At 64.5% G+C, this 922746-nt stretch carries 827 protein-coding genes, 9 tRNA genes, 1 other RNA gene, 2 pseudogenes and 2 riboswitches (1 of these 841 only partly in view); of the genes and pseudogenes, 518 read left to right on the forward strand and 321 right to left on the reverse strand.

Features of this window, described 5'->3' with window-relative positions:
• A pseudogene (locus ACNEOT_RS09395) lies at window positions 1-119 on the forward strand (IS30 family transposase); the annotation flags it as partial.
• Between the two features lie 53 nt (window positions 120-172).
• Here ACNEOT_RS09395 and mscL read toward each other — a convergent pair.
• The 4 genes from mscL to ACNEOT_RS09415 all read right to left on the reverse strand — a co-directional run bounded on the left by mscL (window position 173) and on the right by ACNEOT_RS09415 (window position 2557).
• Entirely contained in the window at window positions 173-649 is a 477-nt protein-coding gene (mscL, locus tag ACNEOT_RS09400) for a large conductance mechanosensitive channel protein MscL (protein ID WP_415973720.1), read from the reverse strand.
• A gap of 64 nt (window positions 650-713) precedes the next feature.
• On the reverse strand, window positions 714-1376 hold the full coding sequence (locus ACNEOT_RS09405; protein ID WP_415973721.1) for an SAF domain-containing protein: 663 nt from the start codon (window positions 1374-1376) through the stop codon (window positions 714-716).
• Window positions 1377-1465: 89 nt separating this feature from the next.
• Window positions 1466-1816 carry an FmdB family zinc ribbon protein gene (locus tag ACNEOT_RS09410; protein WP_415973722.1) on the reverse strand — a complete coding sequence of 117 codons (351 nt, stop codon included), beginning with the start codon at window positions 1814-1816 and terminating at the stop codon, window positions 1466-1468.
• A gap of 144 nt (window positions 1817-1960) precedes the next feature.
• Window positions 1961-2557: a 5-formyltetrahydrofolate cyclo-ligase gene (locus ACNEOT_RS09415; protein WP_415973723.1), complete on the reverse strand. Its 597-nt coding sequence runs from the start codon at window positions 2555-2557 to the stop codon at window positions 1961-1963.
• 106 nt (window positions 2558-2663) lie between these two features.
• Here ACNEOT_RS09415 and ACNEOT_RS09420 point away from each other — a divergent pair, with 106 nt between their 5' ends.
• The 13 genes from ACNEOT_RS09420 (at window position 2664) to ACNEOT_RS09480 (ending at window position 12399) form a co-directional block, all read left to right on the forward strand.
• On the forward strand, window positions 2664-3617 hold the full coding sequence (locus ACNEOT_RS09420) for a UTP--glucose-1-phosphate uridylyltransferase (RefSeq protein WP_415973724.1): 954 nt from the start codon (window positions 2664-2666) through the stop codon (window positions 3615-3617).
• Between the two features lie 33 nt (window positions 3618-3650).
• Window positions 3651-4910 carry a gephyrin-like molybdotransferase Glp gene (gene glp, locus ACNEOT_RS09425; RefSeq protein ID WP_415973725.1) on the forward strand — a complete coding sequence of 420 codons (1260 nt, stop codon included), beginning with the start codon at window positions 3651-3653 and terminating at the stop codon, window positions 4908-4910.
• Window positions 4911-4982: 72 nt separating this feature from the next.
• A complete protein-coding gene (locus ACNEOT_RS09430) occupies window positions 4983-5630 on the forward strand; it encodes a GNAT family N-acetyltransferase (RefSeq protein ID WP_415973726.1) in 648 nt (215 codons plus the stop codon).
• A gap of 141 nt (window positions 5631-5771) precedes the next feature.
• Window positions 5772-6638 (forward strand): gephyrin-like molybdotransferase receptor GlpR, encoded by an 867-nt coding sequence (gene glpR / locus ACNEOT_RS09435; protein WP_415973727.1) that lies wholly within the window; start codon window positions 5772-5774, stop codon window positions 6636-6638.
• Window positions 6639-6693: 55 nt separating this feature from the next.
• Window positions 6694-6766 (forward strand) — tRNA-Ala (locus ACNEOT_RS09440).
• Window positions 6767-7113: 347 nt separating this feature from the next.
• Entirely contained in the window at window positions 7114-7476 is a 363-nt protein-coding gene (locus ACNEOT_RS09445) for a glycosyltransferase family A protein (RefSeq protein WP_415973728.1), read from the forward strand.
• Window positions 7473-8042, forward strand: a complete 570-nt coding sequence (locus tag ACNEOT_RS09450; protein WP_415973730.1) for an acyltransferase — start codon at window positions 7473-7475, stop codon at window positions 8040-8042. The genes ACNEOT_RS09445 and ACNEOT_RS09450 overlap by 4 nt, the downstream gene beginning before the upstream one ends.
• Before the next feature lie 216 nt (window positions 8043-8258).
• The gene (locus tag ACNEOT_RS09455; RefSeq protein WP_415973732.1) at window positions 8259-9143 is read left to right on the forward strand and encodes a glycosyltransferase family 2 protein; all 885 of its coding nucleotides are present in this window, start codon (window positions 8259-8261) and stop codon (window positions 9141-9143) included.
• Window positions 9144-9442: 299 nt separating this feature from the next.
• Entirely contained in the window at window positions 9443-9898 is a 456-nt protein-coding gene (locus ACNEOT_RS09460) for an effector binding domain-containing protein (protein ID WP_415973733.1), read from the forward strand.
• Complete coding sequence (locus ACNEOT_RS09465; RefSeq protein WP_415973734.1) at window positions 9895-10329, forward strand: effector binding domain-containing protein; 435 nt, start codon at window positions 9895-9897, stop codon at window positions 10327-10329. The genes ACNEOT_RS09460 and ACNEOT_RS09465 overlap by 4 nt, the downstream gene beginning before the upstream one ends.
• A gap of 189 nt (window positions 10330-10518) precedes the next feature.
• A complete protein-coding gene (locus ACNEOT_RS09470; RefSeq protein ID WP_415973736.1) occupies window positions 10519-11193 on the forward strand; it encodes a ScbR family autoregulator-binding transcription factor in 675 nt (224 codons plus the stop codon).
• Window positions 11194-11250: 57 nt separating this feature from the next.
• A complete protein-coding gene (locus ACNEOT_RS09475; protein ID WP_415973737.1) occupies window positions 11251-11421 on the forward strand; it encodes a hypothetical protein in 171 nt (56 codons plus the stop codon).
• 75 nt (window positions 11422-11496) lie between these two features.
• Window positions 11497-12399 carry an SDR family oxidoreductase gene (locus ACNEOT_RS09480; RefSeq protein WP_415973738.1) on the forward strand — a complete coding sequence of 301 codons (903 nt, stop codon included), beginning with the start codon at window positions 11497-11499 and terminating at the stop codon, window positions 12397-12399.
• On the opposite strand, the gene soxR is transcribed toward ACNEOT_RS09480, so the two are convergent.
• A complete protein-coding gene (soxR, locus tag ACNEOT_RS09485) occupies window positions 12315-12809 on the reverse strand; it encodes a redox-sensitive transcriptional activator SoxR (protein ID WP_415975085.1) in 495 nt (164 codons plus the stop codon). The two genes, ACNEOT_RS09480 and soxR, sit on opposite strands and share 85 nt — an antisense overlap.
• 70 nt (window positions 12810-12879) lie before the next feature.
• On the opposite strand from soxR, the gene ACNEOT_RS09490 reads away from it, so the two are divergent.
• The gene (locus ACNEOT_RS09490) at window positions 12880-14118 is read left to right on the forward strand and encodes an arginine deiminase (RefSeq protein WP_415973739.1); all 1239 of its coding nucleotides are present in this window, start codon (window positions 12880-12882) and stop codon (window positions 14116-14118) included.
• Window positions 14119-14122: 4 nt separating this feature from the next.
• On the opposite strand, the gene arsC is transcribed toward ACNEOT_RS09490, so the two are convergent.
• Window positions 14123-14470, reverse strand: a complete 348-nt coding sequence (gene arsC, locus ACNEOT_RS09495) for an arsenate reductase (glutaredoxin) (protein WP_415973740.1) — start codon at window positions 14468-14470, stop codon at window positions 14123-14125.
• Between the two features lie 62 nt (window positions 14471-14532).
• Between arsC and ACNEOT_RS09500 the strand changes: the two genes are divergently transcribed.
• The 3 genes from ACNEOT_RS09500 (at window position 14533) to ACNEOT_RS09510 (ending at window position 16097) form a co-directional block, all read left to right on the forward strand.
• Window positions 14533-15201, forward strand: coding sequence for an NAD(P)H-binding protein (locus tag ACNEOT_RS09500; protein ID WP_415973741.1), 669 nt, complete (start codon window positions 14533-14535; stop codon window positions 15199-15201).
• 10 nt (window positions 15202-15211) lie between these two features.
• Entirely contained in the window at window positions 15212-15613 is a 402-nt protein-coding gene (locus ACNEOT_RS09505; protein ID WP_415973742.1) for a GntR family transcriptional regulator, read from the forward strand.
• A 61-nt stretch (window positions 15614-15674) separates the two neighbouring features.
• Window positions 15675-16097, forward strand: a complete 423-nt coding sequence (locus tag ACNEOT_RS09510) for a DoxX family protein (protein ID WP_415973743.1) — start codon at window positions 15675-15677, stop codon at window positions 16095-16097.
• Window positions 16098-16101: 4 nt separating this feature from the next.
• Here the strand turns inward: ACNEOT_RS09510 and ACNEOT_RS09515 are convergent, their stop codons facing one another.
• On the reverse strand, window positions 16102-17613 hold the full coding sequence (locus ACNEOT_RS09515) for a dolichyl-phosphate-mannose--protein mannosyltransferase (RefSeq protein WP_415975086.1): 1512 nt from the start codon (window positions 17611-17613) through the stop codon (window positions 16102-16104).
• Window positions 17614-17722: 109 nt separating this feature from the next.
• Between ACNEOT_RS09515 and rsmI the strand changes: the two genes are divergently transcribed.
• Window positions 17723-18547, forward strand: coding sequence for a 16S rRNA (cytidine(1402)-2'-O)-methyltransferase (rsmI, locus tag ACNEOT_RS09520; RefSeq protein WP_415973744.1), 825 nt, complete (start codon window positions 17723-17725; stop codon window positions 18545-18547).
• A 4-nt stretch (window positions 18548-18551) separates the two neighbouring features.
• Here the strand turns inward: rsmI and ACNEOT_RS09525 are convergent, their stop codons facing one another.
• Together ACNEOT_RS09525 and ACNEOT_RS09530 are read right to left on the reverse strand one after the other, a co-directional pair.
• Window positions 18552-18980 carry an SRPBCC family protein gene (locus ACNEOT_RS09525; protein ID WP_415973745.1) on the reverse strand — a complete coding sequence of 143 codons (429 nt, stop codon included), beginning with the start codon at window positions 18978-18980 and terminating at the stop codon, window positions 18552-18554.
• Between the two features lie 14 nt (window positions 18981-18994).
• Window positions 18995-20014, reverse strand: a complete 1020-nt coding sequence (locus tag ACNEOT_RS09530) for an alpha/beta hydrolase (protein WP_415973746.1) — start codon at window positions 20012-20014, stop codon at window positions 18995-18997.
• A 171-nt stretch (window positions 20015-20185) separates the two neighbouring features.
• Here ACNEOT_RS09530 and ACNEOT_RS09535 point away from each other — a divergent pair, with 171 nt between their 5' ends.
• Window positions 20186-21565, forward strand: coding sequence for a WS/DGAT/MGAT family O-acyltransferase (locus tag ACNEOT_RS09535; protein WP_415973747.1), 1380 nt, complete (start codon window positions 20186-20188; stop codon window positions 21563-21565).
• A gap of 65 nt (window positions 21566-21630) precedes the next feature.
• Here the strand turns inward: ACNEOT_RS09535 and metG are convergent, their stop codons facing one another.
• The gene (gene metG, locus ACNEOT_RS09540; RefSeq protein WP_415973748.1) at window positions 21631-23175 is read right to left on the reverse strand and encodes a methionine--tRNA ligase; all 1545 of its coding nucleotides are present in this window, start codon (window positions 23173-23175) and stop codon (window positions 21631-21633) included.
• 21 nt (window positions 23176-23196) lie between these two features.
• On the opposite strand from metG, the gene ACNEOT_RS09545 reads away from it, so the two are divergent.
• The 3 genes from ACNEOT_RS09545 (at window position 23197) to rsmA (ending at window position 26215) form a co-directional block, all read left to right on the forward strand.
• Window positions 23197-24024 carry a TatD family hydrolase gene (locus tag ACNEOT_RS09545; protein ID WP_415973749.1) on the forward strand — a complete coding sequence of 276 codons (828 nt, stop codon included), beginning with the start codon at window positions 23197-23199 and terminating at the stop codon, window positions 24022-24024.
• Between the two features lie 102 nt (window positions 24025-24126).
• Window positions 24127-25254, forward strand: coding sequence for a transglycosylase family protein (locus ACNEOT_RS09550; protein ID WP_415973750.1), 1128 nt, complete (start codon window positions 24127-24129; stop codon window positions 25252-25254).
• An 85-nt stretch (window positions 25255-25339) separates the two neighbouring features.
• Window positions 25340-26215: a 16S rRNA (adenine(1518)-N(6)/adenine(1519)-N(6))-dimethyltransferase RsmA gene (rsmA, locus tag ACNEOT_RS09555; protein WP_415973751.1), complete on the forward strand. Its 876-nt coding sequence runs from the start codon at window positions 25340-25342 to the stop codon at window positions 26213-26215.
• A gap of 2 nt (window positions 26216-26217) precedes the next feature.
• Here rsmA and ACNEOT_RS09560 read toward each other — a convergent pair whose 3' ends face one another.
• The 3 genes from ACNEOT_RS09560 to ACNEOT_RS09570 all read right to left on the reverse strand — a co-directional run bounded on the left by ACNEOT_RS09560 (window position 26218) and on the right by ACNEOT_RS09570 (window position 28641).
• Window positions 26218-26721, reverse strand: coding sequence for a hypothetical protein (locus tag ACNEOT_RS09560; protein WP_415973752.1), 504 nt, complete (start codon window positions 26719-26721; stop codon window positions 26218-26220).
• 102 nt (window positions 26722-26823) lie between these two features.
• Window positions 26824-27639, reverse strand: coding sequence for a DNA/RNA non-specific endonuclease (locus ACNEOT_RS09565; RefSeq protein WP_415973753.1), 816 nt, complete (start codon window positions 27637-27639; stop codon window positions 26824-26826).
• A 12-nt stretch (window positions 27640-27651) separates the two neighbouring features.
• Window positions 27652-28641, reverse strand: coding sequence for a helix-turn-helix transcriptional regulator (locus ACNEOT_RS09570; RefSeq protein ID WP_415973754.1), 990 nt, complete (start codon window positions 28639-28641; stop codon window positions 27652-27654).
• 95 nt (window positions 28642-28736) lie between these two features.
• On the opposite strand from ACNEOT_RS09570, the gene ACNEOT_RS09575 reads away from it, so the two are divergent.
• The 4 genes from ACNEOT_RS09575 (at window position 28737) to ACNEOT_RS09590 (ending at window position 33308) form a co-directional block, all read left to right on the forward strand.
• On the forward strand, window positions 28737-29672 hold the full coding sequence (locus ACNEOT_RS09575; RefSeq protein WP_415973755.1) for a 4-(cytidine 5'-diphospho)-2-C-methyl-D-erythritol kinase: 936 nt from the start codon (window positions 28737-28739) through the stop codon (window positions 29670-29672).
• On the forward strand, window positions 29672-31468 hold the full coding sequence (locus tag ACNEOT_RS09580) for an ABC-F family ATP-binding cassette domain-containing protein (protein ID WP_415973756.1): 1797 nt from the start codon (window positions 29672-29674) through the stop codon (window positions 31466-31468). Before ACNEOT_RS09575 ends, ACNEOT_RS09580 begins: the two co-directional genes overlap by 1 nt.
• Window positions 31469-31580: 112 nt before the next feature.
• A complete protein-coding gene (locus ACNEOT_RS09585) occupies window positions 31581-32264 on the forward strand; it encodes a DUF4166 domain-containing protein (protein ID WP_415973757.1) in 684 nt (227 codons plus the stop codon).
• Between the two features lie 45 nt (window positions 32265-32309).
• Entirely contained in the window at window positions 32310-33308 is a 999-nt protein-coding gene (locus tag ACNEOT_RS09590; protein ID WP_415973759.1) for an enoyl-CoA hydratase/isomerase family protein, read from the forward strand.
• A gap of 10 nt (window positions 33309-33318) precedes the next feature.
• Here the strand turns inward: ACNEOT_RS09590 and ACNEOT_RS09595 are convergent, their stop codons facing one another.
• The 3 genes from ACNEOT_RS09595 to ACNEOT_RS09605 all read right to left on the reverse strand — a co-directional run bounded on the left by ACNEOT_RS09595 (window position 33319) and on the right by ACNEOT_RS09605 (window position 36428).
• Window positions 33319-33984, reverse strand: coding sequence for a hypothetical protein (locus tag ACNEOT_RS09595; RefSeq protein ID WP_415973760.1), 666 nt, complete (start codon window positions 33982-33984; stop codon window positions 33319-33321).
• A gap of 146 nt (window positions 33985-34130) precedes the next feature.
• Window positions 34131-34784, reverse strand: coding sequence for a nicotinamide riboside transporter PnuC (gene pnuC / locus ACNEOT_RS09600; RefSeq protein ID WP_415973761.1), 654 nt, complete (start codon window positions 34782-34784; stop codon window positions 34131-34133).
• A 9-nt stretch (window positions 34785-34793) separates the two neighbouring features.
• Window positions 34794-36428, reverse strand: a complete 1635-nt coding sequence (locus ACNEOT_RS09605) for a peptide chain release factor 3 (protein ID WP_415975088.1) — start codon at window positions 36426-36428, stop codon at window positions 34794-34796.
• 206 nt (window positions 36429-36634) lie between these two features.
• Between ACNEOT_RS09605 and ACNEOT_RS09610 the strand changes: the two genes are divergently transcribed.
• On the forward strand, window positions 36635-38269 hold the full coding sequence (locus ACNEOT_RS09610) for a fatty acyl-AMP ligase (RefSeq protein WP_415973762.1): 1635 nt from the start codon (window positions 36635-36637) through the stop codon (window positions 38267-38269).
• Window positions 38270-38370: 101 nt separating this feature from the next.
• Here the strand turns inward: ACNEOT_RS09610 and pth are convergent, their stop codons facing one another.
• The 3 genes from pth to ACNEOT_RS09625 form a co-directional block, all read right to left on the reverse strand.
• Window positions 38371-38964: an aminoacyl-tRNA hydrolase gene (gene pth / locus ACNEOT_RS09615; protein ID WP_415973763.1), complete on the reverse strand. Its 594-nt coding sequence runs from the start codon at window positions 38962-38964 to the stop codon at window positions 38371-38373.
• Window positions 38965-39042: 78 nt separating this feature from the next.
• Window positions 39043-39705, reverse strand: coding sequence for a 50S ribosomal protein L25/general stress protein Ctc (locus ACNEOT_RS09620; protein WP_415973764.1), 663 nt, complete (start codon window positions 39703-39705; stop codon window positions 39043-39045).
• A gap of 191 nt (window positions 39706-39896) precedes the next feature.
• Entirely contained in the window at window positions 39897-40493 is a 597-nt protein-coding gene (locus ACNEOT_RS09625; protein WP_415973765.1) for a TetR/AcrR family transcriptional regulator, read from the reverse strand.
• 73 nt (window positions 40494-40566) lie between these two features.
• Here ACNEOT_RS09625 and ACNEOT_RS09630 point away from each other — a divergent pair, with 73 nt between their 5' ends.
• Entirely contained in the window at window positions 40567-41550 is a 984-nt protein-coding gene (locus ACNEOT_RS09630; protein ID WP_415973766.1) for a DMT family transporter, read from the forward strand.
• On the opposite strand, the gene ACNEOT_RS09635 is transcribed toward ACNEOT_RS09630, so the two are convergent.
• Complete coding sequence (locus ACNEOT_RS09635) at window positions 41493-42662, reverse strand: aminotransferase class V-fold PLP-dependent enzyme (RefSeq protein WP_415973767.1); 1170 nt, start codon at window positions 42660-42662, stop codon at window positions 41493-41495. The two genes, ACNEOT_RS09630 and ACNEOT_RS09635, sit on opposite strands and share 58 nt — an antisense overlap.
• A gap of 145 nt (window positions 42663-42807) precedes the next feature.
• Between ACNEOT_RS09635 and egtA the strand changes: the two genes are divergently transcribed.
• Genes egtA through egtD form a run of 4 tightly spaced genes read left to right on the forward strand, consistent with a single transcriptional unit; the run spans window position 42808 to window position 47082 of the window.
• A complete protein-coding gene (gene egtA / locus ACNEOT_RS09640; protein WP_415973768.1) occupies window positions 42808-44061 on the forward strand; it encodes an ergothioneine biosynthesis glutamate--cysteine ligase EgtA in 1254 nt (417 codons plus the stop codon).
• Window positions 44058-45362: an ergothioneine biosynthesis protein EgtB gene (gene egtB / locus ACNEOT_RS09645; protein ID WP_415973769.1), complete on the forward strand. Its 1305-nt coding sequence runs from the start codon at window positions 44058-44060 to the stop codon at window positions 45360-45362. Before egtA ends, egtB begins: the two co-directional genes overlap by 4 nt.
• Window positions 45363-46103, forward strand: a complete 741-nt coding sequence (gene egtC, locus ACNEOT_RS09650; RefSeq protein ID WP_415973770.1) for an ergothioneine biosynthesis protein EgtC — start codon at window positions 45363-45365, stop codon at window positions 46101-46103.
• 10 nt (window positions 46104-46113) lie between these two features.
• Window positions 46114-47082, forward strand: coding sequence for an L-histidine N(alpha)-methyltransferase (gene egtD, locus ACNEOT_RS09655; RefSeq protein WP_415973771.1), 969 nt, complete (start codon window positions 46114-46116; stop codon window positions 47080-47082).
• A 156-nt stretch (window positions 47083-47238) separates the two neighbouring features.
• Here the strand turns inward: egtD and ACNEOT_RS09660 are convergent, their stop codons facing one another.
• The 9 genes from ACNEOT_RS09660 to ACNEOT_RS09700 form a co-directional block, all read right to left on the reverse strand.
• Window positions 47239-48099, reverse strand: coding sequence for a DUF559 domain-containing protein (locus ACNEOT_RS09660; RefSeq protein ID WP_415973772.1), 861 nt, complete (start codon window positions 48097-48099; stop codon window positions 47239-47241).
• Window positions 48100-48284: 185 nt separating this feature from the next.
• Window positions 48285-49667 carry an FtsX-like permease family protein gene (locus tag ACNEOT_RS09665; RefSeq protein ID WP_415973773.1) on the reverse strand — a complete coding sequence of 461 codons (1383 nt, stop codon included), beginning with the start codon at window positions 49665-49667 and terminating at the stop codon, window positions 48285-48287.
• Complete coding sequence (locus ACNEOT_RS09670; RefSeq protein ID WP_415973774.1) at window positions 49667-50416, reverse strand: ABC transporter ATP-binding protein; 750 nt, start codon at window positions 50414-50416, stop codon at window positions 49667-49669. The genes ACNEOT_RS09665 and ACNEOT_RS09670 overlap by 1 nt, the downstream gene beginning before the upstream one ends.
• Before the next feature lie 81 nt (window positions 50417-50497).
• Window positions 50498-51157 (reverse strand): response regulator, encoded by a 660-nt coding sequence (locus ACNEOT_RS09675; RefSeq protein ID WP_415973775.1) that lies wholly within the window; start codon window positions 51155-51157, stop codon window positions 50498-50500.
• A complete protein-coding gene (locus ACNEOT_RS09680; protein ID WP_415973776.1) occupies window positions 51157-52353 on the reverse strand; it encodes a sensor histidine kinase in 1197 nt (398 codons plus the stop codon). The genes ACNEOT_RS09675 and ACNEOT_RS09680 overlap by 1 nt, the downstream gene beginning before the upstream one ends.
• Before the next feature lie 18 nt (window positions 52354-52371).
• Window positions 52372-53001, reverse strand: a complete 630-nt coding sequence (locus ACNEOT_RS09685; protein ID WP_415973777.1) for a hypothetical protein — start codon at window positions 52999-53001, stop codon at window positions 52372-52374.
• A gap of 183 nt (window positions 53002-53184) precedes the next feature.
• Entirely contained in the window at window positions 53185-54168 is a 984-nt protein-coding gene (locus tag ACNEOT_RS09690) for a ribose-phosphate diphosphokinase (protein WP_415973778.1), read from the reverse strand.
• Window positions 54165-55637: a bifunctional UDP-N-acetylglucosamine diphosphorylase/glucosamine-1-phosphate N-acetyltransferase GlmU gene (gene glmU, locus ACNEOT_RS09695; RefSeq protein WP_415973779.1), complete on the reverse strand. Its 1473-nt coding sequence runs from the start codon at window positions 55635-55637 to the stop codon at window positions 54165-54167. The genes ACNEOT_RS09690 and glmU overlap by 4 nt, the downstream gene beginning before the upstream one ends.
• A gap of 53 nt (window positions 55638-55690) precedes the next feature.
• Window positions 55691-55761, reverse strand: a tRNA-Gln gene (locus ACNEOT_RS09700).
• A gap of 255 nt (window positions 55762-56016) precedes the next feature.
• Between ACNEOT_RS09700 and ACNEOT_RS09705 the strand changes: the two genes are divergently transcribed.
• Together ACNEOT_RS09705 and ACNEOT_RS09710 are read left to right on the forward strand one after the other, a co-directional pair.
• Window positions 56017-56655 carry a TetR/AcrR family transcriptional regulator gene (locus tag ACNEOT_RS09705; protein ID WP_415973780.1) on the forward strand — a complete coding sequence of 213 codons (639 nt, stop codon included), beginning with the start codon at window positions 56017-56019 and terminating at the stop codon, window positions 56653-56655.
• 189 nt (window positions 56656-56844) lie between these two features.
• Entirely contained in the window at window positions 56845-57489 is a 645-nt protein-coding gene (locus ACNEOT_RS09710; protein WP_415973781.1) for a ScbR family autoregulator-binding transcription factor, read from the forward strand.
• Here ACNEOT_RS09710 and ACNEOT_RS09715 read toward each other — a convergent pair whose 3' ends face one another.
• Window positions 57490-58470: an alpha/beta fold hydrolase gene (locus ACNEOT_RS09715; protein WP_415973782.1), complete on the reverse strand. Its 981-nt coding sequence runs from the start codon at window positions 58468-58470 to the stop codon at window positions 57490-57492.
• A 55-nt stretch (window positions 58471-58525) separates the two neighbouring features.
• Here ACNEOT_RS09715 and ACNEOT_RS09720 point away from each other — a divergent pair, with 55 nt between their 5' ends.
• The 4 genes from ACNEOT_RS09720 (at window position 58526) to ACNEOT_RS09735 (ending at window position 64300) form a co-directional block, all read left to right on the forward strand.
• Entirely contained in the window at window positions 58526-59095 is a 570-nt protein-coding gene (locus tag ACNEOT_RS09720; protein WP_415973783.1) for a TetR/AcrR family transcriptional regulator, read from the forward strand.
• A gap of 217 nt (window positions 59096-59312) precedes the next feature.
• Window positions 59313-62891 carry a transcription-repair coupling factor gene (gene mfd / locus ACNEOT_RS09725; protein ID WP_415975089.1) on the forward strand — a complete coding sequence of 1193 codons (3579 nt, stop codon included), beginning with the start codon at window positions 59313-59315 and terminating at the stop codon, window positions 62889-62891.
• 2 nt (window positions 62892-62893) lie between these two features.
• A complete protein-coding gene (locus ACNEOT_RS09730) occupies window positions 62894-63808 on the forward strand; it encodes a MazG family protein (protein ID WP_415973784.1) in 915 nt (304 codons plus the stop codon).
• Window positions 63809-63949: 141 nt separating this feature from the next.
• The gene (locus ACNEOT_RS09735) at window positions 63950-64300 is read left to right on the forward strand and encodes a hypothetical protein (protein WP_415973785.1); all 351 of its coding nucleotides are present in this window, start codon (window positions 63950-63952) and stop codon (window positions 64298-64300) included.
• Between the two features lie 53 nt (window positions 64301-64353).
• Here the strand turns inward: ACNEOT_RS09735 and ACNEOT_RS09740 are convergent, their stop codons facing one another.
• From ACNEOT_RS09740 to efeU, 4 genes are all read right to left on the reverse strand, one after another.
• Window positions 64354-64995, reverse strand: a complete 642-nt coding sequence (locus ACNEOT_RS09740; RefSeq protein WP_415973786.1) for a dihydrofolate reductase family protein — start codon at window positions 64993-64995, stop codon at window positions 64354-64356.
• Between the two features lie 201 nt (window positions 64996-65196).
• Window positions 65197-66444 (reverse strand): iron uptake transporter deferrochelatase/peroxidase subunit, encoded by a 1248-nt coding sequence (gene efeB, locus ACNEOT_RS09745; protein WP_415973787.1) that lies wholly within the window; start codon window positions 66442-66444, stop codon window positions 65197-65199.
• The gene (gene efeO / locus ACNEOT_RS09750) at window positions 66425-67564 is read right to left on the reverse strand and encodes an iron uptake system protein EfeO (RefSeq protein WP_415973788.1); all 1140 of its coding nucleotides are present in this window, start codon (window positions 67562-67564) and stop codon (window positions 66425-66427) included. The genes efeB and efeO overlap by 20 nt, the downstream gene beginning before the upstream one ends.
• Window positions 67565-67578: 14 nt before the next feature.
• Window positions 67579-68460, reverse strand: coding sequence for an iron uptake transporter permease EfeU (gene efeU / locus ACNEOT_RS09755; protein ID WP_415973789.1), 882 nt, complete (start codon window positions 68458-68460; stop codon window positions 67579-67581).
• A gap of 178 nt (window positions 68461-68638) precedes the next feature.
• Here efeU and ACNEOT_RS09760 point away from each other — a divergent pair, with 178 nt between their 5' ends.
• From ACNEOT_RS09760 to ACNEOT_RS09790, 7 genes are all read left to right on the forward strand, one after another.
• Entirely contained in the window at window positions 68639-69361 is a 723-nt protein-coding gene (locus ACNEOT_RS09760; protein WP_415973790.1) for a lytic transglycosylase domain-containing protein, read from the forward strand.
• An 87-nt stretch (window positions 69362-69448) separates the two neighbouring features.
• Window positions 69449-70735: a phosphopyruvate hydratase gene (gene eno / locus ACNEOT_RS09765; protein WP_415973791.1), complete on the forward strand. Its 1287-nt coding sequence runs from the start codon at window positions 69449-69451 to the stop codon at window positions 70733-70735.
• A gap of 34 nt (window positions 70736-70769) precedes the next feature.
• Window positions 70770-71483 (forward strand): FtsB family cell division protein, encoded by a 714-nt coding sequence (locus ACNEOT_RS09770; RefSeq protein WP_415973792.1) that lies wholly within the window; start codon window positions 70770-70772, stop codon window positions 71481-71483.
• Entirely contained in the window at window positions 71480-72010 is a 531-nt protein-coding gene (locus ACNEOT_RS09775) for a DUF501 domain-containing protein (RefSeq protein ID WP_415973793.1), read from the forward strand. Before ACNEOT_RS09770 ends, ACNEOT_RS09775 begins: the two co-directional genes overlap by 4 nt.
• Window positions 72007-72951: an exopolyphosphatase gene (locus ACNEOT_RS09780; RefSeq protein WP_415973794.1), complete on the forward strand. Its 945-nt coding sequence runs from the start codon at window positions 72007-72009 to the stop codon at window positions 72949-72951. Before ACNEOT_RS09775 ends, ACNEOT_RS09780 begins: the two co-directional genes overlap by 4 nt.
• Before the next feature lie 116 nt (window positions 72952-73067).
• On the forward strand, window positions 73068-74504 hold the full coding sequence (locus tag ACNEOT_RS09785; protein WP_415973795.1) for a short-chain fatty acid transporter: 1437 nt from the start codon (window positions 73068-73070) through the stop codon (window positions 74502-74504).
• 44 nt (window positions 74505-74548) lie between these two features.
• A tRNA-Leu gene (locus ACNEOT_RS09790) sits at window positions 74549-74622 on the forward strand.
• 368 nt (window positions 74623-74990) lie between these two features.
• On the opposite strand, the gene ACNEOT_RS09795 is transcribed toward ACNEOT_RS09790, so the two are convergent.
• A complete protein-coding gene (locus ACNEOT_RS09795) occupies window positions 74991-76070 on the reverse strand; it encodes a DUF4238 domain-containing protein (RefSeq protein WP_415973796.1) in 1080 nt (359 codons plus the stop codon).
• Window positions 76071-76293: 223 nt separating this feature from the next.
• On the opposite strand from ACNEOT_RS09795, the gene ACNEOT_RS09800 reads away from it, so the two are divergent.
• From ACNEOT_RS09800 to ACNEOT_RS09810, 3 genes are all read left to right on the forward strand, one after another.
• Complete coding sequence (locus tag ACNEOT_RS09800) at window positions 76294-79917, forward strand: Helicase associated domain protein (RefSeq protein ID WP_415973797.1); 3624 nt, start codon at window positions 76294-76296, stop codon at window positions 79915-79917.
• A 150-nt stretch (window positions 79918-80067) separates the two neighbouring features.
• Window positions 80068-81471 carry a HEPN domain-containing protein gene (locus ACNEOT_RS09805; RefSeq protein WP_415973798.1) on the forward strand — a complete coding sequence of 468 codons (1404 nt, stop codon included), beginning with the start codon at window positions 80068-80070 and terminating at the stop codon, window positions 81469-81471.
• 823 nt (window positions 81472-82294) lie between these two features.
• Window positions 82295-82684, forward strand: coding sequence for a hypothetical protein (locus tag ACNEOT_RS09810; RefSeq protein ID WP_415973799.1), 390 nt, complete (start codon window positions 82295-82297; stop codon window positions 82682-82684).
• Between the two features lie 55 nt (window positions 82685-82739).
• On the opposite strand, the gene ACNEOT_RS09815 is transcribed toward ACNEOT_RS09810, so the two are convergent.
• The 3 genes from ACNEOT_RS09815 to ACNEOT_RS09825 form a co-directional block, all read right to left on the reverse strand.
• Window positions 82740-83267 (reverse strand): hypothetical protein, encoded by a 528-nt coding sequence (locus ACNEOT_RS09815; protein ID WP_415973800.1) that lies wholly within the window; start codon window positions 83265-83267, stop codon window positions 82740-82742.
• 74 nt (window positions 83268-83341) lie between these two features.
• Window positions 83342-83548: a hypothetical protein gene (locus tag ACNEOT_RS09820; protein WP_415973801.1), complete on the reverse strand. Its 207-nt coding sequence runs from the start codon at window positions 83546-83548 to the stop codon at window positions 83342-83344.
• Between the two features lie 105 nt (window positions 83549-83653).
• Complete coding sequence (locus tag ACNEOT_RS09825; protein WP_415973802.1) at window positions 83654-83950, reverse strand: hypothetical protein; 297 nt, start codon at window positions 83948-83950, stop codon at window positions 83654-83656.
• Window positions 83951-84285: 335 nt separating this feature from the next.
• Between ACNEOT_RS09825 and ACNEOT_RS09830 the strand changes: the two genes are divergently transcribed.
• From ACNEOT_RS09830 to ACNEOT_RS09850, 5 genes are all read left to right on the forward strand, one after another.
• Window positions 84286-84939, forward strand: coding sequence for a hypothetical protein (locus ACNEOT_RS09830; RefSeq protein WP_415973803.1), 654 nt, complete (start codon window positions 84286-84288; stop codon window positions 84937-84939).
• Window positions 84940-85635: 696 nt separating this feature from the next.
• A complete protein-coding gene (locus ACNEOT_RS09835; protein WP_415973805.1) occupies window positions 85636-86781 on the forward strand; it encodes a CHAT domain-containing protein in 1146 nt (381 codons plus the stop codon).
• Window positions 86782-87107: 326 nt separating this feature from the next.
• A tRNA-Leu gene (locus ACNEOT_RS09840) sits at window positions 87108-87197 on the forward strand.
• 450 nt (window positions 87198-87647) lie between these two features.
• Window positions 87648-88886 carry a hypothetical protein gene (locus ACNEOT_RS09845; protein ID WP_415973806.1) on the forward strand — a complete coding sequence of 413 codons (1239 nt, stop codon included), beginning with the start codon at window positions 87648-87650 and terminating at the stop codon, window positions 88884-88886.
• Window positions 88887-89115: 229 nt separating this feature from the next.
• Window positions 89116-90159 (forward strand): DUF4041 domain-containing protein, encoded by a 1044-nt coding sequence (locus ACNEOT_RS09850; protein WP_415973807.1) that lies wholly within the window; start codon window positions 89116-89118, stop codon window positions 90157-90159.
• Between the two features lie 281 nt (window positions 90160-90440).
• Here ACNEOT_RS09850 and ACNEOT_RS09855 read toward each other — a convergent pair whose 3' ends face one another.
• Window positions 90441-90848 (reverse strand): universal stress protein, encoded by a 408-nt coding sequence (locus ACNEOT_RS09855; RefSeq protein ID WP_415973808.1) that lies wholly within the window; start codon window positions 90846-90848, stop codon window positions 90441-90443.
• Between the two features lie 8 nt (window positions 90849-90856).
• On the reverse strand, window positions 90857-92305 hold the full coding sequence (locus ACNEOT_RS09860) for a CitMHS family transporter (RefSeq protein ID WP_415973809.1): 1449 nt from the start codon (window positions 92303-92305) through the stop codon (window positions 90857-90859).
• 86 nt (window positions 92306-92391) lie between these two features.
• Here ACNEOT_RS09860 and ACNEOT_RS09865 point away from each other — a divergent pair, with 86 nt between their 5' ends.
• Window positions 92392-93096 (forward strand): GntR family transcriptional regulator, encoded by a 705-nt coding sequence (locus ACNEOT_RS09865; protein ID WP_415973810.1) that lies wholly within the window; start codon window positions 92392-92394, stop codon window positions 93094-93096.
• Window positions 93097-93189: 93 nt separating this feature from the next.
• Here ACNEOT_RS09865 and ACNEOT_RS09870 read toward each other — a convergent pair whose 3' ends face one another.
• From ACNEOT_RS09870 to ACNEOT_RS09880, 3 genes are read right to left on the reverse strand one after another with little or no spacing between them, the layout of a single operon-like run.
• The gene (locus tag ACNEOT_RS09870; protein WP_415973811.1) at window positions 93190-93648 is read right to left on the reverse strand and encodes a cupin domain-containing protein; all 459 of its coding nucleotides are present in this window, start codon (window positions 93646-93648) and stop codon (window positions 93190-93192) included.
• A gap of 58 nt (window positions 93649-93706) precedes the next feature.
• Window positions 93707-95122, reverse strand: coding sequence for an NAD-dependent succinate-semialdehyde dehydrogenase (locus ACNEOT_RS09875; protein WP_415973812.1), 1416 nt, complete (start codon window positions 95120-95122; stop codon window positions 93707-93709).
• A 42-nt stretch (window positions 95123-95164) separates the two neighbouring features.
• Window positions 95165-95479, reverse strand: coding sequence for a putative quinol monooxygenase (locus tag ACNEOT_RS09880; RefSeq protein ID WP_415973813.1), 315 nt, complete (start codon window positions 95477-95479; stop codon window positions 95165-95167).
• A gap of 91 nt (window positions 95480-95570) precedes the next feature.
• On the opposite strand from ACNEOT_RS09880, the gene ACNEOT_RS09885 reads away from it, so the two are divergent.
• Window positions 95571-96626: an Ldh family oxidoreductase gene (locus ACNEOT_RS09885; protein WP_415973814.1), complete on the forward strand. Its 1056-nt coding sequence runs from the start codon at window positions 95571-95573 to the stop codon at window positions 96624-96626.
• An 83-nt stretch (window positions 96627-96709) separates the two neighbouring features.
• Here the strand turns inward: ACNEOT_RS09885 and ACNEOT_RS09890 are convergent, their stop codons facing one another.
• Together ACNEOT_RS09890 and ACNEOT_RS09895 are read right to left on the reverse strand one after the other, a co-directional pair.
• On the reverse strand, window positions 96710-97867 hold the full coding sequence (locus ACNEOT_RS09890; protein WP_415973815.1) for an iron-containing alcohol dehydrogenase: 1158 nt from the start codon (window positions 97865-97867) through the stop codon (window positions 96710-96712).
• Between the two features lie 419 nt (window positions 97868-98286).
• Window positions 98287-99684 (reverse strand): MFS transporter, encoded by a 1398-nt coding sequence (locus ACNEOT_RS09895; RefSeq protein WP_415973816.1) that lies wholly within the window; start codon window positions 99682-99684, stop codon window positions 98287-98289.
• A gap of 465 nt (window positions 99685-100149) precedes the next feature.
• Here ACNEOT_RS09895 and ACNEOT_RS09900 point away from each other — a divergent pair.
• The 3 genes and pseudogenes from ACNEOT_RS09900 to ACNEOT_RS09910 all read left to right on the forward strand — a co-directional run.
• A pseudogene (locus ACNEOT_RS09900) lies at window positions 100150-100602 on the forward strand (aldehyde dehydrogenase family protein); the annotation flags it as partial.
• Window positions 100603-100741: 139 nt separating this feature from the next.
• Complete coding sequence (locus ACNEOT_RS09905; protein WP_415973817.1) at window positions 100742-101563, forward strand: aldehyde dehydrogenase family protein; 822 nt, start codon at window positions 100742-100744, stop codon at window positions 101561-101563.
• A 74-nt stretch (window positions 101564-101637) separates the two neighbouring features.
• Window positions 101638-102861, forward strand: a complete 1224-nt coding sequence (locus tag ACNEOT_RS09910; RefSeq protein WP_415973818.1) for a CaiB/BaiF CoA transferase family protein — start codon at window positions 101638-101640, stop codon at window positions 102859-102861.
• 18 nt (window positions 102862-102879) lie between these two features.
• Here ACNEOT_RS09910 and ACNEOT_RS09915 read toward each other — a convergent pair whose 3' ends face one another.
• A complete protein-coding gene (locus ACNEOT_RS09915) occupies window positions 102880-103029 on the reverse strand; it encodes a hypothetical protein (RefSeq protein ID WP_415973819.1) in 150 nt (49 codons plus the stop codon).
• 63 nt (window positions 103030-103092) lie between these two features.
• Here ACNEOT_RS09915 and ACNEOT_RS09920 point away from each other — a divergent pair, with 63 nt between their 5' ends.
• On the forward strand, window positions 103093-103875 hold the full coding sequence (locus tag ACNEOT_RS09920) for an ABC transporter ATP-binding protein (protein WP_415973820.1): 783 nt from the start codon (window positions 103093-103095) through the stop codon (window positions 103873-103875).
• Between the two features lie 61 nt (window positions 103876-103936).
• On the opposite strand, the gene ACNEOT_RS09925 is transcribed toward ACNEOT_RS09920, so the two are convergent.
• Entirely contained in the window at window positions 103937-104413 is a 477-nt protein-coding gene (locus ACNEOT_RS09925) for a MarR family winged helix-turn-helix transcriptional regulator (protein ID WP_415973821.1), read from the reverse strand.
• 441 nt (window positions 104414-104854) lie between these two features.
• Between ACNEOT_RS09925 and ACNEOT_RS09930 the strand changes: the two genes are divergently transcribed.
• The gene (locus ACNEOT_RS09930; protein ID WP_415973822.1) at window positions 104855-105811 is read left to right on the forward strand and encodes a quinone oxidoreductase family protein; all 957 of its coding nucleotides are present in this window, start codon (window positions 104855-104857) and stop codon (window positions 105809-105811) included.
• Between the two features lie 21 nt (window positions 105812-105832).
• On the opposite strand, the gene ACNEOT_RS09935 is transcribed toward ACNEOT_RS09930, so the two are convergent.
• The 4 genes from ACNEOT_RS09935 to ACNEOT_RS09950 form a co-directional block, all read right to left on the reverse strand.
• The gene (locus ACNEOT_RS09935; RefSeq protein ID WP_415973823.1) at window positions 105833-106795 is read right to left on the reverse strand and encodes a LysR family transcriptional regulator; all 963 of its coding nucleotides are present in this window, start codon (window positions 106793-106795) and stop codon (window positions 105833-105835) included.
• Between the two features lie 54 nt (window positions 106796-106849).
• Complete coding sequence (locus ACNEOT_RS09940) at window positions 106850-107206, reverse strand: YciI family protein (protein ID WP_415973824.1); 357 nt, start codon at window positions 107204-107206, stop codon at window positions 106850-106852.
• Window positions 107203-108111 (reverse strand): NAD(P)-dependent oxidoreductase, encoded by a 909-nt coding sequence (locus tag ACNEOT_RS09945; RefSeq protein WP_415973825.1) that lies wholly within the window; start codon window positions 108109-108111, stop codon window positions 107203-107205. Before ACNEOT_RS09945 ends, ACNEOT_RS09940 begins: the two co-directional genes overlap by 4 nt.
• Before the next feature lie 150 nt (window positions 108112-108261).
• Window positions 108262-108957, reverse strand: a complete 696-nt coding sequence (locus tag ACNEOT_RS09950; RefSeq protein WP_415973826.1) for an SDR family NAD(P)-dependent oxidoreductase — start codon at window positions 108955-108957, stop codon at window positions 108262-108264.
• Window positions 108958-109059: 102 nt separating this feature from the next.
• Between ACNEOT_RS09950 and ACNEOT_RS09955 the strand changes: the two genes are divergently transcribed.
• The 5 genes from ACNEOT_RS09955 (at window position 109060) to ACNEOT_RS09975 (ending at window position 113746) form a co-directional block, all read left to right on the forward strand.
• Window positions 109060-109902, forward strand: a complete 843-nt coding sequence (locus ACNEOT_RS09955; protein ID WP_415973827.1) for a helix-turn-helix transcriptional regulator — start codon at window positions 109060-109062, stop codon at window positions 109900-109902.
• Window positions 109903-109987: 85 nt separating this feature from the next.
• The gene (locus ACNEOT_RS09960) at window positions 109988-110575 is read left to right on the forward strand and encodes a TetR/AcrR family transcriptional regulator (protein WP_415973828.1); all 588 of its coding nucleotides are present in this window, start codon (window positions 109988-109990) and stop codon (window positions 110573-110575) included.
• A 65-nt stretch (window positions 110576-110640) separates the two neighbouring features.
• Window positions 110641-112047, forward strand: coding sequence for an amidase (locus tag ACNEOT_RS09965; RefSeq protein WP_415973829.1), 1407 nt, complete (start codon window positions 110641-110643; stop codon window positions 112045-112047).
• 169 nt (window positions 112048-112216) lie between these two features.
• Window positions 112217-112879: an NAD(P)H-binding protein gene (locus ACNEOT_RS09970; RefSeq protein WP_415973830.1), complete on the forward strand. Its 663-nt coding sequence runs from the start codon at window positions 112217-112219 to the stop codon at window positions 112877-112879.
• 794 nt (window positions 112880-113673) lie between these two features.
• A tRNA-Leu gene (locus ACNEOT_RS09975) sits at window positions 113674-113746 on the forward strand.
• Between the two features lie 272 nt (window positions 113747-114018).
• Here the strand turns inward: ACNEOT_RS09975 and ACNEOT_RS09980 are convergent.
• Window positions 114019-115275, reverse strand: a complete 1257-nt coding sequence (locus tag ACNEOT_RS09980; RefSeq protein WP_415973831.1) for a saccharopine dehydrogenase family protein — start codon at window positions 115273-115275, stop codon at window positions 114019-114021.
• Between the two features lie 65 nt (window positions 115276-115340).
• Here ACNEOT_RS09980 and ACNEOT_RS09985 point away from each other — a divergent pair, with 65 nt between their 5' ends.
• Both ACNEOT_RS09985 and ACNEOT_RS09990 read left to right on the forward strand, forming a co-directional pair.
• The gene (locus ACNEOT_RS09985; protein ID WP_415973833.1) at window positions 115341-115991 is read left to right on the forward strand and encodes a TetR/AcrR family transcriptional regulator; all 651 of its coding nucleotides are present in this window, start codon (window positions 115341-115343) and stop codon (window positions 115989-115991) included.
• A complete protein-coding gene (locus tag ACNEOT_RS09990) occupies window positions 115988-116896 on the forward strand; it encodes an oxygenase MpaB family protein (RefSeq protein WP_415973834.1) in 909 nt (302 codons plus the stop codon). Before ACNEOT_RS09985 ends, ACNEOT_RS09990 begins: the two co-directional genes overlap by 4 nt.
• Window positions 116897-117057: 161 nt before the next feature.
• Here the strand turns inward: ACNEOT_RS09990 and ACNEOT_RS09995 are convergent, their stop codons facing one another.
• On the reverse strand, window positions 117058-118239 hold the full coding sequence (locus ACNEOT_RS09995; RefSeq protein WP_415973835.1) for a lipase family protein: 1182 nt from the start codon (window positions 118237-118239) through the stop codon (window positions 117058-117060).
• A 1077-nt stretch (window positions 118240-119316) separates the two neighbouring features.
• Here ACNEOT_RS09995 and ACNEOT_RS10000 point away from each other — a divergent pair.
• On the forward strand, window positions 119317-119580 hold the full coding sequence (locus tag ACNEOT_RS10000) for a MarR family winged helix-turn-helix transcriptional regulator (protein WP_415973836.1): 264 nt from the start codon (window positions 119317-119319) through the stop codon (window positions 119578-119580).
• A 156-nt stretch (window positions 119581-119736) separates the two neighbouring features.
• Window positions 119737-120900 carry an epoxide hydrolase family protein gene (locus ACNEOT_RS10005; protein ID WP_415973837.1) on the forward strand — a complete coding sequence of 388 codons (1164 nt, stop codon included), beginning with the start codon at window positions 119737-119739 and terminating at the stop codon, window positions 120898-120900.
• A gap of 57 nt (window positions 120901-120957) precedes the next feature.
• Here the strand turns inward: ACNEOT_RS10005 and ACNEOT_RS10010 are convergent, their stop codons facing one another.
• Window positions 120958-122250 (reverse strand): lipase family protein, encoded by a 1293-nt coding sequence (locus ACNEOT_RS10010; RefSeq protein WP_415973838.1) that lies wholly within the window; start codon window positions 122248-122250, stop codon window positions 120958-120960.
• Between the two features lie 398 nt (window positions 122251-122648).
• Here ACNEOT_RS10010 and ACNEOT_RS10015 point away from each other — a divergent pair, with 398 nt between their 5' ends.
• From ACNEOT_RS10015 to ACNEOT_RS10030, 4 genes are all read left to right on the forward strand, one after another.
• Entirely contained in the window at window positions 122649-124802 is a 2154-nt protein-coding gene (locus ACNEOT_RS10015; RefSeq protein ID WP_415973840.1) for a DUF6924 domain-containing protein, read from the forward strand.
• Window positions 124803-124910: 108 nt separating this feature from the next.
• On the forward strand, window positions 124911-126416 hold the full coding sequence (locus ACNEOT_RS10020; RefSeq protein WP_415973841.1) for an acetyl-CoA acetyltransferase: 1506 nt from the start codon (window positions 124911-124913) through the stop codon (window positions 126414-126416).
• Between the two features lie 40 nt (window positions 126417-126456).
• On the forward strand, window positions 126457-127056 hold the full coding sequence (locus tag ACNEOT_RS10025; RefSeq protein WP_415973842.1) for a TetR/AcrR family transcriptional regulator: 600 nt from the start codon (window positions 126457-126459) through the stop codon (window positions 127054-127056).
• 97 nt (window positions 127057-127153) lie between these two features.
• A complete protein-coding gene (locus ACNEOT_RS10030) occupies window positions 127154-127945 on the forward strand; it encodes an enoyl-CoA hydratase-related protein (RefSeq protein ID WP_415973843.1) in 792 nt (263 codons plus the stop codon).
• 32 nt (window positions 127946-127977) lie between these two features.
• Here the strand turns inward: ACNEOT_RS10030 and ACNEOT_RS10035 are convergent, their stop codons facing one another.
• From ACNEOT_RS10035 to ACNEOT_RS10045, 3 genes are all read right to left on the reverse strand, one after another.
• The gene (locus ACNEOT_RS10035) at window positions 127978-131232 is read right to left on the reverse strand and encodes a DUF4132 domain-containing protein (RefSeq protein ID WP_415973844.1); all 3255 of its coding nucleotides are present in this window, start codon (window positions 131230-131232) and stop codon (window positions 127978-127980) included.
• Between the two features lie 98 nt (window positions 131233-131330).
• The gene (locus ACNEOT_RS10040; protein ID WP_415973845.1) at window positions 131331-132167 is read right to left on the reverse strand and encodes an alpha/beta fold hydrolase; all 837 of its coding nucleotides are present in this window, start codon (window positions 132165-132167) and stop codon (window positions 131331-131333) included.
• A gap of 118 nt (window positions 132168-132285) precedes the next feature.
• Window positions 132286-132861 (reverse strand): GNAT family N-acetyltransferase, encoded by a 576-nt coding sequence (locus tag ACNEOT_RS10045; RefSeq protein WP_415973846.1) that lies wholly within the window; start codon window positions 132859-132861, stop codon window positions 132286-132288.
• Between the two features lie 109 nt (window positions 132862-132970).
• On the opposite strand from ACNEOT_RS10045, the gene ACNEOT_RS10050 reads away from it, so the two are divergent.
• Entirely contained in the window at window positions 132971-133459 is a 489-nt protein-coding gene (locus ACNEOT_RS10050; RefSeq protein WP_415973847.1) for a nucleoside deaminase, read from the forward strand.
• A 28-nt stretch (window positions 133460-133487) separates the two neighbouring features.
• Window positions 133488-134852, forward strand: a complete 1365-nt coding sequence (locus ACNEOT_RS10055) for an alpha/beta hydrolase (RefSeq protein ID WP_415973848.1) — start codon at window positions 133488-133490, stop codon at window positions 134850-134852.
• Between the two features lie 29 nt (window positions 134853-134881).
• Here the strand turns inward: ACNEOT_RS10055 and ACNEOT_RS10060 are convergent, their stop codons facing one another.
• A complete protein-coding gene (locus tag ACNEOT_RS10060; protein ID WP_415973849.1) occupies window positions 134882-136210 on the reverse strand; it encodes an alpha/beta hydrolase family protein in 1329 nt (442 codons plus the stop codon).
• A gap of 106 nt (window positions 136211-136316) precedes the next feature.
• Between ACNEOT_RS10060 and ACNEOT_RS10065 the strand changes: the two genes are divergently transcribed.
• On the forward strand, window positions 136317-136937 hold the full coding sequence (locus ACNEOT_RS10065) for a TetR-like C-terminal domain-containing protein (protein WP_415973850.1): 621 nt from the start codon (window positions 136317-136319) through the stop codon (window positions 136935-136937).
• A gap of 6 nt (window positions 136938-136943) precedes the next feature.
• On the opposite strand, the gene ACNEOT_RS10070 is transcribed toward ACNEOT_RS10065, so the two are convergent.
• From ACNEOT_RS10070 to ACNEOT_RS10120, 11 genes are all read right to left on the reverse strand, one after another.
• Window positions 136944-138251 (reverse strand): NAD(P)/FAD-dependent oxidoreductase, encoded by a 1308-nt coding sequence (locus ACNEOT_RS10070; RefSeq protein ID WP_415973851.1) that lies wholly within the window; start codon window positions 138249-138251, stop codon window positions 136944-136946.
• A gap of 148 nt (window positions 138252-138399) precedes the next feature.
• Window positions 138400-139635 (reverse strand): PucR family transcriptional regulator, encoded by a 1236-nt coding sequence (locus ACNEOT_RS10075; RefSeq protein WP_415973852.1) that lies wholly within the window; start codon window positions 139633-139635, stop codon window positions 138400-138402.
• A 63-nt stretch (window positions 139636-139698) separates the two neighbouring features.
• The gene (locus tag ACNEOT_RS10080) at window positions 139699-140571 is read right to left on the reverse strand and encodes an alpha/beta hydrolase (RefSeq protein ID WP_415973853.1); all 873 of its coding nucleotides are present in this window, start codon (window positions 140569-140571) and stop codon (window positions 139699-139701) included.
• A complete protein-coding gene (locus ACNEOT_RS10085; RefSeq protein WP_415973854.1) occupies window positions 140568-141791 on the reverse strand; it encodes an amidohydrolase family protein in 1224 nt (407 codons plus the stop codon). Before ACNEOT_RS10085 ends, ACNEOT_RS10080 begins: the two co-directional genes overlap by 4 nt.
• 169 nt (window positions 141792-141960) lie before the next feature.
• Window positions 141961-143265 carry an MFS transporter gene (locus ACNEOT_RS10090; RefSeq protein ID WP_415973855.1) on the reverse strand — a complete coding sequence of 435 codons (1305 nt, stop codon included), beginning with the start codon at window positions 143263-143265 and terminating at the stop codon, window positions 141961-141963.
• A gap of 234 nt (window positions 143266-143499) precedes the next feature.
• Entirely contained in the window at window positions 143500-144252 is a 753-nt protein-coding gene (locus ACNEOT_RS10095) for a ferredoxin reductase (RefSeq protein WP_415973856.1), read from the reverse strand.
• A gap of 1 nt (window position 144253) precedes the next feature.
• The gene (locus tag ACNEOT_RS10100) at window positions 144254-144853 is read right to left on the reverse strand and encodes a sulfite oxidase-like oxidoreductase (protein WP_415973857.1); all 600 of its coding nucleotides are present in this window, start codon (window positions 144851-144853) and stop codon (window positions 144254-144256) included.
• Window positions 144844-147420 (reverse strand): AMP-binding protein, encoded by a 2577-nt coding sequence (locus ACNEOT_RS10105; RefSeq protein WP_415975090.1) that lies wholly within the window; start codon window positions 147418-147420, stop codon window positions 144844-144846. The genes ACNEOT_RS10100 and ACNEOT_RS10105 overlap by 10 nt, the downstream gene beginning before the upstream one ends.
• A 74-nt stretch (window positions 147421-147494) precedes the next feature.
• Entirely contained in the window at window positions 147495-148013 is a 519-nt protein-coding gene (locus ACNEOT_RS10110) for a YqhA family protein (protein WP_415973858.1), read from the reverse strand.
• Window positions 148014-148071: 58 nt separating this feature from the next.
• The gene (locus ACNEOT_RS10115; protein WP_415973859.1) at window positions 148072-148482 is read right to left on the reverse strand and encodes a hypothetical protein; all 411 of its coding nucleotides are present in this window, start codon (window positions 148480-148482) and stop codon (window positions 148072-148074) included.
• Window positions 148483-148608: 126 nt separating this feature from the next.
• Window positions 148609-149928, reverse strand: a complete 1320-nt coding sequence (locus tag ACNEOT_RS10120; protein ID WP_415973860.1) for a competence/damage-inducible protein A — start codon at window positions 149926-149928, stop codon at window positions 148609-148611.
• A 91-nt stretch (window positions 149929-150019) separates the two neighbouring features.
• Between ACNEOT_RS10120 and ACNEOT_RS10125 the strand changes: the two genes are divergently transcribed.
• The gene (locus ACNEOT_RS10125) at window positions 150020-150427 is read left to right on the forward strand and encodes a DoxX family protein (RefSeq protein ID WP_415973861.1); all 408 of its coding nucleotides are present in this window, start codon (window positions 150020-150022) and stop codon (window positions 150425-150427) included.
• 188 nt (window positions 150428-150615) lie between these two features.
• On the forward strand, window positions 150616-151560 hold the full coding sequence (locus tag ACNEOT_RS10130; protein ID WP_415973862.1) for a hypothetical protein: 945 nt from the start codon (window positions 150616-150618) through the stop codon (window positions 151558-151560).
• A gap of 104 nt (window positions 151561-151664) precedes the next feature.
• Here ACNEOT_RS10130 and ACNEOT_RS10135 read toward each other — a convergent pair whose 3' ends face one another.
• Window positions 151665-151820, reverse strand: a complete 156-nt coding sequence (locus ACNEOT_RS10135; RefSeq protein ID WP_415973863.1) for a hypothetical protein — start codon at window positions 151818-151820, stop codon at window positions 151665-151667.
• A gap of 117 nt (window positions 151821-151937) precedes the next feature.
• Between ACNEOT_RS10135 and ACNEOT_RS10140 the strand changes: the two genes are divergently transcribed.
• On the forward strand, window positions 151938-152585 hold the full coding sequence (locus tag ACNEOT_RS10140) for a hypothetical protein (RefSeq protein WP_415973864.1): 648 nt from the start codon (window positions 151938-151940) through the stop codon (window positions 152583-152585).
• Window positions 152586-152740: 155 nt separating this feature from the next.
• On the opposite strand, the gene ACNEOT_RS10145 is transcribed toward ACNEOT_RS10140, so the two are convergent.
• The 4 genes from ACNEOT_RS10145 to ACNEOT_RS10160 are packed head-to-tail and all read right to left on the reverse strand — an operon-like array spanning window position 152741 to window position 156222.
• On the reverse strand, window positions 152741-153856 hold the full coding sequence (locus ACNEOT_RS10145; protein WP_415973865.1) for a GGDEF domain-containing protein: 1116 nt from the start codon (window positions 153854-153856) through the stop codon (window positions 152741-152743).
• Window positions 153849-154391, reverse strand: a complete 543-nt coding sequence (locus tag ACNEOT_RS10150) for a hypothetical protein (RefSeq protein ID WP_415973866.1) — start codon at window positions 154389-154391, stop codon at window positions 153849-153851. The genes ACNEOT_RS10145 and ACNEOT_RS10150 overlap by 8 nt, the downstream gene beginning before the upstream one ends.
• Before the next feature lie 42 nt (window positions 154392-154433).
• Window positions 154434-155384 carry an alpha/beta hydrolase gene (locus ACNEOT_RS10155; RefSeq protein ID WP_415973867.1) on the reverse strand — a complete coding sequence of 317 codons (951 nt, stop codon included), beginning with the start codon at window positions 155382-155384 and terminating at the stop codon, window positions 154434-154436.
• Window positions 155385-155427: 43 nt separating this feature from the next.
• Window positions 155428-156222 (reverse strand): SDR family NAD(P)-dependent oxidoreductase, encoded by a 795-nt coding sequence (locus ACNEOT_RS10160; protein ID WP_415975091.1) that lies wholly within the window; start codon window positions 156220-156222, stop codon window positions 155428-155430.
• Between the two features lie 79 nt (window positions 156223-156301).
• Here ACNEOT_RS10160 and ACNEOT_RS10165 point away from each other — a divergent pair, with 79 nt between their 5' ends.
• From ACNEOT_RS10165 to ACNEOT_RS10185, 5 genes are all read left to right on the forward strand, one after another.
• Window positions 156302-156868 (forward strand): TetR/AcrR family transcriptional regulator, encoded by a 567-nt coding sequence (locus ACNEOT_RS10165; RefSeq protein ID WP_415973868.1) that lies wholly within the window; start codon window positions 156302-156304, stop codon window positions 156866-156868.
• A 216-nt stretch (window positions 156869-157084) separates the two neighbouring features.
• Window positions 157085-157744, forward strand: a complete 660-nt coding sequence (locus ACNEOT_RS10170; protein ID WP_415973869.1) for a response regulator transcription factor — start codon at window positions 157085-157087, stop codon at window positions 157742-157744.
• A gap of 1 nt (window position 157745) precedes the next feature.
• Window positions 157746-159161, forward strand: coding sequence for a sensor histidine kinase (locus tag ACNEOT_RS10175; RefSeq protein ID WP_415973870.1), 1416 nt, complete (start codon window positions 157746-157748; stop codon window positions 159159-159161).
• A 123-nt stretch (window positions 159162-159284) separates the two neighbouring features.
• Entirely contained in the window at window positions 159285-160649 is a 1365-nt protein-coding gene (locus ACNEOT_RS10180; protein WP_415973871.1) for an MFS transporter, read from the forward strand.
• Between the two features lie 25 nt (window positions 160650-160674).
• A complete protein-coding gene (locus tag ACNEOT_RS10185) occupies window positions 160675-161625 on the forward strand; it encodes a TAXI family TRAP transporter solute-binding subunit (protein ID WP_415973872.1) in 951 nt (316 codons plus the stop codon).
• A 44-nt stretch (window positions 161626-161669) separates the two neighbouring features.
• Here the strand turns inward: ACNEOT_RS10185 and araA are convergent, their stop codons facing one another.
• The 8 genes from araA to ACNEOT_RS10225 form a co-directional block, all read right to left on the reverse strand.
• On the reverse strand, window positions 161670-163154 hold the full coding sequence (araA, locus tag ACNEOT_RS10190; protein WP_415973873.1) for an L-arabinose isomerase: 1485 nt from the start codon (window positions 163152-163154) through the stop codon (window positions 161670-161672).
• Between the two features lie 42 nt (window positions 163155-163196).
• Entirely contained in the window at window positions 163197-163874 is a 678-nt protein-coding gene (locus ACNEOT_RS10195) for an L-ribulose-5-phosphate 4-epimerase (protein WP_415973874.1), read from the reverse strand.
• Window positions 163874-165544 carry a ribulokinase gene (gene araB, locus ACNEOT_RS10200; protein ID WP_415973875.1) on the reverse strand — a complete coding sequence of 557 codons (1671 nt, stop codon included), beginning with the start codon at window positions 165542-165544 and terminating at the stop codon, window positions 163874-163876. The genes ACNEOT_RS10195 and araB overlap by 1 nt, the downstream gene beginning before the upstream one ends.
• A gap of 35 nt (window positions 165545-165579) precedes the next feature.
• Entirely contained in the window at window positions 165580-166617 is a 1038-nt protein-coding gene (gene yjfF, locus ACNEOT_RS10205) for a galactofuranose ABC transporter, permease protein YjfF (protein ID WP_415973876.1), read from the reverse strand.
• Entirely contained in the window at window positions 166614-167678 is a 1065-nt protein-coding gene (locus ACNEOT_RS10210) for an ABC transporter permease (protein ID WP_415973877.1), read from the reverse strand. The genes yjfF and ACNEOT_RS10210 overlap by 4 nt, the downstream gene beginning before the upstream one ends.
• Window positions 167675-169270: a sugar ABC transporter ATP-binding protein gene (locus ACNEOT_RS10215; protein WP_415973878.1), complete on the reverse strand. Its 1596-nt coding sequence runs from the start codon at window positions 169268-169270 to the stop codon at window positions 167675-167677. Before ACNEOT_RS10215 ends, ACNEOT_RS10210 begins: the two co-directional genes overlap by 4 nt.
• 11 nt (window positions 169271-169281) lie before the next feature.
• Window positions 169282-170283, reverse strand: a complete 1002-nt coding sequence (locus ACNEOT_RS10220) for an ABC transporter substrate-binding protein (RefSeq protein ID WP_415973879.1) — start codon at window positions 170281-170283, stop codon at window positions 169282-169284.
• Between the two features lie 122 nt (window positions 170284-170405).
• A complete protein-coding gene (locus ACNEOT_RS10225; RefSeq protein WP_415973880.1) occupies window positions 170406-171419 on the reverse strand; it encodes an aldose epimerase family protein in 1014 nt (337 codons plus the stop codon).
• 197 nt (window positions 171420-171616) lie between these two features.
• Between ACNEOT_RS10225 and fdhA the strand changes: the two genes are divergently transcribed.
• Together fdhA and ACNEOT_RS10235 are read left to right on the forward strand one after the other, a co-directional pair.
• Window positions 171617-172834 (forward strand): formaldehyde dehydrogenase, glutathione-independent, encoded by a 1218-nt coding sequence (fdhA, locus tag ACNEOT_RS10230; RefSeq protein ID WP_415973881.1) that lies wholly within the window; start codon window positions 171617-171619, stop codon window positions 172832-172834.
• Between the two features lie 95 nt (window positions 172835-172929).
• Window positions 172930-173133, forward strand: coding sequence for a zinc-ribbon domain-containing protein (locus ACNEOT_RS10235; RefSeq protein WP_415973882.1), 204 nt, complete (start codon window positions 172930-172932; stop codon window positions 173131-173133).
• Window positions 173134-173217: 84 nt separating this feature from the next.
• Here ACNEOT_RS10235 and ACNEOT_RS10240 read toward each other — a convergent pair whose 3' ends face one another.
• Entirely contained in the window at window positions 173218-175059 is a 1842-nt protein-coding gene (locus ACNEOT_RS10240) for a helix-turn-helix domain-containing protein (RefSeq protein WP_415973883.1), read from the reverse strand.
• A gap of 196 nt (window positions 175060-175255) precedes the next feature.
• Here ACNEOT_RS10240 and ACNEOT_RS10245 point away from each other — a divergent pair, with 196 nt between their 5' ends.
• The 6 genes from ACNEOT_RS10245 to ACNEOT_RS10270 are packed head-to-tail and all read left to right on the forward strand — an operon-like array spanning window position 175256 to window position 181826.
• Window positions 175256-176674 carry an aldehyde dehydrogenase gene (locus tag ACNEOT_RS10245; protein ID WP_415975092.1) on the forward strand — a complete coding sequence of 473 codons (1419 nt, stop codon included), beginning with the start codon at window positions 175256-175258 and terminating at the stop codon, window positions 176672-176674.
• Between the two features lie 32 nt (window positions 176675-176706).
• Complete coding sequence (locus ACNEOT_RS10250; RefSeq protein ID WP_415973884.1) at window positions 176707-178101, forward strand: MFS transporter; 1395 nt, start codon at window positions 176707-176709, stop codon at window positions 178099-178101.
• The gene (locus tag ACNEOT_RS10255; RefSeq protein WP_415973885.1) at window positions 178098-179288 is read left to right on the forward strand and encodes an FAD binding domain-containing protein; all 1191 of its coding nucleotides are present in this window, start codon (window positions 178098-178100) and stop codon (window positions 179286-179288) included. The genes ACNEOT_RS10250 and ACNEOT_RS10255 overlap by 4 nt, the downstream gene beginning before the upstream one ends.
• A gap of 23 nt (window positions 179289-179311) precedes the next feature.
• Window positions 179312-179752 (forward strand): hypothetical protein, encoded by a 441-nt coding sequence (locus ACNEOT_RS10260; RefSeq protein ID WP_415973886.1) that lies wholly within the window; start codon window positions 179312-179314, stop codon window positions 179750-179752.
• Window positions 179749-180732, forward strand: coding sequence for an amidohydrolase family protein (locus tag ACNEOT_RS10265; protein ID WP_415973887.1), 984 nt, complete (start codon window positions 179749-179751; stop codon window positions 180730-180732). The genes ACNEOT_RS10260 and ACNEOT_RS10265 overlap by 4 nt, the downstream gene beginning before the upstream one ends.
• On the forward strand, window positions 180729-181826 hold the full coding sequence (locus ACNEOT_RS10270; protein WP_415973888.1) for an NADH:flavin oxidoreductase/NADH oxidase: 1098 nt from the start codon (window positions 180729-180731) through the stop codon (window positions 181824-181826). Before ACNEOT_RS10265 ends, ACNEOT_RS10270 begins: the two co-directional genes overlap by 4 nt.
• 70 nt (window positions 181827-181896) lie before the next feature.
• On the opposite strand, the gene ACNEOT_RS10275 is transcribed toward ACNEOT_RS10270, so the two are convergent.
• The gene (locus tag ACNEOT_RS10275; protein ID WP_415973890.1) at window positions 181897-183054 is read right to left on the reverse strand and encodes a beta-ketoacyl synthase N-terminal-like domain-containing protein; all 1158 of its coding nucleotides are present in this window, start codon (window positions 183052-183054) and stop codon (window positions 181897-181899) included.
• Between the two features lie 191 nt (window positions 183055-183245).
• On the opposite strand from ACNEOT_RS10275, the gene ACNEOT_RS10280 reads away from it, so the two are divergent.
• Both ACNEOT_RS10280 and ACNEOT_RS10285 read left to right on the forward strand, forming a co-directional pair.
• The gene (locus tag ACNEOT_RS10280; protein WP_415973891.1) at window positions 183246-184853 is read left to right on the forward strand and encodes a diguanylate cyclase domain-containing protein; all 1608 of its coding nucleotides are present in this window, start codon (window positions 183246-183248) and stop codon (window positions 184851-184853) included.
• Window positions 184854-184966: 113 nt separating this feature from the next.
• On the forward strand, window positions 184967-185869 hold the full coding sequence (locus ACNEOT_RS10285) for an arabinofuranosidase (RefSeq protein WP_415975093.1): 903 nt from the start codon (window positions 184967-184969) through the stop codon (window positions 185867-185869).
• Between the two features lie 14 nt (window positions 185870-185883).
• Here ACNEOT_RS10285 and ACNEOT_RS10290 read toward each other — a convergent pair whose 3' ends face one another.
• The 3 genes from ACNEOT_RS10290 to ACNEOT_RS10300 all read right to left on the reverse strand — a co-directional run bounded on the left by ACNEOT_RS10290 (window position 185884) and on the right by ACNEOT_RS10300 (window position 188816).
• Window positions 185884-186909, reverse strand: coding sequence for a phosphotransferase family protein (locus ACNEOT_RS10290; RefSeq protein WP_415973892.1), 1026 nt, complete (start codon window positions 186907-186909; stop codon window positions 185884-185886).
• Complete coding sequence (locus tag ACNEOT_RS10295; protein ID WP_415973893.1) at window positions 186906-188117, reverse strand: acyl-CoA dehydrogenase family protein; 1212 nt, start codon at window positions 188115-188117, stop codon at window positions 186906-186908. The genes ACNEOT_RS10290 and ACNEOT_RS10295 overlap by 4 nt, the downstream gene beginning before the upstream one ends.
• 93 nt (window positions 188118-188210) lie before the next feature.
• Complete coding sequence (locus tag ACNEOT_RS10300) at window positions 188211-188816, reverse strand: TetR/AcrR family transcriptional regulator (RefSeq protein ID WP_415973894.1); 606 nt, start codon at window positions 188814-188816, stop codon at window positions 188211-188213.
• Between the two features lie 76 nt (window positions 188817-188892).
• Here ACNEOT_RS10300 and ACNEOT_RS10305 point away from each other — a divergent pair, with 76 nt between their 5' ends.
• Window positions 188893-189687, forward strand: coding sequence for a MerR family transcriptional regulator (locus ACNEOT_RS10305; RefSeq protein WP_415973895.1), 795 nt, complete (start codon window positions 188893-188895; stop codon window positions 189685-189687).
• A gap of 49 nt (window positions 189688-189736) precedes the next feature.
• On the opposite strand, the gene ACNEOT_RS10310 is transcribed toward ACNEOT_RS10305, so the two are convergent.
• Window positions 189737-190594, reverse strand: coding sequence for an SGNH/GDSL hydrolase family protein (locus ACNEOT_RS10310; RefSeq protein WP_415973896.1), 858 nt, complete (start codon window positions 190592-190594; stop codon window positions 189737-189739).
• Window positions 190595-190697: 103 nt separating this feature from the next.
• Here ACNEOT_RS10310 and ACNEOT_RS10315 point away from each other — a divergent pair, with 103 nt between their 5' ends.
• The 4 genes from ACNEOT_RS10315 to ACNEOT_RS10330 all read left to right on the forward strand — a co-directional run bounded on the left by ACNEOT_RS10315 (window position 190698) and on the right by ACNEOT_RS10330 (window position 194300).
• Window positions 190698-191033: a DUF2834 domain-containing protein gene (locus ACNEOT_RS10315; RefSeq protein WP_415973897.1), complete on the forward strand. Its 336-nt coding sequence runs from the start codon at window positions 190698-190700 to the stop codon at window positions 191031-191033.
• A 91-nt stretch (window positions 191034-191124) separates the two neighbouring features.
• Window positions 191125-191949, forward strand: coding sequence for a dienelactone hydrolase family protein (locus ACNEOT_RS10320; protein ID WP_415973898.1), 825 nt, complete (start codon window positions 191125-191127; stop codon window positions 191947-191949).
• Window positions 191950-192246: 297 nt separating this feature from the next.
• A complete protein-coding gene (locus ACNEOT_RS10325) occupies window positions 192247-193404 on the forward strand; it encodes a glycosyltransferase family 4 protein (RefSeq protein WP_415973899.1) in 1158 nt (385 codons plus the stop codon).
• 68 nt (window positions 193405-193472) lie between these two features.
• The gene (locus tag ACNEOT_RS10330; RefSeq protein ID WP_415973900.1) at window positions 193473-194300 is read left to right on the forward strand and encodes an ATP-grasp fold amidoligase family protein; all 828 of its coding nucleotides are present in this window, start codon (window positions 193473-193475) and stop codon (window positions 194298-194300) included.
• Between the two features lie 21 nt (window positions 194301-194321).
• Here ACNEOT_RS10330 and ACNEOT_RS10335 read toward each other — a convergent pair whose 3' ends face one another.
• Entirely contained in the window at window positions 194322-195548 is a 1227-nt protein-coding gene (locus tag ACNEOT_RS10335) for a PucR family transcriptional regulator (RefSeq protein ID WP_415973901.1), read from the reverse strand.
• 130 nt (window positions 195549-195678) lie between these two features.
• Here ACNEOT_RS10335 and ACNEOT_RS10340 point away from each other — a divergent pair, with 130 nt between their 5' ends.
• The gene (locus ACNEOT_RS10340) at window positions 195679-197343 is read left to right on the forward strand and encodes an FAD-binding dehydrogenase (RefSeq protein ID WP_415973902.1); all 1665 of its coding nucleotides are present in this window, start codon (window positions 195679-195681) and stop codon (window positions 197341-197343) included.
• A 2-nt stretch (window positions 197344-197345) separates the two neighbouring features.
• Window positions 197346-198275 carry an MBL fold metallo-hydrolase gene (locus tag ACNEOT_RS10345; protein ID WP_415973903.1) on the forward strand — a complete coding sequence of 310 codons (930 nt, stop codon included), beginning with the start codon at window positions 197346-197348 and terminating at the stop codon, window positions 198273-198275.
• Window positions 198276-198283: 8 nt separating this feature from the next.
• On the opposite strand, the gene ACNEOT_RS10350 is transcribed toward ACNEOT_RS10345, so the two are convergent.
• The 9 genes from ACNEOT_RS10350 to ACNEOT_RS10390 all read right to left on the reverse strand — a co-directional run bounded on the left by ACNEOT_RS10350 (window position 198284) and on the right by ACNEOT_RS10390 (window position 207803).
• The gene (locus ACNEOT_RS10350; protein ID WP_415973904.1) at window positions 198284-199048 is read right to left on the reverse strand and encodes an alpha/beta fold hydrolase; all 765 of its coding nucleotides are present in this window, start codon (window positions 199046-199048) and stop codon (window positions 198284-198286) included.
• Window positions 199045-200760 carry a hypothetical protein gene (locus ACNEOT_RS10355; RefSeq protein ID WP_415973905.1) on the reverse strand — a complete coding sequence of 572 codons (1716 nt, stop codon included), beginning with the start codon at window positions 200758-200760 and terminating at the stop codon, window positions 199045-199047. Before ACNEOT_RS10355 ends, ACNEOT_RS10350 begins: the two co-directional genes overlap by 4 nt.
• A 77-nt stretch (window positions 200761-200837) precedes the next feature.
• Window positions 200838-201218, reverse strand: coding sequence for a LuxR C-terminal-related transcriptional regulator (locus ACNEOT_RS10360; protein WP_415973906.1), 381 nt, complete (start codon window positions 201216-201218; stop codon window positions 200838-200840).
• Window positions 201219-201397: 179 nt separating this feature from the next.
• Complete coding sequence (locus tag ACNEOT_RS10365) at window positions 201398-203131, reverse strand: SpoIIE family protein phosphatase (RefSeq protein ID WP_415973907.1); 1734 nt, start codon at window positions 203129-203131, stop codon at window positions 201398-201400.
• 28 nt (window positions 203132-203159) lie between these two features.
• Complete coding sequence (locus ACNEOT_RS10370) at window positions 203160-203549, reverse strand: STAS domain-containing protein (RefSeq protein WP_415973908.1); 390 nt, start codon at window positions 203547-203549, stop codon at window positions 203160-203162.
• Between the two features lie 10 nt (window positions 203550-203559).
• Complete coding sequence (locus ACNEOT_RS10375) at window positions 203560-203937, reverse strand: STAS domain-containing protein (protein WP_415973909.1); 378 nt, start codon at window positions 203935-203937, stop codon at window positions 203560-203562.
• Between the two features lie 154 nt (window positions 203938-204091).
• Window positions 204092-205684 carry a phytoene desaturase family protein gene (locus tag ACNEOT_RS10380; RefSeq protein ID WP_415973910.1) on the reverse strand — a complete coding sequence of 531 codons (1593 nt, stop codon included), beginning with the start codon at window positions 205682-205684 and terminating at the stop codon, window positions 204092-204094.
• Window positions 205681-207027 carry an APC family permease gene (locus ACNEOT_RS10385; RefSeq protein WP_415973911.1) on the reverse strand — a complete coding sequence of 449 codons (1347 nt, stop codon included), beginning with the start codon at window positions 207025-207027 and terminating at the stop codon, window positions 205681-205683. Before ACNEOT_RS10385 ends, ACNEOT_RS10380 begins: the two co-directional genes overlap by 4 nt.
• Before the next feature lie 338 nt (window positions 207028-207365).
• Complete coding sequence (locus ACNEOT_RS10390; protein ID WP_415973913.1) at window positions 207366-207803, reverse strand: SRPBCC family protein; 438 nt, start codon at window positions 207801-207803, stop codon at window positions 207366-207368.
• Window positions 207804-208185: 382 nt separating this feature from the next.
• On the opposite strand from ACNEOT_RS10390, the gene ACNEOT_RS10395 reads away from it, so the two are divergent.
• Together ACNEOT_RS10395 and thiD are read left to right on the forward strand one after the other, a co-directional pair.
• Window positions 208186-208920 (forward strand): GAF and ANTAR domain-containing protein, encoded by a 735-nt coding sequence (locus ACNEOT_RS10395; RefSeq protein WP_415973914.1) that lies wholly within the window; start codon window positions 208186-208188, stop codon window positions 208918-208920.
• Between the two features lie 60 nt (window positions 208921-208980).
• On the forward strand, window positions 208981-209772 hold the full coding sequence (thiD, locus tag ACNEOT_RS10400) for a bifunctional hydroxymethylpyrimidine kinase/phosphomethylpyrimidine kinase (RefSeq protein ID WP_415973915.1): 792 nt from the start codon (window positions 208981-208983) through the stop codon (window positions 209770-209772).
• A 94-nt stretch (window positions 209773-209866) separates the two neighbouring features.
• Here thiD and ACNEOT_RS10405 read toward each other — a convergent pair whose 3' ends face one another.
• Window positions 209867-210781, reverse strand: a complete 915-nt coding sequence (locus ACNEOT_RS10405) for a manganese catalase family protein (RefSeq protein ID WP_415973917.1) — start codon at window positions 210779-210781, stop codon at window positions 209867-209869.
• 268 nt (window positions 210782-211049) lie between these two features.
• On the opposite strand from ACNEOT_RS10405, the gene ACNEOT_RS10410 reads away from it, so the two are divergent.
• Complete coding sequence (locus ACNEOT_RS10410) at window positions 211050-211355, forward strand: hypothetical protein (protein WP_415973918.1); 306 nt, start codon at window positions 211050-211052, stop codon at window positions 211353-211355.
• An 11-nt stretch (window positions 211356-211366) separates the two neighbouring features.
• Window positions 211367-212851: a Mur ligase family protein gene (locus ACNEOT_RS10415; RefSeq protein WP_415973919.1), complete on the forward strand. Its 1485-nt coding sequence runs from the start codon at window positions 211367-211369 to the stop codon at window positions 212849-212851.
• 48 nt (window positions 212852-212899) lie between these two features.
• Here the strand turns inward: ACNEOT_RS10415 and ACNEOT_RS10420 are convergent, their stop codons facing one another.
• From ACNEOT_RS10420 to ACNEOT_RS10440, 5 genes are all read right to left on the reverse strand, one after another.
• Window positions 212900-213157, reverse strand: coding sequence for a lipopolysaccharide assembly protein LapA domain-containing protein (locus tag ACNEOT_RS10420; protein ID WP_415973921.1), 258 nt, complete (start codon window positions 213155-213157; stop codon window positions 212900-212902).
• Between the two features lie 92 nt (window positions 213158-213249).
• Window positions 213250-213420: a CsbD family protein gene (locus tag ACNEOT_RS10425; RefSeq protein ID WP_027495724.1), complete on the reverse strand. Its 171-nt coding sequence runs from the start codon at window positions 213418-213420 to the stop codon at window positions 213250-213252.
• Between the two features lie 116 nt (window positions 213421-213536).
• Window positions 213537-214343, reverse strand: a complete 807-nt coding sequence (locus tag ACNEOT_RS10430) for a transglutaminase-like domain-containing protein (protein ID WP_415973922.1) — start codon at window positions 214341-214343, stop codon at window positions 213537-213539.
• Between the two features lie 86 nt (window positions 214344-214429).
• Window positions 214430-215449, reverse strand: a complete 1020-nt coding sequence (locus ACNEOT_RS10435; RefSeq protein WP_415973923.1) for an LLM class flavin-dependent oxidoreductase — start codon at window positions 215447-215449, stop codon at window positions 214430-214432.
• An 81-nt stretch (window positions 215450-215530) separates the two neighbouring features.
• A complete protein-coding gene (locus ACNEOT_RS10440; RefSeq protein WP_230074079.1) occupies window positions 215531-216112 on the reverse strand; it encodes a TetR/AcrR family transcriptional regulator in 582 nt (193 codons plus the stop codon).
• A gap of 95 nt (window positions 216113-216207) precedes the next feature.
• Here ACNEOT_RS10440 and ACNEOT_RS10445 point away from each other — a divergent pair, with 95 nt between their 5' ends.
• The 11 genes from ACNEOT_RS10445 to ACNEOT_RS10495 all read left to right on the forward strand — a co-directional run bounded on the left by ACNEOT_RS10445 (window position 216208) and on the right by ACNEOT_RS10495 (window position 227777).
• Complete coding sequence (locus ACNEOT_RS10445) at window positions 216208-217350, forward strand: acyl-CoA dehydrogenase family protein (protein WP_415973924.1); 1143 nt, start codon at window positions 216208-216210, stop codon at window positions 217348-217350.
• Between the two features lie 42 nt (window positions 217351-217392).
• Complete coding sequence (locus ACNEOT_RS10450; RefSeq protein ID WP_415973925.1) at window positions 217393-219003, forward strand: acyl-CoA carboxylase subunit beta; 1611 nt, start codon at window positions 217393-217395, stop codon at window positions 219001-219003.
• Complete coding sequence (locus ACNEOT_RS10455; protein WP_415973926.1) at window positions 219000-219224, forward strand: acyl-CoA carboxylase epsilon subunit; 225 nt, start codon at window positions 219000-219002, stop codon at window positions 219222-219224. The genes ACNEOT_RS10450 and ACNEOT_RS10455 overlap by 4 nt, the downstream gene beginning before the upstream one ends.
• 13 nt (window positions 219225-219237) lie before the next feature.
• Window positions 219238-221034, forward strand: coding sequence for an acetyl/propionyl/methylcrotonyl-CoA carboxylase subunit alpha (locus tag ACNEOT_RS10460; protein ID WP_415973927.1), 1797 nt, complete (start codon window positions 219238-219240; stop codon window positions 221032-221034).
• A gap of 11 nt (window positions 221035-221045) precedes the next feature.
• Window positions 221046-221510, forward strand: coding sequence for a MarR family transcriptional regulator (locus tag ACNEOT_RS10465; protein WP_415973928.1), 465 nt, complete (start codon window positions 221046-221048; stop codon window positions 221508-221510).
• A 166-nt stretch (window positions 221511-221676) separates the two neighbouring features.
• On the forward strand, window positions 221677-223830 hold the full coding sequence (locus ACNEOT_RS10470) for an MMPL family transporter (protein ID WP_415973929.1): 2154 nt from the start codon (window positions 221677-221679) through the stop codon (window positions 223828-223830).
• A gap of 24 nt (window positions 223831-223854) precedes the next feature.
• Window positions 223855-224274 carry a DUF302 domain-containing protein gene (locus ACNEOT_RS10475; RefSeq protein WP_415973930.1) on the forward strand — a complete coding sequence of 140 codons (420 nt, stop codon included), beginning with the start codon at window positions 223855-223857 and terminating at the stop codon, window positions 224272-224274.
• Between the two features lie 52 nt (window positions 224275-224326).
• Window positions 224327-224596: a metal-sensitive transcriptional regulator gene (locus ACNEOT_RS10480; protein ID WP_415973931.1), complete on the forward strand. Its 270-nt coding sequence runs from the start codon at window positions 224327-224329 to the stop codon at window positions 224594-224596.
• A gap of 156 nt (window positions 224597-224752) precedes the next feature.
• Window positions 224753-225232 (forward strand): Fur family transcriptional regulator, encoded by a 480-nt coding sequence (locus ACNEOT_RS10485; protein WP_415973932.1) that lies wholly within the window; start codon window positions 224753-224755, stop codon window positions 225230-225232.
• Window positions 225233-225310: 78 nt separating this feature from the next.
• Window positions 225311-227491, forward strand: coding sequence for a catalase/peroxidase HPI (katG, locus tag ACNEOT_RS10490; RefSeq protein ID WP_415975094.1), 2181 nt, complete (start codon window positions 225311-225313; stop codon window positions 227489-227491).
• Between the two features lie 151 nt (window positions 227492-227642).
• A complete protein-coding gene (locus ACNEOT_RS10495) occupies window positions 227643-227777 on the forward strand; it encodes a hypothetical protein (protein ID WP_415973933.1) in 135 nt (44 codons plus the stop codon).
• Between the two features lie 13 nt (window positions 227778-227790).
• Here the strand turns inward: ACNEOT_RS10495 and ACNEOT_RS10500 are convergent, their stop codons facing one another.
• Window positions 227791-228741, reverse strand: coding sequence for a fumarylacetoacetate hydrolase family protein (locus tag ACNEOT_RS10500; protein WP_415973934.1), 951 nt, complete (start codon window positions 228739-228741; stop codon window positions 227791-227793).
• Window positions 228742-228903: 162 nt separating this feature from the next.
• Here ACNEOT_RS10500 and glsA point away from each other — a divergent pair, with 162 nt between their 5' ends.
• A complete protein-coding gene (gene glsA, locus ACNEOT_RS10505; RefSeq protein ID WP_415973936.1) occupies window positions 228904-230151 on the forward strand; it encodes a glutaminase A in 1248 nt (415 codons plus the stop codon).
• On the opposite strand, the gene ACNEOT_RS10510 is transcribed toward glsA, so the two are convergent.
• Genes ACNEOT_RS10510 through ACNEOT_RS10520 form a run of 3 tightly spaced genes read right to left on the reverse strand, consistent with a single transcriptional unit; the run spans window position 230107 to window position 232952 of the window.
• Entirely contained in the window at window positions 230107-231306 is a 1200-nt protein-coding gene (locus ACNEOT_RS10510; protein ID WP_415973937.1) for an NAD(P)/FAD-dependent oxidoreductase, read from the reverse strand. The two genes, glsA and ACNEOT_RS10510, sit on opposite strands and share 45 nt — an antisense overlap.
• Entirely contained in the window at window positions 231307-232533 is a 1227-nt protein-coding gene (locus ACNEOT_RS10515) for a YihY/virulence factor BrkB family protein (RefSeq protein WP_415973938.1), read from the reverse strand.
• Complete coding sequence (locus tag ACNEOT_RS10520) at window positions 232530-232952, reverse strand: hypothetical protein (RefSeq protein ID WP_415973939.1); 423 nt, start codon at window positions 232950-232952, stop codon at window positions 232530-232532. Before ACNEOT_RS10520 ends, ACNEOT_RS10515 begins: the two co-directional genes overlap by 4 nt.
• Before the next feature lie 202 nt (window positions 232953-233154).
• On the opposite strand from ACNEOT_RS10520, the gene ACNEOT_RS10525 reads away from it, so the two are divergent.
• Window positions 233155-233841, forward strand: coding sequence for a HemK2/MTQ2 family protein methyltransferase (locus ACNEOT_RS10525; protein ID WP_415973940.1), 687 nt, complete (start codon window positions 233155-233157; stop codon window positions 233839-233841).
• A 46-nt stretch (window positions 233842-233887) separates the two neighbouring features.
• Window positions 233888-234052: a CDGSH iron-sulfur domain-containing protein gene (locus ACNEOT_RS10530; protein WP_415975095.1), complete on the forward strand. Its 165-nt coding sequence runs from the start codon at window positions 233888-233890 to the stop codon at window positions 234050-234052.
• On the opposite strand, the gene ACNEOT_RS10535 is transcribed toward ACNEOT_RS10530, so the two are convergent.
• Window positions 234034-235041, reverse strand: a complete 1008-nt coding sequence (locus ACNEOT_RS10535; protein WP_415973941.1) for an iron-containing redox enzyme family protein — start codon at window positions 235039-235041, stop codon at window positions 234034-234036. The genes ACNEOT_RS10530 and ACNEOT_RS10535 overlap by 19 nt on opposite strands.
• 124 nt (window positions 235042-235165) lie before the next feature.
• On the opposite strand from ACNEOT_RS10535, the gene ACNEOT_RS10540 reads away from it, so the two are divergent.
• Window positions 235166-236347 carry a zinc-dependent alcohol dehydrogenase gene (locus ACNEOT_RS10540; RefSeq protein ID WP_415973942.1) on the forward strand — a complete coding sequence of 394 codons (1182 nt, stop codon included), beginning with the start codon at window positions 235166-235168 and terminating at the stop codon, window positions 236345-236347.
• A 79-nt stretch (window positions 236348-236426) separates the two neighbouring features.
• On the opposite strand, the gene ACNEOT_RS10545 is transcribed toward ACNEOT_RS10540, so the two are convergent.
• Entirely contained in the window at window positions 236427-237380 is a 954-nt protein-coding gene (locus ACNEOT_RS10545) for a ferritin-like domain-containing protein (RefSeq protein WP_415973943.1), read from the reverse strand.
• 214 nt (window positions 237381-237594) lie between these two features.
• On the opposite strand from ACNEOT_RS10545, the gene ACNEOT_RS10550 reads away from it, so the two are divergent.
• Entirely contained in the window at window positions 237595-237987 is a 393-nt protein-coding gene (locus ACNEOT_RS10550; protein ID WP_415973944.1) for an OsmC family protein, read from the forward strand.
• 39 nt (window positions 237988-238026) lie between these two features.
• The gene (locus tag ACNEOT_RS10555) at window positions 238027-238863 is read left to right on the forward strand and encodes a YihY/virulence factor BrkB family protein (protein ID WP_415973945.1); all 837 of its coding nucleotides are present in this window, start codon (window positions 238027-238029) and stop codon (window positions 238861-238863) included.
• Here the strand turns inward: ACNEOT_RS10555 and ACNEOT_RS10560 are convergent.
• The 4 genes from ACNEOT_RS10560 to ACNEOT_RS10575 form a co-directional block, all read right to left on the reverse strand.
• A complete protein-coding gene (locus tag ACNEOT_RS10560; protein ID WP_415973946.1) occupies window positions 238811-239524 on the reverse strand; it encodes a CDP-alcohol phosphatidyltransferase family protein in 714 nt (237 codons plus the stop codon). The two genes, ACNEOT_RS10555 and ACNEOT_RS10560, sit on opposite strands and share 53 nt — an antisense overlap.
• Before the next feature lie 119 nt (window positions 239525-239643).
• Complete coding sequence (locus ACNEOT_RS10565) at window positions 239644-239874, reverse strand: hypothetical protein (protein ID WP_415973947.1); 231 nt, start codon at window positions 239872-239874, stop codon at window positions 239644-239646.
• Between the two features lie 106 nt (window positions 239875-239980).
• A complete protein-coding gene (locus ACNEOT_RS10570; protein ID WP_415973948.1) occupies window positions 239981-242302 on the reverse strand; it encodes a glycosyltransferase in 2322 nt (773 codons plus the stop codon).
• Window positions 242299-243273, reverse strand: coding sequence for a WcbI family polysaccharide biosynthesis putative acetyltransferase (locus tag ACNEOT_RS10575; protein WP_415973949.1), 975 nt, complete (start codon window positions 243271-243273; stop codon window positions 242299-242301). The genes ACNEOT_RS10570 and ACNEOT_RS10575 overlap by 4 nt, the downstream gene beginning before the upstream one ends.
• Before the next feature lie 130 nt (window positions 243274-243403).
• Here ACNEOT_RS10575 and ACNEOT_RS10580 point away from each other — a divergent pair, with 130 nt between their 5' ends.
• Genes ACNEOT_RS10580 through ACNEOT_RS10595 form a run of 4 tightly spaced genes read left to right on the forward strand, consistent with a single transcriptional unit; the run spans window position 243404 to window position 247378 of the window.
• Window positions 243404-244489, forward strand: coding sequence for a glycosyltransferase (locus ACNEOT_RS10580; RefSeq protein ID WP_415973950.1), 1086 nt, complete (start codon window positions 243404-243406; stop codon window positions 244487-244489).
• 4 nt (window positions 244490-244493) lie between these two features.
• On the forward strand, window positions 244494-245501 hold the full coding sequence (locus tag ACNEOT_RS10585) for a glycosyltransferase (protein WP_415973951.1): 1008 nt from the start codon (window positions 244494-244496) through the stop codon (window positions 245499-245501).
• Entirely contained in the window at window positions 245498-246322 is an 825-nt protein-coding gene (locus tag ACNEOT_RS10590) for a glycosyltransferase family 2 protein (protein WP_415973952.1), read from the forward strand. The genes ACNEOT_RS10585 and ACNEOT_RS10590 overlap by 4 nt, the downstream gene beginning before the upstream one ends.
• Before the next feature lie 33 nt (window positions 246323-246355).
• Window positions 246356-247378 carry an LLM class flavin-dependent oxidoreductase gene (locus ACNEOT_RS10595; protein ID WP_415973953.1) on the forward strand — a complete coding sequence of 341 codons (1023 nt, stop codon included), beginning with the start codon at window positions 246356-246358 and terminating at the stop codon, window positions 247376-247378.
• A 55-nt stretch (window positions 247379-247433) separates the two neighbouring features.
• Here ACNEOT_RS10595 and ACNEOT_RS10600 read toward each other — a convergent pair whose 3' ends face one another.
• Window positions 247434-248621, reverse strand: coding sequence for an esterase/lipase family protein (locus ACNEOT_RS10600; protein WP_415973955.1), 1188 nt, complete (start codon window positions 248619-248621; stop codon window positions 247434-247436).
• A gap of 453 nt (window positions 248622-249074) precedes the next feature.
• On the opposite strand from ACNEOT_RS10600, the gene ACNEOT_RS10605 reads away from it, so the two are divergent.
• Both ACNEOT_RS10605 and ACNEOT_RS10610 read left to right on the forward strand, forming a co-directional pair.
• On the forward strand, window positions 249075-250220 hold the full coding sequence (locus ACNEOT_RS10605; protein ID WP_415973956.1) for a PucR family transcriptional regulator: 1146 nt from the start codon (window positions 249075-249077) through the stop codon (window positions 250218-250220).
• The gene (locus ACNEOT_RS10610; RefSeq protein WP_415973957.1) at window positions 250217-250945 is read left to right on the forward strand and encodes an EAL domain-containing protein; all 729 of its coding nucleotides are present in this window, start codon (window positions 250217-250219) and stop codon (window positions 250943-250945) included. Before ACNEOT_RS10605 ends, ACNEOT_RS10610 begins: the two co-directional genes overlap by 4 nt.
• Window positions 250946-251031: 86 nt before the next feature.
• Here the strand turns inward: ACNEOT_RS10610 and ACNEOT_RS10615 are convergent, their stop codons facing one another.
• Window positions 251032-251229 carry a CsbD family protein gene (locus ACNEOT_RS10615; RefSeq protein WP_415973958.1) on the reverse strand — a complete coding sequence of 66 codons (198 nt, stop codon included), beginning with the start codon at window positions 251227-251229 and terminating at the stop codon, window positions 251032-251034.
• Between the two features lie 119 nt (window positions 251230-251348).
• On the opposite strand from ACNEOT_RS10615, the gene ACNEOT_RS10620 reads away from it, so the two are divergent.
• Window positions 251349-251810 (forward strand): hypothetical protein, encoded by a 462-nt coding sequence (locus tag ACNEOT_RS10620; RefSeq protein ID WP_415973959.1) that lies wholly within the window; start codon window positions 251349-251351, stop codon window positions 251808-251810.
• 90 nt (window positions 251811-251900) lie between these two features.
• Here ACNEOT_RS10620 and ACNEOT_RS10625 read toward each other — a convergent pair whose 3' ends face one another.
• From ACNEOT_RS10625 to ACNEOT_RS10640, 4 genes are all read right to left on the reverse strand, one after another.
• Window positions 251901-252449, reverse strand: a complete 549-nt coding sequence (locus ACNEOT_RS10625) for a Dps family protein (RefSeq protein ID WP_415973960.1) — start codon at window positions 252447-252449, stop codon at window positions 251901-251903.
• Between the two features lie 78 nt (window positions 252450-252527).
• The gene (locus tag ACNEOT_RS10630; RefSeq protein ID WP_415973961.1) at window positions 252528-253595 is read right to left on the reverse strand and encodes a TerC family protein; all 1068 of its coding nucleotides are present in this window, start codon (window positions 253593-253595) and stop codon (window positions 252528-252530) included.
• Window positions 253592-253747, reverse strand: coding sequence for a hypothetical protein (locus ACNEOT_RS10635; RefSeq protein WP_415973962.1), 156 nt, complete (start codon window positions 253745-253747; stop codon window positions 253592-253594). The genes ACNEOT_RS10630 and ACNEOT_RS10635 overlap by 4 nt, the downstream gene beginning before the upstream one ends.
• A 195-nt stretch (window positions 253748-253942) precedes the next feature.
• Window positions 253943-255157 (reverse strand): PucR family transcriptional regulator, encoded by a 1215-nt coding sequence (locus ACNEOT_RS10640; RefSeq protein WP_415973963.1) that lies wholly within the window; start codon window positions 255155-255157, stop codon window positions 253943-253945.
• Window positions 255158-255333: 176 nt separating this feature from the next.
• Here ACNEOT_RS10640 and ACNEOT_RS10645 point away from each other — a divergent pair, with 176 nt between their 5' ends.
• A complete protein-coding gene (locus tag ACNEOT_RS10645) occupies window positions 255334-256773 on the forward strand; it encodes an amino acid permease (RefSeq protein WP_415973964.1) in 1440 nt (479 codons plus the stop codon).
• A complete protein-coding gene (locus ACNEOT_RS10650; protein ID WP_415973965.1) occupies window positions 256770-257669 on the forward strand; it encodes a universal stress protein in 900 nt (299 codons plus the stop codon). Before ACNEOT_RS10645 ends, ACNEOT_RS10650 begins: the two co-directional genes overlap by 4 nt.
• Window positions 257670-257672: 3 nt before the next feature.
• Here ACNEOT_RS10650 and speB read toward each other — a convergent pair whose 3' ends face one another.
• Complete coding sequence (gene speB, locus ACNEOT_RS10655; protein ID WP_415973966.1) at window positions 257673-258632, reverse strand: agmatinase; 960 nt, start codon at window positions 258630-258632, stop codon at window positions 257673-257675.
• A gap of 114 nt (window positions 258633-258746) precedes the next feature.
• On the opposite strand from speB, the gene ACNEOT_RS10660 reads away from it, so the two are divergent.
• The 3 genes from ACNEOT_RS10660 to ACNEOT_RS10670 are packed head-to-tail and all read left to right on the forward strand — an operon-like array spanning window position 258747 to window position 261924.
• Window positions 258747-259379 carry a helix-turn-helix domain-containing protein gene (locus tag ACNEOT_RS10660; RefSeq protein WP_415973967.1) on the forward strand — a complete coding sequence of 211 codons (633 nt, stop codon included), beginning with the start codon at window positions 258747-258749 and terminating at the stop codon, window positions 259377-259379.
• Window positions 259376-260242 (forward strand): carbon-nitrogen hydrolase family protein, encoded by an 867-nt coding sequence (locus tag ACNEOT_RS10665; RefSeq protein ID WP_415973968.1) that lies wholly within the window; start codon window positions 259376-259378, stop codon window positions 260240-260242. The genes ACNEOT_RS10660 and ACNEOT_RS10665 overlap by 4 nt, the downstream gene beginning before the upstream one ends.
• On the forward strand, window positions 260239-261924 hold the full coding sequence (locus tag ACNEOT_RS10670) for a flavin monoamine oxidase family protein (protein ID WP_415973969.1): 1686 nt from the start codon (window positions 260239-260241) through the stop codon (window positions 261922-261924). Before ACNEOT_RS10665 ends, ACNEOT_RS10670 begins: the two co-directional genes overlap by 4 nt.
• Here the strand turns inward: ACNEOT_RS10670 and ACNEOT_RS10675 are convergent.
• The 3 genes from ACNEOT_RS10675 to ACNEOT_RS10685 form a co-directional block, all read right to left on the reverse strand.
• Window positions 261921-262625 (reverse strand): YoaK family protein, encoded by a 705-nt coding sequence (locus ACNEOT_RS10675; RefSeq protein WP_415973970.1) that lies wholly within the window; start codon window positions 262623-262625, stop codon window positions 261921-261923. The two genes, ACNEOT_RS10670 and ACNEOT_RS10675, sit on opposite strands and share 4 nt — an antisense overlap.
• Before the next feature lie 141 nt (window positions 262626-262766).
• Window positions 262767-263891, reverse strand: coding sequence for a Glu/Leu/Phe/Val family dehydrogenase (locus tag ACNEOT_RS10680; RefSeq protein WP_415973971.1), 1125 nt, complete (start codon window positions 263889-263891; stop codon window positions 262767-262769).
• Between the two features lie 173 nt (window positions 263892-264064).
• A complete protein-coding gene (locus tag ACNEOT_RS10685) occupies window positions 264065-264544 on the reverse strand; it encodes an Lrp/AsnC family transcriptional regulator (protein WP_415973972.1) in 480 nt (159 codons plus the stop codon).
• A gap of 135 nt (window positions 264545-264679) precedes the next feature.
• Here ACNEOT_RS10685 and pdhA point away from each other — a divergent pair, with 135 nt between their 5' ends.
• Genes pdhA through ACNEOT_RS10705 form a run of 4 tightly spaced genes read left to right on the forward strand, consistent with a single transcriptional unit; the run spans window position 264680 to window position 270268 of the window.
• Window positions 264680-265762 (forward strand): pyruvate dehydrogenase (acetyl-transferring) E1 component subunit alpha, encoded by a 1083-nt coding sequence (gene pdhA / locus ACNEOT_RS10690; RefSeq protein WP_415973973.1) that lies wholly within the window; start codon window positions 264680-264682, stop codon window positions 265760-265762.
• Window positions 265759-266763, forward strand: a complete 1005-nt coding sequence (locus ACNEOT_RS10695; RefSeq protein ID WP_415973974.1) for an alpha-ketoacid dehydrogenase subunit beta — start codon at window positions 265759-265761, stop codon at window positions 266761-266763. The genes pdhA and ACNEOT_RS10695 overlap by 4 nt, the downstream gene beginning before the upstream one ends.
• Before the next feature lie 36 nt (window positions 266764-266799).
• Window positions 266800-268065 carry a dihydrolipoamide acetyltransferase family protein gene (locus ACNEOT_RS10700; RefSeq protein WP_415973975.1) on the forward strand — a complete coding sequence of 422 codons (1266 nt, stop codon included), beginning with the start codon at window positions 266800-266802 and terminating at the stop codon, window positions 268063-268065.
• Between the two features lie 55 nt (window positions 268066-268120).
• Window positions 268121-270268, forward strand: a complete 2148-nt coding sequence (locus ACNEOT_RS10705; RefSeq protein WP_415973976.1) for a thiamine pyrophosphate-dependent enzyme — start codon at window positions 268121-268123, stop codon at window positions 270266-270268.
• A 1-nt stretch (window position 270269) separates the two neighbouring features.
• Here the strand turns inward: ACNEOT_RS10705 and ACNEOT_RS10710 are convergent, their stop codons facing one another.
• A complete protein-coding gene (locus ACNEOT_RS10710; protein WP_415973977.1) occupies window positions 270270-271751 on the reverse strand; it encodes an MDR family MFS transporter in 1482 nt (493 codons plus the stop codon).
• 131 nt (window positions 271752-271882) lie between these two features.
• Between ACNEOT_RS10710 and ACNEOT_RS10715 the strand changes: the two genes are divergently transcribed.
• Window positions 271883-272500, forward strand: coding sequence for a TetR/AcrR family transcriptional regulator (locus ACNEOT_RS10715; RefSeq protein ID WP_415973978.1), 618 nt, complete (start codon window positions 271883-271885; stop codon window positions 272498-272500).
• Between the two features lie 67 nt (window positions 272501-272567).
• Here the strand turns inward: ACNEOT_RS10715 and ACNEOT_RS10720 are convergent, their stop codons facing one another.
• Together ACNEOT_RS10720 and ACNEOT_RS10725 are read right to left on the reverse strand one after the other, a co-directional pair.
• Window positions 272568-273713, reverse strand: a complete 1146-nt coding sequence (locus ACNEOT_RS10720; protein WP_415973979.1) for an NAD(P)/FAD-dependent oxidoreductase — start codon at window positions 273711-273713, stop codon at window positions 272568-272570.
• Window positions 273710-274207 carry an Lrp/AsnC family transcriptional regulator gene (locus ACNEOT_RS10725; protein ID WP_415973980.1) on the reverse strand — a complete coding sequence of 166 codons (498 nt, stop codon included), beginning with the start codon at window positions 274205-274207 and terminating at the stop codon, window positions 273710-273712. Before ACNEOT_RS10725 ends, ACNEOT_RS10720 begins: the two co-directional genes overlap by 4 nt.
• A gap of 170 nt (window positions 274208-274377) precedes the next feature.
• Between ACNEOT_RS10725 and ACNEOT_RS10730 the strand changes: the two genes are divergently transcribed.
• From ACNEOT_RS10730 to ACNEOT_RS10740, 3 genes are read left to right on the forward strand one after another with little or no spacing between them, the layout of a single operon-like run.
• Window positions 274378-274950 (forward strand): antibiotic biosynthesis monooxygenase, encoded by a 573-nt coding sequence (locus tag ACNEOT_RS10730; RefSeq protein ID WP_415973981.1) that lies wholly within the window; start codon window positions 274378-274380, stop codon window positions 274948-274950.
• A 32-nt stretch (window positions 274951-274982) separates the two neighbouring features.
• Window positions 274983-275753 carry a tyrosine-protein phosphatase gene (locus tag ACNEOT_RS10735; protein ID WP_415973982.1) on the forward strand — a complete coding sequence of 257 codons (771 nt, stop codon included), beginning with the start codon at window positions 274983-274985 and terminating at the stop codon, window positions 275751-275753.
• Window positions 275754-275770: 17 nt separating this feature from the next.
• Window positions 275771-276295 (forward strand): peroxiredoxin, encoded by a 525-nt coding sequence (locus ACNEOT_RS10740; RefSeq protein WP_415973983.1) that lies wholly within the window; start codon window positions 275771-275773, stop codon window positions 276293-276295.
• A 3-nt stretch (window positions 276296-276298) separates the two neighbouring features.
• Here ACNEOT_RS10740 and ACNEOT_RS10745 read toward each other — a convergent pair whose 3' ends face one another.
• Window positions 276299-276421 (reverse strand): hypothetical protein, encoded by a 123-nt coding sequence (locus tag ACNEOT_RS10745; RefSeq protein ID WP_259467969.1) that lies wholly within the window; start codon window positions 276419-276421, stop codon window positions 276299-276301.
• 177 nt (window positions 276422-276598) lie between these two features.
• Between ACNEOT_RS10745 and ACNEOT_RS10750 the strand changes: the two genes are divergently transcribed.
• Window positions 276599-277726 (forward strand): class I SAM-dependent methyltransferase, encoded by a 1128-nt coding sequence (locus ACNEOT_RS10750; protein ID WP_415973984.1) that lies wholly within the window; start codon window positions 276599-276601, stop codon window positions 277724-277726.
• A gap of 4 nt (window positions 277727-277730) precedes the next feature.
• Here ACNEOT_RS10750 and ACNEOT_RS10755 read toward each other — a convergent pair whose 3' ends face one another.
• Window positions 277731-278156: a hypothetical protein gene (locus ACNEOT_RS10755; protein WP_415973985.1), complete on the reverse strand. Its 426-nt coding sequence runs from the start codon at window positions 278154-278156 to the stop codon at window positions 277731-277733.
• A 198-nt stretch (window positions 278157-278354) separates the two neighbouring features.
• Between ACNEOT_RS10755 and ACNEOT_RS10760 the strand changes: the two genes are divergently transcribed.
• On the forward strand, window positions 278355-279203 hold the full coding sequence (locus tag ACNEOT_RS10760) for a Bax inhibitor-1/YccA family membrane protein (RefSeq protein ID WP_415973986.1): 849 nt from the start codon (window positions 278355-278357) through the stop codon (window positions 279201-279203).
• A gap of 65 nt (window positions 279204-279268) precedes the next feature.
• On the opposite strand, the gene ACNEOT_RS10765 is transcribed toward ACNEOT_RS10760, so the two are convergent.
• Window positions 279269-280489 (reverse strand): acetyl-CoA C-acetyltransferase, encoded by a 1221-nt coding sequence (locus tag ACNEOT_RS10765; RefSeq protein WP_415973987.1) that lies wholly within the window; start codon window positions 280487-280489, stop codon window positions 279269-279271.
• A 71-nt stretch (window positions 280490-280560) separates the two neighbouring features.
• Window positions 280561-281574, reverse strand: coding sequence for an SGNH/GDSL hydrolase family protein (locus ACNEOT_RS10770; RefSeq protein ID WP_415973988.1), 1014 nt, complete (start codon window positions 281572-281574; stop codon window positions 280561-280563).
• Between the two features lie 97 nt (window positions 281575-281671).
• Here ACNEOT_RS10770 and ACNEOT_RS10775 point away from each other — a divergent pair, with 97 nt between their 5' ends.
• Window positions 281672-283057, forward strand: coding sequence for a cystathionine beta-synthase (locus ACNEOT_RS10775; protein WP_415973989.1), 1386 nt, complete (start codon window positions 281672-281674; stop codon window positions 283055-283057).
• Window positions 283058-283114: 57 nt separating this feature from the next.
• On the opposite strand, the gene ACNEOT_RS10780 is transcribed toward ACNEOT_RS10775, so the two are convergent.
• Window positions 283115-284287 (reverse strand): acyl-CoA dehydrogenase family protein, encoded by a 1173-nt coding sequence (locus ACNEOT_RS10780; RefSeq protein ID WP_415973990.1) that lies wholly within the window; start codon window positions 284285-284287, stop codon window positions 283115-283117.
• Window positions 284288-284368: 81 nt separating this feature from the next.
• Here ACNEOT_RS10780 and ACNEOT_RS10785 point away from each other — a divergent pair, with 81 nt between their 5' ends.
• The 9 genes from ACNEOT_RS10785 to ACNEOT_RS10825 all read left to right on the forward strand — a co-directional run bounded on the left by ACNEOT_RS10785 (window position 284369) and on the right by ACNEOT_RS10825 (window position 295150).
• Entirely contained in the window at window positions 284369-285541 is a 1173-nt protein-coding gene (locus ACNEOT_RS10785; protein ID WP_415973991.1) for a cystathionine gamma-synthase, read from the forward strand.
• Window positions 285538-286314: a glutamate racemase gene (locus ACNEOT_RS10790; protein WP_415973992.1), complete on the forward strand. Its 777-nt coding sequence runs from the start codon at window positions 285538-285540 to the stop codon at window positions 286312-286314. Before ACNEOT_RS10785 ends, ACNEOT_RS10790 begins: the two co-directional genes overlap by 4 nt.
• 74 nt (window positions 286315-286388) lie before the next feature.
• Window positions 286389-287621, forward strand: coding sequence for an MFS transporter (locus tag ACNEOT_RS10795; RefSeq protein WP_415973993.1), 1233 nt, complete (start codon window positions 286389-286391; stop codon window positions 287619-287621).
• Between the two features lie 193 nt (window positions 287622-287814).
• The gene (mdo, locus tag ACNEOT_RS10800) at window positions 287815-289086 is read left to right on the forward strand and encodes an NDMA-dependent methanol dehydrogenase (protein ID WP_415973994.1); all 1272 of its coding nucleotides are present in this window, start codon (window positions 287815-287817) and stop codon (window positions 289084-289086) included.
• 76 nt (window positions 289087-289162) lie between these two features.
• On the forward strand, window positions 289163-290200 hold the full coding sequence (locus ACNEOT_RS10805) for a MadB family AAA-type ATPase (protein ID WP_415973995.1): 1038 nt from the start codon (window positions 289163-289165) through the stop codon (window positions 290198-290200).
• A complete protein-coding gene (madC, locus tag ACNEOT_RS10810) occupies window positions 290197-291714 on the forward strand; it encodes a MadC family VWA domain-containing protein (RefSeq protein ID WP_415973996.1) in 1518 nt (505 codons plus the stop codon). The genes ACNEOT_RS10805 and madC overlap by 4 nt, the downstream gene beginning before the upstream one ends.
• Before the next feature lie 246 nt (window positions 291715-291960).
• Complete coding sequence (locus ACNEOT_RS10815) at window positions 291961-293103, forward strand: iron-containing alcohol dehydrogenase (protein ID WP_415975096.1); 1143 nt, start codon at window positions 291961-291963, stop codon at window positions 293101-293103.
• Entirely contained in the window at window positions 293100-294473 is a 1374-nt protein-coding gene (locus ACNEOT_RS10820) for a MadS family sensor histidine kinase (protein WP_415973997.1), read from the forward strand. The genes ACNEOT_RS10815 and ACNEOT_RS10820 overlap by 4 nt, the downstream gene beginning before the upstream one ends.
• Window positions 294470-295150 carry a MadR family response regulator transcription factor gene (locus ACNEOT_RS10825; protein ID WP_415973998.1) on the forward strand — a complete coding sequence of 227 codons (681 nt, stop codon included), beginning with the start codon at window positions 294470-294472 and terminating at the stop codon, window positions 295148-295150. Before ACNEOT_RS10820 ends, ACNEOT_RS10825 begins: the two co-directional genes overlap by 4 nt.
• A 65-nt stretch (window positions 295151-295215) precedes the next feature.
• Here the strand turns inward: ACNEOT_RS10825 and mftM are convergent, their stop codons facing one another.
• Window positions 295216-296043, reverse strand: coding sequence for a mycofactocin oligosaccharide methyltransferase MftM (gene mftM, locus ACNEOT_RS10830; RefSeq protein ID WP_415973999.1), 828 nt, complete (start codon window positions 296041-296043; stop codon window positions 295216-295218).
• A gap of 288 nt (window positions 296044-296331) precedes the next feature.
• Between mftM and mftA the strand changes: the two genes are divergently transcribed.
• From mftA to mftD (ACNEOT_RS10855), 5 genes are read left to right on the forward strand one after another with little or no spacing between them, the layout of a single operon-like run.
• A complete protein-coding gene (mftA, locus tag ACNEOT_RS10835) occupies window positions 296332-296445 on the forward strand; it encodes a mycofactocin precursor MftA (protein ID WP_080730438.1) in 114 nt (37 codons plus the stop codon).
• 2 nt (window positions 296446-296447) lie between these two features.
• Window positions 296448-296747: a mycofactocin biosynthesis chaperone MftB gene (mftB, locus tag ACNEOT_RS10840; protein ID WP_415974000.1), complete on the forward strand. Its 300-nt coding sequence runs from the start codon at window positions 296448-296450 to the stop codon at window positions 296745-296747.
• Window positions 296748-296778: 31 nt separating this feature from the next.
• A complete protein-coding gene (gene mftC / locus ACNEOT_RS10845) occupies window positions 296779-298032 on the forward strand; it encodes a mycofactocin radical SAM maturase (RefSeq protein WP_415974001.1) in 1254 nt (417 codons plus the stop codon).
• Window positions 298033-298048: 16 nt separating this feature from the next.
• Window positions 298049-299227 (forward strand): pre-mycofactocin synthase MftD, encoded by a 1179-nt coding sequence (gene mftD / locus ACNEOT_RS10850; protein WP_415974002.1) that lies wholly within the window; start codon window positions 298049-298051, stop codon window positions 299225-299227.
• Entirely contained in the window at window positions 299224-300447 is a 1224-nt protein-coding gene (mftD, locus tag ACNEOT_RS10855; protein WP_415974003.1) for a pre-mycofactocin synthase MftD, read from the forward strand. Before mftD (ACNEOT_RS10850) ends, mftD (ACNEOT_RS10855) begins: the two co-directional genes overlap by 4 nt.
• Before the next feature lie 93 nt (window positions 300448-300540).
• Here the strand turns inward: mftD (ACNEOT_RS10855) and ACNEOT_RS10860 are convergent, their stop codons facing one another.
• From ACNEOT_RS10860 to ACNEOT_RS10870, 3 genes are all read right to left on the reverse strand, one after another.
• Window positions 300541-301272, reverse strand: a complete 732-nt coding sequence (locus ACNEOT_RS10860) for an aspartate/glutamate racemase family protein (RefSeq protein WP_415974004.1) — start codon at window positions 301270-301272, stop codon at window positions 300541-300543.
• Between the two features lie 10 nt (window positions 301273-301282).
• Entirely contained in the window at window positions 301283-302836 is a 1554-nt protein-coding gene (locus ACNEOT_RS10865; protein WP_415974005.1) for an NCS1 family nucleobase:cation symporter-1, read from the reverse strand.
• A gap of 118 nt (window positions 302837-302954) precedes the next feature.
• Window positions 302955-303680 (reverse strand): GntR family transcriptional regulator, encoded by a 726-nt coding sequence (locus tag ACNEOT_RS10870; RefSeq protein ID WP_415975097.1) that lies wholly within the window; start codon window positions 303678-303680, stop codon window positions 302955-302957.
• A 70-nt stretch (window positions 303681-303750) separates the two neighbouring features.
• On the opposite strand from ACNEOT_RS10870, the gene mftE reads away from it, so the two are divergent.
• From mftE to ACNEOT_RS10935, 13 genes are all read left to right on the forward strand, one after another.
• Window positions 303751-304437, forward strand: coding sequence for a mycofactocin biosynthesis peptidyl-dipeptidase MftE (mftE, locus tag ACNEOT_RS10875; protein WP_415974006.1), 687 nt, complete (start codon window positions 303751-303753; stop codon window positions 304435-304437).
• Between the two features lie 125 nt (window positions 304438-304562).
• The gene (gene mftF / locus ACNEOT_RS10880) at window positions 304563-305960 is read left to right on the forward strand and encodes a mycofactocin biosynthesis glycosyltransferase MftF (RefSeq protein ID WP_415975098.1); all 1398 of its coding nucleotides are present in this window, start codon (window positions 304563-304565) and stop codon (window positions 305958-305960) included.
• A gap of 32 nt (window positions 305961-305992) precedes the next feature.
• Window positions 305993-307477, forward strand: coding sequence for a mycofactocin system GMC family oxidoreductase MftG (gene mftG, locus ACNEOT_RS10885; protein ID WP_415974007.1), 1485 nt, complete (start codon window positions 305993-305995; stop codon window positions 307475-307477).
• A gap of 116 nt (window positions 307478-307593) precedes the next feature.
• Window positions 307594-308889, forward strand: a complete 1296-nt coding sequence (locus ACNEOT_RS10890) for a transcriptional regulator (protein WP_415974008.1) — start codon at window positions 307594-307596, stop codon at window positions 308887-308889.
• Window positions 308890-309011: 122 nt separating this feature from the next.
• On the forward strand, window positions 309012-310535 hold the full coding sequence (locus ACNEOT_RS10895; RefSeq protein WP_121870459.1) for an aldehyde dehydrogenase family protein: 1524 nt from the start codon (window positions 309012-309014) through the stop codon (window positions 310533-310535).
• A complete protein-coding gene (locus ACNEOT_RS10900) occupies window positions 310535-311074 on the forward strand; it encodes a DUF779 domain-containing protein (protein WP_415974009.1) in 540 nt (179 codons plus the stop codon). The genes ACNEOT_RS10895 and ACNEOT_RS10900 overlap by 1 nt, the downstream gene beginning before the upstream one ends.
• A gap of 128 nt (window positions 311075-311202) precedes the next feature.
• Window positions 311203-312837: a GMC oxidoreductase gene (locus tag ACNEOT_RS10905; RefSeq protein ID WP_415974010.1), complete on the forward strand. Its 1635-nt coding sequence runs from the start codon at window positions 311203-311205 to the stop codon at window positions 312835-312837.
• A 34-nt stretch (window positions 312838-312871) separates the two neighbouring features.
• Window positions 312872-313855, forward strand: coding sequence for a cation diffusion facilitator family transporter (locus tag ACNEOT_RS10910; RefSeq protein ID WP_415974011.1), 984 nt, complete (start codon window positions 312872-312874; stop codon window positions 313853-313855).
• A gap of 134 nt (window positions 313856-313989) precedes the next feature.
• A complete protein-coding gene (gene eat / locus ACNEOT_RS10915; protein ID WP_415974012.1) occupies window positions 313990-315444 on the forward strand; it encodes an ethanolamine permease in 1455 nt (484 codons plus the stop codon).
• Window positions 315441-316853: an ethanolamine ammonia-lyase subunit EutB gene (locus tag ACNEOT_RS10920; protein ID WP_415974013.1), complete on the forward strand. Its 1413-nt coding sequence runs from the start codon at window positions 315441-315443 to the stop codon at window positions 316851-316853. Before eat ends, ACNEOT_RS10920 begins: the two co-directional genes overlap by 4 nt.
• On the forward strand, window positions 316850-317617 hold the full coding sequence (gene eutC / locus ACNEOT_RS10925; protein ID WP_415974014.1) for an ethanolamine ammonia-lyase subunit EutC: 768 nt from the start codon (window positions 316850-316852) through the stop codon (window positions 317615-317617). Before ACNEOT_RS10920 ends, eutC begins: the two co-directional genes overlap by 4 nt.
• Before the next feature lie 54 nt (window positions 317618-317671).
• Window positions 317672-319306: an AMP-binding protein gene (locus ACNEOT_RS10930; protein ID WP_415974015.1), complete on the forward strand. Its 1635-nt coding sequence runs from the start codon at window positions 317672-317674 to the stop codon at window positions 319304-319306.
• Window positions 319307-319319: 13 nt separating this feature from the next.
• Window positions 319320-321266 carry an acetoacetate--CoA ligase gene (locus ACNEOT_RS10935; RefSeq protein WP_415974016.1) on the forward strand — a complete coding sequence of 649 codons (1947 nt, stop codon included), beginning with the start codon at window positions 319320-319322 and terminating at the stop codon, window positions 321264-321266.
• On the opposite strand, the gene ACNEOT_RS10940 is transcribed toward ACNEOT_RS10935, so the two are convergent.
• Window positions 321242-321676, reverse strand: a complete 435-nt coding sequence (locus ACNEOT_RS10940) for an acyl-CoA thioesterase (RefSeq protein ID WP_366242214.1) — start codon at window positions 321674-321676, stop codon at window positions 321242-321244. The two genes, ACNEOT_RS10935 and ACNEOT_RS10940, sit on opposite strands and share 25 nt — an antisense overlap.
• A gap of 73 nt (window positions 321677-321749) precedes the next feature.
• Here ACNEOT_RS10940 and ACNEOT_RS10945 point away from each other — a divergent pair, with 73 nt between their 5' ends.
• The 6 genes from ACNEOT_RS10945 to ACNEOT_RS10970 all read left to right on the forward strand — a co-directional run bounded on the left by ACNEOT_RS10945 (window position 321750) and on the right by ACNEOT_RS10970 (window position 386591).
• Window positions 321750-323207, forward strand: coding sequence for an amidohydrolase (locus ACNEOT_RS10945; protein ID WP_415974017.1), 1458 nt, complete (start codon window positions 321750-321752; stop codon window positions 323205-323207).
• 81 nt (window positions 323208-323288) lie between these two features.
• A complete protein-coding gene (locus ACNEOT_RS10950) occupies window positions 323289-323714 on the forward strand; it encodes a PPOX class F420-dependent oxidoreductase (RefSeq protein ID WP_415974018.1) in 426 nt (141 codons plus the stop codon).
• Window positions 323715-323997: 283 nt separating this feature from the next.
• Window positions 323998-344910 (forward strand): non-ribosomal peptide synthase/polyketide synthase, encoded by a 20913-nt coding sequence (locus ACNEOT_RS10955; protein ID WP_415974019.1) that lies wholly within the window; start codon window positions 323998-324000, stop codon window positions 344908-344910.
• Window positions 344911-344963: 53 nt separating this feature from the next.
• A complete protein-coding gene (locus tag ACNEOT_RS10960) occupies window positions 344964-366740 on the forward strand; it encodes a non-ribosomal peptide synthase/polyketide synthase (RefSeq protein ID WP_415974020.1) in 21777 nt (7258 codons plus the stop codon).
• Window positions 366741-366857: 117 nt separating this feature from the next.
• Window positions 366858-372704: an amino acid adenylation domain-containing protein gene (locus ACNEOT_RS10965; RefSeq protein WP_415974021.1), complete on the forward strand. Its 5847-nt coding sequence runs from the start codon at window positions 366858-366860 to the stop codon at window positions 372702-372704.
• Between the two features lie 198 nt (window positions 372705-372902).
• The gene (locus ACNEOT_RS10970; protein WP_415974022.1) at window positions 372903-386591 is read left to right on the forward strand and encodes an amino acid adenylation domain-containing protein; all 13689 of its coding nucleotides are present in this window, start codon (window positions 372903-372905) and stop codon (window positions 386589-386591) included.
• Here ACNEOT_RS10970 and ACNEOT_RS10975 read toward each other — a convergent pair.
• From ACNEOT_RS10975 to ACNEOT_RS11010, 8 genes are all read right to left on the reverse strand, one after another.
• Window positions 386588-387445 (reverse strand): glycosyltransferase, encoded by an 858-nt coding sequence (locus ACNEOT_RS10975; RefSeq protein ID WP_415974023.1) that lies wholly within the window; start codon window positions 387443-387445, stop codon window positions 386588-386590. The two genes, ACNEOT_RS10970 and ACNEOT_RS10975, sit on opposite strands and share 4 nt — an antisense overlap.
• Window positions 387446-387520: 75 nt before the next feature.
• On the reverse strand, window positions 387521-388444 hold the full coding sequence (locus tag ACNEOT_RS10980; RefSeq protein ID WP_415975099.1) for an esterase/lipase family protein: 924 nt from the start codon (window positions 388442-388444) through the stop codon (window positions 387521-387523).
• Between the two features lie 390 nt (window positions 388445-388834).
• The gene (locus tag ACNEOT_RS10985; RefSeq protein ID WP_415974024.1) at window positions 388835-389689 is read right to left on the reverse strand and encodes an ABC transporter permease; all 855 of its coding nucleotides are present in this window, start codon (window positions 389687-389689) and stop codon (window positions 388835-388837) included.
• 10 nt (window positions 389690-389699) lie between these two features.
• The gene (locus ACNEOT_RS10990; RefSeq protein WP_415974025.1) at window positions 389700-390557 is read right to left on the reverse strand and encodes an ABC transporter permease; all 858 of its coding nucleotides are present in this window, start codon (window positions 390555-390557) and stop codon (window positions 389700-389702) included.
• Window positions 390554-391525 carry an ATP-binding cassette domain-containing protein gene (locus tag ACNEOT_RS10995; protein WP_415974026.1) on the reverse strand — a complete coding sequence of 324 codons (972 nt, stop codon included), beginning with the start codon at window positions 391523-391525 and terminating at the stop codon, window positions 390554-390556. The genes ACNEOT_RS10990 and ACNEOT_RS10995 overlap by 4 nt, the downstream gene beginning before the upstream one ends.
• 123 nt (window positions 391526-391648) lie before the next feature.
• Window positions 391649-392602: an AurF N-oxygenase family protein gene (locus ACNEOT_RS11000; protein ID WP_415975100.1), complete on the reverse strand. Its 954-nt coding sequence runs from the start codon at window positions 392600-392602 to the stop codon at window positions 391649-391651.
• Window positions 392603-392637: 35 nt separating this feature from the next.
• A complete protein-coding gene (locus ACNEOT_RS11005; protein ID WP_415974027.1) occupies window positions 392638-393543 on the reverse strand; it encodes a prephenate dehydrogenase dimerization domain-containing protein in 906 nt (301 codons plus the stop codon).
• A gap of 12 nt (window positions 393544-393555) precedes the next feature.
• Window positions 393556-394050: a hotdog fold domain-containing protein gene (locus ACNEOT_RS11010; RefSeq protein WP_415974028.1), complete on the reverse strand. Its 495-nt coding sequence runs from the start codon at window positions 394048-394050 to the stop codon at window positions 393556-393558.
• A 492-nt stretch (window positions 394051-394542) separates the two neighbouring features.
• Here ACNEOT_RS11010 and rpsJ point away from each other — a divergent pair, with 492 nt between their 5' ends.
• The 12 genes from rpsJ (at window position 394543) to ACNEOT_RS11070 (ending at window position 400834) form a co-directional block, all read left to right on the forward strand.
• Window positions 394543-394848, forward strand: a complete 306-nt coding sequence (gene rpsJ, locus ACNEOT_RS11015) for a 30S ribosomal protein S10 (protein ID WP_003938093.1) — start codon at window positions 394543-394545, stop codon at window positions 394846-394848.
• A gap of 14 nt (window positions 394849-394862) precedes the next feature.
• Window positions 394863-395528 (forward strand): 50S ribosomal protein L3, encoded by a 666-nt coding sequence (rplC, locus tag ACNEOT_RS11020; RefSeq protein WP_415974029.1) that lies wholly within the window; start codon window positions 394863-394865, stop codon window positions 395526-395528.
• On the forward strand, window positions 395525-396202 hold the full coding sequence (gene rplD, locus ACNEOT_RS11025; RefSeq protein WP_415974030.1) for a 50S ribosomal protein L4: 678 nt from the start codon (window positions 395525-395527) through the stop codon (window positions 396200-396202). Before rplC ends, rplD begins: the two co-directional genes overlap by 4 nt.
• Window positions 396199-396504, forward strand: a complete 306-nt coding sequence (rplW, locus tag ACNEOT_RS11030; RefSeq protein WP_027496310.1) for a 50S ribosomal protein L23 — start codon at window positions 396199-396201, stop codon at window positions 396502-396504. Before rplD ends, rplW begins: the two co-directional genes overlap by 4 nt.
• A 39-nt stretch (window positions 396505-396543) precedes the next feature.
• On the forward strand, window positions 396544-397380 hold the full coding sequence (rplB, locus tag ACNEOT_RS11035) for a 50S ribosomal protein L2 (protein ID WP_008718311.1): 837 nt from the start codon (window positions 396544-396546) through the stop codon (window positions 397378-397380).
• Between the two features lie 13 nt (window positions 397381-397393).
• Complete coding sequence (rpsS, locus tag ACNEOT_RS11040) at window positions 397394-397675, forward strand: 30S ribosomal protein S19 (RefSeq protein ID WP_008718309.1); 282 nt, start codon at window positions 397394-397396, stop codon at window positions 397673-397675.
• A complete protein-coding gene (gene rplV / locus ACNEOT_RS11045; protein ID WP_037188319.1) occupies window positions 397672-398094 on the forward strand; it encodes a 50S ribosomal protein L22 in 423 nt (140 codons plus the stop codon). Before rpsS ends, rplV begins: the two co-directional genes overlap by 4 nt.
• On the forward strand, window positions 398094-398903 hold the full coding sequence (gene rpsC / locus ACNEOT_RS11050; RefSeq protein ID WP_415974031.1) for a 30S ribosomal protein S3: 810 nt from the start codon (window positions 398094-398096) through the stop codon (window positions 398901-398903). The genes rplV and rpsC overlap by 1 nt, the downstream gene beginning before the upstream one ends.
• A gap of 3 nt (window positions 398904-398906) precedes the next feature.
• Window positions 398907-399323 carry a 50S ribosomal protein L16 gene (gene rplP / locus ACNEOT_RS11055; RefSeq protein WP_415974032.1) on the forward strand — a complete coding sequence of 139 codons (417 nt, stop codon included), beginning with the start codon at window positions 398907-398909 and terminating at the stop codon, window positions 399321-399323.
• Complete coding sequence (gene rpmC, locus ACNEOT_RS11060; protein WP_415974033.1) at window positions 399323-399568, forward strand: 50S ribosomal protein L29; 246 nt, start codon at window positions 399323-399325, stop codon at window positions 399566-399568. The genes rplP and rpmC overlap by 1 nt, the downstream gene beginning before the upstream one ends.
• Window positions 399565-399843: a 30S ribosomal protein S17 gene (gene rpsQ / locus ACNEOT_RS11065; protein ID WP_032397542.1), complete on the forward strand. Its 279-nt coding sequence runs from the start codon at window positions 399565-399567 to the stop codon at window positions 399841-399843. Before rpmC ends, rpsQ begins: the two co-directional genes overlap by 4 nt.
• Before the next feature lie 82 nt (window positions 399844-399925).
• Window positions 399926-400834 (forward strand): glycosyltransferase, encoded by a 909-nt coding sequence (locus ACNEOT_RS11070; RefSeq protein WP_415974034.1) that lies wholly within the window; start codon window positions 399926-399928, stop codon window positions 400832-400834.
• 7 nt (window positions 400835-400841) lie between these two features.
• On the opposite strand, the gene ACNEOT_RS11075 is transcribed toward ACNEOT_RS11070, so the two are convergent.
• From ACNEOT_RS11075 to ACNEOT_RS11090, 4 genes are read right to left on the reverse strand one after another with little or no spacing between them, the layout of a single operon-like run.
• Window positions 400842-402164 (reverse strand): AIM24 family protein, encoded by a 1323-nt coding sequence (locus ACNEOT_RS11075; RefSeq protein ID WP_415974035.1) that lies wholly within the window; start codon window positions 402162-402164, stop codon window positions 400842-400844.
• A gap of 27 nt (window positions 402165-402191) precedes the next feature.
• Entirely contained in the window at window positions 402192-405317 is a 3126-nt protein-coding gene (locus ACNEOT_RS11080; protein WP_415974036.1) for an ATP-binding protein, read from the reverse strand.
• Window positions 405318-405334: 17 nt separating this feature from the next.
• The gene (locus tag ACNEOT_RS11085; RefSeq protein ID WP_415974037.1) at window positions 405335-405979 is read right to left on the reverse strand and encodes a hypothetical protein; all 645 of its coding nucleotides are present in this window, start codon (window positions 405977-405979) and stop codon (window positions 405335-405337) included.
• A complete protein-coding gene (locus ACNEOT_RS11090; protein ID WP_415974038.1) occupies window positions 405976-407010 on the reverse strand; it encodes an endonuclease domain-containing protein in 1035 nt (344 codons plus the stop codon). Before ACNEOT_RS11090 ends, ACNEOT_RS11085 begins: the two co-directional genes overlap by 4 nt.
• A gap of 234 nt (window positions 407011-407244) precedes the next feature.
• Here ACNEOT_RS11090 and rplN point away from each other — a divergent pair, with 234 nt between their 5' ends.
• The 5 genes from rplN (at window position 407245) to ACNEOT_RS11115 (ending at window position 410349) form a co-directional block, all read left to right on the forward strand.
• Complete coding sequence (rplN, locus tag ACNEOT_RS11095; protein WP_032397538.1) at window positions 407245-407613, forward strand: 50S ribosomal protein L14; 369 nt, start codon at window positions 407245-407247, stop codon at window positions 407611-407613.
• Complete coding sequence (rplX, locus tag ACNEOT_RS11100; RefSeq protein ID WP_415974039.1) at window positions 407614-407931, forward strand: 50S ribosomal protein L24; 318 nt, start codon at window positions 407614-407616, stop codon at window positions 407929-407931.
• A gap of 1 nt (window position 407932) precedes the next feature.
• Window positions 407933-408505, forward strand: a complete 573-nt coding sequence (rplE, locus tag ACNEOT_RS11105) for a 50S ribosomal protein L5 (RefSeq protein ID WP_300518520.1) — start codon at window positions 407933-407935, stop codon at window positions 408503-408505.
• 4 nt (window positions 408506-408509) lie between these two features.
• The gene (locus ACNEOT_RS11110) at window positions 408510-408695 is read left to right on the forward strand and encodes a type Z 30S ribosomal protein S14 (protein ID WP_008718273.1); all 186 of its coding nucleotides are present in this window, start codon (window positions 408510-408512) and stop codon (window positions 408693-408695) included.
• A gap of 181 nt (window positions 408696-408876) precedes the next feature.
• Window positions 408877-410349, forward strand: a complete 1473-nt coding sequence (locus ACNEOT_RS11115) for an APC family permease (RefSeq protein ID WP_415974040.1) — start codon at window positions 408877-408879, stop codon at window positions 410347-410349.
• A 140-nt stretch (window positions 410350-410489) separates the two neighbouring features.
• Here ACNEOT_RS11115 and ACNEOT_RS11120 read toward each other — a convergent pair whose 3' ends face one another.
• The 3 genes from ACNEOT_RS11120 to ACNEOT_RS11130 form a co-directional block, all read right to left on the reverse strand.
• The gene (locus tag ACNEOT_RS11120) at window positions 410490-411116 is read right to left on the reverse strand and encodes a hypothetical protein (RefSeq protein WP_415974041.1); all 627 of its coding nucleotides are present in this window, start codon (window positions 411114-411116) and stop codon (window positions 410490-410492) included.
• Between the two features lie 449 nt (window positions 411117-411565).
• A complete protein-coding gene (locus ACNEOT_RS11125) occupies window positions 411566-411778 on the reverse strand; it encodes a hypothetical protein (protein WP_415974042.1) in 213 nt (70 codons plus the stop codon).
• A 38-nt stretch (window positions 411779-411816) separates the two neighbouring features.
• The gene (locus ACNEOT_RS11130) at window positions 411817-412446 is read right to left on the reverse strand and encodes a colicin E3/pyocin S6 family cytotoxin (RefSeq protein ID WP_415974044.1); all 630 of its coding nucleotides are present in this window, start codon (window positions 412444-412446) and stop codon (window positions 411817-411819) included.
• Between the two features lie 414 nt (window positions 412447-412860).
• On the opposite strand from ACNEOT_RS11130, the gene ACNEOT_RS11135 reads away from it, so the two are divergent.
• Window positions 412861-413037, forward strand: coding sequence for a hypothetical protein (locus tag ACNEOT_RS11135; protein ID WP_415974045.1), 177 nt, complete (start codon window positions 412861-412863; stop codon window positions 413035-413037).
• Between the two features lie 49 nt (window positions 413038-413086).
• Here the strand turns inward: ACNEOT_RS11135 and ACNEOT_RS11140 are convergent, their stop codons facing one another.
• Both ACNEOT_RS11140 and ACNEOT_RS11145 read right to left on the reverse strand, forming a co-directional pair.
• On the reverse strand, window positions 413087-413374 hold the full coding sequence (locus ACNEOT_RS11140; protein ID WP_415974047.1) for a WXG100 family type VII secretion target: 288 nt from the start codon (window positions 413372-413374) through the stop codon (window positions 413087-413089).
• A 103-nt stretch (window positions 413375-413477) separates the two neighbouring features.
• The gene (locus ACNEOT_RS11145; protein WP_415974048.1) at window positions 413478-413636 is read right to left on the reverse strand and encodes a hypothetical protein; all 159 of its coding nucleotides are present in this window, start codon (window positions 413634-413636) and stop codon (window positions 413478-413480) included.
• Between the two features lie 553 nt (window positions 413637-414189).
• On the opposite strand from ACNEOT_RS11145, the gene rpsH reads away from it, so the two are divergent.
• The 9 genes from rpsH (at window position 414190) to map (ACNEOT_RS11190) (ending at window position 419880) form a co-directional block, all read left to right on the forward strand.
• A complete protein-coding gene (gene rpsH / locus ACNEOT_RS11150) occupies window positions 414190-414588 on the forward strand; it encodes a 30S ribosomal protein S8 (RefSeq protein ID WP_008718266.1) in 399 nt (132 codons plus the stop codon).
• Between the two features lie 14 nt (window positions 414589-414602).
• The gene (gene rplF / locus ACNEOT_RS11155) at window positions 414603-415142 is read left to right on the forward strand and encodes a 50S ribosomal protein L6 (protein WP_032397535.1); all 540 of its coding nucleotides are present in this window, start codon (window positions 414603-414605) and stop codon (window positions 415140-415142) included.
• A 1-nt stretch (window position 415143) separates the two neighbouring features.
• Window positions 415144-415560, forward strand: coding sequence for a 50S ribosomal protein L18 (rplR, locus tag ACNEOT_RS11160; protein WP_317801097.1), 417 nt, complete (start codon window positions 415144-415146; stop codon window positions 415558-415560).
• A 34-nt stretch (window positions 415561-415594) separates the two neighbouring features.
• On the forward strand, window positions 415595-416269 hold the full coding sequence (gene rpsE, locus ACNEOT_RS11165) for a 30S ribosomal protein S5 (RefSeq protein WP_032365630.1): 675 nt from the start codon (window positions 415595-415597) through the stop codon (window positions 416267-416269).
• Window positions 416269-416448, forward strand: coding sequence for a 50S ribosomal protein L30 (gene rpmD / locus ACNEOT_RS11170; RefSeq protein ID WP_008718256.1), 180 nt, complete (start codon window positions 416269-416271; stop codon window positions 416446-416448). The genes rpsE and rpmD overlap by 1 nt, the downstream gene beginning before the upstream one ends.
• 2 nt (window positions 416449-416450) lie before the next feature.
• Window positions 416451-416894 carry a 50S ribosomal protein L15 gene (gene rplO, locus ACNEOT_RS11175; protein ID WP_008718253.1) on the forward strand — a complete coding sequence of 148 codons (444 nt, stop codon included), beginning with the start codon at window positions 416451-416453 and terminating at the stop codon, window positions 416892-416894.
• A 315-nt stretch (window positions 416895-417209) separates the two neighbouring features.
• The gene (gene secY / locus ACNEOT_RS11180; RefSeq protein ID WP_314142371.1) at window positions 417210-418532 is read left to right on the forward strand and encodes a preprotein translocase subunit SecY; all 1323 of its coding nucleotides are present in this window, start codon (window positions 417210-417212) and stop codon (window positions 418530-418532) included.
• Window positions 418529-419083: an adenylate kinase gene (locus tag ACNEOT_RS11185; RefSeq protein ID WP_415974049.1), complete on the forward strand. Its 555-nt coding sequence runs from the start codon at window positions 418529-418531 to the stop codon at window positions 419081-419083. Before secY ends, ACNEOT_RS11185 begins: the two co-directional genes overlap by 4 nt.
• Window positions 419083-419880, forward strand: a complete 798-nt coding sequence (map, locus tag ACNEOT_RS11190; protein WP_415974050.1) for a type I methionyl aminopeptidase — start codon at window positions 419083-419085, stop codon at window positions 419878-419880. The genes ACNEOT_RS11185 and map (ACNEOT_RS11190) overlap by 1 nt, the downstream gene beginning before the upstream one ends.
• Here the strand turns inward: map (ACNEOT_RS11190) and ACNEOT_RS11195 are convergent, their stop codons facing one another.
• The gene (locus ACNEOT_RS11195) at window positions 419881-420774 is read right to left on the reverse strand and encodes a glycosyltransferase (protein ID WP_415974051.1); all 894 of its coding nucleotides are present in this window, start codon (window positions 420772-420774) and stop codon (window positions 419881-419883) included.
• A gap of 351 nt (window positions 420775-421125) precedes the next feature.
• Here ACNEOT_RS11195 and infA point away from each other — a divergent pair, with 351 nt between their 5' ends.
• From infA to ACNEOT_RS11240, 9 genes are all read left to right on the forward strand, one after another.
• A complete protein-coding gene (gene infA / locus ACNEOT_RS11200) occupies window positions 421126-421347 on the forward strand; it encodes a translation initiation factor IF-1 (RefSeq protein ID WP_005140011.1) in 222 nt (73 codons plus the stop codon).
• 89 nt (window positions 421348-421436) lie between these two features.
• The gene (gene rpmJ / locus ACNEOT_RS11205) at window positions 421437-421550 is read left to right on the forward strand and encodes a 50S ribosomal protein L36 (RefSeq protein WP_025347279.1); all 114 of its coding nucleotides are present in this window, start codon (window positions 421437-421439) and stop codon (window positions 421548-421550) included.
• 204 nt (window positions 421551-421754) lie between these two features.
• Window positions 421755-422129 (forward strand): 30S ribosomal protein S13, encoded by a 375-nt coding sequence (rpsM, locus tag ACNEOT_RS11210; protein WP_057475660.1) that lies wholly within the window; start codon window positions 421755-421757, stop codon window positions 422127-422129.
• Entirely contained in the window at window positions 422129-422542 is a 414-nt protein-coding gene (rpsK, locus tag ACNEOT_RS11215; protein ID WP_027496331.1) for a 30S ribosomal protein S11, read from the forward strand. The genes rpsM and rpsK overlap by 1 nt, the downstream gene beginning before the upstream one ends.
• A gap of 25 nt (window positions 422543-422567) precedes the next feature.
• Window positions 422568-423173 (forward strand): 30S ribosomal protein S4, encoded by a 606-nt coding sequence (rpsD, locus tag ACNEOT_RS11220; RefSeq protein ID WP_283278638.1) that lies wholly within the window; start codon window positions 422568-422570, stop codon window positions 423171-423173.
• A 99-nt stretch (window positions 423174-423272) separates the two neighbouring features.
• Window positions 423273-424337, forward strand: coding sequence for a DNA-directed RNA polymerase subunit alpha (locus ACNEOT_RS11225; RefSeq protein ID WP_008718222.1), 1065 nt, complete (start codon window positions 423273-423275; stop codon window positions 424335-424337).
• Between the two features lie 34 nt (window positions 424338-424371).
• Entirely contained in the window at window positions 424372-424959 is a 588-nt protein-coding gene (gene rplQ / locus ACNEOT_RS11230) for a 50S ribosomal protein L17 (protein WP_415974052.1), read from the forward strand.
• Window positions 424960-424964: 5 nt separating this feature from the next.
• On the forward strand, window positions 424965-425861 hold the full coding sequence (gene truA / locus ACNEOT_RS11235) for a tRNA pseudouridine(38-40) synthase TruA (protein ID WP_415974053.1): 897 nt from the start codon (window positions 424965-424967) through the stop codon (window positions 425859-425861).
• Between the two features lie 30 nt (window positions 425862-425891).
• Window positions 425892-426449 (forward strand): NADPH-dependent FMN reductase, encoded by a 558-nt coding sequence (locus tag ACNEOT_RS11240; protein ID WP_415974054.1) that lies wholly within the window; start codon window positions 425892-425894, stop codon window positions 426447-426449.
• An 8-nt stretch (window positions 426450-426457) separates the two neighbouring features.
• Here ACNEOT_RS11240 and eccE read toward each other — a convergent pair whose 3' ends face one another.
• Entirely contained in the window at window positions 426458-428152 is a 1695-nt protein-coding gene (eccE, locus tag ACNEOT_RS11245; protein WP_415974055.1) for a type VII secretion protein EccE, read from the reverse strand.
• Window positions 428153-428284: 132 nt separating this feature from the next.
• On the opposite strand from eccE, the gene eccB reads away from it, so the two are divergent.
• Window positions 428285-429739 carry a type VII secretion protein EccB gene (eccB, locus tag ACNEOT_RS11250; RefSeq protein ID WP_415974056.1) on the forward strand — a complete coding sequence of 485 codons (1455 nt, stop codon included), beginning with the start codon at window positions 428285-428287 and terminating at the stop codon, window positions 429737-429739.
• An 8-nt stretch (window positions 429740-429747) separates the two neighbouring features.
• Here the strand turns inward: eccB and mycP are convergent, their stop codons facing one another.
• From mycP to ACNEOT_RS11265, 3 genes are all read right to left on the reverse strand, one after another.
• Window positions 429748-431175, reverse strand: coding sequence for a type VII secretion-associated serine protease mycosin (gene mycP, locus ACNEOT_RS11255; protein ID WP_415974057.1), 1428 nt, complete (start codon window positions 431173-431175; stop codon window positions 429748-429750).
• Window positions 431136-432743, reverse strand: coding sequence for a type VII secretion integral membrane protein EccD (gene eccD / locus ACNEOT_RS11260; RefSeq protein ID WP_415974058.1), 1608 nt, complete (start codon window positions 432741-432743; stop codon window positions 431136-431138). The genes mycP and eccD overlap by 40 nt, the downstream gene beginning before the upstream one ends.
• 127 nt (window positions 432744-432870) lie before the next feature.
• Complete coding sequence (locus tag ACNEOT_RS11265) at window positions 432871-433860, reverse strand: LLM class flavin-dependent oxidoreductase (protein WP_415974059.1); 990 nt, start codon at window positions 433858-433860, stop codon at window positions 432871-432873.
• A gap of 261 nt (window positions 433861-434121) precedes the next feature.
• Between ACNEOT_RS11265 and eccCa the strand changes: the two genes are divergently transcribed.
• The 8 genes from eccCa to glmM all read left to right on the forward strand — a co-directional run bounded on the left by eccCa (window position 434122) and on the right by glmM (window position 443540).
• Complete coding sequence (eccCa, locus tag ACNEOT_RS11270; protein WP_415974060.1) at window positions 434122-438120, forward strand: type VII secretion protein EccCa; 3999 nt, start codon at window positions 434122-434124, stop codon at window positions 438118-438120.
• Entirely contained in the window at window positions 438117-439577 is a 1461-nt protein-coding gene (locus ACNEOT_RS11275; RefSeq protein WP_415974061.1) for a type VII secretion-associated protein, read from the forward strand. The genes eccCa and ACNEOT_RS11275 overlap by 4 nt, the downstream gene beginning before the upstream one ends.
• Window positions 439578-439736: 159 nt before the next feature.
• A complete protein-coding gene (locus ACNEOT_RS11280; protein WP_415974062.1) occupies window positions 439737-440102 on the forward strand; it encodes a WXG100 family type VII secretion target in 366 nt (121 codons plus the stop codon).
• A gap of 65 nt (window positions 440103-440167) precedes the next feature.
• Window positions 440168-440449 carry a WXG100 family type VII secretion target gene (locus ACNEOT_RS11285; protein WP_008718198.1) on the forward strand — a complete coding sequence of 94 codons (282 nt, stop codon included), beginning with the start codon at window positions 440168-440170 and terminating at the stop codon, window positions 440447-440449.
• Between the two features lie 139 nt (window positions 440450-440588).
• Complete coding sequence (locus ACNEOT_RS11290) at window positions 440589-440933, forward strand: TraR/DksA family transcriptional regulator (RefSeq protein ID WP_415974063.1); 345 nt, start codon at window positions 440589-440591, stop codon at window positions 440931-440933.
• Window positions 440934-441113: 180 nt separating this feature from the next.
• Complete coding sequence (gene rplM, locus ACNEOT_RS11295) at window positions 441114-441557, forward strand: 50S ribosomal protein L13 (protein WP_032397517.1); 444 nt, start codon at window positions 441114-441116, stop codon at window positions 441555-441557.
• The gene (gene rpsI, locus ACNEOT_RS11300; protein WP_415974064.1) at window positions 441554-442078 is read left to right on the forward strand and encodes a 30S ribosomal protein S9; all 525 of its coding nucleotides are present in this window, start codon (window positions 441554-441556) and stop codon (window positions 442076-442078) included. Before rplM ends, rpsI begins: the two co-directional genes overlap by 4 nt.
• A gap of 106 nt (window positions 442079-442184) precedes the next feature.
• Window positions 442185-443540 (forward strand): phosphoglucosamine mutase, encoded by a 1356-nt coding sequence (gene glmM, locus ACNEOT_RS11305; RefSeq protein WP_415974065.1) that lies wholly within the window; start codon window positions 442185-442187, stop codon window positions 443538-443540.
• Between the two features lie 20 nt (window positions 443541-443560).
• Here the strand turns inward: glmM and ACNEOT_RS11310 are convergent, their stop codons facing one another.
• On the reverse strand, window positions 443561-444601 hold the full coding sequence (locus ACNEOT_RS11310; protein ID WP_415974066.1) for an LLM class F420-dependent oxidoreductase: 1041 nt from the start codon (window positions 444599-444601) through the stop codon (window positions 443561-443563).
• A 152-nt stretch (window positions 444602-444753) separates the two neighbouring features.
• Between ACNEOT_RS11310 and ACNEOT_RS11315 the strand changes: the two genes are divergently transcribed.
• From ACNEOT_RS11315 to ACNEOT_RS11325, 3 genes are read left to right on the forward strand one after another with little or no spacing between them, the layout of a single operon-like run.
• Entirely contained in the window at window positions 444754-445059 is a 306-nt protein-coding gene (locus ACNEOT_RS11315; RefSeq protein ID WP_415974067.1) for a hypothetical protein, read from the forward strand.
• Window positions 445056-446960, forward strand: coding sequence for a hypothetical protein (locus tag ACNEOT_RS11320; protein ID WP_415974068.1), 1905 nt, complete (start codon window positions 445056-445058; stop codon window positions 446958-446960). Before ACNEOT_RS11315 ends, ACNEOT_RS11320 begins: the two co-directional genes overlap by 4 nt.
• Complete coding sequence (locus ACNEOT_RS11325; protein ID WP_415974069.1) at window positions 446957-447226, forward strand: hypothetical protein; 270 nt, start codon at window positions 446957-446959, stop codon at window positions 447224-447226. Before ACNEOT_RS11320 ends, ACNEOT_RS11325 begins: the two co-directional genes overlap by 4 nt.
• A 22-nt stretch (window positions 447227-447248) precedes the next feature.
• Here ACNEOT_RS11325 and ACNEOT_RS11330 read toward each other — a convergent pair whose 3' ends face one another.
• Window positions 447249-448109 carry a dienelactone hydrolase family protein gene (locus ACNEOT_RS11330; RefSeq protein ID WP_415974070.1) on the reverse strand — a complete coding sequence of 287 codons (861 nt, stop codon included), beginning with the start codon at window positions 448107-448109 and terminating at the stop codon, window positions 447249-447251.
• A gap of 100 nt (window positions 448110-448209) precedes the next feature.
• On the opposite strand from ACNEOT_RS11330, the gene glmS reads away from it, so the two are divergent.
• The 8 genes from glmS (at window position 448210) to tsaD (ending at window position 456568) form a co-directional block, all read left to right on the forward strand.
• On the forward strand, window positions 448210-450072 hold the full coding sequence (gene glmS / locus ACNEOT_RS11335) for a glutamine--fructose-6-phosphate transaminase (isomerizing) (RefSeq protein ID WP_415974071.1): 1863 nt from the start codon (window positions 448210-448212) through the stop codon (window positions 450070-450072).
• A 7-nt stretch (window positions 450073-450079) separates the two neighbouring features.
• Window positions 450080-451513 carry an NAD(P)H-hydrate dehydratase gene (locus tag ACNEOT_RS11340; protein ID WP_415974072.1) on the forward strand — a complete coding sequence of 478 codons (1434 nt, stop codon included), beginning with the start codon at window positions 450080-450082 and terminating at the stop codon, window positions 451511-451513.
• Between the two features lie 79 nt (window positions 451514-451592).
• Window positions 451593-452792 carry an alanine racemase gene (gene alr, locus ACNEOT_RS11345; RefSeq protein ID WP_415974074.1) on the forward strand — a complete coding sequence of 400 codons (1200 nt, stop codon included), beginning with the start codon at window positions 451593-451595 and terminating at the stop codon, window positions 452790-452792.
• Between the two features lie 5 nt (window positions 452793-452797).
• Window positions 452798-453817 carry an alpha/beta fold hydrolase gene (locus tag ACNEOT_RS11350; protein WP_415974075.1) on the forward strand — a complete coding sequence of 340 codons (1020 nt, stop codon included), beginning with the start codon at window positions 452798-452800 and terminating at the stop codon, window positions 453815-453817.
• Window positions 453810-454319 carry a tRNA (adenosine(37)-N6)-threonylcarbamoyltransferase complex ATPase subunit type 1 TsaE gene (gene tsaE, locus ACNEOT_RS11355; RefSeq protein ID WP_415974076.1) on the forward strand — a complete coding sequence of 170 codons (510 nt, stop codon included), beginning with the start codon at window positions 453810-453812 and terminating at the stop codon, window positions 454317-454319. Before ACNEOT_RS11350 ends, tsaE begins: the two co-directional genes overlap by 8 nt.
• 52 nt (window positions 454320-454371) lie before the next feature.
• Window positions 454372-455046 carry a tRNA (adenosine(37)-N6)-threonylcarbamoyltransferase complex dimerization subunit type 1 TsaB gene (tsaB, locus tag ACNEOT_RS11360; protein WP_415974077.1) on the forward strand — a complete coding sequence of 225 codons (675 nt, stop codon included), beginning with the start codon at window positions 454372-454374 and terminating at the stop codon, window positions 455044-455046.
• Window positions 455043-455534, forward strand: coding sequence for a ribosomal protein S18-alanine N-acetyltransferase (gene rimI / locus ACNEOT_RS11365; RefSeq protein ID WP_415974078.1), 492 nt, complete (start codon window positions 455043-455045; stop codon window positions 455532-455534). Before tsaB ends, rimI begins: the two co-directional genes overlap by 4 nt.
• Window positions 455531-456568: a tRNA (adenosine(37)-N6)-threonylcarbamoyltransferase complex transferase subunit TsaD gene (tsaD, locus tag ACNEOT_RS11370; protein ID WP_415974079.1), complete on the forward strand. Its 1038-nt coding sequence runs from the start codon at window positions 455531-455533 to the stop codon at window positions 456566-456568. Before rimI ends, tsaD begins: the two co-directional genes overlap by 4 nt.
• On the opposite strand, the gene ACNEOT_RS11375 is transcribed toward tsaD, so the two are convergent.
• Entirely contained in the window at window positions 456553-458208 is a 1656-nt protein-coding gene (locus ACNEOT_RS11375; protein WP_415974080.1) for an Hsp70 family protein, read from the reverse strand. The genes tsaD and ACNEOT_RS11375 overlap by 16 nt on opposite strands.
• Before the next feature lie 524 nt (window positions 458209-458732).
• On the opposite strand from ACNEOT_RS11375, the gene groES reads away from it, so the two are divergent.
• Both groES and groL read left to right on the forward strand, forming a co-directional pair.
• Complete coding sequence (gene groES / locus ACNEOT_RS11380; protein ID WP_008718149.1) at window positions 458733-459032, forward strand: co-chaperone GroES; 300 nt, start codon at window positions 458733-458735, stop codon at window positions 459030-459032.
• Window positions 459033-459129: 97 nt separating this feature from the next.
• Window positions 459130-460743, forward strand: a complete 1614-nt coding sequence (groL, locus tag ACNEOT_RS11385; RefSeq protein WP_415974081.1) for a chaperonin GroEL — start codon at window positions 459130-459132, stop codon at window positions 460741-460743.
• 65 nt (window positions 460744-460808) lie between these two features.
• Here groL and ACNEOT_RS11390 read toward each other — a convergent pair whose 3' ends face one another.
• Window positions 460809-461102, reverse strand: coding sequence for a WhiB family transcriptional regulator (locus ACNEOT_RS11390; RefSeq protein ID WP_027496361.1), 294 nt, complete (start codon window positions 461100-461102; stop codon window positions 460809-460811).
• Between the two features lie 749 nt (window positions 461103-461851).
• On the opposite strand from ACNEOT_RS11390, the gene ACNEOT_RS11395 reads away from it, so the two are divergent.
• The 3 genes from ACNEOT_RS11395 to ACNEOT_RS11405 all read left to right on the forward strand — a co-directional run bounded on the left by ACNEOT_RS11395 (window position 461852) and on the right by ACNEOT_RS11405 (window position 464412).
• Window positions 461852-462679: a hypothetical protein gene (locus tag ACNEOT_RS11395; RefSeq protein WP_415974083.1), complete on the forward strand. Its 828-nt coding sequence runs from the start codon at window positions 461852-461854 to the stop codon at window positions 462677-462679.
• Window positions 462680-462815: 136 nt separating this feature from the next.
• Window positions 462816-463394 (forward strand): sigma-70 family RNA polymerase sigma factor, encoded by a 579-nt coding sequence (locus ACNEOT_RS11400; protein WP_032397500.1) that lies wholly within the window; start codon window positions 462816-462818, stop codon window positions 463392-463394.
• Window positions 463387-464412, forward strand: coding sequence for an anti-sigma-D factor RsdA (locus tag ACNEOT_RS11405; protein ID WP_415974085.1), 1026 nt, complete (start codon window positions 463387-463389; stop codon window positions 464410-464412). Before ACNEOT_RS11400 ends, ACNEOT_RS11405 begins: the two co-directional genes overlap by 8 nt.
• Window positions 464413-464502: 90 nt before the next feature.
• Here the strand turns inward: ACNEOT_RS11405 and ACNEOT_RS11410 are convergent, their stop codons facing one another.
• Window positions 464503-464907 (reverse strand): DUF5319 domain-containing protein, encoded by a 405-nt coding sequence (locus ACNEOT_RS11410; RefSeq protein ID WP_032378069.1) that lies wholly within the window; start codon window positions 464905-464907, stop codon window positions 464503-464505.
• A gap of 298 nt (window positions 464908-465205) precedes the next feature.
• On the opposite strand from ACNEOT_RS11410, the gene guaB reads away from it, so the two are divergent.
• The 4 genes from guaB to guaA all read left to right on the forward strand — a co-directional run bounded on the left by guaB (window position 465206) and on the right by guaA (window position 471475).
• Window positions 465206-466729, forward strand: a complete 1524-nt coding sequence (guaB, locus tag ACNEOT_RS11415) for an IMP dehydrogenase (RefSeq protein ID WP_415974086.1) — start codon at window positions 465206-465208, stop codon at window positions 466727-466729.
• Window positions 466730-466786: 57 nt separating this feature from the next.
• Complete coding sequence (locus tag ACNEOT_RS11420) at window positions 466787-467926, forward strand: GuaB3 family IMP dehydrogenase-related protein (RefSeq protein ID WP_415974087.1); 1140 nt, start codon at window positions 466787-466789, stop codon at window positions 467924-467926.
• A 174-nt stretch (window positions 467927-468100) separates the two neighbouring features.
• Window positions 468101-469855, forward strand: a complete 1755-nt coding sequence (locus ACNEOT_RS11425) for an FAD-dependent oxidoreductase (RefSeq protein WP_415974088.1) — start codon at window positions 468101-468103, stop codon at window positions 469853-469855.
• A gap of 30 nt (window positions 469856-469885) precedes the next feature.
• Complete coding sequence (guaA, locus tag ACNEOT_RS11430; protein WP_415974089.1) at window positions 469886-471475, forward strand: glutamine-hydrolyzing GMP synthase; 1590 nt, start codon at window positions 469886-469888, stop codon at window positions 471473-471475.
• Window positions 471476-471480: 5 nt separating this feature from the next.
• On the opposite strand, the gene ACNEOT_RS11435 is transcribed toward guaA, so the two are convergent.
• Both ACNEOT_RS11435 and ACNEOT_RS11440 read right to left on the reverse strand, forming a co-directional pair.
• Window positions 471481-471729, reverse strand: a complete 249-nt coding sequence (locus ACNEOT_RS11435; protein ID WP_415974090.1) for a hypothetical protein — start codon at window positions 471727-471729, stop codon at window positions 471481-471483.
• Between the two features lie 8 nt (window positions 471730-471737).
• Entirely contained in the window at window positions 471738-473102 is a 1365-nt protein-coding gene (locus tag ACNEOT_RS11440) for a PspC domain-containing protein (protein WP_415974091.1), read from the reverse strand.
• Window positions 473103-473301: 199 nt separating this feature from the next.
• Here ACNEOT_RS11440 and ACNEOT_RS11445 point away from each other — a divergent pair, with 199 nt between their 5' ends.
• From ACNEOT_RS11445 to ACNEOT_RS11470, 6 genes are all read left to right on the forward strand, one after another.
• Window positions 473302-474792: a PspC domain-containing protein gene (locus ACNEOT_RS11445; RefSeq protein ID WP_415974093.1), complete on the forward strand. Its 1491-nt coding sequence runs from the start codon at window positions 473302-473304 to the stop codon at window positions 474790-474792.
• Window positions 474789-475436, forward strand: a complete 648-nt coding sequence (locus ACNEOT_RS11450) for a response regulator (protein ID WP_415974094.1) — start codon at window positions 474789-474791, stop codon at window positions 475434-475436. Before ACNEOT_RS11445 ends, ACNEOT_RS11450 begins: the two co-directional genes overlap by 4 nt.
• Window positions 475437-475488: 52 nt before the next feature.
• A complete protein-coding gene (locus ACNEOT_RS11455) occupies window positions 475489-476496 on the forward strand; it encodes a MerR family transcriptional regulator (RefSeq protein WP_415974096.1) in 1008 nt (335 codons plus the stop codon).
• 88 nt (window positions 476497-476584) lie between these two features.
• Window positions 476585-477286 carry a hypothetical protein gene (locus ACNEOT_RS11460; protein WP_415974098.1) on the forward strand — a complete coding sequence of 234 codons (702 nt, stop codon included), beginning with the start codon at window positions 476585-476587 and terminating at the stop codon, window positions 477284-477286.
• A 10-nt stretch (window positions 477287-477296) separates the two neighbouring features.
• Window positions 477297-478430: a sensor histidine kinase gene (locus ACNEOT_RS11465; protein ID WP_415974100.1), complete on the forward strand. Its 1134-nt coding sequence runs from the start codon at window positions 477297-477299 to the stop codon at window positions 478428-478430.
• A complete protein-coding gene (locus tag ACNEOT_RS11470) occupies window positions 478409-479098 on the forward strand; it encodes a response regulator transcription factor (RefSeq protein ID WP_415974101.1) in 690 nt (229 codons plus the stop codon). Before ACNEOT_RS11465 ends, ACNEOT_RS11470 begins: the two co-directional genes overlap by 22 nt.
• Here ACNEOT_RS11470 and ACNEOT_RS11475 read toward each other — a convergent pair.
• Window positions 479076-479645, reverse strand: a complete 570-nt coding sequence (locus ACNEOT_RS11475; RefSeq protein ID WP_415974102.1) for a TetR/AcrR family transcriptional regulator — start codon at window positions 479643-479645, stop codon at window positions 479076-479078. The two genes, ACNEOT_RS11470 and ACNEOT_RS11475, sit on opposite strands and share 23 nt — an antisense overlap.
• A 591-nt stretch (window positions 479646-480236) precedes the next feature.
• On the reverse strand, window positions 480237-481460 hold the full coding sequence (locus ACNEOT_RS11480; RefSeq protein ID WP_415974103.1) for a serine/threonine-protein kinase: 1224 nt from the start codon (window positions 481458-481460) through the stop codon (window positions 480237-480239).
• A gap of 205 nt (window positions 481461-481665) precedes the next feature.
• On the opposite strand from ACNEOT_RS11480, the gene ACNEOT_RS11485 reads away from it, so the two are divergent.
• Genes ACNEOT_RS11485 through ACNEOT_RS11505 form a run of 5 tightly spaced genes read left to right on the forward strand, consistent with a single transcriptional unit; the run spans window position 481666 to window position 485836 of the window.
• Complete coding sequence (locus tag ACNEOT_RS11485; protein WP_415974105.1) at window positions 481666-482478, forward strand: hypothetical protein; 813 nt, start codon at window positions 481666-481668, stop codon at window positions 482476-482478.
• Complete coding sequence (locus ACNEOT_RS11490) at window positions 482475-484079, forward strand: DNA polymerase Y family protein (RefSeq protein ID WP_415974107.1); 1605 nt, start codon at window positions 482475-482477, stop codon at window positions 484077-484079. The genes ACNEOT_RS11485 and ACNEOT_RS11490 overlap by 4 nt, the downstream gene beginning before the upstream one ends.
• Before the next feature lie 22 nt (window positions 484080-484101).
• Entirely contained in the window at window positions 484102-484866 is a 765-nt protein-coding gene (locus ACNEOT_RS11495) for an alpha/beta fold hydrolase (RefSeq protein ID WP_415974108.1), read from the forward strand.
• An 11-nt stretch (window positions 484867-484877) separates the two neighbouring features.
• Window positions 484878-485429 carry a hypothetical protein gene (locus tag ACNEOT_RS11500; protein ID WP_415974110.1) on the forward strand — a complete coding sequence of 184 codons (552 nt, stop codon included), beginning with the start codon at window positions 484878-484880 and terminating at the stop codon, window positions 485427-485429.
• Between the two features lie 26 nt (window positions 485430-485455).
• The gene (locus ACNEOT_RS11505) at window positions 485456-485836 is read left to right on the forward strand and encodes a hypothetical protein (RefSeq protein WP_415974111.1); all 381 of its coding nucleotides are present in this window, start codon (window positions 485456-485458) and stop codon (window positions 485834-485836) included.
• On the opposite strand, the gene ACNEOT_RS11510 is transcribed toward ACNEOT_RS11505, so the two are convergent.
• The 4 genes from ACNEOT_RS11510 to ACNEOT_RS11525 all read right to left on the reverse strand — a co-directional run bounded on the left by ACNEOT_RS11510 (window position 485808) and on the right by ACNEOT_RS11525 (window position 492311).
• Window positions 485808-486515 (reverse strand): response regulator, encoded by a 708-nt coding sequence (locus ACNEOT_RS11510; RefSeq protein WP_415974112.1) that lies wholly within the window; start codon window positions 486513-486515, stop codon window positions 485808-485810. The two genes, ACNEOT_RS11505 and ACNEOT_RS11510, sit on opposite strands and share 29 nt — an antisense overlap.
• A complete protein-coding gene (locus ACNEOT_RS11515) occupies window positions 486512-487777 on the reverse strand; it encodes a histidine kinase (protein ID WP_415974113.1) in 1266 nt (421 codons plus the stop codon). The genes ACNEOT_RS11510 and ACNEOT_RS11515 overlap by 4 nt, the downstream gene beginning before the upstream one ends.
• Before the next feature lie 369 nt (window positions 487778-488146).
• Window positions 488147-490147 (reverse strand): SDR family oxidoreductase, encoded by a 2001-nt coding sequence (locus tag ACNEOT_RS11520; RefSeq protein ID WP_415974114.1) that lies wholly within the window; start codon window positions 490145-490147, stop codon window positions 488147-488149.
• Between the two features lie 34 nt (window positions 490148-490181).
• Entirely contained in the window at window positions 490182-492311 is a 2130-nt protein-coding gene (locus ACNEOT_RS11525) for an MMPL family transporter (RefSeq protein ID WP_415974115.1), read from the reverse strand.
• Between the two features lie 140 nt (window positions 492312-492451).
• On the opposite strand from ACNEOT_RS11525, the gene ACNEOT_RS11530 reads away from it, so the two are divergent.
• Window positions 492452-495730, forward strand: a complete 3279-nt coding sequence (locus tag ACNEOT_RS11530; RefSeq protein ID WP_415975101.1) for an error-prone DNA polymerase — start codon at window positions 492452-492454, stop codon at window positions 495728-495730.
• Between the two features lie 23 nt (window positions 495731-495753).
• On the forward strand, window positions 495754-496254 hold the full coding sequence (locus ACNEOT_RS11535; protein WP_415974117.1) for a metallophosphoesterase family protein: 501 nt from the start codon (window positions 495754-495756) through the stop codon (window positions 496252-496254).
• Window positions 496255-496265: 11 nt separating this feature from the next.
• Here ACNEOT_RS11535 and ACNEOT_RS11540 read toward each other — a convergent pair whose 3' ends face one another.
• Complete coding sequence (locus tag ACNEOT_RS11540) at window positions 496266-496991, reverse strand: SDR family NAD(P)-dependent oxidoreductase (RefSeq protein WP_415974119.1); 726 nt, start codon at window positions 496989-496991, stop codon at window positions 496266-496268.
• A 78-nt stretch (window positions 496992-497069) separates the two neighbouring features.
• Between ACNEOT_RS11540 and ACNEOT_RS11545 the strand changes: the two genes are divergently transcribed.
• A complete protein-coding gene (locus ACNEOT_RS11545) occupies window positions 497070-497909 on the forward strand; it encodes a helix-turn-helix transcriptional regulator (protein WP_415974121.1) in 840 nt (279 codons plus the stop codon).
• A 119-nt stretch (window positions 497910-498028) separates the two neighbouring features.
• Window positions 498029-498958: an SDR family oxidoreductase gene (locus ACNEOT_RS11550; RefSeq protein ID WP_415974123.1), complete on the forward strand. Its 930-nt coding sequence runs from the start codon at window positions 498029-498031 to the stop codon at window positions 498956-498958.
• Between the two features lie 40 nt (window positions 498959-498998).
• Here the strand turns inward: ACNEOT_RS11550 and ACNEOT_RS11555 are convergent, their stop codons facing one another.
• The 3 genes from ACNEOT_RS11555 to ACNEOT_RS11565 form a co-directional block, all read right to left on the reverse strand.
• Entirely contained in the window at window positions 498999-499952 is a 954-nt protein-coding gene (locus ACNEOT_RS11555) for a HAMP domain-containing protein (protein WP_415974125.1), read from the reverse strand.
• Window positions 499953-500090: 138 nt separating this feature from the next.
• Window positions 500091-502280, reverse strand: a complete 2190-nt coding sequence (locus ACNEOT_RS11560) for a DUF222 domain-containing protein (RefSeq protein ID WP_415974127.1) — start codon at window positions 502278-502280, stop codon at window positions 500091-500093.
• A gap of 111 nt (window positions 502281-502391) precedes the next feature.
• Complete coding sequence (locus ACNEOT_RS11565; RefSeq protein ID WP_415974128.1) at window positions 502392-502715, reverse strand: winged helix-turn-helix transcriptional regulator; 324 nt, start codon at window positions 502713-502715, stop codon at window positions 502392-502394.
• Between the two features lie 66 nt (window positions 502716-502781).
• Here ACNEOT_RS11565 and ACNEOT_RS11570 point away from each other — a divergent pair, with 66 nt between their 5' ends.
• Window positions 502782-503540, forward strand: coding sequence for an SDR family oxidoreductase (locus ACNEOT_RS11570; RefSeq protein ID WP_415974130.1), 759 nt, complete (start codon window positions 502782-502784; stop codon window positions 503538-503540).
• Between the two features lie 27 nt (window positions 503541-503567).
• Here ACNEOT_RS11570 and ACNEOT_RS11575 read toward each other — a convergent pair whose 3' ends face one another.
• The 4 genes from ACNEOT_RS11575 to ACNEOT_RS11590 all read right to left on the reverse strand — a co-directional run bounded on the left by ACNEOT_RS11575 (window position 503568) and on the right by ACNEOT_RS11590 (window position 506681).
• A complete protein-coding gene (locus ACNEOT_RS11575) occupies window positions 503568-504122 on the reverse strand; it encodes a DUF6764 family protein (RefSeq protein WP_415974132.1) in 555 nt (184 codons plus the stop codon).
• Between the two features lie 644 nt (window positions 504123-504766).
• Entirely contained in the window at window positions 504767-505234 is a 468-nt protein-coding gene (locus ACNEOT_RS11580; protein WP_415974134.1) for a MerR family transcriptional regulator, read from the reverse strand.
• A gap of 28 nt (window positions 505235-505262) precedes the next feature.
• Window positions 505263-506138: an SDR family NAD(P)-dependent oxidoreductase gene (locus ACNEOT_RS11585; RefSeq protein WP_415974136.1), complete on the reverse strand. Its 876-nt coding sequence runs from the start codon at window positions 506136-506138 to the stop codon at window positions 505263-505265.
• Window positions 506139-506216: 78 nt separating this feature from the next.
• Window positions 506217-506681 carry a tRNA (cytidine(34)-2'-O)-methyltransferase gene (locus ACNEOT_RS11590; RefSeq protein WP_415974138.1) on the reverse strand — a complete coding sequence of 155 codons (465 nt, stop codon included), beginning with the start codon at window positions 506679-506681 and terminating at the stop codon, window positions 506217-506219.
• A 33-nt stretch (window positions 506682-506714) separates the two neighbouring features.
• Here ACNEOT_RS11590 and ACNEOT_RS11595 point away from each other — a divergent pair, with 33 nt between their 5' ends.
• Genes ACNEOT_RS11595 through ACNEOT_RS11605 form a run of 3 tightly spaced genes read left to right on the forward strand, consistent with a single transcriptional unit; the run spans window position 506715 to window position 508566 of the window.
• Window positions 506715-507323, forward strand: a complete 609-nt coding sequence (locus ACNEOT_RS11595; RefSeq protein WP_415974140.1) for a pentapeptide repeat-containing protein — start codon at window positions 506715-506717, stop codon at window positions 507321-507323.
• Window positions 507324-507379: 56 nt separating this feature from the next.
• Entirely contained in the window at window positions 507380-508237 is an 858-nt protein-coding gene (locus ACNEOT_RS11600) for a bifunctional methylenetetrahydrofolate dehydrogenase/methenyltetrahydrofolate cyclohydrolase (RefSeq protein ID WP_415974142.1), read from the forward strand.
• 11 nt (window positions 508238-508248) lie between these two features.
• Window positions 508249-508566, forward strand: coding sequence for a DUF3017 domain-containing protein (locus ACNEOT_RS11605; RefSeq protein WP_415974144.1), 318 nt, complete (start codon window positions 508249-508251; stop codon window positions 508564-508566).
• A 37-nt stretch (window positions 508567-508603) separates the two neighbouring features.
• On the opposite strand, the gene metX is transcribed toward ACNEOT_RS11605, so the two are convergent.
• Window positions 508604-509749 (reverse strand): homoserine O-acetyltransferase MetX, encoded by a 1146-nt coding sequence (metX, locus tag ACNEOT_RS11610; protein WP_415974146.1) that lies wholly within the window; start codon window positions 509747-509749, stop codon window positions 508604-508606.
• Window positions 509746-511095 carry a bifunctional o-acetylhomoserine/o-acetylserine sulfhydrylase gene (locus tag ACNEOT_RS11615; protein ID WP_415974148.1) on the reverse strand — a complete coding sequence of 450 codons (1350 nt, stop codon included), beginning with the start codon at window positions 511093-511095 and terminating at the stop codon, window positions 509746-509748. The genes metX and ACNEOT_RS11615 overlap by 4 nt, the downstream gene beginning before the upstream one ends.
• 171 nt (window positions 511096-511266) lie before the next feature.
• Window positions 511267-511389, reverse strand: a riboswitch (SAM riboswitch).
• A 352-nt stretch (window positions 511390-511741) separates the two neighbouring features.
• Here ACNEOT_RS11615 and ACNEOT_RS11620 point away from each other — a divergent pair.
• Complete coding sequence (locus ACNEOT_RS11620; protein ID WP_415975102.1) at window positions 511742-512884, forward strand: MFS transporter; 1143 nt, start codon at window positions 511742-511744, stop codon at window positions 512882-512884.
• 14 nt (window positions 512885-512898) lie between these two features.
• Here the strand turns inward: ACNEOT_RS11620 and ACNEOT_RS11625 are convergent, their stop codons facing one another.
• Window positions 512899-513906 carry an ABC transporter substrate-binding protein gene (locus tag ACNEOT_RS11625; RefSeq protein ID WP_415974150.1) on the reverse strand — a complete coding sequence of 336 codons (1008 nt, stop codon included), beginning with the start codon at window positions 513904-513906 and terminating at the stop codon, window positions 512899-512901.
• Window positions 513907-514106: 200 nt separating this feature from the next.
• Here ACNEOT_RS11625 and ACNEOT_RS11630 point away from each other — a divergent pair, with 200 nt between their 5' ends.
• The 9 genes from ACNEOT_RS11630 (at window position 514107) to yhjD (ending at window position 522095) form a co-directional block, all read left to right on the forward strand.
• Complete coding sequence (locus ACNEOT_RS11630) at window positions 514107-514781, forward strand: response regulator transcription factor (protein WP_415974152.1); 675 nt, start codon at window positions 514107-514109, stop codon at window positions 514779-514781.
• On the forward strand, window positions 514778-515752 hold the full coding sequence (locus ACNEOT_RS11635; RefSeq protein ID WP_415974154.1) for an ATP-binding protein: 975 nt from the start codon (window positions 514778-514780) through the stop codon (window positions 515750-515752). The genes ACNEOT_RS11630 and ACNEOT_RS11635 overlap by 4 nt, the downstream gene beginning before the upstream one ends.
• Before the next feature lie 87 nt (window positions 515753-515839).
• A complete protein-coding gene (locus tag ACNEOT_RS11640; protein ID WP_415974156.1) occupies window positions 515840-517270 on the forward strand; it encodes a DUF4153 domain-containing protein in 1431 nt (476 codons plus the stop codon).
• 41 nt (window positions 517271-517311) lie between these two features.
• Window positions 517312-517596 carry a DUF6412 domain-containing protein gene (locus ACNEOT_RS11645; protein ID WP_415974158.1) on the forward strand — a complete coding sequence of 95 codons (285 nt, stop codon included), beginning with the start codon at window positions 517312-517314 and terminating at the stop codon, window positions 517594-517596.
• A 62-nt stretch (window positions 517597-517658) separates the two neighbouring features.
• Entirely contained in the window at window positions 517659-517997 is a 339-nt protein-coding gene (locus ACNEOT_RS11650; RefSeq protein ID WP_415974160.1) for a DUF6412 domain-containing protein, read from the forward strand.
• A gap of 63 nt (window positions 517998-518060) precedes the next feature.
• Entirely contained in the window at window positions 518061-518963 is a 903-nt protein-coding gene (gene yidC / locus ACNEOT_RS11655) for a membrane protein insertase YidC (protein WP_415974162.1), read from the forward strand.
• Between the two features lie 83 nt (window positions 518964-519046).
• Window positions 519047-519853, forward strand: a complete 807-nt coding sequence (locus tag ACNEOT_RS11660) for an exodeoxyribonuclease III (RefSeq protein ID WP_415974164.1) — start codon at window positions 519047-519049, stop codon at window positions 519851-519853.
• Window positions 519854-519927: 74 nt separating this feature from the next.
• A complete protein-coding gene (gene trpS, locus ACNEOT_RS11665) occupies window positions 519928-520968 on the forward strand; it encodes a tryptophan--tRNA ligase (protein WP_415974166.1) in 1041 nt (346 codons plus the stop codon).
• 107 nt (window positions 520969-521075) lie between these two features.
• Window positions 521076-522095 carry an inner membrane protein YhjD gene (gene yhjD, locus ACNEOT_RS11670; protein ID WP_415974168.1) on the forward strand — a complete coding sequence of 340 codons (1020 nt, stop codon included), beginning with the start codon at window positions 521076-521078 and terminating at the stop codon, window positions 522093-522095.
• A 34-nt stretch (window positions 522096-522129) separates the two neighbouring features.
• On the opposite strand, the gene ACNEOT_RS11675 is transcribed toward yhjD, so the two are convergent.
• Window positions 522130-523440 carry a D-alanyl-D-alanine carboxypeptidase family protein gene (locus tag ACNEOT_RS11675; RefSeq protein WP_415974170.1) on the reverse strand — a complete coding sequence of 437 codons (1311 nt, stop codon included), beginning with the start codon at window positions 523438-523440 and terminating at the stop codon, window positions 522130-522132.
• A gap of 254 nt (window positions 523441-523694) precedes the next feature.
• On the opposite strand from ACNEOT_RS11675, the gene ACNEOT_RS11680 reads away from it, so the two are divergent.
• Window positions 523695-524102, forward strand: a complete 408-nt coding sequence (locus ACNEOT_RS11680; RefSeq protein ID WP_415974172.1) for a hypothetical protein — start codon at window positions 523695-523697, stop codon at window positions 524100-524102.
• Window positions 524103-524137: 35 nt separating this feature from the next.
• On the opposite strand, the gene ACNEOT_RS11685 is transcribed toward ACNEOT_RS11680, so the two are convergent.
• From ACNEOT_RS11685 to ACNEOT_RS11695, 3 genes are read right to left on the reverse strand one after another with little or no spacing between them, the layout of a single operon-like run.
• Window positions 524138-524800, reverse strand: coding sequence for a response regulator transcription factor (locus tag ACNEOT_RS11685; protein WP_415974174.1), 663 nt, complete (start codon window positions 524798-524800; stop codon window positions 524138-524140).
• The gene (locus ACNEOT_RS11690; RefSeq protein WP_415974176.1) at window positions 524785-526257 is read right to left on the reverse strand and encodes an ATP-binding protein; all 1473 of its coding nucleotides are present in this window, start codon (window positions 526255-526257) and stop codon (window positions 524785-524787) included. Before ACNEOT_RS11690 ends, ACNEOT_RS11685 begins: the two co-directional genes overlap by 16 nt.
• A gap of 21 nt (window positions 526258-526278) precedes the next feature.
• The gene (locus ACNEOT_RS11695; protein WP_415974178.1) at window positions 526279-526587 is read right to left on the reverse strand and encodes a hypothetical protein; all 309 of its coding nucleotides are present in this window, start codon (window positions 526585-526587) and stop codon (window positions 526279-526281) included.
• A gap of 118 nt (window positions 526588-526705) precedes the next feature.
• On the opposite strand from ACNEOT_RS11695, the gene ACNEOT_RS11700 reads away from it, so the two are divergent.
• The 4 genes from ACNEOT_RS11700 to ACNEOT_RS11715 all read left to right on the forward strand — a co-directional run bounded on the left by ACNEOT_RS11700 (window position 526706) and on the right by ACNEOT_RS11715 (window position 530875).
• A complete protein-coding gene (locus ACNEOT_RS11700) occupies window positions 526706-527701 on the forward strand; it encodes a substrate-binding domain-containing protein (protein ID WP_415974180.1) in 996 nt (331 codons plus the stop codon).
• A gap of 29 nt (window positions 527702-527730) precedes the next feature.
• The gene (locus ACNEOT_RS11705; RefSeq protein WP_415974182.1) at window positions 527731-528789 is read left to right on the forward strand and encodes an ABC transporter permease; all 1059 of its coding nucleotides are present in this window, start codon (window positions 527731-527733) and stop codon (window positions 528787-528789) included.
• Between the two features lie 3 nt (window positions 528790-528792).
• Window positions 528793-529575, forward strand: a complete 783-nt coding sequence (locus tag ACNEOT_RS11710) for an ATP-binding cassette domain-containing protein (RefSeq protein WP_415974184.1) — start codon at window positions 528793-528795, stop codon at window positions 529573-529575.
• A 94-nt stretch (window positions 529576-529669) separates the two neighbouring features.
• Window positions 529670-530875, forward strand: coding sequence for an acyl-CoA dehydrogenase family protein (locus tag ACNEOT_RS11715; RefSeq protein ID WP_415974186.1), 1206 nt, complete (start codon window positions 529670-529672; stop codon window positions 530873-530875).
• Between the two features lie 67 nt (window positions 530876-530942).
• On the opposite strand, the gene ACNEOT_RS11720 is transcribed toward ACNEOT_RS11715, so the two are convergent.
• The 4 genes from ACNEOT_RS11720 to sdhC are packed head-to-tail and all read right to left on the reverse strand — an operon-like array spanning window position 530943 to window position 534288.
• A complete protein-coding gene (locus ACNEOT_RS11720; RefSeq protein WP_037188150.1) occupies window positions 530943-531725 on the reverse strand; it encodes a succinate dehydrogenase iron-sulfur subunit in 783 nt (260 codons plus the stop codon).
• A 1-nt stretch (window position 531726) separates the two neighbouring features.
• Window positions 531727-533478 carry a succinate dehydrogenase flavoprotein subunit gene (gene sdhA, locus ACNEOT_RS11725; RefSeq protein ID WP_415974188.1) on the reverse strand — a complete coding sequence of 584 codons (1752 nt, stop codon included), beginning with the start codon at window positions 533476-533478 and terminating at the stop codon, window positions 531727-531729.
• Between the two features lie 16 nt (window positions 533479-533494).
• Window positions 533495-533947 (reverse strand): succinate dehydrogenase hydrophobic membrane anchor subunit, encoded by a 453-nt coding sequence (locus ACNEOT_RS11730; RefSeq protein ID WP_415974190.1) that lies wholly within the window; start codon window positions 533945-533947, stop codon window positions 533495-533497.
• The gene (gene sdhC, locus ACNEOT_RS11735) at window positions 533947-534288 is read right to left on the reverse strand and encodes a succinate dehydrogenase, cytochrome b556 subunit (protein WP_415975104.1); all 342 of its coding nucleotides are present in this window, start codon (window positions 534286-534288) and stop codon (window positions 533947-533949) included. Before sdhC ends, ACNEOT_RS11730 begins: the two co-directional genes overlap by 1 nt.
• Window positions 534289-534622: 334 nt before the next feature.
• On the opposite strand from sdhC, the gene ACNEOT_RS11740 reads away from it, so the two are divergent.
• From ACNEOT_RS11740 to ACNEOT_RS11750, 3 genes are read left to right on the forward strand one after another with little or no spacing between them, the layout of a single operon-like run.
• The gene (locus ACNEOT_RS11740; protein WP_415974192.1) at window positions 534623-535036 is read left to right on the forward strand and encodes a cytidine deaminase; all 414 of its coding nucleotides are present in this window, start codon (window positions 534623-534625) and stop codon (window positions 535034-535036) included.
• On the forward strand, window positions 535029-536312 hold the full coding sequence (locus ACNEOT_RS11745; protein WP_415974194.1) for a thymidine phosphorylase: 1284 nt from the start codon (window positions 535029-535031) through the stop codon (window positions 536310-536312). The genes ACNEOT_RS11740 and ACNEOT_RS11745 overlap by 8 nt, the downstream gene beginning before the upstream one ends.
• Before the next feature lie 58 nt (window positions 536313-536370).
• Window positions 536371-537495 (forward strand): adenosine deaminase, encoded by a 1125-nt coding sequence (locus ACNEOT_RS11750; RefSeq protein WP_415974195.1) that lies wholly within the window; start codon window positions 536371-536373, stop codon window positions 537493-537495.
• Between the two features lie 21 nt (window positions 537496-537516).
• Here ACNEOT_RS11750 and ACNEOT_RS11755 read toward each other — a convergent pair whose 3' ends face one another.
• Genes ACNEOT_RS11755 through ACNEOT_RS11775 form a run of 5 tightly spaced genes read right to left on the reverse strand, consistent with a single transcriptional unit; the run spans window position 537517 to window position 540946 of the window.
• A complete protein-coding gene (locus tag ACNEOT_RS11755) occupies window positions 537517-538788 on the reverse strand; it encodes a primosomal protein (RefSeq protein ID WP_415974197.1) in 1272 nt (423 codons plus the stop codon).
• 15 nt (window positions 538789-538803) lie between these two features.
• Entirely contained in the window at window positions 538804-539118 is a 315-nt protein-coding gene (locus ACNEOT_RS11760; protein WP_415974199.1) for a YbaB/EbfC family nucleoid-associated protein, read from the reverse strand.
• Window positions 539115-539438, reverse strand: a complete 324-nt coding sequence (locus ACNEOT_RS11765) for a hypothetical protein (RefSeq protein WP_415974201.1) — start codon at window positions 539436-539438, stop codon at window positions 539115-539117. The genes ACNEOT_RS11760 and ACNEOT_RS11765 overlap by 4 nt, the downstream gene beginning before the upstream one ends.
• Before the next feature lie 26 nt (window positions 539439-539464).
• Complete coding sequence (locus ACNEOT_RS11770) at window positions 539465-540589, reverse strand: C40 family peptidase (RefSeq protein WP_415974203.1); 1125 nt, start codon at window positions 540587-540589, stop codon at window positions 539465-539467.
• A gap of 6 nt (window positions 540590-540595) precedes the next feature.
• The gene (locus ACNEOT_RS11775; protein ID WP_415974205.1) at window positions 540596-540946 is read right to left on the reverse strand and encodes a type VII secretion target; all 351 of its coding nucleotides are present in this window, start codon (window positions 540944-540946) and stop codon (window positions 540596-540598) included.
• A 133-nt stretch (window positions 540947-541079) separates the two neighbouring features.
• On the opposite strand from ACNEOT_RS11775, the gene upp reads away from it, so the two are divergent.
• Entirely contained in the window at window positions 541080-541703 is a 624-nt protein-coding gene (gene upp / locus ACNEOT_RS11780; RefSeq protein ID WP_415974207.1) for a uracil phosphoribosyltransferase, read from the forward strand.
• Window positions 541704-541777: 74 nt separating this feature from the next.
• Entirely contained in the window at window positions 541778-542632 is an 855-nt protein-coding gene (locus ACNEOT_RS11785; RefSeq protein ID WP_415974209.1) for a DUF2797 domain-containing protein, read from the forward strand.
• A gap of 14 nt (window positions 542633-542646) precedes the next feature.
• Here ACNEOT_RS11785 and ACNEOT_RS11790 read toward each other — a convergent pair whose 3' ends face one another.
• Both ACNEOT_RS11790 and ACNEOT_RS11795 read right to left on the reverse strand, forming a co-directional pair.
• Complete coding sequence (locus tag ACNEOT_RS11790; protein WP_415974211.1) at window positions 542647-544248, reverse strand: phospho-sugar mutase; 1602 nt, start codon at window positions 544246-544248, stop codon at window positions 542647-542649.
• The gene (locus ACNEOT_RS11795) at window positions 544245-545147 is read right to left on the reverse strand and encodes a purine-nucleoside phosphorylase (RefSeq protein WP_415974213.1); all 903 of its coding nucleotides are present in this window, start codon (window positions 545145-545147) and stop codon (window positions 544245-544247) included. The genes ACNEOT_RS11790 and ACNEOT_RS11795 overlap by 4 nt, the downstream gene beginning before the upstream one ends.
• Between ACNEOT_RS11795 and ACNEOT_RS11800 the strand changes: the two genes are divergently transcribed.
• The 3 genes from ACNEOT_RS11800 to ACNEOT_RS11810 all read left to right on the forward strand — a co-directional run bounded on the left by ACNEOT_RS11800 (window position 545146) and on the right by ACNEOT_RS11810 (window position 548284).
• Window positions 545146-545850 (forward strand): enoyl-CoA hydratase/isomerase family protein, encoded by a 705-nt coding sequence (locus ACNEOT_RS11800; RefSeq protein WP_415974215.1) that lies wholly within the window; start codon window positions 545146-545148, stop codon window positions 545848-545850. The genes ACNEOT_RS11795 and ACNEOT_RS11800 overlap by 2 nt on opposite strands.
• A gap of 110 nt (window positions 545851-545960) precedes the next feature.
• Window positions 545961-547124, forward strand: a complete 1164-nt coding sequence (locus ACNEOT_RS11805) for a M20 family metallopeptidase (RefSeq protein WP_415975105.1) — start codon at window positions 545961-545963, stop codon at window positions 547122-547124.
• A complete protein-coding gene (locus ACNEOT_RS11810) occupies window positions 547121-548284 on the forward strand; it encodes a M20 family metallopeptidase (RefSeq protein WP_415974217.1) in 1164 nt (387 codons plus the stop codon). Before ACNEOT_RS11805 ends, ACNEOT_RS11810 begins: the two co-directional genes overlap by 4 nt.
• A gap of 1 nt (window position 548285) precedes the next feature.
• Here the strand turns inward: ACNEOT_RS11810 and ACNEOT_RS11815 are convergent, their stop codons facing one another.
• Window positions 548286-548750 carry a gamma-glutamylcyclotransferase gene (locus ACNEOT_RS11815; protein ID WP_415974219.1) on the reverse strand — a complete coding sequence of 155 codons (465 nt, stop codon included), beginning with the start codon at window positions 548748-548750 and terminating at the stop codon, window positions 548286-548288.
• 181 nt (window positions 548751-548931) lie between these two features.
• Between ACNEOT_RS11815 and ACNEOT_RS11820 the strand changes: the two genes are divergently transcribed.
• The 3 genes from ACNEOT_RS11820 (at window position 548932) to glpD (ending at window position 553532) form a co-directional block, all read left to right on the forward strand.
• The gene (locus tag ACNEOT_RS11820; RefSeq protein WP_415974221.1) at window positions 548932-550335 is read left to right on the forward strand and encodes an NAD(P)H-quinone dehydrogenase; all 1404 of its coding nucleotides are present in this window, start codon (window positions 548932-548934) and stop codon (window positions 550333-550335) included.
• 140 nt (window positions 550336-550475) lie between these two features.
• On the forward strand, window positions 550476-551696 hold the full coding sequence (locus ACNEOT_RS11825) for a PLP-dependent aminotransferase family protein (RefSeq protein WP_415974223.1): 1221 nt from the start codon (window positions 550476-550478) through the stop codon (window positions 551694-551696).
• A gap of 105 nt (window positions 551697-551801) precedes the next feature.
• The gene (glpD, locus tag ACNEOT_RS11830) at window positions 551802-553532 is read left to right on the forward strand and encodes a glycerol-3-phosphate dehydrogenase (protein WP_415974225.1); all 1731 of its coding nucleotides are present in this window, start codon (window positions 551802-551804) and stop codon (window positions 553530-553532) included.
• A gap of 148 nt (window positions 553533-553680) precedes the next feature.
• Here the strand turns inward: glpD and ACNEOT_RS11835 are convergent, their stop codons facing one another.
• Entirely contained in the window at window positions 553681-554463 is a 783-nt protein-coding gene (locus tag ACNEOT_RS11835) for a DNA-formamidopyrimidine glycosylase family protein (protein WP_415974226.1), read from the reverse strand.
• Window positions 554464-554508: 45 nt separating this feature from the next.
• Window positions 554509-559086: an ATP-dependent helicase gene (locus tag ACNEOT_RS11840; RefSeq protein WP_415974228.1), complete on the reverse strand. Its 4578-nt coding sequence runs from the start codon at window positions 559084-559086 to the stop codon at window positions 554509-554511.
• A 96-nt stretch (window positions 559087-559182) separates the two neighbouring features.
• Between ACNEOT_RS11840 and ACNEOT_RS11845 the strand changes: the two genes are divergently transcribed.
• Entirely contained in the window at window positions 559183-559434 is a 252-nt protein-coding gene (locus ACNEOT_RS11845; RefSeq protein ID WP_032397441.1) for a hypothetical protein, read from the forward strand.
• Between the two features lie 105 nt (window positions 559435-559539).
• Entirely contained in the window at window positions 559540-560061 is a 522-nt protein-coding gene (locus tag ACNEOT_RS11850; RefSeq protein ID WP_415974230.1) for a DUF1992 domain-containing protein, read from the forward strand.
• A 7-nt stretch (window positions 560062-560068) separates the two neighbouring features.
• On the opposite strand, the gene ACNEOT_RS11855 is transcribed toward ACNEOT_RS11850, so the two are convergent.
• Window positions 560069-560677 (reverse strand): ribulose 1,5-bisphosphate carboxylase large subunit, encoded by a 609-nt coding sequence (locus ACNEOT_RS11855; RefSeq protein ID WP_415974232.1) that lies wholly within the window; start codon window positions 560675-560677, stop codon window positions 560069-560071.
• A 54-nt stretch (window positions 560678-560731) separates the two neighbouring features.
• Here ACNEOT_RS11855 and ACNEOT_RS11860 point away from each other — a divergent pair, with 54 nt between their 5' ends.
• From ACNEOT_RS11860 to ACNEOT_RS11870, 3 genes are all read left to right on the forward strand, one after another.
• On the forward strand, window positions 560732-561916 hold the full coding sequence (locus ACNEOT_RS11860; protein WP_415974234.1) for an NAD(P)H-binding protein: 1185 nt from the start codon (window positions 560732-560734) through the stop codon (window positions 561914-561916).
• Window positions 561916-562626, forward strand: a complete 711-nt coding sequence (locus tag ACNEOT_RS11865) for a lysostaphin resistance A-like protein (RefSeq protein ID WP_415974235.1) — start codon at window positions 561916-561918, stop codon at window positions 562624-562626. Before ACNEOT_RS11860 ends, ACNEOT_RS11865 begins: the two co-directional genes overlap by 1 nt.
• Window positions 562627-562723: 97 nt before the next feature.
• Window positions 562724-563161 carry an Lrp/AsnC family transcriptional regulator gene (locus ACNEOT_RS11870; protein ID WP_415974236.1) on the forward strand — a complete coding sequence of 146 codons (438 nt, stop codon included), beginning with the start codon at window positions 562724-562726 and terminating at the stop codon, window positions 563159-563161.
• Here the strand turns inward: ACNEOT_RS11870 and ACNEOT_RS11875 are convergent.
• Window positions 563133-565847: a molybdopterin-dependent oxidoreductase gene (locus ACNEOT_RS11875; RefSeq protein ID WP_415974237.1), complete on the reverse strand. Its 2715-nt coding sequence runs from the start codon at window positions 565845-565847 to the stop codon at window positions 563133-563135. The genes ACNEOT_RS11870 and ACNEOT_RS11875 overlap by 29 nt on opposite strands.
• Window positions 565844-566656 (reverse strand): FAD binding domain-containing protein, encoded by an 813-nt coding sequence (locus ACNEOT_RS11880; protein ID WP_415974238.1) that lies wholly within the window; start codon window positions 566654-566656, stop codon window positions 565844-565846. The genes ACNEOT_RS11875 and ACNEOT_RS11880 overlap by 4 nt, the downstream gene beginning before the upstream one ends.
• Window positions 566657-566823: 167 nt before the next feature.
• Between ACNEOT_RS11880 and ACNEOT_RS11885 the strand changes: the two genes are divergently transcribed.
• On the forward strand, window positions 566824-568392 hold the full coding sequence (locus tag ACNEOT_RS11885) for a PucR family transcriptional regulator (RefSeq protein WP_415974239.1): 1569 nt from the start codon (window positions 566824-566826) through the stop codon (window positions 568390-568392).
• Between the two features lie 9 nt (window positions 568393-568401).
• A complete protein-coding gene (locus ACNEOT_RS11890; RefSeq protein ID WP_415974240.1) occupies window positions 568402-569034 on the forward strand; it encodes a DUF2461 domain-containing protein in 633 nt (210 codons plus the stop codon).
• 9 nt (window positions 569035-569043) lie between these two features.
• Here the strand turns inward: ACNEOT_RS11890 and pucL are convergent, their stop codons facing one another.
• The 4 genes from pucL to uraD (ACNEOT_RS11910) are packed head-to-tail and all read right to left on the reverse strand — an operon-like array spanning window position 569044 to window position 572707.
• Window positions 569044-569964, reverse strand: coding sequence for a factor-independent urate hydroxylase (gene pucL, locus ACNEOT_RS11895; protein WP_415974241.1), 921 nt, complete (start codon window positions 569962-569964; stop codon window positions 569044-569046).
• A gap of 1 nt (window position 569965) precedes the next feature.
• Complete coding sequence (gene uraH, locus ACNEOT_RS11900; protein WP_415974242.1) at window positions 569966-570292, reverse strand: hydroxyisourate hydrolase; 327 nt, start codon at window positions 570290-570292, stop codon at window positions 569966-569968.
• The gene (gene uraD / locus ACNEOT_RS11905) at window positions 570289-570792 is read right to left on the reverse strand and encodes a 2-oxo-4-hydroxy-4-carboxy-5-ureidoimidazoline decarboxylase (protein ID WP_415974243.1); all 504 of its coding nucleotides are present in this window, start codon (window positions 570790-570792) and stop codon (window positions 570289-570291) included. The genes uraH and uraD (ACNEOT_RS11905) overlap by 4 nt, the downstream gene beginning before the upstream one ends.
• A gap of 10 nt (window positions 570793-570802) precedes the next feature.
• Entirely contained in the window at window positions 570803-572707 is a 1905-nt protein-coding gene (uraD, locus tag ACNEOT_RS11910; RefSeq protein ID WP_415974244.1) for a 2-oxo-4-hydroxy-4-carboxy-5-ureidoimidazoline decarboxylase, read from the reverse strand.
• Between the two features lie 174 nt (window positions 572708-572881).
• Here uraD (ACNEOT_RS11910) and ACNEOT_RS11915 point away from each other — a divergent pair, with 174 nt between their 5' ends.
• Window positions 572882-573418 (forward strand): nucleotidyltransferase family protein, encoded by a 537-nt coding sequence (locus ACNEOT_RS11915; RefSeq protein WP_415975106.1) that lies wholly within the window; start codon window positions 572882-572884, stop codon window positions 573416-573418.
• A gap of 109 nt (window positions 573419-573527) precedes the next feature.
• Here the strand turns inward: ACNEOT_RS11915 and ACNEOT_RS11920 are convergent, their stop codons facing one another.
• Entirely contained in the window at window positions 573528-574034 is a 507-nt protein-coding gene (locus tag ACNEOT_RS11920; protein ID WP_415974245.1) for an alpha/beta fold hydrolase, read from the reverse strand.
• A 232-nt stretch (window positions 574035-574266) separates the two neighbouring features.
• Between ACNEOT_RS11920 and ACNEOT_RS11925 the strand changes: the two genes are divergently transcribed.
• The 4 genes from ACNEOT_RS11925 (at window position 574267) to ACNEOT_RS11940 (ending at window position 579864) form a co-directional block, all read left to right on the forward strand.
• The gene (locus ACNEOT_RS11925; RefSeq protein WP_415974246.1) at window positions 574267-574668 is read left to right on the forward strand and encodes a VOC family protein; all 402 of its coding nucleotides are present in this window, start codon (window positions 574267-574269) and stop codon (window positions 574666-574668) included.
• A 5-nt stretch (window positions 574669-574673) separates the two neighbouring features.
• A complete protein-coding gene (locus ACNEOT_RS11930; RefSeq protein ID WP_415974247.1) occupies window positions 574674-575321 on the forward strand; it encodes a class I SAM-dependent DNA methyltransferase in 648 nt (215 codons plus the stop codon).
• The gene (locus tag ACNEOT_RS11935) at window positions 575318-575881 is read left to right on the forward strand and encodes an AAA family ATPase (protein ID WP_415974248.1); all 564 of its coding nucleotides are present in this window, start codon (window positions 575318-575320) and stop codon (window positions 575879-575881) included. The genes ACNEOT_RS11930 and ACNEOT_RS11935 overlap by 4 nt, the downstream gene beginning before the upstream one ends.
• A gap of 299 nt (window positions 575882-576180) precedes the next feature.
• On the forward strand, window positions 576181-579864 hold the full coding sequence (locus ACNEOT_RS11940; protein ID WP_415974249.1) for a P-loop NTPase fold protein: 3684 nt from the start codon (window positions 576181-576183) through the stop codon (window positions 579862-579864).
• Between the two features lie 192 nt (window positions 579865-580056).
• Here ACNEOT_RS11940 and ACNEOT_RS11945 read toward each other — a convergent pair whose 3' ends face one another.
• The 9 genes from ACNEOT_RS11945 to ACNEOT_RS11985 form a co-directional block, all read right to left on the reverse strand.
• On the reverse strand, window positions 580057-580743 hold the full coding sequence (locus ACNEOT_RS11945) for a haloacid dehalogenase type II (protein WP_415974250.1): 687 nt from the start codon (window positions 580741-580743) through the stop codon (window positions 580057-580059).
• Entirely contained in the window at window positions 580740-581162 is a 423-nt protein-coding gene (locus ACNEOT_RS11950) for a DUF1707 SHOCT-like domain-containing protein (protein WP_415974251.1), read from the reverse strand. Before ACNEOT_RS11950 ends, ACNEOT_RS11945 begins: the two co-directional genes overlap by 4 nt.
• Before the next feature lie 65 nt (window positions 581163-581227).
• Window positions 581228-583021 (reverse strand): acetyl/propionyl/methylcrotonyl-CoA carboxylase subunit alpha, encoded by a 1794-nt coding sequence (locus ACNEOT_RS11955; protein WP_415974252.1) that lies wholly within the window; start codon window positions 583019-583021, stop codon window positions 581228-581230.
• Between the two features lie 128 nt (window positions 583022-583149).
• Window positions 583150-584619, reverse strand: a complete 1470-nt coding sequence (locus tag ACNEOT_RS11960) for a condensation domain-containing protein (RefSeq protein WP_415975107.1) — start codon at window positions 584617-584619, stop codon at window positions 583150-583152.
• A 117-nt stretch (window positions 584620-584736) separates the two neighbouring features.
• Window positions 584737-585150, reverse strand: coding sequence for a SufE family protein (locus ACNEOT_RS11965; protein ID WP_415974253.1), 414 nt, complete (start codon window positions 585148-585150; stop codon window positions 584737-584739).
• Window positions 585147-586043, reverse strand: a complete 897-nt coding sequence (locus tag ACNEOT_RS11970; RefSeq protein ID WP_415974254.1) for a sulfurtransferase — start codon at window positions 586041-586043, stop codon at window positions 585147-585149. Before ACNEOT_RS11970 ends, ACNEOT_RS11965 begins: the two co-directional genes overlap by 4 nt.
• A gap of 210 nt (window positions 586044-586253) precedes the next feature.
• Window positions 586254-587627, reverse strand: a complete 1374-nt coding sequence (locus tag ACNEOT_RS11975) for a condensation domain-containing protein (protein ID WP_415974256.1) — start codon at window positions 587625-587627, stop codon at window positions 586254-586256.
• Window positions 587605-589062, reverse strand: coding sequence for a condensation domain-containing protein (locus ACNEOT_RS11980; RefSeq protein ID WP_415974257.1), 1458 nt, complete (start codon window positions 589060-589062; stop codon window positions 587605-587607). Before ACNEOT_RS11980 ends, ACNEOT_RS11975 begins: the two co-directional genes overlap by 23 nt.
• Window positions 589063-589108: 46 nt before the next feature.
• Window positions 589109-590557 carry a condensation domain-containing protein gene (locus tag ACNEOT_RS11985; RefSeq protein WP_415974258.1) on the reverse strand — a complete coding sequence of 483 codons (1449 nt, stop codon included), beginning with the start codon at window positions 590555-590557 and terminating at the stop codon, window positions 589109-589111.
• Window positions 590558-591105: 548 nt separating this feature from the next.
• Here ACNEOT_RS11985 and ACNEOT_RS11990 point away from each other — a divergent pair.
• Window positions 591106-592449 (forward strand): hypothetical protein, encoded by a 1344-nt coding sequence (locus tag ACNEOT_RS11990; protein WP_415974259.1) that lies wholly within the window; start codon window positions 591106-591108, stop codon window positions 592447-592449.
• Between the two features lie 5 nt (window positions 592450-592454).
• On the opposite strand, the gene ACNEOT_RS11995 is transcribed toward ACNEOT_RS11990, so the two are convergent.
• A complete protein-coding gene (locus ACNEOT_RS11995; protein ID WP_415974261.1) occupies window positions 592455-593732 on the reverse strand; it encodes a glycosyltransferase in 1278 nt (425 codons plus the stop codon).
• A gap of 143 nt (window positions 593733-593875) precedes the next feature.
• On the opposite strand from ACNEOT_RS11995, the gene ACNEOT_RS12000 reads away from it, so the two are divergent.
• Window positions 593876-595246 (forward strand): hypothetical protein, encoded by a 1371-nt coding sequence (locus tag ACNEOT_RS12000; protein WP_415974262.1) that lies wholly within the window; start codon window positions 593876-593878, stop codon window positions 595244-595246.
• A 114-nt stretch (window positions 595247-595360) separates the two neighbouring features.
• Entirely contained in the window at window positions 595361-595804 is a 444-nt protein-coding gene (locus ACNEOT_RS12005; protein WP_415974263.1) for a flavodoxin domain-containing protein, read from the forward strand.
• A gap of 48 nt (window positions 595805-595852) precedes the next feature.
• Here ACNEOT_RS12005 and ACNEOT_RS12010 read toward each other — a convergent pair whose 3' ends face one another.
• Genes ACNEOT_RS12010 through ACNEOT_RS12020 form a run of 3 tightly spaced genes read right to left on the reverse strand, consistent with a single transcriptional unit; the run spans window position 595853 to window position 598457 of the window.
• Window positions 595853-596515 (reverse strand): Maf family protein, encoded by a 663-nt coding sequence (locus ACNEOT_RS12010; protein ID WP_415974264.1) that lies wholly within the window; start codon window positions 596513-596515, stop codon window positions 595853-595855.
• A gap of 2 nt (window positions 596516-596517) precedes the next feature.
• Window positions 596518-596820, reverse strand: coding sequence for an acyl-CoA carboxylase subunit epsilon (locus tag ACNEOT_RS12015; protein ID WP_415974265.1), 303 nt, complete (start codon window positions 596818-596820; stop codon window positions 596518-596520).
• Complete coding sequence (locus ACNEOT_RS12020) at window positions 596817-598457, reverse strand: acyl-CoA carboxylase subunit beta (RefSeq protein ID WP_415974266.1); 1641 nt, start codon at window positions 598455-598457, stop codon at window positions 596817-596819. Before ACNEOT_RS12020 ends, ACNEOT_RS12015 begins: the two co-directional genes overlap by 4 nt.
• A gap of 94 nt (window positions 598458-598551) precedes the next feature.
• On the opposite strand from ACNEOT_RS12020, the gene ACNEOT_RS12025 reads away from it, so the two are divergent.
• The 4 genes from ACNEOT_RS12025 to ACNEOT_RS12040 all read left to right on the forward strand — a co-directional run bounded on the left by ACNEOT_RS12025 (window position 598552) and on the right by ACNEOT_RS12040 (window position 602115).
• Window positions 598552-599388: a biotin--[acetyl-CoA-carboxylase] ligase gene (locus tag ACNEOT_RS12025; RefSeq protein WP_415974267.1), complete on the forward strand. Its 837-nt coding sequence runs from the start codon at window positions 598552-598554 to the stop codon at window positions 599386-599388.
• Between the two features lie 81 nt (window positions 599389-599469).
• Window positions 599470-600069, forward strand: a complete 600-nt coding sequence (locus ACNEOT_RS12030; protein WP_415974268.1) for a PH domain-containing protein — start codon at window positions 599470-599472, stop codon at window positions 600067-600069.
• Window positions 600070-600108: 39 nt separating this feature from the next.
• Window positions 600109-600789, forward strand: coding sequence for a response regulator transcription factor (locus tag ACNEOT_RS12035; RefSeq protein WP_037190266.1), 681 nt, complete (start codon window positions 600109-600111; stop codon window positions 600787-600789).
• A 6-nt stretch (window positions 600790-600795) separates the two neighbouring features.
• On the forward strand, window positions 600796-602115 hold the full coding sequence (locus tag ACNEOT_RS12040) for a sensor histidine kinase (protein WP_415974269.1): 1320 nt from the start codon (window positions 600796-600798) through the stop codon (window positions 602113-602115).
• 4 nt (window positions 602116-602119) lie between these two features.
• Here the strand turns inward: ACNEOT_RS12040 and ACNEOT_RS12045 are convergent, their stop codons facing one another.
• The gene (locus ACNEOT_RS12045; protein WP_415974271.1) at window positions 602120-602668 is read right to left on the reverse strand and encodes a GtrA family protein; all 549 of its coding nucleotides are present in this window, start codon (window positions 602666-602668) and stop codon (window positions 602120-602122) included.
• Window positions 602669-602815: 147 nt separating this feature from the next.
• On the opposite strand from ACNEOT_RS12045, the gene ACNEOT_RS12050 reads away from it, so the two are divergent.
• The 3 genes from ACNEOT_RS12050 to ACNEOT_RS12060 are packed head-to-tail and all read left to right on the forward strand — an operon-like array spanning window position 602816 to window position 604969.
• Window positions 602816-604069 (forward strand): 5-(carboxyamino)imidazole ribonucleotide synthase, encoded by a 1254-nt coding sequence (locus ACNEOT_RS12050; RefSeq protein WP_415974272.1) that lies wholly within the window; start codon window positions 602816-602818, stop codon window positions 604067-604069.
• Window positions 604062-604583 (forward strand): 5-(carboxyamino)imidazole ribonucleotide mutase, encoded by a 522-nt coding sequence (purE, locus tag ACNEOT_RS12055; protein WP_415974273.1) that lies wholly within the window; start codon window positions 604062-604064, stop codon window positions 604581-604583. The genes ACNEOT_RS12050 and purE overlap by 8 nt, the downstream gene beginning before the upstream one ends.
• Window positions 604580-604969, forward strand: coding sequence for a hypothetical protein (locus ACNEOT_RS12060; protein WP_415974274.1), 390 nt, complete (start codon window positions 604580-604582; stop codon window positions 604967-604969). The genes purE and ACNEOT_RS12060 overlap by 4 nt, the downstream gene beginning before the upstream one ends.
• A gap of 24 nt (window positions 604970-604993) precedes the next feature.
• On the opposite strand, the gene ACNEOT_RS12065 is transcribed toward ACNEOT_RS12060, so the two are convergent.
• Window positions 604994-605710, reverse strand: a complete 717-nt coding sequence (locus ACNEOT_RS12065; RefSeq protein ID WP_415974275.1) for a TIGR03089 family protein — start codon at window positions 605708-605710, stop codon at window positions 604994-604996.
• Between the two features lie 58 nt (window positions 605711-605768).
• A complete protein-coding gene (locus ACNEOT_RS12070; protein WP_415975109.1) occupies window positions 605769-607193 on the reverse strand; it encodes an LCP family protein in 1425 nt (474 codons plus the stop codon).
• A gap of 463 nt (window positions 607194-607656) precedes the next feature.
• Here ACNEOT_RS12070 and rfbD point away from each other — a divergent pair, with 463 nt between their 5' ends.
• Genes rfbD through ACNEOT_RS12085 form a run of 3 tightly spaced genes read left to right on the forward strand, consistent with a single transcriptional unit; the run spans window position 607657 to window position 610541 of the window.
• Entirely contained in the window at window positions 607657-608511 is an 855-nt protein-coding gene (rfbD, locus tag ACNEOT_RS12075; protein WP_415974276.1) for a dTDP-4-dehydrorhamnose reductase, read from the forward strand.
• 34 nt (window positions 608512-608545) lie between these two features.
• On the forward strand, window positions 608546-609457 hold the full coding sequence (locus ACNEOT_RS12080; protein ID WP_415974277.1) for a glycosyltransferase: 912 nt from the start codon (window positions 608546-608548) through the stop codon (window positions 609455-609457).
• Window positions 609447-610541: a sugar phosphate nucleotidyltransferase gene (locus tag ACNEOT_RS12085; RefSeq protein WP_415974278.1), complete on the forward strand. Its 1095-nt coding sequence runs from the start codon at window positions 609447-609449 to the stop codon at window positions 610539-610541. The genes ACNEOT_RS12080 and ACNEOT_RS12085 overlap by 11 nt, the downstream gene beginning before the upstream one ends.
• A gap of 27 nt (window positions 610542-610568) precedes the next feature.
• Here ACNEOT_RS12085 and ACNEOT_RS12090 read toward each other — a convergent pair whose 3' ends face one another.
• Genes ACNEOT_RS12090 through cofD form a run of 3 tightly spaced genes read right to left on the reverse strand, consistent with a single transcriptional unit; the run spans window position 610569 to window position 613477 of the window.
• The gene (locus ACNEOT_RS12090) at window positions 610569-611117 is read right to left on the reverse strand and encodes an NUDIX hydrolase (RefSeq protein ID WP_415974279.1); all 549 of its coding nucleotides are present in this window, start codon (window positions 611115-611117) and stop codon (window positions 610569-610571) included.
• Between the two features lie 3 nt (window positions 611118-611120).
• Window positions 611121-612491, reverse strand: coding sequence for a coenzyme F420-0:L-glutamate ligase (locus tag ACNEOT_RS12095; RefSeq protein WP_415974280.1), 1371 nt, complete (start codon window positions 612489-612491; stop codon window positions 611121-611123).
• Window positions 612488-613477 (reverse strand): 2-phospho-L-lactate transferase, encoded by a 990-nt coding sequence (gene cofD / locus ACNEOT_RS12100; protein ID WP_415974281.1) that lies wholly within the window; start codon window positions 613475-613477, stop codon window positions 612488-612490. The genes ACNEOT_RS12095 and cofD overlap by 4 nt, the downstream gene beginning before the upstream one ends.
• Before the next feature lie 716 nt (window positions 613478-614193).
• On the opposite strand from cofD, the gene ACNEOT_RS12105 reads away from it, so the two are divergent.
• A complete protein-coding gene (locus ACNEOT_RS12105) occupies window positions 614194-614427 on the forward strand; it encodes a WhiB family transcriptional regulator (RefSeq protein ID WP_027496498.1) in 234 nt (77 codons plus the stop codon).
• Between the two features lie 42 nt (window positions 614428-614469).
• Here ACNEOT_RS12105 and ACNEOT_RS12110 read toward each other — a convergent pair whose 3' ends face one another.
• Entirely contained in the window at window positions 614470-614949 is a 480-nt protein-coding gene (locus tag ACNEOT_RS12110; RefSeq protein ID WP_415974282.1) for a metallopeptidase family protein, read from the reverse strand.
• 72 nt (window positions 614950-615021) lie between these two features.
• Here ACNEOT_RS12110 and ACNEOT_RS12115 point away from each other — a divergent pair, with 72 nt between their 5' ends.
• The 14 genes from ACNEOT_RS12115 to secA all read left to right on the forward strand — a co-directional run bounded on the left by ACNEOT_RS12115 (window position 615022) and on the right by secA (window position 633697).
• Window positions 615022-615432: a DUF3499 domain-containing protein gene (locus ACNEOT_RS12115; protein WP_415974283.1), complete on the forward strand. Its 411-nt coding sequence runs from the start codon at window positions 615022-615024 to the stop codon at window positions 615430-615432.
• Between the two features lie 190 nt (window positions 615433-615622).
• Window positions 615623-617005, forward strand: a complete 1383-nt coding sequence (locus ACNEOT_RS12120; RefSeq protein WP_415974284.1) for a phosphomannomutase/phosphoglucomutase — start codon at window positions 615623-615625, stop codon at window positions 617003-617005.
• Window positions 617006-617076: 71 nt separating this feature from the next.
• The gene (locus ACNEOT_RS12125; protein ID WP_415974285.1) at window positions 617077-618219 is read left to right on the forward strand and encodes a tobH protein; all 1143 of its coding nucleotides are present in this window, start codon (window positions 617077-617079) and stop codon (window positions 618217-618219) included.
• Window positions 618219-619448 (forward strand): mannose-6-phosphate isomerase, class I, encoded by a 1230-nt coding sequence (gene manA, locus ACNEOT_RS12130; RefSeq protein ID WP_415974286.1) that lies wholly within the window; start codon window positions 618219-618221, stop codon window positions 619446-619448. Before ACNEOT_RS12125 ends, manA begins: the two co-directional genes overlap by 1 nt.
• A gap of 120 nt (window positions 619449-619568) precedes the next feature.
• Window positions 619569-621086 (forward strand): amino acid permease, encoded by a 1518-nt coding sequence (locus ACNEOT_RS12135; protein WP_415974287.1) that lies wholly within the window; start codon window positions 619569-619571, stop codon window positions 621084-621086.
• 230 nt (window positions 621087-621316) lie between these two features.
• A complete protein-coding gene (locus tag ACNEOT_RS12140) occupies window positions 621317-622420 on the forward strand; it encodes an alkane 1-monooxygenase (protein ID WP_415975110.1) in 1104 nt (367 codons plus the stop codon).
• An 87-nt stretch (window positions 622421-622507) separates the two neighbouring features.
• Entirely contained in the window at window positions 622508-623992 is a 1485-nt protein-coding gene (ahcY, locus tag ACNEOT_RS12145) for an adenosylhomocysteinase (protein ID WP_415974288.1), read from the forward strand.
• A 13-nt stretch (window positions 623993-624005) separates the two neighbouring features.
• Window positions 624006-624671: a dTMP kinase gene (locus ACNEOT_RS12150; protein WP_415974289.1), complete on the forward strand. Its 666-nt coding sequence runs from the start codon at window positions 624006-624008 to the stop codon at window positions 624669-624671.
• A gap of 4 nt (window positions 624672-624675) precedes the next feature.
• Window positions 624676-625353, forward strand: a complete 678-nt coding sequence (gene mtrA / locus ACNEOT_RS12155; RefSeq protein ID WP_027496508.1) for an MtrAB system response regulator MtrA — start codon at window positions 624676-624678, stop codon at window positions 625351-625353.
• Window positions 625350-627065: an MtrAB system histidine kinase MtrB gene (mtrB, locus tag ACNEOT_RS12160; protein WP_415974290.1), complete on the forward strand. Its 1716-nt coding sequence runs from the start codon at window positions 625350-625352 to the stop codon at window positions 627063-627065. The genes mtrA and mtrB overlap by 4 nt, the downstream gene beginning before the upstream one ends.
• Entirely contained in the window at window positions 627065-628843 is a 1779-nt protein-coding gene (gene lpqB, locus ACNEOT_RS12165) for an MtrAB system accessory lipoprotein LpqB (protein ID WP_415975111.1), read from the forward strand. Before mtrB ends, lpqB begins: the two co-directional genes overlap by 1 nt.
• Window positions 628844-628877: 34 nt before the next feature.
• Window positions 628878-629561: a ComF family protein gene (locus ACNEOT_RS12170; protein ID WP_415974291.1), complete on the forward strand. Its 684-nt coding sequence runs from the start codon at window positions 628878-628880 to the stop codon at window positions 629559-629561.
• A 202-nt stretch (window positions 629562-629763) separates the two neighbouring features.
• The gene (hpf, locus tag ACNEOT_RS12175; protein ID WP_415974292.1) at window positions 629764-630432 is read left to right on the forward strand and encodes a ribosome hibernation-promoting factor, HPF/YfiA family; all 669 of its coding nucleotides are present in this window, start codon (window positions 629764-629766) and stop codon (window positions 630430-630432) included.
• Between the two features lie 343 nt (window positions 630433-630775).
• A complete protein-coding gene (gene secA, locus ACNEOT_RS12180; RefSeq protein ID WP_415974293.1) occupies window positions 630776-633697 on the forward strand; it encodes a preprotein translocase subunit SecA in 2922 nt (973 codons plus the stop codon).
• Window positions 633698-633733: 36 nt separating this feature from the next.
• Here secA and ACNEOT_RS12185 read toward each other — a convergent pair whose 3' ends face one another.
• Entirely contained in the window at window positions 633734-634309 is a 576-nt protein-coding gene (locus tag ACNEOT_RS12185; protein ID WP_415974294.1) for an Rv3235 family protein, read from the reverse strand.
• A gap of 185 nt (window positions 634310-634494) precedes the next feature.
• Here ACNEOT_RS12185 and ACNEOT_RS12190 point away from each other — a divergent pair, with 185 nt between their 5' ends.
• The 5 genes from ACNEOT_RS12190 (at window position 634495) to ACNEOT_RS12210 (ending at window position 640499) form a co-directional block, all read left to right on the forward strand.
• Window positions 634495-635940 carry a WS/DGAT/MGAT family O-acyltransferase gene (locus ACNEOT_RS12190; protein ID WP_415974295.1) on the forward strand — a complete coding sequence of 482 codons (1446 nt, stop codon included), beginning with the start codon at window positions 634495-634497 and terminating at the stop codon, window positions 635938-635940.
• Window positions 635941-635949: 9 nt separating this feature from the next.
• Window positions 635950-636474, forward strand: a complete 525-nt coding sequence (locus ACNEOT_RS12195) for a DUF6912 family protein (RefSeq protein WP_415974296.1) — start codon at window positions 635950-635952, stop codon at window positions 636472-636474.
• Window positions 636475-636598: 124 nt separating this feature from the next.
• The gene (locus ACNEOT_RS12200) at window positions 636599-637714 is read left to right on the forward strand and encodes a ferredoxin reductase (protein WP_415974297.1); all 1116 of its coding nucleotides are present in this window, start codon (window positions 636599-636601) and stop codon (window positions 637712-637714) included.
• A gap of 109 nt (window positions 637715-637823) precedes the next feature.
• Complete coding sequence (locus ACNEOT_RS12205) at window positions 637824-639125, forward strand: fatty acid desaturase family protein (protein ID WP_415974298.1); 1302 nt, start codon at window positions 637824-637826, stop codon at window positions 639123-639125.
• Window positions 639126-639248: 123 nt separating this feature from the next.
• Complete coding sequence (locus tag ACNEOT_RS12210; protein WP_415974299.1) at window positions 639249-640499, forward strand: fatty acid desaturase family protein; 1251 nt, start codon at window positions 639249-639251, stop codon at window positions 640497-640499.
• Between the two features lie 53 nt (window positions 640500-640552).
• On the opposite strand, the gene rsgA is transcribed toward ACNEOT_RS12210, so the two are convergent.
• The 3 genes from rsgA to ybaK are packed head-to-tail and all read right to left on the reverse strand — an operon-like array spanning window position 640553 to window position 643353.
• Complete coding sequence (rsgA, locus tag ACNEOT_RS12215; RefSeq protein ID WP_415974300.1) at window positions 640553-641587, reverse strand: ribosome small subunit-dependent GTPase A; 1035 nt, start codon at window positions 641585-641587, stop codon at window positions 640553-640555.
• Window positions 641539-642855, reverse strand: coding sequence for a 3-phosphoshikimate 1-carboxyvinyltransferase (gene aroA / locus ACNEOT_RS12220; protein ID WP_415974301.1), 1317 nt, complete (start codon window positions 642853-642855; stop codon window positions 641539-641541). Before aroA ends, rsgA begins: the two co-directional genes overlap by 49 nt.
• 6 nt (window positions 642856-642861) lie before the next feature.
• Window positions 642862-643353: a Cys-tRNA(Pro) deacylase gene (gene ybaK, locus ACNEOT_RS12225; protein ID WP_415974302.1), complete on the reverse strand. Its 492-nt coding sequence runs from the start codon at window positions 643351-643353 to the stop codon at window positions 642862-642864.
• Window positions 643354-643443: 90 nt separating this feature from the next.
• Here ybaK and ACNEOT_RS12230 point away from each other — a divergent pair, with 90 nt between their 5' ends.
• Both ACNEOT_RS12230 and rsrA read left to right on the forward strand, forming a co-directional pair.
• The gene (locus ACNEOT_RS12230) at window positions 643444-644226 is read left to right on the forward strand and encodes a sigma-70 family RNA polymerase sigma factor (RefSeq protein ID WP_415974303.1); all 783 of its coding nucleotides are present in this window, start codon (window positions 643444-643446) and stop codon (window positions 644224-644226) included.
• The gene (gene rsrA, locus ACNEOT_RS12235; RefSeq protein ID WP_415974304.1) at window positions 644223-644522 is read left to right on the forward strand and encodes a mycothiol system anti-sigma-R factor; all 300 of its coding nucleotides are present in this window, start codon (window positions 644223-644225) and stop codon (window positions 644520-644522) included. The genes ACNEOT_RS12230 and rsrA overlap by 4 nt, the downstream gene beginning before the upstream one ends.
• Before the next feature lie 72 nt (window positions 644523-644594).
• Here rsrA and ACNEOT_RS12240 read toward each other — a convergent pair whose 3' ends face one another.
• Window positions 644595-644669, reverse strand: coding sequence for a 50S ribosomal protein bL37 (locus tag ACNEOT_RS12240; protein WP_370878772.1), 75 nt, complete (start codon window positions 644667-644669; stop codon window positions 644595-644597).
• A gap of 119 nt (window positions 644670-644788) precedes the next feature.
• On the opposite strand from ACNEOT_RS12240, the gene ACNEOT_RS12245 reads away from it, so the two are divergent.
• On the forward strand, window positions 644789-645004 hold the full coding sequence (locus ACNEOT_RS12245) for a biotin/lipoyl-binding carrier protein (RefSeq protein WP_094674728.1): 216 nt from the start codon (window positions 644789-644791) through the stop codon (window positions 645002-645004).
• Between the two features lie 21 nt (window positions 645005-645025).
• Window positions 645026-646504, forward strand: a complete 1479-nt coding sequence (locus ACNEOT_RS12250; protein ID WP_415974305.1) for a sensor histidine kinase — start codon at window positions 645026-645028, stop codon at window positions 646502-646504.
• 108 nt (window positions 646505-646612) lie between these two features.
• Here ACNEOT_RS12250 and ACNEOT_RS12255 read toward each other — a convergent pair whose 3' ends face one another.
• Window positions 646613-646867, reverse strand: coding sequence for a WhiB family transcriptional regulator (locus ACNEOT_RS12255; protein WP_032366305.1), 255 nt, complete (start codon window positions 646865-646867; stop codon window positions 646613-646615).
• Between the two features lie 265 nt (window positions 646868-647132).
• On the reverse strand, window positions 647133-648086 hold the full coding sequence (locus ACNEOT_RS12260) for a diacylglycerol/lipid kinase family protein (protein WP_415974306.1): 954 nt from the start codon (window positions 648084-648086) through the stop codon (window positions 647133-647135).
• 156 nt (window positions 648087-648242) lie between these two features.
• Here ACNEOT_RS12260 and ACNEOT_RS12265 point away from each other — a divergent pair, with 156 nt between their 5' ends.
• Window positions 648243-648671, forward strand: coding sequence for a hypothetical protein (locus ACNEOT_RS12265; protein WP_415974307.1), 429 nt, complete (start codon window positions 648243-648245; stop codon window positions 648669-648671).
• Between the two features lie 9 nt (window positions 648672-648680).
• On the opposite strand, the gene ACNEOT_RS12270 is transcribed toward ACNEOT_RS12265, so the two are convergent.
• Both ACNEOT_RS12270 and ACNEOT_RS12275 read right to left on the reverse strand, forming a co-directional pair.
• A complete protein-coding gene (locus tag ACNEOT_RS12270) occupies window positions 648681-649157 on the reverse strand; it encodes a GNAT family N-acetyltransferase (protein WP_415974308.1) in 477 nt (158 codons plus the stop codon).
• The gene (locus ACNEOT_RS12275; RefSeq protein ID WP_415974309.1) at window positions 649154-649792 is read right to left on the reverse strand and encodes an acid phosphatase; all 639 of its coding nucleotides are present in this window, start codon (window positions 649790-649792) and stop codon (window positions 649154-649156) included. Before ACNEOT_RS12275 ends, ACNEOT_RS12270 begins: the two co-directional genes overlap by 4 nt.
• Before the next feature lie 192 nt (window positions 649793-649984).
• On the opposite strand from ACNEOT_RS12275, the gene ACNEOT_RS12280 reads away from it, so the two are divergent.
• Together ACNEOT_RS12280 and ACNEOT_RS12285 are read left to right on the forward strand one after the other, a co-directional pair.
• Window positions 649985-651451 (forward strand): DHA2 family efflux MFS transporter permease subunit, encoded by a 1467-nt coding sequence (locus ACNEOT_RS12280; protein WP_415974310.1) that lies wholly within the window; start codon window positions 649985-649987, stop codon window positions 651449-651451.
• Between the two features lie 59 nt (window positions 651452-651510).
• On the forward strand, window positions 651511-652305 hold the full coding sequence (locus ACNEOT_RS12285) for a ParA family protein (RefSeq protein WP_415974311.1): 795 nt from the start codon (window positions 651511-651513) through the stop codon (window positions 652303-652305).
• A gap of 10 nt (window positions 652306-652315) precedes the next feature.
• Here ACNEOT_RS12285 and ACNEOT_RS12290 read toward each other — a convergent pair whose 3' ends face one another.
• Entirely contained in the window at window positions 652316-653569 is a 1254-nt protein-coding gene (locus ACNEOT_RS12290; protein WP_415974312.1) for a hypothetical protein, read from the reverse strand.
• Window positions 653570-653578: 9 nt separating this feature from the next.
• Entirely contained in the window at window positions 653579-655390 is a 1812-nt protein-coding gene (locus tag ACNEOT_RS12295; RefSeq protein WP_415974313.1) for a DEAD/DEAH box helicase, read from the reverse strand.
• A gap of 151 nt (window positions 655391-655541) precedes the next feature.
• On the opposite strand from ACNEOT_RS12295, the gene ACNEOT_RS12300 reads away from it, so the two are divergent.
• Window positions 655542-656270 (forward strand): ferritin-like fold-containing protein, encoded by a 729-nt coding sequence (locus ACNEOT_RS12300; RefSeq protein WP_415974314.1) that lies wholly within the window; start codon window positions 655542-655544, stop codon window positions 656268-656270.
• 106 nt (window positions 656271-656376) lie between these two features.
• Window positions 656377-656604, forward strand: a complete 228-nt coding sequence (locus ACNEOT_RS12305) for a DUF3107 domain-containing protein (RefSeq protein ID WP_415974315.1) — start codon at window positions 656377-656379, stop codon at window positions 656602-656604.
• A gap of 71 nt (window positions 656605-656675) precedes the next feature.
• Here ACNEOT_RS12305 and ACNEOT_RS12310 read toward each other — a convergent pair whose 3' ends face one another.
• Window positions 656676-657329: a TetR/AcrR family transcriptional regulator gene (locus tag ACNEOT_RS12310; protein ID WP_121872522.1), complete on the reverse strand. Its 654-nt coding sequence runs from the start codon at window positions 657327-657329 to the stop codon at window positions 656676-656678.
• A 298-nt stretch (window positions 657330-657627) separates the two neighbouring features.
• Between ACNEOT_RS12310 and ACNEOT_RS12315 the strand changes: the two genes are divergently transcribed.
• The 3 genes from ACNEOT_RS12315 (at window position 657628) to ACNEOT_RS12325 (ending at window position 660864) form a co-directional block, all read left to right on the forward strand.
• On the forward strand, window positions 657628-658707 hold the full coding sequence (locus ACNEOT_RS12315) for a DUF3152 domain-containing protein (RefSeq protein ID WP_415974316.1): 1080 nt from the start codon (window positions 657628-657630) through the stop codon (window positions 658705-658707).
• Between the two features lie 76 nt (window positions 658708-658783).
• Window positions 658784-659950, forward strand: coding sequence for an adenylyltransferase/sulfurtransferase MoeZ (gene moeZ / locus ACNEOT_RS12320; protein WP_415974317.1), 1167 nt, complete (start codon window positions 658784-658786; stop codon window positions 659948-659950).
• A gap of 59 nt (window positions 659951-660009) precedes the next feature.
• The gene (locus ACNEOT_RS12325) at window positions 660010-660864 is read left to right on the forward strand and encodes a TIGR02569 family protein (protein WP_415974318.1); all 855 of its coding nucleotides are present in this window, start codon (window positions 660010-660012) and stop codon (window positions 660862-660864) included.
• Here ACNEOT_RS12325 and ACNEOT_RS12330 read toward each other — a convergent pair.
• A complete protein-coding gene (locus ACNEOT_RS12330; RefSeq protein ID WP_415974319.1) occupies window positions 660854-661564 on the reverse strand; it encodes a FadR/GntR family transcriptional regulator in 711 nt (236 codons plus the stop codon). The two genes, ACNEOT_RS12325 and ACNEOT_RS12330, sit on opposite strands and share 11 nt — an antisense overlap.
• 96 nt (window positions 661565-661660) lie before the next feature.
• Between ACNEOT_RS12330 and ACNEOT_RS12335 the strand changes: the two genes are divergently transcribed.
• The 6 genes from ACNEOT_RS12335 to ACNEOT_RS12360 all read left to right on the forward strand — a co-directional run bounded on the left by ACNEOT_RS12335 (window position 661661) and on the right by ACNEOT_RS12360 (window position 669505).
• Window positions 661661-662902, forward strand: coding sequence for an MFS transporter (locus tag ACNEOT_RS12335; protein WP_415974320.1), 1242 nt, complete (start codon window positions 661661-661663; stop codon window positions 662900-662902).
• Window positions 662903-663140: 238 nt separating this feature from the next.
• On the forward strand, window positions 663141-664523 hold the full coding sequence (locus ACNEOT_RS12340) for a nitrate/nitrite transporter (protein WP_415975112.1): 1383 nt from the start codon (window positions 663141-663143) through the stop codon (window positions 664521-664523).
• Window positions 664524-664581: 58 nt separating this feature from the next.
• On the forward strand, window positions 664582-667077 hold the full coding sequence (gene nirB / locus ACNEOT_RS12345) for a nitrite reductase large subunit NirB (RefSeq protein ID WP_415974321.1): 2496 nt from the start codon (window positions 664582-664584) through the stop codon (window positions 667075-667077).
• Window positions 667078-667194: 117 nt separating this feature from the next.
• On the forward strand, window positions 667195-667572 hold the full coding sequence (gene nirD, locus ACNEOT_RS12350) for a nitrite reductase small subunit NirD (RefSeq protein WP_415974322.1): 378 nt from the start codon (window positions 667195-667197) through the stop codon (window positions 667570-667572).
• Complete coding sequence (locus ACNEOT_RS12355; protein ID WP_415974324.1) at window positions 667569-668774, forward strand: uroporphyrinogen-III synthase; 1206 nt, start codon at window positions 667569-667571, stop codon at window positions 668772-668774. The genes nirD and ACNEOT_RS12355 overlap by 4 nt, the downstream gene beginning before the upstream one ends.
• A complete protein-coding gene (locus tag ACNEOT_RS12360) occupies window positions 668774-669505 on the forward strand; it encodes a sirohydrochlorin chelatase (protein ID WP_415974326.1) in 732 nt (243 codons plus the stop codon). The genes ACNEOT_RS12355 and ACNEOT_RS12360 overlap by 1 nt, the downstream gene beginning before the upstream one ends.
• On the opposite strand, the gene ACNEOT_RS12365 is transcribed toward ACNEOT_RS12360, so the two are convergent.
• The 4 genes from ACNEOT_RS12365 to ACNEOT_RS12380 are packed head-to-tail and all read right to left on the reverse strand — an operon-like array spanning window position 669459 to window position 672845.
• A complete protein-coding gene (locus ACNEOT_RS12365; protein WP_415974328.1) occupies window positions 669459-671264 on the reverse strand; it encodes an NTP transferase domain-containing protein in 1806 nt (601 codons plus the stop codon). The two genes, ACNEOT_RS12360 and ACNEOT_RS12365, sit on opposite strands and share 47 nt — an antisense overlap.
• Before the next feature lie 10 nt (window positions 671265-671274).
• Window positions 671275-671721, reverse strand: a complete 447-nt coding sequence (locus ACNEOT_RS12370) for a PaaI family thioesterase (protein WP_415974330.1) — start codon at window positions 671719-671721, stop codon at window positions 671275-671277.
• Window positions 671718-672059: an MGMT family protein gene (locus tag ACNEOT_RS12375; RefSeq protein ID WP_415974332.1), complete on the reverse strand. Its 342-nt coding sequence runs from the start codon at window positions 672057-672059 to the stop codon at window positions 671718-671720. Before ACNEOT_RS12375 ends, ACNEOT_RS12370 begins: the two co-directional genes overlap by 4 nt.
• On the reverse strand, window positions 672060-672845 hold the full coding sequence (locus ACNEOT_RS12380) for an alpha/beta hydrolase (RefSeq protein WP_415974334.1): 786 nt from the start codon (window positions 672843-672845) through the stop codon (window positions 672060-672062). It lies immediately after the preceding gene.
• Window positions 672846-672932: 87 nt separating this feature from the next.
• On the opposite strand from ACNEOT_RS12380, the gene ACNEOT_RS12385 reads away from it, so the two are divergent.
• Together ACNEOT_RS12385 and ACNEOT_RS12390 are read left to right on the forward strand one after the other, a co-directional pair.
• Window positions 672933-676268: an ATP-dependent helicase gene (locus ACNEOT_RS12385; RefSeq protein WP_415974335.1), complete on the forward strand. Its 3336-nt coding sequence runs from the start codon at window positions 672933-672935 to the stop codon at window positions 676266-676268.
• The gene (locus tag ACNEOT_RS12390) at window positions 676265-679684 is read left to right on the forward strand and encodes an ATP-dependent helicase (RefSeq protein ID WP_415974336.1); all 3420 of its coding nucleotides are present in this window, start codon (window positions 676265-676267) and stop codon (window positions 679682-679684) included. Before ACNEOT_RS12385 ends, ACNEOT_RS12390 begins: the two co-directional genes overlap by 4 nt.
• On the opposite strand, the gene ACNEOT_RS12395 is transcribed toward ACNEOT_RS12390, so the two are convergent.
• Complete coding sequence (locus ACNEOT_RS12395) at window positions 679647-680033, reverse strand: hypothetical protein (protein ID WP_415974337.1); 387 nt, start codon at window positions 680031-680033, stop codon at window positions 679647-679649. The two genes, ACNEOT_RS12390 and ACNEOT_RS12395, sit on opposite strands and share 38 nt — an antisense overlap.
• 105 nt (window positions 680034-680138) lie before the next feature.
• Between ACNEOT_RS12395 and ACNEOT_RS12400 the strand changes: the two genes are divergently transcribed.
• On the forward strand, window positions 680139-681206 hold the full coding sequence (locus ACNEOT_RS12400) for a potassium channel family protein (protein WP_415975114.1): 1068 nt from the start codon (window positions 680139-680141) through the stop codon (window positions 681204-681206).
• 24 nt (window positions 681207-681230) lie between these two features.
• Window positions 681231-682133 carry an NAD(+) diphosphatase gene (nudC, locus tag ACNEOT_RS12405; protein ID WP_415974338.1) on the forward strand — a complete coding sequence of 301 codons (903 nt, stop codon included), beginning with the start codon at window positions 681231-681233 and terminating at the stop codon, window positions 682131-682133.
• Window positions 682134-682140: 7 nt separating this feature from the next.
• Here the strand turns inward: nudC and ACNEOT_RS12410 are convergent, their stop codons facing one another.
• Window positions 682141-682425 (reverse strand): mycoredoxin, encoded by a 285-nt coding sequence (locus ACNEOT_RS12410; RefSeq protein ID WP_415975116.1) that lies wholly within the window; start codon window positions 682423-682425, stop codon window positions 682141-682143.
• 101 nt (window positions 682426-682526) lie between these two features.
• On the opposite strand from ACNEOT_RS12410, the gene ACNEOT_RS12415 reads away from it, so the two are divergent.
• The 3 genes from ACNEOT_RS12415 (at window position 682527) to ACNEOT_RS12425 (ending at window position 685542) form a co-directional block, all read left to right on the forward strand.
• Entirely contained in the window at window positions 682527-684641 is a 2115-nt protein-coding gene (locus ACNEOT_RS12415; RefSeq protein ID WP_415974339.1) for an ATP-dependent DNA helicase UvrD2, read from the forward strand.
• Window positions 684642-684783: 142 nt separating this feature from the next.
• Complete coding sequence (locus ACNEOT_RS12420; RefSeq protein WP_415974340.1) at window positions 684784-685068, forward strand: hypothetical protein; 285 nt, start codon at window positions 684784-684786, stop codon at window positions 685066-685068.
• Between the two features lie 213 nt (window positions 685069-685281).
• Window positions 685282-685542, forward strand: coding sequence for a WhiB family transcriptional regulator (locus tag ACNEOT_RS12425; RefSeq protein WP_415975118.1), 261 nt, complete (start codon window positions 685282-685284; stop codon window positions 685540-685542).
• A 34-nt stretch (window positions 685543-685576) separates the two neighbouring features.
• On the opposite strand, the gene ACNEOT_RS12430 is transcribed toward ACNEOT_RS12425, so the two are convergent.
• The 3 genes from ACNEOT_RS12430 to ACNEOT_RS12440 form a co-directional block, all read right to left on the reverse strand.
• Entirely contained in the window at window positions 685577-686887 is a 1311-nt protein-coding gene (locus ACNEOT_RS12430) for an ABC1 kinase family protein (protein WP_415974342.1), read from the reverse strand.
• Window positions 686888-686976: 89 nt separating this feature from the next.
• Complete coding sequence (locus ACNEOT_RS12435; RefSeq protein ID WP_415974344.1) at window positions 686977-687870, reverse strand: hypothetical protein; 894 nt, start codon at window positions 687868-687870, stop codon at window positions 686977-686979.
• Window positions 687871-687993: 123 nt separating this feature from the next.
• A complete protein-coding gene (locus ACNEOT_RS12440) occupies window positions 687994-689397 on the reverse strand; it encodes a zinc-dependent metalloprotease (RefSeq protein ID WP_415974345.1) in 1404 nt (467 codons plus the stop codon).
• A gap of 145 nt (window positions 689398-689542) precedes the next feature.
• Here ACNEOT_RS12440 and ACNEOT_RS12445 point away from each other — a divergent pair, with 145 nt between their 5' ends.
• On the forward strand, window positions 689543-690568 hold the full coding sequence (locus ACNEOT_RS12445) for a PDZ domain-containing protein (RefSeq protein WP_415975120.1): 1026 nt from the start codon (window positions 689543-689545) through the stop codon (window positions 690566-690568).
• A gap of 46 nt (window positions 690569-690614) precedes the next feature.
• Here ACNEOT_RS12445 and ACNEOT_RS12450 read toward each other — a convergent pair whose 3' ends face one another.
• The gene (locus ACNEOT_RS12450) at window positions 690615-691181 is read right to left on the reverse strand and encodes a PPA1309 family protein (RefSeq protein ID WP_415975121.1); all 567 of its coding nucleotides are present in this window, start codon (window positions 691179-691181) and stop codon (window positions 690615-690617) included.
• Between the two features lie 291 nt (window positions 691182-691472).
• Here ACNEOT_RS12450 and ACNEOT_RS12455 point away from each other — a divergent pair, with 291 nt between their 5' ends.
• Complete coding sequence (locus ACNEOT_RS12455) at window positions 691473-694448, forward strand: UPF0182 family protein (RefSeq protein WP_415974346.1); 2976 nt, start codon at window positions 691473-691475, stop codon at window positions 694446-694448.
• Window positions 694449-694557: 109 nt separating this feature from the next.
• Here the strand turns inward: ACNEOT_RS12455 and ACNEOT_RS12460 are convergent, their stop codons facing one another.
• Complete coding sequence (locus tag ACNEOT_RS12460; protein ID WP_415974348.1) at window positions 694558-695130, reverse strand: transglycosylase family protein; 573 nt, start codon at window positions 695128-695130, stop codon at window positions 694558-694560.
• 502 nt (window positions 695131-695632) lie between these two features.
• On the opposite strand from ACNEOT_RS12460, the gene ACNEOT_RS12465 reads away from it, so the two are divergent.
• Window positions 695633-695709: transfer RNA gene (locus ACNEOT_RS12465), tRNA-Met, on the forward strand.
• A gap of 112 nt (window positions 695710-695821) precedes the next feature.
• The gene (locus ACNEOT_RS12470; protein WP_415975123.1) at window positions 695822-696337 is read left to right on the forward strand and encodes a putative immunity protein; all 516 of its coding nucleotides are present in this window, start codon (window positions 695822-695824) and stop codon (window positions 696335-696337) included.
• Between the two features lie 28 nt (window positions 696338-696365).
• On the opposite strand, the gene ACNEOT_RS12475 is transcribed toward ACNEOT_RS12470, so the two are convergent.
• Together ACNEOT_RS12475 and ACNEOT_RS12480 are read right to left on the reverse strand one after the other, a co-directional pair.
• Window positions 696366-696977, reverse strand: a complete 612-nt coding sequence (locus tag ACNEOT_RS12475; protein ID WP_415974350.1) for a hypothetical protein — start codon at window positions 696975-696977, stop codon at window positions 696366-696368.
• Between the two features lie 7 nt (window positions 696978-696984).
• On the reverse strand, window positions 696985-697182 hold the full coding sequence (locus ACNEOT_RS12480) for a hypothetical protein (protein ID WP_415974351.1): 198 nt from the start codon (window positions 697180-697182) through the stop codon (window positions 696985-696987).
• Between the two features lie 67 nt (window positions 697183-697249).
• Here ACNEOT_RS12480 and ACNEOT_RS12485 point away from each other — a divergent pair, with 67 nt between their 5' ends.
• On the forward strand, window positions 697250-697795 hold the full coding sequence (locus ACNEOT_RS12485) for a GNAT family N-acetyltransferase (protein ID WP_415974352.1): 546 nt from the start codon (window positions 697250-697252) through the stop codon (window positions 697793-697795).
• Here the strand turns inward: ACNEOT_RS12485 and ACNEOT_RS12490 are convergent.
• From ACNEOT_RS12490 to ACNEOT_RS12505, 4 genes are all read right to left on the reverse strand, one after another.
• Complete coding sequence (locus ACNEOT_RS12490; protein WP_415974354.1) at window positions 697768-699048, reverse strand: RNA polymerase sigma factor; 1281 nt, start codon at window positions 699046-699048, stop codon at window positions 697768-697770. The two genes, ACNEOT_RS12485 and ACNEOT_RS12490, sit on opposite strands and share 28 nt — an antisense overlap.
• 31 nt (window positions 699049-699079) lie before the next feature.
• Window positions 699080-699424: a YciI family protein gene (locus ACNEOT_RS12495; protein ID WP_415974355.1), complete on the reverse strand. Its 345-nt coding sequence runs from the start codon at window positions 699422-699424 to the stop codon at window positions 699080-699082.
• Window positions 699425-699609: 185 nt separating this feature from the next.
• Window positions 699610-700833: an acyl-CoA dehydrogenase family protein gene (locus tag ACNEOT_RS12500; RefSeq protein WP_415974356.1), complete on the reverse strand. Its 1224-nt coding sequence runs from the start codon at window positions 700831-700833 to the stop codon at window positions 699610-699612.
• 44 nt (window positions 700834-700877) lie between these two features.
• A complete protein-coding gene (locus ACNEOT_RS12505; protein ID WP_415975125.1) occupies window positions 700878-702287 on the reverse strand; it encodes an acyl-CoA dehydrogenase family protein in 1410 nt (469 codons plus the stop codon).
• A 143-nt stretch (window positions 702288-702430) separates the two neighbouring features.
• On the opposite strand from ACNEOT_RS12505, the gene ACNEOT_RS12510 reads away from it, so the two are divergent.
• Window positions 702431-702799 carry a DUF1304 domain-containing protein gene (locus tag ACNEOT_RS12510; RefSeq protein WP_415974357.1) on the forward strand — a complete coding sequence of 123 codons (369 nt, stop codon included), beginning with the start codon at window positions 702431-702433 and terminating at the stop codon, window positions 702797-702799.
• Between the two features lie 12 nt (window positions 702800-702811).
• Here the strand turns inward: ACNEOT_RS12510 and hisN are convergent, their stop codons facing one another.
• Together hisN and ACNEOT_RS12520 are read right to left on the reverse strand one after the other, a co-directional pair.
• Window positions 702812-703603 carry a histidinol-phosphatase gene (gene hisN / locus ACNEOT_RS12515; protein ID WP_415974359.1) on the reverse strand — a complete coding sequence of 264 codons (792 nt, stop codon included), beginning with the start codon at window positions 703601-703603 and terminating at the stop codon, window positions 702812-702814.
• A gap of 43 nt (window positions 703604-703646) precedes the next feature.
• Entirely contained in the window at window positions 703647-704138 is a 492-nt protein-coding gene (locus ACNEOT_RS12520; protein WP_415974360.1) for a beta-class carbonic anhydrase, read from the reverse strand.
• Between the two features lie 243 nt (window positions 704139-704381).
• Between ACNEOT_RS12520 and prfB the strand changes: the two genes are divergently transcribed.
• From prfB to ACNEOT_RS12585, 13 genes are all read left to right on the forward strand, one after another.
• Window positions 704382-705494, forward strand: coding sequence for a peptide chain release factor 2 (gene prfB, locus ACNEOT_RS12525; RefSeq protein ID WP_415974361.1), 1113 nt, complete (start codon window positions 704382-704384; stop codon window positions 705492-705494).
• Between the two features lie 5 nt (window positions 705495-705499).
• Entirely contained in the window at window positions 705500-706399 is a 900-nt protein-coding gene (locus ACNEOT_RS12530; protein WP_415974362.1) for a mechanosensitive ion channel family protein, read from the forward strand.
• Window positions 706396-706845: a hypothetical protein gene (locus ACNEOT_RS12535; RefSeq protein ID WP_415974364.1), complete on the forward strand. Its 450-nt coding sequence runs from the start codon at window positions 706396-706398 to the stop codon at window positions 706843-706845. Before ACNEOT_RS12530 ends, ACNEOT_RS12535 begins: the two co-directional genes overlap by 4 nt.
• Window positions 706846-706931: 86 nt before the next feature.
• Window positions 706932-707621 (forward strand): cell division ATP-binding protein FtsE, encoded by a 690-nt coding sequence (gene ftsE, locus ACNEOT_RS12540; RefSeq protein WP_027496574.1) that lies wholly within the window; start codon window positions 706932-706934, stop codon window positions 707619-707621.
• A gap of 66 nt (window positions 707622-707687) precedes the next feature.
• Window positions 707688-708593, forward strand: coding sequence for a permease-like cell division protein FtsX (gene ftsX / locus ACNEOT_RS12545; RefSeq protein ID WP_415974365.1), 906 nt, complete (start codon window positions 707688-707690; stop codon window positions 708591-708593).
• Between the two features lie 83 nt (window positions 708594-708676).
• Window positions 708677-709150: an SsrA-binding protein SmpB gene (smpB, locus tag ACNEOT_RS12550; protein ID WP_415974366.1), complete on the forward strand. Its 474-nt coding sequence runs from the start codon at window positions 708677-708679 to the stop codon at window positions 709148-709150.
• Between the two features lie 8 nt (window positions 709151-709158).
• Window positions 709159-710013, forward strand: a complete 855-nt coding sequence (locus ACNEOT_RS12555; RefSeq protein ID WP_415975126.1) for an EamA family transporter — start codon at window positions 709159-709161, stop codon at window positions 710011-710013.
• 31 nt (window positions 710014-710044) lie between these two features.
• A complete protein-coding gene (locus tag ACNEOT_RS12560) occupies window positions 710045-711496 on the forward strand; it encodes an SDR family NAD(P)-dependent oxidoreductase (protein WP_415974367.1) in 1452 nt (483 codons plus the stop codon).
• Window positions 711497-711561: 65 nt separating this feature from the next.
• Window positions 711562-711932, forward strand: a transfer-messenger RNA (tmRNA) gene (gene ssrA, locus ACNEOT_RS12565).
• 169 nt (window positions 711933-712101) lie between these two features.
• Window positions 712102-713742, forward strand: a complete 1641-nt coding sequence (pgm, locus tag ACNEOT_RS12570; RefSeq protein WP_415974368.1) for a phosphoglucomutase (alpha-D-glucose-1,6-bisphosphate-dependent) — start codon at window positions 712102-712104, stop codon at window positions 713740-713742.
• 65 nt (window positions 713743-713807) lie between these two features.
• On the forward strand, window positions 713808-714992 hold the full coding sequence (locus ACNEOT_RS12575) for an MFS transporter (protein WP_415975128.1): 1185 nt from the start codon (window positions 713808-713810) through the stop codon (window positions 714990-714992).
• A gap of 10 nt (window positions 714993-715002) precedes the next feature.
• Window positions 715003-715749, forward strand: a complete 747-nt coding sequence (locus ACNEOT_RS12580) for a DsbA family protein (RefSeq protein ID WP_415974369.1) — start codon at window positions 715003-715005, stop codon at window positions 715747-715749.
• A gap of 127 nt (window positions 715750-715876) precedes the next feature.
• Window positions 715877-715949: transfer RNA gene (locus tag ACNEOT_RS12585), tRNA-Ala, on the forward strand.
• A 147-nt stretch (window positions 715950-716096) separates the two neighbouring features.
• Here ACNEOT_RS12585 and ACNEOT_RS12590 read toward each other — a convergent pair.
• Window positions 716097-716441, reverse strand: coding sequence for a histone-like nucleoid-structuring protein Lsr2 (locus tag ACNEOT_RS12590; RefSeq protein WP_415974370.1), 345 nt, complete (start codon window positions 716439-716441; stop codon window positions 716097-716099).
• Window positions 716442-716980: 539 nt separating this feature from the next.
• Here ACNEOT_RS12590 and ACNEOT_RS12595 point away from each other — a divergent pair.
• A complete protein-coding gene (locus ACNEOT_RS12595; RefSeq protein ID WP_415974371.1) occupies window positions 716981-718099 on the forward strand; it encodes an N-acetylmuramoyl-L-alanine amidase in 1119 nt (372 codons plus the stop codon).
• 11 nt (window positions 718100-718110) lie between these two features.
• On the forward strand, window positions 718111-719154 hold the full coding sequence (locus tag ACNEOT_RS12600; protein WP_415974372.1) for a CobW family GTP-binding protein: 1044 nt from the start codon (window positions 718111-718113) through the stop codon (window positions 719152-719154).
• A 2-nt stretch (window positions 719155-719156) separates the two neighbouring features.
• On the opposite strand, the gene ACNEOT_RS12605 is transcribed toward ACNEOT_RS12600, so the two are convergent.
• The 3 genes from ACNEOT_RS12605 to glp (ACNEOT_RS12615) are packed head-to-tail and all read right to left on the reverse strand — an operon-like array spanning window position 719157 to window position 721760.
• Entirely contained in the window at window positions 719157-719570 is a 414-nt protein-coding gene (locus ACNEOT_RS12605; protein WP_415974373.1) for a molybdenum cofactor biosynthesis protein MoaE, read from the reverse strand.
• Complete coding sequence (gene moaCB / locus ACNEOT_RS12610; RefSeq protein WP_415974375.1) at window positions 719563-720582, reverse strand: bifunctional molybdenum cofactor biosynthesis protein MoaC/MoaB; 1020 nt, start codon at window positions 720580-720582, stop codon at window positions 719563-719565. The genes ACNEOT_RS12605 and moaCB overlap by 8 nt, the downstream gene beginning before the upstream one ends.
• Window positions 720570-721760: a gephyrin-like molybdotransferase Glp gene (gene glp, locus ACNEOT_RS12615; protein ID WP_415974377.1), complete on the reverse strand. Its 1191-nt coding sequence runs from the start codon at window positions 721758-721760 to the stop codon at window positions 720570-720572. The genes moaCB and glp (ACNEOT_RS12615) overlap by 13 nt, the downstream gene beginning before the upstream one ends.
• Window positions 721761-721937: 177 nt before the next feature.
• On the opposite strand from glp (ACNEOT_RS12615), the gene moaA reads away from it, so the two are divergent.
• Window positions 721938-722996, forward strand: a complete 1059-nt coding sequence (gene moaA / locus ACNEOT_RS12620; RefSeq protein ID WP_415975129.1) for a GTP 3',8-cyclase MoaA — start codon at window positions 721938-721940, stop codon at window positions 722994-722996.
• Window positions 722989-723243 carry a MoaD/ThiS family protein gene (locus ACNEOT_RS12625; RefSeq protein WP_415974378.1) on the forward strand — a complete coding sequence of 85 codons (255 nt, stop codon included), beginning with the start codon at window positions 722989-722991 and terminating at the stop codon, window positions 723241-723243. The genes moaA and ACNEOT_RS12625 overlap by 8 nt, the downstream gene beginning before the upstream one ends.
• 27 nt (window positions 723244-723270) lie before the next feature.
• Here ACNEOT_RS12625 and nadE read toward each other — a convergent pair whose 3' ends face one another.
• Window positions 723271-724116, reverse strand: a complete 846-nt coding sequence (gene nadE, locus ACNEOT_RS12630; RefSeq protein WP_415974379.1) for an ammonia-dependent NAD(+) synthetase — start codon at window positions 724114-724116, stop codon at window positions 723271-723273.
• 55 nt (window positions 724117-724171) lie between these two features.
• Here nadE and ACNEOT_RS12635 point away from each other — a divergent pair, with 55 nt between their 5' ends.
• Window positions 724172-724960 carry a fructosamine kinase family protein gene (locus ACNEOT_RS12635; protein WP_415974380.1) on the forward strand — a complete coding sequence of 263 codons (789 nt, stop codon included), beginning with the start codon at window positions 724172-724174 and terminating at the stop codon, window positions 724958-724960.
• An 8-nt stretch (window positions 724961-724968) separates the two neighbouring features.
• Here the strand turns inward: ACNEOT_RS12635 and ACNEOT_RS12640 are convergent, their stop codons facing one another.
• The gene (locus ACNEOT_RS12640; protein WP_415974381.1) at window positions 724969-725568 is read right to left on the reverse strand and encodes a TetR/AcrR family transcriptional regulator; all 600 of its coding nucleotides are present in this window, start codon (window positions 725566-725568) and stop codon (window positions 724969-724971) included.
• A 103-nt stretch (window positions 725569-725671) separates the two neighbouring features.
• On the opposite strand from ACNEOT_RS12640, the gene ACNEOT_RS12645 reads away from it, so the two are divergent.
• The 7 genes from ACNEOT_RS12645 to nrdF all read left to right on the forward strand — a co-directional run bounded on the left by ACNEOT_RS12645 (window position 725672) and on the right by nrdF (window position 731933).
• Entirely contained in the window at window positions 725672-726238 is a 567-nt protein-coding gene (locus ACNEOT_RS12645; RefSeq protein ID WP_415974383.1) for an NAD(P)H-dependent oxidoreductase, read from the forward strand.
• 42 nt (window positions 726239-726280) lie between these two features.
• Window positions 726281-726403, forward strand: a complete 123-nt coding sequence (gene ykgO / locus ACNEOT_RS12650) for a type B 50S ribosomal protein L36 (RefSeq protein WP_019668008.1) — start codon at window positions 726281-726283, stop codon at window positions 726401-726403.
• Between the two features lie 408 nt (window positions 726404-726811).
• The gene (locus ACNEOT_RS12655; RefSeq protein WP_032398330.1) at window positions 726812-727045 is read left to right on the forward strand and encodes a redoxin NrdH; all 234 of its coding nucleotides are present in this window, start codon (window positions 726812-726814) and stop codon (window positions 727043-727045) included.
• 24 nt (window positions 727046-727069) lie between these two features.
• On the forward strand, window positions 727070-727531 hold the full coding sequence (nrdI, locus tag ACNEOT_RS12660; protein WP_415974384.1) for a class Ib ribonucleoside-diphosphate reductase assembly flavoprotein NrdI: 462 nt from the start codon (window positions 727070-727072) through the stop codon (window positions 727529-727531).
• Between the two features lie 36 nt (window positions 727532-727567).
• On the forward strand, window positions 727568-729733 hold the full coding sequence (gene nrdE / locus ACNEOT_RS12665) for a class 1b ribonucleoside-diphosphate reductase subunit alpha (protein WP_415974385.1): 2166 nt from the start codon (window positions 727568-727570) through the stop codon (window positions 729731-729733).
• Window positions 729734-729824: 91 nt separating this feature from the next.
• Complete coding sequence (locus ACNEOT_RS12670; protein ID WP_415974386.1) at window positions 729825-730919, forward strand: hypothetical protein; 1095 nt, start codon at window positions 729825-729827, stop codon at window positions 730917-730919.
• A 48-nt stretch (window positions 730920-730967) separates the two neighbouring features.
• Window positions 730968-731933 carry a class 1b ribonucleoside-diphosphate reductase subunit beta gene (gene nrdF / locus ACNEOT_RS12675; RefSeq protein WP_008717549.1) on the forward strand — a complete coding sequence of 322 codons (966 nt, stop codon included), beginning with the start codon at window positions 730968-730970 and terminating at the stop codon, window positions 731931-731933.
• A 23-nt stretch (window positions 731934-731956) separates the two neighbouring features.
• On the opposite strand, the gene ACNEOT_RS12680 is transcribed toward nrdF, so the two are convergent.
• From ACNEOT_RS12680 to ACNEOT_RS12695, 4 genes are all read right to left on the reverse strand, one after another.
• Window positions 731957-732154, reverse strand: coding sequence for a hypothetical protein (locus tag ACNEOT_RS12680; RefSeq protein WP_415974387.1), 198 nt, complete (start codon window positions 732152-732154; stop codon window positions 731957-731959).
• Window positions 732155-732157: 3 nt separating this feature from the next.
• Complete coding sequence (locus ACNEOT_RS12685) at window positions 732158-733075, reverse strand: SPFH domain-containing protein (protein ID WP_415974388.1); 918 nt, start codon at window positions 733073-733075, stop codon at window positions 732158-732160.
• Between the two features lie 98 nt (window positions 733076-733173).
• Entirely contained in the window at window positions 733174-733647 is a 474-nt protein-coding gene (locus ACNEOT_RS12690; protein WP_415974389.1) for an NUDIX hydrolase, read from the reverse strand.
• A 17-nt stretch (window positions 733648-733664) separates the two neighbouring features.
• A complete protein-coding gene (locus ACNEOT_RS12695; RefSeq protein ID WP_415974390.1) occupies window positions 733665-734687 on the reverse strand; it encodes an ABC transporter substrate-binding protein in 1023 nt (340 codons plus the stop codon).
• Window positions 734688-735051: 364 nt separating this feature from the next.
• Here ACNEOT_RS12695 and ctaD point away from each other — a divergent pair, with 364 nt between their 5' ends.
• The 3 genes from ctaD to ACNEOT_RS12710 all read left to right on the forward strand — a co-directional run bounded on the left by ctaD (window position 735052) and on the right by ACNEOT_RS12710 (window position 739016).
• Window positions 735052-736842, forward strand: a complete 1791-nt coding sequence (gene ctaD, locus ACNEOT_RS12700) for a cytochrome c oxidase subunit I (protein WP_415974391.1) — start codon at window positions 735052-735054, stop codon at window positions 736840-736842.
• Between the two features lie 144 nt (window positions 736843-736986).
• A complete protein-coding gene (gene serB / locus ACNEOT_RS12705; protein ID WP_415974392.1) occupies window positions 736987-738213 on the forward strand; it encodes a phosphoserine phosphatase SerB in 1227 nt (408 codons plus the stop codon).
• Window positions 738214-738224: 11 nt separating this feature from the next.
• A complete protein-coding gene (locus tag ACNEOT_RS12710; RefSeq protein WP_415974393.1) occupies window positions 738225-739016 on the forward strand; it encodes a peptidyl-tRNA hydrolase in 792 nt (263 codons plus the stop codon).
• Window positions 739017-739722: 706 nt separating this feature from the next.
• Here the strand turns inward: ACNEOT_RS12710 and glgX are convergent.
• Window positions 739723-741888, reverse strand: coding sequence for a glycogen debranching protein GlgX (gene glgX, locus ACNEOT_RS12715; RefSeq protein ID WP_415974394.1), 2166 nt, complete (start codon window positions 741886-741888; stop codon window positions 739723-739725).
• A 43-nt stretch (window positions 741889-741931) separates the two neighbouring features.
• On the opposite strand from glgX, the gene ACNEOT_RS12720 reads away from it, so the two are divergent.
• From ACNEOT_RS12720 to ACNEOT_RS12740, 5 genes are read left to right on the forward strand one after another with little or no spacing between them, the layout of a single operon-like run.
• Window positions 741932-742762: an ABC transporter ATP-binding protein gene (locus ACNEOT_RS12720; protein ID WP_415974395.1), complete on the forward strand. Its 831-nt coding sequence runs from the start codon at window positions 741932-741934 to the stop codon at window positions 742760-742762.
• Window positions 742763-742810: 48 nt separating this feature from the next.
• Entirely contained in the window at window positions 742811-743623 is an 813-nt protein-coding gene (locus ACNEOT_RS12725; protein WP_415974396.1) for an NUDIX hydrolase, read from the forward strand.
• A 27-nt stretch (window positions 743624-743650) separates the two neighbouring features.
• Window positions 743651-744430: an enoyl-CoA hydratase/isomerase family protein gene (locus ACNEOT_RS12730; RefSeq protein WP_415974397.1), complete on the forward strand. Its 780-nt coding sequence runs from the start codon at window positions 743651-743653 to the stop codon at window positions 744428-744430.
• A 59-nt stretch (window positions 744431-744489) separates the two neighbouring features.
• Window positions 744490-745548 (forward strand): class I SAM-dependent methyltransferase, encoded by a 1059-nt coding sequence (locus tag ACNEOT_RS12735; protein WP_415974398.1) that lies wholly within the window; start codon window positions 744490-744492, stop codon window positions 745546-745548.
• A 42-nt stretch (window positions 745549-745590) separates the two neighbouring features.
• Entirely contained in the window at window positions 745591-746763 is a 1173-nt protein-coding gene (locus tag ACNEOT_RS12740; RefSeq protein WP_415974399.1) for a THUMP-like domain-containing protein, read from the forward strand.
• Here the strand turns inward: ACNEOT_RS12740 and ACNEOT_RS12745 are convergent.
• Window positions 746751-748073, reverse strand: coding sequence for a PQQ-binding-like beta-propeller repeat protein (locus tag ACNEOT_RS12745; protein WP_415974400.1), 1323 nt, complete (start codon window positions 748071-748073; stop codon window positions 746751-746753). The genes ACNEOT_RS12740 and ACNEOT_RS12745 overlap by 13 nt on opposite strands.
• 150 nt (window positions 748074-748223) lie before the next feature.
• Between ACNEOT_RS12745 and ACNEOT_RS12750 the strand changes: the two genes are divergently transcribed.
• Window positions 748224-748985: an acyltransferase gene (locus ACNEOT_RS12750; protein WP_415974401.1), complete on the forward strand. Its 762-nt coding sequence runs from the start codon at window positions 748224-748226 to the stop codon at window positions 748983-748985.
• Window positions 748986-748995: 10 nt separating this feature from the next.
• On the opposite strand, the gene ACNEOT_RS12755 is transcribed toward ACNEOT_RS12750, so the two are convergent.
• Genes ACNEOT_RS12755 through ACNEOT_RS12765 form a run of 3 tightly spaced genes read right to left on the reverse strand, consistent with a single transcriptional unit; the run spans window position 748996 to window position 752632 of the window.
• Entirely contained in the window at window positions 748996-750243 is a 1248-nt protein-coding gene (locus ACNEOT_RS12755; protein ID WP_415974402.1) for a glycosyltransferase family 4 protein, read from the reverse strand.
• Window positions 750240-751769: a 1,4-alpha-glucan branching protein domain-containing protein gene (locus ACNEOT_RS12760; RefSeq protein WP_415975130.1), complete on the reverse strand. Its 1530-nt coding sequence runs from the start codon at window positions 751767-751769 to the stop codon at window positions 750240-750242. Before ACNEOT_RS12760 ends, ACNEOT_RS12755 begins: the two co-directional genes overlap by 4 nt.
• Window positions 751770-751792: 23 nt before the next feature.
• Entirely contained in the window at window positions 751793-752632 is an 840-nt protein-coding gene (locus tag ACNEOT_RS12765) for a class I SAM-dependent methyltransferase (RefSeq protein WP_415974403.1), read from the reverse strand.
• 156 nt (window positions 752633-752788) lie between these two features.
• On the opposite strand from ACNEOT_RS12765, the gene ACNEOT_RS12770 reads away from it, so the two are divergent.
• The 10 genes from ACNEOT_RS12770 (at window position 752789) to ligA (ending at window position 763642) form a co-directional block, all read left to right on the forward strand.
• Complete coding sequence (locus ACNEOT_RS12770) at window positions 752789-753589, forward strand: electron transfer flavoprotein subunit beta/FixA family protein (RefSeq protein ID WP_415974404.1); 801 nt, start codon at window positions 752789-752791, stop codon at window positions 753587-753589.
• A 42-nt stretch (window positions 753590-753631) separates the two neighbouring features.
• Window positions 753632-754588 carry an electron transfer flavoprotein subunit alpha/FixB family protein gene (locus ACNEOT_RS12775; RefSeq protein ID WP_415974405.1) on the forward strand — a complete coding sequence of 319 codons (957 nt, stop codon included), beginning with the start codon at window positions 753632-753634 and terminating at the stop codon, window positions 754586-754588.
• A gap of 145 nt (window positions 754589-754733) precedes the next feature.
• Entirely contained in the window at window positions 754734-755552 is an 819-nt protein-coding gene (locus tag ACNEOT_RS12780) for a GNAT family N-acetyltransferase (RefSeq protein ID WP_415974407.1), read from the forward strand.
• Window positions 755549-756445, forward strand: a complete 897-nt coding sequence (locus ACNEOT_RS12785; protein WP_415974409.1) for a lysophospholipid acyltransferase family protein — start codon at window positions 755549-755551, stop codon at window positions 756443-756445. Before ACNEOT_RS12780 ends, ACNEOT_RS12785 begins: the two co-directional genes overlap by 4 nt.
• Before the next feature lie 82 nt (window positions 756446-756527).
• On the forward strand, window positions 756528-757766 hold the full coding sequence (locus ACNEOT_RS12790) for a cysteine desulfurase family protein (protein ID WP_415974411.1): 1239 nt from the start codon (window positions 756528-756530) through the stop codon (window positions 757764-757766).
• Window positions 757766-758854 (forward strand): tRNA 2-thiouridine(34) synthase MnmA, encoded by a 1089-nt coding sequence (gene mnmA / locus ACNEOT_RS12795; RefSeq protein WP_415974413.1) that lies wholly within the window; start codon window positions 757766-757768, stop codon window positions 758852-758854. Before ACNEOT_RS12790 ends, mnmA begins: the two co-directional genes overlap by 1 nt.
• Window positions 758851-759870, forward strand: a complete 1020-nt coding sequence (locus ACNEOT_RS12800; RefSeq protein ID WP_415974414.1) for a methionine synthase — start codon at window positions 758851-758853, stop codon at window positions 759868-759870. The genes mnmA and ACNEOT_RS12800 overlap by 4 nt, the downstream gene beginning before the upstream one ends.
• Before the next feature lie 129 nt (window positions 759871-759999).
• Window positions 760000-761187, forward strand: coding sequence for a diguanylate cyclase (locus tag ACNEOT_RS12805; protein WP_415974415.1), 1188 nt, complete (start codon window positions 760000-760002; stop codon window positions 761185-761187).
• A gap of 66 nt (window positions 761188-761253) precedes the next feature.
• Complete coding sequence (locus ACNEOT_RS12810) at window positions 761254-761436, forward strand: hypothetical protein (protein ID WP_094675338.1); 183 nt, start codon at window positions 761254-761256, stop codon at window positions 761434-761436.
• 64 nt (window positions 761437-761500) lie between these two features.
• Window positions 761501-763642, forward strand: coding sequence for an NAD-dependent DNA ligase LigA (gene ligA, locus ACNEOT_RS12815; protein WP_415974417.1), 2142 nt, complete (start codon window positions 761501-761503; stop codon window positions 763640-763642).
• A 15-nt stretch (window positions 763643-763657) separates the two neighbouring features.
• On the opposite strand, the gene ACNEOT_RS12820 is transcribed toward ligA, so the two are convergent.
• Window positions 763658-764308, reverse strand: a complete 651-nt coding sequence (locus tag ACNEOT_RS12820) for an amino acid-binding protein (protein WP_415974418.1) — start codon at window positions 764306-764308, stop codon at window positions 763658-763660.
• Between the two features lie 308 nt (window positions 764309-764616).
• Here ACNEOT_RS12820 and gatC point away from each other — a divergent pair, with 308 nt between their 5' ends.
• Genes gatC through ACNEOT_RS12840 form a run of 4 tightly spaced genes read left to right on the forward strand, consistent with a single transcriptional unit; the run spans window position 764617 to window position 767473 of the window.
• Window positions 764617-764916: an Asp-tRNA(Asn)/Glu-tRNA(Gln) amidotransferase subunit GatC gene (gene gatC / locus ACNEOT_RS12825; protein WP_068045762.1), complete on the forward strand. Its 300-nt coding sequence runs from the start codon at window positions 764617-764619 to the stop codon at window positions 764914-764916.
• Window positions 764913-766385 carry an Asp-tRNA(Asn)/Glu-tRNA(Gln) amidotransferase subunit GatA gene (gatA, locus tag ACNEOT_RS12830; RefSeq protein WP_415974419.1) on the forward strand — a complete coding sequence of 491 codons (1473 nt, stop codon included), beginning with the start codon at window positions 764913-764915 and terminating at the stop codon, window positions 766383-766385. Before gatC ends, gatA begins: the two co-directional genes overlap by 4 nt.
• Before the next feature lie 6 nt (window positions 766386-766391).
• Complete coding sequence (locus tag ACNEOT_RS12835) at window positions 766392-766904, forward strand: hypothetical protein (RefSeq protein WP_415974420.1); 513 nt, start codon at window positions 766392-766394, stop codon at window positions 766902-766904.
• A complete protein-coding gene (locus ACNEOT_RS12840; RefSeq protein WP_415975132.1) occupies window positions 766793-767473 on the forward strand; it encodes an alpha/beta hydrolase in 681 nt (226 codons plus the stop codon). Before ACNEOT_RS12835 ends, ACNEOT_RS12840 begins: the two co-directional genes overlap by 112 nt.
• A 26-nt stretch (window positions 767474-767499) precedes the next feature.
• Here the strand turns inward: ACNEOT_RS12840 and ACNEOT_RS12845 are convergent, their stop codons facing one another.
• Together ACNEOT_RS12845 and ACNEOT_RS12850 are read right to left on the reverse strand one after the other, a co-directional pair.
• On the reverse strand, window positions 767500-768918 hold the full coding sequence (locus tag ACNEOT_RS12845) for an alpha/beta-hydrolase family protein (protein ID WP_415974421.1): 1419 nt from the start codon (window positions 768916-768918) through the stop codon (window positions 767500-767502).
• Complete coding sequence (locus tag ACNEOT_RS12850) at window positions 768915-769559, reverse strand: hypothetical protein (protein ID WP_415974422.1); 645 nt, start codon at window positions 769557-769559, stop codon at window positions 768915-768917. Before ACNEOT_RS12850 ends, ACNEOT_RS12845 begins: the two co-directional genes overlap by 4 nt.
• 273 nt (window positions 769560-769832) lie before the next feature.
• On the opposite strand from ACNEOT_RS12850, the gene ACNEOT_RS12855 reads away from it, so the two are divergent.
• The 3 genes from ACNEOT_RS12855 to ACNEOT_RS12865 all read left to right on the forward strand — a co-directional run bounded on the left by ACNEOT_RS12855 (window position 769833) and on the right by ACNEOT_RS12865 (window position 772767).
• Window positions 769833-770960 carry a sensor histidine kinase gene (locus tag ACNEOT_RS12855; RefSeq protein ID WP_415975133.1) on the forward strand — a complete coding sequence of 376 codons (1128 nt, stop codon included), beginning with the start codon at window positions 769833-769835 and terminating at the stop codon, window positions 770958-770960.
• Between the two features lie 10 nt (window positions 770961-770970).
• Entirely contained in the window at window positions 770971-771633 is a 663-nt protein-coding gene (locus tag ACNEOT_RS12860; protein ID WP_415974423.1) for a response regulator, read from the forward strand.
• Between the two features lie 102 nt (window positions 771634-771735).
• Entirely contained in the window at window positions 771736-772767 is a 1032-nt protein-coding gene (locus ACNEOT_RS12865) for an ATP-dependent 6-phosphofructokinase (RefSeq protein ID WP_415974424.1), read from the forward strand.
• A 21-nt stretch (window positions 772768-772788) separates the two neighbouring features.
• Here the strand turns inward: ACNEOT_RS12865 and ACNEOT_RS12870 are convergent, their stop codons facing one another.
• Window positions 772789-773253 carry an acyl-CoA thioesterase gene (locus ACNEOT_RS12870; RefSeq protein WP_415975134.1) on the reverse strand — a complete coding sequence of 155 codons (465 nt, stop codon included), beginning with the start codon at window positions 773251-773253 and terminating at the stop codon, window positions 772789-772791.
• Window positions 773254-773345: 92 nt separating this feature from the next.
• Between ACNEOT_RS12870 and gatB the strand changes: the two genes are divergently transcribed.
• Window positions 773346-774857 (forward strand): Asp-tRNA(Asn)/Glu-tRNA(Gln) amidotransferase subunit GatB, encoded by a 1512-nt coding sequence (gene gatB / locus ACNEOT_RS12875; protein WP_415974425.1) that lies wholly within the window; start codon window positions 773346-773348, stop codon window positions 774855-774857.
• Between the two features lie 63 nt (window positions 774858-774920).
• On the opposite strand, the gene ACNEOT_RS12880 is transcribed toward gatB, so the two are convergent.
• Window positions 774921-776069 (reverse strand): PQQ-dependent sugar dehydrogenase, encoded by a 1149-nt coding sequence (locus tag ACNEOT_RS12880; RefSeq protein WP_415974426.1) that lies wholly within the window; start codon window positions 776067-776069, stop codon window positions 774921-774923.
• A gap of 93 nt (window positions 776070-776162) precedes the next feature.
• Here ACNEOT_RS12880 and ACNEOT_RS12885 point away from each other — a divergent pair, with 93 nt between their 5' ends.
• Window positions 776163-777182 carry a DoxX family protein gene (locus tag ACNEOT_RS12885; protein ID WP_415974427.1) on the forward strand — a complete coding sequence of 340 codons (1020 nt, stop codon included), beginning with the start codon at window positions 776163-776165 and terminating at the stop codon, window positions 777180-777182.
• Window positions 777183-777286: 104 nt separating this feature from the next.
• Here ACNEOT_RS12885 and ilvD read toward each other — a convergent pair whose 3' ends face one another.
• Window positions 777287-779128, reverse strand: coding sequence for a dihydroxy-acid dehydratase (ilvD, locus tag ACNEOT_RS12890; protein WP_415974428.1), 1842 nt, complete (start codon window positions 779126-779128; stop codon window positions 777287-777289).
• A gap of 60 nt (window positions 779129-779188) precedes the next feature.
• Complete coding sequence (locus ACNEOT_RS12895) at window positions 779189-779647, reverse strand: PH domain-containing protein (protein ID WP_415974429.1); 459 nt, start codon at window positions 779645-779647, stop codon at window positions 779189-779191.
• A gap of 344 nt (window positions 779648-779991) precedes the next feature.
• On the opposite strand from ACNEOT_RS12895, the gene ACNEOT_RS12900 reads away from it, so the two are divergent.
• From ACNEOT_RS12900 to ACNEOT_RS12920, 5 genes are all read left to right on the forward strand, one after another.
• Window positions 779992-781971: an acetolactate synthase large subunit gene (locus ACNEOT_RS12900; RefSeq protein WP_415974430.1), complete on the forward strand. Its 1980-nt coding sequence runs from the start codon at window positions 779992-779994 to the stop codon at window positions 781969-781971.
• Window positions 781968-782471: an acetolactate synthase small subunit gene (gene ilvN, locus ACNEOT_RS12905; RefSeq protein WP_032397758.1), complete on the forward strand. Its 504-nt coding sequence runs from the start codon at window positions 781968-781970 to the stop codon at window positions 782469-782471. Before ACNEOT_RS12900 ends, ilvN begins: the two co-directional genes overlap by 4 nt.
• A gap of 60 nt (window positions 782472-782531) precedes the next feature.
• A complete protein-coding gene (gene ilvC / locus ACNEOT_RS12910) occupies window positions 782532-783533 on the forward strand; it encodes a ketol-acid reductoisomerase (protein ID WP_170944858.1) in 1002 nt (333 codons plus the stop codon).
• A gap of 185 nt (window positions 783534-783718) precedes the next feature.
• The gene (gene serA / locus ACNEOT_RS12915; protein WP_415974431.1) at window positions 783719-785314 is read left to right on the forward strand and encodes a phosphoglycerate dehydrogenase; all 1596 of its coding nucleotides are present in this window, start codon (window positions 783719-783721) and stop codon (window positions 785312-785314) included.
• Between the two features lie 53 nt (window positions 785315-785367).
• The gene (locus ACNEOT_RS12920) at window positions 785368-786378 is read left to right on the forward strand and encodes a 3-isopropylmalate dehydrogenase (RefSeq protein WP_415974432.1); all 1011 of its coding nucleotides are present in this window, start codon (window positions 785368-785370) and stop codon (window positions 786376-786378) included.
• Window positions 786379-786457: 79 nt separating this feature from the next.
• On the opposite strand, the gene ACNEOT_RS12925 is transcribed toward ACNEOT_RS12920, so the two are convergent.
• Entirely contained in the window at window positions 786458-787648 is a 1191-nt protein-coding gene (locus tag ACNEOT_RS12925; RefSeq protein ID WP_415974433.1) for an MFS transporter, read from the reverse strand.
• Between the two features lie 130 nt (window positions 787649-787778).
• On the opposite strand from ACNEOT_RS12925, the gene ACNEOT_RS12930 reads away from it, so the two are divergent.
• From ACNEOT_RS12930 to ACNEOT_RS12940, 3 genes are read left to right on the forward strand one after another with little or no spacing between them, the layout of a single operon-like run.
• A complete protein-coding gene (locus ACNEOT_RS12930) occupies window positions 787779-788552 on the forward strand; it encodes a fumarylacetoacetate hydrolase family protein (RefSeq protein WP_415974435.1) in 774 nt (257 codons plus the stop codon).
• A gap of 7 nt (window positions 788553-788559) precedes the next feature.
• Window positions 788560-790035: a glutamate--tRNA ligase gene (gene gltX, locus ACNEOT_RS12935; protein WP_415974436.1), complete on the forward strand. Its 1476-nt coding sequence runs from the start codon at window positions 788560-788562 to the stop codon at window positions 790033-790035.
• Between the two features lie 46 nt (window positions 790036-790081).
• On the forward strand, window positions 790082-791086 hold the full coding sequence (locus ACNEOT_RS12940) for a YihY/virulence factor BrkB family protein (protein ID WP_415974437.1): 1005 nt from the start codon (window positions 790082-790084) through the stop codon (window positions 791084-791086).
• Here ACNEOT_RS12940 and ACNEOT_RS12945 read toward each other — a convergent pair.
• Window positions 791044-792597 carry a bifunctional 3'-5' exonuclease/DNA polymerase gene (locus tag ACNEOT_RS12945; RefSeq protein ID WP_415974438.1) on the reverse strand — a complete coding sequence of 518 codons (1554 nt, stop codon included), beginning with the start codon at window positions 792595-792597 and terminating at the stop codon, window positions 791044-791046. The genes ACNEOT_RS12940 and ACNEOT_RS12945 overlap by 43 nt on opposite strands.
• A 240-nt stretch (window positions 792598-792837) precedes the next feature.
• Here ACNEOT_RS12945 and ACNEOT_RS12950 point away from each other — a divergent pair.
• Together ACNEOT_RS12950 and ACNEOT_RS12955 are read left to right on the forward strand one after the other, a co-directional pair.
• Window positions 792838-792909: transfer RNA gene (locus ACNEOT_RS12950), tRNA-Gln, on the forward strand.
• 110 nt (window positions 792910-793019) lie between these two features.
• Window positions 793020-793092, forward strand: a tRNA-Glu gene (locus ACNEOT_RS12955).
• Window positions 793093-793154: 62 nt separating this feature from the next.
• Here ACNEOT_RS12955 and ACNEOT_RS12960 read toward each other — a convergent pair.
• Window positions 793155-793322: a DUF5302 domain-containing protein gene (locus ACNEOT_RS12960; RefSeq protein ID WP_415974439.1), complete on the reverse strand. Its 168-nt coding sequence runs from the start codon at window positions 793320-793322 to the stop codon at window positions 793155-793157.
• 114 nt (window positions 793323-793436) lie between these two features.
• The gene (locus ACNEOT_RS12965; RefSeq protein ID WP_415974440.1) at window positions 793437-794165 is read right to left on the reverse strand and encodes an IclR family transcriptional regulator; all 729 of its coding nucleotides are present in this window, start codon (window positions 794163-794165) and stop codon (window positions 793437-793439) included.
• A gap of 165 nt (window positions 794166-794330) precedes the next feature.
• Between ACNEOT_RS12965 and leuC the strand changes: the two genes are divergently transcribed.
• From leuC to ACNEOT_RS12980, 3 genes are all read left to right on the forward strand, one after another.
• The gene (gene leuC / locus ACNEOT_RS12970; RefSeq protein ID WP_415975135.1) at window positions 794331-795755 is read left to right on the forward strand and encodes a 3-isopropylmalate dehydratase large subunit; all 1425 of its coding nucleotides are present in this window, start codon (window positions 794331-794333) and stop codon (window positions 795753-795755) included.
• A 44-nt stretch (window positions 795756-795799) separates the two neighbouring features.
• Complete coding sequence (gene leuD, locus ACNEOT_RS12975) at window positions 795800-796417, forward strand: 3-isopropylmalate dehydratase small subunit (RefSeq protein ID WP_222093123.1); 618 nt, start codon at window positions 795800-795802, stop codon at window positions 796415-796417.
• A gap of 149 nt (window positions 796418-796566) precedes the next feature.
• Entirely contained in the window at window positions 796567-797256 is a 690-nt protein-coding gene (locus ACNEOT_RS12980; protein WP_415974441.1) for an HU family DNA-binding protein, read from the forward strand.
• A gap of 117 nt (window positions 797257-797373) precedes the next feature.
• Here the strand turns inward: ACNEOT_RS12980 and ACNEOT_RS12985 are convergent, their stop codons facing one another.
• From ACNEOT_RS12985 to cofC, 3 genes are all read right to left on the reverse strand, one after another.
• Window positions 797374-798309, reverse strand: coding sequence for an NUDIX hydrolase (locus tag ACNEOT_RS12985; RefSeq protein ID WP_415974442.1), 936 nt, complete (start codon window positions 798307-798309; stop codon window positions 797374-797376).
• Window positions 798309-800429 (reverse strand): RNA degradosome polyphosphate kinase, encoded by a 2121-nt coding sequence (locus ACNEOT_RS12990; RefSeq protein WP_415975136.1) that lies wholly within the window; start codon window positions 800427-800429, stop codon window positions 798309-798311. Before ACNEOT_RS12990 ends, ACNEOT_RS12985 begins: the two co-directional genes overlap by 1 nt.
• A gap of 192 nt (window positions 800430-800621) precedes the next feature.
• On the reverse strand, window positions 800622-801398 hold the full coding sequence (cofC, locus tag ACNEOT_RS12995; RefSeq protein ID WP_415974443.1) for a 2-phospho-L-lactate guanylyltransferase: 777 nt from the start codon (window positions 801396-801398) through the stop codon (window positions 800622-800624).
• A 116-nt stretch (window positions 801399-801514) separates the two neighbouring features.
• Here cofC and ACNEOT_RS13000 point away from each other — a divergent pair, with 116 nt between their 5' ends.
• Both ACNEOT_RS13000 and ACNEOT_RS13005 read left to right on the forward strand, forming a co-directional pair.
• Window positions 801515-802513 (forward strand): NAD(P)H-dependent glycerol-3-phosphate dehydrogenase, encoded by a 999-nt coding sequence (locus ACNEOT_RS13000; RefSeq protein ID WP_415974444.1) that lies wholly within the window; start codon window positions 801515-801517, stop codon window positions 802511-802513.
• A gap of 73 nt (window positions 802514-802586) precedes the next feature.
• Window positions 802587-803693 (forward strand): D-alanine--D-alanine ligase family protein, encoded by a 1107-nt coding sequence (locus ACNEOT_RS13005; protein WP_415974445.1) that lies wholly within the window; start codon window positions 802587-802589, stop codon window positions 803691-803693.
• Between the two features lie 18 nt (window positions 803694-803711).
• Here the strand turns inward: ACNEOT_RS13005 and ACNEOT_RS13010 are convergent, their stop codons facing one another.
• Both ACNEOT_RS13010 and ACNEOT_RS13015 read right to left on the reverse strand, forming a co-directional pair.
• On the reverse strand, window positions 803712-804317 hold the full coding sequence (locus ACNEOT_RS13010) for a DUF3515 domain-containing protein (RefSeq protein ID WP_415974446.1): 606 nt from the start codon (window positions 804315-804317) through the stop codon (window positions 803712-803714).
• Window positions 804318-804320: 3 nt separating this feature from the next.
• A complete protein-coding gene (locus tag ACNEOT_RS13015) occupies window positions 804321-804569 on the reverse strand; it encodes an Lrp/AsnC ligand binding domain-containing protein (protein ID WP_415974447.1) in 249 nt (82 codons plus the stop codon).
• Window positions 804570-804744: 175 nt separating this feature from the next.
• Here ACNEOT_RS13015 and ACNEOT_RS13020 point away from each other — a divergent pair, with 175 nt between their 5' ends.
• From ACNEOT_RS13020 to ACNEOT_RS13030, 3 genes are read left to right on the forward strand one after another with little or no spacing between them, the layout of a single operon-like run.
• On the forward strand, window positions 804745-805749 hold the full coding sequence (locus tag ACNEOT_RS13020; RefSeq protein ID WP_415975137.1) for a thiamine-phosphate kinase: 1005 nt from the start codon (window positions 804745-804747) through the stop codon (window positions 805747-805749).
• Window positions 805750-805786: 37 nt separating this feature from the next.
• A complete protein-coding gene (locus ACNEOT_RS13025; protein WP_415974448.1) occupies window positions 805787-806311 on the forward strand; it encodes a gamma carbonic anhydrase family protein in 525 nt (174 codons plus the stop codon).
• The gene (locus ACNEOT_RS13030; RefSeq protein ID WP_415974449.1) at window positions 806308-807000 is read left to right on the forward strand and encodes a uracil-DNA glycosylase; all 693 of its coding nucleotides are present in this window, start codon (window positions 806308-806310) and stop codon (window positions 806998-807000) included. Before ACNEOT_RS13025 ends, ACNEOT_RS13030 begins: the two co-directional genes overlap by 4 nt.
• Window positions 807001-807005: 5 nt before the next feature.
• Here the strand turns inward: ACNEOT_RS13030 and ACNEOT_RS13035 are convergent, their stop codons facing one another.
• Window positions 807006-807800, reverse strand: coding sequence for an enoyl-CoA hydratase/isomerase family protein (locus tag ACNEOT_RS13035; protein WP_415974450.1), 795 nt, complete (start codon window positions 807798-807800; stop codon window positions 807006-807008).
• Window positions 807801-807932: 132 nt separating this feature from the next.
• A complete protein-coding gene (gene rpmB / locus ACNEOT_RS13040) occupies window positions 807933-808124 on the reverse strand; it encodes a 50S ribosomal protein L28 (protein WP_008717389.1) in 192 nt (63 codons plus the stop codon).
• Between the two features lie 272 nt (window positions 808125-808396).
• Here rpmB and ACNEOT_RS13045 point away from each other — a divergent pair, with 272 nt between their 5' ends.
• The 14 genes from ACNEOT_RS13045 (at window position 808397) to smc (ending at window position 825895) form a co-directional block, all read left to right on the forward strand.
• On the forward strand, window positions 808397-810076 hold the full coding sequence (locus ACNEOT_RS13045) for a DAK2 domain-containing protein (protein WP_415974451.1): 1680 nt from the start codon (window positions 808397-808399) through the stop codon (window positions 810074-810076).
• 13 nt (window positions 810077-810089) lie between these two features.
• Complete coding sequence (gene recG, locus ACNEOT_RS13050) at window positions 810090-812360, forward strand: ATP-dependent DNA helicase RecG (protein WP_415974452.1); 2271 nt, start codon at window positions 810090-810092, stop codon at window positions 812358-812360.
• A gap of 160 nt (window positions 812361-812520) precedes the next feature.
• The gene (locus ACNEOT_RS13055) at window positions 812521-815937 is read left to right on the forward strand and encodes a pyruvate carboxylase (protein WP_415974453.1); all 3417 of its coding nucleotides are present in this window, start codon (window positions 812521-812523) and stop codon (window positions 815935-815937) included.
• Window positions 815934-816503, forward strand: a complete 570-nt coding sequence (gene rsmD / locus ACNEOT_RS13060) for a 16S rRNA (guanine(966)-N(2))-methyltransferase RsmD (RefSeq protein WP_415974454.1) — start codon at window positions 815934-815936, stop codon at window positions 816501-816503. The genes ACNEOT_RS13055 and rsmD overlap by 4 nt, the downstream gene beginning before the upstream one ends.
• 43 nt (window positions 816504-816546) lie before the next feature.
• On the forward strand, window positions 816547-817035 hold the full coding sequence (coaD, locus tag ACNEOT_RS13065) for a pantetheine-phosphate adenylyltransferase (RefSeq protein ID WP_415974455.1): 489 nt from the start codon (window positions 816547-816549) through the stop codon (window positions 817033-817035).
• Between the two features lie 135 nt (window positions 817036-817170).
• On the forward strand, window positions 817171-817962 hold the full coding sequence (locus tag ACNEOT_RS13070; protein ID WP_415974456.1) for a DivIVA domain-containing protein: 792 nt from the start codon (window positions 817171-817173) through the stop codon (window positions 817960-817962).
• Between the two features lie 91 nt (window positions 817963-818053).
• The gene (locus ACNEOT_RS13075) at window positions 818054-818662 is read left to right on the forward strand and encodes a YceD family protein (RefSeq protein WP_415974457.1); all 609 of its coding nucleotides are present in this window, start codon (window positions 818054-818056) and stop codon (window positions 818660-818662) included.
• Window positions 818663-818845 (forward strand): 50S ribosomal protein L32, encoded by a 183-nt coding sequence (rpmF, locus tag ACNEOT_RS13080; RefSeq protein ID WP_032397784.1) that lies wholly within the window; start codon window positions 818663-818665, stop codon window positions 818843-818845.
• A 26-nt stretch (window positions 818846-818871) separates the two neighbouring features.
• Complete coding sequence (gene rnc, locus ACNEOT_RS13085) at window positions 818872-819654, forward strand: ribonuclease III (protein ID WP_415975138.1); 783 nt, start codon at window positions 818872-818874, stop codon at window positions 819652-819654.
• On the forward strand, window positions 819654-820526 hold the full coding sequence (gene mutM / locus ACNEOT_RS13090) for a bifunctional DNA-formamidopyrimidine glycosylase/DNA-(apurinic or apyrimidinic site) lyase (protein WP_415974458.1): 873 nt from the start codon (window positions 819654-819656) through the stop codon (window positions 820524-820526). Before rnc ends, mutM begins: the two co-directional genes overlap by 1 nt.
• A gap of 52 nt (window positions 820527-820578) precedes the next feature.
• A complete protein-coding gene (locus tag ACNEOT_RS13095; RefSeq protein ID WP_415974459.1) occupies window positions 820579-821007 on the forward strand; it encodes an OsmC family protein in 429 nt (142 codons plus the stop codon).
• Window positions 821007-821906 carry an SMP-30/gluconolactonase/LRE family protein gene (locus ACNEOT_RS13100; RefSeq protein ID WP_415974460.1) on the forward strand — a complete coding sequence of 300 codons (900 nt, stop codon included), beginning with the start codon at window positions 821007-821009 and terminating at the stop codon, window positions 821904-821906. Before ACNEOT_RS13095 ends, ACNEOT_RS13100 begins: the two co-directional genes overlap by 1 nt.
• A complete protein-coding gene (locus ACNEOT_RS13105) occupies window positions 821903-822178 on the forward strand; it encodes an acylphosphatase (RefSeq protein ID WP_415974461.1) in 276 nt (91 codons plus the stop codon). Before ACNEOT_RS13100 ends, ACNEOT_RS13105 begins: the two co-directional genes overlap by 4 nt.
• Window positions 822179-822241: 63 nt before the next feature.
• Window positions 822242-825895 carry a chromosome segregation protein SMC gene (gene smc / locus ACNEOT_RS13110; protein ID WP_415974462.1) on the forward strand — a complete coding sequence of 1218 codons (3654 nt, stop codon included), beginning with the start codon at window positions 822242-822244 and terminating at the stop codon, window positions 825893-825895.
• Between the two features lie 18 nt (window positions 825896-825913).
• On the opposite strand, the gene ACNEOT_RS13115 is transcribed toward smc, so the two are convergent.
• Window positions 825914-826546: an MSMEG_1061 family FMN-dependent PPOX-type flavoprotein gene (locus ACNEOT_RS13115; RefSeq protein WP_415974463.1), complete on the reverse strand. Its 633-nt coding sequence runs from the start codon at window positions 826544-826546 to the stop codon at window positions 825914-825916.
• 94 nt (window positions 826547-826640) lie between these two features.
• Between ACNEOT_RS13115 and ftsY the strand changes: the two genes are divergently transcribed.
• The 12 genes from ftsY (at window position 826641) to trmD (ending at window position 839409) form a co-directional block, all read left to right on the forward strand.
• Entirely contained in the window at window positions 826641-828059 is a 1419-nt protein-coding gene (ftsY, locus tag ACNEOT_RS13120; protein ID WP_415974464.1) for a signal recognition particle-docking protein FtsY, read from the forward strand.
• Window positions 828060-828246: 187 nt separating this feature from the next.
• Window positions 828247-829551, forward strand: a complete 1305-nt coding sequence (locus ACNEOT_RS13125; RefSeq protein ID WP_415974465.1) for an ammonium transporter — start codon at window positions 828247-828249, stop codon at window positions 829549-829551.
• 72 nt (window positions 829552-829623) lie between these two features.
• Window positions 829624-829962 carry a P-II family nitrogen regulator gene (locus ACNEOT_RS13130; RefSeq protein WP_019664269.1) on the forward strand — a complete coding sequence of 113 codons (339 nt, stop codon included), beginning with the start codon at window positions 829624-829626 and terminating at the stop codon, window positions 829960-829962.
• The gene (locus tag ACNEOT_RS13135; protein ID WP_415974466.1) at window positions 829952-832483 is read left to right on the forward strand and encodes a [protein-PII] uridylyltransferase; all 2532 of its coding nucleotides are present in this window, start codon (window positions 829952-829954) and stop codon (window positions 832481-832483) included. Before ACNEOT_RS13130 ends, ACNEOT_RS13135 begins: the two co-directional genes overlap by 11 nt.
• A 199-nt stretch (window positions 832484-832682) precedes the next feature.
• Complete coding sequence (locus ACNEOT_RS13140) at window positions 832683-833615, forward strand: peptidoglycan DD-metalloendopeptidase family protein (RefSeq protein WP_415974467.1); 933 nt, start codon at window positions 832683-832685, stop codon at window positions 833613-833615.
• 130 nt (window positions 833616-833745) lie between these two features.
• Window positions 833746-835305 (forward strand): signal recognition particle protein, encoded by a 1560-nt coding sequence (gene ffh, locus ACNEOT_RS13145; RefSeq protein ID WP_415974468.1) that lies wholly within the window; start codon window positions 833746-833748, stop codon window positions 835303-835305.
• Window positions 835306-835324: 19 nt separating this feature from the next.
• Window positions 835325-836431: an amidohydrolase family protein gene (locus ACNEOT_RS13150; RefSeq protein WP_415975139.1), complete on the forward strand. Its 1107-nt coding sequence runs from the start codon at window positions 835325-835327 to the stop codon at window positions 836429-836431.
• On the forward strand, window positions 836428-837258 hold the full coding sequence (locus ACNEOT_RS13155; RefSeq protein ID WP_415974469.1) for a lysostaphin resistance A-like protein: 831 nt from the start codon (window positions 836428-836430) through the stop codon (window positions 837256-837258). Before ACNEOT_RS13150 ends, ACNEOT_RS13155 begins: the two co-directional genes overlap by 4 nt.
• Window positions 837259-837446: 188 nt before the next feature.
• Window positions 837447-837923: a 30S ribosomal protein S16 gene (gene rpsP / locus ACNEOT_RS13160; protein WP_415974470.1), complete on the forward strand. Its 477-nt coding sequence runs from the start codon at window positions 837447-837449 to the stop codon at window positions 837921-837923.
• The gene (locus ACNEOT_RS13165) at window positions 837920-838162 is read left to right on the forward strand and encodes an RNA-binding protein (RefSeq protein ID WP_027496687.1); all 243 of its coding nucleotides are present in this window, start codon (window positions 837920-837922) and stop codon (window positions 838160-838162) included. The genes rpsP and ACNEOT_RS13165 overlap by 4 nt, the downstream gene beginning before the upstream one ends.
• 14 nt (window positions 838163-838176) lie before the next feature.
• Window positions 838177-838722: a ribosome maturation factor RimM gene (rimM, locus tag ACNEOT_RS13170; protein ID WP_415974471.1), complete on the forward strand. Its 546-nt coding sequence runs from the start codon at window positions 838177-838179 to the stop codon at window positions 838720-838722.
• Between the two features lie 3 nt (window positions 838723-838725).
• On the forward strand, window positions 838726-839409 hold the full coding sequence (gene trmD, locus ACNEOT_RS13175) for a tRNA (guanosine(37)-N1)-methyltransferase TrmD (RefSeq protein WP_415974472.1): 684 nt from the start codon (window positions 838726-838728) through the stop codon (window positions 839407-839409).
• A 2-nt stretch (window positions 839410-839411) separates the two neighbouring features.
• Here trmD and ACNEOT_RS13180 read toward each other — a convergent pair whose 3' ends face one another.
• Window positions 839412-840365 carry a serine hydrolase gene (locus ACNEOT_RS13180; RefSeq protein ID WP_415974473.1) on the reverse strand — a complete coding sequence of 318 codons (954 nt, stop codon included), beginning with the start codon at window positions 840363-840365 and terminating at the stop codon, window positions 839412-839414.
• A 68-nt stretch (window positions 840366-840433) separates the two neighbouring features.
• Between ACNEOT_RS13180 and ACNEOT_RS13185 the strand changes: the two genes are divergently transcribed.
• The 13 genes from ACNEOT_RS13185 (at window position 840434) to ACNEOT_RS13245 (ending at window position 853662) form a co-directional block, all read left to right on the forward strand.
• Window positions 840434-842794, forward strand: coding sequence for a Tex family protein (locus ACNEOT_RS13185; RefSeq protein ID WP_415974474.1), 2361 nt, complete (start codon window positions 840434-840436; stop codon window positions 842792-842794).
• Window positions 842795-842909: 115 nt separating this feature from the next.
• Entirely contained in the window at window positions 842910-843764 is an 855-nt protein-coding gene (locus tag ACNEOT_RS13190; protein WP_415975141.1) for a hypothetical protein, read from the forward strand.
• 132 nt (window positions 843765-843896) lie between these two features.
• On the forward strand, window positions 843897-844238 hold the full coding sequence (rplS, locus tag ACNEOT_RS13195) for a 50S ribosomal protein L19 (protein WP_032378188.1): 342 nt from the start codon (window positions 843897-843899) through the stop codon (window positions 844236-844238).
• Window positions 844239-844421: 183 nt separating this feature from the next.
• Window positions 844422-845195 carry a signal peptidase I gene (gene lepB, locus ACNEOT_RS13200; protein ID WP_415974475.1) on the forward strand — a complete coding sequence of 258 codons (774 nt, stop codon included), beginning with the start codon at window positions 844422-844424 and terminating at the stop codon, window positions 845193-845195.
• On the forward strand, window positions 845192-845986 hold the full coding sequence (locus tag ACNEOT_RS13205; protein ID WP_415974476.1) for a ribonuclease HII: 795 nt from the start codon (window positions 845192-845194) through the stop codon (window positions 845984-845986). The genes lepB and ACNEOT_RS13205 overlap by 4 nt, the downstream gene beginning before the upstream one ends.
• A gap of 37 nt (window positions 845987-846023) precedes the next feature.
• Complete coding sequence (locus tag ACNEOT_RS13210; protein WP_008717288.1) at window positions 846024-846329, forward strand: DUF2469 domain-containing protein; 306 nt, start codon at window positions 846024-846026, stop codon at window positions 846327-846329.
• Window positions 846330-846544: 215 nt separating this feature from the next.
• Entirely contained in the window at window positions 846545-847087 is a 543-nt protein-coding gene (locus ACNEOT_RS13215; RefSeq protein ID WP_415974477.1) for a histone-like nucleoid-structuring protein Lsr2, read from the forward strand.
• A gap of 355 nt (window positions 847088-847442) precedes the next feature.
• Entirely contained in the window at window positions 847443-847799 is a 357-nt protein-coding gene (locus ACNEOT_RS13220) for a YraN family protein (protein ID WP_415974478.1), read from the forward strand.
• The gene (locus ACNEOT_RS13225; protein ID WP_415974479.1) at window positions 847799-849304 is read left to right on the forward strand and encodes a YifB family Mg chelatase-like AAA ATPase; all 1506 of its coding nucleotides are present in this window, start codon (window positions 847799-847801) and stop codon (window positions 849302-849304) included. The genes ACNEOT_RS13220 and ACNEOT_RS13225 overlap by 1 nt, the downstream gene beginning before the upstream one ends.
• A complete protein-coding gene (gene dprA / locus ACNEOT_RS13230) occupies window positions 849301-850422 on the forward strand; it encodes a DNA-processing protein DprA (RefSeq protein WP_415974480.1) in 1122 nt (373 codons plus the stop codon). The genes ACNEOT_RS13225 and dprA overlap by 4 nt, the downstream gene beginning before the upstream one ends.
• 107 nt (window positions 850423-850529) lie before the next feature.
• Complete coding sequence (locus tag ACNEOT_RS13235; RefSeq protein ID WP_415974481.1) at window positions 850530-851312, forward strand: siderophore-interacting protein; 783 nt, start codon at window positions 850530-850532, stop codon at window positions 851310-851312.
• 70 nt (window positions 851313-851382) lie between these two features.
• The gene (locus tag ACNEOT_RS13240; protein ID WP_415974482.1) at window positions 851383-852309 is read left to right on the forward strand and encodes a tyrosine recombinase XerC; all 927 of its coding nucleotides are present in this window, start codon (window positions 851383-851385) and stop codon (window positions 852307-852309) included.
• Between the two features lie 108 nt (window positions 852310-852417).
• Window positions 852418-853662, forward strand: a complete 1245-nt coding sequence (locus ACNEOT_RS13245) for a MinD/ParA family ATP-binding protein (RefSeq protein ID WP_415974483.1) — start codon at window positions 852418-852420, stop codon at window positions 853660-853662.
• 33 nt (window positions 853663-853695) lie between these two features.
• Here ACNEOT_RS13245 and ACNEOT_RS13250 read toward each other — a convergent pair whose 3' ends face one another.
• Window positions 853696-854202 (reverse strand): M23 family metallopeptidase, encoded by a 507-nt coding sequence (locus ACNEOT_RS13250; protein WP_415974484.1) that lies wholly within the window; start codon window positions 854200-854202, stop codon window positions 853696-853698.
• Between the two features lie 341 nt (window positions 854203-854543).
• On the opposite strand from ACNEOT_RS13250, the gene rpsB reads away from it, so the two are divergent.
• The 6 genes from rpsB to ACNEOT_RS13280 all read left to right on the forward strand — a co-directional run bounded on the left by rpsB (window position 854544) and on the right by ACNEOT_RS13280 (window position 859620).
• Window positions 854544-855431 carry a 30S ribosomal protein S2 gene (gene rpsB / locus ACNEOT_RS13255; protein ID WP_415974485.1) on the forward strand — a complete coding sequence of 296 codons (888 nt, stop codon included), beginning with the start codon at window positions 854544-854546 and terminating at the stop codon, window positions 855429-855431.
• A gap of 159 nt (window positions 855432-855590) precedes the next feature.
• Window positions 855591-856415 (forward strand): translation elongation factor Ts, encoded by an 825-nt coding sequence (gene tsf, locus ACNEOT_RS13260; RefSeq protein WP_415974486.1) that lies wholly within the window; start codon window positions 855591-855593, stop codon window positions 856413-856415.
• 175 nt (window positions 856416-856590) lie between these two features.
• Window positions 856591-857319 carry a UMP kinase gene (gene pyrH, locus ACNEOT_RS13265; protein ID WP_032397808.1) on the forward strand — a complete coding sequence of 243 codons (729 nt, stop codon included), beginning with the start codon at window positions 856591-856593 and terminating at the stop codon, window positions 857317-857319.
• Between the two features lie 55 nt (window positions 857320-857374).
• Window positions 857375-857932: a ribosome recycling factor gene (frr, locus tag ACNEOT_RS13270; RefSeq protein WP_415974487.1), complete on the forward strand. Its 558-nt coding sequence runs from the start codon at window positions 857375-857377 to the stop codon at window positions 857930-857932.
• Between the two features lie 51 nt (window positions 857933-857983).
• On the forward strand, window positions 857984-858883 hold the full coding sequence (locus tag ACNEOT_RS13275) for a phosphatidate cytidylyltransferase (RefSeq protein WP_415974488.1): 900 nt from the start codon (window positions 857984-857986) through the stop codon (window positions 858881-858883).
• Between the two features lie 5 nt (window positions 858884-858888).
• Window positions 858889-859620 (forward strand): class I SAM-dependent methyltransferase, encoded by a 732-nt coding sequence (locus tag ACNEOT_RS13280; RefSeq protein ID WP_415974489.1) that lies wholly within the window; start codon window positions 858889-858891, stop codon window positions 859618-859620.
• A 43-nt stretch (window positions 859621-859663) separates the two neighbouring features.
• Here ACNEOT_RS13280 and ACNEOT_RS13285 read toward each other — a convergent pair whose 3' ends face one another.
• Both ACNEOT_RS13285 and ACNEOT_RS13290 read right to left on the reverse strand, forming a co-directional pair.
• A complete protein-coding gene (locus tag ACNEOT_RS13285; protein ID WP_415975143.1) occupies window positions 859664-860506 on the reverse strand; it encodes an HpcH/HpaI aldolase/citrate lyase family protein in 843 nt (280 codons plus the stop codon).
• A 106-nt stretch (window positions 860507-860612) separates the two neighbouring features.
• Complete coding sequence (locus tag ACNEOT_RS13290) at window positions 860613-861032, reverse strand: LapA family protein (protein WP_415974490.1); 420 nt, start codon at window positions 861030-861032, stop codon at window positions 860613-860615.
• Between the two features lie 126 nt (window positions 861033-861158).
• On the opposite strand from ACNEOT_RS13290, the gene rlmN reads away from it, so the two are divergent.
• Window positions 861159-862310 (forward strand): 23S rRNA (adenine(2503)-C(2))-methyltransferase RlmN, encoded by a 1152-nt coding sequence (rlmN, locus tag ACNEOT_RS13295; RefSeq protein ID WP_415974491.1) that lies wholly within the window; start codon window positions 861159-861161, stop codon window positions 862308-862310.
• A 4-nt stretch (window positions 862311-862314) separates the two neighbouring features.
• Here the strand turns inward: rlmN and ACNEOT_RS13300 are convergent, their stop codons facing one another.
• Entirely contained in the window at window positions 862315-862584 is a 270-nt protein-coding gene (locus tag ACNEOT_RS13300) for a DUF2631 domain-containing protein (RefSeq protein ID WP_415974492.1), read from the reverse strand.
• A gap of 155 nt (window positions 862585-862739) precedes the next feature.
• Here ACNEOT_RS13300 and puuE point away from each other — a divergent pair, with 155 nt between their 5' ends.
• Complete coding sequence (gene puuE, locus ACNEOT_RS13305) at window positions 862740-863699, forward strand: allantoinase PuuE (RefSeq protein WP_415974493.1); 960 nt, start codon at window positions 862740-862742, stop codon at window positions 863697-863699.
• A gap of 18 nt (window positions 863700-863717) precedes the next feature.
• Here the strand turns inward: puuE and ACNEOT_RS13310 are convergent, their stop codons facing one another.
• Window positions 863718-864239 carry a DUF1990 family protein gene (locus ACNEOT_RS13310; RefSeq protein ID WP_415974494.1) on the reverse strand — a complete coding sequence of 174 codons (522 nt, stop codon included), beginning with the start codon at window positions 864237-864239 and terminating at the stop codon, window positions 863718-863720.
• Between the two features lie 69 nt (window positions 864240-864308).
• On the opposite strand from ACNEOT_RS13310, the gene dxr reads away from it, so the two are divergent.
• From dxr to ACNEOT_RS13340, 6 genes are all read left to right on the forward strand, one after another.
• A complete protein-coding gene (dxr, locus tag ACNEOT_RS13315) occupies window positions 864309-865502 on the forward strand; it encodes a 1-deoxy-D-xylulose-5-phosphate reductoisomerase (protein WP_415974495.1) in 1194 nt (397 codons plus the stop codon).
• Window positions 865503-865508: 6 nt separating this feature from the next.
• Window positions 865509-866729, forward strand: coding sequence for a M50 family metallopeptidase (locus tag ACNEOT_RS13320; RefSeq protein WP_415974496.1), 1221 nt, complete (start codon window positions 865509-865511; stop codon window positions 866727-866729).
• Between the two features lie 37 nt (window positions 866730-866766).
• Entirely contained in the window at window positions 866767-867930 is a 1164-nt protein-coding gene (ispG, locus tag ACNEOT_RS13325; protein WP_415974497.1) for a flavodoxin-dependent (E)-4-hydroxy-3-methylbut-2-enyl-diphosphate synthase, read from the forward strand.
• A 122-nt stretch (window positions 867931-868052) separates the two neighbouring features.
• Window positions 868053-868889, forward strand: coding sequence for a GNAT family N-acetyltransferase (locus ACNEOT_RS13330; RefSeq protein ID WP_415974498.1), 837 nt, complete (start codon window positions 868053-868055; stop codon window positions 868887-868889).
• A gap of 86 nt (window positions 868890-868975) precedes the next feature.
• On the forward strand, window positions 868976-870766 hold the full coding sequence (locus ACNEOT_RS13335) for a penicillin-binding transpeptidase domain-containing protein (protein WP_415975145.1): 1791 nt from the start codon (window positions 868976-868978) through the stop codon (window positions 870764-870766).
• A 108-nt stretch (window positions 870767-870874) separates the two neighbouring features.
• The gene (locus ACNEOT_RS13340; protein ID WP_415974499.1) at window positions 870875-871558 is read left to right on the forward strand and encodes a hypothetical protein; all 684 of its coding nucleotides are present in this window, start codon (window positions 870875-870877) and stop codon (window positions 871556-871558) included.
• Between the two features lie 109 nt (window positions 871559-871667).
• Here the strand turns inward: ACNEOT_RS13340 and ACNEOT_RS13345 are convergent, their stop codons facing one another.
• Window positions 871668-872144 (reverse strand): hypothetical protein, encoded by a 477-nt coding sequence (locus ACNEOT_RS13345; RefSeq protein WP_415974500.1) that lies wholly within the window; start codon window positions 872142-872144, stop codon window positions 871668-871670.
• Here ACNEOT_RS13345 and ACNEOT_RS13350 point away from each other — a divergent pair.
• Both ACNEOT_RS13350 and ACNEOT_RS13355 read left to right on the forward strand, forming a co-directional pair.
• The gene (locus ACNEOT_RS13350) at window positions 872134-872700 is read left to right on the forward strand and encodes a hypothetical protein (protein ID WP_415974501.1); all 567 of its coding nucleotides are present in this window, start codon (window positions 872134-872136) and stop codon (window positions 872698-872700) included. The two genes, ACNEOT_RS13345 and ACNEOT_RS13350, sit on opposite strands and share 11 nt — an antisense overlap.
• 132 nt (window positions 872701-872832) lie before the next feature.
• Entirely contained in the window at window positions 872833-874407 is a 1575-nt protein-coding gene (locus ACNEOT_RS13355; RefSeq protein WP_415974502.1) for a hypothetical protein, read from the forward strand.
• Between the two features lie 94 nt (window positions 874408-874501).
• Here the strand turns inward: ACNEOT_RS13355 and ACNEOT_RS13360 are convergent, their stop codons facing one another.
• Entirely contained in the window at window positions 874502-877786 is a 3285-nt protein-coding gene (locus ACNEOT_RS13360) for a hypothetical protein (protein ID WP_415974503.1), read from the reverse strand.
• 184 nt (window positions 877787-877970) lie between these two features.
• Between ACNEOT_RS13360 and ACNEOT_RS13365 the strand changes: the two genes are divergently transcribed.
• Window positions 877971-878174, forward strand: coding sequence for a hypothetical protein (locus tag ACNEOT_RS13365; protein ID WP_415974504.1), 204 nt, complete (start codon window positions 877971-877973; stop codon window positions 878172-878174).
• A gap of 98 nt (window positions 878175-878272) precedes the next feature.
• Here ACNEOT_RS13365 and ACNEOT_RS13370 read toward each other — a convergent pair whose 3' ends face one another.
• From ACNEOT_RS13370 to ACNEOT_RS13385, 4 genes are all read right to left on the reverse strand, one after another.
• The gene (locus ACNEOT_RS13370) at window positions 878273-878542 is read right to left on the reverse strand and encodes a hypothetical protein (RefSeq protein ID WP_415974505.1); all 270 of its coding nucleotides are present in this window, start codon (window positions 878540-878542) and stop codon (window positions 878273-878275) included.
• Complete coding sequence (locus tag ACNEOT_RS13375) at window positions 878542-878805, reverse strand: hypothetical protein (RefSeq protein WP_415974506.1); 264 nt, start codon at window positions 878803-878805, stop codon at window positions 878542-878544. Before ACNEOT_RS13375 ends, ACNEOT_RS13370 begins: the two co-directional genes overlap by 1 nt.
• Window positions 878806-878813: 8 nt before the next feature.
• A complete protein-coding gene (locus ACNEOT_RS13380) occupies window positions 878814-879662 on the reverse strand; it encodes a hypothetical protein (RefSeq protein ID WP_415974507.1) in 849 nt (282 codons plus the stop codon).
• A gap of 277 nt (window positions 879663-879939) precedes the next feature.
• Window positions 879940-880812, reverse strand: a complete 873-nt coding sequence (locus tag ACNEOT_RS13385; protein ID WP_415974508.1) for a LuxR C-terminal-related transcriptional regulator — start codon at window positions 880810-880812, stop codon at window positions 879940-879942.
• A gap of 139 nt (window positions 880813-880951) precedes the next feature.
• Between ACNEOT_RS13385 and map (ACNEOT_RS13390) the strand changes: the two genes are divergently transcribed.
• Both map (ACNEOT_RS13390) and ACNEOT_RS13395 read left to right on the forward strand, forming a co-directional pair.
• On the forward strand, window positions 880952-881827 hold the full coding sequence (map, locus tag ACNEOT_RS13390; RefSeq protein ID WP_415974509.1) for a type I methionyl aminopeptidase: 876 nt from the start codon (window positions 880952-880954) through the stop codon (window positions 881825-881827).
• Entirely contained in the window at window positions 881824-883359 is a 1536-nt protein-coding gene (locus ACNEOT_RS13395) for a cobyric acid synthase (protein ID WP_415974510.1), read from the forward strand. Before map (ACNEOT_RS13390) ends, ACNEOT_RS13395 begins: the two co-directional genes overlap by 4 nt.
• On the opposite strand, the gene ACNEOT_RS13400 is transcribed toward ACNEOT_RS13395, so the two are convergent.
• From ACNEOT_RS13400 to ACNEOT_RS13410, 3 genes are read right to left on the reverse strand one after another with little or no spacing between them, the layout of a single operon-like run.
• Window positions 883343-884038 carry an ABC transporter permease gene (locus ACNEOT_RS13400; RefSeq protein ID WP_415974511.1) on the reverse strand — a complete coding sequence of 232 codons (696 nt, stop codon included), beginning with the start codon at window positions 884036-884038 and terminating at the stop codon, window positions 883343-883345. The two genes, ACNEOT_RS13395 and ACNEOT_RS13400, sit on opposite strands and share 17 nt — an antisense overlap.
• A complete protein-coding gene (locus ACNEOT_RS13405) occupies window positions 884035-884985 on the reverse strand; it encodes an ABC transporter ATP-binding protein (protein ID WP_415974512.1) in 951 nt (316 codons plus the stop codon). The genes ACNEOT_RS13400 and ACNEOT_RS13405 overlap by 4 nt, the downstream gene beginning before the upstream one ends.
• Window positions 884982-885344 carry a GntR family transcriptional regulator gene (locus tag ACNEOT_RS13410; protein WP_415975147.1) on the reverse strand — a complete coding sequence of 121 codons (363 nt, stop codon included), beginning with the start codon at window positions 885342-885344 and terminating at the stop codon, window positions 884982-884984. The genes ACNEOT_RS13405 and ACNEOT_RS13410 overlap by 4 nt, the downstream gene beginning before the upstream one ends.
• A 106-nt stretch (window positions 885345-885450) precedes the next feature.
• Here ACNEOT_RS13410 and ACNEOT_RS13415 point away from each other — a divergent pair, with 106 nt between their 5' ends.
• Entirely contained in the window at window positions 885451-886017 is a 567-nt protein-coding gene (locus ACNEOT_RS13415) for an alpha/beta fold hydrolase (protein WP_415974513.1), read from the forward strand.
• A 10-nt stretch (window positions 886018-886027) separates the two neighbouring features.
• Here ACNEOT_RS13415 and mtr read toward each other — a convergent pair whose 3' ends face one another.
• On the reverse strand, window positions 886028-887413 hold the full coding sequence (gene mtr, locus ACNEOT_RS13420) for a mycothione reductase (RefSeq protein ID WP_415974514.1): 1386 nt from the start codon (window positions 887411-887413) through the stop codon (window positions 886028-886030).
• Window positions 887410-888450 carry an alpha/beta hydrolase gene (locus ACNEOT_RS13425; protein WP_415974515.1) on the reverse strand — a complete coding sequence of 347 codons (1041 nt, stop codon included), beginning with the start codon at window positions 888448-888450 and terminating at the stop codon, window positions 887410-887412. The genes mtr and ACNEOT_RS13425 overlap by 4 nt, the downstream gene beginning before the upstream one ends.
• A 191-nt stretch (window positions 888451-888641) precedes the next feature.
• Between ACNEOT_RS13425 and mqo the strand changes: the two genes are divergently transcribed.
• The 10 genes from mqo (at window position 888642) to ACNEOT_RS13475 (ending at window position 901531) form a co-directional block, all read left to right on the forward strand.
• Window positions 888642-890162, forward strand: coding sequence for a malate dehydrogenase (quinone) (gene mqo / locus ACNEOT_RS13430; protein ID WP_415974516.1), 1521 nt, complete (start codon window positions 888642-888644; stop codon window positions 890160-890162).
• An 11-nt stretch (window positions 890163-890173) separates the two neighbouring features.
• Entirely contained in the window at window positions 890174-890650 is a 477-nt protein-coding gene (locus tag ACNEOT_RS13435) for a GNAT family N-acetyltransferase (protein ID WP_027496727.1), read from the forward strand.
• Window positions 890651-890734: 84 nt separating this feature from the next.
• Window positions 890735-890870, forward strand: a riboswitch (cobalamin riboswitch).
• Window positions 890871-890910: 40 nt separating this feature from the next.
• Window positions 890911-892863 (forward strand): magnesium chelatase subunit D family protein, encoded by a 1953-nt coding sequence (locus tag ACNEOT_RS13440; protein WP_415974517.1) that lies wholly within the window; start codon window positions 890911-890913, stop codon window positions 892861-892863.
• Window positions 892864-892874: 11 nt separating this feature from the next.
• Window positions 892875-893495 carry a cob(I)yrinic acid a,c-diamide adenosyltransferase gene (gene cobO / locus ACNEOT_RS13445; protein ID WP_415974518.1) on the forward strand — a complete coding sequence of 207 codons (621 nt, stop codon included), beginning with the start codon at window positions 892875-892877 and terminating at the stop codon, window positions 893493-893495.
• Window positions 893489-894916, forward strand: coding sequence for a cobyrinate a,c-diamide synthase (locus ACNEOT_RS13450; protein ID WP_415974519.1), 1428 nt, complete (start codon window positions 893489-893491; stop codon window positions 894914-894916). The genes cobO and ACNEOT_RS13450 overlap by 7 nt, the downstream gene beginning before the upstream one ends.
• 12 nt (window positions 894917-894928) lie before the next feature.
• The gene (locus tag ACNEOT_RS13455; protein WP_415974520.1) at window positions 894929-895306 is read left to right on the forward strand and encodes a cobalamin biosynthesis protein; all 378 of its coding nucleotides are present in this window, start codon (window positions 894929-894931) and stop codon (window positions 895304-895306) included.
• Window positions 895307-895343: 37 nt separating this feature from the next.
• Entirely contained in the window at window positions 895344-897011 is a 1668-nt protein-coding gene (locus tag ACNEOT_RS13460; protein ID WP_415974521.1) for an alkaline phosphatase D family protein, read from the forward strand.
• Between the two features lie 95 nt (window positions 897012-897106).
• Window positions 897107-898789 carry an ATP-binding cassette domain-containing protein gene (locus ACNEOT_RS13465; RefSeq protein WP_415974522.1) on the forward strand — a complete coding sequence of 561 codons (1683 nt, stop codon included), beginning with the start codon at window positions 897107-897109 and terminating at the stop codon, window positions 898787-898789.
• Window positions 898756-900036, forward strand: coding sequence for a uroporphyrinogen-III C-methyltransferase (gene cobA, locus ACNEOT_RS13470; RefSeq protein ID WP_415974523.1), 1281 nt, complete (start codon window positions 898756-898758; stop codon window positions 900034-900036). Before ACNEOT_RS13465 ends, cobA begins: the two co-directional genes overlap by 34 nt.
• A 7-nt stretch (window positions 900037-900043) precedes the next feature.
• Window positions 900044-901531 (forward strand): MFS transporter, encoded by a 1488-nt coding sequence (locus tag ACNEOT_RS13475; protein WP_415975149.1) that lies wholly within the window; start codon window positions 900044-900046, stop codon window positions 901529-901531.
• 44 nt (window positions 901532-901575) lie between these two features.
• Here ACNEOT_RS13475 and ACNEOT_RS13480 read toward each other — a convergent pair whose 3' ends face one another.
• From ACNEOT_RS13480 to yaaA, 3 genes are all read right to left on the reverse strand, one after another.
• On the reverse strand, window positions 901576-902493 hold the full coding sequence (locus ACNEOT_RS13480) for a nuclear transport factor 2 family protein (RefSeq protein ID WP_415974524.1): 918 nt from the start codon (window positions 902491-902493) through the stop codon (window positions 901576-901578).
• A gap of 64 nt (window positions 902494-902557) precedes the next feature.
• Window positions 902558-903769, reverse strand: coding sequence for a DUF2786 domain-containing protein (locus ACNEOT_RS13485; protein ID WP_415974525.1), 1212 nt, complete (start codon window positions 903767-903769; stop codon window positions 902558-902560).
• On the reverse strand, window positions 903766-904509 hold the full coding sequence (yaaA, locus tag ACNEOT_RS13490; protein WP_415975151.1) for a peroxide stress protein YaaA: 744 nt from the start codon (window positions 904507-904509) through the stop codon (window positions 903766-903768). Before yaaA ends, ACNEOT_RS13485 begins: the two co-directional genes overlap by 4 nt.
• 69 nt (window positions 904510-904578) lie before the next feature.
• Here yaaA and ACNEOT_RS13495 point away from each other — a divergent pair, with 69 nt between their 5' ends.
• Together ACNEOT_RS13495 and ACNEOT_RS13500 are read left to right on the forward strand one after the other, a co-directional pair.
• Window positions 904579-906330 (forward strand): proline--tRNA ligase, encoded by a 1752-nt coding sequence (locus ACNEOT_RS13495; protein WP_415974526.1) that lies wholly within the window; start codon window positions 904579-904581, stop codon window positions 906328-906330.
• A 60-nt stretch (window positions 906331-906390) separates the two neighbouring features.
• Window positions 906391-908130 carry an acyl-CoA dehydrogenase family protein gene (locus tag ACNEOT_RS13500; RefSeq protein ID WP_415974527.1) on the forward strand — a complete coding sequence of 580 codons (1740 nt, stop codon included), beginning with the start codon at window positions 906391-906393 and terminating at the stop codon, window positions 908128-908130.
• A gap of 37 nt (window positions 908131-908167) precedes the next feature.
• On the opposite strand, the gene ACNEOT_RS13505 is transcribed toward ACNEOT_RS13500, so the two are convergent.
• The gene (locus ACNEOT_RS13505) at window positions 908168-908608 is read right to left on the reverse strand and encodes a ferritin-like domain-containing protein (RefSeq protein WP_415974528.1); all 441 of its coding nucleotides are present in this window, start codon (window positions 908606-908608) and stop codon (window positions 908168-908170) included.
• Window positions 908605-909108 carry a hypothetical protein gene (locus ACNEOT_RS13510; RefSeq protein ID WP_415974529.1) on the reverse strand — a complete coding sequence of 168 codons (504 nt, stop codon included), beginning with the start codon at window positions 909106-909108 and terminating at the stop codon, window positions 908605-908607. Before ACNEOT_RS13510 ends, ACNEOT_RS13505 begins: the two co-directional genes overlap by 4 nt.
• A gap of 183 nt (window positions 909109-909291) precedes the next feature.
• Between ACNEOT_RS13510 and rimP the strand changes: the two genes are divergently transcribed.
• From rimP to ACNEOT_RS13550, 8 genes are all read left to right on the forward strand, one after another.
• The gene (gene rimP / locus ACNEOT_RS13515; protein ID WP_415974530.1) at window positions 909292-909867 is read left to right on the forward strand and encodes a ribosome maturation factor RimP; all 576 of its coding nucleotides are present in this window, start codon (window positions 909292-909294) and stop codon (window positions 909865-909867) included.
• Window positions 909864-910871, forward strand: a complete 1008-nt coding sequence (gene nusA, locus ACNEOT_RS13520; protein WP_415974531.1) for a transcription termination factor NusA — start codon at window positions 909864-909866, stop codon at window positions 910869-910871. The genes rimP and nusA overlap by 4 nt, the downstream gene beginning before the upstream one ends.
• Before the next feature lie 96 nt (window positions 910872-910967).
• A complete protein-coding gene (locus tag ACNEOT_RS13525) occupies window positions 910968-911300 on the forward strand; it encodes a YlxR family protein (protein ID WP_415974532.1) in 333 nt (110 codons plus the stop codon).
• A gap of 97 nt (window positions 911301-911397) precedes the next feature.
• The gene (gene infB / locus ACNEOT_RS13530; RefSeq protein WP_415974533.1) at window positions 911398-914295 is read left to right on the forward strand and encodes a translation initiation factor IF-2; all 2898 of its coding nucleotides are present in this window, start codon (window positions 911398-911400) and stop codon (window positions 914293-914295) included.
• 154 nt (window positions 914296-914449) lie between these two features.
• Entirely contained in the window at window positions 914450-914740 is a 291-nt protein-coding gene (locus ACNEOT_RS13535; protein WP_415974534.1) for a DUF503 domain-containing protein, read from the forward strand.
• Window positions 914741-914842: 102 nt separating this feature from the next.
• On the forward strand, window positions 914843-915343 hold the full coding sequence (gene rbfA, locus ACNEOT_RS13540; RefSeq protein WP_415975153.1) for a 30S ribosome-binding factor RbfA: 501 nt from the start codon (window positions 914843-914845) through the stop codon (window positions 915341-915343).
• A gap of 1 nt (window position 915344) precedes the next feature.
• Entirely contained in the window at window positions 915345-916343 is a 999-nt protein-coding gene (locus ACNEOT_RS13545) for a DHH family phosphoesterase (protein ID WP_415974535.1), read from the forward strand.
• Entirely contained in the window at window positions 916340-917668 is a 1329-nt protein-coding gene (locus ACNEOT_RS13550; RefSeq protein ID WP_415974536.1) for an MATE family efflux transporter, read from the forward strand. Before ACNEOT_RS13545 ends, ACNEOT_RS13550 begins: the two co-directional genes overlap by 4 nt.
• Window positions 917669-917675: 7 nt before the next feature.
• Here ACNEOT_RS13550 and ACNEOT_RS13555 read toward each other — a convergent pair whose 3' ends face one another.
• From ACNEOT_RS13555 to ACNEOT_RS13570, 4 genes are read right to left on the reverse strand one after another with little or no spacing between them, the layout of a single operon-like run.
• Complete coding sequence (locus ACNEOT_RS13555; RefSeq protein ID WP_415974537.1) at window positions 917676-918770, reverse strand: sulfate/molybdate ABC transporter ATP-binding protein; 1095 nt, start codon at window positions 918768-918770, stop codon at window positions 917676-917678.
• Window positions 918767-919579, reverse strand: coding sequence for an ABC transporter permease (locus ACNEOT_RS13560; RefSeq protein ID WP_415974538.1), 813 nt, complete (start codon window positions 919577-919579; stop codon window positions 918767-918769). Before ACNEOT_RS13560 ends, ACNEOT_RS13555 begins: the two co-directional genes overlap by 4 nt.
• Window positions 919576-920358 (reverse strand): molybdate ABC transporter substrate-binding protein, encoded by a 783-nt coding sequence (gene modA, locus ACNEOT_RS13565; RefSeq protein ID WP_415975155.1) that lies wholly within the window; start codon window positions 920356-920358, stop codon window positions 919576-919578. The genes ACNEOT_RS13560 and modA overlap by 4 nt, the downstream gene beginning before the upstream one ends.
• 26 nt (window positions 920359-920384) lie before the next feature.
• On the reverse strand, window positions 920385-920777 hold the full coding sequence (locus tag ACNEOT_RS13570; RefSeq protein WP_415975156.1) for a TOBE domain-containing protein: 393 nt from the start codon (window positions 920775-920777) through the stop codon (window positions 920385-920387).
• A 226-nt stretch (window positions 920778-921003) separates the two neighbouring features.
• Here ACNEOT_RS13570 and ACNEOT_RS13575 point away from each other — a divergent pair, with 226 nt between their 5' ends.
• The 3 genes in view from ACNEOT_RS13575 to truB are tightly spaced (at most 35 nt apart) and all read left to right on the forward strand, a layout consistent with a single transcriptional unit that may run on beyond the window.
• On the forward strand, window positions 921004-921927 hold the full coding sequence (locus ACNEOT_RS13575) for a metallophosphoesterase family protein (protein ID WP_415974539.1): 924 nt from the start codon (window positions 921004-921006) through the stop codon (window positions 921925-921927).
• A complete protein-coding gene (npt, locus tag ACNEOT_RS13580; RefSeq protein ID WP_415974540.1) occupies window positions 921924-922589 on the forward strand; it encodes a 4'-phosphopantetheinyl transferase Npt in 666 nt (221 codons plus the stop codon). Before ACNEOT_RS13575 ends, npt begins: the two co-directional genes overlap by 4 nt.
• A gap of 35 nt (window positions 922590-922624) precedes the next feature.
• On the forward strand, window positions 922625-922746 hold the 5' portion of the coding sequence (truB, locus tag ACNEOT_RS13585) for a tRNA pseudouridine(55) synthase TruB (RefSeq protein ID WP_415974541.1). Its footprint extends 811 nt past the window's final position; only the first 122 of its 933 coding nucleotides appear in the window; its start codon is at window positions 922625-922627; the stop codon falls past the right edge of the window.

Genomic DNA, 922746 nt, shown 5'->3' on the forward strand with positions numbered 1-922746 from the left:
ACACCGCAGAGCGGCTTCAAGCGGTCGCCGACGAACTCAACGACCGCCCCCGCCGAACGCTAGGCTGGAACTCACCAGCAAAAGTGATCAACGAGCTAGTCGTTGCAACGACCGCTTGAAACTACCCAGACAGTGTGAATGGCGCATTCATTCGTCGAAGCAGACCTGGCATTCAGTCCTTGGAATGCTTGCCCAGGTCCGGGGCTGCGTCGATTGCCTCGCCGCTACCGCCGGTGGTATCGGCTGCGGTCGAAAGCTTCTGTCCCGCTTCGGTTCCTCCGGCGAGGATGTCGCGAATCTGCACCAGCACGTCGACGTCGCTCAATTCCTTCTCCGGCTGGCTGACGAAACGCTTCTTCGCGGTGTTCACCGGAAGAATCAGCACGAAGTAGACGACCGCCGCGACGATGACGAAGTTGATGATCGCGGTGACGACCGCTCCGAGATTGATGAACGTGGCGTCGTTGTCCGACAGAACTCTTATGCCCCAGCCCAGTTCGTTGCTGCCGCCGACAGCTGCAACAAGAGGATTGATGATGTTCGTCGTGAACGCGGTGACGATGGCGGTGAATGCCGCACCGACGACCACGGCGACGGCGAGGTCCACGACATTGCCGCGCAGTAGAAAGTCCTTGAAGCCCTTCAACATGACAGATTTCCCCTTCTTCGGTGTGTAGGTCTGGGGAGACGTTAGCTCGGGCCGAGCGGATTCGTCAGTGCAACGTCACCGTGAGCGCACTGACCAACGACGCAGCTGCAACCGTCGTCGCATCGTCGGTCGGTAGAGCCAACAGCACGACGCGGTCTCGCTGCCTGCTGCCACCGGCGTCGGCGGAGACGAGCACCACCATCGCTCCCGACGCCAGCACCCGAGCCGCCGGAACGGCATTCGGGTCCTCCTGAGCCTCGACGGTCAACACATCGACCCGATCGCCCTCACGAAGCAGGTCGGTCACCGCAGCATCGGCGAGATGCACCGGTACGACGCGTGCCTCGGTCCCCAGAGATGTTGTGCCGGTCCGAGATCCCAGCAGGCGTACGTCGGTGAGCAATTCACCCGCTCGGACCGGACCGGTGAGCGTCCGGCCGTCCACGGCCTCGGAGTTCACTAGTGTTCCCTCGGGGACGTTGGCCGAGTCCCAGTCGGCCACCACGACATCGGCCGGGCTCAGGACGGTACCGGGCGTCAGATCGCGTCCGGCAGTGATCACTCGGACGCGATCGTCGCCTGCAGTGTCGTCGACGAACAGCACCAGGGCGATCGCGACCAGGACGCCTGCCGCGATCCGCCTGAATTTCGTGGATCCGACCCACGCCGGACGCAGGGTGATGCGATCGAGCAGCGTCGAGTCGAGTCGATTCTTGCCAGCAGCCATGGCGCAAACGCTAGCGGTGGCGGCAACCGTTCAGGCACCGAAAAGGCCGGGCTGTGGATAACGGCCCGGCCTGTGGATGAAACCGAAAGCTATTGGCTGGCAGCGGCTTTCGTGGTCGACGAGGACGAGGAGTTGCTCGACGACGACGAATCCGAGGATTTCTTCTCGGCCGGCTTCGACGATGAATCCGTCTTGGTGTCGGACTTCGCAGCCGCCGCGTCGGACTTCTTCTCGCTCGCGCCTTCGCTGGCGGTATTCGAGCCACCCCGACTGTCGGTGCGGTAGAAGCCGCTGCCCTTGAAGACGATGCCGACGGAATTGAACAGCTTGCGAAGCTTGCCCGAGCAGGCCGGGCATACCGTCAACGTGTCGTCGGTGAAGGACTGAACGATGTCGAAGCGGTTGTCGCACTCGGTGCATGCGTATGAGTAAGTGGGCATCGTTTTTCCTCCGCGCTGGTCACCGAGGAGATTCGCCCCTCTGTTGGCCGAGGCCGAACACCGCCGGTGTCTTGTCTGTTCATCGAAACTGGGGAGAGCATTAGCACTCTACAGTCAGGAGTGCCAACGAATCGAATCGGAAGCTTATTCCGTACCCAAGCGTACGAGCCCGCCGCTCGGGGTCAACGCATGCGTCACTCGCCTGTCGTGTGGCTCGTCCGGTAGACGATCGACCAGTTCGCTGTCTCGTACCACCGCGACCAGCATGGCGTGGGGCCGGCACAGGTCCAGCGTGCGGTCGTAGAAACCCGCACCTCGTCCGAGTCGTGTGCCCCGCCGGTCGACGGCCAGCGCGGGAAGCAACACCAACGAGCACGACGCGATCGCGTCGGGCTCGAGGCTCGGACCGGCAGGTTCGAGCAAGCCGTACGGTGCCCCCACCAACGACTCGCGTCCGTCGTAACGCGCCCAGCGCAACGGCCCCGGCTCACGCGCACTCGGAAGCAGAACGGTGGCCCCGGCCGCGGCCATCGCGTCGAGCATCCGAAGAGAACCCGGCTCCCGCCCGACCGGCACGTACGCCGCCACCGTCGGGTGTTCTGCCGCCAACTCGCCGACGACGTGACAGAGTGCAGAGGACTCCATCGCGCGCTGCGCATCGTCGAGCAGTCGGCGTTCGGCGAGGACATGTGCCCGCCATCGATCCTTGGACGTGTTCTCCGAAAATTCGGAAACGGTCACAACGGTTCACCACCCTTCCCGTGCGGTCGTTCAACGATATGCACTCGGGGGTAAAACGCAGCACACGGCAAGCAGATCACCAGAAACCATGGATAGGGTGAGCACCATGACAGAAGCCGTTACAGCGACGACCGCCGCCACGCCAGTGCATTTCCGCACGGCCATCGTTCCCGCAGCGGGCATGGGTACCCGGTTCCTTCCGGCTACGAAAACCGTTCCGAAGGAACTGCTTCCAGTGGTCGACACTCCCGGCATCGAGCTCGTCGCGGGAGAGGCAGCAGATTCCGGCGCGCATCGACTCGTGATCGTCACGTCCCCGGGCAAGGACGGCGTCGTCGCCCACTTCGTCGAGGACCTCGTCCTCGAGAACAAGCTCGAAGCCAGCGGCAAGCTGGAAATGCTCGAGAAGGTGCGGGTGGCCCCCGGTCTGCTCGACGTCCAGTCGGTCATTCAGCACGAGCCCCTCGGACTCGGACATGCCGTCGCGTGTGCCGAGGAAGTTCTCGACGACGACGAGGATTCCGTCGCTGTCCTGCTTCCCGACGATCTGGTGATGCCCCGTGGTGTGCTCGACGTCATGGCTCGAGTACGCGCCAAGCGCGGTGGGTCGGTGCTGTGCGCCATCGAGGTTCCCGACGACAAGGTCTCGTCGTACGGCGTCTTCTCGGTCGAGATCGTTCCCGACGCGGTCAACCCGAACGTCCTCAAGGTCACCGGTATGGTCGAAAAGCCCAAGCAGGAGGACGCCCCGTCCAACCTGGCTGCCGCGGGCCGCTACCTGCTCGACCGTGCCATCTTCGACGCTCTGCGCCGGATAAAGCCCGGTGCAGGCGGCGAACTCCAACTGACGGACGCCATCGCGTTGCTCATCGAGGAAGGTCACCCCGTCCACGTGGTCGTGCACCGCGGATCGAGACACGACCTCGGAAATCCCGGGGGATACCTGCGCGCTGCGGTTGACTTTGCGTTGCAGCGCGACGACTACGGTCCGACGTTGCGTGAATGGCTGAACGAACGCTTGAGCGACAGCTGGGCACCGGAACTGACCACGTACGAATAGCATCGCGGGTCGATGCCATAGAGGAAGGGCCAGATGCGCTCGGTCGAAGATCAGCAGACCCGAGTGACCGCCGCGGCGGTGGCTCCACGGCCTGTTCGGGTCGCCATCTCGGAAGCACAGGGCCTGCTGTGTGCAGAAGAAGTGGTCACCGAGCGTCCCCTTCCCGGTTTCGACCAGGCAGCGATCGACGGTTACGCGGTTCGCAGTGTCGACGTGGCAGCGGCCGGCACGGACCTGCGCAACGAGGACGACGAACGCATCGACCTGACGCTTCCCGTCGTCGGCGAGGTGTCTGCGGGTTCGCGTCAACCCATCCGGCTGCAGCCGCGTCAGGCGGTGCGGGTCGATACCGGTGCACCGCTGCCCACGCTGGCCGATGCAGTGTTGCCACTCGACCGCACCGACAGCGGCCGCGCCCGAGTCAAGGTGTTCCGGCCGGTTCGCTCGGGTGACTACGTGCGCAAGATCGGCGACGACGTGCAACCCGGTGACGTTGCGGTACGCGCTGGCACCATCATCGGCGCAGCTCAGGTAGGCCTGCTTGCAGCCGTCGGGCGAGACAAGGTGCTGGTACATCCGCGTCCGCGGTTGTCGGTCATCTCCGTCGGCGGGGAACTGGTCGACACCGATCGGACTCCGGGGCCGGGGCAGGTGTACGACGTGAACTCCTACGCCCTCGCTGCCGCAGCCCGTGACGCCGGAGCAGACGTCAACCGCGTCGGCATCGTCAGCACCGATCCCAAGCGACTGCGCGAGGTGGTCGAAGGTCAGCTGATCCGATCCGAGATCGTCGTCATCGCCGGAGCAGTGGGCGGCGGCGCATCGGAGGGCGTGCGGGAGGCGCTCGGTGAACTCGGCGACATGGAGGTCGAGCGAGTTGCCATGCACCCGGGGTCGGTCCAGGGGTTCGGCCAACTCGGACGCGACGAGGTACCCACCTTCCTGCTGCCTGCCAACCCCGTCAGCGCTTTGGTGGTGTTCGAGGTCATGGTGCGTCCGCTGATTCGCATCGCCCTGGGACGGCGGCAGCCACTGCGTCGTACCGTCTCCGCACGGACCGTCGCGCCCATCACCTCCATCGAGGATCGCAAGGGCTTTCTTCGTGGCCAGCTCATGCGCGACGAGGGGACCGGCGAGTATCTGGTGCAGGCACTCGGCGGTGCACCCGGATCGTCCTCGCATCTGCTCGCCACACTCGCCGAGGCGAACTGCCTGGTCGTCATCGATCCCGAGGTCACCGAAATCCGAACCGGCGAAGAAGTCAAGGTCTCGTTCCTCGCTCAGAGAGGCTGACGCCAGTGGTGCGGACAAGTGCCGCCTGGGGCACGTAAGCGCACCACTGCGCGCAGCGCATAACATCGACGGATGCCGCGAACGTGGTCGAGCCACCCTGGTTGGCCGGCGAAATTGGGTCCAGTGCGAGTGGCCGGCGGAACCGTGACCGTGCGGCCGGTACGGATGCGCGACGCGGCCGCCTGGAGCCGGATTCGCACCGAAGACCGCGCCCACCTCGAACCCTGGGAACCCAGTGGCGAGGGCAGCTGGAACTCGCGGCACCACATCTCGTCGTGGCCAACCCTGTGTTCGGGCCTCAAGTCCGAGGCCCGCAAGGGGCACATGTTGCCGATGGTCATCGAGGTCGACGGCGAATTCTGTGGTCAGATCACCACCGGAAACATCGTCCGCGGCGCGTTGCGGTCCGCGTGGATCGGCTACTGGGTGTCCAAGGACGTCAACGGCAAGGGCGTCGCGACCGCAGCACTCGCGCTCGGGCTCGACCACTGCTTCGGACCCGTCGGACTGCATCGCGTCGAAGCGACGGTGCGACCGGAGAACCTCGCCAGTCAGGCAGTACTGCGCAATGTCGGTTTCCGTGACGAAGGACTGCTCTACAAATACCTCGACGTCGACGGCGACTGGCGCGATCACAAGCTCGTTGCCATCACCTCGGGTGAGGTGCAGGGAACCGTCGTCGATCGGCTGATTCGGGCGGGCCGAGCTGCGTGGGCCTGACACGCACTGTCCGCATCGGTGTTGTCGAAGTGACAGGAGTGTAGTTCGGGTCGGCGCGTCTGCATGGTTCTCGCAGTTGCGCCGCATAGCCTGAGGACGTCTTTCACTGTCGCCGTCGTCCACGGGAGGAGAACACCGCCGATGCCGAACTCGATCATCTGGATCGGACTCGTAGCCGTCTGGCTCTTCGTTCTTCTTCCCATGCTGATGACCAAGCGTCCGCAGATCATGCAGACGACGGATGCAGCGCTCGCGACGCGCGTGCTGCATCGAGGTGGCACCAAGCGAAAGCAGCGCGGCCCCGCGACCGGGCACCGCAGTGATCCCGACTGGCGACCGGAGGACGATCTTCGGGTCTCCGCGCCGGCCAGCGAGATCTTCGGGCCGAAATTTGCGACTGTCAGTTCAGACTCAACCGATCTACCCGGTACCGCGGAGGACCCGATGGACACTCACGCAGCAGAGAACGACCTCGAGGACGCACCGGTTCAGGGCCCTTCTCGCGGGAGCTCGCCCGCGCACGAGCCCGGTGTCGTCGACGACGATTTCGTGCCTCGCCGACGCGGTCGGGGCGGTTTCGATCCCGAGGCCGACGCGATTGCGCGAGCGGCGCGGTACGCGTTCCGGCAGCGCGCAGTTCTGGGACTTGTCTTCGCAGCGATCACCACCGCAGCATTGGCGTTCATCATCTCCCCGACGGTCTGGTGGCTGTGTGGCCTCTCCGTCGCCGCCCTCGCCGGTTACCTGTACTACCTGCGTCGTCAGGTGCAGATCGAGGAAGAGGTGCGCAGGCGTCGGCTCACCCGAATGGGCCGATCCCGGCTCGGCGTGGAATCGGAAACCGACGACGAGCTCGAGCTCGTCCCGCAACGTCTGCGTCGCCCCGGAGCGGTGGTACTCGAGATCGACGACGAAGATCCCGAGTTCGAGCACCTCGACCACTACGAGGAGCCGTTCCAGGCCAGCCGTGACGAGGACCGCAACTTGCGCAGAGCCCAGGGCGCGTAGCGGTCGTCTGCGGCGGCTTTGCTAGGGTTACCCAGCCGGTCGGCACGACGGCAGCGGGGCTGTGGCGCAGTTGGTAGCGCGTCTCGTTCGCATCGAGAAGGTCAGGGGTTCGATTCCCCTCAGCTCCACCGAAACGAAAGCCGCCACTCATTCGAGTGGCGGTTTTTTCGTTGTCCGGCATTTGCTACCGTGTGTGACCATTCGGTGAATTCCAGGTGCATTTCCATTGGCTCGAATCGCCGATCGATTCGGGCTCGAATTATCGGGTGAGCGAACTGTGAACACCGGTTGAAGAATCGACCTCATAAACCTGCAATTGGCTTGCTTGGGACGCCAAGGGTTGACTTTGGGGATTTTTCGGGCCGCTGAGCTGCAGTTTTGTGAAGAAGTCAGCTTTGGGCATTTTCTCGACCATGTCGTAAGTTCGAGGGTGCGCTGGGCTGTCATTGATGTCGAAACATGTCAGGGGATCGAAATGAACACTCTCAGTGTGGTTGTTCCGGTACTGGACGAGGTCGATCATTTGGGCGAATGCCTGACGCTTCTACTCGATCAGGGCGACGACATCGATCGCATCGTCGTCGTGGACAACGGGTCGACCGACGGAACACTGCAGTTGGTGGACGACGTGCGCGCGGTCGACGACAAGGTCGCGCGCTACCGCTCGTACCAGGAGCACGGTCTGGCCTCGCCCGAGCTCCGGCGGATCGTGGCCACGGACTGGATGATGCACACGCTTCGTCGGCCGATCTCCCGACTGTTCGCAGCGGTCCCGAGTCGCGCACTGCCGGTCGACGATCGTGCCGAATCCGACGAGCGGATTCGAGCCGCCGCGTGACGGCCGGCTCAGGGCTCCGCGATTGGGTACACAGCTCGTCGGACGTCGTCTGGGCCCTCGTGCAGATGCGTCAGGCAACCACCGTCTCGCTGGCGAACCTGCCGTTCTGGCCCGCGGTGCTGCGGGCGTCGATACTGCGTCCCGCAGGGCTACGTACGGACGGCCCGTGCCTTGTGTACGGCGGTTCGATGATTCAGGGACGCGAGTCCCTCCGTCTGGGCACCGGGGTGTTCGTCAACTTCGGCTGCTACTTCGACACCGTTGCCGACATCGTGATCGGTGACCACGTGTTCGTTGCGGACCACGTTCGAATCCTCACCAGCACTCACGACACCGGTCCGTCGGGGCAACGAGCGGGCGCGTTGCAGGGGCAGCCGGTGACGATCGGTCGGGGAGCGTGGATCGGGTCGGGCGTGGTCGTCATGCCCGGCGTACACATCGGTGCCGGATGCATCATCGGAGCGAACTCCGTGGTGACCAGAGATTGCGAACCCGACGGCGTGTACGTGGGCAGTCCGGCCCGTCGGCGTCGAGACCTGAGCAGCCGTCCTGCCGAGCAGCAGTGAATCGGGGAGGATGCCGACTTTCGCGATGTAGACGCAATGCAACGTTTGTTACTTCCTCCGAATTCTGATTTCTGATCCATAAATGCCGAAGAATTCGCCAAGTTATTTTCCTCGGGTAATGATGTAGCATCGTCTGCGTCAGCGGCTCGAATCCATTGCCTCCAGTGCAAGCGAATCGGGCTACACGATTGCCAAAATGGGTCAGGGGTTGGCGTTGTGAACACTCTTTCCATTGTTGTGCCTGCTTTCGACGAGTCGGCACACATCAGCGAATGCCTGGACGCATTGCTTGTCCAGAGCGAGCGAATTCACGAGATCATTGTTGTCGACAACAATTCGACCGACGACACCGCGGCGATCGTCGCAGAGTATCGGCGGCAGTTTCCGCAAGTGGTTCTGGTGCGGGAGTCCGAGCCCGGCGTCGTGCACGCCCGCAATGCCGGTTTCGATCACGCGAGCGGGTCCATCATCGGCCGCATCGACGCCGATACCCGTATCGAGCCGGGCTGGGTCGAGTCGATACTCGACTTCTTCGATCGTCGACTCGACTATGCCGCAGTGACCGGTCCGATCTACCTCTACGATTCCCCGTGGGCGCGGCCGTACCGCGCGTTCGTCGACCGCTCTGTGCGAAACAGGCCGTCTGAGCAGTGGGTTTCTGCCGCTTCGGGAAACAATTTCGCAATTCGTAGGTCTGCGTGGGAGGCGGTTCGCGACCGCACGAGTGTGCGGACGGATCTGCACGAGGACATCGATCTGTCCCTGTGTCTGAACAAGGTGGGTCTGAGAATCGCGCAGATCGAGTCGATGCGAGTGAAGGTGTCCGGGCGTCGATTGTTGACGCCACCGCTCGAGTATCGGCACTACGTCCAGAGCTCGTACCGCACGTGGGCTCATCACGGACTGGCCAGTGGTGGGTTACGCAGATTGCTGATCTCGGACATGGTTCTGCACACATTGCATTGGCCGTTGACGCGCATTCTCTCCTCGTGCGACTCTCGTATTCTGCCGGTCTCGCATTCCGACATCGGCATTACATCCGTACGTGATCTGTCCGATACTCGCGATAAGAGTTACGTCGATGCGGCTCGTGGTAAGTAACCTTTCACTGCTGTGCCCGTATTTCGACAGCGTCGAGTGGCGAATGTAGCTGCCATCGAAATTCGGTCGGCCGACGAGCGGCTTGATTCCGGCGTACCGATCGGCACCTGTCTCGGCGGTGTTGCCACTTGGTGGCGGGTGCTCACGGTGGCGGCTGCCGGCCGTGAAAACGGGTACGAAGTATGGTTGACCGATCGACGATCGGCCTACGCGTCGCGCCGGTAGGTTGGTGGGCGATATTGTGGACGGGCCGGTTCCGAACACAGGATCTGCCCCTGCAACTTCTCTACGGAGTGTGAATGTCGTTCGAGATCGTCGACCTCGCTGAAACGTGGGTCGCCGGTCTTCCCGTTCGCAGCCCGAAACGGGCACTCGGTCGTCTCAACGACCCGGCTTTGAATCAGGCGTGGTCCGCTGTCCTCAATCAGGAGACCTCGGGACCGCTCGCGTCCATTTATACCGACTTCGCCCCCGGTATCGGTTCGTACAATACCCAGATAGTCGGTTATCTGTGCTCTTCGCTCGGTCAAGTCGCACGCGGACATCTGATAGCGAAAGTGCCTGCCGCGAAATATGCCCGATTTTCTGCGGTCGGGTATTTTCCCGATGTTCTGACGCGATTGTGGACTCAGATCGATCATGCCGAGGAGCAGGGCGAGATAGTGCGATCGTTCACCGGCGATTACGAGTGCTATCCGCATGCGTACAAGGTCGACCTGTACCTGGCGATCACTGCGCCCGGCGGTTCGAGATGAGCGTGCGGGTCACCGCGCGCAGTGCGGAACTGTTCGGTGGGTTGGTAGCACCGCGAGTGGAACCCGGCGCGGAATCGAGTGGCAGCGAGTGGATGCGATTTCTGCGAGATCGTGTGCGCGAGAAGCATATCGACGCGACGCAGGTCATCACTGTGTACGTCCCCGATCCGCATGGCACGGTCAACGCCGTGGTCGCGGTTCCAGTGGACTCGCCCGGTGACGTCGCTGTGGGAGATGTGTTCGTTTCCGTGCCGACGGGGGTGTTCGCGGTGTTCACGCCGAGTGGCGCCTTGGCGGATCCGATCGAGGACGTGTGGGCTCAGGTCGACGAGTGCGTTTCGGCCGGGTCGATATTTCGTGCGTACAAAGAAGAAGTCGAAGTCGTTACAAATACTGGAGAAGTGGAACTTTTCATTTCGATCGTTCTGTAAACGAGATCTTCTTCATGCAATTGTCACTTTCGAATGACAAAGTCGCCACCGAACCGGTTACTATTGGCGAGCGCTGGCAGTCCGCACAGGTGATGTGGAGTTCGAAGTCACCTCGATCGGTCGACGGGAAGGCAGCGCGTACAGAGCGTCGATGTCATGGCAAGGTCGACAGAGCAGGGGTGTACCGACATGGTGAGACAACTCAGAGCAGAAGCCACGCGAGCGGCCGCACTGCGCGCCGCCGCAGATCTCTTTCTCGAGGTGGGGCATGCGAATGCCACGCTGAGTCAGGTGTCAGCGCAGTCCGGTGTGACCAAGGGTGCGCTGTATTTCCACTTCGCCTCCAAAGAAGAATTGGCTCGCGCGATCGTCGACGAAGGCCATGAGCGCGTGTCCACTGCATGCGCCGGCATGGTCGACAGTCGTAGCCCAGCGCTCGAATCCGTCATCGGAATTTCGTATTCGGTGCTCGAGCTCGCTGCCTCGGATCCCTTGGTTCGCGTCATGTACCGCTTGCAGATGGAGATCGACGGATCGGACACCGCCCGCGGCAGTGTGTTCGGTACCTGGGGAAACATCTTCGAGCATCTCTTCGAGCGTGCCATCGAGCACGGTGACGTTGCCGACCACCTGGACGCGGGCAACGCGGCGTTGCTGGTCTGCGAGATGCTCGCCGGCGTCCTGATGGTGTCCGAGGCGCAGTCGCGTCTCGAGGATGCCCCCTCGCGCATGGAAAAGGTGTGGAACACCGTTCTCCCGTCGCTGGTTCCGGCCAACAAGCTTGCATACTTCCGCGAATTCGCGGCACGAAGTCTGTCCAGCTTCGTGCGCGAGAACATCACGTCGGGATCTGTCACCGTCTGAGAAGTCGCTTGATCGCGGTGCTTGCTGTGCTGCCGACTGCCGGGCACACTGTGTGATATGGAACACAGTGTGCAGAACCAGAGGATGTCGGACAACGAGCTTCGTAAGGCGATCCGCACTTTGCAGCAGCGCGCAGACGATGCCCGCAAGAGTGGTGCCGAGGACGACGCCACACGCATCGAGCGCACCGTTGCCGACTATCGGGACGAGATGTCGCAAAGATTGTGACGACCCTCTCGGTCGGTACCGCGTAGGGTCGAAATCGAACTGACACGTGTCGACCGGTGGGGGATACAGGCTTCGATGGCAATATACGATCTGCGCGGCAAGAAGACGTTGATCACGGGGGCGGGTAGCGGAATCGGCCGAGCGACGGCCATCGCTGCCGCGGGAGTGGGAGCCGAACTCTTTCTCACCGACATCAACGGCACAGCATTGGCCGAGACCGTGGACATGGTCGGTCGGGCAGGCGGGACTGTCAGCCACTCCCTGCCGTTCGATGTGTCCGATTTCGAGGCGGTCACCGCGTTCGCCGACGATATTCATGCCGAATTCGGCAGCCTGGACGTCGTGATGAACGTCGCGGGTATCTCGGCGTGGGGAACCGTCGAGAATCTCGAACACCGACACTGGAAGTCGATGATCGACGTCAACCTGATGGGTCCGATTCACGTCATCGAGAAGTTTCTGCCGCCGATGATCGAGGCCGGCCGAGGCGGACATCTGGTCAACGTCTCGTCTGCTGCGGGACTGATACCTCTTCCGTGGCACGCTGCGTACAGCGCAAGCAAGTACGGCCTGCGTGGCGTGTCCGAGGTGCTCAAGTACGACCTCAAGCGGCACGGAATCGGCGTCAGTCTGGTGGTGCCCGGTGGTGTCAGAACCGGCCTGGTGCAGACACTTCAGATCGCCGGCGTCGATCGCGACGATCCGCGGGTACAGAAGCTGCAGCATCGATTCGAGAAGCGGGCCGTCGAACCGTCGGTGGTTGCCGACGCCATTCTCGCCGGAATCGCCAAGCGCAAGTACCTCGTGTACTCCTCCAACGACATCCGATTCGGTTACTGGGTGGCCCGAAAGTTCGCCCCGCCGTACGAATTCGTACTGCAGAAGGCCAACGATCAATTCTCCAAGCTGCTCGAGCCGCGTCGGGTAGGGGAATCGTCGAAATCGACATCCAGCGTTCGAGCACCCGGCCCCGAGTAGGACAGTTCGTCGTGCGGGTTCGCCAGCGCACAGCCGGCCAGCGACAGGCAACCGCACCCGATGCACCCGGTCAGATTGTCCCGAAGCCTGATCAATTGCTCTATGCGAGAATCGAGTTCGCGATGCCACCGCGTCGAGAGCCGGGCCCAGTCCTCGCGCGTCGGCGTCCGCTCGTCCGGTAGTTCGCTCAATGCCTGCCGGATGGTGGCCAGCGGAATTCCGACTTTCTGCGAGATCCGGATGAAGGCAACGCGACGCAGTGTCTCGCGGTGGAACCTGCGCTGGTTTCCCGAGGTTCGGCGGCTGCTGATCAGGCCCTGCTTCTCGTAGAAGTGCAACGCCGAGACCGCAACTCCGCTGCGCTCGGACAGCTGGCCGGGGGTCAGTTCGCGGACGTTCCAGTCGGGCATCGGCACGACCTCGACAATACTTCAGGTCGGGATCGCAGCGGTGGCGGACGATTGGGTTTACCGTTCGTTCATGAGTATCGAAGCGGCTGCGGGGCCGTTGGGTGCCAACTCCGAGGTAGGGGTGCTACGTACCGTCATGCTGCACCGGCCCGGGGACGAGCTGCGCCGCCTCACTCCGCGCAACAACGACCAACTGCTGTTCGACGGTCTGCCGTGGGTCGATCGCGCACAGGACGAGCACGACGCCTTCGCCGACCTGCTGCGCAGCCGCGGCGTCAGGGTATTGCTGCTCGGTGAGCTCCTCACCGAGGCCATGACGGTCAGTGGAGCAGCACGAATGCAGGGAATCTCCGCCGCGGTGGACGCCCGACGCCTCGGCCGGTCGCTCGCGGAGGACCTGGCGCAGCATCTACGGGGTGTGCCGGCGGCCCAGTTGGCGCAGATTCTGATGGCGGGTATGACATTCGACGAATTGCTTGCGGCCGAGTCCGGGGAATACGAGCCCAGTGGCGCTTCTCTGGTGAGGCGGATGCATCACGGTGGCGACTTCGTCATCGATCCGTTGCCGAATCTTCTGTTCACCCGGGACTCGTCGTTCTGGATCGACGACCGAGTGGCGATCACCTCGCTGGCGCTGCCTGCGCGAGTTCGAGAGACGTCCCTGACGGACCTGATCTACGCATTCCATCCGATGTTCCGCGGCGTGCGGCGCGCCTACGAATCACGTACCGCACCGGTCGAGGGCGGTGACGTGTTGTTGCTCGCTCCGGGGGTGGTGGCCGTAGGAGTGGGGGAGCGCACCACACCCGCAGGTGCAGAAGCGTTGGCGCGCAGTCTGTTCGAGGACGAGCTGGCGCACAGTGTGCTGGTGGTGCCGATCGCGCAGGAGCGCGCCTCGATGCACCTGGACACGGTGTGCACCATGGTGGACACCGACGCGGTGGTGATGTATCCCGCCATTGCGAACACGTTGTCGGCCTTCACCGTTCGCCGCGAGGACAAAGGTGTCAGCATTCGCGGCGGCGACCCCTTCCTGGAGGCCGCCGCCGACGCGATGGGAATCGGCAAGCTGCGGTTGATCGACACCGGGCTCGACCAAGTCACCGCCGAGCGCGAGCAGTGGGACGACGGAAACAACACACTGGCCATATCGCCGGGTGTCGTCGTTGCCTACGAGCGCAACGTGGAAACGAACGCTCGGCTTGAGGCGTCGGGCATCGAGGTGCTGCGCATTTCCGGATCGGAACTGGGCTCGGGACGAGGCGGGCCCCGTTGTATGTCGTGCCCGGTGTCCCGAGAGAGGTTGTAGCGCTCTACAGGACGGCCTGCACTGCGTCGGCCGGGCGGGCGAGCACGGTCCCCTTCTCGGTCACCACGATCGGGCGTTCGATGAGAATCGGGTGCCGGACCATTGCCGCGATCAGTGTGTCCGCATCCGCGCCCGCGAGTCCCAATTCCTTGTAGATGCTCTCGCGCGTGCGAATGGCCTGACGGGGCTCGAGGCCGGCGTCGGCGAGGAGCGTACGCAGTTCGTCCTCGGTGGGAGGCGTCTCGAGGTACTTGACGACCCGGACGGTAACGCCCGTGTCCTCGATGGTTTTCAGGACTGTGCGCGAGGTGTTGCAGCGCGGATTGTGATAGACGGTCGCGAACGGGGTCATGTTTGCGATCCTGCCACGCGGGTAGCCACCTCCACAGATTCACGCCAGGAACGGGAGTGGTTATGACCGACAAGCGCATTGTCATTGCAGGTGGCCACGGCCAGATCGCCCAGCACCTGACTCAGGTACTGACGGCGCACGGAGATCGAGCGGTGTCGTTGATTCGCAACAGCGACCACGTCGACGCCGTCACGGCGCTCGGCGCGCTGCCGCAGGTGATCGATCTCGAGTCGGCCTCCGTCGACGAGCTCGCCGCAGTGCTTGCCGACGCCGACGCTGTGGTGTTCGCCGCAGGTGCGGGGCCCAACAGTGGTCCCGAGCGCAAGGACACTGTGGATCGTGCGGGCGCAGTTCTGTTGGCCGACGCAGCGGAGAGGGCCGGTGTTCGCCGCTACGTCCTGATCAGCTCGTTCGGTGCCGGTGAGCCGGTCGCCGAGGATCTCGACGCCGGGTGGAAGGCGTACATCCAGGCCAAAACTGCTGCGGAAGAAGATGTTTCGGCACGAAGCGGGTTGGACTGGACAATTCTGCGTCCGGGTAAGTTGACGGACGACGACCCGACCGCCTCCGTGTCGCTCACCGAACCGCCGCTCGAGCCGGGTGAGGTGACCCGCGCAGACGTTGCAGCGGTCATCGCGCAGCTTCTGGACACCGGCCACGCCGTCGGTAAGACGCTGATGCTGACATCCGGTTCCATCTCGATCGTCGACGCTGTCGACGCACTCCGATAGGCCGCCGATCGTGCGCGTAAGTATCGACTCGTCGAACACGACCCCGGTGTTCGAGCAACTCCGAATGCAGATTCTCGGCCTGGTGCGATCGGGCGACCTCATCGCGGGCACCAAGATCCCGACGGTTCGCGGTCTGGCCGAGGAGCTGAAGATCGCACCGAACACCGTGGCCAAGACGTACCGCGAGCTCGAGCAGCAGGGGATCATCGAGACGCGGGGTCGATCCGGCTCGTTCGTTGCATCGGGCGGTGACCCGTCGCGTGACATCGCGGCCCGGGCGGCAACGGAGTTCGTCAAGGCAGTCCGGTCCATGGGCCTCGACGACGACCAGGCGCGAACGTTCCTCGAAGCTGCACTGCGAGGAGCCGAGGGCGACAACGGCGACAGTGGAGGCCGGCATCGCGTAAGTTGACGCTTCAAGTTACTTCTGTCAGGGTAGGGCTGCCCGTATAGCCCTGTCAGAAGGATGTGTCATGAATTCCACCGTCGTCCGCGACGCCGTCGCCCTCGTTGCTCGAATCGGACTGGGAGTCGTCTTCATCGCCCACGGTTGGCAGAAGCTCAACACGTTCGGCCTGGACGGCGCAGCGGCCAGCTTCGAGACAATGAACATTCCGCTGCCCACCGCATCCGCCTACTTCGCCACGTTCGTCGAACTCGTCGGCGGAGGCGCGCTCGTATTGGGAATCTTCACCCCCATCGCCGGTCTGCTGCTGTTCCTCGACATGCTCGGAGCCGCAATCTTCGTCCACTTCGAGCACGGTGTGTTCGCTACGGAGAACGGTTACGAGCTCGTCGTCGCCCTCGGCGTCGGCGCGCTGCTGCTGGCCGCATTCGGTGCCGGACGCATCAGCATCGACGGACTCACCAAGGGTAAAACGGCACTGCTGGCATAGTCGCTCAGCGCCAACTCGGCAACCACAGCTGTTCCTGCCACATCTGCGGCGTGATCGGCATTGCAGTGAGAATCGGCCACAGCCAGACGAAGTTTGCGATCACCACGGCGAGGTACAGGGACACCAGCAGTAGTCCGGTACCTCGCCGTTCCGCGGATGCCGTTGCCTTGCCGATGATGTCGCCGAGCACCAGCGCGAAGCCCATCACCATGAACGGGGCCAGTGCTACCGCATAGAAGTAGTACATCTGCCGGTCGAGCGTGGTGAACCAGGGGAGCAGCGCTGCGGAGTACGCTACGAGCACTGTGGCGTAACGCCAATCGCGCCGGACGAAGACCGACCAGATCACCCAGGCCAGCATCGGCAGGGCCAGCCACCACATCGCGGGAGTGCCGATCAGCATGATCGCCTTCACGCACCCCGACGCCGAGCAGCCGGACACGCCCTCGCCGTCGGCGAAGTAGTACAGCATCGGGCGCAGGCCCATCGGCCAGGTCCACGGCTTCGATTCCCACGGGTGCCGGTTTCCGGCCGAATTGGTCAGTCCCTCATGGAATTGCAGCACGTTACCGCTGTAGTACCAGAGGGAACGCAACGCCTCGGGAACGAACGAGAACGGCCCACCGACGCCGATACCGTTGCCGACCTCGTGCCGATCGACACCGGTCTCGGATGTGAACCACGCCCAGTACGTCATCAGATACACCGCGATGGGAACGACCACCAGCGCGTACAGCGCGGGCCCGATATCGCGCAATGCCGTTCCCCGCCATGGGCGCTCGACGCCGTACGAGCGGCGTGCCGCCACATCGAACGCCACGCTCAACAATCCGAAGAATGCGATGAAGTACAGACCCGACCACTTGGTGCCGCAGGCGAGCCCCAGCATCACGCCGGCTCCGAATCTCCACCACCGCACACCCATTCGCGGCCCGAGGACACTGGCGTCCATCCGGCCGTCGGCGCGCACCCTCGACAGTCGCTGCCGCATGTCGTCACGGTCGACGACCAAACAGCCCAGTGCGGCAGTGACGAACAGGGCAAGGAAGATGTCCAACATGCCGATTCGGCTGCTGACGAACGTCACCCCGTCGACGGTCAACAGAATTCCCGCGATGGCACCGACCAGTGTCGATCGCGCCAGCCGTCTCACGATCCGAATCACCAGCAGTACCAACAGGGTTCCGGCCACGGCCGACGAGAAACGCCAACCCCATCCGTTGTAACCGAACAGTGCTTCCCCGACGGCGATCAGCTGTTTGCCCACCGGTGGATGTACCACCAGCCCGTACGCCGGATTGTCTTCGAGCCCACCGCCGGTGAGTACCTGATAGCCCTGCGGGGCGTAGTGCTTCTCGTCGAAGACCGGTGTTCCTGCGTCGGTGGGGTACCGCAACATCGTGAATCGAGTGATCGCGCAGATGACGGTGACGACGACGGTGACGATCCAACCGCGTCGGGCATCGGTGTCGTGGAACCAGTCTTGCGCGGCAAGCGTTGGCCCTGCACTGACCATCGACCGGTCACTCGATCGCACAGAGGTCGGCAAGGTCACGTTATCGATCGTAGGCGGTGATCTTCGAGTGCGTGACAGGCCTCTGCACCGCATGGGACACACTGGAGGCATGCTCATCCTTGCTGCCACCCCGATGGGCGACGTCGGTGATGCCTCGCAACGCCTGCGTGATGCCCTCGGCAGTGCCGATGTCGTCGCCGCCGAGGACACCCGGCGCACCAAACAACTCGCCTCATCCCTCGGCGTGGCGATCACGGGTCGGGTCGTCAGCTTTTACGACCAGGTGGAGACGGCCCGCCTTCCGGCTCTGGTCGACGCCGTGGCCGAGGGCAAGACCGTACTGCTGGTCACCGATGCTGGAATGCCGTCGGTGAGCGATCCGGGCTATCGCCTCGTGGCCGCGTGCGTGGAAGCCGATCTGCCCGTGACCTGTTTGCCGGGGCCCTCGGCCGTCACCACGGCCCTCGCACTGTCCGGCCTGCCCGTCGAGCGCTTCTGCTTCGACGGCTTCGCCCCACGTAAGCAGGGACAGCGCCGCACCTACTTCCAGTCGGTGCTTGCCGAGCCGCGCGCCATCGTGTTCTTCGAGGCACCGCACCGTCTCGTCTCGTGCCTGGAAGACGCCGTCCACGTCCTCGGCCCCGACCGCCGCGCCGCCGTGTGCCGCGAGCTCACCAAGACCTACGAGGAGGTGCGACGCGGCGGCCTGGGGGAATTGCTCGAATGGTCGAGAGACGGAGTGCGCGGCGAGATCACCGTCGTCCTCGAAGGAGCCGTCGCCGTCGCCGAGGAGCCCGAGGATCTCGTTGCCGACGTGGAAACGTTGGTGGCGTCGGGCATGCGGTTGAAGGACGCCTGCGCCCAGGTGGCGGTCGACGGCGTCTCCAAGCGTGAGGTTTACGAGGCCGTTCTCGCCGCGCGGAAGGAGCAGTAGCGGGTCAGCCCACTACTTGCTGACGCAGACCCTCGGTGGCCGCCTCCAGAATCGTCTTGGTTCCCTTCTTCACCAGGAAGCCGGGGAGCGGGATCTTCGGGTCGACCGTCAGCTCGAACTCGACGTGGGTGCCGTTGTCCTTGGGCGTCAACGTGTATCGGCCGTCCTGGGCCTTCTGCTGAGTGCTTTCCACCAGAGTCCACGACACTTCGTTGTCGGACCACGTGTATTCGACGAGCTGTTCGTCGTTGACGCCGATGATCGAGACGTGCATCTTGACGTGGTGCGGCTTGCCGTCCTCGAAGCGATCGACGACCTCGCACTTCTTGTGTACCGGGGACCACGAGGGGATGCCCTCGACGTCGGCGAGAACTTCGAGGATTGCCGATGCATCTGCGGCGATGTCGACTGATTTGTTTGCTGTGACTGCCATGGGGAGAAGGTATCTCAGCTTTCTGTGCGGGGACTGACGTTCCGCGCGAACTCGCCGATTGCTCTCAGCGCGCGGCGGGCTTCGGGAACGAAATCGGCGGCTTGGAACACGTGGACCTGATTCTCGTACACCTGAAGTTCGCACTCGACTCCGGCGATCGCGAGGCGTTGGGCCATGAGTTCGGCGTCGGGATAGACCATTTCGGTGGAACCGACCTGAATCAGTACCGGCGGCAGGCCGGTGAGGTCGCCGTCCACGGGTGAGACCCGGGGGCCCTGTTCACCTTCGACGACGATGCGGGCGTCGACGCGATCGGCCAGAGCGGTCAGTGCCGGAACCGCGTTGGACGGAAAGACCGAACACTTCGACGCATTCTCGTGGGCAAGTTTGCGGGTGGGATCCATGTCGGTGAGCGGGGACATGGTGAAAATTCCTGCGGGTGCGGGCAGGCCGACGGTGCGCAGCGCCAGGGTGACCATGAACGCGAGGTACCCGCCTGCCGAGTCGCCGCCCAGGATGATCTGCTCCGGGCGGTATCCGGAATCGAGAAGGAAGCGGTAGGCGTCGACGCCATCCTCGACGGCGTGACTGATCGGATTGCGAGGCATCATTCGGTAGTTCACCGACAGAACCGATCCGTCGACGCACTTGGAGACCCGAGAGGTCATCCGACGATGGGTACGCAGGCCACAGCAGACGAAGGCACCGCCGTGCATGTAGAGGACCACGCGATCGGTCCCGGCGCCCTCCGCGCGGATCCATTCGGCTTCACACTCGGCAAGCATGACGCGACTGCGAGTGGTTCCGCTGATCTGCGGAACGAGCAGTCCGGCGTAGTCGACCACACCCATCGGCCATGGAAGAGACGGTGTCTGCGCCCAGATCGTCAGGAACGGTCGCACCGTGAACTGCAAGTATTTGGACAGTATCTGTGACTGCAGGCTCGCGCCGCGGATGTCGCGTCGGCGCGCGGTGGCTGCCGGATCGGTCGTTTTTACTACGGTGAGCGCCGGATTCATAGCCGTCGCCTCCATCCCCGTTGGCTGTGCTCGGCGCGTGTGCGCCGTGCGTCGGATCCCCGTTCTATTTGGAACCCCTGGTAACGGACAATAGCGGGTAGCTTTTCGAGTGCGGACGTAAGGTCGTGTTCCGAGTCACATTCGGTGCCGTACCGTGACCGAAAACAAATGGAAAAGGGACAGCTCATGGCACTCATGCCCATCACCGAATCGATGTTTCTGATCGCCGAGTCACGGGAGCACCCGATGCACGTGGGCGGTCTGGAGTTGTTCGTCCCGCCCGGCGATCCGCACGAGTTCGCCGACGAGGTGCATCGCAAGTTCACCACCGGCGAGGTGCACGAGCTCTTCCGCAAGCGTCCCGCGCGTCCGGTGCAGATCATGGGCAATTTGGCCTGGGCGTACGACCAGGACGTCGATTTCGAGTACCACGTGCGCCGCACCGTGCTCCCTCAGCCGGGACGCATTCGCGAGTTGTTCCAGTTCCTCTCGCTCAATCACAGCGCACCGCTGGACCGCTACCGGCCGATGTGGGAGCTGCACATCATCGAGGGGTTGGCGGACGGGCGAATTGCGTTGTACACCAAGGTGCATCACTCGCTGGTGGACGGCGTGAGCGCGCTGAAGCTGATGCAGCGAACGCTCAGTACCGACCCCGACGATCGCAGTGGCGTCGCCACCTGGGACCCGTCGTTGTTCGGCAGGCGGAAGAAGCAGGTCGCCCAGGAGCAGCCCGGACGGTTGGCGCAGCTGGGAAGCGGCCTGGCGTTGGGGCGCAAGATTGCCGGAGACCTGGTCGACTTCGCGCCCGCGTCCGCACGAATCGGGTTGCGTGCGTTGAAGAAAGAGGGCGCGCAGCTTCCCTTGCAAGCACCGCGAACGATGTTCAACGTGCCCATCGGTGGCGCTCGACGGTTCGCCGCCGAGAGTTGGTCCATAGAGCGCATTCGCACGGTCGGCACCGCGCTCGATGCGACGCTCAACGACATGGTGCTCGCGATGTGTGCCGGGGCATTGCGCGCGTACCTCATCGATCAGAACGCACTTCCCGAAGAGCCACTGATCGCGATGGTGCCGGTCTCGCTCCGTAAAGAGGGCGACGACAAGGACGCCGGGAACTCGGTGACGACCATCCTGTGCAACCTGGGCACCGACGAATCCGACCCGCTCCTGCGGCTGGCGCGAATCAAGGATTCGACCGTCAAGGGCAAGCAGATGATGAGCGAGCTCAACACTCTCGAGGCACTCACCGTCGGCGCAATCACCATGGCCCCGTTGCTGTTCGGCCCGGTGCCGGGGTTCGTCGACTACACCCCGCCGCCGTTCAACGTCATCATCTCGAACGTGCCAGGCTCCAAAGAGGATCTGTACTGGAACGGCGCGAAACTCGACGGCATCTACCCGGCGTCGATCGTGGCCGACGGACAGGCACTCAACATCACCGTCGCCAGCAACGGTGACTCGCTGAACTTCGGGCTCATCGGCTGCCGACGCAGTGTGCCGCATCTACAGCGAATGCTGACCCATCTGGAGAACACGTTGGAGGAGCTCGAGAAGACCTTGTGAGTGCCTGCGGCAGTGGTGCGGTTAAGTGCCCTGGGCGGGACTCAACCACACCACTGCCGCAGGCACTACTCGTACTTGGGGAACACCGGCGTCGGGGTCGGTAGTGCAGTGCCGGGCACCGAACGTGTTGTCACATCGGCGAACTCGCGATTGGACGCGCCGAGCAGGTCGAGGATGCGCGACGCGGAATCGGGCATGACGGGCTGGGTGAGGATGCCCACGATGCGCAACACCTCGAGCGTCACGTACAGCACGGTGGCCATGCGATCGGGATCGGTCTTGCGCAGTACCCACGGCTGCTGCAGCGAGAAGTAGCGGTTGGTCTCGCCGAGGACCGACCAGATTGCTTCGAGCGCGGAATGCAGTGCCTGACTGTCGAATTCGCGTCGGCAGATCTCGAGCAGTGCATCCGCGCGGGCCAGCATCGCGTCGTCCTCGGCGGTGAATTCTCCCGGTGTGGGGAGCAGGCCGCCGAGGTTCTTGGCCACCATCGTCAGCGAACGCTGCGCGAGGTTGCCGAGTTCGTTGGACAGGTCGGCATTGACGCGAGCGACGATCGCCTCGTGGCTGTAGCTGCCGTCCTGACCGAACGAGACCTCGCGCAGGAAGAAGAAGCGCACCGGGTCCAGGCCGTAGTTCTCGACCAACGACTGCGGATCGAGAACGTTGCCGAGAGACTTGGACATCTTCTCGCCCTTGACGTTCAGGAATCCGTGCACGAACACCCGCTTGGGCAGCTCGATACCGGCGGACATCAGGAATGCGGGCCAGTACACGGTGTGGAAGCGGGTGATGTCCTTGCCGATGATGTGCAGATCGGCCGGCCAGAACTTTCGGTACGCCTCGGATTCGGTCTCGGGGAACCCGGCACCGGTGAGGTAGTTGGTCAACGCGTCGACCCATACGTACATCACGTGCGCAGGATCGCCGGGAACGGGCACTCCCCAGTCGAACGTGGTTCGCGAGATCGACAGGTCCCGCAGGCCGCCCTTGACGAAGTTCACGATCTCGTTGCGACGGGTGTTGGGCGCGATGAAGTCCGGCGCCGCGTCGTACAGCTCGAGCAGTTTGTCCTGGTACTGCGAGAGCCGGAAGAAGTAAGACGGCTCCTCGGTCCACTCGACCGGAGTGTTCGTCTCCGTCGCGATTCGGGAGCCGTCCTCGTTCAGGGTGGTCTCGGCCTCGGTATAGAACGCCTCGTCGCGCACCGAGTACCAGCCGGAGAACGCGTCGAGGTAGATGTCGCCGTTCGCCTCCATCCGTCGCCACAGTTCCTGGCTGGCGGCGTGGTGATCGGCGTCGGTGGTGCGGATGAAGCGTCCGTACGAGATCTTCAGCAGGTCTTGCGCCGTCTGGAACGCATCGGAGTTGCGCGCGGCGAGCTCGCGCACGTCGATGCCCTCGGTCTGTGCGGTCTGCTGCATCTTGAGGCCGTGCTCGTCGGTGCCCGTCAGAAATCGCACGTCGAAGCCGTCGAGGCGCTTGAAGCGCGCGATGGTGTCGGTGGCGATGTACTCGTACGCGTGCCCGATGTGCGGAGCGCCGTTGGGGTACGCGATCGCCGTGGTGACGTAGAAGGGTGGCCGTGAGGCATCAGCTGGCGCAGTCATGGTGCGCCTACTCTAACTAGCGTGAGCAGAGACCGTCCCGCACCACCGTTGCCCGAGCCCGTCGGCACCCTCGTCGACGCACACACCCACCTCGACGCATGTGGGGCGACCGACGCGGCGAGCGTGGCCGAGATCGTGGACAAAGCCGAGTCCGTCGGCGTCACGCGCGTGGTCACGATCGCCGATGATCTCGACGCTGCGCGCTTCGCCGTGGACGCAGCCTCCTGGGATCCGCGGGTATGGGCCGCGGTGGCCATTCACCCCACTCGCGCGAACGTGCTCGACGACGCGGCCAAGGTGGAGATCGAGCGCTTGGCGACCGATCCCCGCGTTGTTGCAGTCGGCGAGACGGGTCTGGACTACTACTGGCCCGGCAAGCTCGACGGCTGCGCGACGGTGGCCGAGCAGCACGACGGTTTTCGGTGGCACATCGACCTCGCGAAGCGTCTGGACAAGCCGTTGATGATTCACAACCGCGAGGCCGACGAGGATCTGCTTGCTGTTCTGAAAACCGAGGGCGCACCCGAGACGGTGATCTTCCACTGCTTCTCGGGCGGCCCCGAGACAGCGAAGGCCTGCGTCGACGCCGGTTACGTTCTCAGTTTCTCCGGGACGGTCAGCTTCAAGAACGCGCACGCGCTACGGGAAGCCGCGGTGCTGGTGCCCGACGATCTGGTGCTGGTGGAGACCGACGCACCGTTCCTCACGCCGCATCCGTTCCGTGGTGCGCCGAACGAGCCGTACTGCCTGCCGTACACCGCGCGGGCGCTCGCCGAGATCCGCGGCCAGGATCCGGCGGAGCTGGCAGCATTCGCAACGGCCAATGCCGAGCGGGTCTACGGGCTGTAACTGCCCAGGTTGCGGCGTGGGTGCTAATTCGTTACCGTACCGTGACCGAACTCGGGCGTTTCGACGCCGTAGTCACGCACGCAAACGCCAGGAATACGAAACTTGTCGACTATCAGACGCCTCAACTCCGCCCGTTCGACCACTCTCTACCTGGTCATCGCGGCCCTGTTGATGACACTCGTCGCCGGCGGCGTGATGGCGGTGAGCCGTCACAAGACCGTGACCATCGACGTCGACGGCGACATGATTTCTCTGAGCACGATGAAGACCGACGTCAACAGCGCCCTGGTCGACGCAGGGTATGCGCCGTCTGACAAAGATCTGGTCGTTCCGGCTCCCGACTCCGATCTGACCGACGGCGACACCGTGGTCCTACGCCGGGCGCGCGAGATCACGCTGAACGTCGACGGCAAGCCCGAGGACATCTGGACCACCGCACTGACCGTCGAGGAAGCACTGCAGCAGACCGGCCTCGCCGAGGACGTGCACGTGTCCGCCTCGCGCTCGGAGCGGCTGCCCCTCGACGGCACCGAACTCGACGTGGCGCTACCGAAGCAGGTGTCGCTCGTCGACGGCGGAGCCCCCGCAGCCCCCGTCACCCTGGCCGCACCGACCGTGCGTGAATTCCTCGAAGCAGCAGGCGCACCGCTCGAAGAAGCAGACACCGTCACCCCCGATCCCGACGCCACCGTCACCGACGGCGCGCAGATCGTCGTCACGCGTGATCGCACCGTCACCAAGACCGAGACCACCGATGTCGACGCTCCGGAGCAGCGCATCGAGGATCCGACGATGAACATGAGCAAGACAGTCGTCGAGAACCCAGGCGCTCCCGGCGTCTCCGACATCACGTGGAAGATCAACATGGTCAACGGCGTCGAGGTCGATCGCGAGAAGGTCGACGAGAAGATTCAGGTCCCCGCGCAACCCAAGACCGTCCGAGTGGGAGCCAAGCCCGGCACCGAGGTGCCGCCGGTCGAGAACGGTGCCATCTGGGACGCGCTCGCGCAGTGCGAGGCCACCGGCAACTGGGCAATCAACACCGGCAACGGTTTCTACGGTGGCGTGCAGTTCGACCAGAACACCTGGGAACGCCAGGGCGGACTCAAGTACGCGCCGCGCGCCGACCTCGCGACCCGCGAGGAGCAGATCGCCATCGCATCGGTCACGCAGAAGTCCCAGGGTTGGGGCGCATGGCCCGCCTGCACCTCGCGTCTGGGTTACCGCTGACCGTCTTGGGTCATTCCGCAGGCTCCACTCCCGCATTTCTGGGTCATTCCGCAGGCTCCACTCCCGCCCCCGTAGAGTTTCCGCCGTGTCCGAACAAGTGAGGGGATCTGCGGCTCTGCTCGGTCCCGCCGAGGTCCGCTCTCTCGCCGCCGAGCTCGACGTGCGGCCCACCAAGCAACTCGGGCAGAACTTCGTGCACGACGCCAATACCGTTCGACGCATCGTCGCCTCCGCCGGCGTTGGCCCGCAGGACACGGTTCTCGAAGTCGGCCCCGGTCTCGGATCGTTGACACTCGCTTTGCTCGATGTTGCCGACGCCGTCATCGCCGTCGAGATCGACCCCAAGCTCGCGACGCGGTTACCCATCACTGTTGCCGATCGAGCCCCGACTCTGGCCGATCGTTTGACGGTGATCGAGGCCGACGCCCTGCGTATCAGGGCGGCAGACATCACGGGGGAACCTACGGCTCTGGTGGCGAATCTGCCGTACAACGTCGCGGTCCCGGTCCTGATTCACCTGTTCTCGGAGTTGCCGAGTCTTCGCGTGGCCGTGGTGATGGTGCAAGCCGAGGTGGCCGACCGGCTCGCGGCAGTGCCCGGAAGCAAGATCTACGGCATCCCGAGCGTCAAGGCCCGGTTCTTCGGCGACGTCAAAAGAGCAGGCGCAGTGGGCCGTTCGGTGTTCTGGCCGGTGCCCAAGGTCGAGTCGGGACTGGTGCGCATCGACCGGTACGCCGAGCCGCCGTGGCCCACCGATACCGCGCACCGCAAGGCGGTGTTCGCTGTCATCGACGCCGCATTCGCTCAGCGCCGCAAGACTTTACGTGCAGCCCTCGCCGGTTGGGCCGGTTCTCCGGTTGCGGCCGAACGCCGCTTGCGCGAGGCCGAGATCGATCCGACGGCTCGGGGCGAGACGATCGACGCCGCAGCCTTCGTCCGCTTGGCCGCTACCGAGGCCTGATTTCAGAACGGATCGAGGGTCACTTCGAGTGCACCGGACGACGTGACTCGCTGTGGATTGAGCTGCTGAATCAACGCGCCCGAGGTGAGTGTGATCGTGTACTCGACCCACCCGAGACCGGTATCGATGAACGCCTCACCCCAGGGATAGTTTGCCGTTCGGTCCTCGTGGACCACTCCTGATGCCCCGGTCGTGGTGTTACGCCACTGCACTTCGGTGTGGGATGCGAACGAGAGGAACCGCCAGGTCTGGCTGTAGATGGGGTCCGTCGTTCGCGGCATCGCGCTGATCGCCAGGAAGGCGTGGTACGGACCGCCGAAGTCGGATCGCAGGCCGCTATAGCCATTGACGTCGAGCGAGTACGGCGCTTCCCAGGGGTAGGCGCTGGGAATCGACACGGTCGCCACATGGGAATGCGGTGCCGCTGCCGCCGTGCCGCCCGAGGCGAACAGTGCAGCCACCGTCATGGCGAGTGCAACCATCGTCGTCGTCCACCGTCTACGCATGTCGAACCCCTGTTCTTCGACGCTCCTTCAGATGCTGAGCAATGCTATTGGCGTAGCGGCTCGATGCGCGTCACGATTCCGTATCGAACTTGCCGGTCCGTTTCATAGATGGATATCCGACAGTTGACTCAACTCGGTCCACGTCGATGCGCCCTCGCGCGCCGCCGCCACCGGTGCATAGCGATCCGCCGCGATCAGCACACCCAGCTCCAGTCCGGTCATCGACGCGATGTCGGCGACCGGAACCTGGTACGTCCGATAGGGGCCGAGGGGCGGGGGATCGGTCTCGACTCGCAGCGGCTTGTCGAGAATCGGGTCCAGTGACGGCGACTGATCGAGCACGTATCCGGTGCACGCGGGCGAAAAATTCTGCGACCACGCTGCGATCTTGAAGAATTGCCGAGGAATGGCGACCCCTCGGTAGATCGGATCGTTGTCGGCGAAAATGCAACCGCTGAACACCGAGAGCCGCCGGCCGTACTGCTCGGCATGGCCCAGTACGTAGTCCTCGAGCCCGAGCCACAGTGTCTTCGATTGGTTCAGCGTGGCCGTCTGCGGGGCGCACACCGTGTAGTGAAACGTGTCCTCGTTGGCCCGCCGGGCGATCGACAGCTCACCCCACACCGGATCTCGCCTGCGAACCAGATGCCCGCGATCGAGGTCGTTGTTCGAGTACAACTCGTTGCCGGCCTGCTGCGAAGCCGGGAGCCGATCGTCGAGTCGCCAGTCGTCTCCCCGCTCCACGTCCTTCAGGCTCGCTCCGTCGATGTTGACGCCGGTGACAGCGGCGAGGCGTCGGGCAGGATCGATGGACACCGAGAAATGCGTGTACGGAAGCGTCACCACGTCAGCGCGACCGGGCAACGGAATGTCGATGTCGGACAGAAACTTCGGGTCGAAACCGAGCGGTGTCGTCATCGGTCCATTGACTCACGGATCGGTTACCGAAGAGTGAACCGCCGCCAGGTATCGCTTGTTCAGTCTGGCGTGCCGCTCGGCCACGATGCGACATTCGTCGCGTAGTTCGGGTGGATCGAGCACCGTGAAATCGGTGTCGAATGCTGCCAGCCACCGCGCGATCGAGGGCAACGAATCCCCGGACAGCGTCATCACACAGGTGTTGTCGTCGATGGATTCGAGTGCGCCCCACTGCTCGTCGATCATCGGGGCGATCGCATCTATCGGCGCGTGCAACGCGATCCGCGCCTGAACCTGCGCGAATGCGCGATCGATTCCCTTGGACACGAACGCCGCCGCACCGCCGGCCGGCAACTCACGCGGCGTGAACCGCGGACCGGTCGGAATCTTCGGCGTCAGGCGATCCACCCGATACGACCGCCAATCCTCGCGCAGCACATCCCAACCCAACAGATACCAACGTGCACCCGCCCGCACCAGGCTGTACGGCTCCACCTCGCGCCGGGACTCGGACCCGTCGTGTTTGCGGTAATCGAACCGTAACCGCTCGTGTCCATGACACACCGCCGCCACGGTGGACAGCACCGACGCATCGACCGCCGAGCGCGACGTCTGCTCCACCACATCGATCCGCAACGCGTCGAGCCGATGGCGAATGCGCGAGGGCATCACCTGCCGCAACTTCGTCAACGCCCGCAACGACGCCTCTCCGATGCCTGCGACCGAGCCACCGGCCGCCGACTGCAACCCGAACGCCACCGCCAGAGCCTCGTCGTCGTCGAGCAGCAGTGGCGGCATCTCGGCACCGGGACCGAGCTGATAGCCGCCACCGACCCCCGGCGTCGCATTGACCGGGTAGCCGATGTCGCGCAGCTTGTCCACATCGCGCCGCAACGTGCGCGGAGTGACGTCCAGCCGCTCCGCCAACTCCGAGCCCGCCCAGTCGCGACGCGTCTGCAGCAGAGACAGCAGTCGCAGCAACCGAGCCGATGTTTCTTTCATGACCACACAATGCCACCCAATGCGGACAATTTCGGTCCGCATTCGCCGCCCGGATGGTGAACCCGGCCCCTGTTTCTCCACTACTGTGGTTACTCGTGCTGTCTGTCGTTCCCACACCCGTTGTCGTTCGGGCCCCGTCGAAGGTGAATTTGCATCTCTCGGTCGGTGACCTGCGTCCCGATGGCTTTCACGAGTTGACGACGGTGTTCCAGGCGCTCTCGCTCTCGGACGAATTGTCGGTGATTCCGTCCAGGTCGCTGTCGGTTCGGGTTCGCGGCGACGACGCGAGGGTGGTGCCCACCGATTCGCGGAATCTGGTGTGGAAGGCCGCGGAGTTGCTGGGACGTCGGGTCGGGCGTGAGCCTTCGGTGGAGATCACCATCGACAAGGGAATTCCGGTGGCGGGCGGCATGGCAGGCGGAAGTGCCGATGCCGCCGCGACCCTGGTGGCGCTCAACGCGATGTGGCATCTCGATCTGACGCGCGACGAGCTGGACGAGGTGGCCGCCGAACTCGGCAGCGACGTGCCGTTCTCGTTGCACGGCGGTACGGCAGTCGGAACCGGTCGCGGGGAGAAATTGCTTCCGGTGCTCTCGCGCAACAGTTTTCACTGGGTCTTGGCCTTGGCAAAGGGTGGTCTGCAGACTCCCGCCGTCTACAACGAGCTCGACGAGTTGCGTGCCAAGGGCAATCCGCCCCGTCTCGGCGGCACCGAGGATCTGATGCATGCGCTCGCGTCCGGCGATGCGCGTGCGCTCGCGCCGTTGCTCGGCAACGATCTGCAGGCCGCTGCGGTATCGCTGATGCCGCAGTTGCGTCGCACCCTCCGCGCGGGCGTCACCGCCGGGGCATTGGCGGGCATCGTGTCCGGCTCGGGCCCCACCTGCGCGTTCCTGTGCGCCGACGCCGACGCGGCGGTGTCGGTGAGCGCTGAGTTGTCCGGTGCAGGCGTGTGCCGCACCGTCCGTGTTGCGAGTGGACCGGTTCCCGGTGCTCGTGTTGTCACTAGCGAATCGATTGGTTTTTCCTGATGGTCAATCTCGTCAATCTCGAAAACGTCAGCAAGTCCTTCGGCGTCAAGCCCCTGCTCGACGGCGTCTCTCTCGGCGTGCAGGAGGGCGAACGCATCGGCATGGTCGGCCTCAACGGCGGCGGCAAGACCACGACCCTCGAGGTCCTCGCCGGCATCGAGCCGCCCGATTCGGGACGCGTCAGCCGAGTCAACGGTCTGCGGATGGCCGTCGTCACCCAGCGCGGTGTGCTGCCTCCCGGATCGACCGTCGGCCAGGTGGTTCTCGACCCACTCGGAATGGCCGAGCACGAGTGGGCAGGCGACTCGCGGGTGCGGAACATCTTGACGGGCATCGGTATTGCAGACCTCGGGCCGTCCGGAAGTTCGGGTCTGGACGCGCCGATCGACAACCTCTCCGGTGGTGAGCGTCGACGAGTGGCGTTGGCAGCAGCCCTGGTTCAGGATCTCGACCTGTTGGTGCTCGACGAGCCCACCAACCACCTCGACGTCGAGGGCGTGCAGTGGTTGGCCGCGCACCTCGTCAGCCGACGCAGTGCGCTGGTGGTCGTCACCCACGATCGCTGGTTCCTCGACACCGTCGCCAATCGCACGTGGGAAGTGGTCGGCGGAGGCGTCGAGGCGTACGAGGGCGGCTACAACGACTGGGTGTTCGCACGCGCCGAGCGGTCCCGTCAGGCAGACGCGTCCGAGGAGCGTCGACGCAACCTCGCCCGCAAGGAACTTGCGTGGCTGCGTCGTGGTGCCCCGGCTCGTACGTCCAAGCCGAAGTACCGCATCGAGGCGGCCGAGGCCCTGATCGCCGACGTCCCCGCCCCACGTGACTCCGTCGCGTTGTCCTCCTTCGCGCAGCGTCGCCTCGGCAAGGTCGTCATCGAACTCGAGGATGCGCGCCTCGAAACCCCCGACGGCCGCGAACTGGTGAAGGACTTCACCTGGCGTCTGGCTCCCGGCGAGCGCGTCGGTCTGGTCGGCGTCAACGGTTCGGGCAAGACGACGATGCTTCGCACTCTCGCCGGTGAGCTGCAGCCCGCTTCGGGTAAGCGCATCCAGGGCCAGACCGTGAAGATCGGTTGGCTGAAGCAGGAATTGGACGACCTACCCAAGAAACTGCGTGTTCTCGACGCGGTCAAGGAAGTGGCCGAGCGAATCACCCTGGGCGACAGGGAGATTTCTGCCGGGCAGCTCGCGGAGCGGCTCGGCTTCACCCCCGCACGCCAGCGCACACCCGTCGGAGATCTCTCCGGTGGTGAGCGTCGTCGGCTGCAGTTGACGCGTGTGTTGATGGCCGAGCCGAACGTACTGCTGCTCGACGAGCCCACCAACGATCTGGACATCGACACCCTGCAGCAGCTCGAAGACATTCTCGACGGCTGGGCGGGCACCCTCGTCGTCATCAGTCACGACCGGTACCTGATCGAGCGCATCTGCGATTCCACCTGGGCACTGTTCGGCGACGGCAAGCTCACCAACCTGCCCGGTGGTATCGAGGAGTACCTGCGTCGCCGCGCGGTCCTCGCGGCGGAGGCAACACCGGATTCGTTGACCACCGGCGCGGTGCCGCGCAAGGCGACCCGAGATGCGGCCTCCGAGCGCGCGGCTCGCAAGGAACTCAGCAAGCTAGAGAAGCTCGTCCTTCGCCTCTCCAAGCGTGAGGTGGAGCTGCATGCCGAGCTCGCCGAGCCGTCCACCGAGCAGAGCACGCTCGTTGCCCTCGACACCGAACTCAAGCAGGTCCTCGCCGACAAGGACGTCGCCGAGGAACGCTGGATGGAACTGGCCGCCGAGTTGGAGTGAGCGGCTCCGCCGCTTGTGAGCAGCTGAGTAATGGGTCGTTCCGCAGGCTCCACTCCTGGCCCGTAGCCCACTACGAAGTTTCGCTCACGTGCCCGATGCGCATACTGGAGTCATGACATCGGTCGTCGCGGAAGTACTCGGTTCGGATTTCGCCCGTCTGCATCCCAAGGTTCAGTGGCGCTTCGGATTGCAGTCATCGGACAATCTTGCTCAGTTCGGGGTGGGTGTGATGGAGGAGATGACGCACTCTCGGCTGGTGCCGCCGCCGTTGCTGTGGGCCGGCCGCAAGCGCGGACTGTTTCCCGCCGGTGTCGGCAAGGATGTGCCGTTCACCATCGCCAACTATGCGTACGTCGACGAACTGGGCCGCGAGACACTGTCTTTCGTGCGGCGCTTCGCGTTTGCCGGCCGCCCGCAGGGGATGAACTCGGTGATGGTGTCTTCCGCCGAATCCGACGCATATGCCCTGGACTATCTGGGATTCTCCTCGGACATGGTGGTGCACACCAAGTGTGAGGTCGACGCCGAGGGCGGTCTGGTGCTCGAGAGCGAGGTGCCGAGGTTCCTGCTCGGGCCCGTCGCTCCGAAGTTGCCGAAGCTCGCGTCTGCGTTGACGATCGGACGGGAGTGGTGGGATGCGGCCGAGGACCGGCACCGCATCGAGATCGAGGTTCAGAGTCCGGTGCTCGGGCAGCTGTTTCTGTACCGCGGGTGGTTCACTGCGGAGGAGCGCCCGTGTCTGCCGGCCGACATTCCCGCGGACGCGCGTCCGCGGTCGGTCGAGTCTCGCGAATAGCGCTACTGTTACGCGTCGAACGATCTGCGCGCGAAGGAGTCAACAATGGCCGTTGTCGAAGCCGAGATCACCGGTGGGGTCGGGCATATCGTCCTGAATCGGCCGGAGGCGCTGAACTCGTTGAACGGGGCCATGATCGACGGTATCCGCGCCGCTCTCGATGCGTGGCGGGACGACGACGCGGTCAATTCTGTTCTGGTGACGAGCAGTTCACCCCGGGCGTTCTGCGCGGGCGGCGACATCAAGGCAATTCGCCAGGCCGTCGTCGACGGTGACAACGACGCCGGTCCGCAGTATTTCGCGGCCGAGTACGACCTCGACGAACTCATCGCCGCGTATCCCAAGCCGTATGTGGCCGTCATCGAGGCCGCGGCCTTCGGCGGGGGATTGGGTATCTCGATTCACGGCAGCATCCGAGTAGTCACCGAGAACGCCGTGTTGGCCATGCCGGAGACGGCAATCGGTTTCGTACCGGATGTGGGGTCGAGTTACTTCCTGTCGCGGCTGCCCGGCCGCGTCGGGCGCTACTTGGCGCTGACGGGAACGCGGATCACCGGATTCGACGCGCTCGCACTGGGATTGGCGACGCACTTCTGCCCGAGCGAGTCGGTATCGGCTCTGAAGACCGACATCCTCGGGGGCATGGATCTGCACGACGCGCTGGATCGACACACCACCGCTCCGTCGACGAGCGAGTTGTCGTTCGATGCGGACGCGGTCGCTGCAGTATTCGAGAAGGAATCTCTGGTCGACATCATCGACGCGCTGGACTGCGACACACCGTGGTCGCGGACCACCAAGACTCAGTTGGCGACGCTGTCTCCGACATCCCTGATGGCCACCGACGCGTTGATCGCACGAGGGGCCGACAGCACGTTGCGAGAATGCCTCGATCGGGAATTGCGGGTGGCGACATGGATCATCACCGAGCCGGACTTCGCGGAGGGTGTGCGTGCCGTGCTGGTCGACAAGGACCGAGCGCCGCAATGGAAGCCTCTGGTGCTCGAGATGGTGCGACCAGAGGCATTCCAGCAGCTGTTGTGACCGGCGAGGGTCAGCGGTAGCCCTTGGCAGGGTTCTGCAGGTCCAGCACGATGGTCTGGCCGTTGGAGCGCACGTGGATCTCGGGGTTCTGCAGGCCACCCGAGACGAGGTACTCGCCGAGGAGCTGAAGCAGCTCGTCGGGGCCGACGGAGGTGTCGGGGGTGCGGATGTCACCGGTGCGGCTGCCGAGCTCGTTCTGGGTCAAACGGCCTGCGATGCGGACCGAGGCGACGCCCATGGCGGTGCGACGGTCGGGTGCCTGGCCGCGACCGAGCGACGGCGTTGCACCGTTGCTCGAGCCGTGAGACGTGGAGCGGCCGTTGGTGGGCAGGCCGTGTTCTGAGATCTGATCGCTTGTAGTCACTTCAACCTCGTTCGATTCCGTGGCGGGCTTCTCTGGACGACGTCGATCCGCGCGGGCGGTCGTTGAATCCGTGTCGGACGACGTTGCTGGTGCAGGCGTTGTTGCGGACGCCTTCTGGGTGGACGTGGCCTCGGCCGCCGACTTGTCGGTGGACGGGGTCTCGACCGCCTTTTCGGCGGGCGCTGCCGCCGAAGAATCGGTGCGGGCACCGGTGGGTGACGTGGAGTCCGACTTGGGCGGCGTCGCCAAACGATGCGCGGGAGCGCCACCGACCTTGATCCCGGCCAATGGGTAGTTCGATCCCTTTGTCATGTCGTCTTCCACTTCATCGTGATTCCCAGGTGGTTCCGCACCGAGATGTCATGATCGGGACCGATCACGACGGGCTACTCGGCGTCGAGCACGCAGAAACGTACTCGAAGTTTGTTCGGACCGGCTGAGAGTAGCATCACGATTGTTTAAGGCGCCATTTTTCGACCGAAGTTCTTGTTCTGGATTCTGAACCACACGGCAAATCCCCAGGCTACGAACGCGGCGTAGACGAGGTAGAGAACGGCGGAGGGATAGAAGCCTGCGACGATCAGCAGTGGAACTCCCACGATGTCCACCGCGATCCAGATCAGCCAGAACTCGGTGAGTCCACGCGCCATTCCGAAGGTCGCCAGCATCGACCCCGTGAAGATCCACGCGTCGGCCCATTTGCCGAACGAGCCGAGGTAGCCGAACAGTTGCGCGAACACCACCGTGCCGACAATGGCGACGACGAGCATCGCCGTCCGTTCCCGCGCCGTGCCCCACCGAGGGAGAACCGCTGCCCCCGACCGCCTGGAATCTCGCATCCAGCGCACCAGTCCGTAGACGCTCACGGCGATGAACATCAGCTGCCGGCCGGCCTGGCCGTAGAGGTCGAGTGCTTGCGGGGTATGGAACACGCCACCGAGAAAGACGGTGAACAGCAACGCATTTCCGATGATGCCCACCGGCCACGCCCATACGACGCGTCGCATTCCACCGATTGCGGACAACAACCCGAAGCCGTTGCCGACCACCTCACGCCACAGAACCGGATGCCCCAGCACGGAGAATTCCGCGTCGAGCAGATGTATCAGCACCCGAGAAGGCTACTGATCACCCGCGGCGACGAGTGGTTCGAGGGTCAGCTCGGGCATTTCTTTCTGGATGTACTGCAGCCGCCACTTATCGCTGACCAGAGCCAGCAGTGCGCCGTCGGTGCGGGTGAACACCTCGACGCCGCGTTGGCGACCCAGTTCGACGGCCGAGGCCGCGTCGGTGCGACGGGCCAGGGAGTAGGCGAGGGGTTCCATTCGAGCGTCGACGCCGAATTCCGTCTTCATTCGTGCGGTGACCACCTCGAACTGCATCGGGCCTACGGCCGCGAGTACGGGGGACGCGTCGCCGCGCACGTCGTTGCGAAGAACCTGAACAACGCCCTCGGAGTCGAGTTGCTCGACGGCTCGGCGGAACTTCTTGTACTTGTCGGCGCTGTCGACGCGCAGGGCCGAGAAGTGCTCGGGCGCGAACGACGGAATCGGCGGAAACTCGACCTTCTTGTCGGTGTAGAGGGTGTGGCCCGGGGCAAGCGCGGTGGCGTTGACGAGACCGACGATGTCTCCCGGGTAGGCGTGCTCGACGGTCGTGCGATCGCGACCGAACACCGTCAGCGCGTACTTGGTGGTGAACGGCTTCTTGGTCTGAGAGTGCGTGACGACCATGCCTCGCTCGAACACCCCGGAGACGACGCGCATGAATGCCAGGCGGTCGCGATGGGCGGTGTCCATGCCTGCCTGCACCTTGAACACGACGGCACTGAACGGGTCGGTCACCTCGCGGACGCCGCCGGAGGCGTCCTCTCGCGGACCGGGCGGCGGCGCGAGTGCAACGAGGGTGTCGAGGATCTGCCGGACGCCGAAGTTGAGCATCGCCGAGCCGAAGATCACCGGCGACGTCTGACCGGCCAGGAACATCTCCTGATCGTGCTGCTGTCCGCTCGAGATGAGTAGATCGCTCTCCTCGACGGCGGTATCCCAGTCGACACCCTCTCGCTTCGCCGCGGCCTCGGCCGTCATGAACTCCTCGGGCGCGATGGTCGCACCACCTGCGGTGCGGGTGAAACGGATGTAGCTGCCGTCCTGCACGTCGAGCAGGCCGCGGAAGTCGCCTGCAATGCCGACGGGCCAGTAGAGAGGCGTGGGCGTCAGGCCGATTCGTGACTCGATCTCGTCGAGCAGCTCGAGTGGCGACTGGCCAGGGCGGTCCCACTTGTTGATGACGGTGATGACCGGGATGCCGAACTGCCGGCACACCTGGAACAGCTTGAGGGTCTGCGGTTCGAGACCCTTGGCAGCGTCGATGAGCATCACGGCCGCGTCGACGGCCGTGAGCACGCGGTAGGTGTCCTCGGAGAAGTCGGCGTGGCCGGGAGTGTCGACGAGGTTGATGACGTTGGTGATCTCGGCGTCGGGGGAGGTCTGGTAATTGAACTGCAGCGCAGTCGAACTCACCGAGATACCGCGGGCCTTCTCCATCTCCATCCAGTCCGAGACCGTGGAGCGGCGGCCGGCTTTGCCGTGGATGGCTCCGGCCTCGGAGATGACGCGTGCATGCAGCGCGAGCGCTTCGGTGAGCGTCGACTTACCGGCGTCGGGGTGGGAGATCACCGCGAATGTTCGACGCCTCGCGACCTCGGTTTCGAGCTCTTTGGCGGGGCTCCGAGAGGGGCCCGACCCGTCGAGCACTGCCGGTCCGGACCCTTCGAGCGTTGCGTCGACGTCGGGGGTATCGGACGGGGTACTCACGAAGACCTCATTCTCGTAGCAAGGGCGGCACCGAAGTTGTCGCCGGGGCAGAAAACAAGGATACGCGGCCCGTTGCACCCCTCGGTCGGGGCGGGACTGCCTACTGTGAACGGTGGGCCGGGATTCCCCTCACGAGGAGACGCGCGTTGAGCAAGTTCACCGAAGAGATGTTCGAGACCGCGAGTACCAGCAAGCACGGTCTGATCACCGGCGAGCCCGACGAGGCGCTCCGGCAGTCCTGGGGCGAAATCCACGAGCAGGCGCGGCGAATGGCCGGTGCTCTGGCGGACGCGGGCGTCGAACACGGAGACGCGATCGGAATTCTGGCAGGCCAGCCGGTGGACATCGCGCCTGCGTGCCAGGCGACGTGGATGCGCGGGGGATCGGTGACGATGCTGCACCAGCCGACGCCGCGGACCGACCTCGCCGTGTGGGGTGAGGACACCGAGACGGTCGTGCGGATGATCGAGGCCAAGGCCGTGATTCTCGGGGCCCCCTTCGACATCGCCGCACCCGTGCTCGAGGAGCGCGGCATCACCGTGCTCAAGATCGAGGACATGAAGACCGGCCGCGATATCGATCCGGTGCCCACGGCCGAGTCCGACATCGCGCTGCAACAACTCACGTCCGGCTCGACCGGTTCGCCCAAGGCCGTGCGAATCACGCACGAGAACTTCTACGTCAATGCCTACGCGATGATCGATCGCATCGAGTTCGATGTCGATTCCGACGTGATGGTCAGCTGGCTGCCGCTGTTCCACGACATGGGGATGGTGGGCTTTCTGTCGGTGCCCATGCAGGTCGGTGCCGAGGTCGTGAGCATCACTCCGCTGGACTTTCTGCGCTCACCGCTGTTGTGGGCCAAGCTGATTCACAAGTATCGCGGAACCGTGACGGCAGCACCGAATTTCGCGTACTCGCTCCTCGCGCGCCGGCTGCGGCAAGCCGAGGACGATCTGGACCTCGACCTGTCGAGTCTGCGCTACGCCTGGAACGGAGCCGAACCCGTCGACCCGGACACGATGACCGCACTCGCCGAGGCCGGTGCCCAGTACAAGCTGAACCCGCTGGCTCTGGCTCCGGTGTACGGAATGGCGGAAACGACTCTTGCAGTGTCGATTCCGGATCCCGATCAGGGGCAGGTGATCGATGTGGTCGACGCGGATCTGCTCGAGACCCTCGGCCGCGCCGTCCCGTCCACCCGCGGCAACACCCGTTCCCTCGCCACGCTCGGCAAGTTCGTGCCCGGGTTGGAGGGTCGCGTCGTGGACAAGGAGGGGCAGGTGCTCACCGCCCGCGGCGTCGGCATCATCGAGGTGCGAGGCAAGGCCGTCACGCCGGGATACATCACAGTCGAAGGACCGGTCTCGACGCTCGACGCGGACGGCTGGCTCGACACCGGCGACGTCGGCTACATCACCGAGGACGAACTGGTGGTCGTCTGCGGCCGCATCAAGGACGTCATCATCATGGGTGGCCGCAATATCTATCCCACCGACATCGAGCGAGCCGCAGGCACCGTCGCGGGTGTTCGGCCCGGCAATGCCGTCGCCATTCGGCTCGATGCAGGAGACAAGCGCGAAAGCTTCGCGGTGGCAGTGGAAACCAACGACATCGACAAGCCGGACGAGGTCAAACGCATCGAACGTGAAGTGATTCATGCGGTGCACTCGGAGGTGGGTGTGCGGCCTCGAACCGTTGCGGTACTCGGTCCGGGAAGTATTCCGAAAACATCGAGTGGCAAACTGCGACGGGCCAATTCGGTGTCGCTGCTGAACTGACGCGGCGAAGAGACCTCACACCCTTTCTGCGGGGTGCGCGCGTGTGCTCGGAGGCGAGAACAGGCGCGCGCCTCACAACAAGGGCGCGCGGTTCGCCAGGATCAGCGTGGGTGCACCCGGTTCTGCGCGGCTTCGAGGCCGACTTGCAGGACCAGTTCTGCGGCGTCGGCAGCTTCCTCGACGACGACGCCGAGGTCCTTGCGTTCGGGCGCCGAGAACGGCTTGAGCACGAACGACGCCGGATCCATCCGCCCCGGTGGCCGTCCGACGCCGACGCGAACGCGCAGGTAGTCCTTGGTGCTCAGATGCTGCGAGATCGAGCGCAGACCGTTGTGGCCACCCTCGCCGCCGCCCAGTTTGAGTCGCAGAGCACCGAAGTCGATGTCCAGCTCGTCGTGCACCACCACGATGTTCGCGGGCTCGATGGAAAAGAACCGTGCCAGCGCCGCCACCGGCTGACCCGAAAGATTCATGAACGTCCGGGGCTTGGCTATGACCACCGAGCGATTGCCGAGGCGAGCCTGGACGATGTCGGAATTGGACTTCTTGTGAGAGGAGAACGACGAGCCGATGCGTCCGGCAAAGGCGTCGGCCACCATGAATCCCACGTTGTGACGGGTCTTTTCGTATTGCGGACCGGGATTTCCCAGGCCGACGATCAGTGCGGGGGCAGGTTCGGGGCTCACGGGCGTCATTCTCTCATCGACGTTTCGAACGAACGGCGCGCCACCTCCCGTGGGAAATGGCGCGCCGTCCGACGTGCTGGGTGAGTATCAGCTCTCGTCGGAGCTTTCCTCGTCCTCGGACGCTGCTTCTTCCTGAGTCTCGGCTTCGCCCTCTTCGGAGATCGGCTCGGTGCCTTCGCCTTCGGCCTCGAGGTCTTCCTCGGACGGAGCCTCGACGACGTTGACGAGCAGCATTTCGCCGTCGGACACCAGGGTGACGCCTGCGGGCAGGTCCAGGTCGGCTGCGGTGATCTGCGTTCCGATCTCGGCGGCCTCGACGGACACGACGAAGGACTCGGGGATCTCCAGCGCGTCTGCTTCGATCTCGACCGAGGTGGAGTCGGTGGTGACGAGCGTGCCCGGAGCGGCGTCGCCCTCGACGGAGATGTTGACCTCGACGGTGACGCGCTCGCCCTTCTTCAGGACGAGGAGGTCGGCGTGCTCGATGCTGCGACGGATCGGGTGCACGACGATCGACTTGGTCAGTGCGAGCTGCGATGCGCCGTCGATGTCGAGGGTCAGCACGGCGTTGGTGCCGTCCTTACGGAGCACGGCAGCGAACTCGCGAGCGTCCAGAGCGAGGTGCTGGGGGTCGGTGGCGTGTCCGTACAGCACGGCGGGAACGAGGCCGTCACGACGGGTGCGGCGCGCGGCGCCCTTGCCGAATTCGGTGCGAACGAGTGCGGTGAGATTGTTGGTCTTCGATGCCATGGTGCTACTGCTCCTGATGAATGTGTTTCGTGCGGCGTACTTCGTCGGGCGATCAAGCTCGTCGGGGCGGACACGACCGAGCGCGGCCAACGGGGCCGAGCCGCGTCGATAACGGTGGATCCGGACTTCGTCGGATCTACCCTCGCCGAGACAACCTGTAAGACGATACAGCATGCTGCGCAGTGGTTCGGTTATGTGCCCCCTGGGGCACCTGCCCGCACCACTGCGAGCGCAGCGAGCAAGTCGGAGGCGACGCCCCGCGCCACCACTATCGCGTCAGCCCTGCCGCCTGCCGTACCCATCACGACCGCGCCCTCGTGGAGCAAGGACAGGCGGGTTCCCAGATCGTCGGCATCGGGGTATCCGGCTTCGGTGGCCAGTCGGGCGAACAGCGATCTGGTCCACGCCTTTTCGGACTCGATGATCTCGAGGACCGGGCTGTCGGTGCCGCCGAACTCGGCGAAGGCGTTGACGAATCCGCAGCCGCGGTGGTTGTTGCGCATCCAGACGTCGAGCGCGTCGTACACCCCGAGGATGCGTGCATCGCCTGGTTCGAGCGATTCGACGTATTGCGTCACGTGATCGCACCACAGTCCGTATCGGCGGGTGAGGTAGCGCTGCACCAGGCCGTCCTTCGAGCCGAAGCGGTCGTACAGGGTCTTCTTGGTGGTGCCGGCCTCCTCGGCAATGAGGTCGACGCCGACGGCTCGGATGCCGCGGGCGTAGAACAGTTCGCTGGCGACGGTGAGAATGCGTTCAGCGGCGGGGGTGAGCGGCTTGTCGAGCATGGTTGCCTTTCGAAAGCGCTGGTGAGCGGCAGGTGCACTGCAAGTATACAGACCTGTGTGTTTACATCGGGGCATGAGAGCAAACGTCGACGTCATCGCAGGAACAGCTCTGGTGGTGCTCTGGAGCTCGGGGTTCATCGGAGCCGAGCTCGGCACTGCCGAAGCGCCCGCACACACGCTGCTGGCCTGGCGCTACGTCGCCGCAGTTGCCCTGCTGATCGCATGGTGTCGATACCGCAGGCTGAGCCCCACCTGGCATGCCATCCGAATCCACGCGGTCCTCGGCCTCTTCTGTCAGTTCCTCTACCTCGGTGCCACCATCACCGGGATCGGGATGGGCGTGCCACCCGGTGTCGCCGCGTTGATCGCCGCACTGCAGCCGCTGGTGGTCGCGATGGCGTCGAGCAGGATCTTCGGCGAGCGCGTCGGAGGACGTCAGACCCTGGGACTCGTCGTCGGGATAGCGGGCGTCTCGCTGGTCGTGGTCGGAGACATGTCGGGTGCGGACCTGGCCTGGCCGGTCTATCTGCTACCCGCTGCGGGGATGCTGGCCTTGTCGGTGGGGACCATCGGTCAACGGGTACTGGCACCCAAGGAGCCGATCGCGCTGGCGATGGCCATCCAATGTTCCATCAGTGCAGCGGGATTCATGACGTGGAGCGCACTGGCCGGAGATGTCGCACCACCGATGACGACGGCTTTCTGGGCTGCCGTCGCCTGGACGGTGGTGCTCTCGACCTTCGGGGCCTACGGCGCGTACCTGTTCGTCGTGCGTCGTAACGGCCCGACTCGCGCCAGCGTGTTGCTCTATCTGACCCCGCCGACGACGATGCTGTGGGCCTTCGTGATGTTCGGCGACGACATCACCTGGCTCGGAGTCGGAGGTCTGGTGGTCTCCGCAATCGGGGTGGGTCTCTACCTGACCAAAACCCAGGTGAGCGAAACTTCGACCCCTGCTACGAGCCCCGAGCGGAGCCTGCGGAACGACCGGAAGCCCAGTCATGCACCTGCGAGCGCAGCGAGCATCGTGTCCAGTTCGGCGAACGTGACGAAATAGTGGGGCGATGCCCGGACGACGGCGTCGAGTTCCCGGCCCGTCATGTCCAGTCGCGTCGAACTGCGGTGGCTGACGGTCACCGTCACCTCGCTGTCGGCAAGTCGCTCACGCACGGCCACGGGATCTTCGCCGTCGACCGTGAAGGAGACGATGCCGTTCTTGCGATCGCCGAGGTCACGAACGGTCACCCCTGGGATCTTTCGGAGTCCGGCCCGCAGGTATTCGGCTCGTTCGGCAATGGCCTCTTCGACCTGGTCGATGCCGAGTTCGAGCAGATAGTCGACTGCCGCGCCGAGTGCCAGCCTGGCCGCAACGTCGCATTCCCAGAACTCGAATCGCGTTGCATCGTCGGCCATTCGGTACGTTTCGCGGTCGGTCCATTGCGCACTGTGCAGGTCCAGGGCCGGCGGATGCAGCGTCGACGCCAGTCCCGGACGCAGATACAGGAACCCGGTTCCTCGGGGGCCGCGCAACCATTTGCGGCCGGTGGCCGAGAGGGCATCGACTCCCAGTTCGGTGACGTCGACGCGCATCTGCCCGATGGATTGGCAGGCGTCGAGCAGGACCAGTGCGCCGTGTCGGTGTGCGACATCCGCGACGGCGCGGGCGGGATTGATAAGACCGCCGTTGGTGGGGGCATGTACTACCGAGACCAGCTTCACCCGGTCGTCGAGCATCGATTCCAGTGCGTCCACGTCGATGCGACCCAGCTCGTCACTCGGGACTACCTCCACACTCGCACCCGTGACCTCGGCGCGATGAAGTGCGGAGATGGCGTTGCTGGCGTATTCGGCCTCGCACAGCAGGATTCGATCGCCGGGGGAGAGCGGCACCGAGTAGAAGAAGTCGTTCCAGGCGCGTGTCGCAGAATCGCTCAGTGCAATGGTCGACGCCGGGGCCCCGATCAAGGTTCCGATCGAGGACTTGACCGCGGCGAGGTCGTCGAGGCGCCCGGTCGCAGCCCGGTAGCCACCGATTTCTGCTTCCCGACGCAGGTGCGCAATCGCGGTATCGAGGACGACGGTGGGAGGTAACGAGGATCCGGCGCTGTCGAGGAACACTCGGCCCGATGCACCGGGGGTATCGCGGCGGATGCGGTCATGATCGAGCATCGGTCGTCCTTCCTGTCACGAACTCTCGGGCATCAGGGTTGCACAATCGGTAGCCTCGATACGACGCGGGATCGCGCGAGTTTTCGATCCCCGCAGCTGGGTATCTTGCGGTGTCGGATCGCGGTGAGTACGGAAAGAAGGAAACGTGTCCTCCAACGAGAAGTCCCTGGAGCTGAGCTCACGCCCGGCTGCCGAGGCATACGTGTCGAAGGTGTGTTTCAAGCTGGGTCCACCGTCGCTCATCGGTGCCGAACTCGAATGGCTCACCGCCCTCGACGACGGTTCGCGTCCCTCTCTTTCCGCTCTGGCTGCCGCGCTCGGTGATCACTCCCCGCGCAGTATCGCTCCCGAGTCGCCCGTCCTGACGTTGCCGGGCGGAAGTATGGTCACCGTCGAACCCGGCGGCCAAATCGAATTGTCCAGTTCGCCTTATGTATCCGTTTCCCGCCTTGCACCGATGCTCGATGCCGATGCACGATTGCTGCGAGAGATGCTCGGCCTTGCCGGCATCACGATCGCCTCCGTTCCGGCAGACACCACTCGAGCTCCGGAACGACTTCTCGTCCTGCCGCGGTACTGCGCGATGGAGAATCGGTTCACCACCATCGGGCCCTTCGGCAAGCTGATGATGTGCAATACCGCCGCGGCGCAGGTCAGCGTCGACGCCGGTCGTGATCGCGCCGAGGTGGCCGCACGGTGGCAGATGCTCCACGCCATCGGCCCGGCATTCGTTGCCGCGTTCGCTCGATCCCCGATGCTCGCCGGTGCGCCCGAGGGTGCGTGGGCGTCACAGCGAATGCGGACGTGGCTCGAACTCGATTCCAGCCGAACCGATTCGAGTAGAACTTCGGTCCCGAGCACCGGTGACCCCGTTGCCGACTATGCCAGCTGGGCGCTCGACGTTCCGTTGCTCTGCATACGCGGCGTCACTCAGAATTGGGAAGCGCCGCCGGGCACAACGTTCGCTCAGTGGCTCGATGCCCCCGAGATCGTCGGACGACCGCCCTCCTACAGCGATCTCGACTATCACCTGACCACCTTGTTCCCTCAGGTCCGGGCCTGCGGGCACCTCGAGATTCGATATCTCGACGCGCAACCGGACGGGCAATGGGTGGTTCCCGCGGCCGCGTTCGAGGCGCTGCTCTCCACTCCCGCACTCGTGGCCCGCGCCACCGAGATCGGCGGCGGGACGGCCGGACGGTGGCACGACGCGGCTCGCGTCGGACTGGCCGATCGTGACCTACGCACTGCCGCAACCGAATTGCTCGACCTCGCAGCGGACGTCGGTGGCGACTTCGCCGAACAGCTCAGGGCCGCGTCGCGTCGGTGCCGAACCGGCGCAGCGCCGCACGAGTTCGATGACGCGCAGACCTTCGGCAGTCGAAAGGAGTCGGTGTGAACACCGAACAACTCAGGAGCAGGATCGAAACGGTCCTCACCCGCAGCCGCACCCGCAGCGACGCACTCACCGAATGCGTGGACGAGACCGAACTGATGGCGCAGCACTCGCCGTTGATGAGTCCGCTGGTTTGGGATCTCGCGCACATCGGCAGCCAAGAAGAACTTTGGCTGGTCCGCGACGTCGGCGGGCGTGAGCCCGTCCGTCCTGACATCGACGAGTTGTACGACGCGTTCAAGCACTCGCGTTCCTCGCGCACGTCGCTACCGTTGTTGACTCCCGACGAGGCACGTGTGTACGTGCAGACCGTCCGAGACAAGGCCTGGGACGTGTTGGGCCGCAGCACTTTCGAGGGCCGTCCGGTCGAGAAGCACGGTTTCGCGTTCGGAATGATCGCCCAGCACGAGCAGCAGCACGACGAGACGATGCTCGCGACCCACCAATTGCGCTCGGGGCCCGCGGTTCTGACGGCTCCCGCTCCGCCGGCCTCGATGGCACCGGTATCGGGTGAAGCGATCATTGCCGGCGGTTCGTTCTCGATGGGGACCTCGCTCGACCCGTGGGCGCTGGACAACGAGCGGCCGGCTCACGTTGTGCACGTACCGACCTTCGCCATCGACCGAGCTCCGATCACCAATGCGCAATTCCTGGATTTCATGGCAGACGGCGGCTACGAACGTCGCGAACTCTGGTCCGAGAAGGGCTGGCAGCATCGCGTCGACGCGAACCTGACCGCGCCGCAGTTCTGGGAGTCCGATTCCGACGGCACCTGGTGGCGTCGCAGCTTCGGGGTGCGCAAGCCGGTGCGTCCGCAGCAGCCTGTGGTGCACGTGTGTTGGTTCGAGGCCGATGCCTACGCCCGCTGGGCCGGTAAGCGTCTGCCGACGGAGGCCGAGTGGGAGAAGGCCGCGCGCTTCGACGCCGAGACGCGCACCAGCCGCGCCTACCCGTGGGGCGACGCCGAACCCACTGCCGCACATGCCAATCTGAATCAGCGGCATCTCGAGCCGGCAGATGTCGGCGCGTATCCCGGCGGTGCCTCCTCGGCCGGTGTGCACCAACTCATCGGTGACGTCTGGGAGTGGACCTCCTCGGATTTCGAGCCGTATCCCGGGTTCGAGGCGTTTCCGTACGCCGAGTACTCCGAGGTGTTCCTGCGCGGCGACTACAAGGTGTTGCGCGGCGGCTCGTTCGGCACCGACGAGGTGGCGTGCCGGGGCACGTTCCGCAACTGGGACCACCCGATCCGCCGACAGATCTTCAGTGGCTTCCGGTTGGCCCGCGATGTCGAGCCCAGCTGAATGTGCCGTCATCTCGGATATCTGGGCGCTGCCACCTCTGTCGGATCGCTGCTGACGCAGGGTGATCACTCACTGCGCACCCAGTCGTTCGCACCCAACGACATGCGCGGCGGAGGGACCGTCAACGCCGACGGTTTCGGTGTCGCATGGTGGGACGGCGACGCCGCTCTGCGCAGCTACCGCAATCCGATGCCCATCTGGACCGACCCCGCTGTCGATGATGTGTTGCCGCAAGTGCGCTCGACGTCGGTGATCGCGGCAGTGCGATCGGCAACCGTAGGCATGCCGATCGAGCGCAGCGCCTGCGCCCCGTTCACCGACGGCCGATGGGCATTCAGCCACAACGGCGTGGTGTTCGGCTGGCCGCACGCCATGGCCGACTTGTGGTCGGAGATACCGCCGATCGACGCGCTCGCATTGCCCGCGCCCACCGATGCGGCCGCCTTGTGGGTCGTGTTGCAGAACCTGCTGCGCACGCACGATCCCGAGTCGGCACTGCGCGTTCTCGTTCGACGCGTCGAGGCGACGTCACCGAATGCCCGACTGAATTTCCTGCTCGGGGACGGCGAAACGCTCTATGCCACAGCGGTACATCACTCGCTTGCGGTCTTACGGAACGAGAATTCGGTGACGATCGCCTCCGAGCCACTCGACAGCAAACCCGACTGGATTTCCATCGACGACCGAAGCATGGTCGTCGCCACAGCATCCGATGTCACCATTTCCGGCCTGGAATCGTAGAAGGAGAGTCATGAGCACGGTGGACGTACATCTGGCCGACACGGCTTTGCTCGACGAGTTGCGCAAGGACGTTCGGGACGGTCTGACGGCCGACCCGAAATGGCTTTCACCCAAGTACTTCTACGACGCTCTGGGCAGTGAATTGTTCGAGCAGATCACCGTGCTGCCGGAGTACTTCCCGACGCGTACCGAGCGTGCCCTTCTCGAAGAGCATGCTCTCGACATCGCCGAGGCGACCGAGTCCACGATGTTGATCGAGCTGGGCTCGGGTTCGTCGGAGAAGACGAAGCTGCTGCTCTCGGCCGGAGTCAAGCACGGCGCTTTGAAAACCTATGTGCCGCAGGATGTGTCCATCTCTGCGCTCGAGGGTGCGATCGAGCAGATCGCGCAGGAGTTCCCCGCACTTCAGGTGCGCGGCATCGTCAGCGATTTCACCGATACCCTGCACAACCTCCCACGCGGCGAACGCCGAACGATCGCCTTTCTCGGCGGCACCCTGGGCAATCTGACGCCGGACGAGCGAGCAGACTTCCTGAAGGCCATCGCCGACGCCCTCGATCCGGGCGAGTATCTGCTTCTCGGTGTCGGTTTGGTCATCGACCCGAACGTGCTCGTCCCCGCATACGACGATGCGGCGGGGGTGACGGCGAAGTTCAATCGAAACGTGTTGTCGGTGATCAACTCTCGCCTGGGTGGCAACTTCGATTCCGATGCGTTCGAGCACGTCGCGCTGTGGAATGCCGAGCAGGAGTGGATCGAGATGCGACTGCGGGCCACCGCGCCGCAGGATGTGTATCTGGCCGATCTCGATCTGCACGTGCACTTCGAGGCAGGCGAAGAACTCCGCACCGAGATCTCGGCGAAGTTCCGCAGAGACGGCATCACCGGTGAACTGAACGACGCGGGGTTCGGCGTCGACACTCTCTGGTCCGACGCCGAATCCCGCTTCGCGCTCATCCTCGCGCGCAAGGGTGGGTAGCGACCTACTCGGTCTTGCAGAGTGGGCAGCGTTGCACGCTACGCCCGCCGATCGGGTCCACCGGAGTGGGCACCATTGCACGCTACGCCCGCCGATCGACGGGATTCCGTCGATCGGCGTCGGTAGTGTGCAACCCGGCCCGGCGCAGCCGTGTCTTCAGGGCAGTCGACGATCGGTTGCCGCGATCGACTTCCGACGACGCCGCACCACGGTGATGATTTCGTCCACGACGCGATCGAGGTCTGCAAGCGCCGTCGCCGCCGAGTAACGCAGCACCAACCATCCATCGAGCACCAACTCATTCTGGCGTCGACGATCGTTGTTGAACGTCGCGGGATCCGTGTGAAACTCTCGGCCGTCGATTTCGACGATCACTCGTGCGGAAAAGTCGACCAGGTCGCCGTAGTACTTCCCCACGCGTGCATTGATCTCCATCGTGAAATGTCGAGCGGTCAATGCCCGCGCTACCGCACGCTCAGGCTCGGATCTTGTTCTTGGGCAGCACGTTCGGAGTTGCTTCCGAACGGCAGTCATTCCGTGCATTCCCTTTGTCGTGTCACACAGTTCGGCAACCCGTCGCCACGGCAGATGATGGTCGATGGCGTTGTCGAAGAACTTCTCGAGGTCAGGCGTCGACAACGTGGTCGCGACGTCGACGAATGTCTGCTCCAAGGACACCACTCGCAGGCCTCGGTGGAGCTCGACGTCCAGGAGCAGGCGTCGGCGATGTATCCGAATCCAAGGCACCGACTTCGATTGGGCAGTCGGGGCAACAGTGACATCGACCAGACGCGGTTCGTACTCGATCAGTCCCCACAACCAGGCCGCACTTTCGTGACTCAGCACGGCATCCGGTCTCCACAGAGTCACAGCGGTGCACAGCCCGAAGTAGTCGGGCTTCTCCGTCGAGTAGACCTTCGGCAGCAGGCGTACGAGTTCTCCCGACTGCGATCGCCTGGAAATGCCGCTCGTACTGAGCCCTTGCGCCACCAATTGCTGCACTGTGTAAACCCCCATTGCTCCACCGTTGCGGCTGCGGAGCCCGAGCAACAGTGGCAATCTCGCAACTGTGGATAACTTGATGACGTTATCCACAGGGCAATGTCAGGCAGGGTGGGCAACAGTGCACACTATGGACGCCGATCGACGGGATCCCGTCGATCGGCGTCGATAGTGCGCACTACGGCCCGGCCCGCTGGAGTTCAGGCATCAGCCAACGCGACCACCGGCGAGATTTGATTCGCACGCCGTGCCGGTGCCAGTGAGGCTCCGAGCGCGAGGAGTCCGCCGCACAGCACTGTTCCGGCGATGACGGCCCACGGCAGAGTGGGGGCAGTGAGTCCGCGTGAGTCCAGAGAACCGAGCAGCGATTGTGCTGCGGCCCAACCGTATGCGATGCCGAGGATCAGCCCGAAGCCCATCGACGCGACCACCATCTGGGTGCTCTCGGAGACGATCATCGCTCGAATCTGCTTGCGGGTGAATCCGAGTGCGCGCAACAAGCCGATCTCGCGGGTGCGTTGCAGAATGCTGAGCAGCAGGTTGTTCACCATGCCGACGGCCGCGATGACGGCGGAGAAGCCGATGAGTCCGGTCATGATTCCCACCGTCACGGTGAGTACCTGGTCGATGGTGGCGTCGTCGTACTCGTTGACGAGCATCGACCGGTAGCTGTACATCGCGACGGCGAACGTGGTCACCAGCGTCACCCCGATCAGCAATCCCACCGCGGTGCGGGTGCTGCGATCCGGATAGCGAATTGCGTTGGCGGACGCCAATCTTGCTGCCGGGCCGCGGCCGGACATTCTCCCGACCAGTCGCAGGGTTGCGGGCAGAATGCGGTATGCCCCCACCATGATGCCGGTGAACGACGCGACACCGCCGAAGAACGCCACCAGAACACCGGCCGGGTTCACCATCCCGATCAGGATCCCCAGCCCGAGCAGAGCCACCCCGCCTGCGATCAGCACGATCGACAGCGCCGTCCTGATCCGGCGCGACCGCGGGGCCTCGACACCTGTGTCCACCGCGCCGCCGGTCGCCTGAACCGGGGTCACGTCCAACACTTTCCGAGACCCGACGTACGACGCGAGGGTCGTCGTCAGCACCACGGTGACGACCGGAAGGATCACCAGCGGTTGCACCGACGTGTACTCCACATCCGGCAGCTGACCTGCTGAGACCGCAACCGCTCGTGCGAGATGACTGGCACCGATTCCGAGAACCGAACCGAGTGCGCCGCCGAACAGTCCGACGAGAAGCCCTTCCTTGGCCACCGATCGACGCAGATCACGCGCCCGAGCACCGAGCAGTCTGAGAAGTGCGATGGTACGGGTGCGCCCCGCCACGATCGTCGCGAAGGTGTTCGAGGTGACCACCGCCGCGACGTACAACGCGAGCCCGATGAACACCAGCGCAACGCAGTACAGCGACGTGACGGCCGCGCTGTCGCTACCGTCGTCGAAGATATCCACCAGGAACGCCGTCGCCTGAATCAACACCACACCGAAGAACGACGCCAGCGACGTCACGAGAAGACTGGCACCATGCTCCTTCGATGCCTGAGCAGAAGTCAACGCACTCATCAGACGCGCTCCATTCCCAGCATGTAGCTCGAAATCTGTTCCGCCGTCGAACGTCCCAGTTCGTTGACGATGTGCCCGTCGGCGAGAAAGACGATGCGATCGGCGTAGCTTGCCGCGATGGGGTCGTGGGTGACCATGACGATCGACTGGCCGTATTCGCGCACGGCAGCGGCAAGTAGGCCGAGAACCTCACGGCCGGTGCGGGAATCGAGATTGCCGGTGGGTTCGTCGGCAAAGATGAGATGCGGTCGTGTACCCAGTGCGCGGGCGATCGCGACGCGTTGCTGCTGCCCACCCGAGAGCTGATGGGGGCGGTGGTTCACCCGACCCTGTAATCCCAGGGTGTCGATGAGTTGCTCGATCCACGCCGACTCCTCGGCGGTGGGCGCGCGACCGTCGAGCTCGAACGGCAGCAGGATGTTCCCCCGAACATCGAGTGTGGGAACGAGATTGAACGACTGGAAGATGAAGCCGACCTGTTTGCGGCGCAACGTCGTCAAGGCGTCGTCGTTGGCCGAGGTGATGTCGGCACCGGCCAGCATCAGATGTCCGGAGCTGGCGTTGTCCAGCCCCGCCATCACGTGCATCAGCGTCGATTTGCCGGAACCGGACGGACCCATGATGGCGGTGAACTGGCCACCGTGGATGTCGAGCGAGACGTTGTCTAGGGCGCTCACGGGATTCGAGGAGTCGCCGAAATGCTTGCTGACCTGGAATGCCCGGGCGACCGGGTGAAGTGTTGTCGTCATGTCCACAACGCTATGAATCCGGCGGGCCGAAGTAATCAGGCGCGAGTCTTTGCCTCGTACATCTGCAGGATGACGCCGGCGTCAGTCTCCAGTGAGTCCGTGCTCGAATGCGTAGACCACCAACTGCACCCGATCACGCAGGTGCAGCTTCGCGAAGATGCGACTGATGTGCGTCTTGACCGTCGCCTCGCTCAAGAACTCCATCGCGGCGATCTCGGAGTTGCTCAACCCTCGCGCCGTGAGTCGGAACAGCTCCTTCTCCCGTGCCGTGAGCGTGGCGAATTCGGCCGGTACTTTCGGCACCACGGGCGTCGGCGTGAAATGCGCCAGTAGGCCCGTCGTCGCCGACGCGGCGATCACCGAGTTACCCGCATGAACCGTGCGAATGGCGGCGAGCAGAAACTCCGGGTCCGCGTCCTTGAGGACGAATCCGCTTGCCCCCGAACGAATCGCTCGCGCCGCACTCTCGTCGAGGTCGAATGTCGTGAGCACGAGAATTCGCGGAGGGGAGTCGGAGGCGGCAAGAATCTGCTCGGTCGCGGCGATACCGTCGAGCACCGGCATCCTGACGTCCATGAGCATCACGTCGGGTGTCGCCGACGCGGCCAGCTCGACGGCCTCGCTCCCGTTGCCCGCCTCACCGACGAATTCGAGATCGGGTTGCGAGGAGATGAGCATGCGAATGCCGGCCCGGAACAATTGCTGATCATCGACCAGTGCGACTTTGATCCGATCGGACATCAGTCGATTCCCTTCGTAGTCGATGTGGCTGCGGGAAGCCATGCAGTGACGGTCCATGACGAGCCGTCGCCCGAGGCGCTGCACATGCCACCGGCGAGACTGGCGCGTTCCTTCATGCCTGCGATTCCGTGGCCGGTGGACTCGGTGGCAGGACGAGTCGAGTACATACTGTTGCGCACCGTCAGTTCGATGCCCGCGGAATCTGATTCGGTGGTGACGGTCACCGGTTTGTCCGGATTGCCGTGACGGAGGACGTTGGTCAACGATTCCTGTGCGATGCGGTACAGCGCCAGGTGAGCTCCGGCTCCCAGCGGCACGTCGGTGGTGTCGACGGACGACTCGATGGTCAGTCCGATCGAACGCATCTGGTCGAGTAGACGCTCGAGATCTCCCGGCGTCGGATTCGGCAGATCGCCTTGATTGTGGCGGAGCTGCCCCAGCACCACTCGCACATCGGCCAGGGCCTCCCGCGCGGTGTCGGAGATGGTCGTCAGGGCCGTGTCGACGGCAGCGGGGTCCACGGCGCGCACGTAGCGCGCCCCGTCGGCCTGAGCGATCACCACCGCCAGCGAATGCGCCACGATGTCGTGCATGTCGCGGGCAATTCTGTTGCGCTCCTGCTCGATTGCTACTTCGTGTTCGGCGCGGGCTTGATGCACCTCGGCGAGCTCGCGAGCGTGAGCGGATTCGATGGCGGTACGGCGGGCGTAGGCCAGGCGGCCCAGCGCCCAGGACAACCCGAGCATGGCCCACAGGCCGGCGAGAAGGAAGGCGAACTGTGCCAGGCGGGGTTCCTGGAAGCCCTCCTCCGTGGACGGGCCGAACGGATTTCCGTCCACGTACGCCAGGTACAGCGCGGCGATCACACCGCCGCCGACGGCCGATACGAGACCGAGTCGCCGAATCATGCTGTCGCCGTAGGCGGCCGAGCAATACAGAATCGCGAAAATCGCGGTGTCTGCCGACAGGGGGAGCACCCCGCTGACCATCTGCACGACGGCGAGGGCCCAGGCCAGCGCCAACGACAAGCGAGGCGACCGGCGCCGGACGGCCAGTGCGACACCGAAGCCGACCAGCACCCCCGCGCCTGCGGAACCGGAGACTCCACTCAGGGTCGACGGCAGCAGGAGCAGAACGAAGATGACGGCGTAGATGACATCGAGCACCTGCCGTGAGATCGAACGCTTGCGCAGCACCCGATCAGACTACGTGGATCAGTTGGTCCGGCGACGAGCCTTCTCGAGCGCGGCCAGGGTCGACAGGACAGTGGTGCGCTGCCGTTCGAGATCCTTCATACGTGCGCGAGCCGGCAGACCGTGCACGCCGTCGAGCGCGCTGATCTGCTCGTCGACGGAGGTGAGCTGGCCGAGCAGCTTCTGCACGCGCGACTGCAGTTCGATCGCATCGATTCCGGTGACACCGGCCTGCGACTTCTTCGTCGGTGCCTTGGCCGGGGCTCCGGTCGTCGAGGATGCCGGCGCGTTCACCGCAGCAGCGGCTCTGGGACGCAACGCTTTGCGGACGGCAGCCGGATCGGGCAGCTTCTCGAGGCGAATCCGGTTGAGCACTTCACGCGCATCGCGAGCGGTGACGCGGTACTCGCGCTCCTCGTCGTCCTCGGACGCCAGTGTGCCGCCCAGTGGCCGCAGGCCGTACATACCGATGAAGTGCTTGGCCTCGTCGATGACGGCTTCCTTCTCGCGGCACAGGCCGCAGCGCGGCTCGTTTCGGAAGGTCTCGACGCCGTCCGTGCTCCCGCACCACACGCACCCGCCCGGTGTCCATCGGGCAATTCTGACCGTAGTAGTTCCAGTCGGGCCGTGGGGAGAGTCTGCGTCGATCACGACGAGTCATCTTAGGTGACAACGAAACCCGCCCCGCACACCACCGTCTCGCGAGCTGCATATTCCTAGGTCGGACGTGACGTAGTTCATGCAGTGCGGGTCGGAAGGTACGCGGGGCGGGCTTCTGAGCGGAGAAACAGACTTGCGGGTCGGGAGTGGAGCTTGCGGAACGACCCGGGGATACTACGCGCTGCCGTCAAAAAGGCTTGTGACGGAGCCGTTTTCGAAGACCTCGCGAATGGTGCGGGCCAACAGCGGGGCGATGGACAATTCGGTGAGGGTGTCGAATCGCTTCTCGTCGCTGATCGGGAGCGTGTTGGTGACGACAACTTCCTTGGCACCGCAGTTGGCGAGGCGCTCGGCAGCCGGGCTGGACAGCACGCCGTGCGTGGCGGCGATGACGACATCGCCCGCGCCGGCTTCCTTGAGTACCTTGACCGCTCCGGCGATGGTGCCGCCGGTGTCGATCATGTCGTCGATCAGGATGCAGGTGCGGCCCTCGACCTCGCCCACGACGCGATTGGACTTGACCTGGTTGGGCACCAGGGGATCACGCGTCTTGTGGATGAATGCCAGCGGTGCGCCGCCGAAGGAGTCGGCCCACTTCTCGGCGACGCGGACGCGGCCCGAGTCGGGGGAGACGACGGTGATGTGCTCGAGGCTGTACTTGCCGCGGATGTGATCGGCGAGCTGGCTGTGCGCGTGCATGTGATCCACGGGGCCGTCGAAGAAGCCCTGGATCTGGTCGGTGTGCAGGTCGACGGTGATGATGCGGTCGGCACCTGCAGTCTTGAGCAGATCTGCAACGAGACGCGCGGAGATGGGCTCGCGTCCGCGATGCTTCTTGTCCTGACGGGCGTACGGGTAGAACGGCAGGATCGCGGTGATGCGCTTGGCGGATCCGCGCTTGAGCGCGTCGATCATGATGAGTTGTTCCATCAGCCAGGTGTTGAGCGGGAACGGGTGCGACTGCAGAACGAATGCGTCCGATCCGCGGACCGACTCCTCGAACCGGACGAAGATCTCGCCGTTGGCGAAGTCACGTGCCGTCTGCGGAGTGACGTCGATTCCGAGCTCCTTGGCGACCTGCTCGGCCAACTCCGGATGTGCTCGACCAGAAAACAACATCAGGTTCTTCTGGTTGTCGATCCAATTAGGGGTGGTCACTGCTTTTCGCCGTCCTTTTGTTCTTGCCGATCACGATCTGCGAGCGCCGCTGCCTTGGCAGCTTCGGTTCCGGGCCTGTTGTCGATGACCCAGCCTTCGATATTGCGTTGCTTGCCACCGGAGACGGCCAGTGCGCCGGGAGGTACGTCCTCCCGAACCACTGTTCCTGCACCGGTGTAAGCGCCGTCGCCCACACGTACGGGAGCGACGAACGTCGAGTCGGAACCGGTCCGTACGTGGGACCCGATTTCCGTGCGGCTCTTGTTGACGCCGTCGTAGTTGGCGAAGACGTTGGAGCAACCGATGTTGCTGTGGTTGCCGATCGTGGCGTCGCCGACGTAGGTGAGGTGCGGAACCTTGGTGTGGTTGCCGATCGTCGCGTTCTTGGTCTCGACGTAGGCACCGAGCTTGCCGCCCTCGCCCAGGACTGTGCCGGGACGCAGGTAGGTGAACGGCCCGACGGTGGCATCCGGTCCGATCACGGCCTGCTCCGCGTGGGTGCGGACGACCGACGCGCGCTCACCGATCTCGACGTCACGCAGGGTGGAGTCGGGTCCGATGATCGCGTCGTCGGCGATGTGGGTCTTGCCGTGCAGTTGAACACCGGGTTCGAGGCGGACGTCCGCGCCGAGGGTGACGTCGATGTCGATCCAGGTGGTCGACGGGTCGACGACGGTGACGCCTGCCCGCATGTGTCGTTCGATGATGTGGCGGTTCAGTACGGACGTGACGTGTGCCAGTTGGACGCGATCGTTGACGCCCACCACCAGGTCGGGATCGGCGAGCTGGGTGCCGTAGACGGCCCGGCCGTCGGCCTTGCTGATCTTGACGACGTCGGTCAGGTACAGCTCGTGCTGAGCGTTCGCTGTGCTGAGTTTGCCCAGAGCGGTACGCAGCGCGACCGCGTCGAACGCGTAGACGCCGGAGTTCACTTCGCCGATCAGCACTTGAGCAGGGGTGGCGTCGGCGTGCTCGACGATCTCGGCCACTTCGCCGTCGTCGGTGCGAACGATGCGGCCGTAGCCGTTGGCATCGTCGGGGAGAAAGGTCAGAACAGTCGCGGCCGCAGGCCTCGGGGCGCTCAGATGCTCGTCGAGGAGAGCTTTGAGAGTGTGGCCGTCGAGCAGCGGGACATCGGCCGCGGTGACGAGGATCGTGCCCTCGAAATCGTCCGGCAGCGCAGCCAGACCGCACTGGACGGCGTGGCCGGTGCCGAGCTGACGATCCTGCACGGCAGTGTGAATCGTGCGACCGAACGTGGCCGCGAGGTCCTGGACGGCGGCGGTCACTCGTTCGCGATCGTGTCCGACGACGGTCACCAGGTGGTCGGGGCCCAGGTCGGCAGCCGCATGGAGAGCGTGCGCGAGCATGGTGCGTCCGGCCAGGGGATGCAGAACTTTCGGAGTCTTCGACCGCATTCGGGTACCTGCACCCGCAGCGAGAACGACCACGGCGGTCTGCACAGGCATTGAGCTCCTCAGGCGTTAACGCGAAAGACGATATGCGTGAATGATGTTGCTCGCTCCGCCGCCAGGACTCGAACCTGAACTATCTGAACCAAAATCAGAGGTGCTGCCATTACACCACGGCGGATAAACAGCCAGCGGTATCGCCAGTGGCCGACGAATCGAACGACGCATTCGTCTGCCGCTGCGCTCCCACTGAGCGCAACGATCCTCGCATGCGAGGTGGTGGTGAGTCGAACCGCGATGCAGATAGCGCCCTCCGGGTCGTTCCTGCAGGCTCCACTCCCGCACGGACAAGCGGATGAATCGGACCTCGCTAGGGTGGAGTAGGCGTCGAATTCGACGTCGGAAAATGCACGGTCGGTAACGGAAGCGGTTTTCGATGACAGGCGCAGCCTCCGAACAGGAACGCACCCCTCGGGTCCGCATGACCGGGACGCAGCGACGCGAGCAGTTGATCGAGGTGGGCCGCACGTTGTTCGCAGAACGTGGGTACGAGGCCGCCTCGGTCGAGGAGATCGCCGGACGCGCACATGTCTCGAAGCCCGTTGTCTACGAGCACTTCGGCGGCAAGGAAGGCCTCTACGCAGTCATCGTCGACCGGGAGATGTCGACTCTGCACGGGATGATCACCGATTCGCTCGATCTCAGTCGTTCCCGAATCCGCGTGGAGCGCGTTGCTCTCGCACTGCTCACCTACATCGAGGACCGCACGGACGGGTTCCGCATTCTCGTCCGTGATTCTCCCGTCTCCGCCGAGGACGGAAAGTACTCCTCGCTGCTCAACGAGGCCGTCGGACGCGTCGAGCACATGCTCGCCGGAGACTTCTCCCGACGCGGCCTCGATCCCGAGTTCGCGCCGATGTACGCCCAGGCGCTGGTCGGAATGGTGTCGATGACGGCGCAATGGTGGCTCGACGTGCGAACACCGTCGAAAGAAGTGGTTGCGGCCCACGTGGTCAACCTGTGCTGGAACGGATTGACCAATCTGGAGGCGGACCCTCGATTGACCGAGGAATGAGTCTTCTGTTTCGACTCTCCACAGTGAAAGAGGGGGTATCGTCCCCTTTGTCGGCCATGAGACCTCCGTCACTCACGGCAAGGTTCTCAATCGGACCGATGCATGTTGGCACAAGACGTAAAGCCACTCAGTGGTACCGTTCGGGCGTAATTTGCGCAGTGGCAGTTCAGAATTGCGAAGGCGGATCCCATGGTCAGGCAGGCCCGCGCTGAAATCACTCGCGACACCGTGCTGGCGGGCGCAGCGAATGTTTTCCTGCGCCTCGGGTACGCGAACGCGAGCCTCAGCGAAATCATTTCTCAGTCCCAGGTCACCAAGGGTGCCCTGTACTTCCATTTCGGTTCCAAGGAAGAACTGGCGCGTGCGGTCATCGACGAGGGCAACGCTCGTCTGACCACGGCCTGCATGCAGTTCAACGACGGCCGAATTCCGGCGCTCGAAGCGGCGATCGGCATTTCCTACATCGTCGTCGACCTGTCGGTCAGCGATCCCATGGTCTCGGCAATGCTTCGACTGAGCCATCAGATCGGCGACTACCGGGGTACCGAGGGCAACGTCATGGCCGGGTGGAGCGAATCGTTCGACAGGCTCGCAGCCAAGGCCATCGCGCAGGGCGACATCGACCCCAACTCGGACTCACGCACCATCGGCTCATTGGTGCTCGAGATCCTCACCGGCGTGCACATGGTGGCCGTAGCCACCTCCACCACCGAAGAATTGCCGTCGCGCATGGAGCGCCTCTGGTACTACCTTCTGCCGGCCTTGGTTCCTGCCAACAAACTCGACTACTTCCGCGAGTTCGCGGCGCGTCGAGTCATCCGCTTCGGGCCGTAACTACCGGTACTTCTCCACGAACTCCGCGATGTCCTCTCGGAGTCGATCCGGGTATTCGCCGTTGACGGCGTGGGACGCGTCGGAATAGAGCCGGACGGTCCCGTTCGGAAGCGTCCGCTCGGCTGTGTCGACGGCCTCCTCGGCATCGTGCATCACCGATCTGCCCGCGATGACGGCCAAGACGGGTACATCGAGCGTCTCGAGGCGCTCCTCGGCGATCCGCGTGGGCTGCGGCAATTTGATCGAATAGCCCTGCATTCCGGCTTCGATCATGTCGGCGATGGGAACCTCGCGCACCTCCGCGCCGCCTGCGGTGTACGAGTTGAAGTTGTCTCGCCAGGATTTCGGGAGCCACGGCACCGCGGCAGGTAGAGCCCGGATCGCGGTGCCCCACGGAATGTCGGCGAACGTCTGCGCCGGGTCGATCAACGTGAGTGTCGCGATGTGCGAGCTGTCGTGCAGTGCGAGGTTCGCCGCCGTCCATCCGCCGATGGACAGTCCGACGAGGTGAACCTTGTCGGTGGGCAGGGCTTCGAGCGTCTGATCGAGCCACGCGGCCTGGTCGTCGTCGCTGGAGATCGGCCGTTCCTGAATGCTGCGCCCCGGCTCGCCGAGCAGATCCACGGTGTAGACGTCGCCGATCGTCAGCAGGCCTGGAAGGTTGGCCGCCCACACCGGCGTCGCGGAGGATCGGCCGGGAAGCAGCAACAGTGGGTGCGCGGAGGTTCCGGTGCCGTCGAATCGATAGACGCGCACGACGCCGTAGTCGGTTCTCACGTCCAGCGTCTCGGCCGGAGTGGGTAGGTCCTCGAACGCACGGTCGTAGGCGGCGAGAAAACGATCCTCGCTCGCCGCGCTGTTCCAATGTCCCACCGGCGACGGGGATCGGAGGGTGAACGTGAGGGCGAGCGCGCCGACGGTCAACGCCCCGGCGGCGATCTTCAGGTATCGACGCCGCGTTCTCGGTGCTCGATCGTTCATGTTCGGTCTCCTAACCGATCGGTAAGTAATTTGACCGTACGGTAGGCTGGCGATTGTGGCAACGAGAGAACCGAGCTTCATCGAGCGCACCAGGCGCGCTCAACTGATCGACGTCACGATCGATTCGGTCGCGCAGCACGGATACGCAAAGGTGTCGCTCGCACGCATCGCCGAGAGCGCAGGAATCACCAAAGCTGCTGTGCTGTACCACTTTCGAACCAAAGATGCGGTGGTCGACGCCGCGTATCGGTTCGTTCTCGCGGCTCTCGTGCAGGATGTGGCGGCCGCGGTCGAGGGCGTCGACGCCCGAGAAGGCCCACAGGCGTACGTGCGCTCGATGATCGGACATCTGCGTACTCACCCTCGGCACACGCGCATGTTGGTCGAGGCGCTCGGCAACTCAGCGCTCGAACACACTCCGGAACAGCGATGGCGGCCGTTGGCCGACCTCATCGACGCGGCGGTTCGAGCGCGCGGAACCGATGGCGTCGATTCACGGACGCTTGCCATCATCGTCGGCGGTGGGATCGACGCGATCGTCACCGAGCGCCTGCACGACCCGGAGTACGACTCGGCGGCTGCTGCCGAGTCTCTCTCGGCGATGGTGAACGCAGCTCTGAGCTAGCCCGCCGTCGTCTCCCGCCTGCCGGGCTGTCGGTGTTCTCCCATAGACTCGCCTATGACTGTGCGTATGCAGCCGTCGCCTCGAATCGCTTCTAGGAGCATTGCTGTTGTCTTCCGATTCTCTGCCTGCCATTTCTCCATCCGGGCCGGCCCCGATCGTTCCCGACGCGGCGCTGCAACTCTCGGGTCTGGCCAGCGTCGCGCTGACCGATTCGGCCATGGTGGCCGTCGCCGACGCGATCGGAACCGCCGAGCACACGCTCATCGGACCGCACTCCGTTCGCCCGTTCGTCGCCGCCGCGATCGCGCAGCACACCCAGCTGTTGATCGTCACCGCCACCGGCCGTGAAGCGGACGATCTCACTGACGAACTACGTCAGATCCTCGGCGGCGGCGTGGTCATGTTCCCGTCGTGGGAGACGCTTCCGCACGAGCGACTCTCACCGAGCGCCGACACCGTCGGCAAGCGACTGGACGTGCTCCGCAGGCTTGCTCGCCCCGGCGACACCGATTACGGCGATCCTCTGCGTGTCATCGTCACCACCGTCCGCTCGTTGGTTCAGCCCATGGCACCCGGTCTCGGCGAGATCGAACCCGTGACCCTGAAGGTCGGACTGGACATCGACTTCGACGGCTTGATCCACCGACTCGTCGAATTCGGATATCTGCGCGTGGACATGGTCGGCAAGCGCGGCGAGTTCGCCGTTCGCGGCGGCATCCTCGACCTCTTCTCGCCGACGGCAGATCACCCCGTGCGCGTGGAATTCTGGGGTGACGAGATCACCGAACTCCGCGCGTTCGCGGTCTCCGATCAGCGCTCGCTGCCGGATCACGAGGTCGATCTCGTCATCGCCCCGCCGTGCCGCGAACTGCTTCTCACCCAGGAAGTCCGCGACCGCGCCGCGGTTCTCGCAGCCGACAATGCCGGCGACACCGCATTGGTCGAGATGCTCGACAAGCTGTCCGCAGGCGTCCCGGTAGAGGGCATGGAGGCGCTGCTCCCCTTGCTGCAGCCGGGTGAGCTGCAACTGCTCGCCGATACCCTCCCCGCAGGAACGCACGTGTTGCTCTGCGATCCCGAGAGAATCCGCACGCGCGCAACAGATCTGGTGCGCACGGGCCAGGAGTTCCTCGAAGCATCCTGGACGGCGGCGTCGATCGGTGGCGCTGCGCCACTCGATACCTCCACCCTGGACACCTCCAGCCTCGAAGGCGCATCGCTGGATCTCGGTGCCTCCGCTTACCGCTCGCTGCGTCAGGTCCGGGAGTCGGCCCAGGTACACGGTCGGCCGTGGTGGACCATCAGCCCGCTGGCATCAGGAAACGGCGAGGAAGTCGAACTCGCCGTCGACCCGGTCCCGGAGGTGCGTGGGTCCGAGGAAGCACTGACGGCCCTGTTCGCGACCCTGCGGGCACACATCGCCACCGGTGGGCGAGCGGTCGTCTCGGTGGCCGGCGCAGGTACCGCCGCCCGCATCATCGAACGCCTGGCCGAGGCCGAAGTGCCTGCGGCGCATCTCGATTCCGGTGCCGTTCCGGTCCCCGACGTCGTCAACGTGCTCTGCGGCTCGCTGCACGACGGTCTGGTGTTCCCCGATGCCAAGCTCGTCGTGGTGACCGAGAGTGATCTGACCGGCAACCGCGTCGCCGCGGCAGGAGAGGGACGCAAACTCCCGGCGAAGCGTCGTAATCAGGTAGATCCGCTCGCCCTCGTCGCCGGCGACAGCGTCGTGCACGACCAGCACGGCATCGGTCGATTCGTCGAGATGGTCGAACGCACCATCGGTGGTGCCCGACGCGAATACCTCGTCGTGGAGTACGCACCCAGCAAGCGTGGCCATCCAGGCGACCGATTGTTCGTCCCGATGGACTCGCTCGATCAGCTTTCGCGCTACGTCGGTGGTGAGCTGCCGTCACTGAGCAAGCTCGGCGGATCCGACTGGGCCAACACAAAACGCAAGGCGCGCAAAGCAGTTCGAGAGATCGCCGGAGAGCTCGTCCAGCTCTACGCCGCCCGCCAGGCGGCTCCCGGACACGCTTTCGGACCGGACACACCGTGGCAGCTCGAGATGGAAGATGCGTTCGGCTTCACCGAGACGGTCGACCAGATGACGGCCATCACCGACGTCAAAGCCGATATGGAGAAGGCGGTTCCGATGGACCGCGTCATCCTCGGTGACGTCGGCTACGGCAAGACCGAGATCGCAGTGCGCGCCGCGTTCAAGGCCGTGCAGGACGGCAAGCAGGTCGCCGTTCTGGTTCCGACAACCCTTCTGGCGCAACAGCATCTGCAGACCTTCACCGCACGGATGGCGTCGTTCCCGGTGACGGTGAAGGGCCTCTCCCGGTTCACGCACGGCTCCGAATCCAAGGAGGTCATGGCCGGGCTGGCAGACGGAACGGTCGACATCGTCGTCGGCACGCACCGCTTGCTGCAGACCGGCGTCGCCTGGAAGGACCTGGGCCTGGTCATCGTCGACGAGGAGCAGCGCTTCGGCGTCGAGCACAAGGAGCACATCAAGTCTCTCCGAACTCACGTCGACGTGCTCACCATGTCCGCCACCCCGATTCCGCGAACGCTCGAGATGAGCCTCGCCGGAATCCGTGAGATGTCGACCATCCTCACTCCGCCGGAGGAGCGGCACCCGGTGCTCACCTACGTGGGTGCGTACAACGACAAGCAGGTCGCCGCGGCGATCAGGCGCGAGCTGCTGCGCGACGGCCAGGTATTCTTCGTGCACAATCGGGTCAGCTCGATCGACAAGGCTGCCAAGAAGATTCGCGATCTGGTCCCCGAGGCTCGGGTGGCGACGGCGCACGGTCAGATGAACGAGGAAACCCTCGAACGCACCGTGCAGGGATTCTGGCAGCGCGAGACCGATGTACTGGTGTGCACCACCATTATCGAGACCGGTCTCGACATCTCCAATGCCAACACGTTGATCGTCGAGCGGTCCGATTCGCTCGGCCTATCGCAACTGCACCAGCTCCGAGGCCGAGTGGGCCGCAGTCGAGAGCGTGGCTATGCGTACTTCCTGTACCCGCCCGAGAAGCCGCTCACCGAAACCGCCTACGACCGTCTTGCGACCATTTCGCAGAACTCCGACCTCGGTGCCGGTATGGCCGTGGCGATGAAGGACCTCGAAATCCGCGGTGCCGGAAACGTTCTGGGAGCAGAGCAGTCCGGCCACGTTGCAGGCGTCGGATTCGACCTGTACGTGCGTCTCGTCGGCGAGGCGGTCGAGGCGTACCGCGCGGCCGCCGACGGCAAGCCCATCACCACCGACGAGGCACCCAAGGAAGTGCGCATCGACCTTCCCGTCGACGCCAACATTCCACCCGACTACGTCACCAGCGACCGGCTGCGACTCGAGGGCTATCGAAAGCTGGCTGCTGCAGCCGATTCCGAGGGCATCGACGCCGTCATCGAGGAACTCGTCGACCGGTACGGCCCGCTGCCCGAGGAGGTCGGCCGACTGGTGTCCATCGCGAAGCTCCGCCTGATCGCCAAGGAATACGGCCTGACCGACGTCAATGTCGCCGGAACTCAGGTGAAGCTGGCTCCGATGGAGTTGCCCGACTCCAAGCAGATCCGTCTCAAGCGGCTCTACCCGAGCGCCGCGTACCGAGCCACGACCGGAGTGGTGCAGTTGCCGCTGCCGCGCGTCGAAGGTGGTGGCGTGGGGGCGGCGCGCGTACGCGACGTCGAATTGGTCCAGTTCATCGCCGATCTCATCCTATCCTTGGACGGGAAGCCATCTCGGTCGGTGTTGTTGGAGCAAACAGTGGGGGTGTAGCGGTGACGGTAGTTCTGCTAGACCCCGTTCGTCCGACGCAGGTGCCGGTGGACGCCGTCGAATTCCTCGGCGGCGCAGTGCGATTCACCGAAGAAGTACCGGTGAAGGTGCGGTGGCTGTTCTCGGGGACCGCTGCACCCGACGCCGTCGACGCAGTGCTGGTGAGCACCGACCCCACCAACCCCGACGTCCTGGCGCGGATCGCGCGCGGCGAACGCGTCATCGCGGTCGAGAAGCTTCCCGGTGACGACCTCATCGCCGCAGTCCGATTGATGGACCGGCTGCGCACACTCGGCGGCTGGGAAGCTCAGCAGACCCACGAATCGTTGCGGGGCTACCTTCTGGAAGAAACCTACGAACTGCTCGACGCCATCGCCGCGGGCAACCTGGTGGACCTGCGCGAGGAACTCGGAGACCTGTTGTTGCAGGTCCTCTTTCACTCCAGAATCGCTCAGGACGCCGCGGAGAACGCATTCGACGTCGACGACGTCGCCGCGGGACTCGTCGCCAAGCTCACCCACCGCAGCCCGCATCTCGGCCGAACGGGCAACGGCCCCATCGACATCGCCGAACAAGAGCGAGCCTGGGAAGAGCAGAAGGCCTCGGAAAAGGCACGCGGATCCTGCGTCGACGGCATCGCCCTGTCTCAGCCGTCACTCGCACTGGCGCAGAAGGTGATCGGCCGAGCCACCAAGGCAGGCCTGCCCGACGAGCTCATTCCCGACGGCCTCCGCGTCGTACACATCGGGGTCGATCATGCGCACGGAGGTGACAGTGCCGAGGACCTGCTGAGGCGTCGGGTACTGGATTTCGCGACCCTGATCCGCAACGCCGAGGCGTCGGCCCGCAACGCAGGCATCGGGCCGGGGGAGATGTCCGCCCTCGACTGGATCGAGCACTGGGGTCTGCGGGGCTGACACCCACCACCCGAACGCGTCAATGGTCCATTGCATTGTTCAGACGTATGCAGTGCGCCATCCACGCGGGCGGAATTGCTCAGATCTCTCGAGTAGCGCTACTCATGTGCGCGTGGTGTCAGGTCGGCCAGGCTATCGGTCATGACAACGAACCTGATCGAACGCGAATCCGACAAGACATGGACCGGCGGTTGGACGGCCCTCGGCGGCGCGCTGATGTTGGTGACGGGCTTTGCCACCTACTGGGCGCTCTCCAACCCCGTAGCGACTGATTTGTTGATGGGTTTCGACTATGCCCCCTCGGCACGGACTGGTTTACGGGTCGGGACCGGCTTCGCCGTCATCGCGTGGTTCGCCAGCTTCATCACGTCGTTGCTCGGAATGCGTCGATCGGCGGCGGGTCGAATCATGTTGGGTTGCCTGGTGATTCTCGCTCTGGTTTTGATCGGTCCGGTGCTACTGTTCTGCGCGGCGATCGCCTTCACGTCCTGAACCGCGAGCGTGCGCGGAGGCCGACTGCACCGACATGCAGTCGGATCCTGCTGCTACCTGCGCCAGAACAAGTGATGAGTGATGCCGCTGCTACTGGGGACTACCTCGTGCTCGAATCTGTCGTTCAATTCGTCGGGTGAATCCCATAGCTTCAGGCCCGAGCCGAATTCGATGGGCGAGACGGCGATGTGCATGGTGTCGACGAGATCGGCGTCGAGGAACTCCCGGATGCTGGTGACACCACCGCCGAGTCGCACATCCTTACCGCCCGCGGCCTCTTTCGCCTGCTTCAGTACCTCGGAGGGTTCGCCGTCGACGAAGTGAAACGTGGTGTCGGAGAGTGTGATCGACGGTCGCGCATGGTGGGTGAGTACGAAGACGGGGGTGTGAAACGGCGGCTCGTCACCCCACCAGCCCTGCCATTCGTGGTCGGCCCACGGTCCGCGTTGAGGTCCGAACTTGTGCCTGCCCATGATCTCGGCACCGATGTTGTTGGCGAAGTCGCGGGCAAAGTAGTCGTCCAATCCACGGCTGCCACCGGGGTCGGTTCGGTTCGGCCAGCTCGCGGTTGCCCCGCACCACGCCATCAGGCTTCCATGGTCGAGGCCGAACGGGCTCTCGAAGCTCTGATCCACCCCCGCAGCGATCCCATCGCTCGAGATGGTGAAGTTCTGTACCCGAACCAGCTGTCCCATGAGTGCTCCCGATGTCGATGACGAAGATGTACGACGGGTAGACCGAACCAAGTGTAGAAACTCATCGCCCGCGTCAATAGACCCTTGCAGCGGTCAGACGTATGCAGTGCGCCATTGACGCGGACGGGGTGCCTGCGTGAATGAACCACTGCAGCGGTCAGACGCATGCAAGGGTCCATTGACGCGGACGTGGGGGCCGGCCTACTCGAACAGCGTCGAACCCCAGTATTGCGATTCTCCGACGCCGGGCGGGCATGCGAACACCGCGGACCCCACGTGTTGGATGTATTCGTTCAGTGCGTCCTTACGGGAGAGCGCCAGTTGCATCGGAACGAATTGGGTCAGTGGGTCGCGGCAGTAGGCGATGAAGAACAGTCCTGCATCGAGGTGACCGAAACCATCGGATCCGTCGGTGAAGTTGTATCCCCGACGCAGTAGTTGGATTCCGCCCAGATTCTCTTTCGACGCCAGGCGCACATGGGCGTCCTTATCGATGAAAGTTCCCTCAGGACCCTGGGATTCGAAGTCGAGTGCATCGAATTCGTCCTTCTGGCCCAGCGGTGCGCCGGTTCCCTTGCTGCGCCCGATCACTCGCTCTTGTTCCTTCAGCGTGGTGCGGTCCCACGATTCGATGAGCATCCGGATCCGACGCGCCACGAGGTAGGAGCCGCCCGCCATCCATGCTTGATCGTCATCGCCCGAGACCCACACGTTGTCGTTCAGCAGGGTCGGGTCCTCGGCCTTGAGGTTGGCCGTTCCGTCCTTGAAGCCGAACAGATTTCGCGGGGTGGCCTGCGTGGTCGAGGTGGACGAGGTTCGGCCGAACCCGAGTTGCGACCATTTGACCGACACGGTGCCGAAGCCGACGCGGGCGAGGTTGCGGATGGCGTGGACGGCAACCTGCGGATCGTCGGCACACGCCTGAATGCAGAGGTCGCCACCGGACCGTCGCGGATCGAGGTTGTCGGCAGGGAAATGCTGCAGATCGGCAAGCGACGCAGGCTTTTTCGACGCGAGATCGAACCGATCGAACAGTGCCGGACCGAAACCGATCGTCAACGTCAACGACGATGCGGTCAGGCCCAGCGCCTCACCGGTGTCGGCGGGAGGGTTGTACTCGCCGCCGTCGACGGCACCGCCGTCGAACGTCTCCTCACCCCTGGTGAGGCGTTCGGCCATCAGGGTCCACTTCTTCAGCAGCGCAACGAATTCTTCGCGGGAGTCGGTGGTGATGTCGAAGGCGACGAAGTGCATGCGATCCTGCGCCGGTGTGACGATTCCGGCCTGATGGTCGCCGCGGAACTCGACCACATCCGAAGGCGCCTCGGCACCCGACGCCGTCGCATGTCCGGCGATGGCTCCCACTCCGACGAGCGCAGCACCGGTCCCGACGGCACCGAAGAGGCGCCGCCGGGAGATGCGTCCTGCGTTACTGTCCGGCAACGACACCCTGCACCTGGCTCACTTCGGCGGACAATGCGTCGATCTTGTTCGAGAGTTCCTGGCGCTGAGGTTCGGTCACGGTGTCGTAGAAGACGAAGCCGTCGCCGCTGCGGTACTTGGCGAGTTCGGCATCGAGTTCTGCGAAGCGGGCGTCGATGGCGGTACCGAGATCGGCGTTGTGCTCGTCGAGAATGGGGCGTACTGCGGCGATGGCCGCCTGCGAGCCGTCGACGTTGGCCTGGAAGTCCCACAGGTCGGTGTGCGAGAAGAAGTCCTCTTCACCGCTGATCTTGGTCTTGGCGACTTCGTCGAGCAATCCCTGTGCACCACCGGCGACCTGGATCGGATCGATGGTGAAGTTTTCGGCCTTGATCTTGTCGGCGAGTTCGGTGATGTCGGCCTCGAGCTGGTCGGCCATTGCGTTGGTGTCGGGCTGCAATCCCTGCGTCCACAGATCCTTCTCGATGCGGTGGAAGCCGGTCCACTCCGCACCGGGCTCGACGTCGGGCTCACGCAGGTCGATGCGCGGGTCGAGGTCGTCGGGGAAGCTCTCGGCCACGGGCTCGATGCGCTCGTAGTAGCTACGCGCGATGGGGAACTGGGCTTTGGCTGCGGCGACGTCGCCGCTCTTGACGGCAGCGACGAACGAGGTCGTGGTGTCCTGCAGCGCGTCGATCTGGCTGACGACGTAGCGCTTGTAACCGGCGGCGGCCTCGGTGAGGAGTCCACCGTCGTCCGCTGTGCGTACCGAGTCGCCGGTGACGACGTAGTCGGCACGGATGCCGTCGCCCACCATGCCTGCCTTGCAGGCGGTTTGGTACGTGCCGGGGTCGGGCAGAGCGACGATGAGCTGACGCGTCAGGCCCGGTCCGATGTTCTCGACCTCGCCCATGACGCGGTCGCCTTCCCCGTAGACATAGAACTCGGTGACCTTGCTGCCGTTGTTGGTGATCTGGAAGGTCGAGTTGCCGGTGCTGCCCTCGGATGCGCTGACGTCGCAGGAGGAGTCGGTGGCGGTGACAGTGATGTCGCCCGACGCGGCCTCGGTGGAGGACTTCTCGGTACATCCGGCCAGGGCTATCGGCAGAACCGCGACTGCGGCAAGGGCATAGGTGGAACGACGCATGATGGTGGTGCCTTTCAGGAGTTCTGAAGTACAGGCTCGGGTGTCGCGGGAACGCGGACCGGGCGGAGGAAGAGGAACAACACGACGACGATGTAGAGCACCCACGCGATCGCTTGGAAGACAGTGGGTTCGGGGCGGAAGTTGAAGATGCCGCCGAGCACGGTGCCGTACCAGCTCGAGGCGTCGAAGTGAGCGCTGATGTCGAACGCGACAGCGCTGCCACCGGGAAGAACTCCGCCGATCTGCAGTGCGCGAATGCCGTAGGCGAGGATGCCGGCGGCGACGACGATGAGGAAGATGCCGGTGTACTTGAAGAACACCGCGAAGTTGATGCGGACGGCACCGAAGTACAAGAACACGGTCAGCACCGCCGCGACGACGATGCCGAGCAACAGGCCGAGCAGCGGCCACAGGCTGCCGTTGGTGTTCTCGGCGTATCCGACCATGAGCAATGCGGTTTCGACGCCTTCGCGGCCGACGGCGAAGAACGAGAGCGTCAGTACTGCAGCGGGCCCGACGGTCAGTGCTTTCTCCATGCTCGCCTTGAGCTCACCGGAGATGTTCTTCGCGGCGGTGCGCATCCACAGCACCATTGCCGTCACGATGACCACGGCTACGAGAGATGCTGCCCCGGCGATGATTTCGGCGGTCAAACCGGTGACCGTGGAGGTGCCGTAGTGAATCACGAAGAAGATCGCGGCGACCATGGCGACAGCCAGACCGACCCCGAGCCATACCCATTTGAGGGCGTCGCGCCGGTTCGCCTTGACGAGGAACGCGACGAGGATCATGACGACGATGCCGGTCTCGAGACCCTCACGCAGGCCGATCAGGCCACTGCCGAACATCTGGGTGGCGATCGACGGCGCTGATCCTGCGGCAGCCAGTACGGACACGGGTTGGTGCTCCTGTTGTGCATCGAACATTGGTACGCCTTCCCTCGCGAAGGGTAGGCGACCCTCATGCGTGAAGGTTGACAGAAACATACACCCTGCAACCCGGGTCGAATGCACGTTGAACTGGGATTTTCTCGGCCTTTAGCTTTCTATTACCTTGCGTGTGCAGGATGGAGTGGTGATCTCCCGTCTTTGCGTGCTCGCCACAGCGTCGGTCCTCCTCGCGTTGACGGCGTGCGGGAGCGGCGAGCCCGAGCGTGAAATTCCCGACGGCATCCCGCCCGGACCCGGCACCGAAGTGCCGACCATTGACTTCAACGCGCCCGGTCGGACGGCCGATCTGCTGCTCGCCTGGGCCGAACCTCAGACCGAAGCGTTGGGTATCTCGGTGACGGCGCTCGCGTCGTACGGGCACGCTGCGGCGATCATGTCCGAGACGGATTCCGATTGCGGAATCGCGTGGACGACGCTCGCCGGCATCGGGTACGTCGAGACTAGGCACGGCACATATCGGGGTTCATCCGTGCAGCCCGACGGTCTCGTCGCCCCGTTGATCCGCGGTATTCCGTTGGACGGCGGGCCGGGCGTCGCCGAAATTCCCGACACCGACGGTGGCCTCATGGACGGTGACGCGGAGTTCGATCGGGCGATGGGGCCGATGCAGTTCATCCCCGAGACGTGGAAGAAATGGGGCGTCGATGCCAACGGCGATGGCGTCGCCGATCCCGACAACATCGACGACGCGGCGCTGACCGCAGCGCGTTATCTGTGTGCGCGCGGCGGCGATCTCCGGACGGCGCAGGGCTGGGAGGCGGCGCTGATGGCCTACAACCTGTCGGGTCAGTATCTGCGTGACGTGCGTGATAGGGCGGCGGCGTACTCGGTGGGGACAACGCCGTAGAACTCCGTGCATCGCGGGGGACACTCGAGAGCGGCTAGTCTTGCACCCGGCACAGTCCGCCGGTCCCCGTTACTAGGAGAAGCATTCGTGGCCATCATTGAGCAGGTCGGAGCTCGCGAGATCCTCGATTCCCGTGGCAACCCCACGGTTGAGGTCGAGGTCGCATTGGACGACGGGACGTTGACCCGTGCAGCCGTTCCCTCCGGCGCATCCACCGGTGAGCACGAGGCCGTCGAGCTTCGTGACGGCGGAGACCGCTACGGCGGCAAGGGCGTCGAGAAGGCAGTCAACGCGGTACTCGACGAGATCGCACCGGCGGTCATCGGCCTCGACGCCATCGAGCAGCGCACCGTCGACCAGGCTCTGTTGGATCTCGACGGCACTCCCGACAAGTCTCGCCTCGGCGCGAACTCCCTGCTGGGTGTTTCGCTCGCCGTCGCCAAGGCTGCTGCCGAGTCCACCGGTCTCGAGCTCTTCCGCTACCTCGGTGGCCCGAACGCCCACATCCTGCCCGTCCCGATGATGAACATCATCAACGGTGGCGCACACGCAGACAGTGGCGTCGACGTGCAGGAATTCATGATCGCGCCGATCGGTGCGCCCACGTTCAAGGAGTCGCTGCGCTGGGGTGCCGAGGTCTACCACGCACTCAAGTCCGTGCTCAAGGCCAAGGGCCTGTCCACCGGACTCGGTGACGAGGGCGGCTTCGCTCCCGACCTCGCCGGCACCAAGGCCGCTCTCGACCTGATCCTCGAGGCCATCGCGAAGACCGGCCTCAAGCCCGGCCAGGACATCGGACTCGCCCTCGACGTGGCAGCCACCGAGTTCTACACCGCAGGCACCGGCTACGCCTTCGAGCGTGAGACCAAGTCCGCCGAGCAGATGTCGGCCTTCTACGGCGAGCTCGTCGACGCCTACCCGCTCGTATCCATCGAGGATCCGCTCGACGAGAACGACTGGGACGGCTGGGTTGCACTCACCGAGTCCATCGGCGACAAGGTGCAGCTCGTCGGCGACGATCTCTTCGTCACCAACCCCGAGCGTCTCGAAGACGGCATCGTCAAGGGTGCGGCCAACGCGCTGTTGGTCAAGGTCAACCAGATCGGCACGCTCACCGAGACCCTCGACGCCGTCGATCTGGCGCACCGCAACGGCTACAAGACGATGATGAGCCATCGGTCCGGCGAGACCGAGGACACCACCATCGCTGACCTGGCAGTTGCCGTCGGCAGCGGCCAGATCAAGACCGGCGCTCCGGCTCGAAGCGAGCGCGTGGCCAAGTACAACCAGTTGCTGCGGATCGAAGAAGCTCTGGGCGACGCGGCGCGTTACGCCGGCGAGTTGTCTTTCCCCCGGTTCAATTACGAGGGATAGCGAACAGGCACGTATGGCACGAAGTGGAGAGTGAATGATGGCACGGCGCGGCAGGTCCGGGACCAGTCCAGGTGGACGTGATCCCCGACCCCGTGGCCGTTCCTCCTCTTCGAGCCGGTCCAAGGCCGGGGGCGTCTCTCGCGACGAGAACGCCTCCGGCCGGCAGGCCACCCCACCGGAACCCTCCGAGCAGGTGCGCGACGCGGTGGTCGGTGGCAAGGCCGCTCCTCGGCGCGTGGGTGTTCGTCGGCCCAAGATGCCCGAGCGGACGTTCTTCGGACTGTCCACCGGCCGAGCCGTCATTCTCGGTGTCGTGGTGTGCGCGCTGGCGTTGACGCTGGCGGTACCGCTTCGCACCTACTTCTCGCAGCGCAGTGAGCTCGAGTCGGTCTTGGCCGAGCGGGCGGCGCTGGAGAACGACGTGAAAGCGCTCCAAACCCAGAAATCCCAGCTCGACGAACCCGCTCGTATTGCGGCCGATGCTCGCGAACGCCTGCGTTTCGTCATGCCGGGGGAGACGCCGTATCAGGTGCAGCTGCCCGGCGATTACTCGCCGAGTTCCGAGGACCGCGCAGTGGACACCACGCCCAAGGGGCCGTGGTACACCGAACTGTGGAACACCGCGGTCCAGCCGCAGGGACCGAACGAGCCCCCGGAGCCGAAGTCCGCACCGATGCCCCTCGTACAGCCAGAACCCGCACCGGCCCCGCCGCCGGTGCCAGCACCAGAAGGAGGACCGGTCGGGTGAATTCCTCGGCAGTCTCGCAGGAAGATCTCGATGCGGTCGCATTGCAGCTCGGACGTGAACCGCGTGGCGTACTCGAGATCGCGTACCGATCTCCGGACGGCAGGCCGGGTGTGGTGAAAACCGCCCCGAAGCTGCCCGACGGCACGCCTTTTCCCACCCTGTTCTATTTGACGGATCCGCGGCTGACGGCCGAGGCCAGTCGCCAGGAATCGGCCGGAGTGATGCGGGAGATGACCGAGCGTCTGGGTACCGATCCCGAATTGGCTGCGGCCTACCTGCGCGCCCATCAGTCGTATCTGGCCGAGCGTGACGAGATCGAATCTCTCGGAACGGATTTCACCGGCGGCGGTATGCCCGATCGCGTCAAGTGCTTGCACGTGCTCATCGCGCATTCGTTGGCCAAGGGCCCGGGCGTCAACCCGCTGGGTGACGAGTCGGTGGCACTCGCTGCCGAGAACTCGTTGCGCGGCAAGGCTATTCCGGCCGACTGGCCCACCATCGAAGAACTACGTGCGGAGAAACAATGACCAGGGTTGCAGCAATCGATTGCGGCACCAACTCGATCCGCCTGCTCGTCGCCGACAACAACGGTAAGTCGCTCGCCGACGTCGCACGTGAGATGCGGGTGGTGCGGCTCGGGCAAGGCGTCGACGCGACCGGAGCATTCGTGCCCGAGGCGATCGAACGCACCCGAGTGGCATTGGTGGAGTACGCGGAGATCATCCGCAAGACCGGGGCCACGGCGGTGCGCATGGTCGCGACGTCAGCCACACGTGACGCGTCGAATCGGGAGGACTTCTTCTCGATGGTGCGCGAGGTTCTCGGCAAAGTCATCCCCGGTGCCGAGGCCGAGGTGATCACCGGTGACGAAGAGGCGCGGTTGTCCTTCGCCGGTGCGGTCGGTGAACTCGACGCTGCCGCAGGACCTTTCGTCGTCGTCGATCTCGGTGGCGGCTCCACCGAACTGGTGCTCGGAGACGCCAAAGGTGTGAAGTCCGCGTTCTCGGCGAACATCGGCTGTGTGCGACTGACCGAGCGCTTCTTGCACAGCGACCCGCCCACCGCAGACGAAATCAACGGTGCACGTGAGTATGCCCGCGAGAAGTTGGCGGAGGCGTTCGAGGAAGTGTCGATCGGCGACGCGTCGAGCTGGGTGGGAGTGGCAGGCACGATGACCACCATCGCCGCCATCGCCAAGGAACTCCCTGAGTACGACGCCGACGCCGTGCACCTCTCCCGTGTGCCGTTCGATCAGCTTTTCGAGGTCTGTGAGCGACTCATCGGTATGACCCACACGCAGCGAAGTGCACTGGGCCCCATGCACCCCGGGCGGGTCGACGTCATCGGCGGCGGTGCGATTGTGTGCAGCGTGTTGGCCGAGGAATTCGAGCGACGCGGTGCCGTGAGCTCCTTGACGGTCAGTGAGCACGACATCCTCGACGGCATCGCGATGTCGATCAAGATCTGATCTGCAATTCTGCAGATGTGCTCTGCAGTGATGTAGGTTGCATCGCTGCATGTTTCGGTGAAGCCTGGTAGGAGCTGTGGCCCACGTCACGGCTTTCTTCGAGGTGAGGATCATCGATGACGTCAACCGCCGAACAGGCTCCGGCCGAGCGTGGGCTTGCGCGTGTAGCGCAGGCGCTCGCCAGGGGAACCGAGAAGTGGTTCCCCGACGCGTACATCTTCGCCCTCGTCGGTGTGGTGGTCGTGGCTGTTGCTGCCTTCGCCAACGGGTCGTCTCCGCAAAACGTCGTCGACGCGTTCGGAAACGGGTTCTGGGATCTGACCGCGTTCACCCTGCAAATGGCGATGGTAGTTCTCACCGGCTACGTCGTTGCCACATCGCCGCCGGTCGCGAAACTCATCACGCGGTTGGCGCAGGTGCCCAAGAGTTCCAGCAGCGCAGTCAGTTTCGTTGCGCTGCTGTCCTGCTCGGTGTCGTTCCTCAACTGGGGACTGAGTTTGGTGTTCGCGGGTTTGTTGGCGCGTGCGATCGCTCGGCGTACGGATGTGAAAGTGGACTACCGGGCATTGGGTGCTGCTGCGTTCATGGGACTCGGAGCTGTCTGGGCGTTGGGAATGTCGTCCTCGGCGGCGCAGTTGCAGGCCACAGCCAGTTCGCTGCCGCCCGCGCTGTTGTCCATCACCGGTGTATTGGACTTCGGGACAACAATTTTCACCTGGCAATCGCTGCTGATGTGCGTGATCATCATCGTGTTGACTGTCGTCATCGCGCACGTGTCCGCTCCGAAGGGTGCCGCGATCAAGACTGCTGCAGACATGCAAGTAGATCTCGACGACACCGTCGCCGAGCCTGCACCGCGAACCAGGCCGGGGGAGTGGCTAGAGTACAGTCGCATTCTTCCGCTCTTCGCCGGCGCAATGACTCTGGGATGGCTTGTCTCCCAACTGTTGACGCTGCCGGTGCTCTCGGTGGTCAGCAGTCTCAACGGCTACCTCTGGGTGTTCCTCATGCTCGGACTCGTGCTGCACGGCACCCCGCGGCGCTTCCTCGATTCGGTCAGCAAAGCGGTTCCCGCGACCGCAGGCATCTTGGTGCAGTTCCCGCTCTATGCCGCGATGGCGGCCATGCTGACGAAGGCGGAGGGTAGGGGAGGCGTCACGATCTCCGAGCATCTGGCGACCTTCTTCACCGAGATCGGGTCCGGTGGAGGCTTCGCGGTGGTCATCGCGGTGTATACGGTCGTACTCGGCCTCTTCGTTCCCTCCGGCGGCGGCAAGTGGCTCGTCGAAGCGCCGTACGTGATGCAATCTGCGACGGACGTGCAGATGAACCTCGGCTGGACCGTCCAGATCTACAACGTGGCCGAGGCGCTGCCGAACCTGATCAATCCGTTCTTCATGCTCCCGTTGCTGGCAGTGCTGGGTCTGCGAGCACGAGATTTGATCGGATTCACTTTCCTGCAGTTCATCTTTCACTTCCCGGTGGTCCTGCTGCTCGTGTGGCTCCTCGGCATGACCTTCGACTTCGTGCCGCCGGTCATTCCGGCCCAATAGCTGCCCGATATGATCGTCACCGCTGGAGTGCACCTCCGGCGGTGGCCCCTATAGCCCAATTGGCAGAGGCAGCGGACTTAAAATCCGTCAAGTGTCGGTTCGAGTCCGACTGGGGGCACGTAAGTCCACATGGACCCGAAAACTTAGTCCAAATAACAAGTTTCGACGGTCCCGTGAACTATAGTGTACTGTGGCGGATCTCAATGCACTTGTGAGGCAGCGGATCTGAAGTCCGTTGAGTCGTTGACACGTCGTTTCGGTCATCCCAGATCTCGCTGCAGGTCAAAGCGTATTTGCGGACTGGAGACTGCCGTTGGCGAGAGCTCGATGACACGAGGCTGACACAACTCGGTACGAACTATTGCTGGAGCGGGTACCTAGTCCGCATCAACGGCACAGCAGCGGACCTCGGGGCATTTTGTCGCGTGCCGCGTCGCCCGGGCCGTGGGAGACGGACGCATCATTCTGTGCCGGGCGAAAGTGTGCTTACGAGTACCAGCGAGGTACGGGCCAAGGTGGTGGATTCTCGACTCCGTCCCATCGACACCGAGGCGTCGCCGCCTTGAGAAGTAGTTGGAGAGCCGCGGTGTCATCGAGCCTTGCAATTAACTCCTGGTCGAGCTCGCAATAATTGCGTGGAGGCACCTCGAACTTCGTTGCCAAGTCATCTCCGGGCCGCTCGAAGGTCATGCGGTGCGCAGCCGCCACAACCTCACGATTCACACTCTGAGTCTCGCGCTCGTCGAGGACATACTCGCCACGTGCTTGCCCCGGCTCAATGAACATGACCAGCAGTCGGTTGGGTCCGAGCGGATAGAACACTACTGAGCTTAGCGCTACGCCAGCGGACAGGCGTCGCGGGAAGTTGCCGCCCGCTACCAAGACGACAGGATCGTCACACGAGATGATCGGTCCCGTCGTGTCGAACACAACCCACTCCCGGCGGAACAACGCGCCCGCGGACACGTTTCGTACATCTGCGAACATGAGATTCAAGGCTTCTCGCTTGGGATCGGCCTCCGTCCTGTCCACCATTGCTTGAAACTCGGCGTCGGATACGTTCGGCATCACCCGGCGGTAGAACTCACGTTTCGCTGCTATGGGACCGCTTATCAGGCACATCTTGAGTTCTCGGCTATTGGGTGTCCTAGCAATTTGGAGAGCCAGAAATACCGAAAGGTCTCGCTTTAGTTCCCGGTCATCGATTACGCCGGGGACGTGTGTGTCGAGTTTCGATAGGTGTTGAGCGGTTTCATGTTCGATCCGTGACAGGTGGGTTTCGATCCATCGCAGCGGCGTTCCCATCGCGCTTCCAACTGGAGGCAAGCTGTAGAAGTTGGTGCTTTTCGCGACACCTTTTGGTGGTTGCGGACGAAGAATCAACGAGCCGTCGACCAGTGCCGGTTGCACCAGGCCCCCCACGGCCCATCTCTTTAAATAGAACTGTGGAACGTAGTGGTGTTCCTTGGATTTTTCCAGTTCACCGAGCTGGCGAGACTCCTCGACGAACTGGTCCGAAAGCCACCGATGATCGAACCGCAGTGCCGACAGCAGCGTGTTGATCACTAACCCCTCCTGACGTTGCTCCCATGGTCTCGCTCCTACAGGATTGTCGCATCCGTCCATGGTGCAGGGTGGGAGGTGTCGAAAGTTTCTAGCCGCACAGACATTCGAAATACGCAGAACTTTGCCTCTGGCTCGGCTCGCCAGTCATTTCCCTGCTTATGAACAGGCGGGGTTCACGAAGGCGCGCGGCTGGTTTGTCGCCCCCGCCGGGTATCTTCTTAGCGTGTCCGAGTTCCGCGATCTCCTCGCATCTCTTGCTGTTCAATCTGGATTGCGTGGAAGGCAGTTCGAACACATCTGTCGCTGGTTCCTGATGAACGATCCGCAGTACCGGGCCACGTTTCGCACAGTGTGGCTCTGGGACGAATGGCCGGACCGGTGGGGTGCGGATGCCGGAATCGACATCGTCGCAGAAGATGTCGAAGGGCGACTCTGGGCAATCCAGGCGAAGGCATACGGAAGTCAGTACGCGGTCACGAAGGCTGACGTGGACACTTTTCTTTCCGAGTCCGCGCGTGCATTGTTTTCCTACCGGCTTCTCGTTGCGACTACGGACAAGCTCAGCCCGACCGCCCGTCGAACCATCACCGCTCAGGAGAAGCCCATCGGGATGGTGATGTTGAGCGATCTTTTCACCGCCGACGTCGACTGGCCCGCCTCCCCAACGCAACTAGATCCATCACCTCCACGTAGTCCGTACACGCCGCACCCCTATCAAGAGGAAGCTATCGAGGCGGTCGTCTGCGGCTTCGAAGCCAGCGATCGTGGTCAGCTGATCATGGCGTGCGGGACGGGAAAGACGATCACCGCGCAGTTCATCAGCGATCGACTGAACTGCGAATCCACCTTGGTGCTCGTTCCGTCGCTTTCTTTGCTGAAACAGACGATGCGCGTGTGGAAGCATCAGTTGGGTCCAGACGTATCAGTCCTGCCGGTGTGTTCGGATGAATCAGTTTCTCGTGACCTTGACACCCCGGTCGAGTCTGTCAGTGAGCTTGGACTTCCGGTTACCAGCGACCCTGCCGAGATCGCCGGGTTTCTCCGAGATCGTCGTGGCCCTCGCGTGGTGTTCGGTACATACCAGTCGTCTCCACAGATCGCTAAGGCCATGGCCTTAGCTGACGTTCCGGAGTTCGATCTGGTGGTCGCCGACGAAGCGCACCGCTGCACCGGTCGACGGGCATCCACATTTACGACGGTGTTGGACTGCAGTCGGATAAGGGCTAGGCGGCGGCTGTACATGACAGCTACACCAAGGTACTTCACCGGAAGAGTCCTCAAAGCCGCGAGCGAGGTCGACTTCGAAGTGGCATCGATGGACGACGAGGAGCTGTTCGGCAAGGTCTTTCACAGACTCGGCTTCGGTGAGGCGATTAAAAGAGACCTCCTGACGGACTACCAAGTTGTGGTCGTCGGGGTCGATGACGCGACGTACCGCAGCTATGCGAAGAGAGGGGTAGTAGTCACTAGAAAGGGCGAGATGGTCACTGACGCTCGCACTCTGGCTGGACAGATCGGACTGGCCAAGGCGATGCGTCAGTACGACCTCAGCCGTCTGATCAGCTTTCACTCCAGAGTTGCGCGCGCCCGAGACTTCGCTGCCGAGATGTCGGCGGTCATCGACTGGATGCCAGACGACCAGCGCCCCACCGGCAACCTGTGGTCGAAGCACGCTTCAGGTGCCATGTCGGCGGGCGAACGTCACGTACTGCTGCAACGGCTAGGTAGTGTCACCGGCGATGAGCGTGGCTTGCTTGCGAATGCTCGGTGCCTCGCCGAGGGCGTGGATGTCCCGACTCTCGACGGCGTCGCCTTCATAGATCCGAGAAGTTCCGAGGTCGACATCATCCAGGCCGTCGGACGTGCAATCCGCCACGCCGACAACAAAATACTCGGAACTATCGTGCTTCCTGTTTTCGTCGATTCGAACGTCGATCCAGATGTCGCCCTTGACGATTCCGCTTTCAAGCCGGTATGGGCGGTCCTTCAAGCGCTGCGGGCACACGACACTGAGCTAGCCGTGCAGATCGATGCCCTCCGCCGCGAAATGGGTCGCCGCGGTGGACAGCCGAGACTGCCGGACAAGATCCACCTCGATGTACCTGTCCAGGTTGGGGACGATTTCGTCCGAGCATTCGACGCCCGCCTCGTGGAGCAGGTGAGCCAGCCGTGGGAATTCTGGTTCGGTCTACTGCAGCGATACGTCGACCAGAACGGGGATGCGCGTGTGCTGCAAACGCACAGCATCGATGGCTTCCGTCTCGGGACCTGGGTCACAATACAACGCAGCCGCAGATCGAAGGACCAACTGAGCGCAGAGCATCGAGAGCTCTTGGAAAGGCTGCCGGGATGGAGTTGGGATACGAAGGCGGATCAATGGGAGGCAGGATTCCGGCATCTCAAGGCATATGTGGCTGAGCACGGGACTTCTGCAGTCCGTGACGACTTTGTGTGCGATGACGACTACCGGCTCGGCAAGTGGGTTGGCAAGCAACGAAGCAAGTGGAAGGCATTGCCGGCCGATCGCAAGCAGCGACTGCACACTCTGCCCGGCTGGACCCTGGACGCTCGGACGACCCTGTGGGACGAATCCTTCGCGACTCTGTCGGCCTACGTCGAGCAAAATGGTCACGCGAATCCGCCACGAGGGCTGGTGCTTAACGACATCGACCTGGAGTCCTGGGTGCGGCGCCAGCGGCGTACGTGGAAGCAGCTGACAGACGACAGACGCGAACGACTCGAAGCGCTGGCCGGTTGGACGCTGAACGCAGTCGAACAGAAATGGGATTCCGGCTATAAGCATCTCGTCCAACACGTCGAGGAGTTCGGCATCGCAGCGGTGAAACAGTCGTACAGCTCGAGTGACGGATACGCACTTGGAACGTGGGTGAGTGTCCAGCGGTCCAATTGGGACAACATGACCGAAGGTCGGCGGGAAAGGCTTGCGAGATTGCCAGGGTGGACGCTGGACGCACGGGGCGACTGGTGGGATCACTGGATAGGGCACCTCGAGAAGTACGTGGCGAAGCACGGTGACTGCCGCGTCCCGATGTCATATGTCACCGAGGATGGGGACAAACTTGGAGGCTGGGTGAGTAACTTGAGAACAATCTGGGATTCGCTCAGTGACGAGCGGAGACGACAGATTCAGCAGTTCCCCGGCTGGACGCTCGATACCCGGGCCTCGGCGTGGGAGGAGGGCTACCGCCAGCTGACAAGCTACGTAGCGGAAAACGGTCACGCGAGAGTTCCGCAGGCGTATTCGAACGGTGATGGTGTACGGCTTGGGTCGTGGGTTGCGAACCAAAAGACTAAATGGCTGTCGTTGACCGACGAGCGTCGGTCTCGGTTGCAGCAGCTCCCAGGATGGGCGCTGAACGTCGCCGAGGCTCAGTGGAATGAGGGTTTTGAGAGGCTCTCTGCCTACGTCGAAGAGAACGGCGGCGCGGACGTGCGGGCTGATTGCATCTTTCAGGAGTTTCGACTCGGGCAATGGGTTACTGTCCAGCGGGCAAGATGGTCAAAGCTGGACAAGCGTCACCGCGATCGTCTCGAGGCGTTGCCCGGGTGGACAGCCTCAGCGCGGGACACGCGATGGGAAGAGGGTTACGAACATCTCCTGCGATTCGTCGACGAGTACGGGCATGCGTGTCCGCCGCAAAAGCACTTCGATGCAACAGGATTCAAGATTGGAAGCTGGGTCGCTATGCAGCGGCAGAGTTACGCCAAAGGGCGGATCGGGGGTGAACGCCGGAATAAGCTTTCCGTCCTGCCAGGCTGGAAGTGGAGCACACGAACCGCAAACACTGCGCCATCGAATCCAGCGCCAGAGGAACGCTTGTTCTAGTGTGAGCGCTGCGAAACTCAAGCCCACGAGAAGTGGCGCAACTCCATCCGTTCATTCTGGTGGACGACTAGACTGCGGAACCGTCCAATCATTTGAATGAACTCACTCAGTAACCACAGCGATCACTGTGTTCCATGATCAGATGATGCGATGAAGGAACAGCGGTTCGTAGGCAAGTGGTGGGTCCCGTCGAATGAGAACAGGCAGATCGGAGGCGTCCTCACGGTCGATGTCGACGGCCATTCCGAGTTGGAACTTGTTGATGAACTGATCGACGAAGACGACCCAGTCGCCATGGTGTACGGCGCTGCTCAAGGTCGGGATATCACTCTTCTCGACGTCATGTCCAAAGGCACGAGCCGTGTCTTTGCCCAGAACGTGTCGGCGGTGGAAAGGTCACAGCCCGGTGCTGTGATCGTCGGTTTCCACCTCGAAAGTCCAACACAGGAAGTGTTCGACCACATTGATGTGCAGATCTCGAATTTGACAACATGGGCCAGGGACACATCGATCGAGGAGACCACGACCTTTACTGAGCACGAAGACGGCATGACCATCGTCAGTGACGAAATCAAGATCACACCGCCGGAAGCCGTTTTTGCGCGCCTCGATGCCCATGAGGTCGACGTCGCGATGCGGCGTGTCGTCCGTCGTAGCGGCACAAAAGAGAGGGCATGGGCGCGATCTCTCGACATTCAGGAAGAGGTGACTCTGCGTATCTCCGCGAACTCTCCACGCTCATGGGACGGTTTCACGCCCACTCTGCTTGCATTTCGCGACTTGATCACCCTGGCTGTACAAAGCGGGTCTGTGATCGGCGCAAGGAAGCTGCTCATCGATATCGCAGACAGGCCAACCCCTTACGTCGTTGATCTTTACGTGAACGGTGGGGGAGAAGTCAGCGATGCTCGCCGACACAGGGATCTGTTATTCGATCTGCGCGACGTCGACTTCGAGACTGTAATCAACAGGTGGGTGGCTATCCGTACGCAGATCGGGCTGCCTCTAGACGTGCTACTCGGACTTGACTACATCAAGACCGGGTACTACGAGAACCGCCTTTTTAACGCGGCATCGGCCGGCGAAGGTTTTCACACCGGGCTGTACCCCGATTCCAAGCAGCTCACTACCGAGCAGCATGCCGCGATCAAGGCGAGGGTTGCAGAGGTATTCGAGGGCGATGATCTGACGTGGGTCAAGCAGCAGGTCAGTTGGAACCGATTGGGTCTGAAGGATCGCTATATGGAGCTGGCTGGGCATGCAGATCAGAAGGCTGTGACTGCTCTCCTGACCGATGCCGAAACGTGGGCGCGGTGGCTTAAGAACGCGCGAAATTCGATCGGGCATGTTGACACGGATGCCTTGGCGAAGGCGGTCCCAGACTCTGCGCGTTTTCTACTGACAGATATCACCAGGGCATTCCTGCATCTCGTTCTTTTGCAGGAGTTAGGTCTCGATCCCGAGCTTCAGCGTAGAGCTGTCGACAATCTCTACACGTTCCGGGCTGGACAGTTCAGAGAAGCAGTCGACAAAGACATAGCAAGCCGACCGTAAGGTGACCTCTAGGTCGATCGTGTGCGCTCTATCCTCGGCATCAAATACTCGGTTTAGGCAGCCTGGTTCGGTGACATATAAAAGCGTGCGACTATGGAAACCGTAATTCGCGATGCAGTCGATTTTGCTTCGCACGTTCAGGAGGGTGTAGGCAAGGTCAGGTGATCCTATGGACGTCTGTGCGACTTTCTCGATGACACGATAGTGACACAAGTCGGTACAGACCAGCATGAACTAGTGCGGACCTCGATGTACGAAAAGTTTTGTGAGACAACGAAAAGTGGATCCACCGGAGTCCATCTGAATGGAACCTTCCGGACTTAAAATCCGTCAAGTGTCGGTTCGAGTCCGACTGGGGGCACCGGAGTCCATATGGATCCGAGAATCTAGGGTAAGCAACGAGTTTCGGCGTGTTTCGTGGACTTCGGTGGTCTTTGATGGTTTTGAATGGACAGGTGGCGCAGCGGATTTAAAATCCACTGACGGGCCGGAACCTGCTCGATCGCTTTGTGGCGAGTATGTCCAGCTCAGGGCGGGTCTCAGCGTCCGAAATTAGACCGATATTCAAGGCTCACTGACACGAGGCTGACACATCTCGGTGCAAGCTGAGTCGTGGTGTGAGCGTTGATACACAAAGAGTTTGCGCACCAATGCAATTGCGATGCCCGGGGAGGGTGTGAGCGACAACGTTGTTGCTAAGACCTATAGCCAAATCGACAACCTAGCGAGACGCGGGGTCATGTATTCGATCGTGTCGAAGGGGATTGCTACTGCAGTGATGTCGGACGTAGTGAGTGGATCGAGGTGTCTGTGGTCCGCGTAGATGGAGGTTCAGCTGTACCCAGCTTCGATCTTGTCGTTGGTACAGGAAAGTACGGTCCGATCCCTGTCGGCTAGGCGAGAGACGGGAGCGGCGCTTGGTAGGCTACTGAACTTCTCCGACGGCATCATCGGTAAGGGCAGCGACACAATCGTGCTGCTCACTACCAACGAACAACTCGCGGAGCTGCACCCCGCCGTGACCCGGCCTGGTCGGTGTCTGGCACAGGTGGAGTTCACCAAGTTCACGCCATCCGAGGCAGCTGCACGGCTTGGTAGCGGGTACCTGCACCCCACGGAGGCCAAGACGCTGGCTGAGCTGTTGCAGATGAAGGGGATGACGCGGCAGATCAGTAATGGGATCAAGGGGGCTTCGGTGGGGGCGTATCTCTAATTGATCGGCAGGCACCTAATGCAGTGGCGTGGTTCGGTGGCCATTACTGTCACCCTTATTCTTCGACAGAAACGACTTCGCCCTCAATTATCCTTGGCTGCATTGCTACGACTTTCGGCTTCTTGCGCGCCGCGATCTTTTCGATTCGTCGTCCAACTTGCCGGTCAATTACTGGCATGGCCTTCTCGTTCCACAACACCTTGGCCTCGTGTGCCGCCTCTGCGCGTTTCGCCTCAAGGGCAGGTCGACCTTTCTCGTTCCACAGCTTCTTCGCGTGGGGCGTTGCCTCCACGACCAAAGTCTTGGCCGCATCCTTCACGATCTCACCAAGAATATCCGCGACTTCTCCCTTGATGAGGGCTGCTAGTCCAGGGTCGGGTGGCGGCTTCTGTCCCTTCGTGCCTGGCTTATCGACGGACTGCTTGGGTGTGCCGGGATCAGGCTTGTCCCCTGGGATGAAACTGGCGGCACCTTTAAGCTTGCCGTCACTGTCGTACAGGTTGTTGTGATGCCCGCCGTCCTTGCTTTTGCCAGGCGTCAGGTTGTCATCGTCCCACTTGAGCGAACCCCACATCTCACCCACACGACACCTCGTATGTGGGAACGGACAGCGTCGAGCGCGTCGCGAGCATGGTGTGGAAAGTCATCTGCTGGACTCTACTTGCGAGCACTGACCGAGTTGGTCATGTAGTTCCAAATTGCGGCGTCGAGCGCACCGGGGCTGAACCCCATCTCCGCAGCGGCAGCTTTCACGAGCGAACTAATTGAGTCGTAGTCCAAGCCGGTGACGCCGGCATCGGCCACTAACGCGGCTACGTGTTGATCTACGGCTACATGCTGGTTCGACCCGGTGAGGATGGCCATGTAGTCCAGTGTCTTAGGGCCGACGTGCTTCACGCGTCGAAGCACACCGCGAGTGGCCTGTTCCTGTACTAGATCGCTGAACGTCGTGGCCAGGTCAGCTACCGTCTAGACTCCAAGGCGACTGAGCGCCGTAGCCAGGTCGTGGATCTTCGTGAGTTTCGGGGAAGTCCGACGCCAGTTGAGGAACATTGCGAGATCGTTGGAGTGCAGCCGTCGCAGGAACCCGCTTAGCGTGTCGGCATCGGGCCATTCGTTGCGCACTTTGTTGGCACGCGGCCAGACGGTCAATTGGTACTTAGCGCGCGGTTGTAGCGCCGCATCTGTGATCAGTGCACCCATGTGGTCCCACTTACGCTCGGCCTCTTTGGGCTCGAGTCCGAGGTTCTTGATGTGTGCGATCACGCGAGCCACGCTGTCGGCGGTTGGGTCCATCCGTTGATGTTCACACATGCGCGGCGGGGCAGGTGGTGTTTGATGTACGAATGCAGGAGCGGGGCAACTCAGAACCAGGTAGACGGGCAGCTGCGGCTGCCAAAGACACGGCCTCTCGCGTCTTCGTGACTGAGGGTATGCGTAATGCGCGTGTGCACGATTCGTCCTGGTTGAGGAAGTACTTCCTCTCGATCAGTACTATGGTTCTACTCGTTGTCGCGGGAAGTGCACTAGCTGTATACGGGTGGTATCGCTACAAACTTGAGGCGAGCTACTGCTTTGACAGCATCGCTCAGGAATGTAGCGTGCAGTCCGTCAATGATAAGTGGACGGCAATTTCAGTCATCTACAGTTTGATCTGGGCCGCATTGCTTGTTAGCAACGCCCTAGTGACCACTTACCTGCACTTAGAACGTAAGACCCAGCGTGAAAACGCCAGTCAGTTCATACGACTGCTGCCTCACCTCTCGGAAGATGGCGAGACCTCGCAATCGGACGCCGACGCTACGAACCTCGAACTCGCGGCACTTTGGACTGAGAACCGCGAGAGGCTTGAAATCTATCACCAGCTCGTCACCGGTTTCGCACGTTCAACGCGGCTAACCACGATTATCACCATTGTCACCGGTTTCTTATTCATCGTTCTTATTGGCGTGATTGGTACACTTGCGAACGCAATCCCAGGTGCGATCACGTCCTCAAACGTAGCGGCGTCCGGTGCGATCCTTACTGGATTCATCGGTAAAGCAGTAATCTCGAACTCCGCCAGTTCGCAGCGTGAGCTTCTGGCGTTCTTCAACCATCCGATCGAAGTAGAGCGAGCACTCAGAGCCGAGAGACTGATCGATCAGATCGACGATCCCGAGAAGAAGGCTGCTGCGCAGGTCATCCTTCTCCAACACTTCGCAAGCTCACATACCCACAGCGACGTCGGAGGTTCTAGCACTACGAGCACATAGCCCCTCTATCCCCTGTGTAGGGGTTCCGACTGGTGCTCCTCCTTTACAATCATTTCAAGCGTAGGCCCCAAGCTTGCTCGGCTCGATTGGCTACGTTGCCCGGCATTAGTATCGCCACTCAATACGCTGTATTCACGTTCACTTGTCCAGCACTCAACAGGTCGCCGTTGTCAACGGGGTACGACAGAGCGGCAATTCTATGAGTGCTCGATAAGCACTTTGACACGTTCCTCTCCGAGCAAGGCGTTCTGGCTATTCAGGATCGAGTTTTCAGCAGCCGAGTTGTCCTTTCTGAAACAGAACGAAAGCAGGTCGTCACGGTACGGTCCGCTCCCGTCGGAACGAGTTTGTACACCGGCCCCTGGCCCATGTTCGACCCGGCATCTCTCGGACCAGAGAAGGAGGCTGAGTAGGTCTTGCTGTCCACTGGTACGGTCCCTGGATGCGCGTCTTCGTCCTCGCGAAACGGGCCTTTTCAGAGTGAAACTGTCTAGGAGCGCGCTGCCGCGAACAGGGGGCGAGATTTGCCAACACGCTTCGGTCGCGTCTGCGATACGGGCAGTCGAGCCTTGTTCTTTCTGGCAGTGTGCTGATGGGAAGAACACCCGTACTTGGATTCGCTCTAAGTGACTACTAACACCTCCTTTGTCGAAAGAATCGCAACTTAGTGTCGAATCTTTCGAAAGAGTACCCTGAGTGGTCAGCGAAGATATTCGACGATTGGGGACTCTAATGGCTCGCAGCGACACGCTCAGGTCGGAGATCGCGAAGCTGGAGGTCAAGAAGGCTGGTGCGCAAGGTGACATCGCGAAGGCGTCAAAGGACGCCGGCACCGCACGCGAGGCCGCCAGGAAGAAGCGCGATCAAGCGACCCGTTCGAAGTCTGAATCAACCATCAGGACCGCGCTGAAAGCGGCGGAACGCGAGGATAAGAAGGTCGCCGTTGCGGAGACGAAGATCGCGAAGGCGCGCAACGAACTCGGCAGCTCGGACAAAGCGATAGCGTCGAAAACCGCATCTCTCCGTACCGCAGAGGCGAACGAGAAGCGCACTGCAGACTCGGCCCAAAAACAGTCTCAAGCGCGTGACCGCCGCGAGGAACGGGATCACGCCCGCGAAGTCGGGCGATTGATGAACCCGTCGTCGACGACCCGCCTTGTGGAGGTCAGACCACCCGAACCCGACATACTTCGCGTTCTTTATCTGACCGCCAATCCGCAGTCGACGGAGACCACGGTCGTCGAACCCAACGGTGTCATCGAAATCAACGGAGCATGGTTACGCGTTGACCAGGAGGTCAGACAGGTCAAACAGGCTTTACGGGGAAGCAAATTTCGCGACCTCGTGCAGATCGACCACCTACCAGCCGCGACAGCGGGCGACTTGATTGACGGCCTAAACGACCACCGACCTCATATCGTGCATTTCTCCGGTCACGCAGATTCATCTGGGCTCTTTTTGGAGAACGATGCCGGCGACGAAGACGGGCATGAATTTTTGTTTACGCTCCTGGCCCGGACACTAGGTGCAACCGATGATCCGCCGCGCTTAGTCGTTTTGAATGCGTGCGACAGCCTCTCAGGGGCGGAAGATCTACTGCAAACGGTACCTGCAGTCATCGGGATGTCCGACTCCATTCTTGACACATCGGCAGCCATTTTCGCCGCCAGCTTCTACGCAGCGATCGCCTCCGCTCAATCCGTCTCTTCGGCCATCGAACAAGCGAAAGTCCGTATGGAAGTCGCTTCACTCGATGGTCTAGACGATTCGGACCTTCCAGAGCTTCGTACACGTCCGGACGTGGACCCCACAAACCTGGTGCTAGTTCAGTCCCCTCGATAACTGCTGTTTGCGTACTTTTGGCTTGGGTGGTGCAAGAGGAGGGCCGAAAGACGCCGCGTTCGGTGGCGACTGAGGGCTTCAAACTATTGCCATATCCGTGAGACAGGCACCGGAGTTCGTTGACACAGATGGTGACCTCATCGGACGCGCACAGAAGGTTGAGGTTTTCTCCAGATCGGACACCGGGTCCACGTAGATACGGGTCGCACCATCCGCATCCGAGTGGGTCCGATCGTCTGTTCCCGTTGACACGAGAGTGACACAAGTCGGTACGGATCGGCATGGATTGGTGTGTACATGCATGTACGAAAACTGTTGTGATGCAGATAGATTTGGATTCAATGGAGTCCACTAGAATCCATCCCTCCGGACTTAAAATCCGCACAGTGTCGGTTCGAGTCCGACTGGGGGCACCATTGTCCGTGTGGATCCATTATCGATTGCGGCACAGCGCATTTCGCCGGGCGTCGACGTACTGGGTGGACGCTCACGGATGTGCATGGACCTCATGAAGCAGCGGATTCTGCTCGCTGTCACAGAAATCGTGCGTTCGCTTGAGTTTCTGCTGCTCAGAGAGCTTCGTGGGAGCAGGCAACGCCTCGAGTGTCATGGTTCGGTGTCACAGATTGTCACAAGTCATCACAAACTGGACGCGTGCGGCATTAGTACGATCGGGCAGAAGGCTTTGCCGGTGACTCGGTCTGTCGCGCAATGTCAGCCAGAGTGTCATTCGAGTAGATGAAGGGGCCGCTGGCCGAAGTCGAAGGGCACCGGATTTGTCTGGATGGGTCGTTACAGTGCAGGAACTCGCAACGATCAGAACAGAGGTGTCACGGGTGGCGAAACGTCGAGGTTTTTTCGCGGAGATGCAGCACCAGAACCGGCTACGCGAGCAACGTGAGCGCCAGCAAGCACGGGCCCACGCGCAGGCGACTGCTCGAGCGGTGCGGTTGTCGGAGAAGGCGCGGCGCGATTGGGAGCGCGCGTGCGCCTCCGCTGACCGCGCGGCGAATCAAGCTTCGGCAGCGGCGGTCAAAGAACGCGCCCGCTTGCACGTGGAGGCACAACTGGCTGAGGTCGACGCGCGCAATGCCACCTTGGCCGAGATGTACGAGGCGATCGACGGCATCCTGGCGGCCACGCTGGACGTGGACGATTACGTCGACCTGAACGCTCTACGACAGAAGATCGAGCATCCGCCGTTCGATCGACCGGATCTGACTACACCGACAACCCCGCCTCTACTTCTACCGCTCCCACCGGAGCCGGTCTACGTCGAACCGGCGGCACCCGAGGGTCTCGGCTCCCTATTGGGGGGTCGGAAACGCCATGTCGCAGCTGTGGAACAAGCGCAGGCGATGTACTGGCAGCAGCGACAGGGGTGGGAACAGGCTGTCGCTCAACGCAATCACGCCCAGGAAGCCAACGAGCGCGCGCACGGTGCGGCCGAAGCGAGTCGGTTGCGGGCCCTCTCTATCGCTCAGTCCGGGTACGAGGCGGAGTGTGCTGAACGCCGCAAACAGGTGATGCAGGCGAATGTCGCATTGGAACGGCTGATGGTTGGGCTGCAGGAGGGTGAGCCGAGTGCGCTCGAAGAGTATGTCTCCATCGTGCTCGGGAATTCGGTGTATCCGGAGTGTTTCGAGGTCCAATACGACTTCTCTTTTCACGGCTCGGATCGAGAACTCGAACTGACGGTTTCGGTTCCCCCGCCCTCGGTTTTGCCAACCGAGAAGTCGTTCAAGTACACCAAGGCGACGGACACGATCACCAGCACGCCGCTACCGCTGAAGGCGCGCAAGGATCGATATGCCACCGCAGTGGCCGAGGTCGCGGTCCGCACCGCCCACGAAATTTTCGAGGCTGACCGTAACGGTGTGGTCAGCACGTTGGCGATGACAGTCGGGGTCGACACCGTGGACCCGGCCACTGGCCATCCCACTCGGATCCCACTGGTTGAACTGGCGACGGACCGAGCTGTCTTCGAGCGGCTCAATCTATCCGGCGTTCAGGCGGCCGCGACGCTCGAGCACTTGAGTGCCGGTGTATCGAAGAATCCCCACGACCTCGTACCCGTGGGCAACACACGGGGAGTTCGCGGGTGAGCACCTATCAGGAAGAACCTCTCTGCGATCAAACGTGCAGGCCACGATGACAGGCCCAGACGACACTATCCGGGCTCTACGAACCACCCTGGTAGCCAAAGAGCGCGAGCTCAACAATCTGTTGGATCGACTCAAAGTGGTCGAGCAAGAACGCGACGAGGCACTATCGCAAGATGCTCGACGGGGCACTAGTGTGGCCTCGAATCCGGGGTCGGCGGCTGCCGGAGTGGTGGAGACCGACGACCGGATCGTGTTGCAGGAGGTGGGCATTTACACCTACCAGCACCCCCTGGAGAACGCCGAGCAGTTCCGAGAAAGGTTGGCCGCGGTTCGCGACGAGATCAAGGCTGCGATCGTCGGGGGAGATGCCATAGTCGCGTCGGACATGTTCAGCTTCAACAATTCTCTCGCCAAAGGCCGCAAGATGACTTCGGATCTGTCGAAGCTCATGCTGCGCGCCTATAACGCCGAGGCCGACATCTGTGTTCGTACCATCCGGGCCGGAAACCTTGCGACGGCCGTGAGCCGTCTGGAGAAGGCAGCTGCCACGATCGCCAAGCTCGGAGACATGATGCAGATGCATGTCGCCGAGACCTATCACAGGCTCCGGGTAGAAGAACTCGAGCTCACAGCCGATTACATGATGAAAGTCCAAGAAGAAAAACTCGCTCAACGCGAGGAGCGCGAACGACTCCGAGAGGAAAAGAAGGTCGAGCTGGAATTGGCCGCGCAGCGGGAGAAGCTCGACAAGGAACGAGCGCACTATCAGAACGTGCTCGACTCAATGGCTGGCCGCACCGATGAGGAGGCACAGCGTATTCGAGACAAATTGGGTGAACTCGATCAGGCCATCGAGCAGAACGACTATCGACGTGCCAATATTCGCGCCGGCTATGTGTACGTGATCAGCAACCGAGGCGCATTCGGCCCGGATGTGGTCAAGATTGGTATGACGCGGCGGCTCGAACCGATGGATCGGGTCCGTGAATTGGGGAGCGCCTCGGTACCGTTCCCATTCGATGTGCACGCGTTGTACTTCTCCGACGACGCCGTTGCATTGGAGGGAGCACTGCACGCGGCTTTCACGACTCGTCGGCTGAACCACGCGAACCTCAGGCGAGAATTCTTCTTCGCCGAACCCGGCCAAGTGCGAAAGGTGTTGGCTCAAAAAGTAGGGAACCTTTTGGAGTACACAGAGGAACCCGAAGCAACACAGTATTTTCAGAGTCGCGGTAGCTGGCCGACCAGCGTGCTGGCGCGGCCGGAGGCGTGATCAAGACCAAGGCAGGGGTCAACGAAAGCCGGGGCAGTCCCTTCTTTGCGCAAGGCTGGATGCAAGTGGGTGTGCGCGCGACGACCTCGTGGATGACGGAATGGCGCTCTGCCACCGATCAGGACACGACGCAAATTGTGGAGGGGGCATTGCGGACCCGGCGTCCTCCTATTCTGCGTTGCGCTTCTGAGCGTGACCGGTGCGTCAGTGACCACGTTCAGATGTGTCGGTTGCGGTGATTCGAGGGACGCAACCGGCCACATCTTCTGCGCTACTCGGGTTCAGTCGAGCGGGGGTTTTATGGCTACGACGGGGCAGAGTGCGTCGAGCATGACTCGTTGCACCTGGCTCCCGAGTAGCAGCTTCATCGTTGCCGATCGACGGCGCATCCCGATGACAATGAGGTCGGCCGACACTGACTCGGCAACTTCGATGATCTGTGTCGCTGCGTCGCTGTCGGCCGCGTACACGGTGTGGGATACCTCGCGGCCGTGCAGTTCGGCGGCGATCGATTCTCCGAGGGTGGGTGAGCTGTAGTTGGGGCTCGCCGGAGAGTCAGCACCGCCGACGAGCACGACGTGGACGTGTAGATCGGTGGGGCTACTGGCCATTGCGGTGCCATGGTTCAGAACCCAGTCGAATGCGAGTCGGCTTTCGGGTCGATCGTTCTGTGCGATGACGATGTTCATGTGTGTCCTCATCCGGGGTAGGCGGCGGTGAGTGCGCCGACGGCGAGCATGACTACGCAGACCAGTGATGCGCGCCAGATTGCTTTTCGAAGGTGCGCTCCGAGTTCGACTTTGGCGAGTCCGATGAGCAGGAGGAACGACGCAACCAACGGGCTGGACGTGTGAAGGGGTTGACCGACGATGGCGGCTCGCGCCATTTCTTCACTGGTGATGCCGTAGTGCGACGCGGTTTCGGTGAGCACTGGTAGTACTCCGAAGAAGAAGGCGTCGTTACTCATCAAGAACGTCAGCGGGATGCTGAGCACGCCGGCGACGATGGCCAGGTGCGGTCCGAAGGCGTCGGGAATGACGTCGACGAGCCATCGGGACATTTCTTCGACCATGCCGGTGCCGTTGAGTACGCCGGTGAGAACCGATGCCGCGAAGACCAGGGCGACGACGGAGACGACGCTCGATGCGTGGGCTTTGATTTGGTCGGACTGTTCGCTGACACGCGGGAAGTTCAGCACGAGTGCGATCCCGACGGCGATCATGAATGTCACGGGTGGTTCGACGATATCGAGGACAAGCAGTGTCATCACGGCGATTGTGAGAGCGAGGTTGAGCCACACCAGCTTCGGGCGAGCTTTGGGTCGGTGCAAGTGTGCCGCAGCGTCTTCGGGGAGGTCTCCGAAGTCGCTGGCCTCGTCGTTCGCTGTCGCAGGCGTGTCGTCGCCGATGCCTGCGGAGCCGGTGGCCGGTCGATCCGATCCGGTCGTTCCCGTGGAGGCGCTGACTCCGGTTCCTGCTGTGGTGGTGACGCTTTCCCGCTGGAGGATGCGTGATTCGGGGTCGAGGGTGAGGGTGCCGACTCGCTTACGTTCAGCGCGGCCGAGAAAGTAGGCGAGGACGGTGACGGCGATCAGGCCGGCTGCAATAGCGGGAATCATCGGGACGAAAATGTCGATCGGTGAGACGCCGAGCGCTGCCGACGCACGTGCGGTCGATCCACCCCAGGGAACGGTGTTCAGGACGCCGTTGGCTGTGGCTGCAACGACGGTGAGTATTACCGGGCTCATGCCGAGCTTGAGGTAGATCGGTAGGAATGCCGAGGTCACGATGATGAATGTGGTCGATCCGTCACCGTCGAGGGAGACGATCGAGGTCAGTAGTGCAGTACCGACGACCAGACGCATCGGATCGTTCTTGACGAATTTGAGGATCAGTCTGATCAGGGGATCGAACAGACCGACCTCGATCATGATTCCGAAGAACGTGATGGCGAAGAACAGCAGTGCTGCAGTGGGGGCGAGTTTGAGCAGAGCTTCCATGATGATGTCGCTCAGGCCCAGACCAGCACCTGCGAACAGGCCGAACACGGTGGGCACCAGGATCAGTGCCGCAACCGGTGTTATGCGTTTGCTCATGATCAGGTACATGAAAACCGCGATCATGGAAAAACCGAGTATGACGAGCATCGTCGCCCTTTCGAGTAGTGGTGTGCATCACTGTATACCGTATGGCGTTCCTTGGCGAGTGCCGTGTGTTTGGTTACGATGCATCCATGACGGGCGACAGCAAGAGTGACCGGGTGTATTCGCAGCTCAAGGCAGAGATCATGTCGGGTGAGATCGCGCCTGGGTCGTCGCTGGGCGCGATTTCAATCGGTGAGCGGCTGAATGCGTCCAGAACGCCTGTGCGGCAGGCGTTTGTGCGGCTGGAGGCAGAGGGGCTCGTTACTCTGATCGATCGGCAGGGTGCACGGGTGGCACCGATATCGATATCGGGGGTGCGCGATCTTTTCGAGCTTCGCTCGCTGCTCGAGTCGACGGCTACCGGGATGGTTGCCGATGCGGTGCGATTCGATCGGGATGCGGCTGGGCCGTTCATCGAGATTCTCGGCGAGCTCGACAGCATGGAGAACGAGGAACCGTCGAGTCAGCGGTGGGAGCGCTTCTACGAACTCGCCGAGCAGTTCGATCGGGCGGTGATCGCGCACACGCGTAACGCTCACTTGTCTCGATCGATTGCCGAATTGCGGCCGCACAGTGCGCGTTTGAGGTCCATTGCGCATACCAGTCCGGATCGTCTCGAGCGCTCGCTGGTGGAGCATCAGCAGATGTGTCGGGCGATCATCGCCGGAGACTCGACAGCTGCGAAGGCAGCGGCGGCCGAGCATCTCGAGGCCACCGAGCGAACCATCCTCGATGCAGTGATGAATCCTGCACGCGCGGGCCGTGGTCCTCGGATCGATGTTGTCACGGCCTGAGCTTCGTACGGTCGGCTGATCGTCGGGCGGGCCGCAGGACTCGGCGTTCCTGCCAGAGTCCTGCGGCCTTCGGGTGCGACGCGGGCGAACGCGTCAGGCGATGTTGGTGCCGTGTTCCTCGTCGATGCGGGTGGTCACGCCGGTGGCGAGGACAGTGCGGTTGGCGTCGATTGAGGCGTAGGTCCAGAAGATGTGGAGTTCGTCGGTGTCGGAGGTGTTGTGGAAGAAGTGTCGAATGCCTGCCGGGATGAACGAGTTGTCGCCCACCGTGACGGGATAGTCCACGCCGTCGATGTGTGCGACGGCCGATCCTTTCAGGACGAGTACCGACTCGTCGCAGTTGTGGATGTGTTCGGGGATCGCCGATCCGGGGGCGAACATGGTGATGCCGTTGAGGAAGTCCTTCGCGCCGACCTGTTGTGAGACCAGGGGAATGGTGCGGGCTCCTCCGCCGCGTTGGCGTGGGGTGATGCCGGAGGAATGAAGCACGACGGCGGGTCGGCCGTCGTCGCTGGCGGAGTCGGTGACGGTACGGCCTTCGGTGGTTGTCATGGGAGATGGTCCTTTCGGGTGATGCGGGCTGTGGGGCAGTGCACTGAGCAGTGGGGTGTCACTCCGATGTGGGTGCAACCGAGGCTGGGGTGTTCATGGCCCACCAGGTACGCACGTTGACGAATTCGCGGATACCGGCGGAGGCGAGTTCTCGGCCGTAACCGGATCGTTTGGTTCCACCGAAGGGCATTCGGGCGTCGGAGGCGACGACGGCGTTGACGAAGCATGCACCGGAGGTGACGCGTTTTCCGACCGTAATGGCCTTGTCGACATCTGCGCTCCAGATGCTGGCACCGAGCCCGAATCGGGTGTCGTTGGCGACGTGCACTGCTTCGTCGGCGTCTGCAACGGTGATGATGGACGCGACCGGGCCGAACGCTTCTTCGTGGTACGCGGCCATCCCGGTGCCGACGTTGCCCAGGACCGTGGGGGCGTAGAAGTTACCGGGCCAATCGAGGACCGTGCCGCCGGTGAGCAGGGTCGCTCCCGCGTCGACGGAGGCCTGGACCTGTGCAGCGACGCCGTCGCGTAGATCAGCTCGCGCCATGGGTCCGACATCGGTGCCGTCGGCTTCGGGATCGCCGACGGTCAGTGATTCGACTGCGGCGACGACCAGTCGGGTGAACTCGTCGGCGACCGGGGCTTCGACGATGAACCGTTTCGGGGAGATGCACGACTGGCCGGCATTGAGGAAGCGGCCCTTGGCGGCCAGGTGCGCGACCTTGGGGAGGTCGGCGTCGGCGAGAACGATGAAGGGATCCGAGCCGCCGAGTTCGAGCACCGATTTCTTGATTTCGCGTCCGGCGATGGACCCCACTGCAGATCCGGCGCGTTCGCTGCCGGTGATTGTCACGGCACCGACGCGGGGATCGGAGATGAGGCGTTCGGTGACCGCCGGTACGTCGACCTCGGCGACGAGGAGGGTGGTGAACAATCCTGCGGGCAACCCCGCGGCTTCGAGAATGGCCTGAGCTTCGAGAGCAGAGCCCGTGGTGTTGGGAGAGTGCTTCAACAATGCAGCGTTCCCGGCCATCAGCGCGGGCGCAGCGAAACGAAAGACCTGCCAGAGCGGGAAGTTCCACGGCATGATCGCCAATACGATCCCGATGGGTTCGTACGACACCCAGGAGGTGTCGGCGGAAGTTTCGTAGGTCTCGTCGGCGAGGAACCCGGCAGCGTTGTCTGCGTAGTACTCGAGACCGACAGCGCATTTTTCGACCTCGGCTCGGGACTCGGCGAGCGGCTTGCCCATCTCTCGGGTCACCAACAACGCCAGTGACTCTGCGCGGGAGCGCAATTCGGCGGCTCCGTCGAGCAGAATTTTCGAGCGGTCATCGAAACCGATACGCGCCCAATCGGTCTGAGCGGCTGAAGCAGTGTCGAGCGCAGCGTCGAGTACCGCGTCGCTCATCGCTTCGTACGTAGCGAGCTCGCGGCCGGTCGCCGGGTTGATGGTTGTGATGGAAGCAGACATTGATGAAGTTCTCCTGGATAGGTGGCCCGAAAACGAGAAACGTCAGACGGACTCGGACGCGATCACGGTGGTGACGGAACTGCCGAGCGTGTTGTGTTGCGAGCCGGGAACGATGACGTCCTCGGCGATCTCTCGCCAGGCAGCGAAATGTGGGGACGCTTTGTGCGCGTCGAACGCAGCGCGGTCGGTGTAACGCTCGTAGTAGAAGAAGTGGTTGGGTGTGCTCTCGTCTTCGAAGACGTCGAACTGATGGCACCCGGGCTCATCTCGCACCGACGACACTGCGTTCTCGACGATCGCGCCGATGAATTTCTCGCGCTTGTCGGGCTTGACGCTCACCGACACCAGCAGGTTCATCACGGAAAGGCTCCTCGACTCGAATGTGATCCACGTTATGTATGTCGTAGTGTATACCTAAACGTATCGAATGAAACGAGGGATTGATTCCATGACCGACGAAACCCGCATCGAACCCGATGCGCTCACCGAGTTCGCTGCCGCGGTCCTGCGGTCTCACGACGTTCCCGAAGCCGATTCCCGACTCGTGGCGGACAGTCTCGTGCAGTCCGACCTGTGGGGGCATCAGTCCCACGGTGTGCTCCGTTTGCCGTGGTACGTGGCGCGGCTCCGTACAGGTGCGATGACTGCGGTCACCGCACCTGAGGTCATCGCGGATGCGGGTGCCCTGCAGATCCTCGACGGCCGCGACGGTATTGGCCAGGTATTGACCGAAACCGCCCGGAAGTCGGCGATCGAACGGGCACGTCACTACGGCATCGGAATGGTCGGAGTCCGCAATTCGAACCACTTCGGCACGGCGATGTACTACACCCGGCGTGCAGCACTCGACGGCTGCGCGTCCATCCTGACCACCAACGCCAGCCCAGCGATGGCACCGTGGGGTGGGCGCGAGAAACGCCTCGGCACAAACCCTTGGTCGATCGGGGCACCCGCACCCACGCCAGGGGGAGCAGTGGTTGTCGACATCGCAAACACCGCCGTTGCCCGCGGCAAGATCTACCTCGCGCGAAACAGAGGCGAATCGATCCCGGACACGTGGGCGATGAACGCCGAAGGCCGCATCACCACCGACGCATCCGAGGCGATCGACGGCGTCATCTTGCCCATGGCGGGCCACAAGGGTTACGCCATCACCTTCATGATGGACATCCTCTCCGGCGCGCTCACCGGCAGTAACACCGGCACAGCAGTGAAGGGACCGTACGTCGCAGACCAGCCGAGCGGAGCGGGCCACATGTTCATCGCCATCGACGTCGCCAGCGCAGGCAAGACCGAGCAGTATCTCGAGGCCGTACAAGGACTGATCGACGAGGTGCATTCCACCCCGCTGGCGGATGGTAGCGACCGCATCTACTACCCCGGTGAGGTCGAGGACAACGCTGCGGCAAGCAATCTCGCTGACGGGGGAGTGGTGCTGGCCGAACAGACCCTCGCCGACATCCGGGCCCTGGCAAACGAAACCGGCACGTCATTGCCCTTCTGATCCTTGCCGAGGTTCAGGCCCGGCGACGTCCAGAGCCGTCGCCAAGAATGGAAAACTCGTCTCGACAGTGCCGTACGGGCATGTCAGTAAATCACGCGATACAGCTCTGCGATCTGCTCAGCGGTGGCGACGACAGGGTTGTTCGACGGCGACCCGGACGCCAAGGCCTGCTGGGCCATCAGTGGGATCAGGCGATCCCACTGATTCTTGTCGATCCCGTAGGTGCTCGGCCGGGGCACCTCGACGTCCGAACACAGAGTATCGATGAACTCGATGAGTTTTGCTGAAGCCTGTTCGTCGGTGTCCTGAGGTTTCGCCACTTCGAGCTGACGTGCGCAGTCGGCGTATCGCGTCCGCGCACCGGGGATGGAGAATGCGGTCACGGCTGGGAGCAGCATCGCGTTCGACAGACCGTGCGCGACGTGGAAATGAGCGCCGATCGGCCGGCTCATCCCGTGTACGAGACAGACGCTGGCGTTGGAGAATGCCATTCCCGCCTGTGTGGAAGCATGCATCATCTGTTCGCGTGCCTCGCGATCCGAGCCGTCGCGGTACGCACGCACTAGGTAGGTGCCGACGGTTTTCATCGCGGACAGGGCGAGGCCGTCGGAGATGGGGTTGGCGCGCTTGCTCACATACGCTTCGATGGCGTGTGTCAGTGCGTCGACACCGGTGTCCGCCGTGAGGCGCGCAGGCATGGATACCGTCAGTTCCGAGTCGACGATGGACGCGATCGGGAGAAAAGACAATCCTGGGCACAGCATCTTCTCGTCGGCAGCAACGTCAGTGATGATCGTGAATTGCGTTGCTTCCGAGCCACTTCCTGCGGTTGTCGGAATCGCCACGATCGGTAGCGCCGGCCCGGAGTAGACGTTCGGGGAGATGAAGTCTCGCATCACCCCGCCCCGTTCGGACAGCACAGCAAGGGCCTTGGCGGTGTCCATCGGGCTACCGCCACCGAAGCCGATGATGGCGTCGGCCGAGTGTGCTGTCACCGCGGCCAGCCCCGCCTGCAGCGAATCGGTGGTGGGGTCGGGCACGGTATCGGAAAAGACAGAGACCTGCTTGGCCGCGGCCTCGATGATTTTCGCCAGGCGATCCGCTGCGCCGTTCCCGACCATGAACGAATCCGTGACGAGGAGTGGTCGCTCGACGCCGAGGTCCGTCAAAACCGAACCCAGCTCTTCGACCGCGCCGGGGCCGAGCTTGATCAGACGCGGGAACGAAATGTTGGCAATCATATCTACTCCTTCGTGGGCATGAGCGCACGCGGCGGCACACGTGTGCGCTTCGTATCTGAGGGCATCCCCGTTGTAGCCGCGATGGACGGTACCGAGATAACGGGGGGTATTTCCGCCGGTGGCGACCCCACCGCGCAAACGACAAATGTTCGTCTACAACGTCATTGACATGACCAACTGAGGGTCTTTCAGCGGAGCGAGCGAGGCTGCAAAGGCCGTGATGGGTGGGCCGACAACGGAGACTCGACGTTGCCCTTCAAGGTCTGCTACGGCGCGCGAACACTGATGAATATCGTGTCGCGTTACCCGTCGCGTAGGGCTTGTATTCGGCCGGCTGGTGGTGAGCCAGCTCGTCTCGTCCGATGCAGGAGAGGGTCCCCGGGTATGCGCCTGGGAACCCCTCCTGTTGTCGGTACCAATTAGGTGCGTACCGCTGGTGGGGCCGGCGTTCCCAGCCGCAGAGCTTCTGCCCGAGCGTCTGCGCTGTCGACTGTTTCGAGCGCGAGGCCGCGCGTTTCTCTCGTGAAGTACACAGCCACTGCTGTCAAAGTGCAGGCTCCGGCCAGATACCACGCGATCGGTACGGCGGAGTCGAACGTCTCGAGTAGGGCGATGGCGATGATCGGTGCCAGAGAGCCCGCGACGATCGAGGTGACTTGATAGCCGAGCGAGACACCGGAATAGCGCATGCGGGTCGGGAACATCTCGGCCATGGTGGCAGGTTGCGCGGCATACATCAGCGCATGGAACACCAGGCCGATGATGATCGCGGACACGATGATCAGGTTGTCTCCGCTGTCGAACATCGGGAAAGCGTAGAAACCCCACGTGCCGGCGGTGAGTGCGCCCACCATGTAGACCGGACGTCGACCGATACGGTCTGCGAGACGACCTGCGAGAGGAATTGCGGCGAAGTGGACTGCGTGTGCAGCCAACATCAGCCACAAGATTGTGCTCGTGTTCGCTTCTACGACCACCTTGAGATAGGTAATGGTGAATGTGACCACGAGGTAGTACATGATGTTCTCGCCGAAGCGGAGCCCCATTGCCGTGAAAACTCCACGAGGGTAACGCTTTACGACCTCGAAAACGCCATACGATACAGCAATTGTGTTGGCGGCCTCGCGTTGTGCTTCCAAGAAGATCGGGGCGTCGGAAATCTTCGTGCGGATGTAGTAGCCGACGAAAACGATGACGGCAGAGAGCCAGAATGCAATGCGCCATCCCCAGGCCAAGAATTCGTCTTCAGGGAGAGTCGACGTCAGCGTCAACAGCACAAGAGTTGCGAGCAGGTTTCCACCGGGAACTCCTGCCTGCGGCCAGCTGGCCCAGAAGCCTCGTTGGTCGTTGGGGCTGTGCTCGGCGACGAGCAACACTGCACCGCCCCACTCACCGCCGACGGCAAAGCCTTGCACGAACCTGAGGGTGACCAGAATGGCTGGGGCCCAGACCCCGATGGAGTTGTATGCCGGGATACACCCCATCAAGAAGGTCGATCCGCCGACGAGGACGAGGCTGAACTGGAGTAGTTTCTTCCGGCCGTATTTGTCTCCGTAGTGTCCGAAGACCATGCCACCGAGCGGGCGGGCAATGAAGCCGACCGCGTATGTCGCGAATGACGCCAGAATGGCGGTCAATTCGTCGGTGCCGGCCGCGAAGAATATCTTGCTGAAAACCAGCGTTGCTGCGGTGCCGTATATGAAGAATTCGTACCATTCCACGATCGTGCCGGCCATCGATGCTGCGACGACCTTCTTGAGTCCGGACGGTCGAGCTTTGTCAGCCGTTCCGTTCGGAGTCGATATGTGCTCTTCCACCAAAAGCTCCCTGTGACTCGGACTACCTAGCGCACCCGATGTGACGGGCCGCACTTGCTGGAGTCGAGTATTCGGCGGGAGTACGACGACGGGCAATGCTTAGGTCCGCACCATGCAGGCGCAGAAATGCATCGCTATGCGCGCCCCATGATTTCATCGAGACGCCGTTTGTCAGTGGCACCGTGCGGTGGACGACAGTGATCGACTTGGTGCAAATCTGCGCAGGCAGGGCGTCCTTTTGGCAATTGCCCGACCCAAGTCTCACGCGCATCGTTGGTGGAGACGCAATAACCGTTGCCGCCGGCGCACCTGGCCCAGAAAAGCAGGTGCAGGCTCTCGATCTTGTTCGTCCCGATCTTTTCAAGGAGCTGCACTATGACTTCCACACTGTCTTCGCCGACCGAGCTGGGCATTCCAGCGCCACGCGACTACCGAATGATCATTGGAGGCAAACGCGTCGAAGCTATGGCCGGTGGATGGACCGACGTCACCACCCCGATTCTCCGCGAACATGCGATCGGGCGTGTCCCGACAGCTGAGGTCGAGGACGTGAACCGAGCTGTCGATGCGGCTCGGGGTGCGTTCCCGGGCTGGCGCGCACTACCGTTCGCCATGCGGCAGCAATGTCTGCTCTCGATCGCTGACGCAATCGAAGACCGAATGGAAGAGTTGGCGTTCACCACCGCTTTGGATACAGGCAACGCCATCCGAACGCAGGCCCGCCCGGAGGTACGCACCCTGGCGAACCTCTTCCGCTATTTTGCGGGAATCGCCGGGGAGACAAAGGGAGTCGTACTCCCCGCAGGCGAGGATCAGTTGCAATACACCAAACTCGAACCGCTGGGCGTGGTCGGCGCGATCCTCCCATGGAATTCGCCGCTGATGATCGCCGGATTCAAGATTCCTGCCGCCCTGGCAGCAGGCAACACGGTGGTGGTGAAGGCGGCGGAAGCTGCCCCGTTGAGCGCGATCCTGCTGGGGGGGGATCTGCGCGGAAATCCTGCCCGCTGGTGTTGTCAATATCATCACCGGGCTGGGTTCGGTTGCCGGAGAACGATTGGTTCAGCACCCCGGGGTGGACAAGGTCTCCTTCACCGGCTCCACCGAAGTCGGCAGACACGTAGGTCAGGTAGCGGGGGAGCGTATTGCGCACGTGTCCCTGGAGCTGGGTGGAAAGAACCCGTCGATCGTGTTCCCCGACGCGATCGAAGACGATGATTTGATCGCCAATCTTTTACTGTCGTCCCGGGTGCACAGGCAGGGGCAAAGTTGTACTGCCGGGTCCCGCTTGTTCCTGCATCGGGATATCTACGACGAGGTTCTGGCGCGCTTGGTCGAGACGCTGGGCAGTCAGGTCGTGGGCAACCCGTTGGACGAAGCCACCGACATCGGCGCGATCATCAACGAGAAGCAGTTCGCGTCGGTCACCGGGTTTGTCGAGGACGGTATCGACACCGACGGTATCGATGTCGCGCTGGACGGGTCGGCGCGCGTCTTCGATGACAAGACGGGGTATTACATGGCACCCACTGTTTTCGCTGGTGCCGACAACCAATGGCGTCTCTCGCGCGAGGAGATCTTCGGGCCCGTCGTGGTGGTCATCCCGTGGAGTGACGAGAACGAGGTGATCGAGATGGCCAACGACTCCAACTACGGCCTGGCAGCGTATGTCTGGACTCACGACCTCGACCGAGCACTGAAGACGGCACATGCGCTGGAAGCGGGATGGGTGCAGATCAACCAGGGCGGCGGGCAGCTACCGGGCCAGTCGTACGGCGGCTACAAGCAGAGCGGTATCGGACGCGAAGCATCGCTCGAAGGAATGATCGCAGGCTTCACCCAGACCAAGCAGATCAACGTCAAGCTTCGAAACAACTGACTCGACAACATATTCCGCAGCTGGTCACCCGCCACCGGGCGGCACCGCGGCCTGATTCGCAGAGGATGCACCACATGACAGAAGGACCGCTGGCGGGCCAACTCGTGCTCGATTTGTCAAAAGCACTCGCAGGTCCGATTGCCGCGATGATGTTGGGAGACTTGGGCGCTCGTGTGGTGAAAGTAGAGACGCCCGGACTCGGAGATGATTCGCGTACGTGGGGACCGCCGTTCGTCGGGCCTGAACACGACCAGTCGTCGTACTTCATGTCGGCCAATCGCAACAAGGAGTCGATCGAGCTCGATCTCAAGAGTGCAGAGGGCAAGGCGGTGCTGCGCCGCCTCATCACGAAAGCCGATGTGCTGATCGAGAATTGGCGGCCGGGATCTTTCGATCGTTTGCGTTTTCCGGCGGCTACGCTCGAGAAACTCAATCCGCGGTTGATCACGCTTTCGATCACTGGCTTCGGGCACGACGGTCCCGAGGGAGCCCGGGCAGGGTACGACCAGATCGCGCAAGGCGAAGCGGGCCTGATGGCACTGACGGGCACCACCGAGTCCGGACCCACCCGTATCGGCGTGCCGATCGCAGACGTGCTGGCCGGTGTACACGGCGCTGCCGGTGTCTCCGCCGCTCTCGCAGGGAGAGAACGAACCGGCAAGGGAGTCACCGTTCGCACATCACTGCTTGCAGCTGCCGTCAGTGCTCACACGTTCCAGGCCACCAAGTGGACGGTTGCAGGCGAAATCGCCCAGCCCAGCGGCAATCACCATCCGCAGATCGCTCCCTACGGAAGCTTCCGGTGCGCGGACGGTTTCGTGCAAATTGCCGTCGGCAGCGAAGGCCTGTGGGCTCGATTCGCGCCGGTAGCTGGAATCGACGTCAATGACGCACGGTTCACGCTCAACGTGCACCGAACCGCACACCGCACCGAACTCATCACGGAGATCGAAACGGCCTTCGCCTGCCGCACACGCGCCGAGGTTCTGCTACAACTACAGGCCGCAGGCGTTCCAGCCGGTGCGATCCGCACGATCGACGAAGTCTACGAATGGGATCAGACCAGAAGCCAGGGACTGCTCATCGACGTCGATCATGCTGCGGCAGGAAAGATACAGCTGCCGGGCCCATCGTTGCGGATGGAGTCTGCCGACGGCGAGTCAGTGCTGAGGACCGAGCATGCCGCCCCACCGTTGTTGGGGCAGCACACCGAGTCCGTGCTGGCCTGGCTGAACGAGACGAACTCAGAGGAACAATCCGAGATCCTATCCGCCAACATGGCCAGCACCCTCCGATGACGTTGATCTCGAGCGTCATCAACCGAGCGGGCCGCGGCGATGTCGACCGCGGTCCGACTCGGCGAGCTGATACGTTCGGTAGGCGGCGGATGCGAACTGCGGCCCGCACGCCATGGGTTCGGGCCGCGCTCTGGCACAGGGGTTGTCGCCGTGCTGGGTGATTCCCATCGGGTCGTACTGTCGGTCGATCAAGTCGACCTTGTTCGGGGAGATCGGTACCTGCTGTCGGACGTGTCTGTCGAGGTGCGCGCTGGTGAGCACTGGGCCGTGCTCGGCCCCAACGGTGCAGGCAAGAGCACACTGCTGTCGCTCTTCGGAGCACTCCAACATCCAACCCGTGGAGCAGTTCACATCTTGGGTCGTCGGCTGGGGCGGGTGGATATGAGGGAACTTCGAGAGTTGATCGGTCATGTGGACCCCCGACACCGCCTCGATCAACCTCTGTCCGCCCTGGAGGTAGTGCTGACAGGGCTCACCAACACGGTGCATCTGGTGCCCCGACGCCGAGCACTGCAGACAGAACACGATCGGGCGGTGTCTCTACTCGACGTCATGGGAATGTCGGAGCGCCGACACGCACCATGGACCAAGATGTCTCAGGGCGAACGTGGACGCGTCCTGATTGCCCGCGCTTTGATGTCGAGCCCGTCATTGCTGTTATTGGACGAACCTGCGACTGGGCTCGATCTTGCAGCGCGCGAACAGCTTCTGGAGGCGTTGGCGCATATGCGCCAGGAAGTTCCAAGCCTGGCTACTGTCATGGTTACCCATCACCTCGAAGAACTACCTCCGATAACCTCCCACGCCCTGTTGATGAACAGTGGCCGAGTTCAGGCCGCCGGAGTAGTCGACTCGATTCTGACCTCCGAGTCCATCAGCACGTGCTTCGAATACCCAGTTTCTCTAGTGCACAGCGAAGGTAGATGGAACGTGCGCGCCAGTGGCGCGCCGTGGTCGACATCCACCGCATCTGACAGCAGCGTCGTCGTAGCACCGGCAACGATACGGCTCTGATGGTTTGGTGGACTGACGCGCCCGCACAGCAGCATCGGTCGGCGGGTGTGGAATCAGAGACCTACCTCGGGTCGATTCCGTCGAGTTCGCGCAGAACGGATAGCAGAGCGTACCGATCTGCGGTGCCGATCGGGTCCACGCGGGTCAACGCACGTTCAGCTCGTTCCGCGGCGAGTTCCCCACGCCCGGTCACCTCGACTATCCATCGCTGACTGTGCCCCCCGGCGAGCGTTCGCCCAACAAATTGTGAATTCTCCAGATTCGCTATCGTCGCAGCGACGCTTGTCCGGTGGCGGCCGAGTCGGCGGGCGAGCGACCCGTACGACGCCGGTCCGAACCGACACAATGCGTCCAATACCTCGTAGCGTGCCCATGTCATCTCGAGCGGCGTAAGGGCCTCGGTCAGTTCGGAACGAAGTTGCTGAGATAGACGTAGGACCAGGGAAAGCAACTCGAAATCGGGCCGCTCGACCAATGCGACCAACTCGGAAGGCTCGGACGTCGAGTCGTTCCCACGAGAGCGCACCGGCACGCTCATGTCGTCAGACCTACTGTCACCGTGGTTCTCCGTTCTGGCTGCTCAGATTCATCGCATTGTTCGAAGAACCCGTCAATAAAATTGCGCGACAACACAGCCCAATTGAATACTGCGAACATTCGACCCCTGGCACGATGCTCAGAACATTGTGGTCTTCCGTGGTATGCGCAAAGCCGATGTGCCACGACAGGGCGCATGCAGTCGCACCGGCGCGTGATGCCCTACCTCCACATCCGTGCGTATTGACCACTATATGAGTTGTCGCGGTTGAAAACTCGGTTGTTCGTGGTGCAGATCCGCGCGTGCTCAGCGCGCGGTTGCGCATTGTGCGTCCACTGCGACAGCGTCGATACTGGATTCAAGAATCCTAGGTCTGCGTCCGAATCGCCATGTTCGACAACCAGTGTGGTTGAGCAGAAGACATCGAAAATGGAGAAGACTGTGAAAGCGATCGTAGTGGCCGTCAATGGCGGACCCGAGAAATCCGCACTGACGGAGATACCGACGCCCGATCCGAAGTTCGGGGAGGTCCGGATCAAGGTCGCTCGGGCTGGCGTGAACTACCTCGACGTCTATCAACGCCAGGGCGCGCTACCTGCACCGTTCGTCGCCGGTGTCGAAGGTCTCGGACGAGTCGACGCCACCGGCCCGGGGGTCGACCCGGCAATGCTCGGCCGTCGCGTGGGTTGGCTCGGCGGGCAGGGGAGCTTCGCCGAATTCGTCACCATGCCAGAGGACAGAACAGTTGCAGTTCCCGACGACATCGACGACGACATCGCAATCGCTCTGTTGATGCAGGGGTTGACCGCTCACTACCTGGCCACGACTGCGTTCGCTGTGAACACGGCATCGACCGTGTTGATTCATGCCGGAGCCGGAGGCGTCGGCCGACTGCTCATTCAGGTCGCGAAACACCTGGGGGCAACAGTGATTGCCACTGCCTCGACCGCCGCGAAACGTCGGATCGCGGTCGACGCGGGCGCGGACCACGCAGTCGACTACGAGGCTTTCGCCACCTCGGCGAAGCAGTTGACCAACGGTGTGGGCGTCGACGTCGTGTATGACGGCGTCGGCAAAGATACTGTCGAACAGGACCTTCCGGCTTTGGCGATCCGAGGAACCCTGATTGTCATCGGCGCGGCCAGTGGAACCCCTCCCGCAGTGGAGTTCGCAGCCTTGGCGGCCAAATCACTCACGATCACCCGTCCGTCGATCGCTCACTACACAGCCCGCCCCGGGGAGTTGACGCGTCGCGCCGAGGAAGTGTTCCAATGGGCAAGAGATGGCATTCTGACAGCCAATGTCGCCGGCCGATACCGACTCGAGGATGTCTCGAAAGCGCAGCAAGATCTGCAATCGCGTTCGATATCCGGCAAACTCGTGGTGGACATCGAGTGACCGCTCCGCATGCGCTTCAGGTCAGACGGGAGGCAGGAGTTCCGATCGGCGCCGCGCGACTTCGCTATGTATCGCGTCTCTGACTGCCGTCACCGTAGGATTCGTCAAACTCTCGCGGCGCGCGGCGAGCGAGAAGGACAGGTGCACGTCCACCTGTTTCGGTAGGAGACGAATCAACTCCGGGTATGGGGAGGCCATGAACGCCGGCAGCAGCCCTATTCCGCCGCCCGCCCGTGTGGCTTCGACATGGGCAAAAATGTTGGTAGACATGAACTTCGCGGAGGAGCCCGGCAGGTGGCGCTCGAGGTCGAGGTCTCCTACCTGCAAAAGCGAATCGACGAAGAAGATGATCGGGTGCGTAGCGACGTCCTCGATGCTCGTAGGGCTGCCGTGTTCGCGGATGTACTCTTCGGTGGCGTAGATCCCCATGGAGTACCTGCTCACCGTCTCCGACACCAGTCGGCTGTTGACCGGCGAGCCGACCGCAAGTGCTACGTCGAAGCCCGACTGGTGCAGGTTCATCTGCCTGGTGGCGGTCAACAATTCGACTGATAGATCGGGATGCCGCAGCCGCAGCCGCGCCAGTGCAGGGGTGACCACGAGCGTGCCGAACCCATCAGGAGCAATAACCCGGACGGTGCCCCTCAACGTGTTGCCCGAATTCCCCTGAGCCGCATCTACAGCCGACTGCACGGACTCTTCGATCGAGCGGGCCTGCTCGGCGACGGCCCGCCCGATGTCCGTCAGTTCCCATCCGTTGGTGCCTCGCTCGATCAAACGAACGTCGAGAATCTTCTCCAGTGCGTGTATCCGCCGTGACACCGTCGTGTGATCGACACCGAGGAATACAGCGGCAGAGCGTCTCGTTCCGGTCCGTGCGATGGCGCTGAGATAGCGGAAATCGTCGGCTCGAACCTGCTGCAGGTCGATGGACGGCTTGGCCGCGGAGTTCGAATGCGAATCTCGGGGTCCATCACCATTCATGAGATCAAACCTCACTCGTCAGCGTCAGATAGCCCTTCGGCCTCGGACAGAGAATTATCCTATGTCACCGATCGACAGCGTCCAGCGTTCGATAGACCTGCGCTCGATGACACCTTGGATGTAGAACGGGTCGTCGTTCGCGAGCGTTTCGACGTGTTCGATCGAGGCGACCTCGAAGATGAGAAGACCACCGGGTGAGTTCGAATCGCTAAGCGGCCCCGCGAGAAGGAGTTTTCCTCGGTCCGCAATCTCGCGTAGATACGCTCGGTGTTCGGGGCGATGACGCGCAACGAATTCGGCATGGTCGATATAGCGATAGGTCACGGCATACAGCGGCATGGGGTTCTCCTTCGAACAGGGTGCATAGAGGCGATGCCCACCCCTTTCGGGGCAGGCATCGCCATCGCTCACACCGAGGCGGGGATCTGGACTTCGGCTCCGAGTGTCAGGGCGAGGCCGGTGCAATCGCGTCCTCCGTCGCCGGCGGCCGACGCGTCAGCGAACAGTTGCGCCGCGGCCGCTGCAGTGTCCAGGCGAACTCCGAACTCGGCCGCCGTGGCTGTGGCCAATCGCAGGTCTTTGTGGATGAGGTCGATCATGAAGCCGGGTTCGTAACCATGGGACGCCGGCGAGTTTTCGACGACACCCGGAAGTGGGAACCAGTTACGGAAAACCCAGCTGTCGCCCGAGGAGCGGGTGACGACGTCGAAGTACATCTGCGGGTCGAGGCCGAGTTTCTGTGCGAGGACGGAGACCTCGCACGCGGTGGCCATTCCTACTGCCATCAGTGCGTTGTTGGCCACCTTCATCGCTTGACCGTCTCCACTGGGCCCGACGTGGACGATGTACGAACCAACGGACTTGAGTAACGGTTCCGCAGCGGCGACATGATCGATATCGCCGCCCAGCATGAGCGTCAGGGTTGCCTCCTCGGCACCCTGCACTCCTCCGGAAACAGGAGCATCGACAAAACCCACACCCTGCTCCCGCGCGGATGCGGCGAGAGTGCGAGCGATGTCGATACCGATCGTGGAACAGTCGATCACGACCGTGCCCTTGGGCATGTTGGCGAAGGCACCCCCGGGACCCGAAACGACCTGTTCGACGACCTTGGCCGACTGGAGCATCGTGAAGACTGCGTCGACGTCGCGCACGGCATCGGCAATGGAGTCGGCTATGTCCACTCCGTTCGCCAGAGCCTTCTCACGAGCGGACTCGGACACGTCATAGCCCCGGACGGAGTGTCCTGCTTCGACCATGTTCCGTGACATCGGAATACCCATGTGGCCAAGGCCGATCCACGCAATTTTGCTCATTCTGTTACTCCTCTTCGAAGTCCGGTAAGCGATAGACGCGTCCGGTCCTGTCGTGTTGCGGACGTCACTCAGTCTGTGTTCCGCGCAGCAGAGGGTCAACGGTCAACGGTGCATCACGTTGGTGCAGAAATGCACCAAGCGACCGTGTGATTACCACCGGACGGCACCGTGGCGGTCGGAGAACGTTCCAGTGGGCCCATGCGCGTCGATGGAGGCCATGGCGACGATGGCATCGGTGCCCTCGGTCACCGTTTGCGTTCCGGTCTTACCGTTGAAATCCGTTGCGGTGTAACCCGGATCGACGGCGTTGATGCGGATATCGGGAAGGAACTGCGCGTAGATGGTCGTCAACATATTCACGGCAGCTTTACTGGCCGAGTATCCGAGCGAGGGAACTCCGTGTTCGACACGTGAGGCGTCGGCGCGCACATCGAACGAACCGAGACCTGACGAGACATTGACCACCACTGGTGCGGGGGAGCGCTGCAGCAGCGGCAGGAATGCGTGGATCGTTCGGACGATCCCGACGGTATTGGTGTCGAGCACCGTGAGCACGGCCGGCCCGTCGAAGTTCTTCATAGCGGTGATCGGACCGGAGATGCCGGCGTTGTTGATCAACACGTCGAGGGCGCCGAAACGTGCTGTGACATCTTCTGCTGCGGCCGCGACGGACTTGTCGGAGGCGACGTCGATCGCGGTCCATTCCACTCCGAGTTGCTCGGCGGCTTCGGCTCCGCGGGCGGTGTCGCGGACTCCCAGAATGACCCGATGCCCGTTGCCGGCGAGCCGTCGCGCACTTTCGTATCCGAGTCCCTTGTTGCCGCCGGTGATCAATATTGTTGTCATGCATTCGACTGTGGCACCGAAATCCTCGAGCCTGGTAGGAGCGTTCGTCGGGATGACTGGCAGTACTACCCACCGCCAATGTCGAACGGTCACACTGAAGTGATGGTGGCCAAAGGAGAGTTCGCGTCGTTGATGCGGTCGTGGCGTGATCGCGTACATCCGTCGGCGGTCGGTCTGCCGGTGGGACAACGCAAGACGGCAGGTTTGCGGCGTGAAGAGGTCGCCATGTTGGCGGGCTTGTCGGTCGACTACGTCGTGCGCCTCGAGCAGGGGAGGGCTGAGCGTCCGTCCATTCAGGTGGTTGCATCGCTTGCCCGCGTCCTGCAGTTGTCGGACCTCGAACGTGACCAGTTCTATCTGGCCGCAGGTCTGGCTGCACCACTGCCGTCGACAGTCCCCGTTCACATCCCGGCGAGTGTGCAGAGACTGCTGGCACGCCTGCCTGATGTGGCCGTCTCGGTCTACAGTGCGACGTGGACGCTGCTGAACGTCAACGCGGCGTGGTACGCGCTCCTCGGGCCGATGAAAGAAGAGCGCAACCTGATCATTCAGGTGTTCACCGGATCAGCCCCGAAGGTGCTGTGGGACGACACTCACGCCGAGCACTTCGAACGTGCCCTTGTTTCCGACTTACGTGCGGTGTCGATCCGATTCCCCGAGGACCCGTCCGTCCGGTTGCTGATCGAGCGGTTGCATTCGGTCAGTGAGCGTTTCACGCGATTATGGGCCGAGGGTTCCATTGTCGACAACCGGGCGGACGTGAAGAGTTTCGCGCATCCGGTGGTCGGTTACATCACCGTGGATTGCGACGTATTCACCGTGGTCGGGACCGACCTGCGGATCGTGACATATTCCGCTGCACCGGGTACCGATGACGCCTCCAAATTCGACCTCGTTCGCGCGATGGGCTCCGGCAATCCCCTCCAAGCCCCCAATCGCACGTAGCGGGTGCATTTCCTCAGTAGCAGAAACATCAGCGTCGCTATCGAGCGGGTAGACGACTGGTCTAATTGCGTGCTACTGTCGTCTCATGCCCGCCGCCAAGGTCGACACTCGACAACAGATTCTCGATACCGCGCAGGCGATCATGGCTCGAAAGGGCTACGCCGCGGTGGGGCTGAACGAAGTGCTCAGCGAAGCGGGTGTTCCGAAAGGCTCCTTCTATCACTGGTTCTCGTCGAAAGAGACGTTCGGGGAGGAGTTGATGAAGAGCTACTTCACCAACTACCTCAGCTCGATCGATCGCATAGGGGACGACCGAGAACGTTCCGGTGCGGAACGGCTGATGGAGTACTGGCAGCGCTTCTACGACCTGCAAAGCTTCGACAACGGCCAAGGTAAATGCCTTGTGGTAAAGCTGGCTGCGGAGGTCTCGGATCTGTCCGAACCGATGCGGCTGCAACTCGTCGACGGCACCGTCGGAATCGTCGACCGCCTCGAGCGGTTCATCACCGACGGCATCGAGGACGGATCGCTCAAAATCGACGACAACCCACGACGGCTCGCCCAGGAGCTTTACGATTCCTGGCTCGGCGCGAGCATCATGGCGAAGGTTCAACGCTCACATGACTCTCTACAACGAGTCATGGACCTGACCCGCACTCGACTGCGCCTCTGACCCCATATGACCTCTCCGGTCATCCACATCCACTGCTAGACGACTGGTCTACTAAAGGAGTTTCAATGAACATCGACATCCACTACTCGGACGCGACCACCCTCGCCGAACTCATCCGAACCGGACAGGTGACCTCTGTAGAGGTCGTGCGAGCACACCTCGACCGCATCGCAAAGATCGACCCTGCGCTCAACGCGATCGTCACTGTGAACGACAACGCACTGGCCGAGGCGAAAGCCGCAGACGACGCTCTCGCGGCGGGCACGGAGATCGGACCGCTTCACGGTGTCCCGTTCACGGTGAAGGACTCCATTGACACCGCAGGCGTTCTCACACAGCGTGGATCGCCCATCTTCCGCGGCCGTACTCCTGACGACGACGCCGTCAGCGTCGCCCGCATGAAGGCCGCCGGTGGCATCCTTCTGGCGAAGACGAACCTGCCAGAATTCTCCTACTCCACCGAAAGCAACAACCTCCTCAGCGGCCGAACGAACAACCCATGGAACACCAACCGCACCTCCGGCGGTTCGAGCGGCGGCGAATCCGCCGCAGTCGCAGCAGGACTGAGCCCGATCGGACTCGGCACCGACCTCGCGATCTCGGTCCGCGGTCCCGCGGCGCACACCGGGATCGTCGCACTCAAGCCCACTCACGGCCGCATCCCGATGACCGGCGTCTGGCCCCGCGCACCTCGTCGCGACTGGCACGTCGGGCCGATGGCCCGGACCGTCCGCGACGTCGAGCTCGGCTACTCCATTATGCGCGGGCCCGACGGCACCGACGGATTCGCCGTCGCTCCCGCGGACCTCGACACCGGGGTCGGGACAGAGCCAGGCCGGCAGCTGCGCGTCGGCTGGTTCACCGACTCCGGACTCGGACCGGTCGATCCCGAGGTGGCCCGCACGGTCCGCGAAGCAGCAGCCGCGCTCGAAGCAGCAGGGGTACACGTCGAAGAGGTCGACATCCCGACCCTGCACCACGACAACCCACTTGCGCTCTTCAACCTGCAGCACGTCATGGAACTCAAGCCCGCAATGGCCGAGGTCACCGCCGGGCACGAGGACGACATGTTCACCATGTCCAAGACGATGCTCGCCACGCCGGACACCTCGGTCGAGGACTACGTCGCCGCCGAGCAAGGCTTCGAGCGGATCCGCGATGCATATGCGGATTACTTCACGCGATTCGATGCTCTTCTGCTTCCGGTGCTCCCCATCCCGGCGCACAAGCACGATATGACTGAATTCGTCATCGACGGACAGACCGTCGACGCCACTCACATTCAGACTTTCACCGTCCAGTTCAACATCACCGGCATGCCCGCGCTGTCGATGCGCTTCGGCACCAGCACCGACGGCCTCCCGATCGGAGTGCAGATCGCCGGTGCGTGGCACGCCGAGTCGACCGTCCTTCGAGTGGCATCACTACTGGAATCGGTCAGCCCGGTCCAGGGCCTCCACCCCGAGATCTAAAGCCAGGCCTACACCCGCCCTCTGACATCGACTGAAGAACGGCCGCGCCGGTTACGTAGCGCCGGCGTGGCCGCCGAAGCGTCGACCCAGATCTCAGATTTTCAGGCACTTGGGCGGTGCCCCCTCAAGATCGACAACCAAGAAACTGATTCAGTAAGGGGACCACTTCATGAACGTGTTCATCATCGGCATCACCGGCGGTGTCGGATCCCTCCTGGCCGCAGAACTCCTCAACCGCGGCGACACAGTCATCGGTCTCGTCCGTAACCACGAACAACAGAACCATCTCCGCGACCGAGGGATCACCACGATGCTCGGTGACCTCACAGAGCTCTCCCCGACAGAACTCGCTGACCGTACAGGCGACGCCGACACGATGGTCTTCACCGCCGGGGCCGGCGGTGGAACACAAGCCGCGACCACAGCGATCGATGGCGAGGGCGTCAGCACCGCTATAGCCGCTGCCGAACTGCTATCGGCGCGACCTCGGTTCGGGCTGATCTCGGTGTTCCCGGAAGCTTGGCGAGAACGAAATCTCGGCCCCGAATTCGATCACTACATCGACGTCAAGAAACACGCCGAACTCGCCCTCACCCAGAGCGACCTCGACTGGGTGATTCTCCGCCCCTCGGCACTTCGAGACGACCCCGGCACCGGCACCGTTGAGCTAGGGCCCGCCGAGATACACGAGACCATTACCCGCGCGGACGTCGCTCGCACAATGGCTGAACTGCTGCACGAAGCGCGCATCAGCCGGCGGATCCTGGAGGTCACCGCAGGAGCCACACCGATCGCGAGAGCCGTTCATCAAAACATCCGCCATGACCGATGAAACCCAGGGAGCAATGGCTGACCCCATGAGATCGAGATTCAGACCGTGCAGGGCTAAGCCAGTCCGCCGATTGAATACGGTCGCAACGGAGACGTGTCGACAAGAACAAGTCGGCCTGCTGTGTCGAAGTGCCGACCCATCAATGATCACCGCCAATGTAGCTTGACGGTGCGGTAACTGCCGGGTTCCGCGCGATGTTGTCGGCGGCATCGGCTCTGTTGTTGCTAACTCGGCAATTGTTCGCTTCCGCCAGCATCATCGCCGCAGCAATCTCCCGACCTTTCCATTTGGCTGATATCACTGTGTAACACTGCGACGGACCTCTCTTTCGGCTCTGCATTTCCAAGACAGATCAAGCAGGCAGAGGGGTGGCGAAATCCCGGCTGCGCAAAGACGGTGACGAAACCTGCCCGTTCGACTGCCGGTGCGGAAGTGCGCTGACGCAAAATCGTCGCCGGATGGCCAACGCCTCGCCTGGAGCAGCATTTGTCCAACAAGCTGTTGGACAAATGCGTTAGGGTTCGCCGTTGCGCTTTTCTACTGAGACGAGGGCGATATGGCTTCGCGACGAATAAGTCTCGTTGTCACGAGTCCGCACACAGCGTCGATCGCCAGGACGCTCTTCGTCCGCCTGATGCCGTGGCTGTCCGACACCCGATCAGGACTGTCCGGTGTCGGGGAATCGGCGGCAGTTCGGTGTCACGAGAGTGTCACAAGTCGGTACGAATCTGCATGGACTGGTTCGGACGGTCATGCACGAAAAGCGTTGCGAGTAAACAAATATCGAGTCCAGTATGGTTCAGGTGAATCCGCTTCTAGGGACTTAAAATCCGCACAGTGTCGGTTCGAGTCCGACTGGGGGCACCAGAGTCCATATGGATCCAGATTTCTGGACCAGGGCAGTGGTTTTCGAGTGCAAGCGCCCGTTTACCGGCTCCCCGCCGATCGGCAGCATCTTGTCTCCATCGAAGGATGCAGCGATGCGAGCCAGGTCTGCGTTCCATCGCGGCGAGTTCAGTTCGCGCACCGCGCCGTACCGATAGACTGCGCTCACAGCGCGGCCACGGATCCGGTTGCCAGGGTCGACACCGGCGGACGAGCTGGGTGTCCGTACTCGGCGAGCATCGCCTCGAACATCGCTAAACTTTTCGCGCGCTCACTTCGACGCCCGCCGCCCGCAGTCGGGTGATAAGCGCATCGCCGATTCCCGTTGCGGGAGTGAGCACTCCGCCGCCGATGCCGGGCAACTCGTCGCGATTCAGAGCGAGCGCGAGAGCGGACTCGCCGAGCATGACGGCCGTTGCCTTGTACCCCGGATCACCCTTCATCTTGACTCGTGAGACGTAGTGCTCGCCGGTCGTGGTGGTGGTGTAGATGTCTATCGTGAAATGGCCCTTCCGCTGGGACCTTTTGCTCGGTCCCTGACCCGGCTTCGGCAACAACTTGTCGAGAACGAACCGCGTCGGCTCGAAGGCCAAGCCTGCGAAAACAGCCCTGAGTCCCCCCGCGATCGCCCCCGCCAGAATCGGTGACAGCGGCGAGGATCCGACGCTCATCACCTCGCTGTACTTGAACGTCTTTCCGTACGCGTAGCCGAGAAGCGCGTTGGAGCGCCGAACGACACGAGAGTTGTAGGGAGCCATGATGAACGGCGCCTTGTAACCCTTCAACGACGGATGGATACTCGCCCCCTTCACGATCGGAGCGTCGTTCTGCCGACCGAGATCGGGTTCGATTGACCGGTCAGGACTCAGGGAGTACGGACTCAGAACGACCGAGCGGGCCTTTTCGTCACCGGCAATGTCGTCGATCTGCGTGCGGAACGAGTCGATGGTGCCGCCGCTCATGCCCCCTCTCATCGACGTGAGAACGAGAGTGGTGTCGGTGAGCTCACCGGCGCCGTCGGCGTTGACCTTCTCGTACAACGCGTACACACCGATATCCGACGGAATCGAATCGAAGCCACACGAATGAACGATCCGGGCGCCGGTGGACCGGGCCAGTTCGTGATTTTCGTCGGCGCTCTCACGCGCGAACAGCACTTCACCGGTCAAGTCGACATAATCCGTCCCCGCCGCGGCACAGGCATGGGCCAGCGCCTTGCCGTACTTCGCATAAGGACCGACCGTGGTGATCACCACATGCGCCCGTGCAGCGAGAGCGTCGAGGGCAACCGAGTCGTCCGCTTCTGCGACCAAAACCGGCCAGTCGGCAGCAGTTACACCGAGAGAGGAACGAACCGCCACCAACTTGCTCTGCGATCGCCCGGCCAGGGCGATCCGTGTGCCTGCGGGCCCGGCACCGGATAGGTATTCGGCGACAAGTGCCCCGACGAAGCCGCTGGCTCCGTAGACGATCACGTCGTAGTCACGGACACGCTGTTCAGAAGAGGTCATGCGGCGACGTTACCTGGTCCGGCGTTATATTGACACTGATTCATTTTATGAACCATACTTCAAATATGGTTACGGATGCTGCTCAGCGCGGCGAGCGGCGTCGCATGCGTACGCGTGCGATGTTGATCGACGCAGCCGAGGAACTGCTCGCGAACGGTCCTTTTGCGTCGGTGCGGATCGAGGACATCGCCGACGGCGCTGACATGTCGGTGGGTGCCGTCTACGTTCATTTCGAGAACAAGGATGGCGTGATCGCTGCCGTGGGTGAACGCATTGCGACTCGGGCGGTCGAGCAGCTCTCCGCCGCTTTCGAGCCCGGTGCGTCACCGTACGAGCAGTTTTCGTCCGCCGGCCCGGCCTACATGCGGTTTCTCCTCGACAACCCAGCGTTTGTCCGCTATCTCGCAACCGAGCCCGCCGGCCACGAGTCGCAGGTGCTGCAGGAGTCGGCGTCGCGGACCATCTCAGCGTTGCTGACATTGTTCGAGGCGGCTATTCAGGCATGTGTCGATGCGGGGCAGATTCGCCCGGTCGACGCCCGTCTGATGGCTCACTTCCTCTTCGGCGCCTGGAACGGTGTCGCCGGGCTCGTACTCGGCCCGAGTGGAGCAACCCTCACTGCCGCGGATGTCGAGCAGTGCCTCGAACAAGCCAGACACATCGTGCTGGCGGGGCTGGCGTCGACGCCGGCTCGGACGGAAGGAATCCCCCGATGAGCCTGACCGAGGCCCGTTACCCTCTGACCCGTTACTGGGAGTCGCGTCGCGTGTCCGGGGCGGAGGTGCACCGCATGATCGACGCTCTCGATCCGGTCGAGGACGACGTGGAGATCACCCACCTCAGCATGGAGGTCCTCACTCCGCCGCTGTTCGCGTACATGGGATACGCGTCCGGTTTCGCGCGCACCCTGGGAAACCCGGCGACAGCGGATCGCACCTGGCGCAACGGAACCGGCGATCAGATTCTGAAATCGGCGCAGCGCGACCTCGACACCCTGACTTTCTTCGGCGAGTTCATCAGACGGGGCCACCGCAGTCCCGAGGCTCAGGCGGTGTTCAACCGTGTCCAACAGATCCACGGGCAGATCGGGCGGGTGTCGAACGAGGGCCAGATCCACGTGCTCGGGATGTTGATCTTCGATCAGGAACGTTTTGCCCGGTACCTCGGACACCGATGGTTCTCCGATAGGGAGAACGAGGCTCGATTCAACTTCTGGCTGGGAGTGGGCAACGGTATGCGCCTGCGGGACATGCCGCAGACTCGCGAGGACTTCCTGGCATGGATCGACGACTACGAGGAACGCCTCTTCGAGCCGTCGGTCGCGGCCACCGAGACGTTCGAAGGTCAGCTGAACGGCATCAGCGCCTACGTTCCCGCGCCGATGCGGCGAATGGTCCGCGACATGCTCATCGACAGCCTCGATCCCCGAGTACGTGAACTCCTCGGCTTCGACAAACCCTCCCTGGTAGTCACACCGATCGTCAAGGTCGGCACCAAAACTCTGATGGCCGCCCGCCCCGTCACGCGATACCGACTCGACCGCACCTGGGTCGGTAACTTCAGCAGGTTCGGTGAGGACCCCTCCATCGCGAAGATGGGTTACCAACACAAGCCCCACTGACGAAACTGCATTGCGCCATCATGGCCGTCGGGAAGATTCAGTAGCAGGGCGTGACTCGTCGTCAGCTCGACCGGCGTGCCGATCGCGGAATTGGATCTGGGTGTTCACCGCCATGATCGACGCGGTGGAGACCTATCACGCCGAGCTCGGCGGTCAGGGAGCTAACTCGAACCGTTGATCGCGAATTGCTTTGCGGTCCATCGCAACACGAACGGCAGACCGGTCATGGCACCGATGAAGTGGTCGCCTGCCACGGGTTCGTAGTGCACGTTGGCACCCATGCTGCGCCACTGCTCGATCAGGGCAGTCACGCCGGCCTCGGGGATGAAGCGATCGCCGATCATCTTGCTCGCGGAACCGTGGAAGAACGCGACCGGCACCGACGGCGCGTCGGTGCCCGGACGGTTCGCGGCGATCACCCGCCGCGCGATGTCGGAGTCGAACGGGTTGGGCTCGGACGCCAAGTCCTCGATTCGCATGCGTACCAACCCGCCCAAGGCCAGGGGGAGGACCGACATGTCTTTCACCCAGGACGCCAACAGCAGCGCCTTCGGGCCGAACAACTCCATCATCTCGGGGTGCTCACGCGCGAGACCCATGCTCGCCGCGCCCAGCAGGCCGGCCGCGACGGTGCCGTTCATGGTGTCCAGCAGCATCGAGAAGTCGGTGGGCGTTCCACCGGCGACGGCACCCGCCAACCTCACGTCCGGTGCGTACTTCGGCTGTAGCTGCGCCGTCCATGTGGTGGCGATCGCGCCGCCGCTGTAGCCGTAGGCCACCACTGGGCTGTCGGCGAGCTCCGGGGCGACTACCGTCATCCCGCGTAGCGAGTCCAGGACGGCATGCCCGGCCATCGTGCCTTCGGAGTACGACATCCGCGGGCCTTGGTGATCGGCGACGAGGACGGCGTATCCGCGGGCGAGCCAGAGTGGCATCACCGGTGGGAGGTCGGCACCGACACCGTGCACGAGCCGGTACGACGGCGTGCTCTTGGCTCCGAGGGAATCGATGGCCACGTTGTGGGCGACGACGGGCCGCGGTCCACGCCCGGTCCACGGCCGCCTCGGGATCAGCAGCGAGGCGGTGACGCCGGCGGGGAAACCCCGAGCGTCGGTCGATCGCACCATGAACTGATGCAGGGCGGTTCGCGGCCGGGGCACCAGACCGCGGGTCGTGCGCTGCCGGATCACCGCACCAGGTACGAGGTCCTCGATGCCGGGAGGGGTGATGAAGAAGGCGTCGTTGTCGATCGGGGTCGGAAGGATCGCGGCATGAGGATCGTCCGGAGGCTCCAGGGGCAGTCGTCGAGTCAATACGCCATCGAGCACACCGAACAGAGTCATGATCCCCCGACATTCTTCTCGAGCCGTACCCATCCCCGCGGTCACCGTACCGCGCGAGGCGGTCGGTGAACGTGGAAATGGAGACGTCCCCGCGGGCCATCCCGTGGCCCTTGGCTCCCATGTCGAGCAGGTTCTGTGACTGCTTCCCTTGATGAAATGCCACGTCCCGAACATGGGTAGCGTCCGGTCGGACTGGAGCCGATGCCGAAAGTGACTGTCACGGGCTGACTCCCGTGGACGTTCGAAATCGGTTACTCCCTCAGCTCTGCGCAGCGCACCGTCAGCCTGCGGGTTTCTGCAAAATCGGACAGGTGGACCGCAGTCGGGCGTGGAGCTCCGCTGCGTGTGCTGCGTATATGTGTGAGGCGTGTCCGAGCGTCTCGATCGCCGCCTTGTGCGGATCGTCATCGGCCGCGCTGAACAGGCTCGGGATCGCCATGGAGGACCCATACGACAAACATGTCGTGTGGGTCCGCCCGGTCTCGGACCGCCCGTACGATTCGGAGTACACCACCGAATGGGTGTAGCTGTCGTCGATGTCGTCTACGGCCGCTAACATGCTCGGTCGTATCTGGCGAGCTCCTGGCCGCCGTTGTAAGAGAACACTTGGTGGATTGGCTCGCCGCCACCCCACGCTGCCGACTCGCGCTCTCGTGCCTGCTGTTTCAGCTCGGACCGGTTCACCAATTGCGTTGTGCCGTCTCCGTGAAAGACGATGATCCATTTGGCTGGTGGGGAATCGGGCTCTGCACTGTCGCCGCGGATGTCGGCGATCGAGGAGGCCGGTTGGCCCGTCGACCCCCGCGGTCCATCATCGCGGAGATTGCGGTGATCACCTGGGCTGCAAAGACATCGAGGCCTCTCAACGAAAGTCGAGGTGTACCGATTTGCTGCAAATTGCTTGCGCTAGATTTGCCGCGTGTAGCGGGTAGCGGTCGGCTGGGCGAATGTGTTGGTGGCCAAAGGTTATCGCCGCCGGACTCCGTTCGGTCAAAGCCCATGCTTGCCGTCGGCCCAATACGGTCTCACAGTAACGCTGCGCCTTGCCAAGCCGAGCTCCTCGATGAGTGTTTTCCTGTGGCGTTGGATCGATTGGGATGCAACGCCTCGAACACCACATTCATCGTCAACCAGTTGAAGGTCCGCGGTTTCGTCGAAAGGACAGCCGACCCGTCTGATGGCAGGCGAAAATTTGTCGGATTGACCGCTGAAGGAGCGCGTGCTCGAAAACGCCTCGGCCGGGCGCTGACATCGGTCAGCCCTCTGAAGAAGCTGACCGAGGAAGAACGTGCGCTGTTCGTGAGCATTCTGGATGTACTGGGGTCATCGGCCTCCAAGTGAATCGCGCCTACCCATGCGACCAACAAAATTTACGAGCTACATGTCCGAGTGGTCGACCTGACGGCAGCACGCGACAAAGGTGCCCCGAATGCAGTGAGGCAATGAGCACAAGCAATCAGGACCGTTACTGTCCTCGATACGTTGCACGATCAGTTCATGACAATCACCGCGCCTCCCACCTCATTCGTTGTCGATGTCCCGCAGTCGGAGCTCGACGACCTGGCCCGTCGTGTTCGCGACGCACGTCTGCCCGAACCCCTCGGCGCCGACGACTGGACCACCGGTGTACCGATCGCCGTCCTGAAGTCGATGGCCACCACCTGGGTGGAAGACTTCAGCTGGAGAGGGGTGGAGGAGCAACTCGCGTCGTTCCCCCAATATCTCGTGGAGATCGACGGGCAGCGCATCCACTACCTGCATGTGCGGTCGTCGCGGGCTGACTCGACTCCCGTGCTTCTGTGCCACGGTTGGCCGGGGTCTTACCTCGAGTTCCTCGACCTCATTCCGCTGCTGACCGAGCCGGACGACGCCGACCTCCAGGCCTTCGACGTCATCGCGCCATCCGTCCCCGGATTCGCCTTCTCCACACCGCTTTCCGATGACGGGTGGAATACCGATCGCGTCGCCCAGGCATTCATCGAGTTGATGAGTTTCCTCGGGTACGGCTCCTACGTGGTGCAGGGCGGTGACTACGGTGCTGGAGTTGCACCGGCGATGGGTCGTCTCGATCCGGACCACTGTGCAGCCATTCATGTCAACGGGTCCATCGGAGCGCCCTTTCAGGAACCTGACGAAGCAGAGCAGAAGCGTTGCACCGAAACCGAATTGGATCGCTGTCGGCGGGTGGGCGAGTTCATGAAGTCCGAGTTCGGGTACATCTCCATCCAGTCGACGCGTCCGCAACTGATCGGTGCTGCGCTGACCGATAGTCCGATCGGACAGCTGTCATGGATGTTGGACAAATTCCGGGCGTGGACCTACCCGTTCGACGAGGAGCCGGACGGTGCCCTCGGCCGCAATCGAATACTCGCCCACGTCACCCTGTACTGGTTGACCCGGAGCGCGGGGAGCGCCGCCTACACCGTGTACGCAACGGACGACGGTGCATGGGGCGATCAGCAGGCAAAGCCGTCGCAACCGGTCGGTGCCATCATGTTCGCGCACGACATCGGCATCAGGCACCTTGCGGAACGAGAGTTCGACATCGTGCACTGGACCGAGGTCCCGGATCACGGTGGTCACTTCACGGCGATGGAGGAGCCGGAGCGTCTTGCCGCGGATTTGCGCTTGTTCTTGTCGGCGCTATCGTCGGCCGGTTGACCGATGTCTCGGACCGACTCGTGTGAGTCGCTTTTCGGATCCCGATCGGGTTGTGTTTCAACCGATTCGGCCGGCGAATGCGCGTCCTGTGGACACAGCGAGTCCGAGCAATCCGCGCAACCCCGGCAATGATCCCGCCAGTGACCACACGGTGTTCGTCGACGATTCGTCGGTCGGCTTGCCCGCGAACCGATCCGAGAGCCAGTCCAGAGTGACGGGGGCTGCGATCGGGTGCAGCGACAGGTGTTCGCTGAGGCGATCACGGATGTATGTGACGTTCGCTCCCGCAGCGCGATACCGGCTTACTTGCCCGTCGACGTCGTCCACGTCGATCATCGGATCATGCACCGCCAGCACCACGAGAAGCGGAAAGTTGGGTGCCGATTTGCCGGGCTGAATATCCTGAAAGATCTGTACCATCTCGGGTTTCGCCAGAAGGTCTGCCATCGGGATATCGAGGTGCCGCTCCAAATCGTGCATCACCATGGACGCCACGGCGTGCACTGTCGTCTTGCGGTGCAGGGACGAGAGGGTCTCGAGCCCCGCAGCAGCGACGTGTTCGCGAACGAGTCGGTCGAGTTCGGGGTAGGTGCGCCGTAATCCCTCTACCACCATCGCGGGCAGTGCCGCGAAGATCGTGCCGTTGAGGCGAGAGAATGCAGACCCGGGATCGCCGACGGGCGATCCGAGCGCTGCGCCGACGATGTCGAGTTCTGGGGCGTAGTGGGCCGCAGCCTCGGCGGCCCATGACGTCGCCAATCCGCCACCCGAGTACCCCCACAGCGCAACAGGGGTGGTAGCGGCGAGGTCGAGCGGCGCGAAAGACTGTGCCGCGCGGACTCCGTCGAGTGTGCAGTAGCCGGGCTCGATCGGTGCTCCCCATTGCCCGTTCATGCCCTCGTGATCGGGAAGGGACAGAACCCATCCGCGGCGCAGTGCGTACAGGATGATCATGTACTCGACCTGCGGAACGGAGCCGACGGCTCGAGCGCCCGCCCGCAGGACATAGGACGGGAAACATCGATCCGATACGGCGTCGATCGCGCACTGGTAGGACAGCAGAGCGCGCTGCGGTCGACGTCGGCCCCCGACCGGAAGAATCACCGTTGTGACCGCGACACGCGCTGCACCGTCGAGGCTGGTGGTCCGGTACAGAAGTTGCCACGCTGACACTTTCTGCCGGATGACGCCGAACAGCGCGAGGGTCACCTCGCGGGACCGCAACACGGTTCCCGGCTCCGCGCGATCGAAACCGGCAGGGGCCCGATAGAACGGGTCCATGCTGGGAATCGCGATGATCGATTCTGCGTGGTCGGCCGCGGCTCCGGGGACGATCGGTCGACGCGGCATCGGGTTCGATACTCATAGTGGAATACTTCCTGGAGCGGGTGCGAACATTTGGCGGGCGGCGATCACTATGTCCTCTCGCTCGCTCTTCCGGTCGTGGGGTCCGCGATTCCTGGGCATGCCACCGACTGTATCTTGAATGGTCTTCAAGAGCCTGCTACCGTCCTTGAAAGCCGCTCCAGAGTGAAGGCCCGTTCGATGTCAAGACCGTACCGGACCATCGTTTGTTTCGGACGAAGTTCGTTGCGCGGCAATGGTTTGGGTCCGCTGGGTCTGCCGGCAGGCCACGGCCGGTAATCGTGATGGCGCATGGATTCGCCTCTCCTCGCGCGAAGCGCCTGTACGCGTACTTCGAGCCGATTTGACGAGCAAGAGACCGTGCGGTCGGGTAGTTTTCGATCATGGCTCCGACGTGGGAACAGATCCGAGGCGCGAACTACGGCACGATGGGACGCACCGTAGGAGGGACCATCCATCATTCCGATGGATCCTGGCAACGGGTGATGCACATACCGGACGAAACGTGGCGACACGAAAATCCCTCCGGTGAGCCCACATTCATCGAGAATGCCACCGACAGGTGGTCCCGTGCTGCCGACGGCACGATGATCCACGCCGTCAAGTCTCCCCACACCGTGTACGCGGTGATGGGCGTCGGTCTCCCGTCCCAACTGCTGTGCGCGTACAAGGCCTTCCCTCCCAAAGCGTTGCACGGATTCGGCGATCAGCGGTTCGTCGATCCCGGCTCGCCCAGAGAAGTGACGGTCCGCGGCCGCTCTGGGTGGGAAGTGGCCGCGCTCGACCAACATGAGAACGATCAGGTTGTCTACGTGTTCGATGCCGAACTCGGTGTCGCACTTCGATGGCAGAGAGGCGAAGACTGGATCGAACTCGAAAACCCAACCCTCGACGAGCCATTCGATCCCAGCCTGTTCGAGTGGACGGGTCCCTCACGCCCAGCCGAAGACGAGATGGACAAGCACCGCCGCGAGCACGAAGAACGGCAGCGAGCGCTGGATGGTCTTCCGAAAGCGATCCCGACATGGATGCCGTTGCAGACGCATGTTCAGGTGCAGTCGGGCGATCCGCGTACCGGCGAGCTCAGTCTGTCGATCAGCGGGAACGCGCCTCAGTTCACCCTGCGCCGCTGGACAAACGCTATCGGCGAGCCGAACCTCGAGTGGCCGAACGACTCCACACCTGAACGCTACCGGCAGTCCATCGGTGATTGGACGTACGAGATACGTAGCTATCAGGACATGGACGAGGGCGACTGCATCCGAATCGTCGAGTCGATCGTTCCCGTCGACCCGCCCGAGCGTGAGGCGGCAGTGATCGTCGCCGAGCTCGCCGCGGAGGAGCACGACCGTCGTGAAGCAGAGGTGCTCGCCACCCTCGGAACCGGGCGGGTCCTTGTTGATCATCTCGAGCACCAATCTCTGCTGATCCGGACAGATTTCAGCGACGACGACGCTTGGCGCGCAGTTGCGGTCGCCGCGATGGCACCGATACCGCAAGGTGGCGACGTCGAATTCGCCGCCTACCTCACCTGCATCGACAACCCGGAGAACGACGGCATGACCGTCGAGGGACTGCTCGAAGCCATCGGTGAGCCACCGCCCTACTATGCCTTTCTCGTCGACGCCGAAACCGTGACCAATCCGGAAATGCCGATAGTTGCCGTCCACACCGGCCTCGACGATCCAGATCGGCCCCGCGGCAGAACCTTTCGCGTCATCCCATCGGAGATGTGGTCGGTGGAGAACAATCTGTCCATCGCAAACATGGACTTCGAGGATTTCGCGAACAGCGCTGACGACGATGGTGTGTTTCGCGGATTCCCCGAACCCGTGCGCCCAGTCGAGGAGGTGACCACACGGGAGATTGCAGAGTGGATCGCGGGCGACCTGCATACCGATTCGCTGAAAGAATTTCACGCGGTCATCGCAGGGAGGAAGTACCGCTACCCGGTGCAACTGTTCGAGGCCGACTTGGCAGAGGTTCACGCGCGTACTCGCGACGCGCACGGCGGCACCGCGGATATTCTCGGTTACGACGAGTTCTTGGAAGCGACTGCACCCGGTGGCTCGGCGTTGAGCGGTAGCGTCCCGGCGCACCAGTCGTACTGGTGGTTTGTCCTCGAACACGACTCCCACCGTCCGATCGCCGCGTATCGGATCGTGTACCAGCCGTACACCCCGCCACCGCCCGAAGATGGTGTGCCGCAGACGTTGAGGTTCGAGGTTCCGTTCGTCAACACAGAGCCAGTCTCGGAGTTGCTTCTGACGGACGATGACGACCTGGTCGACCGCGGTGTAGTCCAGCGCGCCGTCTTGGCCGAGGCTGCGCGTTTACACGAAGGGGTCGAAATCACCGGCGGAGAGCCTGTCATGCAGCGCATCCCACGCCTCGAAGGCCTCAGCGTTGGTTGTCACCTTTGGATCGACGGTCAGCATGTGTTTTACGTCGCCATTGTGACCGACGTCCACGACGAATTCATCGTGAAAGAAGTGCCGCCCACGGGAATGCGGATCGTCGGACCGGGAGAGCCGTAGCCGGTCCGCCACCGGATGCGCCTTCCTGTGCTGGGTCGAGGCCCACGTCGTCGAGCGAGATCGAACAGCCGGAATTGCGGACAATCTCTGTCTGTATATGCTGGCAGCATGCTGATCAGTGCGGAACGGGTTCCGGTCATCGTGGGTGTGGGCGACGTCAAATTCGGAGGCGGGTCTGCGAACGACACCATCGAACCGCTCGAGCTCATTCTGCGCGCCGTGGACGCAGCGATCGACGACGCTGGAGTGGGTGGTCTGACAGACAAGCTCGATGCAGTACATGCGGTCCGCACCACGAGCTGGAATTACGACGACCTTCCATCCCTGGTGGCACACCGGCTGGGAGTGACACTCAGGTCCAGTTCTACCAGCACGATCGGCGGGCACCGTCCGGTGCGCCTACTCGACCAGGTAGGCCGAGATATCGCCGAGGGGCTCACCACTGCAGCGCTGGTGGTGGGTGGCGAGGCGCAGGCCTCCGTCCGTGCCCTGATGAAGGCGGGTGTGGACCCCGGTGAGTCGGGTTGGACCACCGCGCCGGGAGGCCCTCCGTCGTTCTCGCCCGAGGACCTCGGCAGCGCCGAAATGCAGCGAGCAGGAATCCTGGCACCGGTACAGATCTACCCGCTCTTCGAGAACGCCCGTGCTCATGGCCGTGGACTGACCCCCAGCCAGGCACTGCGCGAATCGGCCGACATGTACTCCCGCTTCTCGGCAATGGCGGCCGAACATCCTGTTGCCTGGAGTCCTGTCTTTCGCACGCCGGAGGACATCGGCACTGTCACGTCGTCGAACCGGTCCGTGTCCGATTGCTATCCACTGTCGATGAACGCAATGCCGTTCGTCGATCAAGCAGCTGCGGTCTTGGTCTGTTCGTTGGCCACCGCTCGCGAGGCCGGTGTGGCAGAGGGCCGGATGGTGTACTTGTGGGGTGGCGCAGGTGCCGTCGACAATCTGGATGTGTTGGCGCGCGCGGTGTTCGACGACGCTCCGGCTCTCCGTGCGGCTGTGCAACGCGCTTTGTCGAGGGCCGAAGTCACCAGTGCGAACCTCTCATTCGTCGACGCCTACAGTTGCTTCCCGATCGTGCCGGAGCTACTGGCCGACGAGCTGGGTCTGGTCGAGGGGTCGACTCCCACTGTCCTGCGCGGACATTCGTTCTTCGGTGGGCCGTTGAGCAGCTATTCGCTCCACGCTGTTGCGGAGTCGACGCGGCTGCTGCGGAAGAATTCCGGGCTCGCGTTGGTTCATGCGAACGGCGGCTACTTGACTTACCAGCACGTGGTGCTGCTGTCCACGACAGCTCATCGCGACGGATACATCGGCGACCCCGAGCCGGTGGATTCCTCGGGCACGCCGGCACATGTCGCGCATGGATACTCGGGAAGGGCGACCATCGAGACGGCTACAGTCACGTACGACCGCGGCGGCCTGCCGGAGCAAGCCTTTGTCGTTGCAGCAACAGTCGACGGGGCGCGGGTGGCGGGCCGAGCCGGTCGCGAATTCGCAGCGACGCTTCACGACCTCGTGTCGGGGCGGAACGAGTCGGTCGTCGGACGCCGAATCGACCTGGTGGACAACGAGGGGACCCTCGCCGTCGAATTCTGCAGGTAAGGGTCGTGTTCGGTCGAAAGGCAGGTGGGAGGACGCCGTGATGTCTCAGGACTCTCCGCGCGGACCAGGACGGCCCCGTGACGTGGACATGGAGGACCGCGTGTATGACGCTGTGCTCGAAGTGTACTGGGAAACCAGTTGGCGAGGCTTCACGTTCGACGCGGTCGCACGGCGAGCCAAGGTCGGCAGGGCCGCGCTCTATCGCCGTTGGGCCGACAAGGAAGAACTCCTGGTTCACGCGCTCGAAGCGCGGGCCCCGCTGTCGACGCCGATCGACACCGGATCGGTCCGCGGGGACCTGATCGAACTCGCGGAGCAACTGGCCATCGGCTACGGGGAACTCTCCGGCTTGGTCTCATTACGGGTGACTCTCGACGCGAGGGTGAATCCAAACCTGTTGTCGCATCTCACCGACACTCTCAACCAGAGCCGCCTGGTCACTACTCGACGCATCGTCCGTCGCGCGATTACGAGCGGAGAGCTACCGGAGGGCACGTCGACGACGTTACTTCTCGAACTCGTGACCGGAGCGGTGTTGGCGCGTGCTCTGTTCTCGCAAGCGCACGGGGGCACGAGAAGTCGCGCCGCCGTGAACCACTCGAAGTTGATCGTCGACACCGTTCTGCGAGCGTTGAGCTAGCCGATAGTCGACCCGGCCATCGAGCGGGACCATTGCAGACAGTGACTGTCTGATTTAGTGTTGTCGGGTCTGACGGCCCGAAGAATTGAGGATCGACGTGTCCGAAGAGGTACTCACCGAAGTCCGGGGTCACACCCTCGTTGTCACTATCAATCGGCCGAAGGCAGCCAACAGCATCAACGCCGATGTGCATCGCGGTTTGGGCGCGGCGTGGGAGCGTGCGCAGGAGGACGACGACATTCGAGTCGTGGTGTTGACGGGCGCGGGTGACAAGACGTTCTGTGCCGGAGCGGATTTGAAAGCCCTCGGAACGGCCGGACCCGCCGGGGTGACTCCACCGGAGACGGCGCACTGGGGCTTCGCCGGAATCGTCAAACACCACATATCGAAGCCGGTGATTTCTGCGGTGAACGGCAGCGCCCTGGGCGGTGGGACGGAGCTTGCGCTGGCCGGCGATCTCGTTGTTGCTGCGGACACTTCGAGCTTCGGCCTGCCCGAGGTGAAACGGGGTCTCATCGCCGGAGCGGGCGGTGTCTTCAGATTGTCCACGGCCCTGCCGCGTGCCGTCGCGCTGGAACTCCTGCTGACGGGGACCGCCATGAGCGCTCAGGACGCTCTTCGGTGGGGCTTGGTCAATCGAGTCGTTCCGCAGGCCGATGTGCTGAGCACTGCTCTTGCCCTCGCAGACGTCATCTCCGCCAACGCACCGCTCGCGGTTCAGGCGAGCAAGCGCGTCGCTCGCGGGATCAGTGACGGCGCGATCGAAACAGAAGACCGCAGCTGGGAGCTCAGCGAACAGGCCCTGGAGTCACTGAGCCGGTCGGCGGACACCGTGGAGGGAATCATGGCCTTCATGCAGAAGCGGGATCCGATCTGGAGCGGCAGGTAAGGTAGTCGATCCCAGGGAATCGGTTGTGTTCTTCACGGGCCCTGCAGATCCGGCTCATCGCCTCTGATCGGCGTCGTTTCGATTGTCGCGACATCCCGCAGAAGTTCCGATGCGGCCACTCCGTGAAGTTCGTTGTTCGTGACGAATGCGTGCACGATTTTCTGTTCGTGCCATAGCGCAGGGCTCGCGACGTTGAAGCCTGGGAAGACCATGATCACTGCAACGGTGTCGTCGTCGATCCGCTTGTTGATGGAGATCTGTGCCCCTTTGTCCTGCGGTTCCTCTCGCTCCCATCCGAGTCGTTCGAGGTTCAACAGTTGCGCAGTGGTGGTCTTGGTGTTGTCGAGAATCCCCATGTGGGATGCCACATCTCCACGATGGACCGCCCTGTGAAGTTGCTCGAACGGCTGTGCTCGTTTGGCGGCGTCGAATTCCTCTGTCCACATGGTTGTTTCGTTGCCCATCTCGAAGGGATGCACGATCACCACGTTCTCGGTATCACCAATTGCCAAAAGAGAACCATCGATGTTCACGGGTATCCGGGAGTCCGAGAATGCAAAGAGTGTGCCGGCCTCGGTTGCCCACACGAGACGACCCACGATCTGCCATGCCACCGGATGTCCGACCAGGTGGATTCGCAGTTGCTCGTAGGCCCACTTGCGGCCTCCGACCATCGCGCGCTCGAACCTTTGCAGCAACTCACCTCGCGCTGCCTCGAGGTCTCGCCTCAGCGTCGAGTATTGCTTGAACGCTTCGGCCGCTTTCTTCGAGTCGTCGGGTGTAGGTCGCGGGAGTCGTGCCCGCGTCTTACCCGTGCCCTCGGTGATGACAATGCGCAACGTGTGGTCGAGAGAAAGCGTGAAAGATCTAGTACCGTAATCGAATACAGTTGCCCCGTCCGCGTCCAGGCCCAGATCCGGGATCAGTCGGTCTGCCAGTTCGGCTGGGGACAGACCCAACTCGTCGGCAATACGCCGAATTCGTGCATCGGCTTTGGCTCGCAGGGCGGGAAAGCGCAACCCTTGCGCAATCGACCAGATGTGGCCGAGGGCCGAGTCGGTCCCGATAGCGGCGAGCACGTCGAGTCCGGCGGCAGCCCGCCGGTGTGCGGACTGAAGTGGCCATGCCCGGATGTAGGGAGCCAACCGTTGTGCGGTCTCGTCGTTTCCGACGATTCCCAGTGCATCCAGACACCACCGTTGCGCGTCGGGGAAGCCGGCTTTCGACCATCGCTCGAACAGCGCCCACGCAAGTGACGCCATGTCGAGCGGAGCGATCCACGTCCGAACTATGGCGATTCCTGCGTACACCTCATCCAACCTCGACAGCGCGAACATCGTGCAGACGGTCCGCACGGCCTCGGATGTCAGTCGTACGTTGTCTTCGGTCAGTACAAGGGATGGCAAGAGTGCTGGGTCCAGCCATTCCGGCAGAGTCGGAATGCGGTTGGGAAGATCGAACAACGGATCAGAATCGACCAGATCGGTGACGGCGGACGATGCGGCAGGTCCGAATGGCGCAGACGCAGCGACCAGCGCGTCACGGTGCCCGCGTTTGGCAAGTGTGCGCAACGCCTTTCGCGCCGTGACACGCTCGGCACTCGGGTCGGCAAGTGCGGCAACAACGATTACTGTTGCTGCACTGTCGATGTGGCGATCGAACCATTGCAGGGCAACTGGCCGCATGGCCTTCGTGTCGAGCCAGTCGGCCATCGCTTCGGTGACGCGAGTGCCCGTTACCGGTGCCAGTACCGAGGCATTGAACGCCGGTCTGGCGAGGACCACTCTGAACACGAATTCCACGGCGGCTGTGTCGAACCGAAACAACAGCCGTCTGAGATCGGCGTCGGCACGGAAGATCCAGCGTGGCACGGCCGCGTCGACCAACAGTGGTGCGATGAGGCTCGCTGGGCCTCGAGATATCTCGTACAGGTTGTAGGCGTTGGACCCCTCTGCAACGGGTCGGGCGATCTCCGGCCACGTTCGAAGGCCGAGGTACATCTCGTATTGGGGCTCTTTGTCTGCGAACTGCTCGCGTTCACCTGGGAGCCAAGCCAGGGCGATGGGATCGTCCGGCGCGGGGAGGTGATGAACCGACACGTCGGGTTGTCTGCGGTCGCCCAACCAGGGCGGCTCGGTGAGCAGAGCCGGCAGTGTCTCTGTCGACGCGGCTCTGCGATCGACTGGCACTGAGTCCTCGGCTAATTCGGGGTGCAGCCGCTCGATGTCCGCCAGGAGCGCCGCCGCTCTCGGGCCTGCGGTAGCGGTGAGTAGTCGATGGGCGCGTTGGGGGGCGTTCTCGATCGCGGTGAGTGTCGCCGGCTCGACGTATTTACGACCGAGGCGTACGCCGAGTTCCATGAACCCTTCGTCGGTGTCGAACTCGGCGAGAATGGCCGCGCAGCGCTTCTTGTTCTGGGCGGATAGGTTGCCGTCGAACAGCTCGCCGATCAACGGTTCCGTTCCCGGCCCCAGATTGGCGCAGAGAGCGTGCACGAGGTTCATCCGCATTCCCAGCGCCCATATCGCGGTGTCTCGTGTGCCGATCATTGACAGAATTCGCTCGACGTCGCCATGCGATGCGACACAAGCCAGCAACGGCATCACGTCCTGCTCGTGATACTGGCCGAGATGTGCAGCTGCCTCCATATCCGCGGCAACCCAAGTGCTTTCGGTTGGAAACAGGAAGGACGTCAGCAGGTCACGTGAGTAGCTGGCACCCCGAAGCGGTGCGAGCGCATCGATGACACCTCGGTAGTCGTCGGTGGGTAGGGCCGCGACCGCCGTCCGCACCCGAGAATGCGCGTCGCGGATTCCGAAATTCAACATGTCCATATCGAGGCGCTCGGTTGCCCACAACGTGCTCACGTCGCCACGAGCACCACGCTCGTACCTCGATTGTGTCTGCATGCCGGCCGCTTCGACCACCATCTCGGCGGCGAAACCTGCTCCGTGCGAGGCGATAACCTCATCGACGAAGGGCGCATGCTGCTTGTAGGTGACGTAATCGATCGTCACCGTCAGTGCGAAGGCGAGTGCCCGTGGCGTCGGCAAGGCACCCACTGCTCTTGCGCGCAGAAAGGCCGAACCCGCTGCCGCCACGGCAGGATCGGTATCGGGGTGGTCGACTACCTCGCGGATGCGGTGGGCATCGCCGACGAGAGCCTCGATGACAGACGTCTTCGGTGGGCGAAATTTTCTCGTGGCAACAGGCGTTCTGCCGTGCATCGCTTCGCCGCGTCGCCACCACGACACCGGCACCGTCCACGCGTCTCGACCGGCAGTCACACCCACACGATAATGCCTCGTGTTCCGGGTCGGTGCGGTACCGGGCCGGCGCCCGCATGAAAGCTCCGAGCCACTGTTGTGGGCCAGTGAGAGACCGGTCACTCGCCTCTCAGAGCCTCGTCGATTGTTGCTCCGACGGTGCCCGCACCGACCGACGTCATGATCGTCCCGGCGTGATCGAGTCCCATCATCGGGGTGATGGACGTCAGGTCGAGCGCTTCGATGTCCTCGGTCGAGTACATCGGCGCAGAGTTCGCGCCAACGCTCCACTGCGCGTGCAGGAATCGAATCGGCATCGTCAGTTCCCGAAACCGCGAGGCGCCGAAGAACACGTCGGTGGCGTCGGCGACGACCGCAGCGGACGACAGTCGAATCGATCCGTCCGCCAGATCGTGTTCGGCGTACGTCCGTAGCAGCGGGTCTGTGCGGTCGAGCAGCGGCAACGACGTCGACACCAAGAAGTCGATGTAATCGCCGATCTCGTTCCACTGCTGCTGGGTTCGAGCGATCTTGTCCGCGAAAACGGCGGCCACATTGTCCCGTGTGAGACCGACGGGCGGTGCCACCGGAACGCCCCCGTCGACGAGGACGAGACTCTTCACCCGGGATGGATACCGGGCCGCGAATTCGACCGCCACGAATCCGCCCATGGACATTCCGCAGACATGCACGGCGTCGAGCCCCAAAGCGTCCATGACGGCGTCCAGGTCGTCTGCGTGCTGGGCCAGTGACGACGTTCCCGTGACGTCCACGCTGTCACCTCTGCCGCGGAGATCCGGTGCGACGAGTGTCAGGTGTGGGGACTGTGCGTGCAACCAGCTCCACAGCATGCGCTGGCTGGAGACCCCATGCACCACGAGGACGGGCTCGCTGGTCCCGGTGAGTGTTTCGACGACGACGTCTCCGCCGGATACCGGTACTCGATCGATGGTCATGTCTGCAGACAGTATGGGAAGCCCGTCGCAGGCGGCATGGATATTCTTCACGCTGTGCGAGCGAAGATATGGACGGATAGTCCATATCGGAGGCACTGGAACGAGAGGTTCTCCCGCACTAGCGGCGCAGATCTTTTCGCATGATCACCCGTGGGATACCACCCGACACCGACGTGGTCTCGGCCGCGAACCCGAAGCCCGCCGACTCGAACAGTCCTCGGGTGCCGACGTAGGCCATCGTCAAATCTACTTTCGCACCCTTGTTGTCCACCGGATATCCCTCGATCGCCGGGGCACCGTGATCGGCCGCGAACCGAACGGCACCGTCCAACAACACGTGCGCAATCCCGCGCCTGCGGTGGCCGGCCTTGACGCGGAAACACCAGGCCGTCCACACCGGCAGATCGTCGACGTGCGAAATCTTGTTGGACCGCGCGAACGGCAACTCCGATCGTGGCGCGACTGCAGCCCAGCCGACCACCTCGTCCCCGTCATAGGCCAGCACGCCCGGTGCGACTGTTCGGCGGGTCAGCTTCTCCACGTATTCGGCGCGCTGAGGGCCGACGAGCGCCTTGTTGGTCGCGGAATCGACACGGTGGCTCAGACACCAACAGACCGAGGACTTCGGGTTCTTCGGGCCGAGAATCGTCCGCAGATCTGCGAACGACGTGGCAGGCCGTACCGAGAAGCTCACCCGCCGACCATACCTAGCATCGGTGCCGTACTCCTGGTCCAGCAGGCGGTGAGTTTCGAGGCGGTACGGTCGAGGGCGTGAAAACTTCGATCGTCGGCACCGGTGCGATGTGAGCATCTCCTCGAGCGACCGTGCCTTCCTGGCCCGCGCTGTGGATCTCGCGGCAGAGGCGGCACGCACGGGCAACGATCCCTTCGGCTCTCTGCTGGTGTCGGACAACGGCGAACTGTTGGCCGAGGACCGGAACAGAGTCGGCGATCGAAACGACCCGACCCAGCATCCCGAGATCGCTCTGTCTCGATGGGCTGCGACCAACCTGAACGCAGGTGAGCGTCGGTCGGCGACGGTTTACACCTCCGGTGAGCATTGCGTGATGTGCTCTGCGAGTCACGGAATAGTCGGACTCGGCCGCATCGTCTACGCCACGTCGACGGCTCAATTGCTCACGTGGCTCGAAGAATTCGGTGCTGCACCACTCGCGATCAGGCCGTCGCCCATCGAGGAGATCGTGCCGGGGATCGTCGTGGACGGGCCTGTCGCCGAGTTCAGCGACGTTATTCGTGAATTGCACAGGCAACGCCACGTGTCTGCCGAATAACGCACTCGAAAACGAAGGGGGAGAGACAGTGCCGGACGGCATCGAGAACAGGCATCGGACGGTAGCGCTCGGGGTGGCAGGTGCCGTGAGCGTCGGACTCGCTTGGCTCGAGTTTCTGCTCATCCGTCAGCAGCTCGCGGTTGGCTTGTGGGTCATTGCTGTGGCTGTCGTGGCAATAGTCCTGGCGCGCTTGTCTCTTGCCGCGAAGCTCGCCGTCCTGGGAACGGTGCTCGGTGCCGTCACCGTTGTCACTCAGGTGGCATGGCTGGTAACGGACATCCACGCTCTGTGGGTCACGAGTTTGACCGCCTCGACTACTCTCGGCTTCTTTCTGCTCGCGTCGGCGTGGGCAGGCCGGTCGGGGGCCTTCCGTCGTAGGACGGCTATCGCCATCCCGGTCGGCGTCGTTGCAGTGGTCGCGATGGTGGCCTCCGCCGTGGTGATCACGACCGCTGCCGATCCGGCACCTCTGGTTCGATCGCTGCAAGCAGTGGGGGAGAGCAACTCCTTCGAGCCCGACACTCGGACTGCGACGACAGTGGTCGACGGGGCCGGTTTCACGAACGACGTCGAATACGGCTCGACGCTTCCCAATTCGTTTCTCGACATCTACATCGCCGACAACGACCCATCGGTCACCCGTCCCACGTATGTCATGGTCCACGGTGGTGGCTGGATAGTCGGGGACAAGGCGGACGGTGCCCCCAGTGCAGATACGGACAGTTCATCGTGGGCCGACCCCATGCTCGACGCCGGCTACAACCTGGTGTCGGTGAACTACGCGTTCGCGCCGAGCTACCGATTCCCCACGCAGACAATCCAACTGGGCCAGGCCATGGAGTTCTTGGAAACGAATGCCGGCAAGTACGGGCTCGACATGACGCGCGTCGTGCTCGCCGGCACCAGCGCGGGTGGCCATATCGTGGGTAACTACGCCACTGTGCAGACCAACCCCGACTACGCCCGAGCGCTGGGCATCGAACCCACCCTGGACCGAAATGCAGTGAAGGCGATCGTGTTCGACAGTGCTGCCCTCGATATCGGTCGAGCGGGCGCACCGCAGTCACCGAGCCCGTCGAACGGCTTCTTTTTCGACATAGCCGCCCGCAGCTACCTCGACGACACCGACACCGCGTTGCTGGCGCAGGCGAACGTTATCGACAACGTCACAGCCGACTTCCCGCCGAGTTTCATCTCCGACGGCAACACCGGGACGTTCCCCGACCAGGCAGCCGAACTGAGCGCCGAGCTGGACCGAGTGGGCGTCGCCAATCGTCTGAACCTCTACAGCAAGAACGAAGTGACACTCGACCACGGATTCATGTCGGTTGGTTCGCGGTGGACCGACGACTACAGCCGTCTCAAGATCGAGTTCCTCAGCGGCGTCGTCTGATCCACTGACCGCGGTCGGCCACTCTCGCGTCAGTGGTCGTGCGACGGGCCGAGTAGATGTTCGCGGAGAAATCGAGTCGACAGTGCCGACCAGCGTTCTGCGTTGCCCATCGCACAGTGGTCGTCGTCGGCGTACAGCACCAGTTGAGCGTTTGGTGCGTCGACGGCGAGTTCGAGCGAGTCGCGGGTGCTGGCCAGAGTGTCTTGTGCTCCATTGATCACCAGCAGCGGAATCTCGATATCGCGATAGCGATGCCGCAGCGACAATTTCGAGGTCTTGTGCGCCAAATCCGCAATCCCGGTCGCGCCGAGCGTCTTGATCAATGTCGACACCATCACCTCGGGCATACCGATCGAGTTGAGCGCACCGAAACTGCGGTGAGTGAGCGGACCGTTCGCCACTGCCGCTCTCAATCGAGAATCCGAAGCGGCCATGCGCGTGGACCAGTAGCCGCCGAAACTGAAGCCCATCATGCCTATCCGGTCGGCGTCGATGCGCTCATCGGCAGCGAGAAAGTCGATCACCGCCGAGTAGACGTCCTCCGACGCAGCTGTCATGGGGTCTTCGTACGAGTAGGTTCCGGGCATCTCCATGACGAAAGTGCCCAGGCCTGCGTCCCTCTGGGCCAAGAGAGGTAGCAGCGTTTCGGCAACGGTGCCCTCCAGTCCGTTCGTGACCAGAACCGTCGGAATGAGCGTTGATTCCCGCGGCAACGCGAGAATGCCGTGCACTCGGTCGGAGGTACCGGGCAGATCGATATCGACCACCTCGACGACGTACCCCATTGTCGGCGCGAGGGCCAGCAGCAACGACTCCGACAATCGAGTAGACCTGCGATAGGCGCGCAAACGCTGCGGCGTCCAACCCGGCCAGGCGGCCACGAAGTCGTAGACCAACGCCTTGATCACACCGTCGATTGCGACCGCAGCATCGGAGGCCTCGGGGTGCTCGGCGATGAAACGTGCCGTCGAGAGTGGATGGGCAACCGTTCCCCGATCGGCAAGGATCGATGCCGCTGGGGCAAGTGCGGCCCCCAGTTCGGCCAATGTTGAGTCGTCTCTCGCATCTATCAGCCGAGCGCTCGTGGGTGCGCCCAGTCGTGTCAGGGCGGCATCTGCACGTTCGAGGTGCTCATCGGCGAACTTCGTCCAGTAGGGAGCCCACAGGTCGTCCTCGAAGGAGCGGCATCGAGACAACTGGCCGCGGAACTCGTCATCGGGAATGCCGCCGAGGTGGGTGAAACGGTCCACAAACAGACGGGGTAGAAACGGCGCGACACCACGGCTGTGTGCGACCTGTTCGGTGGTGTGCGTCAGTGCCCGCACACTGACCGCAGCGCGCCGTCCCCATTCGATCATCGTCGCCATCGTGTGACCCCCGTCCCTTGGCGCAGAAAAGTCTGCTTTAACGCACTGTAGGATGCTCGTCCACTAAAAGCAAGAATCTCTGCTTTAGCCTGGCAGCGTGAACGAGACAGCTGGGGATGCCGGACGACGTCGTCGGCCGGGTGGACGCGCCGCCAAAGTGACGGAGGCCGTTCACCGGGCTGTGTTCGACGTCGTTCTCGAGGTCGGTGTCGAGAAGGTCGGCATTCCTGACATCAGTCGCCGGTCCGGAGTGCGTGACAGCACGATCTACCGACGATGGGGCACGCGAGAGAATTTGGTTCTCGACGTTCTGCTCACCGGTAGTGGACGCACGCTGCCGGTACCCGACACGGGAACCCTCCGCGGTGATCTGACCGCCTTCGCATCCGCGCTCGACGACTACTTGCAATCCGGTATCGGGCAGGGTCTGCTTCGGGCTCTCGCGTCGATCGCCGACTCGCCCGAGATCGCCGAGGCGCGCGACGTGTTCTGGCGACAGCGGTTCGAGGCCGTCGAAGTGATGTTCTCGCGCGCATCGGCCCGTGCCGAGGTAGCTGCCGAAGTCGATGCCCGCACCGCCATCGAACTGTTGATCGGCCCGATCCATTTTCGTCATCTTCTCACTCGGCAACCATGCGACGCCGGATTCATCGACAACCTGGTGACCACCGTGATCGATTACTGCGGTCCGACTTCGAGAGAGGGAAAACACGCGTAACCGGCTCTAGCCCAACACTGTTCCGGTCGACTCTGCGTTGAATTCCCTGCGACGGGAGAAGGATCCGAGATCGATCTTCACGCCGGTGTGCGGTCCCGTGTAGACAACAGGATCGACGTCGTGATCGTGACCTGCTTCGACCTTTTCGATCAGGGTCGCCAGTATGCGGCCGACGACAGGAGCGTTCTTGAACTGGTTTCCGCTGGTGCCCATTGCGACGTAGAAGCCCGGCCGATCGGTTCTGTCGTAGATCGGGGTCCAGTCCGAGGCTGCATCGTAGACCCCGGCAATTCCCCTGGGCTGGAACGGTACCGGAAGGTGCGGAAGTCGCCGGGCGGCTCTGAGGACCTGTGCCTGAAAACGATCGGCGGTGCGGTTCGGGTTGGCGCGGTCGGGGTCGTCGATCCACTCCAGCGGGTCGCATTCCGGCTCGGTGCCTCCGATCAAGAACCCCCCGCCTTGGTCCGGTCGCATGTAGGTTCCGAGATCGAGATCGGCGATCATCGGCCCGAGCCGAGCCTGCTGGTTGTATCCGCCAGGGGCCGCTACGTGATGCACCTCTTGTCGTAGGGGGCGGACGGTGACAGTGAAATCGGCACCGACGCCTGCCATTTCATTGAGGGTGCCCGACCATGGACCTGCCGCGTTGACGACGATCGGGGCTTCCACGGTGTCGCCGTTGTCCAACTGAACCATCCAGTGTCCAGAGGCCTGTTGTTCGATGTGAGTCACTCTCGTACGGAACGAATGGACGGCTCCTTTCGCAGCCGCGGCAGCACCGAGGTTGGCAGCGGCGAGCTGCGGATCGTCGACGAACCCGGCCTCGGGCGTGAACACCGCACCGAGCGAGGCATCCGCGTCGGCGTAGAAAGAATCGCTGTCGACAGGTTTCGGTGGGTAGTATTTGCCGACATCGATTCCCGGGATTCGATCGGCCAGCGTGGTCGAGTCCCACAGCTCGTACTTCACACCGATCTCGTCGAACAGGCGAACCGTACGTTCACGCGGTGCAAGGTCCACATCGAGAAACACCATGCCGCACTCCGTGAATCGGGCCACATCGGTCGAGCCGACGTTGCCCAGATGCTCGGGCCACTTCTTCCAGCACTGGGCGGCCTCCCATGCTGTGGCCATACCGTCGAAGGTCGAGTAGTTGAACCGGATTATCGCGCTCGAGGCACTGGTGGATCCGAATCCCGAACCACCCTCCTTGTCGATCACGAGGACGCGGTAGCCCTGCGCCGCGAGTTCGTAGGCAACGGAATTCCCGATCACCCCGGCTCCCACAACTATCACGTCGGTCGATCGTGGCACTGTTCCTCCAGATGATTCCGTCGCGCTGTCGATGAGAACGTGATCCCGTTGCACAACAACAGTTTCACCCAGTCCGGCGCGCAACGCTATCGACATCTGTGAACAGTTCGGCCGTCGCCGATGCATCTTGTGTAGCGCATATTAGATGTCATGGAACCGCCCGGCCCCACGACTCCCTGGCTGTAGCCAGCGACTTCAGCTTCAGTCCCAGATGCAGGGTGAGGCGATCGTCGCCGTTGTCGAGACTGCAGCCGGTGATCTGTTCGATACGTTTGAGTCGTTGATAGAGGGTCGCACGATGGATGCACAGCAGGTCCGCTGTCCTTCGGATATCGCAGGCGTTGTCGAAGAATGCGTCGAGCGTCGTCACGAACACCTGTTGCCGGTCCGCTGCGTGTAGGGCGGCAATCGGCGAAGTGTCTGCGGCAGTGGCTATGTCGCTGCTCGACATGCGCAGAAGCGTGTCGTAAGGACCGAGATGCCCCCATTGCGCCACGCCGCCGAAAGACGGGACCAGCAGCGCGGCGCGAATTGCGATGAGAGACTGTCGATAGGCTCGGTACACCTGGCCGAGTTCGTTCACGCTATCGCTGACGCCGAGTACGAATCGGCTGTGGTTTCCGGTCAGTTGGCGAAATCGGGTAGTCGCTCGCTCTGTGAGGTGTTTCAGTTGGTGTTGTGTCGTCGAGTCCGTCGTCGCAAGTAGCAGCCACACGCGCGATCGGTCCACGACCATCGAGCCGGTGCCGTTCGGAAGTGCCTGCAGCCCTTCCTGCATCGCCACCTCTACGGCTACGTCATCCGACGTTTCCTCCGAATCCGCACTCTGTCGCTGAGCTGCGACGATTCGATAGTGCGTGGCTTGATCAGCGATCAATTGTTCTACCAGTGCATCCTCGACGGCCTTCTGTCTGACATCGTCGGCCGAGTCGACGAGGTTGCGGAGGATCGCTTCACGACGATCGTTCGATCGCTCGCGAATCAGTAGGCGTTCGTACAGAACTATTCCCGCTCGCAAAGCGGTGTTCTCCGCCTTGTCGATATCGGACGTGGTCAGAGGATTTTCGTCGGTGTCGATGAGCCAGAGAAAGCCCAGGAGAAGGCTCTTGCACCGGATCGGTACACAGAGCCGCTGCTGGCTTCCGGGCACATCGGGGTGAGCCAGGCCAGGTTTGATCCATGTGCCGATGCCGGAAGCGAGCAGAGGGCGCGAAACCTCGTCAGGAACCGCCCGATTCAGAATGGACGTGATTCTCAGGGAGTCTTCGTCGCCGAAGTGTCGACTCGCTGCGAGGAGTCGGATCGATGGATCGTCGATGGCCACAGAGCGGTGGAGCTGCCCGGCCAAGTCGTCGACGAGTGGCTGCAGATCGTCGATGGGCATGGCCACCCTCCTCACAACTGCCGAACCGGCTCTATCGAATGTTAGAGCAGCTGCCCCACTCGATCACCGAACGTGACATTCCTTCAAGTAGCTCAGGAACGATGCCTGTACGCCGGTCACGTGCGTCTCGTCGAGCATCGAGGTCGACACGACGTCGGCTCGGCCTTCGGCACGCAAATTCTCCAGCGCCCTCAGTACATTTCGTGCTATTCCTCGATACACGGGGACGTCACCCCAGAGCTCGACCTCGTTCAGGGTGACGTGGAGGCGAGGGGTGCCCGTGTCGCCTTCGGTGCGTTCGGGCAGAGCCCGGATCATGTCGAACAGTTGGCTCTCTGCGCTGCTGATCCCCGGAGTGCCGGCACCGACCGTTGCGAACGGGGTCCCGCCACGAAGCCACGCATACAGAGCGAAGAGGCCACCGTACGAATACCCGAACAGACCGTGACCCGACTCGCTGACGCGTAGGCGAGACTGCAACAGAGGGTGCAGCTCCTGAATGAGAAATTCGAGAAACGCGTCCGCATTGCAGTCCGAGATTTCCTCGATGTAGGCATCGATGTCCTTCTGGCTCATCGTCCCCGTTTCGCGGGCCGATTCCAATGCCGCCACCACGTCGTCGCCGATCGGTTCCCCGGTCGGTACGAGGTCGCGGTTGCGGAGCCGCGACCAGTCCGACGCCTCGTCGCCGGCATAGCCGACGGTCACCTGAATGTAGGGCGCGACATTCAGAAACGGATCCCTTTGAACGACGATGAGCGGTGCCGTGAAACCCACGGTCCAATTTCCGTCCAGTACGTAGATCAGGGGCACGGCATCGCCGGACTCTGTGTATCCGGGAGGTGTCGTGATCCAAATTCCGTAGCGGTGCCCGGACCGGGACGTCATTTCGAGGTATTCGGTATCGGTCAGGCAGCCATGCAATATCGTGCTCAACGAATGTCCTTTGCTGTTGCGCCGCTCTTGACCACCAGAACGGCCATGTCGGGATTTGCGAAGACACCGGGATCTTCGAGGGGGTCTTCTTGCCACACGGTGAGGTCTGCTCGCATTCCGACGTGGACCGTTCCCACGGTGTCGCCCACGCCGAGGATGTTCGCATTGACACTCGTCGCGGACACCAACGCGTGCATCGGCGATTCCAGCTCCGATCGCAGGCGTAACTCTTCGCCTCTGCGTTGCTGATTCGGTCCGATGAGATCGGAGCCGAGGCCGATCCTCAGACCGTTCGAGCGAGCGATCTCGAGAGCGGCCGCCATCCGTTCTCGAACTCCTGTCACTCGCTCCACGGTCGTGGGATCCACATCCGCCACACCATCGTCCAACAGCTGTTCGATCACGGCGAAGGTGGGCACGACGGCAACGTCGTGCTCGCGCATCGATGCCGCAGTCTGTTCGTCGATGTCGGTGCCGTGTTCGATGCACCGCACTCCGGCCCGTATCGCATTACGAATGCCCTCTTTGCCGTGCGCATGCACCGTGACGTACGTGCCCCGCGCTGCGGCTTCCTCGACGGCTACTGCAATTTCGTCGACGGTGAACTGGGTGTCTGCCAGGCGATCGTGCCCTCCGACGACGCCGCCGGTCACGCACAATTTCAGGAAGGTGGCACCCCGGCGAAACGTTTCACGAACGTTCTTTCGAAGTTCGTCGGCGTTCCCGGACATCAGCGACAACGCGCACAGGCCCGGAATATGGTGCTCTGTCCACATTGCCGTGGGTTCCCACTCGGCACCGTAGTATCCGTGCCCGCCCACTTGGCATTGGACCGGGCCGCACGACAGAACGTGCGGTCCTCGCACCTTGCCCTTGGCGAGGACACCGACGACGCCACCATCGATTCCGCCGGTGTCGCGAACCGTCGTGAAGCCGGCGTCGAGTGCGAAGCCCGCCGATGTGAAGATGTCGGCGGCGATTTCGGCGGCAGACAGTTCGAATCCGAACTGCGCTCTGATGGGGCTGGACAGGCCCAGATGAACGTGGGCATCCATCAGTCCGGGTGTCAGAAGCCTGCCGTCCAGGTCGACGGTCGTCGCGCCCGATGGGGCTTGTCCGATTTTCGTGATGATGCCGTCCGTTACGCAGACATCCACGGCGGATGGATCTCTACCGGAACCGTCCGCGACTCTTCCTCCCGCGTACCACGTCTCCGCCACGTAACCTCCAGGTCTTCGCCTCGACAGACTTACCCGTCGATGCGCGCCAACTGCGGCGCATGTACTGCTGGGCAGCTGAATACATCATGGTGTCTTCGCACCCGAACCTACAGTGGCCGAGCGTTGCGACTTCTGCGATCGACTATCGACAGATGTCGTGTTCGTGGGTCTACGCTTTCGATTCGGGTATTCCGCGCCACAGAACGGGAAGGGCAATCGCTGCGATCGCGGTGGCGTAGAACGCTGGAGACAGGTTGCTACCGGTGGCGTTCACCAGTGCCTCGCACACCAGTGGCGCGGTACCTGCGAAGAGCGCGTAGGCGACGTTGTAGGGCAGCGCAGTACCCGTGAATCGCGCATGGGTCGGCATCATCTCCAGAACTGCGAGAAGTGCGGAAGCAAGCAACGACTGCACAATGACCAGGGCCAGCAACGCAATTGCGATCGCGACGATGTTCCCCGTTCCGATGAGAAGGTAGCTGGGTACCGCGACGAAGATCGACGACACCATTCCGATCCTGACGAGGGGTCGCCTACCGACTCGGTCCACCGTGGCTCCGAAGCCGATGTACAGGGGGACGGCGAGGATCAGAGCGCTCGACGTCAGCAGCAGAGCAGTTGTGCTCGACACAGCTGCTGCGTGTATCAAGAATGTCGGCATGTATCCGATCAGCATATGAGTAGCCACTCCGAGTGAGGCGAAGTAGACGAATGCGGTGATCAATGACCGCCAGTGGTTTCGGAACAGATCGGCCAGAGGGCGGGTCGGAAGTGATTTCTTTTCTTTCATTTCGGTGAAAGCCGGAGTTTCCTCGACTGCGAGCCTGAGGAAGAGGCCCCCGAGCGCGACAATTCCTCCGATGAGGAACGGCCAACGCCACCCTCCGTTCAGGAAGTACTCTGCGCCAACGGAATTGAACGACAGCACCGTGACCGTGGCAAAAATGCTTCCGACGAACGACGAGCCGGCAATTATTCCTGCATAGAGTCCACGACGGTGGTACGGCGCATGTTCGACGACGAAGGTGGCTGCTCCGGTGTACTCACCTCCAGCCGAAAACCCCTGTACCAGTCTGCATACCAGAAGCAGTAGTGGGGCAGCGGCCCCGATCGAAGCGTAGGTCGGCAGCAGGCCTATCGCTGCTGTCGAGCAACCCATGAGAGTGATGGCAAGGGAGAGCGCTCCTCGTCGGCCGAACCGGTCACCGAGCCTACCGAAGAAGACGCCGCCTGCTGGTCTGGCCAAGAATGCGACTCCGTACAGAGCGAACGTGGCCAGGAGTGCGCCGCTGCCGAACTCTGCTGGGAAGAACACTTTCGCCAGAACGGCGGCGCTGAAGCCGTAGATGGTGAAATCGAACCACTCGACGATATTTCCTGTTGCCCCGGCTATGAGTGCTTTTCGACGCGTGAGCGACCGCGCGGTCGACGCTTCTGTCGGGCTCTCGACGGGAACATCGGTTTCACCGGTCATCGTTGTTCCTTCGGTGGTGGGTGGACATTGTTCGACGACAGCCGGACGCCGATGTCTCCTGGTGCCGGGAGAAGGAAAACCGTTGGTCCTCAGGAGAATTCGGAGATCATTTCGACATGACGAAAGCCTATGGCAGCAGACGTCGGCTGCGGCATCGTCAATTGTTCAGAACTGCTGCGTGAAACCTCGGCACTTGTCGCACACGGGTCGGTGCGAAGATGTCGGCGGTCGGCGTCAGCTCGGTCCGAAACGCTCTGTTCGGATGTTCGCCGCCGAGTGACCCCGCCCCACCAGCATGTCGGCCACGGTATCGACGAAACTTGTGGGGCCGCAGATGTAGCATCGCGGCTCGAATTCCGCCGGCCATCCGTGGGCGTCGAGGTCGTCGACCGTGATGCGGCCGAGAGGCCGTGCGCTGCCGGCAGGAGCACGCCGCGTGTGGATCATCGTGACGTCCACGCCGGCCGGAGGGCGAGCCCACTCGTCCGCGAAATAGACCTCCGCGGGTTCGCGGACGGAGTACAGCACCCGGAAGGGCACCCGTCCGCCCGTCGCGGACGCCTGCGCGCGAACCATTGCGCGGAGCGGGACGATGCCGGAACCGCCCCCCACCAACAGGATCGGCGGAGACGGGGTCTCGGAGGGTTGGGACGGCCGCCAGACGAACCACCGGCCCACCGGCCCGCGGAGCTCGATGCGATCGCCGGCCTCCACGGCCTCGACGAGGTAGGGCGATACCTCGCCGTCCGGGACATTCTGTACCGCGATCTCGATGCGCGACGTGCCGTCGGGCGCCGAGGCCAAGGAGTAGCTTCGCTGCGCGCTGTAACCGTCCTCGGCGGTGAGCTTGACGTCCACATGCTGTCCGGCAAGATGGCCGGGCCATCCGTCGACGTCCAGAACCAGCGTCGACGCGGTGGGTGTCTCACGCCGGACGGACTGCACCGTGGCAACGAGCCAGGGTTTCGCCCCAGCCGCCGATGTCACGTCAGTCGCCCTGGTATCGCTGCTCGCGCCACGGATCTCCGTAGTCGTGGTACCCACCGCGCTCCCAGAAGCCCTGCTCGTTCTCCAGGGTGAGCTCGATACGTGAGATCCACTTCGCGGACTTCCAGAAATACAGATGCGGAACGAGAAGCCTTGCGGGACCACCGTGTTCGCGTGCCAGGGGAGCACCGTCGAATTCGGTGACCAGCCATGCCTTCCCATCTCTGAGATCTTCGAGCGGGAGGTTGGTGGTGTAGCCGTCGTAGCCGTGCACCACGACGTACCCGGCATCGGTCTCGAGACCGTCGAGCAGAACGTCCAGGCTCACGCCCTTCCAGGTGGTGTCGAGCTTCGACCACTTGGTGACGCAGTGGATGTCGACCGTCGGAGTCTCGTGCGGAAGTGCCGCGAATTCGTCCCAGGTCCAGCTACGCGTGGCACCGCGTTCGGTGGTGACCGAGAACGACCACGTGTCGGTCGCGACCACGGGCGCGGGCCCGATCGCGAGGACGGGAAAATCCTTGGTCAGATACTGACCGGGGGGAGTGCGCCCGTCGTCGCCGCGTCGGCGACCCACGAAGCCCTTCGAGATCAATGCCATGGTGGCAAATTGTGCGCTCGTGGTCGGGAGTCTGACAAGTCGGACGCGCGTGTTCTCGGGCGGTCTGCGAAGAAATCGACGATTCGACCGCGGAGGGAGAGTGCGAAATCGACCGCTTGCCAGTACAGAATCCCGACGATGATCGACAGTGCGAACGCCAACCAGGGGTGGTCGTCGCGCAGCGGTAGGTAGATCTGGAAATGCGTCAGGTAGATGTAGAGAGACGCGCTGGCCAACACTCCTGCTACCCGGCTCACCATCGCGGGAAATGGGACCGACGACAGCCACACCAACATGCACAGGCCGATGGCGACGATTGCTTCTCGTTGCGCGTCGCCGAAGAAGAACCCGGGCACCGTGGCCACGATTGCCGCCGTCACGCACAACCTGTGCCACACCGTGTTTGCCTGTGCTGCGGCCCAACCCAAGGCGAACAACCAGAACACCACCGACGCGGTCAGGATTCGATTGGGGCTGCCGTCGATCTCGATCAGCCCATAGCGGGTGATGAGTCCCAGGCCCACGAGTCCCATCGGAAACCAGAACGGGTGACCACGCTCGAGACGGTCGAGCAACGGCACGCACAGAGCGGCCGTAGCAGCGAGCACGATGTACACGATTGCCTCGACGAACCAGTACCGCCATTCTGCAGACCATCCGTCCGGGCCGAGGATCCCGTTGAGCAGGAATGCACTGGTGACTCGATAGTCCCCGGTGAGGGCGACGACCGATCCGATCCACACCATGCTGGGGACGCCGATCCGGGCGACGCTTCGGAGCACACGTCGGGTCCGTTCGGTGCGATCGGCCGCGCCGAGGTGAAAACGGGCGAAGTTGTAGCCGGCTATTCCGAGCAATACGTGTGCCCCACCGAGCACCGCGAACAGATGAATGTGCGAGCCGACGATCAGCACGATCGCGAGGGCGCGCAGCAGAACGTTCGTCTCCACTCGGCGCCAGCCGCGGCGCAGGCGCGGGCCCCGATGGAAGTCTCCGACCGGGGTGGTGTGCCAGTTCTCGGGCAGGTGGCCGAGCATGTCCTCCAGCCGCATGGACATGCTGACGTACGAGAGCGAGTCACCGCCCAAACTGACGAACGTACTGTCGTCCTGCACCTGTGAGCAGTGCAGGATCTCGGCGAACAAAGCCTTGACGTCGTCGGCGGACGCCTGCGATGGGTTGGGGTCGTGCCGGCCCGCGATCTCCGCAACCGCTCGCACGTCGGGTTTACCGGTGGACGTACGCGGTAGTTGGTCGACGAGGCACACCCGTACTGCTGCGATGGGAAGACCGCTGTTCTGCGCTGCCGTGCGGCGGACTGCGTCGACGTCGCCGTCCTCCGCGACGACGACGAGCTCGTCGACACCGCCGGTGCAGCAGACCGTCAGCCCGCGCTGGGCGAGGGTCGACTCGACATGCTGCAGGTCGATACGTAGCCCGAACACTTTCGCGAACCGGCTACGACGGCCTACCACCTCGTAGAATCCGTCATCCGTGATCCGCGCGAGGTCGCCGGTGTGCAGTTCGCCCGCGAGGGTGTCACCGAGTCGTAGATCTTCGGGGCTCTCGGCGTAGCCGAGCATGACGTTCGGTCCGGAGTAGACGAGTTCGCCTGTCCCGCTGGGGGAGTCCTGGACCGGTTGCAGGTGAAAGGATCCGCCGGGAATCGGACGTCCGATGGTGTGTGGGTGAGTGGCGGCCAGATCCGGTGGCAGATAGGCCATTCGGGCGGTCGCCTCGGTCTGCCCGTACATGACGAACAAGTCCCATCCCCGACGTCGACCCAGCTCGGCGTACCTCCGGACGCGGTCCGGCGACATCTTGCCCCCGGCCTGCGTGATGTAGCGCAGCTCGGGTAGATCCAACTCGTCGAACCCGACACGGTCGAGCAGATCGAAGGTGTACGGCACGCCTGCGAACGTGGTGCCGCGGTGGGTTCGAACCATGTCCCAGAATGCGGAATCGGTGACTGAGGAGTCGGTCAGAATCAGTGCGGCACCGCGCAGCAGGTGGCTGTGCACGACCGACAACCCGTAGCAGTAGTGCATGGGTAGCGTCGTCACGGCGCGGTCGGTGGCGCGGATGCCGAGGTACTCGGCGATGGATTCGGCATTGGCCTGCACGTTTCGGTGCGAGAGCCGAACGAGTTTGGGTGATCCGGTCGAACCGGATGTGCTGAGAAGCAGCGCGAGGTCGGGGTGCAGCCGATGCCTGTGTCGCCGGCCGAGTTTCTCGATGACAGTGCGGCCGTCGACGTTGCGTACCACGACATCGGGCCGGTACGCGTCGATGAGGCCGTCGAGATGATCGGGATTGTCACCCGGAGCCAGCAGCACCGGATGCCCGGCCCGCAGCGCCGCGAGATAGGTGACCACCACGTCGATGTCGTTGGCACCGGCGATCAGCACCAGAACTCGCTTCGCGCCGAATTCCGATGCCTGACGCTCGACGCGTTCGTCGAGGTCGCGGTAGGTGACAGCCTCGTGAGCCGTGGTCAGCGCAGGCTGATCGCCGAAGCGGCCGAGGTCGCGCGCGAAGCGCACACCACGGCAGTCGACGTCGTTCATCTCGCTGAGCACCGCCGGAGTCTATATAAGGGCTGCCGACCCTAACTCGGCGGCCGACTATCTGACGTCGGCGTTCAAGGACTGCGATGCCAGGTTGCGAACACGATCAGCAGACCGCCCACCAGAGCAGTGGACACACCCTGTGCAATCAGCTGGTCCGGTTCCGGCCTGGTGATGGAGACTTCGAGGAAGCGAACGACCAATACAAGCAGCAGCGTTCCAGCCGTCTGTCTCTTCAACTGCCCGAAGGAGGTGGTTGTCAGCGAAGGCGGCAGGTCGAGGTCGTGGACGAACAACTCCCACAAGCCGAATCCGACAATCAGCAGCACAGTCGCGATCAAGATGGAGTCGATGCTCTCGAACAGTTTGACGAGCGCCTTGTCGGAGGAGAGGCCTTCGACTACGAGTAGTCGGACGAAATCCGCACCTTTTGCCAAGGCCCACATGTACGTGACGGCAGACAGGAGCAGAGCTGTCGATGCGCCGATAATGCTTATGAAACGGACCTGTTCCACGGCAAGTCGACGACCGGTCGCGCGCCTGTCCCCGGAAGGGTGCGAAGGCTGGTCGGAGTTGTCTGGCGGTGACGTCATGTTCGATCCTTCCTGGGCTGTCGGTCCTTCCTGGACTGTCGATGCGTAAACGACTCGATCAGGGGCCTCCTTGTAACGAGTACTGGTAGTACGAACCGTCTCGCCATTCGAGCTCCATCTCGACGGGCGTTGGGTATCCGCGTGCCCCATAGATGTCGTATCCCAGCGGCCACATGTGGCCTTTCACTTCCCACTCGATGCCCTCCCTGACGGGGAGATTCGTGGAAGGCGGAAAACTGCTTGGCTTGTAGTTGCGGCCTGCCACCGAAATGTTCGGAGGCGGATCGAGAAACCACGACACAGAGTGGTAAGTCTGCGCAAACCAGGCAAAAAGTACAGCCGCAAACATGAGCGATACCCCGACGACGGCAACCAGTTTCAGCTTCACCGGCATCCTCTGTGAATCGGTCGGATCGGGCATAGGCGACTTTTTCGCATTCGTGCGCAACGGTTTTCGAATGACCAGCATCTGCGGTGATGAAAATCGCCACGGTTCACCGTTGTTTATACATGGCGAGCCGTACTGTTCGGCGACTTCCCCTGCGCATCGACGCCGGCCATGAGGGCTGGCGGACCTGACCGGATAGCCGGGTTTTCAGACACCGGGGTCGTGAACGGAACCGAGATCGGTCGGAGAGGATCGCAACGCGTCGGCGAGCATATGCATCGCCGCGGTGGTGGACAGCGCACGCACACTTGCTCGGTCCCCTGGGAGATGAAGAGTGCGGGTGACGGTCGGTCGGCCGGCGACGGCAATGGCGAAGCAGACGGTGCCGACCGGCTTGGTCTCGGTTCCTCCGCCTGGTCCGGCGATGCCACTGGTCGACACTGCGATGTCGACGCCCACTCGTTTCAGTGCGCCTTCTGCCATCAGGGCCGCAACCGGTTCGCTGACGGCTCCGTGCTGGTCGAGGATGTCGGTGGGGACGTCGAGCAGGCCGGTCTTCGCCTCGTTGGCGTAGGACACCACCGCGCCGATGACGTACGCCGACGATCCTGCGCGATCGGTGAGGCGTGCAGCGATCATTCCGCCCGTGCACGATTCGGCGGTGGCGATTCGATGGCCGGACAAGCGTGTCGCAACGATATCGTCGATGGTGGATCCGTCGGTCGAAAAGACCTGTGCACCATGATGTTTGTCGACGAGAGCTGCGAGATCGGTGTACGCGGCTGCGGCCGACTCCGCGTAGCGGGTCACCATCTCGAGCTCTCCGAGCCGCAGGCAGGTGGTGATCTCCAGATCACCGAATCCCGGGATCTCGCTTTCTGCCGTTCGCAGTGTTGCGGCGAGATCGGCCTCGGAGAGTCGGTAGCCGCGAATGGTGTCCTGACGCATCTGCGTGCGGCGGGCCAGTACCTCGGCGACGGGTGCGCTGCCGATTGCCTCCGGCCACATCGCCTGCAGTTCGCGAGGCGGGCCCGGCAATATCAGAACTGCGGGCAGCGACCTCGAACCGTCCGCCGGTATCGCGACCCCCGGAGCTGTTCCGGTCGGTGAAATCGACTGCGCACCAGCAGGAACCATGGCCTGTTTGCGGATACCGGCCCGTAGCGGCTCGGAGTCGGCTGCAGAACTGAGCCGGCTTCGCCACCGCTTCACGATCGCGTCGATGCGTTTCTCGAGCTCGACGTCCAGTTGCAATTCGCGGCCGTACAGCGCGGCCACGGTTGGGACGGTGAGGTCGTCGGCGGTGGGACCCAGACCTCCGGTGGTGACGATCAGGTCGACGCGCTGATCGGCGAGAAACCGAACTTGCGCAGTCAGATCGCCCGGTCGGTCACCGCAGACGGTGATGTGAGCAACGTCGACCCCCATCTCGAGAAGTTGCCGAGCCACCCACGGGCCGTTTCGGTCGGTGACTCGACCAGCCAGTACTTCCGTTCCCGTGACCACCACACCTGCTCGCACAGTCATTCTTCGACCTTACTGACTTCGCGTACGCCGGTGACTTTTGCGGTCGGCCCGGGTCCAACAACTGACACCGACCATTACCGAGGAGACAGTCATGACCACCACTCACACCCCCACGCCGGGGAAGACCGCCCCGCGGATCGGCCTCGTTCTACGGATTCTAGTGATCGCCTTCCTCCTGTTCGACGCGATCAGCCACATCCTGAACTTGCAGGTGGTCAAAGACGCGTCCGTCGACCTCGGCCTGCGCGACGAGATGGCACCCATCACCGGCTTCGTCATGCTGGTCATCCTGGTGCTGTACGCAATTCCTGCGACGTCGATCCTGGGAGCCGTCGTGCTCACCGGGTATCTCGGCGGCGCGGTGCTGACCAATTGGCGTGTCGAGAAGCCTTTGCTGAGCACGGTGTTCTTCGCGATCTACGTGGGGATCGCAGCGTGGGCAGCGCTGTATCTGCGGGACGAGCGCGTTCGTAGCATCATCCCGCTACGCAGAACGTAGATATCCCGGTTCACGCGGGTACCGTCGTGGGATGCCCCATGCGCGTGGCGCGGTCTGGTCCGTCCTCCAAGGGGGCGTGGTCCTCGTTACGGGGCTTGGAGGCCACTTCCCGCCCTGCCCCAGTTGGACAATTCATCAAGCGCGGCTGTGCGGTATCTGAGCGTGCCGAGCGCACATAAGCTGCAAGGATGATCGGACGACGTCTGGGCCTGACCGCCTTCGTTGCGGTGCTGTCGTCGTTCGTCGCCTGCGGAGTCGTGACCGCTCCAGAACCGCGCGCGGTCGCCTCGATCGGCTCGGTCGATGCATTCGCGTGTGCATTGCCGCAGGACGTTTCGTCGTTTCTCGCAGCTCCACCTCCTCAACCGCCTGCGGTACCTCGCCCCTCACGAGGAACGGTTCCGGACACGTTTCACCCGGTCAAGGCCGTCGTGTGCGATTCGTACATCGGACCGCGGGTGGACGCAGACGGAACGGCAACGTACTTCGAGCGAAGCTATGCAGGGAATTTCGAGGCAGCGATCAAGGAGATCAACGCACCGTCTTCGCGCCGAACACCTCCCTTCATGTGTAGTACCTACAGCCTCCCCATGCGACTCGACATGTGGCTCGTCGACGTGCATGGGCAGGCGGTGGAGCCGTCATACCCGTTGTCCGACTGCGGCTTCGAAAACGCGCTCGGACTGCATGGAATGGCGATGCTCGCGGAAGTAGAGGCCGTCGAGCACGAAGTCCGGATCGATACAGCAGGCGTTTCGTATTTGTTCAACTGTTCACCCGTCTACACCGCTCCGGCCGCGGGTGATGCAACCGGAATCGATTCGACTGCATACGGATCGTCGTCGTTCTGCCTGTTCGACCTGTCGGGGCCCGTTCCCATATTCCTCGGTGCACAGAGGAACGACAGCTCGTATTCGCTTCCCTACCGGGACTTCTTGCATTTCGTCCCGTCGGAGCCGTGCGACCGTGTCGCCACATCGGTGGCAACGACATCGTGGTCGGATTCGGTCTATACCAACGGAGCACCGGTCGATCTCGTCGTCGAACTCGACGGGTGCCAACGGATACTTGTCGACCGATACGCTCCTGTGGCTGCACCGCCGGAACTCATCGAAGTCATTGTCGAACAATGACAATCGAGGTGCACCTGCTGCAGCCCGCGTGCAGCACTACTGCATCCGGTAAGGAGAGTGCTTCCACTGCGGTGCTTGCGGAGTAAACGAAGTGAGACGACGCTTCAGTTCTGACCGTTCCCGTTCTCCGGCGGGTGTGGCACGTTCTCCTCGTCCACGTGTGCGCCTTCGACCGCGTCGGTCTCGGGGGTGTGTTCGCGTGGGCCGTCGTTGCTGCCGTGGGAGGGAACTGCGTCGGATGCATCGGTCGGCATTGTCATGGAGTCTCCACAGGGTCGAGGCGATAAGGTCGCCAACAGCTGGACGCTTCAGGTGTGCCCCGCTGAGCACAGAACTACACCCGCGACACACCTCGTTTCGTGAACGACAAGGACTGTATGAAATTGACAGGCACACGGTCCTCGGCATGGTCGACGGTTGCCGTGATCCTCGGCACGGTCACCGCAGGCACAATTGCGGCCGGCCTGTTGCACAACCCGCAGCCCGAGCCGGTCGTCATTCCAGGCTGCGCGGAGGTCGTGCAGCCCGAGGACATGCACCGGGTGAATTTCGCATTTGTCGTCGCAGGCGACGTAGACAAGTCCGAGGTGCCGTGGAGGTTCGAGGCCAAAGCTCGAGCTATGACCGATGCGCTGATCGCGGCACTGCCCACCGGGGCAGTAGTCGAACCCGATCCGCTCGCACCGGCCTTCGGTTTCGATGCGGTCGCAGTACGGCAGTCGCTCAGCGGCGACGCCGAAGCGTTCGGGACCATCACCGTCGGGAATCGGACCGGCATTCTGACAGTCACCGTCGGGCTTTCCGATCAGCCCGCCGGTCCGTGCTTCGCGGGCGTCGTCGACGAGCGCTCGACGCAAGCCGACGGCACCGTTGTCGACACGACGAACGGTACCGATACGCACCGTGCCAGTGCGAGCGCGCCCGACGGCACTCGAATCGATGTGAACGCGCGCGGCGTGTTGACGCACGAGCAAGTCGTCGATATTGCACTGGCACCCGGTCTTCGCGCGAGCGCACCCGCCTGACCAACGCCGACGGGACCGGACGACTCAGGCCGACCAGGTATGTGTTCACCGCGCATCGAATCCTGAGCGTCCAATCGGCATGAAGTGTGAAATCCACTTAGACACTGAAAGGTCCGTCCGAGGAAGTTCGCGACGCCGCGGTGTGTGTCGTGAATCTACCGACCGCTGTCGATCGGCGGACGCGCAAGTGCGACGCGATTGCGGCCGTTGCGTTTTGCGTAGTACGAAGCCTCGTCGGCGGCGGCGAGCGTGCGGTCGAACACGTTCCGCGTGGCGCGTCGATCCACCTGTGGCAGAGCGGCACCGATGCTGACGGTGATCGGGATGTCGTCGCCGGTGTTGTGGACGGCTTGCCGAAGTCGCTCTGCGAATTCGCCGAGTGTCGGCGTCGGATCCGGAACGAGGACGACGAATTCGTCGCCGCCCAGTCGTGCGACCGTTGCGTGCCGGCCGGCGCTCATGGTCAATCGCATTGCCGTCAGCCGCAACGCGACATCACCCGCGGAATGGCCGTGGTGGTCGTTGACCGACTTGAAGTGGTCGATGTCGATCAGCAGCACTGCAGGGTGGACAGCGCCGTCGTCGGTACCGATTGCTTTGGCTTCGAGGCCCCGCCGGTTCAGCACTCCGGTCAAGGGATCGGTCATCGCGTCGGACAGATGCACCCGAGAGGACTTCAACACTGCTCGCGAGAAGGCCGACAGTAGAGTGACAGCGCCGTTGATCACCATGATGGCCACCACCACTCGCAGGACGATCGATACGGTGTCGGTCGGAGTCCTTGCCAGTGCCAGGGCTCCGAGTACGAGCACGAAGACGGTGCTCCACGCGACGTGGAACCAAATCACTTTCGGTCGAGCGAAATGGGCAGCGTACGCACCGACCAGTGCAAGCAGCATTGCGCCTTGAAGCGCGGCCAGTGGGTCGGCGTACGTTGCGGTCACGGCGGTGACACCGAGTTCGCAGTACACGACGAACCAATTGTTGACGGGTGCGCGGCGGGACCACCAGTCCATCCTGAAATCGGCTTTGCTCATGATCAGTGCAACGGGAATCGTACTGATGCACACGGCGTAGGTCAGCACAGTGCCGAGGCCCTCGGTGGGGCCGTCCTGAGTGAACGTGGTGCCGATGCCGACGAGGCCGAACAGCAACGTTTGAACGACGACCCCTATTCGCAGCAGCGGGTCCGGTGTTTCGTCGTACGTCCGAGCGCCCGCCGGGCCGTCGGTGGGCGCAGATTTCGCAGGCAGTTCCCGGTGTCTACCCATAGGAACCGTCTCGCGTCATCTCCGTTCGCCAGCGCAGACCGGCTCGGATCGCATCGCCGACGCTTGCCGCGAGATCGTCGGCAGGTTGCCCCGAGTTTCGTTGTGCGTGTTCGACTTCCGGCCTGAACAGACGGTCCGGTTCGATCGAACGCCCAGCTTTCGGCGATCGACCGTCGATACCCAACCGAAAGGCCCTGGGTGGAGTCATGCGCACGGTGGGTGATCGTTCGGCGTTCGGTGGAACTGCGGAACAGTCGATGGTGAGCAGTAGTCGATCGTGGCGTACGAACGTCAGCTTGTCGGCGATCGCGACGTACAAGCCGTCGTTCGCCTGGGCACGCGTCGCCAGTCGCGTGATGACCCGACGGATGCGCTGCTGACACTGCGTCCGGTCCGAGGAAATGACAAGGGCGGCACCTGATTCAGCGGATCGTGTGCGGCGGGCCTGGTCTGTCGAGGTGGTCCGCACGGTATCGTCGCCGCCGAAATAGGTTCGGAGCAGCCAGAGTTCGGAGCTGCTCGTGCCGTCGGGCATGGTGTTCCAATCCGAGAACTGTGGGTGCACCGAACCGTGCGGTCAGGCGGAGGGGACGGCCCGGAGTCGCAGGGGCACGTTGTCGGCGAGAAAGGCCAGTTGATCTCGTATGACCGAGGAGAACAGGGGCTCGACGTACGGGTCGAAATGACCGCCTGTGTACGTACGGACTGTGGCACCACGAACCTTCGCCGCAGCGCGTTGTGCCACGGACGCCGGGGTCACCGTGTCTTCGGACGCAATCTGCACCAAAGTGGGGCAGTCGATACCGGCCATCGTCCTGCCGGGGGAGTAACGCCAAATTTTGAGCAGTATCCGGGCCGCGACGGTTTCGGGGTAGTCGCCGTCCGACAGACCGGACTCGAGGACCAAGCGGTCACGCCCTGTTATGGCGTCGGGCGAGACCATCACTGCGCGCGTGCCGGGTAGTCCGACGCTGTCGACATAGCGCGGCGATCGGCCGAGAACACTGCGGACAGTGTCGGTGATGGCGGCCGGTGCCAGCCTCAATGCCTGTCTGAACCCGGTGGCGCGAACGGCGGCAATGCCATCGATGTGAGGTACCTGGGCGACGACCGCTGCGAACCGAACCCCGTTGCCCGCCAACGTCAGTACGTGGCCGCCGGCGAAAGATGTGCCCCATCCGATGATCCGGCCTTCGTCGACCCCGTCGAGCGAGCGAGCGAAGTCGACTGCGTTTCGCCAATCGACGAGCTGCGCCTGCACGTCCAACAGCTGGCGAGGTTCGCCCTCACTGTCCCCGAAGAATCGGTAGTCGAAGACGCACACCACATAGCCGGCCGCTACGAAACGCTCCGCGTAGGCGTACAGGCGCATTGCCCGAGGACTGCCGAACCCGTGGGCCATGACGATTGCCGGCAGTGTCGCGGCAGCGGGGTTGCGGGGACGAAAGACCGTGACCGCGCATCTGATTCCGTTGGAAGAGAACGATGTCTCGGTACGGGTGAATTCGGTATGGTCGTCGGTGATCATGCGGTTGTTCCTCTGTTCAGCTGTAAGCCGTATGGATCGAAATTCATTTGAAGGGATTGAGCGTTCTGCTGAGGTGATACCCGATCCGAATCGGAATCGGTTTCGCGGCAACAGCAGTCACCTTGTTCACCATTCCGGGCACGCACACCGGCGTTCCGTTCTCGACCGCTCGCCACCCCTCGCGAACGACATCCTCGGGGTTCTGCCAGAGCATCGAAGGCAGCTTCGCCGTCGCCGTATCCCTGGTCCCCATGACGTCGTGGAACTCGCTGTGGGTGAATCCAGGGCAGAGCGCGGTCACATGAATGCCGTGCGGACGCAACTCCATATCGAGTGCTTGCGACATGTGCAGGACGTAGGACTTGATGCCGGTGTACAGCAGACTGGCTGCGGGTGGAAGCAGTGCCGCCAACGACGACAGGTTGACGATTCGTCCGTATCCCCGCTCTTTCATGCCGGGAATCGCGAGGTGGGCAAGTTCGGTCACGGCCGTGACCATCACCTGTATTTCCGCGGCAAGCGCCTCGAACGGAGCGTCCGCAAACTTCGAATTGCCGGACATTCCAGCGTTGTTGATCAGAATGTCGATGTTCACACCCAGAGCTTGCGTGCGTTCCATGATGGCGCGGGGAGCGTTGCCGTCGGCCAGGTCTGCGGCCACCACGTCGCACCGCACGCGGTGACGACGGGTGAGCTCGTCTGCCAGCGCGGTCAGCCGATCCTCGCGGCGGGCGACCAGAACGAGGTTGTGGCCCTCGGCGGCGAGGTGGCGGGCAAACGCCGCACCGATGCCTGCTGACGCTCCGGTGATCAGAGCTGTTCGTCCGGTACTCGACATCTGCCAGGCCTCCATCTCTTGAACGGTCATCAAGAACGGTAGCAGTCTCTTGATGGGCATTCAAGATAAACTCTCTGTCATGCCCAGAAACCGCGGACTGCACGACAGGGAGAGCAAGCGTGACGACATCGTCGCTGCTGCCCGCGACATGTTCGTGTCCGACGGCTTCGAGCGAGCATCGATCAGTCGACTGGCGAAGGCTGTCGGGATCACCCCGAACACGGTGTACTGGTATTTCGACGACAAGGACGACATCCTGGTCGCGGTACTGACCGCCATCGCGGTCGAAGATACGGCAGATTATCTGACCGTCGCGGACCGATCACTGGCCGATCGTTTGGTCTGGCTCGTAGAGCGGTTGCAGAGGGTGGGCCCGCTGGTGACCACGGTGCACGACCGTGTTGCCAAGTCGGCGGCAATCGAGAACTGGCACAACGGTTTCCACCACTTCGCGGAATCGTTGTTCGTAGCCGATATCGAGGCCTCGGGCCTGTCCGGTTCCGAAGCCGATGCAATGCTGCGCATCGGGACCTTCGTGGTGGAGGGGTTGTTGACGCACACTCCACCGCCGGAGGTCGCGAGAGCAGTGATCGACCGATTGGTCGAGGCCATACCTCGAGCATCGACTGGCGACGCCTCTGATTGACAACAAAGAACTTGCTTGCATTCGCGGCGGGAAATTCCATCGGTGCGCTCGGTGTCGGGAATCGATCCGGCGAACGCGCGTTCGTCGAATGCGCGCAGATTCGAGCCAGTTTTGAGGCCGATCCGCGTGCATGTGGCTCGTGCGGCGGCGTTCGCGTCGACCCGAGGTCAGGTGCGCGCACTCGTCGAACCTTGATCGTCGCCTATCTTGAACTCGATGCGTATAGCGGTTGTGGAGGACGACGACGGAGTCGGTGACGCGTTGGTGGACGCGTTGGCCGAGGTGGGGCACGAGCCTGTCCGGATGCGCCGCGGTGCCGACCTGCTGCTCGGGTACCACGGGATGGACGTGGTCCTGCTCGATCTCGGCCTGCCCGACATGGACGGCCTCGAAGCGCTTCGTAAGCTGCGGACGTTGAGTTCGGTCCCGGTGGTGGTACTGACCGCGCGGGACGACGAGCGGTCGGTGGTTCGGGCTCTGCGTACGGGCGCGGACGACTACGTCGTCAAACCAGCTCGGTTGGGGGAGTTGCACGCGCGGCTGGAAGTGGCCGCGCGGCGTCGAAGCATGTCGGGTGACGCTGCGGTCGATCGGCTCGACTCGAGCGGTGTGATCGTCGATCTGGTCGGCCGTAGTGTCGAAGTCGACGGACGCGACATCGCTCTGACCACCAAGGAGTTCGACCTGCTCGCGCATCTGGCGACTCGACGAGGTGAAGCGGTCAGCCGCGAACAGTTGATGGATGCCATCTGGGGTGACGCCTATGTGGCGATCTCGCGATCGCTCGATGTGCACATGACGGCATTGCGCGCCAAGCTCGGCCGTCCGGGGACGATCGCTACCATCCGCGGCTTCGGCTACCGCTGGGACGCCTGACGTGCGACGCCGGGTTCTCGTGGTGTTGATGATCTACTCCACTGTCGTGGTTCTGTCGCTGTCGGTCCCCCTGGGATTCTTGCTGGGGCGCGAACGAGCCCAGCGGTTCGGCGAGAATCGTGCCGCCGCTGCAACGTATTTCGCCGAACTGAGCTCCAGGGAGGACGAGTCCGGCGACGCGCGAATCCGAGAGTCGGTGCAGCGCTACAACAGTGTGTACGGCGAGGGCATCGTGGTCGTCGACCGCACCGGAGAAATCCGTGCTGCGTCCGGTCTGGACACGACGCGCCCCGACGTGCAACAGGCGGTGGCCGGTGCCCTGCGGAATCAACGTGGTCGCCTTCTGTCGAGCGTGACGCCGTGGTCGCCGTCGTCGGTCCTGGTGGCTGCCCCGGTCGGTGGGGGAACGCAGGTCGACGGTGCCGTGGTGATCGCTGCCTCCACCGATGCGGCCCGCCGGGACGTCGCGGTCGGTTGGACGGTCGTCGCCGCCGGTGCCGTGCTGATCTTGGCCACCGTGGCGGTGATCGCTGCAGCGTTGTCGCGCTGGGTCGTTCGTCCACTGACTGCGTTGTCGATGCGGGTCACCTCGTTCGGCAGCGCCTTTCACGACGGTCCACCTCTCGACGATGCGCCACCTGTGGAGACGGACGTGCACGTCGGTCCACCCGAGGTCAGGGCACTCTCGCGTGCATTCGACGCAATGGCAGAAAACGTGGAGAACGCGACCGCGGCGCAGCGCCGACTGGTGGCCGACACTGCCCACGCGTTGCGCAACCCATTGGCGGCATTGAGGATTCGACTGGACGTGCTGGGGATGCGTGTCCCCGAGTCGGCCATCGAAGCGCACCTGCGGACGACGCTCGAGGTCGATCGTCTCGACTCCGTCGTCGAGGATCTTCTCGTTCTCGCTGCTGCCGAGACGCCGACACTGCGGCGCAATATCGAATGTGACGTGCGGTTCGTGCTTGCCGACAGGGTCCAATTCTGGTCGAGTGCAACGACTGTCGCGGGCCTGACCGTCCACGTCGCGGATTCCGACCCCGCGGCCGATTATCGTGCTGAGATACCGGAGGAAGATCTGGTGCGCATGCTCGACGCGATACTGAGCAACGCCACCAAGTACGCCGGTCCGGGTGCGGACGTCGACATCGAATGCAGAGCGGACGCAGACCACGTCACGGTGTCGATCGCCGATACCGGTCCGGGTGTGATTGCCGGTGAATTACCGATGATCGTGGACCGCTTCTTTCGGGCGTCGAGCGCACACGGTGTCGGAACGGGGCTCGGCCTGGCGATCGTCCACGCTCTGATCGAACGGGTGGGCGGCCGCCTCGAGGTCGATGCGCGCCGGCCGTCCGGTTTGATCGTCCGACTGCTGCTCCCACGTCACGACGAGACCGGGTCCCTGTCCTAAGGGAGTGTTAGGAATTGCGAAACAGCTTGGTTCTGGCTGTGCCGGGCGTCACAGTAGAGGGACTTCGGTTGCCGTTCAGCGTTCGGCGACCCACCCGAGAGCTATCCGTGGAAGGACCTGCCCATGGCCAACGAGGCCACATCGACCGCTGGTTCGTCTCGCCCGAACCCGCCCGTCTCGTCTCCCGCTGCCACCCGTCGCGCCGTCTACAACACACTGCGTGGGTCGTCGGGCAACCTCGTCGAGTGGTACGACGTCTACGTCTACACCGTCTTCGCGACGTATTTCGAGAACCAGTTCTTCGACTCGGCAGACAAGAATTCGACCATCTACGTCTACGGGATCTTCGCCGTCACCTTCCTGATGCGCCCCGTCGGTTCGTGGTTCTTCGGACGGTATGCAGACCGAAACGGTCGCCGGGCCGCATTGACCTTCAGTGTCTCGCTGATGGCGGCCTGCTCGATGGTCATCGCCTTCACTCCGGGCCGGGAGAGCATCGGCGTGTGGGCGGCGGTCATGCTCATCCTGTGCCGCCTGGTTCAGGGCTTCGCCACCGGCGGTGAGTACGGGGCATCGGCGACGTACATGTCCGAGGCCGCCACTCGTGAGCGCCGCGGATTCTTCTCCTCGTTCCAGTACGTCACGCTGATCGGCGGCCACGTTCTCGCGCAGGTCACACTGCTGCTCATGCAGGTCTTCTTCGAGCGGGAGCAGATCGAGGACTTCGGTTGGCGCATAGCGTTCTTCATCGGCGGCGTCGCTGCAGTGGTCGTCTTCTGGCTGCGCCGCAGCATGGACGAGTCGTTGACCAAGGATCAGCTCGAGGCAGTTCGCAGCGGTGCCGACCAGGCGTCCGGATCTCTGAAGGAACTGGTCGGTAAGCACTGGCGCGCCCTGGTGATCTGTTTCATGGTGACGGCCGGTGGCACCATCGCGTTCTACACCTACAGCGTCAATGCACCCTCGATGATCAAGGCGGCGTACGAGGACCGCGGAATGACCGGAACGTGGATCAACCTGTTCGGGCTCGTCTTCCTGATGTTGCTGCAGCCCATCGGCGGATTGATCAGCGACAAGGTGGGGCGCAAGCCTCTGCTGGTCTTCTTCGGAGTCGGCGGCGTGCTGTACACCTACGTGCTCATCACGTATCTGCCGTCGGCAACGTCGGTGGTGCAGTCACTGGCGCTGGTCTGCGTGGGTTACGTCATCCTCACCGGCTACACCTCGATCAACGCCATCGTCAAAGCCGAGCTGTTCCCGTCGCACATCCGCGCACTGGGAGTCGGCCTCGGGTACGCGCTCGCGAACTCCGCGTTCGGCGGTACAGCCCCGTTGATCTACCAGGCTGCGAAGAACGGCGGGCACGTCGGTTGGTTCATCCTGTACGTGACGATCGTGATCGGCATCTCGCTTCTGGTCTACATATTCGTACTGCGGAACAAGACCGAGACCGTCCTCGACAGGGAGCAGGGCAAAGCCTTCGTATGACCGGCTGCGCTCTACAGTGACTGCCATGTTCCCGCCCGCACCGTCGCTCTCTCGCAGAGCGGCGTTGCGGGCGGGCCTGTCGGTGCTCGGAGTGGTCGCCGTCGGTGCTGTGGCCGGGGCCTGCGCCTCGGATCCTCCGATGCAACTGCGGTTGGCAGCGGGCGAGGTGGGCGGCTTCTTCTGGGAGTTCTCGGGCCTGCTGTCCGACGCGGCCGCCGGACTGTCGGAAGCCGAGGTCGTACCGCTCACGACGTCCGGTTCCCTCGACAACCTCGAGGCCTTGGTCTCCGGACGTGCCGAACTGGCGATGACCCTGATCGACGCCGCATACAGCCACTCGAGTCCGGACCTGGCCGCAGTCGGATGCGTCTACGAGAACTACTTCCAGGTCGCCGTGCGGGCGGACTCGACCATCACGAATGCGAGTGACCTACGGGGCAGGCGAGTGAGCACCGGCGCACCCGGATCAGGCGCGACCGTGGTCTCGCACCGGATACTCGACGCGGCCGGTATCTCGGGTCCGGACGCAATTCGGGAAGTCCAGCTGTCGATGAGTTCGGCGGCGACTGCGCTGTCCGACAACGAGATCGACGCGGTGATGTGGGCGGGTGGGTTGCCGACCCCGGCATTCGCCGACCCGCGCACCGAGATTCGGTTGCTCGATCTGGGGATGCTCGTTCCGAACCTGCGTCGTGCGTTCGGCACAGCGTACGAGGCGGTGCCGGTTCCGGCGAACGTGTACGGCCGGCACCCCGCGGTCACGACCGTCGGAATCCCGAATCTGCTGTTGGCTCATCCCGACGTACCGAACCGGGTGGTCGCCGCTGTGGTGAGCGTGCTGCTCGATCGATCGTCGGCGCTGGTCCCCGGACAGGCCATAGGCAGCCAATTTCTCGACGCACGATCACTGATCATGACGGGCGGTATTCCCCTGCATCCCGGCGCGGCGGACGAATACCGCGCTCGGCACGGGTGATCGGTGGGGCGGGAGTTCGTACCGCCCCACCGTCGATCACCTTGTCAGAGCCTCGCTGCGAGTCGGTGGTACGCCGCATTCCATCGCAGTGTTTGCTGGAATCCGCGTGTTGTGGTGCCGGAATCGATGGCGAGCAACTCGACCCCGATCATGTCCGAGAACGCCTCCAACACAGGCAGGCCGATCGCGGTACTGAGGACAGTGTGGTGCGGCGCACCGGCTGTCAGCCAGGATTCCGCCGACACGGCGAGTGAGGGCTGCGGTTCCCACACCGCGCAGGCGACGGGCAGCTTCGGCAGCGCCTCGTCGGGTTCGACGACGTCGATCACGTTGGCCGTCAACCGGAATCGCTCACCCACATCGGAGAGTCCGACGACGACGCCGTGGCCTGGGTCGGCAGTGAAGCGAAGGCGCACCGGGTCTTCGCGGCCCCCGATGGACAGGGGATGAATCTCCAGAGTGGGCCGCGAGGTGGTGATCGACGGGCACACCTCGAGCATGTGCGCGCCGAGGATTTTCTCCTCACCGGGAACCAAATGGTAGGTGTAGTCCTCCATGAACGAGGTTCCGCCGTCGAGTCCCTCGGCCATCACCTTCATGGCGCGCAACAACATCGACGTCTTCCAGTCGCCCTCACCGCCGAACCCGTACCCATCGGCCATGAGACGCTGCACCGCGAGCCCGGGCAGCTGACGCAGACCACCGAGATCCTCGAAGTTGGTGGTGAAGGCGTTGAATCCGCCGTCGGTGAGGAATCGACGTAGGCCGGCCTCGACGCGGGCACCGTAGCGAAGGGATTCGTGACGATCCCCGTCCTTGTCGAGGCTCGGTGCGATGTCGTACAACGCCCGGTATTCGTCGACGAGCTCGGACACCGCCGAATCGCTCACACTGTCGACCACCTCGACCAAGTCGTTGACGCCGTAGGTGTTGACGGAGACTCCGAATCGCAACTGAGCTTCGACCTTGTCGCCCTCGGTCACCGCCACGTCACGCATGTTGTCGCCGAAACGTGCGAGGCACAGCGACCTCAGCTCCGCGCGCCCCAGAGCTGCGCGTGCCCACTGCTCCACACGCTCGAGTACCGCAGGATTGTCGACGTGGCCGGCGACGATGGTGCGCAGCACACCCACCCGCGATTCGACGTGGCCGAACTCGCGGTCGCCGTGCGCAGCCTGATTGAGATTCATGAACTCCATGTCGATCGTCGACCACGGCAACGACATTCCGGCCTGCGTGTGCAGGTGCAGCAGAGGAACGTCCAACGCGTCGAGACCGGCGATCCACATCTTGGCGGGGGAGAAGGTGTGCATCCACGTCACGACGCCCACGCACTGGTCGGCAGCGTTGGCCTCGCGCATGCAGCGCAGGATGGACGACGCGTCGAGCAGCACCGGCTTCCAGACCACCGAGACAGGAAGGGCCGCATCGAGTTTGTCCGCGATCTCGCGGGACTGAACGGCTACCTGCTCGAGTGTCTCGGGACCGTAGAGGCCTTGACTGCCGGTGAGAAACCATACTTCGGACATGGATGTACCTCCGTGGAGAAGAAGAAAAGTGCGGCGCGCCGGTCAGCGCTGGCCGTAGACGTTCTGGTAGCGGTCGTAGAGAGCGTCGACCGAGGATCGCGGGATGGGAAGAGGCTGTCCCAGTTGGTAAGACAGGTGCACCGACCTCGCGACGTCCTCACACATGACCGCCGCTTTGACGGCGGACCGAGCAGTCGGCCCCACCGCGAAGACCCCGTGGTTCTGCATCAGAACTGCAGGAGATCGACTGTCAGCAAGGGTATCGACGATGCCTCGGCCGATCGAGTCGTCGCCGATCGTGGCGAAGGGGCCCACCGGGATGTCCCCGCCGAACTCGTCCGCGCACATCGTGGTGACGACCGGGATGGGTTCGCCTCGCGCCGCCCACGCGACCGCATACGGCGAGTGCGTATGCACCACACCGCCGATGTGATCGAGATGCCGGTAGACATAGGCCTGTGCCTCGGTGTCCGAGGACGGTGCATGGTCGCCCTCGACCACCTTGCCGTACAGATCGCACACCACCATGTTGTCGGGCGTCAGGTCGTCGTAGGAGACGCCGCTGGGCTTGATGACCATCAGATCCCGCCCGGGCACCCGTGCCGAGACGTTTCCGGCCGTCCACACGACCAGGCCGTACCGGACCAGCTCGGCGTGCAGCGCGCACACGTCGCGGCGAACTTCCTCGATGACCTCACGCACGTCGTCGACAACGGTCATCACGCATCCACCTTTCGAGCCAGCGCGTCACGCCGTAGTTTTCGAAGACGGCGCATGGTCGGAACGTCTCGTCCGAACCGGTCGTGCAGTTCCAGATAGATCTCGAAGAGAGAGTCGTAAGCTCGAGACCGCGATTCGTCCGGCACGAATGCGGCGCGTCGAACCTTGCCCATCGACTTCGACGCCACGGGCACATCGGAGTAGCAACCTGCCGCCACCGCGGCATGGATCGCAGATCCCAGGGCCGGACCTTGTGCGGATGCGATGACCGACAACGGCATTCGCAGTACGTCCGCATAGATCTGCATCAGCAGGGGATTGCGCGCCAGCCCGCCGGCCACCACGAACTCCTCGACAGGAACGCCGCTGTCGCGGAACGTCTCGACGATGACGCGTGTTCCGAATGCCGTTGCTTCGAGCAGGGCTCGGTAGGTGTCCTCCGGACGCGTCGCCAGTGTGGTCCCGATGACGAGTCCGGAGAGCTCGTGGTCCACCAGGACGGACCGATTTCCGCTGTGCCAGTCGAGGGCTACCAGTCCGTGCTCGCCCACGTCCTGTGTCTGGGCGAGCCGAGTCAGGTACTCGTGGACCGACTCGCCGGCCGCGGCAGCTGCCTCGCTGTAGGATGCGGGAACCGAAGTGCGCGTGAACCATCCGAAGATGTCGCCGACGCCGCTCTGTCCTGCCTCGTATCCGAAGGAGCCGGCGACGATGCCGCCGTCGACCACTCCGCACATACCGGGAACTTCCTTCAGGACAGTCGAACTCATCACGTGACACGTCGAGGTCCCCATGATCGCAACCATCCGACCCGGTTCCACTGCCCCCGCTGCAGGCGCGGTCACGTGCGCGTCCACGTTGCCCACTGCGACGGCGATGCCCTCGGGCAGCCCGGTCCACTCAGCGGCCTCGGCGGTCAACGAACCAGCGCGAGAACCCAACTCGCCCAACGGCTGATCGAGCTTCTCGGCGACGAAGGAACCGAAGCCCGGTGCCAGCTCGGTGAGGAAGTCCGTCGACGGGTAGTGCCCGTCCTGGTAGATGCCCTTGTATCCGGCGGTACAGGCGTTGCGCACGTAGTTTCCGCAGAGCTGCCAGACGATCCAGTCGGCCGCTTCGACCCATCGGTCCATCGCGTCGTAGATCTCCGAGTCTTCCTCGTGGATCTGCAAGGCCTTGGCGAATTCCCATTCCGAGGAGATCAATCCGCCGTAGCGAGGAAGCCAACTTTCACCACGACGCTCGGCGAGTTCGTTGATACGGTCTGCCTGCCCCTGTGCCGCATGGTGTTTCCACAGTTTGACGTACGAGTGCGGTCGATCGGCAAAGCGTGGGTCCTCGCACAGAGGGGTGCCGTCGGCGTAGGTGGGCACCATGGTGCACGCGGTGAAGTCGGTACCGATGCCGACCACCTGTTCGGGCGCGATGCCCGCTGCGGCCAGAGCGGCAGGCACCGCATGACGAAGTACGTCCCGATAGTCGTCGGGCACCTGCAGTGCCCACGCGTCGGACAGGCGGACCGTGCCGCCGGGCAGTGTTTCTTCGAGCACCGCGTGTCGGTAATCGTGGACGGCGGAGGCGATCTCGGCACCGTCGGACACTCGAACGACGACTGCGCGTCCGGACAAGGTGCCGTAATCGACCCCCACCGTGTATCGGTCAGCGTTCATGGGAACTCCCTGGTGTGTTGCGGTATGTGTGGTGGTCATGTTCGTCTCGCAGTGATCAGTCGCTGAGCCACGACGAACACGAGCAGCAGAACCCCGATCGTGATGCGCGTCCACCACGAGCTCAGCGTTCCGTCGAAAGCGATGAAGGTCTGTATCGCGCCGAGGATGAGAACGCCGACAAGTGAACCGAGGACGTATCCGCGACCACCGCTGAGCAGCGTCCCGCCGATCACCACCGCGGCGATGGCGTCGAGCTCCATGCCAACGGCGTTGAGGCTGTAGCCGGACAGTGCGTAGAACGAGAACAGAAGGCCTCCGAGCGCTGCGCAGAATCCGCTGATCGCGTAGACGCCCACCTTCACGGCGGCGACCTTCAGGCCCATCAACAGTGCAGATGCTTCGTTGCCACCGATTCCGTATACCGACCGTCCGAAGCGGGTGCAGGCCAGGACGTACATGGCCACGACGACGGCGACCAGTGCGATCACCACGCTCCAGGTGATCGTGTAGCCCCCGGGGAGTTCGATGACGGCGAACGCGATCGACGAGAAAGTGTCGTCGGTGATCGGAATCGATTCGACTCCGATCATGTAGCACAGGCCACGGGCGAGGAACATGCCGGCGAGTGTGGCGACGAACGGCTGAATCTGCAGGTAGTGGATCAGCGCTCCCATGACTGCGCCGAGTACCGTGCCGCACAGCAGCACCACTGCCATGACCAGCAGTGGCGGCCACCCCAATTGCAGTGTGCGAGCGGCGATCATGGTCGACAGCGCCACGACGGAACCGACGGACAGGTCGATGCCGCCGGTGAGGATCACGAAGGTCATCCCGACAGCGAGCACGATGAGGAACGAGTTGTCGATCAGCAGTGACAGGAACACCTGAGGATCGGCGAAGCCGGGGTAGCGAAACTCGCCGAGTCCGAACAGACCGACGAACAACGCGAATGTTGCGATGACAGGCAGAAATCGAGTCGGCGGGGAGTAGCGCCGTATGCGATCCCAGGCCGACGGCGACGGGGCCCGCGTCTCGACGGGGGTGGTGGGAGGAGCAGTCATCAGGTCGCTCACGGTCTTACCGCCTTGGTCGAGTCGGGTCGCAACAGCGTCCGCAGCGAGGCACGGATTCGCGGTGATTGGAGGAGGCAGACCACGATGATGACCACCGCCTTGAACAGGTAGTTGGCTTCGGAGGGAATGCCGACGTTGGTGATGGTGCGGGTGAGCGTGCCGATCAGCAGTGCGCCCACCACCGTGCCTGCGATCGAGAATCGTCCCCCGGTCAGCGCGGTTCCGCCGATGACGACGGCGAGGATGGCGTCAAGTTCGATCCACTGGCCCAGACTGTTCGCGTTCACCGAGTTGGTGTTCGCGGCGATGATCAGACCCGCCATTCCCGAGCACACCGCGGCGAATACGTACACGGTCCAGACGATGGTGCGCGAGCGCACGCCGGCCAATCGGCTTGCCTCCGGGTTGATTCCGACTGCCTGGACCAGCATTCCCAATGCGGTGCGCCGGACCAGAAGAGCGGTGGCAGCGACCACCACGAGTGCGATGATCAGCGCGAGCGGCAGGCCGAGGAACGTTCCCGACGCAAGCTCGGTGAAGGCAGCGTTGTTGACGGTGGTGATGTTGCCGTCGGTGATCAGCATGGCCAGCCCGCGGCCGGCGACCATCAGAATCAAGGTTGCGATGATGGGCTGAATGCCGAGGACGGACACCAGGAACCCGTTCCACAGGCCGAGCAGGAGGCAGGCTCCCAACGCCCACATGACGGCCATGATCATGGTCGTGGTGGCACCCTCGTCCGCCGCGGCAGCGATTCGAGTACAGGCCACGGCTGCGGCGATCACGGCGACCGCGCCGACGGAGAGGTCGATTCCGCGAGTGGCCACCACCAGCGTCATACCGACAGCGATGAGCACGAGAGGCGCTGAGTTGCGGGCGATGTCGACGACGTTGCCGAAGAGTCCACCGTTCTCGATACGAATGTCGAGAAAGTCGGGTGTCACGATCACATTGACGACTACCAGCGCGATCAAGGCCATCAGCGGCCAGATCACGGGTTGGGCGAAGGCGGTGCGTACACGTGCAGGCGCAGATGTCTGCGGTTCCAGGGTTCGGGTCATGATGCGACAGTCCTGTCGGTGCTCGATGCGGTGACCGAGGTGGGTTCGTCGGTACGGACGCCGGCCGCGATGGTGGCCAGCACATCGCCCACGGACACTCCGTCGTTGATGCGTTCGTCGATCTTGCGACGATCGCGCATCACCACGATGCGATCGCTCAAGCGCAGAATCTCTTCGAGCTCGGCGGAGATGAACAGCACCGACATTCCGCGAGCCGCGAGATCGGCCACCAGTGTTTGTATCTGAGCTTTCGCGCCGATGTCGATTCCGCGCGTGGGCTCGTCGAGAATCAGCAGTTCCGGTTCGGTGATGAGCCACCGGGCCAGTAGAACCTTCTGTTGATTGCCTCCGGACAGGTTGCGCATCAACGTGTTCGGATCGGCCGGCCGGATATCGAGTGCAGTGATGTACTGCTGTACGAGCTTGTTTCTCGTCGTGCGGGGGATCGGCCTGAGCCAGCCCCGCTTCGCCTGCAACGCCAGCACCATGTTGTCCGCCACGGTCGAGTCGCCGACGACACCGTCGGCCTTGCGGTCTTCGCTGGTGAGTGCGATGCGTTGGTCGGCAGCGTGACGCGGGCTGCGGATGCGATGCTTCGTCGAGTGGACCTCTATGGATCCCGAGTCCGCGCGATCGGCACCGGCGAGCAGCCGGGCCAATTCGGTGCGACCGGACCCGAGCAGGCCGGCGACACCGACGACCTGTCCGGCGTGCAAACGAAGATCCGTGGCCTCCAGTGCGCCTTTACGGCCGATGCCGAGCACCTCCACGACCGGAGCTTCTTCCGGCGAGACCACAACGGGTTCCCGGCGGTCCAGTTCACGGAGAGTGTCGAGCTCGCGTCCGATCATCAGCTCGACCAGTTCGAACTGCGGGGTGTCGGCGACGAGGCGCTCGGCGACCAGTTTCCCGTTGCGCAAGATCGTCATTCGATCGGAGATGCGGTAGATCTGATCGAGGAAATGCGAGACGAACACGATCGAAGTTCCGGCCTCCCTGAGTCGCTCGATGACCGAGTAGAGGGTTTCGACCTCGCCGGAGTCCAAACTCGAGGTCGGTTCGTCGAGAATGAGGACCCGCGCGTCGACGTCGACTGCACGGGCGATCGCGACGAGTTGCTGTACGGCGATCGGGTGACTGTCGAGCGTCGACGACGGATCGATGTCGAGACCGAGCCGGTCCAAAGTGGTGCGCGCCCGGCGGTTCATCGCCCGACGGTCGATACCGCCGATGGCCCCCAACACCTTTCCCGGGAGCCGTCGAGGTTCGCGGCCCAGGAGCATGTTCTCCGCGACCGTCAGATTGGGAAGCAAATTCACTTCCTGGTAGACGGTGCTGATGCCGGCAGCCTGGGCCGCGCTCGGTGTGGCGAATTCGTGCTCGGTGCCGTCGATGGTGACGGTTCCGCTGTCGATCGGGTAGACCCCGGTCAGAGCTTTGATGAGTGTCGACTTCCCGGCACCGTTCTCACCCATCAACGAGTGCACTTCGCCGGGAAAGAGACGAAGCGAGACCCCGTCGAGGGCGCGAACTGCGCCGAAGGTGATGGAGATGTTCTTCATCTCCACGAGAGGAACGGTACCGGCGGCCATGAAGACGCCCCTCAGTACTGGCGGTCGGCGAGTGCGGCTGCCGCCTGATCGGACGTGAAGGTGGTTTCCTCGGTGACGACCCGCTTGGGGACGTCCTCGCCCTTGACGACCTTGTCGGTGAGCTCCATCAGTTGCGGTCCGAGAAGCGGATTGCACTCGACGATGAAGTCGATCTTCTTGTCTGCCAGGGCCTGCATTCCGTCCTTGACTGCGTCGACGGTGATGATCTTGATGTCTTTGCCCGGCACCAGTCCGGCGGCCTCGATGGCCTGTATCGCGCCGAGACCCATGTCGTCGTTCTGGGCGAAGACCACGTCGATCTGGCCGCGGTTGGAGTTGAGGAACGACTCCATGACCTGCTTGCCACCGTCGCGGGTGAAGTCGCCGGTCTGAGACGCCGTGATGGCGATGTTCGACTGGCCGCCGATGGCCTGCCGGAATCCTTCGGCACGGTCGATGGCCGGGGCGGCTCCGGTGGTGCCTTCGAGCTCGACAACGTTGATCTTGCCGTCGCCGGTGGTATCGGCAATGGCGCTGTTCTGCACCAGCCAGTCGCCGGCCTTGACGCCCTCTGCGACGAAGTCCGATCCGAGGAATGTCGCGTAGAGCGAATCGTCGGTGGTGTCGACCGAGCGGTCGGTGAGGATGACCGGGATGTTGGCCCTCTTCGCCTCCTGCAGCACGGGTTCCCATCCGGTCTCGACGACCGGACTGAAGGCGATGACGTCGACCTTCTGCTGAATGTAGGTGCGGATGGCCTTGATCTGGTTCTCCTGCTTCTGCTGCGCGTCGGAGAACTTCAGATCGATGCCTGCGGCAGTGGCTGCCTCCTGGATCGACGTGGTGTTCGCGGTACGCCAACCGCTTTCGGCACCGACCTGGGAAAAGCCCAGGACCGTGCCGCCCTCGCTGCCGCCGCCGGACGCGTCGTCGCCTCCGCTGCTGCACGCGCTCAGGACGATCGCACCACTCAGGATGAGCGCGCTCGCCGCAAAAATGGTCTTCGACGCCATGGTGATCTCCTCAATGTCGCCACTCCACTGTGACGTGTGCAACACATTGTGAACGTTAACATCGAGCTGCGTCAAGAGCCGAGGCGAGATTGACGAAAAAGAATGTGAGCGCTCACACGCCCCTATGTCATCGGGTCGACGGAGAACTTCCACTCGATCACGGACCGGTACGTCTCACCAGGGTGCAGTTCGGCGGACGGGAAGTTCGGATGGTTCGGCCCATCGGGAAAGAGTTGTGGTTCCAGCGCGATGCCGTCCCCCTGGCGCAGCATGGTGCCGCGCCGCGAGAGATCGCTGCCGTTCAAGAAGTTGCCGGTGTACACCTGCACGCCGGGTTGATCGGTCCACAACTCGAGTGTCGTTCGGCTGCGTATCGACGACAACCTGGCAGCTCGCCGTAAACCGTCACCGTCGACCACGTAGTTGTGGTCGATTCCCCTGGCCGCCAACAATTGTGGGTGAGACGCGCGTGCGAGATCGCCGACGCGGCCCGGCGACCGGAGGTCGAGCACGGTACCCTCCACCTCGTCGATGCTCCCGCTCGGAATACCGCTGTGGTCCACGGGGGTGAACGACGATGCGAAGACCTGCACCATGTGGTTGTCGATGCCGTGGCCGTCGAGATCGAAATATGCGTGCGAGGTCAGGTTCACGACCGTGGTCGCGGTCGTGGTGGCGGTCAACTGCAGACGCACGGTGTCGTCGGTGACCGAGAATTGTGCCCGCGCACGGACTTCGCCCGGGTAGCCCTGATCGCCGTCGGGACTGACGAGTTCGAGTTCGACGGAGTTCGCCGACCGCTCGACGACGGTCCAGTGCCGCGAGTCGAAGCCGTCGGTGCCGCCGTGGAGGTGGTTGGTGCCGTCGTTGACCGTCAGCTGCACCGGCTGCCCGTCGATATCGAGACGGCCGTCCTCGATGCGGTTGGCGTACCGTCCTACCGTGGAGCCGAAGTAGGCTGTGGACGAACGTAATTCGTCCTCACCTGCCACGCCGACGAGAACGTCGCGTCGCTCGCCGTCGCCTCCGGTCACCGCCATCCGTTGCAGGGTCGCACCGTAGGGGAGTACGTCGACCTCCACCCCGGGGGCTCGGCCGATGGTGATGATCTCGTTTCGGTCTTCGTCGGTGGACACTGTTCGACGATAGCGCCGGGAAGTGTGATCGGTGCAGCGATTCGTGCGCAGCAGCACGCATTCGGATGTGCGCATACTATGGTGTGATGCAGGCCACACCGCCTCACGCATTTTGTCGTGCTTCGACGAAAACGGTGACGATACAGGCGATTTGGGTCTGTCTATTGCAGCAGGACACCCGTCGAACAGGAGAAATCGTGGCAGACAACAGAGCAGTGACGTACGCCGGACCAGGCAAAGTGGAAGTTCAGGACATCGCCTTCCCCGGGCTGGAGTTGACCGATGGACCTGGCGTGAACCCGGCCAATGTCGGCCGCAAATGCGAACACGGCGTGATCTTGAAGGTCGTCTCGACCAACATCTGCGGCAGTGATCAGCACATGGTCCGCGGACGAACCACTGCGCCGGAAGGGCTTGTGCTCGGCCACGAGATCACCGGCGAAATCGTCGAAGTGGGACGAGACGTCGAATTCCTGAAAGTCGGAGACATCTGCTCCGTGCCGTTCAACATCGCCTGTGGACGGTGTCGGAACTGCAAGGAGCGCAAGACCGGTATCTGCCTCAACGTCAATCCCGATCGGCCCGGTTCGGCATTCGGCTACGTGGACATGGGTGGCTGGGTCGGCGGCCAGGCCGAATACGTGATGGCACCGTATGCGGACTTCAACCTGCTGAAGTTCCCGGATCGTGAACAGGCACTGGAGAAGATCCTGGACCTGACCATGCTCTCCGACATCTTCCCCACGGGTTTTCACGGAGCCGTCACCGCCGGAGCCAAACCCGGTGCAACGGTGTACATCGCAGGCGCGGGACCGGTCGGTCTCGCTGCTGCGGTCGGTGCGCAATTGCTGGGCGCATCCGTGGTGATCGTCGGCGACATGAACGCCGACCGGTTGGCGCAGGCCCGAACTTTTGGGTGCGAGACCGTGGACGTGGGCAAGGGTGCGCCGCAGGAGCAGATCGAGCAGATCCTCGGGGTCCCCGAGGTCGACGCTGCGGTGGACGCGGTGGGATTCGAGGCCCGCGGACACGGCGGAGATTCGTCCCGTGAAGCGCCGGCGACCGTACTCAACTCTTTGATGGACATCACCACGGCGGGCGGGGGTATCGGCATTCCCGGGCTGTACGTCACCGGGGATCCCGGCGGTGTCGACGAGGCTGCCCAGCGTGGTGCATTGTCGCTGAGCCTCGGAACCGGCTGGGCGAAATCGCTGTCGTTCGCCACGGGTCAGTGCCCGGTGATGAGTTATCACCGTGAGCTGATGAATGCAATCCTCACAGAACGAGTTTCGATCGCCAAGGCAGTGAACGCCACGGTGATCTCACTCGACGACGCTCCGCGTGGCTACCGAGAATTCGACAGTGGAGTCGCACAGAAATTCGTCATCGATCCACACGGCATGATCGCGAGCTGACGGCATCCGACCCAGCACGGTCGACTTCGGTTGCGGACGAGGGTGACCGTGCTGAGTCCGGACGAGCAGCCGTTCGAGCGACATATGCTGAAGCGATGTTCCTACTCTTCGGTTTCGGCAGCAAACGCAAACACGTCGGTCCTGGTGCAACGCGCAACTGCCCGCGATGCCACAACACCACGCAGTGGGCGCGCATGAAGCAGTATCAGCAATTCACGCTGTTCTTCGTTCCGGTCGCACGATGGAAGCGCGTCGAATTCGAGGAATGCGGAATCTGCGGGGCGGCAGTGTCAGTATGACGTACAGCCACCTGCTTCCAGATCCGCGATAGAGCAGGGCTCGCGGTCGGACACCAGGAGCCCGGTGATCGGTTTCGCGGCCGATCACCCCGTCCGCGATGAATCTCCTACGTCACCGACTGTCAAAGCCACAGCGATTTCCATGGTGTGGTCCGGTCGCGTCAGGTCCATACCCGTCAACGTCTGAATGCGGCGAAGTCTCTGTCCTACCGTGTTGGGATGGATGTGTAGAACGCGTGCGGTGTCGCTGGAAATGAGACCACAGGCGAGGTACGCCCGCAGGGTTCCGATCAGATCGGTACCGCGCGTGTTGTCATGTCGCCGAACCGGTCCCAGGACTCGATCCGCGTACTGGACAAGCTGTTCGGTGTCGTCCAGCTGAAGCAGAAGTCCCACCAATCCCAGATCGTCCAGCGACACCGCCGCACCGCTTCTCCCGGTCAGTGCCAGCAAGCTCAGAGCCCCCACGGCGGAGCGGTGCGCGAGCGCGTAGTCACCGAGGCCCGCGCTCCTACCGACCGTGATCGACGTTGCCACCGCCTTCGGAACGGTGGAACCTGCCAGCACTCTGATCTTTTCTGCGGTGTCGGCGAGAGTGTCCCGCGATTGCCCGATGTCCGGGATCAGCACCACTATTCGGTCGCGATGCACTGCTGACAACGGTTGGGGCGTCATCGTCTCGGCCCACCCGTTGATCCGTCCGATGGCTTGCTGCAGACACGAGTCGACGAGTTCTCCCTCGATGCCGGTCAGCGCGACGACCACCATCGAATGGCCGATCGTCAGGTTGTGGCCCAGTCGTCCGGCACGCTCGACCACGGTGTCCATGGCGCTGGGCTCGCCGCCGAGCAGGTCGCTGAGCAAGTCTCCGTGCAATCGCCACCGTACTTCGTCGGCGGTTCGACTCCGCAGAAGTTCGAGCGAGGTCACCAGCGCTGCGTGCTCGACGGCACGGTCCTCGATGGATGTCAGCGGGGACTGTCCCCGCGATATCCAGATGCGTGCCACCTCGGACTCGGCGAGTAGAACACTGTGGCAACGGAATTCGCCGGCGACGCTCGCTTCGTCCGATGTCGTCTCGGCTCGTGCGCGGTCGTCCGGAAACGGCTCGGTTCGGCTCGACCGGCCGAGCACGGTCCCGTGGTTGTCCTCTATCAGGATCGCGCGGGAGATCAGGATGGACAACGCCGTCGTGATGCCGGGGACCCCACCGCCGCGCAGGGCAATCTCGGTGAGCCTGCGGTGGATGTCCTCGGACTTCTGTAGCAGGTCGCGCTGCTGATGGAGCTCCTCGTTGAGGAGTACCAACTCGTCCATGCGCTTCGTTTCGTCGGACCGCAAACGTGCCGTGGTGAGAGCGATTGCGGCGTGATCTGCGAGCACCGTCAGTAGGGCGATCTCCTCGTCGGCGAAGTGGTGAACGGATCTTCGGTAGCAATTGAGGGTGCCGATGGCAACACCTTTCGATTCCATCAACGGCACCGAGATCATCGACCGGTAGCCCTGCTCTCTCGCGACGCCGCCCCACGGCGCGAATTGTGGTGTGGCCTCGATGTCCGCGATCGCCACCGGGGCTCCGGTGCGGAACGCGGCGCTCGACGGGGCCTCGACGGATTCGGCCTGGTCGAGGCGTACCGGCCGATCGGCGTTGACCTGGGCGATGTAGTGAGCGGACAGGCCACTCGAACCCTCGATGACCAGGGCCCGTCGAGTCGGGTCCGGAATGAGAACTCCACAGAACTCGTAGCCCATGAGAAGCGCCGCGGTATGTGCGATCAGGTCCAGAACTTCCGGCAGTGGGCGACCCGTGGCGACGGTCTTGGTGATCTTCCGAACGCTCGACAACCACCTGTGGACCTCGGGGAGCTCTCGAGCCGGGTGGGAGTCATGGTCCGGAACCGGGGCCACTTTGGGTTTCGAGGTCATGCCGGTTCCGCTTCTGTATGGGTGAGCGCACACTTCGCGCGCACTTTTATGTTCACACACACATCGTGCGGCTGTGATCTGAATCGCACAATAAGTGAAGACGAAGCAGCCCGGACGAAACGAGAAACGAATGATCGCACACTCGATGTACATCGAAGGCAAAGAAGTCCAAGCCGACAGTGGATGAGAACTGACAATCGTCAACCCGGCCACGGGGGCCCCGATCGCAACGGTCCCCGACGGTGTCGGCGTGGATGTGGATACAGCGGTTGCGGCTGCTCGGGCGGCATTCGAGTCCGGCCCGTGGCCACGGATGAGTCGAACCGCACGGGCCAAGGCCCTGCTGCGAGCAGCCGACGCACTCGAGGCAGCCAGCGACACGCTGTACACACTCGAAACGCAGAACAACGGACGGCCGATCACCGAAACGCGCGCTCAGTTGTCCCGAGTGCCCGAGTGGTTCCGCTACAACGCGGCATTGCTTGCCGCGCAACGTGATGCGGTGCTGCCCAGTGACGGCCCGTACCTGACCTACCAGAGGCGTGCACCTCTCGGGGTGTGCGGCATCATCACCCCGTTCAACCACCCGGCGATGATCCTTGCCCGCAGCCTCTCGGCGGCCCTGGCGACGGGAAACACCGTGGTGGTCAAACCATCCGAACTCACCCCACTGACGACTCTCGCGATCGCGCGTATCGTCACCGAGTCCGGTGTTCCGGAAGGCGTCGTCAACGTGGTCACCGGTGGCCGAGACGCGGGTATCCGACTGACCGAGCACGAGGACATCGCCAAGATCACCCTCACCGGCGGAACCGAGGCCGGTCGATCGGCCGCGGGTGCCACGTCGAAGCGATTCGCGCGCATCACCGCTGAACTCGGCGGAAAGACACCCGTCATCGTCTTCGACGACTACGACCCCACCGCCGCTGCCGAGGGCGCAGCATTCGTGGCCTCGGGGCAGTCCTGCGTCGCGGGTGCGCGCTTTCTCGTGCAGCGAGGCTGCTACGACGAGTTCGTTGCCGCCCTCGTTGCGCGAGCCGACAGGATTCGTCTCGGTGACCCAGCGGACACATCGACCCAAATGGGTCCGATGATCAGCGACAGGCAACGCCGAAAGGTGCTCGAGTACATCGACATCGGTCGCGAAGAAGGTGCACGCGTCGCCGCGGGCGGAAACGTCCCGGTTCTGCCCGGAGCACTCGACAGTGGCTTCTTCGTACGCCCGACAGTCCTCGCGGACGCGACCAACTCGATGCGCGTCTCGCAGGAGGAAATCTTCGGCCCCGTCGCCGTCGTGGTCCCCTTCGACAGCGAGGACGAGGCGATCGAGATGGCGAACGACAATCGATTCGGCCTCGGCGCAGGCGTCTGGACCCGCGACATCGGCCGCGCACACCGAGTGGCGGAGGCCATCGAATCCGGCATGGTCTGGGTCAACGATCATCACCGGCTCGAGCCGTCGCTCCCGTGGGGCGGGGTCAAGGAATCCGGTGCCGGCAAAGACGCGGGCACAGAATCTTTCGACGATTTCACCTGGATCAAGACCGTCGTCGTGCGCATCGCCGAGGACGACGTCGACTGGTACGGCTCCGACGAGCCCGGCCGCCTGAACTGACATCACCCACCCCCACTACGCAAGGACTCACCGTGACCACGAGCAGAACGAGCGCCCCCGAACAGGGCTGGCGACAAGAGATCACCCGAGTGCAGTGGCTGGTGCTGTTCGGCACCACCATGGGCTGGGCACTCGACGGCTTCGCAGGCAGCCTCTACGCACTGGTGTTGGGTCCGGCGATGACCGACCTGTTACCCAACTCGGGGATCGAAGTCGACGCCGCACACATCGGCCTCTACGGCGGAATGACCGTAGCCCTCTTCCTCGCCGGATGGGCCACCGGCGGAATCCTCTTCGGGGTGCTTGCCGACTACTTCGGACGAGTACGCGTGCTCTCCATCGGCATCCTCACCTACGCGCTGTTCACCGCACTCGCAGCGTTCGCCGACACTTGGTGGCAGCTGGGTGTGCTCCGGTTCATCGCCGGACTCGGATCAGGCGTGGAAGCGCCGGTGGGTGCCGCCTTGGTTGCCGAGGTCTGGCGAAACAAGTACCGCGCCCGTGCCTGTGGCGTCATGATGTCCGGCTACGCGGGCGGTTTCTTCATCGCCGCCCTCGCCTACAGCATGCTCAGCAGTCAAGGCTGGCGCTTCATGCTCGTACTGGCCGTCGTCCCCGCCTTCCTGGTCTGGTTCCTGCGCAGGTACGTTCCGGAGCCCGAGGAGATCAAGAACGTCATCGCCACGCGAAAGCAGCGCAAGGACAAGGGAATCAAACGACCGGAGGACCAGTTCGTCCTGCGCCGCCTGCTCGCACCGCCCAACCTTCGCGCCACACTCATCTGCACGGCCCTGGCCACCGGATCGCTACTCGCCTTCTGGAGCGTCTCGACCTGGTACCCGCAGATCATCCGCAACATGGCGGGTGCCGAATCGCTGTCGACGGAAATCGCCAATCACCGAGTAGCGATCTCGTCGATGCTGTTCAACGCAGGTGGAATCATCGGATACGCCACGTGGGGATTCCTCGCCGATGCGATCGGCAGGCGAAAGGCGTTCCTCGTCAGTTTCGTGGTCTCGGGCCTGAGCGTCGCGTATCTGTTCCCCTTCGAGCACTCCTACAACACCTACTTGATCGTGATCCCCATCGTGGGATTCGGACTCTTCGGGGCCCTGTCCGGAAACTTCGTCTACGGACCCGAGATGTTCTCGCCCAGCATGCGGGCCAGCGGAATTGCATTGGCCAACAGCATCGGTCGCTACATCACCGCCGCGGGACCGCTGGTGGCCGGCGTCATCGCGACATCCTGGTTCGGCGGCAACCTCGGAATAGCCACCGCAGTCCTCGCCTCCACCGGAGTGATCGCGCTCGTGGGATTGGCCTTCGCTCCGGAGACTCGGAACGCAGCCCTCCCCACCGACCCTGTACATCCACCGTCCGCCGACACAGCGCCGGCACCATCTGCAGCGAAAGGAACGCCGGCATGAGCGTCTACGAAGGATCGAGAGCGGTTGTCATCGGAGGATCGATCGGAGGGTTGACCTCGGCGCTCCTGCTGCGGGACCTGGGATTCGAGGTGGACGTCTACGAGCGGACGCCGTCGGACCTGGACGGGCGCGGCGGTGGCATCGTATTGCAGCCCGACACCCTCCGGTGGTTCCGTGAGCGCAGTTCCCAACGGCCCGAGGATGTCAGCACCACCACGGAGTGGGTCCAATACATCGAGGACGGAAACCGAGTGATCGACCGGGATGCCCGTTCGTGGTCGCACACGTCTTGGGGAACGTTCTATCGCGCGTTGCTGGCCGACTTCGGACGCGAGCACTATCACCTCGGCGAATTCGCTTGTGGCTTCGACCAAGACGCGGATTCGGTCACCGTCCGCTTCGTGAGCGGCCGCGTCGAGACGGCAGACCTGCTCGTCATCGCAGACGGTGTGACCTCGGCCAATCGCGCCAGGATCGATCCCGACGTGGAGTTGACGTACTCCGGATACATCGGCTGGCGCGGCACCGTCGACGAAGCGCTGCTGACCACGGAAACGTCTGAGCTGCTGCACAACTCGATCACGTACAACATCGTGCCGAACTCCCAGATCACCATGTATCCGATCCCGAGCGAACGGGGCACGGCCATCGGAGACCGCCTGATGAACTACGTCTGGTACCGCAACGTGGCGGAGGGCCCTGACCTGAACGAAATGCTCACGGACAAGCGGGGATTCCAGGGCAAGGTGTCGGTTCACCCGCACCAGGTCCAGGACCGGTACATCGACGAGATGCGCGACGCAGCAACACGTATGCTCGCACCGGCCGCAGCGGAGGTCGTCACCTCGACCGACGCCCCGTTCATTCAGGTGGTGTGGGATTCGCGGGCCACGAAGATGGCCAGCGGACGCGTGGCGCTCATCGGTGATGCCGCGTGTGGAGCCCGTCCCCACGCCGCCGCCGGAACGGCGAAAGCAGCAGCCGACGCGTGGGCATTGAGCGATGCGCTCACCGCGTCCGCGGGCAACATCGCCGAGGCTCTGGAGAAGTGGGAGCCCGGCCAGCTCGAACTGAGCAGCAACCTCCTCACCCGGGTCAAGGCAATGGGCGAACGATCGCAGTTCACCAACACCTGGACACCGGGAGACAAAGACCTTCGATTCGGGCTGTACGGACCCGGGCGCTAGAGAAACACGAAAGGCGAACAGCGATGAACACGAACAGCTTTCTGAGTGATCTGCCTCTGGCAGGAACCCTCGTAGCCGAGAATTTCGAGGGATGGTCCGACGAGCTCCGCGCCGAGTTCGAGGCGCACTCCCACGACGGGCAGGTGGGATCGACGCTCCTGAGCGAGAACGATCGCGTCCGAGTGTGGGAGATTCGGCTCGCACCGGGGCAGAGGTGGCATGCCCATCGCCACGTGCTGGACTACTTCTGGACGGCAGTGAACGCAGGCACATCCCGTCAGCACACCTTCGACGGAACTACCCGTGACGTCTCCTACACGGCCGGCGAGACACGACATTTCCATTTCGGCACAGGTGAATACCTGTTGCACGACATCGAGAACGTCGGGCCTTCCGAACTGATCTTCACCACCGTCGAGCATCTCGATTCGGTCAACGCACCGCTTCCGTTGGCGGCGTCGTGAGCACCGACCTGGTCGACGTTCACGCGCACTGGCTCCCCGGCGAGTTGTTCGGACTGCCGCCGAATTCGCCGTTCGGAGCGATGCAGGATCGCGACGGCGAACTGTTCCTCGGAGACGTGCCGTTGTCCATCCGTACGGAGGCCATGAGCGACGTCGATGCCATCGTCGCCGACATGGATGCATCGGGAATCGGTGTCCGCGCGTTGTCGGCACCGCCCTTCGCTTTTGCCGTCGATGCCGACGTCCCGGCGGGGGAGTACACCGATGCGTTCAACGACGCGCTCGCCGAAGTGGTCGCCGACTCGTCCGGTCGTTTGGTCGGCCTGGGCTCGGTGCGACTGGACGATGCCGATGCCGCCGACCGACAGATCCACGAGATCGCATCGCAGGGCGCGCTGGTGGGTATAGCCATCCCGCCGGTCCTGCGCGGAGGTTCGCTCGACGTCGGTGTGTTGCGATCGGTGTTGCGATCTGCATCGGCCAATCGGCTTGCGGTACTGGTTCATCCGATGCAGCTACCCCGCCCGGAATGGTCGAAGTACTACCTGGCCAATCTCGTCGGCAATCCGGTGGAGACGGCGACCGCGGTTGCGTCGAGCATTCTCGGGGGAGTGCTGGAGGAACTTCCGGATCTGCGCATCTGTTTCGTTCACGGCGGCGGCTGCGCGCCCGACCTGTTGGGGCGGTGGGCACACGCCTGGGACGCGCGCCGAGACGTACGGGTAGGCAGCAGTACCGGGCCGCGAGAGTTGTTCCGCTCGGCCTACTTCGACACGGTCACACACGATCGTGCCGCTTTGGATCTCCTGCGGGCGCACGCGGGGAAGAACAGGATCGTCTGCGGCACGGACTATCCGTTCGACATGGCCGAGGCCGACGTCGCCGGATTCGTCGACGCCGCGGGACTCGACCGGTCGGCGCTGGCTGCCGGAAGTCGTGAGTTTCTCGGTCTGAACATCCGGTCGGAGGTGTCGGCGTGAGTTCCCTCTTCGAGCCGATCACGCTCCGCAAGCTCACGGTGCTGAATCGGATATGGATGTCGCCGATGATGCAGTTCGCCTCCGATGCAACGGGTGTGGCGACAGACTGGCATTTTCAGCACTTCGCAGCGCGCGCCCTCGGCGGTGTCGGTCTGGCGATGGTCGAGGCAACCTCGGTCGCGCCCGACGGCCGGAGCAGCGAGTTCGATCTCGGTCTGTGGAACGAGGAGCAGGCCGAATCGCACGGGCGAATCATCGAATTCCTGCATGGGCAGGGCACGGCCGCCGGAATTCAACTGGTGCACGGTGGGCGCAAGGCATCGAGCGGACGCCCATGGTCGACGGGCGGGGATCGAACGTGGCAGACGGTGGCACCGTCTGCTGTGGCGTTCGGTGATTCCGCGGAACCCGTTGCGCTGTCGGTGCGAGACATCGCCGAGATCGTCGACGCGTTCGGAACGGGTGCGCGGCTGGCCCGTGATGCAGGCTTCGACGTACTGGAAATCCATGGTGCTCATGGTTACTTGATCCATCAGTTCCTCTCGCCGGCCGCGAACCATCGCTCCGACGAGTACGGCGGTTCTCTCGAGGGCCGGATGCGTTTCGCGGTCGAGGTGGTCGATGCAGTCCGCGCCGAATGGCCCGAGGACCGGCCGTTGTTCTTCCGTGTCTCGGCAACCGATTGGCTTGCCGGAGACACCGACGACCCTCGCCCTGGATGGACGCTCGAGGACACGGTCGAACTGGCGACGGTGCTCGCCGACCACGGAGTGGACCTGTTCGACGTCTCGACCGGTGGAATCGTGCCCGACGCCCGTATTCCGGTCGAACCCGGATACCAGGTGCGTTTCGCAGCCGAGGTGCGGCGACGGACCGGTATGCCCACCGCGGCAGTCGGTTTGATCACCGAGCCGAAGCAAGCAGAACGGATCGTCGCGTCCGGCGACGCCGATGCGGTGTTCCTCGCCCGAGAGTTGCTGCGGGATCCGAACTGGGGGCACAGGGCAGCGACACTGCTCGGCGAGCCCCTTCGGTTTCCGCCCAACTATTCTCGTGCGTTCGGACGAAGCACGAACACTGCGCGTTCGAGCTGACCGAACCGCCGGTGCACCTCGCGAATTCGGCAGCCCACGAACGACGGGCTGCCGAATTCGCGCGAGCAGCTCACGCCGGTGCCAGCACCACCACAGAATTGTGACCGCCCATTCCCAGTGACGATTTCATCGTCAATCCCGGTTCTGTAGCGGTGAAACCGTCGAGCAGCAGTGGATGCGCTGTCGAGACCCGAGGGGCGGCGGGAACGAATCCACGCTCGAATCCCATGACTGCAGAAACGGTTTCGATCGCCGACGCCGCGCCCTGGCAGTGTCCCGTCAACGGTTTGACCGAATACACCTGCGCGTGGGAGTCGAGCACCGTCTCGAGCATGGCCGTTTCCGCCGCATCGCATTGGGCGGTGCCGGGTCCGTGGGCGTTGAGATACCGGACGTGCCGGGGGGTGACGGCTGCGTCGGCCAACGCTTCCTCGAAGCAGGATCGCACCTGAGTCAGCGCGGGGTCGATGGAGGTGGCGTGATAGGCGTCGTGCGTCATCGATCCACCCAGGACCCGCGCGTACGAGGCCTCGCTTCGTGTCGAGAGCACGAATGCCGTTGCAGCCTCGCCCATTCCGAATCCGCGGCTGCCTTCTTGGAACGGCCGGCAGCCGTCCTGCGGTTCCACATCGACGACGCCGACGCCGAGTTTCACGAAATGGTCGATGTTCTCCGGAGTCAGAGACAGATCGGTGGCGACGAACACCACGTCGTCCACGAAGCCGGTATCGAGCCACATCTTGGCGGTGAGCAGGCCGGCGTTGCCCGACGCGCACATCGCCGAGACGTTCATTGCCGGGCCGTGAAAGCCGTACTCCTGCATCAGCAGTGACACCGGCGTCGACGGCATCAGCGTCAGGTAGTCACGAACGCGGCGTTTGCCGTCGTCCCTGAGGTAGAAGTTGCGCCACTCGTCCACTTCACCCAGGACCACGGCATGGATCAGGCCGACCCGTCGACCCGGCTGCCAGCCCCTGGCCACCGCGTCTTCGATGGCTTCCCGTGCTGCACCGCGAAGAGCCCGTCCGAATCGGCTCGAACCGTCGCTTTCGTCCCCGCCGTCCGGGACCTTTGCCAGCCAGACCGGGTTTCCGCCGAGTCCGGTGTAGTCGTGGTGCAGTGTTGCGGCCGCTTTGCCCGTGGACAGGCCGTCCCACAGGGCGGACGTGCCCCAGCCGTAGCCGGAGATCGCGCCGATTCCGCTGATGTCGATGCCGTGAGAGCTCATCGTGAAAATCCGTTTCTCGTCGAGGTAAGCGAGCCGGATCAGGCCCACTACTCGATTTAGCCCCTCAAACCGTCACCGGGTCCAGTCGGGAACGGGACATATGGTCCGAATCGGGCGGGAGTCGCCAACGGCACGTTGGGAAGTGGTTCAATCGAGTGTCGACCGTCCGCCTACGAACGCGAGGACCGAGCATGGCCCCAGGGGAGCGCGATGGCGTCGTCGACCCCGAATCGCGTTCTGCGTCGCCCGGACTTGCCGATCGCTACCGAGTTCTCGTCGAACATTCACCGGACGCGATCGGCGTTCACCAGCACGGCACTCTCGTGTACATCAATCCCGCCGGTCTGCGATATCTGCGCGCCGATACAGTCGAGGACGTCGTCGGGCATTCGATCACGGAATTCATCGCCGCCGAGTCCGTGGGGCCGATGCTCGGGCGAATCGCCGCCCTCGACGCACACGGCACCGCGAGCGCGGCGTCGGAGGCCACGGTACTGGCCCTCGACGGGACGACGCTCGCGATGGAAGCAGTATCGGTGCGCACGGTGTGGAACGGCGAGCCGGCATTCCAAGTCATCCTTCGAGACCTCACGGAGCACCAGGCCGCGCAGAAGGCGCTGAAGAAGCAAGCCGCTCTGGTCGAGCACGTCAGTGACGCCATCATCGGCGTAACCGGGGACGGCCTGGTGTCGAGTTGGAATCCCGCTGCCGAGTCCGTGTACGGCTTGCCGGCCACGGATGTCCTCGGACGCAACGTCTCTCACGCGGTAGGAGTGCCCTGCGATCCTTCCGCGATTCTCGCAGTCGGTGGCCGGATCCATGATTCCCATCGGCGGGCGGACGGGACGGCGCTGTCGGTGATGGTGTCCGTGGCCCAGATGCCCGATGGTTTCGTATTGGTCTGCGCCGACCAGAGTGCAGTACGCAGAGTCGAGGAACACTTCACCGCCGTCGTGGAGTCTCTTCAGGCGGGAGTAGTGGTTCTCGATCACACCGGCCGTATCGGATCGGCGAACCTCGCAGCGAAGACGATTCTCGACATTCAGGTCGGACTCGAGACATCGGGAAAGGCGTCGGTACTTCCGTTCCGGGTGTACGGCACCGACGAGGGGCCGATTCACCCGCGCGAACATCCCGTCGCCGTGACCAGGAAAACCGGAAAGCCGTGCCAGGCAGTGATCGGAATCGAACGTCGTCGGGACGCCCGCAAGTTCTGGCTGTCGTTGACGGCGACGATGCTGTCCGGCGGCGACCCGGCCCCCTCGATCGTCGCGACGTTCGTCGACATAACCGATGCCTACCGAACGAGCATGAAGCTCGAACACGCGGCGACGCACGACGACCTGACCGGTCTGCCGAACAGGCCGTTGATCCTGGCGCGTCTCGACGAAGAGCTGGCGACGCCCTCTCGAGAAGACTCCTTGGCAGTGCTGTTCATCGATCTCGACAACTTCAAGACCATCAACGATCTGCACGGTCATACCGTCGGTGACGCAGTTCTGGGCGTGGTCGCGGCGCGTCTGACGCGAGCACTGCCGGCCGATGCATTCGTGGGCCGTATCGGTGGTGACGAATTCGTCGCAGTGGTCTCTCGGTGCGTGGGTACCGAGGCCGACGATGTGCGTGCCGAACTCGCCACGCCCATCGAGACCGCAGGCCGGGTGTTGACGGTGACGGCGAGTATCGGTGGCGTCGTCGTCGATCGAGACGACACCCGAAGTGCGCTGGACATACTCGACGACGCCGATCACGAGATGTACCAGGCCAAGCCCGTTGCGCAGTTCATCTCGCACTCGTAACAACATCGGTAACAATTCGTGGTGTGTGTTACCAAAGGTACGCAAGGTGCGTGTGGTTCGGCCATACTTCGTCGGTGATACCGACCGTACGCAAGTGCCTGTTCACAGTATCGATGGTGATTCTCGCGGTTGCCGGACTGTTGTTCTCCTCCGCGGGAACCGGTGCCGCAGCACCCTCCGCGTGGCGTTACACGATGGTGGCGTTCAGCAACGACAGTGATCGAGACATGGATGTCTACGAGTCCGGCGGCGGCACCGATTTCGCAGCGCTGCAGACATCGGCGTATCGACCTCCGTCGGGAGTGGTACGCGATGCAAGCATCTTCCGGCACACCGACGGCATGTACTACGTGACGTACACGACGGGCGGCGGGGCGAACATCGGATTCGCGCGCAGCAGTGATCGCGTGAACTGGACGTTCCTGCAGAACTTTCCGGTCCCGTTCTGCTGCGCGCTCTTGCCCGGCACGGGGGCAGGTACCGGCTCGGCGGGTTCCTCGGCACTGCCGTCGTTGTCGCCGTTCACCACGAAAGCATGGGCACCCGAGTGGTTCGTGGAGGGTGACCGCGTCAGCGTCATCTTGTCGTTGTCGACCGGTGGCGGATTCGTGCCGTATCTGATGACGGCAATGGACCCGGGTCTGAGAATGTGGAGCTTCCCGACGCCCTTCGTCGGAATCGACGCCGATCATATCGACACCACGGTGGTCAAGGACGGTTCGACCTACCACGCATTCACCAAGAACGAGACCCGCAAGGTCATCGAGCACTGGACCGCGCCGTCGTTGATCGGGCCGTACACGCCCGCGCCGTTCCGAGACTTCGGTCCGCTGAAGGAAGGGCCTGCCGTCGTCGAATTACCCGACGGCACATGGCGTTTGTACTACGACGATTACACGAACCGAAAGTACTTCTACTCCGACAGCCCCGACTTGAACACGTGGTCCGAGCCAGAGGAGCTACCCGGCGTGTCCGGAACCGTTCGCCACATCGGTGTGATGAGAGAGCCGGCCTGACAGTGGGTTTCGGGTCAGTCGGTGGCCCCTCGGAGTGCCCGTAACCCGGCCGCGATGAACTCCCCGGTGGCCTCGGCGGCCTTGCCTGCACCGGCCCCGGTGTCGGAGCCCGACAGAGCGCGGTAGGTGATTCCCTCTCCGATCACTCCGAGCTTGAAGTTGGCGAGGGCGAGGTAGAAGCCCCAATCGTGAAGTTCTCGACCGGATTCCACTGCATACCGTTGTGCGAGGTCCGCGGCCGAGGGGTATCGATCGCTCGTCCACGCTGCGTCTGCACCGAGGACAGCATCGAAGACGGGTTGGCGGTAGATGCACATCAGAGCGACATCGGTCAGGGGATCACCGAGTGTGGACATCTCCCAGTCCACCACCGCAGCAACGGAACCGACGTCGTCGGCGTCGAGAATGGTGTTGTCGACGCGGTAATCACCGTGCACGATGGACGACGCAGTTTTTTTCGGTACCGCTGCTTCGAGCGCGCGATGCAATCGGTCGACATCGGGCAGGTCGCGAGTCTTGACCCGTTGCCACTGCCGGGCCCAGGTGGCCACTTGACGCGAGACGAAACCGTCGGGGCGGCCGAAAGTATCCAAACCGACAGCACCGGGATCCACCGCGTGCAGGCGTGCGAGAACTCGAACCAACTCTGCGGCGTTGGCAGTAACCTGTGCGTCGGTCAGAGCGTCGAGATCTTCCCGTGTGCGGACGACTCGACCCGGCACGAATTCGACGACGGTCATCGGCGCACCCACCACAGAACCGTCCCGATCGAATGCGACGGTCCGCGCAACCGGGACGTCTGTGGTGGCAAGCGCCTCGGTGACGGCCCACTCTCGCGCCATGTCGTGCGCAGAGGGTGTGAGCCCACTGGTGGGGGGACGGCGAACGACCCAGGTGGAGCTGTCGTCGTAGGCCTTGTAGGTGAGGTTGGATCGACCCCCGCTGATCATCTCGACCGACAGCGTGCCGTCGACATCGATTCCGCTGTGTCGCAGGAATCGTTCCAACGCAACACGATTCATTCCCGGTAAGTCGCTCACGACTGTGCCTCCCGCGCTGCACGTTTGGCCGCCCCGATCGTTCGTTTGGCGATGGCCCACCGGTGCACCTCGGACGGGCCGTCGTAAACGCGGAACGGGCGGACTTCGCGCGAGAGTCTGGCCAATGGCAGATCGTCGGAAACCCCGAGTCCCCCACACATCTGGATGCTGCGGTCGACGATTCGGAAGATCGCCTCGGCCGCGAAGGTCTTGGCGATGGACGTCTCGTTGCTCGCGTGCCCGCCTCGATCCAGCTCGAAGCACGCCACTGTCAGCAGTGCCCTGGTGGCCGCGATGTCGATTTCGTTGTCTGCCACCATCTTCTGCACCATGCCGAGATCCCCGAGCTTTCCGCCGAACCCCTCGCGCCGGGCCACCTGCGCGACCGCAATGTCGTGGGCCCGTAGGGAAGCTCCGAGCCAGCGCATCACGTGCGTCATGCGGGCAGGCCCCAAACGTACCTGGGCATATGCGAATCCCTCGTCGACGGCCCCGAGCACGTTCTCGTCGGGCACGAACGCGTTCTCGAAGAACACCTCGCAGTGCCCGCCGATCATCGCTTTGTCGAGGGTGCCGATGTGTCGGCCCACCGTGATACCCGCGGTGTCGGCGGGTGCCAGGAACATCGTGGCCCCGCCGCGATCACCGGGCGCGCCGGAGGTACGGGCCATGATGATGAAGAACCCGGCACCGTCTGCACCGGTGATGAACCACTTGTGTCCGTTGATCTTCCACCCGCCGTCGACCCGTTCGGCTGCGGTGGTGAGTGCCGCCGGATCGGAACCGGCACCTGGCGCGGGTTCGGTCATCGCGAAAGCCGAGCGCACGTCTCCGCGTGCGAGAGGAGCGAGAAACTGCTCCTTCTGCGCTGCCGAAGCGATATGGGCGAGCATGTGGACGTTGCCCTCGTCCGGGGCACCGAGGTTGAGGGCGATCGGACCGAACAGCGAGTAACCGGCTGCCTCGAAGACCGGCGCACGGTCGCTCATCGAGAGTCCATGTCCGCCGTACTCGACAGGCGCGTGCGGCGCGAACACGCCTGCATCCTTCGCGGCCGCTTGCATCTCGATACGCAGTGCATCGCCCCCGGCGTCGGCGATGTTGCCCGCAAAGCGGTCTTCGATGGGAAGCACATGCTCACGGGTGAACGTGCGAGTCCGATCGATCAGCTTCTCGACGTCGGGGTCGTACGTCAGGTCGATTGCCACGAGGTGCTCCCTGTCCGGTACCGACCGAACACTCGCTCGGTCCCTGGAAGGTTGACACAATCCCTCGGCCGGGTCAAGGATCCCGCGGGTCCGCTACTCGCGTCGGCCGACCGTGCGACGGGCGATGTCGAGATAGATCGCCACCAGCTCGCTCGGAGACAACGGCCCGTCGGGTCGGTACCAGGTTGCGACGCCGACACACATCGTCGTGACGGCTCGACTGGCGTCCTTCGGGTGCGGGGTGTCGAACAGGCCCGCGTCGACGCCGTCGGCGACGATCGCGTCGAGCAGCCGTTGTTGGTCGTCACGCTTGCCGATGTAGGCGTCGCGATTGGTGGGCTCGAGGCTGCGGATTTCCGTCGAGCAGACGAAGGCGGCGTCGCGTCGGTGAATGTGGAAGAGCAACAGGGATTCGACGACGGCGTCGAAACGGTCACTCGGCGACGAACCGGCACCGGCCTCTGCCGATCGAGTGCGTTCCGACAACTCGTCCATCGACGCGTCCATGATGCCGACCAGCAGGGCCTGCTTGGACGGGAAATGGTGGTAGAGGCCGGGAACCGACAGACCGGCCCCAGCGGCGATCTGCCGCACCGAGGTTCCGTGGTAGCCCTGCTCGACGAACGTGTTCAAGGCCGACGACAAGGCAGGAGGGAGGTTCGAGCCCTCGTACGTTCGCCAGGTGCGGGTCGCGGTCATGCGCTTACCGTAATGGTCACGAACCCAGCGCTCGGTGTTTGCTCCTGACGTGACGTGAGGTTCTACCGTTGCGTTCATGAACAGCACCGATTCGATCACCTGGGGAATTGGGGACGTTGCCCGCCGAACAGGTGTCACGGAGCGCACCTTGCGCTACTACGAGGAACTGGGTTTGCTTGCTCCGGCCCGAGACGCAGGTGGCAGGCGTCGATACGACGGGGGCGATCTCGACCGTCTCTACCGAGTCAGGCTGCTCCGCGAATTGGGCACGCCTGTGGCGGAAGTCGATCCGGAGGCGGTCGATCTGCGGCACCTGACGCGGAGGCATCTCGCCGAGTTGGACGAACGGATGGCCGAGCTCGCCCGCGTGCGAGAACGGGTTCGGGCCGTCGAAGACCGGCTGTTGCAGGGTGCTCGCCCAGGCGACGACGCCCTGTTGGACCTGCTCTCGGGCCTGTCGACCGACGAACCCTCGGTGACTCGTCGCACCACGTTGCTCGTTTACCGCGACATCGCCGCAGCTCACTCCTACCTCGTCGACGTTCTGGGATTGGCCCCGGGACCGATCGAGTACGACGGCGACAAGGCAGTGCACGGGGAGGTGTACGCCGGGGACGGAGTCGTGTGGTTGCACCGCGAGGCCCCGGAACATCGGATGGTGTCTCCGCTGACCAACGGCTCGGTCACCGCGTCACTGGCGATATCGGTCGACGACGTCGACGCCCACCACGCGCGAGTGGTCGCAACCGGAGCGGCCGTCGACTACGAACCCACCGACATGCCTTACGGCGTTCGTGAATACAGCGTCCGCGACCCGGAGGGTCATCTGTGGTCGTTCCAGACGGCACTGGCCGACACGGTGGAATCGTGAACGAACGTCAGGTCTGGTCCAGCCGGTGTCGCCTCGACGATTTCTCGATTCAGCTCGAGGCCAGTGCTGCGGTCACTTCCGCCGCGATAGCGGCCTCGCCCTGGGCATTGGGATGCAGTGGGACGAACTGCTGCGAGAACAGAAGTGGTTCCACCCACCGAACCCCGACGGGTTGGCACGCATCGTGCCCCTCCGACACCACGGACATGTCGACGAATGTCGTACCGGTATCGGCCGCCGCCTGGCGGATCGCCTCGTTCAGGGTGCCCTGAAGGTTGCGCAGGTACGGAACATCCCCGAGCGCAACGGGAACCATGGGCTCGCACGTGCGCTCGGCCGGAATGAGCCACGGATAGCCGACGATGATCACCTCTGCCTTCGGCGCGCGAGAATGAATGTCTCGCAACGCTTGTCGAATCGACGGCAGGGTGGTGTCGACGATCTTGTCGTCGAAGCTGCTTCCGTTCTGTTGCTCGCACGGGTTGAACACGCCGGCGTGGGTTGCCAGTGCGCTGACACATGCGGCGATCGCACCGGAGAAGACGCTGTTGTCGTTTCCACCGATCATCAACGTCACCACGTCGGTGGATGGCGACAGAGCATCGAATTGAGCTCGGGTACCGCTGAATTGCGGAATATAGAAGTCCCTGGTGGCCGCGCCGCCGCAGCTCGCGTCGGTCAGGCCGTAACCCTGCCGGCGTGCCACGATGTGCGCGAAGTTCTGCTCGGATTGCAGGCATCGAATCGGCGTGCCCGGTGCCAGCGGAAGCACACCGTTTCCTGCGCTGAAGCTGTCGCCCAGGTTGACCTGCTCGATCGGCGACGCGGCAGCAGTGGGAGCTGTCGCCAGCGCGAACACGACGGCCGCGACAACTCCGAGCCCGAACGTCCCTGTCCTACTTCGCACTACAGCCCCATTCGCCGCTGGATACTGACCGAGATGGTACCGCCGCGCGACCCGGATCGAATGACACGCCGACAGCACCGCGACGTGCTCTAGGTTGAAGTCCATGAGAACTGCAGACGCCACTCGTCGACGCCTACTGCTCCTTCTGACCGTCATCGGTTTCGTCGTCCCCAACACCTTCGTCGTGACGTACTTCAAGCAGCACGGCGTCAGCCGCGAGACTGCAACCGCCTTCTTCGCCGAGTGGGTCGCCTCGACGCCCAACCGTGCACTGACGGCGGACCTCGGCATCACCAGCGTCGCGTTCGGTCTCTGGTCCCTGTGGGATTCGAGGGACAACGGCGTCAAACATTGGTGGCTGGTGCCCGTGGGTACCGGTTCGGTGGGAATCTGCTTCGCGGCACCGCTGTACCTTCTGCTGCGTGAATACTCGCGGTAGCGGCTCCACCGCTGTGTTCGACCCGATGATCTAGCTTTGACGGCATGCGTCGGCTCGGCGCGGTGGATCTCTCGCAGAAGGACGCACCTCCATGACCGATGACACGCTGGCCGACTTCGAACGAACCGAGTTCACCGCGGACGGGCGCACCGCACCCGTCTACCGCATCGGAACCGGACCGGCTGTGATCGTGATGTCCGAGATGCCTGGAATCACGCCGCGGACGGCGGAGTTCGCGAGAACGGTCGCCGGAATCGGATGCACGGCTGTTGTGCCTCACCTGTTCGGCGTCGACGGCAAGGATCCGCTGGCCGCGCCGCTGGGTGCGCTCGGCACCGTCGCCTCCATAAGTCGAGCCATGGTGCCGGCATGTATCAGCCGAGAATTCACCATCCTCGCCACCGGCAAATCGTCGCGCGTCGTGGTGTGGTTGCGTGCTCTCGCCGCGCAGGAGCACGAGCGCTGCGGTGGGCCGGGCGTCGGAGCCATCGGGATGTGCTTCACCGGCGGATTCGCTCTGGCCATGGCGGCCGACGATCGACTGATCGCACCGGTCCTCTCGCAGCCGTCGCTTCCGTTCGCCGTATCGAAATCTCGCAGTCGCTCGATCGACATCACCCCGGATGACCTGGACAAGGTGAAAAGTCGTTGTGCTGCAGGAGAAATCACTGTCCTGGGAATGCGCTTCGAGGGTGACACGATGTGCCCGCCCGCGCGCTTTCGGTGGCTGCGCGAGCAGCTCGGCGACGCATTCGTGTCCGTGGAATTGCCCGACTCGTCGTTCAACCCCGAGGCGTTCGGACCCCCGCACTCCGTGGTCACGGAAGGGCTGATCGACAAGCCGGGCGAGCCGACACGACAGGCACTGGATCAGGTGCTCGATCTGTTCCGTCGTCGGTTGCTCACCACCGGATAAAGTTCTCCCACCCGCGCTGGCTCCGCCGGACATTGTGGGCCTCGAAACCGACGTGGCTGTCCACTATTACGGTCCGCACACGGAAAACGGTATTCGAAGCCGAATTGTGGACACTGAGCGCACTTACGGTCGAAGCCAACCCCCAGCGCCGGCCCGAGGAGACCTCGAGGTTTGCCGCCGACCCGTTCGGGTATCAGAAAGTTTCGGCGGCGGGCCAGAAAAGCCCACCCTATTTCGAAACGAAGGGGTGCGAGTGAAGAACACAACGTTCAGGACACGGTTGTCGGCGGCTCCACGATGAGCGCAGACTGTCTGGACATTGCGTTGATCGCGTCCAATCGATACCCCATTGCGCAACCCTTTGCCGGTGGACTGGAAGCCCATATCTGGCATCTGACAAGACAATTGGTGGAGTCAGGGCATCGAGTCACCCTGTTTGCCGGCGCGGGCTCGGATGTGTCGCTTCCCAGCCGGAACCTCGAGGTCCGACCGCTGAGTTTGTCCCATTGGGCGCGGTCCGATGTGTCGATGCCCTCGGATCGCTTCATGTCCGATCATCACGCCTACCAGAGTCTGATGCTCGAACTGGCTGCCGGACGCCACTTCGACGTGGTGCACAACCACAGCTTGCACTACCTGCCCGTGGCCATGGCCTCGATGCTCGCCACACCGATGTTGACGACATTGCACACGCCCCCCACGCCGTGGATCGAGTCGGCCGTGGACGCATGCGTGGGTGAGGGTGCCCGGTTCGCGGCGGTGAGCCGACACACCGCATCCATGTGGACGGGCTCGGTCGAATCGATCGACATCGTGCCCAACGGCGTCGGTGTGGACGATTGGGCAGTGGGCCGCGGGGGAGACTACCTCGTCTGGTCCGGTCGGTTCACGCCCGAGAAGGGCCCGCACCTGGCGATCGATGCCGCCCGGCTGGCGGGCTTTCCCATCCGACTCGCGGGCCCGGTGTCCGATCCCGACTACTACGCCCGGGAAATTGCCCCGCGTTTGGGCACCGATGTCGTCCACGTCGGTCACCTCGAACAGGACGAACTGGCGACGCTGGTCGGTGGCGCTGCCGCAGCCCTCGTGACACCTCTGTGGGACGAGCCCTACGGTCTGGTGGTCGCTGAGGCATTGGCCTGCGGGACCCCGGTAGCGGCGTTTGCCCGCGGCGGAATCCCCGAGATCGTGTCCGACACCTGTGGCGTTCTGGTGCCACCCGGTGACGTCGCTGCGCTCGCCGATGCCGTCGGGCGCGCGGTGTCACTTTCCCGGACGGCCGTGCGTGAGCACGCGGAGCGGCACTGCTCCGCGCGGAGAATGGTCGACGCCTACGTGGACCTCTATCGAACGATGATCGACTCGTCGGTCACCAACCTTCGCGACCCGTGGCCGCACCTGAGGGCCACAGGAACCGAGGGCGTGCCGCGCGCCCAGTCCGCCGACGTCTGTTGAGGTACGCACGCAGGCGCGAGCGCAGTGCCCTGGTGCGAGTGTGGCGACTGTGGAGGACGCGTCGACCCGTGACGTTCACCGAGAAGGTTCGATACAAGATGCTGCGCGACCACCGAGCATTGTTGGTCACCTTCGCCGACAAAGCTGCTGTGCGCGAGTACGTGACATCTGTTGTCGGACAGGGCTTCTTGCCGACGGCGCATGGGGTGTTCGACAGTCCGACCGAGCTCGCATCGGCAGCACTACCGGACGAGTTCGTCGTCAAGCCGACGCACGGTAGCGGTGCCGTCGTCGTCGTGTCTCATGCGGCGAAGAACGAAGCCGGGTTGCCGGAACCGGGCGCATCGTGGTGCTACACCCATGTTCGTCCCGAGCACGTCGACCGGCAACGACTCGTCGACATCGCCGATCACTGGGTTGCGCAACTGTACGGGCAGGGGCCGAACCGCGAGTGGGCATACGGGCTCGTGCCGCGCCGCATCCTCGTCGAAGAATTGTTGACCGGTGCCGATGGCGATGTGGCCGACGACTACAAGCTGTTCGTCTTCCACGGCCGATGTGAATTCGTCCAAGTCGACTCCGGACGGTTCGGTCGCAGAACTCAGGATTTCTATCGTCGACCGTGGGAGTGGTTGCCGCTGAGCGGCGGGCCACCCCACGCCTCCCCTCCCAAGGCCGAACCCGAGCGATTGACCGACATGATCGGAATTGCCGAAAAGCTGGGCGCAGAAACGGATTTCGTTCGGGTAGATCTGTATGCTGTGGGCGAGAGAATCGTGGTGGGCGAACTGACCAGCTACCCGGCCGGCGGCGACAGTCCATTCCATCCATCGTCGTTCGACGCCGAATTCGGCAGCTGTTGGACCGTGCCCGACGCCTATCGAGACCAAGCGTGATCAGATAGCCGCCTGCAACGGTCATCGAGTGCTGTCGCGATCGGTACTCGTCAGCTGGCGCAATTGAATTGCCGTGTCGAGAGCGAGTCGATGCCACGCCGATCGCGGATCTCGCCCGGTGAGCTCCTGGGCTCGACGCAGTCGGTAGCGCAGAGTCTGCGGATGCACGTGCAGCTGCGCCGCCGCCGCCGTTGCCGTGCCGGTGGCGATGAACGACGAAAGCCCCTCCAGGATATGCGCGTTCGCGGCCTCGGTGAGCGGTCCGAGAACGCAGCGGACCACCTCGCCGGTGTCTGCGGTGGGGCGAGCGGTCAACAACGCCAGCAACTGTCCGTCACCGTGATCGAGCACGACGCGGTCGTCGAACGCGTGATCCGGCGCAGAGTCCAGAGCCTCCGAAGCGAGTCTCCACGAACTGCTGGTGCCGGCGATGGTAGATCGCTCCACCAGGCATCCGCGTAGCATCGTCGCCGTGCACGCGGCGTCGACGTCGCAGCGACCGATCGCAGTCGGCAACAGCAGGATTGCTCGCTGCTCGCGCCTGGTGCACAGATGGCTCCGTCGATTCGACGGCGCGCTGCGATCGGGAGGAACGAGTCCAAGGGCGAGAACCAGTGACTCGACGGTGTCGTCGGACAACGGCTTTCCCGGACCGTTCGGCTGCACCACGAGCAGGTTCGGATGCGTCGGTAATTCCAGGTCGAGTTCGCGGGTGCGATCGGCCAACGCCCCGGGGGAATTGTGTCTGCCTGCCACGAGGTCGTCGAGCAAGAGAGCGTGGGCCTGCGCGCGATTGGACGTAAGCTGTTCTCGCGCAACAACGTACGCTCCGATGATTTCATCCGATATCGCGTCGATGGCGTCGAGCACGCCGAGGCTCAGTTCGGCGATATCCGCAGGTTCGAGCGCATCGAGGTATCTCGTCGTCACGTGCCGGACGAACACACTCGACGCGACTCGGTACGCTCGCAGAACATCGGCCAACGGACGCCCGTCTGCGGCGCGAGCCGCACCGATCGCGCGGAATCTACTGTGATCTCGTTCGTCGAAACTCGGATCACCGCCCACCCACAACGCCATCAAACGACGCAACGACCAGTAGGCGATCGCCTCGACATCGGCCAACTGCGGACCGCGCAGATTGCGGTAGACCGGGATCGCGTCGCGAACTGCCTGCACTGCCGACGCCACGACCGAAACCAGTTCTGGTTCGATGTCGGCGACCACGGCGGCCCGCGCTGGGTACATCGCGACATCGTCTCACGGTTATCAGTGAGTGATGAACCGAATCATCATTCGACTCGGATTCCTTGAGTTCCGGTGCCTACGACAGCACAGTCGAGGGGGAGACAACCGAGTCGAGCAGAAGAGTGGGGCAATGGACGCAGACGTGATCGTGGTGGGGGCAGGCCTGGCCGGACTGGTGGCCACCGCCGAATTGGCCGACGCCGGAAAGCGTGTGCTCCTCCTCGATCAGGAGCCCGAGCAGAACCTGGGCGGTCAGGCGTTCTGGTCCCTGGGCGGACTGTTCATGGTCGACACCCCGGAACAGCGGCGCATGGGCATCAAGGACTCGGCCGATCTGGCTTGGCAGGACTGGCTCGGTACCGCAACCTTCGATCGGGGCATCGACGATCCAGCAGGCGAGGACTACTGGGGCCACCAGTGGGCCAGGGCGTACCTCGATTTCGCCGCGGGGGAGAAGCGGTCGTGGCTGCACGCGCAAGGCGTGCGCTGGGTTCCCATCGTCGGCTGGGCAGAACGCGGCGGTTACCTGGCCGAGGGGCACGGTAACTCGGTTCCGCGCTTCCACCTGACCTGGGGTACCGGGCCCGGCGTCGTGGCTCCGTTCGAGCGACGCGTACGCGAGGCCGCCGACAAGGGCCTGGTGCGATTCGGGTTTCGCCACCGCGTCGACGAGTTCATCGTCAACGCGGGCGTGGTAGAAGGAGTTCGCGGCGCAATTCTCGAACCCAGTGCCAGCGAGCGAGGTGCGGGTAGCACCCGCGTCGAAGTGGGGGACTTCGCACTGCGTGCCGGAGCCGTGCTCGTCACTGCCGGAGGCATCGGAGCCAATCACGATCTGGTGCGCGAGAACTGGCCGGCACGGTTGGGCACAGCCCCGAAGTCACTGATCTCCGGCGTTCCGGAACACGTCGACGGCCGCATGCTCGGCATCACCGAGAAGGTCGGCGGCCGCCTGGTCAACAAGGACCGTATGTGGCACTACACCGAGGGCATCAAGAACTGGAATCCGATCTGGAAGAACCACGGAATCCGCATCATTCCCGGACCGTCGTCCATGTGGTTCGACGGGCGCGGGCAACGCTTCCCCGTCCCCAATTTTCCGGGATTCGACACCCTCGGAACATTGAAAGCCATCCAGGACAGTGGTTTCGAGTATTCCTGGTTCGTACTCACTCAGAAAATTATCGAGAAGGAGTTCGCGCTCTCCGGGTCGGAACAGAACCCTGACATCACCGGTAAGGACCTCAAGCTCGTTCTCGGCCGTGTGCTGCCCGGGGCCAGTGGACCGGTCGAGGCCTTCAAGAAGAACGGCGAGGATTTCGTCGTCGCCGACACACTGGGCGAACTCGTGCAGGGGATGAACAGGATCTCCGGCGAGAACCTGATCGACGCTGCGGATCTGAAGCGTCAGATCGAGGCGCGCGATCGCGAGGTCGACAACCCGTTCACCAAGGATCTGCAGATCTCCGCGATCCACAATTCCCGTCGTTCGCGCGGTGAACGGATCGCGCGTACCGCCTCGTTGCACAAGATCCTCGATCCCAAGTCGGGACCGTTGATCGCCGTGCGCTTGAACATCATCACTCGAAAGACGCTCGGCGGCATACAAACCGACCTCCAAGGACGCGTGCTCGACGGCGACGGACGCGCGATCGACGGCTTGTGGGCTGCCGGTGAGATCGCCGGATTCGGCGGCGGCGGCGTGCACGGATACCGCTCGCTGGAGGGAACATTCCTGGGTGGGTGCATCTTCGGCGGCAGGCAGGCCGGACGCGCACTCGCCGCGCAGGCGTGACGGTGGTCCGACGTTTCGGTCGTCCCGCGCTGCCGGGCCCGACGGAGATCGCCACCACTGCGTCGGCGACTCCAGGGTCTCCGTTGACGGTGTCGTTTCTCGGTGTCAGTACGGTTCTGTTCGACGACGGCGACTCGGCGATCCTCACCGACGGCTTCTTCTCTCGACCGTCGTTACCGAGGACGCTTGTGCTGCCTTTACGTTCGAATATGGGGCGCGTCGATGCGGCATTGCGCAGGGCAGGGATCACCTCGCTCGACGCTGTTCTGTGTGCCCACTCGCATTACGATCACGCACTCGATTCTGCGGGGGTGGCGCTGCGGACCGGCGCAAGTCTGGTCGGCGGCTCGTCGACGGCATTCATCGGGCGGGGTTCGGACCTACCGGACGACCGCATCGTCGTAGTCGGAGACGGTGAGACAACGGTCCAGGGCAACTTTGCCGTCACGTTCGTCGAATCGGTTCATTCTCATCCGGATCGAGCGCACGGAGTGATCGAGCGTCCACTGGCGCAGCCCGCTCGGGTGCGTGAGTATCGGTGCGGCGAGGCGTGGTCGATGCTCGTCGAACACGTTCCCAGCGGGCGGACCGCACTCGTTCACAGCAGCGCAGGGTTTCGGGTGGGCATGCTCGACGAACACACTGCGGAGGTGGTCTATCTGTCGATAGGACAACTCGGCAGGCAGCCGACAGCGTTCATCGAGCAGTACTGGCGGGAAACGGTCTCGGCCGTCGGTGCCCGACGCGTCGTTCTGACGCACTGGGACAACTTCTTTCGGCCGTTGGACGAACCACTGCAGGCACTGCCGTACGCCTTCGACGACATGCGAGCCTCGATCGATGTGCTGTCCACCTGTGCGCGGAGAGACGGGATCGACCTCGAGCTCCCGACTCTGTGGCGCCGGGCGGATCCGTGGGTGGAACGGGGCTGAGGTTCGGGTCAGCTGGTGTGGTCCTCGACAGACTCGACGATCGTGCGTGCGCACAATTCGGGGTCGTCGATCATCGGAACGTGACCGACGCCGGGTAATGCGACGAACCGGGCTCCGGGTAGTCGTTGCCGAGCGACAGGAACGAACTCGGCAGGCGGGAAGATGCGATCGTGTGCAGCCCACGCGACTGTCACCGGACACGGAAGTTCGAGGAGTGGCTCCATGTACTCGCGGGTGTCGAGGAGCTCGTACGCCGCCTCGCACCCGACGAGGTCCTGGAACGATCGGACCGCTTGCTGTCTGGTCATTCGTTCTCCGTGGACCGCGATGTCGCGCATGGCAATTCGTCGGCCGAAGCCGTAATTCATCAGCGGCGGAGCGAGATGCCTGGTGGCATCGGCCAACTTCTTGGTACGGATCAGCGTGGCCCGACTGGCACCGGGCTTCTCGTTCGTTCCCCACAACCCTGCAGGTGAGATAGCGCAGACCGAACGTGCCCGACCCCGTCGGGCGAGTTCGACGGCCATCCACCCACCCATCGAATTTCCCGCGATGTGCACGGAGTCGAAGCCACGTTTGTCGAGTTCGCGTTCCGCGGTATCGGTAACGGCAGCGATCGTCGCTCCCGCGGCGAGCGCTGGACCTCCGCGATGCCCGGCTGCGGTGGGAACGATGAGATCGAACCGATCGGCGAGCAGCGGTACGACATCGTCCCATGCTGCTGCGGACATGGTGACGCCGTGCAGCAACATCAGCGCAGGTTTGTCGGTCATCGGCTGAACTCTGCCAGTCGAGTCGAAACCTGCTCCGGGAGGCCGTCGTTCTGCTTCTGGGCCGCCGTCAACACGTCCAGGTGGTTGTATCCGCGAAGCTTCACGGGAACGTCGTTCGGGTTGTCGGACGCACCGAGGTCGAGGCCGCCGTCGCCCTGGAGGGTCAGCACGGGGTTGCGGGTGACGCCGTCGCGGTAGAGGTAGTGGGCCGCGATCGACGGCGCGGTCGGTTGGCCGAGATCGGTGTTGATCGCCGTCGGGAAGTACCACTCGGTGAAGTCGAGCGGCGGTTCGCTCAGACTTCGTGCAATCTGGGAAATGGAGCTGACTTCCTTGGACGGATCGGTGTACGCGTTCGGGCTGATCTCGTCGTAGTCCTGCCAGGTGTAGACGACGGATGGGTCCCCGTAGCTCGTCGGCGCTGCCTTGCGGTCGCTGCCGAACATCTGACCCAGGAACGGAATGGTCGCGATCACCTCGTTCGGCATCGGAAAGTACTTGTCCTGGACGGGGCCGCTGCCGATGAAGCCGACACTGGTCTGGAGAAAGCCGAGTGGCTGCGAGTTGTCGTCGAGCAGAGCGCCCACGACGGCTTCGTTGGTGGCGTACAGCGTTCTGATGTCGGGTATCCCTGTCGCGGCCATGAGAGGGTCCTTCGACAGCAGAGTTCGCAGTGTCGCATCGAAGTTGAGGCTGCGCGGAAGTCGGTCGACGATGTCGTTGATTCCCGTCGGGTTCAATCGAGCAGCAAGTCCTGCCATCGCAAGCAGATTCGTCGTTTCCGGATTGATGACGGCGGGCAATCGCGTCACCGGGTACGCGTCGGTCAATGCGCCCGACGCGGCCTCGACGGGACCGGCGAGCGCAGGCGGAATCTCCGGAATGTCGAGGTTGCGGACGGGATTCGGCGGACCGGCCTTGATCACGGTGTCGAGCGCGAAGTAACCGGAGCACTGGTTGTATCCGGCATCCTCGGCGGTGGCCGGGTTGCCGTCGAAATCCCAGTTGGCGAAGTAGCCGGTCAGAAATCCACCGAGCGAATGCCCACCGCAGAGCACCTTCTGCTTGCGGATTTCCTGGTCCGGAAGTTCGAGTCGTAGTACGTCGTACTGGTCGCGCATGGTCTGCGCCAGACCTTGACCATCCAGCCAGGCGGTGCCCGGCCCGTCGGCATACCCGGCGAACGTGCGGCCGTCCGCCGTGCCGCCGGCGAAGTAGTAGTTCGTGGCGATGTCGAGGTCGTTCGCGGCGAGGGCGGCCTGCGTTCCGGTGTGATCCTCGAGGCAGTTCGAGCGACGGTCGAGAGCCCAGAACTCGATGTGTCTGCCCTCGGCGGCAGCGGCGGCGACAGTGTTGCGGGCGACCGACTCGAAGGCACCCGCACCCTCGAACACTCCGGGCTGGGCCACGAGCACTCGGTCGGCGTCCGCCGAATTCTCGGGACCGTCCGCGGCTCGATATCGCAGGTAGGCCAGTCGATCGCACTCCGCCGGGTGCGGCTCCGAACCTGCGGGGAGCGGCGCGTCGAGAGCGACCACCGTCGCCACCACTCCGGTTACCGGCGAGGAGGACGAGATCTCACGTTCGGTGCGGCCGGGCGAGGGCTCGGCAGACACTGCCGGAGGTATCACCGTTGCAATCGACATCACCAGGGCCGTGCACACGACCCAACGCATACGCGTATAGCGCGCACATTTCCCCGGAATTGACATGGCCCCCACCATCGAAACGAATACATCGAGCGTGTGGAAACCTAGCATCGAACCGCGCGAGGCATGGTCGCTTCGGGTCAGAGATCGTCGAGGGTGACCAAGCCGTCCTGCAAAGCCCGAGCGACGAGCGAGGCCTTGGTCGGTGCAGCTCGACCGACGCCTGCGTACTTGGCGCGAATGCGAGTCAAGTGGGTGTTCACCGTGCCGAGAGCGATGTGCAGGACCGCACACACTTCTTGTTTGGAGTCGCAGCGCAACCAAGCGTCGAGGACCGCAATCTCACGCGCGGTGAGGCCGGGATCGGCGAACGTCGTCGTTTCGAGCGCAGACCGGGGCATGTCGGCACCGGGATTCGTGGCGGTCCTGGATCGGACGGTCGATGCGCTCCGGCGAGGTGCGAAGCGCTGCGACGGCTGGGCTTTCGGGCCGGTCGCGGCGAGAATCGGCGTGGTTGCCACACCTCTGCTCGTTGCTTGCATCGCATCCGCCCCGCTGTCCGTCTTGGGTGTTTCGACCATCCGACCACGCCGGAAAAGATGTAACAACACCAATGAGTTGGAGCGCGAGCACGTTTTTGGAGCTGTCAATCCAGTCAGCTTTACAAGCTTGTAAAGCCTGACGAGACCGACCTCGACGGCTACGAGTCCGCGTCGGCCGGTGGTACCTCGAACGCGAGTAGCGCGACGTCGTCCTGAAGGCCTGCCCCGAAGGAGGCGAGCAAGGAGGTCAGGTCGTCGACGATCCTCGATGCTGTCGTCGGTCCTTTTCTGGCAGCGAAGGATTCGAGACCGCCCTCGTCGTCGAAGCGGGTACGCCCCGGTCCGACGATCGCCTCGGTCAACCCGTCTGTGTAGAAGGCCATGACGTCACCCGGTTGCAATGACACCGATACCGACGCGAAGTGCGGCTCGGCCAACGCTCCGACCAACTGGCCGCCGGTGGTGTCGACGAAGTCCACAACGGCATCGTGGGTGATGCGTAATGCCGGCGGATGCCCCCCGCTGGCCAGGTGTACGAGTGCACCGTCCGGTCCAGGAGTGATGGTGCCGAACACCACCGTGCAGAATCTCGGGTCGTCCCCGTGAAACTCGTGGTGCAGAACGGTATTGAGATTCTTCAGCACCGCGATCGGATCGCGATCGAACACCGCGGCGGCACGCAACGTGTACCTCGTCAAGGACGTCACGGCGGCGGCCCCCGCCCCCTTACCGCTGACGTCACCGAGGAAGAAACCCCATGTTTCGTTGTCCAGCGGGAACACGTCGTAGAAGTCGCCACCGACCTCGTCGATCGACGCGGGGTGGTAGTGGGCTGCGACGTTCATTCCGGTGGGAGCGGACAGGATCGGCGGCAACAGGGTCCGCTGCAGCGTCGACGCGAGAATCTGCACCTGTGTCATCTCGGCTTCCGCCACCTTGCGTGCCTCCTCCGAGGCACCCAGCGCATCCTGGGACCGATCCAGCGCGGCCTCGGCGTGGTCCTGGGCAGCCTCGGCGGTGTCCTGCGCGGTTTCGGCGTCGTCGCGGGCAGTGATCAGATCCGTTTCACGCACGCGACGTTCGGTGTCGTTGTGCAGCGTCATCGTCACGGACACGGCCCCCGTCGGCGTCTGCAGGCTGTTCGCCAGAATCGAGACGGCGATTGCGGCGTCTCGAACGGTTGCGCCGGTCAACTTCGCGCTCGCTCCGACCGGTGAGTCCGATCCCGAGGTCGACGCGACATCCATCAGAGCCGTCAGCACAGGCTCGAATTCGCTCGTGAACAGGTCGGTCACGGGTGTCCCGACGAGGGAATCACTGGTACGTGCGGTGATCCGGGCCGCGGCCGCGTTGGCGTAGAGGATCCGCGCGGTGGCGACGTCCACCGAGAACACTCCACAGGGTGCGGTGTCGAGCAGATCAGCGGCCGTGGCAGACATGGGGCTCCCTTCGATCATGGCAGATTGGGATCTGGCGGCTGTGACGGGATTGGTCCACACAGCAGTCACCACAGTGCCGAAGCCTGGTCGGTGGTCGACGACCAGCTCGTCGGCAACCGCGGCTGCGAGTTGCAGACCGTGGCTGCGATCGGTGGTCGGTGTCGGTGGTCGCCATGTTCCGGTGTCGGAGACGGTGACGGTGAGCGTGCGATGTTCGTAGGCCGCGGTGATCGTCATCGTTCCGGGCTCGGGCACCGAGCGGTACGCGTGCTCGACGACGTTGGCGAGTGCCTCGTAGACCCCGAGCACGATGTCGTCCACTACCGCTCGGCTCAGACCGAGTTCGAGAGACCACTGGTGCAGCCGTCTTCGAATGGTGGTCGCGACGGTCGGCTCGGCCGCAGCGGTGTGGCTCCAGCGCTGAGGTAGCGGCGCGGGATTGCCCTCGGTCACGATCGAAGTCCGAACCGGCACAGGTTCTTCATCGGTCGACCTCGTCGTCGAGGGCTGCCGACTGCACGTGGGCCACCGCATCGGGCACCGACGTGAAGGTGGCCATCACGCGATCGATTCCGCTGAGCTGCACGGGACGAACGACGACGCCGTCGACCGCCACCAATGCCATGCGCGACGCATCGGGCAGTCGATCGCACACTCGCACCAGCACCGTGATTGCACTCGACGACAGGAAGCTCACGTCGGTCAGGTCGACGACGAGTCCGCCTCGGGCGGTGTCGGCGGCAGGAAACGCGGTGGCCGACAGCTCCGGGATGGTGTCGAGATCGAGTTCGCCTCGAACGGTGAGCACGGTCGTCGCATCGTGAGCTGCCGATTCGATCTCGAACGGCGCTGCGGTCGGCTCGTCTGGCATGCGCCCGACGTTACCTGCTGACGGGTTCGTTTCCCGACCGAAACGTGTCGACGAACAGCCCGCCTGCGCCGAGCACGTCCAGAACCATGCGCACCGATCGTGCAGGCGCGAGAACGGCGATCTTTCCCGGATGTACGTACGTGGCATCGACGATCGCGGTGGCGACGCCGGAGTACATGAACGACACCTCCGAAAGATCGATCGAGACTCGATCGGAGGTGTCGGCCAAGCGGTCGAGGCTGTGCACGAACTCGGCCCGGGTGGACATGTCCAGTTCGCCGAATACGCGAAGCGTGTTGTGGCCGTCCGGTCGAACGACGGTCTCGACCCGAAACACACTCTCGTCGTCGCGAAGGGAGCGTTCCAGCGTTGCGGTGCTCGTCGACATGTCGTTACCTCTTCCCGAAGCGCTCGCCCCAACGGTGTCCCGCAGGGTCTCGAACGCTGAACTGTTGTGCTTTCGACCCTGCCAGTGCGCAATCGCAGAAGACTTCGTCGTAGGTCTCGAACCGGTCACGGAAGATCTCGTTTCGGTAACTGCGCTACCGGGTCAACGCCGCGATGAGTGATCCGGTGAGCTTCTTCTTCACCCATCCGTGTGCACCTCGCTGGCCGAGCGCTGCCCGGGCGGCATTGAGACCGGCTGCGCCGTGTACCCCGCCACCGGGGTGCGCCGATGCCGATCCCAGGAACAGACCCTCCACCGGAGTTTCCGCCCGCCCGAGCCCCGGCGTCGGCCGAAATATCAACTGCTGCTGTAGCTGCGCGGTCCCGCCGTTCACCGCACCGCCGTGCAGATTGCCGTCGGCACCGTGCAGATCGCTCGGTCGTTGCACGACTCGCCCGACGACCGAGTCGAGAAAACCCGGTGCGTGGGCGTCGAGGACTTCGTCCACCCGATCGGCAACGGTGTCGGCCGCCGCATCGTCGACGACACCTCGCGGCAGATGCGTGTAGGCCCAAGCGCTTTCGGTGCCCTCCGGGGACCTGCTCCGATCGGCAGTGGTCATCTGACCGAACAACATGAACGGGCTCCGGGGAAGAATTCCGGTGGTGAGGTCCGCTGCCCAATGCACGAGGCCGTTGTCGTCCGCCCCGAGGTGGACTGTGCCCGCATCGGCCAAAGACGGTGAATTCCAAGGTATTCGGCGATCGAGTGCGTAATTCACCTTCACCACCGGGGTGTCCCACTCGAAGTTGCGCAGGTCCTCGTGCACACGGCGCGGAACCGCGTCGAACGGAAGCAGCGAACCGTACAGTGCCGGTGCAGACACGTCTGCGACGATCGCTCGGCGCGCCCGGAACGTGTGTCCGGCTGCAGTGTGCACTGCCCGAGCGCGACCGCCGCGCACTTCGATGTGCTCGACCGCCTGCCCGCACTCGAGAACAGCGCCCGACGCGGCACCGCGGCGAATCAGCGCGGTCGTCAATGCCGAGGATCCGCCCACGGGGGTGGGAAATCCGACATCCTGGGCAAGCATCGTGAGCAGCCAACCCATCATTCCGCTCACGGGGGCATCGGTAGGAACGTCACCGTGCATGGCGTTGCCCAGTAGCAGGCAGCGAGCGGCATCGCTGTGAAAGAGCTCGTGAGCCATCACTCGGGCGGGGAGGGCCGCGAATCGCGCGAAACGCAGGGTTTCGGGTATCCCCAAGGTGTGGGCGAGCCGGGCCGCAGGGATTACGGGTGGAAACGGTCCGAAGAGCGAGTTCATGAAGGGCTCGCGTATTCGTTCCCACTGCTCGAAGAGCCGCAGCCAGGTACGACCGTCGCGCGCGTCGTGTTCCGACAGCCTCGCAGCAGTGGTCTCGACGTCGTGGTGAACGACCGGAGCGTCGGTGTCCTGCGGCGATCGCGCATGGCCGTACACCGCGGGGGAGTGCGACCACTGCAATCCGTGGCTCTCCAGCTCGAGTGCTGTCATGGCGGGCGAGGCGAGCGCCAGCGGGTAGAACGCGCTGAAGAGGTCACTGGTGAATTCGGGAACCAATTCAGCGCTGCGCACAGCACCGCCGGGATGTTCGGCGGCCTCGAGGACCACGACGTCCCAGCCGGCGTCTGCCATCGCAGCGGCTGCGACCAACCCGTTGTGGCCGCTGCCGATGACTACTGCGTCGACCTCGGTGATGGTCATCGGATTGCGCTCCTCCGGTCGGTATCGGTATTTCTGCTCAGCAGGCTACTGACGAAGTACAGCGCTACGCCTACAGCAAGGAGCAATCCGGCGCGCAGCCACGTTGCCGCGGACTGTTGGGTCAGCAACACAGCGCAGGTGATGAGCGCCAGGACGGGGAGCACTGTCGGCGTCCTGAAGTGATCGGTGTCTGCCCGGTCGCGGCGCAGTACCAGTACCGCGATATTGGTGCTGACGAAGACGAACAGCAGGAGCAGTACGACCGTCTCCGCGAGAGCAGCGACAGAACCGGTGCTGCACAACACCATCGCGACGACGGTGGTGGCGACGATCGCCGCCCACGGCGTCTTCCGGCCCGGCAGAACCTTGGCCAGTGCGCCCGGGAGCAGACCGTCACGGGCCATTCCGAACGTCAGTCTCGACGCCATGATCATGGTCAGCAAAGCGCCGTTGGCAACCGCCACGAGTGCGACGAGGCTGAAAACCCACGGCGGAATGCCCGCATCGGCTGCGGCAACGACCTCGAGCAGTGGACCGGTCGATTGCGCCAGGGTGTCGGCCGGCACGACCGTCGACACCGCGAGACCGACGAGCACGTACACCACCCCAGCAACGGTGACGGCACCGAGCAGTGCCCGCGGATAGACCCGGCGAACGTCCTCGACCTCTTCGGCGATGTTCGCCGACGTCTCGAAACCCACGAAGGAATAGAACGCGAGCAGAGCCGCGCCGAGCACTGCCAGCGTCGGGGTTGTCTCGTCGGTGAATTCGAGGACCCGGGAGGGCGTCCCGTCCCCCCGGCTCAGGACGAGACCGGCGAGAGCCACGATCACGACGAGCCCCGATACTTCGACGATCGTCATGGCAAGGTTCGCTCGCAACGATTCGGTGATCCCGCGTGCGTTGAGCAGCCCGACCAGAAGCAGGAACACCACCGCGGCGGGGACTGCGGGCACGTCGAGGAACACGCCCAGGTAGTCGCCCGAGAACGCGAGCGCCAAGCCGGCTGCGCTGGTGACACCGGCCGCGAGCATGGAGAAGCCCACCAGGAACGATACGAGTGGACGGCCGTATGCCTGCTGCGCGAAGACGGCTGCGCCGCCGGCCCGCGGGTACTTGGTGACCAACTCCGCATACGACGCGGCGGTGAGCAGTGCCATCAGCAATGCCACGAGCATGGGCAGCCAGATCGCTCCGCCGACCTCGCCGGCGATCTCGCCGACGAGAGCGTAGATTCCGGCGCCGAGCACATCGCCCAGAATGAACACGAACAGCATTTTGCCGGAAATGGCGCGTCGCAGCGGAGTTGCCGCCACCGGTTCGGCTGCGTCGGTAGCAGTCACGACAGATATCCTTCGCCATCGATTCCGAGCACGACGTCCCGGGTTTCGCCGGCGCACCGATAATCCGCCGGAGAGTGCACGTGCGTTCGGGCACCTACGGCCGTGTTGCTATCAGGTGTGGCGTTCGAATCCGACCGAATTCGAGACCGAAGTGTGGAGTCCATCTGCAGCGCATGCCCGTTGTCCGTGGAGTTCAATCTCTTTCGTCCATGCTCGTCGTCGGGACGAACCGGATTTCAGCGAAAGGTCTGTTGTCGCAATGGCTTCGAGCATCGAGTTCTCGACGTCCTCGTGGCACGCCACGACCCGGTGCGTCACGAGAACCTGGCCTGTTCGGGTCAGGGCGTACTTGCCCGTTCTGCCAGCAGTGCAAGTCTTTTCAGCGCTTCCGAATTGCGAGGGTGCGCCAGAACATGTTGCACACCATCAGGGACGAGATTCATCGGTGGAGTTGTTGCGTGCTCGATCATTTCGATGCGACACCCGATTGCCGTCGGGTGCAGACGCATGGTGATGGACGCCTTGCCGAACGGAAGAGCCCGCGCGTCGAGTTGCAGCTCACGATTTTCGTGCACGGCCACCGAACGCGTCACATCGCTGAGGATCAGCGGCCATGCGCCGACCGAGTGGTGGATCTCGCTGCCCGCCGCAGGCCAGTTGTCGTCCACGGCGCGGATCCTGGACGCGCCGACCACCCAGGTCGCGTACGTCCAACCGTCGGCCAAGATACTCCAGACATCTTCGCAGCTGGCTGTGGTTTCTCGTTCCGTCGTCACGAGGTGACCTCCATCGTGGTGCGGGTAGGGCGGATCGGCGCAGACGCTCGAAATGCTGCGTCGACGTCGTGGAGGGTGAAATCCCTCGTACTGGTTGGATCGAATTCCATTGCGTCATCTCCGAATCCGGGGTCGTCCTTCTGCGGGCATGCTGCAGCGAGGCAACCGGCCTGGATTCGACGCGGGCGTAGTCGAGTTTACCCATTTGCGCATTCGAGGCACAACACGGGCCGTTCCCCGCGAAGCAGTCGAACGATTCGGCAGTGGTCTACGGACCGCCCGCAATTGCCGACGGATCGCAGGACATCGAATTGTCACCTCGACTATCTGCTCGGATGTGAGAGTCTGAGAACAGGAGCACGCACGGCGGAGAGGGCAGGACGTGGAACAGGAAGACATCTACGGACGTATTTCGGAGATGGCGCGATCGGCACACGGGACCGTTGCGCGGGGAACGTCGAGCTCCGAGCAAGTACTCGAAGAAGTGACGTCTGCGGCGGTGAAACACCTGGAGGCCGTCGACCATGCGGGCATCACATTGGTCCGCCGGACGAGTTCGAGCAGGCGGCCGGAGTTTCTCGAATCCACTGCCTCGACCGGGGACGCCCCCCACCTGTTCGATTCCCTGCAGCACGAGTTCGGAGAAGGACCGTGTTTCGAGGCGATCTGGACACATCAGACCGTGCGTATCGACGATGCGACCGCGGAAGACAGGTGGCCTCGGCTGATGGACGCGGTACTGAGCCGGACCCCGATCCGATCGACTCTGTCCATCCAGCTGTACACCGATGGACAAGAGCTCGGTGCGTTGAATCTCCATTCCGAGAAGATCAACGGATTCGATGTCGATACCGAGGACACGGCGGTCAACCTCGCAACCCACGCCGCGATCGCACTGTCGAGTGCCCGCCGCGGTGAGCAGTTCCGCAGTGCCCTGGCATCACGAGACCGAATCGGTCAGGCGAAGGGCATCATCATGGAGCGATTCGATGTCGATGCGATTCGAGCGTTCGACATGTTGGGGGCGCTCTCTCAGGAATTGAACGTTCCGGTGTCTCGGTTGGCTGCGCAGCTCATCGACCGCGAACACCCGGACCCCACCGCCCCCGGCAAGTGAGCAGCTCCTCCACTTCGACCGGTCGCGACCACGTCGAGCTGTGGTTGACATACTGAGACCATGTCGACAATCGCGTACGTGATCGCAGGTTCCGAAGCCACCGGCGGAGCCGGTCTGCAGGCGGACCTCAAGACGTTCGAGCAGCTGGGGGTCTACGGGGTCGGCACCATCACCTGCATCGTGTCGTTCGATCCCAAGGCCGACTGGGGTCACCGATTCGTTCCCGTGGACAGCTCGGTGATCGCCGATCAGATCGAAGTTGCCACTGCCGCACACGATCTCGACGTCGTGAAGATCGGTATGCTCGGTACACCCGCCACCGTCGAGACGGTAGCGAAATCGCTGCGCCTGCAGCCGTGGCGGCACGTCGTCGTCGACCCGGTGTTGATCTGCAAGGGGCAGGAACCGGGAGCCGCACTCGATACCGACAATGCCCTCCGGCGTGACATTCTCCCGCTGGCCACCGTGATCACCCCCAATCTGTTCGAGGCGCAGACCCTGTCCGGAATGGACGCCATCACCACCGTCGCCGATCTCGGTGAGGCGGCGCGAAGAATAGCCGACCTGGGACCCCGCTACGTTGTGGTCAAGGGCGGTGCCGGACTGCCGGGAGACGAAGCAGTCGACGTCGTGTTCGACGGCACCGACTTGACAGTTCTGCGCGCCGAAAAGATCGGCGACGAGCGAGTGTCGGGAGCAGGCTGTGTGTTCGCAGCGGCCATCACCGCCGAACTGGCCAAGGGTGTGGACGTGCTCGATGCCGTGGACACCGCCAAGAAATTCGCGCACGCAGGCATTGTGGGCCGGGTGACGAGCAACGCTCCGTTTGCTGCGGTCGGTTGGCACAACTGATCGCCTGCGCCCGAGACCGTCCGAACCTATTGGGCTGCAGTGACTTCGATGCGGGGTACGACTCTGCCGTACCCCGCATCGAAGGTTTCGAGCGCTACTTCTCGTCGGGGTCCAGAGCATCTTTGATCTTGCCCATGACCCCCTTCTCGGTACCGAGAGCAGCCGGTGCCGGGTCGCCCTTGGCGCCGTCGTACGTGGCGTAGAGCTTCGGATCGGGAGCCGGGGCCGACGCTTTGCCGCCCAGTGGCTGTGGGTCTGCGTAGAAGCCCATCTGGTGCACGCCGTCCGGTGCCAGCCTGTCGGCCCAACCGCCGGTGGACGAGAATTCTCCGTCCGAGAGGTGCCACACATCGAACGCGTGATGGCCCTGCTCCTCGACGTCGAGGAGGGCGTTGGGGGCAACGACGTCCTCGAGGCCGTCTGCCTGCAGTTCCTCGATCGCGGCGAGCCACAGGTTCTGGTGGTGGGTGTCGCGAGCCAGGTTGAATTGCAGCATCGCTTTGACGCCTGGGTCGTCGGTCATGTTGTACAAACGTGCAGTCTGCAGTCGTCCTTGCGCCTCGGCTGCGACGTTGGCTCGGAAGTCGGCCAATAGGTTTCCGCTGGCCACGATAAATCGGCCGTTCCAGGGAACGCCGTTGGAATCGGACAGCGTCGGTCCGCCGCCGGAGACGATTGCCTGCTGCGGATCCATACCGCCCATCACCGCGGCGACGACGGGGTCGGCCGCTGCCATAGCGGTCGAGTCGGTGGCCGGCGCACCTTCGAGCAGCCGGGCCACCATGGTGGCGAGCATCTCGACATGGCCCATCTCCTCGGTGGCGATGTCCATGATCAAGTCTTTGTATTTGCCCTCCATGCGGCAATTCCAACCCTGGAACAGGTATTGCATGGTCACGGTCATTTCGCCGTACGCACCGCCGATCAGCTCTTGAAGCTTGCGCGCGTAGACCGGGTCCGGCTTTTCCGGCTTGACATCCATTTGCATGAAATCGGTATGGCGAAACATGTAAACTCCATTCCAAAGGTTCGAGCGTTGATATCGGCATCGACCGGTTACCCGCCGCCTTTTCTTGCAAACTGCTTGCGTAACAACAGTTTCGGCTGAAATTATCGGCCCGAAATTGCGAGTTTTCGCTGTCTTCTCCGAAATATGTTTCATTCCAACATGTTTGATTCGGGTCGGTCGCGGGGACGTACAGGGATACCGTCGGTACAGCGCTGCGTCGAGCCGCTCGTCCAGACAGTCGACGCGAACGAGGAGAATAGAGGGGATCATGACGAACGACGACCCGGCAGATACCAATGTCGAAGCGAACGACGATGAGCGTACGACGCGCGGGCACGCAGGCGAAGCGATCGTCGACACCCGCAACTGGCCCGGGTACATCTGCATCGGCCTGGCGTTGGTGAGCCTCGGCCTGACACTCACCGCTGCCGGCTACGGATTCGAGGGCTGGGCATGGATGGGTGCAGTCCTGGCTCCAGTCTTGCTGGTCGCAGGAATTGTGCTCGTGCTTCTGGAGCGTCGACGAGTCAAGGCGCAGGAGGGTAAGTCTCTGACAGATCCCTCGGGCCATTGATCCCTGACGCATTGGACGAACGATCGACGCTGTCTTCCGCGAACGCAGGCGTGTCGCTGGCCGATCTCGCTCGCTCGCTCGACGCCCCCGAACCCATCGCATCCGTTCGAGTCCACGGAGCCAGTGACGACTCGCGCTCGGTCATGCCGGGGGACCTGTACGTGGCGCTCCCTGGAACTCACGTTCACGGACTCGATTTCGAGATCGAGGCTCTCGAACGCGGAGCCGTCGCGGTGCTGTCGGACCGGGTGTCGACGGTTCTGCCGACGATCGTCGTTGCCGACCCGCGTCGAAGCGTCGGGCCGGTGTGTGCGCGGATCCATCGGTACCCGGCCGACGCGATGGACCTGTACGGGGTGACCGGAACCAACGGAAAGACGAGTACTGCATTGCTGCTCGCGGCTGGGCTCTCGGCGTCGGGAGAGGTCGTCGGCACGATGACCGGTTTGGGTCTCGACGGTCCGTCGACATCCGTGCCGACAGCGCGAACGACACCCGAGGCCGCGACGGTGCAGCGCACACTCGGACGGTTTCGAGACGAGGGCGCAACCGCCGTCGCGCTCGAGGTGTCCTCGCACGCCGTGCCCGAACACCGCGTCGACGGGGTGCGTTTCGCTGCAATGGGATTCACGAATCTAGCTCCGGACCACCTCGACTACCACGGGAGCATGGACAGGTACTTCGAGGCGAAGGCCGAGTTGTTCGCAGCCGACCGAACAGCAGCCGCTGCAGTGGGGATCGACGACCCGTACGGCAAAAAGCTCGCGCAACTCGTCGACGTTCCGTGCTGGACGTGGTCGACGGCCGATACGCGAGCGGACGTCTTCGGCGAGAACATCGAGTGCACCGGCGTGGACACGTCCATGACGGTCCGAACCCCATTGGGCCGCGTGCACGTTCGGTTACCTCTGCTCGGCCCGCACCAGGCGAGCAATGCGTTGGCCGCTGTGGCCACCGCGCTGGCCGCCGGTAAGAACCCGGACTCGATTGCTGCTGGGTTCGAATGCGTGAAATCCGTTCCCGGCCGCCTCGAGCGGATCGACGCGGGCCAGCCGTTTCTGGCGTTGGTCGACTACATGCACAACACCGCGGGGCAGCGTCGCCTGTTGCCGTTCGTGAGGTCTCTCGTGCCGGGACGGGTCATCGTGATCGTCGGCGCGACGGGCGAACGCGATCCCGGCAAACGGTTCCCGCTGGGTACTACCGCTGCGGCCTTGGCGGACATCGTGATCGTGAGCGACGAGAGCCCATTGTCCGAGAACGCCGACACGATCCGCGAGGCAGTGGTGACGGGTGCGCGCGCGGCGCGGTCCGCGGTGGTGATGGTGGAGCCGGATCGCCGCGCCGCGATCGCTCTCGCGGTGAACGTGGCCGAACCGGGAGATGTTGTCGTGGTGGCGGGCCGAGGCTGCGACACCCAGCAGATCTACGGCGCAGAGGTCGTCGAGTTCGACGATCGCGTGGTGCTTCGAGAACTATTGAGCGACAACGTTTGAGTCACGTGGTTGTGCCGGTCGACGGTGTCGTCGACCGGCTCTACGTGATCAGCGAACTGCGCGTCGAACCTTCAGTGCTGCGGTTGCAGTCAGGGCGATGACGGCTCCGACGACAGCTGCACCGAGCAGTGATACGCCCTGAGCGAGATCGAAGTTCCAGCCGAGGAAGTTGATGTTGGTGTGAAGTGTGTTCTGCAGCACGAAGATCACCAGTGCTGCGACGAGGACGAGCGTGATGAGAAGGGCGAGCTTCGAGGCGAATCCGCCGCGGCGCTTGGTGGTGGTCGTGTCGGTCGATGTGGTCATGAGGGGTATCCGTTCTCTGTGGTGAAGGTTTCGGTGAAGGGCGAGTGCCGCCGATCATCGAGATCGGCGGCACTCGATGGGACGGAGGTCGATTACTTGAAGGTGTCCTTGATGTTCTCGCCGACCTTCTTCACACCGGCCGAACCCTGGTCCTTCTTGCCCTCGGCCTCGAGGTCCTTGTTGTTCGTGGCGTCGCCGACAACTTCCTTCGCCTTGCCGATGGCGTCTTCTGCTGCGTTCTTGGCCTTGTCGATGAAGCTCATGGTGAGCACCTTTCAGTGTGGCTGTGAATGTTGGTAACGGATACTCAGTCGGTTTTCGCCGTCGGAAACAAACGCCGCTGTGAGGTAGCTCACAGGGAAAGCGCGTGCGATCCGGATCAGGTGAGGGAGACCAGTTCGGTGATGTCGTCATGGGGGAGTTCGCCGTCGACCACGGCTGTGACCACCGAACTGTTCAGGGTGATGGCACCCTTGTGGTTGTCCAGGAATGCGGTGTCGGCGGCATCGCGACCGACCGAGATGCGAACGAGTGTCGAGCGAGGGGCGAGGCAGGTGGCATCGACAACGCGCCACTGACCGCCCACGAACGCCTCGGCGACGGCGTGGAAGTCCATCGGGTCGCAGCCGGGTGCGTACACCGCGACGAGGCGGGCCGGAACGTTGACCGCGCGCAGCATGGCGACGACGAGGTGCGAGTAGTCCCGGCAAACGCCCTGTCCGGCGAGCAACGTGTCGACTGCTCCGTCGATCGGATCACTGCTTCCTGGAACGTAACTCAGGCGCGCGCCCACCCACGCGGAAATCTTGGCCAGTAGTTCTTCCGAGTCCGCGTAGTCGCCGAATTCGGTTGCTGCGAAGCCGTAGAATTTGTCGGCTTCGGCGTACCGGCTGGGGCGGAGGTAGAGCGACATGTCGTAGTCGGTGACCGGTGCCGGGGTGGTGTTGCCCAGAACGGTGGCGTCGTACGAAACCTGTAGGTTGCCGACGTCGGCCGGCATGACGTGAATTCGGTTGCCGTGCGGCCCGCTCACTTCCTTCGCCTCGATGGGGTTACCGTCGAGCACGAAGGACAGTGACTCGGTGACCGTTGTACCCGGGTGTGGCGCTATCGCGATCTGAAATTCGAGCGTGGTGGCTGCGGTGATGTCTACATCGAGGCGCGCGGATACGTCACGTTTGAGCACGGGGAACTCCTGGCAGGTGGTGGTGGGTGAACGTGCTGCCAGTACCCGTATCGGCCGATACCAATCCCTTCTCGCTTTGCGAGTGGTCAGCGCCACCCCAGTGCAGGGGCGACGTCGCGCAACAGCGTCTTGATGACGTGCGCGCAGTAGTCGACTCCCAGTTGGTTGGGAACGGTGAGCAGAAGCGTATCGGCAGCGGCAATTGCCTCGTCCGCGGCGAGTTCCGCGATCAATCGATCGGGCTCACCCGCGTAGGTCTTGCCGAATCTGGCCTTGCCGCCGTCGATGTATCCGACTTGATCGTCGCCGCTGCCCTCGTTGCCGAAGTACGCACGATCGAGATCGTTGACGATCGGAAAGATGCTGCGGCTGACGGACGTTCGTGGCGCAAACCCGTGCCCGGCGTCGCTCCACGTCTTGTGGAATCGTTCGATCTGCTCGGCTTGCAGCTGATGGAAGGGCACCCCGGTGTCCTCGCTCAGCAGAGTCGAGCTCATCAAGTTCATTCCCTGACGGGCAGTCCATTCCGCGGTCTCCCTGGTGCCGGCACCCCACCAGATGCGTTGCCGCAGACCGGCGGAGTGCGGTTCGAGGCGCAAGAGTCCCGGTGGATTGGGAAACATCGGCCGGGGGTTGGGCTGCGCGAAGCCTTTGCCCTCGAGAAGGTCGAGGTAGATGCGCGTGTGCTCGCGGGCCATGTCGGCATGATCGGAACCCTCGGCGGGTGCGTAGCCGAAGTAGCGGTAGCCCTCGATGACCTGCTCGGGCGATCCCCGGCTGATCCCGAGTTGGAGCCGTCCCCCCGAGATGAGATCGGCGGAACCCGAGTCCTCGGCCATGTAGAACGGATTCTCGTACCGCATGTCGATGACGCCGGTGCCGATTTCGATGGAGCTAGTCCGGGCACCGACGGACGCGAGCAGCGGGAACGGTGACGCGAGTTGGTTGGCGAAGTGATGAACGCGGTAGTACGCGCCGTCGGCTCCGAGTTCTTCGGCGGCGACCGCGAGGTCGATCGACTGCAGCAGTACGTCCGACGCCGACCGCGTCTGCGACTGCGGCGACGGCGACCAGTGTCCGAAGGACAAGAATCCGATCTTCTTCATCACGTGCTCTTTCGTTGAAGGATCAACCATATTCACTGTACTTCAGCACGTGTCGGGGTGAATTCATTCCCGACTCCGCTGCTACGCGCCGATGCCGGCCGTCAGTAGTTTCGCCAGTTCGAGATAGGCGTCGCCGTCGCTCAGCCCGGTCAGTCGGAACACCTCGCGAGTCTGGATTCGAACCATGACCGAGGAGGCGACGTCGCCGACGAAGGCCGCGTGCACGTCGCGTACTTCACCGCTGGCGACGCCCTCGCTGATCAACTCCTGGACGCGGCGCGCGGCGATTGCGGTGTTCCGCTCGTACACCGAACGGGCGGACTCGAGTGAGGCCAGGTCGGTCATGAATTGTTCGGATGCCGATTCCAGGGCTGCGCCCACGGCGGTGAGATACGTGGTGATGCGATTGCGGGTGCCGTCTACCTCGGCGACCGCATTTTCCACCTGGGTGGTCATGGACTTGAAGTAGTGCACGGTGGCTCCACCGACGAGCTGATCCTTGCTGGACGCGAGGGTGTACAGCGTGGATTTGGAGCACCGAAGCCGGGCCGCGATGGTGTCGAGGGTCAGGTGAGCGAAGCCCTCGGCCAGAAACAGGCTCACAAGCTGGTCGAAGAGTTCGGAACGGCGCGCCGTGGCATGCGAGGTCACGGGTGCGTTCACATCAAGGATGGTACTGCATCGACTTGTGCAGTACTGTGCATCAGTACTGCGGATCATCCGGCAGTACTGATCCGAACTCACCGGAGGTTTTTCACGTGCCCGTCGATCGCCTGTTGCCCACTGCCGAAGCGCGCGACCTCATCGCGCTCACCCGCGATGTGGCAGACAAGGTGCTCGACCCGATCGTCGACGACCACGAACGGCGCGAGGCCTATCCCGACGGGGTGTTCGACACCCTCGGCGAGGCCGGCCTGTTGAGCCTGCCCTACGCGGAGGAATGGGGCGGGGGAGGGCAACCGTACGAGGTCTATCTCCAGGTTCTCGAAGAACTCGCATCGCGCTGGGCGGCAGTGGCCGTCGCGGTGAGCGTGCACGGCCTGGCCTGCCACCCATTGATGGCTTTCGGTACCGATGAGCAGAAGGCCGACAAGCTTCCCGGCATGCTCAGCGGCGCACAGATCGGCGCGTACTCACTGTCCGAGGCTCAGGCCGGCTCGGACGCTGCCGCATTGAGCTGCAAGGCCACCCCGATCGACGGCGGCTACACGGTCAACGGTTCGAAGGCGTGGATCACGCACGGCGGAGTGGCCGACTTCTACAACTTGTTCGCCCGGACCGGCGAGGGATCGAAGGGCATCTCGTGCTTTCTCGTTTCGGATGGAACCGACGGCCTGAGCTTCGGCAAGCCGGAGGAGAAGATGGGACTGCACGCGATCCCGACGACCTCGGCGCACTACGACAACGTTCACGTACCCACCGACTGGCGAATCGGCGCGGAGGGGCAGGGGCTGCAGATTGCCTTCAGTGCCCTCGATGCCGGACGGCTCGGAATCGCCGCTGTCGCAGTAGGAATCGCTCAGGCGGCCCTCGACGATGCGGTGAAGTACGCGCAGGAGCGCACCGCGTTCGGCAAGAAAATCATCGACCATCAGGGCCTCGGGTTCGTGCTGGCGGACATGGCGGCGGCAGTGGACTCGGCCCGTGCCACCTACCTCGATGCCGCCCGCCGTCGTGATGCCGGACTTCCGTACTCGCGCAACGCTTCCGTGGCAAAGCTGATCGCCACCGACGCTGCCATGAAGGTGACCACCGATGCGGTGCAGGTGTTCGGTGGCTACGGATATACCCGCGACTTCCGCGTCGAGCGGTACATGCGCGACGCCAAGATCACCCAGATCTTCGAGGGCACCAACCAAATTCAGCGTCTGGTCATCGCGCGCTCGCTTGCAACGAACTGACGATCTGCATTCGCCGTTCCACACAACGTAGGGGAATTCTGCATGACGACAACCGAACCCGATATCCATACCACTGCGGGTAAATTGGCCGATCTTCGTAAACGTCTCGCGGTTGCCGAGGTGCCCTCGGGTGAGGCTGCGGTGGACAAAGTCCACGCGAAGGGCAAGTTGACCGCGCGGGAGCGGATCACCGCTCTGCTCGACGAGGGTTCGTTCGTCGAACTCGATGCCCTGGCTCGGCACCGCTCACAGAATTTCGGGTTGGCCGACAACCGGCCCTTCGGTGACGGTGTCGTCACCGGCTACGGCACCGTCGATGGCCGTGATGTGTGCGTGTTCTCCCAGGACGCGACCGTCTTCGGTGGCAGCTTAGGTGAAATCTACGGCGAGAAGATCGTCAAGGTGATGGACCTGGCCGTCAAAACCGGCCGCCCCCTGGTCGGGATCAACGAAGGGGCCGGAGCCCGCATCCAGGAAGGGGTCGTCTCCCTCGGACTGTACGGCGAGATCTTCCACCGCAACGTCCGCGCCTCCGGGGTCATCCCACAGATCTCACTGATCATGGGACCCGCCGCAGGCGGGCACGTCTACTCCCCGGCCCTGACCGATTTCGTGGTCATGGTCGACGGCACCTCGCAGATGTTCGTCACCGGACCCGACGTCATCAAAACCGTCACCGGGGAGAACGTGACGATGGAAGAACTCGGTGGCGCGCACACCCACATGGAGAAATCCGGGGTCGCGCACTACGTCGCGTCCGGCGAACACGACGCCCTGGACTACGTCCGCGACCTCCTCTCCTACCTGCCGTCGAACAATCGGGCCGATGCCCCGCGTACCGTCCCGTCGGACCCGGTGATCGGATCCATCGAAGACTCCTTGACCGCGGAGGACCTCGAACTCGACACGTTGATCCCGGATTCACCGAACACCCCGTACGACATGCACGAGGTGATCACTCGGATCCTTGACGACGACGAATTCCTCGAAGTGCAAGAAGGTCGGGCCCGCAACATCATCGTCGGGTTCGGGCGTATCGACGGCCGCTCGGTGGGGATCGTGGCCAATCAACCCACCCAGTTCGCGGGAACACTCGATATCGATGCCTCGGAGAAAGCAGCGCGGTTCGTGCGCACCTGTGACTGCTTCAACGTTCCGATCATCACCCTGGTCGACGTACCGGGCTTCCTGCCCGGGACCGGCCAGGAATACAACGGCATCATCCGCCGCGGCGCGAAACTGTTGTACGCCTACGGGGAAGCGACGGTCGGGAAGATCACCGTCATCACCCGCAAAGCGTACGGCGGGGCGTACGACGTGATGGGATCCAAGCACATGGGAGCCGACGTCAACCTCGCGTGGCCGACCGCGCAGATCGCGGTCATGGGAGCCTCGGGTGCCGTCGGGTTCGTGTACCGCAAGAAACTGTTGGAAGCGGCGAAGAACGGCGAGGACGTCGACGCGCTACGCCTGACGTTGCAGCAGGAGTACGAGGACACCCTCGTCAACCCGTACATCGCGGCCGAACGCGGCTACCTCGACGCTGTCATACCGCCCAGTCACACCCGCGGACAGATCGTCACCGCACTACGACTACTCGAACGCAAACAAGTCACCCTCCCACCCAAGAAACACGGAAACATCCCCCTATGAACGACACGAATCACGCTGCAGTGAGCGGTAGTTGGTCGTTTCGCGGGAAGCCGACCGACACCGACATCGCAGCCGTGGTTGCGGTTCTGACCGCCGCGCAGTCTTCGGTGTACATCGAAGCTCCGGTGGTGTCGGATCGGTGGGGTCGCCCCGAGGATCTGCATCGGTACGGACTTGCCACTGCCCCAGCTCTGTTCGTCAATGCCCGATATGGCCAGTGAAGGATCTCGAACTATGACTACGTCCAATTCCCATCAGAAGATCACCAAGGTTCTTGTTGCCAATCGTGGTGAGATCGCGGTGCGGGTGATCCGGGCGGCCGCCGATGCCGGGTTGGCCAGTGTCGCTGTGTACGCCGAACCCGATGCCGATGCCCCGTTCGTCCGCCTCGCCGACGAAGCATTCGCCCTCGGTGGTCAGAGCTCCGCGGAGTCGTACCTGGTGATCGACAAAATCCTCGATGCCGCCGCCAAGTCCGGTGCCGACGCCATCCACCCCGGCTACGGATTCCTCTCCGAGAACGCCGACTTCGCCCAAGCCGTGATCGACGCCGGCCTGATCTGGATCGGACCCTCCCCCCAATCGATCCGCGACCTCGGCGACAAGGTCACCGCCCGCCACATCGCCGCCCGCGCCAAAGCACCCTCGGTCCCCGGCACCTCCGAACCGGTCAAGGACGCGAACGAAATTTTGGCGTTCGTCGACGAACACGGCCTCCCCATCGCCATCAAAGCCGCATTCGGTGGCGGCGGACGCGGCATGAAAGTCGCCCGCACCCGCGAGGAAATCCCCGAACTCTTCGACTCCGCCACCCGCGAAGCCGTCGCCGCATTCGGACGGGGGGAATGCTTCGTCGAACGCTACCTCGACAAACCACGCCACGTCGAAGCCCAGATCATCGCCGATCAGCACGGCAACGTCATCGTCGCCGGCACCCGCGACTGCTCCCTGCAACGCCGCTTCCAGAAACTCGTCGAAGAAGCCCCCGCCCCGTTCCTCACCGACGCCCAACGCAAAGAAATCCACTCCAGCGCCAAAGCCATCTGCCTCGAAGCCGGCTACTACGGCGCCGGAACCGTCGAATACCTCGTCGGCCAAGACGGACTCGTCTCCTTCCTCGAGGTCAACACCCGACTGCAGGTCGAGCACCCCGTCACCGAGGAAACCTCCGGCATCGACCTGGTGCTGCAACAATTCCGTATCGCCAACGGCGAAGAACTCTCCATCAGCGAAGACCCCGAACCGCGGGGGCATTCGTTCGAGTTCCGGATCAACGGCGAAGACGCCGGACGCGGATTCCTGCCCGCACCCGGACCGGTCACCACCTTCACCGCCCCCTCCGGGCCCGGAGTCCGCGTCGATTCCGGGGTCGAATCCGGCTCGGTGATCGGTGGCCAGTTCGATTCGATGCTCGCCAAGCTCATCGTCACCGGAGCCACCCGTGAGGAAGCCCTCGCCCGCTCGCGCCGCGCGTTGGCCGAATTCGATGTTCAAGGGTTGGCGACGGTGATCCCGTTCCATGCTGCGGTGGTCTCCGATCCCGCGTTCATCGGCGACGGGGAATCGTTCTCCGTCCACACTCGCTGGATCGAAACCGAATGGGACAACCAGGTCGCCCCGTTCACCGCCGGACAACCACTCGACGACGACGAGGTCCTGCCGCGGCAGTCCGTCGTCGTCGAGGTCGGAGGCCGCCGCGTCGAAGTATCGCTACCCGGCGAACTGACCCTCGGCGGCGGCAACAGTGGACCGGCCGGTGCGGTGCGGCGTAAACCCAAGGCCCGTACTCGTGGTGGAGCCGGAGCAGGAGCGGCATCCGGTGACGCCGTCACCGCACCCATGCAGGGCACCGTGGTGAAAGTCGCCGTCGAAGAAGGGCAGAGCGTCGAAGCAGGTGAGCTCATCGCCGTCCTCGAAGCGATGAAAATGGAAAACCCCGTCAACGCCCACAAAGCCGGCACCATCACCGGCCTCACCGTCACCGCAGGCGACGCCATCACCCAAGGCACCGTCCTCACCGAAATCAAGTAGGGGAGTATCCGATGACTGCCCTCGCTGAGTCGTTCGACAGTGGTACCTCGCCGGTGCATTCCGCCGAGTTCGAGATCGTATCCACCGTGCTGCGGATGGCGTCGGCAGCACGGGTTCGTTTGGCGGAGGCACTGGACGCACAGGGGCTCAGCTGGGCGAGGTACGAGGTGCTGGAACTGGTGTGCAGGCGAGGGTCGATGTCCTACAGTGCCCTTTCGCGGGAGTTGGTGCGGCACAGGACAAGCATCACCGCCACGACTGCCAGTCTCGTCGAGGCGGGGCTGCTGGTGCGAACCGTCAATCCTCGAAATCGGCAGCAATACATGGTCGAGGCCACCGACTCGGGCCATCGCGCCGTGACGCGTGCCGAGCGTGCTCTGGAGCGCTCTCGGTCGAGGATGGCGGTCGATACCGATTCTGCTCGGACGCTCGAGGTGCTGCGTGGCATCGAGAAGCAGTGGAACGGCCGGCGCTGAGCGGCTCATGACCGCAGCGGGCATGCTGTGATTCGAGTACCCCTGGGGTGATACCCCCAGGGGTACTTGCATACCCCCTTGGGTATATGCGAGGGTGGGCACGTTCGTTCGTTGGTTCGAGGGTCTCGTCTGCTCTGTTCGATACCCCCACCCGTATAGGAGCACCATGTCGCTGCGCGATGCCCAAGTTCTTCGTCCACCGGATGATCGGCCGGCAACCGAGCCGGGCCTACTCGGCCGCGCTGGCGGCTCGATGGTGGCCCATCGACGGTGGGTGTTCGGTGTGTGGCTCATCGTGCTCGTGGGCCTGGGTTCGTTTGCGCCCTCGGTGTTCTCGTCGCTGGCCGGAGCCGGATGGCAGGCGAACGGATCCGAATCCGTACAGGTTCGAGAGTTGGCCCAGCAGCACTTCGGCGGTAATTCTTCGGCGGCGGTGCAGGTGGTCGTCCACTCCGACTCGGCACCCATAACCGATTCCGCCGTTCAGGATGTAATTGCCGACGTGTCCGACGTATTCACCGGCGACACCAGATTCGGGGACGTCGTTGCGCCGCAACCGGGTACGACGATCAGTCCGGACGGCAGAACCGGCATCGTCATCGCCGGGGCGAACGGCACGACTGACGAGATGGTCGAAGCCGTCGACGATGCGAAGGAACGGTTGACCGCGCTCTCGGGCAACGGAATCGAGGTGTACCCCACCGGTTCGTCGGCCTTGTGGTCGGACTTCAACAAGGCAAACCACGATGCAATGATTCAGGCCGAACTGTTCTCCTGGCCGGTCACTTTGGCGATCATGGTGCTTGCGTTCGGATCACTTGTCGCTGCGGGATTGCCACTGCTGCTCACCGTTGCCGGACTCGTCGCATCCGCTGGTGGACTCGTTCTGCTCAACGGTGTCACGCCGATCTCGGTGTGGGCCATGAACTTCGCGATGATGTTCGCCCTCGCGCTCGGAATCGACTACGCGCTGTTCATCGTCGCTCGATTCCGCGACGCGTTGCGCAACGCCGACCCTCGGGCCGCAGTGGCCGAAACCATGGACACCGCAGGCAAAGCCGTCGTGTTGTCCGGGCTGACGGTGCTGGTGAGTCTGTCCGCCGTGCTGCTCGTCCCCGCGCCTGCGGTGCGCACGATGGCTGTCGGGATCATGCTGGCCGTGGCCTTCGTGTTGCTGGCGACGATGACACTGTTGCCCGCGGCATTGGGGGCGCTCGGTTCCAACGTCAACGCAGCCTCGTTGCCGTACGCCAAGCGGCAGGAGCATCGATCCCCGAAGTTCGCCGCATGGGGCGAGCTGTTGCACAAGCACCCGTGGCCGTTCGCCGTCGTCTCGGTGGGAATTCTGATCGCCCTGGCGCTTCCGGTACTCGGCTTGAAGGTGGCGATGCCGTCGATCGCGGTGGTGCCCGAGGATGCACCGGTGCGGCAGGGCTACGAACTCGTGCAGGCCCAGTTCGGGCCGGGTGCGCCGGGAGCGCTACAGATCGTGGTTGCCGACGCCGATGCTCTCGACGCCGCGACCGTCGCTGCGGGAGTCGACGGGATCTCGATGGTGACGCCGCCGCAGACTGCCGCAGACGGTTCGGGATCTGCTCTGCTGCAAGCAATTCCGTCGGTGGATCCGTCCGACGAAGCGATGGGTACCATTCTCGCCGATCTGCGATCCACGCTGCCCGATTCGGCACTCGTCGGTGGAGCACCCGCGGAGAACCTGGACCTGCAGCAGGCATTGAACGACTACCTGCCGATCGTCGTCGGGATCATCTTGGTCCTCGGATTCATGCTGCTTCTGGTGGCGCTGCAGGCTCCGTTGATCGCGTTGCTCGGCACCCTGGTGAGCTTGCTGTCCACCGCCGCGGCCTTCGGAGTGGCCAAATTGATCTTCCAGGACGGCCACGGCGCGTCCCTGCTCGGATTCACCCCACAAGGATTCCTCGATGGCTGGGGCCCGGTGTTCTTCTTCGCGATGATTTTCGCCATCGCCATGGACTACACGGTCTTCCTCTTGGCCACCGCGAAGGAGCACTACGAGCGCACCGGTGACTCCAAGATTGCACAGGTCGACGGCTTGGCCCACTCAGGGCGAGTCATCTTCGCCGCGGCAGCGGTGATGGTGGCGGTGTTCTTCACGTTCGCGCTCTCGGATCCGTTGCCACCCAAAGAGATGGGCATCATCCTCGGCGTCGCTGTACTGCTCGACGCGTTTCTCGTTCGGCTCGTGCTGCTTCCTGTCCTGTTGCGGTTGACCGGGCACGGCGCCTGGTGGTCGCCGGCCTGGCTGCGTTCGGTGCTGCCCTCCATCCGCTTTTCGCACTGACACGACAATTTCTCAGGAGTCATCATGAACATCGCACTGTCCACCACGCTGACCGACACCGATTTCGACAAAGCGATCGACCGCACCAGAAAGGCGTTGTCGGAGCAAAGATTTGGAGTTCTCACCGAAATTGACATGCAGGCCACCCTCAAAGCCAAGCTCGGCGAGGACATAGAGCGTTACGTGATTCTCGGGGCATGCAACCCGGGACTCGCGCATCGCGCAGTCGGGGTGATGAAGCAGATTGGTTTGCTGCTGCCGTGCAATGTGGTGGTTCGCGAGAACACCGCATCAGCCGGATCGGTCATCGTCGAGGCCATGAATCCGGCCATCATGATCGAGGTGGCCGGTGAGCCCGAGTTGGGTGCGGTCGCCGCCGAGGCCACCACGAAACTGCAGGCAGCGATCGCGGCACTCGGCGGTTCCGGATCCGATCCCGCTTGATGCCCCCGGGGGTACCATCGCGAATACTGCCACAACCATCGAGGGGATCGACATGATCGGCGACGAAGACAGCATCGCACTGGTACTCAACCGACTCAAGCGCGCGCACGGTCAGCTCGCCGGCGTCATCGGGATGATCGAGAACGGACGCGATTGCAAGGACGTCGTCACTCAGCTCGCAGCTGTTTCCCGGGCACTGGACAAGGCCGGATTCAAGATCGTGGCTACCGGTCTGCGCGAATGCATGACGGGTGAAAGTTCGGGCAATAAGGAGCCGATGACCGAGGCCGAATTGGAGAAGCTGTTCCTGGCACTGGCCTGAGGCCGGAGCAAATCCCACCGGAGAGCGACGGAAGAGCGAACAGTAGGCGTCGCGGTGGCCCTGGAACCTCGCGTTTCGCGACGTTGCGGTCGACAGACTTCGAATTCGTCTGCATACTTGACTTTGTCCAGAAAAGCGGAGGATAGTATTGCTGTGATGCCGATCTCACCGTACGCGGAGCTGTTACGCACCGCCGACATGCGCGTGACCCGTCCCAGGGTCGCGGTGCTCGAGGTCGTCGGATCCAATCCTCATGCAGACACCGACACGATCCTCGGACTCGTGCGATCGGTGCTGCCGGAGGTATCGCGGCAAACCGTGTACGACGTGCTCAATGCGTTGACCGCGGCGCGCCTCGTACGGCGGATCGAACCGGCGGGATCTCCTGCCCGGTACGAGTCTCGTGTCGGCGACAACCACCACCACGCGGTGTGCCGCTCCTGCGGCGTCATCGCCGATGTGGACTGTGCCGTCGGCGAAACGCCGTGTCTCACCGCATCGGACTCCGTCGGTTTCACGATCGACGAGGCGGAAGTCATTTATTGGGGCTTCTGCGCACAGTGTTCGACTGCCGGAAGGCAGTCGGCAGCTCCTGTTTCGTTCCCTCCCGGTTCCCGAACACAGCAGAGTTCGTGACCCACCTCGATCACAGCCCGATCGTCACACCTTGGAAGGACGCACGTGTCAGAAGATCACACAACACGCGAAAAAGAGATGAACGAGGATCAGCCGCAGGAGTCGGGCGGCAAGTGTCCTGTCATGCACGACGCGATGCCGTTGCCCGTCGAGGGTGGCAGCAACCGTGAGTGGTGGCCGAAGGCTCTGAACCTCAAGATTCTCAAGAAGAATCCGGCCGTCGGCGATCCGATGGGTGCCGACTACGACTACGCAGCCGAGTTCAACTCCCTCGACCTCGCCGAGGTCAAGCGCGACATCGAAGCCGTCATGACGAACTCGCAGCCCTGGTGGCCCGCCGACTTCGGTCACTACGGCCCCTTCTTCATTCGCATGGCGTGGCACGCCGCGGGCACGTACCGCAAGCAGGACGGTCGCGGCGGTGCCGGTGCCGGTATGCAGCGCTTCGCGCCGCTCAACAGCTGGCCGGACAACGCCAGCCTGGACAAGGCGCGCCGTCTCATCTGGCCGATCAAGCAGAAGTACGGCAAGAAGCTGTCCTGGGCCGACCTGATCGTGCTCACCGGCAATGTCGCCATCGAATCGATGGGCCTGCCCACCTACGGCTTCGCCGGCGGACGTGTCGACGCCTGGGAGCCGGACGAGGACGTCTACTGGGGCCCCGAGCAGACCTGGCTCGGCGACGAGCGCTACGACGGTGATCGCACGAGCCTCGAGAACCCGCTGGCCGCAGTGCAGATGGGCTTGATCTACGTCAATCCCGAAGGCCCCAACGGAAATCCGGATCCCGTGCAGTCCGCACTGGACATTCGCGAGACCTTCGGCCGCATGGCAATGAACGACATCGAGACGGCGGCGCTTGCCGTCGGTGGGCACACCTTCGGTAAGACGCACGGTGCTGCGGATCCCGACGCGCACATCGGTGCCGAGCCCGAGGGCGCTCCCATCGAGCAGATGGGCCTCGGCTGGAAGAACAGCTTCCAGAGCGGTGTCGGCGCGGACGCGATCACCAGTGGCCTCGAAGTCATCTGGACACCCACGCCGACCCAGTGGGACAACAGCTTCCTCGAGACTCTGTACGGGTTCGAGTGGGAGCTCTACAAGAGCCCCGGCGGCGCGCACCAGTGGCGTCCGAAGAACGGCGAGGGCGCGGATCTCGTTCCCGACCCGGCCGATCCCACCAAGCGTCGCCACCCGTCGATGCTGACCTCGGACATCGCGATGCGCGTCGATCCGATCTACGAGCAGATCACCCGTCGCTGGCTCGACCACCCGGAAGAGCTCGCGGAGGAATTCCAGAAGGCGTGGTTCAAGCTCACCCACCGCGACATGGGACCGGTATCGCGCTACCTCGGCCCCGAGGTTCCGTCGGAGACCCTGCTCTGGCAGGACCCGATCCCCGCTGTCGATCACGAGTTGATCGGTGAGGCGCAGATCGCCGAGCTCAAGCAGACCATCCTCGACTCCGAACTGACTCAGCAGCAGCTGATCTCGGCAGCCTGGGCAGCAGCGTCGTCGTTCCGCGTCAGCGACAAGCGCGGCGGTGCCAACGGCGGCCGTCTGCGTCTGCAGCCGCAGGCCGGCTGGGAGGTCAACGAGCCCGACGAGCTCGCACAGGTCATCCGAGTGCTCGAGGGAATCCAGCAGTCGTTCTCCGGAACGGTGTCGTTCGCCGACCTCGTCGTCCTCGGTGGCGTCGCAGCACTCGAGAAGGCGGCCGGAGTCAGCGTGCCGTTCACCCCGGGCCGCATGGACGCGACGCAGGAGCAGACGGACGTCGATTCGTTCTCCGACCTCGAGCCGAAGGCCGACGGCTTCCGCAACTTCCTCGGCAAGGGCCAGAAGCTCCCGGCGGAGTACTCCCTCGTCGATCGGGCGAACCTGCTGTCGCTCAGCGCACCGGAGATGACCGTGCTCGTCGGCGGTCTGCGTGTGCTCGGTGCCAACTTCCAGAATTCGTCGCACGGCGTACTGACCGACAAGGTCGGCACGCTCACCAACGACTTCTTCGTCAACCTCCTCGACATGGGCACGGAATGGGTTCCCACCGCGGAGGACGGCATCTACGAGGCCAAGGATGCGGCGACCGGTGAGAAGAAGTGGACCGGCACCCGCAACGATCTGGTGTTCGGCTCGAACTCCGAATTGCGCGCTCTCGCAGAGGTATACGCCTGCGACGACGCCAAGGACAAGTTCGTGCAGGACTTCGTCGCGGCCTGGGACAAGGTCATGATGCTCGATCGCTTCGAGCTGGCTTAACTCTCTCTACCGAACTCGAAGTTATGGATGGAAACCGTGCTCGATCCATCCATAGCTTCGAGTTCGTCGTTATCGGTCCGTTATCTTTCGTTGCCAATTCGTGTCCTTCACCCCTCATCGACTGCAATTTTCGAGCGGCAAGCTACAAGGCATGACACACGACGACGGGGCGGCAGGAGCCGTCGACCACAACATGGACGAATCACGCAAGGGTGCGTCCGGCTTCGGCTCGTTCCTGGAGATGTTTCAGGATGCCTCCACCGACAAGTCCGATATCGAGCGCTGAGCCGCAGGCGAGTTCAGCGAGCGCCGATCGTGTTGGTGACCGAACCGATCCGGTCGATGCTGAGCTGGACGCGATCGCCCGGCGCAATCCAGCGGTCGAGTTCCAGCCCACAACCGCGCGGAAGCGTGCCGGATGTCAACAACTCACCGGGATAGACGTTTTCGCCGCGAGACGCGTATGCGAGAGATTCGCCGATGGAGTACCGCATCCCTGCGGTGCCGGTGGTCGACCACAACTCGTCGTCGACCGTGACGGTGGCCGTCAATGAATCCAGATGCGGCGTGATCTCGTCGGCTGTGACGATATCGGCTCCCATGGAACTGGCAAAGGTCTTGGTCTTGACCACGGGGCCGAATGGGGTGCGACGCTGTTCATCCCACTGGGTGTCTCGGGCACTGATGTCGTCGAACACCACGTATCCGCCGATCGCAGCAGTGGCCTCTCGCTCGGATGCGTCGCGAACGGGCCGGGTGACCACGGCCCCGAATTCGAGTTCGAAGTCCAGTGCTCGGCTGTAGGACGGCCACTCGACCGGAGCCTCGTCGGCGACGACGGTGAGGTGATTTCCGGTGTAGTAGACGGGGTGGTCGTCGAAGCCAGGCCCCGGGCGGAGTGCCGGAAATGTTGTCCGAGTCAGTGTCTCGAATCCCCGGATGAACGGAACGGCTCGCGGGAGGTTTCGGCGAACCAGGTTGTGCGCAGCGAGATCCCAGTGTGCTTCCCAGCCGAGGAAGCAGCGAAGCGACGCCGGAACCACGGGAAGTGTCGGTGTCGGCCGGTCGATCACCGCCACGCCTTCTTCCACCGCACGGTGCACCACTGCGGTCGCTGCGTCGCGGGCTCGTTCACCGGCATCGAGAAACCCGAGCATGCTGCGGGTGAGCGACCGCAGTGCGTCGTCGGCACCCAATGTCGAGACAGCGGCATCGAGATCGACCCACGACCCCGACTCGGTCTCGTACACGGCTACACGGTCTGCCGAGTCGGCAGCGATCAGGCGTCGTAATCGCACTCGAGTAATCCGATCTTCGCGTGAGGGGGCTCCACAACGGTTGAGGAATCAGGAGTGTAAACGGCGGTACGGCTGTGGTGTCAAGACCTGCCCGGCGGGGACTAGCGTGGGACCATGAGATCTCCCGTTCCCGAGTACCTCGCCTCCGTGTTAAGGGACTGTCGGCAACTCGACGGCGGGACCGTGACCGAGGGCAACCCGGAACTGGCCTCGGCGGATCCCGACACCTTCGCCGTCGCTCTCGCCACCGTCGGTGGATCGCTGCACGGAGCGGGCGACACCGACGTCGCATTCTCGATCCAATCGATCGCCAAAGCAGTCGCGTACGCGCTCGCCATCGAGGACAACGGAATCGAGACCGTGCTCGAAGCCGTCGACGTCGAGCCTTCTGGCGATTCGTTCAACGAGATCTCGTTGGAGGCGACAACCGGACGGCCGCGAAATCCATTGATCAATGCCGGTGCGCTGGCGGTGCATTCGATGATTCGAGGCCACGGGAGCGAAGAGCGCGCGGGGCGAATGACGGACCTGCTGAGCAGGATGGCCGGCCGCGAACTCTCGGTCGACCGTGCGGTGTACGAGGCCGAACTCGAATCCGACGATCGGAACACCGCGATCGCGCACCTCCTGAAATCGGTCGGCCACCTCGGAGCCGAACCTGCCGATGTCGTCGACGGCTATGCGCGGCAGTGCGCGGTGACCGTGACATGCAACGACCTGGCCAGGATCGCCGCGGTGATGGCGAACGGAGGTAAGGATCCCAACACGGGCGAGCAGGTACTCGATCCGGCGGTCGATCGCCACGTTCTGGCGGTCATGGCGACCTGTGGAATGTACGACGGCAGTGGCAGTTGGCTTGCGACCGTGGGCATTCCGGCCAAGAGTGGAGTGGCTGGGGCGATCATCGGGGTGCTGCCGGGCCAAGTGGGGATTGCCGTGGTGTCGCCGAAACTGAACGAACACGGCAACAGTGTGCGCGGGGTTGCGGTGTTCGAGAGGCTCTCGCGCGACTTGGGTTTGCACATGATGCACGTCGCGCCCAGTGGTGAATCGGCCATCCGAAGCATGACCGAGGCCGAGGATGTGACCACCGTCGAACTGCAGGGCGATCTCCGGTTCGCAGGCGCGGAGGCGGTCACCGCTCGGTTGATCGGCAGCGTCTCCGAAGGCAACTGCACAAGAGTCGATTTCAGCGAAGTTCGCGCCATCGACGGCGCTGCCCGGAGGCTGCTGCGCGAAGCGCTCCGGGTGTTGGAGAACGAAGGCCATCAGGTAGTCGTCGAGGACCCCGACGGGTTCATGACCTCGCCCGACCGGTCAGAGGCGGCCGGCGAGAATCATGTTCCAGTAGGTCAGCGGTAGCCCGTATCGGTCGAATGCCCAAGCCGCACGCCGTGGTTTGAGCGAATCGAGGAACGACGGTAGCGATGGCGTCAGGGTTCCGGCGCGGTCGAACTCGGCCGCGATCAAGCTGTGCGCGCCGACTGCGATGGGAGCGACGGTGTAACCGTCGTAGTGCGACAACGGTTTTCCGTTGCGAGCTGCGATCAGATTGTCGACGAGAATCGAGATCTGCTTGCGCAGTGCGCCACCCGAGGAGTCGGTGTCGATGGCCGCGCCGTCGCCTGCGGCCCATACCTCCCGGTGTACCCGGTGACGCAGAGTTCCCCCGTCGATGTCGACGACACCGTGCGGCGCGGTACCCGTCAGATTGGACTTCTCCAACCACGTCGGACCTCGAAACGGCGGGACGAGGTGGAGCATGTCGTAGCCGAGGCGCTCGTCGGCACCGTCGTGGCCGGTGACGGTGATGTGCCCGCTTTCCGGGTGCAGCGCCGTGACCGCGGTACGGGTCAACACTCGCACGCCCAGCTCACCGAGCCGCTCGTTCACCCTCGCGTCGAGCTCCGGCACGCCGAGCAGTCGCTGTCGATCCACCACCAGCGTGATGTCGATTCCAGGCAGGCGGCCGGTACGGGACCAGTGGTCCGCAGCCAGGAACAACGGCTTCAGTGTGGTGCCGGTACACCCGACCGGCGGGCGCGGCACGGTGAACACAGCACTGCTGTCGGCGGGCAGATCGCGCACCAGTTCCCATGTGCGTTCGGCTCTGTCGAGGTAGTTGCTTGCCACCGTGGGGAATTCGAGCGCCGACTCGACGCCGGGCAGCGCGTCGGTATCGACCACGAGGCCCTGACCGAGTACGAGATCGCGGTAGCCGTAGCTCGCGCCAGAGGAGCATCGCACCACGCGGTCGATCGCGTCGATCGCCACCGCCGAATCCTCCAGCCAGACGCACCCTTTCGGTATCACCGAACGCTGGGTGCGCTCGGCCTCGGTCAGCGCTGCCTGACCGGAACCCACGTACGAGAGCAGGGGCCGATAGGTGTGCACCTGCTTGGGTTCGATGACAGCGACATCGGAGATGCCCTTCTTCAGCAGTCGCGCTGCGGCGCTGATGCCTGCGTTTCCGCCGCCGACGACGATCACGTCGTATGTCCTGCTCGGAGTAGTCATTCACAACACCTTTCGCGCTTTACGTCGACGAATTGTCACCACGGCCGCGAGAACGCCCATCGCAGCGGCAGCCGATGCCGCGACCACGCGGGAGTCGGTATCGCCCGAGTGCGCCCGAGGGAAAGCGGCGGTTGGGTGCGACGGATCGGCCCTACGGGCCTCGGGCTGCGCGACCGGGTTGTGGTGCTCGCGTAGGGCTCGGCCCTGTTCGACTGCGTCCGAGTCCTTTTCGGCGTTCTTGTCCGATGCCCTGGTGTCGCGCGGGGGCAACTGCAGTTGTTCCTCGGCGATCAGACCTGCTTGGAGCTGGCGGCCTCGTTCGAGTTCCGAATCCAGTTCTGCGCCGAAGAGCAACGCCAGGTTCGTCAGCCACAGCCACAGCAGAAACACGACGGCACCGGCGAGTGAGCCGTAGGTCTTGTTGTAGCTACCGAAATTGGCGACGTACAAACCGAATCCGGCCGAGAGGAGGATCCACACGACGATGGCGACTGCGGCCCCCGAGCTGATCCAACGGAACTTCGGTTGCTGCACGTTGGGTGTCGCGTAGTACAGCACGGCGACGGCCACCACGACCAGAACCAGTACGACCGGCCACCGGACGATGTTCCACACAGCCAACGTGGTGCTACCCAGCCCGATTGCGTCTCCGACGGCCTCGGCGACCGGTCCGCTGACCGCGAGAAGTACAGCCGCCAACGCCAACAGAACCAGCGCAACGATCGTGACGATCAGCATGGTGGGTCGGAGCTTCCACACCGGCCGCCCCTCGTCGACCTCGTACATACGATTCATGGCGCGGCCGAATGCACCGACGTAGCCGGACGCAGACCACAGCGCGCCTGCCAGTCCCGTCGCGAGCGCGAGTCCCGCAGTAGGGGCCTGCACCAATTGCTCGATGGGTCCGCGCAGAGAATCCACTGCCGAGGCCGGGCCCAGATCCGACACGATCTGAAGAACGCCGTCGACAGTGGAGCGGCCCTGACCGAACACGCCCAGTAGAGACACGACAGCGAGCATTGCGGGGAAGAGCGACAGCACGGCGTAGTAGGTCAACGCCGCAGCGAGGTCGGTGCACTGATCGCGCGAGAACTCACGAGCGGACTTCTTCACAGCGAACATCAACGACGGTTTGCTCAGGTCGGTGGGGGAGTCGGCCTTGCGTGGGTCATCGGGATCGGCGTCGACGGGGGCCGGCGTCGTTCTCGCCGTATCGGACTGGGTCACAGCGCATCCGTTGCCGGCGCGACCATGGGTGCGTCGAGAGACGGACGTACGTCGACTCGATTCGGCACCAGCTGTGCCCTGACACCCTGCAGTGCCGGTGAAAGCACCACGGCCAGTTGCTGATTCCATCGGCCGAGACGGATGGCGGTGGCGTCGAGCACGGAATGGATACCCGCAGCGGCTGCGACCACCGACGAGAGGTCGAGTATCAATGCCCGTCCTCGCTCAGCGGCTTCGCCGAGCGTTTCGGCGAGAACCGGAACGTCCGAATCGCCGATCGGACCGGTCACTCGCACGACGATGTCGGCACCAGCGCTCTCGTCCACCGACAGCATCATGTCGGTATCGCGACCGTGCGAGTGCGACAGCGACGGAATCACTTCCGCGAGCGGGGTCGAGATGGACGGTACGACGATCATGGACACTCCTGTGCAGCCGCTCTCGGCCCTGGCGCACGGCGGAGTCGGCAGTAGAGAACTTGGGGACTGCGGGCTGTTGCTGAACCACGCATCTTCGAGGTACCCCGCGACGCTGATTCGTATGCATCGAAACGACAACGGGTTTGAGGGTGAGGGTGGAGGGAATACACATCCGAACACGCCGAGCTCGGGAGGCACGCCGATGACGACAGCCGAATACGATTCCATCAGATCCCTGACGTCCGTGCATGCCGACCCCGGAGTGTACGAGCCACAGGAGGATTCGCTTCTGCTGTGCGACATCGCTGCGCAAACCGGCGTCGTGCCCGGAGCTCGGGTACTGGACATGTGCACCGGAAGCGGCGCGGTGGCCATCACAGCCGCACTGTTGGGAGCCCGCGAGGTCGTCGCCTTCGACATCTCGGCGCGGGCCGTGGAATGTGCGCAGAGAAACGCACGTTCGGTCGGCGTCGAGGTGGACGTCAGGTTGGGTTCGCTGGCAGAGGCTGCGCACCTCGAGCCGTTCGACGTAGTGCTGTGCAATCCTCCATACGTACCGTCCGAACTTCCCCCGACGGGGATGGGTCTGCACCGCGCGTGGGATGCGGGGGAGGACGGCCGCACAGTGCTCGATCCGCTGTGCAGCGCCGCGGCCGATCTGTTGGTACCGGGCGGGGTGTTGCTCGTCGTCCACTCGGAATTTTCCGGGCCACGACGTACGGTGAACATGCTCTCGGGCAACGGATTCTCGGTGGCCGAGGCGAGCAGACAGATCATCGACTTCGGGCCGGTCATGCACCGTCGTGCGGAGTGGCTGGAGGCCCGCGGAGTATTGGCTCCTGGGTGCCGAACGGAGGAGTTGGTGGTTGTTCGTGGCGACAAGCGATGATGCGACAGGCGCACGCACCACGGTGAGGATCGTCCGCGGTGGACCGATGTTGATCGACGGACCGGTGAGTATCGAACTCGACGACGGTACGCGAGTGGAATCGGATCGATTCGTGGTCGCGGTGTGCACGTGCCGTCGCAGCAAGTCCTATCCGCTGTGCGACACGAGCCACCGCGCCAAGAAGCGACCGTCTCAGTCCAGCGAGGACTGACCGGCCGACCACCGCGCCATCACGTGCTCAGCGAGTTCGTTCTCCACGAAATCCAGCGCGCGCATTCCGAACACCACGTCGGCTTCGAGTTCGGGCTCGTTGCGAAGTAGGTTGCCGACCACGTCGTGACGAAGCACCTGCTCGTGCACGGCATCCGCCTCGACGTGCTCCGCGTAGAACGCAATGCATGCTGCGGGTGCGTTCAATCTCCGCAATCCCTGCACGTAGCGCTGTGAGCCCGGTGACGACGTGATCTCGGTGGCGGCGAGATGCCCGACCGTGGCACCGCGAAGTCCGCGGTGCAGGCCGAAGAGCGACATGAGGTTCACCCACGCCAAAGTCTGCGCAGGAACGCGGTCGACGTACCCGAGGTACGACGCGTCGAGGTCGGCGGCCACCATCGACTCGGCCCACAGATGCTGGTGCAGTCGATCGCCCTTGCCGCCGCCGTACTCGTCGAATTCGACTGCGACGTACGAGGCTTTGGCCTGTCCCGTCAGTCTGGGAATTGCCCAGGCGTGCGGATCGGCCTCTTTGAGGTGGTAAACGGATCGGTGCACGAAGTACTCGCGCATCTGCTCCCACGAGCCCTCGTCGCGCAGGAACCACGACGGGCCGGTTCCCGACGTCGCCTCGACGGACAGGGAGTCCATCTCTGCGGTGGCGTCGTCGCCGGGCTCGACGTTCGCTCGCACGTAGGTCAGGAAGGCGGACTCGAGCGCTGCTCGCAGTCGCAGCAGATCGGGGTCCCATTCCCACGCGTCGTCGACGCCGTCGAACCCGCGGTAGTGCAGCTCGTAGCAGATCAGGAGCGCGAGTTGGACGTCTCGGGACGTGGCATCGACCTCGGTCGGCCTCGGCAGGGGAGCAGGGCCGTTCGGCTCACCCGCGATCAAACACCGGGTGAGCGCATCCGTGATCGGCCCACACGGCATGGGCAGTGCCGGAGAGCGTGCAGTGGACGGGTCGACTGAGAACAACGCGGTCATACTGGTGACTACCCGCTGCCGGGCGGTACCAACCGCGCGCGACGCATGTGTTTGTGACCTGTCACAACAGGCAATGCGCACCGAACGACCTCGAACTTCGGAGTCGTTGCACCGGAAGGACCCCATGCGCGCAGTGACCTGGCAGGGCAAGAGAAAAGTCAGCGTGGACACCGTTCCCGATCCGCGGATAGAACTACCGACGGACGCGATCGTGAAGATCACGACCACCAACATTTGCGGGTCGGACCTGCATCTGTACGAAACCCTCGGTGCTTTCATGGACCAGGGTGACATCCTGGGCCACGAGCCGATGGGGATAGTCGAGGAAGTCGGTTCGCAGACAGGAGATCTCGCAGTCGGAGACCGGGTCGTCATTCCGTTCCAGATCTCCTGCGGCCACTGCTACATGTGCAATTCCACCCTGTACACGCAGTGCGAGACCACCCAGGTCCGTGACCAGGGAACGGGCGCAGCGCTGTTCGGCTTCTCCAAGCTCTACGGACAGGTTCCCGGCGGTCAGGCCGAGTATCTCCGCGTCCCGCAGGCGCAGTTCACTCACATCAAAGTTCCCGAGGGACCGCCGGATTCGCGATTCGTCTACCTCTCCGATGTGCTGCCCACCGCGTGGCAGTCGGTCGAGTACGCGGCAATTCCCGACGGCGGATCGGTCACGGTTCTCGGGCTCGGGCCCATCGGCGACATGGCAGCGCGGATCGCCCAGCACAAGGGCGCACGCGTGATCGCCGTCGACCTCGTTCCCGAACGACTCGCCCGCGCTGCGGCACGAGGAATCGAGACGGTGAATCTCGCCGAGCACAGCGGTGGCGTCGGCGACGTCATTCGCGAGATGACCGACGGCCGTGGCACGGACGCAGTCATCGACGCGGTGGGCATGGAAGCGCACGGATCCCCGGTCGGCAAACTCGCTCAGCAGATCGTCGGAATGCTCCCGGACGCTGTTGCTGCGCCCATGATGCAGAAGGCCGGTGTCGATCGACTCGGTGCGCTGTACTCGGCCATCGACATCGTCCGTCGAGGCGGAACGATCTCGATCATCGGCGTGTACGGCGGGATGGTCGATCCGCTTCCCCTGATGACCATGTTCGACAAGCAGATCCAGCTCCGGATGGGGCAGGCGAACGTCAAGAAGTGGATCGACGACATCATGCCGCTGCTCGGTGACGACGATCCTCTCGGCGTCGATTCGTTCGCGACACACGAGCTGTCACTCGAGGAAGCTCCCCACGCATACGAGATCTTCCAGAAGAAGCAGGACGGTGCGATCAAGGTTCTGCTGAAGCCGTAAGGCGTGCTTCGAATACAGCGATGCGGCCCGGAAGTTCACGGGCCGCATCGGTATTCGCAGAAGGATCAGTCGATCGACATCAGTCGATGGAGATGACGTCCTTGGCGATGGCTGCCACGCGCGTCTGTCCTGCGGACACGACTCCGTGGCGGTTCTTGTGGGCCTCCTCGTACGTCACGATCGTGCGTACGTCGGAAGGGTTGGTGAGGTCCTTGATGGCGGCGACGGCGTCCGAGACGTTGAGATCGTCGTAGTCCGCGATCGGCAGCTCGTCGGCGTCGAGAGATCCACCGGCGGAACGTGCGGTGTGAATCGCGTCGGCGACCGAATCGACTCCCTCGCTGCGGGTGACGTCCTCGGCAGCTTCGAGGGCTGCGTCGCGGCTCGCTGCCAAGGTCTTGACTGCAACGTCACCGGCGTGTGCGCCGCGGCCCAGCAGAGCGCTCAGGCGGTCCGGGGTGGAGCGGGCTACGTCGAGTGCCCGATCGAGTCGGCGTGCCGACCAGGTTGCCGGGGCGTTGACGATCTTCACTGCGGTGCCTGCAGCGGCCTGGAACGGAGTGCGACGCAGTGCTGCGGGTCCCCCGAGAGCGTCTTCTGCCAGTACCGTCTCGAGCCATGCGACCGTGGCGCTGTGCGCTGTGGCCAGCCGAGTCGCCAGTGCGACCACGGTGGGCTCGTTCGCCGCTGTTGCCAGTGCCTTGATGTACTTGGCCCGGCCCAGCAGTTGCTGCTCGAGAGCAAGATCGCCCAGCAGGGCTTCGTCGAACGGCTGTGCCTGCTCGGCGACAGTCTTGACGGCGGCGAGCGTACGGCCCAGGAACGGTGCAACGAGCTCCGGCAGTCCGCCGAGTCCGCGCAGTGCTTCCTCGATGGCAGCGGCGCGATCACGGCCGTTCGCGGCGTTCTGAGACAACTCCCTGCGAACCGCCTCGGTGCGCGCCTGAACGACGCGAGTCTCCGCGATCTGGATTTCGGTGTTCGTCAACTGCAGTGCAATGCGCAACTGCGCGATCAAAGTAGATGTGCTCATGGTGCTCCCCTTTCGGTTGGGTGGTCGATTGCTCCGGCCGATGCCTGTGGGTCACAGCGTGATGCCCGGCCCTGACAGCAGCGTTACCCGCCGGTAGGTTCCGTCAAACTGGAGTGTGTCGGAACTGTGAACATCGACACGTACCCCTCGGTGTCGTTTCGGATGCTCGACCCCCGCCGGTTTCGATCCGACGCCGACTGGACATCCGGCATCGATGAACACCGAGCTGTACACCGCAACTGTTTCCGCCACCGCCACCGGAGTGACGTCCGACGACGGCGTGCTCTCCCTGGACGTGCGTGAACCCGAACAACTCGGTGGGCCGGGGGAGTGCACCAATCCGGAACAGCTGATGGCCGCCGCGTTGGCGAGTTGCTTGGTCGAGTCCTTGCGCATCGCCCTCGGAACGGTCGGCGGAAGCGTCGCCGACCTCGCGGTGAAAGGCACCGTCGTACTCACCGACTCCGACGCATCCGGATACGACGCGACCTTCGCCCTCGCCGTATCCCTGCCCGGCACCGAAGATCCGGAAGCCGTGCTGGCGCAGGCAACATCGATCTGCCCGTTTCTCAAGGTCATCGACGGAGTGGACGTCACTCTTGAATGACGCCGTGACGGTCGATCTGTGCTCCGGCACTCGGGCGACATGACCTCGATACGCACCAAGGCAGTGCGTGGAGTCGACGCGATCAAAGCCGGGTTCGCGCGTGAGGACACCACGTTGATCGCAGGCGGTTTGACCTTCTATGCCGTGATCGCCGTGGTGCCGCTGCTGCTCCTCACGATTCGCGCGTGCGCACTGCTGACCTCGTCGCAGTGGGTAGGTGCCGGTTTCGACGCGATGTCGGCTCTGTTGCCCGATGCCCTCGGTGCTCGTGCGGCGCTGGACGGATTGGCCACTGCCGGAATCGAACTCGGGCCCGTCGGTGTTCTGATCGCCATCTTCCCCGCAACGTTCTACGGAGAGGGGCTGCGCAGGGCGATCGTGCGATTCGCTCCGACACGGGAATCGTTCACCGGTTGGCGCGGTCGGTTGGCGATGGTGCCGTTCTTCGTTGCCGCACCGGTGTTGCTGGCAGGCGTGCTGAGCGTCGCTCGGTTGCTGGAGGCGTCGACCGGTGGCGGCGGCAACGGAGCCATGGCGTTGCGGGTGTTCCTCGGCTTCAATTGCCTGTGGTTGATCCTGTCGGTCCCGCTGGCATGGACCTACCGCGTGATTGCGCCCCGCGCAGTGGGCTGGCGCGCGTTGATCGTCGGATCACTCGTCACATCGTCCATCGTCACCGGGTTCGTACACGGGTTCATCCTGTTCTTGGCCATTCCGGTGGATCTGGGCGCACCCTTCGGCGGTCTCACCGCGATCGGAGGCGGCGTGGCGATCATGCTGTGGATGTTCGTATTCCACGTGCTGGCTCTCGCCGGCTGGTTGGTCACCGCCGAGTTCGATCTGCTCGACGATGCAACCCGAACATCAACTGAATGAATCCGAATACTGCGAGCGCGCACGTCACGGACACACCGATCGTTGCCGATGTTCCTGCAGAGGCCGGGGCGGCACCGGCAACCGTTGCCGTGACCGCGGCGGCGATCACTCGCGACGGACGTTCCCACACCGTGAGGAAGCCGACGTCCTCGATTCCGGAACCCACGGCCCTGGCGCGGGCCATCTCGTGCAGCAATGTCGTCACGCCGACCGCTACAACGACCTGGACGGGAGCTCCCAGGGCAAGACCGCTGGCCAGGAGCAGCAGATCACTGCAGCGATCTGCGACGGTGTCGAGCAGGTATCCCCACTGAGACTGGGACCGACCGATCATTGCCACCCCGCCGTCGATACCGTCGAGCAGCCCGGAGATGACGATCAGCACGGCTGCGATCAGTGGTGCCGAGGTGCCTGGCCGCGAGAGGGCCAACGCCGCCCCGGCCACCACCACGGCGGTGAAGGTGACGGCATGGGCGGACACCGACGCGCGGACCAGCGGAACACTCAAGGAGTACACGACGCGAAGCCAACCCGAAACCAGTGCGGACGAGGACGGATCGATGTCGTTGTGCAGCGTCGACCACGTGGACAGATACTCCTCGCGAGTCGCCGGACGTACCGACATGCTCTGCTGCTTCGACGTACTGCGCTGATTGACCATCGAGAATCCTTGCTCGGCACCGAATGAAACGACCCGACGAGCACGTGACCGGCGATGGCGCGTCGAGACAACGAAGTACCCGTCCACCGCGTTCTCAATCCGCACCGGAGCGTCGGGCGTCAGTCGTCGTCGGAGTTGCTCGCCCTCCTGCGCGCTTTCAAGCGCGAGATCTTGATGCCTACGGCCGTGAGTACGAGCACCCATCCCGCGATCAACACGCTGCCACCGACGAACGCCGCGCGACGCAGCGGATGTTCGTCGGCGTACACGTATCCGACTGTGCCCCAAATCAATGCAACGAGCGCGATGATTGCCATCATCCAGATCATCGAATAGAGCGTTCTGTTCATTGTTCACCCGACCTTGCTGTTACATCGTCCCCGACGAACTCTGACGTGCATTCTTCTACCGGCTGCCGCTGTCTCTTGCCGCCCGGCCGCGGCATCGCACCACACATCACCAGGCCAGATTCGGCTGCAGTTCACCGGTGGACACTCCGAATTCGACGCCCGTGCGGTGCATGTGCCCGAACAACGCTCTCGTTACGTCCTCCGGTGTGCGACCGAGTGCGCCGGCCCACCGCGCCGCGCGTGCACTCGACCGTGAACTGCGCAATTCGACGGCACCGGTTCCGCCGACATCGACGGTGAGGCGATCGGCACCGGTTGCCAGCATACGGCGCACGGCACCTTCGCCGAACACTACGAGTCCGCGAACGTCCACGACAACGTGACTTCGGCCGGTGTCGCTCGGCCGACCCAGATGGATGCGAGAGTCGACGTCGCCCCACGGCGCTCGCAACGGCGCCGCGTCGACGCCGTCGATCCACACCGCGCAATCGCGCTCGTGCAGAACCGATCCGACTGTGGCGAGCAGCGACGCCGAGCTGTGTCCCGTCGAATCGACGACCACGACGATCTCGGCAACGGCGTAGACGAGGCCATGCGTGCGGGCCGCCGGGTCGGTGATGCGGGAGGACAGCATCAGGGCCTCGGCGTTCTTGCGTTCACGATCGCCGCCCGTCCGCTCGGCCCATTCCGGTCCGTCGTGCCAGGCGACCGCTCGAGACATGTGCGCCAGGACGGCACCGGCGTCGTAGGCGCGGTGCGCGAAATCCCAATCCTCGCCGCCGTATCCGACGAAGGTCCCGTCGAATCCGCCGACCTCGTCGAACAGCTCACGACTGCACGACATGACGGCGCTGATGACATACCGGTACGAACGTCGATCGGCATCGAGCAGGTCACGCGATTGTGCATATCCGTCTCGAAGCCATTGCGGCTCCGTCAATTCCGGTGGACCGACCGATCGTCCGGAGAACCACCCCGCCATGTCCTCGGCCCGCACGGCCGACATGTCGGCGTGCCGTCGACGCCCCACGGTGAGTGCGTCGGGCAAGGCCGCGAGCAGCTTCACCGTCTCCGCGATGTATCCGGGTTCGGGGACGGTGTCCGCGTCCAGAAAACACAGAACCTCACCCTCGGAGGCCGAAGCGCCGAGATTGCGGGCCGCGGCCGCGCGGAAACCGAGATCGGCCTGTCGAACGACGGTGATGTCGAGAGTGGAACGAAATACGTCGACGTCCGGCGCGACGTCGGACCCGTCGTCGGCAACGATCACCTGAATTCGGGAGGCCGCATAGGTCTGCAGTGCCAGCGCGGCGAGTACGAGCTCGAGTTGGCGTTGCTGGCGAAAGTACGTGATGACCACCGACACATGCGGTTCGCGGTCGACGGACGGGACAAGATCCCACCGATTGTTCGGTACGACCCACCGGCCGTCGGGAAGTCCTAGCGCCGCCTGCGCGCACTGTTCGTCGAACAGCGCGGAGTACAGTGCGGCGGCCTGAGGGAGTGTCGGGTAGTGCACGACATCTCGGTCCTGCCACGTCTTGTCAGGGTTGCGCAGCGCCTCGGACAGTGCAGCGGCGAGGCCGTCGACCGAATTCTCGTGAATCCACAGTGCCCCCGGGGAGTTGGACTCCATTTCTTCCACGTATCGACCGCGAGGGACGAGGGGGCGGCGGTCTGCCGCGATCCAGGAATTGATCGAACCGGATGCCGAAACATGCCGATGGAACGCGACGGGTACCGCGATCGATCGTAGGAGTTCGTCGAGGTCGGCATCGGGCACGAAGCCCGTCGAATCGAAGGACCGGTCACTGTTCGTTGCGACACAACCGAGTTCGTCGATCATGGATCCATGGCCCGCGGACGCGGATCCGATGGCGAGAAAGCCGACGTCGGTATCCAGAGATTTCATGGCACCGAGTACCTCCTCGTGCCCCTTGCCCGGATAGACGAACCCGAGCACGGCGACGACTCTTCGCGTGGTGCCGCGGTGTTCCGTCGGCTGCGTCGCACTGCCGATCGGAAGTGGGATCACCCGGACGTCTGCTCGACGGTCCAGGACATCCTCGAGCAGCAGTTGCTCGTGCATGCTGGAGACGACGACGGCAGACGCGCAGTCGATCACCCGTCGATAGCACTCTTTCCGCGCCTCGAATGCGCGGCCGTCGGACACTTGCGGAACATCGTGCACCGTGACGGTGATGGGCGCGCGGTGCCGCAGAGCGGCGGCAACGAACGCATCCGCGGCCTCGGGTGCGGTGCCGCCGAACAATCGATCGGTGAAGTGCACGTGGATCGGGGTGTCGAGGGGAAGCTGCTCGATATCGGAGATCACCGGACTCGCTGTCGCGGAGGCCAATTCGCGTGCGCAGCGCACGACGCCGTGTTCGGGTGGGCCGGCGACGAGGTGATGTACTCGCCCGGTCACGGTGCCAGCTCCAGTATTTCGATCAATTCGGCATGCCGTTCGAGCGCGGCTCCGACGAACTCGGGGTGAGCTGCGTACCACTGCAGGTGAGCGCGGTGAACGGAATCCGGTGAATGCGCGGTGCCGTCGACCGACCAATCGGAGCGTGGGCTGCCGTCCAGGCCGAGAGCATCGAGCACTCGTTGCTCGATGGGCGCACGGACACCGCCGAGCAATTGACGACCCGGGTCCCGGACCGTGCAGCCGGTGTTCAGGTGGTCGAGTATCCGCTGGGCGACTGCAGTGAGCACCGCGTTGGTCGCATGATTGATCGTGTGAGTGGCGTTGCTCCCGGCGTCTCGAAACAGGTCGGAGGCGGCAACGTCGGTGTCTCGGCTCTCTCGTCGACGCAACTCGTCGAGGCTTGCTTCGGCTGCGTGTCGCAACCCGATGTCCGAGACCGGTCGGTCCCAGTCCTCGTTGCTGCCGAGCCCACGCTCGGCGGCAAGGATCGTGCGTAAGTCGTGATACGGCACCATGTTCGGTACGGCGGCCGGGTCGCTCGGGTGTCGAACGATCACCTGAAAGGGATGCAGCCCCGCGTATCTGAGTACCGGCCATCGGACGATGGTGGCATCTGCCGGAAGCACTTCGGCGAGGTCGGGAACCCCGAGCGGCAGCGAACGATAGCCGGCTCGGACAGGTTGCGTCAGTAGCACCGACGCCTGGCGCGCGAGTCGGTGGACGTGTGGCAGGTCCGCACGTTCGAGTTCGTGAACGGGCGGAATCCGCACGGTTCGCAGCGGCATGACTGGATCGGAACCGAGGAGAATGCGCAGCGCCTCGGCTTGACAGTTTCCCCAGACCAGCAGCAGTGGCCTGGTGTCCTCGGAACGACCCAGGTTGTCCGTTGCTGCGTAGAAATCGCCGTAGTGGCGGGTGCGACCGTCCATACTTGCCCCGACGTCGTGTGCTCGTTCGTGGTGAATCATCTCTCGTCAACGTAGACCCGGTGACGGTGCTGCGCCAACCCCGATTGAACCCAGGCCGAAGTGGGTACTGACCCTGAGTATCGCGTGTCGGGACCAGGCACGGTCCGCCTGCCAGACCCCGAAGGAATTCATGATTCGCGTTGCATCGGTGCCGTCCTCGCATGCCTACGTTCAGCATCTGCAGCCCGTTCTCGGCAACGCCGAGCCCGCGGGCTCCGCCGACGAATCGGTGGTGCTACTGCCCGATCCGGCCCCGGCCCACGTCGACGTGCCCGGGCAGTGGTGGCCGCCGCGGCTGCTCGATTCCCGGTGGCTGGCCGAGCAGACCGACGTGCGGTTCGACGTACTGCACGTGCATTTCGGCTTCGAGTCGTTCGAGCCGGAGGAGCTCACCCGTACCGTCGCGCATCTGCGCGCCCACCGGCAGCCGATGGTTCTGACGGTTCACGACCTGCACAATCCCCATTTCGCCGACAACGCCGATCATCTGCGCAAACTGGATGTGCTGGTGTGCGCAGCCGACGCCGTGATCACCCTGACTCGGGGAGCGGCCGACTGGATTCGCGATCGATGGGGCGTCGAGGCCACAGTGGTCGAACATCCGCACGTGGTGCCCCTCGAGCGTATGGACATCCCGCGCCCACAGTCGGATTCGTTCGTCATCGGCGTTCATGCCAAGAACCTGCGGTCCAACATGGACCCGTTGGCGGTGATGGACGCGGTGGTCGAGGCTGCGCGTTCGCTCCCCGACGCGTCGGTCCGGTTGGACATCGACGAGGACGTGTTCGAGTTCTCCAGCCATTGGTACAATCCGACTGTCGGCGCGAAGCTGCTGGACTACAACAGCTTTCCCGATGTGGATGTGCGTGTGCACGGACGATTCGACGACGACGCGCTGTGGGACTATCTGGCGTCGATCGATGTCGCGGTGTTGCCGTATCGATTCGGTACGCACTCCGGTTGGCTCGAGGCGTGCCGTGATCTCGGCACGTCCGTGGTCGCATCGGACTGTGGGTTCCACGCAGACCAGGCGAAGGTGCACACCTTCCGCATGGGAATCGACTCGTTCGATCCCGCCACTCTCGTTTCTGCCGTGCGGGCATCGTACGACGATCGAACGCAGGCAATGGATTCGAGCACACGGGCGGAGCAAAGAAGGCTGATCGCGGCAACACATGCAGCGATCTATTCCGAGGTCCTGAAGAAAGCGCGGTGAGCGCATGATCGGGTACTACGCACACCACCACGGCGTCGGTCACATCACGCGCTCCGACGCCATCGCTCGGTCGATGGCGGAGCCGATGACCGTGTTGTCCTCGCGAGCTCGACCGGCAGCGCATGCGGCGGCCGAGTGGATCTCGCTCCCGCTCGACGTCGGTGAGTCCACGAAAAGTGATGCGGCGCAGAACACTTCGGCCGGAGGGGTGTTGCACTGGGCTCCGCACGACGTGGACGGTCTGACCGAAAGAATGGCGATCATCGCGGAGTGGGTGGCCCGCGAGCGCCCGAGCGCGGTGGTGGTCGACGTATCGGTCGAAGTGGCAATGTTCCTTCGGCTCATGGGAGTTCGCGTGATCGTCATGGCCGTACCGGGGGAGCGGGAGGATGCGATCCACAGCCTCGCCTATCGAGCGGCGACCCATATCGTTGCGCCCTGGGCGCGGGGAGTCTACGACCCGATCTGGTTGCGTCCCTACGCCGAGAAGACGACCTACTCCGGTTCGATCAGCCGATTCGCCGGACGCGAGCGAGCGTGCGAGTCCATCGATCCGACGGTGGTGGTGTTGGGTGCCGCCGGTGGCACGTCGTTGACCCGGGACCTGGTGGACTCGTGGGCGGCGGTGGACGCCCGCTTCGCGTTCCGTGCACTCGGTGTCGCGGGCGGCGACTGGGTCGACGACGTATGGCCGGTATTGTGTTCGGCGGCAATCGTTGTCACGCATGCCGGGCAGAATGCCATCGCCGACGTCGCCGCCTCCGGCGCGCCGGCCATCGTGGTGCCACAGCCTCGGCCGTTCGGTGAGCAGTCGGCAACTGCCGCCGCACTGGCGCGCGGTTCGTTCGCCGAAGTTCTCGATGCGTGGCCGGCGATTGCCCGATGGCATGCTGCGGCGGATCGCGCCCTCGCCATCGGTGGTCGTCGGTGGTCCGCGCTGCGCACCGACGGCGCTCCCGTCCGCGCCGCCCGTGCGATCGAGCAGTCCGCGCGCCGAACGGTTCGGCAGTGAAGATCGTTCTCGTCACCGTGGTGTCCGGTCGACACGAGCACCTGAGCGCTCAGGTGCGTGGCCTGGGCGCATCGACGAGCGCGGGGCGGATCGAGCACATCGTCGTCTCGATGGGCGACAGCGCGATCGGCGAGGTACTGGCTCGATCGGGGTCGGCGGCAATGTGCATCGACATGCCCGCACAGACCCCGCTGCCCCTGGCCCGGGCACGTAACCTGGGCGCGGCCGCAGCGATCGAACATGGTGCCGAGTTGCTGGTCTTTCTCGACGTGGACTGCATCCCCGGTCCGGACATGATCGATCGATACCATTGTGCGGCAACGCTACCCGGCAGCGAACGGTCCCTGCTCTGCGGCCCGGTGACGTACCTGAAAGAGAAGGACATCGGTGTGGAAGGCGAGGCGCTGACGCTGCTGACCTCGCCGCACCGGGCGCGGCCCAACCCGCCCGTCGACACCGTCGAGAACGGCGACAACTTCGATCTCTTCTGGTCGCTGTCCTTCGCGGTCACGGCACGAACCTGGACCGAACTCGGAGGCTTCTGCGAGGACTACACCGGGTACGGCGGCGAGGACACCGATTTCGCAGCCACCGCGGAGGCGTCGGGCATGGGGTTGCGATGGGTCGGTGGGGCACACGCCTATCACCAGTTCCATCCGGTCTCCGATCCGCCGGTGGAACATCTCGACGACATCGTCGCCAATGCGCGTACCTTCTTCGATCGATGGGGGCGGTGGCCGATGGTCGGCTGGCTCGACGCCTTCGCCGCCCGTGGTCTTCTCGAATACGGCGACTCCGAAATTCACCGCAGGCTCGATTAGGCTGACCGCACATGCGGTGAAAGGAGTCTCCACGTGCCCCAGCCTTCTCGTCCGTTGCGTTCGCTCGGCTTTCTCACGATCGGGCTGTTCGACGAGGCCGATCCTGCGCATGGGCACGAGTCGACACTGAACATCATCGAACTCGGAGAGCAGTTGGGCTTCGACAGTGCCTGGCTTCGGCATCGCCACCTGCAGTTCGGAATCTCCTCGCCCATTGCCGTCATGGCCGCAGCGACGCAGCGAACGGACCGGATAGCGCTCGGCACGGCGGTGACACCGTTGGGCTGGGAAAATCCCCTGCGTTTGGCCGAGGATCTGGCGACGGTCGACGTGTTGTCGGGTGGGCGGATCAATCCCGGAGTGAGTGTGGGACAACCGATGCAGTTCGAGCGGGTCAAACATTCGCTCTATCCCGACACCGCGAACACCGAGGACTTCGGGTACGAACGGGTATCGAGGTTGCTCGGGTTCGTCGCCGGTGAGCCGGCGTCGACGTGGTCGGGTACCGAGGGGATCGAGTCGTATTCCGCTCGTGTGCAACCGCATTCGCCCGGCCTACGCAGTCGGATGTGGTACGGCGGCGCGAGCCTGCGGTCGGCGCAGTGGGCCGGTGAGAACGAGATGAACTTTCTGGTGAGCAGCGTGGTGCGCGCCGAGGAGTCCACCGAGTTCGACGACATCCAGCTTTCGCACATTCGGCGTTTTCGTGAGTTCCACCCGGCCGGGAACGACGCGAGGGTCTCTCAGGGATTGGTGGTGATTCCGACCGACAGTGCCAGTGCCGCGCAGACGGCCAAGTACGAGGATTACGCGCGTGGTCGATTCGCACGCACCCGTGAGCCGCAGGGTCCGGCACGCATGATGTTCGCGCCCGACATCGTGGGCACCTCGGACGTCATCGCCGAGAGGCTGTACGCGAACAAATCGTTTCGCGAGGTCGACGAGGTGGCGTTCGCATTGCCCTTCAGTTTCGACCACGAGGACTACGTGCAGATTCTCACCGACATGGCCCAGAAGCTGGGGCCAGCGCTGGGGTGGGCACCCACACACCACTGAGGGCGATCGGCTTCGGTGGCCGACCGCCCTCGGCGTGAACAGAATGTGCGGTCGACTACTGGCCGGTGATGGGCGAGTTGAAGGCGCACGGGATCGACTTCGCGGGGAAGCCCTTCGGATCCAACGCGTTCTTCACGATGCCGATCGCGCGAGGCGAGACCGACATCGACAGGTGGTCGGACAGGTCGATCTCGCACCCGTCCTGCAACGTGACGTTGTTGACGGTCGCGCCCGGACCCGCGACGAGGAAGGTCGTCTTGTACGGGGTGACGACTTCGTCGTACCTCGTGGCGATCGTCGTGTAGGCGACACCCTTCTCGGTGTCACCACCTGCCTCGAGGCCCTTCACCAGCGCCGAATCGACAACTTGATCCGACGCGGCGGGCCCGGCGATGGCACCGACGACGCCGAGGACGTTCAGGCCGAGATTGTTGATGGTGCGCCCCAGTGTTCCGATGCCCAGGAGCGTGGTTCCGTGGTTGGAACCACCGAGGCTGACGATGTTCGCGACCTTGTTCTTGCTCGGGTCGCTCGGGTTCGCGCCACCCTCGAATCGCATGTACTGGCGCGAGGCAAGACTGCCTTGTGAGTGACCGACGATGTCCACCTGCGACGCGCCCGTTGCCTCGAGCACCGCGTCGATGTACGTGGCGACTTCCTTCGCGCTCTCTGCGATGGGACCGGTGCCGCGCAGCGATTCGAGCTGGCCCAGAGCGCTCGAGTCCTGGTCTCCGGTGTTGGGGGCAAAGATGCAGTAGCCCTCCTTCTTCAGGGCAGGCGACATGCGGGCAAAGTTGTTGTACGCGTTTTCCCAGGTGCCGTGCAGGAGTACGACCGGGCGCGGATGTGCTGCCGAGGGCTTGCAGTTCCAGTCGTTTGCACCCTGGGGGGCCACGTCGGGGTTGACGATGCTGTAGAGGAATCCTGCGAGGAAGTTCTTCTGCTCCGGTCCGTAGCCGATGGTCTCGGTCCGTGGGTCGTACGTGGTGGTCGCGGGAGCCGCAGATTCGATGCTGGGCGCGGCGATACCCTGGTCTGCGGCCTTGGGTGATGCCTCGGTCGGGCCGGGCGGAACAACTGTGTCGCCCTGCACGGTGGCGGGCGGGGCAGGGGCGGTGGCGGGCTGCGCCTGTGCTGCAACACCGGAACCGAGGGCAACCGAACACGCCATGGCCGCGATCATCGCAGCGCGCACCGTGGTGACCTTCCGTTGTGTGCGGAAGGTGGACCGAGAAGTGGTCATGGAGCCTGACTTTCGACGAGGGTCATGTGGACAACTCGGAACAGTAGGTCCGAATTTCGGTCGGAAGAGTGGTCCGCCTCACGTTTGGAATCCACCCGAATACGACGGTTCACATGTGAGTGAGCATCACAAATGGGGACGCTTCCACCGAAAAGACAGATTAGTTGCTGGGTTTATCGCGCAAAACAATCCTCCGGTCTGCTTTGTGCATTAGGGTTCGCATGTCTTCGTTGCGGCCGACGGTTGGGTCTCGACGGGGACAGTTCGATACCGAGGCAGGGCCGTTGTGGGCAGACATCGACCGCCTGACAGACATGACCTGACGCGGGTTTCGAGTACGAGGGGTGGGTCCGGGTGACTGCGATGGAGAGTGTGGGCACAGCGCAGGAGGAGTACGCAGGTGGTCGACGTGCATCCGATCGTTTGCGGACGCCTCGGGAGACTGCCGCGCGAATGCTGAACAGATTTGTCGTCGAACCCGAGCACGCTCCGCCTCCGCGCGAGTGCGCCCGAGGCGAGCTCGACGACATGGCGACCACCTGTAGTGAACTCGCCGCAGGAGTCCTCGACTCCGGTCGGCTACCGATCGCGGGTGCATTGGACACCTTCCGGGACGCCGCCACTCGATGGGCTCGCGACGGTGTTCCTCTCGGTCGCATCCAGCACGCGATCAACGAGGGCTGCGCACTGGGGCTACGGGCTGCCGGGCCGTCGGCGGACATCGCGGGCAGCGACCGGACGATTCTGATCATGGAGCTTCTCGATGTCGTCACCGAGGCGGTGTCCGATGCCTATCTCGCGGAGTTCCGCACGTTGGCACAGAACGGTCCACGACACGACATCGAACTGCTCGACGCCCTGCTGACCGGCGATGGCACGGCCCGCAGGATCGCCGATCGAATGGGTGCACTGCTCGCCGAGGAGTACCACGTGGTGGCTCTGCACTTTCCGGCCCACGCCGACGAAGGGGGTAGGCGCGGCGACGCGGCGATGATGGGCGCTCGAAAGCTGCGGAGAATTCATGCCGCTCTGGCAGCTCACGACGGAGACAATGCCGCGATTGCGTCGATCAGCCCCACCGGTGGAACGATACTGCTGCCCGACGCATCCGGCTCCGACGTCGACGAACTGGTCGGCCGGCTCGCGGACGCAGGCCAGGTCGCCGTGACTGCAGCGACCGGTTCGGCACCGGTCGACGACATCGCTGCGACTGCACCCCATCTGTACGAACTACTGAGCCTGGTACGTCGGCTGCGGTACGCGCCCGGCACGTATCGGATGTCGGATCTCGTATTCGAGTATCAGGTCAGCCGGCCGGGCCTGGGCCGCAAGCACCTCGTGACGCTGATCGATCCGCTGCGCGACTCGGTCGATCTGTTGCCGACGCTGCACGCATTCGTCGAGTCGGACTCCAACCGCAAGAAGACGGCAACCTGGCTGACCGTGCACCCCAACACTGTCGACTACCGGCTCAAGCGTGTGGAGCAGCTCACCGGACTCGATCCGATGAAGCCATCAGGATTGCGTCGACTGCATGCTGCACTGATCGCCGACCGCCTCGAGGCACGTCGCGTTTCGGTGGACGAGCGACCACTGTGACCGTGCCGGACGGCTCGGTGCTCGCAGCATCGGCGGCACTCGATTCGGTGGAGTCCGTGGCTGCACTGTTTCAGCCCGTCGTCGAACTTTCGACCGGCGCAGTCGTCGGATACGAGGCTCTGGCCAGGTGGCCGTCTCCGAGCGTCGCCTTACCCGAGGACGTGTTCGCCCTGGCCCGAGCGCGCGGAATGGTGGGCCGCGTCGACGTCGCCTGCCGGGCCGCTGCGCTTCGGGCGGCCCGCGAGGTCGCGTACTCGCGTCGCGTGCGCTTCTTCCTCAACATCGAGCCGGGCTGCTTCGCCGACGAACGCGACGTCGACACCCACCTCGATGTGATCGGAGACGACCTCGACGTCGTTCTCGAGATCACCGAGCGAGATCTCGACCGCAACGTTCCACTGCTGATGGCGTTGGTTCGAGGAGCTCGTGCCCGCGGAATGGCAGTGGCAATGGACGACGTCGGTGCTACTCCCGCGACATTGGAGCTGTTGGCCTCGGTCGCACCGGACATCGTCAAACTCGACGCGTCGATCATCCGATCCCCCTATCGGTCGCGCGCCGCGGTGCGCCAGGTGCAGTCCTACGTCCGGTCGAGCGACGCAATTCTGCTGGCCGAGGGGATCGAAACCCACAGACATCTGCGTCGCGCGCGAGCGCTGGGAGCAACTTTGGGGCAGGGCTGGATGTTCGGACGCCCGATGCCGCTGCCGAAACCGCCGGTCTGACCACCGTTCGAAACGACGAACCCCGCACCCTCGCCGGCCGGTGAGCCTGGGGGGAGCGGGGTTCGTCGCACAACCTATCGAAACGATCAGTTCGTGAACTTGTCCTTGATGTTGCCCGCGGCGTCCGAGACGTCGTCGCCGACCTGCTTGGTCTTGCCCGTCGCCTGATCCTTTGCGCCTTCGGCAGCAAGATCGTCGTTGTCGGTCTTGTGGCCGATCTTTTCCTTGGCTTCGCCCACGAGCTCTTCTGCCTTGTGCTTTGCCTTGTCGATGAAATCAGCCATGTGAACTCCTCGAAATCGTTTGTACCATCCGTTCACGGGAAGCTATACCCGCAATCGAAGGTCGTAACCATGTGAGGTGCGTGCGGGTTGTGCAGGTACGAACCGGGTAACCCATGCCCATGAATGACAAGACCGACAATCAGTCCGGCCCCGAGCTGGCGCCACCCGACCATCGGCGCCCGAGTGGTGTCGACGATGCGACTGTTGCCGCAGCAGGCAAGCTGTCCGAGGCACTCGAATGCGTCGAACGCGCCCGCGGGCATCTCTATTCTTTCCATCAGTTGATGGGGCACGGCGACCTGTTGCTCGGGGAGGCCGTCGAAGCGTTGGCCGATGCGGGTCACGACGTCATCGCGGACCGACTGGATACGGACATGATCGGTCGCAACATTGCGCCCGGTCGTTGGACGTTCCAGCTCGTCGAGGAGTTCGACGACGGCTACTGGACGCCGTTGCGCGAGCACGATCGAGCAGTGCGTAAGGAGTTGCTCGCAGGCCGACGCCACGTCTTCGAGGCCGAGATGAAGGAGAGGCGTCGAACCCACGGCCGTAGCGGCCACGAAGCGCGACCGTCCGACTGAGTTCGACCGTGCACGACAAAGCACCGATCTTGCCGGGGGTCCCGGCGAGATCGGTGCTGTGGGCGTAACTCGGTGCTGAGGTGAGAGTATCTAGCCTGCTTGCTTCGCCGCGTCGACCTCGCTGGTGGCGTTCGCGGTGGACAGTTGGCCACCGGAGTTCTCCAGGTGCGCCCGCACGAACCAGTGGAACAGCTCGAGCTGCGCGCTCTGGCCGATCAGCATGTCCTCGGTGACGGGGTCGATCTCGCCGACCTCTTCGATGTTCTTACGGGTGGTCTCGATGACTCCGGTGTAGACCAGATCGAGGGCTCCGAGGTGTTCGATGGCCGTTGCGCGGCCGATCGAGTAGTCGTCCCAGCTGCGCTCGGACACGATGGTGCCCGGCGTGCCCTTGGCCGACGAACCGAGGGTTGCGATGCGTTCGGCGACATCGTCTGCGAATCCTCGAACAGCCTCGACCTGCGGATCGAGCATTTCGTGAACCGAGATGAAGTTGGGTCCGACCACATTCCAGTGAATGTGCTTGAGCGTCAGATGAAGATCGTTGTAGGCGTTCAGACGATCCTGGAGGATCTCTGCGACGCGCGCGCCCACTTCCGAGGTGAGTCCGGGAACGGTGTACGAGTTCTTTTCAGCCATGTGCAGTGATTGCCCCATCGCCCCGAAACACAAACATGCCCCGCCGAATCGAATCGGCGGGGCATGCGTGGTTGGGGACTAGGACTTGTCGAGCTTCGGTGAATCCGTACCCGACGTTCCGGTGGACGAGGTGCCGGCGGAGGACGTCTCGGTCGTCGGATCGACGATCGGGCTGTCGGCGGCGATCGTGTCGACCGCATCCGCAGTGCTGTCTTCCTTCGGGGGATTCTTCAGGCTCAGAATGATCGAGCCTGCCAGAACCACGATGATGACCACCAGGCTCACGAGTGACGGGATCTCGGGGATCGACGTGCTGATCACCTTGTGTCCGGCCTGCAGGATCAGCTTGACGCCGATGAAGGCGAGGATGATCGCCAGTCCCTTGGACAGGAAGTGGAACTTCTCCAGCAGCCCTGCGAGCAGGAAGTACAGGGCTCGAAGGCCCAGGATCGCGAACGCGTTCGACGAGTACACGATGAACGGGTCGTCGGTCACCGCGAGAACGGCGGGCACACTGTCGACGGCGAACACCAGGTCGGCGGCTTCGATTGCGACGACTACGGCGAGCAGCGGAGTCGCGACGCGTTTGCCGGCTTCCTTGACGAAGAACTTGGTGCCTGCGTACTCGTCGCGGACGGGGACGATCTTGCGGAGCAGTCGAACTGCGATCGAGGTGCTCGGGTCGTACGAATCGTCCTCGTCCTTCATCAGCTTCCATGCGCTGTAGAGCAGGATGGCTGCGAAGACGAACAGAACGGCGGCGAACTTGCTGACGATGGCAACACCTGCGGCGAGGAAGATCGCGCGGAAGACGAGGGCACCGATCACGCCGAAGAACAGCACGCGGTGCTGATATTCGCGGGGGACCTTGAAGTATCCGAAGATCAGCGCGAAGACGAAGAGGTTGTCGACCGACAGACTCTTCTCCAGCAACCACGCCGTGGTGTATTCGACTCCGGCCGTGGTGCCGAGGGTGAAGAACACGACAATGCCGAAGACGATGGCCACGCCGACCCACAGAGCACTCCACCATGCGGCTTCCTTGAAGCCGATGATGTGGGCACCGCGGTGCGCCAACAGGTCGATTGCCAGCAGGATCAGAACGACGGCACCGAATGCCGCCCATGCCCACAGTGGGACGCTCATGAACGGCCACCTCTACTCGTGAATTTGCTGCCGAGCTGCTTGAGCTTCGCCCGGTTCTCGGGCCTGCTCGCGTACCGGCGGGCCTGATCGATCATCTTCTTGCCCTGGGGGCTGCGAGCGAACGATGTCAACTTCTGTGTCAACGACGCCATGTGTTCACGCTCCTTATTCGTTCTCGTCTGTTGTCGTCTCGTGGTTCCGGCCGAGTGTCGAACCTCGGCTAACGATGCTTCATACCGCGACTACTCCAGTGTGACTGTTAACTTTCCTGCAGGCATGGTCGTTTTACGGACACGTTTTCACCGTTTTCGTTGCCGGGTTACGGCAGTTTCACGGGTGTCGCTGCGTTACGACGACGGGCGAACTTCGGGCCAGTCGAGCAACATTGCTCCGAGCACCGCTGTGTGCAGCGCGAATGCCTCGACGGGGTTGCCCACATCCTGCCCGGTCAAATCCTTTATCCGCGACAATCTGTACGTGACCGCCCGCACAGACAGGTGCATGCGGCGGGCGGTGGACGCAGTGTTCGCGCCGGTGTCGAAGTACACCTGCAATGTTTCGAGGAGCGGCCCCGCTCCGCCTCGCGCGGCCAGCAACGGAGTCAGCAATGTGTCGACCAGATCGGCGATCGCCGCACGATCACTGATCAGGACGCGGTAGACGAGCAGATCGCGAGCGTCGACGACAGGTGCGTCGAGCCCGAGCGAGGAGGCGAGATCGAGTGCGTCGAGCGCTTCCCGATACGACGCCGCTACCCCGACCGCACCGCCGCGTGGGCGGCCGACTCCGATCTGCGTTCGGCCGTATTCGCCTTTGCGGCGGAGGTCGACCGAGTCGCTCGACACCGGTGCGGACGTACCGAGGGCCCGGCCGGCGCGGGTCAACACGTGGTCGACGGCTTCGAAGTCGGGTGCCGGGAACACCAGAATCAATCGGTCCTGCTTGGTGGCGACGAGCAATTCGGCGTCACCCTTGCTGCCCTGCACACTGCGCTCGACGAGGGCGATGGCAGAACTGGCGTCGGTGAAGGGCGTCGTCGAGCGCACCACGGCCACCACGTGCGGACTCGACAGGTCGAGGCCGAACGTCTGCGCGCGCTGAAGCACCCCGGCGACATCGGAGGTGCCCGAGAGCAGGTCGTCGACGAATTCGCGGCGCGCGAGCACCTCGGCCCGGACGAGTGTGCGCCGAGCCAACTGAAACCCTTCGGCCAATTCGGCCACCGCGTCGTCGACGGCGCGCAGCATCACCTCGCCTGCCGTCACGACTCCGGCCGGGTCCTCGGCGGCAGAGACGACCGCAGGCAGTTCGCGCCACAGTCGCCACGCCGATGTCAGGTACAGGTCGAGCAACGCGCGCAGCGCAACGCCTGCACGGGCCGCAGCGTCGCCCTGCGCCCGAAATTCGCGCAGCTGCGTGCGGCTCAGTGGGACGCCCGCATCCACCGCGTCGGTGAGGACGTCGAGGAAGCTGCCCAGGAACGCGACGTCGAGTCCCCCTGCATCCGAGGCGGCCTGCGCGGCGACCGAATCGAGCGGTAGCGCGTCCCGCTGTGTGGCCATCTGTTCTCGTGTCTCCCATCCGACTCGAGGTCAATGGTAGGCATCGCGGTGCCGGTGAGAAAACGAAATGTCTCTGCGCCCACCGATTGCACGGCGTGTTCGATGTGCGAGAGGCGGTATCGGGGAGCACAATCAGCCGATCCGCACCGTTCGTCTCCACGTTGGGAGTGCCGGCCATGACCTCGTCGAACAGACCCGCAGCAAGTCTGCGATCGCAACTGCTTCGCAAGAAGCCGATCGTGGATCCCGATCAGGAGACCGGCGGGCTCCGGCGGACCATCGGCACCTTTCAACTGACGATGTTCGGTGTCGGTGCCACCATCGGTACCGGCATCTTCTTCGTCCTCTCGCTCGCCGTCCCCGAAGCCGGTCCCGCGGTGGTGCTCTCATTCCTGGCCGCGGGAATCGCGGCCGGACTCGCCGCCATCTGCTACGCCGAAATGGCGTCGGCGGTACCGGTTTCGGGCTCGACCTACTCGTACGCGTACGTGACAATGGGCGAAGTCGTTGCAATGGGCGTGGCGGCCTGCCTGTTGCTCGAGTACGGAGTGTCGAGCGCAGCCGTCGCCGTCGGGTGGAGCGGGTACCTCAACGAGCTGCTGAACAATCTGTTCGGCTTCACCATCCCGCACGCACTCTCCGCTGCGCCCGGCGACGCCGATCCCGGCATCATGAATCTCCCTGCGGTGGTGCTGATCGTGCTGTGCGCCGTTCTGCTCATCCGCGGTGCGAGCGAGTCGGCGGCCGTCAACGCAGTCATGGTCGTCATCAAACTCGGCGTGCTGGCTCTGTTCGCAATCGTCGGTTTCACCGCCTTCGACTCGGGCAACTTCTCGGACTTCATGCCCCTGGGCGCCGCCGGTGTGACGGCTGCGGCAGGCACGATCTTCTTCTCGTTCATCGGTCTCGACGCGGTGTCCACGGCGGGTGACGAGGTGAAGGATCCGCAGAAGACCATGCCGCGCGCCATCATTGCGGCGCTGATCGTCGTCATCGTCTTCTATCTCGTCGTGGCCGTTGCCGCACTGGGGACTCAGCCCTGGACCGACTTCGCCGGTCAGGAGGAAGCAGGCCTGGCGGAGATCCTCCGTAACGTCACCGGGCAGGCCTGGCCGGCAACGATTCTGGCTGCCGGGGCGGTCATCTCGATCTTCTCGGTGACGCTGGTGACGATGTACGGACAGACTCGCATTCTGTTCGCCATGGGCCGAGACGGCATGTTGCCGAAAGCTTTTGCGAAGGTCAGTCCCCGCACGCACACGCCGGTCAACAACACGATCGTCGTCGCGGTCGTCATCTCGATCCTCGCCGCCTTCATTCCCCTCGACAAGTTGGCGGATCTGGTCTCGATCGGCACCCTGGTTGCATTCATCGTCGTGTCCATCGGCGTGATCGTGCTGCGTCGTTCCATGCCTGATCTCGAACGGCCGTTCAAGGTTCCGGGATATCCGGTGACTCCGGTGCTGTCGGTTCTGGCCTGCCTGTACATACTCTCGGGACTGCACTGGACCACGTGGTTCTGGTTCGGACTCTGGCTCGCAGTGGTGTTGGCGTTCTACTACTTCTGGGGCAGACACCATTCCACGTTGCGTGGTGCAGAGCAGGATGCACGATGAGCGTCCTGATCGCGTTCGCTCCCGGCAAAGGCAGTGTCGGTGCCCTCGATCTCGGTGCCCAGCTCGCTCGGTCGCTGGGTACCGAGATCGACGTGGCAACTGTAGTGCCCAAACCGTGGTCGACGCCGTCGATGGCACGGGTGGACGCGGAGTTCGCCGACTGGGCAGCAACGACAGCGGCCGAGTCGGAGGCGAAAGCCCGCCATTACCTGCAAGACCGAGCGCCCGATATCACCGCGTCGTTCCACCGATTGGCCCACCGCTCTGTGTCGACCGCGTTGACCGAGGCAGCCGAGAGCATCTCGGCCTCGGTGCTGGTTCTCGGTTCCTCGGGCGACGGCGCACTGGGGCAGGTGGTCGTCGGATCGACCGCGGACAAACTTCTGCACTCGTCGCCGGTGACCGTCGCTCTTGCTCCGCGTGGCTATCGCATGCGCGACCGAGCCACGCTGACGCGGATCACATGTGCGTTCTCCGGAGACAGCGAAGCATCTCGAGTAGTGAGTCCGACTGCCCAGCTCGCCCGAGACGCAGGCATTCCGCTTCGGCTGGCGTCCTTCGTCGTCCGCGGGGCAACGATGTACCCGCCCGAGATCGGGCTGCGAGCCGAGGACGACGTGGCCGCCGAGCTCGCCCGAGGTTTGAGTGAGGCATTGACCGCTGCGGTGGACGACGCAGTCGCGGTTGGTCTTTCGGCCGAACGGGTGACCACCGAGCTGGCCACGGCAGGCAGTTGGCGTGAGGCACTCGACGAAGTCCAGTGGCAGGACGGTGAAGTGCTGACCATCGGATCGTCCGGACCACTGGGACCGATTGCTCGGGTCTTCCTCGGTTCGCGGGCCACCAAGATCATTCGGCACTCGCCGGTGCCCATCATGGTGTTGCCGCGGCGGTGAGGGCTATCGGTTGAGGGCGAGCACCGACAACAGTTCGTAGGCGACGTGAGCCGCTGCGATGCCGGTGATTTCGGCATGATCGTAGGCGGGGGCGACCTCGACGATGTCGGCACCGACCACGTTCAGGCCGACCAGTCCGCGCAGGGTGTTGAGCAATTCTCGTGACGTCATGCCACCGGCCTCGGGAGTGCCGGTACCCGGAGCGTGCGCCGGGTCGAGAACGTCGATATCGACCGAGACGTAGACCGGCCCGCCGTCGAGACGCCTGCGCATCCTCTCGACGATGCTGGCAACCCCGTCGACCTCGTAGTCGTCGGAGCGAATCACCTGGAAACCGAGCACGCGATCGTCCTCCAGATCCTGCTCGCTGTAGAGCGGGCCGCGAATGCCGATGTGCTGCGAGCGCTCGAGGTCGATGAGGCCTTCTTCGCTGGCTCGCCGGAACGGGGTGCCGTGCGTGTAGGGCGCACCGAAGTACGTGTCCCAGGTATCGAGGTGAGCATCGAAGTGCAACACCGCTATCGGCCCATGATCACGCGCGAGCGAGCGGAGGATCGGTAGCGCGATGGTGTGGTCGCCGCCGAGAGTGAGTACCGACGAGCCGTCGGCGCGCAGGTCCGTCACCGCGTCGTGCACCGTCGTCAGCGCCTCGGTGATATCGAACGGGTTGACGCCGATATCGCCGAAATCCGCAACTTGCTGGCGGGCGAAAGGAGAGACCTGCAGCGCAGGGTTGTACGGTCGCAACAGTTTCGACGCTGCCCTGATGTGACCCGGACCGAAACGCGCACCGGGGCGATAGCTCACGCCGGAATCGAACGGCACTCCGAGGATGGTTACGTCGGCCCGGGACACCTCGTCGAGCCGAGGCAGCCGTGCGAACGTCGTCGGCTCGGCATAGCGGGGAACCTTCGTGGCGTCGACCGGGCCGATCGGGCTGTGCTCGGGATTGCTCGGGTTCATCGAGAATTCCTTCCGAAACGAGGAGACCGGTAGTCGTTGGGTCGACCATGTCGCCCGGCAAGCGTTACTCTGATGCTCGATCTTGTCAACACGTGTTTCCTGAGAGGTGGAACGGTGTCGGTTGCTACGTCGGTCGTCAGCGATGCGCCACGTATCGGTGCGCGTCTCAAGGAGGCCCGGCAGAGGAAGCGACTGACGCTCGGTGCCCTCGCCGATACCTGCGGGGTGACCAAGGGGTACCTGTCCAAACTCGAACGAGACCAGGTCAACGCGTCGGTGGCGTCCCTGGTTCGAGTCTGTGCGGCCCTCGATCTTCCGGTCGGCTCGCTGTTCGACGACGCTCCGTCCGGCGAGGTGGTTCGCGCGCAGTCGTTGCCGCGCATCATGTTCGGCGGAGAGGCGATGACCGAGTATCTGTTGACGCCGGTGGGGGAGCGTCGAGTGCAGGTGCTGCTCGGTCATATCGACGCCGGTGGTGGCAGTGGAGCCGAGGCGTACACCCTTCCGCTCGACGTGACGTTCGTGCACGTGATCTCGGGTGCGTTGAGGGTGACGTTCGAGGCCGAACCCGACGGTACTTTTGCCGGTGACGAGGTGCTGCTGGGTGCCGGTGACGCCTTCACGTTCTCGCCCCGTCGACGACACAGCTTTCGGAGCGAGGGCAAGGGCGGTGCGCAGGTGCTGTGGGTGTTGGCGCCCGCGCTGCCCGAGGAGTTGCCTGCGCGGAAACAGGAGTTGCTTTCATGACGGTCACGGTGTCGCTGTTTCAGGGGCCGGAATTCTCCGGCGATGTGGACACCAACCTCGCCGCTCTCGACGCTGCAGCAGAGAGCGCGGCCGCAGCAGGCGCGTCGATCCTGGTGACTCCTGAGATGTCGGTCAGTGGATACGACATCGGTGATCTCGTGCTCGAGCGAGCCGAGCCGTTCGACGGTCCCATCTTCCGAACGGTGTCCGCAATCGCCCGATCTCGTTGTGTGGCAATTGTGTACGGGTACCCCGAGATCGGTCATTCGAAGGTCCGTGGGGATACCGTGTTCAATGCGGTTCAGGTGGTGGATGCATCGGGACGGTCGTTGGCGCGCTACCGAAAGACCCACCTGTTCGGTGAACTCGATCGCACGCATTTCACGCCGGGACCCGAACTGTTGGTGCAGTTCGATTTCGGTGGACTGCGGTGCGGCCTGCTCACCTGCTACGACGTCGAATTCCCGGAAGCCGTGCGCGCTCACGCGGACGCCGGAACGCAATGGTTGGTGGTTCCTACGGGTCTGATGACCCCGTTCGAGATCATCGCAACCCATGTCGTTCCGACACGAGCATACGAGAGCCAACTGTTCGTCACCTACGTCAACCGCTGCGGCACCGAGGCCGAACTGACGTACTGCGGACTGACGTGTGCCGTCGCACCGAGTGGCACCGACATCGCGCGCGCCGGTGCGCACGAACAACTTCTGACGGTGGAACTCGATCCGGCCGAACTCACCCGATCACGCGCCGTCAACACCCATCTCGGCGACCGTCGCCATGATCTGTACCGGACAGTTCTGTCTCGGACGGGTCTCGACCCCACAGGGCCCTCGCGGGCCGAGCAGGAGACCGACCGATGACCACACCCGTCACCCCGGACAGCGCCATCGAATCCGAGGAAACACAGCCGCTCACCATGTTCGGCCCCGACTTTCCGTTCGCGTACGACGACTACCTGGCGCACCCGGCCGGCCTCGGACGCATCCCCGACGCGGCCCTCGGTAGCCGAGTTGCCGTGATCGGCGGCGGACTGGCCGGGATGGTCGTTGCCCACGAACTGCTCAAGTTGGGTCTGGAACCGGTTGTCTACGAGTCGGATCGGATCGGGGGCCGAATGCGGTCGGTGCCGTTCGAGGGGCATCCCGGCGTGGTGGCAGAGATGGGCGCGATGCGGTTTCCGCCGTCGTCGACCGCTCTGTTCCACTACCTCGACGCCGTCGGGCTCGAGACCACGCCGTTTCCGAACCCCCTGGCCGAGGCGACGCCGAGCACGGTGATCGACCTCAAGGGCGAAAGTTACTACGCACGTAAGCTCGACGATCTTCCGCCGGTGTTCGCCGAGGTTGCCGATGCGTGGAACAAGACGCTCGAGGAGCATGCCGAACTGATTCCGCTCCAGCGCGCTATCCGCAGGCGCGACGTGGCCGAGATCAAACGGATCTGGAACGAGCTGATCGTGAAGTTCGACGATCAGACCTTCTACGGATTCCTGGCCGCATCCGAACACTTCTCGTCGTTTCGGATGCGCGAGCTGTTCGGCCAGGTGGGATTCGGAACGGGTGGCTGGGATACCGACTATCCCAACTCGATTCTCGAGATCCTCCGAGTCGTCATCACTGCAGCGGACGATCACCATCGCGGAATCGTCGGTGGCTCACAGCAACTGCCGATGCGGCTGTGGACGCAATCGCCGGAGAACACGGCGCACTGGCCGGCAGGTACATCGGTCGCCTCTCTCAACGGCGGCACCACCATGTCTCGCGTCACCGAGATCAGGCGCACCCACGGCGGCACGACGATCCACGACGACCGCGGCAACATCCGTACCTATGCCGCCGCAGTCGTGACCGCCCAGAGCTGGATGTTGCTCAGCAACATCAGGTGTGACGACGATCTGTTCCCCATCGACCACTGGACAGCCATCGAACGCACTCACTACATGGGGTCGACCAAGGTGTTCGCACTCGTCGATCGGCCCTTCTGGAAGGACAAGGATCCGGTCACCGGGCGCGATCTCGTGAGTATGACGCTGACCGACCGAATGAGCCGCGGCACATACCTGCTCGACCAGGGGGAGGGCCGTCCCGGATTGATCTGCCTGTCCTACACGTGGTCCGACGACTCGCTCAAGCTCCTGGCCCTCGACCCCACCGAACGCATGAACATCATGCTGCGATCGCTCGAAGAGATCTATCCTGGCGTCGATTTCCGCAGCCACATCATCTCCACACCGGTGACACTGTCCTGGGAAACCGAGCGCGACTTCATGGGTGCGTTCAAAGCAAATCTGCCGGGCCACTACCGCTACCAGGAACGACTGTTCACGCACTTCGTGCAGCATCGGCTCGACCCACGACATCGAGGAATATTCCTTGCCGGCGACGACATCTCGTGGACAGCGGGCTGGGCCGAGGGGGCCATCCACACCGCACTCAATGCCGTGTGGGGCGTCGTGCATCATCTCGGAGGAACATCGGCAGAAGGCAACCCAGGACCGGGCGACGTTTTCGAGTCCATCGCGCCGCTTCGGTTGGGTGACTAATCCTTCGATGCAACCGATCGAGGTGGGCGCTCGTCGAACACGAACAGCGCCAAAGCGATCGTCAACATCACGGCAACGACCCAGATCGCTCGCAGCTCGAACAGCTCGACGGCAGCTGCGCCCAGCAGCGCCCCGCCGAGAAATCCCGAGATCACCGCGCCGAACCGTCGTGCCCGCGTCCCGGCCTCGCGATCGTGTTCGACCACCCGGTGGAAAGCGGCCATCGCCATGCTCCGGAGATTTCCGGTTGTCATCGTGGTGTTGAACGGCGAATCGACCAGTACGCGAAAGGTGGTCACCTGTACGCCCGCCACGTGCGCGAGGATCACCGAGACCACGGCGTCGGGCACGGTCGCCGGGAGAAATCCGACGACGAGAACCACGAGGATCTCGAACACCAGCACGGCCCGCACCGGACGTCGCACGACCTTCGCCACCGCGGGCAACGCGACGAACTCTGCTGTCGCGACGCCCAGTACGAAGGCCGTCAGTGGCGGTAGGAACGCGAGGGCCTCGACCCATCGGCCGCCGGCAATATCGACGCCCAGGAGCACCACGTTGCCGGTTTGCGCGCCGGCGAACACTCCGCCGCGAGTGACGTAGGTATAGGCGTCGAGGAATCCACCGACGGCAGCGAGGAGAACTCCGAGCCGCACCGATTTCGAAGTCGTGACGGAGATGTGGGGCTGCGGCGTGGTCACCGATAGAGCTTGGCACACCCGCCCGCGCCTGCGGATCCGCCATTGAGCTGGTCTCCGTGTGCGTGACGCTTCACTCCTATGGCCGTTGGGCGGAAAACCCCCATCGGCCCTTCGGAGTGGAGCGAGACGTGCACATTCGCGCTATCGCTGTTGGGCTGCCGCGATTCGATCCTCCGCCAGACGATCGGCTGCGGCTCCCAGCAGAATGCCCTCGGCGCGCCCGATGGCGAAGATGCCGGCAACGGTATCGCGAATCTTTCCGATCGTGGCCATCACCTCGGCCGAATTCCTGCCGCGCAGTTCACCTTCCACCTGGATCAGGCCGCCTGCGTTGGCGACGTAATCGGGTACCCAGACGATTCCGCGATCGGCCAGCATCTCTTCGACGTCGGGCGTGAGGAGTTGGTTGTTCGCCGCGCCACAGACGATGGATGCTCTCAACCGGGCCACGGACGAGGCGTCGAGAGTGGCACCCATGGCGCACGGTGCGTAGATGTCGATGTCGGCACCGATGATGTCGGCACCGATGATGTCGGATCCGATGATGACGCCGGGAAAGTCTGCGGCGATGCGATCGAGGGCCGGTGCGTAGGAGTCGCTGACGATCACCTCGGCACCGGCATCGAGAAGCAGTGCGACGAGGTTGTAGCCCACCTTGCCTGCGCCCTCGACGCCGACACGTTTGCCGGTCAGATCGTCCGAGCCCCAGACCGATTCGACCGCGGCGCGAAGCGAGAGGAAGACCCCGAGTGCGGTCTGGGGTCCGCTGTCGCCGGTGCCGCCCGCGGTGGTGTTCTTGCCGACGACGTGCGCGGTCTCCTCGGCGATGATGTCGAGATCGTCGCTGTTGGTGCCCACATCGCCTGCTGTCACGTAGCTTCCGCCGAGCGAGTCGACGAATCGGCCGTACGCGCTCAGCAGTGTCGGGGTCTTGATGGCGTTGGGGTCGCCGATGATCACTGCTTTTCCGCCGCCCAGATCGACTCCTGCGACTGCTGCCTTGTACGTCATTCCACGGGAAAGTCTGAGCACGTCGGTCAACGCGTCCTGCTCGGATGCGTAGGGGTAGAAGCGAGTTCCGCCGAGGGCCGGACCGAGCGTCGTGGAGTGGACCGCGACGATCGCGCGCAGACCGGTGTCACGATCCTGGCAGAACACGACGCGTTCGTGTCCCGAGCCGTGCGGCAGGTCGGGACGATCGAAGACGCCTGTCGGCAGCTGATCGGTCGGGGTGGCTACGGCGGGACGGTCGGCAACGACGGACACAGTTGTCTCTTTCGGTGATGAGGCAGTGGCGATACCGGAAATCGGTGGTATCCGGAAGTCTTTGTCCGTCACAGAGTGTCGCTTTAGGTGCACGGTTGTCGACCGGCGCTGCCGAGAGTGTGCATGTTGCACGGTGCGGTCCCCGATCGATCCTTCGGGGATGGTCGGGTTGCTCAGCGACGGCCGTCTTCGGCGAGTTGCTCGAGCAACGGCTTGGTGCGGTACTGAATCAGTTCCGACATCGCGATCGACATGTTGGTGCGCTCGACTCCGGGGATATCGAGTATGAGGCCGGCGATGCGATACAGGTCGTCGGCGTCGACTGCGGCGATGCGAATGTGCATGTCCGCGGCTCCCGACAGTCCGAAGACCTCGAGCACCTCCGGAATGGTGCGGAGGTGCTCGGTGGCAGCCGCCAGGGTGTGTTGATTGACCTGTGCGGTCACGAACGCCTGCAGCGGCCGTCCCAACGACTTCGGCGGGATGCGGTGATCGATCGGAGTGAGCGACCCTTTGTCGTCCCATCGGCCGAGGCGTGCCTGGACGGTGTTTCGCGAAAGGTTGAGTGTGGTGGCGAGTTCGACGCCGGTGGCCCGTGGTTTCGCGCAGAGGGCGAGGAGGAGTCGGGCGTCGGTCTTGTCCAAATCGGTCATTGCGCACTTCCTGTCGCTCGGTCGTTACTCAATATTGTGCACACTGCGCAGTCGTGAAGTCAGCACTTGTGCAGGGTGGATGACGGTGGTGTGCTTTGTGAAGGACATCACATCACGACGGAGAGTGCCACGAACATGAACACCACCTCGCTGGTACAGCTGATAAAAGAATCCGGAACCGTGGTCCGCAACGAGACCTACTCGCCCCTCGTCGCCGATATCGACACGGCCGCGATGATGGAGATGTACCGCGATCTCGTGGTCGTCCGGCGCATCGACACCGAGGCGACCGCGTTGCAGCGGCAGGGTGAACTGGGACTGTGGGCACCGTTGCTCGGGCAGGAAGCGGCGCAGGTCGGTTCGGCCCGGGCACTCGACACCGAGGACTTCGTGTTCGCGAGTTATCGCGAGCACGGCGTCGCCTACTGCCGCGGCGTCGACCCCACCCAGATGCTGCGCTTCTGGCGCGGATCGACGTTGTCCGGCTGGGACCCGTACGAATACCGCATGACGACGCCGGCGATCATCGTCGGATCGCAGGGCCTGCATGCGACCGGCTACGCCATCGGCATGCAGCTCGAAGGAGCCGAGGGCGCGGCCATCACCTACTTCGGCGACGGCGCAACCAGCCAGGGCGACATTTCCGAGGCACTCGGCTTCGCAGCGAGCTTTCATGCACCGGTGGTGTTCTTCTGCCAGAACAATCAGTGGGCCATCTCCGAACCGGTTACGGTGCAGACGAAGTCGACGATCGCTGCCCGCGGTGAGGGATACGGGATTCCGTCGGTACGCGTCGACGGCAACGACGTTCTCGCCGTTCTGGCCGTGACCAGGGCGGCGCTCGCCCGAGCCCGCGAAGGCAGCGGCCCGACGCTCATCGAGGCCGTCACCTACCGCATGGGCCCGCACACCACCTCCGACGATCCGACGCGATACCGCTCGGGTGCCACCGATGACGAATGGCGCGCGAAGGATCCGATCGACCGGATCGAGAAGCTGCTCAGGCGAATCGGCGTGTTCGACGACGAGTTCGCCGCCTCGGTGAAGCAGACCGCCGACGACGTCGCTGCCGAGCTTCGGCGGGGCTGCCTCGAAACCGTGGAACCGGCCGCGATGTCGGTGTTCGACAACGTCTACGCCGACCCCCACCCTCTCCTGGACGACGAGCGAGCCCAATTCGCCTCGTACCAGGCCGGATTCGAAGGAGTTTCGTCATGACCACTCTGGAGCGGCCTGCAAACCTTCCGCTCGGCAAGGCCATCAATGCGGGGCTGCGGCGAGCGATGGAGAACGACCCGAAAGTCCTGCTGATGGGCGAGGACATCGGCAAACTCGGCGGCGTCTTCCGCATCACCGACGGGCTGCAGAAGGACTTCGGCCCCGGGCGAGTGCTCGACATGCCGTTGGCGGAATCGGGCATCATCGGTACCGCCGTCGGGCTCGCGATGCGAGGGTTTCGGCCGGTCTGTGAGATCCAGTTCGACGGTTTCATCTACCCGGCGTTCGACCAGATCGTCTCGCAGGTGGCCAAACTGCACTATCGCACCAGCGGCAACGTCAAGATCCCGATGACGATCCGGGTGCCGTACGGCGGCGGAATCGGTGCAGTGGAGCACCACTCCGAATCTCCCGAAGGCTACTTTGCCCAGACCGCGGGCCTTCGCGTCGTCACGTGCAGCAATGCTGCCGACGGCTACTCGATGATTCAGCAGGCGATCGCCAGTGACGATCCGGTGCTGTTCTTCGAACCGAAGCGTCGGTACTGGGAGAAGAGCCCGATCGACCTCGACGCCACCGACCTCGGCGCGTCATATCCGTTGCATCGGGCGCGGGTGGTCTCCGAGGGCACCGACGTCACCCTGATCGCCTACGGCCCGCTTGTCGCCACTGCACTCAAGGCCGCCGAAGTGGCTGCCCACGAGGGTATATCGATCGAGGTCATCGATCTTCGCTCGCTCTCGCCCATCGACTTCGAGACCATCGAGGCCTCGGTACGCAAGACCGGGCGGCTGGTCGTCACCCACGAGGCGCCGGTGTTCATGGGACTCGGTTCGGAGATCGCCGCTCGAATCTCCGAACGGTGCTTCTACAACCTCGAAGCGCCGGTGTTGCGTGTCGGTGGTTTCGGCACCCCGTACCCCGCGTCGAAACTGGAGAAGTTCTACCTTCCCGACGTCGACCGGATCCTCGACGCCGTCGACCGCTGCCGCTCGCACTGACCTCGCCCCCCGACACACTCCGAACAGGATTCGACGATGTCCACCATCAAGAGCTTTCCGTTGCCCGACCTCGGGGAGGGCCTCACCGAGGCCGACCTGCTGACCTGGCTCGTCGCGGTCGGCGACACCATCGAGTTGAATCAGAACATCGCCGAGGTCGAAACTGCGAAGGCCGCCGTCGAGCTTCCGTCACCATTTGCTGGTGTCGTTGCTGCGCTGCATGTTTCGGAGGGCGACACGGTCGAGGTCGGCGTGCCGATCATCGACATCAGGGTCGGCGGCGACGAGCCCGAGCTCGTTGCTCCCGTTGCCGACACGGCAGTCCCAGCCGAGGACGGGGACGAACGTGTGCCGGTTCTCGTCGGCTACGGCGTGGCGAAAGAAGGCTCCAGTCGGCGCGGTGGCCGCGTAGTGCCTGCGGTTGCGCAGACGCCGAGCGGGCAGAACGGGAAGCCGCTCGCGGCGCCGCCGGTGCGAAAGATGGCCAAGGACAATGCCGTCGACCTGGCCGAGGTGCCCGCCACCGGGGATCGAGGCAATGTCACCGGTGAGGATGTCGAGACCTACCTGAAGGGTGAGAAGCAGGCAGGGGAGCGGAGAGGCCGCGAGGAGCGCACCCCGATCAAGGGGGTGCGCAAACATACGGCGGATGCGATGGTGCGCAGTGCATTCACCGCTCCACACGTCACCGAGTTCGTGACGGTGGACGTCACCGAGACATTGACACTGCTCGATTCCCTGCGGTCCTCGGCCCACTTCGCGGACGTCCGTCTGACCCCGTTGGCTCTGGTGGCCAAGGCGGTTCTCGTTGCGCTGAAATCGAATCCATCGCTCAACTCGTCCTGGGACGAAGCAACACAGGAGATTGTCACCAAGCACTACGTCAACCTCGGTATCGCCGCGGCGACCCCGCGTGGCTTGATGGTTCCCAATATCAAGGACGCACACGAACTCTCCCTGGTGGACATTGGCCGCGCGCTGTCGGATCTGACGCGCACGGCGAAGGAAGGCAAGAGCAGTCCGGCCGACCTCGCCGACGGCACGATCACCATCACCAACGTGGGAGTGTTCGGAGTCGACGCGGGCACCCCGATCCTGAACCCCGGAGAAGCCGCCATTCTCTGCTTCGGCTCCATCCGCCGTATGCCGTGGGAACACGAGGATCAGATCGCATTGCGGTCGGTGACGACCCTCTCGCTCTCGTTCGACCACCGCCTCGTCGACGGCCAGCAAGGATCGCAGTTTCTCGCGCTCGTCGGCCGGCTGTTGAGCTCTCCGGTGGATATGATCGCGCTGGGCTGACTGTGCCGCTCTTGCCGGATGCAGGGCTCGTGCCGGTGGACGGAGAGGGGCGATCGTGGCCGAGGCGATCGATGCGCATTTTCTGGATCGGATCCGGGTCGCCGGGACGGGTGGCCGTGAGCTCGCCGATCCGGATCGTGTACTGAGGTACTTCGATGCCCAGCTCGCCAGCCGGCATCTGGACTTCGCGGCCCGCTGGCTGCAGTCGATCGGATTCGGCTACTACACCATCGGATCGTCCGGGCACGAGGCCGATGCGGCCGTCGGCGCGGCGACCGCAGTCACCGATCCGGCTCTGCTGCACTATCGATCCGGTGCCTTCTACAATGCACGTGCGCAACAGTATTCGGCTTCGAATCCGATCCGTGACGTGCTTGCCGGGTTGGTCGCCGCCACACACGATCCCATCTCCGGTGGACGTCACAAGGTGTTCGGACATCCGGATCTGGGCATCGTGCCACAGACATCGACCATCGGTTCGCAGGTGCCGCGCGCGGTCGGACTGGCATTCGCGCTGGGGCGAGCGAAGGCTCTGCGTCATCGAACCCCGTGGCCCGAGAACGCCATCGTGGTGTGCAGTTTCGGCGATGCCTCGGCCAATCACTCCACGACCGTCGGTGCGCTCAACTCGGCTGCCTACTGTGCGCACCGATCCATCCCGATGCCGATCCTGTTCGTCTGCGAGGACAACAAAATCGGAATCAGTACCCGATCTCCGCGTGGTTGGATTGCGCAGTCGCTCGGCAGGTTCGCCTCGATGGAATACATGCGAGCCGACGGCACCGATCCGGTGGCACTGATGGAAACCGTGGATGCTGCCGTCGCCGCGGTGCGATCCGGCCGTCGTCCGGTTGTCCTGCATCTCGAGACGGTCCGGCTGATGGGTCACGCCGGATCCGACGCCGAACTCGCGTACCGCACCAGCGCTGACATCGTCGGCGACTATGCGCGAGATCCATTGCTCGCCAGTGCGGCTGCGTTGATCGGGGCCGGAGTGCTGACCGCCGCCGACGTCGAAGCCCGTTACGAGGCGATGCGCGAGACCGTCATGACCGAGGCCGAAACGACGGTCGAGTCACTGAAGTCGGGGCTGTCGACGCGACTCGCCTCTGCGAAGGCGGTGATGGCTCCACTCACGGAACGTCTACCGATCGCCGTGGCCGCCACCGAGCAGAGCCTGCGAGGTGCGCACGGCGAGGAGCGTCTGACCCTGGCCGCGATGATCAACAGGACGCTCTCCGACATCATGGCGGAGCGATCGGACGTCCTCGTGTTCGGGGAGGACGTCGCCGTCAAGGGCGGCGTCTACGGCGTCACCAAGGGGTTGCGTAAAAAATTCGGTGCAGCAAAGGTTTTCGATACGGTGCTCGACGAGCAGACCGTACTCGGCACCGCGCTCGGTGCTGCGCTCGCGGGGTTCGTTCCGATCCCCGAGATCCAATATCTGGCGTATCTGCACAATGCCGAGGACCAACTGCGCGGTGAGGCCGCGTCGCTCAAGTTCTTCTCCGACTCCCACTTCACCAACGGGATGGTGGTGCGCGTCGCCGGCCTGGCGTATCAACGCGGTTTCGGCGGGCACTTCCACAACGACAACGCGGTCGCCGTTCTCCGCGATATACCGGGCATCGTCGTGGCCGTTCCCAGTTCCGCGGCCGAGGCTGCCGGTCTGCTGCGGACCTGTGTCGCGATGGCTGTCGAGGAGGGGCGCGTGTGCGTGTTCCTGGAGCCGATCGCGCTGTACCACCGAGTCGATCTTCACGACGGCGACGGAGCATTGCGGTGCGTCGACGACGTTTCGGTCGAGTTCGGCGCCGTCGCAACCTATCTCGGGGGAGGCGATCTTGCCATCGTCACGTTCGGTAACGGTGTGGTGATGAGCAGGCGCGCGGCGTCGAGGTTGAGTGAACGCGGCATCGGCGTGACCATCGTCGATCTGCGGTGGATCGTGCCGCTACCGACCGAGGATCTGCTGCAACGGCTCTCGCGATTCGATCGAGTGCTGATCGCCGACGAGACCCGGCACGACGCGGGAGTGGGAGAGGGCGTGGTGACGGCCCTGATCGAGGGTGGCTACGCGGGTGCGATCCGCCGAGTGGCGAGCAAGAATTCGTTCGTTCCGCTGGGGGCAGCAGCCGATCTCGTCCTCCTGGCGGAGGACGAGATCGTTTCTGCGGCAGTGGAGATCGTCGAATTCGGTTGACTCAGTGCACCGGCTGTACGGAAGCGGCCTCGTCGAGATCGCTGCGTGCCTGGGCCCGGATGAAGAACGACGCCGCCACCGCCACCAGAGACACCGCACCGCCGTAGAGGAAGGCGGTGTGGATGCCTGCCTCGGAGCCACCCACAGTGGTTGCGCCGTCGGAGATTCGGGCTGCTGCAGTATTCGACATCACGGTGACGAACAGTGCGGTACCTGCGGCACCGGCCAACTGCTGGACCGTGCTGAAGATTGCGCTTCCGTGCGAGTACAGCTGGGTGGGAAGCGAACCCAGTGCCGAGGTCATCAGCGGAGTCATGATGAACGCGAGCCCCGCCGAGAGCAGCATGTGGATGCCGATCACCAACGGCAGCGCGGTGTGCGCGTCGAGCACGGTCATCGACCACAGGGCGGCGCTCATCACGATGGCTCCCGGAATCACCAACGGTCGCGGCCCGACTCGGTCGAAGATTCGGCCGACGAACGGGGCGAGCAGGCCCATCAGCAGTCCGCCGGGGAGCAGCATCAGTCCGGTGTCCAGGGTGTCGAGACCGCGGACGTTCTGCAGGTACATCGGCAGCAGGATCAGAGCACCGAACAAGGCCATCATCGAGATCGCGATCATGCCGAGGCCGATGCTGAAAGTGGGGGTACGGAACGGACGCATGTCCAGCAGAGCTCCACCGTGATCTTGCCGGGCGATCTGACGCAGCACGAATACCACGAGGGCAATCGCTCCGACCAGCAGTGGCAGCCATACCGGCACCACGGATTCCTCGGCCGAATGTCCCAGGCTGCTCAGTCCGTAGACGATTCCGCCGAACGCCAAGGCGGACAACACGACCGACGGCGGGTCGAACGACGGACGACTGGTTCGGGTCACGTTCTTCACCAGCGTGGTTCCGATCGCGAACGCGAGGAGTGCGATGGGGAGGACCAGCCAGAACATCCAACGCCAGTTCAGTGAATCGAGGATGATTCCCGAGATGGTCGGACCGATGGCGGGGGCCACGGCGATGACGATGGAGATGACGCCCATCATTGCGCCGCGCTTGTGCGCCGGCACTACCGTGAGCACGGTGGTCATGAGCAGCGGCAACATGATTGCGGTGCCGCTGGCCTGGGTGACGCGTCCGAGCAGGAGCAGCTCGAAGCCCGAGGCAGAGGCAGCGAGCAGCGTGCCGACGGTGAACAGCGTCATCGCCGCGACGAATACCTGACGCAGTGTGAATCGCTGGAACAGGAATCCGGTGATGGGGATGACCACGGCCATGGTCAGCAGGAATCCGGTGGTGAGCCACTGTGCGGTGGTCGCCGTGATGCTCAGGTCGACCATCAGGGTCGGTAGTGCCACGCTCATGATCGTCTCGTTGAGGATCATGACGAACGCCGCAATGACGAGGATGCCGATGAGCAGCTTGCTGCCCGGCGCGAGTTCGCCGTCCGGCATGGGCTCGGATACGTGGTCGGTCTGAGGTGAGGTCATCGGACGCTTTCGAGTATGGGTACAAGGTGCGGATTTTCGGCCCGCCGGGGCAGCTTGAATCATCATGACAGTGACTGTCAATTTGAAGTGTACTGGTAAGTTGACAGCGAGAACATGAGGGAGTGACGAGGATGACCGAACGAGTGCCGGATCTGCGAGAGCGGCGTCGACGCGACACCCAGCTCGAGATCACCCGTGCTGCGCTCGACCTGTTCGAGAAGCAAGGGTGCGCCGCGACGACGGTCGACGAGATCGCGCGTCGGGCCGGGGTGTCGCCCAGTACGTTCTTCCGCAGCTTCGCGTCGAAGGAAGAATCCGTTCTCGAAAACGACCCGGAGCTCGACGTCGACCTGAACGCCTGGCTGGCGTCCACGGTGCCGGAGAACATCACCATCACCGGTATCGAAGCACTCTACGAGCGATCCGTCGAACGATTTTCCTCCGCACCGGACGAGGTCCGAGATCGTCTCCGGCGTACCCGACGGCTGATCGGGTCCGACGCGCACCTGCGATCCGCGGCTTTCGCCCACGACGCGATGACGTTGTGCCGCGTCACCGATGCGGTGGCCGAGAGGCTCGGTGGCCACGAGCCACGTTCCTACGCAAGACTTCTGGTCGAGGGGGCCGGCATGGTCATGCGCATCGCCTTCGACGACTGGGCCGAACGAGTCGACGGTGGGCAGGACGCCGATCTACTCGACATCTACCGAACCACGGTGCATGACCTACGACGCGTCGTGGCCGGCTGAGCTATCCGTCGTGAGTGGAACTTCGTAGCAGGGGTCGAACTTTCGTGCACCTGGCGCGAAGCGCCTCTCACCCCAGGCGGCTGGGCGACAGGTCCGCTTCGTCGAGCCCCTTCACTGCCACGTCCTCCGGAACCCGCTCTCCGCGAACGATTGTCGCGCCTACCCGGGCCAACGCCGCACACGTCTGAATTCCGTATCCACCCTGACCGGCGCACCAGAAGAAGCCCTCGACTTGTCGATCGAAGCCCACGACCGGGGTGCGATCGGGAACGAAACTGCGCAGCCCTGCCCAGGACGAACGAACATGTCGGGCCGTCAATGTGGTCGCCTCGGCGATAGCGTCGAACGCGCGCGCCATCTCCAACTCGTCGGGACGCGCGTCGCTCGGTTCGGTGGGAGTTTCATCGGCCGGAGAGCACAACAGTTGAGCGCCCTCGGGTTTGATGTAGAACTTCTCGTCCATATCGCTCAGCGTCGCCAGATGTGCCGTGTCGAGATTCTCGGGCGCGGCGACCATGAACACCGACCGCCGCATCGGGACGAGTCCGATGGTGTCGGCACCGGCCATCGCGCCGACCACGTCAGCCCATGCGCCCGCTGCGTCGACAACCAGGGGAGCGATGTGGACCGACCCGTTCATGGTGTGTACGTGCCACAGGCCGTCGATTCGCTCGAGTCGCGTCACTCCGGCTCCGGTGAGTACTCGTCCACCTCGATCGCGCAGGCCGCGGACGTAGCCCTGATGCAGTGCGTGGACGTCGACCTCCATCGAATGGGGTTCGTACAGAGCGCAATCGATCAGTTCCGGGCGCAGCGGCGGGAAGAACGCGCGTGCGTCGGCGGGAGAGATGAGCGCAGCGTCGGGTGTCAGTCTGCTGATGTCTGCGTACATGGCCTCGAGCGCGTCGCCTCGCCCGGTGGCCGCGAACTGCAGCAGTGGACGTGGGGCCAGCAGTTCGGATCGGAAGTACTCCGGCGGATGCTCCAGGAATTCTCGGCTGGCCGTCGTCAGAGCGCGAATCGTGCTGTTGCCGTACGTTTCCAAGAACAGGGCGGCAGAGCGCCCGGTGGTGTGGAAGGCCAGGGTCGACTCGCGCTCGAGGAGTGTGACTCGTCGATCGCTCGCGAGTTCGTATCCCAGAGATACGCCCGCTATTCCGCCGCCGATGACCACGACGTCGGTGGTGTTCGATTCATGCTCGGAGGTGGTCATGGATTGCTCCCGTTCGGTCGCTCTGCGCTCCACTGCGCGCCGGGGCCGATCGCCTCGTCGAAGATCAGCCAGGTTCGCGTCGACAATATCCCGTCGAGTCCCTGCAGCTTGTCCAGCACCAGATGGCGTAGCGCCGACATATCGGGAGCGCGGACCAGGACCAGTGCGTCGAAATCTCCGCCCATGAGACTGACGTGTTCGACGAACGGGAAGGTGCTCAGGTCGTCGGCGACGGCGCGCCAGGAATCCTGTCGAATGGACAGCGCCACATACGCGGACGCACCGAACCCGGCTTTCTCGTAGTGGATGCGTGCGGTGAATCCTTCGATGACGCCTTCGTCGATGAGGCGGTCGACGCGTACGTAGGCGTGGGCCCGCGAGATATGAGTCGCCTCGGCCAGGGCGCGCATGGACATGCGGCCGTCGCGGCTGAGCTCGGTGACGATGCGTCGGTCGACGTCGTCGAGTCGGTACTCGGGTTCGGTGTGCGCCATCCGTCCACTCCAGGTCGCTCGAGAGGGGTCTCTGTGGACAAATTGTCGCATCATGTCTGGTTAAGAGCCATCTCTCTTCGATGGGTCTCCCGATTTGAATGTCGGTCCATATGGCAGCACTCTGTGTGGAAGATGTCGATCCACGACGACACGCGCAGAAGGGCTACCGCATGACCACGACCGACACGCTCGATCACGTCACGACCTCGGTCGCACGCCGCGTCCGTCAGGGATACGAAGCAGACTTCGTGGACTGGACCGACCACGGGATAGCCCTCGTCCGAACCTTTCCCGGATTTCTCGGCGGTGGTTGGCTGCGCAGTTCCGGCGAATCCAACGACTACCACGTGGTGTACCGATTCGAGACACACGACCACCTGGACGCATGGTTGCGTTCGGACGCCAGGAGAACCTGGCTCGGTACCGGCCGTCCTATCGCCGACGACGTTGCGACACATCGACTTTCCGGTGTCGAGGGGTGGTTCGAGCCGCAGTCCAACCTCACCGACGCGGTTCGAGTGATCGGTGGCCCGCCGCCGCGGTGGAAGCAGGCGATCTCGATCGGCGTTGCCTTCTATGCCGTCAGTCTGCTGGTCAACATCGTTCTCACGCCTCACTTGACCGATCTGAACGTGGCTCTGCGCACTGCAGTTGTGGTGACGATGTGTACGCCGTCGATGGTCTACGTGGTGATGCCGTTCGTCACTGCCCGGCTGCGTAGGTGGCTGGCACCGCGCACCTAGAATCGTGCGCGGCGTTCGATACAGTCGAGCCCATGCCTGACGCTCGTGCCCACGACCAGTTCGTCCTCGACGGAGCGTGGAACTTTCGGGATCTCGGCGGTACCCGCACGACCGAAGGCGCAACGATTCGGCCGGGAGTGCTCTATCGCGCATCCGAGTTGAGTGCGCTGACCGAGCGTGGTCAGCGCACCGTCGCCGAGCTGGGGATTCGAACGGTGTTCGACTTTCGCGGTGACTCGGAGCGAAATCGAAGCGGCGTGGACCGAGTTCCCGCAGGCGTCGATTCGATCTCGGTGCCGTTCGACAACGAGCGAGGCGAGCGCGCCCCGCACGAAGCTCCGATGGACGACGAACAGAGCCAGGTGGACTACATGCTTCGGGCATACGCGTCGTACCCGACTCTCGACGGGGCAGCGTACGCAATCAAACGAGTGGTCGACGCTATTGCCGAGGGGCGCGGCGGAGTCCTGGTGCACTGCGCTGCGGGCAAGGACCGGGCGGGGTGGACGGTAGCCACTGTGCTGCGAGCTGCAGGGGTCGGTGAGGACGACATCGTCGCGGATTACCTCAGAAGCAACGACGCGGCGGAACCGCTGATCGCACACATGCGTCGGACCTGGGCGGGAGTCGAAAATCCCCCCGGCATACCGACCGGCGCGGTGCTGGGGGTTCGCGAGTCCTACCTCGAGCACGGGCTGGCCGTCATGAAGACAGCACACGGCTCGTTCGAGGGGTACCTGAACTACTTGGGCATCGATCGAGATCTCCGACATCGCGTGACCGCGGCCCTCGTCGAAGCCTGAGCGGTAACCTCTGCGCCATGCGTATCGGAAAGACGGCCCCGGATTTCGAGCTCCCGGACCATGCCGGTGTGCGTCGTACGCTCTCCGACCTGACTGCGGCAGGACCGGTCGTGCTGTTCTTCTATCCGGCGGCCAACAGCCCCATCTGCACGGCGCAAGCCTGCCACTTCAGGGATTTGGGCACCGAATTCGACAGACTCGGCGCACGACGGGTGGGTATCAGCACCGACACCCGAGACAGCAACCATCACTTCGCTCTGCAGAGGTCGTTCGATTTCCCGCTGCTGTCGGATAACGACGGTGCGGTCGCCGAACAATACGGGGTGCGGCGGGGTGGGTGGTTCAGCAGGCGACGTCGGCTTCGGGAGCTCGAACGCGGCCACTCCACCACGGGCAAACGCGGGTATGTGCGGCAATTATTGTCCGTGAAGCGGACGACATTCGTGATAGATCGGCACCGGGTGGTGCGGATGGTGGTGCGCAGCGAGCGCGGTCACGTGCATGCGACCAAGGCGCTGGAGTACCTGCGCTACCTGTCTTGAGAGTTATTCGTTGGCACCGCTGAAGAGGGCGGTGTAGACGGCAGGCTTCGACGTCTCGGCATGGGCATCGGTGGAGGCATCGTCCGGGTGGCTGAACAGCGCCTCGTTCTTGTCTTGGTGTTCCATGCCCCGAGCATGCCCTTGATTCGCCGCAATAGCCACTCGCCGCGCGGGCTCTGCCGGCACCCGCACTCTGTCGTGCGCGTTTTGCGTAGCTCCAGCTACGCAAAACGCGCACGACCGGGGAGGGGCCTGCGGAACGACCCCGGACGGTCACGCACAACCGGGTGGGATACTGCTCGAGTGCCCGATGAATCCCTGTTCGATGCCCTGCGGCGTGAGCCCGACGCCGAAGCGCCCAACCTCCACGCCGTCGATGCTGCGGACCGCCTGATTCTCGATACCGTCGACGAACTACCCGGAATCGACCGCACGTCACCGATCGCGGTGATCGGCGACCGGTACGGAGCACTCACCCTCGGGGCTGTCGCGTTGGGATTCACTGCGGTTCGGGTCCATCAGGACGCGGTCACCGGAGTACGGGCACTCGAATTGAACGCCACGCGGGTATCGATGGCGGGCACGTACACCCAGCACGCACTCGGTGCCGGATTGCTCGACGGAGTCGCGGTGGTGCTGATGCAGTTGCCGCGAGGTCTGGCCGAACTGACCGAGATCTCCGAGCACATCGCCGCGCACTCATCGGCAGACGTCGTCGTCCTCGCAGGCGGACGAGACAAACACATGACCCCGGCGATGAACGACGTCCTGCGAAAGTCCTTCGAAACGGTCACCGCAGGCCGAGGACGACAGAAAGCCCGAGTGCTCACCGCGACCGGGGCGGTGGCGTCGGGCATGACGTATCCGGTCAGCAAGCGGATTGCCGACCTCGACTTGACGGTGGTGGCGCACGGTGCGGTGTTCGCGGGGGCCGGACTCGACATCGGGACTCGGTATCTCCTCGAGTACGTTCCGGAGATGCTCCCGCGAGCTCGCGTTGCCGTCGACTTGGGTTGTGGCACAGGAATTCTCGCGACCGAGCTGGCCCGAACCAGGCCCGAGCTCGAGGTCATCGCCACCGATCGCTCGTCCGCAGCGATCGCGTCGGCGTCGGCCACGGCCGAGGCGAACGGGACACGAGTGGCGGTGATCGCCGACGACGCGATGTCCACCTTCGCGTCTGAGTCGGTCGATCTGGTGGTGTGCAACCCGCCGTTTCACGAGGGCGCAGCGGTGCATACGGGCGGGGCGAGCAAGCTGTTCGCGGCGGCAGGCCGAGTACTGCGGCCGGGCGGACAATTGTGGACGGTGTTCAACACTCATCTGAACTATCGCCGCGAACTGGCCGACGCCGTTGGCCCCACCGACCTGATGGGGCGCAACGGCAAGTTCACCGTCGCTCGCTCGGTACGTCCGAGCGAGCAACGGTAGACGGTCAGGTGACCGGACCGCCGTCTTCGGGAGTTCCGTCGATCTGTCCCCGGTTGCGTCCGAGATCCTCGACGAGCGTGCCTTCGACGATCTCGGCCTGACGCTGGCCTTCCGCATAGTCGATGTCGGGGTCCTCGTCCGATTCCTCGATGACGTGGTCCACCAATTCCTCGGTCAGTTCGTCGTCGGGAGTCTTCGCGATGGGCCGGTCGAGATCCTCCTCGACGGCGATGTCCGGTTCCTCTTCGCTGAGCTTGAGGTCCAGGCTCTCGCCCTCGGCTGCTTCGCGAGCGGTGGTGCCGAAGCTGTTCGCTTCGCTCCAGTGGTCGGGAGGATCGACGACGGTGTCGCCGTCGTCGTTACGTACCTCGTCGGAGTCGAGGCTTTCGCTGGGGTCCAGGGTCTGGTCGGGTCCGTCTTCGATTGCCATTTCCTCATAGTGCCCGTTTCGATTCGGTGTCACACACGCGGTCGTCTCCGCGTATGGGGGTGGTAGCCGGTAGAGTCCGATTTGTCCGTCGTAGAAGTTCTTCGCCTGGGAACTTTTGTCCGGATGTCAGACGTTCTACTGATGACCGACGGGGAGATCCCCGGTGGGGATCAGAACTTACGAAGGGATTGAGACACGGTGCGCACCTCCAGCAACCCGGTGTTCCGCAACCTGCCCAAGCAGCAGGGCGGCGGCTACGCCACATTCGGATCTGCGACGGCTGGTGCCTCGCAGGCCGCGACCTTCGGCCAGCATCCCGGAACGCAGGCCGATCCGTACACCACGCAGCCCGCGCAGCGGGCCATGACCATCGACGACGTGGTCACCAAGACCGGCATCACGCTCGGTGTGCTCAGCGTCACGGCGATCATCTCGTACCTGTACGCCTCCGCCAATCCATCGGCCGCACCCGCGCTGCTCATCGCCGGTGGACTGATCGGCTTCGGCCTGGTCATGTTCGCGACGTTCGGCCGCAAGATGGACAACAAGTTCATCGTGCTTGCGTACGCCGCCGCAGAGGGCGTGTTCCTCGGAGCTCTGTCGCTGGTGTTCACCGGTGACTTCTTCGGCATGGGGGGCGGAGCGGGCCTCATCGGTCAGGCCATCCTCGGCACGTTCGGTGTGTTCTTCGGCATGCTGATCGTCTACAAGACCGGGGCCATCCGCGTCACCCCGCGTTTGACCCGCATGATCGTCGGTGCCCTCATCGGTGTCGTCGTCCTCATGCTCGGCAACCTGGTCGCCAGCTTCTTCATGGACGGCGGATTCGGACTGCGTGACGGCGGACCCATCGCCATCATCTTCAGCCTCGTCTGCATCGGCATCGCAGCGTTCAGCTTCCTGCTCGACTTCGACCAGGCCGATCAGCTGATCCGCGCACAGGCTCCGGAGAAGGCAGCCTGGGGCGTCGCCCTCGGCCTGACCATCACCCTGGTGTGGCTCTACGTCGAGATCCTGCGTCTGCTGAGCTACTTCAACAACGACTAGTTCGCACGAGAAAGCCCCGCCACTCCGCTGCAGGAGGGGCGGGGCTTTTCTCGTTTGTGCGAGTGTCAGCTCAGGCGTTCGAGCACCATGGCCATACCCATGCCGCCGCCGACGCACATGGTCTCGACGCCGAACGTCTTGTCCTGTGTCGTCAGGTTGTTCAGCAGCGTGGTGGTGATGCGGGCACCGGTCATGCCGAACGGGTGGCCGATCGCGATGGCGCCGCCGGAGACGTTGAGCTTGTCCTCCCCGATACCGAGGTCGCGAGCCGAACCGAGGACCTGGACTGCGAAGGCCTCGTTGATCTCGAACAGGTCGATGTCGGAGATCGACATGCCGGCGATCTTCAGCGCCTTGCGGGTCGCCTCGATCGGACCGAGGCCCATGATCTCCGGGGACGTGCCAGTGACCCCGGTGGACACGATGCGGGCCAGCGGGGTCAGGCCCAGTTCCTTGGCCTTGGTGTCGCTCATGATGACGAGCGCCGCAGCACCGTCGTTGAGCGGGCACGCGTTGCCCGCGGTGATCGTGCCGTTGGGGCGGAAGACCGGCTTGAGCTGGCTGATCTTCTCGTAGGTGGTGCCGGCGCGGGGTCCGTCGTCGGCGGTGACGACGGTGCCGTCGGGCAGGGTCACCGGGGTGATCTCACGCTCGAAGAAACCGGCGTTGATGGCTTCCTCGGCGCGGTTCTGGCTGCGGACGCCCCAGTGATCCTGATCCTCGCGGGTGATGCCGGTGAGCAGAGCGACGTTCTCGGCCGTCTGCCCCATCGCGATGTACGCGTCGGGCAGCTCGCCGTTCTCGCGGGGGTCGGTCCAGCTGTCCGCGCCCTCTTCCTGTGCCTTCTTGGTGCGGGCTTCGGCGTCGGCGAAGATCGGGTTGTGGCTCTCGGGAAGCGAGTCGGAGCTGCCGTGGATGAAGCTGGACACGCTCTCGACGCCGGCGGAGATGAACACGTCACCCTCGCCTGCCTTGATGGCGTGCAGTGCCATGCGGGTGGTCTGCAGCGAGGACGAACAGTAGCGCGTGATCGTCGTGCCGGGCAGGGAGTCGTACCCGAGCTGGACCGCGACGATGCGAGCGAGGTTGTTGCCCTGCATGCCGCCGGGCAGGCCGCAGCCCAGGAGGAGGTCGTCGATGTCCTTCGGATCGAGCGAGGGCACCTTGGCCAGTGCAGCGGCGACCATCTGAGCGGTGAGGTCGTCCGGGCGAATGTCCTTGAGCGAACCCTTCATCGCCCTGCCGATCGGTGAGCGTGCGGTGGCGACGATGACTGCCTCTGGCATGAGATCTCCTTCGAATCGATACTGCTTGATTGCTCTGATACCGCCGAGTAGGCGATGTCTCCGGACCGAACTTACAACCCCGTCGATCCGCCACCGGCACGACGTACGAGATCGTCCGAAGCCGTGCTGATCTCTGCGTCGAGCTCGGCTGTTCTGCGACGCAGGAAGCGGTCGAGTGCAGCCGTGGCGCGGGGGATGGGCTTGCGTGATTCGACGGCTGCGGACACGGTCGGCAGCTCGGGCAGCGGGCCGCCGTGCCAGACCCCGAGGGCGGATGCCAGCACCGGCAGAATCTGCTGTGCGGCAAGCTCGTACCCCGCCGCCGACGGGTGAAACCGATCCGCCGAGAACATGGTGTCCGGTGCCGCGAGAAACTCGGGCGAGAGAAGGTCTGCCAGTGCCACTGGATGTCCGCCCGCGCTGAGCGTCCGGGCCGTCTGCGCATGCGCGAGGCGTCTGCCCCAGTTGCGTACGACGGTGCGCAACGGCTGCGGAATGGCCGTCACGACACCGAGATCGGGACACGTACCCACGGCGACGACACACCCCTTGGCCGTCAATCGCTCGACCGCGTCGCCCAACCGGCCCGCTGACGCCGGGATGGAGAATTTCTTGGTGACGTCGTTCGCCCCGATGAAGATGACCGCCGCGTCCGGGGGTGGGCCCGCGACGAACATGGCGTCGACCTGGCCTTCGAGTCCTTTCGAGGTAGCACCGGCAATTGCCTTGGTGCTCAGACGAATTCGCTGACCGGTTTCCTCGGCCAACCCGCGGGCGAGCAGAACGCCTGGAACTTCGTCGGCCACCGTGCAACCCACGCCTGCCGCAGTGGAGTCGCCGAAGATCATCAGATGAATATCTGCTGAATTTCCCATCCGCCACCGTTCGGGGGCTACACATCCCGCCGTGTAGACGCCGTCCGCCTCCGGTGGTTTGGCGGTGGTTCGCCCGATGACGCCGCGAGCCGCAGTGGCCTGCGCCATCAGATGTCGGTACGCGGCCCAGGACGCAGTCCCAGCTCCTGAGCCTGCAAGAACCGTCGCAGCGCTCGCCTTCGCAGCGGTACGCCATCCGCTCGCCGTCACAGATCGATCCCTCTCCTCGCGCCGTCGACACCATCGTATGCGGGGTATCGACGGCCGTGACCGAGAGCCGAATACCCGCATCTGGGAAGATGGAGCAATGCGCATCGCTCAGCACATCACCGAACTCATCGGCAACACCCCGTTGGTGAAGTTGTCCACCGTCATCGGCGACGGAGCAGGCACGGTCGCGGCCAAGATCGAGTACCTCAACCCGGGTGGTTCGTCCAAGGACCGCATCGCCGTCAAGATGATCGACGCGGCCGAGGCGTCGGGCGAATTGAAGCCCGGCGGCACCATCGTCGAGCCCACGTCCGGCAACACCGGTGTCGGTCTCGCATTGGTCGCTCAGCAGCGCGGCTACAAGTGTGTGTTCGTGTGCCCCGACAAGGTCGGCGAGGACAAGCGCAACGTGCTGCGCGCCTACGGAGCAGAGGTCGTCGTCTGCCCGACGGCCGTAGCGCCCGAGGATCCCAACAGCTACTACAGCGTCTCCGATCGGCTCGTCCGCGAGATCGACGGAGCCTGGAAGCCCAACCAGTACTCCAACCCTGCGGGCCCGGCCAGCCACTACGAGACCACCGGTCCCGAGATCTGGGCCGACACCGACGGCAAGATCACCCACTTCGTCGCAGGCGTCGGCACCGGCGGCACCATCTCCGGCACCGGCAAGTACCTCAAGGAGGTCTCCGGCGGCAAGGTCAAGGTCATCGGCGTCGACCCCGAGGGCTCGGTGTACTCCGGCGGAACGGGACGCCCGTACCTCGTCGAAGGTGTCGGTGAGGACTTCTGGCCGACGGCCTACGACCCGTCCATCCCGGACGAGATCATCGCCGTGTCCGACAACGACTCGTTCGACATGACCCGTCGCCTCGCCCGCGAGGAAGGCCTGCTGGTCGGCGGCTCCTGCGGCATGGCTGCCGTCGCAGCGATCCAGGTCGCCGAGCGCGAAGGTCCCGACGCGCTGGTCGTCGTCCTGCTGCCGGACGGCGGTCGCGGCTACCTGGCGAAGATCTTCAACGATTCGTGGATGTCCTCGTACGGATTCCTGCGCTCACGTCTCGACGGCTCCACCGAGGAAACCTCGGTCGGTGCAGTCCTGCGCGGAAAGTCCGGGGCCCTGCCGGATCTGGTGCACACTCACCCGTCGGAAACCGTGCGCGACGCCATCGAGATCCTGCGCGAGTACGGGGTCTCGCAGATGCCGGTCGTCGGTGCGGAGCCGCCCGTCATGGCAGGCGAGGTGGCAGGCAGCGTCACCGAGCGTGATCTGCTCAGTGCCGTCTTCGAGGGTCGCGCGGCGTTGGCAGACCCGGTCGCCAAGCACATGAGCGCGCCGTTCCCGTTGATCGGTGCAGGCGAAACCGTCTCCGACGCCACCAAGGCACTCGGCGAATCCGATGCGCTGATGGTCGTCGAAGAAGGCAAGCCCGTCGGCGTCATCACCCGTCACGATCTGCTCGGTTTCCTGAGCAAGGGCGCGTAGGCCTCGTGCGCGTTTTGCGTACCCAGAAGGACGCAAAACGCGCACGTGAGCGGAGCGCTATCGCACCGCGCTGGTGCCGGTGAGAGCCTGCCCGATCACGAGTTGATGGACCTCGGACGTGCCCTCGTAGGTGAGGACCGACTCGAGGTTGTTGGCATGACGGAGCACCGGGTATTCCAGCGTGATTCCGTTGGCCGCCAGTATCGTTCGGCATTCACGGGCGATCTTTATGGCCTCGCGCACGTTGTTGAGCTTGCCGAGTGACACGCGCTCGCCCGGCAGTTCGCCCTTGTCCTTGAGTCGGCCCAGATGCAGTGCCAGCAGTTGTCCCTTGCCGAGTTCGAGCGCCATATTGGCAAGCTTGGCCTGGGTGAGCTGATATCCGGCGAGTGGCTTGTCGAACACCGCGCGGGTCTTGGAGTATTCGACGGCCGATTCGATGCAATCCCGCGCCGCGCCCATCGCACCGAAAACGATGCCGAAGCGGGCCTCGTTGAGGCAACTGAGGGGTCCGCGCAGGCCGCGGGCCTCGGGCAGGATCGCGTCGGCGGGGAGTCGGACGTCGTCGAACACCAATTCGCCGGTGATCGACGCACGCAGCGACAGCTTCTTCTTCACCGTGTTGGCGGTGAATCCCGGTGTGTCGGTGGGAACGACGAAACCACGGATCTTGTCGTCCGTCTGCGCCCACACGACGGCGACGTCGGCGACCGGTCCGTTGGTGATCCACATCTTGCTGCCGTTGAGAATCCAGTCGTCCCCGTCGCGCTTGGCGCGGGTGAGCATGCCGCCGGGGTTGGATCCGTAGTCGGCTTCGGTGAGTCCGAAGCAGCCGATCAGAGATCCTTCGGCCATCCCGGGGAGCCACTGCTGCTTCTGTTCCTCGGAGCCGTACTTCCAGATGGCGAACATCGCCAGCGAGCCCTGCACCGAGACCAGCGAACGGATGCCGGAGTCGATCGCTTCGAGCTCGAGGCAGGCCAGGCCGTACGCCGTCGCGGACGTTCCGGCGCAGCCGTATCCCTCGAGATGCATGCCGAGCAGGCCGAGCGAGCCCAGTTCCTTGGCCAGTTCTCGCACCGGCACCGTGCCTTCGTCGAACCAGTCGGCGATGTGCGGGCGGATACGCTCGTTGCCGAACTTGCGGACGGTATCCCGGATCTGACGCTCCTCGTCGTCGAGGAGTGAATCGATCGCGAACAGTTCGTCGACGCTCTGGGAGTTGGCCACGGTGCCTCTTTCCGCTGGGGGTTGTCTTCGCAGGTTACCCACGACCCCGCCGGGCGACGCAGGCCGATTAGTGTGAAGGTCATGAGTGAGCAGCGCAGCAAGGCAGACAACACTTCCTGGCAGGGCTTTTCGACCAAGGCGGTGCATGCCGGGTACGAGCCGGATCCGCTGACCGGCGCAGTGAATGTGCCGATCTATGCCAGCTCCACCTTCGCTCAGGACGGCGTCGGCGGCATGCGCAGCGGATTCGAGTACGCGCGCACCGGTAACCCGACGCGACGGCCGCTCGAGGCCAATCTGGCGGCCATCGAATCGGGCACTTACGGTCGCGCGTTCTCCTCGGGCATGGCGGCCACGGACTGCCTGCTGCGTTCGGCGCTGCGTCCGGGCGATCACCTCGTCATTCCCAACGACGCCTACGGCGGCACGTACCGATTGATCGACAAGGTGTTCACGCAGTGGGGCATCGAGTATTCGGTGGCTGCAGTCTCCGACGTCGACGAGGTCCGCGCGGCGATGCGTCCGAACACCAAGCTCGTCTGGGTCGAGACACCCACCAACCCGTTGCTCAACGTCGGTGACATCGAGGCGCTCGCCGGAGTGGCGCACGAGGGCGGGGCCAAACTCGTCGTCGACAACACGTTCGCGTCCCCGTACCTGCAGCAACCGTTGAGCCTCGGTGCCGACGTGGTGCTGCACTCGACCACCAAGTACATCGGCGGACACTCCGATGTCGTCGGCGGCGCACTGGTGACCGACAGTGAAGAGCTCGACACGGCCTTCGCGTTCCTGCAGAACGGAGCCGGTGGCGTTCCCGGACCGTTCGACGCGTTCCTGACCTTGCGCGGCATCAAGACCCTCGCGTTGCGGATGGAGCGGCACAGCGACAACGCCGAGAAGATCGTCGAATTCCTCGACGGCCATCCGGCCATCTCGCAGGTCATCTACCCCGGACTCGAATCTCACCCGTCTCACTCGGTGGCCGCGAAGCAGATGCGACGCTTCGGCGGCATGGTCTCGGTGCGTCTGGCCGGCGGCAAGCAGGCTGCCCTGAACTTCTGCGCGAAGACCGAGATCTTCACCCTCGCAGAGTCTCTGGGCGGCGTGGAATCGCTCATCGAACATCCGGGCGCGATGACGCACGCCTCGACAGCCGGTTCGTTGCTCGAAGTGCCCGACGACCTGGTGCGTCTGTCGGTGGGTATCGAGGACGGTGCCGACCTGGTCGGCGACGTCGAGCAAGCACTGGCATGATCGTCGCACTGATCGACTCTGGCCTGGGAATGCTCCCGACGGCGGCGCGGCTGCGACAAGCGCGCCCCGAGCTCGATCTGGTGCTCATGATGGACCCCGACAATGCGCCCTGGGGACCCAAGCCGGATCCGTGGGTCGTCGAGCGTGTGGTCGGCACGGCTCGGCATGCCGTCGAACTCGGTGCCGAGGTGGTCGTGCTGCCGTGCAACACCGCCAGTGTGACAGCGCTGAGCCACGTCCGAGCCGCGCTCGGTGACGCAGTGCCGGTGGTGGGTACCGTTCCGGCGATCAAACCCGCTGCGGCAGCGAGTGATCGGATCGCGATCTGGGCGACGGCAGCAACCACTGCAAGTGCCTATCAGGCGCGATTGATCGAGGAGTTCGCCTCGCACCGGACCGTAACGAGCGTGGCGTGCCACGGTCTGGCCGATTCGATCGATCGGGGAGATTCCCAGGGGATCAGCGCAGCCATTGCCGCTGCAGTCGCAGCCACTCCCGACGACGTCGAGTCGATCGTGTTGGGGTGTACGCACTACCCTCTGGTCCTCGATGAGATCGTTGCGAACCTGCCGGCCGAGGTCACGATGTTCGATAGCGCCGAGGCGGTGGCCAATCAGACGATACGACGTGCGGACGAGGTCGGTTCGGGTCGTTCCGGTTCCGGCCGCGTCTCTGTGTGGTTGAGCGGAACCGAGGGCCGGTTGCCGGCGAGCGCACAGCGGTATCCCGAAGGAAAGCTCTTGTTCGACGATGCACGAGCAGAGCAACACTGACCGTCGGGGAATGCGGGACGATTCTGCGTGTTGTCTTTCACTGAGGTAACGGTCACTGCGGTGGAGGGACATTCATGGTCGGCGTGGACACGCGGAAATCAGCGGGACGGGCTGCGGTGCGTATCCCGCATCGATACGCGTTCTGGGTGGTCGGGGTCGCATTCGTCGTCCTGATGGCGTCCTCGGCAGCACCGTCACCGCTGTATCCGGTCTACCAGCAGTCCTGGGGATTCAGCGCGATCACGCTCACGGTCATCTTCGCCGTCTACGCGGTCGCGTTGTTGGCGACGCTGCTCACCGTCGGGAGTTTGTCGGACCACATCGGTCGCAAGCCGATTCTGATCGTGTCCCTGCTGTTGCTCGTCGTGAGCCTGGTCCTGTTCATCGTCGCCGACAGCGTTCCGCTCCTCATCGCGGCACGCGTCGTGCAGGGAATTGCGGCGGGCGCAGCGACGGGAGCGATGAGCGCGGCCGTCATCGATCTGCAGCCCAATGCCTCGACCGGGCCGTTGCTCAACAGCGTCGCCCCCTCCCTCGGTCTGGCGGGTGGTGCTCTCGGTGCCGGGTTGCTGGTGCAATTGGCCCCGGCACCGGAAATTCTCGTCTTCGCGCTGTTGATCATTGCGGCCCTTGCCCTGGCCGTCGCTCTGTTGTTCGTGCCCGAGACGTCGGCGCTGCGCGGCTTCGATTCCCGACGCCACCTCGCCTCGACACTGCTGCCGCGGGCATCGATCCCCACGTCGGTGCGGGCACCGTTCTTCCTCATCGCTCCCGCTCTGTTCGCCACGTGGTCGCTCGGCGGGTTCCACCTCTCGCTCGGGCCCTCGATCGTCGGCGGTGTCTTCGGAATCGACAACCACATCATCGGCGGGCTGGAGATCTTCGCGCTGTTCGCCTCGGGTGCGGTGGCAGCTGCCGTGGTGCGCAACGGCTTCCCTCGCACGGTGATGATGACCGGGGCGACGGTGTTGGCGGCAGGCGTCGCGCTGACGCTGGTGTCGGTACAGCTCGAGTCGATAGTTCTGTACTTCGTCGGAGCCGTCATCGCCGGATCGGGTTGGGGAGCAACTTTTCTCGGCGCGATGCGCACGCTCGGCACCCTGGTTCCCGCGGCAGAGCGAGGCGGGGTGTTCGCTACTACGTTCGTCATCAGCTACCTCGCCTTCAGTGTGCCCGCAGTGATCGCTGGACTGGCCGTGCACCGGTTGGGGCTGACCATCACTGTGGAGGTGTACGGCGCGTTCGTCATCGCACTGGCGTTGATCTCGGTTCTCGGATTCTCGGTGGCGCAACGGCGAGATCGGTAGTGCGGCAAGCTCTGTGAGTCCCCTGCCGAGGGGGAGCGAGGCGTCCTACCCGATCGGGTAGTTCGATCGGTCGTTGGCAGAGTTCGCGCCTGGAGGTGTTCCCATCGCGTCGCCGGGCGGTCAGTGTGGTCATCAGTGAGACGCCGATCACAGAAGAGGCGTCTTGTCGCTCACACTCACCGAGGAGACACCGATGGTTATCGAACTCAATCAGATCTGGGAATTCCCCATCAAGGAGTTTCACCCGCTGCCGCGCGCCAAGCTGGGAGTCGGCGCACACGACATGATCGGTGTCGAGGCCAAGGAACTGGGGTTCAAGCGCTCGCTGCTGGTCACGACCGGCCTGCGCGGGTCCGGAATCATCGAAGAACTGATCGGCAAGATCGAGTACCAGGGCGTCGAGGTGGTCCTCTACGACAAGGTCGAGTCCAATCCCAAGGACTACAACGTCATGGATGGGGCTGCGCTGTACCAGAAGGAGAAGTGCGACAGCGTCATCTCCGTCGGTGGTGGCTCGAGCCACGACGCAGCCAAGGGCATCCGCGTCGTCGTCGCCCACGACGGCCGCAACATCAACGAGTTCGAGGGCTTCTCCAAGTCCACCAACAAGCAGAACCCTCCACACATCGCCGTATCTACCACGGCCGGAACGGGTTCGGAGACTTCCTGGGCCTACGTCATCACCGACACCTCGGACATGGAGAAGCCGCACAAGTGGCTCGCATTCGACGAGGCGTCGACACCGACTCTGGCACTGGACGATCCACTGCTCTACTACACCTGCCCTCAGCAATGGACCGCGTTCTGTGGCTTCGACGTCCTTGCCCACGGGGCCGAGCCGTACGTGTCGCGTCTGGACTTCGCGCCCTCGCTCGGTAACGCGATCTACTCGATCGGACTGGTGTCCAAGCACCTGCGCGAAGCGGTCTACGATCCGGGCAATCTGAAGGCTCGTGAGGGAATGATGAACGCCCAGTACATCGCCACGCAGGCCTTCAACTCCGGCGGGCTCGGCGTCATCCACTCGATTTCGCACGCCATCAGCGCCTTCTACGACAGCGCGCACGGCCTCAACAACGCCATCGCTCTGCCGCGCGTGTGGGAGTACAACCTGCCCTCGCGCTACGAGCGCTACGCCGAAATCGCCGTTGCGATGGGCGTCGACACCAAGAACATGACGACCGTGCAGGCTGCCGACGCTGCCGTCGAAGCCGCTATCCGGCTCGCCAAGGACGTCGGCATTCCCGACAACTTCGGCTCCATCCGTTCCGCGACGTACGACAAGAACCGGATGAACACCGGCAAGTACGAGGGCAAGGGTGACGTGATCAAGGGCGACGAGAAGTCGGTTCTGAAGATCTCCGAGCACATCCAGGAAGACTGGTGCACCCCGGGAAACCCGCGCGAGGTGACCGTCCAGTCGATGATCCCCGTCGTTTCTCACGCCATCAACGAGTCGTACTGATGCTGCGCAGTGGTGCGGTTATGTGCCCCGGGCGGCGCGTAACCGCACCACTGCATCGCACTCCGAAGGGAAACACATGACCTCGCTGTCGACAGTGCGCAACGACGACACCGGTACCGTCCGATTCACCGACGCGGCTGATCTGCAGCGCGCGCTCGGGGAGCAGGACTACATCGCCGACGACGACCTCGCCACCGTGGTGCATCTGGCGACAGCACTCGATCGCCCGCTGCTGCTGGAAGGCCCTGCGGGCGTGGGCAAGACCGAGCTGGCCAAGTCCCTCGCCGCCGCGAGCGGACGCAAGTTGGTACGGCTGCAGTGCTACGAGGGCCTCGACGACAACCGTGCCCTCTACGAGTGGGACTACGCCAAGCAGCTCCTGCACGTGCAGATGCTCCGCGAACACATCGGTGCGCTCACCCAGCACGTCACCGATATCGACGACGCCTCGAAGATGCTCGCCGCCAAAGACTTCGGCCTGTACTCCGAGCCCTTCCTCGCAGTGCGTCCCCTGCTGGAATCAGTGCTCTCGGAGGAGCCGGTGGTGCTGCTGGTCGACGAGGTCGATCGCACCGAGGAGTCGATGGAGGCACTGCTGCTCGAGGTGCTCGCGGAGAAGCAGGTCACGATCCCCGAGGTCGGCACCTTCACCGCGCGCAGTGATCCATGGGTGATATTGACCTCCAACGACACTCGCGAACTGTCCCCGGCCCTCAAGCGTCGCTGCCTGCACTTCCACCTCGACTACCCGACCGCCGCGCGGGAACGTGAAATCGTCACCGCTCGCGCACCCGAGGTGCCCGCGCACATCGCGGCCGAGATCGTGACCTTGGCAACAGAACTGCGTGAGCTGCCGCTGCGCAAGAGCCCGTCCATCTCGGAGGTGATCGACGCTGCTCGTATCGCATCGGTCCTCGGTCATACCGAGGACACCCGCAAGTATCTGCTCGCCGCGCTGGTCAAGTACTCCTCGGACATGAAGATCGCCATGGCAGGGGCGGTAGCAGAAACACCCTCTGCGGCAACATCGCTCGGGACGGTCGTCAACACGACCGCGACGGCCTTCCGAGGGCACGGTGGACGCGACAAGGGCGGCATCGGAATACGACGATGACCGGTCACCGACCGTTCTCGGCATCGGTCGTACTCGATGTGTTGGCCGCGGTCTTCGGGCGAACCCTGCGGCGCTTCGGAGTGGCAGCATCGCCGGCCGAGGTCATCGAGGTTCGACGCGTCCTCGGTCTTCTCGGGGGCCGTGACCTCACGACCCTGCGTGCGGCGCTGCGCGCGACATGTGCCAAGTACGATCACGAACAACACGGTTTCGATCTCGCCTTCGACTCGATGTTCCGGTCCGCGATCGAATCTGCTGCGGATGAACATCATTCGACCGTCGGCGGACAGGTATCGGGCGGACTTCCGACGGACCTGGACGTGGGAGCGGATCAGGAGGCCGCCAAGTACGCCGAGTACAACGAGCGCGCCGTCGAGATCGGGGATCTACTCGACGCACCCGAGGCAGACAAGGGCTTCAACCCCCACAAGGACGACGACGACATCAGCCTCTCGTCCGAGGATCACGACCTGTCCATCGACACCGACGGCGACATGGGTCGTCGCGGGGTCACCTACACCGTCGACCTCGAGAGGTCCGGATCGACGGCGGCAGGGGAGTTGGCGTCGAGCACCAGCGGAGCGGTTGCCGGACAGCTCAATTGGGAGGATCCGGCGAGCATTCTGGCCTGGTTCGACGCGTACGATCCGCGCAGCGTCTACGGCGACGGCGGTGATTCCGGTCCGCTGAGCGCCGCGATGCTCGATCGGATCACCGATGCCGTCGAGGCATTCGTCGCGGCGGTGGGGGACCTGACCGGGACGATGTCGTCATCGATACCCATCGACGGTGCGGCGCAGGCGATCGACCGCCATGCCGAGATCGAGCTCGCAAGTCACGAGGTTCTTCGCCACATGCGCGGCACTCCGCGGCCTCGGCCCCGTGAGCACTCGCGTGGCCCGCTCGACATGAGGCGCACCGTGCGATCGAGTCTGCGTACCGATGGGATTCCGTTCCGCCTGGTGACCAAAACGCCTGTACCCGACAAGGTCCGGCTCCTCGTGCTGGCGGACGTCTCCCTCTCGGTCCGGCCCATCACCGCGTTCACTCTGCGACTCGCGCAAGCGATGCACTCGCGCGCACACCGGTGCACGGTGATGGGGTTCGTCGACGCTCCCGTGGACGTGACGACCACCCTGCTCGGCAGCACCGGTGACAGCGCGTTGGCTGCGGTGCTCGCGGACGCGCGGCTCGACCTCGAAGCGAGCAGCGACTACGGCCGAACCTTCGCCGATCTGCTGGACTCGCACGGCGAAGTACTGAACAAGCGCACCGCAGTGATCGTCGTCGGGGACGGCCGATGCAACGGACGGCCGCCAGGACTCGATGCGCTGCAGAAGATTCGGTCGAAGGTGCATCGCATCGCGTGGATCACCCCCGAATCTCGCCGCTACTGGGCACAGGCCGCATGCTCGATGGAGGAGTACGAGCAGATCTGTGACCGGGTGGTGGTGGCGCGGGACGGGGCACAGTTGACGGCCCAGGCGGCCGATCTGGGACATGCCCTCTCGTGACCTGACCGTCAGCGCCCACTACCTGTCCGATCGGGTAGGTAGGAACCTGGCCCAGCGCTGGTGGAATTCGACGAGCCCCCCTCGTATGGTTGTAACCTGAATCACATGCCCGGGAGTTTCGGGCCGAAGACAGCGAGGGTGTGAACCGTGGATCAGGCAGCGACTGCGAACGTCGGCAAAGCGCTGCACGACCTCGATACTCAGCGCAGTTCAGAGGCCCACCGCAGCCGGTCCGAGGCACCTCGAGTGCTCAAGTTCCATGCTCCTGAGATCGTGTTCGGCCAGGACTCGCTGGGTGAGGTCGCTCATGCGGCGCTCCGTCTGGGCGGGGTGCGTCCGATGGTCGTCACCGATGCCGGCTTGATCGAGTGCGGTTGGGCGGGTCAGTTGATCGATTTGCTGTCTGCACAGGGCTTGTCGCCCCAAATCTGGAGTGGCCTGACGCCCAACCCCAAGGACGTCGAGGTCGAGGCCGGACATGCGGTGTACACCGAACTCGGCTGTGATGTGTTGGTGGCCATCGGTGGTGGATCGGTGATGGATGCGGCCAAAGGGATCGCGATTCTGGCCGGCAACGGCGGCAGAATCCTCGACTACGAGGGGGTCGATCAGGCCACTCGCCCGATTCCACCTCTGGTGATGGTGCCGACGACCTCGGGTACCGGTGCCGACGTCTCCCAGTTCTGCATCGTCACCGACACTGCGCGTTCGACGAAGATCACGATCCTCGGCCGGGCTCTGGTTCCCGACATCACCGTGATCGACCCGAGGCTGCTCACCACGATGCCCGAATGGCTGAACGCAGCAACGGGTTTGGATGCACTCACGCACGGGATCGAGGCGTTCGTCTCGCTCGGGCACAATCAGCTCACCGACCACCATGCCCTGCGGGCCGTCACCATGGTGATCTCGCACTTGGCGCGCACCATCGACGAACCCGCCGACATGGTTGCGCGCGGATCGATGGCCCAGGCTAGTCTCGAAGCGGGACTGGCTTTCACCAACGCGATCCTCGGTGCAACGCATGCGATGAGCCACCAAGTGGGCGGACTGCTCGACCTGCCGCACGGAGTGATCAATGGAGTGCTGTTGCCTCACGTCATTCGCTTCAATGCAGCAGCGGATCCGTTGCCGTACGTGGCGATTGCGACCAGTCTCGGGCTCGCCGAGGGCCGCGCGCGGCCGGAGGAGGCAGCGTTGGCCGTCGCCGATAGGGTGGACCGTCTCGCTCGTCAGGTGGGTGTTCCTGCAGGGCTGGCCGAGATCGGCGTCAGCGAGTCCGATCTCGATGTGTTGGCCACCAACGCTTTACGCGACGCGTGCATGTCCACAAATCCTCGCTCCGCCACCCACCGGGAGATAGTCGAACTGTTCCGGAGTGCGCTGTGAGTTCCGGGCCGGACCTCTCGCTGCTGACGGGACTGCGCTCGGGCAAGAACACGTTTTATCCCCAGTACCGTGGCGCGGCCGAACGTCTGGAGCGCGTCGTGTATGCGCTGGAACTGATTTCACGAGCATTGGTGCGGACTGTCGACGGCCCGGAGACCTTGGTGTGCGCTGTGGCGGAGGCAGCTCGTGCTCATCTGAGCGCGCAATGGGTCGTGTTCGCGCTCGCGGACGGCGCGCTCCCCGATGCCGGTCCGCGACGGTTGGTACTAGGACCCGATGCGACGCCGTTCCTGGTCGACAATGTGGAAGGTCCACCGCTGCCGGACGACGTCATCGACTGCCTCGAGTCGATCCGGACGGCCACCTGTGGCGACGGGCAGACCCCGATCATCTCGGCCCATCACGCTTTCGTGCCGATCGCGTTCGACGGTGGTGTGGTCGGTGCGTTCGCAGCATGGACCGGCGACCAGCGGGTGCTCGACGCCACCGACGCGGCAGTGCTGAGCATCCTGGCCAGTCAAACTGCTGTGGCCCTGCAGAATTCGGCTCTGTTCCAGAGCCGCCGTCAGTTGCTCGAGCGCACCGAGAACGCTTACGCCCAGGCCCATCGCACGGCAGCCGATCTCGCGACTCGCAACGCGGAATTGGAAGCGACGCAGCGACAGTTGGGCGCCGCGCATCGGCATCAGGTGCTCGACGACGAGCGGCATCGTATCGCCCGCGAGTTGCATGACAGCGTCACACAGGCCGTGTTGTCGGCCGGCATGCAGATCGAGGTGTGTCGCAGCGACATTCCAGCCGAGGAGCGCGGTGAACGGCTCGATCTGGCCAAGGAACTGACGCGTCGAGCCGTAGAACAGCTACGGTCGGCGATCTATGCGCTTAACCATCCGCAGGACGCCGATCGCACGTCTCTGCCCGAGATGCTCGAGCAGCTCTCGGTTGTGCACATGCCCGATGAATTACAGGTGTCGTTGCGAGTGGAGGGCACTCCGGTCGAACTGAGCAGCGAATGCGAGCACGCTCTGCTGCGCATCGCCGGAGAAGCGCTGTTCAACACTGCGGTGCACGCGCATGCTTCGCGGGCCATTCTTCGATTGACCTACTCGACCGATCAGGTGCAGTTGTCGATAGCCGACGACGGTGACGGCGATCCAGCCCACTTACGGATGATGCTTCATCTGTCCGAGTCCACCGACGTCGACGGTAGGCATCGCGGACTTGCGAACATGGCGGCCCGGACTCGCGAACACGGTGGCGTATTGGAGATCCGCCGTGCCCGGACAGGCGGAGTGCGAGTGACGGCACGAATTCCCCTCGGCGGCATTCCTTTCGGTAGCAGTACTTCGGAGAAGGGCGACACCTCATGAGCGTACCGACGGTCCGCGAGGGTTCGGGAAAGGTCGTGGCCCCGACGGTCCGCATCGTCCTGGTCGACGATCATGCGATTCTGCGCGACGGCCTCCGGTCGGTACTCGAACGCGAGGCGGACCTGACGATCGTGGGGGAGGCGTCGACGCGAGAGGAGGGGCTGGCCGTCGTCGCGGAGGTGCATCCCGACATCGTGCTGATGGATCTCAAACTCTCGGCCAGCTCGGACTACGAGGGCCTCGCGTTGTGTGCGCAACTGGCGAAGGCGCACAACGGAATCGGTCTGTTGGTACTCACGACGTTCCTCGACGACCGACTAGTGGTGGAGGCGGTGCATGCCGGTGCCCGCGGTTACGTGGTGAAGGATGTCGACACCACCGAACTGGTTCGCGCGATCCGTGCAGTCTCGCGCGGCGAGAGCGCCTTCGACTCGAGGAGCGCCTCGGCCGTCGTTCGTTCGCTCAACGGCACACCGAGCAGCATCGAGCGCCTGACCGAGCGCGAACTCGAAGTGCTTCGGTTACTCGCAACAGGACTGTCCAACAACATGATCGGAGCACGACTGTTCATCTCGGCAACGACGGTGAAATTTCACGTCAGCAACATCATGCGCAAGCTCGCGGTGTCCAGGCGAGCCGAGGCCGTGTATGCGGCAAGTAAGCAGGGGTTGATCTGACATTCGTAATCCAGTCGACGTGATGGATTGTCGACAGGCCTGATTGCGGCTGTGTCCAAGTCCGATCAGGCGAATTGGGGAGTCGAGGTCTTGTCGATCACGAGCCACCCGCCGTGGTGCTCGGAGGTCTCGAATTGCAAGCCGGTCGACCGACCCAGCTCCGCCAACGCCTGACCGTCGAATGAGCGGATGTGTCCGTGACAGGCGGTGGTCTCGGTCTCGAAGGGCACGGCAACGACGACGCGGCTGCGCGCGATCCGTAGAGCTTCTTCCACTATGCGCGGCCCTGTCTCGGCGTCGACGTGCTCGAGCAAATGCAGTGCCGTCACGGTGTCGACGCTGTTGTCCACAACCGGGACGTGGGCCGCGTCGCACACCACAGTGTCGAGTGTGATTCCGAGATGTGGGGCGATGGTGGCAAGCAGGCGCATGGTGCCGGCGGAGACGTCCGTGGCTGTCACCGAGTGCCCCTTCTGCGCCAGCCTCAGCGGAAAGAAACCGAAACACGATCCCATGTCCAGCACCGATCCGAGAATCAAGCTCTCGGCGCGTTCGTGAACAGGAGCGAACTCGGCGGCACCGCGGATCAACTCGTCGAGAGAGTTTCGGTAATAGGTGGCCCACGCCTCGATGGGGCCGGCGACCGTGGTGCGGACGATTCCGACCAGAACCAGCTCGAACTCCCTTTGGGACAGGCCTACATGGCGAGCCTCGGCGGTCACGATCGGAACGAGGCGCTCGCCGATCTCGGCCGACGTCATGCCGTGGGTCACCTGGACGGTCGATCCTGTTCGGGCGGCGTCGAACTCGAGTCCGTGCAGGTAACGGACAACGACGTTTTCGTGGGCCCACACTCCATCCGGACTCGGTGCGAGTGCATCCAATTCGGTCATCGAAAGCCATTCTGTTCGTCGGACGCCGAAAGTGGCAGCCCCTCCGGTGGGGTCGAGCGTTCCACACAACGATCGGCGATTCGGCAGCTCCCGAGCAGGTCGGGCCGCTCGGACGTTGTTGACCCCGCGCGCCGGACGGGCCGATACCTATCCATACGGACGGTTCGTCGCGACGGCCGACCAGTTCCTCTCCTCATGCCGGTTCCGGCTCGTGATCGGCCGCTAGTGTGGTGATCCGAGACACAACCAATCGGATTGTGACCGAGCATGTTTCGTAGGAGGTTCCAGATGTCGAAGAAGAACGAGAACGCTGTGGTCGGTACGGCTGTCGTCGAGTCCGATCTGGTCGAAGAATCCCTGGTCGAGGAAGTGTCCATCGACGGCATGTGCGGCGTGTACTGATCATGTCTGCTGCAGTGCAGGACGCACTCGATCTCGATTCCCTGGATCTGGATGTGCGGTGGGTGTTGCATCCGCAGGTGGCGCTGCGTCCCGAATCGTTCGGGGCGCTGCTCTACCACTTCGGAACACGCAAGCTCTCGTTCCTGAAGAACCGCACGATCGTGGAGATCATCACCTCGTTTCCCGATCACCCGGACATGCGTTCGGCGATCGCGGCGGCGGGGATCACCGAGTCTGCATCGGCTCCGTACGTCGGAGCCCTCGCGACGTTGGCCGACTCGAACATGATCACCCGCACGTAAAGCCTCCCCACCGTAGAACAGGACAGCTCCTATGACTTCCACACTCGAAAGACCAGCTCCGGTAGGCAGATTGGTCGATCAGTTCGAACTCGGTCTCGACGCGCCCATTTGTTTGACGTGGGAGTTGACCTACGCCTGCAATTTGTCGTGTGTGCATTGTTTGTCGTCGTCGGGTCGTCGTGACCCCCGTGAACTCAGTACCGAGCAGTGCAAGTCGATCATCGACGAGTTGCAGAAGATGCAGGTGTTCTACGTCAACATCGGCGGCGGCGAACCGACTGTGCGATCGGACTTCTGGGAGCTCGTCGATTACGCGACGGCCCATCAGGTGGGGGTGAAGTTCTCCACCAATGGGGTCAAGATCGACAAGAAGGTGGCGGCGAGGTTGGCGGCGTCGGACTACGTCGACGTACAGATCTCCATCGACGGCGCAACCGCCGAGGTCAATGACGCGGTCCGCGGACCGGGTTCGTTCGACATGGCCTGCCGGGCGTTGGAGAACCTGAAGGAGGCGGGCTTCCGGGACGCGAAGATCTCCGTTGTCGTGACCCGGCACAATGTGAGCCAGCTCGACGATTTCAAGGCACTCGCCGACAAATACGCTGCGACACTGCGCATCACTCGTCTGCGGCCGTCGGGTCGCGGCGCGGATGTGTGGGACGATCTGCATCCGACGGCCGGTCAGCAGCGCGAACTCTACAACTGGCTCGTTGCGAACGGTGAGGGTGTGTTGACGGGCGATTCGTTCTTCCACCTCTCGGCGTTCGGCGACGCTCTGCCGGGCCTGAATCTGTGTGGTGCGGGGCGGGTGGTGTGCCTGATCGACCCGATCGGCGACGTCTATGCCTGCCCTTTCGCCATTCACGAGAACTTCCTCGCCGGCAACATCGTCCGCGACGCGCGTCCCGCGACAGCGACATCCCCCGGTATGGGCGGGTTCCAATCCGTATGGCAGACATCGGAACTCTTCCAGGAACTGCGCTCGCCGCAGACCTCGGGAGCGTGCACCACGTGTGCCCACTTCGATGCGTGCCGTGGTGGGTGCATGGCAGCGAAATTTTTCACGGGCCTGCCCATGGATGGTCCGGATCCCGAATGCGTGATCGGTAACGGCGAGATGGCGTTGGCGGCGGCGGGGGAGATCCCTAAGTCCAGTGTCGATCATTCGCGTACCGGTCAGCGCACGACTCCTCGAAAGTCGGTGCCGCTGACGTTGATGATGCGTCCGCCGGCGAAGATCTGCGACGAGAACCCGCTCGCAGGAATGGAACAGGAACAGTCATGAAACAGGAAGCGCAGTAATGGCGAAGAGTGTGTGGTTCGAGACCGTTGCCGAAGCGCAGCGGCGTGCGAAGAAACGTCTACCGAAGTCCGTGTACGCCGCTCTGGTGGCAGGCTCGGAACGCGGAGTGACGATCGACGACAACATGGCTGCGTTCGGTGAACTCGGTTTCGCCCCGCACGTGGCTGGGCTGTCGGACAAGCGTGATCTGTCGACGACGGTGATGGGGCAACCGCTGTCGTTTCCGGTGATGATTTCCCCGACGGGCGTTCAGGCCGTCCACCCGGACGGTGAGGTCGCGGTGGCGAGAGCTGCTGCAGCGCGCGGGATTCCGATCGGGTTGTCCTCGTTCGCCAGCAAGTCCGTCGAGGAGGTCGCCGCAGCGAACCCACAAACGTTCTTTCAGATGTATTGGGTGGGTTCGCGTGAGGTGTTGTTGCAGCGGATGGAGCGGGCCCGCGCAGCCGGGGCGGTCGGGTTGATCATGACGTTGGATTGGTCGTTCTCCAACGGCCGCGACTGGGGTAGCCCGTCGATCCCGGAGAAGATGGACCTCAAGGCAATGGTTCAGTTCGCGCCGGAGGGCATCATGCGTCCGAAGTGGTTGTGGGAGTTCGCCAAGACCGGCAAGATCCCCGATCTGACGACACCGAACCTGACACCTCCCACGGGTGGGCCTGCACCGACGTTCTTCGGGGCGTACGGGGAATGGATGGGTACTGCGTTGCCGACGTGGGAGGACGTGGCGTGGCTGCGGGAGCAGTGGGGTGGGCCGTTCATGCTCAAGGGTGTGATGCGAGTCGATGATGCGAAGCGGGCTGTCGATGCGGGGTGCACGGCGATTTCGGTGTCGAACCATGGTGGTAACAATCTCGATGGCACGCCGGCTCCGATCCGGGCGTTGCCTGCGATCGCGGAGGCCGTCGGCGATCAGGTCGAGATCACCCTCGACGGTGGCATCCGCCGCGGCAGCGATGTCGTGAAGGCCCTCGCACTCGGTGCGCGGGCGGTGTTGATCGGGCGTGCGTACCTGTGGGGTCTGTCGGCGGGCGGGCAGGCCGGTGTGGAGAACGTGCTCGACATTCTGCGCGGCGGAGTCGATTCGGCGGTCCTCGGGCTCGGGCACACCTCGGTCCACGATTTGTCGCCGTCGGATGTGGTGATGGCTCCCGGGTTCGATCGCAGGCTGGGTGTGTGACCGAGTGGTTCGAAAGCGTTGCGCAGGCGCAGCATAGGGCGCGCAAGAGGCTTCCGGCGTCGGTGTATTCCGCGCTTGTGGCGGGTTCGGAGCGTGGTCTGACCGCGTCGGACAACACCGCTGCGTTCGGTGAACTCGGGTTCGCCCCTCACGTGGCAGGGCTGTTCGATGAACGTGATCTGTCGACGACACTGATGGGGCAACCGCTGTCGTTCCCGGTGATGATCTCTCCGACGGGTGTGCAGGCAGTGCACCCGGATGGCGAGGTCGCCGTCGCGCGGGCGGCAGCGGCGCGGGGTATTTCGATGGGGTTGTCGTTGTTCGCGAGCAAACCTATCGAGGAGGTCGTCGCCGCCAATCCGCAGACGTTCTTCCAGGTGCATTGGGTGGGTTCGCGGGAGTTGTTGGGGCACATGCTCGATCGTGCCCGTGCTGCGGGTGCGGTGGGGTTGATTCTGACGATGGATTGGTCGTTCTCGGAGGGTCGTGATTGGGGTAGTCCGGTGATACCGGAACGTCTCGATGTGAGGGCGACGATTCGATTGGCACCCGAGGTACTGGCGCGGCCGCGGTGGCTGGCCCGGTGGGCATGCGCGGGCGCGTATCCGGATCTGACGGCACCGAATCTCGCTCCGCCCGGTGGGCCTGCGCCGACGTTCTTCGCGGCGTATCGGGAGTGGATGTCGACTCCGTTGCCGTCGTGGGAGGACATCGCATGGCTACGCGAGCAGTGGGGCGGGCCGTTCATGCTCAAGGGTATTTCGCGTATCGACGACGCGCTGCTGGCCGTCGATGCCGGCGTCACTGCGATCTCGGTATCGAATCACGGTGGCAACAATCTCGACGGTTCCCCGGCGTCGATTCGGGTTCTGCCTGCGATCGCCGAGGCGGTGGGCGATCAGGTCGAGATCGCCCTCGACGGCGGTATCCGGCGGGGCAGTGATGTGGCGAAAGCGTTGGCTCTCGGCGCGCGGGCGGTGCTGATCGGGCGCGCGTATCTGTGGGGCCTGGCGGCGAACGGTCAGGCGGGGGTCGAGAACGTGCTCGACATCCTGCGCGGCGGTCTGGACTCGACCGTGCTGGGTCTCGGCCATTCATCGGTGCACACCCTCGGACCCACCGACGTCGTTGTACCGCCCGGCTTCACCCGAACGAATCAGCTCCCCGGTTGGGTATACCCGACGCCGATCGGAGTCCGAGATACAGAACAGAGGGGCTGATTCGGGTGGATCATCGTGCTGCTGGTCGGCGTGCTCGTAGCGGGCGAAGCCATCGGCTACACCGTTTCCCGGCTCACTCGTTCGCGGTAGTGGTCACGCGCGGCTGAATTCTTCCAGCATCCCGATGTAGCGCTTGGGCGGCGGGGTCGCGAATTCGCCCCGCTTTCCGGTGCCCAGTCCCAGGGTGATCAGAGATTGCACGAACAGGGTTCCCGCGGACACTCCGTCGACGACGGGTACGCCGATCTCGGCTGAAATGTGTTGGCACAGATCGGCCATCCCCGCGCAACCGAGTACGACGGCATCGCTGCCATCCGTCTCGACGGCGACCCTGCAGGCCTCGGTGACGATCTTTCGGGCGTCCGGGTCGGTCTCGAGATCGAGGACCGGCAGCTCGCATGCGTGGATGCCCAGGCAGTGGCGACCGAAGCCGTAGTGGTTCGCCAGATCCTGTGCTCGTCCGATGGTGCGCCCGAGGGTGGTGACGACGCTGAATCCGCGGCCCAGGAAGGTCGCGGCATGCATCGCCGCCTCGGCGATACCGATAACCGGCCCGGACGCGAGCTCGCGAGCAGCGTCGATGCCGGGATCACCGAAGCAGGCGATGACGTAGCCGTCCACGCCTGCGGCTTCACCGCTGGCGATCTCGGCGAGAATGCCGGGGACACTGAGGGCTTCGTCGACATGGCTTTCGATCGACACCGGCCCCATCGCAGGGCTGACCGCATCGACGACTGTGCCCGGGCCGACCACGGCCCGGGCACAGTCGCCGATCGTTGCGGTCATCGAACTGGTGGTGTTCGGATTGATGACCTTGATGAGCACGGACGAAATCCTATGCCTTCACTGGAACGTCGAAGTTGGTGACAGCCAACTTGGTTCGCGTTGCCAGGTACAAGTACATGACGAATCCGATGGCACAACCGATGAACCAGCTGTACTTCGACGCCGTCGACATGCCCGCGATCTGCATGCCGTCGATCGCTCCGTTGAAGAGCACGGTGAACATGGCTACGAGGGCACCGACGATGGTGGAGTACACCGCCGCCGGGTTGTATCCCTTGGAGTACCAGTACAGCCCGGTGGGCGACATCGAGAACAGCTCGTCGACGACGACCTTCTGCTTGCGGACGAGGTAGTAATCGGCGATGAGGATGCCGAACAGCGGTCCGATGAACGCCCCGAGGGTCTCGAGCGTCAGGTGAATGACATCGGGGTTGTTGTACAGGTTCCACGGGGTGATCAGGACCGAGCCGATCGCAGCGATCATGCCGCCCGCCCGCCAGCTGATTTTCTGTGGGCTGACGTTGGAGAAGTCGAACGCAGGCGAGATGAAGTTGGCGACGATGTTGATGCCGATGGTGGCGATGGTGAACGTCAGTGCGCCGAGCACGATGGCGAAGGTGCTGTCGATGCGCGCGACGGTCTCGACAGGGTCGGTGATCAGCTCTCCGAACACCGGAATGGTCAGTGATGCAGTGACGACGACGAGAATCGAGAACACCAGGAAATTGACCGGCAGGCCGAGGAAGTTGCCCTTCTTCACCGCAGCGTAGGACTTGCCGTAGCGCGAGAAGTCGCCGAAGTTGAGCATCGGGCCGGAGAAGTACGAGACGACCAGGGCGATGGCACCGAGCATGACCGGGACCGAGCTCCATCCGGTGTGCTGAACGCCGTTCAGGTTGAGATCGATTGCGCCCCAACCGGCTTTCCAGATGAGGTAACCGCACAGCATGAACATGACGACGTAGACGGCGGGTCCGCAGAAGTCGATGAACTTGCGAATGGACTCCATGCCGCGCCAGAACACCGCCGCCTGGACGACCCAGAGGAACAGGAAGCTGGCCCAGCCCAGCAGTGACAGCCCGGCGAAACCGTAGTCGGCTGTGACGGCGTACTTACCGAGCGACGGGAACAACTTGATCAACACGATGTCCAGAGCGGCCGACGCGAGGAACGTCTGGATGCCGTACCAGGCCACTGCGATCAAGCCGCGAATGATGGCCGGAATATTGGCCCCCAGCACACCGAACACGCTGCGACAGATGACCGGATAGGGAACACCGGAGACCTGGCTCGGCTTGGCGACGAGGTTGCAGAAGAAGTACACGATGGAGATGCCGACGAGCAGAGCGATCAGCACCTGCCAGCTGGCCAGGCCGAGCGCGAACAGGCTGCCCGCGGTCACGTAACCGCCGACCGAGTGCACGTCGGACATCCAGAAGGCGAACAGGTTGTACGACGTCCACGTCTGCTTCTTCAGCGGAGCGAGGTCCTCGTTGGTCAGTCGTGGGTCGTAGCTGTCCTTGATCAGTCCACCGCCGACCGGGTGTCCCGCGGCTTCCACGAGATCTCCCGTCTGGGCGGGACCGTGCGCTGTATCTGTCATCGATGCTCCTGACGGCAAGGCATTGAGGTGAAGGAAGGAGGTGAACGAGTGAATGAGGAAAAGTTAGCGGCGAAGTGTTGCGCACTCGTGACGAGAGCGATATATCTTTCGAATTGCTTCAGTGCGTTTGATCCGGCGCAGGATCGGCAAACAATCCGTGATCGTTCGACAGTGTCGAGATGACCGAATTGAGACGTGTGTGATGATGCTGTGCGGCACCGAGCAGACCCGCAGAATCTCCGGCCAGGAATGCCGCGAGCATATCGGCGTGGTCACTGTGCAGCGACGCCCGGTCCGAGCCGGCGACATGCACCATCGGCTGCACGGGTTCGGTTATGTTCCAGGCAGATTCGAGCATGTGCAGCAACCGGTGCATTCGAGAAGGACGCGTGAGAGACAGGTGGAATTCGCGTGAGAGGCGGTGATATTCGCGGGAGTCGTCCTGGGCGAGCGAGGCCTCGAGCTGCCGATTGACGTCGATGAGACGTTCGCGGTCGGCATCGGTCGCCAGCTCGACCGCGACCGGTAGTGCCGCAGTCTCCAGAACCTCTCGCACGATGTACATTTCGCGCAGTTCGGCTGCGGTCAGCTGAGCGACCGTGTAGCCCAGGTTGGGTCGATGATCGACCAAACCCTCGCCGATGAGCGTTTTCAGTGATTCTCGAACAGGAATTCTGCTCACCCCGAACAGTTCCGCTACTTCGTTGAGTGGAATCGGGGTATTCGGTGGAGCGTCGCCGGCGAGAATGACCCTTCGTAATTCACGCAGAATTGTCGGTTGCGGGCCGCCCGGTGCCGCTATCGACAATTGCGAGAGCAATATGGACCGACGACGGGGTGGCACGAATCGAAGATTAGCGCCCATGTGTTTCGGCGGCGTGACGGCTCCGTTCCATCCGATAGCATCTGCATCCATGGCCACGGACCCCCTCGGTGCGCAGTACTGGCCGGACGTCGACGGGTCCAGGACCCTCGTGGTGCCGGTCGGTTCGATCGAGCAACACGGACCGCACCTCCCGCTCGACACGGACACTCGGATCGCGGACGCGGTGGCGCGAACCATTCCGGACGCGGTCGTCGCCCCCGCCATTGCTTACGGGGCCAGTGGCGAGCACGAAGGTTTTCCGGGCACCGTCTCGATCGGTGCTGCTGCACTCGAATCGGTCCTGGTGGAGTACGGGCGCTCCGCCTGCCGGTGGGCCGAGAGGGTGGTGTTCGTCAACGGGCACGGCGGCAACGGGCCCACTGTTCGGTCCGCCGTGCTGCTGTTGCGGTACGAGGGCCGTGACGTCGTGTGGTTCCCGTGCGCGATACCCGGAGCAGATGCGCACGCAGGCCGCACCGAAACGTCGTTGCTACTGCACCTTTCGCCCGAGGTGGTGGACATGACGAAGGCGCAGGTGGGAAACGTGACCGACATTGCCACCTTGCTTCCCGCGCTCCGCGACGGCGGCCTCGCGCCGATCACAGCCAACGGCGTGCTCGGCGATCCCACCGGGGCCGATTCGGAAGAGGGGCGTCGGGTGTTCGAGCACCTTCGGGCCCGCGCCGCCGACGCAGTGCGCAGATGGACTCCCTCCGAGCACGGAGTGATCGCATGACCGAATCGAGCGAAACGCCTGCTGGGGGACCGGTCGACGCGGCGCGAGAAACAGGGAACAGGTATGTTCCGTCCGATTTCTCGGGTGGCCGACACTCCGGCGGCTTGTCCGCTTACGATCTCCTGATGGGTGAAGGTCGGTTGCCTGACGGCTTCGGGGTGCGAGTCGATCCACGCGTACGCACATTCTCCGAAGGACGCGTCCTGATCGGTGGTTCACCGACTCGCATGCTCAAGCTCGCGCCGACCGCCGCGGCGATGATCGGCGATGGGTTCATCGAAGTGACCGACCCGCAATCCGCACTCGTGGCGCGCAAACTGCTGGACTCGGGCGTCGGGAATCCGCGCCCCATGTCGATCCCGTCGCCGTGTGACGTCACCGTCGTCGTACCCCTCAAGAACAACGAGGCGGGGCTCGAGCGATTGATCGCGTCACTGCACGGACTGCACGTCATCATCGTCGACGACGGGTCCGATATCCCGGTCGCGTTGCCGCGGATTTCGTGGAGTGTGGGCAGCGTGACGGTGTTGCGGCACGAGCGCTCACGCGGTCCGGCGGCGGCACGAAACACCGGATTGCGTTGTGCTACAACCGATTTTGTTGCTTTCCTGGATTCGGACGTCGTCCCACGCAAGGGTTGGCTCGAGGTGATGCTCGGTCATTTCTCGGATCCGGCGGTCGCTCTGGTTGCGCCCCGCATCGTCGCGCTCGAGCCCGAGGGCAGTGCGCTGGCCCGGTACGAGCACGCACGCTCGTCCCTCGACCTGGGCCGTAAGGAAGCGGCGGTGCGGGCGGGCAGCTCGGTATCGTATGTGCCGAGCGCTGCGATGTTGATGCGCCGATCGGTGGCGATGGACTGCGACGGTTTCGACGAGTCCATGCACGTGGCCGAGGACGTCGACCTGTGCTGGCGATTGCAGGAGGCCGGGTGGCGGCTGCGCTACGAGCCCGTCGCCCACGTCGCGCACGAGCACCGCGTCACCTTCGTCGAGTGGTTCGCGCGCAAGCTGTTCTACGGAACCGGTGCCACCCCCCTGTCCGCCCGTCATCCGGGAATGGTGCCACCGATCGCAATGTCCCCGTGGACGTTTTTCGCGTGCCTACTGGCCGCGAGTCTGACGCGGGTCGGACTCATCGGCGCAGCCGCCACCCTCGGCGTGACGATCGTTCGTCTGCGCAAGATGTTCGTCGGTCTGGATCAGCCGACGCGGATCGCGGCCGTACTCGCTGCGGAAGGTTTCGTGGCGGGGATGTGGCAACTGGCTTCGGCCCTGTGTCGACACTATTGGCCGATCACCCTGCTCGCTGTGCTGCTGTCGAGTCGTATCCGTAGGATTGCGTTGGGATTGGCTGTCGCAGAGGCATTCTCGGATTGGTACAAGCACCGTGAACTCGGCGGCCTCGATCCTGTGCGCTACGCCTTCTTCAAGCGAGCCGACGACATCGCCTACGGAGCGGGGTTGTGGAGCGGCGCTCTGTCCGCGCGCAGCGTCGACGCGCTCAAGCCCCGACTCGAGGGCTGACACGTGCGAGTCCGGTCGACATCGTCGCCGGAGTGAACTCGATCGAGTTCGCCGACGTCATCGTCGTCGGAGGTGGATCGTGCGGCTGTGTGATCGCCGCACGGCTCAGTGAGAATCCTGATCGGTCGGTGCTGGTGCTCGAAGCCGGACCGGCGTTTTCCGGCGTCTCCGACGTTCCGGCAGAGTTGCGCGACGCGTCGATGCTTCCCATCGGACCCGGCAGCGAATGGGTGGGGACCTACGCAGCCGAACTCACCGCCGCCGTCACCCGGACGATCGCCCGAGGCCGGGTGCTGGGAGGATCCGGCGCAGTGAACGGCGGCTACTTCGTCCGCGCCACTCCCCGCGACTTCGATGACTGGCCGCAGTCGACGTGGTCCTTCGATCAGGTGCTGCCGTTCTACGTCGGATCGGAAACCGATCTCGACTCAACAGTGCTCCGACGGTGGCACGGTTCGCAGGGGCCGATGCCGGTCTGGCGTGCTCCCGTGCAGGATCGGCATCCCCTCACCGCGGCGTTCGTGAACTCCGCTACGAACGCCGGCTTCGGTTTCGAAAAGGACTTGAACGCTCCCGGCGCGGCCGCAGAGGGAGTCGGTGCCGTGCCGTCGAACATCCGCAACGGGACCCGCGTGAATGCTGCTCTCGCATACCTGTTACCGGTCATCGGCAGGAAGAATGTTCGCGTACAAGGTAATACGACCGTAGCGTCGTTGATCTTCAACGGCGACAGAGTGATCGGAGTGGACATCGTTGTCGACGGTGTTCGCACTACGGTCCGATCCGATACCGTGATCGTCTCGGCCGGTGCGGTACACACCCCGGCCCTGCTACTGAGGTCAGGCATCGGACGCGCCGAAGACGCTGTTGCGCTTGGTATCCCGGTGGTCGCCGACAGTCCCGGCGTGGGACGCGGCTTCAGCGACCACCCCGAAGTTGCCGTTCCCGTCGTCATGAAGAGGGAGTCTTCTACGGTATCGCCTGCGCTGGAGGCGGTTCTGCACTCGGGCGACGTGGAGATCAGGCCGTACACCAGGAGGTTCGACCAGCTGATCTCCGGTCTTACCCGCGGACCGCACGTGTTCGGCGTCGGCCTGATGCGCTCGAGTGCACGGGGGAGTATCACGCTGCGCAGCACAGATCCGTTCGAGTCCCCCGACGTGAGGTACCACTATCTCGAATCGGAGGGTGACCGGCGGGCGATGCTCGACGGTATCGCGTTGGCACGTGATCTGCTCGCATCGCCGTCCATGACGGGCGAGGTCGACGTCCCCGCGATGGACGACCCGTTGGCGGGACTGGGTACGTCACTGCACCTGTCCGGTAGCGCCAGGATGGGTCCCGATTCCGATCCGGGTTCGGTGCTCGACGACCACTGCCGCGTACGTGGAGTCGAAGGAGTCTTCGTCGTCGATACTTCGGCGTTTCCTGTGGTGCCCAGCCGTGGACCGCATGCGACGGCAATCATGTTCGCGGAGCGCGCCGCGGCGCTCATGGGAGTGGAGCCTGCGAAATGACCCGTCGCGTCGCGGCCCTCGACGGGACCGGCCGCGCCCACTCGCGGCGACAGCGGCTGTATCCTTGGTTGTGAGCTGGGTTACAGCGATGTGACAGGTCACGGAGGAAGCATCGAATGGCAAGCCGATCGGACAGTGGCGGCAATCCCTGGGTCGCGGTGCGACCGGGTGAGGACGTTGCTGTGCTCGCGCGCCAGATGTCCAGTGCCCATCAATCTTTCGTCGACGACATTCGTACGAACGGCTCGGCCGTCAGGTCCGTGGTGCTCGATTCTTGGATGCGCAGCCGGACCAAGGGTGTCGATCCCGACGGCGGTAACGACACTCCTGCGTTGACCGGGCCGGACCTCGAGCGCTATCGCAACGAGCATCCGATGGCCATCATTCGTCCGGTCATCCGCAAACTGCTGGTCGAGGATGCGTCGGATACCGGTTTGCTCGTCGCCATCTCGGACGCCGAAGGGCGATTGCTGTGGGTCGAGGGCGATTCGGCGGCGAAGGACAGAGCGCTCACGATGGACTTCGCCGAAGGGGTCGACTGGAGCGAGGAGAACAAGGGCACCAATGCTCCCGGTACTGCGCTCGCCGTCGACCACAGCGTGCAGATCTTTGCCTCCGAACACTTCTCTAGATCCGTGCACGAATGGAGCTGCTCGGCGGCACCGGTGCACCACCCGACCAGCGGCCACATTCTCGGTGCCATCGACATCACCGGTGGCCCTCGGGTGGCGGTGCCGGAGGTGCTCTCGCTGGTGCGTGCCACCGTTGCCGCAGCCGAGTCCGAGTTGCGTCTGCACCTGATGAACTCACCGAAGTCGTTGGGCGATACAGCTCCTCGCCTCGAAGTTCTCGGATCAGGACGCCCAGGAGTGGTGCGCGGTTCCGGCCGGATATCCCTGTCTCAGCGACATGCGGAGATACTCCTGCTACTCGGTGAGCATCCCGAGGGCCTCAGTTCGGATCATCTCGCGGTGCTGCTCGACGAGCAGGAGCTCGATTCAGTGACGATCCGCGCCGAGATGTCGAGGTTGCGTAAGGCCTTCGGTACTGCGGGTTTGGCGTCGCGGCCCTACCGCTTGGTCGGCGAGTTGTCCTCCGACGTCGGCGACATTCGGCGCGCCCTCGACCGCGGCGATGTCGACGCGGCTCTGCGGATCTATTCCGGCCCGGTGCTCCCCGGATCGTCCGCGCCCGGCATCGAGGAAATCCGGGAAGAACTGCGGTCCCGTATGCAGGCGGCACTGCTTCGACTCGGAGACCCGGTGTTGCTGGCGCAATGGACTTCGTCCATTCACGGCCGCTCGGACGTCATTGCCTGGGAGGCCTACCGAGCCACTCTGAGTCGCGATTCCGCCCTCTACGGGCAGGTCAGTGCACGCATCGATCTGCTCGATCGCGATCTCGGAATCTGACGCACCCGTCGCGTCGAGCCTGTTGGGACTATCGGCAACGTAGTTGCAACGTTGCACCCCCTAGTGTCCTGAATCACACACCGCATCAACTGTGAAGCACGTGTCGATCAGGAGGATTTTCAATGTCCGTCTACGCCCGTCCAGGTACCGCCGATTCCGTCATGTCGTTCCAGTCGCGCTACGACAACTGGATCGGCGGCGAGTGGGTTCCGCCGGTCAAGGGCCAGTACTTCGAGAACCCGACTCCCGTCACCGGTGAGAACTTCTGCGAGGTCGCCCGCTCCACGTCCGAGGACATCGAGCTCGCGCTCGACGCCGCGCACGCCGCAGCACCCGCGTGGGGCAAGACCTCCGCGGCCGAGCGCGCCGTGATCCTCAACAAGATCGCCGACCGCATCGCCGACAACCTCGAGTCGATCGCGCTTGCGGAGTCCTGGGACAACGGCAAGCCGATTCGCGAAACCCTCAATGCCGACATCCCGCTGGCCATCGATCACTTCCGTTACTTCGCCGGTTGCATTCGCGCGCAAGAAGGATCGCTGTCCGAAATCGACAGCGACACAGTCGCTTACCACTTCCACGAGCCGCTCGGCGTGGTCGGTCAGATCATCCCGTGGAACTTCCCGATCCTCATGGCCGTGTGGAAGCTCGCTCCCGCACTCGCTGCCGGTAATGCCGTGGTGCTCAAGCCCGCCGAGCAGACCCCCGCATCGATTCTGCATCTCATCTCGATCATCGGAGATCTGCTGCCCGCCGGCGTACTGAACATCGTCAACGGATTCGGCGTCGAAGCGGGCAAGCCGCTGGCATCGAGCCCGCGCATCTCCAAGATCGCGTTCACCGGCGAGACCACCACCGGCCGCCTCATCATGCAGTACGCGTCGCAGAACCTGATTCCCGTGACCCTCGAGCTCGGCGGCAAGAGCCCCAACGTCTTCTTCTCCGACGTGCTTCAGGCCAACGACGACTACCAGGACAAGGCCCTCGAAGGCTTCACGATGTTCGCCCTCAACCAGGGTGAGGTGTGCACCTGCCCGTCCCGCTCGCTGATCCAGGCGGACATCTTCGACGAGTTCCTCGCCCTCGCGGCCATCCGGACCAAGGCTGTGCGACAGGGAGATCCGCTCGACACCGACACCATGATCGGCGCTCAGGCATCGAACGATCAGCTCGAGAAGATCCTCTCGTACATCGAGATCGGCAAGGGTGAAGGCGCACAGGTGGTCACCGGCGGTGAGCGCGCACAGCTCGGCGGCGACCTCAACGGCGGTTACTACATGCAGCCGACCATCTTCACCGGCAAGAACAACATGCGCATCTTCCAGGAGGAGATCTTCGGGCCGGTCGTCTCGGTCACGTCGTTCACCGACTACGACAATGCCATCGAGATCGCCAACGACACCCTCTACGGGCTCGGAGCCGGCGTCTGGTCGCGTGACGGTGGTATCGCCTACCGTGCCGGCCGCGATATCCAAGCCGGTCGCGTGTGGACCAACACGTACCACCAGTACCCCGCGCATGCCGCATTCGGTGGCTACAAGCAGTCCGGTATCGGCCGCGAGAATCACAAGATGATGCTCGATCACTACCAGCAGACCAAGAACCTGCTCGTCAGCTACGCCCAGAAGGCACAGGGCTTCTTCTGATGAACAGCCCTCAGTCGCCCGCGCGGCTGAAGACCACCGTCGGGGCGATGGACCTGCTCCGTCGCCTCGGCGGTATCCACGGGGAACTGATGATGCATCAGTCCGGGGGATGCTGTGACGGCTCGTCGCCGATGTGTTATCCCGCAGGCGAATTCATCGTCGGCGACCGGGATGTTCTCCTGGGGTACATCGATCTCCGGCTCGGGGTCGGCGAGGTCCCACAGGACCTGCCGAGCGGGAGCGACGGCGTGCCGGTGTGGATTTCGGGATCACAGTTCCAGGCGTGGAAGCACACTCAACTCGTGCTCGATGTCGTGCCCGGTCGGGGCGGTGGATTCTCGCTCGAATCGCCTGAGGGCGTTCGTTTTCTGAGCCGCGGACGCGCCTACACGGCCGAGGAGAACGAGATCCTGGAAGGGCATCCGCCGCTCGTCGGCGTCGACTGGGAGGAAGGTCGACGACCGGAGGTTCCCAGCGATCCGCTGGTGGTCGCCGAGGCCGTCGACGCGTGTCCCGTTCCGGGGATGCTGCAGGGCTGAATGCGGTGCACGCCACATGGAGGGCGTCGGTGTGATAATTCGTTCTTACTGCAACGCTGTGTAGACAGTAACCACCCTCTCGTTGTTCATTACACCGCCGTCAGCAGGCGATCAGCGAGAGGGACTACATGGAGATCAGCCGTAGGCGTGCACTGCAGGCCGCCGCGATACTGGGTGCGAGCGGAGCATCGGCATTTCTCGTCGGATCGCGCCCCGCTGCCGCGGCACCAATTCTCGAAACCGCGTATCGGACTTTCGTTCCAGAACTGTGGAACGAACCGCTGCGCGCACCCGAGCACTCCGAGTCGATCGTCGTCGGCTCCGGATTCGGTGCAGCCGTTGCCGCTCGCCGACTGGCCGAATCCGGTTCCTCGGTAACGGTCCTCGAACGCGGATCGCAGTGGCCGCTCGATGCGCAACGGCAGATTTTCGCCAACGATTTCGCGCCGGACGGTCGTGCGTTCTGGCGGCGCGGTGGCCTGGCACCGTTGACCGGTCTCCCGATGGTGCCGACGGATCGGTTCGGCGGACTGTTCGATGTTACCGAGCACGGCTCCATCGACGTGTGGCGAGCAGCGGCCGTCGGCGGCGGTTCGCTGGTGTTCACCGGTGTCATGATCGCCCCGGAGCGTCGGTTCTTCGCCTCGTTGTTCGGCACCTCCGTCTCCTACGACGAGATGGACCGAATCTATTACCCGCGAGTGCGATCGGCATTGCGCCTGTCGTCGGTGCCCGACGACGTCTACGCCTCCGCCCCCTTCACCCATTCCCGGATCTGGGACGCGCAGGCGCGACGAGCGGGATACTCGCCCAGCCGCATCGACGGCATCTGGAACTGGGATGTGGTGCGCGCGGAACTATCCGGCGCAGCACGACCGTCGGCGACCATCGGCGAATCGAACCTCGGAAACTCGAACGGTGCAAAATTCGATCTGACCCAGAACTACCTGGCCGACGCCCAGCGCACCTCCCGCGCGAAAATCCATGCGCGGCACGAGGTCACCGCGGTGGCGCGGGCCGCCGACGGCCGGTACGTTCTCGAGGTCGACATCCTCGACCCCGGTGCATCGGTCGTCGAATCCAGGACGCTGACCTGTGACCGGCTGTTCCTCGGAGCAGGATCGATGGGTACATCCGAGCTGCTGGTCGCGGCTCGAGACACCGGCACTCTGCCCGACCTGAACGAACACGTCGGGCAGGGTTGGGGTACCAACGGCGACGCTGCTCTGGTGCGCGGCATGACCCCGGAAGGCAACGGCATCGTGCAGGCATCGCCGTCGGCGTCGCGCATCTTCGACGAGTCGGGAACGCCGCTCACACTGGAGAATTGGTACGTGCCCGGCTCTCCCATCGACATGTCCCTCATCGGCTCGCTCGGAATGGTGCTCGACCCGACCCGCGGCGAGTTCGTCTACGACCGAGTGACGGGGAAGACCCGACTGCGCTGGCCCGAGCAGGGCAACAGGTACGTCGAAGAGGCACTGCGCGGGGTGCACGATCGCATCGCCCACACCTCCGGCATCGGAACCGGGTTCCCACTCCTGCGAGTCCCCGACGTCAACGCATCGTTCACCGCACACCCCCTCGGCGGGGCAGTACTGGGCAAGGCAACGGACGGTTACGGTCGAGTGGTGGGATACGACGGCCTCTACGTCGTCGACGGTGCTTTGATCCCGGGTAGCACCGGTGCCGTCAACCCGTCTTTGACCATCGCGGCGCTCGCGGAGCGGAACATCGAGGAGATCATCGCCTCGGGACGGTGACGCACCACTGCGCGCAGCGCATACAGTGCGAAAGATGAAGAGCGCACCGAAGTCCGACGACGTCGAAGGTAGCGAGAGCCTACGCACGGTGGTCATCGCATTCGTGGCCAACCTCGGCGTCGCGATCGCCAAGACGTTCGCCGCCGTGTTCACCGGATCTGCGTCGATGGTCGCCGAGGCCGCGCACTCGTGGGCCGACACCGGTAACGAGATCTTTCTGCTCGTCGCCAATCAACGAGGCTCACGCGGCCCGGACGATCGACGACCGTTGGGATATGGCAGAGAGACGTACTTCTGGTCGACGCTCGCAGCCATCGGACTCTTCGTCGCCGGTGCCGCAGTATCGGTGTGGCACGGCATCACCTCGTTGCTCGCCGGCGAATCGAGCAGTGAGAACTACCTCGTCGCGTACGTGGTGCTCGCCATCGCGTTTCTGCTCGAGGGAGTCTCGTTCCTGCAATCGGTTCGGCAGATTCGCGGTGAAGCGGCCGAATACGACAAGGACTTTCTCGATCACGCACTCGAGACCTCGGACCCGACGCTGCGCGCAGTGTTCGCAGAGGACAGTGCCGCGTTGATCGGCATCGTGATCGCCGGTGCCGGAATCGGCTTGCACCAACTCACCGGTAACGCCGCCTTCGACGCCGTCGGGTCCATTCTGGTGGGAGTACTGCTCGGAGTCGTCGCGTTCGTACTGATCGATCGAAACCGCCGATTCCTCACCGGCGAACCGGGATCGAGAGCATTATGGAACGCGGTGGTGCAGCGGATCGAGCAACTCCCCGAGGTGGCCTCGGTCAGATTCGTTCGCATCGAGTTCGTCGGTCCCAAACAGATCTACGTGGTGGCGAGTGTCGATCTCGTCGGTGATTTCGCAGAATCACGTATCGCCCACACGCTCCGGCGGCTGGAGCGTGTGTTGGAAACCAACGCAGCTGTGGTGGACGCAGTACTGACAGTCGCCGAACCGGACGAGGGAGATATCGGTGACGTCAACGCGGTGGCGCACACGCCGTAATTCGCCCGTCATTCATCGATGACGCCCCGCTTACACGGCGGGCCTATCGTGAACCGATTCGCGCGCCACACGTGTTGTGAATCGTCCCCTCGGGCGTGAACCCGCCCGAGCGACATGGTTACGAGAGGCTTGCAATGTCCGTGGTAGACCCCCAGTCTTCGCACCCGAAATCCGGCTCTCACGAGAGCACCCAGTCGCACGTCGAGGGCGGTGACTATCTGGCCAAACGGACTCTGAAGAAGGGAACGGCCGGCTGGGTCCTGCTGGCCGGCCTCGGAGTCAGTTACGTCATTTCCGGCGACTACTCCGGGTGGAACCTCGGCCTTGCCGAAGGCGGTTTCGGCGGACTGCTCATCGCCGCGATCATCATCGCGGGCATGTATCTGGCCATGGTTCTCGGCATGGCCGAGATGTCGTCTGCACTGCCCGCGGCAGGCGGCGGTTACACATTCGCCCGGCGGGCGCTCGGGCCGTGGGGTGGATTCGCCACCGGCACAGCGATTCTCATCGAGTACGCCATCGCTCCTGCGGCAATCGCGACATTCATCGGTGCCTATGTCGAATCGCTCGGACTGTTCGGTATCACCGACGGGTGGTGGGTCTACCTGGTGGTCTACGCGGTGTTCATCGGAATCCACCTCGCCGGCGCGGGCGAAGCACTCAAGATCATGTTCGTCATCACCGGTATCGCCTTGGTCGGACTTCTCGTGTTCGCCGTCGCCGCCATCGGACAATTCGATGCGAGCAATCTGACCGACATCGCGCCCACCGATGCTGCAGGCGCGTCCGGATTCCTGCCGTTCGGCTACCTCGGCATCTGGGCTGCCGTTCCGTTCGCCATCTGGTTCTTCCTCGCCATCGAGGGCGTCCCGCTGGCCGCAGAAGAGGCCAAGGATCCGACCAAGAACGTCCCGCGCGGCATCATCGCCGCCATGGGCGTCCTACTCGTCACCGGTGCCGTCGTCCTGTTCCTGGTCACCGGTGCGGGCGGTGCCGACGCCGTCAAGGAATCGGGAAACCCGTTGGTGGAGGCCCTCGGTGACGGAACAGCGAGCAAAATCGTCAACTACATCGGCCTGGCCGGTTTGGTCGCGTCCTTCTTCTCGATCATGTACGCGTATTCCCGCCAGCTCTTCGCCCTCTCTCGTGCCGGCTACCTACCGAAGACCCTGTCCATCACCAACTCTCGCAAGGCCCCGACGCTCGCGCTGATCGTGCCGGGCATCATCGGCTTCCTGCTCTCACTGACCGGTCAGGGCGGAATGTTGCTCAACATGGCCGTGTTCGGTGCGGCACTGAGTTACGTTCTGATGATGGTCAGCCACATCGTGCTTCGGCGACGCGAGCCGAACATGGATCGCCCGTACCGCACTCCGGGCGGCGTCGTGACCACAGGATTCGCGTTGGTCATCGCCGCGCTCGCCGTCGTCGCCACCTTCGTCGTCGACTCCACTGCGGCACTGTGGTGTCTGGCCGTGTTCGTGGCGTTCATGGCGTACTTCGGGATCTACAGCAGGCATCATCTCGTCGCGAACTCGCCGGACGAGGAGTTCGCCGCGCTGGCCGAGGCCGAGGCCGAGCTGGAATGACGATCTACACCCAGCAGGTCTCGGGCACCACCTATATTTTCGACGGATTGGTGGATCTGATGGCCAAGGCCACCCCGCTTCGATCGGGCGACGAATTGGCCGGCTGCGCAGCCGAATCGGATGCCGAGCGGGCTGCGGCGCAGTGGGCCCTGTCCGAAATTTCGCTCGACGTCTTTCTGCACGATCTGCTCGTTCCGTACGAGAGCGACGAAGTCACCCGGCTCATCATCGATTCACACGACCGCATCGCCTTCGGGGCAATTTCGCACCTGACCGTCGGTGGCCTGCGGGATTGGCTGCTGCAGGTGACCGCAGGGCCCGATGCGGCAGCGACACTGCGTTCGGTCGCGGCCGGATTGACACCGGAGATGGTGGCCGCGGTCAGCAAGATCATGCGGAACCAGGATCTGATCGCGGTGTCTCGGGCGGCGGCGGTGACATCGGCGTTCCGCACGACCGTGGGGCTGCCAGGAACACTCACCACTCGGCTCCAGCCCAATCACCCGACGGACGATCCCCGCGGAATTGCCGCGGCCACGCTCGACGGGCTGCTGCTCGGTTCTGGCGACGCGGTCATCGGCATCAATCCCGCAACCGACTCGCCCCAGGCGACGGCCGACCTACTGCATCTGCTCGACGAGATTCGGCAGCGCTTCGAGATCCCCACGCAGTCGTGCGTGCTCTCGCACGTGACGACAACGATGGAACTGATCGACAAGGGCGTCCCGGTCGATCTGGTGTTCCAGTCCATCGCAGGTACCGAAGGGGCCAATTCGAGCTTCGGAGTGAACATTCCGCTGCTCCGAGAGGCCAACGAGGCCGGCAGGTCTCTGCACCGCGGAACCGTCGGGAACAACGTCATGTACCTCGAGACCGGTCAGGGGTCGGCGTTGTCGGCGGGCGCTCACATCGGTACCGGCGACCGCCCCGTCGATCAGCAGACTCTCGAAACGCGCGCCTATGCGGTGGCCCGCGATCTCGAACCGCTGCTGATCAACACCGTCGTCGGATTCATCGGGCCCGAGTACCTCTACGACGGCAAACAGATCATCAGAGCGGGCCTGGAAGATCACTTCTGCGGCAAGCTGCTGGGGCTGCCGATGGGAGTGGACGTCTGCTACACCAACCATGCCGAGGCAGACCAGGACGACATGGACACGCTGCTGACCCTCCTCGGCGCGGCCGGGGTTGCGTTCGTCATCGCGGTGCCGGGTGCCGACGACGTCATGCTCGGGTACCAGTCGCTCAGCTTCCACGATGTGCTCTACGTTCGGCAGGTCCTGGGTCTGCGCCCCGCACCGGAATTCGAGTCGTGGCTTGCCCGACTGGGAATGGTGGACGCCGACGGCCGGGTGCTGGACGTCGATGCGGCGGGAAGCCCGTTGCGCGCGTTGATGAGTGCGCGATGACCGGCGAATCGGAGGTGGAGTTCTGGGGTGATTTGCGTGCGATGACCCAGGCTCGAATCGGGTTGGGGCGCATCGGTGATTCGTTGCCGACCACGCGGGTGCTCGAGTTTCGGTCGGCGCATGCGGCAGCGCGGGATGCGGTGCACATGCCGCTCGAGGTCGAGGAGTTCGCGGCCAGAGTGGAGCAGGTGGGTCTCGGTGCACCCTCGGTGGTGACGTCGCTTGCAACGAGTCGTGCGGAGTATCTGCGACGGCCCGATCTGGGTCGGCAGCCGAAAGACCTGTCGGCGGTGTCGCATTCCGAGGACGAGATCGGCATCGTGTTGGGCGACGGATTGTCTCCTCGTGCGCTTGCCGAACACGGTGCGGAGATGCTCGAAGCCCTGAAAGCCGAACTGAGCGAACGCTATTCGATCGCAACTCCGGTGATCGCGACGCAGGCGCGGGTGGCCCTCGGCGATCACATCGCGGCGGCGATGGGCGTGCGGACGGTATTGGTTCTGATCGGGGAGCGCCCCGGGTTGTCGGTCGCGGACAGTCTCGGCATCTACCTGACGCACCTGCCGAAGCCGGGTCGCACCGACGCCGATCGCAATTGCATCTCGAATATCCATCCGCCCGAAGGTCAGGGGTACGCACAGTCGGCGCGGATCGTGGCGGGTCTGCTTGCAGGCGCGAGAAAGCTGGGTCGGTCGGGAGTCGCGCTGAAAGACACCTCGCGGGCCGATGCGCTCGAGGCGGCCGAGGTCCTCACGCTCGAGTGACATCCCCCCATTTCGGGGGTGGCTGTGCGTGACCGGGCTCACTACCGTGGCGGTATGGACAGTTATTCCTCGGGTGCGTCGGACACAGCGATTCTCACCGACACAATAGGTGCAAATCTGGATCGAACAGTGACGCGATACTCCGATCGTGACGCGTTGATCGATGTGGCGTCAGGGCGGCGGTGGACCTACTCGGAATTTCTCGCGGACGTGGATCTCTTGGCGGCCGGCCTGCTGGTGGCCGGTGTCGGAGTAGGGGACCGCGTGGGGATGTGGGCACCGAACTGTCCGGAATGGGTTCTGGCGCAGTACGCGACGGCCAAGATCGGTGCGGTGCTGGTCAACATCAATCCCGCATATCGCTCCCATGAGCTGGAGTTCGTGCTGAAGCAGGCCGGCGTGTCGGTGTTGTTGGCCGCCACCGAGTTCAAGGGGACGAACTACGCGGCAATGATCGATGACGTGCGTCCCGAGGTGCCGTCCCTGCGCGAGGTGCTGTTCATCGGGAGCATCCAGTGGGAGGCGATGACCGATCGCGGGCATCGAGCACTGGCGAAGACTCCGCGCATGATCACCGACGTGTCCGAACAACTCGACCCAGCCGACGCGATCAACATTCAGTACACCTCGGGGACAACGGGTTTCCCCAAGGGGGCGACGCTGAGTCACCGAAATATCCTCAACAACGGCTTTTTCGTCGGCGAGCTCTGCCACTACACCGCCGAGGACCGCGTGTGCATTCCGGTGCCGTTCTATCACTGCTTCGGCATGGTGATGGGCAATCTCGCGTGCACGTCGCACGGCGCGGCGATGGTGATTCCCGGTCCCTCTTTCGATCCGGTGACGACACTGACGGCCGTCGCGGCGGAGAAGTGCACCTCCCTCTACGGCGTCCCGACGATGTTCATCGCCGAACTGGCCCTGGAGAACTTCGACGACTTCGACCTGAGCAGTCTGCGCACCGGCATCATGGCCGGATCACCCTGTCCTACCGAGGTGATGAAGCAGGTCATCGAGCGCATGGGGATGACGGAGGTGTCGATCTGCTACGGCATGACCGAGACGTCTCCGGTGTCGCTGCAGACGCGCAGCGAGGACTCCATCGAGCAGCGGGTGTCGACCGTCGGCCGCGTCGGTCCTCACCTCGAGGTCAAGATCGTCGACCCCGTCCTCGGCGAAACGCTGCCACGGGGCGAGGCGGGCGAGCTGTGCACTCGTGGTTACTCGGTGATGCTCGGTTACTGGGAGCAGCCCGACAAGACAGCGGAGGCGATCGACGACGAGGGGTGGATGCACACCGGCGACATCGGGGTGATGGACGGAGACGGCTACGTGGCGATCACCGGGCGGATCAAGGACATGGTGATTCGCGGCGGCGAGAACATCTATCCCCGGGAAGTCGAGGAGTTTCTCTACACCCATCCCGACATTCTCGACGCGCAGGTGATCGGTGTGCCCGACCCGAAATACGGTGAGGAGCTGATGGTGTGGATCAAGATGAGAGACGCTGCTGCGCCGCTCGATTCGGCTGCGGTGCGCTCGTTCTGCGAGGGGCGCCTCGCCTACTACAAGATCCCGCGATACGTGCACGTCGTCGACGAGTTCCCGATGACGGTCACCGGCAAGGTGCGCAAGGTGGAGATGCGTGAGCGGTCGCTCGGATTAATCGAACAACTGCCGTTCGGCTGACATACTCGCTTTTATGACAACTGCGCTGTGGACGCCGACGGATTCCGATGTCGCCGGGGCTCGGGTGAGCCAGTTCGCGCGGTTCGTCGAGCAACGTCACGAGGTGGTGTTGCCGGACTATGCGGCCCTCTGGCGATGGTCGACCAACGAGCTGCAGCTGTTCTGGCGAGCGGTGTGGGACTTCTTCGACATCCGTTCCGCGGCAGAGCCGAGCGTGGTGCTCGAACAGCGGATCATGCCGGGCGCGCAGTGGTTCCCGGGTACCGAATTGAACTACGTGGACCAGGTGATTCGGCACGCTCGATCCGATCGCGCAGCGATCGTCCACGCCCGCGAAGACGGTTCGACGCGAACCGTGACGTGGGAAGAGATGATCGAACAGGCCGGGGCGCTGGCGAGCACGCTCGCCGACGCGGGAGTCGGACGCGGCGACCGCGTCGTCGGGTATCTCCCGAACATTCCCGAGACGGTGATCGCATTCCTGGCGACGGCGAGCTTGGGAGCGGTGTGGTCCGCGTGTGGGCAGGACTACTCGGCCTCGGCCGCTCTCGATCGATTGGGCCAACTCGAACCCTCGGCACTGATCACCGCCGACGGGTACGTCTACGGCGGAAAGTTCAGAGACAAGGCTGCCGATGTCGCTGCGCTCACGGCGGGGCTCGAGACCCTGCGCGTGGTGGTGACGGTCGGTGAGGCGTCGGGGAATGCAGTGAGCTGGGCCGCCGCTACAGCGGAGCGTCGTGAGTTGGCACCGGTGGCAGTGCCTTTCGATCACCCTCTGTGGATCGTGTTCTCCTCGGGTACCACGGGTCTACCCAAGGGAATCGTGCACGGTCATGGTGGTGTAGTGCTCGAGCACCTCAAATCCGTTGCCCTGCACTCCGATCTGGGTCCCGAGGACGTGTTCTTCTGGTACACCAGTCCCAGCTGGATGATGTGGAACTTCCAGGTCGCGGGTTTGCTCACCGGGTCCACGATCGTGTGCGCCGACGGCAATCCTGCATTTCCGACACCGGACGCGCTGTGGGACATAGCTGCTCGGCTCGGCGTGACCTACCTCGGCACCAGCCCCGGGTACGTTCTCGCGTGTATCAAGGCCGACGCACATCCGGGCACCGATCACGATCTGTCGGCGCTGCAGGCAATCGGCATCACCGGGTCCGCAATGCCTGCGTCGTCGTCGATCTGGTTGTCGGACAACATCGGAGCGCACGTACCGGTCTTCTCCATCTCCGGTGGCACCGACGTGGTGTCGGCGTTCGCCGGGGGAGTACGGACGTCGCCGGTCTGGGCGGGGGAGCTGTCGGTGCCGTTTCTCGGCGTCGCGCTCGACGCCTTCGACGAGGCCGGCGACCCGGTGCGAGGCGCGGTCGGGGAACTGGTCGTCACCGAGCCGATGCCGTCGATGCCGTTGCACTTCTGGAACGACGCCGACGGATCTCGATACCGGGACGCCTACTTCGACACCTATCCGGGGATCTGGCGGCACGGAGATTGGATCACTCTCACCGACCGCGGCAGCGTTCTGGTACACGGTCGATCCGATTCGACACTCAACCGCAACGGAATTCGCATGGGGAGCGCCGACATCTACCAGGCCGTCGAATCACTCGACGAGATCACCGAGGCGCTCGTTCTGGGCATCGAGTTGGCAGACGGCCGTTACTGGATGCCCTTGTTCGTGGTCGTTCCAGACGGTCTCACGGACGAACTGCGCGAACGCATCGAATCGGTCATCAGGACGCAGGCGTCGCCGCGGCACGTTCCCGACGAGATCATCGCCGCGCCTGCGATCCCACACACTCGAACCGGGAAGAAGTTGGAGGTACCCCTCAAGCGGCTGTTTCAAGGTGCCGCTGCTGCAGGAACTCTCGATTCCAGTGCCGTCGACGATGCGGCGGCGTTGGCGTGGTTCGTCGACCGGGCAGCCGAGTTTCAGCGCGTCCAGCGCGCGAGGTAGGCCTTCTCCTCCGGCGCGATGCGGCGCAGGGTCTCGGCACCGACGTCGACCATCGCCATCCGGGTTGTCGCCACCACGGCGGGCGGCGAATCGGGTGCCGCGCCCGCGGCACGTACCTCGTATCCGATGGTGAAATCGACCGCGCGCACCTTCTCGAACCACAGCGTGACATCGAGCGGGCCGTCCGAATGCCGAAGCGGCTTCTTGTACGCGATGGTGACGTTGGCGATCAAGGCACTCTTGATCAGGCTTTCGTTGGCCTCGCCTTCACTGAGCAGCCATTCGATGCGCGCTTCCTCGAGCAGGGTGACCATTCGGGCATGGTTGATGTGCGCGAAGGCGTCCATGTCGGACCAGCGCACCGTCACACTCGCGTGATACCCGACGGGATCGGTCGGCTCTGTCTGCATCGCACCAGGCTCTGTCTGCATTGCTAGAGGATGGCACGCGCGACTGTGAAGACGACGCTCTAGAGTCCCAAAGGTGATTATCGCCAATGTCGCACTGGATGGTTCCGGCGTGCTCTTCGACATCGAACTCGCAGGCTCGGTCATTGCCTCGATCACCCCCGTCGGTACTCGACGCGCATCGGGCGACGACGTGCTCGACGGTGCGGGCGGGGTGGCCCTACCGGGGTTCGTGGACTCTCACGTGCATCTGACGCAGTGGGCGGCCGCGCGGCGGCGAATCGACGTCGGGCCCGCTACGTCTGCTGCCGATGCGGTCGCTCTGGTGTATCCCTATGTTCGGACGGCAGGCGAATCGATCGTGCGCGCCAACGGGTTTCGCGATGCGCACTGGCCGGAGGAGCCACACAAGGACCTGCTCGAGAATGCGCTGCCCGGCGCGCGCATCGCGATGACCAGCATGGACCTGCACACGCTGTGGCTGAGTCCGGCGCTGCTCGCCGATCTGGGAATCGAGCACCCCACCGGGGTGCTGCGTGACGTCGACGGTCTCGAAGCGGTCATGGCACTCGAAGAGCAGGAGGACCCGGCCGAACTCGACCGGGCCGTGCTCGATGCGACCGCCGCACTCGCCGTCCGTGGTGTCACCGGCGTCGTCGACTTCGAGTTCGCCGACAACCGAACGGTGTGGGATCGACGCCTGACGGCCGGCTCTCCTGCCGTGCGCGTGGACACGACGGTGTGGCCGCAATGGCTCGACGAGGCACTCGATCGCGGCGAGCGGACCGGCGACGTGTCGGCGCACTCGGAACTGATCAGGCGGGGCCCGCTCAAGGTGATGCTCGACGGCTCGCTCAACACTCGAACGGCCTGCTGTCACGATCGGTACCCGGGCGTCGACGGCGACGACGCGTACGGGCTGTTGCTCGAAACCAAGGAGACGCTGTTCGACCTGGTTTCGCGAGCGTCGCGCGGAGGCATCGTTGCCGCTGTTCACGCGATCGGAGACCGCGCCAACGGCGTCGCCCTCGATGCGTTCGAGCGCGCCGGCTGCGGTGGCCGAATCGAACACGCGCAACAGTTGGTGCCCGAGGATATCGTGCGCTTCGCGGCGTTGGGCGTCGCGGCGTCGGTGCAACCGCAGCACGCCATGTCCGATCGCGAGATCGCCGAGGATCTGTGGGCCGGACGGCGTTCGGTGGCCTACGGCTACGGCTCGTTGCATCGCAGCGGAGCCACTCTGCTCTTCGGTTCCGACGCCCCGGTTAGTCCGCCGGAGCCGCTGGCAGGAGTCGCGGCGGCGGTGTTCCGTACCGACGACGAACGACCACCGTGGCATCCGGATGAAGCCGTACCCCTCGACGCGGCACTGCGCGCGGCAAGCGGCGGACGCGGGGTGCTTCGAGTCGGAGATGAGGCGGATGTCGTCGTACTCGTCGAACATCCCGAGCATCGCTCGGTGCGTGATCTCGCCGAGACGGAGATCAGGGCCACGATCTGCGCAGGTGCGCTCACGCATGCAGCGGCGGTGTAGGCGTCTCCGGTCGTGCGCGTTTTGCGTAGGCACAGCTACGCAAAACGCGCACGAGGGCGAAGCCCGGGTAGCGTCACTGGGATGACGTCGATCACCGATCCGCGCGTACGCGAGTTTCTGTCCACGGGCACCCGCACCGGCAAGCTCGGGTACCTCGCTTCCGACGGTAGGCCGCTGGTGGCACCGATCTGGTTCGTGGTCGAAGGCGATGTGATCGTGTTCAACACCGGTGCCGACACGGCGAAGGGGAAGTCGATTCGTCGTGACCCCCGCGTCGTGCTGACCGTCGATCTCGAAGAGGCGCCGTACGGGTTCGTCCAGGTGCAGGGTCTCGCGTCGGTCGACGAGGATCCTGCGGAATTGGTGCGTACCGCAACGGAGATCGGTGCCAGGTACATGGGCCGCGAGCGCGCCGAGGAGTTCGGTACGCGGAACGGCGTTCCGGGCGAACTGATCGTTCGGGTGACACCGACCAAGGTCATCGCCGCTTTCGACATGACCGCGTGACGACCGACGATCCCGGCGCGGTCGGCACTGTAGATTGACCGGGTGCCGCGTCGAGTCGAAATGTGTCCGGTGAGCTCGATTCGGGTACCCACCTGTAACGGTCGGGTACGTACACACGGATATGTACTGAAAGGTAACTTCGATTTGTCTCCGGTGAGAAAATAGTCAACGAAGTAAGCAACTTGCTCGACGTGTTCGGTGCCCACCGATCGCTGCCGGTTCGGCAGCCGGTGGGGGCGCATGTGATTGTGGGAAAGAGAGGCTTCGATTGGACCCGCTAGGTGTGGAAGGTGCTGGACACGACGACGACGGAGTCGGCAGTCCTCAGCATTCGTCGTTCCCACTGTCACCGGCCCAATTGGGAATGTGGTTCGCGCAGCACGTGGACCCCTCGGTCCCCGCGAACATCGCCCAATACATCGAGCTGCATGGCGACCTCGACGTGGAGCTTCTCCGCCGGGCTTCCTCGCAGGCCGCACTCGAGCTGCAATCCGGATTCGTGCGCATCGTCGAGATCGACGCCGAGCCCCGGCAGCTCGTCGACCCCACCCTCGACGACTCTCTGAACTACCTGGATCTGCGTGGTGAGGCCGACCCCCGGGCTGCGGCTCTGGCGTGGATGCACGGCGACTACAGCGCGCCGATCGACATTCTCCGAGACCGACTGATCGCTGCGACCGTCCTGCGACTCGAGGACGACGTGTGGTTCTGGTACGAGCGTGTGCATCACGTGGTGCTCGACGGTTTCGGTGCCGTCACGTTCATGAACCGTGCTGCGGAGCTCTACACCGCGGCGGTGGAGGGCACCGAACCGAGCAAGAACCTGGCATCGGACCTGACCAAGGTCTACGACATCGACGTGGCCTACCGCGACTCGACCCGTTTCGAGGCCGACCGCGAGTACTGGGCGTCCCGCATCGACGGTATCGACGGCGTCACCACCCTCGCAGGGCACACGGCTGCGCCCGCGGCGAAGAGCCAGATCGACAGCACAGCTCTGTCCGCCGAGACGATGGAGAAGCTCGAGGCCCTGCGCGCCGAGACCGATACGACGATGGCGACCATCGTCATCGCCGGCTTCGCCGCCTACCTCGCACAGATGACCGGACGCCAGGACGTCGTGCTCTCGCTCCCGGTCACCGCGCGCACCACCGCAGTGCTGCGCCGCTCCGGCGGCATGGTCTCCAACGTCGTGCCCCTGAGGCTCGACGTGGGAGCCGATGCCACCATCGAGACGATGCTCGCACGCGTCAATGCCGAGGTCTCGGGAGCCCTGCGCCACCAGCGTTACCGGCACGAGGACATTCGCCGCGACGCGGGCGGGGCCAGCGGTCAGGCATCGTTCTTCGGTCCGTGGGTCAACATCATGCTGTTCTTCGGCGAGGTTCGGCTCGGGTCGATGGTCGGCGGCATCAACATTCTTTCGACCGGCCTCATCGAGGACTTCGGGCTCAACCTGTACACCAGCGTGGCCGGGTCCATCACCCATATCGACTTCGAGTCCAACCCCAATCTGTACGGACCCGAGCAGTCGGGCCGGAACCACGAACGATTCGTCGACTTCTTCGGCAGGTTCGTGGCGTCGGGACCGAAGGACGCGGTGTGGGATCTGGCACTGACGGACGGTGTCGAACGTGAACTCGTCGTGGCCGAGTGGAACGCGACCGACCACGAGACGGAGCCGCGCACGCTGCTGTCCGCCTTCGAGGCCGCCGCAGCGGCGCACCCCGACGCGACGGCACTGGTGTACGAGGGCGAGTCTCTCTCCTACGGCGCACTCTCGGCACGGGTGAACGGCCTCGCTCGCCACCTGATCGACATGGGCGTCGGCCCCGAGACCCTTGTCGGACTGTCGATCCGGCGCTCGTTCGATCTCGTCGTCGGCATGTACGCGATCGTGGCGGCCGGCGGTGCCTGGGTGCCCATAGACCCCGACCATCCTGCCGATCGCACGGCGTACATCCTCGATTCGGCACAGCCGAGATGCGTGCTCATCTCCTCACGCGACGACGTGCAGCTGCCGAAGGGGACCGAGACGGTCGCGGTGGATCTCGTCGACTGCACCTCGACGTCCTCGGCTCCCGTTCGCGACACCGAACGCATTGCGCCCCTGCGGCTTTCGAACTCCGCCTACGTGATCTACACCTCCGGCTCGACCGGACGGCCCAAGGGCGTTGCGGTCGAGCACGCGGCAATCCACAACCAGATGGAGTGGATGCTGGCGGAGTATCCGATGGACCGATCCGACGTCTACCTGCAGAAGACGGCCACCACCTTCGACGTCTCGCTCTGGGGCTTCTTCCTGCCGCTTCGGGTGGGTGCGACGATGGTTCTCGCTACCCCCGACGGACACCGTGATTCGGTGTACGTGGCCAACAAGATCGCCGAACATCGCGTCACCGTCACCGATTTCGTCCCGTCGATGCTGACGGTGTTCGTGGCCAACGCGCCGACCAACACCTGCAATTCGCTGCGCCACGTGTTCGTGATCGGTGAGGCGCTGCCGGTCGAAACCGCGGCAGCGTTCCGGGCACTGTGCCGATCGGGCCTGCACAACCTTTACGGGCCCACCGAGGCCGCCGTCTCGGTGACCTATCACCCCAGCGGCCCGCAGGACACCCGCACCGTCCCGATCGGTGTGCCCGAGTGGAACACCAGAGCCTTCGTCCTCGACGGCCGGTTGCGCCCCACGCCGATCGGCGAATCCGGCGAGCTGTACCTCGCGGGGGTGCAACTGGCGCGCGGCTACGTGGGCCGACCGGACCTGAGCTCGGATCGATTCGTGGCCAACCCGTTCGGCACCGGCGGCGAGCGGATGTACCGCACCGGCGACCTCGTGCGCTGGCGCAGCGACGGAGTGTTGGACTACATCGGTCGAACCGACTTCCAGGTCAAGTTCCGTGGACAACGCATCGAGCTCGGCGAGATCGAAACGGTTCTGCTCTCCCACGAATCCGTTTCGCAGGCAGTGGTATTGGTGGCGGCCACGGTCACCGGTGACCAACTGGTGGCGTATGTCGTCGCGAGCCCGGGGCACACCATCGAGTCCGCCGCGGCGATCGAGTTCGCCGGTCACGCCCTGCCGTCGTACATGGTCCCTGCAGCGGTTGTCGTCCTCGACGCTCTGCCACTGAACACCAGTGGAAAGCTCGATCGAAAAGCATTGCCGGAACCGGTGTTCAGCAGTGCCAAGAAGTACCGGGCACCGCAGAGCCGAGCGGACTACGTGGTCGCAGGCATCTACGAGGATCTGCTCGGAGCCTCCAAGGTCGGTCTGGACGAGGACTTCTTCGAGCTCGGTGGCAACTCTCTGATCGCCACGCAATTGGTGACCCGCGTCGGTAGTGCTCTCGGAGTGCGCCTCGGTGTCCGCGAGCTGTTCGAGGCTCCCACCGTCGGCGCATTGGCGGCCAGGGCAGAATCTGCGGCCCGCCTCGGAGCGGACACCCCGGTACTGGAATCGAAGGAACGTCCCGAGCGCATTCCGCTGTCGCCAGCGCAGCAGCGTATGTGGTTCCTCAACCGCTTCGATCCCACCACCGCCGTGTACAACCTGCCGTTCAGTGTTCGTCTGACCGGGCCGCTCGACGTGGTCGCCCTGTCGGCCGCATTCGCCGACGTCGTCGACCGACACGAAACGCTGCGCACCGTCTACCCGGAAGTGGACGGCTCACCGGAACAGGTGGTGCTCACCGCAGCGCGCACCCCGGCGACGATCCTGCCGGTCCGCGTCGAGCGCCACGAACTGGGCGGCCGCCTGCACGAGCTGGTCTCGAAGGGATTCGACGTCACCGTCGACACACCCTTCCGAATCGCCCTCTTCGAGATCTCGCCGACCGAGCACGAACTCGCCATGGTGTTGCACCACATCGCCGCGGACGGGGCCTCCTTCGGTCCCTTGGCGCGCGACGTGCTGGTGGCGTACTCGAGCCGAATCAAGGGTCGCCCACCGGAGTGGACGCCGCTCGAGGTTCAGTACGCCGACTACGCCCTGTGGCAACGCGCGGTGCTCGGTCCCGAGACCGACCCGTTGTCGTTGGCATCACGCGAAATCGCGTACTGGAGTGCGACTCTCGAAGATCTTCCGGATCAGCTCACGCTGCCGTCGAGCAGGCCACGTCCGGCCGTGTCCTCGAACGCGGGCAGCAAGTTGCGCGTCGAGGTGCCAGCGCATCTGCACGCCTCGCTGTCGAACCTGGCTCGCGCGAACAACGCCTCGCTGTTCATGGTCATGCAGTCGGCGTACGCGCTGCTGCTCGCTCGGCTCAGCGGCACCACCGACATCGCCATCGGAGCTCCGGTAGCGGGCCGCGGTGAGCCCGCTCTCGACGACTTGGTCGGCATGTTCGTCAACACATTGGTGTTGCGCACCGAGGTCGACCCCGCGCTGTCCTTCGAGGGTCTGCTGGCCCGAGTGCGCGATACAGACCTGTCCGCGTTCGCGCATGCGGACGTGCCGTTCGAGCGCCTCGTCGAGGTGCTGAACCCGGTGCGCTCGACGTCGCGTCATCCGCTGTTCCAGGTCGCGATATCGCTGGAATCGGCCATGTCCCGCGAACTCACCGTCGGTGGTCTACGTGCGGTGGCCGCCGAATTCGACGTCCCCATAGCCAAATTCGACGTACAGCTGTGGCTGACCGAGCATCTCGACGACGGTGCGCCGGCGGGTATCGACGCGGTGTTCGAGTACGCCACAGATCTGTTCGACGCAGATCTCGTCGAGAGTTTCGCCCGTCGCTTCCTGTCCATACTGGACGCGGTCACCACGGACGCGACCGTCCCGGTCGGCGACGTCGCGATCGTCGACGCCGCAGAGTACCGATCCGTGGTGTCGCAGTGGAACGCCTCGGGAGACGATGTCTCTCGCGAGGTGACCCTGGTCGACCTGCTCGATGCAGCGGCCGCGAGCCGCCCCGACGCCGTCGCGGTGCGCTTCGGTGGCTCGTCGACGACGTACGCCGAGTTCGATGCGCACGCCAATCGTCTTGCCCGCGTTCTGATCTCCCACGGTGTCGGCCCCGAAAGCCTGGTCGCCGTCGCGCTGCCGAGGTCGGCGGAACTCATCGTCGCCCTCGTGGCGGTGATCAAAGCCGGTGGTGGTTACCTTCCCGTCGATCCGAGCTACCCGCTCGAACGCGTCGAATACATGCTGGACGACGCGCGTCCGACAACGGTTCTGTTCTCCGGTGCGGACCGAGTCGAGCTGCCGTCCGACGTCGAATCTCGCACCGGCGCAGCATTGCTCGACCTCGACACGCTCGATCTGTCGTCCGTGTCCGACGGTCCGGTCACCGACGAGGAACGAACCCGCCCGCTGCGTTCCGGCAACGTCGCCTACGTCATCTACACCTCGGGTTCGACCGGCCGTCCCAAAGGCGTGATGATTCCGCACCGCAACGTCGTGCGGCTTCTCGACAACACCGACGCGGTCTACGGCTTCGGAGCCGACGACGTGTGGACGATGTTCCACTCCTATGCCTTCGACTTCTCGGTGTGGGAGTTGTGGGGTCCGTTGCTGTACGGCGGCACTCTGGTCGTCGTCGATTACTTCACCTCGCGTTCGCCGGAGGCCTTTCACCGACTGCTCGTCGACGAGCGGGTGACGGTACTCAATCAGACTCCGTCGGCGTTCTACCAACTTTCCGAGGCCGATCGCACCGCGGCCACCGATCGCGGCGAACTCTCGCTGCGCTACGTGATCTTCGGCGGCGAAGCCCTCGAACAACGACGATTGTCCGGGTGGTTCGAGCGGCACGGGTACCGCGCGCCCCAGCTGGTCAACATGTACGGCATCACCGAGACCACCGTGCACGTGTCCTATCGAGCGCTCGAAGGCGCGTCCGTCGAGACGAGTGCCTCGGTGGTCGGCAAGCCGATCGCCGGACTGCGCGTGTTCGTGTTGGACACCCGCCTGCATCCGGTTCCGGTCGGCGTGCCCGGCGAAATGTACGTTGCCGGTGGACAACTCGCCCGCGGTTATCTCGGTCGCCGAGACCTGACGTCGGTGCGGTTCGTGGCGAACCCGTTCGCCACGGGTACCGACGACGGGTCGCTGCTGTACCGAACCGGTGACCTCGCACAGTGGAACGCCGCTGGCGAACTCGAGTACCTCGGACGATCGGACGACCAGGTCAAGGTTCGCGGGTTCCGCATCGAGCTGGGCGAGGTGGAGGCGGCAGTCACCGCTCAGCCGACCGTCACGCAGGCCGCGGTCATCGTCCGCGAGGATTCGCCCGGTGCAGCTCGGCTGGTCGCCTATGTGGTCTCTGCCGCCGTCGAGGGTCGGCCCATCGTCGACATCGACGACCTCAGGACCGGTATCGCCGACGTGCTTCCGGAGTACATGGTGCCGTCCGCGTTCGTCGTTCTCGATGCGATTCCGCTGACCGTCAACGGCAAGCTCGATCGCCGGGCGCTGCCTGCGCCGGTGTTCGAGGTGCGCGAATTCCGTGCTCCGACAACACCGATCGAGGAGATCGTCGCCGACGTCTTCGCCGACGTCCTCGGGGTCGAGCGGGTGGGTCTCGACGACGACTTCTTCGAGCTCGGTGGTAACTCGCTGATCGCCACGCAGGTGGTCTCGCGTCTGGGCGTCGCCCTCGATGCCACCGTCCCGGTGCGCATGCTGTTCGAGGCGTCGACCGTCGCGTTGCTCGCAGTACGGGTGGAGCAGGCGGCAGGGGAGGGCGGGCGCACCGCGCTCGTCGCGACCGTGCGGCCCGCGCGAATTCCGCTCTCGCTCGCGCAGCAACGCATGTGGTTCCTCAACCGCTTCGACGCGGACTCCACGGCGTACAACATCCCGTTCGCGCTGCGCCTGACCGGCGAGCTCGACGTCGCGGCGCTGCAGGTTGCCATCATGGACGTGATCGACCGGCACGAATCCCTGCGCACGGTCTACCCCGACACCGCGGACGGCCCGCAGCAGTCCATCCTCGACGCCGCTCAGACGGTGCCGAATTTGATGCCCGTTCCGACATCGGCGTCCGACATTCAGCGGCAGGTCTTCACCCTGGCATCGACGACCTTCGACGTGACGGTCGACGTTCCGATTCAGGCTCGCCTGTTCGAGATCGGTCCTCGTGAGCACGTCATCGCCATGGTGGTGCATCACATTTCGGCCGACGGATGGTCGATGGGTCCGCTGGCTCGCGACATCATGATCGCCTACGCCTCCCGCACCGCATGGGAGAACCCGGCGTGGTTGCCGCTGGAAGTGCAGTACGCCGACTACAGCCTGTGGCAGCGTTCGGTTCTGGGCTCCGAGGACGACCCACAGTCGCTGATCTCCGGTCAGGTGGACTACTGGGCCGAGATGCTGGCCGGTCTGCCCGATCAACTGGATCTGCCGACCGACCGACCACGTCCGAATCGTCAGTCGTACCAGGGATCGTCGATTCGATTCGACATTCCTGCCGAGGTGCACCGCGGCCTCTCCGCGCTCGCACACACCCACAACGCGTCGCTGTTCATGGTCGTGCACGCAGCATTGGCGGTGCTGCTGGCGCGTCTGTCCGGCACCGAGGACATCGCGATCGGCACCCCGGTCGCAGGCCGCGGCGATGCGGCGCTGGACGACGTGGTCGGCATGTTCGTCAACACCCTCGTGTTGCGGACCGACATCGAGTCGGGGCGGACGTTCTCGGAGCAGATCGGGCGAGCGCGCGAAGTGGCGCTCGGAGCGTTCGGACACGCCGACCTTCCGTTCGAGCGTCTGGTCGAGGTGCTCAACCCGTCGCGTTCACAGGCGCGGCACCCCCTGTTCCAGGTGATGCTCTCGTTCGAGAACCTCACTCGTACGCACGTGGACCTGCCGGGCCTGTCGGTCGACAGCGTCGACCTCGATGCAGAGGTGGCGAAGTTCGACCTGCAGCTGACCGTCACCGAGTCCATCGGAGTCGACGGGCGCGGGCAGGGCATGGCCGCCGAGCTGACCTACGCGATCGACCTGTTCGACGCCGCGACGGTTCGCGGCTTCTCCGAACGTTTCGTACGGATGCTCACCGCGGTGGTCGCAGACCCCTCGGTCTCGGTGGGAGACATCGATCTTCTCGAGGACGGTGAGCGCGAGCGAGTGGTGACGGCGTGGAACCGAACCGAACACGCGGTCCCCGCGGAGCTGACGCTGGTCGATCTGTTCGATCGTCGGGTGGTCGAGACCCCCGATGCGCAGGCGTTGGTGTTCGAGGGTGAGCGGTTGTCGTATGCGGAGTTCGCGGCGCGTGCCAATCGTCTTGCGCGGCATTTGGTGTCGGTCGGGGTGGGGCCGGATTCGCTGGTGGGGCTTGCGATCGGGCGAAGCCTGGATTTGTTCGTGGGTATGTATGCGATCGTGAAGGCTGGAGCCGGGTACGTTCCGATCGATCCGACGCAGCCGGCTGATCGCAACCAGTACATCGTGGCTACGGCGGCGCCGGTTCGGGTGTTGTCGGTGTCGCGTGATCATGTGGAGTTCGCCGGTGTCGAGACGATTGATATCGATGTAGTCGATGTGTCGGATTTGTCGTCGATGCCGTTGACCGATGCCGATCGTGTTGCGCCGCTGCGTGCTTCGAATATCGCGTATGTGATTTTCACGTCGGGTTCGACGGGTCGGCCGAAGGGTGTGGGGGTTTCGCACGAGGCGATCGTCAATCGTTTGTTGTGGATGCAGGCCGAGTACGGGTTGCGTGCCGAGGATGTGGTGTTGCAGAAGACGCCGTCGACGTTCGATGTGTCGGTGTGGGAGTTCTTCTGGGCGTTGCAGAATGGTGCGTCGGTGGTGGTCGCTGTTCCTGATGGTCATCGGGATCCTGTCTATCTGCTCGATGTGATTGCGCACGAACGTGTTTCGGTGGTGCACTTCGTACCGTCGATGATGTCGGTGTTCGTACCCGAAGTGGAGCGGCGCCGCGCATCGGGTGCCTCGCTGCGGTTGGTGTTCGCCTCCGGTGAAGCATTGGCTCCCACCACGGCCCGTGCACTGCGTCGGGCGGTCAAGGACGTAGCGCTGCACAACCTGTACGGGCCGACCGAGGCTGCCGTGGACGTCACGTATCACGCTGTCACGGACGAGGATTCCGACGTGATGCCGATCGGCGCACCGGTGTGGAACACCGCGGTGTACGTGCTGGATTCACGCCTGCAGCCGACCCCCGTCGGCGTCGCAGGTGAGCTCTACCTCGCGGGTACGCAGCTGGCTCGTGGCTACGTGGGACGTTCGGACCTGACCGCCGACCGGTTCGTGGCGCATCCGTTCGCCACCGGCGGCAGTCGCCTGTACCGCACCGGTGACGTCGTGCGGTGGAACCGCAACGGCGAACTGGAATACGTGGGTCGCTCGGACTTCCAGGTGAAGCTGCGCGGCCTGCGCATCGAGCTCGGCGAGATCGAATCGGCACTGCTGGCCCAGCGGTCGATTTCCCAGGCAGTCGTCGTGGTCCGCAACGAACAACTCGTCGGATATCTCGTACCGTCCGGTGTCTCGGTCGATACCGCAGCCGTCCTGGCCGCGTTGCGATCCCGACTGGCCGAGTACATGGTGCCGTCGACGCTGATCGTGCTCGAGGAGTTTCCACTCGGCGCGAGCGGAAAGCTCGACCGTAAAGCGTTGCCCGACCCCGCCTTCGAGGTCACCGAGTACCGGGAACCGACCAACGACATCGAACGCACCGTCGCGGAGGTCTTCGCTCAGGTGCTCGGAGTCGAGCGCGTCGGTCTCGACGACGACTTCTTCGAGCTCGGCGGAAACTCCCTCATCGCAACACAGCTGGTGGCACGGCTCGGGGTTGCCATGGACACCCGTATCGCCGTGCGCGAGCTGTTCGACACCTCCACGGTGGCCGACCTCGCCGCGCGATTGGGCACTCTGGTCGCAACCGGAAGCCGTCCTCCGCTGGTGCCGCAGAAACGGCCGCGTCAGATTCCGCTGTCGCTTGCGCAGCAGCGCATGTGGTTCCTCAACAAGTTCGACGTCGAATCCGCTGCCAACAACATCCCGATCGCCGTGCGACTGTCGGGTCTGCTGGACCGCCGCGCAATGCAGATCGCGGTCGCGGACGTCGTGGCCCGGCAGGAATCCCTGCGCACGGTGTTCCCCGAGACCGATGGCACAGCGCATCAGGTGATCGTCGACGCGGCCTCGGCCACACCCGACCTGACGCCCATCGACATCGCCGCACACGACGTCGCGGATGCGATGAGAGAACTGGCAACCACCGGATTCGACCTGTCGAAGGACTTGCCGTTCCGAACCAGACTCTTCGAGGTCAGTCCCACCGAGCACTTGCTCGTGTTCGTCGTCCACCACATCGCAGCCGATGGATTCTCGCTCGGACCGCTCACCCGCGACGTGATGAACGCATACGCGGCTCGCTCGACCAACCAGGAGCCGTTCTGGTCTCCGCTACCGGTCGACTACGCCGACTACAGCCTGTGGCAGCGAGAGGTACTCGGTTCCGAGGACGACCCGCAGTCGGTCGTCTCGCAGCAGATCGATTACTGGACGACCGCGCTGGCAGGCCTGCCGGATCAGCTCGACGTGCCGTCCGATCGGCCCAGGCCCGTCGTGGCGTCGAACAGTGGTGCGCTGGTGCGGTTCTCGATCGACGAGGATCTGCACCGAGCCCTGATCGATTCCGCTCGAGCTGAGAACGCCTCGCTGTTCATGGTGGTGCACACGTCGTTGGCAGTTCTGCTGTCGCGGCTGTCCGGGGAGTCCGACATCGCGATCGGTACCCCGGTCGCGGGCCGCGGCGAGGCCGCCCTCGACGACCTGATCGGCATGTTCGTCAACACCCTCGTGCTACGGACCGAAATCGACACAGCGCGACGATTCGACCAGGTTCTCGCCGACACCCGCGAGACGGATCTGTCGGCACTCGCCCATGTCGACGTCCCGTTCGAGCGGTTGGTCGAGATTCTCAACCCCGTTCGATCCACGGCGCGTCATCCTCTCGTGCAGGTGGTACTCGCGTTCCAGAACCTCGGGCAGAAAGATCTGGAACTGCCGGGACTGTCGGTATCCACCGTCGATTTCGAAACCGTGGTCTCTCTCTTCGATCTCCAATTCACCTTCGTGGAGAAGATCGGTCCGGCCGGTGCTCCGCAGGGCATGATCGTCGACGTCACGTACGCCACGGATCTGTTCGACGAGGACACCGTCCTCGTCCTGTGTGAGCGGTTGGTCACCGTCCTCGGGTCGGTCGCGGAGAACCCTGCGGCCGTCGTCGGCGAGATCGAGCTTCTCGACGACAACGAACGCAGTCGAGTTCTCCGTGCGTGGAACGACACCGAGATCCCCGTCGATCGCTCACAGACCTTGGTCTCGTTGTTCGCAGCCCAGGTCGAGAAGACTCCGGACGCAACAGCTCTCGTATTCGAGGGCAAGTCGCTGACGTACGCGGAGTTCTCGAGACGTGTCAACCGACTCGCTCGCGTGCTGATCACGCAAGGGGTCGGGCCGGAGACGTCGGTTGCCGTCGCCGCGCGCCGGTCGATCGAGCTGCTGGTCGCCATTCATGCCATCGTGACGGCCGGCGGCGCATACGTCCCCATCGATCCTGACCAGCCTGCCGAACGTACCGGCCACATTCTCGACACCGCGAGTCCGGTCTGCATTCTGACGACCGGACGCGACGGGTTCTCTCTCGGCTCCGACGTCCCCGTCCTGGATATTGCCGAAAGCTCCGCCGACGGTCTCGATGTGTCGGACGCTCCGATCGGTGATGCGGATCGACGCGGTCCACTGCTGCCGTCGAACGCCGCATACGTCATCTTCACCTCGGGCTCCACCGGTATCCCCAAGGGTGTTGCGGTGACGCACATGTCCATCGTCAACCGCCTGTCGTGGATGCGGGAGCACTTCCCCCTCACGGCCGACGACGTGATGTTGCAGAAGACCCCGGTGACATTCGACGTGTCGGTACCGGAGCTGTTCTTCCCGTTGCAGATCGGTGCGACGTTGGTGATCGCGAAGCCGGACGGTCACCGTGACCCGACCTACCTCGTCGACCTCATCGTCGAACAGTCCATCACCGCTGCTCATTTCGTGCCTGCACTGCTCGAGGTGTTCGTGGGAGAGGGCGGTGTTTCGCGCGCCGAGTCGTTGCGGATGGTGTTCGCATCCGGTGAGGCGCTGTCGGCCGGCGTGGGGGCTCGACTCCGCGCGGTGTTGCCGAACACAACGCTGCACAATCTGTACGGACCGACCGAGGCTGCGGTCGAGGTGACCTCGTACGACGTGACCGAGGCCGACGTCGACGTGGTGCCGATCGGTGCCCCGGTGTGGAACACCCGGACATACGTGCTGGATTCACGCTTGCGCCCGGTCGCTCCCGGAGTCGCAGGAGAACTCTATCTCGCGGGTGTTCAGCTGGCGCGTGGCTACCTGGACCGTCCCGACCTGACCGCCGATCGATTCGTCGCCGACCCGTTCGGCGGGCGCGGCGACAGAATGTATCGCACCGGCGACCTGGTGCGGTGGCGTGACGAGAACCGTTCGGGTGCCACCGGATCGGGTGGGGTACTGGAATACCTGGGCCGCACCGACTTCCAGGTCAAGCTTCGCGGCCTGCGCATCGAACTCGGTGAGATCGAAACCGTGCTGCGGCACCATCCCGGTGTCGGATCGGCTGTGGTGCTTGTTCATTCGAGCGAGGTGACCGGTGATCAACTCGTGGCATATGTCGTGCCGACCCCAGGGTCGACGCTGGACCCGGCCGAGCTGACCGACACCGCCGCTGCGTCGCTGATCTCGTACATGGTGCCTGCGGCGTTCGTCGTGCTCGATTCCTTGCCTCTCACGCCGAGCGGCAAGCTGGACCGCCGGTCGCTCCCGGATCCGCAGATTGTCACGCGCGAGTTCCGAGCACCGAGCACGCACACGGAAACAGTTGTGGCAGAGGTGTTCCGCGATGTCCTCGGCATCGACAAGGTGGGTGCCGACGACGAGTTCTTCGCTCTCGGCGGGAACTCGCTCGTCGCCACCAGGGTGGCGTCGAGAATCGGTGCGGCACTGGACACCACGGTGACCGTTCGGACCATCTTCGAGGCCTCGACCGTGTCTGCCCTGGCGGCCAAGCTCGACGAGCTCTCGGGTTCCGGACGTCGAATCCCGCTGCTTCGTAGCGACCTACCGGATGTGGTTCCGCTCTCGCTCGCGCAGCGCCGGATGTGGTTCCTCAACCGGTTCGATGCCGAGTCCGCGACAGAAAATCTCCCCGTCGCCATCGAGCTGAGCGGCAATCTCGACGTACCCGCTCTGCGCGCGGCAGTAGCCGACGTCGTCGAGCGGCACGAGTCGTTACGAACGGTCTACCCGGAAGTCGACGGTGTCGCTTCTCAGGTGATCGTTCCGGCGAACCAGGTGGTTCCCGACCTGACTCCGGTCGCCGTCACCACGGCACAGCTACCGTCCGAGCTCGAGGCTCTCGCCATGGGCGGGTTCGACGTCACCACCGCGGCGCCGCTGCGCGCCGCCCTGTTCGAGCTGGAACCGGACCGCCACGTCCTGGCGTTGGTCACCCATCACATCGCCGCAGACGGCTTCTCGATCGGGCCCATGACCCGAGACCTGATGGTCGCGTACGCAGCTCGCAGCGCGGGCACCGAGCCGGGTTGGGCTCCGCTCGCCATTCGCTACGTCGACTACACCCTGTGGCAGCAGGCCGTTCTCGGTTCCGAGGACGATCCGAACTCACCGGTCTCGAACCAGATCCGGCACTGGACTCGTGCTCTGTCTGCACTACCGGACGAAGTCACCTTCCCCGGCGATCGCGCGCGACCGGACCGATCGTCGTATCGCGGTGGGAACATCACGCTCGCCCTCGACGCCGACACGCACGGCCGACTCGGCGACGTGGCCCGCGCCAACCAGAGCTCACTGTTCATGGTGTTGCATTCCTCGCTCGCCGTGCTGTTGGCACGACTGTCCGGTGAGACCGACATCGCGATCGGCACCCCGGTCGCAGGTCGCGGTGAGGCTGCGCTCGACGACGTCATCGGCATGTTCGTCAACACGCTGGTGCTGCGGACCGATATCGATCACGGCGACGCGTTCACCGATCTCCTCACTCGAACCCGTGACACCGACCTGTCGGCGTTCGGCCACGCCGAGGTGCCGTTCGAGCGTCTCGTCGAGGTACTCGACCCACCGCGGTCGGCGGCTCGACACCCGCTGATCCAGGTGATGCTCACGGTGCAGAACATGGAGCAGACCGAGCTCGAACTTTCCGGCCTGACCGTGCGCGGAGTCGATCTGGACGTGGAAACGGCCAAGTTCGACGTCCAGTTCACCTTCACCGAGAACCATGTCGACGGCGGCATGACCGTCGACGTCACCTTCGCCCGCGATCTGTACGACGAGAGCACCGCGCTGGCCTTCGGGCAACGACTGATTCGCCTCCTGGAGTCCGTGGCAACCGACCCGAGTCAGCGTGTCGGCGACATTCCCGTGATGGACGACGCCGAGCGTGGCCGCGTCCTCGCACTGGCGCAGGACGCACCGGCCGTCGCCGATTCGCTGGACACGATCGTCGACCTGTTCGCCGCTCGGGTCGCCGAGGACCCCGACGCACCCGCTGTCGTCTTCGAGGGTGTCTCCCGGAGCTACCGAGAGCTCGACGAATCTTCGACGGCGTTGGCGAGAGTGCTTGCCGCCCAGGGCGTCGGGCCGGAGTCCCTGGTGGCCGTCGTGCTGCCACGCACCGCCGACCTCGTGGTGGCGCTGCTCGCGGTACTCAAAGCGGGGGGTGCCTACGTCCCCGTCGATCCGTCGTACCCGGCCGACCGCATCGAGTTCGTGCTCACCGATTCTCGGCCGGTGGCCGTCCTGACGTGGTCCGGTGTCGAGGTCGCGCTTCGTGCCGATCTGCCCAGGATCGACATCGACACCGCCACGACCGAGTTCGCCGCGTCGGCGGGCGATCCGATGCGTGCGACGGCGGCCTCGACTGCCTACGTCATCTACACCTCGGGCTCGACGGGCAAGCCCAAGGGCGTGCTGATCCCGCACCGCAACGTCGTGCGACTGTTGGCGAACACCCAGCAGCACTTCGGTTTCGGTCGCGACGACGTGTGGACGCTGTTCCACTCCTTCGCGTTCGACTTCTCGGTCTGGGAACTGTGGGGCCCGCTCACCACGGGTGGCTCCGTCGTCGTGGTCGACTACTTCACCTCCAGGTCGCCGGAGGCACTGCGCGAGTTGCTCGTTCGCGAGCGTGTCACCGTCCTCAATCAAACTCCGTCCGCGTTCTACCAGCTCGATCAGGTCGATCGCACTGCAGGCTCGGCCGCCGATTACTCGCTGCGGTACATCGTGTTCGGCGGTGAGGCGCTGGAACTGCGGCGACTGTCCGGTTGGTTCGAGCGACACGGCGACAACTCCCCGCAGCTGGTCAACATGTACGGCATCACCGAGACCACCGTCCACGTCACCTATCGTCGCGTGGACGCGCAAGCGGCCGCCGAGGCATCGGGATCTCTTGTGGGACACGCGATTTCCGGGTTGTCGGTGTACGTCCTGGATTCGCGGCTCTCGCTGGTACCGGCAGGCGTTCCGGGCGAAATGTACGTCTCCGGTGGTCAGGTGGCCCGCGGGTACCTCGGTCGAGCCGGGCTGAGCGCGACGAGATTCGTTGCGGATCCCTTCGCAGGCGACGGGTCGGTCCTGTACCGCACCGGCGATGTTGCTCGGTGGTCCACGGACGGCGAACTCGAGTTCGTCGGCCGCGCCGACGATCAGGTCAAGATCCGCGGCTTCCGCATCGAGCTGGGCGAGGTCGAGTCTGCAGTTGCCTCGGCTCCGGCCGTCGGGCAGGCAGCGGTGATCGTCCGCGAGGACACCCCTGGCGCCGCGCGCTTGGTTGCCTACGTCGTTCCCGCCGCCGATTCGGCGATCGACATCGACCTCGTCAGGGCAGCGGTGGGGGAGAACCTCCCCGAGTACATGGTGCCCTCGGCCTTCGTGGTGCTCGATGCGATTCCGTTGACCGCCAACGGAAAACTGGACCGACGAGTCCTGCCCGAACCGGCTGCTCGGACTCGTGAGTTCCGGCCCCCGACAACTCCGGTGGAGAACATGGTCGCCGACGTCTTCGCCGACGTTCTCGGCGTCGACCGGGTCGGCCTCGACGACGACTTCTTCGAGCTCGGTGGCAATTCGCTGGTGGCAACGCAGGTGGTGTCCAGGCTCGGGGCGGCCGCGAACACGACCGTTCCCGTTCGTGCTCTGTTCGAGGCACCCACGGTCGCGGCTCTGGCAGCGCGAGTCGAACAGGGTTCGGGCGCAGCCGCGCGTCCGGCGCTGGTGGCGTCGACCCGACCGGGTCGGGTGCCGCTCTCCCTTGCGCAGCAACGGATGTGGTTCCTCAACCGCTTCGACTCACAGTCCACGGCGTACAACATTCCGTTCGCGCTTCGGCTCAGCGGACAGCTCGACGTCGACGCGTTGCAGCGAGCCGTCTCCGACGTGATCGAGCGGCACGAGACGTTGCGCACGGTGTACCCGGATTCACCCGAGGGGCCGCATCAGGTGATCGTGCCGATGTCCCAGGTACCCACCACACTCGCGGTGATCGACACCGACGCGGAGTCGGTGACCGCGACGGTCCTCGGGCTCCTGACGGCGACGTTCGACGTCACCGAGCAGATTCCGCTGAAGACTGCGCTGTACCGAGTCTCGGACACCGAATTCGTACTCGGAATGGTCATCCACCACATCAGCGCCGACGGTCTGTCGGTGCTGCCGTTGTCCACCGATGTCATGACCGCGTACGCAGCCCGCACCCGCGCCTCCGAGCCGGCGTGGGCACCGTTGCCGGTGCAGTACGCCGACTACGCGGTGTGGCAGCGTCAGGTCCTCGGTGCCGAGGAGGACGCGGAATCAATTGCTGCGCAGCAGATTCGGTATTGGGAAACCGCGCTGGCGGAGCTGCCCGAGCAGATCGACCTTCCCCTCGATCGGCCGCGGCCCGCCGAGCAGACCTTCCGAGGCCGCCGCATCGATTTCCGGATCGACGCCGCTGCGCACGCGCGGTTGACGGAACTGGCGCGCGCACACAACGCGACGGTGTTCATGGCGGTGCACGCGGCCTTCGCAGTGCTGCTCTCGCGCATGTCGGGATCGTCGGACATCGTGGTGGGAACGCCGATCGCGGGCCGCGGTGAGGCCGAGATCGAAAATCTCGTCGGCATGTTCGTCAACACGTTGGTGCTGCGGCTCGACGTGCCGGGCGGCGCCAGCTTCGAGGACCTCCTCGATGCGGCTCGCGAAACCGACCTGCAGGCCTTCGCCAACTCCGACATCCCGTTCGAGCGGCTCGTCGAGGTCGTCAACCCGACCCGGTCGACCGCGCGTCACCCTTTGTTCCAGGTCGGTTTCTCGTTCCAGAACTTCGCGCGTCGAGACTTCGAACTCGACGGGCTCGAGATCTCGGCCCTGGACACCGAATCCGGAAACTCCCAGTTCGACCTGCACTTGATCGTCTCCGACGCCCCGCGCGACGACGAGGCCCAGCACGACGACCAGGCACCGGGCGGTTTCGATGCGCTGTTGACCTACGCCACGGATCTGTTCGACGAGCGCACCGCTCGCTCGCTCGTGTCTCGATTCGAGGCGGTACTCGAGGCGGTCGTGGAGTCGCCGTCGACCCCGGTCGGAGACCTCGATCTGTTCCTCGACGGTGAGCGGCCCGCCGTAGTCGACGAGTGGAACGCGACCGACCACGACTTCGGCGACTCCGCCGCGACGTTGCCGGACCTGTTCGTCGCATCGGCCGAGCGCGATCGCGACGCCGTCGCTCTCGTCCACGACGACGGCACGCTGACGTACGGCGAGTTCACCGAGCGGGTCTCGCGTCTGGCGCGCTACCTGATCGACCGCGGTGTGGGACCGGAAGTGCTGGTGGGACTTGCCATTCGCCGTTCGGTGGATCTGCTTGTCGGCATGTACGCCATTTCCATGGCGGGTGGGGTCTACGTCCCGATCGATCCGGATCAGCCTGCCGAGCGCAACGCACTCGTGTTGGACACAGCGGCTCCGCTGTGTGTAGTGACCTCGGGCGAGGTGGGCCCCGAGATCTCCGCTGCTGCACCGATCGTCGATCTGACGCAGCTCGATCTGTCGAGCTGTTCGAATGCTCCGGTGGACGCCTCCGAGCGCGGCGCTGTGCTCTCGGCCGACAACACTGCCTACGTCATCTTCACCTCCGGCTCGACCGGTCGACCCAAAGGCGTGGCGGTCTCGCACGGCGCAGTGGTCAACCAGTTGAACTGGCTGCGGTCGGAGTACCGACTCGACGAGACCGATGCTTCGCTGCTCAAGACCGCCGCGACCTTCGACCTGTCGGTATGGGAGTTCTGGTCACAGCTGACCTCGGGTGGCCGTCTCGTTCTCGCGAACGCCGAGGGGCATCGCGATCCCGACTACGTGCTCACGCTGATCCGTCGGCACGCGGTGACGACGGTGCACCTGGTGCCGTCGACGTTGTCGATGCTCACTGCCGTTGCCGCAGGCGAACTGTCGCCCGATCTGCGTCGTGTCCTGGCAATCGGTGAAGCACTGCCTGCTGCGATAGCACAGGATTTCCGACGCCACAACGGTTCCGCCGAGCTGCACAACCTCTACGGCCCCACCGAGGCAGCCGTATCGGTGACCGCGCACGAGGTCACCGATGCCGACATCGCCACCGTGCCGATCGGCGTGCCCGAGGCCAACACCACCGTGTTCGTACTGGACTCTCGTTTGCATCCGGTTCCTGCCGGTGTCACCGGCGAGCTCTACCTTGCCGGTGCGCAATTGGCGCGAGGATATTTCGGGCGGTCCGATCTCACGGCCGAGCGATTCGTGGCGAATCCGTTCGACGCCGACGGAACACGGATGTACCGCACCGGCGACCTCGTGCGCTGGCGGGTACCGCTCGTCGACGCCGAACCGGCAGCGGCGCGTCTGGAATACATCGAGCGAGCCGACTTCCAGGTCAAGATTCGCGGATTCCGCATCGAGCTCGGCGAGATCGAGGCAGCCCTGCGCACTCAGGTGCCGGTGGCCGAGACCGCCGTCGTCGTGCACACCGGCGAATCCACCGGGGACCAGTTGGTCGCCTACGTCGTCGGACAGTCGGGAGCCGTCCTCGACGTGGGGAACGTCGAGGCCGAACTTGCTCGCGCCGTGCCGTCGTACATGGTGCCGGCAGCGTTCGTCGTCCTGGACGCGCTCCCTCTCAACGCCAACGGCAAACTGGATCGAAAGGCATTGCCCGACCCGCAGTTCGAGGCCGCCGAGTTCCGCGCGCCGGTCACCCCGATCGAGGAGATCGTCGCGACGACCGTGACGGAACTGCTCGGACTCGACCGCGCCGGACTCGACGACGACTTCTTCGCGCTCGGTGGGAACTCCTTGATCGCAACGCAGTTGGTCTCGAGGCTGGGGCAAGCACTCGACGCCCAGATCCCGGTGCGAGCCGTGTTCGCGGCGTCCACCGTCGCGGGTCTTGCCGCGCACATCGCCCCGCTCGTCGGCGGCGGTGCGCGCCGAGAGCTGACCGTTCGTGAGCGTCCGGATCTGCTGCCGCTCTCGATCGCTCAGGAGAGAATGTGGACGATCAACCGGATCGACCCGGGTTCGTCGGCATACAACATTCCTGTCGCCGTCCGGTTGACCGGCGTACTCGACATCGACTCTCTGCGCGGAGCATTCGACGACGTACTCGGACGCCACGAGATCCTGCGGACGGCGTACCCGGACTCGGTGGACGGTCCGGTGCAGCAGATCGGTGCCGTCGCCGAGGTGGGGGTCGACCTGACACCCGAGCGAGTGCAACCGGACGCGGTGATCTCCCGACTGACCGAGATCCTCGGTGCCGGGTTCGACGTCACGAAGGCCGTTCCGGTACGGGCCGCGTTGCTGCAGGTCGGTGACAACGAACACGTACTCGCCGTGGTGGCCCATCACATTGCCGCCGACGGCTTCTCGATGGGTCCGTTGGTCCGCGACGTCATGGTGGCGTACACCGCGCGGGTCGCGGGGGAGATGCCGGCGTGGACGCCGTTGCAGGTCCAGTACGCGGATTTCGCGCTGTGGCAGCGGGACGTGCTCGGCAGCGAGAGCGACCCCGAGAGTCCGCTGGCGAAGCAGCTGGCCTACTGGACGACCGAGTTGGCAGGAGCGCCGGAACAGTTGGCGCTTCCTCTGGATCGGCCGCGACCGCCTCGCCCGACGATGCAGGGTGCCTCGTACGAATTCTCGTTCGGTACCGCCATCGCGTCGGCGATCGAGAAGATCGCTCGCGAACACGGTGCGACGACGTTCATGGTGGTGCACAGTGCGTTCGCCGTGCTGCTCTCGAGGCTGAGCAACTCCTCCGACATCAGCATCGGCACACCCACTGCAGGCCGCGGCGAGAGGCAACTCGACGAGCTCGTCGGCATGTTCGTCAACACGCTGGTATTGCGTACACGACTCGATCAGAGCGGCACGTTCGTCGACCTGTTGCAGCAGGCCAAGGACAAGGACCTGGCGGCGTTCGGGCACGCGGACGTCCCCTTCGAGCGGCTCGTCGACGCATTGGGCCGGGCGCGGTCGAGTGCCTACACTCCGCTTTTCCAGGCGATGCTGACGTTCCAGAACCACGCGACCGGAACGTTCGAGCTGCCGGGTCTACAGGTGCAGGCCCTGCCCGCGGGCGAGGACCAGGCCAAGTTCGATCTGCAGCTGACTGCCGTCGAGAGCTTCGACGACACCGGGGCATTGCGCGACATCGAGGCGACGTTCACGTACGCGACGGCGATCCTCGACGAGTCGTCGATAGCGATATTCGCCGATCGACTGCTGCGGATTCTCGATGCCGTCGTGTCGGATCCGGATGTGGTGTTGCGGTCCATCGACATCCTCTCGGACGAGGAGAAGGCAGAGTTCGCACCGCGAACCAAGCCCAAGACGGCCGACGATCTACCCGAGCTCATTGCCCGGGCAGCGACCGCCGCACCCGGTGCGATTGCCCTCGAACACGAGTCGACGACGGTCGATTTCGCGGCGCTGCACGACAAACTGGCACAGATGTCGGCAACGATGGGCTCGGCTATGAAGCCGCAGGCTCTGGTGACGGTCACGCTGTCGGCGCTGATTCCGGGTATCTTGCCGGCCCTCGGTGCGGAGGGGCTGACCACCGCTCTGGCATCGTTGATCGAACGGGCGGAGTCGGTGATCGCGTCGTCGTGACGAATACCGAGCTCGCCGGTTGTGCACGTGGATCGATCAGGAGGAAAAGTTAGATGGCGGTAGGACGTCGAAGCGATGCAGCTCTGACGGTCGAGGACCTTCCGCGCTTGGTTCGGAGCGTCGCAGCGGTCGAACCAGATCGCATTGCACTCACGCACCTCGGTACGGAACTGACCTACGCCCGCCTGGACGAGGAGATCACCACCCTCGACGCGGCGATGGGGGGCGTCCTCGGCCCCGACGCGCTGGTCCCGGTCGTGTTGTCCAACACCGTTCCGGGCCTGATCGAGGCGACCGAGGGTGGTCTGGACGCGGTCGTGGCGACCGTCGTCACCGATGCCGTGTCGGTTCTCGGCGACGACGAATCGACAGCGAGCGCGGCAGAGCCCGAGGCGTCGACGCTGTACGCCCTGTTCGCCGATCAGGCCGAGCTCACTCCTGACGCACCTGCCCTCGTCTTCGGCGACGAGATCCGAACCTACGCCGAGTTCGCTGCTTCGGTCGAGCGACTTGCACGGGTGCTGATCGCACGCGGCGTGGGCCCGGATTCAACGGTGGGCCTGTCGATCCGTCGGTCGTTCGATCTGCTCGTGGGCATGTACGCCATCTCCGCTGCAGGCGGAGCGTACGTTCCCCTCGACCCGGATCATCCGGTCGAGCGCCTCGGATACGTTCTCGACACCGCGAACCCCGTCTTGGTCCTGACGACCACGAACGACCTCCCGCAGTTGCCCGAGGACACCGAGACCGTTCTCGTCGACGACGTCGACCTGACCGATGTGCCCGCTGGTCGGGTCACCGATGCGGATCGACGTGCCACCCTGGGCGAGGACGACCTCGCGTACGTCATCTTCACCTCCGGTTCGACGGGGCGTCCGAAGGGCGTGGCGGTGAGCCACCGCGCCATCGTCGCCAACATCTCCTGGCGTCAGCGGGAATACGCGATGAGCGCTGCCGATGTGGTGCTGCAGAAGACTCCGTTCACGTTCGACGTGTCGGTGTGGGAGTTCTTCTGGCCGTTGCAGATCGGTGCCACGCTCGTCATCGCCGAGCCCGAGGGCCACCGCGACCCGGCCTACCTCGCCCACATCATGGGCGAGCGCAGCGTGACCGTGACCCACTTCGTGCCGTCCATGCTCTCGGTGTACGTAGCCGAACCCACTGCTGCACAGGCTGATTCGCTTCGGATGGTATTCGCTTCTGGCGAGGCACTCCCGGCGCGCACCGTCAACGCGTTCCACGCGATCTCGAACGCGGAACTGCACAACCTCTACGGTCCCACCGAGGCTGCCGTCGACGTCACGTACTACCGAACCCAGCAGGTGGAGGACGCCTCCGTCCCCATCGGTGCTGCCGTCGACGACACCGATCTGTACGTGCTCGACGAGGGGCTGCGGCGATCGCCCCGTGGAGTCGAAGGTGAGCTCTATCTGGCGGGCGTACAACTCGCACGCGGTTACCTCGGACGTACCGACCTGACGGCCGATCGGTTCGTTGCCGACCCGTTCGGTGAGCCGGGAGACCGCATGTACCGCACCGGCGACTTGGTGCGCCGACGCTCCGACGGCCTGATCGAGTACATCGGCCGCACCGACTTTCAGGTCAAACTCCGTGGCCTACGTATCGAACTCGGTGAAATCGAACAAGCTCTCCTCGCTGAGCCCGAGGTGACGCAGGCGGCTGTGCTCGTTCGTTCCGACCACTCGCAGGCACACATGGGCGAGCAGCTCGTCGGCTATGTGGTCAGCGCCGAATCCGATGTCGATCACGACGTGCTCGCGGATGCGGTGCGCCGGCGCATGCCGGAGTACATGGTGCCGTCGGTGTTCGTCGTCCTGGACGAGTTTCCGCTGGGTGCCAGTGGCAAGCTCGACCGAAAGGCGTTGCCTGCCCCCGATTTCGCGTCACTGGTGCAGGAGTACCGCGCACCGAGCACCGACACCGAGGTGGCGTTGGTCGCGATCTTCGAGACCGTACTCGGCCTCGACCGCATCGGCGTCGACGACGACTTCTTCACCCTCGGTGGTAACTCTCTCAACGCAACCAGGGTCATCGCTCGGGTCAATGCCGAACGCGGTTCTTCCGTCGATGTGCGTGCGTTCTTCGACGCTCCGACCGTCGCCGAACTCGCGGCGGCAGTGGACGCGTCGGACTCGACCGGCCACCGAATTCCATTGACGGCGCAGCCGGATCACGACGATGTGCCGCTGTCGTTGGCTCAGCAACGCATGTGGTTCCTCAACCGCTTCGAGCCCGAGTCCGCGGTGAACAACATTCCGGTGGCCCTGACCCTGTCCGGGGCTTTGGACCTCACCGCGCTGCGGGCCGCGCTCGCCGACGTTCTCGATCGGCACGAATCGCTGCGGACCGTGTTCCCGGACCGAGACGGTGTCGGTTACCAGCACGTGCTCCAATCGGATTCGGCAACAGTCGACCTGGAGATCTCGGCAGCGGTGGCAGAAGACCTTCCCGCCACTCTGCTCGCGTTCGCTCTCCGCCCGTTCGACCTGTCGGTCCAGTTGCCCTTCCGTGCAGTGCTGCTCTCACTCTCGGACACCGAGCATGTCCTCGCGTTCGTGGTCCATCACATCGCCGCCGACGGATTCTCCATGGGACCGCTCACCCGGGACGTGGTGACGGCCTACGTCGCCCGCACCAACGGGCAAGCCCCGCAATGGACACCGCTCGAGGTGCAGTATGCGGACTTCACCCTCTGGCAGCGAACGGTTCTCGGCAGCGAGGACGACCCGGAATCCGTGTTGTCGGCTCAGCAGGACTACTGGCGCGGCCGACTCGGTGGAGCGCCCGATCAACTCGAACTGCCCACCGACCGGCCCCGCCCGGCAGTGGCCACGACCCGAGGCGGCACCTACAAGTTCGAGATAGATGCCGATCTGGTTCTCGCGCTCGAGAAGCTCGGCCGCGCGCACGGCGCTACCACCTTCATGGTCGTGCATGCCGCTCTGGCGATTCTGCTCGCCAAATTGTCGGCGAGCGAGGACATCTCGATCGGCACACCCGTTGCCGGACGTGGCGATGCCGTCCTCGACAACGTCATCGGCATGTTCGTCAACACCTTGGTCTTGCGTACCGTCGTCGAACCAGGCGCGACGTTCGAGGACTTCCTCCGCGAGGTCAGGGGAGTCGACCTCGCCGCGTTCTCGCACGCCGACGTGCCCTTCGAAAAACTGGTCGACGCGTTGGCTCCGGCCCGGTCGCAGGCCCGGCATCCGCTGTTCCAGGTCATGCTCACGTTCCAGAACCTCGACCAGACCTCCGTGGAGATCCCCGGCCTTCGGGTTGCCGCTCTGGACTACGAGGCCGATCTCGCCAAGTTCGACCTGCAGGTGACCTTGTGGAATTCGGTTGCAGCAGAGGGTGACCCGTCCGGGTTGACCGTAGCTCTGACCTATGCGGCCGACCTCTTCGACGAATCCACCATGGCCGAATTCGGTCGCCGGTTCGCGCGGATCCTGACCGCGGTCACCGACTCGCCCACGTCGGCGATCGGAGACATCCACCTGCTCGACGTGGCCGAACGTACGTCGATGCTCTCGCTCGGTGCCGGGGCAGCGTCCCGGATCGATTCGGCTGCAACACTGGTCGATCTGTTCGATCGTCGGGTGGTCGAGACCCCTGATGCGCAGGCGTTGGTGTTCGAGGGTGAGCGGTTGTCGTATGCGGAGTTCGCGGCGCGTGCCAATCGTCTTGCGCGGCATTTGGTGTCGGTCGGGGTGGGGCCTGATTCGCTGGTGGGGCTTGCGATCGGGCGAAGCCTGGATTTGTTCGTGGGTATGTATGCGATCGTGAAGGCCGGAGCCGGGTACGTTCCGATCGATCCGGCGCAGCCGGCTGATCGTAACGAGTACATCGTGGCTACGGCGGCGCCGGTTCGGGTGTTGTCGGTCTCGCGTGATCATGTGGAGTTCGCCGGTGTCGAGACGATTGATATCGATGTGCTCGATGTGTCGGGCTTGTCGTCGATGCCGTTGACCGATGCCGATCGTGTTGCGCCGCTGCGTTCTTCGAATATCGCGTATGTGATTTTCACGTCGGGTTCGACGGGTCGGCCGAAGGGTGTGGGGGTTTCGCACGAGGCGATCGTCAATCGTTTGTTGTGGATGCAGGCCGAGTACGGGTTGCGTGCCGAGGATGTGGTGTTGCAGAAGACGCCGTCGACGTTCGATGTGTCGGTGTGGGAGTTCTTCTGGGCGTTGCAGAATGGTGCGTCGGTGGTGGTCGCTGTTCCTGATGGTCATCGGGATCCTGTCTATCTGCTCGATGTGATTGCGCACGAACGTGTTTCGGTGGTGCACTTCGTACCGTCGATGATGTCGGTATTCGTGCCCGAGGCTCGGCGCGAGCCGAATGCTGCAGAGTCCCTTCGCCTGGTCTTCGCCTCGGGCGAGGCGCTACCTCCTGCGACGGCGCACGCATTGCGTCGCGCGCTGCCGCAAGTGTCGATTCACAACCTGTACGGCCCGACGGAGGCTGCGGTCGATGTGACCTATCACGCGGTCACCGATGCCGATACCGAGACCGTGCCCATCGGGTCCTCGGTGTGGAACACGGCCGTCTACGTTCTCGACTCGCACCTCGTACCGGTACCGGCAGGGGTGTCCGGCGAGCTCTATCTCGCGGGTGTCCAGCTGGCCCGAGGTTACGTGAGTCGCCCCGACCTGACCGCGGACCGCTTCGTTGCAGATCCGCTCGCGTCCGACGGTTCTCGGATGTACCGCACCGGTGACGTCGTGCGGTGGCTTCCCGATGGCGAACTGGAATACGTGGGTCGTTCGGACTTCCAGGTGAAGCTGCGCGGTCTGCGCATCGAGCTGGGCGAGATCGAATCGGCATTGCTGGAACTGCCCGGTATCGCGCAAGCAGTCGTGGTGGTCCGCCGAGATCAACTGGTGGCCTACGTCGTGTCCGCTGACGGATCGCTCGACGACAAGCAGGTCCTCGGGGCGCTGCGTGAACGTCTGGCGGAGTACATGGTTCCGGCCGCACTCGTCGAACTGGCCGAATTCCCCCTCGGCGCGAGTGGCAAGCTCGATCGAAAGGCGTTGCCCGATCCGCAGTTCGAGGCAACCGAGTACCGGGCTCCGACAAATCCGTTGGAGGAGATCGTCGCGAACGTGTTCGGTGCCGTTCTCGGTATCGACCGCATCGGCGTCGACGACGACTTCTTTGCGCTCGGCGGAAACTCACTCGTCGCAACTCGGGTCGCCTCGCGTTTGGGTGTCGAACTGCGAACGAGCGTGCCGGTCCGGGTGATGTTCGAGGCCAGTACCGTGGCGGCCCTCGCGGCAGCACTGGAAAGCCATGTCGGAAGCCGTACGTCGGCACCCCTGGAGCCGCAGGAGCGACCCGAGCAGATTCCGCTGTCCCTCGCGCAGCAGCGGATGTGGTTCCTGAACCGATTCGAGCCCGAGTCCGCCGTCAACAACATTCCGGTGGCCATACGGCTGTCCGGGTCACTGCATGTCACGGCGCTGCAGTCCGCTGTCACCGATGTGCTCGATCGTCACGAAGCCTTGCGCACCGTGTATCCGAGCGTGGACGGCACCGGACATCAGGTGGTTCTGCCCGCAGCAGCGGTCGCGCCGGACCTGACCCCGACCGCCTCCACGGCCGAAGACGTGCTCGGCGACCTGATCGCGTTCGCGTCCGAGGGCTTCGACGTGACCGAGTCGGCTCCGTTGCGCGCCAAGCTGTTTCGAATCGCCGACGACGAGTACGTGCTCGTTTTCGTGGTGCACCACATCAGTGCCGACGGTTGGTCCATGGGGCCGCTGACCCGTGACATCATGACTGCCTACGTGGCCAGAGTCTCGGGAGATTCTCCAGCGTGGACCCCGCTCGAGGTGCAGTACGCCGACTTCGCAGTGTGGCAGCGCGCAGTTCTGGGCGACGACACCGAACCGGGCAGCCTCATGGCTACGCAGGCCGACTACTGGCGAACTGCGTTGGCGGATCTGCCGAGTGAGCTGACGTTGCCGTACGACCGGCCGCGTCCGGCCGTGCAGTCCTACGCGGGCGGGCGATTCCAGTTCGATATCGATGCCGATCTGCATGCGTCGCTCACCGAGCTTGCCAAGTCGACCGGAACGACGTTGTTCATGGTCGTGCACAGCGCCCTCGCACTGTTCTTGGCGCGGATGTCGACATCCGACGACGTCGCCGTTGGTACTGCCGTGGCCGGACGCGGCGAGGCAGTGCTCGACGATGTCATCGGCATGTTCGTCAATACGCTCGTGCTCCGCACGAAAGTCGACCGGAGCCGCGGCTTCACCGAGCTTCTGGCCCAGGTTCGCGACGTCGACCTCGAGGCGTTCGCGCACGCGGACATTCCGTTCGAGCGGTTGGTCGATCTGCTCGAGCCAGAGCGGTCGACGGCGCGCCACCCGCTGTTCCAGGTAGCGATCGCCTTCGAGAACCTCCCACCGAGTCACTTCGAGCTACCGGGGCTCACGGTCTCCGCCGTGGACGTCGAGGTCGATACCGCCAAGTTCGACCTGTCGCTGACCCTGCACGAGAAGCCCGACGGTGCCGGTCTTGCGGCCAGCTTCGTCTACGCGCGAGACCTGTTCGACGAGAACATGATCGAAGTGTTCTCGCAACGATTCCAATGGTTGCTCGACGCGGTCGTCGCCACACCGGACGTTCCGGTCGGCGACCTGACCATTCTCTACGACGAGGAATACGACCGCCTCACGCACGTGCACGGTGACGACGTGTTGGCCGGCGGCACCCTGGCCGAGATCCTCACGGCCGGAGCGGCCCTCGACCCGTCGGCCGTCGCGATCAGGTACGAGGGTCGGTCGATTTCCTACGCCGAGCTCGACGCGACCTCCTCACAGCTCGCGCGTGTGCTCATCGACCGTGGTGTCGGACCCGAATCAGTTGTGGCACTGGGATTCCAACGCTCCTACCTCATGGTTTTGGCGGTGTGGGCCGTGGCGAAGTCGGGTGCGGCGTACCTTCCCGTCGATCCCACGTATCCGCAGGACCGAATCGGACACATGATCGCGGACTCCGGTGCCGTGCTGGGTCTGACCACTCGCGCACACTCGGATGCGCTTGTCGCCGGACACCCGAGTCTGCCGTGGTCGAGCCTCGACGACGACGCGATGGTCGAAGACGTGCGGTCGCGGTCGACGGAGCCCGTCGAAGACGCCGACAGGCTGCGGCCCTCGACGTTCCAGAACCCCGCGTACGTCATCTACACGTCCGGCTCCACGGGAAAGCCGAAGGGCGTCGTCGTCACGCATGCCGGTCTCGGTGGCGTTCTCGATGCTGCGACGGACCTGTACCACCTGTCGCCGCCTTCACGTTTCCTGCACGTCTGCTCGCCGAACTTCGATCCGTCGGTTCTGGAGTGGATGGCGGCGTTCTCGGTCGGTGCAACTCTGGTGATCGTGCCGTCGTCGATTCTCGGCGGCACCGAGCTGTCCGAGCTGCTGAAGGCGGAGAAGGTCACTCACGCCATCATCACCCCGGCAGTACTGGGAACGATGGACCCGCATGGCATCGATTCGCTCGAGGTGCTCTCGGTCGGCGGCGATGTGACCACTCCCGAACTGCTCGCCCGATGGGCACCGGGCCGGAAGTACTTCAACGGATACGGACCGACCGAGACGACCATCATCTCGAGCTTCGCCGAGCTGCTTCCGGGTGAGCCGATCACCATCGGTCGACCCATCCACGGAATGTCCGCACTGATCCTCGATTCCCGGCTCGAACCGGTGCCGACCGGAGTGCCGGGTGATCTCTATCTCTCGGGCGGCGCGCTGGCCCGCGGTTACCTCGGCAGGCCCGGTCTGTCCTCGGAACGCTTCGTGGCCAATCCGTACGGCGTCGACGGCGGCCGGATGTACCGCACCGGTGACGTGGTGCGGTGGACGGACGATTTGCAGCTGCAGTTCGTCGGACGCACCGATTTCCAGGTGAAGGTGCGCGGTTTCCGAATCGAGCTCGGCGAGATCGACTCGGCGCTCGCCGCAGACCCCGGCGTCGACTTCGCAGTGACGGTAGGGCATCTGCTGCCCTCGGGCGTGACGACCCTGGTGTCGTACGTGCTGCCTATGCGTGGCAGCGTGATCGATGTCGAGGAACTCGCCGCGTTCATCGGAAAGTCTCTGCCGGGCTACATGATTCCGGCGTCCATCGTCGTTCTCGATGCGATTCCGCTGACCCCGGTAGGCAAGCTCGACCGGGCCGCCCTGCCTGCCCCGGTGTTCGAGGCTCGCGAATTCAGAGCCCCGACCACGGCGGTCGAGGAGACCGTCGCGGGCGTGTTCGCCGGCGTGCTCGGGATGGACCGGGTGGGAGTCGACGACGACTTCTTCGCACTCGGCGGCAACTCGCTGATCGCAACGCAGGTGGTGTCGCGACTCGGGGCGGCTCTGGACACCGTGGTGCCGGTACGGGCCCTGTTCGAGAGCCCGACCGTGGCGTCGCTGGCAGCACACGTGGAATCGGCCGTCGGATCCGGTGCCAGGGCAGCCCTGGTGCCGAGGCCGCGCCCCGAACGCCCGCCTCTGTCTTCGGCTCAGCAGCGCTACTGGTTCCTGAATCAATTCGACACCACGTCGTCGGTCGACAACATTCCGTTCGCGGTGCGATTGTCGGGAGATCTCGACGTCGGTGCGTTGCAGTCTGCGGTTCTCGATGTGCTCGAACGGCACGAATCACTGCGGACGCGTTACCCCGACTCTCCTGTCGGTCCGTACCAGCACGTACTCCCGGCCTCCGAGGTCACCCTGGACCTGGCCGTCCGCGACCTCTCCGGTGGGGTGGAGCAGGCCGATGTTCTCGCGGTCGTCGGAGATTTCTTCCGACGCGGCTTCGACGTCACCAGCGAGGTGCCCGTCGATGCCCGACTGTTCCGCGTGGGCGAGGCCGAGTACGTCCTGGCTTTCGTCGTACACCACGTTTCGGCGGACGGGGCCTCGATGGGCCCGTTGGCAGTGGACATCATGACCGCCTATACAGCGCGGTCGGCCGGTAGCGCACCGGATTGGGAGCCGCTTCCCGTCCAGTACGTCGACTTCGCGCTGTGGCAGCGGGACGTGCTCGGCTCCGAGTCCGATCCCGATTCGGTTGCCGCACAGCAAGTCTCGTACTGGAAGCATGCCCTGTCCGAACTGCCGGACCAGCTGGCGCTGCCCACCGATCGCCCCCGGCCACCGAGCCAGAGCTTTCGGGGCGACACGGTGCGCTTCACCGTCGACGCAGGAGTGCACGAGGGTCTCGCCGAGCTCGCACGCGCACAACACGCCACGTTGTTCATGGTCGTGCACTCGGCGTTCGCGGTGTTTCTCGCCAAGCTCTCCGGTTCCGAGGACATCGCCATCGGTACCCCCATCGCCGGACGCGGCGAACGCGCTCTCGATCCCATGATCGGCATGTTCGTCAACACGCTGGTGTTCCGGTCGACGGTCGAGCCGTCGATGACGTTCGGGGAACTGCTCGCGCAATCGCGTGAACGCGACCTGTCGGCATTCGCGCATGCGGACGTGCCGTTCGAGCGCCTCGTCGAGGTGCTCAATCCGGTGCGTTCGACCGCCCGCAACCCGTTGTTCCAGATCGGCCTGAGCTTCCAGAATCTCGCCGACTCGACGTTCGAGCTTCCGGGATTGACGGTCGGTGCGGTGAACGCCGAGGCCACGACGGCCAAGACCGATCTGCAGCTGTCGGTATCGGACCAGTACGGCCCGGATGGTTCACCGGCCGAGCTGGAAGCCGAATTCAGTTACGCCACAGACCTGTTCGATCGTTCGACCATCGACAGTTTCGTCGAGCGGTTCGTCGAGGTCTTGCGCACCGTCGCGAACGACCCGTCCTTCGTCGTCGGGGACCTCGATGTCCTCACTGTGACAGAGCGCGGCACCATCCTGCGCGACTGGAACGACACCGCTCATCCGGTCGATTCCGAGCTGACCCTGGCGACACTGTTCGACCGTCGGGTGCAGGCGGACCCGGATGCGATCGCACTGATCGACGCACGAGAGACGTTGACCTACCGTGACTTCGACGCACGGATCAACCGGCTGGCGCGTGTTCTGATCGCCTCCGGTGTCGGTCCGCAGGTGAACGTGGCCCTGGCGATCCGCAGGTCCGTCGAGTTGCTGGTGGCGATGTACGCGGTCACCAAGGCCGGCGGTGCTTACGTGCCGGTCGATCCCGATCAGCCGGCCGAGCGGAACAGCTACATCCTCGAGGTCGCCGCTCCGAAACTGGTGCTGAGCACCAGCGATGTCGAGGTCGATGCAGGAGCGGTGCTGGTCGTGTCGATCGACACCGACGACAGGCTCGTCGGTTCGGACGCGGGGATGTCGGATGGTCCCGTCACCGACGCCGAGCGCACCGCGCCGCTACGTGCGGCGAACACCGCGTACGTCATCTTCACGTCCGGTTCGACCGGTCGACCCAAGGGCGTCGCGGTGAGCCACGGTGCCATCGTCAACCAATTGCTGTGGCAGAGAGATCATTACGGCATCGACAGGACGGACCGGGTGCTGCTCAAGACCGCGGCCACGTTCGACCTGTCCGTCTGGGAATTCTGGGTGGCCACCATCTCCGGTGGCGCCGTCGTGATCGCCGACGCCGGCGCACAGGGTGACGCGGACTATCTCGTGGACCTGATGGCCAGGGAATCGGTCACCACGCTGCACACCGTGCCCTCCGTGCTCGACGCCCTTGTCGCGGCGTCCGCGGGATCACTTCCGAAGAGCCTGAAGAGAATTCTGGCGATCGGTGAGGCGCTTCCGGTGGCGACCGCCCACCGGGCACTTCGCGGATCCACCGCGCGACTCGACAACTTGTACGGCCCGACGGAAGCCGCCGTATCGGTCACTGCGCATCGCGTGGTCGATACCGACGGCACCTCTGTGCCCATCGGTGGGCCCGAGTGGAACACCCGGGTCTACGTCCTGGACTCGCGCCTCGCACCGGTACCGGTCGGCGTGGCAGGTGAGCTCTATCTCGCGGGCGCACAGCTGGCCGACGGCTACGTGGCGCGGCCCGATCTGACAGCGGAGCGATTCGTAGCCGACCCGTTCACTCCGGGCGGACGGCTGTACCGCACCGGCGACCTGGTCACCTGGCGCAAGGACGGCGAACTCGAGTACGTCGGCCGTACCGACTTCCAGGTGAAGATCCGTGGATTCCGCATCGAACTCGGCGACATCGATGCCGCACTGGGATCGCTGGACGAGATCGGCGATGTCGCGGTGCTCGCTCTCGACGACACCCGACTCGGTGCACGCCTGGTGGCCTATGTCGTGCCCGCTGTCGACGCCACCGTGGACTCCGACGGGTTGCGCACAGCTCTGTCCGGACGGTTGCCGTCGTACATGATTCCGTCGGCTTTCGTGGTTCTCGATGCCTTGCCTCGCAACGCCAACGGAAAGTTGGATCGACAAGCGCTGCCGGATCCGCATTTCGAGACTGCCGAGTTCCGTGCCCCCACCACTCCGGTCGAAGAAGCAGTGGCGGCCGTGTTCGCCGACTTGCTCTCGGTGGAGCGGGTCGGTCTGGACGACGACTTCTTCGCGCTCGGCGGCAACTCGCTGATCGCGACCCAGGTTGTCTCCCGGCTGGGAGCGGCGCTCGACACCCAGGTGCCGGTGCGATCGATCTTCGAGTCACCGACGGTCTTCTCGCTCGCCCGTGCCGTCGAAACCAAGGTGGGCACCGGAGCGCGACGTGCGCTCACTGCACGCCCGCGTCCCGACGTGGTGCCGCTGTCGATGGCGCAACAGCGCATGTGGTTCCTGAGCCAATTCGATCCGGCCTCGGCCGTAAACAACATTCCTGTCGCAATTCGGTTGTCCGGCAACGTCGATGTCGACGCCTTGACGAGCGCGGTCCACGATGTGCTCGCGCGGCACGAGATACTGCGCACCGTCTACCCCGAGGTCGACGGACGCGGTAGCCAGGTGGTGCTCGGTACCGCCGAGGCCGGGGTGACGGTGCCCGTCGACGACGTCGATGCCGACTCCGTCGAACAGGTTCTCGGAAAGTTCGTCTCCACCGGATTCGACGTCACCCGTGGCGTTCCGGTTCGGATCCGAATCCTGCGGTTGAGCGAGTCCGAGCACGTGCTGGCATTCGTGGCGCACCACATCGCCGCGGACGGTTTCTCCATGGGGCCGCTGACTCGCGACGTCATGCTCGCCTACACCGCCCGAGCAGTGGGGGAGAGTCCGCAGTGGGCCCCTCTCGCCGTGCAATACGCGGACTACACGCTGTGGCAGCGCGAGGTCCTCGGTTCCGCGGACGACCCCGAGTCTGCACTGGCGGAGCAGCTCGAGTACTGGACGTCTGCTCTCTCGGGCGCGCCTGCCCAACTGGACCTCGCGACCGACCGACCGCGACCGGCCGCGGCGTCCTATCGTGGTGCGGCATACAACTTCTCGATCGACGCGGCGCTGCAGTCGAACATCGCCCGCGTCGCTCGATCCACCAACGCCACCAACTTCATGGTGGTGCACACCGCACTGGCCGTGTTGCTCTCGGCTATGGCGGGGACGGACGACGTCACGATCGGAACCCCGGTGGCCGGCCGCGGCGATGCCGATCTGGACGAACTCGTCGGCATGTTCGTCAACACGCTCGCGCTGCGAACCGGGGTGAACCCTGCGGCGTCGTTGCGGGACCAACTCGCGCTCGTCCGGGACACCGACCTCGGCGCGTTCGGTCACGCCGATGTGCCGTTCGAGCGGCTGGTCGACGAGCTGGCACCGGATCGGTCCCAGGCTCGGCACCCGATCTTCCAGGTCATGCTGACCTTCCAGAACCTCGAACGGCAGACCCTGACGCTGCCCGATCTGTCCGTCGAGGGAATCGATCTCGGCAGCGCGTTCGCCAAGTTCGACCTGCAGGTCACCCTGTGGGAGAACACCGACGAATCCGGCGCGCCGGCCGGCATCGACGTCCAATTCGACTACGCCACAGATCTGTTCGACGAGTCCACCATGAGCTCGCTCGCGCGGCGTTTCGTGCGCGTTCTCGATGCCTTGGTCGAGGATCCGGATCGGATCGTCGGTGACGTCGACATTCTAGAGGACGGTGAACGCACCCGCGTTCTGGACGAGTGGAACGACACGGCGCACGAGGTGGACGCTGCGTCGACCCTGGTGTCTCTCTTCGAGTCACGAGTCGCGGCGAGCCCGAGAAACATCGCAACGAGCTTCGGTGACCAACGGGTGACCTACCGCGAATTCTCGGACCGAGTGAACACTCTTGCGCGTGTCCTCATCGCCGAGGGTGTCGGCCCGGAAACCGTTGTGGCAACTGCTATGCGGCGATCGGTCGACATGCTGGTGGGCATCTACGCGGTTCTGACCGCGGGTGGGGCCTATGTGCCGATCGATCCGGATCTACCGGCCGAACGAATCGGGTACATCCTCGACACCGCCGCTCCGGTGGTCCTGCTCACCACCGAGCGCGACGGCACCTCTCTCGACAGCAGCGCCCTGGACTCCGACGTCCCCCGGATCCTTCTCGACACCGTCGACACCACGGGTCTGTCCGCAGCACCGGTGACGGACCGGGATCGGATCGCGCCGCTGCGGCCGACCGACATCGCCTACGTCATCTTCACCTCGGGTTCGACCGGCCGCCCCAAGGGTGTCGCGGTGAGCCACGAAGCAATCGTCAACCGACTGCTGTGGATGCAGGCGGAGTACACACTCACCGAGAACGACAAGGTGCTGCAGAAGACACCGGTCACCTTCGACGTATCGGTGTGGGAGCTTCTCTGGCCGTTGCAGATCGGTGCCGAGCTCGTGGTCGCCGAGCCCGACGGCCATCGGGACCCGACCTATCTGGTGAGCACGATCGCCGATCGAGGCATCACCGTCGCCCACTTCGTCCCGTCGCTGCTCGCGGTGTTCGCGACCGCCGAGGGCGTGTCGGACTGCACCGGTTTGCGTGCCGTGTTCGCCTCCGGTGAAGCACTACCCGCATCGGTCGCCTCGGCTCTGCGCACCGCACTGCCGAACACCGAACTGCACAACCTGTACGGCCCGACCGAGGCCGCAGTCGACGTCACCTACCACCGCGTGGTTCCGGCGGACAGCGCGTCGGTTCCCATCGGTGCTCCGGTGTGGAACACCCGCGTCACCGTGCTCGATGCCCGTCTGAATCCGGTTCCGGTCGGGGTTCCCGGGGAGCTGTATCTCGCCGGGGTCCAACTCGCGCGCGGATACCTGGGGCGCGCGGACCTCACCGCCGACCGGTTCGTGGCCGACCCGCACGGCGCTGTCGGCTCGCGGATGTACCGCACCGGAGACCTGGTTCGCTGGAACGCGGGCGGTGAGCTCGACTACCTCGGCCGCACCGACTTCCAGGTCAAGCTGCGCGGCCTGCGCATAGAACTGGGCGAGATCGAAGCTGCCCTGACCAGCCACACTTCCGTGGATCAGGCCGTGGTGCTCGTTCGGCAGACACCCTCGGCCGGTGAAATTCTGGTGGGCTACGTCGTGCCGACCGCCGGGGCGACGATCGACACCGACACGGTCACTGCTGCCGTGGCGGCATCGGTTCCCGAATACATGGTTCCCGCAGGCCTCGTGGTTCTCGACGCACTGCCGCTCGGCCCGAACGGCAAGCTCGACCGGCGAGCGCTACCCGAACCCGAATTCGGCAGCGATGCCGAATTCCGCACCGCCAGTACCGATACCGAGCGCGTCATCGCGGAGGTATTCGCGGACGTACTCGGGCTCGACGCCGTCGGTGTCGACGATTCGTTCTTCGCGCTCGGGGGCGACAGCATCGTCTCCATCCAGCTGGTCTCCCGCGCGAAGGCCAGGGGAATTCTATTCGGACCACGAGATGTGTTCGAGCGCAAGACCGTCGCGGGTCTGGCGGAGATCGCAGTCACCGTCGGCGAGGGCAGCGACGCCGTCGTGCTCGAGGAACTCGACGGCGGGGGAGTCGGCTGGATGCCGTTGCCGCCGTTCGGTGTTGCACTCATCGAGCGAGGCGGTGGCTGGTCGCGCTTCCATCAGGCCGTCACGCTCGAATTGCCGATCGGGATAGATCGAGCCGGAATTCGCGCGACGCTCGACGCCGTGATCGATCGACACGACGCGTTGCGCTCGACCCTGGTCCACGACGACCGCGGCTGGGGCCTCGAGGTCGCCGTACCCGGCAGCGTCGATGCAGGTTCGTTGCTGACCGAGACCGACACCGACTCCGCCGCAACGGCGTTCGACGCTGCCGTCGGAACACTCGACCCAGCGTCCGGGCACATGCTCGCCTTCGTCCGGGTCGATCACGGTCCCACCCGAGCGGGAACGCTCTCCGTCATCGCCCACCACCTCGTGATCGACGGAGTGTCCTGGCGAATCCTCGTGCCCGACTTCGTCTCCGCCTGGGCGCAGGTGTCCGCAGGAGCGGTGCCGGACCTGCCCGAGGTGGGAACCTCGATGCGGCGGTGGACCCACGCGTTGGTCGACGCCGCATCGAGCGAGTTACGTTTGGCGGAATTGCCACTGTGGCGTCGGATCGCCGACACCGAGGATCCCGTGCTCGGTGACCGTCCGTTCGATGTAGCGCTCGACGTCGTCGACACCGTCGAGCGGGTCGATGTCGAGCTGACACCCGAGGTCACCCGCACCCTGTCGACGACCGTGCCGGAGATCTTCCGTGGTGGCGTCGCCGACGGGTTGCTCGCCGGATTGGCGCTCGCAGTGACGAAACTGCGCGCAGAGCAGGGACTTTCGGTGCCGGCGACGCTGGTGCAGCTCGAAGGACACGGCCGCGAGGAAGCGGTGGTGCCGGGAGCCGATCTGGGACGCACCGTCGGATGGCTGACCAGCTTGTTCCCGGCGCGCCTCGACCTGACCGGTATCGACGTCGACGCCGCGTTCGCAGGGGGGCCGCAGCTGAGCGAGGCGGTCAAGGCCGTCAAGGAACAGATGCTCGCGCTGCCCGAGCGAGGAATGGGCTGGGGACTGTTGCGGTACCTCAACCCCGAGACGGCAGCCGAGCTCTCCGAACTCGGCACCGGCCAGATCAGCTTCAACTACCTCGGTCGCGTGAACACCGGCGAGGTTCCGGAGGAGATGAAGTCTCTCGGTTGGCTGCCTGCGGCCGACAACGAACTGTCGGCTGCCGGAGATGCCGACATGGCGGCGAACAAGACCGTCGACATCAACGCCATCGTGCTCGACACCGACGACGGCGGCGTGCTGAGCGCCTCGTTCGCATTCCCGGCCGGAGCAGTGGCCAGGGCAACCGTGGAACGGCTCGCCCAGCTGTGGTCGGACGCGCTGAATGCGCTCGCAGCTCACGCCGAGACCCCTGGCGCGGGTGGACTGACGCCGTCGGACCTTCCGCTGGTGCGGCTCTCGCAGCCCGACATCGCGTCGTTCGAGGCGAGATACCCGGCCCTGACGGACGTCTGGTCGCTGTCGCCGCTGCAACAGGGACTGCTCTTCCATGCCTTGTTCGCGGACGCGTCGATCGACGTCTACACGATGCAGGTGGTGCTGGACCTCGCGGGCGACGTGGACGACGATCGACTGCACCTCGCGGCTCAGACGCTGCTGGACCGGTACGACAATCTACGGACGTCCTTCACCGCGACCGCGGACGGCGAGACGGTGCAGATCGTCCAACAGGACGTCCGTCTGCCCTGGAGCACGATCGACCTGTCCCACCTCGACGGGCCCGAACGCGACGCTGCCGTCGCCGATGCACTGGCCGCGGACCAGCGACGTCAGTTCGACGTCTCCACCGCGCCTCTGCTGCGATTCCTGCTCGTTCGGATCACACCGACCACCTACAAACTCGCGATGACCAATCACCATGTGTTGCTCGATGGTTGGTCACTGCCGCTGGTGATGAAGGAACTGCTGTACCTGTACGCCACGCAGGGTTCCACTGAATCCATGCCTCGCGTGCGGTCGTACAGGTCGTTCCTGCAGTGGCTCGGCCAGCGTGACCCGGAGAAATCCCGGCAGGCATGGGCTCGCTCTCTCGACGGCATCGAGCAGTCGACTCTGCTGGCCTCGCCTACACCGGGCCGAGAGATCTCCACCCGTTCGGCGGAGGCCGAGATCCGAATGGACGCGCGAGCCACCGCGGCGTTGAATGCACTCGGCGGGCGCCTGGGCGTCACCGTCAACACGATGGTGCAGGCGGCGTACGGAATGTTGCTGGCGCAGATGACCGGTCGCGACGACGTGGTCTTCGGGGCCACCGTCTCGGGGAGACCGGCGGATCTGCCCGGTGTCGAGTCGATGATCGGGTTGTTCATCAACACCATCCCCGTGCGAGTGCGTCTCGACGCACACGACACCGTGGAGCAGTACTTGACCAGGCTTCAGGGTGAGCAGGCCGATCTGCTCGATCACCACCATGTGGGATTGGTGGACATCCAGCGAGAAGCGGGGCTGGGCAACCTGTTCGACACGCTGACGGTGTTCGAGTCGTACCCGGTGGACGAGGCGGAATTGGCCCAGCAGGCCGCATCGATCGACGGCATGACCGTCGAGGGCGTCGGGTCGAACGACAACACGCATTACCCGCTGACCCTGCTTGTGGTGGCGAACGAGGAAGTGACGCTGACGGCGAAGTACGTGAGCGACCTGTTCGACGTACGGTCGATCGAGTCGATTCTGTCGCGCATCGTCGCGGTTCTCGGCACCTTCGCCGCCGAGCCTGCGCGCCGGGTACTCGACATCGACCTGCTCGAGCCTGCGGAGCGCATGCGGATCCTTCACGAGTGGAACGACACCACTCGTGAGTTCGACTCCGCCGCAACGTTGGTGTCGATGTTCGGCGATCGAGTAGCGACATCACCGGATCTGGTCGCGGTCTCCTTCGAGGGTGAGCGGCTCACCTACGCGGAGTTCGCGGGCCGAGTGAACTCCCTGGCGCGACTGTTGATTCTCGAAGGCGTCGGGCCCGAGTCGATGGTGGCCATCGCGATGCGCAGATCGGTGGACCTGCTCGTCGGTGTCTACGCGGTGCTCACCGCGGGTGGGGCGTACGTCCCGGTCGACCCGGACCAACCGGCCGAACGCGTCGACTACATCCTGGACACCGCCGATCCCGTCGCGATCCTGACCACGCACGCGGATTCGGCTGCGGTGCAGCAGGTTTCGTCTGCAGCACCGCGAATCGAGGTCGACACCGTCGACCTCGGCGAATTCTCCACCGACCCGGTCGGCGACGCGGAGCGTCGTACCCCGCTGCGGCCGGCGGACGTGGCCTACGTGATCTTCACGTCGGGCTCGACCGGTAAACCCAAGGGTGTTGCGGTGACGCACGATGCCATCGTCAACCGCCTCGTCTGGATGCAAGAGGAGTACGGTCTCACCGCCGCTGACGTGGTGTTGCAGAAGACCCCGGTCACCTTCGACGTGTCCGTGTGGGAATTGTTCTGGCCGTTGCAGATCGGGGCCGAGCTGGCCATCGCGAAGCCGGACGGGCATCGCGATCCGGCCTACCTCGTCGAGACCGTCACCGAGCTGGCCGTGACCGTCGCGCACTTCGTGCCCTCGATGTTGGCCGTCTTCGCGACAGCGGACGGAGTGTCGCAGTGTTCGAGTCTGCGTATGCTGTTCGCTTCCGGCGAGGCCCTTCCGGTGTCGGTTGCCTCGGCCGTCGATACGGCACTGCCGAACACCGAACTGCACAATCTGTACGGGCCCACCGAGGCCGCAGTGGACGTGACCTATCACCGCGTCACCAACGACGAGGTCGGCGGTGTGCCGATCGGTGTCCCCGTTGCGAACACTCGGGTGACCGTGCTCGACGCGCGGCTGCGCCCGGTGCCGGTGGGTGTCGCGGGAGAGCTCTACCTCGCGGGCGTTCAGCTCGCCCGCGGATACCTCGGTCGAGTGGATCTGACCGCAGACCGCTTCGTGGCCGATCCGTACGGTTCACCGGGTACTCGCATGTACCGGACCGGAGACCTGGTTCGATGGAGCGTCGACGGCGAGCTGGAATACATCGGCCGCACCGACTTCCAGGTGAAATTGCGGGGCCTGCGCATCGAGCTCGGCGAGATCGAGGCTGCGTTGACAGGGCATCCCGATGTCGACCGATCGACGGTGCTGGTGAAGTCGACGACCGCGGGAGAAATCCTCGTCGGCTACGTCGTTCCCCGGTCCGGCGCGTCGTTGGACGTGCGCGAGCTGACCTCGTTCGTCGGGACCGGACTCCCGGGCTATATGGTGCCGGCGCAGATCATGGTGCTCGACGAGTTCCCGCTCAACGCCAGTGGCAAGCTGGATCGGAAAGCGTTGCCGGAGCCGGTGTTCGAGGTGCGCGAGTTCCGTGCGCCGGTCACAGCGACCGAGGTTGCCATCGCCGACGTGTTCGCCGAGGTGCTCGGCGTCGATCGAGTGGGACGCGACGACGATTTCTTCGCCCTCGGTGGCAACTCGCTCGCTGCCACCCGTGCAGCGGCCCGTCTCACCGCAGGGCTCGGCAAACAGGTCGGCGTGCGCGATCTGTTCGAGAACTCGACGGTCGCATCCCTGGCCGCAAACGCAGACCTGCAGGGTGAGGTTCATCGGGTACCCCTGCGTCGCAGGACCGGCAACGAACGAATACCGCTCTCGCTCGCACAGCAGCGAATGTGGGTGCTCAATCGACTCGACCCGGAGTCCGGCGCCTACAACATGCCCCTCGCCCTGCGACTGACCGGCGAGTTGGACGTTGCGGCGTTGCAATCCGCCGCTGCCTCGGCAATCGAGCGGCACGAGACCCTGCGCACCAGGTATCCCGAGGATGCCGACGGCGCGGCGTTCCAGGAGATCCTCGGTGTCGGTGCCACCATCCTCGATCTCGACCCGATCGACGCCTCGGACGAGGCGGACATCGCCGGTCGAGTACGCCGTCTCGTCTACGACGGATTCGACGTCACCGCCGCACCTCCGGTGCGCGGGGCATTGTTCCGGCTGGGAGGTGCCGTCGAGGGGCCGAGCGAATACGTCTTCGTCATCGTGATGCACCACATCAGCGGCGACGGCGCATCCATGGCCCCGTTGGCGCGCGACGTCATGACCGCCTATCTGGCTGCGTCGGCAGGTGCAGTCCCGTCTGTGCCACCGCTGGCGATCCAGTACGCCGACTACACGCTGTGGCAGCGTCAGGTGCTGGGTTCGGAAAACGATCCGGGTTCGGCGCTGCATCGGCAGATCGAGTTCTGGCGAAGCGAGCTCGCCGGCATCACCCCGGTGATCGCTCTGCCGTGGGATCGGCGCAGACCGGTGGAGCCCTCGCTGCGGGGTGGCAGCGTGAACGCGCATCTCGACGAGCCGACCTACCAGGCGTTCACGGACATCGCACGTGCGAACAGCGCAACACTGTTCATGGTTCTGCACAGCGTCCTTGCGGTGTTGTTGGCGAGAACGAGCGGGGCGCGGGACTTCGCCATCGGCACACCGATTGCCGGTAGAGGCGACGAGCAGCTCGACGACATCGTCGGAATGTTCGTCAACACGCTGGCGCTGCGAACCAGCGTCGACCCGAACTCGACGTTCGAGGAATTCGTGCGCAACGTTCGGGAAAGCGACCTACGGGCGTTCGGCAACGCGGACGTGCCGTTCGAGCACGTGGTCGACGCCATCGGACAGGACCGAAACCCAGGAGTCAGTCCGCTGTTCCAGACGGTGCTGTCCGTCGAACCATTGGGCGACGCGCGGTTCGAGTTGCCGGCCCTGACCGTCGAACCGCTCGCCGGTTTCGAGCCGACGGCCAAGTTCGACCTGCAGGTGACGGTGCAGACTCGGCCCTCGAGCGATGACGAGGGGGCAGTCGATCTTGCCGTCGAGTTCGCTTATGCCGCTGATCTTTTCGACGAATCGACCGTCTCCGCGATGGCCGACCGCTTCGTCAGGATAGCGGCGGCCGTCGCTGCGTCACCGGAAACGAGAGTCGGAGCTATCGACGATCTCGGTGACGACGAACGGGCAGCGTTGATCGCCTCGCCGACACCGGTCGGCGAGGCGGTCGGCACGGTCGCGGGTCGAACGTTGCCGCAGTTGTTCGCCGCGACGGTCGATGCCGATCCCGAGGCACCGGCGGTGGCTTCGGACGGAGAAGAAACGTCGTATTCGGAACTGGACCGCCGTTCGTCGCGGTTGGCTCGAGAACTGATCGATCGCGGGGTCGGACCGGACGTGACAGTCGCAGTCGTGATCGACGATCCAGTGGAGTCCGTCGTCGCTCGATGGGCCGTGGCCAAGGCCGGTGGCGCACTCGCTCCAGTGGACGACGTCGACAGTGCCGATCGGGTCGGCGTGACGATCGTGGTCGCAACCGGCGTCGAAGGGCAATGGGATCGAATGTCGACGGTCGTCGATCTCGACGACGCAGCCACCGCCGGGGCCGTGGCTGCCCGATCGGCGCGACCGATCACGTACAACGACCGGGCGTCTGTGCTCACAGCGGACAGCCCAGCTCTGGTCGTCGACCTCACGACCGGTGCTGTGGTGAGTCACGGAGCGCTCGCGGCAGCGGCCGTACGCGCCGTCGGTGCGTACGGCGTCGATTACGACTCCCGACTGGGTGTGCCGACCGCGAACAACTCTCCCGCTGCCTGGTTCGCCGGAGTTGTGGCCGCATCGGTGGGCGCAGTGCTGGTGGTCGACCGGGCCGACTCGGTAGACGACTCCGCCGATCTCGTTGTCGCCGAATGGCTGACCCATGCGTTCGTGACCGCGGCGGAGTCCGCCGCAGTGGCCGAGTTGGAATCGAGCGATCTCGAGGACCTGGTGGCACTCGTCATCATCGACGGCGATCTCGCGTCGTCCGGACGTCCTTCCGGGGTGTCGGTGCACGGCGCGCCGGAGTTCGGCTGAACCGAGCGGGTCGATAGACTTCGAATCCTGGCAACGACCGCCCGTACGGACCTCGGGCGTTCTTCGTGAGTGTCCCCGAGGCGGCTACGTGGAAGCGCCACCGATGAGGAGTGTTGAGTGAGTTCGGATGAATCGGGGACGAGTCCGTCCGGTGCCGCAGGGCGATCGGCAGGACGTGTCCGACGTCCCCGGCCCACCCGCAATCGCCCTGCACGGGTGCCGACGTTGGCGGCCCTGCTCGCAGCCGCGGTCGAGAAGAATCCGACAGGCACTGCGCTCGTCTTCGGCGACGATTCGGCAACGTACGAGGAACTCGACGCGCGGTCGTCGAAGTTGGCCCGCTTGTTGATCTCTCACGGCGTCGGGCCGGAGGATCTGGTGGCAATCGCGTTGGATCGATCGATCGATTCGGTGGCGTCGGTGTGGGCCGTTGCGAAGTCCGGTGCCGCATTCCTGCCGATCGATCTGCGCTATCCGCCCGGGCGGATAGCGCACATGGTCACCGACTCCGGAGTTCGATGGGGACTGACGACGTCGACCGGTATCGACGAGTTGCCCGCCGGGGTGTCGTGGATCGCCCTCGACGGATCCGACGAGAAGCAACTGTTGGAACAGTTCTCTGCAGAGCCCATCGCACCGCAGGACCGTCGGGCACCGCTGCAGCCGTCCAATCTTGCCTACGTGATCTACACCTCCGGCTCGACAGGCATGCCCAAAGGTGTCGCGGTCACGCATGCCGGACTGGCACCACTGGCTGCTACGTTCGCCGATACATTCAAGACCTCCGCGGCTTCCCGCACAATGCATTTCGCCTCACCGAGCTTCGATGCGTCCGTGTTGGAACTGCTGATCGCGATCGCGAACGGTTCGATGATGGTGATCGTTCCGTCCGGCATCTACGGCGGATCGGAATTGGCCGAAATCTTCGTGCAGCATCGAATCACCCACGCGATCATCACGCCGGCTGCGCTGGCGACGATGGAATCCGGGGACATACCCGAGCTCGGCGTGCTGGGCGTGGGCGGGGAGACCTTCACCGCAGAACTCATGGGGCGTTGGTCCGACGGCCGACAGTTCCACAACGCCTACGGTCCCACCGAAGCAACCGTCATCTGCAGTCTCTCGGCCCCGCTCGTTGCACGTGGAACAGTCGAGATCGGCTCGCCCACGCAGGGGATGGCCAGTCATGTTCTCGACGACCGACTGTGCCCGGTTCCCATGGGAGTGGTGGGGGAGCTGTACATGAGCGGGCCGGGATTGGCTCGCGGCTACGTTGAGCGCATGGGGCTCACGGCGCAACGTTTCGTGGCCAATCCGTTTGCCGCGGAAGGGGATGCGTCGCACTCTCGCATGTACCGCACCGGCGACGTCGTTCGCTGGCGGCAGAGCGACACCGGACCAGTGGTCGAATACATCGGGCGAAACGACGCGCAAATCCAACTGCGAGGATTCAGGATCGAACTCGGTGAGATCGACGCGGTGCTCGCGGCCGTGGACGGGGTGGACTTCGCCGTCACCATCGGCCACCGACGTGATTCCGGTGCAACCGAATTGGTCGGATATGTTCTACCGAACGCGGGGACGGATCTCGATGTCGATCGGGTTCTCGAGGCCGCCTCGCAATACCTGCCCACGCACATGGTGCCGTCGACGCTCACGGTGCTCGAGGCCATTCCGCTGACACCTGCAGGCAAGCTGGATCGAGCCGCTCTTCCGGAACCGGTGTTCGCCGCTCGCGAGTTTCGTGCACCGACGAGTCCGACCGAAATCACCGTCGCCGCGATCTTCACCGATCTGCTCGGTGCCCACGAGGTCGGTCTGGACGACGAATTCTTTTCCTTGGGCGGCAACTCGCTGCTCGCGACGCAGGCAGCGGCCCGTATCGGTACCACCCTCGGTCGGCGAGTCAGGCCGCGGATGCTCTTCGAGAACGCCACCGTCGAGTCCTTGGCGGCGTCGATCGATGCGGCCGAGGCCGTCACGCTGACGCAGCTCGATTCCTCGAGGCCACGCCCACAACACATTCCGCTGTCGCCCGCACAGCAGCGTATGTGGTTCCTCAACCAATTCGACACTGCGTCGGCGATGAACAACGTCCCCGTTGCCCTCGAACTGACCGGTGCTCTCGACTCCGATGCGCTGCGTGCTGCTGTCGTCGACGTGATCGCTCGGCACGAGTCGTTGCGCACCGTCTATCCGGAACTCGACGGCACGGGATTCCAGCAGATCCTGGAACCGTCCGATGTCGAGGTCGCCATGGAGGTCGTCACGACGTCACACGACGCGGCGTTCGACGCGGTAGGTGCCTTCCTGTCACGGGGATTCGACGTGACGAAGGAAATCCCTTTCCGGGTGCGGTTGTTCGAGATAGCCGATCCGGGTAGTTCCGAGCAGCGATACGTGCTCGCTTTCGTCGCGCATCACATCTCTGCGGACGGCTTGTCCATGGGTCCGCTCTCACGAGATGTCATGACCGCGTACGTCGCTCGCGCCGCCGGAAGTGCACCGGGTTGGCAGCCACTGGCCGTGCAGTACGCCGATTACACGCTGTGGCAGCACGACATGCTCGGTTCGGCGGACGATCCGACCTCGTCGATCGCCCGACAGATCGCGTTCTGGAAATCCGAGCTGGCCGATATGCCGGAGCAGTTGCAGCTGCCGTGGGATCGTCCGCGGCCGCGGGTGGCATCCGGGCGGGGCGGATTGACCCCGTTCGCGGTCGGGTCCGAGATCTACACGCGCATGGTCGAACTCGCGCACACCCACGACGCGACTCCGTTCATGGTGGTGCACGCCGCATTGGCGGTACTGCTCTCGCGGCTGTCCGGTTCCACCGACGTCGCCGTCGGAGCGCCGGTGGGAGGACGTGGAGATGCCGCGCTCGACGATCTGGTCGGCATGTTCGTCAACACCGTGGTGCTGCGTTCGCACGTGGCAGGTGACGAGTCGTTCTCCGACGTTCTGCGCCGGGTGAGAGCCGCTGATGTCGAGTCGTTCGACAATGCGGATGTCCCGTTCGAGCATCTGGTCGAGGTACTCGATCCGGTCCGATCACAGAGCCGGCACCCCCTGGTGCAGGTCGCGCTGTTCTTCCAGAATTTCTCCGAAGGTTCGTTCGAGCTTCCCGGACTGACGGTGTCCCGGTTCGGGTCCGCGCCGTTCTCGGCCAAATTCGACCTACAGGTGACGGTCACCGAGTCGGCCGGGGGACTCTCCGGTGAACTGCTGTACTCGACCGATCTGTTCGACGAGGACTCCGTCGTCACGTTCGGGGACCGACTGGTTGCGTTGCTCGATGCCTGCACCGAGAATCCGCAGCTGCCGTCCGGTGATCTCGAGATCCTGTCGGACTCCGAGCAGGACCGAATACTGCGTCAGTGGAACGACACTCGTCATACGAGCGTGCCCGGCGAGGATGTCCTGCTCGACGGATTCGATCGTCAGGTTGCCGCAACGCCCGATGCCGTGGCCGTGGTTTTCGGAGACGACGCGCTCACCTACGCTCAGTTCTCTGCTCGGGTCGATGCCGTCGCGCAGCGGTTGCATCAGGACGGTGCAGGCCCCGGCGCGCTGGTCGGGTTGGCGATGAGGCGGTCGATCGAACTGCTCGTCGGTATGTACGCGGTGCTGCGGGTCGGTGCGGCATACGTTCCTCTTGACCCCGATCAACCGATCGAGCGAAACGATCACATCCTCTCCACAGCAGATCCGATGGCCGTACTCGTCACCAGCGCAGACGAATTCACCACCGGCCATGGTGTGCCCCTGCTGCGGATCGACGAGCTGAAGCGAGTCGGTGCCCCGTGCGCGTTCTCACGCCCTCGCCCGACCGATCTCGCGTACGTCCTGTTCACGTCGGGATCGACGGGCCGACCGAAGGGCGTCGCCGTCGACCACCGGGCCATCGTCAATCAGATGACTTGGATGGCCGATCAGTACCAACTCGACGAATCGGACGTGTACCTGCAGAAAACGGCAACGACATTCGACGTGTCACTCTGGGGGTTCTTTCTTCCCCTACGGACCGGCGGTCGGTTGATCATCGCCCCGCCGGGTGCGCAGCGTGAGGTCGACGTGTTGGCGGACCTGGTCTCGCGGCATCGAGTGACCGTCACCGACTTCGTACCGTCGATGTTGAGTGTTTTCGCCGAAACCGTTGCGGCCGAATCCCTTTCGTCGCTCAGGCACATTTTTGTCATCGGCGAGGCTTTGCCTTCGCGGACGGTGGCGGCCTGTCGAGCGGTCACGAGCGCGCGAGTGCACAACCTGTACGGCCCGACCGAAGCTGCGGTGTCGGTAACCTACCGTGACGTGTCGGCTGACGTCGACACGAGCGGTGACGGTTCGGTCTCGATCGGTGTGCCGGAATGGAACACCGTTGTGCGAGTGTTGGATTCGCGTCTACGGCCGGTCCCCGCCGGGGTGCCCGGTGAGCTGTATCTGGTCGGTGTGCAGCTGGCCCGAGGGTATGTCGCGCGCCCCGACCTGACGTCCGAACGGTTCGTGGCCGATCCGTTCGGAACCAACGGCGATCGCATGTACCGGACCGGCGATCTCGTGCGTTGGTCGATTCTGGGAGATGGCCGTATCGACTACCTCGGCCGAACCGACTTTCAGGTCAAGTTTCGCGGTCAGAGGATCGAGCTCGGGGAGATCGAGACCGCCCTGACGAGTCTTTCCGGCATCGGCCAGGCAGTGGTGGTGGTATCCGATTCGGCCGCCGGAGACCTACTTGCTGCCTACCTCGTGCCGGCAGCCGATGCCGTGGTCGACACCGATGACGTCAGGGCGGCGCTGGGTTCTCTTGTTCCGTCCTACATGATTCCGTCGGCTTTCGTTCTCCTGGAATCGCTTCCACTGAACCCGGCGGGAAAGCTCGACCGCCGAGCGCTGCCGGATCCGGTCTTCGAGGTCCGTGAGTTCCGTCCACCGACCACCCCGACCGAAGAGTCGGTGGCAACCGTGTTCGCCGAGGTGCTGGGAGTCGAACGGGTCGGTCTGGACGACGACTTGTTCGGACTCGGTGGAAATTCTCTCTCGGCCATGAAGCTTGTGTCCCGATTGGGAAGATTGCTCGACGACACGGTGGTGCCGGTCTCGTGGTTGTTCTCCGATTCCACGGTCGCGTCGTTGGCGTCGCGGATCGATGCCGCCCGCAGTTTCGACACATCCGATGCCGAGGGGACCGGGCTCGAGCCCGTCATCGCGCTTCGCCGCGGTGGTAGCAGCGAACCGTTGTTCTGTGTGCATCCGATCGTGGGACTGTCGTGGGCGTTCGGGGCACTCGCGCCCTACGTCGACACGGCGCACCCGATCTACGGCCTTCAATCTCCGGTACTCGGTGGTGGCCAGCTGCCCGCCACGATCGACGAGTGGGCCGCTACGTTCGTCGATCGGATTCTCGAGATTCAGCCGACCGGGCCGTACCACCTGCTGGGATGGTCGATGGGCGGCGTCATCGCCCATGCCATCGCCGTGAAGTTGCGTGGTCTCGGCGAGACGGTATCGACGCTGGCGATGATGGATTCGTTCGTGTTGTCCCGAACCACTCATCTCGTCGAGCGGCAGGTCACCATGGGGGAGATGCTCGGTGGACTGGGCGTCTCTTCCGGCCGTGAGACCGACGTGGCGGAACTGTCGATCGATTCGGCAATGGAACTGCTGCAAACGCTGCCCGCGCCGTTCGATGGGTTGTCGCGAGAACGAGTCGAGAACATCGTCGATGGAATCGAGCGGTCTGCGGCGATACTTCAGGCCTACGAGCCGGCAACGTTCGATGGTGAGCTGCTGTATTTCGCATCCGCCGTCGATGACCCCACCGGTCTGGCCGGTGCGGCGTCGTGGAGCGGATTCGTCGACGCAGAACCAGTTGTGGTGCGAGTCGCTTCGACTCACTGGGAAATGGCATCGACATCGGCGTTGGCAGAGATCGGACCTGTCCTCCAAGGCTGGATGTCGCGCTGATCGCCGAGCCGGGGCGGGATAACGGACTCCAGGAAGTACAGCCAGGACCGGCCGTCAGTTTGCAGGTAACAATGCGAGCGCGCGGCCCGATACATTCGTTGGTGCGTACCGTCGGACCGCAAACCGATCGGCGTGCACGATCTACCTGAAGTATGCGGGCGGCCGCGTGCCGTTCGATGTGAGGAGTTCGACCGACAAATGGGTACCCAGTCACCGAGAGAACAAGCGACTGTCAACGAAAAGCCGACGGGTAGCGGTGGCGGCACTCGAGCGAGGGAACGTCCAGCGCGGCGCGAGCGTCCGGCTCAACGACGACGCCCGCGCACCCCGGTCCTCCCTCAACTGCTCGCCTCGGCAGTCGAACTCGGCCCCGACGAGATTGCCCTCGTTTTCGACGGTCGAGGATGGACCTACGCCGAGCTCGACGCTCGATCGTCTGCCCTCGCCCGCCTGCTGATCGCGCGAGGCGTCGGCCCCGAAGACTTCGTCTCTCTGTCGATCCCACGTTCCGATCTGTCCGTCTTGGCTCTCTGGGCGGTGGCCAAGACCGGGGCCGCATTCGTGCCGATCGATCCGACGTACCCGGCAGACCGAGTCCGGCACATGGTCACCGACTCCGGCGTTCTGCTCGGGCTGACCGTCGGTGCGGTGCGCGAGTACCTGCCCACCGAGGTCGAATGGCTGGTGATCGACGACTCCGCCGTCGTTCGGAGTCTCACCGCACTGTCCGACGAGCCCGTGGCGGCCGAGGACCGGGCTCGAGTGCTGGAGCCGACGCACCCGGCGTACACGATCTACACCTCGGGCTCGACCGGTCTGCCCAAGGGTGTCGTTGTCACCCACTCCGGTCTCGGCAACTTCTGCCAGGAACAGATCGATCGCTACTCGCTCACGGCGCAGTCACGAGTGTTGCATTTCGCGTCACCGAGCTTCGACGCGTCCGTCCTCGAACTCCTGATGAGCATCGGCCGCGGTTCGACGATGGTGGTGGCACCTCCGACGATCCTCGGCGGAGACGATCTGGAAGCGCTCGTCCGCGCCGAGAACGTGAGCCACGCCTTCATCACTCCGGCGGCGCTGGCATCGATCGACCCGGCAGAGGTTCCCAGCCTGCAGACCGTCGTCGTCGGCGGAGAAGCATGCCCGCCGGAGCTGGCGAACCGATGGGCACCGAACCGGCTCTTCTTCAACGGTTACGGGCCGACCGAGACGACGATCATGACCAATATCGGCGGACCCATCGCCGAGAACGAGCGGGTGACCATCGGCGGGCCGATTCGCGGCATGTCCGCCTACGTCCTCGACGCCGCCCTGAGCGCCGTACCCGACGGGGTGGCAGGCGAGTTGTACCTGGCCGGACCGGGATTGGCTCGTGGATACCACCGCAGGCTCGGCCTGACGTCGGACCGCTTCGTCGCATGTCCCTTCGGCGCGGACGGCGAGCGCATGTATCGCACCGGAGACGTCGTGCGCTGGCGAGTGGACGAAGGCGAGCGGGTGGTCGAATACATCGGCCGCAACGACTTCCAGGTCAAGATCCGCGGCTTCCGCGTCGAGCTCGGTGAAATCGACTCCGTCCTGTCCGCCGACCCGAGCGTCGAGTTCGCTGTGACGGTCGGCCGGCGGACCCCGTCGAAAGCCACCGCCCTGGTGTCCTACGTGCTGCCTTCGGTGTCGGGGGCGTTCGACGAGCAAGCCCTCCTTTCCGTTGCAACACAGCATCTTCCGAGACACATGGTCCCGTCGATGATCATCGCGCTCGACGCGATTCCGCTGACGCCGGTGGGCAAGCTCGACCGGGCCGCGTTGCCCGCTCCGGTTTTCGCTGCGGCGGAATTCCGTGCCCCCTCGACGCCGCTCGAAATCACCGTGGCGGAGACTTTCGGTGCGCTTCTCGCAATGGATCGTGTCGGTGCCGACGACGATTTCTTCGAGCTCGGTGGAAACTCTCTGATTGCAACGCAATTGGCCGCGCGCCTGGGCACCGCGATCGGAACCCGAGTGCCGGCCCGCACCGTCTTCGAGTACTCGACGGTACAGGCCCTCGCCGCTCACCTGGAGAATGCCTCGTCCGATGGCGACGACTCCGCGAACGGACCGCAGCCGTTGTCGGCGAAGCGAGAGCGGCCCGAGCGGATCCCACTGTCGTTGGCCCAGCGGCGGATGTGGTTCCTCAACCGTTTCGACACGGCGTCGGGAGCGAACAACATCCCGGCCGCCATCGAACTGCGCGGAACTCTCGATGTCCCGGCTCTGTCCTCCGCGATCACCGACGTCGTCGACCGCCACGAATCTCTGCGCACGTACTACCCCGAGGTGGACGGAACCGGACATCAGGTGGTGCGGGCCGCGTCGGATAGCGGAGTGACGCTGGAGGTCGAATCGATCGGGGCCGATGATGTCGCGCGTCGGGTCCAGGAGCTGGCTTTCGCAGGTTTCGATGTGACACAGCAGGTTCCGGTGCGGTTGCACTTGCTGGAATTGGGATCCGACCACTACGTCTTCGTGCTGGTGGCCCACCACATCACCGCCGACGGGTCGTCCGTCGCGCCGCTGGTGCGAGACATCATGACCGCCTACGTCGCTCGCAGCACAGGTAGCGCACCCGGCTGGGAACCGTTGGCCACGCAGTATGCCGACTACACACTCTGGCAGCACGAGGTCCTCGGGTCCGACGACGACCCCGATTCGATTGCGCATCGGCAAATTTCGTTCTGGAAGTCCACTCTCGAAGGTCTGCCCGACCAACTGAGCCTACCCACCGATCGCAGCCGCCCGATGGACGCGTCGGGAGTCGGTCGAGTACTCGGGTTCGACATCGACGCGTCGTCGACGGCCGCAATCGGGCGTCTCGCCCGCGAGAACGGGGCCACGCCGTTCATGGTGGTGCACGCCGCATTCGCAGTGCTGCTCGCCCGGCTGTCCGATTCCACGGATGTGGTCGTAGGATCGCCGATCGCCGGTCGAGGTGAAGAGGCCCTCGACGACGTGATCGGAATGTTCGTCAACACGCTCGTCCTGCGCACCTCCGTCGATCCGTCCCACACATTCTCGGAGCTGCTCGCCCAGGTCCGCGAAGCCGATCTGCAAGCGTTCGCGCACGCCGACCTTCCGTTCGAGCGCCTGGTCGAGGTGCTCGATCCCGTCCGCTCCGGTGACCGGCACCCGCTGTTCCAGGTCGCTCTGTTCTTCCAGAACCAGGCGACGGGCACGCTCGAGTTGCCGGAGTTGACGGTCGCTGCACTGGATTTCGACGAAGTGGTAGCGAAGTTCGACCTGCAGCTGGTCTTGGAGGACCGCGCCGCCGGTACCGAAAAGCACGCGCTTGCAGGAACGTTCACCTACGCCGCGGATCTGTTCGACGAGGCGACGGTACGTGGAATTGCCGACCGCTTCGTCCGCCTGCTCGCTCGGCTCACCGATGCGCCTACGCTTCCGGTCGGCGATGTGGACCTGCTCGACGCCGCAGAGCGGGCACTGTCCACCGAGCATTCTGCCCTCGATGCAGTAGCGGTACCGGACCGGACGATCCTCGACGCCTATGTCCGGCAGGTATCCGCCACCCCCGATTCACCGGCGGTGACATTCGAGGACGTCACGCTGACCTATGCGGACTTCGACCACCGGGTCAATGCGTTGGCGCGACACCTGATCTCGCACGGTGTCGGGCCCGAGGCGCTCGTCGCCGTGTCGATCAGACGATCGATCGAGCTGTTGGTGGCGATCTATGCCGTGGTTCGAGCGGGCGGTGCGTACGTCCCGATCGATCCGGACCTGCCGAGCGAACGCAGATCTCACATCCTCGCCACCGCCGAACCGCTGTGTCTGCTGACTCTCTCGGCCGATACCGAGTCCGACTCGACGGGTCCGGATTCGATCGCCGTCGACACCCTCGATCCGGCGATCGACGGTTCTCCGTTGCGCGCGGACGAGTTACGGACATTGCACACGTCCAGTCCCGCGTACGTCATCTTCACCTCCGGCTCCACCGGAAACCCGAAGGGTGTCGCGGTGTCCCATCGCGCGGTCGAGAATCAGTTGGCGTGGATGGCGGCGCAGTACGACTTGACCGACACCGACGTCTATCTCCAGAAGACGGCGACCACCTTCGACGTCTCCGTGTGGGGCTTCTTCCTCCCGCTGCGAACCGGAGGACACATCGTTCTCGCTACGCCGGACGGACACCGCGATCCGGAGTACATCTCGGCCTCGATCGCCCGTCACGGAGTGACGCTCACGGATTTCGTCCCCTCGATGCTCACCGTGTTCGCCGCCCACGCGCGCGCCGACGACTGTGCCTCGCTGCGTGACGTTTTTGTCATCGGCGAGGCTTTGCCGCCGGAAACCGTCACCGATTTCGCTCGCGTCAGTTCCGCTCGAGTGCACAACCTCTACGGCCCCACCGAGGCTGCGGTGTCGGTCACTTACCATCGCGCAGAACCGAATTCCCGCGGCTCGGTACCGATCGGCCTGGCGGAATGGAATGTCGGCGCACTGGTACTGGACCGTCGTCTGCACGCGGTGCCCGCAGGTGTGCAGGGCGAGTTGTACCTCGTGGGTGAGCAACTCGCCCGCGGTTACGTCGCCCGCCCGGACCTGACGTCGGACCGCTTCGTCGCCGACGTCAGCGGATCCGGAGGGCGGATGTACCGCACCGGCGATCTGGTTCGACGTCGATCCGACGGTGTGCTGGACTACATCGGCCGCACCGACTTTCAGGTCAAGTTCCGCGGTCAGCGCATCGAGCTCGGCGACATCGAATCTGCCCTGCTGACATCGCGCGAGGTGAACCAGGCTGTCGTTCTCGTCGTGGCGACCACCACCGGTGACCAGCTGGTTGCCTATGTCGTGCCGACCGTCGGTGCCGCGCCCGACCGAGCGTCGCTCAGTGAATTCGCCAAGAACCTGTTGCCGGCCTACATGATTCCGGCTGCATTCGTCGTTCTCGACACGCTGCCGTTGAACTCCAGCGGCAAGCTGGACCGTCGTGCGCTCCCGTCACCGTCGATCGACAGTCGGGAGTATCGCGCACCGTCGACGCCTGTCGAGGAAATCGTCGCCGCAGCATTCGGTGACGTTCTCACCGTTGCCCGCGTCGGTCTCGACGACGACTTCTTCGAGCTGGGCGGCAACTCCCTCATCGCAACTCGTCTCGTTGCACGGGTGGGTGCTGCGGCAGGATGGCGCGTTCCCGTTCGGACGCTGTTCGAGGCCTCGACCGTCGCCGCGTTCGCGGCTGCGGTGACGTCGTTGTCCTCGGATCATGACGTGCCCGCCCTCGGGCCGGTCGAACGTCCAACCGAAATCCCCCTGTCCTACGCCCAGCAGCGGATGTGGTTTCTCAACCAGTTCGACACCGCCTCAGCGGTCGACAATCTCCCGCTGGCGATCTCACTGACGGGCGAGCTGGACGTGGCCGCGCTGCAAGGTGCCGTGGCGGACATCGTGCAGCGGCACGAATCGCTGCGCACTGTGTACCCCGAAACCGACGGTCGGGCAAGGCAATCGGTGCTGACCGACGATGTCGTCGTCCCCGATCTGTTACCCGTCGCCGTCCGACCGGACGAGCTGGTCGCCGTTCTGACCGACGCGGTGAGCGCGCCGTTCGACGTGACGGTCGAGGTGCCCCTGAGAGCGTGGCTCTATCGGATCGGTGAACACGAGCACGTACTTGCCGTGGTGGTGCATCACATCAGCGGAGACGCGTTCTCGATGGGTCCGCTGGCACGAGATCTGGCAGTGGCGTACTCGGCCCGCAGCGCGGGTTCAGCGCCGGGTTGGCCGACGCTGGCGGTGCAGTACGCGGACTACACGCTGTGGCAGCGTCGAGTTCTGGGGGAGGAGTCCGACCCTGATTCGGTGCTTTCGAAGCAGCTCGATTTCTGGGCTCGCACGCTGGCAGGCATCCCCGACCGCGTGGAACTACCCACGGATCGATCTCGTCCGCCGGTGACGAGCAACAGGGGAGCGGCGGCCCGATTCGAGATCGACGCTTCCCTGCACGGAGCCCTCGGCCGGATGGCACGCGAGAACGGCTCGACCCTGTTCATGGTGGTGCACGCAGCGCTCGCCGTGTTGTTGTCCCGGCTGGCGGCCACCGATGACGTGGTCATCGGCACCCCGATCGCAGGGCGTGGGGACGCAGCACTGGACGACCTGGTGGGAATGTTCGTCAACACCCTCGCTCTGCGGAGCTACGTGCAGCCCAGCAGTTCGTTCACGACAGTGTTGAACGATGTGCGGCGCGCGGATCTCGACGCGTTCGCACACGCCGACGTGCCCTTCGAGCGGCTTGTGGAAAGGCTGAACCCGGAACGCTCGCAGTCCCGCCACCCGCTCTTCCAGATCGCGCTTTCGTTCCAGAACCCGGCTACGGGCTCGTTGGAGCTGCCCGGTCTCGTGATCGCCGGTGTCGAGATCGAGGACACGACCGCCAAGTTCGACATGCAGTTCACGATGTCCGAGCGTGCGCTGCTCGACGGCAGCCCCGACGGGATTGCGGGCGTCATCACCTATGCCACCGACCTGTTCGACGCCGAAACAGTCGAGGAGATCTCCGCACGCCTCGTGCGGGTGCTGTCCTCAGTAGCGGCCGATCCCGACACGGTGGTCGGCGACATCGAGTTGTCGGCACCGGACGAGGTGCAGGACCTGATACGCGGACCCGAGGGAACCGTGCCCGCGCGCACGCTCGCGAATCTGATGTCGGACGCTGTTGTGGCGAACCCCGACGGAGCCGCACTGGCACAGGGTGGTGACCTGGTGACCTACCGTGAGCTCGACGAGACGTCCGCAGCGATCGCGGCCATTCTGATCGCTCGAGGTGTCGAACCGGGCACCATGGTGGCCGTAGCAGTGCGCCGCAGCATCGAGTCGGTGACCGCGGTGTGGGCCGTGACGGCGTCCGGCGCGGCGTTCGTGCCCGTCGATCCCGACTATCCGAACGATCGCGTTCGCTTCATGCTCGCCGACTCCGGTGTGCAGGTCGGGCTCACGACATCGGATGTCGTCGACTCGCTGCCGACCGATGTGGACTGGATCGTCATCGATGCCGGAAGGCAGTCGAACACCGCAGTGGTGCAGCCGGATTCGATTCGCCCCGCGCAGACCGACGACGCCGCATACGTCATCTACACCTCCGGCTCGACCGGAAAGCCGAAGGGTGTCGTGGTGACACACCGCGGCCTGGCGAACTTCGCCGCCGAGCAGTGCGAGCGGTACGAACTCACCGAGCGCTCCCGTGCGCTGCACTTCGCGTCGCCCAGTTTCGACGCCTCGGTTCTCGAACTGCTTCTTGCGGTTGCCTCGGCGTCCACCCTGGTGATCGCGCCTCCGCGCACGTACGGCGGCGGAGAACTCGAGGCGCTGATCACGCGGGAGTCGGTGACGCACACGTTCCTGACACCGACAGTGCTGGCCTCGATCGATCCCGCCGCGGTGAGCAGTCTCGACGTCGTGATCGCCGGTGGTGAGCAGTGCACACCCGAACTGGTGCAGCGCTGGTCCACCCACGTTCGGTTCTTCAACGGTTACGGCCCCACCGAGACCACCATCATGACGAACATCAGCGATGCCCTGACGCCGAACGACCTGTTGTCGATCGGCGGGCCGATCCGGGGGATGGCGTCGTACGTCCTGGATTCGCGTCTGCGTCCGGTGCCGCTCGGCGTCACCGGCGAGCTCTACCTCGCCGGTATTCAGCTCTCGCGAGGATATCTCGGGCGTTACGGACTGACGGCCGAGCGTTTCGTCGCGAATCCGTTCGGTGACGCGGCAACCAGGATGTATCGCACCGGCGACCTCGTACGGTGGCGAAAAAGCAACGGCCGCAGTGTGATCGAATACGTGGGCCGCTCGGACTTCCAGGTCAAGATCCGCGGATTCCGTATCGAGCTCGGTGAGATCGATTCCGTGATCTCGACCTACCCGGGAGTGGACTTCGTCGCCACACTCGGACGGACGTTGCCTTCGGGCGGCACCGCGCTCGTGTCGTACGTACGAATGCGCGCGGGAGCTCAGCTCGAGCCGTCCGATCTTCGTGACCACGTCGGGCGGGCTCTTCCCACGCACATGGTTCCCGCGGCGGTGGTCGTGGTGGACGAGGTGCCACTGACCCCGGTAGGCAAGCTGGATCGACATGCATTGCCGGAACCGGTGTTCGAGACATCTGTGGGCCGGGAGCCGTCCACGGACACCGAGCGGGCTCTGTGCGAGGTGTTCGCAGAGGTGCTCGGTGTCGAGTCCGTGGGGGTCGACGACTCGTTCTTCGCCCTCGGCGGCGACAGCATCGTCTCCATCCAGTTGGTATCGCGTGCCCGAGCCCGCGGCCTGCACTTCGGGCCGCGGGACGTGTTCGAGCTCAGAACTGTCGCGGCATTGGCCGAGATCGTCGAATCGGGTGCTGCCGAGATACTCAAGGAACTGCCCGGTGGCGGCGTCGGACCGATTCCGTTGACTCCAGCCGTCGGCTTCATGGTCGAGCGCACAGGCGGCTTCGACCGGTTCACCCAGAACCTCGCGCTCGAACTCCCTGTCGGCATCGCCGAGGATCAGATCGTTGCCACCCTCGCCGCGGTGGTCGACCGACACGACATGTTGCGCGCTGTGTTGAGTCGCGATGCCGACGGCGAGTGGATGCTCACCACCCGCGCGCCGGGCACCGTCGATGTAGCCGCAGCGGTCTCCCGAACGCCCGTGGACCCTGCCATCGGAGACGAAGAGCGTCGCGCTCTCGCGGCGACCGCACTCGACGGCGCGCTGAGTCGTCTCGATCCGGCGGCCGGCCGAGTCGTCGAATTCGTGTGGCTCGATCCGACTTCTCCGACGGGCGAACGCACCGATGACGCAGGCAGGCTCATCGTCGCCGCGCATCACCTCGTCGTCGACGGCGTCTCCTGGCGCATCATCGTTCCGGACCTGATTTCGGCCTGGCTTCAGGTGTCGGAAGGTACCGTCCCCTCCCTCGAAGCGACCGGAACCTCCTTCCGGCGGTGGGCACACGCCCTGACCGACAACGCCGCATCCGATGCACGTCGAGCCGAATTGCCGTACTGGAACTCCGTTCTCGACGGCGTCGAGCCGACCGTCGGAACACGAGCGTTCGATCCGGCGGTGGACTTGGCATCGACGGTGCGCAAGGTGCACATCGAGGTCGACGAGGCGACGACCGAGGCCGTCGTGGCTGCGGTACCGACCGCGTTCAACGCCGGCGTCGACGATGTGCTTCTCGCTGCGCTGGCGCTCGCAGTACGACGCTGGCGCGGTGAGCGCGGCGATCAGTCCACGTCGGTCCTGATCAGACTCGAGGGCCACGGACGCGAGGAATCGTTGGCACCCGGGGCAGACCTGTCCCGAACCGTCGGCTGGTTCACCGGTATCTATCCAGTTCGACTCGAGCTCGACTCCATCGACATCGGTGACGCCTTGTCCGGTGGCTCGGCCGCAGGTGCACTGATCAAATCGGTCAAGGAACAGTTGCGAGCGATTCCGGACAAGGGCCTGGGCTATGGATTGTTGCGGTACATGGGCGACCCCGAGTTCGCTCCGCCGTCGGCGGCGCATGCGCAGATCAGCTTCAACTACCTGGGACGCGTCTCGGCCGCCGACATACCCGAGGGCATGGCCGAGGTCGGGTGGATTCCGGCCGGCGACCTCGGTGATCTGACCGGGACGCCCGACGTGGACGCTCCGGCGATGGCTCCGATCGACATCAACGCCGTCGTCGTCGGGCGACGCTTGACCGCGGACTTCGGGTTCCCGACGACCCTGCTGTCCGAGTCGGATGTGCAGGCGTTGGCTCAGCACTGGGGCGACGCCCTGCGCTCTCTCGTCGCGCACGAGCGAGAAGACGGTGCCGGAGGTCTGACGCCGTCGGATCTGCCGCTCGTGCAACTCTCTCAAGCCGGTATCGAGCAGGTCGAGGCGCAACTGCCGACGGTGAGCGATATCTGGCCACTGTCGCCTCTGCAGAACGGTCTGCTCTTCCACGCGTCGATCTCGGAGACGACGACCGACGTGTACACCACGCAAATTCAGCTGCACCTCGGTGGTGACGTCGATCCGGCAAGACTGCACGTTGCGGCAGATCGCATTCTCGAGCGGTACTCGAACCTGCGGACGGCATTTCTGCGCGACGAGACCGGAAATGCTGTCCAGGTCGTCGTCGACTCGGTTCGCGTTCCCTGGCGGACGGTCGATCTCACAGCGGGCGAACACGAATCGACCTCGGCGGCCGAGCTGTTGAGCAGCGAGCAAGCACTCGGGTTCGACATGACGGCCCCGCCGCTCATCCGATTCCTGTTGGTGCGCATCGCAGCGGATCGTTGGACGCTCGGTGTGACCAGCCACCACATCCTGCTCGACGGCTGGTCGATGCCGATTCTGATGAAAGATCTGCTGGTTCTCTACGCGACGCGCGGTGAGACATCCGTTCTGCCACGGGTCCGTCCGTACCGCAATTTCCTGGCCTGGTTGTCCACCCGGCACATCGACGATTCGCTGAACGCGTGGCGCCGGGCGTTCGTCGGACTGGACGATCCGACGCTGATCTCTCAGCGCACCAACGGTGCTGGCGGTGCCCCGGACATTGCCGAGAGGACGCTGGTCGTGAGCGGGGAAGACGCCGCCCGGTTGTCCGGGCGCGCGTCGGAACTCGGTGTCACGATGAACACCCTCGTACAGGTGGCATGGGGAATCCTGCTCTCGCGCTTGCTCACTCGCGACGACGTGGTGTTCGGCACCACGGTGTCCGGGCGACCGGCCGAGCTGGACGGCATCGAATCCATGGTCGGTCTGTTCATCAACACCGTTCCGGTTCGGTTCACCCAGGACGAGACCACCAGCATCGAGGATCTGGTGCGCCGTACGCAGCGTGAGCAGTCCGAGCTACTCGATCACCACTACGTGGGTCTGACCGACATCCAACAGGCCGTCGGCCCGGCGGCTGTCTTCGACACACTGGTGGTGTTCGAGTCCTACCCGATCGACAAATCGGGGTTGTCCGCGGCAAGTTCGATCGACGGGATGACCGTTCTCGGCGTCGACACGAAGGACGCGACCCATTACCCGCTGACCATGGTGGTCGTTGCCGACGCCGATATCACGTTCACTCTGAAGTACCGCGCCGATCTGGTCGACGCCGACGCGGCAGCGTCGATGATCACCAGATTCACCCGAGTGCTCGACGCCGTGGTCGACGGATCGGCGACGGCCGGGTCGATCGACATTCTCGACGAGAACGAGCGAACGCAGGTTCTGCAGACCTGGAACGGCTCGACCGAAAACGAAGCAGCACCGAGTGATTCAGATCAATCGTTGATCTCACTGTTCGAGAAGCAGGTGCTCGCGGCACCCGATGCAACGGCGATCGTGTTCGGGAATGCACGAGTGACCTACCGTGAACTCGATTCTCGCGCAGAACGATTGGCTCGCACCCTCGCCGATCACGGCGCGAGGCGCGAGGCCTTGGTGGCCATCGCACTGCCGCGCGGTGTGGACATGGTCGTCGGCCTACTTGCCGTGCTGAAGGCCGGTGCCGGGTACCTTCCCGTCGACACGTCACTGCCGATGGATCGGGCGCGTTTCATGATCGAGGACGCACGACCGGTGTGTGTGCTGACCGACCGCGACGGCGGGGCGTCCTACACCCAGTTCGGTGTGCCGGTGATCGTGTGGGAGGACGTGACCGGGAACGACGGAGAGGGCGAGGAATCTCCGGTGCCGAGGACCGCCTCGGTGCGCAGCGGCGCGGACCTCGCCTACGTCATCTACACCTCCGGTTCCACCGGTACCCCCAAGGGTGTTGCTGTGCCGAACGAGAACGTCGTACGACTGTTTCGTCACACCACTCGGACGTTCGATTTCCGACCCACTGACGTGTGGACGATGTTCCACTCCTTTGCATTCGACTTCTCCGTTTGGGAAATCTGGGGACCGCTACTGCATGGCGGCACCCTCGTCGTGGTGGATCACGCCACGTCACGCTCGCCCCAGGATTTCGTCGAGCTCGTTGCGCGCGAACGAGTCACGATGCTCAGTCAGACGCCGTCGGCGTTCTATCAGTTCATCGATGCCGAGCGGACCGCATCGACGTCACCGACGGCACTGCGACACATAGTGTTCGGCGGCGAGGCCCTCGATCCGAGCAAGCTCACCAGCTGGTTCGACTCGCACGGAGGCGAAAACCCGCGCCTGAGCAACATGTACGGAATCACCGAAACAACGGTGCACGTGACTCATCACGAGGTGCACGGTATCGACGAGGGCACGCGACACCCGATCGGTAATGCGATCGACGGCCTCGGGACCTACGTTCTCGATCAAGGACTACGCCCCGTCCCCGTCGGCGTGGTGGGTGAGGTCTACGTCTTCGGCGTACAACTCGCGCGCGGCTATCTCGGCCGCGCTGGACTCACGGTTGGGCGATTCGTGGCCGATCCGTTCGTCGGACTCGGCACCCGCATGTACCGCACCGGCGACTTGGCTCGGTGGACGCCGGAGGGGACCCTCGACTACACAGGCCGTGCGGACTCGCAGGTGCAGCTGCGAGGATTCCGGATCGAGCTCGGTGAGATCGAATCCGCGCTGCTGTCCGCTCCCGGCGTGGCGCAGGCGGTCGCCGTCTTCCGGGAGGACGACCATCTCGGATCGCAGCTCGTCGGCTACGTGGTGCCGGACGCCGCCGCCGACGTGGACCTCGACCTCGTGCGGAACGGTCTCGGCCGACGCCTGGCGTCGTACATGGTTCCCGACGCGTTGGTGGTGCTCGAAGCGCTCCCGTTGACGATCAACGGAAAGCTCGATCGTCGAGCACTTCCCGACCCCGAGTCGATCAGGGTCGAGTTCCGCTCGCCGACAACAGAACTCGAAGCCGCTGTGGCGGACTCGGTGGCCGATGTCCTGGGCCTCGACGATGTCGGACTGGACGACAGGTTCTTCGAGCTGGGCGGTAACTCGCTCCTCGCGGCCAAGTTGGCTGCTCGGATTCGGTCGCGCTGCGGTGCCGCGGTGTCGGTGCAGTGGGTCCTGACCGAACCGACCGTAGAACTGTTGGCGCGTCGTATCCACGAGGCGACCCGCTCCGCGGAGCCGGTGGTCGATCCTCTGGCGACGGTTCTTTCCCTACGTGCCGGCGGCAGCAGCCCGGCCCTGTTCTGTATCCACCCCATGATCGGTCTGGCGTGGAACTATGCCGCGTTGGCAGAGACCACCGCTGTGGGCCGGCCGGTCTACGGCCTCCAGCTCCCGTTGCTCCGGAGTGCATCGGCGCCGCTGCGCACGATGGCAGAACAAGCCGAGTTCTACGCCGGTGAGATTCTGCGCGTGCAACCGACCGGACCGATTCATCTCCTGGGGTGGTCCTTCGGCGGGGTGCTGGCGCACGCGATCGCCACTGCTCTGCAAGCGTCCGGGCACGCTGTCGGAATGGTCGCAATGCTCGACAGTCTCCCGACGGTCGACGAAACGGTATTCGCAGAGGAATTCGCGGACAACCTGCGGGCCCTCGGAATCGGCGGGCTTCGTGAGCTCACCGACCTGCGCGGCGAGGACACCCGGCACCAGGTGGTCGAGGCCGTCATGGCCGAGTTCGACATGTTCGACGAGCAGCAGGTGTCGAATCTCTACCAGGATGCCGTGTCCAGTGCGGCAAAGATCAACAGCTATTCGCCACCGGTACTCGAGGGCGATCTCCTGTTCTTCTCTGCAGCACGCGATCACCCGTCTGCGGATGACGCGGCTCTGCAGTGGTCGCCGTACGTGAGCGGCAGCATCGACAATGTCGACGTCGACGCCACGCACGCGAACATGACGACAATCGAAGCGCTGGGCGTAGTCGGTTCGGCGCTCGACGCAGCGATGGCCTCGGCCGAGGGATTCGAGATCGGCTAGGGCCGGAGTGTGCGGTAGGTGATTCCCCCGCGGAGACGACCGAGGGCGATGCCGATCAGGAGTCCGCGCTCCTCGGCCGTCGCTCCGCGGGTGACACCGAGCCACAGCAGTTCGCGAACGAGTCGGGTGACGGACTGGGTCGGTAGGCCGCTTTTCGGGAAAGCGTGTGCGAGACGCGCGAAACTGCTCCCGCGTGACGTCCCTTGTTCGAAGCCCGCCCGAAAGCCGACTCGATAGCGATAGGCGACGAGAGCTTCCGGCAAGTAGCCCACTCGGTAGCCGGAGTGAACTGCCCGCCACCCGAACTCGACTTCCTCGTTCGCACGATACGTCTCGTCGATCCCGCCCAGAGCCCGGTATGCCGCCGCGGTGCAGCCGAAACTGCACCCCACGACGATCGGTGCGAAGAACTTCGGCGACTGAAACTTCTCCGGAGGAGCGATCTCGGCGATCTTCCGATGGCCCGTCGGATTGAGACTCCGTCCCTCGACGGCAGAAGTGACGATGTCGTACGCCCCGGCGCGCTGGAACTCGACCATCTTGCGAACCCAGTCGTGATGGACTTCATCGTCCGCATCACAGAACAGCAGCAGCTCGCCCTTGGCGGCGTCCGCTCCCCGGTTGCGCGCATAGGCCGGACCTACTCCGTCATGGGCACGCACGATGCGGATGGGCGCTGTGATGTTCACACCCTCGAGTCGGTCGACCGATTGGTCCGTCGAGTTGTTGTCGACGATCACGATCTCGAATCGACCGTCGTAGTCCTGAGACGCGAGGGCTGCCACCTGGACGTTCAACAGGTTTCCGGCATTATGGGCTGGAACGACGACGGAGACGTCGACGGATTCGGGCACTGTTCACACCTCTTCTGCTTCTGCCGGCGGTTTTGGTTTGTCGCGGAATGCTCTGCCGACACGCCGGAGCTTCGGTCAGCAGGGTGCGGCGTGTGTTCCGGCGTACTCGGGGTCCAGTGCGGACAACACCATGTAGTTGGGCGCAGGATCGGTGACCAGACCGACGTGGCTGGTCGCTGCAGCGGGGCAGACATCCTGAACCCAGACGTTGTGGACCGACTCGGTGTCTCCCGAGCGCAAGAAAGTCAGATCCGGGGGTGTCGAAATCTGGTCGTTGCGAGTTGCGATCACCGTGTAGTCGACCCCGGGCAGGGCGTCACCTCCGGCATTGAGGTTGACCAGAACCGGAGACCCCACCAGCTGCTGCGCTCCGGCCATGTTCCAAGTCAACGGAGTGATGGCGTCTCCTGGGAGTCCCAGCGAGTCGACTACCTTCGCGAGCTCCTGCAGTCCGCCGAACGTCGTTCCATGGTTGGTAGCACCCAAGGTGACGAGACTGTGGACCTTGTTCCGAGCTGGGTCGACGGGATCGGTACCACCGTCGAACTTCATGTACTGGCGAGCTACTGTTCCGCCCTGAGAATGTCCGACGATGTCGACCTGCGACGATCCTGTTTCGGCGAGAACCTTGTCGATGAACCCGCCGACCTCACGTGCCGATTCCGGAATATCGCCGGAGCCCCAGACGACCTTCCCGGGCTCGAACAGCAAACCGACGGCACCGTAATTGGGTGCGAACACGCAGTAGCCCTGTTCGATGAGCTGTGGAGCCAGGACCTTCCACGTCGTGGCGTCCATCTTGGTGCCGTGAACCAGAACGACGGGCCGGGGATGCTCCGGGCTGGGAACGCAGCCGAAGTCGTTGGTTCCCTCGACGAACGGGAACGGCCCGGGGGGAGCTGTGGGAGCGGCGGACGCAAGGGGGGTTCCGGAGAGAATCACGGCGGACGTTGCTGCGAGCGCGCCCACAATTCGCGCGACTCGGGTTCTGATCGCCATGGCCTCTTTCCGATTCAGCGCCGCGTCGAAGAACGTCGGCATCAATAGGTAGTTGACCAAACCGTAACATTCCTGCTGTGAGCGTCCTTTTGTGCGATTGCAGAACTACTGGTAGGCGGGTTGCGTACTACCGTGATGTGATAGAGATCACTTCATCGGTCGATTTGTTGGCCATCTGAATGCCCGATGTCGGGAACCCTGCTGTGCGATTTTCAGGTGCCAGCTGACCACCACGTGCTGACTCGGCCGCGAAATGGTCGTCGATGCCGCCGAGGAGCGAGATAGATCTTCGCTCGACACTCCATACTGGCACCCGATCGCGAACGGCCGGTACGCAAGGCATAGCCCGAGCGGAGGGGTCAGGTCCGAAAGCATCAGGGCGTGGGCGTCTCAGCCATCCGAAGACGCCTTCTTGTAGCCGCGGATGGCAGGTATCAGAAACACAACTGCCATTCCGAGTGACCACGCCAGGGTGTGCAGCACCGGCGTCAGGACCGGCCCGCCCATTGCCAGGTTGCGCATTGCCTCGACCGCGACCGACATCGGCTGTGCCGCGACGGCCGGTTGAAGCCATGGCGGGTACGCGAGCACGGGTACGAAGCCAGCGTTGAAGAACATGAGCAGTGTGGCGAAGATGGATACGACCTCGACCAGGGGCGCGTCGCCGGCGACGGTGGCCAGGAATGTGATCATCACCGCGAACCCGATACCGAATACAACTGGTATCAAGATCAACAAGATGCCGGCCGGGATTCCCTGGGTGAATCGGAATCCCATGGCCACACCGGCACAGGTGATGACGATGGTGGTGACGAGGACTCGAACCGCTTCGGCGATCATCCTGCCCAGCAGACCGGCGGCGCGGTGCGTGGGTGTCGTCCAGAAGCGGGACAACAAACCCGATTTACGTTCGCCCTTGAGGCCGACCGCGCTGACGATTGATCCGAACATGGCTCCGACGAGAGCGATCATCGGTACCTGGCCGAAAATCGCCGGCGATCCGGTGGCTGAGGAAATCGAGTTCCCGAGCACGACACGGAACATGACCAGCATCAACGCGGGGTACAGCAATGCTTGAATCATCGTCGAGGGATCGCGCGTCCACCGTATCAACAGTCGCTTGGCCTGAATCAGACTGTGGGTCCAGAGCGCACGAACCGACCCTTCGCGTAGGACCAGGTTCGGTTCGGGAAAGGTCAAGTTGGACACGCGGGTCGTGTTCACTGACGCTTCTGACATCGTCATCTCGGACCCGTCACTCTGGCCTGGAGCTCGCCCAGATGGCGAGCGGTACGAAGAACAGGATCAAGCCGGCCACCCAAGCGAGCGACGGCCACAACACCTGGAAGCTGACTCCGCCTTCGGCCATATCCCGCATCGCAAAGGAGAACTGTGAAATCGGCTGGTTGCGCACGAACGGTCGGATCAGTTCCGGAAAACCACTCTCTGGTACGAACCCGCACGAGGCCATACCGAGAATGAGCTGCGGGAGAGTCAAGACCTGGCTGGTCGCTTCGGGACTCTTCGAGAGCGTCCCGATCGCATCGGCACCGATCGACAGCGTGGTGCTGATCAGCATGGCGAGTGCGCAGAACAGCAGGGCCTGACCGAATCCCGCGGTGAAGCGAAAACCGATGACGTAACCGAAGCCAAGTGCGGATACGAGCGACACCAGCGAGCGGACGACACCGCTCGAGATTCGCGACACCAGCGGGACACCGCGCACAACGGGCATCGTCTTCAAGCGAGAATTGAGTCCGCTCATCGCCTCCGTCGATGCTCGTTGTGCAGCCGAGATAGCGGTGAACGCCATGGCCTGCAGCACGATGATCGGCATGAGGAACTGCGCGTAGTCGATGCCCTGCAGGCCCATGACGAACTTGAGGGGCAGGTAGAAACCGACGGTGAAGATGAGGGGCGCGATGACCGCCACCAACAACTCACCCTTGGTCAGCATGGTCCACAGTGCGCGCCCGGTCAGAGCCTGCCACTGCACGAATCCCGACGGCTTCGTCCTCGACCGCCGCTTCGGCTGCTGAGTCGTCGATTCGAAGCTGGTCCGTTCGGCGGTCCTCGCCTGCGTATTCGATACGCCTCGCGTCGTGGCCGTCATGGTGTGGTGCTCGTCTGCGAGTGTCCGGTGAGGGTGAGGAACACGTCGTCGAGCGACGGACGCCGCAGGGCGATGTCGGCGAGCACGATTCCGACGGCATCGATGCGGCGCAGGATCTCCGACAGCGTGGCCGCGCCGTCGGGTGCAGGTACGGAGAGCCGATCCGAGGCAGCAGTGATCTCGGCGTGGACGGCAGCGGGGACCATGTCGCCCAATGCTTCGGCTGCCGCGCGGAGCTGACCGGGATCGAGGGGAACGACCTCGCAGTAGCTACCGCCGGTCATGGCCTTGAGCTGGTCCGACGTACCTTCGGCGATGACGGTGCCCTTGTCGATGACGATGATGTTGTCGCTCAGCACATCGGCTTCTTCGAGGTACTGCGTCGTCAACAGCACGGTGATGCCCTGCGCCTTGAGCGCTTCGACCAGCGACCACACTCCCTGCCGGCTTCGTGGGTCGAGTCCGGTCGTCGGTTCGTCCAAGAACACGACCTCGGGACGAACGACCAAGCCACAGGCGATGTCGATGCGCCGACGCATGCCGCCGGAGTACCCACGCACGGGCCGCTTGCCGGTGTCGGAGAGGTCGAACTCGTCGAGCAAGGCTTTGGCGCGCGCCTTGGCGGCCTTCTTGTCCAGACCCATCAAGCGGCCGAAGAGTTCGATGTTCTCGCGGCCCGACAGAGTGTCGTCGAGAGCGGCGTACTGCCCGGTCATCATGATCGAGCGGCGCACTGCGGGAGCGTCTGCTGCGACATCGTGGCCCGCCACGAAGGCCTTGCCGCTGTCGGGTGCGATCAGGGTGGAGAGCACCTTCACGGTCGTTGTTTTTCCGGCACCGTTGGGGCCGAGAATGCCCAGCACCGTTCCCCGCTCGGCAGAGAAGCTGATGCCGCGCAGCGCATGCACATCGCCGAAGGACTTGTATACGTCCTCCACGTGTACGGCTGCGTGTTGAGCTGACGACATCGAATCTCCGAGCTGTCGGGGTGAACGGTGGGACATGACTCCCGTGGGGTCGAGGGCCATTACTTGATAGCGGATTTCGCGGTGAACGTTACTTGTGGGGTGGTCTCCGCGTGACCTTCGCAGTCAGCCCCAGTCGATATCGATACTGTCCTCGACGCCGAGTTTTCGGCAGAGAGATCGCAACCCGCTGTAGTCCTGAACCAGAGCGCGGCGGGATCCGTCCTGCTGAACGTCGGCGAGCATCGCGTCGCCGCCCTGTACGCCCTCGAGTTCGAGAATGCGCGCCCAGGTGGAGAAGTCGCTGCTCGAGAACGCGTCCATGCCGTCGACGAGCCCGTCGAGGAACTTCTGCCGGTCGTCGGGTCCGAGGCGGTCGAAGACGATCGCGGCCATGTCGTCGGCGATCGAAGCATGGCAGTACTCGTCGCGGTTGTGCAGTTTCACCGTTGCCCGGTTGATGGGCTGTATGACGTCGTCGTCCTCGATCAGGTCCAGATACGACGTGATGGAGATCTCTGCGACCGTCATGAACGCGAGAGAGCTGATCGCTTCCGACCACGGGTCTTCGCTCGTCGCTTGCGCCGTACGTCGACGGCGAACCGTGGAGCTGAACGGGAGCGCGCGTTCCGACAGGGCCCATCCGCGTCCGCGACGAGTAGCCGCACTCGCGTTGAGGTGCATCAGCGTGTGGTACTGCTCGTCCACCATGGCCTGCGTCACCGCCACCGCCAGGGTGTCGCCCATTCCGGTCTCGAACACATCCTGCGCCAGCAGGGCGAAGCCGGGATGCACGACGTGCTGCTCGACGTCCATCACGTTCTTGTTGAATGCGATCCAGCCCCACGCCCGAAGTCGATCCTGCTGTTCGGGAGTCGCGCCGGTGAAGGTGTCGTGCTCGCCGAACGGGATCAGAGCGTCGGGAAAATCCTGCTTGGCCGTGTCGAAGAGGTCGTCCAGCTCGGGTTCGGGCTTCTTCACGGTCGCCCGCTGCGCCCAGTTCTTCGCCAACCGTGCGACGACGGCACTTTCCACCACATCGTCGGAGTCGAACTCCGGCAACGACGGCTGTTCCAACATCGTGCGCCTCGCTTCCACGTTCGCTCGAACCGTGGTCATCGGTTGCCACTGCTGCCTCGAACGATACCGAACATCTCCGCGCACACGGCCCGATATCGGTCGCCGCTCCCGCCCAGAGCGGCTTCGGCCTGGGTCAGCATCCGTGCGAACTCGGCCTCGGAACCGGAGTCGACCGTCTCGCTCAGCTTCTGCGTCGCTCTGTGCAGCGCGGCCCTGGCATCGGCGGCGTGGGGATTACCTGCCTGGACATCCCAGTACACCTCGGGTTCACCGCCGGTGATGCGCGCGAGGACCGCGAGCATCGTTGCGTGCGGGGGAGGAGCAACGGCGTCGATGTCGACGAACGGCAGGTCCAGTTCGGCCAATGCCAGGCCGAACGCCAGGACGCTGGCGTGGGTCAGTGCTTGCGTCGCCGCAGCGAGGCGGTCGTGACGTGCGGCGTCGAGTACGACCACGCGACCACCCCACCGCGTGATCCTGTCCAGGAAGTCGTCCGCTGAAGTGCCCTGCCGATGCACGACGGCCGCCACGGGCCGTCCGTCCATTCCCAGCGCCGGAGCGAACATGGGATTGATGCCGACGGTGGCACCCACCGGCCGAATGTTCTCGAGATGGCTCGCGAAGCCGGACTTGACCGACAGCGTCTCCACCACGAGCGCATCGGGGCTCACAGCGGACAGATCCGCAGCCAGTGCCACCGACTCGGGCACCGTCAGAATCACCGTGGCCGCCCGTGCCAGCAGCAACGCGACTCGGTCGTCCGGCGCGGTGATGTCGCCGACGGTCACCGCCGAGCCACCGGCCGGCGAGCCCGCGTGCACGTCGACGACCATCACGGGCACGCCGTCCGCGCGCAGCAGGTCCACCAGCAACCGCCCGACGGCTCCCGAACCTCCCACCACCACTACCGAGTCCGACTCCGACCGCGCCACCGAGTTCATCGCTCGAGTATGTCAACGGGTTGCGGCGGAGACCCAGATCGTGATGTCCGCGTGCACCACCTCGATACCCGCGGTGTCTTTGATCGAGACCGGGACGACGATGTCGAGGCCGTCGGTGACGGTTCCGAAGTCGGGGATCACGTCGAGTTCTGCCACCGCGCGCAGCGATGTGGTGGCCTTGGTCAGGTAACGGACGTCCATGGATTTGGGAATCCAGCGGTGGGAAATGGGCACGGTTGCCTCGGCGAGCATCCCCATCGCGACCTCTGCGAGATTGCAGGCAGCGATGGCGTGGAAAGTTCCCAGGTGGTTCCGAATCCCGAACCATTTCGGGGCGGTGACCTCGCAGCGGCCCGGCTCGAGCGCAACGACCCGAGGGAGGACGGACGCGAAGTACGGCACCCGAAGGCACATGCCGACGGAGAACAGAGTGGACCCTATAGTGTTGTTGGGCAGCTTCGACCAGGCGCGATAGGTAGCGCCGGTGGTGTTCTCGACAGTGGTCATTGGGCTACCTTACTGCTCGGTAAGGTCCCGCGATCGTCATCGGCGGACCCCGAGTTGATCTGTTGCCCGGTCTGCGGCATACTGGTCGGGTTGCCTGGACACGGGACGCGCATGCGTGCGGCCTGAAACAGGTGAGTCGATCGACAGGTCGGCTGAGCAAGACATGAGACCAGCGCTCCACGTGAGCGCGTTCGGACCACCAGCGCACGATCGGTGCGGGTTTCGTTCGATTCGGATGGTTGAGACGAAAGTTTCAGCGCAGAAGAATGAGCGGAATCGCGACACGCCCGACCGCGTGGACCGGAGAACCATGACAGATGAAGAGCGGCAACGGATACAGGCCACGCCTGGTCGTCAACGTTTTTCACTGTCGTGTGTGCACGAAGGCAGTTCGAGTCGGAGGTCTTCCACCGGCTCGGGGACTGTGCAGACGAGGTGGAGCAGGCCGAACGGCCCGTTCTACGACCAAGCGGCAAGAAAAGGACACTAAGCGTGGCGGGACAAAAGATCCGCATCAGGCTCAAGGCCTACGACCATGAGGCGATCGACGCGTCAGCGCGCAAGATCGTCGAAACGGTCACCCGTACGGGTGCCCGCGTCGTCGGACCGGTGCCGTTGCCGACAGAGAAGAACGTGTACTGCGTCATCCGTTCGCCGCACAAGTACAAGGACTCGCGCGAACACTTCGAGATGCGTACTCACAAGCGGCTCATTGACATCCTCGACCCGACACCGAAGACGGTGGACGCGCTCATGCGCATCGACCTCCCGGCCAGTGTCGACGTCAACATCCAGTGAGCGCGGAGACAACGATGACTGATAACAAGAACCGGCCTGCAACAGGAATTCTGGGCACCAAGCTCGGAATGACCCAGGTCTTCGACGAGAACAACCGCGTCGTTCCGGTGACCGTGATCAAGGCAGGCCCCAACGTGGTCACCCAGGTCCGCACCCAGGAACGTGACGGCTACAGCGCCGTCCAGGTCGCATTCGGTGCGATCGACCCGCGCAAGGTGAACAAGCCCACCACCGGCCAGTTCGAGAAGGCAGGCGTCACGCCGCGTCGCCACATCGTGGAGATTCGCGTTGCCGACGCCTCGCAGTTCGAGGTCGGCCAGGAGCTCACCGCTGCAGTGTTCGAGGACGGCGCATACGTCGACGTCACCGGCACCAGCAAGGGCAAGGGCTTCGCCGGAACCATGAAGCGTCACGGCTTCAAGGGTCAGGGTGCGAGCCACGGTGCACAGGCTGTGCACCGTCGCCCCGGATCCATCGGTGGCTGCGCAACGCCCGGTCGCGTCTTCAAGGGAATGCGCATGTCCGGACGTATGGGTGGCGACCGCGTCACGACGCAGAACCTCTCGGTCCACAAGGTGGACAGCGAGAACGGTCTGCTGCTGATCAAGGGAGCGATCCCGGGCCGTCGCGGCAACGTCGTGATCGTCAAGTCTGCATTGAAGGGTGGTGCACGAGCATGACCAGCCTCGAGAAGAACACCGAGACCAAGCTGACGCTCGATGTGAAGGAAGCCGGCGGCAAGACCAACGGCACCGTAGATCTCCCCGCGGAGATCTTCGACGCACCGGCGAACATCGCGCTGCTGCACCAGGTCGTCATCGCACAGCTGGCAGCTGCTCGTCAGGGAACCCACTCCACGAAGACTCGTGGCGAGGTTCGCGGCGGCGGCAAGAAGCCGTACCGGCAGAAGGGCACCGGCCGCGCCCGTCAGGGCTCGACCCGCGCTCCTCAGTTCGTCGGCGGTGGCACGGTCCACGGACCGCAGCCGCGTGACTACAGCCAGCGGACCCCCAAGAAGATGAAGGCCGCCGCACTGCGCGGAGCCCTCTCCGACCGGGCCCGTAGCGAGCGTCTGCACGTCATCACCGAACTGGTGGCCGGACAGGTTCCGTCCACCAAGGGCGCGAAGACGTTCCTCGCCGAGATCTCGGACCGCAAGAAGGTCCTGCTCGTCGTCGGCCGCGAGGACATCGCAGCCTGGAAGAGCGTCCAGAACCTGGACGGCGTGCACCCCATCGCACCCGACCAGCTCAACACGTACGACGTGCTCAACGCCGATGATGTCGTTTTCAGCGTGGAAGCGCTGAACTCCTTCATCGCTGGGCCTGCAAAGAACGAGGAGGCAAGCAAGTGACCACGATCGCCGATCCCCGCGACATCTTGCTGGCACCGGTCATCTCCGAGAAGTCCTACGGACTGATCGAAGAAGGCACGTACACGTTCCTGGTGCACCCGGACTCGAACAAGACGCAGATCAAGATTGCCGTCGAGAAGATCTTCGACGTCACCGTGACCAGCGTCAACACGATGAACCGTCAGGGCAAGCGTAAGCGGACCCGGTTCGGTTACGGCAAGCGCAAGGACACCAAGCGCGCGCTCGTAACGCTCTCCGCCGACAGCAAGCCCATCGAGATCTTCGGAGGTCCGGTCGCGTAAGCGACTGGGACTCTTCGGATATAGAGGACGAGAAGACTCATGGCAATCCGTAAATACAAGCCGACAACCCCGGGCCGTCGTGGCTCCAGCGTGTCCGATTTCGCTGAGATCACGCGTTCGACCCCCGAGAAGTCGCTGATCCGCCCGCTGCACGGTCGCGGTGGACGTAACGCACACGGTCGCATCACCACCCGGCACAAGGGTGGCGGTCACAAGCGCGCGTACCGTCTCATCGATTTCCGTCGCAACGACAAGGACGGCGTGCCGGCCAAGGTCGCTCACATCGAGTACGACCCCAACCGCACCGCGAACATCGCACTGCTGCACTTCGCAGACGGCGAGAAGCGCTACATCGTCGCACCCAAGGGCATCGCCCAGGGATCGCCGATCGAGCAGGGTGCCAATGCCGACATCAAGCCCGGCAACAACCTGCCCCTGCGCAACATCCCGACGGGTACGACCATCCACGCGGTCGAACTCCGTCCGGGTGGTGGCGCAAAGATGGCCCGCTCCGCTGGAGCGAGCATTCAGCTCCTCGGCAAGGAAGGCCCCTACGCCACGCTGCGTATGCCGTCCGGTGAAATCCGTCGCGTCGACGTGCGCTGCCGCGCAACCGTCGGCGAGGTCGGCAACGCCGAGCAGTCGAACATCAACTGGGGCAAGGCCGGCCGCATGCGCTGGAAGGGCAAGCGCCCGACCGTTCGTGGTGTCGTGATGAACCCGGTCGACCACCCGCACGGTGGCGGCGAGGGCAAGACCTCCGGTGGACGCCACCCGGTCAGCCCCTGGGGACAGCCGGAAGGCCGTACCCGCAAGAACAAGGCGAGCGACAAGCTGATTGTCCGTCGTCGTCGTACCGGCAAGAACAAGCGCTAGGAGGGAGTTCAGAATGCCACGCAGCCTGAAGAAAGGCCCGTTCGTAGACGATCACCTCCTCGCGAAGGTTGACGTCCAGAACGACAAGGGAACCAAGCAGGTCATCAAGACCTGGTCCCGTCGATCGACAATCCTGCCCGACTTCATCGGTCACACTTTCGCCGTCCACGACGGTCGCAAGCACGTACCGGTGTTCGTGTCCGACTCCATGGTCGGTCACAAGCTCGGGGAGTTCGCACCGACCCGCACGTTCAAGGGTCACATCAAGGACGACCGGAAGGCGAAGAGGCGATGACCAACTTCACCCCCACCGCCAATCCGACTGCCAAGGCCGTAGCGAAGCACGTTCGCGTCACGCCGATGAAGGCACGTCGCGTCGTGGATCTGGTTCGTGGGCGCTCCGTCGAGGACGCGCTCAACATCCTCAAGTTCGCGCCGCAGGCAGCGAGCGAGCCGGTCGCCAAGGTGATCGCGTCCGCAGCAGCCAACGCCGAGAACAACCTGGATCTCGATCCCAGCACGCTGATCGTCGCCACTGCATTCGTCGACGAGGGTGCAACCCTCAAGCGATTCCAGCCGCGCGCTCAGGGCCGGGCATTCCGGATCCGCAAGCGCACCAGCCACATCACGGTGATCGTCGAAAGCCTGCCCAAGACCGGCGGAACGTCTCGCAACCGTCGTAAGGGCCAGGCGTCCAAGGAAGGGGCTCAGTAGTGGGTCAGAAAATCAACCCGCACGGCTTCCGCTTGGGTATCACCACTGACTGGAAGTCGCGCTGGTACGCAGACAAGCAGTACTCGGAGTACGTCAAGGAAGACGTCGAGATCCGCAAGCTTCTTGCCACCGGCATGGAGCGCGCAGGCATTGCGAAGGTCGAGATCGAGCGCACCCGTGACCGTGTTCGCGTGGACATCCACACGGCACGTCCGGGCATCGTCATCGGTCGTCGTGGTGCCGAGGCCGACCGCATCCGCGGAGCACTCGAGAAGCTGACCGGCAAGCAGGTCCAGCTCAACATCCTCGAGGTCAAGAACGCCGAGTCCGAGGCTCAGCTCGTGGCCCAGGGTGTTGCCGAGCAGCTCAGCAACCGCGTTGCATTCCGTCGCGCAATGCGTAAGGCCATCCAGTCGGCCATGCGTCAGCCGAACGTCAAGGGCATTCGTGTTCAGTGCTCCGGCCGTCTCGGTGGCGCTGAAATGTCTCGCTCGGAGTTCTACCGCGAGGGACGCGTTCCCCTGCACACGCTCCGCGCAGACATCGACTACGGGCTGTACGAGGCCAAGACCACCTTCGGCCGCATCGGCGTGAAGGTCTGGATCTACAAGGGCGACATCGTCGGCGGACGGCGTGAACTCGCTGCCGCTGCGGCTCCGGCCGCCGGTGCAGACCGTCCCCGTCGCGAGCGTCCGACTCGTCCGCGTCGCAGCGGTGCTTCGGGCACCACGGCGACCAGCACCGAGGCCGGCCGCGCGGCATCCGCAACCGAGGCTCCGGCCGAGGTCGAACCCACTCAGGAGGGCTGACGCATGTTGATCCCCCGCCGGGTCAAGCACCGCAAGCAGCACCACCCGAAGCGTTCGGGTGCCGCCAAGGGCGGAACTCAGGTGACATTCGGTGAATACGGCATCCAGGCTCTCGAGCCCGCCTACATCACCAACCGTCAGATCGAGGCCGCTCGTATCGCGATCACTCGCCACATCAAGCGTGGCGGCAAGGTCTGGATCAACATCTTCCCGGACCGCCCGCTCACCAAGAAGCCTGCCGAGACCCGCATGGGTTCCGGTAAGGGTTCGCCCGAGTGGTGGATTGCGAACGTCAAGCCGGGCCGCGTGCTCTTCGAGCTCTCGTACCCGGACGACACCGTCGCGCGTGAGGCACTGACTCGCGCCATCCACAAGCTGCCCATCAAGGCACGCATCATCACCCGGGAGGAGCAGTTCTGATGGCTACCGGAACCCCAGCCGCAGAGCTCCGCGAGCTCACCGGTGAAGAATTGGTCAACAAGCTGCGCGAGTCGAAGGAAGAGCTGTTCAACCTTCGCTTCCAGATGGCGACCGGACAGTTGGACAACAACCGTCGCCTGCGCGTAGTGCGCCACGAAATCGCACGCCTCTACACGGTGTTGCGTGAGCGCGAGCTCGGCTTGGCCTCTGGTCCTTCCGAGGACACAGCAGGTGACGCAGCATGAGCGAGGAAAAGACTGTGACTGAAGAACGCAACAACCGCAAGGTTCGGATCGGCTACGTCGTATCCGACAAGATGGAGAAGACGATCGTGGTCGAGCTGGAGGACAGGGTCAAGCACCCCCTCTACAGCAAGATCATCCGTCGCACCACCAAGGTCAAGGCACATGACGAGAAGGGCGACGCCGGCGTAGGCGATCGCGTTCAGCTCATGGAGACCCGCCCGCTGTCCGCCACGAAGCACTGGCGTCTGGTAGAGGTTCTCGAAAAGGCCAAGTAAGCACGTTGTGCTCGAAAATACCCACCCCCAATCTTGGGGGTGGGTATTTTCGTGTCACGGCTGCGTCTGATTATCTGTAGGTGTGCTCGATTCTGCGAACTCGGTCGTTCGGCAGCGTCCGGCGTCGGTAACTGTGATCGTGCCCGTGAGAGACGGGGCGCATACCATCGGCACCCAGCTCGATGCTCTGCAAAACCAGTCCTACACAGGGCAATTCGACATACTGGTGTCGGACAACGGGTCTACCGACAACCTGGTGGAGGTCCTCGACCGCAGAAAAGCCGGTGATCGAGTTCGGGTGAACTACGTTCTGGCCGATGACATTCAGGGGGCCTCGCACGCGCGCAATATGGGCGTCAGGAACGCCACAGGAGAATTCTTGGCTTTTTGCGATGCAGACGATGTAGTTCGCAAAGACTGGTTGCACTACTTGGTTCTGAGTGCACAGCACGCCGACCTCGTGAGCGGTTCGCTCGACACGTCGGTCATCAACGAACCCGTCCAGCACTCCTGGAGGTCGTTCGTGCCTTCCGAGGGGCTGTTCGAGACACGCTTCTTGCCGTTCGCACCCGGGAGCAACTTCGGAGTGTGGGCCGACGTCGTGGATGCGCTGGGAGGATTCGACACATCGATGCGGTTCGGCGGCGAAGACGTCGATTTTTCGTGGCGCGTGTGCATCGGAGGTTGGAGGCTCAGCCATGCCGCCCTCGCTGTGGTGGACTACCGCATGCGGCCGACGCTGGCAGCATTTTTCTCTCAGGTTCGGCGCTATGCGATCGGCAATGTGGAACTCTACGTCGGCTTCCGCGACTACGGGTTCCGTCGAAGTTCGGTGCGCTCGACAGCGCGGTTTCTGCTGTTGATTGCAGCATCCAACCCGCTTGTACCGCAGCGACTGTCGGGTACGACTCACGGCGAGTGGGTCGGGTACGTCGCTATCCTCGTCGGCCACCTGCAAGGCTCGATTCGCTACCGGACGCTGTTCCTGTGACCGTCGGTCACCTCCCGAGCAAGCCGCCGAGCGCCCCGCCGACTCCTGCCTGTTCACCGCTGCCGCTGCCGCCGATCAACCCGCCCGGCGGTTGCTCCGAAGGCTGAACGACGACGAATCCCTGGCCGGCGAATTCGAGAGTGAACCGCTCCCCGGTGGTTCGTCCGATCAGGGTGCCGAGACCGAACGAATCGTTCTTCTTGACCCGCGTCTGCAGGGAGGACGACCATGCGACCGCCGCCTGCGGATCCGCGAACGTCGGCTGATCGACGTTCAACACCACCGGAACGCCGTCGGTGGTGATGGCGATCCGCCCGCGCCCGGTGAACACACAGTTGAAGAACCCGGCGTTGCCGCCCGCCGCGGCACCCTGCACACGCTTGATGTCGTAGCTCAGTGAGGACTCGAAGGCCAGAACGTTGGCACCGTTGATGGTCAGGCCGTCGGAGCCGTCCAAGTCGATCAGGTGAACGTCCTGAGCGGCGTTGGCGAGGAAGAGATCACCCTGGCCCGTCACTTTCATCAGAGGGACGCCCTCACCGGAGAGTGCCTGTTTCAGAGCCCGGCCGATGCCCCCGGAGCCCTTGGCCTCGAACTGCAGATTGCCCTGGTAGGCCACCATCGACCCGGCACGCGCCATCACATCGCCGTTCATCCCGACGCGGCACATCTTGCTGCCCTGTTTCTGAATTCCAGAACCCGGCACTTCGGCGTGAGCGGGTGCGAACAGTTCGCTTCTCATGGCCAGAACTCCTTGCTGGACAGGTGTATCCACTGGTGGTGCGGGAATGTGTGCTGGGGGCTCGGTAGGGGAGACAGGCGTCTGCTCGTCCTGCTCGATACTGATTCCGAATGCCGTGGCCAACCCGGCCAGGCCGTCGGCGTACCCCTGCCCGACGGCGCGGATCTTCCACTGCTCGCCGCGACGGTAGAACTCGAGACACACCAGTGCGCTCTCGTCGCCGAGTGCGTCGGCAGTGAACCCGACCAAGTCCGTGCCCGACGCATCCGAGACCGTCACCGAAGGCGGTCCCGCGGCGGCGAACGTTGCAGGCCCGGTTCCATCGAGCGACGCCGTGACCACAACGGTCTCGACGTCGTGGGGGACGGCGGTGGCGTCGAACATCAGCAGGTGACCGGTGGGCGTGCGGCGATACTCGACGCCGGGGGCGACGGGCTGGTTGTAGAACACCAAGTCCGCGTCCGAACGCACGCGCCCGTCCGCCCCGAGAAGCAGCGCCGAGACGTCGACCGAAGTCGCTGCCGCGAGCGTCACCATCAGGGGACCGGCCGGGGCGGGGCAGTTCTCCCCGCGAGCGAGGGCGTTCATCTCGTTCAGTGTGCCACTGTCGGGCCGTCAGGGCCGCCGTGCCAGCTCGATGACCTCTTCTTCGGTGGGGGGACTCTTCGGATGGTAGGACAGGCACAGGGGAGTGGCCGTACGCCGGAACTCGGCACCTTCGACCGCCGCGTAGAACTGACCGGCGGGGAGGCGTCCGACATCAGGAACCGAACCGCCCTTCACCCGCGCCATCTCCTTCGCCGCCTCGACCTGAGACGGACTGTTCAGCAGGCCGTAGAACTGAGTCGCCGCGTTGCCCGCGATGCGGTTGTGCAGACCCTTCGGGGCTTGCGTTGCGAAGACCAGACCGAGGCCGTACTTCCGTGCCTGCGACGCCAGTGCCAGCGTGCTGTGCGTGGCCGCGGTGGTGCGGTCCGAGGGAGCGAAGTTCTGCGCCTCGTCCATGACGAACAGACCACCGAGCGGCCGGTCGCCCGCCGGGTTCTTCTTGATCCAGGCGAACAACCCCATCTGCAGTTGATTGACGAAGCTCTGCTTCTGTTCGTCGGTGGTCAGTCCGGCCAGGTTGATCACCGACACCCTTGCCTTCTTGCCCTCGGCCGGAGTGAGCAGGACAGCCGGGTCGACCGGCGTACCCGCTCCGGCGAACATCGGATCGTTCGCGGTGGCGGCCTTGAGGTTCTCTGCGAGACCGGCAGCGATACGCACTGCATCGCGCATCTCGCTCGCGTCCTCGGGGAATTCTTCGAGCAGGTCGATGAAGTCGGCCAGATCACCACCGCGCGAACGTCGACCGAACTGGTCGAGTGCCGACTTCAGCACTGCCCGTCCGTGTTTGGCCTTCTGCGACGTGCCGAGGACACCCGCTGCCGGTTCGAGCGAGGCCAATGCGGACTCGACCGACGCCTCGAACTCGTCCGCGTCGCCGACGACGCTGGCGAAGTCGGGAAGAGGTTGAAAGCTCAGCGGACGGCCGGCCGACTTGCGCGGCGTCCACACCACGACGTCGGTGTCGCGCAGATACGCAGTCGCCTTTGCTTCGTCACCCGGTGGCCAGGTGCGCTCGTCCTCGGGCCACGCGGTGCCGAGTCGCGCCAGGTCGTTGTTGACGTCCAGCACGATCGCCGAAACACCTTGCAAGGCACATTCTTCCACCAGTCTGCGGATCAGTACCGTCTTGCCCGACCCGGATCCGGCGAAGATCGCGGTGTGCTTGCGCAGCGCCTCGAGCGGTATGGCGACGTCAGCCCCGGTGCTCAGTTCCGCACCCACCACGATGGACGGCCGGCGCGACGTGACGGGTTCCGCAGCGGCGGTGGGCGTTTCGGGTTCGATCAGTGCAGTGTCGTCGTCGACGACACTCACTGCCGGCAGCACCGTTGCGAACAGCTTCACATCGTGTGCAGGCTTGCGGGCGAGCAACCAGGACGTGAGCGCGGGAGAGTTCTCGGCCAACAAGATCGACAACGCTGCCAACGCCCTGCGGTCCCCGTCGCTGAAGGGCACCACGATGCCCCCGGCACGATGCAACGCTGCGATCGTCTGCTCTGTTTTCGCGCCGTTCGGCCACGGGTCGTTCCTGATCAGAATCAGGCGTCGTTTGGGCATATCGATGCGTAGGCCCGCCGTGGTGACCGCGCGCTCCACTCTGGCCAGTGCCGCCCGGGCATTGCCGGACGTGACCGCGCGGAAGCACCAGTGCTCCTCGTCGTCGGTATCGGTGTCGACGGTGTGGCGAAGCCGGGCGTGCAAGGCGGGCTTGCCGCTCGGTGGTGGGTCCTGCGCCAGGCTGTCGTCGGAAGACTGATGTTCGTGAATCCACGCGGTCAATCCCGCCGACAGCAGCGAAGGAACGATCGAGTCCTCACTGTCGGGTGCCAGCGGAATGGAGACGTCGACCTGTTCGAGCAGTTGCTTGTACCGGTCGTCGAGCGCATCGAGTTCGTTGACCCGCGCCTTGGGAAGCTCCGACGTGTCCGCCGGGCCGGATTTGTCGGTGAAGGTGACGAGTTCCGACGCGACGCCGGTGTCGAGGCAGTGCCTGATGTGGCGGTCGACGGCGATGAGGAGCTGCCGCGGTGTGAAATCCGGAGCCTGCTCGAATGCGTCGGGAGCGACCGGCCACGTCGGGTGCGGCGGAACGAAACCGGCTTCGAGAAAGCATGCTGCCAGGCGTCGGCCGAGAAGGAGACGACCGATGTCCGACGACGGAATCGGCTTGAGAGACTGGGTGACTCGAAAGCGGTCACGCATGGGCGCAACTCCGCGCGCAGCGATCAGCTCCCAGGCGCTAGACAGTGCCGAGAGCACCGAGGCAGTGCGGGGGAGCGTCTCGCGCAACGACATCAAACCATGCGCGAGCTGTTCGACGACCTTGTCTTCCTGCGCATCGGCGAACTCCTGATCCGAGCCGGTTCGAGACTGCGCAACCAGTGTGTCGATCTGGTCGATCGCGAGAATCGTCGGTCCGGTGATGGCGAGGAGACGAGAGATGTTCTCTGCAATTCCCTGATGGCCGAGCTCGGCCCTGCGAATGCCCCAGGCGGAGAACTCGTCGGGATCGACGTCGTCGATGGATTGCAGGTACGCGTCGCCCAGATCCTGCACGGCCGAATCGGGGGCGATGGACAACACCAGCGCGCGCAGCGTGTGCTGCGACGTACGGCGGTGGCGGGGGTGGACCTTGTACACCGCGGTGACGAAGCCGTTCAGAGTTTCCGCGTCGATCATGTTCTCGCCCATGATCTTTGCGCGTTGGTCGTCGGACATGTCGCCGACCTCGCACAGGCGTCGCAGGAGCAGTCCGAGCTGGCTGTCGGATCCGCGTCCGGACGGACGCATCAGGTCGTCGAGCATGCCCATGAGCGTCGAGCGCCAGAAACCCGCGGCGTCGAGCAACCTGATCAGGAAGAAGTACCCGCCCTTGAGCTGCACTTCCTCGCGCACCTGGCCGAGCAGGTGTGTCTTGCCCGAACCCGCGGGCCCACGAACGACCACGCCCAACGGGCTGGCGTCATCCGACGCCTCCGCGTCGTCGTAGGCATTCATGACTTCGAGGAACACACGCTCGTGCATCCCCGGCACATGCACGTTGGACTGCGAACGCCACACGTCGTCGGGGGTCGGTGCCCAGCTCAGCCGCACCGATTCGAGAGCTCGGATCTGCTCGTTGTCCGTCATCGTCGACTCAACGCCCATCATGGTTCGATCGAGAGAAGGTGGTTCTGCTGATTTCCGACGACGACGGCCGCGGCGCGTTCTTCGTCGGTGAGTGTCTTCTGATTTTCCTCGGGTATCAGCGAGACGTCTGCCGCACGACGCAGGCGCGCGAGAGCATCGTCGAGATCGCTTCTCGGTATGTCGCGCAACTCGTTTCGCAGTCGCGAGAGTCGCACGGTGCTGCCGGGTTCGCGGGCGAGCCGGGCGTACGCTGCGCGAATCGCGGCTTCGATGTCGCCGGTCGTCTCGGCCTTGTCGGCGGGTGCAGGCTCGTCTCCGCGGGCCGAGAACACATCCGCAGGGCGGCTGTCGGTGCGATCGAGCCACCGACGTAACCCGGCCAACACTGTGAACATGGCTTTTCCTGCTCCGGTGGATCGAGTCGGTGGTTCACCCCCGATGAGTTCTCCGCAGATCCGCCATCCCTTGTCCGTGAGTTCGAGTGTCATCGGACGTACGGAAGAATTCACCTCGATCAGCCCGGAGCTCTTCAGCTTGTCGCGCGACGGCTTCGCGAGCTCGGGCCCAAGCGCCTTCAGCTCACTGTTCTTCACCGGACTTGCCTCGGCCATCAGTACCAGCAGCACTGCTGCCTCGGTACCGTTCAGGTCTTCGGTACTCATCGAGGATCCCCCTTCGATCGTCTGCTCGACACTGCCTCGCGGATGGTAGCGACCGCACGTTGCGGATCGTCGATCACCTGAGCGTTGGTGAAGCGCAACACCATGTAGCCGTGCGTCTGCAGTTGGTTGTCGCGAACGCGGTCTTCGGCGAAACGGTCGGCGGCGCGATGCTCGTTACCGTCGATCTCCACGACGACCTTCTCGGTGCGCCACAGTACGTCGACGGTGAACGGTCGAGTCAGCTCGCCGAGTCGGATCGAGCGGTTGTGCTCACGCCCGGTGGCCCAATCATGGACGTCGAGCGCGCGGTACAGACGCTTCTCCGGGTCGCTCGCCGGGTGCGGGTGACCCGCGATCGGCGGATAGCTGAGTGGCCGGAAACGATCGAGGACGGTGCTGACGCCACCGGGTACTGCCGGCGCGCGTACCGCAACCGACGGGAATCGATCCATGTTCGACGCCCCGTCGCCGGTCACCCACATGGCCGTCCCCGCGTTGCTGCACAACCATTCCGCGGCTGTCCCGACGACTCCGGCATCCACCTCGGCCGGCACGACCAACACCAGAGCAGTGGTGGTTCGTTGTTGCGCGGAGGCAAGCATCCGTGCCGACCCCGCAGCACGGGTCTCGAGGGCGAATGCGGTTCGCCGCGGCGGCCGTCCCGCGACGGCTGCGTCCGCGAGAGTCCCGACGTACGGACTGAAGTGCGTGGTGTCGGCGGCGAGCCGAACGGCTGTAGCGCGCGCGGCGCGGCGCTCTAACGTGGACGGACCTGCGTGGTGGTCGAACTCTGTGAGCCACAGCGGAACCGAGTCGACCGCCGCGTTCTCCAATTCGGTGACCACCGCAGCGACGAGGTCAGCGGCGCGATTTTTCGTCGTGGGATCGACCGCGAAGAACACGATCGCGGGCGCGCCCGAGGGCAGCGGGTTCACGGATTCGGCAAGCTCGCGTTCGGTGGCCCCGTGGATTCGGACGACCCGGTCCCGAGGCAGACTCGACCACCAGCCGGTGTCGCCCGTCGACGTCACCGCGGCGCCCGATTCCGAAGATGTCCCATCTCCGAAACCGTACCGAGGGTTCCGAGTTCGCGGGCAACGACCGACAGCGTATGGCGACGATTTGGATCCCGGGTATCGGTTCCCCTACACTTGACCGGTTGCCTGTGGCAGCGGTGTGTCTTCGTGCGCCCGCTCTCGGCAGCCGACCGCGCGTGTCGGGACGGAAATCCGGCACGTACGTACATCCAGGTCAAGGAGAAGTTAGTGATTCAGCAGGAGTCGCGAGTACGCGTCGCTGATAACACGGGCGCGAAGGAAATCCTTTGCATCCGCGTTCTCGGTGGTTCGTCACGTCGCTACGCCGGAATCGGCGACATCATCGTAGCTACGGTGAAGGACGCCATTCCCGGTGGAAACATCAAGAAGGGTGAGGTCGTCAAGGCCGTCATCGTCCGCACCATCAAGGAGCGTCGCCGTCCGGATGGCTCGTACATCCGTTTCGACGAGAACGCTGCGGTGCTGATCAAGCCGGACAACGATCCCCGTGGAACTCGTATCTTCGGCCCGGTCGGCCGTGAGCTGCGTGAGAAGAAGTTCATGAAGATCGTCTCGCTCGCCCCGGAGGTGCTGTAAATGAAGGTGCACAAGGGCGACACCGTTCTCGTGATCGCAGGCAAGGACAAGGGTGCCAAGGGCAAGGTCATTCAGGCTTACCCCGCTGACTCCAAGGTTCTGGTCGAGGGTGTGAACCGCATCAAGAAGCACACCGCGGTCTCCGCCAATGAGCGTGGCGCATCCTCGGGCGGCATCGTCACCCAGGAAGCCCCGATCCACGTATCGAACGTTGCAGTGGTCGACTCGGACGGAAACCCCACTCGTGTGGGCTACCGGACCGACGAAGAGTCCGGCAAGCGCGTTCGTGTTTCCCGCAAGAACGGGAAGGACATCTGAGATGACTACCACCGAAAACATCGCGGGCGCACAGCCCCGCCTCAAGGCGCGCTACCGCGCCGAGATCAAAGACGCCCTGAACACCGAATTTGCATACGAGAACGTCATGCAGATCCCCGGCATCGTCAAGGTCGTCGTCAACATGGGTGTCGGCGACGCCGCCCGTGACGCCAAGCTGATCAACGGTGCAGTTGCCGACCTCGCTGCCATCACCGGCCAGAAGCCGGAGATCCGTAAGGCACGCAAGTCCATCGCGCAGTTCAAGCTACGCGAAGGAATGCCCATCGGCGCACGCGTCACCCTCCGTGGCGACCGCATGTGGGAGTTCCTCGACCGTCTGGTCTCCATTGCCCTTCCCCGAATCAGGGACTTCCGCGGCCTCTCGGGCACGCAGTTCGACGGCAACGGAAACTACACGTTCGGCCTCAACGAGCAGTCGATGTTCCACGAGATCGACGTGGACAAGATCGACCGTCCGCGCGGCATGGACATCACCGTAGTAACCACCGCAACCAACAACGAAGAAGGCCGCGCGCTGCTCAAGCACCTCGGCTTCCCGTTCAAGGAGAACTGAGTCCATGGCGAAGAAGGCATTGGTCAACAAGGCCAACAAGAAGCCGAAGTTCGCGGTGCGTGCATACACTCGCTGCAACCGCTGCGGCCGTCCCCACTCGGTGTTCCGCAAGTTCGGCCTCTGCCGAATCTGCGTGCGCGAGATGGCACACGCCGGAGAGCTTCCCGGAGTTCGCAAGAGCTCCTGGTGATCTGAGGCCTTCAGGCTTCACCACACCGCACTGACGGGCGTGGGTTCCTTCATGGAACCCACGCCCGTTTTGTGTTTCGTCGGTGCGGATGTGCTGTGGTAACCCGTGCCGAAAGCAAAGAACAGGTTTACGCTGCACCAACAGAGACGCTCGAACCGGATGCACGACCGTGGAGGTCACGATGGCAGACGTAGCGCACGACCAAGTCGACACGCAGCCGGAATCTCATGAGCTCAAGCGGGTCCTCGGACCAGGACTGCTCTTGTTGTTCATTGTCGGGGACATTCTGGGCGCAGGCGTCTATGCAGTCACCGGGAACATGATCGAGAACGTCGGTGGTATCGCGTGGGTACCGTTCGTTCTCGCGTTCGTCGTAGCCACTTTGACAGCGTTCTCGTACCTCGAACTCGTCACGAAGTATCCCCAGGCAGCCGGCGCAGCGCTGTACACCCACAAGGCATTCGGCATCCACTTCGCCACGTTCATCGTGGCCTTCGCTGTCATCTGCTCGGGTATCACGAGTGCCGCTACTTCCTCCAACGTCGTCGCCGGGAATCTACTCGCGGGACTTCACGAAACCTTCAGTGAGGCAGACGGTCTCGGTTGGTTCGACATCCCGACCGGCTCGACGGCCCAACTCGTCGTCGCCGTGCTCTTCATGGGTTTCCTGGCCGCGATCAACCTGCGGGGCGTCGGCGAATCGGTGAAGTTCAACGTCGTACTGACGGCCATCGAAATGGCGGCCCTCGCGATCGTGATCGTCATCGGATTCGTCGCAGTCGGGCAGGGGAGCGCCGAGGGAGACATTGCCAACCTCGTCGTGTTCCAAGACCAGAACGACAAGGGAATGTTCATCGCGGTCACGATCGCCACGACGATCGCGTTCTTCGCGATGGTCGGGTTCGAGGACTCGGTGAACATGGTCGAGGAGACAAAGGAACCCCAGAAGATCTTTCCGAAGACGATGTTGTCCGGACTTGCGATCGCGTGTCTGATCTACGTACTGGTCGTTGTCGCGGTGATCGCAGTCCTGCCGTTGAACTACGACTCGGGAAGCGAGGGAATTCTGCTCCATGTGGTGCGTACCGGCGCACCCGGTCTCCCGATCGACGAGATCTTCCCCTACATGACGGTGTTCGCTGTGGCGAACACCGCACTCATCAACATGTTGATGGCGAGCCGGTGTATCTACGGATTGGCAAGACAGAAGGTTCTGCCGGTCTCGCTCGGTGCCGTTCTGCCCGGTCGACGGTCCCCGTGGGCCGCGATTCTCTTCACCACCGTGATGGCAGTGGGCCTGATCGTTGTCGTCAACCGCCTGTCCGGAAACTCGGTGGTGAGTGCGCTCTCGGGAACCACCGGTCTGCTTCTTCTCGGGGTGTTCTCGGTGGTCAACGTTGCATGCCTGGTGCTCAAGCAACGCGCGGACAAGGTCTTCTTCCGGGCCCCGGTATGGGTACCGGTTACCGGGGCAGCGCTGTGCTTGTTCCTCGTAGGACCGTGGGCCAGAACCGACGCGCAGATGATCCAATACAAGATCGCCGGCTTCATGCTCCTGATCGGTGTCGTCCTGTGGGGAGTGACGTACGCGGTCAACAAATCCAGCGGGCAGGATTCACCGCGCATCGATCCCGAGCGACTCGCGGCCGATTGAACTCTGTGGTCAATTCGAAATTACTGCCTGTTCGTGCACATGAGTCCTTCCAATATCGAACGCGGTGTCGTGTTCTACGTATGTCGGGCCGTTTGATGACGACGTCGAATTCTCGCAGTATTACATGACTGCTCGCTGACTCAGTCTGCGAAGAAGCCGACGAAATATGTACAGTTGACGTCGATGGAGAGTTCGCCATCAATACATTTCGCGAATTTTCCCAAGTCCTCTTGCGCAACCTCGTGCATCGCGGCTTCGATCGGCGCGCTTTGAACTCCGATTCCCATCAGCTCTTTTATAGTCTCGTTGGTTGTGCCCTGAAGCGGGTAGCTCACGTTAAGGAGCTCAGATTCTTTCTCGTACTCGTCCAAGTACCACATCTGTATCTCCCTCGGTTCAGGCCGGATGCCAGCCCCTTGGCGATGTTCCCGGTGACTGGCTTGTACTAGCGTTCGGCGCATTGTCCCAGGACCCTCGGCGAATACTTGCCGCTTGCGGTGCGGTTGGCGATTGTAACTGTGTTCGTCCCAATTTCCGTCAATGCTCGACATGTTGTTCGCTGATCGTCGGTCTGAAGAATAACCAACTTCGTATTCGCAGTTCTCGTCCAGAATGAAAATCTCGTCCATGTAAGCTGCAAACTCTGTCGCCTTGGACAGCGGAACATCGTTTTGACGAATCCCAACGGGAAGTTCGTGCTCGTCTGTTGCGCCGAGAATTTTGTCGACTATCTCAACTGACATGTTGTGGAGGAGGTAATCGCCCACAAGGAGGTGGGTAGTCTTGTCGAGTCTCTCTAGACGCCACATCTCAGTTTCCAGACTTCCGTGAGAACAGGCGCGTGCCGTGTGACCGGTAATCACTCGTTCAGTCGAATTGATCCTGGTGCCACGGGTGCCCTGCTTTTGAGTAGTTGTTTGTGGGCTTCAAGGCTGAACAGGGAATTGGCACCTTCTTTCGATGGTTGTTCGGCCAGGAAACGGGATCCGAAATTGACAATCGAATCCGCTTTGATGGGACCCCGAGGGCATTATGCGAACTCTCGAACGAATTAAACCGAAACATCCAGTTCAGCGAACTGCGATCGGCTCTGCGCGATGTCGACAGTCATGTTCTCGGGCAGGTGAATCTCGGTACTGCCTACAGTCGATCTGTTGTAAGCCTCCCAAATATCACATTGCCCATTCGTCAGTCGGCGAACAGGCCGATGAAGTAATCATGATCGGAGCTGATTCTGAAATCGTCCTCGATAGTACTTCGCGAACTTCGGCACGTCGGCCAGCGCGACTGGGTACGGTCCCATTTCTAGTGGCAGTTCGCTTTCATCGACGTCGATCAGTTCTCTGATTTCGTCTCCTGTGATAGCGAGCAGGAGATAGCTGCCCGCGATCAAATCGGTTTGGTTATCGTATGATTCCAGATACCACATTGTCCTCTCCTTGTTTGTAGTAGTTTGACCATGCTGCCTTATTCTCGAGCTGTCGCGAACCGGCGTCTTTTCAGGTTTGAGTTGCCACGATGTCGGGCCTCGGTTGGTGATCGACCAGGTTTTCTAGTGGGATCTGGGGGTTTGGTTTGCGCTCCGGTATTCGGATCAAATTCGCCCAAGTGCTTGCCGTTCTTGCTGTATTTCTCGACTGCGCCGTGTTGTCTGTCCCATTCGTAGATGTTCCCCTTGTCGTCGGTCCACCGGGTTCTGCGGTTGAGCGGTTTACTCGTGTGGCGTTCGGAAAACCCGGCAGACCGCCACGGGGCGCGGGATGGTAGTGCCAGTTTCCTCCACCGGCATTTGCGTTCAATGTCGTCGGACTTGCTTCGAGAAGCGGTTGAACATCCACCGCAATTCCGATGGCTGCCGCCCCGGTGGCCACGGTGACGCCAACGGCAATTGCCGACGCCGCTTCCACTCCGGTGAGGACGGCGATGACACTGCCGGCGATGACGCTCCCCGTCGCGCCCGTGACGGCGACGGTTCCCACGCCAAGGGTGAAGAAGCCGGCAACGGCACCGGCGATCGTGCCGGCAACGATGGCCGTTCCCACGATATCGATGACACTCTGGTGAGCGTCCGCAATAGTGGTGGCCCATTCGTCGCATGCGCTCGCGAGAATGTCGAACTGGTCGGCGACGTTATGCGCAGCAATGTAGACGCCGTCCATCTGAGCGAGGGCTTGCGGCAATTCATCGGAGGCAAGCTCCTCCATGCTGACCCACGCGGCGTCGGTGGCGTCGCTGGCCCGCCGTAATTCCTCGGCGGCGTTGCGCCACGGACTTCCGAGAGTTCGCAACTTGTCCGGATCGCCGTTGGGCCACATGTGGCCTTGCAGCCATCGTGTGATCAGACCCCAACCCATCGGTGCATCGGTGTCTCCGCCGTATGAACCGTTGAACCGCGGGACCGCCATCGGAGTGAGCTGCGGGGGAGCAGGTAATGCAGGCAGTGGCGGAAGGGCGTTGGCATTTTCCGCGTTCGCGTGGTTGATGCCGGTCGCCGCGAGCAGGTCATGAAGCTTGCCGAACGCGTTCGCGATGTCGGTCCCCGCGGTGACTGCGTCGAATGCCGCGGAATCGTACGCAGCTGCCCAGGACTGCCCGGCGTTGTCCGTTCCTGCACAACCCCAATTGGTGTCGAGGTCCTCGGCGAGTGCGTTGATCGCGGCGCACGCGGTGCTCGAGGCGTTGCGGTAGTGCTCAGCCGCGTTCGTCAGGACGTCGGGGTCGACCGTGATCGGGGCCATCAGGGCCACATTCGCTTGTTGTGGTCGATAGCTGCGTGGTAGCGATCGCGTGCGTCTCGGGTGAGCGCGCCGAGCCGGGTCAGCGCCATCTGCATGTCGTTCATTTTGCGCTGAAGGAGCTCGTGCTTGGAGCGGTGTGCGTCGGCGGCGTCACCCTCCCACTCGATACCGAGATCAGCGACCTCGCGTTCGACATCTGCAATGACCGACTTGATTCTGGCTCCGACGGTGTGTGCGCGGTCCACCAGAGCGAGCATCCGGTCGGTGTCGGCAACGTAGCGTGCCATCAGCGGTCCAACCGCAGGCCGGAGTCCACCACGTGGGCGTCGATTGCGGTGTCCGTTGCGGCGTAGTCGGTTGCAACGCGATCAAGCAGCGAAGCGTCCTCGGTCAGCGCGCCGCATATTTGCCGGGCGAGTCGACCCATTCGGCCCACAGGACTGCATGGGTGTCGGCCGCATCGCCCGTCCATGAGGACTCCATCAGATCCTCCGTGTCCCGCCGGATGAGGTCGATGTCGTCCCAGAGCGCATCGGCGAGTCCGGACATCCGGGCCGCGGCTCGGCGTATGGCTTGTGGTCGACACTCACCGCATCTCGCAAGCAGAGCCTGGCCGCATGCGGCCAACCATCGTCCTGACCTTTGAACCGGTAACGCGCATCCAATTCCCCCCGGAGCGATGGTCAATGTCGTCGGAAGGCTACTGCACGAAACCGACAAGCCAGCCGTCTCTGGTGCATCGGTCTCACGTCGATGAATCAGGCCTTCTACCACGGCCGATTTTGAGAATGCTTGCCGGTTCCCTACACTAGAGCGGTTGCCCGGGCTTCGTCGTGCCTGCACGCGAGTCCTTGCAATACAGAACGCAACCTCGAGTTCTCCGTACGTCGGCATCGAATGCGGAAGCTCGAAACACCTGGCAGTGCAGCGATGCATTGCTTGGAGCGCAACCCCTGACCGGCAACAGTCGGTCAGGACATGTTCACTTCGTTGTAGGCCCACGATGTGACGAGCCAGGCCCGCCGGGTTTTCGAGAATCCAGGGGCACCAGCTCGCGCGTGCTGCATGGGAACCGCTGCGAGAAAGGTGCACAGGTCACACCATGACGATGACCGATCCAATTGCAGACTTCTTGACTCGTCTGCGCAACGCCAATTCGGCGTACCACGACGAGGTGAAGCTTCCCCACTCGAAGCTCAAGGCGAACATCGCCGAGATCCTCAAGCGCGAGGGCTACATCTCCGATTACCGCACGGAAGACGCCGAGGTGGGCAAGACCCTCATCGTCGATCTGAAGTACGGCCCGAGCCGTGAGCGCAGCCTCGCCGGCGTGCGACGCGTCTCCAAGCCCGGTCTCCGGGTGTACGCAAAATCCACCAATCTGCCCAAGGTTCTCGGCGGCCTGGGCGTGGCGATCATCTCCACGTCCACCGGTCTGCTCACGGAGCGTCAGGCGGCCAAGCAGGGTGTGGGCGGAGAAGTCCTCGCCTACGTCTGGTAGGGGAGGCCACCACCATGTCACGTATTGGAAAATTGCCGGTACCGGTCCCCGCTGGAGTCGATATCACCATCGACGGCCAGAACGTTGCGGTCAAGGGCCCCAAGGGTGCCCTGAGCCTGACGGTCGCCGAGCCCATTCAGATCGCACGCGCCGACGACGGCACCATCGCCGTCACCCGGCCTGATGACGAGCGCAAGAGCCGTGCACTGCACGGACTTTCGCGCACACTCGTCGCGAACCTCATCACCGGTGTCACCAACGGTTACACCAACAAGATGGAGATTCACGGCGTCGGTTACCGCGTCGTACTCAAGGGCAAGGACCTCGAGTTCGCACTCGGTTACAGCCATCCCGTGCTGATCGAAGCACCCGAGGGCATCACGTTCACGGTCGAGTCGCCCACGCGATTCACCGTTGTCGGCATCGACAAGCAGAAGGTCGGTCAGATCTCTGCCAACATTCGTCGTCTGCGGCGTCCGGACCCGTACAAGGGCAAGGGCATCCGCTACGAGGGTGAAGTGATCCGCCGCAAGGTCGGAAAGACGGGTAAGTGATATGAGCCAGCAAACAGCAGACAAGGCGAACGTCGTCAAGCGCACTCCGCGTGGCACCGACGTCTCGACGAAGCGTCGCCTGTCGAAGGCACGTCGTCACTTCCGCCTTCGCAAGAAGATCTCCGGAACGCCCGAGCGTCCTCGCTTGGTCGTCAACCGGTCGTCGCGTCACATCCACGTGCAGTTGATCGACGACCTCGCCGGCCACACGCTGGCCAGTGCGTCGAGCATCGAAGCCGATGTGCGTGCACTCGAGGGCGACAAGAAGGCCGTCAGCGCGAAGGTCGGCGAGCTCATCGCCAGCCGTGCGAAGGCAGCCGGCGTCGAGGCAGTCGTGTTCGACCGCGGCGGCAACAACTACAGCGGCCGCATCGCGGCACTCGCAGAAGCAGCCCGCGAAGGCGGGTTGACGTTCTGATGATGACAATGACTGACAACGGAAGGACAGCCTGATGCCGGGACGTCAACGGCGTGACGGCGGAAGCGGCCCCGCCGGACAGAACAGTGGCCCCAACGCAGGTGGCGACAACAACCAGCGCGGCGACAACCGCGGTGGTGGCGGTCGTGACCGTCGTGACAACGGCCGTGGCGGCAACGCTGCGGACAAGTCGAACTTCATCGAGAAGGTCGTCACGATCAACCGCGTCTCCAAGGTGGTCAAGGGTGGTCGACGCTTCAGCTTCACCGCCCTCGTCATCGTCGGTGACGGCAACGGACTGGTCGGCGTCGGCTACGGCAAGGCCAAGGAAGTTCCCGCGGCCATCCAGAAGGGTGTCGAGGAGGCTCGCAAGAGCTTCTTCCGCGTCCCGATGATTGCCGGCACCATCACGCACCCCATCCAGGGCGAAGCCGCTGCCGGCGTCGTCATGTTGCGTCCGGCCAGCGCCGGTACCGGCGTCATCGCCGGTGGCGCTGTTCGCGCCGTGTTGGAGTGCGCCGGTGTCCACGACGTGCTGTCGAAGTCGCTCGGAAGCGACAACGCCATCAACGTCGTGCACGCGACCGTCGCAGCCCTCAAGGGTCTGCAGCGTCCCGAGGAAGTTGCGGCTCGCCGCGGCCTGACCCTCGAAGAGGTTGCACCCGCCGGAATGCTGCGCGCACGCGCACAGGCAGGAGCGGTGAAGTAATGGCTCAGCTGAAGGTCACCCAGATCAAGAGCACAATCGGCCAGAAGGCGAACCAGCGTGACAGCCTGCGTACTCTCGGGCTCAAGGGCATCCGCCAGACGGTCGTCCGCGAGGACAACCCGCAGAACCGCGGACTGGTCAACACGGTGCGCCACCTCGTAACTGTTGAGGAGGTCTAACCATGACCATCAAACTGCACCACCTGCGCCCCGCAGCCGGATCCAAGTCGACGAAGATTCGCGTCGGCCGTGGTGAAGGTGGCAAGCGTGGCAAGACCGCAGGTCGCGGTACCAAGGGAACCGGCGCACGCAAGAACGTGCCGGCACGCTTCGAGGGTGGCCAGATGCCCCTCCACATGCGGCTCCCGAAGCTCAAGGGCTTCACCAACCGCAACCGTGTCGTGTTCCAGGTCGTGAACCTGCGCGACATCGAGCGTCTGTTCCCCGAGGGCGGTCAGATCGGTATCCCCGAGCTCATCGCCAAGGGTGCCGTTCGCAAGAACGAGCTCGTCAAGGTTCTCGGCGACGGAAACCTGACCGTGAAGGTCGAGATCTCGGCCAACAAGTTCACGGGCTCTGCCAAGGAAAAGATCGCCGCTGCCGGCGGTTCTGCTACCGAGGTATGAGCATTGCTTCGGTGTACTGACTAGCAGCGCGCCGAACAGCAGTTCGTGACGATGGCCGCAGCCACAGCTCTCGCAGCTGAGCTGCGGCCATCGTCGACTCGACAGGACGTGGAGTGCTCGACCGAACGGACAGGGTCCAACACTGACCGTCGGGCGGTTCGTAACGCACTGTTAGAGTTCTGGAGTTCACAGAAGTTCGTTTCGATACGGACGATCGATGTCGTCCGTAGTCCATGCTCGTGAGGCTCACGGGAGCAGCAGTTGCGCTCCTGCGAAAGCACTCGCAGCGTCAACGCAGTCGTGCCAGGAGGATCTTTGCTTTCCGCCTTCGTGTCGGCCCTCAGGACTCCTGACCTGAGACGGAAGATCCTCTTCACGCTCGGTCTGGTGGCCCTGTATCGCTTCGGTGCCACATTGCCGTCGCCGGGTGTCGACTACGCCAATGTCCGAGCATGCATCGACCAGGTCTCCGGTGGAGACTCGGCGGGCATCTACTCGTTGATCAACCTGTTCTCCGGTGGAGCGCTCCTTCAGCTCTCGGTGTTCGCGATCGGCATCATGCCGTACATCACCGCCAGCATCATCGTTCAGCTGCTCACCGTCGTCATCCCGAAGTTCGAGGAACTCCGCAAGGAGGGACAGTCGGGACAGGCCAAGATGACGCAGTACACGCGCTATCTGTCGATCGCGTTGGCCATCCTGCAGGCGACCGGTCTGGTGGCCCTCGCCTCGCGCGGACAGCTGCTGCAGGGATGCCAACAGGACATCATCGCCGACCAGAGCATCTTCGGCCTCGTCATCATCGTGTTGGTCATGACCGCAGGTGCGGCTGTCGTCATGTGGTTCGGCGAGGTCATCACCGAGCGCGGTGTCGGCAACGGCATGTCGCTGCTCATCTTCGCCGGCATCGCGTCGCGCATTCCGTCCGAGGGCAACTCGATTCTCGAGAGCCGCGGTGGGCTGGTGTTCGGATTCGTCTGCTTCGCGGCGTTCCTGATCATCACCGGCGTCGTCTTCGTCGAGCAGGGCCAGCGCCGAATTCCCGTTCAGTACGCCAAGCGCATGGTGGGACGAAAGATGTACGGCGGCTCGTCCACGTACCTGCCACTGAAGGTGAACCAGGCCGGCGTCATCCCGGTGATCTTCGCGTCCTCGCTGCTGTACCTGCCCAACCTGATCGCTCAGCTCACCTCGGCGAGCACTGCGGTCGATCCGAGTTGGTGGCAGCGCATCATCAACGAGTACCTGGTGAACCCCGCCAACCCGGTGTACATCGCGATCTTCTTCGGCCTCATCGTCTTCTTCACGTACTTCTACGTGGCGATCACGTTCAACCCCGAAGAGCGCGCCGACGAGATGAAGAAATTCGGCGGGTTCATCCCCGGCATCCGTCCCGGTCGGCCGACCGCCGACTACCTGAACTACGTCCTCAGTCGCATCACGTTGCCGGGCGCGGTCTACCTGGGCACCATCGCCGTGCTGCCCAACCTGTTCCTCGACATCGGTAGCTCGGGCGGAGGCCAGAACCTCCCGTTCGGTGGCACCGCCGTGCTGATCATGGTGAGCGTCGGACTGGACACCGTGAAGCAGATCGAAAGCCAGCTGATGCAGCGTAACTACGAAGGGTTCCTCAAGTGAGACTTGTTCTGCTCGGTCCCCCCGGTGCCGGCAAAGGCACCCAGGCCGTCCTCCTGTCGGAGAAGCTCGGCGTGCCCCACATCTCGACGGGCGACCTGTTTCGCGCGAACATCGGGGAGAAGACGGCGCTCGGCCTCGAGGCGAAGAAGTACCTCGACGCGGGCGACCTGGTCCCCAGTGAGCTGACCATCGACATGGTCCGCAGCCGCCTCTCCGAGCCCGACGCTGTGAACGGCTTTCTGCTCGACGGCTTCCCGCGTTCGGTCGGCCAAGCCGAGGCCCTGGTCGGCATCTTGTCGGATCTGAACGCGACGCTCGACGCCGTGCTTTCGTTCGTCGTCGACGAGGACGTCGTCGTCGAGCGCATGCTCTCGCGCGGACGCGAGGACGACAAGGAAGACGTCATTCGCAACCGGCTCAAGGTGTACCGGGACGAGACGGCGCCGCTGCTCGACTACTACGCGGGCCAGCTGGTCACGGTCGACGCGATCGGTGAGGTGGACGAGGTCAACGCTCGCACGCTGAAGTCCATCGAGGAACACGGTAAATAATGGCGTTCGGCCGTAAGCGCAAGGTCGTACCGTTCCGCAGTGCAGGCGAACTCGACGCCATGGCTGCGGCCGGTGCGGTTGTCGGCGCGGCGCTGGTGGCTGTTCGGGAAGCGGCGGTTCCGGGAACGTCGACGCTCGAGCTCGACAGAGTTGCCGAGGCGGTCATCCGTGATGCCGGCGCGGTGCCTTCGTTCCTCGGGTATCACGGCTTCACCGGCAGCATCTGCTCGTCGGTGAACGACCGGGTGGTGCACGGCATTCCATCGGCGGACGAGATCCTGGCCGCAGGCGACCTGGTGTCGATCGACTGTGGGGCCGTGCTGGACGGTTGGCACGGAGATTCGGCCTGGACGTTCGGTGTCGGCGACATCATCGAAGCCGATGCGATGCTGAGCGAGGCGACGAGACTGTCGATGGAAGCCGGCATCGCCGCGATGCTTCCGGGCAATCGACTCACCGACGTCTCTCATGCCATCGAAACCGGAACGCACGCGGCCGAGCAGGCTCACGGCCGCAAGTACGGAATCGTCGACGGGTACGGCGGCCACGGAATCGGTCGCGAGATGCACATGGACCCGTTCCTTGCGAACGAGGGTGCACCCGGCAAGGGCCCGGAGTTGGTGGTCGGATCCACCCTCGCCATCGAGCCGATGCTCACGCTCGGCACATACGAAACCGACATTCTCGACGACGGGTGGACCGTCGTCACCACCGACGGCTCGCGATCTGCGCATTGGGAGCACACAGTCGCCGTCACCGAGGACGGTCCGCGAATCCTGACGCTGCGGCCTCGGTAGCTACCAGACCAGCGAGCGGTAGCGTCGTCCGCCACGGATGAGACCGAGGCGACTGGCCACCAGCCGGAGCCACAATCGAGTGGGCATCCGAGTCAGGGCGGTCGGAAGCAACGGATTGCGAACCGCGAGAGCCAGCAGTGCAACCGCGATGCCTCGAGCTCGAAACGGTGGGCAGCCCACATCGCGGTAGAGACCGCGCACGTGAGCCGATCCGTACCCCAGCGCGGCTGCCTGTCGCCAGTTCTCCCGGTGGCCCGTGCGCAGCCGGTACGAGACCAGCGGCTCGGCGATGAAGTGCATGTGATAGCCCGATTGCTGTGCGCGCCAGGAGAATTCCATGTCCTCGCTCGCGCGAACGTACTCGAGCATGCCGCCGAGGTCTCGGTAGGTCGAGGTGCGGCAGGCCATGCTTGCGCCGATGACGAACGGCAGGAATGCGGACTTGCCCTGATCCGAAGGTGGCGCGAACGGGGTCGATGCCCGGGTGGCGTCGGAGTTCAGAGTCTCCGTCTCCAGGCCGGTACCTACCAGGTCGTATTCGTCCAGAGCTGCAACGATGCGTCGGAGCCAGCTCGGGTGCACTGCGTCGTCGGCGTCGCAGAAGGCGAGCACTGCACTGGTGGCGACGTCTGCGCCTCGGTTGCGGGCGAAGGATGCTCCGGGGGTTCCCCCGGAGTCGACGTACCTCAGAGCCAGTTCGTTACGCAGGCAATGGCTTTCGATGTGCTCACGAAGGCCGTCGGTCGACCCGTTGTCGCTCACGATCACCGTGAACGGATGTTCGTAGTCCTGTCGGGCGAGGGCTCGTAGCTGGTCGTCGAGAACTGTCTTGGAGTTGTGAACAGGGATGATCACGGATACCGCCGGATGATCGGCTGGCATGTCTGAGGTCACGTGGGATGCCTTGCGTCGACGTCGCGGAGATAGCGGTGGCCGCCCGGCGAGTGCCGGTCGAGACGGCCGCCGTTGTGCGGCTGGGAGTCCGCCGGCCAAGACGCTAGCCGAGGCAATCGAACTGGGGCAACTGTTGACCCGATGCATACCTACGGGACGCATTTGGCCAGACGTGCATTTCCCGGTAACATAGAGCGACGGTGCGCCCTGCGTACCGGAAGTTTGCATGCCTGATGGGCTGCGAAGCGTTCCGGCGACACTCCGCCCCGTTCATGCGGGTTGGTCAGTGGGCATCACGGTAACGGAAACAGATGCAATCAACCAGGTGTGAGAGCCAGGATCGCGGAGGATATGGCCAAGAAAGACGGTGCTATCGAGGTAGAGGGCCGAGTTGTCGAACCGCTGCCCAATGCGATGTTTCGCATTGAGCTCGAAAACGGCCACAAGGTACTCGCTCACATCAGCGGAAAGATGCGTCAGCACTACATCCGCATCCTTCCCGAGGATCGCGTCGTTGTGGAGCTCTCGCCCTACGACCTCACGCGTGGACGCATCGTTTACCGCTACAAGTAAGAGCTTCCCCGGCCACGTCCGGTCGGGGAGAACCATGCTCGGGGCCACTGCATGCAGCGGGGCCGAGCTACACACAGGAGATCAACGACGTGAAGGTTCAGCCGAGCGTCAAGAAGATCTGCGAAAAGTGCAAGGTGATTCGTCGTAACGGGCGCGTCATGGTGATCTGCGACAACCTGCGTCACAAGCAGCGTCAGGGATAACCACCGAGCACTACGCACGTCGGCTTGGCAACAGCTAGAAGATGACCTCCCAGCACCAACCGCGACACACGCGTCGCGGCATACCCCCGGCACGGAGGCCGGGGCCCCACTGAGTTTGTTGAAAGACGCTTCACACCCCAGCGGTGAGAAGGACACAGGGGACGGACTGGGAGCAGACCTCCGGACAAGAAAAGGAAATGCCACATGGCACGTCTCGCAGGTGTGGATCTGCCGCGCGAAAAGCGCATGGAGATCGCACTGACTTACATCTACGGCGTCGGCCGTACCCGCTCCAAGGAAATCCTCGCAGCCACCGGCGTCAGCGCCGACCTGCGAAGCAAGGATCTCGGCGACGACGATCTGCGCAAGCTCAGCGATTACATCAACGAGTCCCTCAAGGTCGAGGGCGACCTGCGCCGCGAGGTTCAGGCCGACATCCGACGCAAGATCGAAATCGGCTGCTACCAGGGTCTTCGCCACCGTCGTGGTCTGCCCGTCCGTGGACAGCGCACCAAGACCAATGCGCGTACCCGTAAGGGACCCAAGCGCACCATTGCCGGCAAGAAGAAGGCGAAGTAATGCCCCCCAAAGCACGCGGTACCGGTCCGAAGAAGGCGCAGAAGACGCGTCGCAGGGACAAGAAGAACGTTCCGCACGGATCTGCGCACATCAAGAGCACGTTCAACAACACGATCGTGTCGATCACCGACCCCGCCGGAAACGTCATCTCTTGGGCGTCCTCGGGACACGTGGGCTTCAAGGGCTCACGCAAGTCGACTCCGTTCGCCGCACAGCTCGCAGCCGAGAACGCTGCTCGCAAGGCTCAGGAGCACGGCGTCAAGAAGGTCGATGTCTTCGTCAAGGGTCCCGGCTCAGGCCGCGAGACCGCGATCCGCTCGCTTCAGGCCGCTGGCCTCGAGGTCGGCACCATCTCCGACGTCACCCCTCAGCCGCACAACGGCTGCCGTCCGCCCAAGCGGCGTCGGGTCTAGTGGGAAAGGGAAAGGTTACTAAGTAATGGCACGTTATACCGGTCCTATGACCCGCAAGTCCCGTCGTCTGCGCGTCGACCTCATCGGAGGCGACCAGGCGTTCGAGCGTCGTCCCTACCCGCCCGGCCAGCATGGCCGCGCGCGGATCAAGGAGAGCGAGTACCTGCTTCAGCTGCAGGAGAAGCAGAAGGCTCGCTTCACCTACGGCGTCATGGAGAAGCAGTTCCGCCTGTACTACAAGGAGGCCAACAGGGCTGCCGGCAAGACCGGTGAGAACCTGCTGACCATCCTCGAGACTCGTCTCGACAACGTCGTCTACCGTGCCGGACTGGCACGCACGCGTCGTCAGGCACGCCAGCTGGTCACCCACGGCCACTTCCTCGTGAACAACAAGCGAGTGGACATCCCCAGCTACCGCGTCTCGCAGTACGACATCATCGATGTCCGCGAGAAGTCCGCGCAGACTCTGCCGATCCAGATCGCCCGTGAGAGCTACGGCGATCGTCCGGTCGCCCCGTGGCTGCAGGTCGTTCCCAACCGTCTTCGCATCCTGGTTCACCGGGTGCCGGAGCGCGCACAGATCGACGTGCCGCTCCAGGAGCAGCTCATCGTCGAGTACTACTCGAAGTAAGGCGCAGCACGCATGTGAGTCTCCTCGCGAGACTCACATGCGTCTTCGCCTCCACACGTGGGCGTCAAATAGCGGACGCCCGTACAGGAGGAACACACAATGCTCATTTCACAGCGCCCGACGCTGACCGAAGAGGTCATCGCCGACAACCGCTCGAAATTCGTCATCGAGCCGCTCGAGCCCGGCTTCGGTTACACACTCGGCAACTCGCTCCGCCGCACCCTGCTGTCGTCGATCCCCGGCGCTGCTGTCACCAGCATCCGTATCGACGGCGTCCTCCACGAATTCACCACCGTCCCCGGAGTCAAGGAAGATGTCACCGACATCATCCTGAACCTCAAGGGCCTCGTGGTGAGCTCCGAAGAAGACGAACCGGTCACCATGTACGTCCGCAAGCAGGGCCCCGGCGCTGTCACTGCAGGCGACATCGTGCCCCCGGCCGGCGTGACGGTGAACAACCCTGATCTGCACATCGCGACCCTGAACGACAAGGGCAAGCTGGAGATCGAGCTCGTCGTCGAGCGCGGTCGCGGCTACGTCCCCGCCGTTCAGAACAAGGCATCGGGTGCCGAGATCGGCCGTATTCCGGTCGACTCGATCTACTCTCCCGTGCTCAAGGTCACCTACAAGGTGGAGGCCACCCGCGTCGAACAGCGCACCGACTTCGATCGGCTCGTTCTCGACGTGGAGACCAAGAATTCCATCACCGCGCGGGACGCGCTCGCTTCGGCGGGCAAGACCCTGGTTGAGCTCTTCGGCCTCGCCCGTGAGCTGAACGTCGAAGCAGAAGGCATCGAGATCGGACCCTCGCCCGCCGAGGCCGATCACATCGCTTCCTTCGGACTCCCCATCGAGGATCTGGATCTCACCGTCCGTTCCTACAACTGCCTCAAGCGCGAGGGTGTTCACACCGTCGGCGAGTTGGTTGGTCGTACCGAGTCCGATCTGCTCGACATCCGTAACTTCGGGCAGAAGTCCATCGACGAGGTGAAGGTCAAGCTGCATTCGCTCGGTCTTTCCCTCAAGGACAGCCCCGCGTCGTTCGATCCGAGCACCGTGCCTGGCTACGACGCCACCACGGGCACGTGGAGTGACACCGACGCCGGCTCCTTCAGCGATACCGAAGGTGCCGAGCAGGACTACGCCGAGACAGAACAGCTGTAATCAGCTCGCTGGAGCTCTTACTAGGAGATTCATCATGCCCAAGCCCACCAAGGGCCGCCGTCTCGGCGGGTCGGCGTCGCACCAGAAGGCCATCCTGGCCAACCTGGCGACGTCACTCTTCGAGCACGGCCGCATCACCACCACCGAGTCGAAGGCCAAGCGCCTTCGTCCCCACGCCGAGAAGCTCGTCACCCATGCCAAAAAGGGTGATCTGGCGCATCGTCGTGAGGTTCTCAAGACGATCAACAACAAAGATGTCGTGCACAAGCTGTTCGCCGAGATCGGGCCTTTCTTCGCCGATCGCGACGGTGGCTACACGCGCATCATCAAGACCGTCCCCCGCAAGGGTGACAACTCGCCGATGGCCATCATCGAGCTCGTCAACGAGCAGACGGTGTCCAACGAAGCCGATCGCGCACGCCGCGTGAAGGCATCGAAGACTGCTCCCGCCGCAACCGAGGCTCCGGCCGCGGACGCAACCGAGGAGAACGTCGTCGAGGCTGTCGAAGCCGACGCGACCGACGCCGAGGTGGCCAACGCCGACGCAGTCATCGACGGCATCGAGGACAACGACGCACACGCGTCGGACGCCCCCGAGGCCGAGGAAGCAAAAAAGGACTAGTCCTTTTGAGCTCCGAGCACGATCGAAGCGGGCCCGCCATTCCCTCAGGGGAAGGCGGGCCCGCTTTTTCGGTACCCACCAGATTTCGGCTCGACATCTCCTACGACGGGACCAACTTCTCCGGATGGGCGCGGCAACCGGGTATCCGCACCGTCTGCGGAGTGCTCGAAGAAGCCTTCTCCACGGTGCTGCGGCAACCGATAGAGCTGACCGTGGCGGGGCGAACCGACGCGGGAGTCCACGCAACGGGCCAGGTCGCGCACTTCGACGCTGTCGAGGTTCCGGGCGATCACGACCGATTGGTCCGGCGAATGGCCCGGTTCCTTCCCACCGATGTTCGAGTGCGGGCCATCAGTGTGGTCTCGCGTGATTTCGACGCCCGCTTCTCGGCGTATCGACGGCACTACGAGTACCGCTTCAGCACTGCCCTCTACGGAGTCGACCCCCTCGACGTCGCCGGCGTCGTCTCCTGGCCGAGGCCCATCGATCTCGATGCGGTACGCGAGGCGTCGGCGGCACTGATAGGGCTGCACGACTTCGCGGCGTTCTGCAAGAGACGTGACGGTGCCACCACCGTGCGGGAACTGCAGCGATTCGACTGGGAGCGCGACGGCGATCGCCTCACCGCGTACGTCAGCGCCGACGCGTTCTGCTGGTCGATGGTGCGGAGCCTCGTCGGAGCCATGCAGGCCGTGGGTGAGGGCCGCCGGACCCCGGAATGGGCGCGGTCACTGTTGACTCGCCGCGAACGGTCGAGCGAGGTGACGGTGGCTCCGGCGCACGGGTTGGCCCTGGTTCGAGTCGACTATCCACCGGCCGACGAGCTTGCCGCCCGGAACGTCGCCACCAGAGAGGTACGGTCTGCGATCACCGGCGACGGCTGCTGTGGGGGAGAGGGCTGACGAACGTGCACCGGGTCTACTGTCGGAACGATGCAACCGATACAGCTCGCGGTCGTCGTCGGTAGTGTCCGCGCCGGTCGAGTGGGACCGACCGTGGCGGCCTGGGTCCGCAGCGTTGCCGCCGAACGCACCACGTTCGACGTTGTCGATGTCGACTTGGCCGATTTCGCGTTGCCCAACTCCCTGACCCCGAACGACGACGCCGAGCGCTTCACTCGAACGATCGGAGCAGCCGACGCCTTTGTGTTCGTCACACCCGAGTACAACCACGGAGTACCCGGCTCGCTGAAAACCGCACTCGACACGGTCAAGTACGAATGGCGGGCCAAACCGGCGGGATTCGTCTCGTACGGCGGTCTCGGCGGGGGAATCCGAGCCACCGAACAACTGCGGCAGATCACCGCGGAACTGCACATGGTGTCCGTTCGAGACGCCGTCGCGCTCCATCGGGTACGCAAGCGATTCGACGAGTCGGGCGGGATCGACGACGCAGCTGCCGTCGACGCTCTCGGACGTATGCTCGACCAGCTCGAATGGTGGGCCGACGCGGTTGCCGGCGCTCGTGGGCGCTGCGACTATCCGGGCTGAGACTCCCGTCAGGCTCGAACGGCAGGCCGCAGGGTACGGGGCCGACCGATGAACGCGGTTTCCTGCGGAATCGTCACCAGCGTCAACTCGATCGCGAGTGGACCGGACCGCAGTCGAACCCGGTCACCCGACGCGTTGGGTTGAACAATCGTCAGATCCGGCTCGAGCGGGGGCAGGCCCCGCCCCTGCTCGGCGCGGCCGCTCCGCGGCACGTGCTCGCTCAACGACATCACGGTGACGCCCGAAAGTCTTTGCTGCGCAGGCGGTGCCGAGCCGTCGGCGAAGTCGATCAGAATGACGTCGTACGAAGAGCGAGATCGGGACACAGCGGTCTCGACCGACAGTCGATCGGGAGCGCCGATGGCGTCGAGCAGCGCGCGCCACGCGTGTGGGCGATCGGTCCGAACCAGAACTCTGGCCCCGGTAGCGATGGCGCGAAAGAGTATTTGCTGAGCGAGGTAGAGCTCCCCAGCGATCCGAACTCGAGCCAGGCCGGGTCCGAACAGTCGTACCGCAACACCGTTTCCGCGAGCGTCGGATCCCAGCAGCTGGCCGCAGCCACTCACCGGGAGCAGCAGCTCGTTCAGGGTGGAAATATCGACAATTCGGTTGGGGGACAACGCGTTCAGGTTGGGTACCGCCAATGGCAGTTGCGCGAACACGCCGTCTCGTTGACTTCCGCTCATCGAGGTCAACGCGCGCACAGGGGGCTTGGTGACCGGCGTTCGGGCGGCGAATCTGCACGAGCCACGGACGCGAACTTTTTGGGGGTCGCGGGTCGGTTGCAGCTGAAAAGACATCGTCGTACCGAGTGACGGCGTCGCCCACAGGGTCGCAATGCTATCGGCAGTGACTGCGCTGCAATCGATTCCGAAGCCGGTGCTCGACACACCCGGCAGGGGCGCCGTCGACCATGTCTGAGTCAGGTCGTCGGTACTCACCCCTCGGCACAGGTGCGACACGGTCTCCCGGAGCTCGGCATTGGTCAACAGTCGCGAGGCCAGGCCATGAGCCTGCAGAGCGCGCAGAACACGGGTCGTCGCGACGACGGCGGCGTGAGTTGCCCCTGTTCTGCCCCCGCCTCTGACCTCGATCGCCCGAGCATTCGCTCGTAGGTCGAGCGTGACCGCCACCCACACTGTTCGTGTCGCGACTGCGGGGAGCGGACCGATGAGTTCCTCGTACACCTCGGTGGCGACCGAACCGGCCGAGCTGCGAAATCCGAGCGCGACCACGTCGATCGAACAGACGTCGATATCGTGTTGCCTCAGGCACAGCGCCAGCGCATCGACGGGCAACGCGTACTGCGTCTGGGCACTTCCTCTACCGAGGACCGTGGTGGCGTGCCCCGGCGGGGAGATCTCGATGGTGCAGGTGACGGTGTCGCGCTGCCAGTGGACGCCTACCTGGTTGCCGGCTGTGTCGGTGTGCTCGGTGGTTGCGCCGACCTCGGGAGTGCGATCGGCGAGGAATCGCCAGAGTGCTCGGATCCAGTCGACAACCGGTCTACGCCGGATGGCCACGAACGGAACGAGCGCAATTGCCGCCGCCGCGAGGAGTGCCCACATCGGCCGTACCTGGGCCGCGAGCAATGCAAGACTCGTCGCCACCGCCGCTGTCTCGGCCGCGACCACCCGTCGAATCGTGGGCGCGACGAAAGGTACGGCCGGTCGCCCACGCCCTGTTCGACCCGTACGCGTCATCGAACCCTCCCCCCGAAGGTTGCATGTCCCCATCGATCGCCGCCGACACGGTCGCCGATGTGTGCGCACGAACTGTACTGTGTCGCGTGACCCGAACGGGGATCGGGTCACGCGCAATCCTGGGGAGGAACCGTGGCGTCGACGCCGACAACGAAATGGCAGGTTGGCGGGTACCGCTTTCTGGTCCGCAGAATGGAACACGCGCTGATTCGGCGCGATGTTCGGATGCTGCACGATCCGATGAAGTCGCAGTCGCGGGCCCTACTGGTGGGCGTCGTCATCGCCTGCATCGGTTTGGCGGGATGCGCTGCCCTGGCACTGTTTCGGCCACAAGACAAGATCGGCGACGCGTCGATCGTGGTCGGCAAGGATTCTGCAGCGATGTTCGTCAAGGTGGACGACGTGTTTCATCCGGTGCTCAATCTCGCATCGGCGCGGTTGATAGTGGGCAAGCCGGACGATCCGTTGACGGTCAAGGAGTCCGAACTTGCCTCGCGGCCTCGCGGCGCGCTGGTGGGAATTCCCGGTGCGCCGTCGGCTCTGCCACACGACGGAGACGGAAGCGCCGAAACGTGGACCGTCTGCGATACCGTCGATCCGATCGCAGGAGTGACCTCGACGACGGTTGTGGTGGGCGAGCCCCGTTACGGGGACAGCGCGGCGGCGATCGCCGACTCCGAGGCGTTCCTGTGGACATCGAACGGTACTGCGTACCTCGTGCACGACGGCACCAAATCGCCGGTCGACCTGAACAACAGGGCAGTCGTCCGCGCACTCGGGCTGGAGGACGCCACACCGTCCCCGGTGAGTGCCGGTCTGCTCAACTCCGTGCCGCAATCTCCACCCGTCGCAGCGCCGTTCATTCCGCGCGCAGGTGAGGCTCCGGCGTTCCCGTTCGAGGGCCGGACCATCGGTTCGGTCGTCAAGGTCGCCGGTCGCGACGTCCAGTACTACGTAGTCCTGGAGGACGGCATCCAGGCGATCAACGAAACCGCTGCACTGCTCATCAAGTTCACCAATTCGCAGGGCAGTCCGGATATCGCGGCCGTCAACCCGGACGTGCTCGCGCAAGCTCCCAAAACATCGTCGGGACTGGAGGTTTCGACGTTCCCGGCTACAACGCCGTCGATCGTCGATGCCGATGATCGACCGGTCGGTTGCTTGACGTGGGAGCCACTCGAGGTTGCCGATGGCGGACCGTCGGCTCGACTGGTCGAGTCGGCCGGTCGTGGCCTGCCGCTCGAGACCGGTGCACAACCGGTTGCGCTTGCGCAGGCCGATGGCGGAGGCGACGCCGTCGATCAGGTCTACCTGGCACCCGGTAGCGGAGGATTCGTGCGCAGTACCGGTATCTCGACGTCCAGTACGCGTCAGGGCAGCGTCTTCTTCGTGGCCGACACCGGAGTGCGCTACGGCGTCGAGGGATCCGAAGCGGCGTCGGCGCTCGGGTTCGGTCCTCCGGCACCCGCGCCCTGGCAGATCCTCCAATTGCTCGGCAGTGGACCCACTCTCGGGCGCGGCCAGGCCCTGACGATGCACGACGGCGTTGCTCCGGACCCGCAGGCCGCCGCCCTTCCGGTGAAGTAGCGCTTCGCTCAGTCGGGCCTACCGCGTCGGCGCAGAGGGATCGACAGCGCGAGCCCGAGTGCCAGGATCACCGCTACCAGAACCGAACCGGTGACCGCTGCGGTCCGCGGGCGATGATCCGGCGTGGGCGGCGGCACCGGTGCACTCATCGCAACACTGTCGGCAGGGACAGTCAGGGGAGCAGGCGTCACGACATCGGTAACTGCGGCGAGCGGATCGACGATGCCGTGACCGACGACCGGGTTCCATCCTTCGGCCGGCGCATGCGCTGTTCGTTCGATGCGGTCCACCACCTCCAGCGCCGACAGTTCGGGCCGGTGGGCACGCACCAGCGCCGCGACCGCAGCAACCAGCGGTGCCGCGAAACTCGTTCCGGTCATGGGGATCACACCATCGTTGCCCCGAGTGCCGTTGGTCAGTCCGTTCCCGGTCGGCGACAGCGAGGTCATATTCGAGCCCGGTGCGGCGACGTCGACCCACGGACCGGCGAGACTGAACGAGGACGGGGTGCCATCCGACTCGACCGAGCCGACGGTCAACACATCGTCGAACCAGGCCGGAGTTGCGATGGTCGCGAAGGACGCCCACGGATCGGAATCGGGTCGGAGTGGGTCGGTCATCGGATTCTGTGCCTTGCAGGCTGCGCTGCCGAGATTGCCCGCTGCGGCAACGACGACGACATTCCGTTCGCGGACTGCGTACTGCACGGCCGCACCGAGTGGACCGTCTGCCACGCCGCCTCCCGCAGGAACGCAGGCCACCTCGGAAATGTTGATCACCGAAGCGCCCGAGTCCACCGCAGTCCGAATGGCCATGGCCATCGTCCGCACGTTGCCGTATCCCGCGGCATTCTCCGGCTCGGCGGACTTTTCTTCCTCCGGCCTGTTGTCGACGATCTGGAACACATTGCTGGACTGACGGATCGACAGTATGCGTGCATCCGGAGCGCCCCCGGCGAATCCGCTGTCCGGTACCGCCTGTGCGGCGATCAGGCCGGCAACCATCGTTCCGTGCGCATCGCAGTCGACCAACCCGTCACCGGCGCTCACGTAATCGCCGCCGGGAATCAGACCCGGTAGGCGCGGATGAGCGGTGACTCCGGTGTCGACGACGGCAACCAGCTGACCGGCCCCGCGGGTGATGGGCCAGACCGAGGCGAAATCGAGCGCCTTCTGAGCTGTCGGCACGTCCTGGGCGTCCGTCGTCGCGGACGGAAGAGCGCAGGCATTCTTCTGCTCGGTGGGCTCGAGAGGGCCGGGCGGGCCCGGTGGGGGTAGCTGCACCGGGTCGATGACGGGACGTTCGGCATGCGCGGGGGATACGCCGACGACGGCGTCCACGGACAGAGCGAGAGCAGTGAGCGTCGCAACGACGATGGTTCGCTGCCTGCGCGGCGTCACAGCCCGCGGACGACGCTGTACAGACCGCACACCCATACTGCGATCGGGATGACCAGGGCGATGGTGGCATATTCGAGCAGTTCGGCCGACCGGCGCATCACCGGCGAGTACGTGCGTGTGGGGACGAACGCGCCGAATGTCGACGCCGTCGTCGCACCTGCCAGTGCCACGCCGAACAACGGAAGGGCGAATTCGGGGAGTGCTACTACGGCACCGACCAGAAGCGAGAGCAGAATTGTCGTTCCCCCTGCGACGAGCGGAACCGCATGCGCCACAACTGCATACGTACGCCCGCGCAGCAGCAACACGAGCGCACACAGTGCTGCGAGTGCAACCGCGGGCCACCGAACGCCGCCTGCGGAATCGGCTCCCGCCGCAATCAGCACTCCCACAACCACGGTGACGGTGAACGCCAGCAACAGACCGGTCAGGTAGCTTCGCGCTCCGGCCGCGGCGACCTGCAGGTCCGCGAACGAGATCGCATCGAGTTGGGCCTCTTCGACCGTGTCCAACGGTGCTCCTGCGGTGGGAACCGGCGGAAGCGGCAACTTCGCCAGCATCATCGACACGCGAGCAGACAGTGCGATCCCCGCAAGGCCGACGAGAGCAGCTGCGGTGCCGATCGCCGGTGGAGACATCGCCGTGAACAGGGCACACACCACGGCGGCGAACGTCAGCAGTGCCAGCACGATCGCAGCGGTGAACAATGCGAAACCGGTCCCGCCGATACGAAGGGACAGCAGAGCCGACGCGCCTGCCATGGCCGAACCCAACATCAGCTGCGCCGCACCGAACTGCCCTGGTACGAACAAGGTTCCGCCCGTGAACATCAGCGCGACCGCACACCCACCGAACAGCACAGCGACCGCGTGCTGGTGGTACACCCGCCCCAGAATCACCCCCGCGATCGCAAAGAGGATGGACGCGGTGACGGCAGCGAGTCCATCGACGAGATTGCCTACATTTTCGGCTCCGGACCGGATCGGCCCACGCAACACGATCGCGCACGCCAGCAACACCAGCGAACCGGTGACGACCGAACCCACCGTGCGCGCAGTATCGGCAGTCCAGTGCGGAACGTCGTCACTGCCCGCTCGCGCAACCGAATCCATCAGGTCGTCGAACAGGGGAACCGGCGCGGGTCGCTCGGCAACTCCCAGCACCAGCAACTCGCCGTCGCGCACGGACAGCTCGGCCAGTGTCGCCGTCGGTGCCAGCGGCGGAAACCCGATCCGCGCGAGCGTCCACGCCACGGGCAACCCCTCCGACGCGCGATCCCTCTCGCCCGCCCCTCCGCCTGAAGAACCAGCCTCCGCGGGCTCCACTCCCGCCCGTCTTGGTCGTTCCGCGGGCTCCACTCCCGCCGCAATCATGTCGACGATCCCCGGAACGAGAAGCGAGACCGGAACGTCCACAGGAAGCGCCATGTCCACCTGCGTGGACCTGGCCAACACCGTCACGCGGCAGACTTCCTGGGCAAAAACGGAGTGCGTGCCCGGCGCACGACGACTCGCGTCCGCGGCAACATTCGACCCTGTCGGATCGGCAGGTGCCGAGCGAGACGGCGCAATGCCCGCCGATGGACGGCTGTCGGCGCGTGTCATGAAGATCCCCCCGGATGCGTGCGGTTCGCGTACCGATGCCCGCCCCAGTGGGCATCGGTGTCCAAACCTTACGACATCGCGGCGACAAGCAGACGGCCGTCACGCTTCACTCGCAATCGTCCCGCCCTCAGGCAGGAACCAGATCACTCACCTGGGCGAGCAACTCGAACGACCGGAGCCACGATGCGCGGTCGGACACTCCCGACGCGACGATCAGCTCGTCGGCCCCTGTGCGTTCGGCGAATCGATCGAGGTAGTCCTTCACCATGTCCGGCGTGCCGACCGCCGAGTACTTGGTCATCTTCGCGATCTGCTGGCCCGCCGGTGCTTCGAGAACCATGTCGGCTTCTTCGTCGGTGAAGGTCCGGCCCCGGCCCAACAGCAGGCTGACGCGGCTGCGTTTGGTGCGTAGGAACTGCGCCTGTGCTTCGGCGAGCGAATCGGCCGCGATCACGTTGACACCCACGATCAGGTGCGGCTCCGCCAGCTGCGCCGACGGCCGGAAGTCACGTCGGTAGATCTCGACGGCCTGCTCGAGCGCATCGGGCGCGAAGTGCGAGGCAAAGGAGTAAGGCAGGCCGAGCGCCGCTGCGAGCTGCGCGCCGAAGAGCGACGAGCCGAGGATGTACAGCGGGACCTCGGTACCGGCACCGGGAGTCGCGCTCACTCCGGGAACGAGGGATTCGGCCGACAGGTAACCCTGCAGTTCTTGGACGTCCTGGGGGAAGCGGTCGGCGGATGCAGGATCGCGACGCATCGCTCGCATCGTCACCTGGTCGCTGCCCGGTGCGCGTCCCAGGCCGAGATCGATTCGGCCCGGGTGCAGCGTCGCCAGGGTTCCGAACTGTTCGGCGATCGTCAGTGGCGCGTGGTTGGGAAGCATGATCCCACCGGAGCCGAGGCGGATCCGCTGTGTGTGGGCAGCGACGTGCCCGATGAGAACCGAAGTAGCCGACGACGCAATGGTTTTCATGTTGTGGTGCTCGGCGTACCAGATGCGACGGTATCCCCAGTTCTCCGCATGCTGGGCGAGTGTGACGCTGGCATCGAAACTGTCGCGGACTGTTTCTCCCTCGTTCACATGTGCGAGATCGAGGATGGACAGAGGTACGGACACGGTGGGGGCCAGCCTTTCGTTCGTCGAGCGCGCGGCCGAGCAGCCGCAATGAGGTGCAACGACGTCGGGCGATGTTCTATTTCTCGACGCCACCGATTTCTTGCAGGCCCGATTTCGCGCCATCGGCGAGTACCGGGTCCGTCGCGGGCGTGAGGGAAACTGTGGACCGCCCGGTCTCCGATGCGTTAGCCTGTCGTCCACGCGGCCTCGGGGGGAGGCCGCCGAGTGCAGTTGTGGGGGCGCAGCCGTGGGGGCGGATCGATGAGTACCGTGCGCTTCGTTCGCGGCGCGCGCCGCGAAGTACCTCGATCACCTGGCGGCGAGGTCACGCTCGCGTCACCGCCCGAGATTCCGCGCGCCGTACCGGGCAACCTGCTGATGAAGTTGATGCCGCTGGTGATGGTCGCAGCGATGGTCGGAATGGTCGCGCTCATGTTCACGTCGGGCGCGGCGGCCAACCCGATGATGTTGATGTTCCCGGCCATGATGCTCATGTCCATGGTGGGGATGCTGGCAGGCGGCGGAAAGTCCGGCGGAGCGCGCACCGCCGAGGCGAACGAGGATCGCAAGGACTACCTCCGCTATCTCGATCAGCTCCGCCGCGATGTCGCCGAGACCGAGAGGGCGCAGCGCCGAGCACTCGAATGGAGTCACCCGGCCCCGGAATCCCTGTGGTCGATTGCGGGAACCGAGCGGATGTGGGAACGACGATTGTCAGACCCGGATTTCGCTCACGTGCGAGTCGGCTGCGGGGATCAGCGGCTCGCAACCCGGTTGGTTCCGCCCGAGACCGGACCGGTCGAGGAGCTCGAACCGGTGTCGGCGGTCTCGTTGCGTCGGTTCGTGCGGGCGCATTCGGTGGTGGCCGCGCTGCCGACAGCGGTGTCCCTGAGGGGATTCGCTGCACTGTCGATAGCGGGCGATCGCGACGGTGCCCGGGCGATGGTGCGCGCGATGTTGGCCTCGCTGTGCAGCTTCCACGGACCTGACCACGTCGCAGTCGCGATCGTGTGCGGTCCGGACACCGTGCACCAGTGGGAGTGGACCAAGTGGCTTCCGCACACTCAGCACGACGCCCTTCGCGACGGGGCCGGGTCCGCCCGGATGATCTTCGGCAGCTTCCTCGAACTCGAGAGTGCACTGGGCGAGGTGCTGGCGATGCGTAATCGCTTCGCGCGCGGCGCAGTTCCGGTCGCCGGCGTCGTGCACTTGGTGATCGTGGTCGACGGCGGGCTTGTCGACAACCGGTCGACCGAGCTCACCGACACCGGCCTCGATTCCGTCACGATCATCGACCTGGCCGGCCTCTGCCCCAGGCTTGCTGCATCGCGCGGTCTCCAGCTGTTCGCCGAGAACGGATCCATCGGAGCGGTCAGCGGAACAACGGTCGAGGTGTTCGCCGTCGCGGACTCGATGAGTACCACCCAGGCCGACGCCGTTGCTCGACGCCTGTCGCCGTATCGCGCGCCGTCGTCCTCGTCGGTCGTCGACGTCGTGGACGACGACGGCGTCCGGGCGTCGGGATGGAACAACCTGGTCGGGATCGCCGATGTCGGGGCCCTCGACACCGATCGGGCCTGGACCGTCCGTCGTGGGCGCGACAGGTTGCGGGTACCGATCGGTGTCGCGCCGGACGGCAGCGCGGTGGAGATCGATCTGAAGGAATCTGCCGAGAACGGTATGGGGCCACATGGATTGTGCATCGGCGCAACGGGTTCCGGTAAGTCGGAGTTCCTTCGGACCCTCGTGCTCGGGTTGGTGTCGACTCACTCGCCCGAGCAGCTGAACCTGGTACTCGTGGACTTCAAGGGTGGGGCGACGTTCGCCGGCCTGGAGTCTGCACCGCATGTCGCCGCGGTCATCACCAACCTGTCGGAAGACTTGGCCTTGGTGGATCGAATGCGCGACGCGTTGGCCGGAGAGATGAACCGCCGGCAGGAGTTGTTGCGTTCGGCCGGCAACTTCGCGAACGTCTCCGATTACGAGAGGGCGCGCGCCGCAGGAGCCGATCTGGCACCGATGCCCGCCCTGTTCGTAGTGGTCGACGAGTTCTCTGAATTGCTCAGCCAGCAGCCGGAATTCGCCGAGCTGTTCGTCGCGATCGGTCGGCTCGGACGATCGCTGCACATGCACCTACTGCTCGCCAGCCAGCGACTCGAAGAAGGAAAGCTGCGCGGTCTGGACAGTCATCTCTCGTACCGAATCGGTCTGAAGACGTTCTCGGCCAACGAGTCTCGATCGGTGCTCGGTGTTCCCGACGCGTATCACCTGCCCGCGCAGCCCGGTGCGGGCTACCTCAAGTGCGATTCGGCCGAGATCGTCAGGTTCGCTGCGGCCTACGTCTCGGGTCCATACGCGCCGCCGCGTTCCGGTTCGGGCGCGCGCCCCCTGCTCGGAGCCGACATCAGGCCGAGGCCGTTCACGGCGTACGCGGTACCGCTCGACTCGATCGATGTCGGCCGAATCGAGGCCGCCACTGCGCCGGTGGCCGAACCGGAGTCGGCCGACTCCGAGAGCACCGGTGCGACAGTGCTCGACGTCGTCGTCGGACGAATTCGGGGTCGCGGAATGCCGGCCCACGAAGTGTGGTTGCCGCCGTTGGACAGTGCGCCGACGCTGAATCGGTTGCTGCCCGGGTCGGTTCTGACCGAGCGCATCGATCCGCACAGCCGCCTGCGTGCCCCGATCGGCATCATCGACCGGCCGTTCGATCAGCGCCGTGATCTGCTCACCGTCGATCTCTCCGGTGCCGCAGGCCATGTCGCCATCGTCGGAGCTCCGCAATCGGGTAAGTCGACGGCACTTCGGTCGTTGATCCTGGCGCTGGCAATGACGCATTCACCCGCGCAGGTGCAGTTCTATTGTTTGGACTTCGGCGGCGGAACGCTGGCCGGTCTGTCCGATCTACCGCACGTCGGTTCCGTGGCCAACCGTCTCGACGTCGACCGGGTTCGGCGGACGGTGGCCGAGGTTGCCGCCGTCGTCAGGCAGCGGGAGAAGACGTTCCGGGATCGCGGAATCGACTCGATGGCGGAGTTCCGTCGTCGACGTGCGACGCAACCCGTCGATCCCGACGACCGGTTCGGTGACGTCTTTCTCGTGATCGACGGTTGGCCGTCGATCAGGTCCGACTTCGAAAGTCTCGAACAGCAGATCGCCACCCTGACCACGCAAGGGCTCGCCTTCGGGCTGCACCTGGTCCTCACCGCGTCGCGATGGGCAGAGGTTCGACCTGCGACCAAGGACCTGATCGGAACCCGATTGGAACTGCGGCTCGGAGATCCGTCGGATTCGGACATGGGCCGCGCCAAGGCGGCGAGCGTTCCCGAGGGTCGGCCGGGCCGGGGGATGACCAGGGACGGTCTGCATCTGTTGATCGCGCTGCCGCGGGTGGACGACGAATCATCCGTCGAAGACCTGTCTCGGGCAGTCGGTGAGTCGGTCGCTGCGATCGCGGCGGCGTCTGCCGGACCCCCCGCCCCGCCGGTGCGCATGTTGCCGGAGTTGCTGGAACGATCCGCGGTTCTCGATCAGCTCGGTGAGGCATGGCCGCGGATCCGTGGCGGTACTCCCGAGCTCGGAGTTCCGATCGGCATCGACGAGACCGAATTGGCACCGGTGGTGGTCGATTTCGCGGAGAATCCGCACTTCGTTGTGTTCGGCGACAGCGAGTGCGGCAAGACGTCACTGCTGCGCGGAATCTGTCGATCGCTCGTCGAGGCGAACTCGTCCGACAGCGTCAAGCTCATCATCGCGGACTATCGTCGAACTCTGCTCGGCACAGTCGATTCCGAGCATCTGGCCGGGTATGCAGCCTCGCAAGCGGCGCTGACGGCCATGATCGTCGACCTCGCCGGTCGGATGAGCAATCGCATGCCGGGGACAGATGTGACTCAGCAGCAACTTCGTGAGCGGTCGTGGTGGGACGGCCCCGAGGTGTTCGTCGTCGTCGACGATTACGATCTGGTCGCCACGTCATCGGGAAATCCGTTGGCACCCTTGGTGGAACACCTTCCCCATGCACGAGACATCGGGCTGCACGTCATCGTGGCGCGTCGTTCGGGCGGTGCAGGCCGCGCGCTGTTCGATCCGGTGATCGGTCGGTTGCGCGATCTGGTGACGCCGGGATTGGTCATGAGCGGAAGCCGCGACGAGGGGAACCTGCTCGGGACGGTACGGCCCAGTGCCATGCCGCCCGGCCGCGGCGTGTTCGTCAACCGCTCGGGGCAGGCACTCGTTCAGCTCGGACATTCCAGTTGACGAATCCCGCGTGGCGTTATGCCGCAGTGCATCTGGGGTACACGGAGATTTCCGTGGTCGCCACGGGCGGTCCGTTGGAGGGTCCGCGAGAGAGCGTCGGTTCAGCATTTGCCACGGTGGATGGTGGCCGACTGGTGTTCGGTCGGGCCGCTGCGGGAGGTGAGATACCGCCCCTGCTCTGTATCGACGACGCGTTCATCCCGGTGGGCACCTCGGTGTGGGACCGGGAGGCGGTTCTTCATGGAATCGTGTGGTCTGCGCTGGCGGGTGCCGGGGTGCACGACCGACTCGACGTGCTCGAGATCGCGTATCCGTCCACGTGGGGTGAGGAACGCTCGAGCATCGTTCGGGCCACGTTCGCGGCCTCGGCGAACGAGGTGGTGCTCGTGGAGACGGCCGAGGCGGCTCTCTCGTGGGCGGGTGAACGTGCACCGTCCGCCGCGGTCGTCGTCGAGGTCGGTGCACTCGACACATCCGTGATGGTCCTCGACGAGTCCGGGGCGTACGGAGGCGAAACCGGCGCGATCATCCCGTTCGGTATCCGGGACGACGCCGCCTGGCGAGAAGCGGTGGGGGAGTACGTTCGGTCGTCGGTCTCGCGCTGCCCCGACGAGGTGTACGTGCTGGCACCGTCCGACGACGGGCCGAACCCCATCGTCGATCACACCACTCATCGGCTGACCGGTCTCGATATCGCCAGGTCCCTCTACCGGCGGGCCGGGGCGGATCTGGTCCCTGTCCCGCCCGTACGGGTCGCGACGACGCGATCGGCAGCGTGGCTCGACGATCTAGCGGCACCGCCGCCTCGGTCCAGGGAGCGCAAGCGTCCCCATCTGCTCGCGATCGCGGGCGGCGGGGCGGTAGCAGTCGTCTTCGTCTGTGCGGCAGCATATTTGGTCAGCGAACCGTCGCAGGGCTCGAACGTCGCAGTAGCACAACCATTTTCTCCGATCACATCCCAGATCGCGGCACCGTCGGTCGTCCAGAACCCTCCGACGACGACAGTGGCCGATACGCCACCGCCGCTCGAGACGACGACGTTCGTATCAGGGCGGGCGTCGATGCGTCTGCCTGCCACCTGGACGAGGTTGGACGACCCGGGCCGGATGGTGCTGATTCCGTCGACTCCACCCGAGCGCCGCATCGTCGTCACCGTCGCGGACCTGAAGCCGGGTTCGACCCGGGAGCAGGTGGCAGCAGAGCTTCGGTCGGCCATCGAGGCCCGCGGCCAGAATTCCACCATCGGATCTCTCGAACCCACACGCGATTTCGGCGGTCGCGTCGGGATCGCGTACACCGAGACACCGGTCGACAATTCGACGGTGCTGTGGCGCGTGTTCGTCGAGTCCGATCTGCAGGTCAGCATCGGTTGCCAGTTCGAGGGGGACGATGCGGCGGTGATCGACTCCGAATGCGGCCAGGCCACGCAGACATTGGACATCGTCCCTGCTCCGTGAAACCGACCCTCGGTTTTTCGAGGACGGCCGGAACCAAACCGAGGGGCTGCTGCGTCCAAGGAGATGTAGGGGAGTGAGCGGGCCGACAGTGGCCCCTCGGTCGAGCAGCACGCGCGCCGTCGGTGTACGTGAATCGAGTATCGAAGACAAGGAGTCGAAGTGGGATATCCAGGGGGACCGGAAGCTACGGGTTCGTCGAACGGCGTCACGGTCACACCGCAGGAGCTCGTCGCTGCCGGGGCCACGATCGAAGGGCTGAGCGTGTCGATCAACGCCTCCAATTCAGCCGTCCGCTCGATCGTCGAGCAGACGGCCGAGGCTTGGGTCGGTAAGGCGGGCAAGTCGTTTCAGGATGTCATGGCGCAGTGGGACACGAGCGCGCAGAAGATGCGGAGCGCGCTCGAGCAGATCTCCGCGGACATCAAGACCAACGGCCACGGTTACTCGGACGCCGACGACGACAACGTCTCTGCCGTGAACCAGGTGGCCGGATCCCTGAACTCGGGACTGTCCACGTTCAAGTGAACGTCGAATCCGGTGACGACACGACAATCCACACGACCACGCTCGACCAAGGAGACTGATCCGACATGAAATACGACTTCGCGCAGATCGCGGCGCTGACCGAGGCGATGAACAAGCAGGCGAACGTGACCAAGGACCTTCTCGCGGATGTGGACAGCACCGCGAAGCGGCTCTACGAGTCGTGGGAGGGCGACGCGATGACGTCCTACTACGAGCTTCAGCGCCAGTGGAATTCCGCATCCGACGAGCTCAACCTGATTCTGTCGAGCCTCGTCGCGGCCGCCCGCACCGGTGGCGAGACGATGCACGGCGTCGAGATGGCCAACAAGGCCCGGATGGCTCGCTGACCTTCACACCACGAACGAATGCCCCGACCGAACCATCGGTCGGGGCATTCGGCCTTCGCCCGACTCGTGAGCAAGTGGCTCGAGTTCTTCCGAGTCGTGCACCCTGGTCACGCGGCCGGTAGGGGTGTCTACTGGATCGATGACGGACTTCGGAGCAGTACTGGGGGCCGAGCGCTCTCGGGCCGCGCATCGACTCGACTCGCTCCGGGGTGAGTTGGCGTCGGTGATCGAAGGGTCGCGGTTCACCACCGACGACGACGAGCACGATCCGGAGGGTTCGACGATTGCGTTCGAGCGGGCGAAGATCGCAGCGTTGATCACCGACACCCAATCCGAGATGCGCGAGATCGACGCGGCCGTCGCACGGGTCGCGGCTGGAACGTACGGTTTCTGTGAGCGGTGTGGCGACGAAATCCCGGCGATACGGCTCGAGGCGTTGCCCGCGGCTCGTCGGTGCATGCAGTGTGTGCGCCTGCGTCGATAACATCGACGACCTGAGGCGTTTTGACCTGGGCGTCCGCTCCCGGTATCGTTCCCCGTTGGCGTGTATGGGCTCGCCGCGTGTTTTCGCGCGTATCGAGCTCTTGTCCTCGGGTCTCAACTGGCCGCCGAGGGCATCCACTCGTCTTGGCCAGCAGCGACATCATGAAGACAGGAATTTTCTGTGTCTACTTACGCCCCGAAGGCCGGGGACACCACCCGGACGTGGCATGTGATCGACGCCACGGACGTCGTGCTCGGACGCCTCGCCGTCCAGGCCGCGACTCTGCTCCGCGGTAAGCACAAGCCCACCTACGCACCCAACGTCGACGGTGGCGACTTCGTCGTCATCATCAACGCCGAGAAGGTTGCCATCAGCGGCAACAAGCTCGACGGCAAGTTCCACCACCACCACTCCGGCCACCCGGGCGGTCTGAAGTCGCGCTCCACCCGTCAGGTGCTCGAGAGCAACCCCGATCGTCTCGTGGAGAAGGCCGTCGTCGGCATGATCCCCAAGAACAAGCTCGGCAATGCCATCGCGAGCAAGCTGAAGGTCTACGCGGGTCCGAACCACCCGCATGCCGCTCAGCAGCCCGTTCCGTTCGAGATCAAGCAGGTGTCCCAGTGACGGCGCCGGAGGGAAATGACGTGACCTCGCAGGAGAACATCGAAGAGATCGCCCCCGACGAGTTCGTGGCAGTCGAAGATCCCGAGGTCGTATCGGACATCGAAGCTGCTGCAGCTCCGGCCCCGATCGTGTTCGATCGCCCGATCCAGACCGTCGGTCGCCGTAAGGAAGCTGTCGCTCGTGTTCGGTTGTCCTCGGGCACCGGCGGATTCAAGCTCAACGGCCGCACCCTGGAGGATTACTTTCCCAACAAGGTGCACCAGCAGCTGATCAAGGCTCCCCTCGTGCTGGTCGACCGCGCCGAGTCCTTCGACATCGTCGCGCTGCTGCACGGTGGCGGACCGTCGGGACAGGCAGGCGCATTGCGTCTGGCCATCTCGCGTGCGCTGATCGAGCTCGCACCCGACGATCGCCCGCCGCTCAAGGCTGCAGGCTTCCTCACGCGTGACGCGCGTGCAGTCGAGCGCAAGAAGTACGGCCTCAAGAAGGCCCGTAAGGCGTCGCAGTACTCCAAGCGCTGACGCGTCTTACCCGTTTCATCCTCGAGGGCAGGCATCCAGCAGTATCGGACGCCTGCCCTCGAGGCATTTCCACCACATTCTCTCCGCTCGAAGGAGTTCTTGGTTCATGGCGCGATTGTTCGGCACCGACGGAGTTCGGGGACTGGCAGGCGGGGTTCTGACCGCTGAACTGGCAATGACGATCGCGCGAGCCGCGGCCACCGTGTTGGCACCGAACGTCGACGGCGTCAGGCGCGTTGCGGTGGTCGGGCGCGACCCGCGTGTCAGTGGGACGATGCTGAGCGCAGCTGTCTCGGCCGGACTCACCGCATCGGGTGTCGACGTGATCGACGTCGGAGTACTCCCCACACCTGCGGTCGCCTACCTCACCGCCGAGTACGGCGCAGCTCTCGGTGTGGTGATCTCGGCATCGCACAATGCGATGCCCGACAACGGAATCAAGATCTTCGCCGCGGGCGGACACAAGCTCGACGACGACGTCGAAGACCGGATCGAAGCCGCTCTCGATCCCGAGGAGCGCTCCCGGAAAGATGCACGACCGCTCGATGCCACCGGTGCCGCTATCGGCCGTATCGAACTCGCGCACGACGCGGCAGCCCGCTACATCGAGCATCTCGCCGCATCGGTGTCGTATCGACTCGACGGGGTGACCGTCGTGGTGGATTGCTCGAACGGTGCCGCCTCGGTCGTCGGCCCCGAGATCTATCGCCGGGCCGGAGCGACGGTCGTGGCGATCAATGCAGAACCCGATGGCATCAACATCAACCACGGGTGCGGGTCCACGCACTTGGAGGGATTGCAGAAGGCCGTCGTGGAGCACGGCGCCGATCTCGGTATCGCGCACGACGGCGACGCAGACCGATGTCTTGCCGTCGATGCGTCGGGCTCCGTGGTGGACGGCGACGCCATCATGACGGTGCTGGCCATCGCGATGCGCGACGCGGGCCAGTTGATCGACGACACGTTGGTGGCGACGGTCATGAGCAATCTGGGCCTGCACATCGCGATGCGCGAGGCCGGAATCACGTTGCGCACCACGGCAGTCGGAGATCGGTACGTGCTCGAGGAGTTGCGGCGCGGCGGCTTCGCGCTGGGGGGTGAGCAGAGCGGACACGTCGTGCTTCCCGCGATCGGAACAACCGGTGACGGGATCGCCACTGCGCTGCGACTGATGGAGCGGATGGCTCGGACCGGACGCTCCCTCGCGGATCTGGCGTCGGCGATGCGGACCCTGCCTCAGGTCCTGATCAACGTGCGAGTGTCGGACAAGGTTGCGGTGGCATCTGCGCCCTCGGTGTCGGACGCCGTGGCGACGGCCGAGCGCGAACTCGGGGAATCGGGTCGAGTTCTGTTGCGCCCCAGCGGTACCGAGCAGCTGGTGCGGGTGATGGTGGAAGCGTCGGAACTCGACGTCGCGACCCGACTCGCCGAGGAGCTGGCGGGCCGGGTCGCATCGGTCTGACGCTCAGGCGGTGAGTTCGCTCAGGCGGTGAGTTCGCGCAGTGCGGTCAGCTGCGCGACGCGGCCGGCGGTGTTCTCGGCCAGCGGCGCGACGTTGAGAGTGGTGACTCCCGCTTCGGCGAAGGCAGCCACTCGCTCCTTGACGTAGCTTTCCGGGCCGATGAGGTTGACCGACCGGGCGAGCTCGTCCGGAACTGCAGCAGCGGCTTCTTCCTTCTTGCCTGCCAGATACAGGTCCTGGATCTTCTCGGCCTCGGCCTCGTAGCCGTAACGCTGAGCCAGGGAGTTGTAGAAGTTCTTGCCCTTGGCTCCCATGCCGCCGATGTACAGCGCCAGGTGCGGCTTGACCCAGGGGAGGTACTTCTCTGCATCCTCGCCGATAGCGAGGGTGGGACTCGCGAACACCTGGAGATCGCCGAGTGCAGGATCACGCTTCGCTTTGCCTGCCGCGAGCGAATCGCCCCACACGTCGGCGGCCTTCTCCGGGAAGTAGAAGATGGGCTGCCAGCCTTCGGCGATCTCGGCGGTGAGTTCGACATTCTTGGGGCCGAGCGCAGCAATGACGACCGGAATGCGGTCGCGTACAGGGTGATTGATCAACTTCAGTGGCTTGCCCAGGCCTGTTCCCTTGTCGGCCGGCAGCGGGATCTGGTAGTGCTTGCCTTGGTACTGCACCTTCTCGCGGCGCCAGACCTGGCGGCAGATCTCGATGACCTCTCGGGTGCGTGCAATGGGGGCGTCGTACTTGACGCCGTGGAATCCCTCGACGACCTGCGGTCCGGACGCGCCGAGTCCGAGCACGAACCGGCCCTCGGAGACGTAGTCGAGACCGGCCGCGGTCATGGCCGTCAGCGACGGTGTCCTGGTGTAGATCTGGAAGATGCCGGACGCGATCTTGATCGTGCTCGTCTTGGCCGCGAGGAACCCGAGCTGGCTGACGGCGTCGAACGAGTAGGCCTCGGGCACGAAAATGATGTCGAGACCGGCCTTCTCGAGCTCGGCGACCTCGGCAACGGTCTCGTTGAAACCACCGCTGTAGTTCAGCATCGTTCCGATGTGCATGGGACTCCTCGATCGGTGAGCAGCTGGTGTAGCCACTTCAGGTACCTGTTACTGACATTTCACATCGGGACGTTACCGCTCCCAGGGGAACCGATGTGAGTCGGCGCACGTCATAGTGAGAAGGGGGCACTTCGAGGGGAGGCGGGTGAGGTATGGAAAACGGAAATCACGTGGACGAGGACCGCGTTCGCGGGGTTGCACATGCACTGGCGGCGTCGGCCGATGTCCTCGGCGGCGCGGCCGAGTCGGTTTCCGACGCGAGCTTCGGTGCAGCCGGGTCAGGACGGAACTACCGTGACCTGGGCGCGCTCTACTCCCAGGCCCACGGTGGGCTCGGCCGTGCCGTGGGAGCGTGGAAGTCCTCGGTGGACGACATCTCGAGCGCCCTCACGACGTCGATGGACGAGTACCGACAGCAGGACGACGCCACTGCGTACGCAATCGAGTCGCCCCGGTGACGCCTACCCCGGCCGGACCGGCCGAGGGGGCTTCGGTCGACGACATTCTCGATGCGAACGCCGACGGGCTGCTGTACTTCGAGCGTTTCCTGCCTTTGCTCGGCCGCGTACCGGGCAGCGTGTGCCCGCCGTACGAGCAGGTGTGTGCGAGGTACGACGAACAGCGGGGATTGAATCTGGGTGCGCTCGGCAACGATGCCGACGCCGTCGAAGCGATGTCCGCGCTGCTCGGCGAGGAACTGGAAGAACAGATTCAGCTGCGCAGGGTGCTGCAGCTGAGATGGCACGGCGAGGCAGGTGAGGCCGTCCAGATCTATCTCACGGCCGAACAGGAAGAGGCAGCCGCGTTCATCCAATCGATCCAGGATTCTCACCAGACGATGTCCGCAGCCGTCGACGTTCTTCGCGACGCCGTGACCGACAAGGCAGAGTTGGTGGGCGGCCTCGACGTCGACGGGGTGGACGGCAAGACTGTCGATCAGATCGATGCCATCCTGGCCGCGTCCGGAATCGAGTGCCTCCCGGTCGATCGAGAGTCGGTGTTCCCGAGGTTGGCGTCCGCCTTCGAGGATCTGACCGAACGGGCACGCAGCGCCGATGTCTCCGACGAGTTCGCCGCCGAGGTGACTCAGCGCTGCAGGGGCTGGATCGAGACCGAATTCGTCCCGCGGGTGCAGAGTACGTGCGAGGCCGTCATCGACGCATGCGCCGCCACCGACACGGCGGTCAGAGACTGTCTGACGTTGGTGGTCGACGTTCTGAGCGGTGTGCACGACCCGGCGTTCACCGACCTCGACGAGCGTGGGTGGGCAGTCACACCCGGGCCGGCCGTCGGTGTGCCCTGGCAGGGGTCGGAGGTACTTCCCGCAGACCGAGCGCTCGGCGGAACCGAACCAGCGACACCGGTCGGAAGCGGTTCGACCCCGGTAGCAGTCGGACCGGCCGCGGTGTCGACACCGAACGCGAACACAGCCGCGCAATGGGGAAGCGTCGATCCGCTCGGCGGGCACACAACCGACGATCCTCCACGCGAGAAGCTGGGGAATTCTCTCGACGGGCTCGTGAATCGAGTGGTTGCCGAGATCGTCGATCGCGTCGACGAGGCACTGACCGACAGCACGGACAGCACCGACGGTGCCCCCGAGACCAGGGACATCGACGACAGGGATACCGACGACAGGGATACCGACGACAGGGATACCGACGACAGGGGTCAGGAGGATCGCACTGCCGGAGATCGCAGCGCGTCTCGAACCCCACCGGACTCGGACGGCGGGCCAGCGGTACCGGACGAAGCGGCCGACCGTGAATCGGCGTCGGCTCAGCCGCCGACCGGGACTTCATCACCTGCGGCTCTCGACGAGCGTGGCCATCTCGAGGCCGAACTCGACGGCCATCGCGCCCGCATCGCGCTCGAACACGACGGTGTGGTGTCTCTCGAACTCGAAACTCCGGGGCTGGGGCTCCGCTCGTTCGAGTTGAGGATCGGTCCGTTCGGTCTACCCGAACTCGTCGAAGTTCCCGGTGCGGCCGCGGTGCCGTCCGAACCTGTGCCCACCGCTGAACCCGTGCCCACCGCTGAACCCGTGCCCACTGCAGAACCGGTGCCGGCGACCCAACCCGGCCCTGTCCCGGAACCCGGCCCGGAACCCGCACCTGTCCCGGAACCGGCACCTGCCCCAGAACCCGCGTCCGTCGCCGAGCCTGCCCCGTCAGCCGATTCCGACTCCGAGGAACAGGCGCAGTGCCCACCCGAGTCGTCCGACAACGAGCAGCCTGTTCTGCAGGACTCCGAGGAGCAGGCTGCCACGCAGCATCCGGTCTCTGCAGATCGGCCGGTCGTCGATGCACCCGCCGAGACGGGCACCGGAGCGGGCCTGAGTGAAGCAGGCACCCTGTGAGTGCCGACGGCGGGTGGCGTCGAGAGTTGCACCGAATTCGCGACGAACACAGGATCGCGATGGCACGCGCGGCCGAGGCGCTGAGTCGAGCTCAGACGCCGACGATCGAGCGAGCCCACAGGAACTCGGCCGCCGTGAGACGAGCGGATATCGAGACCGAGACGGTGTCCGGCTCGGTACTGCAACCGGCCCACCTCGACCGGCGCGGGCCGATTCAGCACGTCGAAACCGAACCCGACGAGCGACCTCGGTCGTGGCTGGTCTGACACCGGCCGTCGACGATCGGGACTAGCCCCGTCCGAGCAGCGCCTTGATCGACGCGGACGCCTTCGGTTTGGGCTGCTCGTCGAGTGGCGCATGCGGGTCGACCGCTCTGGTTCCGTCGATCTCGCCGTTCGCGCCGGCCAGTTCCGCGTAGTCTGAGTCGCCGGTCAGGTGGAAGAGCAGGAAGGCGGTGAGGACGGCGCGAGTGCGCTGCTGGGTCTTGCGGTCGGGCTTGTTGATACCGAGCGCGCCGAGGATTCGGCGGCCTTCGGCGAATCCGTCGGCCGTGGAGCCGTCGATTCGTCGCAGGATGGTAGGCCCGTGCCAGGCCTGGGCAAGCGCGAGGGAGTTGTCGGTGAGCGAGTCGGCGTTCGAGTTGTCTCCGACGACGAGTCCCGGCACGCTCAGACCCGCAGCGGCGTCCTCGGACGAGGGTGCCGTCGGTGCCGGGAACAACGCGGCGACAGCCTTGATATCGGATCGCCGGGAAGCCGCGAGCACGGCGGTGCCCGCACCCATCGCGTGACCTGCCGTGGCGAGCTTGTCCGGGTGCACGCTGATGTTGCCCGGGCCGAGCCGCACGCCCGTCATGATGTCGAGCACAGTGCTCAGGTCGGTGGCGAGGCCGCGGTGCGAGGGTACGAGCCCGCGCTCGGTATCCGGTGCCGCTACGACGATGCCCCAGGACGCCAGGTGCTTCAGAGTGTCGGTGTAATGGCTGGGCCGCATCATCCAGCCGTGTGCGAAGGCCACGCCGGGCAGGCCGAAGCCCTCGGCTGGGGTGTAGACGACGCCGGGTTGCCCGGCGAGGGCCAGGTCGCCTCGGAGCACCTTGTGCGGGCCGCGCTTGGAAAGAGCAGATGCCAGCTTCTTCGGTTTCGCCACGAGAGATGACGCTACCGAACGGCGGCGGGCCAGGGGGACATCGGACACGTCGAGTCGAGCGAATGGGTCGTGCGCGTCGTGCCGAGTACCCTGATTGACCATGTGCGGAATCGTGGGTTACGTCGGACATCGCCCAGCTCTGGGTGTGGTGGTCGAGGCGCTTCGGCGTATGGAATATCGGGGTTACGACTCTGCGGGGATCGCAATTCTCGACGGTGCAGGAGCAACGGCCGTCGAGCGCAAGGCCGGTCGCTTGGCCAATCTCGAAGCCGAACTCGACGACATCGGTACCGACACGTTCGTCGGTACCACCGGTATGGGCCATACCCGGTGGGCGACGCACGGCCGACCGACCGACCGCAATGCGCACCCGCACCGAGATGGCTCGGGAACCGTCGCGGTGGTGCACAACGGAATCATCGAGAACTTCGGTCCGTTGCGCGCCGAGCTCGAGTCCGACGGCATCGAGTTCCTGTCCGACACCGACACCGAGGCAGCTGTCCACCTCGTCTCGCGGGCCTACGCAGCGGGTCCGACCGCGGGCGATTTCGTAGCGAGCGCGAAGGCGGTCCTGCGTCGACTCGAGGGTGCGTTCACCCTGGTGTTCACCCATTCCGATCACGCCGACACGATCGTCGCGGCGCGCCGCTCCACGCCGCTCGTGCTGGGTGTCGGCGAGGGCGAGATGTTCCTGGGGTCCGATGTCGCTGCGTTCATCGAGCACACGCGAGATGCCGTCGAACTCGGTCAGGACCAGGTTGTCGTCATCACCGCCGACGGATACGAGATCAGCGACTTCGAGGGCAACGAGGCGCAGGGTCGTCCGTTCCGAATCGACTGGGATCTTGCCGCCGCCGAGAAGGGCGGCCACGACTACTTCATGCTCAAGGAGATTCAGGAGCAGCCTGCCGCCGTGGCGGATACGTTGCTCGGTCACTTCGACAACGGTCGAATCGTGCTCGACGAGCAGCGACTGTCCGATCAGGAACTGCGCGACGTCGACAAGGTGTTCGTCGTGGCCTGCGGTAGCGCATACCACTCGGGTCTGCTCGCCAAGTACGCGATCGAGCACTGGACCCGGCTGCCGGTGGAGGTGGAACTGGCCAGCGAATTTCGGTACCGCGACCCGGTCCTCGATCGGTCGACTCTGGTCGTCGCCATCTCGCAGTCCGGCGAAACGGCCGACACACTCGAGGCCGTGCGGCACGCCAAGGACCAGAAGGCGCGTGTACTCGCAGTGTGCAACACCAACGGTTCGCAAATCCCCCGCGAGGCCGACGCCGTGCTCTACACGCGGGCGGGTCCGGAGATCGGTGTCGCGTCGACCAAGGCCTTCCTTGCGCAGGTCACCGCGAACTATCTGGTCGGCCTGGCGTTGGCGCAGGCTCGCGGTACCAAGTATCCCGACGAGGTCGCGCGTGAATTCGCCGAACTCGAAGCGATGCCCGAGTTGGTGCAGCGTGTTCTCGAGACGGTCGAGCCGGTTCGGGCGCTTGCGCGTGAGCTCTCGACGGCCACGACGATTCTGTTCCTCGGCCGTCACGTCGGGTACCCGGTTGCTCTCGAAGGCGCGCTCAAGCTCAAGGAATTGGCGTACATGCACGCGGAGGGCTTCGCGGCGGGCGAGCTCAAGCACGGTCCGATCGCGCTCATCGAGGACGGTGTGCCGGTGATCATCGTGATGCCGTCGCCCAAGGGTCGTGCGGTGTTGCACTCGAAGATGTTGAGCAACATTCGTGAGATCCAGGCGCGTGGTGCGCGAACGGTCGTCATCGCCGAAGAAGGCGACGAGGCCGTACGGCCATTCGCGGACAACCTGATCGAGATTCCGGCCGCGTCGTCGTTGCTGCAACCGCTGCTCTCGACGATCCCGCTGCAGGTGTTCGCGGCCGAGGTCGCCCAGGCACGCGGTTACGACGTGGACAAGCCACGCAACCTGGCCAAGTCCGTCACCGTCGAGTAGCGCTCGAATGCGCGGTTACTTCACACCCGAGCAAATTCGCAATGCCGAAGCGCCACTGCTGAATTCCATGCCCGACGACACCCTGATGCGGCGCGCCGCGTACGGATTGGCCAGGATCGTCGCGGGTGAGCTGGCGGCGCGTACGGGGGGTGTCGCAGGGCGGCGCGTGACGATTCTGGTGGGCACCGGCGACAACGGTGGCGACGGTTTGTGGGCAGGGGCGTATCTGCGTAGACGCGGCGTCTCGGTCTCGGCTCTCCTGCTCGACCCGACGCGGGTACATGCCGAAGGCCTGGCGGCCCTGCGCTCCTCGGGTGGTCGAGTGGTCTCGCACTGCGGAAGCGCCGACATCGTCGTCGACGCCATCGTCGGAATTTCCGGCAAGGGTCCGCTGCGCCCCGACGCAGCCGCGGTGGTCGAACAGATCACCGCACCGATCGTGGCGGTGGACGTTCCCAGCGGCGTCGACGCGTCGACCGGTGTAGCGCCGGGACCGGCCGTGACGGCCGATGTGACGGTGACGTTCGGGGCCCGAAAGCCCGTTCACGTTCTGGCCGTACCTCGTTGTGGCCGAATCGAACTCGTGGACATCGGTCTCGAATTGCCGGAGCCGGCGATGGCCTCGTTCGAGCCGGCCGACGTGGGGCGCGTATGGCCTGTTCCGACGGCCTCGGACGACAAGTACTCGCAGGGCGTCGTGGGTGTCCTGGCCGGCAGCGCGACGTTTCCCGGTGCCGCCCTGCTGTGTGTCGGAGCGGCGGTGGCGGCCACCTCCGGAATGGTCCGCTACGTGGGAAATGCTGGCGCAGAGATTGTTTCGCGCTATCCAGAGGTCGTTGCCGCATCGGACCTCGACGCAGCGGGGAAAGTCCAGGCGTGGGTGGTCGGCCCCGGTTTCGGCACCGACGAGCACTCGGCGGAGATCGTGCGCCGAGTCCTCGACTCGGACCTGCCGGTCGTCGTCGATGCGGATGCGCTGACGGTCCTCTCACGTAACGAACGCTGGATCGCCGGACGCGCCGCACCGACTCTGCTGACTCCGCATGCCGGGGAGTTCGCGCGCCTGACGGGCTCGGACCCCGCACCCGACCGGGTGGGAGCGGTTCGAGATCTCGCTGCGCGCTGGGGCGTCACCGTTCTCCTCAAGGGACGCGCGACGATCGTCGCCGACGCCGATGGCACCACGTTCGTCAACGACGCCGGAGGATCGGCTGCATCTACCGCCGGTTCGGGTGACGTCCTGTCGGGGATCCTCGGTGCGCTCCTCGCGTCGGGAATGGCACCGGCCACTGCGGCTGCCTGCGGTGCGAAGGTCCATGCGCTGGCCGCGGCCCGAGCGGCCCACGGGGTCGACGGGCAGTTCGCGGCACCCATTTCTGCCGGTCCGCTGTGTGATTCGATCCCGGATGCCATCCGAACCGTGCGCTCGATCACAGCCTGAGCAAGGATCGCGTGGTGCACATCCGATGCCGGGTGCGTCATGAGTTCTGCCACCCTGATCCGTCGTATCGGCGTCGCGGATGGCACTATCGAACGTTGTGAGTATCGGCTGCGGCGATGAGAGGACCGATCCTCGAACGGGTTCGGGCGCAGTGGCGTCCGTCGACTTGGACGCGGTGGCCCACAATGTTCGCGTGTTGCAGGAGTTCGCCGGGGATGCCGCCGTGATGGCAGTACTCAAGGCCGACGGGTACAACCACGGTGCCGTCGAAGTGGCGCATGCTGCGGTCGCAGCAGGGGCGCAGGAGCTCGGGGTGACCACCATCGGGGAGGCCCTCGAACTTCGTGCGGCCGGTGTCACCGTTCCGGTGCTCGCGTGGTTGCACCGAACGGATGCGGATTTCGCCGCTGCGATCACCGCGCAGGTGGGGATCGGCGTCTCCACGGCATCCCAGCTCGACGGTGTGGTCACGGCAGCGCGCCGAGTCGGCTCCACCGCCGACCTTTCGCTCAAGATCGATACCGGACTCAATCGCAACGGGGTAGCGGAATCGGATCTCGATACCGTCCTCGACGCTGTTGCGGTCGCCGTCGCAGACGGCTCTGTGCGGTTGACCGGAATGTTCTCGCATCTGGCCTGTTCCGACGAACCGGGGCACCCGGCAAACGATGAGCAGGCCGAGCGGCTGCGTGACGCGGTGCGGCGCGCCACCCGGCGCGGAACGCCCCCCGCAGTCGTGCACCTGTCCAACTCCGCAGCCACGCTGACCAGACCCGATCTCGGTTTCGACATGGTTCGCCCGGGTATTGCTCTGTACGGCATGTCACCCGTGCCCGAGCTGGGAAGTTTCGGCCTGCGGCCGGTCATGACGGTGTCTGCGCAAGTGGCGAACATCAAGAAGGTGAGCAAAGGTGAATCGGTGTCCTACGGCTACACCTGGACCGCTCCCGCCGACACCGTGGTCGCACTCGTCGCTCTCGGATACGCCGACGGTGTCGTCCGCAGCCTCAGCGGACGGTTCGAGGTGACCATCGCGGGTCGGCGCTATCCCTCGGTGGGACGCGTGTGCATGGATCAGTTCGTCGTCGATCTCGGCGGCGACCGCTCGGGTGTTGCGGTGGGCGACGAGGCACTACTGTTCGGGCCAGGGGACAGGGGAGAGGCGCACGCTCAGGATTGGGCGGATGCGCTCGAGACCATCAGCTACGAGGTCGTCACCGGCATTCGTGGACGCGTTCGACGGCAGTTCGTCGGCGTGCGCTCAGGGGAGGCGACGTAACAGTCATGCTCGGACTGCTGGAAAGTATCGCAATTGTACTGCGCGAGACGGCTTTTCGGTCCAACAAGGACCCGTTGGCCACCGAGAATCTCGACCTCATGGACGCCGACCGCGGCAGCATCGTCACCGCGGACGACGGCGTTCCGCTCGCGGTGCGCGAAGTGGGCCCGTCGGATGCCGAGACGACCGTCGTCTTCGTCCACGGATACTGCCTGCGCATGTCGTCGTGGCACTTTCAGCGCCGCACGCTCGAGCAGCAGTGGGGTTCGACGGTGCGCATGGTCTTCTACGACCAGCGCGGTCACGGACGATCGGGAGTGCCGAATCCGGACAGCTGCACCATAGGCCAGCTCGGCCTCGATCTCGACGCGGTGATTCGCTCGGTGGTACCCAAGGGGCGCATCGTTCTGGTCGGGCACTCGATGGGCGGAATGTCGATCCTGTCCATGGCACGGCAACGATCGGACGTGCTGCGCGAGAGAGTCATCGGGGCGGTGCTGATCTCGACGACGGCTGCCGGTCTCGCGCAGTCCGGGGTCGGTCGTAGTCTGCAGAACCCGGCGGTGGACGCGTTCCGACTCGCGGTACGCACGTCGCCCGGCCTTGTTCAGTTCGGTCGCGGTGCTGTGCGCGCGCTCATCTCTCCCGTGCTGCGCGCGGCGTCCTACGGCACCAGGGTGTCCCCGCGACTGGTCGCGTTCTCTCAGTCGATGATCGACGACACGTCCGTGGTGACGATCGTCAATTTTCTCGAGACGCTCGAGTTGCACGACGAATCCGAGGCTTTGCTGGAGTTCGAGAACATTCCGGTGTCCGTGGTGTGCGGCGACGAGGACTGGATCATTCCGTTCGCCAGTTCTCAGGCCCTGGCGCAGGCTCTGCCGCGGTCCGAGATGGTGCGCGTCCGTCAGGGTGGGCACCTGGTCCAACTCGAATTCCCGGAACAGGTCAACGGTGCGATCGCGCGGCTCGTGGCGCGGGCGTCGGAGGCGGCGGGCAAGAAGCGGCGGTGGGGCGTTGTCTGACGGTCCGCTGCACTTGCCTGTGCAGGCCGAATTGGTCACTGCAGCAGACACTGCCGAGTTCGGCTCTCGGCTCGCGGATGTACTCGTCGCAGGCGATCTGGTGATTCTCGACGGCCCGTTGGGGGCTGGAAAGACGGCCATGACCAAGGGGATTGCGGCCGGGCTCGGTGTTCTCGGCCGCGTCACCTCGCCCACGTTCGTCATCGCCCGCGAGCATCGACCCGGGGCGCGGCCCCACGGGCTACCCCCGGTCGCGCTCGTCCACGTCGACGCCTACCGCCTCGGGATGACCGGGCAATCGGCGCTCGACGAACTCGATGCTCTCGACCTCGACACCGACCTCACCGACGCGGTCGTCGTGGTCGAATGGGGCGAGGGATTGGTGGAGAAATTGACGGACGGGCACATCTCGGTTCGTCTGACCCGTGACCCGGACTCCGATGTTCGACGCGTGACGGTGAGTCGCGTGAACACCACGTCGGCTCCGGCTGACGTGGGCTGATCGGGTACCGGGTGCGCAGCCCAACCCCCGTCGGCGGGTAATCTGAAGCATCGTGCTTGTACTTGCCGTCGACACCTCGACCCCCGCCGTCACCGCAGGTGTGGTGCGCCTGACCGGGCCCGCCGACATCGGCGCAGCGGTCGCCACTCTCGCCACACGGGTTCGGGTGGACGCGCGATCGCACGCGGAAGTGTTGACCCCCAACATTTTGGAGTGCCTGGCCGAAGCAGGAATCACCGCAGCCGAGTTGGGTGCCGTCGTCGTAGGCGTCGGCCCCGGACCGTACACCGGGTTGCGAGTGGGAATGGCCACGGCTGCGGCGTTCGGCGACGCGCTCGGTCTCCCGGTGTACGGCGTCTGCAGCCTGGACGCCATTGCCGCAGACGTTTCCGAGTCCGGGTCCCTGTTGGTGGTGACCGACGCACGTCGGCGCGAAATCTATTGGGCGCGTTACGAAGCCGGAGTTCGCACCGCGGGTCCCGATGTGATCGCGCCGGCCGAACTGGATCGAGGCGGAGTCGACGCGGTGGCCGGATCCGCGCCGCATGCTGCGGCGTTCGGACTTCCGATTCGCGATGTGCAGGCACCGTCTCCGGCCGGGCTGGTCTCGGTCGCCCTCGCCGATATCGGCAGTGGGATCGTTCCCGGTCCGCTGGTTCCGTTGTACCTGCGCCGCCCCGATGCCAAGACGCTGGACGAACGCGCCGCAGTGAAGGCTCGGCAGTGACGGTGTCGATCGAGTCGATGACGGTCCAGGACGCTCCTCGGTGCGCGTATCTCGAGACCGTGTTGTTCCCGGGAGACGGTCCGTGGGCCGAGGATGCATTCGTCGCGGAACTGGCGGCGCCACACAATCATTACGTCACGGCGCGGGAAAACGGTGAGGTTGTGGGATACGCAGGCATTTCATTGTTGGGGGAGCCGAGCCGCGGTGCGTTCGTCGTCGGTGAGTCCGAGGTGCACACCATCGGTGTCGATCCGGCGCATCGTCGCAGAGGGATCGGCGGGCGATTGCTCGACGAATTGCTTTCGGTGGCCGACGAGCACGGTGGTCCGGTCTTTCTCGAGGTCCGTACCGACAACAAGCCCGCCATCGAGCTGTACCGTCGCGAAGGCTTCGAGATCGTGGGCACCAGGGCCAAGTACTACCAACCGAGCGGGGCCGATGCCTTCACCATGCGTCGGCCCGAGAACACGGAAGGATCAGCCCGATGATCGTCATGGGTATCGAAAGTTCCTGCGACGAAACAGGAGTCGGGATCGTCCGGTGGGACGGGTCGGGGACCTGTGAGCTGATGGCCGACGAGGTGGCCTCCAGTGTCGACGAGCATGCGCGGTACGGGGGAGTTGTGCCCGAGGTGGCGTCGCGGGCGCATCTCGAAGCCATCGTGCCAACGATGCGGCGGGCCCTGACGGCCGCGGACATCGAGCGCCCCGACGCCGTTGCGGTGACGATCGGCCCCGGTTTGGCCGGGGCGTTGCTGGTCGGAGTCGCCGCAGCGAAGGCGTACGCCGCGGCGTGGGGCGTGCCGTTCTATGCGGTGAACCATCTCGGTGGCCACGTTGCGGTCGACACGCTCGAGCACGGTCCGATGCCGTCGTGCGTCGCACTGCTGGTCTCCGGTGGCCATACTCATCTGCTGCACGTCGACGATCTGTCCCGGCCGATCGCCGAACTGGGAACCACGGTCGATGACGCAGCCGGTGAGGCCTTCGACAAGGTCGCGCGACTGCTCGGATTGGGCTATCCGGGCGGGCCGGCGCTCGATGATGCTGCGCGCGAGGGTGATCCGAAGGCAATCGCATTTCCGCGGGGAATGACGGGTCCACGCGATGCCCGTTACGACTTCTCCTTCTCCGGCGTCAAGACAGCCGTTGCTCGGTTCGTCGAGGCCAGGGTTCGCGCTGGAGATCCGATTCCGGTCGCAGACATTGCCGCGTCCTTCCAGGAGTCCGTTGCCGACGTGCTGACGATGAAGGCCGTCCGCGCGGCAACCGACGTCGACGTCGACACGATCGTTCTGGGTGGGGGTGCCACCGCCAATTCCCGCATTCGCTCGTTGATCGAAAGTCGTTGTGCAGAGCAAGGTTTGACGCTTCGAATACCGAAGCCGCGGTTGTGCACCGACAACGGCGTCATGATCGCCGCACTGGGCGCTCATCTTGTTGCAGGCGGAGCCGAGCCGTCGGCGCTGACCGCCGTGACCGATCCCGGCCTGTCGGTCGCGACCAGTCAGGTGCCCGGCTGAGCGTCCCGTGTAGTGGCGGCGGTCGGCTCGGACGAACGCGGTGCAGACTGCTCGGACGCCGGTAGGGGTTCGGCCGGCTCGGGCGCTGCTGCCGGTGGAGACCACACCGTCGGGGGTGCTGTGAGTTCGGGTGTCGGCTCTGCGCCGCTCACTTCGGTCCTCGGCACACTGATCGACTCGGTCGGGACCACGGTGCCGTCGGGAGTCGTGGGATCCGTCGGGCGCGGTGTCGGTCCGGGGCTCAGCTCGGTCGACCCACCGGGTGCGGATGTCTCGACCGGCTCGGTGGGCGGAATCTCGATGGTGGTCACCGGGGGCGCAGGCTCGACCGAGATGCCGCCGGTGGGGCTCGGCGACACGGGAGCCGACGTGGGGTCGATCGGCCACTCGATCCGTGGGAGATCGGGTGCCGGACGAAGAGTCGGCGTAGTGGTCGGCCGTGCGGTGGTGGTGAACCCCGCCGGCGATCCGCTGGAGTCGATCGTGGTCGCAGTCGGGTCGGGGCGACCATCGGGGGTGCGTCCCGACGTCGGCGTGCTCTCGTCGGTGGAGTAGCCCTCGGCGATCGGCGCACCGGAGTTGCTCGAGCCGGTAGTGGACTCGGCGGCACTTCCGGCCGGCGAGACGCTGGGATCGTCGGACGGGGTGATCGTCTGCACGCCGTAGGCGAGAACGAGTCCACCTGCGACGACGGCGGCGGCGATCGCCCCGGAGTATCGACTCATACGGCCGGCTGTACTGCGAGTCGCCGTCACGAGCTGGTAACCGCTGCCGACGGCGGATGCGGCGAGGCCGGCAGCGCCGACGGCGAGGACGGCATCGGGTTCGGGTAGTCGAATCACCGGGGCGTGGAACGCAGCGGTGAGTGTGGTGGCGAGCAGAGGAATGTGCGCACCGCCGCCGATCAGCACGATGGCCTCGGGTTCGTGGCTACTGTCGTCGAACACTCCGCGGACGAATCGAGCGGCGTTGTCGAAGATCGGGGCCACAGCGGCACCGAAGGCGGCACGGGTGACGGTCAGTGGGGTTCCGCTGTACCGCTCGATACGGACCTCGTCCTCGTCGGAGAGCTGTTCCTTGATCGATCGGTATCGCGCAGATCCGATTCCGCGGTCGTCGCGAATGTCGTCCCTGAGGTTGTCACGGGTCATGTCCTGTACGAGGTTCTTGACGAGCGTGTCGAGTGCGTCGCCGCCGATGGCGTCCGACCGCCCGTGCGCGAGCACGGTGCCTGCGGTCCGATCGGCAACCGTGACCGACATGCCCGAGGCTCCGAGGTCCACCAGCGCGATCGTGTCGTACCGATCGATCAGGCCGGTGGTGGCCAGGTGTGCTGCCGCGGCCGCGGACTCGGGCACCAGGCGAACGTCGCGGGTGGTGTGGATCAACGCTGCGCGTATCCGCGCAGCGTGCTCTTCGGTGCGGTAGGTGACGGCGATCGAGTCCGGGGACCGGTGGCCGGGGATCAGTGAGGCCACGAGTTCGATGGCCGAGGTGACAAGGTCACCGATGTCGGTGTTCGCCCGGCGGTCGGCCGAGACGGTGCGGTACTCGACTGTGCGCGTACCGTCGGTATCGACGAGGACGAGGGCTGCGCACACGACGTCGGATCCGGTGGATACTCCCACTCCCACGCGCATGTTGCACCTCCCCCTGCATGTCCGAAATCGACTTCCCTGTGTGCCATGTCGCGGCACAGCTGTCGTTCGTTATCGTTCGGACAGCTCCGTTATCGTAACGTTACTTTGCGCTTCGGGTCGAATGTAATAGTGCGACCGGTACGCTCCCCGAGGAACCGAGATGGCCGTTCACCTGGCCTTTCGGCTTGCGGAAAAATGCCGAAAGCGGCGAAAATCGGATCCGACGTTCGGGTGATTCGCCTTCGATCGAGCGTGTTTCTCGATTGCCGGGGTCGCGCACGACATCGTGTTCGCGCCCTCGTGCGAATGTGCGCGACCACCGCTTCTCGAACCTGGCGAACCCAGCCCTTGAGTGCTGGCACTCTCGTGTATAGAGTGCTAGTTGGCACCGAGCGAAGTCCCGGCACCCGCGACGACGGGAACGAGTTCAGGCCGTGATCGAAATACTGCACGAGAAGCACATACACACAGCTGTCCGGGGATCCGACCCCGGACGCGTACCCCATAACTTTGGAGGGCTCAACGTGGCGAGCGTGAAAATCAAGCCGCTCGAGGACAAGATCCTCGTCCAGGCCAACGAGGCCGAGACGACGACCGCCTCCGGTCTGGTCATCCCCGACACAGCCAAGGAGAAGCCCCAGGAGGGCACCGTCGTCGCCGTGGGCGAAGGCCGTGTCACCGAGAAGGGCAACCGCATCCCGGTCGACGTCAAAGAAGGTGACACCGTCATCTACAGCAAGTACGGCGGCACCGAGATCAAGTACGCCGGCGAGGAATACCTGATTCTGTCGGCACGCGACGTGCTGGCTGTCATCGCCAAGTAGGCCACAACGCATCCCGCCCCGGAAGCCGATCTCGTGTCGGTGCCGGGGCGGTGTGCGTTCGATCGAGTTTCTTTACTCGAAGGAGTAACACCGAAACATGGCAAAGCAAATCAAATTCAACGAGGAAGCGCGCCGCTCGCTCGAGCGCGGCGTCGACAAACTCGCCGACGCAGTCAAGGTCACTCTCGGTCCCCGAGGACGCCACGTCGTGCTGGCCAAGGCCTTCGGCGGCCCGACGGTCACCAACGACGGTGTGTCGATCGCTCGTGAGATCGATCTGGAAGACCCGTTCGAGAACCTCGGCGCGCAGCTGGTCAAGAGCGTCGCCACCAAGACCAACGACGTCGCAGGCGACGGAACCACCACCGCGACGGTCCTCGCGCAGGCTCTCGTTCGCGGCGGACTGAAGAACATCGCAGCCGGTGCCAACCCGATCGCGCTCGGCACCGGTATTTCCAAGGCAGCCGACAAGGTTGCCGAGGCTCTCCTGGCCGCCGCCACCCCGGTCGAGGGCAAGCAGGCCATCGCTCAGGTCGCCACCGTGTCCTCGCGCGACCCCGAAATCGGCGAACTCGTCGGCGAGGCACTGACCCGCGTCGGCGCTGACGGCGTGGTCACCGTCGAAGAGTCCTCGACGCTGCTCACCGAGCTCTCGGTCACCGAGGGCGTGCAGTTCGACAAGGGCTACCTCTCGCCGTACTTCGTCACCGACGTCGACGCGCAGGAAGCCGTTCTCGAGGACGCGTACGTCCTGCTCTACCGCGAGAAGATCACCTCGCTTCCGGACTTCCTTCCTCTGCTGGAGAAGGTCGCAGAGTCCGGCAAGCCGTTGCTCATCATCGCCGAGGACACCGAGGGTGAAGTTCTCTCGACGTTGGTCGTCAACTCCATCCGCAAGACGATCAAGGCCGTGGCCGTCAAGGCGCCGTTCTTCGGTGACCGACGCAAGGCATTCCTCGACGATCTCGCGGTCGTGACGGCCGGACAGGTCATCACCGCCGATGTGGGTCTGAGCCTCAAGGAAGCCGGACTCGAGCTCCTCGGTCGCGCTCGTCGCGTCGTCGTCACCAAGGACGACACGACCATCGTCGACGGTGCGGGCACGCAGGACGACATCGATGCGCGCGTCGGTCAGCTCCGCCGCGAAATCGAGAACACCGATTCCGAGTGGGATCGCGAGAAGCTCGAAGAGCGTCTGGCGAAACTGTCGGGCGGCATCGCGGTCATCAAGGTCGGTGCCGCCACCGAGACCGAGCTCAAGGAACGCAAGTTCCGCGTCGACGACGCCGTGGCTGCGGCCAAGGCAGCCGTGGAAGAGGGCATCGTCCCCGGCGGTGGCTCGGCTCTGACTCAGGCTGCGTTGGCTCTGGCCGACGATCTCGGCCTGACCGGCGACGAGGCCACCGGCGTTGCCGTGGTGCGTACCGCGCTCAACGCGCCGCTGTTCTGGATCGCCTCGAATGCGGGCATCGACGGTTCTGTCGTTGTCAGCAAGGTGGCAGAACTGCCGAAGGGACACGGATTCAATGCCGCGACCCTGACGTACGGTGACCTGCTCGCCGACGGCGTCGTCGATCCGGTGAAGGTGACCCGCTCCGCGGTGGTCAACGCCGCGTCGGTTGCACGCATGATTCTGACGACCGAGAGCGCGATCGTGGAGAAGCCGGAAGAGGCCGCCGAGCCTGCTGCCGGACACGGACACGCTCACTGACATCAGGTGACACGAGAAAGCCCCCAACCGGAACGGGTTGGGGGCTTTCTCGTGTGTTCGGGTGACTAGACCGCGATGCGGCGGCGGTTGTGACGGGCGTGCAGCTCCCGCTCGGTCTCCGACATCCCGCCCCAGATTCCGTAGGGCTCGCTGACGTTCAGAGCGTGCGTGCGGCACTGTGCGAGTACGGGGCAGCTGCGGCACATCTCCTTCGCCCGCATCTCGCGCTGTGCTCGTGCCCGGCCCCGCTCGCCGTCCGGGTGGAAGAACATGGACGAGTCGACGCCACGGCACAGGCCGTGCATCTGCCAGTCCCAGATATCGGCGTTCGGCCCAGGGAGGTGATTCGGCTGCGGCATGAAGACTCCTAGGGTGGTGTGGCTTGTCGGATTCGTGATCCGAATGCCGACAACGTTATGTGTGTCGACGAAATCGAGTCAATAGTTCTTCGTCGTGGGCAAATGCATAGTTGTGGTGTCAAGAATTAACACGAGCGGTATTTACTTCGACTCACCCGCGTGCGTGTCGTTCCTGTTGAAGAATCCGCCGACACGGGAGAGCATGGAGTGCGCGTCGGAGTGCAGCCATCGATGCATCGCGGGTCAGCGGTGGATGTCGGTGCCCGCCGACGGTGATCGAACTACGCTGGCTCTTTCGCCGTTTCCGCTGATCAGAGGCGTATCGACGACCCTGCGTCCTTGTGTTCTCGCGCTGTCGGCCCGACGTCGGTCCGTTCGGTCGAGGCCGCCGAGACCGCCCGACTCGACTCGCGGAGCACTCCGTGAAGTACGAGAAGTCGCACGGGCCGCGGGCGACGCAGTGGATTCCTCTCATGAAATCGGGCGCGGTGATTAACCTATTCGCCACACAGCGTTCAGATTCTCGTTTCCGAAGTGGCCCGTGTTCACATTGTTAATTCCTTGAAAACTGCATTCCGTGCACGTGAATCGGAACGTCCTTGCGCTGCAACGGGCCGATTGTGAATTCGCGCGTTGCATTGTTTCTCTCGGCAAGGAACGGATTCACGCCGTTGGTTCGCGATCGGCGACAGTGCGCCGTCGTTCTCGGGACGTGAGGCCGCCGCCGGCGATGGCCCTACCCTTGCTTCGTGCCACCACAGCAGAGCTCGTTGTTCACCGCGACGCGGTCCGAACTTTTCGACGTCGCCTTAGGTGGCAACCCCGGCCGGTTCCCGATCCCCGCAGCCGCCGATTCGCAGCAGAGTTGGTATCGCAGTGTCGCGTTGGCAGGCCAGGGGCGGTACAGCGCGGCGGGGATCGAGCTTCGGCGTTTTCGACCCCACAGCCGGGAACTCGAGTCGCTGCACGCGTCGACCCGCGCGTCCTGGTTTCGTCAGGTGGGTAACCATCAGCGCGCTCGCCGCTTCGACGGCAGGGCCGTATTTCTCGTCGGACTCACCGGACCGCCGGCGTCGATCGACATCGTCGAGGCCCGCAGTGATGCATTGACCGGACTGGCCGCGGATGCTCTCGGCCACGGTCGATTCAGGCTCGCGGACACGCTGCTGGCCCGCAGCGCGGAGCAGCGGGACGGGCCCGTCGGTCGAGGTCTGTGGCGTCCGGCACTACGGGCGGCGTGGGTGGCGGCCGAACTGGCGATGATGCGCGGCGACGGTGCCGGGGCGCTCCGACACGCCGAGTGCGCTCGCGCTCTCGCCAACGATGCCGATTCGTTACGTCACACCATCAAGACGGACCTGGTGCATGCGGCGGCTCTGAGCTGCGTCGGCGAGACCGACCGCGCCCGCGAGTCTGCTGTTCAGGTGGCCTGCGCAGCGGCGACACACGGTTTGCTGCCATTGCGTTGGGCCGCGACGATGCTGTGCGAGGGCACGGGCGGCGTCGACGCCGGGATGGCTGCGTCCGTCGACCTGGCTGCCGCCATCGATCGTCTGGGTGGTTCGACGGTCTACTGACCAGGATCGGGGTCGAGGGCGGACCGAGCGGTTCGGTTATGGCCGGGTGGTGTCGCTATCCTTGGTCTCGTTCCACCACCACGTGGAAGCGCTCCCAGGCGGGTGCGTACCTGTAACGCGGGGAAATTAGTCGACGATGAACAGTGCGGGAGAAGAGCTCGACTCTTTCGTCGTTGCCGCAGCGCAAGGCGATCGATTGGCTCTGTCCCGGGTCTTGGAATTCATCCGACCACTCGTCGTGCGGTACTGCCGGGCACGGGTCGGTTCGGCTGAGCGCGGTCAGCTTTCGGCCGACGACGTGGCGCAGGAGGTCTGTTTGGCAGTCATGACCGCCTTGCCGCGTTACCAGGACCAAGGCCGACCGTTCATGGCATTCGTGTACGGCATCGCGGCTCACAAGGTCGCCGACGCCCATCGCAGCGCCTCGCGTAACAAATCGGACCCGGCCGCCGAAGTACCAGATGTCGTCTCGATGGAACACGGACCGGAGCAACGCGCTCTGGAATCCGAGTCGAGTCGACAGATGACTGCATTGCTGGACACCTTGCCCGCCAAGCACCGCGAGATTCTGGTGCTCCGACTCATCGTCGGATTGTCGGCCGAGGAAACAGCAGCAGCCGTCGGCAGCACTGCAGGCGCTATCCGCGTGGCTCAGCACCGAGCTATCGCAAAACTGAAGAACGAAGTTGTGAGAGCAGGTGAAATGTATGGCTAGGGACAATGGTCACGGTGGCCCCGGTGAGACGCCGCGTCGCGGAATCTCGCGTATCGGTGAGCCCGTGAGCTCCACTGGACCGAAGCAGAACGATCCCTATGCCGACATCGGCGCAGACGGCGGTCCTGTGGACCTCGTCGCCGTACGTCGCGATGATGCGTTCATCGACGCGATCAGTGGTGACGGACCGATTGCCACCGATGACGCAGACGAGTACCAACTCGCCCTTCTGCTCGCCAATTGGCGAGCAGACGTAATTGCGCCGGCGATGCCGGCCGGCCCGTCCCTCGACGTTGTCGTCGCCTCCGTCGAGCGCGAGAAGCTCGCTGCCGACATGGCGCGGTCGAGCTCGGCGAATCGCGGTGGTCGGATGCGTCTGTTGCGTCCCATCGCCGGTGCCGCTGCAGCGATAGCCGTGGTGATGGGTGGCTTGGTGGTCATCTCGTACAACTCGACCCCCGACGATCCACTGTGGAGCGTCAAGTCCGTCGTCTTCTCGCAGCAGGCCGATTCGACTGTCGCGCAAATCGATACGACGTCCAAGCTGCAAGAGGCAGAAAATCTTCTCTCGTCCGGGGACACCACCGCCGCTCGTGCACTGCTCGACGGTGCATCGAGCAGCAGTTCTGCTGTGCTCGACGAAGGGCAGCGCGCCGAGCTCGATCAGTGGCTGGCTCGCCTGTTGCAGGAGCTGCAGGCTCTGACGGTTCCGGCTCCGGTACCTCAGCCCCCGGTTCCGTTGCCGTCTGCGGCGGCGTCCCTGCCGAGCATCGATCCCTACGTGCCTCCGGTGCCCGTACAGCCGATCACCCCCGACACCACCGGTGTTCCGGTCACACCGGCTCCGGCGACGACGACACCCGATGCTCCGCCCACGACGACGGCTCCGAGTCCCACGACGACGACCGATGTCACGCCGACAGGGCTCTCGGAGCCTGGTCAGCCGACGGCGACCGCCGGTGGCAGCAGCGCACCCGAGAATCGCGATCGTATGTTGGTCCCGCCCGGCGGAAGCTGAGCAGTTTCACCGGATCGCACCGTTTCCGGTCCGAACGAGAAAGCCCGACACGATCATCGTGTCGGGCTTTTCCGGCTCTCGGTCCGAAGATCAGCTGTCGAAGCCGTCGCCGTGCAGAGCGTCGTTCATGGACGCGTCCGCGAAGCCGCGGCAGTAGTCCCAGGTCACGTAGGCGTCGGGCACCGGGTCGTAGGCAGGCTCATGTGGTCGGACGGTGCCGTCGACCAGGAGCTGCAGCAGATTTGCGCGCAGCATGTCCCAGTCGTGGTAGTGGTCCTGCTGGCAGTCTTCGCAACACACGACGAGGCCGCGAATTCCGCGGTGGCCGAGGAGTGCCTCGTAGACGGCCAGGTCCGCCAAGTCTTCCTCGACGGCGAGCCGCTCCTGAGGATCGAGAGGCTGGCCGGGCTCGATGGCGTCGAGGGCGGCCGACGGGTCGGCTGGGTCTCCGGCGAACGGATCCGGGGGTAGACCGGGAGGCAGTTGATCGCGCACGCCTCCACGGTACGCAGGACTGGTGGGTCTGCGCCAGCCGTTCGAACGCGACATGCCGGGCGCGCTGTCGCCGATTTCGGTGCCGATCGAGTTTTCGGTGCTTCCCGCCACTCACAGCAGGAGGCATTCGCACTGGTTGTGCCCTAGCCGATACCATGGTTCACGGCGCTGAACAGATGAGTGCAAGTGCCGAAACTCCATCCGTTCTCCAACACTGCACCGTGGTGCGCATGCGAGGCCTCACCGGCCGCGCGGCGTGCTGCAGGTGCAACCAGGCTCCAGGGAGGGCCAGATTCGCATGAGTAGTCCCGGAGCCCACGTCCGCACAGGCGGCGACGATCCCAACAAGGTCGCGATGCTCGGCCTCACGTTCGACGACGTCCTGCTGCTGCCGGCCGCTTCCGACCTGATTCCCAGCTCGGTCGACACGTCCAGTCAGATCACCCGCGAGATCCGGTTGCGGGTGCCGCTGGTCAGCTCGGCCATGGACACCGTCACCGAGGCGCGGATGGCCATCGCGATGGCCCGCGCCGGTGGCATGGGCGTGCTGCACCGGAACCTGTCACTGCAGGATCAGGCGTCCCAGGTGGAGACGGTCAAGCGTTCGGAGGCCGGAATGGTCACCGATCCGGTCACCTGCAAGCCGACCGATTCACTGGCCGAGGTCGACGCCATGTGTGCGCGTTTCCGTATCTCCGGCCTTCCCGTCACCGACGAGACCGGCGCTTTGGTCGGCATCATCACCAACCGCGACATGCGCTTCGAGGTCGACCAGAATCGCCGCGTCGCCGATGTGATGACGAAGGCACCGTTGATCACCGCGCAGGAGGGCGTCACGGCCGAGGCAGCGCTCGGCCTGCTGCGTCGGCACAAGATCGAGAAGTTGCCGATCGTGGACGGCAAGGGCGCGCTCACCGGACTCATCACTGTCAAGGACTTCGTCAAGACCGAGCAGCATCCCAACGCCACCAAGGACCGCGACGGTCGTCTGCTGGTCGGTGCCGCGGTGGGCGTCGGGCAGGACGCCTGGGCTCGGTCGATGGCGCTGACCGACGCCGGGGTGGACGTCATCATCGTCGACACCGCGCACGGCCACAATTCGCAGGTGCTCGAGATGGTCAGCAAGCTCAAGGCCGAGGTGGGCAACCGCGTGCAGGTCGTCGGCGGCAACGTGGCCACCCGAGCGGGCGCACTGGCACTCGTCGAGGCAGGCGCGGACGCGGTCAAGGTCGGCGTCGGACCGGGCTCCATCTGCACCACCCGCGTCGTCGCAGGCGTCGGCGCTCCGCAGATCACCGCCATCCTCGAAGCCGTCGCCGCGTGCAAGCCGCACGGTGTGCCGGTCATCGCCGACGGAGGTATGCAGTTCTCCGGTGACATCGCCAAGGCGCTGGCCGCCGGTGCGTCGACCGCCATGCTCGGATCGTTGTTGGCCGGAACCGCCGAATCTCCCGGCGAGCTGATTCTGGTGGGCGGCAAGCAGTTCAAGAGCTACCGAGGCATGGGCTCGCTCGGCGCGATGCAGGGACGTGGGGGAGCGAAGTCGTTCTCCAAGGACCGCTACTTCCAGGACGATGTGCTGGCCGAGGACAAGTTGGTGCCCGAGGGCATCGAAGGTCGCGTTCCGTTCCGAGGGCCGTTGAACCAGGTCATCCACCAGCTCACCGGCGGTCTGCGTGCCGCGATGGGGTACACCGGGTCCAACTCGATCGAGGACCTGCAGCAGGCTCAGTTCGTGCAGATCACCGCGGCGGGGCTCAAGGAGAGCCACCCGCACGACATCACGATGACCGCTGAGGCCCCGAACTACACCACCCGATAGTCGACCCGGCCAGGATTCGGCCGGTTCGATTCGCTCTCGAAGTAGAAAGGTGCGCGCGTGCGCGACCTCGTTGAAATCGGCATGGGCAGAGAAGCCCGCCGCACCTACCAGCTGGACGACATCGACATCGTGCCGTCCCGCCGTACCCGGTCCTCGAAGGAGGTGTCGACGGCGTGGCAGCTCGACGCGTACCGGTTCGATATCCCGGTACTCGCACATCCGACCGACGCGCTGGTTTCGCCGGAGTTCGCGATCGAGCTGGGTCGGCAGGGTGGGCTGGGGGTCATCAACGGTGAAGGACTGTGGGCGCGTCACGCGGACGTGCAGGCCAAGCTCGATCAGCTGATCCACATCGCCGAGAACGATCTCGATCCCGACGCGCCCATCGCCTTCCTGCAGGAACTGCACGCCGCGCCGCTGCAGCCGGATCTGCTGGCCGCTGCGGTGGGGCAGGTCCGCGATTCCGGGGTGACAGTCGCCGTTCGAGTGAGCCCGCAGAACGCCAGGGCGCTGACTCCCGCCCTGGTCGCGTCGGGCCTCGATCTGCTGGTCATCCAGGGCACGATCATCTCCGCGGAGCACGTGGCGCACGGTGACGACGAGCCGCTCAACCTCAAGACCTTCATCGCCGAGCTCGATGTCCCCGTCATCGCCGGGGGCGTGAGCGACCACCGCACCGCTCTGCACCTGATGCGTACCGGCGCAGCAGGTGTCATCGTCGGTTACGGCTCGGTCGAAGGCGGTACGACCACCGGTGAGGTGCTCGGAATCGGCGTTCCGATGGCCACCGCCATTGCCGATGCGGCCGCTGCGCGTCGGGACTACCTGGACGAAACCGGTGGACGGTACGTACACGTCATCGCCGACGGCGACATCACCACCTCCGGTGCGCTCGCCAAGGCCATTGCCTGTGGAGCCGATGCTGCTGTTCTCGGCGCTCCGCTGGCCGTCGCTGCCGAGGCTCCCGGCGGCGGTTGGTACTGGCCGTCTGCCGCGGCGCATCCGTCGATGCCGCGCGGCACGTTGCTGCCGATGTCGGCGGGGGACCGCCCGAGCTTGGACCAGGTGCTGCACGGGCCGTCACGCGAGTCGTACGGTTCGATCAACCTGGTCGGTGGGCTGCGTCGTTCGATGGCGAAATCGGGGTACTCCGATCTCAAGGAATTCCAGAAGGTGGGCCTGAACGTCAGGGCCTGATCGACCTCGCACAACCGCAGGGCGCGCACTCCATCCCGGGGTGCGCGCCCTGTGTCGTCCGGTAAGCCGACCCTCGGTTGGTGATACTTCTCGTAACAGCTAGAATCACTTGTGGCGGTAGTCACATGGGGGTGTGCATACTGTTCGACAGCATCGGATGTAGCGGAGGTCACCATGGGTTCAGCTGTTCGCGCAACGGATTACGACGTTCTGATCGTCGGTTCGGGCTTCGGCGGGAGCGTCACCGCGCTTCGGCTGGTGGAGAAGGGATACCGCGTCGGGATACTGGAAGCCGGGCAGCGCTTCGAGGACAAGGACTTCGCGAAGAACAGCTGGGATCTCAAGCGCTTCCTGTGGGCACCGAAGCTCGGCCTCTACGGCATCCAGCGCGTGCATCTGCTGCGCGATTGTTTGATTCTCGCCGGTGCAGGCGTCGGCGGAGGATCGCTGAACTACGCGAACACCCTCTACAAGCCACAGGCTCCGTTCTTCGAGGACAAGCAGTGGGCGCACATCACCGACTGGAGCAGTGAGCTCTCTCCGTTCTACGACCAGGCCACCCGCATGCTCGGCGTTGTGCGCAACCCACACATGACACCGGCCGACGAGGTGATGAAGTCGGTCGCCGAGGACATGGGCGTCGCCGATACCTTCATCCAGACGCCGGTGGGAGTGTTCTTCGGCGACGAACCGGGCAAGACGGTCCCCGACCCGTACTTCGGCGGTGCCGGGCCTGAGCGCACCGGGTGCATCGAATGCGGCGAATGCATGACCGGTTGCCGCCACGGCGCGAAGAACACCCTGCTGAAGAACTACCTCGGCCTGGCCGAACGCGCAGGAGCCGAGATCGTGCCGATGACGACCGTCACCGGTCTCGTGCCCCGATCCGACGGCACCTGGGACGTCGACACCGAACGCACCGGCGCTCGGCTGCGCAAGGGACGCAAGACCTACAGTGCCGCCAATGTCGTTCTCGCCGCGGGCACGTGGGGCACACAGAACCTGCTGCACAAGATGAAGGACACGGGCGCTCTGCCTCGCCTGTCCGACACCCTCGGTGAGCTGACCCGCACCAATTCCGAATCGATCGTCGGTGCTGCGAAGCTCGCGGTCGATCCGAACATGGACCTCACCCGCGGTGTCGCCATCACGTCCTCGTTCCACCCCAGCCCCAACACGCACATCGAACCCTGCCGTTACGGCAAGGGCTCGAATGCCATGGGCATGCTGCAGACACTGATGACCGACGGCGGCGGACCGATTCCGCGGTGGCTCAAATTCGTCTTCGCGTTGATTGCCCACCCGCTCCAGTTCGTCCGCGTCGTCAACGTCCGGCGCTGGAGCGAACGGACCATCATCGCGCTGGTGATGCAGAACCTCGACAACTCGATCACCACGTTCACCAAGCGTGGGCCGTTCGGCCGCAAGATCTCGAGCAAGCAGGGGCACGGCGAGCCCAATCCGACCTGGATTCCCGAGGGCAACGACGCCACCCGACGCATCGCGAAGAAGATCGGCGGTGTGGCGGGCGGAACCTGGGGCGAACTGTTCAACATTCCGCTCACGGCACACTTCCTCGGTGGATGCGCCATCGCCTCCGATTCCGAGCACGGCGTCATCGATCCGTACCACCGCGTCCACGGATACCCGACCCTCAGCGTGGTCGACGGGGCTGCCGTATCGGCCAACCTCGGAGTGAACCCCTCGCTGACCATCAGCGCGCAGGCCGAGCGGTCCGCGGCGCTGTGGCCGAACAAGGGCGAGCTGGATCTGCGTCCGGCGCAAGGACTTCCGTACCAGCGTCTGGACCCCATCGCCCCGAACTCCCCGGTCGTCCCGGTCGACGCTCCGGGTGGTCTGCGCCTACCGATCGTCGAGATCCGGTCGGGCTCTGCGGCGATGCCAGTCGAGCGCTCGGGCGTTGCGTGAGCACTGGTGTGGCCCCACTAGACTGACCCGGTGACCGACTCCACTGCACACGATCCCGCACACGCACGCCCGGTTCTCGTCGTCGATTTCGGCGCCCAGTACGCGCAGTTGATCGCACGCCGTGTGCGCGAGGCAAACGTGTACTCCGAGGTGATCTCGCATACCGCGACCGCCGAGGAGATCGCTGCCAAGGACCCGGTCGCGCTCGTGCTTTCCGGCGGACCTTCCAGCGTCTACGCCGAGGGTGCACCCGAGCTCGATTCCGCGCTTCTCGACCTCGGAATCCCCGTGTTCGGTATCTGCTACGGATTCCAGGCCATGGCCCAGGCCCTCGGCGGAACCGTCGAACACACCGGAACGCGGGAGTACGGTCGGACGCAACTCAGCGTCGACGGCGGGCGTCTGCACGACGGTCTGCCTGCGACGCAGCCGGTGTGGATGAGCCACGGCGATGCCGTCACGGCAGCGCCGGAGGGTTTCACCGTCACCGCCACCAGCGCGGGCGCGCCGGTCGCCGCCTTCGAGAACGAGGGCAAGCGCATGGCAGGCGTGCAGTATCACCCCGAGGTTATGCATTCTCCGCACGGGCAGCAGGTGCTGAGCCGGTTCCTGCACGAGACGGCCGGTATCGCGCCGGATTGGACTGCCGCGAACATCGCCGACGCTCTGGTCGACGCGGTGCAGGAGCAGGTCGGCCCGACGGGCAAGGCGATCTGTGGCCTCTCCGGCGGCGTCGACTCGGCAGTGGCTGCGGCCCTGGTGCAGCGGGCGATCGGCGACCGTCTGACCTGTGTCTTCGTCGACCACGGACTGCTGCGTGCCGGCGAACGAGAGCAGGTGCAGCAGGATTTCGTGGCCGCGACCGGCGCCAAGCTCGTCACCGTCGATGCGGTCGACACCTTCCTCGGCGCGCTCGAGGGCGTCTCCGATCCCGAGGAGAAGCGCAAGATCATCGGCCGTGAGTTCATCAGGAGCTTCGAGGGTGCCGTGGCCGAGGTGCTGGGCGAGAACGCCGAACACGGCGACGCAGTCGAGTTCCTGGTGCAGGGCACGTTGTACCCGGACGTCGTCGAGTCCGGCGGCGGATCGGGCACCGCGAACATCAAGAGCCATCACAACGTCGGCGGGCTGCCGGACGATCTGCAGTTCGCCCTGGTCGAACCGCTGCGTGCACTGTTCAAGGACGAGGTGCGTGCGGTCGGCCGCGAACTGGGACTGCCCGAGGACATCGTCGGCAGGCAGCCGTTCCCCGGCCCCGGTCTGGCAATCCGCATCGTCGGTGAGATCACCCGTGACCGCCTGAACACGCTGCGTCACGCCGATTCGATTGTGCGAGAAGAACTTACGGTCGCAGGATTGGATCAGCAGATCTGGCAGTGCCCGGTGGTGCTGCTGGCCGACGTGCGCAGTGTCGGAGTGCAGGGTGACGGCCGGACCTACGGGCACCCGATCGTGCTGCGTCCGGTGTCGAGCGAGGACGCGATGACCGCAGACTGGACTCGATTGCCCTACGACGTCCTGGAAACGATTTCGACTCGGGTGACCAACGAGGTTCCGGAGGTCAACCGAGTCGTTCTCGACGTCACGAGCAAGCCGCCGGGCACCATCGAGTGGGAGTAGTGGCGTCAGCTCTTTCGGCTGGGGCCGAGCAGTAGCGCGAAGCCCACGACCACCGCGACGATCACGAACACCCAGCGGAACTGAACGTCGCCCAGCGCAGTGATGGCCTCCTGGCCGATCATGGCTGCGATCGAGACGATCATCGTGGCCAGGCCGGCGAGGAAAAGCAGCGCGGACGGTCCCCGTCTGTTCGAGTTCTGCGCTTCGGTGTCGGAATCGCTGTCGCCGTAGTCGTGGCCTGTGCGGTCGGTCATGTTCTTCTTCACTGGGGGTGCCCCACTTTCAGCTCGCCGAATGACACATCGCCCACGATCGTCAGTGCCGGACCATCGGTGCTCGTTCCCGGGCCGAAACCGGTATCGGTGGGGCACGAACCCAACGCCGCCTCACACTTCACGGTCACGTTCATCGCTTCGGGCACGGTGACCGATGCACTGCCGAACGTCACATCAATCGCCACCGTCTTGTCTTCGCCGAGCGCGAGACCGGTGAGGTCGAGATCCAATTCACCGAAGCCGACGTCGTAGGTAGGGGCAAGTGCGTCGGCGGTGAGCGGAGCCACCCGTTGCGCGCCCGACACGCTGTTGTCCAGATCTACCGGTCCGATAGCCGAGGCCAAGACGACGAATCCGGCCAGGGGCGCGGCGACCACCAGCAGTCCGTAGCCCTTGCGCAGAAACGCACCCACCAGGAGACCCACCGCGACAACGGCAAGAGCGACGGCTCCGACTCGGCCGGCTGTGGCCCAGTCCCCGCCGGTCGCGGCTCCGATCGCCGAGGTGACGGCAGCAGCGAGTAGAGCCAGGCCGAGAAAGCTTGCCGTCCAGCGCGAGCGGCGCTTGCGCTCGACTGCTGCCGGCGGGAAGGTACCGGCCGGCTCGGGAAGATTCCACGCGAACGGTGCCACACCGAGGGGGTCCCAGGACGGGGGCGTCACAGTGGGCAGGTCAGTGGGTTCAGCGTATGCCGTCGACTTGCTCAGGCTCACGGTCTGCGAGTCTGTGGTGGTCGAGGTTTCTGGGGTCTCGGGCGTCGGAACGTAGCTCTTCGGCAGCGTCGTGTACGGGGTGTACCGCTCCTGTTGGAACTGCGGCGGACGGTACTGCGCGGCGGTCCACTGCTCCGGCGACGTGCTGTACGAGCTGAAAGGTGTTGGTGGGTAATAGGTTCGGGAGAACTCTGCCGTGCGCAGGTACGGCGGCGGCTCCGGGCAGCGCTGGTGCAGCAGCCACAGCCCACCGAGCATGGCGACCAAAGAGATCAGACCCGAACCGCCGAGTCCGACGCCCACGGGCCCGATGGTCGACAGTGCGATCACCAAGGCCACCGCCACGACCACCGTCTTGGTCGTCGAGTCGGAGCTGTTACCGCGTCCGACAAGCGATTCCACGCTCGACGCGGTGTCACCGGCCCGATTGAGCACCAGCCACGCCGCCAGATACAGCACGATGCCGGTACCGCCGAACAAGGTGGAGACGACGAACGCGATCCGAATCAGAACGGGGTCGACGTCGTAGCGATAGCCGATACCGGCTGCGACACCCGCCACATGGCCGCGTTGCGGCAAGCGGTGTGGACGGGTGCGCCACATCTGATGAAGTTGATCCGAGACGGTCACGTTGCTCATGACAACCATCGTGTCGGCCACGACCACGGAACACATCAGGGATACCCCTGATCTTCACCCCGACCGCGACCCCACCTCGAACGACCCGCGGAAACATCAGGGCGAACCCTGATGCGACACCCACCCCTGCCGTGCCAGGATCGAAGGCGTGCACCCTGTCGACAATCCACCCGTTGACGCCGCCCGCAACACACCACCCGTGACCGGCGACGCGACGCCCACCCATGCCACGTCGACAACCGCGTTCCCCGTTCCTCCAGCTTTCCCGGGCGCTCCCGCAGGCTCCGCGCCTGCCTTTCCGGGCGCTACCGCAGGCTCCGCGCCTGCCTTTCCGGGCGCTACCGCAGGCTCCGCGCCTGCCTTCCCGGGCGCTCCTGCAGGCTCCGCGCCTGCCTTCCCGGGCGCTCCCGCAGGCTCCGCGCCTGCCTTCCCGGGCGCTCCTGCAGGCTCCGCGCCTGCCCCCTATCTACGACGCGGCGGCGGCCGCATCGTCGGCGGCGTCGCGGGCGGGCTCGCCGACCATCTCGGCGTCGACGTATTCAAGATTCGGGTGGCGTTCGCGCTGCTCGCAGCGTCCGCGGGTGCCGGCATCGTCGCTTACGGCCTGATCTGGATGTTCACGCCCGCAGGCGACGACACAGCACACCCGAGTGCCGCCGAACGACAGCGGGCCCTGGGTTTGGCCGCGATCGGTCTCGGGCTCGCCGTCGGGCTCGCCTGGCTGCTCAGCGGTACCGCGGCATCGGTGATCGTTCCGGTCATCGTGGTGGTCGTCGGTGCCGCGCTGGTGTGGCGAGAGTTCGACTCCGAAGGACCGCGAACAGCGCTCGGGCTTCCCAAGCATCCGACCGTGCTCAGTTGGGCGCGGGTCGTGGGCGGCGCAACATTGATCGTGCTCGGACTCGGCGTTGTGGTGCTTGCGCGCGTCGATCTCGCTGCGTTGCGCTCGTCGCTGCTGGCGGTGGTGGTCACACTCGTCGGCGTCGGCTTGTTGACGGTTCCCATCTGGTTGCGTACCTGGCGCGCGCTCGGTGCCGAGCGGTCCGCGCGTATCCGCAACGACGAACGCGAAGAAATTGCGTCGCACCTGCACGATTCGGTGCTGCAGACACTGGCTCTGATCCAGAAGCAGTCCGATCGACCGCAGGAGGTGATGCGGTTGGCGCGCGGGCAGGAGCGAGAACTACGAAAGTGGCTGTTCGACGGCGGCGACACGGACAACTCGAGCTTGGCCGACGCGCTCAAGACGATCTCGGGTGAGGTCGAGGATCAGCACGGCGTGACAGTTCGACCCATCACCGTCGGCGACGTGCAACTGTTGCCCGACGACGTCGAATCGGGACTGTCGAGGGAGAGTTTCACCGCGCTGCTCGGTGCCACACGCGAGGCATTGGTCAACGCGGCCAAGCACTCCGGTGAGACCAACATCGATCTGTACGCCGAAACCGAGCCGGAGCAGGTCAGCGTGTTCGTCCGCGACCGCGGTACGGGGTTCGACGAATCCACGGTTCCCGAGGACCGACGGGGCCTGGCCAAGTCCATTCGGGGACGCATCGAGCGCCGCGGCGGCACGGTGCAGGTACGGTCGAGCATCGGCAAGGGAACCGAAGTGCGAATCTTCATGCCCCGCAACCGTGCCGCCGTCACCACCGAATCTTCCGAATCCAGCCAGCAGGAGCAGCCGACGTGACCGAACCCTTCCGCGTATTTCTGGTCGACGACCACGCGGTGTTCCGCTCCGGCGTGCGAGCCGAGCTCGCCCGCGAGGCGGACATCGAGGTCGTCGGAGAAGCGGGAGGCGTCGCCGAGGCGGTATCGGGCATCGACTCGACGAAGCCCGACGTCGTGTTGCTCGACGTGCACATGCCCGACGGCGGCGGAGTGGCCGTGTTGAACCGCATCTCCGAGGGGCCGGTATGCCTGGCGCTGAGTGTGTCCGACGCCGCCGAGGACGTCATCGCCGTCATCCGTGCCGGGGCAAGGGGGTACGTCACCAAGACGATTTCCGGTTCGGAACTCGCCGACAGTGTTCGACGCGTCGCCGGGGGAGACGCCGTCTTCAGCCCGCGTCTGGCCGGATTCGTCCTCGATTCGTTCACCGGTCGCAGTGCCGCTCCTGAGCCCCCGCTGGACCCGGAACTGGATTCGCTGACGCCTCGCGAGCTGGAGGTGTTGCGGTTGCTGGCGCGCGGGTACACCTATCGCGAGATCGCCGAGGATCTGTTCATCTCCATCAAGACCGTCGAGACCCATGCCTCGAACGTTCTCCGAAAGACGCAGCAGTCCAACAGAAATGCGCTCACTCGATGGGCGCACAAGCGTCGGATCGATTAGGCGCCCGAACTGCGCTTGACCTTCGACCAACTCGAAGCCTCAAGATCTCACCATGACTGATTCTACCGAGGAATTCCTGACCATCGGTGCGTTCGCGCGATCGAGCGGCCTGACCCCCAGCGCTCTGCGCTTCTACGACGACTGCGCGTTGCTCGTCCCTGCCTCCATCGACGCCAAGTCCGGCTATCGCTACTACAGCCGAGCACAGGCGAAGCGGGCCAATATCATTCGACAGCTTCGCGAGATCGGGTTGCCGCTCGACAAGGTGGCCTCGGCCCTCGACGGTGACGGAGCCACGGCTGTCGAGATCGTGGATGGACACGTCGAAGAACTTGCTGCCCGTGCTCGGGCCGCGGCCGAAGCGGCAGTGTCGATCCGCCGGATGTTCGACGAAACCTACTGCACAGCAACGGTATCTGCGGCCGAATTTGCGTCGGCAGTGGAACAGGTCTCGTCTGCGGCCGGGACGAGCGAGGAGTTTTCGGTGCTGCGGGGCGTGCTGATCGAAGTGGACGGTGCTGCCGTCACCCTCACCGCGACGGATCGGTATCGACTCTCCACCCGCAGCGTCGTTGTACACAGTTCGTCCGGTGCACCCTGGTCGCGGATCGCCGCGGTCGACTCACTCGGGGCCGTACCCGCGTCGGGCAACCTCGCGCTGATGGCAACCGACGATGCGATGGCGGTCGAAGTCGACGGCGTCCGGAGCGAGGTGGATCTCGTCAACGGCGACTTCCCCGACTGGCGGATGATCGTGGACGGTCTCGCTCCGACGGTGACGAGGGTTGTGCTGCAACGAGATTTCGTTCCCCTCGATGGTGGCACGCTTCGGATCGACGCCGGTCCGGACGGCCTGACGATCGAGGGTGTCGACGTCCCAGCTCGAGTCACCGGTTCCGAGATGACTGTGTTCTTCGACGCGGCCGTCCTGCAGGCAGCCGTCGCCTCGGCCGTCGGACCGGACGTGATGCTCGATATCGCCGCTCCGGACCATCCGATGCTGGTGCGGTCCGCAGTCGACGGCGCTCTGACGACACTGGTGATGCCGGTGCTCGGCTGATCGATGGTCGACGATGTCGGAAGTCGGCGGCCGAAGTGTCTACTTTCGATGACTGGGTACTTGCGCTCGCACTCGATACCGTGAGGGTATGGACGACAAGATGCTCGGGGAGACCTCGCCTGCGGTGCTGTGGTTCTCCCGAGGCGATCGGTTCTTCTTGATCGCCGGTGCGGTGGTCATCGGAGGACTACTGGGCTTCGCGCTGCCGTATGTGGCGTCGTGGGGATCGTCGTTGACATGGATACCGTTTCAGGGGCCGCTGGAGCTGATCGCGTCGTGGTCGCAGTGGTGGGTGCGGTATGTCTGCATCGGGGTGGGGGTACTGCTCGGGCTGGCGTTGGTGGGTGTCGCGTTCTACGAGACGGCGCGAGTGGCTGTGTCGGAGAAGCACGTTCGCATCACCGAGGGAGGCGAGTCCGTCTCCGTATCGAAGTCGCAGGTCGGCATCGTTTTCGTCGACGGCAAGGAGTTGGTGTTGCTCGACGGGGCCTCGCGTCAGTTGGTGCGGGTGCCGAGCGAGGAGAAGCGGGGCGTGATCGAGGCGGTGTTCGAGGAACGGGGATATTCGGTTGCGCCGGGTGATCCGTACGACGATCTGTATCACCTATGGGTGCCCGAAACTCCTGGTCTGGCACCGGAAGTGAACGCGGTGCTCAAAGCTCGGGACATGGCGTTGAAGAAGAAGGCAGCGTCGGATGCACGTGAATTGCGTTCGGAGCTGGACAGACTCGGCGTGGTGGTGCGCGACAAGAAGACCAGCCAGTACTGGCGACCCCTGGTTCGACCATGATGGTTCGATCGTGAGATTTCTGAGGCGGCATCGGGAGCGTGCGTGGGATGCCGCCGCCATCGTGTTCGCGCTGTTGATGGTGGTGTTGGTAGCCGCAGACACCGAGGGGATGACCACTACCCGATTGGTCGTTTCGATCGTCGTGGGCGTGCTCGGTGCCGTGTTGTTGTGGTGGCGTCGTCGATGGCCGATCGAGATCGCCGTGGCGCTGGCGGTGTGCACGATTCTCACCGATGCGGTCGGTGGGGCCGAACTGGTGGCCGTCTTCACTGTGGCCGCCCGACAGTCCTGGCGGGTCACCACCGCGGTGGTGCTTCTTCACCTCGCGGCGTCGATGATCTGGACAACTCTGTGGGTCGAGCAGTCCGTTGTGTACATCGGGATAACCAGTCTCGCGTTTCTGAGCATCCCGGCGGCATGGGGCATCGTCGTCAAATCGCGCCGTGAGGTGATCGATTCGCTGCGTGAGCGGGCGGAGCGAGCAGAATCCGAATCGAATCTGCGAGCCGAGACCGTTCGCGGGCTCGAACGCGAGCGAATAGCGCGTGAGATGCACGACGCTCTGGCACATCGGATCTCGTTGGTCAGCCTGCATGCCGGTGCGCTCGAGATCCGCCCGGACGTCGGTGCACACGAGGTCGAGGCGATCGCGTCGACCATCAGATCCAATGCGCACGGTGCCCTCGAAGATCTACGGGAAATACTGGGGGTACTCCGATCGGGCGATGTAGCGTCGGCACGTCCACAACCGGGGCTGGGGGACATCGCCGAACTGATTGCGGATTCGGAGAAGGCAGGTACGAGCGTGACATTCTTCGACGAGATGCCATCGCAACTGTCGTTGTCTCCCTCTGCTTCTCGCACCGTTCACCGGGTGATTCAGGAAGGTCTCACCAACGCCAGGAAACATGCGCCGGGACTTCCGGTGCGGTGCGGAATCGCCCCGGTGGGCAACGAGATTCGAGTATGGCTCGAAAACGGTGTCAGCACCCAGAGTTTCGCGACAGTACCCGGTTCACGGTCGGGAATGATCGGGCTCGGTGAACGAATCGATTTGGCGGGCGGACGGATCGAGTACGGAATCGCGCGTGGTAACGACGGAGTGGTCTACCGTCTGGAAGCGTGGCTGCCGTGCCCGAAATAGCCGATGGCACCGATTCGCTCGCGGTGTTGCTGGTCGACGACGACGCGTTGGTTCGTGCGGGCCTGTCGCTGATTCTGAGTTCGGATCCGGGAATCACAGTGGTCGGCGAGGCGTCCAACGGTCGCAGTGGCATCGACGCAGTGCGTGCGTTGTCTCCCGACGTGGTTCTCATGGATGTGCGGATGCCGATCATGGACGGTCTCGCGGCCACCGAAAGGCTTCGCGCAGAGGGGTCGACGGTGGCCATCGTGGTGTTGACCACCTTCGACACCGACGAGTACCTGCTGCGGGCACTGCGGGCGGGAGCGAACGGGTTTCTGCTCAAGGACACCCCACCCAGAGACATCGTCGACGCGGTGCATCGCGTGGGAACCGGGGAATCGATGCTGTCGCCTACGGCCGTAGGGCGGTTGGTTGCCCACTGGCGCGAGCAAGACGCTCGATCGCACGACTCCGCCACCGCACGGGCCCGGGCCGTGCTCGATACTCTGACCGATCGGGAACGCGAGGTTGCCGTTGCTGTCGGCTCGGGGAAGTCCAATGCGGAGATCAGCGCCGAGTTGTACATGAGTGTCGCGACGGTGAAGACCTATGTCTCACGGATTCTGACGAAACTCGCATGCAGCAACAGGGTTCAGATCGCGATCATCGTGCACGAGGCGCGCTGACCGGATCGAGGACAAACCCGGTGGCGGCGTCGAGTACCTGCTGGCGGGTGAAGCCGAGATGATCGGCCTCGAGCAGTCTGCTGCCGATTGCGACGCAGAAGGCAATCAGGCATCGTGCCTCGAGTTCGACGCCCTCGATGCCGTTGCCTGCAAACGATGTGCGCAACAGATCCATTCGCTGATTGTCGACTTCTCGTAGTCGCTCGGCCACGCCCGAATCGCGGCGTGCCCATTCACGCACAGCCATGTCTGTCGGTAGACGTTCGGCGTCGAACGTCAGATGCCCGGCGAGCACTGCCCGATCCGAGGGGTGACCACCGACTCGTTCCACTGTCGCAAGTACGTCGTCGACGGTGTCGTTGCGCCAGCGGTCAAGCATGGCGTCGAGGAGTGCTTGCCGGTCCGAGAAGTGGCCGTAGAAGCCACCTTTGGTCACTCCGATGCGCGCGGCGAGGACTTCGACGCGGACGGCGTCGGGACCGCCGTCGACGAGAACGGCCAGACCTTCCTGGATCCATCTGTCGCGTGGGATGCGTGCGCGAGGCAATGGTTTCTCCTGAGCTGTCGAGACAATTCGAACTATACGGCACCGTATAAAAGAGTTACGATCGCTGTTGTACGCCACCGTATACCTGATGGGAGTCGCTTGTGTCGAAGCCTGACGAACGTGTCGAATGGCAGGTGAAGAGTCTGGTCGGAGTCGAAGAGATGCCGGAGTGTGTACTGGTTCGCTCGCCCATGGGGGCTGACTATGTCGACCACTTCTTCGTGGACGTCGATATCGTGGCGACTCCGGAGCGGTACGCGAGAGTCATGTTCGGCGACGTTCCCTCTGTGGCCGAACGGTTCATTTGGCGGCGTTTGTTGCAGCTGAGGCTCAGTACTGGTGCAACCTCGAATTCGGTAGCGGGGTGGCGCATCGCGGAAAGTACCCCGCAGTGGATTCGGTTGGAAGTCCGGTCCCATTCTCTCACTGTGCATTTGGTGATCCACGCGGCCGGAGGGCGACTCGAATTGACGACCTTCGTTCGGTATGATCGCAGGCTCGGGAGGTGGGCGTGGGTGCCGCTGTCCGCCGTGCACCGCATGCTCGCTCCGTCGGTGCTCACCGATGCCATCGCGCGGCTCGACGGCCGGGTCACATCACAAGCGTGATCAGCAGAACGAGAACGAGCGCGACGGCGAGCACGAGTGCTGAGAGGATGACGGTCGACGGAATCGACGTCCGGTCGCCGACGACGTCCTCGATGCGCATCAGGACATCCTCGATCGGATTCCTCTTTTTCTTGGGCAGGTCGAACGGTGGGGGAGAATACGTCGACGGAACCGGATTGGCTTGGCTCTCACCGGGTTGCACGGCAGGTAGGCCGGCGATGGTGCGTCCGAACTCTCTCGACGGACGTCGAGATTCGGAGACCGGTGTCGAGCGCCTCGCCCATGCCGGGACCACGCCGTCCGCCGAGGTCAGAGGCACCCCCCGCAGCTGAGCTATGGTGCCGCGCTTGCTGATCGCGGCGGCGATTATCTCGTCGCGGGCCTGCGCCATGGTGGGGCGTCGCGCAGGATCGGGCTCGAGCATGTGCAGCAGTGGGCCGGTGAGATCTCCGCTGCGAGTGGGAGCGATGATCTGCCCCTTGGCAACTCGATGCAGCAGTGCGATCGAATCGTGGTCGATGTCGAACGGCGGTTTGCCTTCGATGGCGGTGTACAGCGTCGCCCCGAGGGAGAACACGTCGCTGGCTGCGGTGGGATCCTGACCGCGGGCGACCTCGGGTGCGAAATACGCCGGGGTGCCGGTGATCACGCTGTCGTCGGCTTCTTCGACGTCTCCTTTGGCGCGGGATATGCCGAAATCGCTGATCTTGACGATGCCCAGGTCTTTACCGCGATCGGCGATCAGTATGTTGCCCGGTTTGATGTCTCGGTGCACGATTCCGGCCTCGTGCGCCTCGGTGAGGGCATCGGCGATCTGCGCGCCGATCTGGGCGACCTCGAACGGCGGTAGCGAATCGGTGATGCCGAGTGCCTGCGCGAGACTGCGCGAGGACAGGTATTCCATGACCAACCAGGGCTCGCCGTCGACGAGAGCGACGTCGTGCATCGCGATGGCGTGCGGGCTGGAGAGACGGGCTGCGATGCGGCCCTCGCGCATGGCTCGGCTACGTACCTCGACGGCCTGCTGCTGGGTCAACCGAGTGGTGGACGTGACCTGTTTGACGGCCACCTGACGGTGCAGGAGTGTGTCGGTGGCGAGCCACACTGCACCCATGCCACCGCCGCCGAGTTTGCCGGCAAGGCGGTATCTGCCTGCCAAGAGGTAGTCGGGTCCGACGCCCCGTCGAACACGCTGCTGATCGGTCACGTCCACAGGTTAGTTGACGATGGCAGAGCGTGCCCGCAGGCGCGGAACGGAGGCCTCTACCAGGGGCTTCGGCATCACCTTGACGAGTTGCCGTCCGAGCGGCTTTACTGGGTGCAGATCGAAATTGTGTTCGAATACGCCACTTCCCGCGTTCGTCGAACACCGATGTTTCGGCTCGATTTTCTACGCCGCGAAGGGGAGTGAGATGACTGTATCGGGAGCTTCTGTCACGCCGGATGCGCTCGACGGGTTGTCGCTCCCGGAGCGCGTGGCGTTGCTGCGTAGCCGGATGGCTGCCGTGCCTTCCCGGGGCGAGACGGCGTCGGTGCGTATCGACAATTCGGATCCCGGCCACCCCGAACCCGACCACCCCGAACCGGTACGTGCGGTCCGTCAGCGGCCCGTTCTTCCGGTACCGGCCGCGCTGGTCGAGGTCCTACCGCACGGGGGGCTGGTGCGTGGAACGGTGGCCTCGGTGTCCGGTGCAGGCTCGCTCCTGATCGGGTTGGTCGCCGCGGTGACCGGTGCCGGCGGGCATGTCGCCGTCATCGGGCAGCCCCGTTTCGGGATTCTGGCTGCGGTGGAGATGGGCGCACAGTTGAGCAAGCTGGCCCTCATTCCCGATCCTGGCCCCGACCCGGTGGAAGTGGCGGCAATTCTGCTCGACGGTGTCGACCTCGTCGTACTCGGTCTCGGTGGTCTGTCGGTGTCGCCTACTCGGGCCAGGGCGGTGGTGGCCAGGGCGCGTAGCAAGGGGTCGACGCTGCTGGTGACCGACGGGCACTGGGACGGGGCAGAGCTACGACTGGACGCATCGGTGCACGGGTACGACGGCCTCGGTACGGGTCTCGAGCTGGGCCGCGGCCGGCTACGCGGTGTCCGATTGTCGGTGTGCGCTCGCGGCAAGTCGATGCGGCCCCGCACTGTTCGACTCGATCTGCGTTCGGAGAACGGCCGCATCGAGTGGCATGCCGAACAGCGCGAGCAGAATCCATTGGCAATCGCGGTCTCGACATGAGCGACGTCTCGTCGAGCCGGGTCCATGCCAGTCGCGTTCTTGCCAGCCGTGTTCTCGCTCTGTGGTGTCCGGATTGGCCTGCCGTCGCCGCAGCTGCCCAGGCCGATCTCCCTGCGACGCATCCGGTGGTCGTCACGTCCGCCAACCGGGTCGTTGCCTGCTCGGCGACGGCACGTGCGTCCGGCGTCAAGCGCGGCCTACGCCGTCGGGAAGCGCAGGCGCGGTGCCCGGAAGTGCATGTTGCACTTGCCGATACCGATCGTGATGCGAGGCTGTTCGAGCCTGTGGTCTCGGCCGTCGCCGCCATCGCGCCGGGAGTCGAAGTGCTCAGGCCGGGCTTGCTGGTTCTCGCTGCTCGTGGCGTCGGCCGGTACTTCGGTACCGAGCATCGGGCCGCGGAACGGCTGATCGACGAAGCCTCGGCTGCCGGCGTGGAATGTCAGATCGGTATCGCCGACGAGTTGTCCACTGCAGTGGTCGCCGCACGGTATGCGCAGGTGGTGCCGCGCGGCGGCGGTGCAGGCTTTCTCGCGCCGTTGCCGGTGGCGGAACTCTCGGCAGAACCGAGCATGTCCGCTGCCGATCGCGGTGAGCTGGTGGACCTGTTGCGTCGCTTGGGTTTACGGACCATCGGTGACTTCGCCGCACTGTCTCCGGGGGATGTTGCGTCGCGTTTCGGTACCGATGCCGTGTTGGCGCATCGCAGCGCTCGAGGTGAGCCCGAGCGTCCGCCGTCGGCCCGCGCACTACCGCCGGACCTTGATGTGGAATACCTGTGCGATCCGCCGATCGATCGGGTCGACGCAGCTGCGTTCGCCGGGCGCGGGTTGGCCGAGCAGTTGCACACCAAGCTCGCTGCCGCTGCCGTTGCGTGCACTCGACTGCTGGTGCATGCCAGTACCGGCAACGGCGAGAACCTGTCGCGGATCTGGCGGTGCGCCGAGCCGTTGACGCCGGAGGGCACAGCCGACCGCGTGCGGTGGCAACTCGACGGTTGGATCACCGGACGCAGCGAGAACAAGCCGACGTCCGCCATCACCGTTCTGCGGCTCGAACCGATCGAAGTGGTGGCAGCAGGCGAGCTGCAACTGGGGTTGTGGGGCAGTGTCGGTGACGAGGACGAGAGGGCGCGTCGGGTGTTGGTGCGCGTTCAAGGTCTGCTCGGCGGCGAATCGGTGCTCGGTGGTGTGCTCAGCGGTGGTCGCGGGCCGGCCGAACGGATCACGCTGCGTCCGCTCGGCGACGAACTGGTGCCGATGTCGAATCCGTCGGATCCCTGGCCGGGACGGCTACCCGAGCCTGCCCCGGCGGCAGTGATCGAGACCCGTCCGACGGTGACGCTGATGGATCGGGCGGGAACGGGGATCGGCGTCACCGATCGTGGTGTGTTCGATGCGTCGCCGTCGAGACTGCGCTGGGGCACCAAGGAATGGGAACTGACGGGCCTGGCCGGGCCGTGGCCGGTGGACGAGCGATGGTGGGACAGTGGCCACGCGTCTACGGGTCCGACGGCGCGGGCCCAGGTGGTGCTCGACGACGAAAGGGCCTTGCTCCTGGTGTTCGACGAGGGGCGATGGCGGGTGGAGGGAATCTACGAATAGCGGCACCGCTACCGTCGAAGGAATGCAGATGATGTCGGAGACGGTCGACCTGGATGGCGTCGACATCGCGTATCGTTCGTTCACCCCGCAGAGGCATGCGAACACTGATTCGCCGCCGGTGATGCTGGTACATGGAATGGGTGGCGACAGCGGTACCTGGGATCGGTTCGCCCGTGCACTGACCGCCCACGGTCGCCGGGTGATCACCGTGGATCTGCGCGGACACGGTAAGAGCGCGCACACGTCCACGTACGAGTTCGATTCATTCGGCGCAGATCTGTTGGCACTCGTCGATCACCTCGGGCTGAACGAAGTCGATCTCGTCGGCCATTCTCTCGGCGGCTATGCGGTTTCGCTCGTCGCGCAACGTCGCCCGCAGCTCGTCCGCCGCCTGGTTCTCGAAGAGCTCCCGATACCGATCCGTCCGGGGGACGCCCCGCCGACGCTGACCGGCCGGATGCCGTCGGTCACCGAACTCTGGCATGCGGCGACCAGCGTCGTGTTCCACCCTCGGGCGGTACTCGCCTTCGATCGCTCGATGACCGGCACTGCTCTCGAACAGTTTCGTCGGCCGAATCCGCGGTGGTGGGAATCGTTGGCCAACATCGCTGCTCCGACGCTGGTGCTTCGTGGCGGCCCCGGTGGCATGGTCGATCCGGATCGGCTCGACGCGATGGTGGCACGGATTCCGAACTGTCGGATCGAGGTGTTCCGTACCGGGCACAGCATCCATCGCGACGGATACTCGGCGTTCGAAGCGGCTGTTCTTCCGTTTCTGACGCACTAGGGTCTGCAGGCATGCCACTGAGTGCGCTTGATCGTCGGATGCTCGGCTGGTCGGCATTGTTCGTCGTGTCGCAGGCCAACATTGCCCGACTGCTCGGTCCCACTGCACCGAATGTGCTTGCGGTACAGACGGCGTGGTCCGAGCAGCGTTACCGACAGATCCTGGCGAGCATGGACGAGACCGACATCGCCAGGTTCCGAAGCCATTACCCACCCGACTTCGTCCACCCCGCGATCTACGCCGTCGCACTGCGTGCAGGTGCAAGGAGCCTGGCGGCGAAGACACCGCTGAGCCCCGCGGTGACGACGGCACTGGCTCTCGCCCCCGTGGCCTCCGCCGCCGGCGACTACATCGAGAACATCGTCGGACTGATACTGGTGGACAACCGCGAACGAATCACCGATACCGTCGTCCGCGCCACCACAGTGGTCAGTACTGTCAAATGGGTCTTGGCACTCGGCACTCTGACATACCTGAGTCAGGGATTCCTGCGAGTCTGGGGGAGAGCTCTTCTGGGTAGGGGTAGCTCTACCTCGAACGTAGACCTCGACCTGTATCGGTGAACGAGTTCGCCGGGTGAACTGTAGGCATGAACAGTTCCTTCAAAGCAGGCATGGCGGCAACCCTGATGGCGACGGCGGTTGCGCTGTCCGGCTGTGCGCCCACTTCAGGGCAGCGGACCGAAACATTCGACTTCACCGGGACGCGCTTGGACATCGTGAATTACAACGCGAACATGCCCATCGACGCCTCGGAGCAAGCGGATATCGCGGGGGTGGTCGTCACGGTGCAGACGAAAACGATGGGAAAGAACGCAAGCACCCCGGATTGGTCGCTGGAGGGAACCAGTCTGAACCTGGGTACGCCTTGTGATGGCGGCATGGTCGGTTACTGCGAAGGACGCTATTCGGTCGAAGTTCCGTTAGGGACCGCGGTGTACGTCAATGGCACTCCCGCGACGATGCCGTAGGAGCGGCGTTCTGCTGGACTCGAAGGTACGCGAGAACTGCTGCGACTCTTCGGTTCCGGTTGTCGTTCGGCGGAATGTCGAGCTTCATCATGATGTTACCGATGTGTTTGACGACAGCCGCTTCGCTGACGAACAGCTTTCGGGCGATGGCAGCGTTGGAATGCCCCTCCGCGACGACGGCGAGGACGTCGCGTTCGCGTGGGGTCAGCTTCTGCAACGGGTCGTGCCGGCGAGCGATCATCCGGTTGATGACGGCAGGATCGATTGCGGTGCCGCCGGACTCGACCCGCCTGAGCGTATCGGCAAACTCGAGAACATCGCTGACTCTGTCCTTGAGTAGGTATCCGATCCCAGCCTCGCCCGCGCCGTCGAGCAACTCGGCTACGTAACTCTGCTCGATGTACTGGCTCAATACGACGACCGGAAGGGACGGCTTCTTCTGTCGCAGCTCGAATGCCGCCGCGAGACCCTCGGACCCGAAACCGGGTGGCATTCTGACGTCTGTGATGACCAGATCCGGGTCGTGTCGGTGGCACGCAGCGACGAGTTCGACGGCTGATCCGACTGCCGCCACCGTATCGAATCCGTTGCGTTGCAACAACATCTGAAGTCCCTCGCGTAGCAGCGTGTTGTCCTCGGCCAGTACGACCCGGATTAGCTTCGCCGCAACGGTATTCACGCCGCACTCGCCTTCGGAACCACGATAGTGATATCGGTCGGTCCTCCGATAGGGGAGTCGACGGTGAGAGTGCCGTCCACGGCTGCGAGGCGGTCGGCGATCCCGCTCAGACCGCCGTCGCCCTGTCGCTGTACACCGGCTCCACCACATCCTTCGTCGTGAACAGTTATGTGAACTTCCTTTCGATGCGGATTGCACAGCACGACCTCGGCGTGATGCGCAGAGCTGTGTTTGACGACGTTCGAAAGCAATTCGGACACACAGAAATAGAGGTTGGTCTCGATATCGGACGGCAGGCGACGGCCGAGTTGATCATGCACTGTGACGGGGATGGCGAAGTTGTCCGCGATCTCGCGCACCGTGGCACCCAGACCGTGGTCGATCAGCACCTGGGGGTGAATGTTCCGCACCACTCGTCGCAGGTCGTCCAAACTCTTGCGGGCTTGCTGCTGAGCACGCACTACGTCATCTCGGCCGGGGGTGTCCACCGGCAGTTCGGCGAGCGCGAGCCCCAACGACATACTCACCGACAGCAGCTGCGGTTGCACCGCGTCGTGTAGGTCCCGCTCGATGCGACGACGCTCGATGTCGAAGGAGCGCACCAGACGAGTGCGTGATTGCGCCGTCGCAGTGAGATCGTGCCGCAATCGCTGTTCAGGCCGAGTCAACACTTGCTGCACCAGTTGCGCGTGATAGCGCACGAGGAAGGGCGATGCCCACACCAGAAGCGCAAGTAGAACGGCACCGAGGGTTGCCGCGAGAAGGCTCTGCGCCACAGTCGTGACGGTTACGGGTCCGATCACCGCGCTGTCTCCGGTCAGTGCGAGATAGGGGCTCACCAGTGCGACGAGCGATCCGATCACCACGAGCAAACTTGCCACTGTCAGGGCACCACCGAGGGTAACCATCAGGACGCAGTAGGCAAGCGGACGAATCAGTGACTTCGGCTCTCGCAGCGACACTTCCCAACGGCTCATCGGCGGTTCGGCCCTTGAGGCTGCAACACCGGCCCAATCGGCGCGCGCAAGCGCTGCCGACACGATCGGTAGACCGACCCCCAACGCGACCAATCCCGCTGTCGCGAGTGCGCCGGTATGAAACGCACTGAGCCTCGCTTCGGTGGCCGCAACGAAGATCGGTGCGGCGAATACAGCAGTTGCGGACACCGCACACAGGGTGCGAATCCCCACGGCAGCAACATACGAGACCGACCGCAAGAACTCGAGTAACAGCGGAGCAGAACCTGTTGTCGATTGACTCACCCATGCATTTTAGGTTCAGGCACGCCGTCGAACGGTAGGGCCAGCTCTACCAATCGGTGATTCGGCCCGACGTAAGCGCGAGTGAGGTGAGAAATGCCGATTCGACCGAACCGAGCTATCGACTCGGTTCGATCAGGTTGTCTCCGAGCATCGTGCGCACGTACAGCACCGATCGTCCTTGTTTGATGCTTCGTACCAGGCTGCCTCATGCAGGACGTGAAGACGCTCCGCGGGAGCGGGAGGATCTGCGTAGTAGCCACTGACGTGAGTGTCCACTCTGTGCGACCACACACGGGATCGCGATCGCGGGTAGAAATTGTGGACACTGGCGGTACCTGAGGGAGAGGGCCACAATCAGTGACCCACATGTCACCAGCTGGTGCCGGGGACCAGTCTGCCGATGCGTCGGACCACTTTGCCGATGCGTGCGCTCGGAGCTTTCGGATCGTAGGGCCGCACTCGGTAGGGCATTTTTCCGTCTACGAGCGGTACCGGTGTTTCCCCCTTGGCTGCAGCGGATTCGGGGAATTTGCGGTAGTGCTGATGCATCGTGCGGTCTTTGCCCTTGGGGCTGAAGATGGCACCGAACTGCCCGAGGGTCCCCAACGGAGTATCGATTCGTTTGGGCTTGTCGCTCAGTGCGCGAATCACGATCGCAGCAGCTTTCTCGGGTGAGAAGACCGGGCCGACGTTCTTGTCGCCCGTCGGTGTGATCATCGGTGTGTCCACCAGTGGCATGTGGATGGTGGTGTAGGTGATTCCGTCCGAAAGTGTTTCTGCGGCAGCCACATCGGTGAAACCGTCGAGTGCCGCCTTGCTGGCCACGTACGCGGAGAAACGGGGTGGGTGCCCCAGAACCGCGGCGCTGGAGAGGTTGACGACGTGCCCGAAGCTGCGTTCGCGCATGTGTGGCAACAGCGCCAGTACCAGTCGAATGGCTCCGAAGTAGTTGACGGCCATGGTGCGCTCGTAATCGTGCAACCGATCGGTGGATCGATAGAGCGCGCGGCGGATGGACCGACCTGCGCTGTTCACCAGCATGTCGACGTGACCGTGTTCGCTCAGTACGGTTTTCACCGTCTGGTCCACCGATTCGCTGTCGGTGACGTCGCACGAATAGCCGTAGGCGGTGCCGCCGGATTCGCGGATGCCCGCGACCACCTCGTCGAGCTGATCCTGACCGCGCGCGAGCAGGATGACTACAGCGCCTTTTCGGGCGGCCGCCTCGGCACTGGCCCGGCCGATTCCGGAGGAGCCACCGGTGATGACGATATGACGGCCGAAGATCGGGCCGCGTGGGTCGTTTCGGCGGTTGCGCTTGGGATCGAAGTTCTCTCGCCAGTGAGTCCACACGCGATCGGCATAGGTACGCAGGGGAGGTGGCGTAATCGAGCTGCCCTGCAACGCTTTCTGCGTCGATGCCGACTCGAACACAGTGGGCAAGGTCAGGTGTTCGAGCATCACCGGTGGCACGCCGAGATCGCGAAGCGCAGCGTCGCGCTGCTTGCGTACGGCTCTGGACTTGGGCGAGACGACCGGGGCTACCAGTGCCCCGGGCACGTCGACGATTCTGGCGCGAGACCCTGCCGCCGACGAGAACGCGGCGTACACCTCTGCCATCGACTGGGGCGCCGGGTTGACCAGATGAAACACGCTGCCGGAAGCGGTATCTCGATGTACCAGCTCGACGATGGCGTCCGCAACGTAGTCGACGGGAACCAGGTTGGTGGCACCCATCTTCGGTACGGTGATGGGTATGGCCGAGGGCAGCTTGGCGAGTTCGGCGAAGAACGGAAAGAAGTAGTACGGGCCGTCCACCTTGTCGATCGCACCGGTCTCGGAATGACCGATGATCGCGGCGGGCCGGTACACGCGCCAATCTGCAGCACTGTTGCGCACCAGCTTCTCGGACTCGAACTTGGTGCGGTGATAGGCCGTCGGGAATCCCTGCCCGAGGTCGAAGTCGTTCTCGGAGAACGTTCCTCGGTAGTCACCGGCAACGGCGATCGACGAGATGTGGTGCAGGCGGGCACCGGTCTTCTCGGCCAGTGCGATCACCGAGGCAGTTCCGGCAACATTGGTCGGGGTTTGCTCGTCACCGGCGGTCAGGTCGTAGACGGCCCCGAGGTGGATGATGTGGTCGATGTCGGCCGGCACGTCCCCGAGTCCGAGCTCCGGGTCGGTGAGGTCGCCGACCAGTGGGTGAATCCGTTCGCCGCCGTCGAGTTCCTCCGCCAGTCGCTCGAGACGAGCCACCGAACCCGGACGCACCAGCACGTGGATCGCAGCGAGGGCATCACGTTCCAGCAGTCGGGGCAGGATGTTCTTCCCGAGAAACCCGGTACCGCCGGTTACGATGTAGTTCGCCATGCGAGCCGACCTTACTCCACAGTAAGATCCGGTGCTAGTGCCCGATACCGGCCTTGTCGTGCACTTTCTTCATCCAGGCCGGTGCCCACCAGTTGCCCTCGCCCATGAGTTTGACCAGGGATGGAACCAGCAACATGCGGATGATGGTCGCGTCGATGATCAGGGCGAGAATGACGCCGAAGCCGAGAAATTTCATGATCGACAGGCCCGAGATCGTGAAGGCCCCGGTGACGACGATCAGAATCAACGCGGCCGCGGTGACGATGCGTCCGGTGCGTTGAGCGCCGAAGATCACGGCTTCCTCGGTGCTCGCTCCTCCCGCGCGAGCCTCGACCATGCGCGACATCAGAAACACTTCGTAGTCGGTCGACAAGCCGAAGATGACCGCGAGAATGAGAACTACGAACGTCGACTCGAGTGGGCCGGGGGTGACGCCGAGCAAATCTGCGCCGTGGCCTTCCTGGAACACCCACGTGAGTGCGCCGAACGTGGCAGCCAGGCTCAGTCCGGCCATGAGCACCGCCTTGATCGGCAGCACGATCGATCCGAACGCAAGGAACAGCAACACCAGCGTCGAGACGACCATGATCGCGATCATCACCGGCAGCCACTTCGCGATCGCCGCATTACCGTCGTCGACATTCGCTCGCCCGCCGCCGACGAGGATCTCGGTCCCGTCCGGAGGAGCGATCGAGCGCAGTGCGGCCACTGCGTCGGATTGGGATTCTGCCTCGCTCATCCCGTCGGTCGGTTCGCTGTAGGACGCCTGCAGCGTCACGAAATCGTCCTTCGAGCCGAGGAATTCGGCTCGGGCGATGCCAGGAATGGATTCCACGGCAGAGGTCAGTGCCGCGATGGGAGCACCCTGAGGCTTGACGCCGTCCAGGCCGCGCAGCACCACGGTGGCACCGTCGCCGGTCGACTCGAAGTCGCTTCCGAGCGTCTCGAATGCCATTCGCGCCGGGTCGTCCTTCGGCAACGCCGTGTAGTCGACCTCTCCGAGTGAGACTTTGAGGATCGGGGTGGCGATGATCAGCAACCCGGCGACGATGACGGCAGCGACGAAGCCCGGATGCTTCATCACGCGGGTGACGACGCCGCCCCAGAATTTGTGTGCGCGTGCATCGCTGCGATCGGACGCGGTGCGCGACCATGTCCAGGAGTTGATGCGCGGGCCGAGAATCGCAAGCAGTGCCGGAACCGCAGTCAGTGACAGGACGGCCGCACTCGCCACCGCAGCCATGGCTCCGAACCCGAGGGATCGGATCACTGCCTGCGGGAAGACGAGCATGCCGGCGAACGCGCAGATCAGCAGCAGTCCCGAGAAGACGACGGTGCGGCCGGCGGTGGACACGGTGCGGACGGTCGCCTCGATCGTCGTCGACCCGCCGCGTAGTTCCTCGCGGAACCTGCTGACGATGAACAATCCGTAATCGATGGCCAGGCCAAGTCCCAGCAGTGACGCGACGTTGATCGAGAACGAGCTGACTTCGGTGAACTCGGTGAGCACCCGCAGGATGGCCAGGGAGCTGAGCACGCTCAGAATACCGACGAACACCGGGACCGCTGCGGCGATCACACCGCCGAAGATGAAGATCAGCAGCAGCAACGTGATGGGAACCGCGATCATCTCGGAGCGGACCAGATCACTTTCGAGGGTTTCGCTGAGCGAGACCCCCACCACAGACGCGCCGGCGAACTGCGATTCGATGCCGGGTACTTCGAGTTGCGGCGGAAGTTCGCCGAACGTGTTGAAGGTGACTCCCGATTTCGCACCGAGGGAGATCGTCACCAATGCTTTGGTTCGGTCTTTCGAGACCAGGAACTCCTTGGTCACCGGGTCCGCGGTCCAGTAGGAGTTCACGTTTCCGAGGGTGTAGCGACTACGGAATTGGTCGAGCGTCGCCTGCACTCGGGGTCCTATGTCGTCGATCGTCTCGCCCTCGGGGGCGGTGTAGATCGCCACGATGTCGGGTGTCGGTTGGCCGATGCCCTGCACCAGTCGCGCGACCTCCGACGACTCGCTGCCTGCGTCGGCGTAGCCGCCTTCGCTCAGTTTCGAGAAGACACCCAGCCCCAGCACGCCGCCTACGGCCACGATCGCGACGACAGCTGTGAGTACCCATCGTTTGTGCGATACGACGAACGAGGCCCAACGGGTCACGACGGTGCTCCGGCTCTGTGAAAGGGATTCGGTGAAAAGGGTCAGTGGCGACTCGACTGTAGTTGATCGTGTCGGACCCTCGTGTTCTCATTAGAACAAGTGTTCGACGGTATTGCGACGGCGTGGAGGAGGTGATTTCGATGGGTTGGAACGACGGACCTCCCACCTGGTCGGAAATGGAGCGCGTCCTGTCCGGACGTCCCAAGCCTGTGGCCGAGGGCGACGGCGGCGACAGCCCGGCCTGGTCCCGGAAGCGAGAGGCCTACGAGGGGCCTCGCCACCACGAGCCGGTGCGTCCGGCAACGCCGTATTCGGAACTGCATGCGCACTCGGCGTTCAGCTTTCTCGACGGTGCCTCGCAGCCCGAGGAAATGGTCGAGGAAGCGGTACGACTCGGCCTCGAGTCCATCGCGATCACCGATCACGACGGTTTCTATGGGGTCGTGCGTTTCGCCGAGGCGGCCAGAGCTCTCGGCATCGGAACCGTGTTCGGTGCCGAACTCTCGCTGGACACCCAACGGTCTCGAGCCGGGGCGACCGATCCCGACGGCACTCATCTACTCGTACTCGCCCGCGGCCAGGAAGGGTATCGACGCCTTTCGCGTCGGATCGCGGCCGCGCATCTGGCAGGCGGGGTCAAAGGTAAGCCGCAGTACGACATCGACGAGCTCACCGAATCGGCGGGTGGGCATTGGCAGATTCTCACCGGTTGCCGAAAAGGGCATGTGAGGCAGGCGCTTTCACGTGGTGGTCCTGAGGCGGCCGAAGCCGAGTTGCGCATGCTCGTCGATCGGTTCGGACCCGATCGTGTCACCGTCGAACTCACCCGGCACGGCGTCGCGGACGACGACGAGCGCAACGACGCTCTCGCGACGCTGGCTCGGCAGTACGGCCTTCCGACGATCGCCACCACGGCCGCGCATTACGCCGGTCCACGCAGTAGGAGATTGGCCATGGCGATGGCCGCGGTTCGCGCGCGGAGCAGTTTGGACGACGCCGCCGGTTGGTTGGCCCCGACCGGCGGCGAACATCTGCGGTCCGGGGCGGAAATGGCCGAACTGTTCCGTCACTATCCGGGCGCGGTGCGCGGTGCCGTCGAGCTCGGTCGTGAGTGCTCGTTCGATCTGAAGCTGATCGCGCCGCGCCTGCCGCCGTTCGAAGTGCCCGACGGATTCACCGAAATCAGCTATCTGCGGCGCCTCACGTTCGAGGGAGCCGCCCGCCGGTACGGCCCCCAGTCGGCGAACCCAGCGGCGTACTCGCAGCTCGAGTACGAACTGGACATCATCGAGCGGCTCGAATTTCCCGGCTACTTCCTGGTGGTCAACGACATCGTCCACTTCTGCAAGACACACGACATCCTGTGTCAGGGAAGAGGTTCGGCAGCCAATTCCGCAGTCTGCTTCGCCATCGGAATCACCAATGTGGATCCGGTGGCCAACAAGCTGCTGTTCGAGCGGTTTCTCGCACCAGAACGTGACGGGCCGCCCGACATCGATATCGACATCGAATCCGATCGTCGGGAAGAGGCGATCCAGCACGTCTACGCGAAGTACGGCCGCACCCATGCCGCTCAGGTGGCCAATGTCATCACCTATCGCGGTAAGTCCTCGGTGCGAGACATGGCACGTGCGCTCGGCTTTTCGCAGGGGCAGCAGGACGCGTGGAGCAAGCAGATCACCCGCTGGTCCGGAATCGGTGATCAGGAAGGTGACGGAATTCCCGAGTCCGTCCTCGAACTCGCGCGACAGATCGAGGGCTTCCCGCGCCACCTCGGTATTCACTCCGGCGGCATGGTGATCTGTGATCGTCCGATCGCCGACGTCTGTCCGGTGGAATGGGCGACGATGGAGAACCGCAGTGTGCTCCAGTGGGACAAGGACGATTGTGCCGCAGTGGGTTTGGTGAAGTTCGACATGCTCGGGCTCGGCATGCTCTCGGCGCTGCACTACATGATGGACCTGATCGCCGAGCACAAGGGCATCGACATCGAACTCTCCTCGATCGATCTGTCCGAACCCGAGGTGTACGAGATGCTCCAACGAGCCGATTCGGTCGGGGTGTTCCAGGTCGAGTCCCGCGCGCAGATGGCCACGCTGCCGCGGCTCAAGCCGAGAAACTTCTACGACCTGGTGGTCGAGGTAGCCCTGATCCGCCCCGGCCCGATCCAGGGCGGTTCGGTGCACCCGTACATCAAGCGCCGCAACGGACTCGAACCGGTGATCTTCGAGCATCCGTCCCTCAAGAAGGCGCTCGATCGAACTCTCGGCGTGCCGTTGTTCCAGGAGCAGCTGATGCAGATGGCCATCGATGTGGCCGGTTTCAGTGCCGCCGACGCCGATCAGCTGCGCCGCGCCATGGGATCGAAGAGATCACCGGAGAAGATGGAACTGCTGCGTGGGCGGTTCTACGACGGGATGCGTGATCTTCACGGCATCACCGGCGCGGCCGCGGATCGCATCTACGAAAAACTGTCGGCCTTCGCCAATTTCGGCTTCCCCGAGAGCCATTCGCAGAGCTTCGCCTCACTGGTGTTCTACTCGTCGTGGTTCAAGTTGCACCATCCGGCTGCATTCTGTGCCGGTCTGCTGCGCGCCCAACCGATGGGTTTCTACTCACCGCAATCTTTGGTCGCCGATGCCAGGCGGCACGGTGTGCTCGTGCACGGTGCCGACGTGAACGCCAGTCTCGGCCATGCGAATCTCGAGGGGGACGGGCTCGAGATTCGCATGGGGTTGGCAGATGTGAAGTTCATCGGCACTGCAGTGGCCCAGAAGATCGTCGACTCGCGAGAGGCACACGGGCCCTACACCTCCTTCCTGGACCTGACGGGACGCGTCGAACTGTCGGTGGCGCAAGCGGAAGCACTGGCAACGGCAGGCGCACTCGGGTGCTTCGGCATCACGCGCCGAGAGGCACTGTGGGCTGCGGGAGCGGCGGCGGGGGAGCGTCCCGGCCTGCTCCCCGGCATCGGAGCGTCGACGACAGCGCCTGCGCTACCGGGAATGTCGGATCTCGATCTGGCCTCGGCCGACGTCTGGGCAACCGGAGTGTCACCGGATTCGTATCCCACGCAGTTCTTTCGGGATCGTCTCGATTCGCTCGGCGTGATCCCCGCGAACCGGCTGCTGCAGATTCCGGACGGGGATCGGGTGCTCGTCGGTGGAGCGGTGACGCATCGCCAGCGGCCGGCAACTGCGGGAGGCGTCACGTTCATCAACCTCGAGGACGAAACCGGCATGGTCAACGTGGTGTGCTCGGTCGGATTGTGGGCAAAATACCGCAAGCTGGCGATCACCGCTCCCGCGTTGCTGATTCGAGGCAAAGTGCAGAACGCCGAGGGTGCGGTGACCGTGGTGGCCGATCATCTGCAACTGATGGATCTGCGAGTCGCCTCCAGATCGCGGGACTTCCGATGAGGGACCAAGTGCACAATCGAGGGGTGAAGCTGCTGCTGATTGCCGACACTCATCTTCCGAAGCGCGCGCGTGACCTCCCCGCCGAGGTGTGGTCGGCCGTCGACGATGCCGATGTAGTGATACATGCCGGTGATTGGGTGAATCTGGCGGCGTTCGAGGAGCTCTCACAGCGGTCGCGTCGTCTGGTTACGTGCTGGGGCAACAACGACGGCGAGGAGTTGCGAGCACTGATGCCCGAACGCGCCGACGTCGTACTGGGCGGGGTGCGGTTCACCGTGGTCCACGAGACCGGTGCCTCGACGGGACGGGAACGACGTATGGCGGCGGCGTACCCCGAGACAGACGTGCTCGTGTTCGGCCACAGTCACATACCGTGGGATACCTTCGCGGACAGCGGCCTACGGCTGCTCAACCCGGGGTCGCCGACGGATCGGCGTCGGCAACCGTTCTGCACGTACATGACAGCCGTTGCCGAAGACGGTGCGCTGAAGGAAGTGAATGTGCACCGCATCGCGCCTCGATAGCGGTCGAGGCCTCACATACCGCCGGCAACCCTGATGACGGTTCCGGTGGCGTACCGCGCGTCCTCGGACAACAACCACGACACCGCGCCCGCGATCTCCTCCGGCACACCGGGGTGCCCTAGGGGGATGCTCGACGCCATCTTCTGCGGCCGCTCGCGATCTCGGTGGAAGTCGGTCTCGATGATTCCGGGAGCGACTGCGTTGACGCGGATGTTCTGTGCAGCAACTTCTTTCGACAATCCCACGGTCAGCGTATCGACGGCGGCCTTCGCGGCCGCATAGTGGACGTACATTCCGGGACTACCCAGGGTCGCGGCAGCGGAGGAGATGTTGACGATCGAGCCACCTGTTTCGGCCATCGCCGCGATTGCGTACTTGCAACAGGTGAGTACCCCGACCAGGTTGACGTCGAGGTCCGCCCTGATGGTCTCGATGTCGTTGTCCACCAGCGGCCCGACGGCACGCGCCGAACCAGCATTGTTCACCGAACCGGTGACGGTACCGATCTCGGCCGCAGCGCCGAACAGACCGATCACTGCCTGTTCGTCGGTGGTATCGGCGCGCACAGCGATCGCCGTTCGCCCGGATGTCGACAATTCCGCAGCCAACGCTTCTGCGGCGGTGGCATCGGAGCGATAGCCGATCACCACATCGTGACCGTCGGCAACCAGCCGCCGGGATATGGCGGCACCGATTCCGCGACTTCCGCCGGTGACGATGGTCAAGGGAACACTCATCCCTCGACAGTAGCCACACCGCAGCAGGCACAATTGCGTGCAGACGCCATTCAGGCGCACGCGAAAGAAGGAACCGATGTGATCGATCGATCGGAATTGGCATTGTTTCTCCGGCAGCGGCGCGAGTTGTTACAACCCGAGGACGTCGGGCTGCCACGGGGGCAGCGCAGGCGCACACAAGGCCTGCGCCGCGAGGAGGTCGCGGAACTGTGCCATATGTCGACCGATTACTACGCACGACTCGAACGGGCGACCGGTCCCGCCCCGTCGGCGCAGATGATCGCGTCGATCGCGCAGGGGCTGCATCTGTCGCTCGGTGAGCGCGACCACGTGTTTCGGCTCGCCGGGCACAATCCTCCTACCCGCGGGGCGCCGAGCGACCACATCAGCCCAGGACTGCTACGAATTCTGGACCGCCTCACCGACACACCCGCCGAGATCATCTCCGAAATCGGCGAAACTCTGCGCCAAAGCCCGCTGGGAGCAGCACTGACCGGCGATGCGTCGTTGCGCACCGGGCCGAACCGGAGTCTGGGATACCGCTGGTTCACCGACCCCGAAACACGGCAGTCGTACCCGCCCGAAGAGCGAGCTGTGCTGTCTCGCGCGTACGTCTCGGGGCTACGCGAAATCGTCACTCTTCGCGGACCGGACTCGCGAGCTGCGCACCTGTCCGCGGAGCTGCTCGAGGTCAGCGGGGAATTCCGAAAACTGTGGGAGAAGCGCGAAGTCGGCGTCCATCCGCCCGAGTCCAAACGCTTTCTGCACCCGACGGTCGGCATGCTGCAGCTTCACTGCCAGACCCTTCTGGACCCGGAGCAGGCGCATCGATTGCTGGTGTACACGGCAGTCCCCGGTAGCGAAAGCCACGCCAAATTGGAATTGCTATCGGTGGTGGGTACTCAGGTGCTTTCCTGACCTGATGGAGGGTGTCGGCGTATCAGTGGATCGGGAAGTCCTGGATGAGTGCGTGGCAATCGTCGAACATGGGTTCTGCAGGTCGAACCTCTCGATCAACACCAGCACAGGAGCTTGTCATGGGCCGCACAGCACACACATCCCTTCCCGATCTGACCGGGAAGATCGCCGTCGTCACGGGAGCGAGCGACGGAATCGGAACGGTCGTCGCAACGCAGCTCGCCCGCTCCGGTGCCGAGGTCGTCATGCCGGTGCGCTCGGCAGGCAAGGGGGAGCGGGCAGCCGAATCCATCCGTGTCGCGGTACCCGGTGCGAACGTCTCCACTCGGGCGCTGGATCTGTCGTCATTGGAATCCGTCTCTGCTCTGGTGGCTGATTTCTCATCCGAGGGCCGCGCGATAGACATCCTCGTCAACAATGCAGGCGTCATGCAGCCACCTGCGCGTCAAGTCACCCAGGACGGGTTCGAGCTGCAGTTCGGTACCAATCACCTTGGCCACTTCGCATTGACACTCGGACTGCTGCCGCTGCTGCGAAAGGGAAATGCGCGGGTCACCCATCAGACGAGCATCGCGGCGCGTTCGGCGACCGTCAATTGGAACGACCTCAACTGGGAGCGCTCCTACGACGTCATGAAGGCCTACTCCCAATCGAAGCTCGCGGTCGCTCTGTTCGCACGCGAGCTCGACGCTCGTAGTAGGGCAGGCGGCTGGGGAATCTCCAGCAACATCGCTCATCCGGGAATCTCTCCGACCAATCTTCTCGGGGCGCAGCCAGGGCTGGGGCGACCGAAAGATTCGGCCGGCCGACGATTGATCGGTGTTCTTGCCCGTGTCGGCATTGCGGGCACTGTGGACAGCGCCGCGCAGCCGGGACTGGTCGCGTCCGCGGGTAGCGACGCGCGTGGAGATCAGTTCTTCGGCCCGAAGCGACTTCTCGGCGGGCCTCCGACCGAGGTGAACATGTGGAAGCCGATGCGCAACATGGACGATGCGCGTCGCTTGTGGGAAGCGTCGGAACAGCTGACCGGTGTGCGGCTCTCGTCCTGAACGGTTCTCGGCTGTCCGGCATGGCTCGCTGCCGGACGCGTCACTGCGGGGTAGGAGCGGGCTCCCGAGCGTGGTCGACCAAGTCGTGTACGAGCCCGATGATGACGTCCATCTGGGCGATGACCTCGACGCGTAATCGATCCTGTTCTTCCTCCGGCATATTCGGTGCGTCCGGACCGTCGAGGGACATCAGTAAGTCGATGTTGGTGCGCAATGCCGTGAGGGGTTCCATCAGTTCTGCGCCTGCATCGACGATCAGTTGACCTTGCCGTGCTCGCGATCGATCAAGGGAAGCCAACATCTCGTTGAAGCTGTTCGCCAGCGACGCCAGTTCGTCGTCTCCGTTGACGTCGATAGGCTCGAAGTCTCCTGTGCGGGCCACCCTTTCGGTGCCGGCGCGCAGTCGGGTGACCGGTCGGAGTCCGGTGCGTGCAACGGCGGCTCCGGCGACACCTGCCAGCGCGACGAGAAACGCCCCGACGAGGACCAGGGCGAGCGAGAGCTTGCCGAGCAGCGGGGACGCTCCGCTGAGTGATTCGGCCACCATGATCGTCTCGCCGGAGTCGGTGCGTTTGGCGGAGATGTAGTAGCCCCGCACCTCACGTAGGGACTGGTCGGTGCGGCCGTCGATGACCGATCTTTCCGGGTCGTCCAGAACGCCGTCGGAATCGGTGAAGGGCCCGGTGCCATTCGTCGACGTCACCAATGTGCCGTCGGTAGTCGCGAGGGCCACCTTCACCGCGGTCCCTTCGGTGTCTTCGGTGCCGAAGCCGAAGAGTGTGGCCGGAACGCCGGATGCGGCGCTCGCGATGAGGGCATCGCTGTTGCGTTCCACGCGGTCGACGATCTGCGAGCGGAGTGCCTGCTCTGCGACAAGATAGATCGCGAGAGCACTTACCGCGACAGCAAGGGCCGCCACACTCATCGTCAGCACTCGGATGCGTCCGTGCAACGACAATGCTCGGGGGCGAGCGGTCGCACGTGAATAGCTCATCGATCGAGTATGCCGGTCGATGAGCGGACACGATTCTGCAGGCCACGCAGACCCACGTCGAGATTCGGTGTACCTCAGCCTGGCGTGCGGGAACTTAAGGGGAAACCCGCACCGCACCGGGACCGCAGGACCGCTGGTTCAGAACGGCGGTGCTGTCGTGTCGTTTGTCTCGGGTTGTTCGGTGTCGGGTGGGTTGGGGTAGGCGATGATGCCGGATCGTCTCGGTTTTGTGGGGATGTGTGGTCTGAGGTCGTTGCCGAGGATAGGTACGGCTGTTCCGTTGGCGGGCAAAGTGATTCGAGTAGTTTTCGAGGTGGAGGTCCACAGTAGTGCGCCGCCGGGCAGCATGGTGGCTGTCCAGTAGCCGGCAGTTTTCACCGAGTGGTGGAACTCGCAGAGGCATTGGAGGTTGTTGATGGTGGTCCAGCCGCCGCCGAGTGGGTTGGTGTGGTCGAAGGCGATGATGTGGTCGAGTTGGCAGCGTGCGGCGGGGCGCTGGCAGCCGGGGAAGCGGCAGTGGTGGTCGCGCAGTCGGACTGCGGCGGTGGCGAGGGCGTCGGGTCGGTAGATCAGGGCGCGGTCGGTCAGTGGGTCGCGGGGTACTGATCGGGCGAGGGTGGGGTCGGCGGCGATGGCTGCTTCGAGGGCGGCAGTGAGGGATGCGTTGCCGAGGTAGATGCCGCTGGCAGTACAGCCTCTGCTGCTCGACAGTTTCTGTGCAGCGTGATTCGGTGCTGCAAGATCGAGGGCTGAGAGGTCGAGGGCAGAGCTGTGCCGTGTGCCCCGGCCGAGTGGGGTGTGGGTGCAGAACAGGGCTGCGGCGGAGGTCAACGACTGGGTGCGTCGTTGGTGTTCCTCCCCGCTGGGTTTTGCCGTCCCGTCGGTAGCTGGGGCGGGTTGCGGTGCTGCTCCGGCCGGGTTCGGCTCCGGTGGTGTTTTCTTTCGCGGTTCGGGCGGAGGAACAGACGCAGTGTGTGTTCCCCGCGCGGAGTCTGTTGCAGGTGCTGGTCCACTCGACGGTGTCGGCGATCCTGTACTTGATCGTTCGGGTTGTTTTGCAGCAAAGTGCGTTTGGCGTGGATCGGGCGCTCGGCTCGGAGCTGCTGGCGCACCGGATGCTCCTACCGGGCCTCGGGGTGATGCTGCATGCGGCGACGCTGAATTGGAGCCATGGCCGGGATCAGCTCCCCGGCCGGACACGGGCTTCACTGTCGTAGTCGCTGGTGCTGGTGCGGTGGTCGAATCGGTAGAAGTGCCGGTGTCTGCACGGGTTTCGGTCTCGTCTGTTGCCGAGTCGGTGTTCGATGCGGATTCTTCTGTCGCTGCTGGCTCCGGGGCCGCTGCCGAGTCCTGCTCCTGCTGTTCGTCTTTGGTGACCCGTTCCCACTCGCCGGTGTTCGGGTTCTGGACGGCGAGTCCGAGGGATTCGGCGAGGGTGACTGCTTCGGTGAGCAGGATCTGCCACTGACTGGTGCGGGCCAACTCCCGCGCCAACTCCGGATCGATGGTTCCGTGGCCGGCCAGATACGCCGGGTTCGCGAGTAGTCCGATGAGGGTGGCGATGTCGACGGTAATCATCGTCAGCGGCACCCGCCGATCCGGCAACACCGCACCCGCACCTGCACCCGCATCACTCTTCGGGCACGTGGCGCGCTGGCATCGGCACACCAGCCGTGATTCGCCGTGCATACGGGCCATGAACGCATCGCACAGCCGTTCCTTCCTCCCACGCGGGTCTTTCGGGCAGAGGGTGTCGGCCATCTCCTCCAACAACTGCCACGCGGCAGCGGCTTCGGGGGCGGTCAACTCGGCCCGGATACGGGCGAGTTCGCCGGCCGGGGTGTAGGTGATGGTCCGGAACTTCTTCGCGAACTCCCGCAATGCTGCTGCTTCTTCGGGTGCGACGCGAACCAGAATGTCCCAGATCGCGTTCTCCAACGGCCCGGGCGAGTTCTGGCGGGCGGCGTCGACGACCTCGGCTTTGACGCGGGTGACGAGGTCGTCGGAGAGATTGTCGAGGATCCGGCAGGCGGTGCGTATCCGGGCGAGGTCGATCTCACCGGCGGAGAATGCTGCCCGGAGCAGTGGGAGTCGGGTGTGTAAGGCGACGGCGATCGAGACGTACGATTCGGCAACCGTCGCCGAGCACCCCAACGCGAGTGCCATTTCGGTGCGACCGTAGCGGCTGTAGTGCTTGTGCTTGATATCGCGGGTGATCCAGGTGCGGTGAACGTCGTAGCAGGCAGAAATCTTGCGTGCTGCATGCCGGTTCTCGTCTCGCGCGGCAGCGGTCAACGCCGCCAGTGACACTGCTGGTGCTGGACTCATTCTCCACCCCCCGGTGAACCCCGATACCGAACATGCGTTCGAACTGAAAAAAGAGTATCTCGACCCACCGACAGAAACAGGGAAGCAAGTCGAGAAGCTCGGATCAGCTGGTCAGGGACGGTGGTCGGCCGGTTTGTTGCCTTCGTTCCATCGTTGGGCCCATTGCCAGAGTGGTTCGAGAGCCGGCCCCAGCTCGTCGCCGAGTTCGGTCAGGCGATAGGACCCGTCGGCGTCCTTGATCAGCACGCGCGCGTCGATGAGGGTGCGCAGTCGGGTGGCGAGCACGCTGGACGAGATGTCGTCGGTGCGTCGCCTGAGTTCGAGGAAGCCCAGCGGGCCGCTCCGTAATTCCCAGAGGATGCGCATGTTCCATCGCTGTCCCAGGAGGTCGAGGACAGCCATCATCGATCGGCGGGGTGCGTTTGCCATTTCCATCGCGATTGATCATAGTGGTTCGAAAATCGAAGCAGTTCGAAAATCGAAGCAGATGGGGGATGCCGAATGATTCGTCGCGCAGAAGAGAAGTCGGTGTTGATCACCGGCGCATCACGTGGGATCGGAGCGGAGACCGCCGTGCAGCTCGGTGCGGAAGGTGCGGCCGTTGCGGTGAACTACCGCGAGAAGAAGCGTCGAGCCGACGCCGTGGTGCGCACGATCGGGGAGGCCGGTGGCCATGCGCTCGCCGTCGGTGCCGACGTGACCGACCTCGAAGCAGTCGATGCGATGCTGAGCACCGTCGTTGCCGCGTTCGGCACACTCGACGTGCTGGTACTCAACGCCTCCGGTGGACTCGAGCTCGGTGCCGATCCCGGCTACGCGATGAGCATCAACCGCGACGCGCAGGTGGTATTGGCTCGGGCGGCCGCCGACCGCATGAAGCCAGGCTCACGCATCGTTTTTCTCACCAGCCATCAAGCTCATTTTCACGGTAGGAAGCCGGTCCCCGTCGAGTACGAGCCCATTGCCGCGAGCAAGCGAGCGGGGGAGGACGCCCTCCGTGAGATGATTCCCGAATTGAATTCTCGGGGTATCGAATTGGTCGTGGTGTCCGGCGACATGATCGAGGGCACCATCGTGGTCACCCTGCTCGAACGTCGGAATCCTGATGCCGTGGCCGCGCGCACCGCGCAGGGTGCGCTCCCGACCGTTGCCGAGTTCGCGTCGGCCGTGGTGGCAGCCACCGTTGCGCCGGTCGAGGAGTCCGGTCGGACCGTGTATATCGGTGGAGCCGACTACCTCGACGAGTTCGCGTCGGGGTAGTCGGCTCCGTTCGGCCGAATGAGGGAATCAGCTACCGAGGACGCAGAACTGACCGCTCGTGAGGTTCAGTGCCAGAGACAGGGGGCCGACGCAATCGACCCCTCGGCCCTCTGACGTAGCGCCGGATCCCCATCCGGCGACGGCGAGAGTCGTCTGTCCGGCGTCGGCCCAGGAATGCGCGATGCCTCCGCCGAGTGCGAGTGCGTACGCGGTGCCCGCATTCTTACTCGCTCCGAGTGCAACGCCGTATCCGTTGGCGTAGGTGGTCGTTGCGCCGGGGCCGTCGTTGACGCTGACGGCGGTGCCGCTGTCGGCAGCACCCGCGGTCGCCCTGCCGGTGCCGTTCGAGGTGGCTCCGCAGCTCGCGGTGCCGTCGACCTGGATGTCGTTGGCCGAGGGCGGAGAGACACAGTTGACGGGGGCCGCCGACGCGGTGGCGGTACCCGCGAGGGCTGCGACCGTCAATCCCGAGCCGATGGCGAATATTGCTGCGGTACGGGCAATTCGACTACCGAACCGACTCGACGTGCGCGCGGAGGAGGAGTTGAGGGAAGAGCGACGGGGCAGGGAAACAGAGAACAACAGAAAGCTCCTTCACGAGCGAAACGGGTCGGTGCGGCACACGGTACCCCGCCCCGGGAGTCCATGGCAGCAAGTAGGTGCTGATTGTGTAACGGTGCCGTTGACGTCCGGGGATGAAACGTCGTAGAAGTCCGGTTTCCCGCACCCTCGCCGCAGCGGTCGTGGTAGACAGAGGCGCATTCGGAATGCTGTCCTGCTCAACCTTCGATGCTTCGAGTTCAATTGCGACAGTGCACAACTCGTGCTCCGCTCCCGGGTTGGCACCCGCGCCCGATGCGGCCGGGACCGCGGCTCGTCGGCAAGCTCCTGCACCCGTGGAGCCCGGAGAAATCGTTACCGGGCAGCTGTCGATCGTCACCGCCGGCACGATCGTCTCCGAGTGTCGATCGCGTCCGCGTCGAACACCGGCGACCTCATCGGGGCGCAATCGGCCCGGTCGAGCAGACAGGGCAAGTTCGACAGTGCGGTGTCACAGAAGTTCTACCCGTCGGACCGGGTCGACTTGTCGACGCTCACAACACGTTTCACCGCTCAGGCAAAAGGCGCACCGGCCGATCGTATCGGTGTGCACTCGCTGACCACTCGCCGTCATCACTGGGGATGTCTACGCCTCCGTCGACGGTCGAGGACCTGACTTCGAAAACTCACGGACCGGTGGCTCCTCCGTACGTGGCGATCTTGTATTCGGTTGCCACGAGAGAGAGTTGCAATTCTCGGATACGTCGTCGGACGGTGTCTCGATGCGCCATGAGCATGTCGAGTCGTTCCGGAACGGTGTGTTCTCCGTCGTCGACCAATTCGACGTAGTGCTGCAAGTCGCGCATCGGCATACCCGACAACCGCATCCGGGTGAGGAACACGAGCCTGCGCACAGCCGCGTCGTCGTACTGTCGGTGGTCGAGTCCGTCGCGCGCAACCTCGATCAGCCCGCACCGTTCGTAGTACCGCAGGGTGTGCGCGGAGAGGTCGAGGAGTTCGGCAACCTCGGCGATGCCGAGGGAGCCGGAGAGCGCATCGGGTTCGATCAGTTCGTGCACCAGCTCGACGGTCAACGGTGCGTCCGAGTCCGCCACGGCTGCCAGTGCCCTGTTCATCAAGTCCCTCGTTGCCATGGGTATCGAAGATAGTCGGGCCGGCGGCTCAGACCGGTCGGACGGATTGGGGTACGCCCGGGAAGTCCGCGCCGGCGGCCAGGTCGGCGTGGGTCTCGAGTGAAGCCAGTTCGCGGCGGTACGACTCGCGTAACCGTCGAACGGCCTCGCGTCCGAGCGGTATGCGTAGGGGAGCGGTTTCGGCTTCGACCAGTCCGCGGATGATGAGAGCCGCTCGGTGCGGATCGCCTTCCTGCCTGCCATCGGCGGCGATCATGTTCGCTCTGAAATCGCCGAGAAGGTCGGCGTACACCTCCACGGGCGTGGCACGTTGGAGCACATCGGCGCTGTTGAAGCCGGTCCGAAAACGGCTCGGCTCCACGATCAGAACTCGGATGCCGAACGGTGCGACCTCTCCGGCCAGTGCCTCCGACCAGCCTTCGAGAGCAAACTTGCCCGCCGAGTACGAGCCGACTCCTGGGAACGAGATGCGGCCACCCTGACTGCTCATCTGCACGATCGTTCCGGCGCTCCGCGCGCGCATTCCCGGCAGCACGGCTCGGGTCAGGGCAGCGGGGCCGACGACGTGTTGTTCGAGCATGTCGCGCAGCCGGGCGTCGTCGACTTCCTCGGCGGAACCGATCTGTCCAACGCCACCGTTGTTGACGAGTACGTCGACTCGTCCGAATCGGTCGATCGCCGCGTCGACCACGGCAGGTGCGGATTCGGTGTCGCGAACGTCGAAGGCGATGGGCAGAATCGATTCGGGGTAATGGGAGAGCAGATCGCCGATGCGTTCGGGTCGACGCATCGCCGCAACCACGGTGTCGCCCGCTGCCAAAGCGGCCTCGGTCAATGCGCGCCCCAATCCGGAGGATGCGCCGGTGACGAGCCAATTGCGGTGTGAAGTCGGTGCCTGAGTCATGAAACGCACGCTATGGGTTCGAGCGCGCTCGAAGGCAAGTGTCTCCAGACGCTGCCTTATCTCAGACGCTGCCCTATCTCAGACGCTGCCCTGATAGCCGTGTTGCCGCCATGCCTCGTACATCGTCACTGCGGCTGCGTTCGCCAGGTTGAGGGACCGCCGGCCCGGGATCATCGGTATGCGCAGTCGGTCGGTCACGTGTGGGTCGTCCAGAACGTCGTCGGGCAGCCCCGTGGGTTCCGGTCCGAACAGAAGGACGTCTCCGGGTTCGTAGGCGACGTCGGCGTAGGACCGCGTCGCGTGGGCGGTGTATGCGAACACCCGCGTCGGGTTCAGTGCGGACCAGGCCGACGGCAGGTCCTCGTGCACGGTGACCGACGCCAGATCGTGGTAATCCAACCCGGCCCGCTTGAGTTTCGGCTCGGACATGTCGAAGCCGAGCGGACCCACCAGATGCAGTTCGCAGCCGGTTCCGGCAACGAGGCGAATCGCGTTGCCGGTGTTCTGTGGAATGCGGGGCTCGAAGAACATGAGTCGAAACACCCGGTTCACTCTGCCACCACGGACCGGGGAAGTATGGAGCAGGTGGACGACGAACAGATCATCGGTGAGGATTTTTCCGACACGCGACTGGACGGGCAGGAGTGGACCGGCCGACAGTTCGTTCGGTGCACCTTCCGTGACGCGGACATGAGCGGCGTACGAACCGACTCGGTGGTGTTCACCGAATGCGACTTCACCGGCACCGACCTGACCGAATCGGTCCACACGAACTCGGCCTTTCGCTCGTGCACTTTCACTCGAACAAACCTGCAGCACAGCACGTTTCGACACTCGACGATGATGGGATCGATGTTCGTCGACACTCGCATGCGTCCCGCGACCTACGACGAGGTGGACTTCACCCTGGCGTCTCTGGGCAACGCAGACCTGCGAGGCGTCGATCTCTCGGGATGCCGGATGCGGGAAGCGAACTTGGTTTCTGCCGATCTGCGCAAGGCAACCTTGCGGTCTGTCGACTTCGTGGGTGCCCGCACCGTCGACGCGAAGTTCGACGAGGCGGATCTGCGCGGAGCCGTCGCCGACGCGTCGCTGTGGGTCAGCGCGAGCGTGCGCAACGCGAAGATCGAGCTGATGCAGGCAGTTGCGTACGCGGGAGCGCACGGTCTCGTCGTCGAGGGCTGACCGCGGCGATCGGACCGGCGCGCCGCCGCTGACGCCGAACCTGGAACAATGACCGGGTGACTGCAACGATTCTCGATGGCAAAGCGACCCGTGACGAGATATTCGTCGATCTCACCGCCCGCGTGGCAACGCTGCGGGAGAAGGGCATCACCCCAGGTCTGGCGACCGTACTCGTGGGAGACGACCCGGGGTCGGCGGCGTACGTTCGTGGCAAGCACAACGACTGCGCCAAGGTCGGCATCACCTCCATTCGGCGTGATCTGCCTGCCGATATCACCCAGGCGGATCTCGAAGCCGTCATCGACGAGCTCAATACCAACCCCGACTGCACCGGATACATTGTTCAGCTGCCGCTCCCGAAGCATCTCGACGAGAACGCCGCACTCGAGCGCATCGATCCGGACAAGGACGCCGACGGACTGCATCCGATCAACCTCGGCCGTCTCGTGCTGGGCAAGGAAGCGGCGCTGCCGTGTACTCCCCGTGGCATCGTCCACCTGCTGCGCCGCTACGACGTTGCTCTCGACGGCGCACACGCGGTGGTGATCGGCCGCGGAGTGACGGTCGGAAGGCCCATGGGTCTACTGCTCACACGGCGTTCCGAGAACTCGACGGTCACGTTGTGCCACACCGGAACTCGTGATCTTGCCGCCGAGGTCTCCCGTGCGGACATCGTCATCGCCGCCGCCGGAGTTCCGGGGTTGATCACCGCAGACATGGTCAAGCCGGGTGCCGCTGTGCTCGATGTCGGGGTGACTCGCACCGAGGACGGACTCCGCGGCGACGTTGCCGACGGCGTCGCCGAGGTGGCCGGTTTCCTCTCGCCCAACCCCGGGGGCGTCGGACCGCTGACGCGAGCATTCTTGCTCACCAACGTGGTCGAGCGCGCCGAGCGCGTCGCCGCCGAGAGCTGAGCGGACTCGACGTGAACGCCGCAGAGGATGCGCGGGGCGAGCCCGAACCGGGATTTCGCGCAGCAGTGGCGCGTAACCTGCCGATCGTCGCGGTGTCCGTCGTCGTCCTTGCCGCGCTCGTCCTGGTGCTGGCCGATCGCTGGCGGCGCGGCGCGTTCATCTTCGGATGCGCGGCGCTGCTGGCGGCACTGCTGAGACTGTGCCTCCCCGAATCACGAGTCGGCACACTGCAAGTGCGCAGTCGCGTGTTCGACGTGCTGGCGCTGGGCTGCGTCGGTGGAGCGATAGTTTTTCTGTCGCTGTCGATCGATCCGCTGGGAACCGACTGACCTCGAGCAACAGAGCCCGGTCCGAACAGATGCCGTGTCAGCGCCGTCCGAGGCGGGCAAGCTCCATCGTCTCGGCCAGCAGTTTCGCCACCGAATCGGCCTCGGTGAGAAAGCCGTCGTGTCCGTCACGCGACTGGATCACTTCGAGTCCGCGGCACTGAGGGAGTTCGCGAGCGATCTCTTTCTGCAGTCGAAGCGGATACAGGCGGTCGGAATCGACACCGCCGACGATGGTCGGAACCGTGGCGGTCGCAAGTGCTTCGGCTACCCCGCCGCGCCCACGGCCGACATCGTGACGGTTCATGGCCTCGCTGAGAAGAACATACGTGGCCGCATCGAATCGATTGACCAGCTTCGCGGCCTGATGCTCGAGGTAGCTCTGTGCGGAGTATCTGCCACCCGCCCATGGATCCTCGTCGTTCTGCGGTGAGTTACCGAACCGAATGTCGAGTTCACTTTCGGTCCGGTACGTCAGATGCGCGATGCGGCGCGCAATGCCGAGTCCGGCCGAAGGCGAAGTGCCGGTGCCGTGGTAGTTGCCGCCGAGCCAGCCTGGATCGGCCTTGATCGCCGCGATTTGCGTTGTCTGGGTGCCGATCTGGTCGGCTGTCGCCCTCGCACCGACCGCAAGGATCAAAGCGGCCGCCACTCGATCGGGGTAGCCGACGATCCATTCGAGGGTGCGCATTCCGCCCATCGAGCCACCGACGACTGCCGCGAACCGCTCGATGCCCAATGCGTCGGCAACGGCAACTTCGGCAGCGACCTGATCTCGGATCGAGATGTCCGGGAAGCGAGATCCGTAGGGGGTGCCGTCGGGCGAGACACTGCTCGGGCCGGTGGTGCCACCGCAGCCGCCGAGCACGTTGGTCGCCACGACGCACCACTCGTCGGTGTCGATGGGGCGACCGGGCCCGACCATGCCGTTCCACCAACCGGGCAGAGCATGATCGGCATCCGGCGGACCGGACACATGTGAGTCCCCGGTCAGGGCATGCTCGACGAGAACGACGTTGCTGCGGTCGGTGGCAAGTTCGCCCCACCGCTGCACCGCCACCGTGACCTGGGAAATCCGAGAGCCGTTTTCGAGATCGAGAGCACCGATGTCGATGAAGCCCAACCGCCCGTCCGGAGGCGGAAGAACCGCCTCCGGACGAACGCCTGCGTCGCAGCTGTGACTCAAGACGCCGCCGCGCTGAAGCCGACCTCGAGATCGGCGATGATGTCGTCGATCCCTTCGATACCCACGGCCAAGCGAACCAGGCCGGGGGTCACGCCCGATGCCAACTGCTCCTCCGGAGTCAGCTGGGAATGCGTGGTGGACGCGGGGTGGATGACGAGTGAACGCACGTCTCCGATGTTAGCGACGTGGCTGTGCAGCGTGAGTGCGTTGACGAACTTCTTGCCGGCATCGACACCACCCTGCAACTCGAACGCGATGATTGCGCCCTGACCCTTCGGCAACAATTCCTGCCCGCGCTGGTACCACGGGGACGATTCGAGTCCCGCGTAGTTGATCGAGACGACGTCGTCTCGACCGGCGAGGAAGGCGGCGACCTTCTGTGCGTTCGACACGTGCCGCTCGATCCGCAGGCTCAACGTCTCGAGACCCTGGCTGATGAGGAAGGCGTTGAATGGGGAGACCGCTGCGCCGATGTCACGCAAGAGCTGCACGCGTGCCTTCAGTGCGAACGCGGGTGCACCGAGATCGGCGAAGACGACGCCGTGGTAACTCGGGTCTGCGGTGGTGAAGTTGGGGTGACGGCCCTGCGTCCAGTCGAACGTGCCACCGTCGACGATGACGCCGGCGATGGCCGTTCCGTGTCCACCGAGATACTTCGTCGCCGAGTGCACCACGATGTCGGCACCGTGCTTCAACGGCTGAAGCAGGTACGGCGTTGCCACGGTGTTGTCCACGATCAACGGAATGCCGTTCTCGTGTGCCACCGCCGAGATGCCCGGGATATCGAGAATGTCGTTCTTCGGATTGGAGATCGACTCGCCGTAGAACGCCTTGGTCGACGGCGTGATCGCTGCGCGCCACTGCTCGAGGTCATCGGGATCGTCGACGAACGAGACGGTGATGCCCAGCTTGGGGAGCGTGTAGTGGAACAGGTTGTACGTACCGCCGTAGAGCCGCGGGCTCGAGACGATGTGATCGCCTGCCTCCGCGAGGTTGAGAATCGCGAACGTCTCGGCGGCCTGACCGGACGACACCAGCAGAGCTGCGACGCCACCTTCGAGGGCAGCGATGCGCTGCTCGACCACGTCCTGCGTGGGGTTGATGATGCGGGTGTAGATGTTGCCCGGCTCCGCGAGTCCGAACAGTGCGGCGGCGTGGTCGGTGTTGTCGAACGTGTACGAGGTGGTCTGGTAGATCGGCAACGCACGAGCCTTGGTGACACCGTCCGGGGTCTGGCCCGAGTGGATCTGCTTGGTCTCGAAGCTCCAGTCGGCGGCGGGATCGGTGAACGGATCCTGGGTGGGTGCTCCGGTGGCGTCGACGACGTCAGGGGTGGAATCGGTCATGGCTGGTGATACTCCGTTTTCTGAGACGAGTCTGTCTGAGACGAATCGAATGTCGAATGAAGCTCGAGAAGTCGAGCGCTACGGGGCGTATCGGTACAGCAACACATGAGAGAACCTCCTGACAGGCTTCGGCCCCTGGGGACCGAAGGTTCAGTGGGTCCGCTTCCTGCGGACCCGCGCTTGTCGATCCGGCACTCGCGTGCCGGATCGGCCTGGTCGTTCACCCGGGGCACCCCACCGCGGTTGGAGGGTTGCCGGCCAGCAAGCCGGGGCTCGATGCTGGCACTCATGACCTGGCGAAGATCTTAGCGGGTGACGGCACTCCACCGGAACAAGGGCACACGCTCGGAGTTCGGGGCAGCTCGAGCAGATGCTCGGGTGAGGACAATCACCGTGCCGCGACTCGAAAAGAAGTTGCCAGGGGGAAGACAATGATTCGGTCGGCTGTTCTTCTACTCGGTCGGTCTCTGCTGAATCGATTCGCCGAGCCGCCGTTCTCCTTGTTCACATCCCCGATCCACACGAAAGTTGTTCCGCTGTGACTGTCACCGATTCCGCTCTTTCCCGTGTCAGCGCTGTGCGCGGCAAGGTGTCGAGTGGTCTGAGTGTCAGTCATCGACCGCACTCGACCCGCCGCAAGCTCGCGATGCTGGCCCTGTCGATCGGCGGCTTCGGGATCGGCACCACGGAATTCGCGTCGATGGGTCTGTTGCCGGACATCGCGACGACGATGGGGATCTCCGAGCCCTCGGCCGGCCACATGATCTCCGCATACGCGCTCGGTGTCGTCGTCGGCGCGCCGACCATCGCGGCCCTGGCCGCCCGCGTTCCCCGCAGAATGCTGCTGCTGGCGCTGATGGTGGCCTTCACCCTCGGAAACCTCGGCACCGTGTTCGCGCCCAGTTTCAACGAGCTGGTGGCCTCTCGATTCGTGGCAGGGCTGCCGCACGGCGCGTACTTCGGTGTGGCTGCTCTGGTGGCCGCCCACCTGGCCGAGCCGGGCAAGCGAGCCAAAGCCGTCGCGATGGTCATGATGGGACTTTCGGTGGCCAACGTCGTCGGCGTCCCGGTGGCAACCTGGATCGGCCAGGCGCTGGGCTGGCGCAGCGCCTTCACGCTCGTCGCAGTCATCGGGGCACTGACCGTCACCGCGCTCGTTTTGTGGATGCCGCGTCTCGACGCGATGCCGACCACCAGTCCGATCACCGAGCTGGGTGCGCTGCGCCGGGGCCAGGTGTGGATGACCCTGTTCGTGGGCATCGTCGGATTCGGCGGCATGTTCGCGGTGTACACCTACATCGCATCGACGCTGACCGACGTTGCCGGTCTTGCCCGCGCATTCGTTCCTGTCGCCCTGATGATCTACGGACTCGGAATGGTCGCCGGAAACTACGCGGGCGGCTGGCTCGCCGATCGATACCAGCTCAAGGGCACCTTTGTCGGGCTGGCCGCCACCGCGGTATTCCTGGCGGTGTTCGTCGTAGCGGCACACAATCCGGTGACCGCGCTGCTCCTGGTCTTCCTGATCGGCGCGTCCGGTTCGTCGGTGGTCCCCGGCCTGCAGACGCGACTGATGGACGTGGCCGAGGACGCCCAGACACTCGCCGCGTCGCTCAATCACGCGGCATTCAATCTTGCCAACGCGATCGGAGCGGCAGTCGGTGGTGCCGTGATCGCCGCCGGATTCGGCTACACGGCACCGGCCGCTGTCGGTTCCGGTCTGGCAGTGGCCGGCCTGGGCGTTCTGGCCACCGCGATGTGGATGGACAGGCGCTCCGCCGCGAAGTAGGCGACCTGGTCCTGTCAGCCGGTGATCGTCGCTGCCGTTCCGCCGAGTGCCTCGGTCAGCGCCGGGGTCAGCTTGTCGATGACGTACGGCAGGCTCAGCACGCTGGTGAAGTAGATTGCGCCCGCCGTCACCCCGTCGGTGAACACGAGGTTGCCGTCCTGCACCGGTTCGAGGGCGTTGTACACCGCTTCCTTTTCGAGCTCGGTGCGGTCGCCCGGGCTCTCGGTTCCCCAGATCAGTACGTCGGCGGAGTTGAGAACCGACAAGTTCTCCAGCGGAATGCTGGCCTGCCCACCGCCGTCGAGGGGAACGTACGCGTCGATGTCCGTGGGGATGACGAAACCGAGCGCGGTGAGGAAGTCGGTGCTCAGCCCGTCCTGGTACGCGATGGCCTTGCCCTCGTAGAACGCATTCTGGAGAAAGATCGCCTTCCTGTCGGCGAATTCGGGGTGCGCCGCCGCGGCGTCGGCGAACTTGCGGTTCACGCCATCGATCAGGCCATCGACCTCGGCCTTCTTGCCCAATGCGCGCCCGATCTTCTCCGCCTGTACGTCCCAGGGCTCGAAGTAGGCGGTCGAGGCGTCGGACTGCGCCAACGTGGGCGCGATGTCGCTCAGGGTGCTGTAGGTCTCCGCGTTCAAACCGGCATTGGTGGCGATGATCAGGTCGGGTCGCAGTGCCGCGATCTTCTCCGTCTCGAAGCCGTCGCCGGTATTGGACAGCACTTCGGGCTGCGCGTCACCCAGTGCGGCCTGCGCCCAGGGCCAGGTGGCGTACGGCTGATCGCCGTACCATTCCGTGACGCCGACGGGTATCACGCCGAGCGCCAACACCGTGTCCTGTTCGGTGTATCCGGCCACCACGATGCGTGTGGGCTCTTCGGGGACCACGGTCTCACCGAACGCATGCTCGACCGAGACCGGGAAGGCTGCCGAGTCGGAGGCGGTACCTGGGGTCGGCGACGCCTCGTCGGTGGCGTTCGAGCACGCGCTGAGGAGCCCCGCGGTGGTCAGTGCTGTCACGCACACCGCCCAGGTCCGGAAAAGTGGTCGGTTACGCATGGATCGCCTCTCGGAAGGGTTGGCTAACATCAAGTAGGGTAGCCCACCCTAATCTATGTGTCGGCGTGTTCGTCCCTGTTGGGAACGGCTGCTCGAACCTTCACCGAACCTCCATATTTCCCGACGGACTCCTCCATGCGCGCCCTCTAGGGTCAGTTCTCATGAGCCGCACAGTTCTCGTCGTCGACGACGAGCCCACGATCTCCGAGGCCGTCGCCGCTCGGCTGCGCGGCGAGGGGTACGAGGTCGTCACGGCCGCCGACGGTCCCTCTGCCGTCGACGCGTGTGCCCGGTACGACCCCGACGTGGTGGTGCTCGATCTCATGCTGCCCGGGTTCGACGGTCTCGAGGTGTGTCGCCGAATCCAGGCGTCCCGCCCGGTCCCGGTGTTGATGTTGACGGCCAAATCCGACGAGACGGACATGCTCGTCGGACTGGGCGTGGGCGCAGACGACTATCTGGGCAAGCCGTTCAGCATGCGCGAGTTGGTCGCTCGCGTGCACGCCTTGATTCGGCGGGCAGAGCGAGCGGTGGTCACCGAACTGCAGGCCGTTCGAGTCGGTGATGTGCAGATCGACCACCGGGAACGGCGGGTGAGCAATCCCTCCGGCGACATCCACTTGACCAGAACAGAATTCGACATCCTCGCCTACCTCGCCGCGCGGCCGCGTACTGCGGTCTCTCGGGAAACCCTGCTGTCGGAGCTGTGGGGCTGGGACGATTCGGCAAGCAGCAGGACCGTCGACTCTCATGTGAAAGCGTTGCGGCGCAAGCTCGGTGGCGATCTCATCCGTACCGTGCACGGCGTCGGCTATGCCGTGGAGTCGCCCCGATGACGCGAATGCTGCCGCGCCCGCTCGATCCGCTGCGATCGTTCAAGCTGAAGGTCTCGTTCGTCGTAGGCACTGTGTTGGTGCTGGCGAGCGTCGTCTTCTGGATCGGGGCGGGCTGGCAGTTTCGCTACACATTGCTCGCGGCGCTCGTGGTCTCGCTGGCCGCAACGCAATTCGTCGCCCACGGAATGACGTCTCCGCTGCGCGAGATGACCTCGGCGGCCAAAGCGATGGCGCGAGGCGACTACTCGACACGCGTGCGCGCCACCTCACGGGACGAGGTGGGCGAACTCGCCACCGCGTTCAACACCATGGCGGACGATCTGGAAGCCGCAGAGAAGTATCGCCGCGAGTTGATCGGCAATGTCTCGCACGAGTTGAAGACGCCCATCGCGGCCCTGCGTGCCGTACTCGAGAACGTGGTCGACGGGGTGACCGACGCGAATCCCGAGACCCTGTCGGTGGCGCTGCGCCAAACCGAAAGGCTTGGTGACCTGGTCAACGAACTGCTCGACCTGTCGCGGGTGGAGGGCGGTGTACTCACCATTGCCAGAGAGGAGTTCCCGGTGCGGCAATTCCTCGAGGATGCGACCTCCGTTCATCGAGAACGAGTGTCGCTCGTTCTCGCGCCCGGCGATACGACCGTCGTGGCCGACCGGTCTCGCATGACGCAGGTGATCACCAACCTCGTCGACAATGCTGTGCGACATTCCCCGCCGTCGACCACCGTGACCGTACGGGCCCATCGAACCGCCGGGGCATTCGCATTCGACGTCGTCGATCAGGGCCCGGGTATCGCGATCGCCGATCGCCACTCGGTGTTCGACCGATTCACTCGCGGCGGTTCCACCGACGGCGGAACAGGTCTCGGTCTCGGCATTGCCCGCTGGGCCACCGAACTACACGGCGGAAGTATCGAAGTTCTCGACAGCGAAGTCGGCTGTCACATCAGAGTGGCCATTCCCGAGCACTGACTTTCTCGATCCATCCGAACCGCGACTGCTCGTCCCCGGACTGCAGCCGCCTACCTTCCATGCCCGAAGCACAGAAAAGGACCAGCCATGAGCACGATCGACATTCCGATCCGTAGTGGAAAGAAGCACGCACTGTCTCCCTGGGGGCCGCGCACCTGGCCTGTACTGCGGCACTCGAAGGCACCTCGCCCGGCGCTGATCGGGGCCGCTGTTGCCGGTCTGATCGGTGCAGTGACGTTGGTGGACAACACGTTCGGTGTGCTGATCACCGCGCTGGCCTTCGTGGTCGTCGCGCTCACTGTGCGCAGCGGCCGGCTTTCGCTGTGGGAATGGGTAGGCGTGGCAGGAGTTCTGGCGCTGGCGAGCGTCTCGGCGCTGCGAGCGGCCGAGTGGATCGTGACGATGTCGACGACCCTCGCAATCGTTGTCGGTGCCGTGGTGCTCTCACGTGCCTGGACGTGGACGGGGATTGCCCTCGGCGCGCTCCTACCGGTGTTGCTGCCGGTGCGCGTGGTCCGATGGACCCGACGCGGAGCCGGTTCGATCGATCTGGAGGGGCCGCGGCCGGTGCGGATCGGCATGGTCACCATCGTGACCGTGGCGCTCATCGTCGTGTTCGCGGCGCTGTTCGGTGCGGCAGACCGGCGCTTTGCCGACGCATTGAGTGCGGTAACGCCCGAGTTCGATGTCGCCTCGATCCTCGGACGGACCCTCGTCTTCGTGCTGACCGCAGGAGGTGCGCTCGCCGTTTCCTACGTCGCACTGCATCCACCCCGATTCGATCGCCTCGCACCGTCACCGCGTCGAACATTGCGGTTGTGGGAGTGGATGATTCCGCTCGGCGCGGTGGTGGCCCTGTTCGTCGTGTTCGTCGCCTTCCAGGTACCGACGCTGTTCGGCGGTCAGGGACATGTGTTGACCACCGAGGGGCTGACCAATGCCGAATACGCCCGGCAGGGCTTCTGGCAATTGCTCGCGGTCACGGTACTGACACTGCTCGTCATCGCGGTGACGGTCGCGAAGGCTGGGCGAAAAGACCGTGGAGATCGAATCGCACTGCGGGCGTTGCTCGGAGCGCTGTGCCTGCTGTCGTTGGTGATCGTTGCGTCGGCCCTGCATCGAATGTCGTTGTACGAACAGCAGTACGGCTACACGACGCTCAGGTTGTTCGTCACGGCAGTCGAGTGGTGGCTGGGATCGGTGTTCGTGCTCCTGCTCGCCGCTGGTGTGCGGATGTCGGGGCGCTGGCTACCGAGAGCAGTGGGAGTCGGTGCAGTTCTGACCGTGCTCGCGCTGGCAGCTCTGAATCCGGATGCGTACATCGCGCGGCACAACGTGGAGCGATTCGAGCAGACCGGAGGTATCGATGTTTTCTACCTGAGTGGGTTGTCCTCCGACGCCGACGCGGAACTCGATCGACTGCCCGATTTCACGCGAGCGTGTGTGGAAGGCCGCGGCGTGGTGCGAGTGGGCAACACATGGCAGTGGTGCACAGACCCGTTGGTCTCTGTACCCTGAGCAACGACTCAGGTTCAGTGGCAACACCAGGGAGGTGCGGGATGAAATATCAGAGGTTTGTGGTCACCTCGCTGCTTCTCCTGACGCTGCTGCTGGCGACGCCGGCAGGCAGTGCGGACGTCGCCCTGGTTCTCGTCGCGGCGCTGGCAACGCTGATGCTGCTCGCGCACCGTGCCGATGTTCCGACACTGCTGCGCCTACTGCCTGATGTCGGCCCCACCGCCGAGGAACGCCACCTTCGAGGCTCGTTCCGGCGTCAGCATCGCCCGGATGCCCCGGGCCGCCCACAGCCGCGAGCACCCGGTGCCCTGGTGGGGGCACTGTAGGTCGACAGTTCCCCCACGCCTTCGCAACCCGTAGTCCGCGAGGCAGTCACAAGGAACCGAAGATGCTCGAATCTCGATCACTCCACGTCGCCGTACGACGCCACGCCGGGATCCTCTTCGGAGTCCTGGCTGTCCTCCTCGTCGTCTTCACCGTTGTCGACGCACAACCCGCCGCTCAGATAGCGATGTTCGGTGCGTTGGTCGCGGCATCTCTGGTCGCCCTCGGTGCGCCGGTCGACCTCGCCGCGGTCGCGCCGATGTCGTCGTGCGCCACCGGCGCTGACGGGCGGCGGCTTCGGGGATCGTTCCGAAGACAGCAGCAACCCGATGCGCCGGGTCGCCCCATGCCCAGAGCGCCAGGTTCGGTCCGTGGACCGGACCGGTGGCTCCAGTTCGTCTGAGCCACTGCGAGATCCGGTCGAGATGACACTCGACCGACTTCTCTCACAGTGAGGTGCTCCACCATGCTCGATTTCGTCTACTATCCCGTCTCCGCAGTGCTGTGGTTCTGGCACAAGGTCTTCGGATCCGTGCTCGGCCCCGACAACGGCGTCGCCTGGGCCTTGGCAGTGATCTTCCTGGTCTTCACACTGCGTGCGCTACTGATCAAGCCGTTCGTCGGCCAAATTCGCTCCCAGCTCGCCATGAAGAGGCTCCAACCACAGATCGAGGCCGTCCAGAAAAAGTACTCCGGGGACCGTGCTCGACAGGCAACCGAGATGCGGAAGTTGCAGCAGGAGCATGGCTTCAGCCCCTTGATGGGATGCCTGCCGCTGCTGGCTCAGGGCCCGGTCTTCATCGGCCTGCTCCACGTGCTGCGATCGTTCAACCGGACCGGTACCGGATTCGGCCATCTCGGCATGACGGCGCAGGAGAACGCGAACACCGCGAACTACGTGTTCAGCGCCGCCGATGTGCAGTCCTTCCTCGACGCGCGCCTGTTCGGTGCGCCGATCTCGGCTGCCGTCAACAGCTCTCGGGAAGTACTCGAGGCGTTCGGTCCGTTCGGGGGAGTGCCGTCGGTCTGGAGTATCGCGTTCGTCGCGGTCCCGTTGATGATCGTCGCCGCGGTGGCGACGCATCTGAACTCGCGGGCGTCGATCGCCCGGCAAGATGCGGCGGCGCTCGCCAACCCGCAGACGGCGATCATGAACAAGCTGATGCTCTGGGTCTTCCCGGCCGGTGTGCTCGTCGGCGGTCCGGTTCTACCGATCGCGGTATTGCTCTACTGGGTGAGCAACAACGTCTGGACCTACGCCCAGCAACACATCGTCTACCGACGCATCGATCGCGAACAGCTCGTGGAGGTGCCGGTGGCGCCGGTGGTCACCGCGCCGAAACCCGGGGCGAAGCCCAAACGCCGTTGAATGGCCGGTAGTGGAGCCTGCAGTCACGAAGGGAAAGGAAGGCCACCCGCCGTCTGTCGGTGGGCTCCGCTACCGTCGTCGGCGTGCCGATCACTATCTCCACAGTCAACGTCAACGGAATTCGCGCTGCTGTCCGCAAGGGCATGCTGCCGTGGCTGGAGGCCACCGATGCCGATGTCATCTGTCTGCAGGAAACCCGCGCCGACGACGGGGAATTGACCAAGGCGCTCGCGCCTGCCCTCGATGCAGGCTGGCACCTGGCGTCGGCCGAGCCGTCCGCGAAGGGACGCAACGGGGTGGCATTGCTGTCGAGGGCCGCTCCCGAAGCAATTCGTACCGGCATCGGCGCTGCCGAGTTCGCCGACTCGGGTCGCTACATCGAAGGCGACTTCGGCGACATCACCGTCGCCAGCCTGTACCTACCCTCGGGTGAGGTGGGTACCGATCGTCAGGACGAAAAGGAACGCTTCATGGTGGCGTTCGCGAAGTATCTGACCAAGACGGCCAAGGCAGCGAAGACCGGCGATCGCGACGTGGTGGTGTGCGGTGATTGGAACATCGCCCACACCGAGGCAGATCTGAAGTCGTGGAAGACCAACCGCAAGAATTCGGGGTTCCTGCCCGAGGAACGCGAGTGGGTGACGCGGCTGCTCGCCGAGAAGGCCCCGTGGACTGACGTGGTGCGAGCACTGCACCCGGACGTCGAGGGTCCGTACAGCTGGTGGTCCTACCGCGGCAAAGCGTTCGACAACGATGCCGGTTGGCGGATCGACTATCAATTGGCCACGAGTGACCTGGCCGAGCGCGCGAAGGAAGCGATCACCGAGCGCGCCGAGGCGTACGACCAGCGCTGGTCCGATCATGCGCCGGTGACGGTGCGTTACCGCTAGAGCGGAGCCTGCGGAGTGACCCGTGTTGCCAGGCAGTAAAGAGGGCGTCGATCGGGTCGTGAAAAGATTGCGGCATGTCTTCTCCCGACTCCATCGACACTCAGCAGGGTCCGCGCCGGCGGGTGCTCTCGGGCATCCAACCGACTGCCGACTCGTTCCATCTCGGTAACTATCTGGGTGCGGTGCGGAACTGGGTGGAGTTGCAGGACGAGTTCGACGCGTTCTACTTCATCCCGGACCTGCACGCGATCACCGTTCCGCAGGACCCCAAGGAGTTGCGCCGACGCACTCGGGTGGCCGCAGCACAGTTGCTCGCGGTAGGAATCGATCCGGAGAAGTCGACGCTGTTCGTGCAGAGTCAGGTGCCCGAGCATGCGCAGTTGGCGTGGGTTCTGAACTGCATCACCGGCTTCGGCGAAGCAGCGCGAATGACGCAGTTCAAGGACAAGTCCGCAAAGCAGGGTCGCGATCACACCAGCGTCGGGCTGTTCACCTACCCGATTCTGCAGGCCGCCGACATCCTGCTCTACCGGCCGAATCTGGTGCCGGTGGGTGAGGATCAGCGTCAGCACCTGGAGTTGACTCGTGACCTGGCTCAGCGTTTCAACACGCGTTTCAAGAAGACGTTCGTCGTGCCCGATGCGCACATCATCAAGGGCACTGCGAAGATCTTCGATCTGCAGGATCCCACCGCGAAGATGAGCAAGTCCTCCTCGAACCCGGCGGGCATCGTCAACATTCTCGACGATCCGAAGGTGTCGGCCAAGAAGATCCGTTCGGCGGTGACGGACAACGAACGCGACATCGTGTTCGATCCGGAGAACAAGGCGGGTGTCAGCAATCTGCTGGTCGTTCAGTCCGCCCTGTCGGGCGTGAGCATCGACGATCTCGTTGCCGGCTACGCGGGGAAGGGATACGGCGATCTCAAATCCGACACCGCCGACGTTCTGACCGAGTTCGTCGTACCGCTGCGCGAACGAATGGACGGATTCATGGCCGACGTCGCCGAGCTCGATCGCATCCTCGCGGCCGGAGCGGATCGGGCGAGGGATGTGGCGAGTCGAACGCTCGCTCAGGTCTACGACCGGGTGGGTTTCCTGCCTCCGGGCGCATAGCATCCACGGCGCACCGGGTTTCGGTGTGCTGCATTTCGGCAGACCGGTGCGCAGCACCGCGGTGACACGATCCGACAGCGGCCGACGACAGCGAGAAGGTGAGTGCCATGCCAGATTTCAAGGCCATGCTCGACGACCGGCGCAACCGATGGCCGTGGCTCGATCACACCGTCGTTGCTGCCCAGCGGTATCAGGGTCAGAAGGGCGACTACTACGCGGCGGGCATGACGTATTTCAGTGTGCTGGCCCTGTTCCCGTTGCTGATGGTCGCGTTTGCGATCGCCGGATTCGTGCTGGTGAATCAGCCCGAGTGGCTGGCCGAGATTCAGTCTCAGATTGCGGCGAACGTGCCGGGCAGTTTCGGTGAGACGATCAATTCGTTGATCCAGACCGCCATCGAGTCCCGCACCAGTGTCGGCATCATCGGCCTGCTCGGTGCCCTGTACGCAGGTCTGGGTTGGATCGCCAACCTCCGCGAGGCGCTGACGGCGATGTGGGAGAGCCAGCACGAGCAGGGCGGTTTCCTGGCCACCAAGGCCAAGGATTTCGCTGCACTGCTCGGGCTGGGCACCGCACTGGTGCTGTCGCTGGCGTTGTCGGCGCTGGCCGGTGGCGGGGTCATGCGCGGCATTCTCGAGTGGGCCAACCTGGACTCTGTCCCTGGAGTGGGTGTGGCACTGCGCGTTTTCTCGATACTCCTTGCACTGGCGGGAACCTGGGCGTTGTTCACCTGGGTGATCTCGCGTCTTCCGCGCGAGCCGGTCTCGTGGCGCAGCGCAGCCAAAGGTGCTCTGCTGGCCGCTGTCGGGTTCGAGATCTTCAAGCAGCTCGGTGCCATCTACCTCGCATCGGTGACAAGTGGTCCTGCAGGTGTGGTGTTCGGACCCATCATCGGTCTGTTGGTGTTCGTGTTCACGACGTCTCGGTTGGTGCTGTTCTCCACGTCGTTCGCCGCGACGACTCGCGAAAGCCTTGCCGTAGCGCACGTGCCTGCACCGGAGCCGGCAGTGATCAACACCAGGGTCGAGGTCAGCGAAGGGCCCGGCGTGACCGGCGGACTGGCCCTCGTGGGTGCCGGCGTTCTCGCAGCTCTCGGCGTCGCAGGAATGCGCAACAGACGCCGCTGAACCTTGTCGCGCCGGCATAAAGCCGAAGTCCTGTTCAGCGATTGCGCGAAAGCCGACGAGCGCCCCACAACAGCCCGATCACCACGACGGCGCCGATGACCCCGATCGCGATGCGAACAACGGTGTCGCCCTGGGCTTTCATGTCGGATTGGCGGCTGCTCGATGCCGATGCCGATGCGGGCGGCTGCGCGAGAGTCGGGTTGGCCTCGGCGGCACGGGTACTCGTCACCGCGGATGTCGACTGCGGTTCCACGAGTTCTCCGACATCGAGGCTCGGATCGAGCGCGAAACCGTAGTCCAACAGACGGGCCGCCTGCTCCCAGGGCCGGATCGGGAGCACATCACCCTTCATGATCGTCACGACGAGGCGTCTTCCGTTGCGCTCTGCTCCTGCGACGAACGTCTGGCGAGCATCGTCGGTGTATCCGGTCTTGCCTCCGAGGGCTCCCTCGTAGTTGTAGAGCAACTGATTGTCGTTCGAGAGGGTGAACCCGGGTCGGTCCTGATCGTCCGGGATCGCGGGATCCTTCGGATAGCCAGGAAACTGAACGGTCTCCGTCGAAATCAGCTGCGCGAAGGTGGGATTGCGCATTGCCTCGCGGTAGATCAACGCCAGGTCGTACGCCGAGCTCGCCATGCCGGGACCGTCAAGCCCGGACGGCGTCGCGGTGCGCGTGTCGAGTGCGCCCAGCTCGGCAGCCTTGGCATTCATCTTGTCCACGGTGGCGGCGTCCCCGCCCAACTGCCTCGACAGAGCATGCGCTGCATCGTTTCCCGAGGCCATCACCAGGCCCTGCATCAACTGGAAATTGGTGTAGACGCCGTTCTTGCCGATGCCGACGGCGCTGCCCTCGGCGTCGGCATCCTCCCCGGTCGCTGTGATCGGAGTGTTCAGGTCCAGCTCGTCCAGAGCGACGAGGGCGAGCAGCACCTTGATCGTGCTCGCCGGCCGATGTCGTCCGTGCGGATCCTTTGCCGCCAGCACCGAACCGGAGTCCATATCGGCCACCACGAATCCGGTGGCCGAGATCTCCGCAGGCAATGGGGGAGCCCCGTCCGGCAGCACTGCCCCGCACTCGGCGAGCCGATCCCCGCCGACGGCGTCCGCCGGAATCGGAAGTGGTTGAGGCGCAGTACTTCCCGGAGCCGGAACCTCGGAAAGGTCGATCGCCGGGGGAGGTGACGCCGCGAACGGGCAGCTGTCGGTGTCGGGCGTCGTGAACGGCGGAGTCGTCGTCACGGCAGGTGGCTCGCCGGCGGGCTGGGCCAGAGCCGGTCCGGCACCTGTGCCGACGAGAATCATCGACACCGCCGACACGGCCACGCACACTCGAATCCTTTTCATCGCGAATCACCTTAGGCGCTCGGGGGTTCGTCGACGTGGCGACCCACCGACGAGCGTCGCCTCGACGGTGCGGTCCGACGCTCGACACGATCCTGCGCACCCACGCCTGACTTCGACGGTGCGTCCGCGCTGCGCACGACCGTCAGCAATATGAGAACTCGCTCATGTTGCGCTCCTTCGCTTCTCACGTTCGACCGCGATCGTTGAGTCATCACCGAAACGGTGCGAAGAGAACCCGGATCGAAGGAGCAGACATGAGAATGCCAGGAAAAGCCGTGATCGTCGGTGCAGCAGCCGTCGTCGTCACCCTCGGAAGCGTCGGCGCACTCGCCATCGCCGACGACGACCCGGCCCAGCAGCGCCCGTCCTCGATTTCGGTGGAACAGCGCCTGCCCGCGGCCGACCCGGCTCCGAACCAACCAGCTCCCCAGCAGCCTGCGCCCACCCAGATCCCGGATGACCGCTATGACGACGACCGAGACGATCGCGACGACGATATCGATGGGCGCGACGACGATCGGGACGACCGCAACGACGACGGCATGAACGACGACGGCATGAACGACGACGACCTGAACGACGACCTGGACGATGGTAACGACGACGATCTGGACGACAACGACGATCTGGACGACAACGACGATCTGGACGACGACAACTGAAGTCCGGGAGTGGCGTCGGCAGTCGTCGACGCCACTCACGTCTCGGACAGTCGGTATCCCATTCCGCGGACGGTCTCGATCCGTCCTGCACCGAATTTCGCCCGCAGGTACCGGACGTACACGTCGACGACGTTGGAGCCCGGGTCGAAGTCGTAGCCCCACACCTGCGACAGCAGTTGCTCTCGCGAGAGGACCTGTCCGGGGTGGCGCATGAAGGTCTCGGCCAGCGCGAACTCGCGGGCCGACAGATCGACGGTTCGGTCTCCGACAACCGCTCGCCGAGTCCGCAGGTCGAGGGTGAGGTCGGCGACAGCGAGCTGCGTGGTGTCGGCTGTTCGCTTCGTGCCCAAGCGAACTCGTATGCGCGCCAGCAGCTCCTCGAATCGGAACGGCTTCGCCATGTAGTCGTCGGCACCGGTTTCGAGACCGGACACCACGTCCTGCACGCTGTCGCGTGCAGTCAGCACGATGACCGGTATCTCGCACTGCTCTCCGCGCAGTCGCTGCAGTACCTCGAAGCCGTCCATGATCGGCAAACCGATATCGAGGACGACCAGATCGAAGTCACCGCTGCGTGCATGTTCGTAGGCGGATTTGCCGTCGGAGACGGTGGTGGTGGTGAACCCGCTCGCTCTGAGCCCCTTGTGCACGAACGAGGCGATGCGGGGTTCGTCTTCGGCGATCAGGATGCGGGCCATGGTCGGTCCTTCTGCTGGGGGACGGAATCTGTCAGTGGAATCGTGACGGTGAACGTGGCACCGTGCCCCGGTGCGCTGCCGACGCTCACCCGTCCCCGATGGGCCTGTGCAATTGCGGTGACGATGGACAAACCGAGGCCCGCGCCCTCGGTGCGCCTGGTTCCGTTGCGACCGCGGGCGAAGCGTTCGAAGATGCGTTCCTGCTCGTCGCGTTCGATTCCCGGGCCCGAGTCGGTGACCCAGAATCGGATGTCACCGTCGGACAGTTGCGACCCGATGCCGATCCGGGCACCAGGGGTCGTGTGGTGAGTAGCGTTGTCCGCCAGGGCCAGTAGTGCCTGGGTCAGTCGTTGCGCATCCAGCGGCGCATGGACTGTCGCACTGGCCTCGAATACCCATTCCCGGTCGGCGAGGGTGGTCACCTTGTCGAAGACGCTCCGAGTGAGCGCGTCGACGTCGGTGGCGACGGGCCTGACGAAGCTCGTCTGTTCTGCCCGCGTGAGCAGCAACAGGTCGGCGACGAGTCGGTTCATCCGGTCCAGTTCGTCGTCGACGAGTGCGACGGTGTCACGAACATCGGCAGGGTCCCCGTGGTCGAGTACATCGAGGTGACCTCGAACGATGGTGATGGGAGTGCGGAGTTCGTGGCCCGCATCGTCGAGGAATCTGCGTTGGCTCGCTGCGCCGGACTCGATCCGGTCGAGCATCGAGTTCAATGTGTCGATCAGGGCTCCGATCTCGTCGCCCCGACCCGACGTTCTCGCGTCGTCGATTCTGCCGGACAGGTCGGTCTCGGTGATCGTTCGGGCGGTGGCGGTGATGCGTCTGATCGGCGACATGATGCGGCCGGCCACGAACCACGCGCCTACTGCCGCCAGTACCGAGGTGACACCGCCGACCAGAAGCATCAGGGTGGCGGTCTCGTCGGCGGACGCGCGTTCCTGGTCGGCGAAGTACGCGGCGACCACGACGCCGGTCATCGGGTCGCCCGCCAGAGAGACCGGCACCGCGAGGTACACCACTTCGCCTGCCGCACTCGAGTACGAACCCTCGACAGGAGCGGTGACCGTACCGACCTGGGCAGTGAAGCCGTCGTCGTCCGACAGTCGCACCGGTGCCTGCTGCCTGCTCTGCACGGCGAAAGCGCCGTCGACGTATCCCAGGAACTTCTCGTTGGGGCGAGCGAGGTTGTAGGTGATCACCACGCGGAGCACGTCGTTGATGTTGTCGAACGGTTCGCCGGTACCCGGATCGACGCCTGCATCGGTGAGAGTGGTGAACTCGGCGATCTCGGTGCGCAGCGAATCTCGCATGCGATTGTCGGTCGCTCGGATCATGAGCAGCCAGGTGGTGACGGTGACGGCCGCCAAGGACGCCAACACCAGCAGCAGTACAGACGAGAAGATTCGGCTTCGGGCGCTGGTCGGGCGGAGCGAAAGCAGTCGTGTCGCAATCACGTAGTCGGTCTTGCAGAGAAGTCAGTCGTCGCCATCGTCGTCCCAGTCGTCGTCGAAGTCATCGTCCCAGTCGGCCGGTGGCAGCGGGGGAGGGGGCACGAATCCGTCCGGTGCCACCGGCTGCAGCACGGTAGGGGACGCAGGATTGCCCGGATCCGGTGGCGGAGAAACAGGTTGCGGAGCACCCGGGCCGGAAGGCACGGGCGCGGCAGGTGCGACGATGGGTGCGGGCAACGGGGTCTGCTCGCCCGTCGGTCGCGTCGTCAGCAATGCTGCGGCGAGCACGGCGAGCGTGAGCAGTCCGAGGGCCGCGACGATGATGGTTCGCACACGACCGAGTCTGACGACGGCGGATTGTGGGTACGTGAATCGCTGATGAGAGTTCTCTCATCTCGTCCGAGGTCCGCTGATGCTCCACATATTCGTCCGTTGTTCGAGAGGAAGTGCAATGAAGTTTCGGCAGAGGCGCAGTTCGATCGTGGTCGGCGCGGTGTTGGCGCTGACTCTTGCTGCCTGTTCGAGCACCGGTGGTGCGCCTCGGTCCTCCGACCAGGGAAGCAACGCGGGCGTTGCCGACACGCCGTTGGCGACAATCGCGATGATCACGCACGGTGTTCCCGGCGACACCTTCTGGGATCTGGTTCGCAAGGGCGCCGAGGCCGCCGCAGCCAAGGACAATATCGAACTGCGCTACTCCGCAGATCCCGAAGCGCCCAACCAGGCCAACCTCGTACAGAGTGCGATCGACTCGAGGGTCGATGGCATTGCGGTCACCCTGGCCAAGCCCGACGCCATGGCTCCCGCGGTCGAGGCCGCGAGCGCCGCAGGTATTCCGGTTGTCGCGTTGAATTCCGGCTACGACGCATGGAAGGACATGGGAGTCCAGCAGTATTTCGGCCAGGACGAGACGATCGCGGGGCGGGCAGCGGGAACGCGCCTCGCCGGGGACGGTGCGCGCAAGACTCTGTGCATCATTCACGAGCAGGGCGCAGTGTCTCTCGAGTCTCGCTGCGCCGGCGTGAGGCAAGGATTCACCGGTGGCAGCACCGAAATTTTGAACGTCAACAGCAAGGACATGCCGTCCGTCGAGGCGACCATCACCGCCAAGCTGCAGCAGGATCCGACCATCGACCACATCATTGCCCTTGCCGCTCCGATCGCCTTGACTGCAGTGCAGTCCAAGAACAATTCCGGCAGCGACGCCACGGTGGTCACCTTCGACACCAACGCTGCGCTCGTAGATGCGATCGAGTCGGGCGATGTGGCGTGGGCGATCGATCAACAGCCGTACCTGCAGGGCTACCTGGCTGTCGACTCGCTGTGGCTCTACCTCAACAACGGCAACACCATCGGCGGCGGCAACCCGGTGTTGACCGGGCCCGCGTTCATCGACTCGACCAATATCGACGCGGTCGCCGAGTACGCCCGTAACGGCACACGCTGAGCGCATCGCCTCGGCGCGGAAGGAACATCATGTCCACACAGGCCGATCCGGCTCTGTCGAAACACACAGTGCTCGCGGACGAGCGGGTCAAGAAGCAGAAACCGTTGCAGCGCTTGTCGATTCGCCCGGAGGTCGGTGCACTGTTCGGTGCGGTCGTCATCTTCGCCTTCTTCTGCATCGTCGCTCCGCCGTTTCGGTCACCCGAGGCCCTCGCCACGGTGCTGTACGCGTCCTCGACCATCGGCATCATGGCGATCGGTGTCTCGCTGCTGATGATCGGGGGCGAATTCGACCTCTCCACCGGGGTGGCCGTGACCTTCTCCTCGATCATGGCGTCGATGCTCGCCTACAACCTGCACCTGAACGTATTGGCCGGATCGGTCCTGGCATTGGTGCTGGCACTGTCGGTCGGCCTCCTGAACGGATACCTGGTGATGCGCACCAGGATTCCGTCGTTCCTGATCACGCTGGCATCGTTCCTGATGCTCACCGGCATCAATCTCGCCGTCACCAAGCTGGTCACCGGTCAGGTCGCCACCCCGTCCATCTCGGACATGGAGGGATTCGACTCGGCCAAGGCAGTGTTCTCGTCCTCGTTCTCGCTGCTGGGTGTCTCCGTCCGCATCACCGTGGTGTGGTGGATCGTGTTCACTCTCGCGGCAACCTGGGTGCTGATGAAGACGCGTGTCGGCAACTGGATCTTCGCCGTCGGCGGTAACCAGGACTCGGCGCGGGCCGTCGGCGTCCCGGTCACCCGAGTGAAGATCGGCTTGTTCATGTTCGTCGGCTTCTGCGCGTGGTTCGTCGGAATGCACCTGCTGTTCGCCTTCGACACAGTCCAGTCCGGCCAAGGCGTCGGCAACGAATTTCTGTACATCATCGCCGCCGTCATCGGCGGATGTCTGCTCACCGGTGGATACGGCACCGCCATAGGCGCCTTCATCGGAGCGTTCATCTTCGGCATGACCAACCAGGGCATCGTCTACGCAGGCTGGAACCCGGACTGGTTCAAATTCTTCCTCGGCGCGATGCTGCTCTTCGCAGTGATCGCGAACAACTCCTTCCGCAACTATGCGGCGAAAAGGTGATTCATGACCTCCACCGCGAACACGCCCCTCATCGAACTGAAGAACGTGGGCAAGAGCTACGGCAACATCATTGCGCTGCAGGGAATCGATCTCCGCGTCGGTGCGGGCGAGGTCACCTGCGTCCTCGGTGACAACGGTGCCGGTAAGTCCACCCTGATCAAGATCATGGCCGGTCTGCATCAGCAGTCGGAAGGGGAACTGCTCGTCGACGGTGAGGCGACCACGTTCGCCTCACCGAAGCAGGCCGTGGACCTGGGTATCGCCACGGTCTACCAGGATCTCGCGGTGGTCTCGCTGATGCCGGTGTGGCGCAACTTCTTTCTCGGCCGAGAGCTGACGAAGGGCAGAATTCTCGCGACCCTCGACACCCATGCCATGCGCGCGAGAACCATCGAAGAACTGCGCAAGATGGGCATCGATCTGCCCGACGTCGATGCCCCGATCGGCTCACTCTCCGGAGGTCAACGCCAATGCGTGGCCATTGCCCGCGCCATCTTCTTCGGCGCTCGTGTGCTCATCCTCGACGAACCGACAGCAGCTCTCGGCGTCAAGCAATCCGGAATTGTTCTCCGGTACATCTCGGCAGCGCGAGATCGAGGCTTGGGCGTCGTGTTCATCACCCACAACCCACACCACGCGTACCTGGTCGGAGATCGCTTCGTCCTCCTCAACCGCGGGCGTCAGACGTTGGACTGTGCGCGAGAGGACATCTCGCTCGAGGACCTCACCAAAGAAATGGCAGGCGGCAACGAACTGGCGACCCTCTCCGACGAACTGCGCCGCTGACATCGCGGCCGCAGTGTCAGGCGTGAGAATCGGGCGCTGCGGGTAGAAGAGCGGTAGCGGTGCCCGACGGAGGTGCCAGACGAAGGAGTCGACCATGAGCGAGCACGAGCCCCTCGGACCACTGTCGCCGGACTTTCTCGAATCCGATTTCTACGGGTATCAGAGCCTGCTCGACGACGCCGAGATCGAGGTGGTCCTGCGTACCCGCCGATTCCTGCAGGACGAGGTTGCGCCGCGAGCCAACGAATTCTGGGAGAACGCCACCTCTCCGGTGCACCTGCTGCCGAAGATCGCCGAGCTCGAAATCGCCGGTCTGGGCTACGGGTTCGACGACCGCAAGGCCTCGCGCAAGCTGCTGACCGGGTGGCTGGAGATGGAATTCGCGCGAGTCGATCCGTCGACGGGAACGATGTTCAGCGTGCACAGTGCGCTGGCGATGAGCAGCATCTCGATTCTCGGATCCGAGGAACAACGCGAGCGCTGGTTGCCTGCCATGCGTCGGATGGAGACGATCGGCGCGTTCGGGCTCTCCGAACCGCACGGTGGATCCGACGTCGCGGGCGGACTCGAGACCACGGCTCGACTCGACGGAGATCACTGGATCCTCAACGGCAGTAAGCGCTGGATCGGCAACGCCACCTTCGCGGACCTGACCATCGTATTCGCCAAGGACGAGGCCGACGGCGAGGTCAAGGGCTTCGTGGTCGAAAAGCACTTCGAGGGATTCCGGGCCGAAAAGATCGAGGGCAAGTATTCACTCCGCGCGGTCGAGAACGCCGACATCCATCTGGAAAACTGCCGGGTCCCGGTCGACAACAAGCTCGCCGACGCCAACTCCTTCGCCGACACCGCCAAGGTGCTCCGCTTGACCCGCGGAGGAGTGGCGTTCCAGGCGGTGGGTGTGATGATGGGCGCGTACGAGCGGGCAGTTGCGTACGCACGCGAACGCGAGCAGTTCGGCTCTCCGATCGCGTCGTTCCAGCTGATCTCGGATCTGATCGCCCGCATGACGGCGAACATCACGGCATCCCTCGGCATGGCAATCCGCGTCTCCCAGTTGCAGGACAACGGCGTCCATTACGACGAACATGCAGCACTGGCGAAGACGTTCTGCACGACGCGATTGCGCGAGGTGGTCGGCTGGGCCCGAGAAATACTGGGCGGCAACGGAATTCTCATCGAGCACGACGTCATCAGATTCTTCGCCGACGCCGAGGCCCTGTACTCCTACGAGGGCACGGCGCAGATCAACAACTTGATCGTCGGCCGCGGCGTGACGGGGTTCGGCGCGTTCGTCTGACACACGAAACGACAAGCGCCCCTTCGCTTCGATGCGAAGGGGCGCTTGCCGTGGTCGACAGTGACGATCAGCGAGCGAAGAGCAGTGCGCGCTTGACTTCCTGGATCGCCTTGGTCACCTGAATGCCGCGAGGGCACGCGTCGGTGCAGTTGAAGGTGGTGCGGCAGCGCCACACACCCTCGACGTCGTTGAGGATGTCGAGGCGCTCGGTGGCACCCTCGTCACGGCTGTCGAAGATGAACCGGTGTGCGTTGACGATCGCGGCGGGGCCGAAGTAGCTTCCGTCGCTCCAGAACACGGGGCACGAGGTGGTGCAGCACGCGCACAGGATGCACTTGGTGGTGTCGTCGAACCGCGCACGGTCCGCTGCGGACTGGATCCGCTCACGGGTCGGCTCGTTGCCGGTCGTCATCAGGAACGGCTTCACGGCGCGGAACGCGTCGAAGAAGGGCTCCATGTCGACGATGAGGTCCTTCTCCACCGGCAGACCCTTGATGGGCTCGATGGTGATGTTCAGCGTCTTCGACGAGTCCTTGGGGAGCATGTCGCGCATCAGCACCTTGCAGGCGAGACGGTTGACCCCGTTGATACGCATCGCGTCGCTGCCGCAGACACCGTGTGCGCACGAGCGACGGAACGTCAGTGTGCCGTCCAGGTAGCCCTTCACGTACAGCAGCAGATTGAGCAGACGGTCGGTGGCCAGGGTGGGTACCTGGAAGGTGTCCCAGCGCTGACCGTCGCCGTTCTCGGGATTGAAGCGCGCGATCTTGAGGTTGACCATCACCGCGCCCTCGGGGACGGGGGGCAGGTCGGACTCGTTGGACTTCTTGTCCAGGGTGGGTGCGCTCATATCAGTACTTCCGCTCCATCGGCTCGTAGCGGGTTTGGATTACCGGCTTGTAATCCAAGCGGATCTCGGTGAGCAGACCTTCGCCCTCTTTGTAGGCCATGGTGTGCTTCATGTACTCGGCGTCGTTGCGCTCGGGGTAGTCCTCGCGAGCGTGTCCGCCGCGCGATTCCTTCCGGTTCAGTGCACCGACGACCGTGACCTCCGCCATTTCGAGCAGGAAGCCCAGTTCGATGGCCTCGAGCAGGTCGCTGTTGTAGCGCTTGCCCTTGTCCTCGACGGTGATCTTGTTGTACCGCTCCTTGAGGGCGCGGACATCTTTGAGCGCCGTCTCGAGGCGCTCTTCGGTACGGAACACCGACGCGTTGTTGTCCATCGACTGCTGCATCTCGGTACGGATGTCGGCTGCGCGCTCGTGCCCGTGGTCGGACAGGATGAGCTCGAGCCAGTCCTGCACCATCTTCGCCGGATCCTCGGGGAGCGGGGTGAAGTCCACGGAGTTGGCGTACTCGGCCGCTGCGATGCCCGCACGACGGCCGAAGACGTTGATGTCGAGCAGCGAGTTGGTTCCCAGACGGTTCGCGCCGTGCACCGAGACACAGGCGCATTCGCCCGCTGCGTAGAGGCCGGGAACGATGTCCTCGTTGTTGCGGAGCACCTCACCGCGAATCTTGGTGGGGATACCGCCCATGACGTAGTGGCACGTCGGGTAGACGGGCACCGGCTCCTTGACGGGGTCCACGCCGAGGTAGGTGCGCGAGAACTCCATGATGTCGGGGAGCTTCTCGTCGAGAACTTCCTCGGGGATGTGCGTCACGTCGATGTAGACGTAGTCCTTGTTGGGGCCGCCGCCGCGACCTTCGAGCACCTCGAGCACCATCGAGCGCGCGACGATGTCGCGGGGCGCGAGGTCCTTGATGGTCGGCGCGTAACGCTCCATGAAGCGTTCGCCGGACTCGTTGCGCAGAATGCCGCCCTCGCCGCGGACCGCCTCGGAGATGAGAATGCCCAGTCCTGCGAGACCTGTCGGGTGGAACTGGTGGAATTCCATGTCCTCCAAGGGAAGTCCCTTGCGGAAGACGATACTCATGCCGTCACCGGTGAGGGTGTGAGCATTGGAGGTGGTCTTGTAGATACGACCCGAGCCTCCGGTGGCGAAGATGATCGACTTCGCGTGGAAGATGTGCAGCTCACCGGTGGCGAGCTCGTAGGCGATGATGCCGGTCGCGACGGGGCCGTCGTCGGTTTCGGTCAGACACAGATCGAGCGCGTAGAACTCGTTGTAGAACTCGACGTCGTGCTTGACGCAGTTCTGGTAGAGCGTCTGCAGAATCATGTGGCCGGTGCGGTCGGCGGCGTAGCACGCACGACGGACCGGTGCCTTGCCGTGATCGCGGGTGTGGCCGCCGAAGCGACGCTGATCGATCTTGCCCTCGGGTGTCCGGTTGAACGGAAGGCCCATCTTCTCGAGGTCCAGAACGGCGTCGATGGCTTCCTTGGCCATGATCTCCACCGCGTCCTGGTCGGCGAGGTAGTCGCCGCCCTTGACGGTGTCGAACGTGTGCCACTCCCAGTTGTCTTCCTCGACGTTGGCCAGTGCGGCGCACATGCCGCCCTGAGCTGCGCCCGTGTGCGAACGGGTGGGGTAGAGCTTGGTCAGTACTGCGGTGCGAGCGCGGGGTCCGGCCTCGATCGCGGCACGCATACCGGCACCGCCTGCGCCGACGATCAGTACGTCGTAACGATGTTCCTGCATGTAAGCGTCAGTGTCCTTAGCTCGCCGAGATGTTGGGATCGAACGTGAAGATGACGTAGGTGCCGACGCCCATGATGAGAATCATCGACAGCACCAGCAGTGTGGTCAGCCAGAAACGCGTCGAATCCTTGCGGGAGTAATCCGCGATGATCGTGCGCAGGCCGTTACCGCCGTGCAGCTGAGCGAGCCAGAGCATCGTCAGGTCCCAGAACTGCCAGAACGGGCTGGACCATCGACCGGCGACGAACGCGAAGTTGATGCGGTGCACACCGTCGTCGAGCATCAGCATGATGAACATGTGTCCGAGGACGAGCACGACCAGCGCCAGTCCGGAGAAGCGCATGAACAGCCACGCGTAGAGCTCGAAGTTGCCCTTGCTCTGACGCCGCGGCGAACGCGGGTTGGCCAGGCTGGCCGGGCGGTCGTAGTTCGTGCCGAGGACCTTGGCCTCGGGACCGTGCGTCGACATCAGTGACCACCCGCCGTGAACATGTTGTAGAAGATTCGTCCCGCGCCGGGGATCATGACTACCAGCCAGACGGCTGCGATGATCCACAGCATCGTCTTCTGGTACTGCGGTCCCTTGGACCAGAAGTCGACCAGCATCACGCGGATACCGTTCAGCGCGTGGTACAGCACGGCCGCGACGAGGCCGAGTTCCATCAGGCCGACGAGCGGGGTCTTGTAGGTCTCGATGATGGCGTCGTACGTTTCGGGGTTGACCCGAACCATCGCCGTGTCGAGGACGTGGACGAACAAGAAGAAGAACGTCAACACGCCTGTGATGCGGTGCAGAACCCAGGACCACATGCCCGGGTCCCCGCGGTACAGAGACCGCTTGTGCTCCTTGACCGGAGCGGCTTCCGTCGTGCTACTCATCGAGTGCAATGCCTCCAACGTCGTTGGTGGACGCATCGAGCCCCGGTGGCCGGTCTTGCCTGGCTCGATTTGTCGCGATTCGGCCCTAGTGCTGGTTGTACTAGCCGCTTACTCGAAACTGTAAACCCATTCGAAACACGGAACTAATTCGACTCGAGGTTCGTACGGTGCCGAAATCCGGTGTTAGGTTTGCCTTCCCAATTGATGCGCGTCATTTCTGCCGGATCTCTGCATCAATTCAGACGCCGTGATTGGATGTTCGATCATGAACGAAATCGACTGGAATACGTTGCGCGACAATGCTCATGAGGCGATGGCACGTGCGTACGCCCCGTACTCGAACTTTCCGGTCGGCGCGGCCGCCCTGGTGGACGACAATCGGGTAGTCACCGGGTGCAATGTGGAAAATGTCTCATACGGTTTGGGGCTTTGCGCGGAGTGCGGGTTGGTGTCGAACCTGCACTCGACCGGCGGCGGCAGACTCGTGGCATTCTCCTGCTGCGATTCTCGGCGTGAAATCCTCATGCCCTGCGGGCGGTGCAGGCAGTTGCTGTACGAATTCGGCGGCCCGGATCTGCTCGTCGACACCGCCTCCGGACCGGTTCGACTGGCAGAGTTGCTCCCGGACGCATTCGGCCCCGACAACCTCGACGAAGGACGCGTGAACAACCATGCCTGACGCCGTATCGATCATCAGCGCCAAACGCGACGGACGCGTTCTCGACGACGAGCAGATCGAATGGGTGATTGCGGAGTTCACTCGCGGATCCGTCGCGCCGGAACAGATGTCGGCTCTGGCGATGGCAATTCTGTTACGTGGATTGTCCCGTCGAGAGCTGAGCACGTGGACCAACGCCATGATCGCGTCGGGAACGCGAATGGACTTCTCCGCGTTGCCGCTGCCTACCGTCGACAAGCACTCGACCGGTGGTGTGGGCGACAAGATCACGCTGCCGCTGGCACCGTTGGTCGCGGCGTGCGGGGCTGCCGTGCCACAGCTGTCGGGTCGAGGCCTCGGACACACCGGCGGGACGCTCGACAAGCTCGAGTCCATCCCCGGCTGGCGCGCGGACCTCAGCGGCGAGGAGATGCATCGCATCCTGGCCGATCCAGCGGTCGGTGCCGTCGTGTGCGCGGCCGGTGCCGACCTGGCCCCGGCCGACAAGAAGCTCTACGCCCTGCGCGACGTCACCGGAACCGTCGAGTCGATTCCGCTGATCGCCAGCTCGATCATGAGCAAGAAGATCGCCGAGGGCACGAGTGCGCTGGTGTTGGACGTGAAGGTCGGCGGCGGCGCGTTCATGAAGAACGTCGACGACGCCCGCGAACTCGCGACCGCGATGGTCGAGCTCGGAACCGATGCCGGCGTGCGAACTCTGGCCGTGCTGACGGCGATGGACATCCCGCTCGGACTCACCGCGGGCAATGCGCTCGAAGTGGAGGAGTCGGTCGAGGTGCTCGCCGGAGGCGGCCCGGCCGACATCGTCGAACTGACCATCACGTTGGCGCGCACGATGCTCGCCGCGGCGGGGATCGAAGGCGTCGATCCGGCCGAGAAGCTCGCCGACGGTTCGGCGATGGACCGATGGCGAACGATGATCGCCGCGCAGGGCGGTGACCCCGATGCTGCACTGCCCACCGCTCGTGAGAGCCAGGATTTCACCGCGACTTCCGACGGCGTCGTCACCGGTCTGGACGCGATGGGCGTCGGACTCGCGGCGTGGCGGCTCGGGGCGGGCCGCGAGCGACAGGGCGAACCGGTGCAGAGCGCCGCGGGTGTGCGTCTGCACGCCAAACCCGGCGACCGGGTGCGGGTGGGGGATCGGCTGGCAACGCTGTACACCGACACTCCCGAACGTTTCGAGTACGCGCAACAGGCACTCGAAACCAGTTGGGAGATAGGCACTACGGCCCTGCAACCGAGCCCCCTCGTCATCGACCGGATCGGGCTGTAGCGGGGCCGGTCACATCGACGGGCGCGCGTGTGCGCGAACCGCACGCTACCGTCGACACATGAGCATCGCGGAGAACACCCAGTCCTCGACCGGTGGCAGTGCGCCACTCGATCTCGCGTCGATCACGGCTGCTCCGAAGGCGTTGCTGCACGATCACCTCGACGGCGGGCTCCGCCCGCAGACCGTGCTGGAACTGGCCGACGAATGCGGCTACGACGATCTCCCCGCCACCGACGGCGCAGCACTGGGTGAGTGGTTCCGCGATGCCGCGGACAGCGGCTCGCTCGTGCGATACCTCGAGACGTTCGCGCACACCGTCGCTGTGATGCAGACCCCCGAAGGTCTGTTTCGAGTGGCACGTGAATGTGCAGAGGACCTGGCCGACGACGGTGTCGTGTACGCGGAGGTGCGCTTCGCACCGGAACAGCACCTCGAACGCGGACTGACCTTGGACGAGGTCGTCACCCACACGCTCGCAGGATTCGAGGCCGGAATCTCCGCCGCCAAGGTGCGTGGCAAGAACATCACGATCGGCACCCTGCTCACCGCGATGCGACACGCGGCACGTTCTCGGGAGATCGCCGAGCTGACGGTGCGGTTCCGTGATCGTGGTGTGGTGGGCTTCGACATCGCAGGTGCCGAGGCCGGCTTCCCTCCTAGTCGTCACCTCGACGCATTCGAGTACATGCGGGCGAGCAACGCGCACTTCACCATTCACGCGGGCGAGGCGTTCGGTCTACCATCGATCCAAGAAGCGGTTGCGTTCTGTGGCACCGACAGGTTGGGCCACGGGGTTCGTATCACCGACGACATCACGACCGACGCCGACGGCACTCCCGCGCTCGGTCTGCTGGCAGCGTACGTACGCGACACCCGAATGCCCCTCGAACTGTGCCCGAGCTCCAACGTGCAGACCGGTGCCGTCGAATCGCTGGCGACGCACCCGTTCGATCTGCTTGCGCGACTACGCTTCCGCGTCACCGTCAACACCGACAACCGGTTGATGAGCGATACCTCGATGAGTCGCGAGATGGTCAAGCTCGTCGAGACCTTCGGTTACGGATGGAGCGATCTCGAGCGCTTCACCATCAACGCGATGAAGTCCGCGTTCCTGCCGTTCGACGAGCGGCTGGCGCTCATCGACGACGTCATCAAGCCGGGTTACGCAGTCCTCATCGGCTGAGCGCCTACCGCTCGTCGAGCGCTACTTCTTGCGCAGCCGGCTCTCGAACTCGCGTTCCAGGGCGCGCCAGGCTTCGGCCTCGACGTCGAACGGCGCGCTCGGCGCGAGCCGGTCGGGACTGGGCTCGAGGGTGTAGGAGACGTACCAGCCCAACGGGGTGGACGTGGCGAGGGCCTCGTCCACAGAGCTGTCACCGGCGAAATCGGCTGCATCGGTGAATAATTCGACCGCAAGATCGAGCTGGTCGACGTCGACTGCGGTGGGCCCGTCGGCAAGGTCGTCCGCGAGTCCGGGCAATACGTAGACGTTGTCGTCGGTGATCGTGATGTCCAGGGACCCGTCGATGGCGGCGGTCTGGATGTCGGAGTACGTGCTGACCTGCGCTAGATCGTGATCGTGATCGTCCGCCAGATAGCGGGCCAACGAGCGCTCGGAACCGAACACACTGATCGCACCGCCGCGGCCGAGGAACACCGGCTTGTCGCCGAGGTAGCAGCGCAGGGTGTAGAGGGTGTCGTCCGAGGTGATGATCCGAATCGGATCTATGCCGACGGTGGTCCAGAACGTCTCTTCGGCTGCTGCTGCGGCGATCGGATCCCGGTCCACCTCATCCGCGTCGTCGTCTTCGTCCGAATCGTCTTCGGTATCGGAGTCGATGTCGTCCGTGGCGTCGTCGGCGTCCACGGCATTCTCCGCCGCGGCGGTGATCTCGGCTTCGGCGACGGCAACAGCAGCAGCGTCGACGGCGGGTGAGGTGACGATGGAGTCGACCGCATCGAGCACATCGTCCCAGTGCTTGGCAACGGCTGCGCCGATGCGGTCCCACAGTTCGGCACCCTCGCGGCCGAGGAAGTTCTCGACGCCTCCGCCGACTGCGCCGACGAACGGGTTGGTACCGAAAAAGCTTGTGACGGGCCGTAATTCGCACACGTCGCCGATGGAGACAACGATGTCGAAGGTCGCCTGCAGCTCGGCAAGAACGTCGGCCTCGGGGTCGGAGGCCACCAACTCCGGTACCGCGACCAGGTCGAATCGATGCAGATCGTCGGGCTCGAGTTCGTGAGCCGCCAGCGCGGAGACCACCTTCCACGACGGGTGGTCGACGAGGTCGTTGTCGTCGTCGGATCTGACGAATGCGGCGAGCTCCGCCACGGTCGAGAATCCGTACAGGTCTTCCTCGTGTCCGAGGAACGCCTCCCACTCGTCGTCGCCTTCTCGCCATTCCGGTGCCCACAATGTGGAGAAGTCACCGGCGGTGAGACCGAGTTCGATCGGGATGATGTCTCCAGCCATGGCGCGAAGCCTATCTCAGGAGTCTGTGAACGAGGCCTGCAGACTTTGCAGTATCTCCTCGCGCTGGTCGAAAGCCGCAGCGGCGGCTTGCGCGGCCGTGTCGGTGATCGTCGACGCGAGGGTATCGGCGGCGATCGATCCGAGGTTCTCGGCGAGTTCGAGTTCGACCATCGCGCCTGATCCGTCGGCGACGACGGTTACCACGTTGTCCGGCGACGTGACGCGAACTCTGATGCGGTCCAGCCTCTCGTTGGTTTCGCGTAGCGCATCCAGTCGGTGCGAAGCACTACCGACCAGCGCATCGAGTTCGGTGGTGTGGGCGTGGGTCATACCTGCTTCAACCAACTCGTGGGTGCGAAGTCCTCGGCCAGGTCGTCGTTCGCTTCGGTGGCCACCCGGGCACGCGTGGGCAGACCGAGGCGATCGAGAATCTCCGCGGGAACGCCGTCCTCGGCCAGCAGGGTGCGGCGCTGGGCTCGAGCGGCCGCGCTCGCGCGTAGGCAGTGCTGAAGAATTGTCGACGCCAATGCGCCTCCGCCGTAACGCAGTTCGCGTTCGTCGATGGCGATCCCGATCGGCAGTCCTTGTTCGGTGGCACGCACCGTCACCGAACCCGATCGAGTCCCCGATACCGCGCTGACGACGGTCATGGGTGTCCCTGCCAAGTGCTCGCCTCTCATTCGGTCGGACGGTAGAAGCCCTTGAAGCCCATACCGCTGTTGGTCGTTCTGATCGGTCCGACCTGGACGGGGTCGCCTGCCTCGACGAGCTGACCGTTGCCGATGACCATGGCCACATGTCCGTCCCAGACCGCGAGGTCGCCGGGCATCACCTCGCCCGGTGCCACGGCCGAGCCGATGTTCTGTTCCTGTGCCAGACGCGGAATCTCCACGCCCTGCTGCGCGTACGCCCACTGGGTCAGGCCGCTGCAGTCGAGCCCGCTGCCCGGCGTTGTGCCGCCCCATGCGTAGGGCACACCCTGCTGCGTCAACGCGCTCCGCACGGCACCTGCGGCCTCGGCGTTGGGGGCGGTGACGGTGCTGCCGTCGGGCAGTCGCACTTCGACTCCCCGGCCGGTGCTCTCGGATGCGGCAGAGGGATCGGTGTTCGGATTGCCCAGAAAGTTCTGTGCGCCGCCGTTGCCCGTGGACTCGGCTCCGGCTGCAGGAGATGAGACGGACTGCGCGAACGTCTTCGCCAGTTTCTCGCCTGCCTCGATCACCTGTGATGTCGCAGGCGAGGTCATGAGGTTCGAGGAGGAGCCAGTGGCCGGTGCCGGTCCGCCGCCCACCGGGGCGGGAACCGTCGGCGGAGCGGCGAGCTCACCGACTTTCGCGGTGTGCACGGCCAGTTCGCCGCGAACGCGGGCCACCACCGCGAGGGCTCGCTCGAGGTGCTCGATCGCTGCCGTGATCAGCATCGTCTGCCCGGCCGGGGTGGCGATGATGGGCCCGGTGGAGAGTGCGATACCTACGAAGGACTGCACGATCGCCTGCAGTTCGAGGAACCCGTGATGGGTGTCTCGGCAGGCCTGATCGACGACGGCGGCGATGTCGTCGGCGTGGTCGGCGAGGGCAATCGCGCTCGTGTGGGCATTTTCCGCGTAGCGAATGGCGGCGTCGGCGGCAGTACCGTTCCAGTTCGCGGCGAGTTCGGTGATCGCGACACGGCCGATTCCCTGCGCCGCCTCGATCGCCGCCGAGGACACGCGCAGCACGTCGGCCGGTCCACCTGTCGGAAGCGCGCCGTTCCCGAAGGCCCCGAGCAGATCGACGATCGGACGGGCCAGCAGATCGATCACGGCCGCTTACCGCGCATCTTGCGCGATACCTGCGGCCGAGGCCGCGGTGGTACCTGCGGCCGCGACGGCTACCCCGGTGCCGGCATCGGTGAGGGCATACGACACAGCAGACGCAGTGGCGGCGGATCCGATGCTGGCCACCGCGCCCGACAGCCGTAAGACGGCGTCGGTGTGCGCAGCATGGGTACCGGTGACGGCACCGAGAAATTCCTGCCCGATCAGACCGAAGATCGGTGCGAGTACCGCAGGACCGCACGCCGCGGCCGCTGCACCGGCCGCGGCAATCTGTTCGGCCATGGTCGACGCCACCGCACCGTATGCGAGGACCCCCTCGGTTTCGACGACGAGCTCGGCCATCAGTGCCCCCTGAGAATGCAATCGATTCACGGTCGCCGAGTGCGACGCCCAACTGTTTCGACGCGGGTGCACGCCATTCGGTTCCCCTGACTTGCCGTTCGCGTCGCGCCCGCGAAGTCCTATCCTCTACTGCATGGACACACACGTGGTCGATCACCCACTGGCCGCAGCTCTTCTCACCACCATGCGAGACGAGCGCAGCGACAACGCCACTTTCCGATCGGCTCTACGCCAGCTCACCCACATGCTGGTCTACGAGGCCACTCGGGACGCCGACATCGACACCTTCGAGGTGCGGACGCCCGTCGCGGTGACCGAGGGAACCCGGCTGGCGCGACCGCCGTTGTTGGTCCCGGTTCTGCGTGCAGGTCTCGGCATGGTCGAGAAGGCCAGCAGCCTCATCCCGCAGTCCCGGGTCGGTTTCGTCGGGATGGCTCGGGACGAGCAGACGCATCAGCCCGTCCCCTACATGGAATCGTTGCCCGACGACCTGTCGCGCACGCCCGTCTACGTACTGGACCCGATGCTCGCCACCGGCGGGTCGATGGTGCACACCATCGAGCTTCTCGTCGGTCGCGGTGCCGCCGACGTCACGGCCATCTGCGTCGTCGCAGCTCCTGAAGGAGTCGCCGCGCTCGAAGCCTCGGGTCTGCCGGTGCGACTGGTGGCAGCGAGCATCGACGACGGCCTCAACGACAACGCCTTCATCGTTCCCGGCCTGGGTGACGCGGGCGATCGACAGTTCGGCCCGCGCTGACGTCCGACGACGCGGCCCGATTGGTTCTGGGTGTCTCGTGGCCCTCGGAGGCGTCACCTGCACCGAGCCCGAGATTGCGTCTGCTCGATATCGACACCGAGCAGATCGAATTCCACGAATTGGTCGGTTGCACACTCGGTTTCCGTGCGCCGGGTGCTGCGGCGGATCGCTACTGCACCGGGCGCATGGCGTTTCGGGGCGACGGACCGCCGCGATACGTGCCGTGCCCCGGCAAGGAGCGGGCGGTCACGTCGGGCCAGTGTGCGGCGTGCGCCGACAAGGACAGCTTCCGATTCGTGCACACCGTGCATCGCAGTGGATTCGTCTCGCGTGATCTGGAAAAGCATGTCATGCAACCACATTGGCTGTATCTGGCGGCATTCGCCAACGGCACGTTCAAGATCGGTACGGCCGCGGACACTCGCAAGTGGGGCCGGCTCGCCGAGCAGGGGGCCATCTGCGCGCAGTACGTCGCCCACGCCGACGACGGAAAAGCGGTCCGGGTAGCAGAGGATCTCGTGACCGAATCGATGGGGCTTCGGCAGGCAGTGCGATCCGCGGCGAAAGCGGCATCGCTGTGTCTGCCCATCGACGTCGACCGGCTCGAGGCGGCCACCGCTGTCCGGGCCGAGCAGGTCCGCGAGATGTTGACAGAGGCTGGCATTGCCGGGTGCACTCCGATCGACGAACGATGGATCCCTCCTGCCGGCCGAGACGCGTTGAGCGAGAACGTCAGTCGCGTTGCGTACCCGGCGGATGTCGCAACCGGAACCCACGGACTGGGGATCAGGACATGCGTCGGGCAGGCGGTGATCGCGACCGTGGACGACGAGACCTACGTCGCGGATCTGGCCGCACTGAAGGGCAGGCGAATCGAACTCGGGGCCTTCACCTCGGATCTGCCCGCAGTGCAGTCGGCGCTGTTCTGAGGATTCGTCGACGCCTAGAGGTGCTGGGCGAAGTCGGTCAGTTCGGCGAGGATCTCGCCGGCAGCCGTCCGCGCTCTCGGCAGGTCCTCGGGGCCGTCGACCTGTTCGATCACTTCGAGGTAGGCCTTGAGCTTGGGTTCGGTACCGGACGGCCGCACGATCACCCGCAGCCCCGCTCCACCGATCTCGACTGCGTCGGTACGTAACTCGTCGTCGCGCTGGGCGTAGTCCACAACGGTGACCGCCCGCCCGGCCAATTCCGTCGGCGGTGTGGTGCGCAACCGGTGCATCATGTGTCCGATCTCGGCCAGGTCCTGCACTCTCCGTGAGACCTGCGCACCGAGGTGCACCCCGAACTCGACCGCAAGGTCGTCGAGCACGTCGAGCAGAGTGCGCCTGCCCTGTTTGAGGGTGGCGGCCAGGTCCGCGAGCACCACCGCGGCCGAGATGCCGTCTTTGTCGCGCACCACATTCGGATCGACGCAGTGCCCGATGGCTTCCTCGTAGGCGTACACCAGGCCGTCGCCGGCGCGCACGAGCCACTTGAACCCGGTCAGGGTGCGGGCATAGCGAGCACCCCGCGCCGGTGCGAGCACCGCGAGCAGTTGTGAGGACACGATCGTGTTTGCCACCAACGAGTCGGCGGGCGCATCGCTGAGCAGATGGTTCGCAAGCACGGCGCCGGTCTCGTCTCCGGTCAGCATGCGCCAGCCGTCCGATCCTCGCACACCGACTGCGCAGCGATCGGCATCCGGGTCCAGAGCAATGGCGATGTCGGCGTCGATCTCGGCCGCCAGTGCGAGCACCGCGTCGGCCGCGCCCGGCTCCTCGGGGTTGGGAAACGTGACGGTCGGGAACGTGGGGTCGGGCTCGAATTGTTCCTCGACCACTCGGATGTCGCGGAATCCCGCACCACGCAGCGCCGCGGTCGCGAGTTCACCGCCGACGCCGTGCAGCGCGGTGAGCGCGATGCGGACGTCTCGGCGCGCCGAACGCGGCAGTGCAACAACGGAATCGAGATACCGGGCGGCGATGTCGGAGCCGCCGGGCTGAACCACCGCGCGGGGAACGTCGATCGCGTCGGGAGTGGCGGCTATGAGCGCCTCTATCTGGGCGTCGCTGGGCGGAATCAGCTGCGAGCCGCCGCGCAGGTACACCTTGAGTCCGTTGTCCGCGGCGGGATTGTGGGATGCGGTGATCTGCACGCCCAGCTCGGCATCGAGTGCCCGTACCGCGAAGGCGACGACGGGGGTCGGGAGCGGCCGAGGCAGCAGCACCACCGAAAAGCCCTGAGCGGAAAAGGTTTCGGCGGCGGCGAATGCGAACTGTTCGGAGCCGTTCCTGGCGTCGCGTCCGATCACGACGGTGGACCCACCGAGGCCGTTCTCGGTCAGCCACGCTGCGATGCCGGCGGAGGTCTTGACCACCACGGCAACGTTCATCCCGTTCGGTCCCGCGCGCACCGGACCACGAAGACCTGCGGTGCCGAACGTCAGGGGACCGCTGAACCTGTCGGCGAGTTCGGCGTCGGACAGTCCGTCGAGTTCTTCGCGCGTGGCTGGATCAGGATCGCCTGCGATCCATTGTGGTACCCGCTGGGCGAGTTCGTCGGTCACAGGCGGGAGACCAACCGGTGCAGCAATGATCCCATGCGAGCGGCGGAATCCTTGCCGGCAGCGAGCACTTCGGTGTGATCGAGGTGCTCACCGGTCATTCCGGCAGCGAGGTTGGTCACCAGCGAAATGCCCAGGACGCGAGCGCCTTTCGCTCGGGCCGCAATCGTCTCGTGCACCGTCGACATACCGACGAGGTCCGCGCCGAGAGTGCGCAGCATCCTGATCTCGGCGGGCGTCTCGTAGTGGGGGCCGGGCAGACCGGCGTAGACGCCGTCCTCGAGCGACGGATCGATCTCGGCTGCCAGTGCCCGAAGTTCTGGGGAGTAGGCGTCGACCAGGTCGACGAACTCGGCCCCGACGAGAGGCGAACGCGCCGTGAGATTGAGGTGGTCCGAGATCAGTACGGGCTGCCCGACGCTCATCCCGTCTCGGATACCGCCTGCAGCGTTGGTCAGTACGACGGTCGTGGCACCGGCTGCGATCGCTGTGCGCACGGGATGCACGACGCGTCTCAGGTCATGGCCCTCGTACGCATGCGTGCGTCCCTGCAGCAGGAGGGTGTGGGTGCCGCCGACGTCCACCGAGGTGATGGTGCCCGAGTGGCCCGATGCCGACGGCGGTGCGAAGCCGGGCAGGTCGGCCATGCGCACGGTTGCGGTGGGGGAGCCGAAGACGTCCGTTGCGCCTTGCCATCCTGAGCCGAGGACGATGGCCACGGTGTGGGAGTCGATCCCGGTTGCCGCGGCGAGAGCGTCGGCGGCGGTGCGCGCGGCACCCTCGGGATCGGTTACGGGGTCGCTCGCATGTGCGTCGGTGGTTGCCACGGTGAACAACAGTAGGAGATCGACGCCATGGATGTGCGACCGATGGAAGTTACCGTTGGGTAGTATCCGTCGCATGCCTTATCTCGAACGCGACGGCGACGTCCACATCCTGTTCCTCGGTGCCCAGGAGGGTGCGGACAATCCGGAGAACCGATTCAACCCGGATTGGATCGACGCCGTCCATGCGCTGCTCGACGAGGTCGAGGCATCGACCGGCCCGGCGGCGCTGGTCACCACGTCGGCAGGCAAGTTCTACAGCAACGGTCTCGATACCGACTGGCTGTTCGCCAACCTGGACAAGGTCACCTGGTACCTCGACCGCGTCCACACGCTCTACAGCCGGCTGCTCGCATTCCCGATGACCACCGTCGCCGCGGTGCAGGGTCACGCGTTCGGGGCGGGCGCGATGTTCGCAACCGCGCACGACTTCCGCATCCAGCGCGCGGATCGCGGGTTCTACTGCTTGCCCGAGGTGAACCTGAACATGCCGTTCACCCTCGGAATGTCTGCATTGCTCAACTCTCGGCTGCCCAAGCAGACTGCCGTGGAGGCGATGACGACCGGACGCCGCTACGGCGGTGCCGACGCGGTGGCCGCAGGAATCGTCGAGGCGACGGCATCCGAGGAATCGTTGCTGCCCGATGCGGTGACCAAGGCTGCCGCTCTGACCAGCACTCGGGGTGCGAATCTGGCAGGTATCAAGGCTCGCATGCACGAGGACCTGCTCACCGCGTTGAACACTGCGACCGACGACAGCAATTTCAGCTTCGGGAAGTAGTAGCCCGCTCTTTCTCGCATCTCGGCACAGCCGTTCCGACACTTCGCCGCGCTAGTGACACACTGTCTCTCGTGATCGACGAATCGAACAGTGCTGCCGTGGGCGAGGCAATGGACACCGCTCTCGCCGCGGCAACCGACGAACTGGTTGCACTCTCGCACTCGATTCATGCCGAACCGGAGCTGGCGTTCGAGGAACATCGCAGCGTTGCGAAGATCCTCGACACGCTGCGGGCCCACGATTTCGAGGTCGAGACGAACGTTGCAGACATGGACACCGCGTTCACTGCGTCGTTCGGCAGCGGCGACCTGGTGATCGGTATCTGCGCTGAGTACGACGCCCTGCCCGAGATCGGTCATGCGTGCGGGCACAACATCATTGCGGCCTCCGCGGTAGGCGCGGCGCTCGCGCTCGCGCCGATCGCGGACGCCCTCGGCATCACGGTGCGAGTGCTCGGCACCCCCGCGGAGGAGAGCGGAGGCGGCAAGGTGTTGATGCTCGAACGCGGTGTGTTCGACGGCATCGGCGCGGCGTTGATGATTCATCCCGGACCGTTCGACATCGTGGGCGCGACCTCGCTGGCCCTGGCCGACATCGCCGTGAAGTTCACCGGCCGTGCAGCGCATGCGTCGGCCGCTCCCGAGTGGGGAATCAACGCAGGCGATGCGGTCACCATCAGTCAGGTGGCGCTCGGGCTGTTGCGGCAGCACCTCTCGCCCGGCCAACAGTTCCACGGCATCGTCAGTGACGGCGGCGCGGCACCGAACATCGTGCCCGGCCATGCCGAGCTTCTCTACTACTTGCGAGCGAACACGACGGAATCGCTCGAAGCGCTGACGAAGAAGACCTTCGCGTGTTTCCAGGCAGGAGCAGTCGCCACCGGGTGCACCCACGAGATCCGTACGGTGTCGCCGACGTACGCGGCGTTGACTCCGGATTCGTGGTTGGTCGCGGCTTTTCGTGAGGAGATCGAAGCGTTGGGCCGATCGCCGTTGGCTCAGGAGTTGGAAGGATTTCGCCCGTTGGGCAGCACAGACATGGGAAACGTGACGAATGTTCTACCCGGTATTCATCCTGTCGTCGGACTCGACGCCGGGGGAGCGGTGACGCATCAGCCGGAGTTCGCCGTCGCGTGCGTCACGGATTCGGCCGACCGCGCATTGCTCGACGGCGCTCTCGGTCTCGCCAGAACTGCGGCGCGCGCCGCATCCGACCCCGGTACTCGCGCGCGCCTGCTCGACGGCGTGAGCGCACGATCGGCCGGACGACGATGAGTACCCGCGAGGACGCCGTCGATCGGTGGATCCAGGCGCACACCGCAGATCTGTCCCTGTGGCGCCGGCACATCCATGCCAATCCGGAACTTGCTCGACGCGAATTCGGTACCACCGCATTCGTGATGGAACATCTCGAGGCAGCGGGTCTGTCACCCAAGCCGCTTCCGGGCGGTACCGGGTTGATCTGCGATATCGGACCCGACGGTCCCCGGGTGGCGTTGCGGGCGGACATGGACGCCCTACCGCTGCAGGAGAACACCGGCGCGCCGTATTCGTCCACGGTGCCGGGGGTGTCGCACGCCTGCGGCCACGACGCACACACCACGGTGCTGCTCGCGACCGGACTGGCCCTGGCGTCGCTGCCGGACCTCGAGTACGGGGTGCGCCTGATCTTCCAACCCGCCGAGGAGGTCATGCCCGGCGGTGCCCTCGACGCGGTGGCCGCGGGAGCGCTCGACGGTGTCACCAAAATCTTTGCGCTGCACTGCGATCCGCGACTCGAGGTGGGGCAGGTGGGCCTGCGCCTCGGCGCTATCACCTCGGCGGCCGACACCGTCGAGGTGCGGCTGGATTCACCCGGCGGACACACGTCTCGGCCGCACCTGACCACCGATCTGATCTACGCGTTGGGCACCGTGATCACCGGCCTGCCCGGAATGTTGAGCAGGCGAATCGACCCGCGGACCAGCACGGTCATGGTGTGGGGTGCGGTCGTAGCGGGCCAGGCTCCCAACGCCATTCCGCAGACCGGCATGCTGACCGGCACCGTCCGCACCGGCGACCACGAAACCTGGGCGTTGCTCGAACCGTTGGTCCGCGAGATAGTCACCGGGCTGCTCGCACCGACCGGGGTCCGATTCGAGCTGCACTACCGCCGCGGAGTGCCCCCCGTCGTCAACGATCCGGCGTCGACGCACACCTTCGAGAAGGCGATCGGCCGAGTCGGACCGGACGCATTGGCCGATACCGCGCAGTCCGGCGGCGGCGAGGATTTCTCGTGGTACCTCGAACAGGTACCGGGCGCGATGGCTCGACTGGGCGTGTGGCCGGGTTCCGGACCGCAGCTCGACATCCACCAGCCCACCTTCGACCTCGACGAGCGAGCACTCGCCGTGGGCGTGAAGGTGATGACCGGTATCGCGCTGGATCCGAACTAGCCTACGAAGAGGTGCCGGGGCCGACGTTCCGGCTGTTGCGGGTACGCAGGTCACGCACGTATTCGGCTGGGGCACCGGCGATTTCGGCTGCCTCAGCCATGACGCCGAGGTAGCGTGCCGACGGAAGTCCGCCCTCGTAGGCGTCGAGCACATACATCCAGGCGAGCACCGGCTCCCGGCCGGTCTCGATGCGCAGCCGGATCTTGCGGTGGATGCCGAGCTCCGAGCCCTCCCAGCGATCCAGGCTTTCTTCGTCCTCGTCCGATACGTCGTAGAGCACCACGAAGACCTGCGAGTCGGGATCTTCGACGATCGTGGCCAGCGCACCTTCCCAGCCGATGTCGCCACCGCCGAAGGTCAACCGCCATCCGTGCAGCCACCCGGTTCCCGACAGGGGCGAGTGAGGGCATCGCTGCAACATCTGCTCCGGATGCATGTTCGATCCGTAGGCGGCATAAATTGGCACGTCGGCCAGCCTAAACCGTATGGGCACGCACTGACGCCTCGTGGTCGTGTTTCGGTGAGTCGCCCCAGGTCCGACCTCCCATCGGATGGATCAAGCCTGCCCTACCGACGCGCGAGGGCGGCCTCTGGAATACCGTTGACGCGACACAGCGAGAGTTTTCGAGCATGCGAGAAGAGGATCAATGACCCGGATTGTGATCATCGGTGGTGGTCCGGCAGGGTACGAAGCAGCGTTGGTGGCCGCACAGCACGGTGGAGAGGTGACGCTCGTCGATTCCGACGGTATCGGCGGTGCCTGCGTTCTCTGGGACTGCGTGCCGTCGAAGACGTTCATCGCTTCGACCGGAATCCGTACCGAGATGCGCCGAGCCAGCGACCTCGGAATCTCGCTCGATCCATCGCAGGCCGCCGTCGCGCTGCCGAAGATCCACGACCGCGTGAAGAGCCTCGCGCAGGCGCAATCGGCGGACATCGCGCATCGCGTCACTTCGGTGGGCGTGCAACTGCTTGCCGGACGCGCCGAAATGATCGACTCCCACGTCGGGATGGCCTCGCACCAGATCAAGGCGGTGCTGGCCGACGGCGAAGAGCGCATTCTCGACGCCGATGTCGTGCTCATCGCAACCGGTGCTCGGCCCCGCGTGGTCAAGGGAGCCGAACCGGACGGCGAGCGCATTCTCAACTGGCGCCAGCTCTACGACCTCGAGGCCCTCCCCGAGCACCTGGTGGTCGTCGGATCCGGTGTGACCGGTGCCGAATTCGTCTCGGCCTACACCGAGATGGGCGTCAAGGTCACCGCGGTCTCGAGCCGCGACCGCGTCCTTCCGCACGAGGACGAGGATGCCGCGCTGGTGCTCGAGGACGCGTTCAACGAGCGCGGCGTCACCCTCGTCAAGCACGCCCGCGCCGACTCGGTGGTCCGCACCGACAACGGAGTTGTCGTCACGCTGTCGGACGGTCGTACCGTCGAGGGCAGCCATGCGCTGATGACCGTCGGGTCGGTTCCCAACACCTCCGGTCTGGGACTCGAGAAGGTCGGCATCGAACTCGACAAGGGTGGATACCTGCGCGTCGATCGCGTCTCTCGTACCGCGGTCGCCGGCATCTACGCCGCCGGTGACTGCACCGGGCTACTGCCGTTGGCCTCGGTCGCGGCAATGCAGGGACGCATCGCGATGTACCACGCCCTGGGGCAGGCCGTCAGTCCGATCAAGCTCAAGACCGTCGCGTCGGCGGTGTTCACTCGGCCCGAGATCGCGTCGGTCGGTGTTGCGCAGTCCAAGATCGACGCCGGTGACGTACCGGCGCGCGTGGTGATGCTGCCACTCACCACCAATCCGCGAGCGAAGATGAGCGGACTCAAGCGCGGTTTCGTCAAGATCTTCTGTCGCCCGGCCACCGGCGTCGTCATCGGTGGAGTGGTCGTCGCCCCGAGCGCATCGGAGCTGATCCTGCCCATCGCGATGGCAGTTCAGAACAACCTGTCGGTGAACGACCTGGCCAACACGTTCTCGGTGTACCCGTCGCTGTCGGGTTCGGTCATCGAAGCGGCGCGTCAGCTGATGGCGCACGACGATCTGGACTGATCTCAATATCTGAGAAATGCGTTTCATATCTCGGACACTCGTGAGATAGTCGAGAGAGCGGACAGACCCGTCCGCTCTCTCCTCGACTCAGCGGATCCGCGGGCCGTTCTTCCCATTCCTGCTGCCCCGGAGTCTCTTCGATGTCCTCTCCATATCTTTCCGCCGGCTTGGCGCGACGCACCGAATCACTCACCAGCTCGGCCATCCGTGACCTGCTCGCCCTCACCGCCCGCGACGACGTCATCAGCCTGGCCGGTGGCCTGCCGGCCACCGATCTGATACCGGTCAACCGCATCGCCGCAGCAGCGGAGTCGGTGCTGCGCAGCCCCGATGCGGTGCAATACTGCGCAACACCCGGCCATCGCACGCTGCGAAGCGCAATTGCCGCCAGGGAAACCCTCGCGCGCGGTGGAATGCCGGTCTCGGCGGATACCGTCGTGGCGACGCACGGTTCGCAACAGGCGTTGACATTGCTCGCGCAGGCGCTGATCGACCCGGGTGCTGTGGTGGTGGTCGACGAACCGGCGTACACCGGTGCGCTGCAGGTGTTCTCGATCGCCGAGGCGCAGGTCGAGTCGATCCCCATCACCGATACCGGAATGGACACCGAGGAGCTCGAACGCCGACTGAAGGCGGGGCTGCGCCCTGCGGTGGTCCATACGGTCGCCAACTTCCACAACCCGCGCGGAGTCACGATGAGTGATCAGCGTCGACGGCACCTCGCAGTGCTCGCGGACCGCTACGGATTCTGGGTGATCGAGGACGACCCGTACGGTGAGATCTTCTTCGGCACAACTGAATCCGGAATCGATGCACCGCCTCTACCGATAGCGTGTCACAGCGACCGGGTCATTCGGCTGTCGAGTGCGTCGAAGATCCTGGCTCCGACGCTGCGGGTCGGCTGGTTCGTCGCCCCGCCCGGTGTCTGCGGCGCGGTGGAACTGTTGAAACAGGGTGCCGATCTGTGCGGTTCCTCCATGACGCAGCTGATGGCGGCGGAGATGCTCGCCGACACGTCCTGGTTGGCGGCACACCTGGCAGTTCTCCGGCGCGAGTACAGTTCTCGTGCAACAGCTTTGACGTCCGCTCTGGCGGCCGAATTCGGGTCTCGGCTCACCGTCTCTCGTCCCGCGGGTGGGATGTTCGCGTGGGCTGCATTCGAGGACGGAACCGACACCGGCGAGTTGCTCCCTGTGGCGCTCGACCACGGAGTGGCTTTCGTACCCGGCGCTGCGTTCGCCTCGGCAGCGCAGTACCGTCACTCGCTCCGATTGAGCTTCGCCGGATCGACCCCGGCCGTGCTGGCGGACGCAGTGCGAAGACTCGGCACGGCACACGCTGCGCTGACTCGGGTCCGGTGAATCTGCGCCGTCTCGGTCGGCAGGTTCTGCGCCCGAACGACCTGGGGCGGTAGCCTGACGTGCAAGCAGTGCGCGGGGATTTTCGAAGGAGAGGGAGCGTTCGAAGTGAGCAACCGATCGAATACGAAGTTCCTCGGACCCACCCAGCGGGTGGAGGCGTGGGACCAACTCGGCACCGAGCAATTCGACGTGGTGGTCATCGGCGGCGGCGTCGTCGGCTCCGGTGCGGCCCTCGACGCGGCGACGCGTGGGCTCAAGGTGGCCCTCGTCGAGGCGCGCGACTATGCGTCGGGCACGTCGTCTCGTTCGTCCAAGATGTTCCACGGCGGGCTTCGCTACCTCGAGCAGCTCGAGTTCGGGCTCGTCCGGGAGGCGTTGCACGAACGCGAGCTTTCGCTGTCCACGCTCGCACCGCATTTGGTCAAGCCGCTGAAATTCCTGTTTCCGCTCACGCATCGTCTGTGGGAGCGCCCGTACATCGCGGCAGGCATCTTCCTGTACGACCGGATGGGCGGGGCCAAATCGGTACCGCAGCAGAAGCATCTGACGCGGTCCGGTGCACTGCGCATGTCGCCCGGCATCAAGCGCAAGTCGTTGATCGGCGGAATCCGCTACTACGACACCGTCGTCGACGATGCCAGGCACACCATGACCGTCGCCAGAACGGCCGCCCACTACGGAGCCGTAGTGCGCACGTCCACCCAGGTCGTCGGCTTCTTACGTGAGGCCGATCGGGTATCCGGTGTGCGAGTGCGTGATTCGGAGACCGGTGCCACCACCGAGGTGCGTGCCCACGTGGTGATCAATGCCACCGGTGTGTGGACCGACGAGATCCAATCGCTGTCCAACATGCGCGGACGGTTCCGCGTGCGCGCCTCCAAGGGCGTACACATCGTGGTGCCTCGCGATCGGATCGTCAGCGAGGCCGCGATCATTCTGCGCACCGAGAAATCCGTGTTGTTCATCATTCCGTGGGGTGCGCACTTGATCATCGGCACCACCGACACCGATTGGAATCTGGATCTCGCGCACCCGGCGGCCACCAAGGCCGACATCGACTACATCCTGGGCGAAGTCAACACGGTGCTCGTCACGCCGCTCACGCACGGGGACATCGACGGCGTCTATGCGGGCTTGCGTCCGCTGCTGGCGGGCGAGAGCGACGAGACCTCCAAGCTGTCGCGCGAACACGCTGTTGCGCGGGTTGCCCCCGGCCTCGTTGCCATCGCGGGTGGTAAGTACACGACCTACCGCGTGATGGCCGAGGATGCTGTCGATCTGGCCGCCGAGGACATTCCGGTGCGAGTGGCATCGTCGATCACCGAAAAGGTTCCCCTCGTCGGTGCCGACGGCTACTTCGCGTTGGTCAATCAGGCACCTCATCTGGGCGAGGTGTACAAATTGCATCCGCATCGGGTGACGCACCTGTTGGATCGATACGGTTCGCTGATCGACGAGGTGTTGGCCATGGCCGACGGCAAACCCGAACTGCTGCAACCGCTCACCGATGCACCGGCCTACCTGCAGGTGGAGGTGGTCTACGCCGCGGCTGCGGAGGGCGCACTGCACCTCGAGGACGTGCTCTCGCGTCGCACTCGAATCTCGATCGAGTACTCGCATCGCGGAATGAACTGCGCAGGTCAGGTGGCGGCGCTGATCGCACCGATCCTGGGTTGGGACGAGGCAGCGGTCGACCGTGAAGTGGAGACATACCGCGCTCGCGTGGAGGCAGAGATCGAATCGCAGCGCCAGCCCGACGACGAATCGGCGGACGCACTACGCATCGTCGCTCCCGAAGCACGGCAGGAAATCCTCGAGCCTGTCCGTACGGTCTAACGCGTTCTGACCAGCGTTCGGGGAGCGCGAGCTGCCGTCGCGCCGGAGACGGCCATGATCAGCAGGGTGAGTATCGCAAGTGTGAGCATGCGGTCCATCGTGATGGCCGAAGCTGTGAACAGGCTTGGTCCCGCCTGACAGTCGGCCGTCAGGTCGGTAGAGGTTGGCAGTGCGGGCAGGAGTAGATCTGCCGCTCCTCGAGTGGGTTGTCTCCGATCAGACCGAACTCGATGGTGGTTCCGCAGCGTCGACACGGCTTGTTCTCGCGGCCGTACACCCAGAAATGCCGGCCCGGTCGCCGATCTCCGGTGGTGACGCGTTGATTGCGATTCTTGTTCGCCGTGATGGTGCGGAAGGACAGGTCGATCATCTTTCTCAGGTCGCCGGCTTCGACGACCGGGGTGCGTGGGTCGACGCCACGCAGAAAGCAGATCTCGTTGCGATAGACGTTGCCGAGGCCGGCGATGTTGCGCTGATCGAGAAGGGCAAGTCCGATCGGGCGATTCGGATCCGACTCCAGATTGGACAGAGCCACGTCCGGGTCCCAGTCGGGACCGAGTAGATCCGGTCCGAGGTATCCGACGGCGTCGTCCTCGTTCTCGATGATGTCGAGTACGCCGAGTTCGAACCCGATGGCCTGCGCGTTCGCGGTGTTCAGAATGATGCGCGCTTGGAAGGCGGGTCGGCGCCAGCGAGCACCCAGTGCGTAGACGTGCCAGGTGCCCTCCATCTTCAGATGCGAATGAATGGAGTAGTCGCCCACCCGAATCAAAAGGTGCTTCCCGCGTGAGGCGACGGAGTCCACAATTCTTCCGGTGAAATCGACTGTGGCATAACGTGGTACACGCACATCGCACAGCGTCAACTGTTGGCCCTCCAACGCGGCACGCAGTGTGTTGGCCGCGCGCCAGACGGTATCGCCCTCGGGCATCGGTGTCGGTGTCCTCTCCGGTTCTTCTTGCGGGTGTCGGCTGATTCAGCGGCGTAGGCGGAGCCCGCGCGGGGTTGCCGAGAAGCCGGCTTCGGTCAGGGTTTTGGAGAAATCGGTCCCATGAATGTCGTGTCCGTTGATCCGCTCGACGAGTAGTTTGTCGACTCCGCCGCGGCGGACGGTTGCGGCCAATGCGGTTGCCGCGGCACCGATGTCCTCGGCGTTCTCGCCGAACGTCAGCACTGATTTTCCGCCGCGTTCGACGAACATCGTCAACTCGCCTCGCACGAGCACGACCAGTGCGCCTGCCTTGCGGCCTGGACGATGTTTCGTCGTCTCGTCCGCGGTCTCTCCGGCACCGGCCTCGACGCTGCCGGCTTTGGGCCAGGGCAGTGCACCGCCGTACGGGTTGGCCGGATCGCACGACGCGAGCACGACCGCGGTGGCACTCTTCTTCGGTTCGTCGTAGCTGCGTAACCGGTCGACCACGTCGGAGGTCGAGAACTGCGCGCCTCCGAGGGAGTCGACGAAATAGCCGCGCCGGCACCGACCGGAATCCTCGAACCCTGTGAGTACCTTGTACATCGTGGCGAATCCGCCGGGGACCCCTTCGTTCATCACCGAACCGCGGGTCACCACGCCGTATCGCTCGAGCATCACGTCGGCGGTGGCGTGAGCGCGGACGGTGAGGTCCGGTTCGAGTTCGGGTAACCGCGACCACCGCCCGCCCGCAGTCGGCGGACCGGTGCGGGTGGGCAGTGACGGTCGCTCGAACTGCCGGTAGGAGCGCAACCGCGGTGTGCGACGGGGTGCGCGATGACTCGGGGCCGAGCGCGTGGTCGTCGAATTGAGTAGGGCACGCAGCGGAGCGAACGTGTCGTTGCTGAGGCGGCCTGCCCACACCAGCTCCCACAATGCGGCATGCAGTGCGGTGTCGTCGGTACTGCCGACCGTGTCCGAGAGCTGACGAAAGAAGTAGGCACCGCCGCCCGCGACCGCGTCCTGAATGCGAATCTGCAACTCCGACAGGTCCGATTCGGCTGCCGGCACCAGAGTGAGCGGTGCGGTGTCGGCCATGTGCAGGCTCACCCAACCGTCCTTGGACGAGATCGCGCCATGCCCCGACCACAACACCTCGCCGGTGGAGGTGAGCTCGTCGAGCATCGCCGGACTGTAATCGGTCACCCGCGACGAGAGTACGAGAGACTCCCACGCCGAGGCCGGAACAGGAACGCCCGCAAGTTGTTCGATGACGGTCGCGACGCCGTCGATCCCGCTCAGCCGTCGACTGTCCACGTGCTGCCAGGCGGGCAGGAAGCGGCCGAGGGTGGCGGTGGAGACGGGCTCGACCTCTTGTCGGGCCGCAGCGAGCGACCGACGCCGCAAACGCCGCAGAACTTCGGCGTCGCACCACTCACTGCCCGTGGCACCGGGCCGAAATTCGCCCTCGACGACGCGTTTGTCCACGGCGAGTCTGCGCAGGACGTCGCGTACCACGGCGGTGCCGACCCCGAAGCGCGCCGCCGCATCGTCGAGGGTGAACGGTCCGTGGGTTCGGGCGTACCGGCTGATGAGGTCGACCAATGGATCGTCGACGGGTTCGATGAATGCGGCGGGAGTACCGATGGGAAGCGGAACGCCCAAGGCATCGCGCAGCCGAGCGGCGTCTTCGATTGCCGTCCACCAGGTTCTGCCGGCGAACGACACCTCCATGGCTCGCTTGGCATCGGCGAGTTCGGTGAGCCACTGCGAGTATTCGTCGCCGTCGGTGCGGAGGCCGACCTCCTCGACGGTCAGCGGACCGAGGAGCCTCAGCAGATCCGCGACGCCCTCGATGTCCTTGGCGTGGCGGTCCTCCGGGAGGCGTTGTAGTTCGAGTTCTGTTGTGGTGATGACGCTGTCATCGAGTAGCTCTCGCAGTTCGACGCGTCCGAGCAACTCGGCCAGGAGCGCAGAGTCCAGTGACAGTGCGGCGGCACGGCGTTCGGCCAGTGGGCTGTCGCCCTCGTACATGAATGCGCCGACGTAATTGAACAGCAGTGAATTGGCGAACGGCGACGGTGACGGCGTCTCGACGTCGACGATTCTGATCTGGCGTCGACCTATTCTGGCCATGATGTCTTCGAGGGCGGGGAGGTCGTACACGTCCTGCAAGCACTCGCGGACGGTTTCGAGCAGAATCGGGAACGTCGGGTACTTGCGTGCCACGTCGAGCAACTGAGCAGATCGCTGCCGCTGTTGCCACAGCGGCGCACGCTTGCCTGGATTGCGGCGGGGGAGAAGCAGTGCGCGCGCGGCACATTCGCGGAATCTGGACGCGAACAGCGCCGATCCGCCGACCTGCTCGGTGACGATGTCGGCGATCTCGTCGCGCTCGAACACGAACAGTTCCGCGCCCGGTGGCTGGTCGTCGGTGTCGGGAAGCCGGACGATGATGCCGTCGTCGGATGCCGTGGGAGCGGCGTCGATGCCGTATCGCTCGATCAAGCGCGCGCCGACTGCGAGTGCCCACGGCGCGTGGACCTGCTGCCCGTAGGTGGAGTGCAGTACCAGCCGCCAATCGCCCAGCTCGTCGCGGAACCGCTCGACGATCATCGTCTTGTCGGTGGGGAGTTGGCCGGTGGCCTCGAGCTGCTCGTCGAGCAACGCGATGAGGTTGTTGACGGCATTGGCGTCGAGACCGTCGGAGCTCAGCCGCTCGGCCAGGTTGCTGCGATCGGTTGTACTCCGCAGGAATTCGCCCAGGGCCTGACCCAGCTCGGCCGGTCGACCCAATCCGTCGCCGTGCCAGAAGGGGAGCCGGCCGGGTTGGCCGTACGCCGGACTGACGAGCACCCGATCGTGAGTGATCTCCTCGATGCGCCAGCTGGTGGCACCGAGCGCGAACACGTCGCCCACTCGCGACTCGTAGACCATCTCCTCGTCGAGTTCGCCCACCCTCGATTGCTTTTCGCCCACCATGTAGACGGTGAAAAGCCCGCGGTCCGGGATAGTGCCGCCGGAGGTGACGGCCAATCGCTGCGACCCGGGGCGGCCGGTGAGCGTGTTGGCGTCACGGTCCCACACGAGCCGCGGCCGCAGTTCTGCGAACTCGTCCGAGGGGTAGCGGCCCGAGAGCAGGTCGAGCGTCGATTCGTAGGCCGAACGGGGCAGGGTGGCGAAACTGCCTGTGCGACGGACGGAATCGAACCAGTCCTCGGCATCGATCGGTTCGAGAGCGCAGGCCGCAACCGTCTGCTGCGCCAGCACATCGAGTGGGTTGGCGGGAACGAACAACGCCTCGATCTTGCCCGACGTCATGCGTTCGACGGTGACGGCGCAATGAATGAGGTCGGTGCGGTGCTTGGGGAACAACACACCCTTGGAGATCTCGCCGACCTGGTGACCCGCGCGTCCGACGCGTTGCAACCCGCTCGCCACCGAGGGCGGCGCCTCGACCTGAACCACCAGATCGACTGCGCCCATATCGATTCCGAGTTCGAGGCTGCTGGTGGCGACGACGCAGCGCAACCTGCCGGTCTTGAGGTCGTCCTCGATCAGCGCGCGCTGATCCTTGCTGACGCTGCCGTGGTGCGCCCGGGCGAGGAGCGGGTCGGCACCGTGGTTGACATCGGCCGGAGTGCCGACCTGCGACGGTGGCTTGTGTTGCGTCTCGACGCCGTCGCCGATGCGTTCGGCGTACACCTCGTTGAGTCGCGCGGTGAGCCGTTCCGCGAGACGACGTGAGTTCGCGAAGACAATGCACGACTTGTGCTCGAGGATGAGATCGACGATCTTCTCCTCGACGTGCGGCCAGATCGACCCCTGCGCCGGGGGAGCGGCGGAGGTGTCGGCATTGGGGTCGGTGACGCCCAGCTCGGTCATGTCCTCCACCGGCACCTGAACCGTCAGGTCGAAGGTCTTCGCTGCCGGTGGGGCGACGATCTCGATGGGTGCCGCACCGGCCAGAAAGCGGCCGACTTCCTCGTGGGGGCGCACCGTCGCAGACAGGCCGATGCGCTGCGCGGGCTTGTCCAGCATCGCGTCGAGCCGCTCGAGGGACACCGCCAGGTGCGCGCCACGTTTGGTGCCTGCGACGGCGTGCACCTCGTCGACGATGACCGTGTCGACCTCGGCGAGGATGTCTCGCGCGGCCGAGGTGAGCATGAGGAACAGCGACTCCGGGGTGGTGATCAGGATGTCCGGGGGAGTCTTGATCATGTTCCTGCGGTCGGCGGCACTGGTGTCGCCGGATCGCACACCGACCGAGATCTCGGGCGGGTTCAGGCCGAGGCGCTTGGCGGTCTGGGTGATGCCGACCAGCGGCGCGCGCAGGTTGCGCTCGACATCGATGGCAAGGGCTTTGAGCGGCGAGATGTAGAGGACCTTGGTTTTGCGGGTGCTGTCCGCACCCAGCTGCGCCAGCTCGTCCAGGGCCCACAGGAAGGCCGAGAGCGTCTTACCCGAGCCCGTCGGAGCAACCACGAGGGTGTGCGAACCACTCGAAATGGACGACCACGCACCCAACTGCGCCGATGTGGGAGCCGGGAAAGCGCCGGAGAACCACTCACGGGTGGGCCGCGACAACTTCTCCATCACCGACAGCTCGCCCGCCGTGTCGGTGCCCGTACTGTGCCTGGCCATCCCATCATCATGCCCCCGGGCACCGACAGATAATCCTCGCGCAGTTTCCCCGTCGCGAAACTGTGTCGATTCGAGCGATTCGGGTACCCCGCTCTCATGACCGACGACCAAGAGATCATGCAGAAGATTTCCGCGAAACTCGACGCTCTGCTCGGCAGCAAGACGAATGGTCTGCAGAACGAGGTACCGCCGGGAGCGAGCATCCAGTCCGACGAGGACGACGCCGAGCAGGGGCCGCTCGGCCGCGATTACCACCTGGCGAGCAAGTACGCGCAGGCTCTCGCCATCAACGAGCCACAGGTGATCGATCGGGACGAGTTCGATCGACTGGTCGCCGAGTACGGCTGACCAGCGTCGCTGTGTGACATCAGCCCCGGCCCGCGCACTGGGTCGGGGTTTCGTCGCGTTCGCATACGTGGCGCAGAGCGTGGCACCGGATCTACAGTCGACGGGGTGACCGAACGCAAGAAGCCAGGAGTCACGTTCGAGTCCTGGGTGGACAAGCAGATTCGTCAGGCGCAGGACAACGGTGCGTTCGAGGGCCTCGAAGGTGCAGGCAAGCCGATTCCGGTCGGCGATCCCGGCGACGAGCTGTGGTGGGTGAGGGGCTACCTGAAACGGGAAAACCTGCCCGCCGATGCGCTGCTGCCCACTGCACTGCAGCTGCGCAAGGAGATCGAGCGGTTGCCGTCGACGCTGATCGACATTCGGCGCGAGGATTCGGTGCGAGATGTGTTGGAGGAGTTGAACGCTCGCATCGTCGACTGGATTCGGTTCCCGACTCCGCCGATCGTGCCGCTCGGCCCGGTGGACGTCGAGACCTGGATCGAGAGCTGGCGGACCAACCGCGCCGAAGTCGATCGGCTCGAGCGCGAACACACCGCGCATTCGGCAGCGAGATCGACCGCCACGACGGGTCCTTCAGGGGTGCCCTGGTGGACGCGACTGCGCGCGTCGTTCTCCCGGCGACGCTGAGGCCTGGTTACTGCTTCTCTGCGTCGCGCTCTTCGTCGGCAAGTTTGTCCTCGCCTCGATTTCGGAAGAACTTGAATCCCGGAATGCCGATGACCGCGCGTCGGACATCCTTGGTGACTCCGAGGAGCTCGTGGATCTCGGGGGAGACGGTGTCGAGAGTGGCGAGGATGGGAAGCAGTGCCTCCATGTGGTCGAGGAGTCCCGGTAGCTGATCGACCATGGCGATGGCGGCGTCGACCTCGTCTTCGGACAGATTGTCGACGAATTTGCGGGCCATGGGTTCGGACTTCTTGGCAATGGGATCGAACAGCTCGATCAGCTCCAGCGCAGACCGCGATGCGGCCGAGGCCGATGCAACCACGTCGTCGGCAGCGCCGGTTGTTCGCTGCACGCTGGCGACCACTGCGTCGGCCGAGTCGATCACGTGATCGATGCGTGTCATCAACATCTCAATACGACTCAGCAGCGCTTCGATTCGGCCGGGCAGGGTAAGCGCGAAAGCGGTCGTGGTGAGCATCCAGCCCGCACCGGCCCGCGCCACCGCAACTCCGCGCCGGAGCACCGTTTCGGTACCGAGAGGATCGGGAAGAACCACGCCTGCCAACACCAGAGCCATAGGAGCGACAATGCCATACCGACGAAACGCCCCGAGTGCCGTTAGCCTCGACGCATGAGAGCGCTCGTCACCGGTGCCAGCGGATACATCGGGTCGCGTTTGGTGGCAGCGCTGCTGGCCGACGACGCCGAGGTCGTGGTCGGCTCCCGCACGCCGGACAACCTGCGAACCTTCGACTTCTACGACTCCGTCACCGCCGTCGCTCTCGACGTCGGCGACGAGGAATCCTGTGCAGCCGCGTTCGCGGATTCCGGTACCATCGACGTGGCCTACTACTTGGTGCACGCCATCGGCGAAAACGACTACCGAGCTCAGGACCGCAGATCTGCGGAGCAATTCGCCGCGGCCGCTGCGCGAGCTGGAGTGCGCCGGATCGTCTATCTGGGTGGGTTCGTTCCCGACGACGCCCAGTTGTCCGAGCATCTCGCCAGTCGCGCGGACGTCGGAGAAGCTCTGACGGTGGACGGCGTCGAGCTGGTGTGGCTCAGGGCGGCCATCGTCCTCGGTGCCGGCTCGACGTCGTACGAAATGTTGCGCTACCTCGCCGACCGCTTACCTGTGCTGCCGCTGCCGAGTTGGCTCGCCGAGCCCGTGCAGCCCATCGCGGTGGACGACGTGCTGCACTACCTGGTGGCGTCCGCCGACTCCGAGACGGTTCCCGCAGGTTCGTACGACATCGGTGGACCGGACGTGGTGCCTTATCGCGACCTCGTGTTCGCGTACGTCGAGGCCGCGGGCCTTCAGAGAATCGGGGTTCCGGTGCCGCTGGTGCCGACCTCGCTGGCGGGCAAGGTGATCGGAAAGATCATTCCGGTGCCCGCAGGCCTGGCCGAGGACCTCGTGGGGTCGCTGCACAACACCATGACGACGTCGGAGAGTCGCATTCGCGAGCTCGTCCCCGACCCGCCCCGAGGTCTCACCACCATCGTCGACGCGATGGCCCGTAGTGTGCGGGGAATGGTGGGCGAGCCTCCCGGTGTGTGCGCGCTGAAGGATCCGCTGCGGTTGGCCGACACCGACGCGGCGTGGAGCGGCGGTGACGCGTTGGGAATCAGGCGGCGCGGTGTCGCAGCGTCGTCGGACCGGACGTGGGGATTGATCGAGGCCCTCGGTGGGCGTCGACTGTTGTCCTCGAAGCCCGTTGCGGCAGCGGTACGGACCAATCTGGACGTGGTGGCAGGCGTGAATCGACGCGCGAGGTCGGCCGTGCGCCGACTGACCGACAACGAGGAGGCGTGATGGGAACGTGGTCCACGACCGCGCTGAACGTGATGAAGTCCGCTCTGGTCGATCCGGTCGAACGCGATCACAAGGAGTCCGACGCAGCGTTTCGCAAGCGGCGCATCATCGTGTTGATCACCTTGGTGATCGGTGCGACGGTTCTCTACTTCTCGCTCAAGCTCGAACCGGGTGACCCGTCGTTCTACGCATTGACACTCGTGCTTGCCGCAGTGTGGATGGTGGGCGGATTCCTCTCGGGCCCACTGCATCTGGGGCGCATACAGGTCGGAGGATCGATCAGGCGACCGATAGTGACCCCCATCCTCATCGGTCTGGCCGTCGGCGGGGTGTTCATGCTCGGTGGTCTCGTGGTTCGGCAGATTCCGCCGCTCGCCGACTTCACCGAGAACGTACTGGCGCACGCCCGGGTGGGTTCGCTGGTGCTGATCGTGTTCATCGCGCTGATCAACGGTGTGGCCGAGGAGATCTTCTTCAGAGGGGCGCTGTATTCCGCCATCGGCGTCAAACATCCGGTGATCATCTCGACGGTCGTCTATGCCATCGCCACTCTCGCGTCGGGCAACCCGATGCTGGGATTCGCCGCAGTGTTGCTGGGTTACGTGATGGGCCTGCAGCGACGTGCGTCCGGCGGAATACTGGCGCCGATTCTCACGCACGTCAGTTGGTCGGCGGTCATGGTTCTCGCGCTACCGCCCCTCTTCGTGTGATCCCGGTGATCGCACAGAAAGAGGCACAAGCACCGATTCGACCAGCAGAAACGGACGCCTGCGCTGATTCGTCGCCGATCTGGGCTACATTGCGCAGGTGAGTGAAAATCTCGATCGCGTCGATCGCTTGATCATCGACGAGCTCGTCTCGGATGGCCGCGCGACATTGGCGACGCTGGCGGAGAAGGCTTCCCTGTCCGTATCGGCCGTGCAATCCAGAGTTCGACGGCTGGAATCGCGACGTGTCATCCGCGGGTACACGGCGCAGGTCGATCCGGAGGCACTCGGTAGACCGTTGTCCGCGTTCGTCGCGATCACACCGATCGACCCGGCTCAACCCGACGACGCTCCGGCGCGGTTGAAGCACCTGACGGCCATCGAGTCGTGTCACTCGGTTGCCGGTGAGGAGAGCTACGTCCTGCTGGTGCGTGTCGAGTCGCCACGGGCGCTCGAGGGTTTGCTGCAGCAGATCCGGGCAACTGCACACGTGCAGACGCGCAGCACGATCATTCTGCAGACGTTCTACGACCGCTGACGGCTCGCCACACCCGGTCCGAGGACATCGGTAGGTCGTGCAACCGGGATCCGACCGCGTCGCGGATGGCGTTGGCCAAGGCCGGTGCGACGGGGTTGTACGGGGATTCGCTCATCGACTTCGCGCCGAACGGACCCAGCCGGTCGTACGTGTCCGCGAACAGAACTTCCGTCGGAGGAATGTCCGCGAACTGCGGGACGTGATAGCTGCGAATCGAATCGGTGGTCACCAGACCCGCACCGTCGGTGCGAATCTCCTCGTACAGTGCGCTGCCGATCGCCTGCGCTACTCCGCCTTCGACCTGGCCGCGGCATTGCTGCGGGTTGATCACCGTCCCCGCGTCCGCGCTCTGCACCGACTGCAGGATCTTCACGGTGCCGGTCTCCTCCTGCACCGCCACTCGGAACGCATGCACGTTGAACGCCAACGACCGTGGAAGACCGCCGCTGGTGCCCTCGGTGACGAGGGTGCCTCCCGCCTTCGCCAGAATGTCGTCGAGAGTGATGAAGCGATCGCCGCACCGCACGCCCTCCGGTCCGAGTGTGCAGTCCGAATTGCGGTGACCGGTCGCGGTGGCCGCCAGGTCGAGGATCCGAGCCGACATCGCGCGAACCGCCGCATACAGTGCCTTGCCCGCCACCACGGTGCCTGCGGACCCGAAGGCTCCTGTGTCGTAGGGGACCGAGTCGGTGTCGGACTGATGGATGCGAATGCGGTCGACCGATGTGCACAGCTCGCTCGCCGCGATCTGCGTGTGCACTGTCGTGGTTCCGTTGCCGAATTCCGCTGTCCCGACGCGTATCTCGTAGCGACCCTCGGGGAGGAGTGCCACCGAGGCCTCGGCGCGGTGACCACGCGGTGGGATGGTCGCGATCATGGCCACCGCCATGCCTTCGCCGACCTTCCAGCCTGCCGGTGCGTGTTCACCGTTGCCTCGGCGCAGGGCGGCCTCGGCGAGGTCGATGCACTGGTCGAGTCCGTAGCTGCCGAACTGGAGGTCGTCTTCCTCCCGGTGTGCGGCGACGATGTCGTCGCCGGGGACGATCACGTTGCGCCTGCGGAACTCGAACGGGTCGATGTCGAGTTTTCGCGCGAGATCGTCCATCGCCGATTCGATCGCGAACATCACCTGTCCCAACCCGTAGCCGCGGAACGCTCCGGACGGAATGTTGTTGGTGTACACGGTCTTCGCGTCGACACGCTTGTTGGCACACCGGTAGATTGCGACCGACTCGCCGCAGCCGTGGAACATCACTCCCGCGCTGTGATTGCCGTAGGCACCGGCATCGGTGAGAACATCGATCGACAGCGCGGTCAACGTACCGTCGGCGCTCGCGGCGGCGGTGACATCGACCCGGAACGGATGGCGACAGGGTGCGACGGTGAACTCGTCGGTGCGCGTGAACTCGAACTGCACCGGTCGACCGGTCCGCAATACGGCCAGCGCCACGACATCCTCGGTCAGCAACTCCTGCTTACCGCCGAAGCCGCCACCGACCCGCGCGGTGAACACACGTACGCGATCGCGTGCCAATCCGAATATCTCGCAGATCTCGTCCCGCACCAGAAACGGAACCTGAGTACTGGTGCGCAGGTTCAGTTGTCCGGTCTCGTCGAGCCAGCCGATGGTGCCGTGGGTCTCCAGATGTACGTGCTGGATTCGCTGAGTCGTCCACCGTCCGGTGACCACAGCCGCGGCACTGGACACTGCGGCGTCCACGTCCCCGGTGCTGCCGTGCAATTCGGCCACCAGATTGCGAGACGGATCCGCGATCCGCGCCGACGCGTCCTTGTCTCCGTGGATCTTCGGCGCATCGGGAGCCAGCGAGGACTCGGGATCGAACACTGCGGGCAGCACGTCGTACTCGACGACCAGGGCGCTGCAACCCTCCTGAGCGGCCGCGATCGATTCGGCGACCACGATCGCCACCCGCTGGCCGATGAAGCGTACGACGGTGTCCAGAACATGGGTGTCGTCCGGATCGTCGACGCGGCGGTCGTGGCGGGCCGTGGAAAAGGCCATGGCCGGGCTGTCTTTCGCAGTCAGGACCAGGTGCACGCCGGGGACCCGCTCTGCCGCAGCGGTGTCGATGGAGACGATCCGCGCGTGTGCGTGTGGACTGCCGAGAACACTGGCGTGCAGCAAACCGGGAGGGGTGTGGTCGAGGGTGTACGGCTCGGTTCCGGTGACGATGCGCGCGCTCGCGGGAGCTGCGATGGATCGTCCGCACGCCGGACCGTCGACGGGCTTCTCGGTGTTGACGACCCCGCAGACCGCGTCGGATATTGCGCGGTACCCGGTGCAGCGGCACAGATTCCCCTTGAGCCGCTCGGGAAGATGGTCCAGATCGTCCTCGGTGAGGGCCGAGGCGGTGACAACCATTCCGGCTGTGCAGAACCCGCACTGAAATCCGGCTGCCTCGACGAAGCGACTCTGGGTCGGATGAAGATCGTCCGGTGTGCCGAGCCCCGCCACGGTGGTGACGGACCGGTTTGCCGCACGGAACGCGGGGAAGATGCACGAGTGCACGGGCTCGCCGTCGACGAGTACCGAACATGCGCCGCAGTCGCCCGCGTCGCACCCTTTCTTCACCTCGAAGTGCTCGTGCTCGCGGAGCATGGTGCGCAGACACTGACCCGGCCGGGGAGCGACGTCGGTCGGTACACCGTTGATATCGACGATCATGACAACTCCTCGCGAATCTGCTGCGCAGCAGCACAACTGATGTGTTGCCGCCAGTCGGGTGCCCCGTGTGGGTCGTCGTACCACTCCTCGGGTTCGATGGTGTCGGCGAGCGCGTTTTCGAGCTCGCCTGCCGTCGGCAGAGCCGGAAAACGCAGCACGAACGGACGGACGGTCGCCGCGCTGACCGTCAGGACGAAGACGCCGTCGGCGTCGACTCGGCCGATCACCACGGCGGCGGAACGACCGAGAGGCGAGAGGGCGAGCTTGCGCATCGCCGTTCTCGATTCGAGCGCATGCCGCGGGATCGTGATGCTGCGCAGCACTTCTCCTGGCCGAAGGGCATTGACGTGCGGACCTGTGACCAAGTCGTCGATCGCGATGCTGTAGTCGTGGTCGGGACCATCACCCGACCACACCTGCCCGACGCCGTCGAGCGCGGCGGTCAGCGAGATCATCGCACCGGCAGGCAGGGCAAGTGCGATGTTGCCGCCGACCGTTGCGGTCTTCCAGATCTTGAACGAGGCCAACAACGCTGCTGCGCAACGGGGGAACAGTGCTGTGGCCGGCCAGGGCGAATCGAAACGCGCCAGCGTCTCGATGGTGCACGTGGCGGCGATCTCGAGTCCGGTCTCGGTGACGGTCACAGGCTCCCAGCCCAGGGCCGTGATGTCGACGAGGGTGCGCAGATGATCCTGTTTCTCCGAGAACAGCCAGGTGCCGCCCGCGAGCACAGCGGTGTCCGAGCGTCCCGGCGGCAGGTCCGCGCGGGAGCCGGGAAGCAGAACATCGTCGACCGTGCCGAGATCCATGGCCTTCGTTCACCTCGTCTTCGCCGGCGAATGTCACCTCGAACTCTAACGAGTATCTGTTACCGATCTTCGGTCGTCACGCGATACGCCCGAAACTCGGAGGAAACAACTCACACATACTGTGCCTTTCCACAAGCTCAGCGGGGCCGAGGCGGGGAGGCGCAGCAGTGCAGGTCAAGGACTTGCTCGACGCCACACAGCTCGGCATTCGATTGCTCACCTCCGATGCCGACGCCCTGGGCCGCACGTTGCGGTGGACGTACACGACCGATCTGCCCGACCCGTCGCGCTACATCGCAGGAGGGGAGCTGGTCATCACCGGTGTGGTGTGGCGTCGAACGCCCGCAGACAGCGAGGTGTTCGCGCGAGCCGTCGCCCGGTCCGGGGCCTCGGCCTTGGCCGCAGGCGAAGGGCTGCTCGGCCACATTCCACAAGACCTGATCGACGCGTGCGAGCGGAACGGGTTGCCCCTGCTCGCGATTCCGGACACCGTCTCGTTCGGTGAGGTGACAGAATTTCTCGTCGGCCGCGTCACCGGCGATCGCATTGCCTCGCTGAACACATCTCTGGTTCGCCAACGTCAGCTGCTCACGGCCATCGCGGACGGTAGGGCGCTCGACGAGTTGGCGCTGCACACCTCTCGGGCAACCGGCATGGCGTGTCTGATCTTCACCGCAACCGGCAGGCGTCTGGTGGCCGAGGTCTCGGCGTTCTCCGACACCGATGTCGACACCTTGACTCACGCTGCACTCTCGTCCGAAAGACTGCCCGCGACAACCACACTCAGTGACGGTGGGACCTACAGCATCTTCGGCATCGGTCCGGCGCTCGTGCAGAGAACCACGCGGTGGTTCCTGGCGGTGGCGGGGGACATGACGACGTTCCCGCCCGCCATCTCCGACGCGTTCGGGCAGCTCGCTGCTATCGCCGCGCTCGATCGTGCACGACGCGAGGAGGGACGGCTGGTTCGACGCGAAATCGCCGATCAGGCAGTGGCCTTGGTGGAAGCCGACAGCACCAGGCCCGAAGCCCTCACTCGTCTGCGTCAGGCAGGTGTCGACCCGGACCGCTCATTGGTGGTCGTCAGGGTCGTGCACAGCGGGCGCATCGACCTGCGCGAGATGTTGCGGACAGTTCTCAGCGACACCCTGACCTCCTTCGGCGGCGGTTGTGTCGGGTGCAGCACGCACGGCGACATCGTCGCGATCGTCAACACCGACGATCCGAACTTCACGCAGACGCTGCGAACTCGACTGACGCGCTTGGGTTCCGGAATCGGGCACAGCCGTCTACTGGTGGGCGTCAGCTCCGAAGCAACAGGGATCACCGTCGACGGGGCATTGCGATCGGCCCGTCACGCGCTCGAAGTCAGCAGACAAGGGTCGAGCCCGGTGACCGTCACCGCCGGCGCGCAACTGACCTCGGCGGTGTCGATGCTCTCGGCTCTGCCGGACGATGTGCGTCGGTCCTTCGTCGACCATGTTCTCGCTCCTCTGCTCGACTACGACCGGCGCACCGATGCCGGTCTGACCGATACTCTCCGCGAGTTCCTGGCCACCGGCGGATCGTGGAACCGCACAGCCGAGTCGTTGCACGTGCACCTCAACACCGTCCGGTATCGAATCAAGCGGGTCGAGGAGTTGCTTGGCCGCGATCTGGGTTCGACCTCGGACCGGCTCGATGTCTACCTCGCGCTGCAATCCGTCCCTCGTTCCTCGGCCACCGGGGCGGCATAGGATCGAGCAATGACTGGCTTCACCGGAATACCCTTCGCTGCCCTCGACTTCTACGAAGATCTCGAAGCCGACAACAGCAAGCTCTGGTGGAGCGAGCACAAGGATGTCTACGACAGTGCGATCAAGGGGCCGATGACGGCATTGCTCGCAACCCTCGAACCGGAGTTCGGCAGCGCCAAGGTCTTCCGCCCCTACCGAGATGTCCGATTCTCCAAGGACAAGACCCCGTACAAGACCCATCAGGGCGGATTCGTCGCTCGCGGTGACAGTCTGGGCTACTACGTGCAGATCGACCCCGCCGGACTGTTCGTTGCAGGCGGGTTCTACAACTCTACGACCGAGGGCGTTGCCCGCTACCGCCGGACCGTGGACGACGACGTCCGCGGAGCCGAGCTCGAGGCAATTCTGGCCACGCTGACGAAGGCCGGCTACGAAATCGGCGGCGACAAGCTGAAAACCAAGCCGCGAGGATACGAGCTCGATCACCCTCGCATAGACCTGCTGCGCCACAAGTCACTCACGGCCGGTAAACATTTCGGCTCACCCGCCTGGCTGGAAACACCCAAGGCCGCAACGAAGGTGCGCGATGCCTGGCGGGCCCTGACCCCACTGGTCGAATGGACTGCAGCTCTGCACACGTGAGCGCAGCGCCTACCCGACGACAGAGTATGTCCACCAGGCACTTCCGGCATCGGGAGCATCCTCGCGCTCGACGGTTGCCTGAATCAGGCCGTACGGCCGATCGTCGGCGTTGAACACCTCGAGGTTGTTCTCGATACCGAACCTGCCCAGGTCGTAGACGAAGTGATGCTTGTTCGGTGCGGACATCGAAATCTCGGCGATGAACGGGTACTTCTCGAGCACCGCCTCGCCCATCGCGTACAACGTCTGCTGCAGTGCCAAGGACTGTAGATTGGCGAACCGCTCGATCATCGCCGCCTTCACGCCCGCGTACACGGCGTCCCACTCCACATCGGTGGTGGTGTAGCGCCACTGGGCCGTCAGAGACGTCGCCATCACCCGGTCGGTCGTGGGCTCGAGAACCGTCAGGTCGTCCTCGAGGAAGCCGTGGAACTCCGAACCCGTGGACTTGAGAATCACCATGTCCTTGAAGCCACTGATCACCCAAGTCTGCTGCGCATCGCCTTTGCCTTCCACCGTCACCGCCGACGTTCGGATCTCCTCGCCCTTACGGGTCCATGTGTGATCGTGCTCGACGCCGTCGATCACCGCACGCGCCCAGGCGTACTCCTCGAGTTCGATGCGGGCACCCTCGACGGGCTCGACGTCGTCGACGTAGTGGCGAGCCAGATCGAGGCCGTAGCTCTCGAGATGCAGCAGTCCCTTCGTCTTCGCGTACGCGTACGCGGTCTGCTTCTGGGTGTCGGTGGGGAGCACGTTGGACTGATCACCCACCAGATGCGCGGGCGAGAAGTTCCCGCGCAGAGCGCTCGAGACGTTGATGTCGTGGATCTCGTGTCGTGGGGAGTCACGATAGATCCGCACCACGCGGTTCTCGGCTTTGCCGTACTGGTTGGAACCGAGGACGATCTTTCCGGTCAGGTCGGTCATGTCAGCTCCCGCGATAGGTCGAATAAGCGAAGGGGGACAACAGCAATGGGACGTGATAGTGGGCGTCGGGGTCGGTGACGGCGAACGAGATGGACACCTCCGGGTAGAAAGTGGGTGTCGATGTCGCCTCGAAATAGCGGGCGGTGTCGAACGAGAGGCGGTACACGCCCGGATCGATCGGCGCGGGAACCACCTCACCGATGCGGCCGTCCCCGTCAGTGGTGGCCGTGGAGATCTCGCCCTTCTCGGGATGGAACAGTCGTACCCGCATCCCCACTGCGGGCGTGCCCGAGGTGGCATCGAGCACGTGCGTCGACAGTCCGGTCACTGCTCCGGACCCAGCATGCGGCCGAGGCGAATTCGATTGATCTTGGCCAGTTCCACGCGGAGCACCCGTCTTTCGGTATCGGCATCGTTGTCGAGCCTCTCCTCGAGGATAGCGAGCAGGTCCTCCGCGGATCTGCCGGTGGCGCATACCAGATAGACGTGCCCGAACTTGTCCTCGTATGCGCGATTTCCCGCTGCCAACTTCTCGAGCACCTCGGTACCTGCAGTGGTCACCGCGGCTTGCTCGCGCTTGGACGACGGGTTGTCGGCCTTCCCTCCGATTCGGGGATGGCCGTCGAGCGCATGATCGATCTCGGCCTCGGGCAACTCGGCGAGCACTCGATCGGCTCTGTCCAACAGCATGTCTCGACTGTCGAAGGGGCGGCCTTGGGCGACTCGGCGGGCCCAGATCGACGACGCGCAGCACTCGTAGAGTGCGTGCATGGCCTGCCGATCACTGAGCCGATTGAACCCGTCGAGCCCTATCCATTCGTGCAGCACATCTGGCTCGCTATCTGAAGTCGTTGATGCGACCGAACCGCGCGGCCGCGATCGGGTTGGCATCGGCCACGAGATCGTCGAACCGGTAGTTCGCGATCTTGGCTATCTCGATCATCGCGAACGACCGCTCCGCCGACGGTGCGTTCTCGACGCGTGACCAGCCGTTGGCAAGGACTCGATCGTAGCGTTCGGTCTCGCGCGCGCAGATCACCAACGGGAAGCCGAAGTGTTCGCGATATTCGGCGGCCAGTTGGACGATGTTGTCGTGCTCGTCCTCCTCCAGGTTGGACAGGCCGACGTGATCTGCGGCATTGAGAGTGCCGGTGGCGTCCTCGCTGCCGAGATCGGGGTAGCTGTTGATCAGCTCGATCTGTTCCTCGGTTGTGCCGGCCAACAGTGCCTCCTGGAAGGCTTCGCGTAGACCGTGAGCATCTGCGAACGGCCGCTGCTGGTACGCGCGTTCGACCACCCACGGGGTGCCCTGCACCAACCCGCCGAACGTGGCAGCGAACTCCTCGGAGGACATCTCGTTGACCTTGTCGAGAGTGATGCCCTTACCCGGACCACCCGCAACGGCCTGACCGCGGTTGCCGATGTGGAAGAACAACACGTTGAGCACGATTGCCGAAACCGCACCGAGGACGATGCCGCTGCCGAACAGCATTTCCAGCCAGTCCGGTACGCCCTCGGAGACCGTCGGCTGAATGGTCACGAGCATCGCCAGTCCGAGGCTCGTCGCGACGATGATCAGGTTGCGGTGGTCGGTGAAGTCCACCTTCGACAGCGTCTGGATTCCGACGACGGCGACGGTCGCGAACAGGGCAAGTGCTGCGCCGCCGAGCACGGGCGGCGGGATGGATGCCACGACGGCTGCCGTCTTCGGTAGCAGCCCGAGCAGGATCATGATGCCGCCGGCCGTCGCGACCACCCACCGGCTCCGAACACCCGTCAGGCGAACCAGTCCGACGTTCTCGGAGAACGCGGTGTACGGGAACGAGTTGAACGTACCGCCGATGACGGTGGCCACTCCGTCAGCGCGCAACGTCGCTGCGATGTCGTCCTTCTTGATGCGCTTGCCGACGATCTCACCCGTCGCATACACACTGCCGGTGGTTTCGACGGCGATGATGAGCATCACGACGATCATCGAAACGATCGCGATGACACTGAATTTGGGCACACCGAACAGGAAGGGCTGCGTGAAGCCGATCCAAGATGCCTCCGAGGTGCCGTCGAAGTTCATGTCTCCCAACGTGAACGCGACACCGCTGCCGATCACCAGTCCCAGCAGCACGGCGATGGTCGCCATGAAGCCCTTGAAGAACCGTTGGATCAACACGATGATCAGCAGTGTGCCGATCGCATACGCCATCCACCGGCCGTTGGTCGGATCCTGTTCGTGCGTCGCAGGATTGGTCACCGCATCGTTGACGGCGACCGGCAGCAACGCCACCCCGATGATCGTGATGACGGTGCCGGTCACCACCGGCGGGAAGAAGCGCAGCAGCTTGCTGAAATACGGTGCCATGAAGAACGTGACGAGACCGGCGACGATGACGGCACCGTAGACGTACAGCAACCCCTCGGTGCCGCCGCCGTTCGCCATCGCGATCGCGATGACCGGAGAGACGCCGGCGAACGTCACACCCTGGAGCAGAGGTAGGCGGACGCCGATCTTCCAGAATCCGATCGACTGAATGATCGACGCGATGCCGCAGGTGAACAGGTCTGCATTGATCAGATGGATCAACTGTTCGTTGGTCAGTCCGATCGCACTGCCGATGATGATCGGCACCAACACAGCGCCGGCGTAGAACGCGACGACGTGCTGGAACCCGTAGGCGGCAAGTTTCGGAACCGGAAGAACTTCGTCGACGGGATGGACGCGTGTGCGTGTGGTGGGCTTGACGGACATGGGTGGGCACCTCGCGGAAGCAACAGGGCAGGATTCCTGCGACGCTGCAGGAGAAGTTCACTAAGAATCGGTCATCGCGCCTATCCTCGCTAGTCGAGCGCGCACAAACTTCTCGACCTGCTCGACGTGGACGTTGTGCGAACATCCAACACCGAGTGAACGGTGAAAGGGGCCATCGTGTCGGACCGTGCCGTCGGAGTGTTGCTGGCCGCTGGTGCCGGAACGCGATACGGATCGCCCAAAGTGCTCGCTCACGACGGGCTGTGGCTCGTGGCCGCGGTGCAGGCACTACGCGACGGCGGTTGTGATCGCGTGGTCGTGGTGCTGGGCGCGGCCGATGCACCGATTCCCGACGGTGCTGTGGCTGTGCACACGCCGCACTGGCAGCAGGGTATGAGCGCGTCTTTCGTGGCCGGGCTGTCGGCGGCTTCCGACGCGCAGTACGTGGTGGTGCATGTGGTCGATACCCCGGACGTCGGCCCCGAGGTGGTGCAGGCAGTGCTCGCGGCAGCGCAGGAAACCGGTCTCGCCAGGGCAGTGTTCGGTGGGCGTCCCGGTCATCCGGTGGTCCTCGCCCGGCGACATTTCGATGAAGCCGCCGCATCCGCGTCGGGAGACACAGGTGCTCGGGATTTCCTGCGGGGGAGAGGCGACGTGATTGCCGTCGAATGTTCGCAATGGGCAACGGGAATCGACCACGACTATCGGTAACCCCCTCGTGCGCGTTTTGCGTCCTCATAGGTACGCAAAACGCGCACGAGGATGGACTTCCAGAGGCACCGGCGGGATCCGTGGAAGCGTCCCCGCGGGGACACCCGAGTCAGCGAATCTCGGTGGCGATTGCCTCGATCAGCCCGTCGAACTGATGACCACCGGTCGGGAACTCGATCACTCTCGCCGACGGGAGAGCCTTCGAGTTCAGCGCCAGGTGAGAAATGGGAACCACCTCGTCGTCGCGGCAGTGGAGGAGTGTCAGATCGGTCTCGGGCTTCGGGTCGGTGAACGCGTAGTCGGCAACGTCCCACCCACGCTGAGTCCAGTCCGGCATTGCCAGCAGAGTGGCTCGCAGGGGTCGCTCCCGGCGATGTTCTGCCAAGACCCTGACGAGGATCGATGCGCCGAAGGAATGCGCAATCACCGCATCCTCGGGCCCGAGCCGGTTCAGGTGTAGACGAATCGGTTCGGCCCAGTCCTCGAACCCCATGGCGCCGTCGGACAATTTCGGCATATCCAGATCGAGGCCCAGGGTCCGAGCCAATCCATGGGCCAAATCGGCATCGTCCAGAAATCCGCCGGCACCATGAACGAACAGAAGTCGACCGACCATGCTGGGTTCCTTCCCTCGGCAATGCTGTCACCGAAGAAGACCACCGCGTCGCCGCGAAGTCACCGGTCGGTACACAATCCTGCCGTGCGCGTTTTGCGTATCCCTGAGTACGCAAAACGCGCACGAGGGGTTGACGCAGAACAACGGCTCGTGGAACCATCTGGCGCAGCGTCGCGTGTCGATGACGGACTGCGTCAGGCATGGAGGCGTCGTACTGCCCAGGAGGCAGCGCATGTCCATCTCGTTCGACCACACCATCATTCCCGCGAAGAACAGCTCGGTCTCGGCGGCGTTCTTTCGCGACCTGTTCGCACTTCCAGAGGCACCGTCATGGGGACCGTTCGTCAATGTGCAACTCACCGATGGCACTCTCATTCAATTCGCCGAACCACCGGTAGAGGAAATTCAGTTCCAGCACTATGCCTTTCGGGTCAGCGAGGATTTGTTCGACGCGGCGTACGCCCGGTTGGTCAGCGTCGGTGTCGAACACTGGGCCGACCCTCGGATGACCCGGCCCGGCACTGTCAATACCGGACATGGTGGTCGCGGAGTGTACTTCCGCGACCCAACCGGGCACTTCTTCGAGATGTTGACGCAGTCGTACCTGACAGCGCAGGGTGAGCCGGTACCGTAGCCACTGTGACCGAGCAGCAGCACGTTTCGATGACGAGGGCCGCCTACGATACCGTTGCCGAGAGCTACTCCGACCTGGTTCGCGACGAACTCGACGGGCGGCATCTCGAGCACGGACTGTTGGCGACGTTCGCGGACCGGGTGCAGAGCGGAGACGTTCTCGAAGTGGGGTGCGGCACCGGCCGCATCACCGAAAAACTGCACCTCCTCGGGCTCGAGATTGCCGGAATCGACCTGTCGCCCAACATGATCGAGGTCGCGCGGCGCGAATACCCGCATCTGCCGTTCCGTATCGGATCGATGGAGGCGTTGGACGCGGGGGACAGCTCCGTTGCCGGAATAGTTGCCTGGTACTCGATCATTCACACTCCTCCGGAGCAATTGCCCACGATATTCACAGAACTGCATCGGGTACTGGTGCCGGAAGGTCTGCTGCTGTTGGCATTTCAGGCCGGCAACGAGCGAGTGCGCCTCGAGCAGGCGTACGGGCATTCGGTCTCGTACGACTCGTATCGACTCGATCCCGACGCGGTCGCGGTCATGCTCGGCGAGACGAACTTCGAGGTGGACATCCGCGTGCATCGAGCTCCGATGGGTTACGAACGCACACCGCAGGCATATCTGTTGGCCCGCAAACGAACAACGGGGTCGTGATCGTCGGACCGGACGCCGTCCTGCGGCATCGGCCCGCACGAATCGTGGTGGCAGGGACGGCCGGCTCGGGCAAGACGACGTTGGCAGAGCGGGTCGGTCTCGTGCTGGACATCGAGCACATCGAGATCGACAGCCTGTTCCACGGCCCGAAGTGGACGCCGCGTCCCACCTTCGAGTCCGATGTCGACGAGTTTCTCGTGCGCCCGGCGTGGATCACCGAATGGCAGTACGTCCGAGACCGTCTCGCCGATCGCGCCGACCTGGTCTTGTGGCTCGACCTGCCGCGTCGAGCTGTGATGCGGCAGGTGACAATTCGGACCGTGCGACGCCGGTTCGGCAGGCATGAGCTGTGGAACGGCAATATCGAGCCGCCGTTGTATCGGATCTTCTTCGATCGCGACCACATCATTCGATGGGCGTGGAGGACCTATCGGTTGACTACCGAGCGGGTGCAGAGACTAAGTGATCGCCGCCCAGAGCTGACAATCGTGCGATTCCGCTCGCTCGCCGAGGTGGATCGGTGGTTCACCGATCGACTGATCTTTGTTGCGAAAAATTGAGGATCTGTGTGTCAAATGGTCACGTCACTTTCGGGGTGCGAGGTGAGGTTGCTGCATAGAGTTGGGTGGCTCAAACCGGTTTCCAAGTGGTGTTTTGATCTCGACTGCCGCGTCTCATGCGCCTGGGGTGGCACGTCTTTTGGCTCCGGGTAAAGCGCACATCAAGAGCCACAGGAAGCAACCCAGTTCGGTTCGCAGACCGACCCGAACTGAACTTTTCAATCAGTTACACAGCTTAGATGTCGTGCGATGTCAGAACCTACCGTTACGCTTTACTTCAAATCGGCGAAGGGTAGCCAGTGCGGCAGACGAGCAAACGTGGGAATCAGTTGATCGTCGATGGCGATCTGATTCCGGACAACAGACTTGCATCCGAAGATGCAGATCTGCTTGACCACAGCGCGATCGCGCAGAGTGTCGCCGAGATTGCAGCGACAGCGGCCACGCCCACAAACATCGCATTATTCGGCGCATGGGGATCAGGGAAATCGAGCATCTACAGCATGATTGCCCAGCACCTCGCGAACACCGCCGGGGAAAGCGTGCGCGTTGTCAGATACGACGCCTGGAAATACGGCGGCCAGGATCTTAAGCGCAACTTCATCCACAGTCTTGCGGGCGACCTTGGTTTCGGAGACGACCCAGATTTCAGTGATGGTCTGGAACACGAACAAAGCAGGGCGCGTCTTCATCTAGGAAAGTGGATCTGCTCGAATAAGACATCCCTCGCCGTCGGGCTTGGGATCGCGGCTGCAGTGGCAGCGCTGTGGTTGAGCGTCCTTTTATTAGTTGCGGTCAAACTCGGAAAATCGACCTTCGTCGACGCCGCAGGCGTTCTCATCCCTCAAGCCGGAACGGTCTTCGGTCTCGCCCTCATCGCGGTCGTGGTCGGACCGCAGGTACTTCAGGGTGCCACGGTGACTACGAAAACTCCGGCACCGGTCGGATCGGACCAATTCGCCAAACGCTTCGTCAAGCTAGTCGCCAAAGTGCGATCAAAGCGGGCGGAGCGACTAGTAGTGTTCATCGACGAACTCGACCGCTGCGCGCCCAGCGATGTTGTCGCGACCCTCAAAGACCTAAAAACCTTTCTTGACGAGGACGGTTGCAGTTTTATAGTTGCCGCCGATCGGGAAGTTATCGAGCAATCACTCAGGGAAGTCCCCCAAGCCAAGCCAGTGCGCGAGGATGAGCCGTACTACGCAACGCCAGGCGCGTTCCTGGACAAAATCTTTCAGCATCAAATTGCGTTGCCGCCCTTAAGATCACGTGCACTGACGCGGTTCGCTTATGAGCTGGTCAACGCGCAAGGCGGGTTGTGGGAAGAGCTTCGAGAGCGTGGCGACAACGCGTTCGAGTTGGCTGTTTTCGCCCTGATACCCGTTCACGTTCGGAGTCCCCGCCGCGTCAAAGTCCTTCTCAATAACTTCGCCACCAACGCACGAATCGCGCAAGCACGCGGAATTGGATGGAGCGACCGAGCCCACGAGATTGCTACGCTTACTGTTCTACAGACCGAGTTCCCCGCCGTAGCCGACGAGCTGCGACGTGTGCCGCGGCTACTGAGCTATCTGCGCGGAGACGAAGCCGCGAACACGGAACAGATTCAATTGGTCATCGACCGCTTCCTGCTTTCCCGACGAGAAACCACGCAGACTCCTCGCCCACGGGAGCGCTCCGATGCCGACGAGTCCAACCCCGACGTCAGCGAATCCCCAGCAGGGGCTCTCCTGACGGACGACGATTCGGCGAAGGGAGTACAAGACCTCCGTCTCGCGGATCTAACTCTGCGCCGCCATCTCCGAATGTACTTGTCCAAAGTGCACGCCGCAGGCATCTCGGATCCGCGTCCGGACTTGCTGTACCTACAAGCGGCAAGCGGTCGCGACTCCCTAGGAGACCCGACGCTCGGCGATATGATTGACTATGCGACAGACACAGCTCCGGACACAGTTGTGGCCGCATTCCGCGAACAGGGTTCGCACGTTTTGGCAATCGCCATACCTCTGCTCGTCACTGAAGGCGATAACAGCTATGGGCCCGGGCGTAGCTTCGCATACGAATCTGCATGTCGCCTAATTGAACTCATTGATCACAGTGACGACAGCACTCGCAACACAATTGCCACAGACACATCCCCATCCCTGATTGCGGCATCGAATGCCAACACACTCACCACATCCTCTTTGCCGGGAGCGCTTTTGGTTGCCGCATGGGCACAGCGATCGGATGTCACCGACGCAATCTTGGAGAAGGTTACGGAGACAGAGCCTGTCGACGATCCACTGCTGGAACGTCTGTCCGCCGCCCTTCAGTATGTCCACCCCGACGGTGCCATTCGACTGACCGAGTTCCTGACAGACGACTTCGAAGACCGGCCCAATCCTCTGATGACGGCACTCCGGACATTGCCAAACAGTAGTGCGATAAAGCTGTGGACCGACGCAGCCCCGGCTGTTTTCGGAACGCTCAAGCGGATGGAAGAACCCTCGACGCATCCGACCCCACTCTCACGGGCGTCCGACGCGACCACCGCAGCGGAGGAAGTGATCGTCTCCTCACCGACAGGTGACGGCGCTGCGAGACTCCGATCGTTGGTCGATTCCGCTCGACAAAGAACAGACTACGAGGAGCTGTTGTCCGCCATACTTATACCCGCGCAGTCGTGGCAATCGAGCGACTCCCTTCGCTCGTGGGTACTCGAAAACGTCGATTCCCTGATCTCGACAATGTCCTCATCTACGTTGCGCGCCAAGCACGCACTATTGGGTCTGCTGTACTCCCCAAGTCACGAGTGGGTGTCATGGGCCACACAGTTACAGGAACTCGATCAGGTGACCACAGAGGCTATATCGTCCCTTGCGGGCGAGGTACTGAAAGACCGACTTCTTCCAGCAATATTGGAGTCTCCACTCGAAGTCCGAGTTGTGCTACCGGAGTCAGTGGCGAAGGTGCAGCTCCTTGCCAAGCTGGACGTTGGCACTCTCGTGCAGAGCCTGACTGAAATCGCAGCGGCCGGTGACTGGAACGACGTCGACGGCGATGTGACAACCTCGGACATAGCCTGGAGCCGCAAGAAAACCATGGTGGATGTATCGGTGGCCCTGGTGCCTACTGTTGGCGAATCCGTACTCGAACCCGCCGTCGAGGATTTGAAAGTTGCAGTCGAAACATGCGCCCTAAATCCCATTTTTGTTGATCGATGGATATCACTGGTGCGGACACTTCCAGTCGAGGCGGCACAAAGCCTCACGGCCGCCATTGATCGTTATCAGGTGCGCGAGGCTGAAGAAACTGCAGTCCTTACGATTCGGGTGCAGATGCGTCAAATCCACGGAGGCGCTGCGCCGCCTTCTGGCGAGCTAGGCGCTCTCCCTGCCGCCGAGGTTGACACCGATCTGACCAGTGCATGGCTGTCTCTGTCGCCTGACCCTGTCGAGGTTCGAGGACTGGTTGGTACTGTCCCATTCACCGCGGCCGCGTTTGGGGAGTACTGCGACACCCTGTCGGTACACGACCGCACTCAGATTTGGCTGGTCATTTACAAGTCCAAGGTTGCACAACAATTACTGACCTCCGTTGGCCGAGGAGGTTTAGGCCACGAGGCCGTCGACATCGTCAGATCCTCGCTGGCTGAGCTTACTCGGGCAGCTGACCGGGCAGTAGCCGTCGAACGCCTCACACGGGCTGAACACCCGGCCGATGACAGCACTCAACTGCGTCGGGTACGTCGCTCTTGCACAGAACTCGCCACTGACCTAATCAGCCGAGATACCGCCAAAGACGTGCGCACCGCAGCCGAACTCATGATTTGGGCAGATGGAGCCGAGAGTCGCCAAGCAAAAGCCGCACTGAACAAAATGTTCACTGAATCACTCGATCGATATAAGGACCCTTTGCCAAAGTCGCATATCAAACAACTGGAGTTCCTGCAGCTGATCACTCCTAGGAAAGGACTCCTGGGCAGGCTTCTCACCCGTTAAGTGGTGATGAGCTTGCACATTCTCCGCATTGCATGGAAGCCGCAGGTTGTGCACGGTTGCTTTCCTGGTGCTCGGTAAACGATTCGATGTGTAGTGCTCTTCTGGCAACGAACTTTTAGAACAAGCGCAATCACCCGCTAGTCGACGGTGGAATCCATCACGGAAGCGGGAAAACTATCAACCGCGTGTCGTTCAGCAGCCCAATTGCGTTGCGAGAGATTCGATCGAGTCGACACTGTAGGTCCAGTCGGACTCGGCAGCGAGGTCGGTGGTCTGAGCCGGTCCGTGCTCGAGAGGGCGGGCGACGAATGCAGTTGCGAAGCCGCAGTCGGCAGCGGCAGCGAGATCACTGTTGTGCGCGGCGACCATCATGCACTCGCTCGGCTCTAGACCGAGAATGTCCGCCGTGCGCAGATACGCGTCGGGCATGGGCTTGTACGCCCGTACTGGTTCTGCGCCGAGGATCGCGTCCCACGGCAGTCCGGCATTCTTGGCCATGTCGAGCAGCAGTGAGATGTTGCCGTTGGAGAGTGGGGCGATGATGAACTCGGTGCGCAGCCGCGTGAGCCCGAGCACCGAATCAGGCCACGGATCCAATCGATGCCACGCGAGATTCAAGGACGCCATGTCAGCGTCTCCGAGCTGAATGTCGAACTCGGACAATACAGTCGAAAGTGACTCGTGATGGAGTCGATCGAGGCGAGTGAACGGACGAGCGCCCGACCGAACCTGCTCCATCGCCGGTTGATAAAGGCTGCGCCAACGGTCGGCGAACGCGTAGCTGTCGACATCGGAACCGCAGAGCGATCCGACTTCGCGAGCGACGCTCGTGCGCCAATCGACTACCGTGCCGAACACGTCGAACAGCAGCGCCTTCAACGGTCCTTCTTTTTCTTCTTCTTGCCCTCGGAATGCCCACCTGCGGACAGAAGCGCACCCGCCAGCGGAATGAGAAGGAAGAAGAGCCACTTCTGATCGAAATCGGTCAGGAAGAACAACGCCATCGAACCGAAAATAACCAGCGGCATCACCACTGCGCGCCAGTCGATTCCGGCACCGTCCTCTGCCGGTGCCGGCGATTTCCCGAGCTGGACGGGGGTGTGGGACGTGCCCGACACGGTGGGGAGATCGATGAATACCTTCTCGATCTCCCCACGCGTCGTAGCGGAAGCGACGGTTGCGCTGCGTTCGTCGAACTCGGGCACAGTGAGACGACCTTCGCTGAAGTGCAGACTCAGCGCCTCGAGCGCCTTCTCTCGATCAGCGGTACCGATACGTACTTCCGGAAGCTCGGACATTGCTACAGGGTAGCGCTGTCCGAGTTCTCAGCTCACTGCCGACGTTCGGCCTACCGATGAGTCCCCTACTTGATTTCGGTGAGGACGGTGCCTTGGGTGATGGCGTCGCCTGCGGTGACGGTCAGGCCGGTGATGGTGCCGGCTTTGTGGGCGTTGACGGGGTTTTCCATTTTCATCGCTTCGAGGACGGCGATGAGCTCCCCTGCTTCGACGCTCTGCCCTTCGTCGACAGCGACTTTGACGACCGTCCCCTGCATGGGTGCGGTGACGGCGTCACCGGATGCCGCTCCTGCTCCGGCTCCACCACGAGTACGCGCTTTCGGTTTACGCCGCACCGCACCGGCCGGTCCACTGTTGCCGCCGCCGAGGGTCAGTTCGCCGGGTAGCGAGACTTCGACGCGGCGGCCTCCGACCTCGACGACGACGGACTGCCGCGGCAGGACCTCGTCGTCGTCGAGGGGTTGTCCGGCGGTGAACGGGGCGACCTGGTTGTCCCATTCGGTTTCGATCCAGCGAGTGTGGACGGAGAACGATTCCCCGTCGCCGATGAACGCGGGATCGGAGACCACCGCAGCGTGGAACGGGATCACCGTCGCCAACCCTTCGACGGTGAACTCCGCGAGTGCGCGGCGCGAGCGGGCGAGGGCTTCCTCGCGGGTGGCTCCGGTGACGATGAGCTTGGCGAGCATCGAATCGAACTGGCCACCGATCACCGAGCCGGATTCGACCCCGGAATCGACGCGGACTCCGGGCCCGGAGGGGGCGGTGAAGGTGGTGACCGGTCCGGGTGCGGGCAGGAATCCGCGTCCGGCGTCTTCGCCGTTGATCCGGAACTCGAACGAATGCCCCCGCGGTTCGGGGTCTTCGCTGATGGAGAGTTCTTCGCCGTTGGCGATACGGAACTGTTGCAGGACCAGGTCGATGCCGGAGGTTTCCTCGGTGACGGGGTGCTCGACCTGCAGTCGGGTGTTGACCTCGAGGAAGGAGACGAGTCCGTCTTGGCCGACGAGGTATTCGACGGTCCCGGCGCCGTAGTAGCCGGCTTCGAGGCAGATGGCTTTGGCGCTGGAGTGGATTTCTTTGCGTTGGGCGTCGGTGAGGAACGGGGCGGGGGCTTCTTCGACGAGTTTCTGGAAGCGGCGTTGCAGGGAGCAGTCGCGGGTGCCGGCGACGATGACGTTGCCGTGCTGATCGGCGATGATCTGGGCTTCGACGTGGCGTGGTTTGTCGAGGTAGCGTTCGACGAAGCATTCGCCGCGTCCGAATGCGGCGACGGCTTCGCGGGTGGCCGAGTCGAAGAGTTCGGGGATTTCCTCGCGGGTGCGGGCGACTTTCATGCCGCGTCCGCCGCCACCGAATGCGGCTTTGATGGCGATGGGGAGGCCGTGTTCGTCGACGAACGCCAAAATTTCGTTCGCGTCTTTGACCGGTTCGGAGGTGCCGGGGACCGAGGGTGCTTTGGCGCGGGCGGCGATGTGGCGGGCGGTGACCTTGTCGCCGAGGTCGCGGATCGATTGGGGGGACGGTCCGATCCAGATCAGGCCGGCGTCGATCACGGCCTGGGCGAAGTCGGCGTTCTCGGAGAGGAATCCGTAGCCGGGGTGGATGGCGTCGGCACCGGACTTGGCGGCAGCATCGAGGATTTTGTCGATCACCAGGTACGACTCCGCGGAGCTCTGACCACCGAGGGCGAACGCTTCGTCGGCGAGGCGGACGAACGGGGCATCGGCATCGGGTTCGGCGTACACAGCGACACTGGCCAACCCGGCATCGGCGGCCGCCCGGATCACCCGCACCGCGATCTCACCACGATTGGCAACAAGAACCTTGGTGATCTGAGCACTGGCATGGCTGGGCACTGAGCCTCCTACAGATGAATTTCTCGCGTGCATCGTTACGAACGTCACGTCGGAGTCTAAGCATCGGCACTGTCATCGCTGCAATCGGTCCGCAACGCTGCAGTGCATCGGCGTCGAGTCGACGTGAACTACTGATTGGTAACGGTCTGACCGGTGTCGCTGTGTTCGATCTCGGATCGCTCGTCGTCCGCGAGAGGGAGTTGCGTCGTCCCGGTGTCTGCCACATCGGTCAGCAGCGTCCGGAAGGTACCGATGTACTCGTGAACTCGACCAGTTGCCTGCTCGGTGTTGGGGTAGCGAGCCGCGATGTTGATCCCTTGCGGCGTGCGGTTGATCCAGATGTACACGTCGTGTTGGTACTGCTTACTGCGCAGTGCTCGGGCGTTCCAGTCCGGCCAGTGCTCTGCGGCCGGCGCGAACCGCACATCCATGAACGAGACGACGAACCGCGGGCGGGCGGAGTAGCCCAGGGTGGTGAACACGCGATCGAGAGGAACGCGGGCGATCGGTTTGGTCTTCTTCACCTCCGCCGACGCCGCCGCGACCACCGAACCGAACGAGTCCGCACCGGCGATGTCGAACGAGATGGGGCAGAGCCCGACGAACCAGCCCAACGCGGACGCCCACTGCGGCTCGTCTCGGGTGTGGACCGGAGTCACTGTTCGGAAACGAGTGCCGCCGCCCAGTTCGGAGCCGGCGATGGCCAGAACCGCGAGCAGTCCGGCGAACAGGCTGTGCCCTGTCTTGCGACAGGCGACCGAGAACGAGTCGGCTTGATCGGGGTCCAGCACCCACGCGGACAAACCGCCCTGCGGCAGATCGTCCGGGCTCGGATCGCCGATGTCGAGTGGGAAGGCCGGTAGCTCGCCGTCGCCGTCGACGAGGAAGTCCCGCCATATTCTCACCGCGTCGTGGGAATGCTCGAGCTCTGCATTCTTCTCGCGTTCGGAGGAACCGAAGTCGAGGTAGCTGCCCGCCTCGAACAGGGCAGCGGGCGAACCGCCGAGTTCCTCGCCGTACAGAGCAGCGATCTCGTGCGCGACCAACACCGTCGACAGGCCGTCGATGATCGAATGATCCGCTGCGAAGAACACGGTGATGGGGCGCGTCTCATCGACCGGTTCGAGGGTCACGAACGCGTAGGCGGGCCAGATCAGCGGCGAGGTGAACTCGTCGAACAGATACTGCAGGTGCTCGAACACCTCGCTCGACTCCGCACACCGTTCTTGCTCGACCTGCCAGATGTCGATGGCACCCTGCGCGGCGGTGACGCGCGTCATATCGCCTGATACCTCGTCGATCGACGCGGCCGAACGCATGGCTTCGTGCCGGTCGATCCAGTTCAGAACCGCCTGGCGAAATGCCGGTTTGTTCAGGGGACCTGCAATCTCGAAGGCGGCACCGAGCCACGATTCGCGACCGCGACGAGGACTGCTCAGACTTGCACGAAGGTGTGCCTCGTGCACGTACGACGTGGGCCGGGCATCGGGACGCCACCCTGCCGCTTCCGGAGTGCGAGCCTGCGGGCCGACACTGGGTATCCACTCGGTGAGCGTCCCCGCGGGAACCGCGTAGTCCGCCAACTCCGTGAATTCCATGTCGGCAGCAACCAGCCTTCGTTCGGCCACTTCGGGGGTGGGTGGGGAAAGAGCGTCGGAACCCGGAGTCTACCGACCACCGAATGTATCGATCAAGACGACAGCTCGGTACCGCCGTCAGCGCAGGTGGCGCTTGATCCGCGCCAGCATCGCCGACATGCCGCGCAGTCGCAACGGGCTGACCGCGTCGCTCAACCCCAGAGCCGAATAGAAGTCGTCCGGTACGTCGAGGATCTCCTGCGCGCTGAGACCGTCGAGTCCCTGAGCCAGGATCGAGGCGAAGCCCCGAGTGGTCGGGGCTTCCGGCGGAGCGCTGAAGTAGAGCTGGATGCGTGCCGGATCGGTGGCGTCCACCGACAGGAACAGCGGCGACTGGCATTCCGGCACCGGTTCCATCGCATCCTGAGCGAGGTGCTCCGGCAGCGGGGGCAGCTCGCGGCTGAACTCCAACAACAGCTGCAGCTTGTCCTGCCCCTCGACCGCAGCGAAGTCCTCGACGATCTCGGCCAACGATTCCGGAAGGGCACTCATCGAGCGGCCGGAGCCGATCCGGGTTCCTCACCCTTGGCGATCGGAACGCGAACGGCGTTGCCCCATTCGGTCCACGAGCCGTCGTAGTTGCGAACCGATTCGTAGCCGAGCAGATGGGTCAACACGAACCAGGTGTGGCTCGATCGTTCACCGATGCGGCAGTAGGCGATCACGTCGTCGGTCGCGGAGGTACCGGAGTAGATCTCGTCGAGTTCCTTGCGAGACCGGAACCGTCCGTCCGGTGCGGCTGCCTTGGCCCAGGGGATGCTCACGGCAGTGGGGATATGACCTCCACGCAGTGCACCTTCCTCGGGGTAATCGGGCATGTGGGTGCGCTCGCCGGTGTACTCGGCGGGGGAGCGTACGTCGATCAGTGGGACCGTGCCGAGCGAGCCGAGCACGTCCGAGGCGAACGCGCGGATGGGTGCATCGTTGCGTTCGATCACCGGGTAGTCCGTTGCGGGAAGTTCGGGCACGTCGAGGGTGGTGTCGCGGTTCTCCGACAACCAGGCGTCACGACCGCCGTCGAGCAGACGCACATCCTGGTGCCCGAACAGAGTGAACACCCACAGCGCGTATGCGGCCCACCAGTTGCTCTTGTCGCCGTACACCACGATGGTGTCTTCTCGCGAAATGCCCTTGCGGCTCATCAGATTCGAGAATTGCTCACCGTCGATGTAGTCGCGGGTGACCGGATCGTTGAGATCGAGATGCCAGTCGATCTTGACCGCGCCTGGGATGTGGCCGACGTCGTAGAGCAACACGTCCTCGTCGGACTCGACGACGCGTAGTCCCGGGGTACCGAGATGAGCGGACAGCCATTCGGTCGATACGAGGCGATCCGGGTGCGCGTAGTCGGCGAACGTTGCGTTGGAATCGGTTGGTACAGGCACGTATCGGCTCCTACGGAAGATATTCGGCTGGCGGCCCGTCCGGGGGTGAACGGTCTGCACTGTCGATCTTATGCGGTTGCGCGATGGGGAGGCGGGAGTGGAGCCTGCGGAATGACCTCGAGGGGGCGGAAGTGGAGCCTACGGAATGACCTCGAGGGGGCGGGAGTGGAGCCTGCGGAATGACCCCAGGGGGCGGGAGTGGAGCCTGGGTCAGGGCGTCGATGCAGCGATTTCGGGTGTCGTGGTGGACGCATTCATCAGCGCGACGAGTTCGGCGGTGAAGGCCTCCATCACCGTACGTGCCGCTGCAGTGTCGGGGAACCGTGCCCGTAGAGCCAGGCCGGAGGCTGTACGCGATACCCAGAATTGCGCGTCGTCGGACACCGTGGCATTGCTGATGTGGTGTGCGTTCGATCGGTCGAACTGCTCGTGTCCGCCGATCCTGGTGTAGTCGATGTACGACACCATGAACACGTCTCGACGCGACAGGGTGAAGGCGTCGCCGAGATTGCTCAGCACCTGGGGTATCGGGACGGTGCTCAGCGGTAGTGCTGCGCGAAACGCGGTGTGGGCGGCGGTGATCGTGCCGGCGAGGTCGGCTTCGACCTGCACGGTCATGGGAGCGTTGGTGGTGAACCAGCCCAGTGCCCGCGACCATTCCTGTCGATGGCGAGTATGCAGCGGAAACAGGAAAGGCAGAGTGCTCGGCCCGCCGATGCGGGCGCACGCCTGTCCGATCGCCGCGACCACCCCTGCGAACATTCCGGCTCCCGATCGGGCGCACAACTGCTCGAAACCGAGAGTGTGTTGCGCGTCGAGCAGGGGAGTGACAGTTGTTGCCTGCGGCGCAGTTTCACCCTCGTCGACGCCGAGATCGAACGGAAATCTCGGAGTCGTGCCACCGCACTCGGTGAGGAAGGTCGACCACCGCACCATGCGCTCGTCCGTGGGATCGACGAGTGGCTCGGTGGATTCGATCCGGCAGTATTCGACGAACCCGCCGACCGAAGGCAGGTCCGCCTCCGGGTTCGAGGGGCAGCGGCGATAGGCGTCGTACAACGTGTGGATCTCGTCGACGACGACTGCGATCGACATGGCGTCGACGTTGGCGTGGTCGAATGCGCACAGCACCGTCGAGGTGGTCGGCCGATCGATTCCGAAACAGGTGTACGACGGGAATCGTCGTGCATCGCAGAGCAGTTCGAGTCTGCTGCGGAGGTGGCCGCGCAGCTCGGACGTCGACGAGAAGGTCGATCGCGTCGATTGCTTCATTCGGACGGAACCCGGCTCGTAGAGCATCCGTTGAGCCCCGGCCGGTGCGGGAACGAACGAACTGCGCAGGGTGTCGTGGCGGTCGATCAGGCGCTCGAATGCCCACGCGAGTGCTTGGGGATCGAGGCTGCCCTGCACGTCGAACGCTCCGGCGATCCAGACGCGCTCGGCCTCGCCCAGATCACCGAGATGAAACTGCTGATTGAACGACGGATGAATCGGGGACGGTGTCGCGCTGCCGGTGGCGACGGCGGTGAACTCGACCACCGCGCCCGCGCTCGGGGTGTACTCAGTGATCGAGGTGACCCGCACCGGCCGGCTCCTGAACGAGATGGTCGAGTGTCAGGCCGTAATCACCTTCGCGGGCAATGGTTTCCAGTACGTGCGCCAGATGGTCGTGGTAATGCTGCACCGATGCGGCAGCAGTGTCGGTATCGGGGGTCTGTGCCACCAGGTAGAGGTGCTCGCCGTCTCGGTTGATCCACATCGATGCGTTGGACGTCGAGCCCTCGCCGGTGAAGTGCTTCGCGCGGGTGTCCGCGTCTCGCCCCACACCGGGGAACCAGCGAAAGTCGATGTACGAGAGCATGTTCGGGCTCACTGCCAGCTCGCTACCCAGAGTGCCGTCGGCGGCCAGAGCGCCCAGCACGGCGTGCACGGGTGCCTCCGCAATCTGCTTGGCCTGCTCGAAGCCACGGTGGGCCAGAGCTGCGACCTGGGAGAACCTGTCGTTTCCCGCGACCTCGAACGCGACCGGAGCGAAATTGACGAACCAACCCTGAGACTGACCGTAGTCACCGTGGTGCCGGGTGCTCAGCACGGTGATCCCGAAATAGTCGGTGACATGCGCCAGCTCGAAGTCGGTGATCGCGACGGCGGCGAAGATGCCACTGCTCATCCGTGCCCCGGCGGCCTTGCATGCGGCGTCGAATGCAGCCGTCAGGTCTTTGTCCAGCAGGTCGCGTTCTACGATACGGACCGGAGCCCGCTCACCCGGCGCGAGACCCAGGTCGAGGGGGAAGCGGGGCATCCGGCCGTCGTGCCGGGTGAAAATGTCTCGCCAGGCGGCGATTTCGGGAGAATCGGCCCCGAAGCTCGCGGCCCGTGCGCGTTCGTCGGCGGCGTAGGCCAGATGGCTACCTGCCTGCGCGAGTTCGGGTACCCGCGCACCGGTTTCGAGTGCGTACAGATCGGCGAGCTCACTGACGACCAACGCCTGCGAACCGCCGTCGGTGAACGCGTGGTCTGCGCCGTAGTACAGGGTGAAGCTGCCTGGTCTGGACACGACCCCGACGACGAACCCCGGCCAGACGTCCGCGGTCGCCTCGGTCGAGAAGCGTTGGCGTACATAGCGTTGGAACTGGTCGTCGTCGGTGGACTCACCGGCGTCCGACACCTCGAACGCGAGATCGTCAGACGCGACGAGATGTCGAGCCACATCGTTGCCCTCGACCTCGAACCAGCACCGCAGTCCTTCGTGGCGAAGCACGTACGCCGCCACAGCGCGGCCCATCGCGTCCGTGTCCACGTCGCCGTCGATCTCGGTAGCAACCCCTGTGTAAGCGGTGTGGACATCGCCGCGTTCACGCGCCGCCCACGCCGCCTTGAGGTGATCTTCCTGAAGGAAGGAAGGCGGAGCCGGGTCGACCGGTGCCGCGGCAGCACTCGCCTGCGCAGCCGGCGTCGGGTGCCACTCGAGCAGGCGACCCGGAGCAGGATTCCACTTACCCATGGCGGTGATGATCATCGTCGCTTCATCCTCCTCGATACGGGCCGCAGGCTGGTCGGATGGCTCACTCCGCGGCGACGACCACCGACTGCGAGGCCGACGTGAGCACCGTATCGGTTCCACTCTCGGAGTCGATCACCGCCGTCAACACCGCGACGAACTCGGTGATGAAACGGTGGACGTTGGTGGACGCGACATCCGAACTGGGGAATCGCGCAGAGATGTTGAGCCCTTCGAGGGTCCTGTTCACCCAGAAATAGACCTCGTCGTCTGCGTGGCAGTTGCTTCGCAGAGCCCGACCCTTTCGGCCCTGCCACTGCGCGGCGTCCGGAAGGAACCGAAGGTCGATGTAGGAGACCACGAATCGGGGAATTTCGGTCGACTCGAGAATCTGGGCGATCTTCGAGTAGGGCATCCGTGCCAGCCCCTTGTGGGCTGCGCCCGCAGTTGCCGCGGCCTCGAGGGCCTCACCGAAGGTGCGAGCGTCGTCGAGCCGGACCTCCATGGGCAGAATCCCGACGTACCAGCCGACCGACGCGGCCCACTTCTGCTCGTCTCTGGTGTGCATCGGCATGACGGTGCGCAACGACGTGCGTCCGGACAGGCGAAGGTTGGTCAGCGCCAGAGCGGCGAGTATTCCGGCCTGCATGTTGTACCCGGCACCGCGGCACGCGGCGTTGAAGGCATCGGATTGATCGGAGGTCAGCAGCCACGACGAGATGCTGCTCTGAGCGGCAGGGCCGGAGGCGGCGAGTGCGCGATCGACCGTCACCGGAAGTGGGAAGGCCGGAAAGCGCCCGTCCTCCACGGCCAGAAAGTCCTGCCAGGTACGAACGGCACTGTGGTCGCCGGTCAACGTCTCGCCGAGTGCCCGCTCGGACTGGCTGAAATCGACGTAGCTACCGACCTCGGGCAGTTCCGGGTCGATGCCGTCGAGGGCGTGTGCGTAGAGCCGGTCGATCTCGTTGATGGCGTAGATCTGACTGTAGGCGTCCATCACGGAATGGTCGGCGGCGAAAGCGAGGAGGAACGACTCTCCCGGCCCGTTCGAGAGAGCGCGCGAGGCGTCGTCGGGCTCGATGGTGGCGAGAACGAAGTGCGGCCACGCCGTCGGCGACACGGTCTCGCCGAACCAGGAGTGCAGATGGCTGAAGACCTGAGTCTCGGTCCGAGGCTCGGTGTGCGCCCGATCCGTCACCCGCACTGCATCGGTCGGTGCGGTGTACCGCAGCCACGAACCCGATGTCTCGTCGCGCCGAACCTTGGTCCGAAATGCTTCGTGACGACCCATGTACGCGGCGATGGTTGCCCGCACTGCCTCGACGTCGTAGCGGCGATGAATCTCGAACACCGTGCCGATCCACGAGCCCGGTGCGCTGCGCTCGCAGTGATCCTGATGTGTGAAGGACAGACCGCGGGGGTCCGGTGCCCACCGGTCGTCGTCGACACGGGGGACCCACTCGGTGAGGCGTCCAGCGGGAAGGGGGTAGTCAGCGAGTTCGGTGTATTCCATGAGGTCCTCTTCCGTTCCGGCACGGCCAGCGGTGTTCGGCGTTGGTTCGGTGTTGTGCGTTCGATTACGATCGAGTCGGATTTGTAAAGCAATGGATGGTGCACGCAGCCGACTCATCGTTTATTCGGTTGCTGTTCGATTGCTGCTTTCCACATTGAAAGAACAACGTCATTGCCGTCGACCCGAAGCGAGTCCAGCACTCACGATAGGGCGAAAGTGAAATTATTTCGCGACGCGTAAAAGTAATACTTCTCACTATCGGGAGTCTTGACCGCAGGTCTTCCGGCCTCGGTCGGAACTGATCCGATTGCCGCCTCGTACGGCCGAATCACTGCCGAGGCCGGCGGCTTCGCTGGTGCCTCCCAGGTGACGGTGTGGTGCAACTCGGCCCGTGGGTGACAACACGACCCACGCCACGACTGGGCCCGAACATGGTGTGGGACACAGTCGAGTTGTTTTTTCAATGCATGTATTGCCGAATGCGAATGCGTAGTGGGTGAAGAATTGGCACCACTGCCGGTATTTGGGGGATGTAGTAGGTTCGGCGCGTGACTCGAATTGGATTTGCCGATCACCTGTTCTTGCGAATGCATCACGGCATCGGATATCCCGTCTACAACCAGTTCCTGTGGTGGTTCGACGAAACAATTCAGCGAGAAAACCTGGAAACACTGCGCGACCACCTGTCCGACGGTTTGCTTGCTCGTCGTGTGGTCGGGGCGACGGTGCCGACTGCCCGCGATCGATGGGTGCCTTCCAATGTTTCTCATTCACTGGACATTCATCCGGAATTCATCGACCCGGCCGAGGTGTTGGTCTGGGCCGACGGTCGACTCGATTCGGACATCGATCCCGAGACGGGTCTCGGATGGCGTTTGGCGGCAGCATCGCTGACGAACGGCGGGACCGTGCTCTCGCTGGTGGCCTCGCACATGGTCGCCGACGGCGGTGCTCTGATCGCTGCAGTCCGTGCTGCGAATTCCCGGTCCCAGCAACGGCGGTTGGCTCCGGGCGTGGACGGGATCGCGGCCGTCGGCTCGGATCTGCGAGACGCCGCGGAGCAGGTACGGTCCGTTGCCGGATGGCTGATGGACACGGCTGTCTCGGCTCTGCCGATGCGTACCCGATCCGGCCCGGTTGCGCCCGCCCCGGTCTCACGCCCGACGCGTTCCGATCCAGCGACCGAAGCGGTGGACCACGACTGGGCATCGCCCCATCTGGTGTTCGAGGTGGACGCGGCCACGTGGAAGGCAACCGCGGGGCGGTGGGGTGGTACGTCGAACTCCCTGTTCATTGCGGTTCTGACCGCAGCATCCGGGCAGGCCGGGCGGGCCACGACAGGCGACACGGTGCAGTGGTCTCTGCCGGTCAGTGATCGCACCGCCACCGACACCCGCTCCAATGCCACCAAAATCGTGAAGATCGCGGTCCCGGTCACCGATGCCGCAGACCGCGACCTGACGGCGATCCGGGCAATCAGCAAGGCTGCATTCACCGCTCTCGCTGCACGGCAGGCAGCAGGCCAGCAGCCCGCAGGTATCTCGCAGGCCCTCGTGCAGATGCTTCCCGACGCGGTGGTTGCACGTGTCCCGCAACCGCGTGACGGAGCCGAAGGGCTGGCGTCCAACCTGGGCGTCCTGCCCGAGGACTTCATCACGGTGGCGGGCGTCCGTGCCCGCGCAGTCTCGGGCAGAGCGACTTTCTTCGGTGCCGATGCCGCATTCGCGCGCTCGCTGGACGGTGGCCTGACAGCCTGGATGTGTGAGACGGACTCGAGCGTCACAGTGACCGTCCACGCCATGGATCCCGACCGCTTCATCGACGAGCAGGGTCTGCGAGACCACGTCACCGAAGCGCTCGGTCGATGGGAACTCTCGCCGCGATTCTGGTGACGGTGTCAGCGGTCCCGCGCGGCCGACTCGGCGATGTCGGCAGCCACTACCACCGCTGTGGCCGTCGGGGCCACGGCGTCGGCGAGTCGACGTGCCGCCTGCCTGGCCCGGCCGGTGGTGACATCGCTGATGCCTTGCTGCAGAAGGGATTCGGTCAGCGAGGTGAACTTGGTGCTGGTTCCGGCTCCGATCCGACGTAGCGCGGCTCCCCAGAACGGTTGATCGGCGCTGAACCAGCACACGAGCGTCGGGATACCGGCCCGCGCAGTCGCGGCGGTCGTACCCGCACCACCGTGGTGAACCGCAGCCAGACAGCGCGGGAAGACGCTCGCATGATCGACCGACTCCACGATCATCATGTTGGAATTGGATTGGGCAGCAACCGAATCGGCACCGGCAAGGTCGCTCCAGCCGGCGCAGACGAGAGCGCGCACGCCGAGCCGTCCCGTCACGTTCTCGATCATGCGCAACAACGCCGCTGGGTCCGGCACAGGCATGCTGCCGAAGCCGAAGTACACCGGCGCAGAGCCTGCCAGCAACCACTCCTCCAGCGCGGGATCGGAGTCGAAATTCCCACTGCTCAGGCCCAGGAATCCGACGAACGGACGCGCTGGGCCCCACTGCTCGGCGAGCCCGGGGAACAGTGCCGACTCGTAGGCCTGAATTTCGACCCCGCCGTAACGTTCGGACCGAACGGGCAACGAATCGCGGGTCGGTGCCAGACCCAAGGACACTCGCTGGGCGTTCTCGCGAGTCCTCATCGATCTCCAGCGCATCGACTCCGCAAGGGCCCACATCGATCGGTTGACGAAGCCCGGCAAGGTCACACCCGGCGTCACGGGCACCACGTCGTTGCGCCGGAGCGGGCAATAATGCAGTACGACAAACGCATTGCCTGCGGACTCCGCCATGTTGAACGCCATCTCCTGCCCCAGTGACCCGGTGACCACCGCGTCGCAGCCCTGCGCCATCTGCTCGAGTTCGGCCGTCATCTGGTCCCAGCCGTAGTTGGCCAGTTCTGCGAGCGCTGCCATTCTGGTTCGCGGATCACGCGACTTGATTCGTACCCTGATCAGCTCCGACTCCAACAGGCGATGGGTGTCGGGCCCGAACGAAACCACGCGGATTCGTTCGTGTTCGGCGGTGGTCGCGCGAGCGAAATCCACCAGATTGGGAGGTGCGCCGAATACGACGTCGTGTCCGCGATCTGCGAGTTCGACACCGAGTGCCAGTCCGGGCGTCACGTCGCCACGGCTTCCGTTGAACGGCATCACGAACTTCATACGGTCACTCGCAGTCGCCTCGGCGTCGGATCGAGAAACAACCTATCAGTACCGCCCGCCACAGCCCGATGCGGAAAACATATGGTGCGAAACACATTTGCGGCCCACCTGCGACCGCACCCGTGCGGCGATAGTCTCTCGTGGTGGAAAGACTGACGTACGACGACGACCTGTTCCTCCGCATGGAATGCGTACTCGGAGTACCCGTGGTGAATCAGATCGTCTGGCGGTTCGACCGTCCCGTCGCACTCGACGCGCTCGAATCGATGTGGAACCTGCTTGCCGCAGGCCCCATCGATCGCTCCGTTCGGCGGTCGCGGGTGCCCGGCGCGCGGGACAGCTGGACCTCGGCACGGCGAGCTGCCGATCCCGTGTTCATCGGATCGCCGATCGCCCGCGCAGCTGTCGAGCAGTGGATCGAGGACGAGGCCGCCGTGACGTTGGACCCGATCGAGGGACCGGCGTGGAGACTGTCGGCGACCTCGGTGCAGGAGGGCGGCACGGTCGTGTCCTTGGTCGGCTCCCACGTCGTCGGGGACGGCGGTGCCTTGACCTCCGCCGCCGCTGCCGCACTGTCCGGCCGCGCCGTCCCCGACGATTTCGCTCCCGTCGAGCAGGGTTCCGAGTCGGCGATCGCGCACATCGGTGCCGATCTCGCTGACGGTGTCGGCCGGATCGGGGCTGCACTCTCGGGTGCGGCGCGAGCGCTCGGACGCACCGCGGTAGAGGCGGTTCGGGCACGATCCACGTCGTCGGCCGACGCAGGCAGCAGCGCACCGACTACCGATAAGGACCGCCCACGCGTGATCGTCGCACCTGCGGAGGGCACGTGGAGGCCGAGCACCGTCGTCGTCGACTGCCTCTCCGCGGACTGGTCTGCTGCCGCAGCGCGCAAAGGCGGAAGCTCCAACAGTTTGCTGGTCGCGGTGGTGCTGGGGATCCTGACCGGGAGCGGACGGATCACGACGCAGGACCGAGTGCGTGTCGCCCTTCCGGTCAGTACCCGAACTGCGGGCGACCGGCGGGCCAACGCGACATCGGGTGTCTCGATCCAGGTCGACGGGGGAGGGGAGTACCGCGATGACCTCGGAGCGATTCGAGCGTCGAGCAAGCAAGCATTCACGACCCAGGCCGATCGCACGGTCACGACGACGTTCGAGCTCCTCAAACCACTGATGCAGGTGCTGCCCGACGCCATCGTGGCCAAACTCGCCGCGTCGGGATCGGCACCGCTGTGCCTGTGCTCGAATCTCGGTGCCCGAGGAGTCGCCCTCCGCGCCATCGGCGGTGTCGACGCCACCGCGGTGGCGATGAGGTCGATCACACAGAACACCGACGTGGCCCTGCTGCGCCGCACCGGCGGAGGCGTCAGCGCCTGGTGGAACGAATCCGGCGAACGCGCAACCCTGTGCGTCACCGGACTCGATCCGGACAGCTTTCCCAGCAAGCAACACCTGCGTGGGCTCGTCGGGGCCGAGTTCGAGCGATGGGGCCTCACTCCCGAATTCTGGTGACCTCGAGACAAGTCACAAATGCATGTAAGGACGGATTTCGGCCGGATTGCCGGTGCAGCTATGCTTTCCGACTGTTCGAGTGTTCGGGCAGGTGCGAGAAAAGGGGAGCGATCCATGGCAGTGGTCGTGTTGTTCGGGTCCGAGACCGGTACGGCCGAAGAGGTCGCGGACAAGATTGCGGACGTGCTCAGCGATCATGACGCCGAGGTGCGCGACATGCTCGAATACGAGGTGTCCGACATCGACACGAACGACTTCCACGTGGTGATCTGCTCCACCTACGGTGACGGAGAACTCCCCACCGGTGCAGAACCCTTCTTCGATGCACTCGTCGAGGACGCTCCCGACCTCGCCGGCCTGCAGTTCGCCATCTTCGGACTGGGTGACCGGGTCTACGAGGACACCTTCAACCGCGGCGGCGAGATCATCGCAGACAAGCTCACCGAGCTCGGCGGCAAGCAGGTCGGTACCCACGCTCGGCACGACAGTTCCTCGAACATCAAGCCGAAGACCATGGCCGAGGAGTGGGCTCGCGAATTGATCGACCTGCTGCCCTGACGTCGGGACCCGGCTCCGACGGCGCGACGGCCGGCGGAGCCGCATCGTTCACGACGGCGTCTGGTCCCAGAGAGCGGCCAACGACGTGCCCACACGAGTGAGCAGGGTTCGCACCAGCGGTAGGCCTATACCGACCACCGACGACGGATCGCCTTCGATGCGGTCCACGAACCAGCCGCCGAGCCCGTCCAGCGTGAACGCTCCGGCCACCAGCAGCGGCTCGCCGGAGGCGAGGTAGGCCTCGAGATCCGCCGTGGACGGCGTCGCGAAATGCACGGTGGTCGAACTGTGCGCCGCAGCCTGTGCGACGACCAGGCCGCCCGTCACCCTCAGCACTGCGTGGCCGGTCAGCAGTTCGCCGCTGTTGCCCGCCATGGACTGCCATCTCTCGCGCGCCACGTCAACTGAATGCGGCTTTCCGTGTAGCTCGCCGCCGATCGACAACATCGAATCGCAGCCCACTATCACCAGGTCGTCGGCCGAACCCGAGAACGTCTCGGCCACCGCCGCCGCCTTGGCTCGGGCCAACTCCGTGACCACCGTTTCCGGAGACGCAGAGGGCCCGAGCGCCGAGGTCAGTGCATCCTCGTCGACACCCGATACCCGGACGATCGGCTCGACCCCGGCACCGCGGAGCACCGACAGACGAGCCGGCGACGCAGACGCCAGCACCAAGCGAACAGGGCCCGTCGCGGCCTCGGAGGACGGCATCGTCACCGTGGGTAGCGCCCCGAAGCGGCATACGAATACGCAGACTGAGGCGCGAACCGGCGATGCAGCAACTCGGGCGAACCCCACAGCTCTCGAGGCCGAGGATCGCTCGTCGACGAAGATCCGTTCTGGGCGGCCGTAAGAACCGACACCAGAGCGGCAAGCTCCTCGTCGCTGGGATTGCCCTTCACCACTCGAATGGCCGGAGCAACCTCGGAGACAGCGTCGTTCGTCCCGGCAGCCTCGTCGCTCACTGCGTCGTGGTTCGCGCCGCTCACTGCGTCATGATTCGCTGCGTCGTTCATAGGGGGATGTTTCCGTGTTTCTTGGGTGGGAGGGTGACTTGTTTGCGTTCGAGTAGTCGTAGTGCGGTGACGATCTGTCCGCGGGTGTGACTGGGGGGGATGACGGCGTCGAGGTAGCCGCGTTCGGCCGCGATGTACGGGTTGACGAGGGTGTCCTCGTACTCCTGCTGCAACGTCAGGCGTAGCGCGTCGACGTCCTCGCCGTTCTTGGCGGCCTCCAACAGTTTCTTGCGGTACACGAACCCGACGGCACCCGAGGCTCCCATGACCGCGATCTGCGCGGTCGGCCACGCGAGGTTGACGTCGGCTCCCATGTGCTTGGATCCCATCACGTCGTACGCCCCGCCGTACGCTTTGCGGGTGATGACGGTGATCTTCCCGACCGTCGCTTCCCCGTAGGCGTACAACAGTTTCGCGCCACGACGGATGATGCCGTTGTACTCCTGGCCGGTCCCGGGCAGAAAGCCCGGCACATCGACCAGGGTGATGATCGGAACGTTGAAACAATCACACGTGCGCACGAACCGCGCCGCTTTCTCCGACGCATCGATATCGAGTGTTCCCGCGAACTGGGTGGGTTGATTGGCCACGATCCCCACCGAGCGGCCGTCGATACGCCCGAACCCGACGATGATGTTGCGGGCCCGACCTTCTTGCACTTCGAGGAATTCGTCGTCGTCGAGGATCCGTCGAATCACCTCGTGCATGTCGTACGGGGTGTTCGGTGAATCCGGGATCAGGGTGTCGAGTTCGAGGTCCTCCGCGGTCAAGGAGTCTTCGATGGATCCGATCACCGGGTCCGACGGGACGGTGCGCGGGGCATCGGCCCGATTGTTCGACGGCAGGTAGGAGAGGAGGTCGCGGACGTAGTCCAGGGCGTCGTGTTCGCCGGACGCGACGTAGTGCGCGACCCCGGATTTCTCCATGTGGGTGTGCGCGCCACCGAGTTCTTCCATCGTGACGTTCTCCCCGGTGACGGTTTTGATGACGTCGGGTCCGGTGACGAACATCTGGCTCGTGCCGTCGACCATGACCACGAAATCGGTCAATGCCGGGGAGTAGACGTGCCCGCCTGCAGCGGGTCCCATGATCAGTGAGATCTGTGGGATGACCCCGGAGGCGCGGACGTTGCGGTGGAAGATCTCGCCGTACAGTCCGAGGGAGACGACCCCTTCCTGGATGCGGGCTCCGGCCCCTTCGTTGATCCCGACCAGGGGGCGGCCGGTTTTGACGGCCAGGTCCATCACCTTGACGATCTTCTCGCCGTAGATTTCACCTAAGCTGCCACCGAAGACGGTCGCGTCCTGGGAGAACACGCACACATCACGGCCATCGACGGTGCCGTAGCCGGTGACGACACCGTCACCGAAGGGCCGGTTGTCGGCCAACCCGAAATTCTGTGAGCGGTGCCGAGCCAGGGCATCGAGTTCGACGAACGAACCCTCGTCGAGCAGAGCGGTGATCCGCTCCCGCGCGGTCAACTTCCCTTTGGCGTGGACTTTGTCCACCGCAGCCTCACCCGAGGGCACCTCGGCAACCGCGAGACGTTTACGAAGATCGGCCAATTTACCCGCAGTGGTATGGATATCGGGGGTTTCGGCCGACCCGTGTGCAGTGGAATCCTGGACGCTGGTCATGGGGAACAACTTTAACTGCGAGTGTGATCTGCGCCCCGACCGAGGGTGGTTCGCGAAGACCGTTGCAGATCTGCGAGCCCATATGCTGGTGCGCATGTGGACAAACCTCGATCGCCCGCCGCTGGATGTGCGCGCGCTCCGCCGGGCGCTGGTGGACGGCCCGCAGGCCTCGTGGTCTCGGGTGGATGTGGTGGCAGAAACCGGCTCGACCAATGCCGACCTGATCGCCGGGGCCGCGAACTACGCCGACCGGACGGCGCTGATCGCGGAGCACCAGGGCAACGGACGCGGCAGGCACTCACGGCCGTTCTCGGGTGCGCCTCGGTCACAGATCCTGGTGTCGATGCTGCTCAAATTCCCGGGTATCGATCCCGCGGTGCTCGGGTGGGCGTCGCTCATGACCGGAATCGCACTGGTCGACGCGTTGCGAACAGTCGGCGAGGTCGATGCGCGTCTGAAATGGCCCAACGACGTCCTGATCGGGGGCAAGAAGGTGTCGGGCATCCTGGCCGAGGTCGCTGCGCATGGCCCCTCACCCACGGTGGTCATCGGGCTGGGGGTCAACGTGTCGATGACGGCGGACGAGCTGCCGGTACCCACGGCTACCTCGCTCGCCCTCGAAGGAGCCGCGGTTCTCGACCGCGACACCTTGGTTCGGGCGATCCTGCGCGGGATGGCCGCCGAGGTGGATTCGTGGCGGGATTCGAACTGGAAGACCGACGCGCTCGCCCATCGGTACCGGGAGAGGTGCGGCACCATCGGGCAACGCGTTCGGGTCGATCTGCCAGGCGGCGAAGAGAAGGTGGGAACCGCGGTCGACGTCGACGAGCACGGCCGGATCGTGATCGAGGTGGAGCAACCGGGATCCGTTCGGCCGACTGTGCTGGCCGTCGCGGCCGGAGACGTCACTCACCTTCGGCCTCTGTCGTGAGACCATCTCTCGCAGGAGCGGAGCCTGCGGAGTGACCGCTCTTCGGCGGCGGCGGCGGTAGCGAGTAGTCAGGAGTGCACGGTGGGTTATCCACAGGACGCGTTGGCCGATGAGGAAGAGCTCCTGCTTCATCATCACCCGCACTGGAAGATGCTGGTTCTGCCGTCGATCACGTTCGTGCTCGTCACGGGCGTGGCAGGCGTCGCCCTCGGCGTCGCAAGTGCACGGCTGGACTCGTCGGCTGCGAACGTGGCCACGATCGCGACAGTCGTGCTGTGGGCGGCGATCGTCGTATGGCGGTGCCTGGTGCCTCTGATCAGCTGGAAGTGCACCCATTTCATCGTCACCGATCGGCGAGTGTTGATTCGGCAGGGCGTGCTCACCCACTCCGGCATCGACATTCCGATGAGCCGAATCAGCAACGTGCAATTTCGACACGGGCTGATCGATCGGATGTTGGGGACCGGGACACTCATCATCGCCTCGGCTTCGGACGACCCACTCGAGTTCGACGACATTCCGCATGTGCAACGCGTCCATTCCCTGCTCTACCAGCAGGTATTCGACTCGATGGAATACCGTCGCGAATCGGTGCACGGCCGGCAGGCGGCGTTCGAGCCGACGGCCGAGGATTCCGATACGGAGTCCAAGCCCGGTTGGCGCGCTGGGAAACGCAAGTAACACAGGCTGTTCTCACCTTCGAACCGTAGGGTGACCGATGTGACCGACGTGCTGCTTGCCGAAGACGACGAAGCCATCGCTGCGCCCCTCTCCCGCGCTCTCGGGCGCGAGGGGTACACGGTGACCGTCGAACAGACCGGCCCCGCAACCCTTCAGCGCGCGCTGGACGGAAAGTTCGACCTGCTGATCCTCGACCTGGGCCTGCCCGGGATGGACGGACTCGAAGTGTGCCGACAGGTGCGCGCCAACCGATCCGAGGTGGCCGTCCTCATGCTCACCGCACGAACCGACGAGGTCGATTTCGTCGTGGGACTGGACGCCGGTGCCGATGACTACGTCGGCAAGCCCTTTCGGCTCGCCGAGCTGATGGCCCGCGTGCGCGCGCTGCTCCGCCGCCGCGGCGCAGGGGAGGATTCTCCGATCGAGGTCGGTGCCATTCGCCTCGAACCCGCTGCCCGACGCGTCCTGGTCGGCGGCACCGAGATATCTCTTGCCAACAAGGAATACGAGCTGCTCAAGGTCCTTCTCGACCACGCCGGCCAAGTCGTCTCACGCGAGGTGATCCTGCGAGAGGTCTGGGGCGACGCGGAGTTGCGGGGATCCAAGACTCTCGACATGCACATGTCCTGGCTGCGTCGCAAGATCGGCGACGAGGGACCCGTGGCCGAGCGTCGTATCGCAACGGTGCGCGGCGTCGGATTCCGCATCAACAGCGACTAGTCGTCCATGCGACGTCGGATTCTCGTCTCGATTCTCGCTGTCGTCGTCATGACGGCATTGCTGCTCGGATTACCTCTGATGTACACCGCCTGGCTGTGGGTCGAGGATTTCACGCGTAACGACCTGCAGGCACGCCTGGATCGGATGGCAGCGGAGATCATCTCGCAGGAGGGGTCGGCCGGGCTGATCGAGGGCCAACTCGATATCGGCTCACTCCGGCTGGCCATCCCACAGGGTGGCCGGCTGGTGGTCATCTACCCGACCCCCGAGGACGCGGCGTCACGCGCAGACATCGGTCAGTCCTTCGTGCCTCGGCCGCTCGTGGAGTCACTGTCGATGGGGACCTCGGGTTCGCTTCGACTCGAAGTGCCGTCCGACGACATGCGTTCGCTCCAACGCCAGGCACTCGGAGCAGTGACTCTCGTCGTCCTCGCATCCGCGATGGCGGGCACCGTCGTGGCCGTCGTGACAGCCAAGCGGCTGGCCGACCCACTGCAGGACGTGGCGCGGCGGGCTGCACGATTGGCCGAGGGCGACTTCAGGCCTGATCCACGACGGCACGGCATCGCAGAGCTCGATCGGGTCTCGGAGGTCCTGGACTCGGCCACCGTCGAGATCGCAGGCCGGCTGCAGCGAGAACACACGTTGGTCGCCGATGTCTCGCATCAACTGCGCAGCCGCCTGACCGCCGTCCGCCTACGCCTGGACGAAATCTCCACGCACCCGGACCCGGCGGTGGTCGACGAGGCCAACGAGGCGATGGATCAGGTCGACCGACTGACCCTGGCCATCGACGAACTCGTTCGATCGTCCCGCAGTGACGGGGCTGCCGATGCCCATGAGGTCTCGGTTGTCGAGGAACTGAACGGCGTCGTCGTCGAGTGGCAGCGAAACTTCGAGGACGTGGGTCGAACCCTGGTGATCAGGGGTGACGTGGATCTGAAGGCGTCGGTGACAGGGTCGCGTCTACGCGAAGCCGTATCGGTGCTGATCGACAATTCTCTGGTCCACGGAGATGGGGCGTGCACGGTGGCAGTGCGGGCCGTCTCGGCCGTGGAGAGCACCGAACGACGCCGTGAACGGCTGGTGTGCGTCGAGGTCTCCGACACCGGACCCGGGGTGAGCAACGAACTCGCGCCGCACATCTTCGACCGCGGATTCTCCGGTGCCGGCTCCACCGGCGTCGGACTCGCACTGGCCCGTGCGTTGATCGAGGCGGACGGCGGAAGGCTGGAACTGCAGCGACGCCGCCCCGCACTCTTCTCGGTGTTCCTACCGGCGTGGCGTGAACCGTCGCCTGCTCTGCCTCGCCGCGAACCGCGCTGACGTCTCAGGGTTGGTCGAGTGCCCCGGTCGGGTCCTCGTCGCGCTCGGCGTCCACTTCCAAGATCGTGCGCGCGTCCTCGGGAAACGCGAAGCGGCGTAATGCCCAGAACCGGAACGCCATCTGCAGCAGGTTGCCGATGATGTAGTTGAGGACGAAGTCGATGACGACCACCGTCGTGAGCGATTGACTGGTGTCGCGAATGTCGAAGACGTTGTTCGCGATCCACAGGGGTCCGGCCGCGATGAGCACGCCGATGCCGCTGATCGCGAAGAAGAGCAGGGCCTCGTGGTGCCGCTCGTGTCCGCCACGATGCTTGAAGGCCCACTCGCGGTTGAGGAAGTAGCTCAGCAGGGTGGCGAGAACGCCCGAGATGATCTTGGCGATCACCGGCTTGTGCTCGAGCACCGTCAGGCTCAGCGAGTAGAAGATGACGAGGTCGAAGACCATCGTCGTACCACCCACGATGGCGAACTTGATCAGCTCGCTGTGCCGAATCGCAAGATCCCGGATGGGCGTGGGTAAGCGATGAAGCACGCTGTCGATCGTCGGCACAACGGTGAAGTCTACGAAATACACCCCCGATTCGCCGAACCGAGGCTCCGATCATCAGGGTTTCCACAGGTCCCCGTCCAGTATGTGGCCCTCCGAGCGAGACTCCGGTTCGGACCGAGCGCGCCCGACATGACACCATGGTGAGCCGTGACAGGTACCGAACCGCGCCCCAGTACTGCGCGACCGTCGTCGACCGGAATGCCCGTGGTGACCATGATCGGCGGTGGTCAGCTCGCCCGAATGACCCATCAATCCGCGATCGAGCTCGGCCAGACGCTTCGCGTCCTGGCCGCGGGTGCCGACGAGCCGGCAGCTCAGGTGAGCCCCGATGTCGTCTTCGGTCACCACGACGACCTCGATGCGCTGCGCACCGCCGCGACCGGTTCCATTGCGCTGACCTTCGACCACGAGCAGGTGCCTACCGAGCACCTGGAAACCCTCGTGGCGGAAGGCGTGAACGTACAGCCGCCGCCGAGTGCGTTGATCTTCGCGCAGGACAAACTGCGCATGCGTCGCAAGCTGGCCGAGCTCGGAGCTCCCGGACCCGCCTACGCAGAGGTGTCCTGGGCGCAGGACGCGATTGCCTTCGGAGACGAGCACGGGTGGCCGGTGGTGCTCAAGGCAGTCCGCGGCGGCTACGACGGGCGCGGAGTATGGATGCCTGCCGACGCCGAGGAAGCCGAAGAGATCGTCACGGCGCAACTCGACCGCGGTGTTCCGCTCATGGTGGAGGAGAAGGTCGCCATGCGCCGCGAGCTGTCGGCGATGGTCGCCCGATCGCCGTTCGGTCAGGGAGCGGCATGGCCCGTGGTGCAGACCGTGCAGCGCAACGGCCAGTGCGCCGTGGTGCTGGCACCGGCTCCCGATCTCGACGAGGACGTCGCCACGTTCGCAGGCAGGCTTGCACTCGACATCGCAGGCGCGCTCGGCGTCGTGGGAGATCTGGCAGTCGAACTGTTCGAGACCACCTCGGGCAAGCTCTTGGTGAACGAACTCGCGATGCGTCCGCACAACTCCGGTCACTGGACCATGGACGGGTGCCGCACCTCGCAATTCGAGCAACACCTGCGCGCAGTGTTGGACTACCCGCTCGGTGATACCGACCCTCTCGCTCCGTTGACGGTGATGGCGAACATCCTGGGCGCACCCGAGGCACCCGAGATGACGATGGACGAGCGACTGCACCACCTGTTCGCCCGCATGCCCGACGCGAAGGTGCACCTGTACGGCAAGGGCGAACGCAAGGATCGCAAGATCGGCCACGTCAACATTCTCGGCGCGCAATCGGGTTCGCTCGCCGATCCTGCCTACGTGGCCTCGGTGCGCGAGCGAGCCGAGCGCGCAGCCCACTGGATGTCGCACGCCGAATGGACCGACGGATGGGATCCGCACGATGACTGACAACACCACCTCGACATCCAGTCCTGCCGTGGGCCTCATCATGGGCAGCGACTCCGACTGGCCGACGATGGAAGCCGCAGCAGAAGCGTTGGCGGAGTTCGGTATTCGCTTCGAGGTCGGAGTGGTCTCGGCGCACCGCACCCCGCAGCGAATGCTCGACTACGCCCGCGACGCTGCAGGCCGAGGGATCCGGGTGATCATCGCCGGTGCCGGGGGAGCGGCGCACTTGCCCGGGATGGTGGCGTCGGCGACGCCACTGCCGGTGATCGGCGTTCCGGTACCGCTGAAGTATCTCGACGGTATGGACTCGCTGCTCTCGATCGTCCAGATGCCGGCGGGTGTTCCGGTGGCAACGGTCTCCATCGGTGGTGCTCGCAACGCAGGATTGCTTGCGGTCCGGATTCTGGGTGCGTCCGATCCGGCTCTGCAGCAGCGGATGTCGGCCTTTCAGGCCTCGCTCGAGGCAATGGTGCTGGAGAAGGACAAGGCGCTGCGCACGACCCTGCTCGGGTGACCGGAACCGTGTCGCGGCGCGAGCAGATCGAGCGCGCGGGTCGCAGCAGTCGGCAGGCCGAGTTCGTCACCCGGCTGGCGTTGCTCTATGCCCGTCTGTGGCGCGGTACCCCGAGCTTCGACGACGAGTTCTCGATTTTCGTGTGCACGGGACTGCGCGGCGGATTCGGCCGTGGCGGAACGACATTCGGTGGTGCCTACTTGACTAAGGGCAACACCGCACGTCGGGTGCTGCGCCACGAGGCCGTGCATGCCGACCAGTGGGCTCGTTTCGGGCTGACCTTCCCGTTCCGTTATCTCGCCGAGGAAGCGCGGCATCGGGGCCCGGCCAACAAGTACGAAATCGAGGCTGGTCTCGCCGACGGCGGCTATCGGCAGCCCGACTGAACAACGTTGCCCCGGCCGACACGGTCAGGCAAGGGTCGCGGTGACCTTCTCTGCGTCTCTGCGGTGATCGAGCTTCGTCTCGTCGGGATTGGCCACCTGAACCAGTGACGCACCGACGACGAGAACCGACAGCAGACCGTCGATCAACTGGTCCGCGTCGGTCCAGGACGCACTCGACATCACCCGGTCCGAGGCCGCCAGCGAACGGCCGTCGGCCCGCTCACGTGCGGCACCGAGGACCTCGTTTACCGAACGCCCGTCCAACGCCGCGGCTCCGCTCCCGGAACCAGCGACCCTGAACTGGTCGCCGTGCACACGCACCGACGTCGCGTAGTCGGTCATCCCGATCGGCAGATCGGGGACTGCCTTCCCGAATGCGTCCAGTGAGAATGCCAGCACCTCGTCGACGTCCGGGGACTCGTCGAGGCGGTCTGCCGGTACCATCGCCACATCGGCGCTGTCGTCGACTCCCAGGACCACCTCGCCACCCGCCCACCAGATCCCCAGCAGTGCGGCGGCCGTCTGCCAGTGCGCGGGCAGCAGCACACTCACCTTGCCGCCCACCTCGAATGCGAACTCGTCGCGCAGAAGATTGGCGGTCTTGGCCGCCCAGTTCGCGAGCGTCACCGCCGATACCTCCACCCGCTCGCCGGTCGCGTCGTCGTAGAACGTGATGCGCGGACCGGCCGGATCAGCGGCGAGAATCGGGTCGAGCAGAGTCTGTGTCAGATTCGAGGCCACGTCACGAACCCTAGACGACGGTCGATGACGCCCGGCCACACGCCGTGAGCGGTGCCGTTCAGTTGACGCACATGGGACCGGTGGAGCCGGCGTCGATCGGCGCTACCGGGGCCTCGGGCACCGTGGTATTCGTCTCGGGAGCGATGGTTTCCGCCGTCGCGGACTGGCCGGAACCGGGCCCGGCGTAGTCGTTCGCCAGCACCACGCGAACGGTGTTCGCAGGCAGTGATTCGTCGACTGTGATCTGCAGATTGCCCAGGGCCGCCGAGACGGCGCGCGCAGCATCACTGTCGACGTCCGCGGACTCGATGCGGCTCGTGGAGACGGATGTTCCCTCGTAGTTTCCGACGGTGCCGCCGACGTATCCCGATGCCGCGAGCGAACCGGCGACACCGTTGGCCAGACCGTCGATCCCGCTGTCGTTTGCGACGTCCACAGTCACCGTGGATGGATCGACCTTCGGTGCTTCCGAGTTCTCGACGTCGGTCTCGGCCGAATCGCCGTCACCGAGCAAACCTGCGACGTACTTCTTCACCGCAGCCGGGTCCACCTGCACGATCGATTCGCCGTAGTCGGTCGTCGCATTGATATCGACTGCGGGGATGGTCTCGAACTTGACCTTGCCGCCCGCGAGATCCTGCAGGCGAGTGGCGAACTGCAGAATGTCCCAGTCGGAATCGAGCGTCACCGATCGCTGTACGGCCGTGCTGAGTTGGCCGAGCTTGCTGGGATTGCTCAGCGTCTTGGCACTGAGCACACTGCGCACGAGCGAGGCCATGAACACCTGCTGGCGCACGATGCGGTCCAGGTCTCCGCGGGGAAGATCGTGCCGCTGTCGAACGAAACTCAGGGCCTGCGAACCGGCAAGCTTCTGCTCGCCCGCCGGGAAGTTCGCACCCGACAGAGGTTCTTGCACAGGATTGTTCAGGCACACCTCGACACCGCCGACGGCATCGGTGAGCAGCACGAAACCGAGCAGTCCCACCTCGGCATAGTGATCGACGGTGATCCCGGTGAGGTTGGCGACCGAATCGATGAGAGCCTCACGGCCGGCCTCGGTGGCCTGGGACTCGGCATCGGCGTCCGACACCCCCTGCTCGACCAGTTCGAGGCGCTTGTTCTCCTTGGTCGCGCCGTATGCAGCGTTGATCTTGGACATGCCGATGCCGGGAACCTCGACGTACGAATCTCGCGGGACCGAAATCGCGGTGGCCGACGAACCGTCGTTCGGGACGCGAATCAGCACGATCGTGTCGGTGTTCGACGCCACCTCCTCACCGGCGTTGAGGGACGCCAGCTCCTCGGGTGAGAGTGCTTTGCCGTGGGCGTCGGTGCGGCTGTCGGTACCGACCATCAGAATGTCGACGGCACCGTCCGCCGCGCCGCCGAGACCGAGACCGCCGGCCGTAGCGATGTTGGACCGCAGGCTGTCGACGCTGCGCCACGCGAAACCGGTCACCAGGAGAACGAGTACCGACAGCACTGCGACCGCGACGTGTGTCGCAGGCCAACGGGTGCTGCCACCCGCGCGAGGTGATCGGCCCTCGGAATCCGTGTGCTCGACGCGGACGCGAGGGCTACTTTGCGCCGCTCGGCGCGAGCGGCCGGTGGCGTCACTGCGAGTGCGCTGTCCACGGTCTCCCGAGCGGCGGTCCCCGCGCTCGTCGTCGTCACCGTATCGATGAGCCGCGCGTCCCTCGGGATCGCGGGGGCGGCGCGCGGCGCGCGTGTCGGGACCGTCGGTGGAACGGGGAACGCGCCGCCTCGGCGGGGGAGTGCGCTCACCTCCGGGCGTGCCTGAATCTCGTGGCACTCGACGACCCTCTCTCGTGTTCGGCCGGCCTGAAACACCCGCCCGCTTCGTTGTTCTCCCCCGTCGTTCGAAGGTTACTGGTCGCCGGTCGTTGCCTCGCCGAAGCGAACGCGGCGTGCCACACTTGGCAACCGTGAATGCGATCGTGGTGACCGGTGCACACGGCCAGTTGGGCCGCAGGGTGGTCTCTCTTGCCGCCGAACGGGGTGACGGTGTCGAGGTGACCGCATATTCGTCCGCCGACCTGGACATCACCGACCCGGACGCGGTCGCGGCCGCGGTCGGTGCGGGAGCGACGGTGATCAACTGTGCTGCGTACACCGCCGTCGATGCCGCCGAGACGGACGAGGCGCGGGCGCTGGCCGTCAACGCGGACGGCCCGCGAAATCTCGCGCGTGCCTGCGGGCGTGTCGGAGCCCGGTTGATCCACGTCTCCACCGATTATGTGTTCGACGGCACAGCGACCGAACCGTACGAGGTCGACGCGAAGACCGCGCCGCGGTCGGCGTACGGGCGGACCAAGCGTGCCGGTGAGCTCGCCGTGTACGAGGAGCTGGCCGACGCCGTGGTCGTGCGGACGGCATGGGTGTACGACAACTCGGGCAAGAACTTCGTGACCACGATGCGCCGGCTCGAGGGCGAGCGCGAGACGGTCTCGGTGGTGAGCGATCAGATCGGTTCGCCCACGTTCGCCCTCGACCTGGCGGCGGGCCTGCTCGAGATCGAAGCCGATCCCGCCGTGCTCGGACGGACACTGCACTTCACCAACGCCGGGCAGGCCAGTTGGTTCGAACTCGCTCGAGCGGTGTTCACGCACATCGGTGCCGATGCCGAGCGAGTGAAGCCCTGTTCGAGCGCCGACTACGTCGCTGCCGCACCTCGGCCTGCATATTCGGTGCTCTCGTCGACAGCGTGGGCCGAGGCCGGCCTGACCCCGGCGCGGCCGTGGTCGGACGCATTGAGCGCAGCCTTGGCGCAGTCGACATGAGGGTTCGACGCGGGCTCGGGCTAGTCTTGCCCGCGTGAGTTCCGAGCTGGCCGTGGTGACGGTGACCTATTCGCCCGGCGAATACCTTGATCAATTCCTGACGTCTCTGCGTGAGGCGACGACGCGTCCGCTTCGGGTGATCATGGCCGACAACGGCTCGGTCGACGGGACGCCCGAGGCAGCCGAGGTCGCGTTCGAGGAGGCGGAGTTGCTGCGTACCGGCGCGAACATCGGCTACGGCGCAGCCGTCAATCGTGCGGTGGCCGAGATCGATCCCGCCGTCGAATTCGTCGTCGTGGCCAATCCCGATGTGCGGTGGCATCCCGGGTCTCTCGACGGCCTCCTCGACGCAGCGGCGCGGTGGCCACGGGCGGGTGCCCTCGGGCCTCTCATCCGCGAGCCCGACGGCTCGCGGTACCCATCGGCACGGTCGGTGCCCGATCTGACATCCGGTGCAGGCCACGCGGTGTTGGGCAAGCTCTGGCCGAAGAACCCGTGGACCCAGCGGTATCGCCAGGAGAACGAGACGGTGAGCGAGCGACCGGTGGGGTGGCTGTCCGGATCCTGCCTGTTGCTTCGGCGTTCGGCGTTCGACTCGATCGGCGGATTCGACTCGCGATACTTCATGTACATGGAGGACGTGGATCTGGGCGACCGGCTCGGCAGAGCAGGCTGGCACAACGTCTACGTTCCCGGCGTCGAGGTCACCCACTCGAAAGGCCATGCAGCAGGACGGCATCCGGAAGTGATGTTGCCCGCACATCACACCAGTGCATACCGCTTCCAGGCCGATCGGCACCCCCGAACGTGGCAGGCTCCCTTACGATTGGCTCTGCGCTTCGGTCTCGGTCTTCGCTCGAAGATCGTTGTGGCCTCGGCGCTTCGGGCGCGAGCAGTTGACGGACGAGAATCGGACGAGAGAACAGAGGCTGGACATGTCGGATAGTTCCCCATCGGTCGCCGCACGCACCGATGCAGTCATCCTGGTCGGCGGCAAGGGAACTCGGCTCAGGCCGTTGACGCTCTCGGCCCCCAAGCCGATGCTTCCCACCGCAGGGCTGCCGTTCCTGACCCACCTGCTGGCGCGCATCAAGGCCGCGGGCATCGAGCACGTCGTACTCGGCACGTCGTTCAAAGCCGAAGTGTTCGAGCAGCATTTCGGAGACGGATCCTCACTCGGTATCGAACTCGAGTACGTGTTCGAGGACGAGCCGATGGGCACCGGTGGAGGCATCAGGAACGTTCTGCCGCGTCTGCGCGCAGAGAACGTCATGGTCTTCAACGGTGATGTCCTGGGCGGCACCGATCTGACCGCAGTCCTGGACACGCACCGAACGACCGAGGCCGATGTGACGTTGCATCTGGTTCGCGTCGGTGATCCGCGCGCTTTCGGTTGCGTTCCGACCGACGAATCCGGCCGAGTGACAGCGTTTCTCGAAAAGACCCAGGATCCGCCGACCGATCAGATCAACGCGGGCTGCTACGTCTTCAAGCGCGAGATCATCGAATCCATTCCGTCCGACCGACCGGTGTCGGTGGAGCGAGAGGTGTTCCCCGCCTTGCTCGCCGAGGACAAGAGGGTCTACGGACATGTCGACAGTGCGTACTGGCGTGACATGGGAACACCGGAAGATTTCGTCAAGGGCTCGGCCGATCTGGTTCGCGGCATTGCGCCGTCGCCTGCCTTGCACGGTGATCGGGGCGAATCGCTGGTTCATCCGGGTGCCGGAGTTGCCCCCGGTGCATTGCTGATCGGTGGAACCGTCGTGGGCCGCGGAGCCGAGATCGGCGCAGGTGCACGCCTCGACGGTGCCGTCGTGTTCGACGGCGCGATCGTCGAGGCGGGGGCCGTGGTCGAGCGATCGATCCTCGGTTTCGGCGCTCGCATCGGACCTCGCGCCCTGGTACGCGACGCGGTCATCGGCGACGGAGCCGACATCGGTGCTCGCTGTGAGTTGCTCCGCGGTGCGCGCGTGTGGCCCGGGGTCAAACTGCCCGACGGCGGCGTGCGCTTCTCGACCGACGTCTGACGTCACGGCGCCCGATGGGGCGATCGATCAGCGAAGCGCGGCAAGCGCGACGAGGTGATCGATCGTCTCGTGCTCGGCGTCGTCGGGCAATGCGTCGACCGGCCACCAACGCAGATCCGTCGATTCGTCGCTGCGTACCGCTCGCGCACCGTCCGGCGCACGCACCAGAAACCTCAGGTCGAGGTGCCGTGTCGGCTTACCGAGCGAGCAGGTGATCGGGTGCGTGTGTGCCGAGAGCAGGACCGGATCCACTGTCAGATCGGCGATTCCGGATTCCTCGGTGGCCTCGCGTAACGCCGCGTCGACCACGGTGTCGTCGGTCGGTTCGCAGTGGCCGCCGAGTTGAATCCACCGAACGACCTTGGGATGCAGCGTCAGCAATACATGGGTTCCCGACGCATCGAGCACCAACGAGGACGCGGTGAAGTGGCCTGCCTCGTTGGCACGCAGACAGGCATCCTGGTTGCTGTCGAGGAACGCCAGCATGGTGTGCCGGAGCGACTCGTCCGCCGAATCGGACGGTGCCCATCGGTCGAGTGTCATTGCCGTCGAATGCCAGAGGGAGGACGCCGACACGCCTCAGACCTCCAGGAGCGAGGATCCGGGCACCACCGGATCCCGTACGGTCAGTGGCTCGCTCGGGTGCCCGATTGCAATGGCTCCCATGGCTTTCCAATCCGCGCGCAGGCCGAGTTCGGCGCGCACGGTCTCGGCGGCGAAGATGGTCGAACCGATCCAGCAGCTGCCGAGATCGCGTACCGCGAGGGCGACCAGCAAACCCTGGACGGCAGCACCGACCGCCACGGTGAACATCGTGTCCTCCGCGGCTCGACGCCTCTCGTCGGGGTACGAGTGCGCACCGTCGGGAACGCAGAACGGGATCACGATCTCCGGTGCCTCGAACAGGATGTCGCCGCGGCTCAGTCGCGCGGCGATGCGTTCCTCGCTCAGCCCGTCGGCCGCCAGGTCGGCTCGCCACTGCTCACGCATCGTCTCGAGCAGAAGACGGCGAACCGCGGGCGTCTTGATCCAGACGAATCGAACCGGACGGGTGTGGTGCGGGGCCGGGGCGGTGAGGGCATCGGCGACGGCGCCGCGAATCGATTCGGGATCGACGGGTTCGTCTGTGAACGAGCGCACCGACCGACGGCGGAGCAGGGCCTCGCGTCGACCCCGATCGAGTGCCTCGGCGGTGCCGAGCCAGAACAGGTCGTCCTCGCCGCCGCGCAGCAGAGTCGCCGCGGTGGAACCGTCGTCGACGGGAGTCAGTCCGCGGACGACGGCGATCGGAACACCGCCGAGCTTGCCCTTCACCAGATCGCCTGCAGCAGCGAGCTCGTCGGCGATCGCGACCTCGGTGACGACGAGCTCGTTCCCCTGGCCGTCCTCGGCTCCGGCATACGCGTGCACCACCGCGAGCCCCGCAGCGCCGATCGCCGCATCGGTCTGGCCGATCCGCCACGCCCGCCCCATGGTGTCGGTGACGACCACGGCCACCGTCACCCCGAGCAGCGCACCGAGTGCCGTGCGAAGTGCTGCGGCACTGGCGTCGGGATTCTCGGGCAGCAGCGCCAGCTCGCCACCGTCGACGTTGGATCCGTCGATTCCCGACGCAGCCTGCACGATGCCGAGTCGGTTCTCGGTGATGAGGGTTCGGCCCTTGCGGGCAACGATGCGCACGGCTTCCTGGTCCACGAGGACTCTGCGGGCGGCGTCCCGCTCGTCCGCATCACGAGGTGCCTGCACCAGACGGCCCTCGACCTTGGAGATGATCTTGCTGGTCACGATCAGGATGTCGCCGTCTCGCAACCAGGGTGCCCGGTCCGCGATCGACGCGGCCAGGTCGTCACCGGGCCGAAATTCGGGCAGGCCGGTCACCGGAAGGATTTCGATCGCCCCGCCGGGGGCGTGATCACCCGGCGCGGTCGCGGTGGGGTGGGGGTCGGTCACAGCTCGAGCCCCGCCGCACGCAGAGCGGTTCGCGCCATCACTGCCGTGGTCTCGGGGTCGGTCATCAGCAACGGAACGGACTGCACGTCGACACCGTTTACGACCGCGGTGTCGGTGGTGTGTACCAGCCACGCGTCGAGAATGCCTGTACCGCTTCGGCTTCCGTAGTGGCGGCCGACCGCCTGCGCCGTGGTCTCGACACCGATGACGGAGAGGCACTCGTCGGCCATGCCGCGCAACGGCTTTCCGTCGACGACGGGGGAGAGGCCGACCACCTTGGCGGCAGTCGTGCGAAGCGCCCCGCGGATTCCGGGTACCGCGAGAATTGCGCCGACGCTCACCACCGGATTGGACGGCGCGAGGACCACGGCGTCGGCCTGGGTGATCGCCTCGACGACACCCGGTGCCGGAGAGGCCTGTTCGGCCCCGATGTTGGCGAAACTGTGGGTCGGAATCTGTGCGCGGTACCGAACCCACCACTCCTGGAAGTGAATTGCGCGCTGCTGCTCACCGCTCGGGTCCTCGGGATCGGTGACGACCACGTGGGTCTCCGAGCGATCGTCGGTGACGGGTAGGAGCCGCACTCCGGGTTGCCAACGGTTGCACAGGGCTTCGGTGACGGCGGACAGTGGAAAACCCGTGCGCAGCATGCGGCTGCGGATCAGGTGCGTGGCGATGTCTCGGTCGCCGAGTCCGAACCAGTCTGGATCGGCACCGTAGGCCGCCAGTTCGTCGCGAGCGTTCCAGGTCTCCGCGATGCGGCCCCAGCCGCGATCGGTGTCGATGCCTCCGCCGAGGGTGTACATGCACGTATCGAGGTCCGGACAGATGCGAAGGCCGTGCATCCACACGTCGTCGCCGACGTTGACCACCGCGGTGATCTCGTTCTCGGGTTCGTCGCCGAGCAGGGTGTCGCCGAACAGCGATTTGAGACCCTGGAGGAACCGAGCGCCACCGACACCACCGACCAGAACAGTAACTTTCACAACATGCGAGCCTAGTGCGGTTGTGGCGAGCCGGGGTGAGCGCCTACCCGGACCGTTCGCAGGGCTGGGATCCGAGCGGCAGAACGGCCGCGACACGCACGGGACGCGCTCCGATTCGGGGAGACCGCCGATTTCGGGCATGTGATGGTATTGGATTTGCGCGATCGGCTTGACCGCGACACACCTGGACGTGTCTAATCACAGGTATGTCATTCAGTGTTCGCAGCACGAGTTCGATTGCGGCGAACCTGGTTTCGAACACTCGTTCCCTTCCTGTTCGTTCCCCGGTGGACGTCGAGTAGAGGTCGAGAGTCGGGTGGGCACGCCGCGTTTGCCGGCACTGTCGATCCGATCGAATACCGGCGCGGGGCAAGGTATTCGAGCACACGAGAACCGAAAGTATCTGCGCTACCACAGGTGAGGAGGCGGAAGCGATGTATGACCAGCACGTGACACGTGATCAGCGGGGCGGACCCACTGCTCACCTCAGCGCTGTCGACGACGCGCCGCAAACCGAGTCCGGCATCGGCGCAGATTCGAGCGTCACGATCGACGCGGGTTCTGCGTACGTTGCTCCAGTAGACGAGACCGACACCGATACGGATGTCGTCGACGTCGAGCTCGAGTCGGAATCGGACGCCGACCTGATGCCGTTCGTGGCCGAGTCGGTACCACCGGCCAAGCCGTTCCTCAGTCTCGTCGGAGGATTCGACGAGATGTTCGAGGAGATCGAGGACCAGTGGCAGGAGCGCGCACTGTGCGCTCAGACCGACCCCGAGGCCTTCTTCCCCGAAAAGGGGGGCTCCACCCGCGAGGCCAAGCGCATCTGCCTCGGCTGCGAGGTCAAGGATGAGTGCCTCGAGTACGCGCTCGCCAACGACGAGCGGTTCGGTATCTGGGGCGGACTGTCCGAGCGGGAACGTCGGCGGCTCAAGCGCGGGATCGGCTGAGCCACTCGATCCCGTCCGGTCGGACGGGTTTCGGTCGACCGGTCACTCTCCGGCCGGATCGACCTCGTCGGGGTCGATGCCGAGATACGTCGCCACTTGCTCGACCAGAACTTCGAACAACAGGTCTTCCAGATCCTCCGGGTGCTTCGCTCGACGCTCGAGTGGGCGCCTGAACAGCACCACTCGCGCGCGTGTCGTCTCCCCGCGCTTGTCGATGCCGGCAGGTACCAACCGCGAGAGCGGCACCGGACCTTCCGCCACCACCTCCGGTGGCCACGTCACCGATTCCGGATCCAATGCACGGATCTTGGGTACTTCGTCCACTGCGATGTCGAGTTTCGCGAGCTTCTCGTGCCACCGATGGTCGATTCGCGCAAATGCTTCGAGCACCAGCCGGTCGAACTTCTCTGCTCGTGAACGCCGGGCCGGGATGTCCTCGGGCAGAACCGGTCCGCGGATGCCGCGGCCGTGCCGGGCCACGGACCGAGAGGTGATCCTGCGCGCGGATGAGAATCGAGGCATGGGGGGAGGTTATCGCGCTCGTCCGGTGTGTCGGTCGTTCGGTCGGTTGCACCCACCGGATACTCTGCACTCGTGAGATCACTGCGTGGCTGCTGCAGGCCTGGTTGCAACCGTTCTGCCGTTGCGACGCTCACATACGTCTACTCCGACTCCACCGCCGTCGTCGGGCCGCTGGCCACCGTGGACGAACCGCATTCCTGGGATCTGTGCGAAGTGCACGCGTCGACGACCACCGCTCCGAAGGGCTGGGAGCTGGTGCGGTACGAGGGTGGATACTCGACGTCGAGTCCCGACGAGGACGACCTGACGGCCTTGGCGGAGGCCGTGCGCGAGGCGGGCCGAGGCGATCGCGTCCGCTCGGACGATCGCGAGAGCCACGACCGTTCGGCGTCACGCCCGTCCGACTCCGAACGCCGATCGACCCCGGCCGTCAGAACGGGTAGAAGGGGGCACCTACGAGTGCTTCCAGACCCCACGTCCTGAGTCTCACGCACACTCGATGTGGTTCGCATCGGTCCGACTGGCCGGTGCGACTGTCGTCTGGCAAGGTCTTGCGAGCAGGACCGAAACGGACAGTGCCGGTCTGGCGATACTTGGTGTGAATCGCACCGCTACCGACGCTCGATGTTCGACGCCGATGTGCGGCGTCGTAAGAATCACCAGGAGAATCTTCGTGGCCCGAACCGCAGAGTCCGTCAACGCCGTCATCAAGGCCTACGACGTCCGTGGCGTCGTAGGTGAGCAGATAGACGAGGCGTTCGTGCGTGACGTCGGTGCGTCTTTCGCGCGACTGGTTCGCGACGAGGCAGGAGCCGCGCGATCGGTGGTGATCGGCCACGACATGCGAGATTCGTCGCCCGCCCTGTCCCGGGCGTTCGCGGACGGAGTCACCGCGCAAGGTCTCGACGTGGTGCACATCGGCCTGGCGTCGACCGATCAGCTCTACTTCGCCTCGGGCATGCTCGAATGCCCGGGCGCGATGTTCACCGCCAGCCACAATCCTGCGAAATACAACGGGATCAAGCTCTGCCGCGCCGGCGCGAAACCAGTGGGACAGGACACGGGCTTGGCGACGGTCAAGACCGAATTGGTGGACGGGGTACCGGAGTTCGACGGACCGTCCGGGACGGCGACGTCGCGCGACGTGCTCGGGGAGTACGCGCAGTTCGTCCGAGATCTGGTCGACCTCTCGGGAATCGGTTCCATGAAGATCGCCGTCGATGCAGGCAACGGAATGGGCGGGCATACGGTGCCTGCAGTGTTCGGGCCGCTGCCGGTGACGATCGAGCCGCTGTTCTTCGAGCTCGACGGCAGCTTCCCCAATCACGAGGCCAATCCACTCGACCCGGCGAACCTGGTGGATCTGCAGCGTTTCGTCGTCGAGACCGGAGCCGATATCGGGCTCGCATTCGACGGTGATGCGGATCGGTGCTTCGTCGTCGACGAGAAGGGCGATCCGGTCTCGCCGTCCGCAGTCACCTGCCTGGTGGCCGAGCGCGAACTGGCCAAGGAGCCGGGCGCGGTGGTCATCCACAATCTGATCACTTCGCGCGCCGTTCCGGAACTGGTCACCGAGCTCGGCGGCACCCCGGTTCGTACCCGAGTGGGTCACTCCTTCATCAAGCAGCAGATGGCCGACACCGGAGCGATTTTCGGCGGCGAGCACTCTGCCCATTACTACTTCCGTGATTTCTGGGGTGCAGACTCCGGAATGCTCGCCGCGCTGCATGTCCTCGCTGCGCTCGGTGCGCAGGATCGACCTCTGTCGGAGATGATGGCCGAGTACGAGACCTACAGCGCCTCGGGTGAGATCAACTCGACCGTCGCCGACGCAGCCGAACGAACCGAGGCCGTGCTCGCAGCGTTTGCCGATCGGACGGCAGGAATCGACCGACTCGACGGGGTCACGGTCGATCTGGCCGACGGTGCCTGGTTCAACTTGCGGGCATCCAACACCGAACCGCTGCTGCGGCTGAACGTGGAAGCGCGGACCGGTGCGGCCGTCGATGCGATTTCGTCGGAGATATTGAGCATCGTTCGCGCCGGACTGGAATAGTGGTTACCACAGGTTCATGAGTGGGTATACAGACGTTTCGAGCGGGTGACGTAGAGGGAGGTGTCGCAGCCATGACGGCAGTGTCGTCTCTGGTCGATCTCGACGATTCCGATGCTCTCATCGCGGCCGATCGTGAGGGCTCGTTGCGCAGCGCCGCACTGGCCGGCGCGCAAGTGCGGGCCGTCGCGACCGCGGTCGACGAATCGGTTCTCGCCCGTCTGGCAGATCTCCGTCCGCGAAGCGTCGTGATCGTGACCGGCGACGGCCGCAGCAGTCGGGCTGCGTCGCTGCTCGTCGCAGCGCTCGGTGACCGACTCGGCGTCCCGCTGGTACGGAGCACCGGAACTCCGCCATGGATCGGCCCTCTCGACGTCGTGGTGGTGGCAGGCGACGACGCCGGGGATCCGCGACTGGCCGAGTCGGTGGACGCGGCGTCGCGTCGCGGCGCAGAAGTGGTCGTTGTCGCCCCCGAAGAGGGGCCACTGCGAGCCGTACCGGGAGCCCGAGTGATGTGGTTGCCGCCTCGGATCGCAGTCCGTGATCACAATGCCCTGATGCGCTACCTCGCTGCATTCGTGGCCGTACTCGGTGCGGTCGCCGGTGGGTCGTGGAAGTCGTTGCTGCCCAACTTGTCTCGTCTGGCAGATCTGCTCGACGCCGAGGCGGTGCGAAACAGCCCGTCCAACGAGGTGTTCCACAATCCAGCCAAGGCCCTTGCCAGTGGATTGAACGGTCGGCGGGTGGTGCTGACCGGCAGTGGTCCCGCCGCCGTCGAGGTCGCCAGGCACGGCAGTGAGGTGTTGCTGCGTGTTGCGGGTGTCGTCGTCGGCGCGGGGGAGTTGGGCGATGTCATTGCCGCTTCCGTCCGAGCATCGGCAGTCGAATCACTGGGTGCGCCAAGAACATTCGACTCGTTTTTTCACGACGAACAGCTCGACGGTCCACCGCCAGCGCTGCCGATGCGCGTCGTCGTTGTGGCGTCGGAAGCCGATCGGATGATGACGGAACGACGAATCGCCGGTGTTCCCGAGTCGGAATTGTTGCTCACCGAGTCGGGTGAGGCGCTGTTCGGCGGCGAGCGCGCGAGGGCCGAGTTCGGCAACCCCGCGGCGTCGTCCGGGCCGGATACACTTTCGATGCTCGACACGATGTCCGTGTTGGCGACGCGGTTGGACACGACCGCCGCTTACCTGCTGTTGATGGGCGGTAGCTAGTGCAACTCTTGCGAGGCGCGGTTCGGTCGTACGCATGGGGTTCGCGAACCGCCCTCGCTCGAATTCAAGGGCGCCCCGTGCCGTCCGATCATCCCGAGGCCGAGATCTGGCTGGGTGCCCACCCTGCCGATTCGGCGCACGTGATGCACGAGGGTGGCAGCACTCCCTTGCTCACGCTGATCGACGGTGATCCGGGAACGCAGCTGGGCGGGTCTGCGCAACACTACGAGTCGCGGCTGCCGTATCTGCTGAAACTGCTTGCCGCAGAAGAACCTCTGTCGCTGCAGGCGCACCCAAGCAGTGCACAGGCCCGTGAAGGATTCGCGCGCGAGAACGCCGCGGGTGTTTCCATAGACTCCCCGGTCCGCAACTACCGCGATCCGAACCACAAGCCCGAATTGATCGTGGCGCTCACGGAGTTCGAGGCGTTGGCGGGCTTCCGTCGGCCGGCCGACACCGTCGAACTTCTCGACGCCCTGGGAGTTTCTGCGCTCGGCGGATATCGCACCCTCCTCGCCGCCCAACCCGATGCTTCCGGTCTGCGCACGGTGTTCACCTCGTGGATCACCCTTCCCGGGCAAGCGTTGGACGACATCCTGCCCGCCGTAGCCCAGGGATGCATCGACTACCTCTCCGGTCCGGCACGAACGGACGGTGGTCGATTCGCGGCGGAGGCGAGGACTCTGCTCGAATTGGGGGAGTCCTACCCCGGCGACGCCGGCGTGCTCGCGGCGTTGCTGCTCAATCGGGTGACATTGAGTCCGGGCCAAGGTCTGTATCTCGATGCGGGCAATCTCCATGCGTACCTGCGCGGTACCGGCGTGGAGATCATGGCCAATTCGGACAACGTGCTTCGCGGGGGGTTGACGCCCAAACATGTCGACGTGCCGGAATTGTTGCGCGTCCTGGATTTCGAGCCCGCCGACATCTCCGCCATCACCCCGGGTGTCGACGACCGACCGACCTACCGGTACCCAACGCCTGCACCGGAATTCGCGCTGAGTCGCACTTCGGTGGCGGCAGGGGAGACGGTGGACATTCCCGGATCCGGCCCGAGAATCCTGCTGTGCACAAGCGGAACCGTCGTCGCAGGCACCGGTGGCACTGCGGCCGGGCTCTCGGTGCCGCAGGGCAGTTCGGCGTGGATTCCGGCTGCGGACGAATCGGTTTTCGTGACTGCCGACTCGGGCGATGCCGAGGTGTTCGTGGCGTCGGTCGGCACGCTCTAGTTCGTTCGATCCGCGGAACTTGTACCGAGGCCGTGCCCCGAGGCAATAGTCTGATGTCACAGTGATTTCTGTGACGGGTGTGACCCGTCGGCAGATGTGAACAGGCGATACGGAGGCCCGATGACGAAAGCAGACCGGCCCGAGAAGGCCCCGCGTACGACGGGGTGGTTCCGGACCAAATCGATAGAGCAGTCCATCGAGGACACCGACGAGCCCGACACCAAACTCCGCAAAGAACTCGGTTCGTGGGATCTGACCGTGTTCGGCGTTGCAGTTGCCGTCGGTGCAGGCATCTTCACCCTGACTGCCAGGACTGCCGGAAACGTTGCGGGGCCTGCGGTGTCGGTGGCTTTCGTGCTGGCGGCGATAGCCTGCGGTCTCGCCGCGCTGTGCTACGCCGAATTCGCCTCGACGGTGCCGGTCGCCGGAAGCGCATACACGTTCTCCTATGCCGCATTCGGCGAGTTCATCGCCTGGATCATCGGCTGGGATCTGATCCTCGAATTCGGTCTCGCGGCCGCGGTTGTGGCCAAGGCGTGGTCGCTCTACCTCGGGGATCTGCTGGGTACATCGGCACCTGTGCTCGAGATCGGTTCACTGAACTTCGACTGGGGCGCACTGCTCATCGTGGTTCTGTTGACGGTGCTCATCGCCTCGGGCACCAAGCTGTCCTCGCGGGTGTCTCTGGTCATCACGGCGATCAAGGTGATCGTCGTTCTGTTCGTCGTCGTGCTCGGGGCCTTCTACATCAAGGTCGCCAATTACGACCCGTACATCCCACCGTCCGAACCCGCGTCGACGGGCGAGGGATTGCATCAGTCTCTGTTCTCGTTCGTCACCGGCGCAGGCGGTAGCACGTTCGGTGCGTACGGATTGCTGGCAGCCGCCTCCCTGGTGTTCTTCGCGTTCATCGGTTTCGACGTGGTCGCGACCACCGCGGAAGAGGCCAAGGAGCCGCAGAAGGCGCTACCGCGCGGCATTCTCGGATCGTTGGCGATCGTCACCGTCCTCTACGTCGCAGTCACGTTGGTACTGACCGGGATGGTCAAGTACACCGATCTGGCCGGCGACAGCTCCACCTTGGCGACGGCGTTCGAGCTGAACGGGCTGACGTGGGCCAAGAACATTATCTCGTTCGGCGCACTCGCAGGCCTGACGACAGTGGTGATGGTGCTGATGCTCGGCCAGACGCGAGTGCTCTTCGCGATGTCGAGAGACGGACTGGTGCCCCGTGGCCTGGCGCACACCGGAAAGAAAGGCACTCCGGTCAGGACGACGATTCTGGTCGGTGTCATCGTCGGGCTGCTCGCCGCGTTCGTACCTCTCGGAACTCTCGAGGAGATGGTGAACATCGGCACGCTGTTCGCATTCGTTCTCGTGTCGGCAGGCGTTCTCGTTCTGCGCAAGACGCGGCCCGACCTCGAGCGTGGCTTCCGTGTGCCGTGGGTTCCGCTGGTCCCGATTCTGGCGGTTCTCGCGTGCCTGTGGCTGATGTTCAACCTGTCGGTCGAGACCTGGCTGCGCTTCCTGGTCTGGATGGCCGCCGGTGTCGTCGTCTACGTCCTGTACGGCAGGCGGCACTCGGTGATGGGGCTGCGGGAAGCCGAGAAGTCCCGTGTCGGGAATGTCAAGCGCTGAACAGGGCCTCGCGGCAGCACTCCACACGGCGTCACATCGAACCGGCAGAAGTGTTATACCCTCGAAAACAGACTGGGAGGACTCCTGACGTTCGATGAGAGGGTGTTGCACAGGTGAGTGTGGACGGCCGAATCACCTCTGCGGAGGGTTCGGGTGTCGCTTTCGGGGGGCGGGATTCGAAGGCCGGCGAACGATCGGCTCGCTGGCACGACAACAAGCGCTATCTGTGGATGCTGGGTCTGTTGGCCCCGGCATCGGCTCTACTGCCGTCGCAGTTGGTCTATTGGACGGGCATGCCGCTCTTCTGGTGGAGCGGTGTGCTGGTCTTCTTCGTCATCATCCCGATCATCGATCTGATCGCAGGTGAGGACGGGCACAATCCGGACGCATCGGCGAGCGAAAAGCTGCAGAACGACCGCTACTACCGCTGGTGTACGTACCTGTTCCTACCCATCCAATTCGTCGGACTGTTCGTCGCGTGCTGGATGTGGGCGTACGGCGGTCTGAGTGTGATGGACAAGATCGGGTTGGCCGTCACGGTGGGGCTCGTCGCGGGCACCGGTATCAATGCCGCGCACGAGCTGGGCCATCGAATCGAGCAGCACGAGCGATGGCTGGCCAAGATCGCCCTGTCACAGACGCTCTACGGGCACTTCTTCGTCGAGCACAACCGCGGGCACCATGTTCGGGTCGCAACGCCTGAGGACCCTGCGAGTGCGCGGCTGGGCGAGAACGTGTGGACCTTCGTGCCGCGCAGCGCACTTCTCGGGCTTGCTTCCGCGTGGAAGCTGGAGGCCCAGCGCCTTCGGCGGAAGGGCCGCTCGGTCGCAAGCCCGAGCAATGCGCTGCTGCACACCTGGCTCCTCAGCGCCGTGCTGTTCGGTTCGCTGCTGATCGTGTTCGGCGCGTCCATCGCGCCCTATCTACTGCTGCAGGCCGTCGTCGGATTCGTGCTGCTCGAGATGGTCAATTACGTGGAGCACTACGCCCTGCTCCGCGAGACGAACGAGCGTGGCAGATACGTTCGATGCGCACCCCGCCACAGCTGGAACAGCGACAGAATCTGCACCAACATCTTCCTGTACCACCTCCAGCGGCACAGCGACCACCACGCCAACCCCGGCAAGCGCTATCAGACTCTGCTCTCCTGCGACGAGGCCCCGCAGTTACCTGCCGGCTACGCGTCGATGGTGATGCTCGCCGCATTCCCGCCCCTGTGGCGTCGGGTGATGGACGGGCGGGTACTGGCGCACTACCAGGGGGACATCACCCGCGCGAACATCCTGCCCCGCAAGCGCGCTCGAATTCTGGCGCGAGCCGGACGAAACGGATAGCAGGCGCAGGCTCCGGGCACCCGGTACCTGCACCGTGTGGGACCCGATAGCCTGGACCACAGACATTCAGTCAACAGGAGAGGCAAGATGACGACCTCAGTTACGTCAGGATCGGCACTCACCGCGGATCACCGCGGTGGAATCGACTTCAAGGTCGCAGACCTGTCGCTCGCGGAATTCGGCCGCAAGGAAATTCGGCTCGCCGAGCACGAGATGCCCGGCTTGATCGCGCTGCGCCGCGAATACGCCGATGTGCAGCCGCTCAAGGGCGCGCGAGTGTCGGGATCGCTGCACATGACCGTGCAGACGGCCGTGCTGATCGAGACCCTGGTGGCGCTCGGAGCCGAGGTTCGTTGGGCCTCGTGCAACATCTTCTCCACCCAGGATCACGCGGCAGCGGCCGTCGTCGTCGGCCCGTACGGCACCGTCGAAGAGCCCAAGGGCGTGCCGGTGTTCGCGTGGAAGGGCGAAAGCCTCGAAGAGTACTGGTGGGCGGCCGAGCAGATGCTCACCTGGCCCGAGCAGCCCGCCAACATGATCCTCGACGACGGCGGTGACGCGACGATGCTGGTACTGCGCGGCGCGCAGTTCGAGAAGGCAGGCGTCGTTCCGCCGACCGACGACGACCAGGATTCCGACGAGTACAAGGTGTTCCTCGGTCTGCTGCGTCGGTCGCTGGAGGCATCGAAGACCAAGTGGACCGAGATCGCCGCGTCCGTGCAGGGTGTCACGGAGGAGACCACGACCGGCGTGCTGCGGCTGTACCAGTTCGCGGCTGCCGGTGAACTCTCGTTCCCGGCGATCAACGTCAACGACTCCGTCACCAAGAGCAAGTTCGACAACAAATACGGCACCCGCCACTCGCTGATCGACGGCATCAACCGCGGCACCGATGTTCTCATCGGCGGCAAGGCCGTGCTGGTCTGTGGCTACGGCGACGTCGGTAAGGGCTGCGCCGAGGCACTCAAGGGCCAGGGCGCTCGCGTCACGGTGACCGAGGCCGATCCGATCAACGCCCTGCAGGCGCTGATGGACGGTTTCGACGTGCGCACGGTCGACGAGTTCATCGAGCAGGCCGACATCGTGATCACCTCGACGGGCAACCTCAAGATCATCACGTTCGAGCACATGCGCAAGATGAAGCACCAGGCGATCCTGGGCAACATCGGTCACTTCGACAACGAGATCGACATGGCCGGGCTGGAGAAGGCCGCCGACGTGACGCGGATCAACATCAAGCCGCAGGTCGACGAGTTCCAGTTCAAGGACGGCCACTCGATCATCGTGCTGTCCGAGGGTCGGCTGCTCAATCTCGGCAACGCTACGGGCCACCCGTCGTTCGTCATGAGCAACAGCTTCTCCAACCAGGTGATCGCTCAGATCGAGCTGTGGACCAAGCCGGACGAGTACGACAACGAGGTCTACCGCCTGCCCAAGCACCTCGACGAGAAGGTCGCGCGCATCCACGTCGAAGCGCTCGGTGGCTCGATCACCAAGCTCACCAAGGAGCAGGCCGAATACATCGGAGTCGACGTCGAGGGCCCGTACAAGCCCGAGCACTACCGCTACTGACCGGTCACCAGAAGTGGGAAAACTGTTCGTCATCGAAGGAGTCGACGGAGCGGGCAAGAACACGCTCGCCCGTCGGCTCGTTTCGGCGTGGGAACGTGACGGACTCGACGTCGTCCGGGTCGGGTTTCCCCGATACGGACGTTCGATTCATGCCGATCTTGCAGCCGAGGCACTGCAAGGGGAGCACGGGGACACCTCCGCAAGCGTGCATGCGATGGCTCTGCTGTTCGCGCTCGATCGCCGGGAAGCCGGCGATGACATTCGAAAGATCCTCGTCGACAACGACATCGTCCTTCTCGATCGTTACGTGGCGTCCAACGCTGCCTACACCGCGGCCCGGTTGGAGCAGTCCGTCGACGGCGAGGCCGTCGAATGGATACGGTCACTGGAATTCGACCGATTCGGAGTCCCCGTTCCCGACGTCCAGATCCTTCTCGACGTCCCCGTCGCGCTCGCGGCCGAGCGAGCGGCGGCCCGCGAAAGCGCGGACGCCGCTCGTACCAGGGATGCGTACGAGCGGGACGGGTCACTGCAGAGTCGAACCTCGGCCGCGTACGGCCGACTCGCTGCGTCGAACTGGGTGTCGCCGTGGCGGGTGGTCGCCGCCGACGTCGATCCCGATCGACTCGCCGCCGACATGTTCAATCAGCCATCAGGCGAGCGGAAAGTGACACCATAGGACCATGAAGCCTCGGATTCTGGTTGTGGACGACGATTCGGCTCTGGCGGAGATGCTCACCATCGTGTTGCGTGGTGAAGGATTCGAGCCCTTCGTGGTCGGCGACGGCACCCAAGCACTGGCGGCCGTGCGCGAGAACCGGCCGGACCTGGTGCTGCTGGATCTGATGCTTCCCGGGATGAACGGCATCGACGTCTGCCGCGTCCTGCGGGCCGATTCGGGCGTGCCCATCGTCATGTTGACGGCCAAGACCGACACGGTCGACGTCGTGTTGGGGCTCGAATCCGGTGCCGACGACTACATCATGAAGCCCTTCAAGCCGAAGGAATTGGTCGCTCGGGTGCGGGCCCGGCTGCGCCGGACAGAGGACGAACCGGCCGAACTGCTGTCCATCGCAGACATCGTCATCGACGTGCCAGCCCACAAGGTCAGTCGCGGCGACGAACTCGTCTCCCTCACCCCGCTCGAGTTCGATCTTCTGGTTGCGCTCGCGCGCAAGCCGCGTCAGGTGTTCACCCGAGAGGTGTTGCTCGAACAGGTCTGGGGCTACCGCCACGCAGCCGACACCCGACTGGTCAACGTGCACGTGCAGCGCCTGCGCGCCAAGGTCGAAAAGGATCCGGAGAACCCCGAGGTGGTGTTGACCGTGAGGGGGGTCGGCTACAAGGCCGGACCGCCGTGATCCGTTTCTCCCATTCTCGGCGTCGAATCAACGGCAAGTTCTCACCGGTACTGCGTTGGTTTCGTTCGCTGAGTACGTCGCTCGGCCATGCCTGGCGACGGTCACTACAGCTGCGCGTCGTCGTGTCGACGCTGACTCTGTCGCTGGTGGTCATCCTCATCCTCGGAGTGGTGTTGACCAGCCAGATCACAGATCGACTGCTCGAAGCAAAGCTGTCCGCCGCCACCGAGGAACTCGACCGCTCGCGCACCACCGTCGAGGGCAACCTCGCTGGGGCCGACGATTCCAGCGGGCTCGCAACACGCCTCGAGCGAGCACGGGCGGCGTTGACCAACCAGGATCTGGACGCCGCGTCGACCACCGGTTCGGCAGGTTCGTTCGATCCGGTTCTGATCGTGGAAGGCGACGCCACCCGCGCAGAGGCCTCGGTCGGGCCGGTCGATCAGATTCCGAGCAGTCTGCGCGACTTCGTCAAGAAGGGCCTGATCAGTTCGCAGTACGCGACGGTGACCGACAGCGACGGCGGATACTCCGGCTCCGCGCTGATCATGGGATCGCCCACCGGATCCGACATCTCGGCCCTGCAGCTCTACCTGATCTTTCCCCTGGCCAGCGAGGATCGCACGCTCTCGCTCGTACGCGGCACGTTGTTCATCGGCGCAGTGGTGCTGCTGGTTCTCCTCGCGGCGATCGCGATGCTCGTCGCACGTCAGGTGGTCCTTCCCATTCGTTCGGCGTCGAGGATCGCGGTGCGGTTCGCCGACGGCAGGCTCAAGGAGCGCATGCCGGTTCGCGGTGAAGACGACATGGCCAGGCTCGCGATGTCGTTCAACGAGATGGCCGAAAGCCTGTCCAAGCAGATCACCCAACTCGAGGAGTTCGGTAACCTGCAGCGCCGATTCACCTCCGACGTCAGCCATGAACTCCGCACCCCGCTCACCACCGTGCGGATGGCCGCCGACCTCATCTACGACGCCAGCGACAACCTCGAGCCCGCACTCAAGAGATCCTCGGAGCTGCTGGTCAACGAACTCGACCGATTCGAGACTCTGCTCGGTGACCTGCTCGAGATCAGCCGCCACGACGCGGGTGTGGCCGAACTGGCCGCCGAACAGCTCGACCTGCGCATGTGCGCCCGAGCTGCGGTGTCGACCGTGCGGCATCTGGCGCGCGAAACCGGCACCGAGGTGATCGTCGACATGCCCGAGACCGCGGTCGTGGCCGAGGTCGACCCCCGACGAGTGGAACGAATTCTGCGCAACCTGCTCGCCAACGCGCTCGATCACGGCGAGGGCAAGCCGGTACTGCTGCGCCTGCGCTCGGATGCCGACGCAGCAGCATTCGTGGTGCGTGACCAGGGCATCGGTCTGCGGCCCGGAGAAGAGAAGTTGGTGTTCAATCGGTTCTGGCGCTCGGATCCCTCCCGCGTTCGGCGATCCGGAGGCACCGGTCTCGGGCTGGCAATCAGCGTCGAGGACGCCCGCTTGCACGACGGTAAGCTCGAAGCGTGGGGTGCAGTGGGCGAGGGTGCGTGTTTCCGACTCACTCTGCCGCTCGTGCGCGGTCACAAGGTGATCGGATCCCCGCTACCCCTCAAACCCAGCACCAAGAGATACGCACAGGGACAACCGATTCCCGCAATCACCGCGCCGAGAACATCCGCGCCGAAGACGTCCACACCGAAGACGTCCGCGTCGGAGCCCGCGACGTGATCGTCTCGGCTCACCGCGGCGCTCGAGTACTGGCAATCTGCGCTCTCGTACTCGCACTCGTGGGCGGGTGTGCCAGCCTCCCCGAGTCGTCCAGCCCCCAGGCCATCGGAACGTTGACTGCCGGTGCCGTGCCCACCAGCGCCCCGGCCCCCGAGCCGGGACGCGAGCCGGACCGTTTGCTCGACGACTTCTTCGAGGCCAGCGCCGTCTCTGCGAACAGACACCAGGCTGCTCGGCAATTTCTCACAGAGGATGCCTCGGCCACCTGGGACGATGGCGCGCGAACCGTCGTCGCGGACCGCATCGACACGCTGTCCGGCCCACGGACCGCCGATCGAGCACAGTTCACGATCCGCTCCACCACTGCCGGGATGCTGGCCTCCCGCGGCGAGTATCAGGCCGGCTCGGACACCTTCGACGCCGCAATCGAGATGGAGCGGGTGGACGGTCAGTGGCGGATCTCCGAACTGCCGCCCGGCGTCGTCATCGATCGGCAGGCGTTTCTGAACACCTACCAGCAGCGCTCGCTCTACTTCGTCGATCCGCTCGGCGGCGTGCTCGTGCCCGACGTGCGTTGGACCAGTGGGTCGCAGGACCAGCTCGCCAACCAACTCGTGCAACTGCTCATCGACGGCCCCAAGTCGGCGCTGTCGGCTGCGGTGAGCAACGAACTGTCCGACGACGTGAACATTCGCGGTCCCATCACCAAGGCCGATGGTCAGACCTCGCAGGTGGGGGTGGGACTCGGAGGCATCAGGATCGACTTCGGCGGGCTGCAGAACAAGGGTGACCGCGACCGGGAACTACTTGCCGCACAGGTGATCTGGACCCTCGCCTCAGCCGAGGTCGCAGGACCGTACGTGCTGCTCGCCGACGGTCAACCGATCGACACGACCAAGCCCGACGGATGGACGACAGCAGGCGTCGACTCGTTCGATCCGCTCGGCAGTACCGACGAAAGCGTCGGATTGCATGCACTTGCGTCCGGCACCTTGCTCCGCGTCGACGAGAACGAGACCACTCCCGCCCCCGGGTACTTCGGGCAGGCCCGCAACCTGCGTTCGGTGGCACTGTCCAACGACGGCACCCTCGTCGCGGGCGTCGCGGATACCGGTAGGCCCGCCCCGGCTCCGTCCAGCACGCTCATGGTCGGCAGCTACGACGGCGGGGCGTTTCCGGTGGCCGAGGGTCAATCGATCACGCGGCCCACCTGGGGGGCCGACGACAATGCGGCCTGGGCGGTGATAGACGGCACCAACGTCATCCGAGCCGCTCGAGATCCCTCCACCGGTCAGGTGTCGGTGATACCCGTCGACGCCCGTGCGATCACGACACTCGGCACCCGGATCACCGAACTGCGACTGGCCCGCGACGGGGTGCGAGCCGCGCTCATCGTCGACGGCGTCGTGTACGTGGCGACGGTGGTGCGAGATCCCTCGGGTGTGTACTCCCTGACCGAGCCCCGAGCGGTGGCCATCGGGCTCGGCAGTGACGCCACCAGTCTGGACTGGAGTACCGGCGACACCATCGTGATCGCCAGGGTTGCCACCGACACTCCTGTGGTGCAGGTGACCGTCGACGGATCCCGAATGGACGCGCTGCCGTCGCGCAACCTGACCACCCCGGTATTGGCGGTCGACGCCTCGCCGGAGACGGAGTACGTGGCGGACGCGCGAGCGGTCTTCGCGCTCAACAACGCCGATCCGGTCGGCGACCGTTACTGGCGCGAGGTCACCGGTCTGGCCGGAGTGAAAGCCGTCCCGATCCTGCCCGGCTGAGGTGTGTCGGTGGGGTGGGGCACACTCTGCACCCATGCGGACGCTCCTCGACCTGGTTCTCCCTCTCGAATGCGCCGGGTGCGGGGTTCCAGGGGAGCACTGGTGCCCGGCGTGCGCGCGAGCGCTGTACGTCCCACCCACTGCCGTTCGCCCACGCGTCGATCCCGGCGTGCCGTGCTGGGCGTTGGGTACGTACAGCGGGCCGCGCCGCAGTGGGGTGATCGCCCTGAAGGAGCGAGGTCGACGGTCGGTGGCCCGACCTTTCGGGCGAGCTCTCGCCGAGGCCGTCGGTCACCTGCGCGACGCGGGTGAGATCGATCCGCCGGAGCTGAGTTCGCTGATCCTGGTCTGTGCGCCCTCTCGGGCCCGCGCGGCGAGGGCCCGCGGGGGCGATCCCGTTCTGCGGTGCGCTCGAATGGCAGCCGAACACCTGGCACCCGAGCGGGTGCGCGTTCCGGAGTTGCTCCGCATGACCGGCGGCGTCCGCGATTCGGTCGGGCTCTCGGCGGGGCAGCGCCAACACAATGTGGCGGGTCGGATCGAGGCAGTCGGGGTCGCCCGTCCGCAGACGAAAGCCGGTGCGACGCAATCGGGCGACTTCACCGTGTTGCTCGTCGACGACGTCGTCACCACCGGCGCGACGCTGGCCGAATCGGCAAGAGTGCTCAGCGATTTCGGGGTGCCGCTTGCCGGGGCGCTGGTGGTGGCGAGTGCATGAGCGGTCGGCAGAGGGACATGCCGACAACCAATTCGGGGTGAACGGTGGCACACGAGTCGATGACCGACTAACGTCGCGGACACGCCCTGAGCGGACGCGAAATGAGGTGATGCCCCGGACTCGAGATGCCGGAAGGTTCCCCATCCGGCATGCACACTTTGCCACGTCCAACAGTGGGCGTGGCCGATATCTGGAGGTACGCGTGACGACCCCTTCACAAGCCTCGGTTTTCTTCGACGAGAAGCCCTCGGAAGAATCCACCAAGAGCAATGCGGACGTTGTGGTCAAGGGCCGCAACGTCGAGATACCGGATCATTTCCGGATATACGTCTCCGAGAAACTGGCTCGCCTCGAGCGCTTCGATCCGTCCATCTATCTATTCGACGTCGAGCTGCAGCACGAACGAAATCGCCGCCAGGCCAAGGCATGTCAACGCGTGGAGATCACCGCGAAGGGCAAGGGTCCGGTCGTTCGAGCCGAAGCGTGTGCAGACAGTTTCTATGCCGCCCTCGAAGCGGTGACGTCCAAACTCGAGAGCAGACTCCGGCGCACCAAGGACCGTCGCAAGGTCCACTACGGCGAGAAGAGACCCGTCTCCGTCGCCGAGGCCACCGCCGAGCTTGCCGAGGACGACACGCTGGCACTCGATCCCGAGACGAAACTCGACTCCTTCGAGGACGATCAGAGCGGTCCGGGGCACATCGTGCGGACGAAGATCCACTCGGCCGCACCGATGAGCGTCGACGATGCCCTGTACGAGATGGAACTCGTAGGACACGACTTCTTCCTGTTCCACGACAGTGCCAGCGATCGACCCTCGGTCGTGTACCGACGGCACGCCTTCGATTACGGCTTGATCAGACTCACCTGACCCGCAGGCGCGCGACGGCCCGGTTCGTTCGCCGTCCGTGAAATCTCCCCACCGCTGCAGGCTCGACACCGGAGACTCGATTCCCACGTCGAGCCTGCAGTGCTGTGTCGGTGTCGTCGCCGATGGCGAACCGCCGAACTCGGACACCCGAGAGTCGGGCTGCCGGGTTCGCAGCCACACCGCCTACCATGGACGCGTTCGGGTTACCCGCCGCCTGGAAGTCGTGGTGACGTACCCGTGAGCTCGTGCAGTAACAGTGTTGCCAGCAGTACCAGAGTTGCAAGCAGTACCAGAGTTGTTCGTGCCAGTACCCGTGAACCGAGGATCGAGGACGAGAAAACCCGTGCCGTCGCTGTCGTTTTCCAAGCTGCTCCGTGTCGGTGAAGGTCGCATGGTCAAGCGGCTCAAGAGCATCGCCGACCACGTCTCGACCCTGTCTCCGGACGTCGAGAGCCTCTCCGACGACGAACTACGCGGCAAGACCGCGGAGTTCAAGGAGAGGTACTCCGCCGGGGAGACCCTGGACCAGCTCCTGCCCGAGGCGTTCGCGGTGGCCCGCGAGGCGTCGTGGCGAGTGCTCTCGCAGCGTCACTTCGACGTCCAGGTCATGGGCGGAGCCGCCCTGCATTTCGGCAACATCGCCGAGATGAAGACCGGCGAGGGTAAGACGCTGACCTGCGTTCTTCCCGCCTATCTCAACGCGATCTCCGGCGACGGTGTCCACGTGGTGACGGTCAACGACTATCTCGCCAAGCGTGACTCCGAGTGGATGGGCCGCGTGCACCGATTCCTCGGACTCTCTGTCGACGTCATCCTCTCCGGGATGACCCCTGCCGAGCGCCGCGCCGCCTACGCCGCCGACATCACCTACGGCACCAACAACGAGTTCGGCTTCGACTACCTGCGCGACAACATGACGCACTCGCTCGACGACCTCGTGCAGCGAGGGCACAACTTCGCCGTCGTCGACGAGGTCGACTCCATCCTCATCGACGAGGCCCGCACCCCGCTGATCATCTCGGGACCGGCCGACGCGTCGAGCAAGTGGTACGGAGAGTTCGCTCGTATCGCGCCGATGCTCAAGCCCGACACGCATTACGAGGTCGACATCCGCAAGCGGACCATCGGTGTGCACGAAGCAGGCGTCGAATTGGTCGAGGATCAGCTCGGTATCGACAACCTGTACGAGGCCGCCAACTCACCACTGGTGAACTACCTCAACAACGCCATCAAGGCCAAAGAGCTCTACACCAAGGACAAGGACTACATCGTCCGCGACGGTGAAGTCATCATCGTGGACGAGTTCACCGGCCGCATCCTGGTGGGACGCCGATACAACGAGGGCATGCACCAGGCCATCGAGGCCAAGGAGAAGGTGGAGATCAAGGCCGAGAACCAGACTTTGGCCACCATCACGCTGCAGAATTACTTCCGCCTCTACGACAAGCTCTCGGGCATGACCGGTACCGCCGAGACCGAGGCCGCCGAGCTGCACCAGATCTACGGCCTCGGCGTCATTCCCATCCCGACGAACCGTCCGATGGTTCGAGTGGACAACGGCGACCTGATCTACAAGACGGAAGAGGCCAAGTTCGACGCCGTGGTAGACGACGTCGTCGAGCGGCACGAGAAGGGCCAGCCGGTTCTGATCGGCACCACGAGCGTCGAACGCTCGGAGTATCTGTCGAAGCAGTTCACCAAGCGCGGCGTGGCACACAACGTGTTGAACGCGAAGTTCCACGAGCAGGAAGCGACGATCATCGCCGAGGCAGGCCGTCATGGCGCGGTGACCGTCGCGACCAACATGGCAGGCCGTGGCACCGACGTCGTGCTCGGTGGTAACCCGGATATTCTTGCCGACCTGCAGCTTCGCAAGCAGGGCCTGGATCCGGTCGAAACCCCCGAGGAGTACGAGGCTGCGTGGGAGCCTGCTCTGGAAGAGGTCAAGGCGCAGGTCAAGGCCGACGCCGATACCGTGCGCGAGGCCGGTGGCCTGTACGTGCTCGGCACCGAGCGGCACGACTCGCGTCGTATCGACAACCAGCTTCGCGGCCGTTCGGGTCGTCAGGGTGATCCGGGCGAATCGCGGTTCTACCTCTCGCTCGGCGACGAATTGATGCGTCGATTCAACGGCGGCGCACTCGAGTCGATCATGACCAGGCTCAACCTGCCCGACGACGTCCCGATCGAAGCCAAGATGGTGTCCAAGGCCATCAAGAGTGCTCAGACGCAGGTCGAGCAGCAGAACTTCGAGATCCGCAAGAACGTTCTCAAGTACGACGAGGTGATGAACCAGCAGCGCACCGTCATCTACGAGGAGCGCCGTCGCATCCTCGAAGGCGCGGACATGGAGGGCCAGGTCGAGGGCATGATCACCGATGTGATCACCGCCTATGTCGACGGTGCCACCGCCGAGGGCTACGTGGAGGACTGGGATCTCGAGCAGCTCTGGACCGCGCTGAAGACCCTCTACCCGGTGGGAATCGACCACAAGGTTCTCGCCGGCGAGAACGAGGACGGCGAGAAGGGCGATCTGAGCCGCGACGAACTGCGCGAGGCACTGCTCGAGGACGCGCGGTCGGCGTACGCAAACCGTGAAGCCGAGATCGACGGTATCGCCGGCGAGAACGGGATGCGCGAGCTCGAGCGGAGAGTGCTGCTGTCCGTGCTCGACCGCAAGTGGCGTGAGCACCTCTACGAGATGGATTACCTCAAAGAGGGCATCGGCCTGCGTGCGATGGCACAGCGTGACCCGCTGGTCGAGTATCAGCGCGAGGGCTACGACATGTTCCAGGGCATGCTCGACGGTTTGAAGGAGGAGTCGGTCGGCTTCCTGTTCAATCTGCAGGTCGAGGCGACACCGGCCCCCGCGGGGCCCGCGGCTGCGGCAGGTCTCGCCGTGGCTCCGGGACTGGCCTCCCCGGTGGGCTCCGGTCGCCCACCTGCGGCACCCGCTGCTGCGCCTGCGCCGACGAGTGCGAAGCCGGCAGTGCCCGCGACACCGCCGCCTGCCCCTGCCGCTCCCGAACCCACAGCTCCCGCAGTGCCCTCGGCCCTGCGCGCGAAGGGTCTCGACGGGCAGGACGAGCAGAGGTTGACCTTCTCCGGTCCGGCCGAGGGCGGCGGCACTGCCGTTCGTCGGTCCGGACCGTCCCCGTCCGGCGGTGAGTCCGCTGCGGAGGGCACCCGTCGGGAGCGTCGCGAAGCGGCGAGGACACAGAGCAAGGGACCGAAGAAGGCAGCTCGCTCCAAGCGCAAGAGGTAGTCGACGCCGGTCGCGTCGCTGCACGGCGACGCGACCTCACCCCACGCGCAACGACGTGACCGTCCAGCCGGGGCGCCGCGGGTCGATGGCCAACTCGATTCGGCCGGCGAAAGCGAACATGCGCGGCCCGCGGGTGTACGAGCCGAAGATCTCTGCCGACACATCCGACTGGTACGCCACGTGCACTCGACGCACTGCGGCGAATCCGAGCCGCCGCCCCGGCGGTGGGTTGCGCACGATGGTCCGCACCAGATCGATCATCGACGGGGTGAACAGCGGCGACAGCTGATCCGCACTGCGCCGTCGATCGATCACCTCGATCAGCATCCGCATCGCGCGGTCGGCGGTCGAGCGCGCATCGGCGGGCACCGATGGTCGGCCGGGCGGGTCGATGCGTGGTCGAGAACGGTTGCTGCGCACCGACACTCGATGCCCGATCGGTGTCGCTTGGTTGGCCGCAGCAGGATCCCATGTGTGCACCGCGCCAGCGCTGAGCGGTGGCTCGAACGGTGCGGCCCGCGACAGAAAGCAGTGATGCTCGGCGCGCAGTCGGCTGCCGGGTCCGGATGTGTCCGCGGTGTTCGGCGGCTCGCTCGATTCGATGACGCTCACACCGACATTGACGGTACGAGACCCAGTTCGGTTCCGTCCGAACCGCCGAAAGTGCCCGCGACACGGCCCTCACACGACCCCGCGACCGACATTCGCCCGCCACGTACTCTAGGTTCGAGCACACCGCGCGCTCGGCCACAGGAATCGGCGCGTACTTCATGCGAGGACGGGGACCGGAACACGCGATGGCGACCAGGCTGACAGCGCAGGATGCGTCGTTCTACTTTCTCGAGGCCAGCAGTAGCCCCATGCACCTCGGCTCGCTCGCCATCTTTCGGACCCCGCGCAGCGGATTCAGTTACGACCGTCTGCTGTCGTTGGTCGAGCAACGACTGGCGTTGGTTCCCCGGTATCGGCAGAAGGTCCGCGAGGTTGCCTTCGGCCTGGCCAGGCCGGTGTGGGTCGACGACGCGGACTTCGACATCACGTACCACATCCGACGTTCGGCGCTTCCGAAGCCGGGTTCGGACGATCAGTTGCACGACCTGATCGCTCGACTGACCTCGCGCCCACTCGATCGCACGCGGCCATTGTGGGAGATGTACCTGGTGGAGGGGCTGTCGAAGAATCGCTTCGCCGTCTTCACCAAATCCCACTCGGCGTTGGTCGACGGAGAGCACGCACTCGACATCGGTCAGGTCATTCTCGACGCGAGCAAGAATCCTCCGCCGATGGCCGAAGAACTGTGGATGCCCGCGCGCGAACCGAAGGATGCGGCGCTGGTCATCGACGCGCTGACCGAGTTGGTGGTGCGGCCGGGGGAGAGCGTCGAGACGCTGCGCGGAGCAGTGCACGGCGTCGCCGGTGTCGCGGGAGAAGCCTTGCGTGCCGCGGGGAAGGTCGCGGCTGTGCTGCGCACCGCGACTCAGAGCGCGCCGTCGAGTCCGCTGAACACCCCGATCTCGCGCAACCGCAGATTCGCGGTCGCCAAGACCGAGCTCGCGGACTACCGCAGAATCCACAACAGGTTCGATTGCTCGATCAACGATGTGGTCCTCGCCGTCGTCACCGGCGCACTGCGCAACTGGTTGCTCTCTCGGGGCGAGCCCGTCACGGCCTCCTCGACCGTGCGGGCGATGGTGCCGATGTCGGTGTACGTCTCCGCCGACCGCGTCGGATTCGGAGAGCCGACCGACCGGACGGTCGAGCAAGCGGAGGACGATCGCAGCGAGGTCTCGTCGTTCCTCGTCGACCTGCCCGTCGGTGAGTCGAATGCCGTGGTGCGGCTCTCTCACATCGCGCACGCCACCGAGGCGCACGCCAAGCAGAGTCGCGGAGTCACCGCGCAGACTCTGATGCGCATCTCCGGCTTCGCGCCCGCGAGTCTGCATGCGATGGGCGCGCGGGCGGGCAGCCGCCTGTCTCAGCGCGTGTTCAATCTGATCGTCACCAATGCTCCCGGACCCCAATTTCCTCTGTATGTCGGCGGTGCGCGCATGCTCGAGATGTATCCGGTGTCGCCATTGTTCGAGAACCAGGCGATGAGCATCGGATTGACGTCCTACGACGGCTACGTGTTCTTCGGACTCAACGCCGATCGAGGTGCGATGCCCGACGTGGACGTGGTGACGGCGTTGCTGCACGAGGCGCTGGAAGAGTTGGTCGACGCGAGTAACGATTCGAGAGTGTGAGGTTCTGCAATGCGTGTCTACGTTCCGGCGACGCTGGAGTTCTTGAAAGTGCTGTCGGCGGAGGGTGAGTTCAGCCCGGTCTCGCGCACGGCGTTCGCAGTGACTCCGACGCTGCGTGAGGCGTATGCCTCAGGCGACGACGAAGAGCTGGCCGAGGTGGCGATGGGGGAGGCCGCGCGGGCCTCCCTGCGGCTGATCGCTGCTGCCGTCGACGACGAGTCGGACACCGGGACGGTGGCCGAGGGGGTGGTGCACCGGCGGGCGGTGATCGCAGCCGATGTGGAAGATCCGACGCTGCGACCCGACCTCGACGATGCCGTCGTCCGGTTGAAGGAGCCGTTGCGGATGGATCAGGTCGCGTCGGTGCACGTCGATCTCGAAGGAGCCGAATCGGCGGTTGCCAAAGCCGTGGCTGCCGTCGATGCCGCGGACATGGGTGACGCGGACGCGGAGTTCGTACTCGGTGACGCCGAGGATCACACGCTCGCGTGGTACGCCCCGCAAGAGCTGCCGTTTCTGCTCGAATTGCTCTGATTCCGCCGTGACGTTCTCCGGACGAATCACAGCGGCAGAGATCACCCTCGTTCAGAACCTACGGTAGCGTAACCTCGATGACCGCAAACGGATCGGTATCTCGATCGAGGGGACGGAACACCCGATGGATCTGAAGAAGTGGCTGGAAGCTCCGGCGGCCGATGTATCGGCACCACGGCGGCCCAGATTGAACATGGTGCGTGGAGCCTTCACTCGCATCACCACTCCATTGTTGCCCGACGATTACCTGCATCTGGCCAATCCGCTGTGGTCTGCTCGTGAACTTCGCGGCCGCATCGTGCGAGTGGAGAAAGAAACCGCCACCGCGGTGACGTTGGTGATTCAGCCCGGTTGGGGCTTCAACTTCGACTACCGACCGGGTCAGTACATCGGAATCGGCTTGCACCTCGGCGGGCGGTGGCACTGGCGGTCGTACTCGTTGACCTCGCCGCCGAACTGGGAAGACAAGCTGATCTCCATCACGGTCAAGGCGATGCCCGAGGGCTTCCTGTCCTCACACCTCGTCGGTGGAGTACCGCAGGGAACCATCGTTCGACTCGCTGCGCCGAAGGGCAACTTCGCGTTGCCCGTCCCGCCGCCGAACAAGATCTTGTTCATCACCGCGGGCAGTGGCATCACCCCGATCATCTCCATGCTGCGGGCATTGGATCGGCACGGGGACATGCCCGATACGGTGCACATTCACTCGGCCCCCACCGAGGACGAAGTCATGTTCGCGGCCGAAATCGCCGCGCTGGAGGAGTCCCATCCCAACTTCACCTCGCACGTGCAGTTGACGCGATCCGACGGCAAATTCGCACTCGCCTCGCTCGACGAGCTCTATCCCGATTGGCGAACGCGTGATACCTGGGCATGCGGCCCCGCCGCGCTCCTCGAAGAGATCGAGAAGACCTGGAAGCGAGAGGGATTGGAGGATCGGCTGCATCTGGAGCGGTTCGAGATCTCGCGTGCGGACACGTCCGGTGCCGGCGGCACCGTCACGTTCTCGAAGTCGGACAAGAAGGTCACCGTCGACGGCGCGACCAGCCTGCTCGAAGCCGGGGAGAAAGTCGGCGTTCAGATGCCGTTCGGCTGCCGGATGGGAATTTGCCAGACATGTGTGGTGCCGTTGACTTCGGGGCATGTACTGGACCTGCGCTCGGGTAAGGAACACAGCGAGGGCGACCGCGTCCAGACATGCATTTCCGCTGCTGCAGGCGACTGCACATTGGAACTGTAGGTCTGTTTCTCGCACACGACCTTCTCAGCCTGTTCGGTTACGCTTGCGTAGGTTGCCCACGTAAGAAACCCGATATTTCGGGCACTGCACTCAACTGTTGGAGGACCCGGTGGCCATCACCGACATCAAAGAGTTTGCTCACCTCAGCGAAGAGGACATGGAGGCGTTCGGTCGTGAACTGGACGCAATTCGACGCGACGTCGAGGACAGTCGCGGTGAGCGCGATGCCGCGTACATCCGTCGGACGATCAGACTGCAACGGCTGTTGGAACTCGGTGGCCGCGCGGTGCTGCTCGGCAGCAAGTACCGGCCTGCCTGGATTGCCGGAACGGCGATGCTCAGTGTCGCCAAGATCATCGAGAACATGGAGCTCGGTCACAATGTGATGCACGGGCAGTGGGACTGGATGAACGATCCGGAGATCCACTCGGTGTCGTGGGAGTGGGATCAGACCGGCCCGTCCGAGCAGTGGAAACGAGCCCACAACTATTCGCACCACACCTACACCAACATCGTCGGCATGGACGACGACATCGGTTTCGGCATCCTGCGAATGACGCGCGACGAGCCGTGGAAACCGATCAACCTCATTCAGCCGCTCGCCAACATCGTGCTGGCCACCACGTTCGAGTGGGGTATTGCGCTGCACGATTACGACGCTCAGAAGCAGCTGGACGGCGAGGACGAAAAGGGCCTGTTGAAGTCGCCTGCGACCCGCGCTTTCGCGCGCAAGATCGCCAAGCAGGTCGGCAAGGACTTCGTTCTGTTCCCGGCACTGTCCGGTCCGGCGTGGAAGACCACGCTGACCGCCAATGCCACGGCCAACCTGGTCCGCAACCTGTGGGCCTACGCAGTGATCTTCTGTGGACACTTCCCGGACGGCGCAGAGAAGTTCACGATCGGACAGTTCGAGACCGAGACTCGACCCGAGTGGTACCTGCGGCAGATGCTGGGTAGCGCGAACTTCGAGGCAGGACCGGTCATGGCGTTCATGAGCGGCAACCTGTGCTACCAGATCGAGCACCACATGTTCCCGGATCTGCCGAGCAATCGGTATTCGGAGATCGCCGAGAAGGTGCACGCCCTGTGTGAGAAGTACGATCTGCCGTACACGACCGGATCTCTGGGAAAGCAGTACCTGCTGGCTCTGCGGACCATTCACAAGTTGTCGCTGCCCGACTCATGGTTGCGGGCTACGTCCGACAACGCTCCCGAGACATCGTCCGAGCGTCGATGGCGAGTGGGAGATTCGCCTGCCGTCCACGCACTTCGGATCGATCCGCTCACCGGGCAGCGTCGGGGCCTTCGTTCGGCCATGCAGGAGGCACGGGTGAGCTTGCGCAATGCCAAGAAGGAAGCCAAGCGTCAGGCCAAAGGCCTCCGTCGAACAGGCGACCGCGCCGCGTTGTGAATCGTCACACAGATCGACGCCGATAACCTACGCGACCGTAAGTTACGATACGGTAGGTGACGGAATTGCACATGGACCGACTCACTCGGCTGTGTGTTCACGACTGCCAGGAGGTTGTTTGCCATGGCGATTACGGACATCAAGGAATACGCGCATCTGACCGATGCCGACATCGAGGCGTTGGGCCACGAGCTCGACTCCATCCGACGTGACATCGAGGCGTCCCGTGGCGAACGCGATGCCCGGTACGTCAAGAACACGATCCGCCTGCAACGCTCCCTCGACATCGGTGGTCGGGCCGTTCTGTTCGCCAGCCGTCGACGTCCGGCATGGTTGGTGGGCACCGCCATGCTCGGGGTCGCCAAGATCATCGAGAACATGGAACTGGGCCACAACGTGATGCACGGCCAGTGGGACTGGATGAACGATCCGGAAATCCACTCCACCTCGTGGGAGTGGGACAACACGGGTCCGTCGGCGCACTGGAAGCAGACGCACAACTACATCCACCACAAGTACACCAACGTGTTGGGCATGGACGACGACGTGGGCTACGGATTGCTTCGCGTCACTCGTGACCAGCGGTGGAAGCCGTTCAACCTCGGCAATCCCGTGTACAACCTGCTGCTGCAGCTGTTCTTCGAGTACGGCGTAGCGCTCCAGCACCTCGAACTGGGCAAGGTCGCCAAGGGGCGAGTGCCACGCGAGGAGTTCGAGCAGAAGCGGCGCGAGGTGCTCGAGAAGGTCGGCAAGCAGATCGGCAAGGACTACGTCCTGCACCCACTGCTGACCGGTCCTGCCTGGAAGAGCACGTTGACGGCGAACATCGTCGCCAACATGATGCGGAACGTGTGGACCAATACGGTCATCTTCTGCGGTCATTTTCCGGACGGTGCCGAGAAGTTCACCAAGTCCGACATGGAAGGCGAGACGCAGGGGCAGTGGTACCTGCGTCAGATGCTCGGCAGCGCGAACTTCAACGCCGGGCCCGTGATGGAGTTCATGAGCGGCAACCTCTGCTATCAGATCGAACACCACCTGTTCCCCGACCTCCCCAGCAATCGCTTGCGCGAGATCAAGGTTCGAGTGCTCGAACTGGCAGAGAAGTACGACCTGCCGTACACGACCGGTTCTATCGTCCACCAGTACTTCCTGTCGTGGCGAACCATCGCGAAGCTGTCGCTGCCCAACAAGTACTTGAAGGCGACCAGCGACGACGCTCCCGAGACCGCGTCGGAGCGCAAGTGGGCCGACGCTCCCGCCGGTTTGTTCACCGTCGATCCCGAGACCGGGAAGCGTCGTGGTCTGCGCACCGCGATCGCAGAGACGAAGAAGCGCAAGGGAATTCGCAGGCTCGTCGGCAGAGCCGCGTAAACTTTCGCCGTCACGACAGCCTGGTGGCAATCGACTTCGATCGGAGTCGATTGCTACCAGGCTTCGTTCGTTCGAACGGCTTCGAGAAGCAGGCGCACGGCAGCGACGCGTCGAGCAGCGTCACCGGTGAGAGTGTCCAGGGCGCATTCGGGATCGGCGGGAGGGCCGAGGTGGGTGCACCCGCGTGGGCAGTTCTCGATCGTGTCGGCGAGATCGGAGAACGCTGCGACGACGTTCTCGGGGGAGATGTGTGCCAGTCCGAACGACCGGATACCGGGGGTGTCGACCACCCAGCCGCCGGCGGGTAGCGGCAAAGCCACCGACTGCGTCGAGGTGTGACGGCCCTTTCCGACGCCCGAGACCACGCCGGTGGCGCGATAGGCGTCGGGTACCAGCCTGTTGACGAGCGTGGATTTCCCGACTCCCGAGTGCCCGATGAGCGCCGTCACCTTGTTCGTCAGCATCGCCGTCAGCTCCGTGAGGTCCTCGGACTGACCCGCCAACACCACCGGGACGTCGAGATCGGCGAACGCTGCGGTGAATTCCTCGGGCGCAGCCAGATCGCTCTTGGTCAAGCACAGAACGGGTTCGAGTCCACCGACGTACGCGGCCACGAGTGCTCGCTCGACGAAGCCGGTGCGAGGGGGCGGGTCCGCGAGCGCCGCAACGATGAGCAGCCTGTCCGCATTGGCCACCACGACACGCTCGAAGGGGTCGGTGTCGTCTGCGGTACGCCGCAACACCGTGCGCCGTTCGGCTACGCGCACGATCCGGGCCAGGGTGTCGACTTTGCCCGACAGGTCCCCGACGATGCCGACCTCGTCGCCCACCACGATCGGAGTTCGGCCGAGCTCGCGGGCACGCATGGTCACGACCGGTCGAGACGGGTCACCGTCGAGCACGCAGCCCCACCGGCCGCGGTCGACGGAGACCACCATGCCGGCTTCGGCGTCGTTGTGTTCGGGTCGAGTTTTGGTGCGCGGCCGTGAACTCTTGCCCGGCCGGATGCGGACGTCGGACTCGTCGTACCGGCGCGCGGTCAGGAGCCGACCCCGCTCGGCGTCGATGCGGACAGCATTGCGTCCCACAGGTTCTCGAAACCGGGGAGGGTCTTGGCGGTGGTGCCGATGTCGTCGACCTCGACGCCGGGCACGCGCAGGCCGACGATCGCGCCTGCGGTGGCCATCCGGTGGTCGGCATACGAGTGCCAGACGCCTCCGTGCAGCGGTGCCGGATCGATGCGGATGCCGTCGTCGGTTTCGACTGCGCGCCCACCCAAACGGACGATCTCGGTTGTCAGTGCCGCGAGTCGGTCGGTCTCGTGACCACGCAGATGAGCGATGCCACGCAGAATCGACGGCCCCTCGGCAAGAGCCGCCAACGCCGCAACCGTCGGAGTCAACTCTCCGACGTCATGCAGGTCGAAGTCGATGCCGTGCAACGTATCCGGGCCCTCGACGGTCAGGATTCCCGCGGTCAGCTCGACTCGAGCCCCCATCTGCGCAAGTATCTCGCGGAAGACGTCACCGGGCTGCGTGGTGGACTCGGGCCAATTAGGCACGCGCACTCTGCCTTTCGTCACCACCGCGGCGGCCAGGAACGGAGTGGCGTTGGACAGGTCCGGCTCGATGCTCCACTCGATCGGAGTGACCGGGCCGGGGTGCACTCGCCAGGTGTTCGCGTCACCACCGGTCTCGGGGGTATCGACTCGCACGCCGGCCCGCCGCAACATCTCCACCGTCATGTCGATGTGCGGCATGGACGGAACGGGCTTGCCGATGTGGTGGATTTCGATTCCCTCGTCGAAGCCCGCGGCGGAGAGCATCAGACCCGAGACGAATTGCGAGGATCCCGAGGCGTCGATGTCGACCGATCCGCCGCGCAGTGAACCTGTGCCGCGCATCGTGAAGGGCAGCGCGCTGCCGTCGATCTCGGCTCCCACTGCGCGCAACGCGTCGAGGATCGTGTCGAGTGGGCGGATGCGCGCCTGCTCGTCGCCGTCGAACGACACCTCACCCTCTGCGAGCGCAGCCAGCGGCGGCACGAAGCGCATCACAGTACCGGCCAGCCCGCACGCCACGGCTCCGCCGTGCAGCGGCGCAGGAGTGACCCGCAGCGTCGTCCTGTCGTCGTCTGCCGCGATGATCTCGATGCCGAGAGTCGTCAGGGCGTCGATCATGAGGTCGGTGTCACGGCTGCGCAGGGCACCGGTGATCGTCGACGAGCCGGTTGCGAGCGAGGCGATGATCAGCGCGCGATTGGTGATCGATTTGGATCCGGGCAGAGTGACGGTCGCGTCGACGGGGGCGACGGCGGCGGGGGCGCTCCAGTTGCTCACGCGTCCATCTTCGCTCATTCGGTATCAGCGCGCGGCGATGGGCGCGGATGTGGCGCGTGTGAGCCGGACCAGATCGGCTGGATCGAGCTCGATTTCCAGTCCGCGTCGACCACCGCTGCACAGAATCGTCTCGAACCCCGATGCCGAGTCGTCGATCGCGGTGGGAAGAGATTTGCGCTGCCCCAGGGGTGAGATACCACCGAAGACGTAGCCGGACGACCGTTCGGCGGCAGCCCTGTCGGCCATCGTGATCTTCCTGGTGGACAGAGCGGTCGCCGCGGCCTTGAGCGAGAGCATCGACGTGACAGGGATGATCGCCACGGCCAGCGAACGATCGGCACGTTCGACGACGAGTGTCTTGAAGACTCGTTCGGGGCGAACACCGAGCCGCTCGCCGAGTATTCGCGCCGCCTCCTCGCCGTAGGACTGTGCCCGAGCATCGTGGTCGTACGAATGCACTGTGTGGGCCACCTTTCGCGCAATGAGCAGCGCGAGAGCGGGTGTGGACGCAGCCATTCACGGGACTCTAGCGACTACGAGGGAACACGGTGGCACGGAGCTGTGTTGTGTAACCACAGATACGGATGCAGGCGGAAGGAATGACGAATGGCAGTACTGACCGCGGGACGTCCCCTCGTGTTGAAGGGGGTGATCTCTTCGCATAAGTCGAGTTCGGGCGCGGTAGCCTGGGCGGCGGAAGCTATCGAAGGGATCAGCGTGACAGAAGCCAGCAATCCCGTCGCTGCAATCGACGACGAGAAGGCGATCGCGGAGCAGAGAGCGGCCGAGACCGAGGCGCAGTTGACCGAGCGCTTCGAGCGTGACGCGCTGCCCATGCTCGATCAGCTCTACGGCGCAGCACTGCGAATGACGCGTAACCCGGCCGACGCCGAGGACCTGGTGCAGGAGACGTTCGTCAAGGCCTACTCGGCGTTTCGGTCGTTCCGAGAGGGCACGAACCTCAAGGCGTGGCTCTACCGAATTCTGACCAACACCTACATCAACTCCTACCGCAAGAAGCAACGCCAGCCCGCTCAGTATCCGACCGACGAGATCAGCGATTGGCAGCTCGCGGCCACCGCCGAACACACCTCGACCGGGCTGCGCTCGGCCGAGGTCGAGGCTCTGGACGCGTTGCCGGACGACGACATCAAGGCAGCGCTGCAGTCACTTCCGGAGGAGTTTCGGATGGCTGTGTACTACGCCGACGTCGAGGGCTTCCCGTACAAGGAGATCGCCGAGATCATGGGCACCCCCATCGGCACGGTGATGTCGCGTCTGCATCGAGGGCGCAAGCAACTGCGGGGACTGCTGGCGGGTGTGGCACGCGAACGTGGATTCAACCGGGACGGCGCAGTCGACCGGCACGAGCAGGAGGTAGTCCAGTGACGGACACCGGCAGGATCGATGACGGCGACGCACAATTCGAGCGCCTCGACTGCTCCGCGGTGATCGCGGACGTGTGGGTGATGCTCGACAACGAATGCGACGAGGCCAGTAGAGCCCGGCTGCAGAAGCACATCGACGAGTGCGGATCGTGCTTCGAGGCCTACGGAATCGAAGAGAAGGTCAAGCGGCTGATTTCGCGTAAGTGTGGTGGAGACCAAGCCCCGGCCGGGCTGCGCGAACGACTGAGCGTCGAGATTCGACGAACTGTGTTGATTCGGCAGACGGACTCCGAGTAGCCGGAACGTTGCACAACGACGAGGGGCCGAGAAGCAGTCGCTTCTCGGCCCCTCGCGGCTTGTGGCAAACCGTCAGCTGTTGGGACGTTTGCCGTGGTTGGCCTTGTTGCCCTTACGAGCACGCTTCTTACGTCCACGCTTTCCCATGATGGGCTCCTCTCGTTTGTTCACTACAGTCTCCCACGTGTGATTGGCTTACTGTGACGGGCCTGGTCTCTGAAAGGTGTCCGGCGCAGTTCGTGGTGACGTGAGAGAGGGGTTCGCCGATGTCCGAGGACGTTCGCGCGGAGATGGTATCGACGGTATTTCAGGTGGTCGTGGCCCGAGGCGACGCCGTCGAGGTCGGTGACACCCTCGTGATCCTGGAATCGATGAAAATGGAAATTCCCGTCCTGGCCGAGTCGGCAGGCACGGTCACCTCCGTAGACGTCGCGGTCGGCGACGTCATTCAGCAGGGCGACCTCATCGCCGTCGTGTCCTGAGCAACGGCCGCGTGAGATCCCGTGTCGACCCTCAGTGACCTGCTGGCCGAACACACAAACCTCCCCGGAGTCGCGGTCGACCATCTGCAACGAGTGGTGGGGGAGTGGCAACTGCTGGCCGATCTGTCGTTCGCCGACGTCCTGTTGTGGGTCGGCACCGACGACGTGACCAGTGGGACGGCCGACGTCCTGTGTGTGGCCCAGTGCCGGCCGACCACTGCGCCCACCGTCTTCACGCACGACATCGTGGGAACGACGATCTCCGAGTCGGAGCACCCGGATGTCATGGTTGCTCTGCAGCAGCGAGAGATCGTGCACGGAGGCGTCCTGACGCGCACCGAGAGCATCCCGGTGCGGTGCGGAGAGCACGTGATCGCGGTGCTGACCCGCGACACCAATACGGCCCAGCTTCGACCGCCGAGCGCGCTGGAGGTGGCCTATCGCGAATGTGCCGACGACCTGTGTCTGATGATCAGTGAAGGTACGTTTCCCACCCCGGAAGAGCGCACCGATGTGAACTCGTCTCCCCGCGCTGGCGACGGCTTCATCCGCGTCGACACCGACGGGCGGGTGGACTACGCCAGCCCCAACGCTCTCTCGGCCTACCACCGGATGGGATTGACGACGGAACTCTCGGGTCGCGATCTGGCCTCTGTGACGCGGTCTCTGGTCACCGACCCGTTCGACTCGCAGGAGGTAGCCGACCACATCAGGTCGTCCTTGAGCGGCAACGTGGGCCATCGGATGGAGGTCGACGCCCGTGGTGCCACCGTTCTCGTGCGGACGCTGGCGTTGCAGCCCAGGGGCAGGTCGGCCGGTGCAGCGGTGTTGATCCGCGACGTCACCGAGGTCAAGCGTCGGGACCGCGCTCTGCTCAGCAAGGACGCGACCATCCGAGAGATCCATCATCGGGTCAAGAACAACTTGCAGACCGTTGCTGCGCTGCTCCGGCTTCAGTCGCGTCGACTCGAGAACGAGGAAGCGCGCACGGCATTGTCCGAGTCGGTCCGTCGGGTCACATCCATTGCACTGGTGCACGAAATGCTCTCGATGTCGGTGGACGAGGAAGTGGACCTCGACGAGATCGTCGATCGACTGGTGCCCATCATGCTCGACATCGCCACGGTCAATCCGCGGGTGCGGGTGGTCCGTGAGGGCAAGCTCGGAGTCTTCTCGGCCGAACGGGCGACACCACTGGTGATGGTGTTGACCGAACTGGTGCAGAACGCGATGGAACACGGATTCGATGCCGGGTCGGCGGGTGTGGTCCGGATCGGTGCCGACCGCTCGGCGAAATGGCTGGACGTGGTGATCCACGACGACGGGCGGGGGTTGCCCGCCGGGTTCTCCCTGGAACGTTCGGACGGCCTCGGCCTGCAGATCGTGCGCACGCTGGTCTCGGTCGAGTTGAACGGATCGCTGGGTTTGCACCCGGCGGCGGGCGGGGGAACCGACGCGATGTTGAGGGTTCCGTTGGGGCGGCGGGTCCCGAGGCCATGATGCACACTCGATGAACTTTGCGTAACGCGCTTCGGTGGTCCTCGGAACGCAGAAGGCCCGGTATTCGCTGTGCGGATACCGGGCCCTGCTGGTTGCTGCGTGTGCGTCCTAGACGGAGCTGCGTGCGCGCGTACGCGCGTTGCGTCGCTTGAGTGCACGGCGCTCGTCTTCACTCATTGCGCCCCATACTCCTGCGTCCTGGCCGGATTCGAGTGCCCAGGACAGGCATTCAGCGGTGACGGGGCACCGAGTACAGACGACTTTGGCATCGGCGATCTGCGCGAGCGCCGGACCACTGTTTCCCACCGGGAAAAATAGTTCCGGATCTTCATCGCGACAAATAGCCTTGTGGCGCCAGTCCATCCTCTGCTCCTTACCGGGCGCCGAAGCGCCGTTTCGTTTCTCTTCTGTTCACGAGTGGGTAACCAATGTTTCCGCACTGTTGCTTGTGAATGCTTTCACGAACTCAGGTGAAGTCAAGGGATACGCGCGTGACCGTGGTCAAGCTCACTCTGTTAGGCTCGCTTTAGCCTTCTGCGCTCCTTTGTACCCCGAGTGAACAAATTTCGCTCGTGATTTCGTAGAAAGTGCGCTCGGTGTCGCACTGTGCGCCCAGGTGGCAACCTCGTCACGTACTCGGCGCAACTACTTCCAGCGCGTCGGGAGTCGAGAAGAACTCGGCCTCCGTGCGTTCGCCCAGGTAGTCACCATCCATCTGCAAACCGACCGGCTCCGCAGACGAAATGCGGACACTCGGAACATCGTCGATCCGAATCAGCTTGCGAGACTTCGGTTCTGCGCCCTTGGTCAGCATCTGACGAGACACCCGCAGTGTGGGGAACAGGGCAGTCGAGCGCATGCCGAACACTCCGAGACCCGAGTCGAAACCAGTGCCCGGATTGGTGTGCACAGGCCGCTCGTTCATGTAAGTCCACGGGCTCGAGTTCGACACGAACGCGTAGTGCACCTCGCTGAACGGCTCCCGCCCTGGAACCTCCAACGTCAACCGGGCAGGACGCCGCTTCAGTTTGAAGAATTCCTGCACCGCCGATCGAACGTACCGGGTCGCCGACACCGGCTTTCCATCCTTACGACTGGCATCGATCGCGCGACACACTTCCGCATCCCAACCCATGCCCGCATTGAACGTGAACCATCGGTTGTCGCAATGTCCCAACCCGATCGTCCGCCGCGCCCGCGCATCGAGCAGACCGATCAACTGATTGGTCGCCGCCACCGGATCCGCTTCGATACCGAGCGAACGCGCGAACACATTCGCACTACCGCCCGGAACGACCGCGAGCGGCGGAATCGCACCGATGGTTACCGCCTGCATCGACGTCGGCAACGGCACCCCGAGCAAACCGTTGATCACCTCGTTGACCGTCCCGTCACCACCGTGAACGATCACCAGACCCATCCCGTCCTCACGGGCACCCCGAGCCAACTCCGACGCATGATCGCGATGAGTCGTCTGCGCAACCGTCACCCGCACCCGACTCGACAAAGCATGAGCCAACAGATCCCGAGCCGCAGCCGTCGTCGAAGTCGCATTGGGATTGACGATCAGCAGCGCACGCACGAGCAATGACACTAACCGGGTCGTCTCGCAGGCTCCACTCCGGTCACCTGGGTCATTCCGCAGGCTCCACTCCGGTCACCTGGGTCATTTCGCAGGCTCCACTCCCGCCCCCTGGGTCGTTCCGCGGGCTCCACTCCCGTTGCCTAGGCTGGTCGCGTGTCCACCTCACCCGAAAACCTCACCCCGCCTGCCACGTTTCGCTCCGCCGGGGTTCTCGTTGCAGCACAGGGCGCGGCATCGTTGGTGGCCGCATTCGTTCTGCTCGTTCGGGCGGTCTCCGGCGAAGGCGACAACACCGTCGCCAACGGATACGGCACCGCCGGATGGTTCGGCGTCCTCGGAGCCGGCGTTGCGGCCGCAGGGATCGCCCTGATTCTCGGCAAACGCTGGGGGAGAGCCATCGCCACCGTCGTGCAGCTGCTGCTTCTGCCCGTCGTGTGGTCGCTGCTGACCGGATCGCATCAAACCGTCTACGGCGTCGTTCTCGGAGTCGTGGTCGTCGCCGTCCTCGTGCTGCTGTTCAGTCCGCCGTCCTCGCAGTGGATGGCAGCCGAATACAGTGATGTCGACGACGAGCTCGGCTGAACAGGGCAGTCACCGCGCCTGGGCGGCAAGCTCGGCCAGGGCGTTCTCGGTCAACCGGAACGTCGTCCACTCGTCCTGAGGCTCCGCTCCGAGCGATCGATAGAAGCCGATGGACGGGGTGTTCCAATCCAGAACCGACCACGTCAACCGCGTGTACTCGTGAGCGACGCATTCCGCAGCCAACGCGGCGAGCAGAGCGGTTCCGAAGCCTCCGCCACGTGCGGCCGGCTGCACGTAGAGGTCCTCCAGATAGATCCCGTTGACGCCGTCCCACGTCGAGAAGTTCAAGAACCAGAGTGCGCACCCCACTACCGACCCTTCGTGCTCGGCGACGTGCGCGAATACCGACGGCTGTGCACCGAACAGCGCAGAATGCAGCTGCTCGTCTCGAACGGTGCACAGCGACGAGGACTTCTCGTAGGCGGCTAGCTCGTGAACCAGAGCGGTCATGGCCGGAACATCGGCCTCGGTGGCGCGGCGAATCATCCTTGTTCTCCTTTCGGCGCAGTTGCGGCCGTGAGTATCGATGGGTGCACGTTGTGGGCAACGAGCTGGCGAAACGAGTGCTCGAAGCCGAGCAGCGAGTACGCCGCGGGTGAAAGGGCGAAGCGTTTGCCCTCGGTGATGGGAGCCTCGGTCCAGCCGGCGATGAGTGCGCGGGAGAAGTGGCCGTGACCGACCAGAACCACGTCCCGTCCGCTCAGGAGCGGCAGCACCACCGAGAGCACCAATTCGACGCGAACGGCTATGTCGTTGATCGACTCACCACCGGGACACGGATGTGTCCACACGGTCCAGTGCGGCACGGTCTCGCGGATCTGCGGCGTCGTGATGCCTTCGTATTCGCCGTAGTCCCACTCCGACAACGCATCCCATGTCCGGTCGACCCTCAGGCCGGCGAGCTCGGCGGTTCGACGGGCTCGCTCTCGCGGGCTCGTGATCACCACGGGGTCGCGTAGGCCCAACAATTGCAGCAGTGACCCGGCTTCGACTGCCTGCTGCTCGCCGTTGTCGGTGAGCGGGACGTCGGTGTTGCCGGTGTGTTTGCCGGCAGCGGCCCATTCGGTCTCGCCGTGGCGCAGTAGGACAACTCTGCCGGCCTCGCCGCCGTGTGTGGTCATGGGAACGATCATGCCTGTCGCATGGACGTGCTCGATGTCACAGTGGCATGCAGGTGTGTCCGAAAACCCGATTGAGTCCGGACCTACCGGCCGGTTACTCTCTCCTGGATCTCGACCGTCTCAGGCGACGTAGCTCTGCCCGTCATCGTGCATTCGCTGGCCTCGTAGCTCTTTCTCACCGACTGGAGAACAATGACCGACCTGCAGAAGCCCTCGTCTTCCGGTGCGCCGGAGAAGCTCGACGGAGCGCTGTTGAAGATTGCCGGGGTAGTCGTACTCGGGGCAATCATGTCGATCCTCGATGTCACGGTCGTCAGCGTCGCGCTCCGAACGTTCACCGACGTGTTCGACACCACCTTGGCCAACGCCGCGTGGACGATGACCGGTTACACCCTGGCCCTGGCCACGGTGATACCGCTGACCGGGTGGGCCGCGGATCGGTTCGGAACCAAGCGCCTCTACATCACCGCGCTGGTGTTGTTCGTCCTCGGTTCGGTGCTGTGCAGCTTTGCCTGGGACATCACATCACTGGTCGTGTTCCGCGTCCTGCAGGGTCTCGGCGGCGGCATGCTGATGCCCCTGGGCATGACGATCATGACGCGTGCGGCGGGCCCGGAGCGCATCGGCCGCGTGATGGCCGTCCTCGGAGTCCCGATGCTCATCGGGCCCATCGCCGGGCCCATTCTCGGCGGCTGGCTGATCGACGCGGCCAGCTGGCACTGGATCTTCCTCATCAACCTGCCGATCGGCATCCTGGCCCTGATCGCGGCAGTGGTGATCTTTCCCAAGGACAATCCCACCCCGTCGGAGTCGTTCGACTTCCGCGGAATGTTGATGCTCTCACCCGGGCTCGCTCTGTTCCTCTACGGCGCATCCTCTGTCGTCGAGACCGAAACCGTACTGGCGGTCAAGGTGCTGGTTCCGGTCATCGTCGGCTTGGTGCTGATCGTTGCGTTCGTCTTTCACGCGCTGAGTGTCGAGCATCCTCTGATCGACCTGAGGCTGTTCCGAAACCGATCTCTGACGGTCGCGGTCATCACGACCACGTTCTTCATGGTCGCGTTCATGGGTGCAGGCCTGCTGTTTCCCAGCTATTTTCTGCTGCGCGGAGAGTCGACGCTGACAGCCGGGCTGCTGCTCGCGCCGCAGGGTATCGGCGCGATGATCGCGATGCCGATCGCCGGGGTGATCGCGGACAAGACCGGTCCCGGGCGAATCGTGCTGGTGGGTATGGTCCTCATCACGGCAGGTATGGCGGTGTTCACGCAGGTGGGCACCAGCACGTCGTACACCCTGCTCATCGGCGCGCTTTTCGTCATGGGCCTCGGACTGGGCTCGACGATGATGCCGATCATGACGGCCGCGCTGCAGACGCTGACCGACGAGACCGTGGCTCGCGGTTCGACGTTGATGAACATCGTTCAACAGGCCGCCGGTTCGATAGGCACCGCGTTGATGTCGGTGGTGTTGACCGCACAGCAGAAGCCGGCACTGACTGCAGGCAACCAGCTCGAAGCCTTCGATATCTCGGCCCGAGCCTTCGGAACCACGTTCATGGTCGCGTTGGTGTTGATCGTCGTCACCTTCGTCCCCGCGTTCTTCCTGCCCCGGACCAAGCACGTGACGGAGAGGGCCGTAGCGCCCATCGTGGCGCACTGACGCGCCCGAGAGATGCCGAACCCTCGCTCATCCGCTCTACGTAGGCAAGGATCAAGGCCGTGACGACAATTCTCGCGGTAGCGAACCAGAAGGGCGGCGTGGCCAAGACCACCACGGTGGCTTCGCTCGCGGCTGCGCTGCACGCTCTCGATCGACGAGTCCTGGTGGTCGATCTCGACCCGCAGGGCTGTCTGACCTTCTCGTTGGGGCACAACCCCGACAAGCTCGACTCCTCGGTCCACGAGGTGCTGACCGGGGACGCGAAGGTCGAGGACGTGCTGATCGAGACGGCGGAGGGCATCGTGCTGCTGCCTGCGACGATCGATCTGGCCGGCGCGGAAGCACTGCTACTGATGCGCGCGGGTCGTGAATTCGCACTCAAGCGTGCGCTCGCGCCGATCCTCGAGGACTTCGACGTCGTCGTGATCGATTGTCCGCCGTCGCTCGGAGTGCTGACACTCAACGGACTCACAGCCGCTCAGTCGGTGCTGGTGCCCCTGCAGTGCGAGACGCTTGCGCATCGCGGAGTCGGACAGTTGTTGCGGACGGTGTCCGAGGTCCAACAGATCACCAATCCCGATCTGGCGCTGCTCGGTGCTCTTCCCACGCTGTTCGACGCCCGCACCACCCACAGCAGGGACGTGCTCGGCGACGTCTCGGATCGTTATTCGTTGCCGGTTCTCGCGCCCCCGATCCCGCGGACCGTACGCTTCGCCGAGGCCAGCGCTTCGGGCGCGACCGTGATGTCGGGACGAAAGAACAAGGGCGCGCAGGCTTATCGAGAACTCGCCGAAAATTTGCTTGCGCACTGGGAAGACGAAGCCGAACTGAAGACCTACGATCCGGCTGGGTAGTACAGGGCGGTCAGCCCAACGCGACCACGTCCGGGCCGCGTTGTTCGACGACCACGTCGCCGATCACCGCCATCTGAATCGGACCGTCGTATTCGCCGCGGTCGACCGGGATGTCGCTCGTCGAAACACCGGTGGCGAGGTCGACCACCGAGATGCCGTCGGGCACGGGCACGAGGAGTCTGCCGGCCATGACCGCTCCACTTCCGAGTGCTCCGGGAATTCTCCAGACGGGACTCAGACTGGTGGCGTCGAGCGCCTGCACTCCTGCACCGGTGAACCAGGTGAAGACCGAACCTGCCTTCGTTGCAGGGTAATTCGGGAAATCCGGGGATGGCGTCAGGTCGGTCGGGAGGGTGAATTCGGATACCCGCGCGGCCGTGTCATCGTAGAGTCCCACTCGGTCGGGAGCGCCGTTCTCCGCCGGGATGTACAGCGCCACAACGCCTCCGGTGGCGGCGATGATTCGACCGGAAGTGGGGGCATCGGATCCGGGGACGAGCTCGGGAACAACCGTCGATCCGTATTCCTCGGGCTCACTGGCATCCTTGGGCGCAGGATTCAGCAGTGTCAACCGCGCTGCGGCTTCGTCCGGGCACTGCTCGAGTACCGCGGTACGTGAGTTCGTCGACGAGGAGGACAGCAGGGTGCATCCAGTTCTGGGCTGGCTGCTCGGGTTGACCGGGGCGTCGACCCGACCGTATTCGAGGGTGCGGACCATGTCCGAGCGCCACAGTTCCATACGGGTCTCGCCCCTGGACGTCACGTAGGTGCCGTCGGACGACAGGCGGACCGAGTCGTCGGCATCGGACGTGCGCTGCGCCGTACGTTGTCCCGTCGGCCCGTCCAGTTCGGTCACCTGAGAACACCCGCGGCCGTCGCGGTATACCGCAACCGCCGTGTTCCACGAGGAGACCACCGAGCACAGCGCGAGATCGCGTGTGTACGACCACGATTGATCACCCGACCGCGGATCTCGGCCGAGGACGGACCCCCCGTCGGCGGTCACGACCGTCGATCCGGTGACGACCGGAATCGGCGTACGCGTCGAATCCGTTGCCGCGCTCGGCGCTCGCCACAATTCGGCGAGGGCTGTGGGCACCGACGCTGCCGGCTCGGCCTGAGGCAATGGCTCCTCGGCCGGCATGGACGCGGTGCCGCGAGCATCACCGGTGAACCAGGCGATGCTCGCGGCAACCAACACCACCACCGCGATGGCGGCAGCGACGATCAGGTCGGTTCTCGTCCGACGTTCTGGAGCCAGCACGGCTGGAGATTACTCCGATGCGCTCGCAGTCGACGGCCCGGCATCTGTCGAGGATCCACTGGGGCGACGACGCCTGCGGCGGCGCGGAGCAGTCTTGGTGGCCGTGTCGGTCGGTCCCGAATCCGGTGAATCCGACTCTCCGGCAACCGAAGTCGCAGCGGTTGTGGAATCGACCGGAGTCTTGGCGGAGCCGGAGCCGGCGTCGTCCTGCCCGGCGCGAGTGCGCCGTCGACTCCGAGAGCGACGCGGCTTGCTCGGCGACGACGCGTCGGCCGGCGCTGCCGAGGGGCTCGTTTCGCTCGCGTCCTCGGACTTCTCGGGAGCGCGGGACGGGGCAGTGCGGACGGTGCCGGTGGCGTCGGTGGCGATACCGAGGTCGCTGAACAGGTGCGGCGAGCTCGAGTAGGTCTCGACCGGATCCGGCATTCCGAGATCGAGCGCCTTGTCGATCAGCTGCCAGCGGGGGATGTCGTCCCAGTCGACGAGGGTGACCGCGATGCCCGTGCGTCCTGCACGGCCGGTGCGGCCGATGCGGTGCACGTAGGTCTTCTCGTCCTCGGGGCACTGGTAGTTGATGACGTGGGTGACGTCGTCGATGTCGATACCGCGTGCTGCGACGTCGGTGGCCACCAGAACATCGATCTTGCCGGTGCGAAACGCCTTGAGGGCCTTCTCGCGCTGAACCTGGCCGAGGTCACCGTGTACGGCACCGACGGAGTAACCGCGCTCGGACAGCTCGTCGGCGACCTTCTGAGCGGTGCGCTTGGTGCGAGTGAACACCATCGTCGCGCCGCGACCCTCGGCCTTGAGGACCTTTGCGACCATCTCGACCTTGTCGAGCGCGTGTGCCCGGTAGACGTGCTGCGCGGTGCGATCGTGCACGGCCGAGGACTCCGCTTCTTCGGCGCGGATGTGAGTCGGCTGCGTCAGGAAGGTGCGGGCCAAAGTGATGATGGGTCCCGGCATCGTGGCCGAGAAGAGCATCGTCTGCCGCTTGTCGGGAACCATGCCCAGGATGCGTTCGATGTCGGGCAGGAATCCGAGATCGAGCATCTCGTCGGCCTCGTCGAGAACCAGGACCCCGACCTTGCCGAGAATCAGATGGTTCTGCTTGGCCAGATCCAGCAGTCGGCCGGGGGTGCCGACGACTACGTCGACGCCGTTCTGCAGGGCGCTGATCTGCGCCTCGTACGGACGGCCACCGTAGATGGAGAGCACCTTGACGGGTCCGTTGGCACCGCTCAGATACTTGGAGGCGTTCTCGAGGTCGGAGCTGACCTGGACGCACAGTTCACGGGTAGGCACGATCACCAGGGCGCGCGGGGTGCCGTCGAGTGGGGTGGTGCCGGAGTTGTCCGTGGCGAGCCGGTGCAGCAGGGGCACGCCGAAGCCGAAGGTCTTGCCCATTCCGGTACGTGCCTGACCGATGAGGTCGTCACCGGCGATGGCGAGCGGCAGCGTCAGCTCCTGGATGGCGAACGTGCGCTCGATGCCCATTTCGGAGAGGGCGCGAACGATGGACGCGTCCACGTTCAGTTCGGCGAACGTGGGGGGCACGTGCGTGTCGTCCAACTGCGCCGACAGCGTGGTGTCGCCGGTCTCGGATTCTTGGTCGATGACTATCTTGCTCAGGGGACTGGCCTTCCTCGTGGTCGAACGTGCGCACGAGGAAGGGCACAGGCCTATTGCCGGCCGAAGTCGATGCCCTCGATCCGATGTGATGTCGCCGTCAGCCTCAGCGCGGCCACGAACTGCGTTGTCCGCTGCGGCGAAGCTGTCGAGGCGACCCGGATCAGGTGCGCACACATTATCGATGACCATCGCGTGTGTAGTCGGTCCGTTTCATCGGTCCGCGAGCGACGGTCGAGCACCATGGTAGCTTGCCGAACGGCATTTCCCATCGTCGGCAGGTCACGGCAGGTCCGCCGCGCACCGCGACGAGGCGTCGCGCACGGGACTACGATTGCCAGCCATGGGAGCCCACTCGTCGGAGCCGTCGTCGTCCGTAGCTGCATCCACCACTCTCGTCGGGTCGGACGGGTCGACCGAACCGGCGATCGCGCACGATCACCCCGGCATCCCGGATTTGTTCGCGGTCCTCGCCTACGGAGAGATTTCCGCCTTCTATCGCCTGGCCGAGGACGCCCGGATGGCTCCGTCCATGGAGGGACGCGTCGCGCTGGCGAGCATGGCGGCTGCCGAAATGAGCCATTTCGAGACGCTGCAGCGAGCGCTGTCGGACCGCGGTCTCGACGTCTATGCGTCGATGGACCCGTTCGTTCGTGCGCTGGACGAGTACCACGAGTCGACAACTCCGTCGACGTGGTTGGAGTCGTTGGTCAAGGCGTACGTGGGCGACGGCATCGCGGCCGATTTCTACCGGCAGATCGCGCACAGTCTCCATCCGGACGTCGCGGAGATCGTTCGTGACGTGCTCGCCGAGACCGGACATTCGGAGTTCGTGGTGCACGAGGTGTCGGAACGAGTTCGGGCGAGTTCGCAGGAGAAGGCACGACTGATGCTGTGGGGGCGTCGGTTGCTCGGTGAGGCGATCACCCAGGCGCAGTTCGTGCTGGCTCGCCGTGAGTCGTTGACCGATCTCGTCATCACCGCCTCGGGAGACCTCAACGGCGTCGTCGCGCTGTTCGATCGCATGCAGGAACAGCACGCGGAACGGATGTCCTCACTCGGCCTCGACTGACCGCGGTTGCCGATGTTCGCTCTCAGCACAGGGATGCGAGCGGCTGGGGCGATCCCGCTGCACTAGCCTGGCGTGAGCAGAGTTGTCGAGAGTTCGGAGGTTGACCGTGGAGGTCAAGATCGGTGTTTCGGAGAGTTCCCGTGAGCTCGTCGTGAACAGCACGCAGTCCCCGGCCGAGGTCGAAGCGCTCGTATCGACCGCCTTCGCCGGTAAGGACGGAGTGCTGTCGTTGGAGGACGAGAAGGGACGCAAGTTCTTGATCCAGGCTTCCAAGGTGTCGTACGTCGAGATCGGTCCTTCCGATTCTCGGAAGGTCGGTTTCGCAACCACCTGAGAGCGCGCCGCGCACTACACGCCCCTCACTCGATGCGAGTGAGGGGCGTGTTGCGTTCGTCGGGCGTCGTGTTACGGGGCCTGCAGGGGAACGTGCGACAGACCGCCCCAGGCGAGCGACACGGTGGTGTCGACTGCGTCTTCTTTCGAGATCGGTCGGTCGGCTTCGAGCCAGTATCGTGCGGTGAACTGGCTGGCCCCCACCAGACCGACAGCAAGCACGCGGGCGCGATAAGGATCGAGTCCGGAGTCGTGGGCAACGAGGTCGAAGACCGCGTCGACGCACGCCTCGGTCGCCTGTTCGACACGTGCGTTGACCTGCGGGTCGCCCATCAGATCCGACTCGAAGACGAGACGGAAGCCTTGGGTGTCGGTGTCGACGAAGTCGTAGAAGGCCAGCACTGCGGCGCGAACGCGCTGCCGGTTGTCCGTGGTCGATCGCAGGGCTTGACGTACCCCTGCGATCAGGGTGTCCACGTAGCTCTGCAGCACGGCCAGGTACAGCTCGAGCTTGCCCGGGAAGTGCTGATACAGGACCGGCTTGCTCACGCCCGCGCATTCGGCGATCTCGTCCATTCCGGATGCGTGATATCCGCGGGTCACGAATATTTCGCTGGCAGCGGCGAGCAGTTGCGCCCGACGGGCATCGCGCGGCAGCCGTGCACTGCGCCGATTACCGGTGGTGGCCGGCCGGTCCGAGGACCTCCGGTCGTCGAGATCTGTCATCAATTCTGTTCCCATCGCGTCGACAACTGCGCTCGTCTTGGTTCGACAACGAGCGATTCGGCATGAACTTTCGGCGGGTGGCCGTCGGTTCGGACCGCTCGTAGCGCAGATCACCGGCAACGATACTCGTGGCCGTCGGCACTACGGGGATCCCGGGGGAGCGTCGCTCGACTCGGCATTCCCAGACTGAATCGAGCGGTTTGTTAGTACGCTGTTTCCGTACCGAAAACCCGATAGTTCCATTCGCGGTATCGGCGTGCCGAACAGCGGGCGGTGAGGATTGTGAGATCGTGATCGAGTGACTGACCGAGGCGGGCCGCGTATCCGCGGTGGTGTGCAGTCGGGCGGCGTCGACGACGAGTACGACGATCGATCGGACGACTTCCCACGCACCGTGGGCAGTCGCGGGTCGCATCAACCCCTCCGTGCGCAGTGGGATCCGACGCAACGCGAGGTCAAGGCGCGCAGTCGTCGTCCGGACCGCGACATTCGTAAGCAGAGCAAGCTGGGTAAGTTCGCGTCCACCTACGGGTGGCGGGCGTACGCGGTGCCGATTCTGATCGTGGTCACCGCGCTCGTCGTGTTCGATGCCGTGCGTACCGGTGATCCGGTCACCGGTACCGCAGCGCAGTCCACCAACGCCGATCCGGGATTCGGCACCCTCAGTTCCGACACGACGTCGGGCACCGGGGTCATCGGTGTGCCGCCGCAGGCCGACGGCAACTTCGCGGCGTCGATCTCCTCGGGTGAACTGCCGGACGGCGGTCCGTTCGCGGTGCAGGGAGCCGGGACGTGGCACACCGTGCCCGGCACATCCGAGCAGGTGGGGCAGGGGACCGAGCGGGTGTTCACCTATACGGTCGAGGTCGAGGACGGAGTGGACACTGTCGGTTTCGGTGGCGACGAGTCGTTCGGCCGCCTGGTGGATCAGACCCTGGCCAACCCCAAGAGCTGGACGAACGACCCACGGTTCGGGTTCCGTCGAATCGATCAGGGCGATCCCGATTTCCGAATTTCGTTGACGTCGCAATTGTCGATCCGGCAGGCCTGTGGCTACGACATCCAGCTCGAGGTCTCCTGCTACAACCCCGGCATCGAGCGAGTGGTGTTGAACGAGCCGAGGTGGGTGCGCGGGGCGATCTCGTTCCAGGGTGACATCGGCTCCTACCGCCAGTACCAGATCAACCACGAGGTAGGCCACGCGATCGGCTATCAGCAGCATCAGCCGTGCGAGACCGACGGTGGCCTCGCGCCGGTGATGATGCAGCAGACGTTCGGCACGTCCAACGACGACATCGCGCGACTGGATCCCGCGGGCGTGGTGCCCATGGACGGCAAGACGTGCCGGTTCAATCCGTGGCCCTACCCGCGAGGGTGATCGGGCGCAGATTAGGTTCGAACGTGTCGCGCCGGGTCATCGGCCGTCGTGTCGAGTCGAGGAGTGTCGCTGCGCCGTGGTCCACCTACCTCCGCTGGTCGAACCCGAAGGCGAACTGACGCCCGAGGACGTCGCCCGGTACAGCAGGCACCTGATCATTCCCAATGTGGGAACCGACGGTCAGAAGCGACTGCGCAACGCCCGAGTGCTCGTCGTCGGGGCCGGTGGACTGGGCTCACCCGCGCTGCTGTACCTCGCGGCCGCAGGCGTCGGGACCCTGGGCATCGTGGAATTCGACGATGTCGAACTGTCCAACCTGCAACGGCAGATCATCCACGGCCGGTCCGACGTGGGTCGTCCGAAAGCCGACAGTGCCAAGGACTCGATTCTCGAGCTCAACGACGGCGTCGAGGTGGCGCTGCATCGGGTTCGGCTCGATTCGACGAATGCGCTCGAACTGTTTCGGCAGTACGACCTCGTCCTCGACGGTACCGACAACTTCGCCACCCGGTACCTCGTCAACGACGCGGCCGCCCTGGTCGGCATCCCGTACGTGTGGGGCTCGATCTATCGGTTCGAGGGTCAGGTGTCGGTGTTCTGGGATCAGGCCCCGGGCAGTGCCGGCATCAACTATCGAGACCTGTATCCCGAGGCTCCACCGCCGGGGATGGTGCCCTCGTGCGCGGAGGGTGGGGTGCTCGGGGTTCTGTGCGCCTCGATCGGGTCGATCATGGTGACCGAGGCCATCAAGCTGATCACCGGGATCGGCGAGACGTTGCTGGGCCGACTGATGATCTACGACGCGTTGGCGATGAGCTATCGAACCGTCGGGTTGACTCGCGACCCGCAACGAACCCCGATCACCGAGTTGATCGACTACGAGGCATTCTGTGGAGTCGTCCCGGCTGCCGAATCCGTCGGCGAGTCGATCACCCCGGTGCAACTGCAGGCGATGATGCAGTCCGGCCGTGAGGTCGCTCTGATCGACGTGCGTGAGCCGGTGGAGTGGGACATCGTTCACATCGACGGTGCGCGCCTGATCCCCAAGAATCAGATCCTCTCCGGTGACGCGATGGCCGATCTGCCCCAACACGTTCCCGTCGTCCTGTACTGCAAAACCGGCATCAGGTCCGCGGAAGTGCTCGCTGCACTCGTCGGTGCCGGTTTCTCGGACGCTGCGCACCTGCAGGGCGGAATAGTGGAGTGGGCCAAGCAAATCGATCCAGGTTTGCCCATCTACTGATGCGGTGAGTGTGTGCGCGTCGTCCGCAGTGGCGCCGCGATCGGCGGTACCGTGCATTCGTGAGCTCTGTCGAACCTCCTCAGCACGTGATCTCTACGTTCGGGCTGCGCGATGTCGAGCCGTCACCTCTCGGGGCGGACTGGGACGGTGGGTGGCGTCTGGGCGACGTCGTTCTGTCTCCGGTGGCGGATCATGCCCGTGCCGCGTGGTCGGCCAAGGTTCGCGAGACGTTGACGGTGGACGGGGTTCGTCTTGCCCGCCCCGTGCGCTCCACCGACGGCCGGTACGTCGTGTCGGGTTGGCGCGCGGATACGTTCGTCGCCGGCGAGCCCGAGCCCCGTCACGACGAGGTGATCTCGTTGTCGATGCGGTTGCATGCTGCGACGGCGCAGCTCGAGCGACCCCGATTCCTGGTCCAGCCTCCCGTGGCCCCGTGGGCCGATGTGGATGTGTTCGTCGCAGCCGACCGAGCGGCGTGGGAGGCGGTCCCGCTGCGATCTGCTCGCGGAGCCGGCGCACCCGAGCCGTCGTCGAGCGATGGCAAGAGCAGTCTCGAATTGGTCAAACAGCTTGCGACACTGCGTAAACCCGTCGAGTCTCCGGACCAGCTGGTGCACGGTGACCTGTTCGGCACGGTGTTGTTCTCGGGCAGCGAAGCGCCGGGAATCAGCGACATCACCCCGTACTGGCGTCCCGCGCCGTGGGCTGCCGGAGTGGCCGTCGTGGACGCGCTGTCCTGGGGTGACGCCGACGACGGCCTCGTCGGGCGGTGGGACGATCTACCGGAGTGGCCGCAGATGTTGCTGCGCGCCTTGATCTTTCGCCTCGCAGTTCACGCCCTTCACCCCAGGTCGACGTCGGAGGCCTTCCCCGGTCTGGCACGGACGGCAGACCTGGTCCGCCTCATTCTGTGAGTTTCGCTGCGCCGGCGCCGACTTCGGCTGCACGAGCGATCGGTTCGCTGAGCTCGTGGAACAGTGATCGAGCCGCCTCGGCGGCGCGCACCGGATCACCGTCGATGACGGCGTCGACGAGGGCGGTGTGTCCGACGACGTAGTCGTCGTCGTGATCGATCGCGTGGTGGCGGATGGCGTCGTGGATGACCGGCAGCAGCGAATCGTAGAACTCCAGATAGATCGCGTTGTGGCTGGCCGCCACGATGGCGCGGTGCAGTCGCGCGTCGGTGCGAACGGCGTCCGCCAGCGGGGTCTCGCCCGACCACGCCGCGTTGCGATCCTCCAGTGCGTTCAGCATGGCGCGGATGTCCTCGTCGTTGCGTCGGTCCGCGGCGAGTGCAGCTGCGGTGACCTCGAGGGTTTCGCGAAGTTCGGTGACGTCTCGATGCCGGGCGTCCGAGAAGTACTTGCCCAGGGTGCCGCCGAGGTCGGAGCAGGTCATGACGAAGGTACCCGAACCCTGCCTGCGTTCGACCATGCCTGCGTGGACGAGCGCCTGCACCGCCTCGCGAACGGTGTTGCGGCCCGTGCCGGTCAGCTCGCACAGTTCGGGTTCGGTGGGAATGCGGGTACCGACCGGCCATCGTTGCGACGTGATCTCGTCGCGCAGTTGAGCGGTGACCTGAGAAATCAGGCTCGATCGCTGGACCTGCCGCACGTGGGCTCCTCGGACTCGGACAGTGCCGGTTCGGTGCACTGTGTCGTCGATAGTAATGCTTTGCACCCGATGATCCGGTCATCCTATGATTACACCGTGAGTGCTCCTACCATCCCCGCCCGCCGACTCGCCGGTACCTCGCTCCTGCGTGGACGAGTGCTCGTCTTCTCCGCGATCGTTCTGTCCGCTCTCACGCTGCGCGCCGCGGTGACGTCCATCAGTCCACTGTTCGGCCGGATCGGCACCGACCTGCACTTCGGGGACACCGTGATCGGCATCGTCGGGATGTTGCCGCCCGCGATGTTCGCCGTGTTCGGGCTGGCCACGCCGTTCCTGGCCAAGCGGACCGGACTCGAGCGCGCCGCGCTGCTCGCCATGGCTCTGACCACCGTCGGCATGGCCACCCGCGCGTTCGCGCCGAACACCGCGTCGTTGCTCGCGCTGTCCGCGATCGCTCTGGCAGGTATGGGTATCGGCAACGTCGTCATTCCGCCGCTGGTCAAGCGCTACTTTTCCGATCGTCTGGCCGTGGTCAGCACCATCTACATCTGCGTGATGCAGATCAGCACCATGGTCCCGCCTCTGCTCGCGGTCCCCATCGCCGACGCCCACGGTTGGCACGTCTCCATCGGCGTCTGGGCGGTGGCGGGTTTGGCTGCTGCGCTGCCGTGGCTCGGAGTGGTGATGGCACGTCGCGGCCGCGACGAGAAGGATGTCTCGGCCGAGGCCGGATCCGCCGCGGTACACGCGGAGCCCAGCGGCCGAATCCATCGATCCTCGCTGGCGTGGGGAATGGTCATGATGTTCGCGATGACGTCGCTGATCACCTACTCGATGTTGACCTGGCTGCCGACACTCCTGATCGACTCGGGCATCGGTGAGGGAGTGGCCGGTGCCTCGGTTGCGGCGTTCGGGGCGATGGGCCTGATCACGTCGTTGGCCGCGCCGACACTCTGCGCCAAGGTGCGCAATCCGTTCGGCCTCGTCCTGTTGGCCGCGGCGTGTTACCTCGGTGGCTTCTCCGGCCTCCATTGGTCGCCCTCGGCGGGGACATTGATCTGGGTCTGCCTGATCGGGCTCGGCACGATGACGTTCCCCATGTCGCTCACGTTGATCAACCTCAGGACCCGCACCGCGGTGGGCTCGTCCTCGCTGTCGGGCTTCACACAAGGGTTGGGTTACGTGGTGTCCGCCACCGGCCCCATTCTGTTCGGGATGCTGCACACCCACTCGGGCGGATGGGGACTGCCTCTCGTTCTGCTGACCGGATGTGTGACAGTGCTGCTGGTGGGAGGGTTCCTGTGCTGCCGACCGAGAATGCTCGAAGACACCTGGTGACGGTGTGGGCACCGACGTTCGATCTCACGTCGGTGCCCACAGGCGCGTGAGACCGAGTTAATCATTCGGGTCACCGGACGCAGCGCCGTTGCAACATGGCCTTCCTATCTTGGGTGCAATCACCCGATCAGGAGGCCAACACGTGACCAGCCTTTCTCGTAGCGCTTCGGCCGATGCCGGCTCAGCCACCACCTCGACGGTTCCGCCCGGAACCGTTCCCGTCTCGGTCAACCATCACATAGCGCACTGGAATTCCGAGGACGTCGAGGCCTGGGAGGCGGGCGGCAAGCAGATCGCCAAGCGCAATCTGATCTGGTCGGTCATCGCCGAACACGTCGGGTTCTCGATCTGGTCGATCTGGTCGGTGATGGTGCTGTTCATGCCGTTGTCGGTGTATGGCATCGACGCGGCCGGCAAGTTCTTCCTCGTTGCCGTCCCCACCCTCGTCGGCGCCATCCTGCGTATCCCGTACACCTTCGCGACGGCCAAGTTCGGCGGACGAAACTGGACCATCTTCAGCGCACTGGTGCTGCTGGTTCCCACCGTGCTGACGATGTACTTCATGCTCAACCCGGCGTCCTACACCACCTACATCATCGTTGCGGCATTCGCCGGAGTCGGTGGCGGCAACTTCGCCTCCTCGATGACCAACATCAACGCGTTCTATCCCCAGCGCGAAAAGGGTTGGGCACTCGGATTGAACGCAGGCGGCGGCAACATCGGCGTGCCGGTCATCCAGCTCATCGGACTACTGGTCATCGCGACCATCGGCAACACCGCCCCCGAGATCGTCTGCGGCGTGTACCTCGTCTTCATCGCGCTTGCTGCCGTCGGTGCCGCACTGTTCATGGACAACCTGGACAACCAGAAGACCAACGGCCGCTCGATGATCGATGTGTTGAAGTTCTCCGACGCGTGGTGGATCGCCTTCCTCTACATCGGCACCTTCGGATCCTTCATCGGCTTCAGCTTCGCGTTCGGTCAGGTACTGCAGATCAACTTCCTGGCCGGTCTGACCGACGGCGCGCCCGCGACGGCCGCTCAACAAGCTCAGGCCTCGCTGCATGCAGCCCAGATCGCCTTCCTCGGACCGTTGCTCGGATCTCTGTCGCGTCCGTTCGGCGGCAAGCTCGCCGACAAGATCGGCGGCGGAAAGATCACCCTGTACACGTTCGTCGCGATGATCTTCTCCACCGGAATTCTGGTTGCGGCCAGTACCTGGGACGATTCGACGCCAGGCGCTGCAAGCGGCACCGTGATGGTGCTCTTCGTCGTCGGATTCATCGCCCTCTTCCTGCTCTCGGGGCTCGGCAACGGTTCGGTCTACAAGATGATCCCCGCCATCTTCGCGGCGAAATCTCTTCAGCTGCAGGGCATGACGGTGGACGAGCAGCAGCACTGGTCGCGCAAGATGTCCGGTGCCCTCATCGGCATCGCCGGAGCGATCGGCGCGCTCGGTGGCGTGGCGATCAACCTGGTTCTGCGAGCGTCGTACTCGGGTACCGCGAAGTCCGCGACAACCGCGTTCTGGGTGTTCCTCGGCTTCTACGTCGTCTGCGCAATCGTCACCTGGGCGGTGTACCTCCGCAGAACCTCTGCCGATGCTTCGGTCGCCGTCTGAGGACGCGTCGAGAGCTTCGAAAAACATTGCACGGCAACGCAGAACGGAAGGACCCGCAATGAAGAACGCGGTAGTGGTAGGGCACGGAATGGTCGGTCACCGGTTCGTCGAAGCACTGCGTGCGCGCGACGAGGGGGCACAGTGGAAGATCACTGTCCTCTGCGAGGAGGCGCTGCCGGCATACGACCGGGTCGGCCTGTCGTCCTACGTCGGTGCTTGGGACCACAAGGAACTCGCCCTTGCGGGCAACGACTATCCCGGCGACACCCTCGTCGAGATGCGTACCGGAGTGCGCGCGGATCGCATCGACCGTGAGCGCCGCACCGTCGTCACCTCTGCCGGGGACACGGTCGAGTACGACGCCCTCGTTCTCGCCACCGGTTCCTATCCGTTCGTGCCGCCGATCACCGGACACGACCTGCCCGCGTGCTTCGTCTACCGCACCCTCGACGATCTCGACAAGATCCGGGCTCGTGCCGACGCGGCAGGACCGGGAGCTGTCGGCGTCGTCGTCGGCGGTGGCCTGCTCGGTCTCGAAGCGGCGAATGCTCTGAAGAAGATGGGCATGACGCCGCACGTCATCGAGTTCGCTCCACGGTTGATGCCGCTGCAGGTGGACGAGGGCGGCGGCGCGCTGTTGGCACGTCTGGTCACCGAGTTGGGTCTCGATGTGCATGTGGGCGTCGGCACGTCGTCGATCTCCGAGAACGACAGCGCGGGCCTGACTGTCGAACTGAGCGACGGCAGCACGATCGACGCCGCTCTTCTGGTCTTCTCCGCAGGCGTGCGGCCTCAGGATTCTCTGGCCCGCAAGAGTGGTCTCGAGGTCGGCGAGCGCGGCGGCATCATGGTCGACATCGGCTGCGGTACCTCCGATCCCGCCGTGTATGCGATCGGCGAATGCGCCGCGGTCGAGGGCCGGTGCTACGGTCTCGTCGCTCCCGGATATTCGACGGCCGAGGTGGTCGCCGACCGATTGCTCGGCGGCGCAGCAGAATTCCCGGGCGCAGACATGTCCACCAAGCTCAAGCTCATGGGCGTGGACGTCGCGAGCTTCGGCGACGCGATGGCGGCCACACCCGGCGCACTCGAGGTGGTCTTCAGCGACGCGCCCAAGGGCACGTACGCCAAACTCGTGGTGACCGACGACGCGAAAACCCTGCTCGGCGGCATCCTCGTCGGCGACGCCTCCGCGTACTCGCTGCTACGGCCGCTCGTCGGTCGGGAGCTGCCCGGCGATCCGGGCGCTCTGATCTCTCCGGCGGCCGAGCAGGTCGGTATCGGTGCTCTTCCCGACGACGCCGAGATCTGCTCGTGCAACGGAGTCACCAAGGGTGCCATCTGCTCGGCCATCGCCGACGGAGCCTGCGATCTGGCGGCCGTGAAGAGCTGCACCACCGCAGGCACCACCTGTGGCGGATGCCTACCCTCGATCAAGTCACTGCTGGCGGCGTCCGGCGTCGTGCTCTCGAAGTCGTTGTGCGAGCACTTCTCTCAATCGAGGGCGGAATTGTTCGAGATCGTTCGGGCCACGAACACCCGCACCTTCTCCGCGCTCATCGCCAAGTACGGCAAGGGAACCGGCTGCGACATCTGCAAGCCCGTCGTGGCGTCGATCCTCGCGTCGACGTCCTCGGATCACATTCTCGACGGCGAGCAAGCGTCGCTACAGGACACCAACGATCACTTCCTGGCCAACATCCAGAAGAACGGCACGTATTCGGTGGTGCCGCGGATGCCGGGCGGCGAGTGCACGCCCGAGCAGCTCATCGTCATCGGCGAGGTCGCCCGCGATTTCGGGCTGTACACCAAGGTGACCGGAGGGCAGCGCATCGACATGTTCGGTGCCCGCGTCGAGCAGTTGCCTGCAATCTGGAAGCGCCTGGTCGACGCCGGAATGGAATCGGGTCAGGCGTACGGAAAGTCGCTGCGAACGGTCAAGAGCTGCGTCGGGTCCACCTGGTGCCGCTACGGCGTGCAGGACTCGGTGGGTATGGCGGTGGACCTCGAGAACCGCTACAGAGGTCTTCGGTCGCCGCACAAGATCAAGTTCGGCGTCTCGGGCTGTGCGCGTGAGTGCGCCGAGGCCCGTGGCAAGGACGTCGGCATCATCGCGACCGAGGGTGGTTGGAATCTGTACGTCGGCGGCAACGGTGGGCAGTCGCCCAAGCATGCTCAACTGCTCGCCTCCAATCTCGACGACGCCACGCTGGTCAGCTACATCGACCGCTACCTCATGTTCTACGTGCGCACCGCAGACCGACTGCAGCGCACCGCGCCGTGGCTCGAATCGCTCGACGGGGGACTGGACCACCTCAAAGCCGTCGTCTGCGAGGACAGTCTCGGTATCGGTGCCGAGCTCGAAGCAGACATGGACCGTCATGTCGCCGGCTACAAGGACGAATGGGCCGGTGTGCTCGAGGACGACGAGAAGCTCGGTCGTTTCGTGTCGTTCGTCAACGCTCCGGACGAGGCAGACCCCACCATCGCCTTCGACGAGTCCGGGGCCCGCAAGATCCCCGTTCTGATGGGAATGCCGCGTTTCGGGGCCTAGAAGCAGGGCCTGACAACTGTCCGGTCACGAAAATGAGTGCATGTGCACAGGTGGGTAATCGCCGCTTAACGGGCCAGAAACACGAGCAGCGTCAAATAGCTGACCAGGAGGTACGCCATGACTGTCATCGATTCACTCACTTCGGTACCGAACGATCTTTCGCGAGACTGGACCCCGGCCTGCACACTCGACGCGCTCATTCCGGGTCGGGGAGTGGCGGTGCTCCTGCGCGGCGGCACCCAAGCGGCGTTGTTCCTGCTCGACGACGGGCGGCTGTTCGCGGTGGGTAACGTCGATCCGTACGGGCGCGCGGCAGTGATGTCCCGCGGTCTTGTGGGGGATCGTCGGGGCGAACCCACCGTCGCATCGCCGTTGCTCAAGCAGGTCTTCTCTCTCGTGGACGGACGCTGTCTCGACGACGAGAACGTCACCCTGGGGTCGTTCGAGGTCTCCTGCGTAGAAGGCGTCGTGCTCGTCCGCGGCGGTTCTACGTGAGCGAAATCGCCGGGGCTGGAACGCCTCTGGCCGGGTTCACCGTCGGGATCACCGCGTCGCGTCGGGCCGAGGAGTTCGCAACCTTGCTCGAGCGGCGCGGAGCCACCGTCATGCATGCCCCCGCAATCCGCATCATTCCACTCGCCGACGACGCCGAACTCGAACGCGTCACCGCCGCGATCATCGCCCATCCGCCCGAAATAACCGTCGCCACAACAGGAATCGGATTTCGCGGTTGGATCGAGGCGGCGGATGGGTGGGGGCAAGCAGAAGAGCTCGGTCGAGCACTCGGCGCATCTCGCCTCCTGGCCCGCGGCCCCAAGGCGAAAGGTGCCATCCGGGCAGCGGACCTGCGTGAGGAATGGTCGCCCGCATCCGAGTCCTCCGCGGAGGTACTCGAACACCTGCTCGCCGAGGGGGTCGACGGCAAGCGAATCGCAGTGCAACTGCACGGAGCCACCACCGAATGGGAACCGGTACCGGACTTCTGCGAGGTGCTGCGCTGCGCCGGAGCCGAAGTGGTGCCGGTGCCCGTGTACCGCTGGACCGCGCCCGACGACCAGAGTCCGATGGACCGCATGATCGAAGCCGTCATCGTCGGCGATCTCGACGCCATCAGCTTCACTTCGGCACCTGCGGTGGCGTCGATGCTGATGCGGGCCGACGAGAACGGGGTGCTCGAACCGCTGTTGCAGTCGATGCGATCCCGGGTGTTGCCGGTGTGCGTCGGACCGGTCACCGCTGCGCCTCTCGAACAACTCGATGTGGCCACGACCCAGCCGGCGCGAGCTCGATTGGGCGCACTGGCGCGTCACATCGCCGAAGAACTGCCGAGGCGAACCGGTCGACTGCACGCGGGCGGACACGTGGTCAGTGTCCGCGGCAAGTGTGTGGTGGTCGACGGTGAAGTGCGCCCGGTCTCGCCCGCGGGCATGGCGTTGATGAAGACCTTGGCCCGCAATCCCGGACGCGTCGTCTCCCGAGAAGACCTGTTGGCGTCGTTGCCCGGCGGGGGCGGCGACACCCACGCGGTGGAAACGGCGATGACGAGACTGCGATCCTCTCTCGGCGCACCGAAGGCAATCCAGACCGTCGTCAAGCGGGGCTACCGCATCGCTCTCGATCACGTCGAGGCCGAATCCGATTGCGACACCGATGAACCGGCCGCAGGCGTGGCCGTCGTAGAAGGGGGAAAGTACTGATGACACCCACTCTGGTGTTGGTCGCCCACGGCACTCGAAACCCGCGAGGAGTCGAGATGATCGCCGCGCTCGCCGATGCCGTATCTGCTCGGGTCGGTACCACCCGCGTGGCCTTCGTCGACGTACTCGGGCCCTCTCCGGCCGAGGTGTTGCGCGACACTCCCGAGTCGGCGGTCGTCGTTCCTGCCTTCCTGGCATCGGGCTATCACGTTCACACCGATGTGCCCCGAGAAATCGCCGACAGTGCCCATTCGTCGGTCGCGGTCACTCGCGCGCTCGGGCCGGACCCTGTACTTGCCCAGGTCATGGTGGACCGTCTACGCGAAGCAGGGTGGCAGGCAGGCGATTCCATCGTGTTCGCCGCCGCAGGTTCCTCCGACCCTCGCGCTCTGCAAGAACACCGTCGCGCTGCAGCGATGCTGGCCGAGGCCGCACGTGTGCCGGTGCGCATCGGGTACGTCGCCACCAGTACGCCCACCGTGTCCGACGCCGTGTCGGACCTGCGAGCGGCCGGACACGAGCGCGTGTTCGTGGCGTCGTACCTGTTGGCGCGCGGGCTCTTCCACAATCGCTTGAGCGACGCGGGTTCCGACGGCGTCGGTGCACCACTGGGAGTGCATCCCGCTATCGTCGATCTCGTGATTTCGCGCTACCGCGAGGGCATTCGGTCCCTCGGCGATCGAGCTATGGATACGGCAGCGGAAGAATTGTCACCGGCTCGTCGGCGCTGATCTCGGCCGGAACCAACGCCAGCGCCTCGCGGCCGACCAGGTGAGCCAAATGCGCGGTGCGGACCCGGGTATCGGCTTGCCACCGCGTGCCGTCCACGGTGACGGGGACGATGCGCGGAGTCGCGGAGCGAACCTCGGCAGCGTTCGACAACAGACCCAGCTGCGGAGGGCGCGGCGCTCTACCGGTCAGCGCGTCGACGATCGCGGGCGCGGTGAGCATCGCGGTACCGACGGCCGCCAGCGGGTTGCCGGGTAGGCCGAGCACCGCTGTACCGTCGGGCAGCGCCGCGGTGATCTGAGACCCTCCGGGTCGCACGCGCATTCGTCCGACGACGGTCTCTGCATCGACCGCTGCGAGTGCGGCGCGGAGCTGATCGGCCGCCCCTCCTCCTGTGGCCCCCACGACGATGATCACGTCCACGTCCTCGGTGGAAGTCAGCACGTCTCGAAAACCCGTTGCAGAGTCGTCGAGCAGCATCACGTCGACGACGCTGACGCCGCAGTGCGCCAGATACTGCGGCAACACCGATCCGAGAACGTCCCTGGTCTCTCCGGGGGCGAGTGGGCCGGTGGATCGAATTTCGTTGCCGCTGATGACTATTCGTCCACGCACCGGGCCGCGAACCGCTATCTCGTACACCTCTGCGCTCGCGGCCAGTGATCGTACTGCGGCACCGATCGGGGTGCCCGCAGCGACGAGTTCGGTACCGGGCAACCAATCCTCACCGCGTCGACGCGTGTCGTCGGACTCGGCCGCCGTGGACATTCGATGCAGCGAACCGTCGGCGTCGCGGGTCATGTGTTCGTCGCGCACCACCGACGTCGCGCCGGGCGGAAGCGCAGCACCGGTCGCGATGCGGACTGCCGTTCCTTCGCCGAGTCGGGCTACGTCGGAGCTTCCGGCGTATGCGATGTCGGTCCGCAGCGTCCACGGTCCGGTGCCGCAGACGGCGTAACCGTCCATCGCGGAGATGTCGACGGCAGGCAGCGCAGCTCCGGCCACGAGCGATTCCGCAAGCACGGTTCCGACGCTGTCCGACAACGACACTCGGTGGATCGGAAGGGGCCTGAGTCGACTGCGAATCCGCTCGAGTGCGTCGGCCACCTCGAACGTCGCCGACGGCTGCGCGGCGAGGCGGGCGGCGAGGAGATCGGCCGGGGTGTCGCAATCCTCGATTCCCGATACGTCGAGCACGAGATGATCGGCCGGGACGATCCTGCGCATCGGCGCGCCTGTCGTCGAATCCAGCTGTGCCACAGCGGAGCGCAACGCAGATTTCTGCCAGATGCCCAACAAGAATTGGGTGCGGCCCTCACGGTCGCGGGCGAAGACCGCATCGGTCTGCGAGTGCGATACCGAATCGATCAGAGACTCGATCGTCGCGGAGTCGAGAAGCGGAATGTCCGAGGCAACGACGACCACCAGATCCGTCGAATCCTTCGAATCTGCACTGTCGTCGAGAGATCGCAATCCCGCGGCGAGGGCCGCGACGGGTCCACCGCCCGCGGGAGACTCGCGGGTCTGCACCACGTTCTCGGGCATTCCGGTGCGAGTGGGGCCCACCAGAATTGTTCTGCGGCAGTTCGATACTGCGTCCACGGCGATGTCGACCATCCGACGTCCGCCGACGGTCAGAGCAGGTTTGTCGACCGTCTGCGCCGAATTCGCGTGCTCCGGATCGACCATCCTCGATCCGCGACCGCCGGCCAGGACGATCGCATCGCAGACCGGTCGCGTCGCGTCGGGGGCCGTTGTCATGTCGGCAGAGTCATGTCGGGAGGGGCACGTTCTGTAGCCGAACCTGCCCGCGCGCAATGGTCTTGCCACTGTCGGCGGCTGTGACGGTGACCAACCACAGTTGCTGAACGCGGCCCTGCTGCAACGGTTCTGCGACTACGTCGACGCGACCACCCTTGCTGGCGCGCAGAAAGTCGGTGCCGTTGTGTACGCCTACCGCGAACTCACCGCGATCCTTGACCGCCTCGCTGGCACCGATACTGGCGGCGCTCTCGACGGCGGTGGTGTAGACCCCGCCGTGGACGACGCCCCACGGAGTGAAGTGCTCGGCCGTCAAGTCGATGTGCCCAGCGACCCTGGTGCCCGAGACCTCGTCGACCACCAGACCGGCGGAAGCGACGAAGGTGCTCGCCTTGGACAGTGCGAACTTCGCGGTGTTGCGTAAATCGAACTGCCCGAGCCCGTCTCCGATGTTCATTCTCCGAGATTAGTGGTCGGTACAGGCGGCGTCGGGAGCGCCCCGAAGTCGAATCGAATCGACGCCAGCGGTACGCGGCCGTCGGTTATCCGTACGCCCTCGCTGCGCAGCGTCTCGAGCTGCCGCGCGGCCAGATGCGGGGCGGGCCTACCGCTCGCTCCGAGCACCCGATGCCACGGCAGGTCGGCAGAATCGGTTCGCATGATCCAGCCCACGATGCGCGCACTCGACAGGTCTGCGGCGGCGGCGATGTCCCCGTACGTGGCAACCGACCCCGGGGGAATGGACGCGACCAGAGCGCGGACTTTCTCGACCTGGGCTTCGGTGATCGGGGCCATCTAGAGCACGGATCGCACCAGCTCGGCCACCTCGACCGGCTTGGCCTGACCGACCATGTGGTTGCAGTCCAGCTCGACGGTGCGGAGGTTCTCGCCGAGCTTGTCGCGCAGAGCCGACAGGAATTCGGTGGTGACATAAGGAGGTTGGACGCGCATGGCCTGCACCACGATGGTGGGGACACTCTCGGCGGGCACCACGAGCGGACGCGCCAGCTCGCCCCACGTCGCGACGATGGCCGGAACGGACAGTCGCCAGGCGACCTTGCCGCCGTCGACCGGAACCAGATGATCGGCGACCTCGCGGTCGAGAAGCTCGGTGGGCACGTCGGCCCACGCCCCGTGAATCTTTTCCGAGCGAGCTTCGTCGGCGTCGGTGTAATCGGGGAACTTGAACGTCGCCTCCGCTACGTCGAGCAGCTCCTCGGGCGGAAGTTCGATCGCGGGATCGAGCAGCACCAGCGCGCGCACCACCTCGGGGAACCGATGCGCCAGGTGGACGGCCAACGCGCCGCCGTACGAATGGCCGACAACCACCACGGGACCACGCGCATGGGCGTCGAGCACGGATTTCAGGGCGTTGACCTGAGCGTCGATGTCCCAGGGCGGCGTGTACGGGGAATGCCCGTGACCGATCAGATCGGGCGCCAGGATCCGGGCCTCGGGGAGGTGGTTCTCGGCAAGATCCCACCACCGGGCCCCGTGGCCGGTGACACCGTGAACGGCAAGGATTTCGGGACCGTCTGCGGGTCCGAACGTATGTAGATTCAACTCGGGCACGTCGACCACTATGCCGCATATCGGGACGTACCTCGGTCTCGACCGGTCGAGACCGGCGTGCGCAGTGTGTCGGTGGCCCGTGATTGCATCTGTGTCATGAGCTCGGACGGCAGACACGGCGCGACGGCCACCCTCGTGCGTGCACCCAAGGTGGCTCGGCCCGCCCGTGTGTGGACGGGTTCGGCCGCGCTGTTGCTGACGTCGGCACCCGATTCGGCACTGGAGGCGGCCAAGGGCGCACCTCGGTGGAACCCGTGGCAGGTACTCGGTGGACCCGGCACGGGCAAGACCTCGCTCGTCGCCGATTACGCGGTCTCGCGCATCGTCACCGGCGATCCCGAGTCGGTTCTGGTGCTCACCCAGTCCAAACGGGCGGCAACCGCGGTACGCGAGGTCATCACCTCCGGTCTCTTCAGCGGCGACCACGCGCTCCGGGCAACGCGCGAACCCTTGGTACGCACCGTGCACTCCTACGCCTTCGCGGTGCTCAGGCTCCAGGCTTCGCTGTACGGCAACCCGCCACCGCGATTGCTGACCGGAGCCGAGCAGGACGCCGTGGTGCGGGAGATGCTGCGCGGTGACCTCGAGGACGGTGCCGACGAATGGCCGGAGCGGCTCCGGCCTGCGCTCGGCACCGCAGGATTCGTCACGGCGGTGCGAGACATGATGCTCAGGTCCGCCGAACGTGGGATAGGTCCGGAAGACCTGATCAAACTCGGCCGCAAACACGCCAAGCCCGAGTGGGTAGCGGTAGGAAAGTTCGCTGCACGATACGAGCAGGCGATGCTGCTGCGCGGTGCCGTCGGAGTGGAAGCTGCAGGTGCGACCGCTCCTGGCCTGGATGCTGCCGAGCTCATCGGTGCTGCGCTCATGGCATTCGCCACCGATCCGGAACTGCTGCGTAGCGAACGTGCCCGCATCAGGCATCTGGTTGTCGACGATGCCCAGCACCTCGATCCACAAGCAGCACAACTGGTTCGGCTGATCGGTACCGATACCGAATCGACCGTTGTCGCCGGGGACCCCGATCAGGCGGTATTTGCATTCCGTGGTGCCGATCCCAGCTTCGTAGCCGACCTCGTCGAGGTCGACTCGCCGCGACGTGTGGTGCTCACCCGTAACTACCGCTCGGTGCCCGAGGTGGCCGAGCTGACCGACATCGTGGCGAGGCGACTGCCCGGTCTCGGTCGGCACCGGTGCCCCGAGCCGGTGGGCACAGCCCGATTCGGTGACCCGGCAGCACGGGTGCACGTCGTCTCCTCACCCGCGAAAGAAGCGGCGATCATCGCCGACGCCATGCGCCGGGCCCACCTGATCGACGGCATGCCGTGGTCCGAGATGGCCATCGTGGTGCGGTCGGTGCCGCGGACCGTCGCGCCGTTGCGCCGAGCGCTGCACGGCGCGGGTGTCCCGATGATCACCCCCACCTCGGAGCTGCCCCTGCATCGCCAGCACGGAGCCGTGGGATTGCTGCTGGTGTTGCGAGCGATATCCGATTCGACCTTCGACGGGGAGGACGCCCTGGCTCTGCTCTCCGGGCCGATCGGTGGTGCCGACCCGGTGGGCCTGCGGCGATTGCGTCGTGGGGTGCGCAGGCTCGAGCTCGCATCGGGCGGCGAGCGAGACTCTGCCGAATTGCTCAGGTCCGTTCTCGCCGACGATGCCCGAGAGAAGCCCGGGTGGATGGGTGGTCTCTCGGACGTGGAGTCCGCTCCGCTGCGCAGGGCCCTCGGTGTCATCCGGAAGGCACGGGCAGTCCTTCGCGCCGGCCGCGGTGTCGAGGACGTGTTGTGGGCAGCCTGGCAGGCATCGGGGCTCGAGCGCCGCTGGTCTGCCGCGTCCGCGTGGGGCGGCTCGGCCGGTGCCCAGGCCGACCGCGACCTCGATGCGGTGGTCGCGCTGTTCGACGCCGCGGCAGCCTACGTCGACAGACTGCCGCGCGCGCATGTCGGTGGGTTTCTGGATTACATTGCGCAGCAAGAGATTCCTACTCTGAACTCGCACCGCCCCACGGTTCGAGCCGACGCCGTGACGTTGCTCAGCGCACACTCTGCAGCGGGTCGGGAGTGGGAACTCGTGGCGGTGGCAGGCGTCCAGGAAGGGTTGTGGCCGGGTCTTCGTTCGCGCGGCAGCCTCCTGGGCACCGACACACTGGTCGACCTCGCGTCCGGAAAGGTCGACGCAGCTGCAGCACTCGACGGTCGACTGTCGAAATCGGCACCGTTGCTGGCCGAGGAGCGCACGCTGTTCCTGGTGGCGTGCAGTCGCGCTCGATCGACACTGCTCGTCACTGCCGTCGACTCCAGCACCGGAGACGCCGATTCGGTGCGCTCCCGTTTCGTCGACGAACTACTCAGCGTCGACGAACTACGCGGCCTCGACGGCGATACCGAACCCGACCCCGCATCCGACCTGCCCGGTGCGGCGACCGCACACCGAGTGTTGGCACTCCCCATGCTCGTGGCCGAATTGCGAAGCGTGGTGTGCGATCCGGTTGTCGCCGAGCAGGATCCGGACAAGCGCGCCCGAGCTGCTCGGCATCTGGCCACGCTCGCCGATGCCGGAGTTCGGGGAGCACATCCCGACGAGTGGTTCGGAGTGGCAGGGCCCAGTACCGACGCGCCGTTGTGGCAGCTCGGCGACGGTCCGGTGCCGCTGTCTCCGTCGACCGTCGAACAGCTCACCACCTGCCCGCTGCGGTGGATGCTCGAATGGCACGGCGGCAACGACGGCACCAACACCCATGCCGTTACCGGCACCCTCGTGCACACTCTCGTGCAGGCGGTGGCCGGTCGAATCCCGCCCGAGCAGCTTCGACGTGCTCTCGAGACTGCCTGGGATGCAGTAGATCTCGGGTCGCAGTGGTACTCACGGCACGAGCTCGATCGAACCGGGGCGATGCTCGAGACCTTCGAGAACTGGCTGCAGGGCAGTCGAGGCGAGCTCACCGAAGCGGGAGTCGAAGTACGCGTCGACGGGATCCTCGACGCCCGGTCGGAGGACGAGCCCGCGGTCGCATTGCGTGGACGCATCGACCGACTCGAACACGACCCGGACGGCCGACCGGTGATCATCGACGTCAAGACGGCCAAGACCGTCATGTCGAAGGAAGATGCTCGCAACCATCATCAGCTGGCCACCTACCAGGTAGCCGCGGCTGCGGGTGCCATCGAGGGTGAGCCTGCGAGCGAACCCGGGGGAGCGCGGCTGGTGTTCGTCGCCAAACCGCACAACAAGGACGGGGCGACGCAGCGCGTCCAAGAAGTGCCGACAGCCGAGAAACTCGAAGAATGGCGCGACACCGTGCACCAGGCAGCATCGGCAACGCAGGGGCCGACCTTCGAGGCCAGGATCAACGACGGCTGCAGGCACTGCCCGGTCAAGTCCAGTTGCCCGGCACACGAGACGGGCAGACAGGTGACGGAGCAATGACGGCGTCGAGGAAGACACGGACCGGTTCGGTGCGGGTGTCACCGGTCGAGCTCGCCCGGGCGCTCGGGCAGAAGCACCCGCCGACCGACGAACAAGCCGCCGTGATCGCCGCACCACCGGGCCCGACGCTCGTCGTCGCGGGGGCAGGTGCAGGCAAGACCGAGACGATGGCCGCCCGCGTGGTGTGGATGGTGGCCAACGGCTTCGTCGACCCGGATCAGGTGCTCGGTCTGACGTTCACCCGAAAGGCCGCGCAGCAGTTGACTTCTCGGATCAGGGCGCGGCTGGCACGGTTGGCCGGATCCGACCTGGTGCGGGCACTCGATCCCAGTCTGGCGCTACGCGAGCGGATCCTCGGTGCCGAGCCGGAAGTGAGTACCTACCACTCGTATGCGGGCCGACTGCTCACCGAACACGGACTGCTCCTGCCCATCGAGCCGTCCGCGACACTGCTCTCGGAAACCGAACTGTGGCAGCTGGCGCACCGTGTGGTCAGCACCTGGGACGGCGATCTGGACACCGAGCGCAACCCCACGTCGGTCACCGAGGCCGTGCTGGCGCTGTCCGGTCAGTTGGCCGAGCACCTCGTCGACCCCGAGGATCTATGCCACGCTCATGTGGAGCTGGAAAAGTTGGTGCACACGCTCGGGCCGGGACCGAGGCAACGCGGTGGTCCCACCAAAGAGCTACTGAACATCCTCGATGCGCAACATCAGCGAATCGGTTTGTTGCCCTTGGTCGAACGGCTCGGGCAGACTCTCCGGCGAGAGGGTGCGCTGGATTTCGGCTCACAGATGTCGATGGCGGCGCGGGTCGCCGCCGATCATGCCGAGGTGGGAATCGCCGAACGGCAACGCTTCCGGCTCGTATTGCTCGACGAGTACCAGGACACCGGGCATGCCCAACGCGTGCTGCTGTCGTCTTTGTTCGGTTCCGGCAGCGACCCGCAGTTGGCCTTGACCGCAGTCGGCGACCCGATGCAGTCGATTTACGGGTGGCGCGGCGCGTCGGCTGCAAACCTGCCTCGATTCGCCACCGACTTTCCGCAATCCGACGGTAGTCCCGCACCTCGGCTCGAACTGCTCACGAGTTGGCGAAACCCGCCGGAGGCGTTGACCCTGGCCAACCTGATCACCGACCCACTGCGCCGCGTCGGGGTTCCTGTGCCGACACTGCGCGCTCGTCCCGGCGCGGTTCCCGGCGACGTTCGATTGGCCGTCACCGAAACTGTCCTCGCAGAACGTGAGTGGATCGCCGACCGGATCGCGGGGGAGTACCGCTCCGCTCTCGAGCAGGATCGGCCGCCGCCCACCGCGGCGGTTCTGGTGCGCCGCAACGCTGATGCCGAGCCGATTGCGGACGCGCTACGCAGCCGCGGCCTACCGGTGGAGGTCGTCGGGCTCGGTGGATTGCTGCACGTTCCCGAGGTGGCCGACATCATCGCAATGCTGCGCTTGGTGGCCGACCCCACTGCCGGTAGCTCGGCGATGCGCATCCTCACCGGCTCTCGGTGGCAGATCGGGCCGACGGATCTGCGGGCACTCTCGCAGCGTGCCCGAGAACTCGAGATCCGCAGCGGATACGGCACCGCAGGTCGCGTCGACGACCCGCAGGCACTCGATGCCGCGCTCGGCAGCGCGTTGCCCGGCGAGCAGTCGGAGCAGGCCGGTTTGGCCGACGCAATAGCCGATCCCGGTCCGGCCGAACGATATTCGGAGGTGGGCCATCGCCGTATCGTCGCTCTCGCCGGTGAGCTGCACCTGCTGCGAGACCGAATCGGGCAACCGCTGCCGGAACTGGTCGGCGACATCGAACGGATGATGGGCATCGGCGTCGAAGCGCAGGCCCGCACTCCGATCAGCACCCACGGCGCGGTCGGTCGTGAACACCTGGACGAATTCGCGCATGTGGTGGCCGATTACGCGGACAATCCGACGGCCACGGTCACCGGATTCCTGTCGTTCATCGCGGCCGCGGAGACGGTCGAGGACGGCCTCGCCCCCGGTGAGGTCGATGTCGCCCCGCATCGAGTGCAGGTGCTCACGGTCCATTCGGCGAAAGGCCTCGAATGGGAGGTCGTGGCCGTACCGCACGTGGCGAAGGGCGTGTTCCCTTCGTCCAACGCTTCCTCCACCTGGCTCGGTGCGATGGCCGAACTACCGCCGTCGCTGCGCGGTGACCGCGCGCTGGACGGGGAAGGGTCCGAGGGTGTTCCGGTACTCGAACTAGAGCAGCTGTACAACCGTAAGGACCTCGAAGACGCCGTCAAGAACCACAAGGATGCGCTGGCCCGGCGTCGGCTGGCCGAAGATCGTCGACTGTTCTACGTGGCGCTCACCAGAACCGAACGCGTGCTGTTCGTCTCTGCGCATCACTGGGACGAGACGTCGACCAAGCCGCGCGGGCCTTCGGAATTTCTCGACGAGTTGTACAGGCAGGTGACGGGATCGACGGACGCCATCGCGATCGTCGAGGAGTGGGCACCCGCACCGGAGGACGGGGCGCAGAACCCGCTCGGGGCGGTACCGCACACGGCGCTCTGGCCCCGCGACCCGCTCGGCTCCCGGCGAGGTGACGTCGAGAACGGCGCACAGGCGGTGTTGGATGCGCTGTCCGATATGGCTGTGGCCCAACATGATTCGGGCGATAACGCTGAGGATTCGACTGAGATGGATCCGGAGAACTGGGCTGCGGATGTCGACGCTCTGCTGGCCGAGCGGGCCGCGAGGTCCGTTGCGGGAGTCGACGTGGCCCTACCCGGCAATCTGTCGGTGACGCAGTTGGTGGATCTGGCAGCAGATCCCGATGCGTTGGCGTCACGCTTGCGCAGACCATTGCCGTTTCCGCCGAACCCGTTGGCGCGCAGAGGTACTGCGTTCCACGCCTGGATCGAGAGACGGTTCGGTGCGACGCGGTTGCTCGACCTCGACGAGTTGCCGGGCTCGGCCGACACCGGTGCCTCGGCCGACGTGGACCTCGAGACCCTGCAGCAGGCGTTCCTCGCATCGGAGTGGTCGCTGCGCAGCCCCGTCGAAGTGGAGGTGCCCTTCGAGACATCCGTGGCGGGAACCGTTCTGCGTGGACGCATCGACGCCGTGTTCGCCGATGCGGACGGCGGCTGGACCGTTGTCGACTGGAAAACGGGCGCAGAGCCGACGGCGTCGGAGCAGCGTGCGGTAGCAATGCAATTGGCGGCCTACCGCCTGGCGTGGGCCGAGCTGATGTCGATCGGGCGGACGGAGCCGGTACCTCTCGACCGAGTGCGTGCAGCGTTCCATTACGTGCGCAGCGGCCACACCACTGCGCCCGAGAACCTGCCCGATGCAACAGCATTGGCCGCGCTTCTCGAAGGCCGTGCCGACCCAGAGCAGCCGGCGGCTACGGTGCGTTCCGACGAGCCTTCAGCGCTTCGGTGACCAGCGGAATCTGCAACGGAAGGCGGGCGAGCACCGCTGCTTTGAGAGCCGGCGAGGTCTTGGAGCTCTGTGCGTATCGCCACGCCATGTTGATGTTCGCCGGGAAGACCGCCACGAACAATCCGGCCGCCAGCGCCCCGCCCAGTCGCCGGGTTCGAGGTGCAGCCAGTGTTGCGGCCACGGCGAGTTCGGCGACGCCCGAGACCTGTGTGTAGGTACGCGCCGAACCCGGCAACGCGGTCGGTACCTGAGCGTCGAAGAACTTCGGCGCGACGAAGTGGAGTGCTCCGGCTCCGGCGAGCAGTCCCGCGAGGCGCAGTGCGGCTGCCTGACTCGATCTCTGTGTCATACCGATACCGTGCCACACCCCGCGTCGTCGGCACAGACATCTCGTATGGGGTTACGCTGCACGCCGTGAATGATCTCGGCATCGGTGAGTATTACGGCGGCCCACGTGGCAGGTAAGTTGCGCGCGCGCCTGAGCGACAGTGGCGCGCTGACCGACAAGCCCGATTTCGCACTGGTCGGAGTGCTTCGAGTACCGGAACTCGAATCCAGTCCGTGGAGGGCCATCTACAAACGAGTGCTGATGGCGCTGGGGATTCTGTTTCTCGCTGCATTCGTCGTGTATCTCGATCGCGACGGATACAGCGACAACCAGAACGGCGAGCTGTCGTTTCTGGACGCTTTCTACTATGCGACTGTGTCGCTCTCGACCACGGGATACGGCGACATCGCACCGATGAGCCCGTCGGCGAGACTGGTCAACATCCTGGTCATCACACCACTTCGGGTCCTTTTCCTCATCTTGCTGGTCGGTACGACGCTGTCGGTTCTCACCGAGCGGTCCCGGCAGGCATTCAAAATTCAGCGATGGAGACGCAGCGTGCGCAATCACACCGTGGTCATCGGATTCGGCACCAAGGGTCGAACCGCAGTCGACGCGATGCTCGGTGACGGAGTGTCGGCGTCCGACATCGTCGTCGTCGATACCGATCAGACCGTGCTCGACGCGGCGTCGGCGTTGGGTCTGGTCACCGTTCACGGGTCTGCGACCAAGTCCGACGTGCTCAGGCTCACCGGAGCGCAGCATGCATCGGCCATCATCGTCGCGACCAACCGAGACGACACTGCAGTCCTGGTGACTCTCACCGCCCGCGAGATCGCTCCGAAAGCCAAGATCGTCGCGGCCATCAGGGAAGCGGAGAACACGCACCTGCTGCGTCAATCCGGTGCCGACTCGGTCGTCGTGTCTTCCGAGACCGCGGGCCGTCTGCTCGGCATCGCCACAACGACGCCGTCCGTGGTGGAGATGATCGAGGATCTGTTGACCCCGGAGGCGGGCTTCGCGATCGCGGAGCGCGAGGTCGAGCGCGACGAGGTCGGCGGATCTCCGCGGCACCTGTCCGACATCGTTCTCGGAGTGGTGCGCGGCGGCAAACTGTTCCGAGTCGGCACTCCGGAAGTCGATGCGGTCGAGGCATCGGATCGACTGCTGTACATCCGTCGCGTGGGCGACTAGCCGAGGCCAAGTAGGGTCGTGCGCGTGCCGAACTTCCAACTCGCTGACCCTCCTCGTCTGTCCCGATCGCCTCTGAACAGGGCCGAAGAATTGCGCCGAGACACCGCAGCTTTGGCGGCTGGTTGGTCGACGAGCCGCGTCCTGAACGTGGACGGCAGGGGCAGATTCCCGGTCGACGAGAACGGTCTCGTGCTCGGCGCTGCCGTGGACGTCGGGGCCGAGCCCGTGCCCGATGCGGTCTTCCTCGGAATTCACGGCGGCCGACACCTGTGGGCCCGGCGGGTAGAGGTCGTTGCGGGCACGCTCGGCGATCTACGTACCGACGGTGATCGCTTGGACAGCGACGCGTTGTCGATGGTGACCGCAGCCCTGGCGATCCTCAATTGGCATGCGAGCGCGCAGTTCAGCTCGATCGACGGCGCGCCGTCGGTTTCGTCGAGCGCGGGGTGGTCGCGTACCAGTACCTCCACCGGTCACGAGGAGTTTCCGCGTACCGATCCGGCCGTGATCTGCTTGGTTCACGACGGCGGCGACCGAGTGCTGCTGGCGCGTGCACCCGCATGGCCCGAGCGACGATTTTCGGTGCTGGCGGGCTTCGTGGAGGCCGGTGAATCGCTGGAAACCTGTGTGACGCGCGAGATCCGAGAAGAAGTCGGTCTGGACGTGTCCGAAATCGAGTACCTGGGCAGCCAGCCGTGGCCGTTTCCGCGGTCGGTGATGATCGGGTTCTCGGCGGTCGCCGACCCGGCACAACCGCTGCACTTTCAGGACGGCGAAATCGCCGAGGCCCATTGGTTCGATCGAGAAGAAGTCGTTGCCGCACTCGAACTCGGCGATTGGGGATCGGATTCGACTTCCCGGTTGCTGCTACCGGGGTCGATTTCCATCGCGCGCGGCATGCTCGAGGCCTGGGCGTCGGCGTCCTGACACTCGGTCAGAGTGACAGCGCGCGCTTGACCTCGGCCAGCGTGGGGTTGGTGGCCGTCGAGCCGTCAGCGAAGAGCACGGTGGGCACGACGTGGTTTCCGTTGTTGACGCTGCCGACGAAGTCTGCAGACTCCGGATTCTGCTCGATGTCGATCTCGGCGTACTCGATGCCCGCCTCGTCGAGCTGTGTCTTGAGCCTGCGGCAGTAGCCGCACCACGTGGTGGAGTAGACGGTCAGCGCGGCCGGGGTCTGCGGGGTGTTCTCGGTAGTGGTCACGACAACAGTCAACATGAGCGCCGACGCGATTGTTCCGGCCGATACCCCCATCGGCCGTTCTGTGCCCGGTTCGGGCCCGGGTGGAACTGTCGGTACGCACTGACACAATGGACCCCATGGCTGACGACGCGATGACCGCCGGACTCGATCCGGAGCAATCCGCGGCGGTACTGGCTCCGCGTGGTCCGGTCTGTGTTCTGGCGGGAGCGGGCACGGGCAAGACTCGTACGATCACCCGACGCATCGCACATCTCGTCTCGGCCGGCCACGTGTCCTCCGGGCAGGTGCTGGCGGTGACGTTCACTGCGCGTGCAGCCGGTGAGATGCGCGGCCGCCTGCGAGAGCTCGGCGTCGGCGGGGACGGCCCTCCGGTGCAGGCTCGCACGTTCCACGCTGCAGCCATGCGCCAGCTGAAGTACTTCTGGCCGCAGGTGGTCGGCGACACCGGGTGGCAGCTTCTCGATCGCAAGTTCACCGTCGTCTCCCAGGCGGCGAACCGGGCTGGAGTGTCGACGTCGACGGACGCGATTCGAGATCTCGCGGGTGAAATCGAGTGGGCCAAGGGATCGTTGATCGCACCCGAGGACTATCCGCGCATCGCGGCGAGCAATCGTCGCGATGTTCCCATGGACGCAACCAAGGTCGCCGCCGTGTACGCAGGCTACGAGGAGCTCAAGTCGCGCGGCGGTGACGGTATGTTGCTCGATTTCGACGACCTTCTGTTGCACACGGCGGCCGCGCTCGAAGAGCATTCGTCCGTGGCCGACGAATTCCGAGAGCGCTACCGCTGCTTCGTCGTCGACGAGTATCAGGATGTGACGCCGCTGCAACAGCGGGTGCTCGACGCCTGGGTGGGTGAGCGAGACGATCTCACCGTGGTCGGCGACGCGAACCAGACCATCTATTCCTTCACCGGTGCGTCGCCGCGGTATCTGCTCGACTTCTCTCGGAAGTACCCCGAGGCAACCGTGGTCCGGCTCGAACGCGACTACCGATCGACGCCGGAGGTGGTCTCGCTTGCGAACCGGGTCATCGGAGCGGCTCGGGGGCGCATCGCCGGCACCCGACTGCAACTGATCGGACAACGGGAGCCCGGACCCGAACCGGAGTTCTTCGAGTACGACGACGAGCCCGCCGAGGCCGACGGGGTCGCGCGCGCGATCAAGAGATTGATCTCGAAGGGCGTCGAGCCGGCCGAGATCGCGATTCTGTACCGCATCAACGCCCAGTCCGAGGCGCACGAGCAGGCGTTGACCGAGTTGAAGATTCCGTATCAGGTACGTGGCGGTGAAGGATTTTTCACCAGGCCCGAGGTGCGGCAGGGCGTCAACGCGTTGCGGCAGGCAGCCGGTCGCGACGATTTACCCGACGGTGCCCAATCGGGTGACGGACTGACGGCTCTGGTGCGTGCAGTGCTGGCTCCGCTCGGCCTGACCGCCACCGAGCCGACCGGCGCGCAGGCCCGTGAGAAGTGGGCGTCGCTGGGCGGCCTGGTGCAACTCACCGAAGAACTTCTGGTGCACGATCCCGACCTGTCCCTGGAGAAGTTGCTGGGGGAGCTCGCTGCGCGTGCCGAGGCGCGGCATCCACCGACCGTGCAGGGCGTCACGCTCGCGTCTCTGCATGCGGCGAAGGGGCTCGAGTGGGATGCGGTGTTCATCGTCGGTCTCGCTGACGGAACTCTGCCGATCTCGCACGCGATCGGCAACGACCCCAATGCCAACAACGAGGCCGCGATCGAAGAGGAACGAAGGTTGCTCTACGTCGGCGTCACGCGCGCCAGGGTGCACCTGCACCTGTCCTGGGCGCTCGCTCGCAACGAAGGCGGTCGGAAGTCGCGTCGCCGGTCGCGTTTTCTCAACGGTCTCGTGCCCGAGGACTCGCCCGCTTCGCGGATCGCTGCTCCCGCCACCAAGAAGTCCGGTCCGAAGTGCAGGTTGTGCGGCAAGCCGTTGATCGGCACGTCCGCAACCATGCTCGGACGATGTGACACCTGTCCGTCGAATGTCGATATAGCCCTGCTCGACGCGCTGAAATCGTGGCGGCTGGACAAGTCCCGCGAACTGAAAGTTCCTGCGTATGTGGTCTTCAGCGACAACACGCTGACGGCCATCGCGGAGCAGCAACCGCAGGACGAGCGAGGCCTGGTGGCGATACCCGGAATCGGTGCCAAGAAGCTGGAGCGATTCGGCGACGAAGTCCTCACCGTGGTGCGGGCCTCGGACCGGTGATCGGGAGCTCGAGAAATTTCGTAAAACTGCAGGTCAAAAATAACTTGTGCAGATATCGGCGGGGGGCTTAGTCTGTTTCACGTGCCACGGGAGACCGCGCACAACCCAGTCCGCCTTCGAGACCAGAACAGGAGCTGAAGAAATGATCGACACATCAAACGTCGCAGTTGCATATGCAACCGTCTCGCTCAGCCCTGTCCTCGGTACACCTGCCGCTGCCCCCGCAGCCGCAGGCTTGTTCGCGCAGACGTGGATTCGTTCCTCCGCCTTCGGCCCCATGTTCGAGTCCGCTCTCGCGGCCTCCGGGTCGAATTCGGCCCACGTTGCCGTGGCACCAGGAGCGAATGCCGTTGCTCTGGCAGCCCGACGTCACCGCGCACCAGGCGCGTCCGTGCTCGACAGCAGACACCGACTTCACTGTCGGTAGTAGCTTCGACAAGCCCCACCAGGCCACGGACCCGCACTCGCGGACCGTGGCCTTTCTCGTTCAGGTAGTACCTCTACCCGGGCGTGAGGCCGACAGGTTCGCATTACCCCTCGAACCGATAACGACGCCGCACGAAAAGTAGAGGAGACCGACGTGTCAACCGCCACGATCCGGACGACATGCCGACCAGAGACCGAGAGTGCCTACGCTGCACTGGTTTCGACCGATTCGGTCGAGCTGCAGCTGTCGGTGCCCTGCCGCGCGGCGAACCCCGACATGTGGTTCGCCGACACACCCGCCGAGCTCGAGCAGGCCAAGGCGTTGTGTGCCGAATGCCCCATCCGGCGAACCTGCCTGAGTGCAGCGTTGGACCGCGCCGAGCCGTGGGGCGTATGGGGCGGTGAGATCTTGGAGCAGGGTGTCGTCATTGCCCGCAAGCGTCCCCGTGGACGACCGCGGAAGAACGCAGCATGAAGCTCGCCCCCGATGTCCGGCTTCACCGAGTGACTCACTCGGTGAAGCCGGGCAACCATTCCGTCAAGATCGCCATGTACGGCGCGTATGCATCCAGCTGCGCGCAGATCCCGACCAGCCCGCCGAGTACTCGGAAAATCATGACGTACTCGGCAGGCATGTTCAGCGCTCGAACCGTTCGGAACTGCGCGCTGTTGAAGTCTGCCGCCGTTCCTGCGGCCTTTTGCAGCCAAGCACGAGTGAAGTGGAACGACTCGGTGTGAATCGGGTCGGTGAAGGGTCGAAGGTAGTCTTCGATTTCCTTCTCCGTAACGGTGCGCCCCGGCACCACGAACCCGCTCTCGGTGCACAGTTCGACGAGTTCGTCGAATTTCTCGTCGCGTGCGAGCGAGACCATCCGACCCAGGACGGGTGGCAGACCATCGGGCATCGGCGCGCAGGCACCGAAATCGATGACACCCATGCGTCCGTCGTCGAGCATCATGAAATTGCCCGGATGCGGGTCGGCGTGCAGCAATTTCGCGCGAGCGGGAGACGCGAACGCGAACAGAGCCAATAGTTCGCCCGCCCGGTTGCGTTCCTCGGCGGTTCCGTGAGCAATGACATCGGCCAGCGGGCGACCCGTCATCCATTCACTGACAACGACTTTGGGCGCACTCGCGACGATCTTGGGTATGGCGAATTGCGGATCGCCCGCGAATTCCTTGCTGAACACCCGCTGATTTGCCGCCTCGATCCGATAGTCGAGCTCGTCCTCGGTGCGGGCTGTCAATTCTTCGAGCACCGGCTTGACGTCCGTGCCCGCTAGCACGGTGCTGAACAGGTTCGCGAAACGCGACAGAGTCTTGAGGTCGGAGCGCAACGCATCGTCCGCGCCGGGGTATTGAATCTTGACCGCGACATCCCGGCCGTCCGACCACGTGGCGCGGTGCACCTGGCCGATGCTGGCCGAGGCGATAGCAGTGTCGTCGAAATCGAGAAAACGCGATCGCCAGGCAGTTCCGAGTTGCTGGTCCAGCACTCGATGTACCGTCTTCGCAGGCATGGGTGGACCCTGGGCCTGGAGCTTGGTCAGTGCTTCGCGGTAGGGCTCGGAATACTCCTCGGGGACGGCAGCTTCCATCACCGAGAGCATCTGCCCGAGCTTCATGGCACCGCCCTTGAGCTCCCCGAGTACAGAGAAGAGCTGCTCTGCTGCTTTCGCGGCAATATCGGCATCGATTTCGTCGCGATTGCCGCCGGCAAGCTTCTTGCCGAACCCGACGGCAGCACGACCCGCCATTCCGAGGGGAATGCTGGCCAGTTTTGCAGTACGAGTCGATCCACGGCGCGGTATGTCAGACACAGCTCCATCATGGCTGAACCTTCCGACAATTGCTCGGACCGCCCCATCTCGGCGCTGTCGGTCGAGGTGAACCCGCTGCGGCGCGTTCGTCAGTGCCAGCAGTCGCAGTGGGGATGCTTGGCCCACAGTCGTTTGTGCACGGTGGTTCCGGTCGTTGCAAAGTCCAGCTCCATGGTGCAATCGGCGGTTTCGGGCAGCCCGGCGTCGGAACGGCCGATGAGGTTCTCCAACTGAGCGAACGCGAACGCGGCCGTGGCCAACACTGTGGCGCTGCTGGCCTGACCGACCGTGCCGAGCAGCTGGGCGGACAGGTGCGGCCACTCGGGTTCGAAGTCGCAGCGCGTCAGATCGGCGCACCGCAGGCAACTCGTCCGACCGGGCACCACGAAAGGGCCGACGATGCCCTTCCCGTCTCGTAACCGCACCTGCAGATGCGGGGTGCGCAAGCGCACCAGATCGGTCACCAGCCGAGGCTCGGCGACGAGGTCGTCGGCGAGCACCACGACGTCGTATTTCCACGCCTTCACCGCCGAATGCGGGTAGCGCGTCGGCGTCAGGCTCGTCCGGCTCACCGTGACACCGGTCCGACTCAAACCCGAGGCCAACGCATCCGAGATCGGACCCCGACCCACCAGGTGGACGGTCTCGACAGCCGCCGGTCCGGCCGGCGAGACCCTACGCGAGGCATCGGGCGTCACCGGCTCGCTCGTGCCGTGTATCAACAGGCCGGATTCCTCCAACTCGCCGAGCATCGCCGATGTTCTATTGGCAGACAACCCCAATGTCATTGCGTGACAAACGATGTGAGGCCTGGAATTGCCTGCGGCGAGGAGGCGCAATATCTCGAGCATCGAACCCGGCTCGGCACCGGGAGGTGGAGTGACGACGACGCTGGACTCGGGGTTCCAGCCCAGCTGCACGGTGCCGTCTCGACGCGGCAGAATGGCCACCGCAGGATCGAGTCGAACGGTCGGTGTGATCATGAAACACACTCTGACAGCGACAACAGCGAAGAACGCCCGCTCGGAGCAGGTTATCCACAGGGTGGAAGTGCCTCCGAGCAGGCGTTCTACGAGTTCGATGGAAGTGGTGCGAAACAGGCCGGGTCAGGTTGTGGATGGACCCTTCTCGGGGTCGCCGTCGGTGCCCTCGTCGTCGTTCTTCGCGGCCTGTTCAGCGGCCTCGGCACGCTCTTTGGCCTCCATCGCTTCCAGCTGAGCGATCGGATCGTCGAAGTTGGACGTTCCACCGCCGACGACCCGGTCGATGAATGCGGCCGGGTTGTCCAGGTCCGACGAATCGGGCAGCAGATCGGGGTGCGCCCACACACCGTCACGTCCCTCGATGTCGGCTGCTGCGAGGAGCTGTCGCCACAGATCGGCCGCCTCGCGGACCTTACGCGGTCGGAGTTCGAGGCCGACCAGCGTTGCGAAGGTCTGTTCGGCAGGACCACCGGACGCTCGGCGGCGACGAATGGTCTCGCCGAGCGCGACTGCCCCGGGCAAACGGTCGCCGAGGGCTGCGGCGACCACCGTCTCGACCCATCCTTCGACCAGGGCCAGCAGTGTCTCCAGACGTTCGAGTGCGTGCTTCTGCTCCGGCGTCGTCTGTGGTTCGAAGGCTCCCTGCTGCAGGATCGCCTCGATCTTCGACGGATCGGTCAGCGCGGACGGGTCCAGGCCGGCGGCGGCTTCTTCGATAGCGGAGAAGTCCATTCGGATTCCGCGCGCATACTCCTCGACCGTGGCCAGCACCCGCTGCCGCAACCACGGAATATGGCTGTAGAGCCGCTGGTGGGCGGCTTCCCGTGCCGCGAGGAACACCAGTACCTCACGCTCGGGCTGCTCGAGTCCTTCACTGAACGACGCGATGGCCGACGGCAGTAGCGCCGCTGTTCCCGACGGTCCGAGCGGTAGGCCGATGTCGGTGGACGTCAGAACCTCCTTGGACAGCTGGCCCAGTGCCTGGCCGAGCTGAGAGCCGAATGCCATCCCGCCCATTTGCGTCAGCATGCCCATCATCGGGCCGGCCATCTGCTGAGCCTCGGCGGGTAGGCCGGACGTCCACATGCCCGAAATCTGCTCCGCGACGGGGTCGCACAGGCGCTTCCACGTGTCCATCGTGTTGTCGAGCCAGTCGACCGGCGTCCACGCCACGGTCTTGGTGGCACCGGCAGGCAGCGTCGTCGACCCGTCCAGCCACAGCTCGGCCAGATGGGCGGCGTCGGTGATGGCCTCTCGCTCGCCTGCCGACACCGGGCTGAAATCGCCCATCTGCTGGCGCGCCAACTGCTTGGCCAGGTCGTAGTTCACCGGGCCCGACCCGGCACCGCCGGCACCGGCAGCTCCCATGCCGCTGAGCATCTGGCCGAACTGGGTGAGCATCTGGCCCAGTTGTGCGGGGTCGAAGCCCTCGCCGCCGAAGCCGAAACCGGCAGGGTTGCCCGAGCCGTCCGGATCCTTCTTCTTGTCCGGGTCGTCGTCGGAGGCACCGAAACCAAAATTGCTCATGTCTCAACGGTACAAGCCCGGTGAACGGAGAGCGTGGTCGATCGTCACGCTGACGGCGAACACTCCGGCCCGCGAGAAGTCGGCGCGGACGCGCTCGGCAGGGGCGTCTGCGCAGCCGACCGTATTCGGATCTAGTGTCTACGGAGTGAACCGAAGGATCGCCACTCTCGTCGCTGCGCTGGTACCCGTGGTGGTGCTCGGCGTCACCGGCTCGGTCGTCACCGTTCCGTTCGCCGCTCTCGGCCCTGGTCCGACCTACAACACCCTCGGAGACGTCGACGGGGTACCGGTGGTCGAGATCGATGGCACCGACGTCGATCCGACCGCGGGCCACTTGAACATGACGACCGTGGCCGTACGTGATCAGCTCAATCTGTTCGAGGCGCTCGGCTTCTGGGCCAGCGGTAGGCAGGGACTCGTTCCGCGCGAGGAGGTCTATCCGCCGGACAAGTCGAAGGAAGAAGTGCAGGAAGGCAATCAGGCGGACTTCGAGGAATCGGAATCCAGCGCCGAACTCGCCGCGCTGCATCATCTGGATCTGCCGGTATCGCTTGCGGTGGCGAGCGTCGCCGATGACGGGCCCGCTGCCGGCGTGCTGAAGGTGGGGGACACTCTCGTCTCGGTCGGTGGCACAGCCGTAGCCACCGCTTCGGCGGTTCGTGAGGCAGTGAGCTCTCGGGTGCCCGGCGATTCCGTCGACATCGAATTCGTGCGAGACGGCACCGCGCAGACGGGTTCGGTGGTACTCGGTGCCCGACCCGACGACGGTTCCATGGGGTACCTCGGTGTCACGCCCGAGGAGCGGCCCGGTGTGCCGTTCGAGGTGAAGTTCAATCTCGCCGACGTCGGTGGCCCCTCGGCCGGGTTGATGTTCAGCCTCGCCGTCGTGGACAAGCTCAGTCCCGGTGAATTGAGCAACGGTGAGTTCGTCGCGGGGACGGGCACCATCGACGCCGACGGTACCGTCGGCCCCATCGGCGGGATTCCGTACAAACTGATCGCTGCCCGCGAAGCGGGAGCCACCACGTTCCTGGTACCGGACGCGAATTGCGGTGAGGCGCAACAGAACGTCCCCGACGGCTTGAGGTTGGTGCGCGTCCAAACCCTGGGCAGCGCGATCGATTCTCTGCAGGCAATCGGCTCAGGCGGCGACGCGCCGTCCTGCAGTTGACGTAGGTCTTAGCGGATCGTCCGGTCTGTCGTCTTCGACAGTCCGGTCAGTCGTCTTCGACGACGTCGAAGGTGGCGTAGAGGCCGTGCACGACGTTGGGTGCCAGATCCTCCGCGATGCGAAGATCGATGGGCGCGAAGGGATCTGCATCCTCGTCCGGGTGCAACTGCAACAGCGTCAAGGACGGGCCGTCCTTGAGTACCGCAACGATCAACCGCGCGTCGCGCTTCTCGGGATGGTTCTCGGCGGCCGAGCGTGCGGCCTCGTCGGCGGCATCGGGGTCGGCGAGTAGCGGCATCAACGCCTCGTCGAGGGTCGATTCGGCGGCCGGCGGAAGAACCACGATCTCCTGAACGAGGGCGCATCCGACGACACCGTCGGGCCACGTCGAGGTGGCCAGGAACTCGTCGAGAGCGGGGGAGCCGCCGGTGATGTCCTCGGGCAGCGAATGTTGTTGAATCGGAGTCAGAGCAGCGCCGTCTGCCAGATCGTCGAGCAGGCCTGGTTCGGCTGCGGCGAGCGCCGCGGTGGGTACCAGTGCAAACATCTGCGGGGCCTGGTGCCATCCGCCTGCGTCGACGAAGTCCGCCACTTCACGCGCGCACCGGGCCAGAGCCTCGGCCGCGTCGTGTCCACCCGACTCGGGGTCGAACTCGTCACCGAACTCGTCTCGGCCGGGCAGTGCGTTGCTGTCGTTGCTCACCGCACTATCCTCGCATCCGGATGGTTCTCTCGATGTCGACGCTCCTTACCTGCGACCGCCAGCGGACGCAGTACGGGCGTCGCAGCCGTAGGATCAACGTACGTACAGTAGGGCGAAACGGACATGCGGTGCACATCGAGTGTGCCGCACAAGTCATCTGCGGTGCCGTTCTCGGTGCCGCCTGAAGTTGGAGTGTGGCTCGTGGGCATGAGGCCCCCAACCGGTATGCCGTCCTTGTCGCGGCGAAGCCGGATCTTGCTCGTATTGGCCTTGGTGGCAGCAGGTTTGCTACTCATCGGTCCCCGTTTGATCGACGTGTACACGAACTGGCTGTGGTTCGGTGAAGTCGATTTCCGCGGCGTCTACACCACCACTCTGTTGACGCGGTTCGTCATCTTCCTCGTCGTCGGCCTCATCGTCGGACTCATCGTGTTCGCGGCACTGCTCTTGGCGTACCGCAATCGTCCGGTGTTCGTTCCGGTCGCCGGCCCCAACGACCCGATCGCGCGCTACCGCACCACGGTGATGAGCCGGCTGCGGTTGTTCGGCATCGGCATTCCGGTCGTGTTCGGCTTCCTGTCCGGCATGATCGCCCAGACGAATTGGGTCACCGTGCAACTGTTCCTGCACGGCGGAGATTTCGGCAAGACCGATCCGCAGTTCGGTCTCGACATCGGGTTCTATACATTCGATCTGCCGTTCTACCGGTTCATCCTCAACTGGCTGTTCGTAGCCATCTTGGTCGCATTCTTCGCGAACCTGCTGACGCAGTACGTCTTCGGCGGTATCCGGCTCGCCGGACGCGAGGGCGCACTGACCCGCGCGGCGCGGATCCAGCTCGCTGTGATCGCAGGCAGCTTCGTTCTGCTCAAGGCGGTTGCGTACTGGTTCGACAGGTACACACTGCTGTCGAGCAGTCGTAAGGAACCCACGTTCACCGGTGCAAGCTTCACCGACATCAACGCGGTGTTGCCGGCAAAACTGATCCTGCTCGCAATCGCATTGATCTGCGCGATCGCGTTCTTCGCGGCAATCTTCTTGCGCGACCTGCGAATCCCGGCCTTGGCCACCGCCCTGCTGGTGCTGTCCTCCGTTCTCATCGGTGCTGTCTGGCCGCTGGTGATGGAACAGTTCTCGGTTCGTCCCAACGCGGCCGACAAGGAAAGTACCTACATCGAGCGAAACATCGCGGCGACTCGTGATGCGTACGGCATCGGTGACGACGTCGTCGAATATCAAGATTATTCGGGTGAAAGCTCGCAGAACCCGCGCGAGAGCGAAGCGGACAGAACCACCATTGCGAATACTCGGCTACTCGACCCGAACGTGTTGTCCCGAACGTTCACGCAGCAGCAGCAGCTCAAGAACTTCTTCGGCTTCCCCGATACGCTCGACATCGATCGATACGAAATCGATGGTCAGCTGCAGGATTATATCGTCGCTGCGCGTGAGCTCTCACCGAAGTCGTTGACCGGCAACCAGACCGATTGGATCAACCGCCACACCGTGTACACGCACGGCAACGGCTTCGTGGCGGCTCCCGCCAACAGAGTGAACGCAGCGGTGCAGGACCCGACCGCGGATGGTGCCACCAGTAACAGCGGTTACCCGATCTACACGGTCAGCGACATCGCTTCCCAGGGCACCGAGCAAGTAATCCCGGTCGACCAACCACGCGTCTACTACGGCGAGGTCATCGCCCAGGCAGATCCCGATTATGCGATCGTTGGTGCTGCAGGAAGCGGTGCCCGCGAGTACGACACCGATGAGTCCAATTTCACGTACGACGGGTCCGGCGGAGTCTCGGTGGGCAATTGGTTCAACCGATTGGCCTTCGCGGCGAAGTACGGTGAGCGCAACATTTTGTTCTCGGACGCTATCGGAGACAACTCGAAGATCCTGTTCGATCGCGATCCACGTGACCGGGTCCAGAAGGTCGCGCCGTGGCTGACTACCGATACCGATTCGTATCCGGCAGTCGTGGACGGAAAGATCGTATGGATCGTCGACGGATACACCTCGCTCGAGACATACCCCTACGCTCAGCGGGCATCGCTGGGTGGGTTGACAGTCGACAGCAACGAGCCGACCACAGGTCGCGCGCTCCCGCGAGACGAAGTGTCTTACATTCGGAACTCGGTCAAGGCAACGGTCGATGCCTACGACGGCACGGTCACGCTCTACCAGGTCGACGACAATGATCCCGTCCTGAAGGCGTGGATGGGTGTGTTCCCGGGGTCGGTTCAGCCGGAGTCCGCGATCACAGACGAGCTTCGTTCGCATTTTCGGTACCCGGAAGACCTGTTCAAGGTGCAGCGGGAGATGCTGGCCAAGTATCACGTGAACAACCCCAACGAGTTCTTCACCAACAACGCGTTCTGGTCCGTGCCGAGCGACCCGACCAGCAACAGCGGCGCGGGAAGTGACCTGAATCAGCCTCCGTACTACGTGCTGGTCGGCGATCCGGTGACCGGGGAGCCATCGTTCCGGCTGACCAGTGCCATGGTCGGCTTCAACCGTGAATTGCTGGCGGCCCATATCTCGGTGAGGTCCGATCCTGACAACTACGGCAAGTTCACAGTGCTGCAGTTGCCCACTCAGACTCAGACCCAAGGCCCGCAACAAGCGCAGAACTCCATGACGTCTGATTCGCGCGTGGCATCGGACCGAACGCTCTTGGAACAGTCGAACGAACTTCAGTACGGCAATCTGCTGACACTTCCGATCGCTGACGGTGGAATCCTGTACGTCGAGCCGTTGTACACGTCGCGAAAGAACGCGTCGACGTCAACATTCCCGCAGTTGACCAAGGTTTTGGTCAGTTACCGCGAACCCGGACCGGAAGGTGGCGTCCGCGTCGGCTACGCAGCCCGGCTGTCCGAGGCACTCGATCAGGTATTCGGCCCGGGAACCGGTTCTGCCGCGACCGCTCCGGGCGGAACTGCGGAGAATCCGCAGCCGGCGTCGGGCAGCACCGAAGAGGCAACGACCACGCCTCCGGCAAATCCGACTCCGGCCACCGGTGGTTCGACGACAAGGGACGCGGCGGTCACCGGGTTGAATTCTGCGCTGGAAGCCGTTCGTAACGCGCAGCGAAGCGGAAACCTTGCAGATCTCGGCACCGCGCTGGAGGACCTCCAGACCGCCGTGGATACGTACAACCGGGCAGGAAGTTGATCGATTCGGCCACGGCCTGCTGACTCGAAACGAAAGAGCCGCCTCACCAATGGTGAGGCGGCTCTTTCGTTGGCCGTGACAGTGGCAGTTCCGACGAACTGCCGGGTGATCAGCGGCCGAGGGGCGCGAGCACCGGGGCGTTGGCAGCAACGAGGTGCTGGAACTGCGTGCTCAGGCCGTACTGGTCGGCGAGCTTGGATGCGGCGTCGAATGCGCCCTGTGCAGCCTGCGTCGCCGCTGCTGCCTCGGGTGCCACGGCCGGAGCGGGCGCCTGGGCAGGTGCAGGTGCCGGAGCCGGTGCGGGAGCAGCCTCGGGCTCGGGAGTCGAGGTGCCGGTGGTCAACTGCTGACCGCACACGGGCCATGCACCCGGTCCCTGGCTCTGCAAAGTGTTCTCCGCGACGCGGATCTGCTCGGCCTTGGATGCGTTGGCCGGTGAACCGGTTCCGCCGTTGGCCGTCCAGGTGCTCTGCGAGAACTGCAGGCCACCGTAGTAGCCGTTTCCGGTGTTGATACTCCAGTTGCCACCGCTCTCGCACTGTGCGACGCCGTCCCAGTTGTGCGTGGCTGCGTTGGCGGTTCCGGCCGAGACGCCGAGGGGGATTGCTACGGCGGCACCTGCGATGGCGGCCAATCCGAGTGCGCGGCGGGTCTGCTTACCGAAATTGTTTTCAATGGTCATGCGGGGTGAATCCTTTCCGCGCTCGACTGGCGCGACTGGCCTGCAATCACGTCGCCGATGTATCAGGCGATAGTGACCAGGCACTTCGTATCGTCGCGGCTCTGCCCCCGTACGTATTGGGGACCACACCCGCGGGGCAGAGCGAAAGAAGCGGCGGGGTGGTTCAGGCCCAGCGGTTTAGGGCCGTCCGTGAAGGTAGTCGAGGATTCACCCACCGTCACGGAGCCGAAATGGGATGGGGGGCGTCCATATGTTGGGATATTGCGGTGTATTTCTGCAGCTCAGACCGGCTCGTGCCACTATTGTTTCTGCTTCGTAATCCGAACGTTATGTGACTCGAAACACGCGAGAAATGAGATGCGGAGCACTATTTTCGGGACCCTCGAGCGTGATAACTGCAGGCGTAATGCGATGCAGTGCGTCCGATTCTTCGGTGTTCGAGCACGCGAAAGTCATGTGATTTGCATTGGTTGTATGCACGGGAGTAACTTCGTAGATGCAACGCGGGGTGGAGCAGCTCGGTAGCTCGCTGGGCTCATAACCCAGAGGTCGCAGGTTCAAATCCTGTCCCCGCTACCACTGAAAAAAGACCCAGGACTTAGGTCCTGGGTCTTTTTTGTGCTCTGATGAATATCATGGATGGTCCCCCGAACCGATGTCGTACGCGGTACCGCAGTCCGGGGCGGCCCGCGTGATTCTCCCCGCAGTCCGAGACCCACGTCTTATCACCGTGCATCGCGGCGGGCTTCTGTCCGACGACGATCATCGAAGCCTCGCGCTGTGGGCGGCCGAGTGCGCGGAGCATGTCCTTGCTCTCTTCGAGAGGGCCGAACCCTCCGATTCGCGGCCACGCGACGCAATCGAGGCCGCTCGCTCGTGGGCGCGTGGCGAACGCGCGATGATGGCAACTCGTGCGCTGGGCGGCCACGCCATGGGTGCAGCGCGGCTTCTCCGTGGTGCTGAGCGTTTCGCCGCATATGCAGCAGGTCAGGCCGCGTGTGTCGCTCACGTGGCCGAACACGACCTCGGCGCGGCCGCATATGCCATCAAGGCGGTCCGCGCCGCTGCGCATCCCGGCCGGGAGGTAATCGCGGGGAGAGAAGAGCGCGAGTGGCAGCGCGATCGGCTCCCGCAGAGCGTCCGGGAACTGGTGCTGGAAGACCAGCAGAAAAGAAGCGGTATTTGCTGGTCCGTGTTCGACGATTGACCCGTCGATAGAGGTCACTGTCGTCGCGCTATTCCACCGTAACTGTCACCGTCAACACTGCACGCGGGACGATCACCGCTGTCAGCTCAGTCGGTGTCAGCACGGACACCGGGACCAGTGAAGCGTCCGGCACGAACCGAATGGTGGTGCCGGTGTGCTCGGTCGGTGCCGTCGACATCAGCGCGGTGACGGGAATTCCGTGCTCGTACCGTCCGGTCCACGAACCGTCGATCCGCCGGTTGGTGTGTTCGAGGGTTTCGGACAGAGCTGCCACCGTGGACATCCCGCGCCTGGCGTATCCGTCGTCGAGCAGGACGGGTCGTGCTTCGTCGAAGAAGCGCACATCTTTCGTGCTGACGACAGGTTTGCGGACCGCGACGCCGTTGTCGAGTCTGGTATCGGTGCCGCGACCGGTATCGGACACCTCGATCGTTCCATCCGAGCCGAGCGTGATGACCGCCTGACCGCCGCCCTGATGTTCGGCTTCGTCCGCCGCGTACGCGAGCACTTCGAGAACGAGGTGTAGGAGCCCTCCGGGTGCGTATTCGCCGGGGCGCGCTCTGATGTACGCGAGATGGTCTCGGTCGACGTCCACCGACCAGTCGTGTGTCGTCGTGGTCCATGTACGGCGACCGTTCATGGGGTGCTCAGTCCGAAACCTGCTCGCGCGCATCGTCACTGGTGACTGCCGCAGAGTCGGCGGGATCTTCGGTGTCGTCGGAGCTGTCGGAGCCGTCGGCGGTGAGGTCGACCGTGTCTGCGCCCTCGAGAGCGGTCAGTTCCTGCTCCGCCTCTGCGATCAGGCCTTTCGCGTTCTCTTCCAACTTCTTGATCCACTCGGCCATGACGGTCACCCTTCGCTCGATCGTGTACCACCGGTCTACCAGACTTCGTCCCCCTAGGATCCACGGTGTGCAAACACGAACCTCGCGTCTCGATCTCGACGAGCCGGTCGACACCGATCTCGATGCGCTGTACGCCATCTGCAGCGACCCGCAGTCGTGGACTCACTTTCCGAGCCTGCGGCACACCGATCCCAGCGTGACCGAACGAATGTTGCAGGGTTGGTCGGAGCAGTGGCGGCGAGATGGATTGGCTACGTGGATCATTCGTGAGCGCGGCAGCCGGACGATCAGTGGCTACGGCGGGTGCTCGAAGCGGCGGAACGCGTTCTGGAATCTCGGCTATCGCCTCCATCCCGACGCACAGAGCAAGGGGTATGCCGCGGAGATGTGTGAGACCGCAGTCGAGCGCGCGCATCGAACCGAGCCCGACTTGCCGATTGTGGCTTACCTGCTCGAACACAACGTCGCGTCGGCCCGGGTGGCCGAACGCGCGGGCCTGGAGTTGATCAGCCGTGGACCAGACGTCGGCAATCCCGACGCCGAGGCAGTTCGCCTGGTCTACGCAGACCGCTCGCTGACGGCAGATCAGGTGGATGTGGTTCTCTCGACCTGACCGATGCAGATGTGTACCTCCGCCAGTCGCCGTTGTAGGAGTCTCTTCTCCGGGGCGGTCCGTGCGAAATCCAGCGCTCGTCTGTAGTCGACTGCCGCCTCGTCGAACCTGCCGAGCCGCTGCAACAGATCGGCTCTCGCCATGGGGTAGGGATGGTAGCGGCGCAGCGAAGTCTCGTCGGCGAGCGCGTCCAGCTCTCGGAGGCCTGATTCGGCACCGTCGCGCATCGCCACCGCAACCGCCCGGTTCAGCGCGACGATCGCGCCTGGAGTGATCGTCATGAGGACGTCGTACAGTGCAACGATCTGTGGCCAGTCCGTGCTGTGGGCGTCGTGTGGTTCGTCGTGCAGCGCGGCGATGGCTGCCTGCACCGAGTAAGGACCGCTGCGTCCGCCACCGAGAGCCTCGACCACCAATTCGGTACCCTCGGCGATGAACTCGGCATTCCAGAGTCGACGGTCTTGATCGGCCAACAGTACGATCTCGCCGTCGGGTCCGGTCCGGGCGCTGCGTCGTGCGTCGATGAGCAGCATCAGTGCCAGCAGGCCGGTCACTTCGGGTTCGGCCGGCAGCGCGGCGTGTAGGAGTCGGCCCATGCCGAGTGCTTCGGCGGTGAGATCGACACGCCCGACGAGTTCACCGGACGTCGCCGAATAGCCTTCGGTGAAGATCGAATAAACGACCTCGAGCACCATCGGCACCCTGCTCGCCAACTCGTCCTGTTCGGGAAGGCGGAACGGTATGCGCGCGACGCGAATCTTTCTCTTGGCCCGTACTATTCGCTGCGCTGCCGTGGCCGGAGGAATGAGGAGCGCTCGGGCAACCTCTGCGGTGGTGAGACCGGCCAGGCATCGAAGCGTCAATGCGAGTCGGTCTCCCGCCGCAAGTGCAGGATGCGTGCAGGTGAAGAACAACTGCAGTCGGTCATCGGGCAGATTCTCGTCGAGCGAATTCGGTGGGTGCGATTCTCGTCGATCCGAATCAGCCTGCAGCATACCTACTTTCGCGGCCAATGTTCGGTCGCGTCGCAGTCTGTCGACTGCTTTTCTGCGGGCGGTGGTGAGCAACCAAGCACCGGGCTTGGCCGGGACGCCATCGATCGGCCAGTGGTGCAGCGCCGATTCGATGGCGTCCGAGGTCACTTCCTCGGCAAGGTCGAGGTCGCGGTACCGCTGCACCAGCGAGGCGAGCAGCACCGAGCGCTCGGACCGGAAGACCGATTCGAGCGATCGATGGATCTCGGACTCGCACACCGAAGAAAGCTGAGCGTCGAAATTCCGTCGGTCAGAACTCGGCAATGGGTCGCACGATCACGGTGCCGCCGTCCTTGGAGCCCGGGCATCGGGCCGCCCATTCGAGCGCCGCGTCGAGATCGGGCACGTCGATCACGTCGTAGCCGCCGAGGACCTCGTGCGATTCGGCGTACGGTCCGTCGGTGACGGTGCGCTCACCGGTGGCGACGTCGACGCGCACGGCTGTGGCTGTCGTGAGGTCGGCCATCGCATGACCCGAGACGTGGACGCCCGCCTCTTTCATCTCCTTCTCGAAGGTCATCCAGTCCTCCACGCTGCTGCAGCCCGGCGCGGCTCCGGGTGCGGTGTCGGCGTTGATCAAGAGGATGTACTTCATGGTGCGCTCCTGGGTTCGGTACCTCGTTGTCGCGGCGCGAGTCGCCGTACACGATGACGACGTTCGAGAAGCCACGATATCGACACCGACGATGGAAATTTCTCTGAAGCGCACGAAAGCGGCACCGGACTCGAGGTCCGGTGCCGCTTTCGGTCACCGCTCGGCTCGCTCACGAGCCGGGCGTGTCACTTCAGTTCTGCCGACGTCTTTCCGAGTACGCGACGAGCAACGATCAGCTGCTGTATCTGCTGTGTTCCCTCGAAGATGTCGAGAATCTTGGAGTCGCGGCTCCACTTCTCGAGCAGCGGGCGCTCGGAGTAGCCGTACGTGCCTGCCAGTTCCACAGCCTTGAGGGTGATGTCGACCGCCGAGCGGCCCGCCTTTGCCTTGGACATCGAGGCCTGGAGGGAGTTGGGCTCTTTGTTGTCGGCCATCCACGCCGCACGCAGGGTGAGCAGGTGTGCCGCCTCCCAGTCCGCTTCGAGGCGCAAGAACTCTGCGGCCGCTGCGTGCTGGTTGTATGCGGGCGTCTCGTAGGAGATCTCGACTCCGGCATCCACCAGGATGGACCGCAGCTCTTCGAGTGCTGCACGCGCCACACCGATGGCCATGCCTGCCACCAGGGGGCGAGTGTTGTCGAAGGTCTGCATGACGCCGGCGAAGCCCTTTTCGACATTCACCTCGGCGGTGCCGAGCAGGTTGTCCTTCGGGATACGGCAGTCTTCGAGCAACAGTGCTGCGGTGTCCGACGCCTTGATGCCCAGCTTGTGCTCGAGGCGGGCGACAGAGAGACCCGGAGCGTCACGCGGGACGACGAAAGATTTGATGGCTGCGCGGCCGAGTGACTTGTCCACCGTTGCCCACACGACGATGTGGGTGGAGCGCTCACCGGCGGTGACGTAGATCTTCTCGCCGTTGAGTACCCACTCGTCGCCGTCCAGGACTGCAGTTGTGGTGACGGCTGCGGAGTCCGAGCCGAAGCTGGGCTCGGTGATGGCCATCGAGGCCCATACCTTGCCGAAGCGCTCGAGCTGTTCGTCGGTGGACACCGCTGCGATGGCGGAATTGCCCAGCCCCTGGTAGGGGATCGACAGGGTCAGGCCGACGTCGCCCCAGCAGGTCTCGATGACGTTGACCAGAGCGGACATGTTGCCGCCGTTGGCGTTTGCGGTCTTACTGGGCTTGGCCGCGGACTCGCTGTCTTTTTCGCGGCCACCTTTGGCTCCGCCGATTTCGCCACCGGCGTCCGACATGCCTTCGACCATCGACGCCATGGTGTCGAGTTCCACCGGGTACTCGTGCTCGGCGAGGTCGTACTTACGGGAAATCGGGCGGAAGATCTCGGCAGCGACCTGGTGAGCCTGATTCGCCTGCGCCCGAAGCTTCTTGGGAAGTTCAAGATTGATCATCGTGTATGTCCTTGGGTGAGTGCCATGGAATTCGGGGCGGCGAGCTAGATGAGAACGATGCCTTCGGCGACGCCGACGGACCGCAGATCGCGGTACCAACGCTCGACCGGGTGCTCCTTGGTGAAACCGTGTCCGCCGAGCAGCTGCACGCCGTCCGAACCGATCTGCATGCCCTTCTCGGATGCGAGTCGGCGAGCGAGCGCCGACTCACGAGCGAACGACAGTCCCTGTTCGGCCCGCGAAGCGCCGCGCAGCGTGACCAGACGCATACCGTCGAGTTCGATGGCGATGTTCGCGACCATGAAGGCCACGGCCTGACGGTTGCTGATCGGCTCACCGAAGGCGACGCGATCGTTGACGTACGGAATGACGTAGTCGAGCACGGCCTGGCCGGTACCGACGGCCAGCGATGCCCAGCCGAGTCGCGCGAGACCGATGGCGGCGCTGTACTCGGCGGCCCGCTGGTCGGCGTCACCGTCACCGAGCAGTGCCGACTCGGGAACCGCGACGTCGGTCAGGATCAGGCGACCGAGGCCGGCTGCGCGCAGGCCCATGCTCGGATCGGCTTCGACGACGAGGCCCTTGGTGTCGGACTCGACGATGAAGAACGCCGGACGGCCTTCGAGTTCTGCGGCGATGACGAACAGCTCGGAGCTGCCGGCAGCGGGCACGAGGCTCTTGACGCCGTTGAGCTTGTAGCCGCTGGGGGAGCGGACGGCCTTGGTCTGCAACGCGTACGGGTCGAACAGGGCGCGGGGCTCGTTCACCACCACTGCGGCGTTCGGCACCTTCTCGCCGACGAATGCCGGAAGGTACGTCTTCTGCTGTGCGTCGGTTCCCCACTGGGTGAGGGCGACAGCCACACCGCTGGGCGCGAGGATGGGCAATGCCAGGCCCATGTCGCCGTGAGCGAGCGCCTCGGCGACGAGGGAGTTGGTCACCGCACCGCGCTCGGTGGCTGCGCCGTCGAGCTCCTCGGGAACGTTGATGAGCGTGATACCGAGCTCGGCAGAGCGACGAACCAGATCCTCGGGAGAGGAGGCGTTGTGGTCTGCCTCGAAGGCGGCCGGGCGGAGAATCTCCTCGGCGAACTCCTTGACCGTCTCGACGATCATGCGCTGTTCGTCGTCGGGCGTCAGATCGAAGTAACTCAGGTTCTTGCTGGCACCGTCGTCGAGACGCTTGGGCTTGCCACCCCCGGTGACCTTGGCGAACGTGCGATTGGCCGCGCCGAGCGTCTTGAACCCGGTCTTGGTGCTCTCGTACGTCACCCGGTCGATGGTCTGGCGGAGGTTGTACTTCTCCGCCAGTTCCGATCCGGTGATGGCGGTCAGAACGCGCATCGCGGTTCCGATCGCATCTCTCTTGAACGGGTTGAGGCCAACTGCAGAAGTATCGCGGGGCACCTTCGGGGCCTTCGCGTCGACCACACTGTCTTGCTTGCTCATGATCACCAGTTCCTCGGCGTCGGGCACGGACCACATAGATCTTACTCCCGAGTAAGTTAGCTGTCTACTGTCGAGTAAGTTCCGCGTCGATGTGCAGCGACGACGCCGGACATTGCGCCAGGCGAGGAGGGATATGGCACGCTGTTGCGGTGCATCCCACAGCTCAGATCTTCGCCGCCCTCGCCGCAGCCCTTCACGTCGTCATCTTCGTCATGGAAAGCGTGCTCTGGTCGAAACCCGCCGTGTGGGCAAAGTTCGGTGTCGCGAGCCAGAACGACGCCGACACAACGAAGCCGATGGCCTTCAATCAGGGCTTCTACAATCTGTTTCTTGCCATCGGCATCGTGGTCGGCCTCATCGTGGGCGGGTCCGCGGGCGACGCGATCGTCTACTTCGCCTGCGCGAGCATCGTCGGCGCGGCGCTGGTCCTCGCCACCGGTGGTGCGAAATACTTCCGGCCGGCGTTCGTCCAGGGCATCACACCGCTGATCGCACTGGTGCTCGCCGCAGTCCTCTGACGTCTGTCCTATTCAGGCGTCGGGGGTCAAACGGCCGAGTACCTCACGGTGCAGTAGCCCGTTGGTGGCCACGGCGCTTCCGCCGTGCGGGCCCGCAGTGCCGTCGAGTGCGGTGAAGTCGCCGCCTGCCTCACGTACGAGCACGTCCAGTGCGGCCAGATCCCACAACGAGACCTCGGGCTCGGCGGCGACGTCGACGGCACCCTCGGCCACGAGGCAGTAGGAGAAGAAGTCGCCGTAGCCGCGAACCCGCCACACGGCGTCGGTCAGTTCGAGGAATTTGTCTCTGATGCCCAGGTCGGCCCAGCCGGAGAGGCTCGAGAAACTCAGGCTCGATGATGCGAGGGAGTCGACCCTCGACACCGAGATCCTGCGTGTGACGCCTCCGTCCGTGGCCGTCCATGCCCCCTGGTCACTCGAGGCCCACCAGCGTCTATTCAGCGCAGGCGCACTCACGACGCCGACGCGGGGTACGCCGTCCTCGAGCAGGGCGATCAACGTCGCCCACACCGGGACGCCGCGGACGAAGTTCTTGGTGCCGTCGATGGGATCGACCACCCATTGGCGGCCGCCGTAGGTAGCGGTGCCGCCGAATTCCTCGCCCAGCAACGCATCTGCGGGGCGCTCCGATCCGAGTTCGGCTCGAATCATGGTCTCGACGGCCAGATCCGCGTCGGACACCGGGGTGAGATCCGGCTTGGAGTCCACCGAGAGATCCATGGCGAGAAATCGTCGACGGGTGATGACGTCGGCCTCGTCGGCAAGTCGGAGGGCGAGGCGAAGATCGGCGGAGTAGTCGGTCACCGGAGAAGACTAGCGCCGGGAACGGCGACGGAACTGCAGGCCGTTATGCGGCGACTTCGTTCAGCTTTCCGGTGGCGACGTCGAAGACGAAACCACGGGCCGACTCGTGCTCGGTGACGAACGGGCTCTGTTCGATGCGCGCCAGCGATTGGCGAACATCGCGATCCAGGTCTCCGAACGCTTCTGCGGCCCAGTTCGGCTTGATTCCGGTCTTGTCCTGAAGATCGTTCTTGAACTCGTCGTCGGTGAAGGTGAGCATGCCGCAGTCGGTGTGATGGATCAGGATGATCTCCTTGGTGCCGAGCAAGCGCTGGCTGATGGCGAGGGACCTGATCTCGTCGTCGGTGATCACCCCGCCCGCGTTGCGGATGACGTGAGCCTCCCCGTCGGCCAATCCGAGAATCCGGTACACGTCCAGCCGGGCATCCATGCACGCGACCACTGCGACATGCTTCGACGGCGGTAGCGGCAGCGGGCCGTCGAACCGGTCGGCGTACGCCTTGTTGTTCTCGAGGTATTCGTCGGTGACGGACACGGAAGACTCCTGTGGGTTGAGTGAAGTGCGGTGGACGGCGCCTGCCTGCAGCCCCGCGGTCGGCGTGTATGTCGACGTGCGCATAAGTCGATACCCCGAAAGCTAACAAGTGGTTCGACACCTCACGAGGGTTCAAATCAGCACGAGTCGAACGGTCGACGAGAGCGGTGTCCTTCTGTCGCCGCACAGCCTGGGCTCGGGGGCGGTCGGGTTCGGGTTCGCGTGCCGGTAACCTTGACTCTCGTGCATCCCGACGTTTCTGCAGACCTCGCCGAGCTCGACACCACTCTGTCCACCGTCGAGTCGGTTCTCGACGTCGAGGAGCTGCGGCGACGCATCGACGAGTTGGAACATCAGGCGGCGTCGCCGGACCTGTGGAACGACCAGGAACATGCTCAGCAGGTGACCAGCCAGCTCTCACATGCGCAGGCAGAACTCCGACGGGTCGAGGAACTCCGGCAGCGGCTCGAGGACATGCCGGTGCTGTACGAGCTGGCCGAGGGCGAAGAGGACGAGGCAGCCGTGTCGGCTACCGCCGATGCCGACGCCGAGCGCGCGTCCCTCCGAGAGGACATCGCGGCCATGGAAGTGCGGACACTGCTGTCCGGCGAGTACGACGCGCGCGACGCACTGGTCAACATCCGTTCGGGTGCAGGCGGAATCGACGCCGCGGACTGGGCCGAAATGCTCATGCGCATGTACATCCGCTGGGCCGAGAAGCACGGCTACGGGGTCGAGGTCTACGACACGTCGTACGCCGAAGAAGCCGGGATCAAGAGCGCGACGTTCGCCGTCAAGGCCCCGTACACCTACGGCACGCTGTCGGTGGAGCAGGGCACGCACCGGCTCGTGCGGATCAGCCCATTCGACAATCAAGGGCGTCGCCAGACGTCGTTCGCCGAGGTCGAGGTCCTTCCTGTCGTCGAGACGACCGATCACATCGAGATCCCCGAGGGCGACATTCGCGTCGACGTCTACCGCTCGTCCGGGCCGGGTGGCCAGTCGGTCAACACCACCGACTCCGCCGTCCGGTTGACGCACATCCCGACGGGAATCGTCGTGACCTGTCAGAACGAGAAGTCGCAACTGCAGAACAAGGTGTCGGCGATGCGCGTGCTGCAGGCCAAGCTGCTCGAGGTCAAGCGCAAGGAAGAACGCGCCGAGATGGATGCGCTCAAGGGCGACGGCGGCAGCTCCTGGGGCAACCAGATGCGCTCGTACGTGCTACACCCGTATCAGATGGTCAAGGACCTCCGTACCGAGTACGAGGTGAACAATCCGTCTACTGTTCTCGACGGAGACATCGACGGATTCCTGGAATCGGGAATCCGTTGGCGGATGCGAGGGGAGCAGTAGAACCGATGACGAACTGGTTCAACCCGACGCCTGACCTGAAGCTCAACGCCCTCGGGATCGTGCTGTACATCCTCGGTGGACTGCTGGCCGCGCGATTCGTCACCTGGACCGGTTCGCGGATCACCGCTCGTATCGACCGGAACTACCAACACAGTGACGCGCTGGTGCGGTCCGAGGCCGCCAAACATCGCCATGCACTGGCGCAGGTGATCACCTGGGTTGCCGTGACGCTCATCTACATTCTCGTCACCATCGAGGTGCTGCGCCGCTTCGGTTTCGGGGTCGGCGGCCTGGTTGCCCCTGCGACGGTCATCGGTGCGGCCCTTGGCTTCGGAGCGCAGCGCGTCGTGCAGGACATTCTCGCGGGCTTCTTCATCATCACCGAACGCCAGTACGGTTTCGGTGACGTGGTGCAGATCGCCGTCAACGGCTCTGCCGAAGACGCCGAGGGAACGGTCGAGGACGTGACGCTGCGAGTGACCAGGGTTCGCAGTGTGGACGGCGAGGTCATCACCATCCCGAACGGACAGATCGTCAAGGCCATCAATCTGTCCAAGGATTGGGCCCGCGCGGTCGTCGATGTGCCCGTGCCGAGCACCGCCGATCTCACGCAGGTCAACGCTCTGCTCCGGGCGGTCGGACGGGACGCATTCGCCGACACCAGGTTGCGTCCGCTGTTGCTCGACGAACCGACAGTGATGGGCGTGGAGAGTATCGAGGTGGGGCAGGTCAACGTCCGCTTGGTGGCGCGAACCCTGCCGGGCAAGCAGTTTCAGGTGGGACGAGAGCTTCGAGTCCGAGTCGCTGCCGCACTGCGGCCGGAAGGCATCAGTGTCGCTCCGGACGTGAGTACGGCCGGGGTGGCACCGGAATCGTCGGGACGAGATCGGACGGAGGAGCAGTGAGCACACCGGACACCGGGACCGATCTTCCGCAGCGCAATTGGCGGCAGTGGCGCATCCCGGCCAAGATCTTCGGCCGCGTCAGAACGTCCACCGTTGCGTTCGGTGTCTGCTTCGTCCTGACCGGTCTGCTCTACGGCCAGGTCAGCATTGAGATTGCCGAGCGGAACGAGCAAGCGACCCAGGGACCGGTAGCGGTGGACCCAGGTGAATTGAACACCTACACCGAGCCGCAGACCTACGCACCGACTCCCTCACGTCAGGCGACCACCACGCCGACTCCGACGGCGACCACCGATCCGGATGGATCGGGAAGCGTCGACGAATCCGGTCAGCAGGCGACCACGACGACCGTGCCGACCACGACGACCGCGCCGTTCGGCGTGCCGCTTCCGCCTGCGATTCAGTCGCTCATACCCACCTCACCTGCGCCGACGCCGTCGCGCTGAGGCATTCTTTACCGTCTCTCGGGACTCGCCGCGACGCCCGAGCAGTTCCGGCGGTTACCGGCGAGTAGGGACTACACTGGCGACCCGTGATCAGCACCTCGAATGTCTCCAAGTCCTACAAGACCTCCACCAGGCCTGCCCTGGACAAGGTGACGGTCTCCATCGACAAGGGTGAGTTCGTGTTCCTGATCGGTCCTTCGGGATCGGGCAAGTCGACGTTCATGCGGCTGCTCCTCAAGGAGGAGACGCCCACCTCCGGCGACATCCACGTTGCGGATTTCCACGTCAACCGGCTGGCGGCCCGACGCGTCCCGCGGTTGCGGCAGAGCATGGGCTGCGTGTTCCAGGACTTCCGGCTGCTGCAACAGAAGACGGTCGTGGAGAACGTGGCGTTCGCCCTCGAGGTGATCGGTAAGCCGCGCTCGATGATCAAGCGCACCGTCCCGGAGGTTCTCGACCTGGTGGGCCTGGGCGGCAAGTCCGACCGCCTGCCCAACGAACTGTCCGGCGGTGAACAACAGCGCGTCGCGATCGCCCGGGCGTTCGTCAACCGCCCGCTCGTCCTGCTCGCGGACGAGCCGACCGGAAATCTCGATCCGGATACCAGCCAGGACATCATGCTGTTGCTCGAGCGCATCAACCGCACGGGAACCACCGTGCTGATGGCCACCCACGACAACCACATCGTCGACTCGATGCGTCGACGCGTCGTCGAGCTCGACAACGGACGAGTCGTACGCGACGAGGCTCGCGGGGTCTACGGCGTCGGGCGCTGACGCCGCCCACCGACAGGACCGCCACAGACTTCTCGACCGAACGAATCGAAGGGCTCGGATTCCGCGATGCGCGCAAGTTTCATCTTCAGCGAGGTCCTCACCGGACTTCGTCGCAACATCACCATGACGATCGCCATGATCTTGACCACGGCTATCTCGCTCGGATTGTTCGGCGGCGGACTGCTCGTGGTGCAGATGGCCGGTAAGACGCAGCAGATCTTCCTCGATCGGGTGGAAGTGCAGATCTTCCTCACCGACGACATCTCCGCGACCGATCCGGACTGTGCTCAGGAGACCTGCGCCACTTTGCGCTCGGATCTGGAGAGCACGCCCTCGGTGGTCACGGTGCAGTACCTCAACCGCGAGGACGCGGTGAAGGATGCCACCGAGCGCGTGTTCAAGGATCAGCCCGAACTGGCCGAATTGGTCAGCGCCGACAGTTTTCCCGCGTCGTTCAAGGTGCGGCTCAGTGACCCGGAGCGCTTCGGGGTGATCAACGACAATTTCGAGAACCGACCGGGTGTGCAGAGCGTGCTCAACCAGCGTGACCTGGTCGAGCGGTTGTTCAGTGTGCTCAACGGTGTGCGCAACGCTGCCTTCGCCATCGCCACGGTGCAGGCCATCGCCGCAATCCTGTTGATTGCCAACATGGTTCAGATTGCCGCGTTCACCAGGCGAACCGAGGTCGGCATCATGCGGTTGGTGGGTGCCACTCGCTGGTACACCCAATTGCCGTTCCTGCTCGAGGCAGTGGTGGCGGCTCTGATCGGCTCGGCACTGGCCATCGCGGGCCTGTTCACCGCGAAGAACATGTTCATCGACGACGTGCTCTCCGACGTGTACCAAGCCAATATCCTGGCCCGTATATCCAACAGCGACGTGCTGCTCGTCTCGCCGTTCCTCGCGCTGGTGGGGGTCGGCATGGCGGCAGTGACGGCCTACATCACGCTGCGCCTGTACGTGCGCGAATAAATTCGCTTGCCGTTCGGTTCTATGCTGGAGCGGTTGCCCGTGGAACCGATCCCCGCGGCGAATGCTCGAGAAAGGGCCCTGCAGTGAGAGAGAAGGGCCGCAAGGCCATCGCGACCAATCGCAAGGCGCGGCACAACTACTCCATACTCGACATCGTCGAGGCCGGAGTTGCCCTCGTCGGAACCGAGGTCAAGAGCCTGCGTGACGGCAAGGCCTCGTTGGTCGACGCGTTCGCGACCGTCGACGACGGTGAAATCTGGTTGCGCGGGCTGCACATCGCCGAGTACACACTCGGTAGTTGGACCAACCATGCGCCACGTCGAAATCGCAAGCTCCTCCTTCATCGCCGCGAGATCGATCGCCTCGCAGGCAAGGTCAAGGAAGGCAGCCTGACGCTGGTACCGCTGTCGATGTACTTTTCCGACGGCAAGGTCAAGGTGGAACTCGCGCTCGCCAAGGGCAAGCAGGACTACGACAAGAGGCAGTCGCTGGCCAAGCGCACCGCCGAGCGCGAAGTGACTCGCGAGCTCGGTCGTCGGGTGAAGGGCATGCGCTGACCGCTGTTCTGCTCGCTCTGGTTGCAGCCGTCGGCTACGGGGTGAGCGATTTCGTGGGCGGTGTCGCATCGCGCCGTGTCGCCGCCCTGCGGGTGGTGATCGTGTCCTACCCGCTGTCGCTGGTGATCGTTCTGCTCGTCGCACCGTTCGTCGGCGGCACCATCGAGCTCCCGGCGATGTTGTGGGGACTTGCCTCCGGTGTCGCAGGCGGAGTTGCGGTCTGGTGGTTCTACCTCGCCCTCGCCGCCGGGCCGATGGCTGTGGTCTCGCCCGTCACCGCTGTTCTGGTCGCCGGAATTCCGGTGTTGGTCGGGCTGTCCATCGGGGAGCGTCCAGGCGTCATCGCCTTCGTCGGCATCGTCGTTGCGTTGGTGGCCGTGGTGCTGGTCAGCAGGGAATCGCCGGACGAGGTGACCGGTGAGGTTGCAGGCGGTCGGGAAATGACGTTCACCCGGACCGTGGCGTGGTTGACGGTCGGGTCGGGGGTGACCTTCGCCTTCGCGTTCATCTTTCTGCACCAGATCGGCGACGGCAGTGGGCTGTGGCCGCTGGCGGCATCGCGGGCCTCGGCAACCGCGGTGGTGTGGATCGTCGCCCTGGCATCCGGGCACTTCTCGCCTCCACACGGCAGCGTGCTCAAACTTGCGGCATTCGTCAGCGTGCTCGACGTCGTTGCCAATGCCGCGATGATCTACGCCTATCAGGGCGGCCTCCTGTCGCTGGTCAGTGTCATCGCCTCGCTGTATCCCGCGGCAACGGTGCTGCTGGCGATGGTGATGCTCGGCGAGCGAGTCGGAACCCTGCAGAAGGTGGGAATGGCGCTGGCGCTCGGTGCGATAGCGATGATCGCGCTCGCCGGTTAGCTTGCGGCCCGCGGGGGTAATGACCCCGGTTATGACATCTTTCGACTCTGCCTCCGACACCTCCGCACCCGGGGGTTCGCCTCGCGTCCTGGTCACCGGTGCCACGGGATACCTGGGCGGACGATTGGCTCCGCGACTTCTCGACGAGGGATACACGGTCCGGGTCCTGGCGCGCACGCCTGCCAAGCTCGACACCGTGCCGTGGGCGGCAGATGTCGAGATCGTCCAGGGTGATCTCAGCGATCGGGAATCGCTGAAGCAAGCGCTCAGCGGAGTCGACATCATGTATTACCTGGTGCACTCGATGGGCACCGCTGGCCACTCGGATTTCGCCGACACCGAACGCGACAGCGCCGAGAACGTCGCAGCCGTCGCGGCTGCGTGCGGCGTGGGTCGCATCGTGTACCTCGGTGGACTGCACCCGCCGACCGGCGAGCTCTCTCCGCACCTGAAGTCGCGCGCCGAGGTGGGGCGCATTCTGATCGAGTCGGGGGTCCCGACGGTCGTGCTGCAGGCGGGCGTGGTGATCGGCTCCGGTTCGGCTTCGTTCGAGATGATTCGGCACCTGACGAATCGGTTGCCGGTGATGACCACACCTCGGTGGGTCCACAACCGCATCCAGCCGATCGCGGTACGCGACGTCCTGCACTATCTGATCGGTGCCGCGAGCGCCCCGATCACCGAGTCCCGGACATTCGACATCGGTGGACCCGACGTGATGCAGTACGGCGAGATGATGAACATCTACGCCGATGTCGCAGGTCTGCGGCAGCGTCGGATCATCGTTCTCCCGGTGTTGACTCCGCGACTGGCCGGCCACTGGATCGGGCTGGTCACACCCATTCCTCGAGGGCTGGCCATGCCGCTCATCGAATCCCTCCAATACGACGCGGTCGGCCACGAAATGGACATCGATGCCGTCGTGCCGCGCCCGGACGGCGGCTTGACCGGTTACCGAGACTCCGTGCGATTGGCGCTGCGCAAGATCGACGACGGAGAGGTGGAGACGCGGTGGACCGACGCCACCGGCACCGCAGCACCGTCGGATCCGCTGCCCTCGGACCCCGATTGGGCCGGCGAGGTGGTCTACACCGACACCAGGGTCGCCCGCAGTTCGGCGGAATCGACCGCGATCCGACCCGCACTGGAACGGTTGGCCGACGCCGACGTTCTCACCGGCTGGCACCGCGACCTGACCGGACCCGACGCATCCGCGTCGGGCACCGAGCACACCACGCGCCTGAAGTCCTCGACTCGACTTCCCGGCGAGGCCTGGCTCGACCTGACGGTCGGGGGAACAGCGAAGCAGCCGACGATCGAGCAGCGCCTGGTGTTCTTTCCGCGCGGGTTGGCCGGTCGCGCGGTCTGGTACGCCTCGCTGCCGGCCCGCCTGGTCCTGGCGCGTCGAATGTTGCGCACGGTGGTGCAGCGCGTCGACTCCGATGCCGCGTCCAACACCCTGGATCGACGGTCCGGCAATTAACGGGATGATTGTGCCCGCGGGAGGCGTTACACTGAACAGCCCGGACACAATGTTCGGGAACATACGGGGCTGAACGGTTTCGACTTTGTATGTTGAGTCAGGGGAAGCGTGTCGGTGCAGGCGAGAGACCACCGTAAGCGTCATCGCAACCTTATAAGCGCCGATTCCAATCAGCGCGACTACGCACTCGCTGCCTAAGTAGCGACTGCGTGTCTGTCAGTCCGGGCTTGCCCTCGGTCCGGGTACTGGCATCAGCTAGAGGGCTTACCGATTCATCCGGCCGCGGGATGATGAGGAACATCAAACAGTGGCTGGGATCGTCATCCTGACTTGTTCGCGAGATCGGGAGATCCAAGTAGAGGCATAGCGGACTGCACACGGAGAAGCCCTGGCGATGCAGCAGAGGACCCGGGTTCGATTCCCGGCAGCTCCACTGTCACCGGGCCGAGAGATACTCTCGGCCCGGTTTTTTCGTTTCTTCACCCGTGGCCGGGTCGGCGCATCGCGCCTCGGGTACGCCGGTTGTCGTGCCACGGCGTTAGGGTTGATCGAGAGTTCGGTTCGTCGACCGAGTTCGGTTTCGTCAATCAATGAGGAGGCGCATCGTGGCGCACGAGAGAGCTGGAACCACTGCACTGCCGGAGGATCTGGTGGATCTTTCGCAGCTCGTGACCGCGTACTATTCGCGGGTTCCCGATGTGTCGGAACCGAGCCAGCAGGTGGTGTTCGGCACGTCCGGGCATCGAGGGTCGAGTCTGGACTCCGCGTTCAACGAGGCGCACATCCTGGCGACGACGCAGGCGATCGTGGAATACCGGTCGGCTCAGGGAACAACCGGGCCGTTGTTCATCGGCCGCGACACCCACGCGTTGTCGGAACCTGCCTGGACGACGGCGTTGGAAGTGTTGGCGGCCAACGACGTCGACGTGCTGGTCGATTCGGGGGACAGGTACACCCCCACCCCCGCGGTCAGCCACGCAATTCTTCGGTACAACGAGTCCGGGCCGACGGCGAAGGCCGATGGGATCGTGGTTACTCCGTCGCACAATCCGCCGCGAGACGGAGGCTTCAAGTACAACCCTCCGCACGGCGGTCCGGCCGACAGTGACGCGACGTCGGTCATCGCCGCGCGCGCCAACGAGCTTCTGCGCGAGGGCATTTCGGGCATCAAGCGGGTGACCCTCGCGCAGGCCTTCGCGGGAAGTGTCTCGCGCTACGACTTCCTCGGCACGTACGTCGACGACCTGCCGAACGTTCTCGATCTCGATGCGATTCGCGCAGCAGGGGTTCGTATCGGTGCCGACCCGCTCGGCGGCGCGAGTGTCGACTACTGGGATGCCATCGCCGAGCGGCACAATCTGGACCTGACCGTGGTGAACCCGTTGGTGGACGGCACTTTTCGTTTCATGACGCTGGACACGGACGGCAAGATCAGGATGGATTGCTCGTCGCCGAACGCGATGGCGTCGCTCATCGCTGCTCGCGATCGTTTCGACATCTCGACGGGTAACGATGCCGACTCGGATCGGCACGGCATCGTCACTCCCGACGGCGGTTTGATGAATCCCAATCACTTCCTCGCCGTCGCCATCGACTACCTGTTCACCCACCGACCCGATTGGTCACCCACGGCCGCAGTGGGCAAGACGTTGGTCAGTTCGTCCATGATCGACCGGGTCGTCGGAGGTCTCGGTCGTCGTCTGCTCGAGGTGCCGGTCGGGTTCAAGTGGTTCGTCCCGGGTCTGCTGGCCGGTGAGCTCGGCTTCGGCGGTGAGGAAAGCGCCGGAGCGTCGTTTCTCCGACACAACGGCCGAGTCTGGACCACCGACAAGGACGGCATCATTCTGGCCCTGTTGGCGTCCGAGATCACAGCAGTGACCGGGTCGACGCCGTCGCAGCGCTACGGCGAGTTCACCGCCACGTTCGGCGATCCCTCCTACGCGCGGGTCGATGCACCGGCCACACGGGAGCAGAAGGCCGTTCTCGCCAAGCTGTCTCCCGACCAGATCACCGCCACCGAGTTGGCCGGCGAACCGATCACGGCAACGCTGACCGAGGCTCCGGGTAATGGAGCTGGTCTCGGCGGCTTGAAAGTGACTACCGAAAGCGCCTGGTTCGCGGCGCGGCCTTCCGGAACCGAAGACGTGTACAAAATCTACGCAGAGTCGTTCCAGGGCAAGGAGCATCTCGCTCGTGTGCAGGCCGCAGCACGAGAACTGGTGTCGTCCGCACTCGGAAGCTCGTGACCGACACACCTTCACCCGAAAACGAGAGTTCGACGCCCGATCCGGCACTCCGACCCGGCGGCAAGCTGCCACCGGAGATCTGGGTGCTGGTATCGGCGGCGTTCGTCATCGCTCTCGGATTCGGCATCGTGGCTCCCGCGTTGCCGCAGTTCGCTCGGGAGTTCGGTGTCGGATACACGGCTGCTTCGGCAGTCATCAGCGCCTTCGCCCTCATGCGGTTGCTGTTCGCGCCCGCCAGTGGATCTCTGGTTCAGCGGCTGGGCGAACGGCCCGTGTACCTGATCGGGCTACTGATCGTCGCCGTGTCGACCGGTGCATGCGCTCTGGCCCAGACGTACTGGCAGCTGCTGGTCTTTCGCGGGCTCGGCGGAATCGGCTCGACGATGTTCTCGGTGTCGGCTCTCGGGTTGCTGATCAGGATCAGTCCATCCTCGAGTCGCGGTCGCATCTCCGGTCTGTACGCGACGAGCTTCCTGATGGGAACCATCGGTGGGCCGCTCGTCGGCGGCGCGCTGGTCGGATTCGGTCTACGCGTGCCGTTCGTGATCTATGCCGTGGCGCTCGTGATCGCCGCAGCGGTCGTGTATTTCACCCTCGGGAATTCCGATCTGGTCAAGCCGGAGAAGGGCACTGCACCGCCGACGATGTCGTTGCTCGCAGCGCTGCGAATTCCGTCGTATCAGGCTGCGTTGGCGTCGAATTTCGCCAACGGTTGGGCGGTGTTCGGGGTTCGGGTGGCTTTGGTGCCGTTGTTCGTCGTCGAGGCGATGCAGCGGTCCGAGGTGTTCGTGGGCATCGCGCTGACCGTGTTCGCAGTGGGCAATGCGCTGGTTCTCACCAGCGCCGGTCGCCTGTCCGACGTGCGCGGCCGCAAGCCTTTCATGGTGGGGGGCCTGGCGGTGTGCGGCCTGGGAACCGTCGTGATGGGGTATGTGCAGGATCCTGTGCTGTTCCTCGTCGTGTCGTTGATCGCCGGAGTCGGATCGGGTCTGATGAGCCCGGCCCAGCAGGCCACGGTTGCCGACGTGATCGGGTCGAAGGCACGCGGGGGGACCGTACTGGCTGCCTTCCAGATGGCGTCCGATGTCGGCGCGGTCATCGGCCCGGTGGTCGCGGGAATGATCGTGGAGCGGGTCTCGTTCGGTCCGGCCTTCGCGGTGACGGGTGCATTGCTTCTGCTGGCCGGAGTGTGGTGGTCGCGTGTTCCGGACACTCTCGGGCGCGAGCGCTCCCAGGGCGCACAACCGTAGTATTCGCAGTGTGAGCCAGAAGAAGATATCGAAGACGAAACACACACCCGAGGCAACCTCCAATACGATGACCTACGTCTTGGGCGGCATCGCATTCGTTGTGGTGGTGATCGTCATCGTGGTTGCGATCATGTGGCAGAGCGGAAATGATGCCCCGCGCAACGATGGCTACGGAACCGTCAAGAACCCCGCGGTCGAAATGTTCTTGCCGGGAGACGGCGTGGTGCAACTGGCCCGGCCGGAAGCGCGGCGTGTGATCGATGTGTTCGAGGATCCCATGTGCCCGTTCTGCGGCGACCTCGAAGTGAAACACGGGCAGGAGTTGGCCCAGAAGATCGACGACGGCGTTGTCTCGGTGAATTACCACCTGGTCAATTTTCTCGATCCGCAGTCCGCGTCGGGTGACTATTCGACGCGTGCGGTCGCGGCGTCGCACTGTGTGGCAGCGACGGAGAACGCGCGGGTCTACTCCGCTTTTCACGCCGGGCTGTTCGACCCGGAATTTCGCCCCGAGGAAGGCAGCGATTCCGACAGAACCGATGCCGAACTCGCAGAACTTGCCCGATCTGCCGGGGCGAGTGACCTGGCGACACAGTGCATCGCCAGCGGTGCACAGCGCGATGCTGCAGTGGCCGATGCGAACACCGGACGGGACGCGCTGGCAGCCTCGGGTGCGCGCGGTACCCCGGGGGTGCTCGTGGACGGGCAGGTTGTCGATGCTCTCGGTGACTCGGAATGGTTGGCGTCGATCAACTGATTCTCTGACCTGGTTGCGGCCGGTTGTCGACTGTTCGGTAGGGGCCGCACCAGGTGATTTGTTGCTGCTGGGAGAGATGGTGTAACTTCGTTCGAGCAACCGCATGAGCGGGAGCACGCAGTAACTCGGGGCTATGGCGCAGCTGGTAGCGCACCACACTGGCAGTGTGGGGGTCAGGGGTTCGAGTCCCCTTAGCTCCACCGAGATGGCAAGCTCCACCGAGATTGTCTTTGTGTTCAACAAGAAAAGCGCCGCCCATCGGGCGGCGCTTTTCTCGTTTCGGTTCCGGCGGCTATCGAATCGGCATCCGTATGTCGTGCCCGGAGCCGATTCGGTAGTCGTAGGGGTCAGTGTGCGGCGTCGAAAGCCTGCTCTACCTCGGCGGGGATTCTGCCGCGCGCGGATATGTTGTGGCCGTTCGCCTTGGCCCATTCTCTGATGGCTTTGGTTTGATTCGCGTCGCGCTTGGCACCGGTTGCGGGAGCGCTCGACTTCTTGGTCCGCTTTCCACCGAGCTTGGTGGAATGCTCGATGTAATAGTCGAGCTTGCGGTGAAATTCCTTGGCGTTCTTGTCGCTCAGGTCGATTTCGTAGCTGACTCCGTTGACCGAATAGGTTATGTGTTCGCCACCGGATTCGATCGGTTTTTCGTCGATGTCGTCGACTAGTTGCACATAGACTTTTCTGGCCATGCTTGAGCTCTCCAATGGTGCAGGGGATGATGCGGGGATGTCCAGATCGAACTGAAGTGACTATACGGCTGAACAATGTGTTTATCCATGCGTGACGGGGCATCGTTACTCGATTCGCAGAATTCCCACAGAATCCGATCCGTCGGTTCACGGAAACCGGCGAGGTGATCGATAGTGGCATTCTCCGAGCGATGCGCTTCCTCCTTTTCGGAAAGAAAGACGAACTGTCCGGTTTCAATACCTGTTTCCATCGCTGAGTCGGTTCGCGTTCGTGTGTAACGGGATCCGCGAACCCGGCTGGAGTGCCGTCGGACCGAGGCAACGAACCGGTCACGAAACGCAGACGTTTCACTAACGAATGTCGACTCGATGCGCGACGTCGACTATTTCTGCTTCACTTGAGACGCAAGTGTCTGTTGTGACGTGTGGTGTCCCGAAGCATCGGTGCCCCCATTCCGACCGACGGTGTCCGAGGGGCCGAGAGGGGAGCAGCGCGCCGAGTTCTTCGGTGCGTTCGAGAAAATATGAAACCTGCACTGATGACCAGGGCGGCAGCAACAGCATTGATGTGCGCCGGGACGCTCGGTGCCGCCGTGCTCGTGGCCGTACCGGCGGTCGCCGCACCGTCTGCCACAGCACCGTCTGCCACAGCACCGTCGAGCGTCACGCCGGCCGCAGGCACCGAGTTGTCGGGCAAGACAGTCTTTCTCGATCCCGGCCATCAGGGCACCGCGCATTCGGAAAACCTGCAACGTCAGGTGAACGACGGACGTGGCGGCACCAAGGATTGTCAGACCACCGGTATGACGACCCTCGACGGCATACCCGAGCACACCATCAACTGGAAGGTGAGTGAGCTCGTCCGGTCGAGCCTCGAGAGCCTCGGAGCCACGGTGAAGACCAGTCGAGCGGACGATGCCGGCTGGGGCGGATGCGTCGACGAGAGGGCGCGGGCAGCCAGCGCGTCGGGCGCCGACGTCGCCGTCAGCATCCACGCGGACTCGACGAGCACGACAACCGACACCGGCAAGCACGGGTTCCATCTGATCGTGCCCACGCTGCCGATTCCCGACGCCGCGGCCGATGCTGCACAGTCCGAGGGTGGACGTTCGGCATCGAGTCTGATGCGCGATTCCTACGTTCGCGCCGGTTTCGATCCAGCAAACTATGCAGGCGTGGACAACGGAATTCAGGAGCGATCGGATGTGGCTGGACCTGCACTGACCACCGTGCCTCTCGTCTTCGTGGAGATGGGCAACGGATCGAACCCGGACGACGCCGCTCTGCTCGAGAGCTCGGACGGCCAGCTGAAGCACGCAATTGCCATCTCGACGGGAATCATCGATTACCTCCTCGGTGCCGAGACCCCGTCCGCGACGGCAGCGGAGTCCGCCACCACACCTGCGGCAGCCCCGGCTGGGACGTCGGCGTCCGACGCCACCGCGTCCACCGCAACAGCACCCACCGCGACAGCGCCGACCGACACAGGTCCCGCAGTCGCGGGGCGTAGCGCGTTGTCGCGACTGCTCGAGAGCGTCTCACCGTATGTCGAATCGTTCGGCGCAGACGGCCTCGAATCGCTCGCGACACCGGAGAACGTGAGCAGTGTGTCGACTTTCGCTCGAGGCCTGCTGACGCAGATTATCGCCGACCGGTAGTCTCGGACGCCGTGGCGCGTCGAAAGATTCCGGTGGTGATAGTCGCCGGCTTTCTCGGCGCAGGCAAGACCACTCTTCTCAATCACCTGTTGCGCAATGATTCGGGTGTTCGAATCGGGGTCGTGGTCAACGATTTCGGAGCAATCAACATCGATTCGATGCTCGTGGCCGGGCAGGTCGATTCGATGGTTTCTCTGGGCAACGGCTGCATCTGTTGCGCCGTCGACATCAGCGACATGGACGCGATGTTCGACGCGTTGGCGCATCGCCGTTCGGCCATCGACGTGATCGTGGTCGAGGCCAGTGGATTGGCCGAGCCTCGCAACTTGATCCGAATGGTCCGTGGCAGCGAGAACGAGTTCATCGTCTACGGCGGTCTCGTCGGGGTCGTCGACGCGGTGGAATTTCCGCAGACTCGCATTCTGCATCCCGAAATCGACCAACACCTGCAATTGGCCGATCTGGTGGTCCTCAACAAGTCCGATGCGGTCTCGGAGACCGAGCGTTCCGCGGTCGTGGCGACGGTGCGGTCTCTCGTCGCAGACGTGCCCGTGGTGCCGGTCGCCTTCGGTCGCGTCGATCCGCTGTTGCTGTTCGACCGTCGCGACGATCTCTCGGTCGATTCGACCATGGCCGTGCAGTTGTCGTTGGACGAGCTTCTCCGGGAGAACCACGACGATCACGACCACGAGCGTCACCTGCACGCGCAGTACTCGCACACCGAATTCGTCACGACAGATCCCGTCGAGCCGCGCCGGTTCATCGAGTTCCTGGAGAATCCCACCGGAAACCTCTACCGCATCAAAGGTTTCGTGCATTTCGCGATTGCCGGCCATACGAAGAAGTTCATCGTGCACACGGTGGGCCGACACATTCGATTCGAGGCCGCATCGTGGGCTCGAGGTGAGGCCGAACAGACCTCGTTGGTGCTGATCGGTACCGAGCTCGACGCGCCGGCCGTCGAGCAACGGTTACGTGCCTGTGTTCGCAGACCGGACGACAGCAACGACGTCTCCGCCATGCTCCCGGTCCATCGCTACCTCGAGACCGGGTAGTTCTACAGCCCTACCCACTCGGTACGACCGCCCTCGAATCCCTGGCGCTTCCAGATGGGAACCTCGGCCTTTATGCGTTCGACGAGTCGGGCGCATGCCTCGAACGCTTCGGCGCGATGAGCCGAACCGACGGCCGCGACGAGCGCGAGGTCGCCGACGCGCAGATCGCCGACGCGGTGTACCGCGGCCACCGCCAGTCCGGTCTCTGCCGATACCTCCGAGCAGCACCGGCTCAAGAAGCGTTCTGCGTCGGGGTGTGCGCGGTATTCCAGAGTCTCCACGGCGTGACCGCCGTCGTGATCACGCACGATTCCGCTGAACAGTACTACGGCTCCGTGATGCGAATCCTGAACCGCTGCTTCGACTTCGGTAGTGCTCAACGGTTCGTTCGAGATGCGGGCGACGAGCTCATTCATCGTGTGATCCTCCTCCGGCGATCTGGGCCAGCACATGGTCGAGGAGCGGGTCGAGAACGGCGAGTCCGTCCTTCACGCCACCCGGCGAGCCCGGCAGATTGACAATCAGTGTGCGTCCGATGAGGCCTGAGACGCCTCGGCTGAGCACCGCGTGCGGCGTCGCAGATGTTCCGCGGGTTCGGATCGCATCGGCAATGCCCGGCATATCGATGTCGATGAGCGCCGCCGTGGCCTCGGGGGTCGCGTCGGTGGGGGACACACCGGTACCGCCGGTGCTGATGATCAACGACGGTTCGCCGCGCAAGGATTCGTGCAGGCCCGTTGCGATATCGGCGTCCGCGAACACCAGTGGACCTCGGACGCTGAAGCCCCGATCGGTCAACCAGGATGCGATGGTGGGGCCGGTGGTATCGGGCCGAGTTCCCCGCGCGCCACCGGTGGAGGCCACCAGAACGACCGCGGATCGGGTGGACTCGAAGAGTGGTGGAGCGGCAGCGGTGGGGGAGACCTCCGCGTCGTCCCGTTGCCAATGTCCGTGCTTGCCACCGTCTTTTGTGATCAGTCGGACACCGTTCATGGTGGCACCCGGATCGACGGCCTTGACCATGTCGTGCAGAGTCAGGCCGGCGACAGCGACCGCGGTCAGTGCTTCCATCTCCACCCCGGTGCGTCCGGTGGTGCGTGCCGTCGCCTCGACCGTGATGGACGAGTCGGTGAATCCGAACGAGATCTTCACCGACGAGAGCGCGAGCTGGTGACACAGCGGGATCAGTTCGGACGTTCGCTTGGCCGCCGAGATACCCGCGATACGCGCGGTGGCGAGCACGTCGGCCTTGGGCATGTCGTCCGCACGCACGAGCGCGATGACCTCGGCGGTGGTGACGAACTCACCGGCGGCGACGGCCGTGCGCGCGGTTTCCTTCTTGTGCGCAACATCGACCATGCGCGCGCGCCCCTGATCGTCGAGATGGGACAGGTGGGCGTGCGGGGCGTCGGTGGTCACAGCGGCCATACCTCCACGTGGGATCCTGCAGCGAGTTCGGTTGTCTCGGAATCGATATCGATCAGTACGTCCGCCCAGGCCAGTGCGGCGACCAGGTGAGAGCCAGGCCCGGCGACGAGCTCGACCCGGCCGTCGTCGCGCAGGCGGCCACGCAACAGTTGCCTTCTGCCGGGCGGTGACACTATCGGTTCGTACAGGGCCGCGGTGGACGAGAGCACCGGAGGTAGGCCGGCCGCTCGCCGAACGATGTTGCGCGCGAACATGATGTACGAGACGACGGTACTGACGGGATTGCCGGGGAAGCTGAGCACGGGAATGCCGTCGAACACCGTGGTGCCCTGAGGCCCGCCCGGCTGCATGCGAACCGATCCGAAGTTGCCGCCGAGTGGTCCGAGCACGTCCTTGACCACCTCGAAGTCGCCCATCGACACCCCGCCGGAGGTGATGATCAGCTCTGCAGATTCTGTTGCAGCGTCGAGTATCTCGCGAAATCGGGCTGGATCGTCGGAGCTGCGCGCGACGGCGACCACCTCCGCGCCGCTGGCACGAAGGTGTGCGGCGAGGGTGATTCCGTTCGAGTCGTAGATCTGGCCCGGCGTCAGTGTCGTTCCGGCGTCGGCCAGTTCTGCACCGGTGGTCACGACGGCCACGCGAGGACGCGAGCGGACGTCGACCTCGCCGAGACCGACGGCCGCGAGAACGGAGATGTGCCGGGGTTCCAGCACTCGGCCTGCTTCGACCAGGACTGTTCCGGTGCGCACGTCGCTGCCCTGCTCGCGAACGAATTCACCTGCTGCGCGGCTCTTTTCGATCGTCACGGAGCCGGCCGTCGTCGCCGTGGTGTCTTCGACGGGGACGATGGCGTCGGCTCCGTCGGGAATGGGCGCACCCGTCATGATCTTGGCAGCGCTCCCCGGAGCCAGCGGTGCCGATCCCGTCGGGCCTGCGGCGATGACAGTCGAGACCGGAAGCGTGACCGGGGTCGTCGCCACGGACCGGGCATCCACCGCATAGCCATCCATCTGCGAGTTGCGGAACAGGGGCAGGTCGACCGGTGATCGCACGTCCTCGTACGAGACGCGTCCCAGTGCGTCGGTGAGAGGAATGCGCTGCGCGGTTCTGGTGGCCAGCGCCGCGAGCAGGGCCTCGATCGCCGCGGCATGTTCCTCGACGGACACGGCGCTCACTGCGGCGGTCCGATGGTTACGCGCAGGTGCTCAGCCGTCATGGGTGTCAATCCTAGGCACGCCGATCGGGCCGCCCGGTGTGGGCTGCGGCATACTGGGTAGACACGTAGACGACAGGCGTGATTTTCGACGAAGGTGAGGCGTTAGGTGACGGTCGACAGTGTCACCTCGCTCGGCATTCCCGGTTTCGGCACCGGCACCGGTTCCCTCGCAGGCGGTGCGAACTCGGTGTCCGATCGGCCGGACGTGCCGCATCTGATCGACCGATTCGGCCGGGTTGCACGCGACCTGCGAATCTCCATCACCGAGAAGTGCTCGTTGCGATGCACGTACTGCATGCCGGAGGAAGGCCTGCCTGCCATTCCCGCAGCAGCTCTGTTGACTCCCGCCGAGATTGCGCGAGTGGTCTCGGTGTCGGTGCGTCTGCTGGGCATTCGAGACGTGCGCTTCACGGGAGGCGAGCCGCTGATGCGTCGCGATCTCGACGAGATTCTGCGGCTGTCCGCCGATGCAGCGCAGGGTGTTCCGCTGTCGATGACCACCAACGCCGTCGGTCTCGAGCACCGGGCGCAGTCCCTGGCCGAGGCCGGGTTGACCCGGGTGAACGTCTCGTTGGATTCCGTCGATCGCGAGCATTTCGCGCGGTTGACGCGACGAGACCGATTGCCGTCCGTGCTCGCCGGAATCCGGGCAGCAAAGCGCGCGGGGATCGGTCCGGTCAAGGTCAACGCCGTTCTGATGCGCGACACATTGGCCGGTGCCGTCGATCTGCTTCGCTGGTGCCTCGACGAAGGGGTGGCGCTGCGGTTCATCGAGCAGATGCCCCTCGATGCCGATCACGAGTGGGCTCGCGAGAACATGGTCGACGCCCAGACCCTGATAGACGAGTTGTCGACGTCCTTCGATCTGCGAGCCGTGGGCCGCGCCGATCCGTCCGCCCCGGCCGAGGAGTGGAGCGTCGACGGTTCCGACGCCACCGTGGGCATCATCGCGTCGGTGACGCGATCGTTCTGCGGAGATTGCGACCGCACGCGGGTGACGGCCGAGGGAACGATTCGGTCGTGCCTGTTCAGTGACGACGAGACCGATCTACGCGCGGCTCTACGCGGCGGCGCGAACGACGACGAGCTGGCCGCCGTATGGCGCGGGGCGATGTGGAACAAGTGGGCAGGGCACGGCATCGGAGCCGACGGCTTCGTACCTCCTACCCGCAGCATGGGGGCAATCGGTGGGTGACACTCAGGTAGAGGTGCGGTACTTCGCTGCCGCGGTCGACGCGTCGCACTGTGAGTCCGAGTACGTGACCGTGCCGCTCGGGGCCACTCTCGCAGACCTGCGAGAGCTGATCCTGTCCCGGCACGGCGCGCCGATGGAGCCGATCCTGCGGGTGTCGGCCTATCTGGTGGGGGACGACCTCACCCGGGACCTGGATCGCGCCATCGGCAGCAGGGTCGATGTGCTGCCGCCCTTCGCCGGCGGCTGAGGAAACCCCAGTCGCCGGCAGCGTCGTTCAGCTGCTCCTCTTCCACCAATCGTCGAACGGCGTCACCGGCACCGTGCGCTTGTGACGGGTCGCGAGGAACATCTTCTCCAGCTTGTCTGCCACCTCCTCGGTGACGTCCTTGCCCTCCAGGTAGTCGTCGATCTGCTCGTACGTCACGCCGAGCGCTTCCTCGTCGGGTAAGGCCGGACGGTCGTCTTCGAGGTCAGCGGTGGGAACTTTGCGCCAGGTACTTTCCGGCGCACCCAATTCCCGCAGCAGTGCCGCGCCCTGTCGCTTGCTCAAGCCGGTCAGCGGAGTCAGATCGACCCCGCCGTCGCCGAACTTGGTGAAGAAGCCGGTGATCGCCTCGGCGGCGTGATCGGTGCCCACGACGACGTAGCCCAGTTCGCCCGCGACTGCGTACTGCGCGACCATGCGCTGGCGAGCCTTGATGTTGCCTCGTACGAAATCGCGAATCTCGGAGGCACTCAACGCTTCCGCGGTCGCGGCCGCAGCGGCGTCGGCAGCGTCCTTGATGTTCACCGTCACCGTCCGGTCGGGATCGATGAACTTCAGTGCGATCGATGCGTCGTCCTCGTCGGCCTGCACGCCGTAGGGAAGGCGAACGGCAACGAATTCGGCCTCGTGTCCGTCGGCTCTGAGTTCGGTCGCGGCCTGTTGGGCGAGCTTGCCGGTGAGCGTGCTGTCCTGTCCGCCGCTGATGCCGAGTACGAATCCCGAGGCCGGCGTCGACGCCAGGTAGTCCTTCAGAAAGTCCACTCGCCTGCGGACCTCCGTGATCGGGTCGATGGTCGACTGCACTGCCAGCTCACGCATGATCCCCGAGCGCAATTCCGAGTTGATGTGTCCCATCACGTCATCCTAATGACGGGTGCGGGTATGCGGTCCCGCGCCGTGCGTAGTGTCGGTGGTCGTGAGCGGATCCTCGGATACTTTCGTGAAGCGAAACCCCCAGGCGCACCCCGACTTCTTCGCGGCCGAGGCCACCGGTCTTCGTTGGCTCGGCGAGGCGAAGGCGCCCGTCGTTCGAGTCCTGGGGCACGGGCCGACCTACATCGAGCTCGAACGGCTCACCGCGGCCCGTCCGACAGTGCCGATGGCCAACCGATTCGGTAGAGCACTGGCTCGAATGCACAGCAGTGGCGCGGCCGGTTTCGGAGCTCCTCCGATCGACTCCGATGGTTCGTCGTTCTCGGGTCGGTTGTTCATCGGTTCCCGGCCGATGAGCAGTGCGGTGCACCGGACATGGGGTGCTTTCTACGCGGCCGAACGAGTGGTGCCGTTTCTCCGAATCGCAGTCGATGCAGGCACCGTGTCGCAGTCGGAGACCGTGACGGTCGAGAGGGCATGCGAACGCATCGCGAACGGTGAATTCGACGACGCAGAGCTGCCCAGCCGTATTCACGGAGATCTGTGGAACGGCAACGTGTTCTGGACCGACGGGGGAGTGGTGCTGATCGACCCTGCAGCCCACGGTGGCCACCGTGAGACCGACCTGGCGATGCTGGCGCTCTTCGGGTGCCCCCATCTCGACGCTGTCGTCGACGGCTACGAGGCGGTGTGGCCGCTGCGAGCAGGGTGGCGCGAACGCACTGCTGTGCATCAGCTGCACCCGCTCGCCGTCCACGCGGCTGGGCACGGCCGCTCCTACGGCAGCGCGTTGCATACTGCGGCCATGGCCGTCATGGGGCTCTGAGCAGACAATTACCGAACGTGAGTTGCCCTGCGTACCAAGTCTTCCCAGCCGTCGGCCAGGCGATCCATCGGCATCCCGAGATCGCGATACTGATGCAACACCAGGGTCGCTTCGAGTGGTGTGAGGAGCCAGTACGCCAGCAGTTCGAGATCTCCGTCCACCTCGGCTGCGCGGAGCAGCGACAGGACGTGGGTGAAGTTCACCATGTGCGCCGGGGCGGAGTACCGCGCGTCGTCGGAGTTCTCGGCAGCGCGTAGGACTTCGCCCTGAACGTTGACGAACTCGAGCCGAGCTCGGCCGAAGGCAACGAGACGGTCGATGGGAGCGGCTCCGGGGCCGAGTGGGGGATCGCCGAACATGAACGAGTGCTGCAGCTTCTTCTCGGTGTGGTCGAGCAAGGCGCGCATCAGACCCGCGCGGTTTCCGAACCGTCGGAACACTGTGCCTTTGCCTACTCCGGCTTTCGTGGCCACCGCGTCCATCGTGATGGCGTCGGCTCCGACCGTCGCGACCAGATCCGTTGCGGCGTCGAGGAGCAATCGACGGTTGCGCGCTGCGTCGCACCGCTCGGAGTCCTCGCCCGCAATGGGCAGCATCGGGCCGTTCACAGTTCGAGCCTACCTTGCCGGGAACACAAATGGACCATGGTCCGTTTGGATGGTAGGAATAGCACGACGATCTCGTCACCCGAACTTGCGAAGGAATAACCTCATGTCAGACGCTCACGTACTCGTTCTCGTCGGAAGCTTGCGCGCCGAGTCGGTGAACAAGCGGATCGCCGAGACTGCTGTCACGGTTGCACCCGCCAATGCCGAGATCGTCGTGTACGAAGGTCTCGGAGATGTCCCTTTCTACAACGAGGACATCGACGTCGAAGGATCTGTGCCCGCCGCCGCGCTCGCTCTGCGTGCCGCTGCCGAGAAGGCGTCGGCACTGTTGCTCGTCACACCCGAATACAACGGCACCATCCCGGCCGTGTTGAAGAACGCGATCGACTGGCTCTCGCGGCCCTACGGCGCTGGTGCCATGGTGGGCAAGCCGGTCGTCGTGATCAGTGCGTCGCCCAGCGGCAACGGAGCCAAGTGGGCGCACGAGGACACCAGCAAAGCCGTGCGCATTGCCGGCGGAACGGTTCTCGAGGACGTCCAGCTCTCCATCGGCGGAACCATCGACAAGTTCGGTTCGGCCCATCCGCGTGAGAACGCCGAGGTCTCCGGTGAGATCGGGCACGTCGTTGCCGAGTTGGTCAAGGCGTCCGACGGTCTCGTGAACGCCTGAGCTCTATCGGGTATGAGAATCGTTTTCATGTAGGATGACGGCATGAAGGTGAGAAACTCGTTGAAATCGCTCAAGAACAAGCCCGGTGCGCAGGTGGTACGGCGGCACGGGAAGGTGTTCGTCATCAACAAGAAGGAACCACGGTTCAAAGCGCGGCAGCGCTGACGAGCGCGTGATTCAAGGAAGGGCCCTCGGAGAAGTTCGGGGGCCCTTCGTCGTGTCGGGGGATGGTCGATGGCCGCCGGTGCGCGTCACCGGGCCGACCGGTTCTCGTTGTGATCGATCACACTTGCGATGTGTGATGCGCGACACGCCGAAGTGGCGGGATTTTCAGCCCTCTGCGGAGCCGTGACCAGCAAATACCACGCATGTTGTTCGCAACATCTCGTGTTGTAGGCAGATGTCGGACACTAGGTGTAGTGTTTGACCGACCGAGAGACCACAACTCGAAGAACCCGGGAAACGGGTTCGAGCAGGTCGAAGTCGCCCTGAGCGGGAGATGTTCTCGGTGCCACACGCAGAGCACATCGGTCGCGTCGGTGCACCCGATGGCGACAACGGAAAGAGGACACCATGAGCATCACCGTTTACACCAAGCCCGCCTGCGTTCAGTGCAATGCCACCTACCGCGCCCTCGACAAGGCAGGCATCGAGTACTCCGTCATCGACATCTCGCAGGATCCCGAAGCGCGCGACTACGTCATGGCCCTCGGCTACCTGCAGGCCCCGGTTGTCGTCGCCGGTGACGATCACTGGTCCGGCTTCCGCCCGGACCGCATCAAGACCCTCGCAGCGAACGCTGCTTGAACAGAACGAGAAAGTGAGTGAGCGGTGAGTTCGCAACCGCAGTCCTCCCACTCATTGGTCTACTTCTCCAGCGCGTCCGAGAACACTCATCGTTTCGTCTCGAAGCTGGACATCCCCGCGACACGTATTCCGCTGCGCGACCCTGACGGCACCTTTCGCGTCGACTCGCCCTACGTTCTCGTCGTGCCGACGTACGGGGGAGGGGCCACCTACTCCGGGCGCGACACCAACTACGTCCCCAAGCGCGTGATCAAGTTTCTCAACGACAAGCACAATCGGTCGTTGATCAGGGCGGTCATCGCTGCCGGAAACACGAATTTCGGTGACTCGTTCTGCTTTGCGGGAGACGTCATCTCGCAGAAGTGCGCAGTCCCGTACCTGTATCGGTTCGAATTGATGGGCACCCCCGAGGACGTAGTGCGGGTCCGCGAGGGGCTGGAGGACTTCTGGGAACGTGAAGTCCGACGCGCTGCCCACACGCACTAGTGCACCACCCACCACATACCCAGTAGGAGCATCGCCGTGGCACCGACCATCACCGACGCAGCACCCGTCCCCACCACCGTCCGCGGCGACGGCGACATGGATTACCACGCGCTCAACGCGATGCTCAACCTGTACGGCCCCAACGGTGAGATCCAGTTCGAGAAGGATCGCGAGGCCGCAAATCAGTACTTCCTGCAGCACGTCAACCAGAACACCGTGTTCTTCCACGATCTGGACGAGAAGCTGGATTACCTCGTCGAGGAGAATTACTACGAGCCCGAGGTCCTCGACCAGTACTCCCGCGAGTTCGTCAAGTTCCTGATCAACCACGCGTACTCGAAGAAGTTCAGATTCCCCACCTTCCTCGGTGCGTTCAAGTACTACACCTCGTACACGCTCAAGACCTTCGACGGAAAGCGTTACCTCGAGCGCTTCGAGGACCGTGTGTGCATGGTGGCGCTGACGCTCGCTGCCGGAGACGAGGCCCTGGCCACAGATCTCGTCGACGAGATCATCGCCGGCCGATTCCAGCCCGCGACGCCCACCTTCCTCAATTCCGGCAAGAAGCAGCGCGGCGAACCGGTGTCGTGCTTTCTGCTGCGCATCGAAGACAACATGGAGTCCATCGGCCGCTCGATCAACTCCGCCCTGCAGCTGTCCAAGCGCGGTGGCGGAGTTGCACTGCTGCTGAGCAACATTCGCGAGGCCGGCGCACCCATCAAGCGCATCGAGAACCAGTCCTCGGGTGTCATCCCGATCATGAAGCTGCTCGAGGACTCCTTCTCCTACGCCAACCAGCTCGGCGCGCGCCAGGGCGCGGGCGCGGTGTACCTGCACGCCCACCACCCCGACGTCTACAAATTCCTCGACACCAAGCGTGAGAACGCCGACGAGAAGATCAGAATCAAGACGCTCTCGCTCGGAATCGTCATCCCGGACATCACGTTCGAGCTGGCGAAGAAGAACGAGGACATGTACCTGTTCTCGCCGTACGACGTCGAGCGCATCTACGGCGTGCCGTTCGCAGATATCAACGTCTCCGAGAAATACTACGAGATGGTCGACGACAAGCGAATTCGCAAGACGAAGATCAAGTCACGTGAGTTCTTCCAGACGCTCGCCGAGCTGCAGTTCGAGTCCGGCTACCCGTACATCATGTACGAGGACACCGTCAATCGCGCGAACCCGGTGAAGGGCAAGATCACTCACTCGAACCTGTGCTCGGAGATCCTGCAGGTCTCGACACCGTCGACGTTCAACGACGACCTCTCGTACAGTCATGTCGGCAAGGACATCTCGTGCAATCTGGGCTCGCTGAACATCGCCAAGACGATGGACTCGCCCGATTTCGGTAAGACCATCGCCGTGGCGATTCGCGGCCTGACCGCGGTGTCGGATCAGACCCACATCTTCTCGGTGCCGTCGATCGAGCAGGGCAACAACGATTCTCACGCCATCGGCCTCGGGCAGATGAATCTGCACGGCTACCTCGCGCGCGAGCGGATCCACTACGGTTCGACCGAGGGAATCGACTTCACGAACATCTACTTCTACACCGTGCTGTTCCACGCACTCCAGGCGTCGAATCAGCTGGCGAAGGCCCGTGGCCAGTACTTCAAGGGCTTCCCCGACTCCAAGTACGCGTCCGGCGAGTTCTTCGACAAGTACGTCGATCAGGTCTGGGAGCCGGCCACACCCAAGGTTGCCAAGCTCTTCGCCGATTCCGGCGTATCCATTCCCACACAGTCGGATTGGACGACGCTGAAGGCGTCCGTGCAGGAATACGGGATCTACAACCAGAACTTGCAGGCCGTTCCGCCGACCGGTTCCATCTCGTACATCAACAACTCCACCTCGTCGATTCACCCGGTGGCGTCGAAGATCGAGATTCGCAAGGAAGGCAAGATCGGTCGCGTCTACTACCCGGCACCGTATCTCGACAACGACAATCTGGACTTCTATCAGGATGCTTACGAGATCGGCTACGAGAAGATCATCGACACCTACGCTGCCGCAACGCAACACGTCGATCAGGGTCTGTCGTTGACGCTGTTCTTCAAGGACACCGCCACCACCCGTGACATCAACCGCGCGCAGATCTACGCATGGCGCAAGGGCATCAAGACGCTGTACTACATCCGACTGCGTCAGTTGGCACTCGAAGGCACTGAGGTGGAGAACTGCGTCTCCTGCATGCTCTAGGGCTTCGCCCTCGTGCGCGTTTTGCGTAGCTGGAGCTACGCAAAACGCGCACGAGGGGATATGTCGTACCCCGTGGGCATGATCACCGGCCATGGAACATGGTCGGGGGGACGGTCGAGAACTACAGGTTCTGATCGATACGCAGTGGGGGCTGTTCACGCAGTCGCAGGTCACGAAGTTGGGGTACAGCCGAAATCGAGTTCGCGCGTTGTTGGACAGCGGAGCGTGGATCGCCGTTCTCAGAGGCGTCTACTCCATCTTCACCGGGCCGTTGACGCGGGAGCGGATGCTGATGGCAGCACTTCTGTACGGAGGTGGACATGCAATGCTGAGCCACCGATCCGCGGCCGAGGAGTGGGGTTTCCGCACGCCGGATCCAGCCGCGGCGGTCCACGTCACCGTGCCGTACGGAAAGTCTGCGTGCAATCAACGGCCGACCGTGCGATCGGCCCCCACGCAGGGAACACGGCTGGTGGCAGGCGTTGGATCGTCACTGCATCCCGGAGTGGTCGTGCACCGATCTCGTGCGCACAGGTACATCGGTGTGCCGGGCGATATGCCACGGACGACATTGGTGGACACCGCACTCGATCTCGCGGTATCGGAACCCACGCCCAAGCAGGCTCTCGACAGCTTGGTGTCCTCGGTGACCCAGCGACGAATTCGACTGACCGACGTTCGGGAGCGGATCGCCGTCCGACGGCCGTATCGATATCTCTCGACGCTGACAGAAGCCATCGACTTGCTCGCCAACGGTGTTCAGTCAGTCCTCGAGCTCGAATATGCAGCGAATGTCGAAGCCGCTCATGACCTTCCGGTTGCGGAGCGGCAGAACGCGATCAGAGTCGATGGCCGCACCTTGTACGAGGACGTGGTGTATCGCATCGGATCTCGCACGTTGACGGTGCGTCTGGACGGCCGCCGCTTCCATTCGATGCGCGAGGTCGCCTTTCGGGATCGGCGACGGGACAACGCGGCCGAGCTCGCCGGCCGAGCACGCCTCGTTTTCGGGTACGAGGAAGTCAGCAGCGATCCGTGCGGAGTTGCGCGAGACGTAATACAGGTGCTGCGGCGTGAGGGCTGGGATGGCGAACCCACGTCGTGCGCGTTTTGCGTATCTGCAGCTACGCAAAACGCGCACGACACAGATCTTGTGTTAGCTATTGATGTCCGACACAACAGGTAGTGTTCAAGCAAGCCAACATTCGGCAGATTTCTTCGGTAGATAGGACACATGGTGAAGCTCATCGATCGCGTCTCCGCAATCAACTGGAATCGGGTCCAGGACGACAAGGACTCCGAAGTGTGGGAGCGGCTCACCAGCAACTTCTGGCTGCCCGAGAAGGTGCCGGTGTCCAACGACATTCCGTCGTGGGCAACCCTGACCGCCGTCGAGAAGCAGCTGACGATGCGCGTGTTCACCGGGTTGACGCTGCTCGACACCATTCAGGGAACGGTGGGCGCAGTCAGCCTCATCCCGGACGCCATCACCCCGCACGAAGAGGCGGTGTACACCAACATCGCGTTCATGGAGTCGGTGCACGCCAAGAGCTACAGTTCCATCTTCTCCACCCTCAGCTCCACCCGTGACATCGACGATGCATTCCGCTGGTCCGAGGAGAACGTCAACCTCCAGCGCAAAGCCGAGATCGTCCTGAACTTCTACCACGGTGACGATCCGCTCAAGCGCAAGGTCGCGTCGACGCTGCTCGAGTCGTTCCTGTTCTACTCGGGCTTCTACCTGCCGATGTACTGGTCCTCGCGGGCCAAGCTCACCAACACCGCAGACCTGATCCGACTGATCATCCGCGACGAGGCCGTGCACGGGTACTACATCGGATACAAGTACCAGAAGGGTCTCGAGAAGGTCAGCGAGGCGCAGCGCGAGGAGCTCAAGAACTACACGTTCGAGTTGCTGTTCGAGTTGTACGACAACGAGGTGGAGTACACCCAGGACCTCTACGACGAGATCGGCCTCACCGAGGACGTCAAGAAGTTCCTGCGCTACAACGCCAACAAGGCACTGAACAACCTCGGTTACGAGGGGCTGTTCCCCAAGGACGAGACGGACGTCAACCCGGCAATTCTGTCGGCGCTCTCACCCAACGCGGACGAGAATCACGACTTCTTCTCCGGTTCGGGCTCCTCCTACGTCATCGGCAAGGCCGTCAACACCGAAGACGAGGACTGGGACTTCTAGATCTGTCCGCAGCGCCGGGCCGCTCACTCTTTCGGTGGGCGGCCCGGTGCTCGAATGTCCTGCGCGTCCTTCGGCATTCGACCCTTGTCGCTCAGCGCTCGGCGCAACAGAAACTCGATCTGAGCATTGGTGCTGCGCAACTCGTCGGAGGCCCAGCGGGCAAGGGCGTCGTGCACCGCTGGGTCCAGACGAAGCAGTACCTTCTTACGTTCGACGGCCATGACTCACTGGTACAGCGATCCGGTGTTGACGACGGGTTGCGTGTCGCGGTCGCTGCACAGCACCACGAGAAGGTTCGACACCATGGCGGCCTTGCGCTCCTCGTCGAGTTCCACGACGTGCTTCTCCTCCAGTTTTGCCAGAGCCATCTCCACCATTCCGACGGCACCTTCGACGATCTGCTGACGGGCGGCGATGACGGCCCCGGCCTGTTGACGCCGCAGCATGGCCTGTGCGATCTCCGGCGCGTAGGCCAGACGGTTGATTCGAGTTTCGATCACCTCGACACCGGCCGACCGCACCCGCGCGTGAACTTCCTCCGACATGGCCGCGGTGATCTCGTCGGCATTCTCCCGCAACGACATTCGCCCTTCGGCGTCGTACGGGTAGCTGCCGGCGATGTGGCGAACTGCGGACTCGGTCTGCACCGCCACGAACTCCTCGTAGTCGTCCACCTGGAACGACGCCAATGCGGTATCGGCAACCTGCCAGACGACGATGGCAGAGATCTCGATCGGGTTTCCGTCGGCGTCGTTGACCTTCGATTGTCCGGTTTCGTGATTGCGAATTCGCGTCGAGATCGCTCTGCGGTACGTCAACGGATTGGTCCAGCGGAGCCCCGGTGTGCGCAGGGTGCCGCTGTACGAGCTCCCGAGCAGCTGCAGAACGCGAGCCTGATTCGGTTGCACCAGTGTCAGACCCATGAGCGCCGGTAGCGAGAGCACGAACAGGGCGACCCCGGCGACGATGAGTCCGACGACGGTGAACACGATGCCGACCACGAACGCGGCGATTCCGCCGAGAAACAACACGAGACCGACGCCGAGCATCGACCAACCGGGTAGATCCCATCCCGGGCGCTCGGCAATGTTCGTGGTGGGCGTGCCCGTCGGCTTCTCGGCGACGGTTGTGGGTGCGGACATGAGAACCTCCCTCTCGATGGTGATACTAAAGTGATATCACATTTTTGGTCCATCGGGGTCGGTTCGAGGCAACGGTTCGTTCGTACCGGGCGAGAAAGTCAGCGTCGAAACCACGCCGACGGTTCGTCGGCGATGGCCTTCTCGATGCGCAATCGTGAAGTCGCAGTGAGGTTTTCCGGGAGCGCGTCGAGCGGGAACCACGCGACGTCAAGATTCTCGTCATCGGCGACATGAGGGGTTCCGCCGACGTACCGAGCGAGGAACGTGATGTCCAGATACTGCGCGACATCGCCGTTCGGGTACGTGATCGGCTCGGTCACGTCGACGCTCGTCAGACGCACGATCGAGGCGTCCACTCCGGTCTCCTCACCGATTTCCCGCAGTGCGGCCGGGGCGGGTTCCTCGCCTGGTTCGAGGATTCCGGAGACGACGGCCCAGGTGTTGTTGTCTGCTCGCAAGGTCAGCAGTACGCGCCGATCGTCGTCGAGGATCACGGCGCTGACACCGGACAGCCACAGCGGCGACGTTCCGACGACGCTGCGCAGGGCGCGAACGAACTCGGGGATCGGCATCGGTCAGACCACCGCGATCAAGATACGTAGCCGTTGAGGGACGCGGACAGATCGGCCAGGATGGCCCGCGCCGCGATGACTCCGCTGCCGGACCACACCGTGTCGTTCACCGCGAACACTCGCCCGTCCGTGACCGAGCCGAGAGTGTGCCATGCGTCGCTGTCCATCACCTCGCGGCCGAACGCCTCGCCTTCGGGGCCCGCGAATCGCACGTAGACGATGTCTCCCTCGACCGGAGCGAGATTGTCCGACTGGACCGAGAATGCGGCGTCACGCTGACTCTGCGGCCTGGCGACGCCGACTTCGCCGAGGACCTGACCCGCGAACGAGTCCGGTCCGTCCACCTCGATGGAGTCCGCATCGAATCGAACGAGCGACGCCTGGGTCTGGGCGGCGTCGATCTGACGACCGACCCGTTCGGCATCTGCCGAGAACGACGCCAACGCCTCGAATCCCGCCTGGCCGCGACCCAATGCTGCGGCGGACTGCAAGAAGGTGTCCTTCCATCCCCGTCCGGTTGCGGTGAAGACGGTCGGCGCAATGGCCTCGAGCGAGTCGTACATGCTCGATCCGAGGGAATCGCCACCCAGGATCAGATCGGGATCGAGGGCAGCGATGGCATCGATGTCGGGTGCGCCCACCGGGCCGACCGACGGGACGGAGGCCAATCCGGTGCCGAGGTAGAGCGGTTGATCTCCGTCGCCGCGAAAGTCGGGATCGATCGTGGCTGCCCCGACGACGCGTTCCCAGATACCGACCGCGCAGCTCGCGTCGAGACCGGCAGCGTCGAGCACGACGATGCGCCGAGGATCGGCCGGAATGACACTGATCCCCTCGGCATGCCCGACGGGGCGGGTGTTGCCTTCGACTCCGGTCGGGTCGAGCGGGGCGAGTGCGGGGCACAGTCCCACCGTGTCCCGGTTGTTTCCGACCACTCCGGCGCCGGCGATGTTCGTGGTGGTGCGGATGATCGTGGACGCATCGTCCTGCGCCTCGGAGTCCGAACAGCCGGTCAGCGCGACGGTTGCGGACAGGCACACGGCGGCGACAGCGCCGATCCTGCGCGATGCACACGAACGGGGGACTCGCGGGTGGAGTGGCAACGCGGGACTTCCTTCGACGGGTCGGGTGGTCTCACACAGTATCGGAAGGCAGCCGCCCCGGAACACTCGAACGCAGGCGGTCGAGCCTGCGAAATCGGCGACGCTCCAGGGGTTGCCCGCTGCTTCGGAAAGGCTGCCTGCGCAGGCGGATCGATGGATCCGAGCGCGGTCGATTCTGCCCAATACGACACACGGTAGGACCGGTTCGGCGAGTGTCGGTACGACGGTCTACCATTCGAGGAGCGCACGACTAGATGACGTCGCCCTGTGGTTCGGGGTCGGCGCGCAATCAGGAGGATCTGTGACTGCCCTAGCGCCTAGGCCCGCTTCCGTGGTGGATGCTGCTCGGCCGTTCCCGCCGAGAATGGGACCGAAGGGGTCGTTCCTGCACAAAGCGGTGACGACGACCGATCCCAAGGTGTTGGGAATCATGTACATCGCGACGTCGTTCGCGTTCTTCCTGGTCGGTGGGCTCATGGCGCTGTTGATGCGCGCCGAGCTGGCTGTACCGGGACTGCAGTTCCTGTCCAACGAGCAGTACAACCAGCTGTTCACCATGCACGGCACCATCATGCTGCTGCTGTACGCGACTCCGATCGTCTTCGGATTCGCGAACTACATCCTTCCGCTGCAGATCGGTGCCCCCGACGTCGCGTTCCCGCGGTTGAATGCGTTCTCGTACTGGCTGTACCTGTTCGGTGCGCTGATCACGACGGCCGGATTCATCACGCCCGGTGGTGCGGCCGACTTCGGTTGGACCGCGTACACCCCGCTCACCTCGGCGCTGCACTCGCCCGGTGTTGGCGCTGACCTGTGGATCATGGGCCTCGCCGTCGCCGGTCTGGGCACCATCCTCGGTGGCGTCAACATGATCACCACCGTGATCTGCCTGCGCGCCCCCGGAATGACGATGTTCCGGATGCCGATCTTCACCTGGAACATCCTGGTGACGTCGATTCTAATCCTGCTTGCCTTCCCGCTTCTGACGGCGGCGCTGCTCGGTCTGGCGGCCGACCGTCACCTGGGTGCCCACCTGTTCGATCCGGCGACCGGCGGAGTGCTGCTGTGGCAGCACCTGTTCTGGTTCTTCGGGCACCCCGAGGTCTACATCATCGCGCTGCCGTTCTTCGGGATCGTCTCCGAGGTGTTCCCGGTCTTCTCGCGTAAGCCGATCTTCGGCTACTCGGGCCTGATCTACGCCACGATCGCGATCGCGGCACTCTCGATCGCGGTGTGGGCGCACCACATGTACGCCACCGGTGCAGTCCTGCTGCCGTTCTTCTCGTTCATGACGTTCCTGATCGCTGTCCCGACAGGTGTGAAGATCTTCAACTGGGTCGGCACGATGTGGCGAGGTCAGGTGACGTTGGAGACGCCGATGTTGTTCTCCATCGGCTTCTTGATCACGTTCGTCTTCGGTGGATTGACCGGCGTCCTGCTGGCGTCGCCTCCGATCGACTTCCAGGTCACCGACAGCTACTTCGTCGTGGCTCACTTCCACTACGTCGTGTTCGGCACCGTGGTGTTCGCGACGTACGCCGGTATCTACTTCTGGTTCCCGAAGATGACGGGACGGATGATGGACGAAGCACTCGGCAAGTGGCACTTCTGGCTGACCTTCATCGGATTCCACGCAACCTTCCTGGTGCAGCACTGGCTCGGAAACGAGGGAATGCCGCGTCGGTACGCCGACTACCTGCCCTCGGACGGGTTCACCGAGTTGAACATCATCTCGACGATCGGTGCGTTCGTGTTGGGTGCGTCGACCCTGCCGTTCGTGTGGAACGTATTCAAGTCGTATCGCTACGGAGAGGTCGTCACGGTCGACGACCCGTGGGGCTACGGCAACTCGCTGGAGTGGGCGACCTCCTGCCCGCCGCCGCGACACAACTTCACCGAGCTGCCTCGGATCCGGTCCGAGCGTCCGGCGTTCGAGTTGCACTACCCGCACATGGTCGAACGGATGCGCGCGGAGGCGCACGTCGGGCCGGGAGCACACGGTGGTAAGACCACTGCTGTCCTCGAACAGGCCCGCCGGGCTCCGATCGCCACCAGCGATCACGAAGGGTCGGGCGACCCCGACCCCAGGTAGTCCAAGAATCAGCGAGAGCCCCTCCCGGCTACCGGGTGGGGCTCTTCGCTTGCGACAATCATCGGCGTGACCGGGCCTCGCCCGTACGCGTGAGGTGACACGAGGATCCATCCGGCCATCGGCCGCGCGTGAAAGGGAGTTCCGGTGAGTTCGATTGACACCGCAGTGCTGGTGACGGTGACGGGACCCGATAAGCCGGGCGTCACGTCGGTGCTGTTCGCAGCGCTCTCTCGGCACAATGTCAGCCTGCTCGACGTCGAGCAGGTGGTGATCCGCGGTCGACTGACTTTGGGTGTTCTCCTGTCCTGTCCCCGTGACCCCGAAGCGCTCCAAGAAGAGCTGGAAGACGCCATGGCGACGGTCGGCGTACACGTCGACGTCGAGATCGACACCGCCCGCAGCGGTGGACAGAGCCTGGCCACCCATGTGGTCGTGGTGCTCGGTCGGCCCGTGACTGCTCGTGCGTTCAGCACGATCTCGCGTGAACTCGCCCGTCAGGGCGCGAACATCGATGCCATCCGCGGAATTGCCGACTACCCCGTGACCGGTCTCGAACTGCAGGTGACCGCAACCGACACCTCGCCGGAAGCAGACCTGCAACTGCGCACAGGTCTCGCGGCGATCGCAGCCGGAATCGGTGTCGACGTCGCTGTGCAGCGCGGTGGAATTGCGCGTCGTTCCAAGCGACTCATCGTGTTCGATGTCGACTCCACCCTCGTACAGGGTGAGGTGATCGAGATGTTGGCTGCCCGTGCCGGTCGCGAAGAAGAAGTGCGGGCAGTGACCGAAGCTGCCATGCGCGGCGAGATCGACTTCGCCGAGTCGCTCGAACAGCGCGTCGCCGTGCTGGCGGGACTCGACGAGTCCGTCATCGACGAAGTCGGCGAGAGCTTGGAGCTGACGGCGGGTGCACGAACCACCATCCGCACTCTTCGACGTCTCGGATTCGCCTGTGGTGTCGTCTCCGGAGGGTTCCGACAGGTCATCGAGGGACTCGCTCACGAACTCGAACTCGATTACGTCAAGGCGAACACACTCGAGATCGTCGACGGCAAGCTCACCGGTCGGGTGATCGGTGATGTGGTCGACCGCGCTGCGAAAGCGACCGCACTGCGTGAGTTCGCAGCACAGTCCGGGGTGCCGATGGAACAGACCGTCGCCGTCGGCGACGGGGCCAACGACATCGACATGCTGACCGCCGCCGGCCTCGGGGTCGCGTTCAATGCCAAGCCTGCGTTGCGTGAGATTGCCGACACCGCCATCTCACATCCGTACCTGGATGCAGTTCTGTTCATCCTCGGCGTCACCCGCAACGAGATCGAAGCTGCGGACGCAGTCGACGGGGGAGTCCGCCGCGTCCCGATCCCATGACCGGCGATCCCATGACCGGCGATCCCACGATCGGCGATGCCCCGGATGGCGTGGAGACCGAGCCGCCGGTCGAGGAGTTTTCCTCGGACAACACGTTCTCCTCGCGCCATGCCGAGCTCGCTCGTGGATACGGCGGAGCCGACGATCCGGCAGATCCGGCGCAGGTCCTGGCGATGCCGTTGGTGCTGCACATCCCCAAGGTCGCCCCTCCGCTCAGAAGCGAGTTGCTCGAGGCCGCTGCCAGGGCGACCGTCGCGCTGTGTCTCGATCCTCGTGTGGGCGTCGACGCGTCGTGGCACGAGGCCTTCACCGAGTGGACGTCGGCACGCATCCGGAAAGTTGCCCGACGTGCGCGTGGAGCGCAATGGGTAGCGGCGCAGGATGTTCCGGGTGTCACGATCGACGTCGGGGGAGCGTCGGCACGCGCTTTCGTGCCCGGTCGCGTGGGGGATCTGGATCCGCGAATCAAGCGTCTGCAGATCGGCGGCACCGATGTGGCGGACGAAGACGAACTCCCACCGTCGCCCGGCCCCGTGCTGTGGGTGGACGCCTCACTGTCGATGACGGTGGGTAAGGCAGCAGCCCAGGTGGGGCACGCGTCGATGCTCCTGGCGGGCGCGATGAGTGCCGAGCAATGCCGAGAGTGGGCGGCGTCGGATTTCGCATGTTCGGTCCGATCTGCCGACCCGGAACAATGGGCGCGAGCACTCGGTGAGCTTCGTTCCGGTCGCGCGGTGGCGGTGCGGGATGCGGGCTTCACAGAAGTGGCACCCGGTTCGACCACGGTGATCGCCGTCCCCTGATCACCGATCGACGTCGTGCTCGTCGGCCTGCACTGACGCACACCGGAGTCTTCGGGTCCACTGTCGTACAAGTGGCTATGCCGGAGATATCCAGTAGGCCCGAGACTGGAAGTATGTTCACCTCACCATTTCGTGTTGTCGCCGGTCGTCGGCTCCCTACTCGGTTGGCCGCCCTGTACGTGGGGCTGTGGCTGTACGGGGCGTCGATGGCGTCGATGATCGCCGGTGGGCTCGGCGTCAATCCCTGGGACGTCTTCCACCAAGGCCTGGCACGTCACCTCTCGCTCAGCTTCGGAACCATCACCGCGATCACCGGTGTTGCCGTACTGCTGATGTGGATCCCGTTACGTCAACGGCCGGGGCTCGGCACAGTGAGCAACGTGGTGGTGATCGCAGTGGCTGTGGACGTGACATCGGCGATGTTGCCGCATCTCGACGGGTTCTTGGTGCGAACCCTGGCCATGGTGGCGGGAATCGTCGTGAACGCGTTCGCCACCGCGCTGTACATCGGCGCAGGGATGGGTCCGGGGCCGCGAGACGGATTGATGACCGGTCTGGTAGCCAGGACCGGATGGTCGATTCGTCTGACTCGCACCGGAATCGAGTTGACGGTGGTGCTCACCGGTTGGTTGCTCGGTGGGACTCTCGGCGTCGGGACGGTTCTCTATGCGCTCGGAGTCGGTCCGCTCGTGCAGTTGTTCATGAATTATCTGCCTGCGCTGCGCAGTACCAACACCGTGGATCCGGTCACCGATATCGTCGAACCGGGTTCGAGCGCTGCGGTATTCGAGGGCACTCCGTCCGCGCACGAGGAATCGAGCACCGGTACGAACAGTGACGACGACCAACTCGGGCACGCCAACGTGATCTCGGCAGGGCCGCCGGAGTGGAGGACGAGGAGCGAACTGGCGTCGTCGACCTGCCCGCCGTCGGACGCGTAGGAGCGGACATCGGACCCGTCGACCCAGGCCTGGATGGTGCGCACCGAATCGTCGTTCCATCGGTCGGTGTCGAATTCGATTCCGGCGCAGTCGAACCACACCAGATCGGGGCGCCCGGTCGGGGTCGCTCGGCCGGTGAAGAACTCCTGCTGACGTAGTGTCGGCGCACTCGCGCGGACGCGGAGCAATCGGCCCACGAAGCGAATCATGTTCTGATCCGCGCTGTCCCAGTCGATGGCCCAGGCGTCCGCGGCCGGTGCATCCTCCGGGACGCAGTACGCGTTGTTGTTGCCACCCTGACTGTGTCCCAATTCGTCACCGGCCAGCAGCATCGGTGTTCCGGTGGAGAGCGTCAGGGTAGCCAGCAGTGCGCGCACGTGGCGTCCTCGGGCGTCGAGAATCGAAGGCTCGTCCGTCTGCCCCTCGACGCCGTGGTTGACCGAAGAGTTGTTGTCCGTTCCGTCCCTGTTCTCTTCGCCGTTGGCGGCGTTGTGCTTTCGTTCGTAGGACACCAGATCGCGGGCGGTGAAGCCGTCGTGGGCGGTGACGAAGTTGATCGATGCCCAGGGAAGTCGCCCGTTGCGCGCGAACAGATCTTCCGAACCGGCCAGACGCGAGGCCAGTTCGCGGACGCCGTGCTGGCCCGCCCAGAAGCTGCGGACCGTGTCGCGGTAGCGATCGTTCCATTCCGACCACGACACTCCGAAGTTGCCGACCTGATAGCCGGCACCGGTGGCGTCCCACGGCTCCGCGATCAACTTCACCTGTGCCAGAACCGGATCGGTTGCGATGGCGGTCAGCAGCGGTGCCCTCGAATCGAATCGCCAACCCCCGGGCCTGCCGAGGGTGCTGGCCAGATCGAACCGGAAGCCGTCCACACCCATCTCCTCGACCCAGTAGCGAAGGCTGTCGCACACCATCCGCACGACCGCGGGCGACGCGGAATCGAGAGTGTTGCCGCAGCCGGTCAGATCGACGTCCGAGCCGCGTCCGTCCAGCAGGTAGTAGCCGGGAGCATCGAGTCCGCGCCAGCTGATCGACGGCCCGTCGACCGCGGATTCGCACGTGTGGTTGTAGACGACGTCGAGAATCACCTCGATCCCGGCAGCGTGCAACGCGTCGACCATGGTGCGGAATTCGTCGACCTCGTTGCCGGGAACGGCGGCGAAGCGCGGATCCGGTGCGAAATACGCACCCGTCGAGTACCCCCAGTGATTCCGCATACCTCTGGCGCGGACACCGGGTTCGGTGAATGTGGTGTGTACGGGCAGCAATTCGACCGATGTGATGCCGATCCGCGCCAGATGTTCGAGTACTGCAGGCTCGGCGAGCCCGAGGTATGTTCCGCGAAGATGTTGGGGCACAGAGGAATTACGAGCGGTGAAAGATCCCACATGCAGCTCGTAGAGGACGGTTCGGTCCCAGGGCACTTCGGGTCGCGCAGGTCGGCCGTCGCGGTCGACGGGTGCGCGGACGACACCGAGCGGGAGATGTCCGAGCGAATCGCTCGAACTGGGCGCACCGAACGGATCGTCCTCGTACGCCAGCAGTGCGGACGGGTCTCCGAATCCTCCGGTCACCTGGCGTGCCGCGGGATCGAGCAGAATCTTGGCGCCGTTGAACCGACGCCCCGAATGCGGATCCCAGGTGCCGTGGGCGCGGAAGCCGTAACGGTCGCCGGGCCGGACACCAGGGACGAAGGCGTGCCGAACCCCGAACGTGCGGGTGCCGAGTTCCACCCGCCGTTCTCCGCCGTCCGCGTCGACCAGACACACTTCGACGCCATCGGCCTCGGGCGCGTGGACTGCAAATTGAGTGCCAGTCGACAGCGCTGTGGCACCTAGCGGGAACGGTGATCCGGGTGGGTTCGACTCGGGCTCCCCGGTCGCGGTCCGGTGCGGGCTGCGAGACGAATACTCATTGGGCGACACGCGTGCACATCCTGCCGTGTAAGCGCGGTCGATGTGCGGGAGGATGGTCGTCGTGTCTGAACCGGATCCCGACCTGCTCGTAGATTTCACCGACGTAGTCGTCCGCCGCGGCGGTGTGACGCTGGTGGGACCTGTCACCTGGAAGGTGGAACTGGACGAACGCTGGGTCGTCCTGGGTCCGAACGGTGCCGGAAAGACGTCCCTGCTTCGCATCGCTGCCGCCGAGATCCATCCGACGTCGGGTGTTGCGCACGTTCTCGGTGAGGTCATGGGCAAGGCCGACGTCTCCGAACTTCGTCCGCGGATCGGCTTGTCGTCCTCCTCGCTGGCACAGCGCATTCCGGGCGACGAATTGGTGTCCGATCTGGTGGTGTCCGCCGGCTACTCGGTGCTGGGCCGTTGGCGCGAGAAATACGATGCGGTGGACACCGAGCGCGCGGTCGAAATGCTCGAGAGCCTCGGTGCCGAGCACCTCGCCTCTCGCACGTACGGCACCCTCTCCGAAGGCGAACGCAAACGAGTGCTGATCGCGCGCGCGTTGATGACCGATCCCGAGCTGCTGCTGCTGGACGAGCCTGCGGCAGGTCTCGACCTCGGTGGGCGTGAAGAGTTGGTGGCTCGCCTGACCGACCTCGCGGCCGATCCCGATGCCCCCGCCACCGTCCTGATCACCCATCACGTGGAAGAGATTCCGCCCGGCTTCAGCCACGCATTGCTGCTCAAGGAGGGTGGGGTGGTGGCTCAGGGCCTGCTGGACGATGTCATCACCGCCGAGAACCTGACCGAGGCGTTCAGTCAGTCGATCGCACTCGATCGCGTCGACGGTCGGTTCTTCGCGCGCCGCACCCGCGCTGCCGGGGCCCACCGCCGGTAGAGCGGACCGACCGATCCTGTTGCGCAACGCAGCGGTACGTTGCCTTTCATGAGCTCGAACAGTGCTTCCGATCACGTCCAAGCGCGTGACGCCTCGACGGTCATCTTGATCCGCGACGGAAAATCTGGGCCGAACATCGAGGTGTTTCTGCTCGAACGCGTCGGAGGCATGGCATTCGCAGGCGGCATGACGGTGTTCCCCGGCGGCGGCGTCGACCCCTCGGACGCGTCGGCCGACATCGGCTGGGCAGGTCCGCCGCCGTCGTGGTGGGCCGACCGTCTCGGAACAGACGAGGGCAGAGCGAAGGCTCTGGTCTGCGCTGCCGCACGGGAGACGTTCGAGGAATGCGGTGTGCTGTTGGCCGGGTCGACACCGGAGTCGATCGTCACCGATACCGCTCCCTTCGCGGCTGAGCGGGGTCGACTCGAACGCCGAGAGCTCTCGTTCGCGGAATTTCTGACCGCGCACGACCTCGTGCTGCGGTCGGATCTTTTACGGCCGTGGTCGCACTGGATCACCCCGGTCGGTGAAGCCCGGCGGTACGACACCCGGTTCTTCGTCGCAGTGTTGCCCCAGGGCCAGACGGCGGACGGTGAGACCACCGAGGCAGCAGGGGTGAGCTGGCGCTCGACCGCGGACGCACTGGCGGATTGGCAGGCCGGAAACACCATCCTGCTTCCGCCGACCTGGAGCCAATTGGATGCACTGTCGCGATTCGACTCCGTCGCCGAGGTCATCACACACGAACGCCGGATCGCCCCGGTCCTACCGGTCCTCACCCGCGACGACGGCACCGTCCGTGTCCACTTCGACGGCGACGCCTACTACGCCGGAACGCGGCATCCCTGGTCCGATCGCTAGCCGCTCGGCCGGGTAGCCTTCCGGCCCATGGCTGAGTTCGTGAATCTCGAAGTATCCGACGGTATCGGCACCATTCGTTTGGATCGCCCACCCATGAACGCACTGAATCGTCAGGTGCAGGAGGAGATCCGGGCCGCTGCCCGCGCCGCCACCGTGGACGCCGACGTCAAGGCGGTCATCGTGTACGGCGGTGAGAAGGTGTTCGCGGCCGGAGCCGACATCAAGGAAATGGCGGCACTGTCCGCAACGGAGATGGCGGACATCGCGGCAGACCTGCAATCGGCTCTCGGTTCGTTGAGCACCATTCCCAAGCCCGTCGTGGCCGCTGTGACCGGATACGCGCTCGGTGGTGGACTCGAGGTCGCGCTCGGTGCCGATCGTCGGATCGCCGGGGACAACGCCAAGTTCGGAGTCCCCGAGGTGCTCCTCGGTGTCATTCCCGGCGGCGGTGGAACGCAGCGGCTCGCTCGGCTGATCGGTCCGAGCCGCGCGAAGGACATGGTCTTCACCGGCCGCTTCGTCGGAGCCGAGGAAGCACTGCGCATCGGTTTGGTGGACGAGGTGGTGGCACCGGACGAGGTCTACAACGCCGCCCGCGCCTGGGCCGAGAAATTCACCAGCGGCGCGTCGCGAGCGCTCGCCGCGGCCAAGGCGTCGATCGATCAGGGACTCGACGTCGATCTCACCACCGGTCTTCGCATCGAGGCACAGCAGTTCGCAGCCCTGTTCTCCACCGACGATCGCACCATCGGAATGCAGTCGTTCATAGCCGACGGCCCGGGTAAAGCGACGTTCACGGGTCGGTGATGCAGTCGCCGATCACCGAGACGAGTTGTTCCACAGCTACCGGATAGTAGGCTCGCCTGATGACTGCAAGCCCCCACGACGGTGTAGATCGAACGCTCTCGAATGTGACGCCCTTGACCTCGGCCGAGGCCGACGACCGCCAGGTCGATCCGGCCCCGAATCCGCACGCCACTGCCGAGCAGGTCGAGGCCGCACGGTCGGACACCAAACTGGCTCAGGTGCTCTACCACGATTGGGAAGCCGAGACCTACGACGACAAGTGGTCGATCTCCTACGACGAGCGATGCATCGACTACGCCCGCGGCCGGTTCGATCAGGCCGTCTCCGGTGACGCGTCGGCGCAGTCCGCTCTGCCGTACGGCCGCGCACTCGAATTGGGCTGCGGCACCGGATTCTTCCTGCTCAACCTGATGCAGGCCGGCATCGCCGACAAGGGCTCGGTCACCGACCTCTCGCCCGGCATGGTGAAGGTCGCTCTGCGCAATGCCGAGCACCTCGGCCTCGACGTGGACGGTCGCGTCGCCGATGCAGAAACGATTCCGTACGAGGACGACACATTCGATCTCGTCGTCGGGCACGCAGTGCTCCACCACATCCCGGACGTCGAGCAGTCTCTTCGCGAGGTACTGCGGGTACTCAAGCCGGGTGGCCGTTTCGTCTTCGCGGGTGAACCGACCACCGTCGGAAATTTCTACGCACGCTGGCTCGGACGCATCACTTGGGAAGCGACCACTCGCGCCACCAAGCTGCCGTTCCTGGCGAGCTGGCGCAAGCCGCAGGAGGAGCTCGACGAGTCCTCACGAGCAGCTGCGCTCGAGGCCGTGGTCGACCTGCATACGTTCGATCCGACCGATCTCGAGAACATCGCGCTCTCGGCCGGTGCCGAGTCCGTGCAGGCCAACACCGAAGAGTTCGCCGCCGCCCTGCTCGGTTGGCCGGTGCGGACCTTCGAAGCCGCAGTACCCGCGGGCAAGTTGGGCTGGAACTGGGCCAAGTTCGCTTTCGGCGGCTGGAAGACCCTGAGCTGGGTCGACGAGAACGTGCTGCAGCACGTGGTGCCGCGCGGGTTGTTCTACAACGTCATGATCACCGGCACCAAGCCTGCACCTCGCGCTTGATCGGCTCGAGGACAGCAGGATGCATTCCTGCTCATTGCCGCCGTGGGGTATGACTTCACCGGTGCCGACCTCGACTTCATGGACAGCGAGGCCGGCGCCGAGGCTCTTTCTGTCGTCGACGAGCTCGAGCTCGACGCCAGGTCGTCGGTGCGTGACATCTCGTCGGTGCGGGCGCGTTTCTCCGACCGTGCAGGGGCGCTGATCGAGACCGTCACCGTCCGCCGCAAGGCGCGGGTGAAGTTGCTCGACTCCGACCGGTGGTGGGTCACCGACGAGGCAGTCCAGCAGGCCACACCGACGCTCGTCGCGCGCAGGCGTGCCGCTCGACTTGCAGGACGGCGGGTGCACGACGTCACCTGTTCGATCGGCAGTGAATTGGCGGTCCTGGTCGATACGGCCGAGTTGGCGGTGGGTAGCGATCTCGACCCGATTCGGCTTCGTATGGCCGCACACAACGTCCCGGATGCCACAGTGCTGCGCGCCGACGCACTGACCCCCACGACGCGTGAGACCGTCGTCGTGGCCGATCCGGGCCGCCGATCCGGTGGGCGTCGTCGCCACGACCCGGCGGCGTTGGAACCGCCGCTACCGGAATTGTTCGACGCCTATCGAGGTCGCGATCTGGTCGTCAAGTGTGCGCCCGGCCTGGATTTCGACGCCGTCGACTGGGCCGGTGAGATCGAGGTGGTCTCGCTCGACGGGGGAGTGCGCGAAGCGTGTCTCTGGTCGGAAGGTCTGAGCGAGAACGGTGTTCGGCGTCGCGCGGCAGTTCTTCGATCCGACGGCAGCACGCTGGAATTCACCGATGCCGAATCCGACGACATACCGGTTCGGTCGCCCGGCGGTTACATCGTCGATCCTGACGGCGCAGTGGTCAGGGCCGGCCTGGTTCGGCACTACGGTGCCAGATTCGATCTGTGGCAACTCGATCCGAGGATCGCGTACCTCACCGGCGACACGATCCCGGCCGGGGTGCGCGGTTTCGCAATCCTGGAGCAGTCGAAGTTCTCGGAGAAAGTGCTTCGGCAACAACTGAATCGGATGGACTGCGGCTCGGTGGAAATTCTGGTCCGCGGGGTCGACGTGGATCCGGCGATACTTCGGCCCAAGCTCAAACTTCGCGGATCCGTGCCACTGTCGGTTGTGATCACCCGAATCGATCGGTCTGCGGTGGCCTTCGTCTGTGCTCCCGGTGTGATCGGTCAGCCGGTGTAGGTGAAGATCTCGCCGAGGTAGCTCGCCGTGACGACTTGGCCGTCCGGCCCGATGGACGTGCCGACGGTGGTGCCGACGACGTCGGGAACGGGCTGTGAGTCCACCGTTTCGCCGGTCGCGGAGTCGAACGTGAGCAGAGCGAGTCCGTCGCCGTCACGAACGACGGTATGGCCGTGCCCGTCCGCGGATTGGGCTGCTGCGCCTGCCTGTTCGACGTCGTCGCGGACCCACACTCGCTCGGCCGAGTCGCCGTTGTCGCGCAATCCGACGAGGGTACCGTCGCCGCCTGCCGGGACGATCGTGCCGTCCGAGGCGATCGACGGGCCGGCACCGATGCCGAGTCCGGTGCCCTCGGTCCACTTCTGACGTCCGTCGGCGGTGTCGAATGCGGTCAGCCGGCCGTCGACGTCGGCCAGGTAGACCGTCGACCCGTCCTCGGACAGCACCGGGCTCGCTGCGACTCCGGCGGGCAGTAGGTCCGAGGACCAGCGCTCGACGAGTCCGGGAGAACCGTCTCGGGTGTACTGCAGTGAAACTAGTTGCGGCGCAATGGAACCTGGACGCCACAGAGTCAGGTAGATCGTTCCGGTCGTGATGTCGACCGCGGGCGCCGCGGGCACGGGGCATTCGGATTCACCGGAGCTGCACTGTGCGAGTCCGGTGTCGACCGGTAGAAACTCGGAATTGGGGTCGGTCAGGAAGTCCGGCGTCGGAACCAGATCCAGGATAGGCACGCGAAGCTGCCCGTTCTGCGAATCCAGAACGCTGACCTGACCCATCTGGGTGATGGACAGCACGCTGCCGTCGCCGAGGAACTGGGCGGCCTTGGGTACTCCGTACACCGGTGTGCGCCAACGTAGTTGCCCGTGATCGTTGTACGAGTTCATGCCACCGTCGTCGCCGATGTAGACGTTGATCGCCGAATCGACGGTCGGGGTGGCGGTGACGACCGACGGCCCGACGCGATTGCACCAACGCTTGCGTGCGGAGTCGATCTCGAACGAGAAGAGGTTGCACCCGGATTCGGTGGCCGCGGTGACGAACATCTGGCCGGTCGAACCGATGGATACCGGAGAGGTGACGGTGCCGCCGGTGGGACGAGTCCAGTCCAACGTCAGGGGAGCGGCCACCGATACTGCGGTCGAGTTGCTGTTGTGGGAATTCGCGTGCGCGGCGGGCCACGAATCGGGAGAGAGGGGTTCGATGGCAGACGAGTCGGCGCTGCAGCCGCTCACGGTCACCAGTGCCAGCGCTGCCGCGGCCGCCGTGACCCTCCTGCCGGTCGTGCCCTTGGCCCTGACGCCGCGCATCGATCGCTCCCCATGAGTTGAATCCGTGCCCGGCGTGGTGCCGGGGCGTCCTGTGTTGGTCCTGCCGACGAGCAACCGTCGACAGGCAACCCTAGCCCGCGCGAGGGTGGCGGCAGAGAGTGGGCGAACGGGAAACTAGGGTGATCGTCCATGACGAGTATGTGGAACGCGCCGCTGCGGACACGCTGGCGCGGGTCGAGACGACGTGACACCGAACAGGCGCGGTTTCTCACGCGGGCGTCCCTCGACTGGGTGCTCGCCAACAAGGCGTACACCCCGTGGTACCTGGTGCGGTACTACCGCCTCGCCAAGTTCAAGCTGGCCAATCCGCACGTGATCCTGCGGGGGATGGTCTTTCTCGGCAAGAACGTCGAGATCCATTCCACTCCGGAGCTCTCACGCCTCGAAATCGGTCGCTGGGTCCACATCGGCGACGGCAACGCCATCCGCTGCCACGAGGGCTCGCTGCGGATCGGCGACAAAGTGGTGTTCGGCAAGGACAACGTCGTCAACACCTACCTCGACATCGAGATCGGCGCGTCGACCCTGGTGGCCGACTGGTGCTACATCTGCGATTTCGATCATCGGATGGACGATGTGAACATGCCCATCAAGGATCAGGGAATCGTGAAGGGGCCGGTGAGAATCGGACCGGATACCTGGATCGCGGCCAAGGTGACGATCCTGCGCGAGACCCGGATCGGGCGCGGATGTGTGCTCGGGGCCCACGCCGTGGTCAAGGGCGAAATTCCCGACTACAGCATCGCAGTCGGTGCGCCGGCCAAGGTCGTTCGCAATCGCAAGGACGCCTGGGAAGCCGGTGCCGCCGAACGCGCGAAGTACATTGCTGCGCTGGAAGACATCGCACGCAAGAAAGCTCTCGGTCAGGCCGAGGCCGCGCGAGAAATCTGACCCGTCGGACTCACGTTCGGCCGGGCAGAGCGCGCTCGACGATGTGCGGGCGCGCCAGCGGATGCCGAACCTTGCGTTTGGCTTCCAGGTACACCTCCGCCGTCGATTCGGCGACGTGCTTCCAATCGAAGTCCACGGTGAGACGTTCGCGGGCGGCCACGGCCCGTTTTTGCGCGGCGTCCGCGTTGTCGAGAACGTGTCGCACGGCCGCGGCCAACCCGCCGACATCGGCGGGCGCGAAGGACAGGCCGGTCACGCCGTCCACAATCGCTTCACCGAGACCGCCGGCGGTCGACGCGACCAACGGGGTGCCCGCGGCAGCGGCTTCCAGGGCGATGATTCCGAAGGGCTCGTACCGACTGGGTAGGACGATGGCGTCGGCTCCGTGCAGCCAACCGAGAAGTTCGGTGTGATCCAGGTTGCCCAGAAACGACACTGCCCTGGCCACCCGGTGGGTACGCGCCAACCCCGCCAGCCAGGCGAATTGTGTTCCTTCACCGGCGATGTGCAGGGTGGTTCCCGGGTGGCTGCGCCGGATGCGAGGCAGGGCCGCGATGGCGTCCTGGATGCCCTTCTCGTATTCGAGACGGCCGACGTAGAGCAGCTTGGCCGGCTCCGATCGCGGCTCTCGCCGCCGGAAGTGCCAGGTGGAGCGGTCGATTCCGTTGCGGATGACCTTCACTGCCGACTCGGGGACACCGAACAGGGTGGCGACCTCGTCCTTCATCGACGCCGAGCAGGTGATGACAGCGTCGGAATCGTTGGCGAGCCACCATTCGACGGAGTGCACCTGACGGTTGACGGGGCCGGAGATCCAGCCGCTGTGACGGCCGGCCTCGGTGGCGTGAATGGTCGAGACCAGCGGTGCGTCGAAGAACTCGGCGAGGGCGATGGCGGGGTGCGCAACCAGCCAGTCGTGAGCGTGGACGACATCGGGCTGCCAGCCGTCGCCCAGACCCGGCTTCCCGAGCGCGACGCCGGCGCGGACCATCGCATGCCCCATCGCCAAGGTCCACGCGAGCATGTCCTCCCCGAAGACGAAGTGCGCCGGGTCCTCGGCAACCGCCACGACGAGTACGCCGTCCTCGATGTGGTGGGACGTCGGGTGGGTCGCGGCGTCGGTCCCGGTGGGTCGACGAGACAGGACGACGACCTCGTGCCCGCAGCGAACCAGTTCGGTCGCCAGGTGATGAACGTGCCTGCCGAGACCGCCGACCACCACGGGTGGGTACTCCCACGACACCATCAGAATCTTCATCGACGCCCCCCTGCACCTTCTTGCTCGCTGCCGTGTGCACCGGGAAGCCTGCGCGCGTCCAACGCGGGGAACAATCCGTCCGCACGGTTCCACTGGTGTGCCAGTCGGTTCGCTCGGGCGCTCGATCCGGCTGCGGCGGCGGCAGCGATCTCGCGCAGGGCGTGCGCGTGCACGTGCGCCCGTTCCCGCGCGTACCCGGCGGCAGAATCCTTGCTCACCATGAATGCCCAGTCGCTGGCCACTGCCATCAGTGTCTCACGCAGTATCTGATCGTTGACCCGATTGCGAAGTTCGGGACCGCCGTGACCTCGGTCCGATTTCCGGGCAGCATCGACGGCGTCCAGTGCGGTCCTGGCAACCTCGGAATTCAACGCCACCAGGTCGGCGACGTCCTCGCCCGCCCACACCCGCCAGTCCTTGCCGGATCCCCACGAGGAATCCTGCAGCTCGAGCGGTGCGCCGACATAGCCCTGGTCTCGCGCATCGTTCAACGTGCCCACGGTGATGCCTGCGGCGGGCAGCGCGCGCATGAGCTTGTCGAGCCACTGTGGCCCTTCGTGCCACCAGTGCCCGAACAGCTCGGTATCGAATGCGGCCACGACCAGGGCGTCGCGGCCGATCCGTTCGGATTCGGAGATCAGGCGTCGGCGAACGGTGTCGACGAAGTCGGCGACGTGGCGGTCCACCGTTGCCGCGGCGCGCTCGGGATCGTAGGGAGCCTTGTCGTTCGAGGCGACGGTGCGTCCGGTGACGCGGGACGGTTTGAGGCCGGTGGCGTGATCGTAGGTGTGGAAGTCCCGATAAGCGCCGTGGCCGGGATAGCCCGACTTCGGTGACCAGACGCGGTAGCTGACCGGCAGATCGCGTCCGAACGCCACGACGTCGGAATCCCATACCGGCCTGCCGAGGGAGGTGTCCCCGCGCATCGCGGGGCCGTCGACCATGAAGTGCGTGACCCCGGCCGCGGCGTACTCGGTTTCCATGCCGGGGGTGAAACCGCACTCGGGTGCCCAGATGCCGCGGGGTGTCGAGCCCCAGCGGGCACGGGCGTCGAGCAGGCCCTCCCGGAGGGAGAACTCGCGCAGTCGCGGATCGAGCAACGGTTGGAACGGGTGCGCCAGCGGTCCGCCCAGCAGTTCGACGGTCCCGGTATCGACCAGCGGCCGGAGCACCGCGGAGCCGCCGTGCCGCCACCGGGTCTCGAATAGATCGAGCGCCGCGGCGGACCCCCGGTGCTCGCGAACGGACAGATCGCGGTCGGTGGCCTCGTGGGCCCGCAACTGCCAGTTCCCGAGCCAGTGGTGCATCCCGGACAGGCAGTGGGGATCGTCGAGTTGAGCCGCCAGGACCGGGGTGATTCCCAGTGACAGCACGTCGGTGTGGCCGTCGTCGGCCAGCCGCTCCAGTGCCGCGGTGAGGGGTAGATAGCAGTCGGCCCAGGACTGGTACAGCCATTCCTCGCCTACCGGCCACCTGCCGTGATTGGCCAACCACGGCAGGTGGGAGTGCAGCACGAGGGAGAACATGCCCGGCACGGTGGCACCGGATGTCACCCGATCACCGACTTCGAGCTCTTGCGGGCGACGGCCACCAGGTCGAGGCTCTCGTCGATGTGATCGGCAGTGATGTCGAAGTCCTCGATCGAGATCGCCGCGACGTCTTCGGTGAGCTCGGCCGGCCAGGGTTCGCCTGCCAGGGCGCGCTCGATCTGGGCGTCGATGAACGAGCCGCCGTGCTTGGCGTCGAGCGCGGCGAGTGTGCTTCCGTGCCGGACGCCGGTGAGTTCCTCGACGTCGAGCCGGGCATCGACGAGAAGTTCGGTCAGTTCCGTGGCGTCGAGTTCGCGGGTGTGGAAGGGGTTGAGCGGCGTGTCCCGGCCGGGCGAGAACGTGATGCGGTTCGGTGTGCTGATCAACAGAGTCCCGCCGGGTTCGAGCACCCGATGCACCTCGGCGAGAAATGCGCCCTGATCCCAGAGGTGTTCGATCACCTGGAAATTGACGACGACGCCGATCGAAGCGTCGGCGAACGGAAGCCGGTCGAGGTTTCCGCGCAGCATCGTCACGCGGGGGTAGCGCGCGCGCACGTGCGACGCTGCGGATGCGTCGTAGTCGAGGCCGATGACCTGCGTCGCGACATCGGCAATCATGTTGGCTCCGTAGCCTTCTCCCGATCCCGCTTCCAGTACCGTCCGGTCGCGGCAGCGCTCGACGAGTGCGCGGTAGACCACCTCGTGTCGGCGGAACCAGTAGTTCTCCTCGGCGATGCCGGGCACTGTTCTCTCACCGGTGAGGGGGAGTGGTTCCGGTACCTGTGGCTGAGCCGATGAATCGTTCACCGACGGAAGGTTAGTGCCTTCGCCCGGGACGTAGACCAACGTGGTCTCCATAACAGTCGGGGTGCAGATGTATGGTCGGACAGGCGGGGAGGTAAGTTACCCACGAGTAACTACGGTGAGGTAACCTCGTCCGAAGACCGTAGAACTGCACCAACCGTTAGAACACTCACGATCAGCAGAACATGACCAGGAGGTCGACGCAGACCCATGACGAACATCGTTGTTTTGATCAAGCAGGTTCCAGACACGTGGTCCGAGCGCAAGCTCACCGACGGTGACTTCACCCTCGATCGCGAGGCTGCCGACGCCGTCCTCGACGAGATCAACGAGCGGGCAGTCGAAGAAGCACTGCTCATCAAGGAAGCCCAGGGCGGTGAGGTCAAGGTCCTGTCCGCAGGCCCCGATCGCGCCACCGATGCCATCCGCAAGGCCCTGTCGATGGGTGCCGACAGCGCAGTGCATCTCAACGATCCGACCCTGCACGGCTCCGACGCGATCCAGACCGGGTACGCCCTGGCTGCAGCGCTGGGCAACGTCGCGTTCGAGAACGACGAACCTGCCGATCTCATCATCGCGGGCAACGAGGCCACTGACGGCCGTACCGGTGCCGTTCCCGCGATCATCGCCGAGTACCTGCAGATCCCGGCCCTGACGCAGCTGCGCAAGCTCACCGTCGCCGACGGCAAGGTCACCGGCGAGCGCGAGACCGACGAGGGCATCTTCGGCCTCGAGGCCACGTTGCCCGCCATCGTCAGCGTCACCGAGAAGATCAACGAGCCACGGTTCCCGTCCTTCAAGGGCATCATGGCCGCGAAGAAGAAGACGGTGCAGACGATCACGCTGGCCGACATCGGTGTCGAGGACGGCATCGTCGGCGTCGACAACGCGGGAACCACCGTCACGTCGTCCACCCCCAAGCCTCCCAAGACTGCCGGCGAGCGGCTGACCGACGAGGGCGACGGCGGCGACAAGATCGCCACCTACCTCGTAGGCCAGAAGATCATCTGATCCCGCCCCACCGAGCAATCGAAGACAAACGAGGAGCAAGTCATGGCAGAAGTACTCGTGCTCGTGGAGCACGTCGAGGGAACACTGAAGAAGGTCAGCACCGAGCTGATCACCGCTGCTCGCGCACTGGGTGAGCCGTCCGCGGTCGTCACCGGCCCGGTCGGCACCACCGACAAGGTCGCCGACGCGCTGACCGAAGCCGGAGCCGAGAAGATCTACGCCGCCGAGTCCGACGCAGTCGACGGGTTCCTCGTCACCCCGAAGGTCGACGTTCTGTCGGCACTCGCGGAGTCGGTCTCGCCTGCGGCGATCATCACCGCGGCCACGATCGAAGGCAAGGAAGTTGCAGGCCGCCTCGCGGCTCGCCTGGGCTCGGGTTACCACAACGACGTCGTCGCCCTCAACGGTGACGGCAGTGCCGTCTACTCCATCTTCGGTGGCGCGTTCACCGTCGAGGCCAAGGCCAACGGCGACGTCCCGGTCATCTCGCTGCGCCCCGGTGCCGTAGAGGCCGAGCCGAAGGCCGGAGCGGGTACCCGCGAAACCGTCGAGGTTCCCGCGCAGGAAGACGGCACCGTGAAGGTCACGTCGCGTGACCCGATCGTCGGTGGCGACCGTCCGGAGCTCACCGAGGCGTCGGTCGTCGTCTCCGGTGGACGCGGTGTCGGCAGCGCCGACAAGTTCTCCGTCGTCGAACAGCTCGCCGACTCGCTCGGTGCTGCAGTCGGTGCCTCGCGTGCCGCAGTCGACTCCGGCTACTACCCGGGCCAGTTCCAGGTGGGTCAGACGGGCAAGACCGTCTCCCCCCAGCTGTACGTCGCACTGGGCATCTCCGGGGCCATCCAGCACCGTGCCGGCATGCAGACCTCGAAGACGATCGTCGCGGTCAACAAGGACGAGGAAGCGCCCATCTTCGAGATCGCCGATTACGGCATCGTCGGTGACCTCTTCAACGTCGCACCGCAGCTGACCGAGGCAGTCAAGAAGCACAAGGGATAGTCACGATCGCTGTTCCGCACAGGCCCCCACCGCTACCGCGGTGGGGGCCTGTGGCGTCGAGCAGCGCATTCTTGTTCACACAAACTCTTCCGACACGTTTCCCCGACGATGCCCGGTAGCCTTCCCCGCTCGTTAGACACACCTCATGACCACTTCCGTCATGAGCTCGACTGCATCGATCGTCCCGGCCACCGACCGCTACTCGCTGGTGTTGTCCACCGACCCGGAGCACCGACTCGCGGCGCAGCGTCTGCGCTACGAGGTGTTCGCTTCCGAGCCGGGGTTCTCCATTCCCGCCGACACCGACGGCCTCGACGCCGATCGGTTCGACGAATTCTGTGATCACCTGCTCGTTCGTGACCAGTGGACCGACACGTTCGTCGGCTGCTATCGCATGCTGCCGCCACAGGCCGCCGTGTCTGCAGGCGGCTATTACACGGCTACCGAATTCGATATCTCTGCACTCGATCCAGTCGGGATGAACATCGTCGAAATGGGAAGGGCTGCAGTTCATCCCGATCATCGTTCCGGGTCCGTACTCGGTCTGATGTGGGCCGGAATTCTGCACTACCTCGATGTGACGGGGTACGAGTGGGTGATGGGCTGCGTGTCGGTTCCCATGCAATCGGCACCGGGCGAGCCCATCGGAGCCAACGTTCGCAGCGTTCGAGATCGTCTGCTGGACAAGCACGCAACGCCGCTCGATCGAAGGGTCCGGCCCTACGCCCCTGTCGTCGTCGACGGAGTCGATCTGATCGACATCGAACCGGCGAAGCGAACCTCGATGCCGCCGTTGATGAACGGCTACCTTCGGCTCGGGGCCTCCATCTGCGGTGAGCCTGCGCACGATCCCGAATTCGGTGTCGCCGACTTCGTGGCGCTGCTCGGTCTGCACGAGGCCAACACCCGCTATCTCGATCGCTTGCGTTCGGCTGCAACGACTTTCGAGTCGGGTGTCCGGTGACTCGACCGATCGTGCACGCTCACGCCTGGATGCCGTCCTCGCCGTGCAGTGACGGTTGTCTGCCGAAGAATCCACCGACGGTGGGACGAGTGGTCCTCGTTCTCCGCGTGCTGCTGGCACTCGTGGCGTTCGGATTGTTGCCGCTGTTGGTCGTCCTCGGCGTGCCGTTTCCGCGCGTGCGCCGCTCGTTGACGCGAATCGGTGCTCGCACCCTGCTGTTCGCCATCGGAATCGACCTGACCGTGCTCGACGCCCGCTCGGAGCGGGAACGCTCCCGCACCGCCGCAGGCGCACTGCACGTCGCCGGTCATATCTCCTGGACCGATGTCGTGGTACTCACTGCGGTGCAGCCGTCCACCTTCGTCGCGCGCGCCGACCTCGTCGACTGGCCGGTGCTCGGTCGTCTCGCACGAGCGATGAAGGTGCTCCCGATCGATCGAGCGCGTCTGCACGAGCTGCCCGGCGTCGTCGATCAGGTGGCCGATCGCGTGCGCGCAGGCGGATCGGTCGTCGTCTTCCCCGAGGCCACCACCTGGTGTGGACGCGCCTACGGATCGCTGCGGCCTGCACTGCTGCAGGCCGCTATCGATTCGGAGACCTGGGTGCAGCCAATCCGGCTGCGCTACCTGGACCGGACCGGCGAGCAGACCACCGCGACGTGCTTCGTGGGAGACGAAACGATCGGCGCATCCATTGGCCGAATCTTCCGGCTCCGCGGACTGCGCGCCGAGGTGGAGTTCACGGCCCCCGAAGCGCCCGGTGGTGACCGGCGTGACCTCGCTCGACGGTGCGAAGTGGCGATCCGACGAGATGACGTCTACGACCCCACGGTGCACGAGGTGATGGCCGAGGCCGAACGCAGTCCGATGCCGCCGGCGGTCGCGGCGGCCTGATCGAGCATCGATCGGTGTGACTGCGGACCCACCTTGCGCAGGTAGGTCCGCAGTCGCGGCAACGGGTATCGTCTAGCCTGTTATGCCTTCTGTGCGCAGTACGACTGCTTCCGCCGCGTCGCGGCCACCGGTGTACCTCGATCACGCAGCGACGACTCCCATGTTGCCGAGCGCGATCGAGGCGATGACCGCGGTGTTCGCCACGGTCGGCAATGCGTCCTCGTTGCACACTTCGGGTCGATCCGCTCGGCGTCGGGTGGAGGAATCGCGCGAGTCGATCGCTGCGGACCTCGGCGCACGCCCGTCGGAGGTGATCTTCACCTCCGGCGGCACCGAGAGCGACAACCTCGCCGTCAAAGGCATCTTCGCGGCTCGTCGAGATTCCGACCCCGCTCTCACCAGGATCATCGCCAGCTCCGTGGAGCACCACGCGGTGCTAGACGCCGTCGAGTGGCTCGTCGCGCACGAGGGCGCGAGTGTCACCTGGCTCCCGGTCGACTCCGAGGGGCGAGTCACCGCGGATGTCCTGCGCGCCGAGCTGGCCCTGCACGCCGACGAGACCGCTCTGGTGACGGTGATGTGGGCGAACAACGAAATCGGCACCGTCATGCCGATTGCCGACCTCGCGGCCGTGGCCGCCGAATACGGGGTCCCGATGCACAGCGACGCGGTTCAGGCCGTGCCGCATCTGCCCGTCGGGTTCTCCGAGAGCGGTCTGTCCGCCTTGAGTATCGCCGCGCACAAGTTCGGTGGTCCCCAGGGCGTCGGCGCGCTGTTGCTCGGACGCCAGGTCGGGTGTGTACCGCTCTTCCACGGCGGGGGACACGAGCGCGATGTTCGCTCCGGCACCCCGGACACGGCAGGCATCGTCGCCATGGCTGCTGCGTTGCGGTCGACCGTCCACGACTCGTCTCGACACCGCGCCGAGCTGAGAGCGCTGCGTGATCGGTTGATCGCAGGAGTCAGGGACGCCGTTCCCGACGCCATCCTCAACGGCCCGGAGGGCGACGACCGGCTGGCCGGGAACGTGCACTTCACTTTCCCCGGCTGCGAGGGAGATTCGTTGCTGATGCTGCTCGATGCGGCGGGCATAGAATGCTCGACGGGTTCCGCGTGCACTGCAGGCGTGGCCAGCGCCAGCCATGTACTGATCGCTCTCGGATGCGATCCGGCCGTGGCCCGTGGATCCCTGCGGTTCTCGTTGGGAACCGGCTCGTCCGATTCGGACGTCACTACTGTGCTTGCGGCTCTGCCGCAGGTCGTCGAACGTGCTCGCGCCGCCGGACTGGCCGGCGTCGGAGCTCGAGGAGGAAATCGCTGATGCGTGTTCTGGCTGCTATGAGCGGGGGAGTCGACTCGGCTGTGGCTGCGGCCCGTGCCGTGGACGAAGGCCACGACGTCGTCGGCGTACACCTGGCTCTGTCCACCGCTCCCGGTGCCCTGCGCACGGGTTCGCGCGGCTGCTGCTCCAAGGAGGACGCAGGTGACGCCCGTCGAGCGGCCGATGTGCTCGGAATTCCCTTCTACGTGTGGGATTTCGCCGACCGCTTCAAAGAGGACGTCATCGACGATTTCGTTGCCTCCTACGCTGCAGGTGAAACTCCCAATCCGTGCCTGCGCTGCAACGAGAAGATCAAGTTCTCAGCTCTGGCCGACCGCGCTCTCGCACTGGGCTTCGATGCCGTCGCCACCGGGCACTACGCGCAGTTGCACGATGGTGTGCTGCGCCGGGCCGTGGACGCGGACAAGGACCAGTCGTACGTGTTGGCCGTGCTGAACCAGGCGCAGCTCTCGCGTGCCATGTTCCCCATCGGCGACACCCCGAAGTCCGAGATCCGTGAGGAAGCTGCCGAGCGTGGGCTGGCCGTCGCCGACAAGCCCGACAGCCACGACATCTGCTTCATCCCCTCGGGCGACACTCGCGCCTTCCTCGGCGCACACATCGGCGTACGCCCGGGCAAAGTCGTCGACTCCGAGACCGGAGCCGAACTGGCAGACCACGAGGGTGTGCACGGGTTCACCATCGGGCAGCGCAAGGGCCTCGGCGTGGAAGGGCCTGCCGCGGACGGCAGGCCGCGCTACGTCACCTCGATCGAACCCGACAGCGGCACTGTCATGGTCGGTTCTGCGCAGAAGCTCGACGTCTGGGCGATCAGCGGAGATCGCGCGGTATGGACCGAGGGCGTTGCCCCGACCGGACCCATCGAATGCGTCGTACAGGTCCGCGCGCACGGCGGTCTGACCGAGGCCGTCGCCGAGGCCGTGGGCGACGGAATGGAGATCCACCTGCGGGCTCCGTTGACCGGTGTCGCAAAGGGGCAGGCAGCGGTGTTGTACCGCAAAGATATTCACGGAGACATCGTCATCGGGAGCTCGACCATCTCGGGTACTCGATCCGAGCGCGAGTGACCGCGAGCGTTTTCGCAGGACTCGCAACCGGCATCGGTTCGTGGCCTGGCACCGACATCCGCGAGGCGGCCGCGATCGTCGTCGGAGAGCTCACCGAGCTTCCACACATCGTCGAACTCCCGGCGCGCGGCCTGGGTGCGGACATGATCGGTCGCACCGGAGCGATCATGGTCGACGTCGAACTCGACGTGCGCACCTCCGGTTACCGCGTCGTGCCACGTCCGATGCTCGCCGGCCGTCGTGCGACCGACTTCCTCACCGAGGATCTCGACGTGCTCGAGGAACTGTGGGAGGTCTCGGGGCTACGCGGCAGCGGCCGCACCATCAAGGTCCAGGCTGCTGGTGCGTTCACGATGGCAGCGCAGGTCGAACTTCGGCACGGGCATCGCGCCCTGACCGACCGCGGGGCTCTGCGGCATTTCGCCGAGTCCCTCGGCGAAGGGCTCCGTCTGCACTGTGCGGACCTGACGCGTCGACTCGGTGTCGGGGTCGTGGTTCAGCTCGACGAACCCAGTCTCGCAGCGGTTCTGGCCGGCAGCCTGACGGGGATCACCGGGCTCGATTCGGTGCGGGCAATCCCGGAGCCGGAGGTCCTCGAACTGCTCGATTCTCTCATCGAGACGATCGGCCTTCCCGTTGCGGTGCATTGCTGCGACGGCGACGTTCCCTTCGATCTGCTTCGCCGTTCGCGCGCCGTTGCGGTCGCCGTGGATGCGACTGCGCTGCGCCGCAGCGACTTCGACGGAGTCGGCGAGCTGCTGCAATCCGGGAAGACACTGATGCTCGGGTCGATACCGTCCGAAGCTCCCGTGCAGCCGCCCCATTGGCGCGAATTGGCCGAGCCCGGTGTCACGTTGATCGACCGCCTCGGTTTCGATCGAGCAGTGCTCGCCTCTCAGATCTCGGTGACGCCTGTGTGTGGTTTGGCGGGAAGCACACCGGAGTGGGCCCGTCGCGCAACGGGACTCGCGCGAGACGTGGCCGCCGCATTCGGAGACTCGCCCGACTCGTTGTGAGATCGATCGGGCGGCCGACGTTGCACTCGAACTGTGCGCGGTAGGAGACCACGGCCAGTGGGACGTCGATCAGGTGTGACACTATTCACATGGCCGTTGGGGGTCTGCTGAATCGGTGGGAGTTCGGAAATGGCATCAGGTGGTCGCGACTTCGATGAGGTCGCCTCCCGCCGGCGTTCCGGCAGGCACCGACGAGGTCTCGTAGCGAAACTGGCCGCGGCAACCTCCGATTGGTACCGAGCTCCGCACGATTTCGAGTGGATACTCAATCACCGATCGACGCGTCCGCTGACGGGAGTCATTCGTGCCGTCTTCGGCGCCGCCACGTTGATGTATGCCGTCACGTCGATTCTGATGCTCTTCAGCGATCTCGGTCCCCAGGGCAGTGTGGCGATCGGATGGGTGTTCTTCGTTCTCGTGACGCAGGTGTTCGTCGCTGCACGGTGCGTGTTCGGCCCGATCCCGGGAAAGAAATTCTTCATCGGATTTCTCGCGTTCGGAGACATCTTGACGACGACGATTCTGCTTCTGTACGCGCCCTTTGCCTCGCTGATCGGAACGGTGCTCTTCGCGATCACCGGAGCGTTCTGCACGTACTTTCTCAGTCCTCGATTGCTCGTGGCTCATCTGGTGTGGACGGCGGCATTCATCGTCGGCTTCGGTGTTCGCGCATTTCTCTCGGTGACGAACGACCAGGTGGACTACATCGACGGCCCTGCGGTGGCGACGGCCACTGTGGTGCTGCTGTTGGCGACGGTGGCAGTGCCGGTGTTCGCGCAAGTGGCCTGGACGACCTTGTCCAACGACGCCAAGCGCTCGGTCCTCGATCCGCTGACCGGGGTGTACAACCGTCGTGGCATCGACAGCGAATTGCTGGACCTGTGGCATCAGGCAGGCAAGCAGGGCATGTCGATGGCATTTCTGGTTGTCGACATCGACAAGTTCAAGGCCGTCAACGATCGGTTCGGGCACAGTCGAGGCGACGAAGTGATCGTTCGCGTCGCCGACCGGCTGCGTCGCTTGGTCCGGCACCGGGGCGGAGTGCTCGCCCGAACCGGTGGCGAAGAGTTTCTCGTCGCGATGGTCGGCGACGCGCGGGCGATGGTCGATCTGGGCTTCGACACGGTTCGGGTGCTCCACGATCGCAGAGACGACATCCCCGTCACCGTCAGTGTGGGCATGGCCCTGCTGCGCGAGGATTCTGCCCTGTGGGACGTGGGCAAATCCGTGGTCGGTAGGGCAGCGCGCACAGCCGACGCGGCGATGTACCGGTCCAAGCAGTCCGGCGGCAACAGAGTGGTCGTCGACGAGATCTGAGAACCGCACCGACTCACGGCTCGGTGCGCCGCTGTGGCCGGGTGCGTCTTCTGCGATGATCGTGCGATGTATCGGCTATCGGATGCTCAACGACGTGGACTGCCTGCCGGAGTGCTGTTGTCGGTGATGGCCTCGGTGCTCGGCGGCATCTATTCCGACTCCTTCCTCACCGGTTTCGCGTTGACCGCCGGTATCTGCGCGGTGGCGCTCGTCGCCGCGACACTGTTGCTCGGACTGATGGGACGGTAGTTGCTGGACAGGCTCCGGCACTGGCACCGGGGACTTGTCGGTACGTTCGGATAATCTTCGAGACGTGCCCGAATCGACCGAACTGCCTGCAGGAGCCGACGACACCGTCGGAGTGGACCTCGACCCCGCGACACCTGCCGACCGTGAACGATGGCAGACGCTGGCCGAGGAAGTGCGCGGCCACCAGTTCCGCTACTACGTGCGTGATGCGCCCCTCGTGTCCGACGGCGAATTCGACGCCCTGCTGCGCGAGCTGACCGATCTGGAAGAAGCACACCCGGATCTGCGAACAGCGGACTCACCCACACAACTCGTCGGGGGTGGCTTCGCGACGGAATTCACCGCCGTGGATCACTTGGAACGAATGTTGAGCTTGGACAATGTGTTCGATCACGACGAGCTCCGTGCCTGGGTAAAACGGGTCGAGACCGAGGCTGGCCCGGATCTCGAGTATCTGTGCGAGGTCAAGATCGACGGGGTTGCACTGAACCTGGTGTACGAGAACGGCACGCTCGTGCGCGGTGCCACCCGCGGGGACGGCCGCACCGGCGAGGACGTCACGCTCAACGCACGCACGATCGACGACATCCCGGACTCATTGACGGGCAGCGCACAGTACCCGGTGCCGGAGTTGCTGGAAGTGCGCGGCGAGGTCTTCTTCAGGCTCGAGGACTTCCAGGCACTCAATGCCTCACTCGTGGAGGAGGGCAAGCCCCCTTTCGCGAATCCGCGAAACTCGGCGGCCGGGTCGCTGCGACAGAAGAATCCGGCCGTTACCTCCAAGCGGCGTCTCGGGATGATCTGCCACGGCTTCGGTCGCATGGTGGGATTCACTCCCGAGTCGCAGTGGCACGCCTACGAGGCGCTCCGCGCCTGGGGCCTACCCATCTCCACCCACACGACCCGAGTTCGGGGTGTCGACGCCGTCATCGAGAAGGTCGTCCACTGGGATCAGCACCGCCACGACGTCGAGCACGAAATCGACGGCCTGGTGGTCAAGATCGACGACATGTCGCTGCATCGCCGACTCGGAACGACGTCGCGAGCACCGCGGTGGGCCATCGCGTACAAGTACCCGCCCGAGGAGGTCACCACCACACTGCTCGACATCCGTGTCAGCGTGGGCAGGACGGGCCGAGTGACACCTTTCGCATACATGACGCCTGTTCTCGTGGCCGGCTCCACCGTCTCGCTCGCAACGCTGCACAACGGCTCCGAGGTCAAGCGCAAGGGCGTGTTGATCGGTGACACGGTGACCATTCGCAAAGCGGGAGAAGTCATTCCGGAGGTGTTGGGCCCGGTCGTCGACGCAAGGACCGGTGCCGAGACCGAATTCGTCATGCCCACCGAGTGCCCCGAATGTTCGACGCCCCTGGCACCGGCCAAGGAGGGTGACGCGGACCTACGGTGCCCCAATTCGCAGTTCTGCCCGGCGCAACGCCGCGAACGGGTGTTCTTCGTGGCCGAGCGGCAGCGTTTCGACATCGAGGGGCTCGGCTACGAGGCCGCGTCCGATCTGTTGAGCGCCGGCGCCATCGAGGACGAAGGTGACCTGTTCTCGCTCACCGAGGACGACCTGATGAAGACGGCGATCTTCCGCACCAAGTCCGGGGCACTGTCGGCCACCGGGCGTAAGTTGCTCGACAATTTGGCCACGGCGAGGGATCAGCCGCTGTGGCGGGTACTGGTCAGTCTGTCCATTCGGCACGTCGGGCCGTCGGCAGCCCGCGCCTTGGCTGGGGAGTTCGGCAGCCTGGAGCGAATCGAGGCGGCATCGGTAGAGGAACTCTCCGCAGTGGACGGGGTGGGCGGAACCATCGCGTCCGCCGTCTCGGAGTGGTTCGAGGTCGACTGGCACCGCGCCATCGTCGACAAGTGGCGGGCCGCGGGCGTACGGATGGAAGACGAGCGCGACGCGTCGATCGAGCGCAATCTCGAGGGACTCTCGATCGTGGTCACCGGGTCACTGACGTCGTACTCGCGCGACGAAGCCAAGGAAGCCATTCTGCTGCGAGGCGGCAAGGCCGCGGGTTCCGTGTCGAAGAAGACGGCGTTCGTGGTCGTCGGCGAAGCTCCGGGAACCAAGCACGACAAGGCAATCGAACTCGGCGTACCGGTGCTGGACGAAGCAGGATTCACCCTGTTGTTGACCGAAGGCCCCGAGGCGGTCGCGCCGGCCGAGGCGGAAGTCGGACCCGAGGACTGATCGGGCCCGGATGCGTCAGTTCAGTACCGTCGCGACGATGCCGGCCAGGTAGCCGAGTCGGGCGACCTCCGAGGGTCGAAATTCGGGACCGCCCGGCCTGCCGAGCATGAGTACGGTGCCGGTGGTCCCGAGCGGAGCAGCGGCGATCTTGGTGTCCATGTCGCGCCATACCTGGGGCACCCATTCGGCGTCGGAGTCCAGAGCAGCCGGGGCCGTGAGCGGGAACCACGGCAGTTCGGCGGCGTGGGTCTCGGGAGCCCCCGAGCTACCGACCAGACGGAACGGGCCGTGCGCGTTGGTGGCGACCACTGTGCTCCACCCCACTCGCAGTACGCGGGGAGCGCCGTCGACGAGCACCTGCAGTCGATCGTCGGACGCCGCGGCGACGCGGTCGATCAACTCCAGTTCACGATGAGTGTCGAGGACGCCGGTGTACGGCCGGATGGAATCGACCCGCACGTCGTCGAGGTTCTCGGCCGCGGTGATCAGCGTGTCGGGAAGCGAACCCGGCGCAACATCGACCACCAGATCGTCGACCGCGTAACCGTCGCCTCGTTCGATGACGTCGAGCGAGAGAATGTCCGCCCCGACCGAACCGAGCGCGACGGCCAACGATCCGAGGCTGCCCGGCCGGTCCGGTAGCTGAACGCGGAGCAGGTAGGACATGTCACGCTCCCTTTCGACTTCTGGCGTACTTCGGCCCCCTCAGCAACGGAATTCGCTGCGGACGAGCCGAAAGGGAACAGTGTGTACCCCGGCGCGAGCAATCCTTGCATCTTCGACCTGTCCGGTACGTCGCGCAACGCGAGCCGTGACAATTCTGACACTCGAAGCGGGCACGAGGCGTCGGTGAAGGCTGCGTAGCGGTGCGCACTAGGCTGGACGGCGTTCGCGAACCTGTGCGGTTCGCGCTGACCGAACACCGGGGTCGCTTCTGCAGGCTCCACTCCTACTGTGTGAAAGGGGTCTACGCGGTGCCTGACATCTCCCGCGACGAGGTCGCTCACCTCGCCCGGCTCTCGCGCTTGGCTCTCAGCGACGCCGAGCTCGACGAGTTCGCCGGCCAGTTGGATTCGATTCTTCATCACGTCAAGGCAGTGGCGGAGGTGGCGACGGACGACGTTCCGCCGACGGCCAACCCCAGTGACATCGTCAATGTGACGCGTCCCGACGTGATCGTTCCCGGCCTCACGCCGGAGCAATCGCTGTCCGGTGCACCGAATGCCGAGGAGGGCCGTTTCGCGGTGCCGCAGATTCTGGGAGAGAGCGAATGACCGACCTGACGAAGCTCGACGCGTCCGAGCTCGCCACCCGTATCCACGCCCGCGAGGTCAGTGCCGTCGAGGTGACCAAGGCCCATCTCGACCGAATCACCGAGGTCGACGGTGATCTGCATGCATTTCTGCATGTCGCGTCGGCCGAGGCGCTCGCAGCGGCGACGGACGTCGACGCGGGGTTGTCTGCCGGACACGCGCCGGCCTCGGCCCTGGCAGGCGTGCCGCTGGCACTCAAGGACGTGTTCACCACGACCGACATGCCGACGACGGCGGGGTCGAAGATCCTCGACGGTTGGATGTCTCCGTACGACGCGACGCTGACGTCCAAGCTGCGGGCTGCGGGCATCCCGGTACTGGGCAAGACCAACATGGACGAGTTCGCGATGGGATCGTCCACCGAGAACTCGGCCTACGGTCCGACCAAGAATCCCTGGGACACCACCCGCATCCCCGGCGGATCGGGCGGTGGAAGCGCCGCGGCACTCGCGTCGTACCAGGCACCTCTGGCCATCGGCACCGACACCGGCGGATCGATTCGTCAGCCGGCGGCACTGACCGGCACCGTGGGAACCAAGCCGACCTACGGCAGCGTCTCACGCTACGGACTGATCGCCTGTGCTTCCTCGCTCGATCAGGGTGGTCCGTGTGGTCGGACGGTTCTCGATACCGCGTTACTGCACGAGGTCATCGCGGGATACGACGCGCGGGACTCCACCTCGGTGGACACGGCAGTTCGACCGGTGGTCGCGGCAGCCCGAGAGGGTGCTCGCGGCGATCTGACGGGCGTCCGCGTCGGTGTGGTGAAGGAATTGCACTCGGACAAGTATCAGCCCGGTGTGATCTCGTCCTTCGACGCTGCGGTGAAGACGCTCACCGAACTCGGCGCCGAGGTGGTCGAGGTGTCCTGCCCCAATTTCGTGCACGCGTTGGCCGCTTACTACTTGATTCTTCCGTCCGAGGTGTCGTCCAACCTGGCCCGGTTCGACGGCATGCGGTACGGCCTGCGGGCGGGCGACGACGGCACGCACAGCGCAGAGCAGGTCATGGCCACCACGCGCGCGCAAGGATTCGGTCCGGAAGTCAAGCGCCGCATCATGATCGGGACGTACGCCCTCTCGGCGGGATACTACGACGCCTACTACGGTTCGGCCCTCAAGGTGCGCACGTTGATCGCACGCGACTTCGATGCCGCATACGAGAAGGTCGACGTCCTCGTGTCTCCGACGACCCCCACCACGGCATTTCCGTTGGGGGACAAGGTCGACGACCCGATGGCGATGTACCTCAACGACCTGTGCACGCTGCCGACGAATCTCGCGGGGCACTGTGCGATGTCGGTGCCGTCGGGTCTCGCGTCCGAGGACGGCCTGCCCGTGGGACTGCAGATCATGGCTCCGGCCTTCGCGGACGAGCGACTCTATCGCGTCGGTGCCGCATACGAGGCCGCTCGCGGCGACCTGAGGTAGTTCGAGGTGCTGCATCGGTGGGCTGCCGACCTGGCTCATCTGCCCTTGCTGACCGGTGCACTACCGGTGGCCGCGTTGACGACGTCGGCCCTGCTGTCGGTGGTCGTTGCCGTCACTGTGGTCACCAGGCTTCGGCGGGGTCGGGCTGTGGGAGCGGCGTTGGGCTCGCTGAGCGCTCTCGGTCTGATCGCCTCGCTTCTGGTGTCGGCGACGGTGCTGACCAATCTGACCGTCAGTCGATATCCGTCGGTGGCGCTGGCGTTGGGGCATCGCCCCGTCGTTGCGTCCGAGGGCCATGGCCGATTGGTCGATCTCGAGGTGCCGGCCCGATCTCGCACTTCCATGCGCGTCCGGCAACGGTGTATCTGCCTGCGTCGTACGACACCGGGGCCGAGGATCTGCCGGTACTGGTACTGCTCACCGGGCAACCCGGTCATGTCGTCGACTGGATCGAGGGCGGCCGCCTGGTACAGACGATGGACGCGTTCGCTGCACGTCACGGCGGCGCGGCTCCCGTAATCGTCGTGGCCGACGGTCTCGGCGACACCGAGGCCAATCCGATGTGTATGGATTCGGACCTCGGAAATGCCGCAACCTATCTGTCCGTCGATGTGCCGCAATGGATTCGGTCGAACTTCAGGGTGTCCGCGGATCCGCGGGCCTGGGCGGTGGGCGGTTACTCCTACGGGGGAACGTGCGCGCTGCAACTGGCGGTTGCTGCGCCATCGGTGTACCCGACCTTTCTCGACATCTCCGGCGAGGACGAGCAACGCCGGGGGACGAGAAGCGAATCCGTTGCCGCGGCGTACGGCGGTGACACCCCGGCGAACGAGGCGCGTTTCGAGCGGGCGACGCCGCTGAACATGCTCTCGCGCAGCAGCTTCGCGGATTCGGCCGGTGCCTTCGTCGTCGGTGCCGAGGACGACGAATTCCGGCCGCAAACCGCGCGGGCCTACGGCGCGGCAGCAGCAGCCGGTATGGACGTGCACTACAGCGAGCTGCCCGGCGGACACTCGATGCAGGTGTGGGCTCCGGCGCTGGAGCAGGAGACGGAATGGCTCGGCGAACGGTTGGGTCTGATCGGCTGATCGTGACCCCGAGATCGACGTCGGGTTCACCGGCACCACGGCATGCTCGTGCCTTGGCCGGTGCCGTACCGATGGCCGTGACCGGCGTCGACATCGAGCGCCGCCGCCAGATCGACGGAGGTTTGCACGAAGCTGACGATCGGCAACCACATCGGCGTCGGTGCATCGCGCGGACTGGAAGTCGTATTCGGCGGCGACCACAGCAGGTCTGCCGACCACTGCACGACGGGATCCGAGGAATTGGCCAATACCGTTGCGCCCTCGGTGTTCACGGCCCCGGCGGGCGGTCCCGCCCACACGGCCCCGCAGATGATGCGATTGCTCTGCCGGAGCGAGAGGTACGCGTCGCTTCCCGCCACCGCACCCAGACTCTGGCCGTACACGACGACGCTCGGCGGTGTCGATTCTCGTGCTGCTCGCGCCGCCACGGCACGAACGAGTGCGTTCGCTGATCGCCGCGCGTCGTTCTCGGCGAACAGGAACGTCGCCCAACTCGGCTTGTTCGAGTACTGCATTGCCACCGTTGCCACATCACCGCCGAACCTGTTCTCGGCACCGGAGACGGCATTTTCGTCCACCCACCCCGATCCCGTCGGTATTGCCACGACGACGACATTGCGGCCGAAAGCACCGGCGCGTTCCATGTCCGCGACGGCCAACTCCACCCGCTCCTCGAGCGTCGGTGCCGAATCGAGACCCACGTAGGTCCGCACCGTCTCGGGGTCGACGCCACCGGTGGCGAATTTTCTGCCCTCCCGGCCCAACGTGTTCCACGGGACGAGCGAATCCGGTGCTCCCGATCTCGCGCTCCCGTGCGGAGCGGTCACCGCGTCGTCCGACGCCGAGTTCGAGGCCGACAACGAGTCGGACACGGCCGACCGGACGGCAGGCGCGGCAACGGCATACGACAGAAGTCCGGCGATGGCAATCAGAACCAACGATCGGCCGACGCCGAGAGCACCCAGGATGGTGGTGGCCAACCGACCGAGTCCGCACAGGGCGAGTGTCACACAGGCCGCACCGCCCGCGACGTCCACCGCGTATCCCCAGCCCACCGTGTCGACGTCCATCGCAATGCGTAATCGGTTCTGCCACAGGGTGTTCGTGTAGAGCGAATCGATCGCTATCAGTGTTCCGACACCCACCGACCACGCCCGTGGTCGGAGCCGCCCAGGCGGCCGCGGGCCGACGACGCGCCGGGCCGACCATACGACGGCGAGCGCACCCGCCATCACGACGCCGGTGAACAATGCCTGGGTGACGGCAGGCCGGGGGAGGAGTGACGGGGCCGAGGACACCATCACAGCGGCGGTGAGTGCGACGGAGGTTCCGATTCGAGGAACTCGTATACCTCTCGGCGGCGGCGGCGGCGGCGACGTCGTGGTGGGGGTGTGTGCTGTCCCCGCGCGCGGGGCTCTCCCGAAGGTGTCGGTCGTGGCGATCATGCGTGTGCGTCCAGTTCGGTCGACAACGAGCGTCGAGGCAGGTGTCGGGCGGTCACGGTGACCGACAATGCGATCAGAGCGACGCCCACGCCGCCCAGAGCGAACGGCAGGGCGGGTTCGGCCACCGGCGCACCGAAGGACTGGCGCCAGGAATTGACGTCGACGGCCGTCGCGGCGACCGATGCTGCGGCGTCGCATAACTGGCGAGGCCCGACACCGGTTCGGTCCGTGCAGATGGCGTGCATCCGCGTTTCGAGTTGGGCATCGATCGACCTGCGCCACCGAGGGTCCACCGTCGTGCCGGTCGCCGCGGCGTACCGAATGAGGTCGTAGCCCAGATCGTGGGCCCTGCACGCCGGATCGAACTCCGACGGCAGTGGTACGGGCGACGAACAGCCGCCCTCGGGGTTTTCCGCCCGGTCGTCCTGCACCCGGGGGCGGTACCCCATCACCGACACGAAGTCGTCCGGAACGGTCAGTACTGCTGCGTCAGCCGATTCGGTGACCAGTGCGTGCACTGCAACGGCGACAGGGGATTTCGAGTCTTGGGTCGGTGGCGTCGATGCCGCCCCGGTCGTTGCCGTCACCGCCACGGCGGCTGCGGCCATTGCGATCATGACGCGAGAAACGTTGCTGCTCATGGGTTTCGAAGCTAGGGAGCGATGTTCTCGTCGAACATCACGCCGAAGTCTCGTTTCGGCCGTGTCCGTAGGTGTCGGTCGGCGGCCTACCGAGACCTGGAGACTGCATCCAACTGATACTCAGGTATGACGCCGTCGTCGGTCCACACTCCCTAGGCTCGTCTCGTGAGCGAGAACAGAGCACCGACGGAGTCCGGCGTCGCCCGACGTCGGGTGCCGCGGCGAATAGTGGGATTCCGCACGGTCGATGTGCTGATCGTGGCCGTCGCGGCCATGCTGTATTCCATTGCGTGGCCGACGCTGCCGGTGACACATCAGGTCTCGGGTCCGCTGTTGCCGATCGTCGGCGCGCTCGCGGCGTTTCCCTTCGCGTTGATCCGAGTCAATCCTGCACTGGGATGGGCAGTCTCGGCCCTGTCCGCTCTGGTGATCCCGGTGGCATTCGACCGTGTGCCGGGTTACGAGTATCCGTGGCAGGTGGTGCACATTCTCGTCCTGCTGGCGTTGTTGTTCACCGTCGCTCTGCGGTCGCCGCCGTCGTTGCTGCTCGTGGCCTGGTTGTCCAGCGTGTTGGTGTTCTTCGCCTGGATGCCGGGCTCGGACGGCATCGGCTGGTCGGTCGGGCTGACCGCCGTCGTGGTGTTCGGGTTGTTGATTCGTTGGCTCGTTCTCTCCCGTAGGCAGCTCGCGCAGCAGGAGGAGGTCAGTGAACTCGAGCGCACCCGACGCACCGTTCTGGAAGAACGGACGAAGATCGCCCGCGATCTGCATGACGTCGTTGCACACCACATGTCGATGGTCGTCGTTCAAGCGCAGAGTGCACCCTATCGACTCGACGATGTATCCGACGCCGCAGCACAGGAATTCGAGTCGATCGGAGCCACCGCCCGGGAAGCCCTCAACGAGATCAGGGGGATGTTGGGGGTGCTTCGCAGCGACGGGCAGCAGTGGCAGGATGCACCGGCACCGAACGCACTCGACCTCGAACGCACCCTCCATGCGAGCCGCAAGGCCGGTATGGAGGTGCGATGGACGATTGCCGGCCCGATCGAATCGATCCCCGACACAACAGGTTTGGCGTTGTACCGAATTCTGCAGGAGTCCCTGTCCAACGCGGCCCGACATGCCCCCGAGGCTGCGGTGACCGTCGACATCGCCGTCGGGCCAAGCACGGTCGTCATGACCGTGGTCAATGCTCCGGCACCGAACGCGACCGTCGGGGGCGCGGCGGGATTCGATACCGGTGGGCACGGGATAGCGGGCATGCGCGAACGTGCGAGGGCCGCACACGGGTGGCTGCATGCTGCAGGACTGCCCGACGGTGGATTCGAGGTTGCGGTGCACGTTCCGAACGGCATGCCGATCTCGACGGCATCGGTTGTCCCGAACGATCTCGCCTAGGCTGTTGCGCGTGGCTACAACGGTGTTCATCGCCGACGACCAAGCGATGGTGCGGCAGGGGTTCGGTGCGCTTCTCGGTGCCCAGGCGGACATCTCGGTGGTAGGAGACGCCGACAACGGCAGGACTGCGGTCAGCGAGGTCGCGCGTCTGTTACCCGATGTGGTGCTGATGGACGTCCGGATGCCGGAGATGAACGGTCTCGACGCCGCTCGCGCCATACTCTCCGCGTCACTTCCTTCACCGGTGCGGATACTCATGCTCACGACCTTCGACATCGACGACTACGTGTACGAGGCACTGGCTCTCGGTGCGAGTGGGTTTCTGCTCAAGGACGCACCTGCCGAGGAGCTGATTCGAGGTGTGCGGGTCGTCGCTGCCGGCGAGGCGTTGCTGGCACCGTCGGTGACGAGACGGCTCATTGCCGACGTCACCTCACGGCGCGGGGCGCGAAGGAACACGTCGCCGAGGCTGAGCGACCTGACTCCGAGAGAACGTGAAGTCCTGGAGCTCATCGCCACCGGCATGTCCAATTCGGAGATCGCGGGCTCGCTGTTCCTGGCCGAACAGACCGTGAAGACGCATGTCGGCAAGGTCCTTGCGAAACTCGGTCTACGCGACCGCGCCCAGGCCGTCGTGCTGGCCTACGAGACCGGGGTCGTCACACCGAAGTGAGGGCCGAGCGGTACCGGCGCGCGCAGCATCCCACGCCCGATTAGGCTGGCGACCATTACTTGGGTCCGCTTCACGGACCTGCGAGCAGAGAGGCGAAAATCGATGCGCATCGGAGTTCTGACCGGAGGCGGCGATTGCCCGGGGCTCAATGCGGTGATTCGCGCAGTCGTGCGCACCGCCGATGCGCGGTACGGCTCCACGGTCGTCGGTTTTCAGGACGGATGGCGCGGGCTTCTCGAAGACCGGCGCGTGCAACTGCGCAACGACGACCGCAACGACCGGTTGCTCACCAAGGGCGGCACGATGCTCGGCACCGCGCGCACCAATCCGGATGTGCTGCGCGCCGGGCTCGATCGGGTCAAGCAGACCCTCGAGGACAACGGCATCGACGTGTTGATTCCGATCGGTGGCGAAGGAACACTCACCGCGGCTGCGTGGTTGTCGGAAGAGGGGGTGCCGGTGGTCGGGGTGCCCAAGACGATCGACAACGACATCGATTGCACCGACGTCACTTTCGGTTTCGACACGGCGCTGACGATCGCCACCGATGCGATCGACCGGCTGCACAGTACCGCCGAATCCCACCAGCGGGTGATGCTCGTCGAGGTGATGGGCCGCCACGCAGGGTGGATCGCGTTGCACGCAGGTCTGGCGTCGGGTTCGCACATGACGCTCATCCCGGAGCAGCCGTTCGACGTCGAAGAGGTATGCACGTTGGTGCGCAAGCGTTTCCAGCGGGGAGACTCGCATTTCATCTGCGTCGTCGCCGAGGGAGCCAAGCCGATGGAGGGCTCGATGAAGCTCCTCGACGGCGGTATCGACGAGTTCGGCCATGTTCGATTCACCGGAGTTGCCCATCAACTCGGCGTCGAGATCGAGCGTCGTATCAACAAGGAAGTCCGCACCACGGTGCTCGGCCACGTCCAGCGTGGTGGAACGCCGACGCCGTACGACCGCGTTCTCGCAACACGATTCGGCGTCAACGCGACCGACGCGGCTCATTCCGGCGATTTCGGGAAGATGGTCTCGTTGCGGGGATCCGAGATCGGCCTGGTGTCGCTGGCCGAGGCGACCAAGCAACTCAAGCGAGTACCGCAGACCCGGTACGACGACGCCGCCGCGTTCTTCGGCTGACTCGGCACCGTCGAGACGCGCTCAGATGCGACCGGCGGCCTCCTGGATTTCGGCCTCGCGTTCTTCCGTCTCGCGCCGCAGCTCACGGCGTCGCCGTGCGGCCTCGAAACGTTGGGCACCGACGTCGGTTGTCGGCGTCAACTGGGGCAGTGTCTTGGGCTTTCCGTCGTCGTCGATCGCAACCATCGTGAAGTAGCAACTGTTGGTGTGTCGCAACTCACCGCACTGGATGTTCTCGGTTTCCACTCGAATGCCGACCTCCATCGAGGTGCGGCCGGTGTAGTTGACCGAAGCCGAGAACGTCACGAGTTCTCCCACGTGGATCGGTTCGCGAAACACGACGCGATCGACCGAGAGCGTGACGACGTAGGCGCCCGCGTATCGGCTGGCGCAGGCGTACGCCACCTGGTCCAGAAACTTCAGAATCGTGCCGCCGTGGACATTGCCGGAAAAGTTGGCCATGTCGGGTGTCATCAGCACGGTCATGGCCAGTGTCTGCTTTTCTGGGTGAGTCACCCGTGCACGGTAGCGAGGACTCGTTGTTACCCGCGCGTCCTGCAGGACATAAACTTGCGCGCATGACTGCTGCAACCGTCGATCTGATCGATTACGACGATGTGCTCGCCAAGTTCGACCCCGTGTTGGGCATGGAGGTCCATGTGGAGTTGGGCACGGCGACCAAGATGTTCTGCGGCTGCCCCACCGAGTTCGGTGCAGAACCGAACACGCAGGTGTGCCCGGTGTGCCTGAGCCTGCCCGGCGCGCTTCCGGTGGTCAACTCCGCTGCGGTGGAGTCGGCGATTCGAATCGGGCTGGCCCTCAACTGCTCGATCACCCCGTGGGGACGGTTCGCTCGCAAGAACTACTTCTACCCGGATCAGCCGAAGAACTATCAGATTTCGCAGTACGACGAGCCCATCGCGACCGAGGGTTACCTCGACGTGTTGCTCGACGACGGCAGCACGTTCCGCGTCGAGATCGAGCGCGCGCACATGGAGGAGGACACCGGCAAGTCGACGCACGTCGGCGGGGCGACCGGCCGCATCGAGGGGGCGTCGCATTCGCTGCTCGATTACAACCGGGCCGGTGTGCCCTTGGTGGAGATCGTGACCAAGACCATCACGGGAACCGGTGCGCGCGCTCCCGAGGTTGCACGTGCGTACGTCACCGCACTGCGTGACCTGTTGAAGTCGCTGAACGTGTCCGATGTGCGGATGGATCAGGGTTCGTTGCGTTGCGATGCCAACGTTTCTCTGATGGAGAAGACGGCAACCGAATTCGGTACACGCACCGAGACGAAGAACGTCAACTCCCTCAAGAGCGTCGAGGTTGCCGTTCGGTACGAGATGCGGCGTCAGGCCGCCGTTCTCGAAGCCGGCGGAGAGGTGACGCAGGAGACTCGGCATTTCCAGGAATCGGACGGCACCACCACCGCCGGCCGTAAGAAAGAGACCGCGGAGGATTACCGCTACTTCCCCGAGCCCGACCTTGCTCCCGTCGCCCCCGACGCAGCGTGGATCGAAGAGCTTCGTGCGACGTTGCCCGAGTTGCCGTGGTTGCGACGCGGCCGCATCCAGAAGGACTGGGGTGTCTCCGACGAGGAGATGCGAGATCTGGTGAACGCCGGTGCGCTCGAGATCGTTGCGGCGACGGTCGAGGCCGGCGCTTCGCCGCAGGCAGCGCGGTCATGGTGGGTGTCGTACCTGGCTCAGCAGGCCAACATCGCCGGCGTCGAACTGACCGATCTGGCCATCACTCCGGCTCAGGTGGCCGAGGTGGCTGCGTTGGTGGCCGACGGCAAAGTCAACAACAACGGTGCCCGTCAGATCGTCGACGGGGTATTGGCCGGCGAGGGTGAGCCCGCAGAGGTGATGTCTGCGCGAAACCTGGTGCTGGAGAAGGACGACACCAAGTTGCAGGCCGCCGTCGACGAGGCACTCGCGGCCAATCCCGGTGTTGTCGAGAAGATTCGCAGCGGCAAGGTTCAGGCGGCCGGTGCCATCGTCGGTGCGGTCATGAAGGCGACCCGCGGCCAAGCCGATGCTGCTCGCGTCAAAGAACTCGTCCTCGAGGCGTGCGGCCAACCCTGATCGCAGAGAACACTGCAGTGGCCGAGCGCGATGTGCGCTCGGCCACCTCAGTGTCGACGCCGATCAGTCGAAGCCGCCTCCGCCGCCACCGGGGAACGGCACCTTGACGACGCGATCGTCGGTGGGTCCGACGGTGGGTCCGTTCTTGTTGACGGTGCCCACCAGAATCTGTCCGTCGGCAGAGCTCGTAGCGCCGTTCAGCTGTCCGTACTTGTCCTGGATCAACAGGGTCGGTTCGGCCGAGACGGCACCGGTGTTCGGGTCCGTCGACAGTGCGGCAACAGCTTTGGCGCTCGTGAGAGCGACCGCCACTCCGCCGGCACCCGCTGCACATCCGGCAACGCCGGGTCGGTCCGGCCACGTCCAGACCGGGTTGAACACAGCGCCCAGTCCGTCGATACGCTGCAGCCGGTCCTCGACTGCGGTGCGGTCGGTGACATAGATGTTTCCGGTGCCGTCGGTGCAGACGTCACCCGCCGTGCCAATTCCGCTGAGCGCGATCTGCGGCCGCGGGGGATTCGGATTCGGGGACAGCGACGTCACCCGTAACAGCTTGCCGGACAAGGAGTTCGGGTTCGCTGCCGCGGCCGGATCGCCGTTGTCCCCGGTGAGGACGAGAAGTTCGTTCGGCGAGTAGAAGTCGATCGAACCACGGTTGCCCGTGGTGCCGCGAGGAATTCCGGTGAGAATGTCCTTGGGAACGTCACCCTGCGCGAGCCGGACCACCCTCGTGTCCGAGGAAGTGGTGATGAGGGCGTACAGCAACCTGTCCTCGGCGTAGGTCGGAGACAGCGCGATATCGAGAAGGCCCCCGTCGCCGGTGCCGTCGACCGTGATTCGGGATACCTCGACGGGCGTTCGACCGGCCGCGACTTCCATGATGCGCCCGGTTCGGCGTTCTGCTACGAGCACAGACTCTCCGTCGGGGAGTGCGACGAGGCCACTCGTGGTGTCCAAGCACGTCGCAATCACGGCTCGGTCGGGATCGACACAGGGGCCGGATGGCGGAGGTGGAGCGTTGGGATCGGAGGTCGGCGGCGCTTGGCTCGGGGTCGTCGGCTTCAATTCGGCGGCACCCACATCCGGCGCGGGTGTGAACGGCGACGAGTTCGAATCGTCGAAGCGTGCGCACCCAGCGAGCAAGGCTGCCGTCATAGACAACGCGACGACGGCGGCTGTTGCAGTTCGTGACGACGCTCCGACCGGCTTCATGCTTCGAACGTTACGGAACGTCCGGCAAGACTCGCCACGCGGCCGTGAGCGTCGACGTCGGTGATGAGCGCAGATCGGCTCTACTGTGGACAAGTGACCGATACACCGCGCGACCCCAACCGGCCGGACAACTCGTACGAACCGGCCGAGAGCCCGTACGACAATCCCACGGAAAAGATCTCACCTTCGCGCTCCGCCTCGGAGACGTCGGCGACCGACCGGACCGAGACGGCCGGTGCGCCGACCACAGCCTTCGGCGCACAGCGCTCGGACCGATTGCCCCGAACCGACGACGAGCTCGACTTCCCGTACTCGTCGTCGTCCGACGCGCGGTCGGCCGATGGTCGGGCCGTCGATGCTGGGTCCGTGGATGCTGGGTCCGTCGATGCGCAGCCCACCGAGAAATTGCCTACCTACCGACCGTCGGCTTTCGCCGATTCTTCGGTCGATCGTCCGTCGACGGCAGCCTCGACGTCGTCGGGTGCGTATTCCGATCGCTCCACCGAATATCTCGGTACTTCCGCGGGCGGAGCGACCGCAGCAGCCGTAGCGCCGGAACCCGAGGTTCGCACCGAGACCGTCGAGGTTCCCGCACGCCGCGGCAGCACCGATCTGGGATTGTTCGTCCTCCGAGTGGCCGTCGGCGCAGTATTTCTCGGTCACGGCCTGCAGAAACTCGTCGGACTCTGGAACGGGCCCGGCCTGGACGGCTTCCAGAACCTGCTGGAGGAGTCGGGTTACCGCTATCCGGAAATTCTCGCGATCGCGGCCGCGGTAGGTGAGACCCTGGGCGGAGCGCTTCTGATCCTGGGCTTGGCCACACCGCTGGCCGGCGCGGCGGTGCTCGCGACCATCATCAACGCGTGGTGCTTCAAGCAGGTCGTCGAGCCCGGCCTGCAGTTCTCCGGCACGGGCGGCGTCGAGTACGAGACGGTTCTCGGCTTCGCTGCGGCCGCGATCATCCTCACCGGACCCGGACGTATCGCGTTCGACGGCCGTCGCGGATGGGCCACCCGACCGCGGATCGGATCGCTGCTGGCGCTCGCAGTCGGCATCGCGGCCGGTGTCTGCATCTGGATCTTCCTCAACGGAGCCGATCCCGTGGTCCGCTGACCCTCATGACGAGCAGACTCAGGTGAGCGAAACTTCGTAGCGGGCTACGACGTTTCGCTCACCTGATCTTTCAATTCGCAGGCTGCACTCACCTGGGCCTTGCCTCAGGGAACGTAACGAACAGCACCCTTGTCGGCCGATGTCGCCAATGCGGCGTATGCGCGCAGTGCCGTGGTGACCGTGCGCTGACGGTCCACCGGCTGCCACGGACGCTCGGACGCGTTCATCTTCGCTCGACGCGTCTCGAGCGTTTCGTCGTCGACGAGGATCTCGAGGGTGCGGGTGGCGACGTCGATGCGAACCTGGTCGCCGTTCTCGACCAGTCCGATCACGCCGCCTGCTGCGGCCTCGGGGGAGATGTGCCCGATGGACAGGCCCGAGGTTCCGCCGGAGAAGCGGCCGTCGGTGATCAATGCGCAGACCTTGCCCAGGCCGGCACCCTTGAGGAACGCGGTGGGGTGCAGCATCTCCTGCATACCCGGCCCGCCCTTGGGTCCCTCGTAGCGAACGACCAGCACGTCACCGGGTTGGATCTTCTTCTGCAGGATGGCCGAGACGGCTTCTTCCTGCGATTCGACCACCAGTGCCGGCCCCTGGAACGAGAACAGATCCTCGTCGATGCCTGCGGTCTTGAGGATCGCGCCGTCGACCGCGATGTTGCCGCGGAGCACCACCAGGCCGCCTTCGACCGTGTATGCATGCTCGCGATCGCGGATGCAGCCGCCCGCGGCATCGGTGTCGAGGGAAGACCATCGATTGTTCGTGGAGAACGGTTCGACGGTGCGGACGCCACCGGGAGCCGCATGGAACAGCTCCACAGCCTCGTCCGACGCCGTGCCGGATCGGATGTCCCAGGTGTCGAGCCACTCGTCGAAGCTCTTCGTGTGGACGGTCGACACGTCGGTTTCGAGGAGATCGGCGCGCCGAAGTTCGCCGAGCAGAGCCGGGATTCCGCCGGCTCGGTGCACGTCTTCCATGTGGTAATCGGAGTTGGGGGAGACCTTCGCCAGGCACGGGACCTTGCGGCTGATGGCGTCGATGGTGTCGAGGTCGAAGTCGACCTCACCCTCCTGCGCTGCCGCGAGGGTGTGTAGCACCGTGTTGGTGGATCCGCCCATCGCAACGTCGAGGGCCATGGCGTTGCGGAACGCGGCCGGAGTGGCGATGTTGCGGGGGAGAACCGATTCGTCCTCGTCGCGGTAGTACTTGAGTGCCGCCTCGACGATGGTCGTGCCGGCCCGAGTGAAGAGTGCGCGTCTGGCCTCGTGGGTCGCCAGAGTGGAGCCGTTTCCGGGGAGCGCAAGGCCGAGCGCCTCGGTGAGGCAGTTCATCGAATTGGCGGTGAACATGCCGGAACAGGACCCACACGTCGGGCAGGCGCTGCGCTCGACCTCGTCGAGGCCCTCCTCCGAGACGGCGTCGTTGGCGCTGGCGGAAATCGCGGTGATCAGGTCGGTCGGTGCCTGCGCGACGCCTCCGACGACGACGGCCTTGCCTGCCTCCATCGGTCCACCGGAGACGAAGACGGCCGGGATGTTCAGGCGCATCGCGGCATTGAGCATGCCGGGAGTGATCTTGTCGCAGTTGGAAATGCAGACGAGCGCATCGGCGGTGTGGGCGTTGGCCATGTATTCGACGGAGTCGGCGATGATCTCGCGGCTGGGCAGCGAGTAGAGCATGCCGCCGTGACCCATGGCGATACCGTCGTCGACGGCGATGGTGTGGAACTCGCGGGGAACGCCGCCTGCCGCTCTCACCGCGTCGGCCACGATCTCGCCGACGTTCTTCAGGTGCACGTGGCCGGGGACGAACTGGGTGTACGAGTTCGCGATGGCGACGATTGGTTTTCCGAAATCCGAGTCGGTCATTCCGGTGGCGCGCCACAGCGAGCGTGCGCCCGCGGCGTTGCGTCCGACAGTGGTGACCCGTGAGCGTAGCGGCGGCATGATGCGTTGTCCTCGTCCGTTGCAGCGGTTTCTCGCACGGAGGAGATTACTCGCCTGCCACTACAGCTCCTTCGCTGCCTGCCCGCCCTCGTGCTCGGCGTTCTCGGCGTCCGCCCGGTCTTGTTCCTCTGCCGCCGCAGCCGCCGCAGCGGCGTAAGGGTCGGTGATGCGACCGCCGCTGGCCGCGGCGAGCTGAGGGAGCAGATCGAATCGCACCAGCGGCAGCGACTTCTCGCTCTTGTCGGTCAGAACCACTCGTGCCCATCGGCGATCCGGGAAATGCAGACCCGCCACCGATTCCCACTCGATCACGTCCGAACCGACGAAGCGGCGTGCGGTGATCGCCTCGGGAGAAATGACCGTGCGCACGCGAAACACCCAGATGGCCGCGGCGATCGGCAGGATCAGCAGCCACCCCATGGCCACGGGCCAGCTGGCGGCTGTCAGCCCCGTGCCGAACAGCAGCAGTCCCACGCCGATGAGCGCGAGGCGCGGAACTCGAATGACCTGCGTACTCAACCGTTGCGGTCCCCCGACACCGTTCGGTGGCTCGGGTGCGGTGTGGGATGATGGAAGAGGTGGTTCGGACTGCTGCGAAGACGACACCCATTCATCTTCGCATTGCATCTACGCGATCTCACATAATGGGATTGCGTCGTGACGAGTTTGACTCTTCCCTGTGCGCGCGCCTACCGTCGAGCGCGTGAAGCGGAATTGGATACTCGTAATCGGCCGGCGCGTCAACGCCTGAGCCGGTTGTTCAAACTCGCATCGACGCGCCACCCTCGTACAGCTCACGCTGACGGGGGTTTTTTATTGCCCAGAGATCGCCCAGCAATTTCACATTCCTGAGGAAGCAATCAGTGAGCGCACCAACCGCACGCCCAGGGCCCACGACCCGTAAGTCGGGGACAGCAGCCGGCCCGTCGACCACCAACCCGTCCGCAGACGCGGCGACCAACGGATCGCGACGCCACGTCGCACCGGAGAAGGTCACCGGCGCACAGTCTGTCGTTCGGGCCCTCGAAGAACTTGACGTCGACACCGTATTCGGAATTCCCGGCGGCGCGGTTCTCCCGGTCTACGACCCGCTCTTCGACTCGGTGAAGGTGCGCCACATTCTGGTGCGACACGAACAGGGTGCAGGCCACGCTGCGACCGGCTACGCCCAGGCGACCGGCAAGGTCGGCGTCTGCATGGCAACGTCCGGTCCCGGCGCGACCAACCTCGTGACCCCACTCGCCGACGCTCAGATGGATTCGGTTCCCGTTGTCGCGATCACCGGTCAGGTCGCCCGCAGCCTCATCGGGACCGACGGTTTCCAGGAAGCCGACATCTCGGGTATCACCATGCCCGTCACCAAGCACAATTTCCTCATCACCGACGGTGCCGACATCCCGCGCATCATGGCCGAGGCGTTCTACATCGCCTCCTCGGGCCGTCCCGGTGCCGTCCTCGTCGACATCCCCAAGGACGTCCTGCAGGCGCAGACGACGTTCTCGTGGCCGCCGGAGATGCGTCTGCCCGGCTACCGTCCGGTCACCAAGCCGCACGGCAAGCAGGTCCGCGAAGCAGCCCGCTTTATCGCCGACGCCAAGGCGCCGGTGCTGTACGTCGGTGGCGGCGTCATCAAGGCCAACGCCTCGGCGGAACTGCTCGAACTCGCAGAACTGACCGGAATTCCTGTCGTGACCACTCTGATGGCTCGCGGCGCTTTCCCCGACTCGCACCAGCAGAACCTGGGCATGCCGGGTATGCACGGCACCGTCGCCGCGGTGGCCGCCCTGCAGCGCAGTGATCTGCTGATCACGCTCGGTGCTCGGTTCGACGACCGAGTCACCGGCCAGCTCGCGTCGTTCGCACCCGGTGCCAAGGTCATCCATGCCGACATCGACCCGGCCGAGATCGGCAAGAATCGCTACGCGGACGTGCCGATCGTCGGCGACTGCCGCGAGGTCATCACCGAGCTCATCGAGGCACTGCGAGCAGATCGTGCAACCGGAACCACGCTCGACCTCGAGCAGTGGTGGGTCTACCTGAACGGCATCCGCAAGACCTACCCGCTCAGCTACGACCGCCCGGCCGACGGTTCGATGTCGCCGGAGTTCGTCATCAGCTCGGTCGGCAAGTTCGCCGGCCCCGACGCGATCTACTGCGCCGGCGTCGGGCAGCACCAGATGTGGGCCGCGCAGTTCATCAACTACGAGAAGCCGCGTACGTGGCTCAACTCGGGTGGCCTCGGCACGATGGGATACGCGGTTCCGGCCGCAATGGGTGCCAAGAGGGGCCTGCCCGACGCCGAGGTGTGGGCCATCGACGGTGACGGATGCTTCCAGATGACCAACCAGGAACTCGCGACCTGTGCGGTCGAGGGCATCCCGATCAAGGTCGCACTGATCAACAACGGCAACCTCGGCATGGTCCGCCAGTGGCAGACCCTGTTCTACGAGGAGCGCTACTCCAACACCAATCTCGGTACCCACGGTGCCGTCCGCATCCCCGATTTCGTGAAGCTCGCCGAGGCGCTCGGTTGCGTCGGGCTGCGGTGCGAGCGAGAAGAGGACGTCGACGCGGTGATCGCTCAGGCGCGCGCGATCAACGATCGTCCGGTCGTCATCGACTTCATCGTCGGAGCCGACGCTCAGGTGTGGCCGATGGTCGCAGCCGGGACGGGCAACGACGAGATCATGGCAGCCCGCGGAATTCGTCCGCTGTTCGACGACGACGATGCCGAAGGTGTGGAGCCTGCGGTCATCGAAGAGGCAATGGCCCGCGAGCAGGCGCACGGCGCACACAGCGCCGACACTGCGTCGACCGAAGACGTGAAAGGCAGCGACAAGTGAGCACGAGCCATACCCTCAGCGTTCTCGTGGAGGACAAGCCAGGTGTGCTGGCTCGCGTCGCTGCACTGTTCTCGCGCCGCGGATTCAACATCTCCTCGTTGGCCGTCGGCGGCACCGAGATCCCCGAGATCTCGCGCATGACGATCGTGGTGACCGTCGACGAATTCCCGCTCGAGCAGGTGACCAAGCAGCTCAACAAGCTCATCAACGTCATCAAGATCGTCGAGCAGGACGACGACTCGTCGGTCGCTCGTGAGTTGGTGCTGATCAAGGTTCGCGCCGACGCCAGCGTCCGCAGCGAGGTCATCGAAACGGTGAACCTGTTCCGCGCCAAGGTGATCGACGTGTCTCCCGAAGCCGTGACGGTCGAGGCCACGGGCACTCGCTCGAAGCTCGATGCGTTGCTGAAGATGTTGGACCCCTATGGAATTCGAGAAATAGTTCAGTCGGGAGTCGTTGCCGTCGGACGTGGACCGAAATCGATCACTGCGTCGCGCTGAGCGACGGACGTGATATTCAGCGAAATCGAAGAGGAAAGGTTACAAACAGTGGCAGTCGAGATGTTCTACGACGACGATGCTGATCTGTCGATCATCCAGGGCCGCAAGGTTGCTGTGATCGGCTACGGAAGCCAGGGCCACGCGCACTCGCTGAGCCTGCGCGACTCCGGCGTCGATGTGCGCATCGGCCTGGCGGCGGGCTCGAAGTCTCGCGCCAAGGCCGAGGAGCAGGGCCTGAAGGTCGGCACTCCGGCCGAGGTGTCCGAGTGGGCCGACGTGATCATGGTGCTCGCACCCGATACCGCTCAGGCCAAGATCTTCTCCGAGGAGATCGAGCCCAATCTGAAGGACGGCGACGCGCTGTTCTTCGGCCACGGACTCAACATCCACTTCGACCTGATCAAGGCTCCGGAGTTCGTCACCGTCGGCATGGTCGCACCCAAGGGCCCCGGCCACCTCGTGCGTCGCCAGTTCGTCGACGGTAAGGGCGTTCCCGCGCTCATCGCCATCGACCAGGACCCCAAGGGCGAAGGCCAGGCACTCGCGCTGTCCTGGGCCAAGGGCATCGGCGGCACCCGCGCAGGCGTCATCAAGACCACGTTCAAGGAAGAGACCGAGACCGACCTCTTCGGTGAGCAGGCCGTGCTGTGCGGTGGCACCGAAGAACTCGTCAAGACGGGCTTCGAGGTCATGGTCGAGGCCGGCTACGCACCCGAGATGGCGTACTTCGAGGTGCTGCACGAGCTCAAGCTCATCGTCGACCTCATGTACGAGGGCGGCATCGCTCGCATGAACTACTCGGTGTCCGACACCGCGGAGTTCGGTGGCTACCTCTCCGGACCGCGCGTCATCGACGCAGGTACCAAGGAGCGCATGAAGGCCATCCTGGCCGACATCCAGTCGGGTGAGTTCACCCGTCGCCTCGTCGCCAACGTCGAGAACGGCAACACCGAGCTCGAAGGCCTGCGCAAGGCCAACGCCGAGCACCCCATCGAGGTCACCGGCAAGAAGCTGCGCGACCTCATGAGCTGGGTCGACCGCCCGATCACCGAAACGGCCTGATTCTCATCGAATCGCGTTGTCACGCAGTCTGATCGAAGGGCACCCCTGGATCGTCAGGGGTGCCCTTCGGTGCGTGATTCAGGTGGCGTCACAGTTCGACGTCTCCGGCCTCTAAACTGTTCGTGCTGCACAGCGCCGCCGAATTTTTCCGACCACGTCTCGAACCGATATAGGGAGTTTTTCACGTGAGCCAGCCAGGCCGTCCTGTCGTTCTGATCGCCGACAAACTTGCGCCGTCCACCGTCGAGGCATTGGGCGACGGCGTCGAGGTCCGCTGGGTCGACGGCCCGGATCGCCCCGCGCTGCTCGCTGCAGTTCCCGAGGCCGACGCGATCCTGGTGCGCTCCGCCACCACGGTCGACGCCGAGGTGCTCGCTGCAGGCACCAATCTCAAGATCGTCGCCCGCGCAGGCGTCGGCCTGGACAACGTCGACGTGCCCGCTGCCACCGAGCGCGGCGTCCTCGTCGTCAACGCGCCGACCTCCAACATTCACACGGCCGCCGAGCATGCGGTGACGCTGCTGCTGGCTGCCGCGCGCCAGATTCCCGCTGCCGACGCCACCCTGCGTCAGCACGAGTGGAAGCGCAGCAAGTTCAACGGTGTCGAGATCTTCGGCAAGACCGTCGGCGTCGTCGGACTCGGTCGCATCGGTCAGCTGTTCGCACAGCGTCTCGCTGCCTTCGAGACCCACATCATCGCATACGATCCCTACGTCTCGGCCGCGCGCGCCGCGCAGCTCGGTATCGAACTGGTCAGCCTGGACAAGCTGCTCGAGCGCGCCGACATGTTCTCGGTGCACCTGCCGAAGACGCCGGAGACCAAGGGCATCATCGGCAAGGAAGCCCTCGCCAAGACCAAGCCCGGAGTCATCGTCGTCAACGCCGCTCGTGGTGGACTCGTCGACGAGCAGGCCCTGGCCGACGCCATCACCAGCGGCCACGTCTTCGCCGCCGGCATCGACGTCTACGCCTCCGAGCCGTGCACCGACAGCCCGCTGTTCGAGCTGCCCCAGGTCGTCGTCACCCCGCACCTGGGCGCATCGACCACCGAGGCTCAGGACCGCGCAGGCACCGATGTGGCCAAGTCGGTATTGCTCGCTCTCGCAGGCGAATTCGTGCCCGACGCCGTCAACGTCAAGGGTGGAGCCGTGGGCGAAGAGGTCTCGCCGTGGCTCGAGATCGTCCGCAAGCAGGGCGTGCTGCTCGGAGCCCTGTCCACCGAACTTCCCACGTCGCTGTCGGTGGACGTGCGCGGCGAACTCGCCACCGAGGACGTCGAGATCCTCAAGCTCTCGGCGTTGCGCGGACTGTTCTCTGCCGTCATCGAGGACTCGGTCACGTTCGTCAACGCCCCGTCGCTCGCCGAGGAGCGCGGCGTCACCGCCGAGGTCACCACGGCATCCGAGAGCGAGAACCACCGCAGTGTCGTCGACATCCGCGCCGTCTACGGCGACGGTTCCGTGCTCAACGTGGCGGGAACACTCACCGGAACGCAGCGGGTCGAGAAGATCGTCAACATCAACGGCCGCAACTTCGACCTTCGCGCCGAGGGCAAGAACCTCATCGTCAACTACGCGGATCAGCCCGGCAGCCTCGGCCGGATCGGCACCCTGCTCGGCGACGCAGGCATCGATATCGCGGCCGCCGCACTGAGCCAGGACTCCGAGGGTGACGGTGCAACGATTCTGCTGCGCGTCGACAAGGACGTGCCGGCAGAGCTCAGTGCGAGCATCGCCGCCGCGGTCGGCGCGTCCACCATCGAGCTTGTCGATCTGTCCTGATTTCTGCTCGCAGCCGATCCGAGAAGAAATCGAACGAACACACGAGGAGTGAGATGAAGCTGGCCGTCATCGCCGGGGACGGAATCGGACCCGAGGTCGTCACCGAGGCGCTTGCCGTACTCGATGTGGTGGCACCAGGAGCCGAGAAGACCGAGTACGACCTCGGTGCGCGTCGCTACAACGCCACCGGCGAATTGCTGCCGGACTCGGTCTTGGCGGAATTGCGTGAACACGACGCAATTCTGTTGGGGGCCATCGGAGATCCGTCCGTGCAGAGCGGTGTGCTCGAGCGTGGACTGCTGTTGCGAGCTCGGTTCGAGCTCGATCACCACATCAATCTGCGTCCGGCCAAGCTCTACCCCGGAGTTGTCGGCCCGCTGGCCGGCGACAAGCAGATCGACGTCGTGGTCGTGCGCGAAGGCACCGAGGGGCCGTACACCGGAAACGGCGGAGCGCTTCGAGTCGGCACGCCGCACGAGGTGGCCACCGAGGTCAGTGTCAACACCCGCTACGGCGTCGAACGGGTGGTGCGCAACGGCTTCGAGCGGGCGCTCACCCGACGCAAGCACCTGACGCTGCTGCACAAGACCAATGTGCTCACCTTCGCAGGCAGCCTCTGGGCTCGCACGGTGGACGAGGTGGCGGCGGAGTTCCCGGACGTCGAGGTGGCATACCAGCACATCGACGCCGCAATGATTCACCTCGTCACCGACCCGGGCCGGTTCGATGTCATCGTCACCGACAACTTGTTCGGTGACATCGTGACCGATCTCTCGGCGGCGGTGACCGGCGGAATCGGTTTGGCCGCAAGCGGAAACATCGATGCGACCGGCACCAACCCGAGCATGTTCGAGCCCGTGCACGGGTCTGCTCCGGACATCGCAGGGCAGCAGAAGGCCGATCCGACGGCCGCCATCCTGTCGGTGTCCTTGCTGCTCGATCACCTCGGTGATGCGGAAGGAGCGGCACGAGTGGAAGCCGCCGTCGCAGCGGACCTCGCCGAGCGAGGAACCACCACCGCGTCGACGAAGGACATCGGCGCGAGAATTGCAGCGCGCCTGTAGTTTTCACCCGTATCCAGGCTCATCACGACGATGCCACGCTCGGCAACTGCCGAGCGTGGCATCGTCGTCTCTCGGTTCTTCAGGTGTCGGGATCATCCGGAATCACCGGGGTCGACAGGGCCGGGAAGATGGCCGAGACCAGAAATGCCAGTGGGAAGCTCACCGCCGCCAGTGCCCCGAACACGGGTGGCACAGCCGCCGCGAAGACGTACTGGCCGGTGTTCTGAACGCCGAGGGCTCGTCCGCTCCAGAACGGTCCCGAGATCTCGGCCACGGCGGTGAACGCGAGGCCGTTGGGGGCCACCGTGGTGATCGAGGCGATCACCAGTGCGACAACGGCGATGGGGGAGTCGAACCAGTCGGCGATGCCCAGAGCGAGCATGCTGGCCGTGGTGGCGACAGCAACCCAGCGCAGTGGTCGCATGCGGCTTCCGACGCGGTCGGACAGGGCCCCGACGCCCATGCGGCCGAGCGCGCCGAGAACTTGGGTGACGGTGACGAGGATGCCTGCCGACGCTGCACTCCATTCTCGGTCGGTCATCAGCCAGACGAGCGCGTAGGTCCACACGACGTACTGGGGGATCACCAGCAGGATCGAGGTGGCATGAATCCGCCACAGATGGGATCCTGCGCGGTACGGATTGTTCAGCAGTCCTTGCGTTGCGGCATCGGCGCGGCGAGGACGTGGCGGGTCGATCACGCCCAGGCACAGCACTGCTCCCGCTGCGCAGACGAGTGCCGGCACCAGCAACGCGTAGCCGACGCCGTGATCTCGCGCGATCGGCGGAACGGTGAGCGCTGCGATTCCTACGCCGAGAGGTACCGACATCTGCCTGATCCCCATCGCCAATCCGCGCCGGTGCGGCGGGAACCATCCCACCACCACGCGTCCGCTCGCGCTGTTCGCGCTCGCTGCGGCCATACCGCCGAGTAGCAACAGGACCGCCAAGAGGGGAATGGAGGTGGTGAACACTGCGGCGACGCTGGCAAGCGCCGTCAGGCCGAGTCCGATTGCGAGAACGACTCGTTCGCCGATCCGATCGACGAGGACGCCCCAGGCGATCAGAGTGAACATGATGCCCACGGTCGGCATGGCAACGACGAGTCCGGCGGTGGGCAGACTCAGGCCGCGGTCGTCGTGCAGGGCGGGAATGAGAAATGCTGCGCCGTTGATGAACACCGCCCCGGCGGTCTGCGCGAGCATCCCGAGCGCGAGCATGAGCCAACGTCTGGCTTCGCCGATGTCGGACAACTGCCCGCTGGTGGCCATCTCGTCTCCGTCTCATAATGTGGACAAATAATCTTGAAATGTGGAATTCGATGTCGACGTTACACCGACCCGAATCGCTCGGAGCGGGCGGTGGCGGAGTGCACACCCCGCGTGTCGATAGACTTCCGACATGCGTCTCGGTCGAATTGCAAGTCCTGATGGTGTGGCATTCGTGAGTATCGAAGGTGAGGGCGACTCGCAGACTGCGAAGGAAATCGCCGAACATCCCTTCGGCACACCCACGTTCACGGGTCGGTCGTGGCCACTGGCCGATGTGCGACTGCTCGCTCCCATCCTCGCAAGCAAGGTCATCGCCATCGGAAAGAACTACGCCGCGCACGCGGCCGAGATGGGCGGTGAGGCTCCGAAGGATCCCGTCATCTTCATCAAGCCGAACACCTCGATCGTCGGCCCCGGTGCGGCGATCGTGCTGCCGCCGTCCTCGAACGAGGTGCACTACGAGGGCGAGCTGGCCATCGTGATCGGGCGTCCGTGCAAGGACGTCCCCGCGTCGAAGGCCTACGAGGTGGTGCTCGGTTACACCGTCGCCAACGACGTCTCGGCCCGCGACCACCAGAAGCACGACGGACAGTGGACTCGCGCCAAGGGACACGACACCTTCTGCCCACTCGGGCCGTGGATCGAGACCACGCTCGACCCGACCGATCTGGAGATCAAGACCGAGGTCGACGGCGTGGTCAAGCAGCGGAGCCGCACTTCGCTTCTGCTGCACGACATCCCGAAGATCATCGAGTGGGTGTCCGCGGTGATGACGCTGCTCCCCGGAGACGTCATCCTCACCGGAACCCCCGAGGGAGTCGGACCCATCACCGACGGTGACAGCGTGTCGATCACCGTCGAGGGAATCGGTACCCTGACCAACCCCGTCGCAGCGAAGAAGTAGGGCAACGATGACCACAGCAACAGATGTCCGCGTTCGGTTCTGCCCGTCGCCCACCGGTACCCCGCACGTCGGCCTCGTCCGAACTGCATTGTTCAACTGGGCGTTCGCCAAGCACCACGGCGGCACCTTCGTCTTCCGCATCGAGGACACCGACGCTGCACGAGACTCCGAGGAGTCCTACGCCGCGCTGCTCGACGCTTTGCGCTGGCTCGGCCTCGAGTGGGACGAGGGCCCCGAGGTGGGTGGCCCGTACGAGCCCTACCGTCAGTCCTTGCGTCGCGACCAGCACATGGCCGTCGTCCAGCAGTTGCTCGACGCCGGGGAGGCCTACGAGTCCTTCTCCACACCGGAGGAAGTCGAAGCCCGGCACAAGGCGGCCGGGCGCGACCCCAAGCTCGGCTACGACAACTTCGACCGCGATCTCACACCGCAGCAGCGACAGGCCTTTCTCGACGAGGGTCGCGGTGCCGTCGTGCGTCTGCGGATGCCCGATCACGATCTGACCTGGAACGACCTCGTTCGCGGGGAGACCACGTTCAAGGCGGGGACGGTACCGGACTTCGCGTTGACGCGAGGCAACGGAGTTCCGCTGTACACGTTGGTCAATCCGGTCGACGACGCACTGATGAAAATCACCCACGTCCTGCGCGGCGAGGACCTGCTTTCGTCGACGCCTCGTCAGCTCGCACTGTACGAGGCATTGATTCGGATCGGCGTGGCCGACCGTACGCCCGAGTTCGGGCATCTGCCGTTCGTCATGGGCCAGGGCAACAAGAAGCTGTCCAAGCGCGATCCCGAATCCAACCTGTTCATCCACCGCGATCGAGGGTTCATCCCGGAAGGGCTGCTGAACTACCTCGCTCTCCTCGGGTGGGGGATCTCGGACGATCACGACGTGTTCTCCCTCGACGAGATGGTGGCAGCGTTCGAGATCTCCACGGTCAACTCCAACCCGGCTCGCTTCGATCAGAAGAAGGCCGATGCGATCAATGCCGAGCACATCCGGCTGCTGGCCGCAGACGATTTCGCGGCACGATTGCGCGAATACCTGGTCTCTCAGGGGCATCTCACCGAGCCGGTCGACGAGAAGACCTTTGCCGTCGCGGCCGATCTGGTGCAGACCCGCATCGTCGTGCTCTCGGACGCCTGGGGACTGTTGAAGTTCCTGTTCGTCGACGAGGCAGATTTCGAGATCGATCCCGCTGCCGCTGCCAAGAACCTCGGTGCCGATGCTGCGCCGGTACTCGATGCCGCTGTGGAGGCGCTGACGGCATTGACCACGTGGACCACGGCGGACCTGGAGGCGACACTCAAGGATGCGTTGATCGACAAGCTGGAGCTCAAGCCGCGCAAGGCCTTTGCTCCGGTGCGAGTGGGCGTGACGGGCTCGCACATCAGCCCACCGCTGTACGAGTCGATGGAATTGCTCGGGCGCGAAACGACCTTGGCGCGCCTGTCTGCCGCACGCGCTCAGGTGGCGTGACGACGGGCGGCCGCCTGCCCGTCTCGGTTCTCGGAGACGGCCTTCGATGAGTATTTCCGATCGACTGGATCGGCTCCAGCGCCGACGGCCCGTTCTCGGATATCCCATCGCGGTGGTGTACAAGTTCGTCGACGATCAGGGCGGCTACCTCGCTGCCCTGATCACCTACTACGCCTTCGTCTCGCTGTTTCCTGCACTGTTGCTGTTCTCCACGGTTCTGGGTTTCGTCCTGGTCGGCAGTCCGGAACTGCAACAACAGATCCTGAACTCGGCGCTCGGTCAGATCCCGGTGATCGGTGACGAACTGGGCAGGCCAGAACGCATCGGTGGAGGCACCGTCGGACTGGTGGTCGGTGTCCTCGGCTCCCTGTACGGCGGCCTCGGGGTGGCCGTGGCGCTCCAGAACGCAATGAACACCGCGTGGACGGTACCGAAGAACTTGCGGCCCGATCCCATTCGAGCCCGGGTACGCGGATTGGGTCTGCTGAGCACGGTCGGTCTTGCGGTCCTGGCCGTCACGGCACTCAACGTGCTCAGTGCTGCAGGATATTTCGGCCCGGAATCCGGCCTCGTGGTGTTCGTGGTCGGCACACTCTTCTACATCGGCGTGTTCGTCGTCGCGTTCAGGCTCGCCACAGCGCGGCCACTGTCGATCGGTGAGGTCCTTCCCGGAGCTGTCGTGGCCGGTCTGATCTGGCAGCTGTTGCAGACCTTCGGCAGTGTCTACGTGAAATACGTCGTCAGCAGCGCGACGGTCACCAACGGCGTCTTCGCTGTCGTGCTCGGACTGCTGGCGTTCTTGTACGTCACCTCGGTATCGATCGTGCTGTGCATCGAGATCAACGTCGTTCGCGTCGATCGACTATTCCCGCGCGCCCTGCTGGCCCCGTTCACCGACGACGTCGAACTGACCGAGGGCGACGAACTCACCTACACCGGACAGGCAGAAGCGCAGCGCAGCAAGCCGTTCGAGGAAATCGTGGTGACCTTCGACGACCCGCCGCGAGCTCAGTCCGAGTCCGGTTCCGAATCGGCAACCGAGGCACCGTAGAAGCGGTCGATTCTGGTCTCCATCGGGAAACGGACCGCCGTATCGCCGAACATCAGCCGAGTTGCCGACAATGCTGCTCCTGCAACTGCTTCGGCCACTCGCTCCGCATCGGCGGTGCGGCAATGCACAACCACCTCGTCGTGCTGAAAGAAGACCAACTCGCTGCTGCTCGAGGCCAACTGATTTCGCAGTTCGGCCAACAAACACAGCGCCCATTCTGCGGCGGTGGCCTGCACGACGAAGTTACGGGTGAACCGGCCCCGCGCGTGCGCGTCGCCGGTGGACCACCACTGCGCAGAGGGTGGTGGGCAGGCCCGCCCGAGCCACGAACGGACGACCTCGCCGCGTTCGCCGGCGCGAGCGGCCTCCTCCACGAGCGCGACCGCACCGGGGAACTTGGCCCGCAGCCGCGTCAGCAGTCCGCGAGCCTCGCCGGAGGTTGCGCCGTACAGCACCCCGAGAACGGCGACCTTGGCGTGGCCGCGATCGCCGTCGAAAGATTCTGCCGCCACCGGTGCGTACAGATCTGCGGTGCCGGCAGCAGCGACCATGCGTGGATCGCCGGACATCGCAGCGAGAATACGGGGTTCGAGCTGACCGGCGTCGGCGGCCACAAAGGTGTAGTCGGGATCTGCGATAACACTGGCGCGCAACGGCTTCGGGATCTGCAAACCGCCTCCGCCGCGGCTCGCCCAGCGGCCGGAGACCACCGCGCCGGGAACGTAGACCGGCCGAAATCGATCCCCGCGTACCCAGGCGTCGAGCCAGGTCCACCCGTTCGCACTGTGCAGTTTCGACAGATCGCGATGGCGCAGCAACAGCGGGACCGCGGGGTGGTCTATCTCCCGAATGACGTGAGCACGAGTCGACGTCAGCTCGATACCGACGCGTGCGAACGCGGCCACCACCTCCGCTGGCGAGGCAGGGTTGACGCGGCGGCCGAACGCCGAGGAGATCTGGTTCTCCAGCCGTATCAGAGCTGGGGGAGGAGAGCCGTCGGCCGGTCGGGCACCGAGCATGGTCTCGAGATGACGGCGGTGGGCCGACGCCGAGAACGGCAGCCCGTCGAAGGTCATCTCCGCCGCGGCCAGACCGCCGGCCGATTCGGCTGCTGCGAGCAGGTGCAGTGCGCGATCGTCTCCGATGTCCGTGAGCTGACGCCGGTACTCGGCGAGCACTGCCACGGGATCGGACTCGGGGTCCGCATCGAACAGGCCGGGTCGCAGGTCCGCGGGTGACGACGGAGCAGTTGTGGAACCTGCCCGCATCGCCAGAATTGCACCGACCAGTGCGAGATCGTGACAGCGGCGCACGCGTACCCCTCGTTCGAGCAGCCGAGGGTAGATCCGGCTCGTGTCCTCCCACACCCATCTGGGTCGTTCGGCTCGTTCCAACTCGGCAACGGCCGCGACCGCATCCTCGGTCACTGTGGGTTCGCTCCGCGTCGTGCCGTCGTCGTCCAGGTACGTCAACACTGCCTGCTCGCCCTGTGGAACGAGCAGAACCTTCATCGGACGGGTCTGCGGTCGGTCACGGAGAACAAGTCTTCTCCATTCCCCGGCCGACATACAGGCGGGGCTCCGCAGTCCTCGCCACAACGGTGCCCGAGGCTGCTCGCGATACGAACTTCGCTTGGTTTCGTAGGCTCTGAGCAGCCGATTTGGAGAATGGGTAGTCACCTTTGATAGTCTCTATCCCGGCTCGAAACGCAGTGCACATCGTTCGCGGTGAGCAATTCGATTCAAGTCCATTGGGGTATGGTGTAATTGGCAACACAGCGGTTTCTGGTACCGCCATTCTAGGTTCGAGTCCTGGTACCCCAGCGAGTAGGTGGAGGCGATTTTGTCGCCGAGGCCGAGGCAGTTAAGCTGACTCAGCCTCATGTGCTCGATCAAGCCCGGTGAGGTTTGATGAAAATGTAGGTGAAGTTCCTGGCCCCGTCGTCTAGCGGCCTAGGACGCCGCCCTCTCAAGGCGGTAGCGCGGGTTCGAATCCCGTCGGGGCTACAACTGACAACACCCTCTCGATCCTCGGATCGAGAGGGTGTTGTTCTTTCGGCGTGTCCGTGTCAGACGCTCTTGCGGCGGAACATCTTCTGATGGTCGGCCGGACCGTGGGCGTTGTTGACCTTCGGCCCACCGTCCTTGTGTTCGACGGAATTGTGGGACTTGCTGTTCTTCTGTTCCAGAACCTCGCGGAACTTCTTCTTCAGTTCTTCACTGCCGGATTCGGCCATGGGGGACTCCTTGCAGTCGACGACCGGCCGGGTAGGCCGCTCGAGACGAAGGTACCCCACTATCGCGACGCGATCAGCTGATTTTCATCGGGCGGACGGGCCGGCAGGCACCATTCAGAGTCGCTTGTGCAGCGCGTCGGCTGCTGCCAGAAGATCTGCGGCCCAGCGCGCCCCCGGCTTGCGTCCGATTCGATCGATGGGTCCGGACACCGAGATCGCCGCCACCACAGTGTCGTTGCTGTCGCGCACCGGCGCGGCGACACTCGCGACGCCCGGTTCTCGTTCGCCTGCGCTCTGTGCCCATCCGCGCCGCCGAACTTCGAGGAGAACGCGCTCGCTGAATTCTGCATCGGGCAGAACTGCCCGCTGAGTGTGCGAATCTGCCCATGCCAGTAGAACTTTGGCACCCGAGCCCGCGGTCATCGGCAATCGTGCGCCGACGAGAACGGTGTCTCGAAGTCCGGTCGGGGGCTCCATGGACGCAACGCAGACCCGTACCGTCCCCTCGCGCCGGTAGATCTGCACACTCTCGCCGGTGATTTCGCGCAGGCGTGGCAGTACCGAGGAGGCGGCATCGAGCAGTGTGTCCGACGCGCTCGCTGCGAGTTCTCCCAGTCCCGGCCCGGTGCGCCACAGACCGTCGGCATCTCGGACGAGAAGTCGGTGTGTCTCGAGACCGACTGCGAGGCGGTGGGCGGTAGCGCGGGGCAGGCCGGTTCGAGCACAGAGATCGTTCAGATTGCAGGGCTTCTCGGCCACCGCGTGCAGCACCGTCATCGCCTTGTCGAGGACGCCGATGCCACTCGATTTGTCGACGAGGCCGCCCAGGCTATGCTGTCTCATAGAACGATATTAGCCTCCCGAATGCTGAGATTGCACAACTGCGAGTTCTCCAGTGCGCGTCAGGGGCATGATGTCGAGAGGATGGCGCGAGGTGAACCAGCGAAGGTCACCGGCGCGACGACGACACGGAAGACGAGGTCCGCGACAGCGATGTCCGAAACGACGATGTCCGATACACCGAAGACTTTGGCGGAGAAGGTATGGGACCAGCACGTGGTGGTCCGAGGCGGCGGAGAAGGTGGTGCGCGGGAGCCGGATCTGATCTACATCGACCTTCATCTCGTGCACGAGGTGACGAGCCCGCAGGCATTCGACGGCCTTCGATTGGCCGGCCGCGGACTCAGGCGTCCCGATCTGACGATCGCGACCGAGGACCACAACGTCCCGACGGCCGACATCTTCGCGCCCATCGCAGATCTGGTCTCGCGCACCCAGGTCGACACCCTTCGCCGCAACTGCGAGGAATTCGGCGTTCGGCTCTACCCGATGGGTGATCTCGATCAGGGCATCGTGCACATCATCGGGCCGCAGCTCGGCCTGACCCAGCCCGGCATGACCGTCGTGTGCGGAGACAGTCACACCTCGACTCACGGTGCCTTCGGTTCCATTGCAATGGGTATCGGCACCAGCGAGGTCGAGCACGTGATGGCCACGCAGACGCTGTCGCTGCGTCCGTTCAAGACGATGGCGATCACCGTCGACGGTGAACTCGCGCCCGGCGTCACGAGCAAGGACCTGATCCTTGCTGTCATCGCGCAGATCGGCACCGGCGGCGGCCAGGGGTACGTCCTCGAGTATCGCGGCGAGGCCATTCGAAAGCTGTCGATGGAAGCGCGAATGACCATCTGCAACATGTCCATCGAGGCCGGTGCGCGGGCAGGAATGATCGCACCCGACGAGATCACCTACGAATATCTGAAGGGACGCCCGCACGCGCCGCAGGGAGCCGATTGGGACGCGGCGGTGGCGGCGTGGAACGAGTTGGCAACCGATCCGGATGCAGTGTTCGACAACGAGGTCCACATCGACGCCGACACGTTGACGCCGTTCGTCACGTGGGGCACCAATCCGGGCCAGGGTGCGCCGCTGGGCGATACGGTGCCCGATCCCGAGACGATGGTCGACGAGAGCGAGCGGGTGGCAGCTCAGAAGGCCCTGCAGTACATGGGTCTCGAAGCGGGAACCCCGATCCGCGAGATCGCCGTCGACACCGTGTTCGTCGGCTCGTGCACCAACGGCCGAATCGAGGATCTGCGTGCCGTGGCATCCGTCCTCGAAGGGCACAAGGTTGCCGAGGGCGTACGAATGTTGGTGGTGCCCGGGTCCATGCGGGTGCGAGCGCAGGCAGAAGAAGAAGGCCTGGGCGAGATATTCGTTGCGGCAGGAGCGGAGTGGCGCCAAGCCGGTTGCTCGATGTGCCTGGGAATGAATCCCGACCAACTGGCGGCGGGTGAGCGATCGGCTTCGACGTCCAACCGAAATTTCGAGGGAAGGCAGGGCAAAGGTGGTCGAACTCACCTCGTGTCCCCGTTGGTTGCAGCGGCAACTGCAATCCGCGGAACCCTGTCCTCTCCGGCGGATCTCGCGTAGTACGCGCCCTCGCTCGATCGATCGAACCCATAGGAGAACATTCGATGGAAGCTTTCACCCGACACACCGGTATCGGAGTTCCGCTGCGGCGCTCCAATGTCGACACCGATCAGATAATTCCGGCGGTCTACCTCAAGCGCGTCACGCGCACCGGATTCGAGGACGGGTTGTTCGCCGCCTGGCGCTCGGATCCGAACTTCATCTTGAACCTCGAGCCCTACAACCGCGGCTCGGTGCTCGTCGCCGGGCCCGATTTCGGCACGGGATCGTCACGCGAGCACGCCGTCTGGGCACTCTCGGACTTCGGATTTCGGGTTGTGATCGCCTCCCGATTCGCCGATATCTTTCGCGGAAACTCGGGTAAAGCCGGGCTGCTGGCGGCCGAAGTGGAGCAGTCGGACGTCGAGTTGCTGTGGAAAGCCTTAGAAGAACAGCCCGGTCTGGAAATAATTGTCGACCTCGTCGACAAGACCGTAACGGCTGGAACTTTGGTGGTGCGCTTCGCGATTGACGACTACACCCGGTGGCGTCTGCTGGAAGGTCTCGACGACATCGGATTGACATTACGCCAGGTAGAGGCCATTACCGAGTACGAAAAGTCAAGGCCTTCATACAAACCCCTGACGCTTCCGGCACGGATCGAAACACCCGCGGAAAGCTGACCGGGCGGGGTCCGACACGCTTTGCGGCCGTGAATCATTCCGCGACACCAAAATGAAAATTGGCGTGGCGCATAGACTCTTGACGACTTGGGGTTTACCGTTGTAGTAGTCGGTCCGACGATGGGCCACCATATAGCGGAGGAAATTCCATGAACAAGGCAGAGCTGATTGACGCCCTGACCGAGAAGTTGGGGTCTGATAGGCGGAGCGCCACAGAGGCTGTCGAGAACATCGTCGACACCATCGTGCGCGCAGTACACCGCGGCGAGAGCGTCACGATCACGGGCTTCGGCGTGTTCGAGCAGCGTCGCCGCGCAGCGCGCGTCGCCCGTAACCCCCGCACCGGTGAGACCGTTCGCGTGAAGCCGACCAACGTTCCGGCGTTCCGTCCGGGCGCTCAGTTCAAGGCCGTCATTGCCGGCGGACAGAAGCTGCCCGCCACCGGTCCTGCCGTCAAGCGTGGTTCGGCTGCGGCTCCCGCCAAGAAGACTGCGGCAGCGAAGAAGACGGCTGCGAAGAAGGCAGCCGTGAAGACGACCGCCCGCAAGGCAACCACCACCGCTGCTGCCAAGAAGGCAGCACCGGCCAAGACTGCCGCCAAGAAGGCAGCTCCCGCGAAGACCGCGGCCAAGAAGGCAGCTCCCGCGAAGACCACTGCGCGCAAGACCGTCGCGAAGAAGGCTCCGGCCAAGACGACCGCACGCAAGGCCGCAACAACTGCTGCACCCGCCAAGAAGGCTCCGGCCAAGACGGCAGCGAAGAAGACCGTAGCCAAGAAGGCTCCGGCCAAGAAGGCTCCCGCCAAGAAGGCACCCGCAAAGCGCGCAGCGAAGAAGTAGCGCCCACCGGCGCCCACCTCTTTTCGGCGGCCGCGTTCTCGTTGCCGGCACTGCAGTTACGCGAGAAGACCCCCGACTCGATCTTCGAGTCGGGGGTCTTCTTTCGTGCGAGTGTGTCTAGTGTTCGGCCACGAGCGTCGGGAGCGGACTGGCGATGTGGTCGGCAGCTACGACCCTGCCGTCGTGGCGCGACAAGACCCAGACGCTTCCCTTGCGATTTCTGTTGGCAGGCAACGTGATTCCATCTTTCTCGGCCCACCACCGCATCAAGTCGGGGATCACTTTGCCTTGGCTGCAGATCACGGGCGTACCGGGCTGCTCGGCAATCTCGCGGGCTCGGTGGCGTCCCTTGCGTGGGTCGTCGGCATACCCCTCCTCGGACAACAGGTGTTCTGCAACGATGTCCACGCCCAACGATTCCGCGAACGGAGCAACCGTCTGCACGCACCGCGCACGGTCGGCCGCGTACACGGCATCACCTCCGAACGCACGGAGCAACGAGACCAACGATTCGGCCTGCCGTCGTCCGGTCTTGTCGAGTGGACGGTCGACGTCGTTGCCCTTGAACCGTGATCGCGATCCCGCACTCCCGTGCCGAACCAACAGAACGGTCGAGGTGTCGGCCGGCTTGGCCACGAACCTGCGAAGAATCTGGTGGTCCATGGGATACGAGAGTTCGCGGCCGACGGCCTCGGGTGCGATCCATCTCAATTCGTCGACTTCGTCGTTGGGAACGAACTCGCCCCCGATTGCCTCCGCCGCCCAGTACAGAACCTTCTTGACCCGACGATGTCCCGGAATCGGGTACGTGACGTAGGAGAGCGACCGTCCGAGTCGGGAGTCGAATCCGGTCTCCTCCTTGACCTCTCGGACTGCTGCGTCGACGGCAGTCTCACCGGGATCGAGTTTTCCCTTGGGGAAGGACCAGTCGTCGTACTTGGGTCGGTGCACCACGGCGACCTCGACGGCCCCGTCGCCCCGCGGCGAACTACGCCACAGGATCGACCCGGCCGCAAAGATGTTGGCGCGAGGGGAGCCATCGGATGTGGCCATCAGGATGCCTGATTCCTCCGGCTGCGCATCAAGTCGACCTGATGCTCACGAACTTTTTCACCTCGAGCCGGTGACGCGACCCAGCCGCCGTCCGGTCCCAACTCCCAGCACCGAGTGGTGGGGTCGAGGGCAGAGTCGAAGATGTCGCTCAGCTGGTTCGCCAGTCGCGGATCCTTGACCTGAGCCATCACCTCGACTCGGCGATCGAGGTTGCGGTGCATCATGTCTGCGCTGCCGATCCAGAATTCGTCGGCACCTTGGAAGTGCAGAACTCGCGAGTGTTCGAGGAATCGGCCGAGGATGGAACGGACCTCGATGTTCTCCGACAGGCCGGGAACTCCTGGCTTGAGTGCACAGATTCCGCGCACCACCACCTTCACCGGAACGCCGGCCATCGACGCCCGGTAGAGCGCGTCGATGACCTGCTCGTCGACCAAGGCGTTGGCCTTGAGGCGAATTCCGGCCGGACGGCCTGCCTTGAGGTGTTCGACCTCGGCCTCGATGCGCTCGACTATTCCGCGACGCACCCCGTACGGCGCGACGAGAAGATTGCGGTACTTGGACTTTCGCGAGTATCCGGTGAGCGAGTTGAACAGATCGGTGAGGTCGGCTCCGATTTCGGGCGACGACGTGAGCAAGCCGACGTCCTCGTAGATGCGCGCAGTCTTGGGGTTGTAATTGCCGGTACCGATGTGGCAGTACCGGCGAATGACCGACCCCTCTCGGCGCACCACCAGACAGGTCTTGCAGTGCGTCTTGAGACCGACGAGCCCGTACACCACGTGCACGCCCGCCTTCTCCAGCTTGCGCGCCCACTCGATGTTCGCTTGCTCGTCGAAACGCGCCTTGATCTCGACCAGGGCGACGACCTGCTTGCCTGCACCGGCAGCATCGACGAGCGCATTGACGATCGGGGAGTCGCCCGAGGTGCGGTACAGGGTCTGCTTGATCGCCAATACCTGCGGGTCGGCCGCTGCTTGCTCGATGAAGCGTTGCACGCTGGTGGAGAAGGAATCGTACGGGTGGTGCACCAGTACGTCGCCGTCGCGCAGGGTCGAGAACACGCTCTTGGGTGTCTCGCGCTCACCGAAGGCCGGGTGCGTGGCCGGGACGAAGGGCGCATCCTTGAGGTTGGGACGGTCGACGCTGTAGACCTGCCACAGGCAGGACAGATCGAGCAGTCCGGGGACCTGGATGACGTCGCCCGGATCGACATCGAGTTCGCGTAGCAGCAATTCGAGCATGTGCTCGGTCATGTCGTCGGCGATCTCGAGGCGGACCGGGGAGCCGAAGCGCCTGCGCGCGAGCTCGCGCTCCAATGCCTGGAGCAGATCCTCGTCGCGGTCTTCCTCGACCTCGAAATCGGCGTTGCGCGTGATGCGGAACGCGTGGGACTCGACGACCTCCATACCGGGGAAGAGCACGTCGAGGTGAGCCGAGATCAACTCCTCCATCGACAGGAAGGCATCGATGCGGTGGCTGCCCTCGCCGCGCTTGACGCGTACGAAGCGATCGACGTTGTCGGGGACCTTGACGCGGGCGAAGTGCTCGCCGGTGGTCGAGTAATCCTTCACTGTCACAGCGAGATTGAGGCTCAGGCCGCTGATGTAGGGGAAGGGGTGCGCCGGGTCGACGGCCAGCGGCGTGAGAACCGGAAAGACCTGCTCGGTGAAATAGTCGGAGAGTCGCGCGCGCTCGTCGCTGTCCAGGTCGGACCATCGGATGATCGCAATACCCTCGGCAGTGAGCTCGGGCAGGATCGAATCCAGCAGCACTCGCGCATGTTTGAGCGCGAGCTCCTGGGTGCGTTGACCGATCACTGCGAGTTGCTCGCGCGGGGTCATACCGTCGGCGGATCGAACCGAGAGGCCGGTTTCGTCGCGACGTTTGAGACCGGCGACCCGAACCATGTAGAACTCGTCGAGATTGGACGCGTAGATCGCGAGAAACTTGGCCCGTTCGAGCAGGGGCAGCGACGAGTCCTGCGCGAGCGCAAGAACACGTGAGTTGAAATCGAGCCAGCTCAATTCCCGGTTGAGATAGCGATTTTCGGGAAGCACGGTGGCTGCGTCCACCGATTCCGGTGTGGCAGCCGGTAAGGCGGAGGGAATGCTCGGCATCGTCGCCGCGATCGGAGCGCTCCACGCCGGATCCGAACCCGGGCCCTTTCCTGTCTCGATCGGCGGATCTTCGTTCGCTGGCTGCACGTCGTCGTTGCTCACCGCACGATCATCCCCCATACCCGGCGTGGGTGAAACTCCGATGGCCGAACTCGACTCACGTGTTCACTTCACTCGCGATGGTGGTAGCCCTCACGCAGTCGTCGCGGATGCTTCTTCGCTCCAGCCGAGCGACCGTAGGACGGCCGACGTTGCAGGCCCGACTCCGAGACGATGCGCTCTGCGGACGTCGTCGGCAGTATCGACATCCAATCGAAGACCGGGCCACGAACCGTCGAGTTCCCGTGCACCCGAGGCGGAGTGGTGGCGCGCGGAGTCACGGCCGAACAGCGGTGCCAGATCGTCGGGGGAGTCCTTCAGGATCAGTGCGGCGGTCCCCGTGCCGTGATGGTCGACCACGAGCGATCTGCCTCCACTCCGAGCCGCGGCATATGCCTGGGCGAGTTCCGTGGATCGCATCGACGGAAGGTCCGCCTGCAACGCGATGATGTCGACGCGATCTGCAGTGCGGGTCAGGCCATCCTGGATGTCCCCGACCGCGGCGTCGCGGCGAAGTACGTGCGCTGCAGACGCGAACGCGTGATTGAGCCGTTCGTCCGGGTGCCGTGCGGGATCGCCGACAGGTTCGTCGAACACCCGTGCACCGATTTCGCGGGCGGTCCGAGCGACGAGAGGATCGGGGGTGACCACCGTGACCGACTCCACCACCGGGACGGCAGATGCGGCGCTCACGGTGTCGCTGAGCATCGCAAGTACCAATCGCGATCGATCGGGTGGCGAGAATTCTGCCGCCAAACGCGACTTGGCGGCGGTGAGATCCTTCACTGCGATCAGAACCTTGACGACGCGGCGGGCAGCATCGGCCGACGCAGTCTCTCGGTCGCCGCCGTCGCCTCGTGATGCACCCATGATGTTCGATCCTGCCAGCGTCACCGATCTGTGCCGACTCCGACCGCCCGAGCAGCTCTGCGAGTTAGGGTGATGCGCGCGTGAGACGGGCATCGGCGAGGCGAGGGGTTGGCGGAATGAGCAGAGCAGCGGTACTGGGGTCGGGTTCGTGGGGGACGGCATTCGCCAAGGTGTTGGCCGAAGCGGGAACGGACGTCACCATGTGGGCCCGCCGCGAGGAGCTTGCCGCGTCCATCAGCGACGACCACGAGAACAGCGACTACCTCCCGGGAATCGAGCTGCCGTCGTCGATCCGCGCGACCCACGATCCCGTCCGTGCGCTCGACGGAGCAGACATCGTGGTGCTGGCCGTGCCGTCGCAGAGTCTGCGGGCGAACCTGGGGGCGTGGACCGACTCGATTCCCTCGAACGCGACTCTGCTCTCGTTGGCGAAGGGGATCGAGACCGGAACGCTCATGCGGATGAGTCAGGTCATATCTCAGGTGACCGGAGCGGATCCCAGCCGGGTCGCGTGCCTGTCCGGGCCCAATCTTGCGCGTCCGATAGCCGAGGGCCAGCCCGCCGCGACCGTAATCGCGTGCTCGGACTCCCAGCGCGCCCTGGAAATTCAGAAATCCTGCGCCACAGGATATTTCAGGCCGTATACGAACACCGACGTGATCGGGGCCGAGATCGGTGGTGCCTGCAAGAACGTCATCGCCCTCGCCTGCGGAATGGCCGCAGGCGTCGGGTACGGCGAGAACACACTCGCGTCGATCATGACGAGGGGTCTCGCCGAGATCATCCGCCTCGGAGTTGCCCTCGGTGCCAACCCGTCGACGCTGTCCGGCCTGGCCGGCGTCGGCGACCTCGTCGCCACGTGCTCGTCACCTCTCTCACGCAATCGCACATTCGGTGAACGACTGGGTTCGGGTGGCTCCCTCGAGAGTGCGCAGGAAGCAGCACACGGACAGGTTGCCGAGGGCGTCAAGTCCTGTACGTCGGTGCGTGCGCTCGCCGAGAGCTACGACGTCGAGATGCCGCTGACCGACGCCGTGCATCGGGTCTGTCACGGCGGCATGTCCGTTCCGGATGCGGTCGGGCACCTGCTGGGGCGTCGTATCAAGCCCGAGTGAGGCAGTGATCGGCGTCCCGCCAGGAACAGGGCGAATCCGCGTTCGATGAGCCGCGGCGGTACGGTTTCTCATCGTGAGTACTCCCCGCATCAAAGTTGCCGTCGTCTTCGGTGGCCGCAGCAGCGAGCACGCTGTGTCCTGTGTATCGGCAGGTAGCGTGCTGCAGAATCTCGATCCCGCCAAGTACGAGGTGGTTCCCGTGGGGATCACCGCGGACGGTGCCTGGGTACTCGGCTCCTCCGACATCGATGCGCTGACGATTCACGACCGGGTACTGCCGACCGTGGACAAGACGGGGGCAGCGCTGGCCCTGAGCACCGACCCCGGCCATGCCGGTGCGTTGCTCGCCCTCGGTGAGGGTAAGGGCGGGACGGTACTGGCGTCCGTGGACGTCGTGTTCCCGGTTCTGCACGGACCGTACGGCGAGGACGGCACACTGCAGGGACTGCTCGAGTTGGCAGGTGTTCCGTACGTAGGGCCGGGGGTGTTGGCCAGCGCTGCGGGGATGGACAAGGAATTCACCAAGAAGCTCCTCGGTGCCGAGGGGCTGCCGATCGGTCGCCAGGTGGTGCTTCGCCGCGCGGTCGACGATCTGACGGCGGCCGAACGTGAGCGAATCGGGCTGCCCGCATTCGTCAAGCCGGCCCGAGGCGGGTCGTCCATCGGCATCTCGCGCATCACCGCGTGGGATCAACTCCCCGCCGCGATCGCTGTGGCACGCGAACACGACCCCAAGGTGATCGTCGAAGGCATGATCCACGGCCGTGAGGTCGAGTGTGGGGTACTGGAGTTTCCCGACGGTACGGTGCGCGCGAGTGCCATCGCGGAGATCCGAATTCCCGACGCGGACATCGACGATCACGCGTTCTACGACTTCGACACGAAGTACCTCGACGACGTCAGCGAATTCGACATCCCGGCCGTCCTCGACGACGCCACCAGCGACCGCATTCGCGAACTCGCCGTTGCCGCATTTCGGGCGCTGGACTGCCAGGGACTGGCGCGAGTGGATTTCTTCGTCACCGAGGACGGTCCGGTCATCAACGAGATCAACACGATGCCCGGGTTCACCTCCATCTCGATGTACCCCAAGATGTGGGCCGAATCCGGCGTCGACTACCCGACGCTCATCGCCACCCTGATCGACACCGCTCTCGCCCGCGGAACCGGTTTGCGTTAGAGCTGTTGCGGCCCAGCGCTACTGCAACGGAGCCGGGTCGAGAGGCTGTTGGGGCAGCGCGTCCGACACGGCCGAGGACGCGTCCTGCAACGGGGTAGGGCCCGAGTTTCCCGGAATCGTCAGTGCGACGTACACACCGCGATCGACGACGAACCATGTGCTGGCATCGATTCCGTCGTCTGCCCCGGACACCTCGAACCATTGGACGCCGTTGATCACCTGAAGCGGCGCAGCCACATCGAATCCGATCGGTCTGGGTAGGCCGCAGCGCAACACGACCGGCTCGGCGTTCTCCTCGTCCGAGACCCACGCGCGCACTCCGACCGGGGCCGGGTCGGCCAGCTCGGCTGCGGCGTAGTCGCCGAGGTTCTCGGGCACGGCATCGAGCAACGACGTGCACTGCGCACTCGCGGCATCGGGGGCGTCCACCGGGCCGAGAGCGACCGGATCGTGGACGGGTGAGCGACTCACGGCAATGGCGGCGACCAGAACTCCGACCACCAGCGCGACCGGCAATGCGATCGCGGTGGCGATCACGGCGGGATGGCGCTGCTCGCGAGTGTCCTCGGTTCGAGCCGTGTCGTCGTCGGTGCCGGCGTCGTTGCCGGTCTCGGATGAGCTCACGAGCTATCGGACGGTCGTGGTCGACTGCGGAGCCACGGGGCAGGTGAGGGTGCGCGTGATGGCATCGACCTTCTGGATGCGGGAGACGATCTCGGTGACCTCGGAGTCGGAGGCACCGTCGGCACGCGCGATCACGTCGTAGGGCCCGACCACTGCCTCCGCCGACACGACACCGTCGACGGCCTCGATCTGCTGCGCGACTGCCCTCGCGCGGCCGACCTCGGTCTGAACGAGAACGAATGCTTGCACCATCGGTGGTCCCTTTCCCTGCCGGACTGCTCGACTGTAGGTTGAGTCGACTACGTTCTCTTCGCACGTGACCTGTTGCGCCGGTACTGTTCCGGCCGCCGCTAAAAGGTACCGCAGGCGCGGCGCGTGTCACGCGTGAGACCGTCGCGCACACACCGCGTTCTCAGGGAGGAACATCATCGACGACACCGTCACCGACTCGGCTGCCGGCACCGAACGCACTGTCGCGCAGGTCGGCGAATTCGACGTGATCTCTCGCGCCGTTGCAGGCCGTGTGCAACCTTCGTCGACCATCGTCGGGCCGGGCGACGACGCAGCCGTTGTTGCCGCGTCCGACGGCCGCATTGCGGCATCGACCGATATGTTGGTGCACGGCAGGCACTTTCGACTCGACTGGTCCAGCCCGATTCAGATCGGGCGCAAGGCGATCGCGCAGAACGGCGCAGACATCGCCGCGATGGGCGCGCAGTGTTCGGGGTTTCTCGTCTCCCTCGGATGCCCGGCGGATACGCCCGTGAGCGTGACCGACGGTCTCAACGAGGGCATGTGGCGCGAGGCGGTCGCCGCGGGATCTGCCGTCGTCGGTGGCGATGTGGTGCAGTCACCCCAGCTGGTGATCTCGATCACCGCACTCGGTGATCTGCAGGGCCGCGCTCCGGTTCTCCGATCGGGGGCGCATGTCGGTGATGTGATCGCTTACGCGGGACGGCTCGGTTGGTCTGCGGCCGGACTCGCACTGCTGCTCGCGGGTAGAGGCGCAACCGGCCACGAGGGAGTACTCGACGCTCACCGAGTGCCCGTCCCTCCGTACCGCGCCGGTATCGACGCTGCGGAGGCAGGAGCGACCTCGCTCACCGACGTCTCCGACGGGTTGTTGGCCGATCTCGGTCACATCGCCGACGCGTCCGGAGTCCGGCTCGACGTCGACCCGGACCTTGTGGGCATCTCGCCCGAAGTGCGCTCGGCGGCAACGCTGGCCGGTCACGATCCGCTGGAGTGGGTGCTGACCGGCGGCGAGGATCACGCCCTGGTCGGTACCTTTTCCGATGCCACCGCCGTTCCGCCGGGCTGGACGGTGATCGGCCGCGTCGAGCGCGGAGCCGGTGAGCCGGCGGGTCGGGTGACCGTCGGTGGGCGCGTCCACACGGGTAGATCGGGATGGTCGAGTTTCGAGAGTGCGTGAACGCGGTCGGGACGAGCGTGTCGGCTAAGTTGCAGAGATGGCTATCTACGCACTCGGTGATCGTGAACCCGACATCCACCCCGACGCTTACGTTCATCCCGACGCGGTCGTCATCGGAGCGGTGACGTTGGCGGCCGGATCGTCGGTATGGCCCAACGCGGTTCTGCGGGCCGACTACGGCACCATTTCGATCGGTGAGGGCACCAATGTGCAGGACGGGACCGTGGTGCACTGCACGCCGATCGACGCAACGGTCATCGGGTCCGGCTGCGTGCTCGGCCACAACGCGCACGTGGAGGGCGCGAACATCGGGGACAACTGCCTCATCGCGTCGGGTTCGGTGGTGCTGAACGGTTCGAAGATCGGAGCGGGCTCGATCGTCGGGGCGGGCGCGGTGGTGCCGTTCCAGTTCGTCGTTCCCGAACGTTCGATGGCGCTCGGAGTACCCGCGAAGATTCGCGAGGGCTACCAGGTTCCCGAGGGGCACGTGGACATCAACGTGCAGATGTACTCCGCCAACGCCGCGTACTACCGCGATGCGCTGCGCCGGATCGACCGATGACGCCCCCGCCGCTCGCCGACACCGTCGACGCGGGATGGGCACGCGCCCTTGCCCCCGTCGAGGCGAATGTTGCTGCGATGGGCGACTTTCTGCGAGCCGAGCTCGCCGCCGGACGGCACTATCTGCCTGCGGGCGAGAACGTCCTGCGCGCGTTTCGCTACCCCTTCGATCGGGTTCGCGTGCTCATTGTCGGTCAGGATCCGTATCCGACGCCGGGACATGCAGTGGGGCTGAGCTTTTCCGTTGCCCCCGACACTCGACCGGTACCGCGCAGCCTCGCCAACATCTTCAAGGAGTATTCGGACGATCTGGGACTGCCGACACCGAGCAACGGTGACCTCACGCCCTGGGCCGATCGAGGTGTGATGTTGCTCAACCGAGTGCTCACCGTCGAACCGGGACAGGCGGCCTCGCACCGAAAGAAGGGGTGGGAAGCGGTGACGGAGCAGGCAATTCGCGCGCTCGTCGCCAGGGCCGAGGATCCCGATGCCCCCGGACTCGTCGCAATCCTGTGGGGACGCGACGCAGCAACTCTGAAACCGATGCTCGGATCGGTGCCCGTCATCGAATCCGCCCACCCGTCACCGCTGTCGGCCTCGCGCGGGTTCTTCGGATCCACGCCGTTCAGTCGGGTGAACGAGCTGTTGGTGCAGGGCGGGGACGAACCGATCGACTGGACGCTGCCCTGATCGGGTCAGGAGAAATCGGGGCGACGCTTCTCGACGAACGCGTCGACGCCTTCTCGTCCGGCCGGTGACGATGCGGCCGCCGAGATCGACGCGGCCTCGGCATCCAACTGCTGTGTCAGAGTTGCCGATTCGGAGGCTCGTAACAGCGACTTGATGCCCCGGTACGCCGATGTCGGTCCGACCGCGAGAGTTCGAGCGAGGCGCTCGGCCTCGCTGTCGACGATGTCATCACCCACCAGTCGGCTGAGGATGCCGAGACGAACTGCTTCCTCTCCGTTGATGATCGAGTCGTTCAGCAGAATGTCCGTGGCGCGTCCCGAACCGACGATGCGGGGGAGCGTCCACGACATGCCGCCGTCCGGAGTGAAACCGATCGAGGGGTACGCGGGACGCAGCTTGGTCGACGGCCCACCGATGGCGATGTCGGTGAGGCAGACGAGACTCATCCCTGCTCCTGCCGCCCAGCCGTGCACACCGGCGACGATCGGGACCGTGACTGCGGCCAGTTCGCGCACGAACGCGTGAAACCTGTCTGCGACGGATCCGACGAACGCGCCGCGATCGTCGGCACCGGCGAAGTCGCGCACATTGCCGCCTGCACAGAAATTGGGCCCTCGGCCGATGAGGAGGACGCTCCCGATCGTGGTCGTCCCGGAATCGACTGCCCGAAGCGCCGAGGTCCCCGCGTCGATTCCTTCGAGGTCGAGCGATGCACCCGCGGCCTCGGTGGCGACGACGATGCGCAGCACACCGTCCTCGATGTCGACCTTGCTGGAGTTGTGGTCATCCGAATCAGTCACGCTCGGCACTCTAATGGACGTCCAAGTGTTCGACTGCACCGACAACTGTGCCCCGCCTCCGAGTTCGGGGGCGGGGCACAGTTCTCGCACGCGGGATGTAGCCGTGGAGGAAAACGAAGAGCGAGGCTCGAATCAGCCCCGGACCACCTTGCCTGCCTTCAAGCAGGAGGTGCACACGTTCATGCGCTTGGAGTTACCAGGCGCAACCTGAGCGTGAACGGTCTGGATATTCGGGTTCCAACGACGGTTGGTCCGTCGGTGCGAGTGCGAGACCGACTTACCGAAGCCGGGCCCCTTGGCGCATACGTCGCAGACGGCAGCCATAGTCGCGAACTCCTTGATAGATGTTGATCGATACATGTGGTCGAAGACATCGAAACGAACTACGAGCAGATGCAGAGATTGCAATGCGTGAAGATCGCCTCGAGGCAACCCTGCAAGAATAGCGGCGTCGCACGCAATCACCAAACCGCCACGGCAGACGCTATGAGCCGGCTCGCGCGTGGCGCGTCTTCGTTGCTGCCCGACTAAGCTTCGGGCACCATCCGGCACGGAGTACGGACCGGTACCGAAGGGACGCGGGGGAGGTGCTCGACGTGGTCGACGTTCTCGAAGCGATAGATGCTTCGGCCCTGCGCCGCTGGGCGTACCGCTGCGTGGATTCGCTCACCGCGCGATGCGACGAGATCAACGCACTCAACGTGTTTCCCATTCCGGACTCCGATACCGGTACCAATCTGATGTTCACCTTTCGCTCTGCAGTGGAATCGATGCGAGGGGCCGGGCCCGTCGCGGACGCGCGAGCCATCGGACGGGCACTGGCTGTGGGCGCGGTAGCGGGTGCGCGGGGCAATTCGGGAGTGATCGTCTCCCAGTTGCTGCGTGCCGTCGCCGAGGCATCCGCCGACGGTTCGCTGGACACGGTGTCGGTTCAGGCGATGCTCCGGCGAGCCCGAGTTCTGGTGTCCGACGCGGTCAGCGTTCCCGCCGAAGGCACGATGATCACCGTTCTTGCTGCCGCCGCGCACGAGGCCGCGGCACACGATTCCAACGTCAGCCTCGCCACCTTGGTCGTCGATGTCGCCGAGGCCACCGCCCGCGCTCTCGACAGCACCACCGACCAGCTGGCCGAACTGCGGGAGGCCGGGGTCGTGGACGCCGGAGCGCTCGGGCTGTCGGTGATATTCGACGCACTGGTGGAAGTGGTGACCGGACGCACGCCGCCGCGGCGGCGATACAGTCGGCCGCACGAACACGAGCGGCCGACGGTCGACACCTCGGCGAGCGGGGCGGCAGAGTGCGCGGGCGCGCCGGAATTCACGTCGGGGTCTGCGTACGGACGGCCCCTCGGGTACGAGGTGATCTATGTCGTCCACGGACTGGACGACGCGCAGGCGACGACGCTTCGGCAAGCGTTGTCGGACATCGGCGATTCGGTGGTGGTGGCAGGCGACGGTTCCGGGGCGTGGTCGGCACATGTTCACACGACCGACCCGGGCGGTGCCGTGGATCGCGGTATCGCCGCGGGAGACGTTCGCGGGGTGCGTATCTCGTGCTTCGGCCTGGCCGAGTTCGCCGGTGCCGCGAGCCTCGATACGCACGGCGGAGCGCCGCTGTCGGTGGGTCGCGATATTTTGGCGTTGGTGGCCGGTGACGGTGCCGCGGATCTCTACGTTCAGGAAGGCGCGACGGTGGTGCGGTGCGACGAGGCGATCGACTCCTCGGTGCTGCATCGCGCGATCGTCGGGATGAAGCATCGCGAGGTGTTGGTGCTGCCGAACGGGGCGTTGTCGGCGCAGGAACTGGTTGCTGTCGGCGCGGCTGCCCGAGCCGACGGTAAGGACGTGGTGATGTTGCCGTGCTCGGCGATGGTTCAAGGATTGGCCGCGCTGGCGGTTCACGATCCCGCCAGGGCAGCGGTCGACGACGCGTTCACGATGTCCGAGGCGGCAGCGGGCACCAGGTGGGGTTCTCTGCGTATCGCTCAGGTGCGGTCGCTGACGTGGGTCGGCACGTGCGAGCCGGGTGACTGCATCGGGCTGGCCGGGCAGGAGGTGGTGATCGTCGCCGCTCGTCCACTCGATGCGGGATGTCGGCTGCTCGATCAGCTCCTGGCAACCGGAGGGGAAATGGTGACCGTGCTGGTCGGGGCCCAGGCATCGGAGGACTTCGGCGCTCGACTGGCCGAGTACGTCACGGGCGCGCACCCCGGTGTCGACGTGGTGGTCTATACAGGTGGGCAGCCGGGGGATCTCGTGCAATTCGGAGTGGAATAGGGAATCTCGGACAATGGCAACGCTGGTGGACCGGCTCGACGACGTCCTCGGAGCCGCGGCGGCGACGCCGCTGGCAGACGTTTTCGGTATTCACACCGTGGAGGAGCTGCTGCGGCACTATCCGCACCGCTACATGACGCACGGTTCCGAACTCGGTGAGAAGGAGCCACCGGAGGGCGAGCACATCACCATCGTCGCCACGATCGAGTCCGCGACACTGCGTTCGATGAAGAACCGCAACGGTCAGTTCCTCGCCGTGACCCTCGCTGCCGACGGGCAGCGCATCGACGCGACCTTCTTCAGTCCGCACAAGCTCAAGCATGTTCTCGTGACCGGTCGGCGGGGAATGTTCTCGGGCAAGGTCAAGTACTTCGGCAAGCGGTGGAATCTCACGCACCCCAGCTACGTGATTCTCGGCGGCGACGGAAACGACGGTGCAGTCGTGCCTGCGGGTCGTATCGTCGGCGGAGGCACCTTGGCCGGACTTGCTCGCGGTTCGGTCGATTCCTCCGGTGCCGTCGACATGTCGGTGTTCGACCGTGCGTTCGTGCCCATCTACCCAGCGGCGAAGGACGTCGAGAGCTGGACCTTCATGCGCTGCGTGCGGCAGGTGCTCGACCAACTCGACGATGTGACCGATCCGCTGCCCGAGTCGGTGCGTGCGCAGCGTGGCCTCGTCGACATCGACACCGCACTGCGGTCGATCCATTTTCCGGAAACCGCACAGGACAAGGATTCCGCGCGTGAGCGGTTGAAATTCGACGAGGCTCTCGCCGTTCAGCTCGTTCTCGCCGACCGTCGACGCGATGCATCCACGCGGGTGGCCGCGCGATGCCCACCGATCACCGACGGTATCGCCGCGGAGTTCGATCGGCGTCTGCCGTTCGAATTGACCGCCGGTCAGCACGTGGTCGCAGCCGAGATCGCCAACGATCTGTCGGCACCACATCCGATGTCGCGACTGTTGCAGGGTGAGGTCGGCTCGGGCAAGACGATCGTCGCATTGCGGGCGATGTTGCAGGTGATCGATGCCGGACATCAGTGTGCCCTGCTGGCCCCGACGGAGGTCCTCGCGTCCCAGCATGCGCGTTCGATTCGTTCGATGCTCGGAAGCCTCGCTGCCGGAGGAGAACTCGGATCGCACGAGCTGGCGACCAAGGTCGCGTTGTTGACCGGTTCCATGTCCACCGCGGCCAAGCGGTCCGCGCTGCTCGACGCCGTCACCGGTGACGCGGGCATCGTGATCGGTACCCACGCCCTCATCGAGGACCGGGTGGAGTTCCTCGATCTCGCGATGGTCGTCGTGGACGAACAGCACAGGTTCGGCGTCGAGCAACGAGATGCATTGCGCGCGAAGGCACGCGAGAACACCAGCCCACATCTACTGGTGATGACGGCAACTCCGATTCCGCGCACCATTGCGATGTCGACGTTGGGTGACCTCGAGACGTCGGTACTGACCGAACTGCCCCGCGGCCGGTCGCCGATCGTCAGTAGCGTGGTGCCCGCCAGGAGCAAACCGGGCTGGGTCGATCGAGCGTGGCAGCGCATACGCGAGGAGGTCGCCGCCGGCCGTCAGGCCTATGTGGTGTGCTCACGGATCGGCGACGACGAGGACGCCGAGACCGGCAAGAAGGGCGCGAAGAAGAAGGCGACGTCCGAGGACGGTCCCGAGACGACGGCAGCGCTCGACCTGCACGAGGCGCTCGCCACCGGACCGCTGCACGACCTTTCGGTGGGGCTACTGCACGGACGGTTGCCGGGAGACGACAAGGACATCACCATGTCCGAGTTCAACGCCGGGGAGATCGACGTGCTGGTCTGCACCACGGTGGTCGAAGTGGGAGTGGACGTTCCGAACGCGACGGTGATGGTGATCATGGACGCCGACCGCTTCGGGGTGAGTCAGCTTCATCAGCTCCGTGGGCGCATCGGTCGAGGCGGGCACCAAGGCCTGTGCATCATGATCAGCTACCTCAGCCCGATGGGCGGATCGTTCGCCCGGCTCGAGGCGGTGGCCGCGACCAACGACGGTTTCGAGCTGGCCAAGCTGGATCTCGCCACCCGTCGAGAAGGCGACGTGCTCGGGGCGGCACAATCCGGCACGGTCAGCGGACTTCGTCTGCTCTCGTTCATCGACGACGAGGACATCATCGCCGACGCGCAGGATTGCGCTCGGTCTCTCTTCACGCTCGACCCGTCGCTGGCGAAGAACCCCGGCATCGCGTCCATGATGCGGTCGGCGTGGCGATCGGATCGAGTCGACTACCTGGAGAAGTCCTGATCGGAATCGACCGAGGAAGGCAGGAGTGGAGCCTGCAGGAACGACCCAGTAAGGCAGTAGCTACGTACTGCACCGTTTCAGTGGGCGAAATCGAGCACTTGGTCCCGCATCGTGGGATCAGTACACCTCGGGGGCTCACGCTGCCGGGTAAGTTGAGCCAATGTTCTCCAAAGTTTTGGTTGCCAACCGCGGCGAGATCGCCATCCGTGCCTTCCGTGCCTCCTACGAACTCGGTGCCTCCACCGTTGCGGTGTTCCCGTTCGAGGATCGGAACTCGGTACACCGGACCAAGGCCGACGAGGCGTATCAGATCGGGGAGAAGGGCCATCCCGTACGGGCCTATCTCTCGGTCGACGAGATCGTCGCCGCCGCGAAGCGCAGTGGTGCCGATGCGGTGTATCCCGGGTACGGATTCCTGTCCGAGAATCCCGATTTGGCCGCGGCCTGCGCCGAGGCAGGCATAACCTTCGTCGGCCCGTCCGCCGAGGTACTCGAACTGACCGGCAACAAGGCCCGTGCCATCGCGGCAGCCAAGGCCGCGGGGCTTCCGGTTCTGGCGTCGTCGGAACCGTCGTCCGATGTCGACGAGCTCGTGGCTGCGTCGGAGTCGATGACGTTCCCGCTGTTCGTCAAGGCGGTCGCCGGTGGCGGCGGTCGAGGCATGCGGCGAGTGGCCGAGCCCGAGCAGCTGCGCGAATCCATCGAAGCCGCTGCGCGCGAAGCGGAATCGGCCTTCGGTGATCCGACGGTGTTCCTCGAGCAGGCCGTGATCGATCCTCGGCACATCGAGGTTCAGATCCTCGCCGACGGCCAGGGCAACGTGGTGCACCTGTTCGAGCGTGACTGCAGCGTGCAGCGCAGGCACCAGAAGGTCATCGAGCTGGCTCCGGCTCCGAACCTTCCCCCGGGATTGCGTGAGAAGATCTGCGCCGACGCCGTCGCGTTCGCGAAGGAGATCAATTACTCGTGCGCCGGCACTGTCGAGTTTCTGCTCGACACCCGAGGCAATCACGTCTTCATCGAGATGAATCCCCGAATTCAGGTGGAGCACACCGTCACCGAAGAGGTGACCGATGTGGACCTCGTGCAGTCTCAGCTGCGAATCGCCTCGGGGGAGACGCTCGCGGATCTGGGTTTGCAGCAGGAGAACATCGTGCTGCGCGGCGCTGCCCTGCAGTGCCGCATCACCACCGAGGATCCGGCAAACGGATTTCGGCCGGACGTCGGGCGCATCACCGCGTACCGCACGCCGGGCGGTGCGGGCGTCCGCCTCGACGGTGGCACGACGTTGGGTGCGGAGGTCGGCGCGTACTTCGACTCGATGCTGGTCAAGCTCACCTGTCGAGGCCGTGACTTCGACACCGCCGTGGCACGCGCCCGACGGGCGTTGGCGGAGTTCAGAATTCGCGGTGTCGCGACGAACATTCCGTTCCTGCAGGCTGTGCTGGTCGATCCCGACTTCACCGCCGGTCGCGTCACCACGTCGTTCATCGAGGAACGCCCGGAGCTGCTCACCTCGCGGTCCTCGGGCGATCGTGGCACGAAGATTCTTGCCTACCTGGCCGACGTGACGGTCAACAAGCCGCACGGCGAGCGCCCGTCCCCGGTGTATCCGCACGACAAGCTCCCCGCGGTCGACTTCTCCGCCCCGATTCCGGATGGTTCGCGGCAGCGTCTGCTCGCACTCGGACCCGAAGGTTTCGCTCGCGATCTACGGAATCAGAAGGCCCTCGGAGTCACCGACACCACGTTCCGTGACGCGCATCAGTCCTTGCTGGCGACGCGAGTGAGGACGAGCGGACTGTTGGGCGTCGCCCCCTACGTGGCGCGCACGACGCCGCAGCTGCTCTCGATCGAGGCGTGGGGCGGTGCCACCTACGACGTGGCGCTGCGATTCCTGCACGAGGACCCGTGGGAGCGTCTGGCGAGCCTGCGAGAAGCCGTGCCCAACATCGCAATTCAGATGTTGCTGCGCGGGCGTAACACCGTCGGCTATACCCCGTATCCGGAAAAGGTGACCCGCAGCTTCGTCGCCGAGGCCACCGACACCGGTATCGACATCTTCCGTATTTTCGATGCGCTCAACAACGTCGATCAGATGCGCCCGGCCATCGATGCGGTGCGCGAGACCGGAACGGCGCTCGCCGAGGTGGCACTGAGCTACACCGGCGATCTGTCCAACCCGAACGAGAATCTCTACACCCTCGACTACTACCTGAAGTTGGCCGAGCAGATCGTCGATGCAGGCGCGCACGTGCTCGCCATCAAGGACATGGCAGGCCTGCTCCGCGCACCCGCGGCCAAGACTCTGGTGACCGCGTTGCGCTCCAATTTCGATCTGCCCGTTCATGTTCACACACACGACACACCCGGTGGACAGCTCGCCACGTACCTGGCGGCGTGGGAGGCCGGGGCCGACGCCGTCGACGGTGCCAGTGCGGCGATGGCAGGTACCACCAGTCAGCCTGCGTTGTCCGCGATCGTCGCAGCGGCCGCGCACACCGAACGCGACACCGGTCTCGATCTGCAGGCCGTCTGCGACCTCGAGCCGTACTGGGAGGCCGTGCGAAAGGTGTACGCGCCGTTCGAGTCCGGACTGCCGGCACCGACGGGCCGCGTCTACACCCACGAGATTCCCGGTGGACAGCTCTCGAACCTACGGCAGCAGGCCATTTCGCTGGGGCTCGGCGATCGGTTCGAGACCGTCGAGGCCAATTACGCTGCGGCAGACCGCATGCTCGGGCGTCTGACCAAGGTCACGCCGAGCTCGAAGGTCGTCGGCGATCTGGCGCTGGCGTTGGTCGGTGCCGGAGCCTCCGCCGAGGAATTCGCCGAGAATCCCAGTCGCTACGACATTCCCGATTCGGTGATCGGATTCCTGCGCGGCGATCTGGGCACGCCTGCAGGCGGATGGCCGGAACCCTTGCGGACCAAGGCGCTCGAAGGTCGCGGGCAGGGCAAGCCGGTGACACCGTTGACCGAGGAGGACGAGAAGAACCTCGACGGCACTTCGTCGCAGCGTCGTCACACTCTCAACCGTCTGCTGTTCCCCGGTCCCACAGCCGAACTGGCCGCTCACCGCGAGAAGTACGGCGATACCACGCGGCTGTCGGCCAACCAGTTCTTCTACGGTCTGCGACAGGGAGAAGAACATCGGGTCACCCTCGAGAAGGGTGTCGAACTGCTCATCGGGCTCGAAGCGATCTCCGATCCCGACGAGCGCGGAATGCGGACCGTGATGTGCATCCTCAACGGACAGTTGCGCCCGGTGTCCGTACGGGATCGATCGATCTCGAGCGAAGCACCGACGGTCGAGAAGGCGGACCGGTCGAATTCCGGGCACATCCCGGCACCGTTCGCCGGTGTCGTCACGCTCTCCGTCGAAGAGGGACAGAAGATCTCGGCCGGCGACACCATCGCCACGATCGAGGCGATGAAGATGGAAGCCGCGATCACCGCACCGCGGGGCGGCACGGTGACGCGTCTGGCGATTTCGGGCGTTCAGCAGGTCGAGGGCGGCGATCTGCTCGTCGTGATCGGTGGGGGGTCGACGGGCGAAGAGGCCGGCAGCGAATGACGCGGATCGTGGCGGGTGCCGCCGGGGGTAGACGATTGTCCGTCCCCGGCCAGGGCACCCGCCCTACCTCCGAACGAGTTCGGGAGGCGTTGTTCAGCTCGCTCGAGAGTCGGATGGATCTCGAGGGTGCCGCCGTGTTGGATCTGTTTGCGGGATCGGGAGCACTGGGGCTCGAGGCGCTCTCGCGTGGTGCGTCGTCCGCGCTGTTGGTCGAGTCCGACGCGCGAGCGGCAGCGGTGGTACGGCAGAACATCGCCTCGGTGGGGTTGCCCGGCGCGTCGGTCAGGTGCGCCCCGGTGGCCTCGGTGCTGGCTGGAACGCCGGATGCGGCGTTCGACCTGGTGATGGCCGACCCGCCGTATGCGGTCACCGACAGTGCGGTCGCCGATCTTCTGGACAGGCTGGTCACCGGGGGATGGCTTGCGCCCGACGCGATCGTCGTGCTCGAGCGTTCGTCGCGTTCGCCGGAGACCGAATGGCCGACCGGGCTGGTTCCGGAGAGGTCGAAGAAGTACGGGGAGAGTCGGATCGAGATCGCAGTGGCAGGAGTGGAGCCTGCGGAATGACCAGTCGGTCTGCGCTTCCGCGGCCGGCTGATAGGTTCGCGGAATGACTGGCGCACTGTGTCCTGGATCCTTCGACCCGGTGACCAACGGTCACATCGACATCTTCGAGCGGGCTGCCGCCGCGTTCGACGAGGTGGTGGTCACGGTGATGGTGAACAAGAGCAAGAAGGGCATGTTCAGCATCGACGAGCGCATCGAGATGCTCGAGGTCGCGACCGAACATCTGCCCAATGTCAGAGTGGGTTCGTGGTTCGGCCTACTGGTCGATTACGCCCGCCGAGAAGGCTTTTCGGCGATCGTCAAAGGTCTGCGCAGTGCCAACGACTTCGACTACGAGTTGCAGATGGCGCAGATGAACCGAACGTTGACGGGTGTGGACACGCTGTTCCTGCCGGCCAACCCCGCGCACAGCTTCCTGTCCAGCTCGTTGATCAAAGAGGTCGCGACGTTCGGGGGAGACGTGACCGGGATGCTCCCGAGTTTCGTCCAGGATCGTCTGATGTCCCGAATCGCAGAGCGTGCTGCAGACTAGTTCGTAGAGCGACACACCGGGCCGGTATAGCGCAGACGCCCGCATCGGCGGGCAGACTGAGCAGCGCAGCACTGTGCGTGAAGACCGCGCGGCGGACGACATGAGCAGTGGCAGATTCGACGATTGGGGTAACCGGTGTACCGCGTATTCGAGGCGCTCGACGAGCTCGTCGCCATTGTCGAGGAGGCGCGCGGCGTTCCGATGACTGCCGGGTGCGTCGTCCCCCGTGGCGATGTTCTCGAACTGCTCGACGATGTCAGAGACGCCATTCCCGGCGAGCTCGACGACGCGCAGGACGTTCTGGATCATCGTGACAAGCTCGTCGGCGACGCCAGGGCCACGGCGGAGAAGACCGTCAGCACGGCCAATGCCGAGGCCCAGGACACCGTCGAGAACGCTCGTGATTCGGCAGATCGCATTCTCGCCGACGCCAAGGCGCAGGCCGATCGCATGGTGTCCGAGGCATCTGCGCATGCCGAGCAACTCGTGGCCGATGCCGAGGCAGAAGCCGAGCGGACGGTGCTCGAAGGCCAGCGCGAGTACGAGGCGCTGACCGTTCGCGCCCGCACCGAGGCCGACCGCATGATCGAGTCCGGCACCGCGTCGTACGAGCGGTCGGTCGCCGACGGCACTGCCGAGCAGAACCGACTCGTCTCGGAAACCGAAGTGGTCCAGGCGGCTCATGCCGAGTCGGCTCGGGTGATCGACAGTGCCCACGCCGAGTCCGATCGGATGCGCAGCGAATGCGACGTGTACGTCGACACCAAGCTCGCGGAGTTCGAGGAGTTCCTCAGCGGCACCATTCGATCGGTCGGTCGTGGGCGTCAACAGCTCAGGACCGGTTCGGGCGTACCTGAATACGGCAGCGAGCCCTACGGTGAGCACACGTACGGCAGCCAGGACCAGGGGCGTCGCAGCAGGCACTGAGCGGTGGCGATTTGCCCTCGTATGCACGCGTGCGTATCGTTGTGGGGTTGCTTACCGACAGTAGGCACACCGACAGTAAGGAAGAACAGCCGTGCCCCCGCCCAAGAGAACGACTCGTCCTGAATTGGACAACGGATTCGTTCTGGACATTCTCAACCTCGGTCGTCGACCCGGGTCGACGAAGGCCATCGAGCGGACGGTTCCGGCTCCTTCCCGAATCGGCCTCGATGCCATTGCCATCGAAGCCGGTGTTCCGGTCTCGCTCGATCTGCAGTTGCAGGCGGTCTCGGAAGGCGTTCTCGTCACCGGGTCCGTTCGAGCTGTCACTGCCGGAGAGTGCACGCGGTGCCTCGATCCGGTGAGTGGCAACGTCGACGTCTACCTCACCGAGTTGTTCGCTTACCCGAACAGCATCACCGAGGAGACCACCGATGCGGACGAGATTCACCGCATCGCCGACGACCTGATAGATCTCGAACCCGTCATTGTCGATGCGGTCGGTCTGGAGCTTCCGCTCCATCCCGTGTGCAGTGACGAGTGCGAGGGATTGTGCCCAGAATGCGGCGTTCGCCTGGCGATTGCTGAATCCGGCCACAGTCACGATACAATTGATCCTCGCTGGGCTGGTCTTGCAGCCAAATTTGGCGTGGATCCAGAACCGAGCACAGAACTTGTGAACAACGAAGCCGAGGAGAAGTAAGTGGCTGTCCCGAAGCGCAAAATGTCGCGTTCCAACACGAGGTCGCGTCGTGCACAGTGGAAAACCACTGCGCCCACCCTCGTGACGTGCCCCAACCGTGGTTGCGGCGAGAAGACGCTGCCCCACATCGCGTGCCCCTCGTGCGGCACCTACAAGGGCCGCCAGGTCGTCGCAGCGGTCTGATTTCCGCTTACGTGACCAACGAAGTAGTGGACCGCCGCAGCGGCGGTTCGCAGAAGAATAGCTCCACTGCCGTCAGCGGCGGGGACGACCGAGAGTCGCTCCTCGCCGCTATCGGTGTCTCCCTGTCCGAACCCCTGTTGACGTTGGCTCTGACGCATCGATCGTTCGCGTACGAGCACGGTGGTCTACCGACCAACGAGCGCCTCGAGTTCCTGGGCGATTCGGTACTCGGGCTGGCCGTCACCGAGCATCTCTACGCGGTGCACCCCACCAAGTCCGAGGGCCAGCTCGCCAAGATCAGGGCGAGTGTGGTCAACATGCATGCTCTGGCAGAGGTGGCCCGTGGTCTCGGCGACGGCGGACTCGGTCGTCACCTGCTGCTGGGTAAGGGCGAGGAACAAACCGGTGGACGCGACAAGCCGAGCATCCTCGCCGACGGCATGGAGTCGATGCTCGGAGCAATCCACTTGCAACACGGCATCGACGTTGCGCGCACCGTGGTTCTGACCCTCTTTGCCGGCCTTCTCGATCGGGCCCCCAAGCTCGGGGCAGGCCTGGATTGGAAGACGAGTCTGCAGGAGTTGACTGCAGAACGTGCACTCGGCGTCCCCGCGTACGAGATCTCGTCCACCGGTCCCGATCACGACAAGGAATTCACCGCGACCGTCCTGGTCGGCGGATTCCCGCGCGGCGTCGGTATCGGTCGGTCGAAGAAGGAAGCCGAGCAGAAGGCTGCCAGCTTGGCGTGGAATGCGCTGTCGGACAACGACACTGCGGTTCCTGTCGAGCCCGTGTCAGACCCTTCCTGATGCCCGAGCTACCCGAGGTCGAGGTCGTCAGGCTCGGTTTGGAAGCTCACGTCGTCGGCAAGGCGATGCGGTCGGTCGAGGTACTGCATCCCCGCGCCGTCCGGCGACACGATCTCGGCGGCCTCGATTTGATCGGCCAGTTGCGAGGTCAGCGTATCTCTTCCGCTCAGCGGCGCGGTAAGTACCTGTGGCTGGTGATGGAGCCCGGCGACTTCGCGACCGTCGTGCACCTGGGTATGAGCGGGCAGATGCTCGTGCAGCCGCCGTCCGCGCCGGACGAGAAACACCTGCGGATTCGCGCTCGACTCGACGACGGCACCGATCTGCGGTTCGTCGATCAGCGGACGTTCGGAGGCTGGGCGCTCGCCCCGATCGTCACGGTTGACGGCACACCGGTACCCGAACCGGTCGCACACATCGCCCGTGACCCGATCGATTCGCTGTTCGACGCCGAGTCGGTAGTGACCGTGCTGCGCGGCAAGCACACCGAGATCAAGCGGGCACTGCTCGATCAGACCGTGCTCTCGGGCGTGGGCAACATCTATGCCGACGAGGCCCTGTGGCGCGCGAAGATTCACGGCAACCGAATTGCGGAGACTCTGACGCGGCCGGCACTGCGACGACTGCTCACTGCGGTCCACGCCGTGATGGGCGAGGCCCTGGCGCAGGGCGGAACCTCGTTCGACGCGTTGTACGTCAACGTCAACGGACAATCCGGCTACTTCGATCGATCGCTCGACGCCTACGGCCAGGAGGGCCTGCCCTGCTCGCGGTGCGGGGCCCCGATCAGGCGCGAGAAGTTCATGAATCGCTCGTCGTTCAGCTGCCCCACCTGCCAACCGCGACCCCGACACATGCGCAGCCGACAGTGAACAGGGCATTCCGCGGGCTCCACCCCTGAAGAGCCCGCCTAGTATTTCCGTCATGGCAGAACAGAGCACGCCGACCAACCTCTGGGTCGAGCGCACAGGCACCCGTCGCTACACCGGTCGCAGCTCGCGAGGAGCCGAGGTGCTCATCGGGTCCGAGTCCGTGGAGGGTGTCTTCACCCCTGGTGAGCTGCTCAAGATCGCGCTCGCCGCATGCACGGGCATGAGCTCGGACCTACCGCTCTCGCGTCGACTGGGCGAGGACTACTCCGCCACCGTCGAGGTCTCCGGCACCGCGGATCGAGAGAACGAGCGGTACCCGGAACTGAACGAAATCCTCCGCGTCGACCTCAGCGAGATGGACCCCGAGGCGCAGCAGCGTCTGCTCACCGTCGTCGAGCGCGCCATCGACAAGGTGTGCACCGTGGGGCGGACACTGAAGGCCGGCACGAAAGTCACCTTGGACATCGACGTGGACGCCTGATGAAAGCCGGTGCGGCCGTGGTCGTCGTGGGTCTGATCCTCGGCGTGACGACCGCCCTGGCTCCCACCGCGGAGGCGTCGGGCACCTGCAGTCCGTGGACGGTGAGCACGGTGGCGTCGGGATTCGGGATGCCCGAGAACCTCGAGTTCGACGGCCGAGGTTCGATGATCGTGTCCGAGACCTCTCCTGTAGGGCCGGGTGCCCTGCGGACCGCCGGGCCGAACGGAGACCGAGGCACCCTCCTGCCCGACGTCGAATCGCCGGGCGGACTGGTCACCGATGGTGACACCCTGTATTTCACGACCGGGAACAGTGCTGCCGCAGGGCTGTTCGATACTCGGACCGGGACGGTCGACACGATAGATCTCCGTACGGGGGTTCGGTCGACGTACGCCTCGGGGCTCACGATGCCCAACGGGCTGGCTCGATCGGAGACGGGTGAGCTGTTCACCACCCGTAACCTGGGTGCCGGGGCCGGCCTGACTCGTATAGGGACCGATCGCACCGTATCGACGGTCCGTACCGACCTCGGTTCGGCCAACGGTATCGGTATCGGACAGGGAAATCTGTACGTGGCCAACACGTTCGATCCGCAGACGACGCTCACCGTGCTCGACGAGAACAATCCGTCCGGACCGACCGCGAGCATCCGCATCGACGGCATCGGACCACTCACGATGTCGGACGATCTGACCGTGGGCGACGACGGAATGATCTATCTCGCACAGAATCTCGCCGGCAGGGTGGTCCGGATCGATCCGACGTCCGGATCGACCTGCGTGATTGCGACCGGTGTTCCGCTGACCTCCTCGGTCGCGTTCGGCGGTGCCGGTTTCGACGCGAAAGCGTTGTACGTCAGCAGTTTCGACGGATCCGTCCGAAAGGTGGCTCGACCGTGAGCGATGAACGGCTGACTGCCTGGGTGCACGGCCTGGTTCAGGGCGTCGGCTTCCGGTGGTGGACCAGGTCGCGCGCACTCGAACTGGGGTTGGTCGGTCACGCGACCAACCACGCGGACGGTCGGGTCCTGGTGATCGCTGAGGGCCCACATGAGCCACTGCAGGCATTGCTCGACGCGCTCCGAGGAGGCGGCACTCCTGGCACGGTCACGCTCGTGGTGGAGAGTTGGGACCCCGCCCGCGGCGATCTGACGGGTTTCGTCGAGCGCTGAGCGGTGATCGTTGCGGGAGGCTCGGCGCACTACGCGCATCACGGCCGGTAAAGTACGGACGCTATGTATCTCAAGAGTCTGACGCTCAAGGGCTTCAAGTCCTTTGCTTCGGCGACGACTCTTCGTTTCGAGCCCGGAATCACCTGCGTGGTCGGGCCGAACGGCTCCGGTAAATCCAACGTCGTGGACGCTCTGACCTGGGTGATGGGGGAGCAGGGAGCCAAGGCGTTGCGCGGCGGGAAGATGGAAGACGTCATCTTCGCGGGCACCTCGGGCCGAGCCCCGCTCGGCCGCGCCGAGGTGACTCTGACCATCGACAACTCCGACGGTGCGCTGCCGATCGACTACTCCGAGGTCTCGATCACCCGACGCATGTTCCGCGACGGTGCGGGGGAGTACGAGATCAACGGCAGCTCGTGCCGGTTGATGGACGTCCAGGAACTGCTCAGCGACTCCGGTATCGGGCGCGAGATGCACGTGATCGTGGGGCAGGGCCGGCTGGCCGCGATACTGGAATCGCGTCCGGAGGATCGGCGAGCCTTCATTGAGGAAGCTGCCGGGGTGCTCAAGCATCGAAAGCGCAAGGAGAAGGCCGTCCGCAAGCTCGATGCGATGCAGGCCAATCTCGCTCGGTTGACGGACCTCACGACCGAGCTGCGCCGGCAACTCAAGCCACTCGGTAGGCAGGCCGAGGTTGCGCGTCGTGCGCAGACCGTCCAGGCCGACCTGCGCGATGCCCGGTTGCGACTGGTGGCCGACGATCTCGTGGCCAGACGCGAAGAATTCGCCAACCAGACCCAGGACGAGGAAGCCGCGCGCGAGCAGTACGCGATGGTGCAGGACGCACTCGAAGCAGGCTCGGTGGCGCTCGGCGAACACGAGCAGGCCGTCGCCCGGCTCACCCCGAGCGCCGAGGCCGCCGGCCAGACGTGGTTTCGCCTGTCGGCCCTGGCCGAACGCGTCAATGCGACGGTGCGCATCGCACACGAGCGGGCCCGGCACCTCGACTCCGTTCAGTCCACCGGTCGGGGACAGGACCCGGACGAGCTCGAAGCACAGGCCGAGCGGGTCGCCGAGGAAGAGATGGAACTCATCGAAGCCGTCGAGATGGCACGTGAGACTCTCGAGGCAGCACGCGAACAGCTGGCCGAGCGCGAAGCTGCTGCATCGGCCGCCGAGCGCGCTCACCTCGCCGCTGTTCGGGCAGTGGCCGACCGCCGCGAAGGTTTCGCGCGCCTGTCCGGCCGAGTCGATACCTTCCGAACCAAGGTCGAGTCGATCGACGCCGAGGTGGCGCGGCTGTCGGTGGCCATCGACGAGGCCCGAGAACGCGGCGAGTCGGCCCAACGGGAATTCGAGAGCGTGCAGGATCAGATCGGCACCCTCGACGCGAGCGAACTGAGCCTCGACACGCACTACGAACGCGCCGTCGCCGCATTGCGCCATGCCGACGCGCGAGTGACGGAGCTGCAGGCCGAGGAGCGCATCGCGGGCAAGCGGGTGGCGTCGTTCGAGGCCAGGATCGAGGCACTCACGATGGGCCTCGAGCGCAAGGACGGTGCCGGATGGCTGGTGGAGAACCAGCAGCACGGTCTGTCGGGTCTGCTCGCAGGCCATCTCACCGTCGAACCCGGATACGAGATCGCGGTTGCAGTGGCCATGGGACCGGCCGCCGATGCCGCCCACGCCGAATCGTTCGACGCCGCGCGCGATGCCGTACTTGCACTGCGCGCTGCCGACGGTGGCCGCGCATCCATCGTGCACAGCAGTACCGTTGTGGCGCAACCGGTTCGGCGTCCGGAACTGCCGGGCGGTGCTCGATGGGTGTTGGACCTGATCGACTATCCGGATCGCTTGGCCGGAGCGATGGCGGCATTGCTCGACGGCGTGGTTGCCGTCGATTCGCTCGACGCCGCACACCGGCTCGTTTCCGATCTCGGTGAGCTGCGCGCGGTGACCAAGGACGGCGATGTCGTCGAACCCGGTTGGGTGACAGGCGGATCGGACCGTCGGCCGAGCACGCTGGAAGTGCAGTCGGCAATCGATACCTCCACTGTGGAGTTGGCGGCGGCTGTGCGCCGTGCCGAGGAACTCGATGCAGCGCTCTCGGGAGCCCTGGCGGAGCAACGGGACAGGCGCGAATCCGCTGAGCAAGCGCTCGCGGCGCTCAACGAATCCGACGCTGCGATGGCCGCGGTGTACGAGCAGTTGGGCCGGTTGGGTCAGCTGGCGCGCTCCGCGCACGCGGAGTCCGCGCGTTTGACCACGCAGCGCAGCTCCGCCGAAGCCAGCCGGGAAGAAGCCATCGCGCGTCTGGCCGAGCTCGAGGACAACCTGCGGTCGGCCGAGGACGAACAATCCGGTTTCGCAGGAGACGGCGAGAACGGTGATGCGGCAACCACCATGGAGCGAGAGATGGCCGCAGCCGCCCTCACCGAGGTGCGCGCGGTGGAGGTCGAAGCACGGCTGAACGTACGGACCGCCGAGGAACGTGCCCAGTCGGTGCGCGGCCGGGCGGATTCGCTGCGCCGGGCGGCACGAGCCGAACGCGAAGCCAGGGCGCGAGCCGAACGGGAGAGCGCCGCCCGTCGGCACGCGGCGGCGGTAGCAGCGGCGGTCGGGCAATCGGGCGAGGACGTCGCTGCGCGACTGGCCACGGTCGTTGCTGCCGCCGCACGGAGGCGAGACGAGCTCTCGGCCGAACGAGCAACGCGCACAATCGAACTCGGCAAGGTTAAGGAGCAGGTGCGAGCGCTGCAGGGGCAGCTGGCGTCGATCACCGACGCCGTCCACCGAGACGAGGTCGCCCGCGCGCAGGCCGCGCTGCGGATCGAGCAACTCGAGACGACCATTCTCGAACAGCACGGCATCGGCCTGGACGATCTGGTGGCCGAATACGGACCCGACGTGGCGTTGCCGCCCACCGAACTCGAAATGGCCGAGTACGAGGCGGCCAAGGAGCGCGGTGAACAGGTGGTGGCCCCGGCACCCATGCCCTTCGATCGTGCCGCTCAGGAGCAGCGTGCCAAACGCGCCGAGCGTGACCTCGCCACCCTCGGCAAGGTCAATCCGTTGGCACTCGAAGAATTCGCGGCCCTCGAGGAGCGTTACAACTTTTTGTCCACTCAGCTCGAAGACGTCAAATCCGCGCGCAAGGACCTGCTGGGTGTGGTGGCCGATGTCGATGATCGCATCCTGCAGGTCTTCACCGAGGCCTGGATCGACGTCGAACGAGAATTCACCGGAGTGTTCGCCAAACTCTTCCCCGGCGGCGAAGGACGACTGATCCTGACCGATCCCACGGACATGCTCACCACCGGAATCGAGGTCGAGGCACGACCACCGGGCAAGAAGGTCAAGCGGCTCTCACTGCTCTCCGGTGGCGAGAAATCGCTGACCGCGGTGGCCATGCTCGTGGCCATCTTCCGGGCGAGGCCGTCACCGTTCTACGTCATGGACGAGGTCGAGGCAGCACTGGACGACACCAACCTGCGTCGACTCATCGGCCTGTTCGAGCAGCTCCGCGAGAAGTCACAGCTGATCGTCATCACGCACCAGAAGCCGACGATGGAAGTGGCGGACGCACTGTACGGCGTCAGCATGCGCGGCGACGGCATCACCACGGTCATCTCGCAGCGCCTGAACCGACAACGCGTGGCGGTAGATGCGACCGAGCCGGATGCCGATCCCGTCGTCGAACCCGACACGGTCGCCTGACATCTCGAAGCTACGGGCCTACTGCTTCGGATAGAGCTGCTCGGCGTAGGACGGCCCGTAGTAGTCGCGTAGTTCATCGACGGTCTCGGGTGCCTGCGGAATCATGGCCTTCGTCAGTGTCGCAACGTCCGGAACGGCCTCGGCATCCCAGGTCTCCGGCTGCCACAGCTTCGAGCGCATGAACGCCTTGGCGCAGTGATGAAACACCTGTTCGATGTTCACCACCACGCACATGATCGGGCGGTGCCCCTTGACCTGTAGCTCGTCGAAGAACGGCGCATCGGTGACCAGCGAGGCGCGACCGTTGATGCGGAGAGTGTCGCCGCGGCCGGGTACGAAGAAGTTGAGTCCCACGAACGGATTCTCGAGGATGTTGCGGTAGCCGTCCATCCGACGGTTTCCCGGCCGTTCGGCCAGAGCGATCGTGGTGTCGTCGAGAACATGAACCAGGCTGCCGGGCGGGTCACCTTTGGGGGAGACGTCGCATCGTCCACTCGCGTCGGACGTCCCCATGAGGCAGAACGGGGAGGAGGCGAGCCATCGGACATCGAGCGGATGCAACGAGCGTCGATCCTTGTTGGCGGCGCGGAAGCTCGGCTCGCCGAACATCTCGGTCAAGCGGTCGACGTCGGTCACCGTGGTCCACTTCATGACTTCAGATGCTATCCACCCGGTCGCCGAACGCGACAGCGTATTTCGCGGTCAGTGCACCACCGGTGACGAACCGCCGTGTTCGCCTGAGAGGATGTCCTACGTGAGTAACCAAGCGTGGATCATCGTCGCGGCGATCGCTGCTGTCCTGCTCGTCGTCCTCGTCGTCGGGCTGGTGCTCTCCCGTCGCCGAAGAGTGTCGCTGAAGTCGGACGAGGCAGCGAAAATCGAGGACGCTGCCACCAAGGACAGATCCGGTGGCTACACCGCTGGAAGCGGTTTCTCCTTCAGCCAGGGAACGGCGACGGCCGAGCCCGTCGTCCGGCCGACCCAGAAGCCTGAGTCTCCCAAGCCTGAGTCTCCCAAGCCGGAGTCTCCCAAGGCGGAGCCCTCGAGGCCAGAGCCCGCCGAGACCACTCCTGTCGAACCGCCGCCGGTCGAGCCAGAGACGGTCGAACCCGAGGTGCCGGTTGTCGAGCCTGTGGTGCCCGAACCCGAGGTGCCGGTTGTCGAGCCTGTGGTGCCCGAACCCAAGGCCGCACCGGAACCCGTCCCGGACACCGAGGCTCCTGCTCCTCGACTGGACACCATCGATCCGACCGAGGGCAGGCTCGACCGTTTGCGTGGCCGCTTGGCCCGGTCACAGTCGGCAGTGGGCAAGAGTCTGCTCGGGTTGCTCGGCGGCGGAGATCTGGACGAGGACTCCTGGGAAGAGGTCGAGGACACTCTGCTGATTGCCGACATCGGTTCGGCCACCACCGCGGAGATCATGCGGAGCCTGCGGGAGCAGATGGCTGCCCGCAGTATTCGCACCGAAGCCGATGCAAGGGCTCTGCTCCGCGAGATCCTGGTAGCGCAGTTGCACCCCGAGTTCGATCGCTCGATTCGTGCCCTTCCGCACGACGGCGCACCCGCCGTGCTGCTGGTGGTCGGCGTCAACGGCACCGGCAAGACCACGACCACCGGCAAGCTCGCTCGTGTGCTGGTCGCGGACGGCCGACGGGTGTTGCTCGGTGCCGCCGACACGTTCCGCGCCGCTGCCGCGGACCAGCTGCAGACCTGGGCCGAGCGGGTCGGTGCCGAGGTGGTGCGCGGCAAGGAGGCCGCAGATCCGGCCGCCGTCGCCTTCGATGCGGTGAGCAAGGGAATCGAGAACGGCGTCGACGTGGTTCTGATCGACACCGCGGGGCGGTTGCACACGAAATCGGGCCTGATGGACGAACTGAGCAAGGTCAAGCGAGTCATCGAGAAACGGGCTCACGTCGACGACGTTCTGCTCGTTCTCGACGCAACCGTGGGCCAGAACGGACTGACACAGGCCCGTGTCTTCGCCGAAATCGTGAACATCACGGGAGTCGTGCTGACCAAGCTCGACGGAACCGCGAAGGGTGGCATCGTTTTTCAGGTGCAACGCGAACTCGGAGTACCCGTCAAGCTCGTCGGTCTGGGCGAAGGTGCCGACGATTTGGCACCTTTCGAGCCGGGCGCATTCGTGGACGCTCTGCTCGGCTGAACTCCGTCATCGGACAGCCCGGGAACCGGGTGAAAAGCACAAACGCCAGCACGAAACCTTTTTGCAACAGAATTCGGTCATGCGTTCACATGTCCGAAACACGCGAGTGTCACGGATGAAACCTGATGAAACCACTCTTCTTGCGTAACGGCGCGCCAACCGGTGTGCAGGAGAATGGAGGGTGTACGTGAGTCCCGAGGATATGTTGGCCAACTCCGGCAACGCCGCGTGGATGCTGATCGCAGCATCACTGGTACTGCTGATGACGCCGGGCTTGGCGTTCTTCTACGGCGGTATGTCGCAGTCGAAGTCCGTGTTGAACATGATGATGATGTCGTTCGGAGCCATGGCCGTCGTCTCGATCGTCTACGTCCTGTGGGGCTGGTCGATGTCCTACGGCACCCAGGACATCGGCGGCGTCTTCGCCAACCCGTTCGAGTTCTTCGGGCTGAAGGATTCGATCACCGACGCGGACGGCAACTACATCGCCGGCGCATGGGGCTACGCCAACGTCATCGACGTGGCATTCCAGGTCACCTTCGCGATCATCACGGTTGCGCTGATCAGCGGCTCGATCGCAGGCCGAGTCAAGTACGGCACCTGGCTCGCCTTCGCCGGAATCTGGGTCACCCTCGCGTACTTCCCGCTGGCACACATGGTTTGGGGCGGCGGACTGCTCTCGGGCTCCGAGAAGGGCTTGGCGGCAAAGATTTTCGGAACGATGGTCAACGACGACGGTGACACCGTCGCGAACGTTGCTCCGATCGACTTCGCCGGCGGAACCGTCGTGCACATCAATGCCGGTATCGCAGGCCTGATTCTCGCAATCATCATCGGCAAGCGTGCAGGCTTCGGCAAGGTCGCCTACCGCCCGCACAACCTTCCGTTCGTCATGCTCGGCGCAGCACTGCTGTGGTTCGGCTGGTTCGGGTTCAACGCGGGCTCCGCTTTCGCGGCCGACGGCATCGCCGGACTCGCCTGGGTCAACACCACCGCGGCAACCGCGGCCGCCATCGCGGGCTGGCTCATCACCGAGCGCATTCGTGACGGACACGCCACCAGCCTCGGCGCTGCCTCGGGCATCGTCGCGGGTCTCGTCGCCATCACCCCGGCCGCCGGTGCCCTCACTCCGGTCGGTGCAATGATCCTCGGCGTCATCGCCGGTGTGCTGTCCGCACTCGCCGTCGGCCTGAAGTTCAAGTTCGGCTACGACGATTCGCTCGACGTCGTGGGTGTCCACCTGGTCGCAGGGCTCTGGGGAACGATCGGAATCGGCTTCCTCGGCTCCACCACCGGCCTGTTCTACGGCGGAGACTACAAGCAGCTCGTCGTGCAGATCGTCATCGCGCTGTTCGCACTCGTCTTCACCGCCATCGTCACCGCGGTCATCGCGTTCGCGCTCAAGCCACTGGGCTGGCGGGTATCGGCCGAGGAAGAGGCGAACGGCATCGACGAAGCCGAGCACGCCGAGACTGCATATGATTTCGCCTGACAAGGTAGAGATAGAGATGAACGCTGCACCGTACGACAACGGGCACTCGAGGTCTTGTGAAGGGAAGCAAAAATGAAGCTGATCACGGCAATCGTCAAACCGTTCACCCTGGAGGACGTCAAGACGGGGCTGGAGCAGGCCGGCGTACTCGGAATGACAGTCAGTGAGGTTCAGGGCTACGGCCGCCAGAAGGGCCACACCGAGGTGTACCGAGGCGCGGAGTACTCGGTCGATTTCGTCCCGAAGGTACGCGTCGAGGTAGTCGTCGACGATGCCGCTGTCGAGAAGGTCGTCGAGGTCATCGTCGAGGCTGCGCGCACCGGCAAGATCGGTGACGGCAAGGTCTGGGTTTCCCCGGTCGACTCGGTCATCCGGGTCCGCACCGGAGAACGTGGCGCCGATGCACTCTGACCCCAAAGGGTCTCGGGCCGTGGGCCCCGGTTCTGGCGCGAAAGCGTCAGGGTCGGGGCCTTCGGTCTCCACGGGCTCCGCATCGAAGGGCACGAGCGATGCAGCAGCAGATCTCGCTCGGGCCAGAAAACAACTACTGGACGGCGGAACGCGCAACCGTCGCCTCGATGCACCCTCGCTCAGACAGGCTCTGGTCGATCTCCACGAGTTCTGGTTGACCACCAAAGGTGCCGAGGTCGGCATCAAACCGGACTCCGGTTTCGCGATCGTCGCCGTCGGCGGCCTCGCGCGCCGTGAGCTGCTGCCGTACTCGGACCTGGACCTGATACTGCTGCACGACGATCTAGAGCCACGCATCGTCGCCGATGTCGCAGACAAGCTCTGGTACCCGTTGTGGGACGCCCACATCAAGCTGGATCACAGCGTGCGAACGGTGCCGCAGGCTCTTCAGGTCGCTGCAGCCGATATGACGGCATCCCTCGGGATGCTCGAGGCGCGTCATATCGCCGGCGACGTGGAATTGAGCAATCTTCTGATCGGCGGTGTACGTCGCCAGTGGCGCAACGGCATTCGCGGACGCTTCGACGAACTCATCGAGCAGACCCGCGGGCGGTGGTCGCGCAGCGGCGAGATCGCGCACCGCGCCGAACCCGATCTCAAGAGCGGACGCGGCGGTTTGCGCGACGTGCAACTGCTCGACGCCCTCTCCATCGCCCAGTTGACCGACGGTATGCCCGGGCTCGGGCCCGAATCGCCCGGCGGCGGTTTGGCGTTCGCGCACGGGCGACTGCTGGACGTGCGCACCGAACTGCATCGCGTCGCCGGGCGAGCGCGAGATCAACTGCGCGCGCAGGACGCCGACGAGATCGGTGCGGCACTTCGAATCGGTGATCGCTTCGATCTTGCACGCGTGCTGAGTGATTCGGCACGCACCATCAGCTACTCGGTCGATGTCGGGTTGCGCACCGCCGGGAATTCGCTTCCCCGGCGCGGTCTTTCGCGACTGCGTCGAGTTCCCGTCCGTCGCCCGCTGGACGAAGGCGTCGTCGAGCACGCCGGTGAGGTGGTTCTCGCCCGTGACGCTCGACCGAACAAGGATCCCGGCCTGATCATGCGGGTTGCCGCGGCGTCGGCTCAGACCGGAATGCCCATGTCTGCGTCGACCCTCAACCGCCTGTCCGACAGCGCGCCCGAACTCAGGGAACCGTGGCCGAAGGAAGCTCTCAACGATCTGCTCGTGCTGCTCGGATCGGGGCGCAAAGCGATCGCGGCAATCGAGGCACTGGATCGAACCGGACTGTGGGGCAGGCTCATCCCGGAATGGGGCGCTGTTCGTGACCTACCGCCCCGAGATGCCGTGCACACGTGGACGGTCGATCGGCATCTGGTCGAAACTGCTTCCTACGCAAGCGCATTGACCACCCGAGTTGCGCGTCCGGACCTGTTGGTGCTCGGCGCACTGATCCACGACATCGGTAAGGGACGCGGCGGCGATCACAGCGTCGTCGGCGCAGATCTGGCAGTCCAGATCGGCAACAGACTCGGGCTCTGGCCCTCCGACGTGGCGCTGCTGACCGCAATGGTGCGGTACCACCTGCTGCTGCCGGAGACCGCCACCAGACGCGACCTCGACGACCCGGCAACCGTGCAGACCGTCGTCGATGCACTCGGTGCCGACACCATTCTCCTCGAGCTGCTTCATGCTCTGGCCGAAGCGGATTCGCTCGCCACCGGGCCCGGAGTGTGGGGCGATTGGAAGGCCTCGCTCATCCGCGAGCTCGTGCGTCGCTGTCGAGTGGTGATGGCGGGGGAGAGCCTGCCCTCCCCGGATCCACTGCACCCGGCCCACATCGAACTGGCGGCGCGGGGAGGCGTCCACGTCGACATCGCACCGACCGACGGGCTGCACACCTACGTCGTCACCGTCGTCGCGCCGGACACACCCGGACTGCTCTCCGACGCCGCGGGAGTCCTGGCCCTGCATTCGTTGCGCGTGCTCTCGGCTTCCCTCGGAAGTCACGAGGGGTCGGCGATCAACTCGTTCGATGTCGCCCCGCTTTTCGGATCCCCACCGCAGGCCGGTTTGCTGCGGCAGGAGATCATCCGCGCTCAGGCCGGCGAACTCGACCTCGTCGCGGTGCTCGACGCCAAGGAGCGCGACGCCCGAGCCGAGGCCGTCGAGGACGAAGGAGAGGAATCGGCCGTCCCGGTTCTCTACGCTCAAGCTCCACCTCGCGTGCTGTGGTTCGACGACAACGAACCGGGTCAAGTGGTACTCGAACTGCGAGCAGAGGACCGGCTGGGCCTGCTCTGCAGGTTGGCCAGTGCGATCGAACAGCAGGGATCGGACATCCGTTGGGCACGCGTCTCCACGTTGGGCAGCTCGGTGGTCGACTCGTTCTGCATCGACCTGGCCGGAGCCGACAGCAGAGCGGTCCGCGAGGATCTCGAACGCGCAATACTCGCGGTCGTACCGGCTCCGGAACCGCCCAAGCCCCCGGAAAAGCCGGAAGGCACCTGATCGCGGGTCGGAATGCGAACGCAGACCGACCCGCTCTGGTGACTGTTCACCAACTTTCGGCGGACGGGTACACCGCCGATGCCGATTTGTTATATTCGTCACCGACGCGGAAGCGACACCCCCAGTCGCCTGCACCCTCACTGCTCGAACGATGTCGTTCCTGCAGGCTCCACACTGTTATGCGAGAGGCACGAAAACTGTGGGATCCCACCGACGGTCGACCATCTACACCCCGACCGATATTGCAACGGGCCCGACGCGCGGCAAGCACCGCGCCGTGGATACCACCCCGGACATCGGTCGCAGGGCGGCAACCATCGTCGCGGCAACCGGCGCGATCGTCGTAGGCGCGACCTCGATGGGAGCCGGTACCGCCGGTGCCGCACCGATCCCGGAGCCGCCCACAGCCGGTCTGCCGTTCGCCGTCCCGGAAGGTCTGTTGCCCGCGGGATTCGAGATGCCCCAGTTCGAGCTCCCGCAGTTCGTACCCCCGCAGTTCGCGCCCCCGCCTGCCGCACCGGCACCGCCCGCACCGCCCGCAGCTGCGCCTGCCGAGGCTCTGCCTGCGGCGGAGTCCGAGCCGGCACCGACCCCGGATCCGCTCGCCGCGTTCGTGGCCGATCCCGGTGCGGCCGCGCAGCAGTGGCTCGGCGACGTCGGCCTCGGTCAGGTGGGTATCGGTGACGCGTCACCGCTCGAGAGCCTGCGCTCGCTGAAGAAGGCCACAGTTCAACCCGTGGCAGGAGTGCTCACGTCCAATTTCGGCTCGCGTTGGGGCACTCAGCACAGCGGCCTCGATATCGCGGCGCCGATCGGTACGCCCATCTACTCGGCGGCCGATGGCACGGTGTCCGATGCCGGCCCCGCAGCCGGTTTCGGCCTCTGGGTGAAGGTGCGGCACGACGACGGCACCGAGACCGTCTACGGGCACGTCAACGATTTCTCGGTGCAGCCCGGCCAGCGGGTGTCGGCCGGAGAGGAAATCGCCACCGTCGGCAACCGTGGGCAGTCGACGGGTCCACACCTGCACTTCGAGGTACACGATCCCTCGGGCGTCAAGGTCGATCCGGCACAGTGGCTCGCCACGCGGGGCGTGGCAGTGACGTGGAACGACTCCGCGAGTAAGGCCTGACCGGTCACCAGCGCCGTGTTCGACACGACTGTCGAACGCCCCAGCGACGGCACGGCATGCTGACGCTAGTCTGGTGACCGTGCCGGATTCGGCTCGTTTTCGGTGATCGGCTAGCTCAGGAGTGCAATCGGTGTTCGAATCCCTTTCCGACAGGTTGACCGGGACTCTCAAGGACCTGCGTGGCAAAGGTCGACTGTCCGGCGCGGATATCGACGCCACGGCCCGTGAGATTCGTCTGGCCCTGCTCGAAGCGGACGTGGCGCTGCCCGTCGTACGCGAGTTCATCAACCGCATCAAGGTTCGGGCCAAGGGTGCCGAGGTATCGGGTGCGCTCAACCCCGCCCAGCAGGTAGTGAAGATCGTCAACGAGGAACTGGTCGGCATCCTCGGCGGCGAAACCCGCAGACTCGTCTTCGCCAAGAACCCGCCCACCGTCATCATGCTCGCCGGCCTGCAGGGCTCGGGCAAGACGACCCTCGCGGGCAAGCTCGCGAAATGGCTCAAGGGCCAGGGCCACACCCCACTGCTCGTCGCATGCGACCTGCAGCGTCCCGGTGCTGTCAGCCAGCTTCAGATCGTGGGCGAGCGCGCCGGAGCGGCCGTCTTCGCGCCGCATCCGGGCACGTCCATCGGCGGTGGCGACAACGCACTCGGCGTCTCGGCAGCGGATCCCGTCGAGGTGGCGCGGGCAGGTATCGCCGAGGCTCGCAGCAAGCAGTACGACGTGGTCATCGTGGACACCGCAGGCCGCCTCGGCATCGATACCGAACTGATGAGTCAGGCCGCGGGAATTCGTGACGCGGTCGAGCCGGACGAAACGCTCTTCGTCCTCGACGCCATGGTCGGTCAGGACGCCGTCAGCACCGCCGAGGCTTTCCGTGACGGCGTCGGCTTCACCGGTGTCGTGCTCACCAAACTCGACGGTGATGCTCGAGGCGGTGCCGCGCTGAGCGTGCGCGAGGTGACCGGTCAGCCCATCATGTTCGCCTCGACCGGCGAGAAGCTCGAGGACTTCGACGTCTTCCACCCCGATCGCATGGCCAGCCGCATCCTCGGCATGGGCGATGTGCTCAGCCTCATCGAGCAGGCCGAGCAGCACTTCGACGCCGAGCAGGCCGAGGCGACGGCCAACAAGATCGGCTCAGGGCAGCTCACACTCGACGACTTCCTCGAACAGATGATGGCCGTCCGCAAGATGGGACCCATCGGGAACCTACTGGGAATGCTGCCCGGTGCCGGGCAGATGAAAGAGCTCGCGAACGTCGACGAGAAGCAACTCGACCGCGTCCAGGCGATCATCCGCGGCATGACGCCGCAGGAGCGCACCGACCCGAAGATCATCAATGCCTCTCGGCGGCTCCGAATCGCGAACGGCTCGGGCGTCAAGGTCTCCGACGTCAATCAGCTGGTCGACCGGTTCTTCGAGGCTCGAAAGATGATGTCGGCGATGGCCGGTCGGATGGGCATGCCGGGCGCACGCAAGCAGGTGCGGAACAACAAGAAGGGCAAGAAAGGCAAGAAGGGCGCACGCGGCCCGACTCAGCCGAAGATCCGGGGTGGATTCCCCGGTATGCCGGGTGGAATGCCTGCCGGGATGCCGGACCTGTCGTCCATGCCCAAGGGTCTCGACCAGTTGCCGCCAGGGCTCGAGGGCATCGACCTCTCGCAGCTGAAACTGCCGAAGAAGTAAGCGCACGCACGTGTCGGTGATGCGGGTGCGGGGCCGCGGACTTCCGGACGGGGCCGAGATCGAGCTCTGGATCGACAACGGGGTTCTGTCCACGGAGCCCATCGCCGGAGCCGACCTCGTCCACGACGGCGGGTGGATACTGCCCGGCCTCGTCGACGCGCATTGCCACGTCGGCATCGAATACGGCGGGGGACACACCGACCTGGCGGGGTCCATCGCGCAGGCCGAGACCGAACGAGGCGTCGGCGCACTACTACTGCGAGACGCCGGGTCCCCGGTCGACACCCGCGCGCTGGACGTGCGCGACGACCTTCCTCGAATCATCAGAGCGGGTCGCCACATCGCCTCGCCCAAGCGGTACATCCCGGGCCTGGCGGTCGACATCGAGGACGAATCGCAACTGCCCGAGGCGGTGGCGCAGCAGGCCCGCTTCGGTGACGGATGGGTCAAACTCGTCGGCGACTGGATCGACCGTTCGGTGGGCGATCTTCGACCGCTGTGGACCGACTCGATTCTCGTCGACGCCATCGCCGCTGCCCACGCCGAAGGGGCACGAGTGACTGCCCACGTCTTCGGCGAGGACGCCCTGCCGGGACTGATCGCGGCGGGAATCGACTGCATCGAACACGGCACCGGGCTGACCGACGAGACCATCGAGATGATGGTCGAACACGGCACCGCCCTGGTGCCGACTCTGATCAACATCGAGACATTCCCCGGCATCGCCGATTCCGCCACGCGGTATCCCGTGTACGCCCGGCACATGCGGGCGCTGCACGAACGCGTCGCCGACACCGTCGGGCGAGCGCACGATGCCGGTATCCCGATCTACGCGGGCACCGACGCAGGCGGGTCGATCGCGCACGGACGCATTGCCGACGAAGTTGCCGCACTCGCCGCCGTCGGACTCTCGCCGACCGACGCGCTCGGCGCCGCGTGCTGGGACGCCCGCTCGTGGCTCGGCCGGCAGGGGCTCGAGCACGGCGCGCCCGCAGATCTCGTCGTGTACACCGAAGACCCGCGCGGGGGACCGGAGGTGCTGTCCAACCCCGATCTGGTGATCCTGCGCGGACGAGTGACCGACCGACGCGGCCGGACGACGAGCGGAAGCAGGGGTAGGCAATGACCGAACCCCGCAGCGGCGGTGGACAATTCGATCCGAACCGCCCCAGTTGGGCCGGAATGGCACCGATGAACCACGTTCAGCAACAGGGATCCGGACTGTCCGAAACCTACTGGCGGGCCGAGCAGGCGGCGCTCGAACGCAGACATGGCCAGCGGTGGGGACTCCCGGCTGCAGCGCTGGTGCTCGGAGTCAACCTGGTGGGATTCCTGCTCCTCGGGCTCGTCGTGACGTCCGAGGCCTCGGTTCCGTTCGTGGTGGGAATCATGATTCCCAGCCTCCTCGCCGCGGGACTGGCGGTCGCGATCTCGATGTCTCGGGGCAACGGCCCCGTCGTCGACTTCGGCCTACCCAGATCCACCGCCGAGTTCGTCGGCCATGTCCGATCGGGGCTGGCCTGGGGCGGTGCTGCGCTGGTCGGCGGTCTGTTGCTGGCGCTGATCGTGTTGTCCAGCGTCGACATGGACGGGCAGGTGCCGCTGGGTGACGCCACGACCATGGCCACGACGTGGAAAGTCGTTCTGGTGGTGTGGCTGTGGATCGGGGCACCGATCTGCGAGGAAACGATGTTCCGGGGCATGCTGTGGGGCGCACTCGAAAAGCGCTCGCGCCCGATGCCGATGGCGTGGCTCGGCAATCGGTGGGTCGTTCTGGTGATCACCGCCGTGCTGTTCGCGATCTGGCATCGCGAGTGGTGGCGCTTCGTGGTTCTGCTGTGGGGAGGATTCGCGATCGGCATCGCTCGAATGCGCACCGGCTCGATCGTCGCGTCGACCACTGCCCATTCCGTCAACAACACCCTCCCTGCCCTGGCAATCCTGCTTGCGTGACCGAAGTGGTTCTGCAGGGTCGATTCACGGATCGGGTTGCCCGTCTGGCACAATGAACAGCTGTTCGCCCGTCATCCGGTTACGTACCGAGCGGCGGTCACAACAACCTTCAACGCAAAACCGGGTTCGCATTCCGTGTGAACCGCTGAATTGCGCCGTGACCAACTTTCGAGAGGCTCCACCAGAACATGGCTGTCAAGATCAAGCTCATGCGTATCGGCAAGATCCGCACCCCGCACTACCGCGTTGTCATCGCCGATGCCCGCACCCGTCGTAACGGCCGTGCGATCGAGACCATCGGCACGTACGAGCCCAAGCAGGACCCCAGCATCATCGAGATCAACTCCGAGCGGGCGCAGTACTGGCTGGGCGTCGGCGCACAGCCGACCGAGCCTGTCGAGGCACTGCTCAAGATCACCGGCGACTGGCAGAAGTTCAAGGGCCTCCCCGGCGCAGAGGGAACGCTCCGCCTCGCCGAGCCCAAGCCGTCCAAGCTCGACCTGTTCAACGCCGCACTGGCGCAGGCCGACTCCGAGCCCCAGGGCGAGGCCACCACCGCCAAGAAGAAGAAGGCTCCGAAGTCTGACGACGCCGTCGCCGAGACCACCGACGCTGCAGCAACCGAGACGGCAGACGCGCCGGCCGCCGAGGCTGCTGAGAAGTGAGTGCCGTTGTCGCCGATGCCGTCGAACATCTCGTTCGTGGCATCGTCGCCAATCCCGATGACGTTCGCGTCGAGATGATCACCGGCCGTCGGGGTCGCACAGTGGAAGTCCACGTGCACCCCGATGACTTGGGGAAGGTCATCGGACGCGGCGGTCGCACCGCCACGGCGCTGCGCACACTCGTCTCGGGTATCGGTGGTCGCGGCATCCGTGTCGACGTGGTCGACACGGACCAGTAGGTCACGTACCGATAATGGAGCTGGTCATCGGCCGTGTTGCGAAGTCACACGGCATCAAAGGCGAAGTGGTCGTCGAGGTTCGCACCGACGATCCCGACAACCGTTTCGCCGAAGGAACCGTTCTTCGCGGCCGCAAACCCCGATCGAACGCAGCACCGGCCCCGTACACAGTGGACGCCGTCCGAGAACATTCCGGGCGGCTTCTGCTGCGTCTGAACGGAATCGAAGACAAGACTGCCGCCGATCAACTCCGCGGCATTCTGTTCGTCGTCGAATCCACCGATCTTCCGCCGTCCGACGACCCCGACGAGTACTACGACCACGAACTCGAAGGTCTCACGGTGATCCTGACCGACGGTGCCGTCGTGGGAACGGTCCGCGAAGTCCTGCACTCGGCAGCGGGGGAGTTGCTCTCCATCCGGCCCGACTCGAACATGTTCGGCGACGGCACACGCGCAGAAATTCTCGTCCCGTTCGTTGCCGCCATCGTGACCTCGGTGTCGTTGGCCGACAAGACGATCGAGATCGATCCCCCCGAGGGTCTGCTGGATCCGGAGTAGAGCGTGCGCCTCGACGTCGTCACCATCTTCCCGGAATACCTCGCGCCACTGCGAACTGCCCTGTTGGGCAAGGCAATCGACCGCGGACTCGTCTCCGTCGACGTTCACGATCTGCGGTCGTGGACACACGATGTGCACAAAGCCGTCGACGATTCCCCGTACGGCGGCGGACCGGGAATGGTCATGAAGCCGACAGTCTGGGGTGCCGCCCTCGACGACGTGCTGACCGAGGATGCGTTACTCGTCGTACCGACCCCCGCCGGGGTTCCGTTCACCCAGCGCACAGCCGAGCGGTGGTCCACCGAGCAGCATCTGGTGTTCGCGTGCGGCCGATACGAAGGCATCGATCAACGTGTGTTCGACGATGCCGCACGCCGGGTCCGCGTCGAGGAGGTCAGTATCGGCGATTACGTGCTCATCGGCGGCGAAGCAGCAGTGCTGGTGATGGCGGAGGCCGTGGTTCGGCTGATGCCCGGAGTGCTCGGCAATCAGCAGTCGCACCAGGAGGATTCGTTCTCCGACGGTCTGCTGGAAGGACCGAGTTACACACGCCCTGCCCGGTGGCGGGATCTCGACGTTCCCGAGATACTTCTCTCCGGCGACCACGCGAAAATAGCGGCGTGGCGTCGAGATCGGTCACTGGAACGGACCGCCGAGCGTCGTCCGGACTTGTTGCGCGAGCACTGAATTCAGCTGATCGTCCCGTTGGGAAAGAGCATCGAGACGAAGCCGGTGAGAGTGTCCCTCGCATGCAGAGCGCTGGCGTCGTCGCTGACATCCATCACCGCAGTATCCGGATACTTCTCCATGTCGTCGGAGTAGAAGATGTCTTCTCGTGACGACAACGCCAGAACGTAGCGGTTGTCGACACCGATCGTGCCCGTCGACAGATGCACCCACCGGTCGGACACGCAGCACATCCATCCCTGTTTCACAGCGTGCACGGTCTCGCCCGGCAGCCCGTCGACGATTCCGAAGTGTTGTCTGTAGCCGTCTGCGGCAACCGGTGCCGAACGCCGCAGCATCCCGATGATGACGTCGGTCGACGCGGTGGTCAGACCACCGCTACCGTTCAGCAATCCCGCGTAGTAGCCGACCAGATCGCTGGGCGTTGTCCCGGTGTTGTACCACTGGTCGTCGCCCGGTTCGGTGGTGTTTCTCAGGCCGTAGCGGGCTGCAACCGCTCGAACGATCTCGGAGGAACCGTAGCGATACCAGAGGGTGTACGCGGCGTTGTCGTCGGAGCGCTCCAGCATGTCGGTCATGATCGTGAGTTCGGCGGCCGGGACGGGACGGTTTTCCGACTGTGCTCGAAACATCACCTCGTCGGCGATGAAGAGTTTGGACACCGACGCGGTTTCGACCTGTGCATCGGCATTGCTGCTGTAGTACGAGCCGGTCCGACGATCCAGCAGCGCGAAGTCGACGTCTGCACCTCGTGCCTGCGCCGACGCGATCGCCATCGGAATACGAGCTTCGAGGGCCACGCCGTCGACCTTCTCCATATCGGGAAACGGCGATGCCGAGGTCTCTGCTGTCGCCTTCGAGGCGGAGTCACCGACCTGATCGTCCGGCGGAATCGAACACCCGGCCAGCAGTAGGGAGGCGCAGGTCGCAGCCAGGAATCGAGACCCCCTGACCATCCGAGTATCTCTCCCACACGTTGAACCGCCGACCGACCTGTCCCACAGTAGCGGTAGGGTCCATCGCCGTGACCACTGCTCTGAAATCTGTGAACAAGCGCATAGCCGAAGAACTCGACGTTCGCGAAGAACAAGTCCGCGCGGCGGTAGAACTGCTCGACGGCGGGTCGACCGTCCCGTTCATCGCGCGCTACCGCAAGGAGGTCACCGGCACCCTCGACGACGCGCAACTGCGTCAGCTCGACGAGCGGCTGCGGTACCTACGCGAACTCGACGAGCGCCGAGACGCCGTCATCGAATCGATTCGCGCGCAGGGCAAGCTCGACGACGCACTGGAGCAGGCGTTGATGACGGCCGACACCAAAGCCCGCGTCGAGGACATCTATCTTCCGTTCAAGCCCAAGCGTCGAACCAAGGCGCAGATCGCGCGCGAGGCCGGGCACGAGCCCGTCGCCGACGCACTGTTCTCCGATCCGACAAAGGATCCGAGTCGGTTCGATCAAGAGCAGCTCGATGGTGCGCGGGCGATTCTCGTCGAGCGTTTCGCCGAGGACGCCGACCTCGTGGGTGAACTCCGCGAACTGATGTGGACCTCCGGCAAGCTCGTCGCGACCGTCCGCAAGGGCAAGGAGGAGGAAGGTGCCAAGTTCTCCGACTATTTCGAGTTCTCCGAACCGTTCACGAGCCTGCCCTCGCACCGCATCCTCGCCACCCTCCGGGGTGAGAAGGAGGAAGTGCTCTCGCTGGGTTTCGAGCCCGAGCGTGACGAACCGACACCCGGGGTACCGAGCGTCTACGAGGGTCGGATCGCCACCAAGTTCGGGATCGCGAATCGGGGCAGGCCCGCCGACAAATGGCTGCTCGATACCGTCCGATGGGCGTGGCGCACCAAGATGCTGGTCACTGTCTCGCTCGATACCCGCATGCGGCTGCGTCAGTCGGCCGAGAAGGATGCCGTCGACGTGTTCGCCAGCAACCTCAAGGACCTACTGCTCGCCGCGCCGGCAGGCAACCGCACCACGATGGGCCTCGACCCGGGCTTTCGTACCGGCACCAAGGTCGCGATAGTCGACGCCACCGGCAAGGTCGTCGACTACGACACCATCTACCCGCACAAACCGCAGGGTAAGTGGGATCAGGCAGTGGCCACTCTCGCAGGCCTCGCGGCCAAGCACGAAGTGGAGCTCATCGCTATCGGAAACGGCACCGCGTCACGTGAAACCGATTCTCTGGCAGCAGAATTGATCGCGAAGTTCCCGGCCGCCAACCTGACCAAGGTGGTGGTGTCCGAGGCCGGCGCATCGGTGTACTCCGCCTCCGCCTACGCCTCGAGCGAGTTGCCCGAACTCGACGTCTCGATCCGCGGTGCCGTCTCGATTGCCCGCAGATTGCAGGATCCACTGGCAGAGTTGGTCAAGATCGACCCCAAGTCCATCGGCGTCGGGCAGTACCAGCACGACATCTCCGAAACCCTGCTCGCCCGATCCCTGGGTGCTGTCGTGGAGGACGCGGTGAACGCTGTCGGCGTCGACGTCAACACCGCGTCGGTGCCGCTGCTATCGCGGGTCTCGGGAATCGCCGGGTCCCTTGCCGAGAGCATCGTGGCGCACCGCGACCAGAACGGGCCGTTCTCCAGCCGCAGCACACTCAAGGACGTACCACGCCTGGGGCCCAAGGCTTTCGAGCAGTGCGCCGGATTCCTTCGCATCTCCGGGGGAGAAGATCCACTCGACCGGTCGAGTGTGCACCCGGAGGCATATCCCGTCGTGCGGCGCATCGTCGGCAAGGCCGGCGTCGGAGTGCGGGAGGTCATGGGCAACACGGCGCTGCTGCGCGGTCTCGATCCCGCCGAATTCGCCGACGAGCGATTCGGCTTGCCCACCGTCACCGACATCATCTCCGAACTCGAGAAGCCGGGCCGCGATCCTCGTCCCGAATTCAAGACAGCGACCTTCGCCGCCGGAATCGAGAAGGTCGCCGACCTGAAGCCCGGCATGACACTCGAGGGTGTGGTGACCAACGTGGCGGCGTTCGGTGCCTTCGTCGACGTCGGTGTGCACCAGGACGGGCTCGTTCACGTCTCGGCGATGTCGCACAACTTCGTCAAGGACCCCCGTGAGGTCGTCAAGTCCGGCGACGTCGTGCGCGTCAAGGTGATGGAAGTCGACATCCCCCGTCAACGCATCGGTCTGAGCCTGCGGCTCGACGACGAACCCGGCGCGCCCGGCGGCGGAAAGGACGCCCCGCGCGGAGCGCAGGGTGGTCGACCGCGCGGTCCGAGCCAGGGACGGGATGGCGGCAACCAGGGCGGTCGTGGCCAAGGCGCGCGTCCGCAACGCGATCGCCGAACGGCAGGCGGTGGCGGCGCGGCGACACCTGCGGCCGGTTCGATGGCCGAGGCGCTACGCAAGGCCGGATTCGGAAAGTAGTGGGCGGTTCCTTCGTCGTTGCCGTCCTGGGCGGTGCCGGACGCGAATAGTGTGAAGTGCGGTTCACCGGCCTGTCGGCCGACGGCAGGAAGGACGTGAGGCGCACGTGAGGTGGTTGCAACACGGGGTCGTCGATCATGGTCGCCTGCCGTTGCTGTGCTTCCTGCTGGGACTGCTGGTGGGTTTCCTGCTGATCCGTTTCAGCGTGAGGATGATTCGCGCGGAGGTGAAGTGGTGGCCGGGAAACATCACTCCCGGCGGTCAGCACATCCACCACGTCGTATTCGGAATCGTCCTGATGCTGCTGGCGGGGATCGGGCTGATCGCGGTGTACGTCGACGGTTCCCAGGCGGTCGGCGCGGTGCTGGCGGCGATCTTCGGTATCGGAGCTGCGCTCGTCCTCGACGAGTTCGCGTTGATCTTCTATCTGCGCGATGTCTACTGGTCCGAGCAGGGTCGCACGTCGGTCGACGCCGTCTTCGCGGCCGTGGCGTTCACCGGCCTGCTGCTACTCGGCTTCCACCCGCTGGAGTTGCTGAGCCCGGCGGACTTCCGTGCCGATCCCGATCCGTGGGTACGCGGGGCCTTGGCTGCGTCGGCGCTGATCAATTTGGCGCTGTGCGTCATCGTTCTGCTCAAGGGCAAGATCTGGACCGGTCTCGTGGGACTCTTCGTGCTGCCGATCCTGATGCTGGCTGCAGTGCGGTTGAGCAGACCGAGCGCACCGTGGGCGAGGTGGCGCTACACCCGCAGGCCGAAGAAGATGGAGCGAGCCCTGCGGCGAGAGAAGCGCTGGCGACGCCCGCTCATTCGGGCCAAGATCTACCTGCAGGACGCAATTGCGGGCAAGCCGAGCATCATCCACGCGCGCGAGGCCACCGAGGACGAGTTGGCACGCACCGTCCGGCCCGCGCCGGTGGCGGGTGCTGCTCCCGCAGCACGCGCCGAGTCGATTTCGTCGAATGCCTGATGGTCTGGCACAATGGTCGGGTTGCCTCTAGCAGGCACGAACCTCACTCGGAGTACGAACCAGTCGAGCCGCTGCATCAGCGAGCCGCTCGGTTCCTCTGCTCATGCGCAGAACGCAAGGATGGCACTACCGATGAACACTTTGGACTTTCTCGACAATCAGTCGCTCCGTGGCGACATCCCCGATTTCCGCCCCGGCGACACGCTGAACGTGCACGTCAAGGTCATCGAGGGCTCGAAAGAGCGCATCCAGATCTTCAAGGGCGTCGTCATCCGACGTCAGGGCGGTGGCGTTCGCGAGACGTTCACGGTTCGCAAGGTCTCGTTCGGCGTAGGCGTCGAGCGCACCTTCCCGGTGCACAGCCCCAACATCGCGCAGTTCGAGGTCCTCACCCGCGGTGACGTCCGTCGCGCCAAGCTCTACTACCTCCGCGATCTGCGTGGCAAGGCCGCCAAGATCAAGGAAAAGCGCTGACCGGTTTCGCCCGGCCACACATCTGACTCTCCATGCCGCGTCGCCCGTCAGGGCGGCGCGGCATGGTGCGTTTCGCCCCGCTCGTGGCCCGTTCGGAGAGGCGAGAAGGGGATCGACGGCAGGAAAACGCCCGTGCGCAGACCGTCCGGCCGCGCAGGCGAGAGTTCCGGCTAACCTGATCACGTGACTCAGTCCCCACAGGATCCAACCGACGAACCCGACGAGTCTTCACGGAACAAGCGTCGGGAACGCAAGCCTCGATCGTTCTGGCGCGAGCTTCCCATTCTCATTCTGGTTGCACTGGTGCTGAGTTTTCTGCTCCAGACGTTCGTCGCTCGGGTGTACCTGATTCCCTCCGAGTCGATGGAACCCACCTTGCACGGCTGCGCCGGCTGTACCGGTGACCGCATAGTGGTGGAAAAGATCGGATACCGATTCGGCGAGCCGAAGCCCGGGGACATCGTGGTTTTCCGTGGCCCGGACTCGTGGAACGACGAATTCGTGTCGCAGCGTTCCGACAATGCAGTGATACGAGGGGCACAGGAGGTCGGCTCGTTGATCGGAGTCGTCGCTCCCGACGAGAACGATCTGGTCAAGCGCGTTGTCGCCACCGGTGGTCAGACCGTCGAGTGCTGCGACGACCAGGGTCGGGTTCTCGTCGACGGAAAGCCCTTGGACGAGCCCTACATTCAAATGGATTTTCCGTTCGTCCCGGACACGATGACCTGTGAGACCGAGCTGAAGTCGGGGCGGTGCTTCGATCCCGTCACGGTGCCCGAGGGCAACATCTGGGTGATGGGAGACAATCGCAGCAATTCGCGTGATTCCCGCTATCACATCACCGACGAGTTCACCGGTACCGTTCCGCTCGACAATGTGATCGGCAAAGCCGTCTTCATCGCACTGCCGCCGTCACGAACAGGCCTTCTGGATTCTCCGGACATCCAGGGTCGATGACTGCGAGCCCCCGACGCACGCCACGGGCGCGCGCAACGCTGACTCGGTCCTCGTGGCCCCCGCGTCCGATCATCCGGAAGGCTGCCGGTTTGCGGACGATGGAGTCGGCGTTGGAGCGAGGTGGTCTCGGACCGGTAGCGGGAGTCGACGAAGCGGGGAGAGGAGCGTGCGCGGGTCCGTTGACGGTGGCGGCGTGCGTTCTCGGCGCACGGGCACACGCAGCTCTGGCGGACCTCGACGATTCGAAGAAGTTGACCGAGCGTCGACGCGAGGAACTGTTCCCCAAGATCCAGAAGTTGGCGCTGGCATGGAGCGTTGTGTTCATCGACGCGGCCGAGGTCGACCGCATCGGGGTGCATGTGGCGAACATCGAAGGAATGCGACGTGCGGTCGCCGGGCTCGGCGTGACCCCCGGATATGTGCTCACCGACGGCTTCCGGGTACCCGGTCTCCCGGTTCCGTCGTTGCCGGTGATCGGCGGTGACGCCACGGCGGCGTGCATCGCTGCGGCGAGTGTGCTGGCGAAGGTCTCACGGGATCGGTCGATGGTGCAGTTGGACAAGGAGATTCCGGGGTACGGATTCGCCGTACACAAGGGGTACAGCACGCGCGCTCATTCGGCCGCCATGACTGCTCTCGGTCCCAGCCGGGAACATCGACTGTCGTACGCGAACGTCGCGGCTGCCGCCGCTGGTCTCTCTCGAGGCTTGTCTGTGGGTCGTTCCGCAGGCTCCACTCCCGGTGTCGAGGCCCTGGGGCGAATGGACTGTCATGACGCCGGTGCGCGATGATTGATATTCACGCCCGACTGGAGGATGAAAAAAGCCGATGAGTGCCGAAGATCTCGAAAAGTACGAAACCGAGATGGAACTCTCGCTCTATCGCGAGTACCGGGACATCGTGGGTCAGTTCAACTACGTCGTCGAAACCGAACGTCGGTTCTACCTGGCGAACTCCGTCGAACTCATTCCGCACAACGCCGACGGTGAAATCTACTTCGAACTGCGAATGTCCGACTCGTGGGTGTGGGACATGTATCGCCCCGCCCGTTTCGTCAAGCATGTCCGCGTCATCACCTTCAAGGACGTCAACATCGAAGAGTTGGACAAACCGGATCTTCGGCTACCGGAATAGCTGTACCGGTGGGTCGCGCCGACCTCGAGTCGCCACCGTCGTCCTGGACGTGAGCGACGCATCCTGCATCTCGTACCGAAGCGATGGCCCGCTCGATGCCATCGCTCGATTCCACTGGCGCTGCCCCGAGGGAAACCGGACACCCGACCGAATCGGTCCGGGTGTTCTGTTTATCGCCCCGGCGTCACGGAACGTTATGCAGAATGGAATCACGCGTGAAGCCGCTACAAGCGAAAATGGTTGCGCACCAAACTAATTCGAGTATCGGCGTTTGTTTGTGGAAAAGTACCCAAAATTCTGCACCGATATTCGTCGTTTGGATACCTGTAGAACGGCAGCAGTTCTTTGCATCCACACGAGAATGGGTGGTAGAACTTGAATATCACATCCCCCAGACGTGTAAGAGGTACGAGATGGCACGCAAGACACTTGTCCAGATGATCGACGATGTCGACGGTTCGGTTATCAAAGACGGTCAAGGTGAATCCATCGAATTCGGCATCGGTGGAAACCAGTACCGCATCGATTTGAATCTGAAACACGCCAACGAATTGCACGAACAGCTGGCATTCTGGATCGAGCACGCAGAGAAGGTTTCCGGACGACGTGCCCGCAAGAGTGGCACCGCCGCAGCACCGGTTCGCGGCAAGGTCGATCTGCAGGACATTCGGGCGTGGGCACGCGAGAACGGCCACGAAGTCAGTGCCCGCGGTCGCATCAGTCAGGACGTGCAAGCAGCCTACGAGGCTGCCCACTGATCGTGTCCTGACGCCGCGGCTTTCGCCGCGGCCTCACACCCTCGTATCGGTCTCTCGGTTCGAGGACCTGCGCAGTGCATCAGCTCCGTCCGAATCCTGAATCCGGACGGGGCTTTTCGCATGTTCGAGCCACGTGTTGTACGCCTCGGTGAGACTCGCTGCGCCCTAGCACAATGGTCCGACAAAACCGACAACTCGCCGCCGACATTCGAGCCGTCGGTCCACAGGTAACCGGTTGTCCACAGGGCAATTACCCACCTGCAGTTTCCTCCTTTCTCCTCCATTCGGTCGTGCCACCGTCGAGATGACCGAATCGGCCGCAATGTGCGGCCGGAGAGTGTGGAGGAATGCGGACATGGCTACCAACCAAGAACTCGGTGCGCGCGGGGAGGGGCTCGCGGTGCGCCATCTCGAGGACCTCGGGCTGGAGGTGATCGAGCGCAATTGGCGTCATCGAACCGGTGAACTCGACATCATTGCGCGCGACGGCGACACCGTGGTGTTCGTCGAAGTGAAGACTCGATCGGGAATCGGCTATGGAACGCCCGCCGAAGCGGTGACGTACACGAAGCAGACTCGAATCAGAGGGCTTGCGATGTACTGGCTTGCTCTGCAGCAGGGGCCGTGGGTGCAGATCAGATTCGACGTGATCGCGATCGTGGTCGGTCGCGACGACAACCCGCTCATCACACACGTTCGGGCGGCATTCTGATGCCCCTCGGACGAGCGCATTCCGTGGCCGTCAACGGTGTCGACGGTGTGCTGGTGGAGATCGAGGCCGACATCGGGCAGGGCTTACCCGGTACCTATCTGGTCGGCTTGCCCGACACCGCTCTGAACGAATCACGAGATCGAGTCAAAGCTGCAGTGAAGAACTCGGGCGGTACGTGGCCGGACAGTCGGGTGATCCTCGCGCTGTCGCCCGCGACACTGCCCAAGGGTGGATCCGTGTACGACCTCGCTCTGGCGTTGTCGGTTCTCGATGCGGCGAAGGCCATTCCGCGCGGAAGTCTTTCCGACACGGTATTTCTGGGTGAGTTGGCACTGGACGGCAGGCTGCGCGCAATTCGCGGAGTCCTGCCCGGGGTGCTTGCTGTCAAGGGCGCAGGCTGGCGGCGGGTCGTGGTTCCGGTGCAATGCCTGCCCGAAGCGGGCCTTGTGGACGGGATCGAGGTTCTGGGTGCCGGCTCTCTCGGGGACGTGGTGGCGTGGCTTTGCGGTGAGCAGGCGCTCGAATCACCGATACCGACCGAATGGCACGAGGAGAGCTACCCCGATCTCAGTGACGTCGCCGGACAAGCGGATGCGCGATGGGCACTGGAAGTCGCCGCCGCAGGCGCGCATCACATCATGTTGACCGGTCCACCGGGAATCGGCAAGACGATGCTCGCGCAGCGCCTTCCGGGCATTCTTCCGCCGTTGACCGAGTCCGAGGCACTCGAGGTGACGGCCATCCATTCGGTGGCCGGATTGTTGACCACCGAGCGCCCCCTCATCACATCACCGCCGTTCATCGCACCGCACCATTCCACGTCGGTGAGCGCATTGGTCGGCGGCGGAACGGGAATGGCCAAGCCCGGAGCAGTCAGTCGCGCGCATCGCGGGGTGCTGTTTCTGGACGAATGTGCGGAAATGAGTGTTCGCGTGCTCGAGGCCTTGCGTACTCCTCTGGAAGACGGTGAGATTCGCATCGCCCGACGAGACGGTGTGGCCAGGTATCCGGCCAGATTCCAGCTGGTCCTGGCGGCCAATCCGTGTCCGTGTGCTCCTGCGCGGGCGGCCGACTGCGTCTGCGCGCCGACTGCCCGACGCAAATATCTCGGAAAGCTGTCCGGGCCGTTGCTGGATCGCGTCGATCTACGCATTCAAATGATGGGCGTCGCGTCGGGTGCGCTGGTCGACGAGGTGGGGGAAGGGACGCGCGATATCCGCGCACGCGTGACCGGAGCCAGGGACGCCGCTGCGGAGCGGTGGCGGGAATTCGGCTGGAGAACGAATGCGGAGGTTCCAGGACCTGCTCTTCGTCAACGATTTCGGCTGGCGCGCTCGACGCTTGCTCCGGTCGAGCGAGCGTTGCGAAACGGCGCACTGACTGCGCGGGGAGCAGACCGAGCGATTCGGGTGGCGTGGACGTTGAACGACCTTGCAGGCGGGACGGTGCCCGGTGCCGACGAGGTCGGGGCGGCCTTGGACTTCCGCGACAGGGGAGTGGCATGACCCACGAAACACGCAGACTCGCATGGGCTTATCTGTCTCGAGTGGCACAGGGCCCGTATCGACCGGTGGTCGACCACGCTGCCGCTCACGGTCCGGAATCGACCGCCGCGGCAGTGCGGGCGGGCGAACTGGGTGAGCGGCTCCAGGTTCGCGCCCACATCGACACCGCGGCAGCGGATCTCGATCACATCGCTGCGCTCGGTGGCCGGCTGATCACGCCCGACGACGACGAGTGGCCTGCATGGCGCTTCCTCGGATTCGATGGATCGGGTCTCGCTGCAGGGGTGGACACATGCCCACCGATAGCGTTGTGGGCGTTGGGGACTCGGACGGTGACCGCGGCTACCGAGCGGTCGGTGTCCATCGTCGGGACGCGGGCATCGAGCCCCTACGGAGACCATGTGACGGCGGAGATCTCTGCCGATCTCGCGCTCGATGGCTGGACCATCATCTCGGGAGCTGCGTTCGGTATCGATGCCGCGGCGCATCGAGCAGCTCTCGGTGTCGAAGGAACGACGATGGCAGTGCTCGCCTGTGGCGTCGATCGCGCGTACCCGGCGGGCCATTCTCGACTGCTTCGGCAAATCGCCGCTCGCGGGCTGGTTCTCAGTGAATACGCACCGGGGACGACCCCGGCCAAGCATCGCTTCCTCGCTCGCAACAGACTTGTCGCGGCACTCGGTTCTGCCGTGGTGGTCGTCGAGGCAGGGTGGCGTAGCGGTGCTCGCAACACCGCGGCGTGGGCGGCGAAACTGGGCCGTCCGGTGTTGGCGGTACCTGGGCCCGTCACCTCGCCCACATCCAAGGGATGTCACCGCATGATCAGGGACGGTGAAGCAGTACTGGTGTCGAGCTCTCACGATGTCGTCGCCGAGGCGGGCGCTCTCGGGTCTCCGGAGGAGTCTCGGCCCGGCCTCTTCCGCGAGACGGATGCACTCTCGGAAACCGCCCTGCTGATCTACGACGCGCTGCCGGCAAGCGGATCGTTGTCCAGCCGTGAGCTGTCCGAGCACTCGGGCGTGCCACTCGGCAAGGTCCGCGCGTCCTTGCCCGTACTGGAGATGGACGGGTTCGTCGCCAGCGACGAGACCGGATGGTTCCGCGTGGTGCGTGGATGAGCGCGCACCGAAGCACCGAGCCCCGAAAGGTAGGGTGTTAGGTAATGCTTAGTCGATGCGCCGGGTATCGGGCATCGACGTCGTTCGCTCGAAGAGGGGTTCCCGAAGTGCCACGCAAGAAAACCACCCTGTCCGTTCTGCGCACGGAAGCGCTCACTCCGCACATGCATCGGGTCTACCTGGGCGGTGCCGACTTCGACGACTTCGATGCGATCGACCGGACCGACGCTTACGTCAAGTTGTTCTTCGGGACCGACGACGAACCGATCATGCGCACGTACACCGTCCGATCCGTCGACACCGTTGCCCGTGAGATCGCGATCGATTTCGTGGTGCACGGCGACGAAGGGGTTGCCGGACCGTGGGCTGTTCGAGCGAAGCCGGGGGACGAGATGTCGTTCTTCGGCCCGTCCGGTGGATACGCCCCGCGCCCCGACGCGGACTGGCACCTGTTCGCCGGCGACGAATCGGCGATTCCGGCGATCGCTGCCGCCGTCGAAGCGCTTCCGGACGACGCCATCGCCAAGGTGTTCATCGAGGTTGCCGACCGACACGACGAGATTTACATGGAGACGCTCGCCGTCGTCGATGTGACCTGGGTTCACCGAGGTGCTTCTTCGAACGAAGTCGGAGACGACCGGGCCGGAGACAACGCGCCACTGATCGCAGCAGTCAAGGAAACGGAATGGCTGCCGGGACAAGCGCAGGTTTTCGTGCACGGCGAGGCTCAGGCGGTGATGCACAACATCCGGCCGTACATCCGAAGAGAGCGCGGGGTCGGTGCCGAGTGGGCCTCGATCTCGGGCTACTGGCGTCGTGGGCGCACCGAGGAGACGTTCCGAGTGTGGAAGCGAGAACTCGCGCAAGCAGAGTCCGGAGTCGACGCCTGATCGCCGAGCCGACCCATCTCGGTCGGCGTGTCCGTTTGTCGCGGATCGCACGAACGCCCAAGCTGAGTCGATGACCGATTCGTTGCCGCCTCACCTCGGCATTCACGTCGAGGAGTTCGCCGAGCACCTTCGACTCGGTCGCGAACGTTCGGAACACACGATCCGCGCATACGTGTCCGATGCTCGCTCCTTGCTGGAGCATCTAGCGGAGTCCTCGCCGGATGCGACGATCGCCGACCTCGACCTTCGCACGGTGCGCTCGTGGTTGGCGACGCACTCGGCGTCGGGATCGGCCAGAACCTCCATGGCGAGGCGAACCTCGTCTGCGCGGACCTTCGGCAAATGGCTCGAACGGGTCGGCGCGGTGAAGACAGCGCCTGCGGAACGCCTGGCGGCACCGAAGAGCCATCGCACGCTGCCCGGTGTTCTACGCCACAGTCAGGCGGCTCTGGCATTGGCCGCAGCCGAATCGGGTGCGGCCGAGCTCGACCCGATTGCGTTGCGAGACAGGCTGATCGTCGAAATGCTGTACGCAACCGGGGTGCGTGTAGGGGAGCTGTGCGGACTCGACATCGACGACGTCGACACCGAGCGTCGCCTCATCCGCGTAGTGGGCAAGGGCAACAAGGAACGCTCTGCGCCGTACGGCGTGCCCGCAGCGCAGGCGGTGGAGAACTGGCTGCTCAGCGGAAGACCCGAACTGGCAGGTGATCGATCCGGTGCTGCATTTCTGCTCGGGCGTCGAGGTGGACGGCTCGACCAACGGCAGGCCAGGACGGCAGTTCACGCGGTGCTCGAGGCCGTCCCGGGTGGCCCCAGCCTCGGCCCGCACGGCCTGCGTCATACAGCGGCGACCCACCTCCTCGAAGGAGGAGCCGATCTGAGGGTGGTGCAGGAGCTACTCGGACACGCCTCTCTGGCGACAACCCAGATCTACACGCACGTGTCGGTGGAGCGATTGCGGGCGGTACACGATCAGGCTCATCCTCGAGCATGAGCCGAGCGTCGTCGGCCCAACGTTTGGTAGCGTCGTCGCGACTGACTACACCGAATACGGGGGACCGTGGACCGCGACCGACCGCAAGGTACTTCGGAGCCGCGGTCGATGCATGTCCGTAACGGCTCGGACCACTCACGAGGCAACGCCGACAGGCCCCTGTCGACGGATCCGAAGTCCACCGCCCGCACGTCGCCGCGGCAGCCACCACCCTGGCAGACACCCGACACCGCCGACCGACTGCCGGTGCCGCCGCGCTACAGCCCGCCGGTACCGCTCGAGCCCGGTCCGCCGGTCTCGCAACCCGATCGATATCAGCCGGCACAGCCGCACACCGAGGACGTCCAGCCGTACCCGGACCGATGGTCGTCGCAGCCGTGGGCGGGCGCACCCAACGCGTATCGACCCAACAGTCAAGACCTCGGCGCGGATTCGCTGCTCAAGCGACCCAAACGTGCATCGAACTCCGGCTGGCGGCGGGGAGTACACCGGCTCACCGGCGGTGTGATCAATCCGGGCGAGTCGACAGCGGAAGAGCGATACCGCAACCAGGTCGAACGCATCCGGCAACCGGTGCTCGGCGACTACCGAATCGCGTTTCTCTCGCTCAAGGGTGGCGTCGGCAAGACGACGACCACCCTCGGTCTCGGCTCGACGTTTGCGTCGCTGCGCGGAGACTGTGTCATCGCCGTCGATGCGAACCCCGACTTCGGCACCCTCGGCGAGCGAGTTCCGCGTCAGACGTCGTCGACGGTCCGCGACCTGCTGGCTGCCGCACCGCACATCCGTCGTTACTCCGACATTCGCGAGCACACGTCGCAGGCACCGAGTCGACTCGAAGTGTTGGCCGGAGAGCGCGACCCCGCGGCATCGGAGATGTTCGGTGAAGAGGACTACCGGGCCGTCATCGACATGCTGCAGGTGTACTACAACCTGATCCTCACCGACTGCGGTACCGGAATCATGCACTCGGCGATGAACGGGGTGCTGCAACTGGCGAATGCGCTGGTACTGGTCAGCTCACCGGCGGTCGACGGTGCGCGCAGCGCCGCGGCGACGTTGGATTGGTTGGAGTTGCACGGCTACGGACACCTGGTCGAGCGCACCGTCGTGGTGATCAGCTCGGTTCGGCCCGGCTCGTCGGCGGTCGACATGAATTTGCTTCGGCAACACTTCCTCGAGCGCTGTCGCGCCGTGCTCGTGGTTCCGTTCGACGAGCACCTGGCGGAGGGTGCGGTAGTCGATCTCGACCTGTTGCGTCCGCAGACCAGAAGTGCGTTCGTCGAATTGGCCGCGATGGTGGCCGACGACTTCCCGGCCGCATCGGGAAGACACTCCGGACCACAGCGTTGAAGACCACAGCGTCGAAGACCACAGCGTCGACGGTCACCGCGGCGGTTCGTCGAGTGGTTTGAGCCTGATCGGACTCACCCGGACCAGCGCGGTGGGATCGAGATACTCGCGTCCACGTCTGATGCCCCAGTGCAGGCACGTCGATGGACAACTCTCGTGCCCCGACGCCAGCGAACCCAGCACCGATCCGCGCCGAACCCGTGTGCCGGCGGCAACCGAGGCCGCCACCGGCTCGTACGTCGATCGTAGGCCGCCCGGATGATCCACCGACACGACGGGCTTGCCGGCGACCGAGCCCGCGAACACCACCGTCCCGTCGGCGACGGCCAGCACCGCGTGGCCTTCCTCGGCGGCGAGGTCGACGCCACGATGGCCGGGCAACCAGTCGTGTTCCGGTCGGTCGAACGGGGTGACGACGCGGGGCTTCGGTTGCAGTGGCCAGTCGAATCGGCCCGGATCGGCGGATGCCACCGAGGTCGAGGCCGCGACTGCGGCCGCGAGGCACACCGTCAGTGCGCGCCGTACGGGCGAAGTGTTCACCTGTCGACCATCTCGCGAACTCGAGCGCAGAAACGACACCGCACGAGATTTGTGGAGAACGGGATTCTTTGTCCACAGGCATCGGATTCTCTTGACAGTCGGGCCTGGTTATGACGGGGAGTGCGGCAGGTCTACACTCGTCACTGCGGCCTGTGCGTGCACGGGTCGACTTCGCGCGTCCGCATCATCGAATCGACTGCTTCGGCATCACCGATACGAGAACCGGTTGCCGGCGGTCCTGAGATCTCGCGATTTTCAGGTCCGGCAACTTCAGCGGCCGCCAGGGCAGAGGTCACCGACACTCTGCGTCAACCGCACCATCGAAAGAGAGTTCTTCAGCCATGGCTGTAGTAACAATGAAGCAGCTGCTCGACAGCGGCACACACTTCGGACACCAGACCCGTCGCTGGAACCCGAAGATGAAGCGATTCATCTTCACCGACCGCAACGGCATCTACATCATCGACTTGCAGCAGACTCTGACCTTCATCGACAAGGCCTACGAGTTCGTCAAGGAAACCGTTGCCCACAATGGCACGGTTCTGTTCGTCGGCACCAAGAAGCAGGCACAGGAGTCGATCGCCGCTGAGGCAACCCGCGTGGGCATGCCCTACGTGAACCAGCGCTGGCTCGGTGGCATGCTCACCAACTTCCAGACGGTCCACAAGCGCCTCGTCCGCCTCAAGGAGCTCGAGGCAATGGAGCAGACCGGCGGCTTCGAGGGACGCACCAAGAAGGAAATCCTCATGCTCACGCGTGAGATGACCAAGCTCGACCGCACCCTCGGTGGCATCCGGGACATGTCCAAGGTTCCGTCGGCCATCTGGATCGTCGACACCAACAAGGAGCATCTCGCAGTTGCCGAGGCTCGTAAGTTGAACATCCCGGTCATCGCGATCCTCGACACCAACTGCGATCCCGACGTGGTCGACTACCCGATCCCGGGCAACGACGACGCGATCCGTTCCGCTGCGCTGCTGACCAAGGTCGTCGCATCCGCAGTCGCCGAGGGCGTGCAGGCGCGAGCAGGTCAGAACACTGCATCCGACGCCAAGCCCGAGGTCGGCGCAGGCGAGCCCCTCGCCGAGTGGGAGCTCGAGCAGCTTGCTCAGGCGTCACCGGCAGCAGAGGCTCCCGCAGCCGACGCCCCCGCGGCCGACGCACCGGCAGCAGAGGCCCCCGCGGCCGATGCCCCGGCAGCCGAGGAAGCACCGGCCGCTCAGGCTTGATCGAATTCGGTCCCGGTTCACCCTGAGGGGTGGGCCGGGGCCGCTTCGGTGTGTCAGGGTTGTCACCGCGCTCGCTTCGCAGCGAGCCCTGTTGATCGTGCCCTGAGAACAGCTTTTCGTTCCCGCCCCGTACCCAGCACTTGAGGAGGCTCGCCCAAGATGGCGAACTACACTGCCGCCGACGTCAAGCGGCTCCGTGAGCTCACCGGCTCCGGAATGATGGACTGCAAGAACGCGCTCGCCGAGACCGATGGCGACTTCGACAAAGCTGTCGAGCACCTGCGCATCAAGGGTGCAAAGGATGTCGGCAAGCGTGCCGAGCGCAACACCGCCGAGGGCCTCGTCGTCGCCGAGGGTGGAGTGCTCGTCGAGATCAACTCCGAGACCGACTTCGTCGCCAAGAACAACGAGTTCCAGACCTTCGCCGCATCCGTCGCCACGGTGGCGGCGGCGGGCAAGCCTGCTGACGTCGACGCGTTGAAGGCACTCGATCTCGACGGCAAGACGGTCGAGACGGCTCTGAACGAGATGTCGGCAAAGATCGGCGAGAAGCTCGAGCTGCGTCGAGTCGTGTCCTACGACGGCAACACCGCCACTTACCTGCACAAGCGCAGCGCGGACCTGCCGCCTGCGGTCGGCGTGCTCGTGGAGTACACAGGTGACGGCGACGCCGCTGGCGAAGCCGCTCGCGCTGCCGCTATGCAGATCGCTGCGCTCAAGGCCAAGTACGTCACGCGTGACGAGGTCCCCGAGGACCTCGTGGCCGCCGAGCGTCGCATCGCCGAAGAGACCGCCCGCGAAGAAGGCAAGCCGGAGCAGGCACTGGCGAAGATCGTCGAAGGTCGCGTCAACGGCTTCTTCAAGGATGTCGTTCTCACCGAGCAGAAGTCCGTGCAGGACGGCAACAAGACCGTCAAGGCCATTCTCGACGAGGCCGGTGTGACCATCACGCGTTTCTCTCGGTTCGAGGTCGGTGCCAGCTAGTCTGCACACCGGTTCGGTCCAGGCGATGCCGTTCATTCGATTCCATCGAGTGGGCGGCATCGCTCGTGCGCAGGGCATGTCGGTGTGTGGGCCGAGCCCTGTCCACCGCTCGGGCCTCGATAGGGCAGGATGATCGAGAGTAAACCGTAGTGTTCGACGAGTACCGAGGAGAGCTATGACCGATCCGGCCCCTGACCGTCCCGGGTTCCGACGCGTGATGCTCAAACTGGGTGGGGAGATGTTCGGCGGCGGCCAGGTCGGTCTCGATCCGGATGTCGTCAACAATGTTGCCGAACAGATTGCCGAGGTGGTGGCCACGGGCGTTCAGGTCGCCGTGGTGATCGGTGGTGGCAACTTCTTCCGCGGTGCGGAACTACAGCAACGCGGAATGGACAGATCTCGCTCGGATTACATGGGCATGCTCGGCACCGTCATGAATTGTCTTGCGCTACAAGATTTCTTGGAGAAGCAAGGTGTTGCCACCAGGGTGCAGACCGCAATCACGATGGGTCAGGTCGCAGAGCCGTATCTCCCGCTCCGCGCGCGGAGGCACTTGGAGAAGGGTCGCGTCGTGATCTTCGGAGCCGGCATGGGAATGCCGTACTTCTCCACCGACACCACAGCTGCACAGCGCGCGCTCGAAATCGGGGCCGAGGTGTTGCTGATGGCCAAGGCTGTCGACGGCGTCTACTCGGCCGACCCGCGCCTGGACCCCGATGCGACGATGTTCGACACCATCACGCACCGTGAGGCGATCGAACAGGGACTCAAGGTTGCCGACGCGACTGCCTTCAGCCTGTGTATGGACAACCAGATGCCGATGCTGGTGTTCAATTTGTTGATTCAGGGAAACATTGCTCGCGCTGTGTCCGGTGAGAAGATCGGCACGCTGGTCACGTCGTGATCGTTGCCGACAGGTACGCGAGCGAATCGAAGACGAAGACGATGGAGGACAGATCGTGATTGACGAAGCTCTCTTCGATGCCGAAGAGAAGATGGAAAAGGCCGTATCGGTTGCGCGTGACGATCTGTCCTCGATTCGCACCGGACGTGCCAACCCCGGAATGTTCTCCCGCATCGTCATCGAGTACTACGGTGCTCCGACGCCGATCACTCAGCTGGCCAGCATCAGTGTCCCCGAGGCGCGTCTGGTGGTCATCAAGCCGTACGAGTCGAGTCAGCTCGGGCCGATCGAGACCGCTATCCGAAACTCCGATCTGGGCGTCAATCCCACCAACGACGGCAACCTGATTCGCATCGGAGTTCCGCAGTTGACCGAGGAACGGCGCCGCGAGTTCGTCAAGCAGGCCAAGGGCAAGGGCGAGGACGCCAAGGTGTCGATTCGCAACGTTCGCAGAAAGACGATGGAAGAGCTCAAGCGGATCCAGAAGGACGGCGAGGCGGGCGAGGACGATGTCGTCCGCGCCGAGAACGACCTCGACAAGACCACCGCCAAATACACCGCCTCCGTGGACGAACTCGTCAAGCGCAAAGAGGGCGAGCTGATGGAGGTCTGACCTGACCTCGGTGGCTGCTTTTCACGACAGAAGACGATGAATTTCGAGGAGATGACGACAGTGGTGGGACCGGATCGGCAGGAGGGCAGCGGTACGCCCGTCGGTCCGTCCGGGGTCGCCGCAGCGAAGTCCGCAGGCAAGGCCGGCCGCAATCTGCCCGCTGCGATCGGCGTGGGCGGGAGCTTGGGAATCGGCTTGATTCTCGTCCTGGTGTTCGTGCCCCTGGTGTGGATCGGTGTGGTGGCCGTCGCATTGGCCGTCGCCACGTACGAGGTCTCCAAGCGCCTGCGCGAGGGTGGCGTGCTCGTGCCGCGCATACCCTTGATTCTGGGTGGTCAGGCAATGATCTGGCTCGGCTGGCCGTTCGGGACTGCCGGTGTGCTCAGCGCAGCGGTCGGCACCATCGTGGTCTGTATGGTGTGGCTGCTGTTGCGGCAGGGATTCGGCACGGCACCGAAGAACTACCTCGAAGAACTTTCGGTCACTGTCCTGGTCGCCTGTTGGCTGCCCCTGCTGGCGTCGTTCACTGTGCTGATGGTGCTCGAGGACAACGGCGCAGGTCGCATCCTGGTGTTCGTCATCGGTGTCGTGTGTTCGGATATCGGCGGCTACATCGCGGGTGTGCTGTTCGGAAAGCACCCGATGGCCCCCGCCATCAGCCCGAAGAAGTCCTGGGAGGGGCTCGTCGGGTCGCTGATCTTCTGCATCATCGGATGTCTGCTGACGGTGACGCTCATTCTCGAAGCCAACTCGCTGATCGGAATTCTGCTCGGCGTGGTGTTGGTGGTGACCGGAACCCTGGGGGACCTGATCGAATCACAGGTCAAGCGCGATCTCCGCATCAAGGACATGGGCACCCTGTTGCCAGGGCACGGCGGCATCATGGACCGGCTCGACTCGTTGCTGCCCTCGGCCTTCGTGGCATGGCTCGTGTTCACCGTGCTCCTCTGAGCCGAGTGCTCGCAGACGTGCGCGGCGATGACACGGGGGTGATTCCCAGTCCCAATATCTGGCATTGGCCACATCTGTACGAGGCGGAGAACCGCGCTCAGGACGTCGACGGTGCAGTGTTCGATGCGATCCGCTCGGTCGCGGATTGGACGTCGAAGACGGTCGTGGACGTGGGCTGCGGCAGCGGTTTCCATCTACCTGTCTTCGCGGCCGACGCCGAACGGGTAGTGGGCATCGAGCCGCACGAGCCGCTGGCGGTCGCGGCGCGAGCGCGAGTGGCCGATCTATCGAACGTCGAGGTGAAGACTGCGCAGGCGGATTCGCTCCCGATCGGCGACGCGTCCGTGAACGTCGTTCATGCGCGCACCGCGTACTTCTTCGGACCGGGGTGCGGGCCGGGAATCGCCGAGGCCATGCGTGTGCTCGAGCCCGGCGGCGCGCTGGTCGTAGTGGATCTGGACGCGACCGCGTCGCCGTACGGGGATTGGATGCGGGCCGACCTCCCGCACTACGACCCGGCGAGGGTCGAGGCGTTTTTCGAAGCGCAGGGTTTCGCGCTCACCCGCGTGGACACGAGGTGGACGTTTCCGAGTCGACGCACCCTGCGCGATGTGCTGGGAATCGAATTCGGACCACGAGTTGCGCGTTACGCCATGACGGCAATCGACGGCCTTTCGTTCGACGTGCGGTATCGAATGCACGTCCGGTACAAGCCGACCGGGATCGAGTTGCGTTGAGCCGGTAGGTGACTCGTCCGACGCGTCCCGGCCGCGGACGGCGTCAGGAGGCGGCGGAAATTCCGAAGATCTCGGCCAGTTCGTTGATCTTGAGCGCTTTAGCCAAGCGTGGCAGGTCGCTGCCATCCTTGACGTGCGCTCCGTCGGCACCGAGAGCATCGATGACGTCGCGAGCCCAGGAGACATCGGTGGGTGACGGGGCCAGTTCGCGGTTGACGATGGCAGCCTGCTCGGAATGCATGCAGAGCTTGCCCGTCATACCCATCGACAACGTCAGGGCCGCGTCGCGTCCGAGGATGCTGTCGTTGGCCGTCAGCGTCGGTCCGTCGATGGGTCCGGGCAGGCGCGCTACGCGCGAGGACACGACGAGTCGCGAGCGGGGATAGGCCATAGCCAGCGGGTCGTCGCTCATGCCGGTGTCGCGACGGAAGTCACCGCTACCGAAGGCGAGACGGAACGTCGAATCGGCGCGCGCGATCTCGGTAGCTGCTTCGAGGCCCATCGCCGACTCCACCAGGGCCAGAATCGGCGTGCCGGGTGCCAGGCGAGCAGCGGTGGCCTCGACCTGACCCCCGCTCTCCGTCTTCGCGAGCATGACACCGACGAGACCGGGGAGTCCGGACAGTGCGGCGAGGTCGTCGGCCCAGTACGGGGTTGTCGCATCGTTGATGCGGACCCAGGCGGAGTTGCCTTCACCGAGCCACCGAACAACGGCCTCGCGTGCGGCAGGCTTCCTGGCCGGAGCGACGGCGTCCTCGATGTCGAGGATGACGGCATCGACTCCCGAGACTACTGCGTCGCCGAAGGTCTCGGGCTTGGTCGCCGGTACCAACAGCCAGGACCGTGCGCGATCGGGGGCAACGCCGGATGCCACTGGTGTCTCCATGAAAGTTGTCACGTCATGCTCCTCGAGTGAAGTGGGGCACCCCTGAGCCTGATCGATTCAGTCGGTCAGCGCCAGCTTCTGTACATAGTGTTCACGATCGGTGCCGCTACTTCTTCTTCGCTGCGCGACGCACCTGAAGAATCCGAGCTCCGCCGACCATCGCCATCACCAGTGCGCCCGCGATCGCGGCCAGGAGCATGCTGATGCCCAACGGTAGATCGAGCTGCCAGGCGAAGATCTGCACTGTGACAGAGTCGAGATTCTGCACGATGAACACGAGGAGAACGACCAGGACCACGGCTCCGACCACCAGGCCGGTCCACAGGGCGGCGGTGCGGGTGTGGGCGATGTCGGTCGACGTGTTTGCCTGTGGCTCCTGGGTGTACTCGGGGTCGGGAGCGGAGTGACCGTCCGAATCCGGAGTGGTGATCGGAGCAAGGTCGCCCGAGGCGGCGTGATCGCCGGGGTGGACCGCCTTCGATGTGTCCAGCGGGCTCTCGTGGCTGTCGTCTGATCTGGGGGCCATGTCGATGATCCTTTCGCACGTATCGGCCGAATGCACGTGCATTCGGCCACCTCGTCGATACCCGTCGGGTAACGGTCGAAACCGACGCGAATAGGACTGCGAGGGGAACGGGTGGACAATGGACACATGAGTGAGGCCGCCGACGCAACGAACAGCCCGACCGAGCAGAAGAGGCCGAGTCTGCCGCTGGTCTTCACTGCGCCGCGCCGCGGCATGCCATCGCGCCACCTCGCCGACCTGGACAAAGAGGGTCTTCGGGACGCGGTGAAGGCTCTGGGCCTGCCCGCATTTCGAGCCGACCAGTTGGCCCGGCACTATTACGGTCGTCTCGAGGCCGACACCACGAAGATGACGGACCTTCCCGCCGAGGCACGAGAGAAGGTCGGAGCCGACCTGTTTCCGACTCTGCTGACCGCCATCAAGCATCTGGCATGTGACGACGGTGACACTCGAAAGACACTGTGGAAGGCCAACGACGGGACTTTGCTCGAAAGTGTTCTGATGCGGTACCCGGATCGCGCGACGCTCTGCATCTCCAGTCAGGCAGGGTGCGGAATGGCCTGTCCCTTCTGCGCGACCGGTCAGGCCGGTCTGACGAGGAACCTGTCGACTGCCGAGATCGTCGATCAGGTCCGTGCGGCTGCGGCCGATCTGCGCGACGGCGTTGTCCACGGCGGTGAAGGCCGACTGTCGAACGTGGTGTTCATGGGGATGGGCGAGCCGCTGGCCAACTACAAACGCGTCGTCGCGGCGGTGCGCAAGATCGTCTCGCCCGCACCCGACGGTCTGGGACTCTCACAGCGTTCGGTCACCGTGTCGACGGTCGGTTTGGCACCGGCGATTCGCAAGCTGGCCGACGAGGGATTGTCGGTCACTCTGGCAGTGTCTTTGCACACGCCCGACGACGAACTCCGCGACACGCTCGTCCCGGTCAACAATCGGTGGTCCGTCGCAGAGGTGCTCTCGGCAGCGCGGTACTACGCCGACCAGACCGGGAGACGGGTGTCCATCGAGTACGCGATGATTCGAGACGTGAACGACCAGCCGTGGCGAGCGGACATGCTGGGCAAGAAATTGCACAAGGCTTTGGGTTCGCGGGTCCACGTGAACCTGATCCCGCTCAATCCGACGCCGGGTAGCGAATGGGACGCCAGCCCGAAGCCGGTGGAACGAGAGTTCGTCCGCAGGGTGATCGCGCAGGGGGTCTCGTGCACCGTCCGCGATACCCGCGGCCAGGAGATCGCGGCGGCGTGTGGTCAGCTCGCCGCCGAGAACTGAGCCTCTAGCGGGGCTTGCGGCGGACGATGACGTCCCGTACCACGAGCCCGACCAGCACGACGGCGAATCCGATCAGCCACAGGTCTTCGACCTTGCCGGTGTGGTTGCCGATGATCATGAAGAGCAGGAACGCTGCGACGACGATGGCGGCCACCCGCATCGCCTTGTTCGATTCACCACTCCACCCCCACTCAGCGGAGGGCACCTCCGGCACCTCGTGACGGGTATCGACGACCGGGTCGTACGAAGCGGATTCCAGTTCGGTATTTGCCACCGGTCGGTCCTTTCGGGATGAATTCTCGTAGTCGTCCTGCACGGGGCGTCGAGACTGCCGCGTTCGGACAATATTGGCATACGACCGCGCGTCGTAGCCACCAGGGTGACCGGCTCACCCAGCGAGAGTCGCGGCTTCGATGAGAGACTGCGGCGATGACGTCCGAGCGCCTTCCCCATCCTCTGAATCAGTTTCCGCTCGGCTACCCGCGCGACATGGTGGGGTACGGCCGCACCCCGCCGCACGCGTGTTGGCCGGGTGAGGCGAACATCGCCGTGCAGTTCGTTCTCAATTACGAAGAGGGGTCCGAGAACAATGTTCTCGACGGCGACACCAAATCAGAGACGTTTCTGTCGGAAATGATCGGGGCACAGGCATTTCCGAATCGCCACATGAGTATGGAGTCGCTCTACGAATACGGGTCGAGGGCGGGTGTGTGGCGGGTGCTGCGGGCGTTCGAGAAGCGCGACCTGCCACTGACCGTGTTCGCCGTAGCCAAGGCCATGGAGCGAAACCCGGAAGTGGTTGCCGCACTGGCAGAGCTGGGCCACGAGATCGCTTGCCACGGACTGCGGTGGCTGTCCTATCAGCAGATCGACGAGAACGTCGAACGCGAGCACATGGCCGAGGCGGTGGCAATTCTGCACGGGCTCACCGGCTCGGCCCCGCTCGGTTGGTACACCGGACGCGACTCACCGAACACCCGGTCGCTCGTCGTCGAGCACGGCGGGTTCGTCTACGACTCCGATTCCTATGCCGACGACCTGCCCTACTGGGTGAAGGTGCCTCGGGGCGGCGAGGTGGTCGATCACCTGGTGGTGCCGTACACCCTCGACACCAACGACATGCGATTCGCCTCACCGGGTGGTTTCTCCACCGGTGACGAGTTCTATGCGCACCTGCGAGATGCGTTCGATGTGCTCTACGCCGAGGGGGAGAACGGCAGCCCCAAGATGCTCTCGATCGGATTGCACTGCAGGCTGGTCGGCCGGCCGGCTCGCATGGCCGCTCTCGAACGCTTCCTCGATCACGTCCAATCACACGAAAAGGTATGGGTCGCAAAGCGAATCGACATTGCCGAGCACTGGCGCGCCGTACACCCGCCGGCTCCCTGACTCGGCGAGTTCTCTCGATCAGTGCGGCGACCGGCAGGCTTTCGCGAGCGCAGTCAGGTAACGGTCGGTGAACAGAGCCTGCACGCGCCGTCCCACCGGACCGCCGAGCTTGGTGTACCAGCGCCCCGGTCTCGAGAACGCGGAGATGTGTGCGGTGACGGTGTGGTCGGCGGGGGAGTAGTCGATGTAGAACAGCTCCTCGCCGGATTCGGGATGGCCGTCGAGCGTGCCGTAGGCGAAGCCCTGTCGGTTCGCCTCGTCGATGACGTAGACGACTCGGCACGGGATGCGCACCGGACCGAGGGTGAGAACGACAACGGCATCGGGCACCGCGGTGTCGCTACCGGCATGGACTTTCAGGCCCGCGCCGCGGTGCATGTTCCACTGCATGAGGGCATCGGCCGCCGCAACGAAGTCCTCTAGCCCGGATCCGATCACCCGCGACCTGGCCAAGTGGTGGTAGCCCGCCGGAAACGTGCCTTTCGATGCCCCCACATCGGCGTAGTTGAACGGTGTCGTGCGGTACTTCGAGACGTCCATGACCTCCAGCGTGCCAGCAACTACGGCTCGCATAGGAGTTTCTCAGACTCGGTAGGCAACAATGGACCGGTGTCAGACCACCGCGTGCGAACGAACACCGCAGATCGCCCCGAGCCAATTCGTGTGCTGCTGCTGGGAAGCACCGGTTCGATCGGCACCCAAGCGCTCGATGTGATCGCTGCGAATCCCGACCGCTTCGTCGTGGTCGGCCTGGCGGCAGGCGGCGGCAACATCGACCTGCTTCGCCGTCAGATCGCCGAGACCCGAGTCGAACGAGTGGCCGTCGCCGACCCCGATGCGGCCGCCGAACTCGATTTTCCCGGCGTTCTGAGCGGTCCTGGCGCGGCGACAGACCTGGTCGAGACGACGCCCGCCGATGTCGTGCTCAATGCCTTGGTGGGTTCGCTCGGACTCGAACCGACGTTGGCGGCGCTGAAGACCGGAGCCCGGTTGGCATTGGCCAACAAGGAATCACTGGTGGCGGGCGGCGAACTCGTTCTCGCGACCGCCGCGCCCGGGCAGATCGTTCCGGTGGACTCGGAACATTCTGCGTTGGCGCAGTGCCTGCGCAGTGGTGAGCGCGGCGAAGTGGACCGACTTGTCCTCACCGCGTCGGGCGGGCCGTTCCGGGGGTGGAGCGAATCGGAACTGACATCGGTGACTCCCGCTCAGGCCGGGGCGCATCCCACCTGGTCGATGGGACCGATGAACACGTTGAACTCGGCGACCCTGGTCAACAAGGGGCTCGAGCTGATCGAAGCGCACCTGCTGTTCGGGGTGCCCTACGAGAAAATCGACGTCACCGTGCATCGGCAGTCCATCGTGCATTCGATGGTCACGTTCGTCGACGGATCGACCATCGCGCAGGCCAGCCCGCCGGACATGAAGCTGCCGATCGGACTGGCGCTCGGGTGGCCCGATCGCGTACCCGATGTGGCGCGCGCCCTCGATTTCACCGCAGCATTCTCCTGGGACTTCGAGCCGCTGGACGATCGCGTGTTTCCCGCCGTCCAACTGGCCCGCGAGGCCGGAATTCTCGGAGGTTGCATGACGGCGGTGTACAACGCGTCCAACGAGATTGCGGCAGAGGCGTTCCTGGCCGAACGCATCGAATTTCCGCAGATCGTGCAGACCGTGAGTGCAGTGCTCAGCGCCGGCAGCGGAGACTGGTCGGCAGCTCCGACTACCGTGGACGACGTCCTCGCGGCGGATTCCTGGGCTCGCGCACATGCGCGCGAGCTCCTGAAACAGAAGGGCCTTTAGACTCACATGCTGTTCGCTCTGGGTGTCGTGCTGTTTGCCGTCGGCATCGGTGTGTCGATCGCACTGCACGAGGCGGGACACATGTGGACCGCGAAAGCGCTCGGCATGAAAGTTCGCCGCTACTACATCGGATTCGGCCCCAAGGTCTTCTCCTTCCGCCGCGGTGAGACCGAATACGGGCTCAAGGCCATACCGGCTGGCGGATTCTGCGACATCGCGGGAATGACGGCGATCGACGAACTCGCACCCGACGAGGTCGAGCGCGCGATGTACCGCCAGAAGACATGGAAGCGCATCGTCGTCATGGTCGGCGGCATCGCGATGAACTTCATTCTGGGAATCGTGCTTATCTACGGCCTGGTCCTCGGCTGGGGCACGCCCGATCGAGTGACTCCTCCGACAGTCCAGGTCAGCGACGTCGTGTGCATCGCGCCCACCCAGACCGAGAACGGCGACCTCGCACCCTGTTCGGGGGTCAGCCCTGCTCAGCAAGCAGGGCTCCGTAAGGGCGATGTGATCACCGCCGTGAACGGTGAGCCGGCTCAGTACTGGTCCGACGTCGTCGAGGCCGTGCAGGCATCGTCAGGATCTGTGGATCTGACGGTCGAACGGGACGGATCGTCGATCGATCTGACGATTCCCGTGACCGAGGTGCAGCGCTACGTCACCGACCCGGACACCGGAGCCAAGGAGTCCACGACCGTCGGCGCGGTCGGTGTCAGCGGCTCCACGATTGCCCCTCCGAACATTCGCTACAACCCAATCGAGGCGGTCCCGGAGACGTTTGCCTTCACCGGGGACATCTTCGTCCAGACCGGCAAAGCGCTCGTGCAACTGCCGACCAAGGTGCAGGCGCTGTGGGAGTCGATCTTCGGCGGCGAGCGCGGATTGGACACTCCGATGAGCGTCGTCGGTGCCAGTGTCATCGGCGGCCAGGCCGCAGAAACCAACAACTGGGCGACGTTCGTCGGGTTGTTGGCGTCGTTGAACTTCTTCCTCGGCGCGTTCAACCTCGTGCCGCTGTTGCCGCTCGACGGTGGTCACATCGCCGTGACGATCTACGAGCGAATCCGCAACATCTTCCGCAACCGTCGCGGCCTGCCGGATGGTGCGCCCGTCGACTACATGAAACTGATGCCGGTCACCTACGTGGTCATCGTCGTTTTCATCGGGTTCTCCTTGCTGACGCTCACAGCGGACATCGTCAACCCGATTCAATTGTTCTAAGTAGACTCGTCAGTCGTAGCTAGGAAAGAAGGCCACTGTGACCGTGTCAGTCGGATTGGGAATGCCGGCACCGCCGGTGCCCGTACTCGCACCTCGCCGTAAGACGCGGCAACTCCAGGTCGGAACGGTGGGAGTGGGCAGCGACAGTCCCATCTCGGTGCAGTCGATGTGCACCACCAAGACACACGACATCAACGCCACGCTGCAGCAGATCGCCGAGCTGACTGCATCGGGCTGCGACATCGTTCGTGTGGCGTGCCCCACACAGGACGACGCCGACGCGCTGGCGATCATCGCCAAGAAGAGCCAGATCCCGGTGATCGCGGACATTCATTTCCAGCCCAAGTACATCTTCGCGGCGATCGATGCCGGCTGCGCCGCGGTTCGCGTCAATCCGGGCAACATCAAGGAATTCGACGGCCGCGTGAAGGAGGTCGCCAAGGCGGCCGGTGACGCCAACATCCCCATTCGTATCGGCGTCAACGCCGGATCGCTCGATCCGCGCCTGATGAAGAAGTACGGCAAGGCGACGCCGGAAGCGCTCGTCGAGTCAGCGCTGTGGGAGGCGGGGCTCTTCGAGGAGCACGGCTTCGGCGACATCAAGATTTCCGTCAAGCACAACGACCCGGTGGTCATGGTTGCGGCGTACGAACAGCTGGCCGCTCAGTGCGACTACCCGCTGCACCTCGGCGTGACCGAAGCCGGGCCTGCATTTCAGGGCACCATCAAGTCCGCGGTCGCATTCGGCGCATTGCTGTCGCGGGGAATCGGCGACACCATCCGCGTCTCGCTGTCGGCACCGCCTGCCGAGGAGATCAAGGTCGGCAACCAGATTCTGCAGTCGCTGAACCTGCGTCCTCGCAAGCTCGAAATCGTCTCCTGCCCGTCGTGTGGGCGCGCGCAGGTCGACGTGTACACCCTCGCCGACGAGGTCACCGCCGGCTTGGAGGGCATGGAGATTCCGCTACGCGTCGCCGTCATGGGATGCGTCGTCAACGGTCCGGGTGAGGCGCGAGATGCCGACCTCGGCGTGGCGTCGGGCAACGGCAAGGGCCAGATCTTCGTCAAGGGCAAGGTCATCAAGACGGTGCCGGAGGCACAGATCGTGGAGACCTTGATCGAGGAAGCAATGCGCATTGCCGAGGAATACGACAAGGATGAGACGGCAGACGGCGGTGCGCCGGTCGTGACGGTCAGCTGAGCGGGTTTGCGCCTGTTCGGTGTCCGGTTTGCCGCTCTGCCACCGGGGGAACAGGTTCTCTGGAATGATTCGGTACACGCTCGGTCGGTGTGTATGCGGTAGGTGGGTCAGGAGGTCGGTAGGTGCTCAAGCTCCTCGGTGCGAAGCCTCTCGGAAATCGAGACGCTGCCCACGTGCTTCGGGTGCTCGACGCCGACCCGGTCGCTACCTGCATGGTCGCCGCTCGCGTGCAGGAGTCGGGACTCGATCCCAGGTCGTTCCACGGTGAGATGTGGAGCAGGGGCGGCCCCGACGAGTCGTTGTGTTTCTACGGTGCGAACCTCGTCCCTCTGCTCGGATCGAGCGACGATCTGCGGTCTTTCGCCGACCGCGCGTGCCGTGGCCCACGACTGTGTTCCTCCCTGGTCGGTCGAGCCGAGCTGACACTGCCGCTGTGGGAGATGCTCGAGACCGACTGGGGCCCCGCGCGGGAGGTTCGGAGTGAGCAACCGCTGCTGGCAACGTCCGTCCGGTCGTCCATCACGCCCGATCCGCACGTACGCCTCGTACGACCCGAGGAGCTGGACGTCTATCTCACCGCGGCCGTGGCGATGTTCATCGAGGAAGTCGGAGTCGACCCACGACAGAACGACGGCGGCCGCGGATACCGGCGACGGATCTCGAGTCTGATTGCAGCGCAACGTGCATGGGCCCGATTCGAGGACGGGCGGGTGGTGTTCAAGGCCGAGATCGGATCGCAGTCGGCGACGGTGGGGCAGATTCAGGGAGTGTGGGTTCATCCCGATCAGCGGGGGCACGGTCTCGGCGCGTCCGGTACCGCGGCCGTGGTGAATTCGGTGGTCCGGCAGGGGAGAACCGCCAGTCTGTACGTCAACAGTTTCAACTACGTCGCTCGGCGGGCCTACGCGAAGATCGGACTGACCCAGGTGGCAACCTTCACCACCGTGCTGCTCGATTAGGTTGTCGCGAACCGCGTTTCGTAGCCACGGGTGGCGGGCGCGCCCTATTACGATGGGGCGCAATGAGATCACGTGGTGCAACCGACATGCGAAGTCGAATGGGTGCGGTCACGGCGATCGGTGTGATCGTTGCCGCGTCCATTGCCGGATGTACCCCGAAGCCCGACGGCCCAGAGCCGGCCGCGCAGGCTTTTCTTGCCGCATTCGAATCGAAGAACATCGCCGACGCGGCCGCGGACACCGACAAGCCCGACGCGGCGGCCACTGCATTGACCGAGACTTGGACCAATCTGCAGGCCGAAGCGTTGGATGCCGAGACGACCTCCGTGCGGGTCGAGGGTGATACGGCGACGGTCGGTTACACCTACCGGTGGCAGTTACCCAAGGACCGGGTGTGGACGTACGACGGCCAATTGAACATGGGCCGCAGTGAGGGCAAGTGGGTGGTGCGCTGGACGGCCTCGGACATCCACCCCGAGCTGGGCGATACCCAGACGATGGCTCTGCGTTCGACGGCCGCCCCGCGGGCCCGCGTCAACGAGCGGTCCGGGACCGATGTGCTGGTGCCCGGAGTGGTGCACCGAATCACGTTCGACGCGGCGAATGCGAACAACGTGGTGGCGTCGGCGACGGCGCTGTCGACGTTGCTGACGCCGTTCGATGCGTCCATCACCGCTCAGTCGATCGTGGAGTCGGCCACGTCCGTCGATGGGGACTATCCGGTGGCCCTTCTGCGTGAGAGCGACTATCAGCCCATCTCGGCTGCACTCACGGAGATTCCCGGCGTCACGGCACGCGACGAATCGGATCTCGTGTCCACCGACCCCACGTTCGCACCGGACCTGGTCGGCCAGGTCAAGAAGGCCGTCATCGACGAGGTCGACGGCAAGGCCGGCTGGAGTGTCGTAACCACGAACCGCAACGGCGTCGACGTCGACGTTCTCACCGACACGCCACCGGAGCCCGCTCCGTCCTTCTCGATCAGCCTCGATCGCAACATTCAGGTCGCCGCACAGCGAGCCGTGAACGCTCGGGTCGAGCAGGCGATGACCGTGGTGATTCAGCCGTCGACCGGTGCGATTCTTGCAGTGGCACAGAATCCGGCCGCCGATCGGGACGGGCCGGTGGCGTCCGCAGGTCTCTACCCACCCGGTTCGACGTTCAAGATCATCACCGCCGGTGCCGCCATTTCCGGCGGTCTTGCGACCCCGGGCAGCACCGTCCCCTGTCCCGGTCGCATCGAGATCGGCGAGCGCAGTGTGCCCAACTACAACGAGTTCGCACTCGGTGACGTGACGATGAGCACCGCGTTCACCCGATCGTGCAACACCTCGTTCGCCAAGTTGGCCAGCGAGATGAAACCCGACGCATTGACCGTCGCGGCCTCGCAGTTCGGCGTCGGGCCCGACTACGACGTCGTCGGACTGCCGACGGACTCCGGTTCGGTGCCCCCGGCCGAGGAACTGGTTCAGCGCACCGAGGACGGTTTCGGGCAGGGCAAAGTGGTGGTGTCGACATTCGGGATGGCGCTGGCCGCAGCGACCGTGGCGCACGGCTCTACGCCGGTGCCCAACCTGTTGGTCGGGCGCGACACGGTGATCACCGGAGATCATCCCCCGATCGAGCCTGCGATGGTGGACGGACTGCGCGGGATGATGCGTTCCGTGGTCACCAGCGGAACGGCCGAGCGCATCGCAGACCAAGGCGAGGTCTACGGAAAGACCGGCGAGGCGGAGGTCGACGGCGGCTCGCACTCCTGGTTCGTCGGCTATCGAGGCGATATCGCCTTCGCCACACTGGTGGTGCGCGGTGGCAGCTCGGACAACGCAGTCGCGGTGACCCGCGAGATGTTCGAGCAACTGCCGCCCGGGTACTGACCGTTTGTCGTCATCGCCCAGACTTGTGTGAGGGCCGTTCGGCCACTGTTCCGCAGTGGTACACCGACATCCGGTGAGAGTGCTCACGTCATCGTCGACAATGCGGGCATGCCCGGCGGCCTCGATCTCCACGTCTCAGCCTCCGTCACCGCCCTGTCCAAGACCGACTGGGTCCGCAACGGTGACCGCTGGATCGTCGAGAAAGTCGGCCGGGATGGCTCGCTGGGGGTCCGGCATATCGAACTCGGCCGCACCGTCACCCTGTCACCCGACTACGTGCAGTCCGCCACCGAACTCGGCTACGCCGGAACGGTGCACTCTGCACAGGGCTCGACCGCCGATATCTGCCACGTCGTGGCCACCGGCGACGAAACCCGCCAGCTGGCCTACGTCGGACTCACCCGCGGCGAGCAAGCCAACCCCCTGTACTTGGCGACCGCGTCCGACGGCGACATGCGCACCGCGATGACCGAACGCGGAATGCTTCCCCCGGACCGCTGTCGACGACCTCCGCGAGATTCTGCGGCGCGACGGCGCACAGGTCTCGGCGCACTCGACTCTCGCCGAAGCCGACGATTCGCACCTCAATTCCTCGCTGGCTGCGCAAGCCTACGACTACTCGGTGGCCACCGGCTCCGAAGTGCACCTTGGCCCGGAGGTGATGGCCGCGATCGACGTGGCCGCCGAAGAGGAAGCACCGGGTCTGACCGACGAGCCCGCGTGGCCGACCCTGCGCGGACACTTGGCCGTCCTCGGTGCACACGGCCGCGATCCCGTCGGGGCGCTGCGTAGCGCCGTCCGCTCGCGCGAACTCGATACCGCTCTCGATAGGGCCGCAGTGCTGGACTGGCGACTGGACCCCAGCGGCAAGCATTCCTCCGCCCCCGGGGCGTTGCCGTGGCTACCCGCCATCCCGAAAGCGGTACACGATCTTCCCGAGTGGGGTGCCTACCTCGACGCCCGCCAGGAACTGGTGGCGGCGCACCGCGAACGTATCGCCGCCGACGTCGCCACGTGGACACCGACGACTGCGCCGGTGTGGGCGCGGCCGCTGCTCACCGCCGAACCCGACCTCAAGTTGCTCACCGATCTCGCGGTGTTCCGCGCCGCACACGACGTCGACCCGGCCGACCGGCGTCCGACCGGACCGGAGCAGCTCGCCGCCGAACCCGACCTCAAGTTGCTCACCGATCTCGCGGTGTTCCGCGCCGCACACGACGTCGACCCGGCCGACCGGCGTCCGACCGGACCGGAGCAGCTCGCCGCCGCCTCGGTGAAAGCGCAACGCAGTCTCGACCGCCGCGCCGCCGAGGTGATCGAGACCGGAAACGATGCCGTCGCCCGGTGGCGTCCGTTCGTCGACGAACTTGACACCCACATCGCCCGCGATCCGTACTTCCCGATCCTCGCCGACCGACTCCCCGCCGCCGCCGCGCGCCGGAATCGAAGTCCACACCCTCGTCCGCGACTCGCTTGCCACCTCGCCGTTGCCGGACGAGCTGCGCGCTGCCGCACTGTGGTGGCGACTGTCCGGTCTACTCTCCGTCGCCGCGCTCGACGGCGACCCAACCCTGTGGACACCGGGGCAATTGCTCGGGACCGCGTACGAGTTCCTGCACGGAGGCATCGACCCCGTCGATCACGGTGTCACCTTCCCAGCCCACGAACTCGCCACCGCCCTGACGTGGCGGGCCGAGATGCTGGTGCGCGAGAACCACCTCGCTCGCACCTACACCCCGCCCACCGTCGAACCGCTGTCGATCGAGGACGAAGAAGCCCTCGCCCCACTCGACGAGACGATTGGCGACACCACCGCCGACGTGCTGCCGGCCGAGTTCGCCAATCCGGACAACCTCCCGGCACCGGTCAACGCACCCACAGCAGCAGTCGACGCAGCCGCACCGACAATCCCGCTGGCCAGCGACGCCGACTAACTCGCCTCCCTCGACGCACTTGACGCCCCCGTCGACTACGACCAAGCGCCACTACCGGAGTACGACAGCGGGTACGACCAGTACCCCGGTGCCGACGTCGTCGAGTCCGTTGCTGGCGACGCCGAAGCCGACGTGTGGGATGCACTGCGTTCGCAGATCGAGACGATCGAGCTGCCGTACCCGACGGTGACCACCGACGAACGAGTACGACTGCTCACCGCAGATCTCGACGACGCGAAAACCAGGTACCGGGAGCTGCTTAGTCGGATTTCCGACGGCACCAGCCCCGCACAGTTCCATGCCCGCACGATGCTCGCCGAGCTGCAGGAGCGAGCCGACCAGCAACGCCCCGCCCGCATCGCGATGCTAGACACCCGCCAGAAATGGACCGACCGCGAGTTCGAGGCCGAAGCGCTCTGGCATCACATCGACACCGTCATCGGGCCCGCAGTCGCCGCCGACGTCGCGGCCGCCGGGGACGACGACGATGCCCGCGCCCTCGCTCAACGTGGCCTCGACTGGGAGATCTGGCTCGCCGGATTCGTCGACGACACCGCGACCGCCGCCCGCACCCGCGCACACGCCGCCGCCGCCGAATACGAGCGCGTCACTGCCTCCGACGGGGGAGAAGTCACCGCCGTCGACGTCACCACCGCACGCCTAGCGGACGAGAGCATCGACCTCGCCGCCCTCGCCGAGCTCAAGGCCGACGTCGACCGCACCGAAGCGATGCTGTGGCGGGCCGAACAAGCAGCACAGCGTGCAGCGATGACCGACACCCCGACCCCGTCGACGCAAGTGTGGGCATCCGTCGAGGTCGTCGACGCACCAGCAGCCGACGCAGTCGAGCAGCTCGATCAGACGGCCCCGACAGAGCTGGTAGTAGAGGATGCCACCGAGCCTGCACCAGAGCCGCAGCCGGTGCTCTCGCCGGCCGACGCCGCTCTGCTCGCGAAGATGGAACGAGACCCGATCCGGCTCGTCCCGGACGCCGAGCTGACCGCGTTCGTCGACCGCGCCGGACGATCCCGCACCGAACCCACCGTCGTCGCCGACACCGAGAAGCTCTACGCCCGACTCGACGAGCAATCCGCAGCGATCACAGCAGCCCGCGAACTCGACACCGAACTACGCCGCGTCACCGCACAACACGAGGCCGCACGCAGCGAACACACCACACTCGCCGAGCAGCTGTCGACCGCAAAACGTCGCGACCGGAAAACCCTCGAACCCGCCGTCGACGACGCACGACTACGGAAAGAACGCCTCGCACACCAGGTCCGCGACACCCAACGCGCCGCCCGCGACGCAGCCGGACGTGTCCAGGCCGAGACGAGTGAGTGGCCCGAGATCTCGACGAGGGCAGCTGATCTGATCCGCCGCGCTGCCGACCGCGCCGCCGCCGAATGTTCGATGCCGCCATCGCCGAACATGCTCGCCGCCGCCGACAGAAGCTCACGGCACGCCAACATGCAGCGGTCGAGCAGCGCCTACGCCGCGAAACCGACGTCGCTGCTTCGGCGATCAACGGCACTCGACCCGTCGAGGGAATCATCGATCAACGACGCGACACCGAGATTCTGCGAGATGCGGACCGCGAAGCCGCTGCACGTGCACGTTCTCTCGCCAGTGCACCCTCGGTGTCGACTGATCAGTCAACGGCTGAATCCACGACGCGCAGACAAACCCCACCGGACGTCGACCTGAATCGGGGAATCGATCTCGAACACGGCCTGTAGTTGCTGTCCACCGATCGGATAATCGGACCCATCTGTACTGAAAATTTGTCTAGTAGTGGCGGCTATCCGCTTAGGGAATTACTAATTTGGAGGTATAGCTGGCGTGTTTCACTAAGTCTGTCTGCAAATAGAAGCGGTACTTCTTCCGTCAGCTTCTCCAAAATATCGATTGACTCACCGACCGCGACAAGGGCTTCGTGCAGCTGGTAGCCGGAATTTAATCGCAGCTCGCCGTAGAAGGAAAGGCATGTAGCTATATCGGCGCTGTATGCACGCGATCTCCTGGCCATCAGGCGTCTATAGATTCCCAGGGCCTCATCAATAGCGTCGAACGCGTCAGAGGCTTCGCCTGCCCCCGAGAGCGCCTTTCCTAGTATTGTTAGCGAATCAGCAAGCTGCGATTCGTATCGGAGTGGACGCTCTGTTGCTAATTGTCGCTGTACAACGATAGCCTCTCGAAGGAGAGGGAGGCCGTCGTTAAACCTCTTCATATTACAGGCAATCTCGCCTGCGATTTGCAGTGACCAGCCGAAGACGCCGCCGAAGCGCGCCTCTTCAATGGGAGCTAATCGCCTCAGAAGGGAGAGTCCGCTTTTGGCGGACGAAAATGCCGGCTCGAATCTCTTCAGATTGTCTAACTGGCAGGCGTGATTCACGAGGGTATGCGCTAAACTGAGCGTGTATTGTTCCCTGTATCCAATGGACTCCAGGTGACGATAAATGCTCAGAGCCTTGTCAGTATTTGTGAACGCCTCCTCGAAAAGGCCAATTTCCGCCAATCGTGTTCCGAGAGTGGTTAACGCGTCGGCGAGGTCTTCTTCGAAAGCTGTCGGATTTGTTTGCGTAAGGGTTCGGTATAGCTCTAGAGACTCTCTAGCGGGGGCCAGTGCCTCCCAACGTAGGCCCATAGTTGAGAGCGTTATCGATGCACCCTGTAGGGCAAGAGCCAGTTCCGAAGCGTGCTTCTGTGGGTTGGATTTGTAGAGTTTGCGGTGCATTTCGAGACTTTGTTGTGCAACCTCGAACTCTTCTTCGGAATGTCCTAATCGGGCTAATTTTACACTGACATTATAAAAACCTAGCGCTACATCCGGTTCGTATTCCTCTGAATCGCTAAGTGCTAGTTCCTGGTAGATCGACAGCGACTCCTTCGCAGCTCGTAGCCCATCCTCGTATTGTCCAGAATCTGCGAGATCGACGGAGTAGTTATGGAGCGCCATGGCGACGTCGGGTGTATAGATGGCTGGGTCGACCAAGGCTAGTGTTCGATAGAGATCAAGCGCAGATTTCGATGCTTCGAGTGTTTCTTTATCTCGGCCCAGTTTAGCTAAATAAACGGAGATGTTTGTGTAGATCCCGGCAAGCGCCGACTGATACTCGACGTCTGGAGGCGCTGACCCTTCAATCAGGGATTGCGCTCGCCGTACGGCTGCGAGCGCATCCTCGTAGCGGCCCGCTGAGTAGAGGCGACCGCCAAGTGTTTGATAGAGCGTGATGCGTTTGAGTGGATCATCTGTAAAAGTCAGTCTATGTTGAACAAACCTTTCGGTTATAGCTGCAATTCCAGGATCGAGATCCACATTACGATCTGACGGGAAGTTCTTCACTAGCACCTCAAGAGCTGATGTATCTAGCCCAGGTATTTCCGCCACGGTCGTTAGCGCTGTATTTCCGGAGTTCAATACCGTCATCGGATGCGTGCGAACTAAGTCGGATACAACGCCCGATAGGTGAGGCCAGCGCACGGCTGCTGCGGCGAGGAAAGTCGTGGCACGAACAGCGAAGGACGGGACACTGTCTGCACCTGTTGCAGCAAGCAACTTTGTCAATAGGTCCGTGGTCCAGGGATCTGGATCGTACCCACTCACTTCATGTCCGGGCGTCAGGAGCGCAAGGAAGTCCTCCGCCAAGCGGTCGGGGAAGAGCGGCTCAAGTGTAAGTGCTCGGTCGACAGGCGGGTAGCAGACCCGGTGATCCGAGAGAATTCGCATCGAGGGAGTCAACGCGGCCGCCGTCAAGGCGTCGGTTGCTACTTGGTAGGGGACCGCGCCAGTCAAGACCGCTGTAAAGACGGCTCTGGCCATGATTGTTGGGGGAGTCTCGAACTCTTCTCCGAGTGTTCTGGTGCCGTATAAGCGACGCCAGTTCATGTATTCCCGATCGAGGAGGTACGCGGCCAGACCCGCTGGTTCAGTCGGGGGCGTCTGCCCTCGAATGCTCGCGTCGACGGCGACGAGCGCAGCCATGTGAAGCGAAAGAACAAGATCAAAAGTTGGCCCCGTGAGCGGACGCGGAGGCTTGATTACCCCGAGATCCTGGACGCCGAACAGCTCGCCGAAGCGGTCGCGAGCTCGGGTGAACTCTGCCTCACGTTCGACAATCGAGGGAGCTAAGGCATCTAGCTGCTGTTCGTCGGCAGTTGCGTATGCCTCGGCAAGTTCTCCCCGCATGGCCGGCCACCACTGGACACTGCGCCCAACAAGTAAGACGCGCGCCCTTTCCCCTCGCAGTAACGGGTCTGAAAAGAGCGTCAAAAGCTCTGTGTGTGACCATCTGTCGGCGTAGTCGACCACTAAGAGGAGCTTGTTCGAGGGTTCGTGCGCATCTTCAACGGTGTGCGGATGGTCTCGAAGTCCATGAACTAGCCGAGCTGCCACGACTGTCCACCCCGCTTTACGCGACACGTCGGCTAGATGGTGTGCCAGTCTCGTCTTACCTTGTCCACCTGGGCCGTGTAGCAGTCGAACTGACAGCCCGTTTCTCTCCGAATCACGCCAATCGATCAGTCTGGCCATCTCGGCGAGTCGGCCGCCGAAGTTGACGATCTGACTTCTCGCGTCGAGAACCCGGCTTGGTTGCTGAAGGAGCCAATCGACATCGAAGTTCTGCGGCGCTGGCACCACCGGCTCCAGAATGTAGGGCGACGCGGAGATACCTCTGTGGCCTTCGGCGGCTGAATTTGAGGCCTGGCTGCGCGGCGTTTGTGCCGCTTCGGCGTGAAGTCTGCGCCACTTGCTTTCGATCTGCGCATGGCCAAGTTCAGCGAAACCAGCGACGGCGCGGACCACCGCCCACAGATGGTCCCACGACGGAATCTTCCCCTGGTTGAGCCAACCTTCCAAGGCCCGCCGGCTGCCTATCGGCTTTGGAGGCGGCAGTTTCGACGGCATGAGTTTGGGCTTCGTGGCACGAAGTGCTTTGTCGCTGTTCAAATTGCGTTGATGATCGGCTAACAGAATCTCATTCGCGCGCTCGATGATCTGCTGGTTCGAGACCCGTCGGCCGATCCGCAGTTTGAGGTCTTTGAGCTCCGTAGCAAATCTCGTTCGCCGATCTAGTTCTGCCAATACACCCTCCGCTTGTGCGTATCCACATGCCTCGGCATGCCCCTGGAGCATCCTAGCTTTGCTGCCGCAAATGTCGACTCAACTTGTGATTTGGCCTTTGACCAGCATAGATATGCTCCGGGCTGGTGGAGAACGAAGCCTCGAAACTGCACTTTTGGTCTTCACCTATCAGTTGGAGGAGCCAATGACTACCGAACTGCTGAACGCCATCGCCCACAGTTATCCCCTCGCGGTTTTCGTCCTTATCGCCGCTAGCACCGCCTTGATTCTGCTTACTATCGCCGCAGTCGTTTTCGTCTCGGTCTCGCACAAGGATCCGGAGCGCCGACGTTCTGCGCGTCGCACTCTCAAGATCGTCGCTGCAATGATCGATTCGATCTTCCGCTAACACTGGTTTCGAACTGATGGCGAATGGTCGGGTAGTGAGGCTTACGGCTCGTCTTCGGTGTGCATCTGACCAAGGTTCTCCTCTAGGAATAGATGGTCCTATTCGAGCTCGTGGCCGGTACCTCGAGTGGGTTCGGTCGGATCGGGGGGCGGGCGTCGCCGGTCGACGGCGGGGCCACCACTGCCGGGTCCACGGTGTTCAGGCGGTGCCGACAGCCCGCGGCGCGGCCTGTCGGGATCGACTGGATCGATCATCGACGATGAGCTGCGCTGTAGTGCTTCGACTTCGGCTTGGCGCATCATTGCGCGGACGTTGTCCGCGCTCCCCATTCCGAGTTCTTCGACGTACGCCGGGGTGGGGTTGAGCATCAGCGACCACCCTGGTTGCCGTCCCTTCGCTGCCGCGCGCCCGGCAGTGCTGCGTCCCGGGCGACGGATTCGGGACTGGTTTCGGCCTCTTTGATCTCGCGCCGTAGCCGGGCGACTTCGTTCGAGAGATCCTTGAGCTGTACCGCTTGCGGGAAGTCGGACAGCTCGATCAGTTCGAGGTCGTCGAGGCGTTGTTCGTCTCGATCGAGGGAGCGTTTGGCTTTCGCCAGGTCGGTGTCGACGGTGTACGCCATGTTCTCCACGCGGGTGATCAGACCGAATGAGTGTTGACTGCGGTCTCCGTCTCCGATTCTCGGATACAGGTCATGCGCTTCGATTGTTTTGGTGGACGACCCGAGCCCGGAAGACGACATATCAGCGCACTGGCCTGTGCCGGGCGAGAGGCCTCGATCGGGAATCCGCTCATCTGCGCGATCACCATCGACTTGGTCAACCCTTCGCCCTTGAGGGCCCGGTAGGTGCCCTGCAACGCTATGGCCATCGCATTCGCGGCGTCGCTACGCTTGTCGTAGAACACCCCACGAATGGTAATACCGGGCCACTGCTCGACCTCGCGTCGGCCTTTGAGGATCGGTGCTGCCTCGGTCAATTGTGCGACCCTCTGGCGTCCCCGCGGTACTTCACGTCGCAACCGGTCGCGGTCGCGTTCGACCGAGCGTTGCTCGGCGAAATGCGAATCCGCTTCGGACTGGAGCTCTTGGAGCTGGAAGTCGAGTTCGATCTGCTGGATGTACCGATCGTCGCCGGTGGCAAGGGCTTTGGTCATGGCCGAGTTCTCGGCGAGCGAGTCGCTGTCAAGGTCGACCACCCGCCGCATCGAGCGGTCCGCTTTCTTGAGCTGTTCGATGAAATGGGACTTACGATGCACGGTCTGCCACATGACGGTGTCGAAGGTCTTCTCGGCGACGTAGTTGAACACCTTCACATGCGCGTTCTGGTTGCCCTGTCGGATGCTTCGGCTCTCACGTTGTTCGAGGTCCGCCGGTCGCCACGGCACGCCGACGTGATGCAGCGCGATCGCCCGGTCCTGAATATTGGTGCCGGTGCCCATCTTCTCGGTGGACCCGAACACCACCCAGACCTTTCCGGTGCGGCACATCTCGAACAGGCGGGCCTTCTCCGACGGCCTCGGGTGGTGGTCTGCGCGGGCTCGAATTCGCCTGCGAGCAGCTCGGCGCGGATTCCGTCACAGACTTACTAGGACCCGTTCGTTTTCGGGGTGAAGCGGTTGCAGAACATGAGCTGTAATGCGCCCGGTGCTCTGTGGGGACTGCCCAATTCCCGGTTGTACGAATGATGTGAATAGCTGCGCGAGCGGCCCAGGTCGTGCTCGTTGTGCGCAGGCCTGCCTCGAAGTCCTCGCTGCGCCGCCTGGTTCAGGAAGGAAGAACTCCGAGCCGTCGGCACGCCACTACGGCTTCGTATCGAGTGTGCGAATCGGTCTTGCGCATCACGCTGCGCAGGTAAGACTTGACCGTCTCGGCACCGATCGACAGGCGCGCAGCGACCTCGATGTTGGTGCAGCCCAGTGCAACCTGCGAGATGACATCGATCTCGCGTGGTGTCAACGACTGTGACACCTCCTGGGTCCGTTGGTCGTGGGGCATCTCCTGACCGAGTGACGCGGCCATCCGCGCTGCGACTGCGTCGAGTCTGCGGCGGATCGCTGCGTCACCGATGGACCGGGCAAGGTCGGACAGTTCCTCGTGGACGCTGCGCAGCTCGGCCGCGTGCGAGTCAACCGAGTCGAGCATCGATCGGGTGGTCGCCAGCAGACGGACCCTGCGGTCGACCTCGTCACGCACGGAGATTTCCTGGCCGAGACGCCGGGCGGCGGTCGTCATGATGTCGCCGACGCGATCGCCGAGGGGGCCGCGCTCGCGTAGCGCCGCATACATCACCATCCGCGCCACACCGGCTACGACGACGGGAACAGCGAGTATCGACTTGAGGCCTTCGCCGAGCACCGGTCGATCGAAGTGATGGGTGATCGACATCGATGCGCCGTAATCGCTAACGGCCGCGGGTCTGCGCTGTTCCATGACTCGTCCACCGAGGCCCGATCTGGGTGGGATGGCGAGCCCGTCGAGTCCGCGGGTTCTGGTGCCGTGGAATTCGCTCAGATACAGGGTGTCCGAGGCGACCTCGCCGCCGAACACGACGGGGACCTCGGAGGTCGCCGCAACCTGGCGCAGCTCGGCGCGCAACGCATCGCCGTCACGAGGTCGCAGCAGATTCGATCGGACCACGGTGCTTCCCCTCTGGTTACGGCTGCGCGAGCGACGAACGTGATCCAGATCATATCGGTGACGGCGACCGTCGATTCGACCGGCTCGGGGCCACGCGCTGCGTTCTACGGCCCTGTACCAGCCGACTACTGTGGACACCATGTCTGTGACCGCCGAGAGCAAGCCCCGTCAGCCACTCGTACCAGGCGTCGTGTCGCCAGTCCTTTCTGTGCCGAAGTCGATCGAGCGCCCGGAATACGCATGGAAGTCGACCGTCGCCGAGGGCAGTGAGCCGTGGGTTCAGACCCCCGAGGTGATCGAGAAGATGCGGGTGGCGTCGACGATCGCCGCACGGGCGTTGCAGGAAGCGGGCCGGGCGGTGGCACCCGGAGTCACCACCGACGAACTGGACCGGATTGCCCACGAGTACATGATCGATCACGGCGCCTACCCGTCCACGTTGGGCTACAAGGGGTTTCCCAAGTCCTGCTGCACCTCTCTCAACGAGGTCATCTGCCACGGCATCCCGGATTCGACGGTGATCCAGGACGGTGACATCGTCAACATCGACGTCACTGCGTACATCGATGGCGTCCACGGTGACACCAACGCAACCTTCTTGGCAGGCAACGTCTCCGAGGAGGCCCGACTGCTCGTCGAGCGCACGCACGAGGCCACGATGCGTGCCATCAAGGCGGTCAAGCCGGGTCGGGCGCTGAACGTGATCGGCCGCGTCATCGAGTCGTACGCGCACCGGTTCGGCTACGGCGTGGTGGAGGACTTCACCGGCCACGGCATCGGCACCACCTTCCACAACGGTCTCGTTGTTCTGCACTACGACCAGCCGTCGGTGGACACCGTCCTCGAGCCGGGAATGACGTTCACGATCGAACCGATGATCAACCTCGGCACGATCAACGCCGAGATGTGGGACGACGGCTGGACCGTGGTCACGCACGATCGAAAGTGGACCGCGCAATTCGAGCACACGCTCGTGGTCACCGATACCGGCAGCGAGATTCTGACTCTCCCGTGAGTCCTACCGGTGCGCTGTTGGTTGCCGGTACGACCTCGGATGCAGGCAAGAGCGTGTTGGTTGCCGGTCTGTGCCGGATGTTGGCGCGTCGTGGCGTGCGGGTGGCTCCGTTCAAGGCGCAGAACATGTCCAACAATTCGGTGGTCACGCTCGACGGCGGCGAGATCGGTCGCGCGCAGGCGATGCAGGCGGCGGCCTGTGGGCTCGAGCCCAGTGTGCGCTTCAATCCGGTACTGCTGAAGCCGGGGAGTGATCGGACGTCGCAACTGGTGGTGCGGGGGCAGGCCGTGGCGCAGGTGAGCGCGAGCAATTACATCGAGCATCGGCAGTCGTTGCGCGCCGTGGTGGCCGAGGAATTGGCTTCTCTGCGTGCAGAATTCGATGTGGTGATATGCGAGGGTGCCGGCTCGCCAGCCGAGATAAATCTGCGCGCTACCGACTTGGCGAACATGGGGTTGGCGACGGCAGCGTCGCTTCCGGTGATCGTGGTGGGAGACATCGATCGCGGGGGAGTGCTGGCGCATCTGTTCGGCACCGTGGCCGTACTGTCTCCGCAGGATCAGGCGCTCGTTGCGGGATTCGTGATCAACAAGTTCAGGGGTGATCCGGCGCTGCTGGCACCCGGGCTCGACCAGTTGCGCGAGTCGACCGGGCGGCCGACGTACGGAGTGGTCCCGTTTGCCGACGGATTGTGGATGGACGCCGAGGATTCGCTCGGAACCGTCCCCGACGCGCCGGTGGGTCGGCCGCGCCCACCGCGTGGTTCGCAGTGGTTGCGCGTCGCGGCGGTGCGATTGCCGAGAATCTCCAACACCACCGATGTCGAGGCCTTGGCGTGCGAGCCCGGAGTGTCGGTGCACTGGGTCACCGAGCCGTCTCGACTCGAGGACGCGGATCTGGTGGTCGTCCCGGGAAGCAAGTCCACCGTGCCGGACCTGGAGTGGTTGCGGCGCACCGGACTTGCCGACGCGATTTCTGCACGCGGACGGGCGGGGCTACCTGTGCTCGGGATCTGTGGTGGGTATCAGATGCTCGGGCACACAATCGACGACACCGTCGAATCCGGAGCAGGCGTGGTGAAAGGTCTGGGTCTGCTCGATCTTGCCGTCGAATTCGCGGCCGACAAAGTGCTGGCGCAGGTGACGGGTCGCTCGGTGCGTTTCGGCTCGACTTCGGTGGCGGGCTACGAGATTCACCACGGACGGGTCGTGCGGAACGGCGACGAAGGTGTGTTGGCCTCGTCCTCGGGGACTTCCGAGGGGAGCCTACGCGGCAGTGTTGTCGGAACCCACTGGCACGGGCTGCTCGAATCCGATGATTTCCGGCGTTCCTTCCTCACCTGGGTGGCGGGAAAATCGGGTCGCGCGGGCTTCGCGGTGGCACCCGATACGTCGGTCGCGGCTTTGCGGGAGCAACAGTTGGACCTGTTGGCCGATCTGGTGGAGCACAACATCGACATCGACGCCGTACTCGAAGTGATCGAGCACGGCGCCGATCCTGCATTGAAAAAGATTGTCACGCAGTTGCTTTGAGGAGTCCGACCCAGCTGGCCACGGACAGCGCTGCGGTGATGATCAAGGGAATCACCACCAGCAGAAGGATGCGTGGGGTGTCGGCGAAAAAGCTGCCGACGTTGGGCCACCAATTCTGCCAGGTGATCACGATCGCGCCACCGCCGAAGAGGACGAGGTCGATCAGTCCGAGAGTGAACAACCCATTCGTGCGGTACCGCCGATACACGACGCCGACGAACGCTCCGATCGAGCCGATCAGCAGCAACGCGATCACAACAGTCGCCCACTGCAGAATCGGAACATCGGTCGCGTAACGCGCAACGCCGAACATGCGAATCCGCCGTCCGAATCCGTCGGTCGCCTCCTCGATCACCGACAGTGCGTACACGATCGTTCCGATCGCGCAGGATTGCACGACGCCCACCAAGGCTGTGGCAGTGAGGAATTCACGTCGGGTGATGCTCAGGCCGAGAGCGTACGGAAAACACTGGGTAATGGCGGTGAGGTAGAACGCGATGGTGAATCCGAACACCGAGAAGACGCCTCCGGTGAAGTACGTGTCGGATTCCGAGTTCGGGATCACCGAGAACAGGCCGTAGGTGAGAGCGAAAACGATCGCGAGTATTGCCAGTGGCCAGGCGAAAGTCGCTGCCCAGGAGGTGTTGTGTACGCGAGCGACGTTCAGTATCCGTTTCATGACAGTGCCTCCTCGGCGGTGAGAGCGGTGGAATCCGTGTCCGATCGGGCACTGGTGCGTTCGATGATCAACTGCTGCAGAGGAATTGCTTCGATCGTGAGTCCGGCTGCTGCACCGTCCGTTTTCTGCCGGTCGGTCAATCGGCCGTCGATGGTCGCGCGCGCACTCGCGCCGAGGGCCGTGCGATGCAGGGTTCGATGGCCCGAGGTGAACGAGTCGACGGCGGGCGTCGGTCCGGTGATCTCGAACGCGCTCTCGCGTAATGCGTCCGAGTCGGCGTCGAGCAGGATCTTTCCCTTGTCGATGAGAATCACGTGTTCGATCAGATCGCTGACCTCGTCGATGAGGTGCGTGGACAGGATCACTGTCCTGGGGTTCTCGGCGTAGTCGGCCAGCAATCTGTCGTAGAACAGGTGTCGAGAGACAGCGTCCAGTCCGAGGTACGGCTCATCGAAGAAGGTCAGCGGTGCCCGCGATGCGAGCCCGATGACGATCCCGAGCGCCGACGTCATTCCGCGCGAGAGCTTCTTGATCTTGCGGCCGACCGGCAGGTCGAAGTCTTCCAGCAATTCGGCGGCGAAGTCGTTGTCCCAATGCGGAAGAATGTGGGACGCCTGCGAAATGGCGTTCTTGACCTTCAGGTCGTCGGGGTACTTCTGGCTCTCCTTGACGAAGCACACGTGACTCAGTGCGAGCGGGTTCTCCCAGGGCGGTTGCCCGAATACCGACACCTCGCCCGCGCTCTGTCGCATCTGGGCGGTCATCATCTGCATGACGGTGGTCTTGCCTGCGCCGTTACGGCCGAGAAAGCCGTAGATCTTGTTCTGCTCGATCTCGAAATTCACGTCGTCGACAGCGGTGAACGAGCCGAACTTCTTGGTCAGATGGGTGGCCGACGCGACGACTCGGCCGGGTTCGCTGATCGGATCGAATTCGTGGACGCTCATCGCGGCACCTCCCAGTTGTCGAGCATGGTCTTGAGTTCGTCGACGGTCATGCCGAGCTTGCGTGCCTCGGTGACGAGCGGGTCGATGTATTGGCGGGCGAACAGGTCGCGGCGGCGGAATCGAAGAGCGTCCCGAGCCCCTGCAGTGACGAACATTCCGATTCCTCGTTTCTTGTAGACGACGCCGTCGGCGACGAGCTTGGCCAGCCCCTTGCCCGCGGTGGCCGGGTTGATGCGGTGGAATGCGGCGAGCTCGTTGGTCGAGGGGACCTGTTCTTCCTCGGCAAGGGATCCGTCGATGATCGAGTTCTCGACGATCTCGGCGATCTGCAGGAAGATCGGCCTGCCCTCGTCCATCAGAAGCACCGCCGATGCGTCGAGGTTGTTTGCCTCGCTGGTTCATTACTCATGTAACTAACCATAGAACCGATGTCCTGTGGGCGCAAGAGGCAGTACCGTCGTCCCCATGGAGTTCACGCATGTGAGTGCTGCGGGTGGGCAATGTTCGGTGCGAGTCGCGGGTCCGGACAGCAGGCACGCCGTTCTCTTGCTTCCCGATGCAGGTGATCCGGTGGATGTGTACGACGCCGTCGGTGAACGGCTGCACAACTCGGATCTGAAAACCGTTGCGCTGGAAAGCATCGACGGCGTCGGTGACGAGGCGATACTGGCGGTCCTCGACGAGCTGAAGCTGTCGTGGGTACACCTCGTCGGCAGCGGTGCGGGTGCGGAGTCGGCATGGACGCTGGCTGCCACAACGTTCGGACGCTTTGCCAGCCTGATCGCCGTGAACCGCTGCCACCCGGCGATCGCCGACGAGCAGGGCACGGTGCGGGTCGCGGACTGCCCACCCGTCGAGTTGCCGACGACACTGGTCGTCGGGTCCTCACTCGGTCGGGCCTCTGCCGACGCGAGCGGCCGGTTCGTCTACTCGGATTTCCGTGTGGTTCAGCTCGACGGCACCTCGAATGTCGTCGCCGATGCGCCGGCGGCGTTGGCCACCGAGATCGTGCTCCGCACCAGCCCCTGGTAGCCGCTCGAAATTACAGGTCGAGTCCCAGCAGAGCGTTCTCGACGACCTCGGGCAAGCCGGGGTGAATCCAATACTGGCCACGGGCCATGTCCTGCGCGGACAATCCGAAAGTCATCGCCTGAATGAGGGGCTGGATCAGCGTCGGAGCCTGCGCACCGATGATGTGAGCGCCGAGGATCTTTCCGGTGCCCTTCTCCGCGATGATCTTGCAGAGGCCCTCGCTGTCTTCCATCGCCCAGCCGTAGGCGACGTCGCCGTAGTTCTGGACTTTGACGGTGATGTCCAGCCCTGCATCGCGCGCTTGTTCTTCGGTCAGGCCCACCTCGGCGATCTGCGGATCCGTGAACACGGCCGCGGGAACGAACCGGTGGTCGTTGGCACGCAGCGCGGAGGTGTTCCCGCCCCACGCGTCGTGAAGAAGATTGTGCTGAACCACCCGTGCTTCGTGGTTGGCCACGTGCTTGAGCTGGTATGGCGACGAGACGTCACCGAGCGCGAACACGCCCTCGGCGGTGGTGCGACCGAACTCGTCCACGACGATGCGGTTCTCGTCGTCGAGCTCGATGCCTGCTGCGCCCAGATCCAAACGATCACCGTTCGGCTCGCGGCCCACGGCAACGAGGAAGGCGTCGCCGACGACCTTGGTGCCGTCGGCCAGTTCGACGCCTTTCAGTGCGCCGTCGGTCACGGCGCGAGTCTCACCGGCATCGAGGTGGACGTCCCACTTGGCGCGAGCGAGTTCGGTGAACCTGTCAGAAATGTCGGCGTCGAGACCGCGCAGCAGCGCATCCTTGCGGGCGACTATCGACACCTTCGAGCCGAGAGCGGAGAAGACGTGCGCGAATTCTGCTGCGATGTAACCGGATCCGAGAATCACCAGGTGCTCGGGAAGCTCGCGCAGACGCATGACGTCGCTGTTGGTGTGGTACTCGACGCCCGAATCGGCGATGGACTGCGGAACCACCGGGCGGGAACCGGCCGCGATGACGACCTGGTCGGCAGTGATGACCGTTCCTGTGCCGGTATCGATGGTGCGTGGGCCGACGAAATTCGCGTGGCCCTCGAACAGTGTGACGTTGGGGCTGCCTTCGGCGCGGTAGCGTTTGCCGCCCTCGGAGATGGGGTCGATGCGGCCGAAGACGCGGTCGACGATGTCCGGCCAACGCACCGCGTCCACGTGGGCGTCCACGCCGTACTTGGCGGAATCACGCACCGTGCGAGCGACTTCGGCCGCATAGACGAACATCTTCGTGGGGATGCAGCCGACGTTGAGGCAGGTGCCGCCGAACGTGGGGTTCTCCTCGAGCAGAGCCACCTTCTTGTCCGCGAAACGCGCGTCGGCGATGGAGTTGCCCGATCCGGAGCCGATGATGGCGACGTCGAAATGCTCGGTCATGAAATGTGTCCGATCTCGGTGTGGTCCTTGCCCGACGCGTGGTCGGTGCGCTCGCTTCGGTGCAACCACTCGATCCACTCGTCCATTTCCTCGAAGGCCCGTGTGCGGGGGCCCTCGGTGGACAGGAAGACGTCGTGTCGGGCGCCTTCGATGGGCACGATCGTGGTGCGGTCGCCCAGGCAGCCGGCCCAGCGGGCGATCTGGCGGACGTCCAGGACTGCGTCGGCGGCGTCGACGGCCGAGCTGTACTGCCGTGAGAAGTGCGTCACTTTGGAGCGGAGAATCAGCGAGGGGATACCGATGTCGAGGCCGCGATGCAGTTCGGCATGACCGTGGCGGACGGCGCGAATCCATCCGAAGGTGATCGGGAAGCCGGCGAGCGGCTTCCAGTCGAGGTCGTAGTCCCATTCGCCGCTCTCGGACGCAGCGAGCGAGACCCCGTAGGTGTCGAGTCCGCTGCCGGGAACCTGAGTCTTGGATCGGAAACGGCCGATCACGTCGATCGCTGCGGTGCCGACGCTGCGGATCGCGGGCGGACCCTGCAGGTCGAACCAGGGGCTGTTGAGCACCACTCCTGCCAAGCCGAGGCCGGCCGAGCCGCCCTCCTGGCGGTTGAGGCGGTTCAACCACAGTGGCAAAACGAGACCGCCGGTGGAATGCGCCATCAGCAGCACGGGGGCACCCGCGCGCTCTGCACGGACGAGGGCGAGAGCCTCGTTCAGCTCGGCGTCGTACAACGCTAGATCGGTCACGAAGTGCGCTGTTTGGCCCTCGCGGCGTGAGCGCCCACATTTACGCAGGTCCAGAGCGTAGAAGGCATATCCCTTCGCGGCGAAGTGTTCGGCGATGTGACGCTGGAAGAAGTAGTCGGTGAAACCGTGGACGTAGATCACCGCGCGCTCGAAGTCGGTGGCACCCGAGGGCTGATACCGCACGAGAGTGGCTTCGACCTGCCCCTCGCCGTCCGGATCGTCGCCGAGCGCAATGGTCGTCTGTTCGTAGCCGTCGCCGAGGACATCGGGCACCCAGGTAGTCACAGATCACAACTGTAGTGGGCGCTGTGGGCGGTGTCCGAGGAGCACAATCGAGAGCAGGTTGACGTGGTGTCCGATCGGGTAGGCCCAGCTAGTAACCTGACCGCATCGGGTGAGTAACCCTCTACAGAAGAGTTCTTCGGTCGATACCGCCACCGGCCGGGACCTTTACAGACAAGGAAGTCGATTCTCCAGTGTCCAAAGATGAGCAGGGTAAGCGGATCAAGACCGACGTCGTTCTTGTCGGTGCCGGAATCATGAGCGCCACCCTCGGTGCGCTGCTCCGTCAGCTCGAGCCGAACTGGTCGATCGACGTCTACGAGCGACTCGACGCCGCCGCGGCCGAGAGCAGCGACGCGTGGAACAACGCGGGCACCGGCCACTCGGCCCTGTGCGAACTGAACTACACGCCGCAGAACAAGGACGGCAGCGTCGATATTGCCAAGGCGCTCAACGTCAACGAGCAGTTCCAGGTGTCGCGTCAGTTCTGGGCACACGGCATCGAGACCGGTGTTCTCTCCGACGCCAAGAACTTCATCAACCCGATTCCGCACGTCAGCTTCGTGCACGGGTCCGAGAACGTGAAGTACCTTCGGGCGCGGTACGAGGCGCTCGTCGGCAACCCCCTGTTCGCAGGCATGGAGTACATCGACACCAAGGACGAGTTCTCGGCGCGACTGCCGTTGATGGCGAAGGGCCGTGACTTCTCCGATCCGGTGGCACTGAACTGGAGCCAGGAGGGCACGGACGTCGATTTCGGAGCGCTCACCAAGCAGCTGCTGAACTACCTCTCGTCCGCGGGCGGAACCGTGCACTTCGGCCACGATGTGCGCAACATCACCAAGCAGTCCGACGGCAGTTGGGACGTCAAGGTCGCCAACCAGCGGACCGGTGCGAAGAAGACCGTCAACGCCAAGTTCGTGTTCGTCGGAGCGGGCGGCGGCGCATTGCACCTGCTGCAGAAGTCCGGCATCGCGGAGATCAAGGGCTTCGGCGGCTTCCCGGTCAGCGGCGAGTGGCTCCGGTGCACCAATCCCGAACTGATCGAGCAGCATTCGGCCAAGGTGTACGGCAAGGCGTCGGTCGGCGCTCCGCCGATGTCGGTGCCGCACCTGGACACCCGCGTCATCAACGGGCAGCAGGGTCTGCTGTTCGGCCCGTACGCCGGTTGGTCGCCCAAGTTCCTCAAGCAGGGCAAGATCACAGATCTACCCAGCTCGGTCAAGCCCGGCAATCTGATGTCGATGCTCGGCGTGGGCGTGACCGAACTCGGACTGGTCAAGTACCTGGTCAGCGAGTTGGCTCAGTCTCAGGCCGATCGTGTCGAGACGTTGCGCGAATTCGCTCCCACGGTGATCGGCAAGGACTGGGAGCTCGTCACCGCAGGACAGCGTGTCCAGGTGATCCGCAAGAAGGGACGCGGCGGCGTGCTCGAGTTCGGCACAGCCGTGGTCAACGCTGCGGACGGCACCATCGCCGGGCTGCTCGGTGCCTCTCCCGGCGCGTCGACCGCTGTCCCGGCCATGTTGGACGTACTGCAGCGGTGCTTCGGAGACAAGTACGACGCATGGCAGCCCAAGCTCAAGGAAATGGTCCCGTCCCTCGGGGTCAAGCTTGCGCAGAACAGCTCGTTGTTCGACGAGGTGTGGGGTTGGACGTCCAAGACACTGCTACTCGAAAACACGCGTGAGCTCGCACAGCCCACGGGTGTGTGATAGCAAAAGGTATGAATACGCAAGCAGCAGCTCTCAAACGATCATGGGCACTAGACCTGTCCAACAGCACGCTGTACGACCTGCTGAAGCTGCGCGTCGAGGTGTTCGTCGTCGAGCAGGCATGCGCGTATCCGGAGTTGGACGGGCGTGACCTGCTGACCGAGACACGGCACTTCTGGCTCGAACGCGACGGCGAAGTGGTGTGCACTCTTCGCCTGCTCGAGGAGCACGATGACGGGGAGAAGGCGTTCCGTATCGGACGACTGTGCACCCAGCGTTCGGCCAGGGGACAGGGCCACACCACCCGGATCCTGCGGGCCGCACTCGCCGAGGTCGGTTCCGCACCGTGCCGGATCAACGCTCAGAGCTACCTCGTCGACATGTACGCCAAGCACGGATTCCTGCCCGACGGCGAGGAAGTTCTCGAAGACGGCATCCCGCACACCCCGATGCGTCGGGGCGGCGGCACCGCCTGGAGTGAGGCATGACCTCCTGCAGTACTGCATTACCAGTGAGGTCATTCCGCAGGCTCCACTCCCGGAACGAATGCCGCACACGGCCCTACCGTGTGTGGCATTCGTTCGTTCGGCGGTAGTGTTCGCTTCGAAGTCGGTCGCGGAGAAGTCCTGTGTCAATCAGGCGCGGTCCCGCCACTGTGTTCAGGAGTGTTCTCCTGTCAGCCAGATCGCCGCTCGGCTTCGCGTATCTCGACCGATTGCCCAGCGCGGAACTCCGGGCACGAAGGGAATTGGCTGTGCAGCAAGGTGGGAGTGTTCCCGAACCGGGATATCCGTTCAGTGCGATCGTCGGTCAGGATCAGCTGCGGCTGTCGTTGATCCTGTGCGCCGTGCACCCCGGTATCGGCGGTGTACTGGTGCGCGGGGAGAAGGGCACCGCGAAATCGACGGTGGTGCGCGCGCTCGCGACGCTGTTACCCGCTGTGGAGGACGAGGACGGCTCGCGTCCGGCCAAGCTCGTCGAGCTCCCGGTGGGGGCAACCGAGGATCGAGTGGTGGGGTCCATCGACCTCGAGAAGGTCCTGCGGGACGGTGAACGTGCGTTCCAGCCCGGTCTTCTCGCGGCTGCACACCGTGGTGTTCTCTACGTCGACGAAGTGAACCTGTTGCACGATCATCTGGTCGACGTGCTGCTCGACGCGGCCGCGATGGGCCGCGTGCACGTCGAGCGCGACGGTGTATCTCATTCTCACTCAGCCCAATTCGTTCTCGTCGGCACGATGAATCCCGAGGAGGGCGAGCTTCGCCCGCAGCTGCTCGACCGGTTCGGTCTTGCGGTCGAGGTGACGGCCTCGCGGGACGTGGACGTCCGAATGAACGTCGTGCGTCGCCGGATGAACTACGAGCGTGACCCGCACGCGTTCGCCGCCGCATTCCGCGACGACGACATCGCGGTGGCCGAGCAGATTCTGTCCGCGCGGAAAATTCTCGACGATGTGGTGTTGAGCGACAAAGAACTTCGGCGCATCGCTGCGCTGTGTGCGTCGTTCGACGTCGACGGTATGCGCGCCGATCTGGTGGTCGCTCGTACCGCTTCCGCCCACGCCGCCTGGCGGGGCGCAAACGAGGTGACCGAGGAAGACGTGCGCATCGCAGCCGAACTGGCTCTGCCGCACCGGCGTCGGCGCGATCCCTTCGACGAGCCCGGCATCGACGACAAGCAGCTCGACGACGCCATGCGGGACGCCGCCGAACAGGCCGAGCAACAGCCCGATCCGGATACCGACCCCGACGGTGGCGGGGGAGCGCCCGAGCCCGAGGCGACCGACGACACCTCCCAGTCCCCGTCCTCGGATACCCAGTCCTCCGATGCGCAGTCCTCCGATGCGCAGGACGAGTCACCGCAGCCGCCGCCCGCGGGTACCGGAAACGAGAAGCAGGCAGGCACCCCGGGTGCACAGTTCCGAGCACGACTGCTCGAGGTGCCAGGTGTGGGTGAGGGCGCGCCGGGTCGACGCTCACGGTCGCGGTCCTCGCACGGCCGATCGGTGCGGCCCACCGTCGAGGCAGGCAAGGGTCTGCACTTGGTGGGCACCCTGTTCGCCGCGGCCGAACAGCAGGTGGTCCGCGGCCGCACCTCCGGCCGGTTGAAGCTCGAGCCTGCGGATCTGCGGGGCGCGATCAAGGAGGGGCGCGAGGGCAACCTGATCGTCTTCGTCGTCGACGCGTCGGGATCGATGGCTGCGCGAGATCGGCTGTCCGCGGTGACCGGTGCCGTGTTGTCGCTGCTGCGTGATGCGTATCAGCGTCGCGACAAGGTCGCCGTGATCACCGTGCGCGGCAAGGAAGCCGAGACGGTTCTACCGCCGACGTCGTCGGTGGACGTGGCTGTGACGCGACTGCGCAAGATGAAGACCGGCGGCAGATCGCCACTGGCACAGGGCTTTCTGCAGGCCCGCGAACTCGTTCTGCGAGAACGGGTTCGAGATCCGCTGCGGCGCGCTCTGGTGGTCGCGTTGACCGATGGCCGAGCCACCGGCGGCACCGACCCCGTCGGCCGGGCTCGCATCGCTGCCGGGCGCATCGCGTCGGACAAGATCGCCTCCGTCGTCGTCGACTGCGAATCGGGAATGGTTCGACTCGGGCTGGCAGCGGATTTCGCAGCGTGCCTCGGCGGCGGCTACGTGGCCCTCGCGGATCTGTCGGCCGAGCAGGTCGCCGCCGTCGTTCGCGCAGCGGCGTAGGGGGGTACGCGATGCCTCAGGGTGTACCGGCTCCCGGAACCGTTCCGCAGGACGGCCTCACGACGCGTCAGCGCCGGAATCTGCCCGTGCTCGCCGTGCACACCGGCCCGGGCAAGGGGAAATCGACCGCCGCATTCGGAATGGCGTTGCGGGCCTGGAATCAAGGCTTCGACGTCGGGGTGTTCCAGTTCGTCAAGAGTGCCAAGTGGAAGGTCGGCGAGGAAGCGGCATTTCGCACACTCGGTGAACTGCACGAGAGCACCGGGGTCGGCGGAGCCGTCGAGTGGCACAAGATGGGCGAGGGGTGGTCGTGGACTCGTAAGAAGGGCAGCGATGTAGACCACGCCGAGGCCGCAGCCGAGGGCTGGCGGGAGATCGCCCGGCGGATCGAGCAGGAGTCGCACCGCTTCTACGTGTTGGACGAGTTCACCTACCCACTCAAGTGGGGGTGGGTCGACGTCGCCGAGGTCGTCGACGTTCTGACGCATCGACCGGGCAATCAGCACGTCGTCATCACCGGACGCGACGCGCCTGCCGCGCTGATCGAGGCGGCGGACCTCGTCACCGAGATGGCCAAGGTCAAGCATCCGATGGACGCGGGACGCAAAGGTCAGCGAGGCATCGAATGGTGAGCCCGTCCTGTCCTGCCGTGGTGATCGCGGCCCCCGCGTCGGGCAGCGGCAAGACGACCGTGGCCACCGGTTTGATGGGTGCGCTGCGCAAGGCCGGCCGCACGGTTGCACCGTTCAAGGTGGGCCCGGACTACATCGACCCCGGCTATCACTCGCTCGCAGCCGGGCTCCCCGGCCGCAACCTCGACGCCGTGATGGTCGGTGCCGACCGCATCGGGCCACTTTTCCGACACGGCAGCCGGGGCTGCGACATCGCCGTTGTCGAGGGCGTCATGGGGCTCTTCGACGGCAAGATCGACATGACCGGACCGGGGGAGGCGTCCGCCGAGGGATCGACCGCACGGGTGGCCGCGATGCTCGGTGCCCCGGTCATCCTGGTGATCGACGCCCGCGGACACAGTCAGTCGCTTGCCGCTGTGCTGCACGGGTTCTCGACGTTCGACGCCAGCGTCCGCATCGGTGGTGTGATTCTGAACCGCGTCGGCAGTCAGCGGCACGAGGACGTGTTGCGTCAAGCGTGCGAACGGGTGGGAGTTCCGGTCCTCGGCGCGTTGCCGCGCATGAGCGAATTGGTGGTTCCCTCTCGGCATCTCGGGCTGATCACCGCAGTCGAACACGGCGGTGCGGCCACCGATGCCGTCGACGCGATGAGCGCTCTGGTCTCGCAGTTCGTCGACATCGAGGCGGTGAGCGCACTGGCCCGGTCGTCGGTGAGCGCGCCGCAATGGTTCCCCGAGGACGAGGTTCGCAGGTCCGAGGGATCGCCGGTCATCGCGGTGGCCGGTGGACCCGCGTTCACCTTCGGATACACCGAACACGTCGAACTTCTCCGCGCCGCCGGGGCCGACGTCGCCGTGTTCGATCCGTTGCGCGACGGATTACCGCCCGGCACCGCAGGAGTCGTCCTGCCCGGCGGATTCCCCGAGGAGCATGCGGCCGCGCTGGCCGCGAACGAACTGTTGCTCGCCGACATCAGGACGGCCGCAACCCGCGGCCTTCCCATCCATGCCGAGTGTGCCGGATTGCTCTATCTGGCACGGCGATTGGACGGCCATGCCATGGCCGGGGTCGTCGACGTGGACGCGGAATTCGGAAACACGCTCACCCTCGGGTACCGCGATGCGGTCGCCCTCGAATCGTCGACGCTGTTCGACGCGGGGGCCCGCGTGACCGGCCACGAGTTCCACCGAACCAAGCTCGTAGGAGTGGAGCCTGCAGGAACGACCCAATTCAGGGACGTCCGCGACAGTGCCCCGGCGGCCTGGGGTTGGTACAAGCAGAGCGCCGACGGTAGAACTGCGGCGCGCGAAGGCTTCGTCCAGGGCGGCGTCCACGCGTCGTATCTGCACACCCATGCCGCGGGCAATCCCGAGTCGATCACCCGATTCGTCTCCGCCGCAATCGACTACGCGCGAGTGTAGGGCTCGCCGAGAATGTGGGTTGTGGTCGGGATCGGTGCCCGAACGGGCGTCGGGGCGGGCGATGTCGTGGCCGCGATCTCGACGGTGCTGCACCAGGACTGGCACGTCGAGGCCATCGCCTCGATCGACCGAAAAGCAGAACTGGTGGAGGCGGTGGCGTCGAGCATGGGGGTTCGGGGGGTCACCTACTCGGCCGAGGAACTCTCGGCGGTGCCGACTCCTCACGTATCGCAGCGAGTACACGACGCCGTGGGCAGCGGGAGCGTGGCCGAAGCAGCAGCGCTTCTCGCGGGCCGAGCGCGGCAGCTCACTGTCCCGAGGACTGTGGACGGGATGATCACTGTGGCGATCGCCGCGGTGAACGAAAGGGCAGCGAATCCGCCCGACTGACTGGCGAAAGCCGGCCGACGAGGGCACTGTGGATCGAATGACTTCCGACAGCACCGTCCTACTCGGCCCCATCGTTCGGTACGTCGGCACCGAGACTGCGACTCTGTGGTTCGAGATGGCCGAACCGTCCACCGTCTCGGTCGTCACCGACGCAGGTGCCCGCGGCGCGGAACGCACATGGGGAGTGCACGGCCACCACTATGCGCTGGTGCCACTCGAAGGGCTGCCTGCCAACTCGACAGTGAACTACGAGGTGTTCGTCGACGAGCGTCGCGTGTGGCCGCCGGAGGGTCGAACGGCCGCGATTCATACCGTCGACGCCGAAGGACCTGTGACCCTGGCGTTCGGATCGTGTCGACGGGGCGACAACTACAGCGACGAATCGTTGAAGCAGATCGGAGCCGACGCGTTGGCGGGTCTCGGATCGAAGCTGGCGAACGAGGATCCCAGTCGGTGGCCGCAGGCCCTGTTGCTCCTCGGTGACCAGGTCTACGCAGACGACCCGTCGCCGGAGATCGTCGAACGGCTCCAGGCGCGGCGCCGCTCGGGCGAGGGCCCGTCGAGCGCGATCGGTACCGACGCGGAGAACGAGATCTGCGATTTCGAGGAGTACTCGTGGCTGTACCGGGAGTCGTGGGGACTCGAGCCGGTCAGAACACTGCTGGCGAGTATTCCGTCGTGCATGATCCTCGACGACCACGATCTGCGCGACGACTGGAACTCGTCGGCGTCATGGCGTCGGGACATCGTGACTCGGCCGTGGTGGAACGACCGGGTGATCGGCGCTTACTCGTCGTACTGGGTGTATCAACACCTGGGCAACCTTTCGCCCCACGAATTGGCGGACGATGAAATGTATGCCGCGGTGCGGTCTGCCGACTCCGACGCAGACCGAGAGAAGATACTGGCGGACTTCGCGATAAGAGTCGATCGCAAACCGGAGACCGGACGGTGGAGCTTCTATCGCGATTTCGGCGACACCCGGCTGATCATGATCGATTCTCGGTGCTCGCGGAACCTGGATCCGGACAACCGAGAGATGGTGGACGAGAAGGAATGGGCGTGGGTACGCGATCGCGCGCTCGAAGCCAGTCCACGGCACCTGCTGTTCGGTTCGTCCTTGCCGTACCTCATGCTGCCCGCCCTGCACTACCTCGAGCAGTGGAACGAGGCTGTGGCACAAGGGAGTTGGGGTTCCATGCCGGCCAAGGTGGCAGAGAAGATGCGGATCGGTCTCGATCTCGAACACTGGGCTGCCTTCACCAACTCCTTCAACGACATGGCCGCCCTGACGCGTGAGCTCTCCCGCGGCGAGAACAAACCCGCGTCGATCATGTGGCTCTCGGGCGACGTGCACTGTTCCTACGTGGCGAACGCGAACTTCGGGGTCGGTGGACGCGAGGTACCGGCGACGTATCAGCTGACCATGTCGCCGTTCCGCAATCCTCTCGATCTGCCCATTCGAGCGGTGAACAAGCTGGCCATCAAACGTCCCGCCGCCCGTATTCTCTCGAAGCTGGCGCGCGCAGCACACGTGGGCCCGTCCGGTGTCGAGTGGGAGGCCGAGGCAGGCCCCTGGTTCGACAACGGAGTCATGCTGCTCACCCTGGACGGTGACTCGGCGCGATTGCAGGTGCACCACGCTCGCGTCGACGATGCAGGCGAGCAGGTTCTCACCGAGACATCGACCCTGGCCCTCGCCTAGGGAAGACGCTGGCCCTCGCCTGGAGCAGACGCTGGCCCTGGCCTGACGGGTAAACGATTGGCCATCGTGGGGCCGATGAGGTTGGCTGGTTCGTTGTGGCCCACCTCGAACTGAACGACATCGTCTACTTTCTGCCCGACGGGCGGCAGCTGTTGAACGGCGTCGGTTTCAGGGTGGGCGACGGTGCCAAGACCGCCCTGATCGGGCCCAACGGAACCGGTAAGACGACGCTGACGCGCATCATCGCAGGCGACGAGACCCCAGACGAGGGATCGGTGTCGAGTTCGGGATCGCTCGGGGTGATGCGGCAGTTCGTCGGCCAGCTGCGCGACGACTCGACCGTGCGCGATCTGCTGTTGTCGGTCGCGTCGCCGGCCGTACGGACCGCCGCTGCCGCTCTCGACGCCGCCGAGAACACGATGATCGAGGTCGACGACGAGAAGACCCAGATGAAGTACGCGCAGGCGCTGTCGGATTGGGGCGACGTCGGGGGTTACGATCTCGAGCCGTTCTGGGACAAGGTCACCACGGCAGCTCTCGGAATGCCGTTCGACCGCGCGAAGTGGCGCGCTGCGTCGACCCTCAGCGGTGGTGAGCAGAAGCGCCTCGCACTCGAGGCGTTGTTCGCCGGCTCGGACAATCTGTTGCTGCTCGACGAGCCGGACAACTATCTCGATGTGCCGGGCAAACGCTGGCTCGAAGCGACCATTCGTGATTCCGACAAGTCCGTCCTGTTCATCAGTCACGACCGTGAGCTCATCGCCAATGCTGCGAATCGGATCGTCACTTTGGAACCGGGTGTCAGCGGTGCCACCTCCTGGGTGCACGGCGGCGGTTTCGCGACGTATCACGCCGCGCGCGAGGATCGGAACGCTCGACTCGACGAACTGCGACGACGGTGGGACGAGGAACTGGTCAAACTTCGGGCACTGGTGTTGCGACTGCGCGAGAAGGCCAAATTCAACGACGGGGTAGCCGCTCGTTATCACGCGTCCCAGACTCGGCTGGCAAAGTTCGAGGAGGCCGGCCCGCCGGAAGCGGTGCCGCTCAAGCAGCACGTCACCGTTCGGCTGCGCGGCGGTCGAACAGCCAAGCGCGCGTTGGTCTGTACCGCTCTCGAACTGACCGGACTGATGAAGCCCTTCGACACCGAGATCTGGTACGGCGACCGAGTTGCGGTGCTCGGGTCCAACGGTTCCGGTAAGTCGCACTTCCTTCGGTTGCTCGCCAACGGCGGTACCGACCCGGAGAAGGAGCACGAGCCGGTCCAGGAACTGGCACTCGATCCGGTTCCGCACACCGGCACGGCGGTGCTCGGTGCTCGCGTGCGGCCAGGTCTGTTCGCGCAGACTCACACTCGTCCGGATCTTGCGGGCAACACGTTGCTCGACATTTTGCACATGGGCAACGAGCATCGCGACGGCATGGGCCGGGAGGCTGCGGGCCGGGCACTGGATCGCTACGGTCTGGCCCGAGCCGCCGAACAGTCCTACGACAACCTGTCCGGCGGCCAGCAGGCGCGGGTGCAGATTCTGCTGCTCGAGCTCTCCGGTGCCACGCTCCTGTTGCTGGACGAGCCGACCGACAACCTCGATCTCATGTCCGCCGACGCACTCGAAGACGCGATCGCAGCGTTCGACGGCACCGTCATCGCCGTCACGCACGACCGTTGGTTCGCCCGCAGTTTCGATCGATTCCTGGTGTTCGGCAGTACCGGCCAGGCCTACGAATCCGATGAGCCCGTATGGGACGAAAAGCGGGTGCAGCGCGCGCGGTAGCGTTTCCTCTCGTGAACGCGACTGACTCTCCCTATCTGGTCGGCCTCAATCTCGAGGGTCGACGCGTCGTCGTCGTCGGCGGCGGCACCGTCGCGCAGCGTCGATTGCCGCTGCTCATCTCCTGCGGTGCCGTGGTGCACGTCATCACTCGCGAGGCCACGCCCGCTGTCGAAGCGATGGCGACGGCCGGCCAGGTGACCATGGAGTTGCGCGATTACCGCGAAGGCGATCTCGCCGACGCGTGGTACGCCGTCGCCTGCACGGACGAGGCCGAGACCAACATTGCCATCGTCGCCGAGGCCACCGCGTCCAAGATCTTCTGCGTACGAGCCGACATCGCCAAGGACGGCACCGCCGTCACTCCGGCGTCGGCCGAGTGGGACGGGCTGACCCTCGGTGTCCTCGCCGGCGGCGAACACCGCCGGTCGGCGGCCGTGCGCAACGCCGTGATCGAAGCTCTGCAGTCCGGTGTGGTCGCCGACTCGGCGCATGCGCCGCTGACGGGCGTCGCCCTGGTCGGCGGCGGACCCGGCGATCCCGATCTCATCACCGTTCGAGGGCGCAGATTGCTGGCGTACGCCGACGTCGTGGTGGCCGATCGGCTCGCCCCGCCCGAGCTGTTGGCCGAACTGGGTCCGAACGTGGAGGTCATCGACGCTTCGAAGATTCCGTACGGCCGCGCGATGGCGCAGGAGGCGATCAACCAGGCGTTGATCGACGGCGCGAAGGCAGGCAAATTCGTCGTCCGGCTCAAGGGCGGCGATCCGTACGTGTTCGGTCGGGGCTACGAGGAGCTGGAGGCGCTGGCGGCCGAGGGCATTCCGGTCACCGTCGTACCCGGCATCACCAGCGCCATCTCGGTGCCCTCGTCCGCCGGTATCCCGGTCACCCACCGCGCAGTCACCCACGAGTTCGTGGTCGTCAGCGGTCACGTGGCACCCGACCACCCGGATTCGCTGGTCGACTGGAACGCGTTGGCCAAGCTCAAGGGCACCATCGTGTTGCTGATGGCCGTCGAACGCATCGGCCTGTTCGCCGACGTCCTCATCGCCGGTGGCCGACCGTCCGACACTCCGGTGATCGTCGTCCAGGAGGGCACCATGCGTACACAACGTGAAGTTCGCGCGACTCTGAGCACCGTCGCCGACGCCGTTCGCGAGGCGGAGATCAGACCTCCCGCCATCGTGGTGATCGGAACCGTTGCGGGATTTTCTGTGAACGCCGGTAACGTGAACGCCCGTGCCTGAATCACCGATGTCCGAGACCTCCAGCACCGAGATCAAGTACCCGGTGACGACCCGAGCGTTCGGGTTGGCGATCATCGTTCTGAGCGGCCTGCAGTTGATGGTGGTGCTCGACGGCACCGTCGCCAACCTGGCCCTGGCACCGTTGCAGGCCGATCTCGGTCTGTCCGACGCCGGTCGCAACTGGGTGCTCACGTCCTACGCCCTGGCCTTCGGCGGACTGATGCTCCTCGGCGGCAGACTCGGTGATGCATTCGGCCGCAAGAAGATGTTCCTGGCCGGTGTCGTGCTGTTCACGATCGCATCGTTGCTGTGCGGGCTCGCGGTCAACGAGGCAACGCTGGTAGCGGCCCGCGCGCTCCAGGGCGTCGGAGCCGCGGTGGCGTCGCCCACAGCATTCGCGCTGGTGGCGACCACCTTTGCGCCGGGGCCGGTGCGGAACCAGGCCATTGCGATCTACGCGGCCATGACCGGTGTCGGGTCCATCGCCGGACTCATCATCGGCGGTGCGCTCACCGAGGTGTCGTGGCGGTGGATCTTCCTGATCAACGTGCCGATCGGTGTGGTCATCGTGGTGCTCGCGGTCGTATCGCTGCAGGAGACAGTGGGTGCGAAGTTGGCACTGGACGTTCCCGGCGCGATTCTGGCGACGCTCGGCTGTACCGGAGTGGTGCTGGCCCTGAGCGAAGGCACCGAACTGGGCTGGACCAACCCGATCGTGATCGTCTCGCTGATCGCCGGCCTGCTCTTCCTCGGACTGTTCCTGCTGGTCGAGCGGCGAGCAGACAACCCGCTGCTCCCGTTCTCGCTGTTCGGCAGCCGAGACCGCGTGGCGACGTTCGTGGCCATCTTCTTCGCCGGTGGCGTGATGTTCTGCCTCGCCGCCTATGTGGCGCTGTTCGTTCAGGACATCCTGGGATACAGCCCACTGCACGCGGGTCTGGCGTTCGTGCCGTTTGCCTTCGGACTCGGTGCTGCCGCCTTCCTGGCCTCACAACTGGTGACGCGCATCGCCCCGCGGTGGCTGATCCTGAGCGGTGCGGTCATCATGGTCGGCTGGCTGATGGTGTCGGTCGCAACGATGAATGCGGATTCGTCGTACTTCCCCGGATTGTTCTTCCCCGTCATCGGCATCGGATTCGGTGTCGGCCTGACGGTGGTGCCGCTGCCGCTGTGCGCCATCGCCGGAGTGAGTCCCACCGAGATCGGCCCGTTGACCGCTATCGCCTTGGTTGCCCAGACTCTCGGTGGGCCGCTGGCCCTGGCCGTGATCGGCGCACTGGTGACCTCGCGCACCATCTCCCTGGGCGGTATCTCGGGACCGGCGACCTTGATGAACGCCAGTCAGCTCGACGCACTGAGTTCGGGCTACATGTTCGCGTTGTTCTGCTGCGCCGTCTGCGCGGTGGTAGCCGGAATCGCTGCGGTGTTCATTCGCTTCACCCCGCAGCAGGTGGCTCAGGCCCAGGCCGCGCAGGAAGACGCGCAGAAGGGCTGACGAGCGAAGCTGATCGGCCCACCTGGCTTGTGGGTGGGCCTCGATTACTCGGGAACGACGTCCCAATGCTCGACGATATTGCCGTCGACCCGGAAGATGTCGCCCGCGACGAAGGGATCGGATTCCGCTGCGCCGGGCGCTTTGGCGAAGGTCCACACCAGATCGCCGTCGGCCAGCGAGACGACCGATTCCGATGCGGGGAACTGCACGCCGCCGGCGAAGAACTGCTGCAACGCCTCGGTGCCGTTCCCCGCGATCGGATTGTGTTGAACATAAGTGGGGGCGAAGTCGGTCGAGAGCACCGACGCGTCGTGTTCGCGGAATAGCGCATCGTACGTTGCCACCACCGACGCGCGCTGGCGCTCTTCCTGGTCCTCGGTCGGGGCGGTGGGGCCGGTCGGGTAGCTGTAGAGGTCACTGAACATGCTGTTGCCACTCACTGACGTGGGCGGCACGGATTGCGTCATGGCCCAATGTTCGGCGACCTTGCCGCCCTGAAATGCGAAGAGGTCGATGTTCGCCTCACCGGTCGTTTCGGAGGCCGGGTCCGCAGTTGCCTGCCAGTGCACCGCCACCCATTTGCCGTCGGCTGCGACGTGCTTCACGACGGCTCGGGCACCGGGGACTCGCGCGCGGATGGCTTCGAACCGGTCGACGATGGCGTCGGGCCCGACGGCCGGTCCCGGTCGGTCGACAGCGTTCTCGGCCACGACCGACGCGACGGCGTCCCTGGCTGCTGAGGGTTCTTCGGCCGTGAACGCCGACTCGAAGAGCGTCAGTGCTGCTTCTTCGTTGCGTGTTTCGGCGGCGGTGTCGGAGCGGTCACCGGACGAGGTCGCGAAGGTGGAGACCTGCTCCGCGTCCGGCGTGGCCGTCGATGTTCCGCATGCTGTGAGGGCGGCGAGTGCGACCAGAACGGGCGCGGTGAGTTGGACGAGGGGAACTGATCGCTGTCGGGTCATGTCATGTCAACTAACTTGAAGCTACAACGGTTCCCGAGTCGGGCGACAAACCGAAAGGAATGTTTCAGCGGGACAGATCCGCTCGATCCGCCGCGGCCTGCCCCGAATCCCATCCTTCGGCGTCCAGGCGTGGCCCGCGCATCGGCTTCGCCGTCGGGAACAGTCGATCGAACTCGGCTTCCACAGCGACGGTCTGAGCCGCGAGAATCGGTAGCAGGTCGCCCGTTTCGTGGCTTGCTTCGTCGAGCACCTGTGCGTCGGCATCGGTCAGTCGGTCTCCGATGCGGACGGCATAGGCATAGAGGAACGCCTTGCCGAACGCCGCCGAACCGGCCTTCTTGCGTTTCTTCGCCTCCGGCGAATGGCCGAGCGCGCGGGTTGCCTGAACCAGTAGAGAGGTGAACAGCAGTTCGGTCTGTTCCACGTCCACCGGAGCTCCGACCAGGGTGGCGACGGCGAACTCCGAGTCCCAGATGGCCTTGACTCGGTTGGCGGTTCCGACGACGTGCAGCAACTGCGCCTTGGCGGGGGCGTGTGGGCCGTCGACATGGACGCGTCGGCCCGCAATGTCGATGTGTCCCTGCGAGAGCAGCATGGTGTCGATGGAGTAGCGCGTCATCAACTCCTGGGCCTTGGCCGTCAGCGTCTCGGCTTCCTCCTCGAAATCCGTGGCGTCGGCCTTGGCCAGCAGACCGCGAATCTTGGTCAGCATCTTGGTGTTCGGCGCGTCGGAGCCGGCGACACCGGTCACCGTGGGACGAGAGCGCGGCCACTGAGACGGCTTCGCGCCGAGCGCAGGCCAGCGGGGGAGTGTCTGCCAGGCACCGAGCAAGGTGAGTACATCGAGCCACTGATCGCTGGCGGCAATGTAATCCGATTTACCTGACGAGGTCAGGTATGCCGTCAGGAAGTCCGGTGTGGCCTCGACCCGCGCAGCAACCTTGGGGAACTGCTCGCAGATCGTGGACATCTGGTCCACCCAGTCCTGCGGTGCCCGTGAGTCGGCATCGGTGAGATCGGCCTGATGCAGCAGAACCGCAGCAGCGAGGGTGCCTACGGCCACCGGCTGCTGACGCCGGACGACATGCAGCAGATCCATGGGCTGCCAGCCGTTTTCGTACAGCGTCTCGATCATGTTCGTCAGCGCCCGAGAGCCGAGTTCGGTCGCATTCATCGACACCAGCCGATCGGCGACGTCGTCGGCGACGCGTTGGCTCTTGGTCTTGCCGACCGAGGCGTCGGCACCGCGGCGAAGCAGTCCGGGAATGTCGTTCATTCGGTCAACACGATCAATTCGGTGCTCGACGCCACTTCCACGCGCAGTCCGGCCTTGGATGCTACGCGCGCAACGGCTTTCACGTCCTTCGGCTCTGCGGTGGTCAGGGTCAACGCGCGTGCGAGCAGTCCCTTGTGATGCTTGTTGAAGTGGCTCACCACCGATCGGCTGCCATCGGGCTTCTCGGTGAGCACGGTAGCGGTGATCGCGCCCGGAATGGGACCGAGTTGTTGGTAGGTGCCGGATCGGAGGTCGACGACGATGCCTTCGTCCTCGGCGTCGATGGCATCGGAGAGTTCCGGCTTCCAGTGTGATCGCAGCGTGCCGAAGTCGGGAATGGTCGATCCGCCGGACAGTCGGTAGGACGGAATCGGGTCCGAGGCGCGGACGGCCCCGAACAGCGCCGAACCGATCCACAGCCTCGCGTCCGCTCGTGCGCGGCCTGCTCGGGTGAACGACGCCGCGTCGAGGGCGTCGTAGAGGACCCCGGTATAGCGCTTCAGAGCAGGAGTGGTGGGTGAGGTCCACAACCGAGCATTGCGTTCGATCTCGTCGACCTGGGTGGGGCCGAGGCCGAGCGCGGTGGTCGAGGCATCGACGTCGGAGGACAGCTCGACCAGCGCATCGGCCAGCTTTCTGCGAAGTGGCAAGAGCGAAGGCAACGACAGACGGTCCAGATCGAGAGGTGCTCCGGAACCGCCGTCGGACTTCGTCTCGGAGGGAGGCAGCAGAATCAGCACGGGCTCGAGGCTACTCACTGCACGACCGCCTGCTCACAGGTGCCGCGTCAGCGACTAGTCTGACAACCCGTGATCACCCGTCTTTCGCAGTTGTTCCTCCGTACCCTTCGCGACGACCCGGCCGACGCCGAGGTCGACAGCCACAAGCTGTTGGTCCGCGCCGGTTACGTCCGTCGTATCGCTCCGGGCGTCTACTCCTGGCTGCCGCTGGGTCTGCGGGTGCTGCGTCAGGTCGAGCGCGTGGTGCGCGAGGAGATGAACGCGATCGGTGCGCAGGAGATCTCTCTGCCTGCACTGCTGCCACGCGAGCCGTACGAGACCACCAATCGGTGGACCGAATACGGCGACGCGCTGTTCCGGCTGCAGGACCGCAAGGGCAACGACATGCTCCTGGGGCCCACTCACGAAGAGCTGTTCGCGCTGACGGTCAAGGCCGAATACAACTCGTACAAGGATCTGCCGGTCACGCTGTACCAGATTCAGACCAAGTACCGCGACGAGGAACGGCCCCGCGCCGGCATCCTGCGCGGCCGCGAATTCGTGATGAAGGACTCGTACTCCTTCGACATGGACGAGGACGGACTGAAGAAGTCCTACGCCGCCCACCGCGAGGCGTATCAGCGCATCTTCGCCCGCCTCGGCGTCACCTACGTCATCGTCGCCGCGACATCCGGTGCCATGGGCGGCAGTGCTTCCGAGGAATTCCTGGCCGAGAGCGACATCGGTGAGGACACCTACGTGCGGTGTATCGAATCGGGATACGCGGCCAACGTCGAGGCCGTCACGACCCCCGCACCCGAACCCATCGCGATCGAGGGTCAGCCGGCAGCAGTCGACTACGAGACAGGCAACACCCCCACCATCGCGACGCTCGTCGAGTGGGCCAACTCCGTGGATCTCGGACGCACCGTCACCGGCGCGGACACGCTCAAGAACATCTTGCTCAAAGTCCGCAACGCGGAGGGGGAGTGGGAACTGCTCGCCGTCGGCCTGCCCGGTGACCGCGAGGTGGACGAGAAGCGCCTCGAGGCATCCCTCGAGCCTGCCGAGTTCGCTCTGCTGACCGACGCCGACTTCGCTGCCAATCCGTTCCTCGTCAAGGGGTACATCGGTCCACGTGCGTTGCAGGCCAACGGAGTTCGCTACCTCGTCGACCCGCGAGTTGTCGATGGAACGTCGTGGATCACCGGCGCTGACGTCAAGGGCAAGCACGTGGTGAACCTCGTCGCCGGTCGCGATTTCGTTCCCGACGGCACCATCGAAGCAGCCGAGGTGCGTGACGGCGACATGTCTCCCGACGGTCGTGGGCCGCTCGTCAGTGCTCGCGGAATCGAGATCGGGCACATCTTCCAGCTCGGCTACAAGTACACCGATGCGTTCTCGGTCGACGTTCTCGGCGAGACCGGTAAGCCGGTTCGCCTGACGCAGGGTTCCTACGGCGTCGGCGTCTCGCGTCTGGTCGCCGTGATCGCCGAGCAGATGCACGACGACAAGGGTCTGCGGTGGCCGGCGGAGGTCGCGCCCGCCGATGTCCACCTGGTGATCGCCAACAAGGACGACGCCGCTCGCGAGGGCGCGGAATCGATTGCGACACAGCTCGATACGCAAGGCATCGAGGTCCTGTTCGACGATCGCAAGGCCTCGCCGGGAGTGAAGTTCAAGGACTCGGAGCTGATCGGAGTTCCGCTGGTGGTCGTCATCGGCCGCGGCTGGGCCGACGGCAAGGTCGAGATTCGTGATCGATTCACCGGCGAGAGTCGCGAACTGGACGTCGACTCGGCGGTCGAGGAGATCGTGAAGGCTGTGCGGCACACGCCGTAGAAGAGTCTCGCGATCCGTCTGCGCGGTCGATTACCCGCTGGTAGCTTCGGGTCAACGACTATGAGAGGTCATGCCGTGTCTCACTACGCGCTGTTCGATCCCACAACCTTCGATCCGGCCGAGCTCGACGACGACTCTCGTCGACAGCTGCGGGCTTTGATCGAGTGGTTCGAGAGCCGAGGCAAGGGCCGACTGCTTGCCGACGACCTCGACGCAGTCTGGCCCGCGGACTTCGTCGAGTTCGTCGCCGAGCAGAAACTTTTCGCAACCTTCTCCACGCCCGCCGCGTATGCGGACGGATCGCCGAACACGCGGTGGGACGCCGCTCGAAATGCTGCGCTGAGCGAGATTCTGGGTTTCTACGGTCTGGCGTACTGGTACACCTGGCAGGTCACCGTGCTGGGTCTGGGCCCCATCTGGATGAGTGCCAACGACGACGCCAAGCGTCTGGCCGCCCGGTCGCTGGACGGCGGCGGCGTCATGGCATTCGGACTGTCCGAGCGCGCGCACGGTGCCGACGTCTACTCCACCGACATGCTGTTGACGCCCGAGTCCGAGGACTCCGAACTCGCATTCACCGCGTCGGGGGAGAAGTACTACATCGGAAACGGCAACGTTGCCGGCATGGTCTCGGTGTTCGGCCGACGCACCGACGTCGAAGGACCCGATTCGTACGTCTTCTTCGTGGCCGACAGTGCGCACCCGGCCTATCGGCTCCGCGAGAGCGTCGTCCACGGACAGATGTACGTCAGCACGTTCGCGCTCGAGAACTACCCCGTCCGGCAACAGGACATCCTGCACACCGGTGCCGACGCGTTCTCGGCCGCTCTCAACACGGTCAACGTCGGAAAGTTCAACCTGTGCACCGGATCCATCGGAATCTGTGAGCACGCGTTCTACGAGGCGATCACACACGCGAACAACAGAATTCTGTACGGCAATCGCGTCACCGACTTCCCACACGTCCGCAGTGCATTCGTCGACGCGTACTCCCGGCTGATCGCCATGAAGATGTTCAGCGCGCGGGCGCTGGACTACTTCCGTGCCGCGGGACCCGAAGACCGGCGTTACCTGCTGTTCAATCCGATGACCAAGGCGAAGGTCACGTCCGAGGGCGAAACGGTCGTGCGTCTGTTGCACGACGTCATCGCGGCCAAGGGATACGAGAAGAACACGTACTTCCGTGAAGCCGCCCAGCTGATCGGAACACTGCCGAAGCTGGAGGGCACAGTGCACGTCAACGTGGCGCTGATGCTCAAATTCATGCCGGCGTACATGTTCTCGCCCACCGACTACCCCGACGTCGGCACTCGGACCGAGCCGGTCGACGACAGTTTCTTCTTCGCTCAAGGCCCGGCCAGAGGTGCGAGCTCGGTGCGGTTCCACGATTGGAATCCGGTGTACCAGAAGCATTCCGGAATCCCCAACATCGGACGGTTCTACGAGCAGGCACAGGCGTTCAGGTCATTTCTCGCCGAGTGCGCGCCCGACGAATCGCAGCAGAAGGATCTCGATTTCCTTCTCGTGGTGGGGCACCTGTTCTCACTCGTCGTCTACGGCCATCTGGTGCTCGAACAAGCCGACGACATCTCGCCCGAGATGTTGGACCAGATCTTCGACTTCCAGATCAGAGACTTCTCCGGCTATGCCGTCGCGCTGTACGGGAAGCCATCGTCGTCTGCAGCGCAACAGAAGTGGGCCCTGGACGCGATCCGCAAGCCCGTGGTCGATGCGGGTCGTTTCGAGACGGTCTGGAACGAGGTCGTTTCCTACGACGGCAGATACGAGATGCGTCCCTAGTCTGTGACGCGACCTGCCGACGATCCGCCGGACGCCGTCACGGTTGGCCGGGAAATGCGGTCGACGACGGACTGACACCCAGGATCTGCTGCCACGTCGCGAGCCGTACCGCTGCGTCGGTCAGCGCCTGTACCCCCATGTCGCGAGTGGCACCGGACCTACTGCGTTCGATCAGGGAACGCCACGCGACGCTGGTATCGAGTTCGGCCTGCGCAGCCAACTGCGCGGCCGAAATCGCATCGGTCACCGGGAACGGCGACGCATACGCCGGATCCGGTAGCGGCACATCGACACTGGCCGCCTGAAGTGCGTCGATCGTCGAGTCCCGGCGCGCGCGGTGGGCTGCGGTGTTCGACGCCACCACCTCGGCCCGCGAGGGATTGGAGAACGCAGCGACGACGCCGTAGGCGAACACCGCTGCGTACTCGGCGTGCAGTGCGTCGACGAGGCCTTGCTGTTCCGGACCGAGATCGCTCACGCCAGGACCACCATGGTCGAGACCGTGCACGAGGCACTGATGGAACCGAGAAGGCCTGCTCGGTAACCGCTTTCGTTGCGAGCGGCATCTGCTGCACTGCGAGCGGACGCGGTGAGCCTCTCCCGTACGGCGGCGAGATCGGGCGGTGGGGTCGTGGGTGCGACCGTCGTGGTGGCCGGCAACGACGACGTCTGCGTCGATGCGCCGGTAGCGCGGGCGATCTCGGTATCGAGCGCGTCGGCGTGCTCGGTTCTCTGCCCCGCAACGATGCCGAGGGCAACTGCGTAGTCGGGAATCACGGTGGCGGCCGCGGTGGCATCGGCTGCATCGGCGCGTGCAGCGCGCAACTGCGAGGTGAGGGTATCGAGGGCAGGCCCGGATATCTCCTCCTGACCACAGGCCGCGACGGTCGACACGGTGGCCGCGGACAGGGCGGCGGCACCGGCGAGTCGGAACAACCCGCGGCGACTGAGCGCGAAGTGGACTGTCGGCGTGGGCACCCCGATATCGTGCCAGACCGAAGGCTTCGTGCGCGCCGAGCCCGCGTGTCGCGTCGACAGCCGTGGTGTGAAACAACGGTGGTCACGAGCACTACCTGCGGGGCGGTAGGCTGTTGGTTCACCAAACGCAGTCCGGCTGCCGCTCGCCGGATCGCCCACAACTACACACGAGGAGTTCGCGACATGCCTGTTCCGTCCAAGGAAAGGGTTGTCGAACTACTCGCCGACCTCGTACGAGAACGGGGTTACGACCTCGAAGACGTGAACGTGGTGGCCGCAGGTAAGCACAGCGCAGTGCGGATCATGGTCGATCGCGAAGAGGGAATCGACCTCGACGCGCTCCCGGAACTGAGCCGCGACATCTCCGATGCTTTCGATGCCGTGACAGATTTCGGTGAAGCTCCCTACACGCTGGAGGTCACCACCCCAGGAATCGACCGCCCGCTGACCGAGTCCCGGCATTGGCGTCGGGCCCGCGGGCGGAAGGTGCGCATCGAACTCGCCGACGGCAAGTTCGACGGGCGCGTCGGGGTGCTCGACGGCGATTCGGTCACCGTGGTGATCAAGGAGAAGGGCGTGCTGTCGACTCGGTCGGTTGCGCTGCCGGAGGTTGTGAAAGCTGTTGTGCAGGTGGAGTTCTCGCGGCCGAGCGCCGAGGAGATGGACCTGGCGGGTGGAGTGGTCGGCAGCCGGCCCTCGCCTGCGAACACCGATGAGATCGTGGATGTGGAAGCACCGGAAGAAGGGTCGGACAAGTGAATATCGATATTGCCGCATTGCGGGCCATCGAGGCAGACAAGGGAATTCCGATCGAGATGGTGATCTCGACGATTCAGACCGCATTGCTGACGGCCTACCGGCACACCGAGGGGCACCAGTCCAACGCGTGGATCGACGTCGATCGTAAGACCGGATCCGTTCGCGTCATGGCCAAGGAGCTCGACCCAGACGGCAACCTGATCTCCGAATGGGACGACACCCCCGAGGGCTTCGGACGCATCGCGGCCACGACCGCGCGGCAGGTCATTCTGCAGCGACTGCGCGACGCCGAGCACGAGCGATCGTTCGGCGAGTACTCCACTCACGAGGGAGAGATCGTCAACGGCGTCATTCAGCGCGACACCCGCGCCAACGCCAAGGGCACCGTGATCGTCCGCATCGGTAGTGATGCCAACGGAGCCGACGGGCTGTTGCCGCCCGCCGAGCAGGTGCCCGGTGAGAGCTACGAGCACGGGGAGCGCATCAAGTGCTACGTCGTCGGTGTCGCCCGAGGTAATCGCGGTCCGCAGATCACCCTGTCGCGTACCCATCCGAACCTGGTACGCAAGCTGTTCGCCCTCGAGGTCCCGGAGATCGCCGACGGATCGGTCGACATCGTGGCGGTCGCGCGTGAATCGGGCCACCGGTCGAAAATTGCCGTCGCTTCGACGGTGTCGGGTCTCAATGCCAAGGGTGCCTGCATCGGTCCGATGGGTCAGCGAGTGCGCAACGTGATGAGCGAACTGGCCGGCGAGAAGATCGACATCATCGACTTCGACGAGGACCCGGCCACGTTCGTCGGGAATGCGCTGTCCCCGTCGAAGGTCGTCTCGGTGACCGTCGTCGACGCGGCTGCTCGCGCTGCCCGCGTCGTCGTTCCCGAGTACCAACTTTCGCTGGCGATCGGCAAGGAAGGGCAGAACGCCAGACTGGCCGCTCGACTGACCGGTTGGCGCATCGACATCCGCAGCGATGCGGCGGCACCCGAGACGACCAGCGCGTAGGGCCGGAATGCGGAGTTCGGGGCAATACAGCGGTAGAGTGGTCGATGGTCCGGTAACGACCTCGTTGCCACGAGACATGAACGCGAGTATCCGGTTGTGACAAGCCGGCCGATTCGTACATGTATCGGGTGCAGGGAGCGAGTGCCGGCCGCCGATCTGTTGAGGATCGTGGTTCGAGAAGCTGGTTCGCACGAATTCGCTCTCGTCCCCGACGTCCGGCATTCGATGACCGGTCGTGGTGCGTGGTTGCACTACAGCCGAGAATGCCTGCACAATGCGGAGCGACGCCGAGCCTTCGGTCGTGCGTTTCGGATATCGGGAAATGTGGAATCGTCCGCAGTGGCAATCGTGCTCGACGAGTACGAGCAGCTGCACGACGACAACACGACAAGAGCAACACCCGTCGACAAGAACAGGCAACAGCACTGATGAGCACACCGTGAAGCACCAACGATGAACGTCCATCGGAGATAACCCGAGGTCGTGCGGGCACCAAGCCTCGCTCGGCCTCTCAGTGAGGAGAGCAGTGGCAGGCAAGGCCCGCGTGCACGAGTTGGCCAAAGAACTCGGTGTCACCAGTAAGGAACTACTCGCACGGCTCAAAGAGCAAGGCGAGTTCGTCAAATCCGCATCATCCACAGTCGAGGCCCCCGTGGCTCGTCGACTGCGTGAATCCTTCCCGTCCGAAACTTCGGATGCGTCGGCAGCAACCGCACCGGCACCCAACGGTCGCGCAGCGGCCGACCGCGCAGCGAGCAGCTCCGCGAAGCCGGGCGCGGCCAAGCCGGGCGGACCCCGCCCCGGCCCCAAGCCGGCACCCCGCGCTGCAGAGCCGGAAGCACCCGCAGCACAAGCTCCGGTCGAGGCAGCTCCGGCCGCACCGACCCCGGCGGCCGCACCGACCCCGGCTGCACCCACCCCGCCGCCCGCAGCGCCCGCTGCCCCCGTCGAGCAGGCTCCGGCCGCTTCGGCAGGCACCGGTGAGACGGCATCGGCTCCGGCCGCGCCCAAGCCGGCAGGTCCCGGCCCCAAGCCCGGACCCAAGGCCCCGCGTGTCGGGAACAACCCGTACTCCTCGGCTCCCGTGGAACGGCCGGCTCCCCGGCCTGCTCCCGGTGCACCCCGCCCCGGTGGCGGACGCCCCGCTCCCGGACAGGGTGGGCCTCGTCCCGCCGCACCGTCCGGTGGCGCTCGTCCGGCTCCCGGACAGGGTGGGCCTCGTCCCGCTCCAGGCCAGGCCGGACCTCGTCCGAGCCCCGGCTCGATGCCTCCTCGCCCGAATCCCGGTGCGATGCCGACCCGTTCGGCACGTCCGAGCCCAGCGGCAGGACGCCCCGGTCGTCCCGGCGGCGCTCCGGGTGGTCGTCCCGGCGGCGGTGCCGGTGGCGGTGGCTACCGTGGTGGCGGCGCTCCCGGTGCTCCCGGTGGTGCCCCCGCAGGCGGCGCTCCCGCAGGTGGTTTCCGTGGCCGTCCCGGCGGCGGCGGACGCCCCGGTCAGCGCGGAGCTGCAGCAGGTGCCTTCGGTCGTCCCGGCGGAGCAGTCCGTCGCGGCCGTAAGTCGAAGCGGGCGAAACGCGCCGAGTACGAGAGCATGCAGGCACCCGCAGTCGGCGGCGTCAGGCTGCCCCGCGGCAACGGTGAGACCATTCGTCTCGCTCGCGGTGCATCGCTGTCGGACTTCGCGGACAAGATCGACGCCAACCCGGCCGCACTGGTCCAGGCATTGTTCAACCTCGGTGAGATGGTCACAGCGACGCAGTCGGTCAACGACGAGACGCTGGAGCTTCTCGGCGGCGAGATGAACTACGTGGTCCAGGTCGTCAGCCCCGAGGACGAGGATCGCGAACTGCTCGACTCGTTCGACCTCACCTACGGCGAGGACGCCGGCGGCGAGGACGACCTTGAACAGCGTCCCCCGGTGGTCACTGTCATGGGCCACGTCGACCACGGTAAGACGCGACTGCTCGACTCGATTCGCAACACCACGGTGCGCGAAGGCGAGGCCGGCGGAATCACGCAGCACATCGGTGCCTACCAGGTGCTGACCACGCTCGAGGGCAACGAGCGTCTCGTGACGTTCATCGACACCCCCGGTCACGAGGCCTTCACGGCCATGCGTGCCCGCGGTGCCAAGGCCACCGACCTCGCGATCCTGGTGGTCGCAGCCGACGACGGCGTCATGCCGCAGACGGTGGAGGCCATCAACCACGCGCAGGCGGCCGATGTGCCGATCGTGGTCGCGGTCAACAAGATCGACAAGGAGGGCGCGAACCCGGACAAGATCCGGCAGCAGCTCACCGAGTACGGTCTGGTCGCCGAGGAGTACGGCGGCGAGACGATGTTCGTCGACATCTCCGCCAAGCAGGGCACCAACATCGATGCCCTTCTCGAAGCGGTGCTGCTGACGGCCGACGCCTCGCTCGATCTGCGCGCAAACCCGGACATGGACGCTCAGGGTGTCGCCATCGAGGCGCACCTCGACCGTGGTCGTGGCCCGGTCGCGACCGTGCTCATCGCCCGCGGAACATTGCGCGTCGGTGACTCGATCGTCGCCGGTGACGCGTACGGACGCGTGCGCCGGATGGTCGACGAGCACGGCGAGGACGTCACCGAAGCGATGCCGTCCCGTCCCGTGCAGGTCATCGGCTTCACGTCGGTGCCCGGTGCAGGCGACAACCTGCTTGTCGTCGACGAGGACCGGATCGCCCGTCAGATCGCCGACCGTCGAAATGCGCGCAAGCGCAATGCTCTGGCAGCCAAGAGCCGCAAGCGCATCAGCCTCGACGATCTCGATGCAGCTCTGAAGGAGACTTCGCAGCTCAACTTGATCCTCAAGGGTGACAACTCGGGAACCGTGGAAGCCCTCGAAGAGGCGCTGCTCGGTATCGAGATCGACGACGAGGTCGAGTTGCGTGTCATCGACCGCGGTGTCGGTGGCGTCACGGAGACCAACGTCAACCTGGCGTCGGCATCCAACGCGATCATCATCGGCTTCAACGTTCGCGCGGAAGGCAAGGCCACCGAGCTGGCCAACCGCGAAGGCGTCGACATCCGGTACTACTCGGTGATCTACCAGGCCATCGACGAGATCGAGAAGGCCCTCAAGGGCATGCTCAAGCCGGTGTACGAGGAGGTCGCCCTCGGGCAGGCCGAGATCCGCGCGCTGTTCCGTTCCTCCAAGGTCGGAAACATCGCGGGTTGCCTCGTCACCTCCGGTACGATCCGTCGCAACGCCAAGGCGCGACTCATCCGAGACAGCGCCGTTGTCGCGGAAACCGTCACGATCTCCTCGCTCCGCCGTGAGAAGGACGACGCGACGGAGGTTCGTGAGGGATACGAGTGTGGTTTGACGGTGACGTACTCCGACATCAAGGTGGGCGATGTCATCGAGGCGTACGAACTCCGTGAAAAGCCGCGCGACTAGAACCGATGCGGAGCCGTTCGGCTCCGCATCCGGTCGCGTCGGCTCGGTGGTGAAGCCAGGGGAGTGACACTGCGCTCCGACTTTCGAGCCGGTGGTGGTACGACAGCTGTACCGCCACCGGCTTTGTCGTCGAAGCTGATCGAAGGACGTCAGCGTGTATCTGGGTGCTCTGGAGTTGGACGTGTTGTTGGGGGACGTGCGCTCGCTCGCCGAGAAGCGGTCGATGGTGGAACCGGTTCTCGGTGATCTGCACAGGCTGGGAGTCTCGGCTGCGGAAACCGGTGAGCGAGAACGTATTCGGCGATCCCTGTTGGGTGTCGCCGCAGCCGGTACCGACGTCGATCTACTGCACGACAAGCTGGACGAGTGCGAGCGGCATGTCGCCGAACGCCATGATCTGGAACTGTTGGCAGTACGCCGAAGAATTTTCGGACCCGAGGATTGACTCGGGAAGTCTGCCGAGCACTGTTCGGCAGACATGAAGTGCACAACCGTCGACGCGTCGTACAGAATCGACGTTCGGCCATGAAAGAGGAGTGTGATTGTCGTGGTGGATCAGGCCAGGGCTCGTAAGTTGTCCAAGCGAATCGCCGCCATCGTTGCAACGGCGATCGATCACGAAATCAAGGATCCACGGCTGGCATTCGTGACCATCACCGACACGAAGGTGACAGCCGACCTGCACGACGCCACGGTGTACTACACCGTCATGGGCGAAGACCTCGATACGCCGCCCGATCTGCAGGCTGCCGCGGCAGGACTGGAGAAGGCCAAGGGTGTGCTGCGTTCGAAGGTGGGAGCCGGAACGGGCGTGCGGTACACGCCGACACTGACGTTCGTGACCGACACCGTGCCCGACACCGCACGCCACATGGAAGATCTCCTCGAACGCGCCCGACTGGCCGACGAGGAGCTCGCCCGTGCCCGTGCGAACGCCAAGCCCGCCGGAGACCCGGATCCGTACAAAGCCCCACGCGAGATCGCAGACTTGGATGGTCATTCCGCAGGCTCCACTCCTGCAGACGTCGAGCCCGCCGAAGCCGACTGACATGTCCGACGGTTCGGGGACAGTTTCGGAGACGGACGAGGATCTGGCGCGGGCGATCGACATGCTCGAACGCGCATCCTCGGTGACCGTGCTGTGTCACGTTCAGCCCGATGCGGACACGATCGGGAGTGGGCTCGCGCTCGGTTCGGTACTCGAACGTCGCGGCGCGAGCGTCCAGGTGGCGTTCGCTGCACCGGCGTCTCTGCCCGAGTCGATGGACGAGCTGCCGGGCCTGCACCTTCTGGTCGACGCCGACAAGGTCGCCGATACCGTCGACCTGGTGGTCACGGTGGACGCGGGAAGTCGGGGTCGGCTGGGCTCGCTGGGCGAGCGACTCGATACCGCCTCGGCCAGCCTCGTCATCGATCATCACCGCAGCAACACTCGATTCGGAACGCTGAACGTGGTGGATGCATCCGCGGAGTCGACCACCGCGGTGATCACCCGACTGTTGGACCTGTGGGGTGTCGAGATCGACGCCGATCTCGCACATCTGCTGTTCGCAGGCCTGGTCACCGACACCGGTTCGTTCCGTTGGGTCCGCCCCGGTTCGCATCTGCTCGCAGAAAGGCTGCTGGCCACGGGGATCGACGGCGCACACATCGCACGCAAGTTACTGGACACCCATCCGTTCGACTGGCTGCCGATGCTCGGCACGGTTCTCGGTTCAGCGTCGTTGATTCCCGACGCCGGCGACGGCCGGGGGCTGGTGTACGCGGTCATTCGGAGCGAGGATGCGGCCGGAATGCGGTCCGAGGAGATCGAGAGCGTGATCGACATCGTGCGCACCACCTCCGAAGCCGAGGTGGCAGCAGTGTTGAAGCAGCAGGACTTCGGCGCGGTCTGGGTGGTCTCGTTGCGCTCGAAGACCGAGGTGGATGTCTCGGCGGTGGCGTGTCGTCTCGGCGGTGGTGGGCACCGCAACGCGGCCGGTTACACCGCCACGGGTGAACTCGCCGTCGTGATCGATGCGCTGTGCGAGGCACTGTCGGCGTCGTGAGCTCCACCCCGGTCACCGCTCGGAAAATCCTCGGCTTGTCGCTTCCCTCTTTGGGTGTCCTCGCCGCCGAACCCCTCTACCTGTTGTTCGACGCAGCGGTGGTCGGCCGACTCGGTGCGCTGGCTCTCGCCGGCCTGGCCATCGGCGGACTGGTGTTGGCTCAGGTGAGCACCCAGTTGACCTTCCTGTCCTACGGCACCACCGCGCGAGCGGCCCGCATGCACGGTGCCGGTCGCGGCGGCGACGCGGTGGGTGAGGGTGTGCAGGCAACCTGGCTGGCCTTCGTCATCGGTAGTGCGATCGTCGCCCTCGTGCAGCTTGCGGCCGAACCCGTGGTGTCGGTGCTCACCGGCGGTGGCGACATCGCGGCCGAGGCGCTCGCGTGGCTTCGGGTGGCTCTGCTGGGTGTGCCGTTCATCCTGGTCTCCCTGGCCGGAAACGGATGGATGCGCGGGGTTCAGAACACGGTGACGCCTCTGCGATTCGTCGTGTTCGGCTTCGGTGTGTCAGCGGTGCTGTGCCCGCTTCTGGTTCACGGTCTGCTCGGATTCCCGCGCCTGGAGCTGGTGGGATCGGCTGTGGCGAACGTGATCGGCCAGGCCGTCGCCGGCGCGCTGTTCGTCGCCGCAGTCGTGCGACAAGGCACCGACCTGCGCCCGCGATGGTCGGTGATGCGTGCGCAACTGGTGCTGGGCCGTGACCTGATCGTGCGCAGTCTGGCGTTCCAAGCCTGCTTCCTGTCCGCTGCTGCCGTCGCGTCGAGGTTCGGGGCGGCCTCGGTCGCCGCCAACCAGGTGGTGCTGCACTTGTGGAACCTGGTGTCGTTGATGCTCGATTCACTGGCAATTGCCGCCCAGACCCTTGTGGGTGCCGCCCTGGGGGCCGGCAGGACCGAGGACGCGCGCGCACTCGCGTGGCGCTTGACCGCATGGTCGACGGTATTCGCGGTTGTCCTCGCCTGCGTGTTCGCCGTCGGGCGGTCGTTCGTTCCTGATCTGTTCACCGCAGATGTGTCGGTCATCGACCAGATGCATGCGATCTGGTGGATCTTCGTCGCGATCATTCCCATTGCCGGGGTCGTATTCGCCTTGGACGGGGTGCTGCTCGGCAGCGGCGATGCAGCGTTTCTGCGGAACGCGACCATGGCGTGCGCCGTCGTGGGCTTTCTGCCGTTCATCTGGTCGGCCCTGGTGTTCGACTGGGGATTGGTCGGTATCTGGATCGGTCTCGGTGTCTTCGTCGCCCTGCGCATGATCGCGGTCGCGGGCCGGGTGCTGTCCGGAAAATGGCTGGTGATCGGCAGCGATCGACAACTACGCACGTAGCCCGCTGTCAGGACTGCGACGGTAACGCAGGGTGCAGGGCCACCTCGCGGCTCTTGACGACGAAGAACACCGTGCGGCCCGGTTCGAGCCCGAGATCGGACACGGCAGCGGGAGTGATGTCGGCAGCCATCCCGGGGGAGCCGTCGGGATGCGGACGTGACCGGACGCGGATTCCCGACCCCTGTACCTCCAGCTCCTCGATCTCCACCTCGAAGACGTTGCGGGGGCTGGCGTGCGGGGCAGTCGGGTGCACCGAGACGGCGGCGGGGGAGAACACAGCGACCAGCGCAGTTCCGGTGTCGTACCGGCCCGAGCCATGAACCTGCAACCCCCAACTCGTGTTCAGAGTCGTCGTGTCGTCGGCGTCGACCGCGCGGCCGGACAGCAGGTTCACCCCGGCGATGCGGGCACCGAACTCGCTTCGGGGCGCGGTGAGCACCTCCGCGACCGAGCCTCGCTCGACGACGCGTCCACCCTCGACGACCGCGACGGAATCGGCGAGCGCGACGACGTCCAGCAGATCGTGGGTCACGATCAAGGCCGTGCGAGCGCTCTCGCGCAACACCGCGCGCAGCACTCGCCGAATGGCCGGAGCCGTATCGACATCCAGGGCCGCCAGGGGTTCGTCGAGCAGCAGCAGCTTAGGATCGGCCGCCAGAGCGCGCGCGATGGCGATACGTTGGGCCTGACCGCCGGACAGCTGGCCTGGACGGCGATCGGCCAGGTGGGAGGCACCGACCGCGTCGAGCCACCTGTCGGCCACGGCCCCGGCGGCGGACCGGTTCGCCCCGGCACTGCGTGGTGCGAAGGCCACGTTGGTGCGCGCGGTCATGTGGGGAAACAGCAGGGCGTCCTGTGCGAGAGTCGCGACGCCGCGGGCGTGAATCGGCACGACGGTCTTGGAGGCGGTGTCGGTCAGTACGTCCTCGCCGAGCCGGACGAGCCCGTTGTCCGGTACGGCCACACCCGAGACGAGCTGCAGCAGAGTCGATTTGCCTGCCCCGTTGGGCCCGAGAATGGCGACGGTCTCACCCTCGACGGCGTCCAGTTCGAGGTCGATTTTGCGGACCCCGAGCGTGGCGCGTAGGTGCAGTGCGCTCACATCGTTCCCGACGACCGAGTACTGCGGGCGGTGACGACAACGAGCCCAGCCACCAGTATCAGCACCAGCGACAGTGCCACCGCGGCATCGGGATCGGCCTCGCGCTGGAGATAGATTTCTAGGGGGAGCGTCCTGGTGACGCCCTCGAGCGAGCCGGCGAAGGTCAACGTCGCTCCGAATTCTCCCAGTGCACGTGCGAAAGCGAGAACGGTCCCGGAGATCAGTCCGGGGAGTATCAGCGGGACGGTGACCCGCCTCAGGACGGTCGTGGGGGTGGCACCGAGGGTGGCAGCCACCACGTCGTAGCGGTCACCGGCCGTACGCAGGGCACCTTCGACGCTGACGACGAGAAACGGCAACGACACGAACACCTGTGCCAATACGACGGCCGTGGTCGTGAACGCGATTCGAATCCCGAAGGCATCGAGATGTTCGCCCAACAGGCCCTGGCGTCCGAAGGTGTACAGCAGCGCAATGCCGCCGACCACCGGGGGCAGAACCAGGGGCAGTACGACGAGGGAGCGAAGGATCGGCAGTCCCCGAATCGAGCTGCGCGAGAGCACGATTGCCATCGGAACGCCCAGAAGCAGGCACATCACGGTGCTGGCTGTCGCGGTCTTCAGGCTCAGGATCAGCGCCGCAACCGCGGATTCCGAGGTGACGAGCCCGAGAAAATTCGACCAGTCGATTCGGGTGAACATTGCAGCCAAGGGGGCCACGACGACAAGCGCCCCGAGAGCGGCCGGAACGAAAATCCAGAGCGGCACACCGACGGTCGGACTCCTGGGGCCTGCGGGTTGTCCGGTCACGGTGCCCCGAAACCGGCTCGGTCCAGCACGTCCAGGCCGACGGGTCCGGTGACGAAATCGGTGAATGCGCGAGCTGTGGCTTCGTTGCGGGAACCGCTCAGTGCAGCGATCGGGTAGGTGTTGACGGCCTCGCTCGACTCCTCGAAGGGTACCGAGGTCACGGCCTCGCCTGCCCCGGCAGCGTCGGTGACGTAGACCAGTCCGGCATCGGCCTGTCCCGAGGTGACCTTGCCCAGCACATCGGTGACCGAGGATTCTTCGCTCACTGCCGGGATGGTCGTGCCGGTCGCGGCCTCGACGGTCGCCGTCGCCGCGCCGCACGGCACCTGGGGTGCGCAGATCACCGTCAGGACGTCTGGGTTCGCCAGATCGGCGAAGAACGTGATGCCTTCCGGGTTACCTGGTGCGGTGACGATGGTCAGGGTGTTGGAGGCAAAGTCGACGGGATTGCCCGCGACGAGGCCGGCATCGACCGTTTTCGTCATGTTCTTCGTATCCGCCGAGGCGAAGACATCGGCAGGCGCGCCGGAGATCAGCTGCGCGGCCAGGTCGGAGGAGCCCGCGAAGCTGAACTCCACCGAGGTACCGGGATGTTCGGCCTCGAATCGCGTACCGAGATCGGTGAAGCTCGCGCGGAGCGATGCCGCGGCGAAAACCGTCATCTCGCCCTCGACTGCGCTTCCGTCGGTGGTCGCATCGGGTGCGGTCGCACCGGGTTGCGAGGTGCACCCGACGAGGATCAGGGCGGCAGCGGCCAGTGCCGTGGATATCGGACGCATCGTTGTCACGAGTATCTCCTGCGTTTCTACGGTGTCTCGACGATGACGGTCGTCGCCTTGACGACTGCGACGGTGACCTTGCCGGGTTCGAGCCCCAGTTCACGAACCGAGCGGGTGCTCATCAGGGACACGATCGTGAACGGTCCACACTGCATGCTCACCTCGCTCATCACCGCGTCAGAGACGACCTCGGTGACCAATCCGACGAGTCGGTTGCGCGCGGAGCTACCGCCCGACGAGATCTCCGGCGGGGGTACGGCGTGCTCGCGTGCGTACTCGGCCAGGTCCCGTCCGGCGATGACCTTGCGTCCGGTGTCGTCCTCGTGCGAGGCGAGTGCGCCGCTGTCCATCCATCTGCGCACTGTGTCGTCACTGACGCCGAGGAGTGCCGCGGCGTCTCGAACGCGGACGGGGGGCACCGTCACCTGGACGCCCGCACTGCGGGCTGTATCCGCAAATAGGTCATGGTTGGCACCATATACCCGAAATTGCGGATGAGGAGCGGGGATCTCGCTGTCGGTGACGCGTCGTCTCACCCCAACGAGATCTGCCGAGGAATCTGCGTGGAGTATTGAACGTTGACACGTTCTCGGACGGTTTCGGCGATCGGACGCCGGCGGCCGAGCACATCGGAAGGAATTTTCAGTGGTAGCGAAGCTGTGGGCAGTGAGCGACATTCACGTCGGACATCGGGGCAACCGGCCCGTCACCGAGGACATCTTTCCCGAATCGCCCGAGGACTGGCTGATCGTTGCCGGTGACGTGTCGGAGAAGACCGACGACATCAAGTGGGCACTCGAACTGCTCCGTAGCCGTTTCGCGAAGGTCATCTGGGTTCCCGGAAACCATGAGCTGTGGACGACGGTCAAAGATCCTGTCCAGATTCACGGAGCGGCCCGATACGAGTACTTGGTCAACATGTGCCGCGAGATCGATGTCGTCACCCCGGAAGACCCGTATCTGCGGTGGGAGGGTGAGGGTGGCCCGGCGACGATCGTGCCGATGTTCCTGCTCTACGACTACACGTTCCTGCCACGCGGAGCTCGAGACAAGGAGCACGGTCTCGCGATCGCACGCGAGAAGAACGTTGTCGCCACGGACGAATTCCTGTTGTCCTCGCAGCCGTATGCGACGCGAGACGCGTGGTGTCACGCGCGTATCGATGCCACCAGAGACCGCCTCGACGCGCTGGACACCACCGTTCCGACCGTGCTGATCAACCACTTCCCGATGGTTCGGCAGCCGACCGAGGTGTTGTTCTACCCGGAGTTCGCGCTGTGGTGTGGGTCCACCCTGACGGCGGATTGGCACACGCGCTACAACGCGATCTGCTCGGTGTACGGGCACCTGCACATCCCGCGGACCACCTATTACGATGGTGTCCGTTTCGAGGAGGTGTCGGTGGGCTACCCCCGTGAATGGCAGCGCCGCGGTCTACCGAAAAACGTTCTGCGACAAATTCTTCCGGTCCCCGAATATCCGCCGGGTGCGCTGAACAAATGGGGCGGTCACTTCACGGTGACGCCCGAGATGGAGGCAGAGGTCGAGAATATGAGGGCCGGCAAGTGATCGAATCGATACTCCCCAACGGTGTCGTCTCGGCCGAATTGTTCGCCGATCCACCGGGATTGACGCCGCATCCGCTCGAAGCTCCGTTGGTGGCCAAGGCAGTGGACAAGCGCAAGCGTGAATTCACCTCGGCACGGCACTGTGCGCGTGTGGCGATGGAGAAGCTGGGCGTCGAGCCGGCCCCGATCATGCGCGGCAAATCCGGTGCACCGCAGTGGCCGAAGGGTGTGGTCGGATCGTTGACGCACTGCGACGGATATCGCGGTGCCGTGCTGGCCTACTCGATGCAGGTGCGATCGGTGGGGATCGACGCCGAGCCGCACGGACCATTACCGGACGGTGTGCTCGATGCAGTGAGCCTCGAAGCCGAACGGGAGTGGCTCGCGACCGCGGGACGTGAGGACGTCCACTGGGATCGAGTGTTGTTCTGCGCCAAGGAAGCCACGTACAAGGCCTGGGAGCCGCTGACCGGACGGTGGCTCGGTTTCGAGGATGCGCACATCACCTTCGAGCGCACCGGCTCCGGCGACGACATCTCGGGAACCTTCCACTCCGAGCTGCTGGTACCGGGCGACACGGTCTCCGGGCCACCTCTGACGGCGTTCGACGGTCGATGGTTGGTGGCGGGCGGTCTGGTGATGACCGCGATCTCGGTGATGTGACGACCGGCTCGGCGAGCCTGGCACAATGCTCACTCGTGAGTGCTCGCGAAAAGATTTCGTCCGGTCTCGTCGGTGCCGGCCTGCTGGTGGTCGACAAGGGGCCGGGTGTGACGAGCCACGATGTCGTTGCGTCGTGCCGAAAGCTGTTGCGCACGCG

Origin of the sequence: Rhodococcus sp. 077-4 (genome assembly GCF_047782425.1) — a bacterium.
Classification (GTDB): Bacteria; Actinomycetota; Actinomycetes; order Mycobacteriales; family Mycobacteriaceae; genus Rhodococcoides.

Coding starts and splice junctions, on each gene's coding strand:
- ACNEOT_RS09705 (WP_415973780.1), top strand. CDS start 56,017: ATGACAGGCGCAGCCTCCGAACAGGAACGCACCCCTCGGGTCCGCATG.
- ACNEOT_RS12415 (WP_415974339.1), top strand. CDS start 682,527: ATGGCTGACGACGCGATGACCGCCGGACTCGATCCGGAGCAATCCGCG.
- ACNEOT_RS13095 (WP_415974459.1), top strand. CDS start 820,579: ATGGCAGAACAGAGCACGCCGACCAACCTCTGGGTCGAGCGCACAGGC.
- ACNEOT_RS10110 (WP_415973858.1), bottom strand. CDS start 148,013: ATGACGTCACCGCCAGACAACTCCGACCAGCCTTCGCACCCTTCCGGG.
- eutC (WP_415974014.1), top strand. CDS start 316,850: ATGACCGGCGAATCGGAGGTGGAGTTCTGGGGTGATTTGCGTGCGATG.
- ACNEOT_RS09945 (WP_415973825.1), bottom strand. CDS start 108,111: ATGAGCAAAATTGCGTGGATCGGCCTTGGCCACATGGGTATTCCGATG.
- ACNEOT_RS13480 (WP_415974524.1), bottom strand. CDS start 902,493: ATGACCCGACAGCGATCAGTTCCCCTCGTCCAACTCACCGCGCCCGTT.
- ACNEOT_RS12945 (WP_415974438.1), bottom strand. CDS start 792,597: ATGAAGGTTCTGCTCGTTCCACAGGGCGAGCAGGCAGTGTTGACGTAC.
- ACNEOT_RS09925 (WP_415973821.1), bottom strand. CDS start 104,413: ATGAGCGTGCCGGTGCGCTCTCGTGGGAACGACTCGACGTCCGAGCCT.
- ACNEOT_RS11290 (WP_415974063.1), top strand. CDS start 440,589: ATGACGGACTTCGGAGCAGTACTGGGGGCCGAGCGCTCTCGGGCCGCG.
- sdhC (WP_415975104.1), bottom strand. CDS start 534,288: ATGTGGTCCTGGGTTCTGCACCGCATCACAGGCGTGTTGACGTTCTTC.
- ACNEOT_RS09480 (WP_415973738.1), top strand. CDS start 11,497: ATGGCAATATACGATCTGCGCGGCAAGAAGACGTTGATCACGGGGGCG.
- uraD (WP_415974244.1), bottom strand. CDS start 572,707: ATGTCCGTCAAGCCCACCACACGCACACGCGTCCATCCCGTCGACGAA.
- ACNEOT_RS11570 (WP_415974130.1), top strand. CDS start 502,782: ATGATTCGTCGCGCAGAAGAGAAGTCGGTGTTGATCACCGGCGCATCA.
- ACNEOT_RS09430 (WP_415973726.1), top strand. CDS start 4,983: ATGCCGCGAACGTGGTCGAGCCACCCTGGTTGGCCGGCGAAATTGGGT.
- ACNEOT_RS11880 (WP_415974238.1), bottom strand. CDS start 566,656: ATGGATCTCGGCACGGTCGACGATGTTCTGCTTCCCGGCTCCCGCGCG.
- ACNEOT_RS10525 (WP_415973940.1), top strand. CDS start 233,155: ATGACGACAGCCGAATACGATTCCATCAGATCCCTGACGTCCGTGCAT.
- ACNEOT_RS10600 (WP_415973955.1), bottom strand. CDS start 248,621: ATGACCACTTCTCGGTCCACCTTCCGCACACAACGGAAGGTCACCACG.
- yidC (WP_415974162.1), top strand. CDS start 518,061: ATGCTCGATTTCGTCTACTATCCCGTCTCCGCAGTGCTGTGGTTCTGG.
- ACNEOT_RS12790 (WP_415974411.1), top strand. CDS start 756,528: ATGCCTTCTGTGCGCAGTACGACTGCTTCCGCCGCGTCGCGGCCACCG.
- ilvD (WP_415974428.1), bottom strand. CDS start 779,128: ATGCCGCCGCTACGCTCACGGGTCACCACTGTCGGACGCAACGCCGCG.
- ACNEOT_RS12655 (WP_032398330.1), top strand. CDS start 726,812: ATGAGCATCACCGTTTACACCAAGCCCGCCTGCGTTCAGTGCAATGCC.
- nadE (WP_415974379.1), bottom strand. CDS start 724,116: ATGGGACACATCAACTCGGAATTGCGCTCGGGGATCATGCGTGAGCTG.
- mftM (WP_415973999.1), bottom strand. CDS start 296,043: ATGACCGAATTGGATGCACTCGCACCGAGTCCGGATGGAGTGTGGGCC.
- ACNEOT_RS09890 (WP_415973815.1), bottom strand. CDS start 97,867: ATGATTGCCAACATTTCGTTCCCGCGTCTGATCAAGCTCGGCCCCGGC.
- cobO (WP_415974518.1), top strand. CDS start 892,875: ATGCCTCAGGGTGTACCGGCTCCCGGAACCGTTCCGCAGGACGGCCTC.
- ACNEOT_RS10795 (WP_415973993.1), top strand. CDS start 286,389: ATGGTCGGCGTGGACACGCGGAAATCAGCGGGACGGGCTGCGGTGCGT.
- rplP (WP_415974032.1), top strand. CDS start 398,907: ATGTTGATCCCCCGCCGGGTCAAGCACCGCAAGCAGCACCACCCGAAG.
- coaD (WP_415974455.1), top strand. CDS start 816,547: ATGACTGGCGCACTGTGTCCTGGATCCTTCGACCCGGTGACCAACGGT.
- ACNEOT_RS10475 (WP_415973930.1), top strand. CDS start 223,855: ATGAACATCGCACTGTCCACCACGCTGACCGACACCGATTTCGACAAA.
- ACNEOT_RS12925 (WP_415974433.1), bottom strand. CDS start 787,648: ATGGCCACCAGCGGGCAGTTGTCCGACATCGGCGAAGCCAGACGTTGG.
- mftC (WP_415974001.1), top strand. CDS start 296,779: ATGACTTCCACACTCGAAAGACCAGCTCCGGTAGGCAGATTGGTCGAT.
- ACNEOT_RS12210 (WP_415974299.1), top strand. CDS start 639,249: ATGGCGATTACGGACATCAAGGAATACGCGCATCTGACCGATGCCGAC.
- ACNEOT_RS11630 (WP_415974152.1), top strand. CDS start 514,107: ATGAGCCGCACAGTTCTCGTCGTCGACGACGAGCCCACGATCTCCGAG.
- ACNEOT_RS12125 (WP_415974285.1), top strand. CDS start 617,077: ATGACGGCAGTGTCGTCTCTGGTCGATCTCGACGATTCCGATGCTCTC.
- katG (WP_415975094.1), top strand. CDS start 225,311: ATGAACGAGGATCAGCCGCAGGAGTCGGGCGGCAAGTGTCCTGTCATG.
- ACNEOT_RS12475 (WP_415974350.1), bottom strand. CDS start 696,977: ATGAACGGTCGCCGTACATGGACCACGACGACACACGACTGGTCGGTG.
- ACNEOT_RS09915 (WP_415973819.1), bottom strand. CDS start 103,029: ATGGGAATCACCCAGCACGGCGACAACCCCTGTGCCAGAGCGCGGCCC.
- ACNEOT_RS11375 (WP_415974080.1), bottom strand. CDS start 458,208: ATGCGCGTGGGAGTGGGAGTATCCACCGGATCCGACGTCGTGTGCGCA.
- ACNEOT_RS12170 (WP_415974291.1), top strand. CDS start 628,878: ATGCGGACGCTCCTCGACCTGGTTCTCCCTCTCGAATGCGCCGGGTGC.
- ACNEOT_RS10650 (WP_415973965.1), top strand. CDS start 256,770: ATGAGCGTCCTGATCGCGTTCGCTCCCGGCAAAGGCAGTGTCGGTGCC.
- ACNEOT_RS12770 (WP_415974404.1), top strand. CDS start 752,789: ATGACGAACATCGTTGTTTTGATCAAGCAGGTTCCAGACACGTGGTCC.
- ACNEOT_RS11580 (WP_415974134.1), bottom strand. CDS start 505,234: ATGGCAACGAGGGACTTGATGAACAGGGCACTGGCAGCCGTGGCGGAC.
- ACNEOT_RS09510 (WP_415973743.1), top strand. CDS start 15,675: ATGAATTCCACCGTCGTCCGCGACGCCGTCGCCCTCGTTGCTCGAATC.
- ACNEOT_RS10565 (WP_415973947.1), bottom strand. CDS start 239,874: ATGAACAGAACGCTCTATTCGATGATCTGGATGATGGCAATCATCGCG.
- ACNEOT_RS13025 (WP_415974448.1), top strand. CDS start 805,787: ATGGCTATCTACGCACTCGGTGATCGTGAACCCGACATCCACCCCGAC.
- ACNEOT_RS09570 (WP_415973754.1), bottom strand. CDS start 28,641: ATGAAAGAAACATCGGCTCGGTTGCTGCGACTGCTGTCTCTGCTGCAG.
- cofC (WP_415974443.1), bottom strand. CDS start 801,398: ATGGGTGCATCACGAGGCGACGGCGGCGACCGAGAGACTGCGTCGGCC.
- ACNEOT_RS10455 (WP_415973926.1), top strand. CDS start 219,000: ATGAACGACACGAATCACGCTGCAGTGAGCGGTAGTTGGTCGTTTCGC.
- pyrH (WP_032397808.1), top strand. CDS start 856,591: ATGACCGATCCGGCCCCTGACCGTCCCGGGTTCCGACGCGTGATGCTC.
- ACNEOT_RS09715 (WP_415973782.1), bottom strand. CDS start 58,470: ATGAACGATCGAGCACCGAGAACGCGGCGTCGATACCTGAAGATCGCC.
- ACNEOT_RS09710 (WP_415973781.1), top strand. CDS start 56,845: ATGGTCAGGCAGGCCCGCGCTGAAATCACTCGCGACACCGTGCTGGCG.
- ACNEOT_RS11125 (WP_415974042.1), bottom strand. CDS start 411,778: ATGTGGTATCTGGAATCATACGATAACCAAACCGATTTGATCGCGGGC.
- ACNEOT_RS10920 (WP_415974013.1), top strand. CDS start 315,441: ATGACGATCTACACCCAGCAGGTCTCGGGCACCACCTATATTTTCGAC.
- ACNEOT_RS10685 (WP_415973972.1), bottom strand. CDS start 264,544: ATGACCGATTTGGACAAGACCGACGCCCGACTCCTCCTCGCCCTCTGC.
- ACNEOT_RS11595 (WP_415974140.1), top strand. CDS start 506,715: ATGGAGCAGGTGGACGACGAACAGATCATCGGTGAGGATTTTTCCGAC.
- ACNEOT_RS12960 (WP_415974439.1), bottom strand. CDS start 793,322: ATGGCCGAATCCGGCAGTGAAGAACTGAAGAAGAAGTTCCGCGAGGTT.
- ACNEOT_RS12750 (WP_415974401.1), top strand. CDS start 748,224: ATGACGAGTATGTGGAACGCGCCGCTGCGGACACGCTGGCGCGGGTCG.
- ACNEOT_RS12720 (WP_415974395.1), top strand. CDS start 741,932: ATGGTCGTCGTGTCTGAACCGGATCCCGACCTGCTCGTAGATTTCACC.
- ACNEOT_RS12025 (WP_415974267.1), top strand. CDS start 598,552: ATGTGGACAAACCTCGATCGCCCGCCGCTGGATGTGCGCGCGCTCCGC.
- ACNEOT_RS12385 (WP_415974335.1), top strand. CDS start 672,933: ATGAGCTCGGACGGCAGACACGGCGCGACGGCCACCCTCGTGCGTGCA.
- nrdF (WP_008717549.1), top strand. CDS start 730,968: ATGGTGAAGCTCATCGATCGCGTCTCCGCAATCAACTGGAATCGGGTC.
- ACNEOT_RS12595 (WP_415974371.1), top strand. CDS start 716,981: ATGACCAGGGCGGCAGCAACAGCATTGATGTGCGCCGGGACGCTCGGT.
- ACNEOT_RS10155 (WP_415973867.1), bottom strand. CDS start 155,384: ATGATCACCGACGACCATACCGAATTCACCCGTACCGAGACATCGTTC.
- thiD (WP_415973915.1), top strand. CDS start 208,981: ATGTCGACAATCGCGTACGTGATCGCAGGTTCCGAAGCCACCGGCGGA.
- ACNEOT_RS12940 (WP_415974437.1), top strand. CDS start 790,082: ATGAGTATTTCCGATCGACTGGATCGGCTCCAGCGCCGACGGCCCGTT.
- ACNEOT_RS11640 (WP_415974156.1), top strand. CDS start 515,840: ATGAGCACGATCGACATTCCGATCCGTAGTGGAAAGAAGCACGCACTG.
- ACNEOT_RS11765 (WP_415974201.1), bottom strand. CDS start 539,438: ATGACCGTCGTCAGCGCGGTATCGGGGACTCGATCGGGTTCGGTGACG.
- ACNEOT_RS11925 (WP_415974246.1), top strand. CDS start 574,267: ATGTCCATCTCGTTCGACCACACCATCATTCCCGCGAAGAACAGCTCG.
- yhjD (WP_415974168.1), top strand. CDS start 521,076: ATGCCAGATTTCAAGGCCATGCTCGACGACCGGCGCAACCGATGGCCG.
- ftsX (WP_415974365.1), top strand. CDS start 707,688: ATGCGCGCAAGTTTCATCTTCAGCGAGGTCCTCACCGGACTTCGTCGC.
- ACNEOT_RS10710 (WP_415973977.1), bottom strand. CDS start 271,751: ATGACCTCACCTCAGACCGACCACGTATCCGAGCCCATGCCGGACGGC.
- ACNEOT_RS10745 (WP_259467969.1), bottom strand. CDS start 276,421: ATGGAACACCAAGACAAGAACGAGGCGCTGTTCAGCCACCCGGACGAT.
- ACNEOT_RS10865 (WP_415974005.1), bottom strand. CDS start 302,836: ATGACAGATACAGCGCACGGTCCCGCCCAGACGGGAGATCTCGTGGAA.
- ACNEOT_RS11490 (WP_415974107.1), top strand. CDS start 482,475: ATGAGCGACGTCTCGTCGAGCCGGGTCCATGCCAGTCGCGTTCTTGCC.
- ACNEOT_RS10015 (WP_415973840.1), top strand. CDS start 122,649: ATGGCTCCGACGTGGGAACAGATCCGAGGCGCGAACTACGGCACGATG.
- ACNEOT_RS12805 (WP_415974415.1), top strand. CDS start 760,000: ATGGCATCAGGTGGTCGCGACTTCGATGAGGTCGCCTCCCGCCGGCGT.
- ACNEOT_RS13220 (WP_415974478.1), top strand. CDS start 847,443: ATGGCTACCAACCAAGAACTCGGTGCGCGCGGGGAGGGGCTCGCGGTG.
- ACNEOT_RS10315 (WP_415973897.1), top strand. CDS start 190,698: ATGAGAACTGCAGACGCCACTCGTCGACGCCTACTGCTCCTTCTGACC.
- ACNEOT_RS09910 (WP_415973818.1), top strand. CDS start 101,638: ATGACAGAAGGACCGCTGGCGGGCCAACTCGTGCTCGATTTGTCAAAA.
- ACNEOT_RS13275 (WP_415974488.1), top strand. CDS start 857,984: ATGACGACAGTGGTGGGACCGGATCGGCAGGAGGGCAGCGGTACGCCC.
- ACNEOT_RS12870 (WP_415975134.1), bottom strand. CDS start 773,253: ATGACCGTGCTGATGACACCCGACATGGCCAACTTTTCCGGCAATGTC.
- ACNEOT_RS10130 (WP_415973862.1), top strand. CDS start 150,616: ATGATCGGACGACGTCTGGGCCTGACCGCCTTCGTTGCGGTGCTGTCG.
- ACNEOT_RS10825 (WP_415973998.1), top strand. CDS start 294,470: ATGAGCGTACCGACGGTCCGCGAGGGTTCGGGAAAGGTCGTGGCCCCG.
- ACNEOT_RS11565 (WP_415974128.1), bottom strand. CDS start 502,715: ATGGAAATGGCAAACGCACCCCGCCGATCGATGATGGCTGTCCTCGAC.
- ACNEOT_RS12480 (WP_415974351.1), bottom strand. CDS start 697,182: ATGGCCGAGTGGATCAAGAAGTTGGAAGAGAACGCGAAAGGCCTGATC.
- ACNEOT_RS10635 (WP_415973962.1), bottom strand. CDS start 253,747: ATGGCGTCGTTGACACAGAAGTTGACATCGTTCGCTCGCAGCCCCCAG.
- ACNEOT_RS12275 (WP_415974309.1), bottom strand. CDS start 649,792: ATGACCACACACGGCGGCGAGGCCGGCAGAGTTGTCCTACTGCGCCAC.
- rplD (WP_415974030.1), top strand. CDS start 395,525: ATGACCAGCCTCGAGAAGAACACCGAGACCAAGCTGACGCTCGATGTG.
- ACNEOT_RS11080 (WP_415974036.1), bottom strand. CDS start 405,317: ATGACGGACAACGAGCAGATCCGAGCTCTCGAATCGGTGCGGCTGAGC.
- ACNEOT_RS12005 (WP_415974263.1), top strand. CDS start 595,361: ATGGCAGTGGTCGTGTTGTTCGGGTCCGAGACCGGTACGGCCGAAGAG.
- ACNEOT_RS10940 (WP_366242214.1), bottom strand. CDS start 321,676: ATGCAGACAGAGCCGACCGATCCCGTCGGGTATCACGCGAGTGTGACG.
- ACNEOT_RS10630 (WP_415973961.1), bottom strand. CDS start 253,595: ATGAGCGTCCCACTGTGGGCATGGGCGGCATTCGGTGCCGTCGTTCTG.
- ACNEOT_RS11550 (WP_415974123.1), top strand. CDS start 498,029: ATGGGCCGCACAGCACACACATCCCTTCCCGATCTGACCGGGAAGATC.
- gatA (WP_415974419.1), top strand. CDS start 764,913: ATGACCGACCTGACGAAGCTCGACGCGTCCGAGCTCGCCACCCGTATC.
- ACNEOT_RS10425 (WP_027495724.1), bottom strand. CDS start 213,420: ATGAGCTTCATCGACAAGGCCAAGAACGCAGCAGAAGACGCCATCGGC.
- ACNEOT_RS12015 (WP_415974265.1), bottom strand. CDS start 596,820: ATGAACGACGCAGCGAATCATGACGCAGTGAGCGGCGCGAACCACGAC.
- ACNEOT_RS09810 (WP_415973799.1), top strand. CDS start 82,295: ATGGAGGTTCAGCTGTACCCAGCTTCGATCTTGTCGTTGGTACAGGAA.
- rplE (WP_300518520.1), top strand. CDS start 407,933: ATGACTACCACCGAAAACATCGCGGGCGCACAGCCCCGCCTCAAGGCG.
- nirD (WP_415974322.1), top strand. CDS start 667,195: ATGACTGTCATCGATTCACTCACTTCGGTACCGAACGATCTTTCGCGA.
- ACNEOT_RS10995 (WP_415974026.1), bottom strand. CDS start 391,525: ATGTCGTCAGCTCAACACGCAGCCGTACACGTGGAGGACGTATACAAG.
- ACNEOT_RS10755 (WP_415973985.1), bottom strand. CDS start 278,156: ATGGCAATCGAAGACGGACCCGACCAGACCCTGGACCCCAGCGAAAGC.
- ACNEOT_RS13485 (WP_415974525.1), bottom strand. CDS start 903,769: ATGAACGACATTCCCGGACTGCTTCGCCGCGGTGCCGACGCCTCGGTC.
- rplV (WP_037188319.1), top strand. CDS start 397,672: ATGACCAACTTCACCCCCACCGCCAATCCGACTGCCAAGGCCGTAGCG.
- rpsS (WP_008718309.1), top strand. CDS start 397,394: ATGCCACGCAGCCTGAAGAAAGGCCCGTTCGTAGACGATCACCTCCTC.
- ACNEOT_RS10585 (WP_415973951.1), top strand. CDS start 244,494: ATGATCGGGTACTACGCACACCACCACGGCGTCGGTCACATCACGCGC.
- ACNEOT_RS12855 (WP_415975133.1), top strand. CDS start 769,833: ATGCTGTATTCCATTGCGTGGCCGACGCTGCCGGTGACACATCAGGTC.
- ACNEOT_RS11920 (WP_415974245.1), bottom strand. CDS start 574,034: ATGGTCGGTCGACTTCTGTTCGTTCATGGTGCCGGCGGATTTCTGGAC.
- ACNEOT_RS13225 (WP_415974479.1), top strand. CDS start 847,799: ATGCCCCTCGGACGAGCGCATTCCGTGGCCGTCAACGGTGTCGACGGT.
- ACNEOT_RS12020 (WP_415974266.1), bottom strand. CDS start 598,457: ATGACCAGCGTCCAGGATTCCACTGCACACGGGTCGGCCGAAACCCCC.
- ACNEOT_RS11730 (WP_415974190.1), bottom strand. CDS start 533,947: ATGTCGACGCACGGTCCCGAGGCCAAGGTCCTCGGCACGAACTACGAC.
- ACNEOT_RS13500 (WP_415974527.1), top strand. CDS start 906,391: ATGAGAGGTCATGCCGTGTCTCACTACGCGCTGTTCGATCCCACAACC.
- ACNEOT_RS10645 (WP_415973964.1), top strand. CDS start 255,334: ATGACCTCGTCGAACAGACCCGCAGCAAGTCTGCGATCGCAACTGCTT.
- ACNEOT_RS10060 (WP_415973849.1), bottom strand. CDS start 136,210: ATGATCGAATGGGGACGGCGCGCTGCGGTCAGTGTGCGGGCACTGACG.
- ACNEOT_RS10350 (WP_415973904.1), bottom strand. CDS start 199,048: ATGACCGACAAACCTGCGCTGATGTTGCTGCACGGCGTCACCATGTCC.
- rlmN (WP_415974491.1), top strand. CDS start 861,159: ATGAGTGAGGCCGCCGACGCAACGAACAGCCCGACCGAGCAGAAGAGG.
- ACNEOT_RS10335 (WP_415973901.1), bottom strand. CDS start 195,548: ATGTACCCAGCGCGGGCCGCCGTGGTCGCCGACATCGAACCAGAACTG.
- ACNEOT_RS10320 (WP_415973898.1), top strand. CDS start 191,125: ATGACCGATGACACGCTGGCCGACTTCGAACGAACCGAGTTCACCGCG.
- ACNEOT_RS13240 (WP_415974482.1), top strand. CDS start 851,383: ATGACCGATTCGTTGCCGCCTCACCTCGGCATTCACGTCGAGGAGTTC.
- ACNEOT_RS09995 (WP_415973835.1), bottom strand. CDS start 118,239: ATGACTCTGTTCGGTGTGCTCGATGGCGTATTGACTCGACGACTGCCC.
- map (WP_415974509.1), top strand. CDS start 880,952: ATGTCTGTGACCGCCGAGAGCAAGCCCCGTCAGCCACTCGTACCAGGC.
- smc (WP_415974462.1), top strand. CDS start 822,242: ATGTATCTCAAGAGTCTGACGCTCAAGGGCTTCAAGTCCTTTGCTTCG.
- ACNEOT_RS12990 (WP_415975136.1), bottom strand. CDS start 800,429: ATGCCGAGCATTCCCTCCGCCTTACCGGCTGCCACACCGGAATCGGTG.
- eccE (WP_415974055.1), bottom strand. CDS start 428,152: ATGACGCGTACGGGTCGAACAGGGCGTGGGCGACCGGCCGTACCTTTC.
- araB (WP_415973875.1), bottom strand. CDS start 165,544: ATGAACGCTGACCGATACACGGTGGGGGTCGATTACGGCACCTTGTCC.
- ilvC (WP_170944858.1), top strand. CDS start 782,532: ATGTTCTACGACGACGATGCTGATCTGTCGATCATCCAGGGCCGCAAG.
- ACNEOT_RS10930 (WP_415974015.1), top strand. CDS start 317,672: ATGGACAGTTATTCCTCGGGTGCGTCGGACACAGCGATTCTCACCGAC.
- ACNEOT_RS12560 (WP_415974367.1), top strand. CDS start 710,045: ATGACATCTTTCGACTCTGCCTCCGACACCTCCGCACCCGGGGGTTCG.
- ACNEOT_RS10120 (WP_415973860.1), bottom strand. CDS start 149,928: ATGACTGTGCGAGCAGGTGTGGTGGTCACGGGAACGGAAGTACTGGCT.
- ACNEOT_RS10805 (WP_415973995.1), top strand. CDS start 289,163: ATGACCTCGCTGTCGACAGTGCGCAACGACGACACCGGTACCGTCCGA.
- ACNEOT_RS11350 (WP_415974075.1), top strand. CDS start 452,798: ATGCTCGGACTGCTGGAAAGTATCGCAATTGTACTGCGCGAGACGGCT.
- ACNEOT_RS10260 (WP_415973886.1), top strand. CDS start 179,312: ATGAACACGAACAGCTTTCTGAGTGATCTGCCTCTGGCAGGAACCCTC.
- ACNEOT_RS09585 (WP_415973757.1), top strand. CDS start 31,581: ATGACATCGGTCGTCGCGGAAGTACTCGGTTCGGATTTCGCCCGTCTG.
- ACNEOT_RS13475 (WP_415975149.1), top strand. CDS start 900,044: ATGTCCGAGACCTCCAGCACCGAGATCAAGTACCCGGTGACGACCCGA.
- ACNEOT_RS10285 (WP_415975093.1), top strand. CDS start 184,967: ATGGTGATTCTCGCGGTTGCCGGACTGTTGTTCTCCTCCGCGGGAACC.
- ACNEOT_RS10215 (WP_415973878.1), bottom strand. CDS start 169,270: ATGGCCGCCGGTACCGTTCCTCTCGTGGAGATGAAGAACATCTCCATC.
- rpsB (WP_415974485.1), top strand. CDS start 854,544: ATGGCTGTAGTAACAATGAAGCAGCTGCTCGACAGCGGCACACACTTC.
- ACNEOT_RS09875 (WP_415973812.1), bottom strand. CDS start 95,122: ATGTCTGCTTCCATCACAACCATCAACCCGGCGACCGGCCGCGAGCTC.
- ACNEOT_RS10450 (WP_415973925.1), top strand. CDS start 217,393: ATGACGACAACCGAACCCGATATCCATACCACTGCGGGTAAATTGGCC.
- ACNEOT_RS09960 (WP_415973828.1), top strand. CDS start 109,988: ATGCCCGCCGCCAAGGTCGACACTCGACAACAGATTCTCGATACCGCG.
- ACNEOT_RS09565 (WP_415973753.1), bottom strand. CDS start 27,639: ATGACGACACCGCTCGGTTTCGACCCGAAGTTTCTGTCCGACATCGAC.
- ACNEOT_RS10740 (WP_415973983.1), top strand. CDS start 275,771: ATGCGTATCGGAAAGACGGCCCCGGATTTCGAGCTCCCGGACCATGCC.
- ACNEOT_RS13320 (WP_415974496.1), top strand. CDS start 865,509: ATGCTGTTCGCTCTGGGTGTCGTGCTGTTTGCCGTCGGCATCGGTGTG.
- ACNEOT_RS10355 (WP_415973905.1), bottom strand. CDS start 200,760: ATGTCAATTCCGGGGAAATGTGCGCGCTATACGCGTATGCGTTGGGTC.
- ACNEOT_RS11650 (WP_415974160.1), top strand. CDS start 517,659: ATGCTCGAATCTCGATCACTCCACGTCGCCGTACGACGCCACGCCGGG.
- ACNEOT_RS11950 (WP_415974251.1), bottom strand. CDS start 581,162: ATGTCCGAGCTTCCGGAAGTACGTATCGGTACCGCTGATCGAGAGAAG.
- ACNEOT_RS11585 (WP_415974136.1), bottom strand. CDS start 506,138: ATGACTCAGGCACCGACTTCACACCGCAATTGGCTCGTCACCGGCGCA.
- ACNEOT_RS13150 (WP_415975139.1), top strand. CDS start 835,325: ATGCGGGTGCGGGGCCGCGGACTTCCGGACGGGGCCGAGATCGAGCTC.
- ACNEOT_RS10125 (WP_415973861.1), top strand. CDS start 150,020: ATGACCACCACTCACACCCCCACGCCGGGGAAGACCGCCCCGCGGATC.
- egtD (WP_415973771.1), top strand. CDS start 46,114: ATGAGCACGGTGGACGTACATCTGGCCGACACGGCTTTGCTCGACGAG.
- ACNEOT_RS11835 (WP_415974226.1), bottom strand. CDS start 554,463: ATGCCCGAGGGCGATACCGTCTGGCGCGCGGCCAACACACTGCGTGCC.
- ACNEOT_RS11800 (WP_415974215.1), top strand. CDS start 545,146: ATGCCTTATCTCGAACGCGACGGCGACGTCCACATCCTGTTCCTCGGT.
- ACNEOT_RS12280 (WP_415974310.1), top strand. CDS start 649,985: ATGACCGACCTGCAGAAGCCCTCGTCTTCCGGTGCGCCGGAGAAGCTC.
- ACNEOT_RS10510 (WP_415973937.1), bottom strand. CDS start 231,306: ATGACTACTCCGAGCAGGACATACGACGTGATCGTCGTCGGCGGCGGA.
- ACNEOT_RS10485 (WP_415973932.1), top strand. CDS start 224,753: ATGCCGATCTCACCGTACGCGGAGCTGTTACGCACCGCCGACATGCGC.
- ACNEOT_RS11455 (WP_415974096.1), top strand. CDS start 475,489: ATGACTGATTCTACCGAGGAATTCCTGACCATCGGTGCGTTCGCGCGA.
- ACNEOT_RS10720 (WP_415973979.1), bottom strand. CDS start 273,713: ATGACCACCTCCGAGCATGAATCGAACACCACCGACGTCGTGGTCATC.
- leuD (WP_222093123.1), top strand. CDS start 795,800: ATGGAAGCTTTCACCCGACACACCGGTATCGGAGTTCCGCTGCGGCGC.
- ACNEOT_RS11620 (WP_415975102.1), top strand. CDS start 511,742: ATGCTGGCCCTGTCGATCGGCGGCTTCGGGATCGGCACCACGGAATTC.
- ACNEOT_RS11710 (WP_415974184.1), top strand. CDS start 528,793: ATGACCTCCACCGCGAACACGCCCCTCATCGAACTGAAGAACGTGGGC.
- ACNEOT_RS11685 (WP_415974174.1), bottom strand. CDS start 524,800: ATGGCCCGCATCCTGATCGCCGAAGACGAACCCCGCATCGCCTCGTTC.
- rplX (WP_415974039.1), top strand. CDS start 407,614: ATGAAGGTGCACAAGGGCGACACCGTTCTCGTGATCGCAGGCAAGGAC.
- ACNEOT_RS09845 (WP_415973806.1), top strand. CDS start 87,648: ATGCAGCACCAGAACCGGCTACGCGAGCAACGTGAGCGCCAGCAAGCA.
- mtr (WP_415974514.1), bottom strand. CDS start 887,413: ATGACCGAGCATTTCGACGTCGCCATCATCGGCTCCGGATCGGGCAAC.
- ACNEOT_RS11840 (WP_415974228.1), bottom strand. CDS start 559,086: ATGGCCAGGCACAGTACGGGCACCGACACGGCGGGCGAGCTGTCGGTG.
- ACNEOT_RS12255 (WP_032366305.1), bottom strand. CDS start 646,867: ATGGACTGGCGCCACAAGGCTATTTGTCGCGATGAAGATCCGGAACTA.
- ACNEOT_RS11400 (WP_032397500.1), top strand. CDS start 462,816: ATGAACAGTGCGGGAGAAGAGCTCGACTCTTTCGTCGTTGCCGCAGCG.
- ACNEOT_RS12375 (WP_415974332.1), bottom strand. CDS start 672,059: ATGGCCCCGATCACCGAAGCCCAGGTCGAGAAAGTCCGCGCTCTGGTC.
- rpsH (WP_008718266.1), top strand. CDS start 414,190: ATGACGATGACCGATCCAATTGCAGACTTCTTGACTCGTCTGCGCAAC.
- ACNEOT_RS12040 (WP_415974269.1), top strand. CDS start 600,796: ATGCGACGTCGGATTCTCGTCTCGATTCTCGCTGTCGTCGTCATGACG.
- glsA (WP_415973936.1), top strand. CDS start 228,904: ATGAGATCTCCCGTTCCCGAGTACCTCGCCTCCGTGTTAAGGGACTGT.
- ACNEOT_RS13415 (WP_415974513.1), top strand. CDS start 885,451: ATGGAGTTCACGCATGTGAGTGCTGCGGGTGGGCAATGTTCGGTGCGA.
- ACNEOT_RS13115 (WP_415974463.1), bottom strand. CDS start 826,546: ATGAAGTGGACCACGGTGACCGACGTCGACCGCTTGACCGAGATGTTC.
- glp (WP_415973725.1), top strand. CDS start 3,651: ATGCGCTCGGTCGAAGATCAGCAGACCCGAGTGACCGCCGCGGCGGTG.
- rpsK (WP_027496331.1), top strand. CDS start 422,129: ATGCCCCCCAAAGCACGCGGTACCGGTCCGAAGAAGGCGCAGAAGACG.
- ACNEOT_RS12435 (WP_415974344.1), bottom strand. CDS start 687,870: ATGATCACACCGACCGTTCGACTCGATCCTGCGGTGGCCATTCTGCCG.
- ACNEOT_RS12105 (WP_027496498.1), top strand. CDS start 614,194: ATGTTCGAGGAGATCGAGGACCAGTGGCAGGAGCGCGCACTGTGCGCT.
- ACNEOT_RS12690 (WP_415974389.1), bottom strand. CDS start 733,647: ATGCCGATCCCCGAGTTCGTTCGCGCCCTGCGCAGCGTCGTCGGAACG.
- ACNEOT_RS10420 (WP_415973921.1), bottom strand. CDS start 213,157: ATGACCACATCGACCGACACGACCACCACCAAGCGCCGCGGCGGATTC.
- rplO (WP_008718253.1), top strand. CDS start 416,451: ATGACCATCAAACTGCACCACCTGCGCCCCGCAGCCGGATCCAAGTCG.
- ybaK (WP_415974302.1), bottom strand. CDS start 643,353: ATGGCTGCGTCCACACCCGCTCTCGCGCTGCTCATTGCGCGAAAGGTG.
- mftB (WP_415974000.1), top strand. CDS start 296,448: ATGTCTGCTGCAGTGCAGGACGCACTCGATCTCGATTCCCTGGATCTG.
- ACNEOT_RS12730 (WP_415974397.1), top strand. CDS start 743,651: ATGGCTGAGTTCGTGAATCTCGAAGTATCCGACGGTATCGGCACCATT.
- rplS (WP_032378188.1), top strand. CDS start 843,897: ATGAACACTTTGGACTTTCTCGACAATCAGTCGCTCCGTGGCGACATC.
- ACNEOT_RS10210 (WP_415973877.1), bottom strand. CDS start 167,678: ATGACCCGAACCCTGGAACCGCAGACATCTGCGCCTGCACGTGTACGC.
- ACNEOT_RS13015 (WP_415974447.1), bottom strand. CDS start 804,569: ATGGTGCAAGCATTCGTTCTCGTTCAGACCGAGGTCGGCCGCGCGAGG.
- ACNEOT_RS10960 (WP_415974020.1), top strand. CDS start 344,964: ATGGCGGTAGGACGTCGAAGCGATGCAGCTCTGACGGTCGAGGACCTT.
- ACNEOT_RS11855 (WP_415974232.1), bottom strand. CDS start 560,677: ATGGCTCTGGTGTTGGCAGGCGTGGTTCTTCCCGATCCTCTCGGTACC.
- ACNEOT_RS09665 (WP_415973773.1), bottom strand. CDS start 49,667: ATGAGTGCGTTGACTTCTGCTCAGGCATCGAAGGAGCATGGTGCCAGT.
- ACNEOT_RS09445 (WP_415973728.1), top strand. CDS start 7,114: ATGAACACTCTCAGTGTGGTTGTTCCGGTACTGGACGAGGTCGATCAT.
- ACNEOT_RS10535 (WP_415973941.1), bottom strand. CDS start 235,041: ATGACCGCGTTGTTCTCAGTCGACCCGTCCACTGCACGCTCTCCGGCA.
- ACNEOT_RS09990 (WP_415973834.1), top strand. CDS start 115,988: ATGAGCCTGACCGAGGCCCGTTACCCTCTGACCCGTTACTGGGAGTCG.
- ACNEOT_RS11010 (WP_415974028.1), bottom strand. CDS start 394,050: ATGACCACTGTCGAGAACACCACCGGCGCTACCTATCGCGCCTGGTCG.
- ACNEOT_RS10980 (WP_415975099.1), bottom strand. CDS start 388,444: ATGGCGATCAGAACCCGAGTCGCGCGAATTGTGGGCGCGCTCGCAGCA.
- gltX (WP_415974436.1), top strand. CDS start 788,560: ATGACCACAGCAACAGATGTCCGCGTTCGGTTCTGCCCGTCGCCCACC.
- ACNEOT_RS13545 (WP_415974535.1), top strand. CDS start 915,345: ATGTCCGACGGTTCGGGGACAGTTTCGGAGACGGACGAGGATCTGGCG.
- ACNEOT_RS11285 (WP_008718198.1), top strand. CDS start 440,168: ATGAAATACGACTTCGCGCAGATCGCGGCGCTGACCGAGGCGATGAAC.
- ACNEOT_RS12110 (WP_415974282.1), bottom strand. CDS start 614,949: ATGCCTCGATTCTCATCCGCGCGCAGGATCACCTCTCGGTCCGTGGCC.
- ACNEOT_RS09985 (WP_415973833.1), top strand. CDS start 115,341: ATGGTTACGGATGCTGCTCAGCGCGGCGAGCGGCGTCGCATGCGTACG.
- ACNEOT_RS10950 (WP_415974018.1), top strand. CDS start 323,289: ATGACGTCGATCACCGATCCGCGCGTACGCGAGTTTCTGTCCACGGGC.
- ACNEOT_RS10140 (WP_415973864.1), top strand. CDS start 151,938: ATGAAATTGACAGGCACACGGTCCTCGGCATGGTCGACGGTTGCCGTG.
- ACNEOT_RS10665 (WP_415973968.1), top strand. CDS start 259,376: ATGACGGTCACGGTGTCGCTGTTTCAGGGGCCGGAATTCTCCGGCGAT.
- ACNEOT_RS12270 (WP_415974308.1), bottom strand. CDS start 649,157: ATGATTCGCCGCGCCACCGAGGCCGATGTTCCGGCCATGACCGCTCTG.
- ACNEOT_RS10235 (WP_415973882.1), top strand. CDS start 172,930: ATGTTCCTACTCTTCGGTTTCGGCAGCAAACGCAAACACGTCGGTCCT.
- ACNEOT_RS11540 (WP_415974119.1), bottom strand. CDS start 496,991: ATGAGTGTTCCCTTGACCATCGTCACCGGCGGAAGTCGCGGAATCGGT.
- ACNEOT_RS09525 (WP_415973745.1), bottom strand. CDS start 18,980: ATGGCAGTCACAGCAAACAAATCAGTCGACATCGCCGCAGATGCATCG.
- ACNEOT_RS10150 (WP_415973866.1), bottom strand. CDS start 154,391: ATGCCCGACGGCACGAGCAGCTCCGAACTCTGGCTGCTCCGAACCTAT.
- ACNEOT_RS09470 (WP_415973736.1), top strand. CDS start 10,519: ATGGTGAGACAACTCAGAGCAGAAGCCACGCGAGCGGCCGCACTGCGC.
- ACNEOT_RS11005 (WP_415974027.1), bottom strand. CDS start 393,543: ATGAACTCGGTGGCGCGGTCGGAGTCGGACTCGGTAGTGGTGGTGGGA.
- ACNEOT_RS09595 (WP_415973760.1), bottom strand. CDS start 33,984: ATGACAAAGGGATCGAACTACCCATTGGCCGGGATCAAGGTCGGTGGC.
- ACNEOT_RS10370 (WP_415973908.1), bottom strand. CDS start 203,549: ATGCCAGACGAGCCGACCGCAGCGCCGTTCGAGATCGAATCGGCAGCT.
- ACNEOT_RS13450 (WP_415974519.1), top strand. CDS start 893,489: ATGGTGAGCCCGTCCTGTCCTGCCGTGGTGATCGCGGCCCCCGCGTCG.
- rpsE (WP_032365630.1), top strand. CDS start 415,595: ATGCCGGGACGTCAACGGCGTGACGGCGGAAGCGGCCCCGCCGGACAG.
- ACNEOT_RS09965 (WP_415973829.1), top strand. CDS start 110,641: ATGAACATCGACATCCACTACTCGGACGCGACCACCCTCGCCGAACTC.
- ACNEOT_RS09670 (WP_415973774.1), bottom strand. CDS start 50,416: ATGACGACAACACTTCACCCGGTCGCCCGGGCATTCCAGGTCAGCAAG.
- ACNEOT_RS13400 (WP_415974511.1), bottom strand. CDS start 884,038: ATGAAACGGATACTGAACGTCGCTCGCGTACACAACACCTCCTGGGCA.
- ACNEOT_RS11075 (WP_415974035.1), bottom strand. CDS start 402,164: ATGAACGCCCTCGCTCGCGGGGAGAACTGCCCCGCCCCGGCCGGTCCC.
- ACNEOT_RS12685 (WP_415974388.1), bottom strand. CDS start 733,075: ATGTCCGCACCCACAACCGTCGCCGAGAAGCCGACGGGCACGCCCACC.
- egtC (WP_415973770.1), top strand. CDS start 45,363: ATGTGCCGTCATCTCGGATATCTGGGCGCTGCCACCTCTGTCGGATCG.
- ACNEOT_RS10480 (WP_415973931.1), top strand. CDS start 224,327: ATGATCGGCGACGAAGACAGCATCGCACTGGTACTCAACCGACTCAAG.
- ACNEOT_RS12930 (WP_415974435.1), top strand. CDS start 787,779: ATGCGTCTCGGTCGAATTGCAAGTCCTGATGGTGTGGCATTCGTGAGT.
- ACNEOT_RS11775 (WP_415974205.1), bottom strand. CDS start 540,946: ATGGCCGAGCTCGTCGTCGAAACCGAGGGGGTCCTCGCATACGGTGCG.
- gatB (WP_415974425.1), top strand. CDS start 773,346: ATGACTGCTGCAACCGTCGATCTGATCGATTACGACGATGTGCTCGCC.
- rpsD (WP_283278638.1), top strand. CDS start 422,568: ATGGCACGTTATACCGGTCCTATGACCCGCAAGTCCCGTCGTCTGCGC.
- ACNEOT_RS13335 (WP_415975145.1), top strand. CDS start 868,976: ATGCGAAGTCGAATGGGTGCGGTCACGGCGATCGGTGTGATCGTTGCC.
- ACNEOT_RS13365 (WP_415974504.1), top strand. CDS start 877,971: ATGACTACCGAACTGCTGAACGCCATCGCCCACAGTTATCCCCTCGCG.
- ACNEOT_RS11560 (WP_415974127.1), bottom strand. CDS start 502,280: ATGAGTCCAGCACCAGCAGTGTCACTGGCGGCGTTGACCGCTGCCGCG.
- ACNEOT_RS11240 (WP_415974054.1), top strand. CDS start 425,892: ATGCAACCGATACAGCTCGCGGTCGTCGTCGGTAGTGTCCGCGCCGGT.
- ACNEOT_RS12845 (WP_415974421.1), bottom strand. CDS start 768,918: ATGATCGCCACGACCGACACCTTCGGGAGAGCCCCGCGCGCGGGGACA.
- ACNEOT_RS12140 (WP_415975110.1), top strand. CDS start 621,317: ATGCTGGGTCTGTTGGCCCCGGCATCGGCTCTACTGCCGTCGCAGTTG.
- ACNEOT_RS10465 (WP_415973928.1), top strand. CDS start 221,046: ATGACTGCCCTCGCTGAGTCGTTCGACAGTGGTACCTCGCCGGTGCAT.
- ACNEOT_RS10670 (WP_415973969.1), top strand. CDS start 260,239: ATGACCACACCCGTCACCCCGGACAGCGCCATCGAATCCGAGGAAACA.
- ACNEOT_RS09625 (WP_415973765.1), bottom strand. CDS start 40,493: ATGCTCGACAAGCCGCTCACCCCCGCCGCTGAACGCATTCTCACCGTC.
- ACNEOT_RS10005 (WP_415973837.1), top strand. CDS start 119,737: ATGACAATCACCGCGCCTCCCACCTCATTCGTTGTCGATGTCCCGCAG.
- ACNEOT_RS10990 (WP_415974025.1), bottom strand. CDS start 390,557: ATGACGGCCACGACGCGAGGCGTATCGAATACGCAGGCGAGGACCGCC.
- ACNEOT_RS12765 (WP_415974403.1), bottom strand. CDS start 752,632: ATGGAGACCACGTTGGTCTACGTCCCGGGCGAAGGCACTAACCTTCCG.
- aroA (WP_415974301.1), bottom strand. CDS start 642,855: ATGAGCGAAGATGGACGCGTGAGCAACTGGAGCGCCCCCGCCGCCGTC.
- soxR (WP_415975085.1), bottom strand. CDS start 12,809: ATGCCCGACTGGAACGTCCGCGAACTGACCCCCGGCCAGCTGTCCGAG.
- rsmD (WP_415974454.1), top strand. CDS start 815,934: ATGACGCGGATCGTGGCGGGTGCCGCCGGGGGTAGACGATTGTCCGTC.
- ACNEOT_RS10715 (WP_415973978.1), top strand. CDS start 271,883: ATGACCGAACGAGTGCCGGATCTGCGAGAGCGGCGTCGACGCGACACC.
- ACNEOT_RS10700 (WP_415973975.1), top strand. CDS start 266,800: ATGTCCACCATCAAGAGCTTTCCGTTGCCCGACCTCGGGGAGGGCCTC.
- ACNEOT_RS11865 (WP_415974235.1), top strand. CDS start 561,916: ATGGGAACGTGGTCCACGACCGCGCTGAACGTGATGAAGTCCGCTCTG.
- trpS (WP_415974166.1), top strand. CDS start 519,928: ATGTCTTCTCCCGACTCCATCGACACTCAGCAGGGTCCGCGCCGGCGG.
- ACNEOT_RS11130 (WP_415974044.1), bottom strand. CDS start 412,446: ATGCGACGAATGGGCCACCACTATTGCGGACGCTCACCAGAGTGTCAT.
- ACNEOT_RS12370 (WP_415974330.1), bottom strand. CDS start 671,721: ATGAACATCGGAGACGGGCTCGGGCAGTTCGATTTACGCAACACCGCG.
- ACNEOT_RS12850 (WP_415974422.1), bottom strand. CDS start 769,559: ATGAGCAGCAACGTTTCTCGCGTCATGATCGCAATGGCCGCAGCCGCC.
- ACNEOT_RS11115 (WP_415974040.1), top strand. CDS start 408,877: ATGGCAGACGTAGCGCACGACCAAGTCGACACGCAGCCGGAATCTCAT.
- ACNEOT_RS12010 (WP_415974264.1), bottom strand. CDS start 596,515: ATGCCGTCCTCCGAGGCCGCGACGGGCCCTGTTCGCTTGGTGCTGGCG.
- modA (WP_415975155.1), bottom strand. CDS start 920,358: ATGCGTCCGATATCCACGGCACTGGCCGCTGCCGCCCTGATCCTCGTC.
- ACNEOT_RS11505 (WP_415974111.1), top strand. CDS start 485,456: ATGAACAGTTCCTTCAAAGCAGGCATGGCGGCAACCCTGATGGCGACG.
- ACNEOT_RS10300 (WP_415973894.1), bottom strand. CDS start 188,816: ATGACCGCGACCCGCACCTGGCGAACGTACGAGGGCTCGAACCTCCCT.
- rpsP (WP_415974470.1), top strand. CDS start 837,447: ATGGCTGTCAAGATCAAGCTCATGCGTATCGGCAAGATCCGCACCCCG.
- rpmD (WP_008718256.1), top strand. CDS start 416,269: ATGGCTCAGCTGAAGGTCACCCAGATCAAGAGCACAATCGGCCAGAAG.
- upp (WP_415974207.1), top strand. CDS start 541,080: ATGGACACACACGTGGTCGATCACCCACTGGCCGCAGCTCTTCTCACC.
- ACNEOT_RS11635 (WP_415974154.1), top strand. CDS start 514,778: ATGACGCGAATGCTGCCGCGCCCGCTCGATCCGCTGCGATCGTTCAAG.
- ACNEOT_RS09465 (WP_415973734.1), top strand. CDS start 9,895: ATGAGCGTGCGGGTCACCGCGCGCAGTGCGGAACTGTTCGGTGGGTTG.
- ACNEOT_RS12820 (WP_415974418.1), bottom strand. CDS start 764,308: ATGTCCTACCTGCTCCGCGTTCAGCTACCGGACCGGCCGGGCAGCCTC.
- rimP (WP_415974530.1), top strand. CDS start 909,292: ATGCCTGTTCCGTCCAAGGAAAGGGTTGTCGAACTACTCGCCGACCTC.
- ACNEOT_RS11390 (WP_027496361.1), bottom strand. CDS start 461,102: ATGCCGCAGCCGAATCACCTCCCTGGGCCGAACGCCGATATCTGGGAC.
- ACNEOT_RS10935 (WP_415974016.1), top strand. CDS start 319,320: ATGACAACTGCGCTGTGGACGCCGACGGATTCCGATGTCGCCGGGGCT.
- tsf (WP_415974486.1), top strand. CDS start 855,591: ATGGCGAACTACACTGCCGCCGACGTCAAGCGGCTCCGTGAGCTCACC.
- ACNEOT_RS12390 (WP_415974336.1), top strand. CDS start 676,265: ATGACGGCGTCGAGGAAGACACGGACCGGTTCGGTGCGGGTGTCACCG.
- ACNEOT_RS13290 (WP_415974490.1), bottom strand. CDS start 861,032: ATGGCCCCCAGATCAGACGACAGCCACGAGAGCCCGCTGGACACATCG.
- ACNEOT_RS12420 (WP_415974340.1), top strand. CDS start 684,784: ATGATCGACACATCAAACGTCGCAGTTGCATATGCAACCGTCTCGCTC.
- ACNEOT_RS09530 (WP_415973746.1), bottom strand. CDS start 20,014: ATGGAGGCGACGGCTATGAATCCGGCGCTCACCGTAGTAAAAACGACC.
- mftE (WP_415974006.1), top strand. CDS start 303,751: ATGGCCACGGACCCCCTCGGTGCGCAGTACTGGCCGGACGTCGACGGG.
- ACNEOT_RS12440 (WP_415974345.1), bottom strand. CDS start 689,397: ATGAGCAATTTTGGTTTCGGTGCCTCCGACGACGACCCGGACAAGAAG.
- eat (WP_415974012.1), top strand. CDS start 313,990: ATGTCCGTGGTAGACCCCCAGTCTTCGCACCCGAAATCCGGCTCTCAC.
- ACNEOT_RS11145 (WP_415974048.1), bottom strand. CDS start 413,636: ATGTCCGGACTCGCCGATGCGCTCTGGGACGACATCGACCTCATCCGG.
- ACNEOT_RS09490 (WP_415973739.1), top strand. CDS start 12,880: ATGAGTATCGAAGCGGCTGCGGGGCCGTTGGGTGCCAACTCCGAGGTA.
- ACNEOT_RS10900 (WP_415974009.1), top strand. CDS start 310,535: ATGAACAGCCCTCAGTCGCCCGCGCGGCTGAAGACCACCGTCGGGGCG.
- pth (WP_415973763.1), bottom strand. CDS start 38,964: ATGACGCCCGTGAGCCCCGAACCTGCCCCCGCACTGATCGTCGGCCTG.
- ACNEOT_RS13380 (WP_415974507.1), bottom strand. CDS start 879,662: ATGTGCCGCACCGGAAAGGTCTGGGTGGTGTTCGGGTCCACCGAGAAG.
- ACNEOT_RS10075 (WP_415973852.1), bottom strand. CDS start 139,635: ATGCCCATCGACGATCTGCAGCCACTCGTCGACGACTTGGCCGGGCAG.
- ACNEOT_RS09780 (WP_415973794.1), top strand. CDS start 72,007: ATGACCAGGGTTGCAGCAATCGATTGCGGCACCAACTCGATCCGCCTG.
- mftA (WP_080730438.1), top strand. CDS start 296,332: ATGTCGAAGAAGAACGAGAACGCTGTGGTCGGTACGGCTGTCGTCGAG.
- ACNEOT_RS12605 (WP_415974373.1), bottom strand. CDS start 719,570: ATGAATGAGCTCGTCGCCCGCATCTCGAACGAACCGTTGAGCACTACC.
- ACNEOT_RS10555 (WP_415973945.1), top strand. CDS start 238,027: ATGACCTCGATACGCACCAAGGCAGTGCGTGGAGTCGACGCGATCAAA.
- ACNEOT_RS13055 (WP_415974453.1), top strand. CDS start 812,521: ATGTTCTCCAAAGTTTTGGTTGCCAACCGCGGCGAGATCGCCATCCGT.
- ACNEOT_RS10325 (WP_415973899.1), top strand. CDS start 192,247: ATGAGCGCAGACTGTCTGGACATTGCGTTGATCGCGTCCAATCGATAC.
- guaB (WP_415974086.1), top strand. CDS start 465,206: ATGAGTAGTCCCGGAGCCCACGTCCGCACAGGCGGCGACGATCCCAAC.
- ACNEOT_RS10040 (WP_415973845.1), bottom strand. CDS start 132,167: ATGACCATCGATCGAGTACCGGTATCCGGCGGAGACGTCGTCGTCGAA.
- groL (WP_415974081.1), top strand. CDS start 459,130: ATGGCAAAGCAAATCAAATTCAACGAGGAAGCGCGCCGCTCGCTCGAG.
- mftD (WP_415974002.1), top strand. CDS start 298,049: ATGGCGAAGAGTGTGTGGTTCGAGACCGTTGCCGAAGCGCAGCGGCGT.
- ACNEOT_RS10220 (WP_415973879.1), bottom strand. CDS start 170,283: ATGGCGTCGAAGACCATTTTTGCGGCGAGCGCGCTCATCCTGAGTGGT.
- ACNEOT_RS11705 (WP_415974182.1), top strand. CDS start 527,731: ATGTCCACACAGGCCGATCCGGCTCTGTCGAAACACACAGTGCTCGCG.
- ACNEOT_RS10090 (WP_415973855.1), bottom strand. CDS start 143,265: ATGACCGGTGAAACCGATGTTCCCGTCGAGAGCCCGACAGAAGCGTCG.
- ACNEOT_RS13130 (WP_019664269.1), top strand. CDS start 829,624: ATGAAGCTGATCACGGCAATCGTCAAACCGTTCACCCTGGAGGACGTC.
- ACNEOT_RS12230 (WP_415974303.1), top strand. CDS start 643,444: ATGGCAGTACTGACCGCGGGACGTCCCCTCGTGTTGAAGGGGGTGATC.
- rimM (WP_415974471.1), top strand. CDS start 838,177: ATGGAGCTGGTCATCGGCCGTGTTGCGAAGTCACACGGCATCAAAGGC.
- glmU (WP_415973779.1), bottom strand. CDS start 55,637: ATGCCTGTGCAGACCGCCGTGGTCGTTCTCGCTGCGGGTGCAGGTACC.
- ACNEOT_RS12195 (WP_415974296.1), top strand. CDS start 635,950: ATGCGTGTCTACGTTCCGGCGACGCTGGAGTTCTTGAAAGTGCTGTCG.
- ACNEOT_RS12135 (WP_415974287.1), top strand. CDS start 619,569: ATGACGAAAGCAGACCGGCCCGAGAAGGCCCCGCGTACGACGGGGTGG.
- ACNEOT_RS11225 (WP_008718222.1), top strand. CDS start 423,273: ATGCTCATTTCACAGCGCCCGACGCTGACCGAAGAGGTCATCGCCGAC.
- mutM (WP_415974458.1), top strand. CDS start 819,654: ATGCCCGAGCTACCCGAGGTCGAGGTCGTCAGGCTCGGTTTGGAAGCT.
- ACNEOT_RS13180 (WP_415974473.1), bottom strand. CDS start 840,365: ATGGTCAGGGGGTCTCGATTCCTGGCTGCGACCTGCGCCTCCCTACTG.
- ACNEOT_RS09620 (WP_415973764.1), bottom strand. CDS start 39,705: ATGGCATCGAAGACCAACAATCTCACCGCACTCGTTCGCACCGAATTC.
- ACNEOT_RS11720 (WP_037188150.1), bottom strand. CDS start 531,725: ATGAGCGCACCCACCCTGGACAAGAAGTCCAACGAGTCCGACCTGCCC.
- ACNEOT_RS09420 (WP_415973724.1), top strand. CDS start 2,664: ATGACAGAAGCCGTTACAGCGACGACCGCCGCCACGCCAGTGCATTTC.
- ACNEOT_RS09560 (WP_415973752.1), bottom strand. CDS start 26,721: ATGCGTAGACGGTGGACGACGACGATGGTTGCACTCGCCATGACGGTG.
- ACNEOT_RS09675 (WP_415973775.1), bottom strand. CDS start 51,157: ATGTCCGATCGGATCAAAGTCGCACTGGTCGATGATCAGCAATTGTTC.
- dprA (WP_415974480.1), top strand. CDS start 849,301: ATGACCCACGAAACACGCAGACTCGCATGGGCTTATCTGTCTCGAGTG.
- ACNEOT_RS10240 (WP_415973883.1), bottom strand. CDS start 175,059: ATGACCTCGAAACCCAAAGTGGCCCCGGTTCCGGACCATGACTCCCAC.
- efeO (WP_415973788.1), bottom strand. CDS start 67,564: ATGCGTCGTTCCACCTATGCCCTTGCCGCAGTCGCGGTTCTGCCGATA.
- ACNEOT_RS10145 (WP_415973865.1), bottom strand. CDS start 153,856: ATGGGTAGACACCGGGAACTGCCTGCGAAATCTGCGCCCACCGACGGC.
- ACNEOT_RS12725 (WP_415974396.1), top strand. CDS start 742,811: ATGAGCTCGAACAGTGCTTCCGATCACGTCCAAGCGCGTGACGCCTCG.
- ACNEOT_RS10160 (WP_415975091.1), bottom strand. CDS start 156,222: ATGTCGAGTACCGGACGAACAGCTCTGATCACCGGAGCGTCAGCAGGC.
- mdo (WP_415973994.1), top strand. CDS start 287,815: ATGGTTATCGAACTCAATCAGATCTGGGAATTCCCCATCAAGGAGTTT.
- ACNEOT_RS11555 (WP_415974125.1), bottom strand. CDS start 499,952: ATGAGCTATTCACGTGCGACCGCTCGCCCCCGAGCATTGTCGTTGCAC.
- ACNEOT_RS13285 (WP_415975143.1), bottom strand. CDS start 860,506: ATGGAGACACCAGTGGCATCCGGCGTTGCCCCCGATCGCGCACGGTCC.
- ACNEOT_RS10550 (WP_415973944.1), top strand. CDS start 237,595: ATGAACACCGAGCTGTACACCGCAACTGTTTCCGCCACCGCCACCGGA.
- rplF (WP_032397535.1), top strand. CDS start 414,603: ATGTCACGTATTGGAAAATTGCCGGTACCGGTCCCCGCTGGAGTCGAT.
- cobA (WP_415974523.1), top strand. CDS start 898,756: ATGGGACGAAAAGCGGGTGCAGCGCGCGCGGTAGCGTTTCCTCTCGTG.
- ACNEOT_RS10305 (WP_415973895.1), top strand. CDS start 188,893: ATGAACAGCACCGATTCGATCACCTGGGGAATTGGGGACGTTGCCCGC.
- ACNEOT_RS11435 (WP_415974090.1), bottom strand. CDS start 471,729: ATGACCGACCGCACAGGCCACGACTACGGCGACAGCGATTCCGACACC.
- ACNEOT_RS11110 (WP_008718273.1), top strand. CDS start 408,510: ATGGCGAAGAAGGCATTGGTCAACAAGGCCAACAAGAAGCCGAAGTTC.
- ACNEOT_RS11810 (WP_415974217.1), top strand. CDS start 547,121: ATGAGTACCCGCGAGGACGCCGTCGATCGGTGGATCCAGGCGCACACC.
- ACNEOT_RS12680 (WP_415974387.1), bottom strand. CDS start 732,154: ATGGCCGTCGAACGTAAGAAGGTACTGCTTCGTCTGGACCCAGCGGTG.
- ACNEOT_RS11795 (WP_415974213.1), bottom strand. CDS start 545,147: ATGCGACGGATACTACCCAACGGTAACTTCCATCGGTCGCACATCCAT.
- speB (WP_415973966.1), bottom strand. CDS start 258,632: ATGAACCCGAGCAATCCCGAGCACAGCCCGATCGGCCCGGTCGACGCC.
- ACNEOT_RS11310 (WP_415974066.1), bottom strand. CDS start 444,601: ATGCACATCGGAACGATGCTGAACTACAGCGGTGGTTTCAACGAGACC.
- recG (WP_415974452.1), top strand. CDS start 810,090: ATGGCAACGCTGGTGGACCGGCTCGACGACGTCCTCGGAGCCGCGGCG.
- arsC (WP_415973740.1), bottom strand. CDS start 14,470: ATGACCCCGTTCGCGACCGTCTATCACAATCCGCGCTGCAACACCTCG.
- ACNEOT_RS09820 (WP_415973801.1), bottom strand. CDS start 83,548: ATGGCCATCCTCACCGGGTCGAACCAGCATGTAGCCGTAGATCAACAC.
- ACNEOT_RS12190 (WP_415974295.1), top strand. CDS start 634,495: ATGGCGACCAGGCTGACAGCGCAGGATGCGTCGTTCTACTTTCTCGAG.
- rpmB (WP_008717389.1), bottom strand. CDS start 808,124: ATGGCTGCCGTCTGCGACGTATGCGCCAAGGGGCCCGGCTTCGGTAAG.
- ACNEOT_RS10135 (WP_415973863.1), bottom strand. CDS start 151,820: ATGACAATGCCGACCGATGCATCCGACGCAGTTCCCTCCCACGGCAGC.
- ACNEOT_RS12360 (WP_415974326.1), top strand. CDS start 668,774: ATGACACCCACTCTGGTGTTGGTCGCCCACGGCACTCGAAACCCGCGA.
- rpmC (WP_415974033.1), top strand. CDS start 399,323: ATGGCTACCGGAACCCCAGCCGCAGAGCTCCGCGAGCTCACCGGTGAA.
- ACNEOT_RS09460 (WP_415973733.1), top strand. CDS start 9,443: ATGTCGTTCGAGATCGTCGACCTCGCTGAAACGTGGGTCGCCGGTCTT.
- ACNEOT_RS11890 (WP_415974240.1), top strand. CDS start 568,402: ATGACTGGCTTCACCGGAATACCCTTCGCTGCCCTCGACTTCTACGAA.
- ACNEOT_RS11645 (WP_415974158.1), top strand. CDS start 517,312: ATGAAATATCAGAGGTTTGTGGTCACCTCGCTGCTTCTCCTGACGCTG.
- ACNEOT_RS10615 (WP_415973958.1), bottom strand. CDS start 251,229: ATGGCTGATTTCATCGACAAGGCAAAGCACAAGGCAGAAGAGCTCGTG.
- ftsY (WP_415974464.1), top strand. CDS start 826,641: ATGTCCTACGTGAGTAACCAAGCGTGGATCATCGTCGCGGCGATCGCT.
- ACNEOT_RS13100 (WP_415974460.1), top strand. CDS start 821,007: ATGAAAGCCGGTGCGGCCGTGGTCGTCGTGGGTCTGATCCTCGGCGTG.
- glmM (WP_415974065.1), top strand. CDS start 442,185: ATGGCGCGATTGTTCGGCACCGACGGAGTTCGGGGACTGGCAGGCGGG.
- ACNEOT_RS10790 (WP_415973992.1), top strand. CDS start 285,538: ATGATCGTCGCACTGATCGACTCTGGCCTGGGAATGCTCCCGACGGCG.
- ACNEOT_RS12745 (WP_415974400.1), bottom strand. CDS start 748,073: ATGCGCGGCGTCAGGGCCAAGGGCACGACCGGCAGGAGGGTCACGGCG.
- ACNEOT_RS10625 (WP_415973960.1), bottom strand. CDS start 252,449: ATGGCTGAAAAGAACTCGTACACCGTTCCCGGACTCACCTCGGAAGTG.
- ACNEOT_RS12310 (WP_121872522.1), bottom strand. CDS start 657,329: ATGACAGATCTCGACGACCGGAGGTCCTCGGACCGGCCGGCCACCACC.
- ACNEOT_RS12810 (WP_094675338.1), top strand. CDS start 761,254: ATGTATCGGCTATCGGATGCTCAACGACGTGGACTGCCTGCCGGAGTG.
- ACNEOT_RS13460 (WP_415974521.1), top strand. CDS start 895,344: ATGACTTCCGACAGCACCGTCCTACTCGGCCCCATCGTTCGGTACGTC.
- nirB (WP_415974321.1), top strand. CDS start 664,582: ATGAAGAACGCGGTAGTGGTAGGGCACGGAATGGTCGGTCACCGGTTC.
- ACNEOT_RS11425 (WP_415974088.1), top strand. CDS start 468,101: ATGGGTTCAGCTGTTCGCGCAACGGATTACGACGTTCTGATCGTCGGT.
- ACNEOT_RS11740 (WP_415974192.1), top strand. CDS start 534,623: ATGAACGAAATCGACTGGAATACGTTGCGCGACAATGCTCATGAGGCG.
- ACNEOT_RS10255 (WP_415973885.1), top strand. CDS start 178,098: ATGAGCGTCTACGAAGGATCGAGAGCGGTTGTCATCGGAGGATCGATC.
- ACNEOT_RS09405 (WP_415973721.1), bottom strand. CDS start 1,376: ATGGCTGCTGGCAAGAATCGACTCGACTCGACGCTGCTCGATCGCATC.
- mycP (WP_415974057.1), bottom strand. CDS start 431,175: ATGGGTGTGCGGTCTGTACAGCGTCGTCCGCGGGCTGTGACGCCGCGC.
- infA (WP_005140011.1), top strand. CDS start 421,126: ATGGCCAAGAAAGACGGTGCTATCGAGGTAGAGGGCCGAGTTGTCGAA.
- ACNEOT_RS09785 (WP_415973795.1), top strand. CDS start 73,068: ATGACGTCAACCGCCGAACAGGCTCCGGCCGAGCGTGGGCTTGCGCGT.
- ACNEOT_RS11825 (WP_415974223.1), top strand. CDS start 550,476: ATGTCCTCTCCATATCTTTCCGCCGGCTTGGCGCGACGCACCGAATCA.
- ACNEOT_RS12965 (WP_415974440.1), bottom strand. CDS start 794,165: ATGAGACAGCATAGCCTGGGCGGCCTCGTCGACAAATCGAGTGGCATC.
- ACNEOT_RS12880 (WP_415974426.1), bottom strand. CDS start 776,069: ATGAAGCCGGTCGGAGCGTCGTCACGAACTGCAACAGCCGCCGTCGTC.
- ACNEOT_RS10195 (WP_415973874.1), bottom strand. CDS start 163,874: ATGACCGTTGTCGACGACGTGCGTGAGGTCATCGAGGAAGTTCGCCGC.
- ACNEOT_RS11680 (WP_415974172.1), top strand. CDS start 523,695: ATGAGAATGCCAGGAAAAGCCGTGATCGTCGGTGCAGCAGCCGTCGTC.
- mfd (WP_415975089.1), top strand. CDS start 59,313: ATGGTGGCCGTCGCCGACGCGATCGGAACCGCCGAGCACACGCTCATC.
- ACNEOT_RS11755 (WP_415974197.1), bottom strand. CDS start 538,788: ATGGCTGGAGACATCATCCCGATCGAACTCGGTCTCACCGCCGGTGAC.
- ACNEOT_RS10165 (WP_415973868.1), top strand. CDS start 156,302: ATGCCCAGAAACCGCGGACTGCACGACAGGGAGAGCAAGCGTGACGAC.
- ACNEOT_RS11860 (WP_415974234.1), top strand. CDS start 560,732: ATGAGAGCGCTCGTCACCGGTGCCAGCGGATACATCGGGTCGCGTTTG.
- ACNEOT_RS10695 (WP_415973974.1), top strand. CDS start 265,759: ATGACCACTCTGGAGCGGCCTGCAAACCTTCCGCTCGGCAAGGCCATC.
- ACNEOT_RS12920 (WP_415974432.1), top strand. CDS start 785,368: ATGAAGCTGGCCGTCATCGCCGGGGACGGAATCGGACCCGAGGTCGTC.
- ACNEOT_RS13210 (WP_008717288.1), top strand. CDS start 846,024: ATGAGTGCCGAAGATCTCGAAAAGTACGAAACCGAGATGGAACTCTCG.
- ACNEOT_RS11745 (WP_415974194.1), top strand. CDS start 535,029: ATGCCTGACGCCGTATCGATCATCAGCGCCAAACGCGACGGACGCGTT.
- ACNEOT_RS09630 (WP_415973766.1), top strand. CDS start 40,567: ATGAGAGCAAACGTCGACGTCATCGCAGGAACAGCTCTGGTGGTGCTC.
- ACNEOT_RS12300 (WP_415974314.1), top strand. CDS start 655,542: ATGGGAGCCCACTCGTCGGAGCCGTCGTCGTCCGTAGCTGCATCCACC.
- ACNEOT_RS10530 (WP_415975095.1), top strand. CDS start 233,888: ATGTTGATCGACGGACCGGTGAGTATCGAACTCGACGACGGTACGCGA.
- ACNEOT_RS11675 (WP_415974170.1), bottom strand. CDS start 523,440: ATGAAAAGGATTCGAGTGTGCGTGGCCGTGTCGGCGGTGTCGATGATT.
- ACNEOT_RS12985 (WP_415974442.1), bottom strand. CDS start 798,309: ATGGCCACATCCGATGGCTCCCCTCGCGCCAACATCTTTGCGGCCGGG.
- ACNEOT_RS10010 (WP_415973838.1), bottom strand. CDS start 122,250: ATGCCGCGTCGACCGATCGTCCCCGGAGCCGCGGCCGACCACGCAGAA.
- ACNEOT_RS10115 (WP_415973859.1), bottom strand. CDS start 148,482: ATGCTGGTCATTCGAAAACCGTTGCGCACGAATGCGAAAAAGTCGCCT.
- ACNEOT_RS10985 (WP_415974024.1), bottom strand. CDS start 389,689: ATGACGATGTCAGAAGCGTCAGTGAACACGACCCGCGTGTCCAACTTG.
- ACNEOT_RS10775 (WP_415973989.1), top strand. CDS start 281,672: ATGCGCATCGCTCAGCACATCACCGAACTCATCGGCAACACCCCGTTG.
- ACNEOT_RS10405 (WP_415973917.1), bottom strand. CDS start 210,781: ATGTTTCGCCATACCGATTTCATGCAAATGGATGTCAAGCCGGAAAAG.
- rpsM (WP_057475660.1), top strand. CDS start 421,755: ATGGCACGTCTCGCAGGTGTGGATCTGCCGCGCGAAAAGCGCATGGAG.
- ACNEOT_RS09855 (WP_415973808.1), bottom strand. CDS start 90,848: ATGAACATCGTCATCGCACAGAACGATCGACCCGAAAGCCGACTCGCA.
- ACNEOT_RS10895 (WP_121870459.1), top strand. CDS start 309,012: ATGTCCGTCTACGCCCGTCCAGGTACCGCCGATTCCGTCATGTCGTTC.
- ACNEOT_RS10970 (WP_415974022.1), top strand. CDS start 372,903: ATGGGTACCCAGTCACCGAGAGAACAAGCGACTGTCAACGAAAAGCCG.
- ACNEOT_RS12760 (WP_415975130.1), bottom strand. CDS start 751,769: ATGTTCTCCCTCGTGCTGCACTCCCACCTGCCGTGGTTGGCCAATCAC.
- ACNEOT_RS09410 (WP_415973722.1), bottom strand. CDS start 1,816: ATGCCCACTTACTCATACGCATGCACCGAGTGCGACAACCGCTTCGAC.
- moaCB (WP_415974375.1), bottom strand. CDS start 720,582: ATGGCCGCTGTGACCACCGACGCCCCGCACGCCCACCTGTCCCATCTC.
- ACNEOT_RS12735 (WP_415974398.1), top strand. CDS start 744,490: ATGACTGCAAGCCCCCACGACGGTGTAGATCGAACGCTCTCGAATGTG.
- ACNEOT_RS13030 (WP_415974449.1), top strand. CDS start 806,308: ATGACGCCCCCGCCGCTCGCCGACACCGTCGACGCGGGATGGGCACGC.
- ACNEOT_RS11340 (WP_415974072.1), top strand. CDS start 450,080: ATGCGCGGTTACTTCACACCCGAGCAAATTCGCAATGCCGAAGCGCCA.
- ACNEOT_RS09535 (WP_415973747.1), top strand. CDS start 20,186: ATGGCACTCATGCCCATCACCGAATCGATGTTTCTGATCGCCGAGTCA.
- ACNEOT_RS12200 (WP_415974297.1), top strand. CDS start 636,599: ATGGATCTGAAGAAGTGGCTGGAAGCTCCGGCGGCCGATGTATCGGCA.
- ACNEOT_RS12980 (WP_415974441.1), top strand. CDS start 796,567: ATGAACAAGGCAGAGCTGATTGACGCCCTGACCGAGAAGTTGGGGTCT.
- ACNEOT_RS10620 (WP_415973959.1), top strand. CDS start 251,349: ATGAATGACAAGACCGACAATCAGTCCGGCCCCGAGCTGGCGCCACCC.
- ACNEOT_RS11315 (WP_415974067.1), top strand. CDS start 444,754: ATGGAAAACGGAAATCACGTGGACGAGGACCGCGTTCGCGGGGTTGCA.
- ACNEOT_RS09740 (WP_415973786.1), bottom strand. CDS start 64,995: ATGGGACAGCTGGTTCGGGTACAGAACTTCACCATCTCGAGCGATGGG.
- leuC (WP_415975135.1), top strand. CDS start 794,331: ATGTCCGATACACCGAAGACTTTGGCGGAGAAGGTATGGGACCAGCAC.
- ACNEOT_RS10340 (WP_415973902.1), top strand. CDS start 195,679: ATGGACGCAGACGTGATCGTGGTGGGGGCAGGCCTGGCCGGACTGGTG.
- ACNEOT_RS13310 (WP_415974494.1), bottom strand. CDS start 864,239: ATGGACGTCTCGAAGTACCGCACGACACCGTTCAACTACGCCGATGTG.
- ACNEOT_RS09590 (WP_415973759.1), top strand. CDS start 32,310: ATGGCCGTTGTCGAAGCCGAGATCACCGGTGGGGTCGGGCATATCGTC.
- metG (WP_415973748.1), bottom strand. CDS start 23,175: ATGACTGCGCCAGCTGATGCCTCACGGCCACCCTTCTACGTCACCACG.
- ACNEOT_RS10435 (WP_415973923.1), bottom strand. CDS start 215,449: ATGAAGAAGATCGGATTCTTGTCCTTCGGACACTGGTCGCCGTCGCCG.
- ACNEOT_RS12865 (WP_415974424.1), top strand. CDS start 771,736: ATGCGCATCGGAGTTCTGACCGGAGGCGGCGATTGCCCGGGGCTCAAT.
- mftF (WP_415975098.1), top strand. CDS start 304,563: ATGGGTGAAGGTCGGTTGCCTGACGGCTTCGGGGTGCGAGTCGATCCA.
- ykgO (WP_019668008.1), top strand. CDS start 726,281: ATGAAGGTGAGAAACTCGTTGAAATCGCTCAAGAACAAGCCCGGTGCG.
- madC (WP_415973996.1), top strand. CDS start 290,197: ATGACCGGTCACCGACCGTTCTCGGCATCGGTCGTACTCGATGTGTTG.
- rplQ (WP_415974052.1), top strand. CDS start 424,372: ATGCCCAAGCCCACCAAGGGCCGCCGTCTCGGCGGGTCGGCGTCGCAC.
- ACNEOT_RS10100 (WP_415973857.1), bottom strand. CDS start 144,853: ATGGCATTGATCTCGAAGGGCTTCGTGGGTCGCCGACGCGGCGACGAC.
- ACNEOT_RS09935 (WP_415973823.1), bottom strand. CDS start 106,795: ATGAATGGTGATGGACCCCGAGATTCGCATTCGAACTCCGCGGCCAAG.
- ACNEOT_RS10730 (WP_415973981.1), top strand. CDS start 274,378: ATGACCACGACCGACACGCTCGATCACGTCACGACCTCGGTCGCACGC.
- glpR (WP_415973727.1), top strand. CDS start 5,772: ATGCCGAACTCGATCATCTGGATCGGACTCGTAGCCGTCTGGCTCTTC.
- ACNEOT_RS11805 (WP_415975105.1), top strand. CDS start 545,961: ATGGACACCGCTCTCGCCGCGGCAACCGACGAACTGGTTGCACTCTCG.
- purE (WP_415974273.1), top strand. CDS start 604,062: ATGACTGACAACACCACCTCGACATCCAGTCCTGCCGTGGGCCTCATC.
- ACNEOT_RS12780 (WP_415974407.1), top strand. CDS start 754,734: ATGACCACTTCCGTCATGAGCTCGACTGCATCGATCGTCCCGGCCACC.
- ahcY (WP_415974288.1), top strand. CDS start 622,508: ATGACGACCTCAGTTACGTCAGGATCGGCACTCACCGCGGATCACCGC.
- ACNEOT_RS13205 (WP_415974476.1), top strand. CDS start 845,192: ATGACTGCGAGCCCCCGACGCACGCCACGGGCGCGCGCAACGCTGACT.
- alr (WP_415974074.1), top strand. CDS start 451,593: ATGGCACTATCGAACGTTGTGAGTATCGGCTGCGGCGATGAGAGGACC.
- puuE (WP_415974493.1), top strand. CDS start 862,740: ATGACGTCCGAGCGCCTTCCCCATCCTCTGAATCAGTTTCCGCTCGGC.
- ACNEOT_RS12775 (WP_415974405.1), top strand. CDS start 753,632: ATGGCAGAAGTACTCGTGCTCGTGGAGCACGTCGAGGGAACACTGAAG.
- ACNEOT_RS12460 (WP_415974348.1), bottom strand. CDS start 695,130: ATGACCATTGAAAACAATTTCGGTAAGCAGACCCGCCGCGCACTCGGA.
- pucL (WP_415974241.1), bottom strand. CDS start 569,964: ATGACCGACCTGACCGGAAAGATCGTCCTCGGTTCCAACCAGTACGGC.
- ACNEOT_RS11530 (WP_415975101.1), top strand. CDS start 492,452: ATGGGTTGGAACGACGGACCTCCCACCTGGTCGGAAATGGAGCGCGTC.
- ACNEOT_RS11715 (WP_415974186.1), top strand. CDS start 529,670: ATGAGCGAGCACGAGCCCCTCGGACCACTGTCGCCGGACTTTCTCGAA.
- ACNEOT_RS11000 (WP_415975100.1), bottom strand. CDS start 392,602: ATGTTGGAACAGCCGTCGTTGCCGGAGTTCGACTCCGACGATGTGGTG.
- ACNEOT_RS13245 (WP_415974483.1), top strand. CDS start 852,418: ATGCATGTCCGTAACGGCTCGGACCACTCACGAGGCAACGCCGACAGG.
- ACNEOT_RS12590 (WP_415974370.1), bottom strand. CDS start 716,441: ATGGCCAGAAAAGTCTATGTGCAACTAGTCGACGACATCGACGAAAAA.
- glmS (WP_415974071.1), top strand. CDS start 448,210: ATGTGCGGAATCGTGGGTTACGTCGGACATCGCCCAGCTCTGGGTGTG.
- ACNEOT_RS11995 (WP_415974261.1), bottom strand. CDS start 593,732: ATGAAGTTCGTGATGCCGTTCAACGGAAGCCGTGGCGACGTGACGCCC.
- ACNEOT_RS10725 (WP_415973980.1), bottom strand. CDS start 274,207: ATGGCGCACACCGAACCCGAGTACCGACTCGACGACGTCGACCGACGC.
- ACNEOT_RS11500 (WP_415974110.1), top strand. CDS start 484,878: ATGCCACTGAGTGCGCTTGATCGTCGGATGCTCGGCTGGTCGGCATTG.
- ACNEOT_RS11460 (WP_415974098.1), top strand. CDS start 476,585: ATGGACGACAAGATGCTCGGGGAGACCTCGCCTGCGGTGCTGTGGTTC.
- ACNEOT_RS11440 (WP_415974091.1), bottom strand. CDS start 473,102: ATGAGCAACGTGACCGTCTCGGATCAACTTCATCAGATGTGGCGCACC.
- ACNEOT_RS12495 (WP_415974355.1), bottom strand. CDS start 699,424: ATGAAGTACATCCTCTTGATCAACGCCGACACCGCACCCGGAGCCGCG.
- ACNEOT_RS09660 (WP_415973772.1), bottom strand. CDS start 48,099: ATGGGGGTTTACACAGTGCAGCAATTGGTGGCGCAAGGGCTCAGTACG.
- ACNEOT_RS10765 (WP_415973987.1), bottom strand. CDS start 280,489: ATGCCAGAGGCAGTCATCGTCGCCACCGCACGCTCACCGATCGGCAGG.
- ACNEOT_RS11485 (WP_415974105.1), top strand. CDS start 481,666: ATGACTGTATCGGGAGCTTCTGTCACGCCGGATGCGCTCGACGGGTTG.
- ACNEOT_RS10495 (WP_415973933.1), top strand. CDS start 227,643: ATGACACACGACGACGGGGCGGCAGGAGCCGTCGACCACAACATGGAC.
- ACNEOT_RS11520 (WP_415974114.1), bottom strand. CDS start 490,147: ATGGCGAACTACATCGTAACCGGCGGTACCGGGTTTCTCGGGAAGAAC.
- rpsQ (WP_032397542.1), top strand. CDS start 399,565: ATGAGCGAGGAAAAGACTGTGACTGAAGAACGCAACAACCGCAAGGTT.
- ACNEOT_RS10170 (WP_415973869.1), top strand. CDS start 157,085: ATGCGTATAGCGGTTGTGGAGGACGACGACGGAGTCGGTGACGCGTTG.
- mscL (WP_415973720.1), bottom strand. CDS start 649: ATGTTGAAGGGCTTCAAGGACTTTCTACTGCGCGGCAATGTCGTGGAC.
- mnmA (WP_415974413.1), top strand. CDS start 757,766: ATGCGTGTTCTGGCTGCTATGAGCGGGGGAGTCGACTCGGCTGTGGCT.
- ACNEOT_RS10735 (WP_415973982.1), top strand. CDS start 274,983: ATGCCTGACGCTCGTGCCCACGACCAGTTCGTCCTCGACGGAGCGTGG.
- ACNEOT_RS13370 (WP_415974505.1), bottom strand. CDS start 878,542: ATGCTCAACCCCACCCCGGCGTACGTCGAAGAACTCGGAATGGGGAGC.
- ACNEOT_RS10105 (WP_415975090.1), bottom strand. CDS start 147,420: ATGAACGACGTCGACTGCCGTGGTGTGCGCTTCGCGCGCGACCTCGGC.
- ACNEOT_RS09860 (WP_415973809.1), bottom strand. CDS start 92,305: ATGCTCGTCATACTCGGTTTTTCCATGATCGCGGTTTTCATGTACCTG.
- ACNEOT_RS10910 (WP_415974011.1), top strand. CDS start 312,872: ATGAAGAGCGCACCGAAGTCCGACGACGTCGAAGGTAGCGAGAGCCTA.
- eccD (WP_415974058.1), bottom strand. CDS start 432,743: ATGACACGCGCCGACAGCCGTCCATCGGCGGGCATTGCGCCGTCTCGC.
- ACNEOT_RS09475 (WP_415973737.1), top strand. CDS start 11,251: ATGGAACACAGTGTGCAGAACCAGAGGATGTCGGACAACGAGCTTCGT.
- ACNEOT_RS13455 (WP_415974520.1), top strand. CDS start 894,929: ATGTGGGTTGTGGTCGGGATCGGTGCCCGAACGGGCGTCGGGGCGGGC.
- ACNEOT_RS10785 (WP_415973991.1), top strand. CDS start 284,369: ATGAGTGAGCAGCGCAGCAAGGCAGACAACACTTCCTGGCAGGGCTTT.
- ACNEOT_RS09770 (WP_415973792.1), top strand. CDS start 70,770: ATGATGGCACGGCGCGGCAGGTCCGGGACCAGTCCAGGTGGACGTGAT.
- mtrA (WP_027496508.1), top strand. CDS start 624,676: ATGAAGCCTCGGATTCTGGTTGTGGACGACGATTCGGCTCTGGCGGAG.
- ACNEOT_RS09870 (WP_415973811.1), bottom strand. CDS start 93,648: ATGACAACCACCGAAGGCCGTACCGTCACCGACTCCGCCAGCGACGAC.
- ACNEOT_RS10540 (WP_415973942.1), top strand. CDS start 235,166: ATGCGCGCAGTGACCTGGCAGGGCAAGAGAAAAGTCAGCGTGGACACC.
- ACNEOT_RS10605 (WP_415973956.1), top strand. CDS start 249,075: ATGCTGAACAGATTTGTCGTCGAACCCGAGCACGCTCCGCCTCCGCGC.
- ACNEOT_RS10380 (WP_415973910.1), bottom strand. CDS start 205,684: ATGACCATCACCGAGGTCGACGCAGTAGTCATCGGCAGCGGCCACAAC.
- rplR (WP_317801097.1), top strand. CDS start 415,144: ATGAGCCAGCAAACAGCAGACAAGGCGAACGTCGTCAAGCGCACTCCG.
- ACNEOT_RS12410 (WP_415975116.1), bottom strand. CDS start 682,425: ATGTTGACTGTTGTCGTGACCACTACCGAGAACACCCCGCAGACCCCG.
- ACNEOT_RS13000 (WP_415974444.1), top strand. CDS start 801,515: ATGAGCAGAGCAGCGGTACTGGGGTCGGGTTCGTGGGGGACGGCATTC.
- ACNEOT_RS10575 (WP_415973949.1), bottom strand. CDS start 243,273: ATGATTCACCACGAACGAGCACACGACGTCGGGGCAAGTATGGACGGT.
- ACNEOT_RS11965 (WP_415974253.1), bottom strand. CDS start 585,150: ATGAGTGCCCTTCCGGAATCGTTGGCCGAGATCGTCGAGGACTTCGCT.
- ACNEOT_RS09955 (WP_415973827.1), top strand. CDS start 109,060: ATGGTGGCCAAAGGAGAGTTCGCGTCGTTGATGCGGTCGTGGCGTGAT.
- ACNEOT_RS09735 (WP_415973785.1), top strand. CDS start 63,950: ATGACAACGAACCTGATCGAACGCGAATCCGACAAGACATGGACCGGC.
- ACNEOT_RS10580 (WP_415973950.1), top strand. CDS start 243,404: ATGATTCGCGTTGCATCGGTGCCGTCCTCGCATGCCTACGTTCAGCAT.
- ACNEOT_RS12365 (WP_415974328.1), bottom strand. CDS start 671,264: ATGACAACGGCCCCCGACGCGACGCGACCGGTCTGCGATGCGATCGTC.
- ACNEOT_RS10460 (WP_415973927.1), top strand. CDS start 219,238: ATGACTACGTCCAATTCCCATCAGAAGATCACCAAGGTTCTTGTTGCC.
- ACNEOT_RS10470 (WP_415973929.1), top strand. CDS start 221,677: ATGTCGCTGCGCGATGCCCAAGTTCTTCGTCCACCGGATGATCGGCCG.
- ACNEOT_RS10280 (WP_415973891.1), top strand. CDS start 183,246: ATGGCCCCAGGGGAGCGCGATGGCGTCGTCGACCCCGAATCGCGTTCT.
- ACNEOT_RS09500 (WP_415973741.1), top strand. CDS start 14,533: ATGACCGACAAGCGCATTGTCATTGCAGGTGGCCACGGCCAGATCGCC.
- ACNEOT_RS11760 (WP_415974199.1), bottom strand. CDS start 539,118: ATGACCCACGCCCACACCACCGAACTCGATGCGCTGGTCGGTAGTGCT.
- rsmI (WP_415973744.1), top strand. CDS start 17,723: ATGCTCATCCTTGCTGCCACCCCGATGGGCGACGTCGGTGATGCCTCG.
- ACNEOT_RS11960 (WP_415975107.1), bottom strand. CDS start 584,619: ATGGAATTCACGGAGTTGGCGGACTACGCGGTTCCCGCGGGGACGCTC.
- ACNEOT_RS11615 (WP_415974148.1), bottom strand. CDS start 511,095: ATGACCGATTCCACCCCTGACGTCGTCGACGCCACCGGAGCACCCACC.
- ACNEOT_RS12530 (WP_415974362.1), top strand. CDS start 705,500: ATGACGAACTGGTTCAACCCGACGCCTGACCTGAAGCTCAACGCCCTC.
- ACNEOT_RS09805 (WP_415973798.1), top strand. CDS start 80,068: ATGAAGGAACAGCGGTTCGTAGGCAAGTGGTGGGTCCCGTCGAATGAG.
- ACNEOT_RS09515 (WP_415975086.1), bottom strand. CDS start 17,613: ATGGTCAGTGCAGGGCCAACGCTTGCCGCGCAAGACTGGTTCCACGAC.
- eccCa (WP_415974060.1), top strand. CDS start 434,122: ATGAGTACCGTGCGCTTCGTTCGCGGCGCGCGCCGCGAAGTACCTCGA.
- ACNEOT_RS11495 (WP_415974108.1), top strand. CDS start 484,102: ATGCAGATGATGTCGGAGACGGTCGACCTGGATGGCGTCGACATCGCG.
- ACNEOT_RS12755 (WP_415974402.1), bottom strand. CDS start 750,243: ATGAAGATTCTGATGGTGTCGTGGGAGTACCCACCCGTGGTGGTCGGC.
- ACNEOT_RS10375 (WP_415973909.1), bottom strand. CDS start 203,937: ATGTCGACGAGCACCGCAACGCTGGAACGCTCCCTTCGCGACGACGAG.
- ACNEOT_RS12670 (WP_415974386.1), top strand. CDS start 729,825: ATGGAACATGGTCGGGGGGACGGTCGAGAACTACAGGTTCTGATCGAT.
- ACNEOT_RS13435 (WP_027496727.1), top strand. CDS start 890,174: ATGAATACGCAAGCAGCAGCTCTCAAACGATCATGGGCACTAGACCTG.
- ACNEOT_RS11985 (WP_415974258.1), bottom strand. CDS start 590,557: ATGGAATACACCGAACTCGCTGACTACCCCCTTCCCGCTGGACGCCTC.
- ACNEOT_RS09980 (WP_415973831.1), bottom strand. CDS start 115,275: ATGACCTCTTCTGAACAGCGTGTCCGTGACTACGACGTGATCGTCTAC.
- ACNEOT_RS12085 (WP_415974278.1), top strand. CDS start 609,447: ATGTCGGATAGTTCCCCATCGGTCGCCGCACGCACCGATGCAGTCATC.
- ACNEOT_RS11750 (WP_415974195.1), top strand. CDS start 536,371: ATGAGCATCGCGGAGAACACCCAGTCCTCGACCGGTGGCAGTGCGCCA.
- ACNEOT_RS12395 (WP_415974337.1), bottom strand. CDS start 680,033: ATGACACAGAGATCGAGTCAGGCAGCCGCACTGCGCCTCGCGGGACTG.
- ACNEOT_RS12710 (WP_415974393.1), top strand. CDS start 738,225: ATGACCGGCGATCCCACGATCGGCGATGCCCCGGATGGCGTGGAGACC.
- rplB (WP_008718311.1), top strand. CDS start 396,544: ATGGCAATCCGTAAATACAAGCCGACAACCCCGGGCCGTCGTGGCTCC.
- ACNEOT_RS11980 (WP_415974257.1), bottom strand. CDS start 589,062: ATGATCATCACCGCCATGGGTAAGTGGAATCCTGCTCCGGGTCGCCTG.
- ACNEOT_RS11085 (WP_415974037.1), bottom strand. CDS start 405,979: ATGAGTACCGAAGACCTGAACGGTACCGAGGCAGCAGTGCTGCTGGTA.
- ACNEOT_RS10185 (WP_415973872.1), top strand. CDS start 160,675: ATGTTCCCGCCCGCACCGTCGCTCTCTCGCAGAGCGGCGTTGCGGGCG.
- ACNEOT_RS10180 (WP_415973871.1), top strand. CDS start 159,285: ATGGCCAACGAGGCCACATCGACCGCTGGTTCGTCTCGCCCGAACCCG.
- ACNEOT_RS13340 (WP_415974499.1), top strand. CDS start 870,875: ATGCCCGGCGGCCTCGATCTCCACGTCTCAGCCTCCGTCACCGCCCTG.
- ACNEOT_RS11140 (WP_415974047.1), bottom strand. CDS start 413,374: ATGGCACGCTACGTTGCCGACACCGACCGGATGCTCGCTCTGGTGGAC.
- ACNEOT_RS09865 (WP_415973810.1), top strand. CDS start 92,392: ATGACGGGCGACAGCAAGAGTGACCGGGTGTATTCGCAGCTCAAGGCA.
- ACNEOT_RS12645 (WP_415974383.1), top strand. CDS start 725,672: ATGTCAGACGCTCACGTACTCGTTCTCGTCGGAAGCTTGCGCGCCGAG.
- ACNEOT_RS10275 (WP_415973890.1), bottom strand. CDS start 183,054: ATGAGCTCTCACGGCATCGACATCAGCGGAATCGGCGCGATCTCCGGC.
- araA (WP_415973873.1), bottom strand. CDS start 163,154: ATGTCCGAAGTATGGTTTCTCACCGGCAGTCAAGGCCTCTACGGTCCC.
- ACNEOT_RS10640 (WP_415973963.1), bottom strand. CDS start 255,157: ATGGCCACACAGCGGGACGCGCTACCGCTCGATTCGGTCGCCGCGCAG.
- ACNEOT_RS10905 (WP_415974010.1), top strand. CDS start 311,203: ATGGAGATCAGCCGTAGGCGTGCACTGCAGGCCGCCGCGATACTGGGT.
- ACNEOT_RS10545 (WP_415973943.1), bottom strand. CDS start 237,380: ATGAGCACATCTACTTTGATCGCGCAGTTGCGCATTGCACTGCAGTTG.
- ACNEOT_RS13155 (WP_415974469.1), top strand. CDS start 836,428: ATGACCGAACCCCGCAGCGGCGGTGGACAATTCGATCCGAACCGCCCC.
- ACNEOT_RS11820 (WP_415974221.1), top strand. CDS start 548,932: ATGACCCGGATTGTGATCATCGGTGGTGGTCCGGCAGGGTACGAAGCA.
- ACNEOT_RS11700 (WP_415974180.1), top strand. CDS start 526,706: ATGAAGTTTCGGCAGAGGCGCAGTTCGATCGTGGTCGGCGCGGTGTTG.
- ACNEOT_RS11405 (WP_415974085.1), top strand. CDS start 463,387: ATGGCTAGGGACAATGGTCACGGTGGCCCCGGTGAGACGCCGCGTCGC.
- ACNEOT_RS12295 (WP_415974313.1), bottom strand. CDS start 655,390: ATGGTCATCGATAATGTGTGCGCACCTGATCCGGGTCGCCTCGACAGC.
- ACNEOT_RS10520 (WP_415973939.1), bottom strand. CDS start 232,952: ATGATCGTCGTACCGTCCATCTCGACCCCGCTCGCGGAAGTGATTCCG.
- ACNEOT_RS09580 (WP_415973756.1), top strand. CDS start 29,672: ATGGTCAATCTCGTCAATCTCGAAAACGTCAGCAAGTCCTTCGGCGTC.
- rplC (WP_415974029.1), top strand. CDS start 394,863: ATGACTGATAACAAGAACCGGCCTGCAACAGGAATTCTGGGCACCAAG.
- pdhA (WP_415973973.1), top strand. CDS start 264,680: ATGAACACCACCTCGCTGGTACAGCTGATAAAAGAATCCGGAACCGTG.
- ACNEOT_RS13405 (WP_415974512.1), bottom strand. CDS start 884,985: ATGAGCGTCCACGAATTCGATCCGATCAGCGAACCCGGCCGAGTCGTC.
- map (WP_415974050.1), top strand. CDS start 419,083: ATGGCGTTCGGCCGTAAGCGCAAGGTCGTACCGTTCCGCAGTGCAGGC.
- ACNEOT_RS10025 (WP_415973842.1), top strand. CDS start 126,457: ATGTCTCAGGACTCTCCGCGCGGACCAGGACGGCCCCGTGACGTGGAC.
- ACNEOT_RS11875 (WP_415974237.1), bottom strand. CDS start 565,847: ATGATCGTCGATATCAACGGTGTACCGACCGACGTCGCTCCCCGGCCG.
- ACNEOT_RS10890 (WP_415974008.1), top strand. CDS start 307,594: ATGGCAAGCCGATCGGACAGTGGCGGCAATCCCTGGGTCGCGGTGCGA.
- ACNEOT_RS09885 (WP_415973814.1), top strand. CDS start 95,571: ATGACCGACGAAACCCGCATCGAACCCGATGCGCTCACCGAGTTCGCT.
- ACNEOT_RS12245 (WP_094674728.1), top strand. CDS start 644,789: ATGTCCGAGGACGTTCGCGCGGAGATGGTATCGACGGTATTTCAGGTG.
- ACNEOT_RS12500 (WP_415974356.1), bottom strand. CDS start 700,833: ATGATCAATCTTGAACTTCCCAAGAAGCTTCGGGCGCAGGCGAATCAG.
- ACNEOT_RS10020 (WP_415973841.1), top strand. CDS start 124,911: ATGCTGATCAGTGCGGAACGGGTTCCGGTCATCGTGGGTGTGGGCGAC.
- ACNEOT_RS10560 (WP_415973946.1), bottom strand. CDS start 239,524: ATGGTCAATCAGCGCAGTACGTCGAAGCAGCAGAGCATGTCGGTACGT.
- ACNEOT_RS09635 (WP_415973767.1), bottom strand. CDS start 42,662: ATGCTCGATCATGACCGCATCCGCCGCGATACCCCCGGTGCATCGGGC.
- tsaD (WP_415974079.1), top strand. CDS start 455,531: ATGATCGTCATGGGTATCGAAAGTTCCTGCGACGAAACAGGAGTCGGG.
- ACNEOT_RS10410 (WP_415973918.1), top strand. CDS start 211,050: ATGACGAACGACGACCCGGCAGATACCAATGTCGAAGCGAACGACGAT.
- ACNEOT_RS09880 (WP_415973813.1), bottom strand. CDS start 95,479: ATGAACCTGCTGGTGTCGGTGAGCGTCAAGCCCGACAAGCGCGAGAAA.
- sdhA (WP_415974188.1), bottom strand. CDS start 533,478: ATGCAGGAACATCGTTACGACGTACTGATCGTCGGCGCAGGCGGTGCC.
- ACNEOT_RS11845 (WP_032397441.1), top strand. CDS start 559,183: ATGACCGACGACCAAGAGATCATGCAGAAGATTTCCGCGAAACTCGAC.
- ACNEOT_RS13135 (WP_415974466.1), top strand. CDS start 829,952: ATGCACTCTGACCCCAAAGGGTCTCGGGCCGTGGGCCCCGGTTCTGGC.
- ACNEOT_RS09970 (WP_415973830.1), top strand. CDS start 112,217: ATGAACGTGTTCATCATCGGCATCACCGGCGGTGTCGGATCCCTCCTG.
- ACNEOT_RS09950 (WP_415973826.1), bottom strand. CDS start 108,957: ATGACAACAATATTGATCACCGGCGGCAACAAGGGACTCGGATACGAA.